Origin of the sequence: Streptococcus sanguinis (assembly GCF_050222175.1) — a bacterium.
GTDB lineage: Bacteria > Bacillota > Bacilli > Lactobacillales > Streptococcaceae > Streptococcus > Streptococcus sanguinis_M.
This window is the reverse complement of record NZ_CP071420.1, coordinates 691,934-1,614,679: the sequence shown is the minus strand read 5'-3', so window position 1 is coordinate 1,614,679 and position 922,746 is coordinate 691,934. Positions and strand designations below refer to the sequence as shown.

The following is a 922,746-nucleotide window of genomic DNA, read 5'->3' as shown; positions in this document are numbered from 1 at the left end:
TTTTTCCATTCGTAGAGGCCTTTAGGAATATCGCTGCGCATAAAGAGAGTCAGGGAAAGACCTTGGTCCACGTGCTCAGTTGCGGCTGCATAGACATCGATAACCTTTCGCATGTCCATGTCATAGGCACTGGTGTAGTAAGGGATAGTCTCAGTTGACAGACCAGCAGCAGGATAGTAGATCTTACCGATTTTCTTTTCTTGACGTTCTTCGATCCGTTGAGTAATTGGGTGAATTGAAGCAGAAACATCATTGATATAGCTGATAGAGCCATTTGGCGCAACGGCTAGTCGGTTTTGGTGGTAGAGACCATCAGCCTTGACCTTATCACGCAACTCTGCCCAATCCTCTGCAGATGGGATAAAGATGCCAGCAAAGAGTTCTTTGACACGGTCAGACTTAGGTACAAATTCACCCGTCAGGTATTTGTCAAAGTACGTGCCATTAGCATAGTCAGATTTTTCAAAGTTATGGAAGGTCACGCCACGCTCACGAGCGATATTATTAGACTCAACCAAGGTCCAGTAGTTCATGAGCATGAAGTAGATGCTGGTGAACTCTACAGCTTCCGCTGATCCGTAATCGATCAACTGCTGAGCCAAGTAGCTGTGCAGTCCCATAGCTCCCAGACCAAAGGTGTGCGCCAGACTATTACCGTTGTCGATAGATGGCACAGCTGTGATGTGCGAGCTGTCTGTGACAAAGGTCAGGGCGCGTGTCATGGTCCGGATGGATTTTCCAAAGTCAGGCGATGTCATCATGTTTACAACGTTGGTAGAGCCTAAGTTACATGATACGTCTGTTCCCAAGTGAAGATACTCTTGCGCATCATTCAAAAGGCTAGGCTCTTGTACCTGCAGGATTTCAGAGCAAAGGTTACTCATGACGATTTTACCGTCGATTGGATTTGAACGGTTGGCCGTATCAATGTTTACGACATAAGGATAGCCAGATTCTTGTTGGAGTTTGGAAATTTCTGTTTCCAAATCACGGGCCTTGATCTTGGTCTTAGTGATATTTGGATTAGCGACCAATTCATCGTATTTTTCAGTGATGTCAAGGTAGGCAAATGGCACTCCATACTCGCGTTCAACAGAATAGGGGCTGAAGAGGTACATTTCTTCATTCTTGCGCGCTAATTCATAGAACTTATCCGGAATGACAACACCGAGTGAGAGGGTTTTAACCCGAACTTTTTCGTCAGCATTTTCTTTCTTAGTAGAAAGGAAGGCAATGATATCTGGGTGGAAGACATTGAGGTAAACAACCCCAGCTCCTTGACGTTGGCCCAGCTGGTTAGAGTAGGAGAAACTGTCCTCAAAGAGTTTCATAACAGGTACAACGCCAGATGCAGCTCCTTCATAACCCTTGATAGGTGCTCCAGCTTCCCGTAGATTGCTGAGGGAAATACCGACCCCGCCACCGATACGAGAGAGTTGCAAGGCAGAGTTGATGGAGCGGCCGATTGAGTTCATGTCATCTGTTACTTGGATGAGGAAGCAGGAAACCAATTCACCGCGACGAGCCCGACCAGCGTTGAGGAAGCTTGGTGTAGCTGGTTGGTAGCGCTGGTGGATAATTTCATTGGCAATATCCTTGGCAATGGCTTCATCTCCGTTGGCAAAGTAGAGGGCGTTGAAGAGTACCCGATCCTCCATGCTTTCCAGATAGTATTCGCCATCATTTGTCTTCAGGGCATACTGGTTGTAGAACTTATAAGCAGCCATGAAAGATTTAAACTTGAAATCTTGAGCATGGATAAAAGCAGTCAGCTCCTCGATGTATTCAGGAGAATAAAGTTCAATAAATTCCTTCTCCAAATAGTTTTCTTCTATTAAATATTTAATTTTTTCTGTGATAGAAGAAAATTGCTTGGTGTTTGGCTCAACGTTTTCTTTAAAAAAAGCTTTTAAGGCTTCTTGATCTTTATGAAGCATAATCTGACCATTAACTGGACGGTTGATTTCGTTGTTGAGTCGGAAGTATGTCACATCCTCTAAATGTTTGAGTCCCATGTTTTTCCTTTTCTATATAAATAAGATAATTAGCTAGCGGGAAAATATCCGCCTTACAAAAGAAACGGCCCCTATGAGCATAGGAGCTGCAGTTTGCCCTGATAATCTGTCTTTTAGTTTATCTCCCAATCAAGGCGCGCTGCCCTCAAAATAAACTACATTAAGACAGTTTTTTCAATTTACCAGGTTGGAAACCAGAAAATGCCTCAGTTGCTGTCTGAATCACAGGAGCAGCGTTGAAACCAAGATCTTTGACATGGTCAATGAATTCTGGCTGTTCGTCCAAGTTGATTTCGCGGTATTCTACATGATTAGTATCTAAGAAGCGCTTGGTCATTTTGCACTGAACGCAGTTATTTTTTGAGTAAATAGTTACCATTAAAAATTCCTCTAAACTTTCGTTTTTTCTTTTAAATAATACGAAACTAGTATATCTAAAAGAAAATAGAATGTCAATAGTTTTGAACTAAATATTGTGTGATATTTTGTTATAGGATAGATTACAATACAATATATAGTGTTTGGATAAGTGGTGAAAAGAAGTGAAAAATTGCAGAAAAGGAGCAAAATGCTGATGCGGCAATGCTTAAACAAGTCTTAAAATGTTAGAAAAATGACTGGCAGCTTTTCCGCTAAAAACAAAAATCCAATATCTTGTGTTACAGAATTTAGGGAATCACTAGGAGGAGTGGAGGGAGGAGTTTATATTCTTATTTTATAACAATTAGTTCCTATAAAATAAGAAATTAACAATTGAAAATTTGGTGGCAGACTTTTTTGAATAAAGCTTGGGAAATGTGGGATTTAGCTCGAAAATTCTCTCTTCAATATAATAAGAAGAGTTTTCATTTCCTAAGAAATATTTTGTAAGCGGGCTATAAAATTCTTGAAAAAGATTTCAAAAGGTGATATAATATCAACTTGTAAGGGTTATCACAATAACTCAAAAAGAATTATTTAAAAGGAGAGTCTAACTATGGCTTCTAAAGATTTCCACATTGTAGCAGAAACAGGTATTCACGCACGTCCAGCAACTTTGTTGGTTCAAACTGCTAGCAAATTCGCTTCAGACATCACGCTTGAATACAAAGGTAAATCAGTAAACTTGAAATCTATCATGGGTGTTATGAGTCTCGGTGTTGGCCAAGGAGCTGATGTTAAGATCTCAGCTGAAGGTGCAGATGCAGACGATGCTATCGCTGCAATCTCTGAAACAATGGAAAAAGAAGGATTGGCTTAATATGACAGAAATGCTTAAAGGAATTGCAGCATCTGACGGTGTTGCCGTTGCTAAGGCATATCTATTAGTTCAACCGGATTTATCATTTGAGACTGTTTCAGTCGAAGATACGAATGCAGAAGAGGCTCGTTTGGATGCAGCTCTTGAAGCTTCACAGAACGAGCTTTCTGTTATCCGTGAGAAAGCAGTAGATAGCCTTGGTGAGGAAGCCGCTCAGGTGTTTGACGCTCACTTAATGGTACTTGCTGACCCTGAAATGGTTGGGCAAATCAAAGAAACAATCCGTGCGAAAAAGACCAATGCAGAAGCTGGTCTGAAAGAAGTAACGGACATGTTTATCACTCTCTTTGAAAACATGGACGACAATCCATATATGCAGGAACGTGCGGCAGATATCCGCGACGTGACAAAACGTGTTCTTGCTAACCTTTTGGGCAAGAAATTGCCAAACCCAGCGTCTATCAATGAAGAATCAGTTGTGATTGCTCATGACTTGACTCCTTCTGATACAGCACAGCTGGATAAGAAATTTGTTAAAGCTTTTGTAACCAATATCGGCGGACGGACAAGCCACTCTGCTATCATGGCACGTACGCTTGAAATCGCAGCAGTATTGGGAACTAATAACATTACTGAACTTGTAAAAGACGGCGATGTGATCGCAGCTAACGGTATCACCGGTGAAGTGATTATCAACCCAACTGAAGAGCAAATCGCAGCATTTAAAGCAGCTGGTGAGGCTTATGCTAAGCAAAAAGCTGAATGGGAATTGCTTAAGGATGCTCAGACTGTGACTGCAGATGGCAAGCACTTCGAATTGGCTGCCAATATCGGTACACCAAAAGACGTTGAAGGTGTCAATGCTAACGGTGCAGAAGCAGTTGGTCTTTACCGGACTGAGTTTCTTTATATGGATTCTCAAGACTTCCCGACAGAAGATGAGCAGTATGAAGCATACAAGGCTGTGCTTGAAGGCATGAATGGAAAACCAGTTGTTGTTCGTACGATGGATATTGGTGGAGATAAGGAGCTTCCTTACTTCGATATGCCGCATGAAATGAACCCATTCCTTGGTTTCCGTGCTTTGCGTATCTCTATCTCTGAAACTGGCGATGCTATGTTCCGTACACAAATCCGCGCTCTCTTGCGTGCTTCTGTACATGGACAATTGCGCATCATGTTCCCAATGGTAGCCCTTCTAACAGAATTCCGCAAAGCTAAAGCGGTTTATGACGAAGAGAAAGCTAAGCTGCAAGCTGAAGGCGTTGCAGTAGCAGACAATATCCAAGTGGGGATTATGATTGAAATCCCAGCAGCAGCTATGTTGGCGGATCAATTTGCCAAGGAAGTAGACTTCTTCTCTATCGGTACCAACGACTTGATCCAGTACACTATGGCAGCTGACCGGATGAATGAGCAAGTCTCTTACCTCTATCAACCTTACAACCCATCTATCCTTCGCTTGATTAACAATGTTATCAAAGCAGCTCATGCTGAAGGCAAGTGGGCGGGTATGTGTGGAGAAATGGCCGGCGACCAAACAGCGGTGCCATTGCTCGTAGGTATGGGCTTGGATGAATTCTCTATGAGTGCGACTTCTGTCCTTCGGACTCGTAGCCTCATGAAGAAGCTGGATACGAAGAAGATGGAAGAACTGGCTCAGCGTGCACTGACTGAATGTGCAACGATGGAAGAAGTTCTTGAGCTTGAAAAAGAATATCTGGACTTCGATTAATCTGAAAATTAAGATCAGGGAGTTTTTCCTGGTCTTTTTTAGTTTTCTTCAAAGGCATAGTGAAGTTTGTTCAGAAAGTTGAAATCAAAGAAAATAGAAATAATCAGATATAATATGAACAAACTTAGACAATCTATCTTAATTGTGAAAAAATTCTTTAAATTTATAACTTTTGGTTGAAATTTTCAGAAAATTTGGTAAAATAATATTTAATAACATTTTGGAGGGGACAAGTGACACAATATAAAAACTATATAAATGGAGAGTGGAAAGTTTCTGAAAATGAAATTACCATCTCATCTCCTATCAACAATGAGATTTTAGGAACTGTGCCTGCCATGACTCAGGCAGAGGTTGACTATGCGATGGCAAGCGCTCGTGCGGCTTTGCCAGCTTGGCGAGCTCTTTCAGCAGTTGAACGTGCAGCTTATTTGCATAAGGTTGCGGATATTTTGGAGCGCGATCAGGAGAAGATTGGCGAAATTCTTGCAAAAGAAGTTGCCAAGGGGATCAAAGCGGCAGTCGGAGAGGTAGTCCGGACAGCAGACTTGATTCGCTATGCGGCTGAAGAAGGCATTCGTATTCACGGTCAGGTTATGGAAGGTGGCGGCTTTGAAGCTGCCAGTAAGAAAAAACTGGCTGTGGTTCGTCGTGAGCCTGTAGGAGTTGTACTGGCCATTGCGCCATTTAACTACCCAGTCAACCTGTCTGGTTCCAAAATTGCTCCTGCCCTTATCGGCGGAAACGTCGTGATGTTTAAGCCACCTACTCAAGGTTCAATTTCTGGTCTGCTCCTGGCTCAAGCTTTTGCTGAGGCTGGTCTGCCTGCTGGAGTTTTCAATACCATCACAGGACGTGGTTCAGAAATCGGGGATTACATCATTGAGCATAAGGAAGTAAACTACATTAACTTTACTGGCTCCACCCCAATCGGTGAGCGCATCGGGAAGTTAGCTGGTATGCGTCCAATTATGTTAGAATTGGGTGGTAAGGATGCTGCAGTTGTGCTGGAAGATGCTGACTTGGAGCATGCAGCTAAGCAGATTGTTGGCGGGGCATACAGTTATTCTGGCCAGCGCTGTACGGCTATTAAACGTGTCATTGTCATGGAGAGCGTAGCAGACAAATTAGCGGCGCTGATTAAGGCAGAGGTAGAGAAACTGACGGTTGGGGATCCCTTTGATAATGCGGATATCACACCAGTCATTGATAATGCATCAGCAGATTTCATCTGGGGCTTGATTGAAGATGCTCAGGAAAAGGGAGCGTCAGCCTTGACAGAAATCAAACGTGAAGCAAATCTCATCTGGCCTGCCTTGTTTGACCATGTGACACTGGATATGAAATTAGCTTGGGAAGAGCCATTTGGTCCTGTTCTTCCGATTATTCGTGTGACTTCCGTTGAAGAGGCTATTCAGATCTGTAACCAGTCAGAGTTTGGTCTTCAATCTTCAGTCTTTACAAATGATTTCCCTAAAGCATTTGAAATTGCTGAGAAACTGGAAGTGGGTACTGTACATATCAATAATAAGACCCAACGTGGTCCAGATAACTTCCCATTCCTTGGAGTTAAGGGATCTGGAGCAGGAGTGCAAGGGATTCGTTACAGTATCGAAGCGATGACACAAGTGAAATCCATCGTGTTTGATGTGAAATAATGAGAAAGGCGGCTTTGTGCGGCCTTTTTTCTTACATTGATGAACTTGTAAATCTAATAAGATTACCTCATGATTTGAAAAGAATCAAGCATTTATATGTTTAATTGCTTATTATTTTAAAATGTAAATTTACATATTGGTCTATATCTTTATGAAAATTTTCATCTTTTTCTTGTTTTGGATAGCTCCTATATTTAGCGAAAAAGGAATAAAAACATACTTAGAGGCACAAAATGCAGTGTTTTCTCTCTCATTTATTACTAATTTTAGCTAATGTTCGGTTTTAGTGATTTTCCGTAAGGATATTTGAAATTTACTTGAAAAAGAGATAAAAATAATGTAGAATAGTATTATAGAAAACGCTTACAAATAGAAAGGTGATTACATGGATAAGAACGAAGCATTAAGAACCTTTACAACAGGTGAAAACTTTCATTTGCAGCATTATCTAGGGGCGCATCAGGATGAAGTGGACGGCAAGTCTGGCTACTCTTTCCGCGTTTGGGCGCCTAATGCTCAGAGTGTCCATTTGATTGGAGATTTCACCAATTGGTATGAAGAGCAGATTCCTATGGTCCGAAATGAAGCGGGCGTTTGGGAAGTCTTCACGGAGCTGCCTAAGGAAGGTGATATATACAAGTACAATATCAAGCGCAGCAGTGGTCAGGAAATTTTGAAAATTGATCCGCTGGCTATTTATCTGGAAGAGCGTCCGGGCACGGGAGCAGTCATTCGCACTATTCCTGAGAAGAAGTGGAAAGACGGTCTTTGGCTGGCACGCCGGAAGCGCTGGGGCTTCTTCTCTCGGCCGGTCAATATCTATGAAGTGCATGCTGGTTCGTGGAAACGCAATGAAGACGGCAGTCCTTATAGCTTTGCCCAGTTAAAAGAAGACTTGATTCCGTATCTGGTGGAGATGAACTACACGCATGTGGAATTCATGCCGCTTATGGCTCACCCGCTGGGACTTAGCTGGGGCTATCAACTCATGGGCTACTTTGCCTTTGAGCACACCTATGGCACGCCTGAGGAGTTTCAGGACTTTGTCGAAGAATGTCACTTGAACAATATCGGTGTCATTGTGGACTGGGTACCGGGTCATTTCACTATTAATGATGATGCTTTAGCCTACTATGATGGGACACCGACTTTCGAGTATCAGGACCACGATAGGGCCCATAACTATGGATGGGGTGCTCTCAACTTTGATTTGGGCAAGAATCAGGTTCAGTCTTTCTTGATTTCCAGCATTAAATTCTGGATTGATTTTTATCATCTGGACGGAATTCGGGTTGATGCTGTCAGCAATATGCTCTATCTAGACTATGACAGCGGTCCATGGCAGCCAAATAAAGATGGCGGCAATCGTAACTATGAAGGCTATTACTTCCTGCAGCGCCTCAATACGGTTATCAAACTAGCCCATCCTGATGTCATGATGATTGCAGAGGAAAGCTCCTCAGAGACCAAGATTACTGGCATGAGAGAGCTGGGTGGTCTTGGATTTGACTACAAGTGGAATATGGGCTGGATGAATGATATCCTTCGCTTCTACGAGGAAGATCCGATTTATCGTAAGTACGATTTTAATCTAGTGACCTTCAGCTTTATGTACGCTTTCTCTGAAAACTTCCTCCTGCCATTCTCGCATGATGAAGTGGTTCACGGCAAGAAGAGTCTCATGCATAAGATGTGGGGTGACCGTTACAATCAATTTGCAGGGCTCCGCAACTTGCTGACCTACCAAATCTGCCATCCGGGCAAGAAACTGCTCTTTATGGGCTCAGAATTTGGTCAGTTCCTAGAATGGAAGTCAGAAGAGCAGCTAGAATGGTCTAATCTGGACGATCAGATGAACAAAAAGATGCAGGGCTTCACTGCTGCACTCAATGCCTTCTATAAAGACAATCGTCCGCTTTGGGAAATTGATTTGAGCTACGATGGCATCGAAATCATTGATGCGGATAATACCGATCAAAGTGTCCTCTCCTTCATCCGTAAGACGGAAAAAGGAGATATGTTAGTTTGTGTATTCAATATGGCGCCGGTAGAGCGGAAGAACTTTACCATTGGTGTTCCAGTGGAAGCCATTTATGAAGAAGTATGGAACACTGAATTAGAAGAATGGGGAGGTGTTTGGAAGGAACATAACGAAACAGTTCAGTCTCAAGAAGGACTTTGGAAAGATTATCCACAGACCTTGACCTTTACGTTGCCAGCTCTTGGAGCCAGCATCTGGAAGATCAAGCGTCGGATTGCTCGAAAAAATGTTAAAAAAGATTCCACAAAGGAGTAATAGTCTATGAAGAATGAAATGCTAGCTTTGATTCTTGCCGGCGGGCAAGGAACTCGTCTTGGAAAGCTCACACAGAGTATCGCAAAACCTGCGGTACAGTTTGGCGGCCGCTATCGTATTATTGACTTCGCCTTGTCTAACTGTGCCAACTCCGGTATTCACAATGTCGGTGTCATTACTCAATACCAACCACTAGCTCTGAACAGTCATATCGGAAATGGTTCTAGCTGGGGGCTCGATGGTATTAACTCGGGCGTGTCCATTCTTCAGCCTTATTCTGCGAGCGAAGGAAATCGTTGGTTTGAAGGTACCAGCCATGCGATTTATCAAAATATTGACTATATCGACAGTATCAATCCTGAGTATGTCCTGATTTTGTCTGGGGACCATATCTACAAGATGGACTATGATGATATGCTTCAATCTCACAAGGACAACAATGCCAGCCTGACAGTTGCTGTTTTGGATGTGCCTCTCAAAGAAGCCAGCCGTTTTGGTATCATGAATACAGATGCTAATAATCGGATTGTTGAATTTGAAGAAAAACCAGAACATCCTAAGTCAACCAAGGCTTCTATGGGGATTTATATCTTTGACTGGCAGCGTCTGCGCAATATGCTGGTAGCTGCTGAAAAGAGTAATGTGGATATGTCTGACTTTGGTAAGAATGTTATCCCTAACTATCTTGAATCTGGAGAAAGCGTTTATGCTTATGACTTTGCAGGCTATTGGAAAGACGTTGGTACAGTAGAGTCTCTCTGGGAAGCCAACATGGAATACATCAGCCCAGAAAATGCTCTGGATAGCCGCAATCGTCGCTGGAAAATTTATTCTCGCAACTTGATTTCTCCGCCAAACTTCATCAGTGAAAATTCCCATGTAGAAGATTCGCTGGTCGTTGATGGCTGTTTCGTTGACGGTACAGTAAAACACTCTATTCTTTCTACTGGTGCTCAAGTCAAAAAGGGCGCAGTCATTGAAGACTCTGTCATCATGAGTGGAGCTGTTATTGGCAAAGACGCTAAGATCAAGCGGGCCATTATCGGTGAAGGGGCTATCATCTCTGATGGTGTAGAGATTGATGGTACAGAGGAAGTATATGTTGTTGGATACAACGAGAAAGTGGGGGTACCAAAAGATGAAGATTGATAAATACTCAGCAATTTTAGGAAATACAGTCGGCTTTCATGATATGTCAACTCTGACAAATCATCGTCCAGTAGCCAGCTTGCCATTCGGTGGGAAATACCGTTTGATTGACTTCCCGCTTTCAAGTCTTGCCAATGCTGGTATCCGCAGTGTCTTTGGTATCTTCCAGCAGGACAATATCAGCTCTGTTTTTGACCATATTCGTTCAGGTCGTGAGTGGGGTCTGTCTACTTTGCTTAGCCACTATTACCTAGGAATCTACAATACTCGTGTAGAAAGCTCTACAGTCGGTGAGGAATACTATGATCAGCTTTTGACCTATCTGAAACGCTCTGGTTCCAACCAAACGGTCGCACTTAACTGCGATATCTTGGTCAATATTGACCTCAATCAAGTTTTCCATTTGCACAATACAACAGAACAGCCGATTACAGTTGTCTATAAGAAATTGCATAAGGAAAATATTTCGGATGTAAATGCTGTCCTAGATATTGATGAGACGGACCATGTTAGAGGTCATAAACTCTTTGATGGTCGAGAAGATGCTGAGCTCTTTAATATGTCTACAGACATCTTTGTGTTGGATACTCCATGGCTGATTGAAAAGCTGGAAGAAGAAGCCAAGAAAGAGCATCCGCAAAAACTTCGCTATGTCCTGCGTGATTTAGCAACTCAGGAAGGGGCATTTGCCTACGAATATACAGGCTATCTGGCTAATATCTATTCTGTAGAGACCTACTACAGATCCAATATCGATATGCTTGAAAGTAAGAAATTCTACTCTCTTTTCAGTCCGAACCAAAAGATTTACACAAAGGTTAAGAATGAAGAGCCAACTTACTATGCTGAGTCTTCAAAAGTATCTCGCTCCCAGTTTGCGTCAGGAAGCATTGTGGAAGGTGAGGTCATCAATTCTGTGATTTCGCGGAATACCAAGATTAAGACTGGAAGCAGTGTTAAACACAGTGTTCTCTTCCCTCGAGTGAAAGTTGGAGAAAATGCAACTGTCGAGTACGCGATTGTGGACAAGGGTGTTGAAATTGGCGAAGGAGTGGTGATTCGCGGAACTGCAGAAGACCCAATCGTAGTCAAGAAGAGCCAAAAAGTTACAGAGGACATAATTCGATGAAGATTTTATTTGCAGCAGCAGAAGGAGCCCCATTTTCTAAAACAGGTGGTTTGGGAGACGTTATCGGCGCTCTCCCCAAATCACTGGTCAAGGCTGGCCATGAAGTTGGTGTTATTCTGCCTTACTATGACATGACCCATGCCAAATTTGGCGACCAAGTGGAAGACCTTTTCTACTTTGAAGTCAGTGTTGGCTGGCGTCGCCAGTACGTTGGAGTCAAGCGACTGGTCTTGAATGGTGTGTCCTTCTATTTTATTGACAATCAGCATTATTTCTTCCGCGGCCATGTTTACGGGGATTTTGATGATGGTGAGCGCTTTGCTTACTTCCAGTTAGCAGCGGTTGAGCTGATGGAGCGGATTGATTTCATTCCAGATGTTCTGCATGTTCACGATTATCATACAGCTATGATTCCTTTCTTGGTTAAGGAAAAATACCATTGGATTCAAGCCTATCAGAATATCAAGACTGTCTTGACCATCCATAATCTGGAGTTCCAAGGTCAGTTCCCTGACAGCATGCTTTGGGAACTATTTGGAGTGGGCTATGAGCGCTATGCAGATGGCACCCTACGTTGGAATGACTGTCTCAATTGGATGAAGGCTGGTATTCTCTATGCGGACCGAGTGACAACTGTATCACCTAGCTATGCAGGCGAAATCCGTACACCAGAATTTGGCTGCAATTTGGATCAAATCCTGCGGATGGAGTCCGGTAAGCTGGTCGGAATTGTCAACGGTATAGATACAGATATCTATAATCCAGAAACGGATCCGCTATTAGCCCATCACTTTAACAAATCTGACTTATCTGGTAAACTAGAAAACAAGCGAGCTTTGCAAGAGCGAGTTGGTCTGCCTGTGCGTGATGATGTGCCGGTAGTTGGGATTGTTTCCCGTCTGACCCGTCAGAAAGGCTTTGATTTGGTAGTGGAAGAGCTGCATAATCTCCTCCAGGAAGATGTGCAGATTATCCTCTTGGGAACAGGGGATCCAGCTTTTGAGCAGGCTTTCGCTTGGTTTGGTCATGCCTATCCTGATAAGCTTTCAGCTAATATTCTCTTTGATGTAACCTTGGCTCAGGAGATCTACGCTGCCAGCGATATTTTCCTCATGCCAAGCCGCTTCGAACCTTGTGGCCTTTCACAAATGATGGCCATGCGCTACGGAACCTTGCCTTTGGTGCATGAAGTGGGCGGTCTGCGTGATACCGTCGAGCCTTACAATGTCTATACAGGACAGGGAACGGGCTTTAGCTTCAATAACTTTTCTGGCTACTGGCTGACTTGGACCTTCAAGGAAGCACTCAAGCTCTATGCCGATGACAAGGAAGCTTGGAAATCTCTGCAAGAACAGGCGATGGAAAGAGACTTCTCTTGGGATACAGCCAGCAAGGCTTACAGTGATTTATATCAATCACTTTTATAACATTTACTTTGGAATCAGTATAAAAAATCCTCTCTTGCCCATTGGACAAGGGAGGATTTCCGTGAGAATTACATTTTTATATATTATCATACTGTGTTGGAGCACTGTTTTTAGCTTGTGGCTGAAGTGAGCGATTCCCATCTTAATTGAAAAAAGTATTTCTACGTTTAAATCTGCTTCCCGTTATTTAGAAAGGGAGATAACCATCCACTATGGAACTAACAAAAGAACGTTTTATTCGAGATTTTAAGGATATTCTACATGAAAGACAGCTGATTAAAGTTGCTGATGCGACTTCAGTGGAGCTTTTTCAGGCTCTGGCCAGCACTGTCCGCAAGTATATCACGCCCCTTTGGTTGGAGCGTCGCAATCAGTTGATTGAGCAGCAGCAAAAGACAGCTTATTACTTTTCTATCGAGTTTCTTCCAGGACGCATGCTGGAAACCAATCTGCTCAACTTAGGTATCCTCGATATGGTCAAGGAGGGCTTTGCCGAGTTGGGCGTTGACTTTGAAGATGTCAAGAATGCGGAGTATGACATGGCCTTGGGCAATGGCGGTCTGGGCCGCTTGGCGGCTGCCTTTATGGACTCGCTGGCAACCACTGGCTATCCAGGATTTGGAAATGGGATTCGCTATCGCTATGGACTCTTTAAGCAACGCATCGTAGATGGCTATCAGGTAGAAATTCCTGATGCTTGGTTTGGCAGTCTGGGCAATGTCTGGGAGACCCGTAAGGACCATGATATTGTCGATGTTAAAATCTTCGGAAATGTTTCCCTCCATGCTAATGAAAAGGGCCGGATCGTGCCACTTTATGAGAATTCCAAAACCTTGCGGGCCGTTCCTTACGATGTGCCGCAGATTGGCTTTGGCAATGATAATGTCAATAATCTCCGGCTTTGGGATGTTGAAATTCCAGAGGAGCATGAACTGGACTATCCGACCATTGAGGCTCGTCGCCGGGTGCAAGACATCACTGCTATTCTCTATCCCGACGACTCTAGCTACGAAGGAAAAGAGCTGCGCTTGATCCAGGAATACTTCATGACCAGTGCAGGTCTGCAGACCATTATCAAATCCTACCTCAAGCAAGGGCGTCCGCTCAAGGATATTCATGAGAAGGTCTCTGTCCATATCAACGATACCCACCCAGCGGTTGCACCGGCTGAGTTTATGCGTCTCTTGATGGATGAGTACGATTTGGAATGGGCAGATGCTTGGAATGCTACGGTTAACACCATGAGCTATACCAACCATACCATTCTGTCTGAAGCCTTGGAAAAATGGGATGCAGAGCTTTTTAAGAATGTCCTGCCGCGGGTTTATCAGATTATCCTAGAAATCGACAACCGCTATATAGCTGAAATGGCTGGACGCAGCCTTGATCCGCAAGTTATCGAAAATACTCGAATCGTCAAGGACAATCAAATCCACATGGCTCACTTGGCTATCATTGGCGGTCATTCAATCAATGGTGTTGCCAAACTCCACACAGAACTGCTCAAAGAAGACACCTTGCGTGATTTCTACAGCATTTACCCAGAGAAGTTTAATAACAAAACCAACGGGATTATCCAGCGCCGCTGGCTGCAGATTGCGGACCAGCCTCTGTCAGCTGAGATTGATAAGCTGATTGGCAAGGGTTGGAGAAGTGATATCCATGAGCTGCGCAAGCTTTTGGAATTCAAGGATGATCAGCAAGTGCTGGGTGATTTCTACCGAGTGAAGCAGGAAGCCAAGGCCCGTCTGGCTGACTTCATCAAGGAATCAACAGGAGTGGAAGTCTCTACAGAAGCTATCTTTGATGTCCAGGTGAAACGTCTCCACGCTTACAAGCGACAGCTGCTCAACTTACTTCATATCATCAAGCTTTACTGGGACCTCAAGGACAATCCTGACAAGGATATGGTGCCACGCGTCTTTATCTTCGGTGCCAAGGCTGCTCCAGGCTACCACTTTGCTAAGTCGGTCATCAAGCTGATCAATGAAGTAGCCAATCTGGTCAACAAGGATGAAAGCCTGCAAGGCAAACTCAAGGTTGTCTTCCTAGAAAACTACCGCGTCAGCCTGGCTGAGCTCATCATTCCAGCTGCGGATGTATCAGAGCAGATTTCTCTGGCTTCCAAGGAAGCTTCAGGTACTTCCAATATGAAGTTTATGATGACAGGTGCCATTACCCTGGCTACACTGGACGGAGCCAATATCGAAATCAAGGACGAGGTCGGTGACGACAATATTGTCATCTTTGGGATGGACAAGGACCAAGTTTACGAGCACTATGCCCGCCACGATTACTACTCACGCGGTGTCTATGAAAGCAATCCAGATATTCGTCGAGTGGTCGACACCTTTGTCAACGGCACCATTCCAAATGTCCGTGAAGAAGGCTCTGAAATCTACGAAGCCCTCATCACCCACAATGATGAATATTTCCTCTTGGAAGATTTCCACTCCTATGTAGAAGCTCAAGAGAAGATTGATGCCCTCTATCGTGACAAAGAAAAATGGGCCCGCATGAGCTTGATTAATATCGCTACATCTGACAAGTTCACCTCAGACGATACCATTGAGCAATATGCCAAGGAAATCTGGAACTTGGAGAAATAATACTCCTGAGAAAACATAAACAATAAGAGATTGGGATCTGGGTCTCAGTCTCTTTTGCTATCTATCTACCATCTTGTCTAGAAATATGCTATAGTAGAGAAAGTATGAGAGTCCAACTTTTAGAAAAGCAGGGTAAGCAAGCATGAAAGACTACACGATTTTTTATCAACAATTAACAGCTCCCTTTTGTAGCCGCCCTCAGTGGCTGAAAGGTCTGGTTTACTTTAATCGGGGAATGACCCTCTTCATACCTATTGTTTATGGTATCGTTCTAATCAGTGCCTTTCTGACGGAAGGCTGGAAAGGGATGCTTACTTTTTTCTTCTTACCAGCCATTGGATTTGGTCTGCTGTCAGCTATTCGTAAACGACTGAATCAAGCACGTCCTTACGAAAAATGGGATATTCAACCCTTGCTGGCCAAGGATACATCAGGTAAATCCATGCCCAGCCGCCATGTTTTTTCGGCGACAGTGATTTCCATGTGTCTACTCTACTTTTTCTGGCTGCCGGGACTTATCTGCCTCTTGCTTTCAGCAGGGCTGGCCGTAGTGCGCGTGATTGGCGGAGTGCACTATCCAAAGGATGTGCTGGTAGGCTATCTTTGCGGCATTTGCTGGGGAGCTTTACTTTTTTTATTATAAAGGACCTGTTTTCGGAAGAGAGTAGACAAAGGACCTCCAGCTATATTATAATAGAAGCAGTAACAACCGTTTCGACATCAAGGGGTATTCCTTGCTGGATGTTAAAAATATTTAAGGAGTCTACTATGTCAGAACCATTATTTCTACAGTCTGTGATGCAGGAGAAGATTTGGGGCGGAACCAAGCTGCGCGATGTCTTTGGCTATGAGATTCCCAGCGACCATGTAGGGGAGTGCTGGGCTATCTCGGCTCATCCTAATGGTGTGTCAACCGTCAAGAACGGACGATTTGCCGGCCAGAAGTTAGATGTTCTCTATGCCGAGCACCGTGAGCTTTTTGGCAATCGTTCGGAACCTGTCTTTCCACTTTTGACAAAGATTTTAGATGCCAATGACTGGCTTAGTGTTCAGGTCCATCCTGATGATGCCTATGGACTAGAGCACGAAGGGGAGCTTGGTAAGACTGAGTGCTGGTATGTCATTGCTGCAGACGAAGGAGCAGAGATTATTTATGGTCACAATGCCAAGAGCAAGGAAGAGCTGCGCCAGCAGATTGAGAGCAAGGACTGGGACCATCTTCTGACCAAAATCCCAGTCAAGGCTGGTGACTTCTTCTATGTACCAAGTGGCACCATGCATGCCATTGGCTCAGGTATTCTGATTTTGGAAACTCAGCAGTCCAGTGACACGACCTACCGTGTCTATGACTTTGATCGTAAGGACGATGCTGGTAATCTTCGTGAGCTGCATTTGGAGCAGTCGATTGATGTTTTAACTATCGGTGAGCCAGCCAATAGCCGTCCTGTTACCATTCAGGCAGATAGTTTGACTTCTACTCTTTTGGTGGCCAATGACTTCTTTGCTGTTTACAAATGGGATATCGCTGGTTCGGTCAATTTTAAAAAGACAGCAGACTATAGCTTGGTCAGTGTCTTGGAAGGTGTCGGTGAGCTAGAAGTTGATGGGACGGTCTATCCTCTTGGAAAAGGAGAGCATTTCATCCTGCCTAGCGATGTTACAGAATGGACCTTGTCTGGAGATTTGCAGCTGATTGTCAGCCATCCATAATTATAGAAAAATCAAGAGCAAATAATCACTTTGCTCTTTTTTCTTTAAAAAACATATGAAATAAGTGAAATTTTAATCACTTTCTTCTTATTTATATAGCAAAATAGTTTGTATATCAACAATAATTCAATTGTTTTGACAGGAAAATTTGTAAATCAAAAGAATGAAACAAAAAACGCTTACAATGGTGGCAAAAGATTGACTATTCGATATTTTAGGAGTAAACTAAGGAAGTAAATTTTAAAATATAAAGGAGAAGTCATCATGAATTTAACATATTTAGGACTTTGTTTGGCCTGCTTGGGCGTATCAATTGCTGAAGGTATGATTATGAGTAATCTATTTAAGGCAGCAGCTCGTCAGCCAGAAATTATCGGTCAATTGAGAAGCCTCCTAATCTTGGGAGTAGCCTTTGTTGAAGGTACTTTCTTTGTAACGCTGGCTATGTCCTTTGTTATCAAATAAGAAAGGATTCTCTTTAGAAAAGGGGGTGTCATCTGTTGGAAGAAAGTATCAATCCAACTATCAATATAGGTCCTGTGACCTTTGATTTGACCCTGCTGGCCATGACTCTGCTGACGGTGTTTGTAACTTTTGGACTTGTTTATTGGGCAAGTCGAAAGATGACGATTAAGCCGTCAAGAAAGCAGAATGCTTTGGAGTATATCTATGACTTTGTCATTGATTTTACCAAAGGAAACGTTGGCGAGCATTATATGAAGAATTACTCGCTTTTTCTATTCTCTCTCTTTCTTTTCGTTGCTGTGGCTAATAACTTGGGATTAATGGCTAAGGTTCAGACAACCAATGGTTTCAATCTCTGGACATCGCCGACAGCCAATCTCGCTTTTGACCTAGGCTTCTCTCTTTTAGTGACGGTATTCTGTCATGTAGAAGGAATCCGTCGTCAAGGTATAAAAGGATATCTAAAAGGTTTTGTGACTCCAGGTATCATGACACCCATGAATATCTTGGAAGAATTTACCAATTTTGCTTCGCTAGCCTTGCGGATTTATGGGAATATTTTTGCAGGTGAAGTATTGGCTGGTTTGCTCTTGACTTGGGCACATCAAGCAGCGTATTGGTATCCGATTGCCTTTATTATGAACATGGTTTGGACTGGTTTTTCCATCTTTATTTCCTGTATCCAAGCCTATGTTTTTACCATGCTAACATCTATGTATCTTGGTAAGAAAATTAATGGTGAGGAAGAATAAAAAGAAAGGATAGATAAAATGAATATAACCGTAGGTGAAATTATTGGCAACTTTATCCTGATTGCTGGCTCCTTTCTTCTTTTAGTATTTCTCATTAAGAAGTTTGCTTGGGGCAATATTATCGGGATTTTAGATCAGCGTGCTCAAAAGATTTCAGACGATATTGATGGTGCAGAAGCTGCCCGTAAGAAAGCTGAAGACTTGGCGCAAAAGCGTGAGGAAGCTCTGGCAGGCAGTCGGGTCGAAGCAGTTTCTATCGTTGAGACAGCTAAGGAGACAGCTGAGAAGAATAAGGCTGGAATCCTAGCTAATGCAGCAGAAGAAGCAGGGCGCTTGAAGGCTAAAGCCAATCAGGAAATTGCCCAAAACAAGGCAGAGGCTATGAGCAGCATCAAAGGAGAAGTGGCTGACTTGACAGTGGCTCTGGCTAGTAAGATTTTGAGCCAGGAACTGGATAAGGAAGCTCAGAGCGAGCTCATCGACCGCTATATCAAACAGTTAGGAGATGCCTGATGGATAAGAAGCAATATGCAATCATTGAGAAATATGCTTTGCCTTTTGTTCAGACGGTCTTTGAAAAAGGTCAGCAAGAAGATGTTTTTGAAAAACTGAGTCAGATTAAGGCTGTTTTTGCGGAGACCGGCCTTGCTGACTTTTTGTCACATATCGGCATCAGTGACCATGAGAAAGAGAAGAGTCTGAGACTCTTTCAAAACTCTGGTTCGCAATTGCTTGATAATCTGATTGAAATCGTCATTCTCAATCATCGTGAGGACCTCTTTTATGAGATTGTGCTGGAGAGCCAGCACCAGCTTGAAAAGATTAGCAATGAGTTTGAGGTGACGCTACGCTCTGTTCAGCCTTTGACAGCCAGTCAGAAGGAGAAGATTCGGCCGATTATTGAGCAGAAGATGGGCCTAAAAGTCCGTTCGCTCAAGGAAGAATTGGACAGCAGCTTGATTGGTGGCTTTGTCATCTCTGCCAATAACAAAACAATTGATGCAAGCATAAAACGTCAATTACAAGTCGTAAAAGAAAAATTGAAATAGAAAGTGGTGTGAATTTTGGCGATTAACGCACAAGAAATCAGCGCTTTAATTAAGCAACAAATTGAAAATTTCCAGCCAAATTTTGACGTCACAGAAACAGGGGTCGTCACTTATATTGGTGATGGAATTGCGCGTGCTCATGGTCTGGATAAGGCTATGAGCGGAGAGCTGTTAATCTTTGAAAATGGCTCTTATGGTATGGCGCAAAATCTAGAGTCGACCGATGTTGGGATTATCATCTTGGGAGACTTTACAGACATTCGTGAGGGAGATACCATTCGTCGGACTGGTAAAATCATGGAAGTTCCTGTGGGAGAGGCCTTGATTGGACGGGTTGTTGATCCGCTGGGTCGTCCTGTTGATGGACTTGGTGACATTGTCACGGACAAGACACGTCCGGTTGAAACACCGGCTCCTGGTGTTATGCAGCGTAAGTCAGTATCTGAGCCTTTGCAGACAGGTCTCAAGGCTATTGATGCCTTGGTTCCGATTGGCCGCGGCCAGCGGGAGCTGATTATCGGGGACCGTCAGACTGGGAAGACGACCATTGCCATTGATGCCATCCTGAACCAGAAAGGTCAGGATATGATTTGTATCTATGTGGCGATTGGTCAGAAAGAATCTACCGTTCGTACGCAGGTAGAAACGCTCCGTCAGTATGGTGCTTTGGACTATACCATTGTCGTGACAGCCTCTGCTTCACAGCCGTCGCCTTTGCTTTTCCTAGCGCCTTATGCTGGTGTAGCGATGGCAGAAGAGTTCATGTATAATGGCAAGCATGTTTTGATTGTCTATGATGACTTGTCTAAGCAGGCTGTAGCCTACCGTGAACTGTCCCTCTTGCTCCGTCGTCCGCCAGGCCGTGAGGCCTTTCCAGGAGATGTTTTCTATCTGCATAGCCGTCTCCTGGAACGTTCAGCCAAGGTTTCTGATGAGCTGGGCGGTGGTTCAATTACAGCTCTGCCATTTATTGAAACACAGGCGGGAGACATTTCAGCCTATATCGCGACCAACGTGATTTCAATCACTGACGGACAAATTTTCCTCAGCGACAGCCTGTTCAATGCTGGGGTACGTCCGGCCATTGACGCAGGTTCTTCTGTATCACGGGTTGGGGGCTCTGCCCAAATCAAGGCTATGAAGAAAGTAGCTGGAACTTTGCGTATTGACCTGGCTTCTTATCGAGAGCTGGAGGCCTTCACTAAGTTTGGTAGTGATTTGGATGCAGCAACGCAGGCCAAGCTCAATCGTGGCCGCAGGACTGTAGAAGTCTTGAAGCAGCCGATTCATGAGCCGCTGCCGGTTGAAAAGCAGGTCGTGATTCTCTATGCTTTGACCCATGGTTTCTTAGACAGTGTGCCAGTAGATGATATTCTGCGCTTTGAGTCAGAACTATTTGCCTACTTTGATGCACATCAAGAAAGCATTTATGAAACCATTCGGACAACGAAAGATCTTCCAAGCGAAGAAGTCTTGGATGCTGCCATTACTGAGTTTATTGACCAGTCTAGCTTCAAATAAGAATAGAGGTGTCAGATGGCAGTTTCATTAAATGATATTAAAAATAAAATTGCATCCACGAAAAACACCAGTCAAATCACCAATGCCATGCAGATGGTTTCTGCTGCTAAGCTGGGAAAGTCTGAGGAAGCAGCTAAGAACTTTCAGGTCTATGCCCAGAAAGTGCGTAAGTTAGTTACGGATATGCTGCATGGCCACGAGGCAGAAAATGCCCGTCATCACTCAATGTTAATCAGTCGGCCAGTTAAGAAATCAGCCTATATCGTCATTACTTCTGACCGCGGGCTAGTAGGTGGCTACAATGCGACTATCCTTAAGGCTTTGATGGAGCTGAAAGCTGAGTACCATCCGACAGGAGAGGACTTTGAAGTCATCTGTATCGGAAGTGTTGGTGCTGATTTCTTCCGAGCTAGGGGCATTCAGCCAGTTTATGAACTGCGTGGTCTAGCAGATCAGCCTAGCTTTGATGAGGTCCGTAAAATCATTAGCAAGACTATTGAGATGTATCAGAATGAGCTCTTCGATGAGCTCTATGTCTGCTATAATCACCATGTCAACAGTCTGACCAGTCAGATGCGGGTGGAGCAGATGCTGCCAATCATTGACTTGGATCCCAATGAAGCTGATGAAGATTATACGCTGAATCTGGAACTGGAATCCAGTCGGGATTCTATCTTGGATCAACTGCTGCCCCAGTTTGCAGAGAGCATGATTTACGGTGCCATTATTGATGCCAAAACAGCTGAGAATGCTGCCGGCATGACTGCTATGCAGACAGCAACAGACAATGCTAAAAAGGTCATCAGTGATTTGACTATTCAGTACAACCGCGCTCGGCAAGCTGCCATTACGCAGGAAATTACTGAAATCGTGGCGGGTGCAAGTGCCCTAGAATAAGGCCACAAATGAATTAGAAATTAAACGAGGGAAAAAACATGAGCTCAGGCAAAATTGCTCAGGTTATCGGGCCGGTCGTAGACGTTGCGTTTGCTGCCGGAGACAAACTACCTGAGATAAATAATGCACTTGTAGTCTATAAAAATGATGAGAAAAAATCAAAAATCGTCCTTGAAGTAGCTCTTGAGCTTGGTGACGGTGTGGTGCGGACCATTGCCATGGAGTCGACCGATGGTTTGACGCGTGGTTTGGAGGTCTTGGATACTGGTCGTCCGATTTCTGTGCCAGTTGGCAAGGAAACTCTGGGGCGGGTGTTCAATGTCCTTGGGGATACTATTGACTTGGATGCGCCTTTTGCAGAAGATGCAGAGCGCCAGCCGATTCATAAAAAGGCACCGACCTTTGATGAACTATCAACTTCATCAGAAATCCTGGAAACAGGGATCAAGGTTATCGACCTTCTAGCTCCTTATCTGAAAGGTGGGAAAGTCGGTCTCTTTGGCGGTGCCGGAGTAGGGAAAACAGTCCTGATTCAGGAATTGATTCACAACATTGCCCAAGAACATGGAGGGATTTCTGTCTTCACAGGTGTTGGTGAACGGACGCGTGAAGGGAATGACCTCTACTGGGAAATGAAAGAGTCTGGCGTTATCGAAAAGACGGCTATGGTCTTTGGTCAGATGAATGAACCGCCAGGAGCTCGGATGCGGGTTGCTCTTACCGGACTGACCATCGCGGAATATTTCCGTGATGTGGAGGGTCAGGACGTGTTGCTCTTTATTGATAACATCTTCCGCTTTACGCAGGCTGGTTCGGAAGTGTCTGCCCTTTTGGGACGCATGCCATCAGCCGTTGGTTACCAACCAACACTTGCTACAGAAATGGGACAGTTACAAGAACGGATTACCTCAACCAAGAAAGGTTCCGTTACTTCCATCCAGGCTATCTATGTGCCAGCGGATGACTATACTGACCCAGCACCAGCAACAGCTTTTGCTCACTTGGACTCTACGACCAACCTAGAACGGAAATTGGTTCAGCTGGGGATTTATCCAGCTGTGGATCCACTCGCTTCCAGCTCTCGTGCCCTTTCACCAGAGATTGTCGGAGAAGAGCACTATGCAGTGGCAGCAGAGGTTAAGCGGGTCTTGCAACGTTATCATGAATTGCAGGATATCATTGCTATCCTTGGTATGGATGAGTTGTCAGATGATGAGAAGACGCTGGTTGCACGTGCGCGCCGGATCCAGTTCTTCCTGTCACAGAACTTCAATGTGGCGGAGCAGTTTACTGGTCAACCAGGATCTTATGTGCCAGTAGCTGAAACGGTTCGTGGCTTTAAGGAAATCCTTGAAGGTAAGCATGATAAGCTGCCAGAAGATGCCTTCCGTGGTGTGGGCTCCATCGAGGATGTATTGGCCAAGGCTGAGAAAATGGGATTCTAAGAGGTGAATGATGGCTCAAATGACAGTACAAATCGTGACACCGGATGGTCTTATTTATGATCACCATGCTGCATTTGTTTCCGTAAAGACCATTGATGGTGAGCTGGGGATTTTGCCCCGCCACATCAATACCATCGCTGTTTTAGAAGTAGATCAGGTCAAAGTACGCCGGGTTGATGATGACAAGCATATCGACTGGATTGCAGTTAATGGCGGCATCATTGAAATTGCAGACAATGTCATTACCATTGTGGCGGACTCAGCTGAGCGTGAGCGAGATATCGACATTAGTCGGGCTGAGCGGGCTAAGCTCCGAGCTGAGCAAGAAATCGAAGAAGCACATGATAAGCATTTGATTGACCAAGAACGCCGGGCTAAGATTGCCCTGCAGCGGGCAATCAACCGGATCAATGTCGGAACAAGATTATAAGAAGCTATTTTGCCTAGATTGATGGAAGTCATTCATCATCTGGTAAGGTACTTTCATGAATACAAACTGAATACGCAAAACTGAGGCAGATCTGTCTCAGTTTTCTTTTCCAAAGAAAAAGGGCGGGACTGTTTAGTTCGTCCCTAACAGGAGTCTTGTGGTATAATAAAAGCTATGGTAGAAGTTATTTTTAAATTATGCAGTCATTTGCTCTTTATTTTCTTTGCCTTTCATCTGCTGTCAACTGTTGTTGAGTGGGAGAGGTTTTTCAAGGTTAATGCCGATAATGCGATGAAGATTCGCTTTTTGATTCTCTTGTTTAGCATTGCCTTGGGCTATTTAGTCAGCCTTTTCTTCATTGGTATTTACGATATGAGCCGGGCGATTTTTAATGGTACTTTATAAGGTCATATTTTTGATTTTATGGTATGATAGTATGGATGATTTTAAAAATTTAGAGTAAGGAATCGGTATGGAAAAAATTATTATTCAAGGTGGAGATAATCGCTTGGTCGGAAAGGTCAAGATTGAAGGAGCAAAAAATGCGGTCCTGCCTCTTTTGGCAGCGACAGTCTTGGCTAGTGAGGGCCAGTCTGTTTTGAAAAATGTTCCGGTCTTGTCTGATGTCTTTACCATGAACAATGTGGTCCGCGGTTTAAACACTCAGGTGGATTTTAATCAGGAAGAAAATACAGTTGTTGTGGATGCAACTCAGCCTTTGTCTGAGGAGGCGCCTTACAAATACGTCAGCAAAATGCGGGCGTCTATCGTTGTTTTGGGGCCAGTTCTGGCTCGTAATGGTCATGCTAAGGTTTCCATGCCAGGCGGCTGTACGATTGGCAGCCGGCCTATTGACTTGCACCTGAAGGGCTTAGAAGCCATGGGAGCTCAGATTACCCAAACAGCGGGTTATATCGAAGCGAAGGCAGAGCGACTCAAGGGTGCCCACATTTACATGGACTTTCCTAGTGTGGGAGCAACGCAAAACATCATGATGGCTGCTACGCTGGCTCAAGGCACCACAGTGATTGAAAATGCTGCTCGGGAGCCTGAAATCGTTGATCTAGCCCTATTTTTGAATGAAATGGGAGCCAAAGTCAGAGGAGCGGGTACAGAGACTCTGACGATTGTCGGAGTGGACCAGCTGCGAGGTGCCAAGCATAATGTGGTTCAAGACCGTATCGAAGCAGGAACTTTTATGGTTGCTGCAGCTATGACCAGCGGTGACTTGCTGATTGAGGATGCCATTTGGGAGCACAATCGTCCCCTGCTTTCCAAAATGCAGGAAATGGGAGTGGAAGTGACAGAGGAAGATGAAGGGATTCGGATTCGTTCCGATGTTTCGAAACTTAGACCGGTTGCGGTCAAGACCCTTCCTTATCCAGGCTTCCCAACGGACATGCAGGCTCAGTTTACGGCGCTGATGGCCATGGCAAAGGGCGAGTCTACGATGATTGAGACCGTCTTTGAGAACCGCTTCCAGCATCTGGAGGAAATGCGTCGGATGGGGCTGCACTCTGATATCATGCGTGACACAGCTCGTATCTGGGGCGGAGGCAGCTTGCAGGGTGCTGAAGTCATGTCAACAGACCTTCGGGCCAGTGCGACTTTGATTCTGATGGGCTTGATTGCTGAAGGCGAGACTAAGGTCAGCAAGCTGGTACACTTAGACCGAGGCTACTATAAATTCCATGAGAAATTGGCAGCCTTGGGAGCCAAAGTGAAGCGTGTAAAGGAAGAAGACGATGAGTGAAAATCTTAAATATTTAGGCCGGCAGATTGGCCTTGTTCTACTGGTTCTCCTGGTAGCCGTGATTCTCTTTCTCGTGTCTCTGATGATTGGCTATAACATTATCGGAAACGGTAAGGGCTCAGTTTTTTCACCAGAAACCTGGCAAGAATTAATCGGGAAGTTTACTGGAAACTAGCTCCTAGTCGAAAAGACTGGCTGAAATGAATCCAGTTTGCTAAGTTGAAAGAAAGAAGATGAAAAGAAAGACTAGTCAGAAAAGGAATTCTAAGAGCCTGCAAGGCTGGGCTGGGCTGACTCTGGCCTTGATTTTGGCTCTGGCTGGCTATTTCTGGGGACAGGATGGTCAGCAGCCACTTCAGAGTCCAAATTCAGAAATAAGAGTTGGGCAAGTTCAAGATCAGGGCACCCCTAGTCGGGAACTGGCTGAGAGCGTTCTGACGGATGCTGTCCGAGCTCAGCTCAAAGGCAGCATTGAATGGAATGGAGCTGGCGCCTTTATTGTGAATGGAAATAAGACAGACTTGGATGCGGGGATTTCTAGTAAGCCCTACGCTGACAATAAGACCAAGCTTGTACAAGGGCAAACCCTTCCGACAGTAGCGAATGCCTTTTTATCCAAGTCTACCCGCCAGTACAAAAAACGGGAAGAAACTGGAAATGCCAACACTTCATGGGTACCGGCAGGCTGGCATCAACTCAAGAACCTCCCTGGTGAGTACAATCATGCTGTGGACAGAGGACATCTCTTGGCCTATTCGCTGATTGGTGGTTTGAAGGGCTTTGATGCTTCTACTAGCAATCCTGCCAATATCGCTGTGCAGACGGCCTGGTCCAACCAAGCCAATGAAGCGGATTCGACAGGGCAGAATTATTATGAGACAAAGATCCGTAAGGCTTTGGATAAGAACAAGCGAGTGCGCTACCGGGTAACCTTGATTTATGCCACGGAGACTGATTTAGTACCGGTTGGGTCACATTTAGAGGCCAAGTCCAGCGATGGCAGTTTAGAATTTAATGTCTTTATCCCGAATGTGCAAAAAGGGATTCGCCTGGACTATAATAGTGGCAGGGTCAGTCTGGATACGGGTTCTTAATTTTATACTCAAAAATGATTTTGCAAAGAGTATTCAATAGTATGAAAAGAAATGGTTGCAGATTTGTAGTCATTTTCTTTTATAATAATAGATAGAAAGAAGGCTAATTTTTCAGTCTTCTTTAAGAAAGCGGTGATAAAATCAACGTTCTCTTACAATCTAGTAAAGGAGGTTGCGATGGGACTTATTTTTAAAAGCATCCGGTTCCTCATGCGTCTGATTGGGCGCGTGGTTTGGGGACTTGCCTGGTCCTTTGTCCTGAGCTTTATGGTTATTGTCGGAATTTTCTATTTTACCACTTCGACAGAGCCAGGCACCGAGGGACTGACGCAGGCTGTTCAGACAGCTGTTGGCAGAGTGGATCAATTTTTAAATCACCAAGGTATTTCCACGGGGCTTCACAGCAGTGAGGAGACGCAGACGGATCAGCTGACAGATGAGCATGCAACAACAGGGGCTCGTTGGGATCAGCCAAGCGCCACAATTTACATCGATACAAATAATGAAACCTTCCGTTCAGCCTATAAGGAGGCCATTGATTCTTGGAATCAAACAGGTGCCTTCACCTTTCAAATCATCAATGACAAAGACAAGGCGGACATTGTCGCGACGGAGATGAACGATGGCAACATCAGTGCAGCTGGTGAAGCTGAGTCGCAGACCAATCTCCTAACCAAGCGGTTTACCCATGTCACGGTTCGCCTGAATAGTTACTACCTGCTGGACAGTCGCTATGCCTATTCTCATGAGCGGATTGTCAATACAGCAGCGCATGAATTGGGCCATGCTATCGGATTAGACCATAATGAGGAGGAATCAGTGATGCAGTCAGCAGGCTCATTTTACAGTATCCAGCCGACAGATATCCAGGCTGTAAAAGACTTGTATCAATCGTAAGCCTATGTTAAAATCTATTTTTTACTTGATTCGACACTTTCCAGAGCAAGTTTTTCTCTTTGTTTTTAACTCAGGAATCTTTGTCTGGCTATGGAAAAGCGGCAATGAGATTGCCAACCAGCTAGGAGTGACAGCGGCTTGGGAAAATCATGTTCCGGCGCCCATTCAGGTCTTCTTCGGCCAGAATATTGAGGCAGTTCAGGGATTTTTTCACAATTCCGCCTTTATGTGGCTAGTCGGGTCCATGATTATCCTTCTGGTTATTCGTCTAATCAAGGGAATGATTAAATTTGTTGTCTTTGCGCTTCTGATTTTGCTGGGAATTTATCTGATTTTGCAGAATCAATCTATTCTCAATAGTTTTATGTAGAGGCTGGGACATAAGTCCTAGCCTCTCAATTGTCTTTGGATTGTCGAGCAAGACGCAGTGGTTGAGTGGGCTCTACTACGCTGATTTCATCAGCTTTTACAGCCCTACTCAACTGTGCGGAGGTGGGACGACGAAATCGAATTCTAACGAATTACCGATTTCTGTCCCACTCTCTTTTTCTTTTGGGGAGCTGAGTTCGCTTTCTCTTGAATTCTGATAGCTGTGCTTCTGGAAATCTGCTATAATGGTCTTATGATTATTTTACAAGCAAGCAAGATTGAACGCTCTTTTCCAGGGGAGCTTCTTTTTGACAATATTAACCTGCAGGTGGATGAGGGCGACCGGATTGCCCTCGTCGGTAAAAATGGAGCTGGGAAGTCAACCCTGCTTAAGATTTTGGTGGGCGAGGAAGAGCCTACTTCTGGTCAGATCAATAAAAAACGAGAGCTTTCCCTGTCCTATCTGGCTCAGGATAGCCGCTTTGAGTCGGAGAATACTATCTACGACGAGATGCTGCTGGTCTTTGATAGTCTGCGCCAACAAGAAAAACGCTTGCGGCAGATGGAGCTGCAAATGGGAGAATTGTCAGGGGAAGACCTGACTGCTCTCATGACCCAGTACGACCAGCTGTCAGAGGACTTTCGCCAGAAAGGTGGTTTTACCTACGAGGCCGATATTCGAGCTATTTTGAATGGCTTCAAGTTTGACCAGCCCATGTGGCAGATGAAGATTTCTGAGTTGTCGGGCGGGCAGAATACCCGTCTGGCGCTGGCTAAGATGCTTTTGGAAAAGCCAGAGCTGCTGGTCTTGGACGAACCGACCAACCACTTGGATATTGAGACCATTGCCTGGCTGGAGACTTACTTAGTCAACTACAGCGGTGCCCTGATCATCGTCAGCCACGACCGCTATTTCTTAGATAAGGTTGCAACCATCACGCTGGATTTGACCAAGCATTCCTTGGATCGCTATGTGGGCAATTACTCTAGCTTTGTGGTCCAAAAGGAACAGAAGCTGGCCACTGAAGCCAAGAACTATGAAAAGCAACAGAAAGAAATCGCTGCGCTGGAGGACTTTGTCAATCGCAATCTAGTTCGAGCCTCCACTACCAAGCGGGCTCAGTCCCGTCGCAAACAGCTGGAAAAGATGGAGCGTTTGGACAGGCCGGAGACCGGCAGTCGCTCGGCTAATATGACCTTCCAATCCGATAAGGTTTCTGGCAATGTTGTTCTAACCTTGGAAGATGCAGCTATTGGCTATGGCGAGGAAGTTCTGTCGGAGCCGATTAACCTTGATATTCGCAAGTTCAATGCGGTAGCTATTGTCGGGCCAAATGGGATTGGAAAGACGACCTTGATTAAATCACTAATCGGTCAAGTGCCCTTCATCAGAGGTAAGGAGCAGCTGGGAGCTAATGTGGAAGTGGGCTACTATGACCAAACTCAGAGTAAACTGACCCCCAGCAATACAGTTCTCGATGAGCTATGGAATGACTTCAAGCTGACGCCGGAGGTCGAGATTCGCAATCGCTTAGGCGCTTTCCTCTTCTCGGGAGACGATGTCAAGAAGTCTGTCGGCATGCTATCAGGTGGAGAGCGGGCGCGGCTGCTTCTAGCCAAGCTGTCTATGGAAAACAACAACTTCCTCATCCTCGACGAGCCGACCAACCACCTGGACATTGACAGCAAGGAAGTGCTGGAAAATGCCCTGATTGACTTTGACGGCACCCTGCTCTTTGTTAGCCACGACCGTTACTTTATCAATCGCGTGGCCACTCAGATTATCGAGCTCTCTGAGACAGGTTCCACCCTTTATCTAGGTGATTATGACTACTATCTGGAGAAAAAGGCAGAACAGGAAGCCTTGCGTGAGGAAACAGAGCAGACTAGTCTTGACAAACCTGACCCGGCCAATGACTATCAGCTTCAAAAGGAAAACCAGAAAGAACAGCGCCGGCTGGCCCGCCGCTTAGAGCAATTGGAAGCGCAAATCGAGGACTTGGACAGTCAGATCAGTCAGCTTCAGGAGGCCATGGAGGCCACTAATGACGCCGCCGAACTCATGGAGAGCCAGCAGCAAATCGACCAGCTGACTGCCGCCCAAGAAGAAGCCATGCTAGAATGGGAAGAACTTGCGGAGAAGGTGTAGAAGGAGCCAATCGAACCTGCTCAAAAATGCCTAGTTTCCGTTGGAAATGAGCTTCTTAGAGCTTACAGGAAAAATTAAATTGATATTCAATGTGGTTCAGTTATCGTATTACTAAAGATTTTGATGACTGAATCGTTTTATTTAAGAAAAATAGGATAAAATGATGGATTTTTTAATAATTTTTATTGTCTTAATGCTAGCAATTTTTGCTTTCGTAGGTTGGATAGTTTATTGGGCGATTAGTCATTCCGCCAAAAAGAATAAAGTATACCAAGCCTTCGCTTCCGAGCACGGCTATCAATTTGATAAAGCACAAGGTAACGACTATTACAGAGAATATTCCAAGCAAAAAACAAGTAACGACCTCACACTAAAACTTTTCCAGAATCCGTATGTAGAAAAATACGCGAATTTTAATCATTATCCATTTGGTCGTGGAAATATGGTAAAAGTTGCCTATGTAATTTCAGGTAACTACAATGGTTCTCAATTTCGGGCTTTCACCTATCATTTTGAGGGAAATGCAATTGAGAATTCTGGTCCCGGTGGTGTTTTCAGCATTGTTATGATTCAGTGCCCGGATGAACCAAAAGGTCAGCTTTCAGAGCAAATGTTTTATGAAAATGGAGTGCTATGTGAATACCTTCGAGAAAACTTGAATGTAGAAACGATTCATGAGAGAATTGAGAAATTGGCTTATATTGCAAGTACAAAATAAGTTTGGGAATAAAAAATAAGAATTTTTCTACAGTACAGATGTTGAATGAAAAAGTTGGCTAATTCAGTTTTTGGAACAAAGGTTTGCTGACAGAACCAGAATAAGGATTAGAAAAAGGAGAAATATGTTTTTTAGAAGACGTCGTTTTTATTTGAATCAATATTATGACAAAGCAATTTATTATGATCGTAAGACCCACGAAGTTTTAGAAGCTCCAAAGAGTAAACTATTAGATACAGAGAAGTCAAGCGAGATGAACCGACATATACCTCTCTTAGTTGTCCTATTTTTGTCTAGTGGAGGAGGCCTAATTTCTTTCTTTAGATTGTTCTTACATGGAACATATACCATGACAACTTTTTGGAGTGTTATTCTTATTTGGATAGCAGAGTTTGCCTTTATTACTATCCTCGTAGAACGCGCCTTGTACCGAAATGTCAATAGAGCAGAAGTGACCTCTCAAACGGTTTGTCGGGTGATTATGGAAAAGTCAGACGAAGCCAAGGAAGTGGAGGCAGAGATGGAGATGAGTGAAAAAGATAGCCGCAATGCTACACGCTTGATAAGAGGTTTAATTTTTCTAGTACCCTTGGTTGGATTCTTCTATGCCTATGATTTTATTTTTAATTATCAAGACTTGTTAGGTAATCCTATTGGAGGAGAAATATTTAAAATTATTGCAACTGGACTTTTATTAGGTATTTCTTTCGTATTATATAATCAGAACAACCTTCCCAAGAGTTTTGATATATTGGATTTATTCCGTGCTGGAAAACTTAATGTGATATGTAGAGCTGACGACGATCCTGATGTCTATCTAGAAGTTAGTGTCGGATCGGATGGAGCTATCGTGACAAAAGAGCTACATGATTATAAAGCTGGGGCTTAGCTGATTTGAAATTGAATAAAGGTCAGTGAAGCAGTAGAGATTATAAAGTTTAGTAATAGAACTTCAATAAGTAATTAGAAAGAGGTTAGAATGTTTTTTCTTAGACGTCGTCGAGTATTTATTGGCGAGTGTGATGGTCAGGCGGTCTATTATGACCAGCAGACTGGAGAGGCTTTAGCAGCTCCCAAAAGTTTCCTGCTCAATACGGAAGGTGCTTATAAGACCAATGCTTACATTCCTGAAATGGTTATTTTTCTAATGGCTGGTGGACCTGGTCTCTATGGCTTCCTTTCAGCCTTGGATATTGGTGTCTATAACTGGACTAGTTTGAGCTATGTGTTACTATTGTGGCTGGCTGAGTTTCTATTGTTTACCGCAATTCTTGAGCGAGGACTTTATAAAAATGTGCGCAAGGTTCAGCCGACAACAGAGAAGGTGTTTTATTATGCAGTGTCACATAATTTGATGGTGAGGGATGAACATTTTGATCCAGCTGAGGCATCTGCTACAATCTATCGAATAACTCGTTACATTATACTTGCCTTTGCTATCTATTTTTTGTACGTTTTTTACGACTGTACTCAAAAATTTGGACAACCGATCGAACGAGGCTATGATTTTTGGGGAGCAGGTTTAATGTTCTTCATGCTTTTTTTGTTGTACAACCAAAACAATCCGGTTCGCTTTGTGAAGATTATGAAGCTATACAGCCAAGGGAAAGTGCGTTTTAGGGAAGAAGGAGAAAACAAATAAAATTTTACATTTGGGTTCGGTAGTAACCCTTAAAAACGGCGATGATACAGAAGTGATGATTGTTTCACAGGCTAGTGTAATCGAAGTGGAAGATGGACGAGGAGGGACTAAGAGTGTCTATTTTGACTGCGGTTCAGTAGTTATTCCGAATGGGAGGCAAACACCAGATAATTTGTTCTTTTTCAATAGAGAAAATGTTAAAGGATATAGAAATGAAGACGAAGAGGCTTTTGAAGAGCATTACGAAACTTGGATGAAGTCAACAGATGTTCTAAAAGGTTCTATTTAATATGGTATGAGAAGAATCGCTTGAGTCAAAGCGATTTTTTATTTATCGGCTTCCAGATTCATGGTATAATTAAGAGCAGATGGCTTTGTTTTTCTATACCGCATAGGGAAGGTAGATTGAAAGAGGTTTATGAACAAAAGACAGCCTTGTTTAATTCAAAAACCTCCATCAATGCTTAGCTTGAGACAGCTAAGACCTCTTTTATAAATTTGATACATTTAGAAAGCCTCAAAGGAGAGGTGAAGGAAGCAATTAATGCAAAAATCACCAATCACCAAGTACCGCTATTGACAAATTTTTCGAATGTCTTAGCGGTTCTCTTAGCTCAGCACGAGAAAAGTATTAAGCAATTTCAATCAGAGGATAAGCATGTATAAAGAACGATATCACGGACCTTTAATTACTAATGGGGTTAGTTTAGGCTATATTAAGATTCTACCTTGGATTACACTGGCAATCTCTTTTATGGCATTTTTTGGGACGACTTTTATAGACCATGTTGGCATCTATAAGATCCTGTTCATAATTTGTATGTCCATTAGTGGTGTTGCAATTCCAATCTCTTTCTTTAATAATTTTATTCTAAAATTTAAAAGTTTCATCTATCTATTTGTTTCCATAACTGTTTTAGTTTTACTTGTTGACGTCAATTTTATAGGCTTGGTCATGCTAGTTGGTAATGGTGGGATATATTCAGGCTTGGCACTTGTTTATAATCTTTTAGCCTTTTGTATTTTTCTATTTTCATGCACTCTCTACTCTTGGTATTACCTTCCTAAAAATCAGGGGAAAATCTGGGCTTTCAACCGGTGGGAGACATATGGCGGCAAAGAAAAAGGTAGAAAGCAAGAACGGCTGTTCAACTTTGGAGTTGCTTTTGTAGCTGCCATGCTAGCACTAGCAATTCTTACTGGTTACAGTGAGAATGTTTTTGGTGTTTTCATTGGAATTTTGATGAACTTAACTTTCCCAGCTGTTATGATAGATGCTTTATATGCAGCAATCTGTATAAGGACACATCCTGACTATGAATAGGTAAGGCACTAGGATTTGAGTGAAAAAAATGAAGAAAAGATCTATTTTTAATGCTAGTTTTGAAGAGAGTTTAAATCTGGAAGATGATGGGTTTCGAAAGTTGCAGCAAGAGCAGCATGATAAAACGTCTAACTATTTTAAAAAAGGAGGAGCATCTCTTTGGTTTCGAATTAGAAGTTTTATTTTAGGTTTAATTTTTCCTGTTGGATTTAACTTTATGTTGCTTGTTGTATCTATGGAATTTCATGAGAGTGAGACCCTGACTCTTCCGATATCTAAGCACGAGTCATTAACTGTAAATGTTTTTTTGATTTTACTTCTTATTTGGCTGTTCTTAGTCATTCTTGGAAAATTTACTAAACGAACTTATCTTTTACCATATCGTTATCAGCTTCATGTTTTTACATTTATGCTTTGGTTTTTATTGGAAATTGATTTAATCGTTTTTGACATTCTATTAGCAAATTTAGCATTTTGGGAAATTATTGCTATATATGGAGTAATAATGATCTTCACTTACATGATGTTTAGTATGGAGTTAACAGGATTAAGAAAGCTTATGTATGATGAGGATAGACAAGTGACTTTTCGTAATAAGATTGCTAAAATTATTTCTATTTACGGCATGGGGATTTTAGGGATTGGTATTATTATAAAATATATTTTCGGAAGCTTTACTGTAGATATTTCAAATTCCATGAAAGCATTTGGTTTTTTACTTCTATGGGTCTTTGCTAATATTGTGGTGATTGCAATAATTGTTTTTATAGGTTTACCATATTTTCTCCAAGCCTATTACAAATGGAAATATTCCGAAGAATATCGAGAATGGGAAGGTAAGTCCGTAGAGGAATGGTATGGGAAGAGGTACTTGAAAAAGCACCCTGAACTATTACAAAAGAAGATTGGAAATCAAAGTTATGACTAAAAAATCTATTTTTAAGGCTAGTTTTGAAGAGAGTTTGAATCTGGAAGATGATGGGTTTTTACAGTATCAGAAAAAAGATTATTATAATAAACTTGGGAAAGCTTTTAAGAAGGGGAAACCCTCCTTTTGGTTTAGCGTTCAAACCCTAATTTTTAGTTTATTGTTTCCGATAGGTGTAAATTTCATGTTATTTGTTTTTGCGATGTCCTTACATGATTCTGATCCTAAGGATTTAAGATTGCCTATTTCTCAACATCCTATACTAACAGTTGAAGTCTATTTAATTTGTTTATTAATTTGGCTGTTAATGGTATTAATGGGCAAATTCTTTAAACGGACTTATATTCTTCCTTATCGTTATCGCTTTCATATCATGACTTTTATGATATGGTTTATGTTAGAATTTAATTTGCTGGCAATCACTATATCTTTACCGGTATTATCAATATGGGGTATCTTGGCACTTTTTGGGTTTCTAGTATTGTTGACTTATTTAATGTTAAGCAGTGAAATTAGAAGTTTAAAAAAACGAATTTACGGGAATATTCAATCTCTTACTCTGCAGGATAAAATTGCCAATATGATATCTGTTTATGGAATGGGAATTTTGGGAATTGGTGTTATTATTAATTTTATTTTGAAAAGTTTTTCTATAAAATTTTCAACTTCTATAGAAGGCATGGGGCTTTTCTTGACATGGATTATTTTGAATATCGTCCTAATTGCCATACTCATTTTTATGGAATTTCCTTTCTTTTTAGAAGCATTCTACAAATGGAAATATCCAGAAGAATACCGAGAATGGGAAGGCAAGTCCGTAGAGGAATGGTATGGGAAGAGGTACTTGAAAAAGCACCCTGAACTACTACAAAAGAAGATTGGTAATCAAACTTATGGATAAAAAATCTATTTTTAAGGCTAGTTTTGAAGAGAGTTTGAATCTGGAAGATGATGGGTTTGTACAGTACCAGAAAGGAAATGTTTTCTCTAAGTTAGAAATATATTATAGGGAAGGAAAGTCTAAACTAGTTCTTCATATTCAGAATATTGTTTTAACTCTTATCGGTCCTGTCATTATAAACTTTATGATTCTTGTTTTCTCGCTATCCTTGCACGACTCTGATCCTAAAGATTTAAGATTGCCTATCTATCAACATCCATTACTAACAGCTGAGGTATATCTAGTCTGTTTCTTAATTTGGGTATTTATCATATTGATTGGTAAAGTTTTTAGAAAAGCTTTTTTACTGCCCTATCGTTATCATTTTCATGTCATCACATTTCTAATTTGGCTTAGTCTTGAATTTAATCTGTTAGCTATTGATATATCATTACCAACTTTATCTATTTGGATGGTTGTTGCAATTTTTGTTTTTATTTTTATATTAGCCTATTTTATGTTTAGCCTTGAAATTGAAAGTCTCAAAGAACTGATGTATGGTAATGGAAGTGGGTCTCCTCTTCACAATAAAATTGCCAATAAGATAGCGATTTATGGAATGAGTTTTTTGGGAATTGTAGTAATTATAAACTTTATTATAAAGAGTTTTTCCATGAAATTTTCAACTTCGTTGGAAGGCTTAGGTCTTTTGATAACATGGATTATCCTAAATATTGCTGTGATTGCTATGCTAATTTACATCGAATTTCCTAGTTATTTACAAGCTTTCTACAAATGGAAATACCCCGAAGAATACCGTGAGTGGGAAGGTAAGTCTGTAGAGGAATGGTATGGAAAAAAATATTTAAAAAAACACAAGGATTTATTAAAAAACAGATGAAAAGAAGATTGGTATGGGTGGTAGGGATAAGTAGACAGGATTCTTAGCAGAATCTGCCTTTTCTGATTTTCAGTCGATAAGATTTTGTCGAAAAAAGTCTCATCTGAAAATAAAATCCGAACAAGAGGCAGTGAAGGTAGTTTTGAAAGAGCGACTAGGGAAGCGAAACAGCGATTAAAGGAATTTAAGTGGTAAACAAATGGAAGATTTAGGTAAAGTTTTTCGTGATTTTCGTTTAAATGGGCATTATTCATTGAAGGAAGCAGCTGGTCAGGTTTGCTCGACCTCTCAGCTGTCTCGTTTTGAGCTGGGTGAGTCGGACATGACTCTCTCGAAATTTTTAGATCTCTTGGATAATATTCATGTGACCCTTGAAAATTTTATGGACAAGGCACGGAATTTCCAGCAGCATGAGCACGTGGCCATGATGTGTAAAATTATCCCTCTTTACTACTCAAATGACATCAAGGGATTTCAAGACTTGCAAGCGGAGCAGTTGGAAAAGGCCCAAGCTAGTAGCACGCCTCTTTACTATGAGCTGAATTGGATTTTGCTGCAGGGCTTGATTTGTCAGCGAGACAGTCAGTTTCACATGAGGCAAGAAGATTTAGATAAGGTGGCCGATTATCTCTTTCAAGTGGAAGATTGGACCATGTACGAGCTGATCCTCTTTGGAAACCTCTATAGCTTTTATGATGTGGACTACGTCTACCGTCTGGGCAGGGAAGTCATGGAGCGAGAAGACTACTATAAAGAAATCGGTCGCCATAAGAAATTGGTCTTGATTTTAGCCCTCAATTGTTACCAGCATTGTTTGGAAAGTCGTTCTTTTGATAAGGCAAGTTACTTTGAGGCTTACGTAGAGAAAATCATTGGCAAAGGCATCAAACTTTATGAACGCAATGTATTCCTCTATCTCAAGGGGTTTGCGGTTTATCAGAAGGGACAGAAGAAGCAGGGAATCACGCAAATGCAGGAAGTCATGCACATCTTTGAAGTGCTGAATTTACCTGAGCAAGTCGCCTATTATCAAGAGCATTTCCATAAGTTTGTAAAAGCATAATTTCCCAAATATGGGAAAAATAAAGAACCTCCCTCCATTCCTGATACAATAGTTTCAGAAATGGAAGGAGGTATTTTTATGAATCGACATGCAGCACAGCTGATTACACGGGCTGCTATTAATAAAATTGGGAATATGCTTTATGATTATGGAAATAGCATCTGGCTTGCTTCTTTGGGAGCTCTGGGACAGACGGTCTTGGGCATTTACCAAATATCGGAGCTAGTCACTTCTATCTTATTTAATCCTTTGGGTGGGGCCATTACGGACCGCTTTTCCAGACGTAAGGTGCTGATGGTAACGGACTTGATTTGTGCTGGTCTTTGTCTGCTGATTTCTTTTATTTCAAATGACCAGCTCATGATTGGAGCGCTGATTTTTGCTAATGTGGTTCAGGCTATAGCCTTTGCCTTTTCTCGGCCAGCTAATAAGTCTTATATTACCGAAATTGTGGACAAAGAAGACATCGTGGCCTACAATTCTCATCTGGAATTGGCCTTGCAAGTTATCAGTGTCTCAGCTCCAGTTTTGTCTTTTATCGTGATGCAGTATGCAAATCTGCGCATGACCCTTCAGTTGGATGCGCTGAGTTTCTTTCTGGCTTTTGCCTTGGTTTACTTTCTGCCCAATCATGAGCCAAGCAAGCAGAAGTCTCCCATCAATCTTAGAAATATCCTGGGAGATATCAAGGAAGGTTTAGTTTATATCCGTCAGCAAAAAGAAATTTTCTTTCTGCTTTTGGTAGCTTCTGCAGTCAACTTTTTCTTTGCGGCCTTTAATTATCTATTGCCTTTTACCAATCAGCTCTATGAAAAGACGGGATCTTATGCAAGCATTCTGAGTTTGGGTGCTATAGGCTCAATCATTGGAGCCATTCTAGCCAGCAAGGTTAAGGCCAGTATGGGCAACTTACTTGTAGCCCTGCTATTGACCGGTGTTGGAGTTGCAGTCATGGGCGTCTCTGCCTTGCTACCGGTTCATCCATATTTTTCTTATTCTGGTAATCTTATCTGTGAGCTCTTTATGACTGTTTTCAACATTCATTTCTTCAGCCAGGTTCAGACTAAGGTGGACAAGCAGTACCTAGGAAGAGTTTTCTCGACTATCTACACGCTAGCAATTCTTTTCATGCCTCCTGCGACGTTTCTGATGACTCTTCTGCCGAGTGTCCACACCCTTTCCTTTCTTCTGATTGGTTTCGGAGTGATGGGATTGGCTTTGATTTCCTACCTTTATCAAAAGAAAATAGAAAAAAACTAGGCTGGAGTGATTTCCAACCTAGTTTTCTGTATGGGAATTTTTAAGTGCTTCTTTGGTTTTCTTAAGCTCTTTTTTCAGTGAGAAATTTTTCACCATGCTGATGAGAAAAGTCGTGACAGAACCCAGGAGCACTGAAATTAAAATCAATATAATCAAGGGTAGTTTGAAGCTGAACAAGATAAAGCTAACATTGACACTCTGCATATTGGCCAAGGAAATACTGGCCACCAATAGAATGGTAATTAAAAGCAGAATATAGTGCAATTTTTCTTTCATAGTGATTCTCCTGTTTATTTATTCAAACTCTGCCTTGCTTTTGATATCTCCGTATTCTTCTGGGATTTCTTGGGCTAGGATATCTTCATAAGCCGCCAGTTCAATATCTGAGCCATATTTGTTTTTCAGAGCGGTGGTCACCAGACGGTAGGCCAAGTTCGCATTGCGGGACAAGATGGGACCATGGAAGTAGGAGCCAAAGACATTTTTATAATGAACACCCTCGCAACCATCCTCTTGATTGTTGCCATTTCCATAGACAACTTTGCCCAGAGGTTTCTCGTCGTCCGAGAGGAAAGTCCGTCCTTGGTGATTTTCAAAGCCGTAGTAGGTCTCATCGAATTCATCATTATGAATCTTAATATCACCAATATAGCGATTATTGGTCTGGTTGAGGGTATAGTGACCCATGATGCCCAGACCTTCAATTCGACGGCCAGAAGCTTCGATATAGTATTGGCCTAAGAGTTGGAAGCCACCACAGATGGCTAGCACTACGCCGTTTTCATTAATAAAGCTTTCCAAAGCTTCTTTTTTAGCTGGCAGGTCACGAGCCACGATCGTTTGCTCATAGTCTTGACCTCCGCCAAAGAAGACGATGTCGTAGCTGTCCTTTTCAAAGTCATCTTCTAGAGAAACGATATCGACTTTAACTCTAGCGCCTAGCTTTTCAGCCACATACTTGAGCATGAGGACATTGCCATTGTCGCCGTAGGTATTCATGAGATTGCCATAGAGGTGGGCAATCTTTACTTCGTAGCGATAGTCCTGGTTTTCAGGAGAAGTGAGGGATCTGTATACCATTAGTTCATCTCCTTTCTGACCACTTGTCGTTCTGCCAGCAACTCACGGAATTCCAGCATGGCAGTATAAGTTGCTAAGATATAGGCATGCTTGGTTTCTTGCTGTTCAATGGCCTTAAAGACTGCTTCCAAATCTTTGACTTCGGTAATCTGATCTGCTGGATAGCCCGTTACCCGCAGTCGACGAGCAATCTCAGAGTGGCGGACACCGCCAGCAATGACATGAGGGATCTCCATCTCTAAAATCCTCTCAAAATCAGCATCCCAGATCCAGCTGGTATCAATGCCGTCTGCATAGTTTGCATTGAGCAGAACGGACAAGCTAAAGTCAAAAGGTGCCAGTCCAATCATATCCAGTGCTTGGGTCGCCCCAACCGGATTTTTAATCAAGACTAAGGTACATTCCTTATCGCCGATTTTGAAAGTTTCCTGACGGCCAAAGACAGCTCGGCTCTTGTCAAAGCCAGCCTTAATAGTAGCCGGCTCGACATCAAAGAACTGAGCTACTGATACAGCGGCTAAGGCATTGTAGATATTATAAAGGCCACCGATATTGATTTGATAGTCTTGACCATCAATGGTAAAGGCAGAGCGGTTATGCTCAAGCGTTTTTAGAGCGGTCAGGCTGTAGTCAAGCTTAGGACGCTTGAAGCCGCAGTCCTCACAGATATAAGCTCCCAGATTGGCATAGGTGTTGAGCTCATACTTTAGGATATGCTCGCACTTGGGACAGAGGATGCCCTCTGTATTGTAGTGAGCCAGCTGAGCCTGGCCTTTCTCGGTATCAAATCCATAGTAGCGGACAGGATTTTTCAGGCTGACCGAGTTAAAGAGAGGGCTGTCACCATTCATCAGTACAGTTGCTTCAGGTACTTTAGCTGCAGCATCCAGAATCATCTGGTAGGTCGTGTAGATCTCACCATAGCGGTCCATTTGGTCGCGGAAAATATTGGTGAAGACGAAGAGGCTGGGCTTGATATAATCACAAATCCGAGATAGGCTGGCTTCATCTATTTCCAGCACAGCGATATGTTTGCCAGATTTGCCTTTCTTAGCGGTCAGGAAGGTTGTGGTAATCCCCGTAATCATGTTGGCACCGCTAGGATTGGTCACCACTTCTCCAAAGGCTTCCTTGAGAATACCCACTGTCAGAGCTGTAGTCAGAGTTTTACCATTGGTTCCGGTAACAACCACAACCTCATAGTTCTTTGCTAGGTTTTGTAAAATATTTTTATCAAATGTCAGGGCAACTTTCCCTGGCAGGGTCGATCCACGCCCCATTTTGCTGAGAACAAAGTGGGAGGACTTGCCTGCCAAGAGGCCCAAGGCTGTATTTATCTTCATAAGAAATATTTTATCATAAAAAAGTAAAGAAGGTTACAGAAAAATATTGACAAACGTGATATAATGGGTTGGTAAGTCTTTAAGCATTAAGACCCACTGTAAAATAAAAAGAGAGAAGTTAATTGAGTAAACTCTAAGTGCAAGATAAAATCAGGCTGTTATAAGATTTAATAAGTTCGATTTGTTGCTACAGCTGTTGGACTTTGCTTGTAGAGGAGTAGGAAGTCTAAGTATGAATTTTCAACAACTAACCAATCTCCAATATTGGGCCAGTTTGTTTTCTGACCCTTGGAGGATTGTAATTAATATTATTGACGTCGCTATCGTCGCATGGATTCTATATTATCTAATCAAGGCCATTGCCGGTACCAAGATCATGATTTTGGTCCGCGGGGTGCTCTTCTTTATCTTGGCACAGTTTTTTGCCAATATCATCGGCTTGACCACCATTTCTTGGTTGATCAATCAGGTCATCACCTACGGGGTCATTGCGACCGTGGTGATTTTCTCGCCTGAGATTCGAGCAGGATTGGAAAAGCTGGGCCGGGCAACAGATATTTTTTCTACAACGCCCATCAGTAACGAAGAAAAAATGGTTCAGGCCTTTGTCAAGTCTGTTGCCTATATGAGTCCGCGGAAAATCGGGGCTTTGGTGGCCATTCAGGGAACCCGCACCTTGCAAGAGTACATTGCGACAGGGATTCCCTTGGATGCAGATGTGTCCGGAGAGCTGCTAATCAACATTTTTATCCCCAATACGCCATTGCACGATGGAGCAGTCATTATAAAAAACAATAAGATTGCGGCTTCCTGTGCCTACCTGCCTCTGACCGAAAGCAGCGGTATCTCTAAGGAGTTTGGAACCCGGCACCGCGCAGCTATTGGCCTTTCTGAAGTATCAGATGCGTTTACTTTTGTCGTTTCAGAAGAAACCGGTGGGATTTCCACCACGCACAATGGAATTTTCAAGCATGATTTGACTTTGGATGAGTTTGAGATAGAGCTGAGAAAGGTCTTCTTATCAGAGCAGGACAAGCCAGCGGGTTTGAAAAAACGCTTCATGGGAGGATGGAAGAAATGAAAAAACGTAAAAAAATTCTTTATATCATCTCTTCGTTTTTCTTTGCCCTAGTGCTTTTTGTCTATGCAACCTCCAGCAGTTATCAAAACAATACTGGAGTTCGACAGGTCACATCTGAAACTTATACCAATACGGTTTCCAATGTGCCGATTGACATCAAATATGACAGTGAGAATTACTTTATCAGCGGTTTCACTTCTGAAGTTTCCGTCGCTCTGACAGGCTCCAACCGGGTCAATCTAGCCAGTGAAATGCAGGAAAGCACTCGAAAATTTCGAGTCGTTGCTGATCTTTCCAAGGCTACAGAAGGCACAGTAGAAATTCCGCTAAAGGTTGAAAACCTGCCAAGCGGTCTGACTGCTACAGTGACTCCGCAGAAGATTTCGGTTAAGATTGGTAAAAAGGCTAGCAAGAAGGTTGAAGTCCGCTACCTCATCACAGACAGCCAGGTGGCTGAAAATGTGTCTATCAGTGGTGTGACCTTGGAAAATAAGGAAGCTACTGTAACTAGTGACGAGGAGACCCTTTCTAAGATTGAGTCTGTCGTAGCTATTCTCCCGACTAATGTCATTATCACTGGTAACTACAGCGGGACAGCGCCGCTGCAGGCGGTTGATGGACAGGGAAATGTTATGCCAAGCGTGGTGACACCATTTGAAACGACTATGCGTGTCAACACTAAAACAGCAGACAGCTCAGGCTCGTCCTCCTCTAATAGCAGCTCAAATACGAGCTCATCAAATAAAAACTAAATAAAATTTTGAAAATAAACTTGGATGAAGTCAGTCTGTCTTGCTTGCAGCCTAAATCTTTACATCCAGGTCTTATGAAAGGAAACTATTTATAATGGGTAAATACTTTGGAACCGATGGTGTTCGCGGAGAAGCAAATGTGGAATTAACGCCGGAATTGGCCTTTAAACTCGGTCGCTTTGGTGGTTATGTTCTGAGTCAGCACGAAAGTGAAGTTCCTCGGGTCTTTGTTGGCCGTGATACTCGAATTTCAGGAGAAATGCTGGAAAGCGCCTTGGTTGCAGGACTTTTGTCCGTTGGGATTCATGTCTATAAATTGGGTGTCATTGCAACGCCTGGTGTGGCTTATCTGGTCAAGTCAGAGAAAGCCAGCGCCGGAGTTATGATTTCTGCCAGCCACAATCCAGCTTTGGATAATGGTATCAAATTCTTTGGTGGTGACGGCTATAAACTGGATGATGAGCGTGAGTTGGAAATCGAAGCTTTGCTGGACGCAGCGGAAGACACCTTGCCACGTCCAAGCGCCGAAGGTTTGGGTGACTTGGTGGACTATCCAGAAGGGCTGCGCAAGTACCAACAATACTTGGTTTCAACTGGCTTAGAACTAGAAGGAATGCATGTGGCCTTAGATACGGCCAACGGTGCGGCTTCTACCAGCGCTCGTCAGATTTTTGCGGACCTTGGCGCTCAGTTGACCATTATCGGAGAAAATCCAGACGGCCTTAATATCAATCTGAATGTCGGCTCTACGCATCCAGAAGCTTTGCAGGAGGTTGTCCGTGAGTCTGGTGCAGCGATTGGTCTGGCCTTTGATGGAGATAGCGATCGCCTCATTGCCGTGGATGAAAATGGTGAGCTGGTAGATGGTGACAAGATTATGTACATCATCGGTAAGTACCTGTCTGAAAAAGGCGAGCTGGCACAGAATACCATTGTTACGACCGTCATGTCTAACCTAGGCTTCCATAAGGCTTTGGATCGTGAAGGTATCCAAAAGGCTGTGACAGCAGTTGGTGACCGCTATGTAGTAGAGGAAATGCGCAAGAATGGCTATAATCTAGGTGGCGAGCAGTCTGGACATGTTATCATCATGGACTACAATACGACAGGTGACGGTCAGCTTTCAGCTGTGCAATTGACCAAGGTCATGCAGGAAACTGGTAAGAAACTATCTGAATTGGCTTCTGAAGTAACCATCTATCCGCAGAAACTGGTCAATATTCGTGTGGAAAATAGCATGAAAAATAAGGCGATGGAAGTCCTAGCTATCAAGACAGTGATTGAGAGAATGGAAGCCGAAATGGCTGGTAATGGACGGATTTTGGTTCGTCCGAGCGGAACAGAGCCTTTGCTGAGGGTCATGGCTGAAGCACCAACTGACGAAGAAGTAAATTATTATGTAGATACCATTGCTAATGTTGTTCGAGCTGAAATTGGGATAGACTAATAAATGTAAAGAAACTGAGACATAATGTCTTGGTTTTTTTATATTCGTATGAATTTTTAAACACTTTGAATAAAAATGTTGATAAATTGCAATACTCTTGGTATAATAAGCTACGAAAGGAGAAAAAGATGAAAAATAAAAATACAATTATTTTTAAAATTCTTATCTTATTAACAGCTATTGTTACAGGTTTAGGTTTTGCTGCTCGAACTCAGGCTTCTGAAGTAACTGAATACAGTCAGCAAACCAGCATTACTAAGGATGGTGAGCCATTAACAAGTGACTCAACTGTTAAGACTAATGAAACCTTGTCTGTAACAACCAACTTCACATTTCCTGCGGCTCAAACGATCGCTGAAGGGGATACCCTGACTTTTAAACTTCCGGAAGAATTAAGTCTGATTACTGCCTTAAACTTCGATGTCTATGATGTTGTTAATCATACGGGAGAGTTAGTCGGTACAGCTCAAACTGACCCGGCGACTCAGTCAGTTACAGTGACTTTCAGTAACTACTTTACAAACTATACCCAAAAGAAAGAGCTATCTTTGGGCTTTAATGTTCGTATCAATAACGAAAAAGTCAAAGAAACAGGTCCTGTTTCCTTCAAATTTGGCCAGACAGACTTTTCTTTCCAATACCAGAAAGAAGAAGGAACTGCTGGTGAGTATGAAATGAAATATGGTTACCAGGACAGCACTGATCCGAGTATTGTTAAATGGCGCATTATCCTGAATGCAAGACAGGACATGCTTCGCAACATGGTGATTTCAGACACCTTTGGTGATGGTCTGACCTTGGTTCCTGGTACGCTGCGGGCGGTTCGTTATGCTCCAGTTGCTGGTGGTATCCGCAATGAAGCTCATATCCTGACGCTGCCTGTTGCTGATAACTTTACTAACAAAGCAGTCCTAACCCAAAACGCTAATGGCGATGCTAACGGTTTTACCATTAACTTTGGCGATAACTACAACTGGCCAATGTACATCGAGTACTCTACTCGCGTACCAGAAGGTACTAAAGTGGGTGATGTGGTTAACAACAAGTTATCATGGACAGCTAAAGGATTCCCAGAACGCACTATTACTAAGTCAGTCCGCTTGGAAGAGGGCTCTGGTAAAGGAAGCGCTGTGCTAGCAAAAGATGTGAAGATTCAGGCACAGAAAAAACTTGTTAATAAAGTGTTAGAGAAGGGTCAATTTACCTTTGGTCTCTTTGACGAAAACGGTGTTTTACTTCAAACAGCTACCAATGAAGCTGATGGTTCTATCAATTTCAAAGCCTTGAACTATAATGCAGCTGGTGACTACCGCTACAGCATTAAGGAAATTCCGGGCAATGATGCTAACTACATCTATGATGACAAGGAAGCTCAGCTGACAGTTACTGTTAAAGATGTGAATGGTGAGTTTTTGGGCTCTGTTAAATATGATTTGGATCCTGTCTTTACAAATACCTATAGAGGTAATGATCCAGGCAAGGCAGTTCAGCCACCTAACCCTGGAAATAACAACAATCCAAACAATCCAAATAACAACCCTAACAATAACCCAAATAATAATCCAAATAACAATCCAAATAACAATCCAAATAATACCCCAGGCAATGGTAACAATACCCCTAGTAACAGTTCCGACAATCCAAAGGGTGGAACAGACAATCCAGGGAATGGAAATAACAATTCAAACAATGGTACCAATGATCCGGGTGCTGCAGGAGGCAACAAAAAAGTTCTGCCTAAGACTGGTCAAGAAACGACACTTTGGCTGTCAGTTGCAGGTTTGGCAATCTTAGTTGGCTTTGGAAGCTATGTCTTTCTTCAAAAAAAGACTAGATAAAATTCAAAGGTTTTAAGAGTTTTCTCTTAAAGCCTTTTTGCATACTTTTCCATTTGAAAAAACGGAGCAATCGTGTTAGAATAGACCTAGTAATTTTTAAAGGATAGAGGTGTTATCGTGGCTTTTGGAGATAACGGACAACGCAAAAAAACAGGATTTGAAAAATTGACGATGCTGGTCGTGATTATCATGCTCATCGTGACAGTTGGAGCAATCTTTGCTTCCGCTCTCAGCGCAATCTTTTAATCCAAACGCTTCAGGGCGTTTTTTTAGACTAGAAAAAGAGAATAGAAAAAATGAGTATGTTTTTAGATACGGCCAAGATTCAAGTTAAGGCTGGCAATGGTGGCGATGGCATGGTGGCCTTTCGCCGTGAAAAATATGTTCCTAATGGCGGTCCTTGGGGCGGCGATGGCGGTCGTGGTGGCAATGTTGTTTTTGTCGTAGACGAGGGTCTTCGTACCCTGATGGATTTTCGCTACAATCGCCATTTCAAGGCTCAGTCTGGTGAAAAGGGCATGACTAAGGGCATGCATGGCCGAGGGGCTGAGGACTTGATTGTTCGAGTGCCGCAGGGGACGACGGTTCGTGATGCGGAGACTGGCAAGGTGCTGACGGACTTGGTAGAAAACTGTCAAGAATTTATCGTAGCGCGTGGTGGCCGAGGCGGTCGTGGAAATATTCGCTTTGCGACGCCTAAAAATCCTGCTCCTGAGATTTCTGAGAATGGAGAACCGGGTCAAGAGCGTGAGCTTCTGCTGGAACTCAAGGTCCTAGCAGACGTTGGTCTGGTCGGCTTCCCTTCTGTCGGGAAATCCACTCTGCTCAGCGTCATTACAGCGGCTAAGCCTAAGATTGGTGCTTATCATTTCACGACCATCGTGCCTAATCTAGGCATGGTTCGCACTCACTCTGGAGAATCCTTTGCAGTAGCAGATCTACCAGGTTTGATTGAGGGGGCCAGCCAAGGGGTTGGACTGGGAACCCAGTTTCTCCGTCATATTGAGCGGACACGGGTTATCCTGCATGTCATCGATATGTCAGCAAGTGAGGGACGTGACCCTTATGAGGACTATCTAGCTATCAATAAAGAGTTGGAATCCTACAATCTTCGTCTCATGGAGCGCCCGCAGATTATTGTCGCTAACAAGATGGATATGCCGGAAAGTGCTGAAAATCTCAAGGTATTCAAAGAGAAATTAGCGGCTAATTATGACGAATTTGCGGAACTACCGCAAATCTTCCCGATTTCCAGTCTGACCAAGCAGGGGCTTGCGACCCTCTTGGATGCGACCGCAGAATTATTAGATAAAACGCCTGAGTTCTTGCTTTATGATGAGTCTGAAATGGAAGAAGAAGCTTACTATGGCTTTGACGAAGAAGCACCAGCTTTTGAAATCTCTCGTGATGATGATGCGACTTGGGTGCTGTCAGGTGATAAGCTTGAGAAACTCTTTAATATGACCAACTTTGATCGAGATGAGGCAGTTATGAAATTTGCCCGTCAGCTGCGTGGTATGGGCGTTGATGAAGCCCTTCGTGCTCGCGGAGCCAAGGATGGGGATCTGGTCCGCATCGGCAAGTTTGAGTTTGAATTCGTTGACTAAGGAGGATTGCAATGGGTGATAAACCAATATCCTTCCGCGATGAAAATGGAAATTTTGTCTCTGCAGCCGACGTCTGGAATGCTGAAAAGCTAGAAGAGCTCTTTAATAAACTCAATCCCAAACGCAAGCTGCGTTTAGAAAGAGAAGCATTAGCGAAAGCGGAAGAGGAATAAGATTAAAAGCAGCTGAGCAGGAAATAATCCTACTCAGCTGCTTTTTGGCGCTAAAGATGTATTTGTTAAGGTAATTAACCTTTGTTTTAAGCAAAGATTTTAGGACTGACTGTTTTTATTCGAGGGAGAGCAGCTAGGCAGACACCTAGAACGATAAGCTTGTCTGCATAATCGGTCAGTATTTGGACGAGGACGATACTAAGGACGGGGTTGACTCCCATTCCCCGCAGGGCTTGGACGATGAGGCTGGATCCGCTGGATGTTATGCCTCCGAAGAGCAGGACAGTGATTGCAGAGGCTACTAAGGTACCCGGAAGGGCTACCAATAGGGTTTTCCAGAGAAGACTGAGCTTTAAGCTTCCTTTTTCTTTAAAAAACCAAGCTGCTGAAAGAGCAATGATGATAGCGGCAGGCGAGTAGTAGAGAGAAAAGATATCGGTTGTCATCCAGCCAATGAGGGCGCTGAGAAAGGCAACGCCAGCCCCAGCAAGAGGCCCTAAGGTCAAGCTAGCTAGAATCGTTCCAAAGGTATCTAGATAGACAGGTAATTTCATAAATAGTGCAATATTAGCTCCCACGTAGTTAAGAGCGATACAGATAGACAAAAAGCTTAGGATAAGGGGTGTTGATTTTTTCATGATAAAATTTTCCTCATAAAAGTGATGATAGGTCTCGAGCAATCGTTTCCTTAGGCTGATTCAGGAGGATAGCTAAGAAGTCTTGGAAGAAGAGTGAGGGACTGACTTGAGTTGCAATATAGGCATTGGCTGGTTTATGATAGAAGTTATAAGCATCAACCACGGTCTGTCCAAGAGCAATGCCTTCGGTCACGATTTCAACATAGGAGTCGAAGCCCATACAAAGATCTTCATGCAGAAAATGAGCAATAGCAAGCGGATCGTTGATGACACAGCCGATGATGTGTTCATATTCCCAGTGAAAGTCCCAGTAGAAACGCGTGATACGACCGACAAACTCAGCTACTTCTGGCTGTAGAAAACGCATGTACTCTAATAGATTGGGGGTGAGGACGATGGCGCGTGTGACATCTAGTCCAACCATCTCGATTTTTCGGCCTAACTTTTGATAGACAAATTGAGCGGCGTGTGGGTCACACCAGTAGTTATACTCGGCTACAGGTGAGCAGTTGCCATGAGATCTGTAGCTGCCGCCCATACTGGCAAAGCGTTTGATATGTTTTCCAATTTGGGGATTTTGCTTTATAGCCAGTGCTAGATTAGTCAATGGTCCCAAGGTGATAAGGGAAGTGTCCTGAGCCTTCTGGAAATAGGTAGCCAGAAATTCAGAGGCTTCCTGAGGCTGGGGCTGACAATTGCTTGTTCGATTGATTCCGCTCTCGCCTAAACCATCCATACCGTGGGTATCCTGGGCTGAAACGAAATCGCGGACTAGAGGCTTGTCTGCACCTGCATAGACTGGGATATCTAACCGATTCAGTCTTTCTAATATTTTAAAGGCATTTTCAACACCAAGGTCTACTGGGACATTTCCAGCGACGATGGTCAGTGCTACAACTTCTAGATCGGGATGTTGAATGGCATAGATTAGGGCTAGACTATCATCTATACCAGGGTCACAGTCAATAATGATTTTTCTTTTCATGAGTTCTCCTTTGCCTATATAAAAATGAGGTTGAGACAATCGGTCCCAACCTCTTAACTACCTGCCTAATCGAGGAGACAGCAAAAAAACTATGCGCAAGACATTTTAAATACAATATAAAGGCACTTAGTTTTTTATTCTGGGAAGTTTTCGAACCAGTCCAAAACCGGGGTTTTGATTTCTCTATTTCTTTATCATAAATAAAAATAAGGAAAAAGTCAATGGGAGTAAGACTAGCATGGTCACCCCCATCTTTTTATGGTATAATGAAAAAAATAAGTAGGAGAAGTGATAATTATGGCAAAAACGATTCATACAGATAAAGCACCAGCAGCGATTGGACCTTATGTTCAAGGAAAAATTGTGGGCAATCTTTTGTTTGCGAGCGGGCAGATTCCTCTGTCTCCTGAAACTGGAGAAATCATTGGGACGACTATTGAAGAGCAGACCCAGCAGGTACTGAAAAATGTTTCAGCCATTTTGGAAGCTGCTGGAACTGACTTTGACCATGTGGTCAAGGCTACTTGCTTCTTGAGTGATATCAATGATTTTGTGGCCTTTAATGAAGTTTACAAAACAGCCTTTACAGAAGCATTTCCAGCTCGTTCAGCAGTCGAAGTGGCTCGCCTGCCTAAAGATGTGAAAATTGAGATTGAAGTGATTGCTGAGGTTGTCTAAGGCAAGAGCAGAGGAAAAGAGACTCAAAGCTCTTTTAGGAGTTAGAGCGATGAAAGGATTATAATGTCTGAGAAGAAAATTCAGCTTGTCATTGTGACTGGAATGAGCGGGGCAGGGAAAACCGTAGCCATCCAATCCTTTGAAGACTTAGGTTATTTCACCATTGATAATATGCCGCCAACTCTGGTGCCGAAGTTCTTGCAGCTGGTCGAAGGGACCACGGACAATGATAAATTGGCTCTGGTTGTCGATATGCGCAGCCGTTCCTTCTTTTTGCAAATCCAGAACGTTTTGGATGATTTAGAGCAAAACGAGAACATTGATTTTAAGATTCTTTTCCTAGATGCGGCGGATAAGGAGTTAGTGGCTCGTTACAAGGAAACGCGTCGTAGCCATCCGCTGGCAGCTGATGGCCGGATTTTAGATGGGATTAAACTGGAGCGTGAACTTTTAGCCCCTCTGAAGAATCTCAGCCAAAATGTTGTGGACACAACAGATTTGACACCACGGGAGCTCAGAAAGACCATCTCTGAGCAATTTTCAAATCAGGACGAGATGCACAGTTTCCGCATTGAGATCATGAGTTTTGGTTTCAAATACGGTCTGCCTTTGGATGCAGACTTGGTCTTTGATGTGCGCTTTCTGCCCAATCCCTACTATAAACCTGAGCTGCGCAATCAAACTGGCTTGGACAAGGATGTCTTTGATTATGTCATGAACCATGCCGAGTCAGAAGAATTTTACCAGCATCTGCTGGGCTTGATTGAGCCAATCTTGCCGGGCTATCAGAAGGAAGGCAAGTCTATCCTGACCATTGCTGTGGGCTGTACGGGCGGTCAGCACCGCAGTGTAGCCTTTGCTCAGCGCTTAGCAGATGATTTGGCTAAAAATTGGCCGGTCAATGCCAGTCACCGCGACAAAAACCGACGGAAAGAAACGGTGAACCGCTCATGAGAAAGCCACGAATTACAGTCATTGGCGGTGGAACAGGAATTTCGGTGATTTTAGACAGCCTGCGTAAAAAGGATGTAGAGATTACAGCTATTGTCACAGTAGCAGACGATGGTGGCAGTTCTGGTGAATTGCGAAAAAACATCCAGCAGCTGACTCCGCCGGGGGATTTGAGGAATGTCTTAGTAGCCATGTCCGACATGCCAAAGTTCTATGAGAAGGTCTTTCAGTATCGCTTTGCGGAAGGAGATGGTGTTCTAGCGGGACATCCCTTGGGCAATCTGATTATTGCCGGCATTTCTGAAATGCAGGGCTCAACCTATAACGCCATGCAGCTTTTAACCAAGTTTTTCCATACAACAGGTAAAATCTACCCTTCTAGCGATACCCCTCTAACTCTGCATGCTGTGTTTACAGATGGAACAGAAGTTATCGGTGAGAGTAATCTGACCAGCAAGACCGGGATGATTGAGCGGGTCTATGTGACCAACACCTATGATGACAAGAAGCCTGCTGCTAGTAAAAAGGTGGTTGAGAGCATCTTAGAAAGCGATATGGTGGTTCTGGGGCCGGGTTCACTATTTACCTCTATCTTGCCTAACCTCGTTATCGAGGAAATTGGCCAAGCTCTTCTAGACACCAAGGCAGAAGTGGCCTATGTCTGCAATATCATGACCCAACGCGGTGAAACAGAGCATTTTTCAGACAGCGATCACGTCCAAGTTCTGCACCGTCATTTGGGCAGGAAGTTTGTAGATACAGTCTTGGTCAATATCGAACCTGTCCCTCATGAGTATATGGACAGTAACCAGTTTGACGAATATCTGGTACAGGTTGAGCATGATTTTCAAGGGTTGCAAGAGCAGGTTCCGCGCGTTATTTCTTCGAATTTTCTGCGTTTGGAAAATGGCGGAGCGTTCCATGATGGTGAGTTGGTCGTTGACGAATTGATGCAGATTATACAGGTACGTAAATGAGCTTTACAGTAAAAGTAAAAGAAGAACTGCTGAGTCTGGCAAGCAGAGATAAAAATGAGCTGTCAGCCATGATCAAGATGTCTGGCAGTCTGGGCTTGGCCAGTAGTGGTTTGACCCTGTCTGTCACAACAGAAAATGCCAAGATTGCTCGCCATCTCTATGAGTTGCTGTCGGACCTTTATCAGGTCAAGTCAGAAATCCGCCACCATCAGAAGACCAATCTGCGCAAGAATCGCGTTTATACAGTATTTCTAGATCAGAAAGTGGAAGAAATCCTTTCTGATTTGCACTTGGCTGACTCCTTTTTTGGCATTGAGGCAGGGATTGACCAGACCATTTTGTCAGATGACGAAGCCAGTCGGGCCTACCTCCGGGGGGCCTTTCTCTCAAATGGCAGCATGCGGGAGCCAGACTCAGGCAAGTACCAGCTGGAAATCCTGTCCGTTTATCTGGATCATGCTGAGGATTTGGCTGCCTTGATGCAGCGTTTTCTGCTGGATGCCAAGACCATTGAGCGAAAGAAAGGGGCTGTTACTTATCTGCAGCGGGCTGAGGATATCATGGATTTTCTCATTGTCATCGGTGCTATGGAAGCCATGGCTGAATTTGAATCTCTTAAGCTCATGCGGGAAGCGCGCAATGACCTCAATCGCGCTAATAATGCGGAGACAGCGAACATCGCCCGTACGGTCACAGCCAGTATGAAAATCATCAACAATATTGCTAAAATCAGTGATAATATCGGCATTGAGAGCCTACCTGTAGACCTGCAGGAGGTAGCCCAGCTTCGTATCCAGCATCCAGACTATTCCATCCAGCAGCTAGCTGATAGTCTGAGTCGGCCACTGACTAAGAGCGGTGTCAATCACCGACTTAGAAAAATCAATAAAATCGCAGATGAATTATAAAAGCTGCTGAGCTTGAGCTCGGCAGCTGTTTTGTTATAGGCTTGTAGAATGTTTAGGTTGGACTTTTTGCTCAGGATAGATATGGTTAATGGCGTTGTTGACAGCAGTAGGTGCCTCACCTAACCCAGTCGCAATCAAGTCAATCTTCCCCTCGTAGCTACAGCAGTCTCCAGCTGCATAGATACCTGGCACGGAAGTTTCTTGCTTGCTATTGACCAAAATCTTGTGACGGTTGAGCTCCAAGCCCCAATCTTTGAGATTGCCAACAGAGGATTTAAAACCGTAGTTGACAAAGAGATGATCCAGAGGCAGAAGCTGACTTTCCTCTCCCTTGACTTGGCTGATTTCCAAGTGGGTTATCTTGCCATTTTCGCCGACCAATCGACTCGGAACAAAAGGTGTCTTAATCTCAACGCTAGAAGCCTTGAGTTCTTCTACGCTATGCTCCAAAGCTCGGAAGTTGTCCCGACGATGAACCAGACTGGTTTCTGCAATCTTTTCAAAAGCTAGCGCCCAGTCAACAGCCGAGTCGCCGCCGCCCAGAACAACAACCTTTTTGCCTGCGTACTGGCTGATGTTTGAAACATGATAGTGGAGGTTATTGTAGTTTTCAGCATCGTCTAGCTCCAAAGCTCTCGGTTTGAAAGCACCACCTCCCATGGCGATGATGATGGTTTTGGTCTGATGCTGGGCTTGAGAAGTTGTGATGGTGAAGCCATCATCAGATTTAACGATATCCAGAACCGTTTCATTGAGGCAGATTTCAGTCTGGAAAGTTTCCAGCTGCTCAATCAGACGCTGTGTCAGTTCTTCGCCACTTAGATTGGTAAAGCCCGGTACATCCAGAATCTTCTTCTCTGGATAGAGAATGGCCGGCTGACCGCCCAGCTGAGGCAGGGAATCAATGATTTTAACCTTGGCTTGGCGCAGATGGGCGTAAAAAGCTGCGAATAGGCCAACTGGACCGCCGCCGACAATCGTAATATCATACAGTTCAGACATAATTTTCCTCAATCTTTTTAAAATAAACTAGCATTATTGTACCACAAAAAGGGGTTGAAATGTAGGCAAATGTTTTGAAGCCATCTTAAAAGCCCCATCAGGGGCTTAAAAATTAGATAGCAAATAAATCATTGAGGTTTTCAGCCAACGTTGGGTGGGTGAAAATTTGCTTGCTAAAGTAAGTGTAAGGAATTTTATTATCCATGGCTACTGTCAGGATATTAATAATTTCCTGAGCTCCCGCTGAGAAGATAGTTGCTCCAACGATTTCCTTGGTTTCAGTGTTGACAACAGCCTTGAAGGCACCGCGTAAGTCAGCATTGACATGTCCACGAGGCATTGCTGCGACAGGAATCTCCTTCACTGCAATCGGCAATCCTTGCTCTTGGGCTTCCTTTTCTGTCAATCCGATTTGAGCTAAAGGCGGTGTGATGAACATGCTGGTAGGGACGTTTTTACGGTCTTCCAGTGTGTAGCTGCCATCGCCAGCTAGATAGCTATAAAGGATACGGAAGTCATCCAATGAGATATAAGTAAACTGCAGACCGCCATTGACATCGCCCGCTGCAAATACACCAGGTACAGATGTTTCCAAGTGCTTATCGACCTTAATCGCTCCGCGCTCTGTCAGCTCGATATCTGTATTTTCCAGCTGTAGTGGTTCAATATTGGGCTTACGGCCGGTAGCATAGAGAAGGGCATCGAAGCGGAATTCTCCAGATTCTGTCACAACTACAACTTCGTCACCATCATTTTTGATCTGTGTAGTACGTACATTTTGTAAGAGTTGGATTCCGTCTTCTTCCATGTATTGCTTAGCTAGAGCAGCGATAGAAGGCTCAACTCGAGGGAGAAAGACAGGAGCAGCATCCAGCACAGTTACCTGGCTACCCATTTTGTTGTAGAGTCCAGCAAATTCTAGGCCGATGTTACCGCCGCCTAGGACTCCTAAGCGTTTAGGAAGTTCCTTCAGATTTTGAATGCCAGTTGAGTCATAGACATGCTCGGTCTCAGTCAGTCCTGGAATTGGCAGGATATTGGAAACAGCACCGGTATTGATGACAATAGTCTCAGCAGTCAGTTCCTCTTTCTCATCGCCAGCTGTGATTTCGATGACTTTATTGGAAAGGAAATGAGCTTCCGCATCGATGATGTCAACACCAGCGCCACTGATTGCTGCGTAGTTCTTCCCGTTGAGACGGCTGGTTACAGCGTTCTTTTCAGCCATGACTTGGTCGAAAGCTAGGCCTTTTTCAGCTGCGACCAGCAGGGTCTTGGTTGGGATGCAGGCGATATTAATACAGGTTCCACCATACATAGCCTTGCTTCGCTCAATCAAAGCAACTTTTTTTCCTTGGGCCGCCATTTTGGCTGCCAATGTTTTACCGGCTTTACCAAAGCCGATGACAATTAAATCATAGGTTAACATAATTTACCTCCATTTTTCAAAAAGATTGTATCACATCTAGTCAGAAATTGCTGATTTCTGCTACGCTTTTTTTCTTCAGTATTTTTAGTCACACTTTTTATACAGATTGTCCATTTTTGAGCAAGATTTTCGCAGTTCCAGTCAGTCTGTGTTATACTAAGTTTCATTATTTATTTTAGGAGGGTAAAATGTCTATTATTACACTGATTTTGGCAAGTTTGGTTGCCTTGGAATTTTTCTACATCCTGTATTTAGAGACAATTGCGACGACTTCTGCAGTGACAGCTCGAGTTTTCGACATGTCGCAAGAGGAGTTGGAGCGGCAGTCGGTCAATACACTTTTCAAAAATCAAGGAGTTTACAACGGATTGATAGCTGTTTTGGTCTTGATTGCGGCCTTTGTACAGCCTAGTCCGGTTTGGCTGGGAATTTTTATGGGTTATATCATCTTGGTAGCAGCTTATGGTGCAGTGACCAGTGACCCTAAAATCCTGTTCAAGCAGGGAGGGCTTGCTATGCTGACCCTACTTAGTTTATTTTTCTAAAATAGAGTGAGGAAGTGATGTCCCGCTCTTTTTTTATATAATGATTGACTTTTTTGTTAGACAAGTGTAGAATAAAGATAGAAATAGCATTATTTAGAAAGCGCGTGGGAACGATGAAAAGATCTATTAAACGTTTGCCAGACGGGGAATTTACTATTTTAAAGGTAATTTGGCAGCTGCCTACCCCGACGACCTCTGCCCGTATCATGGAAAAGCTGGGACCAGACAATCACTGGAAGCCTCAGACTTTGCTGACAGTTTTGGCTCGCTTAACGGAGAAGGGCTTTTTAGACAGTGTCCGCAAGGGACGTGAAAGGCAGTATACAGCCTTGATCTCAGAAGATGAGTATCTGGAAGTTGAGGCTTCGGATTTCTTGAAGCGTCACAGTGGCCGTTCTATGGGCGGGTTTGTCAAAACACTCTTTTCTTCTAACTCCTTTTCGGAAAATGAATTGGATGAGCTGCGCAGTCTGCTCAACCAAGGAAAGTAGGATGGAGGGATAAGCATGAAAGAATTCCTTCTTTCTTTTCTTCTGACCAGTTTGTCGACATCCATTTTGGTGCTGTTGCTTAGTCTGCTTTTTACGGCCTTTAAGACTAAGATTTCGGTCAGAGTGAAGTATTTTATTTGGTTTTTGATATTGCTGAGTTTTCTGTTCCCGTTCCGTCCCCAATTTGGCTCAGGCCTGATTCGGTTGAATACAGGTTCGGTAGTTCAGACAGCAGTGACTGCTACCCAGACAGGTGGTTCTCAGGGTGCTTCTCCAGCACTTGAAAAAGCTGCACAGCCAAATCTATGGGAGGCTTTTCTGGGTCTACCTTGGTTTGAGATTCTCTTTGCCATCTGGCTGATTGGCTTTGTCTTTAGTATAGGAAGATACGCTTATTCTTATATTCGCTTCAGAAAGATGCTGAAGCGCTGGGGCACGGAGTTTCAGGACGAAGAAGCGATGGCTCAGCTGCGGGATGTTCAGCAGGAGATGGGAGTTAAGGGCCAGATTCGTCTGCTCCACTATCCTATGTCCCAAAGTCCTATGCTGCTAGGTTTCAGAGATATTTTAATCGTGCTTCCAGAACTTGACTACACAGAAGAAGAGCTGCAGCTGATTTTTAAGCATGAGCTGACCCACTATAAGCACCGCGATGTTTTAATCAATCTCTTAGGGATTTTTGCCAAGAGTCTTCATTGGTTTAATCCGGTTGTCCGCTTTGCCTGCCGGGAAACCCAGGAAGCAGGAGAAATGTACTGTGACTACGATGTTTTGAGCTGTAGAGATACAGAGTATCGGACTTTCTACGGTGAAACGATTTTGACCATGATAGACCGCAGTAAGAAGACCCCAATTGCTCTGACAACCTGCTTTTACTCTGACAAGTTTAATCTCAAGCGGCGGATTGTCGGCATTATGGATAACCGCCTGCCTAAGAGGTTTCTGTCTGCTGCCTTTGTAGTGGCAGTTCCTCTCCTTTTGCTCTTGACTAGCTCGGTCTTTGCTTTAGAAAGTCCAGCTGCTCAACAAAGCAAGCCTGTGGCGGGTCAAAAACAGCCCCAGGGACTCAGTCAGCGTCAGGCACTAGAATCCGTCTTAAAAGAGCTGTCTCTTTCTGAAAAAGATATTAAAGATTTACAAATTTCGCGTGAGAAAGACACTTATAAGATTTTCTTCTCTCACGGGCAAACAGCCCATGAAACCATTGTCAATGCTAAGGATGGAAAACTGGTCAAATCCAAGCAGCATACCATTGTCGAAAAGACAGTAACGGTTGAAAAAGAAGTCAGTCCATCCTCGTCTGCTGCATCAACTCCAGCTGACAACAGCTCTACTGCAGGCGCAGGGAATACGGGAGCAGCGGGCTCTACCGGAGCTAGTACAGCGACAGTACAGACACCTGCTCAGAACAGTTCCTCTCATACGACAGACACTGATGATCCAGATGATGATGATGACCATGATGACGATTAAAAAAAGGATTCTGCCAGTTTAAGTTTCTTAAAAGCTTAGACTGGTAGAATTTTATTATCTTCTCAAAGGGGGATTTGGCAATCCTCCAAGAGCAGTTAGTCATCAGTTTATCTTTATTTTAGGACGATTTTACTTACAGTTTGCACTTCGTTTCCTAATGCTAAAAAAACTGAAAGATTATTTATCTTTTTTCTTGACATTTAAAAACGACAATTGTAGAATATAGTCATAAACTACATTTGTAGAATGTTTTTAAAAAATACTGCTTGGAAAGGAGAAGAAAGCAAAGCTTATCCAGACGCTTGTAGGTGCAGAGCGGAAGCTCTATTTCTTTTAAAAGCAAAAACTACATTTGTAGAATCAAAGGAGGATTCAAATGAAACAAAAGCAAATCCAAACAAACTTCCAACGGATCGAAACGAAGTATATTCTTGACCGGGCAATGCTAGCTCGTCTTGAGGCTGATATGAGGCCTTACCTTACCGCAGATGATTATGCGACTTCAACCATTTCCAATGTGTATTTTGATAATGATGAGTTCCAGATGATTCAGGATTCCATTGCCAGAAAAGGTGGTCGTGAAAAGATGCGGATGCGCACTTATGCTGAGCAGCCGAATGATGATAGTCAAGTTTTCTTGGAAATCAAGAAGAAACGTGATGAAGTAGGCTTCAAATACCGTTTAGTTTCCAATCCTCTCTCTGTGACCAACTATATTGTGAATGGTGTGGCAGACCATACTATTTCTGATGACCGGGTCAAGGCAGAAGTAGAACAGTTACAGGAGCGCTATCTAGACTTGAAGCCAAAAATGGTGATTAGTTATGACCGCTACTCTATGAGAGGCTTGGAAGATAAAAAGGTACGTGTGACAGTTGATTCCAACATCCGCTACCGAGATTATGATGTAGATTTAGCTTCAGGTCGCTATGGACTGCCCTTGCTGGAAGATGACAAGGTGATTATGGAAATCAAGGTTCCTGGTCAATATCCTCAGTGGCTGGCTGATATTCTGAACAAATACGGCCTTGAAGACCAGTCCTTCTCAAAATACGGCAAAGCCTACCTGCAAACTAAAGAAAGGCTGACTCAAACAGTCAAGGCCTAAGGGGGTAGTCTATGCTTGATCAGTTATTTAACAGTATCTACTCCTCCACGGAGGTCAAGATTAATCCTTTAGCATTGATTTTTTCACTAGCAACTAGTGTGGTTTTGGGAATTATCTTAGCCAAGGTCTATAAGCGGCAAACCATTTATACCAAGGAATTTGTCGTCACCCTCTCCCTTTTGCCAGCTATTATTTCCATTATCATCTTCTTGGTTAATGGAAATCTGGGGACCAGTGTCGCCGTAGCAGGGACTTTCAGCTTGATTCGTTTCCGGTCGGCTGCAGGTGGCTCCAAGGAGCTCCTAGCTATCTTTATGGCGACGGCTATTGGGATTACAACAGGAATGGGATTTGTAGCATTGGGAATTGTCTTTACTCTAGCTATTTCAGGCATTTGGATGCTCTTTGAAAAGATGAGCTTTACTTCAGTCAGTCAGACCAGACGTTATGTTCAGGTTCAAGTTCCAGCTGACTTTGATTACGAAGTACTCTTTGATGCTATCTTTGAAACGGCTTGTAAATCAGCTGAACTGACCTCTCTCAAGTCGGCTGAAAAGAAGTCTATCAAGCTAGACTATGTCGTTGACTTGAATCCTGACATGAGCGAAAGAGAGCTCATTCAGCAGTTCCTGTTCTACGATAAGGTTCAGGACATTTCCCTTTCCAAAGCCGCTAAGAAGCGTAAAACATTATAAAGCACTAAAGACCAGCTGCAATATGCCAGCTGGTCTTCTTAGTCTAAAAAGAAGTGGAAATACATCCAAGTTACAGAAAAAACTTGACACTCTTTTCTATATGTGGTATGATTATATAGATTTTGGACTTGAAGGGAGTGAAAAAAATGTCAAAAACAGTAGTACGCAAGAATGAATCACTTGATGATGCACTTCGTCGTTTCAAACGTGCGGTTACTAAAGCTGGTACTCTTCAAGAAACACGCAAACGTGAATTCTATGAAAAACCTTCTGTAAAACGCAAACGCAAATCAGAAGCAGCTCGTAAACGTAAAAAATTCTAATTGAACAAAAAAGCAGACTCCGGTCTGTTTTTTGTTTTCACTCTTTGGAGAGAAGGGGATGATTGTGATCAATAGGCAAGAAAAAAACACTGATTTTCATCAGTGAATTCTCTTTATTTTTTCTCAGCCAACAAAGCTTTGATTTCTTGCAGGACTTCCAATTCAGTTGGTCCAGCAGCTTCTTCGGCAGCTTCCTCCTTCTTCTTAGCAAGGCTCTGTGCTTTTTCAGCAGACTTAACGATGAAGAAGAGAACAGTACCGATTACCAAGAAGTTAATCACGGCGCTCAAGAAGTTACCATAAGCAATCCCGTTCCATTTCAATTGAGAAATTTGCTCCAAGTTTGCAGCTTTCAAAATTGGATTGAGGAAGAGAGGAGTGATTACGTCAGTAATCAAAGAAGTGACGATTGCTCCAAAGGCGTTGGCGATGATCACACCGACTGCCAAATCAATCACGTTCCCGCGCAACAAGAATTCTTTAAGATCCTTTAACATTCTTTCTTTCCTTTCAAGAATTTATTAATGATATTATATTATAGCTTATTTATATGACAACTACAAGATATTTGCTTGTCAAATATTTTACATTTGCTTCATTTTAGTATAAAATATAGAATGATATTCTATGATAAATTGGAGGTATTGTCTCTTGATTGATAAAGAAATCATTTCTGAAATTAAAAACAGCGTCAATATCGTCGATGTCATAGGAGAAACAGTGGCCTTGACTAAGGCTGGGCGGAATTTTCTGGGACTCTGTCCCTTTCATGGCGAAAAGACGCCCTCTTTTAACGTTGTAGAGGATAAGCAGTTTTATCACTGTTTTGGCTGCGGCAAGTCGGGCGATGTCTTCAAATTCATTGAGGATTATCGAGGCGTTTCCTTTATGGATGCTGTGCAGATTGTAGCAGAACGGGCAGGGATTCCTTTGGCTGTGGAGACAGCGGGCAATGACCGACCGAGACAAAGCCATCCGCATCAGGCGCTCTACGATATCCATACCGAGGCAGCCAAGTTTTATCATGCGGTCTTGATGACGACCAAGATGGGAGAGGAAGCTCGGGCTTATCTCTACCAGCGGGGGCTGACAGATGATGTTCTTAAGCATTTTCAAATCGGGCTGGCTCCTAATGAGGGGAATTATCTTCATAAGAGTATGGTTGGCAAGTTTGATGAGAATACCATCATGAACTCGGGCCTCTTCAATCTGGCGGAGAATAATCTGGTCTATGATGCCTTTCAGAATCGGATTATGTTTCCCCTGACCAATGACAGTGGGCAGGTTGTGGCTTTTTCCGGACGGATTTGGCAAGCAGCGGCTTCAGACGGGCATCAGGCCAAGTATAAAAACAGTCGTAGCACCGCTATTTTCAATAAAAGCTACGAGCTCTATCATCTGGATAAGGCCAAGCCGGTTATCAAGAAGAGCCATGAGGTCTATCTGATGGAAGGCTTCATGGATGTGATTGCGGCTTATCGGGCCGGGATTGAGAATGCTGTGGCCTCAATGGGAACAGCTCTGACGCCTGAGCATGTCCAGCATCTGAGCAAGTATTGCAAGAAGATTATCCTGTCTTATGATGGAGATAGGGCAGGGCAGGCAGCGACTGCTAAGGCCTTGGATGAGCTGAGAGATATGACGGTGGAAATTGTTCGGATTCCAGATAATTTGGATCCGGATGAATTTCTAGCTAAAAATTCTGAAGAAGATTTGCAGCATTTGCTGAGTAAAACGCGAATAAGTAATGTGGAGTTTCTGCTGCATCATCTGAAACCAGATAATATTGAAAATCTACAGGCTCAGATTGAGTTTGTAGAGAAGATGGCACCGATTATTGCGAAGACCAAGTCTATCACAGCGCAGAACTCCTATATTTACATGCTGGCTGAGTTGCTTCCGGATTTTGACTATCAGCAGGTGGAGCAGACGGTAAATAACAGTCGCCTGGCTGAGCGATCTAGTCGCAGTCAGGAGGCGCCCACTCATCAGTCTCAACCAGTCGTCATGCAGTTTTCGCCCTCAAACCGGCTGAGTCGTCTGATGAGGGCGGAAAATCATATCTTTCACCGCATGATACATCATCCTTTGATTTTGAACCAATACAGGCTGAGAGAAGACTTTGTATTTGACTCGGAAGAATTGCAGACCTTGTATGAGATTTTGCTGGCAAATGGTGAGGTGACACCGCAGGATTTGTCCCAGCTGCCAGATCATGTTCAGCAGGCTTGGTACCGCGTTTTAGAAGAAGACTTGCCTGATGAGGTTTTGGAAGATGAGTTGAAAGAAGTGGAAGAAACCAGAGAGCGGGAGATTTTGCGCAAGCATAATCAGTTTATTAGTAAGAAGATTCGAGAAGCCTCTCACAGCGGAGATACGGATACAGCCCTGTCCGAGCTGGAGCGCTTGATTGAGCAAAAAAGAAGAATGGAGTAGGAATGGCTACAAAACAAAAAGAAGTAACAACATTAGACGTTCAAATTGCAGAATTTATCCGCAACCACAAGCAGACAGGGGTTGCGACCGATGATGAAATCAATGACCAACTGGTCATTCCTTTCACTTTGGACGCTGATGGGATTGAGGATTTGCTGCAGCGCATCCAGGATGCTGGTATCTCAATTACAGATAAGGAAGGAAATCCCAGCGCGCGCGTCTTAAATAACGAAGAGGAAGAAGCAGAGCTGACGGATGAAGAGCTCTTGGGCAGCAATTCAGCCAAGGTCAATGACCCAGTCCGCATGTATCTGAAAGAAATCGGGGTTGTGCCCCTTCTCAGCAATGAAGAAGAGCAGGAGCTGGCTATCTTGGTAGAGCAGGGAGACTTGGAAGCCAAGCAGCGTCTGGCCGAGGCCAATCTTCGTCTGGTTGTTTCCATTGCCAAGCGCTATGTCGGCCGTGGTATGCAGTTCCTTGACTTGATTCAGGAAGGAAATATGGGGCTGATGAAAGCAGTTGATAAGTTTGACTACACCAAAGGATTTAAGTTTTCAACTTATGCGACTTGGTGGATTCGTCAGGCCATTACCCGTGCGATTGCTGACCAAGCTCGGACCATTCGGATTCCGGTCCACATGGTGGAAACCATTAACAAGCTAGTCCGTGAGCAACGTAATCTCTTGCAGGAATTGGGGCAAGACCCAACACCAGAGCAAATCGCTGAGCGAATGGATATGACACCTGACAAGGTTCGTGAGATTCTCAAGATTGCTCAGGAGCCGGTTTCTCTGGAGACGCCTATCGGTGAGGAAGATGACAGCCATCTGGGTGACTTTATCGAAGATGAAGTGATTGAAAATCCAGTCGACTATACAACTCGTGTCGTCCTTCGTGAGCAGCTGGATGAGGTCTTGGATACGCTGACAGACCGCGAGGAAAACGTCTTGCGTCTGCGCTTTGGTCTGGACGATGGAAAAATGCGGACACTGGAAGATGTCGGCAAGGTCTTCAATGTAACTCGCGAGCGGATCCGCCAGATTGAAGCCAAGGCTCTGCGTAAACTCCGCCACCCAAGCCGCAGCAAACCACTTAGAGACTTTATCGAAGATTAAGAACTGAAAAGCAGCGAGGGACAAAAATCTTTCAGCAGGAAGCATCAAGTCGGCAATCCTAGCTGAAAACAAAAGCCCCTCGAGCTAACTTGAAATTTCTGCTATATCTATAAGGAGGATATTGCATGTCAGAAAAAAAATACAGCCCTGAAGAAGTTGAAAAAATCAAAACGCGTATTTTAGAGAGCTTGGAGCAGGTTATTGACCCAGAGCTGGGGATTGATATTGTCAATCTAGGTCTAATCTATGAAATCCGTTTTGACGAGACCAATGGGGAAACGGAAATCGATATGACCCTGACAACCATGGGATGCCCTCTGGCGGATCTTCTGACTGACCAGATCTATGATGCCATGTCTGATGTTCCAGAGGTTACCAAGACGGATGTTAAGTTGGTTTGGTACCCAGCTTGGACGGTAGAAAAGATGAGCCGCTATGCTCGGATTGCTTTGGGGATTCGCTAAGAACTGATAGTAAGTGTTGGCCTGCTGCGTGCAGGCTTTTGCTTTTTTTAGCAGATTCTGTTATAATGTTCCTATTGTCTTGGGGTCGTTACGGATTCGACAGGCATTATGAGGCACATTTTGCAACCCATCTAGCGGATGTAAAACGCCAGTTAAATATAACTGCAAAAAATAACAATTCTTACGCTTTAGCTGCCTAAAAACCAGCCAGCGTGACCCGATTCGGATTGCTTGTGTCTGATGACAGGTCTTATTATGAGCAAGCTACGGCAAAATCTGGTCTAGGGATTTTGCAAGAGATTGATAGACTCGCTTGACTTGGGCTTGAGCTATGTGTCAAAGTTAAGTCAAACCAATACATAGCCTATGGTTGTAGACAAATGTGTTAGCAGGTGTTTGGACGTGGGTTCGATTCCCACCGGCTCCATTATTTTAAAGTCCTTCTAAAACGTTGAGAAATCAGCGTTTTTTGCTTTTACAATGTCCAGGAAATCTTGATTTCTATCTGAAAAAGTAATACAATGATGTTAGTGATGACAAAGGAAATATTTGTATTTCTATTGGGTTGATTTCATAAGTATTAAGGGAAGTTTGATATGAGTTTTTTTAAGAATCTGTTTGGTAAGAAGCGAGAGCAAGAAGAAGAGAAAGTAGAAAAGGTGGAAGAATCAGTGCTTGATGTGCCTGCTGAGGATCCTTTTCCGAGTGAGTGGGGCTCTTTCTCAACCTATATAGATGACAAGTTGGCTAGTATCCGTCTGAATCTAGCTCTTGCTGATGAGGCACCCTATCCTCTATACGTCTATGCTATGAGGCTCAAGGTAACGCTCCTCCAGTACGATGGGGAGACAGGTTTTCCATCTAGTGATGAGTTTAAAGAGCTGAATGTGATTGAGGACCAGCTTTCTGAGGCTTTGGGCCAGGTCGGTGGCATTCATGTTGGTGTGATTACAACAGATGGAAATATTGAGTTTTACTACTATCTGCAAGACAAAAAGAGCCATCTGGAGCCGATTGCAAACGTGATGCGCGACTTTCCAGACCGCCGCTATGACTCGGCAACCTTGGAAGACGAGGAATGGAATCAGTACTTTGACTTTCTCTATCCTAATGAATACGAGTATCAGACCATTCTCAACCAGCGGGTCTGGTACCAGCTGGAGCAGGACGGCGATGACCATAGTCAGGAGCGCGAGATTGACCATTGGGCCTATTTCGCGTCAGAGGAAGACCGAGATGGTTTCCTAAAGGAAGTCGAAGAACTGGGCTATAGCCTCGTATCTGCTGAAAAGATAGAAGATGCGGATAAACCATATCAGCTGCATGTGATTTGTATGGATACGACGGAAATCTTTGATTTGAACCAGAATGTTTGGACTTTGGTTGAATTTGTGAAAAAATTTAACGGAAACTATGGCGGTTGGGGCTGTAATGTGGTATAATGGTTAAAGTTTTGAGAAAGCTGGGCTTTCTCTTTTGTGGAAGATTACTCAAGAGGCTTAAGAGGCTGTGTTGGAAACGCAGTAGGCGTGTAAAAGCGTGCGTGGGTTCGAATCCCATGTCTTCCGTCATAAGTTGCAAGAAACGCTGTTTGGCGTTTTTTCTATTTGAAAAAGGTTATGAAAGTAAGGTGATTCTTTTTGAAAATGAATTTTTTGGAAATGCTTGAAAACAATTTCAGCAAAAAAAATAAGTAAATTATTGTTCATTTTATATAATAGTGTGGTAAAATGGGATTAATGGATTTTTAAAAAGGATATAAATTAAAGGGAGAATTATGTTTTTTAAACGTCAAAAAGGTAAGTACCACGAAGTAGAGCGTGTGACTCGTTTTAAGCTGATTAAATCGGGTAAGCATTGGCTGCGTGCTGCGACATCACAGTTCGGCCTTTTTAGATCAATGAAGGGGGGAGGCCTTTCATCGATCGAGCTCAAGGTAACGGAAGAACAAGTTGCCGATAAGAAGAGCGGCATAGACTTTTTGAGGGGCATTGTCGCCACGGGAGCCGTGCTTGGCGGAGCTGTTGTCACAAGCACAACTGTCCATGCAGAAGAAGGTCAGGCTCTGGAAAAAGTCATTGACACGACAGACGTTTTAGCGACACGTGGTGAAACAGTTTTAGGAGAAGAAAGCAGTGCTGCTGAGGCAGCAACCGCAACGGCAAGCTCACATACTGAGTCAGAGTCTGTATCAGATACATCCTCAGCCAGTGCCAGTGCTTCTGTCAGTGCATCTATCTCAGCCAGCATTTCAGTTTCAGAGTCAATGTCACAGTCTAGCTCTGCCTCTATCAGTGCTAGCACATCTCAAGCAGTCTCAGATTCCTTAAGTGTATCTGAGTCTCTTTCAGTGTCTTCAAGTACATCTGATTCAGTGAGTGCAAGCACTAGTGCGTCCGCTAGTGCATCAGAGTCAGTCTCAGCCAGTCAGACATCTACCGCCTCTACATCAGAGAGTGCTAGATCCGAAAGTAGCCAGCAGTCAACAGAGGCTTCTAACCAGACAGGACGGAGAAGAACGCGTCGTGACGTAGCAAATGCTGTTGATACAGAGAGACCTGTCGTTGATTTTCCAGGGGAAATAAATGTCTACCGTGGGGAAAGCTTTGAATTTATTGCGACAGCGACTGATAATTCAAATGCTTTCGATATCAATAAGACATATGTTCGTTGGTATAATGGTACTGATTCTGGTAGGGGAACTGAATGGATTGAAAAAACTGTCACTCAAGAAGGTAATCTACTAAAGGTCAAGGTTCATGGGAAAGTGCCAGTAGATACAGATATTGGTCACTATACTCGGTATGTTATGGTTACTGATGCTGCAGGGAACCAAAACGTTTCTAATGAGGAATTTTCAGCTGCTCTTACAAACAAGGACAGAATTCTTAATGGTCAGTTTAGGATTGTTATTCGATACAGACCAAATCTTCCTGAGAATACAGTGCTAGTCAATAATCCAAGCCAACTATCTGAAACTGAAAAAAATCAGGTCAGAGAAGCAATTAAGCAGAGTAATCCAAACTTAAGACCGATAGATGTGGCGGGTAAAAATTTAGATACTGCCATTTCTGTTTCTAATAATGGTACGACTACTATAACGTTCAGAGATAATAGGAAAGCTACAATTCAAGGAAAAGATTTAGTAGATACCCGAGCAGGTAGTACCTCTAAATCTGCAAGCACCTCCGCATCCGTCAGCGCCTCTACCTCAACAATCGCATCTATTGCGGAAAGTAAGTCAGCCTCTGCTAGTGCCTCAACTTCAGCAAGTAGTTCCGCATCTATAAGTACTTCTGTGTCAATTAAGACCTCTGCGTCCACTAGCGCATCGGTAAGTGCAAGTACGTCTGCTTCGACGAGTGCGTCAGTTTCTGCAAGTACCTCCGCTTCGACAAGTGCGTCAGTAAGTGCCAGCACGTCCGCCTCCACTAGCGCGTCGGTAAGTGCAAGTACGTCAGCCTCCACGAGTGCGTCAGTTTCTGCAAGTACGTCTGCTTCAACGAGTGCATCAGTGAGTGCAAGTACCTCCGCTTCAACGAGCGCGTCAGTAAGTGCAAGTACCTCAGCCTCAACAAGTGCATCCGTATCAGCAAGCACGTCAGCGTCGACAAGTGCATCCGTGAGTGCAAGTACGTCCGCATCGACGAGCGCATCCGTGAGTGCAAGTACGTCGGCCTCAACGAGCGCATCCGTAAGTGCAAGTACCTCAGCCTCAACGAGCGCGTCAGTATCTGCAAGCACCTCAGCTTCAACGAGCGCTTCTGTATCTGCAAGTACCTCAGCTTCAACGAGCGCTTCTGTATCTGCAAGCACGTCCGCGTCCACAAGCGCGTCAGTATCCGCAAGTATGTCGGCCTCAACGAGTGCATCGGTAAGTGCAAGTACCTCAGCCTCCACGAGTGCATCAGTAAGTGCAAGTACCTCAGCTTCAACGAGCGCATCAGTAAGTGCAAGTACGTCAGCGTCCACTAGCGCATCAGTAAGTGCAAGTACGTCAGCGTCCACTAGCGCATCAGTAAGTGCAAGTACGTCAGCGTCCACTAGCGCATCAGTAAGTGCAAGTACGTCTGCTTCAACGAGCGCATCAGTAAGTGCAAGTACGTCTGCTTCAACGAGCGCATCAGTAAGTGCAAGTACCTCAGCGTCGACGAGTGCGTCAGTATCTGCAAGCACGTCGGCCTCCACGAGCGCGTCCGTAAGTGCAAGTACGTCTGCTTCAACGAGTGCGTCAGTGAGCGCAAGTACGTCTGCATCGATGAGTGCGTCAGTAAGTGCAAGTACCTCCGCCTCCACGAGCGCGTCCGTAAGTGCAAGTACGTCCGCTTCAACCAGTGCCTCAGTGAGCGCCAGCACCTCAGCGTCCACCAGTGCATCTGTATCTGCAAGTACCTCAGCGTCTACTAGCGCGTCAGTGAGCGCAAGCACGTCAGCGTCCACGAGTGCGTCAGTAAGTGCAAGTACGTCTGCTTCAACGAGCGCCTCAGTAAGTGCAAGTACGTCTGCTTCCACGAGTGCCTCAGTAAGTGCAAGTACGTCAGCGTCAACGAGTGCGTCGGTAAGTGCAAGTACGTCCGCTTCCACGAGTGCGTCAGTGAGTGCCAGCGCGTCCGCTTCAACGAGTGCATCCGTATCTGCAAGTACGTCAGCCTCAACGAGTGCGTCAGTAAGCGCAAGCACATCGGCTTCAACAAGTGCGTCAGTGAGCGCAAGTACCTCGGCGTCCACGAGCGCGTCAGTGAGTGCAAGTACTTCAGCGTCGACAAGTGCGTCCGTTTCAGCAAGTACCTCAGCATCGACGAGTGCATCCGTATCCGCAAGTACGTCCGCCTCAACAAGTGCGTCAGTGAGCGCAAGTACCTCAGCGTCCACTAGTGCATCAGTAAGTGCAAGTACGTCTGCTTCCACGAGCGCATCAGTAAGTGCAAGTACCTCGGCGTCCACGAGCGCGTCAGTAAGTGCAAGTACCTCAGCGTCTACCAGCGCATCCGTTTCAGCAAGTACGTCCGCGTCGGCGAGTGCATCCGTTTCAGCAAGTACGTCCGCGTCTACCAGTGCTTCTGTATCCGCAAGTACTTCAGCGTCAACAAGTGCATCTGTATCAGCAAGTACGTCTGCTTCCACGAGTGCCTCAGTAAGTGCAAGTACGTCAGCGTCAACGAGTGCGTCGGTAAGTGCAAGTACGTCCGCTTCCACGAGTGCGTCAGTGAGTGCCAGCGCGTCCGCTTCAACGAGTGCATCCGTATCTGCAAGTACGTCAGCCTCAACGAGTGCGTCAGTAAGCGCAAGCACATCGGCTTCAACAAGTGCGTCAGTGAGCGCAAGTACCTCGGCGTCCACGAGCGCGTCAGTGAGTGCAAGTACTTCAGCGTCGACAAGTGCGTCCGTTTCAGCAAGTACCTCAGCATCGACGAGTGCATCCGTATCCGCAAGTACGTCCGCCTCAACAAGTGCGTCAGTGAGCGCAAGTACCTCAGCGTCCACTAGTGCATCAGTAAGTGCAAGTACGTCTGCTTCCACGAGCGCATCAGTAAGTGCAAGTACCTCGGCGTCCACGAGCGCGTCAGTAAGTGCAAGTACCTCAGCGTCTACCAGCGCATCCGTTTCAGCAAGTACGTCCGCGTCGGCGAGTGCATCCGTTTCAGCAAGTACGTCCGCGTCTACCAGTGCTTCTGTATCCGCAAGTACTTCAGCGTCAACAAGTGCATCTGTATCAGCAAGTGAGTCTGCTTCCACGAGTGCCTCAGTAAGTGCAAGTACGTCAGCGTCAACGAGTGCGTCGGTAAGTGCAAGTACGTCCGCTTCCACGAGTGCGTCAGTGAGTGCCAGCGCGTCCGCTTCAACGAGTGCATCCGTATCTGCAAGTACGTCAGCCTCAACGAGTGCGTCAGTAAGCGCAAGCACATCGGCTTCAACAAGTGCCTCTGTTTCTGCAAGTACCTCAGCCTCAACGAGCGCATCAGTAAGTGCAAGTACCTCGGCGTCCACGAGCGCGTCAGTAAGTGCAAGTACCTCAGCGTCTACCAGCGCATCCGTTTCAGCAAGTACGTCCGCGTCGGCGAGTGCATCCGTTTCAGCAAGTACGTCCGCGTCTACCAGTGCTTCTGTATCCGCAAGTACTTCAGCGTCAACAAGTGCATCTGTATCAGCAAGTGAGTCTGCTTCCACGAGTGCCTCAGTAAGTGCAAGTACGTCAGCGTCAACGAGTGCGTCGGTAAGTGCAAGTACGTCCGCTTCCACGAGTGCGTCAGTGAGTGCCAGCGCGTCCGCTTCAACGAGTGCATCCGTATCTGCAAGTACGTCAGCCTCAACGAGTGCGTCAGTAAGCGCAAGCACATCGGCTTCAACAAGTGCCTCTGTTTCTGCAAGTACCTCAGCCTCAACGAGTGCATCAGTAAGTGCAAGTACCTCGGCGTCCACGAGCGCGTCAGTGAGTGCCAGCACATCTGCATCAACAAGCGCGTCAGTGAGCGCAAGTACCTCGGCGTCCACGAGCGCGTCAGTGAGTGCAAGTACTTCAGCGTCGACAAGTGCGTCCGTTTCAGCAAGTACCTCAGCATCGACGAGTGCATCCGTATCCGCAAGTACGTCCGCCTCAACAAGTGCGTCAGTGAGCGCAAGTACCTCAGCGTCCACTAGTGCATCAGTAAGTGCAAGTACGTCTGCTTCCACGAGCGCATCAGTAAGTGCAAGTACCTCGGCGTCCACGAGCGCGTCAGTAAGTGCAAGTACCTCAGCGTCTACCAGCGCATCCGTTTCAGCAAGTACGTCCGCGTCGGCGAGTGCATCCGTTTCAGCAAGTACGTCCGCGTCTACCAGTGCTTCTGTATCCGCAAGTACTTCAGCGTCAACAAGTGCATCTGTATCAGCAAGTGAGTCTGCTTCCACGAGTGCATCCGTATCTGCAAGCACGTCAGCGTCGACCAGTGCCTCAGTGAGTGCAAGTACCTCAGCCTCAACGAGTGCGTCAGTATCTGCAAGCACCTCAGCCTCAACGAGTGCGTCAGTATCTGCAAGCACCTCAGCCTCAACGAGTGCGTCAGTATCTGCAAGTACCTCAGCCTCAACGAGCGCATCAGTGAGCGCAAGCACGTCAGCGTCGACCAGTGCCTCAGTGAGTGCAAGTACCTCAGCCTCAACGAGTGCTTCAGTATCTGCAAGCACCTCAGCGTCTACTAGCGCGTCAGTAAGTGCAAGCACCTCAGCGTCGACAAGTGCTTCAGTAAGCGCCAGCACGTCAGCTTCCACGAGCGCGTCAGTAAGCGCAAGCACGTCCGCTTCAACAAGCGCCTCTGTTTCTGCAAGTACCTCAACATCGACCAGCGCGTCAGTAAGTGCAAGCACCTCCGCGTCAACGAGCGCTTCAGTGAGCGCAAGCACGTCCGCATCGACGAGCGCATCGGTAAGTGCAAGTACGTCCGCATCAACTAGCGCCTCAGTTTCAGCAAGTACGTCCGCATCGACGAGCGCATCGGTAAGTGCTAGCACGTCAGCATCTACTAGCGCGTCAGTGAGCGCAAGTACGTCAGCTTCAACCAGTGCATCTGTGAGTGCAAGCACCTCAGCGTCAACGAGTGCGTCCGTATCAGCAAGTACGTCCGCATCGACGAGTGCTTCAGTGAGCGCAAGCACGTCCGCATCGACGAGCGCATCGGTAAGTGCAAGTACGTCCGCCTCAACTAGCGCATCTGTATCTGCAAGCACATCGGCTTCAACAAGTGCCTCTGTTTCTGCAAGTACCTCAGCGTCGACAAGTGCGTCAGTAAGTGCAAGTACGTCCGCATCAACAAGCTCATCAGTTTCAGCAAGCACGTCTGCTTCAACGAGTGCCTCAGTGAGCGCAAGTACGTCTGCTTCAACGAGTGCATCAGTAAGTGCAAGTACGTCTGCATCGACAAGTGCTTCAGTGAGCGCAAGTGCGTCTGCTTCAACGAGTGCATCTGTATCAGCAAGCACATCCGCATCAACCAGTGCATCAGTTTCAGAAAGTACGTCCGCATCGACGAGTGCATCAGTTTCAGCAAGTACGTCTGCTTCAACGAGTGCATCCGTGAGCGCAAGTACGTCAGCCTCAACGAGTGCTTCAGTATCTGCAAGCACCTCAGCCTCAACGAGTGCGTCAGTTTCAGCAAGTACATCCGCGTCGACCAGTGCATCCGTGAGCGCAAGTACGTCTGCTTCAACGAGCGCATCCGTGAGCGCAAGTACGTCCGCGTCGACGAGTGCATCCGTGAGTGCCAGCACGTCAGCGTCCACGAGTGCATCCGTAAGTGCAAGTACGTCCGCGTCGACGAGTGCATCCGTAAGCGCAAGTACGTCCGCGTCCACGAGCGCCTCAGTAAGCGCCAGCACATCCGCTTCAACGAGTGCTTCAGTTTCTGCAAGTACGTCAGCGTCGACAAGTGCCTCAGTAAGTGCAAGTACGTCAGCGTCCACGAGTGCGTCAGTAAGTGCAAGCACCTCAGCTTCCACTAGTGCGTCCGTGAGCGCCAGCACGTCAGCGTCCACAAGTGCCTCTGTATCAGCAAGTACATCTGCATCAACAAGTGCGTCAGTATCCGCAAGTACGTCCGCGTCGACGAGTGCTTCAGTTTCAGCAAGCACGTCGGCTTCAACAAGCTCATCTGCGAAAGCGAGCGAGTCCGCCTCCACGAGTGCATCTGTATCTGCAAGTACCTCAGCCTCCACGAGCGCGTCAGTGAGCGCAAGTACCTCGGCATCAACAAGTGCTTCAGTTTCTGCAAGTGCATCGGCCTCCACGAGTGCGTCGGTAAGTGCCAGCACGTCAGCATCGACAAGTGCGTCAGTGAGCGCAAGTACCTCGGCTTCAACGAGCGCATTGGTAAGCGCAAGTACGTCTGCATCAACGAGTGCCTCAGTAAGCGCAAGTACGTCAGCCTCAACCAGTGCATCTGTATCAGCAAGCACATCTGCATCAACGAGCGCGTCTGTGTCTGCGAGTGAATCTGCATCGACGAGCGCGTCCGTAAGTGCAAGTACATCAGCGTCAACTAGTGCCTCAGTGAGTGCAAGTGAGTCAGCTTCAACTAGTTCATCTGCGAAAGCGAGTGAATCAGCGTCAACTAGTGCCTCTGTATCTGCAAGTACGTCCGCGTCTACTAGCGCATCAGTGAGTGCAAGCACGTCCGCTTCAACGAGTGCGTCAGTGAGTGCAAGCACGTCTGCATCGACAAGTGCGTCAGTGTCAGCAAGTACCTCCGCGTCAACGAGCGCATCAGTATCAGCAAGTACGTCCGCCTCAACGAGTGCCTCAGTAAGTGCAAGTACATCTGCCTCCACGAGTGCCTCAGTAAGTGCAAGCACATCGGCCTCCACGAGCGCGTCGGTAAGTGCAAGCACGTCTGCATCAACCAGTGCGTCAGTGAGTGCAAGCATCTCGGCCTCAACCAGTGCATCTGTATCTGCGAGCGAGTCCGCATCGACAAGCGCGTCCGTGAGCGCAAGTACGTCTGCGTCAACGAGCGCGTCCGTGAGTGCAAGTACTTCTGCGTCGACGAGTGCATCAATATCCGCCAGCACATCGGCATTGACGAGCGCTTCAGTATCCGCAAGTACGTCCGCCTCAACCAGTGCATCAGTATCAGCAAGTACATCCGCTTCAACGAGTTCATCCGTATCTGCGAGCGAATCCGCTTCAGTAAGTGCATCTGCTTTAGCGTTGGCAAGTATATCCGCTTCAGTAAGTGCCTCAGAATCTGCCAGCACTTCGGCTAGTCTGTCTGGTTCAGAAAGTGCTTCAATTAGCGATTCTCAGTCAATCAGTGAGTCAACCTCAGTGAGCACCAGCACCTCAGTCTTGCATAGTCAGCTGGATCTGGTTCATGAGAAGGAATTCTATTCACTCAGCCTTTCTACCAGCGAGTCACTGTCAGCAGCAGTCAGCCTTAGTGAGCTTGCCCGTGTCAGTCAGTCTGTATCGGAAAGCCTGTCTACGAGCCTGTCAGCTAGTCAGAGCACATCTGAAAGCCTGTCCGCTTCAGCAAGACAGTCTGAGCTGGATCTGATTTCCAGAGGCCGTCTGCCTCAGACAGGGGAAACGGAGAGCAAGGCTTCCATCCTGGCTCTGGGCTTAGGAGCGTTGGGCTTGGCCTTCAAGAGACGTAAAAAGAAAAGCGACTCTGAGGAGTAGCAGTAAATAGAGCCAATCAGTTTATCTTTTAGTCCGTCAAAAGTCCACTCTGTTAGTGAGCTGCGGAAGTAATGGATAGAGCAATTCGTAAAGAAATAGTTTGATTATTTCTGGAGCTTGCTTCCTAAAATCCTAGATTAGGAATTAGTAAAAGAAACCGAGAGGCGATAGAAACAGGAAGTTTTGACAACTTCCTGTTTTTTTGACAATTTAGTAGAAAAAAGTGTTCTTTATTGTGCAGGAAAATCCTTGAGAATATAGATTTTTTGGACAATATTTTATATAATATCAAGTATAGAAATGATGTTTTAGAGTTTATGAAATGAAAGAGTAAGGGAAGAAATGAAAACGATTGTTTTGGTTGGGGATCAGGCCTATCAAGAGCAAGTTTCGACTGCAATTAAGTCGATTTTATATTACAATAAAAATGTAAAAATCTATGTTTTCAATCAGGGATTGAGCGACGAATGGTTTCGTGATTTTAATGAGCTAGCTGAGCAGCTGGATAATGAGTTGGTCAATATCAGCTTGGAGCAAGTGACTATCAGTCCAGAGTGGCTGACTCAGGACCATATCAGCTCAGCAGCCTATGCTCGCTATTTCATTCCGCAGTTTGTGGCAGAGGAGCGCGTCCTTTATCTGGATAGCGACCTAGTTGTCAATAGAGATTTGCAACCTTTATTTGATATTCCTCTGGAAGGTAAGCTTGTGGCAGCGGTTGGAGATGCCGGCGGTTATGGCTTTAACTCTGGCGTTCTGCTAATTGATAATCGAGCATGGAAAGAAAGGCAGCTGCAGGAGACGTTTATCAAGGAAACGGACCGCATCATGAGCTTGGTCCAGTCTGGCCAGATGGAGGATTTCAACGGCGATCAGACGGTTTTAAATCATGTGCTGGCTCAGGATTGGCTGCCCTTGGATAAGATTTACAATCTGCAGGTAGGCCATGACTTAGTGGCCTTTTACAGCGGCTGGGATAGTCATTTTGAGCTGGATCAGGAACCTCTGATTATCCACTATACCACCTTTCGCAAGCCTTGGAACTCGGAAGTTAGCTATCGGTACCGCCAGCTATGGTGGGACTTTCAGGCCTTGAGCTTGGCGGAGATTTCAGCCCATCATCGGGGAGAGTTTGAGCTGCAAGACCGATGGGAGAAGGCGGCTCTGAATTGCATGCTCCTGACAGATGTACAGGAGCTGGAGCAGATTGAATTTTTAGCCCAGTCCCTGCCTAGCGTTCATTTTTATATAGCCTGTTACACAGATATGGGAGATTATCTGCGTTCTTTGGATCGCTATGAAAATATCCATCTCTATCCACAGGTTATCCATGCAGTGCTGGATGAGCTCATTGATAAGTGCCAGGTCTATTTGGATATTCACCATGGGAACGAGTACTATGAACTGAGCAGCCGTTTCAAGGCACTTGACAAGCCAGTTCTGGCTTTTGACAATACTAAGAAAAATGAAAAGGAAGAACTGGTCTATCCCCATGAGCACCCTCAGGAGATGGTGAGAAAGCTGCGCAGTCTGATGAAAAAAGAGAAGCCGCAAGCCTTTCGGGCTGTGGTGCTGGCGGCTAATGCTGCCTATAGTGAGCAGGTCTTAACCACCATTAAGTCCATCGTCTGCCACAATCGCTTTATCAAGTTTTATGTCATCAATAGTGACTTTCCGACAGAGTGGTTTGTCAGTATGCGGAAAAAGCTGGCCAAGCTGGACTGCCAGATTGTCAATGCTCGGGTGGATGGCAGTCATATTAGTCAATATAAGACAAATATCCATTATTCAGTTTTTTTGAGATATTTTACGGCTACTTTTGTAGAGGAAGATCAAGCTCTTTATTTGGATTGCGATATTGTAGTTACACGTGACTTATCAGAAATTTTTGCAGTTGATTTAGGTACCTATCCGCTTGGAGCGGTAAGAGATCTGGGTGGAGAAGTATACTTTGGCGAGCAGATTTTTAATTCAGGTGTTTTACTAATTAATGTGAACTACTGGAGAGAAAACGATATTGCGGGTCAATTGATTGAGATGACTGATAACTTACATGATAAAGTTACTCAGGATGACCAAAGCATTCTCAATATGCTCTTTGAAAACCGCTGGATGGAGCTGCCTTTTGCTTATAACTGTATTACGCTGCACACGACCTTTTCGGACTATGAGCCAGAAAAAGGTCTCTATCCGCCGGTGATTCACTATCTGACCGAGCGCAAGCCTTGGAAAGAGTATACCCAGTCCATCTATCGTGAGGTCTGGTGGTTCTATCAGGGACTGGATTGGTCGGATATGCAGGAGCCAGTCGGAGCCCTGACTCAAAAGATGGTGGAAGGTGAAGATGGCTCAAGCCTGTCCTGCCTGGTCTACACCTACTCTTGTGACCTGATGCATATCAACTATCTGATTCAAGCCCTGCCTGTCTGTCATTTCTACATCGCTGCACCGGTAGTGGTGGCAGAGCCAATCACGCGTCTGCTCCAGTATCCTAATGTCAGTGTCAGCTCAGATATTGCGGGCATTCCGGCTCTCTTGGAGTCACTGGAAGCTAAGTCTCAGCTGCTGCTGGATATCAATGCCGGCGATGAGGTAGGGGACATTATTGCTCGCTTTAAGTCTGCTGGCAAGCCAGTCTTTGCCTTTGATAGTACAGTCCATGGCCAGCAGGGGCAGGAAGTCTTTCCAGCTGATAACCCTGAAGTCATGGTGCAGGCTATTGAGAAGCTGGGCTTGGCCGAGCCTGAGGAGCGGCAGATTTCTGTCCTCTCTATCGACCAATCACTGGACTATCTCTTGGAGAAAGGTGCTTCAGTGGTTCGCTTTGGAGATGGGGAGATGGATTTGGTTGCGGGCCGTAGTATCGTCTATCAGGACTTTGATCCAGAACTGTCAGCGCGCTTGAGAGAGATCATGTCTATGGAGAGCGATGAGCATTTGATGATTTGTCTGCCCGATGTTTTTACAGGGCTAGAGCGCTATTCCATTGATGCCCAGAATTTCTGGAATCTAAATCATTTGCCACATTTTCTTGAAAAATATAAAAATATCTGCCGAGCACCTTGGTATGGCTCAACTTTTATTTCCCGGCCTTATATCGATTTGGAAGATAAGACGCCGTCTGCGGGCTATTTTGCAAAGCTCAAGCAGCTATGGCAGGACAAGGACCTCTTGATCGTGGAGGGAGAAACTTCTCGCTCTGGTGTAGGTAATGACCTCTTTGACGGGGCTAGGTCCATCAAGCGGATTATCTGTCCTTCGCGCAACGCCTACAGCAAGCTGGAGGCCATCAAGCAGGCTGTTCGAGAACATGCGGACAATCGTCTGATTTTGACCATGCTGGGTCCGACGGCCAAGGTCTTGGTCTATGATCTGGTTCAGGAAGGTTATCGGGCACTAGATATTGGGCATATTGACTCAGAGTATGAGTGGTTCCAGATGGGAGCTACGCACAAGGTCAAGCTGTCGCACAAGCATACGGCTGAGCACAACTTTGATCAGGATATTGAGTTTAGAGATGACCAAGCTTATGACAGTCAGATTGTTGCCAATCTGGCTCAGGAATGAAGATTAGAAAAAGAATATGAAAGTTAATATTACCAATCTATACGGTATGTCTGGCCAGAGTACGGCCTTGATTGCCCAGAATGATGTGACCAAGCTAGCTAAGCAGCTGGGCTTTAATGAACTGAGTTTTTATTTTTACGATATTTACAGCGACAGTCAGTCGGAGCTTAGTCGTCGTCTGGACGGTATCATGGCTAGTGTGGGCTATGGCGATGTGGTTATCTATCAGTCGCCGACTTGGAATGGCCGGGAGTTTGACCAGGCCTTTATCAGCAAGCTCAAGATTTTGCAGGCCAAGCTGATTACCTTTATCCATGATGTGCCGCCGCTGATGTTCCCGTCAAACTATTATCTGATGCCGGAGTATATCGATATGTACAATCAGTCAGATGCGGTCATCGTGCCTTCTGAGCAGATGCGCGACAAGCTTCTGGCAGAGGGGCTGACGGTGGACAAGATTTTGGTCCAGCGCATGTGGGATCATCCCTATGATTTGCCCCTGCACCAGCCTCAGTTTGCGCCTAAGCTGTATTTTGCAGGAAGTGTGGAGCGTTTTCCGCATCTGATCAATTGGTCTTATGCTACGCCGCTGGAGATTTTTTCGCCTGAGGAAGAGTTAAATCCAGAGGCCAATGTCAGCTATCGCGGCTGGGTCAGCCGGCCAGAGTTGCTCTTGGAGCTGTCCAAGGGTGGTCTGGGTCTGGTCTGGGGCGTTGAGGAAAATCCAGCAGACGAGCCGGAATACTATGGTCTCAATATCTCTCATAAATCTGCCACCTATCTGGCAGCTGGGATTCCGGTCATCGTCCCTTCTTACCTGTCCAATGCAGAGCTGATTCGCGAGCACGGTCTGGGCTTTGTCGTAGACAGTCTGGAAGAGGCCAGTCGGATCGTTGAAAATCTGACTGCAGAGGAATATCAGGCTATGGTCGAGCGGGTTAGAAAGTTCTCTTTCTTACTCAAGGAAGGTTATTTTAGCAAGAAAGTCTTAGTAGATGCGGTGATGGAAGTCTTATCTTAGAGTCTTTCCAGCCATCGTCATGAGGAGTCAGTGTGAAGTCATTTTTTAAACCGTTCATTATCAAGAAGTTTCTGTGGACCCTGTTTTTCTTATTTATTTATGTCTTGGGAACCAAGCTGACCCTGCCCTTCATCGATATGAGTAAGGCTGCGGCTATGGACGGGGCTTCTACGACCTTGAACTATGCGACAGCCCTGATGGGTGGAAATCTACGCAGTATGTCGCTCTTTTCTGTCGGCTTGTCTCCTTGGATGTCTTCTATGCTGATCTGGCAGATGTTTGCTGTGTCCAAGCGCCTAGGCTTGAGTAAGCTCCCACTGGAAGTACAGGAAAGGCGGCGGATGCTACTGACCTTGGTCATTGCCTTGATTCAGTCCGTGGCACTGGTCCTAAACCTGCCTCTACAGGAGATAGGTGGGGTGAATATGACTACGATTATCGTCTTAGATACCTTGGTCTTGATGGCTGGGACTTACTTTCTCATCTGGCTGACGGATTTGAATGCTGCTATGGGACTTGGCGGCTCCATCATGATTGTCATGGCCAGCATGATTGCCTACATTCCGCAGGATATTTGGGACTCCATCAAGGAGCTGAAGATTTCATCTCTTTGGCTGGGTCTGCTGCTGGTTTTCAGCCTAGTCTTTCTCTATCTGGCTGTTACGGTTGAGCGGTCCAAGTATCGAATTCCTGTCAATAAGATCAATATCCATAACCGTTTCAAGAAGTACTCTTATCTGGATATTCGTCTTAATCCTGCTGGTGGGATGCCGATTATGTACGCTATGACCTTGGTCAGCGTTCCCCAGTACTTCCTTTTGATTATCCACTTTCTCCAGTCGGACAATCAGTTGATTGAGCAGTGGATAGAGGCGCTGTCTATGGGAAGTCCGGCTTGGTTTATCCTCTATTTGCTGACTATTTTCATTCTGGCACTGGCCTTCGCCTTTATCAATATCAGCGGCGACCAGATTGCTGAGCGGATGCAAAAGAGCGGAGAGTATATCGAAAATGTTTATCCTGGATCAGCGACCCGCCATTATATCAATGGTTTGGTGACTTATTTTGCTATCGTGGGAGCTGTCTATCTGATTATAACTGCTGGCCTGCCCATGATGGTGGTGCTAGTAGATATTCGGTATCTGCGGCTCAGTATGATTCCGGGGATTTTTATGATTTTTATCGGGATGGTCTTTTCTATTAAGGACGAGGTGGAGGCCTTGACGCTTAATGACCGTTATCGTTCATTATTGTAGGAGAAACTATGTATTACTTTATTCCTTCATGGAGTGGCAGTGGGGAGCGGGTTTGGCACCGGGATATTGTCCCTTGGTACCGCTCTATGCAGCGATTGGAGTTTGATGATACCATTCATCAGATTCGTATTTTTCAAAGTGAAAATCTGCCCGTTCAGCTGCTTTTGCCAGCCTATATGCCACATGCCCGCTATCTCTTGCATCGGCAGGACATTTTTGAGACGGACTATTACTCGGTCTTTGATGAGATTCAGGGAATCCAGTCTAAAGAAATGCAGGTCTTGCAAATAAAGGATCTGGACTGGGAGCCAGACTGCGAGTTTGTCTATACGCCCTTTCTAATCATGGTCCGCAGGCAGGGACAGCTCTATGCCCATGTCGAGTTTGGAGTAGAAGGCTTTATCAGTTTCATCAAGTTTTTCAAGGATGACCAGCTGGACAAGTTTTATATCTTTGATGATCGGGGCTTTGTTTCCAGTATCACCTATTATGAAGCAGGTCAGCTCCTTTATCAGGACTACCTACAGCCGGATGGTGACTGGCGGATTCGTGAGCATCTGAAGCCTGACGACCGCCGGGTAGAGGTCAATCCTGCTTACTTACTGGACTTTGATAAGCTGGAGTATGAGCGGATGCCGGACTTAATCTTGGAGAAATTAGGCCACTATATCGAGCGCAATGCAGAACCGGACAGCCGCTTCGTGCTGGCAACGCATCCCTTATACACTCAAGCCGTTTTGCGCTTATTGCCCAAGAATGTTCAAATCATTCTCAGTTTTTTCCATGAGCGCAATCATACAGTGGATTGGCTAGCTTTAGAAGCAGATTTGCAGCAGGCGAATTTAGTCTTGACTGATCGCATGGATTTCAAGAAGGCTATTCAGCGCTACCTGCCTGGACAGGCTCAGAAGGTGCATTACCTGTCGCCTTTTGATACCCGTCTGCAGCTGGGCAAGAGCCAACGCCGCCGCGAATCCAAGATTTTTTATCAAATTAATCTGGAAGAAGGGCTTAATGACTATGCCATCTTCAAGGTTCTTCACTATGTGGCCAAGCATCCGGATACGGAGCTGACTATCGGTGTTTACAATGCTTGGCAGGAAGGAATCCAAAAGGTGGAGACCAAGGTGCAGGAGGTTATTGATGAATTTCTGAATCGGTATGAATTTGTCAAGAACTACCGCCGCAGTGAGCAGGCTGAGAATGCCCTGCTGGAAAATCAGGAGCAGGTCCTCCGTTTCACCATTAAGAATATCACGGACGAGCTCAGCTTGATTCAGGAGCTGGACGATACGCGGTTAATCATTGACCTGAGTGAGCAGCCCAATCTCTATACACAGATTGCTGGTATTTCTGCCGGGATTCCGCAGATTAATCTGGTGGGCTCGGACTATGTGACCCATCTGCAAAATGGCTATATCTTGGACTCTATCTCTGATCTACCGATTGCTGCAGACTATTACTTGGAAGGTTTGAAAAATTGGAACCAGGCTCTGATTTATTCCATTGAAAAAATCCATCATAATACTGGTCTGGAGCTGATTGGCCGGTGGGAGCAGTGGCTCAAGGAGGCTGAGAATGCAAAATAAGCTGAAAATCTTACAGATTGGCTCAAGCGACTGGAGTAAAGAGCTTGCTATTCCAGACAATATGGCCTGGTATTATTTCTTTCCTAACTCCAATCTAGCTATCAAAAAGGTCATGGAGATGGATAAGATTAGCAAGTTTGATGCGATTCTGGTAGACGATTTGCGTCGGATTCCGGATTTGTTTATGATTGAGGCCAAGATTATCCCTTATACAGTTTTCTATGATCAGGAACAGGAAACTCAGGAAGCGGATATTGAGTACTTCCTTAAGCGTCACTGTGCTCAGCCAACGGATATGAGCAATCGAGCTGACCTGGTCCGCAAGCTGTCCAAGGCTCTCTTTTCCGGCCAGTATGGCGATAAGATGACCCCGCTTGATATGGTGGTCAGTCCCGGCTTTCGTGGCAAGATTTGCTACAATGGCTATGAAAATCTAGAGCTGGAAGGGGATTTTGGTCAGGACTTTCAGCCAATCCTGTCTTGGAAATACAATGTTATAGCCAACAAGTTCAATCCAGTTGAACTTTGGCTTGAATATGAAAAGTCAGGCAGCTGTGAGCTGCGGCTGCGCCTCTATAATATTCAAGAAGGCTCGACTGCAGATATTGCTCGCGAGACTATTTTCGCAGAAGAGGACATGCGGGAATCCATGGTTCTGGACAATGACTTTACTTCCTATCTGGGAGTCAGTCTGGAGGCTAGAGGCGAGGGACGGATTCAGGTTGGTGCTCTGCATCAGCGCCTGACCCGCTATGAGTTTGGCAAGTACGTCCTGGGTGGAAAGATTCTCCGCGATAGCCATCGACAAGAGATTAATTACTTCTTTTATCCAGGAGATTTGAAGCCGCCTTTGGCTGTTTATTTCTCTGGTTACCGTCGGGCGGAAGGCTTTGAGGGCTTTGGAATGATGCGGAGTTTAGGCTGTCCTTTTCTCTTGTTTTCTGATCCGCGCGTGGATGGCGGTATGTTCTATCTGGGCAGTCAGGAACTGGAGAGCAGTATTCATAATATTATCCAAGAGCATTTAGACTTTCTGGGCTTTACTGAGCGGGATTTGATTCTATCAGGCATGTCAATGGGGACCTATGGTGCGGTTTATTACGGTTCGGAGTTTCGTCCGCGGGCTATCGTTTTGTCCAAGCCCTTGGGAAATCTAGGCACTATTGCCCAACGTGGTCGTTTACGCCTGCCCGAGGTCTTTCCGACGGCTCTAGATGTCCTTCACCGTCACACGGGTGGCAAAGATCAGGAACATGTAGAGGAGTTGAATCAACGCTACTGGCGTAAGTTTGAGAAGGCTGATTTCAGCCGTACGACCTTTGGTATCGCCTATATGAGAGAAGAGGACTATGATCCGACGGCCTATGAGGATCTGGTGGCAGCTCTTCATCTGACTGAGGCCAAGCTAATTAGCAGAGGTGTCCCTGGACGCCATAATGACGACTTAGCTGTGTCTGTGTCTTGGTTTATGAATTATTATCGAATGATATTGGAAAAGGAATTTGGGAGAAAGAAATGAAGATTCAAAAAAGAAAGGGTGTTTACTGGGGAGAGCTGAGAGGGGTTTCGGCAGCTGGTAAAATGACTGACTTTACCTATCTCTACGGCACTACCCTTATTATTCATTCCCCTTCACATGTATTTTTTGAAAATAAACTAATGGCTTCTGGCCAGACCATCCATGAATGGTCTTCCAAATGGAACTATCAGCGAGACCGGCAGGTACCTGCTCTCCCCTTGCTCAAAAAGGGAGCTCGCTACGGCCTGTCTAGAGATATGACCACTTATCCTGAAGCCAGCGTCTTTCTGAAAATCATCTTCTTTGACCGCTATGATAAAGAAATCAGCAATCAAGTGGAGCGCTCGGAGAGTATGATCTTTACCTACCCAAAGGAAGCCTATAGCTATAAGGTTCAGCTGCTGAGTGCAGGAGTTGAGTCCTTAGAGTTTCATTGCCTAAATATTGACCAAATCATAGAGGAGTCTGATGATTAAAAATCATTTTCAAATTCAGCGCTTAAAGAAAATCTTAGCCAAAGTCAAGAGCTTTGAGTCAGAAATGGCTGGCTTGTCAGACGCTGACCTGCGAAAGAAAACACAGGAATTTAAGGAGAGATTGGCCGCAGGTGAGACTTTAGACGACTTGCTGCCGGAGGCTTATGCTGTGGTGCGGGAAGCGGACAAGCGGGTGCTGGGCATGTTTCCCTACGATGTGCAGGTCATGGGGGCGATTGTTCTCCATGAGGGCAATGTCGCTGAGATGGCTACGGGAGAGGGTAAGACCCTGACAGCTACCATGCCGCTCTATCTTAATGCCCTGTCTGGACAAGGAGCTATGCTGGTGACCACCAATACCTATCTGGCCCTGCGGGACGCTCAGGAAATGGGTCAGGTCTATCGTTTTCTGGGGCTGACTATTGAGGCAGCAGTGGTAGCTGATGAGTCTGGAAATTTGACGCCCAAGCAAAAGCGGCTGATTTACCAGGCGGATATTGTCTATACGACCAATAGTGCCTTGGGCTTTGACTATCTGATTGAAAATCTAGCAGAGAATAAGGATAGCCAATATCTTAGTCCTTTCAACTATGTCATCATAGACGAGATTGACTCCATCCTCTTGGACAGCGCTCAGGTGCCTTTAGTTATCTCTGGTGCTCCTCGAGTTCAGTCAAACTTCTATGGTATCATGGATACCTTCATTACGACTTTGAAAGAAGAAGAGGACTACCACTACGATGACGAGAAAAATGAAGTCTGGCTGACATCAAAAGGTATTTTAGCGGCAGAGTCTTTTCTTGACTTGGAGCATCTTTTTTCCAAGGAAAATCAAGAGTTGGTCCGCCACCTCAATCTAGCCTTGCGGGCCCACAAGCTCTACAAGAAGGATAAGGACTATGTTGTCCGCCAGGGTGACAAAGAAGCAGAAGTTGTACTTCTGGACCGCGCAACCGGCCGTCTGCTGGAAATGACCCGGCTTCAGGGAGGCCAGCACCAGGCCATTGAGGCCAAGGAGCATGTCAAGCTGACGGAGGAAACGCGGGCCATGGCTTCCATCACCTATCAGAATCTCTTCCGGCTCTTCCGGAAAATCTCTGGTATGACTGGAACCGGCAAGGTGGTGGAGAGCGAGTTTATGGAGACTTACTCCATGTCTGTCATCAAGATCCCGACCAACCAGCCAGTTATTCGACAGGATTTGCCAGACCAGCTTTATCAGACTCTGCCAGAAAAAGTCTTTGCTTCACTAGACGAGGTCAAGCACTACCATGCTCAAGGCAATCCACTCTTGATTTTCACCGGCTCAGTGGAGATGTCAGAGATTTACTCTTCCCTACTGCTGAGAGAAGGCATCGCCCACAATCTGCTCAATGCCAACAATGCGGCGCGTGAGGCGCAGATCATCGCAGAGTCTGGGCAGAAAGGTGCTGTGACGGTGGCTACATCCATGGCCGGCCGCGGTACGGATATAAAGTTGGGACCGGGTGTCGCTGATTTGGGTGGTCTCGTGGTGATTGGTACTGAGCGGATGGAGAACCAGCGGATTGACCTACAGATTCGTGGCCGTTCAGGCCGCCAAGGTGATCCGGGGATTAGTAAGTTTTTCATCTCGCTAGAGGATGATCTGCTCAGGAAGTGGGGGCCAGATTGGCTCAAGAAGCTCTACAAGGACTATTCAACTGAAGAAGTTCAGCAGCATCCAGTCCAGCTGGGACAGCGCCGCTTTAGACGCTTAGTAGCTAAGGCCCAGAGAGCCAGCGAAAGCAGTGCCAAGATGTCCCGTCGGATGACGTTGGAATATGCCCAGTGTATGAAGATTCAGCGGGAGATTACCTATGCTGAGCGCAATCGTCTGATTCAAGCTGAAGAGCGGATTGATGAAGAAATCAGCCGTGTCCTCAGTCAGGTCATTCATCAGGCGGCCTATGAGCAGTCCTATGAGACGCGAGCTGACCTCTATCGCTTTATTTTAGACCATTTCAGCTATCATGCTGAGCGTATTCCTTATGATTTTGATATTTATTCGCCGGAGAAAATTGCAGAGCTCTTGCAGGATATTGCTGAGCAGGAATTGCAGGCAAAGAAAGCCTATCTCAAGTCTGACAAGCTATTCACCCATTTTCAGCGGGTGTCCGTTCTCAAGGCTATTGATGAGAACTGGGTCGAGCAGGTGGACTATCTGCAGCAACTCAAGACGGCCTTGAGCGGTCAGCATTTCTCTATGAAAAATCCTCTGGTAGAATATTATCAAGAGGCTTACGATGGCTTTGAATATATGAAGGAGCGCATGAAACAGCAGATTGTCAAGAATCTTTTGATGAGTGAATTGGCACTCAACCCTAAAGGAGAAGTCATCATGTACTTCCCGTAAGACGAGGAGAATATGACAGTATATAACATCAACTTAGGCATTGGCTGGGCCAGCAGCGGTGTAGAATACGCCCAAGCTTATCGGGCCCAGCTTCTGCGCAGGATCCAGCAGCCGGCTAAGTTTATCTTTATGGATATGATTTTAGCGGATAATATTCAGCATTTGACGGAAAATATTGGTTTTCTGGATGAGGAAGTTATCTGGCTTTATAATTACTTTACTGATGTCAAGATTGCACCAACGACGGTGACGCTGGATCAGGTGCTGGCTCAAGTCGCAGGTCAGCCGGAGCGCTCGGAGAGAGAGGGCAAGATTGTCCGCTATTTCTATCCGCAGGATGATCAGTTTATCACTTGCTATCTGCGGCAGGAAGACCAGGACTTTGTCGAGCATGTGGAGTATGTCTCGCGGGGGAGATTGATTCGCAAGGATTATTTCTCCTATGTCCGCTATGCCAGTGAGTACTTCGCACCCCACAATGACGCCGCAACCCTCTACCAGCGCCGTTTTTACCACGAAGACGGCAGTGTGGCCTATGACATGCTGATAGAGGATGGTCAGGAAGAGCTCTATCGCTTTCCGGATCGGATTTTCTATTCCAAGGCTGAGCTGGTTCGTTATTTTCTTCAGAGCTTGGAGTTGAAATCTGATGATGTGGTCATCTTGGATAGGGAGACTGGGATTGGTCAGGTTGTCTTTGAGGAGAGTCAGAAGGCTAAGCTGGGAGTGGTGGTCCATGCAGAGCATTTTAGTGAAAATGCCAGCAGTGACGACTACATTCTCTGGAATAATTTCTATGACTACCAGTTTACCAATGCTGATAAGGTGGACTTTTTCATCGTGGCAACAGAGGCTCAGAAAGCGATTCTAGAGCAGCAGTTTCAGCATTACTCGGACAAGCAGCCCAAGATTGTCACCATACCGGTGGGGAGTCTCGACCAGTTGACTTATCCCAAAGAGCCTCGCAAGCCTTTCTCTATGATTACGGCTTCGCGTCTCGCTACGGAAAAGCATATCGATTGGCTAGTGGCAGCGACTGTCCAAGCCCATGCCCAGCTGCCTGAGCTGACTCTTGACATTTACGGTAAGGGGGGCGAAGAGGAGAAGCTGCGCCGCAGGATTGAGGAAGCAGGAGCTCAGGACTACATTCGGCTCAAGGGGCATGCAGATTTGAGCCAGATTTATGTAGGTTATGAGCTTTATCTGACGGCTTCAACCAGTGAAGGCTTTGGTCTAACGCTCATGGAAGCAGTTGGATCGGGTCTGCCTCTCATCGGCTTTGATGTCCGCTATGGCAATCAGACTTTTATCGATGATGGTAAAAATGGTTATCTGATACCGGTCAGTTCCAATCAGGTCGAGGATCAGATTATTGCTGCTTTTGTGGAGAAGATAGTAGCTCTTTTTAGCCAAGGACGCCAGCAGGAGATGAGCCAACACTCTTATCAAGTGGCCGAGAATTATTTGACCAGCCGAGTTGAAGCGGCTTGGTCCCAGCTTTTAAAGGAGGTCAGAGATGATTCAGCTCTTTGATTATTACAATCAGGAAACCCAGGATCTGCATGATTCCCTCCTTGCAGCTGGCTATGACTGTCCGACCATTGTCATTGAGGCCAATGGCTTTCTGCCGGATGACATGATCTCCCCCTATACTTACTTTCTGGGGGATGAAGAGGGAGTAGACCATCCGCTCTTTTTCAATCAAGTACCAGTGCCACCTTTCTGGGAAATCACAGGTGACCATCAGTCGGCGCGTGTCAGTGACATGGGAGAAGAAAGGGCACGGATTCACTATGCCAGTCAAGCCAAGGGCCGGCTGGTCAAGCAGGTAGACTGGCTGGATAAAAAAGGCCAGCTACGACTGAGTGAGCGCTATAATAAGCAAGGCCGCTGCTTTGCTAAAACAGCCTATAAATCAGGACAGGAAGCTTTCAACACAACCTATTACAGCACTGATGGTCAGGAGCGTATCGTGGAAAATCATGCCACTGGTGACATCATCCTGACTTTAGACCAAGAGCCCTTGCGGATTTTTAAAAGCCGAGTGGATTTTATCCGTTTCTTTTTAGAGCGGCTAGACTTTGACTTGGATCACATTCTCTTTAATTCGCTGGCTTATTCTTTCCTAGTTTCCCACAGCTTGACCGGCCGGTCTGGCCAGGATATTCTCTTTTGGCAGGAGCCTCTGTATGATGAGCTGCCCGGCAATATGCAGTTGATTCTGGAAAATAGTCAGCTGCGGGCGCAGACCATTGTCATTCCAGATTTAGCAACTTATGAAAAGGCCAAGAGTCTGGCAGCGACTGACCAGCATAAGTTCCTGCATCTGGGCTATCATTATGATTTCAAGCGGGATAACTACCTACGAAAAGATGCTTTAATTCTGACCCATTCAGATCAGATTGAAGGCTTAGAGTTTTTTGTTCAGTCCCTGCCGCAGCTAGTCTTTCGCATTGCAGCTCTCACGGAAATGTCGCCCAAGCTCTTGTCTATGCTGTCCTATAAGAATGTCGTACTTTATCAAAATGCCAGTCTCAAGCAGATTGAGCAGCTCTACTTGGAATCAGACATCTATCTGGATATCAATCACGGCGGTCAGGTCCTGCAGGCAGTGCGCAAGGCTTTTGAGAACAATCTCTTGATTCTTGGCTTTGAGCAGACCCTGCATGACAGACACTACATTGCCCGAGAGCATATTTTTGACAGCAGCCAGCCAGCTCAACTGGCATCAACTTTGGAAGAAGCCTTATCTGGTGTTGAGCAGATGCGGTCAGCCTTGCAAGCTCAAGGTCGACATGCTAACGATGTACCCGTCAGTCTTTATCAGGAGACTCTCCAAAGCTTGTTAGGAGGTCAACATGGCTAAAAAAGATTTATTTCATAAGGATATTGAGGGACGGTTAGATGAGCTTAAGCATGGCAAGCCCAAGAAAGAAAAGACTAGCTTGGGTGAAAATCTCAACAAGGCCTTTGTCATCGCCTTGGGCTTGATGATCTTGATTGGCTTGATTTTTACATTGATTGGAGCCTTGAGGAAATAAAATGCAAACAATATTGATTACACTTACCATTGTAGCAGCCTTTGTCTTGATTTTGCTGGTTAGTCTTCTTCCCAGAGAAAACCAGCAATTTTACAGAGACACCAATACATCAATCGGCAAGTCAGGCTACTGGGAAACCCACCTCGCAAAGAAAATCCTAGTTCTTTTAGCAAGCCTTTCCCTGATTGTGCTCATGATTTTCTTTATGATTCAATCTCTTTGATTTCTCAGACGATGGCTAAATAAGAAAGACCCTCTATTGCAGACGATGGAGGGAATTTTTATAAGCTGATTTTTTATGTAAAGGTTTTAATTTCTGAGAGCACCTTGATATTTTCCTGAAAAGGAGTAAACTGGATATACAAGTGATGGAGGTTTGGTATGAAATTATACGTTCAGTTGATGATTATTTTTATGATTTCCCTCGTTGGAGAAGGAATTTCAAGTGTTTTCCACCTGCCTGTTCCGGGCAGTATCATTGGTTTAGTCTTGCTGTTTTTGGCTCTGCAGTTCAAGCTCCTACGCCTGCGTCATATCAGCATGGTTGGCAATTTTCTTTTGGCAAATATGACCATCCTTTTTCTGCCTCCTGCGGTTGGTATCATGGATAAATTTCAGGTCATCGCGCCTTATCTGCTGCCGATTATTTTGATTGTTTTAGGAGCGATTGTGCTTAATGTCTGCGTGATTGCAGTTGTGGTGCAGCTGATTAAGACTCGTTTTGAAGGAGATTATGAGGAAGGAGACGCCAGCAATGTCTGATTTATGGAGCAACCCTCTCTTTGGCCTTGCCTTATCTATCTTGGCCTATCTTTGTGGTCTATTGATTTTTCGGAGATTTCCTCATCCTTTGACAACACCGTTGCTGATTGCAGCAGTTTTGGTTATTGCATTTTTAAAATTAACCGGTATTTCCTACAAGGATTACTATGTCGGCGGCTCCTATTTAAACAACCTAATTGTGCCATCTACGGTTGCTTTGGGGATTCCGCTTTACAAGACTTTTCATTTGATGAAGCACCATGCACGCAGTATTTTGATTGGGACCTTTGCGGCGGTTGTAGTCAATACCAGCTTCACTGCTTTACTGGCTAAGTTTTTCGGAATGGATTTCTTTCTGGCTGTTTCTCTTTTTCCGAAATCTGTCACAACGGCCATGGCTGTCGGTATCACAGACAAGCTGCAAGGTCTTGCTACAGTGACCTTAGTGGTGGTGGTTGCGACGGGCATTCTGACCAGTGTATTAGGACCAACGCTTCTTAAGCTCTTAAAAATCACAGACCCGGTAGCTATTGGTCTAGCTTTAGGGGGAACAGGCCATGCGGTAGGAACGGGAACCGCCTTTAAATACGGCCAGGTCGCAGGAGCTATGGCAGGACTTGCGATTGGCGTGACCGGCCTCATGTACGTTCTGGTCAGCCCCATCGTGGCAGCGATTATTCTGAAGTAAAAATAAACAAGGTTGAAACGTTTTGTTTCAACCTTGTTTTGCTTATTGCAGATTTAGTTTGTTTTTTACGATGGCATAGATTGTAAAATAGAAACCGAAAATTTTGACGAGTTCAAAGACGATTCGGATAATAATGAAACCATCTAGCATCTGTTCAAATTCCGAAGAGGAGTAACTATAATCATATAAACTAAGTAGTCCATATGAATCAAAAGAACTAGGTAATAAGAGTGACAGGACTGCCAGAACAGTCCAAATCAAAAATCCGAAGAGCACAGCCATCATAATCCGATTCTTCTTGAAAAGCTGTCCGACTGAGATTGCTAGATAAAAGAAGAGGATACCAGAAAGTATTTGAAGGAGATTAAGGAAGCCGTATTTGACAATCCAAAGCCATAAATCTGGGATTTCGCCAATATATTTAAAAATCTCATTAAATGAATAGCCTGTAATAGGGAGGGCAATGCCAAAAATGACAAGGCCGCTAATAAACATGGTTAGCATACACAAGAGGGTCCAAACAAATGCGGAAAGAAGTTTAGACAGAAGAATCTGATGCGGCGTAACCGGCAAAGTCCAAGTCAGGTAGCCTTCTCGCCCAAAAACATTTTTATAAAACCGACGGATGATAATGATGGTATTGGACAGAAAGACAGCGCAGGATGCAGAAAAAAGCAAGAGGAAGAGTAGGTATAAAGTGAAAATAACACCACTAGTAGCCATTGGGTAGTCACTATAGCGTTCCATGACCTCAGGTCTCAAGCTGCTGCCAGTTATAAATCCCATCAAGATAGAGAGAGACAGAAGAATGGCAAAGGTGATACAATACCATTTATAATTAGACTTAAAGTCGTATTTAAACAGTTTTCCAAACATATAATGAAGACCTCCTAATAAAAGCGAAACTGGCTGCGGAAGAGATTATCAATGGATTGATTGTACTGTTGACGCAGCTGATTAGCATTTTCATGCAAAAAGATCTGACCTTGGTTAATCAGGATTACTTCATCCAAGATTGGCTCGATATCTGCGATCAAGTGGGTGGAAATGATGACAGAAGACTGAGGTGTGCGGTTTTGAATGATGGTCTGCAGGATATAGTCGCGAGCGGCCGGATCAACACCACCGATAGGCTCGTCTAGGATATAAAGCTCCGCATGGCGGCTCATGACCAAAATGAGCTGCATTTTTTCTTTGTTTCCTTTTGAAAGGCTTCCTATGCGCGCTTGAGGATCGATATGAAGATCCTTTAGAAGCTGCATGGCTTTCGTGCTGTCAAAATTATCATAAAAATCTTGAAAATATTTTACAGCTTCGATTACTTTGGAGCTGTCGCTTAGATAAGTCGTATCTGGCAGATAGGAAACGATTCTTTTGGTATCAGGAGAAGGTTTGACGCCTTTGAGATAGATATGGCCAGAGGTCGGCTGCAAGAGACCATTGATAAGCTTGATAATAGTTGTCTTGCCGCTTCCATTAGGACCTAGAAGTCCGATAATTCTGCTAGGTTGGATGTTTAAGCTCACATCATACAGGGCGGGTGCGTCGCCATAATTTTTATGGACATGGTCAAGATAGACCAGAGGATACTGATTCATACATATCTCCTTTATTTTCTTCAATTTACAATTATTATACCTTTTCCTTAGGAAAATGGCAAAGAAAGCCGGAAAGAGGGAATGGAATCTTTCTGTTCAGTCAAACTCCTATTTCCCTCATTCAGTGAATTGCGGTATAATAGTTATAAGAAGAAGCAAAGCATGTTCAAGGAGAAAAATGTGGTGATACAACTTGATACCAAGACTGTTTACAGTTTTATGGATAGCTTGGTCCCGATAAAGAAATATGTGCAGAAAGCCAAGGACTTAGGATACAGTCATCTGGGCATGATGGATGTGGACAATCTCTATGGAGCCTATCATTTCTTAGAGGAAGCCGAATCTGCGGGACTGCAGCCACTTTTAGGCTTGGAGCTGAGTCTGATCAAGGCAGAGCAGGAGCTTCATCTCCGTCTGCTGGCCTTGGACAGTCAGGGCTATCGCAATCTGATGAAAGTCTCGACTCTCAAGATGATGGGACAAAAAAATTGGGAGGATTTTCAGCATCTATTTAAGGGATTAGCTTTGATTGTTCCTGCTTTTGACGGAGTAGCAGATTTAGATTTGGGGATGGATTTTTATGTTGGAGTCTTTCCAGCAACGCCTAAGCAGGAGTTTGGTCGGCCAACCCTGCCCCTGCATACCGTCCGATATTTTGATAGGGGGGATTTGGAAACCTTGCAGATGCTCCGGGCTATTCGAGAAAATGCCAGCCTGCGCGAGATTGGCAGCCTCCCTAATCATGAGTTTTTTCTGGCACCAGATGCTCTGGCAGGAGCTTTTAAGGAAACTTTCCCAGAGAGTCTGGCTAATCTTGAGAAGCTAGTCCGTGATGTTCACTATGATATCAATAGGGAGCTGAAACTGCCACGCTTTAATCGGGAGCGGCCAGCTGTGGAAGAGCTAAGGGAGCGCTCCGAAGTTGGCTTAAAAAAACGTGGTCTAACAGGTAAACTTTATCAGGAACGACTGGACCAGGAGCTGGCTGTCATTCATCAGATGGGCTTTGATGATTATTTCCTCATCGTCTGGGATTTGCTGCGCTTTGGTCGCAGTCAGGGCTACTATATGGGTATGGGTCGAGGATCTGCTGTCGGCAGTCTGGTGGCCTATGCTTTGGAGATTACTGGGATTGACCCAGTCAAGAATAACCTGCTCTTTGAGCGCTTTCTAAATCTAGAGCGCTATACCATGCCCGATATTGATATCGATATTCCTGATGTTTACCGGCCAGAGTTTATCCGCTATGTTCGTGACCGCTATGGCAGTATGCATGCGGCTCAGATTGTGACCTACTCGACTTTCGGAGCCAAGCAGGCCATTCGCGATGTTTTCAAGCGCTTCGGTCTGCCAGAGTATGAGCTAACCAATATCACTAAGAAAATCCGCTTTGGCGATAGTCTGACCTCTGCTTATGAGAAAAATATGGCCTTTCGTCAGATTATCAACAGTAAGCTAGAATATCAAAAGGCCTTTGATATTGCTAAAAAAATCGAAGGTCATCCCCGTCAGACATCTATTCACGCAGCCGGCGTTGTGATGAGCGACAGTGACCTGACAGACCAGATACCGCTCAAATATGGTGATGACATGTATATCACCCAATATGATGCCCACGGTGTGGAGAGCAAAGGACTGCTCAAGATGGACTTTCTGGGCTTGCGCAATCTGACCTTTGTCCAGCGGATGAAAGAAGCAACCCTGAAAAAATATGAGGTAGATATTGAAATTGCAGAGATTGACTTGGAGGATGCAGACACTCTGAAACTCTTTGCGGCTGGCCAGACCAAGGGGATTTTCCAGTTTGAGCAGCCGGGCGCTATCAGTCTGCTCAAGCGGGTTCAGCCAGTTTGCTTTGAGGAAGTAGTGGCCACGACTTCTCTCAATCGTCCTGGAGCCAGTGATTATATCGACAATTTTGTCAAAAGAAAGCATGGACTGGAGCAGGTGGAGTTGATTGATGACAGTTTGGCTGATATTCTAGCTCCGACTTACGGTATCATGCTCTACCAAGAGCAGGTTATGCAGGTAGCCCAGCGCTTTGGTGGCTTTAGTCTGGGGAAAGCCGATATTTTGCGGCGGGCAATGGGTAAGAAAAGTGCTGCTGAAATGCACCGCATGCAGGAGGACTTTGTCGCAGGTGCTCTCAAGCTAGGGCATTCGGAATCCAAAGCCAAGGAAGTCTTTGCTATTATGGAGAAGTTTGCTGGCTATGGCTTTAACCGCAGCCACGCCTATGCCTACTCAGCTCTGGCTTTTCAGTTGGCTTATTTCAAGGCTCACTATCCAGATGTTTTCTTTGATGTCATGCTCAATTATTCTAGCAGCGACTATATCACTGATGCCCTGAGTTTTGACTTTGAAACAGCGCCCCTCAGTATCAACAATATCCCCTACCATGATAAGTTTCAGGATAAGAAGATTTTTTTGGGTCTGAAAAATATCAAAGGCCTGCCTAGGGATTTGGCTTACTGGATTATCGAAGAGCGACAAAATGCTGCCTTTACTGGGGTGGAAGACTTTATTCTGCGCCTGCCTCAGAATTACCATAAGATTCCGCTGCTGACTCCTCTGATTCAGCTGGGGCTCTTTGACAGTTTTGAGAAAAATCGGCAAAAAATTCTGGCCAATCTGCCTAATCTATTTGTATTTGCGGATGAGCTGGGCAGTCTCTTTGCGGATACGACCTATTCTTGGACAGAGGCTCAGGATTTTAGCGATGCTGAAAAGTTTGAGCTGGAACAGAGCATAATCGGTGTGGGGCTTAGCGATCACCCCTTGGTTAAACTGGCCAAAGAAGCGGCCCAGCCCTTTAGCTGGATTGCTGAGTTGACAGAAAATAGCAGAGCTAGGATTTTGGCTGAAGTCCAGACTATTAAGACTATCCGGACTAAAAATGGCGAGAATATGGCCTTCTTGCAGGTTTCAGATACCAAGAAAAAACTGGATGTTACCCTCTTTCCTGATACCTATCGCCAGCTAGGTGAGCGCATTAAGGAGAAGGGGATTTACTACTTGAGCGGCAAGGTGCAGGAGCGGGATGGTCGTTTACAGTTGGTCTTGTCAGATATAGAAGAAGCCACTACAGAACGGTTCTGGATAAAACTTGCTGGACATGAGCATGATCGGGAAATATCTCATGTTTTGCAGAAATACCCCGGCAATATTCCGGTTGTCCTGCGCTATGAAGATGAGAAGCGAACTATATCTGCACCTCATTTCCGAGTGGAGAAATTAGAGCAGCTGCAAGAGGAATTGAAGAATTATACTATGAAAACGATTTTTCGTTAAAAAATATGGAAAATAGGAGAATTTTCATGATGATTGTGGTATAATCTATAAGAATGTTAAAAAGAAAAAGGAGCAAAAAGCGAAATGAAACGTATTGCTGTTTTGACTAGTGGTGGCGATGCCCCTGGTATGAATGCTGCCATCCGTGCAGTTGTTCGTAAAGCAATTTCCGAAGGAATGGAAGTTTACGGGATTTATGATGGCTACGCTGGAATGGTTGCTGGCGAGATTTACCCACTTGATGCGACATCAGTTGGTGACATTATTTCTCGCGGTGGAACTTTCCTTCACTCTGCTCGTTACCCTGAGTTTGCCCAAGTTGAAGGGCAGCTGAAAGGGATTGAGCAGCTTAAAAAACATGGAATCGAAGGTGTCGTTGTTATCGGTGGAGATGGATCTTACCACGGTGCTATGCGCTTGACAGAGCATGGCTTCCCGGCTGTCGGTGTTCCAGGAACCATTGACAATGATATCGTCGGAACAGACTTCACTATCGGTTTTGATACAGCTGTTACTACGGCTATGGATGCGATTGACAAGATTCGGGATACCTCATCCAGTCACCGCCGTACTTTCGTTATCGAAGTAATGGGACGTAATGCTGGTGATATTGCTCTTTGGGCAGGTATTGCATCTGGTGCGGACGAAATCATCGTTCCTGAAGAAGGTTTCAAGATCGAAGAAGTTGTTGAAAGCATTAAGAGTGGCTATGCCAAGGGTAAGAAGCACAACATCATTGTCTTGGCTGAGGGTGTCATGTCAGCGGATGAATTCGCTGAGAAGCTGAAAGAAGCTGGTGATATGAGCGATTTGCGTGTCACAGAGCTCGGACATATCCAGCGTGGAGGCTCACCGACTGCGCGTGACCGTGTTCTTGCATCTCGTATGGGAGCACATGCTGTTAAACTGCTTAAAGAAGGTATCGGCGGAGTTGCTGTTGGAATCCGCAATGAGCAGATGGTTGAAAGCCCAATTCTGGGAACTGCTGAAGAAGGAGCGCTCTTTAGCTTGACTGCTGAAGGCAAGATTGTCGTTAACAATCCGCACAAAGCTGATCTGGACTTGGCTGATTTGAACCGCAGCATCAATATTTAATTATTATTTGTTATTTGTTATTCAGGCCAAGAGGCCAAATAGAAGAAGGAGTTTCATACAATCATGAATAAACGTGTAAAAATCGTTGCAACATTAGGTCCTGCGGTAGAAATCCGCGGTGGTAAAAAATTCGGTGATGACGGATATTGGGGAGAAAAGCTGGATGTTGAAGCATCAGCTCAAAACATTGCTAAGCTGATTGAAGCTGGCGCAAACACATTCCGTTTCAACTTCTCACATGGTGACCATGCTGAGCAAGGAGAGCGCATGGCAACTGTTAAGCGTGCAGAAGAAATTGCCGGCCAAAAAGTTGGTTTCCTTCTTGATACAAAAGGACCAGAAATTCGTACAGAATTGTTTGAAGGCGATGCAAAAGAGTATTCATACAAGACTGGTGAAAAAATCCGTGTTGCTACTAAGCAAGGTATCAAATCTACTCGTGAAGTAATTGCTTTGAACGTTGCTGGTGGATTGGACATCTACGATGATGTTGAAGTTGGCCGTCAAGTATTGGTTGATGATGGTAAACTTGGTCTTCGTGTTATCGCTAAAGACGATGCTACTCGTGAATTTGAAGTAGAAGTTGAAAATGACGGCATCATTGCTAAGCAAAAAGGTGTGAACATTCCTAACACTAAGATTCCTTTCCCAGCACTTGCTGAGCGTGACAATGACGATATCCGCTTCGGTCTTGAGCAAGGAATCAACTTCATCGCGATTTCATTTGTACGTACTGCAAAAGACGTCAACGAAGTTCGTGCAATCTGTGAAGAAACTGGTAATGGACACGTTCAATTGTTCGCGAAAATCGAAAACCAACAAGGTATCGATAACTTGGACGAAATCATTGAAGCTGCTGACGGTATCATGATTGCCCGTGGTGACATGGGTATCGAAGTACCATTTGAAATGGTTCCAGTTTACCAAAAAATGATCATCACGAAGGTAAATGCAGCTGGTAAAGTGGTTATCACAGCAACTAACATGCTTGAAACCATGACAGAAAAACCACGTGCAACTCGTTCAGAAGTATCAGACGTATTTAACGCTGTTATCGACGGAACTGACGCAACTATGCTTTCAGGTGAGTCTGCAAATGGTAAATACCCACTTGAGTCAGTAACAACAATGGCGACTATCGATAAGAACGCTCAAACCCTTCTTAACGAATATGGCCGTTTGACAACTGATAACTTTGAGCGCAACTCTAAGACTGAAGTTATGGCTTCAGCAGTTAAAGATGCTACAAACTCAATGGATATCAAATTAGTAGTTACCCTTACTAAGACAGGTCACACAGCTCGCTTGATTTCTAAGTACCGTCCAAACGCTGATATCTTGGCTATCACTTTTGACGAATTGACTCAACGTGGTCTTATGCTGAACTGGGGTGTTATTCCAGTGACTACTGAAACTCCATCTAACACAGATGATATGTTTGAAATCGCTGAAAAGATTGCAGTTGAGCAAGGCTTGGTTGAATCTGGCGATGATATCGTTATTGTTGCTGGTGTGCCGCTTGGTGAAGCAGTTCGTACCAACACAATGCGCATTCGTACAGTACGTTAATCTAAGACAACAAAAAAGAACCGTTGATTGGAAAATCACCGGTTTTTTTCTTGTCTATGTGATACCACTTATCTTACTTGAGAGAAGAACAAGTTTGAGAATTGATTTTTGAAATAAGATTGTCTCTTTGTCTATTTTATCTAAAAATGATATAATGGTATAAAAGAGATGGGAGAGACGAATGTTAAAGAGAGATTTATTAAGAAATATCATTATTTTTTCAGTACTGGCAGCTATTATTATAGGGCTGAGAGTTTTTATTTATACGCCTTATCGGGTGACTGAGCAAGACAGCAATGCTTATTTGGCAAAGAATGACTTGGTCTTGGCGACGAGAAAGCAAGACATCAAGCGTGGGGATTTTGTCCTCTATGAAGTGGACGGCAAAGACTATGTCGGCCGGGTCATTGCCCAGGAAAAGGATCAGGTAACCTATATGGATGATCTTCTTTACCTGAACGGTCAGGTCATGTCGGAAGAATATATTGAGAAAATGCGCGAGAAATATCTAGCTTCAGCAGGAAGTTCGGGTTACTATACTCATGATTTCTCTATTATGGATTTGAAGGGCTCAAAGTCAGATAAAATTACTAAAGATACTTATCTGATTCTTAATGACCGACGGGAAAATACGAAGGACAGCCGAGAATTTGGGCTCATCAAAGCCAGTCAAATCAAGGGAGTGGTGGAGTTCCGACTCTCACCTCTTAATGAATTTGGTTTTATTAAGAATAAGTAAATTGAAGTCTATCTTCAACCAAGGCAGGGCAAACCTTGGTTTTTTTCTTTGAAAATCAACTTTAAAGTTACAAGTAAACATAAAGATACTTGTTCTGATGTGGTATACTAATATCAAAAGACTATTAAAGGAGACTGCTCTTGAAGTCAGGAAAGAAAAAATTACTATTTTGGGCTATACTTGCACTGATTTTTCTGACTGCATGTAGCAGCATAGTAAATAGAGATGGTGAAAAAATATGGATGTCAGAAACAGAAATGACTGAGCTTCATAAGAAAGAGAAAAAGCTTGCACTTTATATCATTAATCATTATGAAGATGTTCAAAAAATTGAATTTGATGAATTTTCCAAGAAAAAGTTCTGGGAAGCAGGTTCTGTTAGTCTCATTGTAAATGACACCAGTTATATCCCACATATTTCTTTGGAGTCAAAGGATGAAAGCTATAATATAAATGATGATTCTCACACTGATTCGACAGAATTGACTTTTCGTCTGAAAAAGAAAGAGAAGGTCACAAATTTTAAAGATACGGGTGAGACAGATGTTATTTACTCTGGAGAAAATGCTTGGCTGACGACTGAGGAAAAAGTAATGGTACGCAACCAGGAAGAGGGGCTGGCTTTATTTTTACTGAATCACTATGAGAATGTTGAAAAAATTGAATTTACAAAGATTTCAAGAAAGCCTTTTGGACAGGCAAGATATGCTGCTTTACTTGTTAATGATAAGATAAAGATTTATACCGACCTAGATGATAGCTATGACAACTATTATTTGTCTGACAATCCTGAAAAAGACGGCCTGAAAGCTAAAGAGAAACCAACAAATTTGCAAAGTCTAGATAGTATTACTGTTATTTATTATACAGGGAAATGAAGGATGTGTTGCAATGAAAAAGCCAGACTGACTTAATCATCAGACTGGTTTTTTCGTGTCTCTTGGTGAAAGATGTTTTGCCATACTTCGTGGCGGCGCCAGAGGCTGGTATGGATAACACCGTCCATTTCATAGCGGATGAGTTTGGTTTTCTGGCTGACAGAAAGCAGTTCAACGTTTTTGAGAGGAGTTTTTGAGGCTCTTTCTGCCTGAAATTCAGCCTTGTTTAGCTGTTGGCCATCTTGGGAAATATAGAGAAATTCGGCGGACAGAAGCGTATCCAGTTGGCTGCCTTGCTCCACGAGCTGCTCACGCATGAGTAGATTTGGGTAAAGAGTGTCCAGCGTCTCATCTTCGGGAATAGGAGCAGGCTCAATATGAATATCAATGTCAAAGACTCCGAAGCGCTCCATAAGCATATCCTCAACTTGGTCCGCAATCTCATGGCTTTCAAAAACAGATAAATCTGGATTCATTTCCAAGATAATATCCAGATAGATATTACTGCCATAGGTCCGGCCTCGCTGTGACTTGACCTGAGTGATTTTAGGAATTTCCAGGATAGCTTGCTTATAGTCTTGGAGCAGGCTTTCATCAAATCCGTCGGACAGGCTGAAGGAAGATTCCATAAAGATATCATAGGCCGTCTTGAGAATGAAGAAGGTAATGATAATGGCTGCTAGCTTATCAACGATTGGGAAGTTAAAGGCGCTGGCAATGATAGCGACTGAAGTGCCGATAGAAGTGACAGCGTCTGACAAGTTGTCCTTGGCTGCGGCATCCAGAGCCTTGGAGTGAGCTTTTTTAGCCAGTGTTTTATTGTAAAAATAAACACCCAACATAATGATTGCCGAGATGATTCCGACCACGGCACCAACAGGGTCAATCTTAGTCTCTTGGTTGGAGATGATTTTCTGAATGGTCTCAATCAGGACATCAAATCCAACGAAAAACATGATAAAAGATGTGATGAGACTGGCCAAATCTTCTATCTTCCAATGGCCGAAGCGATGGTCACGGTCGGCTGGTTTTCTAGCCATACGCAGGCCAATTAAAACGGCGATATTAGCCACGATATCAGAAACATTGTTGAAGCCATCGGCCGTCAGACTGGAGGACTGGAGAGTTGAGCCTGCGATAATCTTGACCGCGGAGAGAATCAGATAGGTAGCGATGGACAGGATGGCTCCTCTCTCCGCTAGCTTCAGATTGTTACTAGGATTTTTCATGACAGCCTTTCTTTCTAAGTGGGGCAGCAGAATGTAAAAGAGACTTGCGAAAAAATGTCATCTCTGGACGGGTACTCTAAGTCTCATATGGGCTTATTATAGCAAAAATAGACCTGATTTTCAATTTGCATCGGACTTAGGGTACCTTAAATGACTTTGCCAAAAATCTAATCTAAAATCAGAAATTCCTCTTCTTTCTGGTTTAGCTTCATCAGGATTTTTGTTATAATAGTAGCATTGACTTTGAAAGAGGAAGAAAAATGCATCCTTTATTAAACGGTATGAATGACCGTCAGGCTGAGGCGGTTCAGACAACAGAAGGGCCTTTGCTGATTATGGCGGGAGCTGGATCGGGTAAGACCCGTGTCCTGACCCACCGCATTGCCTATTTGATTGATGAGAAGATGGTCAATCCTTGGAATATCCTTGCCATTACCTTTACCAATAAGGCGGCGCGGGAGATGAGAGAACGGGCTGAAAAACTTAAAACGGAAGCTCAAGATTGCTTAATCGCTACCTTCCACTCCATGTGTGTACGCATTCTGCGGCGAGAAGCAGATCATATTGGCTACAACCGCAACTTTACTATCGTTGATCCAGGTGAGCAGCGGACTCTGATGAAACGGATTCTCAAAAATCTCAATCTGGATCCTAAAAAGTGGAATGAGCGCGCCATTCTTGGGACTATTTCCAATGCTAAGAACGACCTGATTGATGAGGTGGCCTATGCAAATCTAGCTGATGATATGTATACAGAAATTGTGGCCAAGTGCTACACAGCCTATCAAAAGGAATTGCGCCAGTCTGAGGCTATGGACTTTGACGATTTGATTATGCTGACCCTGCGGCTTTTTGATCAAAATCCTGATGTTCTGACCTACTACCAGCAACGTTACCAGTATATCCATGTGGATGAGTATCAGGATACCAACCATGCTCAGTATCAGCTGGTCAAGCTCTTGGCTTCCCGCTTTAAGAATATTTGCGTAGTCGGAGATGCTGACCAGTCTATCTATGGCTGGCGGGGAGCCGATATGCAGAATATCCTGGACTTTGAAAAGGATTATCCAGAAGCTAAGGTAGTTCTGCTAGAGGAAAACTATCGTTCCACCAAGACCATTCTTCAGGCAGCTAATGAAGTCATCCGAAACAACCGCAACCGCCGTCCTAAAAATCTCTGGACTCAAAACGAAGACGGTGAGGAAATTGTCTACTATCGGGCTAATGACGAGCAGGATGAGGCTCTTTTTGTCGCCAGAACTATTGATCAGCTGAGCCGAGAAGGATACAGTCATAAGGATTTTGCAGTTCTTTACCGGACCAATGCCCAGTCACGGACGGTGGAGGAAGCCCTGCTCAAATCCAATATTCCCTATACCATGGTCGGTGGTACCAAGTTCTACAGCCGTAAGGAAATCCGCGATGTTATTTCTTATCTCAATCTCATCGCCAATCCTAGCGATAATATCAGCTATGAGCGCGTGGTCAATGAGCCAAAGCGTGGTGTTGGACCAGGAACGGTGGAGAAAATTCGGGATTTTGCAGCCAGTCAGGAAATCTCCTTGCTAGATGCGTCGGCCAATATCCTGCTGTCGCCAGTCAAGGGCAAGGCGGCTCAGGCGGTTTATGATTTTGCCAATATGCTTCTGGATTTGCGGGAGTGCTTGGATGATTATACAGTGACGGAGCTGGTAGAGGCTGTGTTGGAAAAGACAGGCTATGCCGCAGCCTTGGCAGCCCAGGCAACCCTGGAAAGCCAAGCACGGATTGAAAATATCGAAGAATTCCTGTCTGTAACTAAGAACTTTGATGAAAGTCCAGATAATCCTGCTGATGAATCTGGTCTTGATAAGCTCAGCCGTTTTCTCAATGACTTAGCCTTGATTGCAGACACAGATGACGGAGATACGGAGAGTTCTGAAGTGACTCTAATGACCCTCCACGCAGCCAAGGGATTGGAATTTCCGGTCGTCTTTCTGGTTGGTATGGAGGAAAATGTCTTCCCTCTAAGTCGGGCGTCTGAAGATGAGGATGAGTTGGAAGAGGAACGGCGTCTAGCTTACGTTGGCATCACCCGAGCAGAGAAGATTCTCTATCTGACCAATGCTAATTCCCGTATGCTTTATGGTAAAACCAACTATAATCATCCTACACGCTTTTTGAGAGAAATCAGCTCAGACTTGCTAGACTATCAGGGACTGGCTCGACCGTCAAATAGCTCCTTTAAGGTTAGTTATACCAATAGTGATACCAATAGTGATACCAGTCAATTCGGTCAAGGCATGAGTCTGGCCCAGGCCCTGCAAGAACGGAAGCGTCAGGCAGCACCAAGCTCGATTTCTACAGGCAGTCTGCCTTTTGGAAAGAGCGGTCAGAGCCAGCCATCTAAGCCAGAAGTTGCTTGGGCTATCGGAGATATTGCCCACCATAAGAAATGGGGCGATGGGACAGTTCTAGCAGTCTCTGGCAGCGGCAACAGCCAAGAGCTTAAGATTAATTTCCCAGAAGTGGGTCTGAAGAAAGTGCTAGCCAGCATAGCACCGATTGAGAAAAAATCATGATGAAACAGTCGATTGAAGCCTGGATCTATCATCCAGAGGATAGGGAAATCTTGCTCTTGAAAGTGGAGAATGAGAAAGTTTCCTTTTGGCAGCCCATTACTGGTGGGATTGAGAGTGGCGAGAGCCCAGAAGAGGCTTGTCTTCGTGAAATAAAGGAAGAGACCGGCTTGCTCTTAGCTTGTCCAAATTTGACTAGTCTTGGAGATTTTACGGTAAAGATTGATGAAAATCTGTCCATCCACAAAAATCTCTTTCTAGTTCTGACTGAACAGAAAGAAATCCAGATTTCTGATGAGCATGTAGGAGCTCAGTGGGTAGCTTTAGACAAAGTTTCGTCGCAGCTGTACTGGCCCAGCAATCAAGCGACTTTTGAGATTATAAAAGAGAAGCTATAAGATATAGCTTCTCTTTATTTCTTTTGATAAGGAAATTCTATTAGTCAAGCGGGGCGTTTAGTGGTAGACTTATCACATAACTATAGTGAGGTGACCTTATGACACGTGAATTTAAATTTGAAACTCTGCAGCTTCATGCTGGACAGACAGTTGATCCGACAACCAAGTCTCGGGCTCTGCCTATTTACCAGACAACTTCCTATGTGTTTGACGATACTCAGGAGGGAGAAGAACTTTTTGCCCTGCGCAAACCGGGCAATATCTACACTCGGATTACCAATCCGACCCTGTCTGCTTTTGAGGAGCGGATTGCGGCTTTGGAGGGTGGGGTTGGAGCTCTAGCGACAGCTTCTGGTATGGCGGCCCTTACCTATACCGTTCTAGCCTTGGCGCATGCTGGCGACCATGTAATAGCAGCCTCTACCATCTACGGTGGTACCTTTAATCTGCTCAAAGAAACCCTGCCTCGCTATGGCATTACCACGACTTTTGTGGATATTGAAAATCTGGCTGAAGTAGAAGCAGCTATTCAGGACAATACAAAGTTGGTTCTGATTGAAAGTTTGGGCAATCCTTTGATAAATATTCCTGACTTTGATGCTTTGGCAGAGCTGGTTCATGCTCATAAAATTCCGCTGATTTCCGACAATACCTTTGCCACTCCTTATCTGATCAATGTCTTTTCTCATGGAGTGGACATCGCGGTACATTCTGCTACCAAGTTTATCGGTGGTCACGGAACCAGCATTGGCGGTGTGATTGTGGACAGCGGTCGTTTTGACTGGGAAGCTTCTGGCAAGTTTCCGCAGTTCGTGGACCCGGACCCGAGCTATCACGATATCAGTTATACGCGCGATGTCGGAGCAGCAGCCTTTGTTACTGCTGTCCGGACTCAGCTCTTGCGCGATACGGGTGCAGCCATGTCTCCCTTCAATGCTTTTCTCTTCCTGCAGGGGTTGGAAACACTCTCTTTGCGTGTAGAGCGCCATGTGTCCAATGCCGAGAAGATTGTGGAATTCTTAGCAGGGCATCCTAAGGTTGAGAAGGTCAATTATCCCAAGCTTGCTGACAGTCCTTATCATGCTTTGGCAGAAAAATATTTCCCTAAAGGCGTAGGCTCTATCTTCACCTTTAATGTCAAAGGTGGGGAGAAAGAAGCTCGAAAAGTTATTGACAGCCTAGAGATTTTCTCCGATTTGGCCAATGTAGCAGATGCTAAGTCCTTGGTCGTTCATCCAGCTACGACGACTCATGGTCAGATGTCGCCAGAGGCTCAGCTAGCAGCAGGCATTGCACCAAATCAAATCCGACTCTCTATCGGCTTGGAAAATGTAGATGACTTGATAGAGGATTTGAAAATCGCCTTGGAATCTATCTAATTTTCAAGGTCTCTAGACTAAGCAATAAGAATAAAACTAGGTTGGAAATAAGCTGCACCCCAAAAGCTAGATTTTTTGTATCTAACTTTTAGGGTGCAGTGCATTTCGCCTAGTTTTTTGTTATAATAGGATGAAATATATAAAAATAGTAGGAGATTAAAATGACAATTTCGGTGATTGTTCCGTGTTTCAATGAAGAAGAGTCTATTCCTCTGTTTCATGAAGCCATGGAAGCGGTCAAATATCAAATCCGTGACCAGTTTGAATATATTTTTGTCAATGACGGATCGACGGACCGGACCTTGGCTGTTTTGCGAGAGCTCAGCAGTCGCTGTCCTGATGTGCACTATCTGTCTTTTTCTCGTAATTTCGGAAAAGAAGCAGCTCTATATGCTGGTTTGCAAGAGGCGAGTGGGGATTTTGTGACGGTAATGGATGTGGATTTGCAGGATCCGCCAGAGCTCCTGGTTGAGATGAAGGCCATGCTGGACACGAATTCTGAGCTGGATTGTGTGGGTACTCGTCGCACTACTCGCGAGGGAGAGCCGCCTATCCGAAGCTTTTTTGCCAATTTGTTTTACAAGTTGATAAACAAGATTAGTCAGGTAGAGATGGTGGATGGTGCGCGTGACTTTCGACTGATGCGCCGCCAGATGGTAGAAGCTATTCTGGAAGTTTCAGAGTACAATCGCTTCTCCAAGGGAATTTTTGCCTGGGTTGGCTTCAATACCGAGTATTTGGAATACAAAAATGTCGAACGAGTGGCTGGCAAGACCTCTTGGAATTTCTGGTCTCTTTTCAACTATTCTTTGGAAGGCATTGTCAATTTCTCTGATGCGCCGCTCAACATCGCCTTTTTAGGAGGTATCCTCTCTTGGATTTTAGCCTTCATCCTGATGGCAGTGATTATTATTCGCACCTTGGTTTTTGGTGACCCGACATCGGGTTGGCCGTCCCTTATGACTGTCATTCTCCTTATCGGCGGCTTCCAGCTGCTGACCATCGGCATACTGGGTAAATACATTGGCAAAATCTTTATGGAAACCAAGCATCGGCCGATTTATGTGATTAAGGAGAAGAGTAAATGATTTTCCAGAAACGTTTTTCTGATTTTAAAAACTATCTTCTTTTAAATAAATCGTCTGCCCTAGTTATTTTTATTATTTATTCAGTAGTCAATATTAATATCGGTTTAGCTGAGTATCCCTATATTGATGATATTGGAAGACAATTACAAGGCTATTCAAAATTCTCTGAACATTATTCAAGATATTTAAGTGAGTATTCCGCTCGTTTAATACAAGGTGGGGATCATCTGACAGAACTAGGCTTGACTTCAAATATTCTGTCAGCTTGTTTTTTAACTTTAGCGAGCTTAATTTTATTGTTTGTCTTATATCCCAATAAGAAAATTTCTTTTATAACAGCATCTGTTTCAACTATTATAGGGATTAATCCGTGGTTTTTAGAGCCATTAAGTTTTAGATTTGACAATCCTTTTATGACTTTAAGTATATTAGTTTCCATCATTCCATTTATTTTCTGGGATAATAAAAAAATATTTGGAGTTATGTCAGTTGTTGGTATATTCTTAATGTGCAATTCATACCAAGCTTCTTCAGGAGTGTACATTATTGTAACCATGACGCTAGTATTTTTAGAATTATTGCAAGGAAGTTGTTTTAAAGAAAAAATTCCTAAAATTTTCATCTCAATGTTGTCATATGTAATCGGTTTGCTTTTATATCGTATACAAATTTTTATAAAGCCACCTATTTTTGCTGATCAAGCTGATATTCCAAAGGGATTAGAGATGATTAAAATAATCGGGGTGAATGCTGCAGGATATTTGAACAATATATTTTTTCAAAGTTCAACTATCTGGGTTTTATTAACGATAATTGCTATATTTCTCTTAACTATCAGTGTGATTCGCTTATCCAGAACTAAATTCCTTTTAAACTTTGTTTACATGTTGATTTGGCTAAGTTTAGGAAGTGTGTTTAGCTATGGAACCTATTTGATTTTGTCTAATCCTTATTATCTTATGAGACCAAGATATGAATATGGTTTCGGAATTTTTTTAGCGATAATCTTAATTGTTAGCTTAGAGTGCGTTGAAAAGAGTAAAATTCTACGTAGAGGGAAGTCCTTCGTCTCGGGATTATTAGTTTTTTATTTCTTATCTTTCTCTTTTACTTATGTGAGCAGTTTAAAACAACAAAATGAAATGTTCAAAGCACAGAGCATATTGCTAGCTTCCTCTCTAAACAAGTACATTACACCCGAAAAAACAGTTATTAATGTGAATCGCTTTCTTTCTGATTCGCCAGTATTTAGCAATACAGCTTCTGTTTATCCAATGTTAAAAAGTTTGATTATGCCAAATACAAATGTTTCTTGGGATATGACATTGAGATTTAATAGCATAACGAACTTAAACGTCGATTTCAAATTAATCGATATTGCTAATATAGATTTTAGTAGTGAAAATTACACATTACTTGAAGAAACAAAGTTATATAATATTTATCTTGAAAAAAATGAATTATTTGTTATCATGAAGTAGAATCTTCCTAAGAGAGAAATAAAGAAAAGATTCATTTTAATATGATTATGCATTGTTAAAGTTTATACTGTCAATTTGAAATGATGCTAAGTTTTCTGATTATCACTTGCATAATGTTGCATCATTTATATATGGAGTGTAAAAAGTATGAGATTTTTTTCCTAAAAATGATTAGAGGTATGATTCGACCAAGCAGATTTTTTCTGCTTTTTTTGTTATAATAAACTCATTAAATGTTTATGATGTGAAAGGAAAGACAAATGATTTTAATTACAGGTGCGAATGGACAGCTGGGTACAGAGCTTCGCTATCTTTTGGATGAGCGCAATGAGGAGTATGTGGCTGTTGATGTGGCGGAAATGGACATTACCAATGCCCAAATGGTGGACAAGGTCTTTGCGGAAGTCAAGCCAAGCTTGGTCTATCACTGCGCAGCCTATACCGCAGTTGATGCTGCTGAGGACGAAGGAAAAGAGCTAGACTATGCCATCAATGTGACTGGGACAGAAAATGTGGCAAAAGCTGCAGAAGCACACGGAGCGACCTTGGTCTACATCTCAACAGACTATGTCTTTGATGGACAAAAGCCTGTCGGAGAGGAGTGGGAAGTAGATGACCGACCAGACCCACAGACTGAGTATGGCCGTACCAAGCGCATGGGCGAGGAGCTAGTTGAGAAATATTCCAGCCGTTTCTATATTATCCGTACTGCTTGGGTCTTTGGTAACTACGGTAAAAACTTTGTCTTTACCATGCAAAATCTTGCTAAGACGCACAAAACTCTGACTGTAGTCAATGACCAGCATGGCCGTCCGACATGGACTCGTACTCTGGCTGAATTTATGACTCATCTGACTGAAAACCAAAAGGAATTTGGTTACTACCATCTGTCTAATGATGCGGCTGAGGACACGACATGGTATGACTTTGCAGTGGAAATTCTCAAAGATACAGATGTGGAAGTCCAGCCGGTTGATTCCAGCAAATTCCCGGCCAAGGCTAAGCGGCCTTTCAACTCAACTATGAGCCTGACCAAGGCCAAGGCTACAGGCTTTATCATTCCGACTTGGCAGGATGCCTTAAAAGAGTTTTACAAGCAAGAGAAGAAACAGTGATTTTCTTTGACGTTAATAATAGCGACAGAACTTAGTTTCAAACTAGGTTCTGTTTTTTTTCTAGCAGACTAAAGAAACGATTTTCATGCGCGTGCTCTGCTGGAGAAAGATTTGGCTTGAAGATGCGGGTGGGAAATGATAATGAGAAGAATTTTCCACAGATGTTATCCCCTTAAAATAAAGATGTTTCAATTTGATGAAATTCTGTGGATAACCTTTATTATTTCATTCAACTATGTTACAATGTTACTATAAATAAAATAGAAGAGGTGTGTGAATATGTCACGTAAACCATTTATTGCTGGTAACTGGAAAATGAACAAAAATCCTGAAGAAGCAAAGGCTTTTGTAGAAGCGGTTGCTGCTAAGCTACCTTCTTCAGATTTAGTAGAAGCTGGTATCGCTGCTCCAGCACTTGATTTGACAACTGTTTTGGCAGCAGCTAAAGGAAGCAATCTTAAGGTTGCAGCGCAAAATGCTTACTTTGAAGATGCAGGTGCTTTCACTGGTGAAAACAGCCCTAAAGTTCTTGCAGAAGTTGGAGTTGACTACATTGTTATCGGTCACTCAGAACGCCGCGATTATTTCCATGAAACAGACCAAGACATCAATAAAAAAGCGCACGCTATCTTCCGTAATGGTTTGGTGCCAATCATCTGCTGTGGTGAGTCGCTTGAAACTTACGAAGCTGGTAAAGCTGTAGATTTCGTTGGTGCTCAAGTATCAGCTGCTTTGAAAGACTTGACAGCTGAGCAAGTTGCATCATTGGTTATCGCTTATGAGCCAATCTGGGCTATCGGTACTGGTAAGTCAGCAACTCAAGACGACGCTCAAAAGATGTGTAAAGCAGTTCGTGATGTTGTCGCAGCTGACTTTGGTCAAGAAGTAGCAGACAAGGTTCGTGTTCAGTACGGCGGTTCTGTAAAACCTGAAAATGTCGCGTCTTACATGGCTTGTCCAGATGTTGACGGTGCTCTTGTTGGTGGTGCATCACTTGAAGCTGAAAGCTTCTTGGCATTGCTTGATTTTGTAAAATAAAAAATGTTGAAAAAAGACTTGTCCTCCCAAAGGTGACAAGTTTTTTAAAAGTTGGAGAGAAAAGTTGAAATCGAAAGAATTAGTTTATTTAGCGAGTACGGCTATTTTGTTGGCAGCGACTGCCAATGTTGCAAAAGCCGAGGAACATACTGTCGCTGAGTCAGGAGTTTTAAAAACAGAAAGGTCTGTTAGTTCCGAGAATCAGACAGTGAATGCGGCCGCATCACAAACGTCTAATCAGCTGACTGTAGCAGTATCATCTGCAGAACAGTCAGTTCAAGCTGTTAAGCAAGAGGAGGAAGCAACGAACGCTACAGGAACAGCTATTGAGTCTGGAGGAGCAGCTCAATCAGTTCCTGTAGAAACTCAGGTAGCTTCTGCTAAGCCAGAAGGGCAAAGTCAGCCAGATGCAAATGCTTCTAATCAGAATGAAACTGCAGCTGATCAGTCAGCAAAAGAAAGTTCTTCTGTTGCAGATTCTGCTATTGCCTCAGAGCCCAAGGCTAGTCCTGCAGTAGCATCAGCACCAAAAGCTAGTAGTGCTGGAAAAACTGTATTTTATAATGCGGGGTCAAAGGCTCAGGCAGCCCGCGGGAATTCCCAAGCAGAGATTAAAGGTACTTCCTTTGTAGATGTCAGCAGCCACAATGGCCATATCAGCGTAGACGACTATCGTAAATTAGCCCAGCAAGGGGTTGGAGGTGTCGTTGTCAAACTGACAGAAGGAACCCATTACACTAATCCATTTGCTGAGTCTCAGGTGAGAAATGCGCAGGGAGCTGGTTTACAAGTATCGACCTATGCCTTCTCGCACTATACCAGTGATGAAGAAGCGAGAGCAGAAGCTCGTTATTACGTTGCCTTTGCTAATAGACTAGGCCTGCCTAAAAACACAGTCATGGTCAATGACATGGAAGATCCTAAAATGCAAAATGGGATTAACCAGCATACCCAGGCTTGGGCGGATGAGATGCGCAGACTGGGTTATTCAAACCTGATGTACTATACCAGTGCCAGCTGGCTGGATCAAAATAATCTTCGCAGCAAGGGACCGGTTAATACGTCGCAATTTGGATATAGCAACTTCTGGGTGGCCCAGTATCCGTCCTCTAATTTAAATCTTGATGGAGCTAAATCTCTCAAATACAATAGTGGCGCTGGAGCATGGCAGTTTACAGCCCAGGCTCAGCTGTTAGCTGGTAAGCATGTATTTGATCATAGCGTTGATTACACTGGGAGATTTACCCAGCAGTCCGCTCTTGCTAAGCAGCCTTTGAAGGGTAACATCAGTATTCAGAATAAGAATAATGTCAACGGCAGCTTTGATGTTGTGATTTCGAACGTTTCTGCTCCTTATGGAGTGTCTGTCGTTAGTGTTCCAGTGTGGTCTGAAGCTAATGGTCAAGACGATATTATCTGGTACACAGCCACTCAGCAGGCCAATGGTACTTATAAAGTTTCTGTTGATTCTAGCAGACATAAGGATTCAGTTGGCAAGTACAATGTCCATCTCTACTATGTCCGCAACGACGGTCAATTAGTCGGTGTTGGTGGTACTACAACCAATGTATCTGTCATCAAGCCACAGGGCAAAATCAGCATTCAGAATCGCAACAGCGAAACTGGAGATTTCGATATTGTAGTTTCAGGTATCTCATCCCCAGGTGGTCTTAAGACTGTCTCTCTGCCAACTTGGTCAGAGGCCAACGGTCAGGATGATATCAAGTGGTACAACGCGGAACGTCAGCCGGACGGCACCTATCGTAAGCGAGTACGTATAAGCGACCACAATAATGTGCAGGGCGAGTACAACGTCCATCTCTACTATGTCCGCAACGACGGTCAATTAGTCGGTGTCGGCGGTACTACGACTAATGTATCTGTCATCAAGCCACAGGGCAAAATCAGCATTCAGAATCGCAACAGCGAAACTGGTGATTTCGATATTGTGGTTTCAGGTATCTCATCCCCAGGTGGTCTTAAGACTGTCTCTCTGCCAACTTGGTCAGAGGCCAACGGTCAGGATGATATCAAGTGGTACAACGCGGAACGTCAGGCTGACGGCACCTATCGTAAGCGAGTACGTATAAGCGATCACAATAATGTGCAGGGCGAGTACAATGTGCATCTCTACTATGTTCAAAATGACGGCCGCTTGGTTGGTGTAAACGGCACTAAAACGACCGTTTCTCTTGGAAAACCTAAGGGCACCATCAGTATTCAAAATCGAAATAAAGAAACCGGCGATTTTGATATTGTGGTTTCAGGTATTTCATCTCCGGGCGGTCTGAAGGAAGTTTCCCTGCCAACTTGGTCTGAGGCTAACGGCCAAGATGATATCAAGTGGTACAACGCTGAGCGTCAAGCTGATGGCACCTATCGTAAGCGTGTCCGTCTGAGCGATCACAAAAATGTTGAGGGTGAGTACAATGTGCATCTCTACTATGTGCAAAATGATGGCAGCTTGGTAGGTGTAAATGGCACTAAAACGACTATTTCTATAGAAAAACCAAAAGTTCAAGGTAAAATCAGTATTCAGAATCGCAACAGCGAAACTGGCGATTTTGATATTGTGGTTTCAGATATCGTATCGCCAGGCGGTCTCAAGAATGTTTCCCTACCAACTTGGTCAGAGGCCAACGGTCAAGATGATATTAAGTGGTACAATGCAGAACGTCAGCCGGATGGTACCTATCGTAAGCGAGTTCGTGCGAGTGATCACAAAAATGTTGAGGGCGAGTACAATATTCATCTCTACTATGTGCAAAATGATGGCAAGCTGGTTGGTGCTGGTGGCATAAAGACTAATGTTTCTCTAGGTAAGCCAAAGGGCAACATCAGTATTCAAAATAAGAATAATGTCAACGGCAGTTTTGATGTTGTGATTTCGAACGTTTCTGCCCCTTATGAAGTGTCTGCTGTCAGTGTTCCGGTTTGGTCTGATGCTAACGGTCAAGACGATATTATCTGGTATACGGCTACTCAACAGGCTAATGGTACCTATAAAGTTACTGTTGAATCTAGTAAACATAAAGACTCAGTTGGTAAGTATCATATCCATCTTTACTATGTCCGTAACGACGGGCAGTTAGTCGGTGTTGGCGGTACTACAACCAATGTGTCAGCAGTTAAACCACAGGGCAAAATCAGTATCCAAAATCGCAACAGCGAAACTGGCGATTTTGATATTGTGGTTTCAGATATCGTATCGCCAGGCGGTCTGAAAGGAGTTTCCTTGCCAACTTGGTCAGAGGCCAACGGTCAGGATGATATCAAGTGGTACAACGCAGAACGTCAGCCGGATGGTACCTATCGTAAGCGAGTTCGTGCGAGCGACCATAACAACGTTCAGGGCGAATATAATGTACATCTCTACTATGTGCAAAATGATGGCAGGCTGGTAGGAGCAGGTGGCATCAAGACCAATGTTTCTATCAGTAAGCCGCAGGGTAAAATCAGTATTCAAAATAAGAATAACGATACTGGAGAGTTTGACATTGTAGTATCAGGTATTGTGGCACCAGAAGGTCTCAAGACAGTTTACCTGCCGACTTGGTCAGAAGCGAATGGTCAAGATGATATCCAATGGTACACAGCGGATCGTCAGGCTGATGGCACTTATCGTAAGCATGTATATGCGCGTGACCATAAGAATAATGCAGGCGAATACAATGTTCACTTGTATTACTTAAATAATCAAAATCAGCTGCAGGGAGCTGGTGGAGAAAAGACCTCTATCTCTGTAAACCGTCCTCAGGCAGCTAGTCAGCGAGACCGTGTTCTTGCGGCGGCAGCTGCTATGGTAGGTGTCAGGGGAGGTAGTGCTGAGCATCAGCGCTTGGTCAACGATTATAACAGTGTCAGACCGCTGCCAGTTGGCTACGCTGTAAAAAACACAGATGACTGGTGCGACATTTTCACGACGGTTATTTTCCAAAGAGAAGGCTTGAGCGATCTTATCGGCCGTGAGTGCGGTGTAGAGCGCCATATTCATATTTTCCAAAGACTAGGTATCTGGAATGAAGATGGTAATTCGACTCCTAGCGCAGGCGATATCATCACCTTTAACTGGGACAAAGATACCCAGCAAAACGATGGCTGGGCTGATCATATCGGTATTGTCGAAAAAGTTGAAAATGGCATCATTCACACGATTGAAGGCAACAGCAATAACGTAGTTAAACGCAATACTTACCGCATCGGTCATGGAAATATCCGTGGTTTTGCGACACCTCGTTATAGATAAACATACAAAAAACCAAGGTTTTCCTTGGTTTTTTAACGTCTTAGAATTTTTTTTATGAGCCGAAGCAGCTTAAACTTGAGTGGGTTAGGATAATAACGGAAAGTTCCCATTTTTCGGACGATGAAGCCGTTGAAGTTCTGTTTGAAGCGCAGAACACCGTCAGAACCGTCGAAAATTCCCATAATGCCGAGGAAATTATAAAATGGAATGCCTCTCTTGATGCTTTCGGTCATAACGTATTCCTGCAGCAGGGCTGGGGCGTAGAATTTATTAAACTCAGGATAGGAGCCGCTGAAGAGATAGGTTGCTTCCTGGGGGGTATAGATAAAGAGGCTGGCAGCCAGGACTTGGTCTTGGTCGCCGTACTTGTCAATCAGATCTTGGGCCTCTACTTTGCGGGTTTCAAAGCTGTCAAACTGACTAGAAAGCTCTCGCAGCTGATTTTGCTTCTTTTCAGATTGAGGATTGTTTTCCAAGTCAACCTGCAGTTTCTGGATTTTCTGGCCCAGTTTCTCTTGGTCTTTTTGTAAGTTCTGAAGGTAGTCCTGAAAATTGAGACTGGCTGTCATAAAGTCCGCCTGCTGACCAAAGCTATCATAAAAATCTTGATAGTAGTCTAGTGGCTTGTCATCGTACTCTCGCCGGTCAGAAGTAGAAGCTGTGATGTCTTTGAAAACGCTGAGTTGGTCACGTTCTAGCCTTTTTAGCTTGATGCCAAAGGTATTCGCCTTTTTGACGGTCGCCTTTCCATTTTTACTGAAGGATTTGAGTAGGTCTTTCTCCGTCAGACCAGCTAAATCTTTGACATAATGCCAATCAGGCTCCCCGCCTGGATAGCCTGTCTGTAAGCCGTCAAAGTCAAAGCCCAAATCAGTCAGTTGCTGGATAAGCTCGACTTTTTCATCAGATGTGGGCTGGCCATTGCTGTCAAAGGCCTGATAAGTCTCATAGGGCTTGATGATGAGCTCTAGGGCACCTTCTTTTTTAGCATAGGCTTGCAAAGCTTGATAGAAAGGAGTCAGGTATTGAGCATCAGTAGAGACAGGACCGCAGTTGATTTCCATATGAAGGCCGCCAGTCATAGGCATACTATAGAGGACAGCTGACACCACGACCTGTCCCTGCGGGTCAGTGTAGCCGACATACTGGGTACTGAAGCCCCGCTTGCTCAGCAGCTCTGCCATTTCTACGGTCTGCATAAAAGAGCGTTGGGAGCTAGCTGAGGTATGCTGGATGAATTCTTCTTGGTTGAGAAGTTTAAAGGTCATAGGCTTCCTTTCTTTTAATGCTTGCTGCGCAGTTTCTTTCTGAGAGTGTAGGCCAGATTAGAGAGGTGGTAGAGGGGATTAGTTGGCAGGTTAAACTCACCAGCGAATTCCTCAATGGTCGGATTGAACTTGGATTTAAAGCTATAGAGACCACCCTTGAGGTCGTTTTCGATTCCGCCCATATTTTGCCAATCCGCTCCGCGCTCAAAAGCATGTTTGGCCGTTTCGTACCAAGTGATGATGGCAGGCTGGTAACGACGGTACTCCTCGTCCATTCCGGCATAGATATTTTCAGAGGTTTTGCCGTATTCCAAGACCAGTGTGCCAGACAGGGGAACGACAGTAGCACCTTGGCTGATTTTGTCCTGTAGGAAGTCAATCTCTTCCTGGAGGCGTTTCTGTTCTTGCTGGTTATTCTCAATCTTGCCAGGCTTGGTTTTCTCGGTAAATTTCTCTGCTTCTTTAAGTGTCTTGGTCAGCTGAGCCTGCAAGTCTTCCAATCGTGCCTTTAGATCAATATTAGACAAGGTGATGTAGGAGTGCTCAGGATAAGTGTCCAAGAGTTTTTGGTAATAGTCTTTTCCACGCAGGTGGATGTTTTTTCTGTTTTCTGTCTTTTTCATCAAGTCTGAAAAGTCATCCAGTAATTCTGCTCCGCCAAATTGGATTTGAATGCCTTTGTTACGGGCTGTACGAATGGCTTGACGAGTACTCTTAGAAAGCAGATCCTCGCTGAAGTCTTCTTTATGAATATTGGCCTGCAAGCGAGGTTGGATGGTTTCGTCCAGAGACTCAGTCCGTCCGACCCAGACAGCTCCTGCTCGCTGCAGATCTTGAATCAGCTCAACAGTCTCGGTATTGTCTTGCAATTCAGCACCCATCTTGCTTTCTGTCAGAAAGAGGCTGGGGTCAAACTTGACAAAGAGCGCTTTTTTCTCCTTGGCAAATTTCTTGAGTGATGCCAAAACAAAGGTTAGCATCTCCTTGTCACTATAGTCCATGATGGGACCGCGCGGGATATAAAGCATAGTCATCCCCAAGGGAAGTGGTTTAATCAGGACACTGGCTGCAGCAACCAAGCGGTCATCTTTATAGAAGCCCAAGCGCTCATTGGCCCAGTTATCCTTAATCTGAGCCCAGGCTGAGCTCTGCAGAAGATTGGCCTGCGGATGAGCCGTGACAAAATCATCGTGTTCCTGAGCTGAAATTCCAATTTTGTAGCTAAACATTATTTTAAAACCCACTCTCTAATGGCGTGTGCTACGCCGGATTCGTCGTTCGATTTGGTGATATATTTGGCGATTTTCTTGAGTTCTTCCTTGCCATTTTCCATGACAACAGGAGAGCCAACGGCTTCCAGCATGGCGCGGTCGTTTTCTTCGTCACCAATAGCCATAGTCTGCTCCTTGCTCAAGCCAAGCTTTTCAGCCAGATGAAGGATAGCAGCCCCTTTATTGACAGTTTTTTTGACAATTTCCAGATAGAAAGGAGCTGACTTAACCAGTGTATATTTTTCGGTTAATTCCGGTGGCAGCTTAGCAATGGCCGCATCCAGAATTTCCGGTTCATCAATATACATGCACTTAACGATTTCTTTATTGGCCATTTCTTCAGGTGTGCGGTAGAAGATAGGCATGCTGACCAGATTGGACTCGTAAACAGTGTACTTGCCGATGTTGCGATTGGCTGTATAAATGCCGTCCTTGGTGATGGCATGCATGTGGACACCTAATTTTCGCCCAAGCAGTTCGATATCCAGATAGTCGTCATAGGTCAGTGTTTCTTTGATTAATTCTTGACCTGTAACAGTATCCTGCACCAGTCCGCCGTTGAAAGTAACGACATAGTTATCTGGCTGATTAAGCTCTAGCTCCTTGAGAAGCTTTTGAACACCCGCAATAGGACGGCCGGTTGCAATGACGATTTTAACGCCAGCAGCCTTGGCATCCTGAACAGCGCTGAAGACTTCAGGAGTGATTTCTTTTTGGTTATTTAAAAGGGTACCGTCAATATCAACGGCAACTAATTTGATAGACATATTATTCTCCGTAGGTAAATTGGTCGTTTTTGATATAGTGCATAAAGGTTTGGTTTTTTTCGCTGAAAAGTCCGGTCTCTGCCAGCATTTCCTTGGGGAAGTAGAAACGATTATCGCCCTGTCTGGTCCCAGCTAGCGAATGGACGATAGGTGATAGGCTAGATAGTTCTGCTAAGCTGCCATCTTTTTGCAGGATCTCAATCTGGGTCCGAGGTTTTTCAACATCAGGCCGGTAGAAATCGTAAGGCAAATCGAAGTTACGATGGATAGCAGTATAGTAATCAGGGTCAAAACCAACCTGTCCAACTAAGTCTCGCATGATATCCAAATGCGCTTCGTTTTCCTGAGAGAAGACGATAGACTTAAAGACCTTGCGGTTGATAAAACGCTGAGCTAAGTCAGATAAAATCTTGTCCGGACTAGTCATCCAAACTTGGAAATAGGTATTCATAACACCATCATCCAAGGCCAGATAATCCTGCAGGGTCACTCTGTTTTCAAAGAATGGAATGAGATTGGGCGATGATAGCGCAAAATAATCCTTCTGAGCCGGATAGAGGAACTTGGCCCGCTTGAGCAGATTTTGCAGCAGAACTTCCATAGCACGGCTAGCTGGGTGGAAATAGACTTGCATGTACATCTGGTAGCGGCTGACTACATAGTCCTCCACCGCATGCATGCCATTGCGCTTGAAGGCGATGCCGTTTTCTACAGGACAAATCACTCGTAAAATTCTGGTTAAGTCAAATTGCCCATAGGAAGCGCCAGTAAAAAAGGAATCTCGCAAGAGATAATCCATCCGGTCCACATCGATTTGGCTGGAAATCAGCTGGACCACCTGCTTATTGGGATAAGTATGGTTGATGACGCTAGCTACCTTTTCTGGGAAATCTGGTGAAACCTGCACCAGTACCTGATGAATCTCTGTTTCAGGACTGGTGATGATTTGCCGCGTTATGTCCTCGTGATTAGTATCAAAGAGGCGCTCGAAGGTGTGTGAATAAGCTCCGTGCCCCAAGTCATGCAGGAGAGCAGCTGTCATGGTCAGCAGACTTTCATGGCTGTCCCAGTTGGCTTGGTATTTTTCATTGAAAATCTTGGTGATGCGCCGAGCAATCTCGTAAGCTCCCAGACAATGCGAAAAACGGCTGTGCTCCCCGCCGTGGAAAGTATAGCCGGAGGTACCCAGCTGTTTGATGCGGCGCAGCCGTTGAAATTCTTTAGTATTGATTAAATCATAAATAACCTGATGGTCCACATGAACATAATTATGAACCGGGTCCCGAAATACTTTTTCAATCATGTTACCATTATACCACAAATCATAGTAGGAAAAAAATCAAAGCTGCAACTGAAAGAAGAGCAATTTTGTTCTTTTTTTGATAGAATAGGGAAAGAAAAACAGAAACGAGATGAAGATGCAAATTAGAATAAAAAATCACATCCAGCTGAACGGGCATACCGAGCTAATCGATCAGGTCTACGATGCGGATTGGACGCAAAAAGGAGACTATCACTATCTGCTATACAAGAATGAGGAAGGGGAGAAAGTAGTTCTGAAATTTCACGATAAAGAGCTGGTTATGACCCGCTTTTCTGAGCCTAAGTCCATCATGCGCTTCATCAGTCAAGGGCAGGCGCTGGTTGGCATCCATACACCTGTGGGCGTGCAGCAGTTTGTGACCGATACTCCTTTCTATAAGGTTGATTTTACTAATCAAGTCCTGCAACTTCATTATCAGCTGAAAACTGTTGATGGAGAGCAAATTTTTGCCAGCTATGAGATGGAAATTAGCTGGGGTTAGCTGCTATTCTCCGAGAAAACTCTTGAAAATCATAATGTTTCCTCTTGCAAAAGCTTGAAAATTTGGTATAATAGTTTCTAACTCAAGGGAGTAGCTAACGGAATAACCGTTACAAGGTCGTCAATACGAAAGAAATTTCCGGCCTTGTATGAAATAGCGAGACTTGTTAATAAACAGGTCTCTTTTTTGTTTCTGACTTTTTGGGTATGACTGATGTGGCTCGAGATGATGAGTCCTAGTGGTCAGAAAACTTCAGAAATAAAAGAGACCAAGAGGAGGAATACATTGTCAAAAGAACAAAAGCGCCAAGCTTTTTACACCCAGAGTCCTGGGGAAATTTTCAAAACTTTGGACGCTTCAGAGCAAGGTTTGTCCAGTCAAGAAGCAGCCAAGCGTCTAGCTGATTATGGCCGTAATGAACTGGATGAAGGGGAGAAAAAATCTCTCATAGTGAAGTTTTTGGAGCAGTTCAAGGATTTGATGATTATCATCTTGTTGGTAGCGGCTGTCTTGTCTGTTGTCACATCAGGTGGTGAAGACATCGCAGATGCTTTGATCATCTTAGCGGTCGTAATCATCAATGCCATCTTTGGTGTCTATCAGGAAGGCAAGGCTGAAGAAGCGATTGCGGCTCTCAAATCCATGTCCAGCCCTGCTGCGCGTGTCCTGCGTGATGGCCATGTCACAGAAGTAGATTCTAAGGACTTGGTGCCTGGTGATATCGTTAGATTGGAAGCCGGTGACGTTGTTCCAGCAGATATGCGGCTTTTGGAAGCTAATTCACTGAAAATCGAAGAAGCAGCTCTGACAGGTGAGTCTGTACCGGTTGAGAAAGACTTGACTGTTGAGGTAGCTGCAGATGCTGGTATTGGCGACCGTGTGAATATGGCCTTCCAAAACTCAAATGTGACCTATGGTCGTGGGGTTGGATTGGTTGTTAATACAGGGATGTATACGGAAGTCGGCCATATAGCAGGTATGTTGCAGGATGCGGATGAAACGGACACACCGCTCAAGCAAAATCTTAATAGTCTGTCTAAGGTTCTGACCTATGCTATCTTGGTGATTGCTGCAGTGACTTTTGTAGTCGGTGTCTTCATTCAAGGGAAAAATCCACTGGGTGAATTGATGACCTCAGTAGCTCTCGCGGTTGCGGCTATTCCAGAAGGTCTGCCTGCTATCGTTACTATCGTGCTGGCTTTGGGAACTCAGGTTCTGGCTAAGCGGAATTCAATTGTCCGTAAGCTTCCAGCTGTTGAGACTTTGGGATCAACTGAGATTATCGCTTCAGATAAGACTGGTACCCTGACTATGAATAAGATGACGGTCGAAAAAGTCTTTTATGACGGAGTCCTGAATGAAGCTGGACAAGATATTGAACTTGGCTTGGAGCTGCCTCTCTTACGTTCGGTTGTCTTAGCCAATGATACCAAGATTGACCAAGAAGGTAAGCTAATTGGTGACCCAACAGAAACAGCCTTTATCCAGTATGCTTTGGACAAGGGCTACGATGTGAAGGCCTTTTTAGAGAAATATCCTCGTGTAGCTGAGCTGCCCTTTGATTCAGACCGTAAGCTCATGTCTACTGTCCATCCATTGCCAGATGGGAAATTCCTTATGGCAGTCAAGGGAGCACCAGATCAACTCTTGAAACGCTGTGTTGCCCGTGATAAGGATGGAGATGTTGCAGCGATTGATGATGCTACTTCACAGCTGATTAAGTCTAACAACTCAGAGATGGCTCACCAAGCTCTGCGCGTGCTGGCTGGTGCCTACAAGATTATTGATGCAGTTCCGACTGACTTGACATCTGAAAATCTAGAAAATAATTTAATCTTTACTGGTTTAATCGGTATGATTGACCCAGAACGTGCAGAAGCAGCAGAAGCTGTTCGCGTAGCCAAGGAAGCTGGTATTCGTCCGATTATGATTACCGGTGACCATCAGGATACAGCAGAAGCTATCGCCAAGCGCTTGGGTATCATCGAAGAAGGAGATACTGAAGACCATGTCCTGACTGGTGCAGAGCTCAATGAGCTTTCTGATGCAGAATTCGAAATGGTTGTTGGCCAATACTCTGTCTATGCCCGAGTTTCGCCTGAGCATAAGGTACGAATTGTCAAAGCGTGGCAAAACCAAGGTAAGGTTGTAGCCATGACAGGTGATGGTGTCAATGACGCACCAGCTTTGAAGACAGCCGATATCGGTATCGGTATGGGCATTACAGGTACAGAAGTATCTAAGGGTGCCTCTGACATGATTCTGGCAGATGATAACTTTGCGACCATCATTGTAGCCGTGGAAGAAGGACGAAAGGTTTTCTCTAATATTCAAAAGACTATCCAGTATCTCCTTTCGGCTAATACAGCTGAGGTGCTGACTATTTTCTTGGCAACCCTCTTTGGTTGGGATGTGCTGCAGCCGGTTCATCTGCTTTGGATTAACCTAGTAACGGATACCTTCCCTGCCATTGCTCTGGGGGTTGAACTTGCTGAGCCAGGTGTCATGAGTCATAAGCCTCGTGGCCGTAAGTCTAGCTTCTTCTCAGGTGGAGTGATGAGCTCTATCATCTATCAGGGTGTCCTGCAGGGAGCTTTGGTTCTGGCGGTTTATGGTTATGCTATCTCTAATCCCGTCCATGTCGGTGATATCAAGGCTATCCATGCGGACGCTCTGACAATGGCCTTTGCAACTCTTGGACTCATCCAGCTCTTCCATGCTTATAATGTGAAATCTGTTTACCAGTCTATCTTTACAGTTGGACCATTCAAGTCTAAGACCTTTAACTGGTCTATTCTGGTTTCTTTCATCCTATTGATTTCAACTATTGTAATTGATCCACTGGAAAAGATTTTCCATGTGACCAAACTGGACTTGTCACAATGGACAGTTGTTCTGATTGGTAGCTTTGCCATGATTGTCATTGTTGAAATTGTTAAGTTCATCCAACGTAAATTAGGTATGGACAAAAATGCTATTTAACAGCAAAAAGTCATCTACGGATGGCTTTTTTTATAGTAACCAAGATTTCATTGCTTTTTCCAATTTTCGTTCCTGTTTATTAGAAGTCTATGTGCAGTTGGACAGCAAAAAACAGCTCTCAGATGAGCTGAGAACTGCTATTCAACATTTCCATTACTGAACTTCAATTACTGTTAAAGCATCTCGCAGTTCAGCTGCTAGGTGTTTTTTCTTATAGTCTCGAAATTCGACTAAATCTTTAACAGCATTATAACGCTTATGCAGGCGGTACATCTGGGGAATTTTATACTGAGGAAAGTCATTAAAAAAGTTCCGAGTCAGTTCCCATTCACGGATGTAGCCCAGAGGACGCATATGGTAGCGGACATCTTCGATAACACGGCTTTGGTGGCGGTGATGGAGATGGCCGAAAACCACCTCTTTCACCCTGTATTTGACAAAGAGTCGATGAAAAGCTTGGCTTCCAAGGAAAGCGTTGAAGCGCTGGAAATAGGGATGGTCGTATAGAAAGTCTTGATGGGGGACAAAATGCAGAGCAACAATAATGGGACCATCTAAAGTCATTAGCAGTTTTTCTAACTCTTGCAGCGTCTGAGCTGTAATGCTAGGGTCGTCGAGTTGACGCTCCAATCTGCGGTCAAACCAGAAATTGGTCTTGGTTCTCAGATGCTCTTCCTTGCTTTTTTCTGGAACAAAGCTGTAGTCATACCAGCCAGAAAAGCTGACGAGCTTGGTCTGGCCGAACTGCTGAACCCGAAAATCATAGTTTGAAATTTCTTGCTCAGAAAGTCCCAGCATATCGTGATTTCCCAGATTAAAAGAAAGGGGAATCTCTTGCTTCAAAGTTTCAAGAAAGGGCAAACTAATCTTGGTCAGGTCGTTGGACAGGTCACCAGCGATGTGTAGGTGGTCAATACCTTCCTCTTTTAAAAGCTGGCGAAGAGCTTGGTGTTCAAAATTCCCAAACTGATTTGAGTCCAGATGGAGGTCGCTCATAAATCCGATTCTTGTCATGGTTTTAGTCTAGCATATTTTTCAAAACTTGAAAATGCTTAAGCACCTATGGAGAGTTCCCCTTTTATCTGAACACTTCATAAATTATCGTAATCTTATATTTCGTTTATTCATGGACGAGGTCTAGGAAGGCTTGAAATAATTCTTCCAACCCCATGTCATTATATTACTTTTCTAACAATTAGGTGACAAGGAGTCGCTTGTCTTGCCTAGCTAGGGAAAATCCGATAAAATGTAAGCTGCTGAATATGAGATTAGGCAAACTGTTTAATTTATGTTATAATTAAACGATATGTGAAAAGAGGTATTTATGGACATTTCAGAAATTCGTCAAAAGATTGACGCAAATCGTGAAAAATTAGCTTCTTTCAGGGGGTCTCTTTGACTTAGAAGGTCTGGAAGAAGAAATTGCCATCTTAGAAAATAAGATGACAGAACCCGACTTTTGGGATGACAATATTGCAGCCCAGAAGACATCTCAAGAGCTGAATGAACTCAAGCAAACCTATGAAAATTTCCATCAGATGACCGAGCTTTTTGATGAATCGGAAATCTTGCTTGATTTTCTGGCTGAAGATGAGTCGGTTCAGGGAGAGTTGGAAGAAAAGCTGGACGAACTCGAGAAAATGATGACCAGCTATGAAATGACCCTGCTCCTATCTGAGCCTTATGACAATAACAATGCTATCCTTGAAATTCACCCGGGCTCTGGTGGTACAGAGGCCCAGGATTGGGGAGATATGCTGCTGCGTATGTATACGCGCTTTGGCAATGCCAAGGGCTTCAAAGTTGAGGTCTTGGACTATCAAGCGGGAGACGAAGCGGGAATTAAGTCAGTGACTCTTTCATTTGAAGGTCCGCACGCTTATGGTCTGCTCAAGTCAGAAATGGGAGTCCACCGTTTGGTTCGGATTTCACCATTTGACTCAGCTAAACGTCGCCATACTTCTTTTACCTCAGTAGAGGTCATGCCAGAGCTGGATGACACCATTGAGGTGGAAATTCGCGATGACGATATTAAGATGGACACTTTCCGCTCGGGAGGAGCCGGCGGACAGAATGTCAATAAAGTTTCTACTGGTGTGCGGCTGACCCATATTCCTACAGGAATTGTGGTGCAGTCTACGGTTGACCGGACCCAGTATGGAAACCGTGATCGGGCGATGAAGATGCTGCAGGCCAAGCTTTATCAGCTAGAGCAAGAGAAACAAGCAGCCGAAGTCGATTCACTCAAGGGAGATAAGAAGGAAATTTCCTGGGGCAGCCAAATCCGCTCCTATGTCTTTACGCCTTATACCATGGTCAAAGACCATCGGACCAGTTACGAAGTAGCACAGGTGGACAAGGTTATGGACGGAGATTTGGATGGTTTCATCGACGCTTATTTGAAATGGCGTTTGAACTAGGAAATGTAAGAGATTAGAATTAGATTGAAAGGAAATTTCAATAGATGTCAATAATTGAAATGAAAGATGTTGTCAAGAAGTATGGCAACGGGACCACTGCTCTGCGTAGTGTGTCTATTAATGTAGAACCTGGGGAGTTTGCCTATATTGTAGGTCCTTCAGGAGCAGGAAAGTCAACCTTTATTCGTTTGCTTTACCGGGAGATAAAGCTGGATAAGGGAAGTCTGAAAGTAGCTGATTTTGACTTAGCTAAGATTAAGAAGCGCGATGTTCCAATGCTGCGACGTCAGGTTGGAGTAGTCTTCCAGGACTATAAACTTCTTCCTAAAAAGACAGTGTATGAGAATATTGCCTACGCTATGGAAGTTATCGGTGAGCGCCGCCGCAATATTAAAAAGCGGGTTATGGAAGTGCTGGACCTGGTTGGTCTGAAGCACAAGGTCCGCTCATTCCCTAATGAGCTGTCCGGTGGTGAGCAGCAGCGGATTGCCATTGCGCGTGCGATTGCCAACAACCCTAAAGTCCTGATTGCGGATGAGCCGACAGGAAACTTGGACCCAGATAATTCTTGGGAGATTATGAACCTGCTGGAGCGGATTAACCTTCAGGGAACAACTGTCCTGATGGCAACCCACAACAGCCAGATTGTAAATACTCTGCGTCACCGCGTTATTGCTATTGAAAATGGCCGTGTGGTACGTGATGAAGCGGAAGGAGAATACGGATACGATGATTAGAAGATTTTTTCGTCATTTGATTGAGTCGCTTAAGAGTCTTACGCGGAATGGTTGGATGACTGTAGCGGCTGTCAGCTCGGTTATGATTACCTTGAGTTTAGTGGCTGTCTTTGCTTCAGTAATTTTAAATACAGCCAAGCTGGCAAATGATATTTCCAATAATGTCCGCGTCATGGTCTATATGCGTAAGGATGTTGCCGACAATAGCGAAACGATTGTAAAAGAAGGCCAAACAGTTCAGAATGAGGACTACCACAAGGTCTATGATGCTCTAACTTCTATGAAAAATGTAGAGAAGGTTACTTTTTCTAGCAAGCAAGAGCAGTATAATAAGCTAACAGAGACCATGGGTAGTGAGTGGGATGTTTTTGATGAAGAAAATAATCCTCTTTACGATGCTTATATTGTTGAGACCAAGGCACCTAAATATGTAGAATCTGTTACAAAAGATGCTCGTAAGATTGATGGTGTTTCAGAGGTTCAAAATGGTGGTACCAATACCAAAAATCTCTTTGCGTTTTCTAATTTCATCCAAACATGGGGATTGATTGGGACAGCGCTTCTGATTTTCATTGCTATCCTTCTCATTTCCAATACTATCCGGATTACCATTATTTCCCGAAGTCGCGAGATTCAAATCATGCGCTTGGTTGGTGCTAAGAATAGCTATATCCGCGGACCATTCCTGTTTGAAGGAGCATGGATTGGCTTGCTAGGAGCAACAGTTCCGTCACTTGTAGTGTATTTGACATATGGTATAGCCTACCAGACTATGAATAAGAGCTTAGTAGGTCAAGGACTTTCTATGATTGATCCAAAACTCTTTAGTCCGATTATGATAGCAGCACTCTTTGTGTTGGGAATTCTTATCGGATCATTGGGATCTATCATCTCTATGAGACGCTTCTTGAAGATTTAACAAATCATAAAAAACAGAGTTTGAAGAATTTCAAACTCTGTTTTTGTTATAGGTAATTGCTTAAATGGCTACTGAGCTAAAAATGGGTTAAAGATTTTTTCATGTGAAATAGTGGTATCATGACCATGACCAGGATAAACAGCATAGTCTTTAGGTAATACCAGAAGTTTCTCGCGAATGGATGTCAGCAATTGCTCCATGTTTCCTGTCGGCAGATCCGTTCGTCCGATGCTTTCTCGAAAGAGGGCATCGCCCGTCAAAACAAGGCAGTCATTAGGAAAGACTAGAGAGACACCTCCGATGGAGTGGCCAGGTGTTGCAAGCACATAGAAGTGAAAGCCTCCAATATCATAGTCTGTTTCGTAGGAGAAAAACTCTTCTGCTGGTCGACAGATAATATCATCCAGATCAGCATGGCGCGCCAGACCAGATAGGTTATCTGTCGGTGTGTAGAGCCAGCTGCTTTCACTCTCAGCCACATAGACAGGTGGGGCAGCATAGTGCTCCCGGACCTTTTCTAAACTCATAATGTGGTCATAATGGGTATGGGTCAAGAGTATAGCAATCACAGGCTTGGCTAGTTCCTCCAGCTTGCGCTCAATCTTTTTCCAGTCACTGCCAGGATCGACGACTAGGAGACCCTGATCGTTCTCTAAGATATAGGTGTTTTCAAAAGCTACAAGGTTGGTAATTTTATGAATCTTCATTTGATTTCCTCGGAAAATGTATTCTGCTATTGAGTGTAACAGAAAAGAGAATTTTTTGCACAGAATTGCTTCATAGACTATGGCTGAAAATTTTCAGATGTCTCAGAATGGCTTTTATGATATAATCATAGCAGTATGACACAAAATGATTATAAGTATGCCGTTGTGGACTTGGAGGCTACAGGAACGGGCAGTAGTGCAAAGATTATCCAGATTGGCATTGTTCTGATTGAGAATGGAATCATTACCAAGACTTATGAAACAGATGTCAATCCTCATGAGGAACTGGATGAGCATATCAAAGAGCTGACAGGTTTGGATGATGAGCGGCTTGGCCGAGCACCGGAGTTTTCTCAGGTAGCAGCTGAGGTATATGAGTTGATTCAGGATGCGATTTTTGTCGCTCATAATGTCAAGTTTGACGCTAATCTACTAGCAGAGGCCCTTTTCTGGGAAGGGTTTGACTTGCTGACACCACGTGTGGACACGGTAGAGTTGGCTCAGGTCTTCTACCCGACCTTTGATAAATATTCCTTGGGCAATCTCTGTAATTTACTGGATATTTCTTTGGAAAACGCCCATACTGCTCTGGCAGATGCTCAAGCAACGGCTCAGCTATTTTTAAAAATACAAGACAAAATCAAGAGCCTGCCCAAGGCCTTGGTTGAGAAAATGCTAACTTTGGCGGATAGCATTATCTATGAGTCGCGTCTGGCTATCGAGGAAGTTTATCAGACAATGCCGGATCAGCAAGATAAGGAACTGCAATCCTGCCATGGTATTTTCCTGCGACGTCCCCAAAAGCTGACTTCGGAAAAGAAACTGTCGCAGGATTTCCTGACCAATCTATACCTGCTGGGCTTAGAAGAGCGGCCAGAACAGCTCAAGTTTGCTCGCTTTATGGAGGAAGCTCTAGACCAGCAGGAGCCTAGTTTTTTAGAAGCCCAGACAGGCTTAGGTAAGACCTTTGGCTACTTGCTGCCCATTCTATCTAGAGGCCGGGAAAAAGTACTAGTGACGGTTCCGACTAAGATCCTGCAGGACCAGCTGCTGCAAAAGGAAGGGCGATTGTTGGAGGAAGTATTTGGTATTTCCTTTCACAGTCTCAAGAGTCCGGAGAATTATATCAAGCTGGACCATTTCTATCAGACATTGGATAGGGAATATGACAACCGTTTGGTTAATCGCTGCAAGCTACAACTCTTGGTTTGGCTGGCAGAAACTAAAACAGGTGATTTGAACGAAATTGGGCAAGCTCATCGCTTCTCAAGCTACTTCAATGAAATCCGTCATGATGGCAAGCTAAGCAAACATTCTCTTTTTTATGAGGAAGATTTTTGGCGGTTGGGACAGGTCAAGTCAGCTACCAGTCGAGTCGTGATTACCAATCATGCTTATCTACTGACGCGTTTAGAGGATGACCAGTCTTTGCTGGACAATCGTATTCTGGTAGTTGATGAAGCTCAGAAGATGTTTTTTGCCTTGGAAAGTTTCTCTCAAGCCAGTATAAATCTGACTAAAACGCTGCAGCAGATAAATCATCTCCTTCAAGAAGAAGGGGAACTTCTGCAGCAACGGCTTTTGCAAAGCATTCAGTTTGAGCTGGCTGATGCCGCAGAGAAGCATCGCAAGAAAGCATCTGAGCTAAGTCGGGAAAAGATTGCCCGACTGCTTCAGGATGTGTCTGAGTTAAAGACTAGTGCACTGCCTGAGCTGCAGCACTTATTCAGTGGCAAATACCAGTATTATTGGTTGGTTGATGAAGATTTGGCAGACCATCGCTTGATGACTCTGCATGCTGGCCGTTCAGAATTGCTGCATTTTACAGACTTTTTGCCTGAAAGGGCCAAGGTTATCTTGGTTTCGTCAACTCTGGAAATCAGCTCTAATGTCAATCTGGCGCAGTTGCTAGGCTTTGAAAGTTATCACTTTTACAAGCTGAAGAGCAAGAAGAAGCCACTGCAGAAGCTCTTTTTAGATGAAAGTTTTCCAGCAGTAGTGGATTTGTCAACTGAGGATTTTGCGCAAGAGATTGTTGCTTGCCTGCAGAAAGTGGCAGAACTTGGTCTGCCTATCGTCGTCTTCTTCACCTCTAAAGACTTGCTTTTGGCTGTTTCGGACTTGCTGGCTCTGCCGCATTTAGCCCAATATAAAAATGGAGATGCCGGTAATATCAAGCGGCGTTTCGATAGAGGAGAAGCAAGTATTCTGTTAGGCTCTGGCAGCTTCTGGGAGGGGGCGGATTTTGCTGAGCAAGACCAGATTATTCAGCTGATTACTCGGATTCCATTTGACAATCCCAAGGATTTCTTTGTGCAGAAGATTAACAGCCGCCTGAAAGCAGAAGGTAAGAATGCCTTTTATGATTATCAACTGCCTCTTGCCATCTTACGGCTTAAGCAGGCTATTGGCCGGACTCGGCGCAATGAGCATCAGAAATCAGCTGTTATTCTTTTGGACAATCGCATTTCTAGTAAACGCTATGGAAAGCAGATTCAGCATCATCTATCACAATTGGCTTCTTTAGATATCCTACCAGAGGCAGCCATTATGCAGGAATTACAAGAATTTTTTGACTGAAACTATCTGAAATCAGCTGAGTTTTATTGGCTGATTTTTTAGTTCCATTCAGATTTTTGGGAAAGAATTTGTTATAATGAGAGGCATAAGAAAGAAGGAGTGCTCGTGAAAAAATATTTACCAGGAATTCTGTTATCCTTTGGCATAGCAGCTGTTTCTATCTTTTTAGGCGGTTTGCTTCCCTTGATAGGCTCTAGTGTTTTGGCTATTATCTTTGGGATTGTTTTGAACAACAGCATGAAGCTGCCGGCTGCTTTTCAGGAAGGACTCAGCTATTCAGGGAAGAAATTGCTGCAGTATTCCATCATCTTTTTGGGATTTTCCATGTCCATTGGTCAGGTTTCTGAGACAGGGATTTCTTCTCTTCGTATCAGTCTTATTACGATTCTGATAGCCTTTCTGGCGGCCTATCTGGCTGGCCGTTTCTTTAAGATGAATCGTGTCTTGACTATTTTAATTGGTTTTGGAACAGCCATCTGCGGTGGCTCTGCCATAGCGGCTGCTTCACCAATCTTGGAAGCTGATGAAGAGGAAATCGCTCTGTCTATCTCCACTATTTTCTTTTTCAATATTTTAGCAGTATTCATTTTCCCTTTTTTAGGGCATTTGCTGCAGATGTCGGATGCATTTTTCGGGACTTGGGCTGGAACAGCCATCAATGATACTTCGTCAGTAGTGGCGGCAGGTTATACATTTAGCCCGTCAGCTGGAGACTTGGCGACCATTGTCAAGCTTAGTCGGGCCCTGATGATTGTACCGGCTTGCTTAATCTTCGCAGCTTATCGCTATATCAAGTCTAAGAAGTCGTCGCAAAAGACAAACTTGAAACAGATTTTTCCTTGGTTTATAGCTTGGTTTGTCCTAGCTTCACTTATCAGCAGTCTGGGATTTCTTCCGGCTGCTGTTATCCCCTATACAAAATTCATTTCTCAGTGGCTGATGGCTATGGCCTTGGCAGCTATTGGCGCCAAGGTTTCCTTTAAGCAGTTTAAGCAAGCAGGAGCAGCGCCTTTGCTGACTGGTGCCTTTGCTTGGTTCTGCGTCGCTGTTTCTAGCTTGATTATCCAGTATTTTTTCTAAAAAGGAGGGACTATGCCCTATCAAAGACGGACGTTTGAGTCTCGGATTGATTATAGTTTAATTTTGCCCGTTTTGATGTTGCTTTCAATCGGAGTTGTGGCTATTTACATTGCTGTTAGTCATGATTATCCTGACAATACCTGGCCCATGGTTGGTCAGCAGATTGCCTGGATTGCGGTGGGCTTCCTGCTCAGCTTTATCCTCATGTTTTTTAACACCAAGTTTCTCTGGAAAATTACGCCTTATCTCTATGTTTTTGGTCTTGGCCTCATGGTCTTGCCTCTGATTTTTTACAGCCAATCGCTGGTAGCCTCCACTGGTGCCAAAAACTGGATTGCTATTCGTGGTGCGACCCTCTTTCAGCCCTCGGAGTTTATGAAGATTTCATATATTCTCATGCTGTCGCGGCTGGTTGTCCATTTTCTCCAGCAACACAAGCAGGATGAGCGAACCTTGGCTTTAGACTTTTTTCTAATTTTTAAGCTTGGGCTCTACACAGTGCCTGTTCTGGTTTTGTTAACCCTTCAGAGTGATTTGGGGACAGCTCTGGTTTTTGTTGCTATATACGGCGGCATCGTTCTACTGTCAGGTGTTTCTTGGAAGATTATTCTGCCGGTCTTTTTGACGGGAGTCCTGCTGTTGGGAGGATTTCTCTTTATCTTTATTTCCGATGGCGGTCGTGCCTTTCTCCATAATCTAGGCATGCCAACCTACCAAATCAATCGGATTTTGGCTTGGCTTCATCCTTTTGACTACGCTCAGACGACCACCTTCCAGCAAGCACAGGGACAAATCGCTGTCGGAAGCGGCGGTCTGACTGGCCAAGGCTTTAATGTCTCTAATCTCTTGGTGCCTGTTCGGGAAAGCGATATGATTTTCACCGTCATTGCAGAAGATTTTGGCTTTTTGGGCTCGACCTTGGTTATCATGCTCTATTTACTGCTGATTTATCGCATGCTCAAGATTACAATTAAATCCAACAACCAGTTTTATACCTACATCTCGACTGGCTTTATCATGATGCTGCTCTTCCATATCTTTGAAAATATTGGAGCGGTGACAGGAATTCTACCTTTAACAGGGATTCCGCTGCCCTTTATCTCACAGGGTGGTTCTTCCATCATCAGTAATCTTATCGGTGTTGGTCTCCTGCTGTCCGTCTCCTATCAGAATAGCTTAACGGATGAAAAGAAAGAGCGAATTCCAGCTGTCCGTAAAAAAGTCGTACTGAAGAAATTAAAATAAAAATAAAGCAAGTTTTTGACTCACAAATCAGATGGGATTTTGTGACTGGCTCATATCAGAAAGGATATTTTCATGAAAAAAGCAGCTTTACTCTTAGCTCCCGGCTTTGAAGAAATCGAGGCCCTGACGGTTGTGGATGTCTTGCGCCGTGCAGGTCTTGTCTGTGATATGATTGGTTTTGATGAATCAGTGACTGGCTCTCACGCTATCACTGTTCAGGCGGATCAGGTCTGGAAGGGCAGACTGGATGACTACGATATGGTCATCTTGCCAGGGGGGATGCCGGGATCAGCTAATCTTCGCGATGATGACCGCCTGATGCGGCTTTTGCAGGACTTTCAGCAGGAGGACAAATTCATCGCTGCCATTTGTGCCGCTCCCATTGCTCTTGACCGCGCAGGTATCTTGACTGGTAAATATTTCACTTGCTATGATGGTGCGCAAGACAATATTAAAAATGGAACTTACCGTAAAGAAACAGTTCTTGTTGATGGGAAGTTAATTACTAGCCGTGGTCCATCAACTGCCTTGGCTTTTGCCTATGAGCTGGTTCGTCAGCTGGGAGGAGATGCTGACCAGTTGGCTGATGCTATGCTTTACACAGATGTATTTGAGAATTAAAAATATGCTGGGATTCATAATGTTTCCCAGCTTTTTTGAACCCTTATGCATCTTTGTCGTTCTCTATTTGGTAGGGGGTTAGAGCTGTTGACAAGGACGAAACCATCATCCATTTTTAAATTTTGGATTCTTTGAGATATTTTGTTTAGAAAAAGGCTTGAAAAAAGTCGCAAAAGTGCTGGATTCGGGCAAATATTAGCCCCTTTTTCATGAAAAATATGGTATAATGAAAGGTATGAATTATCAAGATTACATCTGGGATTTAGGTGGAACACTCTTGGATAATTATGAAACTTCAACTGCAGCTTTTGTTCAAACCTTGAAAGAGTTTGGTCTGCAAGCTGGTCACGATGAAGTTTATAAGGCCCTCAAGTTGTCTACGGACTATGCTGTCCAGCAGTTTGCTCCCCAAGAAAAAGACTTTTTAAAGTTTTATAAGGCCAATGAAGCAGAAGAGTTGACTCACCCTGTCTTATTTGACGGCGCGACAGACTTGCTTAGGCGGATTGTGGACAAGGGTGGTCGGAACTTTCTGGTCTCCCACCGGGACAATCAAGTGCTGGAAATCTTGGAGAAAACTGCGATTGCATCAGCATTTACAGAAGTGGTGACATCGGCGAATGGTTTTCCAAGGAAACCCTCTCCAGACTCCATGCTCTATCTAAAAGACAAGTATCAGATTGCCTCTGGCTTGGTCATTGGTGACCGTCCGCTGGATATTGAAGCAGGGCAGGCAGCTGGCTTTGACACCTATCTCTTTGATAATATGCAGCATCTTGAAGAATTTATAGATATTGATTAGAAAAGGAACACTATGACAGAAGAAAAGCAACAAGATATACAGGCCCAAGAATATGATGCCAGTCAGATTCAGGTCTTAGAAGGCCTAGAAGCCGTTCGTATGCGTCCAGGAATGTATATCGGTTCGACCTCCAAGGAAGGTCTTCACCATTTAGTATGGGAAATTGTTGACAACTCAATTGATGAGGCGTTGGCTGGTTTTGCTAGCCACATTCAGGTCTTTATTGAAAAAGACAATTCCATCACAGTAGTAGATAACGGTCGGGGAATTCCGGTTGATATTCAGGAGAAAACAGGCCGGCCGGCCGTAGAAACCGTCTTTACTGTACTCCATGCCGGAGGAAAATTCGGCGGTGGCGGATACAAGGTATCCGGAGGTCTGCACGGTGTGGGCTCTTCCGTTGTAAATGCCCTGTCCACTCAGCTGGATGTTCGCGTTTATAAGAACGGTCAGATTCATTACCAAGAATACCGTCGCGGTCATGTAGTCGCTGATTTAGAAATCATCGGTGAGACAGACCGTACTGGTACGACAGTTCACTTTACACCAGATCCAGAGATTTTCACTGAAACAGTAGAATTTGACTTTGAAAAGCTCAATAAGCGGGTACAAGAACTGGCCTTCCTCAATCGTGGCCTCAGAATTTCCATCACCGATAAGCGAGACGGAATGGAGCAGGTCAAGGACTACCACTATGAGGGTGGGATTGCCAGCTATGTACAATACATCAATGAAAATAAGGATGTAATCTTTGAAACGCCGATTTATACCGACGGCGAAATGGACGACATTACAGTTGAAGTAGCTATGCAGTATACGACTGGCTACCATGAAACAGTCATGAGCTTTGCCAATAACATCCATACCCACGAGGGTGGAACGCATGAGCAAGGCTTCCGGACAGCCCTGACACGGGTTATCAATGACTACGCTAAGAAAAATAAGCTTCTCAAAGAAAATGAGGACAATCTGACTGGGGAAGATGTTCGTGAAGGACTGACAGCGGTCATCTCTGTCAAGCACCCCAATCCTCAGTTTGAAGGTCAGACCAAGACCAAGCTGGGCAATAGTGAAGTAGTCAAGATTACCAATCGCCTCTTTAGTGAAGCTTTCTCAGATTTTCTTTTGGAAAATCCTGCGGTGGCTCGAAAAATCGTTGAGAAGGGAATTTTGGCTTCTAAGGCTAGAATTGCTGCCAAGCGAGCTCGGGAAGTAACCCGCAAAAAGTCTGGCTTGGAAATCTCCAATCTGCCAGGTAAATTGGCTGACTGCTCGTCCAACGACCCACAGGAAACAGAACTCTTCATCGTGGAGGGGGATTCAGCGGGTGGTTCAGCTAAGTCCGGTCGTAACCGTGAATTTCAGGCTATTTTGCCAATTCGCGGTAAGATTCTCAACGTTGAAAAAGCCAGCATGGACAAGATATTGGCCAATGAAGAAATCCGCAGTCTCTTTACTGCTATGGGAACTGGTTTCGGCGCTGATTTTGATGTCAGCAAGGCCCGCTACCAAAAATTAGTCATCATGACTGATGCCGATGTAGATGGAGCTCACATTCGGACTCTGCTCTTGACTTTGATTTATCGTTATATGAAACCGGTTCTGGAAGCTGGATTTGTCTATATCGCTCAGCCGCCAATATACGGTGTCAAGGTCGGAAGTGAAGTCAAAGAATACATCCAGCCAGGTGCTAATCAGGAAGAAGAGCTTCAAGCTGCTTTGGCTCGCTACAGTGAAGGTCGCTCCAAGCCAACCATTCAACGCTATAAAGGTCTCGGAGAAATGGATGACCATCAGCTGTGGGAGACGACTATGAATCCTGAACATCGCTTGATGGCACGGGTTTCAGTGGATGATGCAGCGGAAGCTGACAAGATTTTTGACATGCTGATGGGGGATCGCGTTGAACCTCGTCGTGAATTTATTGAAGAAAATGCTGTATACAGTACGCTCGACGTCTAAAAAAATCAGAAAAATCAACCATTATGGGCAAAAATATGATATAATCATTATGTTTGCTTTATAGTAACAATGTGAAGGAGTTCTATATGTCTATTGGACTAGTTATTCTCGTTGCTGTGGTAGCTCTGCTTTTGGTTGTCGGCTATGGTACTGCAGTTCTGATGAGAAAGAGAAATGAAGCTTTACTTCAAAATTTAGAGGAGAGAAAAGAAGCACTCTATAATCTCCCGGTAAATGATGAAGTTGAAGAAGTAAAAAATATGCATTTGATTGGGCAGAGTCAGGTAGCCTTCCGTGAATGGAATCAAAAATGGGTAGACCTGTCCTTAAATTCATTTGCTGATATCGAAAATAATCTATTTGAAGCAGAAGGTTACAATAATTCTTTCCGTTTCATAAAAGCCAAGCATGCCATCGGCAATATTGAGAGTCAGATTGATTTGATTGACGAAGATATCAAGATGATTCGTGCAGCCTTGGAAGATCTTAAAGAGCAAGAGTCTAAGAACAGCGGCCGTGTGCTCCATGCCTTGGATTTGTTTGAAAAACTGCAAAACCAGGTAGCAGAGAATGCAGACTCGTATGGGCAAGCCCTAGCTGAGATTGAGAAACAGCTGGAAAATATCCAGTCAGAGTTTTCTCAGTTTGTGACCCTTAATTCTTCAGGTGACCCGGTTGAAGCAGCTGAAATCTTGGATAAGGCAGAGGATCATATCCTTGCTCTGACGCATATCGTTGAGAAAGTTCCTGCCATTGTCGAAGAGTTGACTGTGAAATTGCCAGATCAGTTGGAAGACTTAGAATCTGGTCACCGTAAGCTCTTGGAATCTGGTTATCACTTTATCGAAACAGATATAGAGTCTCGTTTCCAACAGCTCCATGCGAGTCTCAAACGCAACGAAGCTAATATTTCGGCCTTAGAGCTGGATAATGCTGAGTATGAAAATGAACAGGCGCAAGAAGAGATTAACGCTCTCTATGAAATTTTTACGCGGGAAATTGAAGCCCACAAAGTAGTGGAGAAGCTGATTAAAAACTTACCTAGCTATCTGGCTCATACAAAGGAAAACAACCAGCAACTCCAAAAAGAGATAGAACGTTTATCTCAAACCTTCCTTCTCTCTGATACGGAAACTTCTCATGTCAAGGAGTTGCAGGCTGAGCTTTCTGCTCAGGAAGATGTGGTTCTGAGCGCAGTAGAAGATTCTTCTGAAACCAAGCAAGCTTATTCTGTTGTTCAGGAAGAGTTGGAAGCTATCCAAGAGCGTTTGAAAGAAATCGAAGATGAGCAGATTTCTCTTGGCGAAGCACTTGCAGAGATTGAAAAAGATGATGCTAATGCTCGTCAGAAAGTCAATATCTATGCTAACAAATTGCATACCATTAAGAGATATATGGAAAAACGCAATTTGCCAGGTATTCCTGACTCTTTCTTAGAAATTTTCTTCTCAACTAGCAATAATATTGAAGAGTTGGTGAAGGAATTGGAAGCTACACGAGTCAATATCGAATCAGTTAACCGTTGGCTGGAAATTCTAGGGAATGATATGGAGCAATTAGAAGAAGAAACCTATCGTATCGTCCAAGATGCTACCTTGACTGAGCAGCTGCTGCAGTATTCAAACCGCTATCGTTCTTTTGATGATAATGTACAGGCAGCCTTCAACAAGTCCTTGTATGTCTTTGAACATGACTACGACTATGCTCAATCCTTGGAAATCATTTCAAAAGCTTTGGATCTTGTCGAGCCAGGCGTGACAGAGCGCTTTGTGACGTCCTATGAAAAAACACGCGAGAATATTCGTTTTTAAAAGAAGTTCCTTCGGGAACTTTTTTCTTTTACAAAGGGAACGCTAGAGAACAGTCAGTAACAAGGATTCTGAGACTTCAATTTTTCCCAGCTTGTTTTGAAATAGAATTTCCTGTATAATACAAAAAAATAGAAAGAATGAGGTCGGACAATGAAAACTGTCAAAGGCTTATTAGTCATGGATGTAGACAGCACCTTAATCATGGAAGAGGGGATTGACCTGCTAGGAGAGGAGGCGGGTGTAGGTGCTCAGGTTGCGGCTATTACAGAGCGCGCCATGCGAGGTGAATTGGACTTTGAAGCTGCCTTACGTGAGCGGGTCGGTCTTTTAAAAGGGCTGCCAGAGGATATTTTTACTCAAATTGCAGAAAAGATTCACTTCACTCCGGGAGCCGAGGAACTGGTCGATGAGTTGCATAAACGTGGTTATAAAGTAGGCTTGGTGTCAGGTGGTTTTCATGAGACGGTGGACAGACTGGCTGAGCAGCTTGGAATTGACTACGTCAAGGCAAATCGTTTGGAAATTCAACATGGCTTTTTGACAGGCCGAGTCTTAGGAGAGATTGTCACTAAGGATACCAAGCTCGCCATGCTAAAAGCATGGGCGGCTGAAAATAAGTTGGAATTAAATCAAACGATTGCTATGGGGGACGGCGCCAATGATCTGCCTATGATTCAGGCAGCAGGAATAGGAATTGCCTTTATGGCCAAGCCAATTGTGCGAGAGCAGGCTCCTTATCAGATTCAAGAATGTAATCTCTATCGGGTCATTGATCTTTTAGACAATAGAAAAGAGTAGGAGAGAGGCATGCATATTCTAATTGCGCCGGATTCTTTCAAGGAAAGTTTGTCAGCTGCTCAGGTTGCTCAAGCTCTTCAGATAGGCTTTTCTCAGGCCTTGCCAGATGCCAGCTTTGACTTGCTGCCGGTCGGTGACGGCGGAGAGGGGACAATGGCTGCGCTGACAGCAGCCTTGGGCTGGGCTGAATTTTACCACACTGTAACCGGACCCTTTGGCCAGCCAGTAAAAATGCCCTACGCCAGAAATGGTCAGCAAGCGCTTTTTGAAATGGCTGATTTGGTTGGACTCGCATCTATTCCGCAGGAAAAACGAAATCCCTTGGCCACAGAGACCAAAGGATTGGGAGAATTGATTTTGCACCTAGCTGAAGACGGTGTCAGAAAGATTCTAGTTGGTGTTGGAGGTTCGGCTAGCAACGACGGTGGGATTGGACTAGCAGCGGGCCTGGGCTATGAATTTTTCGATGCGGAGAATCATAGATTGCGCCCCATTGGCTCGTCTTTGGGAAAGGTCGCTCGAATATCAGCTGAGCAGGTTCCTGCTTTCTTGAAAGAAGTTGAGATTGAGATTTTGACGGATGTAGACAATCCTTTATGCGGAGCGCGCGGTGCGACAACTGTTTTCGGAGGCCAGAAAGGTCTAGCACCCTTATTATTCTCTCAAGTGGATCAAGCCATGGCTGATTTCTATCAGTTGGTCAATCCTCAGGTGATTGATATGGATGGAGCTGGAGCCGGAGGCGGAATGGCAGCAGGATTGGTTGCTTTTGCCGGAGGAAAAATCGTTTCGGGCATCGAAACCTGTCTAGACTTACTGGATTTTGATGAAAGAGTCAAAAAAGCGGACTTGGTCGTAGTGGGCGAGGGACGGATGGACCGTCAGTCTTTGGCGGGTAAGGCACCGATCGGGGTCGCAAGACGAACACCAGAAGGCATCCCTGTACTGGCGATTTGCGGTAGCCTGGCAGATGATTTACCCGATTTCCCAGCTGAGAATATCCAGGCAGCTTTTTCGATTATTTCGCGAGCAGATAGCTTGGATAGGATTCTAGAGCAGGCGGAGCAAAATTTGATTCGCACAGCCAAAAACATTGGCAATGTACTAAAAATGAAAAAAAGCGGTTAGTCCGCTTTTTTTAGTAGGTATTCAATTTCTTTGGCTATCATGCCCTTTTCAAAGAAGAAGATGTCACAAGACAGGTCACCAAAGTCATTTTCTAAAATGGTCACAATTCGATTCTGGTCAGGACTAAGCTGATAATAAGTACAAGAAAATTGGACGGGGTTGTTATGGTAGGCTTTTTGAATCTTAGTCAGGTAGTCCGCTTTTCCTTTGATGATTTCAATTGTGTCACCTTCTAATTCCCAGCTAACATGATCAGAAAGAAAGGTCTGATAGGTTTGCCAATCTCGCTGATTTTCTGCTTCAAAGAAGGCGAAAAGTTTTTCTAAATTTGTCATCTTACCCAAACCATTTTTTCCAGAGAGAGCGCTTTTCTTTTGCTGGTTTTTCTGTTGGCTGAAGGAGACTAGCAAACTGTTGGCTCATGTCCTTATCATCTACTTGGACAAGATGGTCGCTATGGACAATCAGGCCAAAAGGAGAAGACTGGTAATCGCTTGAGACGATAGTAGCCTCGCAGCCAAGTTCCTTGGAGGTTTTTAGATAAAAGATTTGATTGCCTGACTCGACTTCTGGGGAAATTTTGACAATTACAGGTTGGCAGTTTTTCATGATGCTGCTGAGCATTTCCTTGAAATGACTGCGAATGAGAGAATCGTTGGCTTGCTCAATAGAGCAGGAGGCCAGCACTCGCTCCTCAAAAGTCCCTAAAAACCTACGCTGTTCATCAGGGTTGAGCTTGACTCCGCCCTGAGCTTTTTCCATGATTACTTTATTAATATCAGTCATAATAAAATTGTACCATAAAAGGAGGAATTCTAAAAGCTCGAATGTCTGTTCTGATTTGCTGGAAAAACATTTATATAGTAAGTTTGGAATCGTTTTCTTGTGCAAAATTTCTCAAATTTGCCTAGATTCTCTATTTTTCCTTGAAAAAAAAGCGTTTTTGAGGTATCATAGACTAGTAAATAATTTTAAATAATAAGGAGAGTAAGAAATGTCAATTATTACTGATGTTTACGCTCGCGAAGTCCTAGACTCACGCGGTAACCCAACACTTGAAGTAGAAGTTTATACTGAATCAGGTGCTTTCGGACGTGGTATGGTTCCTTCAGGAGCTTCTACAGGTGAACACGAAGCAGTTGAACTTCGTGATGGCGACAAATCTCGTTACGGTGGTCTTGGTACACAAAAAGCAGTTGATAATGTAAACAACGTTATCGCTGAAGCTATTATCGGTTACGATGTTCGTGACCAACAAGCTATCGACCGTGCAATGATCGCTTTGGACGGTACTCCTAATAAAGGTAAATTGGGTGCGAACGCAATCCTTGGTGTGTCTATCGCTGTAGCTCGTGCTGCTGCTGACTACCTTGAAATCCCTCTTTACAGCTACCTTGGCGGATTCAACACTAAAGTTCTTCCAACTCCAATGATGAACATCATCAACGGTGGATCTCACTCTGATGCTCCAATCGCATTCCAAGAGTTCATGATTTTGCCAGTTGGTGCTCCAACATTCAAAGAAGCTCTTCGTTACGGTGCTGAAATCTTCCACGCTCTTAAGAAAATCCTTAAATCTCGTGGTTTGGAAACTGCCGTTGGTGACGAAGGTGGATTCGCTCCTCGCTTTGAAGGAACTGAAGATGGTGTAGAAACTATCATCGCTGCAATCGAAGCTGCTGGTTATGTTCCAGGTAAAGACGTATTTATCGGATTTGACTGTGCATCATCAGAATTCTACGATAAAGAACGTAAAGTATACGACTACACTAAATTTGAAGGTGAAGGCGCTGCTGTTCGTACATCTGCAGAACAAATCGACTACCTTGAAGAGTTGGTTAACAAATACCCAATCATCACTATCGAAGATGGTATGGATGAAAATGACTGGGATGGTTGGAAAGCTCTTACTGAACGTCTTGGTAAGAAAGTACAACTTGTTGGTGACGACTTCTTCGTAACAAACACTGACTACCTTGCACGTGGTATCAAAGAAGGTGCTGCTAACTCAATCCTTATCAAAGTTAACCAAATCGGTACTCTTACTGAAACTTTTGAAGCGATTGAAATGGCTAAAGAAGCTGGTTACACTGCAGTTGTATCACACCGTTCAGGTGAAACTGAAGATTCAACAATCGCTGACATCGCAGTTGCAACTAACGCAGGTCAAATCAAGACTGGTTCACTTTCACGTACAGACCGTATTGCTAAATACAACCAATTGCTTCGTATCGAAGATCAACTTGGTGAAGTTGCTCAATACAAAGGTCTTCAAGCTTTCTATAACTTGAAAAAATAATCTAACAACATATAAGAGGAGCTAGGACTTAGTCCTAGCTTTTTTGATGTGTAAAGATATGACAATGGATATTTTTGATTTAGGATCAACCCTAATTGATAAGAGGGAGATTTATCATCTTTTCCTAGAAAATTGCCTAGAAGTAGTGTGTAGGGCTGGTCATGCTCTTTCCCTTGAAAAATTGGGGGGACAAGATGACAGTTTTTCTTTCGGAAAATATAATCAAGAAATTCCTGCGTTCCCTTGTGACTACATGGTTGAAAAAGTGAGTGATTTACTGAAGATTTTATAGCTTTCTTGTATCAAAATCAGTCTTTTATGGTATACTAGCAAAGTGGAAGGAGGAGTACAATGGAAGAATTATTAAATCAGGTCTTACTATCACAGGATAGGGAAGTTTTCAATCAGATATTTGACGATTACTATGCCATTGATATTGCTCTTTCTCTGGAAACCTTGGAGGATGAGGAAGGAAATCTCCTCAAAACCTTTACAGAAATGGCTAGTGACGATCAATTGGTAGAGATTTTAAAAGAAGCCGAGCCGGAGTTGCAACGACAGATTATCCAATCGATTTCTTTCAAACGTACCAGCACTCTTTTTCATCTTATGCCAGATGATGATGTGGTAGACATTTTGGGTTACTTGAGTGTGGACTTGCGTAAGCAATACTTAAGTATGATGAAAAATTCTAGTCAAGAGAATTTGAAAGCTATGTTGGCTTACGATCCTCAGACAGCTGGTGGTCTGATGACGACAGAATTCATCACCTTAAAAGAAAATCTAACTGTCTCCGCGACTCTCAATAAATTGAGGGAAATTTCGCCCAATACGGAAGTTATTGATACCTTATTTATTAGAGATGCTCATCATTCGCTGGTTGGCTGGATTGATATCCGTGATTTGTTTATTCATGATGCGGAGATGAAACTCAGCGAATTTATGAACACTCAGTTAGTGACTGTGACGCCAGAGGTTGACCAAGAAGAGGTGGCACAGCTTTCTGCCAAATATAATTTATCTGTCGTACCAGTCGTTAATCATCGGCAGGTATTACTAGGAATCATCACAATTGACGATATCGTCGATGTTTTGCAAGAAGAGTATCAAGAAGATATCTTGCGGATGGGTGGTGTACAAGAAAGTGAAGAAATTGGTGGGCCTTTCGTCGAATCACTCAAGAAACGCTTACCTTGGTTGATGATTAACCTAGTAACAGCATTTCTAGCTTCTGCGACAGTAGCACTTTTTGATGATACGATTTCAAAAGTTGTAGCATTAGCAGCGATTAGTCCTATTATCACGGGGATGGGTGGAAATTCTGCCTCTCAGACACTTGCTTTGGTTATCCAAGGAATTGCCTTGGGGAAACTGGATCTGAAAGAAGATCGGAATTTAGTATTCAAAGAAATCTTGCTAGCTTTGGTTAATGGTTTCTTTACTGGCTTGATTGCAGCGATTGTCATGTTTGTCTTCTATCAAAATTTCTATCTGTCTGTGATTGTTGTATTGGCTATGATGATCAATCTAGCATGTGGTGCTCTATTTGGTTACTTTGTACCGCTGATTATCAAGACACTGAATCAGGATCCAGCTCTAGCTTCGACCATTTTCATTACCACAGCAACAGATGTGTTAGGTTATCTAGCTTTTCTAGGCTTAGCACAAATTTTCTTACCATTGATTATATAAAAAATGATATACAAAAAACGCTTGATTTTTCAAGCGTTTTTGTTTTCTTAGTTGTCGAACAAACCTTTAACTTTATCAATAGCACCGCTGGCCATTTCATTTCCAGCTACTAATTTTTTAGCTTGATCAAGGTATTCACCGAGTTTGTCTTTGTTTTCTTCGATAAACTTTTTGGCGCCATCAAAGTCTTTCTTTTCAATCATTTCTTTTACTTGGTTAAATAAATCTACTGGATTCATAGTTGTTACTCCTTAGTAATTTTTTATACTATTTAATCAAATTTCTAATAGAAAGACAAGAATTCTGCTTATTTAAAGGTCACACAAACAGCTTCGGGAACGTAGAAATCGTGGGAGATTTCTGTTAATTTTCCACTCTCTGCATCGCGTTTGAAAATAGTTGCATTATCAGAGTCTTGATGGACGGCGATGATATGGTTTTGATCTGGTGTGATGTTGAAATCCCGCGGATTTTGGCCATTGGTAGGTGCAATCTGGATTAACTCCAAACTGCCGTCAGCTAAGATTTTGTAGACGGCAAGAGAGTCATGACCGCGGTTGGAACCGTAGAGGAACTTGCCGTCAGCAGACAGGCGGATAGCGGCTGTTCCATTGGCTCCTTCAAAGTCCTCTGGTAAGGTGGAGACAGTTTGCAGGTGTTCAAAATGGCCGACTCCATCGTAAATTAGGACTTCAATAGTAGAATTAAGCTCACAGATCAAATATGCGATTTTATAATGATGGTGGAAAACGATATGGCGGGCACCAGCTCCAGCGGCACACTTGTAAGTGTTCAGAGGAGCGAACTTTCCATCTTCAGAAACATCATAGGTGGTGACTTCATCAGTTCCCAAGTCGCAGGTGATCAGGTATTGATCTGGTGTAAGGTCAGCATAGTGGACATGGGCAGAGGTTTGGTTGGCGTGTGGTCCTTGACCTTGATGGCTAGCTGAGTCAGCCAGTTCCAGTCTTCCATCAGCCAGTTGTCTGTAGACCAAGACTTGTCCCTTATGATAATTGGCACCGTAAACCAAGTCACGCTCTTCGTCGACTGCGACATAGCAGAGCGGAGCCCCCTCTTCAACAACATGGTTGAGGAGCTGACCTGCCTTGTCAAAGGCTGCAATTCCCCCCTGTCCGTCCTTTGCCCCGACAGAATAGAGATGTCCAGCCTTATCAAAGGCTAGGTAGGTTGGACTAGGCTCTTCAGCGATCAAGGTCAAGTTTTCTAGCGCTCCCTTGCTAGAGTTAAAATCTGCCTTGTAAATTCCCTTGGAATCTTTGCGAGTATAGGTTCCAAAGTAAACCGTTTGTGTCATGACATTACCTCGTGTATATTTAGATTGCTTGCTACTATTATATCATAAAAGCAGATGATAGGCCTGAGAGCGGAGGATTTGCCTGATTTTCAAAAGAATAGTATTAGTTTGGAAAAAACAGATAAAAAACAGATAGTGGGTAGGAAGGGGATAGATGGCTTTGTTAGAATAGAATTGTTCAAAAAAACAATTACTGTCAGGAAGCAACAAACTTCCTGCTTGCTAAACAAAGGAGAAATCAAATGAACGTTAAAAAAATTGCTATGCTCGTTGCTCTTATCGGAATGTCAGGATTCTTTTTAGCCGCATGCGGAAATAAAGAAGCAGATAACTCAGAAATTAAGGACGGGAAACAAGTGGACTTCCAGAAGGATGCTGTTGATAAGAAGACCAAGACAGTAGATGGCAAAGAAGTGACAGAATACACAATGCCTGATGGAAATGTTATCCAAATTCCAGCAGATGGTGAGGAAATTCCAGAAGACGGATCAGGATCTAGCTCAGAAGCTGAATAAAGATTAAAACATGTAGGTTGGAGGCAATATGTTTCGAAGAAAAAAAATGAATCGTAAGACCATTCTATTGGGCAGCACGGTCATTCTCGCTTGTGCTGGACTGGGAGGCTATCTGTATTTTAGACAGATCAATCAACAACAGGCCATGAAAATGGTAGATAAGACGATTGATTCGCTGACAGTCCAAGAAGCTGTCAACAACAGTAAAAAAACAAGCCTGGTTTTATCTGGGGAAGTAGTTGCCAACAATAGCAGTAAGGTCAAGATTGACCCTTCTAAGGGGGAAGTCAAGGAAGTATTTGTCAAAAATGGCGATACTGTTACACAAGGGCAGCCGCTCTTTTCCTATGCGACAGAGCAGCAATTGACAGCCCAGTCGGCTCAATATGATGCTCAGTCCAAGGCTAATGGCATTACAGCCGCTCAAAATAGCGCTGCGATTAAATGGGAAACCTATAATCGTAAGTTGGCCAGTCTCAATGCTCTCAAAGACAAATACAATTCCAGTCAGGATGAGTCACTGCTAGAGCAGATTAAGTCTGCTGAAGACGAGCTGGCTCAGGCGCTGAGCGATGCCAAGACGGCGGATAATGAAGTAACGACAGCTCAGATTGAGGCTGAAAAGGCTCAGGTGACAGCTCAGACAGAATCAGATCGGATGAAGTATGATACTGTGACTGCCGATACAGCAGGAACAATTACCTCTATGAATGAAGATTTGCCCAATCAGTCCAAGGCCAAAAAGGAAGAAGAAAACTTTATTGAGATTATGGACAAGTCCAAAACTCTGGTCAAAGGTACTGTCAGTGAATTTGACCGTGAGAAGCTGAGTGTTGGCCAGAAAGTGGAAGTAGTGGATCGCAAGGATCCTAAGAAACGCTGGAGTGGTACGGTAACTCAGGTCGGCAGCTTGACAGCAGAAAATACTTCCAATAATAATGGTGGGAATAAGCAACAGGAAAATCCCAACCAAGGTAAGTATCCTTATACTGTAGAGCTGGATCAGGGTGGTGAGATGCCGCTAGTGGGTTCCCATTCCTATGTCAATATCGTGGAGAATGCTCCCGAGGCCGGCAAGGTAGTTGTCAATAAGGCTTATACTTTCAGTAAAAATGGCAAGACCTATGTCTGGAAGGTAGAGGGTAAGACTCTGAAAATGCATGAAGTCAAGACCAAGAAAGTGTCTGACCGTTTGGTGGAGATTACAGAAGGTCTGACTATGCAGGATACCATTTCAACACCGAGAGCAGGTATGGAAGAAGGGATGGAGGTAGGACAGCATGTTAAAGCTTAAGGATATCCACAAATCTTATCAGCAGGGCAGTCAGGAATTTCCAATTTTAAAAGGAATTGATCTGCATGTGAAAGAGGGGGATTTTCTAGCTATCATGGGACCGTCTGGATCTGGCAAGTCCACTCTGATGAACATTATCGGCTGTCTGGATAAGGCAAGTTCAGGGACTTATCATATTGAAGGGACCGATGTGTCTGAGCTGTCTGACAATCAGCTGTCCGATTTGCGCAATCAGAAGATTGGCTTTGTTTTTCAAAATTTTAACCTCATGCCCAAGCTGACGGCCTGCCAAAATGTGGAACTGCCTCTGACTTACATGAAAATTCCTAAAAAAGAGAGACGGGAGCGGGCTCTGGAAATGCTGCGGTTGGTCGGGCTGGAAGAAAGAAGTGATTTCAAGCCTATGGAGTTGTCCGGTGGTCAAAAGCAGCGGGTAGCCATTGCGCGAGCCTTGGTAACCAATCCCAGCTTCATCCTTGGTGATGAACCAACGGGGGCCCTGGATACCAAGACCAGTGTGCAGATTATGGACCTTTTCAAGCAATTTAATGATGAGGGCAAGACCATTGTCATCATTACCCATGAGCCGGAAGTAGCCCAACTCTGCAAGCAGACGGTTATCCTGCGGGACGGTAATATAGAGAGCAAAGCGATAGGATAGAAAGGAAGCTGTATGGAAGATATTTTTGTAGCTCTGAATTCAATCTTGTCGCATAAAATGCGCTCTATGCTGACCATGTTGGGGATTATCATCGGGATAGGCGCTATCATCGCTATCTTTTCTATCATTGAGGGAAATACGGAAAATACCAAGCGTCAGCTCATTGGCGGGAACAATAACACAATCAAGGTCGTTTATGATAAGAAAAGCGCCATCGATCCGACCATTCCAGAGAAATCTCAAGCTCAGAAGCCTTCTTACATTCCCTTTATGGGAGAGGATGTGCTGAGTAAGATTAAGGAAATCTCTGGGGTCAAGAATGCTCTGCTGACCTATGGTACAGATGAGAAGATTTACTACCTGAGCCAAAAGTCATCTGGGAAGATTCAGGCGGTTTCGCAGACAGCCGCTGACATCAAGCAGCAACGTCTGCTAGAAGGTGAGGGATTTGACTCAGAAGCCTTTAAAAATCAAGAGCAGGTGACCTATCTGGAAAAGTCCCTTTATGACAGTCTTTTTCCAAAGGGTGATGGTATCGGCAAGTATGTGGAAGTCTTGGGCAATCCCTTTAAGGTCATTGGCGTGTTTGAGTCGACTGAGCAGAGTGGTTTAACAGCTGGTGCGGAAAAGGTGGCCTATATTCCCCTGCAGCAGTGGCATCGGATTTTTGATACCATTAATGTCAGTCCTGAAGTGACTGTCCAAACCCACAAGGCTGATGATTTGAAGAAGGTGGCCAAGAAGGTCAGTGATTATCTCAATCAGCAAATGCCCCCGTCAGACTATATGTTTGGTGTGCTCAACCTGCAGGAATTTGAACGGCAGCTGGACAATCTCAACAAGTCTAACTTCGTCTTGCTAGCAGGTATTGCCAGTATCTCCCTACTAGTCGGAGGTATCGGTGTTATGAATATCATGTTGGTTTCAGTGACAGAGCGGACTCGTGAAATCGGGATTAAAAAGGCTCTGGGAGCTCGGCGGAAGATCATCCTCAAGCAGTTCCTGATTGAGGCAGTCATCCTGACCCTGATGGGAGGAATTATTGGCGTGGTGGCTGGTATCGCCTCGGGCTTTGCCATCACCCAGTCTCTAGCCTATCCGTATATTTTATCCCTCTTTTCTGTCTTTGTAAGTTTGCTCTTTTGTTGTATAATAGGAGTAGTATTTGGGCTCCTGCCAGCTGTGAAAGCATCTAAGCTGGATCCGATCGAAGCCCTGCGATTTGAATAGGTAAAGGAGAAAAAGCTAAGTATGCACAAGATTCTAGTGGTGGAAGATGATACGACGATTAATCAAGTGATTTGCGAGTTTTTAAAGGAAAGTCAGTATGAGGTAAGGCCAGTCTTTGACGGAGGCGATGCTTTGCAGGCTTTTGAAGAAGAGCCCTTTGATCTGGTCATTTTAGATATGATGCTGCCGACCAAGAGCGGTCTGGAAGTACTGAAGGAAATCCGCAAGACTTCTCAGATTCCGGTCATGATCTTGACAGCACTTGATGACGAGTATACCCAGCTGGTCAGCTTTAATCACCTCATCAGTGATTATGTAACCAAGCCTTTTTCACCGCTAATCTTGGTCAAACGGATTGAGAATATTCTGCGCAGAAATACAGTTGCTTCAGAGATTGCTGTTGGCGACCTGACGGTTTCTATTGATGACTGCACGGTTTACTGGCAAGGTGAGAAAATGCCTCTGACCAAGAAAGAATATGAAATCTTGCAGACTCTGGCTAAGAGGAAGGGGCACTTGGTGACCCGAGATCAGCTGATGAATACCATTTGGGGCTACAGCGAACTGGATAGTCGGGTGCTGGATAATCATATCAAGAATATCCGCAAAAAGATTCCAGGTGTACCGCTGAAAACCATTACGGGTATGGGTTACCAGCTTGGAGGAGAAGACAAGTGAAAATTGTCAAAAAGAACTTTCTCTTGACCTCGTCCATCATTTTCGTGGTGGTTACTATCGTTCTAGCCAGTCTCTACTTTGCCATGCCTGTATATTATCAGCAGGTTAAGAGTGGAGAAGCTCAGCGGGAATTTGACCAAGTTTCCAAGCAAGTCAAGGGGAAGTCCAGTCAGGAAATCGGCGAGCTGTTGAGTGATTATAGTAAAAAGAGCAATCTAATTTGGTTTACCTTGCTGGCGAAAGACAATACGATTCTCTATCCCTCTCTTGAAGCTGGCGATGAAAGTTCTTTGCAACTGACCATCGTCCCAACGATTGCCAACAGCGACTATGAGAGCAAGAGTTTATCAGAAAGCTTTCGAACTTCAGATGGTAAAGAAGTTGTCCTGAGAGGAGAATATTCCTTACAGCCTGTTTCTGATGCTAGTCGGATTTTGCTCAATCTCTATCCATTTGTCTTGATCATATCTCTGAGTCTGGGCGGTCTGGCTGCCTATCTCTATAGCCGGACTTCCAGTCAGCGGATCAAAGCCATCTCTAATAGCACCCGTCAAATGACGAGTCTGGCGCCCGATGTGACCTGTCAGGTCAAGGGGCGTGATGAGATTGCCGAACTGGCCCAAGACATCAATCATCTCTATGCTAATCTGCTGACCAGTATCGAGGCTCTGCGCCTGGAAAATGAAAAGGTAGCAGAAAGCGAGCGGGAAAAGGCTGAATTTTTGCGAATGACATCGCATGAGCTCAAGACACCCATTACCAGCATGATGGGAATGGTCGATGGCATGATTTATGGTGTTGGAGAGTTCAAGGATCGCGACAAGTACTTGCAGAAGTGCCGAGAAATCCTAGAGGAGCAGTCGGAGTTAGTCCAGTCTATCTTAGCCATTTCTAAACTGGAGATGAAGACTGAAACTGAACAGGAAGTCTTTTCACTCAAGCAGGTCTTGGAGGAAAATCTGAGTACCTATCGAGTTTTAGCAGATGTCAGACACTACCATTTTCAGGTTGAGCTGACAGAAGCCAAGGTCAAGGGTAACCGAACTTATCTGCTCAAAGCTATCAAGAATCTTCTGGACAATGCCTTTCATTATACAGTGGAAGGCGGGGAGATTCTACTTAGGCTGGAAGAGCGTAAACTAGTCATCGAAAATGAAGCAGAACGAGTCTTAAACAAAGACCAAATCCAGCAGATTTTTCAGCCTTTCTACCGGCCAGACTACAGTCGCAATCGCAAGGATGGCGGGACAGGTCTGGGACTCTTTATCGTTCAGCAGATTTTGGACAAGCATGGTCTGCGATATCAGTTTGAAGCCCTTGATGGGCGGAAGATGCACTTTAGCATTTCTCTGCCAGCTGTCGAAAAATAGCCTTGCATTCTAGCTGGCCCTGCAGGAGCCGAAGAGAGAAGTCAGAAGCTGTATTTTGTGAAAAATACAAGTCTTCTGGCTCCTCTCTTTTTTTGCGTCTCCCTATAGCTGAGCAGAGAATTTTTCTCTGAAAAATGTTACAATAAAATGACGAGTTAAAGGAGGAGAATATGGAGCACAAAGAGAAAGATTTTAGCCTATCTTGGTTTTTTAAATGGTTTTTGGATAACAAGGCCATTACAGTATTTCTAGTAACCCTTTTGATGGGGCTGAATATTTTTATACTTAGTAAAATCAGTTTTATTTTTAGCCCAGTCATTGAATTTTTGGGAGTAATCATGCTGCCGGTTATTTTAGCTGGCCTGCTTTATTATCTGTTAAATCCCATCGTAGACTGGATGGAAAAGCACAAGATTAATCGATTGGTTGCTATTACCATTGTCTTTGTTTTAATTGCTTTTTTGATTATCTGGGGCTTGGCTGTTGCTATTCCTAGTTTGCAGCATCAGGTCATGGCCTTTGTTAGAAATGTTCCAGCTTATCTGAAGCAGGCTGACAAGTTCATTGATGATGTCGTGACTAAGTATATTTCGGCAGATTTCAAGCCGCAGATTGAAGAATACACTAGCAATCTGTCTAGCCAGATTACCGATTGGGCCAGCAATTTTTCATCGCGGGCAGTCAATTGGGCGGGGAACTTAATCAGTACAACTTCGCAGATCATCGTGGCAATTATCATCATGCCTTTTATCCTTTTTTACCTGCTGAGAGACGGGAAAAACCTGAAAGGCTATGTGACCCAGTTTCTGCCAACTAAATTCCGCGCTTCCTTTGGTCAAGTGATGACGGATATCAACAGCCAGCTGGCCAACTATGTGCGCGGTCAGGTGACGGTCGCTATCATTGTAGCTCTGATGTTTATCGTTTTCTTCAAGATTATTGGTCTGCGCTATGGTGTCACTCTTGGAGTAATTGCAGGAGTTCTCAATCTGGTACCTTATCTGGGCAGCTTTTTGGCTATGCTTCCGGCTCTGGCAATCGGTTTGATTGCTGGCGGTCCAGTGATGCTGGCTAAAGTCATTGTCGTTTTCATCGTTGAGCAGACAATCGAGGGGCGTTTTGTTTCTCCTCTGGTCTTGGGCAGTCAGCTCAGTATTCATCCAATTACGATTTTATTCGTATTATTAACTTCTGGTACCATGTTTGGCATTTGGGGCGTTTTCCTGGGAATTCCTGCCTATGCTTCAGCCAAGGTTGCCATTGCGGCCATCTTTAAGTGGTATCAGAAAGTAAGTGGCCTCTATGAAGCCGATTTTGAACAAGAAGGAGAAATCAGTGAGCAAGAGTGAGCAAATGTTGGCAGCTTTACAGGAGCAGGACCTAGCTCTGGCTGATCGCTGTTTCGAGCAAGCCCTGACTGCAGACAGCGAAGAAGAATTATTGGATTTGGCCGATTACTTAGAGAGTATCGGCTTTTTCCCTCAGGCCAAGCGTATTTTTGAAAAGTTGGCTCCTGACTATCCGGCTTCTTATATAAGCTTGGCAGCTATTGCCAGTGATGATGGAGAGTTGGAGCAGGCGTTTGCCTATCTTGAGGAGATTCAGCCAGACAGTGACTGGTATGTTGCTGCTCTCCTGGCTAAGGCTGACCTCTATCAGCTAGAGGGACTGCCTGATGTGGCTCGTGAAAAATTAGCTCAGGCAGCAAAGCTGACTGATGAGCCTTTGGTAACCTTTGGTCTGGCTGAGATAGATATGGAGCTGGGGGATTTTTCTCAGGCGATTAAGGAATACGCCCAGCTGGACAATCGCTCAATCTTTGAGCAGACAGGCGTCTCAACCTATCAGCGAATTGGGGTATGCTATGCCAGTCTTGGAAAATTTGCAGTGGCTATTGAGTTTTTGGAGAAAGCGGTTGAGCTTGAGTATGACGATGCTGCGGTTTATGAGCTAGCAACTATATTAGCGGATCAGGAAGAATACCAGAAAGCCAATCTTTATTTTAAGCAATTAGATACTCTGTCGCCGGATTTTGAAGGCTACGAGTATGGCTATGCCTTGTCTCTTCATACGGAGCATCGGACGGCTGAAGCCCTGACTCTTGCTCAGCAAGGCTTGGCTAAGAATCCTTTTGAGACTCGGCTCTTGCTCCTAGCCTCACAGCTTTCTTATGAACTTCATGATGAGAAAGCGGCTGAACATTATCTCTTGCAGGCTCAGGAAGATGCGGATGATTTGGAAGAGATTGCCTTGCGATTGACTACTCTTTATTTGGAGCAGGAGCGCTATGAGGATATTTTAGAATTTGCAGAGCAAGAAGTCGATAATGCCTTGACCAGATGGAATCTGGCGCGTGCTTATCAGGCCTTGGAAAATCTGGAAAAAGCAGAGGAACTCTATGATCAACTGGCTCGTGAATTGCAAGACAATCCAGAGTTTTTGGAGCAGTATGTCTATCTTTTGCGTGAACTAGGCAGATTTGAAGAAGCTAAAAGGGCTGCGGCTTCTTACCTGAGATTGGTACCTGATGATGGGAGTATGCAGGAGCTTTATGAAAATTTATAATAGCTGAAGAGGCACTCGCTCAGCCCTTTCCCGCGATTTATGGTATAATGATTGGCGGTAGAAATTTAGTAAGCACATGTAATAAGGAAGAATAAAGCTTAGCTGGATGGGCAATAATATTTTTAGGAAGAGAAAGATTAAGGAAAAAGAATGGCAGAACCAATCAAATTATTTCAATATAATACTTTGGGAGCTTTGATGGCTGGTCTTTACGACGGTAGTATGACTGTTGGAGAGCTGCTGCAGTATGGAGATTTGGGTTTGGGAACGTTGGACTCTATTGATGGTGAGCTCATTATTCTCGATGGTAAGGCTTATCAGGCAAAGGGCTCTGGAGAAGTGCCAGAAGTGGTTGAGGTGTCACCGGATATGACAGTACCTTATGCGGCAGTGGTTCCTCACCAAGCGGAGGTCATTTTCCGTCAGCGTTTTGAGATGGATGACAAAGAACTGGAGAAGCGGATTGAGTCTTATTATGATGGGGAAAATCTTTTCCGCTCTATCAAGATTCACGGCGATTTCGCCCGCATGCATGTTCGGATGATTCCCAAGTCTACAACGGAGCGTAAGTTTGCAGAAGTAGCGGTCAATCAGCCTGAGTACTGTAAGGAAAATATCACAGGCACCATCGTTGGTATCTGGACGCCTGAGATTTTCCACGGGGTCAGTCTGGCAGGCTATCATCTGCATTTTGTATCGGATGATCTGACTTTTGGCGGACATGTTATGGATTTTGTTATCAAAGAAGGTGTCGTCGAGTTGGGTGCTGTAGACCAGCTGGATCAGCGTTTTCCAGTTCAGGATCGCAAGTATCTCTTTGCTAAGTTTAATATGGATGAGATGAAAGAAGATATGGAAAAGTCGGAATAAATAGTAGGGGGGAGCATTGTTTGTTTCCCTCTTTTTTGATATAATTGGAAAAAGAATAGAGGGGAAGAGAAGCTATGATTTATTTGGTAAACGCCAGCCCAAATAGGAATGGCAATAGTTTTAAGCTGGGGCACTTTTTTCTGCGAGATAGAGATTATGAAGCTCTTCAATTAGTGGACTATCATATTGAGCAATATGGCCAGTCAGCAGAAAACGATCAGTTCTTTCAAGTCTATGAGCAGCTGAGCCAAGCCGATGTACTGGTGTTTACCAGTCCTATTTATTGGTGGTCTTTTTCAGGTTTGCTAAAAACTTTGTTGGACCGAGTAGCTGATGTGCATGAGCCGCAAGAAGCACTCAAGGGCAAAAAGGTTTTCCTGCTCTTGCAAGGTTTTCAGCCCAGCAAAGAAATTGAAATGCTGGACTACGTGATGAGCCGCTTTTGCCGGAACTGCGGACTCAAATATGAGGGGCTGGCAGTGACCAATCATAAGCTAAAAGAAATCGAAGGTTGGGAATTAGCAGCCCTGCAGGAAAAATTAGATAAGGTTTTATCAGAAGGTTAAAAGTGAGAAGATTCGTTTGCGGATCTTCTTTTTTACTATAAAAATGGAGCCTTTTTTTTATGTGTCTATTTTTGGACACTATGCCCCTCAACTACAGTCATATCCATGGCTAACTAAAATTAAATGGTGTATAATACCTATTGCTATTAAATATTAATATAGGAGATTCTATGGGAAAAGAATTATTTAACCCCCATTTAAACAAATTTTCGATTCGAAAATTAAATGTTGGAGTTTGCTCGGTATTATTATCTACCGTTTTCCTTTTAGGTACTGCGGCTACAGTCAATGCAGATGAAACTGCCAGCGGAACTGTGGATGATAATATCTCACTGCCAGAAAAACCGACGGACTCTGCTGTCAGTCAGCCTGCTAATGAAAATACAGCAACATCTGCTGTTTCTGAAACAGCTAACTCAGAAGCAAGTGCGGATCAAAATCAGCTGGTAAGCCCAGCTGCAGCTCCAGAGCAAGCGACATCTGAAAAGGCACAAGAAGCTAATCAAACAGCTGAGACCTCTAATGAAGCAGGACCTGCTGAAACTAGTCGGACGCGCTCTTATTCAGTGCAATATACGCCAAAACCAAGTTCTGCAGCTATGCCTAGGTCTGAGCGTAATGGCCAGCCAATGGAGACAGGAACATCATTTCGTACTACCAGTCCTACTGGCCAAGCTAGTTCTGCCATACAAGATGCAACAGCTAATCCTACAGTTTCTAAACCAACACTGGAAGAATCTGTAAGAAAACGCTCTGATGAGTTGATGAAGCAAGTAAACTGGCTAGATTTTGGTGATACGAAATCACTGAGAAATCTAGATAGAGATGGCTCCTTTAAAGTTGGAACGGTTTATGAAAAAGAGATTTCTCCAGGCTATGTGGTCAAACTGACCGTTACGGAATTGAAACCTTTCTATGCGACAGAGATCTATCGTGATCGAGTAAAGGGAACTGAGTACGAAAGCAGTTATGATCCCAATGCAAAAAATACTTGGCTTCAATATAACAATAGTAATAATTATGCTTATCAGTATTGGTATGGTGATGATTACCGTCCTAAAATTACTGGTGCTGCTCAGAATCAATATTCAGCTATTAAGTCAGAAGGAATTGATACTAAAGGTCGTAAGACCCAACTGCAGGTTCCTAAAGATGAAGCCAACTATGGCGTGAAGTTCAAAGTTGAAGCTAGATATCGTGGGAAGCCAGTTAAAGCAACAGTTGTCATGGCTGATGGTGAAGAAGCTAATCCGGGTGAGTACGCTATCTTTACAACCAATGGTAAGGGTTGGGAACATTTGGCCGAGTGGAAGCGCACAGTTACAGACGCAAATGGTGTGACTACTGAGATTACAGAAACCTATAAGCCGATGAAGCCTACTACAGAAGGCCAATTTATTGGAACTGACGGTACTGGTGTTCATTGGCAGGCCTATGTCAGTCCTGACCAAAAGACTGGCGGACTGGGAAGTCAAGTATTTGGACCGAACGTTTCTAGAAACAATACAATTCCGCTTGTCATGACTCGTGGTGCTTCAGAGGTTGGTATTTACATAGCTTCTTCTGGTCAGCAGGCTGCGATGATTGGTTTTATGGCAATCGATGAAGGTGATGCACCGGATTCCTATGGAAAAGCTATCCATGCTATTTCAAGATACAATGCAGAAACTGGCGGTCAAAATCCACAGCCATTCTTGGGCCGTGTTGCGGCTGATATTGATACCACATCTGGAAACAACTGGAAGCATGACGATCAGAATGATTTAGCCGATGAAGGTATTAATCAGCTCTTGTCTGATGATTTAGTCGGGAAAACCAATGGTCTTTTTCCAGTAAACCGTCTGCACGACGGAGATTATTCTCTCCGCATCCATGCTTCAGCTAACGGATACGAAAAAGCCTATGTCCGTGCCTGGATTGACTTCAATAATAATGGTGTCTTTGACGAAGACGAAGCCAGTGAATTTACCGAAGTAACAACTGCGGGAGATTATACTGTCAACTTTAAGAAGAATCCAGCCATGACCAATCCTGAACTTAGCAAGCTTGGAATGCGAGTTCGGATTGCCTTGAACAAGGGAGATATTGAAAAGCCAACTGGAACTGCATTTAGTGGTGAGGTGGAAGACTTAGAAGTTGAACTGACCTATCCACCAAAAGGTGAGAAGAAGGAAAGTACTGGAATCCGTGACCAGAGACAGACAGCCACTCTTCATTTCACTCCACAGGGGATTGCTCAAAATACTGAAAATCAGAAAGTAGCGATTGATACTACTAAAGCTCCGATTGTATTGGATGCGAGAGGAAATGCCCTGACAGCTGATGCAGAAGGCTGGTATAACACTGCTGAAGGCCGTTATAAAGTAACTGCAAACGGTGCTGATGTAGATGTGGTATATGAGCCTAAGGCGGGCTTTGTCGGTACTGCTCAGGGGATTAACATTCGTCGTTTTGATACTAATGGCGCAAGTACGGATTGGATTGCCAAGAATCAGGCTGAAGCAGTCATCAATGACCAGCTCAACACCATGGATGGACGCTATGTACCAACCGTGCTGAATGTTCCTAAGTATGAAACAAGGGATGCTCAAGGACTAACGCAAGAAAAGACGCCTGTCTTTAATGATGGTGATGCTGGCAAAACTCCGGAAAGTCCAAGTACAGCAAATCCTGTAAAATTTGTGAAAGCAGATGGAACGACTACAGATGATACTAGAGTTCCAGCTTTATCAAATGGTCAGGAAGTCGGTCGTTTTGAAGTCGAGCCTGCAACAGGTAAGATTACTTTCAAACCAAACAAAAACTTTGTTGGTACTGTAGACCCTGTGTCTGTTCAAATGATTGATGGCAAAGGTATTCCGCATCAAGCTATTTATCAGCCAAAGGTGACTCCTGTTAGACCATCTGCTCAAGGTGCCAGCAGCGAGGGCATTCAAGGTGCAGTTCAGACAGGACAGCTGACCTTCAATCCAGGCAATAATCGTGTACCTATTGATAGCAAGATGTTGCCAACCTTTGATAATGGCAGCCAGACTAAAACAGTTGCGGGTGTTGGTACCTATCAGGTGGATAATCAAGGCCTAGTAACCTTTACTCCACTGCCGACTTATACTGGACGTCCAGCGGCAGAGACTGTCAAGCGAGTAGATGTCAATGGAACAGAAGTAACAGCTACCTATCAGGCTGATGTAAAAGCAGCAGCACCAAGTGCGACGAATGCTGAAACCAGTGGCATACAAGGCCAAGTTCAGCGAGGAAAAGTCAGCTTCACAGAAGGTTCTGCGCAAGTCAACGGTCAAAAACAAACGGTGGCCTTTCCAGTTGGCTCCACTCCGCTCTTTGAAAATGGTTCGACTGTTAAAGAAGTGCCTACTGTTGGTAAGTTTGAAGTGGACGTGAATGGAATTGTCACCTTTACTCCAGAGAAACAATTTAAAGGCCTTACGCCAGAAATCAGGATTACTCGTACAGATACGAATGGCAGCACAGCTACAGCAATCTACAAGGCGACAGTCACTGCTGTAACTCCAACAGGGACAAACATCACCAGCACTGGTAAGCAAGGCCGTCCACAGACAGGTAAACCAAACTTTGTCAGTGGCAACCCAGATGTACCACTTGATAATGACACTCCTGCGACTTTCGATGATGGAAGTAAGCGCAAGGTGGTTCCAAATGTTGGTATATTTGAGGTGACACCAGATGGATCTGTCACTTTCACACCGGACAAGCAATTTGTTGGCACACCAGATCCTGTTGTTGTTAAACGTGTCGATAAGAATGGCACTCCTGTGACAGCCAAGTACACGCCTACTGTTGAGAAAGTGACCCCAAGAGCAACTGGCGCTCAGACAAAAGGCCCTCAAGGTCAAGTACAAAAAGGCAAGGTTACTTTTGAACCAGGAAGTCCTCAAGTTGGTTTCCCAGAAAACAGTACGCCAGTCTTTGATACTGGCACGAATGTGAAAGAAATTGCCAAAATCGGCAAGTTCGAAGTAGACGGAGAGGGTAATGTCACCTTTACTCCAGTCAAAACCTTTGTAGGCAAAACTCCAGAAGTTGAACTCAGCCGTGCAGATGTCAATGGAACAGTAGCCAAGGCCAAATATCGGGCGACTGTGACCGCTGTGACTCCGACGGGAACGGGAGATCAGACAGAAGGTCCGCAAGGCCAAGTTCAAAAAGGCCGTGTAACTTTTAAAGCTGGCGATCCAAAAGTAGGATTCCCAGCTAATAGCACGCCAGTCTTTGACACGGGTACGAATGTCAAAGAAATTGCCAAAGTCGGTAAGTTTGAAGTGGATATAGAGGGCAATGTTACCTTTACCCCAGTTAAAACCTTTGTAGGTGAAACACCGGAAATCAGCATTGTTCGAAAAGATGCAAATGGTATTGCCGCGAAAGTTACTTATATCGCGACGGTTACTTCAGTAACCCCAACAGGAACTAATGTGACTAGCACCGGTCCTCAAGGTCTTCCGCAAACGGGTACCCCAACTTTCCAAGGTGGTGATCCGCTAGTTCCGATTGATGAAGCAGTCGAGCCAACTTTCAAAGATGGCAGCAAGGAAAAGGCTATTCCAGGTCAGGGAACTTACACCATTGCTCCAGATGGCGCAGTGACCTTCACGCCGGAGAAGCAGTTTGTAGGCAAACCAGATCTGATCACTGTGAAACGTGTGGATAAGAATGGCACATCGGTGACGGCAACTTACGGCCCAGAGTTTACAAAGGTGACTCCAACAGGAACTGGTGATAAGACAGAAGGTCTGCAAGGCCAGGTTCAAGAAGGCCATGTTACCTTCACACCAGGTCATGATTCTGTACCGTTTCCAGCTGAAACAACTCCACTCTTTGACAATGGTTTGACTGTTAAAGAGATTCCAACCGTTGGAAAATTTGAAGTCGATGCGAATGGTAAGGTTACTTTCACGCCAGACAAGCAGTTTAAGGGAACCACTCCTGAGCTAACATTGATTCGAGCAGATGCGAATGGCACTCCTGTTACAGTCAAATACCAAGCGGTAGTGAAAGAAGTGATTCCAACAGGAACAAATATTACCAGCACTGGTGAGCAAGGCCGCCCACAAACAGGCAAGCCAAACTTCGTAAGCGGCACCCCGGGAGTACCACTGGATAATGACACTCCGGCTACTTTCGACGACGGAAGCAAGCGCAAGGTTGTTCCAAATGTCGGTATCTTTGAAGTGGCACCAGATGGTTCTGTCACCTTTACTCCAGATAAGCAATTTGTAGGCACACCAGATCCAGTTGTTGTTAAGCGGGTAGATAAGAATGGTACAGCAGTGACAGCCAAGTATACGCCTACAGTTGAGAAAGTGACTCCAAGAGCGACAGGTGCTCAGACAGAGGGGCTTCAAGGTCAAGTTCAAAAAGGCAAGGTTACTTTTGAAGCCGGAAGTCCGCAAGTCGGATTCCCAGAAAACAGTACACCTGTCTTTGACACCGGCACGAATGTCAAAGAAATTACCAAAGTTGGTAAGTTCGAGGTTGATACAGAGGGGAATGTTACCTTCACACCAGTCAAATCGTTTGTCGGTAAGACACCAGAAGTTGAACTCAGCCGTACAGATGTCAACGGTACAGCAGCAAAAGCCAATTACCAAGCGACTGTGATTGCTGTTACCCCGACAGGTACTGGTGACAAGACAGAGGGTCTTCAAGGTCAGGTTCAAAAAGGTCATGTCATCTTCACGCCAGGCCATGAATTAGTTCCATTCCCAGCAGGTTCGACTCCGCTATTTGGTAACGGAAAAAATATTAAAGAAGTACCAAATATCGGTAAGTTCGAAGTGGATGCAGATGGTATTGTTACCTTCACTCCAGACAAGCAGTTTAAGGGGACAACTCCTGAGCTGACATTGATTCGAGCAGATGTGAATGGCACACCAGTTACAGTCAAATATCAAGCAGTAGTGAAAGAAGTAACTCCGACAGGTACCACCGTTACGAGCACCGGTCCTCAAGGTATCCCGCAGACAGGAACTCCAACCTTCAAAGCTGCGGATCCGCTAGTTCCGATTGATGAAACAGTCGAGCCAACTTTCGACGATGGCAGCAAGAAAAAGACCATTCCAGGTCAGGGAACTTACACCATTACTCCAGATGGCGCAGTGACCTTTACTCCAGACAAGCAGTTTGTAGGCAAACCTGATCCAATCACAGTGAAGCGAGTGGATAAGAATGGCACTCCAGTAACTGCGACTTACAGTCCAGAGTTCACTAAAGTAACTCCAACAGGCACCGACGCGACTAGCACCGGTCCACAAGGCCGTCCACAAACTGGTACCCCAACCTTTGAGGGTGGAGATCCACTGGTTCCAATCGATGAAACAGTTGAGCCAACCTTTGCAGATGGAAGTAAGGAGAAGAAGATTCCAGGTCAGGGAACTTACACCATTACTCCAGATGGATCAGTGACCTTCACGCCAGGGAAGCAGTTTGTAGGCAGACCAGATCCAATCACTGTGAAACGAGTGGATAAGAATGGTACTCCAGTAACTGCGACTTACAGTCCAGAGTTTACCAAGGTGACTCCAACAGGTACCGGCACTAAAACAGAAGGTCTTCAAGGCCAAGTCCAAGAAGGCAAAGTGACCTTCACGCCTGGTCATGATTCAGTTCCATTCCCGGCTGGTTCGACTCCGCTTTTTGATAACAATTCAACAGTGAAGAAAGTACCGAATGTTGGTAAGTTCGAAGTGGATGCGGATGGCAAGGTGACTTTCACTCCAGACAAACAATTCAAGGGGGAAACACCGGAACTTGAATTGACTCGGACTGATGTCAATGGTACCCCTGTTACAGTTAAGTACCAAGCGGTAGTGAGAGAAGTCACTCCGACAGGTACTACCTCAACTAGCACTGGTCCACAAGGCCGACCACAAACGGGTAAACCAAACTTTGTTGGTGGCGACCCGAATGTACCACTGGATAATGATACACCAGCGACTTTCGATGATGGAAGCAAACGCAAGGAAGTACCAAATGTCGGTACCTTTGAAGTAGCACCAGATGGATCTGTCACTTTCACACCGGACAAGCAATATGTTGGTACACCAGATCCGGTAACTGTTAAGCGAGTGGACAAGAATGGCACTCCTGTGACAGCAAAGTACACGCCTACTGTTGAAAAAGTCACACCAAGAGCGACAGGTGCTCAGACAGAGGGGCTTCAAGGCCAAGTTCAAAAAGGAAAGGTTACTTTTGAAGCCGGAAGTCCGCAAGTCGGCTTCCCAACCGACAGCACACCAGTCTTTGATACTGGCACGAATGTCAAAGAAATTGCCAAAGTCGGTAAGTTCGAGGTTGATATGGAGGGTAATGTTACCTTTACTCCAGTCAAAACCTTTGTCGGTAAGACACCAGAAATCGAACTCAGCCGTGCCGATGCCAATGGTACAGTAGCTAAGGCTAACTATCAAGCGACTGTGACTGCTGTAACTCCGACAGGAACCGGTACTAAGACAGAAGGCTTGCAAGGTCAGGTCCAAGAAGGTAAAGTGACCTTCATACCTGGCCATGATTCAGTTCCATTTCCTGCTGGTTCGACTCCGTTATTTGACAATGGTTCTTCTGTCAAAGAAGTACCGAATGTCGGTAAGTTCGAAGTGGATGCAGATGGCAAGGTCACCTTCACTCCAGACAAACAATTCAAGGGTGAAACACCTGAATTCGAATTGACTCGGACTGATGCTAATGGAACACCAGCAACTGTCAAGTACCAAGCAGTAGTGAAAGAAGTCACTCCGACAGGTACTACCTCAACCAGCACTGGTAAACAAGGACGTCCACAGACAGGTAAGCCAAACTTTGTCAGTGGCAATCCAGATGTACCAATGGATAATGATGCTCCAGCGACTTTTGATGATGGAAGCAAACGCAAGGAAGTTCCAAATGTCGGTACTTTTGAAGTGGCACCAGATGGTTCTGTTACTTTCACACCAGACAAGCAATTTGTTGGCACACCAGACCCAGTTGTTGTTAAGCGAGTGGACAAAAATGGTACGCCAGTGACCGCTAAGTACACACCTACAGTTGAGAAAGTGACCCCGATAGGAACTACCGCAACCAGCACTGGTCCTCAGGGTGTTCCTCAAACGGGTACTCCAACCTTCACAGGTGGTGACCCACTAGTTCCGATTGATGAAACAATTGAGCCAAGCTTCGACGATGGCAGCAAGGAAAAGACTATTCCAGGTCAGGGAACTTACACCATTACTCCAGATGGCTCAGTGACCTTTACTCCAGAGAAGCAATTCGTAGGCAAAACTGATCCAATCACTGTGAAACGTGTGGATAAGAATGGTACTCCAGTAACTGCGACTTACATTCCAGAGTTTACCAAGGTGACTCCAACAGGTACCGGCACTAAAACAGAAGGCTTGCAAGGCCAAGTTCAAGAAGGCAAAGTCACCTTCACTCCGGGCCATGATTCTGTTCCATTCCCAACGGATTCGACTCCACTGTTTGATAATGGTTCTTCTGTCAAAGAAGTGCCGAATGTTGGTAAGTTCGAAGTGGATGCAGACGGCAAGGTTACTTTCACTCCAGACAAACAATTCAAGGGTGAAACACCAGAACTTGAATTGACTCGCACTGATGTCAATGGTACCCCTGTTACAGTTAAGTACCAAGCAGTAGTGAAAGAGGTAACTCCAACAAGTACCACCGTGACGAGCACTGGCCCACAAGGTCTTCCGCAAACAGGCACTCCAACTTTCAAAGGTGCGGACCCACTAGTTCCGATTGATGAGACTGTTGAGCCAACCTTTGAAGATGGAAGCAAGAAGAAGACCATTCCAGGTCAAGGAACGTATACCATCACTCCGGATGGCGCAGTGACCTTCACGCCAAACAAGCAATTTGTAGGCAAACCAGATCCAATCACTGTGAAACGAGTGGATAAGAACGGCACACCAGTGACAGCGACCTACAGTCCAGAGTTTACCAAGGTAACTCCAACAGGCACCGGTACTAAGACAGAAGGTTTGCAAGGTCAGGTTCAAAAAGGTCAAGTGACTTTCACGCCAGGACATAAATTAGTTCCATTCCCCGCTGGTTCGACTCCACTTTTTGGTAACGGAAAGAATATTAAAGAAGTACCAAATGTTGGTAAGTTCGAAGTGGATGCCGATAACAAGGTGACTTTCACTCCAATAAAACAATTCAAGGGTGAAACATCAGAATTGGGATTGATTCGTTTAGACGCTAACGGAACTCCTGTTATTGTCAAATATCAAGCGATAGTGAAAGCAGTAGTCCCAACTGGTAAAGATACCACATCTACAAATATCAAAGGTCATGTTCAAACCGGCAAACCTATCTTCGAAGCAGGTGATCCATTGGTTCCAATTGATGAGACGATTGCACCAAGTTTCGAAGACGGAAGCAAGGAAAAAACTATTCCGGGTCAGGGAACTTATACTATCGCACCAGATGGCACAGTCACCTTTACTCCAGATGCTGATTTCCTTGGTCAGGGAAGCGGTGTGACCCTTGTCCGCCGTGATAAGAATGGCACCTCAGTGACGGCTCGCTATGTTCCGACCGTGGTTGCACCATCAACCAGTCAGGACAGTGTGTCCAGCGGCCGCAAGGGCCAAGCTCAAACGGGCGCGCCAACTTTTGAAGGGGCGATTGACCAGGCAGTGGCACCGACCTTTGCGGACGGCAGCACCGAAATGGTTGTCCCAGGTGAAGGAACTTATCGTTTCAATATGCTGGGGGCAGTGACCTTTGTGCCGGAAGCAGACTTTGTCGGAACTGCTCGCGGAGTTGTCGTGAAACGTTCAGATATTTATGGCAATGCCGTGACGGCAACCTATACCCCAACTGTTTTGGGAAGCACGGCCACAGAAGATACCGGCAGCACCGGTCTCAAAGGCCAGCCACAGACTGGTAAACCAATCTTTGAAGGAGATGTGGATCCAACTGTTCCGCCAACTTTCGAGGATGGAAGTACTGAAAAGGTTGTTCCAGGCCAAGGTACCTACACGATTGCGCCAGATGGCACAGTGACCTTTGTACCGGAAGCTGGCTTTGTCGGCCAAGCTGATGGTGTGACAGTGATTCGCAAAGATCGTAATGGTCAGACGATTTCAGCGGTTTACGTTCCAACTGTGACAGAAAATCCTGTTCAGCCAGAGCGGACGATTACGCCTGCGCCGCCGTCTCTTTCCAAGAGTGAGGGTGCAAAATCCCTTCCTAAGACAGGTACAGAAGAAACCTCATACTTAGCTGCAAGCTTACTTGCGGGAGTATCAGGTCTGGGACTGATTGGCTTAGAGAAGCGGAAGAAAAAGTCTGAAGACTAAGAGGTGAGAACTTAGGTTCTAACACCTGAATTAAAAGAGGAAAGATTCATTAGTGAATCTTTTTTCTTTATATCCAAGGGAATAAATCTTAAAAAACTTCATAATAACAGCATTTTTAAAATACCAAACATTAAAGTAGAATCTGAAATGTTCCCAGATTTATTTAATTTATAAGGATTTTTCTATGGTCTATTTTTTCTTTTGTTTTCAAAAATAGACTATAAAATGCTTTGTGTCAATTTTTTTAAAAATTTTTTATATAATTATAGTTATATATATAGCTAACTAAAATGGAATGTTGTATAATAAAACTATTGTAACTAGATGATTATTTAGGAGATTATTATGGGAAAAGATTTATTTAATCCTCACCTGCGTAAGTTTTCGATTCGAAAACTAAACGTCGGTGTTTGTTCTGTGCTCTTGTCAACCCTGCTTCTTTTGGGAGCAGCGGCACAAGTTAGTGCTGATGAAGCTAGTGATTCTGGTGCCCAAAACGAAGTTTCGCAAACAGGAATAGCCGAATCATCAGTGAATTCTGTTGAAACTTTTGCTTCTGAACATTTACAAGCAAAAGGAAGTTCAGCACTTGCTTTTGCTACTGAGATTCCTCAATCAGATGATAATCCTAGTCCCAGAAGCTCAGAGCCTGAGAAAGTTGAAGGATCTACTGAATCTACAGCAACTAAATCAGTTGAGAATACTCAACCAATCACTGTTCACCCAGAAACATCTAACGCGGCTGTCGTGGCTGAAAAGTCAGAAGCAACCGCAGATCTAGCTCAGCCTAATCGCTCTCGTCGTGTGAGACGGGATGCTACACCTACTGGACAACAGAACAGCGTAACAACAGGAGTTCCGATAGGTACTGGACCAGCTGGGGCAGATGATGCTACCTCTACGCCACGAGTACCTAAACCAAGCTTGGAGGAATCTGTCAAGAAAGATAGTACCCAATTAGCCAAACAAATTACTTGGCTTGATTTTTCGGATACTGCAAGTTGGAAAGGATTGGATTCACGAGGCGGACTCCAAGTAGGAACGACCTTCAAGAAGGAAATTTCACCTGGCTATGAAGTAACCCTGACGGTCACTGAGCTTAAACCTTTTAACTCGACTGAAACTTATAGAAAACGGGTTGAAGGAACACCGACAGCAAATACTTATGACCCAAATGCTCAGAATGGATACTTAAAGTCTGCAGCAAAGTATGGTCAAACCCCTCCTTCGGTGACAGGAGCTATTCAGAACCAATGGACTTCTATCCGTGATCAAGGTTTTAATACGCAAGGACGAAAGACGCAGCTTGTCTATCCAGAGAACTCTACCAACTGGGGAGTGAAATTCAATATTGAGGCAACCTATCTCGGTAAGCGCGTGGCCCCTACGGTGGTTATGGCCGATGGTGAAGATGCCAACCCAGGTGAATTTGCTATCTTCACTACTAACGGAGAAGGATGGGAATATCTCGGTGAATGGAAGAATAAGAGTACTGCCAAAGAAGCCTACACCGTTATTACCAAGCAAATGTTGGATGATGAAAATGTAAAGAGAAGAGGTCTCTTAATTTTAAGAGATACAAGCGTAGACTGGTATAAGTACCTCAGTCCGGATACAGTGACAGGTGGCTTGGGGACTCAGGTCTTTGGGCCAAACCGCTCTAACGAACGGACGGTTCCTGTGGTGATGACGCGTGGGGCATCTGAAGTAGGTTTCTATGTAGCATCATCTGGGCAACAGGCTATGATGATGGGATTCTTAGTGGTAGATGGCAGTGATGCACCAGCGACTTATGGCGAAGCCTTCCATACCATTTCAGGTCGTGATTCGGTGACTGATGCTCCTATTAAGCAACCTTATTTGGGAACAACGCCAGCTGATATTGATGTTGATACAGCTAATAATTGGGTTCTGGATGATAAAAAGGAACACAAGGACGAGGGGGCCAGCCAATTACTAGCGGACGATCAATTAAGCGCTTCTAATGATTTGCTTGATTTAGACAAAGCAAAAAATGGAACTTATACGATTAAAATCAAAGCTAACCCAAATGGTAATGCTAAATCCTATGTCAAGGCATGGATAGACTTCAACAATGATGGAGTCTTCAATGAAAGCGAAGGTAGCAACCTACAAGAGATTACAGCTGCTGGTGACTATACCTTGACCTTCAATGCCAACCCAAATATTACTGGCGGTCAAGTAGACAAATTGGGTATGCGTTTCCGAATTGCGACTAATAAAGGTGATATTGAACAACCAACCGGTATTGCCTTTAGTGGTGAAGTAGAAGATATGCTCTTACACCGCATTTATCCTCCTAAAGGTGAAAAGCAGACTACGGACGGCTTTACAGGTGAGACTCAAACTGCTGTCCTTCACTTCACACCTAAAGGAACGGATCGTTCAGACGACAGTGTCAATGCAGTTATGAGTACCCAAGCGCCTCAGGTTCTGGATAAACAAGGCAATGCTCTGACGCCTGTTGATGGCAACTATATTCGTCCAGAAGGGACCTATCGCTTGACCGTCAATGGCAATGATGTTCAAGTAGTCTTCACACCAAATGCGGAATTTTCTGGAATTGCTGATGGAATTAACATCCGTTGGACTGACAGCAATGGTACATCAACTGGATGGACTTCAACGGATGCTTCTGACCCTAATAAAAATGATCAATTGACTACAATGGATGGCCGTTATGTACCGACAGTTCGTAAGATTCCAAACTACGAATCAAGTGGTCTTCAGGGACTGGAACAAAACAAAACGCTAGTCTTTAACGATGATGATGCGAATACGACCCCTGTCATGCCAGACGCTACTCATCCTGCCAGCTTTGTGGATGCTAACGGTCAGACAGTAGCAGGCAACACGGTGCCAGCCATGTCCAATGGCCAGCAAGTCGGGACCTATGAATTAGATCCAAATACCGGCCAAGTGACCTTCAAACCTATCAAAACTTTTTATGGTACGCCAGACCCAGTGGTAGTTCAAGTCAGTGATGCCGATGGTAAAGCACACCGAGTACGCTACCAACCTAATGTGACCCAAGTAACACCAAGAAGCACCAATGTTGAATCAACTGGCCTCCAAGGTCAAGCACAAAGTGGTAAGCCGACCTTCACCCCAGGTGACCAACAAATCCCAATTGACATGAGCAAAGCCATGACTTTTGAAAATGGGACGGACACCATGGAAGTAGCTAATGAAGGAACTTATACTATCAATTCAGATGATACCATTACCTTCAAGCCGCTTAAGCAATTCACTGGCAAGGCAACACCGGTTACAGTCAAACGTGTCGATGCCAACGGCACAGAAGTGACTGCAACCTATACACCGAACGTGACCAAGGTCACACCAACCAGCACACCTGCTACTTCATCAGGTCCTCAAGGTGTTCCACAAACAGGAACGCCAGTCTTCAAGGAGGGCGATCCAGCGGTCCCAATCGATATGACCAAGCAAATGACCTTTGACGATGGTCAACCTAAGAAGATTGTTGTGGGCGTAGGGGAATACACCATCAATTCAGATGGATCTATTACCTTTACTCCAGATAAGAAATATGTTGGAACCCCAGCCTCGGTGACGGTCAAACGAGTTGACGAAAATGGCACCGAAATAAGAGCAACCTATACGCCAACCGTGACGGAAGTGACGCCAAGAAGTACCAATGCCGTTTCAAGCGGCTTGCAAGGACAACAACAAAGTGGCAAGCCGATCTTCACCCCAGGCGACAAAGCTGTGCCGATTGATATGGCCCAACCAATGACCTTTGAAGATAATCAAACAACCAAGAAGGTAGACAAGGTCGGGACTTATGTCATTGAGTCAGATGGTACGATTACTTTCACGCCAGACAAGCAATATGTGGGGACCCCATCTCCAGTAACAGTTAAACGCGTAGACACAAATGGAACAGAAGTAACGGCTACTTACATACCAACCGTGACGCGTGTCACACCAACCAGCACCAATGCTGAGTCAACAGGCCTGCAAGGTCAACCACAAAGCGGCAAGCCTACTTTCACCCCAGGTGACCAAGCAGTTCCAATCGACATGAACAAAGCCATGACCTTTGAAAATGGTACCGACACATTGGTAGTAGCTGATCAAGGAACTTATACTATTAATTCAGATGGTTCCATTACTTTTAAGCCAGAGAAGAAATTTACTGGCAAGGCGACCCCAGTCAAGGTTAAACGAGTTGACACAAACGGAACAGAAGTAACGGCCACTTACACTCCTACTGTTGAAGAAGTTATTCCAAACGCAACTGGCGATCAGACTGAAGGTCCACAAGGATTGGTTCAGAATGGTAAAATTACTTTTGAAGCTGGAAGACCAGAAGTAGGTTTTTCAGCAGACAATACCCCAGTTTTTGACACGGGTACCAATGTGAAAGAAATTGAAAATGTTGGTAAGTTTGAAGTGGATATTGATGGCAATATTACCTTTACCCCGGTTAAGACATTTGTAGGTAAAACACCTGAAATTGAAGTCAGTCGTGCAGATGTCAACGGTACCCTTGCTAAGGCAAAATATCAAGCAACAGTGACAGCTGTAAAGCCAACTGGTGTTGGAAACAAGACAGAAGGCCTGCAAGGTCAAGTTCAAGAAGGTAAAGTGACCTTCACACCAGGGCACGACTCTGTTCCATTCCCTGTTGGTTCGACTCCATTGTTTGATAACCATTCAACAGTGAAAGAAGTACAGAATGTCGGTAAGTTTGAAGTGGACTCTGATGGTAAGGTTACCTTTACCCCACTCAAGCAGTTTAAGGGGGAAACACCAGAACTTGAATTGACTCGCACCGATGCTAATGGCACTCCAGTAACCGTCAAGTACCAAGCAGTTGTGAAAGAAGTGGTTCCAAGAGGAACTGACGCGACTAGCACAGGTCCTCAGGGGGTTCCGCAAACAGGTAGTCCAAGCTTCCAAGGTGGTGATCCACTTGTTCCGATTGATATGGATTCTCCAATGACCTTTGAAGATGGTCAACCTAAGAAGACAGTTCAAGGAGTAGGAGAATATACCATCAACTCAGATGGTACTATCACCTTTACCCCAGACAAACAGTATGTGGGGACCCCAGCTTCAGTTACTGTTAAACGTGTAGATAAGAACGGCACGGAAGTTACTGCCACCTATACGCCAACGGTAACACGGGTAACGCCCACTAGTACCAATGCTGAATCAACTGGTATCCAAGGTCAACCGCAAAGTGGCAAGCCAACTTTCAGTCCAGGTGACCAAGCTGTTCCAATCGATATGACCAAGCCAATGACCTTTGAAAATGGGACTGACACTTTGGTAGTGGCTAATCAAGGAACTTATACCATTAATTCAGATGGTTCTATTACCTTCCAACCAGTTAAGCAATTTACTGGCAAGGCGACACCTGTTACGGTTAAACGAGTCGATGCTAACGGTACAGAAATAACTGCGACTTATACACCGACCGTTACCAAGGTGATACCAACCAGCACCAATGCGACTAGCACAGGTCCTCAAGGTGTCCCTCAAACTGGCACCCCAACCTTCACAGGTGGCGATACACTAGTTCCAATTGATGAATCAGTAGAGCCAACTTTCGAAGATGGAAGTAAGGAGAAAAAGATTCCAGGTCAAGGAACCTACACGATTGCTCCAGATGGTGCAGTGACTTTCACGCCAGACAAGCAATTTGTAGGGAAGCCAGATCCAATCACAGTGAAGCGAGTAGATGAGAATGGCACGGAAGTGACTGCGACTTACAGTCCAGAATTTACGAAAGTAACTCCAACTGGTACTGGCACTAAGACAGAAGGCTTGCAAGGCCAAGTTCAAGAAGGGCAAGTAAGCTTTACCCCAGGCCATGACTCTGTTCCATTCCCAGCTGCTTCAACTCCACTGTTTGATAATGGTTCCGCAGTTAAAGAAGTACCGAATGTTGGTAAGTTCGAAGTGGATGCAGATGGTAAGGTGACCTTTACTCCAGACAAACAATTCAAGGGTGAAACACCGGAACTCGAATTAACTCGTGTGGATGCCAACGGTACTCCTATCACCGTCAAATATCAAGCAGTAGTGAAAGAAGTGATTCCAACTGGCACCAATGCGACTAGCACTGGTCCTCAAGGTGTTCCACAAACCGGTACTCCAACGTTTGCGGGTGGTGATCCACTAGTTCCAATTGATGAAACCATAGGGGCAACCTTCGCAGACGGCAACAAGGAAAAAGTGATTCCAGGTCAAGGAACTTACACCATTACTCCAGATGGCTCAGTGACCTTTACTCCAGACAAGCAGTTTGTAGGCAGACCAGATCCAGTCACTGTGAAACGTGTAGATAAGAACGGAACTCCAGTAATGGCAACTTACAGCCCAGAGTTTACTAAGGTTACGCCAACTGGTACTGGCACTAAGTCAGAAGGCTTGCAAGGTCAAGTCCAAGAAGGTCAAGTCACCTTCACTCCAGGCCATGACTCTGTTCCATTCCCAGCAGATTCGACTCCGTTATTTGACAATGGATCTTCTGTCAAAGAAGTACCGAATGTCGGTAAGTTCGAAGTGAATGCAGACGGCAAGGTGATCTTCACTCCAGACAAACAATTCAAGGGTGAAACGCCAGAACTTGAATTGACTCGCACTGATGCCAATGGCACCCCTGTTACAGTTAAGTACCAAGCGGTAGTGAAAGAATTGATTCCTACTGGCACTAATGCGACTAGCACTGGTCCTCAAGGTGTTGCGCAAACTGGCACACCGACATTCGTAGGAGGCGACCCACTTGTTCCAATCGATGACGCAGTAGAGCCTACCTTCGCAGATGGAAGTAAGGAGAAAAAGATTCCAGGTCAAGGAACTTACACCATTGCACCAGATGGCGTAGTGACTTTCACACCTGAAAAACAATATGTTGGTACACCAGAACCAGTGACAGTGAAACGTGTGGACAAGAATGGCACTCCAGTAACGGCTACCTACAGCCCAGAATTTACGAAAGTAACTCCAACTGGTACTGGCACTAAGACAGAAGGCTTGCAAGGCCAAGTTCAAGAAGGGCAAGTAAGCTTTACCCCAGGCCATGACTCTGTTCCATTCCCAGCTGCTTCAACTCCACTGTTTGATAATGGTTCCGCAGTTAAAGAAGTACCGAATGTTGGTAAGTTCAAAGTGAATGCAGACGGCAAGGTGATCTTCACTCCAGACAAACAATTCAAGGGTGAAACGCCAGAACTTGAATTGACTCGTGTGGATGCCAACGGTACTCCAATCACCGTCAAATATCAAGCAGTAGTGAAAGAAGTGATTCCTACAGGTACCAACGCAACCAGCACTGGCCCTCAAGGTGTTGCGCAAACTGGCACCCCAATTTTTGCGGGTGGTGATCCACTAGTTCCAATCGATGACACAGTGGAGCCAACCTTCGAAGATGACAACAAGGAGAAGAAGATTCCAGGTCAAGGAACTTACACCATTGCTCCAGATGGCGCAGTGACCTTCACGCCAGACAAGCAATTTGTAGGTAAACCTGATCCAATTACTGTAAAACGAGTAGATAAGAATGGTACGCCAGTAACTGCAACATATAGCCCAGAGTTTACTAAGGTAACTCCAACCGGCACCACAGCGACTAGCACCGGTCCTCAGGGTGTTCCGCAAACCGGTACCCCAACTTTTGCGGGCGGTGATCCACTGGTTCCAATTGATGATACAGTGGAGCCTACTTTCGCTGATGGCAATAAGGAAAAAGTGATTCCAGGTCAGGGAACCTATACCATTGCACTAGATGGTGCAGTAACTTTCACGCCAGACAAGCAGTTTGTAGGGAAACCGGATCCTATCACTGTGAAGCGAGTGGATAAGAACGGTACGCCAGTGACGGCTACCTACAGTCCAGAGTTTGTCAAGGTAACTCCAACTGGTAAAGATGCGACCTCTACAAATATCAAGGGGCATGTTCAAACTGGCACACCTGTATTTGAGTCAGGTAATCCATTGGTTCCAATTGATGAGACGATTGCACCAATCTTCGAAGACGGAAGCAAGGAAAAGACTATTCCGGGTGAGGGGACTTATACCATCACGTCAGATGGGACAGTCACCTTCACTCCAGAAGCTGATTTCCTTGGTCAGGGAAGCGGTGTGACCCTTGTCCGTCGTGATAAGAATGGCACCTCAGTGACAGCTCGCTATATTCCTACCGTAGTTGAACCATCAACTAGTCAGGACAGTGTATCCAGTGGCCGCAAGGGCCAAGCTCAAACGGGCACGCCAACTTTTGAAGGGGCGATTGACCAGGCAGTGGCACCGACCTTTGCGGACGGCAGCACCGAAATGGTTGTCCCAGGAGAAGGAACTTATCGGTTCACTATGCTAGGAGCAGTAACCTTTGTACCGGAAGCCGACTTTGTCGGAACTGCTCGCGGAGTTGTCGTGAAGCGTTCAGATATTTATGGCAATGCCGTGACGGCAACCTATACCCCAACTGTTTTGGGAAGTACTGCTACAGAAGATACCAGCAGCACAGGTCTAAAAGGACAGCCGCAGACTGGTAAGCCGATTTTTGATGGAGATATTGACTTATCAGTAGCTCCAACATTTGAAGACGGTTCCACTGAAAGAGTTGTTCCTGGAGAAGGAACCTACACTATTTCATCTGATGGTACTGTAACATTTGTTCCTGAATCCAATTTTGTAGGTCAGGCAAAAGGAGTAGTTGTAATTCGTAAGGATCGTAATGGTAACACCATTACTGCATCCTACGTTCCTACTGTGACAGAGCTTCCTGTTCCAGTACAGCCTGCACCACCTTCTCTTTCCAAGAGTGAGAGTGGAAAAGCCCTTCCTAAGACAGGTACGGAAGAAACCTCATATTTAGCAGCAAGCTTACTTGCGGGAGTATCAGGTTTAGGACTGATTGGTTTAGAGAAGAGAAAGAAAAAGTCTGAAGACTAACATAGGCTTGAAGAAATTCCGTTAACGAACTAGAAGAATTTCGGGAGAGCGCAAAAACAGGTAGAACTTATGTTCTACCTGTTTTGTTATCAAAAAATTCTTGAAAGTGATGGAGATAATAGAAAGCTTCAGCTAGCTAATGACTGTCCTGCTCCTAAGTCTGTTTCATAGTTAAAAAGGGTAATTCTACATTTTCATGCTTTTAATTTTCTCTTCGTCTGGTGTGACGCGCAGGGTTTTCTGGCCCGTATAGGTGACAAACCCTGGCTTACCACCGGTTGGTTTGTTGAGTTTTCTAGTCTCAATCATATCTACTTGGACCAGATTAGAGAGTCTGGCCTTGGAGAAGTAGGCCGCTAGCTCGGCAGCGTCAGTCTTGACTTCATCGCTGGGCTGAAGATTGCCTGTGATGACCACATGACTGCCTGGAATATCCTTGGCGTGAAACCAAAGCTCGTCCTTCTTGGCCATCTTAAACGTCAGCACATCATTTTGTAGATTGTTACGTCCAACCAGGATAATGGTTTGGCCATCTGTTGCCAAATATTTCTCCGGTTTCTGCCTTTTTTGGATTTTCTCTCTCTGGCGTCGGCGGATAAATCCAGTCTGGATTAGTTCCTCTCGTATTTCTGCAATTTCAGTCAGGCTGGCCTGAGCAAGAGCTATTTCCACGCTCTCTAGGTAGAGAATCGTAGTCCGTGTCTCCTCAATCAAGCTGGTCAGGTGTTTGACGGCTTCCTTGAGCTTCTGGTAACGTTTGAAATAGCGCTGGGCATTTTGGTTGGGAGTCAGGGCCTTGTCAAGCGAGATAATAATCTTCTCACCTGTATAGTAATTATCCAACTCAACCTGGTCCTGATCGTTAGGTACCTGATGGAGAAAGGTAGTTAAGAGCTCCCCTTTTTGGCGGAATTCTTCTGCATTCTCCGTTGCTAGGAGCTCTTCCTCTTGCTTGCCCAGCTTTTTCCGGTTCTTTTCCAACTCATTTTCTACTCGGCGAATGAGTTCGCTGGCCTGCTGGTTGACCCGATCGCGCTCTGCTTTGTCCTTATAGAAAGTGTCCAAAAGCTCGGATAGCGTGGACATTTGGGTCTTGCTGTCGGAAAATAGCAGAGCAGAGAAGGATTTTTCGGTCAGGCTAGGCTGGGTCGGACTGGAAAAAAATGCACGGAAAGTTTTGAGCTTGTCAGCTGCCAGACGGCCACTGAGTTCAGTAGCTGTATCCCGACCCAATCCCTGAAAAATCTGCTGCAGGCGTTTGGGCTCTATGTCTTCAGTATGCAGGATTTCAAAGAGCTTTTCATCACCCACAGTGAAAGGATTGAGGCTGCCTGTCTGAGGCGGTGCGACATAGGTTGAGCCTGGCAGGATCGTTCGATAGCTATTTTGTGAAAATCCGACATGTTTGATGGCTTCAATAATCTTACCGCTAGCCTTGTCCAAGAGAATGATATTGCTGTGCTTGCCCATGATTTCGATGACCAAAGTCACAGCCACGCTGTCGCCGATTTCATTCTTATTCGAAACACTGATTTCCAAAATCCGGTCATTCTCCACTTGCTGGATTGCTTCAATGACGGCGCCCTGCAGGTATTTGCGCATGACCATGATAAAGGTATTGGGAACAGCTGGATTTTCAAACGTGGTATCTGTCAGCTGGACGCGCCCAAAGACCGAGTGGGCTGACAGGAGCAGCTTGTGGCTTTTACGGTTGCTGCGAATCTGTAAAACTAGCTCCTGTTCAAAGGGCTGATTAATTTTCTGAATGCGGCCGCCCAGCAATTCGCGGCGGAGCTCCTCTGTCATGTGGTGTAAAAAAAATCCGTCGAAAGACATGTTTTTCTCCTTGAAACTTGCTAAAGAAAATTATAACAAAAAACCAAGCTAAAAGCTTCTAAATTTTTTGACAAAAAATTTTTAAAAAATTAAATGATTTTTATATAAAAATTGTTAATATAGTAGTGAGAAGGAATTTAAATATAGATGGAGCTAGAATGTTTGAAGATTATATTTTAATTCAAAAGATAAAAAATGGAGACCAAAATGCGTGGGAAAGGGTGATTGAGAAGTATTATCACTCTATCTATTTTTACTGTGTACGCAGATGTTATGGTAATGTCCAGTTAGCAGCAGATTTGACGCAAGATATTTTTCTTAAAGTGATAGAAAATATCAAAAACTATCGTTTTACAGGGAAATTTCATAATTATCTATTCACAATTGCTGTTCATCATTGTAATAACCATTATAAAAAGAAAGAAATAGAAAAAGTTGAATTCAACGAAAGTGTTTTATCTTCTCACGAAAGCGATGGTATGACAAATTTAGTAGTTAACGAAGAAAATAAGGTAATTCAACACGCCTTAAATCAGTTGTCAAATTCTCAAAGAGAGGCTATTATTTTGAGATATTACCATGATTTAAAGGTTAAGGATATTGCAAAGATTACAGGTGTAGGTGTTCCAACTGCTCAGTCCCGAATTCATCAAGGGCTTGTAAAACTGTCAAAGTTCTTAGATAAAGAGGCATTTGCTTATGACGAAAAAAGTTATTGAACGTTTAAAAAATTATCAATTAGAAGTTGATGAATCTAGAAAAAAAGAGGTTCTTTTACTCGGTGTTGCTCATCTGAAAAGTCAGAAAAAGATGATTTCTTATCTGGAATTGGCTCTTTTTACTATTCGGTTTATTAGTTTAAAAACTTGGTTGATTCAGTTCGCAGTATTGGGAATCAGCTTATTAGTTATATTAAACAATCCGCTCGGTCTCGTTTATACTCTAATAAAAAATTTAACAGGATTGCTAATAATCTCTCTACTTTTCTTTATGGAGGAATTATTTAAAAGTTTTACATCTGGAATGTGGGAATTAGAGCAAACTTTCAAGTACGATTTACGCCAGCATGTATTAGTGAAACTCTTTATTTTTGGCTTTATTGATTTTTTGATTGTTCTGAGCTTTTCTATATTAACAAACTTACTCTTTGGATTTTCTTTTTTTAGTATGTTACTGTATTTGTTAGTCCCCTATAATATTGTTTGTATTGTTTTGTTTTATTCTCTCTCTTGTTGGAGAAATTCTGGCAATCATCGTAGTGCATGGTTCGTTTTGGGTATGGCTCTTTTAATTCTATTTGTAGCTTTGAATCTATTCAATCCTTATCGTATGGCTGTTATTTATTGGTTCCTAACTTATTTAATATCTCTTTTGATTCTCGTACTTTTGTTCTTTAAACAATTAAAAAAATTGACAGCAGGAGGAATGTGGAATGGAACTCAGTCTTAAAAACATTAAAAAAGAATATGGAAACAAGTTGGTATTAGATTATGTTTCCATTTCATTAAAACCAGGACTTTACGGACTTTTAGGTTCGAATGGATCAGGAAAGACGACGCTTTTTCGGATTATTTGTGGTCTCATGAAGCCTACTCAGGGAGCTGTTTTCTTTAACGGAAAAAATATAGTTAATCAAGCAGAAAATTTTAGAGATGTTTTAGGTTTTTTACCACAGGATTTTCGATATTATCCTGACTTTACTGCTAGAAATTTTCTACTCTATATTGCCTCTTTAAAAGGGTTGAGTCGAAAAAATGCTTCTACAACAAGCGATGAATTATTAGATTTGCTTGGCTTATCTGCTATCAAAAATAAAAAAATTAGAAAACTTTCTGGTGGAATGAAGCAGAGATTAGGAATTGCACAAGCGCTCTTAAACGATCCTCAAGTTCTTGTGTTAGATGAGCCAACAGTTGGACTAGATCCTAAAGAACGGGTTAAATTCCGAAAGTTATTAAGTAGTTTATCAAAGGAAAAAATCATTCTTTTATCGACCCATATTGTATCAGATGTCGAAAGTATCGCTGACGAAATTTTGATTTTAAAAAATGGGCGTTTACGAGATAGAGGAACGGTTAATCAATTAGTTTCTGAAATATCTGACAAGGTTTGGGAATGTGAAGTAACAGAATGTGAGGCTAATAAATTAGAAGAGACTTTTCTTGTGAGCAATCGCCGCCAGGATGGTCAACATATCGTGATGAGAATTGTTTCTGAACAAGCTCCAATCCCGAAGGCTTCCTTGGTTAGCCCAACTTTAGAAGATTTGTATCTCTATTATTTTAGAGAGGAGATGCGGGATGAAGACACTTATTAGATTTGAATTTCAAAAAATTCTAAAGAACAAAACGATTTTGGGAAGTTTTGTTGCAAGTTTATTTCTACTTGCTGGTATTTTTTTCATAGGCTATCATTATTCTCAGTATCAATTTGCAGCGAGAGACAATGTTGCACATGGCTATTCCAAAGATATTGAACAGAGTTATAGAGGGGAGTTTACAGATGATAAAATTCGAGGGATTATAGCAGACGATCTCAAAAAATTTCAAGAGAGAGAACTTTCTGATGATGGAAGTTGGAAAGAGAAAGGAGAACCTTGGCTCTTTCATCCATTTTATCTCTTTACAGAACAGATAAGTGATGTTTTTGTCAAAGACGCACGTCATCTTTATGAAAAGCAGATGGAACGTGTGAAAAAAGGAAAAATGTTGACGATTGAAGACATAGAAGTACGTAGCATTAAGGATCTTGGTTTTAAAGAGTTTGGGAAACCTCTAAAAATTGGCAATTATGCACCTTGGCTTGATTTATATAAAGTTCAGGGAAATGTTTCGATTTTAGTTTCTATTCTAGTCATTTTAGTTTGTTCTTTGATTTTTTCAGACGATAAGGCTAAAAATATGAATCAAGTATTGTTGACAACTAAATATGGCCGTAATAAACTGATAAGGGCCAAGATTGGAGTGGCTTTCCTCTTGACTTTTGTACTATTTATAGTTTTTCAAATGGTCACTTATTTTGTATTTTCTAGTATGTATGATACTAGTGGATGGAGTTCTAGTATTCAGACTAACTTAGATTTGGGGTTATTCAGTTTTCCATTGGAGTGGAATCATCTACAAGTTTACTTTTGGTTTTTGTGCTTACAATTTACAGGGCTTCTTTTTACAGCGGGAGTAACATTATTGATGTCCTCTCTGCTAAACTCTCCTTTGTCTGTCTTGTCATTTTCTATTAGTCTGTATTTGTTGCCCTATTTTTTAGCTCAGATTTTTCGAGAAGGAGTTGCTCAAAAACTACTTTATCTTTTTCCAATCAATCAGCAGTCAGTCGGAAAACTATTAGGACTGTTTGCTTCGAATAAGGAATATTTTTTTCAAGATTTTATCATAAATAGTCTCTTCGTTTTTAGTTTTCTAATCGGTTTGGCTTTTGCATTGAAGATAATATCTTATTTTCATGCTAAAAATTGGAAATTTGCTTGAGTAGTCAAATCCGAACATTTTATAAAAATTTTCAAAAAGGTCTTGACATCTTTTCAGGAAAAACTTAAAATATAGGAAATTAGAAAAGTAGTAGATGAATTTGTTTTTAGCGAGCTTGTGGTTGGTGGAAATGAGCAGCAAATCTTTACGAAGTTGGGCTAATTGATAAAATGAATTTGAAACAATAAGAATTCGGTGGGCACACCTTACAGTGCAGCTTGTTTGATGACAAGATAGAGATATGGGAATATTAGCTATTTTCCATAATTGAGGTGGCACCGCGATTTTCGCCCTCACACAGAATACCTGTGTGAGGTTTTTTGTTGCTTATTATAAAAAACAAGGAGAACTGCCTATGTTTAAACGATGGCGTCCCTAGGGATTAAACAGAAAAAATATAAAACATAGAAATGGAGAAAGAACATGAAAAATAAACGATTAATAACTATCTTAGGCCTTCTGGCCATTTTGGCAATCGGTGGGATTGTCTATTCCAGCTTGAACAGCAAAGGCAACACTACTAAGACTAGTAGTGACAGTCAGACAGTCAAGGTAGGCGTGCTGCAGTATGTCAGCCACCCTTCGCTGGATTTGATTTACAAGGGGATTCAGGATGGTTTGGCTGAGGAAGGCTATAAGGGAGACAAGATTAAGATTGACTTTATGAATGCTGAGGGAGATCAGAGTAAGGTCTCTACTATGAGCAAACAGCTGGTTTCCAATGACAATGATGTGCTGATTGGGATTGCAACTCCGTCTGCCCAAGGACTGGCTGCAGCTACTAAGGACAAGCCTATTGTCATGGGAGCTATCACAGATCCAGTCGGAGCAAACCTAGTGAAAAATCTGGACAAGCCAGGGGGCAATATCACGGGTGTCTCTGACCGTAATCCAGCTAAGCAACAACTAGAGCTGATTAAAAAATTGACTCCAGATGTAAAAACTATCGGTGCGCTCTACTCTAGCAGCGAAGACAACTCCAAAGCTCAGGTGGAAGAGTTCAAAAAATTGGCTGAAGAGGCAGGCTACAAGGTAGAGGAATACTCTGTTCCTTCGACCAATGAAATTGCTTCAACCATGAATGTCATGACTGGCAAGGTTGACGCTATCTGGATTCCAATTGACAATACCATTGCGTCAGCTTTTGCGACAGTTGTATCCAGCAATAAAGAAACTAAGAAACCAATTTATCCAAGTGCGACAGCCATGGTTGAAGAAGGAGGCCTTGCCTCTGTCGTTGTAGACCAGTATGACCTAGGTGTTGCGACTGGTAAAATGGCAGCTAAAGTCCTGAAAGGTGCTAAACCTGCTGACACTGCAGTAGATATTTTCGATACAGGTAAATCTGTTATCAATACAAAAAATGCCAAAGAACTTGGCATTACTGTACCAGAAGATGTTCTGAAAGAAGCAGGACAAGTGATTAAATAGAAAGAAAGGGAGTCTGTTGTTTCACAGGCTTCTTTTTCTCAATAGTCTCTTCTTGTAAAACCTTTCTCGCAGTTGTATAATAGAATTGGCTCAAGTGAATGAGAAGAGCAAATGAAATGCAGTTTGCTCTAGTAGATTTTACGAAAAGATAGAAGCGGAAAGGGAGTTAGTCAAGAAAGAATGGAAGAAGATATTCAAAAAAACCGCTATATGGGATCGGTCAAGGTTGGTCCCAAGGGGCAGATTGTTATTCCCAAAGAAGTGAGAGATATGTTTGAAATTCAACCTGGAGATGCTCTGGTCCTCTTTGCAGATGCCCAGCAAGGCATTGCCATCCAGCGTTACGAGCTCTATGAAGATCTATTTAATCAGACTTTCAATGGAGACAAAAATTCAAAAAGTGATTTATAAAATAGAAATCTGCTCACGCAGATTTTTTCTTTTGCTTTTATTTGCTACTACTAATGAATGGGTGTATAATAAGTATAATAAGTTATACAAATCATACCAAACTCTTTCGAGATTGAGTTTAAATAGCTTAGTTTTTAGCTAAGTGAGTAAGTTGTGACTAGCTTTAGATGTCAAAGTCATATCTTTAAATTACATTTCGTTTTTTAGTTCCTCATATCTGATGAAAGGAGATGTCCTTATGTATGCAGTTGAGATGCAGGATTTGACCAAGCAATACGGCTCAAAGACGGTTGTTGATGGTTTGAATCTAAAAATTGAAGAGGGTGAATTTTTTGCCATGCTGGGCTCTAATGGTGCGGGGAAGACAACAACGATTAAGATGCTGTCCTGTCTAGTTGAGCCGACAGCAGGAGATGCCCTAATGCTAGGCTATAGCATTCGCAAGGAGGAAGATGCTGTCAAGGAAATGATTAATGTTTCGCCTCAGGAAACAGCTGTTGCTCCCAAGCTGACAGTCAAGGAAAATCTGGAGATGATTGCTCGTTTATATGGATTCTCTAAGGAAGAAGCGGCGCAAAAGACAGAGCATCTGATGGAGACATTTGACCTGATGGATAGACAGGATGAACGAGCCAAGTCCCTGTCAGGTGGCTGGCAGCGCAAGCTCAGTATTGCAATGGCTCTAATCAGTCAGCCCAAGATTTTGTTTCTGGACGAACCGACCTTGGGGCTGGATGTACGGGCTAGAAGGGAGTTATGGAAGAATATTGAGCAACTAAAGGGAAAAGTTACAGTGATTCTGACCACCCATTATCTAGAAGAAGCCGAGGCTTTGGCCGACCGACTTTGCATTATGGATAAGGGAGTGGTGCAGATCTTGGGAACAGCCGAGGAAATTATCCAAGCTTCCGGTAAGAAGGATTTTGAAGAGGCCTTTTTGTCCTATACGGAAGGAGGGGAATGAGCATGAGAGCCTTCATTTTTGCTAAGCGAAATTTCAAAGAAATCATGCGTGATTATGTCAGCAGTCTGATGGGAATTGGTTTTCCTGTCTTTCTGATTATCGCCCTGTCCCTTATGAAACAGAGCCTCAAAGGTATGCCAGCTATATTTTCCATTGAAAATTTTGCCCCAAGTATGATGGTGTTTGGTGCTTCCTGGCTAACTATTTTTGTTGGTAGTTTAATGGCCACGGATCGCAATAGCTCTTTTCTCATGCGGCTGCTATCTACACCGCTTAGAAGTGTGGATTATATCTTAGGGTATTCGATTCCAGTTCTGCCTCTGGCTCTTTTACAGGGCATAGCTAGTTTTGCAACTGCAATGATTTTTGGCTTATCCTTAAATCTGGGAACTTTTTACGCCCTCTTGGTTTTGATTCCAGTAGCTCTGCTCTTTATTTCGTTGGGCTTGCTTTTAGGCTCAGCCTTCTCTAGCAGTAATGCAGTCAGTGGTTTTGGAACTATTCTTGTCAATGCCACAGTTTTTCTCAGTGGAGCAGTGCTTCCGATTGAGATGATAGGAGGTGGTTTTGAAGCATTTTGCAATGCTTTGCCATTTGCCCATGCAGCCAAGGCTGTTCAGTTGGCATTGGCTCAAGATTTGAGTTCACTTTTGCCTCATCTGTTTTGGGTTTTGCTTTATGCTTTCCTATTCTTTATCCCTTCTGTCTGGATTTTCAAAAAGAGGATGAAAGGGTAGAGGTTTAGTTCAATCTAGAATTCAGCTGGATTAGCTTGCGAAATATTTAGAAATCTGTTAGAATGAAATATAACTAAATAGCAATCCGCAAGACCAGTAACCTAGGGGAAGTTTAACAGGGAGGGGAGCCATCGACTGAAAGCTCTCTAGATGAAAGCTAGGCGAATTCACTTGCTCTAGGATTGATAAGTAAGGTCTGGCTTGCCAGATAAAAAACGGATGGTACCGCGTGTCAACGCTCCGCTTATGGAGATTGGCGCGCTTTTTATTTTGGAGGGAAAATGACGAAAACGATTGAAGAACAACTAAAAAGCCTGCGTGAAGAGACTCTATCTTCTCTCAAGCAGCTCAAGGCGGAGAATCAAAAGGAACTGCAGGACTTGCGTGTAGCTGTCTTGGGTAAGAAAGGTTCGCTGACTGAAGTCCTGAAAGGGATGAAGGATATTTCAGCTGAAATGCGGCCGATTATCGGGAAGCACGTCAATGAAGCGCGTGATATTCTGACAGCAGCCTTTGAAAAGACTGCTCAAGAGATGGAAGAGCAATTAGTAGCTCTGAAACTGGCTGAGGAATCCTTGGATGTGACCTTGCCTGGCCGTCAGATTCCGGTTGGGAACCGTCATATTCTTAGCCAAACTAGTGAAGAAATTGAAGATATCTTCATCGGGATGGGCTATCAGGTCGTGGATGGCTTTGAAGTGGAAAAGGACTATTACAACTTTGAGCGGATGAATCTGCCTAAGGACCACCCAGCACGAGATATGCAGGACACTTTCTACATTACAGAGGAGATCCTGCTCAGAACTCACACCAGTCCAGTACAGGCGCGAGCTATGGATGCTCATGACTTTTCTAAAGGGCCACTCAAGATGATCTCACCAGGGCGTGTCTTCCGTCGGGATACTGATGATGCCACCCATTCGCACCAATTTCATCAGATTGAAGGTTTGGTGGTTGGAGAAAATATTTCCATGGCCAACCTGCAAGGAACGCTGCAGCTGATTGTACAGAAGATGTTCGGCGAAGATCGCAGTATCCGTCTGCGTCCGTCTTACTTCCCGTTCACTGAACCATCTGTTGAAGTGGATGTTTCCTGCTTCAAGTGTGGCGGTGCCGGCTGTAATGTCTGTAAGAAGACAGGCTGGATTGAGATTATGGGAGCTGGTATGGTGCATCCGCGCGTGCTGGAAATGAGCGGTATTGATGCAGAGAAATACTCTGGATTTGCCTTTGGTCTTGGTCAAGAGCGGGTAGCTATGCTTCGCTACGGTATCAACGACATTCGTGGCTTCTACCAAGGAGATATTCGTTTTTCTCAGCAGTTTAAGTAGAAACCTGTATTCATAGATGCAGCTTTTCTGAGAAAGGAGTGCAGTATGCTAGTCAGAGTCAAAAAAGAAGAAGCGAGCCTCCTGCGGGAGTTGGAGGTCGCGACCTATCAAGAAACCTTTGGTCCTTTTATCAAGGAAGCTGATATGGATCATTATTTTGACAATGAGCTATCACTTACGACCATCGAAAAGGAGCTGGAAGACACTGAGTCAGAGACCTATTTCGTTGTCAAAGACAGCGAAATTGCTGGTTTTCTCAAGTTTAATTGGGGACATGCGCAAACGGAGCAAGAACTGCCACAGGCCTTTGAGGTTCAGCGAATCTATGTCTTAAAAGCCTATCATGGTCAAGGCCTGGGCAAGGAGATGTTTGAATTTGCCTTAGAAGAAGCCGAGAAACGAGGCTTTGAATGGGGCTGGCTGGGCGTCTGGGAAAAGAATTTTAGAGCTCAGGATTTTTACTTTAAATACGGCTTTGAAAAATTCAGCCAGCACGACTATATCACTGGCGAGACAGTAGATACCGACTGGCTGCTGCGAAAGAAATTGAAATAAACAAGAAAATTTAAAGAGAGGAAATGATACGACCTAAAAGCTTTAAATTTAGATGATTTGTCTGAAATCGGGCTTTCAGACAAAACCCTAAAATTTGGTCGGTCAAGTTCCTCAGCGATAGAATAGAGAAAGGAATTGAACCCGGGCTAAAAACTCGGAAAAAAGATAGATTTGCGATCATTCGTCGAATGCTTAGCCAATCTCCTATTTTTCAGTCGTTTTTGGCGCCCTTGGTATCTTAAATATGCTAGTAAGTTATAAGTGGTTAAAAGAGTTAGTAGACATTGATGTGGCGAGCGCTGAGCTGGCTGAGAAAATGTCAACGACAGGAATTGAAGTGGAAGGTGTGACATCACCAGCTGATGGCCTGTCAAAAATTGTTGTTGGTGAGGTAGTATCTTGTGAGGATGTTCCTGATACCCACCTGCATGTTTGTCAAGTCAATGTCGGAGAAGAGGAGAACCGTCAGATTGTCTGTGGTGCTCCAAATGTTCGCGCAGGCATCAAGGTCATGGTGGCTCTGCCGGGTGCTCGCATTGCGGACAATTATAAGATTAAAAAAGGGAAAATCCGGGGCTTGGAGTCACTGGGTATGATCTGCTCTCTGGGTGAGCTGGGCATTTCTGATTCTGTCGTGCCAAAGGAATTTGCGGATGGCATTCAAATCCTGCCTGAAGAAGCAGTGCCAGGTGAGGAAGTCTTCTCTTATCTGGACTTGGACGATGAGATTATCGAACTTTCCATCACACCAAACCGAGCTGATGCTCTGTCTATGCGTGGGGTGGCTCATGAAGTGGCTGCCATCTATGACAAGTCAGTACAGTTCAAGGATTTCCCGTTGGTGGAAAATGAAAAGCAGGCAGCTGACAGCCTTTCAGTAGCCCTTGAAACAGAGAAAGCCCCTTACTACGCGGCTCGTATCTTGGAAAATGTTACCATCGCCCCAAGTCCTCAGTGGCTGCAAAATCTCCTCATGAACGAAGGAATCCGTCCGATTAACAATGTAGTGGACGTGACCAACTACATCCTGCTCTACTTTGGTCAGCCTATGCATGCTTTTGATTTGGATACTTTTGAGGGGGACCAGATTGTCGTGCGGGAAGCGCGTGCTGGTGAAAAACTGGTGACGCTTGACGGCGAAGAGCGGGAGCTGGAAGTCAGCGACCTAGTCATTACTGTGGCGGATAAGCCAGTGGCTTTGGCTGGTGTCATGGGCGGAGCAGCGACTGAAATTTCCGGTAAGTCCACTCGTGTTGTTCTGGAGGCGGCTGTTTTTGATGGAAAATCAATCCGCAAGACTAGCGGGAGACTTAACTTGCGCTCGGAATCATCTTCCCGCTTTGAAAAAGGCATCAATGTAGCAACTGTCAATGAAGCTTTGGACGCAGCAGCAAGTATGATTGCGGACTTGGCAGGTGCAACTGTTCAGGCTGGTATCGTATCCGCTGGTAGCTTAGACACTAGTGATGTAGAAGTGGTGTCTAGTCTCGCGGATGTCAACCGTGTGCTGGGAACAGACTTGCTCTATACAGATATTGTGGATGTCTTCCGCAGACTTGGATTTGGCTTGTCAGGAAATGCTGAACAGTTCACTGTCAGTGTACCTCACCGTCGCTGGGATATTGCAATCGAAGCGGATCTCTATGAAGAAATTGCCCGCATTTACGGCTATGATAAGTTGCCAGCTAGCCTGCCAAAAGATGACGGGACTGCTGGTGAATTGACTGCAACGCAGCAACTGCGCCGTCAAGTGCGGACCTTAGCAGAGGGAGCTGGACTGACAGAAATCATTACCTATGCTTTGACGACACCAGAAAAGGCGGTTGAGTTCACTTTCAATCCTAGCAACTTGACTGAGCTTATGTGGCCAATGACAGTGGAGCGCTCTGTTCTTCGCCAGAACATGGTTTCTGGCATTTTGGACTCCCTAGCCTACAATGTGGCTCGTAAGAATAAGAATCTAGCTCTCTATGAGATTGGAAAAATCTTTGAGCAGACTGGCAATCCTAAGGAAGAACTGCCAAATGAAATCAATAGCTTTGCCTTTGCTTTGACAGGTCTGGTTAATGAAAAAGACTTCCAGACCAAGCCAGTAGCAGTTGATTTCTTCTATGCTAAGGGTGTAGTGGAAGCACTCTTTGCTAAGTTGGGCTTGACAGCTGAATACGCGGCTAGCAGCCAGATTAAGAGTTTGCATCCTGGTCGGACTGCTTTAATCTCTATCAATGGCCAGCCTGTCGGCTTTGTCGGTCAAGTCCATCCTGCGACAGCCAAGGCTTACGATATTCCTGAAACTTATGTGGCTGAACTCAACTTGTCTGCTATTGAAGAGCAGCTTCAGCCAGCCCAGCCATTTACAGAAATCACTAAATTCCCAGCTGTCAGCCGTGATGTGGCCCTTTTGCTCAAGGCAGAAATCACTCACCAAGAGGTCCTTGATGCAATCCAAGCAGCTGGTGTTAAGCGCTTGACAGATATTAAGCTCTTTGATATCTTCTCTGGGGACAAGCTGGGTGTCGGCCTCAAATCCATGGCCTACAGCCTGACTTTCCAAAATCCAGAAGCCAGCCTGACTGACGAGGAAGTGTCTAAATACATGGAAAAAATCGAAAAATCCCTGACCGAAAAACTCGGAGCAGAGGTACGTTAATGAACGATTCCCCAGTCATGTGATTGGGGATTTTGATTAATACTCTTCGAAAACCTATTCAAATCATAGTTGATTTGCAGTTTCGCTTTGCTTCCTATTATGGCAAGCTTATTGCTAGATGCCAACAAAGATGTAGACGAAACGAGAAGTATTCGAAATTGAAAATCAGTAGGAAAAGTAATCATGAATAATCTAAACCAAATCTCCCAATGTCAGACTCTTTGGGCTAGAAATAAATATCTGGTTCTCAGTCATTCCAGTAAGATCTATCTGGAAATCCGCCAATATCTAAAAAGTGACTCGGTGGAAGCGGTACATGTTCAAGACTTGATTGATCAGGCGATAGCCCTGCCCGAAAATCGCGGTCAGGTCTGCAATGCCTTTCAGCATGTTTGGGGCTATTTTAAGAAAAAAGCCAGTACAACTGAAAAAGAAGATTTTATGCATCTTTTGCTTCGTTACCAATCCGGTCAGGCTGAGCAGAAAGACTTGGTAAGAGCTGTAAGGGACTTGCTAGTCAAGTATCCCAATCCTTATCTGCAAAAATCGACTTTGTTATTTGGTGATGAGGCATGAAGTTCTGAAATCAAGGGGGAAGAATAAGCTTGCTCGCCTAGTAGCTTTGAGGGGTGTAGATGATAAGAATAATTTGTTAGGCTCATAAACAATATTATTTTGACTAGTTTCGATAAAGAATCCACCTTGAGCAAAACGTGTCTTTAAGGTATGATTGGAGAAAAAATGTTTTTTACTTATCAGGGAAATAAATTATATTATAAAGTGATTGGTCAAGGAAAGCCAGTTTTGGCAATTCATGGTTTGGGCTGTTCATCAGAATTGATGGAAGGATGTTTGGAACCTATTTTTGAGAAACATGCTAACTATAAAAGGATTTATTTAGATTTGCCTGGCATGGGTAGGTCTGATGGCGCTCCTACTTTTGCAAGTGCGGATGCGATTTTAGAGATGCTCTTGAACTTTATAGAGACTGTAATCGGCGGACACAGCTTTCTCTTAGCTGGAGAGTCTTATGGCGGCTATCTTGCTCGAGGAATTTTGGCTAAGAAAAAGTCGGAGATTGATGGTTTGCTGCTTATTTGTCCAGTAGTTGTACCCAATCCGAAAGAAAGAATTTTGCCTAAAGATACTCTGGTAATTAGAGAGGTTGAGTTTGATATAGCAGGCAAAAACGAAGATTTCGTTGATTTGGCGATTTTACAGACTAAAGAAACTTATCAACGGTTTGAAAAAGAAATCCTAGCAGGGCTTCAGATGATGAATGCTCCCTTTGTCCAAAAACTGCAAGAAAACTATTCTTTTTCGTTTGAAGTGGATCAAGAGATACAGGAAGAGGGCTATGACGAGCCCAGCCTTTTTATAGCAGGAAAGCAGGACCAAGTCGTGGGCTTCCAGCAGTTAGCCCAGCTGTCTCACTATTATCCAAGGGCAACCTATGCTGTGATGGATCTTGCTGGCCACAATGCACAGATAGATCAAGAGGCTCTCTTTACGGCCTTGGTTGAAAATTGGCTCAAGCGAATTGAACTTTCCTGATACTAAAAGATTTAATATGTTGAACAGATGCAGATGAAACTGGAGTTCATCAAAGAAATCTAATTCAGCCCAAAATTGATTTTAAAAACATAGAAAAAAGCGGTGTGACCGCTTTTTTTGCTTATTATCCCCAGAATTTTTGGGCGATTTCTTGGCCTTGTTTGATTTTGGTCCATTGTTGCTCAATGGTGAGTTCGTTTCCAGAGTCACAAGAGGCGAAGCCGCATTGGTGGGAGAGCAGGAGACGCTCTTTCGGTAGAACGGTTGCTGCTTTCTCGAGCAGGTCTAGGACGCGTTTTTCGTCATCCAAGCCTGTCGTCTTACTGGAAAGCAGTCCTAAAACAACTTCCGCATCCTTGTCTTTCAAAGCTGCTAGGGCTGATACATCACCAGCTACATCGCTGTCCCACTCTAGGAAGTAGCGATCATAGTGTTGGTCGCGCAGGAATTTTTCTGCGATAGCTTCGTAGGTACCCTCAGCAGCAGAGCGGCTTTCGTAGTTGCCACGGCAGTTGTGGGTCCAGACAGTCAGTCCTAGCTCATGGGCGTAGTCTACGACTTCATTATTAATAGCGACAAACTCGTCTGCCAAGTCAGCCAGACTGGCATTGCCCTCTGTATAGAAGCTAGCAGGATTGGACTCGTCAAAGAGTTCCCAGAGACAGTCGTCAAACTGGATAATCTGTCCGCCAGCAGCCTTATAGTCGTCCAAAAATTCCTTATAAGCTTTAATCAAGCCTTTTTTCAAGTCTTCATTGGTCTCATAAACTTGTCCTGGTCCCGCCAAGCGGTCAAAGACAGCTAGCTCAGTATAAGCATGGGCAGGCCCCCAGACAGTCAGCTTGGTATCTTTACCAGCAGCCTCTTCCTTGACTAGCTTATAAATCTCGATAAAGTGATGATTTTTTCCAGAGAGTGGCGCTGTGATGCGGATACCAATATCCTTACGGGTCTCGTATTGCCCGCCGTCGTGGTCCTTGAAGGTATAGCCGTGGTCAGCAATGTAACGCTCAATTCCCTTAAGTCCCCAGACAAAGTCCAGATGCCACATAGACTTGGAGTATTCTCCATCCGTCAGGATGTCAATACCCTTAGCCTTTTGCTCAGCGATAATCTCCTTGATGTCAGCTGTCTCCGTCTCATGGTAGCCTGGGAAGCTTTCGTAGAAGGGGTATTGAATATCATCGCGGTGCTCAATTTCTGTCTTATACTGGCGCAGATTTTCTGGGCGCAGAAGAGATCCAACCAGTTGAAATTTTGATTTTGTCATAAGATTTCTCACTTTCATTACCTATTACTATCTATTGTATCGAAAATTTCTCGGCAAATAAAATAGTTAATTCTGCTGGTAGGGTATATCCGAAAACTATTGCTAGCGCTTCCTAAAATTTGTCTTTCAAGATCAAAGTATCTTCTCCATCACTGTTTCCTGAGCCTGAAGCGCTAATCGCTCATAGAAACGCAGGGCTCCGACATTGTCGTTCCAAACATTGAGAGTCAGATTATAGCAGCCGATTTCCCGAGCATAGTCTTCCGCAAAGCGGTAAAGCTGCTCGCCAACCTTTTGCCCTCTGGCTTTCTCATCTACACATAAATCCTCGATAAAAAGTGTCTTGATGGGATTGAGTACAGGACTGACAGGTTCCTTGATGGAGCAGAAGAGGTGACCGAGGATTTCTCCGGATTCACTTTCAAAGACGAAAATAGGGGTGGACTCTTGTCCTAGAATCTTCTCTAATTCTTCATTGCTAAACTTGCTGCCCTTGGCCTTGAAAATGTCCGGCCGAGCTTGATGGTGGACAAGCAGGACTTGCTGAAGGAGTCCTTGTAATGTAGGAATATCACTGACTTGGGCTTTTCTGATTGACATAATTTTCTCCTTTTATCTTTTATAGAAATATTATACGACTGGGAACTATTTTGTCAAGAGAACTCGGGAAGACTTAGAGAACAAGCAGCGTCTGAATAGCAAAGTTCAGTCAGAGTGATTCATTTCCTTTAGATATATTTTCCTTATAATAAAAACTGCTTTTTCTTGACAAATGAAACAGACAAGTGTAGAATATAACTATAAACTACAAATGTAGAAAAAAGGAGAAAGCGATATGACTATTACAAAAAAAGCCTTTATCGGAATTCTATCTCTGACAGCAGCAGTCCTATTGGCTGCTTGCTCAGGCAATACCAACCAAGGAGGGAATACTAGTTCATCACAGAATACTCAAGGCCAAACATCACAATCTGCACAAAATCAGCCTTCGTCATCATCAAATGCAGGGCAGGCTACAAGTCTAGATGGGCGCTACCAAGCAACCGACCATGATGGTGACCAGCATGTCCTAGAAATCAATGGTACGACTGGTACTTGGACTGAGACCGAGGTAGATGGCAGTAAGGAAATCAAGCAGGTACAAGTTGATGCTGCTAACCAAAGACTGATTGTCGGTGATGATGCTAAAAGCTATCGTCAAAATGGCAATCAGCTGATTGTGGACGAATTGGATAATGATCCAGACACTCTGACCTTTACCAAGCAGTAAAGCGCTTTTCATTCTGCTCAGGACAACAGGATGAGCAGTAAGGAAATCAAACTAGAGGCTGGGACAAAAGTCCTAGCCTCTCAATTGTCTTTGGATTGTCGAGCAAGACGCAGTGGTTGAGTGGGCTCTACTACGCTGATTTCATCAGCTTTTACAGCCCTACTCAACTGTGCGGAGGTGGGACGACGAAATCGAATTCTAACGAATTACCGATTTCTGTCCCACTCTCTTTTTTATAAGAATTTTATATTAAATGATGTCAAAAATTTGACTTGAAGGGTGCTCTAAGTTGTATAATAGTTACTATAAAGATATCAAAGGAGAAGAAACGATGAAATTGGCAGTTTATACAAAAGCAGGTCAAGTTGGACTGACTGAGATTGATCGTCCGCAAATCATTGAGGCAGATGATGCTATTATCCGCATTGTCCGTACTTGCGTTTGCGGATCGGACCTCTGGAGTTATCGTAATCCAGATATTGAATCCGGCCATCAAAATAGTGGGCACGAAGCAATTGGAATTGTCGAAGAAATCGGGGATGCAGTAACGACTGTTAAACCTGGTGACTTCGTTATTGCACCTTTCACTCATGGATGCGGGCAATGTGATGCCTGCCGTGCAGGATTTGACGGTACCTGTGATTCTCATATTGGGAATAACTGGTCAGACGGGGTGCAAGCAGAATATATGCGCTTCGAATTTGCTAATTGGGCTCTTATCAAAATTCCGGGTCAGCCTTCTAATTATACAGAAGGTATGCTCAAATCACTCTTGACACTGGCAGATGTCATGCCGACGGGTTACCATGCCGCGCGTGTGGCAGACGTCAAGCCTGGTGATAAGGTAGTCGTGATTGGTGACGGAGCTGTTGGACAATGCGCTGTGATTGCTGCTAAAATGCGTGGTGCTTCCCAAATCGTTCTCATGAGTCGTCACGAAGATCGACAAAAAATGGCCTTGGAATCCGGTGCAACAGCTGTTGTGGCAGAACGTGGCGAAGAAGGAATTGCCAAGGTCCGTGAAATCCTTGGTGGCGGTGCAGATGCAGCTCTGGAATGTGTTGGAACAGAAGCTGCTGTTGATCAAGCTCTAGGAGTCCTTCACAACGGCGGCCGCTTAGGCTTTGTCGGTGTGCCTCACTATAATAACCGAGCTCTCGGTTCTACCTTTGCTCAAAATATTACAGTGGCAGGCGGTGCGGCCTCTGTCACAACTTACGACAAGCAAATCTTGCTCAAGGCAGTTCTTGATGGTGATATTAATCCAGGCAAGGTCTTTACTTCAAGCTACAAACTGGAAGATATTGATCAAGCTTATAAAGATATGGATGAACGCAAGACCATTAAGTCCATGATTGTCTTTGATTAGGTAAAGAAGAAAACAGCCTTGCTACCGTCTCTTTAAGATTGCAGTAGGCTGTTTTTGCATGGCTTGATAGGTATTTTTTAGGAAAGGAAATTCATTCTTTATGCTCTTTGCACCAAGTTATCCATCTTGACCATTCGGCAGCCAGGTGGAGCTGATGTTCTTTGATAAGGCTGTCTGGACAAAGGCTGGGGAATTCAACACAGAATCGGGCTTCTAGGCCTTTTTCCGTGTCGCGAAACTGATGGCGAATACCACCGATATTGCAACCATCCGCTAGACTCGCGGCACCGACAGTTTGGAAGGGGTAAGACGCATCACGAGGCTCCTCTATCTCAGCTTCACCACCAAGGTCAAGAAAAAACTGTGTCGGTAGCGGGCTATTTCCTGCAGTCTCAATGACTTCAAGTTTGTCCCCGTACGGCTGCAAGGCATAATGATCCGGACAGGCACCAAGATTGACTCGTTTATGAACATTTGTCTTTTCTAACATCAACTTTTCTAGCATTATACTGAAAGAAGCAGCAGTCAGTCCACTTGCAAAAATCGTGATGATTGCTTTTTTTCTAGGTTTCTTGGACCATTTGGCTGCCCATTTCATTAAATATTGGCTCCATTTGAGTTTGGTTCCGATGTGCTGGATTAGCTCTTCGTATGTCAGCTTCATTTTTGCTTCCAGTAGGGCTTGGTCTAAAATCTCCGTGTTGTCAGTATTGGGCAGCTGTAGATTAAGTATCTTAGCTGCTTTATGGATTCTCTTCTTCCGCCATTGCTCAATTCTTTCTTGACCGACTTCCTTTTGATTGATCATAATCTTCATCTTTTAATCCTCTTGTTCTTGTCTTCTGCTTATATTTATTATATAGTGGGAGCTGGATGGCATACAAGCATCAATTTTAGAGAGACTGTTGCATTTTGAGGTGAATGACATGTATGAGAAAAAAAGAAGAAAGACAGAAAAGCAGATAGAGGATAGCTTGCTGCAGCTGATGAAAGAGCAGACTTTTGAGACTATCAGTATTCGTCAGCTGATTGATTTGGCAGAGGTGAATCGCAGTACTTTTTATCGGCATTATCTGGATAAATATGATCTGCTGGAGAAGATAGAAGACCGCTTGCTAGATGATTTGCAGGCCTATTATCAAGAGGCTCTAGAATCTGCCTGCTTGTTCAAGTTAGAAAAGGATTTTAAAGTGGAGGACTATATCCATGAGAAACAAAATCTTTTTCATTTTTTTGAGCCTTACTTGGAAGACTTAGACATTCTTTTAGGGCCGAATGGCAGTCCAACTAGTTCGCAGCGGTTGCAGGAAGCTTTGAGGGAGATTTTCTGGCAGAGTATTTCCTTGGCTGATCCACATTTAGAGGAGGTTGAGGTGGACTTGCTCCTGAATCATCAAGCCGCATCCTTCATGGGAACTCTGACTTACTGGCTGGCTCATCCTTGCTATAAGGCTCAGCAAATGAGTGATTTTCATGCTAGGGTGACCGCTGTCGGTCTGGCAGGCTTTGTCAGAGAGCATATGGAGGGGGATTGACAGGATAGTTTTTCCAGCTTGCTTCTTTATGGTATAATAGTCTCGAATATCTCAAAGGAGGACAGCTTTGTTTTTAGCTTTTAAAGAGATTGTCTACAGTCGCGGACGCTATCGTTTAGTGGTTGCTGTGGTCTTTCTCATTACCTATATGGTTTTCTTTTTATCCAGTCTTTCCGTCGGTTTGGCTAGGCTCAATCGCTTGGCTTTGGACCAATGGCAGGCTGAGTCGATCGTTTTGTCAGAGTACGCCAATAAGAATCTAATAGCTTCGACTCTCAAGGAAGAAGAGTATAGCCACCTGTTTCAAGGGGACTCAATTGCGGCTTTGGGACAGACGTCAGCAGTGGCCAATTATGAAGATGGGACTGATAAACTCAATGCTCAGGTTTTTGGTCTCTCTTGGGATAGTTTTCTAGCGCCTGACATTATTGAGGGACGTCCTGCTGAGAATGCTTATGAAGTTATTGCGGATAAGCGTCTGCAGCAAAAAGGTGTGAAACTAGGCGACCAGCTTCAGCTTAATGGAAGTGAGCGCCTCTATCAGGTTGTTGGTTTCACAGAGGATAATAGCTTTTTTACGCAACCTGTAATTTTTATGGATCTAGATGATTTCAGGGAATTAAAGTACGGCTCAAGTCAGGTTAAGAATATCAGCGCACTTGTGGTCAAGGATGGTCAGAAGATTGAAGAAGCTGGACTTAGTCAGCTCTCTATGAGTGATTTTATAGAAAATATCCCTGGTTATCAGCCTCAGGTACTGACTTTTTCCTTTATGATTGGCGCCATGGTTCTGATTACATTTTTGGTATTGGGAATTTTTATGTATATCATTACCATCCAAAAGACGCATCTTTATGGTATTATGCGCGCCCAAGGGATTGCCAGTGGGAAGATTATTGCTTCTATTTTTTGGCAGATTTTCATCCTGTCTACTCTGGGAATCAGCTTAGCTGTCTTGGCTCTCTTGGGAACCCAGCTAGTCTTGCCGGCTTCTATGCCTTTTTACAGTGACTGGAGAGCTTATGCTGGTTTAATTATCCTCATTATTTTCATGTCACTGGCTGGCGGACTTTTGTCCATTCATCGGGTTCTGAAAATTGACCCTATCACAGCAATCGGAGGTGAGTAAATGTCAATCATAGAACTAAAAGGGGTTACAAAAGAATATGGTCAGGGGCATACGCTGGTTCAAGCCCTGAAACCAACTGATTTCCAACTGGAAGCGGGGCAGTTTGTAGCTATTATTGGTCCGTCAGGCTCGGGTAAAACAACCTTTCTGACCTTGCTGGGGCATTTGCAAACTCCCTCAAAAGGACAGATTCTCCTGCATGGGAAAGATACTTCCCAGCTCAAGGAAAAGGAACGGGCTGCTCTACGCTTCAATGATTTCGGCTTTATTTTGCAGGCTTCCAATCTCATACCTTTTTTGAAAATCGAAGACCAGTTCCAGCTGATTGACCGCTTATCTAAAAAGGAAAGGACGGATCTAGACAGTCTGATTGAGTTGCTAGATTTAAAAGGAACTCTCAAGCAGTATCCGAAAGAATTGTCCGGCGGAGAACGGCAGAGAGCTGCTATCGCTAGAGCGCTTTACAATAGTCCTGATATTATCTTGGCTGATGAGCCGACAGCTAGTCTGGATACGGAGCGGGCCAAGCGCGTGGTCCATCTGCTCAAAGAAGTGACCCAGAAATTCCATAAGAGTGTGGTCATGATTACTCATGATACCCGCTTGCTGGACGAGGTTGACAAGGTCTATGAGATGCAAGACGGAGTGTTGACTCAAGTTCGATAAATTTATACAAAGCTTATGCTATTGACAACCTTTTTATTGTTGACAGGTTGTTTCTTTGGTATAATATAACTATAAAACATGGAGTCTTTTAAAAAGGAGTTTAGAATGACCAATCAGATTCAAAGTGATATTAGCGTAGCTTCTACTCATGCTAGCACTCTCAGTAGCAATGCTAGCTCTATTGCAACTGGGATAGAAGTAATTAAAGATTCAAGTAGTGTGCTTCAAGGAAATGAGGTAGCTGGTACTTACATTGATGATTCTGCAAGTACAGCAGCAACGATTTCAGAACAGTTGTCAACTTTTATAAACCTATTGCATAGTGTTGCAGAGGATTTTGAGGCCGTGGATCAAGCGGCCGCTCAGTCTATCAATGGAGGCTCCACTCCATGATTTCTAAAAGTAATTTGGATACTCTTTCAAAAGAACGAAAGCAATTCTTTCAGCGCTGGGATCAGATTGATGTTGAGGTTCGGCAAGTGAAGCGTTTTGAGGAGGCAATAGATGATCTTTATGGAAATGCTGTATTCTCTCTTTCTCAAATTGAGAATTTACCTATGAACCGGATGGATGCATATGATTTTGATGACATTCTTTTCTCCGTGCAGCGTAATCATCATCTGCTGAGCTTGGATATAGAAGATCAGAGGATTGAACTTAAGAAAGAAGAGAAAGCTATAGAAGAACGACTTCAGAATCTTCAACGGGAATATAATCAAGCACTAGATGAAGAGGATAGAATGAATTAGAAAGATAAGGTGTTAAACTATGGGAATTAAGATGGATTTAAGTGCTTCAAATACTCAAGCCTCATCAGTCTCTGAAGCATCTCAGGGTCGTGTCACGGCTTACGAATCAGCTCTAACATCTATTGATAGTTTTAGCTCTGAGAGAGAACTTAAGGGGCAAGCATATGACAGTGCTCAGACCTATGCTAAGGGGATGTTTATGCCGCTTTTTCAGGCTGCAATGCTTTTTGAAGAGGGGTTAACAGAGTCCGTAAATAATCTTCCAAGTCGCTATACCAATGAAGTCAGTAGTGAAAGTCTGGATCAGGATACTTTACAGAGTCAGATTGACGCCTATGACCAAGCGATTGTTGCCCAGCAATCAGCTTTAGATGAAGCTGACAAGCGAATAGGTGTGTCAGTTACTACTAAGGAAAGTATCCAATCAAGTATTGATATGATTCAAAGCAAGCGAGACAATCTTCAGCAAAAGCTAGATAAGCTAATCACTTTTGATGCTAACTCACCTAGTATCTTTGATAGCGTGGATAGTCTCAAATCGGCTCTCAGTCAGGCTCTGACTCTAATGACTGAGAACTTCGCCAGCTTTAATGGTACTTTTATTCTGCCTAGCATGGAGAAGATGGAGTGGACCCAAGAAGTGAATAAGCAATGGCTGATGAAAAAAAGAGGAATGAATGAAAAACAGGCAGAATTGGCTTTAGAATTTTATAATTCACTTCCTCAAGAAGTCAGGAAATATGTCACTGTTGACGATATAGAAGCAACGGATGACGGCTTTGTTATGCTTAATAAACCTTTTTCCGAAATACTTAAAGCTATGGGGAAAACTGAGGTAGACTTAGGTGGAGACATTGGTGTTAAACCAGTTGATGAAGTATATGATGACCACTTTATCTATGGAGTGAGAAATGGTGAGCAGTTTGTATTTAGTATTTTAAAAATGCGTGAAAGTGGAGATTCAGTTGGCAGTTCTGGTGTCTCAATTCCTTTCATTTCTACGAGATTAGATTCGTTATTCACTTTTTCTGATAAAGATTCACGAATTACAACAGAAGATTATTTTTTTAATGAGTTCCAGAGGATAGTGGATGACTCAGGGCAAGAAGCAGATTCAACATTAGTGAATTATTTCAAAAAGACTGAAAGTAAAGCACCTTATCTAATTGCAGATGTTTATACTAATAAATTAATTGCGGACAATAGTGGTCAAAATACTTTTTCATCTGAACAGATGAAAAAATTGGTTGCAAAAATTAATCAAATTGATGAAGTAATTGAAGAAATTCAACATAATCCAACAATTATTTATCCTTATAGTCCTAGTCCTCTTTCTTCTCTTTATATTGAAAAAAGCAAATTGAGTCGAATTCCAGATTACTTAAATTCTTTAAACAATCAAGCGGGTTATCAGATTTACAATCCAGATACTGGTGAGGTTACAATAAAAGATCCCCAAAATCCTACTCACTATGAGCGACAAGCCCTATTGGCAATTAATACAGCGAATGTTAACTATAATTCTTTTGCAGCAGAAGTTGAATATCACGCAGATGCTATAGAAGATTGGGTGAAAAATAATTGGATTTCTAATTTTGTCTTTAACACAAAAGAAAGGGCTATTCGGGCTGATATGGCTTTGGGAGAGGAGTCTGAAAGTGGTATAGAAGATAAGTATTATAATCTAGAAGATAGTAGCGTTCAAAGTCAAAAGGAGGCCCACGGTGAGCTATAAGCGTAAAATTTCCCTGTTTCTTTTGTTCTTTGGATCAATTGTTATTTCAGTTTTCCTCTATTTTTCCAATCGAGTATATTGGAAATATGATGACCAGTGGATTATTGGAAAGACAGAGAATGAAATAGTGGAACGATATGGTAGCTTTGATTACAATACAAAGTCGGGTGGACGACTGGGATACTACATAGGCCAAGATAATAATTTTTTTGGGACAAAAAGAAAATTATATTATTTTATTATTTTTGATAAAAATAATAAAGCTGAAAAAGTTGTGATTGGAGGCCAACCTGGCGTCGATTAAGTTTTATAGAAGTGGCTTAATGGATTAGTAGGAGTTAAAAAACAAGGAGAGGACTATGATTCATTATAAAATAAATCCTCAGCTAGATTTTGCGGCAGTACTAGATCTCTATGCTTCGGTTGGTTAGAGCAAGCTTTCCATCAGTCTTTGTTTGTGATAGCAGCTTATGACGAAGACAGGTTGGTTGGTTTGATCCGAGTGGTCGGAGATGGGCTTACCATTGTCTTTATTCAGGATTTGCTGGTGTATCCACACTACCAGCGTCAGGGGATTGGCCGGAGCCTTCTTCAGCAGACGCTGGAAAGATTTAAGGATGTTTACCAAATCCAGCTGGCAACGGAGCAGTCAGATAAAAATCTAGCTTTTTATCGAGAGCTCGGCTTTCGCCGACAGGAAGATTTCGACTGTACTGGCATGATTTATGCACCTAATAAAAATTAAAATTCTAGAGGAGCTTGTTAATAAGCTCCTTTTGTCATGTTTACAAGAGGAAAAGGAATAGAACTAGACTGATGAAAATATTTATCGGTCTTTTTTTGTTTTTCCTTGACAGTTAAATTGTCAGAATTTATAATAAAATAAGAAAGGCGATAACGGTGTTATCGAATTGAAACCATGAAAAAAGAAACAGATGAGTTAAACGAAAAAATCTTGGAAAGCGCGAGGAGTGAGTTCTTAGCTTATGGCTATCAGGATGCTTCACTGCGGAGAATTTGTCGCGCTGCAGGCTTGACGACTGGGGCTCTTTATAAGCGCTATGAGAGTAAGGACAGTCTCTTTGTTGCCCTGCTTGAGCCTACTTTGACAGCCTTAGACCAGTATGGACAAGAGCAGAAGCGACGTGACTATGCTTTCCTAGAAGAGGGACACCTGTCTGATATGTGGGCCCATCGCTTGGAGGATCTCCAGTCCCTGATGCGGATTCTCTATGAACATAAGGATATTATGCAGCTCTTGCTCTTTAAATCTCAGGGATCTTCGCAAGCGGACTTCAGGATGCGTCTGCCTCATTTGGCTGCAGACGAGACTTATCGCTATTTGGAGCTGGCATACAAAGAGGGTAAGATCAATCATTTGGTCAAACATGAGTTTCTGCGATCGTGCATGACAGCTTATTACACTGCTGTATTTGAGCCCTTGGCTCAAGACTGGCCCCAAGAGCAGGCGCTGGAATTTTGCCATTCCATCATGGACTTGTTTGACTGGGGAGGTTTGCTCGGTTTTTGATAGAAAGAAGGAAATTCTATGAAGAAAAAATCTGTTCTTGCTTGGATCTGGGACTTTGTTTCCCTTCATAAGATATATTTTGTGCTCAGTCTGATCTTTGCTTTTGCTTCTGTGCTTTCAGGATTTCTGCCTTATTTCTTTATTGGCGGTATGATTAATCAGCTCTTGGCGGGCAATAAAAACTGGGATTTCTACCTGCAGCAGTCAGCTTGGGCAGGTCTGGCCTGGATTGGCTACTGGGGATTCCACGGTATTTCCACCATGCTGTCGCATACGGCTACTTTTAAGATTCTAGCGGAAATGCGGCACCGCCTGACAGACAAGCTGGCTAGGCTGCCTCTAGGTACAGTTCTTAGTCAGTCATCAGGCAGTTATAAAAACATTATCGTTGAGCGGGTGGATGCGACCGAAACGACCTTGGCTCACTTGATTCCAGAGTTTACCGCTGGAATTTTTGGTCCGATTATTGTTCTCATTGCCATGCTAGTCATCGATTGGCGGCTGACCTTGCTGTCTCTCCTGACTATTCCTATTGTGGTATTGGCCTATGTTCGGATGGCTCTCAATAGCGAAGCGGACTATCAAAATACTCTGGTCAAGACCAAAAAACTCAATGATACAGCGGTGGAATACATCAATGGGATTGAGGTCATCAAGGTTTTTGGTAAGGAAAAGTTCTCTTACGATAAGTTTGTGACAGCTGCTAGAGAAGGAGCAGACTGCTTTATTGAGTGGATGCGCAAGTTCAATCTAGAGATGGGCATTGTAACTGCTTTTTTGCCATCAGGCTTACTCTTTCTGCTGCCGGCTGGCTGTTATTTCTATCTGCAAGGCAGTTTGAGTGCCGGCAATTTCATTCTGATGATTATTCTTTCGCTCAGTCTTCTGACTCCTCTGATTTTAGTTGCTAGTTATATGGACGATTTACGGAAAATCAGCACTATTTTTGGCCAAGTCATTGATATTTTGGAAAAGCCTGATTTGAAAAGGCCTCAGGAACTGAGAGAACTTCCAAAAGCAACAGATCTGGTCATGACGGATGTCAGCTTTGGCTATACAGATGAAGAGGAGGTGCTACATGGAATTTTACTAGATATTAAGGCTGGCAGCATCAATGCTTTAGTCGGTCCATCAGGCTCAGGTAAGTCTACAATTGCTAAGCTTCTGGCTTCTTTCTGGGATGTCAGTTCTGGTCAGATTACTTATGGTGGCTTGGACATTCGCCAGCTTCCGCTAGATTATTACAGTCGGCAGATTGCTTACGTGACTCAGGATAACTATCTCTTTGATGAGACTATTATGGAAAATATCCGGATGGGCAATCCAGCAGCTTCTGATGAAGAGGTCATCGAAATTGCCCGTCGCTGCGGCTGTTATGACTTTATCATGAACTTAGAAGACGGCTTTGAGACGCAGGTCGGATCTGGCGGCGGTCATCTATCTGGTGGGGAGCGTCAGCGGATTGCCATCGCCCGTGCCATGCTTAAGGATGCACCGATTCTTATCTTGGATGAAGCGACTGCTTATACTGATCCGGAAAATGAAGCACGGATCCAGTCCAGTCTAGCTCGTTTGATTGAGGGACGGACCTTGATTGTCATTGCCCACAGGCTGTCTACGATTATGAGTGCAGACCAGATAGTCCTGGTCAATAATGGTCGGATTGAAGCTAGAGGACGGCATGAAGAATTGCTTGCAGCTAGTCCGCTTTACGCTTCCATGTGGCAGGCTCATATTGCTACCAGGGATAGTGGTGAAATGGAAGGAGGGCTGACTCATGCTTAATATACTGAAGAAATTCTTTGATTTCTGTACGGCAGAGGACCGTAAGAAATTTTATCAATCTATTTATCTGGGCATCATCAAGTCTTTTATCATCGCTCTGCGTATTCCAGCAATCGGCCTAGTCGTTATGGGACTGATTGAGAAGAATCTTTCTATGCAGACCTTCTGGCTGGCTCTGGGCATCATGCTGGTATCCACAGTGCTAAACGTCTGGATTACCCTGAAAATCACCATGCTGCAGACGGAAGCGGGCTATCATACCTGTGCTCAGAAGCGGATTGAAATTGCCGAGCACATGCGCTATCTGCCCATGGGTTACTTTAATCAAAATAGCCTAGGCAAGATTACCAGTGTTACGACTAATACGCTGGAAGGGTTGTCTGATGTAGCTACGCGAGTGGTTATGATGACTGTGCAGGGCTTTCTAACGACTGGTCTCATCACTATTTTGGTCTTTCTCTATGACTGGCGGGTTGGACTGGTTCTCTTGGTGGGTCTCGTCCTCTTTCTCTTGCCAAATACCCTCATGCGTTGGCAAGTTGGCAAGATTTCTGATGACAAGTATCAGGCGGATATGGACCTGGTAGCCGTTGTTTTGGAGTACAGCCAAGGGATTGTTGAAGTTAAGAACTACAATCTGGTCAACCGTTCTGCCAAGAAGCTGTCCAAGGCTATTGAAGGCAAGAGTCAGCTAGATACCAAAATGACACTCGTGACCTCACCTTACATTGCCCTTCAGGGCATGGTGACCAAGCTGACGGGTCTCTTTATGGGGCTTTTCTCTATCTACTTTTATCTCAATGGCAGTATGGAGCTACTGGTAACCATTATGATGATTGTCAGTGGTTTTATGATTTATGAAAATCTAGACGGCGTTGGGTCTTTCTCTTCTCTCCTGCGTATTGTTGATCTGTCGGTTGATATGGTCAATCAAGTCTTGGCTATCCAGCCGATGGACATTAGTGGTCAGGATATTGAGCCTAAGAGCAGTCGGATTGAGCTGAGAGACGTTAGCTTCTCTTATGGAAATAAGAAAATCATTGACCGGGTTTCCCTCACTATTCCTGAAAAAACGACAACTGCTTTGGTTGGACCTTCTGGATCAGGCAAAACAACGCTCTGCAACCTCATCGCCCGCTTCTGGGATGTGGACCAGGGAAGTATCAGTCTGGACGGGCATGATGTCAGGGATTACAGCTATGACAGTCTGATTCGTAATTTCAGCTTTGTCTTCCAAAGTGTCTATCTCTTTGAGGATACCATTGCCAATAACATTCGTTTTGGCAAGCCGGAGGCCAGTCAAGAAGAAGTAATAGAGGCTGCTAAGAAAGCCGCCTGTCATGACTTTATCCTCTCGCTGCCTGATGGCTATGACACTAAGATTGGTGAAGGAGGTGCCAGTCTTTCTGGAGGTGAGCGCCAGCGCATTTCCATTGCTCGGGGTATTATCAAGGATGCACCTATTATCATTCTGGATGAAGCAACAGCCAATGTTGATCCAGAAAACGAAGAAGCACTCATGCAGGCTATTCAGGCTCTGACTCGCGATAAGACCATTATCATGATTGCCCACCGACTCAAGACAGTTGAGCATGCAGACCAGATTTTGGTGCTGGATCAAGGCCGCATTGTCGAGCAAGGCAAACACCAAGACTTACTAGCTAAACAAGGCATTTACAGTAAATTTATCCAAGAAAGAAAAACAGCCGCCAGCTGGCGGATTGAGCTGGAGGAGTGATAAACTGATACAGCAAGCTATTTGCCTTGCTGTTTTTCATTTGAGAAAAGAATGGTATAATAAAACTATCTTTGCTAATCAAAATAAGAGGGGGACCCATGTTTAAATCGAAAAAGTGGATTTTTATTCTTTTCATTGTTATTGCCCTTCCGATTCTTATTATAAATCTACCATTTTTGACCAAGCCTCAATATAGTAACGATGGTAAGTTTATTCTTGAACATCAAGATTCTATTAAAAAAAAGATAATTGAAAACTTGGATTTCGAAAAGAAACACATAAAATCTGTGACACTTTTGCCAGGTTCTGCTAGCGGAGAGTATGACAATGGCGGTGACGTGAGTGGGAATTATCATATCTATTTTTCAGCCTATGTCAATGATAATAAAGAACAATCATTAAGAGCGGAATTGTCTTTTCCAGATGCTGGCATTGCACCCTTTACTTTTATCCATCCTAACCCTTATAAAGACAAAAGTCAGGATATGAGTACCTGGTATATGGGCGAGATTGAAATATCGGAAGACTCTTCTTGGGATTGGAAGCGAGAGCAGGATGAGGCAAAGGAAGTCTTGTATAATTTTTCGAATGCTCTTGCTGATTCAGGAGAGAATATCGTGTATCGAGTTCAAAAAGAAAGAGCGACTCGTTTCTTTAATGAGTGGCTACAAGTACATCAGGAAAATTTCAAATCAGCGATTCAATCAGAACTGTATAGGGAACTTCCAGAACTCGAACAATCATTGGGAAAGATTCAAAGTATTCGTCTGAGTGAACATCAGGCCTATTTTCCATCTTCTTCAAGAGAACTTAGTTTCGATATATCCTTTGAAAATATCCTGAAGAAGTTGCAACCATAAAAGGAGTGGTTCGTTCTCAGAGTGAACAATCTATCTTTCAAGATTCTTCAGCGTCCGCATCTATAAGTTTTGACAATGGACGTTTTGTCATTGATTCTGAGAATGATTCAAAGTTATATTCCATTTTTAGTAAGAGTAGACTAGGAAGCAGTGCAGGGGACATATCTTATTACCTCCCAGAGAATCATGGACATAGCATTTTAATTCCGTGAAAATCGAGCAAGCCAATGGCTTGCTGTTTTTCATTTATTGGCAGGAATGGTATAATAGTTGATAGTCGTGAGAAGTAGATTAGTGAATTTGGGAGAATATTGAAAAAAGAATAACAAAGAATAAATGATAGCGATATAATCTATCAGCTTGAAAAAAACAAGGAATAAAATGTTTAATTTTAAATAAAGAGGTACCCCATGAATGAAATCAAATGCCCCAACTGTGGGGAGGTTTTTACTGTCAATGAGAGCCAGTACAGTGAGCTTTTGTCGCAGGTTCGAACTGCAGAGTTTGACAAGGAGATTCATGCTCGGATTGAGCAGGAGCTGGCTTTAGCAGAGCAAAAATTCCAGAATACCCAACAAGCCCTGCTATCGCAGAAAGAGCAGGAGATTAGCAATCTTCAAAGTCAAATTGCTCAGTTTGAGACCCAGCAGGAGTTGGCTAAGAAAGAGGCAGAGCAAGCAGCTAGTCTTCAATTGCAGGAGAAGGAAAAGGAAGTTCAGCAATTGGAAAGTCAGTTGACTACTCTGCGCTTGGAGCATGAAAATCAACTGCAAAAGACCTTATCTGCGCTGGAAAAAGAGCGAGACGAGGTTAAGAATCAGCTAGTTTTGCAAGAAAAGGAAGCAGCGCTAGCTCAGACCTCGCTCAAAGAGCGCTATGAGGTAGAGCTGCGGCAGAAAGATGAGACCATAGAGTTCTACAAGGATTTTAAAGCCAAGCAGTCCACTAAGATGATTGGCGAGAGTTTGGAACAGCACTGCGAGTACGAGTTTAACAAGAACCGCATGGCCATGTTTCCACGAGCGGAGTTTGGCAAAGACAATGATGCCAGAACAGGCAGCAAGGGTGACTACATTTACCGTGAGGTGGATGAAAATGGTGTAGAAATCCTCTCTATCATGTTTGAGATGAAAAATGAAGGCGATGAGACAGCGACCAAGAAGAAAAACGAGCATTTTTTCAAAGAGCTGGATAAGGACCGGCGGGAGAAAGGCTGTGAGTATGCTATTCTGGTGACACTTCTTGAGGCTGACAGCGAGCTCTACAATTCGGGTATTGTCGATGTGTCCTATGCCTATGAGAAGATGTATGTTATCCGGCCTCAGTTCTTCCTCCCCATGATTACACTTCTACGTAATGCTGCTCTCAACTCGCTCCAGTACAAGCAGGAACTGGCCTTGGTGCGGGAGCAGAATATTGATATTACGCATTTTGAGGAAGATTTGGATGCCTTTAAAGTAGCTTTCGCTAAGAACTATCAGTCTGCTTCGACCAACTTTGGCAAGGCAATCGAAGAGATTGACAAAGCTATCCGCCGGATGGAAGAAATCAAGAAGTTCCTGACGACCTCTGAAAACCAGCTGCGCTTAGCAAATAACAAACTGGACGATGTCTCTGTCAAAAAATTGACACGTAAAAACCCTACCATGAAAGCTAAGTTTGAAGCTTTGAAAGAGTGAGAAAAATGGACTTAACAACCCGTTGGATACAATCAACCAAATTTGCTGAGATTGATCGAATTATAGAAAGACTGCCACAAGAAGGGAAGGAAACTTTTTATCAGCAATGGCAGGCTGCTTCTTCAGAATTACGTAAAGAAATTTGGATTGAACGAGGCAAACAAGTACTGTTAGCTAATGTAGTTTATTTTTTACTACTTTGCTATTTAGTCTTTTTTCAAGGGATGTCCTTATCTGTTAAGGATTTACCTTATCTTGGACTAGGTTTGTTAGTTTTTTCAGTGATTGGATTTATGGACGATGAAGAGGCGACTGACTTGGTTATTAAGAAAAAACGTCAGATAGCAGTAACTATTTATAAGCAATATTTTGAAAGAAAAATAGAAAAATGATAGATCAATTGACTGTTCAAGAATATGAGAAAGAAGACGCAGAAGTTCTGCCGCCCCTGTATAAAGCATTGGGCTATTCAGCAGAAAAAGATGAATTGCAAAGTAGACTCAGGTATATTCTTGCTAATCCAGCTTACGGTTGTTTAGTTGCTGAGAAAGAATCTCAGATTCTTGACTTTATCGGCTATGTTAAGCTTTACTTTTTCGAGTCCACAGCTTTCTACTATCGGATTTTAGCTCTGGCAGTCAGTCGAAATGCTAGGCGGCAAGGAATTGCGACAGCTCTGATGGACAAGGTCAAGAAGATAGCTAGTCAAGACGGTGCCAAAGCTATAGCATTAAACAACGGAGATAATGATCAACGGTTGGTTGCGCATGCTTTTTACCAAAATTATGTCTTTCGTCAGACTAGCCTAGCTTTTGCGAGGAACGTAGAGGAGGATTAGCATGGGAAAGAAAAAAGCTAAGACTAGACCGGAAATACCGAAGAAGCCCGACCTCAGCCCTGCTATGCAGGCCCTTTTAGAAGAGGCTTATACCCTGTTTAAGTGCGAATTGCACTTTCCTCTGACCCTTTGTACCTGCCCTGTCTGCCTCTCCGAGGAGAATCTCAGAGCTTTGCAAACCACACCTGTCAGGGAACTGAGTGAGGCGTTAATCTATGAATACCTCAATGCGGTGGTTTCTAAGAGTGATGACGACTACCAAATCAGGCATTTTCTGCCTCGGATTTTAGAGATGATTGCTCACTACATTGAAATCAGAGTCGATGATTCTCTTAATCTGGATCGGTGTCACTTTGAAAGTGACAGTTGGAAGCCACAGGAGTTAAATTTTATGCGGCGCTTCTCACGTCAGTTTATCCTTGATACGATTAATTTTAGACCCAGTCAAGCTGATGGTGTGGCGGTTTATTTGGTTATGTTTGATCTGGCTGGCCTTGAAACCAGCCATCTGCTAGATAGGAGTCTTTGGCTGGAGGAAGCTGATCCCATCAAGGCACTACTTGCTCTGGAGGAGATTTACTACAATTACACCAAGAATTATGCTCACTTTGACTATATTTTTTCGGATAATCCTGCCTTTAACCAGCAGATGACAAATTGGTTGAACAGTCGGGAACTGGCTCAAGGTTTTTTTCCAATATTGGAGAATGTTCTCCTATCGGAGGAAGAAATGGCGTCTACCGAGGACTACCGCCTTGAACAGCTTTATCAGATTTTTGAAAGTCGGATAGAAGTGTGACTATTTCGTTATGTTTTTCTAGTCAATCATTAGCATACATATAAACTGATGGAATTTTGGAAAAAATCAAGAACAAAAAGCGACTGCTGATTCAGTCTCAGACCTTTCAAGAATATGATGCAAGAGCAGACAAGGATTTCCTGTCCTACCTTGCTTGTCAAGGAAGAGATGGGTGATGGACTAGGACTTGAAAGTGGTCATGAATTAAATCGAACTGCCGAACAGCTACTTAATCGTCCTGTCAGAATGCGACTGAGGCACTGACCTTAAACAGCTGGCTTGCGGATGCTATACGGGGAACCTATCAGTTTTACGAAAACTATGGCTTTGAAAAACTAACAATTGGTTTTTGCTTATTCTTTTAAGTACGCTTTTGAGAGGATTCTGAATATGGTCTATCGTGCAAAAAATCATGTCCTGCGTTTTAACGCTAAAAGCATGGATTATGTGACCTTTGGAAAAGGGAAGAAGCCGCTGCTCGTCATTCCAGGTCTAGGGGATGGTTTGGCGACTGTGAAGGGAATGGCGCAAATGCTTGCCCTATCTTATAGGAGCTTCGCAACAGCTTACCAGGTCTATGTTTTTAGCAGAATCAATGAGTTGCCAGAAAATTATACAACACGAGATATGGCGACTGATATTGCTGAAGCTATGGAGGTTTTAGGTCTGAAAACGGTAGCTGTCCTAGGAATTTCCCAAGGCGGTATGATTGCCCAATGGTTGGCATCAGATTTCCCAGAAAGAGTTGAAAAATTGATTTTGACAGTTACTACTGCGAAACTGAATAATCTTGGTAGGGAGAGGATTACTTGCTGGCTTGAGTTGAGTCAGACGGGATCCTATAAGGAACTGATGTTGGATATTGCAAGTCACTCTTATACACCTAAATCCTTTGGAAAGTTTAAATACCTTTATCGAATAATGGGAATCTTAGGTCGCATTAAAGATAAACATCGGATTGCTATTCAGGCCATATCTTGCTTAAGACATGATAGTATGGCAGTCCTGGAAAAGATCAACTGTCCTACACTAGTCATCGGAGCAGAAGAAGATGACGTTCTAGGTGTAGAAGCTTCGCTCGAATTGCATCACCATATCAAAGATAGCCAGCTCACTATTTTGCCAGATTGTGGCCACGCACTCTATGAAGGGCATAAAGATTTCCAAAAGAGAGTTTTAGTATTTTTAGAAAGTTAACCAATGAACGGAATTATCAACTTAAAAAAAGAAGCGGGCATGACCTCGCACGATGCGGTATTTAAGCTGCGCAAAATTTTAAAAACCAAGAAAATCGGTCATGGGGGAACCTTGGATCCAGATGTAGTAGGGGTGCTTCCGATTGCTGTGGGCAAAGCGACGCGCTTGGTAGAGTTTATGCAGGAGGAAGGCAAGGTCTACGAGGGGGAGATTACGCTAGGCTGCTCAACAACCACAGAGGATGCCAGTGGAGACATCCTTGATCGGACACCAGTGACAGAGCTTTTAGAAGAAGCCTTTATCGATGAAGCGATGGAGTCCATGACTGGTGAGATTCGCCAGATTCCGCCCATGTACTCTGCAGTCAAGGTCAATGGCCGCAAGCTTTATGAGTATGCTAGAGCGGGTCAAGAAGTGGAGCGGCCAGAGCGGCAGGTGACCATCTATAGTTTCGAGCGCACCAGTCCGATTTCCTATGAAGATGAGCAAGCCCGCTTTCGTTTTCGAGTCAAGTGCAGCAAGGGGACCTATGTCCGAACCCTGTCTGTTGATTTGGGAGCTAAGCTTGGCTTTGCCAGTCACATGTCCCAGCTGACACGGACTTCCTCGGCAGGTATGAGCTTAGATGATGCCTTGACTCTGGATGAAATAGCAGAGCGAGTAGCAGTAGATGATTTTTCCTTCCTCCAACCACTCGAGTTAGGAATCGGAGATTTAGTGAAAGTTGAGCTCTCTGACGAGCAGGTTGAGGATGTGAGAAATGGCCGTTTTATCAACTTGGTGTCAGAAGAAGCTGAGCTAGCTGGCTTTTATAAGGAGAAGTTAATAGCCATTTTGGAAAAGCGGGAAGAAGCCTACAAGCCCCGCAAAGTCTTCCTTTAATATCCGCAGTAGAATTGTCAAAAGATTGTTACTCTTTTGTAATATGAAATGTGCGCTTGCATGTTATAATAATCTCATTAAACCTCACAAAAGGACAGCAACTGCACAACTGCTGTCCTTTTGTTTTGCTTTTTTTCTGATTTTGACAAACATCCTGTCTTTGAATGGTAAAAATCTTTTTGAATATTTTGCAGTTTAGAGTGGAACGGATATTGTAAAAATAGCAAATGCGTAGTAAAATAGAGGAATGATGATAACCAAGAGAATTATAGATGAAAAAGGGATTGATCAGACAGAAGATACAGTCCTTGTTCTAGGCTATTTCGATGGGCTGCATAAGGGCCATCAAGCACTCTTTGAGAAAGCGCGAGAGATTGCTGCAGAGCAAGGTCTAAAGATTGCAGTGATGACCTTCCCAGAGTCGCCTAAGCTAGCCTTTGTCCGCTATCAGCCTGAGCTCATGCTGCATCTAGCTAGTCCTGAAGACCGGATGGCGCAGCTGGAAAGTCTGGGTGTTGACTATCTTTACCTGATTGATTTTACTAGCCATTTTGCGGGCAATACAGCTCGGGACTTTTTTGAGAAGTACGTGTCTCGTCTGCGTGCCAAAGCCGTGGTAGCTGGCTTTGACTATCATTTTGGCTCAGACCGCAAAGAGTCACATGAGCTGAGAGATTATTTTAATGGCAAGATTGTTATCGTTCCCTCGGTTAATTTGGATAATCGGAAGATTTCTTCCACTCGGATTCGGGAGACGATTGCTGTCGGAGATATGCTGAAAACACAAGAGCTGCTTGGCTACCCTTTGTCTACTCGTGGCATTGTGGTTCATGGCAATGCCAGAGGACGGACGATTGGTTATCCAACAGCCAATCTAGCTCCTTTGGATCGAGTCCTGCTTCCAGGAGATGGTGTTTATGTCGCGGATGTTGAGCACAATGGTCAGCGCTATCGCGGTATGGCTAGTGTTGGGAAAAATGTAACTTTTGACGGGGATGAGCTTCGTTTTGAGGTCAATATCTTTGATTTTTCTCAGGATATCTACGGCGATACCATTCGGATTTTCTGGCTCGATAAGATTCGCGAGATGGTTAAGTTTGATGGTATTGACAGCTTGATTGCTCAGCTGCAGAGTGATGAACGGATCGCTAGAAGTTGGACTGGTTATCGAAATAGTTGAAAAATTTATATTTTCATGACATTCGGCAGTAATTTTCAAAAAAATATAGTCAAGCCAAATAAAATTTAGTATAATAGAGGTAGTTATTATACAGAATTAGAAGAGAAACGCATGATTACATTATTTTTATCGCCGAGTTGTACTTCTTGCCGAAAGGCGCGTGCTTGGCTGCTAAATCATGAAGTGCCCTTTCAGGAACATAATATCATGACGAGCCCTCTGTCAGCTCCCGAATTGCAACACATTCTTTCTCTGACAGAGAACGGTACAGACGACATTATTTCAACTCGCTCAAAAATTTTTCAGAAATTAGATTTAGATGTGGAGGATTTGTCCATTTCAACCTTGATTCAGTTGATTGAGGAAAATCCCAGTCTTTTGCGTCGCCCAATTATTTTAGATGGCAAACGGATGCAAATCGGCTTTAACGAGGATGAAATTCGTGCTTTCCTGCCTCGTAGTTATCGTAAGGAAGAGTTAAGATCCGCAACCATGCGGGCAGATATTCAGTAAAGATGAACAAAAATTATAGTTACCCACTAGATTTATCGTGGAGCACTGAAGAGCTTGCTTCGGTGCTCTCTTTTTTTAATGATGTAGAAGCAGCTTATGAACAGAAAGTCCAAGCGGAAAAGCTCTTGAAGTCCTATGCGGCTTTCAAGCAAGTTGTTCCTAGCAAGGGCCAAGAGAAGCGAATCGGCCGAGAGTTTGAAAACGTCAGCGGTTATTCGCTTTATCGTGCTGTTCAAGAGGCAAAAAGTAAAGGTAAAGGAAGCATTTCTCTTGGAAAATAAATTTCATTTTGCTAAAGAAATCATCTACCAAGCTGGTGCTTTTTTGAAGGAACATCTCTATGATGATTTGGATGTGAGTCAAAAGACCAGTGCCACTGACTTGGTCACCCAGATGGACCGGAAGGTTCAGGATGATTTGGTGGCTAAGATTCTAGCCCGCTATCCGCAGGATGCTATTTTAGCGGAGGAAAATGGACTCCGACATGATATTACTGATGGCAATGTCTGGGTGATTGATCCGATTGACGGGACCACCAACTTTATCACTCAGAAGGCTGATTTTGCCGTTATGATTGCCTATTTTGAAGAGGGTATTGGTCGTTTTGGGCTGATCTATGATGTGACCAGAGACCTGCTCTATCATGGTGGCGGAGACTTTGATGTCTATTGTAACGACTGGAAACTTCCTGCTTTTGAGGACCGGCCTTTTCAAGATTTTCTCATGGCTTCCAATGCCGGTATGCTGCAAGCCAATGATTGGGGCTTGGCAGACTTGGCTCGAGAGTGTTTAGGGGTTCGTGTTTATGGCAGTGCTGGGATTAGCTTTAGCAAGGTGCTGTCTGGCGGTCTCTTGGCTTATTTCTCCTACAACTGGCCCTGGGATTATGCAGCGGCTTCGATTATGGCGGAAAAGCTAGGCTTTATCGTCCAGACCTTGGATGGCAGTCAGCTAAATTTCCAGACTAGGCAGCCTGTCATGATGGCACCTAAGTGCAAACTATCAGCTCTGAAGCCTTATTTAGAAAAGGGGAAGCAGTAGATGGACTTTCCTAAAGGTTTTAAAGAAAAATATGAACAGATTTTAGGCTCAGAAGCAGCAGAATTTTTTGCGACCTTTGATGAGGAGCCGATTTCGGCCTTTCGCAGCAATCCTCTAAAAGAAAGCCAGCAGAATTTCTCAGATGCCATTCCTCAGACAGACTGGGGCTTTTATGGCAAGGTGTCTGGCAAGTCTGCTGAGCATGTGACTGGTCTGGTTTATTCGCAGGAGCCAGCAGCTCAGATGGTAGCCCAGATAGCAGCACCATCTAAGGGGATGAAAGTCTTAGATTTGGCGGCAGCACCAGGGGGCAAGTCAACTCATCTTTTATCTTTTTTAGATAATACTGGCCTGCTGGTCTCCAATGAAATCAACAGCAAACGCTCAAAAATCTTAGTGGAGAACATTGAGCGCTTTGGTGCCAGAAATGTGCTTGTTACCAATGAATCTGCTGAGCGGTTGGCTCAGGTTTTCGAGGGATATTTTGATTTGATTGTGCTGGATGCCCCTTGTTCGGGCGAGGGCATGTTTCGTAAGCAGCCGGATGCTACCCAGTATTGGACTCCGGATTATCCAGTCCAATGCGCCCAGCTCCAGCGAGAGATTCTAACAGCTGCTATGAGTATGCTTGCCAAGGATGGTCGCTTAGTTTATTCAACCTGTACTTGGGCTCCTGAAGAAAATGAAGACATCGTTGCTTGGTTACTGGAAGAATTTCCACTTGAACTGATTGATATTTCTAAGATAAACGGGATGACTGAAGGAATTGGCTTTCCTGAGACAGCTCGGATGTATCCGCATCGCTTCAAAGGTGAAGGTCAGTTTGCAGCCCACTTTCGTTTTACTGGTGAGAATAATAGTAAGAAGATTAAATCAGCTAAGAATCGTTTGACGAGTGAGCAAAGAAAACTTTGGCAGGATTTTGAGAGCAAGCATCTAAAAACAGTCTTGACTGGTGACCTGCAGACCTTTGGGGACAATCTTTATTTGTTGCCGGCTGGACTGCCAGACCTGTCCAAGCTAAAGATTGCCCGTAACGGTTTGCATCTAGGAACGTTTAAGAAGAATCGCTTTGAGCCTAGCTTTGCCCTAGGCTTGGCTATGAAGCCCAGCGAAGTTCTGAATCGAGTTGAAATCAATAATCAGGACTTCAAGAAATATGCGGCTGGCGAGACGATTGAACTGGCAGAACCGCAGCCAAACGGCTGGTACCAACTAGTCCTTGGCGGGAACGGCCTGGGCTTTGCAAAAGTCACTGGAAAAACTCTGAAAAATTATTTCCCAAAAGGCCTGAGATTTAGATAAAATATTAGGAAAAGCTGGTATTATATGATATAGTTGAAGATGTGATGTATTGAAAAAAGCTTCTTTCTGCTAAGTAAGAAATACTAAAGATACTTCCCATCCTCTTGATTTTATTAAAGGAGAAATCTTTTGAACAAATTGAAAAAATTTGCTTTGGCGCTGACAGCTCTGGGCTTAGGACTCACCTTATCAGCTTGCTCATCTTGGATTGACCGTGGTGAATCTATGACAGCAGTAGGGTCAACTGCCCTGCAGCCCTTAGTTGAAGCGGCAGCTGATGACTTTGGCTCTAACAACATCGGTAAAACAGTCAATGTTCAGGGTGGTGGATCTGGTACAGGTCTGTCTCAAGTGCAGTCAGGAGCTGTTGAAATCGGGAACTCGGATGTTTTCGCTGAAGAGAAGGAAGGAATCAAAGCGTCTGACTTGGTGGACCATAAGGTCGCCGTGGCTGGGATTGCTGTGATTGTCAATAAAGAAGTTGACGTGGATAATCTGACATCCGAGCAGCTGCAGAAAATTTTCACTGGTGAAATCACCAACTGGAAAGAGCTGGGCGGTAAGGACTTAGAGATTTCGATTATCAATCGTGCTGCTAGCTCTGGTTCCCGCGCAACCTTTGACAGTGTCATCATGGATGGGAAATCAGCTGTGCAGAGCCAGGAGCAGGATTCCAACGGTATGGTCAAAAATATCGTTTCGCAAACTCCAGGTGCGATTTCTTACCTAGCCTTTGCCTATGTTGATGAGTCTGTAAAAACCTTGAAACTCAACAACTACGAGCCAACAGCAGAAAATGTTGCTACCAATAACTGGTCGCTCTGGTCTTATGAGCATATGTATACACTGGGCAAGCCGACCGGTTTGGCTGCTGAGTTTCTGGACTATATGCTATCAGATGATGTTCAAAAAGGCGTTGTTACAAGCATGGGCTATATCTCAATCAACGATATGAAAGTCAGCAAGGACGCTGATGGGAATGTCACAGCAATAGAAGGAGATTCAAAATGAAAAATGAGGAATTAACCAAAAAGTTGTTATCGCCTTCTAAAAATTCTCGCTTGGAGAAGTTTGGCCGCTATCTGACTTTTGCCTGTCTGTCACTGATTGTGGTGATTGTGGCTATGATTCTAATCTTCGTTGCTCAGAAAGGTCTATCTACTTTCTTTGTCAACGGCGTTAATGTTTTTGATTTTCTTTTTGGTGGTGTCTGGAATCCTTCTGGTAAGGAATTCGGTGCCCTGCCAATGATTTTAGGCTCCTTTATCGTTACCATTCTGTCAGCCTTGATAGCAACTCCCTTTGCGATTGGTGCAGCAGTCTTTATGACAGAGGTTTCTCCAAAAGGAGCAAAGATATTGCAACCTGCGATTGAGCTTTTAGTTGGTATTCCGTCTGTTGTTTATGGATTTATCGGTCTGCAAATCGTGGTGCCTTTTGTCCGTACAGTCTTTGGCGGTACTGGTTTTGGGATTTTGTCTGGTATTTTTGTGCTCTTTGTTATGATTTTGCCGACAGTAACCTTTATGACGACGGACAGTCTGCGTGCTGTGCCGCGTCACTACCGTGAAGCAAGTCTGGCTATGGGCGCAACGCGCTGGCAGACTATTTGGCGGGTGACACTCAAGGCTGCTCGCTCAGGTATTTTTACAGCTGTGGTCTTTGGAATGGCGCGTGCCTTTGGTGAAGCTCTAGCTATCCAGATGGTCGTGGGTAACTCTGCGGTGATTCCAACTTCTTTGACAACACCAGCAGCTACACTGACCTCTGTCCTGACTATGGGAATCGGAAATACCGTTATGGGAACAGTGGATAATAACGTTCTCTGGTCTCTGGCTCTGGTGCTCTTGATGATGAGCTTAGCCTTTAACAGTGTGATTAAACTAATTACAAAAGAAAGAGGTAAGAAAAACTATGCACGCTAAGAAATTAGATAAATTGGCGACTGGTGTTCTCTACACAATAGCGAGTATCATTGTTGCTATCCTTGCCTCTCTCATCCTCTATATCTTAGTTAGAGGCTTGCCGCATGTTTCCTGGTCTTTCTTGACAGGGAAATCCTCTTCTTACCAAGCTGGCGGTGGTATCGGGATTCAGCTATACAATTCCTTCTTCCTGCTGGTAATTACTCTGATTATCTCTGTGCCTCTTTCTATGGGGGCTGGGGTTTATCTATCAGAGTATGCTAAGAAAGGCCCAGTAACCAATTTTGTCCGCACCTGTATTGAAATTCTGTCTTCACTGCCTTCGGTAGTAGTTGGGCTCTTTGGTTATTTGATCTTTGTTGTCCAGTTTGAGTATGGCTTCTCGATCATTTCTGGTGCCTTGGCTCTGACAGTCTTCAATCTGCCTCAGATGACGCGGAACGTCGAAGATAGTCTTCGTCATGTCCATCACACCCAGCGTGAAGCTGGTTTGGCCTTGGGAATTTCCCGCTGGGAAACGGTCCTGCATGTGGTCATCCCGGAAGCTTTGCCTAGTATTGTGACAGGGATTGTACTGGCTTCCGGTCGTATCTTTGGTGAGGCAGCAGCCTTGATTTATACAGCAGGTCAGTCAGCGCCGGCTCTTGACTGGTCCAACTGGAATATTTTCAGTGTCACCAGTCCTATCTCTATCTTCCGTCAGGCTGAGACCTTGGCTGTCCATATCTGGAAGGTCAACAGCGAGGGAACAATTCCTGATGGAACGGCTGTTTCTGCTGGTTCAGCAGCAGTTCTCCTGATCTTCATTTTGATTTTCAATCTGGGAGCCCGCAAACTGGGCAGCTATCTGCATAAGAAATTAACCTCTGCTTAAAGGAGAAGAAATGACAGAATATAATTGGAATGAAAAACATATCATTACTTTTCCTGAAGAAAAGGTAGCCCTGTCGACCAAGGATTTGCATGTTTACTACGGTAAAAAGGAATCCATCAAGGGCATTGATATGCAGTTTGAAAAAAACAAAATCACTGCTTTGATTGGCCCCTCTGGATCAGGTAAATCAACCTATCTTCGCAGCCTCAACCGCATGAACGATACCATTGATATTGCCAATGTGACTGGAGAGATTCTCTATGAGGGGATTGATGTCAACCGCCCTGAAATCAATGTTTATGAAATGCGTAAGCATATCGGCATGGTTTTCCAACGGCCAAATCCTTTTGCCAAGTCCATCTATCGAAATATCACCTTTGCCCATGAACGGGCTGGTGTAAGAGATAGAAAGGTTCTAGATGAAATTGTGGAGACCTCGCTTAAGCAAGCAGCTCTTTGGGATCAAGTCAAAGATGACTTGCACAAGTCAGCCCTGACTCTCTCTGGCGGTCAGCAGCAGCGGCTCTGCATTGCCCGTGCTATTTCGGTCAAGCCAAACATTCTGCTCATGGATGAGCCAGCGTCAGCCTTGGATCCGATTGCGACCATGCAGCTGGAAGAAACCATGTTCGAACTTAAGAACAACTATACCATTATCATTGTGACCCACAATATGCAGCAGGCTGCCCGTGCTAGTGACTACACTGGATTCTTCTATCTGGGCGACTTGATTGAGTACGATAAGACGGCTAATATTTTCCAAAATGCCAAGCTTCAGTCCACTAATGACTATGTTTCAGGCCACTTTGGTTAAGCTGCCGTCCGTATTCATCACGATTCAACAAGCTTAGTCTTTGGTTGAATGTAAAATAAAATGAAGGAAAAACGTATGACAGAACCTATTTTGCAAGTCAAGGACTTGTCGGTTTATTATAATAAAAAGAAAGCCCTTAATAGCGTTTCACTTGATTTCATGCCAAATGAGATTACGGCTTTGATTGGACCGTCAGGCTCAGGTAAGTCAACCTTGCTCAAGGCTATCAACCGAATGGGCGACCTGAATCCAGAAGTAACAACTACAGGAACGGTCATTTATAACAGTCACAATATCTATGGCCCGAGGACAGATACGGTAGAGCTTCGCAAGGAAATCGGAATGGTCTTCCAGCAGCCCAATCCTTTCCCTATGACTATCTATGAAAATGTGGTCTATGGACTTCGGATTAATGGTGTCAAGGACAAGGCTGTTTTGGAAGAAGCAGTAGAGCGCTCCCTGATTGGAGCTTCTATCTGGGACGAGGTCAAGGACCGTCTGCATGATTCCGCTATCGGTCTTTCCGGTGGTCAGCAGCAACGGGTCTGTGTGGCCCGCGTGCTAGCTACTAGCCCTAAGATTATTCTCTTGGACGAGCCGACTTCAGCCTTGGACCCAATCTCAGCTGGGAAAATCGAGGAAACCCTCTACAGTTTGAAAGACAAATATACCATGCTTTTAGTCACTCGCTCCATGCAGCAGGCGTCTCGGATTTCTGAAAAGACCGGCTTCTTCCTTGGTGGAGACTTGATTGAATTTAATGAAACCAAGAAGATGTTCCTCAATCCAGCCCATAAAGAGACCGAAGATTACATTACTGGTAAATTCGGATAACAGAAAGGAATCTTATGCTTAGAGTACAATTTGAAGAAGATTTAGAAAAACTTCATAATCAATTCTACGCGATGGGAAATGAAGTTCTATCGCAGATTAACCGGACAGTGCGTGCCTTTGTCACGCATGACCGTGAACTGGCTCGTCAGGTCATTGAAGACGATGCTGAAGTCAATGAATACGAGGTGAAACTGGAGAAGAAATCTCTAGAAATCATAGCCCTGCAGCAGCCTGTGTCTCAGGATTTGCGGACTGTTATCACCGTGCTGAAAGCCAGCAGTGACTTGGAACGCATGGGTGACCACGCCGTATCGATTGCCAAAGCCACTGTTCGGATGAAGGGAGAGGTCCGCATCGAGTCTGTAGAAGATGCCATCAGCAAGATGGGGCGCGATGTTAAGAATTTCGTTGAAGAAACCCTAAACGTCTACCTCAATGGAAATGTAGACCAAGCCTATGCAGTTGCAGCTCTAGATGAGAAAATCAATCAATACTTTGATGATATTCGCGATCTTGCTACTGAGGAAATCAAACAAAATCCAGAGCTGATTGTGACTGGCCGTGATTATTTCCAAGTTATTTCTTATCTGGAACGAATCGGCGACTATGCCAAGAATATCTGTGAATGGGTTGTTTACTTTGAAACAGGTAAAATTATTGAGTTGTAATCATCAAAAGATGCGATTTATTTCGTGTCTTTTTTGTATAATCTCAAGTATGGTTAGCATTCTATTTTGTGTTTTAACTTACAACTAACTATGTTATAATACGGAAGTAGCGTCAAAAATTGTTTTTTTATATGAGCAAAAAATGGAGAATGTTTATGAAGAAAAAATCCTTATAATGATTGCTGTTTTGGTCATGTTAGGTTCAGGAGGTATCTATATGTATAACAAACTAACTAAACCCAACTTTAGTCCCAAAACAACTAAGCTCTATCAGCGAGGTTTTCGACTCTTAGAAGATCAAATTGGCACTTATATTAAGGAAAAATATTCAGGTATTGAAAAAATTGAATTTTCTCCAATTTATGTGACTGGAGATGAGGATTCTTCTATGTTGAACGCCTATGTACGTCCGACAACTTATGATAAATATGGGAATAAGGCTACTTTGGGTACACAAATAAAAAAATATGTCCCAAATAGTTTTGGTATTGTTACTGACTTAATCGTTGATTTTGACTGGGATGGTAACGAGGTAATTGAATTATTTGATTCAGATGACGAGAGAATTGATGTTTCGAATGCAAAGAAACTACCTAAAGAAGCAAAACTAAGAGATGCAAAAAGTATAGATATAAATATTCAAATGTTAGTAGAAGACGGTCAGCTAAAAGATGTTGTCAAGGATAAAAAGGGAAGCCCAAAAGCTCAGATCATTTACAATGTTAAGCTAAGCAAAGAGGAAGGATGATGTGGCGTGAACTAAGCGACAAATACAACTATTTTCTTAGGTAGTTGAGGATAGAAGTTTGCTAAAAATAATGAAAAGATTTTATATGACAATACTAAGGTATTATGCTATTCTATTAGAAAAGAACTATGAAAACGCGTTATAATGGAGATATATTAGTGAAAAAGAAGATTATTATTGTTTTAACAATTCTATTCATTGTAATTTCAGGCGGAATCTATATATACAACAAACTAACAAAACCTAACTTAGGTCCCAAAACAACCAAGCTCTATCAGCGAGGCTTTCGACTCTTAGAAGAACAATATGGAACCTATTTCAAAGAACACTATAAAGGTATTGAGAAGATTAAATTTTCTCCGATTTATATTGAAGGGGATAATGGTGGTTCTATGCTAAATGCCTATGTACGTCCGACGATTTATGATAAATATGGGAATAAAGCAACATTAGGAACAACAATAGAGAACTACACACCTAATAGCTATGGTTTAGTTACTCATATATTTCTTGATTTTGATGGTTCAGGAAATGATGTTATAGAATTAATGGACTCACAAGGTAATGAGATTGATGTTTCAAATGCAAAACATTTGCCAGACGAAGCAAAGCTCAAGAAGGCTAGAAGTACAGATGAAAATATTTCTTTATTGGTTCAAGACGGTCAACTAAAAGATGTTGTTAAGGATGAAAAAGGAAGCCCAGAAGCTGAAATCATTTACAATGTTAAGCTAAGTAAAGAGGAAGGATGATGTGGCACTAACTGGGGAATGTGATAGTTTTCCTAGCTATTTGAATGGGAACCTTTCTTCTATTATCATAAACCAAACGGACAGGTTATTCCCCTGTCTTTTTGTTTGCATTTATTCTGCAACGAAATCTTCTAAATATGATACAATAATAACAGATTATAAGCGGACAAGAATGTCAGATTAATCTTGCTTCGTTGTTCGCTAGATGAGGAGAAGCTGATGCAAGCAGTTAAACATTTTATTGAAACATTTGTTCCTGAGCACTATGATCTCTTTTTGGATCTGAATCGTGCCGACAAGACTTTTTCAGGAAAGGTGACCATTACTGGGGAAGCTAAGACGAGTAAGATTTCCCTACATCAAAAAGATTTGACAGTTGAAGCTGTAGAGGTGGCTGGCCAAGCTCGTCCTTTCACTCTTGATAAGGACAATGAAGCTCTTTATATCGAGCTGGAAGCAGCTGGTCCTGTAGTGGTGACAATAACTTATACTGGTAAGATTACGGACAATATGACAGGGATTTATCCATCTTACTACACGGTAGATGGTGTGAAAAAAGAGATTATTTCTACGCAGTTTGAGAGCCATTTTGCCCGCGAAGCCTTTCCGAGTGTAGATGAGCCAGAGGCTAAGGCAACTTTTGATTTGGCTTTGAAATTTGACCAAGCAGAGGGTGAGTTGGCCCTGTCTAATATGCCGGAAATTGATGTTGAAAACCGCAAAGCGACTGGCGTTTGGAAGTTTGAAACGACTCCACGTATGTCTTCCTATCTCTTGGCTTTTGCTGCTGGTGATATGCAAGGAATTACTGCTAAAACCAAGAATGGAACCTTGGTAGGAGTTTATGCGACAAAGGCCCACCCAGCCAGCAATCTAGAGTTTGCTTTGGACATTGCGGTTCGCTGTATTGAATTTTACGAAGAATACTATGGAGTCAAGTATCCTATTCCTCAGTCACTCCATGTGGCCCTGCCTGACTTTTCTGCTGGAGCCATGGAAAACTGGGGCTTGGTAACCTATAGGGAAATCTATCTGCTGGTGGATGAAAATTCAACAGCCTTAAGCCGCCAGACAGTTGCCTTGGTTGTTGCACACGAACTAGCTCACCAATGGTTCGGAAATCTAGTGACCATGAAGTGGTGGGACGACCTCTGGCTCAATGAAAGCTTTGCCAATATGATGGAGTATGTCTCAGTTGATGCGATTGAGCCTAGCTGGAAGATTTTTGAAGATTTCCAGACCAGCGGAGCTCCTTATGCCCTCAAGCGTGACGCGACAGATGGCGTTCAGTCGGTCCATGTAGAGGTCAAGCACCCAGATGAAATCAATACTCTTTTTGATGGAGCGATTGTCTATGCCAAGGGTAGTCGTCTCATGCACATGCTGCGCCGTTGGCTGGGAGATGATGCTTTCCGTAAGGGGCTAGGTGCCTACTTTGAGAAGCATCAGTATGGCAATACTATCGGTCGTGATCTTTGGGACGCTCTTTCTCAAGCTTCTGGCCGTGATGTAGCTGCCTTTATGGATGCTTGGCTGGAGCAGCCGGGTTATCCAGTTGTCACTGCTAAGGTCGAAAACGACTGCTTGATTTTGACGCAGAAGCAGTTCTTCATTGGGGAGCACGAAGAAAAAGGCCGCCTCTGGCCAGTACCGCTCAATAGTAACTGGCAAGGACTCCCTGATACACTGACGACAGAAAGACTGGAAATTCCTAATTATGCAGACTTGGCAGCGCAAAATGAAGGCGCCCTGCGTCTCAATACAGAAAACACTGCCCACTATATTACAGATTATCAGGGTGAGTTGCTGGATGCTCTTCTGAATAATCTTAGCTCTTTGGACAATATCAGTAAACTGCAAATCGTGCAGGAGCGCCGACTTCTAGCAGAGTCAGGTAAGATTTCCTATGCGGACCTGCTGCCAGTTATCAGCAAGCTGGCGAACGAAACTTCTTATATGGTAGTTTCAGCTGTTTCCCAAGTGCTGGAAGGCTTGAACCGCTTTGTGGATGAAGGCAGTCAGACAGAAGAAGATTACAAAGCCCTGTTGAAAGTTCTCAGTCAAAGTAATTTTGACCGCCTTGGTTTTGAAAAGCAGGAAGGTGAAAGCGATGAGGATGAGATGGTTCGTCAGCTGATTGTGGGCAATATGATTAAGGCCGACAACGAGACAGCTAAAGCTCAAGCTAGCCAGATTTTTGACCGCTATCGTGATAATTTGGAAAAACTCCCTGCGGCTATTCGCCTGCAGGTGCTGGTCAACCAAATCAAGCATCATGAAAGCAAGGAGCTGACTAAGCTTTATCTGGACCTATATGTCGCTTCAAATGACGGAAGCTTCAAAAATGCTCTTTCTACAGCCCTTTCTTATACGAAGAACAAGGAAACCTTGGATGAACTGTTAGCGACTTGGAAGGATAAATTTACTGTGAAACCGCAGGATTTGTCAGCTTGGTATGCCCGTTTCCTCAGCCGTGATTTTACTCAAGAAGCAGTGTGGACTTGGGCGCGTGAGAATTGGGACTGGATTAAGGCAGCGCTAGGTGGTGACATGAGCTTTGATAGCTTTGTCATTAGCCCGGCAGTGGTCTTCAAGACAGAGAAGAGATTGGCAGAGTACAAAGCCTTCTTTGAACCGCAGTTGGACGATATGGCGATTAGCCGAAACATCAGCATGGGAATCAAGGAAATCGCTGCGCGTGTTGAACTGGTGAAGCGTGAGAAAGAAGCAGTAGAAAAAGCAATTCGAGCTGCTATCTGATAGATTTAATTAAAATGACTAGAAAGTCTGAGATATTATCCTATCTCAGGCTTTTTCTTTATCATTTTGAGTATTTAAACATTGCTAATATGCCTTTGCTTTGATAAAATAGAAAAGTATGTGAAATAAACAGGCAACTGTTTAAAGGAGAAATGGAGTTTATATGGAAAAGAAAATAGTCTATGGCTTCCGCAAGAGCCGCCTTTCTAAGGGCTTGTGCGGAGCTGTTTTGGGTGCGGCTTTGTTGGTAGCTGCCGGATCAGTTAAAGCAGAGGAAAAGGTATCTTCAGCAGCAGATCAGTCTGCCCTTTCTGAAGCTGCTCTTTCGCCAACCAAAGCGTCCCAGCCAACTGCTGCCCCTACTCAATCAGAGCCAGTAAGTCAAGACAAGCTTCCTTTGGAGGTTTCTCATGCAGAAATGGACCAAGCTTTGGCAGAGGCCGGGAAAGCAAGAGTTCAGCTAAAGCAGGAGCCGACTGTTGATTTAGGAACAGCTAGAAATCCAGAAGAAGCTGCGAGTAAACGGGAGACAGCGCTAACAGATTATGCGACCCAAGTCAAGGAAATACGTGAAACCACAGCAGCTTATCAAGAGCAACTGAAGGCTTATGAGAAAGAACTCAGTCAGAAAGAGTCTGCAAATCAAGCCTTGAAAGACCAATATGACAAGGCTCTGGCTTCCTATGAACAAGAGTCCAGTCGCATTCAGGCTGAAAATACTCAGCTTCAGGCAGACTATGAGCAGAAACGGACGGCTTATCAGTCAGAATTGAGCCGTATAGTAAAAATCAATCAAGAGAAAGAAGCCTCCTATCAAGCAGCTTTAGCAGCCTATCAAGAGGAGCGTTCACGGATTTTACAGGAAAATGCTCAAGCGAAAGCAGACTACCAAACTGCTATGGAGAGCTATACTACAGAGCTGAAAGCTACTCAGGAGAAGAATGCAGAAGCAAAGCGTCGCTATGAAGAAAAGCTTGCTCAGGCCTCAGCTCACAATAAAGCTGCCCAAGCTGAAAATGCAGCCATTGCAGAACGAAATCAGGCAGCTGAAAAGGCCTATCAGGAAGCAGTCAATCGGTATGAAACTGAGGTTTCCCGACTGGCTCAGGTTAAGGCAGAAAAAGAAGCTGCTTATCAAGCAGCCATGGCTGATTATGAGAAAGAGTTGGCTAGAGTTCAGAAAGACAATGCCGAGCTAGAACAGCAGTATCAGTCAGATTTAAGGGCTTACCAGCAGGAAGTAGAACGCATTCAAAGAGACAATCAAGCTGCAAAACAATCTTATGAGACATCCTTGGCTAAAATCCAGGAGCAGAACAAAGAGATTGAGGCCCAAAATCTAGCTGTTCAGAAGAAAAATATAGCCTTAAAGGAGCAGTATCAGGCTGATTTAGCTGCTTATCAAGAGCGATTGGCTGAGATTCGTCAAAAAAATCAAGCGGCAGAGAAAGACTATGAGAGCAAATTAGCTGCTTATCAAAAGAATCGCTCTGAAATCGAGGCGGCCAATGATGCCAAAGCGAGAGATCATCAAGCAGCTTTGACTGCCTATCAATCTGAACTTGAGCGTGTCCAAGCTGAAAATAAGAAGCGGCAAACTGCCTATGAGACCGAAAAAGCAGAAGTAACAGTCCGTAATGCTGCCATTGAATCTGAAAATGCCCAGATTCGTCAGCAAAATCAGGAAAAACAAGAGCTTTATAAAAATCAATTAGCTCAATATGAGCAGGATGTGGCTCGAATCACCGAAAGCAATCAGAAAAGTCGAGAAGCATATGAGGAAGCCTTGCTTACCTACCAGGAGGCGACTGCTCGGATTGAGACAGAAAACAAGAATAAACTAGCTGCTTATCAGGCAGACTTAGCGACCTACCAAGCAAATCTTGCAAGGATTGAAGCAGAAAATCAAAGACTAAAAGAAGACTATGAGGCAAACCTTGCGGCTATTTCAGCGCAGAACGCAGTGATTGAGCAGGAAAATGCAAGCATTAAGGAAAAAAATGCCCGCTTGAAAGCTGCCTATGATACAGCCAAAACTAAGTATGATGCAGCTCTTGTAACTTTTGAGAGAGAGTTGCAAGAAGCTGAAGCTAAGAAAAATGAAGAAGGTTATCTCAGTAAGGTTGAAAGCCAGCCTTTTGTTTTCAAATCTGAGCCCCAGGCTGTCTTGACGCTTGATCCCTCTATTAGAACCTATACCAATGATGAGCTGACTGATGAGGTTCGTTCTTGGGGAATGGATCAATCAGGAATGACTGCTTTGACCAGTGTTTTAAAAGGGAAAGAGCATCAGACTAAAGTCATTTTACAGAAAGATGTGCCTCTGGTAGCTACTTATACCAATATCAAAAATTCCAGTATTCAAGGCAAGAAAATCGCTAAAGTTGTCTACACTTATACTCTGAAAGAATCAACGAAGAGTCAGGATAAACTGCCAGTTTTCTTAGTTAAGGATCCGACCTTGACTGTCTGGACCTTGGATTTTTATGGCCATTCTCGGGTCAATGTTCAAGCAGAGTTTTTTGATGAGTCTGGAGAAAGGCTTGATATGACAGGCTCGCTTGTCAGCTTCTCATCTTTAAATACGAACAAAGTTGCGATTGAGTACATTAAGAATTTTAATGGTGAATATATCCCTATTACAGGTTCTGCCATTAATGTTCACCCAGATACTAGTGTTCACGCTGATATTTCAATTAACTTTGAGCGGGAAGGTTCTCGCTTTGAGCACAACAAGTGGGATACACCTACTAGTCCTTATAGCTGGTATGGCGCTATTGTTGGTAAGGCGAAAGGCGATATCATTTCCTTTGACATTGGTTCACGAAATCGGGGTTCTGCTTGGTTTGTATTTAACTCTGATATTAAAGCCAAAGGTGTTCCAATGAAGCCTGTTGCTCCGACAGAAGTTGCTCAACCTCAGGAACCGGCTTATGATGATGTCAAGGCCTTGCAGCCTCTTCCAAGTCAGCCAGTCTATCAACCTTTGCCAGAGGAGCCAGCCCAGCCGGCCTATCAAGAACTTCCTAACCAGCCGACAGAAACTCAGCCTCTTCCTCTTCCAAATCGGCCTGAGGAGCCAGCAGTTCTACCAGAAAGAGATCTGGAAATTCTACCGAAAGAGCCAACTTATCTGCCTGAGCCTCTACAACCTCAAAAGCCAGTTTATCAGGAAGTGCCAGAAGAACCTAGCTCCCCTTCTCTGTTGACAGAGCCGACTACAGTTGAAGAGCCTACCTATGAGAAGGAGCAGCCCTTGCTGACTCTTCCGCAAGCACCGATTGAAAAACCACTGCCACAGGCACCTCAGCTCCCAACTTATTTGAAGGAACCAGAAAAACCTCAAAAAGATCCTGAAGCAAGCGCGGGAGAAGGCCCGAAACCACCTGTTTATGAAGAAGAAATTGCTTTAGAGGACCTGCCTGAGGAGCCAAGCTATCTGCAGGAACCACAGCTCCCTCAAGAACCTGTTCTTCAGCCTGAGCCCCAGTCACCTGTCAGAGAAAGTGACCTGCCTTTGATGGAGGAGTCTGACAAGCCGAACTATAAAGAGCTTCCTCAAAAGCCGGCTGAGCCTAGCTATCAAGCTTTGCCAAGCCGTCCGCAAGCGCCGACTCAAACTTATCACTATAACCAGCTCTTTATCCAGTTAAAAGTCAGAGAAGAGTTGGAGGATGAGTCCAAGAAGAATATTCATCAACAAGAGGTTAGCCAGGGAAGTTTTGCTGTCCTTAATCTGGTAACGGATGCTTTGCCTGCTTATCGCTTGCCAATTCACTCTTTCGTATTGGAAGATCGTCTGCCAGAAGGTTTTGAATTGGATCTAGAAGCGACTAGAGCGAAAAGTCCTGGTTATGAAGTTTCTTATGACCCGAGCACCAGAGTCTTGACTTTTGTTGCTGCACCAGGTCTCCTTGAACGCTACAATGCTGACTTGGATACTGCGACCGAGACGCTAGCTCCAGCAGCAGTCGGTCGACTCTTGTATCCAGGCAGAACCTATACCAATCATTTCAGCTTGCTGATTAATAATCAATACCGGATAGAATCCAATCAGGTTAGTGTTTCGACACCTCCTGCAGAAATTACTGTTCAAACAGCGCAGAAATTTGAGCCTGTTTCAAACCGAACTTGGCAGCATCTAAGATCTGCAAGTAAGCAAGCAAGCAGCTTGCAGCTATCTGTCAGCTACCAAACCACACAAGGTCAATTGCCTAAAACTGGAAGCAGTTCGAGTGCTCTTCTTACTTATCTTGGCTTTGCGGCCTTGCTAGCTGCAGCAGGTTTCCGCTCATCTAAGAAAGAGTCGTAAAAATATAAGCAGATCCTGCATCAAGAGCTTTTGAACATGATAAATTTAGACTGAGACAATTTTGTCCCAGTCTTTTTTACTGCGGATTTTTTGGGCAAATGGTTGATAGATGTATCAAGTGTTTTAGATAGGCAAGTATTTTAAGATTAACGTAAATCGTGTTATAATAGCTATGTCAAAGAATTTTTACTTACAATAATCACTAATGTTAAAGAATTTCATCTAGTCAAACAACTAAAAAATAAGTATGATGAGGAGGAAAAGATAATGTTAGGAAAACAATTGAAGTTTATACGGGAGCAAAGAGGCTATAGCCAAGCTCAGATTGCAGAATCACTAGGGACGACTCGGCAGACCATCTCGAACTGGGAAAATGATAAGACGATTCTAGATAGTGCAAGTCTTATTCGTCTAGCCGATTTTTACCAGATTTCATTAGATGAGCTATGTGGTCGAAAAGCTTTATCTATCTCCAAAGATTCGAGCATAAAATCAATGATTTTGACAAATGCCTGTACACTTTGGACTTGCTTTGTTTCATCTCTCGGATAGCTCTATTGATTTTCCTGCTAACTTTTTAGTTATTTAGAATATTAGGAGGAAAACAATGTTTTACTATTTTTATTTATCTCTCGCAATTCTATTTGAAATTGCCGCCACAAGTCTTTTAAAACTATCTCAAGGTTTTTCGAAACTATTTTTCGGTTGCCTTGCTTTGATGTTTTATGGCTTGTGCTTTTTCTTTTTATCTCTATCTTTAAAGGGCATTCAGTTAAATCTAGCTTACGCTATTTGGTCTGCAATAGGTCTAGTAGGGACAACGATATTATCTATTCTGCTTTGGCACGAAAAAGTAACAGCTGTAAGCCTTTTAGGGATAAGTCTAGTTATTGTCGGACTTGTTTTATTGAATTTATCACAAAAGACTCACTAGAGAATGGGGAATTATATGTTTGATAATTATTTTAAAAATAAAAAGGTTGTAATTATTGGTGCAAGTGGCAGTTTGGGAAGAGTCTATACACGTGCTTTTCATCAAGCAGGTGCTAGGTTATTTCTCTTAGGAAGAGATATAGATAAGTTAAAGATATTTGTGCAAGAATTTTCGTCTTTTATTCCAATAAGATCAGTGGATATAACAAGTGAAGAGTCTCTAAAAAATGTAGTATCAGAGATACAAGAGTGGTCGGAATGTATAGATATTGTTATCAATGCAACTGGTTTTGATGTAAGAAAGTCTTTGTCAGCGCATTCCTTTGAGGACATAGAGCAGACACTGTTAATCAATTTATCTGGCGCCATTCTGATTAGCAAGATTTTTCTGCCCTTATTAGCAAATGAAAAAGGTGCTACAATTGTGCATTCTGGCGGTTTTGCAGATGGGCGGCTCGCTTTCCCTTACTATAGCGTAGATGTGGCTAGTCGCGCAGGGATTTTTTCTTTTATTGAATCAATGAATCGCGAATTAAAACAGGAGCGGAAAAAGGTGTATTTAACCTATTTTTGTCCCAATGCTGCGGATACACCCTCAGAAAAGCCTTACCATCCTGTTTGGAAAGAGATGGGGATTAAGATTTCAACTACAGACGAGGTTTGCCTAGCTTTGCTAAAAGGTATTAAGTCTCATCAAAGAGTCATCCTGATGGGGCGGGGGGCATCTTTATTTGCTAAACTCAATCTTCTGTCTTCAAGATTAGCTGATTTTCTTTTATTAGATAAATATAGCCGTATATTGAAAAAGCACTTTTCATAAACTATTTTCCCTATCTTTCAGCCTTTTTTAAGAAAAAATTCAGTCCTGTTTAAGTAAAAATTTATATGATAATGCTATTCAAGTGAAAGGATGTGTATGGGATGACTTGTAAGCTGCATTAGCTTCTTGTTTGATAGAAACAGATAGAAAAATTTACAAAAGAAAGAAGGAACATATTAAATGGATATGGAAAAAATGATTGTTGTAGAAAAAAGCACTAAATGGTGGCTGACGGTTGCGACGGGTGGTGCTCTAGCAGTCGGACTTCTGGGCGGTTATGGTCTTGCGACAGCTATTCACGGTACAAACAATCAGCAATCAGCTATTCAACAGCCAGCTACTATGCCTGGAGCACCGGAGCAGGGTCAGAATGGCCAGGATGCAGGAAATGGAATGCCGCCACAAGTTGGTCAGAATGGTCAAAATGGTGGACCAGGTAATGGAATGCCGCCGCAGGATGGTGGACCAGGACAAAGCGGTCAAGACCAAGGCATGCCGCCTCAAGACGGCCAGCAGTCTGACAATGACAAGAGCAAGAATTCTTCTGCTCAGCAAAATGACAACGGGAAGAAAAACAAGAAAAAGTCTTCAACGAACACAAATGAACAATCGGACAAGAACAATAATAAGTCGACAAAAGAAAATAAAACGTCGCAGTCGTAGAAAAAACATACTGATTTTGACCCAAGTCATGATATAATAAGAATAGCAAATAAAACAAAAACCAAAAGACATAATCTTGGTAAGTTTTATTGGAGGAAAGAAAGATGATTAAAATTCTATTGGTAGAAGATGACCTTGGACTGTCAAACTCAGTTTTTGATTTTTTGGATGATTTTGCAGATGTAATGCAGGTTTTTGATGGCGAAGAAGGTCTATATGAAGCAGAGAGTGGTGTTTATGACCTCATCTTGCTGGATCTCATGCTGCCTGAAAAGGATGGTTTCCAAGTGCTGAAAGATCTCCGAGCAAAAGGAGTCACAACCCCTGTTCTCATCATGACGGCTAAGGAAAGCTTGGATGACAAAGGACATGGCTTTGAGCTCGGGGCTGATGACTATCTGACAAAACCTTTCTATTTGGAAGAACTGAAAATGCGGATCCAGGCGCTCTTGAAACGCGCTGGTAAATTCAACGAGAATACTCTTTCTTATGGTGATGTGACAGTCAATCTATCCACAAATTCAACATTGAAAGCCGGTAAAGACGTTGAGTTGCTTGGTAAAGAGTTCGACCTCTTGGTTTATTTCCTGCAAAATCAAAATGTAATCTTGCCTAAGACCCAAATTTTTGACCGTCTGTGGGGCTTTGACAGTGATACCACTGTTTCCGTTGTTGAAGTGTACGTTTCCAAGATTCGTAAAAAACTGAAAGGAACGACATTTGCGAAAAACCTACATACTCTTCGTAGTGTCGGCTACATTTTAAAAGATGCTGAATAAAATCAAGAAGACCTTTTATGCGGATGATTTCTCTTATTTCATTCGCTATTTTGGGCTGTTTACATTAATCTTCTCAGCCATGACCTTGATTATTATTCAGGTTATGCGCTCCAGCCTTTATACGTCAGTTGATGAAAATTTGAGGAATCTGAGTAATGATCCTAGTTCAGTAGCTGATTTGGCCTATAGGACGACAGGCCAACAGTCTGATCCAAGCAATAAGGTCAATACTAAAAGTCCTAAAAGCAGTAAAGAGCCAGATGGCGATCCAAACGAAGAGCCTAAGCCTGACAATCTGACGACGCCAAATTTCAGTTCTAATACTTTCGCCCTGCTTTTGGATGATAATTATAAAAATATTTCCACCAGCAAGAGCGATGGCTTTCTGGACTTTAATTCCTTGGACTTTAACAAGTCCTATTTGAATCAGATTAAGGAAATTGTGATTGGCAACAGCTTTGGCCAGACAGAAAGCTATCGGGCTTATCTCTTTGATATTGATCCTAAAAATGAGTATCCTGATATCAAGTACGCTGTGGTCATGACTAGTATCAGTCAGTTGGAGCAGACCAGCGGCAAGCATGAGCAGTTGATTGCCATGGTTATGGTCAGCTTTTGGGGAATTTCCCTGATTGCCAGTATCTATCTAGCTCGTATGAGTGTTAAGCCCTTGCTGGAAAGTATCCAGAAGCAGAAGGCTTTCGTGGAAAATGCCAGCCATGAGCTGCGGACTCCTCTGGCGGTATTGCAGAGCCGCTTAGAAACGCTCTTTCGTAAGCCTGAAGCAACAATCATGCAGAGCAGTGAAAATATCGCTTCTAGCTTGGATGAGGTGCGCAATATGCGCCTATTGACGACCAATCTGCTCAATCTGGCTCGTCGTGATGATGGCATCAAACCTCAATATAGTGAAGTCGAACCAGAATTTTTTGATACAACCTTTGCTAATTACTGCATTATCGCAAGAGAGAATAAAAAAGCTTTTCATTCAGAAAATATGATCAAGCACTCCATTGTGACAGATCAAATTTTCCTAAAGCAACTGATGACCATCCTATTTGACAATGCTATCAAGTACACAGATGATGATGGCGTAATCAGTGTCATGGCTACTTCGACAGATCGTTACCTTATTTTCCGAGTGGCGGACAATGGCCCTGGCATCAATGATGAAGATAAGAAGAAGATTTTTGATCGCTTTTATCGGGTGGATAAGGCTCGGACCCGTCAGAAAGGTGGCTTTGGTCTGGGACTTTCTCTGGCCAAGCAGATTGTCGATGCTTTCAAGGGCACTATTTATGTCAAGGACAACAAACCAAGAGGTACGGTCTTTGAAGTTAAACTGCTACTGAAGGAAACGAAAAAGCGTTCTGTTAAATAGTGGGGAAGATCACTTTTTATCAACCAGTTTTTGAAAAACAATTCTTAGCAGGCCTTGAGGCTTGCTTTTTATCTGGTATCTATTTACTTTTTTAAAAATTTAATATAAGTTTTGCCCAAAATAGGGTATAATAATAGACAAGAAAGAATGAGGTGAAATTATGGCATCAAAAATGTTACATACTTGTTTGCGTGTGGAGAATTTGGAAGCGTCTATTGCTTTTTATGCAGAGGCTTTTGGTTTTAAGGAGCTTCGTCGCAAGGATTTTCCAGATTATCAGTTTACTATCGTTTATCTAGGTTTGGAAGGCGATGATTATGAGCTGGAACTGACCTATAACTATGACCATGGTCCTTATGTGATTGGGGATGGCTTTGCTCATGTGGCACTTAGCACGCCAGACTTGGAAGGTCTGCACGCTGAGCATAAGGCCAAAGGCTATGAAGTGACAGATCCAAAAGGCCTTCCTGGCAACCCGCCTAATTATTATTTTGTAAAAGATCCTGATGGCTACAAGGTGGAAGTCATTCGTGAGAAGAGTCTCTAACATCTAGCTGCAGTTAATTTTGCAAGATAAATGATGATTTTTATTCATTTAGGACAGGTGTATGAAAAGACAAAATAACAAGAAACACGGTAAGAAAACATTCATTGTTCTCAGCTTGCTAGGTTTAGCTTTTATTGCTGCTTTAGTTCTGGGTGCTGTAAAGATTTACGCTATTTTCCAGGAAAAAGAACTGCAAGAGAAGGTTAGTGTGCTGATTGCCCAAGAAGAGACCTACCACGCGGAAAAAACTGAAAAGCAGAGCAAGATGATTGGCAGCCACTATGTAGAGGCCTTTTATCCTCTGCTGGACGGTCAAGTTATGGCAAGTGTCAAGGAGCAGATGGACGCAGATAGCCAGACGATTAAGGATAATCAGAAGAAGGGCGATAAGATTGAGGAATTGAGCTTCTACTATGCTGAGGAAAAAGAAACGAGCCTGAAGGATGTCAAAGAAGTACTGGTGCATCGCAAGGACTATCATGTCAAAGAGATGAAAATCAGTAAAGGAGAAGAGCGGGAAGTTGCTGACAGCTATCTCGGTGCAGACGGCAGCCCTTTCACTCTGGATAAGCTCTTTCAGGATCCCGATGCAGCTAAGGAAATCTTCATCAACGAGATATCCAGCCAGCTGACCTTTAGACAGGCTGATGAGGCGGTGCAGACGGAAATTCTTAACACCCTCAATGGAACGGAGTTGGGTCAGTGGTCCTTCCGTTATGAGTACAGCCATTTTTCTATTAAGCTGAGTAAGGAAGTGCAAGGCTTAACCAGCATTGACATTCCTTTGTCTAGCTTTTATGACCAGATCAATGCGGACTATCTGACTGGCGATGACTTGACAGCTTATAAGAGTTTCGAGGCTAAGAAGCATGTGAAGATGGTTGCTCTGACCTTTGATGACGGTCCAGATCCTAAGACAACACCGCAGGCTCTGGATATCCTCAAGAAATATGGTGCCAAGGCGACCTTCTTTATGGTTGGGCAAAACGTTGCTGGTAATGAAGCGATTGTCAAGCGCGTGCACAATGAAGGTCATCAGATTGGGATTCATACATGGGACCATCCAGTCTTAACTAAACTTCCTCTGGAGACAGCCCAAAAAGAAATCCTTGATACCCAGACCGCTATTAACAATGTCATAGGCATCAAGCCAACGATTACGCGGCCCCCTTATGGAGCTATTAATGCTACAATCCAAAATTCGGTTGACCAGTCCTTTATCATGTGGAATGTGGACAGCCTAGACTGGAAGACACGCAATACTAAAGCTATTATGCAAGAGATTGCTAAAACCCAGCCAGGTTCGATTATCCTCATGCATGATATTCACCAGACCAGTATTGACGCTCTGCCAAGTGTCCTCGAGTATCTGAAGAGTAACGGATATACTCTGGTCACGGTCGATGAGCTGCTGGAAGGTCAGCTGGAGCCCCATCGTATTTATTACGGCAGAGACTAATCCAGTCCTTGGGGTTAGATTTTTTGAAATCGTTGTTGGTAATGAGTAAAAGCAAAAAGCTTTGGAAACATGAGATTTCCAAAGCTTTTTAGTTTAACTTGTTACATAAAGTTCTTGATTTTTTAATACAATTTCTCGGACGGCGACGTATTTTTTTAATGTCTTCAGTTCTTCTGGATGGCTGATAAAGGTAATGACATAGCCTTCCTTGCCCATACGGCCGGTTCGGCCAGAGCGATGGGTATAGGTTTCTAAATCGCGCGGAAGTTCATAATTGACAACACATTCTAGCGAATCAATATCAATGCCGCGAGCAACCAAGTCAGTGGCCAGCAAGAGAGTAATCTGGTGTTCTTTGAACTTGTCCAGAATCACCTTGCGGAACTTAACGTTGACATCGCTGGCTAGAGAAACCACGTTGGATTCACGATACTGGAGTTTTTCCTCAGCACTTCCTAGGTCTGACAGTGCGTTGAAAAAGACCAGTCCACGGAATTCTTCAACATTTGATAACTTACGGAGCAAGTCCACCTTATCACGTTTTTCGACTTGCATGTAAAAGTGCTGAATATTGTCCAAAACTTGGTCGTCAATACTGATTTCTAGAGTATTTTCAGCAATCTTATCGTGGTCGAACTTAGCGGTGGCGCTCATATATATCAGCTGGTGGTTACGAGGCGCATAGTGGGTGATTTTATCTACAAAGTGATACTGAGAATCACTGAGCAGCTGGTCAAACTCATCCAAAATGATGGTTTCGACATTCATCATCTTGATTTTCTTGAGCTTGACCAACTCGAAAATTCGCCCAGGCGTTCCGATGATAATCTCCGGACCTTTCTTAAGGCGCTCAATCTGTCGCTTCTGGCTGGAGCCAGAGAGCAGGAGCTGGGCTGTCAGCCCTAAAGGCTCCGCCCAAGTCTTGCAGACCTCAAAAATTTGTCCAGCCAACTCAGTATTAGGAGCTAAAATCAAGAGTTGTTGGGCTTTTTTAGGTGTCAGTTTGAGCAGACTGGGAAAGAGATAGGCCAGAGTTTTACCAGTACCAGTCGGACTGATTCCCAGCACCGTATCGCCTGCAGAAATAGGCTCAAACATCTTCTCCTGAATAGCTGTCAAATCTTCAAAGCCTAGCTGAGCCAGCTGATTTTGCCAGCTCGGGGGAAATTGTTCCTTAATCATCATCAACCTCAAATCTAATGCCAGCGTCCTTGCGCATGGCAAATAAGCTTTCATGAACAGCCGCTGCCGCATTCAACCATTTCTCATAATCCGCATCCTGTCCGCCCTTGAGCACTCGCACGAAAGCTTGAGCTTCTTCCAGCATGGTGTGGGAAGCACGCTTGATAGGCAGTATCTCCTCTTGCCCGTTCAGACTTTGGAAAATAGCAGAGCTGATAAATTCAATCCCATCTAAAGTCAGAGTTCCTTGATCGGTGTAAATCTCTGCAGGCAGATTGCTGTTTATATTTTTACCGGCCTGAATCTGAACTTGAAAATCTGGATAGATGAGACAGCCGGCGCCATTTAAATCAATCGTATTGGCTAGCTGCTGAGCGCTGTAGCGAGCGAAGCGAGGATGGCCGAAAAGTCTGATAGCCGCATAGATAGGATAGACACCCAGATCCATCAAAGCGCCGCCAGAAAACTTAGCTGAGAAAACATTGGGCTGCTCTCCTGCAAGCAGAGCTTGCATTTTTGAAGAATACTTGGCATAGGTGAAGTTGGCTCCCAAGACAGTCTTGTCCTTGAGAAAATCACTGATTGTATCAAAGGCCTGCTCATGATAGTTGCGGGCAGCTTCAAAGAGATAGACTTGGTGCTCGTCAGCCAGCTTGATCAATTCCCGCCATTCTTTGGGACGAGAAACCGCAGGCTTTTCGACAATGACGTGTTTACGAGCCAAAATAGCTACCTTGGCATGATTGAAATGCAGGCTGTTGGGACTGGCGATATAAACAACATCGATATCAGACGACAGAAAGTCTAGCATTTCAGTAAAGACGGCTGTATTTTCATAGTTTTGCACAAAGCGCTCAGCAGAAGTTAAAGTCCGAGAGTAGACAGCTGCCAGCTGATAGTCGCCTGTTGAGTGAGCAGCCTTGATGAACTCATGAGAAATAGAACCTGTTCCGATGATTCCAAGTTTGAGCATAAAAACCTCCTTTTTTCTATTTTTAAGCATGTACTTTTTTTATTTTAGCTCTTTCATTATAACATGAATTGCGGTAAAATAGATAAGATAACAAGAGATGGAGCTTATAATGCAAAATAGACCTATTATTATTGGTGTGACTGGTGGTTCAGGAGGCGGAAAGACCAGTGTTTCTCGAGCAATTTTGGCTAATTTTCCAAACGAAAATATTGCCATGATTGAGCATGACTCCTACTATAAGGATCAGACGCATCTGACTTTTGAGGAGCGGGTGAAGACCAACTATGACCATCCTTTTGCCTTTGACACGGACCTGATGATTGAGCAGATTAAGGAGCTCTTGGCTGGTCGGCCAGTGGATATTCCCACTTATGATTATACGGAGCATACCCGCAGTAAAAAGACCTATCGTCAGGATCCTCAGGATGTCTTTATCGTTGAGGGGATTTTGGTCTTAGAGGATCAGCGTCTGCGTGATTTGATGGACATTAAGATCTTTGTGGACACAGATGATGATGTTCGGATTATTCGTCGGATTAAGCGGGACATGGAAGAACGCGGCCGTAGTTTGGATAGTGTTATTGAGCAGTATTTGGGTGTCGTTAAGCCTATGTACCATCAGTTTATCGAGCCGACCAAGCGCTATGCGGATGTCATCATTCCAGAGGGAGCTTCTAACAAGGTGGCTATTGACCTGATTACGACCAAGATTGAAAAAATCCTTAAGGAAGCCAGAGAAGGCTAGGAAAAGCAGCTTTCTAGATTAGTCGTTTGAGGAAATAAATAGCTGTAAATCTGGTAAAAAGCAGTAGCTGCAAGATTTTTGAAATGTAATCTAGCAAGGGGAAGTGGACGGACTGAAATCTATGATTTTCGGAGTCTGGTCACTCCCTTATTTTGTAGGTGATTTATGAAACAATTTGTAAAAAGAGAGTTTCACTCTCGTTCAAAATTTTTTGCCTGCCTCTTGACCTTTTGTGCAGGATTTATCGACGCCTATACCTTCATTGAGAGGGGGGGAACCTTGGTGGCAGGTCAGACGGGAAACGTCGTTTTCCTTTCGGTTGAACTCATCAATCAGGAGACAAGAGGAATCGAAGTTAAATTAGCGACTATGTTGGCTTTTATGCTGGGGATTTTTTTGATGACCGATTTTCAGCATCATTTTGAGCATTCTTGGCGCAGGCTGTCCAGTGTTTTTCCTTTAATATTGACGACAGCTGTCGCTGGATTTTTGCCAGCAAATGTGCCCCATCTCTATATTGTGCCGCCACTGGCTTTCTGCATGGGACTGGTTGCGACGGCTTTTGGCGAGGTGGATGGCATTGTCTATAACAACTCCTTTATGACGGGGAATATCAAGAAAACCATGGTAGCTTTTGGCAACTATGCTCGAAACAAGAAAGGGAAAGATTTACAAGAAGGCCTTTTCTTTGTAGCCCTATTGGCAAGCTTTGTAGTTGGAGCCATCATCTCTACCTATCTGATTCAATTTTACCTTCTGAAGACCATCTGGCTTGTTTCTCTGATTCTAACAGCCTTTCTCCTTTTCCGAGGCGTTCAGTATATGAGGAGATGAGGATGTATATTCTTCTTAGAAACGAAGTGCCTTAAGAAGTGATATTGTGAAATTATAGAAAGAAGTAGAAATATAAGAGAAAATGATGAAAAAAAGCAAAATAGCGACTCTATCAATCGTAGCGCTAACCACTTCTATGGTCGTAGGAGGGACGATTCTGACAGTTCAAAACAAAAGTTTATTCACAGATGGAATTTTCGATTTAAGAAGTCCAAGAGAGAAACAACTAGCTTATTTGAAGGAGCATAAAAAAGAAATAGAAGATTTTGTGAAGTCTTTAAATCCTAAAGTGGAGTCTGTTCAAATTGCTTGGGAAGAAACACGTTGGGAAGAAATAGGAAATGGAACACCGCAGGGTGGAGGTAATGTTATTCGAGTTTTTGGTGGTTTTAATCATATCAAAGATTCAAGTTGGAGTGTTTTGGTTTACATAAAAGATGGAAAGAACAATAAAGAAGATTTTATTGAAGGAATTGGAAGTGGGAGTCCGCTTCGTGTAGGAGGAAGAGGATTTGGCGAAGAGTAATTTAAAAAACTTTCATAATTTCTACGCAAATTTAGCGCAGTTTGTAAATTTCATATTTTACGGAATACTTTTCAAAATTATTTTTTAATGTATTCATGATATAATAATAGTAACTTCTCTTTACTTTGGAGGATAAATAATGAAAAAAAATAGATTAGCTATTCTTGCGATAGCAACCACTCTAGTCATAGGAGGGACAATTATGACAGTTCAAAACAAAAGTTTATTCACAGATGAGACTTTCGATTTGAGAAGTCCAAAAGAGAAACAGCTAGCTTATTTAAAAAAGCATGAAGAAGAAATGGCTGAATTTGTTAAATCCAGAAATCCTAAAGTTAAAAGTGTTCAGTTTGACTGGGGTAGTTTGACAATTGAGGATATAGGTAACGGAACTCCTCAAGGTGGGGGGAATATACTAACTTTAAGCGGAAGAATTAATAATATTGAAGATTCTGAATTTACTCTGGGTTTCCCGCTAGAACATAATAGAAACAGTATTCCTGATATTAAGAGAATTTCTGAAATGCAACCGATAAGAGTCTTGAAAGGCAATGTATGGGATATTTATGAGTAATAGTAATTTAAAAACTTTTGATAATTTTTATGGAGATTTAGCGCAGTCGGCTTATACTGGTCGTCCTAATAATTTTCCACCTAAAAATAACTCAACCAAAGTAAAAGTATTTGATTTCTCAAAAGAAGTAATTTATGATGAAGAAATCACCCCTGGAGGTAAGAATCTTCCTTATGATGGCAGGGTCTATTTACAACCTGATTCTGATTTGCACGATGTCAATAAAATTACCACCGTACCAGTACCTGATACGAACGGTATGAGACGTGAGCCACGTATTGTAGACAGCTATCAAAAGGGGTTAATGACTGACGAAAAAGCGGGCTTTAATTCTTATTTTTTAACGGATACGCCGACGTTGGGAAAAGATACCAAGAAAACTTATATGGCTATTCGAGGTAGCGATGGTTTTAACTTAGATAAGATACTTGAGCGGGGCATCAAAGCACTAAATTTGAATGATTGGATAGATAATGACGCTCAGTTTGCGTTTAATCACATCCATATTCCACAAGCTCCTTTGGCAACCGAGGCCATGAAAACTCGTATCCAAGAAATGAGAGAGAAAGCGCCTAATGCAACAATGGATCTTTCAGCACATTCGCTAGGGACCATGGTGACGGTTCAAGGAATAGCTGGATTGAGCAGTAATGATTTAGATAAGATTGGAAGAGTGGTCCTCTTTGATGGTCCGGATACTACCAAAAGCCTTTTAAAAATGGGATTAACTCCAGATCAAATCAAAGCCATAGGTAAAAAAATTGAATATTATGTCAATCCCTTTGACATGGTGAGTATGCTTAATCGAGAATATACAATTGCTCATTTACCTGAGGACGGTGAGCAATATCATGTAAGAGGTGAAGGTGGACCAGTTGGTAAAGTTAATATTGTGGTTCCCTTATACTATACCCAGAGTTTCGATTCGGAGAGTGCCCATGATTTTGGTGTTTTTCAGGGAGACGGTAAAGGTTCTTTTTTGACCGCTTCTGCTGATTATCATCCAGAACTGCTGAGAGCGGGTGAAAAGCTAGCTCGTCTAATTGCTAAAACTCTGGATGCTCTTCGAAAACTGGGAGTTGATGAAGAAACCGCTTCAAATATATTCAATTCTCTAATGAAAGGAGATCTTCCTGATAGGGCTGTTTTGGGGTATGCCTTCTATCATCAATTTGAGACAGAATACAAGGAAATTATTAGGGTTGCTCGCTTGGAATCTATGGCTTGGGATCGTGAAGCTATTACTCGCTATCAGGAACAGTTGGGAAATGGCAATCTTACAGGAGAAGATAGAATTTTGGTTCGTGCTCGTCTCCTTCAGACTGCAGCACAGCTGGCTATCTTTGAAATGGAAGATAAAGTTAAGCATGTTCAAACCTTATTGTCGGATGCCAAAGAATTTGTCCAAAATACAGTAAAGGATACGAGTACAGAGGCGATGGGAATGGTGACCTATCTGAGTGGTACAGAGGTAGCGAGTTTATTGGCTGATTTTAATGTTTCTCGTTTTTGGGATGATACGATTGAAAGCAGCACAGAGACATCTGCAAAAGGCTTTATGACAGAGATTGAACAGTTGGGAATGACTTTGGTTAGAGCTAGTGGAGATTTTGCAGCAGTCGATACTCAGCAAGCTGAGGATTTCAATAATCTCTTAGCAGATGTGAAAGGAACATGGAGGGGTAAGAATGGTGCTGATAGTAAATGATGATGCCCTCATAACTAAAGTGGAGTTGGCAAAACAGTTTAAAGAAAAGATGAAAGAGCAGGAGCGGCAAGCTATCAAGGCTTTGATAGCGGCCAAAGAGCAGCTTATTCTTGCTAAAGGAGCGGAGTTAGCAACTCAGCTACAGGAGGCGGCTTTGGATATGAAAAATTATGCTTCTACTAACTATGTTAAAAATATAAAGGGTGGATTTGAAGGGAAGGCAGCGCAAGCTGCTGAAACTCATCTAACTCAGACGATGCAGATGCCTTCTTTGGATAGTCCAATCAAGGGATAGGAGGAGAGGTAATGCTGGATAAAAAGAAGCGTCGAGAATTGGAAGATGAACATGCACTAAAACTGCGTGAGTTAGACCGAGTAGAGACAGACTTAGATACATACTATCATAAGTTTGATAGGGAGACGAACAAACTTTTAGAGGCGATTTCTTATGCATGTAGAGAGGTTCCTTTGACAGCAGCTCAACCTTATATTTTTCAAATAGAGGATAATCTGGATCAATACCATCAGCAATACAAAAAGCGCATAGACGATGTTCTAGAAGCTCGCTATCAGGAGAACAGACGCTTTCAGAATAAGCTGGATGAAGTGAGTGAATAAACTATGTTACGATTGCTGAAAAAAAGAAGAAGTGAGACTTGCCTTACTTCTTTTTTCTCGTATTTACAGTTTTAAATCCCCAAAAAATAATCCAGCATATTAAAAATTTTCAGAAAATATAGACTTTTTCTTGACAGGTTTATGATACTGTGTTAAAATACTAAACAATAAGAAACCATCTCAAAAAGGAGTTAGTCAAACATGAGGTCAACTCAATCTTCAAACTTTCCTTTGTTGTTGCGTTACTCGGGCTAGTGCAAAAGCATTAGTCCTGTTTGGCTTACCAAGCGGGAGTAAATTAACATCTCGCTTGTTCCTCAAGTGAGATGTTTTTTATTTCACCTATCTTACCTCAAATTCTGATGAGGAAGAAATGGTTTCTAAAGGAGCGACGGGAGTGGGAATGCATCTTGATTTTTCTGAAATCAATTTGTCTCATACCGTCTCAGTCATTGAACACGACCTAGAAGTTGGGGAAGATTTTTCCTAAATGGTCTATGTATCTTAGAAAAGGAGTTGTCTATGACACGCAAAGTTGAGTTTTTTGATACCAGCCTCCGGGATGGCGAGCAGACACCAGGAGTGAATTTCTCTATCAAGGAGAAGGTGGCTATTGCCAAGCAGTTAGAGAAGTGGGGTATTTCAGTCATTGAAGCCGGTTTTCCTGCTGCGAGTCCAGATTCTTTTGCGGCGGTGCAGGAGATTGCTAAAGCCATCACAAAAGCTTCTGTTACTGGGCTAGCGCGTTCGGTCAAGTCCGATATTGATGCCTGCTATGAAGCGCTCAAGGATGCTAAGCATCCACAGATTCATGTCTTCATTGCGACCAGTCCTATTCACAGAGAGTTCAAGCTGAAAAAGTCCAAGGAAGAGATTTTAGAAGCTGTGAAAGAGCATGTCTCCTACGCGCGCTCCAAGTTCGATATAGTCGAGTTTTCACCAGAGGATGCGACACGAACAGAGCTGGATTTCCTTTTTCAGGTGGTACAAACAGCGGTTGATGCAGGTGCGTCTTATATCAATATTCCAGATACAGTCGGCTTTACCACGCCAGAAGAGTTTGCAAATATTTTCGACTACCTAGTGGCAAATGTGACTTCTGATCATAAGGTGGTATTTGGTGTTCATTGCCATGATGACCTTGGTATGGCAACGGCTAATAGTTTGACAGCTATCAAGCACGGTGCTGGTCGTGTTCAGGGAACTATCAATGGAATCGGTGAGCGGGCTGGAAATGTAGCATTGGAAGAAGTAGCAGTTGCCTTAGAGATTCGTCAGGACTATTACCAAGTTGAGACAGACATTGTCCTTAATGAAACCATCAACACTTCTGAGCTGGTATCCCGCTTCTCTGGTATTCCAGTGCCTAAGAACAAGGCGGTTGTTGGCGGCAATGCCTTCTCTCATGAGTCCGGTATCCATCAGGATGGTGTTCTTAAGAATCCACTGACCTATGAAATCATCACACCAGAGTTGGTTGGAGTCAAGAGCAATTCACTGCCGCTTGGCAAACTGTCTGGCCGCCATGCCTTTGTCGAAAAACTCAAAGAACTGGCTCTGGACTTTGCGGAATCTGAAATCAATGATCTCTTTGCTAAGTTTAAGGTCTTGGCTGATAAGAAAAATGAAGTCACGGATGCTGATATTCGGGCTCTGATTGCTGGAACGACGGTCGAAAATCCTGAAGGCTTCCACTTTGATGATCTGCAGCTGACGACCAATGATGACCATACCATCACAGCAGATGTGCAGCTGGTTAATGGCGACGGAGAGACGGTCAGCTGTGTGGCAGAAGGTAAAGGAAGTGTTGAAGCTATCTTTAATGCCATTGACCAATTCTTTAACCAATCTGTCCAACTTTTGTCTTATAACATTGAAGCGGTAACGGATGGTATTGACTCTCAGGCTCGCGTCTTGGTAGCTGTTGAAAATACGGATACAGATACAATTTTCAACTCCTCTGGTATTGACTTTGATGTTCTTAAGGCCAGCGCCATTGCCTATATCCATGCCAACACCTTTGTGCAAAAGGAAAATGCTGGTGAAATCGGCCATCAGGTATCTTATCGCGATCTGCCTACAAATAATTAGAAGGAAGCGACTATGACAAAAGAAATTGTAGCTCTGGCAGGTGATGGTATTGGCCCAGAAATCATGGAAGCCGGTCTCCAAGTACTGGCTGCTGTTGCGGGCAAGTTCGGTTTTACTTATCATATCACGGAGAAAGCTTTTGGGGGTGCTGGTATTGATGCGGAAGGTCATCCTCTCCCTCAGTCAACTCTAGAAGCGGCCAAGGAGGCGGATGCTATTCTCCTAGCAGCTATCGGCAGTCCCCAGTATGATAATGCTCTGATTCGGCCAGAGCAAGGCTTGCTCGCTCTGCGCAAGGAGCTTGAACTCTATGCCAATATCCGCCCAGTTAAGATTTTCGATTCTTTGAAGCATTTGTCGCCTTTGAAGGCTGAAAGAATTGCTGGCGTGGACTTCGTGGTCGTGCGTGAGCTGACTGGTGGGATTTACTTTGGTGAGCATATTTTGGAGGACAGATCTGCGCGTGATATTAACGACTACAGTTATGAAGAGGTGGAGCGAATTGTCCGTAAAGCCTTTGACATTGCGCGTGGTCGCAGAAAGCGCGTGACCAGTATTGACAAGCAAAATGTGCTAGCGACATCTAAACTCTGGCGCAGAGTAGCAAATGAGGTGGCCAAGGATTATCCAGATGTGACCTTGGAGCACCAGCTGGTGGACAGCGCTGCGATGCTCATGATTACCAATCCTGCTAAGTTTGATGTTGTGGTAACGGAAAATCTTTTTGGAGATATTCTATCCGACGAGTCCAGTGTCTTGTCAGGGACGCTGGGAGTTATGCCATCGGCCAGTCATTCGGCATCTGGACCAAGTCTTTACGAGCCCATCCATGGTTCGGCTCCAGATATTGCGGGGCAGGGCATTGCCAACCCTATCAGCATGATACTTTCTGTATCCATGATGCTGCGGGATAGTTTTGCAGAGGTTGAAGCTGCAGAAGCTATTGAAGCAGCAGTGGAGAAGACTTTGGCTCAAGGGATTTTAACCCGAGATCTGGGCGGTCAGGCGACAACAACTCAAATGACGGAGTCAATTATTAATAATTTATGAAATGGATATTAACAGGTATTTGCCTGCTTTGGAACCTTATCGTTTTCCTGCTTTATGGCTGGGATAAGCGTAAGGCTAAGAAAAATCACTACCGCATTCCAGAGAAGACTTTGCTGCTGTCAGCTTTGGCAGCCGCAGGTTTGGGCGCTTTATTAGGCGGTCGCCTCTTTCACCACAAGACCAGAAAATGGTATTTCTGGTTGGCTTGGATTTGCGGAATAATAGTGGAAATTGGAATTTTATATTACATATGGAGAAGCTAGTATGGCTGGAAAATCGATTTTTGATAAGCTGTGGGAAAGGCATCTGATAACAGGTGAAGAAGGCCAGCCCCAGCTTATGTATGTGGATCAGCATTATATTCATGAAGTAACCAGCCCTCAGGCTTTTCAAGGTCTTCGAGATGCAGGGCGCAAAGTTAGACGGCCGGATTTAACCTTTGGAACCTTTGACCATAATGTTCCTACGGTCAATATCTATGATATTCGGGATGTGATTTCCAAGGCTCAGATTGATAAACTTTCTGAGAATGTCATGGATTTTGGCATTGAACACGCGGCTCACGGATCGGAGTTGCAAGGTATTGTTCACATGGTTGGACCGGAAACAGGCAAGACTCAGCCGGGCAAATTTATCGTCTGCGGTGACAGTCACACGGCCACACACGGAGCTTTTGGAGCTATTGCTTTTGGAATTGGTACTTCGGAGGTAGAGCACGTCTTTGCGACGCAGACCATTTGGCAGGTCAAGCCTAAGAAAATGCTGGTCAAATTTACTGGGGTGCCACCTAAAGGTGTCTATTCCAAGGACTTTATCCTCGCTCTGATTGCCCGATATGGTGTGGCTGCAGGTGTCGGTCATGTGGTCGAGTATGCTGGTGATGCGATTGACCATCTGACCATGGAAGAGCGCATGACCATCTGCAATATGTCCATTGAGTTTGGCTCCAAGATGGGCATTATGAATCCCGACCAGAAGACCTATGATTACGTTCAAGGACGGCCGGGCGCTCCCAAGGACTTTGAGGCGGCGGTAGCCGATTGGAAGACTCTGGTCAGTGATCCTGATGCTGTCTATGATAAGGTTATTGAGATTGATGTTTCCCAGTTGGCACCTATGGTGACTTGGGGAACCAATCCTTCTATGGGAGTAGAGTTTGGCGCGGCTTTCCCAGAAATACGTGATATGAACGATGAGCGGGCCTATAATTACATGGACCTCGCCCCTGGTAAGAAAGCAGAAGATATTGATCTTGGTTATATCTTTATCGGCTCTTGCACCAATGCCAGACTCAGCGACTTGCAGCTTGCAGCTAAGTTTGTCGCTGGCAAACACATTGCTCCCAATCTAACAGCTATCGTCGTGCCAGGCTCTCGTCCAGTCAAGAGGGCTGCTGAAAAGATGGGACTGGATAAAATTTTCATGGATGCAGGCTTTGAGTGGCGCGATCCGGGCTGTTCCATGTGTCTGGGAATGAATCCAGATAAGGTGCCAGACGGAGTCCACTGTGCCTCGACCAGTAATCGGAACTTTGAGGATCGTCAGGGATTTGGAGCTAAGACACATCTTTGTAGTCCAGCCATGGCAGCAGCGGCAGCCATTGCCGGGCACTTCGTAGACGTCCGCCAACTACCGGAGGTCCAGTAAGGAAGTTTTATGGAAAAATTTACAATCTACACAGGGACAACAGTCCCCCTCATGAACGATAATATCGATACGGACCAAATTTTACCTAAGCAGTTTCTCAAGTTGATTGATAAAAAAGGCTTTGGTAAGTATCTCATGTACGCATGGCGCTATCTGGACAATCAGTACACCGAAGATCCTGATTTCGTCTTTAATAGACCGGAGTACCGCAAGGCGACTATTCTGATTACAGGGGACAATTTCGGTGCGGGTTCCTCTCGCGAGCACGCTGCCTGGGCCTTGGCTGACTATGGCTTCAAGGTAGTCATTGCTGGATCTTTCGGGGATATTCACTATAATAACGAGCTTAATAACGGTATGCTACCTATCGTCCAGCCGCTCGAAGTGCGACAAGCCTTGGCTAATCTGAAGCCGACGGATCAAGTGACGGTGGATTTGGAGCAGCAGAAGATTTTTTCACCAGTGGGAGAATTCTCCTTTGACATTGATGGAGAATGGAAGCACAAGCTCCTCAACGGTCTGGATGACATTGGCATTACACTGCAGTATGAGGATTTGATTACAGAATATGAAAAAAATCGTCCATCTTATTGGCAGTAACCTTATTTTTGATATATTGAGAAAATTCTGAAAAAATCTTGTCTCCGATAAAAATATATGGTAAAATAAATCTTAATTTAATAGAAAAGGAAGAAACTTATGACAAAACACATTCAATGGAACGGACAGCTTTCACAAGAAGGTTATGACATCTTGAAAGGCGATGGCGGCTGTATAGTTTGCCCGACCAAGGTGGGTTACATCATCATGACCAGCGATAAAGCTGGCTTGGAGCGTAAGTTCGAAGCTAAGGCTCGTAACCGTAATAAGCCAGGTGTTGTCCTCTGTGGCAGTATGGATGAGCTCCGTGCTTTGGCTCAGCTAAATCCAGAAATTGAAGCTTTTTATCAAAAGCATTGGGATGAAGACATCCTCTTGGGCTGTATCCTACCATGGAAGCCAGAAGCTTTTGAAAAGCTCAAGGCATTTGGCGACGGTCGGGAAGAGCTGATGACAGATGTTCGTGGCACTAGCTGTTTTGTTATTAAGTTTGGTAAGGCGGGCGAGCAGCTGGCAGCTAAGCTTTGGGAAGAAGGCAAGATGGTTTATGCTTCCTCAGCCAACCCATCCGGTAAAGGAAACCGCGGCAAGGTAGAAGGAATTGGCGAGCGCATCGAAAATGCTGTTGATTTAGTCATTGAAGCAGATGATTATGTAGCTTCTATCCAGCCAGACAAGACCATTGAAACTCGCTATGAGCAAGGTGTTATGGTCTCAATGGTTGACAAGGATGGAAAATTGATTCCAGAACAAGGTGGGCAACGTTCCATCTCACCAGCACCAGTGGTCATCCGCAAAGGCTTGGACATCGACAAAATCATGATGCACCTGTCCGATACTTTCAACTCATGGGATTACCGTCAGGGTGAATATTACTAAGATAAAAAAAGAAGCTCAGTGCGAGAGGGGGATTTCCTCTTTATACTGGGCTTTTTATTTTATAATTTCTTTTATTTTTCCTATAATTATGCTATGATAGAGAAAAGCTATATTATTCTTTTAAAATTAGGATTTTTTAATTCTTATATCATAATGTAGAGCGCTATCTGTATTGTTTTTGCAGCAACGCAAAGGATTAGAAAATGAATATAAGATTTTAAAGGACAGGTTAAAAAGCTGGAGGATTTTTATGGAAAATAAAGTAGATTACTGGATGATAATAGCCGGAAGTGGTGGAAGCTTATGGGAGCTTTTTAAAAAAGAGAAGATTGCGTGCATTGATTTTAGTTCAGATCTAGGAAGTCTTTTAGACTATACAAGTCCAGAAGATTTAAATCAAGGAACTAGACAAAATCAGTTCATCTGGCAATTTGCTCATGATATAAAGGTAAATGATTATATTATTGCAACTTCTGGATTTGATAGAATTTTTGGTATTGGGCGATGTGTAGAAACTTATTATTATGATGATAGAAAGCAAAAATTTAGACATTGTATTGGAGTTGATTGGTTAAAAGCAGATGGTGAGTGGAGATATCAAAATAAAAAAGGAGCTAGGCAGACTGTAAATTGGGATAGATCTACCGAGCGTATTAATTTATATAAATCTATTTTAAATGATACATATGGAAACAATACAGAGAAAAATGTTATGAATAAAAATATAAATAATTATATAGAAAAACTAGAAAAATCCAAAAACCTCATCCTCCGTGGCGCTCCTGGTACGGGAAAAACCTATCTTGCTAGACAAATTGCAAGCGAATTGACTGGAGGAAATGAGGAACAAATCGATTTTGTTCAATTCCATCCCTCTTATGACTATACAGATTTTGTAGAGGGATTGCGGCCGCTTCCAAGTGATGATGGGCAGATTAGCTTCGGCTTACAAGATGGAATTTTTAAGAAATTTTGCGAAAGAGCTAAATTAGCGCAAAAGACAGGCGGTCAGGATAATTTTGAGGAAGCCTGGGAATCTTATTTGGAGTTTATAAATTCCACTGAAGAGAAGGAGTATTTAACAAAGACATCTTACTTGTCAGTTAATAGCAGGCAAAATTTATCTGTCAATTATGATAGTGGAGCATCTGGTTGGACATTGCCTCGACATTATGTTTATGAATTATATAAAAATAAGAATTATGATAAACAAAGATATTATAAGGGTGGCGGGAAAACAGTTCTAAAAGTCTTGAAAGAAAGGTTTGCATTAAAAACTTATAAAGAAGCAACTGAAATATCAAGTATTAAAAACTTCGTCTTCATCATCGATGAAATCAATCGTGGTGAGATTTCTAAGATTTTTGGGGAACTTTTTTTCTCCATTGATCCGGGCTATCGTGGTAAGGATGGAGAGGTTTCGACCCAATATGCTAATTTACATGAAACTAATGAGAAGTTTTATATTCCTGAAAATGTCTACATTATCGGAACAATGAATGATATTGACCGCTCGGTGGATACCTTTGATTTTGCCATGCGCCGTCGTTTCCGTTTTGTAGAAATCACGGCTGAAAGTCAGCTGGGAATGCTTGATGAACCTCTTGGAGATGGAGCTGAAGAAGCGAAAATGCGTCTAAGAAACTTGAATGCTGCCATAGAAAAAGTAGAAGAGCTCAATAGTCATTACCATGTTGGACCAAGTTATTTCCTTAAGTTGCAGGAAGTAGGCTTTGACTATGAATTGCTCTGGTCTGATTATATTAAGCCGCTCCTAGAAGACTACTTGCGAGGTTCTTATGATGAGGTTGAAACTTTGGAAACTTTGAAAAAGGCATTTGATAAGGCAAGCAATGAGCAAACCAATCAGTCAATAACTGGTGACAATGAAAGCGATGTAAATGACGATACGGATAACAGATAATCAGCAACTTATAAAAAAAGAGGATTTTGTTGAAATCTACCCAAAAATTAGTCAGGTACTTTTAGATAGAACTTTAGAAAGTCTTTCTCAAGAGGATGGTATTTTTATTTTCCCAAATGACTTGAAAAATACATCTGACTTGGATAAGGACCAGAAAATTTTTGAAACTGTAAATCAGAATATTAAGACAGGAAATGTGATTGGTTTTCTGGGTTACGGTCAGGAAAGATTAACGATTTCCTCTCGTTTTTCAAATGCTAATAACGACTATTTTTTACATTATCTATTGCAGAAGGTCCTAAATATCAATCTCACTAACTTGGATGTTGGTTTATCTATCGAAGATAAACTCTATCAACTATTGATTTACCTCTTTCCAAAATATCTGCAAGCGGCTTTGAGAAAAGGGATTTATAAGGAATACCAGAGGTTTTTCTATAATGATAGCCATGTAAAGGGAGCGATTGATGTAGGAAATCATCTTAAGAAAAATGTTCCTTTTATGGGAAATATTTCCTACACTACTAGAGAGTTTGCTTATGATAATCCATTGATGCAGCTGATTCGACACACCATTGAGTATATTAAGAATCAGAAAACAATTGGAAGTGGAGTGTTTGATGCTAATCGTGAAAATGTAACAGAAATTATCCGCGTGACTCCGTCTTATAAACTAGCTGATCGTGCCAAGATTATCAGAATGAATAAAATCAAACCCATCCGACACGCCTATTTCAGAGAGTATAGAAAATTGCAGGAACTCTGCTTGATGATTCTGAGTAGAGAAAAGCACGGTTTAGGACTTCAAGAGCAAAAAATACATGGTGTTCTCTTTGATGTTGCTTGGCTTTGGGAAGAGTATGTCCAGACATTATTGCCAGAAGGTTTTATCCATCCACGAAATAAAGAAAAGACGGATGGCATTTCTGTATTTAGCAGTCATGGTCGAAAAATTTATCCAGACTTCTATCATAAAGATTTAAAAATCGTACTAGATGCCAAATATAAAAAGCTAGAATTTACTGAAAAAGGAATCAATCGTGAGGATTTATATCAACTGATTTCCTATACATACATTTTAGAAGCTAAAACAGCCGGTCTTATTTTCCCAAGCGTGGAGAAGGTTGTTGATAACGACATAGGTAAATTATCAGGTTACGGGGCGCTCTTGAAAAAGTGGTCCATTCTTATTCCTCAAGAAGCTGAAAGTTATGACCATTTTGTTCAACAGATACATCAATCGGAAACAATAAATTTTAGATTTTAAAGCAGGTTGAACCTGCTTTTTTCTATACCTATTTTTAAGTTGTATCAAAATAGAACAAAATTCTTGATAGTTGAAATTACAAGTGTTACAATGGAACCGTTCGTTTTGAATGATAATGGATTGATTGTGGAGCATTGGGATAATAAAGAAGTCATGCCTAAGGTAGAAGACTTGATGAACAGAGGGAAGTTTTAAAGTGAGGACAAACAATGATTGAATACAAAAATGTAGCGCTAAGCTACACAGAAAAGGATGTCTTGAGAGATGTCAACTTACGGATTGAGGATGGTGAGTTCATGGTTTTAGTGGGTCCTTCTGGGTCCGGTAAGACAACCATGCTCAAGATGATCAACCGTCTTTTAGAGCCAACAGATGGAAACATCTATATGGATGATAAACGGATTAAGGACTATGATGAGCGTGAGTTGCGTCTTTCTACAGGCTATGTCTTACAAGCAATTGCCCTCTTTCCAAACCTAACAGTGGCAGAAAATATTGCTCTTATTCCTGAAATGAAAGGATGGAGCAAGGCAGAGATTCAGCAGAAGACCGATGAATTGCTGGAGCTAGTAGGCTTGCCTGCTGAAGACTATGCTCAGCGTATGCCTAGTGAGCTGTCTGGCGGTGAGCAGCAGCGGGTGGGCATTGTCCGTGCCATTATCGCCCAACCCAAAATCTTGCTGATGGATGAGCCTTTTTCAGCTCTTGATGCTATCTCGCGTAAGCAATTGCAGAGCTTGACCAAGAATATCCATGACCAGTTTGGGATGACGACAATCTTTGTGACCCATGATACGGACGAGGCTTTAAAGTTGGGGAATCGGATTGCTGTTCTGCAGGACGGGGAGATTCGTCAAGTGGCGACACCTGAGGAAATCCTATCTGCACCTGCGACCAGCTTTGTAGCAGATTTATTTGGGGGTGTTCAACATGGCTAATTTGTTTTCTACCTTTCAGGAGCGCTTTAGCGAATGGTTGGCAGCCTTAGGGCAACATCTCCAGCTATCTCTTCTGACCTTACTAGTGGCCATCTTCCTGACCATTCCGCTCGCTATCTATCTTCATAGTCACAAAAAGGCAGCCAATTGGGTGCTGCAAATTGCGGGAATCTTTCAAACCATTCCTTCAATGGCCTTGCTGGGACTCTTTATCCCTCTCATGGGGATTGGTACACTGCCAGCACTGACTGCTCTGGTGATTTACGCTATTTTCCCGATTTTAGAAAATACCGTCACGGCTTTGAATGGGATTGATCCTAGTTTAGAGGAAGCTGGAATCGCCTTTGGGATGACCAAGTGGGAGCGACTCAAAAAGTTTGAACTGCCTCTAGCTATGCCCGTCATCGTATCAGGAGTTCGGACGGCAACGGTAATGATTATTGGAACAGCAACTCTAGCAGCCCTTGTCGGAGCTGGTGGACTAGGTTCCTTTATCCTTCTAGGAATTGACCGTCGCAATGCCAGTCTAATCTTGATTGGAGCTATTTCATCTGCAGTTTTGGCAATTCTTTTCAACAGTCTCCTTAAATGGATGGAAAAAGCTAAGCTTCGAACGGTATTTACAGCTTTTGCGGTCTTAATCCTCGGATTAGGCGCTTCTTACACACCCAGTCTAATTCCCAAGCAGGAGAAGGAACATCTGGTTATTGCTGGGAAATTGGGTCCAGAGCCAGAAATTCTTATGAACATGTATAAACTCCTCATCGAGGAAAATACGGATATGACTGTGACAGTCAAACCAAACTTTGGAAAGACGGACTTCCTTTATCAAGCACTGAAAAAAGGTGATATTGATATCTATCCTGAGTTTACCGGTACGATTACTGGAACTCTCTTGCAGCCTACTCCAAAGGTCAGCAATGATGCTGAAGAAGTTTTTGAAGCAGCACGTGATGGAATCAAAAAACAGGACAATCTAGTCTTGCTCAATCAGATGGCTTATCAAAATACCTATGCTATCGCAGTACCTAAGAGTATCGCCAAAGAATACAATCTTAAAACCATCTCTGACCTTAAGACGGTTCAGGATAAGCTCAAAGCGGGTTTTACCCTAGAGTTTAACGATCGTGAAGATGGGAACAAGGGTTTGCAATCTCTATATGGCCTTAATCTTAATGTAGCGACCATGGAGCCAGCCCTTCGCTACCAAGCTATTCAGTCGGGTGATATTCAAATCACGGATGCCTATTCGACTGACGCAGAACTTGCGCGTTATGATTTACAAGTTTTAGAAGACGATAAGCACCTTTTCCCTCCTTATCAAGGTGCCCCTCTCCTGAAGGCTGAATTGCTAGAAAAACACCCTGAGTTGGAAGGTATTCTCAATAAGCTGGCTGGCAAAATTACGGAAAGTCAGATGAGCCAGATGAATTATCAAGTTGGCATTGAAGGCAAAAAAGCAGAAGACGTCGCGCGTGATTATCTGGTCAAGGAAGGACTTTTAAAAAATAAGAAGTAAAAGAGTTAGACTTGTAAGGTCTAGCTTTTTTGCTTACTTGAGGATAGACAGACTAAGGATGGAAGGAGATGAGTTGATCTCTTAGTCAGGAAATCTTCATTCATTTTTGGTATAATAAAGTATCAATTCATGGAGGTGTTCCGATGGCATCTAGCCAAGAATATTTGGATTGTATTCTGAAGCAGCTGCAGGGCTTAGGGCAAGAAATTAGCTTTCGCAAGATGATGGGAGAGTATTTGCTTTATTATCGGGGGCGCTTATTCGGCGGGATTTATGACAATCGCTTACTGCTCAAGCCAGTCCAGCCAGCTCTGGATTTTTTTGAAAATCCGGTTTATGAGTCCCCTTATCCAGGTGCAAAGTCGATGCTTCGTATAGAAGAAGTAGAAGATGCTGCCTTTCTCTGTAATTTGATTGAAGCTGCCTATCCTGCCTTACCAGTACCTAAAAAGAAAAAATAGTCTTTTCTTTAAAATAGACATTCTAAAAAGTTGCCGTTTAAATGGACATTTTTTAAATTTTCCTTTATAATGGACTTAAAGGAGGTTTGGTATGCTTTATATTGCTCTTATTGGAGATTTAATTGAATCCAAACAGCTGAAAAATCGTAAGCAGGCCCAGAAGGATCTGCAGGACATGATGGCGGTGCTAAATCAGGATTATCAGGATTATCTGGTGTCGCCTTTTACAGTAACGACTGGAGATGAGTTTCAGGCTTTGCTGCGACCTAATCCAGAGATCATGCAGCTCTTTGATCAGATTGCCTTGGGCTTTCCTCACCCGATTCGCTTCGGGCTTGGCCTAGGGGAGATTGTGACGGACATCAATCGGGAGCAGAGTATTGGTGCTGACGGTCCGGCCTACTGGAGGGCGCGCGCAGCCATTGAGGCTATTCATGAGAAGAACGACTACGGCAGCAGCCGTATAGCTGTATCCTTGGGAGATGAAGAGCTTAGTCAGGCGGTCAATACGGTGCTGGCAGCTACTTCATTCATCCAGAGCAAGTGGAACACCAGTCAGAGAGAGGTTCTGGAGCGGATGCTCATGGAATATATCTATGACGAGAATTTTTCTCATGGGGAAATAGCAGAGCTGCTGCAGATTAGTCCCAGTGCGCTTAGTAAGCGGCTGAAGTCGTCTGGACTGAAGATCTATCTGAGAAATCGCCGTTTAGCTATGAGAATGATTTTACAGGCAGCAAAGGAGGCTGAACAATGACAAATTTTATGGGATTTTCAGAATTTTTCATGCAGAATCCGATTCTTGTACTGACTTTGCTGGCTCATGTGCTAGCTGATTTTCAGCTTCAAAGTCAGAAAATGGCCGACCTCAAAAGCCGACGGTTGAATTTTTTGATCCTCCACTTGGGAATTGTTCTCTTGCCTCTGTTGTTATTAGGGCTAATCCTACCTAAGTATCTGCTATATTTCGCCTTGGTCTGGTTCAGTCATGCGCTTATTGACTTCTTGAAGAATAGGCTGAATTCATCGATTGTCCGGCATCATGCTCAAAAGTTTGCTTTTATACTGGATCAGGTCTTGCATCTGATTAGCATGTTTGCTCTTTATTTTCTCTTAGGGCAGCAGCAAATTCCAGCTCCTAATTGGCTTTCTGAGCGCTACCTCATGCTGCAGGCTCTCTTTTTCTTCGCCCTTACTGGTAAGCCGGTCAATATCCTCTTTAAACTCTTCTTCAGTAAGTATCAGGCAGGAGAGGACAGTGGGGAGACTATTGCGGGGGCTGGTGCCATGATTGGGATTTTGGAGCGCTTGATTATGGGACTTTCTCTTATTTTTGGGCAGTTTACTGCGATTGGGCTAGTCTTCACAGCTAAGTCTATCGCCCGCTATAATAAGATTTCAGAAAGCCAGTCCTTTGCTGAATACTACTTGATTGGCTCGCTTTTCAGTATGATTACTGTCTTGCTGGTTTACGGTTGTCTGTATTGGTAAAAATAAATAAAAAAACAGATCATCATAGAAAGGATGGTCTGTTTTTGTGTTCTTATCTGTAACCCTACTCAATCATGGTATTGACAGCAGTGCCTGTTTGGTAGTCAATCTCTGCATTTGGAGAGACATTGTCCAAGAGGATATGAGACATTCCGTCTTCATCTATATTTTCCTTGCCCCCTAGCTGGATGCTGACAACATTGCCTTCTGCGTCAAGCCCGACATACTGGAGCTCAATCTTGCGAGGAAGAAGCTCATTGTCCGTGTAAATCGGAGTAACTTTGTAATCCAGCCAATAATCTGGATTTTCCTCTAACCAGCGCTCCAAGCGATGTTCATAATAGAGCATGCTATCTGGGTTATTGTCGTCCAGTCCTTGGAAACTGCCAGAGTTGAGCCAAGCGGTCATCGGAACGAGGTTTTTCCCTTCATTATTGAGGCCGCTGAAAGTGAAGCCAATCAGGTGAGCGCGATTCATGAGCCAAGCCCGATCATCTCCATTTCCGTAGTAAAATTTGTAATTGTGCCAACCGATGGGATTGTATGTGACCTTGGTCTCCTTTTTCTTTTTGGCTTTGTGTTGCTCCTGCATTTGTACATGAGCAGCAGTAGCCCGACCGTATTTGTCCTTTTTCCCAAGCTTTAGCTGATACTCTCCATTCAACTCCAGAGTGCCGATAGCTGTTTCATCGCTATGGTTAAGCAGCTGGACCTTAATCTGGTTCTTCTGATTGGCAGCAACATTTTCTGCAGGAAGAGCCTGTGAAAGTAACAACAAAGAGCCGGCTGACAGGACAAGCCAAGTGCCAAACCTAAACTTTTTCATAAAGAACTCCTTTTAAATAATATATCTCCGACATCATTCTACTAAAAAATAGATTGTTTGACAACTAAAACTTTTCAAAAATATTACAAAAATAAATATCTGTTCAATAAGTGCAGGGTTTGACTAGGATGTGTATTTTTCCTATAATCATAACTAGAGAAAACGCTTGTATAAATTACCTAAGGAGGTGCTTATGAGTCCATCTTTAGAGGAAATGTCGCTGGAGGAGCTGTGGCAGCTTTTTCCGATTTTTTTAAGAGAGCATCAGGATGAGTGGAAAGAATGGTATGAGGAGGAACGGCTTCTGCTTTTGAGTTTTTTGCCTGCAAATCAGCTGGTTCGGATTAGTCATATTGGGTCGACATCCCTTGAGACCATTTGGGCCAAGCCAATAGTGGATATCTTACTGGAAATTCCCAAAGAAACAGATATGGCGGTAATGAGAAATTTGCTGCTGCAAAATGGTTATCTTCTCATGTCAGAAAGCAAGGGGCGGATGTCATTTAATAAAGGCTACACACCGAGTGGTTTTGCCGAGCGGGTTTTCCATCTGCATCTGCGCTATGAGGGCGATCATGATGAACTTTACTTTAGAGACTATTTACAGGAACACCCTGCTGTAGCTAAAGACTATGAAAAACTTAAGCTATCCTTGTGGAAGCAATATGAGCACAACCGTGATGCCTATACAGAGGCGAAAACGGAGTTTATTAAGAACTATACAGAGGAAGCTAAAAAGCTTTATGGCAGAAGATATGAGAGGGAAGATAGATGATTTATCCAATTATTGGCTTTCTGATTATTCTTGCTTTTCTTTACTTAATGTACAAATCAAAGAATTTGATTACAGCCTTTCAGACTCATTTTCATTGGTCGGATTTAGCTCAGGCGTTCCTAGAACTTAAGCGGATACTTAAGCCAGATGGAATCATCTTACTGGCATGTGAATGGAGCAAATTAGCTTATTACCAACCAGACTTTAGAAAGCAAGAAAAAGTTGAAAACTATTTGACAGACTTGGATTTATATCTCATTGATAGTCAAAAAAAGGGCCAATGGATTCTTTATAAAATCATGAAAAAATAAGGAGGTATCCTATGAAACAATTATTTTTATGTTCATATTTTGCAGGAGTCAAGGACTTGTTCAGACAATATGCGTCCGAAAAGCAATTGGGCAATAAGGTACTTTTTATCCCGACGGCTGGAAATGTAGAAGACTACAGGGGTTATATTGACGAAGCCCAGCAGACCTTTGCGGACTTGGGATTTCAAGTAGAAATTTTAGATATTTCAGCTTGTGATAGAGAGACAGCTCAGGCCAAAATTTTCCAAAGCAAACTCCTCTATGTCTCTGGTGGCAATACTTTTTATCTTCTGCAAGAATTAAAGAAAAAGCAGCTTCTATCCTTGATAAAAGAGCAGATTGCGGATGGCATGGTTTATGTGGGCGAATCCGCTGGTGCTATCATCACAGCCAAGGAAATTGACTACAATAAGCTCATGGACGATAAAGGAGTTGCAACAGAACTGCACGATACAGAGGCACTAAGCGAGGTGGATTTTTATGTTCTTCCTCATGTTAGCGAAGAACCCTTTGTTGAAAGTGCCCAGGCCACTCTGGATACATACAGCGACCAGCTGAATCTGCTTCCCCTCAATAATCGCCAAGCTGTGCTTGTGGAGGGTGAAGAAGTGAAGGTTTTGGAGGAGGATAAGTAAGAAGAATATATGTTCTAGTGGAAATACTTGAGAAACTCTAATAAGAGGAATGAGTGCAATTACAATAAACTAGATTAAACAAATTAGAATGCGAGTATTGAACTTTGATTGAAAAGACATATGAAACACCAAGTGGAATAATTCATTATTGGACAAATGATGCTGTTGAATCATCCCAAAATGCTCTTATCTTTTTACCTGGGCTAACTGCTGACCATAGGTTATTTGAAAAACAAATAGAATATTTTAAAGATACATATAGAGTCTTGGTTTGGGACGCACCTGGACACGCTTCATCTTATCCATTTCGTCTCGATTTTACTTTATTTGATTTAGCAAGTTGGCTAGATAGAATATTTGTCAAAGAGAGAATAAAAAATCCAATATTAATTGGTCAGTCAATGGGAGGATATGTAGGACAGGTTTATGCTCAACTTTTTCCTGAGAAATTAAAAGGCCTTGTTACGATTGATTCACCTTCCCTGCAAAGGAACTATTATACAGCTATGGAGTTGTGGCTCTTAAAAAATATGGAGGCAATTTATAGAATCTATCCATGGAAATCTCTTTTGAAATCTGGGCCTAAAAGCGTATCAACAACAGACTATGGAAGAAAACTGATGTATGATATGATGATGGTTTATGATGGCGATCAAAAAAGGTATGCTCGTCTTGCGGGATACGGATATAAGATATTTTCTGAAGCAGTAGAGAAGAAGCTTTCTTATGAAGTAAAATGTCCACAATTGGTTATATGTGGAAAAGAAGATCGTGCAGGGTCGTGCATACGATATTTGAAGGCCTATGAAAGAAATACTGGGAAGTCTGTTCAATGGATTGATGACGCAGGACATAATTCTAATACCGACCAACCCGATATTGTAAATAGACTGATTGATGAATTTTTGGATAACAAAATTAAAGAAAAGCTTGGTTGAAAGACCGGCTTTTTGATATAATAGACTCTATGAACACAAAAGAAAAAATTTCAAATTATCAACTTTTATTGGCTCAGCTAGAAGCCTTGTTGGAGGGCGAGACCAATGCTTTGGCAAATCTTTCCAATGCTAGCGCCTTGCTCAATCAAGCCCTGCCTAATTCGGTTTTTACTGGTTTCTATCTTTTTGATGGGAGTGAGCTGATTTTGGGGCCTTTTCAGGGAGATGTTTCCTGTGTCCATATTGCCTTAGGTAAGGGTGTCTGTGGGGAATCTGCTGAGAAAAAGCAGACGATTATCGTAGATGATGTGACCCAGCATGCCAACTATATCTCCTGTGATAGCCGGGCTAAGAGCGAGATTGTGGTACCCATGGTAAAAGACGGCCGCCTGCTAGGAGTGCTGGATTTGGACTCAGCCTTGACGGGTGATTATGATAAGGTAGATCAGGAATATCTGGAAAAGTTCGTCCAGATTTTGCTTGAAAAAACGATTTGGAATTTTGAAATGTTTGGAGAAAAAGCCTAATGTATCAAGCTTTATATCGAAAGTACCGCAGTCAGACCTTTGGTCAGTTGGTGGGTCAGCAGGTAGTAGCTACCACTCTGCGGCAGGCTGTGGAGCAAGGGAAAATCAGTCATGCCTATCTCTTTTCTGGCCCACGTGGAACAGGGAAAACCAGTGTTGCCAAGATTTTTGCTAAGGCTATGAACTGTCCGAATCAAAAGGAAGGTGAGCCTTGCAATGAGTGCTATATCTGTCAGGCTATCACTGAGGGGAGCCTTGAAGACGTCATCGAAATCGACGCGGCTTCTAATAATGGTGTAGATGAGATTCGTGACATTCGGGACAAGTCTACCTATGCACCTAGTCTTGCCAAGCACAAGGTCTATATCATTGACGAGGTGCATATGCTCTCGACAGGGGCTTTTAACGCCTTGCTCAAGACCTTGGAAGAGCCGACAGAAAATGTAGTCTTTATCCTAGCGACGACAGAGCTGCATAAGATTCCAGCGACCATTCTTTCCCGCGTCCAGCGTTTTGAGTTTAAGTCTATCAAGACGCAAGACATTATTGGTCATATTGAGTGGATTTTGGAGCGGGAAGGCATTGACTTTGAGCAAGAAGGTGTGCAGATTATTGCCCGTCGAGCTGAGGGCGGTATGCGGGACGCCTTGTCTATCCTCGATCAGGCTCTTAGCTTGACTCAGGAAAATTGTTTGACCACGGACATAGCTGAAGAAATCACTGGCTCTATCAGTTTGGGAGCCTTGGATGCCTATGTAGCAGCCTTGATTGCTCATGATGCAGTAGCAGCCTTGGATAATCTCAATTTGATTTTTGATAGCGGTAAAAACATGGCTCGTTTTGTGACAGACCTCCTGCAATACCTGCGTGACTTGATCATTGTCAAAACTGGCGGGGAAAATCATCATGCCAGCGAGCTCTTTCTGGAAAATCTCAAGACACCGCAGGACACTCTCTTTGCCATGATAGATATGGCGACCAAGAGTTTGGCAGACATCAAGAACAGCCTGCAGCCCAAGATTTATACAGAAATGATGACCATTCGACTGGCAGAGACCAGCAGTCTTCCTGCAGCGGCATCCATTCCGGATAATCTAGCAGATGAGCTCAAGGGTCTGAGACAAGAGATAGATAGTCTTAAACAGCAGCTGGCTAATGGCAATGGGAAACCTGTAGCGGCTGTCAAAACTTCGGATATTCGACCGCAGAAATCTAAGGGCTACCGAGCAGACCGCAATAAGGTCAATGCCATCCTAGAAGAGGCTGTTGAGAATCCTAGTCTGGCTCGCAGCAACCTGACCAAGCTGCAGAATGCCTGGGCTGAAATTATCGAAAGTCTGGCTGGAGCTGATAAGGCTTTGCTAGCAGGCTCGCAGCCGGTGGCGGCCAATGAAAGTCATGCTATCTTAGCTTTTGAGTCTAATTTCAACGCTGAGCAGACCATGAAGCGGGACAATCTCAATACCATGTTTGGCAATATCCTCAGCAATGCGGCAGGATTTTCACCAGAGATTTTGGCTATTTCCTTGGAAGAGTGGACCAAGATTCGGGCGGACTTTTCAGCTCGCAATCGTAATGATAAGGCTGTGGCTGAAGAAAAGGAAGAGGAAAACCTGATTCCAGAAGGATTTGACTTTTTAGCAGAAAAAATTACCATTCAAGAGGACTAAAAAAAGATTTTTCTAGGCTTTCGTGTTATAATAAATCTATGAACAGACGACAATTTATTGTGATGGCTGTTTTCACAGCCTTAGAAACCTATTTTTTCAATGAATCTATCATGGCGGGGCGCTATTTCATGGCTGCTTTCTGGGCAGTTTTAGTGCTGCGCAATCTGCAGATTTCCTATGTAATGGGGCGGATTGTGGATGAAATCGATAAACATTTAGGACCGAAATAATGAAAACAGGACTGAGCCATAAGACTCAGTCCTTTTGAAATGAAATTTTTGATTACCAACTGGTCAACGAGACTTCGCCGCTATTGAGCCAGATTTCCTGACCATCTGTCAGCTGGACTAAAAGTTGCCCGCTGTCTGAGATGTCTTTGGCCAAACCTTGGTAGTCCACGCCTTTTTGGCTAAAGGTCACTTGTCGTCCTAGCACCAAGGAGCGCTGCTTGTAGAGATAGATGAGTTCTTCTGGGTCACTTACGTAGAAGCATTTCCAAATCTCGGCAATGAGCTCATTGCGACTAATGGCTGGTTTCTCTTCAAAGAGGGAGCCAGCTTTTTCTTTAATCTCAGCTGGAAAGTCTTTAATGAAAAAATTAAAGCCAACACCAATGATAACATCAGTGACGAGCCCTGTCTCAATAGAAGTTGTAGCCTCGGTCAGGATGCCGGAAATTTTCTTGTTTCGATAGTAAATGTCATTGACCCACTTGATATCAACCTCCATAAGGGTTAGATTTTTTACTGCCTTGTAGATAGCTCCTGCGGTCAAGATTGTATAGGAGGGGAGCTGGTCGAAGGGGAGATTGGGCTTGAGGTGGAGAGACATGTAAAAGCCGCCCTGGCTGGGGCAGAAGAAGGCACGACCGAAACGGCCACGGCCAGCAGATTGGGCAACGGCCAGATAAAGAGTGTCGGCAGGGCGTCCGGCCTCCATGCCAGCCTTGGCGTCCATCTGAGTGGACTGGCAGTCAGGATTAAATGAGACCTGAACAGGGGAATTTGCTTCAATCCAATCAGGAATCAGCAAGTCACCCGCTGTCAATCGATAGCCTCGGTTTTTGACGGATTCGATTTGGATTCCTTCTTTCTCCAGTTTTTGGATGGCCTTCCAAATGGAAGTTCGTGAAATGCCCAATTCTTGGGCTATTTTTTCTCCGTTGACATAGTCGTCAGCCTGGCTGAGGATGTCAAAGATTTTTTCGTAGGTTTTCATAGGCGGTCTTTCTAGCTTAAAGGCTGCTTTCTCTTAGTGTCAGCTTGGTTGAGAGCTTGATCATATAAGGGATGGGGCTTTCGTCAGTTTTAATCATCTGGTCCAGCATCTGCAGAGCTTGCTTGCCCATTTCCTCTGTAAAGACTGTCACAGTACTGAGAGGCGGATAGACGTATTTGGCAATGGATGTATCATTAAAGGAAATAATCTGGACATCTTGGGGCACAGCTATTCCCGCTTCCTGAAGAGCACGGAGGGCACCGACAGCCAGAGCATCGCTGGCTATGAAGAATGCTTTGGGCATCTGCTCTTTTTGTTGGTCAATCATGTCTTTCATCAGCTGGTAGCCAGACTCTGAGGAGAACTTGCCGATCTTGACATAGGCCGGCTGATAAAGGCCTTTGTCACTAAGGTAACGGCAGAAGCAGGCCAAGCGCGGATCATCAAGACTTGTCGTTCCGTCTGCTGTTTCTTCACGTCCAGTAATCATTCCGATTCTTCGAATGTCCTGCTGAAGAAAATGGTCGAGAACATGAGTAACGGCATGCTCAAAGTCCGTTGTCACACAGCTATGGTCTTGGTCGAGCGTATCGCTGTCCACGAAAACCAGGGCAGGACTGTATTGCTCTAGCTCCTTGACTTGCTTGCTGCTAAATTTTCCGATGGCAATGATGCCGTCAATCTGCTCTAGCTGGCTCAGAGAGTCGTTGTTGAAAATCCGCACGATATCATAGCCCAGTTCCTGGGCTTTCTTTTCAATGCCTAAGCGGATGGAGTAGTAGTAAAGATCATCCAGCTCTTCCAGCTCAGTGTACCATTCAACGATGGCAATGCGGTGGGTCTGAAGTGAAGTCTTTTTCTGCCTTTTGCTTTTTTGGTAATTGAGCTGTTCAGCGATATCGAAAATCTTCTTACGCGTCTCATCGCTGACAGACATGGACTTGTCATAGTTCAAAACCCGCGAAACAGTTGTGGGAGAAACACCAGCAGTCTGGGCGATATCTTTGATAGTAGCCATTTGATTTTGTCCTTTTTAATTTACTGTCTACATAAATTATAACTCAAAAATTAGTAAATAACAAAGATATGTTTAGTAAAACTTAACTTTGTTCTCGAAATGAACTGGGTGAAAAGCCAAAATATTTTTTAAAAGCCTTTGAAAAGTAAAGGGGATCTGAGAAACCGACAGAATAGGCGATAAATTGGACAGGCTCACGGGTGCTTTTGAGGAGTTGTTTAGCTCGATGCATTCGGACATAGTCTAGATATTCTTTAGGTGAGCTTTGGTGCTCCTCCTTGAAAATGGTTGTTAGATAGCTGCGATGAACGGACAACTTAATTGCCATATCTTGAATGTTGAGGTTAGGATTGGGATATTGAGTGTCAATTATCTGCTTGCAGGCTAGACAGAGTTGCTGGCTTGCAGATAGGGTATTTGCTTGGGGCTTGTAGGCAACGCTGCCTAAGTGAAAGATGAGTTCATAAAGTTGGCCCATAATGTGGAGTTGAGCTAGTTGGTTAGATTTGGTGTGCTCGGCGAAGTAAACCAAGTTCTCAACAATTTTCCCAATCCTATCTGTTTTTCGTTCCTGGTTAGCAAGTAGGTAGCAGTCTTCGGCAATCTGAGAATGATTGAAGTAGTCATAAACCCTACCGCCAGTCATTCCCAGCCAGTAGTAAGACCAAGGTTCTTCTTTGTCAGCCTGATAAAAGGTAAGTTCATTTGGCTTGAGCAGAAAGAGATCTCCAGCTTTTAAATCGACAATTTCTCCTTTGTAATGAAATTGACCTTTCCCTTTGGTAATGTAGTGAAGAACGTAGGTATCTCTAATAGCTGGTCCAAAAGAGTAGCTAGGTGTGCACTCTTCATAACCGTAGAAGCTAAGTGAGAGATCAATTGTTCCTGTTTGGTATTCTGAAAAAACAAGCATATTTTGCCTCCTACCTAACATTTTACCATATTTCCCTAACATAATTCTATTTTAGGAAGCGATTTCATAAGGTAAAATATTAGTAAATATGGAGGTTCAGAAATGGCTATCAAAATAGACAAACATCTATTCTACATCAATACAAAAAATTCCAGTCTTATCATTGAGGAAAGGGATGGCTACCTTTTGCTTAAACACTTAGGCAGAAAAATCGAATCCTATCATTTTTCCAATACAGTATTTGAGCGAGATCATGCATTTTCTGGTAATCCGAGGTCGAATGAGCGGAGTTTTAGCTTAGATACCCAGCGGCAGGTTTTGGGTCAGCATGGTTTAGGAGACTTTCGGCAACCTTCTCTGCAAGTCCAACATGCTAATAATGAAGTAACAGATTTTCGGTTTGTTGAGAGTCAGCTGATTAAGGGAGGTTTGGAAGTTCCAGGACTTCCTAGCCCTCACAGTACAGAAGATGCAGAAACACTGGCCTTTATTTTAGAGGATGCAGTAGCTCACTTACGCCTCACTCTCTATTACATAGCTTTTGAGGATAGCAATACCATTGCAACCTTTACTAAGCTGGAAAATATCGGTAGAGAGACAGCAATCATACATAAGAACTTGAGCTTAATGGCAGATTTGCCAGCAGGGACTTATGATGTGATTAGTTTACAGGGAGCTTATGCTAGGGAGAAAACAGTTCGTCGTCACAAGTTAGAACAGGGAATTTTCAAAATAGCTTCCAACCGAGGAGCTTCTGGTCACGCGCAGACTCCAAGCCTTATCCTTTGTGATAGTGAAGCGACGGAAGAGGCTGGTCAAGTTTGGGCAATTCAGCTCCTTTATAGCGGAAACTTTGAAGCTTGGATTCAGCAAAATCAGTTGAATGAAGTTCGGCTAGGTATTGGTATCAATGAAGATAACTTTGCTTGGAAACTGGAAGCGGGGCAGACTTTCTATAGTCCTGTTGCTCTGTTGAATTATTCGGCTCAGGGTTTGACTGGTCTTAGTCATGAGAGCCAAGCTTTTGTTCAAGAGCATATCATTCCTAAAGCTTTTGCGAGTCGAGAGCGGCCAATTTTAATCAATAACTGGGAAGCAACTTACTTTGATTTCAAAAAAGAAAAGTTGCTAGAGTTAGCAGATGAGGCACAGAAAGTTGGTATTGAGCTCTTTGTTCTTGATGATGGCTGGTTTGGCAACCGTTTTGATGACAATCGGGCTCTGGGCGACTGGTTTGTCAATGAAGATAAGCTAGGCGGCAGTTTGACGGAGCTCATAGCAGAAGTTCATAACAGAGGATTGCAATTTGGTTTATGGGTTGAGCCAGAAATGATTTCCGTAGACAGTCAGCTGTATCGGACACATCCAGACTGGGCTATTCAAGCGCCTGATCGAGATCATACCTACTCTCGCAATCAACTCGTATTGGATTATGCTAATCCAGATGTGGTAGCCTATATCAAAGAAACACTGGATCAGCTGTTAAGTCAGCACGATATTGACTACATAAAATGGGATATGAATCGTAATATTACCAATCTTGGGAATGGCACTAACTATCTGGCGACCAAAATGCAGTCACATAAGTATATCTTGGGGCTTTATGAAATTGTAAAATATTTGACAGAGAAATATGAGAATATTCTCTTTGAGTCCTGCTCAGGTGGCGGTGGCCGAAATGACCTTGGTATGATGCGGTATTTCCCTCAAGTCTGGGCTAGTGACAATACCGATGCCATAGCTCGTTTGCCAATCCAATATGGGTCTTCTTATCTTCATCCGACTATTTCAATGGGTGCCCATGTGTCAGCAGTACCCAATCATCAGATGGGACGGATTACTCCGTTGGCAACTCGTGGTCATGTGGCTATGATGGGAAATCTGGGGTATGAGCTTGATTTGACTAGTCTATCAGATGAAGAGAAAGCTGCGATTGCTGACCAGGTGAAGTTGTATAAAGAATTACGTCCAGTGGTCCAGTTAGGGCGTCAGTATAGGCTAATCAATCCAGATGTTGGCTCCAATGAAGCAGCGGTTCAATTTAACTATGGAAATCAAACGATTGTAACCTATGTCCGAGTCTTATCAGTTGTGGAAACGATGGAAACAACCTTGAAACTAAAAGACTTAGAGGAAGAAGGACTTTATGAGCTGCAGGAAAATGGCGCAGTTTACTCAGGTGCAGAACTCATGTATGCTGGTATTACTATGAATCTTCCGCAAGGAGATTATCTTAGCAGACAGCTGCATTTTATTAAAAAATAAGGAGGCTAGACCATGAAATGGTATAAAAAGATGAGCTTAGCTGCTATTACAGGACTGTCACTTTTGGGGCTGTCAGCTTGCAGCAGCCAAGGTGAGTCAACAGATGGTAAGGTAACGATTGAGTATTTCAATCAGAAGGGTGAAATGGTTGATACCCTTCGTGAGATTGCAAAAGACTTTGAAAAAGAAAATCCGAATGTGCATGTGAAAGTGGTGAATGTCCCTAACGCTGGGGAAGTACTCAAAACTCGCGTTCTGGCTGGAGATGTTCCTGATGTTGTCAATATCTATCCCCAGTCTATTGAATTGCAAGAATGGGCTAAAGCTGGGTACTTTGAAGATTTATCTAATAAAGATTATCTCAAGCGAGTTAAGAATCATTACGCAGATAAATATGCGATTGAAGGGAAAATTTATAATATACCTTATACTGCTAATGCTTATGGTATCTATTACAACAAGGATAAATTTAAAGAACTGGGATTGAAAGTTCCAGAGACTTGGGAGGAATTTGAAGAATTAGTTGATACGATTATAGCAAAAGGGGAAACACCTTTTGCCATTGCAGGAGCAGATACTTGGACCTTGAATGGTTATCATCAGTTGGCTCTTGCTACTTCTACAGGTGGCGGTAAGGAAGCGAATGATTACCTACGTTTTTCCAAACCAAATGCCATCAAGTCTTCAGATTCAGTGCTTAAAGATGATTTCAGGCTGTTAGATTTATTCCGCAAAAAAGGTGCCATGCAAACCAACTGGCAGGGAGCAGGCTATACTGATGTTGTTGGTGCCTTCGCTAGAGGCGATGCCCTGATGACTCCAAATGGTTCTTGGGCTATCACAGCAATCAATGCGCAAGATCCTAAGTTTAATGTTGGAACTTTCCCTTTCCCTGGAAAGCAAAAAGGACAAAGCTTGACCATTGGAGCAGGAGACCTAGCTTGGTCTATCTCGTCAAGTAGTAAGCACAAGAAAGAAGCCAATGCTTTTGTTGAATATATGTCACGTCCAGAAGTTATGCAGAAATATTATGATGTGGACGGCTCACCAACAGCTATTAAAGGTGTCAAGGAAGCGGGTTCAGATGCACCGCTAGCCGGTCTTGCTGAACTAGCATTTACAGACCGACACCTCGTTTGGCTAGCCCAAGACTGGACCAGTGAAAGTGATTTTTATACCTTGACTGGGAACTATATTACAACTGGAAACAAAGAGGATATGGCGAAAGCACTAAATGCCTTCTTCAATCCGATGAAAGCAGACGTAGAGTAGGAGTAGATCTACTATGAAAAAATTGATTGAGAAATATTGGGGCTGGTTCTTTGTCCTAGTTCCCCTTGTACTACAGACTGTATTCTTCTATTTGCCCATGTTTCAAGGTGCCTTCTACAGCCTGACAAACTGGACTGGTTTGACCTATAATTATAAGTTTGTTGGACTCAATAACTTTATGCTCCTCATGAGCGATCCTAAGTTTATGAACGCGATAGGCTTTACATTTATCATTACTATTTGTATGGTGGTTGGTGAGATTATGCTGGGGATCTGGATAGCCCGAGCTCTCAACTCGAAGATAAAGGGGAAGACTTTCTTTCGAGCTTGGTTTTTCTTCCCCGCTGTCCTATCTGGATTGACTGTGGCTCTTATCTTTAAGCAACTTTTCAACTACGGATTGCCAGCTATAGGGAATACCTTAGGAATTGAATTTCTTAAAACCAGCCTTCTAGGAACGAATGGCGGTGCAATCTTTGCAGCAATCTTCGTCTTGCTTTGGCAAGGGGTAGCCATGCCTATTATCATCTTCTTAGCTGGTCTTCAGTCTATCCCGACTGAGATTACAGAAGCAGCTCGAATTGATGGAGCTAGCAGCAAACAAATCTTTTGGAAGGTGGAACTTCCTTATCTCCTACCAAGCGTTTCCATGGTCTTTATCTTGGCTCTAAAAGGTGGTTTGACAGCGTTTGACCAGGTCTTTGCCATGACAGGCGGCGGTCCGAATAATGCGACCACCTCTCTAGGACTTCTGGTATACAACTATGCTTTTAAGAGCAATCAATTTGGTTATGCCAATGCCATTGCTGTTATCTTGTTTCTCTTGATTGCGATTATTTCTATTATCCAGTTGAGAGTATCTAAGAAATTTGAAATCTAAGAGGAGAAGCCCGATGAAAAATGCAGAAAGAAAAGCTAATTTTAGTAAATATATCTTGCTAACACTGGGATCTATTATCATTTTAATTCCACTCTTAGCAACAATATTTAGTTCCTTTAAGTCTACAAAAGACATCGTTAATAATTTTTTCGGATTTCCGACTCAACCGACCTTAGAAAATTTCCAACGTCTTTTGGCTGATGGTATCGGAGGCTACTATTGGAATTCAATTGTAATCACGGTTCTATCTTTGGCTGTTGTCATGATTTTTATTCCCATGGCTGCTTACTCTATCGCTCGTAATATGTCTAAGAGAAAAGCTTTTGGTATTATGTATACGCTTTTGATTTTAGGGATTTTCGTTCCTTTTCAAGTTATCATGATTCCTATTACAGTTATGATGAGTAAGCTAGGACTAGCCAACACTTGGGGATTAATTATCCTCTATCTGGCTTACGCTGTTCCACAGACTCTCTTTCTCTATGTAGGCTACATTAAGATTTCCATTCCAGACAGTCTGGATGAAGCAGCAGAAATTGACGGTGCTGGAAAGTTTACAACCTATTTCAAGATTATCTTTCCTATGATGAAACCCATGCATGCGACAACCATGATTATCAATGCCCTCTGGTTCTGGAATGACTTCATGCTTCCTCTCTTGGTACTCAATAAAGACTCCAAGATGTGGACTCTGCCACTCTTCCAATATAACTACACAGGTCAATACTTTAATGATTATGGACCGAGCTTTGCTTCTTATGTTGTTGGGATTATCACCATTACTATCGTTTATCTCATCTTCCAGCGCAACATTATTGCTGGAATGAGCAATGGGGCAGTGAAGTAAGCTCAAGATACAAAGACCGTAAAAAGCTCACAGTGCATACAAAGGCAACCACATCCGTAAACTACTGAATTAGTAACGGCTGTGGAAGATTCATCTTTTTCGCACAGAGCTTAGGGCGTGTTCTATTAGGCGCATGGGAAAGAGTATATAAGACAAGATTTTAGAGGAGAAGACTATGGCTATTCAAAATAAGACCATGCTGATTACTTACTCAGACAGCTTGGGGGAGAATTTAAAAGATTTATATGACAATTTAGAAAAGCATTTTGGGGATGCGGTTGGAGGAGTGCATTTGCTTCCTTTCTTCCCATCAACTGGTGACCGGGGATTCGCCCCAGTAGACTATGAAGAGGTTGATTCAGCCTTTGGTGACTGGGAGGATGTAGAAAAGCTGGGCGAGAAATATTATCTCATGTTTGACTTTATGATCAACCACATCTCACGCCAGTCCAAGTATTATAAGGATTTTCAGGAAAAGAAGGATCAGAGTGAGTATCGTGACCTCTTTCTCAGCTGGGATAAGTTTTGGCCAGAAAATCGTCCGACGCAAGCTGATGTTGATTTGATTTATAAGCGTAAGGATCGTGCACCTAAGCAGGAAATCGTCTTTGCAGATGGAAGCACTGAGTATCTGTGGAACACCTTTGGTGAAGAGCAGATTGATCTAGATGTTCGCAGTCAGGTAACTAATGATTTCATCAAGAAAACATTGCGTCAACTGTCAGAGCATGGCTGTGATCTGATTCGTTTAGATGCATTTGCCTATGCAGTCAAAAAGTTAGATACTAATGATTTCTTTGTTGAGCCAGAAATCTGGGATCTCTTAGAAAAAGTCCAGCAGCAAGCGGCTGAGTTTGGGACGGATATTTTACCAGAAATTCATGAGCATTATTCTATCCAGTTCAAGATTGCAGAGCATGGCTACTTTGTCTATGATTTTGCGCTGCCGATGGTAACTCTTTATTCTCTATACAGTGGTAAAGCAGAGCGTCTAGTCAAGTGGCTTGAAATGAGTCCTATGAAGCAATTCACAACACTGGACACCCACGATGGTATTGGGGTTGTTGATGTTAAGGATATTCTGACTGATAAAGAAATTGACTTTGCAACCAATGAACTATATAAGGTAGGAGCTAATGTCAAGCGTAAGTATTCCTCAGCTGAGTACAATAATCTGGACATTTACCAGATTAACTCGACTTACTACTCAGCCTTGGGCGATGACGACAAGAAGTACTTCATTAGCCGTCTGATTCAGGCTTTTGCTCCAGGGATTCCACAGGTCTATTATGTTGGTTTCTTAGCTGGGAAAAATGACCTTGAACTGCTAGAAAACACTAAGGAAGGCCGCAATATCAACCGTCATTATTACATTAATGAGGAGATTGCTGAAGAAGTCAAGCGTCCAGTTGTGCAAGCCTTGCTCAAGCTTTTCCGTTACCGCAACCAGTCTGCTGCCTTTGACCTAGATGGCACTATTGAAGTGAATCTATTGGATGAAAATAGCCTCCGTATTGTCCGTAGCAATGCAGAAAAGTCGGTCACTGCTCAAGTAGTTATCAACCTCAAAGAATTGACATATAGCGCTAGTGAAAATGGCCAAGCTATCACTTTTGAATAGATATAAGAAAAGAGAAGAAGAATGGTCGAATTAAATCTGAAAAACATCTATAAAAAATATCCCAACAGCGACCACTACTCAGTGGAAGACTTCAATCTTGATATCAAGGACAAAGAGTTTATCGTCTTTGTCGGTCCGTCCGGCTGCGGAAAATCAACTACGCTGCGTATGATTGCGGGTCTTGAAGACATCACAGAAGGAACTGCCTCTATTGACGGTACAGTGGTCAATGATGTGGCACCAAAAGACCGTGACATCGCTATGGTCTTCCAGAACTATGCCCTCTATCCCCACATGACGGTCTACGACAACATGGCCTTTGGTCTCAAGCTGCGCAAGTACAGCAAGGAAGATATTGATAAACGGGTCAATGAAGCAGCAGAAATCCTAGGCTTGAAGGAATTCTTGCAGCGTAAGCCAGCTGATTTATCTGGTGGTCAGCGTCAGCGGGTAGCAATGGGACGCGCTATTGTTCGGGATGCAAAGGTTTTCCTTATGGATGAGCCTTTGTCTAACTTGGATGCTAAGCTACGTGTTTCTATGCGGGCAGAGATTGCCAAGATTCACCGTCGTATCGGGGCAACAACTATTTATGTTACCCACGACCAGACTGAAGCTATGACTCTGGCTGACCGGATTGTTATCATGTCAGCGACCAAGAATCCTGCTGGAACTGGAACGATTGGACGAGTGGAGCAGATTGGTACACCTCAAGAAGTCTATAACAACCCAGTTAATAAGTTCGTTGCCGGTTTCATCGGCAGCCCAGCTATGAACTTCTTTGAAGTGACACTGGAAGATGGCCGTCTTGTCGGACCAAACAGAGACTTCAGTCTCCAAGTCCCAGAGGGCAATCTTAAGAGGTTGCGGGAGAAGGGCTATGAAGGCAATAAGTTGATTTTTGGTATTCGTCCTGAAGATATCAACATGGAACCAGCTTTTCTGGAAACCTTCCCTGAGTCGGTTCTAACTGCGAAGATTTCTGTTTCTGAGTTGCTTGGAGCGGAGTCTCACCTCTACTGTACGGTTGGTGGCAGTGAGTTTGTTGCCAAAGTTGATGCACGTGATCATATGAATACCGGAAGCAGTATTAAACTTGGCTTCGACCTAAACAAGGCGCATTACTTTGATGCTGAGACGGAAGACAATATTTTCTAATCTATTGCTCCTTATAAAATAATCCAGACAGATTACTGTTTGGATTTTTACAAAAAGTCTATCTATAAAATTAGTAAAATTTTACTAAATTTATTGAATTTTTACTCGGAAACAGTTATAATAAAACCAAGAAAACGATTACAATATCGATTATTCATTTTAAAGGAGTTTAGCTTATGTCAAACCTAATTTCAGCGGAGCAAGTCCGCGCAGATTTTGCCAAGGTTTTTGGAGTAGAAGCGGACCACACTTCCTTTTCACCCGGTCGGATCAATCTGATTGGTGAGCATACGGACTATAACGGCGGCCATGTTTTTCCTGCTGCGATTTCTCTAGGAACTTATGGAGCGGCTCGCAAGCGGGACGATCAGCTCTTGAGATTCTTCTCAGGGAATTTTGAAGAAAAAGGGATTATTGAAGTGCCGCTGGAAAACCTGCACTTTGAGCCTGAGCATAACTGGACCAACTATCCGAAAGGAGTTCTGCATTTTCTGCAGAAGGCAGGTTATACGATTGACCGAGGCATGGATGTCTATGTTTATGGAAATATTCCGAATGGTTCCGGCTTGTCGTCTTCTGCATCGCTAGAGCTCTTGACAGGTGTCATTGCTGAGAAACTCTTTGATTTGCAGTTGGAACGTTTGGACCTAGTGAAAATCGGTAAATTAACTGAAAATGAGTTTATCGGGGTTAATTCTGGCATTATGGACCAGTTTGCTATCGGAATGGGTGCTGACCAGCGGGCTATTTACTTAGACACCAATACTCTCGAATATGATTTGGTGCCGCTTGATCTCAAGGATAATGTCGTAGTGATTATGAATACCAACAAGCGTCGTGAGTTAGCTGACTCTAAATACAATGAGCGTCGGGCGGAGTGCGAAAAAGCTGTTGAAGAGCTCAATCGCAAGCTGTCTATCGCTACCTTGGGTGAGTTGGACGAGTGGGCCTTTGATGAGTATAGCTATCTGATAGAGGACGAAAATCGTCTCAAACGGGCTCGCCATGCTGTTTTAGAAAATCAACGCACTTTGAAAGCGCGGGCAGCTTTGCAGGCAGGTGCTCTTGATAAGTTTGGCCGTCTCATGAATGCGTCCCAAGTTTCATTGGAGCATGATTATGAAGTGACTGGTCTAGAGCTGGACACCTTGGTTCATACGGCCTGGGAGCAAGAAGGTGTTCTGGGGGCACGTATGACTGGAGCAGGCTTCGGTGGTTGCGCCATTGCTTTAGTTGCTAAGGATGCGGTGGAATCTTTCAAAGAAAATGTCGGCCGCAAGTATCAAGAAGTCGTTGGCTATGCCCCTAGTTTTTATATAGCAGAAGTAGCTGGTGGAAGCCGAGTGCTGGACTAAATCAGAGAAAAGGAACTTGGGTCTGGGACAAAAGTCCTAGCCTCTCAATTGTCTTTGGATTGTCGAGCAAGACGCAGTGGTTGAGTGGGCTCTATTACGCTGATTTCATCAGCTTTTACAGCCCTAATCAACTGTGCGGAGGTGGGACGACGAAATCGAATTCTAACGAATTACCGATTTCTGTCCCACACTCTTTACTAGCAAGAGAAAGGAAAATCTATGTCCAAGAAGTTACTGGATGCTTTTGTATCAGCAGTGATTAACAATAGCACTTTTGAGGAAATGGACACCATCTATCTGAGCAATCGTGTCATGGCTTTAGTCGGAGAGGCAGTGGCAGAGCAGGATACGGAGGCTGATCAGCTAATTGACCTGAAGGATGACTTGGTAGCTGTGGCTGTAAAGAATGGGAAGATTGGCGATACTCTGGCTGAGCAGGATATACTGGGAGCTGAGCTCATGGACTTGATTACACCAGCTCCTAGCCAGCTCAATCGGGACTTCTGGACGACTTATACCTCAAGTCCTCAGCAAGCTGTGGCTGATTTTTACCAGCTTAGTCAAAAGAATGACTACATCAAGGTCAAAGCTATTGCTAAAAACATTGCTTTCAAAGCACCGACCGCTTATGGAGATTTGGAAATCACCATCAATCTCTCTAAGCCAGAAAAGGATCCCAAGGAAATTGCGGCAGCTAAAAAGGCAAAGACCAGCCATTATCCAGCCTGCCAGCTTTGCATGGAAAATGAAGGTTACCAAGGGCGCTTGGACCACCCAGCTCGCGCCAATCATCGGATTATTCGCTTTGACTTGGCTGGACAGGAGTGGGGCTTCCAGTATTCGCCCTATGCCTACTTTAATGAGCATTGCATCTTTCTGCACAGCCAGCACCTTCCTATGTCCATCAGCCGGCTGACCTTTGAGCGCCTGCTGAACATCGTTGAGACCTTTCCAGGCTATTTCGCAGGTTCTAACGCCGACCTGCCTATTGTCGGCGGCTCTATCCTGACCCACGACCACTATCAGGGCGGACGTCATACCTTCCCTATGGAAATAGCAGAGCTGGATTGCAGCTTTACTTTTAGCGGATTTGAAGAGGTGGAGGCAGGCATTGTCAAGTGGCCCATGTCCGTCATTCGTCTAAGGTCTGAGAAGAAGGAACAGTTGATTGAGTTGGCTGACAAGATCTTGCAAGTTTGGCGGACCTATTCTGACCCAAGTGTGCAGGTGTTGGCAGATTCTGAGGGTGAGCCTCACCATACCATCACACCGATTGCGCGCAGAAAAGATGGACGTTTTGAGCTAGACTTGGTCTTGCGGGACAATCAAACTTCCCCAGAACATCCAGACGGCATTTATCACCCTCATAAGGATGTGCAGCATATTAAGAAAGAAAATATCGGCCTGATTGAGGTGATGGGGCTGGCTATTCTGCCACCTCGTCTCAAGGAAGAACTCAAACAGGTAGAACTTTTCCTACTAGGAGAAAACTGTCAGGTTGCTGCCTATCATCAGGAGTGGGCCAATCAACTCAAAGACCAGAATCCAGATGTTACCGCTGAGACGGTGGAAGTAGTAGTTCAGGCATCGGTTGGGCAAATTTTCAGCCGTGTATTGGAGGATGCTGGAGTTTATAAGCGAACAGAGGAAGGGCAGGAGGCTTTCATGCGCTTCGTCCAATCCGTCGGCATCCAGCCTTAGGAAATGTGTTATAATGAATCTAGCGTAACAGGGAAAGGAAGTTTTATGGCAATTTTAGTATTAGGTGGTGCTGGCTATATCGGCTCGCACATGGTAGACCGTCTGGTAGCGGCAGGCAAGGAAGAGGTAGTCGTCGTTGATAATTTGGTGACTGGTCATCGGGCGGCCGTCCATCCACAAGCAGTCTTTTACGAGGGGGATTTGGCGGATAAGGACTTTATGCGTGGCGTTTTTGCCAAACATCCATCCATCGATGCAGTCATTCACTTTGCTGCCTTTTCGTTGGTCGCAGAGTCCATGGCGGACCCGCTCAAGTATTTTGATAATAACACAGCCGGCATGGTTTCTCTTTTGGAGGTCATGCAGGAATGCGGCGTTAAAAACATTGTCTTTTCTTCAACTGCTGCAACTTATGGCATTCCTGAGGAAGTTCCGATTCTAGAAACGACTCCGCAAAAGCCGATTAATCCTTATGGTGAGAGCAAACTCATGATGGAGACCATTATGCGCTGGGCAGACCAGGCCTATGGCATCAAGTTTGTAGCCCTGCGTTATTTCAATGTAGCCGGTGCAAAGCCCGACGGCTCAATCGGCGAGGACCACGGACCTGAAACCCATCTCCTACCCATTGTGCTTCAGGTGGCTCAGGGCAAACGTGAGAAGATTGCCGTTTTTGGTGATGATTACGATACTCCGGACGGGACTAATGTCCGCGATTATGTCCATCCTTTCGACTTGGCTGACGCCCATATTCTGGCTGTCGAGCATCTGCGTGCTGGACATCCTTCAGATGCCTTTAACCTTGGCTCTTCGACTGGTTTTTCCAACCTTCAGATTGTAGAAGCGGCCCGCAAGGTGACCGGACATCCTATTCCTTTGGAAATAGCAGAGCGACGCCCAGGGGACCCGGATACGCTGATTGCTTCTTCTGAGAAAGCAAGAAAAATTCTGGGCTGGCAGCCGAAATTCGACAATATTGAAACCATTATCGAAACCGCTTGGAAATGGCATTCCAGTCATCCAAACGGCTATGATGACAGAGGATAAACTGACAAACCAGCTAGAAAAGCTGGTTTTTTACTTTGAATCATAAAGAGCACTTCTTTACAATTTTTTAAAAGCCTTTTATAATAAAAGGAAGATTGATTGATATATTATCTACAATTTTATTTAGTTGCTACTAACTCTTAGTATGTCTTGAAAAATCAGGCAGTTATAGATGCAAGGAGAGATAAGAATGTTAGAATAGCGAATTTTTTTTTGTACTACAATCAGATGTGACAGTTGTTGACAGTTTGTTGTGTAAGGGCTTTAGAGACTTATGATATAATGAAGTCATAAAAGTTTGAGAAGTCTCTTAATCTTTTCAAGCAGATTTTCATAAAGAGAATAGGAAATAACTATGCGCTCGATTCTTGCTTTATATATCACCCTGATGCCAGTCATTTTGGCTGGGGTTCTGAATATGATCTTTTGCAAGTCTCCACTGCTAGAGGGGGCATACCAACCGATGGATGCTGGGCTGATTTTAAAGGATGGGAAGAGGCTTTTTGGAGCTAACAAGACCTGGAAAGGTTTCTTTGGCATGATTGTCTGGGGAGCTTTGGCGCAGATCCTTTGGGGATTGTTCTTGAAGAATATTCCTAGCCTAGAGAAGTTGCACATGGTCTATGCTTTCTACGAAAATACCGTGCTGTTTAATCTGGTCCTTGGGGCTCTTTTGGGGCTGGCTTATGTTTTGTTTGAGCTGCCCAATAGCTTTATCAAGCGCCGTTTGGAAATCAGAGAGGGCAAGACAGCGGAAAATGGCTGGAAATGGACTTTTATCTGGATAGACCAGATTGATTCTTTGATTGGCTGTATTATTTTCTTGCTTTTCTATATCCCTCTGTCTTGGCAGCAGATGCTGGGCATTCTCATCCTAGGGGCGGGCACGCATCTAGGAGTCAATCGTCTGCTCTACTGGGCTAAGCTTAGAAAAAATCGTATGTGAGATGGGAGTATTTGATGAAAGAATTATGGCTGGAAAAAGAGTCTTCGGCCGTCTATGGCGGTAAAATCAATCAGTTAATCAACCTCTGTCAGCTGGGGCTTTCGGTTCCTAAGGGTCTGATTTTGCCTGCGGACCAAGTAATGGCTTGGCTAAGAGCAGCTCTGCCAGAATACTCAAAACAGGGACTTAAAGAATTCATCGAACTGGGCAAGGAGGAAATTGCGGAGCGTTTGCAGCACTATCCCTTGGATCCAGCTTGGCAGCGGGAGTTAGCAGCCTTTTGTCAGCAAAATCAAGCTTATATCGTTCGCAGCAGTGCCCTCTTAGAAGACGGACAGGCCATGTCATTTGCTGGCCAATATGACTCGATCGGCAACTGCCGGACACTGTCAGAAATTGAGCAAGGCATTCGTTCCTGTCTGCTTTCCCTTTTTAATCCTGAAGCCTTGGCCTACTGGCAGCGTCAGGGTCTGGCAGAACAGGATTTTGCCATGGCGGTGCTGATTCAGGAGCAGATAAAGCCTGACTTTAGCGGTGTCTGCTTTTCCCTAGACGTGGCAACAAATCAGGACCAGACCATGCTATTGGAGTATGTAAAAGGCTCAGCTGAGAGCTTGGTTAGCGGTCAAGTTAATCCTGAGCAACTGACTCTTTCTTGGTACAAGCCGGACTGGAGCCAGCTTGAAAAAGTTGAAATGCCTATGGCAGTCTTGCAGAAGCTACACGAGCAAGTTTTGCAGATTGTAGCGTATTTTGGTCGGCCGATGGATATTGAGTGGTGTGCCGTACAAGAGCAAGTCTATCTGCTGCAGGCTCGGCCCATCACGACAGTGCCAACTAAAATCTACAGTGGCCGCTGGACGACAGCGAATTTTCGGGACGGTGGCGTCGCGGCCCAGCCCTGTCCAAATCTGATGTGGAGCCTTTATCGCTATTCTTGGCAAGAGGCACTCTCCAGCTTTTTGCTGGCAATTGGCCTAGAGCCAGATGGTGTGATGCCGCCGCTGATGCGCCTGCATTATGCTCGGCCTTTCTGGAACTTAGGAGTGGTCAAGCAAGGTATGGAGCAGATTCCAGGCTATATTGAGCGAGACTTTGATGATGAGCTGGGAGTTAATAAAGACTACCAAGGTCAAGGTTTTACCAGTAAATTAAATCCAGCCTTGCTCTTGAATTTCCTGCGGGTAGCCTTGAAAACGCAAAAAGTAACTAAGACTTTTCTATATCAGGCGCCAGACAGGCTGCAAGAGCTGCGTCAGCAATTTAACCGCCTGAATCAAGAAATACGAGAACTGAACGACCAAAGCCCGCTGTATCAGGTCGAGAGTCTTTGGCAGTTAGTGCTAAATCAGGCTTATTTAGACAGTGAGGGAACTTATTTCTGGCAGGCCTACATCAATACGGTCCAGCTGTCCATGAAAAAGACCAGTCTCCTCAAATGGCTGACGGTCGATGAATTTTTCCAACTGATAGCTAAGTTAGGAAATGTTTCGCATACCAAGCCTTTGGCTCGAATGCTGGAAGCTGCGGATTTTGTTTTGGCAGACGAGAAACTGACAGACGATTGGCTGAAGTTATCGGTGGAAGAGTTGCAGGGACTGGCAGCACAATATCCTGAGCGAGCAGATTTTATCAAGATTCAGGATTTTCAAAGGGACTTTGGCTATCACTCAGCTCGGGAGCTGGACTTACGAGTAGCAAGTTATGAAGAAGATGCTCATCAGGTTCTGACAGCGGTCCAACAGTTGGTTGCTGATTCAGCGTATTACCAAGCGGCCAAAGCTTCGCTCAGTCCTGTCTCAGAGTCTGAGCTGGATTTGGCTCATCTATCTCTAGCCAAGCGGAAAAAGATAGAAAAAATCAGTCAAGACCTGCGGAACTTGCTCTGGTGGCGGGAGGAGTTCAAGGACATTTCCACACGCTATTACCACCTCATTCGTCAGATTAGCCTTAAACTTGGCCGAGCCTATGAAAAGAGAGGCTTTCTGAAAAATAAACAAGATGTTTTTTACATTAAGAAAGAAAGTCTGACTGACTTTATGAAAGGGCAAAAGACAGCAGACCAGCTTCAAGAAGAGGCTGCTGATAATCAGCATTATTGCCAGACCTATCGGAATTTTGAGCCAGTAGGCGATTTGACCGACAAAGAGATGAGCGTGGAAGAGGTGGCCCATGAGAGTCAGGCCCTGCTGACGGGAATGCCAGCCAGCAGCGGTCAGGTGACCGGTCGGGTTCGAGTCCTCTTGGATTTGGCTGATATTGAGACGATTGAGCCGGGAGAAATCCTTGTTACTCGCTATACAGATACGGGTTGGAGTTATGTTTTCGGTATTCTAGGCGGTCTTGTGACAGAGTATGGCGGGGTTCTCTGCCATGCATCCATAGTCGCTCGGGAATGCGGTATTCCAGCTCTGGTTTGCGCCAAGAATGCAACTCAGCTGCTAGAAACTGGCATGCTGGTTACCTTAGATGGAAGAAGAGGAGAAATAAGAATTCATGAAGAAGAATGAACCTTTGTTTATCGGTGAATACGACAAATCTGTTATCCTGACCTATATGGGCGCTGCTTTTGCACTGTTGGCAGTCTACGCCATCATTCAGTCCCAGCTACGGCTAGCCATGATGGCCTTTATCGTTAGCGGTATCTGTGACCTCTTTGATGGTGTGGTGGCACGGCGGATGAAGCGAACTGAAAGCCAGAAGCGCTTCGGTATTGAGATTGATTCGCTCTGCGACATGATTAGCTTTGCGGCTCTTCCGGCTGTGCTTCTCATGACCCAGCTGCCCTTGGGAGCGGCCAATATCATCTTGGCTGTCCTCTATGTCTTAGCTGCAGTTACGCGCTTGGCTCATTTTAATCGCTTGGCCAAACATGATGAAGGATCTGGCTCTTATTTTATCGGCTTGCCCGTGACTTACAGCGCCCTCTTTTTCCCTCTGACCTATCTGGTCTGTCAATGGATAGCGCCTGGTCTCTTTGCTTGGGTGTGGCTGGGGTTATCTCTTTTGCTGACCTTCTTATTTGTTTACAACTGCCGGATTCCCAAGCCCAATAAGCTGGCCTATCTGGTCTTTGCGATTTTAGCTGTTACAAGTCTGATTGGTCTGGGGGTTCTCCCGCATGGTTAAGGTCTATCAGAGAAGGACTGGCCAAGTAGTTGAACCGACAGAATACAAGGCGGGTCTGTTAGACAAGCTTTATGGGACTACTTGGGGTCGCTTCTTGTTGCCTATCTTGACCCGACCTAGCCTGTCTTATCTTCTGACTTTGAAAGACTACACTCCTTTTTCTCGCAAGAAAATAGCAGCTTTTGTTGAAAATTATCAGCTGAATCTGGCTGACTATGAAGATAGCCCCTATCCTAGCTTCGCGGCTTTCTTCCAGAGGAAAATCAAGCCCGCTCTACGTCCGGTCTGTCCTGACAGTCAAGTACTGGCTGTGACAGATGCCAAGCTGGAGGCTTTTACCATTAGTCAGGACTTGCAGCTGACGATAAAGGGTCAGACATACAGGCTAGCTGACTTACTGTTGGATGAAGAGTTAGCCCAGCTGTTCACTGGCGGAACAGCGCTGGTCTATCGCTTGGGAGTAGAAGACCTGCACCGCTATCTGGCGGCTGAATCCGGCAGAATTACCCAAAGTCGAAAAATCAAGGGACGCCTGCATACGGTCAGGCAGGTAGCCCAGAAGCGGCGCTTGATTTACAAGGAAAATAAAAGAGAATACTGTCTTTTAGATACCGACCTAGGACCTGTCCTGCAGATGGAAGTAGGGGCTCTCTTGGTCGGAAGAATATACAATCACAGTCAGGACCATTTGGTCAGGGGACAGGAGAAGGGCTGCTTTGGTCTGGGCGGCTCAACCATCCTTGTCCTCTATCCAGCAGGCACGATTCGCTTGGATCAGGATATCCTGACTTACTCAGACCTCGGAATAGAAACCCAGATTCAAATGGGGGAAAAGATTGGAGAAAAGCTATGTTTAAACGATTAGCTGTTTATTATAAGGAAATGTTTCCTTTGCTGCCACGCTTTTTTGTGGCTGCCATCATGTTTTTTGAGATTTATTTTGTCCTTCTGCTCAATGACGGAGTGACTACCTTTCACTTTGACCATCAGGAGTTGATTGGGATTTTTACGATTTTCGTCTTTCTGATGATTCTGCGGATTGCGGATGATTTCAAGGACTACGAGACCGACAGACGCCTCTTTCCTCATCGAGCTCTGCCATCTGGCCGGGTGAAAAAGAAGGACTTGGCTATTGCCCTCAGCTTTATCGTAGCTGTATCTGTACTTCTCAATGTTCTCTTTATGAACAATATCGGCTGGTTCCTCTTTCTCTACATCTACGGAACTCTCATGTCCTTCTGGTTCTTCAAGCGTGACAAGATTCAAAATTCTCTGCCTCTGGCTCTAGTAACCCATAATCCAGTCATGATGATTTTGAATCTCTATACTATCTCTTTTGTCTGCTACAAGTACAATCTGCCTCTCTTGTCTTTACCGACCGTCTTGCTGGCTTTTACCATGTATTTCCCAAGTCTGATCTGGGAAGTCTGCCGCAAGATTCGGGCGCCAAAAGACGAGACAGAGTATGTGACCTATTCTAAGCTTTTTGGCTACAAAAAAGCCACTCGCTTTATCGAGGTGGTGACTCTGCTGGATATCTTGACCAATTTCGCCCTTCTCTGGAATATTTCCCATGTCGGAGTGGTAGTCTTGGTGCTGAATGTCATCTGGATGACCGTCCAGTTTGAGCAGTTTATCAAGGATCCGACTTGCTTTAATATACGGGAGCGGGTGGAACGTTATACTTATATCACGGAGACGACCATGGTTCTGTCCGTTGCTGTTTATCTCTTGATGGGGGTACTTTGATGAAAAGAATCAAGCAGACAGGGCTTGACCAGGTCGGAGGCAAGGTCTATCATTTGCTGAAAATGCAGGCTGCTGGTTTGCCGGTTCCTGACTTTGCAGTGTTTGCTTTTGACTTTTTTCAAAATCTGGCCACCTCTGCTGACTTGAAGCGGATGGAAGCAGCTTATCGGTCTGGAGAGGTGGACTTGTCTCAGCTCAGCCTGCAACTGCAGGACTGGGCTAAAGATCAATTTGCGCAAGAAGATCTGACAGTGGCAGAAAACTGGATTCATCAGGAGTTTTCTCAGACAGACTGTCGCTTCGCAGTCCGCTCATCAGCAACCATTGAGGATGGCAAGGATTCATCCTTTGCCGGTCAGTTTAAGAGCCAGCTCAATGTGAAGCCGGATGGACTTAAAGAAGCCATCCAAGCGACCTTGCTCTCTCTTTATCAGGAGTCGGCTCTTAGTTATCTATTTGAGCAGGGATTATCCTTGAAGCAGGCGCAGATGATTTGCCTTGTTCAGGTTATGCAGGAGGGAGACTTGTCTGGGATTTACTTCACAGCTAATCCCAAGGGCATTTTGAATGAGCACATCATTGTCATTGGTAGGGGCTTGGGCAATAAGGTTGTCGAGGATAAGATTCCTACAACAATGGTGACACTCCATCCCAAGGACCAGCTCTTTTATACAGAGCAGATGGAGAACTCTCCAGACTTATCACAGGAACAACTCGCGGAGTTACAAGGCTTGGCAAGTCAGGTAAGTCAGCTTTTCGGACCTTATATGGATATGGAGTTTACCTTCGCCAATGGCCAGCTCTATCTCTTGCAGGCACGACCTATTACTACCTTGCCAGAGGGTCAGCGGATTATTCTGGATAACAGCAACATTGTCGAGAGCTATCCGGGCGTTTCCAGTCCTCTGACTATTAGTTTTATCCAAGAGGCTTATGCCAGCATTTTCCGCAGTCTGGCCCAGCGCTTGGTTGGCAAGGGTGCCCCTGAGTTGGCTGCCTATGAAGCTACTTTTCAAAATATGCTGCAGCCGGTCAATAGTCGTGTTTATTACCAGATTCAGAGCTGGTATCAGCTCTTGCAGCTTCTGCCTTTTTCTAAGAAAATCATTCCTATCTGGCAGGATATGCTGGGAGTGAGAGAGACAGAGGTGCCTCAGATGCCAGTGCACCTGTCTGCTTTCAAACGCCTGCAAATCATGCTCCGAATCATTCGAGAGTTCTGGACAGCGCCCAAGCAAATGCGGCAATTGGAAGAGCAGTTTGCCCAGATTCAGCGCGAATACGAAGCGAACTTTTCTCCCGACGCAGATGCTGAGACCTTGATTGCCTTGGTCAGTAAGCTAAAAGAGGATATTCTGTCTCACTGGGACATTACCCTGGTAAATGATCTCTATGCTTTTGTCTATACTGGACTCCTGAAGAAGTCGCGTCGCGGCGGGGCTGTTCAGGCTGAGATTGCAGGAATTGAGCAGATTGAAAGTATGCAGCCGGCTTTGGCTCTGCAGGCTTTAACAGCTCAGCTGAAAGCAGAAGAAAATGCAGAGATTAGACAGGCCATGGCAAGTGAAAGTCCAGCAGTCTTTCTAAGTCGCCAGCACCCTTTGGTCCAAGAAATTGCCCATTTTATCCATGAATTTGGTGATCGGGCTCCAGAAGAGTTGAAGTTAGAAACACCAACCTTTCGAACGCATCCAGAGCGTCTGCTCAAGCTCCTGCTGCAAATGTGCCAGCAAGAGGAGAAGAAGTTGGCACCTCAGAAACTTGAAGAAGAGGAGCAAAAATCAGGCTGGTGGACGAATTTTCTTCGCAAGCGAGCCATGACGGGAGTTAAATATCGGGAAAGCTCCCGCTTAAATCGTACTCGGATCTACGGCATGATGCGACAGATTTTCCGAACGCTTGGGCAGCAATTAGCCGAGCAAGGGCTGCTGGCTACGCCTGAAGAAGTTTTTTACCTGACAAAGGAAGAGTTGTTTGAGCTGACCAGAAAGCCCAGAGATGTTAGTGGATTGATAGCCGAGCGTCGGGAGAAGTTGGAGGCTGATAAGGAACTGCCAAGCTTTAGTCGCTATGTTTTTGCTGGACAGGTCTTTGAGAAATACCTGAAACCGCAAAATCGTACCAGCAGTCATAATACGGGCAATCAAGCCTTACAAGGGATTGGCTGCTCACCTGGCTGCGTTAAGGCTCAGGTTTTGCTCGTGGAAGATGTGCAGGAGATTGAGTCTGCTCAGGACCGGATTATCGTAACCAAGATGACCGATCCGGGCTGGGTTTATCTTCTGACCCAAGCCAAGGGTGTCATTGCCGAGCAGGGGTCTTTGCTCTCGCACACGGCCATTATTTCCCGCGAGTTGGGTATTCCTTCCATTGTCAATGTCAGAGGCGCCTGCAGCCAGCTGCAAAATGGTGACTGGATTGAGATGGATGGCCTTACTGGCAAGATTCGACTGATTAAGGAGGAAGATCATGCTGGAAATTAAACCAGTCAAAGCAAATACTGTAGAGCTGGACGATTTTCTAGCCCTGCCCAAGCAGATTTACCAACCGGACCACCTCATACAGTCGGAAGAGGAAGAACTGGCTTTGATTGAAGGCAGTCACCCGCTGAGTTCTGACTTAGAAACCTATGCCTTTATTGGCTATGAGGAGGGCCAGCCTTGTATTCGAGGCCTCCTGACCTTCTATCCAGGGGATGAGGCTGCTTACTTGGGATTTTTCGAGTCAATCAATGACCAGCAGATTGCATCTGCTTTTATCGAGCATTTAGCAGGTTTTGCTCGCAGTCTCGGAGCGATTAAGATAATCGGCCCCGTACAAGCAAGTTTTTGGCTGGGCTATCGAATGCAGCTGACTGGAACAGAGGAGTTACCTTTTACAGGGGAACCTCATAATCCAGCCTATTATCCCCAGCTATGGCAGGCTGCTGGTTTTGAGCTCAAGGAGCGCTATCTATCCAATTTTTATCCCAAGGTCAGCAATCAAATTCATCAGGATAAGCTGGCTCATCGTTTTGAGTCTTTTGAAGAAGCGGGTTTCACCATTTGCTCTCCAAAGAAGAAGGACTGGGAAGAAGCTTCGCTGCAGGTTTTTGAGCTTCTCAATCGCCTCTATCAAGATTTTCCGATTTATCGGTCAATTTCTAGTCAGCAGTTCAGTCAGATTTTTCAGAAATACCAGTACATTCTTGATTTTTCTATGGTTAAGCTGGCCTATAAGGAGGGCAAGCTAGCTGGTTTTCTGATTGCCATGCCGGACTATGGTTCTCTGGTTTATCAAAAACTGACTCCTCTTAACCTAGCCAAGCTTTTTTGGACCAAGCGTTTTCCCAAACGTTATACAATTATGTATCTAGGAGTAGATGAGCAATTCTTGGGGTTGGGCTCTGCCTTGGCCTATCCGATTTTTAAAGAAGCGCAGAAGAGACAAGCTTCAGCTATTGGGGCCTTGATTCATCAAAAAACTGTCACGCGCCACTATGCAGCGGAATTGCAAGGAGACAAGCATGAGTATGGTCTCTTTGAGTTGAATTTGAACTCCTGACTAACAAAGTAAATCACATTTTAAAAAGCAAATTTTCTAACCGAAGATTTGTTTTTTTATTTTTTTAGTTAAAAATGAACACTATTTTCAGGTTGTTCAAAAACATGATGATTTCAGCTTTCAAAGATATATTTTTAAGCAAAAGCATTGAATTTTTGTAGGAAATTCTGTAAAATTTTAAGAGATTATTATATGGAGAAAAGGGAATTATTATGGAAAAAAGAATCACTGGCGATACGCTCCAGCGTTATTCTTTTAGAAAGTTATCAGTAGGATTGGTTTCCGCCACTATCGGAAGCTTCTTTTTGAGTACCGCAATAGGGGGAAATATAAGCACGGTTGAGGCTGCAGAAGTCTCAGCCGGCAAAACCGTTCCAGTCCAGTATCACTACGTAGTAGAGTCTGAGCTGACTGAAGCTGAGAAGAATGCAGTTGTTAAGGAGCTTCCAAAGTTTGTGGAAGAAAACTCTGATGCTTATTATCTGGTTTACCGTCCTAAGACCCAGGGGCTTTCGGCAAAAAGTTTGCCAAAGACGGGCTACTCAAGTCTGTGGGAAGCGACATTTGCAGCTGCTGGGCTGACCTTAGCAGTCTTAGTAATTGCACGAGGTAGAAATGGTAAGCGATACCTGTCTTCTATTTTGCTGGTGACGGGTCTAGGATCTATTCTCCTAGCTCCTTCTGTATTTGCAGTGACCAATATTGAATTAGCCGCCTACAATCAAAGGCTAAATTTGACAGTGGGAGATAAGCTGCCGGAGCCTTTAGAGATTGCTGGTTTTGAGTATGTAGGCTATCTTAAAAGCGCTGAACAAGGCAAGGAAAACGCAGCAGGAAGTCATCAGCTTCCTACGGCACAAAAGGACTTGTCAGCTGTTGAAGTTGATCAGCAGGCAGGCAAATCTGCTAGTCTTTCTGGGAATCTGAGTACTTCCAATAAGCCTGTATCTAGTGAAACAGAGAGACTGACCGAGCAAGAAAAAGAGATTATTGCTGCCAAAGAGCGCGAATTCGCTCGGCTTTCTCCTGTCAATGAAGTACCAGAACTGGAATTCAAGAGCCAAGAAAGCAGCCAAACCCAAGTCCTGCCTTATCAAACAGAATATCGATATTCAAATGAACTCGCAGAGGGGCAATCTCAGGTTATTCGCGCAGGTGTCGCTGGTACACGTACTGTCGTCACTCGCAATTATATTGCAGGTAAAGAAATTGTAAAAAGCGAAGTGGTTTCAGACCAGGTAACTGCAGAGCCAGTTTCGGAAATTGTGTTGGTTGGAACTGCTGCAGTCAAATCTGTACCAAAAGAAGCACCAGTGCAAGAAGTCCCAGAGCTTACCAGCTATGGAACTACACCAGATACCGCACCCGTAAATGAAGTTCCCGAATTGACGACCTATGGAACGACGCCCGATACAGCGTCAGTCCAAGAAGTCCCAGAATTGACAACGTATGGCACTGCACCAGATACCGCACCAGTACAAGAAGCTCCAGAACTAACAACCTATGGCACTGCACCCGATACTGCTCCCGTACAAGAAGCTCCAGAACTAACAACTTATGGTACCGTACCAGATGACTCACCAGTGCAAAAAGTTCCAGAATTGAAGACTTATGGCACTGCACCGGATACTGCACCGGTTCAAGAAGTCCCAGACTTGACAACGTATGGCACTGCACCAGACACCGCTCCAGTACAAGAAGTTCCGGAACTAACAACTTATGGTACCGCACCAGATGAAGCACCCGTGCATCAAGCCCAAGAATTAGAACTGACTGCGACAGATGAAACAAGAAGAGAAAAGATAGATTTTTCTGTCGAAGAACAGTATACAGATGAGATTCCAGAAGGCAGCCGTCAAATCGTCACACCAGGTGTACAAGGCGAGCGGGCTATTACCACTCGTATCTATATCTCGAATGGACAAGAGGTTGACCGCCAAGTTTTATCGGATGAAGAAATTCTTGCAGCAGTCACTCAGATTATTAAGGTCGGAACAAGTAAGTCAAGTCTGATTCCAGCTGACGCACCAAAGGTAGAAGAGCTATCAGAATACCCGCTAACTTACACGGACGAAACTCGAGTAGAGAAAATTAACTATACTATTCGTGAAGAAGAGACTGACGAGCTAGTCCAAGGTACTCGTCAAATTGCAACTCCAGGTGTTGAGGGTGAGCGAACTATTAAGACTCGTGTCTACAGTTCCAATGGTCAAGAAGTTGACCGTCAGGAGTTATCGAATGAGGAAACTCTAGCCCCAGTAACGCAAGTTGTCAAAGTTGGTACGGCTAAACCAAATATGGTACCGAACGATGCACCAAAAGCCGATGCTCTTCCAGAGTACCCATTAACTTACACGGACGAAACGCGTGTTGAAAAAGTAGCCTTCAATATTTTGGAACAATACACTGATGAGTTGCCACAAGACGCCCGTCAAATCGCAACACCGGGTGTTGAGGGCGAGCGGACCATTAAGACTCGTATCTACAGCTCCAGTGGTCAAGAAATTGACCGCCAAGAGCTATCTAATGAAGAAACATTAGCACCAGTAACGCAAATTGTTAAAGTTGGTACTGCTAAGCCAACCATGGTACCAAATGATGCGCCGAAAGCAGAGGCTTTGCCAGAGTATCCGCTGACTTACACCGACGAAACTCGAGTAGAGAAAGTAGCTTTCAACATCGAGGAGCAATATACGGATGAATTACCACAAGATGTCCGTCAAATCGCAACTCCAGGCGCGCAAGGCGAGCGAACCATCAAGACTCGTGTTTACAGTTCCAATGGTCAGGAAATCGACCGCCAAGAGTTATCCAATGAGGAGACTCTAGCTCCAGTAACGCAAATTGTTAAAGTTGGCACGGCTAAGCCAACCATGGTACCAGGTGATGCACCAAAAACAGACGCTTTGCCAGAGTATCCATTAACATACACGGACGAAACTCGAGTGGAGAAAATCAACTTCACTATTCGTGAAGAAGAAACGGACGAACTTGTTCGAGATGCTCGTCAAATTGCGACTCCGGGTGTCCAGGGCGAGCGAACCATCAAGACCCGTGTCTACAGTTCAGACGGTCAAGAAGTTGACCGTCAGGAGCTGTCTAACGAAGAAACCTTAGCTCCAGTTACGCAGGTTGTTAAGGTTGGTACTGCTAAGCCAACCCTGGTTCCAAACGATGCACCGAAAGAAGCAGCTTTGCCAGAGTATCCGTTGACTTATACGGATGAGACTCGTATTGAGAAAATAGCCTTTAACATCGAGGAACAATACACTGATGAATTGCCTCAGGACTCTCGCCAAATCGCAACCCCAGGTGTTGAGGGTGAACGAACTATCAAGACTCGTATCTACAGCTCCAATGGTCAGGAAATTGATCGTCAAGAACTATCTAATGAAGAGACTCTAGCTCCAGTAACACAAGTTGTTAAAGTTGGTACAGCTAAGCCGCACATGGTACCGAATGATGCACCAAAAGCAGAAGCTCTGCCAGAATATCCACTGACTTACACCGACGAAACTCGAGTAGAAAAAATCAACTTCACCATTCGTGAAGAAGAGTCGGACGAATTGGTTCGAGATGCCCGTCAAATCGCAACACCGGGAGTTCAAGGTGAGCGTACGATTAAGACTCGCATCTACAGCTCCAACGGTCAAGAAGTTGACCGCCAAGAGCTGTCTAATGAAGAAACCTTGGCTCCAGTAACACAAGTTGTTAAAGTCGGAACAGCTAAGCCAACCATGGTACCAAGTGAAGCTCCGAAAGCAGACACGTTACCAGAGTATCCGCTAACTTACACGGATGAAACTCGAGTGGAGAAAATAAACTTCACTATTCGTGAAGAAGAAACGGACGAACTTGTTCGAGATGCTCGCCAAATTGCGACTCCGGGTGTCCAAGGCGAGCGGACGATTAAGACTCGTATTTACAGCTCCAATGGACAAGAAATTGACCGCCAAGAACTTTCCAATGAGGAAACTCTCGCTCCAGTAACGCAAGTTGTAAAAGTTGGTACGGCTAAACCAAATATGGTACCGAATGAAGCTCCGAAAGCCGATGCTTTGCCAGAGTATCTGCTAACTTACACCGACGAAACGCGTGTTGAGAAGATTAACTTCACTATTCGTGAAGAAGAAACGGACGAACTTGTTCGAGATGCTCGCCAAATTGCGACTCCAGGTGTCCAAGGCGAGCGGACGATTAAGACTCGTATTTACAGCTCCAATGGTCAAGAAATTGATCGTCAAGAGCTTTCTAATAAAGAAACTTTGGCTCCAGTAACACAAATTGTTAAAGTTGGTACAGCTAAGCCGAACATGGTACCGAACGAAGCACCAAAAGCAGAAGTTTTAGAAGAATTCGATTTAATTCCACTGCATAATCTATTAGCGGAAGCAGATCAGATTAAAGCTCAGGCACGTTATTTCAATGATAGTCTGAGTCATCAATCTAGCTATGATACTGCTTTGACGGCGGGGCAGACGCTTCTAAGTCAATCACATGCTAGCCAAGCAGAAGTTAACCAACTAGTGGGACAAATCAATCAAGCCAAAGCTCAGTTAAGTGGTCTTGAGGTTGTCAAAACGGCTCTTCAAAATGAGTACGATTTAAATCCAACCGTTAAAACAACTGCTAAATTTAAAAATGCGGATTCAGATAAGCAGACATCTTATACTGATGAATTGACTAAGGCAGAAGGAGTTCTGAATAATCAAACTGCAACACAAGTGCAGGTCAATCAAGCATTTGCTAGCCTGACAGCAGCCAAAGAAGCTCTAAATGGAGTGCCTAAAGTCAAGCCAATGGTTTCCATTCTAAGTCTGACAGAAAATGCAGATGACAAGTCAGTGACTGTCCAATATAGATTAGAAGACCAGACCCAGTCCTTCCGTTCAGCGACAGCTGAATTGTACCAGGGAGATCAGCTCGTCCGAACTCTTCCGATTACCAATTTCGCAGGAAGTCTAAAAATCGGCGACTTAGACTACTATACAGGCTATACCCTGAAAACCAAGCTGACTTATGAACTGGATAATGGCAGCTTCACAGACCTTGAAACGGACAGCCGCAATTTCGAATTGGAATACAAGAAGATTGCCTTCCGAGATATTGATTCGGCCGAGTTTTACAGAAAAGAAAACGACCAGTTTAAGCGCGTCGTATCTATGAGTTCTATGCCTACGGATTTGTCTACCTACTTCGTCAAAGTCAAATCAAGTGAATCTAAGGAAATGCTTCTGCCGGTTCACAACATAGCGGAAAGTCATAAGGATGGCAGGGACGTCTATAAGGTGACAGTATCTCTGCCTGAGCTGGTCCAAGAAGGTGAGACAGGCTATAAGTCTGGCTATGACTTCTATATCAGTAAGGCAGTCCCTAGCCAGCAAAATGTCTACACTAGCTTTGCTGGTTTGATAGACGCTATGAAGCAAAATATGGCTGGCAACTATGTTCTGGGGGCTGATTTGGATGCTAGCGAAGTTAGTCTGGCACCTGCGGATTATGTCTACCTCAAAGGGAACTTCACAGGCAGTCTGACAGGTAACCATAATGGCAAGCAGTATGCGATTTATAATCTGGTCAAGCCTTTATTTGAAAACCTCAAGAGTGGTTCTTCTATTTCCAATCTGGATCTGAAAGAGGTCAATATTGTCGGTACTTACGACTCAGCTGCCCTAGCTCGCAATGCAGAAAATGCTCGAATCACAGATGTTTCAGTCCAAGGTAGAGTAGAAGTAAAAGAAAATGCTTCACAGGTAGCAGGTTTGGTAGTTATTGCTAACAATACCCAAATCACCAATAGCTCCTTTACTGGAACTATCGTATCAAATGATAAACAGGGTAAAGAATATAATGTCGGTGGTTTGGTTGCCAATCTTAAGGGAGGAAACTCCTTGATTAGTCAAAGCAGGGCAGATGTGACCATTCTAGCAGGCGCTAGAGCCAACAACCAACGTTTTGGCGGTCTGGTTGGCCGTTTAGAAAACAATGCCCGCATCAGCCGTTCTTATGTGGCTGGAAAGATTCAAAACTCTACTAAGAACGGTCAGATTGGCGGCGTAGTAGGTTCCAATTACTTCAATGGCTTGATTGATAATGTCATCAGCAATGTCAGCGGTACAAATGTTTACAGTATTTCTGGCGATCAGGGATATGAGAACAACCGTATCACAGAAGCTTATGCCGTTGAAGGAAATAAAACACTGGAAAATGACAAGTTTGTCACTTCAACACTGACCCTGAACGAGGCAGAAGAGAAGCTGGCCAGCCTAGACATTACGACCACGCTGGAAGACACGAATCTCAACCTTTATTCTGTCAACTATGCCCAGGAAAAGAATGCCCGAGAAGACCGTTTAATAGCTTATGCTAACATGGAAAAACTCCTTCCATTCTACAATAAGGAGACTATCGTTGCTTATGGAAATAAACTTCCAGATAATCACAAGCTCAATACCGAGTACTTACTGGATGTTGTTCCGATGAAGGGCGACCAGATTATCACTGATATCAATAGCAACAAGACCGGAATTAACCGTCTGATGCTGCACTTTGAGGATAATACGGTTGACTACCTGGATCTGACCTATAAGGGAGATTTCAAATATAAGGCAATTGCAGAGTACAGTGTAAATGGCTTAGATCTCCTTTATACACCAGAAGCTTTCCTATCAGACTATAGCAGGGTTCTCAATCAAGTGCTGCCAGAGTTGAACAAGGTTGTTCTTGACTCACCGGCTATGCGGACTGTTTTAGGTGTGAATGCTGACACTTCTCTGGATGATCTCTATCTGGATACCGCCTTTGACCAAGTCAAGACCAAGCTGTCAGAAGAGTTGCGCAAGGTACTGGCTATGGACAAGTCTATCAATACGGAAGGCAATGTTGTAGCAGACTATATAGCTCAGCAAATTAAAGACAATAAAGAAGCTTTCTTACTTGGTCTGACCTATCTCAACCGTTGGTATAATATCAACTATGACAATATCAATGTCAAGGATTTGTCAGCCTATAAATTTGACTTCTTTGGAAATCATAATGCTTCAACCTTAGATACCATTATTTCACTTGGTAAGTCAGGCATGAACAATCTTAAAGCTAAGAACAACTATATGGCTTATGATGCCTCGCTTTCTGAAGCGACTGGTAAGCGAGGGATCTTTAACTACCTGGAAGGCTATCGTCAGCTCTTCCTGCCGGGCAAGAGCAATAATGAATGGCTCAAGACCAATACAAAGGCCTACATCGTTGAGGCTAAGTCCGATTTAGCAGAAGCGAGACAGCTTCAGGATGCAGCCGAAGACAAGAGCAAGTATTCTGTCGGCGTTTACGACAAGATTACTGCTGATAACTGGGAACACAAGGGCATGCTCTTGCCACTCTTGACCATGACTGAGAAGGGTGTCTATGCTATCTCCAATATGTCTACCATCTCCATGGGGGCTTATGACCGTTATCGCCTTGATGCCAATGGCAGGGTTCGGACAGATGCAGAGCTAGCGGAATTTGTCGAAGACCGAGTGAGAAAAACAGCTGAATACCAGCGCGATCACTATGACTTCTGGTATAAGATTCTAAGCGATGAAAGCAAGGACAAGCTCTTCCGTTCTGTTCTGGTTTACGATGGATTCTCATTGGTTGACAAGAATGGTCAAAAATATTGGGCTCCAGCTAATGACAAAAAATCACTGGCTATGCAGGAATTCTTTGGACCAGCCGGCAAGTGGTATCCTAGCAAGGGCTATAATGCCTATGCGACAGGAAATGTAACCCACTTTGATGCAGCTAAATTGTTAGAAGACTATGGTAACTCTGTCTACACGCATGAAATGACCCATAATTCTGACGGTGGCATTTACTTTGAGGGCAATGGCCGCCGCGAAGGTCTGGGAGCTGAGCTTTATGCTCGCGGACTCCTGCAGTCCACTCCAAGTGCAGATGAGGCAACCATTACACTCAATACCCTCTTCAAGGTGGACAAGGATTCTAAGACGCGTCTACACACATATAACTTCAAGGAACGCGTTCAAAATGCAGAAGACCTGCAACACTATGTTCATGGTATGTTTGACATGATCTACACCCTAGATTACCTAGAAGGTACCTCTATGCTGAAGCAGAGTGATGATGCCAAGCTTCAGTGGTTCAGAAAGATGGAGAATTACTATGTTACAGATAAGTATGGTAAGGAGACTCATGCTGGTAACCAGACGCGAAGCTTTACTGCTGAAGAAATCAAGCAGCTGAAGACCTTTAACTCCCTGATTGAAAATGATGTTATCACTCGTCGGGAGAACAAGGATAGTGGGAAATATGGCCGAAATGGCTACCTCAGTCTCAGCCTTTTCTCACCAATCTACTCAGCCTTGAGCAATCCAAATGGAGCGCCGGGTGATGTCATGTTCCGCCGCACAGCCTACGAGTTACTGGCAGCCAAGGGCTACCATGAAGGATTTGTCCCTTATGTTTCTGGTAAGTACTCTAAGGAAGCCTTTGATGAAGGTAAGAAAACATGGGATGGATGGTCCGGAAGAGATGTTGGTCTGATAACAGACCAGAAAGTCTTGGAAAATGTATTCAAGGGTGAATATGACTCTTGGGTAGCCTTCAAGAAAGCTATGTATAAAGAGCGGATTGATCAGCTGACCAAGCTCAAGCCAATCACCATTGAGTACGAGCTTAGAAATCCAAACAGTACTAAGAAAGTAACCATTCGCTCTTATGCAGATATGCAAAGGCTGATGGACGCAGCAGTAGCAGAGGATGTGAGCAACATTGCCAATGCTACAAGCCGTGTCGATGCCAGCTGGGTCAACCTGCTCAAGAAGAAGATTTATAATGCTTATCTTCGTGAAACAGACGACTTCAGACAGTCAATCTTTAATAAGTAAGCAATAAGTTGTTTTCAGTATATGTTTAAAAATACCTAGACTAAAAAAGTCTAGGTATTTTTTCTGCCATTTATTTCTAATATATCAATAATAATCCATCCGAGTCTGAATAAAACAATTTTTTGTGACTTTTTTGTAACGATAGTAGACAAAGAATAGAAAAATGATAATAAAAATAATAGTTTACAGGGCGTAAATTATAATTTTTATGTTATAATTGATATGTATATGTCATATTTGCTTATCATATACGAGTACTATCATTTTTAGTTTGGTAATAAATCTTGATTTAAAATCGGCTGAAAATGAGGGGGTAGACAGGTGATGGTGTGCCTGCCAGCATTTGTCTAAAATAAAATATAAAAAGAAGGAGGACCGCATTCAAGGTGAAACAAACTTATCATAAAGTGTCTCATGCTCTGATGACTTTGCTGCTTTTGGTATCAACCTTTCTTCCCTTGTTAAGCTCAAGTCCTAGGGTTTCTGCTGCAGAGTTAGGTGAAAGTGATTATCAGCTAACTACAGATGTCACTATTAATACTAATCCTTTAAAGGATACAGGCTACGGTGAAGGTAAATTTTACATTGCTCCGACCTATACATTTGCAGATAGCAAAGTATTAAATAATGGTGATACCATGGTTTATCGTGTTCCATCACAGTTCAAAATTGAGCGAACTTTGGAGGAAAACATAAGTGCACCGGATGGTACTGTTGTTGCCAAGTTGGTGACAGATCCTGTTACCAATACAGCGACCATTACTGTCACAAATGCTGAGTATTTTGCGAAAATGCCAGATACCAAGCGTATTCAATCTTCTTTCACAGTGGTTTGGGCTGATAATATGCCTTATGATCAAGAGCAAGAAGTTAATTTCCCAGGTGCTAGAACCTATAGGCTGAAGCGTATCAAGGTTGATGAAGAACCTCAGGGGTATTCCAAGTGGGGTGTTCAGGATTCTAAGGATCCAAACTACGTCAACTGGCGTATCCGTGTCAATCGTGATGTCCAAAATCTTGGTCAAGTTGTCATTGAGGACGCTATTCCAGAAGGCCAAGAGCTGGATGAAGATTCAGGGATTACAGGTTACTACTTTACTGAGTGGGAAGGTGCTTCTGGCACACGTAAATCCTTTAACCCAAGTGATGTCGTTTCAATCACAGACTCCAATCATTTCACAGTTAATGCTGGGGATTTGAGTGGAAGAGGTATTTATGTTATCTACCGGACACGTTTGACAGAGCCAGTTGATAAGGTGACCAAAAAAGCCTTTAACGATGTAACCGTTACGGCTAATGGACAAAAGATGCCAGATTTAGTATCACGTCCATTTGCACCTTTGACAACTCTTGATGGTGTCGGGGAAGGTACTCGTTCGGATGAAGTTATCTTCAAAGTCAAAAAGGAATTGACTGGCCGCAATTTGGCAGATGGTGAATTTACTTTTGATTTGATCAATAAGGATGACAACGACAAAGTTGTTCAAACGGTAACAAACAAAGACGGTGCCGTAACCTTTAAGAAACTTCGTTTCAAAAATGAGGGAACCTTTAACTATGTCATTCGTGAACGAGCAAGCAATCTGCCAGGTGTGACAAACGATGCCAATTCAGACATCAATGTTACTGTTACTGTAACAGACAACAACGGCGTTAAGACAGCAACTGTTGCCTATGACCGTGATGCTTTCACCAATACATACAAGTTAGAGCCAGCAACTGCAGCGATTACCGCTAAAAAAGTTCTGGATGGTAAAGCACTTGAAGCTGGTAAGTACACTTTCAAGCTGACTGAGGTTGGTGGAAATAACGTGGAACTTCAAGCAACAAATGATGTCAATGGTAATATCAAGTTTCCTGAAATCAACTATGATAAAGAAGGGACTTATACCTACAAGCTGAAAGAAGTAGCTGGAAATGAAGCTGGAGTAACGTATGACAGTAAAGAACATACTGTGACTGTCACAGTGACTGAAAACAATGCTAAATTGGAAGCTGCTGTCGCAGGTAACAATCCAACATTCACCAACAGTTATAAAGACTATGGTGTCAGCTATGAGTTTCTCAGCTCTAACCCAGCCTATCCAAACCTGCCAAAAGAAGTAACGGATTTGCTTCCAGCAGATACTAATCGCTACACTAGTGGTACTAATGTAGACGCTAAGCAGCCTGCTAAAACAAGTGTTACAGTTACTGAAGGCACATGGACTTTCGAAGGCTATGCAGAAACGAATGCACAGACTGTTGCGGATAAGGACCTTAAATTTACCGGTAAATGGAATTTCACTCCAGCGCCGAAATATAAGGTGACGTATGAATTTGTAAGCGCAGATCCGAATCGCACCTTACCAGCAGAGGTGACAGAATTGTTGCCGACCGATGCCAATGAATACACAGATGGTACTGCAGTTCAAGCGGTTCAGCCAGCTAAGGATTCTATTGAAGTAACTGGAGGTACTTGGAAATTCCTTAAATATGACGCGGATAGTAAAACTATTGCAGGCTCAGATGTCAAATTTACAGGCACATGGACATTTGAAGCTAGACGTCCACAAGGACCAACACCACCACCATCTTCTTCAGATTCGACACCACCATCATCATCTGGTGACAAACCAGTCGGTTCGACTGATGGAACTCCAGGTAATTCGACAGATAAAGATGGAAAAGATGTTCGTGGATCAGCAACTGGCAAAAAAGTTTTGCCGAAAACTGGCAGTGAAACATCTATCTTTGCGATAGCAGCAGGATTTGCACTGATTCTTTTATCAGCTCTTGTCTATCGTTTCAAAAAAGCTAATTAATATTAGCCTGACAATCATCTCAGCTAGCTGAGATGATTTTTTCTTGTCTTTGTCATCATCTAAATGGCTGTTTTTACGGTATCTGATATTTGCTAAGCTTGATTTGACAGTCAATGAATACTTTAAAATAAAAGTGAATTCTTGTTTATTAAAGAAGATTTGTTATAATAAAATAAGAAAAAGTTTCTTTATTTAAAGTGAGATATTGATGAAAAATAAGAAGTTTAGGGTGATCCCTTTTTTGCCCCTAGTTTTGTATCTACTGGTGTATTTGTACGGTTATTCGGGAATTGAGCCAGAGTCGGGGGTTGCTTATGGTTATCTTTACCTTTTTCTTTTTTTAGTTCCTGTTGTCATTGCTTATTTTGTACTTGCTGTTATGAATTTTGCAACACTGATGGGGGAAGTTACTTATTTATTCAAAGGACAGCTGCTAGGGCATCTCTATCGGCTTTACTTTTCTATCTTTTTCTTTTCGATTTTGTTTTGCGGTCTTAATTATTATCAGTTGATAGCTCCATATGGCCCTCAGATGAAAATTAGTGCTGGAGAAGCTTATAATCCCCTAGCACCTTATGCCATTCCTCTCTTGCTTTTTCTCTTAGGATTGTTGGGCAATCTTTTCTTTTGGGAGTTGGAAAAGAATGGAGTTCAGGTGGAGAAAGAGTAGAAGTACGGCGATAGTAATTGAGGTTTCAAAATTTCTCAAAATCATTAAAAGCCTGCTGAAAAACTACTAGCTTAGGCTTTCTTTATGCTATAATAAAGAAAAACGATGAGGAGACATTCATGAATCAAACTGTTCAATATTTACAAAAACTAACGGCTATCCCTTCCCCAACAGGCTTTACGGCTGAGGTGGCAGATTATTTGGTACGCAAGCTGGAAGGATTGGGCTATGAGCCTGTTCGGACCAATAAAGGCGGCGTCTATGTTGTGGTTAAGGGTGAAAATGATGCCCAGCATCGGGTAGTGACTGCCCATGTGGATACACTGGGGGCTATTGTGCGTGCAATCAAGCCAGACGGTCGTCTTAAACTGGATCGGATTGGCGGTTTCCCTTGGAACATGATTGAAGGAGAAAACTGCCTAGTCCATGTGGCAAGTAGCGGTAAGACTATCAGTGGAACTATTTTGGTTCACCAGACATCTTGCCATGTCTATAAGGATGCTGGGACGGTTGAGCGTACTCAGGACAATATGGAAGTCCGCTTGGATGAAAAGGTGACAAGTGAGAAAGAAACGCGAGATTTAGGAATCGAAGTCGGTGATTTTATTTCTTTTGATCCTCGTACCACAGTTACCAAGTCAGGCTTTATCAAGTCTCGCTTTCTGGATGACAAGGTCAGCGCAGCTATTTTGCTCAATCTTTTGCGCATTTATAAAGAGGAAAATATTCAGCTACCAGTGACGACTCATTTTGCTTTCAGTGTCTTTGAAGAGGTTGGCCACGGAGCAAATTCCAGCCTGCCGGCGCAAGCGGTAGAGTATTTGGCAGTTGATATGGGAGCTATGGGTGACGATCAGCAGACTGATGAGTATACGGTTTCCATCTGTGTCAAGGATGCTTCAGGACCTTATCACTATGGCTTCCGCCAGCATTTGGTAAATTTGGCCAAGGAGAAGGACATTCCTTATAAACTGGACATCTATCCATTTTACGGATCAGACGCCTCTTCAGCCATGAGCGCAGGAGCAGAAGTTAAGCATGCCTTGTTAGGTGCCGGTATCGAATCCAGCCACTCTTATGAGCGTACCCATATTGATTCAGTTGTCGCGACAGAGCGCATGGTCGATGCTTATCTGAGAAGTGATTTGGTGGAGTGAGAAATCAAATTTTAGAAAAAATCATCTGAAACGCTTGCATAAAATTGTAAGTTGTGAGATATTATTATATAGAATTACTTTAGGTTAAAAGGGAGATAATGAAAGTAGTTTGTGTGGATTCTTGTATCCGTGCTAGGGCATTTGGGATTGATATAGCCCTCCGCAATCGATTTGAACTTTTTGAAGAAATGAAAGTGCCTTATGAGTTGTGGGTTTCTGAAGCGGATACAGATATATATGCTAATGCCTCTTCTAGGCAGCTTGTGCTGGATAGTTATGAAGCCCTGGGGATTGACAGGAGTAAAGTCCGTTTTCTGGGCATAGAATTAGCTGGTAGGAGTCTTCAGGAGTTTGCTGAGGAGGAGTTGGAGCCAGAAGACTGGCTGATGATGGAGCGTCTGGATATTCCAGAAAATGTTCTCTTGAGACGTGAGCAAGATTTTCATGTAGGTCGCGTCCTTCATCAGGATCATATGATTGCACTTGGACAAGAGTTAGATAAAAAGGTGATGGGCTGGCTGGATCAGGATGTATTAGACTCTTTGATATTGGTTGGAGAAGGTCAGGATGCCTATCTGCCTCAAAAGATGAGGGAAAAGGCCCTCTTTATCCCAACAACCTATACAGATCAAGTGGTCCAGTATCCAAGAAAGAGAGTCTTTGATCCTAAGGATATTCGCTTGGTGACAGTTAGTCGTTTGTCTGAGGAGAAAAATGTTCTGTTATTGCTGAAAATCATGGCTTTGCTGAAATTTAAAGGGTATGAGCAATTTAGGTTAGATATCTATGGAGATGGTCCAGATATGGCTATGCTGCAAGATGTTGTACGACTCAATGATTTGGAGGATATGGTTCATTTTAAGGGCTATCAGTCTCAGGTATCTTATCAAGCTTATGATGCCTATATCAGCTCATCCTTATCGGAAGCCTTTGCTACATCGCTTTACGAGGCTCTAGTTAATGGCTTACCTCTGATAGGCTTAGATGTGCGTTATGCCAATCGAGCTTATATTAAGCATGGAGAGAATGGCTGGCTGATACCGCAAAATGACGCTAATCAATATATTCTCCATCTAGAGCGATTTAGCCAATTTGGAGAAAAAGAATGGGGGGAATTTTCGGCAAGATCTAAAGAACTTGCCAATCGTTATCACAAAGAATTACTAGTCAATCTATGGGAAAAAGTTTTTAAAATGTCAAAAATAGGAGATTAAAAGGAGAATAAGATGAAAAAGAGTTTAGGGAAAAAAGTAGAACTGGGAATGAAATTAGTCCCAATTCCTCTGTCTTTACTGCTTGCTGGGACAATGGCAGTGACTGTGCAGGCTGAGGAGGTAAGTAGTGAAACAGAGGGGAATCAAGTCCAGAATAACCAGGCGACACCTCCTGTCACTCAAGAACTGCCAAATGATGGGACAATCAAAAATACACCAGCAGAGGGACCTTCTGGTCTGACCATCTCAGAACAAGGAGAGAATGGCGCGGCCCAGGTCACGCCTGAAATCAAACAGTTAGCTCAAGAATTTTATGACTATCATACTCAGGAAGAGAGAGATGAAATAACTAAGGCTGCAACCATGACATCTGTCATGCCAGAGATACAGTCGGTGGAGCAAATAGAAGAAGCAGCTAAAAAGTATGATCATGCTTATGCGATCCGTAAGATGGATGGTGTCTTTAAATACATTAACTTAAAGGAAGTTGAAAATTTAAATCTAATCAAAGATGAGGATTTTAGACAAGTTCCATCAAAAAGAGTATCTGGTTGGGATTCATTTGTTCAAAATAATACAGCCCTTTTCTTTTTGAATAAATGGGAGTCGACATTGAATGTAAATCCGACGCCAGAAGAAGTAGCTAAAATACCGAAGGCTATCATTCCTCGCTCTGAATTGGATTTGATGCTTGATGATACAATCCCTCGTCGTACTTATTTGAGGCGATCATATTGGCTAGAGACTTCTAATGTTAGCTTTGATATAGGTTTTTCTAGAAAGTATTTTGATAATTCTGATAAAAGAATACTATCTAGGCAAGAGATTAGGCAGATTCTTTCTGAAAATCCAGATATGTTCCGAATAGAAGCATGGACTGAAAATTTTCCTTTTTTAATGAATCCTTTTTTTCAAAAATTGCTGGTCAATGGGAAGGAAGTGAAAGAGTATCGTGACCTTTATAATAGTAGAGTAAATGCTATACAAACGGATCCGCGAAACTATGATAATGCAGGTTACTATTTGCGTAATAAACCTTTCGATTATAGCACTATGATGCCACTCTACCCCGATTTAGGAAATTATAACGGGAGATGGAAAGAGTACAGTCAAGTACATGAAAATGGGAATATCGTTTATATTGATTGGTTAGGAAATAATCCATCTTTAGTGAAGCCTTGGTTTGGTGAAAACAATATTAAAACCTTCCATTATAAACTATATCTGATGAAACCAGGTGATAAAACTCGTTATTATATTGATAGAGATTACACGATAGATATTATGGGTGTTCCAGACATGACTGAGACATCAGATGGTGGAGTCGAAATTGTAAAACCAAGTTTTTCAAGAACTGGTTATTCAAGAACTGGTTTTTCGCCTAATAAAGATGAGCTAGATAAACTTTTCAGAACGGTCAAAGCTGAAGGTTTCGTCTTTAAACTTTCGGATGTTAAGAAGGTTGATGAGAAACCGGGCAAGGTTCTTGTCCGTTACCAAGATGAGCAGGGAAATGACATTGCCAACCCTATTATGGATAAGCAATCGGATAAAACCAGATACACAGTCAGCCCTAAGCCTCTTATTTCCTATAGGAATCAGATCTATACTTATAAATCTCGATTATCATACTATGATGCTGAATCGGGAGAGTACGAAGCAAGAAGGACCAAAAGAATCGTCTATGAATATGAACTCAACCAGTTCCAGCTTCCAAGTGATGCTCCAAGCGAAGAGCGCCCAGTCATGGAAATGACTCGTTTTGTAGATGAATCAGGTCAAGAGTTATCAGACCCAGAGCGCGGTTTAGTAGCTTCTAAGAGTATCGCTGGCTATGACTATCAGTCCAGCAGTGACGAGTACAGTATTCGCACGCATGTCTATCGCGCAAGTGTGCATGAAGTACCGTCAGACTCTCCAAGTGAAGATAAGCTAGTCATGGAAATGACCCGCTTTGTAGATGAAAGTGGTCAAGAGCTGTCAGACTCTGAGCACGGTTTGGTGGCATCTAAGAGTATCGCTAACTATGACTTCCAGTCCAGTACTGACGAGGACGGCATTCGCACGCATGTCTATCGCGCCAGCGTGCATGAAGTACCGTCAGATGCTCCAAGCGAAGAGCGTCCAGTCATGGAAATGACTCGTTTTGTCGATGAATCAGGTCAAGAATTATCAGATCCTGAACGTGGTTTGGTGGCGTCTAAGACTATCGCTGGTTATGACTACCAATCCAGCAGTGACGAGGACGGCATTCGTACGCATGTCTATCGTGCCAGTGTGCATGAAGTACCGAAAGATGCTCCGGTTGAGGACAAGCCTTCTATCGAAATCACTCGCTTTGTAGATGTAGAAGGAAGACCTTTAGCAGCTGAGGAATTTGGTTTGCTAGATGCTAAGACTATTGAGGAGTATGGATTCGTTTCTGTATCAGATGCCAATGGCGTTCGCACTTATGTTTACAAGCCAAAAACGCATACTCAAACACCTTTGGGAACAGAAACTTCTGAGCAGAAGAGTCCAGTAAGGGTTGAAAACTCTGAGACTAGTCCGGTTCTATCTCGAGTGTCCAAACATCAATTACCAAATACTGGAAACACAAATTCATCATTCTTGGGAGCAGCAATTATCAGCCTTTTGGCTTCTGTTGGCTTACTACATTCCAAGAAAGAACGAAAAAAATAAGGCCAATCTGGTCTTATTTTTTCATTTCCATAATTTTGCTGTGACTTATCTAACACTCCAGACACTAACTGATTTTTCCTCCACAGGAAATTCTCCCCAGCCTTGGTCGTCAATGGTTACGATTTGGGAGTTGTTGCCTAGATAATCGCTGAATTCTCTGCCAGCCCATTCTGGACCGACCAGCATGGATTTGCTGGCTGCTTGGCCATTGCTGATAAGGACAGCGATTGGCTGACCATCGTCCATACCTTGGCGGGTCCAGCCGATACAGTTGGCATCGTCAAAGTAGTCGGTCTGCTCACCATAGGCAAGATTGAGGCGGATGTCTAGGAGTTTATCCAGTAGCTCTTGAAAGCTCTCTTGGGCAAATTCTCCGCTAATGCCATAGTAGTCTCCATAAAAGACGCAAGGCAATCCAGCTTCTCTTAGAAGTATAAGAGCATAGGCCGCCGGTTTGAACCATTCTTCGACGGTAGACTCCAAAGCCTGACCTCTCTGAGTATCGTGATTGTCCACAAAGGTTACAGCTGATTCAGGATGATTCTTTACAAGTGTCTGATCAAAAATAGTTCGCAGGTCATAGTCTGCTCCAGATTTGCTGGCATCAAATAAATTATGATGAAGTTTAACATCGACTAGGTCAAAGCGGTAGTCAATATTTTCTAGATAATCATTATTGGCCTTCTCATCGCTATTCCAAAATTCCCCAAAGACATAGAAATCATCGCCGTATTTTTCAGTAATATCACGGATGAAATTCTTCATAAAGAATGAATCAATGTGCTTAACAGCATCTAAGCGAAAGCCATGTACACCAGTGCTTTCAATAAACCAATGAGCCCAGTCGTAGAGATTTTGGATGACTTCGGGGTGCTTGAAATCAATATCCGCATACATGAGATAGTCGTAGTTGCCATTCTCGTTGTCCACTAGCTCATCATCAGCCCAACCTTTATTGTCGCCTTGGATGAGAAAAATGCCTGACTTGTTGTTTTTGGCATCATAGTCAGTGCCGGTGAAGTGGTACCAGTGCCATTCAAAGTCATTGTAGGCTTTTTTGCGGCCTGGGAAGACAAACTTAGTCCAGCCTTTAATCTCGAAAGGTTCTGACAAGACCTTTGTGCGGTCGTTAGGATCAACTTCAACAACGGTAAAGCGCTCTTTATAGTCAGCTGCGGCCTTGTGATTGAGGACAACATCTGCAATAGCTTCGATACCGTTTTGGCTAAGCGCTTCAATCGCTCGGAGGTATTCTTCCTTCAATCCATACTTTGTGCGGACGGTCCCTTTTTGGTCGAATTCTCCTAAATCAAAAAGGTCGTATACACCATATCCGACATCATTAGAGCCTGTTCCTTTGAAAGCTGGCGGCATCCAGACTTTGCGAATTCCTTTCGCTGCCAAGTTAGGTGCGTCTTCTGCCAAGCGATTCCAATGCTGACCGTCATCTGGCAGATACCATTCAAAATACTGCATTAAGGTTTGGTTTTCCATATAAATTTTCCTCTTCATTCTCACTGATTGGCTTTATTTTACCAAAAGAAGCAGAAAGACGCAATCGCTTGCGTTTTTTCACTCTCATAGATATTTAACTCTTTTATAATTTGAAAAATATTTTTAAAATTGAAAATGAAACATTTTTAGTTGAGACAAAAAGCCGCAAAAAGAGTATACTAATCTGTATAGAAATCGGTAAAGGAGCTCTCTTATGATTGAATTTAAAGATGTCACTAAAGTTTATGAAGGAACGGTAGCTCTCAATCAGCTGAATCTGACCTTGCAAAGCGGAGAAATCGTCGGTCTGATTGGTCACAATGGCGCCGGAAAATCTACTACCATTAAGTCATTGGTCAGCGTCATCAATCCAAGCAGTGGACAGATTTTTGTAGATGGGAAAGAATTATCAGCTAATCGCTTGGAAGTCAAGAAAAAAATTGGTTATGTAGCTGATTCACCAGATCTATTTTTGCGCCTAACTGCCAATGAATTCTGGGAACTGGTAGCGACTTCTTACGATATGACAAATGCAGAAGTCGAAGAACGACTGGGCAATCTGCTCCATATTTTCGACTTTGGTTCTCATCGGTATGAGGTTATTGATTCATTCTCTCATGGGATGAGGCAAAAGGTCTTTGTTATTGCAGCTCTTTTGTCTGACCCGGATATTTGGGTGCTGGATGAGCCGCTGACTGGTCTTGATCCGCAGGCAGCTTTTGACCTCAAACAAATGATGCGGGAACATGCAGATAAAGGAAATACAGTTCTCTTTTCAACCCATGTCTTGGAAGTTGCAGAGCAGCTCTGTGATAAGGTGGCCATTCTCAAAAAAGGGAAATTGATTTTCTACGGAACGATTGAAGAACTAAAAGGCCAACATCCAGAACAGTCTCTTGAAACCATTTATCTTGGTCTGGCAGGCCGTAGAGAAGAGGTGAGTCCTGATGCGCATTAAAGCTATAAAAAAACTCGTTGATATCAACATCCTCTACGCCATTCAGCCGTCTCAGCTGCAGCAGTACCGCAAGATGCAAGCTAAGAATCCTGAGCGCAAGGTCAATGTATCGCTGAAGGCTATCCGCATGTATCTGATCTTAGGACTGGTCTATCTCTTTCTTTTCGGTTTGATGGGCTCCCTGAACCAACTGGTTGGCAATCCAGGTCTCTTTGCCAATTTGGTTTCTGCTTTTGCTCTCTTTTCTATGTCTCAGGGCTTTCTGGTTTTTTACAATGTCTTTTATGAAAGCAAGGACTTGCAGTCTTATCGCCCCTACGCTTTTAGCGAAGCAGAAATCATCGTCGGCAAAAGCATTTCAGTTATTCTGACCTTGCTGATTGCCATTTTGCCTATGCTCAGTTATTTCTTGGTTTTGGCTTTTCAAGGTGGCAATCCTTTCTTGGGCCTGCCCTTGGCTCTGCTTGCTATTCTGATTTTAAGTTCGGTCATCACCTTTCTGATTTTGATTGCCGTCCACTTTATTACCAAGACAGCATTTTTCAGAAAGTACAAGACCATCCTGTCCAATGTCATTCTGGCTCTTGTTTCCGTCGGATCCTTTTTCCTCTATTTTATGATTAATCAAATGAACAGCAGAAGTGTCATAAATCGTACAGAGGTCAAAGCTTTCTTCCCGCCAGTTCAAGCTTTTTATGATTTTATCCTTCATCCTTTTCATACAGCTTCCTTGCTGAGCTTTTTGGGATGGGTGGTAGTTGCGGCTCTTCTATTTTTCATCGTAAAGACCAAGGTGATTCCAGAATTTTATGAGGCAGCTCTCATGACGGGCTCTTCAGTAGGAAAGCGGGAGCGCGTGCATGACATCAATATTGCGGAAGCAAAAAATCTCAAAAAGTTTGTCTGGCGCTACAATATCAGGCTCTTGAGCGAGGGTTCTGTCATTATGCAGGCCATCTTTATGTCGGCCTTTCTCCCTTACATTGTCATTTTCAGTATGGGAATGGGGATGATACAAGGCGGCCTGTCTTTGACTTCTTATCTGGGACCACGTTTCCTCTTGCCAATGATGGCCCTGGCTGTTTTGATTGCAACACTAAACTCAGGCGGTAGCAACCTCACGGCTATTGGGATTTCTCTGGAAAGGGAAAATTTTGATTATCTCAAGGTTCTCCCCTTTGATTTGAAGCAATATATTCATCTGAAGTTTTGGCAACTCTTTGCCGTCCAGTCTATCCTGCCTCTGACCTTGCTTTTGATAACCAGCCTTGTTTCCGGTATGCATCCAGTGACTTTCTTGGGCATGGTGATTGTTTGGGCCTTGATTAGTCTAATGTGGAGTTCTTGGGGTTACTACCGAGACTACAAGCATCTGGTGACTAATTGGTCCAATGTCACAGAATTGATGAGCCGAGATAATAATATGGTGAAAACTCTCTTAGCCATCGCTCTGATTTTAGGAATGTTGATTGTCATTACTCTTCTCTTCTTTATATCCAATGTTCTTGCGCCTCTGGTAATTTATGTGATAGTCGCTCTAGTTTTAGCAGGCTTAGCTGTGTTGTCTTACATAGTCCACAAACACTACATGAAAAAGCTGAATGAAGAGCTAGTAGTATTTTATTAAACAAGTATCAGGAAGTCGAAAGACTTTCTGATTTTTTGACTGTAAAAATAACAGCTCTGTACATTTGCAGAGCTGTTATTTGTTTTTCTTTATTTTTTCTACATCCAGTGGCATGAAAGTTGCCATAACTCGACCGATAAGTTTAGGTTCTTCCTCATGCGGGATAAACTTATCACTGTATTTTTTATTAAGGGAAATCAGACGGATGCCGGATGGATCGTTGAAGACCCTTTTTATAATGGTTTGGCCGTCATAGTCAATAGCATAGATAGCGCCAGCAAGTTCGAAATGAGTCTGCTTGATTAGGGCTACGGAATCTCTCGGATACTTGGGCTCTAACGAGTCAGTTCGTACCCAAAGGGCAATATCGTAGTCAATTTCTCTGTCCAGCCAGACTAAATCAGCTTGTTCAGGCTTATGCTGAGAGAGATAGTAATTCTCATAGACCAAGTAGGGGAAGTAGTCATCCTTTAAGCTGGCTTGTGTTTCTTGCTCAGTCAGGCTAGCTTCTAGTAGCTTTAATCCTTTCTCCTGTCTATCTTGATCAAGTTGTTGATAAATACGATTTAAATCGGGGAATTGCTGAGGGATGTCTGCAATTAGTCGGTAACGAGGGTCAATTTCTTCAACCTCTACCTCAAAAAATCTTGCAATCTTTTCTAGATTGGCCGCGATAGGCAGAGATGTCCCTTTGATATAGCCAGTCAGTGTACTAGCAGGAATGCCTGTTTCACGAGATAGTTCGACTTGTTTTTTACCTGTTTCCTTGAGAAGTTCTTTGAGTTTTTTAGAAATGAGAAGACTTGCTTCCTTATCTTGGGGGCTTGCGGCGCCTCTTCCTCTGGCCATAACATCAACTCCTTTACTTGTTTCAATTATAGCGAATTAAATCGAAAAAGTAAAGGATTAGATCAATTATCTTAACCTAATCCTTTACTTTTTTAGATATTGTATTAAATTTCGTAGCCCATTAGGATTCCGCCTTCCTCAGCGTAGAAGCTGCAGAGTCCTGAAGTCGGCACCATTTCGATTTGAGCTTGGGGATACTTTTCTTGTACCAGTTGGCTAAATTGCTGGCAGAACTTTTCGTTATTGCGGTGAGCGATGATGAGTCGGCCACCCTTGTAACCAGCTTTGAGTAGCTCTTCGATTGCAGAAGCAAGAGCCTTTTTCGGACCGCGTGCCTTTTGCAGAAGCTCTAGCGTGCCAGTCTGGCTAGCTTCACCGACCATGCGGATATTGAGCAAGCCGACCACGGTTCCCAGAAGTTTGCTAAGCCGGCCGTTTTTGACCAAGTTATCTACCTTCGCCAGAACGAAGAGAAGCTTGGTTTTCTCTTGATAGCGACTAATGACTTCAACAACTTCATCAAAGGTGAGATCTTGCTGAATGAGTTCATTGAGTTTAGTCACAAGTAAGTCCACCTCGCCGCCAGCAGAAAGACTATCAATGAGATGAATCTGGGCATCAGGGTGTTCTTCTAAAAAGATTTTCTTAGCAACCTGTGCACTATTATTGCTGCCAGATAGAGTGCCTGTGATAGTCACCACAAAGATCTTGTCGGCTCCCTCAAAGCTTTTGAGGTAGTCATCTGGACTAGGGCAGGCAGACTTAGAAGCAGCAGAAGAAGCATACATCTTCTCCATCATCAGGTCAATATCAAGCTGCTTATCATCTATAAAAATCTCATTTTCCACTTGAATGGTCAAGGGAACACTTTCAAACTGGGTGTCTTTAGCTAAGTTTGCCATTTCACGAAAGTCACAGCCAGAGTCGGCTATAATTTTCCAAGTCATATTTTTCTCCTTTTTTGTCAAGTATGTACAATAAAAAAATTGACAAAAAACCTGTCTTTTTTTACAATTATAACATGAAGAATGCTTACTAGAAAGCAGAAACTGTCAGCTGAGACAAGAGGGAAGAAATTGTTATGTCGGAAAAGAAAATATCGGAAAAATCACTCGCGAATTTAAAGAAATACAATCAGGAATCCAATCAAATCACGAGAGAGTCTCTGGAAATTTCTCTCATGCAGTTGCTTGAGAAGAAAGAGCTAAAAAAAATCACGATTTCAGAGCTGGTTGAGCGAGCAGGGGTTTCCCGCGCTGCATTTTACCGCAATTATAGCTCTAAAGAGCAGATTCTGGAAGAGATTTTTAAAAACACTGTTCAAGGCATTACGGATAAATTGGAAGAGTTTAACTTTAAAACTGAGATGTATCAAATTTGGCTCTTCCTTTTTAAGGAAGCGAAGAAAGAGGCTCGGGTTATAAGCCTAGCTATTGACTATAATTTTGAAAAGTTGCTGACTCAGGCTGTGTTTGACTTTTTGGAAAAGCGCAATCGCAATGCTAAGAAAACGACTAACTCTTACATGAATTCCTTCTGGAGTTCGGCAGTTGTTTCTGTTCTCTCCAAGTGGATTAAGGACGGTATGAAGGTTCCAGCTGAAAAAATTGCCTCTCTGGGCTTACCTCTCTTCCCGCAGAAAAAGAAAATTAAATAAAACAAGTGAGTCACAACGGCTCACTTGTTTTTAGCTTCTGTAAGAAGCTGTTCAGTTCTTTTTGGTTCCTTAATTCGTAGAATTTCTGAGGAAAGGTTTGTCGGATTCTATTATATCTTGCCAGTGCTGTATGACGTCGGCCTTTCCAGAGAACCCAGCTGATAAATTCCCACTCAAACTTCTCTGGACAGCCTGGAGCCATGCTTTCTCTGGTCCGATTGCGGTATTTTAGATAGCGTTTAAAAGTTCGATAGAGGCAGTTCCAGCGAGAGAAGTTCAGAAAGATGATTTGGTCGGCTTCTGCCATCCGGCGTTCATAAAAACACCAAGAATAGTTGCCATCAATAATCCAGTCGGTATTTTTTGATAAAAAATTATCCATCTGTTCACTCATCCAATCACGGTCACTATCCTTCCATCCAGGTTGGAACTGCAATCTATCCATGTGAAGTTTGGGAATGGAGTAGTGGTGGGACAGTTGTACTGCTAGAGTGGATTTGCCAGAACCGGAATAACCGATAATTGCTATTTTCATCCTTTTCTCCTTTGTGTGAGAAACAAAAAAAGCTCCTGAGAGCTCCCTTTGTATGCATTATTTAGCAAGTTTAGCTGAAAGGCGTGCTTTATCGCGGCTTGCTTTGTTTTTGTGGATCAAACCTTTTGTTTCTGCTTTATCGATAGCTGAGCTAGCAGCACGGAAAAGTTCTTCAGATGGGTTTGCTTCAAATGCTTTGATTGCAGTACGCATAGCTGACTTTTGAGCTGAGTTTTTTTCGTTATGTTTCACGTTCAATTCAGCGCGTTTGATAGCTGATTTAATGTTTGCCAAGTTCTTTCACCTCCATTGAAAATACTAACTATCTAATTATATATGAAAAGTTAGGATTTGACAAGCTTTTTTATTTTTTTAAGTAAATTTCATCAATTTCATGATTTCCGGCTTTGTGCAGGATAATTTCTGCCCGATTGCGGGTTGGTTCAATGTAGTCTAGCAGGTTGACAAGGTTAATGCTTTTCCAAACATTATGGGCGAAGGTTACTACTTCCTCTTCTGATTGAGTGGTGAAGCGGTGGTAGTAGTTTTTGGGGTCGTTTTCAGCCAGCGTCAGCATTTTTTTAAAGCGATCCAGATACCAGTTTTCAATGTTTTCGACTTCTGCATCAACATAGATAGAAAAGTCAAAAAAATCTGTCATATAGAGGCGCTCGTTTTGAGGATTCTGGAAAACATTGATGCCTTCGACAATAACAAAGTCAGCAGCCTTTACCTCTTGCATTTCCTGAGGGACGATATCATAAGTTTCATGCGAGTAGACCGGAATTTGGAAATCCTGACCGTTTTTTATGCTGTCCAGAAAGGAAAGAAGCAGCTCCATATTATAGCTTTCTGGGAAACCCTTGCGGTTTAAAATGCCATGATCTTCCAAAGTTTTATTCGGAAATAAAAAACCATCTGTGGTAACTAGCTCGACTGTCGCATTTGAAAAAGTCCGAGAAAGTAAAATCTGCAGCAACCGGCTTGTGGTGGATTTCCCAACGGCCACACTGCCAGAAACTCCGATGATAAAGGGCTGTTTCCGGCTTTCTTTTTGCAGAAAAATCCCCTTGGAAAAAGCCAAGTCTTCTTTGGAACGCTTATAGATCTGAATGAGGTTAGTCAAGGGTAAATAAATGTCCGTCACATCCTGCAGGCTAATCTTGTCATTGAAACTCTTGATAGAGTTAAGTTCAGCCTGAGTCAGGGGCGGAGTTGTTTTGCGATGCAGGTTTTGCCATGTATGGCGGCTGATTTTTTCAAAATGAAGAAATTCGTTAGTCATAAGTTACTCCTGTATGATGGACTCTAGTATAACATACTTTTTGGAGAAATGAAAACGATTTACAATTCTAGGAAAATTATGATAAAATGGTTGTATGATTAAAATGTATTTTGCAGAAAATCCTGATGCCAAACATGATATTCATGAATTAAATGTGGAACTGTTAGGACAGCGGCTGACTTTTTTGACAGATGCTGGTGTCTTCAGTAAAAAAATGATTGATTACGGCAGTCGGGTCCTTTTGTCTGTCTTGGACTTTAAAGCTGGAGAACGGGTCTTGGATGTTGGATGTGGTTATGGGCCACTAGGTTTGACTTTAGCCAAAGCACAGGGAGTAACTGCGACCATGGTGGATATCAACCAGCGGGCCTTGGACTTAGCTCAGAAGAATGCTGAGAGAAATCAGGTATCTGCTCATATCTTCCAGTCAAATGTTTATGAAAAGGTCAGTGGCATTTTCGATCATATTATCAGTAATCCGCCTATCCGTGCTGGTAAGCAGGTTGTACATGAGGTAATCAGCGGGAGTTATGAGCATTTGACAGAAGGCGGTGATTTGACCCTTGTGATTCAGAAGAAGCAAGGAGCGCCCAGTGCCAAGTCGAAGATGGAAGCTGTCTTCGGTAATTGTGAGATTGTTAAGAAAGACAAAGGCTACTATATACTAAGGAGCGAAAAATAGGATGCGTGCTGTAGATATTATCCAAAAGAAGAGAGATGGTCTTGAGCTGACCAGTCAGGAAATCCAGTGGCTGATTGAGGGCTATGTGGACGGGACTGTGCCAGACTATCAGATGGCGGCCTTTGCGATGGCTGTCTATTTTAAAGGCATGACGACTCGGGAAATTTCTGATTTAACCATGACAATGGTTGGAACCGGTGAACAGTTTGACTTGTCAGAAATCTCGGGAATAAAAGTAGATAAACATTCTACTGGCGGTGTTGGTGATAAGGTAACTCTGGTCTTGGTACCATTGGTAGCTAGTTTCGGTGTGCCTGTTGCTAAAATGAGTGGCCGCGGTCTGGGTCATACTGGTGGAACAATTGATAAATTAGAATCTATTAAGGGATTTCAGGTAGAGCGCAGTCAGCAAGACTTTATCAAGCAGGTGCAGGAAATCGGCTTGTCCGTTATCGGTCAGTCTGATCAGTTGGTGCTAGCGGATAAGTTGCTCTATGCCTTGCGAGATGTAACAGCAACTGTTGATACCATTCCGCTGATAGCTAGCTCTGTTATGAGTAAGAAAATTGCTGCTGGTGCAGACAGTATCCTTCTGGATGTGACGGTCGGTGAAGGCGCCTTTATGAAAAATATTGATGACGCTCGTGTACTAGCACGTACTATGGTAGATTTGGGCAAGGCTGTCGGCAGAAAAACAGTAGCTGTTCTGACAGATATGAGTCAGCCTTTGGGAACCAGCATTGGCAATCGTCTTGAAATCTTGGAAGCCTTGGATATTTTGCAGGGCAGGGGTCGTGAAGACATCACAACTTTCATTTGTGAGTTAGCTCAGATTATGCTCGGACTGGCAGATGTTGAGAAAACGGTGGAAGAAGTAAGAGAACAGCTGACCAACGGTGCTGCTTTGAAGAAATTTGAAGCTATGGTTGTAGCTCAAGGTGGTGACTTGGAAGATCTCTATCGTCCATCAAGTGCAGCTCATATTATAGAAGTGAAAGCAGAACAGGCAGGCTATATCACTGAACTGCCTGCTATGGAGTTCGGACTCTTTGCCATGAGACTTGGAGCAGGACGCGCGGTCAAATCTGACGACTTGGATTATGAAACTGGAATTGTTTTCGAAAAGAAAGTCGGAGACAAGGTCGAAATTGGAGAAGTTTTCGCAAAAATTTATTCAAATGAAAAAATTTCTCAAGAACTAGTTACAGATTTTCAAAAAAATGTTAAAATAGGTGATGAAAGCGTTGCAGTAAGCGAGATTATCGAGGTTATTGCTTAATTCTAGGAGAAGCCAACATGAAATTAAACAAATACATAGACCATACGCTTTTAAAACCAGAAGCGTCAGAAGAGCAGGTTCTGAAGTTAATTGAAGAAGCAAAAGTTTATGATTTTGCCAGTATCTGTGTTAATCCAACCTGGATAGAGTTTGCTGCGGAGCAGTTGAAAGGCTCAGATGTCAAGGTTTGTGTGCCAATTGGTTTTCCTTTAGGAGCCAACGCTTCCGATGTGAAAGCTTTTGAAACCAAGGACGCAATCCAAAAGGGTGCGGGCGAAGTGGATATGGTCATCAATGTCGGCGCTCTGAAGTCTAAAAATTACGATTTGGTAGAGCGAGACATCCGTTCGGTTGTAGAAGCTGCTAACGGTACCTTGGTCAAGGTAATTCTGGAAACTTGCCTACTGACAGATGAGGAGAAGGTTAAGGCCTGCCAACTGGCTCAGAAAGCTGGAGCTGATTTTGTTAAGACCTCTACAGGGTTTTCAACTGGCGGTGCGACAGTTGAAGATGTTGCCCTCATGAGAAAAACAGTTGGTCCTGACATGGGCGTCAAGGCTTCTGGCGGTGCTCGTTCTTATGAAGATGCGCTGGCCTTTATTGAAGCAGGTGCGACTCGTATCGGAACTTCGGCCGGAGTGGCGATTATGAAGGGAGAAGAATCTAGTGGCGACTACTGAGTTGATTGACTTGGCTGTCCAAGCAAGCAAAAATGCTTATGTTCCCTATTCTCATTTCCCTATCGGAGCGGTTTTAGTCGCTAAAGACGGACGGGTATTTACCGGCGTTAATGTTGAAAATGCCAGTTTTGGTCTGACCAACTGCGGAGAGCGGACAGCTATATTTAAGGCGGTTTCAGAAGGAGCTTTAGACTTCGAGGAGCTGATTGTCTATGGTGAGACGGAAAAACCCATATCACCTTGTGGTGCCTGCCGCCAGGTAATGGCAGAATTTTTTTCTGAGGATCTAAAAGTGACCTTGGTCGCTAAAGATAAATCGACGGTCGTGATGACGGTCAAGGAATTACTTCCATATTCTTTTACAGATTTAACATAAGTCTGTTATCGGTCATCTGACCAAACTCAAACTTGCAACTGTGTTGCACATCTTATTTAGGAGGTTCAGAAATGAACAAAAAACAATGGCTAGGTCTTGGTCTAGTAACTGTCGCAGCATTCGGACTTGCTGCATGTGGAAACCGTGCTTCTCGCTCAGATTCTTCAAACGCGAAAACTGATTTGAAGGCTGCTATCGTAACTGATACTGGCGGTGTTGATGATAAGTCATTTAACCAGTCTGCATGGGAAGGTTTGCAAGCTTGGGGTAAAGAAAACGGTCTTTCTAAAGATAATGGTTTTACTTACTATCAGTCTACAAGTGAAGCGGATTTTGCGAATAACTTCAGTCAAGCAGCTACAAATGGCTATAAATTAGTTTATGGCGTTGGTTATAAATTAGCACCTGCTGTTACAGCTGCTGCTGATGAAAATGCTGATATTAATTATGTTATTATTGATTCTGTTATCAAAGACAAGAAGAATGTAGCATCTGCTGTTTTTGCTGATAATGAAGCTGCTTATCTTGCAGGTGTTGCTGCTGCAAAAACTACTAAGACTAACAAAGTTGGTTTTATTGGAGGGGCACGTGGCGAAGTTATCACTCGTTTTGAAAAAGGCTTTGAAGCAGGAGTGAAGTCTGTTAACAAAGATATTTCAGTTGATATTCAATATGCCGAAGACTTTAATAATCCTGAAAAAGGAAGAACTATTGCTGCAACCCAATATGCCGCAGGGGCTGATGTAGTTTATCAAGCTGCAGGTGGTACTGGAGCAGGTGTCTTTAAAGAAGCAAAAGACTTGAATGAGAAGAAAAATGAAGACGAAAAAGTTTGGGTAATCGGTGTCGATCGTGATCAAGCTGAAGAAGGTAAATATAAGTCTAAAGATGGCAAGGAATCTAACTTTGTACTTGCTTCCAGCCTAAAACAAGTTGGCAAAACTGTTCAAGAGATTGCTACTCAAACAGCTGATGGTAAATTCCCGGGTGGGAAAGTAATTACATTTGGTTTGAAAGATGGTGGAGTTGAATTGACAACTTCTAACCTATCTGAAGATGCTAAAAAAGCTGTAGAAGATGCTAAGAAACAGATTATTGATGGTAGTGTAAAAGCACCTGAAAAATAATAAAGATCCAGAAGCGACCCAACCTTCTTGGGTTGCTTTTTTAGGGTATTGAGACATTTTGTCTCAATAGAACCTACTAACTTGATTAGTAGGCTCTACTGAAATAAAATATAATTTTCTAGAAAGGAATACTCTAATGGCACATGAAAATGTCATTGAGATGCGTGAGATAACCAAAGTTTTTGGTGAATTTGTCGCAAATGACAAAATCAACCTACAACTGCGTAAAGGTGAGATTCATGCACTTCTTGGTGAAAATGGAGCTGGGAAATCTACCTTGATGAATATGTTGGCTGGTCTATTAGAGCCAACTAGTGGAGAAATTTTTGTCAACGGAAAATCGGAAAAATTGGATTCTCCTTCTAGGGCTGCAGCTCTCGGAATAGGAATGGTTCATCAGCACTTTATGTTGGTTGAAGCATTTACTGTTGCTGAAAACATTATTCTTGGTAGCGAAATAACGAATAAAGGTGTATTAGATTTGAAAAAAGCTAATGCAGATATCCTTGAATTATCAGAACGCTATGGCTTAGCTATTGACCCAACAGCTAAGGTTGAAGATATTTCTGTTGGTGCCCAACAACGTGTAGAAATCCTGAAGACCCTCTATCGTGGTGCCGAAATTTTGATCTTTGATGAGCCAACGGCGGTATTGACCCCTGCTGAAATTTTGGAATTAATGGATATTATGAAAACTCTTGTTAAAGAAGGGAAATCTATTATCCTGATTACTCATAAACTAGATGAAATTCGAGCAGTAGCGGATCGTGTCACAGTTATTCGCCGTGGAAAATCAATTGAAACTGTTAGCATTGAGGGCGTTTCAAATAAAGATTTGGCTGAAATGATGGTTGGGCGCTCGGTTTCCTTTGTTACTGAAAAGGAAGAAGCTAAACCGAAAGACGTTGTACTTCAAATTTCTGATTTGATAGTGAATGAGAATCGTGGTGTACCAGCTGTTAAAGAGCTTTCTCTTGATGTTCATGCAGGTGAAATCGTAGGAGTTGCTGGGATTGACGGTAACGGTCAGAGTGAGTTGATTCAGGCTATTACAGGACTTCGAAAAGTAAAATCAGGAAGTATTAAAATCAAAGGAAGGGAAGTTGTAGGACTTTCTCCACGAAAGATTACAGAAATGCAAGTAAGTCATGTACCTGAGGATCGTCATCGTGATGGTTTGGTACTTGAAATGATGCTTTCTGAAAATATTGCTCTCCAGACTTACTATAAAGAACCGCTCAGTAACAAAGGTGTTTTGAATTATAATCAAATTAATTCATATGCCCGTAAATTGATGGAAGAATTTGACGTTAGAGCAGCTAGTGAACTTGTTCCAGCAGGTGCTTTGTCAGGGGGAAATCAACAAAAAGCTATTATTGCTCGAGAAGTTGATCGTAATCCAGATCTATTAATTGTCAGTCAACCTACTCGCGGATTGGATGTTGGTGCGATTGAGTATATTCATAAGCGCTTAATTTCTGAACGTGATAAAGGAAAAGCCGTTCTTGTTGTCAGCTTTGAATTAGACGAAATTCTTAATTTATCAGACCGTATTGCTGTTATTCACGATGGAAAGATTCAAGGAATTGTAAAGCCATCTGAAACTAATAAGCAAGAGCTTGGTATTCTCATGGCTGGTGGAAAAATCAAGGAGGCTTCTAATGGATAAAAAAACACAGCAAATTGCTATTCCTTTTATTTCAGTTCTTTTAGGAATCTTACTTGGCGCCATCATCATGTGGATTTTTGGTTATGATGCCTTGTGGGGTTATGAAGAGTTGTTCAAAACAGCTTTTGGTTCCATTAAAAATATTGGAGAAATTTTCCGAACCATGGGTCCTCTAATTTTGATTGCTCTTGGGTTTGCAGTGGCTAGTCGTGCTGGCTTTTTCAATGTTGGTTTACCTGGTCAAGCTTTGGCAGGTTGGATTGCAGCTGTTTGGTTTGCCCTATCTTTTCCAACCATTCCTCGTTTTGCAATGTTACCGCTGACTGTCCTTGTAGCAGCAGTTGCCGGTGGTTTAATCGGTTTAATTCCGGGTTTGTTGAGAGCATTTTTAGGTACAAGCGAAGTTATTGTTACCATTATGATGAACTATATTGTTCTTTTTGCTGGAAATGAAATCATTCGGAATTTCCCTAAAAAACTAATGGTTGATTCCGAATCAAGTATTCCTGTTTCAGCAAACGCTAGCTATCGTCTAGACTTTCTTACAGAGCTTACTAAGTCACGTATGAATATTGGAATTTTCATTGCTTTTATTGCTGTCGCTGTAATTTGGTTTATCATAAAGAAAACCACACTTGGATTCGAAATTCGCTCAGTAGGTCTTAATCCAAATGCTTCAGATTATGCAGGGATGTCGGCGAAACGTACTATTATTCTTTCAATGGTGATTTCTGGAGCTCTTTGTGGTATTGGAGGAGCAGTTGAGGGTATAGGTACTTTCCAGAACGTTTATGTTCAAGCAGGATCTCTGGCTGTTGGATTTAATGGTATGGCAGTTGCTCTTCTTGCTAGCAACTCTCCTATCGGAATCATTTTTGCTGCGTTCTTACTTGGAACATTGCAAACTGGTGCGCCTGGTATGACAACAGCTACTATTCCTCCAGAACTTGTCAATATTGTAACAGCTTCCATTATCTTCTTTGTAAGTGCTCACTACATTATTGAAAAATATATCAAACCTAAAAAACGAATGAAAGGAGTAGAGTAAAGATGAATATTGTTGCTATTCTAACAATACTTGTATCAAATATGCTGGTCTATGCCGCTCCTCTCATTTTCACCAGTATTGGAGGTGCTTACTCTGAGCATGCTGGTGTTGTTAATGTTGGCTTGGAAGGCATCATGGTCATGGGAGCTTTTACAGGAGTTGTTTTTAACCTGACTTTCGCTGAAAGCTTAGGAGGAATGACTATTTGGCTTTCTCTTCTCGCAGGTGGTTTAGTTGGTCTCATTTTTTCTGCGATTCATGCAGTAGCAACCATTAATTTTCGTGCTGATCATGTTGTCAGCGGTACTGTACTGAACTTGCTGGCGCCAGCTTTAGCTGTCTTTCTTGTCAAGGCTATTTATGGAAAAGGACAAACTAATAATATTGATTTATCTTTTGGTAAATTTGATTTTCCGATTTTGTCTAACATTCCTGTTATTGGAGATATTTTCTTTAAGAATACTAGCTTGATGGGTTACATAGCTGTTGGATTCTCATTTTTAGCTTGGTTCATCATGTTTAAGACGAAATTTGGGCTTCGCTTACGCTCAGTAGGTGAACATCCTCAAGCTGCCGATACATTAGGGATTAACGTTTATCTCATGCGTTACTATGGAGTGTTGATTTCAGGATTTTTGGGAGGAGTAGGTGGAGCTTTGTATGCTCAATCTGCTTCGGTTAATTTCTCTGCTACGACTATTGTCGGCCCTGGATTTATTGCTTTAGCTGCCATGATTTTTGGTAAATGGAATCCGATAGGTGCTATGCTTTCAAGTCTTTTCTTTGGACTTTCTCAAGCCCTAGCTGTTGTTTCTACTCAGATTCCTTTCCTTGCTCATATACCTGCGGTTTATCTTCGTATCGCGCCTTATGCGTTGACAATCATTGTTTTAGCCGCTTTCTTTGGTAAATCAGTTGCTCCCAAAGCGGATGGTATCAACTATATCAAGTCTAAATAAACCTTTACACCAGTTCTTTGGAGCTGGTGTTTTTTGGTGTTTGAAAGAAGCTATAATCATAGGAATAGAAAAAGCCTGCTTCAGGTGAAGCAGGCTTTTTAAGATTAGTTTGTTGCGATTTCATTTAGCAGGTCTTCTGCAGTGGTGGTTGGATTAACGCGTACTCGGTTAAGTGTGAGCAAGCCATTAGATAAGGAAGCTAGTCCGTTATTGGTTGTCAGTCCCATTTTATAGCCAAGGCTTTCAGCAATCTGCAAGGTTGCATCACTGTATCGTCCAGATGGATAGGCAACAGTTGTTGTGGTTTGAGACAGTTCCTTGTCTAAGTAAGACTTGGAGTCTTTTAACTCAATTTTTTGTTGGTCTTCTGCAGTCGCTGAGAGGTCAGGATGGTTGACGGTATGGTCTTCAAAGGACATGCCTTTTTCCTTCATTTCCTTTATCTCATCTAGCGTCAGCATATCTTCACGCCCTGCTTGAACAAATCCGGTAATGACATTATTTGTTGCTTTCATGTCATATTTCTGGAGAAGCGGAAAGGCATTAGTATAGAAATCCTTTAAACTGTCATCAAAGGTCAGCCAGACGACTTTTTTGTTTTCTGGCAGGACGTTCTCCGTCAGTACCTTGTATGCTTCTTCTGGTGTTAGTGGATAGTAGCCTGCGTCTTTCAAGGCTTTCAGATGGCTTTCAAATGTAGCTGGATCTACAATCAAACCAGCATTAGCTGCTTCTGATGGATCCATGACATGAATGGCATGATACATCAAGATAGGAACTTGAACTGGCTGGTCTTGTTTGACCCATTTGACCTTGTCTTTACTGCTGTCATCCGAAGCAGTCTTTTTTTCCCGAGTCGGTGCTGACGAAGTTTTAGATGAAGTATCGACCTGGTTCGTTGACACGTTATTAGCTTCTTTTTGATTGTGCGAGTTTTGCAGCTTGGCTAGTAAAGAAAAGCCACCTACAATCAGGACAAGAAAAAGTAATAAACTCGTTAAAGAAAGCAAAATAGCTCTTTTTCTAGCTTTGCGTTGCTGCATGCGATTTCCTCGGTGTTTTCCTGTCATAATATCTCCTTTTTTTAAAAAATTACAATTCCTTGCGGAAATTTACATCTATTATAACAAATAAAGAAGTAGTTTTGTAGGCATTTTTATATAATTTTGTTATAATATTTTTTATACAAGAAATTTTCAAGGAGTGCTTCATGTCTATTAAAATAGCTTTACTTGGTTTTGGAACAGTGGCAAGCGGTGTGCCTTTTTTGCTGAAAGAAAACGGAGAAAAAATCGTTCAAGCGGCTTATTCAGAGATTGAGGTTGCTAAAGTCTTGGTCAAAGATGATGCCGAAAAAGATCGTCTTTTAGCAGCTGGAAATGACTTTAATTTTGTAACAAATGTTGAAGAAATTCTGAACGATTCTGAGATTACTATAGTTGTGGAATTGATGGGACGGATTGAGCCAGCGAAAACGTTCATCACTCGTGCTCTTGAAGCTGGCAAACATGTAGTAACGGCCAATAAGGACTTGTTGGCTGTTCACGGAGCAGAGTTGCTGGAAATTGCTCAAAAGCAAAATGTGGCTCTCTACTATGAAGCAGCTGTTGCAGGCGGAATTCCAATCCTCCGTACCTTGGTTAATTCATTAGCTTCTGACAAAATTACCCGTATCTTGGGTGTGGTCAATGGAACCTCTAACTTTATGATGACCAAGATGGTGGAAGAGGGGTGGTCTTATGAAGACGCTCTTGCTGAAGCGCAACGCCTTGGCTTTGCAGAAAGCGACCCAACCAATGATGTAGATGGCATTGATGCGGCTTACAAGATGGTTATTCTCAGCCAGTTCGCTTTTGGTATGAATGTTAAGTTTGAAGATGTGGGTCATCAGGGAATTCGGCATATCACACCAGAAGATGTGGCTGTTGCTCAAGACCTTGGCTATGTAGTCAAGCTGGTAGGTTCTATCGAAGAAACGCCATCAGGAATTGCAGCAGAAGTAGCTCCAACTTTTCTGCCAAAAGCGCATCCGCTGGCTAGTGTTAATGGGGTGATGAACGCCGTCTTTGTCGAATCCATCGGTATCGGAGAGTCTATGTACTACGGACCGGGAGCTGGTCAAAAACCAACTGCAACTAGTGTTGTGGCAGATATTGTCCGCATCAGTCGCCGTTTGAATGATGGAACAGTTGGCAAGGCCTTTAATGAATTCAGCCGTGAGCTTGTGCTAGCTAAGCCAGAAGATGTAAAGAGCAGCTATTACTTCTCTATCTTGGCACCTGACTCTAAAGGTCAAGTTCTGCATTTGGCTGAGATTTTCAATGCTGAGGATATTTCCTTTAAGCAGATTCTGCAGGAAGGTACAGATGGTGAGAAGGCTAGCGTGGTGATTATTACCCATGCTGTCAGCAAGACACAGCTGGAAAATGTCACTGCTAAGCTCAAAGAAGTTGCTGAGTTTGACTTGCTCAATACTTTCAAAGTATTAGGAGATTAAGATGAAAATTATTGTACCAGCGACCAGTGCCAATATCGGTCCTGGCTTTGACTCCGTTGGGGTAGCCCTGTCAAAATATCTGGAAATTGAAGTCTTGGAAGAAAGTCAGGAGTGGGTGATTGAGCACGACCTCAATCCGAGAATTCCTAAGGATCGGCGTAATTTACTGGTTAAGATTGCGCTGCAGTTGGCTCCAGATATTCAGCCGCGTCGTTTAAAAATGACCAGTGATATTCCATTGGCTCGCGGGCTTGGATCTTCTAGCTCAGTCATTGTGGCTGGGATTGAATTGGCCAACCAGCTAGCTCACCTTAATTTGTCGGATTATCAGAAGTTAAAAATTGCTACAAAGATTGAAGGTCATCCTGACAATGTTGCGCCAGCGATTTATGGTAATTTGGTCGTATCTAGTTCATCTAGAAATCAGGTGTCTGCTGTGGTAGCGGACTTTCCGGACGCAGACTTCATCGCCTATATCCCAGACTATGAGCTTCGGACGGTTGAGAGCCGCCAAGTCTTACCAAATCGGCTTTCTTACAAGGAAGCTGTTGCAGCTAGCTCCATTGCCAATGTTGCGATTGCAGCCCTTTTAAAAGGTGATATGAAAATCGCTGGTCGGGCTATCGAGTCTGATTTGTTCCACGAAAAATACCGTCAACCTTTAATCAAGGAATTTTCAGATATTAAGTTCTTAGCCAGAAAAAATGGCTCTTATGCAACCTATATCTCAGGAGCGGGACCGACTGTTATGGTCTTATCGCCCAAGCACAAGACGGAGCCGATTTATCAGCTTCTGCAAAAACAGAATTTCAAGGGACAAATCTTCCGACTTCAGGTGGATGCTGAGGGTGTGAGAGTAGAAAAATAAATCATCAAGAGGTTTTCTATGAACCTCTTTTTTCTTTTTGTAAAATAAGGATTTGATATCCCTATCTTTTTATACCTGACTGTGCTATAATGGGTCTAGCTTAAAGGAGGATAATTCACTTTATGGATCATTTAGAATTACAGGCTCTGGCGACTGAGCTAGTTTTCGGTGCCATCAGGAATGCTCTTTCTACTCAAACACAACGTTTTGCTACTAGGCAATTATAATCAATAAAAAGCTGACCTTTCTCAGCTTTTTCTTTGTAATCTATCGTAAATGCCATAGATTTTTGATATAATAGAGTGTATTTTGTTTACATAAAAGAGAGAAAATCATGCAAAAACTAGAGAAATTAAAATCTGAATTAGAGGGAATCGACATTCGCTTCAATGAGCCTTTGAGCCAATACACTTATACAAAGGTCGGGGGCGCAGCCGATTTCTTAGTTTTCCCCCGTAATCGTTATGAGCTAGCTCGCATTGTCAATTTTGCCAATCAAGAAGACATTCCTTGGATGGTGCTGGGAAATGCTAGTAACATCATTGTGCGAGATGGCGGTATCCGAGGTTTCGTGATTATGTTTGACAAGCTCAACAATATAGCAGTAGATGGCTATATGATTGAGGCAGAGGCTGGAGCTAATCTGATTCAGACAACCCATATCGCCCTGCAGAATAGTCTGACTGGCTTTGAGTTTGCCTGTGGTATTCCAGGTAGCGTTGGCGGAGCTGTCTTTATGAACGCTGGGGCTTATGGCGGCGAGATTGCTCATGTGTTGGTATCTTGTAAGGTACTGACTCCTCAGGGACAGGTCAAAACGCTGGACGTTCGAGATATGAAGTTTGGCTATCGCCACTCACTAGTTCAGGAAACAGGCGACATTGTTATTTCTGCTAAGTTTGCTCTTTCGCCTGGTGTTCACAGAACTATTCGTCAGGAAATGGAGCGCTTAACCCATCTGCGGGAGCTCAAGCAGCCTTTGGAATATCCGTCCTGCGGCTCTGTTTTCAAGCGTCCTTTGGGTCACTTTGCTGGTCTGCTCATTAGTGAAGCAGGCCTAAAGGGGCATCGTATCGGTGGTGTAGAGGTATCTGAGAAACATGCCGGCTTTATGATTAACGTCGATAAAGGAACGGCCCAAGATTATGAAAATCTTATTGCTCATGTGATTGAAAGGGTGCGGGAAAATTCAGGTATTACTCTGGAGCGCGAAGTCCGCATCATTGGTGAATCTCTGTAAGACAGATTGGTTTCCAGTAGAAGTATGCTGGATAAGGAACTGCAGCTGGCTGCAACTTAGTAAGGGGGTGAAAGCCTATCGACACGGAATTTATAAAGGGCCTTTACAGCCCTCACGAGGTAGCAGCGGTCTGACAGAACCCTTAATCTGTTAATACGAGAAAGAAGGAATTTATGACAATTGAAAAAACCAATCATCGAGTTTAAAAACGTTTCAAAAGTTTTTGAAGATAATAATACTGTCGTTCTGAAAGATATTAATTTCGAGCTGGAAGAAGGAAAGTTCTATACTTTGCTGGGGTCTTCTGGTTCAGGAAAATCAACGATTCTGAACATTATTGCCGGTCTTTTGGACGCGACAGACGGGGATATTTTTCTTGATGGTGTTCGCATCAATGATATTCCAACTAATAAACGAGACGTCCACACGGTTTTTCAGTCCTATGCACTGTTTCCGCATATGAATGTTTTTGAAAATGTAGCCTTTCCGCTGCGTCTGCGCAAGGTTGATAAAAAAGAAATTCAAGAGCGGGTTGCTGAAGTACTGAAAATGGTTCAGCTGGAAGGCTTTGAGCGCCGTTCTATTCGCAAACTGTCGGGCGGTCAGCGCCAGCGTGTAGCTATCGCGCGGGCAATCATTAATCAGCCGCGGGTCGTTTTGCTGGATGAGCCGCTGTCTGCTCTGGATTTGAAGTTGCGCACGGACATGCAGTATGAGCTGCGGGAATTGCAGCAGCGTCTGGGTATTACCTTTGTCTTTGTCACGCATGACCAAGAGGAAGCTCTGGCTATGAGCGACTGGATTTTCGTTATGAATGACGGCGAGATTGTTCAGTCGGGGACGCCTGTTGATATTTATGACGAGCCCATCAACCACTTTGTTGCAACCTTCATTGGCGAGTCCAATATTCTGCCAGGTAAGATGATTGAGGACTATCTGGTTGAGTTTAACGGCAAGCGCTTTGAAGCAGTGGATGGTGGGATGCGCCCAAATGAATCTGTTGAAGTGGTGATTCGGCCGGAGGACTTACGGATTACTCTGCCAGAAGAAGGCAAGCTGCAGGTTAAAGTTGATACCCAGCTTTTCCGTGGCGTTCACTATGAGATTATCGCTTATGATGAACTGGGCAATGAATGGATGATTCACTCAACTCGCAAGGCCATTGTCGGAGAAGAAATTGGTCTGCATTTCGAGCCTGAAGATATCCATATCATGCGTCTCAATGAAACTGAAGAAGAATTCGATGCCCGTATCGAAGAATATGTAGAAGTAGAAGAGCAGGAAGCGGGTCTGATCAATGCTATTGAGGAGGAACGCGATGAAGAAAACAACCTCTAATCTTTTTCTCTTGCCCTACCTGCTCTGGATTTTCCTTTTTGTCCTAGCACCTGTTGTCATGATTATCTGGAAATCCTTCTTTAACATTGAAGGGCAGTTTACGCTGGAAAATTACCAGACCTACTTTACATCGCAGAACTGGACCTATCTCAAGATGAGTTTGAATTCGGTCCTTTATGCAGGGATTATTACTGTTGTAACCCTGCTGATTTCCTATCCGACTGCCTTCTTTTTGACTCAGCTCAAGCACAAGCAGCTCTGGCTGATGCTGATTGTCCTTCCGACCTGGGTCAATCTCCTGCTTAAAGCTTATGCTTTTATCGGAATTTTTGGTCAGAATGGCTCAATTAATCAATTTCTGACTTTTATCGGAGTAGGACCGCAGCAGATTCTCTTTACGGACTTTTCATTTATCTTTGTAGCCAGCTACATCGAGCTGCCCTTTATGATTCTGCCCATTTTCAACGTTCTAGATGATTTGGATCCTAATCTTATCAATGCCAGCTACGACTTGGGAGCCAATCGCTGGGAGACTTTCCGTCGGGTTGTTTTCCCTTTGTCCTTGAATGGTGTCAGAAGTGGAGTGCAGTCAGTCTTTATCCCTAGTCTCAGTCTCTTCATGCTGACCCGCTTAATCGGCGGTAATCGAGTGATTACTCTGGGAACTGCCATTGAGCAGCACTTCCTGACTACTCAAAATTGGGGCATGGGCTCTACTATCGGAGTGGTACTGATTGTTGCCATGCTCTTTACCATGTGGGCAACTAAGGAAAGGAGAGGGCGATGAAAAAAATTGCAAATCTCTATCTGGCCTTTGTCTTTTTGGTGCTCTACATCCCCATCTTTTACCTGATTGCTTATGCTTTTAATGCTGGGGAAGACATGAATCGTTTCACAGGATTCAGTCTCAGCCATTTTCAGAATCTCTTTGAGGATTCACGTCTGATTTTGATTTTGGTTCAGACTTTCTTTCTAGCTTTTCTGTCTTCGTTGATTGCGACGCTCATTGGAACTTTTGGAGCCATCTATATCTATCAAGCCCGCAAGAAATATCAGGATGCCTTTCTGTCTATCAACAATATCCTCATGGTAGCACCGGATGTCATGATTGGGGCCAGTTTTCTGATTCTCTTTACCACTGCAAAATTCCAGCTGGGCTTCCTGTCTGTGCTGGCTAGCCATGTGGCCTTTTCCATTCCGATTGTGGTGCTGATGATTCTTCCGCGTCTGAAGGAAATGAATGATGATATGATTAAGGCTGCCTATGACCTAGGCGCCAGTCAATTGCAAATGCTGAAAGAAATCATGCTGCCTTATCTGACTCCAGCCATCATCGCTGGCTACTTCATGGCCTTTACCTACTCGCTAGATGACTTTGCAGTGACCTTCTTCGTTACAGGCAATGGCTTCTCGACTCTGTCTGTTGAGATATACTCCCGCGCTCGTCAGGGAATTTCTCTGGAAATCAATGCCCTGTCAGCCTTGGTCTTTCTCTTCAGCATTGCTTTGGTAATTGGGTATTACTTTATCACCCATGAGAAGGAGGAGACTGTATGAGAAAGCTCTATTCATTTTTAGCGGGGATTCTGCTGATTATCTTTGTTTTGTGGGGTGTCAGTTACCAGATTGAAAGTCGGACGCAGAGCAAGGAGAGCGATAAGCTGGTCATTTACAACTGGGGTGACTATATCGATCCTGAACTTCTGACTGAGTTTACTAAGGAAACTGGTGTCCAAATCCAGTACGATACCTTTGACTCCAATGAAGCCATGTATACAAAAGTGAAGCAGGGCGGCACAACCTACGACATTGCTATTCCCAGTGAATATATGATTGCCAAGATGATGAAGGAAGGCTTGGTGGAAAAGCTAGATCATAGCCAGATTAAAGGTTTGGAAAATATCGGATCTGACTTTTTAGACCAGCCTTTCGATCCTGGAAATCAGTATTCGATTCCTTATTTTTGGGGAACGCTGGGCATTGTCTACAATGAAAAAATGGTTGATAAAGCTCCGGAGCATTGGAACGATCTCTGGCGACCTGAATACAAAAACTCCATCATGATGATTGATGGAGCTCGTGAAGTTATGGGACTTGGTCTGAACTCGGATGGTCATAGTCTCAACTCCAAAGATGCAGATCAGTTGCAGGAGGCTGTTGATAAGCTCTACACTCTGACGCCAAATATCAAGGCCATTGTGGCTGATGAGATGAAAGGTTATATGATTCAGAACAATGCCGCTATCGGCGTGACCTTTTCTGGTGAGGCTCGGCAGATGCTGGAAGCCAACGAAGACCTACGCTATGTCGTGCCAACAGAAGCCAGCAATCTTTGGTTTGACAATATTGTCATTCCCAAAACCGTCAAAAACAAAAAAGCAGCCTATCAGTTTATTAACTTTATGCTGAGACCGGAAAATGCTTATAAAAATGCCCTTTATGTTGGTTATTCGACACCAAATCTTCCTGCCAAGGCCATGTTGCCTAAGGAAATTCAGGAAGATGAGGCTTTTTATCCGACTGAGGAAACGATGAAACATCTGGAAGTTTATGAGCAGTTGGGCCCTAAATGGCTGGGGACTTACAACGACCTTTATCTTCAAGTCAAGATGTATCGGAAATGATAGTCAAATAAGGTTACTTGATGAATACAAAAAACGCCTGGCTCAATGAGCTAGGCGTTTTCTACTTGCTTAGTTTGAAGCTTCTGTCTGAGTGTTGGTTGCCGTGTCTTGGCTCTGGCTAGAAGCGGTAGTGTCGCCTGCTGCTGTATCTGCCGCAGAGCTAGATACACTAGTCTCAACCGCTGCTGTATCGCTGCTAGAAGCAGTTGTATCAGTTGCAGTTGTTGAAGCAGGGCTGCTTGTTTCTTTTTCGATTTCCTTGATAATGGTAGTCGTTGCAGTAGAGCTGCTGGTATCAGTTTTTGATTTTTCATCCTTTTGGCCAGTCAGATTCATAATCGTGATGCTGGCAATGATGATAGATAAGATACTGGCAACCGTTGCAATAGTCTTCTGGAAAGCTGAAAGGCCGGTTTTAATATGCTGTTTAGTAGGTTTTTTAGATGATTTTGTCTTATTTTTATTACTACGAGAATAGTTTTCCATGCTTGCAAGAATCTCCTTTTAAAATTTCAATGATTTCTCATCTCTCATTATACGTTTTTTATCTGAAAATGTCTTTAAAAAATCAAATTTTTATTTATGAAAACGCACACAGAAGATTGCTGTCAAGAAAAGAAGCTGCCCAAATTTAGGTTGAGCAGCTTCTTGAGCTAGAATAGCAAAGTAATTAAGCTTTCTCATCTTGGAGTGCGGCTTGAGCGACAGCCAGTCTTGCTGCTGGAACCCGATAAGGAGAGCAGGAAACGTAGGTGACACCAATTTCCTGGAAGAAGGGGATGGAAGCTGGATCGCCACCAACCTCGCCACAAATGCCGATAGGAAGTTCAGGCTTGACTTGACGCCCTTTGCGGATAGCTATCCGCATCAATTCACCAACGCCGTCTTGATCGACAGTTTGGAAAGGATCAAAAGGAAGGATTTCTTTCTCTTTGTAGTGGCCAATGAATTTTCCAATATCGTCCCGTGAGAAACCGTAGGTCATCTGGGTCAGATCGTTAGTACCAAAGCTGAAGAAGTCTGCTTCCTGAGCCAGCTGGTCTGCAACCAGACAGGCGCGCGGAAGTTCAATCATGGTGCCAATTTCATAAGGGAAAGGCTCCAGACCTTGATGCCTAAAGAGTTTGTTGATATGTTGGGTGAGAAAGGCTTTGACAGAGTCCAGCTCGGCCTTGTCCGCAATCAGCGGAATCATGATTTCTGGCTTGACGGTCAATCCTTCTTGACTCAGCTTGATAGCACTCTTGAATACGGCTTCGACCTGCATCTTGTAAATCTCTGGTTGCGTAATTCCCAGACGGCAGCCGCGGTGGCCTAGCATTGGATTGCTTTCTTGTAGCTGTTCAATGCGGCGAGTCAGTTTCTCTGGTGACTTGTGCAGCTTGTCAGCCAAAGCCTTGATTTCCTGTGAATCTTTAGGTAGAAATTCATGCATCGGTGGATCCAAAAGACGGATAATCATTGGTTTGTCCAGAACTGCTTGGAACATTTGATAGAAGTCTTCTTCTTGGAACTCCAGTAGTTTTTTGAGGGCGGATCTGGTTTCCAATTCGTTGTCGGCTAGAATCAGGCGCCGCATTTCCAGAATCCTCTCTTGACCAAAGAACATGTGTTCGGTACGAGCCAGACCAATGCCCTTTGCCCCAAACTTAATAGCTGTTTTCAGATCCTGAACGGTCTCTGCGTTGGCACGGACTTTGAGTTGTGCGAACTCATCTGCCCATGAAAGCAAGCGGTGGAGTTCTTGATCATTTTCGACTAGAACTGTCGGAATCTCACCGCTATAAATGCGCCCAGAGCTGCCGTCAACTGAAATGACATCACCTTCAGTCAAGACAAGACTTCCGCAGGAAACGGTCTTGCTATCCTCGCTGATGTTCAACTCTCCACATCCAGCCACACAGCAGGTTCCCATTCCTCGAGCTACGACAGCTGCGTGAGAAGTCATGCCGCCCTGACTGGTTACGATGGCTTGGCTGACGACCATGCCCTCAATGTCTTCAGGTGAAGTTTCCTGCCGTACTAAAATGACCTTTTTGCCCAAGGAGTGGTAGTCTTTGGCGCGCTCAGCTGTAAAGACAATCTCGCCAGTTGCAGCACCAGGGCTGGCTGGCAGTCCTTGAGCCAAGAAAGGAGCATCTTGCAGAGCTTTTTCTTCAAATACAGGATGGATGAGCTGGCTAATCGTAGCAGGAGATACACGCTGGAGAGCTTCTTTTTTGCTGATAATGCCCTCGTCTACCAGATCTAAGGCGATTTTCAAAGATGCCTTGGCAGTCCGTTTACCGTTTCTAGTTTGGAGAATATAGAGTTTACCCTTTTCGATGGTAAATTCGATATCTTGCATGTCCTTATAGTGGTTTTCGAGAATCTTAGCATAGTCTTGGAAGGCTGCATAGGCCTGAGGGAGAGCTGTCTCAAGTGCAGCGATAGGCTCAGGTGTTCGAATGCCAGCTACGACATCCTCTCCTTGTGCATTGAGCAAAAATTCGCCAAATAACTGATGCTCACCGCTGGCAGGGTTTCTCGTGAAAACGACTCCTGTACCACTGGCTTGGTCGCTATTGCCAAAGACCATGGCTTGGACATTTACCGCTGTTCCCAAATCATGAGGAATATTATTCAAGTTGCGGTAGACCTGAGCTCGGGGATTATTCCAAGACTTGAAGACCGCCTTGATAGCAGCATAAAGCTGTTCTTTAGAGCTTTGCGGGAAGGCCTGATGATGCTCACGATAAAGCTGCTTATATTGCTCAATTAATGCTTGATGTTCTTCCAGTGTGAAATCCTTGGCCTGTTTCCCAGCATTCTTTTCAAAATAGCCCAAGAGGTCATCGAACTCATCTTTGGAAATGCCATAAACTACATCAGCAAACATTTGCAGCAGACGTCGATAGCAGTTGTAGGCAAAGTCAGCGTTGGTCTGCTCAGCCAGAGTCTGGGTTCTTAAATCGTTTAGACCTAGATTGAGAATAGTGTCCATCATGCCCGGCATGGAAAACTTGGCTCCGCTTCGAACAGACACTAAGAGCAAGGCTGAGTCGTTGCCACTGAAATATTTACCTGTTTTTTCTTCTAATTCAGTAACCGCTTTCAAAACATCTTCTTTTAAAGAAGATTCAAAGAAATAAGGACTTTCTAAATATTCAATACAGCTTTCTGTAGTAATAGTAAAACCTGGAGGGACAGGCAGTTCCAAATTGGTCATTTCAGCTAGGTTGGCTCCTTTTCCGCCAAGCAGGGCCTTGTCATCTGCACATCCTTCCTCGAAGGAGTAAATCCATTTCGCCATATTTACCTCCAAAATTATGAAATATGTGTCATATTGTAGGACAATTACATTGTAATATACATCACATATATTTGTCAACAGAAAAAAGCATCCTATTTTATTGACAATTTTTCTTTTTTTGTTATAATGTGTTACAAAATGATGATTATTTAAATGTTTAAAAATGAAATATGAGCAATAATTCCTAAATTTTAAGCGAAATTCGGCTAATCATCTATTATAAAGAACGAAGGAGTCAGACCTATTTGAAATTAAGTGAACGGCAAAAGAAAATTGTAGAAATTGTAAAAGAACACCAGCCACTCAGCGGTGAGAAAATCTCTGAATTACTCGATATTTCTCGGGCGACCCTGCGCTCGGACCTGTCTTTTCTGACCTTGGTTGGGATTTTGAAGGCTACGCCTAAAGTTGGTTACACGTACTCGGGCTCGGATTTAGAGACGCTTTTCTTTTTCGATACCTTTCGAAAGGAAGTGGCAGAGATTATGACTTCGCCTGTTTTGGTATCTCATGATTCTTTTATTCAAGATGCCATTATTACCTTATTTATGTATGATGCGGATGTTCTCTATGTCATTGATGAGCATAAGCTGCTCTTAGGGATTTTGTCGCGTAAGGATTTGCTGCGGGCTTCGCTCAATACCAACATTGACAGCACTCCCGTAGCAGTCTGCATGACCCGAATGCCCCATATCAAAACTTGCTACAAGGATATGAACGTTTTGGAAGCGGCAGCAGTTTTGCAGGATTTTGAGATTGATTCACTGCCGGTAGTGGATAAGGATAATGAGCGTAAAATTTTAGGAACTGTGACCAAGTCAGCCCTGCTGGATTATATTATTCAAGAGGCCAGAAGCGCTGAGGTTAATAGATAAGAGGAATGAACATGAAGAAAGAAATTATTGTTTACAGCATTTCAGATTCTTTGGGGGGGACTTCGCAGAAGCTGTTGTCTGCGGTGACAGCCCAATACCCAGATATTATTTTTAATAACAGCTATCGTTTTCCATTTATCAACAAGGAAGAAGAATTGCTGGAAATTCTGCGTGATGCCATCAAGGATGATGCCCTTGTCATCAGTACACTGGTTGATGGCAGCTTGGCAGCAGCTGCTAGGGAGTTCAGTCAGGCCAATGGCCTTGCTTATTTGGATTTGATGCACCCATTTTTTGAGATTATCAGAGAAAAGACGGGCACCAGTCCTATAGAGGTGCCGGGTACTCTGCACCGGCTGGACACTGAGTATTTTAATAAAATTTCCGCTATTGAGTTTGCAGTCAAATACGATGATGGCAAGGCGCCGCAAGGATTTTTGGATTCGGATTTGGTGCTCTTGGGCGTCTCCCGTACATCCAAAACGCCACTCAGTATTTATCTGGCTAATAAAGGCTACAAGGTTTCTAACCTGCCTTTGATTCCAGAAGTCCCTCTGCCTCAGGTCTTGGAGAAGGTTGATCCGGAGCGGATTATCGGCCTCTTATGTGAGCCAGAAAAACTGTCTAAGATACGCAGTAATCGCTTGAATTCTCTGGGATTGACCCAGTCGACCAGCTACACAGATCTGGAAAAGATATACGAAGAGCTAGACTACTCAAAAGAAGTCTTTAAAAAGTATCGGGCTCATGTCATCAATATCACGGATAAATCAATTGAGGAGACTGCTTTCTTGATTGAAGATCATTTGAAGAAATTGAGATAGAAGATTGAGAGAGCGGTTATAGAGTGAGGGCTGAAGATGGAGCAATATAAGCGTATTTTACTGAAAGAATTTGATAGTCGCCAGAAGGTCATTACAGAGCTGACCAACCTAGAGGCAATTTTGAATCTGCCCAAAGGAACGGAGCTGTATATCAGTGACATTCACGGGGAGTTTGCTGCTTTTGACTATATTCTGAGAAGTTGTGCAGGTATCCTCAATGAGAAGATTAATGATTGTTTTGGGGATAGCTTGTCAGAAGCTCATAAGGATCGGCTGTCAGCGCTGGTTTCCTATCCTGAGCTAGTGCTGGGGGAAGAAACTAAAGGCCAAGACTGGTATCAGGAAACCATTCCTCAGCTATTGAATTTGCTGGCTTTTGCAGGTGCAAAATACAGTCGTTCCAAGGTCAGAAAGGCTTTGCCGCCCCAGTATGCCTATATTATCGAGGAGTTGCTCTATAGTGACAGGGCTTTGGCTGATAAAAAGTCCTATTTTGAGAATATCCTGACTTATGTGATTGAATTGCGGGAAGCTGTGCCTTTTATTCTAGGCTTGGCCCGAAGTATTCGGCAGTTGCTGATTGACCATCTTCATGTGGTTGGAGATATTTTTGACAGAGGAGCCGGCAGTGCTCAGGTCATGGATGAACTGCAGCGTTTTCACTCGCTCGATATTCAGTGGGGCAATCACGACATTATCTGGATGGGAGCATTTTTTGGCTCTAAGGCATGCTTGCTCAATGTGCTGCGCATTGCAGCTCGCTATGGCTATCTCTGGGATATCGAGAAAGATTATGGTTTAAACCTGCGCTCCTTGACTCTTTTTGCGGACAAGACTTACCAGTCTAATCCTAAGTTTAGACCCATTCTTGGAGGCAGAGAGCAGGAGTTTTCAGATGAGGAAATTCTGCAGCTGGAAAAGGTTCACCAAGCCTTAGCGATTATCCAGTTCAAGCTGGAAAATCAACTCATCAGACGACGGCCTGAGTTCCAGATGCAGGACCATGTGATGCTAGACAAGATTGATTATTGGGAAGAAAGTGTTACGATTGACGATACCAAGCATCCCCTGGTTAATACCTGCTTCCAAACGGTTAATCCGGAAAATCCGTCAGTTTTGACACCTGAAGAAAATCAAGCTGTAGACAGTATGCTGGCCTCATTCCAAAGTTCTCTTAAGATGGCAGAGCATATGAGTCTTCTGATGAACAAAGGCTCTATGTATAAGATTTACAACCAGCACTTGCTTTTTCACGGCTGCATTCCTCTGGAGCCGTCAGGAGAATTCCAGCCTTTCATTCTCAATCAAGCCCATTATGCAGGCAAGGAATTGCTGGATTTCTTTGAGTATCATATTCGGCAGGCGGCCAAGGACAAGGAAGTGGGCGATGATTTGTCGACTGATTTGATTTGGTATTGCTGGAAAGGTAAGCTATCGCCCCTGTTTGGCAAAGAAAAGATGACTACCTTGGAGCGCTATTTCATTGAAGATAAGGGCACCCACAAGGAAGTGGAAAATTCTTATTTTTCTTATCGAAATTCTGAGAAAGTCTGTCAGCTGATTTTGGAAGAATTTGGCCTCTTTTCTCAAGAGTCTAGGATGGTCAACGGCCATACTCCGGTTAAGACGGGCAAGGGAGAGTCACCTATCCGTGGCGGCGGTCTGCTTTTTGTCATTGATGGTGGCCTCTGCAAGGTCTATCAGAAGAAGACTGGAACGGCTGGCTATTCACTGCTCAATAATTCCTATGGCTTCCAGCTAGTGACGCATCAGCCTTTCCAAAACGCTCAGAAAGTTGTAGAATCGCCCTTTGCTCAAACCTCCCTGAAAAAGGTGATTGAAAATGTAGAGGAACGAACCCTCATCAAATCTACTACCATCGGTCAGAGCTTGTTAGCTCAACAACAGGAACTCTTTGGCTTATTGCATGAGTTTTATGACCGGTGATGTTTAGCCCTAAGTTTTAACAGAATTTAGGGCTTTTTCTTTCTTGTTCCAGTTTCTCTTTCGTGTTACAATAGGAGTATTGAAATTTAGAGGAAAGAACATGATTTATTTAGATAATTCAGCGACAACCAAGCCTTATCCTGAGGCTTTGGCTGCTTACACAGAAGTAGCTTCTAAAATCTGGGGAAATCCATCCAGTCTGCACAGTTTAGGCAGTCAGGCAACCCGGCTCTTAGAAGCTTCACGCAGGCAAATAGCAGAGCTTTTAGGCAAGTCTTCTTCGGAGATTTTTTTTACGTCCGGAGGGACAGAAGGGGACAACTGGGTGCTAAAGGGAGTTGCTTTTGAAAAGGTTCCTTTTGGCAAACACATCATCGTATCTAATATTGAGCATCCCGCGGTTAAAGAATCAGCCCTCTGGTTGCAGAGTCAGGGATTTGAAGTCGATTTTGCACCAGTCGATAAGTCTGGTTTTGTTGAGGTAGACAAGCTAGCGGAGTTGATTCGACCAGATACCACTCTAATCTCTATCATGGCTGTCAATAATGAAATCGGCAGTATTCAGCCCATTCAGAAAATATCCGAACTTCTAGCAGATAAACCAACTATTTCCTTTCATGTGGACGCTGTACAGGCTGTTACGAAGATTCCGACAGCTTCTTATCTGACGGATCGCGTGGATTTTGCGACATTTTCCAGTCATAAATTTCACGGTGTCCGGGGCGTAGGATTTGTCTATATCAAGTCTGGCAAGAAAATCAGCCCCCTCTTGACTGGCGGTGGTCAGGAGTCAGACAAGCGCTCAACGACGGAGAATTTAGCTGGCATTGCAGCGACGGCCAAGGCACTGCGTTTGTCCATGGAAAAGCAAGAATCATTTGCCCAGCGGACGACTCAGATGAAGAAGATTCTTCTTGAAGAACTGCAGAAGTATCCAGATGTGATGATTTTCTCAGGGCTGGAAGACTTTGCGCCTCATATACTGACCTTTGGTATCAAGGGAGTGCGGGGTGAAGTCGTCGTCCATGCATTTGAAGACTACGAGATCTATATCTCGACTACCAGTGCTTGCTCTTCCAAGGCTGGAAAGCCGGCGGGAACGCTAATCGCTATGGGCGTCGAAAAGTCTCTCGCTCAAACTGCTGTTCGCATCAGTTTGGATCTTGACAACGATATGAGCCAGATGGAGCAGTTTTTGACGACTTTTAAAATTATTTACGAAAAAACCAGAAAAGTAAGGTAAACAATGCAATATTCAGAAATTATGGTGCGCTACGGCGAGCTCTCAACCAAAGGGAAGAACCGCATGCGCTTTATCAACAAACTTAAACGCAATATTCAGGCTGTCTTGTCAGTCTATCCGCAGGTCCATGTCAAGGCTGACCGTGACCGGACCCATGTTTATCTGCACGGTACAGACTATCAGCCAGTCGCTGAGTCACTCAAGCAGATCTTCGGGATTCAGAATTTCTCGCCATCTTATAAAATCGAAAAATCTGTACCAGCCCTAATCGAAGCTGTCCAAACCATCATGAAGGAAGTCTATCAAGAGGGCATGACCTTTAAGATTTCCAGCAAGCGCAGTGACCACAGCTTTGAATTGGATAGCCGCGAGCTTAACCAGACACTTGGTGATGCTGTTTTTGAGGCTATTCCAAACGTTCAGGTCAAGATGAAAGCGCCTGATATTGAGCTTCGTGTCGAGATCCGTGAAGAAGCGGCCTATATCTCTTACGAGACGATTCGTGGTGCTGGAGGCCTGCCAGTCGGGACTTCAGGAAAAGGAATGCTTATGTTGTCAGGTGGGATTGACTCACCGGTGGCTGGCTATCTGGCTCTCAAGCGAGGTGTAGATATAGAGGCGGTTCACTTTGCCAGTCCGCCTTACACCAGTCCAGGTGCGTTGAAAAAAGCTCAGGATTTGACTCGAAAACTGACCAAGTTTGGCGGCAATATCCAGTTTATCGAAGTGCCTTTTACAGAAATTCAAGAGGAAATCAAGGCCAAGGCTCCAGAAGCCTACCTCATGACACTGACACGTCGCTTTATGATGCGCATTACAGACCGGATTCGAGAGGATCGAGGCGGTCAAGTCATTATCAACGGAGAAAGTCTAGGTCAGGTGGCAAGTCAAACGATCGAGAGTATGCAGGCTATCAACGCAGTGACCAATACACCGGTTATCCGTCCTGTTGTGACGATGGACAAGCTAGAAATTATTGATATTGCAGAGAAAATTGATACTTTCCAAATCTCTATCCAGCCATTTGAAGATTGTTGTACTATTTTTGCACCAGATCGACCTAAAACCAATCCAAAAATCAAGAATGCTGAGAAGTACGAAACTTACCTAGATGTTGAAGGCTTGGTTGAGCGCGCTGTTGCAGGCATTATGATTACAGAAATCACACCAGAAGCTGAGACCGACGAAGTTGATGAGCTGATTGAGGAGCTCTTGTAAAAGCTAGAGAAGGTGACGTTTATGCTTGCTGTTTTTCTCTTAATTCCTTTTCTGCTGATTCGTTTTCCTTTATTAAGTCATTTTGGCAAAAATGCTTTGTCACGCGCAGCTTATTTTGCACCAGTCCAAGGAAAGGAAAAGATAGCTTATATAATTTATCAATTGAGCAATCTAGCCGTGTTCATAACTCCTTTTTTGCTTGAAATTAAGTTTGATTGGTCTGTTTTCTTTTATGTTGGTATGACTATCTACCTGCTTGGTTTGGCTTTGTGTGCTATCAGTATGAGAGATTTCGCTAGACCAGATGCAAACGGCATGAATACAAAGGGTCTTTATCGCTATTCCCGTAATCCCATGTATGTAGCTTACTTTGTTTGTTTTTTGGGAATAGCTTTTTTGACTAAGTCAATGATTTTCTTTCTAATTTTAGTCATTTTTCAGACTGCGGCCCACTGGATTATCCACTCTGAGGAGCGCTGGTGTCTTAAAAAATTCGGAAAGGCTTATCAAGCCTATCAAGATAGGGTACGGCGTTATATTTAGAAATTTTCTGAACTAATAATTATTTAATAAAGCAGTTAGCGGATAACAATAGAAATACTATTTATCTGATTTGTAACAAAATTAATACTAGATGGAGTTTGAGATGGGATATTGGGATTATTTTTCGAGAGGCTTGCTTCAATCATTTTCTTGGAAAGACGGCTATGACAATGCTTTGTTAAGAGACGTGCCAGGGGAATCATATTTGTTAGGTGTCTTCTCGCATTCTTTGTTAGCCGTATTGATTACTTTTCTTGTTTTTTATGGTTTAAATATTGCTAAATTAAAAGCAGGTTCTTGGAAAGCTCTTATTAGCAAAGAATATCAAAAGAACCCGGTTAAATCTGTATTAGTTCTTGGTTTTGGTTTACCAATTACGATTCTTGTTCTTGTTTTTCATGAAGTTCATAGACCTATAGAAGCTCTACATGTTTATGAATATTTCAAAGAACAAAACGTGCACGCTGATATTGTTCGCTTAATTGATATAGATATACATACTACGACTGGTAGGTATGGAAGAAAGATATTTAGTAATCTTATCTTCGTAGTTGAAACAAAAGAAGGGACTCGTAAAGTGAACATTTCCGATGCCACACAGTATGAGGCAGAATTTTTAAAAGAAAATCTTGAAACGCCAACAAATATTTCCGTTCATGTAAATAGTAAGGGTGAAATAGTCTTTGTTCATTAGTAGATAAAATTTAAAGATAATCCTTGAAAATCCGTTTTCATGAGATGAAAAAGCTTGCTAAAGAGCTGCAGAAGTGCTATACTTATAGAGTTGACTATGCACATTCCTGTGCAACCGCACGATCATCGTTGCTCGTCGTATAACAAATTTAAACTTCGTCATTGTCGCCTTGCCTAACACAAGTTATGCCTTCGGCTCAATTCCTAGTTTATTCTTTGTTATACTTAGAGCTCTTCTCTTAAGTGGTTCGTCCCACGATGCTAGGCGAGTCTTCACAAAATTCGGGGAAACCCTAAAAATCATAGGAGGTGCATAATGAGCACATACGCAATCATTAAAACTGGCGGAAAACAAGTTAAAGTTGAAGTTGGTCAAGCAATCTACGTTGAAAAGTTGAACGCTGAAGCTGGTCAAGACGTTACTTTTGACGAAGTTGTTCTTGTTGGTGGTGAAAACACTGTTGTAGGAACTCCGCTTGTTGCTGGAGCTTCTGTTGTCGGAACTGTTGAAAAACAAGGCAAGCAAAAGAAGGTTGTTACTTACAAGTACAAACCTAAAAAAGGCAGCCATCGTAAACAAGGTCACCGTCAACCATATACAAAAGTTGTCATCAACGCTATCAACGCTTAATTTTAAGGAGATTAAATGATACAAGCAGTCTTTGAAAGAGCCGAAGATGGCGAACTGAGGCGTGCAGAAATCACAGGTCACGCCGCGAGTGGTGAATACGGCTTTGATGTCGTGTGTGCGTCCGTTTCGACGCTCGCCATTAATTTTGTCAATTCAGTTGAGAAATTCGCAGGCTACGAACCAAACTTAGAATTAAACGAAATAGAAGGCGGTTATCTGAAGGTTGAAATTCCTCAGGATATACCGTCACACCAAAGAGAAATGACTCAGCTTTTCTTTGAATCATTTTTCCTAGGAATGGCAAACTTATCGGAGGACTCATCTGAGTTCGTCCAAACCAGAGTTATCACAGAAAACTAACACGGAGGAAAAACATTATGTTAAAAATGAATCTTGCTAACTTGCAATTATTCGCCCACAAAAAAGGTGGAGGTTCCACATCTAACGGACGTGATTCACAAGCGAAACGTCTGGGAGCTAAAGCAGCTGACGGTCAAACCGTAACTGGTGGTTCTATTCTTTACCGTCAACGCGGCACTCACATCCATGCAGGTGTCAACGTTGGACGCGGTGGAGACGATACTTTGTTTGCAAAGGTTGAAGGCGTAGTACGCTTTGAACGCAAAGGACGCGATAAGAAACAAGTTTCTGTTTACCCAATCGCTAAATAATTAATAAGAAATCCCCATGCTCGGATATTGAGCATGGGGATTTCTTATTAGAGACAGCATGATAAAGCATTTGTTTAATGATTCATGATGATGCTCATCAATTTTAGCATACAAACTCTGATAATATTCTAAAATTTTAATTTTTAGACTAATAAATATATGAAATCGCTTGCAGTTCCTATTTTTTTATGTTATTCTATATAAAATAGATGCAATCATGTTTCTAAATCTAAAAAGATAAGGAGAAATTATGGAAAAAGAATCATTTAAACTTCCAGGCTTTTCATTGTACAAATTGAAAGTTGGATTAGTATCAGCAACTCTTCTATTTGCCTTTTCACAAGCTTCGCATGTTTTTGCAGATCAGATTAGCACACCACCTTCAAGTGGAATAGCAAAAACTGAAGCAGTAAGCTCTCCGATTGAAGCTGCTGGTGCTGAAATTGCTGCTGATACGACGAAACCTGTTGTTGAAGAATCTACAGCGAAACCAGGAGATTTGATCGATGTCTCAAAAAATGTATCGCCTGTTGATGTCAAAGAAAGTCAAGAAGGCAATCAAACAGTCCATGTAGAAACGGCAACCGTTGATGTTACAAAGACAGAAGTGGCTCCGGCAAAGGTTGATAAGGCGCCAGAGCCAATAACTAGACGTACTGAAAATACTTTATCTGGCACAGATGAAAATGGGAATCCCTATACGCAGTATGAGCGAGTAGATAAGACTACAACCATCACCTACACCTCAACGCCACCAACTGTGACAAAAGCAGGTTCAGCTGATATTGTCTTTGTTGTCGACCGTTCAGGATCCATGGGTGGCACAATTGATATTGTTCGTGCAAATATTAATGAATTTGTGCGAAATATTACTAAAGAGGGGATTACAGCACGTTTTGGTCTGGCAACATTTAGCGATGAAGTCTACGGCCGTAATTCTGGCAGCAAAGATGAAGATACGGTTCTAACACGGTTTGGGTCATCTTATTTTACAACTGATCCGGCTGAGCTCGAAAAAGCGTTAGCTGCGATTCGTATAGCGAGTGGAGGAGATACTCCAGAAACACCAACTCCTGCCCTGAACCAGATTATTTCGACCTATGATTGGTCTAAGTCATCTAAAAATAAGAAATTCGTCGTTTTATTAACAGATGCTGAAATGAAAGAAGACCCTTCAATTCCAACGGTTGCTGATACACTTGCGGCTTTGAAAGCTGCTGGTATAGAAAGAACCGTAGCAACGGTAAAAGCGATTGAGGGAATTTACAAAAATTTTGCAACAGAAGGCAGAGTGCTTGATATCGAAAATAACCTAGCTGATGCTCTAACAAAAGGAACCACTTCATGGATTGTTGAAAGTGTCAATGAAGCTCGTTACTATAAAATCATAAAAGATAGTTATCAATTCTATCTTGAGCGTCGTACTACAATGCCTATATCTACCGTCTACCATGTTCAGGCACCAACACTTTTGGCCAAATCTGAACAGACTCTTCCTAAAACAGGAAGTAGCGAAAAGGCAGTCTATAGTGTTGTGGGGCTTGGTTTGCTTCTGGCTGGCTTGGGGCTAGATATTAGTGTAAGAAAATCAAAAGAACAATAACCATCTGCTTATAAAAAATGAATTTTCTATTTGAGTGATTTTGAATCAAATAAATACCAGAAACGAAGACATACGTCCTCATTTCTGGTATTTTTCGTTATGGTGTAACTTCTTCGTCTTTTATATTGACAACGCCATGCCAATTAGTATAATAGGTCTTTCCTTTGTAGTCGAAAGAACCTTGCCTCAAAAGATCGCCATACTCGGTAAAGTAATAATAGTACTTGCCAATCTTATAAAGTCCGTTTTTATAAGGTGTCCCATCTTCTCCAAAGTAATAAGTATATTCAGAGTAACTAACAAATCTGTTTTTGACCATTTCTCCGTAAGAATCAAAGAAGTATTGCTTGCCGTCTACACTGTAAAGATTGATGACCCTTCGTCCTTTTTCGTCAAAATAATAGACTTTACCTGTTGGGCTAGTATAGAAGGAGTTTTTTAGATTCGTCGGAATTTGTTCTCCTGGATCATCCCGAACTTCGTATATAGATCTATTAGGATCAAGTGCATAGTATTTACCCTTGTAAAGAACGATTCTATTTCTAATCCTTTCACCAGTTTCTTCATCAATAACGCTAGGATAATCATTCTTAGGTGCTTCCGGAACCTTGATAGGTCCTGGATCATCAAAGATAGTAGGGTCGTCCTCAATGTCTGGTACACTAGGATCGTAAATACCAACTTCACGTCTAGAAGCCCAGTCAGGGATTGACTTGTTCTCTGCTCGAACTGTTCCGGTGGAAATCAAAGCAGCGGCCAAAGTTGCAGCAGAAGCGAGGGAAAGCCCCAGCCAGTAGCGTCGGTTGAACATTGTTTTGGTGTTCTTTTCTTGTCTCATAGCAAATCCTTTCTATGCAACTGTTAGCACAAGATAAAAGAATCTTGTTTTTAACAGTTAGGTTATGTTGTTTCTATAAAATTATACCTCTGTAACATTTCTATAATATTGTAATACTATTTCATTTTTATAGAGATTATATTACTAATTGGTGATAAAAACGAACAATCATTAGATAATAAGTAAACGTTTACAAACATCGTTTTTTATGCTATTATTATAGGGATGAAAGGAGAATGCCTATGATGAAAAGGTATAAATTACTATTGGCGCTTGCCTTGTCATTACTGGTTTTTTGGCCATTGGGAGGCATAAAGGCAGATACGGCTAATCAGCCGCCGGAATCTGCTAACCAGTCTGAACAAGCAAGTGCTGCAGTTGTAACGGACTCTTCTGATAGCGGTGCAGGGGCTAGGGACACGCCAAGTCAGGATAGTCAGATTGCTGCAAAAGCCTTGCCAGTCTCCGATGCTTCGGAAGTTGCAGCTACTGAAACTACTGCTTCAACCCAAGAAGGCAATACTGGTAATTTGCTAGAAGACTCTGCCAAACCAGCGACTGCGCAGGCAGCAGAAGTTTCCTCAGGTGCCAATCAACCTCAAGGTCAGGCGGTGACTGATGCGCCGCCAGCTTCTAAGAGAGTGCAGCAGCTTGTGGCGGATATGACGCTTCGTCAGAAGATTACCCAGATGCTGATGCCAGACTTCAGAAAATGGCAGCAAGAGGGTCAAGCCGCCCAGTTCGATATGACGGAGCTTAATAAAGAAGTGGCAGAAGCGGTTGATAAATACGACTTTGGCGGAGTTATTCTTTTTGCTGAGAATGTGAAAGGAACTGCTCAAACCTTGGCCTTGACGCAGGCCCTGCAGCAAGCAGCTATCAGTAACCAAGCTAATAATGGCAAGTTGCCGCTCTTGCTCGCTATTGACCAAGAAGGTGGTATTGTCTATCGTTTGGGCAGCGGGACTGCTCTTCCAGGCAATATGGCAGTTGGCGCGACGCGAGATCCAGAGTTAGCCAATCAAGCAGGTCAAATTATCGGACGGGAGCTGTCGGCTCTAGGTTTGAATGTCAACTTTGCCCCAGTTTTTGACACAAATAACAATCCGCAGAATCCCGTTATTGGTTTGCGTTCCTTCTCTTCAGATCCTAAGGTGGTTGCCCGTTTGGGAACGGCTATGATGGAGGGGATTCAGAAATACAATGTCGCAGTAGCGGCTAAGCATTTCCCTGGGCATGGCGATACGGCGGTGGATTCTCACACTGGCCTGCCTCTGGTGGATAAGTCCTATGCGGAGCTAGAAGCGCTGGAGCTGCTGCCTTTCAAGGCTGCCATTGACAAAAACGCTGATATGCTGATGACTGCCCATATCCAATATCCTCAGATCGAAAAAGACACGGTTATATCTAAACAAACTGGGGAAACCATCTATATCCCTGCTACCTTATCTGATGACATTATTACCGGTATTGTTCGTAAGAAATTTGGCTACAAGGGAGTGGTGGTATCTGATGCTATGGGCATGGATGCGATTGCCAAAAACTTTGGAGAATCCGAAGCGGCTATCATGGCAATCAAATCAGGTGTAGATGTGGTGCTGATGCCAACTGTCTTACGCAGCAAGAGTGATTTGGCCAAAATTGATAAGATTATCAACGATATTGAACAGGCGGTTCAGAGAGGTGATATTCCAGTCAGCAGATTGGATGAGTCTGTGACCCGCATCTTGAACCTAAAAGAAAAACGGGGTATTTTAGACTTTGACCCATCTGAGCGTACCCAAGCTAAGGCTGAAGCAACTGTTGGTTCAGAGTTAAACAGAGATACTGAACGAAAGATCGCTGCTAGCGCAGTGACCGTAGTTAAAAACGATGATACTGTTCTGCCCTTTAAGGTCAAATCTGGCGACAGGATTTTGCTGTTAGCGGCTTATGACGATGAAGTGCCTGGACTAGAGCTGGGTGTCAAGCGTCTGATAGCGGACGGAGTGATTCCAGCAGGTGTCACATATGAAGCGCTAAACTACAGCAAAACAACCAAGTTAGAAGATTTGAAAGGGAAGATTGACCAAGCAACTCACCTAGTCTTGATTTCTGAAATTGGTCGACAATCTCAACTAGCCAGCGATTTCTGGCTGACAAGAGTTCCGACAGAAGTTGTGGGCTATGCAAATGAAACTGGAAAACAAGCAGCTATCATGAGCATTTCTAAACCTTATGATGTAGCGAATTATCCTAATGCCAAGGCTATTGTAGCAGTTTATGGAAACAAGGGTATGGATCCAACTGAGTCTTTGAAGCCGGACAACGCCTTCGGCCCTAATATCCCAGCTGGTGTGGAAGTCATTTTCAATGGTCAAAATCATGTTGGGAAGTTACCAGTAAATGTGCCGAGTATCAAGGATGGTATCATGTCCGAGACAGAGGTAGCCTATCCTATCGGGCATGGTCTCTTTTATACAGATCCGGTTAAGGATATCAAAGTCAATATCCCTGCATCTGCTCAGCTAGATCAGCCTTTTACAGCTACGGTTACCCTGAGTGAATTAAACGGTCTAGAGAAAAATGACTACCGTCTTGCCCTTAAGATTGATAGTCAGCATTTCAACATCCTGCCAAGTCCTGACTATACCATCTCTGGCGATACTGTTCTGATTTCTAAAAAAGCCAATGATACCAATCCAGTTGAGATAGGATTGAAAGGCTTAGTGGAAGGTCAGTTCAGCCCGGTGCTTTCCCTAACCTTGATTGACAGTCAAGATAGAGAAATCAGCATGGGAGAAGGTTATTACAAGGAGCTCGTTCAGATTACTGCAGCTAGGCAGAGCATGGTTCCAGGTCAACAAAATCCTCCGCAGCTGAGTTTGCGTTCTGTTGAACCTGTAAGTTCTCGTCAGCAACTAAGTCAGCAGGCTACACAGGCTAGCCAGCTTCCTAAAACAGGAGATAGCAGCAGTTTGTTCTTAACCTTGCTGGGTGCCTTGTTCTTGTTTGGAGCTGTCTATCTATATGACTTGTCTTCTCGCAGACTATAGGCAATAAAAGAACGAGCGAGCAGTGTTGAAGAGCTCACAGTTTTACTTATTCTTGATAACATAACAAAAAGGAAGAATCTAAAGCGAGTTTGCAGTGAAAGCGGATTCTTCTTTTTTTGCTTGGAAATTTGTGGGAATGCGGCAGCAGATAGCTTTGTGAGCTTGTCAAAAGGATGCATCCATAAATATTTTACCCAACTGTAATCGGTTTACTATTTACTTTTTATACGTTTTTTGGTATAATAGTTCATGTTATAAAATGTAACATCAAAGGAGGTTCTATCCATGAAAGCATCTAAATGGCTGATTGCGACTGGAGTTGCACTGAGTGCCGGGCTATTGCTGACGGCTTGTAGCCAGTCTTCATCTAGCACAAATAATTATAATTACGTTTATAGTTCAGACCCTGACAGCTTAAACTATCTTGCTACTAATCGTGCAACGACAGGTGATGTCATTTCCAACCTGGTTGATGGACTTTTTGAAAATGACAAGTACGGGAATCTGGTTCCCTCTATCGCGAAGTCATGGACAGTTTCTAAGGACGGTCTGACCTATACTTATAAGCTGCGTGATGATGCTAAATGGTACACATCCGATGGTGAAGAATATGCAGAAGTAAAAGCCCAGGACTTTGTGACTGGCTTGAAATATGCAGCGGATGAAAATTCTGAAGCTATTTATCTAGTTCAGGACTCTGTGAAGGGCTTGGATGCTTATATCAAGGGTGAAGATAAGAATTTTGACAATGTTGGTGTCAAAGCTATTGATGACCATACCCTGCAATACACTCTGGTTCGACCTGAGCCATATTGGAACTCTAAAACGACCAGCACGATTCTTTTCCCAGTCAATGAAGAGTTTCTGAAAGCAGAAGGAAGCAATTTTGGCTCAGTCAAGCCATCTAGCATCCTCTACAATGGTCCTTACTTGCTCAAGTCGCTGACTTCCAAGTCTGTGATGGAATTTGTCAAAAACCAAAACTATTATGATAAAGACAATGTCACTCTGGATAGCATCAAGCTGACCTACTATGATGGAAATGATCAGGAAGCGCTGATTCGTAACTTCAGCGATGGCGTCTACAGTACTGCTCGTCTCTATCCGAATAGCTCAGGCTTTGCTTCAGTCAAGAAGAAATATGCGGACAATATTGTATATAGCCCGCAGGATTCTACTTCTTATTACTATAATTTCAACTACAACCGTCAGTCTTACAATCATACTTCTAAAACAACAGATGCTCAAAAATCTGCGACCAACGAAGCAATCATGAACAAGGACTTCCGTCAGGCTATCAATTTTGCCTTTGACCGTACATCTTATGGTGCGCAAGGAAATGGTGAAGACGGAGCGACTAAGGTCTTGAGAAATACATTGGTACCACCTAGCTTTGTCCAAATTGGCGACAAGGACTTTGGAACCGTTGTTGGGGAAAAATTAGTCAACTATGGCAGCCAATGGCAAGGAATTGACCTCTCTGACGCTCAAGATCCTTACTACAATCCTGAAAAAGCTAAGGCGAAATTTGCAGAAGCGAAGCAAGCCTTGCAGGCTAAGGGAGTTGAATTCCCAATTCACTTAGATATGCCTGTGGATCAGTCTAGCACCATTGGCGTTCAATGGGCTAGCTCAACCAAGCAGTCTATCGAATCGGCTCTTGGAGCAGAAAATGTCGTCATTGACCTGCAAAAGATGAGCACAGACGATCTTAATAATATCACCTATTTTGCTAACTCTGCTGCTCAGAAAGACTATGATATGTCTACTGGTGGCTGGACTGGTGACTACCAAGACCCATCTACCTACCTTGATACTCTCAATATCAAGAACGGCGGAAGCTTGCAAAACTTTGGTTTTGAGCCAGGTCAGGATAATGATAAGATTAAAGAGCTGGGCTTGGATACATATACTAAGATGCTGGAAGAAGCCAATGCTGAAACCAACGATGTGCAGCTGCGTTACGAAAAGTATGCAGAAGCGGAAGCTTGGTTGCTAGATAGCGGCTTGATTATCCCGACTGTTTCACAAGGAGCAACACCGTCTGTTACTAAATCAGTGCCATTTACAAAGGCCTACTCACCAGTTGGTGTCAAAGGTTCAGCTTACAACTTCAAGCTGACCCAGCTTCAGAAGGATGTAGTAACGACTAAAGAATACGAAGCGGCTAAGAAAAAATGGAAAGAAGAAGCTACTGCGGCAAATAAAAAAGCCCAGGAAGAACTTGCTGACCACGTTGAAAAATAAAAAATGATTAACTTAGCGACATTGGGGCTGGATTTTTCCAGTCCCTTTTTGAATGGCTTGACTAAGGTTTTTGTAGTAAAATAGAAAGAAATACTGGAAAGAAGTGAGACGGATGCAAATAAGAATTTATAGTGCATTGCCCGAGAAAGAAAAGCAGGAATTATTTGAATTAGTTCAAGAGTGTAATAAGGTAGATGGAGGCTATCGGCTGCCCTATCTGGATAATAATTATAATGCAGTTCCTGAAATGCCAGCCTTTTTCTTAGCTGAGATGGATGGCCGAACCATCGGATTTTTATCAGTCTATGCGGACGAACCTGGTCAAGCAGAGGTTTCTCTCTATGTTCTGCCGACGTATCGCCGTCAGGGTATGGCTAATCAGCTTCTAGCTGCTTTTGCCAAAGTAGCTGATAAGTATGATTTGACCGAGATTGAGTATGTAGCAGAGCTGGTATTTTTGAACGGTCATCCCGATTTTGTTCGGAGATTTGATTACCAAGCGGATGAAGCAGAAATCTGGCTGGCACAGCCTGCTCAAACTTTTCCTCTGGAAGAAAGAGAAGGGATAGAGGTCATGCAGGGGAGTTTGGACTTGGCTGAAGAGATTGCAGCCTTTCAGTCACAAGTCTTTGAGACACCACTAGATGTTGCTTTGAAATACGCCAGAGAAGCCGTTAGCAGTGGCTCCAGTTTGCTTTACATCTTGAAGAAAGATGGTCGGGTTGTGGCTTCTGTGTCGGTTGATACGGATTTTGGTACCAATTATTTCTTTGGCTTGGCGGTTGATCAAGACTTTCAGGGGCAGGGGCTAGGAAGCTATCTCTTGCTTGCAAGTATGCAGGATTTGAACGAGCGCAATGGACAGGAGTTTCAGATTGTCGTAGAAAAGCAGAATACCCGAGCTTTGAAACTTTATAAAAAGCTAGGCTTCAAAGAGATGACTGAGGTTGTCTATCTAAAAGAAAAATAGCAAATTTGTCTCAGATTGCTCATTAACTTAAAAGGAGAAACCGGCTTCTTACAGCTGGTTTCTTTTGTTCTGCCTTGGTTTATGGTATAATGAGACGATATGTAAAGAAGGAAAATGTTATGAATATTCAACAATTGCGTTATGTGGTCGCCATTGCTAATAGTGGGACTTTTCGAGAAGCTGCGGAAAAAATGTATGTCAGCCAGCCTAGTCTGTCTATCTCTGTCCGTGATCTGGAAAAAGAGCTGGGTTTCAAGATTTTTCGACGGACCAGCAGCGGGACTTTTCTGACTCGCCGAGGAATGGAGTTTTATGAAAAGGCTCAAGACTTGGTCAAGGGTTTTGATGTCTTTCAAAATCAATATGCCAATCCCGAGGAGGAGCGTGATGAGTTCTCAATTGCCAGCCAGCACTATGATTTTTTGCCGCCTTTGATTACTCAATTTTCTCAGACCTATCCTGAGTATAAGAACTTCCGAATTTTTGAGTCGACAACCGTGCAGATTCTGGATGAAGTAGCGCAAGGCCACAGTGAAATCGGCATTATCTACCTCAATAATCAAAATACCAAGGGCATTATGCAAAGGGTGGAAAAGCTTGGTTTGGAAGTAATTGAGTTGATTCCTTTTCAGACCCACATTTACCTGCGGGAAGATCATCCTCTGACTCAGAAAAATGAGCTTGTCATGGAAGATTTGGCTGCTTTGCCGACTGTTCGCTTCACTCAGGAAAAGGATGAGTACCTCTATTATTCAGAAAATTTTGTCGATACCAGTGCCAGCTCACAGATGTTTAATGTGACGGACCGAGCGACTTTGAATGGGATTTTGGAGCGTACCGATGCTTATGCGACTGGATCTGGCTTTTTGGACAGCAATAGTGTAAATGGTATTACTGTCATCAAACTTCGCGACAACTTGGACAACCACATGGTCTATGTCAAGCGTGAAGATGTGGAGCTGACCCAGGTCGGAGAAGACTTTGTATCAGTTATGAAAGAGTATTTTGCACAGAAAAAATAAAGTATGAAAAGAAAAATTATTATTCCTTTTGCAGTCTTGGTTCTTATTGCTGTGGACCAGCTGGTTAAGTTGTATATCGTCAGCGATTTTAAGCTAGGGCAGGTCAAGAGTTTCATTCCTCGTCTGGTGAGCCTAACCCATCTCCAGAATACTGGTGCAGCCTTCTCCATGCTAGAAAATCAACAATGGCTCTTTACATTGGTGACATTTCTGGTTATCGGCGGAGCTGTTTACTACCTCATCAAGCACCTCCATGCCTCAAAGTGGATATTGGCCGGGCTGACCTTGGTGATTGCTGGCGGTTTGGGGAACTTTATCGACCGGATACGTCAAGGTTTTGTCGTGGACATGTTTCAGTTAGATTTTATCAATTTTGCTATTTTCAATGTGGCAGATATGTATCTGACCTTTGGTGTAGCTATTTTGTTGCTGATGATTTTGAAGGAAGAAAAAGATGGAAGTAAGAATTGAGGCCTCAGTAGTTGGTCAGCGATTGGACAAGGCGGTGGCAGAGCTGACAGACCTATCGCGGAGTTTGGCTAATGAGCAGATTAAGGACGGCCGGATTTTGGTCAATGGACAAGCCAAAAAAGCCAAATATGCTGTCAAAGAAGGTGACATCATCTATTATGAGCTGCCTGAGCCAGAAGTGGTTGAGTATGTGCCTGAGGATATTCCGCTAGAAATCGTCTATCAAGATGAGGACGTGGCAGTCGTCAATAAACCTCAGGGAATGGTGGTCCATCCTTCTGCAGGCCATACCAGCGGTACGCTAGTCAACGCCCTTATGTACCACATCAAAGACTTGTCTGGCATCAATGGGGTCCTACGGCCAGGGATTGTCCATCGGATTGATAAGGACACTTCAGGGCTTCTCATGATTGCAAAAAATGACCAAGCCCATGTGGCTCTAGCTGATGAACTTAAGGATAAGAAATCCCTACGCAAGTATTGGGCTATTGTTCATGGGAATTTGCCTAATGACCGTGGGGTGATTGAGGCTCCGATTGGTCGCAGTGAAAAAGACCGCAAGAAGCAGGCAGTGACTGCCAAAGGCAAGCCAGCTCTGACGCGTTTCCAAGTCTTGGAACGTTTTGGTGACTATAGCTTGGTTGAGCTTCAGCTGGAAACGGGACGGACTCATCAGATCCGCGTTCACATGGCCTACATCGGACATCCTGTAGCTGGCGATGAGGTCTATGGACCACGTAAGACTTTAAAAGGACACGGCCAGTTTCTGCACGCACGAACGCTGGGCTTTACCCATCCTCGAACTGGTGAAGTGCTGGAATTTACAGCTGAAGCGCCAGCCATTTTCCAAGAAACCTTGGCAAAACTGCGACAAGAATAGGTAGGTTTATTCATTATTAAAATACAAATTTTCCTTTGATCGCTTCAATTGCGGTCGTTTTTATTTTCCGTAAATCATGGTATAATAAGACAATCTAGCAGTGAAGGAAAAGGAAATGAAAGCAAAGCGAATCGTATTTAAGGTGGGTACTTCATCGTTGACAAACGCAGATGGCAGTCTGTCACGCGCCAAGGTAAAGGAAATTACTCGGCAGTTGGCTCTCTTGCATGAGGCGGGACATGAGTTAATCTTGGTCTCATCAGGAGCTATTGCGGCAGGTTTTTCTTCTCTGGGCTTTAAAAAGCGACCGACCAAGGTGGCTGATAAGCAGGCTTCAGCTGCGGTTGGACAGGGTTTGCTTTTGGAGGAATATACAACCAATCTTCTTTTGAAGCAAATCATTTCTGCTCAGATTCTTTTGACTCAGGATGATTTTGCAGACAAGCGGCGGTACAAGAACGCCCATCAGGCTTTGTCTGTCTTGCTGAATCGCGGAGCTATTCCTATCATCAATGAAAATGACACAGTGGCCATCGAGGAGCTCAAGGTCGGGGATAATGATACACTTAGTGCGCAGGTGGCAGCCATGGTTCAAGCGGATCTCCTGGTGCTTTTGACAGATGTAGATGGACTGTACACGACTAATCCCTCTACCAATCCTGATGCCCAGCGGCTTGAAAAGATTGAGAAGATTTCTTCTGAGTTGATTGATATGGCGGGCGGTGCAGGAACGAGCAATGGGACTGGCGGTATGCTGACAAAGATTAAGGCTGCAACGCTTGCGACTATGTCTGGTGTTCCGGTCTATATCTGCTCCTCACTCAAGACTGATGCTCTGCTTGAAGCTGCGGAGGAAACCAAGGATGGCAGTCTCTTTTTGGCTCAGGAAAAAGGTCTAAAAACGCAGAAGCAATGGCTGGCTTTCTATGCTAAAAGTCAAGGGGAAATCTATGTAGACCAAGGAGCAGCCGACGCTCTCAGAAATAAGGGAAAAAGTTTGTTGGTATCCGGACTTGTATCTGTATCAGGGAGCTTTGCCTATCAGGATACGGTGACAGTTTACGAGGAAGGTGGCGGAGCTATTCTTGGTAAAGGGCGCGTGCGTTTTGGCAAGTCAGCTCTTAAAGATATGCTCAAGTCCAATAAGCCTAAGGGTGTCGTCATTCATCGGGATGACTGGATTTCATTGACGCCGGAGTTAAATGATTTATTTGCAGAATTTTAGAAGACGAGGAAAGGAGAAGCGATGACCTCAACACAAGCGATTTTTGAAAAGGTTCAGAAAGTCAAGAAGACAATCAATACGGCCACAACGGCTGAGAAAAACCATGCTTTGGAAGAAATGGCAAGTCAGCTCTGTCTTTCTCGTGCTGACATTTTAGCGGCCAATGAATTGGATATGACCGCAGCTAAAGGTAGGATTTCAGATGTGATGCTGGACCGCCTCTATCTGGATGAGGAGCGGATTGCTGCCATGGAAGAGGGCATTCGCCAGTTGATTGACTTGGAGGATCCTGTAGGGCAAGTCTTGGAAAGGACCGAGCTTGATAACGGCCTTGTCATCAGTAAAAAGCGGGTGGCTATGGGCGTGATTGGGATTATCTACGAAAGCCGGCCTAACGTCACCTCTGACGCAGCGGCTCTTGCTCTAAAGAGCGGTAGTGCAGTCGTTCTTAGAAGCGGCAAGGATGCCTATCAGACAGCGCTAGCTATTGTCACAGCTTTGAAAGAAGGCTTGGCTCAGACGGAGATTTCGCCGGATTGTATCCAGTTGGTTACTGATACCAGTCGGGCTTCCGCCCAGGCTATGATGAAGGCCAAGAATTATCTGGATTTGCTCATTCCTCGCGGAGGTGCGGGACTGATTCAGGCGGTCGTAGAGAATGCGACTGTACCGGTTATTGAGACAGGTACTGGAATCGTCCATGTCTATGTAGATAAGGATGCTGATCAAGCCAAGGCGTTGGCCATTGTTGAGAATGCCAAGACCAGTCGCCCTTCTGTCTGCAATGCCATGGAAGTGTTGCTGGTTCACGAAGAGATTGCAGCTGCATTTTTACCACGTTTGCAAAAGATGCTGGTGACAGATCGTGATTCTGCTCAAGAAAACCCTGTTGAATTACGTTTGGATGAGAAAGCAGCTCAGTATATCTCAGCAACACAAGCTAAATCGGAAGATTTTGATACCGAATTTTTGGATTATATCTTAGCTGTCAAGCTGGTTTCCTCGCTGGAAGAAGCGGTGGAGCATATTGAAGCTCACAGCACCCATCACTCGGACGCCATTGTGACGGAGAATGAGGCAGCGGCAGCTTACTTCACAGAGCAGGTGGATAGCGCAGCAGTTTATGTCAATGCCTCAACCCGCTTTACAGATGGCGGTCAATTTGGACTTGGCTGTGAGATGGGAATTTCTACTCAAAAACTGCATGCCAGAGGTCCTATGGGACTGAAAGAGTTGACCAGCTATAAATACGTCATCCAAGGGACTGGTCAAGTGAGGAAATAATGATGAAAATTGGAATTATAGGTCTGGGAAATATGGGTGGCAGTCTCGCTCGCCTAGTTGCCCAAGATAAAAGATTTAGAAGTGAATTACTCCTGGCTAATCGCAGTCGTTTCAAGGCTGAAAAGATTGCTGCGGAAGTTGGTGGTCAGCCGGTCAGTAATAAAGAAGTTTTTGCTCAGGCAGAGGTGATTTTTCTGGGTATCAAACCAGCTCAATTTGCTGACTTGCTGGCTGAGTATCAGGAAGTTCTAGAAAAACGAGAGTCTCTTTTGCTGATTTCGATAGCTGCTGGGCTGACCTTGGAAACGTTGGGAAAATGGGCGCCTAGCCACCATCGCTGGATTCGGATGATGCCTAATACACCGGTAGCTGTAGGTGAGGGCGTTATTAGCTTTGCTTTATCCCAGCAGGCGAATCAAGCGGATGAAGACTTGTTGTGTGAACTTTTGTCTTCGGCTGGTCTTTTGGTCAAACTAGAGGAAAAACAGCTGGATGCTGCCACGGCACTTGCTGGATGTGGACCAGCTTTCGTCTATCTCTTTATAGAGGCTTTAGCGGATGCAGGTGTCCGAGTAGGACTCAGTCGCGATATATCCCTGCAGCTAGCCAATCAGACCCTCTTGGGTGCTGTTAAGCTAAGTCAGGTCAGTGGGCAACATCCTGCTCTGCTCAAAGACCAGGTCTGCAGTCCGGCCGGTTCGACCATCGCTGGGGTAGCCAGTCTGGAAGAAAATGCCTTTCGAGGAACGGTCATGGATGCCGTTCAAGCTGCCTACAAGAGGACGCAGGAGTTGGGGAAGAAGTGATTTAGATCTTCAATTTTTTAGATTATAGGAAAGGGTGTGGCTTGCGAGGACATTTTTTGTCATTGCAGGCTCACTCTTTTTTTCTTTGTTTAATATTCAAATAAGTCCTCTCTTTAAAACTGTGGTATAATAAGTACTATGCAAACCAAACCGACTTCTGCTTATGTGCACATTCCTTTTTGTACTCAGATTTGTTATTACTGCGATTTTTCCAAGGTTTTTATCAAAAATCAGCCGGTAGATAGTTATCTGGAGCATTTGATTGAGGAGTATGATTCTTACGACATCAAAAAGCTTCGTACCCTCTATATCGGTGGTGGGACTCCGACGGCTCTATCGGCGCCTCAATTAGCCTTTTTGCTGGAAAAGCTGACAGATAAGCTGGACTTGTCTTATCTAGAAGAGCTGACCATTGAAGCCAATCCTGGGGACTTGGACCGAGAGAAGATTGCTGTACTTAAAGACTCGCCTGTCAATCGTGTTTCGCTGGGTGTACAGACTTTCAATGACCGCATGCTTAAGCAAATTGGCCGTAGTCACTCGGAAAAGGACATCTACGAGAATATTGCCAATCTCAAAAAAGCAGGTTTTGATAATATCTCGATTGACCTGATTTATGCTCTGCCCAAGCAGAGCATGGAAGATGTGAAAACTAATGTAGCCAAGGCCATTGCTCTGGACATTCCTCACATGAGTTTGTACAGCTTGATTTTGGAAAATCATACGGTCTTCATGAATCGGATGCGGCGAGGGAAGTTGCCTCTGCCCAAGGAAGATTTGGAAGCGGAGATGTTTGACTACATTATAGCTGAGCTCGAAAAGGCCGGCTTTGAGCATTATGAGATTTCAAACTTTTCCAAGCCAGGCTTTGAGAGCCGTCACAACCTCATGTACTGGGACAATGCGGAATATTATGGTATTGGAGCGGGAGCGTCTGGCTATGTCGACGGTGTTCGCTATAAAAACCACGGCCCCATTCGTCATTATCTGCAGGCGGTGGAAGCAGGCAATGCCCGTGTGCAGGAAGAAGTGCTGACGCTGAAAGAAAAGATGGAAGAAGAAATGTTTCTAGGATTGCGCAAGAAATCAGGCGTGTCTAAAAAACGTTTTGAGGAAAAATTCGGTCTTTCCTTTGAAGACCACTACGGAGCTGTTGTGTCTGAACTGACTGATCAAGGCTTGCTAGTCCCGGACAGAGATATCGTGCGCATGACCAAACAAGGCCTCTTTTTGGGCGATACGGTTGCTGAGAAATTTATATTGGAGTAAATCATGGGCTTAACTTATCAAATGAAAATGAAAATTCCTTTTGATATGGCAGATATGAATGGCCATATCAAGCTGCCAGATGTTATCCTGCTATCCTTGCAGGTATCGGGGATGCAGTCGATTGAGCTAGGTGTTAGCGACAAGGATATGCTGGAGCAGTATAATCTGGTTTGGATTATCACGGACTATGATATTGATGTGACACGTCTGCCACGATTTGCAGAAGAAATTACTATTGAAACAGAAGCTTTGACCTACAATCGGCTCTTTTGCTACCGTCGCTTCACGATTTTTGATGAAGCGGGTGAAGCCATTATACAGATGATGGCAACTTTTGTTCTTATGGATCGGGATAGCCGCAAGGTTCGTGCCGTTGATCCGGAGATTGTAGCGCCATATCAATCAGAGTTTTCCAAGAAATTACTGCGTGGTCCTAAGTACCCTGACTTGGAAAATCCTGTCAGCAAGGACTATCATGTGCGCTTTTACGACTTGGATATGAACGGGCATGTCAACAACAGCAAGTATCTGGACTGGATCTTTGAGGTCATGGGTGCAGATTTCCTCACCCAGCACATTCCCAAGAAAGTCCATCTTAAGTATGTCAAGGAAGTCCGACCAGGCGGCATGATTGCTTCTAGCTACGACCTAGAAGGTCTGCAGAGCAATCACCAGATTTCCAGTGACGGCGAAGTCAATGCCCAGGCTTTGGTGACCTGGCAAGAGTTTAAACAAGAGAATTAGGAAGAGCAGACATGACTTATAAAGGATATTTGATTGATTTAGACGGGACGATTTATAAGGGCAAGAGCCGGATTCCGGCTGGTGAAGCTTTTGTGCATGAGTTGCAGAAGCGTAAGATTCCCTACCTTTTCGTGACCAATAATACCACGCGCACGCCAGAAGCAGTGCAGATCATGCTGGCTGAGAATTTCAATATTGAAACACCGATTGAGACAATTTACACAGCTACTTTAGCTACCATTGACTATATGCAGGAGAAAAATCTGGGCAAGAAAGTCTATGTTATCGGTGATGTTGGTCTTAAACATGCCATTGAAGAAGCTGGATATATAGAGGACACGGAAAATCCTGACTATGTAGTAGTGGGTCTGGACTGGGAAGTGGACTATGAGAAGCTGACAATAGCGACTCTGGCTATTCAAAAGGGTGCTCACTTTATCGGAACTAATCCAGATCTTAATATTCCGACAGAACGAGGTCTGCAGCCGGGAGCGGGTGCTATCAACGCCCTCTTGGAAGCAGCCACTCGGGTTGAGCCGACCTTTATCGGCAAGCCAAATGCCATCATCATGGAAAAAGCCATAGAGCATCTAGGACTGGCGCGTGAAGAAGTGGTCATGGTGGGTGATAACTATCTGACAGATATTCGAGCGGGAATTGATAATGGCATTCCGACGCTCTTAGTTACGACAGGCTTTACCCTGCCAGAAGAGGTGCCCAATCTGCCTATCCAACCGACGCATGTCTTGTCAAGTTTAGCGGAGTGGGACTTTGATGCGTGATAAGGTAAGATTTTTAGCCAGCGTCTTGTGCTTGTTGGCAGCAGCAATCTTGCTAACCATTTATCTGGCTTGGCTCTTATACCCGATAGAGATTTCTTATTTCAATTTGCCGGATAAGGTTTATTTGAAAGCAGAGACCATCCAGTATAATTTTAATATTTTGATGAATTACCTGACCAATCCTTTTAGTCAAAAGCTAGCGATGCCAGATTTTCGCTCGTCAGCAGCAGGATTGCATCATTTTCAGGCGGTCAAGTATCTTTTTCACTTGGCGCAAGCTATTTTTCTAGTCACTCTGCCTGCTTTGATTTTCTTTATCAAAAAAGTGGTCAAAAAGGGATTTTTAGGTCTCTACAGACGGGCTTTTCTTGTGATTACTCTTTTGCCACTTGCCTTAGGTGTACTGGCCTTTTTGATTGGCTTTAACAGTTTTTTTACACTCTTTCATCAAGTTCTCTTTGCCGGAGACAATACCTGGATGTTTGATCCAGCCAAGGATCCAGTTATTTGGATTCTGCCAGAAGAATTTTTCATGCACGCCTTTATTCTTTTTGCTTTGCTTTATGAGGGAATCTTTTTGACCTTGTATTTCCTGAGCAGAAAGAGTAAAGAGCAAGCTTAATATAGGAGATTTTATGTATTATATACCCGAACCTTTAAATCCTAAAAAAGATCTAGGACGATTTTCAGCGACTTGCTTTACTTATTTATGGGTTATGCTTGCTGCTGTCTTCATTTACGTATTTGTTGCCTTTTTTGCCATCATGCCAGGACAAGGTATGGACATTCAAAAGACGCAAGACATTGTTACCAAATTCATGGAAAAGGACGGCGGAGCCTATATTCTAGCTTCCTGTCTTGGTGTTCTTACTTTCACGGTGTCTCGAGGAAAGCAGCTCTTCAAATATGACCTTCGTCGTAAGGGGCAGAAGATGACTCCTAAAGTTTTCTTTTACATGATTTGCTTCCTATTATTCGCCCAATTATTTACAGCTGTTGTCAATCAGATGATGCAGACTATCATGCAACTCTTCAATTTAGATCTTTCTAGTATGGAATCAGGGAGCGGTGGTTCTGAGACACTAACCATGCTGATTTATTCATCCTTGATGGCTCCAGTTACGGAGGAAATCATTTTTAGAGGTGCTGGATTGCGAGCATTAGAGAAGCATGGAAAGGTTTTTGCCATTCTTTTGACTGCGATTTTGTTTGGCCTTTTTCACGAAAATCTTTATCAGTTTTATTTTGCTAGTTTGATTGGTTTAGGCTTTGGTTATATCGCTTTTGAGTATTCGATTATCTGGTCTATCATTTTTCATGCTCTCAATAACTTTGTCATAGCAGAAGGTATAGCTTTTCTTTCAAAAAAAGCTCCAGAGCCTATTGTTAACATCGTTTTTTATGGTCTATTAATCGCTGGCAGCACAGTATTTCTTTTGCTTTTAATCTTGAAGTGGCCAAAATTTAAGGAATACATTGACGCCAATCGTTCGCTCCCAGGGACCTACCGACAGGCATTTAAGTCAGTCTGGTTCTGGGTTCTGGTTGTGTTTACTTTTCTTGGAACTTTTCTGCCTGTCATGGCAGCCTATATTGTATCCTTAATCAATAATAGCTAATTGCCTTTTATTTGGCAGCTATGCAACGATATGAAAGGAGTTGGATGTAGTCCAGCTCTTTTTTTGTTCGATAAAAAGATAGAAATTGAAAGTTTTTGATAGAAAATGCTTGACATTGAAAAATAAAGAGGTATAATAATAATCGTAAACGATTTCAAAGGAGGTGCTTTATGCTGAAGTCGGAAAGAAAGCAAGTTATTCTAGAGACAGTCATAAGAGAAAAATTTGTTTCTCTAGACTATCTAGTACATGCTTTAAACACTTCAGAATCAACTATCAGAAGAGATTTGGATGAACTGGAGAGCGAGCATAAACTGCGACGAGTTCATGGTGGAGCCGAGAGCCTTCATTTTCTACAGGAAGAAGAGAGCAATCAGGAAAAATCTATCAAAAGCATTCAAGAAAAGACAGCTATTGCCAAAATGGCAGCAAGCTTGATTCAAGAGCATGATGTGATTTTTATTGATGCGGGGACAACCAATGAGCTTTTAGTCAATGAGCTGCATGATCCTAGAGTGACAGTGGTCACCAACTCCATTCACCATGCGACCAAGTTGGTAGAGCGCAATATCCCGACAGTCATAATTGGCGGAAAGGTCAAGCGTTCAACGGATGCCAGCATTGGCGGTGTGGCTCTGAATCAAATCGGTCAGTTGAATTTCGATAAGGCCTTTATTGGAATGAATGGCATTGACGACGGCTTCTTTACCACTCCAGATATGGAGGAAGGAGCTGTTAAAAGAGCGATTTTGGAGAACGCTAAGAAGACTTATGTCTTGGCTGATCTTTCTAAATTAGGACAGACGTCCTTTGTCAAGGTTGCTCCTCTCGCCAAAGCAAGCATTATTACTAATCAAAATGAATCAGAAGTGATTCAAGCGCTCAAAGAAAAAACGGAGGTGATTGAAGTATGATTTATACTGTCACACTAAACCCTTCCATCGACTATATTGTTCGTCTGGACAAGGTCCTTATAGGAAGCGTCAATCGGATGGACAGTGACGACAAATTCGCTGGCGGGAAGGGAATCAACGTTAGCCGAGTTCTCAAACGTCTAGGTATTGAGAATACAGCGACTGGTTTTATCGGTGGTTTTACTGGCAAGTTCATCACAGATACTCTGGAAGAGGAAGGAATCTCAAGCCATTTTGTAGAAGTTGAGCAGGATACTCGTATCAATGTCAAGATTAAAGCAGATGCTGAGACAGAAATTAATGGACCTGGTCCAGAAATTTCCAGTCAGAAACTAGAAGAACTTGAGAAGTTCCTTTCTTCTCTGACCTCAGAAGATACGGTAGTCTTCGCAGGCAGCAGTCCTAAAAATCTAGGAAATGTTGTCTACAAGGAGTTGATTGGCCTGACCAGAAAGACAGGAGCGCAAGTCGTCTGTGACTTTGAAGGCCAGACGTTGCTTGATTCATTAGAGTTTGAGCCGCTCTTGGTCAAACCTAATAACCACGAACTAGGTGATATTTTCGGAGTCAAGCTCGAAAGCTTGGATCAGATTGAGAGTTATGCCCGTCAAATCTTAGACAAGGGTGCCCAACATGTCATCATTTCCATGGCTGGTGACGGTGCCTTGCTGGTAACTCGAGAGGGTGCCTATTTCGCTAAACCTATCAAGGGCAATGTGAAAAATTCTGTTGGTGCTGGCGACTCTATGGTGGCTGGATTTACCGGAGAGTTTGTCCGCTCTGGTGATGTTATTCAAGCCTTCAAATGGGGAGTGGCCTGCGGAACAGCAACCACCTTCTCAGATGATTTGGCGACAGCTGATTATATAAAAGAAATCTATGAAAAAGTAGAGGTAGAAAAAATATGAAAATTCAAGACTTACTAAGAAAAGATGTGATGTTGCTAGACTTGCAGGCAACAGAGAAAAAAGCTGTTATTGAAGAAATGATTCAGAGCCTAGTGGATCATGGCTATGTAACAGACTTCGATACTTTCAAAGAAGGGATTTTGGCTCGTGAAGCCTTGACTTCTACAGGCTTGGGTGATGGAATCGCTATGCCTCACAGCAAAAATACTGCAGTGAAAGAAGCGACTGTCCTTTTTGCCAAGTCAAATAAAGGCGTCGATTATGAAAGTTTGGATGGCCAGCCAACTGACCTTTTCTTCATGATTGCAGCTCCAGAAGGTGCTAACGATACTCACTTGGCTGCCTTGGCTGAATTGTCCCAATACCTGATGAAGGATGGTTTTGCGGATAAATTGCGTCAAGTGACTTCGCCTGATCAGGTGATTGAGCTTTTTGACCAAGCTTCAGAAAAAGCGGAAGAACCTGCTGTTGTCGAACCTGCCAATGAGGGGGGAGACTTCCTTGTAGCTGTAACAGCTTGTACGACAGGGATTGCACACACCTACATGGCTCAAGAGGCTTTACAGAAGGTTGCAGCTGAAATGGGTGTCGGCATCAAGGTTGAAACCAACGGTGCTAGTGGTGTTGGGAATAAGCTGACAGCAGAAGATATTAAAAAAGCTAAAGCTGTTATCATCGCGGCAGATAAGGCCGTAGAGATGAATCGCTTTGACGGCAAGCCGTTGATCAATCGTCCAGTTGCAGATGGTATTCGTAAGACAGAAGAACTCATCAATCTGGCCCTTTCTGGAAATGCTGAGATTTACAAGGCTGCCAATGGTGGCGGTACGGCAGAGTCTAGTAATGAAAAACTTAGTCTGGGTGGCGCTTTTTACAAGCACTTGATGAGCGGTGTTTCCCAAATGTTGCCATTCGTTATTGGTGGTGGTATTATGATTGCCATTGCATTCTTGCTGGATCAGATCTTAGGTGTACCAAAAGATCAGCTTTCTAATCTGGGAAGTTATCATGAGATTGCAGCGCAGTTTAAAGCAATTGGTGGAGCGGCCTTTGGCTTCATGTTGCCAGTATTAGCTGGTTATATCGCATACTCAATCGCTGAAAAGCCAGGTCTGGTTTCTGGTTTTGTAGCTGGAGCAATTGCGAGCAGCGGTGCATCATTTGGTGGTGTAGCTTACGCTGAAGGCGGTCAGAAAACTCTTGATTTAGTTGGTGTATCATCTGGTTTCCTTGGAGCTTTGGTAGGCGGCTTCTTAGCTGGTGGTATCATCCTTCTCCTTCGTAAGCTTCTTGCAGGTCTGCCTCGCTCACTTGAAGGTATCCGTTCAATCTTGCTCTTGCCTCTTCTGGGCGTTCTTGTGACTGGATTTGTGATGTTGGCGGTCAATATTCCAATGTCAGCAATCAATACAGCCCTGAATGATTTCTTGGCAAGTCTGAGCGGAAGCTCTGCTGTCCTTCTTGGTCTCTTAGTCGGTGGTATGATGGCTGTCGATATGGGTGGACCGGTCAATAAGGCTGCTTATGTATTTGGTACTAGTACACTGGCAAGCACTGTTTCAACTGGTGGTTCGCCAGTTATGGCAGCAGTTATGGCAGCAGGTATGGTTCCGCCTTTGGCAGTATTTATTGCAACTCTTTTGTTCAAACATAAATTCACTGAAGAAGAACGCGATTCAGGTTTGACAAACATTGTCATGGGACTGTCTTTCATCACAGAAGGAGCTATTCCTTTTGGAGCTGCTGACCCAGCTCGTGCTATTCCAAGCTTTATCGTCGGTTCCGCTCTTACAGGTGCTCTTGTAGGCTTGTCTGGTATCAAGCTCATGGCTCCTCACGGAGGAATCTTCGTTATTGGATTGACAAATAATCCAATCCTTTACTTGGTATATGTATTGATTGGTGCAGTAGTCAGCGGTATTATCTTTGGTTACCTGCGCAAACCACTTAAAAAATAATATCTAAAAGAATCTCGCTTGTCAGTGAGATTCTTTTTTGTGTTCCAGCCTGCAAATTTTAGCATGGAAACTTCGCTCGATATATGGTATAATGGGCCTATCGCATATTTTTAGGAGAATAAAAATGAACATACAGCGCGAAAAAGAATTTGTTAGTCAATACCATTTTGACGCCCGGAATTTTGAATGGGAAAAAGAAAATGGAACACCTGAAACTAAGGTTGATGTGAATTTCCAATTGGTCAAAAGAGATGTTGAAGCCCACACGACTTCATTGATTGTGATTTTGACCTTTATGATTGTTTTTGAGAATTTTGTTATCAGCGGAACTATTTCGCAAGCCAACCACATTCTCGGTCGTCTTATTGAGGAACCGAGTGAATTCGACCACGATGAAGTAGAAGAGCTTGCTCGGCCATGCTTGACCATGCTTAACCGCTTGACTTATGAAGTGACAGAAATTGCTCTGGATTTGCCAGGCATTAATTTGGAGTTTTAATTATGAAGTTAGCGGTTATCACAGATTCATCGGCCTATCTGCCGGCTTCCCTGCTGGAGAATGAAAATCTTTTCGTCTTGGATATTCCGGTCGTGATTGCTGGTGAGACTTATGTCGAAGGTAGAAACCTAACAGCTAGTGAATTTTATGAAAAAATGGCTCAGTCAGATGAATTGCCCAAGACCAGTCAGCCTAGCATTGCGGACCTAGAAGAGATTCTTACTATTCTAGACGGAAAAGGCTATACCCATGTTCTGGGACTCTTTCTATCTAGCGGAATTTCTGGTTTTTATCAAAACATTCAGTATCTGAAAGATGAGTTTCATGGTTTGCAAATTGCCTTTCCAGATTCTAAGATTACCAGTGCACCGCTCGGTATCATGGTTCAATCTGCTCTAGAGTGGGCAGAAGAAGGACTAGATTTTGAAACAATTTTAGCTAATGTTCAAAAGCAGATTGATGGCACCAGCGCCTTTATCATGGTGGACGACTTGGATCACTTGGTCAAAGGAGGACGCCTGTCTAACGGTGCAGCTATTCTGGGAAATCTGCTCAGTATCAAGCCTATTCTGTATTTTAACAATCATGGTGTGATAGAGGTTTTTGAAAAGATTCGGACGGAGAAGAAGGCTACCAAGCGTATGCTGGAACTCGTCCAAGAAAGAACAGCGGGCGGTGCTTATCAGATTATGGTTATCCATGGGAATGCGCCAGAAAAAGCAGCTGAGCTTCAGCAGAATCTGCTAGACAGTGGTATTACTGGTGAAGTTCCTATCGTAACCTTTGGCAGCGTCATCGGGACGCACTTGGGTGAGGGCAGTGTTGCATTGGGTTATATCCCTGTGATCTGATTGCTTGAAAGTCTGAGCTTGTCTCTGTAAGGAGGAAAAACATGAGTATCAAAGTTATTATTGCTGGTTTTAAGGGGAAAATGGGCCAAGCAGCCTATAAAATGGTGACAGAAGATCCTGAACTAGAATTAGTTGGGCTGCTGGATCCTTTTACAAATGAAAAAGAAGTGGCCGGTGTTCCTGTCTTCAATGCCAAGGAAGAATTGGCTGGACTGGAAGCCCATGTCTGGGTTGATTTTACAACCCCTAAAGTAGCTTATGACAATACTCGTTTTGCTCTGGAGCAGGGATTTTGCCCAGTGGTCGGAACGACAGGTTTTACTTCAGAGCAGTTGCAAGAGTTGATCACACTGTCTAGGGAAAAGAAGCTAGGTGGATTGATTGCACCAAACTTTGCTTTGGGGGCTGTTTTGCTGATGCAGTTCGCAGCTCAAGCAGCCAAGTATTTCCCAAATGTAGAAATCATTGAGCTGCACCATGACCAGAAAAAAGATGCACCGAGTGGAACAGCTATCAAGACAGCTGAGCTCATCAGCCAAGTCAGACCAAGCAAGCAGCAGGGAGCTGCTGATGAGGAAGAGTCTATAGTTGGCGCCCGCGGAGCCGATTTCGATGGCATGCGTATCCATTCGGTTCGCTTGCCAGGTCTGGTTGCCCACCAAGAAGTAATCTTTGGCAGCCAGGGAGAGGGATTGACGCTGCGGCATGATTCCTATGACCGCGCTTCCTTTATGACAGGAGTTAATCTTGCCATTAAAGAAATTGTCAAACGCTCAGAATTAGTCTATGGATTGGAACATTTACTATGAGATTAGAAACTCTGCCTTCTGAATTTCAGGAGGCTTTGCCAGTATTAGAGAAGATAAAAGCGGCTGGCTTTGAAGCTTATTTCGTTGGGGGTTCTGTTCGAGATGCCCTTTTGCAGCGACCTATTCACGATGTGGATATCGCTAGCTCCAGCTATCCTGAGGAAACCAAGCGTATCTTTGACCGTACGGTTGATGTGGGGATTGAGCATGGAACCGTCTTGGTTCTGGAAAATAACCGTGAATATGAAGTGACGACTTTCCGGACTGAGGATGTCTATGTGGACTACCGCAGGCCCAGCAAGGTTTCTTTTGTGCGTTCTTTGGAAGAAGATCTCAAGCGGCGCGATTTCACCATCAATGCTCTAGCATTGGATGAAAACGGCCAAGTTATTGATCTTTTCCAAGGCTTGGATGACTTGGAAAATCAGATTTTGCGGGCAGTTGGAACTGCTGCAGAGCGTTTTAATGAAGATGCTCTCCGTATCATGCGGGGCTTTCGTTTTCAGGCTGCCTTGGATTTTGACTTGGAGCAAGATACTTTTGCAGCTATGAAAGATTGTGCTCCCTTGCTGGAAAAGATTTCGGTTGAACGAATTTTTATCGAGTTTGACAAGCTCTTGCTGGCTCCGTTTTGGCGCAAGGGTTTAGAGGCACTCTTGACAAGCGGTGCCATAGAATTTTTGCCAGATTTGAAGGGGAGCAGAGCTAAGTTAGAACGGCTCTTTGACTTGGCTTCAGATTTTCGCTTTTCAGCATCTGAACAGGCTTGGGCAGCCCTTTTACTGGCTTTAGATGTGCAAAATGTCAAAGGTTTTCTGAAAAAATGGAAGACTTCTCGTGAATTTGCCAAGAAAGTAGAAGACTTGGTTGAGATTGCGGCCATCCGCTCAGAACGAGACTTGACCAAGCGCGACTGCTATGACTATGATATTGACTTATTGCTACAAGCAGAAGAGCTTCGGCAGGCGCAAGGTTTGGCAGTTGATTTCTCTGCGATTCAGAATCTTGATGCTAGTCTAACTATTCATAACAAACAGGAAATGGTGGTTAATGGTGGTATGCTGATGCAGGAGTTCGGCTTTGAGCCTGGACCAAAACTGGGTCAAATTCTGAAAGAGTTGGAACACGCTATTGTAGACGGCTGCTTACCTAATGAACTAGAGGCCATTTACGCCTATATCAAGGAGAAAAAATGAGCGATTTTATCGTTGACAAGCTAACCAAATCAGTAGGAGATAAGACTGTTTTTCGGGATATTTCCTTTATCATTCATGATCTAGACCGGATTGGTCTGATTGGTGTCAATGGAACAGGAAAGACAACGCTCCTGGATGTCTTGTCGGGCAAGTCGGGCTTTGACGGAGATGTTAGCCCTTTTTCTGCTAAGACAGGCTATAAGATTGCATATCTGACTCAGGAGCCTGATTTTGATGAGGAGCAGACGGTACTTGACACTGTTCTATCAAGTGATTTACGGGAAATGCAGTTGATTCGAGAATATGAGCTGCTCCTGACGGCTTATGATGAAAGCCAACAGTCAAGACTAGAAGCGGTTATGGCCGAGATGGACTCGCTCCATGCTTGGGAAATCGAAAGTCAGGTCAAGACGGTTCTGTCCAAGCTTGGTCTGACTAATCTGTCACTTAAGGTTGGTCAGTTATCAGGAGGTCTTCGTCGCCGAGTTCAGCTGGCTCAGGTTCTCTTAGGTGATGCCGATTTGCTCTTGCTGGACGAGCCGACCAACCACCTAGATATTGATACCATTGAATGGCTGACGCATTTCTTGAAAAATTCAAAGAAGACCGTGCTTTTCATCACCCATGATCGCTATTTCTTGGATAATATTTCGACACGGATTTTTGAGCTGGATGGCGGTCGCTTGATTGAATACCAGGGAAATTATCAAGACTATGTCCGTCTCAAGGCAGAGCAGGATGAGCGGGATGTGGCCTTGCTTCATAAGAAGCAGCAGTTATACAAGCAGGAGCTTTCCTGGATGCGACGGCAGCCTCAGGCTCGGGCAACCAAGCAACAGGCTCGTATCAATCGTTTCCATGACCTCAAGAAAGATTTGGCAGGCCAGACGACTGACAGCAATCTGGAAATGAACTTTGAAACCAGCCGTATCGGTAAGAAGGTTATCGAGTTTCAAAATGTAGACTTTGCTTATGACCAAAAGCTTATTCTCTCTCAATTTAGTCTTTTAATCCAGAACAAGGACCGAATTGGGATTGTCGGAGATAACGGTGTTGGTAAGTCGACCTTGCTCAATCTGATTGCCGGTAAACTTCAGCCTCAGGCTGGTCAGCTCATTATCGGAGAGACAGTTCGAGTGGCTTATTTCTCTCAACAGATTGAGGGCTTGGATGAGTCTAAGCGAGTCATCAATTATCTGCAAGAAGTGGCTGAGGAGGTCAAGATTGGCAGTGGAACGACTTCCATTGCAGAGCTCTTAGAGCAATTTCTCTTCCCTCGTTCTACTCATGGGACTTTGATTGAAAAGCTATCTGGCGGAGAGAAAAAGCGCCTTTATCTGCTCAAGCTTCTTTTGGAAAAGCCGAATGTCTTGCTTCTTGACGAGCCAACCAATGATTTGGATATTGCAACTCTGACGGTACTGGAGAACTTTCTGCAAGGGTTTTCCGGGCCAGTTATTACAGTCAGCCATGACCGTTATTTCCTGGACAAGGTAGCCAGCAAGATTTTGGCTTTTGAGGATGGAGTGATCAGAGAATTTTTCGGAAATTATACAGATTACTTAGACGAAAAAGCCTTTCTGGCAGAACGCTCTGCTATTTCTCAAAAGACTGAAAAGGAAAAATCTACCAAGGTGCGCGAGGAGAAAAAGCGCATGACCTACTTTGAAAAGCAGGAGTGGGAGTCTATTGAGGCCGATATCGAGGCGCTTGAGGAGCGGATTTCTGAGATTGAAGCGGCTATGCAGGAGAATGGATCTGACTTTGCTCGCCTGTCTCAACTCCAGCAAGAATTGGATGAGCAGAATGACAAGCTGCTGGAAAAATACGAGCGCTATGAATACCTAAGTGGGTTAGACGGATGAAAGAAATAGTGTTTAGTCAGAGCAGGTTGAAAATATTCATTTTAGCTATATTGGCGAGCGCTTTTGCTGTCTTTATGACTGCAGTTCTTGTATTACCATCTAAAAATGGATACCTATTATTCGACTCCAATATTTCCGTGATTGAAAAAATGTTTTTAGTGATAGGTACAATTGTTTTTGATTTTCTCTCTATTTTAGTATGGATTTTTTTGTTTAGAGATAAACGTTTTCTTCGTCTAACGGAACAGGGGTTTTACTTTAACCCCCTTCTTTTTAGAGAAGTTTCGTTTTATAGTTGGGAAGAAATCCAGAGGATAAACTATAGAATTGAACGTATTCGACATTATGCAAAATATCAATTATTCAATAAGAGTCATATTTTGACGATTTGTTTTCATTCAGTGGATCCTGCAGTTTTGAAGAGAAGTAGGCTTGCTTCTAGAAAGAACAAAAAATACAAGTTTGGTATTCCTGAACCGTTAGAAATTACTCTTATGTTACTGAAAAAAGAGAAACCAAAATATATTTATGAAACGATGATGGATTACCATAATCAATGGCGAGCAAGTCAGAAGGATATTTAAGGTGAAGATATAGTCCGAACAGTTTCATATACTGTTAATCTAAAACCTTTAGAGATGAAACGGAGGCATCTATGAAACTAAGATTGGAAAATACTGACTCAAAGAAAATACAGGAACTGGGAAATTTAATCAGATCCTACAATCAATCTAAGAGGGAGCCCTCCAAAAGCGAACCTCTTAACATCTATGTAGAAGATGAACAAGGAAATCTGCTAGCCGGTATGTCGGCCGAAACTTTTGGGAATTGGCTGGAGATTGAGTATTTGTATGTGAGCGAAGATTTACGAGGGCAAGGCATAGGATCAGAAATACTGTACAGGGCTGAACAGGAAGCTAGGGAAAGGAAATGCAAATATTCATTTGTAGATACGTATCAGTTTCAAGCACCGGATTTTTATAAGAAGCACGGCTATACAGAAGTGTTTGCGCTGAAAGACTATCCTTATACTGGTGAAAGATATTATTATACAAAAGACTTGTGAGTTTACTTTGGGAATAAAGAAGAATTCGATTTTCACTTTTCTTTATGCAAACCTTTTCCTTACTGAAAAAATCTGATATAATGATGATAAATAAAACACAGAGGAGAACATCATGTCGAAAAAAATAATCGGAATTGACCTTGGTGGAACATCTATTAAGTTTGCTATTTTGACTTCAGAGGGCGAAATTCAGGAAAAATGGTCCATTAAAACCAATATTTTGGACGAAGGTAGCCACATCGTAGATGATATGATTGAGTCAATCCTGCATCGTTTGGACTTGCTTCAGCTTTCAGCAGAGGATTTTATAGGGATTGGTATGGGCTCGCCAGGAGTAGTTGACCGTGAGAAAGGGACTGTTATCGGTGCTTACAATCTCAATTGGAAGACGCTGCAGCCGGTCAAGGATAAGATTGAAAAAGCGACAGGGATTCCTTTCTATATTGACAACGACGCTAACGTTGCTGCTTTGGGTGAACGTTGGATGGGCGCTGGAGAAAACCAGCCTGATGTAGTATTCATGACACTAGGAACAGGTGTTGGCGGAGGAATTGTTGCAGAAGGTAAGCTCTTGCACGGGCTTGCTGGAGCAGCAGGAGAGTTGGGTCACATCACTGTTGACTTTGATCAGCCGATTCAATGTACCTGTGGCAAGAAGGGCTGCCTAGAGACTGTTGCATCTGCGACTGGTATTGTCAATCTGACTCGCCGCTATGCTGATGAGTATGCTGGTGATGCTGAGTTGAAAAAACTGATTGACAACGGTGAAGATGTCAATGCAAAAGTTGTCTTTGACTTGGCGAAAGAAGGCGATGAGCTTGCTCTGATTGTCTATCGCAATTTTGCTCGCTATCTAGGAATTGCCTGTGCTAATATCGGCTCTATCCTTAACCCATCTACAATTGTTATTGGTGGCGGAGTATCAGCTGCGGGTGACTTCTTACTTGATGGCGTGCGCAAGGTTTATGAAGAGAATAGCTTCCCGCAGGTTCGTACTTCAACCAAGTTGGCCTTGGCTACTCTTGGAAATGATGCTGGCGTTATCGGGGCAGCTTCATTGGTATTACAATAATTCTACAAGTATGCTTTATTTGTTCTCCTGCAGAATGGTCTGTAGGAGAATTTTTATAGAAAATTTGCTATACTAGAAAAAGCTCACTGAACGAAGGAGAAATCATGACGCTAGCAGATACGATTTTCAAAGAGAATATTAAAAAAATTATGGAGCAAGGTGTTTTTTCTGAAAATGCTCGTCCGCGCTACAAGGATGGAAATGTGGCTAATTCCAAATATATCACTGGTTCTTTTGCGGAATATGATTTGAGCAAGGAAGAGTTCCCAATCACGACTCTGCGCCCTATTGCTATCAAGTCTGCCATTAAGGAAGTCCTTTGGATCTATCAAGACCAGTCTAATAGCTTGGAATTGCTCAATGACAAGTATAATGTTCACTATTGGAATGACTGGGAAGTTGGCGATACGGGTACTATCGGGCAGCGCTACGGAGCTGTTGTCAAGAAGCATGATATTATCCATAAAATTCTCCAACAGCTGGAAGCCAATCCTTGGAATCGTCGCAATATCATCTCTCTCTGGGATTATGAAGCTTTTGAAGAAACAGAAGGCTTGCTTCCATGTGCTTTTCAGACCATGTTTGACGTTCGACGTGTAGATGGAGACATTTATCTGGATGCGACTTTGACTCAGCGCTCAAATGATATGTTAGTTGCTCACCACATCAATGCTATGCAGTATGTGGCTCTGCAGATGATGATTGCCAAGCATTTTGGATGGAAGGTCGGCAAGTTCTTTTATTTTATCAATAACTTGCATATCTATGACAACCAGTTCGAGCAGGCAGAAGAGTTATTGCGCCGGGAACCTAGCGACTGTCAGCCACGACTTGTTTTAAATGTGCCGGATAGGACCAATTTCTTCGATATCAAAGCAGAAGATTTTGAGTTATTAGACTATAATCCAGTTAAACCTCAGCTGAAGTTTGATTTGGCTTTTTAACGATTTTGATAAGTGTATGCGAAAACTGCCAACCTCTGCAAAAGTTCTGCTTGAATCATACTTTAAACATGCCTTTTTACAGCAAATTTGATAGAATAGAGTTACTAATACAAAGGATAAAAGGATGACAAAGAAGATTATTGCCATTTGGGCTCAGGCAGAGGATGGTCTGATTGGAAAAGACAAGGTCATGCCTTGGCATCTCCCGGCAGAATTGCAGCATTTTAAAGCAACGACGACTGGACATGCTATTTTAATGGGCCGAGTGACATTTGATGGTCTGCAGCGTCGCGTTTTGCCAAATCGAATCAGTTTGATTTTGAGCAAGGACAAGAACTATCAAGTTGACAATGAGAATGTCTTGCTGTTCAGCAATGTGGAAGATGTCTTGGATTGGTACCACAAGCAGGACAGAAACTTGTATATTATCGGCGGAGCGCAAATTATCAGGGCTTTTGAGCCGTATTTGGGAGAATTGATTCAGACTCAGATTGCTGCTAAGCTTGAAGGAGACACCTATTTCCCTGAGACATTTGACTGGGCTCCTTATCAGGAAGTTAGCAGTGAATTTCATGCCAAAGATGAAAAGAACCCTTATGATTTCACTATAAAAAGATACCAAAGGAAGGACTCGTAAGAATGGAACGTAGTATTTTTGGTTTTTTTACGGCCTTTTTATGTGTCATTTGTCTTATTTGTGCCGTTCAAACCTTTCGGAAAAAGCGGTTTGGACTGGCGGCTTTATTTTTGCTGAATGCTTTTACAAATCTTGTAAATTCCATTCATGCTTTTTATATGACACTTTTTTAACATGTATGAAAGAAAATAAATAGATTTAGAATTTTAGAATTGGAGTAAACAATGCCTACAAGTCGTAATGATGATATGATGGTTTTTTGTTCTTTCTGTGGGAAGAATCAAGATGAGGTGCAGAAGATTATTGCTGGTAACAATGCCTTTATCTGTAATGAATGTGTGGAACTGGCACAGGAGATCATCCGTGAAGAGCTAGCTGAGGAAGTGCTGGCAGATCTATCTGAGGTACCAAAACCTCAGGAGCTGCTGAATATCTTGAACCACTATGTTATCGGGCAAGACCGAGCTAAGCGTGCCTTAGCAGTAGCGGTCTATAATCACTACAAGCGTATTAACTACCACGACAGCCGTGAAGAAGAAGATGTGGAACTGCAAAAGTCAAATATTTTGATGATTGGCCCAACCGGATCTGGTAAAACCTTCTTGGCGCAGACTCTGGCTCGCAGTCTTAATGTGCCTTTCGCCATTGCGGACGCAACAGCTCTGACTGAAGCTGGTTATGTCGGAGAAGATGTTGAAAATATCCTTCTCAAGCTTTTGCAGGCGGCTGACTTTAATATCGAGCGTGCTGAGCGCGGGATTATCTATGTCGATGAGATTGACAAGATTGCTAAGAAAGGCGAAAATGTCTCTATCACCCGTGATGTTTCGGGTGAAGGAGTTCAGCAAGCTCTGCTGAAGATTATCGAAGGAACAGTAGCTAGCGTACCGCCGCAAGGTGGACGCAAGCATCCGCAGCAGGAAATGATTCAGGTTGATACTAAGAACATTCTCTTCATTGTTGGCGGTGCTTTTGACGGTATCGAAGAAATCGTAAAACAGCGTCTGGGTGAGAAAATCATTGGTTTCGGTCAGAACAACCGAGCAATCGACGAAGATAGTTCCTATATGCAGGAAATTATCTCAGAAGACGTCCAAAAGTTCGGGATTATCCCAGAGTTGATTGGTCGTTTGCCTGTTTTTGCTGCTCTGGAGCAACTAACAGTTGATGATTTGGTTCGGATTTTGAAAGAGCCTAGAAACGCCCTTATTAAGCAGTATCAGGCGCTTCTATCTTATGATGATGTTAAGCTTGAATTTGACGAAGATGCTCTGCAGGAGATTGCCAATAAAGCGATTGAACGTAAAACAGGTGCACGCGGACTTCGATCAATCATTGAAGAAACTATGATGGATGTCATGTTTGAAGTTCCAAGTCAGGAAAATGTCAAGCTTGTCCGCATTACCAAAGAAGCAGTAGATGGAACAGATAAGCCTATTCTAGAAACTGCCTAACGAGGTGCTTATGGAAATCAATACACACAATGCTGAGATTTTGCTGAGTGCAGCCAATAAATCGCACTACCCTCAAGATGATATTCCAGAGATTGCCTTAGCTGGCCGATCAAACGTTGGAAAGTCCAGCTTCATCAACACACTTCTCAATCGTAAGAATTTAGCGCGAACTTCTGGAAAACCTGGGAAAACTCAGCTGCTAAACTTTTTCAACATTGATGATAAACTGCGTTTTGTCGATGTGCCAGGTTACGGCTATGCCCGTGTTTCCAAAAAAGAGCGTGAAAAATGGGGCCGGATGATTGAGGAGTATCTGACCAGTCGTGAAAATCTCAGAGCGGTTGTCAGCCTTGTTGATCTTCGTCATGATCCGAGCGCAGATGATGTGCAAATGTATGAATTTCTGAAATATTATGACATTCCAGTTATTCTAGTAGCGACCAAAGCTGATAAAATCCCTCGCGGAAAATGGAATAAGCACGAGTCAGCTATTAAGAAAAAGCTGGACTTTGACAGAAATGATGATTTCATTCTTTTTTCCTCAGTCACCAAGGATGGCTTAGATGCTTCTTGGGACGCGATTTTGTCAAAAATTTAATAATACGAATTAAATCCAACTCAAAAAACGAGTTGGATTTTTTGAAATAAAACGAAAAATGTCATATACTTGTAAATTATCAATAGTGTTTTTTAATCTTTAGTATGTTACAATGGTATCATTAATATCTTATTCAGGAGAAGTGCTGTGAAAAAGAGAATTTCAAAAAAAGGTAAGAGAATCCTTTCAGCTTTATTCATCATGACAACAACAATTGCTGTTGGCTTCGTCTTGGCAAAGCATATTAATCCTGCTAGTGCCAATAATAGCGACCAGCAACCTATGAATCAAACAGACTACTTCATCTCACAAATCGGTGAGCCAGCGCGTCAGTTGGGACAGGACAATGATCTTTATGCTTCTGTTATGATTGCCCAGGCTATTTTAGAAAGTGGCTCAGGACAGTCTGGTCTGTCAGGTGAACCTCATTATAACCTTTTCGGTATCAAAGGTCACTATGATGGCCAATCTGCTAATATGGAGACTTGGGAAGATGATGGAGAGGGAAATGCCTACACCATCAACGATAGTTTCCGTTCATATCCTAGCTATGTAGAATCTCTGCAAGACTATGTTGCAGTGCTCAAGCAAGGCCATTTTGCAGGTGCATGGAAGAGCAATGCGCCAACCTATCAGGATGCAACAGCTGCCCTAACCGGTGTCTATGCGACAGATACTAGCTATAATGCTAAATTGAATTATATTATTGAAAAATATGATTTGACTCGCTTTGATTCGCCACTCTCTGAGTCTGGTGCTGGCTATATCGTTTACAATCCCTATCGTCAGCAATACACTACTCAAGATATCTTGGACGTGGATACTGCTTGGGCGAATAGATTTTAATAAAGACAACAAAAAAAGAGGGAGACCTCTTTTTATGTTTAATCGTAGATTTTAGGAGTATTTCATGGGAAAATTTAAAGATTTGCTTGACAAGCAAGAAATTATTATTTTAGATGGAGCCTTAGGTACAGAGTTGGAAAGCCGGGGTTATGATGTATCTGGTAAGCTTTGGTCCGCTCAATACCTATTAGACCAGCCTCAGATTATTCAAGATGTGCATGAAAGCTATGTGAGAGCTGGCAGTGACATCATCACTACGTCCAGTTATCAGGCCAGCATTCCAGCATTTATTGAGGCAGGACTGGCTCCTGAAAAGGCTTATGATCTTTTGAAAGAGACAGTCTTCTTAGCACAAAAGGCAATCGAAAATGTCTGGCAAGAATTATCTCCAGAAGAGCAAAAGCAGCGACCCTATCCTCTGATTGCAGGCTCGGTAGGGCCTTATGCTGCATATTTAGCTGATGGTTCGGAGTATACGGGAGACTACCAGCTGAGCGAGGGAGAATTCCAAGAGTTTCACCGTCCGCGTATTCAAGCTTTGTTAGAAGTAGGCTGTGATTTATTGGCTATTGAAACCATTCCAAATGGGGCAGAAGCGGCAGCAATCCTCCGACTTTTAGCTGAGGAACTTCCGCAGGCTGAGGCCTATTTGTCCTTTGTTGCCCAGTCGGAGAATGCCATATCAGATGGCACTAAGATTGAGGAATTAGGAAACTTGGCTCAAGAAAGTTCACAAGTCTTGGCAGTTGGTTTTAACTGTACAGCTCCACATTTAATTGCTCCGCTATTAGATGGGCTTGGACAAGTGTGCAACAAACCTTTTCTGACCTATCCAAATTCTGGCGAAACTTATAATGGCTTGACCAAGACTTGGCACGACGATCCAGAGCAGGAGCGGAGCTTGCTGGAAAATAGTAAACTTTGGCAAAATCAAGGAGTGCGTCTTTTTGGTGGTTGCTGCCGAACACGGCCAGAAGATATTGCTCAGTTAGCAAAAGGATTAAAGGATTGAAAATAAATTTTCAATCCTTTTTTAGAAAATTTAAAAAGGTTCTCGAAAACGCTATCAAAAGCAAGAACTTTGTGATATACTATACATAGTTTAAATTAATAGGAGAATTTTTTATGCCTGAATCGACATTTATCCCTAAAATTGAAGCAGCTTGCCGCAAGAAAGAAGCTTTGTTTGATACAAGCAAGGCCAAGTACGCCGTCCGTTCCATCTTTGCTGGGGCTTTCCTAACATTTAGTACTGGTGCTGGAGCTATTGCGGCAGATTTGACGAATAAGATTGTTCCAGGAACTGGGCGTTTTCTCTTTCCTTTCATCTTTGCTTGGGGATTGGCTTACATTGTCTTTCTAAATGCAGAGTTGGTGACTTCCAACATGATGTTTCTGACTGCTGGTACCTTTTTGAAGAAGATTGACTGGAAAAAAGCTTTGGTGATTTTGCTTTATTGTACCTTTTTCAATCTGATTGGCGCCTTGATTGCCGGCTGGCTCTTTGCTAACTCGGCTGCTTATGCGGGACTTAGCAAAGATAGTTTCATTTCTGGTGTTGTGCAGATGAAGCTTGCTCGATCTAATGAGCTGATTTTGCTCGAGGGAGTCTTAGCCAATATCTTTGTTAATATTGCTATTCTTTCTTTCGTTCTGGTCAAGGATAGTACAGCTAAGCTCTTCTTAGTTATATCAGCCATTTATATGTTTGTATTCCTGACTAACGAACACTTGGCAGCCAACTTTGCTTCCTTTGCTATCGTGAAATTCAGCTCAGCAGCAGCGGAAGTGCAAAATTTTGGTATTGGAAATATCCTACGCCACTGGGGCGTAACCTTTATCGGTAACCTCATCGGTGGTGGCCTACTCATTGGTTTGCCGTACGCTTGGTTTAATAAAAAGGAAGAACATTACGTAGATTAAAATGCAGCCTTGGGGCTGTATTTTTTTGAAAAAATATTTGGATTTTACACTTTAAAGGTCTAATTTAAACCAAGTTTAAATTCCTTTCAGTTCTTTAGTACGATCTTTGACTAACTTTCTAGTCTCTTTTTTAATGTTCATTGCCTATCAATCTCTAATATCTAAGCAAAACAGTTGACAGAATTATCGAAGTTTGTTAAATTAATTTGGTATATTATGTAATCAAAAGGAGATGTTATGAATAAGATTACTATTCAGTCACCAGATGGAAGAAAAGTCAAAACCTTGTCACCATCCTACTCTATTACAACGTTACTATTTAGTTTTTTTGTCCCGCTTTTTCGAAAGGACTGGAAATACTTTGGTATTATTTTAGGTTCTTTCTGCGCTTTGCTTGTTATTGCTGTGCTTTTCATTCCAGAAGATTTGTTAAAGCCAACTGGAACAGCCTTTAATTTCTTTTGGACTTTTTTCTATAATCGTTTTTGGATAAAAGATCGTGTTTTCAAAGATGGATGGCTGCCTGCAGATGAAGAAAGCAGAAGTCTACTTAAAAAGACTTTTCCTAATATGCCATAAAACTACTGGAATAAATTTTTTCTATGATAAACAAAGTTACATACACAAGAGGGGGAATGCGATATAAAAGGAGATAAAGAATTGAGTTTAGGAGGAACTGTGGGAAGTGGGAAAAAGATTTGAGTTTTCGCCGCTTAGAGCTAGAATTTTGATGATGATTGGTCCAGTAATAAGTGCTATCTTCTTTGGTTTATATTCGTGTAGTTTTATTTATTATACATTAAAAGAAGGATTATCATTTTGGCTAGATATGATTCGTGATAATTTTATGTTTATTCTTTTCTTTATTTGGATCCATATGAGTTTAGTCGAGTCTATCTATAGAATGATAAAAAATAATCTTCTGTTAAACAGCAATATTCAGGAATTGAGAGGTTGTTACCCTGAGCTTGAAGATAGCTGGGACTATCTCAACGATGCGGACTACCTTGACAAAGATTTGCAAGTTTTGGTTCATGGCGATCATCTCATTTGTTACAGGACATTTGATATTGTCTACCTACCAGAATGTTCTAAGATAGGTGCATTTATGAAGGCGTCTGTTTTTCGTCTTTCCCGTTTTCGTGAGGTAAGACGAGTTCATTTTTCTGCATGGTACCTTGATGGCAGTGAATCTGAACTCCGGACAGATGAGTTGCGAAAGTTTATTGGAATGAATCAGAATGCTCATAAAGATGCCTTATTTGATTATATAAGAGAGAACTTTGATTATATTGAACTCGAAACTTTCGACTTTCGACTAAGGGAAAGAAGTAGATATTAGTCAAGTAAGCGATTTGCAGAAAATAATGACTAAATTTAAAAAGATTGTATAAAAAGCTTGCAATCTTTTTTTTCTTTTGCTATAATTATCAATGGTTTGAAAAAACTGCCTAAGACAGTAGGGGAGCTCGACTCATAAAGATCCTACCGAGGACAAAACGTATCATGTAAAAAGAAGCGTATTGTACTTTCGTGTCTAGGTTTGGGCGCGTTTTTCTTTTGGAAAATTCCCCAAGCAAAATAATTACGGAGGTGAAACACTAAATGAGTGAAGCTATTATTGCTAAAAAAGCGGAACTGGTTGACGCAGTTGCTGAGAAAATGAAAGCTGCTGCATCTATCGTCGTTGTTGACGCTCGTGGTTTGACTGTTGAGCAAGATACCGTTCTTCGTCGTGAGCTTCGTGGAAGCGAAGTTGAGTACAAAGTTATCAAAAACTCAATCTTGCGTCGTGCAGCTGAAAAAGCTGGACTTGAAGACCTGGCATCTGTTTTTGTTGGACCATCTGCAGTAGCATTTTCTAACGAAGATGTTGTTGCTCCAGCGAAAATCTTGAACGACTTTGCTAAGAACGCTGATGCACTTGAAATCAAAGGTGGTGCAATTGAAGGCGCTGTCGCATCAAAAGAAGAGATTCTTGCACTTGCAACTCTTCCAAACCGCGAAGGACTTCTTTCTATGCTCCTTTCTGTACTTCAAGCGCCAGTTCGCAACGTTGCACTTGCTGTCAAAGCAGTTGCAGACAACAAAGAAGACGCAGCTTAATCTTAAGCTACGCAGCGTGGCCTAGCTACGAAAAAATATTATAAATTTAAAAATTATTTGGAGGAAATAACAATGGCATTGAACATTGAAAACATTATTGCTGAAATTAAAGAAGCTTCAATCCTTGAATTGAACGACCTTGTAAAAGCTATCGAAGAAGAATTTGGTGTAACTGCAGCTGCTCCTGTAGCTGTAGCTGCTGCTGGTGCTGGTGAAGCTGCCGCTGCTAAAGATTCATTCGATATCGAATTGACTGCTGCTGGCGACAAGAAAGTCGGCGTTATCAAAGTTGTACGTGAAATCACTGGTCTTGGCCTTAAAGAAGCTAAAGAACTTGTTGATGGTGCACCAAACGTTATCAAAGAAGGCGTTGCTGCAGCAGAAGCTGAAGAACTTAAAGCTAAATTGGAAGAAGCTGGAGCTTCAGTTACTCTTAAATAATAGAGTTTCCAATCATAGAAATCAACCAAGTCGAAAGACTTGGTTTTTTGTATCCAAAAATCATTTTTATGTTAAAACGCTAACAAAAAATAGGATTCTATGATATAATTTAGACAGATTATTGCGATTTAGGAGATATTATGAATAAGATAAAAATCATCAGCAATCCTTATGAAAAAAGGGTTTTATTTGAGCGTTGGAATAATCAGCTGAATTCATGGACATCTATTGACGAAGATAGTAATTCTAATAGCAAACTGATTAGTAGTGAGTATCAAATTGGATTTTTTCCTTTTAAAGTTTATGAGATTATAAATCAGATAATTACTGAATATTCTAATCCCGATGATGTACTGTCTATCTGTTTTTCAGGTAGTGATGATGAGTATCAAGAACTAGAACGTTTGGTTACGGATATTAAGTTTGAGAATATTCAACTCGAAAAATCAGAAAATTATCTAGAAAATGCTAGAGATGTTTTGCCTGAAATAAATCGGATTTTTCAAAAATTAGATCCTTTAATAACAAAAAACATTGAGGATGAGAGTGGCGAGATACAGCAACAATTAAAGAGGTTTTCAGATGCTTCTAATGATATTGTTCCAATTTGTGTTTTAGGAACTTATAGTGCCGGTAAATCAACGTTTATTAATTCTTTAATTGGTTCCGAATTATTACCAAGTGCTGAAACACCTGTCACAGCAAAAGTTTACAAAATATCTTCCACACCTCATGATGATAGGGCAAGTATCAGGATTACATTTAAAGGAAAAGATGCTAAAATTCAATTTCGAGATTATCAGTTAGTCGTGGATGGTTTGACTGATGGGGAAGAATTATTAACATCAATCAAAGAGGCTTTAGATGAGGAGAAGCCGGCTTCAATTATTGAAAAGGTACGTTTAGTTTTAGAGGAATTGAATGATATTTCAGATTCTGAAATAGGAGATTTGATTGAGATAGAAGTACCTTTTGGCAGAAGTACTCTGGATGATATAAATTATAAAATTGCTATTTTTGATACTCCGGGTTCAAATTCTTCTACTAATTTACAACATTCAGATGTTTTGGATAAGGCCATGAAAGGGATGTCTAATGGTCTTCCTATTTTTGTGACAGATAGCAGTTCGATGGACAGTACAGATAATGATAATTTAAAAGATAAGTTAAAGAAAGTTGCAGGTTTAGACAGTCGTTTTACTATGATTGTAGTAAATAAAGCAGAAACTGCAGATATTAGCTTGAGAAGATTTAAAAAAGAATCTTTTAAACAAAAAATTATGAATCAATCGATACCGCGCGAACTGTATGCTCAAGGGATATTTTATGTTTCATCCATACTTGGTTTAGGGGCTAAATTGGATGGGAATCTTAAGGGAGAATTCTACTCAGAATTATTCAATACTTATAAAGCTAAATATTCAGATCCAGAAAACGATTATTACAAGAGATTGTTTGATTTTAATATTCTCCCTAGGCAGATGATTTCTTCAATGGTTGAGACTGCAGAATCCAATTCTAACATAATCTATGCTAATAGTGGATTATTAACAATTGAAGATACAATTAAGAGTTTTGTGAATAAATATTCTCACTACGACAAGTGTCAACAAGCCAGGGATACTTTGAATCAATTGATTGGTATTACTGATAAAGAAATCGAAGAGAAAAATAAGGAATTGGGTAGCCGCAAGGTAGAGTTACAGAATAAACTTGATTCTCAAAAATCTGAAATTCTTGAAACAATTGATAAAAGCATATCTCAGGAAAGGGAAGACTATACTAGCCGATACCCTGAGGAAATGCTGAGTTATTTACAAAGCTTGACCAAGAATTTGAAAAAGGAAAGAGCAGAATCTCTGTATAAGGATTCCTATGAACAGATAGCTCTTGAATATCCTGAAGTGATTGTTGATGATATTCATTCAGGATCAGATGTCTTTTCAAAATTGAAAGGGCATATAGAAGATTCATTTAATAATTATAAGTTAGGTGAAGATAGACGAAGAAAGCTTGAAGAACAGGCTTCAGCAGAAGTTCTTAATATTATCAAGCAAGAGTTTAGTGAAAAGTTGGTTATGGCAAAGGAGCATTTCAACCAATTTTCAAAAGAATTTTGGGTTAATGCCACAGCTGATGTTCGAAAACAATTGGAGAAGGTTATTTCAGGCGATTTGGATATTCAGCCAGAGAAAAGAAAAGCTATTTCGGAAATCATTATTTCTTATGAAGAAATAGATTTTAATCAATTTGATTTAGGCAAATTTAATAGAGATGAATTAAGTTACATTTTTAGAATTGGTGACTATCGATTAAAATCAAATAAAATAAATATTTCAGGTCTGACTAATACTTATAATAAAGAATTTAAAGCTAAATTGACTGAGTTCAGTGAAAGTCTTCGCTCAGAACACGAACGTAAATTTAACAATTGGATGCGGGATTTGGGAAGTCTTATCAAAAGCAATATTATTGAATTTAGTCCGGAACTGAAGGAATTGGATCAGAGAATTCAAAAGGTTATTAAAGAAATTTACAGTCTTGAAGAGCAGCAAAAGCAGATTAAAACTTATGTAAATGAAATCAAGCGGATGATATCTTGGAAATAAGTGGAGATGTAGTTCGAGGGAAAAGTTATGGGAATAAAAAATTTAATCAATAAGGCTGGAGCTAAAGCTGCAGACAAATTAGCAAAATTATCTGCCTTGAGTCCAGAGCAGCTAAAGGCTGTCGAGGAGCAAAAGGAAAAATATCTTGCAGATCAACCAGATATTAGTGATGAGGAATTTACTGGCAGACTATTGGCGTCATGTGGCGTTGAGGTGTTTAACTCTTATTTAGAACAGATAAAAGAGCTGTATGTTCCTTTGGAAAATTCTGCTGAATATAACGAAGATTTCAATCCAGCATATAATGTCCGTTATTTTAATATAACGAAATGGGTTACAGATAAGCGAGAAAATAGTCTGGAAAAATTAGTAAATGTCTATGAAGTACTTTCTAATGAACGCTGCAATATTGCTCTAGTCTTTCATCGTACAGAGAATGATACGAAAGTCTATCTAGCAGTAATTAACACTGAGAATGCCAATGATAATGTCAATGTTGAGAATTATAAAAAGCGACTTCTAGAAGCTATAAAAGGAAATTTCCCTGGTTCAACAGTCAAAGAAGAGATTGGTCGCGGGCGTATTCCTTGCTTGAATAATCAAAAATCATACTCTGTAGCAACAGTATCTAACCTTCCAACTGCGAAATCTGAAAAGTTTATTAGCCAAACAATTGAAAAATTGATTGACGGTATCATTCCTGAGGGACCCAGTCAAGACTATAGCTTGATTCTTTTGGCGAGTCCGATTCAGGATGTAGAAAATCGCAAGTTGCGGCTTTCTGAATTATATTCTGCTTTAGCTCCTTTCGAGAAATGGCAGACTAGCTACACTTTCACTGAATCTGACGCAACGACTTCCATGGCAACTTTCGGAGTTAATATTGGAGCTAGTGCTGGGATTCAACACGGCCAAAGTCAGTCTACTAACCAATCCTTAGGGAAGACTCAGTCTAGCGGAGATTCAACGACAGATTCAAGTGGTCAGACTGACGGAACTAACAGCAGTCATACTAGTGGTAGCAACAAAGGTTCATCGGATACTGTTGGCGGAGGAGCGAATTATATAGCACATGCTGAATATAACCATTCTTGGAATAGAGGTACTTCTGTTTCCGATTCAACTGGTAAAACCTTCGCTAAGACAATAGGAAAAGCTGTTACTAAAACTGCTGGTAGAGCTATCTCCGAAACTTTGGGGAAGACGGCGGGAGTTTCTCGGGCTGTGAATTTCGGTTCTAACATCGGAGCAAATTTTGCCCGTGCCTCAAATGTAACAGCTACGGTTGGTAAGAATGAAGGGATTAATCAGTTCTTTACGAACCATAATATTCATCATGCATTGTCTGTTTTGGATGAGCAGATGAAACGATATGAAAAAGGAACTGCTCTGGGCATGTGGGAGTTTGCTGCTTATGTACTTAGCGAAGACCAAAATATCGCTAATAATGTAGCTCATACTTACCTAGCTCTGACTCAGGGAGAAGAGTCCTATATGAGTAAATCATCCGTTAATCTGTGGCGTGGTGATATGGGAGAGAGTAGTGCCGATACTCGAGAAATTGTTCACTATTTGAGGGATTTGCGACATCCAATATTTGCATTGAATCCTAGTGTTTTAGAAAATGATGCGACTTATTATGTCTATCCATCTTTAGTTACTCCTACTGTTCCTTTGTCTGGTCAAGAATTAGCTTATTCTTTGAATTTTCCTCAAAAATCTATTCCAGGTCTGCCTATTATAGAATGTACAGAATTTGGTCGAAATATTGTTTCTTATGATTTGGATGATAAATCTGAGCAAAACATCAGTTTAGGAAATATTTTTCATATGAACCGCGAGGAAAGAGTTTCGGTAGATTTATCTTTGAATTCTTTAACGTCCCATGCTTTTATAACAGGGAGCACAGGATCTGGTAAGAGTAATACTATTTACCAGCTTTTAAGCGAAGCAAGGGAAAATAATGTTAAATTTCTAGTCGTAGAGCCTGCAAAAGGGGAGTATAAACATGTCTTTGGTCAGGAAAAGGATGTAGCAGTATATGGCACGAATCCGAAATTAACTCCTTTGCTCAGATTGAACCCTTTTAGTTTTTCTAAGGAAATTCATATTTTAGAACATCTGGATCGTTTAATTGAAATTTTCAATGTATGTTGGCCTATGTATGCTGCTATGCCAACGGTCTTAAAAAAAGCAGTTGAAAAGTCGTACATGGATTGTGGATGGGACTTGATTCAATCAAGAAATTCTTATGGTACAATTTATCCAACATTTGGAGATGTTGCTGAAAATATAAAAGAAATTATTGACTCAAGTGAGTACGATAGCGAAAATAAAGGCGCTTATAAAGGTTCTTTATTGACTAGAATTGAATCTTTAACAAATGGTATAAATGGAATCATTTTTTCTCAAGATGAACTATCTGAGCAGCAATTATTTGATTCAAATGTGATTATAGACCTAAGTCGGATTGGTTCTAGTGAGGCTAAATCATTAATAATGGGAATATTAGTCTTAAAATTGCAAGAATATAGAATGTCTCAAGCAGAGATGGATTCTCCACTTCGTCACCTTACAGTCTTGGAAGAGGCCCATAACCTATTAAAAAGAACTTCAACTGAACAGTTTTCAGAATCAAGCAATCTTCTTGGAAAAAGTGTTGAGATGCTTGCTAATGCTATTGCAGAAATGCGTACTTATGGAGAAGGCTTTATTATAGCTGATCAAGCACCAGGACTTCTAGATTTATCTGTTATCCGTAATACCAATACTAAAATTGTAATGCGTCTTCCTGATTTCACCGATCGAGATCTAGTTGGTAGATCTGCAAATCTAAATGATGACCAAATTTTGGAATTGGCGAAATTACCGAAAGGTGTTGCAGCTGTTTATCAAAATGAATGGATTCAGCCGGTCTTGTGCAAGGTGGAGAAGTATGATAGCAGTCTCGAAAGTTATCGATATAGCCAAGAATCACTGACTGAATCAAAATTTTATTCAGATGTTTATTTGAGAATCAGTAAATTTTTGACCGGAAATGAAAAGATAGAGAATATAGATATTGAAAAACTAAGAGATGATTTGTTTGGAGCTCCTATCAGTGGCAAATCTATTCATAAAATTTTAAGGTATCTTGATGAGGCTATTTACGAGGTAAAGATGCTTCAGGTTGCTCCAATTATTTCGGAGTTTTATCCGAGCCTGTTAGAAAAGGCGCGAGAAGCAAATCAAAAGAGTAAGGATAAAAGAACTATTACCGATGAAGTCATTAATGAGTTCAATGGGCTAGTAGATGGACCAATCACTCAGCAAGAGCAATTAAATATTATTCAAGCAATTTTAACACAGCTATATGTTCACGAGCTAAATAACGATGCTGGTTTAGAAGAATGGAAACAACAGGGAGGTTTATTATGAGTATTGAAAGAACAAACCAGTCTGATTTAAAGCATAGTATGACGAAAATAGAAAATGAGCATTCTTCTTTTAATCCTAATCAAAGGCTAGAAGTAAATAGGGAATCTGAATTAAAAGGTGAAGAGTCAGCTCTTCACGAAAAAACTCCGCTTAACCAGCACGATAAGCAAGAGTTAAAAACTGAGACAGGGTGGTCAGAGAGTATTGTTGATAATATCCGCTGGAAAGAAGAGGCTGCTGTTTATAAAGGATTAAATGTAATCGAAAAAGATGTAAATGGCCGAGCCTGTTTCCAAAGAATAGATATTGACTATAAAATAACGGATGAATTCGGAAAAACTAATAAAGAGCGTATGCTTGAGGGAAAAGCTCCATTAATGGATGGCAAGCCAGTTGAGCTTCATCACATAGGACAGAAACAAGATTCCCCTTTAGCTGAATTAACTCATGATGAGCATAAGGGGAATTACAGACTATTACACGAAGTACCTCCACAAACATCACAAATTGATAGAAGTGCCTTTGCAAAAGAAAAAGCAAATTATTGGAAAATGAGAGGAGAAGAAATATAATGTCAAAAATTAGCGATGAATTGAAACTGATCTCAGGATTAGAAGCTACCAAAGGTGCGAACGATGAACAAATTTTAAAGGCTCAAAATAAGCTTACAATAAAATTTTCTACAGACTATATTGATTATTTAAGAGAGTTCGGAGTAGTAAATTTCTTTGGAACAGAATGGCAAGGTTTGAACGGACCGGAATATCTGAATGTTGTAAAATCAACGCTAGAGGCACGTGAAATATATCCGGACTTTCCAGTAAATATGTTTATTTTGGAAGATTTGGGATTTGATGGAATCCTAATTTTGTTAGATACTAACGGTTCTGTCTTTGAATGGCAATATGGCTCATGTAAAAAACTTTATTCCAATATGTCCGAATACTTAAAGGAGTGTGTTGCAAGAAAAGAGTAGATTTTTTTGATACTTCAATTATTTAGGGGGATAAAGGCTCTATATTTTAATTTAAAAACATACGTTGTTTTTATATGTTATATGGAAGCTCTAGTTTGTACTATTAGTGGGATTCAGATGAATGAATGCAATGGCTTACTGTTGCTCATTCTCTAGTTAAAGGATTTGTTATTCTTTTTAGAATAATTTGAAAGGGATTTTAATGAAAAAGTTTTTGGGGGAGAAGCAAACCCGTTTTGCTTTTAGGAAATTAGCTGTCGGGCTTGTTTCGGCTGCTATTTCTAGTTTGTTTTTTGTGTCTATCGTTGGGGTTGACTCTGTTCAAGCGCAGGAAAAGTTGAATGTACAATATAAATACGTGACAGATACTGAAATAACTCCGCAAGAAAAGGAGTTGATTGTAAGTGGATTTCCTAAAATGTCAGAAGGAAATGAGGAGACTTACTATCTTGTCTACAGGTTAAATTCAAATGTTGGAGCAAAAACGTTACCGAATACAGGCGACAATAACAATTCAAATACTATGATGACGGCTGGTCTGTTAACGACGATAGGATTAGTTGTTTTTGTTGTGTCAAAAAGAAAGGTTCAAAGTAAGTTCCTCTTGACTGTTTTGGTGGGTGCTGGTGTCGGAGGAGGCTTGATACTATCTGTCGATGCGCTGGAAAATGGGATCTTGCTACAGTATAATGCCGAATATCAAGTGTCGGCTGGGGATAGTCTGCCGTCACCAAGTGAAATCTCTGGCTATACCTATGTTGGCTACATAAAAGATGAATCGATTAAAAAATTATTAGACAATAAGATTCTTGATAGTCAGCAAAATGCTAATCTAGATAAAGAAGTTTTAAACCAAAATAAGAAGTTAGATTATTCTGTTTCTTTTGATAAGAATGGGCTGAAAAATCAAACGCTTGGCGTCAATACAATTGAGCCTCAAGATGAAGTCTTGTCTGGCCGAGTAGCTAAGCCTGAACTATTATACAAAGAAGAGATCGTTGAAACTGAGATAGCCTTTGGAGAACAAATACAAGAGAATCCTGATTTAGCCGAAGGTACTGTAAGAGTAAAACAAGAAGGCAAACGAGGCCGTAAAATTGAAGTCGTTCGAATTTTTACGGTAGATAATGAGGAAGTTTCAAGAGAGGTTCTTTCGACTAAAATAGAGGAAGCGTCTCCTAAAATAGTGGAAAAAGGTACTAAAAAGCTTGAAGCGCCTAGCGAAAAACCAGTAACTTCTAACTTGGTTCAACCTGAGCAAGTTGCTCCCTTACCAGAGTACACAGGTGTCCAATCTGGTGCAATCGTTGAGCCCGAGCAGGTGGCTTCTTTGCCTGAGTATTCAGGTACACTATCTGGAGCCATCGTTGAGCCTGAACAAATTGAACCGGAGATTGGAGGTGTCCAATCCGGTGCGATAGTAGAACCTGAGCAAGTGACGCCCTTACCTGAATACACAGGAACTCAAGCAGGCGCGGTAGTGTCACCCGAACAAGTAGCTCCATTGCCAGAATACACAGGAACGCAATCCGGTGCAATTGTCGAACCCACGCAAGTGACTTCATTGCCGGAGTACACAGGCGTCCAATCTGGGGCCATAGTAGAAGCTGAACAAACGACTTCATTGCCAGAGTATACGGGAACTCAAACAGGTGCAGTAGTAGCACCCGAACAAGTCACACCGTTACCTGAATATACAGGAGTTCAAGCCGGTGCAGTAGTGGCCCCCGAACAAGTCACACCGTTACCTGAATACACAGGAACGCAATCCGGTGCGGTAATTGAACCTGAACAAGTCACCCCATCGCCTGAATATACAGGCGTTCAATCCGGTGCAGTAGTGGCACCCGAACAAGTGACTCCATTGCCAGAGTATACAGACGTTCAAGCAGGAGCAATAGTAGCACCTGAACAAGTTACTCCATTGCCGGAGTACACAGGAACTCAAGCTAGAGCGATTGTTGAGCCTGAGCAGGTAGAAGCTCCTCAAGAGTATACTGGAAACATCGAACCAGCAACGCCAGAAGCGGAAAATCCTACTGAAAAAGCTCAAGTGCCTAAAGAGCAGAAGCAAGAACCCGAAAAGAATATCGAGTTAAGAAATGTATCTGACGTGGAGTTGTATAGTCTAACTGATGGAAAATACAAACAGCACGTTTCTCTAGATGCTATTCCAAGCAATCATGAGAATTATTTCGTGAAAGTAAAATCTTCTAAATTTAAAGATGTCTTCTTGCCGATTTCTTCAATAGTTGATAGCACGAAAGATGGTCAGCCAGTTTATAAAATTACAGCAAGTGCTGAGAAATTAAAACAGGACGTTGACAATAAGTACGAGGACAACTATACTTTTTACCTTGCCAAAAAGGCAGAGAAAGAAGTTACAAACTTTACGTCCTTTAGTAACCTGGTTCAAGCTATAAATAATAATCTTGGCGGAACTTATTATTTAGGAGCTAGTTTGAATGCTAATGAGATTGAACTAGAAAATGGGTCTAGCAGTTATATCAATGGGACATTCACTGGTAAACTGATTGGCAGCAAAGATGGAAAAAATTATGCTATCTATAACTTGAAGAAGCCTTTATTTGACACTTTGAGCGCTGCTACTGTAGAAAATCTGGCTCTTAAAGATGTAAATATCTCAGGGAAAACTGATATTGGGGCCCTTGCAAATGAAGTCAATAATGCAACAAGGATTAACAATGTTCATGTAGACGGTGTTCTGGCTGGCGAACGTGGCATTGGTGGCTTGGTGTGGAAGGCTGATAATTCTAAGATTACAAATAGTAGTTTCAAGGGAAGAATTGTCAACTCTTATGAAACGAGGGCACCATACAATATCGGAGGATTAGTAGGTCAATTGACTGGCATCAATGCAGTAGTTGATAAGTCAAAAGCTTTGATTACCATCTCATCAAATGCGGATAGTACAAATCAAACTGTCGGTGGTCTTGCAGGTCTTGTCGAGAAAGATGCACTTATCAGTAATAGTTATGCTGAGGGCAACATTAATAATGTGAAACGCTTTGGAAGTGTTGCTGGTGTGGCTGGCTACTTGTGGGATAGAGATTCTAATGAAGAGAGACATGCTGGAAGATTGCATAATGTTCTTAGTGATGTCAATGTTATGAATGGGAATGCGATTAGTGGCTATCACTATCGAGGAATGAGGATAACTGACTCATATAGCAACAAAGACAACAGAGTCTACAAAGTGACTCTTGAAAAAGATGAAGTTGTCACCAAGGAATCTCTCGAAGAGAGAGGAACAATCCTTGATGCTTCTCAAATCGCAAGTAAGAAATCTGAAATCAACTCTCTTGCTGTACCGACTGTTGAAACCTTGCTGACTAGCACTAATAAAGAAAGTGATTTTTCTAAGGTTGAAGACTATCAAGCTAGTCGAGCTTTAGCATATAAGAATATTGAAAAATTACTGCCGTTTTATGATAAGGCAACCATTGTCAAATACGGTAATCTAGTAAAAGAAGATAGCGCCTTGTTTGAAAAAGAAGTCTTATCTGCAGTCATGATGAAGGATAATGAAGTGATTACAGATATCGCTTTGCATAAAGAGGCAGCTAATAAGCTCTTGCTGCACTATAAGGATCATTCATCTGAAAAGCTAGATCTCACCTACCAATCTGACTTTAGTAAGTTAGCAGAATATCGTGTGGGCGATACAGGTCTCATCTATACACCAAATCAATTCTTGCATAGTCATAGTTCGATCATCAATGAAGTTTTACCTGATTTGAGAGCGGTCGATTATCAATCAGAGGCTATCAGAAACACCTTAGGTATTTCTTCAGGAGTTTCACTGACGGAATTATACTTAGAAGAGCAGTTTGCCAAAACAAAGGAAAATCTAGCAAATACACTGGAAAAACTGTTGTCTGCTGATGCAGTCATTGCTAGCGAAAATCAAACGATTAATGGTTACGTCGTAGATAAAATCAAACGCAATAAGGAAGCCTTGCTTCTAGGGTTGACCTATTTAGAGCGCTGGTACAACTTTAACTATGGTGACTTGAATATCAAAGACTTAGTCATGTACCACATGGATTTCTTTGGTAAGGGCAATGCATCACCGCTAGACACGATCATTGAATTAGGTAAATCAGGCTATAACAATCTTTTGGCTAAGAACAACGTAGATGCTTATAGTATCAGCCTTGCAAACAATAATGCAACAAAAGATTTGTTCAGCACGCTTGCCAATTACCGAGAAGTATTTTTACCAAACAAAACAAATAATCAATGGTTCAAAGAGCAAACCAAGGCTTATATCGTTGAAGAAAAATCAGCTATTGATGAGGTGAGGGTCAAACAAGAGCAGGCTGGTAGCAAGTATTCTATCGGGGTATATGATCGAATTACCAGCGAAACTTGGAAATACCGAAATATGGTTCTACCTTTGCTGACAATGCCTGAAAGATCGGTCTTTGTCATATCAACCATATCCAGTCTTGGTTTTGGTGCCTATGACAGATATAGAAATAAGGAGCACAAAGCAGGAGCAGAACTCAATAAGTTTGTTGAGGATAATGCTCAGGAAACCGCAAAACGGCAACGTGATCATTATGATTATTGGTATCGGATATTAGACGAAAAAGGCCGTGAAAAGCTCTATCGAAATATCTTGCTCTATGATGCCTATAAGTTCGGAGATGATACTACTGTTGGCAAGGCTACAGCGGAGGCGCAATTTGACAGTTCTAATCCAGCTATGAAGTATTTCTTTGGGCCAGTTGGAAACAAGGTCGTACACAACAAACATGGAGCTTATGCTACTGGTGACGGTGTTTACTACATGGGCTATCGGATGCTGGACAAGGACGGAGCTATTACCTATACCCATGAAATGACGCATGATTCTGATAATGAGATCTATTTAGGCGGATATGGAAGAAGAAGCGGACTGGGTCCAGAATTCTTTGCCAAGGGCTTGTTACAAGCACCTGACCATCCAGATGATGCGACAATCACGGTCAACTCAATTCTCAAATATGACAAGAATGATGCGACTGAAAAATCTCGTTTGCAAGTCCTTGATCCAACTGAACGTTTCCAAAATGCGGATGATTTGAAAAACTATGTTCACAATATGTTTGATGTCATTTATATGTTGGAGTACCTAGAAGGTATGTCAATCGTGAACCGCCTGTCCGATGTGCAGAAAGTAAACGCGCTAAGAAAAATCGAGAATAAATATGTCCGAGATGCTGATGGAAATGATGTTTGCGCAACCAATGTGATAAAAAATATTACAATGGCGGATGCGCAAAAATTAAACTCATTCGACAGTCTCATTGAAAATGATATTCTTTCAGCGCGTGAGTACAAAAATGGTGATGTAGAAAGAAATGGCTACCAGACAATTAAACTCTTCTCTCCGATTTATTCGGCATTAAGCAGTGAAAAAGGAACACCAGGAGATCTTATGGGACGGCGTATGGCTTATGAGCTTCTGGCAGCCAAGGGCTTCAAAGATGGTATGGTCCCTTATATCTCTAATCAGTATGAAGATGATGCTAAGCAAAACGGGAAAACAATCAGTATCTACGGTAAGACCAGAGGTCTGGTAACAGATGACTTGGTTTTACGTAAGGTCTTCAATGGTCAGTTTAATAATTGGACTGAGTTTAAGAAGGCTATGTATGAAGAACGTAAAAACAAGTTCGACAGCCTGAACAAGGTCACATTTGATGATATGAGACAACCATGGACAAGTTATGCTACTAAGACTATAAGTACTGTAGAAGAGTTGCAAACCTTGATGGATGAAGCCGTTCTCAAAGATGCCAATGATAATTGGTATTCTTGGAGTGGCTATAAAGCAGAACATGACAGCGCTGTCCATAAGCTGAAAAAAGCAGTCTTCAAAGCTTACCTCGATCAAACCAATGATTTCAGAAAATCAATCTTTGAAAATCAGAAGTGATGGATTTGAGCCGGTCAACCAGTCTGTAAAATGGCAAGTCTGACAAGTTGATGCTGGGTAAGTGCTTGAATTACTCTTAGATTCAGACCTTCTTGCAGATAAGAAATTAGGAACCTAGTGAAAACTAGGTTCTTTTTTGTCATACAATGTACACGTTTTCATTTTTTATGCTATAATGATGTCAGAATAGCATTAGAATTGTAAGGAAAGAAGGTGTATTATGATGGATGACCATCATTCACTTGTTAAGCAAAATAGTGATACTTTGCGTGTAGTTGATATTCTCTTTGTCATAGCAGCTATATTTATTCTTGCCCAGCTAATCTATCATCTGGGTGAGTACGCTGGCCAGATTACCTATTATTTGAGCCATTAGAGTATTGAGAGGAAGTGTTCTTATGTCAAGAAATGTTATAACTAGGATTTTAAGAGGAATCAGTCTTTTTGCTCTTTTATCTCTGTTTTTATTGATTTTTTCAAATCTTGTTTTGGCTCATGTCTACCATATTCCTCTTATGGGAGACACCATTAAAACAGTTGCGGGTCTGCTTTCGGGCAGTTTACTATTGACAGTCATTTATGAGGCTGATGATAAGCAGAAAAAAGCATGAAATGACCTTTACGCTCTTTCATATATTTGATATAATATTTGTATTAAGGCGTGCATTTGCGCGCTCTTTTCTGTGTTTGAAAAGTACTGAATGCTTTAAAGTGAGTTATTTTTGAATAGATGGTGAAGGAGGACTTATGTTATACATTTGGTCTTATTTGAAGAGATATCCTAAGTGGCTGGTCTTGGACTTTGTTGCGGCAATCTTTTTTGTAATCGTCAATCTAGGTCTGCCAACGGTGCTGGCTCGGATGATTGATGAGGGAATCAATCCTAAGCAGACAGACCGGCTCTTTTTCTGGGCTTGGGTCATGTTTGGCGTTATTATCTTAGGGGTACTGGGGCGAATTGTTTTGGCTTATGCAGCTGGGAAGCTAACGACGACCATGGTGCAGGACATGCGCAATGATCTCTATGCCAAGCTGCAAGAGTATTCTCATCATGAATATGAGCAGATTGGAGTGTCTTCTTTGGTCACGCGCTTGACCTCGGATGCTTTTGTACTCATGCAGTTTGCGGAGCAAACCCTGAAAATGGGTGTCATTACTCCCATGATGATGCTGTCCAGTATTCTCATGATTTTTCTGACCAGTCCGTCTCTGGCCTGGATTGTAGCTGTTTCAGTGCCTTTCTTGGCTGTCGTGGTCATTTATGTAGCGGTTAAAACCAAGCCCTTGTCTGAAAAGCAGCAGAAGACTCTTGATAAGATTAATCAGTACGTGAGGGAAAATCTGACTGGTCTGCGCGTTATTCGAGCTTTTGCAAGAGAAGAATTTCAAGAGAAGCGTTTTGCTGATGAAAATGAGGTCTATGCGCAAAACTCCAATAAGCTCTTTAAGCTGACTGGTCTGACAGAGCCGCTCTTTGTGCAGATTATTATTGCAATGATTGTGGCCATTGTCTGGTTTGCCCTAGACCCCTTGCGGGACGGCAGCCTTGAAATCGGAAATCTCGTTGCCTTTATCGAATACAGCTTTCACGCCCTGCTGTCCTTCCTCTTCTTAGCCAATCTCTTTACCATGTATCCTCGGACGGCGGTATCGAGCCAGCGGCTCAAGGAAGTCATGGACATGCCCATTTCCATCAATCCTAACGAAGATGGTATAATCGAGACAGAGACGCAGGGTTATCTGGAGTTCGACAATGTAACCTTCGCTTATCCAGGTGAGACAGAGAGTCCTGTACTGCATAATATTTCCTTCAAGGCTAAGCCGGGTGAGACTATTGCCTTTATCGGTTCTACTGGTTCTGGTAAGTCTACACTGGTGCAGCTGATTCCGCGCTTTTACGATGTAACACTGGGCAAAATTTTAGTGGACGGTGTGGATGTCCGCGAGTACAATCTTAAGGCTCTGCGTCAGAAGATTGGCTTTATTCCGCAGAAGGCTCTGCTATTTACTGGAACTATCGCAGCGAACCTGCGCTACGGAAAGGAAGAGGCTAGTCAGGAAGAGCTTAGTCAGGCGGCTGATGTTGCTCAAGCCAAGGATTTTATCGAGAGTCGGGAAGAGCGTTTTGAGACTCATCTGGCTGAGGGAGGCAGCAATCTATCCGGTGGGCAGAAGCAGCGACTCTCTATCGCCCGCGCGGTGGTCAAAAAGCCGGAGATTTATATCTTCGACGACTCTTTTTCTGCCCTGGATTATAAGACGGATGCGGTGCTGCGTCGTCGTCTCAAAGAAGTGACAGGTCAGGCTACGGTGCTGATTGTAGCCCAGCGGGTGGGAACTATCATGGATGCTGACCAGATTATCGTTCTAGATCAGGGCGAAATCGTCGGACGCGGCAAGCACGAAGAGCTGATGGAAACTAATGATATTTATCGTGAAATTGCAGATTCTCAGCTGAAGAATCAAGCTTTGACAGAGGAATAGAAAGGAGACTGACATGAAAAACACATCAAGTTTTGCTCGTCTATGGAGCTACCTAAAAGTTTATAAATTTGCAGTCGCCTTTGCCATCTTCCTCAAAATTCTCAGTGTCGTTATGAGTGTCGTCGAGCCCTTTGTCTTAGGTCTAGCCATTACTGAACTGACAAATAATTTACTGGATATGGCTAAAGGTGTGGCTGGCGCCCAAATTAATGTGTCTTATGTCGGCTGGGTCATGGTCTTGTATTTTGTGCGAGCGATTTTTTATGAAATCGGTTCTTACTATTCTAATTACTTTATGACCAATGCAGTGCAGGCTACCATTCGTGACTTGCGCGATGAACTTAGTCATAAGATTAATCGTATCCCCGTTTCTTACTTTGATAAGCATCAGTTTGGTGATTTGCTGGGGCGTTTTACCAGCGATGTCGAAGCTGTTTCAAATGCTTTGCAGCAGTCTTTTCTGCAGGTTATCAATGCAGTCTTCACTCTGATCTTGGTTATCGTCATGGTATTGGTGCTCAATCTGCAGTTGGGTATCATTGTGGTAATTTCGATTCCGATTACCTACCTCAGTGCTCGCTTTATCGTGAAGAAATCCCAGCCGTACTTTAAACAGCAGGCAGATGCACTGGGAGCTATGAATGGCTTTGTTCAGGAGAATTTGACAGGCTTTAATATCTTGAAGCTCTATGCCAGAGAAGAAAGCTCCCAGGAGGATTTTCGTCAAATTACGCAAAATCTGCAAAAAGTAGGTTTTAAGGCTAGCTTTATCTCTGGTTTGATGATGCCTGTTTTGAATGTTATTTCAGATCTGACCTACCTCTTGCTGGCTCTGCTGGGCGGTCTTCAGGTTATTGCTGGGCGCTTGACAGTCGGAAATATGCAAGCCTTTGTTCAGTACGTCTGGCAGATTAACCAGCCCATTCAAAACCTGACTCAGTTAGCAGGTCAGCTGCAGAGTGCCAAGTCTTCTTTAGACCGGATTTTCCAAGTGCTGGACGAAGCAGATGAAGTCAATGATAAGACAGAAAAGCTGGATCAAGATCTGACAGGTCAGGTTAGCTTCAAGGATGTGGACTTCCAGTATGTAGCAGACAAGCCGCTCATTCGGAATTTCAATCTGGAAGTCAAACCTGGAGAAATGGTGGCTATTGTAGGTCCGACTGGTGCTGGTAAAACCACGCTGATTAATTTGCTCATGCGTTTCTACGATGTGACTAGAGGTGCGATTACAGTTGATGGGCATGACATACGACATCTGTCCCGTCAGGATTACCGTAAACAGTTCGGTATGGTGCTGCAGGATGCCTGGCTTTATGAGGGGACTATCAAGGAAAATCTTCGCTTTGGCAATTTGCAAGCCACTGATGAAGAAATTGTAGAGGCGGCCAAGGCGGCTAATGTGGACCACTTTATCCGAACCTTGCCAGGCGGCTACAATATGGAAATGAACCAAGAATCCAGCAATATCTCGCTAGGTCAGAAGCAGTTGCTCACGATTGCGAGGGCTCTTTTGGCCAATCCTAAGATTTTGATTTTGGATGAAGCGACCTCATCTGTCGATACACGGCTGGAGCTCTTGATTCAAAAGGCCATGAAGACACTTATGCAGGGACGGACCAGTTTTGTCATCGCACACCGGCTGTCGACCATTCAGGAAGCGGATAAGATTTTGGTGCTCAAGGATGGTCAGATTATCGAGCAAGGCAATCATGAGAGTCTCTTGGCAGATAAAGGATTCTATTATGACCTCTACCAGAGTCAATTTTCTAAAAAAGCGGAAGAAGTTTAAAAGGTTTGCTAAATCATTTGATAACTGCTAGAATATTAAGCAAAGTGAGGTAGCAATGTCTTTAACTAGTCAAATTATTACAGCAGAATTTCCCGATTTGGATAAGGTTGAGGCTTTAAACCGCGAGGCTTTTCCGATAGAGGAAAGGGTACCTATCAGCGAATTTCTCTGTTATACAAACGATAAGCGGTCTCATTTCTTTGCCTTCTACAATGAGGAAGAATTTGTTGGTTTTGCTTTTGCAGTTTATAACGAAAAAATGTTCTACGTCAGCTTCTTTGCGATTATGCCGCACCTTCGCAGCCATGGCTACGGGGGAGAAATTATTCATAAACTGACAGAGTTTTATCAAAAAACTATGGTTCTAGAGGTAGAACGTGTCGATGAAGAATGTGATAATTTAGAGCAACGTCAAGCACGTATGGACTTCTATAAGCGTAACGGCTTTCGAACGACCAATGCCTTTCTGGAATATGAAGGATTAAGCTTTGAAATCCTGTATTTGGGAGACCATTTTGATGAGGAGGCTTATCGAGATATCTTCCATATGCTGCAAGAGAAGAACTTCTTTGAATTCGAAATTAAGCACAGAAGATTTAGCGATGTGTAAAGAGTGCTAAATGATTTATAGCCATTTTTAAAAGGTTGAGATAAGATGTCTCAACCTTTTTACTATGAAAAATCTCTTTTATTTTGTTTTGGATCGGGATGTATAATATTGTATTTCTCGCGCATTAAGCGTCGGTAGCGCATACCGGTCTGCTGCATCAAAAAAGTCGAAATGACTAAGGACAGGCCGAGTAGAAAAAGGTTATGGCGCAGGATATAGAATAAGAAGCAAGAAATAAACAAGATAAGAGAGTACTGACCAATCAGTTTTTTATCAATCTGGTAGAAGTCGTGGTTGTACCAAGAAGTTGCTAAAGTCCCGATGAAAAAGGCCAGAATGGAAAAGATAAAGAAATAAGTGCCTAATTCATGATGAGCTTTATTGGCAATGAACTGGAGACCAAGAGTAAGAAACATGAGACTCAGTATGATAATCAAATGCGCATAGTGGAGCAGAAGTGGTGAAGCATTTTGATGGTGATTAACATTGATAAAGGTCTGAATAATATAAAAGACAAAGAGAAAACCTAAACCGAGAAAGAAGACAATGCCTTCCAAAGGATAGTGAGTAAGGGGATAGGTGCGGATAATGCTAACAACGGATTCGCCAAAAGTCAGAATTGTCAAAAGCTGCTTGCGCTCCAGAAAGTGAGCGAAATTGAAGCGATCTGTGAAGAGTTATTTTCTGAAAAAGAGGGGCAAAATCAGAGGAAGATAGTAGACTGGAAAAACAGAAAGGGAAAAAGGAATCAGAGTGGTTGCTAGCGGCAGAAGAGCGATAGAATAGATAAGCAAGAAGCTGATATGAAACTTCATGACCCGATTAAATCCTAGCTTTCGTCCCTTGAGATAATATTGGAGGGCAATGGTCAGGTAAGCTAGTATCAGAAAACAATTAAAGGCGATAACGGTAAGCTGGTTATTGGCAAGGACTTCTAGGTCAAAATTGATGTTGAGAGCCAGATTTCCTATCCAGAGCATAAGAAAAATTACTGAGTAAATGTCAATCATGCGAGAATCACCGTATTTGTTGTAGTAATAAGCTTCAGTACTCCAAATGTTTATCATAAAAATGTTGATAGTGATAAAGACTACAATTTGCTGCCAGTTCAAAGGCTCAATATGGATGGCAGAAGTCATCTGACTAATCGCTAAAACAAAGGATAAGTCAAAAAATAGTTCGTAGTTGGATACGCGTTTCGAAGCAATCTTGGACATAGATCTTCCTATAAATAATTAGGAAAAGCAAGCGAAGTCAACATAAAATAGATAAAGAGATAGGTAAGCTCTTTCTAACTTTTCTTCTCCTAGTATAACATAAAGGAGCCGCTCAAGAAAGATAGGTAAAGAAGAGATTGATAAGGAAAGAGATTACGATTTAAAACAAAAAATGTTATTTCGTTTTAAAACATTCAAAAACTCCAAAAAATCTGTGAATAAGCGAGGAATTTGCTCAAAATTCCAGATAAATGATTCGATTTAAATCATATATTTTTTTGATTTGAATCAATATTCTGAAAAAGTTAAAAGTCTTGCGGAGCGGGCCATTTCCGTATATAATGATAAGGCATGAAAAAATTTAAAGGAGATTCCTGTGATTAAAAAAGGTGCCTTGACAGGCTTGCTCTTATTTGGAATATTTTTTGGTGCTGGGAACTTGATTTTTCCGCCCTCGCTTGGGACATTATCTGGCCAGCATTTTTGGCCAGCTATTGCAGGATTTGTTCTGTCTGGGGTTGGACTTGCTGTTCTGACTTTGATTATTGGAACGCTCAATCCTAAGGGCTATATCCACGAGATTTCTCAGAAGATTGCGCCTTGGTTTGCTATTGTCTATCTTGTAGCTTTGTATCTGTCAATCGGGCCCTTCTTTGCTATCCCGCGGACTGCGACGGTGGCCTATGAAGTTGGTATCGCTCCTATGCTGTCTAAAAATATGACAGGTATCGGGTTGATTGTTTTCACGACCCTTTACTTTGCGGCTGCTTATCTGATTTCTTTGAATCCATCTAAGATTTTGGATCGAATTGGACGTATTCTGACGCCGGTTTTTGCAGTTTTGATCATCATCTTAGTCATTCTAGGAGCTTTGAAATACGGAACAACGACACCTCAGCAGGCTGCGGAAGCTTATTCTGCGTCAGCTTTTGGGCAAGGGTTCTTGGAAGGTTATAACACTTTGGATGCCTTGGCTTCTGTGGCTTTCAGTGTCATTGCGGTAACAACTCTTAACCAGCTAGGTTTCAAGAATAAAAAGGAATATGTTTTAACCATCTGGGTTGTTGGTTTGATGGTAGCCTTGGGTTTTAGCGCCATGTATATCGGTTTGGCTTTTCTGGGCAATCATTTCCCAGTTCCAGCCGAGATTATTGCCAAAGGCAATCCAGGTGTTTATGTCCTATCGCAGGCGACACAGGCTATCTTTGGACCTACAGCACAGATTTTCCTTGCAGCTATGGTTACTGTGACTTGTTTTACAACAACTGCGGGACTTATTGTATCGACTGGGGAATTCTTCCATAAAACTTTCCCTAAGGTATCTTATAAAGTTTACGCAACTGTCTTTACTTTGATTGGATTTGCGATTGCCAATCTTGGCCTCAATGCCATTATCCAATATTCTGTTCCAGTCTTGCAAATTCTCTATCCAATTACCATTGTTATCGTACTGATTGTCATTGTCAATAAATTCTTGCCACTATCCAAAATCGGTATGCAATTGACAGTAGCAGCAGTGACTGTGATTTCCTTTGCGGGCATTCTTGGGCAGCAGTTCAATATTACAAAGGTAAGTGATATTGTAAATGCCCTTCCGTTTGCTCAGACTTCCCTGCCTTGGTTGGTGCCAGCTCTAGTTGGAATCCTGCTTTCTCTCTTTTTGCCAAACAAGCAGAAGAGTGAGCGTTTTGAGATGGATTAAAAAGCTAGATTCGATAAAATACCAGCTATGTAAACAGAAGAATTACTTTAAGAAAATAAAGTGATTTCCTAATTAATCTGATTATTAATAAAGTGCAATAAATAGGCGGAAAATACTAGATAGTTCTGACAAGATTATAACGATTACATATTAACATTTGATTATTCAAATATATAATTATTTCTTTATTATTTTTCTATAGATTATAATTAGGAAAAAATTTATTAATTTTTGATTGTTTTTTTGAATAGTAAAGTCATAACCACCCGTGAAAACGGGTGGCTTGTACATCGTCTATAAGCCGTTTCCCTCCAGCGACGTCTAAAGACGTTCGCTGAACTTCGTTCAGGTTAATGCTATGATCACTTGACTAATGCCCGTAAAAACGGGCTTTTATCTTGTTCTAAAACTACCATCTGAGAACGGATCCTCGTACTCTTTGACACTTAACTTATCCAGGGCAATGTCATTTTTCTCTTGATCGCGAATATATTTGGCAACTGTCTTTTCATTGAGGCCAACGGTACTTACATAGTACCCTCTCGCCCAAAACTTTCGATTACCATACTTATATTTTAGGTTGGCATGTTTATCAAATATCATCAAAGCACTCTTGCTTTTCAAATATCCCATGAAATCGGAAATCGAAAGTTTTGGAGGAATCAAGACAAGCATGTGAACATGATCTGGAATCATATGTCCCTCAATAATTTCCACACCTTTGTATTGACATAGATGACGAAAAATCTCAATGAGATCTCGTCTTATTTTGTAGTAAATGGTTTGCGGTACTTGGGGGTATAGATGATATGATATTTGCACATCCATTTGGTATGTGATAAACTGTAACTGGTTTTAGACATTTCTTTTTCCTCCTTTGTCTTACCTGAACAAGTAGATTATACCAGGAAAAAGAAATGAAAGCTCAAAGCCTTGGCAGCCACCAGCTTAGCTGGTGGTTTTCTTGTTTTTCTCTGCGAGAAAAACTGGCTTGAAGCCAAAATAAAAACTATCAAAATAAATTTGATAGTATAAAAAGTTATTTGGCTTTTTTGATTGTGTTTTCAGCAGTACCTTCTTTGTAGTCCAATTTTGCATTAGGTGAAGTGTTTTTTAATGTAACAATTCCAATATCCTTTTTATGTCTTTCCTCTCCTCCAAGTTTGATTTTTTCTCGTTTTCCGTTATTATTTATTGCAACATATCTCAGTTCAATTTTATCTGGGATTAGGTAATTTTTTTTACTGTAAATTGGCGTAACTTTGTAATCGAGCCATTTATCAGGGTTATCATTCAGCCATTTAATAAGCTTGGTTTCATAATATAGTATACTTTTCTTATTATTGATATTAGTGCCTTCGTAGTTTCCAGTATTGACCCATGCAGTCATTGGAACTAGATTTTTTAATTCATCATTTAATCCACTAAATTGGTATCCAATTAGGTGTCCTCTATTCATGAGCCAAGATTGTTTACTACCATCGCCGTAGAAAAATTTATAATTGTGCCAACCAACTGGATCTACGTTTATTTTAGGTTCTCGAGTAACTGTTGGTAAATCATTTTTCTGTAATTGGATATGAGCTCCTGTGGCTCTTCCTTTTTCATCTAACTCGCCGAGTTCAAGTTGCAATTTTTTCTCAAACTTAAGAATTCCTGTTTTTTTATCTTCTTTACTAGATATCTGAACTATTTTGTCTGCGCTAACTATTGAAATTGAGACAAAAGAAAAGAACAGTGTGAAAATTGTAAAAGTGAGAAGAGTAAGTTTACCCATAAACGTTTTTTTCATAAAAAAATCCTCCTAAACTGATTTGATTCTATCATAAATCGTTTAACTAATCAAATTCAAGTTTTTTCAAATCTATCTCCCTATTTTTAGGGAGATTTTTATTTTATACTAGAGTCAGAAATTGATAGAGAGGTTTTTGAAATGGCAACAAGTTTTTTGTTCTTTATTTCTGTTTTTCTGGCGGGGATTCTATCTTTTTTCTCGCCCTGTATTTTACCACTTATGCCAGTCTATGTGGGGATTTTGCTGGATTCGGATCAGCCGAAAGCGGTTCGGTTTATGGGAAAAGATATTTCCTGGTATGGTCTAGCTAAGACGCTCTGCTTTATAGCTGGCTTATCAACTGTATTCTTGGTTTTAGGCTACGGAGCTGGCGCTCTAGGGCAAGTCCTCTATGCCCCTTGGTTTCGCTATGTTCTGGGCGGTATTGTCATTCTACTGGGTATCCACCAAATGGGAATCATCAATATCCAGCAGCTGCAAAAGCAAAAGAGCATCCAACTTAAAAAGAATAGTAAAAGAAGTGATTTTCTTAACGCTTTTCTCTTGGGTATCACCTTTAGCTTTGGTTGGACGCCCTGTGTGGGACCTGTTTTGAGTTCTGTTTTAGCAATTGCAGCTTCAGGAGGCAACGGCGCTCTTCAGGGAGGCTTGCTTATGTTGGTTTATACACTTGGATTAGCCCTTCCTTTTCTAGCCATGGCTTTGGCTTCTGGCTGGGTATTACAGCGCTTTGCGAAACTCAAACCTTATATGGGAACGCTTAAGAAAATCGGCGGTGCACTCATTATTCTCATGGGAATTTTGCTAATGCTTGGAAACCTAAACGTTTTAGCATCATTATTTGGATAAAAATTATATAATTAAAGGAGACACATCATGAAAAAAATCACTACACTTACAATCGCTGCACTTAGTATCTTTGTCCTGGCTGCCTGCTCTAATCAAAAATCAGATTCTGATATGAAGAAGATGGATGACAGCAGCATGATGAAGAAGGATGATATGAAAAAAGACGACATGAAGAAAGAGGATATGAAAGACTCTAGCATGTCTGATGATAAAATGAAAAAGGATGATATGAAGGACTCTTCTATGATGTCCGACAGCAAGTCTGATATGAAAGATGATATGAAATCAAGCGATTCAAGCATGAAGGATGACATGAAAGATTCATCCGAAATGTCATCTGACAAATAAGAATTCCACCATAGGAAAGAAAGTCGTCAGTTTTGCCGGCTTTCTCCTTATTTTGAAAGGAAAGAAAACGATGAAGAAGTTATCGATATTGACTGTCAGTCTGCTTTGTGTTGGCTTACTGGGAGCTTGCTCAAATCAGAAGATGAACTCGGAAGTTTCTAAAAGTGATAAAAGCAATATGCAAACAAAAGCTGATTCTGAGCAATCTACCAAGATGGCCAAGGACTTTAGTCTGCAAGGAGTAGACGGCAAGACCTACAAGTTGTCTGATTTCAAAGGCAAGAAAGTATACCTAAAGTTTTGGGCTTCTTGGTGCTCTATCTGTCTATCTACACTTGGTGATACTAATGATTTGGCTAAGGAGCAATTAGGAAAAGATTATGTTGTTTTGACGGTGGTGTCTCCGACTTTTAATGGAGAAAAGTCTGCTGATGATTTCAAGGAATGGTACAAATCTTTGGATTACAAAGACTTCCCAGTTCTCATGGACAACAAGGGAGAATTGCTGAAAGAATACGGTATTCGCTCTTATCCATCTGCTCTTTTCGTAGGCAGCGACGGTTCTCTTGCCAAGACACATATTGGCTACATGAGCAAGGAAGATATTGAGAAAACACTAAAGGAAATCAAGTAGAAAGGTGCAATGAACATGGAAGGCAAATGGAAAATTCTTCTGGTTCTGCTTGGCTTGCTTGTCTGCTTTGGACTGGTCTATGTGATTGCAGGGAATGGTAAGCAATCATCTCCTGAGCAGATTAAGAAAGCCTCTATGAGCAAGACAGAAACTGTATCCCAACAAAAGCAAGAAGATGTCAAGGAAGAAGATAAGCGGGAGATTTATCTGGCTGGCGGCTGTTTCTGGGGAGTAGAAGAGTACTTTTCTCGCGTGCCAGGTGTAATCGATGCAGTATCAGGCTACGCCAATGGTAAAGGCGACACGACCAAGTATGAATTGGTCTCTCAAACTGGTCACGCTGAGACTGTTCACATTACTTACAATGCCAAGAAAATTTCGCTAAAAGAAATTCTGCTTCACTATTTCCGCATCATTGATCCAACTTCTAAAAACAAGCAGGGAAATGATCAGGGTACCCAGTATCGGACAGGCGTCTACTATACGGATGAAGCTGATCTTGATACTATTAATCAGGTCTTTGATGAAGTTGCAAAGAAATATGATAAACCTTTAGCTGTTGAAAAAGAAGCTCTGAAAAACTTTATCAAAGCAGAAGATTATCATCAGGATTACCTGAAGAAGAATCCTAATGGATATTGCCATATTGATGTCAATCAAGCTGCTTACCCAGTTATCGAAGCTAGTCGCTATCCTAAACCTAGCGATGAAGAGATTAAGTCCAAGCTCTCGCCAGAAGAATATGCTGTCACACAAAAGAATGACACAGAGCGAGCTTTTTCTAATCGCTATTGGGATAAGTTCGATGCTGGTATCTACGTGGATGTGGTGACGGGAGAGCCTCTCTTTTCATCAAAGGATAAGTTTGACTCAGGCTGCGGTTGGCCAAGTTTCACCCGTCCTATCAGTCCAGATGTAGCGACTTACAAGGAAGACAAGAGTTTCAACATGACTCGAACGGAAGTTCGCAGTCGGGTTGGAAATTCCCATCTGGGCCATGTTTTCACTGACGGCCCTAAGGACAAGGGCGGCTTACGCTACTGCATCAATAGTCTGTCAATTAAGTTCATTCCAAAAGCTGAGATGGAGGAGAAGGGCTACGGTTATCTTTTGGATTATGTTTAAGAGCATTTTGATTGAAAATTTGCTATAATAAATCCAGTATAAATAAGGAGTTGAATCTTGTGTATTCAATTATGATTGTAGAGGATGAGTACCTGGTAAGACAGGGGATTGTGTCCTTGGTAGACTATGAACAGTTTGGTATGCAAGTTATTGCTCAGGCTGAAAATGGAAGAGAAGCTTGGCAGAAATTTCAGGAAAATCCTGCTGACATACTGCTGACCGATATCAATATGCCACAGATGAACGGCCTCGAACTGGCTAAGCTAGTCAGAGACCAGGCTCCTAAGTGCCATATCGTTTTTCTGACGGGCTATGATGATTTTGACTATGCTCGGACGGCCATAAAGCTAGGTGCAGATGACTATCTGCTAAAGCCGTTTTCCAAAGATGATGTTGAGGAGATGTTGGCCAAGGTGCAGACCAAGCTCGATAAAGAACGTAAAAAAGCACAGATTCAAAACTTGGTCGATCAGGGGCAACGCTCTGAGTTGGAAGAGGCTATTCACGAGCGTCTAGCTGATTCAGAATTAAGTCTGAAAAGTTTGGCTTTCCAATTAGGGTTTAGTCCGTCCTATCTTAGCGTTCTTATCAAAAAAGAATTAGGCTTGCCCTTTCAGGATTATCTGATCCAAGAGCGGATGAAAAAAGCAAAACTCTTACTCTTAACTACAGATTTGAAGATTTATGAGATAGCAGAGCAGGTAGGTTTTGAAGATATGAACTATTTTTCTCAGCGCTTCAAGCAGGTGGTCGGGCTGACACCTCGGCAGTTTAAAAAAGGAGAGGAGAAATGAAACGATATCCGCTTCTTATCCAGTTGATTGTCTATATTTTTCTGCTGGTTCTTTTACTTTTGGGGTTTGTTGGAAGTCTTTACTATCAGACTAGCTCGGGGACTATTCGACAGCTGACAGAGCGGACGACGCGTAATAGTATGGAGCAAAGCGGGCAGTTCATTGCTTCCTATTTGCAAAAATTAAAGCAAACTACATCTACACTGAGCAAGGAAGAAACAATTCGGAAGTTTGCTCAGGATCAAGAAAGTAGTGAAATGTCAGTTCAGTCTTTGATGAAAACCATCATTGAGACAGATCCGGATTTGGTGTCGGCAGTTTTGGTTACCAAGGACGGGCGCGTGGTCTCGACAGATACTCAAATCAGCATGCAGACATCCTCTGATATGATGAATGAAAAATGGTATCAGGAAGCTGTCCATACCAGAGCCATGCCTGTCTTGACTCCTGCTCGCAAGGAGTCCCTATCATCAGAGAAGGAGAAGTGGGTTGTTTCTGTCACTCAGGAAGTGGTGGATGAAACAGGGCAGAATCTCGGTGTTTTGCGTCTGGATATCGGCTATAAGAGTCTCAAAGCCTATCTGGATCGGCTTCAGCTAGGGAAGAAAGGCTTTAGTTTTATTGTCAATAGCCAGCATGAATTTGTCTATCATCCTAAGAAGAGTGTTTATTCATCCAGTCAGGAAATGAAAGCGATGCAGCCCTATATCTCAGTCAAGGACGGTTACGCAGACCAGAAACAGGCTTTTGTCTACCAAATTGATATCGCGGACAGCGACTGGACTTTAATTGGCGTCGCCTCATTAGAGCAATTGCAGATGCTTCAGTCACAGATGCTTTATTCTTTTGTGGGAATGGGCATTTTAGCACTCCTGCTGTGTTTGACTGGTATTTGGTTTGTTCTGCGTTTGTGGATTAAGCCTCTGCAGAATCTACAAGCAGTTATTCTAAAGATTGGCGCAGGTGACTCAAACCTTCGGGCAGAAGCAAAGGGTTCTCCAGAGTTGGTTGACTTGGCTCAGCAGTTCAATAAAATGCTGGACCAAATTGAACAGCTGATGGAAGCTGTCAAGACTGAAGAACAAAATGTCCGCCGCTATGAGCTCCGAGCTCTCTCAGCTCAAATCAACCCCCATTTCCTTTATAACACCTTAGATACGATTGTCTGGATGGCTGAGTTTAACGACAGCAAGCGTGTTGTTGAGGTAACAAAGTCACTCGCTCAGTATTTCCGCTTGGCGCTCAATCAAGGACACGAACAGATTGCTCTTAAAGATGAGATTGATCACGTTCGTCAGTATCTCTTTATCCAGAAGCAGCGCTATGGCGACAAGCTCCAATATGAGATTGAGGAGGATGAATCTATAGCTGATTATAAACTGCCCAAGCTGGTACTTCAGCCTTTGGTCGAAAATGCCATCTACCATGGCATCAAGGAAATTGACCGACAGGGCATGATTCGGGTGACGTCGGCAGCAGAAGAGGGACAGCTGATATTATCTATCTATGATAACGGCCGAGGCTTTGATGTCAACGCCTCTATGGATGCGACTCTCCTTCGCTTAGGTGGTGTTGGTCTGAAAAATGTCGATCAACGCTTAAGATTGCAGTTCGGAGACGACTACCATATGGAAATCCAGTCCGAACCAGATAAATTTACCCAGATTAGTCTTTATTTGCCGCTAGTTACAGATGATTAGGTCTATTAAGTTTTAAAATATTCAAGCCGGTAGAATTCTCTCCGGCTTTTTACTGTTTGAAAAAAATGTACTGGTTTTGCTGTTCATCAAGCGAAATTTTCTCTTTTCCTAGTCTCATGAGTTTGCAAGAAAATTACCGTAGCCGATTTGTGAAAAATCTATAAGATTCATTTATAATGATAAGTGAATGTATTTTCTACGTAAGTAGTTAGAGGAGAGAAAATGGAATCACCTTTATTTTTTGTGTCAGTTTTTTTAGCTGGTATTTTGTCCTTCTTTTCCCCTTGTATTTTTCCTTTGTTGCCGGTTTATATTGGCATTTTATTGGATGACAAGGAGGTCAAGACCCTAAAAGTATTTGGCCGGGAGCTTGCTTGGCAAGGCATGGTCAGAACGCTCTTTTTCATTGCAGGCATCTCGACAGTCTTCTTTTTGCTTGGCTTTGGAGCTGGATTTTTAGGAACTATTATTTACAGTCCGACCTTTCGTTATGTGATGGGCAGCCTCATCATTCTGCTAGGTCTGCATCAGATGGAGCTTATTAATATTCGTCAGTTACAGATTCAAAAGAGCTTGACTTTCAAAAAGAACGGTCAGAAACATCATTTTTGGTCTGCTTTCTTACTGGGGATTACCTTTAGCTTTGGTTGGACTCCCTGCATCGGTCCGATTCTCAGCTCAGTCCTGGCTTTAGCAGCTTCGGGTGGAAATGGTGCTTTTCAGGGAGCAATTTTGACCTTGATTTACACTTTAGGAATGGCTCTGCCTTTCCTAATCCTAGCTTTGGCATCTAGCTTTGTTATGCAGTATTTTAATAAAATCAAGCCTTATATGGGTCTGATGAAGAAAATCGGCGGAGCCCTGATTATTCTGATGGGAATTCTGCTGATGTTAGGACAGCTTAATGCCCTGTCTGGACTTTTTGGATAAAAGGAGAGAAAGAAATATGAAAAAATTCGTTACATTATTAGCAACTGTGTCAGCTGTAGCCTTTTTGGCAGCCTGCTCAGAACAGGAAGAGAAGCCTATGACTATGCCTACAACCAGTAGTTCATCTAGCGAAGTTGCTCAGACAAGTACAGTCGCCCAAGCAGCTGTCGGTCAAGAGGCGCCTGACTTTACTTTGCAGTCTATGGATGGAAAAACAGTCAAACTTTCTGACTACAAAGGCAAGAAAGTTTATCTAAAATTCTGGGCTTCTTGGTGTGGACCTTGTAAGAAGAGTATGCCAGAATTGGTCGAATTGGCTGGTAAAACAGATCGTGATTTTGAAATCTTGACAGTTGTAGCACCAGGTCTCCAAGGAGAGAAGTCTGTCGAGGAATTTCCAAAATGGTTTCAAGAACAAGGTTATAAAGATGTACCAGTTCTATTTGATACTTCAGGAGAAATTTTCCAAGCCTATCAGATCCGCAGTATCCCGACTGAATTCCTCATTGACAGTCAAGGGAAAATCGGTAAAATCCAGTTTGGAGCTATCAGTAATGCTGATGCAGAAGCAGCTTTCAAGGAAATGAAATAAAGCGAAAAAAGAATGGACTTATGATCCATTCTTTTTAGTTTGTAAGGTAATTAAGCGCTAGCACCTGAAGTTGCATCAGCTCCTCCGTCTCCATGACCTCCATCGCCTCCAGCATCAGAAGCACCAGAAGTAGCGTCTGCGTCTCCATGACCTCCGGCAGGAGCAAATGGTCCGCTGCCTCCAACCAAACGTTGGCCAGTCTCTTTTAAGTACCAGTCGAGCCATGGTTGGAAATTAAAGACGATTTCATTGATACCTGCGTATGATCCGTCTGGATAGTACATAGCTTGGTAGTTGTGGGTATTGATAACGCCTGCAGGTGAACCTGGGACGATTGTACGTACGTATTCTTGGTTTCCGTTGCGAAGTGTTCCGATAACCCACTCTACATTCTTCATCCGAGCTGGTGGAAGAGAACCATGAACGGTTGACATGCGGCTACCTGATTGAGGTGGCACACGTTTGGCAAACATGGTGTCTGGATCTTGGTGGGCGTTGTTGTAGTAAAGGAACTGGTTGTTATCGTCAGCGTATGTCAATTCAAATGGCATAGCTTTTAAGAACATATCAATTTGATTAACAGTCAAGATACCATGGTCCAGTTTGACATAAGTATCACCTGAAACAGCGCCAGTGATTGCTGCGACTTTTTCTACCCATTCTGGATCATCTGGATCAACTTCCGTAATTGTCGTAGCGATTGGTTTTCCGCAGTCTAAGTCTTCAGGTTCAATTGGTTTTGGTTTTTTCAATTTTGAAACGACCTCTACATATTTGATAAAATTATCTAAGCATGTTTCAAGGAAATTCACAGTTCCTTCGTTGGTGATATTGCCATCATTGTCAAAAGCTTCTTTGGCTTTGCCCAGCAAGAACTCATTGCCTGGAAGGGTGTAAGCATTGACACCAGGTGCGTCTAGGATTTTACGCAGGTGAACTTGAGCGCGAGATGTTCCTTGGTCGTAGTAAGAAGCACCAACAATCATGACAGGCTTGTTTTCGAAAGGATGAACCTCGTAAGAGAGCCATTCTAAGACACTCTTCAAAGGAGCGCTGATAGTATGATTGTGCTCAGGGGTTGCGATGATGACACCGTCTGCACGTGTGATTTTGTTATACAAATAACGCAACTGGAAACTTTCATCCCATTTTTCATCCTGGTTAAACATTGGGACTTCATCGATTTCTAAGACTTCCAATTCAAATTTAATTTTGAACTGACGACGGATGAATTCCAATAATTTTCGGTTATATGATTGTTCGTAGTTTGATCCTACAATTCCAACAAATTTCATTCTTTCAGTCTCCTATCTTACAATTTTTCCCAGTTAAATTCTTCAGCATCTTTGCGAAGCAATTCTTGTGCGTTGCGCAATTTTTCAGTGATTTTGACAAAGATACGGAAGTCATCAAAGATAGCATCCAATTTTTTGACAACGTCAAGATCTACCAAGTCTCCGCTTTGATCAAAAGCTTGAAGAGAATGTGAAAGCAAGAACTCATCTGGAAGAACAGTTGCCTTGATTTCTGGAGCGTTCAAAATTTGACGGAGCTGCAATTGGGCACGAGAGGAGCCAAGTGTACCATAAGAAGCACCAGTGATCATGACAGGTTTGTTCAGCAGTGGATAAATACCATAAGAAAGCCAAGCCAGAGCATTCATGAGCACAGCTGGGATAGAATGGTCGTATTCAGGTGTGCCGATAAGTACGCCATCCGCAGCATCGATTTTTTCGGCAATTTCTGATACCAACTCAGGGACATTTCTGTCAGCAGGTTTATTAAACATTGGGATATCTTTAATCTCTACTAGCTCGATTTCAGCCTTGTCAGCGAAGTGCTTAGACATATATTGAAGAAGTTGCCGGTTTGTAGAACGGTTAGAATTTGTTCCAACAATTGCAATAAGTTTTAACATAAAATTTCCTTTCTGAAATGAAGATACAAATCCCTCGTAGGTGCATTTATTTTTCTTAAGGCAAGTAAAAACCTGAAGAAAAAGAGGGTGTTTTTAAATGGGCATGTTTATAAAAGCTAGAGCGATAGAGTTACCGCTTAGTGTGGCAGCAAATTTATCACTTTTGAATTAAGAAGCAGGAATTATCTGCTCTAAAAGGCCTGAGCTGAAGAAGAGCTGACTGTCTTGGGTGATAATCAAGGCTTCAATCCCTGCTTGCTCTTCAATCTGGGACAGAATCGATGTCGGACTTTCGCCAAATAAACGAGTTGTCCAGATTTCGCCATCTACGGACTTGTCTGAAACAATGGTCAGACTAGCCAATTGATTTTCGATAGGATAGCCTGTTTTGCGGTCCAGAATGTGATGGTAGTTTTGCCCTTCAACTCTAAGGGTTCGCTCGTAGATTCCTGATGTGACCACTGATTGATTAGTGACAGCTAAGATAGCTGAGTGCTTGCCACGAGGCTGCTTGGGATTTTGGATGCCAATTCGCCAGGCGCGCTGGCTGACTGCATTTTGCCCAATCGTCAGAACATTGCCACCGAGATTGATAAGAGCAGAAGTCACTCCCTGACTCAGAAAATAGTCCTTAATTTTATCAGCGATATAGCCTTTAGCCAAAGCGCCTAGATCCAGCTTCATACCTTTCTTAGCCAAAAAGACACTACGGTCTTCTGGATTCAGTGCAAGCAAGTTTGGGTCAGTCAGGCTCAGAACTTGCTGAATCTCCTCTGTACTTGGGAGCCGGGCGTCTGAAAATCCTATCCGCCAAGTCTGGACTAGAGGGCCGATTGTGATATTTAAGTGGCTGCCTTTTGCTAAGCTGTGATATTTTCCCAGCTCAATCAGCTCAAAAAGCTCTGGATGAACTGAGACGCTTTTAACTCCTGCCAAATGGTTGATAGTCATAAGTTCAGAGTCTTCATCATTGGCACTGAAGCGATTTTTATAGACATGAAGCAGTTGGACCACCTCATCTAAGAGTATTTCCGCTCGCTCATGATAGAGAGAGATGCAAATTGTACTCCCCATCAAATGAAGCGAGCGAGAAGCGAAGTCCACATTATCACAACCTTTCTAAAATTAACCTCTCTGACCTTATTATATCAAAAAGATACCGGTTTCACAATCTTAAAATTGTTATATTTTCAGAAAATTAACTTTCGCACAAAGCTGTATTTTCGAAGCGATGAGACAGCGGTAGTATAGCTTTTTAGGCTGTATAAGAATTTTTGAAAATTTCGAGCAAATTTCTTGTAAACGCTCACAGGAGATGATATACTTGTCTAGTAAATTATAAATTAAGGTAGGACTATTCTTATGAGTAAAATCGTTGTAGTTGGTGCAAACCACGCAGGTACAGCGTGTATTAATACAATGTTGGATAATTATGGTGCAGAAAATGAAGTAGTTATTTTTGACCAAAACTCAAACATTTCATTCTTGGCATGCGGAATGGCCCTTTGGATTGGACAGCAAATCAGCAAGCCAGATGGACTTTTTTATGCAGATAAAGAAACTTTTGAAGCAAAAGGCGCAAAAGTTTATATGAATTCACCAGTTGAGTCAATTGATTATGATGCGAAAAAAGTTACAGCTATTGTAGACGGTAAAGAGCATGTAGAGTCATATGATAAATTGATTTTGGCAACAGGTTCTCAGCCAATTCTGCCTCCGATTAAAGGTGCTGAGCTGGATCCTAACAGCCGCGAATTTAAGTCAACTTTAGAAAATCTGCAGTTCGTAAAATTGTATCAAAATGCTGCAGATGTTATCGAAAAATTGCAAGACAAGAGCAAACATATCGAACGTGTGGCAGTAGTAGGTGCTGGTTATATTGGGGTTGAGTTGGCAGAAGCCTTCAAACGTCTTGGTAAAGAAGTGATTCTGATTGATGTTGTGGATACTTGCTTGGCAGGTTACTATGACCACGACTTGTCTGATATGATGCGTAAAAACCTTGAAGACAATGGTGTTCAATTAGCCTTCGGTCAAACTGTTCAGGCTATTGAGGGTGAAAGCAAGGTAGAACGCATTGTAACAGATAAGGCTAGCTATGATGTAGATATGGTTGTCTTAGCAGTTGGCTTCCGTCCAAACACTGGTCTTGGTGCCGGCAAGCTGGAAACATTCCGCAATGGTGCTTTCTTGGTAGATAAGAAGCAAGAAACTAGCATCAAAGATGTTTATGCAATTGGTGATTGTGCGACTGTTTACGATAACTCTATCAATGATATAAATTACATTGCTTTGGCTTCTAACGCCCTGCGCTCTGGTATCGTAGCAGCTCATAATGCTTGCGGTCATGAATTGGAGTCTAACGGTGTTCAAGGTTCTAACGGTATTGAAATCTTTGGTCTGAAGATGGTTTCAACTGGTCTGACTGAAGAAAAGGCTAAACGCTTTGGTTACAGCCCAGCTGTAGTTGAGTTTAAAGATACTCAAAAGCCAACTTTCCTTGAAAAGGTTGAGCATCATGATGTTACAATTAAGATTGTTTATGATAAGGACACGCGTGTAGTTCTTGGAGCTCAGATGGTTTCTAGAGAAGATATGTCTATGGGGATTCACATGTTCTCATTGGCCATTCAGGAAAAGGTTACAATTGATAAATTGGCCTTGTTGGATCTCTTCTTCCTGCCACACTTCAACAAACCATACAACTACATTACTCAAGCAGCTTTGCGCGCTAAATAAGAAAATAATTAAGTCTGGGGCGATTCCCGGACTTTTTTGTGTAGAGTCTTTAAAAAGAAAACTGAAATAAGAAATTTATATTTCATCTGTTTATCAGGCTTGCTTTGTGCTAGAATATTGGTAAAGTAACTATTTAGAGGAGATTGGGAATGGCAAAAGAAGCTAGCTCACGTGAGGACGACATCAAGAGAGAATTTAATTTCGCAACTCATTCAATTATTTCCCAGGTTTTGCGTGGTGTCTTAGTTGGGATTTTTGCTGGACTGGTAGTGGGCGTTTTTCGCTTTCTGATTGAAAAAATTTTTCATTTAGTACAGGATGTCTACCATAGGAGTCAGCAGTCTTTGCTTTGTTTACTGGCTTTAGTATTACTTTATGCTTTCATTGTTTTGCTCAATGCTCACTTGGTAAAGTCAGAGAAAAATATCAAGGGGTCAGGGATTCCGCAGGTTGAAGCAGAGCTGAAAGGTCTGATGTCGCTTTCTTGGTGGAGTGTTCTCTGGAAGAAGTTTGTATTGGGGATTTTAGCCATTTCCAGCGGTCTGATGCTGGGGCGAGAAGGACCAAGTATTCAGCTAGGCGCTATGAGCGGCAAAGGCGTCTCTAAATTTCTGAATCTGAGTGCTGCTGAGGAGAGAGCGCTCATTGCAAGCGGTGCGGCGGCAGGCTTAGCAGCAGCTTTTAATGCACCAATCGCAGGTCTGCTATTCGTAGTAGAAGAAGTTTACCGTCATTTTTCACGCTTTTTTTGGGTTTCTACGCTGGCGGCCAGTCTGGTTGCTAACTTTGTCTCGCTCTCCATGTTTGGCTTAACACCAGTACTGGACATGCCGGATAATATCCCAATCATGAGACTGGAGCAGTATTGGATTTACTTAGTCATGGGCTTGCTGCTGGGCTTGTCAGGCTATATTTATGAAAAAGTCATTTTGAACATTCAGCTAGTTTATCAGTTTTTAGGACGAATATTTAGGATTTCAGAAGCTTATTATCCTATTTTAGCCTTTGCTTTGATTCTTCCAATTGGCTATTTCTTACCTCACTTGCTGGGCGGGGGCAATCAGTTGATTTTATCTTTGACCGCTAGTCATTATACTGTGGGAACCTTGCTCTTATTTTTTATTCTGCGTTTTGTTTGGAGCATGTTGAGTTACGGAAGCGGGCTGCCAGGTGGTATTTTTCTGCCTATCCTTGCTCTGGGTTCACTTCTGGGCGGAGCAATGGGGGCAGTCTGTCTGCAGCTGGGTTTGATTTCTCAGGAGCAATTTCCGATTTTCGTTATTCTGGGCATGAGTGGCTACTTTGGAGCTATTTCCAAGGCTCCACTGACAGCTATGATTCTGGTCACAGAGATGGTTGGGGACATTCGTAATCTTATGCCTCTGGGAATGGTCACTCTGACTGCTTACATTATCATGGATTTGCTAAAAGGAGCGCCAGTCTATGAAGCCATGCTGGAAAAAATGTTGCCAGACAGTATCGAGGACCAGGGAGATACGACTTTAATTGAAATCCCTGTTTCTGAAAAAATTGCAGGTCGGCAGGTGCATGAACTGAACTTGCCTGATGGGGTCTTGATTACCATGAATGTCCACAAGGGAAAGACTCAAACGCTCAATGGCAGCACGCGCCTCTATCTGGGAGATACGATTTACTTGGTCCTGAAAAAGACGGAAATCGGAAAAGTCAAAGAAGAGCTGCTTTAGCTGTCTAAATATATAGTTTTTGATTAAATTGTCAGACAATTTCTTGAAATATGAGAAAAAAACTGGTATAATTTACAGGAAATAATCTCTATCTAGGAGAGAAAACAAAGGAGTCACCATGAAAAAACTTGGCATCGTCCTATTTTCAACGGCAATTTTACTGACTGGCTGTGCAGCCAACAATTCTTCAAATAAGACTGACTCAAGCAGTCAAGCATCTAGCAGTCAAACGGCTGTCAATCAGAAAGAATTGGACAAGGCGACAGCAGATTACAAATCTTTTGTCCAAGGACAAATCGATCAGCTCCTGACAGATACGGAGAAATTTCGTGACACCCTTAAAGAAGGCAAGCTTGATGAGGCTAAAAAGCAATATCCGCTTATTCGTATGGCCTACGAGCGCTCGGAACCGATTGCTGAGAGCTTTGGTGAATCAGATGTTAAAATTGACTTCCGCTTAGTCGACTATGTGGATGAAAACAAGACTGAAGAAGGCTGGTCTGGTTTCCACCGCATCGAAAAAATCATGTGGGAGCAAAATACGACCAAGGGAACGGAAAGCTATGCCGATCAGCTGGTCAATGATATTAAGGAGCTAAAAGCTAAAATCGCAACAGTTGAAGTGACGCCGGATATGATGCTGACAGGCGCTGTTGACTTGCTCAATGAAGTAGCGACCAGCAAGATTACAGGTGAGGAAGAAGTTTTCTCTCATACAGATCTCTATGATTTCCGTGCGAATATTGAAGGAGCAGAAAAGATTTTTGAGCTCTTCAAGCCATTGATTCAGGACAAGGACGAGAAACTTGTTAAGACTTTGGAACTTGAGTTTAAAAACGTCAATAGTCTCCTAGACAAGCACATGACCGACTCTGAAAACTACAAGCTCTATACAGAATTGACAAAAGAAGACACCAAGGAGCTGGCAGAAGCTGTAACAAAACTGGGTGAGCCTCTTTCACAAATGGGAGTCATTCTAGACGGGAAGTAATCATATGACAAACGACGAAAAATGGTTTAATAAAAAGATGGATCGTCGTGAATTTCTTAAAAAAGCAGGGATTGGAGGCGCTGGTCTTGCACTGGGTGTCTCTGGTGCATCTGCTTTTTTCGCTAATCAGGCGAAGGAAGATAAGAAATTCGCTGACGGTGAGGAAGAAATCAGCTTCTATGGGGAGCATCAGGCGGGTATCACAACTCCCATGCAGAAGAATATCTACTTCGTTGTGTTGGATTTGCATACGACAGTTAGGGAGACCATTATCCAGCTCTTCAAGGACTGGACAGCCTATAGCGAGAAGCTGGTAGATGGAGAATTGGTCAAAAAAGATAATTCAAATGCACTTTTGCCGCCAACGGATACTGGAGAAACTGTCGGTCTCAACCCTTATCGACTGACCTTGACCTTTGGTGTCTCAGCCTCTTTTCTGAAAAAAATGGGCTTGTCAGACAAACGACTGAAGGCTTTTCGAGATTTACCTCCTTTTCCAAAGGAGCAGCTCAAAGAAAAATACTCGGGTGGCGATATTGTCATCCAGGCCTGCGCAGATGATGAGCAAGTAGCCTTTCATGCGGTCCGCAATCTGGTCCGCAAGGGCAGAAATGCTATCACTATGAAGTGGAGTCAGTCAGGCTTTGCAGCTATCGGAGACCGGATGTCAACGCCTCGTAATCTCTTTGGATTTAAGGATGGCACGGCCAATGTGACCAAGGAAAAAGATTTTGAAAAGGTCATTTGGTGCGACAGCAAGGACTGGATGCAGGGTGGCTCTTACATGGCTGTCCGCCGGATCCAGATGTTCCTTGAGACCTGGGACCGGACCAATCTCCAGGAGCAGGAAAATACTTTTGGCCGCTATAAGGAAAGCGGAGCGCCTTTTGGCAAGAAAGACGAGTTTGACGAAGTTGACTTGGACTTGCTGCCAGAGGATTCACATGTCCGTTTGGCCAAGGAGGTTGATAAGCCTATATATCGTCGATCTTATTCTTACTCGGATGGGATTGATGAAAGTACAGGTCAGTTCGACACAGGCTTGCTCTTTCTTTCCTTCCAGAAAGATCCAGATAGCTTTGTCAAGGTTCAGACCAATCTAGGCGCTCAAGATAAGATGAATGAATACGTCACACATGTCGGCAGTGGCTTGTTTGCTTGCTTTGGTGGAGTGAAAAAAGGAGAGTACCTTGGTCAAAAATTATTTGAATAAAAGCCTCTTGATATTGGGGCTCTTGCTGATCTTTTTGGCTAAGCCGGTTTTAGCGGACGAGAGCTACAGCAGTTTATTTGTCAAAATTACTGATGCCAGCACTGCCGTCAAGCAGAAGGATCAGGAAAAAGCCAAGCAGTTAGTCGGAGAAATCAAGACTGACTTTGAAAAGGTGGCTAATCACGACTCAGCAGCGGGACAAGAAGTTAGCAAGGCACTAGACTTATCGGGTCAGGTGACGGAGGAGAAGCTGACACAGATCTCTTCGGCCCTCTTGAAATTTGAGAAAGAGCAGAATCCAGTCGACTTAGAGGCCGAGAAAAAGAAGCTTCTCAGTAAGCTAGAGCCAAAATTTGAAAATCTACAAAAGGCCATTAGCGCTAAGGATTTAGAAGAGACACGAGAAGCATACAAGAAGATGAATAGCACCTGGACTACCAATGAAAGCGTGGTGCGAGACAACAGCACAGCCCATTACGGCAAGGTGGAAACAGCCATTTCATTCCTGCGCAGCGCCATCGAGACGGAGCCTACTGACTTTGATATGATTCAGTCTTCTTTTGATGATTTGAAAACCGCCATTGATCATTTTGTCAAAGGCGAGAAAGTCCAAGAAGCTGCTGGCAATCTGACGCTGAAAGATGGGATTAAGCTGCTAGAGGAGGCTTTGAGTCTCTTCCAAAGCGGAGATGATAAAAAGGCCGCTGCTAAGATGAAAGAGTTCATCACCATTTGGCCAACGATAGAAGGAGATGTCAGTGTCAATAATCCTTCGCTTTATACCAAGGTAGAGAGTCAGACGCCTGTTATTATGGTCAAGGGTAGCGAAGAGAAGTATCAAAAGCAGCTAGAATCCTTGATTAGTGAGCTGTCACAGATTGACACAACAGCTTCTTATCATTTTTTTGATGCTATGCTGATTTTGCTGCGTGAGGGTGTAGAAGCGCTCTTGATTGTCATGACTTTGATAACGACTCTGAAAGCCTCTAAGATGAAAAAAGGACTCAAATGGGTTTATGCCGGCGCAGCGAGTGGAGTTCTAGCCAGTGCTGTGATTGCAGCTTTGCTGCAGTTTCTTTTTCCAGCAGTTGCTTCTGGATCCAATCGTGAGATTATCGAGGGTGCAGTGGGTATTTTCGCTGTCGCCATGATGATACTAGTTGGTATCTGGCTGCACAGCAAAGCATCTATCGAGAAATGGAATGACTTTATGGAAAGCCAAATGAAGGCTGTAACAGCCACAGGCAGTTTTCTTTCCATGTTTGCTCTTAGCTTTCTGGCAGTTTTCCGTGAAGGGGCTGAGACCATCCTCTTTTATGCAGGAATTCTGCCGCGCATCACTATGACTGATTTCCTTTTGGGAATCGTCTTGGCTGTTCTGGTCTTGGTCTTGCTGGCCTTTATCATGAGCAAGGCGTCTGGTCTTCTCAAGCCACACAGCATTTTCTTCTGGCTGACCTGGCTCATCTATGCCTTGGCCTTTAAAATGCTGGGTGTCAGCATCCATGCCCTTCAGCTGACCAATATCCTACCGACTCACCTAATCAATGGCTTTGTGACTGTCGACTGGATGGGGATTTATCCAAGCCTAGAAGTGGTAGTTAGTCAGGCGCTCTTTATCCTGCTGGTGGTCTATGTTAGCTGGAAAAATCAGAAAAGCGAGCAGCGGCATGGATAAAAAAGAGCAGACTATTATTGAGCATTTGACAGAGTTCAGACGGCGTTTTCTAGCGGTATTGGCTTGTTTCTTCTTGGTTTTTCTGGTTAGCTTACTTTTTTCGGCCGATATTTACCGATGGCTGACTAGTAATTTTGAGCAGAAGCTGCTGGTGCTGGGGCCGGATGATATCCTTTGGATTTATATCAGTCTGGCTAGTCTGGTCGCTTTTTCCATGACCTTGCCATTTTTGGTTTATCAGGTCTGGGAGTTTATCCGACCGGCTTTGCGAGCTAATGAAGCACGAGCCGTTTTCGCTTATATCCCGGCTACCTTTCTCTGTTTTGTTCTGGGGCTGACTTTCGGCTTTTACTTTGTGACTCCAGCTATTTTGCAGGTTTTGCTGTCGCTGGGTGAGGGCCTCTTTGAGACACGACTGACAGCGCAGAATTATCTTAGTTTCGTCTTTCATACCACTATTCCGATTGCTTGCCTTTTTGAGTTGCCGGTTCTGGTGTCCTTTTTGACTTCTATCGGTTTGCTCAATCCGAAATTTTTGGTAAAATATAGACGATACGCTTACTTTATTTTGCTGGTTTTAGCAGTTATCCTGACACCGGCCGACTTTATCAGCGATCTGTCTATGACAGTGCCTCTGATTTTGCTCTATGAAGTCAGCATCTTGCTCAGTCGCATCATTTATCAAAGAAAATCAACAAGGAGAAATTAATGGGACTTTTAAAAGACATCGGAGTACCTGGGGTAATCATTATTGTTCTGGGAGCCCTGCTCATTTTCGGACCAAAGCGCCTGCCCGAACTGGGGCAATCTATCGGTAAAATGTTTTCAGAATTCAAAAAAGCAGTCAATCATGCTGGAGAAGAAGACAAGACCGAGAATAAAAATGAAAAAGAGTAAACGAAAAGCACGGATAGCCGTGTTTTTCTGCTAGAATTAAGATGGCTTGTGAAAAGGAGGATAAATGAAAAAATTGGAAGAACGCATTTTCCAAGATGGCCAAGTCTTAGGTGAAAATATCTTGAAAGTTGACTCTTTTCTGACCCATCAGGTTGATTTTTCATTGATGAAAGAAATTGGCCAAGTCTTTGCGGAGGCGGTAAAGGATGCAGGAATTACCAAGGTTGTGACCATTGAGGCTTCTGGTATTGCTCCAGCTGTCTACACAGCTGAAGCTTTGGGTGTTCCGATTATTTTTGCTAAAAAGTCTAAGAACATCACCATGACAGAAGGGATTTTGACGGCTGAAGTTTATTCTTTTACCAAGCAAGTGACTTCGACCGTTTCGATTGCTGGGAAATTTCTCAACTCTGACGATAAAGTGCTGATTGTTGACGATTTCTTGGCTAATGGTCAGGCCGCCAAGGGATTGATTACCATTATCGAGCAAGCAGGAGCACAGGTTGAAGCAGTTGGCATTGTCATTGAAAAATCGTTTCAGGATGGCCGTCAACTTTTGGAAACTGCTGGCTATCGTGTCCTTTCTTTGGCGCGTATCGCAGGTTTTGAGAAGGGGCAAGTTGTCTTTACTGAAGCAGATATATGATTTCCTTTTCCTTTTGACTATCTGTCTGGCTTATAGTATAGTAAAGATAGTTGATATTCTAAAAATCTAAGCTCATTGATTTTACTTGGGTAGAAAAAGTTTTTGAGGAATTTCTATGCACCAAACTCATAATTTACAGCAGCGGATGCGGCTCTTTATTTCTATTTTTTTGCCAATTTTGATTTACCAACTGGCCAATTTTTCAGCCTCTTTTGTCGATACGACCATGACTGGCCAGTATGACACCCTGCATCTGGCTGGTGTTTCCATGGCAACTAGTCTTTGGATTCCATTTTTCGACCTGCTGATAGGGATTGTGTCGGCCTTGGTACCCATAATCGGGCATCATTTAGGTCAGGGGAAAAAAGAAAAGATTGCTTCTGATTTTTATCAGTTTATTTATCTTTCTTTAGGGCTATCGCTAATTTTATTTGCCTTGGTATTTGTGGGCGCTCCTCTGGTTTTGGCCCATCTTGGCCTAGAACCTTTGGTAGAAGAAGTGGCTAATAACTATCTTTGGTATCTGGCGCTTGGTATTATTCCTCTTTTGCTCTTTAGCACCATCCGTTCTCTGTTTGATGCTCTAGGCTTGACCAAGCTTTCCATGTATCTCATGCTCTTACTTTTACCTTTGAATGGCACTTTTAATTATGCTCTAATCTACGGAGCATTTGGTTTCCCAGAAATGGGCGGAGCTGGAGCTGGACTTGGGACCTCTTTGGCTTATTGGGTTTTGCTCTTCATATCCTTGTTGGTAGCAGTTAAACATCCAAAAATCCGAGTCTATGAGCTGTGGAAGATTCGACCGCTAGATAAAAAGGGCTTAATCGAAGGCATTCGACTTGGTCTGCCTATCGGAGGAACGTTTTTTGCTGAAGTTGTGATTTTCTCGGTTGTTGGCCTGGTCATGGCTAAGTTTTCGTCTCTAATTATTGCCAGCCATCAGGCGGCCATGAATTTTTCAAACTTAATGTATGCCTTTCCTATGAGTATTTCAACCTCAATGTCCATCATCGTTTCTTATGAAATTGGAGCTAATCGTCCTGACGATGTTAAGAAATTCTGTAAACTTGGGCGGCTGACGGCCTTGGGAATTGCTGGATTTACCTTCCTCTTTCTCTATATCTTACGCGACCGTGTGGCTGCTCTCTATGGTTCGGATACCGAGTTTATCCGTATGACATCTGTTTTTCTGACCTACAGCCTCTTTTTCCAGTTGGCAGATACTTTTGCGGCTCCTTTGCAGGGCATTCTTCGGGGCTATAAGGATACTCAGGTGCCATTTTACTTGGGTTTGATTGCTTATTGGGGAGTTTCGCTGCCTCTGGGGCTCTTCTTAGATCACTATACTAGTTTAGGCCCTTATGGATATTGGATTGGTCTCATTGCCAGCTTGGTGATGAGCGGCATTCTCTTTCAGTGGCGGCTTAATCGTTTAGCTAAAACTATCATAACTTAAAGAGCGCTGGCTTGTTCTTTTAGGATAAGCTGGTGTTATTTTTTTCACAAACTTTTATTAAAATTAGATTAAAACAGTAAAACGCTTACATATTTTCTAGTATATTGATTGTGAAAATGATATAATAGACATAAGATTATCAAGTCAAGTTTTTGTTAAAATAGGTTAATTTTTAAAATATTGTTTGCAGTTGTCTTTGGTTTTCAGAAGAAAAGCGAGGGAACTATATGACCGAACACTATACCCATCTTTTGCAAGAAGTACTAAATGCTGCAAAGGAATTAGCTATTCAAAAACACAATTATCAAGTGGACATTCCGCATGTCTGGACAGTTTTGACCCAGCCCCAGGCTTTTGCCTTGGAATTCTATACCGGTTTGGACCTTGATATTAATGAATTTATCAGAGTCATCAATCAGGAACTAGCCAAGATTCCTGTATTTTCACATACCGACACGAACCGATTTGGACGTCAGTATAGCCAGCGTCTCAAGAATCTTTTGGATGATGCAGAGGCTGAGAGGACGGAACTAAGAGATGAGGTGGTAACAGTAGAACACCTGATTCTCAGTCTATTTCACCAGCAGCGAAATCCGATAACTGTCTTTTTAAAGCAGGCTGGGATTGATAAGGAATTAGTTGCTAAAAAGTTGAATAAGGTTCGCCAAGGCAAACGAGCAGTCTTTTCCAGTCAGGAGAGTCGCTATCAAGCCCTGAGCAAATATGCAACTAACTTTAATCAGTGGTTGGCAGACCAGACCGGTAGGAAGGTGATAGGCTGCCAAGAGGAAATCAACGATATTATCCGTGTTCTTTCCAGAAAAGAGAAGAGTAATGCCATCCTCATAGGCTTTCCAGGTGTTGGGAAATCTAAAGTAATGGAGGGATTTGTTGGCAGACTGCTTGCTGATGATGTTCCGGAACATTTACTGGGCAAGGAAGTTTTTAAGTTAAATCTAGGCGGACTGATTGCCGGGACTAAATATAGAGGAGAGTTTGAAGAGCGCTTCAAGGCTGTTTTGGATGAGGTGCTGGCTGCTAAGGGGAAGATTATACTTTATATTGAGGATATTCATCAAATCGTGACAGCAGGTCGGACAGAGGGCTCTCTTGATGCAGGCAATCTTTTAAAGCCGCTCTTGGCTCAGGGACAGATTAATATCATCGGAACCACAACTTTTGCTGCCTATCGAGAAAGCTTCGAGCTAGATCAAGCTTTGGAGGGGCGTTTCCAGCGCATTCGTATTGAGGAGCCTGATCAAGATAAAGCATTGACAATTCTGCAAGGACTGCGAGAGAATTATCAGGACTTTCACGGAGTTAGGCTGACGGACGAAGCCTTGCTGGTAGCAATCAGTCTTTCAATTCGTTATCTATCAGATCGTTATTTGCCTGATAAAGCACTGGACTTGATTGATGAGGCGTGTGCTGTCAAGAAAATCCAGCTAGCTCAAGGGGAAACTGAACGACCGGACGTCAGTCGTGAAGATATAGCCAGTATCGTAGAGCGTATAACAGGAATCAAAGTGCAGGGAATCATGGACAATGAGCGCGAACACCTGTTAAATCTAGACAAGCTCTTGCGCCAGAGAATTGTAGGGCAAGACCAGGCTGTTCAAAAGGTTTCGGAGGCCATTTTACGCTCAAGAGCAGGAATTCAAAATCCAAAGCGTCCTATTGGTTCATTCCTCTTTCTGGGGCCAACTGGAGTCGGGAAGACTGCTCTGGCTAAAGCCCTCGCTGAGCGGCTGTTTGGCAATGAGCTGGAAATGGTCCGACTGGATATGTCTGAATACATGGAAAAACATGCCGTTGCTCGTTTAGTTGGTCCGCCACCAGGCTACGTAGGATTTGAAGAGGGAGGACAGCTGACAGAAGCTGTTCGTAGGAGGCTTTATTCGATTGTCTTGCTGGATGAGATTGAGAAAGCCCATCCGGATGTATTCAACACTCTGCTGCAAGTATTGGACGAAGGACGCTTGACAGACTCTAAAGGGCGTACTATCGACTTTAAAAATACTATTTTGATTATGACAAGCAATATTGGCTCCCAGCAGATTTTGGAAAGTCTCAAAAGTGAACAGGGACTGACTGCTGAAACGCAGGAAGAAGTTCTGTCCTTGCTGCAACATAGCTTTAGACCAGAGTTTTTAAATCGGATTGATGAGACGGTTATTTTCAATCCTCTAAGAGCAGAAGACATGATTAATATCGTAAAAATCATGGTTCGGCAACTTCAGGAAAGGTTGAAACATCAGAAGATTCAGCTTCATCTGAGCGAAGATGTTTATGCATTTTTAGCCCAGCAGGACTACCAACCGGAATTTGGTGCTCGTCCTATTCAAAGAAGCATTATGCGCTATCTAGAAACGCCTTTGGCTCGTTATTTGGTCGAAAATAAGGAAACAACTGAAATGACAGTTCAAGTCGGTTTGAAGGATGGGCAACTGGAGTTTAATTATTTGATATAAGCTTCTTCCAAAAAGTAAGCGCTTACTATGTGTAGACGAAAAAAATGAAGAAAGGAGGTTTATCTTTTTCAGAGCAGACTGTATCTTAAGATTTCGAGATGAGTCTTAGATATATGAATAAATAATAAGATGCTTTTTGTATCTATAGCCGACAGCAATCATTTTGATTGTTGGAGCACCCTTTGCATTTTATGAAAGGAGGCCTGTTTTGTCTGTTTATGATGTTTTGATTATCGGTGCTGGACCGGGTGGTTATGTAGCTGCTGAAGAAGCAGCTCGTTTGGGTAAGAAGGTGGCCGTAGTAGAAAAGAAGTCTATCGGCGGAACCTGCCTGAATGTGGGATGTATACCGTCTAAGGCTTATCTCCAGCACGGTCATTGGTTGCTGACAATGGAAGATGCCAGACGTTATGGTATTGAGAGCAAGCTTGAAAGGATTGATTTTGAGAAATTGGTAGACCGAAAGAATCAAGTTGTTGCCAGTTTGCAATCTGGAATTCATGCTAGCTTTAAGTCTTTAGGCATTGAGTATATAGAAGGTCAGGCCAAGTTTGTCAAAGACCGAACCTTCTCCGTCAATGGTAAAGAAATCAGTGGTAAAGATGTTATTTTGGCTACTGGCAGTTATCCTTTTGTGCCTCCTATTAAGGGGTTGAAACAGGTTGACTATCTAACGACGGATACGTTTTTTGACTTGAGGGAGCTTCCTGAGAAGTTGGTCATTATCGGGGGTGGCGTTATCGCAATTGAGCTAGCTTTTGCTATGGCTCCTCTGGGTGTTGCTGTCACTGTTATTGAGGTTGCGCCAGAAATTCTTTTGACCGAAGAAGCAGAAGCGCGACATGTGATTCAAAAGAAACTAAAGAAAATGGGGGTGATGATTTATCAGGGGGCGCAGATAAAGGAAGTAACTGGTAATTCTGTCTTGCTTGAGAACGAGCAGGTTGCTTTCGACCATCTTTTAGTCGCTACTGGCCGCAAACCAAACCTAGAGCTAGCCAAGGATATGGGATTAGCCTTGACAGATCGGAATTTTGTCAAGGTAGATCAATACTATGAGACATCAAAAGAGCATGTGTATGCTATCGGTGATCTTTTGGAATCTTATATGCTGGCTCACGTAGCTAGTGCAGAAGGAATAAAGGCTGTAAGAGCTATCTGCCGGAGAGCTGAAGAAGCAGTTGATCCGCTGGGTGTTCCCCGTTCACTCTACACCAATCCTGAAGTGGCTTCTTTTGGTCTCAGCAAGGAAGAGGCTGAGAAGGCGGGCTATGATGTTCTGGTCGAGCAGCTGCCTTTCTCTTATAATGGGCGGGCTATCGCTATAGGTGAGACGGAGGGCTATGTCAAGCTAATCTCAGAAAAGCAATACCATCTTCTACTAGGTGCTGTCATCGTCGGTCCGAACGGTACAGATCTTCTGCAGAATTTGATTTTGCTGAGGCAGGCTGAAGCAACGCTGGATCAAGTTCTTGAAACGGTTTTTGCTCATCCGACCACATCAGAACTAATACAAGAAGTCGCAAAAAGACTCGTTCAGGACGATTAATGAGGAGGTAAAAATATGTCAAATTATAAAGATTTACCACAACGATTGACCAAAACAAGAAACCAAAGTGCTGTATCAGAGCTAGTCGATTTAAAAGTCCATGATGCTACCGAAGTTGAGGTGGAGCAGATTTCCAAAGAAAAAGCTAAGACCATGTATAAAACCATGTGGGATATCCGAAATTTTGAGGAAAATACACGGCGTTTCTTTGCTGCAGGACAGATTCCTGGCTTTGTTCACCTTTATGCTGGAGAGGAAGCGATTGCTACTGGTGTCTGTGCCAATCTGACAGACCAGGACTATATTACCAGTACTCACCGGGGACACGGTCACTGTGTTGCTAAGGGCGGTGATTTAAAGGGAATGATGGCAGAAATTTTTGGCAAGGAGACTGGGCTTGGAAAAGGAAAAGGCGGATCTATGCACATCGCTGACTTGGACAAGGGAATCCTCGGTGCCAATGGTATGGTTGGTGGAGGCTTTGGTCTAGCTACCGGTGCAGCAATGCGCAACAAGTACTTGAAAACCGACAGTGTAGCTGTCTGCTTCTTCGGTGATGGTGCGGCCAATGAAGGGAATTTCCACGAATGTCTCAATATGGCATCAATTTGGAAACTGCCAGTTATCTTTGTCAATGAAAACAACTTCTTTGCAGAATCAACACCGCAATGGTATTCTTCAGCGTCTGGCACCATTGCTGAGAGAGCGGCTGCTTATAATATGCCCGGCGTTCGGGTTAATGGTAAGGATTTATTCGCTGTCTACCAAGTAGCCAAGGAAGCTGTAGAGCGGGCTCGTAGAGGTGAAGGGCCTACCTTAATTGAAGCTGTAACATATCGCGATCATGGTCACTTTGAAGGGGATGAGCAGAGATACAAGGCTCTGGAAGGTGAAGAAAAAGACTGGGCAGATGTGGATGCTTTGGACGTCTTCCGCGACTACGCTATCGAGCATGGCCTCTTGACTGAAGAGGAACTTGATGCCATCTTAGAAGAGTCCCGAAAGGATGTAGAAGAAGCTATCAAATTTGCTCAAGACAGTCCTATTCCTCGTTCTGAGTCTCTGTTGGAAGATGTATTTGCTGATTGATAGAAGGAGGTTGATCAAATGGCTAGACAACTGTTATTTATGAAAGCAATCAATGAAGCGCTGGATCAGGCAATGGCAAAAGATGACACCGTAATCCTTCTGGGAGAAGATATTGCTGGCGGTGTAACAATCAAGCACTTGGAAGAAGAAAACGAAGATGCTTGGGGTGGTGTAATGGGTGTGACCAAAGGGCTTATGCCAAAATATGGTCGAGAGCGGGTAATTGACACTCCAATTTCTGAGCACGGATACGTGTCAGCTTCTGTTGGAATGGCTCTGACTGGCTTGCGGCCAGTACCGGAGCTGATGTTCAATGACTTTATCGGTTTCTGCTTTGACGCCATTCTGGGGCAAGGCTCAAAAATGCGCTATATGTTTGGCGGTAAGGCCAAGGTTCCGATGACAATGCGGACCATGCATGGGGCAGGAGCTTCGGCTGCAGCTCAACACTCGGGTTCATATTACGGTCTCTTTGGATCCATTCCTGGTATAAAGGTAGTTGTTCCAGCAACTCCGTATGATGCTAAAGGGTTACTGCTGGCTTCCATTGAAGACGACAATATCGTGATTTATTCAGAAGATAAGACTCTCTATGGTATCAAGGGAGAGGTACCAGAAGAATATTATACAGTTCCAATTGGAAAGGCTGCTGTCCGCCGTGAAGGAACAGACCTCACTATCGTTACTATCGGTAAAATGCTTTATGTTGCTTATGAGGTAGCGGATCGCTTGGAAAAAGATGGTGTTTCGGTCGAAGTGATTGACTTGAGAACAGTAGCTCCTTGGGATGAGGAGACTGTCTTTGAATCAGTCAAGAAAACTGGACGGCTGATTATCGTTGATGAATCCAACCCTCATAATAACACAGCGACGGATATTGCAGCTGTAGTGACTGATAAATGCTTTGATTATCTTGATGGCCCGGTAAAATGCGTCTGCGCGCCAAATGTGCCGGTACCATTTGCAGTGAATTTGGAACAGCTTTATATCCCTAACGCTGATAAGGTTCTGACTGTTGCAGCAGAATTGATTGACGATCTGAAGAGATAGAAGGGAGGCAAGTATGGCTACAGAAATTGTAATGCCTAAGCTAGGCTTAACAATGACCGAAGGTCTGATAAATAACTGGCTGGTCAAGGAAGGCGACACCGTAGCTGCTGGTCAGCCTGTCTTGGAAATCAGTTCTGAAAAATTGACCAGCGATGTAGAGGCGCCAAGCGCAGGAGTGATTTTAAAAATTATCAGTCAGGCGGGAGATACTGTCCCTTGCAAGAAAGTAATTGCTTGGATTGGCGAAGCAGGAGAATCTATTCCAGGTATGGAGACAGAAGAAGCCTCTGCGAATAAGTCAGAAAGTGAAAAGGGGGCAGCTGATGCAGGGTCTGAACTAGCTGAAAAAACAGTGGCAGCAAGTTCCAACACTGTCGGAAAAAATGAAAAAGGACGTATTTTCATCACTCCGCTGGCCCGCAAGATTGCTAAGGAAAAAGGGTATGATATTTCCATGATTTCAGGAACGGGAGGCAAGGGCCGCATTACCCGACGGGATGTGGAAAACTATAAACCAGAGGCGCTTCCAAACCAAACACCTGAAAATAGCTCTGCGATCCTTCAGCCGGCTAGTCAGGCTGACTATGGCGCAGGATTGACAGGTATGCGTAAGACTATTGCAGAGCGGATGATGACCAGTCTGCAAGCATCTGCTCAGGTCGCCTTGCACCGTAAGGTGGATATTAGTCAGCTGATGGCCTTTAGACAGGATATGAAGGATAAGGTGGCTTCTCCACTAGAAAACGGAGAAATCAGCATCACGACCCTGCTTACAAAGGCTGTTGCCAAGGCGTTGAAAGATCACCCTCAGCTCAACGCCTGGTATTTCAATGGTCAATATCAGGAAGTAGAAGATATTCATATTGGTATCGCGACGGCACTAAGTGATGGTTTGGTGGTTCCGGTCATTCGTCACGTGGATAAGCTAACGCTGGCTGACTTGGGCTTAGCTATCAAAACAGAGGCCACCCAAGCTCGTAAAGGCACTTTAGATCCAGCTCTTTACTCAGGTTCAACCTTCAGTATTACCAATCTCGGGGCAGCAGGGATTGAGTATTTCACTCCTATCTTAAATACACCAGAAGTGGCGATTTTAGGAGTTGGTGCCCTGCAAACGGCGCTGGCTCTAGACAGCCAAGGACAGGTCTGTGAGCAGAAATTCCTGCCGCTCAGTTTGACTTTCGACCATCAAGTCGTAGATGGTCAGCCCGCAGCGGAGTTTCTAGCCAGTCTAGCGGACAAATTGGAGTCTCCTTACGATTTGGTTTTCTGATAAAAGAATGAATAAAGAATTTCATTCCTAAATGATAAAGAAAAAGGCCAGCTGTTTATATCACTCATTAACAGTTGGCCTTTATGTATTCTATCATCCTCTTGCTTCAAATTTATAATGTTTAGATAAGGAAATGACAGGATAATAGGGAGTAAGTTCTAAGGCTCTAAGTAGGTGAATAAAGCTGCAGTATAAGATAAATTGAATGACGATAATGGGAGAAAAATATCAGTGAGGTAGAATATGAAGGTTGCCAAAACACTAGTCTTAGAATATCTAGAGCAAGAATTACTAAAGAATAATAAGCAAGGTCTTGAAACGAAAGTAATTGCTGCTGCTTTAGGAATGCAACGCTCAAATGTGAGCACTATTTTGAATCAATTGGTAAAAGAAGGGATACTCGTTAAAGGAAATACACGGCCAGTTCAATACAAGTTAAAAGAGGTATTTGTAGAAAATCCTTTGGATTTTCCAAGCATTATAGGTGAAAATGGCAGTTTGCGAACAGCCATCCAGTTAGCACAGGCAGCTATTTTATACCCAAATTATGCTCTTCCTGTACTCATTTTATCCGAGATTGGTGCTGGTAGAACTCACTTCGTTAATAAAATGATAGCGTTTGCTATTCAAAATCAGGCGATTAGTAAACCTCAGTTGTTTGAAAAAATTAACTGCTTAGACTATATTGATGTTCTGGATGATTTGCTGAAGTTGTTATTTGGCTCAGAGGGGACGAAGTCTGTATTTGAGAAAGTGGCAGAAGGAATTTTATTTATAGATAACATACAGGTTCTATCTTCGGCGGATCAAAATAGATTGATTTCCTGGCTGAATCACAGAGAAGGAGAACAAAAGAGACGTCAGAAGAAAGGTTTGGTAATTATCGGAAGTAGCGCTAAGCTATCTGAACATTTATCCAATAAACTTCCTGTTGTAATCCAGCTGCCTTCTTATCCGAATCGACCGATTAGTGAAAAGCTAGAGTTACTAAATTACTTTTTAGCTATCGAATCAAAGAATTCTGCGCATGATATTCAAGTACCGCGTGATGTCATTCATTCCTTCATCCTATCAGCGAATATTAGCAATATAAAAGAATTAGAATATGCAGTTCGAACTGCTTGTGCCAATGCTTTTGTAAGAAGTCTGAGGTCGGAGCTAAAAGATTTAACACTTTGTAATGACGATTTACCCATTCCTTATCAAGGAATTCGGCATTTAGGTAGTCATAATGTAGTTAAAATCGATGAATTGATTGGCAAACGTAAGGTGCTGATTTATGATAAGGAGTTGGGATTGCTGGATTTTCCAGAGCAAGAGTCGGATGATTTATATAACAAAATTAAATCAGAATATTCTCAGTTATCAGAAAGAGGCATTGAGCAGGATGATGTTTTTGAGGCAGTGAGAAACTATATTCAAAGCTATATTGAATACAAACCTTTTGTTGAGAAAGAAGATGAGTTAGAAAATCTTAATCAGCTTGAGACGATTGTTTCTGCTGAAGTGATTCAGTTGGTACAAGCTTTTGTTCTATCTGTTCAAAAAGAACTCAATATAGAGCTTAATTCGACGGCATATTACGGTATCAGTCTTCATATCAATGCGATGATTAAGCAGAAAGGATCGTTGAATCGGCAATTGGATAATGATGCTATTGTGAAAGTGATTCGGGATTATCCAATAGAGTATGCACAATGTTCTAAATTTGCCAGGCAGCTAGAAACAAGATTTCAACTAGCTGTTCCAATAGATGAAATCGTCATCCTAACCATGTTTATTATTGAATCCGAAAAGAAACAAGATAGTCTACGACCTATCTTGCTCTATGTCCTGCACGGTAAAGGGGTTGCCAAGTCCTTGGCTGAGTCAACCAAGATGTTGACCAAAAATAGCCAAGTGTATGGCTTTGATATTCTATTAGAAGAATCTCTAGAGGAAAGCTATCGAAAATTAAAAGAGAGAATTGAGGGGCTAGACCAAGGTTTAGGTGTCATCGTCCTCTATGATATGGGATCAATTAAAGAAATGCTGGATAAAATTCGAGAAGAAACTCTGATTAAAATCAGAGAATTTGAAATTCCTATTACTATGATTGGCATGGGGATTGCACGGCGCTGTTTGATAGAAAATGATATTGACAGTGTCTTTCACGCTTTTCATATGGAAATGAATCAGCTTTATAAAAATCGGGACCAAGAAAAAATCATCATTACACTCTGTTATACCAGCGAAGGCGGTTCTCTTCAGCTCAAGCACTATCTTGATCAGTATTCAAAACTGGGTTACCGTGTCATTGCTTTGTCAGTTGCTAATAAGGAGATGTTGATTGAGGAAGTGATGGCCTTAAGAAAGACCTATCAAGTTCATGCTTTTGTTGGAACTTTCGACCCTCAAATTATGGGTATCCCTTTCATTTCCATTAAAGATGTTTTTGAGCAGCCCAAGGAGCACTTAGATAAATTATTGATGTTTGTACCGACCTCTGTCAATAGCTACGATTATGAGAAAGTTTACCAATTTTTAGAAGAGCAATTTGTCTATACTTCCTTAGCTAAGATTAAAAAGATTCTTCCTGCTATTTTAGATGAATTTGATTTTTATTATCAGCTGACAGAGGAGCAAACAATAGGTTTGTTTGTTCATATTGCGTGTCTAGTGGAGCGGACCCTTTCAGGAGAATGCCTGAAGAAGAGCAGTAAAGAAATTGCTGGTGTTATCGAAAAATTCCCTGATGATTATAAGCACATTAGGAAAATCATCCGAACAGTGGAGCGAAACTTTAAGATTCTTATAGATGACGCAGAGGTCAGTGTTTTAATTCAGATGCTGCGCAAATTATAAAATTGTATGTTAGAGTAGCAAACCAATAAAAAAGCACCTAACTCTCATTACCCTGTTTAGTCGGGATTTGCACTTCCGATTTCTGTGGTAATGTTGTGATTTAGATGCTTTTTTACATGCGCTCTTGCACAAGATTATGCAGCCATTTTCCTGAGAAAACACGAGGGATGCCCCAGATTGGTTTGAGAATATCTTCGCCATTTATCACAAGAAAGATTAGCCAAATGGGAGCCTGCAGACTAACCAGAGCATAGCCAAGTGGAATGCTGAAGAGCCAGACAGGTAAAACATCTAGCAGGCAGGCATAGTTGGTATCGCCTCCGCTACGTAAAATCCCGACGATTAAAACAACACTAAAAGCTTTTGGGATAAACAATAGGGCATTTAACTGAATCATCAGGATGGTTAGCTGCTCTGTCTGATTGCTTAAGTTGTAGAGTTTCAGGGCTAAGGGCATGGCCCAGATGAGTAGGATGCTGACGATGAGCCCGATGAGAGGTAATAGAAGTAAGAAGCGCTTGGCATCTTGTAAGGCTTTTTCTATTTGATTCTCTCCGATGGTATTGCCTAGCATAACAGCTACGGCATTTCCTGCACCGCGTACAAAGACAAAACCAATTTGGGCAATGGCGCTAGCAATCTGGGTGGAGGCCACCACTTCAGTACCTAATAGTCCGATAATAGCCAAGCCAATTGATGTTCCAAGAGACCAGGCGCCTTCATTGAAGACGACTGGCAAGGTTTTTTTCAAAAATTGATAAATAAAGTCTTTGTGGAAGGCAAAGAGTTCAGCTATACTAGCGGCTCCAGCCATCCTTGTTCGATAGACACCAAATACTAACCAGCAAAGCTCCAGCAATCGAGCAATAAAGGTAGCAATAGCAGCACCAACCAGTCCAAGTTTAGGAAATCCAATCAGTCCAAAAATAAGGACGGCATTGCCAATGATATTGGTCGCCATGGATAGGAGACTTGCAAGAGTTGGTAAGAAAACTTCGTTACTACAGCGACACATGGTGGCCAAGGAGGTTGTGATAGCTGTCATCAGGTAGGTCCAGGAGACGATAGATAGGTACTGGGCACCCAACTGAATAGCTTCGGTATCATGGATATAAAAGCCAATCAGTTGCTTGGGAAAGAGTAAAGCGACTAAGGTAAAGGAAACGGAGATGATTCCACTCAGCATATAGACTAATCCCAAGGTTTTTCTCATATCAGCAATTCGCTGGGCTCCCCAGTATTGGGCTATGAAGACAGAAGCTCCGCTACCAATACCAAACTGTACAATAGTCAAGAGGAAGAAAATCTGGTTGGCAGCGCCAGCAGCTGCGATTTGTTTTTCCCCTAGCTGGCCAATCATGACAACATCAGCTAGATTGACAGCGCTGGCCAGTAGAAATTGAAGAGAAAACGGTAGGCTGAGACGTAAGAATTGTTTCAGAAATGTTTTCTTTTCACTCACTGTCTCACCTCCCTTCGTTTCAAATAGGATAAGCAATCAGTATGTCCAGTAAGCCGATGTCTAGAAAGTATCTGTTCTTTTTGAATTGGATGATTCTGATTCCTCATAAACTTCGCTCTTTCTACTTGATAGCTTGAAATAAGCCTCAAGTTTAGTGATAATAGGCAATTTGATCAACAAAAATTTGACAATCTTTGTCAGCTTCTGTTTGAACCTCTACATTCTTCAATTCCTTTTCAGGATAAGGGTTTTGAATAGGAAATGCGAAGAAAGTTTGTTGATCTTTTTGATAAGGTTTGGTGCTAAGCGAGACTTCAAATAATTGCTCATCTACTTTATAGATAGGTTCACCAGGTAAAGGGTTGGTATTGGTAGTCCGATCCCATTCAACACTTGTTTTGCCAATATTTTCTCCAAAGATAATGGGAACAGTGAACTCGGTTTGATCAGTATAGGTTAGTAGGATATTTCCGATTTGATAGGTTTCCATTTCAGGGAAGACGCCATCCACAAACCATTGGTATTCCACAAAATAGTCTGTAGTATAGCCAACTTCAATCCAGCTGGGATGCGCCAGTGCTTCAAGACTGCGCGTGTGGTTTTGCAGGTCGGGATAGTGGTAATGGAAGAGATAAGATAAGGTTTTATCACGGATAGTCGCATAGTCTTCATCACGATAGTCATGATTCCAAAACATCTCGTAAGCATAGGCCAAGCCGAAGAAAATGACATTTCTCTGCAGGATTACCTCATTTAAGGTGCTCCAGTTGGAGATGATAGCTCCCTTGCTCCCCTTCTTCAAGTGCTCAGCCCAATGTGGAAAGAGATAGCCTTCAAAATTACCATAACGGATGTTAAAGCCTTCTTCCAAGACTTCATCTTCCAGTTTTTCATCCAAACTCCAGAGCCAATGGAGAATCTCGACATCTTTGGGAATCTGGTGAATGGCCTGCCAGGTTGCCGGCATGATGCCAACTTTTTTGCCTGTATCTTTTTTGAACTGAGGAGTATACATGATGATTTCTGCTCCACCAAAAGGCCCCGCATCAGGAACGATAGCATTTTTCAGTAACTTGTCTCCCCAAATCATGGTTCGGACATTTTTCTGCTTGAGGTGGTCATAAATCTTGATAATGTCCTCTGCAAAGATATCAGCTCCAGCCTTCCCTTTGCAACGCTCACACATGGCAATTGAATAGTATTCATCATGCCCGATATTGATTACTTCAGGTTCAAAGACCTCAATGATTTCATCCAGAACATCAAAGAGGAGTTCATAAGAGGCAGGATTTGATGGGCAGTAAGTGTCCGGATGAGGATCTTCAGGGATTTCAGCGATTTCAGGGTGGCCAAGCATCAGGTAGTCACAGTGGCCAAGAGAGGGTACCTCAGGAATCACTTCAAAAAATCGTTCCTTACAGTAGAGGACCAGATCTTTCACATCATTTTGACTTAGAAACTCCCCGTCACCATTCTCCATGTGAATGGCATTCTTGTACCAAGGGAAGGTATAGTCTTGGATTTCTTTGGTCTTGCCAGAGTATTCAGCCATATCAGCACAATATTTAATCCACTCTTGATTAATTTCAGGGTGTTTTTTATATTCCATAGCACCGCCGATTTCAATCATGAGGGTATTGTACTTGAAGAAAGCGAGCATATCCACAAATCGCTTGAAGAAATCCATATTCTTACGAGACGGTAAAAAGACCTTGAGGCCACGCTCGGAACAGACGGGTTCGTCGTAGGCCAAGCCATAATGTAAGTAGCCATCCTGCAACATTTGGATAATTGAAATTGCCCCATAAAATAAGCCACGCTGGGATAAGGCATAAACGAAAATGCCGTCTTGAGCAACCTTTACGATGTGCGCTTCAGGGTTGGATGGATAGGGAAGTGAAAAGGACTGCATGACCTCTTGTCCGACTTCTCGGGAAATCCCTTCTATGAAATGAATGGCAGGGAAAGCCAGCTGGCCATCATTTCTTACTTTTGGATGAGCCAGTAAAGTGTCGGTCAAAATAGGAAGTGGACTAAATATTTGAGTTTCTTTAGTGAAATAGCGACCGTTGTTTTCTTGTTTCCAATATTGAGGTGTGATGCCTTGTTTCATAATCTACTCCTTGAACTATCTGAATATCTGCGAGTCATAAAAAATCTGGGCGCAGAAAAGAAGGTATGGATCGGATTTGCTTTTTACTGAGTTTTCACTTTTCTAGCCTTCTCAATTTCCCCTTGAATCTTATAAAGATTTTCCGAAAGGCGACCAAAGTAGAGAAGCTCTCCCATCCACTTGATAAGCTTGCTTTTTGAATTTTTTGTCAATTTATTTTGTTCTTGCTCTAGCGTAACCTCAAGCCCTTTTGAGCAAAGCTTGGTCTTGTAGGAAGTAATCGTTTTTTCACTGTGGGACGAGATTTGAATGACGTAGGTTTCATGGCGACGATAGTCCAGAATCTCATAATCAGTCTTGGTATAGACATTGTCTGACAATTTTGAGTAACGAAGTCCTTTCTTTAACCTATCTATCTTTTTTGTTTGATTGTCAGTTTGATTGATTTGATTCAGAAACTCGCTTTCCAAGAAGTCATAAAATTCATCTGAAGTGACTTGGAGTTCTCTAATAATCTTCATAAATTAAGTATATAATAAGCCTTTGAGGAAAGTAACCCCCTAGGGAAAAAGAGACGGATTTTAATTGAATTTTATACTCTTTAGCTTTGTATTATACATTATCATAAAAAACGATTAATTTTTATACACTAATTTTACGATAGGTTCTAAAATATATTAAAGGAACTATTTAAAAATAACAGAGTACCTGAGGTAAAGCACGTAAGAAACTATTGCTTTAAATTTTTTATAATAAATTGAGTATGAATGGCATTTGAAAATGGATACACTAAGCTAGAAAACTGTATATTAAGACAATATAAACGCTTTTGACAGTAGAATAGAGCTATAGTAAACTTTGGGTAAGAAGTCAAATTGAAAGGAGGAATTTGTATGGAAGAATGGAATAGTTCAGCGGAGATTATTGCCATGTCCTTAATTGCTAATTCTGGTGCAGCCCGATCCTTAGCTTTTGAAGCACTTAAAAAAGCAAAACTAGCAGAATTCGATGCAGCTAAGGAATTAATGGATGAGGCAAATAGTGTTATTTTAAAGGCCCATCATTCCCAAACAGATTTATTGCAGGAAGAAGCACAAGGAAACGGTCATCAGTTGAGTATACTGCTTGTTCATGCGCAAGACCATTTTATGACCAGTCTTTTGGCCATTGACCTTATCACTGAGATGATTGAGCTGTATTCCAATCTAGAAGGAGAAAGACAATGAAAATCTTATTAATATGTGCAGCTGGTATGTCCACGAGCATCCTGATGAAAAAAATGGAGCAATATGCAAATGACCAAGGTATTGACCTCGATATCAAAGCGGTCGGATTGATGGACTATCAAGATTATGCTCAGGATTATGATGTGATTTTATTAGGCCCTCAGGTCTCTTATAAACTTGATTCGGTCAAAGAGACAGTATCAAAACCTGTTGCTACCATTCCAGCCATGGATTATGCAATGGGAGATTGTAAGAATATCTTTCAATTAATTAAAGCAATATCTTAAGGAGGTTTTTCTAATGGAAAAATTCTTTAACAGTAAATTTATGACCAAACTTCAGGAAATTGGTTATAAACTGGCCAACAATGTGTTTATACAGTCTTTACAAGCTGGATTAGGATCTCTCTTGGGATTGATTACCGTGGGTTCCTTATTTCAAGTTTTAGCTGCAATTGGAAACGAAACAGCTCTAGGTTGGTTCAAAACAGGGGATGCAGTGTATAATACATTGACCTTGCCTTTCCGCTATTCAATGGATTTTATCTCTATCTGGGTTGCTATCTTCTTTGCTTATCATTATGCTAAGAATTTGAAATTAAAATCCCCTATTATGGCCGCGGTTGATACAGCAGTTACTTTCATGCTGGTAGCAGGAGCTTTTGTTGATACTGAAGAATTCTCCGGTCTGCAATTAGACTATCTCGGCTCACAAGGTATGTTTATCAGCTTCTTTATTGTCTTTGTAGTCGTACAGATTGAAAAATTCTGTTATGAAAAAGATATTAAAATAAAGATGCCCGATGTTGTGCCGCAGTTCTTGCAAGATAGTTTCGGCTCTATTCTGCCGGTATTCTTCTCCATCACTCTCTTCCTCTTGCTGAATGTTGGAATTGGAGCCTTGACAGCAGGAGCTTATAATGTTCCGTCTGGTTTTATGGCTCTCTTGCGTGCACCGCTTGGCGCTGTATCATCTGTTCCAGGTATTGTGATGCTTTGTATGTTAGCGCTGATTCTTTGGTGCTTCGGTATTCATGGTACCCTCATCATTATTCCACTCATTTCTCCGCTTGGGATTCAAGCGGCAACAACCAATGCTGCTCTTCATGCGAACGGTCAGCCAATGCAATTCTTCCCAGTCTTACTCTACACTTCCATGGCTTTAGTTGGTGGTACAGGGAATACCTGGGCCCTGGTCCTGATGGGCTTACGATCAAAATCTAAACAAATCAGTGCCGTATCAAAGATTTCACTCATTCCTGGGTGGTTTGGTATCAATGAGCCAGTAACATTTGGTATGCCAATTATGTTCAACCCAATTCTTTGTATCCCTTATGTACTCAATGTGCCTATTATGATGATTTTGACTTATTTTGCTTACAAAACAGGCTTTATCATTCCAGCTTGGATTGTTGTCAGCGCTCAGTTGCCAATGGGCTTTAGTAACTATCTAACCACCCTTCGTTGGCAAAACTTTGTTTGGGACTATATCTTGATTTTACCAGCTATGTTAATCTACTATCCATTCTTCAAGAAATACGAAGAGCAATTGGTTAAGCAAGAAGCTGAAATGGAAACTCTAGAAGCCAAAGGAGGTGCAGCAGCTTGATTGATGTGACAAAATTTTCCAGAGACTTTCTCTGGGGATCGGCTTCAGCAGCCTATCAAGTTGAAGGAGCTTGGGATGAAGATGGTAAGAGTCTGTCTATCTGGGACACCTTTGTCCGCCAGCCTAATAGGACCTTTAAAAACACGACAGGCGATGTGGCAGTGGACCATTATCATCACTACAAAGAAGATGTTAAACTGATGGCCGAAATGGGCCTAAAAGCTTATCGATTTTCTATTGCATGGACCCGTATTTTACCTGAGGGACGAGGAGAGGTTAACCAGAAAGGGATTGAGTTTTATTCAAATCTGATTGATGAACTTCTCAAATATAATATCGAACCCATTATCACAATCTATCACTGGGATTTGCCTCAAGTACTGCAAGATGAGTATGGAGGCTGGGAATCCAGAAAGATAATCAATGATTTCCTGTGTTATGTAGAGGTTCTCTTTGAAAACTTTGGAGATCGAGTAAAGTATTGGATAGGACTTAACGAGCAAAATGTCTTTGTTGGACTCGGCTACAGAGATGGCTATTTCCCACCAGGGATTAAAGACATCAAGCGAATGCATCAAGTCAATCACATTGTCAACTTAGCTAATGCGACGATTATCAAACGATTCCATGATTTAAAAATAAAAGGTCAAATCGGTCCAAGTTTCGCCTTTCCTGTCCTTTATGCTCTGGATAATCGGCCAGAGAATGTCCTAGCCATGGAGAAATCTTTGGATGTCAATGTTTGGTATTGGATGGATGCTTATTTATTGGGACGATATCCAAGGACTGCTCTAGCATATTTGAAAAATCAATTCGGTATAGAATTAGATATCCGAGAAGGAGATTTAGATATTTTAAAAGCAGGCCGTCCAGATTTCATAGGCGTCAACTATTACCAATCCCATACTTTTGCTGCTAATGTACCGAATGCTGAGGCTGGAGAGCTGGACCAGTTTAAGCATGTGCCAAATGAACACTTAGAGCGTACTAGCTGGGAGTGGGAAATAGATCCAATTGGTTTGCGAATTGCTTTACGGCGGATTACCAGTAGATATGACATCCCGATTATGATAACTGAAAATGGGCTAGGAGAGTATGATACCTTAACGGAAGATAGAAAGATCCAAGACCCATATCGGATTGAATATCTTGATAAGCATATTACAGCTGTACAAAATGCCATAGAAGATGGTTGCCAAGTCATCGGCTATTGTACATGGTCTTTCACAGATTTACTTTCATGGCTCAACGGCTATGGCAAGCGTTATGGATTTGTTTATGTAGACCGTGATGAGGAAGAAGGTGGTAGTCTAGAGCGGATTCGAAAAGATAGTTTTTACTGGTATCAAAAATTAATTAAAGAATTTGAAAATAAAAGAGATAACAGTAGGAGTCATTCATAGAAAAAAGCCAGTAGTTTATATCTCCATAAACTACTGGTTTTTCTTTTTTTATTTTTCTCGCATTTGACCTTGTGGGAAGTAGGTTCCTTCTGGCATGTCGTTAATGATGACATGGACAGCAGACTGAGGTGCGCCTGTATTTCTGACAACAGCTTCAGTTACTTCCTTGGCGAGAGCTTTTTTCTGCTCCAGAGTACGACCTTCAAATAAATCAATTCTAACAAATGGCATATTTTCTGCCTCCTTTATTTCGTTATTATTATTTTATCACAAATGAGGTTTTAAAGAATAGTGAATTATGGTAAAATAATGTGAAGTAAAAATGGAGATAGTGAATTAGCAAAGATTTAAATTATGGCTCAGTTATACTACAAATATGGCACGATGAATTCGGGCAAGACCATTGAAATTTTGAAAGTGGCCCACAATTATGAAGAACAAGGCAAGAGCGTCGTCATCATGACCTCGGCTATCGATACAAGAGACGGCTTTGGGGTTGTTTCCAGTCGCATCGGCATGAAGCGAAATGCAATAGCTATTGAAGACCAGACAGATATTTATGGCTATATCCAGCAGTTGCCTGAAAAACCTTATTGTGTTTTAATCGATGAAGCTCAGTTCTTGAAACGCCATCATGTCTATGATTTAGCTAGAGTGGTGGATGAGCTGGATGTTCCGGTGATGGCTTTTGGTCTGAAAAATGACTTTCGCAATGAACTTTTTGAAGGCTCCAAGCACCTCTTACTCTTGGCTGACAAGATTGAGGAAATTAAAACCATTTGCCAATATTGTTCTCGTAAAGCCACCATGGTTTTACGGACTGATAACGGAAAGCCGGTTTACGACGGAGAGCAGATTAAAATTGGCGGCCACGAGACCTATATCTCAGTCTGCCGCAGGCACTATTTTAACCCCGATATTAAGTAATTCGATGTTAGAAATAAAGGAGATGATGAAAAATCTATGAACATCTATGAACAGTTACAAGCGGTGGAAGATCGCTACGAAGAACTTGGTGAACTCCTAAGCGACCCTGATGTAGTTAGTGATACCAAGCGTTTTATGGAGCTTTCTAAGGAAGAAGCCAGCACCCGCGATACAGTGACGGCATACCGCGAGTACAAAAAAGTCCTGCAAAACATCACAGACGCTGAAGAAATGATTAAAGACGCCTCTGGTGATGCGGACTTGGAGGAAATGGCCAAGCAGGAGCTCAAGGATGCTAAGGCTGAAAAAGAAGAATACGAGGAAAAACTAAAAATCCTCCTTTTGCCTAAGGATCCAAATGATGATAAGAATATCATTTTGGAAATCCGTGGTGCTGCGGGAGGGGACGAAGCGCAGTTGTTTGCAGGAGACCTCTTGCAGATGTATCAAAAATATGCTGAGAGCCAGGGCTGGCGCTTTGAAGTCATGGAAGCATCTTACAATGGTGTAGGTGGGATCAAAGAAGTGGTCGCTATGGTCTCAGGCCAGTCGGTCTACTCAAAGCTTAAGTATGAATCTGGCGCTCATCGCGTACAGCGGGTTCCAGTGACCGAGAGCCAGGGTCGCGTTCATACCTCAACGGCAACTGTCTTGGTGATGCCAGAAATCGAAGAAGTAGAATACGACATTGATCCTAAAGATTTGCGGGTGGACATCTACCATGCTTCAGGTGCCGGCGGACAGAACGTCAATAAGGTTGCGACTGCTGTTCGTATCGTTCACTTGCCTACCAATATCAAGGTCGAAATGCAGGAAGAGCGTACCCAGCAGAAGAACAGGGATAAGGCTATGAAAATCATCCGAGCTCGCGTGGCAGACCACTTTGCTCAAATTGCTCAAGATGAGCAAGATGCAGAGCGCAAGTCAACGATTGGTACTGGCGATCGCTCGGAGCGGATTCGCACCTATAATTTCCCGCAAAACCGGGTGACAGACCACCGTATCGGATTGACTCTGCAAAAGCTGGACACGATTTTAGCTGGGAAATTAGATGAAGTCGTTGACGCTCTGGTTCTATATGACCAAACGCAAAAACTAGAAGAGCTGAATAAATAATGACATTGGCTCAATATTTGGCGGAGCTAGAGCAGGAGTTAGTAGCAGCGGGAGAAGAAGCAGAAAGCCTGTCTTTCGTTTATCGAGCTCTCAATAAGCTCTCCTTTACCGACTTTGTTCTCAAACTTCGGACAGAAGTCAGCCAGGAAGACCGTAAACAGCTAAAAGCAATTCAAGAGCAGCTGCTTGCCCATAAGCCGGCTCAGTATATCATTGGCAGCAGTGACTTTCTAGGTTTGAGTCTCAAGGTTGATGAGCGTGTGTTGATTCCAAGGCCTGAGACGGAGGAGCTGGTGGAGCTGATTTTGTCAGAAAATCCCGAAAGCTCTCTGTCTGTCTTGGATATTGGAACAGGTAGCGGAGCCATTGCTCTTGCACTAGCAAACAGCCGTCCAGACTGGAAGATTACTGCTTCTGATTTGTCAAATGATGCTCTTGCCTTGGCGGCAGAAAACGCTCAGTTCTGTAATCTTAGTCTTACTTTTGTCCAATCCGATTGCTTTGAAGCAATCAGTGGGAGCTTTGACATCATCGTTTCCAATCCGCCCTATATTTCAGAAGCGGATAAAGACGAAGTTGGACTTAATGTTCTGACCTCAGAGCCTCACATGGCCCTTTTTGCTGAGGAAGATGGCTATGCCGTCTATCGGAAAATAGCAGGGCAGGCAGAGGACTATTTGACAGAAAAAGGAAAAATCTATCTGGAAATTGGTTACAAGCAAGGAGACGGCGTCGCGGAGTTGCTGAAACAATCCTTCCCGCACAAACGAATTCGAATCCTGAAAGATCAATTTGGCAAAGATAGAATGGTGGCGATGGACAATGGATAAGATAGAAAATACTCTGGCAGCAGGCGGAGCGGTCGTCCTGCCGACAGAAACTGTTTATGGCCTCTTTGCCCAAGCTTTGAATCAAGAGGCGGTTGAACGAGTCTACGAATTAAAACGAAGACCTCGTAACAAGGCTCTCAATCTCAATGTGGCTAGCTTGGAAGAGATTTATGCTTTTTCTAAGAACCAGCCCTGCTATCTAGAGCAGCTCTATCAAGCCTTTCTGCCTGGGCCTTTGACTATTATCCTTCAAGCCAATGACCGAGTGCCAGCTTGGATAAACTCAGCTATGGAAACCGTGGGTTTTCGGATTCCTAATCATCCAGTTACCCTGGACTTGATTCGGAAGTACGGTCCCTTGATTGGTCCATCCGCCAATCTTTCTGGAAAAGCTAGTGGAACTTCTTTCCAGCAGATTATGATGGATTTTCAAGAAGAGATCTCAGGTGTAGAAGATGATGCATCTTTGACAGGTCAGGATTCAACTATTCTAGACTTGTCTGGAGAAAAAGCTCTTATTCTACGCCAGGGAGCAATTACTCGCGAGGATATTCTCGCCCAAGTAAATGATATAAAATTTTAACTTTTAGGACCTAAGGTCCTATTTTCGCAAAAGAAGGGAGACACCTTATGATTTTTGACCAAGAAGACTACAAAGCATTTGACCCAGAGATTTGGCAAGCAGTTGCTAAAGAAGAAGAACGTCAGCAACATAATATTGAGTTAATCGCTTCAGAAAATGTCGTTTCGAAAGCTGTCATGGCCGCTCAAGGTTCTATTTTGACCAATAAATATGCCGAAGGTTATCCAGGTCGCCGTTACTATGGTGGGACAGATGTAGTGGATGTGATTGAGAGTCTGGCAATTGAACGCGCCAAGGAAATTTTTGGTGCCAAGTTTGCTAATGTTCAGCCTCACTCAGGCAGCCAGGCAAATTGCGCAGCTTATATGGCTTTGATTGAGCCAGGTGATACAGTTATGGGTATGGATTTGTCTGCAGGTGGTCACTTGACACACGGTGCATCAGTCAGCTTCTCTGGGCAAACCTACAATTTTGTATCCTATAGCGTAGATTCCGAAACAGAATTACTGGACTTTGATGCCATCCTCCAGCAAGCCAAAGAGGTTCAGCCTAAGCTGATTGTGGCGGGAGCTTCAGCCTATTCTCACATCATCGACTTTTCAAGATTCCGCGAAATCGCTGATGCGGTAGGCGCTAAGCTCATGGTTGATATGGCTCACATCGCTGGTTTGGTTGCTGCAGGTCTCCACCCAAGCCCTGTACCTTATGCAGACATCACAACGACAACGACCCACAAGACCTTGCGCGGACCTCGCGGTGGATTGATTTTGACAAACGATGAAGACTTGGCTAAGAAAATTAACTCAGCTATCTTCCCAGGCATTCAAGGTGGACCATTGGAGCATGTCATTGCAGCCAAGGCTGTTGCCTTTAAAGAAGTACTGGATCCAGCTTTCAAGGTTTATGCTCAGCAGATTTTGGACAATGCCCAAGCCATGGCCCAAGTCTTCCGTCAGCATGACAAGTTCCGTGTGATTTCTGACGGTACTGAAAATCACCTTTTCTTGGTAGATGTTACTAAGGTTGTAGAAAATGGGAAAGTAGCTCAGAATCTCTTGGATGAGGTTAATATCACGCTTAATAAAAACTCCATCCCTTACGAGACTTTGTCACCATTTAAGACTAGCGGAATTCGTATCGGTACAGCAGCCATTGCAGCTCGAGGCTTTGGTGTAACAGAAAGCATCAAAGTAGCCGAGCTCATTATCAAGGCTCTGGAAAATGCAGAGAACGAAGCGGTGCTGAATCAAGTGCGGGCAGAAGTTCGCGAATTGACGGACGCTTTTCCACTTTATGAGGGCTTGAACTAAGATGGATATTTACGTAAAAAAAGCGATTATTCATCAATTCAGCCCAGCTGATACCGAACTGCTGCTGGCGGATAAGTTTCTCAACATTACTCCCAAGATTGAAGAATACCTGCGCAAGAAGATTGAGCGGGTCTACTCTGACGATGCTAAAACAGGTGTTTTCGATCCCGAAAACGTCTTTTTAGCCCAGCTTTCAGACGACCTACTGGAAACATCAGTGACAGTTGCCAAGCTCTGGCAGGAGGAGTTTTCTGTCAGTGAAAACCAGAAAACCAACGATCTGATTTTTGTCCAGTTTGACAAAGAAGGTGTGCAGCACTTCGCTTTTCTGCGGATTGCTCTGCGGGAAACCCTAACCCACTTAGGGGGTGAGGTGGACAATCCTATCAAACTGACGCAGAACAATCTGCCTGGCTTTGGTACAGGTGCGGACGAGGCTTTGGTTATCAATCTTAAATCTCGCAAGTACCATCTGATTGAAAAGCGCATCAAGTATAACGGTGCCTTTCTCAATTATATGTCAGACAATCTCTTGCAGGTCAATCCGACAATTTCAGCCAAGAAATCAATCAAAGCACTTGAGAAGACTGCTCAAAAAGTTGCCGAAAGTTTTAACAAAGACGATTTTCAGTTCCAGTCCAAGGTCAAATCCAGTATTTTCAAAAATCTGGAAGAAAATGACGAACTGTCGCCTGAGAAGTTGGCCGATGATCTTTTTGACAGTAATTTGACTGCCCGACTTACCTTTATTGACCAAGTCAAGGAATCTATTCCTGAGCCAGTCAAGTTTGATGAGATTGACAGCAGCCGCCAGAAGAAGAAGTTCGAAAATCAGAAACTCTCCCTTTCAAATGGAATTGAGCTCATCGTTCCTAATAATGTCTATCAGGACGCAGAGTCTGTAGAATTTATCCAGAACGACAACGGAACCTATTCTATTTTGATTAAGAACATCGAGGATATCCAAAATAAATAATGTTTAAATTTCTAAGAAGACTGATTTTAGTCCTTTTCGTGCTCTTTGCCGGCTACAAGATTTATCAGGTTCATCATGATGTTAAGCAGGTCATGAAGTATCAGACTTTGGTCAGAGAAGTGCTGGACGAGCAGGACACAGCGGCCAATGAAGAATTGGTACTGGCCATGATTTATACAGAGACCAAGGGAAAAGACACCGATGTCATGCAGTCCAGTGAAAGCGCGACTGGTCAGACCAATGCTATCACGGACAACAAAGAAAGTATTCGCCAGGGAGTTCAGACCTTGTCTGATAACCTAGAGTTAGCCAGTGAAAAAAAGGTGGATGTTTGGACAGCAGTACAAGCCTATAATTTCGGTCAGGCCTATATTGACTATGTCGCTAAAAACGGTGGCGAAAATACGTTGGAGCTGGCTAAGAAATATTCCAAAGATATAGTAGCGCCAAGCTTAGGAAATGTGACTGGCAAGACCTACGGCTATTATAATCTGATTTCTATTTTTCACGGGCCAGAACTCTATATCAACGGCGGTAATTATTATTATTCCCGTCAGGTCAAGATGAACATGCATATCATGCGCCTCTTAAAATGGTTTTAGAAAGAAGTAGTTTAGCTTCTTTCTTTTTGATGGTGAAGTAATAATCCAGATATTTGTAACCATGATAGATACATGATATAATTTTGTACATCTATCATAAAAAGGAATGAAAAATGAACAAGAAACTTGCTTTTAAGCTCCTCATTCTGGTTTTGGTGACAATTGCCGGTCTAACAGCTTTTTACAACCATAAAGAAGCCACTAGCCTCAATACAAAACAATTTGTGCAGTCAACAACGCCGACCTTGTTTTTCCACGGTTTTGGATCCAGCTCTAATGCTGAAAATCATATGACAGAGGCAGCCAAAAAAGCTGGAGTCACTCAGACAATTATCACAGCAAATGTCAGTAAAAACGGTCAAGTAAGCTTATTAGGCGAGATACCGAAAGGTGCTATCAATCCCATTATTAAGGTAAACTACGAAGATAACCGCAATGCCGACTATGCTCAAGATGGTAAGTATGCAGCTGCTGTGATTCGTAAGCTACAAGAGACTTATGGCTTTAATAAGATGAATCTGGTAGGCCATTCGATGGGGAATATGTCCATCCTCTTTTATATGCTAGAGAACGGTCAGGATGAAAATCTTCCTCAGTTGCAAAAGCAGGTCAATATTGCCAACCATGTTAATGGTCTGGAAGGAAGGGACTTGCCTGAAGATTTGACAATTCTAGACGACCAAACTGGCCAGCCTAGTGCTATGAGCCAGACTTATCAAAAACTACTGGGATTACGAGAAGTTTACCCGCAAGAACAAGTAGATGTTCTGAACATTTACGGTGATTTTAAAAACGAATCCGACGGTTCTGTCCTCAATATTTCTTCTCGCAGCCTCAAATATCTCCTAGTTGAGAATGCTAAATCTTACCAGGAAAAGAAAATTACAGGCCAGTTGGCTCAGCACAGCCAATTGCATGAGAATCCAGAAGTAGACGAATTGCTGATTGACTTCCTTTGGAAAAAGTAGAAAAGAGCAGTTACTGGCAAGCAAATCCAGTGACTGTTTTTTCTTTGAACTTCTTTGAGAAATGTTGTAAAATGTATCTATTATCTCAAGCCCTCAATGGATGAGATAATAATAACTCCATCATTGCAGCAACTTAACTGAAGCACTCTAAACATCAAAAGGAGCGAAAATCACAAGCTCAAGAAACAGAAATTAGAGGCAGTCAGATAGAAAGTTTACTGTATAAAACAGCTATAGAATTTGGGAAACTATAGCGAGGGGAAAAGAGGAAAAAATATGAAATTCAAAAAAACTTTAATGACAGCAGGAGCCTTGCTGGCTACTCTGTTTACTGTATCGACCGCAGCTGCCAATTCAAATGTTCAGAAAGTCATTGATGAGACTTACGTGCAGCCAGAGTATGTGCTGGGTTATTCCTTGGATGAAAGCCAAAAACAGCAGACCTTGCAAATGCTAGGCTACAATTCATCTAGTGACAGCAAGCCACTTAAGACCATGACACCGGAAGTCTACTCTAAAATCATGGATGTTGCCAACGACCCTAGTCTGCAGCTTTATTCTTCTGTAAAAATCCAGAAGTTAGGCGGCAACAAGCCATTAGAGGTCAAAATTGTCACTCCGCAAAACATCACTAAGGTTACAGAAGATATGTATCGCAATGCAGCTGTTACTCTGGGTGTTCAGCACGCGCAGATTACCGTTGCAGCACCAATTCCGGTAACAGGTGAGAGCGCCTTGGCAGGGATTTACTACTCTCTAGAGGATAATGGCGCGACCATTCCTCAGGAAAATAAAAATCTAGCACAGGAAGAACTGGCTGCCCTTTCTGGCATCAATGCTGAAAATACAGGTAAGGAAGGCTATGACGCAGACAAGCTCAACGTAGCCCTAGCTGATATCAAAGCGGCTGTCGCCAACGCTAAGAAGAATAACAGTAATCTGACAGCAGATGATGTCCGTAAGATTGTTGAAGAAACCTTGAAAAACTACGGTCTGACTCAGTCAGTGACCAGTGACCAAATCAACCTCATCGTGAATTTCGCTATCAATCTTTCAAACAGTGGAGTCATTACAGATTCTGACTTTACAAAGACACTTAGCGACTTGAAAGACAGCATCGTTTCAAAGGCAGGGGCTACCTTTAACAATATTAACCTCAACTTTGATGCAAACGGCCTCCTTCAAGAAGGCGGTAATTTCTTTTCTAATATCTGGAATGCCATTGTCAACTTCTTTAAAGGATTGTTCGGCGGTTAATCTCAAGACTATATAAAACAAGGCTAGGACTAAAATGTCCTAGCCTTGTTTGTTTTTACAGTTATCATTTAAAATAAGATTTGTTTGTTACTCCCACTCTACAGTTGCAGGTGGTTTGCTGGTGATATCGTAGACGATGCGATTGACATGGTCTACTTCATTAACGATACGAACAGAAATCTTTTGCAGAATATCCCAAGGAATCTTGGCAAAGTCAGCTGTCATGCCATCAATAGAAGTGATAGCGCGAATCGCAATTGTGTAGTCGTAAGTCCGGCCGTCACCCATGACCCCAACAGATCGGACGCCAGTATTAACAGTAAAGTACTGCCAAATGTCGCGGTCAAGACCAGCTTTAGCGATTTCTTCGCGGAGAATAGCATCAGATTCGCGGACAGTTTCCAATTTTTCCTCTGTGATTTCTCCCATGACACGAATAGCAAGCCCTGGGCCTGGGAATGGCTGGCGCCAGACAATTTCATCAGGCATACCAAGCTCGGTACCCAAGGCACGCACTTCGTCCTTATAAAGTGTGTTCAACGGCTCAATCAGCTCAAACTGCATGTCTTCCGGAAGACCACCAACGTTATGGTGAGACTTGATAGTCTGAGCAGTATCGGTACCAGATTCGATAACGTCTGTATAGAGCGTTCCTTGAGCTAAGAATTTCACATCTTTTAGTTTGCTGGCTTCGTCGTCAAAGACATAAACAAACTCGTTTCCGATGATTTTACGTTTTTGTTCTGGATCTGAGACACCGGCTAATTTATCAAGGAAACGTTTAGCTGCGTCAGCCTTGACGATATTCAAACCAAATTTGCCGCCAAGCATATCCATGACCTGATCAGCTTCGCCTTTACGCAAAAGGCCATGATCCACAAAGATACAGATTAGTTGATCGCCGATCGCTTTCTGCAAGAGAACACCGACGACAGAAGAGTCTACACCACCAGAAAGTCCCAACAGCACCTTCTTGTCACCAACGGTTTGGCAGATTTTTTGAATTTCCATGTCAATGAAGTTATCCATAGACCAGTCGCCTTTAGCTCCACAAATATCAAGAGCAAAGTTGCGCAGGATATCATAACCAAACTCTGAATGACGAACCTCAGGGTGGAACTGAATGCCGTAGATTTTCTTAGCTGGATTTTCAATAGCTGCAAAAGGACAGTCAGCAGAAGTACCAGTACGAACAAAGTCTGCAGGAATTTCTGTTACTGCATCTCCATGGCTCATAAGAACTAGCTGGCTTTCAGGTGTTCCGTTAAAAAGACTGGAGTTAGCAGTATGTGACAGAGTTGACTGCCCATATTCTCGATTTCCAGCATGATCAGCAGGGACAACCTTGCCGCCCAGCTTGTGAGTTAAAAGCTGCATACCATAGCAGATCCCCAAAATCGGGATGCCCAACTCGAAAATTTCTGGGTCAATATCAAAGGAGCCGTCTTCATATACAGAATTTGGACCGCCGGAAAGGATAATCCCGACAGGCTGGATAGCACGGACTTCGTCAGCAGTAATCTTGTGGCTCTTGAGCTCAGAAAAAACACCGATTTCACGAATGCGGCGTGAAATCAGCTGGTTGTACTGGCTTCCGTAATCAAGCACGATGATCTTTTCGACATCTTGCAATTCAGTTCTAGTTGTCATCTGTTCCCTTTCTTAAAAGAAGTAATCTTTTCCCCTCATTTTATCACAAAAAAGGAATTTTTCCAAGGTAATAAGGAGTAAGAGTGATGAAAAAACGAATATGAGTCTTTATTTGGCTTAACAGCTAGAATCGTGATAAAAGCAAGCACTTGAGAGCTAATACTTATCATTTAGTTTGACATTTGAAGTATTTGGTACTAAAATAAAGGAAGGTACCAAATAAGAAAGAAGAGTCAACATGTTGCCCGCATATATCAAAATTCATGATCAGATTAAGAAAGATATTGACGATGCCGTTTGGGAGATTGGGGAGCGCCTGCCCAGCGAGCGAGATCTAGCCGAAACCTTTAAGGTCAGCCGTATGACCCTGCGTCAGGCTATTACACTCTTGGTTGAGGAGGGAGTGCTGGAGCGTCGGGTCGGTAGTGGAACCTTTGTAGCCAGCACACGCGTTCAGGAGAAAATGCGCGGCACCACCAGCTTCACGGAAATCATGAAAGCTCAAGGCAAAACGCCATCCAGTCAGCTCATTTCTTATCGGCGTACCCTGCCGAGTGAGCAGGAAGTGGAAAAGCTAGGCATCCATAAGACAGAAAATGTCATTCGGATGGAGCGGGTTCGCTACGCTGACGATTTGCCGGTGGTCTACGAGGTGGCTTCAATTCCAGAGAAGTTCATTAAGAATTTCAAAAAAGAAGAGGTGACCAGTCATTTCTTCCAGACCTTGCAGGAACACGGCTATAAAATCGGCAAGTCCCAGCAAACTATTTATGCTCGGCTGGCTAAGGAAAAAATCGCCAATTACCTCGATATTCCCCGTGGCCATGCCATCTTAGGACTGACTCAGATTTCTTACTTTGATGACGGTACAGCTTTTGAATATGTAAAAAGCCAGTATGTCGGCGATCGTTTTGAATTTTATTTGGAAAACAATTAATTATTGCAAAACTCTTGGTTATCACTAAGAGTTTTTTACTTGTCTTTTACACAGAAGAAAAAGCTGATTGAAGTTTTGCAATCTCATATTTCGAGTGTTTATTTCCCTTGTCAGACTAGAGTTTATCATGCTTTTCTGGTATAATGTTTCTTATGGAAATTGAAAAAACAAACCGAATGAATGCTCTCTTTGAGTTTTATGCGGCGCTTTTGACTGACAAGCAGATGAACTATATTGAACTCTACTATGCAGATGATTACAGTCTGGCGGAGATTGCCGAGGAGTTTGGTGTTAGCCGTCAGGCCGTTTATGATAATATCAAACGGACAGAGAAGATTCTGGAAGACTATGAGAAAAAGCTGCACATGTACTCGGACTACATCGTCAGAAGTCAGATATTTGACCAGATTACAGAGAAATACCCTGACGACAGCTATCTGCAGGAGCAGATCGGGATTCTGTCTGGTATTGACAATAGGGAGTGACCATATGGCTAAACAAGTTATCTACAAGGGAATGTCTTGCTGGTTGTTGGAGTCGGAAGAACCTTTTCCTTCTAGGGTACAACTCATCTCCCCTGACGATCTTTCTAAGGCAATGCAAGAAGGCTTCAGCTGCTGGGGCTACCCAAATGAGATTATGAAAGAAGTCTCTGCTGAAGAATACGCTTGTTTAACACGTTTTGGAAAATTTCCACTGAATTGATTTAAATAGAAACTAGGAGAAATAAAAAATGGCATTTGAAAGTTTAACGGAACGTTTGCAGAACGTCTTTAAAAATCTGCGCAGAAAAGGAAAAATCTCAGAGAGCGATGTTCAGGAAGCAACCAAAGAGATTCGTCTGGCTCTCTTAGAAGCTGACGTTGCCCTGCCAGTTGTCAAAGACTTTATCAAGAAAGTCCGTGAGCGCGCTGTCGGTCATGAGGTTATCGACACCCTCAATCCAGCGCAACAGATTATCAAGATTGTTGACGAAGAGCTGACAACTATCCTTGGCTCTGATACTGCCGAGATTATCAAGTCACCAAAGATTCCAACTATTATCATGATGGTTGGTCTGCAAGGGGCTGGTAAGACTACTTTTGCCGGTAAGCTTGCTAATAAGCTCAAGAAAGAAGAAAATGCTCGTCCGCTCATGATTGCGGCGGATATTTACCGTCCGGCGGCTATTGATCAGCTGAAAACACTTGGACAGCAAATTGATGTACCTGTTTTTGCTTTAGGTACGGAAGTTCCAGCTGTTGAGATTGTCCGTCAAGGTTTGGAGCAAGCGAAAGCCAACCACAATGACTATGTCCTGATTGATACGGCTGGTCGCCTTCAGATTGACGAAAAGCTCATGCAGGAGCTGTCAGATGTCAAAGCGCTGGCTAATCCGAATGAAATCCTCTTGGTTGTCGATGCCATGATTGGTCAGGAAGCGGCTAATGTCGCTCGTGAATTTAACAGTCAACTGGAAGTGACCGGGGTTATCCTGACTAAGATTGATGGCGATACCCGTGGCGGTGCAGCCTTGTCTGTCCGTCAGATTACTGGTAAGCCTATTAAATTTACTGGTACCGGTGAAAAGATTACTGATATCGAGACCTTCCACCCAGACCGTATGTCCAGTCGGATTTTGGGCATGGGGGACATGCTGACTCTGATCGAAAAAGCCTCTCAAGAATACGATGAGAAAAAATCGCTTGAAATGGCTGAAAAGATGCGGGAAAACACCTTTGATTTCAATGACTTCATTGATCAGCTGGATCAGGTACAAGGCATGGGACCTATGGAAGACTTACTCAAGCTGATTCCAGGTATGGCCAATAATCCTGCTCTCAAGAATATTAAAGTGGATGAGAAAGAAATTGCCCGCAAACGTGCTATCGTATCCTCTATGACACCGGCTGAGCGAGAAAATCCTGACTTGCTGAGTCCTAGCCGTCGCCGTCGGATTGCCAATGGTTCAGGTAACAGTTTCGTTGATGTCAATAAATTTATCAAAGACTTCAATCAAGCTAAGCAGATGATGCAGGGCGTTCTGTCAGGCGATATGAGCAAGATGATGAAGCAAATGGGGCTCAATCCAAACAATATGCCTAAGAACATGCCTGGTGGCGGAGGGATGCCCGACATGTCAGCTCTGGAAGGCATGATGGGCCAAGGCGGTATGCCAGATATGTCAGGCTTAGGAGGAGCCGGAATGTCGGATATGAGCCAAATGTTCGGTGGTGGTCTCAAAGGTAAGGCTGGAGAGTTTCTGATGCGTCGCAGCATGAACAAAATGGCCAAGCAAATGAAGAAAAACAAGAAGAAGCGGAAGTAGGATAAGAATTTCTTTATTAACTTAGTTAGGATTTAGTTTTATAAATTTAGGAGATTATTATGAACGAAAAACCTAATATTTATGTATTGAGTGATTTACATTTTGATAAAAAAGCACTTCCAGGGTATGTAAAACAGAAATTAATAAAATTAGAGAATGATCCTATTGCTCATTTCAAATATATGGAAGAAGTATTGAAAAGTGGAGATTATCAATATTCTAAAAATAAAATTAAACAAAATATAAAATTTTTTATTGATTTACTATATTCAAATAGAGAAGGAAATATTTTTGTTTTAGCTGGAGATTTTTTTGACGATTTCTTTGAGACGCTTGATTTTATACAAATTCTCGAAAAAGCTCAGATTACATCTTTTGTAGTTTTAGGAAATCACGATTATTGGACTTATTCAGATAAAAAAAGAACGTGGATTGAATGTATTGAGCAAGCTTCAATGGCAACAGAGAGAAATAAATTCTGTCGCCTTCTCCTTACTGGTAGAGAGTACAAAATAGGTAATTTGGTTTTTATCGGAGATACTGGCTTCACTAATTTAAATTATACAGTCCTAGACCTTAATCGCATAGCAAATGTTTATGACTTATTTGAATACATTGACGAAAATGATTCAAATTGGTTATTAACTGCAACAATCAAAGACATAGAAAACCGCGTACCAGATTGCACTCAAGTTAAAAATTTCGATATAGAAACGCTTAAAAAACTTAATAAAGAGTGGTGTGATTTTGCAAATAAGAGAATTACTAGATTAAATAAAAATGAATCACTATTCATAGTAACACACTGGCCGATGGATTCACTCGCTGAAAACGCAATAGATTCTTGGTGGCAGACTCTTGCTTTATTCCCAAAAGAAGAAACACCTTATCCTAGTATTTATAAGCCTGAGCCAGATAACAGATATTGGTTAATTAGTGGACATACGCATCGTGATGTTCATTACTGGAATTCAATTGCTGTACAAGCTGGTTACCAAAATGAGAAATGGTTTCAAGACCTTACTTTAGCTTCTTTTGGATTATTAGTCCCTACTGAAAAGCTTTATAGTTTAATTGATATAAATAGTTCGTTAAGTGTTTTTACAGATTTTTCAGTGATATATCAAGAAAATAATGATAATGCAGAAACTTCTCTAAAAGTTAGACGCTACGGATTTAGAAGAGCAGGAAACTTTGGTAACAAACGAGCTATTTCTGCTTATATGAAAAATAGCGAAGACTATATTCAACGAGTAAAAAAGGAAATAGCTCAAATAAAAAACGAATTTGCAGGGAACGCAGGTTATTCAGATGCGTTAGGATGGCAACTTTATCATTCAAAATTAGCTGTTGAAGCAGCAATTGATGTATTAGAAAAAGGTTACCAAGAGAATCCATTTGAATTTTTTACTGCTTTACTTGTTTCAGGATACGCTTATAATGCTCGAACTCATCTTCTAAAGAGTATGCGTAAAGTAAATGTTTACGACATAGTTCGTCAATCAATGGTATTTTCAACTATTAAGAATATACCAGAAATTAATTTAGATGAAATAGTAACTATAAAAGCCCTTCAAGGAAAAAACTCTTCTATTAAAATTGGAAATATTGAGTTAAAAATACCAGTCGTTAATGGAAAGCATTTAGATTTGGACTTTTTTCTTCCAATGGCTAATTTTTTTAATAATCAATTATTAGGGGAAGATAAGCCTAAAGAAAAAATGTTTCAGATAGAAGGCGATTTAAGTTAAATAATGTAATTAAGAAATAAAGTAATTTAGCATATTTCTTTCAAAGAGAAAATAACAAGCTACATAAATCCGTTATGTGGCTTGTTTTTGAAAATATCAGATTCAGATACGGAGACTAGAATGAAGCCTTTTTTGACTCAATTGATTCATCGATTTGCTAAAACCTTTCAAAAATTATTAAATAAGCTGCCTTCTCACCCTATTTCCCATCTACCTGCCAGCAAGGTCGAAATACATCCTATTATCATGATTCCAGGTAGTTCGGCGACAGAGAATCGTTTTAATCGAATGGTTAAAAAACTCAACCGAAATCAGCATCCAAGTCATAGCCTAGTCCGTATTAAAGTCTGGAATGACGGGCACATGACTTACCGAGGGCATTTGAAGCGCAAGGATAGAAATCCCATTTTTGTAGTTGGCTTTCAAAATAATCGCGATGGATATGAAAACATCAAGCAGCAGGCGGCAATGTTTGACGCTGCCTTGACTGTTTTGCGAAACAAGTACTCTTTTAACAGTTTTAAGGCGCTGGGACATTCTAATGGTGGTCTAGTTTATACAGTATTTCTGCAGCAATACCTAGCAAATCATTCCGGACTTGAGATGGAAAAACTCCTGACTATTGGCAGTCCTTATAATCTGAACAAGAAGAATCTCAATCAACGAGTTGAGATGTTAGATGACTTTGTAACCAACCAGGAAAAACTTCCTAAGAAGCTTCAGCATTTGTCGATTTTGGGAATCTTTTTCCGAGATGGTGACGGAATTGTCCATAAAAGCAGTGTAGAGGCCGGGAGTTTGATTTACAAAGGAAAGATTGCCTCGCACAGAGAGGTAGTCATCGTAGGCAAGGATGCCCATCATTCTTCCTTGCCGCAAAATGAACAGGTAGTTGATTTAATTAGGGAGTTTTTGTTCTAACAATTAATTTACATAATTTAATTTTGGTAAAAAATTAGAAAGGTGATAAAACAATGAAAATGACAGACATTCTTCATAGGTATTATGGTGACTTTGATCTGATAAATGAAAAATGGAATGAAGACTATGAAAGCATTTTGATTAAGCCAAAGGATGATCAAGAATATAAAAGATGCCGTTTGGCAAAGAAAACACCCAAAAAAGAAGGTTACTTTACAGTCTTTTGGAAAAAAGACCAAGACAACAAGAACATTCCATATACTGATAAAGACTTAGGTGATGAACTGGTAATTGTCGTTATCGACGACCGTCATTGCGGTATATTTATCATTCCCAAAGAGGTGGCTATCAGTAAAAAAATTCTTTCTACAAAGGATTGTAAAGGAAAGATGGCTATGCGGTTTTATCCGTCCTGGTGCAGCAATTTAAATAAAACAGCTCAGGCAACACAAAAATGGCAACTGGATTATTTTCAAAAAATCGAATTAGAAGAATAAGTTTCAGGTAAAACAAGACAGAGTTTAATTTCTCAATTCTGTCTTGTTTTTATTATCCGTTTTTTTTAATAAGATTGGACTATATATGCCCTCTTACATCTTTCCGAAAAACTATAATTTTCTTGAAAAATATATCTAGATATGCTATACTACCATTATAGAAAAAACGGAGAAATGTGATGAGACGTGAACTGTTATTAGAAAGAATTGATAGACTCAAAGCCACTATGCCCTGGTACATTCTGGAATATTACCAGTCTAAGCTGGCGGTGCCTTATAGTTTTACAACCTTATACGAATATCTCAAAGAATATGATCGCTTTTTTAACTGGATGCTAGAATCTGGTATCACGGATGCTTCGCATATTGCTGAGATTCCTCTCTCAATCTTGGAAAATATGACCAAAAAAGACATGGAAGCCTTCATTCTTTATCTGCGCGAGCGGCCGCTTCTCAATGCCAATACAACTCAAAATGGTGTTTCCCAGACAACCATTAACCGGACTCTTTCGGCTTTATCTAGCCTCTACAAATATTTGACTGAGGAAGTCGAAAACGAACAGGGCGAGCCTTACTTCTATCGAAATGTGATGAAAAAAGTTGCTACTAAGAAGAAAAAGGAAACTCTGGCAGCCCGTGCAGAGAATATTAAGCAGAAGCTCTTTTTAGGGGATGAGACAGAAGAATTTCTCCAGTATATTGATACGGAGTACCCCAAGAAACTCTCTAATCGAGCTCTGTCCTCCTTCAACAAGAACAAGGAACGTGATCTAGCCATTATTGCCTTGCTACTAGCCTCTGGCGTTCGTCTGTCTGAAGCTGTTAATCTGGATCTGAAAGACATCAATCTCAAAATGATGGTCATTGAAGTGACAAGAAAAGGCGGAAAAAGGGACTCTGTCAATGTTGCTGCTTTTGCCAAGTCCTATTTAGAGGAGTACCTGAGTATTCGAAGCAAACGATACAAGGCCGAAAAGACGGATACAGCATTCTTTTTGACTGAATACCGAGGCACTCCGAATCGAATCGATGCTTCCAGTGTTGAAAAAATGGTGGCCAAGTATTCTGAGAGCTTCAAGGTGCGAGTGACGCCTCACAAACTCCGCCACACACTTGCTACACGTTTATACGATGCAACCAAATCTCAAGTTCTCGTCAGTCATCAGCTAGGGCATGCTAGCACTCAGGTAACGGACCTCTACACCCACATTGTCAATGATGAACAAAAGAACGCTTTGGACAAACTATAAATTACATAATTTAAAATATGTAAATAAAACAATAATAACAAAAGAGCGAAAATCTAGTTTAGATACTTCGCTCTTTTTCTTATAAAAATTCAATCCAATAGTTACGATGGGGTTCAACAATCAGCGGTTTGCCCCAGAAGTGCTTGAGATGTTCTAGATTTGCTGCGGTAATTGGTCGATTTTTAGAGTTGTACTTTTCAGCGCTTTCTCTAGTTAGGAAGCATTTGACCGCTTCGTAGGAGCCTTCTGCTGTCTCTCTATTCAATCCTTCGAAGCTAATTTCGTCGCCTGGCTGAGGATTATCTGTGAAGAGTTTCCCTATAAAGTAAACCGTCTTACTCTTCATCAGATCGTAAGCCTTGATATTCTCTATTCGATTATTAGCTGCTGCAAACATGATGCAAAAGCTGTCAACAAGATCCTTTAAGGGCAGCAGATCTTCCTTGGGAACGAAGATATCTACCATGTAGAGCCCACCAATGACTAGGTTTTGGAAAGAAGGTTGCTGAATGACATTATCTAACGCCATGCCAAGCGGTAATTTCACAGCTTGATAGCCTGATTTTTCAAATTCTTCTTTCTTTTTCTCATAATCTTCTGGAGATATGCTAACATAAAAATTGTCTGGATTAGGAGATGGTTTTTTCTTCAGAAAAGCTACAACTGTGCGGTCCAACTGCTCAAACAAACCAAGGCTTTCTACTGGGACTTTCTGCATCAAGGCACCCCTTTCTCTGATTCCCTATCATTTTATCATATCTGGTAAATAAAGCCTAGAGAAAACTAGCTGGTTAAGGAAACGTAAGAATGTTGTTGATTTGAAATATACTGTTTACATGAAAAACCAAACTCTTCAAGAGCTTGGTTTTCTTTATGTCATATTTTAACCAACGATAGCTTCGGCAATTTCTTCTCTGCTGATTCCAGCAAAGTAGCGGCTAATATCAATCGTTTCAAGAGCTTTAAGGACATCTTCACGTTCATATTTAACACCGCGCAGCACATCTTCTACTGCTGCTACGTCCTCAATACCAAAGAAGTCTCCATAGATTTTAATATCTTGAATCTTAGATTCAACAACATTGGCAAAGATTTCTACCTTACCGCTGGTAAACTTGGTGCCACGGCGCACATTGTATTCAGGTGATTTACCGTAGTTCCAGTCCCAAGTTCCAAACTTGTTATCTCTGATTTGCTTGATTTCTTCCAGTTCTTTCTCGGAGAAGACATATTCTGTCATTTCTGGATATTCTTTCTTCATGTAGTCCAGAAGCAGGTCTCGGAATTCTTCGACAGTAATCTTTTCTGGCAATTCATTGACAATATTTGTCACGCGTGCACGAACGGATTTAACACCTTTTGATTCGAACTTGTCTTTAGAAACTTTAAGCGCATTGGCCAAGACAGACAAATCAACATCAAAGAGCAGGCAACCATGGTGCATGATACGGCCGTTAATATAGGCCTGCGCATTGCCGCAGAACTTCTTACCGTCAATTTCCAGGTCATTACGGCCAGTGAATTCAGCCTTTACCCCAAGTTCTGCCAAGGTGTTGATAACTGGCGTAGAGAAACTCTTGAAGTCAAAAGCACGATCTTCGCTTTCCTTGGAGATAATGGTGTAGTTGAGGTTGTTCAGATCATGATAAACAGCTCCTCCACCACTGATACGACGTACAACTTCAATGCCATGCTCACGAACATAATCACGGTTGATTTCTTCGATAGTGTTTTGGTGGCGACCCACGATGATAGAGGGTTTGTTAATCCAGAGCAGGAAAATTTCATCCTCATCTAAGAGGTGTTTGAAAGCATATTCCTCCAAAGCGATATTAAAAGCTGTATCATTTGAGTAGTTAACAATGTATTTCATAAGCTACCTCTTTATACGATAGAGACTGGAACAATGATTTATGTCCAGTCTAATCTATCTTTTAAATTATTTTTTCTTAGGTGAGTGAACTGCTAATCCCAGTACATCTGCAAATGCTTCGTACATAACTTCTGAGAAGGTTGGGTGACCGTGAATGGTCTTAAGCATTTCTTCTACGGTGATTTCCATTTCAATGATGGTGGATGCTTCGTTAATCAATTCTGCAGCTGCAGGACCGATGATATGAACACCTAGGACCTCACCATACTTCTTGTCAGCAATGACTTTAACGAAACCTTGAGCCGCGTCTGAAGCGATAGCACGGCCGTTAGCAGCGAAGTTGAACTTACCAATCGCTACATCATATTTCTCACGAGCTTGCTCCTCTGTCAAACCAACTGCTGCTACTTCTGGCAGGGTGTAGATGGCTGCAGGCGTCAGATTGAGTTTAGCAACATGGTGGTTACCTTTCAGAGCATTTTCAGCAGCAACTTCACCCATACGGAAGGCTGCATGAGCCAGCATCTTAGTACCATTGATATCACCTGGTGCGTAAATACCTGGAACGGAAGTTTCCATGTACTCATTAACTTTGATACGGCCGCGATCCAGTTCGAATTCAACCTCACCGATACCTTCTAAATCTGGCACACGTCCGATAGAAAGCAGAGCCTTATCTGCTAGAATATCTTCTTTTCCTTCAACCTTGATACGGAGTTTGCCATTTTCTTCGATGATTTCTTCCAACTTAGTTTCAGTCAGGATTGTCATGCCCTTGCGCTCCAAGATGAGGCGAAGATTTTTAGAGACTTCTGCATCCATAGCTGGTACGATGCGGTCCATCATTTCGATAACAGTGACTTTTGAGCCAAATGTCATGAAGGCTTGTCCAAGCTCAATACCGACAACACCACCGCCGATAATTACCAGATTTTCTGGCACTTCGTTCATTTCCAAAATATCATCACTGGTCATAACAAGAGATGATTCCATACCAGGAACATTGATCTTGCTGACTTTTGAACCACCAGCAAGGATAATCTTCTTCGTTTCTAGCAGCTCGCTGCCGTTTACAAGAACATTCTTGTCTTTAGTAATGGTACCAATTCCTTTATGAACATCTACGCCATAGCTGCGGAGAAGACCAGCAACACCTCCAACAAGCGTATTGACAACCTTGTTTTTGGTTTCCAGGACCTTGTCCATGTCTACTGTGAAGCTTGGGTTTTCGATGATGATACCACGGTTAGCAGCGTGACCAAGGCTTTCAATGATTTCAGCATTGTGCAGGTAAGTCTTTGTAGGGATACAACCACGGTTCAAGCAGGTTCCGCCGAGCTCAGACTTCTCAACCAAGGCAATCTTACCACCCAGCTGAGCTGCTTTGATAGCCGCTACATAACCAGCAGGTCCGCCACCGATAACAACGATATCGTAAGCATCATCACTCTTATCATCATCTGTACTTGCTGCCGCTGTTGCAGGAGTTGGTGTTTCCGCAGGTGCAGATCCGCCAGCAGTTGGAATGTTTTCTCCTTCTTCTCCCAAGTAACCGATGACTTCCGTTACTGGAACAGTTTCTCCGTCACCTTTGAGAATGGCAATCAGATAGCCGTCTTCTTCAGCTTCCAATTCCATGCTGACCTTGTCAGTCATGATTTCCAGAAGGATTTCCCCTTCTTTGACAAATTCGCCGACTTTCTTATTCCATTGGACAATTTGCCCTTCGGTCATATCCACGCCGGCTTTTGGCATAATTACTTCTAAAGCCATTTTTCTTTCCTTTTCTAATTTAATTTTTCATTTGCTGAGTGCTTCTTCGCTTTTTAGAATATCAAAGAAAATCTTATACCAACATTGAAATTGGGTCTTCAATTAAAGCCTTCAAGTCCTTCATAAACTTAGCTCCAGCCATTCCATCAACTACACGGTGGTCAATGGTCAAGCCCAGACTCATAATTGGACGGATAACAATTTCGCCATTAACAACGACAGGTTTCTCTACCGTTGAGCTCACACCCAAGATAGCAGAGTTTGGCTGGTTGATGATTGGCCCAAAAGACTGAACGCCAAACATACCTAAGTTACTGATTGTGAAGGTTGAATTTTGCAGCTCGCTCGGAGCTAACTTGCCTTCCAAGGTACGTCCGATTACATCTTTAAAGGCTACTACAAGCTCTGATAGGCTCATTTTTTCTGCATTGTAGACAACTGGTGTCATCAGGCCATTATCCATACCGACTGCCATTGAAAGGTTGACATAGTTGTGTGTGATAATGGTCTTTCCATCCTCTGTCAAGGTCGAATTGAGGTAAGGATGTTTCATCAGTGTCTTTACAACAGCTAGCGAAAGCAGGTCTGTGACAGTTACTTTCTTGCCAGTTGCTTCCATGATTGGCTCCAGCACTTTTTTACGCAAGGCCAGCATTTCTGTCATATCAACATCATAGTTAAGTGTGAATGTTGGCGCCGTCAGGTAAGATTCCACCATCCGCTGAGCGATAACCTTCCGCATTGGCGTCATTGGAATACGCTCAATTTCACCGTAAGGAGTGACATTATCAGGCATTTCTTCCACTTTTTCAATTTGAGCAGGAGATTTGATTGTATCGCTCTCAACATTCTCAGGCAAGAAGGCAAGAACATCTTTCTTCATAATCTTGCCACGATGGCCAGTTCCTTGAATCTCTTGCCAAGCGATATTATGTTCTTGGGCAATTCGTTTTGCCAGTGGTGAAATACGCACCACATTTGTATCTTTATAAGTTTCCACGTCTTCTTTGTGGACACGACCGTTTGCGCCTGAGCCAGAAACATCATAGAGGTTGATTCCCAAATCATCCGCTAACTTTCTAGCTGCAGGAGTCGCTCTTAGCTTATCATCAGCCATGACCTCTCCAATTCTATTATAAGATATTAAGGACTCAGAGGACAATGAAAAAATAGGAGATTGACGCTGTGTTCGATGAACACAAGGAAATCTATCTTTTTTTCGCAGTCCTCCGTCCGAATTCAATTACATGATACTAAGGACTTGAAAAACGATTGAAAAAAAGGAAATCAATGCAGGCTTCAATGAAGCCAAGGAGATTTATCTTTTTTCCGAACTTTTAGCCCGTGTTCAACTCTACAAGTAACTTGGATACGAAACGTATCTCAAGTTACTACGGTTGCCGCTATCTGCGTCCAACCTAGTAGACTTACTAAGTCGTTCGTCAAATATTATCGATTCGACTCTCTCCTGTTGCAACTCTACAAGCAACTTGGATACAAATGCATCTAAAGTTATTATGGTTACCGCTATCTGCGACCAACCTAGTAGACTTACTAATTCGTTCATCGGATAAAATCGGTCCGAATAACGATTGTCTGTAATTTGTAAAATTTTAGCTACTTTGACCCTCTACACAAGATTAGATTACATAAAATAATTTATGTAATCAAATTCATAAGAAAGCCTTTTCTTTATTATACCTTATTCTTTATGATATGTCTTCCGAATAGCGTCTTTGATGCTTTCAACGGTCGGAATCATCGCGTTTTCCAAGTTTTGCGCATAAGGCATTGGCACATCTTCACCTGCACAACGGCGGATTGGAGCATCTAGATAGTCAAATGCTTCAGACTCAGAAATAATCGCTGAAATCTCTCCGATATAGCCACTTGTTTTGTGGGCATCATTAACCAGAACAATCTTACCAGTCTTCTTAACAGAATTGATGATAATATCCTTATCAAGCGGCACCAATGTACGTGGGTCGACCACTTCTACAGAGATGCCTTCTTCTGCCAATTCTTCCGCTGCCTGCATAACACGGCGAAGCATTTTTCCGTAAGTAACAACTGTTACATCGGTACCTTCTTTTTTGATTTCACCTACACCGAGTGGGATTACATACTCAGGATCTAGTGGCACCTCGCCTTTTTGGTTAAATTCAGACTTGTATTCTAGGATAATGACCGGGTTGTTGTCTCGGATAGATGCTTTAAGAAGGCCCTTCATATCTGCCGGAGTTCCTGGAGCGACTACCTTGAGCCCTGGAATGTGGGTAAACCAAGATTCCAAAGACTGAGAGTGTTGAGCCGCTGAGCCAACTCCATTACCTGCTGCACAACGGACAGTCATTGGTACTTGCCCTTTTCCGCCAAACATATAACGCGTTTTAGCGGCTTGGTTAACAATAGCATCCATAGCGATTACAGAGAAGTCCATAAAGGTCATGTCTACGATTGGACGCAGCCCTGTCATAGCTGCTCCAGCTGCTGCTCCAGCAATAGCTGCTTCCGAAATTGGACAGTCACGTATACGCTCTGGTCCAAATTCTTCCAGCATACCAACGGATGTTCCGAAATCTCCACCAAAGACTCCGACATCTTCTCCCATCAAGAGTACATTTTCATCGCGACGCATTTCCTCAGACATAGCGAGGATAATGGTGTCACGAAAAGACATAGTTTTAGTTTCCATTTTCTTTTTCTCCTCTCTTTAGTCTGCGTAAATATCTTCAAAGGCAGATTCAAGCGGCGGGAACGGGCTTTCTTCTGCGAACTTCACAGATGCTTCTACTGCTTCTTTGACTCCAGCTTGGATAGCTTCCAGCTCTTCCTCACTTGCAATCTTGTTTTCCAGCAAGCACTTACGAAGATTTTCTATTGGATCCTTCTTCTTCCATTCTTCTACTTCTTCACGGGTACGGTATTTACCTGGATCAGAAGACGAGTGTCCCAACCAACGATAAGTCACACTCTCAATCAAGACAGGTCCTTTACCACTGCGAACATGCTCCACAGCCTTTTGGAAACCTTCATAGACATCCAGAACATTATTGCCATCTTCGATGAACATACCTGGAATACCATAAGCTGCACTGCGCTCGTGGATGTGCTCTACATTGGTCATTTTCTTGATGTCAGCAGAAATACCATAGCCATTATTGATACAATAGAAAATAACGGGCAGATTCCAGATAGAAGCCATGTTGACTGCTTCGTGGAAGACACCTTCGTTGGTAGCACCGTCACCGAAGAAGCAGACAACAATCTTGCCAGTCTTCTGCATTTGCTGGGTCAGAGCTGCTCCAACAGCAATTCCCATGCCGCCACCTACGATACCATTAGCACCAAGGTTTCCGGCATCTAGGTCAGCAATGTGCATAGAGCCGCCTTTTCCTTTACAGGTACCGGTGTATTTCCCTAGGATTTCCGCCATCATTTCGTTGAGGTTGATTCCTTTTGCGATAGCTTGACCGTGTCCCCGGTGATTAGAAGTCAACAAATCATCCTTGTTCAAAGCCAGCATAGCACCAACATTGGCTGCTTCCTCACCTACTGAGAAGTGAGTCATTCCAGGAACCTTTCCTTTTTTTACAAGTTGAGCAATTTTTAAGTCCATTCGACGGATTTTTTCCATCTTACGGAACATCTCTAACAAAAGATTTTTATCTAAAGTTGCCATTTTTTTGCCTTTCTAAGCATAATTCTTCTATTTAATTCTATCTAAAGCTGTAAGCACTGTCAAAACTTTTGCTCACTTATATTTCACAAAGAAAAACCAGTCAATCCATTGGATAAACTGGTTTTAGGCACCAAAACAGGAATTTCACAAACTTTTTTGTGCTAGAGTAGTTTTTACTATTTTGAAACTGTTATACGAAAATAATAGCAGAGCATGCTTCTGATTAATCTGCCTGTTTAGCAAAATCTGCAATCATCTGCTCCATCTGCTCGCGGCTTGGTGTTGTCAGCATATAAAGGTAGTCACCTTGCAGCTCCGCAAATGCAGCTGGCATGTCTTTCTTAACCTTGAAGTTATCTCTGTATTTATCCAGCAAGTCAGCCTCAGGGTAAGCATAGTTTGTCGATGCACGGCGCGAGGTTGCCAGACAATACAGTGGATCCATGTGTGCAGCTGGGAAAGGCTCTCCTGCTACAATCGCTGCATAGCCTCTGTAAAGATCGATTGAGTGAGCGAAATTATAGACATCAATAGTAAAGCCACCGGCTGGACGGTTATTGTACTCAATGGCTACATAATCATCACCTTCACGGAAGAACTCAATATGGAAAAAGCGTTCTTTCATGCCGAAGATTTTAACAATCGCTTCTCCATAAGCACGGAGTTTTGGATCCATATCCTTGAGGACATAGTAGGAATTATCCATCTTATACATCATCAAATCCAGCGGTGTATGCGCATAGTCAAAGGTGGTTGCAAAGACGATCTGACCGTCCTTATCTACCAAACCATCAAAAGTACAGATTTCGCCAGACTGGACAAACTTTTCAAAGAAATAAGCTGTCTGATGATCCCATTCTTGCTTGAATCGTTCGACATCTTCTGCTGTTTCCAATTTAAAGGTCGCAGCTGCTCCCACTCCATTATCAGGTTTGGCAATCAAAGGCAGACCAAGTTTCTTGACAGCCAAATCAGCCCCAGCTTCTGTATTGACAATCTGACCTGGAACGACTGGAACACCTGCTTTTTTAAAGAGTTTCTTCATCTCTGATTTGAACTTAGTCTTTTTCAAGTCTTTTGGTTTTGCTCCAAAAACATTGAATTGCTCACGCAACTCAGCGTCCAGTTCCAGCCAGTATTCGTTATGAGACTCAATCCGATCGATAGGCCCATGCTTGTAGAAAAGAAAGGCCACAGCTCTTTTTACTTCGTCAAGATTTTCAAGATTTCCTACTCTGAAATATTCAGTCAATGAATCCTTCAAAGGCTGGTCTAGCTGGTCATAAGGCTCCTGACCAATTCCCAGAACAGTGATTCCTTTGTTAGCCAGTTCAACCGTAAACTGCTGAAAATTTTGCGGATAGTAGGGAGAAATAACGATATAATTCATAGGAAACCTCCTTTAAAGATTGAGTTCATTAAGGAAATAAGGCATTTGCTTACGCCACCAAATCCAGTCATGGGAAACATCATGGCCCCATTCAGCAAACCAAGCTGGAATATTCTTATGATCAAAAGCTTCTTTCAGCGTGTAGAAGGAAGGCAGGCCATCCTGCTCCCAGTCTCCCAAGCCAGTACAAACGATAATATCCGCCTGTCGATAGCGGTCAATAAACCAGCCATCATTTTGGTTCCAGATATAGTCAGCTGGCGAGTTTTGATAAATGACTTCATCATTCAAATTGTCACCGACAAAGAATCGTGCATCATAGACACCACTGAGGGCAATCACTTTATTGAAGACATCTGGATGCTGCAGGAAGAAATTAAGGGCATGATAAGCTCCCATGGAGCAGCCTGTCGTCATCATAGGGTCAAACCAGCCTGTCTTATGCTTGACAAATGGAATCACTTCTTCAATGACATAACGCTCATAGGCACGATGCATTTCTGCTCGGTCGCGAGGATGCTTCCAGTCCGCTAGCCAGCTCTCGCTATCAACACTGCTGAGAGTGAAAAATTGGACCTTGCCAGCTTCGATAAAACCTGCGCAGGCCTCAATCATACCGAAGTCGGCATACTCATTATGGCTGCCCCCTGATGATGCGAAGACTATAATCGGGAGCCCGGCATGACCATAGCGATTGATATACATTTCACGACCTAGATTGCCGCTCCAATGACTTAAAAATTCTACATGCATAGTTTCTACCTCTTTCTCATTGTTTAACTAGCTTACCATTTCTCGCTGATAAAACGGAAACAGTCCGGCAAGTGCTCTGCCCAAGCGATCTCGTTGTGAATAGCTCCAGACTGGATCTTAATCTGGATATTGGCTAAATCTACCCCAGACACAAGAAGCTGTTGGAAATAGCTGAGCGATGAATCGATATAGGCCTGCTTGATATTGCCAGCCATCAATGTCTTATCTGTATCATCAGCCTCTTCCGTCCCAACATAAATGAAAACTCGTTGGTCTACCTGAAGTTTCTTTCTCTCAATATAACGGTCAAAGGCTTCCTGATGCAGCCAATTAGCTGATGAAAAGATGCCCAGACAGCCAATCTGATCTTGGTATTCAACACCGATAAACTGGCTGATATTGCCTCCAAGAGAAGAGCCAATCATAGCCGTATGCAGCCGATCCGACTTGGTCCGATAATGCTGGTCAATGAAAGGCTTGACGACTTCCATGACAAACTCCGCATACTCCGTTCCCTTGCCGCCAAACTGAATACCGGGAATATTGGACTCTTGGAACTTCCAAGCTGAATACTCATTCATCCGCCCTTGGCCATCGTTGTCAATAGCCACAACAATCATTTTTTCAATATCTGGATTACGCTTGATTGTCGGAATCACCTTCCACGAATGGCCGCTGAAAGATTCCTTGCTATAAAGAACATTTTGTCCGTCGTGAAAATAAACGACCGGATACGTCTTATTTGTATCCTGGCTATAGTTCTTTGGAAGCAAGACGCGGACACGGCGTTTTTGCTTAGTATAAGGAACGACCAACTCATGTGTTTTCATTTCAAGGTAAAAATAGGATTTATTCATTTTCAGAAAACTTTCTATTTTCAAAATTTTTATTTATTATATCACAAATTAAGCAAAAAAGTTAGGAATTTCCTAACTTTTTGATGATTTTTATTAGATAATGATAGAAAATAGATTATTTATCCAAATAAGGCTGTAAATCCTGCAAGGCGCGCTCAGCAATTTTCTCATAGCGCTCTTTCTTATCACGAATCCGAGGGCCGTCTAGCTCTTTGATAATGCCAAAATTGACATTCATAGGTTGGAAATGCTTGCTGTCAGCATGGGTAACATAATGTGGCAGGCTGCCGATTGCTGTTGTTTCTGGAAAAACAAGTGCTTCTTCTCCCTTGAAGAGTCGAGCGGCATTGATACCAGCAACTAGGCCAGAAGCTGCTGACTCTACATACCCTTCAACACCAGTCATTTGACCTGCAAAGAAAAGATTTGGCTGTTTCTTAGAGCGGAAAGTCTGTTCCAGCAGATTTGGAGAGTCCATATAAGAGTTACGGTGCATGACTCCGTAGCGGACAAATTCTGCATTCTCAAGGCCAGGAATCATTTGAAAGACCCGCTTTTGCTCGCCCCACTTGAGATGAGTTTGGAAGCCAACGATATTGTAAAGACTACCTGCTGCATTATCCTGCCGGAGTTGCACCACAGCATATGGCGTCTTAAAGTCTCCGTCGCGAGGACCTTGATAGTCATCTGGATATTCTAACCCAACCGGCTTCATCGGACCATAAAGCATGGTTTTAATGCCTCGCTTGGCCATAACTTCAATAGGCATGCAGCCTTCAAAGTATTTTTCTTTTTCAAAGGAATTAAGCGGTGCTTCTTCGGCATTGACCAAAGCATCATGGAAATCCATAAATTCTTGCTTGGTCATGGGAGCATTAAGGTAAGCTGCTTCCCCCTTATCATAGCGGGATTTGAGATAGACCTTAGTCATATCAATGGTATTGACATCAATAATTGGCGCTGCTGCGTCGTAGAAATAAAAACCGTCGCCTCCATTGAGCGCGTGGATTTTTTCAGCCAAAGTATCGCTGGTCAAGGGCCCTGTCGCAATGACTGTGATGGCATCTTCAGGAATTTCAGTGATTTCTTCGCGAATGACCTCAATCAATGGATGGTTAGTCACTAGATCCGTCACCAGCTGCGAAAAGCCTTCTCTATCAACCGCTAGAGCACCACCTGCTGGCACCCGAGTTGCCTCTGCTGACTTTAAAATGACTGAGTCCAACCGTCGCATTTCTTCCTTTAGCAGACCGACTGCATTGGTCAGTGCATCTCCTCGCAGAGAGTTAGAGCAGACCAGTTCTGCAAAGTCTGTAGTTTTGTGTTGAGGCGTTGACTTAACACCCCGCATTTCATAGAGTTTGACTGGGATGCCACGCTTGGCAATCTGGTAAGCTGCTTCACTGCCAGCCAGACCAGCACCGATAACATTGATATAGGATGATGACATGATACTCTCCCTTGGATATTTCTAGATTTTCACTCTGACCATTATAACAAAAAGATAGTAAAAAAGACAGACAGGAGGATTCCCGTCTATCCATCATTTGTCATTTTTTCCAAATAAGCAATCTTAGCAAAATCCTTATGATTGTTATTTTCATTTCGATAAGAATCTTGGGAAGAAGCACGGTAGATAGCTAAAAATTGCTCTGCAGTTGGCAGTAGAAACTGGACAACTTCAACTTCTTTTCGAGAAAGCTCCGCTATTGGTACACCTGAAAATGCCTCCAAGGTTTCCATGACTCCAAACTCAATAGATAGATCTTCTTTTTGAAATTCATGCTCGTGCAAATCGAGTAAGCGATAGCCCAAGCGCTCCATCATTGGTTCAATCTTATCCATATCATAAATGCGCTCTTCATCTGTTGCTTCCCAGCCACGTTCATCACCATGAACATGAATATCAATATCCCGCGCCTGCCAGTCCTGACCAGTAACCTGCTCCAGCCCCAAGGAGCCCATCAGCAGTGGAACAATTCCTATCTTATTCAGTTGGGACGCGATTTTTAGGAATTCTGCAAATTTATCTGTCATAAAACTGCACCTCTTCTTCAGGAGAAAATATTTTACGTAATATAAATTATGTAAAATTATCTACTTCACTTTTTCTTCTTCATAATCGCCATTGCTGCAGACCACTTGCTTGCCGCCACCACGAACTTTCTTTTCAATCAGATAATGGTCACATTTTGGACAGTTACGTCCAACCGGCTTGTCCCAAGATGTGAAATCACAGTCTGGATAACGATCACATCCATAAAAAATGCGATTTCGCTTAGTTTTACGCTCGATAACTTGACCTTTTTGGCACTGTGGACAGGTCACGCCGATTTCCTTGACAATAGCCTGAGTGTGACGACAATCTGGGAAATTGCTGCAGGCATAGAACTTGCCAAATCTCCCCAACTTGATGACCATGGGACTGCCACAGACCTCACAATCAAAACCAGCCGGTTCATCCTTGATTTTGATTTTCTCCATTTCGGTCTCGGCTTTAGCGACTTCCTTTTCAAAAGGTCGATAAAATTCGTCAATGACCTTCTGCCACTGTTCTTTTCCGACTTCTACATCATCCAGTTTTGCTTCCATTTCTGCTGTAAATTTCACATTTACGATGCCTGGGAAGAATTCGACAATCAGAGCATTAACAATCTCCCCTAGTTCCGTGGGCTCAAAGCGCTTGGAAACCAGCTTAACGTAATAACGTTTCTGAATAGTCTCAATGGTCGGAGCATAGGTAGATGGCCGACCAACACCATTTTCTTCTAAAGTCTTGATGAGAGTCGCTTCAGAATAACGTGCAGGTGGCTGGGTAAAGTGCTGTTCTGGATTGGTATTAACACATTTGACGGTATCACCCTTTTCCATGTCCGGCAGCATTTTATTCTTGTCAGAGTCGTTGTAAATAGCCAGATAGCCATCAAACTTGACCTGACTGCCATTGGCAGCAAATTGGACACCATTTTGCCCCAGCTTGACATTCATAGTATCGAAGACTGCTGCTGTCATTTGACTAGCTACAAAGCGGTTCCAGATTAGCGTATAGAGCTTAAGTTGATCCTTATCCAGATACTTTGCGATGCTTTCTGGTGTGTTGAAAACGCTGGAAGGACGAATGGCCTCGTGGGCATCTTGAGCGCCAGAAGCGTTCTTAGCCTTGCTGCCATGTTTGGAATATTTAGCGCCAAATTTATCCGTGATAAAGCTTGCCGCTTCATTTTGCGCCACAGGGCTGATACGAGTCGAGTCGGTACGCATATACGTAATCAGACCTTGTACGCCAGAACCGATGTTAATCCCTTCATAGAGCTGCTGAGCCACCATCATGGTCTTACGAGTCCGGAAATTAATCTTATTTGCGGCATCCTGCTGCATAGAGGAAGTCGTATAGGGCAGCGGAGCATTGCGTCGACGCTCTTTCTTTTCGACGCTGTCGACTATAAAGTCATCACCCTTGAGGTGAGAAAGGACGTTTTTGACCTCGTCGTTGTTAGACAGCTTCATCTTTTTACCATTCATACCGTAGAAGCTGGCCTGAAACTGACGAGTTCCTTTCTTGAAGGTTCCGTCAATCGTCCAGTATTCTTCTGGTTTGAAGGCGTTGATTTCATTTTCCCGGTCGATAATCAGCTTGAGGGCGACAGACTGAACCCGACCAGCTGACAGGCCCTTTTTGACTTTCTTCCAGAGAATAGGAGAAATGGAATAACCCACCAAGCGGTCCAGAACTCGGCGAGCCTGCTGTGCATCAACCAAATCCATATCAATCTGGCGAGGCTCTTTAAAAGCATTCTTGACTGCATCTCTGGTGATTTCATTAAAGATGACGCGGTTTTTCTCTTTCTCATCCAAATTAAGAATGTGAGCCAGATGCCAAGAAATAGCTTCTCCTTCGCGGTCCGGGTCACTTGCCAGAAAGACTTGCTTAGCTTTCTTAGCTTCTTTTTTCAAGTCATTAATCAACGGACCTTTACCACGAATATTGATGTATTGCGGCTCATAGTTGTTCTCAAAATCAATGGACATAGTAGACTTTTTCAGATCACGAATATGCCCGACACTGGCTAGAACCTTGTAGTTTCGTCCCAGATATTTTTCTATTGTTTTTGCCTTAGCAGGCGACTCTACGATTACAAGATTTTTCTTGGTCGTAGACTTTTTCTTTGTTTTTGTTACCAATTTAGACACCTTCTATAAGAAATAAATCTCATAGAGTTTAAACTATTTTTTGATAGATGTCAACTGCTAACTTTTCTTATAGGAAAACTTGTTTTAAAAGTCAAACTCAGAAAGGACGTCAGAGCCTGATGTGATGCACTTTGCGCCCTCTTGAATCAAATGATGGCAACCGTCAGATTTTCCATCTAAAATTGACCCTGGAATAGCAAAGACATCCCGCCCTTCTTCCATGGCTCGCTCACAGGTAATCAGGCTGCCTGAGCGCATCTTGGCTTCTGCCACGATGACGCCTCGACATAGACCGGCGATGATACGATTTCGCTCTGGAAAATGAAATTTCAAGGGCTGTTCACCTGGACCATACTCTGTCAGCAATAAATGATTTTTTCCAATGTAAGCTTGTAGTTTTTTGTTGGCCTTAGGATAAAAGACGTCTAATCCAGTACCAATGACAGCAATGGTCTGACCTCCGTTTTGCAGGGCAGCCATGTGAGCCGCTGTATCAATCCCACGAGCCAGCCCACTGACGATAACCAGTTCATTATTTAGCTCTTTGACAATCTTTTGTACAGAGGCATTTCCTTGCTTACCGCTGTCTCGACTGCCAACGACCGCAGCTTTGGGCAATTCTAGTAGATTTAGATTTCCCTGATAGAATAGCAAGGTTGGTGCATCATAAATCTCGCATAAATCCCAAGGGTAAATATCATCCAAGATAGAAAAGGACGGAAAAAGTTCAAATTCTTCCTTTAAAGCTGGTAAATCAAGCCGTTTATACTTCTCTATAAAGAGAGCAGGATTGCGGCACTCAGATACGACAGCCTTATCTCGCAGAGAAAGCTTGCCATCTTTACTCTCGGCGTATCTCAAAACATTTAAAACCTGATGATTAGTCAAGCCAGCTTTTTTCATTTTATAAATCTCAAAATTATTCATTTTTTCACCTCACTTTCTTATTCGTAAAAAAGTTCAAAAAAAGAACTGCAATACAGTTCCTTCTTTACGATTTTATTTAATTTGGTGTCGTCAATAGCTGGTTCCTATGCCTATTGCCTTTAACACTCTTTATGAACAGGGATTTCCTTAATAATTCGCGCTGGATTACCAGCCAAGACTACATTGTCACCAAAAGACTTGGTCACAACCGCTCCTGCTCCAACTACCACATTATCTCCTAGCGTCACGCCCGGCAGAATCGTCACACCGCCGCCAGCCCAGAAATTATCACCAATAGTGATTGGTGCTCCGTACTCAATACCGGAATTTCTTTCCACTGGATCAAGTGGATGAAGAGGTGTCAGAAACTGGCAATTTGGACCAAGCATAGCATTGTCTCCGATGCGAATCGGGCAAACGTCCAGCATAGTCAGATTCCAGTTAGAACAAAAATTCTCTCCTAGATGAATATTGATTCCATAATCACAGACCAAATCAGGCTTCATAGCAAGATTCTCTCCTGTGCAGCCAAACCATTCTTTGATAATAGCACTTCTCTTGTCGCTGTCTTGCTCTTGGTTAAAACGATATTGAAATTCTTTGGATCGGGCTCTAATTTTTCTTAAATCTTCGTCTTGTGGTCGGTAAATCTCTCCAGCAATCATTTTTTCGTATTCGCTTTGCATGTCATCCTCCTTTTCATGCGTGACAAATGGATGGTCAGGTAAAGTTGTTCATCCTCTGATGTTTGGTAATTTCTGGTTTGCTTTAAAAATTCAGCAATCTTCCTAGTGGTTTCATAGGCCAAGGGATACTTACATTTAAGTAAGTCAAACATTTCATTGTCCTCCAAGTCACGGTGGCCATTATCAGTCAGGACTCGCTCACAGAAAAATTTCAGATGGGTCATGAAGCGCTCTAGGTAGATATCTTCTTCATCTAAAGAAATTTCCAAACTGTACTTGACAATGGTCATGATTTCCTCCATCATCATAGTCAAATCACGCGCAGTTCCGTCGCCATTTTCCAGCTCTGCATTGACCAGGGTCAGCGCCATAAAAGCTGCTTCATCATCTGGAAGTTCCCTGCTGACATAAGCGCTCAAAAGCTGTTTGGCATACTGACCAACCTCAAACTCGATAGGGAAAAAGCGTTTAATATCCCACATGAGGAAATTTTTGAGATAAATATCATCTTCCAAGCGCAGCAAGACTCCGTGGATATGATCTGCCATCGCCAGCAAAGCAGTGTCTTTGAGCTTCTTCTGCAGTTTCTCCCTTGCGAAAGAAACAATCTTATCCGACATTTCCATGACCTCTGCTGGCAACTCCATCAGAAGCTGTCGTCTATTTTCTGACAAGACATACTTTTTCTCAATCAGCTCATCTGGAATCTCCTGGCCAACTTTTCGACCAAAGGCCAGTCCTCGTCCCATTAGAATAACTTCTTCTTGGTCCTCTTCAGAAATCACCACATTATTGTTTAAGATTTTACTGATAAGCATGCCTCACCTCTTCGTGCCTATTCATACATGGATTTTACGGGTTCAAATGTTTTGCGATGAATCGGAGTTACGCCGTTTCGCTCCAATCCCTGCAAATGACTCTTAGTTCCATAGCCTGCATTTTGCGAAAAATCATAGCCAGGAAATTCCTTGTCATAGTCTGCCATCAGCTTATCTCGAGTGACCTTAGCAACAATACTGGCCGCTGCAATAGATAGCGAATTAGCATCACCTTTGATGATGGACTCTTGCGGAATCTCGACATCTAGCTTCATGGCATCAATCAGCAGATAATCTGGCTCAATCTTCAACCTAGATAAAGCATCTTTCATAGCGAGTTTAGTTGCTTGGTAGATATTGACTTTATCAATAATCTTGCTGTCCATCAGGCCAACACCTACTGCCAAGGCTTTATCCATAACTTCTTGATAGATTTCATCATGCTTTTTCTTAGGAATTTTTTTACTGTCGTTGAGCCCCTTAATCTTACATCCTGGAGGTAAGATAACAGCTGCAGCGACAACTGGTCCAGCTAGAGGACCACGACCGACCTCATCAATCCCAGCGATCGCCCGATAGCCGGCTTGATAAAGCTCTTTTTCATATCGTAACATCTGCTCCAGACGACAATCCTCATCTAACTCCGCCTGAATGGCTCTTTTACGCTTTTCAATCGCCTTTTGAACTCCGCTCCGCTGGTCATTAGCTGCTTCTGCAAGAAAAGGATCAGCCAAATCAGTCACTAACTCTAAACGTTGCTGGATTTCTTTAATCGTTGCCATCTAGTTCTCCAACCGTATCCAAGCAATAACGACCTAACTTGCCATCGCGGACTTCTTTGACAAAAAGGCTGTAAAAACGGTCATAGTCGTCGCGGAAGCCAAGTTTTTGGGTCATATCCATAATCATGTCAGGCGCTTCCTGGCTAAGATCCAGCTGCTTAAAACGTGCCGTCAACTCCTCAGGATAATGCTCCTTAAAATAATTGAGGCCGAAAATCGTCACCTCATCCATAGGTAGCAGGTTATCCTTAATAGCTCCAGTCAGAGCAAGCTTAAGAGCAACTGTCTCATCTTCAAACTTAGGCCAGAGAATCCCCGGTGTATCTAAGATTTCCAAATCTTTATTTGACTTGAGCCATTGCTGACCCTTGGTCACACCTGGCTTATTCCCAACAACAGCGATTTTCTTACCAGCTAAGCGATTCATGAGGGTTGATTTGCCAGCATTGGGAATACCGATTATCATGGTACGCAGGGTTTCGATGCGAATTCCTCTTTCTTTCTGACGCGCCAATTTATCAGCCATAAGCTTCTTAGCTGCGTCTGTAACTTTTTTAACAGCAGATTGCTCTTTGGAATTAATAGATAAAGTCGGAATCCCCTGACTTTCAAAATAACTCTGCCATTCCTTAATACGAACAGGGTCAGCTAAATCAGCCTTGTTTAAAATCAAAAGTTTGGGCTTGTCACCCACAATCTTAGTCAGCATAGGATTCTGACTAGATAAGGGCAGTCGCGCATCAACCAGTATTGTCACAAAATCAACAAACTTAATATTTTCCTGTACCTGTCTCCGTGCCTTGGACATATGCCCCGGAAACCATTGAATCGTTGCCATAATTTATCCTTTCAACGAATATCATTGATAAAATTTTATATCTTTACCTATTTTAACATATTTCTAGAATTTAAGCGGGTGAATTCAAAAAGGACAACTCAAGATCCCTAAGAAAAAAAGCCCTAATGGGCTTTCAGATTTTATCTCACTTGTTCAAAATGTAGATGCACTGCAATATGATCTCCATACCCACTACGCTCTAAGTCGCGTTGCAAGCGATAAGAAATATAATGCTCAGCAATAGTAATGTAGCCTGCTCCCAAGAGACGGCTTTCAACCATTGATTGAATCATGCTAATTGTTGCTCTCTCCACTTTTGCTTCTTGCAAATCAAGAACAACCTTTTTTGTAACTTGAGCTAGATTTTGACGTAAATCATCTGTCAAAACATAGACAGTCTGAGCTGCCTTTAAAACCGCTTGATAAATTTTATCTGGGTCAAATTCTACAACCTCACCGCTCCGTTTAATAACTTGCATAAAAAACTCCTTTTATATTATATATTTCTAATCTAATGTAAGTCTCTAACATGACTGCTACCAGTCCAGTTGTCTATAGTCTGCTCAAAAAGAAATCTCAAAGTCAGACCATACCTTAACATTATATAATTTTTTCCAATATTTTTCAAAGGATGCTTCCATTTTTTTAGCCTTAAAAGGCCATATAAAAAAGGACCGCTCTGGGCAATCCTTTTCCAATGTTCTTCATACAACTATCAGATTCCGAATTCACTTTTCAGTTTAAGTCAATCCGACTAACTTAGCAAGCAAAACATTATGTATCGGATTTCTCTAATGTTATGTCTTGTCTTTTGTAACGATAGTGCATTTTCCAGTGATTTTCAGACACTTCTTCTAAGCTCAATGTTTTGTTAATAGCCTTAAAGGACATTTTTTCTTCTTCTACTCTTTTTAAGAGCTCAACTAATAGCTCTCCTCCAGCATTCAGAGAAATTAAACTATCATCCTCACTATCATATTGAAGTAGAATTTTCTTTGTTGGTTTGTGAATGATGTTATAAAGATTGAAAGCTTTATCAATTTCAAAATTTTTCTCTTTGTCAGCCACCATTGACAAACTGTGCAACTCCAACTGACCAATTTTAAAAGCTCCAAAGAGACTGAAAACTATCCCTAACGCAGCAAGTGTTTCCCAGATGAAAGAGAAAAGTTTCAAATCCCAGTCCGTTATCAGTATTAGAAGTAAATAAATTATTCCTAAAACAGATCCAAGTAAAATCAATCCTGAACCATAGCAACCTGCCTTATCACCGGTTCGGATAACTGGCTTATCATAAACTTTTTTTCCCTCAAGTTTTTCCAGTCTATGCTTAGCCTTATACTCCTCAATTCGTTCACTATGTTTTTCTGTCACAAATTTCAATTCTTTCTTTATTATTTTTATTATGTCAATCCTAAAACTGCTTCTATAAATCAATAATCCGGTCTCAGGACGCCTTTAACAGTCTCTTTGGTCGCTTGATAGTCACCATCAACCACAACCTTAATAATGCGTTTAGCATCTTCTTCAGGCGCTGGCACAAGAGGTAAGCGGGTTGGACCAGCTGCAAAGCCCAAGTAATTAAGAACAGCCTTAACTGGTGCTGGACTTGGATAAGAGAAGAGTGCATTGACTTTAGGGATGAATTTCCGTTGGATAGCTGCTGCTTTTTTGATGTCATTGTGCTCAATAGCATCAAGCATTTCAAACATTTCATCACCGTTTGTGTGAGAAGCAACAGAAATAACTCCATCAGCCCCCAGATTCATAGCATGAAAGGCATCACCATCCTCACCAGTGTAAATTAGAAACTCCTCTGGACGATGCTCAATCAGATAGGCCATATTCGCCAGACTGGTACATTCTTTAACGCCGATAATATTTGGATGTTCAGCCAATCTCAGCATGGTATCAGGCGTCATCTCAACCACTACCCGGCCAGGTATATTGTAGATAATGATGGGCAGGTTTGAAGCATCCGCAATGGCTTTAAAGTGCTGATACATCCCTTCCTGAGAAGGTTTGTTGTAATAGGGTACGATGGCCAAACCAGCTGCAAAACCACCAAATGCATCTACTTCTTTGACGAATTCGATAGAGTCGCGCGTTTCATTGGTACCGACACCGGCTATCAAAGGAACACGCCCCTTGACAACTTTTTGAACTGCCGCAAATAATTCCAACTCTTCATCGTGAGTTAGAGTTGGACTTTCAGCAGTTGTTCCAGCAAGTAAAATCCCATCCGTATGATGAGCCAAAAGGTGCTCAATCAAGTCTGGAATAGCTTCAAAATTGATGGAACCATCTTCATGAAAAGGAGTAATAAAAGCTGTGATGATTTTACAGTTTTTCAGATCCGCATACGCCATAAACTTACCTCTCTTTATTATACGAAAAGAGGGTTGAAAGAACGATTATTCAACCCTGTGCTGTCAAGTTTCCTTGGTCACTTTATTTTAATTCAAAAACAACTTCTGCTGTCGGACGAACTAAACCACGCTCATGCAGTGTCTCTGCGATTTGAACAGAATTCCAAGCCGCCCCCTTAAGAAGATTGTCTGAAACCACCCACATGTGGATTCCCTTTTCCGCATCTAGATCTTTACGAATCCGGCCAACAAAGGTTTCTTTCTTACCAACCGCATTGATTGCTTGCGGATAAACCTGATGAGCTACATCATCTTCCAGAACTGCACCTGGGAAAGCTACGATTGCTGCTTTTACCTGATCAATAGGTGCAACTTCCTTAGTCTCGATGTAGACAGACTCTGAGTGAGCAGACAAGATTGGAAGACGGACACATGTCGCAGAAACAGCAATTGAATCATCTTCCATGATTTTCTTCGTTTCTTTAGTCATCTTCATCTCTTCGTAAGTATAGTCGTTATCTGTGAAGACATCAATCTGAGGTAAGGCATTAAAAGCAATAGGATAATGCTTCTTATCACCACCACATGGCAGGATATTGGCTTCCGCGTCCTTAGGATTTACACCATCATTGAGAACAGAACGTAATTGAGCTTGGGTTTCAAGAATGGCTCCCATACCTGCACCAGAAACTGCTTGATAGGTAGACACAATGATGCGCTCCAGACCCCATTTTTGACGAACAGGCTCTAAAGCCACCATCATCTGAATTGTCGAGCAGTTAGGGCAGGCGATAATTCCCTTGTGCTGATCTAAGGCATGGGCGTTGACTTCTGGAACAACTAGAGGAACATCAGGATTTTGACGGAAATAAGAGGTGTTATCGACCACTACTGCTCCAGCTTTGACTGCGTAAGGAGCAAATTTTGCTGAGGTAGAACCACCAGCTGAGAAGAGAGCAATATCTACACCTTCAAAAGCCGTCTCAGTCGTCTCTTCGATAGTAATATCTTGTCCCTTGAACTGGAGAACTTTACCAGCTGAACGAGCAGACGCCAGATAGCGTATTTTATCAATTGGAAGGCTAGATTCTTCCAGCATTTTAATCATTTGAGATCCAACGGCGCCTGTTGCACCTACTACAGCAACTGTATATCCCATGCGATAACCTCTCTGAATTTTCAAAAAATTTTGTATTGTTAGTATTATACTATTTTTAGGGAAAAATGCAAATATTTCTGAAGAATATAAGTGCGATATTTTGATAAACCACACCAACTCTAATGCCTCTCTATGAGAGCTTTCAAGGTTTACAGATTTTGTTCTCACGAACAAAACTGCATCCACTGCTCTATGACTCAATTTCCTCCTGCGGACTCGTTTCGTCAAGAGCAATAGCACTCACGACGTCAACCGTCTCAGTATCAATGTCTCTAAGCCCGGCTGCGACTAATGGTCTTGCCACTCTAAGAGACATAGAAAAATCCCCAATCCGTAGACTGGGGATAAGGGCACTTTCGTGTGATCAGCAGGTTCACACAACTGATCAAGATCCGCTCCTGCGTTATGACCTCCCATGCTTCAATTTGCAGAAAAACTGCATATCAACTCATCGCACGAGATATAGTTTACCTTATCTTTTTCCGTTTTGTCAAGGTATTTAATCTAAAAGTATGTGTCTCAATTTTTGAGAAGATAAAAAAATAACAGAAATTTTGAGGACAATGAGAAATTAGTTTACACTTATCTTATCCAGTCCTTGACATTTCTGATTTTTGTTGTTATCATGTTTTAAGACTGAGTATAACAAGTGTCTGTTGTTTTACTCGGCGAGGTAGGTGTTAGCGCACCTGCCTCTTTTTGTTTTATTGCTATAATTATACAACTAATTTCAAGCGGTGTCAACAGAAAAATGATGACGGCATGTCAAATAAACCCTAGAGTTTTCAACCCCAGAAGAACTATACAGGACTGTTTGATTATCTTAGGATAGTAGCACCTTTTTTATGACTTTGACGTCGAGCTTTATGTGCCTTTCTTCCCTCTCCAATCTGGAAATTCCGCTTTAGACTATCCAAATGATTCATGTATTTTCTTATTTTTCCTCCAGAAACCTTATCTAACCCTTTTATTTTTTGGGATGCTTTCCGCCAGTCCCCGAAAAACAACTCTCTCAGGGTTCCTTCTTCTACAGCTAATATCATATTTGCCATAATCTCAGCTCCTTCTAAACTCCAGATCATTCCCTGGTTCTTCATTCTGTAAGTAAGGCGCCTGTGCTGTGACTCCATCACCCCAATTCCTTTCTTTGGGAGATTGCGAAGTGATGCTGGCTTAGTATAACTAAAATTTCGCTTTAGTCTTCTGGCAAAGTCCTGGAAAGTAGCCGTTTCTTCCTCGTCCTCAATGAGACTTTCTGTCGTGTCAAGGGTTGTTTGAAGAAGGTCAAAGTCATGCTGATAAATAGCCTGTTTCAAGAGTTCTTTTAGCTCTTCTGGCTGCGCTTTATAATTCTTTTCTATCTCTTGCTGCAAATGGTAAGGATCCCAGAAATGCTCATGTCTTTGAACTTTAAAAGCGGCCGCAAAATCCTTGAAAACTCTGCCTCCATAACCCGGACCGCCATCAGAGTTAGTAATCAGGGTTGTTCCCTTTCCTGTTTTATAGGTCTGATGCACATAATCTAATACCTGATCTTTGGCTTTGCTACCAGATAAAGAAAGCACGTTTTTTTTATTTTTTAACTGCCTGCGTTTGGACTGGCCGATCTGCTCGCTTCCTGTATGGACGACATAATGAGAGATATTGCTATATTTAGCTTCCTCTCCTTGTTTAGATCGTGTTTTGACCCAGACTCCATCTCCCTCGATGTAAAGCCTCTCAGGGCTTTTTTTGTTTTTCTCTTTCGCTTCCGGAAGAGACAAGAGGTCATATTCTTCTTGCTCCTTCTTAAGCGCTGCAGCACGCTTAACAGCTTTCAGTACAGTATCTTTTGTTAGATTGATACCAGTCATGAACTCTATCAAATCAGCTGTTTTGCGGTAGGTAGTGCACGTTGAAATCTGGTTAATTTGATAAATCAGCTCCATGCTGAAACGACTGTGTTTCTCCAGCCCAAGCCATTCATCCACTGGCACCTTGCAAGTTCCCTTTTTGTACCAGCGGTTTCTTTCAAAGCAAATTTCCCCAAAGATAAAAGCAACTGTACGGGCTGATCTATTTTTCAATTTGTAGCCCCTGGCACGCATAGACGGGGCTACCTGATCATCATATCGAGTTACAGCCTTCAGGAAGGCTTCTTCATTCTGCTTTCTCAAATCTGCTAAAAATTTTCTTTCATCCAGGACAGTCACACCCATAAGCTAACCCCTTTCTAAAACTTAGGTATTATATTATTGTTTTTTGGTAAAATTTTCAAGTCCATGATAAAAAAAGAGCCTGACCAACAGGCCAGGCATGAGATAGTTGTTAGGGTTACCACCTCACAAACAGTATAACACAAACTGTTTAGAAATATTTTTGTATAAAAATATTTTAGTCTACTTATAAAGTATACTATTTTTTAAAAAATTCTAGCCGATCGGAACAAATTCAATTTTTAATTTACTATTTGTTGCTGCAGCAATATTTTCTAGTAATTCGATAGACGGATTCATAGTCCCATTTTCAATTCTAGCAATTGTTGATTGCGGTTTATTGACTTTTTTTGCGAATTCACGTTGGCTTAAATTTAAGCTATTTCTTAATTGTTTTGTTAAAAATGCGATTTCAATTTTATTTTCGTATTCATAATATGCTTTTTTAAAACAATCATTTTCTGACATTCGTTTTTCAGCATAAGAATTTAATAACGATTTAGTTTGAACTCCTTCTTTCAAATTTGCCATTTTATTTCTCCTTATTCCTTTCTTTCTGTACCAGTTACGGTCCAGATAAGACTGTAAATTTTCTAATTTACAGTCTTATCTACATCGTAACAAAGCATTTAAAGACGCTTTTTGCGTCTTCTAGCTTTGTTTAGTTCTTTTAATGGTATTTTATTTGATTTTTTAATGAATTGCCAGAGGACTATATACTTTGTTGGATCCCCTTTTTTCTTAACAAATAGGACTCTTAGAAACAAACCATTTGCGCTCTCTCGTACCTCATACATCTCATCATCGATTTTCTTTATCCACTGTAGAGCTAATGATTCTTGTATACCATATTCTTCAACAAATTCCATCTTTCTAACCAATTTACCAGCTGGAGTACCATCCAAAGAATCTAAGAAATCTAGGAATTCATCTTTATCATAATAATCAAAAATAAAATTAAACTTTTTCATAGTTTACCAGTTTAACCTTTCTAGAATTTTTATAAGATGACTATAATATAATGATAGCATATACGCTATCATTTGTCAAGTGTTTTGTACTTTATTTATCACATTCTTTAAAAAAACTTCCCAATAAAGGGAATTTAGGAGTTTATTTGAATGTATAATTTCTTTTTGATTTATAAACACAAACATAAATATAATTATATTTATGTTTGTGTTTATTATAATCCTTCAAACAGCTTAACAAAACAGTCATGCGATGAACGAGCACCAGTAAATTTCGTTATAAGCTAACCCCTTTCCAAAACTTAGGTATTATATTATTGTTTTTAGTAAAATTTGCAAGTTTATGATAAAAAAAGCCTGACCAACTGGCCAGGCTCTGAGATAGTTGTTTGGGTTACCACCTCACAAACAGTATAACACAAACTTTTTAGAATAGTTTGGAAACAATCGCATCGTATAGCCAGCTTTCAAAGTGGGCTATTTTACGATAAAAGGTACTACCAACTCCAAAATATTTTTTATGCCATTTTTTAAATTTTCTTAGCATTTCCTTTCCTCCTTCAGCTGATAATAAAAGTTTAACATGTACTAAATAATTTGCAGCAGCGCTCCTCTGAAATGTCATTTTTTATCCCGGAAATGACAAAAAAGACCTTTCAGTTAGAAAGGCCAGAAGATATTTTTTGATTATGACTAGAATATTGCTTTATAAGTCAGGGTTAAAAGTCTAAAGGGAGTACTTCGTCACGTCCTGCCAGAGTATTTCTCATGTAGAGGGAGTAAGCATCTAGTCCATATTTTTGAACTGCCTCTTTGTATAATTTCTCGCCCCAATTCATTGGGCTCATACCTGATATATAGTCCAGGACAATTACTTTGGAAGATGCTTGAGATTCTTTATTAATTCTACATATACTGTAGTAATCAGTTGAACCAATAAATAGGAGTTTATTCTCTGGTTCTTGTAGAGCCATGTCTAAGACATCTAGTTCTCGTTCGTTTGACTCAGCCACAATTTTTCGACTTAAACTCTCGTTATTTGTAACTTCAATAAGTCTTTCATTGCGTTGTGAATTGTTCATATGTTAGTTCTCCTTTTATTATTTATACAATTATGTTTATAAATATATTTATAATTATAAACATAAATTAACTCAAGTTTTCTATTAGCTTATCTAAATAGTCGGATGCTGACCGAGCCCCTGCAGCTTTAGAAAGCTGATCCAATTTCTCTCTATTGCTTGGCTTTAAGGTGAACTGATATTGTTTCTTCCGTTCAAAATTACTCACATCAGGAGCGAAAACCGGCTGAGGAGTCGGCTTAGTGGTTTTCTCAATTAGCTGCGAAATTTCCTTTTCTTTACGTTCAAATGCCATCTATATCTCCTTTATAAATTATATTTATGTTTATAAATGTATTTGTATTTATGTTTATAAATATAATTATATTGTATCATAAATTTTTGAGAAAGTCTGCTCTAACTCGTCAAAGAATTTCTTATGTTTTTTATAGAGTTCAGGATTTTCCTTCATATCCGCAATAGAGACTTTATCGATTGTTGAATGATTGAACAACTCTTTTGCTGGAACAATTCCCAAAAGGTTATCAGTTCCTTTTTCTTTAGCCTCCAACCCTAAAGCTTCTAGAAGCTCTCTGGAAGAGCCATAGTTTGGACGAATCATATTAGCCAGAAAATACAGTTCAGCCGTTATATAAGACTCTCTAGTGCGATAATCAATCACATCCTTTCGGAAAGCCTCTAGACGACTGGAAAGGTTAAATTTGGCATTGTAGCCAAACTCAGAAGGTGTCAGCGGACTGACAATGGCATGACTAACTGCAACTGCATTTTTAGTTGCGGTTGCAAAGTCCGGCCTACAGTCAATCAAGATATAATCAAACTGTTCTAGGTCTTTCTTCTCATAGTTATCTTCTAACCAGAGATAGAGAAGCATATTTTTCTTGTCGCTATTCTCCAGATCCCGCTCCACAGTGTCTAACTGAACGGAACCAGGAATAAGGCTAATATTTTCTTTGACCTCCTTAATATCCACGTCACCGCCTTTAAAAGCATTAGCAATAGTATTCTTGCTCTCGTAGATATTGTAACACTGCGTCAAATTGCACTGATGATCTAGATCAATCAAAAGCACTTTCTGACCTTTCTTGGCAAGCCATTCAGCATAATTAAAAGTTAAAGTTGTTTTCCCAACACCGCCCTTAATAGCGGCAAATGTAATAATTTTCATTCTGTTTCTCCATTCCATCCATAATAACAATGACTGCAGATCGTTTCTTCATCGTCTATCCACCAGCAAGATCCTTTGTCTGGAGTATAGCAAGCATTGTTCCAAGTGCAGCCGCAAAATTTACAATGATGTTCTTCTGCCATCTATCTATCTCCTTGTTATTTTCTATACTTCCATTATACCATTATAATTATGTTTGTCAATATGTTTATAAATATAATTATAATTATATTTATAAACTTTAAGAGCATATAGGAACAAAAAAGCCCTGGAACAAACCAGGGAAATAAGAAATACAAAGAAGAGTCAGTAACCACATAATCAGCAATGAATACCTGGTCTTTTACACTATGTCTAATATAGAATTAGGGAAATAATCCGGATAATCCTTTAAAACCCGACCTATTTCAAAATACACACCGTAGAGCCTTTCAAAATCATTCTCAGCTTTATATAACCATTTATTATCTGATTTTCTTTTAAACTCTTGTCCATCAAAATAAATCTCATCATAGAGTAATGTTACATCAACAATTTGTGTGATCTCGCTAACATGTTTATCACTATTTTCTAACAAAGCAGAAAACTGTGAGTGGTTCCCTCTATAACACTCTATCAGGCCCATAGGATAAAAATAATAGTTATCTAAGTTTCGATTTGGAGAAAGTGGACAGCTATGATTATTTATATTTTCTATATTTTCAACAATCCTACCTTTATTCCAAGGAAACAGTAAGATAGGATGTTCATGCAAACGGAAAGTTGGTTTTTCTATAGATAGATTGGTATAGTTTGAATAATAACGGACAAAGTCTTCTTGGTGAACGTTAAAAACGTAATTTTTTACTAATTCATGCGAAAACCTAGTATCAATTATGGTGCACAAGTTTCCATTTATAACTTTTCCCCACTTATTATTATCAGAATTCAATGTATCAAAGGCAGTGTAATATGTATAATAATTAGATAAAATTCTCAAATACTTATTTACTGATTGGTAATCACCTTTTTCAAGGTATTTTTTGACAGTTGCTATTTTCTCATCTAGTAACTGTTTAGCAGTAATTTTAAATTCTTCAGTCTGTTTTTTCTTCTTATTATCTTCTTTCCGTTTTTTTTCCTCCTGAATTTCATTTTCCTGATTGATATAATCAAGAGTTTTTCCCGTTTTTAATGCAGAATAAATATTTTTAAAGATTGATACCATCTGAACTCCTCTCTTTCTTTACTATATTACAACATTTACGACATAAAGTGTCAAGTATTCATATAACTTATAAGTAATTTAAATTATTTTGCAATATCTCACGACTAGAGTATCTAATTTCTTCGCCTTATTTGGTATTTCTCCCGATACCGTCTAAAACTCCTTTCCGGAATCCCTGTCAGTTTGCTAACGTCCCTATCAGTATATCCTTGAAGATACAAATCAAAGGCATGCTGCAGACGCTCATCATCTGCAGTATAGAGAGCCTTCCTGCCCTGGTACTTACCCTGAGCCTTGGCAAGAACTATCCCCTGACGTTGACGCTCCTTGATGCGTTCTCGCTCTGCTTGGGCTTGATACTTGTAAATTTCCAAAATTAGATTATTCAACAGCCGTCTGAGGTTCTCGTCCTCAATCCCCCGTAAAGTCGGAAGGTTAAGAACTTCCAAAGTGGCACCCCGAGCTTGTATAGCAGTTATAATCTCTGTCAGCTCCTGGTTATTCCTCCCCAAGCGTTCAAGTTCCGTTACGGCGACTATATCCCCTTCTCGGATGTACTGTAGGAGAGCCTGAAGCTGAGACCGTTCCTTGCTGGCTCCACTGACCGCCTCCTGGAAAACTTTTTCACAGTCCTGCATCTGCTCCAGCTGCCGATCCAAATTCTGATCTGTGCTGCTGACTCGTGCATAACCAACTCTTGACATATGTTCCTCCTTATTTTTGCCGAACTCTATTGGCCGTGTCTTTTGACCAGTAAAATCAAGTTGCACGTGCAAGGCCAATAGGGTATACCTTATTGGCCTTATATTTTAATCTATCTGTTGATAGCCCATAAATCGTACTTCAACTTCATAATATTCAAAATCCTCCTTGTAGAAATAAGGAGCTGGAGCTTCCTTTATCGGAATAATCTTGAAATCAGATAATATTTTCATTGTTCTTTTATTTCTATGGAACATATCATCATAAGATATGGTCAGAACAATCCAAATATGTTTTTCATCATGCCCTTTTCTTAAAAATAAAAAATTAGGTATGGAAATAATAATATCCGCTGTTTCATTAACCAAAATCTCACCTAAAGACAAATTACTACCTCCTGCAGCAATATATAAATGGCTATTATCATCCCAAGTTACTTCACTTATTTCCACACAATCTAGAAATGCTTCGCTAGCTTCTCCTCTTCCCTTATTTTCAAATATCAAGTGAAAATCACTAGTTTCCTCCATTTGTCTATAAAAAACTATCTCTTTCTGCGTTGCAAATTCATCACCACCAAAACTAGAAAATGGAAATAAAATTTTAACTTCTCTCCTACCCATAAAACCATTATATTCAACCTCGACTGCACTTAGTTTTAAAATAGGTTTATACTTAATTTCATCATCTTTTCTGGCTTGTTTTGATTGATAATCTAATGTGATAGCTAGACCTATTAATGTTATGACTGCTCCAAGAACAGCACCATAGAAGGACAGCAAATCTCCTGCTGTCCACTCGGCAGCTAACAAACGTATAGAGCCAATTTAAAAGGATAGATTGATCAGTAATGGTATTACAAACAAAATGACAATAGCAATAATAATAATTTTTGGTAAATCTTTCTTTTTCATAACAATACAACCCTTTTCTTTTTTAATCTTCTTTGGTTTCAATTTTACCATATAGTCGTGTATTTGTTTGTCTTTCTTTTGAATAATATTCTAGTTCTTCATACGAGAAAAGTATCCCTCAAAGCTATCAAAAAATTTTTTCAGATATTCCCTGTTCTCTCCGAACTTGGTTATTATCCTTCACCGCTCGATACTCTTCAAAGCTACCAACAATGTCATCGTATTTCTGCTGAAGACCTGCTTGCTCAACACTGATTTCAGTAATCTCTTTCTCCAGTTCCTCCGATCGAATGGTCAAAGGGAAGCCCAAGCTTTCCAGAATTTCCTGACCCAGTACCTGGTATTCTGGATTGTCAGACTGCAGATCAGACAAAGCAGCTGCAGCTTTGTTGAGTTTCATCAGTCGTTGGTCAATCTGCTGCAGAGTCTCCTCTGTTTGGTCTAGCTGCTCAATAAAGCGTTCCTCGAGTTCTTCAAATTGTTGGCCACTGGTCACGTCATGAGCAGCCAGGAATTCAAACTCTTTAATCAACTGATTTAGATTAGAGATGTTTCGATTTTTAGTCAGAACAACCTCACCATTATTATAAGCAAGCTGCTTCATAAGGGTATTTCCTTTGATGTAACGGTTATTCTCTGAGTGATCTGGATTGAGAAAATAAAAGAAATCATTTCTTCGGACAAAAAGTTCAAAGCGTCCATCTTCCAGCTGATCTACTTGCCGATGTGGGACCTTAATCAAACCATGATTATGGATACCAAAGTCAATCTCAAGGTAGATGCCGTCAGCTGTAACCTCTTGAACTTGCCAAGGTTCAATCGTGAGGCGCTGTTCAAAATCTTCTGCTTTTTCTTGCTGCAGTTTGTCATACTCTGGCTTGATATCCTCTAGAGAGTAGGTCGCCTTGTTTTGGCCGACTCGCTTCTCAATCGTGGCCAAAGTGTAAGCACCTTTTTTAGATAGAGTACTATCACGAGTATTGCGCTGCTGCTCACTGTCCAGCAACCGATAAGTGGCATGCTTACCAGAGAAATTGACTGCTAAATTCAGTGCCTTTGCTTTCTTTAAAAAGTCCTCGATGGATGTTGAGTGCTTAATCAAGAAATTCAAACGGGACTTAATCTCAAGTTTAAATACATTCTTTTTCTGATAGGCTGCGTACTTCGTATGAGAAAATCTTGGAGCGCTCCGATCAATAATTTTAGCTCCAGCCAGCTCCGCATAACGGTCTGAAATTTTCTCCAGGCTCCGCTTAGTTCCCTTTTGCCAACGGAATTTTTTCAAGGTGCTATTATCCGTTGTATTGAAAATGATATGGTTGTGAATGTGATTTTTGTCTACATGAGTTGCAATCACAAACTCATGTTTTCCCTTTGTCAATTCCAAAACAGTCTTGCGTCCTATCTCGTGAATTTCCTCTGCTGTTAGATTGTCCGACGGATCAAAAGATTGGATCAGATGATGAGCTAGCACTCCATTTTCTGTAACCAAGTCAGAGGTTTCTTTTCGGCCAAAACGATTATCAGCCAGCTTCTTAGTCAGAATGAATTCTTCTGCAGCTTTTCGCTCCTGTCCAATCAAATGACCAGAGACTAACTGCGTCTGCAATTTCCCATCTTTGAGAATAACTGGAAAAGATTGGTTGCTGTTAGTGACCAGCTCTACTGTCTTAGCTTCATCCAAAATATATTTAACAGCTCTCTTTAAGTTACCAGTGTTTTTTATCTGAATAGCTTTTGTAACAACCATCTATTCTCCTTTCTCTGCTTCTTCAATCTTGCCCTCAATCAGCTCTTCAATCTCCTGCAGTTTCTCCAAAACAGCAACCAACTCCTCTCTGCTGGCTTCTTCGTTCGTGTTCACCTGCCGAGCAATTTGGTTGATATTGACCCCGACTCGGTTGATTTCCTGACGCAGTTTAGACAGCTCTTCAAAGTTGATAACTTGCACTCGACCAGTAAGCAACATGTAGCGGGCAAAGGTCGAAAAGTTCCGGATACCAGCTTCCCCCATTTTACGACGGATGGCCTGATTTTCGCTTTCGTTTATCCAAAATAGCTTTTGTATTGGTCGTTCTCTGTGTCCTTGTTCTTTCATACCTAATTTTGTTCCTCTCTGCTTGATTGCAACCTGCCATCTTGATATACTTTGCTCTGGCAAGCATAGCATTTGTATATACAAATGCGAAATTTAAAAGAATAGGCTCTCTTCTCTTTGGGATTTCCCTGGCCAAATAAGAGAACCTATCTTTCAAAACTTTGGGGAATTCCCCAAACCCCTGGTGAGGTGCTGCGCACCTTAATAAGCGGACCATTTTTCAAATGGCCTCGCCTATTTTGAATACCTCCCTAGCGGTAGTTATCCTTCAACTGCTCATATTCTTCGTCGTTAATAGACTGCAGATAGGCGATTGTTTCTGTTGTATCTTCTGCAAGCTCCAGCTCCAAATCTTCCTGCTCCTTCAGGTCATTTTGGAGTTCGTGGATTGCTGCCTTTCGGGAGAGTTTGAAAAATTCTTCATCTGGTTTTAGCACACCATCTGGTGCAAATGTTGTAAAATAGGTTGCTAAAGTTTCTTCAACTATTTCTTTCATCTTGGTTATCCTTTCGTTTTCGGTTAAGTGAACTGAGCAGTTCTTTTACTTGCTCGCTTGGTTGTCCTTCTCCTCGTCCCCTTTCTGGGGATGAGATTTTTTTTCGGGTTCTGATGCCGCCTTTTTAGCTAGTTTTTTCTGACACTTCTGGTTAAACTCTTCCAGTTTTTGACTAAGCGGATCCTTGGACACTTCCTTGTTTTGATATTTTTCAAAAGCGGTATCCAGTCGTGTAATGAGGTCCGCAGCTTCCTTTTGGACGATTGATAACTGAGCTTCCATATCAGCAAGACTGTCCGGTTCATTACTCCAGTTAGCAAGATACCCAAAGCTGTAAGAGCTAGTGTCTAGACCGTAATGATTGGCGACAACATAGGCTACAGACTCAGCCTGCAGCTCCTTATTCGTTCGGGTCAGCTTCTGCCCTTCAAGTGCTTTAGGATTGTGTAAATCTGCATGCGCCATCTCGTGAAAAATGGTACTCAGTGTCTCACGTTCACTCATGCCAGCCCGAATGACAATCTTATTCTCCGTTGGTGAATAATAGCCGTGTGCTTCCATTGGCTCCTTAGAAATTTCTAAACGAACACCTTTAGCAGCTGCAGTTTCTTTAGCTGCACGATAGAGGTTAGCATAGTCTTGATGAGTTCCTTCTAATTCATAAACAGGCTTAGGAAGCTCCTTGCCTTCCGTTTGACTGACATCAAAGACAGGAACTAAACGGAAGCGTGTGTCCTTTATTTCTTGACCCTTTTTATCTAAAACAGGCTGGCCTTTTTCGTCCTTTCGAGTTACTTGATAGGGTGCCCAAATCTTGAGCGCCTTCTGCCCTTTTTGGACATGTCTTCCTAATTTTTTCCATGCATTAAAGGAAGCAACCGCAGACGCATCTTTCTTTTGAGCGACGATTAAAAACAAATTATTCAGAGAGTAATTGTTGAATTTGCTCATGGTTTGCAAGAAAATTTTATAGGTATCAGAGTTAAAATAATCTTTGACACCTTCCTTCAGGTGAGCAGACAAACCTTTCAGATCTCTGTCTTGAATGAGCTGGTCAATGCTTGGTTTATTTACTTCTGTCATTCGGTTCTCCTTCTTGAAATTTTCTTTATCTCTTATCCTCGTTAAAATTTTTGGAAATTCTACTTTCCATATTCCTTGATCTTGTTCATGGGTTAAAACTTTTCCTCTTGTTGCATCCAATGCTTGACGAAAGGACGTATCTTGCTGATAACGTTCTTTTAAAAGTTTCTCCATTAACAAAATATTCTTACTAGTATCAGCAGGCCCTAAAACTCGATCTGATTGGACTTTCTGACTTGTCTTAAAGGCTGCTCTATTTTTTTCAGCCCACGAATAAGCTTTTGCATTAATCTTTCCTGATTTCAGAGTCTGATAAGCATGTTCAACACTCTCATAACTGAAACCATCAATGACTAGTAGGGAAGGTGCTAGATTAGATAGTAATGTATTTTCATTCGTTCCAGCCCAGATGTTCAGTGTCTGCGGAACTTCCTCTCTAAGCCCCTCTTTGGCTCCTGAGAGCTTTTGGTATGTCTTTGATTGATTGGTCGCCAATTCCTCTATCTCGTCCCGAGAGAGCGTTTCAGAGGTACTGAAAGCAACCACATCCCCTGCAGTCAACTGAGCGATTTTTTCAGCGGCCAAATCTTTTGAAAAGTAGCCTTGATAGGCTGCAGATTTTTTCTTTTTATCGTAGCTGTAGATATGAACTAGCTCTATTTGTCCCTGGAGTGGTTCTTTCAAAAAGCTGTTCCAATCGGCTTTTTCAACCCCTTCTTGTGCAATAGGCGGAATATCTAGCTTAAAAGGGATTCCCTTTTCCTGCAGCTTGCTGATAAAATTCCACCCTGCAGAGTCGTTATCTACGGCCAAAGTGATAAAATCCTCATTACTCTGAAAGAACGTGGAAGTTTTAGCTGTAGCTTCAAGTACTCTAGCTGTTCGCTCCCCTGGCTCATAAGTCTTGCCTTGCAGCTCACTGACTAGCTCCGCAAAGCGAAAACTCATAAGACCTTCCTTAAGTCCATCCATGGCCACTAAACGGACATCTTGAAGCTGAGGATGGAGTTGATAATAACTCATGACATCGATGGGAGACTCTGCAAATATAAGTCGCTTAGGTCGGCCAACGTCTGCGTAAAAACCAGTAAGACCATCAGAATTTTTTAATATCCGCTTTAGATAGCCCCTATCAGGGTATTTCTCCCGATTTTCGACAATTCCCTGCAGGCTGGCTCCCATCACCTTTCCCTGGCTGTTTTTGAATTTAAAAACAATAGCTGGCTCAGAGTAATCGTTCATTTTATGAGATATTTCAGCTATACTCCCTTGCTGGAAGAAAAAAGTAATTGTATCCTCAGATAGCTTCCGCTCCCTTCTCAGATAGTCTCTGGTCCAGCTGGTGTTGGCATGCTCATAACTTTCATGCCTGTATTCAAAGGCCAGTTTAGGCGCTGGTGCAGCGGTCATATCCACTTCTGGAAACTCTCCTACCTCCAGGAAGTGCTTGGCCGTTTTAAAAGATGGCCGGCTTCCTGTCTGCTCTTCCCGAATGGTCTGGACAAGCTTAATTACATCTCCTTTCACATCACGAGAAAACCATGAAAAGATATTGCGACGTGGGCTGATTACAAAACTTTCATGCTCTACCCAGACATATCTGTCCGTTCCCTGGCGCTTCAGCTCCAGCCCTAAAGCCTCAGCTACATCTAAGATAGATAGTTTTTTTAATTCTTCTACTCGTGCCATTCTCTAGCTCCTTTCTATTTCAGGAAGAAATCTGCTGGAGCAGCTCGGATTAATTCAAATTCTTCTTGGGTTGCTTCCAACGGCCGAACTATTGGGACTTTTGCTGTTTGTTCTGCATCATAACAAAATAGATAAGGCTGCAGCTCTTGGAATTCTTGGTAAGTCAATTCCTGAATAGCTTTCACAAGCACCTGCAGCAAAAACTCCTCCTGAGATTGATCTGCAGTTCCTTCTTTTGTAGCAGATACCGCAGCTCTCAATAATACACCTCCAGGTATTTGTTCCTCAATGCCCTCAAAAAAACCAACTCCATAAGTTGGTTTTTGAGGGTCTTTATTACTCTTAAACATAAAATCGTACATATCATTTCCTTTCTAGGCGCTCAACTCCCATGGCAGAGCGATTTCTTCCAGTTCTTCCATGCTGATCTCAACCTGGTTACTTTGTTCGACATTCTCCAGCCACTCTTCTATATCTGACATGTAACGCTTATATGTGTACCAGTTAGCGTCAGTTGGACTGTCTGCGTGTCTTCCATAACGTGGATGCTCTTCTAATCGGTATTTCTTATCCTTGAAAACATTCTGCCGGTTCAGGAAAAGCAGGGCTTCATCCAAGGCAATGGTTGCTACTTCGTGATAATCAAGCAATTCCCGCTTGAGGCTGTCCGTAGACTCACTAGAAGAGCCATGCTGTCCGTAACTTTTAGAAACTTTTGTTTGTTGAATCGTCTGCGCACCTGTTCGATCCGACATATTCTTAAGCGTGTCTGGATCATTAGATCCCAAGTAGAGAATTGCTCCACAGTTATTGATAATCGTCTTTGTATTCTTTTCGCCATAAAGCTCCTCAAGCTGACTATGCGATTGAAACATCAATTTTATAGATATTTCTCGAGTACGGATAACAGAGATTACTTGAGGAAGCAGCGGAATTTTACCAATTTGAGCAGCTTCATCTCCATAGATCTGCAGGTGTACCAAATTATCTTTTTTAGCCGTTTCATGCTCTCCTTTTAGAATTGAATCAACTACACGAATAGAGGTATCAAAGATTGTTGTAAACAATAGTGAGGATAAGAATTGATAGGACTTGTCCGTCTCAGGAATGTGAATAAAGACCGCTGTTTTCTCCAACTGCCACTTTTCAATCTCCATGGTATCCCGCTGAACAATCTTTCTCACATCGTCATGGTCAAAAACGGAAAATCGACTGGAAATAATAGCTAGAACAGACATCAAAGTCTGACCTCCAAAGTTCTTCATAAAGAGCTGGAACTGCTTATTAGCATAGTTACCTGGCAACTCCTCTTCGAGCTGCTTAAACATTTCCTCAACCGGACTTTCAATCTCCGGATCAGTCCGCTTCAGAAAGCGTAACAGATCGGCTACTTGAGCCAGGTTTGGCTCATACTTGCCTAGAACTTTTCCATCAAAGTATAGATACCCAATCAAAGCTCTGGTCAGAAAGGCCTCTGCCTGGGCCCAGAAATCTTCACCTTGATTATCAGAACGCTTTGTCGCATTGATAATCGCTTCTGACACCTTATCTATATCTGTCTCTTTATTCATATAACGAAACACATTGAAGCCATCCGTATTAGAAAGCCTAATCAAGTCAAACACTTTAATTTTATACTCTCCCTCTTTCAAAATCGTGCCAACTTCATGAATGACCATTCCTTTTGTATCTGTAAACACATAACTAGAATTAAGCTGCATCATATTGGGTTTGCCGAAAGAACGAGTTTTCCAGTCACCAGTTCCCCCGATAACTAGGGCATTCTTGTTGATATGCTTGTTGTAGGGCAATCGTTGATTAAAGAGACCCATCTGAGCTCGCTGTGTAAAAATCATGTTTTTCTCTGGATCCTGATCCTGAAAGCTGACCAGCTCCTCTACGGTTGCAAAACGAGCTGTTCCGTGTTCTTCCCCTGTCCGGTAAACTCCCTGATCCTGTTTGCGAGTAAAGAAGAAAAAGGCGGCCAGAACTCCAATAAACCCAGCAGTCAACGATAGAGACGTAAACTGAATATCGATTAGAGATTTATCTGACCAATGTTCCGCCATCCAATCAAATTTAGCTAGACCGAATTCATCGTTAACTGCTGTATCTGGCGCCAATTCAAAGAGCTTAGCTAACCAATGGAGAGCATAAAATAGAACAGCTGCAGCAATGAGATAAGGCAGCGGCTTCCGTTCTGTTGTATTCATTTTACAACCTCCTTACTTGGAATAAACTTCTCTACTTTTAGAGCTTTCTCTGCCGCAGCTTTGATTTTCGCATCCTGCAGCTTTTGTAAATGCTCCAGTTTTTCTTCAAAGCTCATATTTTCGGGCCGTTTCAGTAGCTCTTGATTAAGCTTGGTACCCTCTTTAGGGTTCGTCAAGTCCGTCAAAAATTTCTCATAAGCCTCTTTTACCAGTGCCTCATTTTTCACCTCAAAGGCCAACATCACCCGGTTATTCTTTAGTTTCTGTGAAGCAAAGCCGATTTTATACTCTCTCAAGTAGTCCTTGAGCTTTTCAAGATTAACCTCATTATTCAGAAAGGTTTTAACTTCCTTTTTACTATCCGTGGTCATGAATCTGTTCCATTTAGTTTCTCCAGCAAAATGTTTGTTAGCTATCCGATGCTTAATTTTGTCATTTGTAGTTTCTAAGATGTAGGCCAATGCTTTCAACAAAGTTTCACCAGTAACCTTTGATACATCTTTTAATTGATAAATCGTTCGTTCTTGTTCCATAGAACCTCCTTTCTATAAGAAAACAAAAGCAGCCTAAAATAAGCTGCTTGATTACTTAGAAACTTTTCTATTTTTTAAACAGACTGAAAAGATTCCCAGAATTAATCCCCAAATAGCAAATAAAGGATTTGAGATTGTTCCTGTTTCTGGTAATCTATCCAATGTTTGAGTAGTTACTGATTCTGTCATTCTAACATCTGGAGTGGTAGACTGCGACGGGGTTTCACGAGTTCCTCCAAAAGCTTTTTTGGAAGAGGAAATACTAGAATTATTTTTTTCCGATATACGGTCAGAACGTCTTGAAGTTACTTGTTCTTTCTCTCCTAAGGAAGTGTCAGGGACTGCTGGTCTTATCAATTGAAGCGGAGTACTTGGATCTGTCGGCTGCGCTGGAGTGGTAGGTTGTGTCGGAGCTACAGGATCTGTCGGCTGCGCTGGAGTGGTAGGTTGTGTCGGAGCTACAGGATCTGTCGGCTGCGCTGGAGTGGTAGGCTGCGTCGGAGCTACAGGATCTGTCGGCTGCGCTGGAGTGGTAGGCTGCGTCGGAGCTACAGGATCTGTCGGCTGCGCTGGAGTGGTAGGTTGTGTCGGAGCTACAGGATCTGTCGGCTGCGCTGGAGTGGTAGGCTGCGTCGGAGCTACAGGATCTGTCGGCTGCGTTGGAGTGGTAGGTTGTGTCGGAGCTACAGGATCTGTCGGCTGCGCTGGAGTGGTAGGCTGCGTCGGAGCTACAGGATCTGTCGGCTGCGCTGGAGTGGTAGGTTGTGTCGGAGCTACAGGATCTGTCGGCTGCGCTGGAGTGGTAGGCTGCGTCGGAGCTACAGGATCTGTCGGCTGCGTTGGAGTGGTAGGTTGTGTAATAACCGGAATATTATTAGCCAATTCATCAGCATAAGCTACACTATTAAGTATCAAAGTAGAAAGTAAAATAGTAGTTGTAATAGTTGTTTTTTTCATGTTTTTTCCTTTTCTAATTTTTTAGTATTATCCAGGGTATAGTCCCTCTTTAGGTTGACTTGTGACAAGCCAGCCATAACGGCCACTCTTATCACTTTGAACATCAAAAGTTAAACGTACAGTACGTTTACTTTCTTCTTGATTAATCTGTAACACATAAGATACCTGATAATTCTTCCCATTCTTTTTCACTCCTTCAAAGACAACAGATTGCAACTGTCCATCTTTGACTTCTATCTCTTTTTTTAAAGAATCTGTCAAATATTGATCCAAAATATCCCTATCATTGGCATAGAATGAAGAAATAAAATAGCGACTAAAAACATCCACTTGTGGGGCAACTGCCTGTAAGTTAGAAAGATTATTGACTTTGTTTTCCAAAGACGTTACTTCTGTTTTTAATCGTTTATTTTGACCTGCCAAAATGACTGAATAGCCTCCAAATAATCCAATCAATAAAATAACTAACAGTATCATTTTTAATCCACTGAAAGCTTTCAGCGGATTACTTGCGGAACTTCCCTGAACGGTTTGGACTGTTTGTGAGTTTTGAATAGTTGTATCAGTTGCTCCTTTTTCTTTCTTAAAAGGAAATACCAACTTACTTTTTTTGCCTGTATCAACAAAACCAAAATCTTGCAGCAATTCTTCAACTGTCCCCTGAAATGGCAGTTGAATTCTCTTCTTTTGTAAGATTTCCCCATTTTCATTACTCTGAATCAGTGTCATCTCAGCTACTTGATTGACCGCCTTGAGACGTGCATTTTCTTTTTCGACATACGAGAGTAAATCATTACGATTGACATAATCATTTTGCTGATTATTCGTTAAATGTTGAGCTAGAAACATCTGGCACCTCCTTATCTGTATCATCCAGTAATAAACCTTTCAAATCGTCCATAGAGTAATCAGACTGGCTAAGCAAAGCTGTCACATACTCTGCCTTAGCGTGTGTGATAGCTTGCTCAATATCTTTTTCTTTTTGTTTAAGCTCTACTTGCTGATCCTGAACTTTGATTTTTTCTTGCTCTAATCGACTAATTTTTTTCTCTAAATTCTGAATACTATTTTTCTTTGCCATTGTTTTAATTTCCTTTCTCTACTTCGCTGCTACTAGACTGGTTTGTCTCTTCTGAGGAACTTTTTGCTTCTTCCTTTAAAGTTCCATAATCTGGATAACTACTGCTTGCTGTACTATTGCTAATCAACTGCAATTGCTCCTTACTGTTTAAAAGAAGTTTCCCATTTTGATTTTGATACGTTAGTTTCAGTGTTACTTCATTTGAAACATTAGTCTGTGCCTTCTCATAATTATTTTTCTTTGCCAGCAAGGTGTTTGTGTATCTCACATGCACAATCGCTGTAAGATTTTCGTTATCAACATATATTTCAGCTCGTTGGAAAACATAGTCAACCACGTACCCCTTGTATGTCTGATTAATAGCACTTTCTTCTTGCTTTACTTCCGCAGTGTAAAGAGCCTTAGTCATAAATGGGCGATATCGTTCCTGGTTTTCTTCCAAATCCTTTTTGGTATAATAGGCCACTAGAAAATCTTTTACTTCCTTTTGAGTCAGTTCTTTTTTATTATCTGACTTACTAGCAATCTGCTGAGTAGTCTTTTCTTTGGTTTTAACATTCCCGTTTATTTTTCCTCTACCACCAAAACCATAACCAGCCAGAAAAGCAATAACTACAACAGCAACTAAAATAAGTCGTTGCATCCGTTTTGATTGGTTTTCATCCCTCATTCGTTATTCTCCTCTCCATTCATCTTATTTAAATCAATTACTCCTGGCGCATATTCATCCTGCTTTTGGCCACTTTCCGATATGGGATTAAGATTGACAATCTCAATTTTATCAATCAACCACTTGCCCTCAGTTTGTTTGTAGGTCAGTTTGAGACTATAATTAGCCGTTGAGGTAATCTTCTTTTGCTTTTCATTCTCTTTCAACTGGTTCACACTATCAAATTGATAGCTTACAGTTGCAAAGACAACTGGTTCCTCAGAACCAAAATAGAGTTTTGAAGACTTATATTGATAGTTCTGCATATAGGACGTATAGGCTTGAAAAGCTGGATTTTCTTCGTTGCCTATTTCTTCCTGATAAGCTCCTTTAGTTAGATAAGGCTGATAAGCCTTTCGATTGGAACCAACCTTATCCTTGTTAAAATAAGCTTTCAAGAATGCCGTAACTTTTTCTTTTCGCAGACCGTTATCTAAATCATTGGTTGTTCTTTTAGACGTAGACGAGCCTTTCAGGAAAAATCCCAGAATAAGCAGGAAAAGCAGAACTATTCCGGCCAGAAAGCCCCAAACTAAAATCTTAACTTTCTTTTCATCAATCATATTTTACCTTTCTATTGATTTACTTTTATCTGCTGACTTTGAGCTAAGGTACCACTGTCAATAACTAAAAATGACGGATCTGGACTAGCCGCTGTACCAATCGCTGGGGTGGGGCTTATCTCCAAGTGAACATGGAAAATTGAGGTCATACCTGAGTTACCTAACCAGGCAATTTGTTGCCCAGCTTTAACCTCTGTCCCAGGAGCAAGATTTGGCTGTTCCTTCAAATGGCCGTAATATAAATACATATTCGTACCTTCGGGTATAATCGTAATTTGGTAGCCTCCAACAGATGAATAACCTGTATTATAAACCGTCCCGTTTGTGATAGAGTGAACTGGGACATCTGCTGGCAATGCAACAGTCCCATATTGGACGTTTAATGGCGCCAAGTCAACACCTGTATGTTTTCCTCCAGATGGACCATAAAGTCCGCCCCCGGCTCCAGATGACCAAGGAGTGAATCCATAAGGTTGCATAACCCAATAGTCTTGATTGAAGATTGGAGCATATTTTCCATTCGGCTTCACGAAAGAGCCACCTGAACTACTTCTTTTGAAATAGGTTAACATCTGCTTAGCCGCATGCTGTCGCTCAGCCAATTTATCCCCAGCATTGCCTTCCCAAAGATTGAGGAAACGTTTAGTCAGCGTTTCAACATCTTCATTGCTGGTCAGGATTTGCCGGGCAATTTCTCTGTAATAAGGAGCATCCCCATCCAGGATAAAGTCAATCTGCAGTTGCAGATCGTACCACTTCTTGCCCCGCTCCTGGGCAAAGGCCAAAAGCAAACTATGACGAGTGCTGCCATCTTTCGTATCTGTCCACATACCAAGACCCAAACCTCGATGTAGGATATTGTCATAGCCGCCACCATAAATGGTTGGCCCGCTCATTGAGAGCCATCCTTCATCATCCCAGGAGCTCTCAGTTGCACCGACCGGCTGGGCTAAATAATCTCCTTCAGCTCGTTTAGCGGTCATATTGCTCTCTACTCCAAAATTCCCAAACATGGATGCTATACCGTTATCGGTCGCTTTAGGTTCTTTTTTCTTGATATAATCATACGTTTGTTTGGTTCGAGTAGCCAAGTCTCCTGAAAGTTCTAAATCAGAGATAACCGACGTAGTTTGGTTATATTTTACTTTCTCAAAGTAAAAGCCAGGGTTGACCCATATCCATTCATCCTTTTTATCTTTATCGTCGTATCGACGATATTTCCGATAAAAGAACTCCTGTCCGCCCTGGCTGGATACTGTCCCCAATTCCTGACCAGACGAGACCTGCTCACCATCCTTGACTCGAATTCCATTGACCTTCTTGTAAGTCAATTCTCGGTTTGAGCTAGCAATGATTACATCGTTCCCCTTAATTTTTATCTTTCCTCCAAAGGCAGATTTCAAGGTCTGTCCCTGATTGACTTGTATAACAGTGCCGTTATACATCTTATCTTTGGGGTCATATCCAAAGCGTCGAGTAATGAGGAGCGGATTGTTGTATTCAGCATCCTGGGAACTATAGAAAGGATTTTCCAATTCCTGATAAGCCCTATAGCGACCCATTTCGTCCGATTTCTCCAGAAGCTCTTCATATTCTCTCAATGTTTTCTTCTCAAGGTAGTAGGTTGATGCCAGCTCATTGGTATATAGGTCTTTCATAGTTAGCAATTTTTGAGGATCATCATTAAGACCATGCCAGATCTGGCGCAGCAAATCTTTGTAGGTTTGTTGCTCGCTGGTATCTTTCCGAGTGGCCGACGGGTTGGTTCTGTTTTTCAAGCTATCGCTGCCATCATCATAAATATCTGACAGCTTATAGTCTTTATAACGATAATTCATATAAAAGACCACATCATCAATATTAGACCAGTAGTCCACTTTGTCGTTAGAAGCGTTCCGATCCAATTCTGTCAGATAGATCCATGATTGATTTAATTCCCATTCATCCTGTCTGATAGGACTAGGATTCCCTAGAAAAATCACGAAAAACAAAATCAAAGCAATAATAATAAGAAAGGCCTTAATAGATAAAGGATTTTTCAAAATTATCTGGAAAGGTTTTGTTAGAACATTTAGCACTTTCCCTGTTCCTCGAACAGTTTTTCCAACCTTAGAGTATTTCAAACGTTGGCGGAAAGCCCGGAGACGTTTTGCTGCTTTAATTTCCCAACGATCAGAAACTAGAGTTCGAGTGAAGCCTCTTCCTCGAACTAGATTATAACTTCTATTAGCTATACTGTAGGGACCTCTAACAAATCCTGTGCCAATCTGTTTACTTAGTCTGCCAATATTTTTAGCTTGTTGAATACTAGCATGTGTACCTCGGATTTTTTGTCGAGCATCTACAAAACCATCCAAAGCATCATTATCCTGCAGAGCAGCCTCTCCTATCCGTCGTGTCGCTTGATAAGCACTTCTGGATACTTTTTGTTTCTTAGTTCCACCAATACGCTTATATGCTGTTTTCTTAGCTTGTTTATCAACTTTGTATTGATGTCTAGTCTGACTTAGACGTTCCCGACTCTCTGCAGTGCTCTGTTTGGCCTTTATAGTAGCCTTATGCTCGCTCTTAGCAACTTTGTAATTACTCTTGCTTTGTTCATAATCACTTTTCGCTTGTTTTAAACCTTGACGCTTGCTTAGGTGATTCTGTTCAGCTGACTTATATGCGGCCGCCTGCTTTATTTTCCCCCTTTCTGTCCAGGGATCGTGTTCTGCCATCTAGTAACTCCTTTCTGTTAAGCATCTGTTTGTGCTAGTTTATATAGTTTTGTATTTTTAGGGATTGGATTCTGGAACGGTACGATGGTATCCCCAGCTATGATTAGTCCGCTTCCTTTTTGTTTGGGGCGCTGAATGTATCGTTGCATTGCTTCTGGTATTTCCGTCACATCAGATAATTTCTCTATATCTTGCGGTTTCATACGAAGCAAGATAAAAAATTCTGTATTAGACATTAAATTTCGTCCCTCTTCCCAAGCTAGAATTGTTCCAGGATTTTGAGTAATACCTGTTACAATGGCTCCATATTTCCGAATTCTAGCCCATAGTTCGGCAAAGAAAGTAGCATCAGTTTGACTTCTAAAGGTCCAATGTAATTCGTCCCAATAGAGCCAAATAGTTTGTTTCCCTTGGTAATGTAAAACTTGCTGCCAAATAAAATCTTGCAAAACTAAAAGAGCAAAAGATTTAAGCTTCTTACTCAATCCTTTCAAATTAAATACTACAAAACGGTTGTCAATATCTACGTTTGTTTTGTGAGCAAAAAGATTCAAACTACCTCGAGTATATATTTCTGATCTAACAGCCAATTCTTTAGCTGCAGCCTCAGGTTGTTCTTCCAAAATCTCCTGCCATTCAACTAAGGTAGGCTCTTCATAACGTTTATAAACTAATCGTGTAACTTTATCAATAATAGCTGTGTGATCATCTGTCACCTCCTTCATAATAGAATCAAATAAGGCCATCAAAAGATTAGCTTTATCTGCTATTAAATCAATCTCCTGATCCTCATTATCATAAAGAACTTGATCAGTTTTAGGCAAATCTAATAAATTAAAGTGACTGCTCGATTTTGGAGATAGATTGATAACCTGCCCTCCAAAAATCTCAGCAATACCAGAGTATTCATCCTCAGGATCAACTACCATTGTTCTATCCTCTAAATATTTAAGTAATGTTGGAATAACCTCTTCTGTTTTCGTAGTCATCCCTTTTCCTGAACCAGTTGAGCCGACAATAAGGCCATTCGCAGCATTTAAGTCCCGTTTTCGGTCCAGAGTAATCAGATTATTAGACAACTGATTCTGACCATAATACAAGGCTCTGGGACTCTCACTCTGTAGATCCACATTCGTAAAAGGAATCTGTGTTGCTACGTTGGCCGTCGTGAAAGGGCGCATAAAGTCCTTTTTGACATCAAGAAAAGCCCTGCCGATTGGTAAAATCGTATTCAAGGCCTCTTCTTGATAATAATAGCAATCATCAAAAATCACACCAACCTTTCGACCAGCTGCTTTGATTTTATCAGTATGAAGTTGTAACTCTTCTTTTGTGTCTGCTGTATAAAATACGGCTATAACCCCTTGAAATACTTTTTGGCCTCCAGATGTGGTTATCCTTTTCCATTTTTCAGTGGTCTGACTAGTTTCTACGGCTTTTTGAGATTCTCCTAATGAGCCATCAATGCCATTTTTAAATGCTTCTCGCTGATCTTTTAGACGTTGCCGGTTTGCTAAAGACTGTTGGTTCGCAATTTCTTTAGCTACCTTATCCGGTTCTTGAGCCTCAGCATGGATTGTCAGCGCAAACTCGACACCTGTATCACAAATAGATTTAATCATACGATCACTTAAAAATTCTGGATACTGACGAACGTAAAGGACTTTTGCAAATTTATCATCCAAACGAATAAAATCTTCTGAGAAAACAATGCGATTAGGAGATATAAAATCTTTAGACTTTAGACCAGATAGAGCAATGTCTTTATAATCGAATGGAAGATAAGGAGAATAACGAAGCAAGTAATTAAAAATTTCTAGACGTTCAATACCATTAAGCTTATCAAAACTAATCTCCATTTCCTGGAAAGCATTTTCTACAGATTGTCCTAAATCCCACAATTGATTAGAAGCTAAATGTTGATCATATGCTTCTGTGGTCAGAGTTACATATTTTTCAACTTTAAAGTTCTTTTCATCAACCGAAAATCGCTCTTGAATGATGTCATTATACTCCTCGCGGTAAACATCAAATTTATCTTTTTCTGGTTCGTAAAGTACTTGCTTTATTGTTTCGTTATCTACTCGACGATTTAGGACTAGAAGCTGGAAAGCATCACCAGCATCCAAAGAATTTAGACCTTCTCCGTAGCTATCAATAACTCCTAACTTATTACTCTGACTAGCTGTGTTATAGGGGAAGTCACCTAAACTGTATGTCTGAGACCAGCGGTTACCTTCAATATTCATAATTCCATTTTCAAATTGATATTTGAAGTAAATTGAATTTTGAACCGATGGAGTTTTTTTATATTCCTTTTTCAGCCGTTGTTGACGAGCTTTCAGAGGTGCTGAAAGCTTCTCTAACGGATTTTTCTTGGGTAAAATCATATTTTTTTCCTCTCTCCTCACTTACTAAATAGGCTCTCTCCTGATTAGTTAATCGGAATCGTAACCTTTCCTTAATTTCAATTTCCTTTCTTGTTCCATAAATGAAAGTGGGACCTGCTATAACTCCTATAACCATCCAGACAAAAAAGTCTGGAAACTGTAGCCAATAGAGGAGCGCTCCCAGCACAATACTTAAAAAACAGCCTCCTGATAATATAAGTTGCCGTTTTGTTCTACCAAATAAAAAAATTGGCTCGTAATCATCATACCTTTCTAGGAAGATAGAGCCAATTTCATCTTCTAATTCATTCATTTTTTTCCTCTCTCAGTCATCAAAAAAACACTTTAACATGTAAAGTGCTCAATAGTCGATACAGTAACTTAATCAATTTTTCCTGAATATTCTAGATATGTTGCAATTAGAGAAATTGCAGCTGACAGATAGACAACGATCTCAACTGTTTTTGAGCTAAGATCCACAGTACTCTGACCGGGAATCCATTCAACTCCCGAAAAATGCCTATAGAAAATAAGAATTATATTCCAAGCAATCAAGAAAAATAAAACCAATAAAAACCAATTTTTAACCAGAGTAAGTAGAAAGAAGGGAGCCATCAAAAGCCACAGAAAAATTTTCATGATTGCAAGCCCAATCCAAGACAAAACAGATTTTAACATTGATAAAATACTTCGTTTTCCTGCTTTAGAAGGCTTCTGTTTTTTCACATCAGAATCATTTTGAAAATTCTGTTCAAAAAACAATGTTTTTTCTGATTCAGGAGCATTTTCAAGTGCCTTATTGAGGTGTTGGATAGCTTGTTCTAATTCTGTTGCCATAGCTCTACTCCTTTTTTAAATATTATAGCATAATATCTAACTAGTCGCCATTAGTTTTTTAGCCTGTCTTTGAGTCTGCCAAATGACAAAAATGTAAACTACGCCTTTTGCCAAAGAAGCAAACGCTGTATCCCAACCACCCTTTCCTGTATCAACTTTGAAAAGGTCATCAGCTACAATCCCAACATAAATTGATGAAACTAAAAAGAGCAACAACCCTTGGAAAGCAGCAGCTGCAAACTCTTTTATAAAACCTTTTGAAATTTCTCTTGTTGCATCCGCCATCCAGAAAGCCATCAAAATAGGGGCGATAGCTTTGAGCACATACATCTGAAAAGCCCGTAAAAACAAAATAATGTTAATGCTAATTCCAGCAATCGAGTCTATAATAGATCCGCCAATATTAATAAATCCTTTTTCCATCCAACCATTAACACCATCGGCAGTCACCTTCGATTTAAATTCTTCTGGTTTTACTAGACCATTTATCGTCTTGACAGATGCAATGACTAAATTAACAATAAAATCAAAAATTTCAGCAGAATAGTTAACTAGGAAAAGAGCTACGAGGTATTTAAAAGCAACCTCCAACCACATTTCTCCTGTCAAACCGCCTCCCTGATCTTTCAAGGTTCTATACCAAGAGTCTATCTCAAGTAAAAACATGATACCAATAATAATTAAAGCAACCTTTTTAGATGATTGATTAATCAAAGTAGCCATTTCATTAACTTTTGGACTATACTGAGTGAGGTTTTGTGTTAAAGTTGTTGTGTCCATTTAACACCCTCCAATGTTACCAAGTAATCGTATTCAAAAGTGCAACAATACCTGCTGCAATTCCTGTTGATAGAGCTGCAGTAGCAGCTCCATAAAGCATACCAGCCCAGCCTTGTTCAATCTTCTGATCATTTCCAATTCTTTTCCCAGCCGAGTACTCTTCCCAGCCATTCCAAGCTCCCATGGCTCCTCTAGCAACACCTAGCACTCCAAGAGCTCCAATAATTTTTGTAGCGATATCCATATCTATTTTTCTCCTTGTATTATTTCTTATAGCCCTGCCCTGTCAGCTGTAGGGAGGTTTTACGTTGTTTTAATTTCCTAGCGACCAATACTGGTCCAACCTTGATAGTTCGGATCTGACTAAGCAGTTTAGCAGTGTAGGGTAAAACCACATCCACTTCTTGTACCTGACCAGCAATGATACCAAAACGACGTTGTGTAGCAAATTTTGCACCAAGAGCAATTTCCTCTCCTGATTCCAGTCGAGCAGTTGCTCCGCCGTATTTGCCCATCTTTTTTAGGTCAGAGATGGTAACTGACTTTATATCATTTTTTTCAGTCATGGTTAATCCCCCTTCTGAAAAGTTGCTGATTTACAGCTTGCCGAGACAGTGCGTAACTGCCTTCCGTATTTCTTACGCAGGGTTATTTTAGTCTGGTAAACCCCAAAAACTCCTTCGCCTTACGGGACAAGTCAACCGTGGCTTTGCGTCATGTGACCGACACTAGATATCCTTTTCTAGTTACTCGCCGCCCCTATTTCTCTTTTATGCCTAGGTCACGCTAATCAGGACAGCGGGGGTATTCAATTTTCAAGGAACTAGAAGCAGTTTAGAGACTTACTTAGGTCAAGTATTAAAATCTACGAAAAAAGATTTAATCAATACAACTGATCAGATATTATTTGAAAGCCATTGGTCATAAGGTTGTATACTGTAGCTGCAACAACAAATGAAATGATTATAAAAGTTGCAGATTCCACACATTCTTTTCTTTTTTGCTTTTCCTCTGGGGTATTTGCTGGCATCGTAATAAAAGCAATTCCAACAACAAGTAATATGACCAAAGCTATTACGAGAGCTACTTTAGCATTCTTCACAGAATATAAAACAGTAGCAAACAAAGCTGGGCCAGCTGTAAAGCCAATGACATAGTCTAATCTCTTATGAAAAAAATTAAATATTTTAATCATGATGCACCTTGTTTCTCATATTTTTGATTACCCAGACAAGACCTAAAATGAAAGAATAGAAACTAACCGCAATGAAAATGTATATATTTTCAAAATTTTCAACTATCACGAATGGTAAGAAATTTTGTTTCGGTGTTACTGGTATTTCAGTAAACAAAGCCAACGTATTCCAAATTATCCAGAACAAGCTACCTAACGAGATGAAAAATACTAGGATTAGCATGGTAAGCAGCCAGGGAATCAATAAAAATACTGCGAGATCTGATAGGCTAAAACCTTTTTCTTTTTTGTTTTCGTTGCTATTCATCTCTATCTCCTTCCTTCGCTTGATAGCTCACAATTTGAGGACAGATTGTTCTTTGTCTATATCCTCACCCTCCATACCTCAGTTCAGCGTTTCTATGAGCTGTTATTTTAGCTTCTAGTCTGCGTTCTTCCTTGAGGTTCTCTAGGCATTTCAGTAGATAAGCTAGAGGCTGCTCTACATCAAAAGGCATACGTTCGATAATATCTAGGACTTCATTACTAGTTACATAACCATCTTCAAGATACTGTCCTATAAGCATTTTCTGATGATGCGTTAATTTATATTCTCGGATTTTATATAAGTTTGTATCATACTGCTCAAACTTGCCATTATATTTATCAGCAATCACCTGCAGCAAAGAATAATATTCTGGCTGGATATATTTCTCCTCAGATTGTTTTTGAATAGATGGACTATCAGCCCCAGCTTTTCTAGAACTATCAATATTATCTTTATTCTCACTATGTTTAATCTCACTAGATTTATTCTTACTTGAGTCGGATTTCCCGACTTCTTGAAGTCGATTTTTCCGACCTCTTGAAGTCGATTTTTCCGACTTCTTGAAGTCGGTTTTTCCGACTTCAGGCGATTTTACTGGCTTTTCAGACTGTTTTTTCTGTTCAAAATCCATATTCAGAAGTTCTATACGAGTTTCAACGTTCTTAACGTAGATCCGGTTAGCCTTCTTCAAACCTTGCCGGACCTCATCAATAAGGTCATACTTGATAAGCTGTTTTTTGAGTGACATTACTTTGTCACGTTTCCAACCAAGATCCTCAACCAGCTCCTCGATAGGATAATAGATAAAAACATCTTTATTATCATCAACAAAACGCATATCACCTTTTCTTGCATTCTCAATTGAAGCTCCCATACGATCCCTGAGCAACATAAACATCATTTTAGCTTCTGATTTTAACTTGCTGTAATATTTTGAACCAATCATCACTTTAGGTAATTGATAAAAACTTTCACTTCCTAGACCTTGAGCTAGGGATATTCTTCCGTTATCAACCATTATTACAGCGCCTCCTCTCGAAGCATCACTCCGCCTGAAGTCGGAAATTTAATTAGGTTTGCAGCTTCTAGCTCCTTGAGAGAAGCCACTACTTTCGCCCGTGACCAGCCAGTTAATTCCATACATTCCATAATCACCATATTTCTGGATTGTCTTTGTTTAGGATGTCCTTTTTTATTCATAAGCAAATGCTCCTTTTCTTTGAACAACAAAAAACGAGGAAATGATTTCTCATTTCCTCTTCAATTTCTTATTCAATTTTTCACTTTCTCAAAACTCTAGACACTTACAATCTAAAATATAAACAAAAACTTGTCTATCCTTCCACTCCTGCCCTTCTTTTTGGAATTGTTTCCGTACTCCTTCAAGATAGAAATCAGCTTGCTCTAGTAATTTTTGCGAAGGGATGTTCTGTAGATCAACATGTGCTTCTAAACGATGAAATCCTAGTTCGCGACTAACTTTCTTGAGTTCTTCTAACATAGCTCTGGCGTAGCCCTGACGCCAAAATTGATTATGTATCGTATAACCTATTTCCGCCCATTGGAAATCGTCTCTAGCTAGCACAAATAAATTAACCATACCTACATGTTTTCCGCTTTTTGCATCGTAAATTCCCCAAATATACTGCTGATCTTTTTCTCGAAAATCGCGGTGCTTTGCCACCAAATCCGCAAACCAACTTTCTGTACAAATTGTCATATCTAAAAGCCCGTCATCAAACGGTGATTGGGATGGTAGTCTATTTGAAAATCCTTCCAGCCAAACTGAGTAATCCTTCTCTTCCAGATATTTTAAATAAACATGTTTCATAAATACTTACTTCCCTCTCGAATACTAAGCGCAGCCATTTTTGTCTGATGCCGTTCTATGAAATCTCTGACCCAGTCTGGATTGGTTTTAGAATAATCTCTCAGCGCCCAGCCGATAACCTTGTTAATGAAGAATTCTGATTTACCTAAATTATTCACTAAAATCTTTTCTAACAGTTCAGTATCAGTTTCCTCTTTTCGCAGTAGTTGATGGTCAATGGCCAAGCGCCGCAGCCAGATATCCTCATCACAACTCCAAGCTAAAATAATCTCTTTGGTTTCTGGGAATCGAGCAATGATTGATCCGACCAAGCGGTCCAAAAAGTCTATGGTATCCCACCAAGATTTTGTTTGAGCCAGCTTCTTCAAACGTGGCAAGTCAGATGGAGTCAATAGTTTCTTGCGACTTTCCAGATAATCTAGCGCAGCATACTGTAATTCTCGATAAGAATTACTCCAAGTTTCATTTATAAAATCCCAGTCAATAACGGAGTCAGTCTGCTGTTTGAAAAAAGCCTTTGTGAGCTTCCGTCTGGCCGGAGTCTTGACTCCTAGAAACTCAAATTTATTTTTCATATAGGCTTTCATAGCCACCGCATCATCTGGGTTAGCTACAGCTTTTAACTCTTTTTCTAATTCCTCTACATCCATAGTTTACTCCAGCAATTCACGGTCATAAATAGTGTAGTCACAGCGGTAAATCACGAGGCGCTTGCCGTCAATCAGCAATTCAGAGGTTTTAGGAGCATCTGACTTATCAAGAGAGACACGGTCTCCAGCATAGGCAGCCAGCGGAGTTCCGTTTTGAGAGCGAATCAGAATAACCTTTTTCTTTCCGGTAAAGTCGTTTTTAAAAGCTGAAATCATTCGATTTAAAACAGGGACAGAATGGCTATTCTCCTCAACATCTGCAGTCTTTTGATATTGAGCAAAGACATCTTTCAAGCCTTTTTCTTCTGCAATTAAGGAAGAGCCCACATGGTCAATCTCATACTTACCCAAGGTGATTTTGAGCACAGAAGAATCTTCCTTGGAATTTCCTTCCGCATCAACTGAATCAAACTCCTCGTTACGCGAGATGGATAGGGACTTGCCCGACATCTGGTCTATGAGTTGGGAATTCTCATCATAGGTGCGAACCGTCATCTCTAAACCAATCCATTCCTCTTTGGCATTTTTAAACCAATTTTCAACGGCCTGACAGCCGCTCAAAATCAAAAGGGCAATACTTAGAAGAATTATTAATAAATGTTTCTTTTTCATCATTTCCACTCCATTTCTTTTAAAAATTTAATTGATCCAGCTTGCTTGTCTAAGGACTTTTGCAGCCAAACAATGTCATGCCAACGGTTAAATTTATAGCCAATTTTAGGGAAATGCGCCACCTGCTGATAGCCTCGCTTAGTATGAAAAGCAATGCTATCTTCGTTAGGCAGAGAAATACAGGCTAGAAAATGCATATATCCCATCTGATCTAACAGGTCTTCAAGTTCATCATAAAGCTTACTGCCGACTCCTTTTCCTCTAGCATCTTGACTGACATAGACGGATAATTCCACCGCCCAATCATAGGCTGCACGCGCATAATAAGTTGAAGCGTAGGCATAACCTAAGATAGCACCATCTTCTTCAGCTACCAAATAAGGATATTTTCCCAATGTTCTCTCAATCCTAGTTGCAAAAACCTCAATAGTCGGAACTTCATATTCAAAAGTAATGGCTGTATTTTCTACATAAGGCGCGTATATATCTAACAAAGATCTCGCATCTGATGGCTTAGCTAATCGGATATCCATAATCAGTCCATATTCTTCATATTTTCATTATTATACCAAAAAAAGCTCGTAAAGAGCCTTTTAAACCAAGATCAAAATAGACCAATCGCTGTGCCATCTGTCGCCACATCCATATTGAGTGCTGCAGGACGTTTTGGCAATCCTGGCATGGTCATGACATCTCCTGTCAAAGCCACAATAAAGCCTGCTCCAAGTTTTGGAACCAATTCACGAATGGTGATTTCAAAGTTTTCTGGCGCACCCAGAGCAGCAGGATTGTCTGAAAAACTATACTGTGTTTTGGCCATGCAGATTGGCAGCTTGTCCCAACCGTTTTTGACAATTTCGCTAATCTGAGTCTGCGCTTTTTTCTCAAAGTTCACCTTTGAACCACGATAGATTTCTGTGACAATTTTCTCTATTTTTTCTTCAATAGAGAGGTCATTGTCATAGAGGCGAGTGTAATGCGCTGGTTTTTCGTCAATAGTTTTGACAACAGTTTCAGCTAGAGCTACACCACCTTGAGCGCCATCAGCCCATACACTAGCAAGCTCAACGGGTACCTTAATTTCTGCACAAAGTTCCTTAAGAGCAGCAATTTCAGCTTCCGTGTCAGATACAAATTCATTGATGGCCACTACTACTGGGATACCGAACTTGCGGATATTTTCAACGTGACGTTTGAGATTGGCAAAGCCAGCTCGTACCGCCTCAATATTCTCTTCTGTAAGTGCATCCTTAGCTACTCCACCATTCATCTTGAGGGCGCGCAAGGTTGCAACGATTACGACTGCATCTGGAGAAGTCGGTAAGTTTGGAGTTTTAATATCTAAGAATTTCTCAGCACCAAGGTCCGCACCAAACCCTGCTTCAGTCACCGTATAATCAGCCAAGCGCAGCGCTGTACTAGTCGCTAAGACAGAATTACATCCGTGGGCGATATTGGCAAAAGGACCGCCATGAACAAAGGCTGGTGTCCCGTAAATAGTCTGAACTAGATTTGGCTTAATCGCATCTTTCAAGACTAAAGCCAAGGCTCCTTCTACCTCAAGGTCACGAACATAGACTGGTGAGCGGTCATAGCGATAACCGATGACAATGTTAGCCAAGCGCTTTTTCAAATCTTCAATATCCGTAGCTAGGCAAAGAATCGCCATAATTTCAGATGCAACCGTAATGTCAAAACCATCTTCTCGCGGAATACCATTAACTGGACTTCCTAAGCCAACGGTCACATGGCGAAGAGCTCGGTCATTTAGGTCAACCACCCGCTTCCAGATAATGCGGCGTTGATCGATTCCCAGTGCATTTCCCTGATGAAGATGATTATCGATAAGAGCTGACAGGGCATTATTGGCTGTCGTGATGGCATGCATATCACCAGTAAAATGCAAGTTAATGTCTTCCATCGGTAGAACCTGCGCGTGACCACCACCAGCTGCGCCTCCTTTTATACCCATCACAGGCCCTAGAGATGGTTCCCGGATAGCAATCATAGTTTTCTTGCCAATTTTATTGAGCGCATCTGCTAGTCCAATGGTAATGGTAGACTTTCCTTCTCCAGCAGGTGTCGGATTGATTGCCGTTACCAAAATCAGTTTACCAACAGGATTTTTTTCAACCTCACGAATTTTATTAAAGCTAAGCTTAGCCTTATACTTACCATATAGTTCTAAGTCGTCATAGTCGATGTCGACTTTTTTCACCACATCCACAATAGGCTGCAATTCAACACTTTGAGCAATTTCAATATCTGTTTTCATCAAGAACTCCTCTGTCAATTAATATAAAGATTATAACAAAAAAGAGCAAAATCAACATGATTAAGCTCTAAAAATATTTTAATGTTCGGGAAAAACAAAAAATTAGAAATTCCTGTCCTCTGAAATATAAGATTTTAGAGAAATTTTTCCGCTGTGACACTCTGCAATTAGAATTATTTTACTAAATTTCTTTTTTCTTGTAAAATAGTGCTATGAACATATTGATTACTTCTGGCGGGACCAGCGAGAAAATCGACCGTGTCCGCTCTATTACCAATCATTCGACAGGCTGGCTTGGCAAAATCATAACTGAAACTTTCCTAGACAAGGGCGATCAGGTGACTCTGGTGACGACTCCCACGGCTGTTCTCCCTGCTGCTCACCCCAATCTTACCATTATCCAGATTGAAAATGTTGCAGAACTGCTTGAAAACTTGGAGCCGCTCGTTCACACACATGATGCATTGATTCATGCAATGGCTGTCTCAGACTACACACCCGTCTACATGACTGGTTTGGAAGCTGTAGCAGCTAGCTCTGACATGACTGAATTTCTGAATAAGACTAACTCAGAAAGTAAGATTTCTTCTCAGGATGATGTTCAAGTCCTTTTTCTCAAAAAGACTCCGAAAATCATCAGTCTGGTAAAAAAATGGAAGCCAGATATTCGCTTGATTGGCTTCAAACTCTTGGTTGATGTTTCTAAGGAAGAGTTATTCAAGACCGCAAGAGCAACTCTCATAAAAAATCAGGCAGAAATCATTGTCGCCAATGATTTGACAGAGATTTCTAGTAAGGAGCACAAAGCCTATCTTGTCGGAAAAGAAACTGTGACTCAAGCTCAATCCAAAGAAGAAATTGCTCAGCTCCTCTACCTGCATATCCATAGTCCATAAGGAGGTAAATGATGACACAGATTACCTTAGCCGTCAGCGGCAGCATATCAGCTTACAAGGCTGCTGACATCACTAGCCGTCTAAAGAAAGAGAATTTTGAAGTTGCTGTCCTCATGACAGATGCTGCAACAGAATTTATCACACCGCTGACCCTGCAGGTCTTGTCACAAAGACCAGTTGCCATTGATATTATGCAAGAACCTGACCCTAGCAAGGTCAATCACATTGATATCGCTAAAGAGTCTGACCTCTTTCTGCTTGCGCCTGCAACAGCCAATTCCATCGCTAAACTAGCCAACGGTTTAGCTGATAATATGGTGACTGCTACTGCTCTGGCTCTGCCGCCTCATACCAAGAAAGTTTTGGCTCCAGCTATGAACACTAAGATGTTTGAAAATCCACTAACCCAGCACAATTTGGAGCATCTGCAGCTTTTTGGATGGAAGATTATCCAACCGCGCGAAGCTGTTCTAGCCTGTGGCGATCAGGGGACAGGTGCTCTAGCTGAAATTGATACAATTATTGATACAGTAAAGGAACTTATTTATGAAAAAACAATCTAAAATTGCTCAAATTGCTATTTTCTTTGCCATTATGTTGGTACTGCACCTGCTCAGCTCAGTCATTTTCAACTTACTTCCAGTACCGATTAAACCTACGATTATTCACATTCCAGTGATTATCGCCAGTATCCTCTATGGCCCTAAAGTCGGAGCTGTTCTAGGTGGCCTCATGGGATGTATCAGCGTTGTTACCAATACCTTGGTGCTGCTGCCAACCAGCTATCTCTTTAGTCCTTTTGTACCAAATGGAAGCCTTTCTTCGCTTCTTGTTGCAATGGTGCCTCGCATTCTCATCGGTATCACTCCTTATTTCGTATATAAAGCAATGAAAAATAAAGCCGGCTTGATTCTAGCAGGCTCCGTTGGTTCTGCCACTAATACCATCTTCGTCTTGGGCGGTATCTTCTTTCTCTTTGCAAATGTATACCAAGGTGATATCAAAGCACTTCTGGCTGTGATTCTATCAGCAAATTCCATTGCCGAGTTAATCATTTCTGCGGTTTTGACAGCAACTATCATCCCTGCACTTGAAAAAGCGCAAAAATGATGATGATTTAGTTTTCTGGACCAAGCAATGCTTTGGTCTTTTTTAATCCAGCATTTTCGCTATACCATTCTGAAATCCTTGAAACAATGCCTTGAAAAGTATTTCATCGTTTTCTAGGTAACCTCTTTCAAAATTAATGAAAATATGCTACAATGAAAGCGATTAAGAAAATTTAAGAGCAGGATTTTTTACTAAAATTTTCCACTCTTCATTTCAAAAATAAAGGAGACTCAACCTATGACTTATCAAGATAACTTCAAAAAATGGCTTGATTATGCTGAACTTCCTGACTATCTTCGCGAAGACTTGAATAGTATGGACGAAAAAACTAAGGAAGATGCCTTTTACACCAATCTTGAGTTTGGTACTGCTGGTATGCGTGGTTTGATTGGCGCTGGTACCAACCGTATTAATATTTATGTTGTCCGTCAGGCAACCGAAGGTTTGGCTCGCTTGATTGAAGAAAAAGGTGATGAGTTCAAAAAACGCGGTGTTGCGATTGCTTACGACTCCCGTCATTTTTCACCAGAATTTGCCTTTGAATCTGCTGCTGTTTTAGCTAAGCACGACATCAAGTCCTATGTCTTTGAAAGTCTGCGCCCAACTCCAGAACTTTCATTTGCGGTACGTCATTTAGGAACTTTTGCTGGTATCATGATTACAGCCAGCCACAACCCTGCTCCATTCAACGGCTATAAAGTATATGGTGAAGACGGCGGACAAATGCCTCCGCATGATGCAGATGCATTGACTGACTACATCCGTGCGATTGAAAATCCTTTTGCTATTGAGGTCGCTGACGTTGAAGCTGAAAAAGCTTCTGGTTTGATTGAAGTGATTGGCGATGCTATTGATGCTGAATACCTCAAGGAAGTTAAAGATGTCAATATCAACCAAAAACTGATTGATGAATACGGTAAGGACATGAAGATTGTCTATACTCCACTGCACGGTACTGGTGAAATGCTGGCCCGTCGAGCTTTGGCTCAAGCTGGATTTGATTCTGTTGAAGTTGTTGAAGCTCAAGCAGTAGCTGACCCTGACTTCTCTACTGTTAAGTCTCCAAACCCTGAAAGCCAAGCAGCCTTTGCTTTAGCTGAGGAATTAGGCCGTAAGGTTGGTGCAGATGTCTTGGTCGCAACTGACCCAGATGCTGACCGTGTCGGTGTAGAAGTTCTGCAAAAAGACGGAAGCTACCTCAACCTTTCTGGTAACCAAATCGGAGCCATCATGGCTAAGTACATCTTGGAAGCTCATAAGAGTGCTGGAACTCTGCCAGCTAACGCTGCTCTCTGCAAGTCTATCGTTTCTACTGACCTGGTGACTAAGATTGCTGAAAGTTATGGCGCAACCATGTTCAATGTCTTGACTGGTTTCAAATTTATCGCTGAAAAGATTCAAGAATTCGAAGAAAAGCACAACCACACCTACATGATGGGATTTGAAGAAAGCTTCGGCTATCTGATTAAACCTTTTGTACGTGATAAAGACGCTATCCAAGCTGTTTTGGTTGTTGCTGAGCTTGCTGCCTACTACCGTTCACGTGGCTTGACTCTGGCTGACGGTATTGAAGAAATCTACAAAGAGTATGGTTACTTTGCTGAAAAGACTATCTCTGTGACCTTGTCTGGTGTTGATGGAGCTGAGCAAATCAAGGCTATCATGGCTAAGTTCCGTGACAATGGACCAAAAGATTTCAACGCTACTGCTATTTCTGTTACAGAAGACTTTAAGGCGCAGACTTCTACCGCCGCAGACGGTACTGTTACAGCTCTGACGACTCCTCCAAGCGATGTGCTGAAATACACCTTGGCCGATGGTTCATGGATTGCAGTCCGTCCATCCGGAACAGAACCAAAAATCAAGTTCTACATTGCTGTTGTCGGTGATAGCAATGAGGATGCTCAAGCAAAAATTGCTGCTATTGAAGCAGAGATTAATGACTTTATCAAGTAAAATAACACTATCAACCAATCAACCAGAGAATGAAATTCACATTCTCTGGTTTTTCGTTTCCAAATCAAGCATTTTTCTGCTTTTTATGGCATACTAGTTTTATCAAAAGAAATGAGGATTATTTATGGAACAATTTGCTCAAAATATTAAAGACTTAGAAGTCACAACTGTTGATCGTGCTCGTCAAGCAATTGCTGACAAAGAGACAGCAACTTTCTTCGTCGGTCGCAAAACTTGCCCTTACTGTCGTAAATTCGCTGCTACTCTTGCTGGCGTGGTCGCTGATACCAAGGCGTATATTTTCTTTATCAATAGCGAAGAAGCTAGCGAATTAGAGAAACTGCAAGCCTTCCGCTCTGAATACAGCATTCCGACAGTTCCTGGTTTTGTTCATGTTCAAGACGGCCAAGTATCTGTTCGTTGTGATTCTTCTATGACTGCAGATGAAATTAAAGCTTTTGCAAACTTGTAAAATTGATTCAATTCAAAAATCTGAGACAAATAGAGTCTCAGATTTTTTATTTATTTCTAACATCTTGAAAAGCCTCCCACATCTTCTGCTGGGGTTTGGCAAAGGGGTAATTGCCAAAGTCTTCTGGATGAAGCCACAAGACCTCTCCGTCAGCTGCGTGCTGGCTATCTTTAACTCGACCATAAACCAGCTGAATATGCCACTTACGATGGCTGAAGATATGCTGCACTTTTGAAAAGGACTCCTGCTGCCAATCAACAATCAAATCATAATCCTGCTCAAAGCTTTCTTGAGGAGACAGATCCAGACTTGACTGATTTTCTGCCACCTCAAAGAGGGACATCTGATTTTCAGTTTGAAATTCCTCGATTTCAATCAAGGGAAAATGCCAAAAACCTGATAACAAGCCATCAGCCTCATTCTTTTCAAGTAAGAACTGTCCCTGTTCGTTTTCAATAATCAAGCCTTGCAGATAGACCGGAACTGGCTTCTTTTTAGGTGCTTTGATTGGATATTTATCCATTGTTCCGTGTAAATAGGCTGCGCTGAACTCTTTTACAGGATTGTCTTCCGGATGAGGATTAACAGGAGCTTCGATATCTGCCCCCAAATCCATCAGCGCTTGATTGAAATCTCCAGGTCTGTCTGGATCAATCAAAATCTCCATCATAGCCTGAAAGACCTTACGATTGCTAGGTTGACCAATATCTAAATCAACTTCAAACAATCGACTCAGCACCCGCATGACATTGCCATCTACCGCAGGCTCAGCTAGGCCAAAGGCAATACTAGCAATGGCACCAGCTGTATAAGGTCCAATCCCTTTGAGGCTAGCAATTCCTTCATAGCTATCAGGAAATTTTCCAGCGAAATCCGTCATTATCTGCTGGGCCGCTTTTTGCATATTTCGCACCCGCGAATAATAGCCCAACCCTTCCCAAGCCTTGAGCAGTCTATCCTCTGGCGCCTGAGCTAAATCAGCTACAGTCGGAAACCAGTCAAGAAAGCGCTCATAGTAAGGAATCACCGTATCCACCCGAGTCTGCTGCAGCATAATCTCAGAAACCCAGATATGATAAGGATTATTTGTTCTGCGCCAAGGCAGGTCACGTTTGTTTTCATCATACCAAGTTAATAATTTCTCGCGAAAAGAGGCGATTTTATTTGCCTCCCACATCTCAATTCCGTATTCTTTCAAATCTAACATAAATCTAGTATAGCATAAGGCAAGAAAAATAGGAGAGCTTATGCCCTCCAATCATTTCCTATCGTTTAATAATGACCTACTGCCTGACTAGCTGTAATCAAAGTCAGCTTATAAACATCATCCGCATTACAGCCTCGAGAAAGGTCATTAACTGGGTGGTTAAGTCCCTGCAGGATAGGTCCTACCGCTGAAAAGCCACCTAAACGCTCTGCCATTTTGTAACTGATATTCCCAGCTTCGATACTTGGGAAGACAAAGACAGTTGCTTGACCGGCCACAGGGCTGCCAGGTGCTTTCAGCTCTGCTGTTGCAGGGACGAAAGCTGCATCAAACTGCAATTCACCATCGATAACCAAGTCTGGACGCATTTCCCGAGCCAGCTTAGTCGCTTCCACTACCTTATCAACCTTTTCACCGAATCCAGAGCCCTTGGTCGAATAGCTGAGCATGGCAACTTTTGGATCGATACCGAAAATTTGTGCTGTTAAAGCTGAGTTAACAGCAATCTCCGCCAAAATATTGGCGTCTGGATCGATATTAATGGCACAGTCACTGAAAATGTAGCGTTCGTCATCACGCACCATGAGGAAGGCTCCTGATGTACGAGAAACCCAAGGCAGGGTCTTGATGATTTGAAGAGCCGGCCGAACAGTCGCTGCTGTGGAGTGAATCGCGCCAGACACCATCCCTTGAACCTTACCAAGATAAACCAACATGACCCCAAAGTAGTTGACATCTTCCTTGAGCAACTGACGTGCTTCATCTGCAGTGATTTTCCCTTTACGGCGCTCAACGAATGCTTCTACCAACTCCTCAAAGCAGGAACAGTTTGAAGGATCAATAACTTGATATCCTTCTTTTACTCCCTCAATTTCTAGATAGATACGGATTTTATCAGGATTCCCCAAAAGAACTGGTGTAATATCGGTTTCTTTCACCAAACGTTTAGTTGCTTGCAAAATCCGTGGCTCTTCACCCTCTGGCAAGACAATTTTTACTTCCTTATCTTTCAAGGCTTCGCGAATTGAGTCAAAAATTTTCATGTTTCGTAAAACTCCTTTATCTCTTATTCTTTTAATTTCTCAATAACTTGTTTAAAATCTTCTGGCAAAGGACTGGCACGCTCAACTTCCTGACCACTAAAAGGATTATAAAATTTCAAAGAATGACAATGTAAAGCCTGACGCTCTATTCCGTGTTCCAAACTTCCTTCATAAAGGTCGTCACCCAAAAGCGGAAAGCCAATGTGTGAAAAATGAACGCGGATTTGATGAGTCCGCCCAGTATGCAGATGAATATCCACCAGATAGACATCTCCAAATCGCTCTATGACTTTGTAACTGGTATGGGCGTACTTACCATCCTCTGTCACGCGCCTCGTAATGATACTCTCAGGGTTGCGGCCAATCGGAGCAATAATCTCACCTTGCTCCTCTAAGTCACCAGTCCCCCGAACTAGAGCGTAATAGCGCTTTTCTATCAGCTTCTTCTGCAACTGTTTGTCCAATCTGGCATGAGCATAGCCATGCTTGGCAAAGAGCATGAGCCCACTTGTATCCTTATCCAGACGTGTCACGATATGCACCTGCTGGTTTTCATAGGCATGACGAATATAGTAAGCCTTAACAAAGTTTGCCATAGTATTGGAATGATTAACACTGGGAATACTGGCCACTCCTGCCGGCTTATCCAAAACCAAGAAATGCTCATCCTCGTAGACGACAGACAAGTCCTTATCAACAGCTTTCAGACTCTCAAATCCTTTTTCTGAAGGGATATCAATCGTCACTTTATCGCCAATATCCAAGAGATAAATAGCGTTCTGAGGCTGATGGTTGACAAGAATGTTTCCGCCGGAAAATTTTATCTTTGCCAAGAGGCTTTTGGAAACTTCGTGTCGCTTCAAAAAGGTCTTTACCTTGACATGCTCATCAGCAATAAACTCAAACCTCATTCCTTGCACTCTCCAATAAAGGAGTCTCTGACACGATTCCAAAAGCTGGTATGGCTTGGTGAAGCCACAAAATGTATCTTGTGATTGTCAATCTGATACTCAATGCGGACAATGTTTTTGAAAGAGAAAGTCTGATTATCGACCGCAATAGTGTGATAATCACTGCGGGTCGGCACTAACTCAATCTTATCCTTTTTAGGAACAATGACCGACGAGCCCAACGTCCGATAAACCCGATTGTTTAGACTGGCAATCTCTGTCACCTGCAAGGCTTCGATTGTCGGATGCAATACCGCTCCACCTAGAGATTTGTTATAGGCTGTACTGCCTGTCGGAGTAGAAACGGAAATCCCATCTCCTCGGAAACGCTCGAAATGAACCCGATTGATAATGACATCAGCTACCATAGTCCGATCTGAACGCTTGATTGTTGCTTCGTTCAAAGCACGAATGGTGCGTGTATCACCATTTTCAAAAGTAATTTTGACATTTAAAATTGGATAAGAAACCTGAGCACCAGTGTCTAATTTGAGATTTTCTACCAGTTTATCTAATTCAAAATCACGGTAATCCGTATAGAAGCCGAGATGCCCTGTATGCACACCGACAAAGCGGACCCGATCCAGCTGTTCTTCATACATATGAAAAGCTGATAGCAGCATGCCATCACCACCCACCGAAATCACGATGTCGGGATTCTTAGGAGTTAAAATAAAGCCATTCTGTTTCAGCTTCTGCTTCAAATCTTGATAAACTTGTTCGCTCTGTCTTTTCCGATTGCGGATAATCGCTATTTTTTTATCTGTATTCTTCATCTGTATCATCACTATTTCCCACACCGTCATTCAACTTGCGGTGAAGAGGATCAAAGAGAGCCTGCGCCTCCTGGATAGCATCACGGATTTCTCCCATCTCTTCATCCAGCTGATAGGCAAGATTAGCTGTCGTTTCCAAGCGGCATTTGATTTCCTCGGGAAATTCTCCTTTATACTTGTAATTCAAAGAATGCTCAATCGTAGCCCAAAAATTCATCGAAAGGGTGCGAATCTGAATCTCAGCCAGAATAAGTCTATGACCATTAATCGTATCAACTGGATATTCTACAATCACATGGTAACTCCGATAGCCACTGGCTTTTTTGTTTTTGATGTAATCCCGTTCCTGGACAATACGCATATCAGTCCGGTTTCGCAGGACTTCTAAAACTTCATCAACATCATCGACAAACTGGACCATGACCCGTAAGCCAGCGATATCCTGCATCTCTTGCTCAATATTCTCCTCGCGAATGCCTCGCAAAATCATCTTTTCTTTAATGCTCTCAATAGGCTTGACACGTCCGGTCACAAACTCAATCGGAGAATGACGTTGCTGCTTGCGGTATTGCTTTCGCACTCCACGCAACTTAATTTTCAGCTCTCCAACCGCTTGAATATAGGGGTCTAAAAACTCTTCCCATTCTATTGTCATACACTTACCTTGTCATATCATTATTTTTTGTATAAAATAAACACAACTGTTATTATAACATAAATCGCTTTCAAAAAAAAGAAAAGGATATGAAAATGAATCACTTAGAAATTGAATTCAAAACCATGCTGACCAAAGAAGAGCACGACCGTCTGCTCCAGTTATTTGCTGATATTTCGCCTATTAGCCAAACCAACCACTACATCGATTCAGATCAGCAAAGCATCCGACACTCCCACATGGCTTTTCGAGTACGAACTTTTAACCATCGTGAAGCTGAGCTGACGCTCAAGATTCCTCAAGAAGTCGGAGCCTTGGAACTCAATCAGAACTTGACACCAGAAGAAACTGAAAATATTTTGCAGAACAATGAATTTCCTACGGGAGAGATTTTAGAGACGCTGCTTCAGAAAGAAATTTCCATCCAAGACTTGAAGATTCTTGGCTCTCTAGAGACTATCCGCTATGAAAAGGAAGACGAAATTGGCCTCCTTGCTCTGGATGAGAGTCACTACTTGGGCAAAACAGACTTCGAACTCGAAGTCGAAGTTGAAGATTTCGAAAAAGGAAAAGAAAATTTCCTCAACTTCCTAAAACAGCACAAGATCGACTACAAACCTGGTAAGAGCAAGATAGCAAGATTTTCTGAAAACTTGTAAATCAACGACCACAAAATAGCTGAAATAATCTAATTTTTTTGGTAAAATAAAAGGTAGCAATCTAAAGCCTATTGAAATATAAATTTCATGGAGCATTAGATTATAGAAATGACACAAAAAGAGGACGGTCCAACTCATGTCAGATAAAAAAAATATGAAGCTTTTTTCCCTCAACTCCAATCATTCCATAGCTGAAAAAATCGCTGAAGCTGCTGGGGTTCCATTGGGGAAACTTTCCTCCCGCCAATTCTCAGACGGCGAGATTCAGATTAACATCGAAGAAAGTGTTCGTGGCTATGATATTTACATCATTCAGTCTACCAGCTTCCCTGTCAATAATCACTTGATGGAACTCTTGATTATGGTGGATGCCTGCAAACGTGCCAGTGCCAATACGATTAATGTTGTGATGCCTTATTTTGGTTATGCCCGTCAGGATCGGACTGCTGCCCCTCGCGAGCCAATCACAGCTAAACTGGTTGCCAATATGCTTGTCGGTGCTGGAGTGGATCGCGTGATTTCTCTGGATCTTCATGCCGTGCAGGTCCAAGGATTCTTTGATATCCCAGTAGATAACCTCTTCACTATCCCACTCTTTGCCAAACACTACTGCAACATGGGCCTTACTGGCGATGATGTCGTTGTCGTCAGCCCTAAAAACTCTGGTGTAAAACGCGCCCGCAATTTGGCTGAATATCTGGATGCCCCTATCGCTATCATTGATTATGGCGAAGATGAGGCGGGTCGCTCTGAGGGATATATCATTGGAGATGTCGAGGGCAAGAAAGCTATTCTTATTGACGACATTTTAAATACCGGTCGGACTTTCTCTGAAGCAGCTAAAATTGTCTGTCGCGAAGGCGCTGTCGAAATCTATGCTGTATCCAGTCATGGTCTCTTCGCGGATAAAGCTGCGGAATTGCTGGATAATTCTCCTATCAGGGAAATTCTTGTAACAGACTCTGTTGATACCAAAGAAAAAACACCTAAGAATCTCCACTACATTACAGCTAGTGAACTGATTGGTGATGCCATTGTCCGCATTCAAGAGAGAAAACCAGTCAGCCCACTCTTTGCCTATCAAAAGAAATAAGGTAACCAGAGTGATTTATTTAGATAATGCCGCTACAACTGCTTTGTCGCCCGCTGCAATCCAAGCAATGACCAAGACGATGACTGTCTTTGGGAATCCTTCCAGTACGCATAGTCATGGCCGAGAAGCTAGTAAACTCCTTAGACAGGCGCGTGAGGATATTGCTCAAGCTCTGCATACTCAAAGCAATAAGATTCTTTTTACTTCAGGTGGCACTGAAAGCAACAATACTGCTATTAAAGGTTATGCCCTTCGTCACCAGAACCGAGGAAAACATATTGTTACCACTGCTATTGAGCACCATGCTGTCTTAGAAGTGGTAGAGTACTTAGTAGATAAATTCGGCTTCGAAGCTACTTTTGTTCAGCCGGTGGATGGTCAGATTCGAGCAGAGGATATTAAGAAGGCTCTTAGGCCTGACACTATTCTTGTATCTGTCATGGCAGTCAATAACGAAACTGGTGCTATCCTTCCCATTAAGGAAATTGGTGAATTACTGCAAGAACATCCCGCTGCATTTCACGTTGATGCCGTCCAAGCAATTGGTAAACTTCCCATCTACCCTGATGAGCTAGGGATTGACTTCCTCTCTGCTTCAGCACATAAGTTTCATGGTCCCAAAGGCGTTGGCTTCCTTTATGCCAAGAAGATGGATTTTGACAATTTCATGCACGGTGGCGACCAGGAAGAAAAACACCGGGCCGGAACTGAAAATCTAATCTCTATTACAGGTGTGGCAGCGGCTCTGTCAGAGAGCGTGGAACATCTAGAGGAAAATCTAGAGCATGCGCAAGATTTAAAAGACAGCTTACTTGCTGACTTATCAGACATTGACTTTTACTTAAATGAAAGTCAGCCCAGCTTGCCTTACGTCATCAATTTGGGATTTCCCAATCAAAAGAATGACCTGCTTCTGCTTCAAATGGATTTAAACGGATTTTCCATTTCAACAGGCTCAGCGTGCACAGCCGGAGCTATACAACCCAGTCATGTCCTGCAGGCTATGTATGGCAAGGATTCTGACCGCTTGCATGAGTCCATTCGGATCAGCACTTCGGACCAAACGACTCTGCAAGAGATTCAATTATTTACAAAGAAATTAAAAGAAATTTTAGGAGGATAAGATGGCCTTTCAAACATCTGTTAGCTTAGCAAACTGTGAATATACCTATTCACTTCACCCAAATGTCAAGAAATTTACCTTGCGCGACAATACTTTCGCTGAAAGCAAGGTTGGCAACTATGAACTCTCTCGTCTGCTGGAATCTGTACCCAACAGCGGAAATGGTTTTCTGCTGAAAATCATCGTCAATAAAGATTTGAATGGTTTCAAAATCAACATCACTGACAAATCAGGCCTGCGCTTGGTTAATATTTTCAAATCAGAAGATCATCACATTATCCAACAAAAATTTTATTTCTTGATGGATAGCTTGGTTGAAAGAAATATTTTTGAAAAGACACCACAATAAGCAAGATTCTCGTAATTTTGCTTTTTTAGTTTAGGCTCTTCAAAATTTAAACGAGCTTGACCTCTACTTGGAACGCTTGAAAATATCAAATGGCTAATCGAACCCAAAGAAAGGATTAACGATGGTTGAACTGACCTATTTGGACTCATATAAGGTAAAACGAACACTAACCTATGAAGACTTTGACGAATTTCTTCTAGCCTTCTCTGGCTGCGTCACGGTTCCTGACTCGCTCAAGGTGCTTTCTGTTACTTATAAGGGATACCAACTGCCTTTTACAGGGCTAATTGGGGACTTGTACCGCCAGATGTATCAGTTAGACCTAAGTCCCTACCAGGACTAAGTTTTTCAACGCTACTATTCCCAGCGATTACTGATTTTCTTTTTTTATAAATCAAACATCCTTAATTAGTTGATTTTTTCACAAACTTCCTATAAAATAGAATTAGAAAGGTTGTGATTTTGTGAAAACTGAAAAAAATACTACAATTCCTCGAGCAACTGCTAAGAGACTGTCGCTCTACTATCGTATTTTTAAACGGTTTAATGCTGAGAAGATTGAGAAAGCCAACTCCAAGCAAATCGCTGAAGCTATTGGCATTGACTCTGCTACCGTCAGACGAGATTTTTCTTATTTCGGTGAACTTGGCCGCAGAGGATTTGGCTATGATGTCAAGAAATTGATGAACTTTTTTGCTGACCTCTTGAATGACAATGCTATCACCAATGTCATGATTGTTGGAGTTGGTAATATGGGGCGGGCTCTGCTGCACTATCGTTTTCATGAGCGCAATAAAATGAAGGTTGTAATGGCTTTCGACACAGATGACCATCCAGAAGTTGGCAGCACAACCAGCGATGGAATTCCTATCTATGGAATTTCCCAAATCAAAGAAAAAATACAGTCAGGAAATGTGCAAACTGCCATCCTAACTGTACCTAGCGTAAAAGCCCAAGAAGTTGCATCTATCTTAGTTCAAGCAGGTGTTAAAGGTATTCTCTGCTTCTCGCCAGTAAATCTATCCCTACCTAGGGACGTGGTCGTTCAGTATGTTGACCTGACTAGCGAACTGCAGACTCTGCTCTACTTCATGAGAAAAAATGAGCATTAATTTGAAAGAGGTATTGAACACTCAATGAGTAAACCAATTATTGGAATAACCGGAAATGAAAGAGAAATCCCAGACGATCACTTCATCCATATAAGCTATACGGCGACTGGATTCGTTGAGGGAGTCAAAGAAGTTGGCGGAATTCCAATGATTTTGCCAATCGGTGATAAAGAAATGGCAAAACAGTATGTTTCCATTGTTGACAAATTAATCATCACAGGCGGTCAGAATGTATGTCCTCAGTTCTATGGAGAAGAAAAAGTCATTGACAGCGATGATTATCTACTCAAACGGGACATTTTTGAACTTGCTTTAATCAAGGAAGCCCGCCGTCAAAATAAACCAATCTTCACCGTCTGCCGCGGAACCCAACTTTATAATGTCGCCCTAGGCGGTACTCTTCATCAAGACATTGAAGATCATTGGCAAGATAGCTCTGCTGAGTACACGACACAAAGCATGGTGACCAAAAATGGTTCTATTCTGCACGAAATTTACGGATCTTCTTCAGAAATCAATTCATTTCACCACCAGAGTATCAAGGATTTAGCGACTAGTTTAGAAGTCATCGCCTACGATCCACATGATAAGGTCATCGAAGCTATCACTTCTACCGACGGCAGTCCTTTCCTTGGCGTCCAATGGCACCCAGAGTTCTTGTTTGGCTCCAGACAAGGAGACTTAGCTCTGTTTGATTATGTTGTCAATATTCTTTAAAAGCCTCTATTCCTAGATAAACTTCTGTTCTACACGAATAGAAGTTTTTTATATTCAAGTAAATCAAATTATATCATATCTGTCTCTTCTCTGTAGCTATAGTAGTTGGACTTTGACACAATCAAATGATCCAAAAGAACCAAGCCCATCATCTCACAAGCTTCTTTCATATGCTGGGTCACTTCATCATCGTTTCTGCTAGGAACGACTGAGCCAGACGGATGATTGTGTACCAGTATAATAGATGTCGCCAGATGCTTGAGAGCGTAGTGGAGAATTTCTCTCGGCTCAGCAATACTTCTGCTGACCGTCCCCATGAAAATAGTCTGCTGGTGCAAAATTTGATTTTGACTATTAAGATAAATAGCAACCAAGCACTCCTGCCTCATATCTCCTAGCTCTTGCTGCATCTTCTGGGCTAATTTTTGACTGCCCATAATCTGCTCTTTCTGAAGAACCTCTGCTCGGTTAATCCGACGCCCCAATTCGATAATAGCCTGCAATTCCACTGCTTTAATCGGACCGATTCCAGAAATAGTCTGCAATTCCTGCAAGGTTAGATACTTGAGATCGTTCAAACTGGAAATAGATGATAAAATCCTTTGAGAAACTTGAAAAACAGTTTCTTTTTTGTTACCTGTCCTGAGAAAGATTGATAGGAGCTCCTGATTACTGAGTTTTTCAGCTCCTTCTCTCATCAAACGCTCCCGTGGCATTATGCTAATATCATCTTGAAATGAAATGCTATACATAGAAACCTCCTTACCTTATTATTCGGAAAAAGAGTTAAAAGCAGCAAGAATAGATACAAAAAATCTTTCATTCAGAACAAATTTTAGATAAAAAAACACTCCAAAAGTTAACGTTCTTCCTAACCTTTGGAGTGAAATGTTTTTTACTTTTAAATCTGCATTTGATTATAGGATTTACTGAAAGATTCAAGAACTTCCTTAGGAGCCTTGTCATACTCGATAGAGCCTTCTAATGTTCCCTTGACAATAGTCCGGTTGGTTGCCGCAGCATCCTCACAAGTAACCAAAGTAATCTCTGTAACACCTTCTGTATCCTCAATCAGATCCGTTCGATCCGGAGTTACCGTTTCAACACTGGTGATTACATAAGTATAGACTTGCTCTTTATCGGTGATATATATTTTCATACCAGCCTTAGCACGATCCAGTGGGGAAAAGAGCATGTTACTAGCCCCTGTGATGCCAAAGACATGGTGGCTAGCCAAGGCATAATTTCCCTGCCCCATCTGCTGAGTCTCTTTCATCGTACCAGCACCATAATACAATCCAGCATTATCCAGCCCTTTGAAGATTGGCAAATTCATGGATACTTCTGGAATAGAGATGCCTCCGATAACGGGCAGTTGCTGCGCTTTCCACTGAGCATTGATGACCGCTTCTGTAGAAAGCGACTCTACCTTGTTAAAATCAAAACTTGTCTTAACGTTTTTATTCTTATCAATAGAGTCTTTAGAAACCTTGCTGACCTGATATCGGTTGGTATGCCAAACCATAATCATGTTTCGGATTTGCGCATTAAAGATTAAGCCAAGAGCCACAATAATTAATAATGTCGCAACGATATTGATAAAAATATTTCTTTTGCTTTTTTGTTTTCTTTTTCGACTTCTTTTTCCTTGTACCATATAGAGGTCCTCTTTTACGATTCGTTTTCTTCCTCTGCTACATCTTCTTTGTCGTCTGCTTCGACGCTAGTAAAGGTGACAATCTGTGCATTTTGGTCTAGACGCATGACCTTAACTCCCATGGTTGAGCGACCGGTCTGAGAAATATTAGCCACACTGGTCCGAATGATGACACCTGTATTAGTGATAATCATCAAATCTTCCTCTCCAGTAACAGTCATCAGACCAGCAAGAGGCCCGTTCTTATCAGTGATATTGGCTGTTTTAATCCCTTTACCGCCACGGCCCTTGGTTGGGTACTCGCTAGCAAGAGTTCGCTTACCATAGCCTTTTTCGGTAATGACAAGCACTTCGTCTCCCTCAGCAATCACACCAGCTCCAACGACCTGGTCACCATCTCGAAGATTAACTCCGCGAACACCAGTCGCTATACGGCTCATGCTCCGGACAGCTGTCTCATTGAAGCGGACAGAATAACCAAACTTGGTACCAATGATAACGTCTGCAGCACCGTCCGTCAGAAAGACATTGATTAACTCGTCTTCATCCTTCAAATTCAAAGCTTTGAGACCATTCTGACGAATATTAGCAAATTCTGTTACACTGGTCCGTTTGACCACCCCATGACGAGTAGTAAAGAAGAGGTAGGAATCATCACTGCGGTCTTGCTGGACATTAATAATGGTCTGAATAGTCTCTCCTTCATCCAGCTTCAAAAGATTGACTACTGGCAAGCCCTTGGCTGTCCGACCGTACTCAGGAATTTCATATCCTTTGAGACGATAAACTCGGCCTTTATTGGTAAAGAAGAGCAGTCTATCGTGAGTACTCGTTGAAACCAGCTCTTTGACGAAGTCATCGTCTTTGACACCAGTTCCTTGAACACCACGGCCTCCACGTTTCTGAGCAGTAAATTCAGCCTGATTCAGACGTTTGATATAACCTTTATTAGACAGGGTAATCAAAACATCCGCTTCCTCAATCAAATCTTCATCTTCAAGAGAAAGAACTTCTCCCACCATCAGCTCAGTTCGGCGGTCATCAGCAAATTTACGTTTGACCTCGTCTAACTCTTCCTTGATAATAGCGATAACGCGCTCTGGCTTAGCCAAAATATCAGCCAGGTCTGCAATCAAGGCAATCAGCTCATCGTATTCTGACTGAATCTTATCACGTTCCAAGCCAGTCAGACGGCGCAGACGCATATCAAGGATAGCCTGACTCTGGCGCTCAGACAGTTCAAACTTAGCCATCAATTCAGCCTGTGCTTCTGCGTCCGTCTCGCTATTACGGATAATGCGAATCACTTCATCAATGTGATCCAACGCAATCAGCAAACCAGCCAAGATATGAGCTCGAGCTTCCGCCTTTTCTTTATCGAAGACCGTCCGTCGAGTCACCACTTCCTTTTGGTGCTCAATGTAAGCCAACAAAATCTCACGAAGAGACAGAATCTTCGGCACACCATTTTGAATGGCCAGCATATTGAAGCTGAAATTGGTCTGCATCTGGGTCAGCTTGAAAAGATTATTTAGAATGACATGTGCAGAGGCATCACGACGAACCTCAATGACAAAACGGACCCCTTCACGGTTGGACTCATCACGAACAGCTGTGATACCGTCAATGCGTTTTTCCTGCACCAGACGAACAATATGCTCATGGACCTTAGTCTTATTAACCATGTAAGGGAACTCGGTTACGACAATTCGCTCACGGCCATTTTTCATCTCTTCAATTTCAGTGCGAGAACGAAGAACAATCGAACCCTTCCCTGTTTCATAAGCTCGGTGAATACCAGACTTACCCATAACCAGTGCTCCTGTCGGAAAATCTGGTCCAGGAAGGACTTCCATGATATCACGAGTCGTTGCTTCCGGATTGTCCATGAAAAGCTTAACTGCATCAATAGACTCACCAAGATTATGCGGTGGGATATTGGTCGCCATCCCAACTGCAATCCCTGTCGCACCGTTTACAAGCAAGTTAGGGAAGCGAGCAGGAAGAACAACAGGCTCTCTCTCGCTGGCATCATAGTTGTCAAGATAATCAACAGTGTTTTTATTAATATCACGAAGCATCTCCAGAGCAATCTTGCTCATACGTGCTTCTGTATAACGTTGAGCAGCGGCCCCGTCTCCGTCCATAGAACCGAAGTTTCCATGGCCGTCAACAAGCATATAGCGATAGCTCCACCATTGAGCCATCCGCACCATCGCTTCATAAATAGAGGAGTCACCATGCGGGTGATACTTACCCATGACATCCCCCGTGATACGAGCTGATTTTTTGTGAGGCTTATCAGGCGTCACGCCCAGCTCATTCATACCATAGAGAATCCGACGGTGAACTGGTTTGAGACCATCACGAACATCTGGAAGTGCCCGAGCCACGATAACACTCATAGCGTAATCAATGAAACTAGTCTTCATTTCACTAGTCAGATTAACATTTACTAAGTTTCTGTCTTGCATTAAAAAATGCCTTTCTTTCATATTAAACTATCCTATATTATACCACATTTTCTTTAATTTTTCAGTATTTTGAACCGTTTGTAAAAACGTTTACATCGCTAGATATACAAGTTGACCGTGACAAAATATGTCAAAAGTGGTAGAATGAATGTGTATGGGAAATATTCCCTAAAAAAATAAGGAGATGTTTAGAAATGACTGCTACTAAACAACATAAAAAAGTCATCCTTGTCGGTGACGGTGCTGTAGGTTCATCTTACGCATTTGCTCTTGTAACCCAAGGTATTGCTCAAGAACTTGGTATCATTGAAATTCCTCAATTATTTGAAAAAGCTGTCGGTGATGCTGAAGACCTTAGCCATGCCCTTGCCTTCACTTCACCTAAGAAAATCTACGCAGCTACTTATGCAGACTGTGCGGATGCTGACCTCGTTGTTATTACTGCAGGTGCACCTCAAAAACCAGGCGAAACTCGTCTTGACCTTGTTGGTAAAAACTTGGCTATCAACAAATCTATCGTTACTCAAGTCGTTGAATCAGGCTTTGACGGTATCTTCCTCGTCGCTGCTAACCCAGTGGACGTTTTGACATACTCAACTTGGAAATTCTCTGGTTTCCCTAAAGAGCGCGTTATCGGTTCAGGTACTTCACTTGACTCAGCTCGCTTCCGTCAAGCTCTTGCTGAAAAGATTGGTATCGATGCTCGTTCTGTCCATGCCTACATCATGGGTGAGCACGGTGACTCTGAGTTTGCCGTTTGGTCACACGCTAACGTTGCAGGTGTAAAATTGGAGCAATGGTTGCAAGCTAACCGTGACTTGAACGAACAAGACTTGGTTGATCTTTTCATCTCCGTTCGTGACGCAGCATACTCAATCATCAACAAAAAAGGAGCAACTTACTACGGTATCGCAGTTGCTTTGGCTCGTATTACAAAAGCCATCCTTGACGATGAAAATGCAGTATTGCCATTGTCAGTCTTCCAAGAAGGCCAATATGGCGTTGAAAATGTCTTCATTGGTCAACCTGCTATCGTTGGTGCACACGGTATTGTACGCCCAGTAAACATCCCACTGAACGATGCTGAAACACAAAAAATGCAAGCTTCTGCTAAAGAATTGCAAGCAATTATTGATGAAGCATGGAAGAATCCTGAATTCCAAGAAGCATCTAAAAACTAATTATAAAAAAACATCTCCTAGTAAAAGGGGATGTTTTTTAGTTGTTTTATATGGATTTAACAGCAAAAATATCTATCAAATAAGGTACGATGAGCTCTTTCTCTAGGTCTTTTAAAGAAGTAATCCAGACAAAGTCTGTGTGCTCTTCTGGATCTAATATAATATCACGCTGCTCCGTAATTCTACCCGCATAAACTAAGCGTGTGAAAACAGTATCTTTGCTAGCATCAAACTGACTATCTTCATGGATAACCTTATCAATCCGAATCTTTTGATTAACCTCCTCCATAGCCTCACGTAGAGCTGCCTCTCTAGGCAGTTCATTCTCTCCTACACTCCCACCAGGAATATCCCAATAATATGGATAGACATTAGGACGACCTCGCTTTATTTTCGAGCGTTTGATAAGCAAATACTTCCCATCTTTCTCGATCAAGGTATGGGCGATTAATTTTACTGTCATTGCATTTCCTCCATGAAAAAGCAAAAAAAAAGACTCCGAAGAGTCCAATTTTAAGTCATCCACCCTGAGAGAATCGAACTCCCATCTCAAGAACCGGAATCTTGCGTGATATCCATTACACTAAGGGTGGCAACTAATTCATTATAACTGATTTTCTTTGAAAATACAAGTGAAAATCAGAAAAAGAAGTTGAGATTTCTCAACTTCTTTTATCTAATTACAATTCAATATCGCCAAACAAATCAGCCATTGAGAATCCAGTTTGAGTTTCTGGAAGTTCAAAGTCACGTTTTTCTTGACGTTTTGGACGACGAGGACGCGATTGACGTTTCTCATCTTTTTGTCCTTCTTCTTGAGCTGGACGTTCTTCAAGAGCCTTGATAGAAAGTGACACACGCTCATCAGCAGCATTCACTTCAAGAACCTTAACAGTCACTTCTTGACCAACCTTAAGGGCATCCTTAGGGCTTTCAACGCGTTTGTGTGAAATTTGTGAAATGTGAACCAGTCCGTCAATTCCTGGCAATACTTCAACGAAAGCACCGAAATCAGTCAAACGTTTTACAGTTCCTTCAATCACATCGCCTGCAGCAAGTTTTTGCTCAACGCCATCCCATGGCCCAGGTGTTGTTGCTTTAAGAGAGAGGGACACGCGTCCTTCTTCTTCGTTCAAGTCAAGAACTTTCACTTCGATTTCATCACCAACTGATACAACAGACTTAGGTGATACGTTGCGTTCATGTGACAATTCAGTCAAGTGAACCAATCCGTCAACTCCGCCAAGGTCGATGAAAGCACCGAAGCTAGTGATGCGAGCAACTTTACCAGTTACAACATCGCCAACATTCAACTTACCAAAGACTTCAGCACGCGCTGCTGCAGCTTCAGCTTCTACAACTTCACGACGTGAAAGGATGAAGCGGTTTTCTTTTGGATCTACTTCTTTGATTTTAGCATCAAACTCTTGACCTACAAAACGCTCAGTGTTGCGAACGAAACGAGTGTCAAGCATTGAAGCAGGGATAAATCCACGAAGTCCTTCAAACTCAACTGAAAGTCCACCTTTAACAGCACGAGTGCCCTTAACAGTGACAACTTCTTCTTCACGACCAACCAATTTGTCCCAAGCTTTGCGAGCTTCCAAACGTTTTTTAGATACCAGGTAAGTTACTGTGTCTGTATCTTTACCCACTACTTGACGAAGAACAAGCAATTCAAGTGTTTCACCTGGTTTTACAAGGTCGTTGATATCAGCGTCGCGGTCGTTTGTCAACTCACGAAGAGTCAAAACACCTTCAACACCAGTTCCAGCGATTGCAACATTAGCTTGGTTAGCGTCAACAGTCAATACTTCAGCAGTAACGACGTCACCTGGCTCAACTTGGCTAACACTGTTTAGCAAATCTTCAAATTCATTCATCTAAAAAAATCCTCCAACAATCAAGCTTTCGCTTGACATACTACTTATTTATTTTCCTAAGCACCCGCAAATGACATTGATCTATCGTTAACGATTTCCATCCTATAAAGAAATAAAATACCAGAAGACATTTTATTATTTTATCAGATCTATTACCTAAGAACTGGGGTAGCTGGATTCGAACCAACGCATGAGGGAGTCAAAGTCCCTTGCCTTACCGCTTGGCTATACCCCAAAAAGAGCGCTGACAAAAGTCACTTTATCATCGTCATAATGAACGCTAATGGAGAGAGAGGGATTCGAACCCCCGAACCCGAAGGAGCGGATTTACAGTCCGCCGCGTTTAGCCTCTTCGCTATCTCTCCGACAATCAACGCTATCTATTATAACATTGATACAATGAAAATGCAAGCCTTATTTGCTTAAATTATAGGTTTCAATCAAAGTTTCCACAGCTCTTTCAAGTTTTTTATAAAAACTTTCAGCATTTCCATTTTTGATGATTGCAAACTGGCCATCTAGTTCGGCAATCTCGCCGATAACCTTCTTGCCAATAGCAAGACTATAACCGTCAAATTGGTCTGCTCCGACCTTCACTTTGCTGTCTGTGATTTGAATTTCAATTTTTTTGTCTTTTTTACTCATAACTTACCTCTTTCAAATTTCTATTGTACACGAAAATAGCTGAGTGCGCAAGCTATCTTAGGCTAGAAACACAGAAAAACTGCCCAATCAAGGACAGTTTTTAGATTATACTTTTACAATCCAACCTTCTGGCGCTTCTATATCACCAAACTGGATACCAGTCAATTCGTCATACAGCTTGCGAGTGACTGGGCCGACTTCTGTTTCGCTATAAAAGACATGGAAATCTTCGCCGTGCTGGATACCTCCGATAGGGGAGATAACTGCAGCTGTTCCGCAAGCTCCAGCTTCAGTAAATTTACCCAAGTCTGCCAGAGGAACATCACCCTCAATCGGTTTGAGTCCTAGTCTATGCTCCGCTAGATAAAGCAAAGAGTACTTGGTGATGGATGGTAAGATTGAGGGACTGAGCGGCGTTACAAACTCATTATCCTTAGTGATACCAAAGAAGTTGGCAGATCCCACTTCTTCAATCTTGGTATGGGTTGCTGGATCCAGATAAATCACATCTGAGAAATGCTTATCCTTAGCAATCTTTCCTGGTAATAAACTGGCAGCGTAATTGCCTCCTACTTTAGCCGCACCAGTTCCGTGCGGTGCCGCACGATCATAGTCATCTGAGACAATGAAGTTAGTCGGAGTCAGACCACCTTTGAAGTAATTGCCGACCGGCATTACAAAGATAGTAAAAATATATTCTTCAGCTGGTTTCACACCAATAATATCGCCGACTCCAATCAAGAGCGGACGAATATAAAGAGTTCCGCCCGTTCCATAAGGTGGCACATATTCTTCATTAGCTCGGACAACCTGCTTGACTGCTTCCACAAACATTTCTGTAGGAACTTGCGGCATGAGCAAGCGGTCAGCTGTTCGTTGCAGACGCTCCGCATTTTTATCTGGACGGAAAAGCTGAATACTGCCGTCCTTAGTTCGATAAGCCTTCAGACCTTCAAAAGCCTGCTGGCCGTAGTGAAGGCTAGGAGACGACTCAGAGATATGGAGCGTAGCGTCCTCCGTTAATGTTCCTTCTTCCCACTGACCATTGCGATAGTAAGCTATGTAGCGATAAGGCAATTTCATATATGAGAATCCTAGATTTTCCCAATCAAGATTTACCGTCATAGTCTTTCTCCTCTTCTTCCAAACTTCATTTTTAGATACTCCCTATTTTACACCTTTTTGAGATATTTTCAAGTATTATTTTCAATTTTCAGAAAATTTTGTTATTCAGTCTTTTGTTCCGCTATCAAACTTATAGAAATTGAAAAAAACCAGCTCCTACGAACTGATTTGATGATTACTTGATATAAGCTGAGAAGACTTCTTCGTCTGAAATAGTATCAGAAATGAAGCTGCCGTTGCTAGTTCTCTCAGACAAGCTGAGGTCGGCTAGATTGATCTCATAGGCAGTTCCTTTATTAGAAAGCACCTGCAAAATCTGCTCCTCACTGGCTTCTGCTTCAGTAGTAAAGAGGTCGAAGTCCACTGCTTCGCCATAGACTGGTCCAGCTGCAAAGACACGATGTGGCTTGGCCTTAAGCTCTCTCAAGACTTGAAGACCGCGATTTGCCCGACTAGTAACAGGAATGTCTGCGACTGCCATACGCTTGAGCGAACCGCGCTGAGTCAGGAGGTAAAGCGAGTCTGTGTTGGCGATAAAAGCTGCCGCAAGGACATCGTCCTTCTTGAGGTTGATGGCTTTAACACCAGCCGCCTTAGCTCCGATGACAGGAACTTCCTCAATATTGAAACGAAGGGCATAGCCATTTTTGGTCACGAGCATAACATCATCCACCTTAATCGGCGCCAGAGCAATGACCTGGTCGTCTTCATTTTTCAGTTTAGCAAACTTGAGTGACTTAGACTTGTAAGTCCGCCAAGGACTGAATTCCTTGCGCTCCACTCGCTTGATTTGGCCCAGCTTGGTCGCTGCAAAGTAAGTGCCCTCCTCAAAGCTATCCAGCAATTCTGTATAGATAACCTCTTCCTTGGTATCAAAGTTACTGATGGTCTGGCTGAGGTGTTCTCCTATTTCTTTCCAGCGGATGTCTGACAGCTCATGAACAGGCCGGTAAATGACATTTCCCAGGCTAGTGAAAATCAATAAATGCTGGGTCGTCTTGGCTGGGCTGACGAAAATCAGTCGATCATCATCACGTTTGCCCATCTCCTCTAGGGTTGAAGCAGAGAAAGAACGCGGACTGGTCCGCTTGATATAACCAGAACGAGTCACGCTGACATAAGTCTCTTCCTCAACAATGAGACTAGCTGTATCAATCTCAATGGCATTTGCCGTATCCTGCAGCTCGCTGAGACGCGGATTGCCAAACTTCTTCTTAACATCGCGGAGCTCTCGCTTCATGAGGTTATACATGGTGCGCTCATCGCCGATAATGGCTGCCAGCATGGCAATCTTCTCGCGCAGCTCTGCTTCCTCCTCTTCCAGAACCACTACGTCCGTATTTGTCAAACGGTAGAGTTGGAGAGTGACGATAGCCTCAGCCTGCTCCTCGGTGAAATCATAGCTGACTTTAAGATTTTCCTTGGCGTCTGCTTTGTTTTCTGAAGCACGAATCAGGGCAATCACCTCATCCAAGATGGAAATAACCCGAATCAATCCTTCTACGATATGCAGTCGTTTCTCAGCCTTGGCCTTGTCAAAGCGACTACGAGCTAGAATAATCTCCTTGCGGTGGGCAATATAACTAGTCAAGATTGGTACAATCCCCACCAAACGCGGCGTGAAATTGTCGATCGCCACCATGTTGAAGTTATAATTCACCTGCAAATCAGTGTACTTAAAGAGGTAGTTGAGAATCAGCTCAGTATTGGCATCTTTCTTGAGCTCGATGGCAATGCGAAGACCGTCCCGATCTGATTCGTCCCGAACCTCAGCAATGCCAGCCACCTTATTGTTGACCCGCACATCGTCGATTTTCTTGACCAAGACCGCTTTATTAATCTCGTAAGGAATCTCGGTGATGACGATTTGCTCTTTACCGCCCTTCAGCTTTTCAATCTCAGTTCTGGAGCGCACCACGACGCGACCTTTACCAGTCTCGTAGGCTTTCTTGATTTCATCACGACCTTGGACAATGGCTCCTGTCGGGAAGTCAGGTCCAGGCAGAAACTCCATGAGCTTGTCCACCTTGGCCGACGGATGGTCAATCATATAGATGACCGCATCAATGACTTCGGCTAGATTATGAGGTGGAATGTCGGTCGCATAACCAGCGGAAATCCCTGTTGCTCCATTGACCAAAAGATTAGGAAAGGCTGCCGGCAGAACAGTCGGCTCCTTCTCGGTGTCGTCGAAGTTCCAAGCAAAAGGAACAGTATCTTTCTCAATATCTTGCAAAAGGTAGCCAGCCATCTCAGACAGCCGCGCCTCGGTATAACGCATAGCCGCCGGAGGATCACCGTCCATAGAACCATTGTTCCCGTGCATCTCAACGAGAATCTCCCGGTTTTTCCAATCCTGAGACATGCGGACCATGGCATCGTAGATGGAGCTGTCACCGTGGGGGTGGAAATTCCCCATGATGTTCCCGACTGACTTGGCCGACTTGCGGTAGCCCTTGTCAAAGGTATTGCCGTCCTTATTCATCGAATAAAGAATACGGCGTTGAACAGGCTTCAAGCCATCGCGAATGTCTGGCAAGGCCCGCTCCTGAATGATGTATTTGGAGTAGCGACCAAAGCGCTCTCCCATGATGTCCTCAAGGGACATGTTTTGAATGTTGGACATAATAATTCTCTTTTTTATTTTTCTTTTTAATAATAATTAGAAGCTAAGCCTCTCTTTAGCATACTCAATCATCTTCTCTGCGGTTACTTTGTCATAGTGGAAGCCTGTTTTGCGAGAGAAAGCTTGTGCTTCTTTGTGGAAAAAGTGCATGGTAGCTAAGAGAGACCTGGTGATTTGTTTCTGGTCAGAAAAGTCAAGCAAGGCTGTATATTCTTTCTCTTTCTCAGCAGGCAAATGCTGGAAGAGGTATTTGTAGTTCTTGCCAACATCGACCGTCCCCTTATCTGCTGCCACTTGCCAAGCTAAAAGCTTGAGCAATTCTTGTTGGCAGATTCCATACAAATGATCCGTCGCATAGACAAGGTGATTTCGATAAATGCCCTTAACTACATAAGCGGACACCCACCAAAATTCATTGCAGGATTTACCAAAGTCAGTCGCACTGGCTGGTGCCGTCCAATAGCGTTTGGGTGTCGGTGTATAAGGAGCAAACAATCCCTGCGGGTCATCCAGCACCGTAAAATCCGCTTCGCTATCCACCCATTCTTTGATGTGCTCCTTTGGGCAAAGGGTCAAATCTATCCGATTGCCATCTTCAAAGAGCATGAGATAGAGGCGGCGATGGTCTAGTAGGACATACTGCTCAATCATGCGCTTGCCAAACTTTTCCAACCATGCAAGGTCAGCCGCCAGAGCGTCCAAATTCTCCACAATGTAGACCACATCATAGTCTTGGAACTCGTCTCTGGGAGCCTTTGGGTTTGTCCGCGAGCCGGACATAGCGACAGCGTCAACTTGTAGCACTCTTGCGGTTTGCAAAATCACATCAAACATCTCGGTTTCAGTTCTCATGGGAATACCTGCCTTTTTAGTTGAAACTCTTGATTCTGTAGAGGACGTGTCTATAAAGCGGACTGTCAGCTGGAACTTTTTCGTTATCAAACTCTTTGACAAATTCCATGCCTAGCTTTTGCATGACTTTTTGCGAAGGGAGATTGAGTAAGGATGTAAAGGAGTAAACTTCTGACAAGCCAGCTTGCTGGAAAGCGAAGTCTAGACAGGCTTGGGCAACCTCTGTCGCATAACCACTATTCCAAAACTCTTTTCGCAAACGCCAGCCGATTTCTACAGCTTCTTTTCCAGCAAAAATCCGTAAATCCGAATGGTGCAGACCTACCAAGCCGATAAACTCCTGATTGTCTAAGTCACTCAGGGACAAACTTTTTACTTCATTTACTTTTTTCATTTTTCTTTTTGAATATTTTTGTGCCAGTCTCTCCCATGAGACAGGCAAACTGACTTTTTTTCTGTCAGTCACTTTTTTGAAAATAAATCGCTGGCAAGTTTTTAGTCAACAATTTTTAATTTATTTCTTGATTGTGAAAAATGCAGATTATCTGAATAAAATATTCTTTCAATACCTTTATTAGGAGTACTAACTGAATAGTTTAAATAATATAGTTCAGAACGATATTCTTCGTACATCTTTTCTATACTTTTATGAATATCATAAGTTAATATCCATTTTTTATCTTTCATATAATCCTTGATTGTTTTTGATAACCTAGAATGATCATCATGGTTATAAAAATTTGTATATAAACCTGGTCCTTTAGTATAATAAGGTGGATCAAAAAAAGTAAATGAATTTTTTGTTTTAGAAATTGACCTTTTAATAAACTGCTCAGCATCCATATTAAAAAGTTTAATCTGTTTTTTATGCTTAGATATTTCAAGAATTTTGTTTATTATATCTGATTTACTGAATCGACAATCTAGTTTGTATTTTCCATTCTGATTTTTACCACCAATAACCCCAGCTTTTATAATACCAGATCTATTTGTTCTATTAAGAAATAAAGTTGAAAAACCCAGAAGTAGTAAATCAGAAACATTTTTTTTATTATCTTGAATTGATTTCTGAATTTTCCACTCATCTATTGTTATGTCAGTATTTTCTATTTTATCAATCAACTCTTCAGTCAAATAAAGAACAGAGTACCAAAATGCATAGATAGATTTATCATAATCATTTACAATAATCTTTTCTACATCTCCAAGTAGCAAAAGTTTCATAGCAACTCCCGCTCCTCCCATATAAGGCTCAATATAAGTATGGCAATTATTTTCTTTAATCAATTCTTTAACGAATTCATAAACCTGAGTTTTCCCCCCAGGGTATCTTAATGGCGTATAGGTCTTACCTGACATATCATCACCTCATCTCTTATTGATAAAATTATACCCCTTTTTAAGTAACTTCCAAATTATAATCTAGGAAGTTTAACATTATCAGCTACATAGTTAAACGCTTTTTCAAATTGTACCTGAAATTCTTGAACTTTTTCAGGATTATTTTTTGCCCAATATTTGACTGGATTATTGTTGTACTTCCAATGAACTTTTTCTTTATTAAACCATTTTTTCCACACTTTTCTTTCAGCTATATTCTTAAACTCTCCATTAACTTGTTTATATTCCGATTCATAAGTTCCATTCTTAATTGATTGAATAACTTGGTAAATTGGATTATTCATAAAAACACTATGATTATAATTCTTTGCTGTTTTCCAATAATCTGAGTTATTATCATCAAGAATATCAAAAATAAATTCCTCTGGATTACATTGAAGGTCATTAGTAGGCAAAGTAATAAAATTTCTATAATCGTTTATATTTGCTTCAACATCTCCATCTAAGCAAACTATCGAATTCTTAGAAAATTCTGTTACTTTAGATTTATACAAGTGTATATAATTGGTACATGATAAAGTTGTATTTGACATGAAGTGTAATGAATTTTTAATTGAATGGTTATTACTATTCTTCAAAGAATGTATTAAGCCTTCAAAAACATATTGAGCCTCAGCATCTTCAAAATAAATCTTAATACTATCAGTAATTTTCTGTTCATTAGCTTGTGCCAACAACATATTTTTAAAATCAATTAAATATTTCATCTCTGATAACGTAGTTGTTGAATTGTCTTCAGAACTAATATCGGAGGAAAATAGTTTTATATCATGATTAGTACGTTGGTTCGATATTTTCAGTTTTTCACAATGTTCCAATAAAGTCAACGAATGTGAAGTGGCAAAAATTTGCACGTCAAAACTTCTTGCTTTTTGAAAGAGTATATCTAATAATTTATTCTGAGCGGCTGGATATAATGTCGCATCTATTTCATCAATAAGTAATATCCCACCCTTGTAATCATTAGGAAAATCATTTTTTAATTTCTTAAATGAATACAAAGCTAATAAAATTTGCCCAATATTATCTTCCCCTGATGAAATCATTTCAATAGTCATCTCTTCATCAATAAATGATGCTGTTTTCTTATTATTCAGATTTGTTTCAGTTGCAGTAAGATTGTCTGTATATTTTTTTAAAAGTATTGACTGATAAAGATTATGTATTTCTTTCTTATCCTGCGATGATAAATTGATTTGCAAGTCACTCATTTTAGTGGATCTGACTAACGGTGTTAATCTTTCCAGGCCTAAATAAATTACTGGATGGACATAATTGGATGATTTCCCGTCTTTTCTCCTAGTAACTAGACGAGGAAGTTTTTTGTTATGGTTCGTACTCTCAATTTTAAAACTATCTTTATTGCTCAATGTAACTTTAGCATGTTCTATATTTCTAACATCATTTGGAGATAATTTAAAATGCTCTGCAGATGTGGACTCAAAATCATCCCCAAAATAAGTTAGTAATTTTTTATATTGCACAACTTTAGGGTCATTTTCTGAAAGTCTCTTTATATCTTTTTTATTAAGTTTTTTTACATCTCCAGAAATAAAAGGAATAACATTATTGTGATAAGAGAAACCTTGGGCAATCATTCCTAATATAGTTGATTTCCCTGTACCATTCTTCCCTGAAATAATATTTACATATTTTGACGGCTTGAACGATACTTCTTTAATTACTCTAAAATCTTTAATTTCTAATTCTTCAATGTACATTTTATTATTTATCGATGATACCATTTTTAAAAACTCTTTCTTTTAAATATAATTACACAATATTTTAAAACACCGTCGCTTCCTCAAGCGTAAACTTGACGTTATCCTCAATCCACTTGCGGCGTGGTTCGACCTTGTCGCCCATGAGGACATTGACACGGCGTTCGGCGCGGGCCAGGTCTTCGATGGTGACACGGATGAGAGTGCGGGTATCAGGATTCATGGTTGTCTCCCAGAGTTGGTCGGCGTTCATTTCACCGAGCCCCTTGTAGCGCTGGAGCATGGCCCCCTTGCCAAACTTGAGGCGCAGGTCATCCAGCTCGCCATCGGTCCAGGCATACTCGACGACTTCACTCTTGCCCTTGCCCTTGGACATCTTGTAGAGAGGCGGCAGGGCGATATAGACGCGGCCAGCCTCAACCAGCGGGCGCATATAGCGATAGAAAAAGGTCAGCAGCAAGGTCTGGATATGGGCACCGTCGGTGTCCGCATCGGTCATGATGATGATCTTGTCATAGTTGGCATCCTCAAGGGTAAAGTCTGACCCAACACCTGCTCCAATCGTGTAAATCATGGTGTTGATTTCTTCGTTCTTGAGAATGTCAGCCATCTTAGCCTTAGCAGTATTGATAACCTTACCGCGTAGGGGCAGGATGGCTTGGAACTTACGGTCACGGCCTTGCTTAGCTGAACCACCGGCAGAGTCTCCCTCGACCAGATAGAGTTCGTTCTTGGCTGGGTTCTTGGACTGGGCCGGAGTCAGCTTACCAGAGAGCAAGCCCTTGTCTTTCTTATTCTTCTTGCCGTTCCGACTTTCATCACGCGCCTTACGGGCTGCTTCCCTAGCATCTCTGGCCTTGATAGCCTTTCGGATAAGATTAGAAGCCAGTTCGCCATTTTCCAAGAGGAAGAAAGTCAGTTTGTCAGAGACGATAGAATCCACGGCCGGACGAGCCAAAGGGCTGCCCAGCTTGTCCTTGGTCTGACCTTCAAACTGCAGGTGCGCCTCAGGGACCAGGATGGATAGGACAGCAGCTAGACCCTCGCGGTAGTCCGATCCTTCCAGATTCTTGTCCTTTTCCTTGAGCAGGCCCGTCTTTCTGGCATAGTCGTTCATGGCCTTGGTAATAGCGGTCTTGAGCCCCGTTTCGTGGGTACCGCCGTCCTTGGTGCGGACGTTATTGACAAAGGACAGGATATTATCGGCGTAGCCGTCGTTGTACTGGAGGGCCACCTGAACTTGGAATCCGCTCTCCTCGCCCTCGAAATAGAGGACAGGAGTCAGGGTTTCCTTGTCTTCATTGAGATAGCTGACAAAGTCTTCAACCCCGTTCTCATAGTGGAACTCTACTTCATCTCCAGTCCGCGCATCGGTCAGCGACAGGCGGACATTCTTGAGCAGGAAGGCTGATTCCTTAAGCCGCTCCGCAATGGTGTTGTACTTGAAGTCTGTCGTTGAAAAAATCGTATCGTCTGGCATGAAGGTCACTTTGGTCCCAGACTTGGACTTAGGTGCAGTGCCGATTTTCTTGAGCGTAGTGACTGGTTTTCCGCCATTTTCAAAGCGCTGCTTATAAACAGTCCCATCCCGCGTGATTTCCACTTCCAGCCAGCTGGATAGGGCATTGACAACAGAGGAGCCTACTCCGTGGAGTCCACCCGAGGTCTTATAACCACCTTGGCCGAACTTACCGCCGGCGTGGAGAACGGTGAAGATGACTTCAACCGTAGGAATACCCATAGCGTGCTTGCCGACAGGCATCCCGCGTCCGTGGTCTGCGACGGTCAAACTGCCGTCCTTGTTGATTGTCACATCGATCCGGTCACCGAAGCCTGACAGGGCCTCATCGACAGCATTGTCCACAATCTCCCAGACCAGATGGTGGAGTCCAGCTCCGTCGGTCGATCCGATATACATTCCTGGACGTTTGCGGACCGCGTCCAACCCTTCTAATACCTGAATAGCATCGTCATTATAATTGTTAATATTAATTTCCTTTTTTGCCACAAGAACCTCCTAATGATTCATCTTTTCTATCTTACAAGTTTTTGGCAAATATTGCAAAGATTTTTTTGAAAATAATGCTGATAAGGACTGATTTTACACGAAGAAGAATCCAATATCCGAGTAGACATTTCCTGCTATAAATTCTATCCTTTTCTATTGTAAGAAAGCGAAATAATGGTATAATAAAATCATGATGAACACGATAATTGGATTAATACTAGCATATTTACTGGGCTCTATTCCGACTGGGCTTTGGATTGGGCAAATTTTCTTTAAAAAGAACCTGAGAGAATACGGCAGTGGCAATACCGGAACGACCAATACTTTCCGCATTTTGGGAAAGACCGCGGGGACGGCTACTTTTGCGATCGACTTTCTCAAAGGAACTGCAGCGACCCTGCTGCCTTTCTTTTTGCATATTGAGGGAGTTTCGCCGCTTGTCTTTGGCCTCTTGGCTGTGATTGGCCATACCTTTCCTATCTTTGCTGGCTTTAAGGGCGGCAAGGCCGTGGCAACCAGTGCAGGGGTTGTTCTGGGCTTCTCACCAGCCTTCTTTGTCTATCTGATTGTCATCTTTGCCAGCATCCTTTATCTGGGAAGTATGATTTCTCTGGCAAGTGTGCTCTCAGCAGTCATCGCTATCCTGTCAGCGCTGCTCTTTCCTCTAGCCGGCTTTATATTGCCTAGCTATGACCTCTTCTTCACTCTGATTATCATTGCGCTGGCTTTGATTATTATCCTCCGACACAAGGACAATATTCAGCGTATCAAGCAGAAAAAAGAAAATTTAATCCCTTGGGGCTTGAATATCACACATCAAAATCCTGAGGCTAAGAAATAAAACGGAAGTGAACAACTTCCGTTTTATTGTGTCTTTTAACTAGTCTTCTTTGTGACTTTTCTTGATTCCTGCCAATCCAAAGAATCCTAAAACCATACCAACTAAGCTCAGGGCAACTGTTGATTCACTTCCTGTCTGTGGCAGTTCTTTAGCTGCAGGGTCCTTAGTGAAGGTCTTGGCAACATGGACAGGTACTTGCTTGGTTTGTTTTGGAGTATTAACCAGTGGAGCTGCCTGTTTTCCAGGATCAGCTGCTTTAGCACTAGCTGGGTAGGAAGCCGCATTAGCCGGATCCGTTCCTTGCTTGATTTCCTCAATATCTGTGTAGCCATCGCCGTCTGTATCCTTTGTGGATGAAATAGAGATAGCACGAGAGTTTGGATTGATAACTGCATAGGCTGTCAAATCAGCTTTTGCAAGATAGTCTGCGAAAGCCACATCCATAGATGGTCCTTCCTCGCGAGGGCCACCCAGCATGGTATAGCCATCACCACCAGCAGCCAAGAAGTCATTGGTTGTCAGATAGTAGGTCTTATTTGGATCAAGAGGCTCATAAACACCAGTTTCTTTGTTCTTAATCTCGATGTGGAGAACACGCTGATTAGCCGGCAGAGTCGTGTCGTAGTAGACTTTAGCTCCAGAGATTTGCAGGTAACCACCGCTTGGTTCTAGCAAGGGTTGTCCGTTCTCATCCAGCACAGGCTTGCCATCTTTTTCCTGAAGAATAGAGCCTAGAGATTTGGCAAACATATCTGCAATGTTTTGACCAGTTACCTTGATTTGAGAAATAGTATTTCCAAAAGGCAATACGGCGATAACATTTCCCTTGGTGATTGGCTTGTCTTTGGCAATAGTTTCTCTCAGACCGCCTCCGTTAGTAACAGCCAGGTCTGTTTTGTTGGCAAAGCCAGTTTGACCATAATCATAGAGAGCATCGGCTACAACATTACCCAGATTGGTTTCCCGAACTCGGACATTTTCACGGTCACCATTAAGTTCTACAGGGCTGTTTGCCACGATAACCTTAGCATTATCTGAGTCGTATCTGGCTTTAATCTTGCTGACCATGTCTGCTACAACTGGGTCTGGAGCGACTTTCTTAGCTGTTTCAGCAGGGATTTGCTGAGGATTACCTAGAAGCTGATTGGCCTTGAAAGTCACTTTTCCGATATTGTGTAGATAGCTACCGGTCTGGTTGTAGGTTACATTATCGCCATAAGTTGTAGAAGCTACTGTGTGGGAGTGTCCGTCAATAACGGTTACACGTTTGCCTTTGAGCTTAGGATTTTTGGAAAGGGCCTCAGATAAGGTTGAGCCGCGCCACTCAGTTGGAGTGGTCGTATCAATACCTAAGTGAGCTAGAACAACGTAGTTTTTGTAGTTCTTTCCTTCTGCCGCTGCGCGTGCTTCAATTTCGTCAATAACCCGATTAACCTCTGTGATTGGATCAGTGAAGGTCACGCCTTGAATGTTTTTAGGGTGAGTTTTTGTAGCAGTTTCAGGTGTTGTCACACCGATTACTACAAACTCATCTCCCTCAACCGCTGGGTCCTTGTCCACAATGGTAGAAGCTTGGAAAACTCGAGCATTGTTGGCGTAAGTGTTAGAACTGAGAAGTGGGAATTTAAGAATTTCCTTGTATTTCTTTGCCTCATCCAGACCAAAGTCAAACTCATGGTTACCGACTGCCATAGCATCGTAGCCAATTTCATTGAGGATTTTCGCACGTTCTTCCCCTTTTGAGCTATTGGAAATTGGCAGCCCTTGGAAGGCATCACCCGCATCCACAACAAGCACTTTAGGATTTTTAGCGCGCTCTTCCTTGATAACAGTAGCCAGCTTAGCATCACCGATAACGCCTTTTTCCTCTACGATGCGACCGTGAACATCGTTGGTATGGAGAATCGTAGCCTCTGGTAGATTTTCAGACTGGGCTGGTGCTGCAGCGGCTTCTGTCGCAGCTGGACCAGCCGGAGCAGCTGCATTCTGACTATCTGCTGCTGGCTTTTCTTCTGCTGAAGCTGCTGGAGCAGTTGGTTGCGTTGCAGAAGCTGTCTCAGCAGCTGGCTGACTGGTCAACTCCGTCGTTGCTGGTTCAGGACTAGCCTGAGCCTCTTCCGCAGAGACTTGATGCGCCAAAAAAGCAGGTGCCAAAAGCACTGTTGATAGAACAGGTAAGATGAAAAATTTCTTCTTCATATAACGAACACTCCTCTTTAGTATTTTGTTATATTATACCTCTTTTTGGTTTAAAAAGGAACTATATCCTTAATATTTCAACAAATATTCGTATTTTCAGAAATTTTCTGGAAAGTTTTCTGTGTTAAAAAAGACCCTGAAATTCATCAGAGTCTTATTTACATTATCCTTCAAAGACAACTTCTCCATCACAGATGGTAAACTTCACTTGGCCTTTAAGGTTTTCGCCAACGAAAGGTGAATTGCCCGCTTTGGAGGCAAAGTGGTCAGTCACAAGCCTATCTGCTTCTGGGTCAAATATCGTCAAATCAGCAGGGCCGTCCTGATCAATGAAACCAGCATCAAAACCATACAACTGAGCCGGATTGATTGTCATTTTTTCCAAAAGTCCCATCAAGCTCAGATGACCAGCATCTACCAAGTAGGTTAGGCCAAGAGAAAGCGAAGTCTCAAGCCCAGTCATGCCAGAAGGCGCCTGAGTGATATCAGCTACATTTTTCTCGTCAGCATGATGTGGAGCATGGTCCGTCGCAATGACAGAAATGACACCAGACTTGAGCCCCTCAATAACCGCCAGACGGTCCGATTCTAAGCGCAGAGGTGGATTCATCTTAGCATTGCTGCCCTTGATCAATAGCAGAGCTTCTGTCTTAGAGAAGTGCTGAGGCGCTGCTTCAGCGGTGACTTGAGCGCCTAGCTTCTGAGCGAATTCCACAACCTTTACACTCTCAGCCTTGGACAAATGCTGGATATGCACGTGTGCTTTGGCATCATAAGCAATCATGACATCGCGGGCAATCATGCTGTATTCTGCCACACCTGTCGCGCCGCAGATATGAAAATGCTCTTTGGCAATATGCTCATTGAAACCGAGTATGCCGTTGAGATTAGGATCTTCCTCGTGCAAGCTGATAAAAGTATCGTTTTTGCTCGCTTCAACAAGAGCTTTGCGGACAATGCCAGCGTTGGTCAGTGGAATACCGTCATCAGAAAAACCTACTGCACCAGCTGCCAAGAGACCTTGAAAATCTGTCAGATGTTGTCCATCAAAATTCTCTGTAATTGTTGCAACCGACTTGATATGGATATTTTCCCGACTAGCCGACTCCAGTACTTCCTTCAGAGTTTCAACCGTAGAGATAGTCGGATTGGTATTGGCCATCATAACAACTGTCGTAAAGCCACCTGCTGCTGCTGCCAAAGCCCCCGTATGAATATCTTCCTTATGAGTCTGGCCCGGCTCCCGGAAATGCACATGTATATCCACCAAACCAGGAGCCACAACCAAACCACTGGCATCAATAACTTTTGCATCTTTCACCTGTAAATCTTGACCAATTTTAATAATTTTCTTCCCCTCAACCAAGAGGTCGGCAATTTGGTCAAAACCAGTCTTAGGATCCATAACTCGTCCGTTTTTGATTAATAGCATCGTCTTATCTCCTTATTCGTAAAAATCCACCTGCGTATCCAAGAGCTTGTCCCCGTCATAAACAAACTTTGCAGAAAAGAAAGGCTTGTCTTCTAGAAGCCACTCAACAAAGGTATGATCGCCTTCCCAAGTTGGTTTAGATAAAACCTGGTCATAGGGTACCCATTCCAAAGTCCCTTCGTTGCAGTCAATCAGTTCACCCTCAAACTCAGTCACCTTGAAGACATAGGTGTACCAGTCCAAGTCGGGAGTAAACTCAGGAAAAGTAATAACGCCTTTGAGAACAGGCTTGGCCTTTAGACCTGTTTCCTCTAGAATCTCACGTGCAGCGCATTCCTGTGGGGTCTCTCCTCGCTCTAGCTTGCCACCGACACCAATCCACTTCCCAGCATGAACATCATTGGGCTTTTTGTTGCGGTGCAGCATGAGAAACTCCCGGCCATTATCGATATAACAAATCGTTGCTAACTGAACCATACTACCTCCTATGCTAACCAATCAATAGGTTCCAAGCCCTTAGCCACTAAGAAATCATTAGTACGAGAAAAAGGTTTACTACCAAAGAAACCACGATACGCAGACAGCGGACTTGGGTGAGCCGACTCGATGATCAAATGTTGCGAATTGCTTATCAAACCTTTTTTCTTGCGGGCGTAAGAACCCCAAAGGATAAAGACAACTGGATCAATCTTCTCATTGACTACTTTGATAATCGCATCTGTAAATGGCTCCCAGATTAAGCCGGCATGCGCATTAGCCTGACCAGCAGGCACTGTCAAACCAGCATTGAGCAAGAGAACACCCTGCTGAGCCCAGGAAGTCAAATCATGCGACTCTTTCACTCCGATATCATCAGCCAGTTCTTTGAGAATATTCTGCAAAGAAGGCGGAGCTGGAATATCATTAGGTACCGAAAAACTCAAGCCCTGTGCCTGTCTCGGTCCGTGGTAGGGGTCCTGCCCTAAAATAACCACCTTAACATCCGCTAAATCAGTCGTCTGAATCGCATTAAAAACCTTTTCCCGAGGTGGGTAAATGGTCCCTGAAGCATACACTTCGTCTAAAAAATGATTGATTTTTGCAAAATAACCTTCCGGCAGCTGCTCCTTAATCAAAGCGTGCCAAGCTGAATGCTGCATACATGTCTCCTCTCATTTCCTACGATAAAATTCTCTTACCTAATCCACCTAAGCGCTCTTTTGAGTTCAGCTGTGCCATTTTCCAGAAAACAAGAACCGTGGGCTAGGATGATTTTCTCCGGTTTCCAAGCCAGCATCTGCTCTAGACATTCTTTGGCTTCTTTTTGATGACCGATAAAGGTCATACGGTAGTCAATAGGCGTCTGGCCATCCGGAGCTGCAACACGAACTAATTTATAAACCTTGCTGCGAAGCGGACTTGGAAAATGTTTTGTTTCAAAATTCTCAATCAAATCTGTCAAAATCAAGGTTTGACTGTCCCTATGAAAAAAGACAACTTCCTCAATATAAGAACTTCCCTTGAAAACCAACTGATTTATCTGACCTGTCCAAGCTTCAGGAGCCTCATCCGTCAGCTTTTCATCAAAAGAGACTGGGATTTTCTGCTTGGCCGCTCTCTCCTCAACTCCTGGGCTAGACCAAGCAATTGCCTCAGGATAACGCTTCTTCCAGTCAGCTATATAGGCATAGTGAATCTTATTAGGTGAAACGAGGTGTGCGACTGGTCCCAAAGCTTCCAACTGGTCAAACAAGGCTTGATTTGGCTGGATTGGTGAATGACACCAGAGCTGGCCATTTGCTAACTTGATGACAGTCATGCGGGTAGAAAAAGGCAATTTTGTCAGCACCGCATCCATCTCAATCAAATCACCGTCGACAATCCAGATATTCTCAGCAATAGGCTTTAAGCTATAAAGCGGTTCATAGATAGGAATAGGTCTTTTCATTCTAAAGACTCCTTCTTTCTAGTCCAAAAGCGAAACTTCCCTAGGGCTTGACGATACTGGGCTAATCCTAGGGCGGATAGAATCAAAATCTGTGGCAAAAACTGAATCAGGTATCTCGTCTTTCCTCCCTCAAAAATCTGTAGAAAAAGCAGGCCACCAAAAATAGCTAAGGTTAGAAAATTCATCTCATCACTGGAGCGATATTTCCAAAGAGCAAAGACAAGTCCTGCTGCCATGACAACCCAAACCACCTGCTTGGACAGGGAGAAATAGACAAATTCTGACTTGTCAGTGTTCAGGAAGAAGTCACGGACAAACTGAGTAAAGGGATTATTCTTCGTATCTTGGTAAAAGGGCGATATATAAGGTGTCTTTTCATTTTCGACACTGCGGTAGAGCCAGCCCAAATCTCCTTCTGCTACAGTCAAAGACTGCTTATGGAAGAGATGATGAGCGAAAGTCAAAGGATTATATTCGCTTAAACGCCGCTTGATTTCCTTGATAACATATTCCTTAGCAAACATGCCATTGTTATAATCATATTGCTTATCGGGCTCAATATACTGCAAGAGCCCTTCTTTCATGTCTTCCTGATTGTGGCCATTGAAGGTCAGACCCAAATTGATAAAGAGCAGGGGACCTTTTGCTAGTCCCTCTCCCTCCATAATCGGCACTTCCTTCTGATGCTTGGACCAGTAATGCAGCGGGGCATAGCTAATCGCAAAACTGCAAGCAAAAACGACTAGTGTCAAAAAGAACTTCCTCCAGTTCTTTTTGAAAAAGAGGACTCCAAAGACGGCTATCAGCAGAATCATTACTGTTGGTCTAAAGAAGAAAGCCAGACTAGTCATCAGCCCAAGCAAAATACTGCGCCAAATCAGCTGTCGACTGGTTTCCTTTCCCTTCAGCAATCCCAGAACTAGGAAAATCTGCAAACTGATGAAAGGCAGGGGCGGAATATCGGTATACATTGAAAAGAAATAAGGAGAGAAGCCCAGTAAAAGCATATAAAGACTAAATACAGCATCTGCAGCCTTTTGGGAAAAATACTTTTGGCAGCCCTTATAGAGAATCAAGGCTGTTACGTTAGTATAAACAATATTCAAGGCCTGCATGACCCATAGACCGGATTCCCCAAATACATTAAAGAAAAAACGCTCGTATAGAAAGAGAGAGACATTGTTAGGATTGCGGGTCAGATAGCTGGAAATGGAACTTTCTTTCAGCGTTTTAAAAGCCCCTGTAAAGACTACTGCTGCATCCCGCCTAATCAAAAGCTCTGCTGAAAAGAGCATGATCAGCTGAAAAATAAAGGTAGCTAGCATAATAAGAAATTTATGCTGCATTAGCCAATGATAAGCTTTTTCTAGTAAATTCCGATAGCGATAGGCCAGATAAACTAAACCAGCAAAGGCAATTATAGCTATACTATTTAGCTCTGAAACATGCCAGATGGCAATCAGAAACCAGTGAACAGCCGTAATTAGCATAACTTTCTGTAATATCGAAAAGGATAGATGATAAATCTTAGACATAGCTCTATTATACCAAATACCGAGACTTTAAGCTATTTTAAAAGGCAAGACAAGGACGTTTTACTGAAAAATGACCTGAATAAGAGTCAGATCATTTTACTTCTATTCGGTCTAGGCCTGCCAATTTTCTTGGTCTTCCTTAAATCGTTTCAACAAGGCTAATCCTTCAGCATTGATATAGCCTTCTTGCTCAGCTAAGTGAATCAACTCTGTATAGTTTGATAAAGTCACCAATTTCACACCCGCATCATTAAAGTTCTTTTCTGCTTTTGGTAGCTCATAGGTAAAGATAGCTGCTGCGCCAATCACATCTGCACCTTCACGTTTGGCGGCAGCAATCGCATCCAAGACAGAACCACCAGTCGAGATTAAGTCCTCAATGACAACCATCTTCTGTCCAGGCGCTACGCGGCCTTCGATTTGATTGCCCGCTCCGTGATCTTTTGGTTTGCTGCGGATATAGGCAAATGGCAGGTTCATCTTATCCGCGATAATGGCTCCATGAGGAATGCCTGCTGTCGCAGTTCCAGCAATGACTTCTACATCTGGAAATTCCGCCCGAATCTTTTCGACGAAACCATCTTCAATCAAGGTCCGAGTTTCTGGATAAGCCAAGGTCACACGGTTGTCCGTATATATAGGTGACTTGATGCCCGACGCCCATGTAAAAGGCTCTTCTGGCTTCAAATACACAGCTTTGATTTTCAATAAATCACGCGCAATCTCTTTTGCTAAAGTCATTTGTTGCTCCTTATAAATTTGAATGTTTTTGATGCTGTTAATTCGATAAACGATTTAATTCGAATCCCTTGTTATTGTCTAGCTATTCCACTGCTTCTTAATCTCGTGATAAGCATCCCAAGGGTTTTCAGCTTGGATAATTGGACGGCCGACTACAATATAATCACTGCCGATTTGATGGGCTTCCTGCGGAGTCATGACCCGTTTTTGGTCGCCGATTTCTGATCCAGCTGGCCGAATACCCGGCGTCACACAGAGAAAGTCATCGGCAGTTGCCGCCTTAATCAGTTCCACTTCTTGAGCCGAACAAACTACGCCATCCAAGCCAGCTTCTTTAGCCTTCCGAGCATAATTGACAACAGACTCCTGAACCGTAGTTTGGATGTTTTGACAATCACGCATATCTTCCTCACTGGTCGAGGTCAGCTGGGTCACCGCAACCAACTTAGCCTTATCCCCCAAGACCTTCTTGGCTTCGCTCATCATCTCTACACCGCCTGCTGCATGGACCGTCACCATGTCGATACCAAAAGTTCCTAAGACAGACATGGCTGAGCGCACCGTATTGGGAATATCGTGCAGTTTCAGATCCAGAAAAATGCTGTGTCCAAGACCTTTCAGATAATGAACGATTTCTGGACCGATGGCATAGAAGAATTCCATACCGATTTTGACATAGAGTTTTTCATCTTCCGGAAAATGCTCCAAGAAATCTTTGACATCGTCAAAAGATGGAAAGTCGAGGGCGATAATAGGCCGTTCTTCACGCATGAGGGAAAAATCTCCTTTTAATTTTTAACTTTAAAGAACTCTGCTAGGCACTCCTATATTCAAATTGACCTTCACGCTAGGTTCAGAGACATAGAAAAACCTTGCCCGAGAGCAAGGTTACACGAAAATGTGGCAGTATCTGCCATTCAAACGTATGTACCTTAGTAGCCTCTCTGGACTTCTTTAAAGGTTGTATTTAGTTCATTCTATAATTTCACAGCAGGATTGTCAAGCAAAAATGTAACTTTAAAGCAAATTCTCTCGAACTTCTTTTCGTAAACTTTCAAGACTTTCGATGCCGTATTTATCCATAGCCTTGGGTAGGTTCTCAATGATGGTCGGGCAGGCATATGGATCCGTGAAATTAGCAGTTCCCACTCCAATAGCTGAAGCGCCAGCTATAAACATCTCCAGAGCAGCCTCCGCCGAATCAACTCCCCCCATACCAATAATGGGAAGTTTGCTTGCTTGCGCCACTTGACGGATCAGCTTGAGCGCTACCGGAAAGACAGCCGGACCTGACATACCACCAGTGCCATTAGCGATAATAGGCTTGCGCGACTTCAAGTTAAATCGCATACCTACTAAGGTGTTAATCATGGTAAAACCAGTAGCACCAGCGTCTTCAACAGCCTTGGCTACCTGAGTAATGTCTGCTACGCTCGGAGTTAATTTGACATAGACTGGTACAGCAGAAGTCTCTACTGCTGCCTTAGTTGCTTCGTAAGCCAACTCTGGAACTTGACCAATCAAAAGCCCAGCATTTCCATGGTCAACATTAGGACAGGAGATATTGAGCTCAATAGCCTTTACATTAGAGGCTTGAGAAATTTTCCCAGCCACTGTGGCATATTCTTGATTGGAAAATCCCGCTACATTGGCGATGATTGGTAGGTCGGGATAATGCTTTTCCAGCCAGGGTAGTTTTTCAGCTAGAACAACCTCAACACCTGGATTTTGCAGGCCAATGGCATTGAGCATACCAGCTGGCGTTTCTGCCACGCGCGGAGTGGGATTGCCAAAGCGGGGCTCCAAAGTCGTAGCCTTTATCATGATGGAGCCCAGCAAGTCTAGGTCATAGTATTTGGCATATTCTTGACCGAAGCCAAAGCAGCCAGATGCCGGAATAATTGGATTTTTCAGGTCCAAGCCTGGGAAGGAAACTCTTAAACGTTGGTCACTCATTCTTTCCCCTCCTAGACAATAATCGTGCCCGTCTCAAAGACCGGACCATCTTCACAAACCCGCTTATTGACTGAGTCATCCTGACCTGCAATATGAACTACACAGGCATAGCAGGCGCCCATGCCACAAGCCATACGAGACTCCATGGATAGATAAGCATGTGGATGGTCCTGAAACTTACGATCCACATACTGGAGCATGGCTGGCGCTCCACAGGAATAGACAGCCACATAGTCTTGGGTCATCTCATCTACCACCGCTGATACATAGCCCTGACGATCATAAGAACCATTATCCGTGGTGACAATGACTTCGGCGTATTTTTTCATTTCTGCTTCCAGAATGACAGCGGATTTATCAGAGAATCCCAGTACAGCTGTCACCTGAGCACCCCTATCATGCAATTCTTTAGCAACCTCAAGCAAGGGAGGGACACCAATCCCACCACCTATAATCAAAACTTGATCACCTGACCTTACAGGGGTCAAATCAAAGCCATTGCCCTGAGGCCCCATAACATCAAGAAACGAGCCAACTGGCAGTTGAGAAAAAATAGCCGTCCCGCCACCTTCTATCCGATAAATGATACGACAAGTCAGATTATCTTTGTCAATTTCTGCAATTGAGATCGGCCGGCGCAAAAGCTTGCTGTCATCTGGTACCCGAATATGTAAAAACTGCCCAGCTTGCATCTGGCTGACCATTTGCCCCTTTAGGAGCATAGAAAAAATATTAGGTGCAATTTCTACTTGCTCCAGTAGCTCCATCTGCTCCAGCATAATCTTTCCAAATCTCTTTTTACAACTGTCACTAACCATGACAACCTCACTTTCTACAAGAAAAAACCTTGCCGCAGCAAGGTTTCGCAAAAAACAAGGCAGCCAATTGCCTCTTATACCGTTTCCCCACCTTGCAGCCTCACTGGACTTGATTAAAGGTTAAATTGTAAACATTATATCGTTAGCGATAAGGATTGTCAAGCCATAAAAAATATTAGAATTTTAAGATCTCCGACCTACCACAGCTTTACCAGTCCTTGTCAAATTCACTCTTTGCATCCGCAAGACGAAAGCTGCCATCCTCCTGCCTCTTGAAAATCAAAGACACCCTATCCAATTTTCGTTCAGATTCAGAACGACGAGCAATCAAATAATTCGCTTGCAGTGATAAGGGACTATAATCTGTATCATTTCCGGAAATATTAGTATATGAAGGTAGGCCAAATCGATCAACAATTTCTTGATAAGTCATTCCTCCTTTGCCATGATTTCTATCACCTACTATCAATGTATCCATATCTTCTGGCTTCCAATTAAAAACAAATTCATCTTTGGTAGCTGAAAGATAATTACTGTCATTTAAAAACATTGCCATTTTATTTGTCAAATAGTACTTCTCCCCATTAGAATCAAGAGAAGTAAAACTTAAACTTATCTCCTGAGGATGTCCCGACGAACCATATCTCGGAACATCTACAATTCTTGTCTTATAAGTCAGAATCAATCCGTTGTCGGTAAAACTTACGCCTGAACCCTTACCATATTTCGCAACAACTTCTTCTAAAGTTGGATTAGAACTCAACTCTCCAGGTTTTCCCATTTTTAGTTCTACAAAATTATCTAATGTCCAGTTAAAAGAAAACTTTTTTTGTACTATCTCAACAATTTTCATCCTAAGTTCATCCTGTTTTCTGTACATTTCTGATTCATCATCTTGCTGAGTAGTAGAGCTTTCTTTACTAACTGACGAAACTGTCTTATTATATTTGTACTTAAGGTTAGCTTTAGGAATCTTTTGAGAAAAATAATAGACCCCAAAGAACAAAGCAAATAACACGCTCAAACAAAGAAGAATAAAGGTCGAATTAATCGATTTTTTCTCCTCCTGTATGGCCATCATGGTAAGTTCTTCTCTTTTTATCTTTTGTTGTTTATAAAGTTCTTTTTTTATATCTCTAAATGAATTGGCATCGTGTTTTTTCATGCTATTCTTTCTCAAGTTAGTCTTCTCCTTTTTATTTAGTTTACTGGCTTTGTTTAGAAACTAAACGCCACGATCCATCTTCTTGCTTATAAAATTCTAAATTAACAGTTTTCAATTCATCTGGAAATCTCCATCCCCTTGGATTGTTATAAGTAGTCTGCATCTTAAGTTGATTATCCTCTCCCAAAATCGTCTGATATAGCGGCAAACCAACATTTGAAACAATCTCATCATAAGCCGTACCTTTGTCAGTACCTTCTCTAGCACCAATAACAAGACTATCTATATATTCTTGTGTCCATAAAAAGTCTCTATTAGGATTTTTATCCACCTTAATCTCATCACTTGCAAGGTTAGAATGGTACTTGGAAATAAGCTTATAGACACCATCAAATTCAGCAAATGTTAAAGAAACATAACCAAGAGCACCATTCTTCTCTTTCCAAAAAAGACGAATATGCTTTTGAATTTCATTATTTGATGAAAAGTCAATCCACGAACCAGCTTCGACAGGTTTTCCAAATTCTTTTAAAACATCTTCCAAGACGGCTCCGCCTTTATCTTTGTCCATGGGTAGAGAAACTGCCTTGTCAACCGTCCAAAGAAAGGGACCGCTTTTTTCTGGAGAAACTGTAAGACTTTCAGCGAATTTTTTTACTTCAGTCTTCTTATCCTCTAATTTTTTTGATGGTGAAATAATCTGACTTGACTGGCTCACCGGTTGCTTAGATTTAGTCTTTTGCGATATAGAAAGCATCAAAAAAACTGCTCCAACGATAGAAAAGCCAATAATGGCTAATAGAACGAATGGTAAGAACTTAGACTTAGATGTCTCCTTCTCTAACTCAAGAGCAATATCTTCAAAAGAATCTTCTTTTCTCTTCATAACTACTCCTTTTACACTCTAAAAATCATCATATCACGAATAACTTGAAATTGCAAAACCTGTTTCATTATAAAAGACTTGATAAAATCGCTCTATAATTCCGATAAGAATAAACTTTAAAAATGTCACTATATCCAATAGAATTTCTTTTACCATCTGTCCATTTTAATAAATTCAATCATAAAACCTTACTAGCTTTCATTGATTTATTGGGAAAAAATCCCCAGTTTGTGATAAAATAGTCCTATGAGAATTCAACAGTTACACTATATTATCAAAATTGTCGAGACTGGCAGTATGAACGAAGCTGCCAAGCAGCTTTTCATTACTCAGCCTAGTTTGTCTAATGCTGTGCGGGATTTGGAAAATGAAATGGGTATCGAGATTTTTATTCGCAATCCAAAAGGAATTACCTTGACCAAGGACGGCATGGAGTTTCTTTCTTATGCTCGGCAGGTAGTTGAGCAGACTCAGCTTCTAGAGGAGCGATACAAAAACCCTGTCGCCCACCGCGAGCTTTTCAGCGTTTCTGCCCAGCACTATGCTTTTGTGGTCAATGCCTTTGTCTCCCTGCTTAAAAAAAGCGATATGGAGAAATACGAGCTCTTTTTGAGGGAAACTCGGACTTGGGAAATTATTGACGACGTAAAAAACTTCCGCAGTGAAATCGGCGTCCTCTTTCTCAATAGCTACAACCGCGATGTCCTATCCAAAATGCTGGATGACAATCACCTGATTGCCACTCATCTCTTTACAGCTCAGCCCCATATCTTTGTCAGCAAGTCCAATCCGCTGGCCAAGAAAAAGCTGGTCCAATTATCCGACTTAGAAAACTTCCCCTACCTCAGCTACGACCAAGGGACTCACAACTCCTTCTACTTTTCTGAGGAAATTCTCTCTCAGGAACACCATAAAAAATCCATCGTGGTCAGCGACCGTGCGACCCTCTTTAATCTTTTGATTGGTCTGGATGGCTACACGATTGCAACCGGCATTCTCAATAGCAACCTCAACGGAGATAATATTGTCTCCATTCCACTGGACATTGATGATCCGATTGAATTGGTCTACATCCAGCACGAAAAAGCCAGCCTATCCAAAATGGGAGAACGCTTCATTGAGTATCTGATTGAGGAAGTACAGTTTGATAAATAAACTGCAAAAAACACCTGAAAAAGCTATCTCAGGTGTTTTTTCTAATGTTTCAACTTCCCCAACACTTCTCCTATCTTTCCCTCAATGACTAAGTCTGCTTGGCTGTCTTGAGGGATGCTGGTCTTATTGATGACGACCAGATGCTTTCCTGCAAAGTACCGAATGAGGCTGGCTGCGGGATAGACGACCAAGGAAGTGCCACCGATTATCAGTAGGTCAGCTTGCTGGATAGCTTGGGCTGCCTGCTGGAAAACTTCCATATCTAGCGGTTCTTCATAGAGGGTCACATCTGGCTTGACAATACCACCACAGTCAAGGCAGTGAGGAATGGTACCGTCCAGAGCCAGAAAGCCGTCCAAATCATAGAATCGCTGACAATTCAGACAGTAATTTCTATCCGCACTGCCATGAAGCTTGAGAACCTTTTTCGAACCGGCCATTTCATGCAAGCTATCGATATTTTGAGTCACCACAGCCTTGAGCTTGCTCGTCTTCTCCAAGTCTGCCAAGTAGACATGAGCAGCATTGGGCTTAGCATCCGGATAGAGCAGATACTTCTTGTAGAAGTCGAAAAACTCCTGCGGATAGCGCTCAAACATAGTGTGAGAAACCAACTGCTCTGCTGTAAAATGCCGTCCCAGCCTGACACTGTATATCCCATCTGAACTGCGGAAGTCCGGAATATTGGACTCAGTCGAAACCCCCGCTCCACCGAAAAAGACGATATTCTGACTTTGGTCTATTAATTCTTGCAGCCTTGCAATCTTATCCATCCTGCTACTCCTTATAAGAGACTTTCTATGACCGCATTCGCTCGGTCGAAGTAAAAAGGTTCCCTCTGATAAACTATACCTGTCTCCTGCGCCAAATCAACCAGAAGCTCCATAAAGTGCTGAGATGAGAAACCTGTCGTCCTGTGCAATTCTTCCTCATCGAAAGGCTTGATAAGATGAGCCAACGGATTGCGAACTGACTTTTCTAACTCTCTTAGTTGTCCTGCTGACTCTTTGACAGATTCAGGGAAATTCAACTGCAAAATTAATTCTGTCAAGCTAGAAGAGTTGACCGTGCTTTCTGTATGGAAATTTTGCAGGACAGGATGATCAGAATTTCGCATCTTTTCAAACTTCCAACGGTCATAGCTAGCCTCTCTAGAATTATGAATATAGTTGTCAATGTCTGGCAACTGCATGCAAATCAACCGCATAAAAATCCTATAGATGGCCGGACTAACAGCTCGAACAAAGTCAATCAATTGTTCATTTCTCAATTTTGCATCTAGATCATAAAGGTAATTAGCCAGCTGCTCGTCTGCTTCATTTTCATGGCAAAAAAGCTGAAAATCAGCTGGATTCATTCCAGTGATTTCCAACTTTAGATTCATCATAGATTGGATGTTGAGTTCTCTTCGCTCCGCTAAAGCGCCAAGAAGACGGACCAAGTCAGACTGGACACCACTTCCTGCTCTCTCAGCTAGTTTATGAGCATAAGCATAGTCATAGCGGGAAATAGCAAAGAGAATGGCTTCTTTGACATCTACTTTCATGCTTCTGCAATCAAGGTTTCCAAACCAACCTTCATCATATCGGTGAAGGTATTTTGACGTTCTTCTGCAGTCGTGTCTTCTTCTGGATTGACTAAGCTGTCAGAAATAGTCATGATAGCAAGAGCAGCCACATGGTGTTGAGCAGCCAAATAGTAAAGAGCTGCCGCTTCCATTTCAACTGCCTTAACCCCCCACTTACCAAGCTCGATATTCTTTTCAAAGTAGTTTGAGTAAAAGACATCAGACGACAAGACGTTTCCAACGTGCGTCGTCATACCGAGATCTTTGGCGATATGATAGGCCTTATCTAACAAATCAAAGCTAGCGATTTGCGGAAAATCATACTGTGGCCAGTCATTACGGATAATGTTAGAGTTAGTTGCAGCCGCCTGAGCCAGTACTAATTCACGGACATGCACATCAGCATTCAGCGAGCCAGCTGTTCCGACACGAATCAGCTTTTTCACACCGTAATCAACAATCAGCTCACGTGCGTATATAGAGATTGAAGGCATCCCCATCCCAGTTCCCATAACTGAAACACGCTCGCCTTTATAAGTACCAGTGTAGCCGAACATATTGCGAACTTCATTGAAGCAAACAGCATCTTCTAAAAAATTCTCAGCGATAAATTTAGCTCGAAGCGGATCACCTGGAAGAAGAATTTTATCAGCAATCTCGCCTTGTTTAGCAGAAATATGAATAGACATAATATAAGATACTAAGGGCTTAAAAGAGGCAAAGCAAAAATAGGAAATCAAACGAAGATGCGACTGCATCTAGGTAGATTTATCTTTTTTGCACCGCCTCTAGCCCGAGTTCAATTCAAACTCAGACGCCCTTCCTTTCTGTGTTTATTTGAAAGATAGTTTTCCGCTTGTGTTCAAATCTGAACACCTCGCTCTACCTTTCTTTAGTTTAATGATTTTATCGGCTAGATAGAAAGGCTGTTCCGGGTTTAATTACCAACACAGACACTCCGCCTTTCAACATTATTTTTACAATTCAGCAAGTGTTTCTTTAAGCAGTCGTTTGAAATCACCCTTGACACGCTCTGTTACTTCAACCACTTCCTCATGATTAAGCTCTTCTTGGAACCCAGCAGCAAAGTTTGTAATGCATGAAATCCCAAGGACTTTCAAACCAGAATGTGCTGCTACAATCACTTCAGGAACAGTAGACATGCCGACTGCATCTGCTCCGAGCGTCTTATAAGCACGGATTTCTGCAGGCGTTTCGTAAGTTGGACCGGTAACACCAATATAGACACCGTCATCAAGCTTAATGCCAAGCTTATCAGCGACTTGATGAGCAGTTGCACGATATTCTGGAGTGTAAGATTTAGACATATCAGGGAAACGTGGACCAAATTCATCCAAGTTTTCACCAATCAAAGGATTTTGAACAGTCATATTGATATGGTCAGTGATGGCCATAAGCGTACCAGGACCATAGCCAATACCGCCGGCAGCATTGGTAACAATAACACCTGTAGCACCAAGAGCCTTCATCACACGCACTGGGAAAGTAACGATGTCTAAAGGATTTCCTTCATAGAAATGGAAACGGCCTTGCAGTGCCAAGACTTTCCGTCCTGCCAAGTCTCCATAAACTAATTTACCAGCGTGACCAACAACAGTTGAGCGGCCCCAGTTTGGAATATCCGCATAGTCAAGACTAACGGCATTTTCGATTTCTTCAGCCAATTCTCCCAAACCAGATCCCAAAATCAGACCAAATTCAGGTTCTGTCATACCTTTTTCTTTCAAGAAGGCTGCTGTTGCTTTGATTTTTTCTGATAAACTTGTCATAAAACATTTTCCTCACTCTCTTATAATGCTTATACCAATTTGTCCAAGAAGCTTTCACCAATCATCGCCTTGTCCACTCCGAAGTTTTCAGCAACGGTAGCTGAGATATCCGCAAAGTGTCCGACAGGAATATGACCATGACCGCCCAGCGATTTTCCGAAGATCAAAAGCGGAATGTACTCACGAGTGTGGTCAGTTCCGGCATAGGTCGGGTCATTACCATGGTCAGCAGTAATCATGAGCAAATCATCTTCACGCATATTTTCAATGATTTCTGGGATGCGAGCATCAAACTCTTCTAGGCAGTCACGGTAGCCATGTGGATCACGGCGGTGACCATAAAGAGCATCAAAGTCTACTAGGTTAGTAAATGAGAAACCTTCTTTGAAGTTTTCGTCTTTCAGGGCTTTGACCAAAGTATCTACACCATGATTGTTAGACTTATTGTGTCCCATGTCATGGTTAATTCCAGCGCCGTTGAAGATGTCATTAATCTTACCAACAGAATAAGTGTCAATTCCAGCTTCATTGAGCTTATCAAGAACAGTTGGATTAAACGGAGACACTGCATAGTCGTGACGGTTGGCTGTACGAGTGAAGTTGCCTGGCTCACCTACATAAGGACGAGCGATGATACGTCCCAGAAGCGCAGGCCGTTCCATGGTAATAGAGCGGGCGAATTCACAGATACGATAGAGCTCTTCCAAAGGAATCACTTCTTCGTGTGCCGCGATTTGCAATACTGGGTCAGCAGAGGTATAGATAATCAGCTCGCCTGTTTCCATCTGACGAGGACCAAAGTCATCAATAACTGCTGTACCAGAGTATGGCTTGTTAGCCTCACGAATGACCTTGCGGCCAGAAAATTCTTCAATCTGAGTCAGGATTTCTTCTGGGAAGCCATTCCAGAAAGTATCAAAAGGCTCAGTAATATTGAGACCCATGATTTCCCAGTGGCCTGTCATCGTGTCTTTTCCAAGCGATACTTCTTCCAGCTTGGTATAGTAACCACTAGGATTTTCTTCTTGAGGAACGGTCTTCAAAGGAGCAGGACGCTCAATATTTCCCAGACCAATCTTAGCCATGTTTGGTACATTCAGTCCTACCGTTTTGGAAATATGTCCCAGAGTATCTGAAGCACCATCTGGTACCCCTGCATTGACAAAGTTATTGGCATCTGGTGCAGCACCGATACCAACTGAGTCCATGACTACCAAGTGAATACGATTAAATTTTGGCATAAAATACCTCTTTCTATTTATTGGCCTCTAAAACTTGGAGACCCGATTTTCCAGCAACAATGACCTTGTCTACCATTTGATTAAACAATCCATGCTCCACTACTCCCACAACATGATCAAGTTCTTGTGCAAACTCAACTGGATTTTCAATCACACCTAAATCTAAGTCAATAATGAAATTCTGCATATCCGTAACAAAACGTTGGCCATCTTTCTCACGAAAAGCAGGCTTATAGCCCGAACGCTCAAAGCGACGAAAGAGCTGTTCAGCACCGTACTGAACAACTTCTACTGGTAGCTTGAAGGCACCAAGATTCTCTACCATCTTGCTATCATCAACTACCCAGATATAGTGCTTGGTAGGCACCGCTACGACTTTCTCCATGAGAAGTGCGCCACCACCGCCCTTGATACCGTTAAAGGCTGCGTCAACCTCATCAGCACCATCAACAGTGACATCCACCTGATCCACATCGTCGATAGATTTGAGCGGAATACCTAAACCTTCCGCCTGTTTGCTAGTGACACTGGAAGTCGTAACAGCTGTTATCTGCAATCCTTCTTCCTTAATCCGCCGACCAATTTCTTCGACAAAATAATAAGCGGTCGAACCCGTCCCGAGACCAACAATCATCCCGCTTTGAACAAATTCAGCAGCCTTGATTCCTGCCAGTTTCTTTAGATTTTCCATAGCACCTCCTCAAATCACACTACTTTTATTATATCATGATTCTCACTAACATGAAAGTGTTTTCTTTACCAGACTTAAACTTCATTCCTTCCGCTTGATAATCGAAAGCCTTGCTCCTCCTTGATTTTTGCGTTACAATTAGATTAATTGATTTTAAACACAAGGAAAAATACAGTATGATTACCAGAGAATTTGATACAATCGCTGCGATTTCTACGCCTCTTGGCGAAGGGGCTATCGGCATCGTTAGACTAAGCGGGACTGACAGCTTTGCTATTGCCCAAAAAATCTTCAAAGGGAAAAATCTAAGCAAAGTAGAAAGTCACACACTCAACTATGGCCATATCGTTGACCCTCAAAATCAGGAAATCCTGGACGAGGTCATGGTTGGTGCTATGCGCTCTCCCAAGACCTTCACGCGCGAGGATATCATTGAGATTAATACCCACGGCGGAATTGCGGTCACAAATGAAATCCTGCAGCTGGCTATCCGCGAGGGCGCTAGAATGGCTGAGCCTGGCGAGTTCACCAAGCGGGCCTTTCTCAATGGGCGCGTAGATTTGACTCAGGCTGAAGCCGTTATGGACATCATCCGCGCCAAAACTGATAAAGCCATGAACAATGCTGTCAAGCAGCTAGATGGCTCCCTCTTCAACCTTATCAACAATACTCGTCAGGAAATTCTCAACACTTTAGCTCAGGTCGAGGTCAATATTGACTATCCAGAGTACGACGATGTGGAAGAAATGACAACCCAGCTTATGCGAGAAAAAACAGCTGAGTTTGAGGCTCTGCTGAGCAATCTACTCAATACTGCACGACGAGGTAAGATTTTACGCGAAGGTATTTCCACTGCTATCATCGGCCGGCCGAATGTTGGCAAGTCCAGCCTGCTCAACAATCTCCTGTGCGAGGACAAGGCCATTGTGACTGATATCGAGGGTACGACTCGGGATGTGATTGAGGAGTATGTCAATATCAAGGGCGTGCCGCTCAAACTCATCGATACCGCAGGGATTCGGGAAACCGATGACCTTGTGGAGCAGATTGGAGTTGAGCGCTCTAAAAAAGCCCTGCAGGAAGCCGACTTGGTCCTCTTAGTTCTCAATGCCAGCGAGCCTCTGACGGATCAGGACAAACAATTGCTCGAAATCAGTCAAGATAGCAATCGTATCGTCCTGCTTAACAAGACTGACCTTGAAGAGAAGATTGAGCTGGATCAGCTGCCAGCAGATGCTATCAAGATTTCTGTCCTCCACAATCAAAATATCGATAAAATTGAAGAACGCATCAATCAGCTCTTCTTTGAAAATGCTGGTATCGTCGAGCAAGACGCCACCTACCTGTCCAACGCCCGCCATATCTCCTTGATTGAAAAAGCTCTGGAAAGCTTGCAAGCCGTCAACCAAGGCTTGGAAATGGGTATGCCTGTAGACCTTCTCCAAGTCGATATGACCCGCACCTGGGAAATCCTCGGCGAAATCACTGGTGACGCCGCACCAGACGAACTCATCACCCAACTCTTCAGCCAATTCTGCTTGGGGAAATAGAGAAACAATAAATACCTGTCATTTCCAAACTTACACTTGAACTACTGTCCCTAGTTCCATCAAGTTCCATTGCACTCTAATTAAAACTATTGCTAAAATCTTCAAATTCATATAAAATAATTCTATCATATCAAAAAGGAGATTCTCCATGAAAAAAACCTATCAAGTATTCTTACTTGCAGCTAGTCTATTAAGTTTGGCCGCTTGTGCCCAATCTCAATCAAAGAAGCCACCTCAATCAAGTGATAAGGCTAAAACTTCCAAAAAATCATCCTCTAGCAGTAAGGTCAGTTCTAAATCATCTAGTAAATCTGATAGCTCTTCGTCATCCAGTTCATCTTCTGACTCCAGCAGCATTCCAAGCACTAACAGTAGCTCAAGCTCTACTATAGTAGATGGCAAGGAAGTTTCTATTACTTCCGAAGGTGCTTTTATCACTTTTCCTGAAATCGGAAAGGTTGTAAAGAAAGATGATGGCTATCTATTCGCTTCGCAAGGCCTTTGGGTAATGATTAGAACTGATGGACAATATATGTCTATCACATCAGAAGGTAGAAATATCAATAGCATTGATGTTGATCCTGGTCCAGTTAATGACGTCTATGCAAAATTTGGAGTTTCTGGAACTGCTGATATTGACGCGATTATAGAAAAAGCCAAATCATCAAACAACTAGAGTAAAAATAAAGCATACCTAACCAACTTTGCTTTGGGAAATAGAGAACAAGAGACCTAAAATTTAGGTCTCTTTTCGAATGCAATATTTTAATTCTTCAAAGTCATTAATTATGGCTTTAAATCAAGAAGAGTATTCCAACCCTCAATCTAAAACAGACCTTACCATCTTAGCCAGCCCCAAAGGATTGTCTACATAAATATTGTGGCCACAATCTTCAACTTCAATTAACTGAACATAATCAGGTAATTCTTTCAAAGCCTGATCTTTCCAATTCGGAGCAACTTCAGTTGCTTTAGGAATAAATAAATTAATTTGGCGGTCACCGAGATTGGTCAAATGTCCGTAAATACACCTCCGAAGCCTGAGCAAGTTCGTCACTACTTGCTCTGACACCCCCAACTTCCAGACCTGATCTTTTTCATCAAATATAAAATTTTCTTTGACTGCCTTAGCATAGTTTTGTGACCAATGCTTGGCTTCCTTTCTTTCTGAAGAAATAGCTTCATCTATGCTAACGTAGCTGGTGTTTTCTAAATAAAGTTTTGCATCTGTAATTTCCTCTTCTAAACTGCAGATTTTTTCTAAATCTAAGAAACCACCATCCAGCAGAATTAATTTCTTAACAGAAGGAAAGACAGAAGCTAGATAGACCGCGAAATCAGCACCTAGAGAATGTGCAATCAGAGTCATTTCTTGAGTCAAATCAACTTGCAGAGCAAACCACTCTTCCAAATCTGCTTCTTGGCGAATTTCTCGACAATATAAATCCAGATATACAATAGGGAGCTCTAGAGCTGTTAAAAAGTCTTGTGGGTAATAAACATTGCATCCCAGACCGCCAATAAAGTAATAAGCCATCTCTTTTCCTCCTGAGAGCATTGAAAAAAGCCTTAGACAGACTTTTAGAATGTCCCCTGCCGGAATCGAACCAGCAACTACTCCTTAGGAGGGAGTTGTTATATCCATTGAACTAAGGGGACTTAGAGAAAAACTCTGCCCAACGACAGAGTCTTTCTAAGATTAACGGCGAATTTCTTTGATACGCGCTGCCTTACCTTGCAATGCGCGAAGGTAGTACAATTTAGCACGACGGACTTTACCGTAACGAACGACTTCAATCTTGTCAACACGTGGAGTGTGGATTGGGAAAGTACGTTCAACACCGATACCGTTAGAGATTTTACGAACGGTGTATGTTTCTGAAATACCAGCACCTTTACGAGCGATAACCACACCTTCAAAGATCTGGATACGTTCGCGACTTCCTTCGACAACTTTCGCGTGAACGCGGACAGTGTCACCAGGACGGAATGCAGGGATGTCAGTACGAAGTTGACCTTCAGTCAAGCTTTGGATTAATGGATTCATTTTTTCTACTCCTATCTTACTAATCTTAAGGTTCATGACCGCAGCGGATTAGCCGTTTTTTGTGCTTCCATTAGGCACAAAGTATATTATATCAAAATTTCTAAAAATGTAAAGATGTTTAAATGAAAATTCCTAAAAGAATCGCTAAAAACCCGAGTATGTATGTCGAAGCCAAATAGAAAACAAATTTCTTTCTCTCTGAAAAGAGCTCTGCTAGCTCAGCGTTCATTGTAGAAAAAGTCGTCAGTCCACCACAGAAGCCTGTTGCTAAAATCACATAAAGCTGCTTGTCTTCTATATGATTATAAAAATAACCAATGAGAAAAGCACCTAGCAGGTTTGCCAATAAAGTCCCAATCGGCAGAGATGCTCTGCTATTGACCTTGGAGAAAACATAACGAACGAGAGCACCAGTGCCACAGCAGATTAACATCGCCCACATCATGACTTCACCTGCTTTCCAGCCCATAGGGCGATTGCAAGGCCACCACCTACACTTAAAACTAGATAGATAAGAAGCTCCATATAGCGCCCTGAATCTGCTAGTTTGATACTGTCTAGCAGAAGACCAGAAAAAGTCGTCAAACCTCCGCAAAAGCCGGTCGAAAGCGCTAGAATTAGGCGCTGAGACTTAACTTTACTGCTAAGATAGCCCTTGATAATATAGACCAGCAAAAAAGTTCCCAAATAATTGACCAGTAAGGTAGGCAGCGGAAATGAATCAGCAACAACTAATAAAAGAGCTATCTGATAACGCAGCCATCCGCCTACCATCGCAGATAAAGCCACAGCTATCGAGTTCTGTACTTCTTTCATTAGATATTTTTATTCTGAAATTCACGCGAACGTTTTAAAATGTCAGAAAAGGTCGCAACAACAGTTTCCTTGTAGTCTTTGTTTTCAACCTTATCCGCAACTCTGGTGAAAATCACACCTTCTCTCTTACTATCCAATACAGCCGTACCCGTTAATTTTTTTAAAGCCACGACTTGGTCGACCAGATTCATGCGTTGCTCCAACAAGGCAACGATTGCATCATCCACTTGATCAATTTCCTGTCTGATTTCTTCTAACGTCATCTACTTCCTCCTTATATTCTATCTATCATATCAAAAAATAGTAAAATTTTCTAGTTAAATTCTAAATAAAAAGGTCCAATGGACCATGATTAAAGGGGACTCGTAAGGGCGAGTTTTTATCTGCAACCTAAAACAGCTCCTATCTATAGATTAAAAAGGTTCCCCGAACCTTATTAAAGAGCACTCGCTTAACCGAGTGCTTAGCCACAACCTAAAAATACCCGTTAGGCTTGTCTCAGGGTAAACCGACTACCGTCGGTTCTTATCCGCAACCTAAAACAGTCCCTCGGACCTCAGATTAAAGGGAACTCGCAAAGGCGAGCCCCTATCTACAGATTAAAAAGGTTCCCCGAACCTTATTAAAGAGCACTCGCTTAACCGAGTGCTTAGCCACAACCTAAAAATACCCGTTAGGCTTGTCTCAGGGTAAACCGACTACCGTCGGTTCTCATCCGCAGATTAAAAAAGTCCACCGAACCTTGGATTAAGGAGAACTCGCAAAAGCGAGTTTTTATCCGCAGATTAAAAAGGTTCCCCGAACCTTTTTAACCAACTGAGCCTTCCATACTCATGTTGATGAGTTGGTTGAGTTCGACGGCGTATTCCATTGGTAGTTCTTTGGTAATGGGTTCCATAAATCCGTTGATAATCATAGCTGTGGCTTCTTCTTCACTGATGCCGCGGCTCATCAGATAGTAAAGCTGGTCCTCAGAAACCTTGGAAACTTTGGCTTCATGCTCTAGCGCGACATTGGAATTATGAATTTCATTAAAAGGAATGGTATCAGAACTAGACTCACCATCCATCAGAATGGTGTCGCACTCGATATGAGATTTGGAGCCTGCACTATTCTTACCAAAGCGAACCTGACCACGATAGTCTGTCTTACCGCCATCCTTGGCCACTGATTTAGAAATCAAGGTACTAGATGTCTTGGGCGCATTATGAAAAACCTTACAACCCGCATCTAAGTGCTGGCCATAGTTGGCAAAAGACATGGAGAGAACAGAAGTCCGTGCATTGCGGCCATTAAGAATACTACAGGGATATTTCATATTGACCTTACTGCCTAAGTTCCCATCAATCCACTCTAAGGTGCCCCCTTCATCAACAATCCCCCGCTCCGTTACGAGGTTATAGACATTGTCCGACCAGTTTTGAATGGTTGTGTAGCGGAAAAAGGCATCCTTTTTGACAATGATTTCGACATTTGCCGCATGAAGACTATTGCTTGTATAGGTCGGTGCTGTGCAGCCCTCGATATACTGGATGGAGCCACCCTCCTCGATAATCATCAAGGAGCGCTCAAACTGGCCGGCATTTTCACCATTGATTCGAAAATAGGTCTGAACAGGAACTTGACACTGGACGTTCTTGGGCACATAGATAAAGGTGCCGCCGGACCAAACTGCACTATTAAGCGCAGAAAATTTATGCTCAGCATTTGAAATCACAGTACCAAAATACTGCTTGACCAAGTCCGGATATTCCTGGACTGCCGTATCCGTATCGGTGAAAATAATCCCCAGCTTGGCAAACTCTTCCTTCATATTGTGGTAAACCACTTCAGATTCATACTGAGCCACAGCTCCAGATAGGAACTGCTTCTCAGCTTCTGGAATTCCCAAGCGGTCAAAGGTTTTCTTAATCTCTTCTGGAACTTCATCCCAACTGCGAGCCCGATCTCCGCTTAACTTCTGATAATAGATAACATCATCAAAGCGAATCCCTGACAAATCAGGGCCAAAGTCGGGCATAGGCAGCTTATGAAAGAGTTCCAAGGAGCGCAGACGATAGTCCAACATCCACTGGGGCTCATTCTTGATTTCTGAGATTTCTCGAACTACTTCTTCGGTCAAACCTTTACCAGTCGAAAAGAGCGGCTTGACGTCATCATGAAAGCCAAAGGCATAGTCGCGTTCTTTCATAGGTGCTCCTCCTTTATCTGATGGATAGCGCTTACTTACATTATACTCCTAATCATGAGAATTGTCAGAAAATAACACTTTCGCACAAAAAAAACGGCTGCAGCCGTTTCCTCAATTTATCACTTTAAACTTTATTAACCAAGCCTTCTGCAAAAGCTTCCAAACGTGCAATATCATCATCTTCCGCAGATAGGTCTACTTTAACACTTTCTGCACCCTTAACCGCTCCTGTAGCAGCAAAGGCAGCATCGAAGTCATCAACAGCCTTGCAGAATTCATCATAGAAAGTATCGCCCGAACCGACCACTCCGTAGACCTTGCCAGACAAATTCAAACCAGACAAGTCTTCGTAGAAGTCCATCATTTCATCCGGCAGCTCACCATCACCATAAGTATAGGTCGCTACAATCGCAATATCTGCTTCCAAGAAATCTTCTGCATCGACAGTGGTGCACTCGTCCACTTCAACTTCTACATCTAGGTCTCTTAGCTTATCCGCCACAATATCAGCAATTTCCTCGGTGTTTCCAGTCATGCTGGCAAATACAATTTTCGCTAAGGTCATAGTTTCCTCCAAATTCTAATCTGCTCTCATTATATCATATCTTTTTTATTTTAAAAATAAAAACTCTTATGCTACAATGGGTAAAGAAAGTTGACGAGGTTATTTATGACTCTTTATCATGATATTTTAAGTAAGATCAAAGAATACGATACTATTATCATCCATCGCCATATGCGGCCAGATCCTGATGCTCTTGGTAGTCAGGTCGGACTGCAAAAGCTGCTTCAGTACCACTTCCCAGAAAAGACAATCAAAGCGACAGGCTACGATGAGCCCAATCTCATGTGGTTGGCACAAATGGACCAAGTCGCAGACGAAGAATACCAAGAGGCCCTAGTCATCGTCTGTGACACTGCTAATACAGCCCGCATTGACGACCAACGCTACACGATAGGCGACTTCCTCATCAAAATCGATCATCATCCTGATGATGAGGTTTACGGAGATATTTCTCTGGTAGATACAAGCTCTAGCAGTGCCAGTGAGATGATCGCTCTCTTTGCCTTTGAAAATGACTTAGACTTGAGCAAGGAAGCTGCAGAACTCCTCTATGCTGGTATCATCGGTGACACTGGCCGCTTCCTTTATCCTTCTACTAGCGCCCGCACATTCGAAGTAGCTGGCAAATTGCGTCAATATGATTTCGACTTATCAACCTTGTCCCGCAAAATGGACTCTATTAGCCGCCAAGTCGCTAAACTGCAGGGCTATGTCTATGAGCAATTGGAAATAGATGAAAATGGTACTGCGCGGGTCATTCTGCCTCAGGAAGTTTTACAAGCCTATCAACTGACCGATGCTGACACAGCAGCCATCGTCGGGGCACCTGGACGAATTGAAGAAGTCGGTCTGTGGGCTATCTTTGTTGAGCAACCAGACGGGCACTATCGTGTCCGCATGCGCAGCAAGGTTATTCCTATCAACGGTATTGCTAAAAATCATCACGGCGGTGGACACCCCTTAGCCAGCGGAGCCAATGCATTTTCAAAGGCAGAAATAGAGCAAATCTACACCGAGATGAAAGAATTGGCAAAAAAGTAAGAAATTAGTCTAAAAGTCTTGTCAAATCAATCAGAATTTGATAAACTATCAAAGTAACTAATCTATGGCTCGCAAAGAGACCATGGCAGAAAGGAAATTTTTGTAAAATGAGAAAAGATATTCATCCAGAATACCGCCCAGTTGTCTTCATGGACACTTCTACCGGCTACCAGTTCCTTAGTGGTTCAACTAAGCGTTCAAACGAAACAGTTGAATTCGAAGGGGAAACTTACCCATTGATCCGTGTAGAAATTTCATCAGACTCACACCCATTCTACACTGGACGTCAAAAGTTCACTCAAGCAGATGGACGTGTGGATCGTTTCAACAAAAAATACGGTCTCAAATAATCATAAGCACCAATCGGTGCTTTTTTTGTACTCAAAAATTTCTTTTCGCCTTTTTTGAACTTTAAAATCTGTTCACAACCGCCACTTTTGCTTCCTAGTTAATTCAACAAAAAAACTCCAAAAGTCAGACAATTAAAATCTAACTTTTGGAGTGTGGTTTATATGCAATCAAAGATTAAAAGCACAGATATTTAAGAATACAATTCCTTATTATTTATAGCTGTAAGCCCAGTAGTAAACACCATTTCCGTCTACAACTGTCGCTACTGCACCTTCAGTTACATTAGGATCAAGAAGCAATTCTCTCAGACCGCTGTTAGCCCATTTCTTAACGACAACAGAGGCATCTTCATCACGACGTCCAACAAAGCCTGAGCTATCGTATTGACGTGAGATTTCATTTACTTTTGGAAGTGCTTGATTTTGATAAATGTCTTCTGACCATGTCAACTCTTTCAAGCCTTGAGCTTTACGCTCTTCATTGATTTTAGCGAAAGCTTCTTTAGCTTTTGAAACATAGTCATAGTTTGTATCGTTTGTTGCTTCAACACGGTAAACAAACTTAACATAACCAAATTCTACATCACTGTATTTCTTATCCTCAACGCCACTCTTAAGGTTTGCAATCAAGACATAATCCTTAGCATATGGGTTTTCTTTGGTTTTTTCAAAGATTTCTGGATCTTCGATTTCCCATTCAACTTTGGCATCCCATCCTGCGTTATCAAGGAACTTAGGATTCATCTTTTCGATAACGTAATTCTTGAACTCTTCAACGTTCTTGAATGGCAGCGGTTGACCTGCTTTAGCAGTTGTCACTAGGTTAGTTGAGTACAATTTCACGCTAGAGTCTTTATCACTGTACATGTATTCATCATCTGCAGTGTTTTCGTGAAGTTTAGGATCAAGAGCTGGATCGTTTGGATCAGTCATGCCTTGCAGTTTCCATTTGTCACCAAACCATTTCCAATACGCTGAATATCCTGTACGTTCTGAATCAGAAGGCACGTAGTAGTAATGAGTGCTTCCGTCATAGTAGTAGTTTGGATCTTTCTCAAGAGCTTTGTCACCTGGTTTTCCAGACGGGTAAATCAATTTTGGAACTCGTCCATTCGGTGCCCATGCCAAGTGCTCAAGACCTTCTGCTGGTTTTTCAACATATGGTGGAATTTGATCTTCACTTGGTTTATCAGTTGTTACCAAACCAGGAGTCTCTGGCACAGCAGGTGTTGTTGGAGTTTCTGGTTTTGGTTCTGCTGGTTGCTCTGGTTTCGGAGCAAATGGATCAAACTCACCTTCTGCACCGCCAATTGGAGGATTTTCTGGCAAATCAACACTTGGTACCTCAGGTTTTGGTTCTGCTGGAGTTGTTGGTTGTTCCGGTCTATCATTTGGAGCTGGAGTTGGTTGCTCTGGTTCCGCTGGAGTCGGAGTCGGAACTTCTGGTTTTGGTTCTTCCGGCTGGCTTGGAGTTGTTGGATTAGTTGAGTTATCAGCAGAATCCTTAACAAACACCCACTTACCATTTTGATAGTAGTAATAGTCGCCATTATCTAATACATAATAATGATAACCATTTTCATAACGATAATGCGGATCGTTTTCCAAGTTGTTATTGGATGTGCTGTTATTGTTAGTATTTGTCAATGGTTTCCACTCACCATCACGATAGATGCGGTAAGAACCATCCGTCATACGGTAGTAATGGTTACCATTCCAGTAAATGTAGTTTTCATCGTTTGCAAGATTGTTGTAATTATTCCAACCATTGTATCCGTAATTGTTGCTATAGTTATAATTCCAGTTGTTATATCCTGGATAATAGTTATTATAACCATAGTTGTAATTATAGCCATTGTAACCGTAGTTATATCCGTAGTTATAGTTGTTATAGCCATAATTGTAGTTATTGTAACCATAGTTGTAGTTATTGTAACGGTAGTTGCGGTTGTTACGGTAATTATAGTTGTTATAACCATAGTTATAATTGTTGTAACCACCATTCCAGTAATTATAGCCTGGTTGATAGTAGTTATAACCATAATCTTGAGCCTGAGCATTATTCGCAAGAGCGAATGCTGGAATAATAGCCGCAGCCGCTACAACAGATCTTGATAAGAGTCTGAAACGATTGTTCATATTAATTAAACCTCCAAAGTGACCAACATCACTTTATTTTTTTGTGGGGGGGGATTTATTTTTTTGTGCACAACTTCATAAAAAAGAATTTCACGAAAATACTGCCAGCTGACAGTTGACTACCCCATCATTATCAAACGCAAAAAAACGAATCACTAGTTAGTGAATCCACCTGATTAAAGGTTGCACATAAATGTTTTTATAACATTTGATTTAGAAAGAAAGAAGCCAATATGCTTGAAAATACTTTTTTATGCATATCTCACCCTCAAGACGAATTATAGCACAAGAAATTTTTGAATGCAAGCATTTTAGTTAACAGGGTGTAAATTATTTTTATGGGTAATTTTTTATAGTTCGTCTTTTTGTTTATTTTTCTATTTTTTAGCTTTAAATATCTATAAAATCTTATTTTTGACGAACTAAAACAATAGAAGAATGTTTATAATTTGGTTTACACAGTGTAAATTATTTTTATTGTTTATTTATAAAAACTTCTCACCCTCTCATTTCTATTTTTTATTTAAGTTTATTTTAAGCTTATCTTAAGCCTTTTTTAAGCTTATCTTAAGTTTGTTTTAAGAATCAAAGAATCTTTTTATGAATCCCTTTCTTATGGGTTTTTATTTACAGAAATGAATAAGTGTTAAAAAGTAGTAAAAAATACTAGAAGCATTTATTCCAGCTTCTAGTATTTTGAATTTATTAATATTTGAGTTGTTTGATAACCAAGAGGTGGCTATCTTCCTCCCCAAACAAACTGTGTGGCTCATTGGGCTCCATCGTTAAAAAGGAACCTGCCACTAACCGAACGGTTTGTTCGCCAGCAGAAAAGCTTACATCTCCCGACAAACAAACAACTGTTACTAGTGCATCAGCGCTGTGCTCTGGTACTTCTTTTCCTTTAGCAAGATGCAGGTGATGGATGATTCTGCCTTCTTCTTGCACAGGTGTTTCTACAAAATCATTATTGGGATTGGTAACAAAAAATTTCATTTTCTTTCTCCTTCTAATGGATGATGTGACTACTGATCTTCATAGCCTCCACCAGTGATGCCGAAATATTCTTCTAAAGACTTTCCTGATTGAGCAATTTCCTTGGCTTCTTGACCAATATAGCGCAGATGCCAGCTTTCAGGCATATAGCCAGTTGAACCTTCCTTACCCTCTAGATAGCGAACGATAAAACCGTATTTATAGGCATTATTTAGAAGCCACTGACTTGCTCCAGCTTCTTGTACGAGATTGCCATTCTTGTCAATCAAGTCAAATGCCAAACCAGTCTGGTGCTCGCTGTAGCCTGGCCGAGCCGAATAGCGGTCTGCAGCTGCCTTACCATCCTGATTGACATAGTTTTGATAGAGTTCTGTCTGAGTATCATAGCTACGGAAACCACTGTATTGGTCGCTAATGGCATAGCCTTGCGCCTGCATGTCTGCAATCAGTTTGAGCAATTCTGCTTTAGCAGTCGCATTCTCACCTGGATTATAGGAAGGAGACAAAGGGTAGTGTTTGTTGACAACAAGAATCTCATCATATTGCCCTTTGACACTGTAGTAGCTACCGTTATAAGAAACATTTTGATCAAGAGTTTTGGCCTCGTGATTTTTCTCCTTTTTAGTATCAGTGCTGTCTGAAGATGTTGTCGTATCTTGGCTAGAGTTTTTATCTTTTTCAGCATCTTGTTTCTTAACTGTGCTAGTTGAGCTAGCCGCTTGTTTATCAGAGCTATCTCCAGTAGTGTCTTTACCAGACGAACACGCACCTAGAACAAGAACAGATGCTGCAAGAAGAATTAGTTTACTGTATTTCATTGTCATAATATCAACCTTCTGAAACTTCAAGATTATAGATTACAAAAGAATCCCCGCTAGGTTTCAAGTAATAAGTCTTATTTTTACGATTTACACTATTTGGAGTGTTATCGGTATAGTGGACCGTATAGTCCTCATATGTTGTCACGATATAGGAACCATTTTCTTCCTTGATTTCGCGGATATCCAAAGCTCCTGGCTCATAATAGTTAATTTTCGCTTTCTTAACACCACCACCAGTGGTCCACTCAACCATTTCTCGATATACTGCACTAGAGGTATCGTAGTATTGAGAATAGTTGTTGCTCCTGTTAGAAACAGAGCTGAAAACAGCACTGCGGTAGTCATTAAGGAAAGTAGAGACTTTTGCCTTTTGAGCCTCAACCTTTTTCGCTTCTTCGTTCTTTTCTCTAATTTTAGAAACCACTTCCTTAGGAAGCGATAATTTCACATTCGTGGTATCATCTTCCACAACCACTGTCTCTTTATTGGTAGTAAAGGTAGTATCAGAGATAGTAAACTTAGCATAAATTTCAAGTTCTTGATAAGGAACAAGCTGCAACTCAGGTGTCAAACTGCTACCACTCTCTTTACCATTAACAACAATTTTAATATCTGTTGCTTTTGAAGTTTCTGAAGGCATCGTAATTTTTAGCTGTTTCTTTTCAGACTTGAGATCCAGTTTGATTTCATTATCCTTAGCCGTAGCTAAATCAAGCTGAACCTTACTTTCTACATCTCCAACATCCGTCTTACCTTTGAGAGTAAAGTCTTGTTTGATAAAGTGATATTCACCCAATTCAGTGTCTGTATTTTTCTTAAGAGTAATAGTTTTTTTCTCACCAGGTTTAATGGTAGCATTATCCAAATTTGTATTGACTTTAACTTTGACTGGATAGGAAACCATCTGATATTCCTGGAAAATACCAAATTTCTTACTCTTTTCAGTAACACCTAAAATCTTATTATTGTTGTCATCGATATAAGCAGATTTGCCATTTGACTCAACAATGTTATCTAGCTCAGTTTCGAGATTAATCTCCTGGCTCTCTAGGTGCTCAACTAAAGCTCTTGCTTCAGCACGCGTCCACTTATCGGATTGAGTAGAGAGGAGACTTGCCACTTCATCAAAGTCTTTACTAGAGACGGCTTTTGCAAAATGGTCTGTAACAACTTTAACCCCAGTTATAGAGCTTAGATAGAAGAAAGCTCCAATCAAAGCGGCAACTAGAAGGGTTGGCCCTCCAATCATGATTGCTTGCTTCTTTGATATTCTCTTTTTAGCCTTTTTTACTGGTTTCTGTGGTAATTGTGAGTCGAGCAATTCAGACCGAATAGGCAAGTTAGAGAATCCTTGACTCTTAGCTTCTGCAAATTCTTCTTTGGTAGGTTTTCGACCAATATTATTTTCAAAAGCTTGCAGCCAATTCTTACGAAGCTCTTCATATTGGGTAGATTCAAATGCGCCTTGCTTCTCATCTTGGGAAGATGGTTGAACCGATTCTTCTGTGACAGAATCTTCAGAAGGTGTCTCCTGAACAATATCTTGATTATCAGAAGCTTCATCAGTAGTATTTTCTACTGATGAAGTATCTGTGGTTACTTCCTCTGCTTCGCCTGCAATCTCCTTAATCTTTTTTGGGTCAAAGTTAGATTGTTTACCGGCTTGGAACTCACTTGCAGTTGGTTTTCGACCAATTACTTTTTCAAAGAGATCAACCCATTTTTCTTTTGTTGCCATAAATCTCCTCCAATTATTACATCATTATGATACTAGCTAGTAGAGAAAAAGCGATAAAAGAGAAGATAATTGTAATCACACCATTGATAATAATGGCCAATAGATATTTATAAAAAGGATCCATAGAGTTGTTTGTCTTGGAATAAATCAAAGCAAAGGTCGCTCCAACTCCGACTAACAAAAGAACAATCCATGTGAAAAACAGAGATAAATGAATAATACCCAACAGAGCAAACAGAGCTGAAGCAGCAATAAATGGAAGAACAATGGCATAAAGTCGACCATACCAATCAAAAGCCTTATTAAAGGTAAAACTTCTATCTTGGTAGACCAAACGCTTCACAACAAAACCACCTAATATAATAGAGAAAAGGAAGAGAGCCGCTGCTATCAGAGAAACAAAGAAGACTTTGAAATTAAAAGTCGGTCCATTATACATACCAAAACTCATGATACCAATGGTACTGAAAATATTGTAGTTTGCAACAATAGCAAAAAAGAACGCTGTCAAACCTAGAGAAAGGTAACCATTCACCTTACTGCTCTCAACTTCAGATGTCGGTGATTTCCAAGCTGAAACGAGCCAAGCCCAGAAACCTTTCATTGTTTTAGAAAACTCGCTGGGTTGAGGAGGTTGCTGACTGTAATAAGCCTGTGGTCCTTGTTGAGGTACTTGTGAATTGAACTGTCCTTGCTGCTGGTTGTTCTGATAAGCTTGCGGACCAGAAGACTGAGGCTGTCCAGCAAAGGGACTTGCTTGCTGAAATCCTTGTTGCTGATAAGCTTGTCCCTGATTAGCAAATTGATTTGGATTTGCTTGTTGCTGTGGAGCTTCTTGGTACTGTTGAGCAAAAGGTTGTTGGAAATTTTGCGGCTGAGCAAAGTTTTGTGGTTGACCTTGTGTTTCAACTGTTTGAGCTTCTTGTTGCGGCTGTTCAAAGCTTGATGAAGCTGGGCTAGCTTCACTAGACACTTGCTCCGCACTTACCTGTTCAGCTTCAACAAATTCCCCAGCAGCCAAAGCTTGAGCAATTTCTTCCTCTGTAGCTGAGCGTCCGTTAACGGCCTCAAAATATTCAAGCCAATCTTCTTTTGACATAGATATTCTCCTATCCTCAATTTATTATACTACTATAGTATACAAAAAAAGGGCCGGAAATTCAATCTATTCCGGCATTTGCTCTTCTTAATCGCTTGTCATATCGTCAATTTAGCAGGAAAAGCTTCCACTCCTCCTTCGACATTAGTTACTTGGTAACCCTTGGCTTCCAAAAATTCGCAGGCACGCGCTGAGCGGCCGCCTCTTTGGCAGATGATATGGTAGGGGATTTGTTTATCTAATTGCCCATAATTCTCCGCCAAGCTGCTGAGAGGCAGATTCAGAGCTCCAGAGACATGTCCAGCTGTAAATTCGTCCACCTCGCGGACATCAATCAACTGCAGTTCTTCTCCCTGCAATTTGTCATATAAATCTTTCGCGCTAATTTTTTGCATTCTTTTTCTCCTATTCATTCATAATCACAATTTTTCCAAAACCTGCCGTTCCCTCTATAAAAGAATGAGCTTTGGGCACTTGCTCTAGGGAAAAGACACGCCTTGGTGTAACATTGACCTGATAGCGGTCAATATAGTCAAATAATTCATCCATCAAGTCTTGACTCACATGAGCTGAGTGGAAACTTGTCAGAAAACTGTTATTTCTAATTTCCTCAATTGGGTTGAAACCATTCAACTCCCACTGGCCACCCAAGAGGCCAGTCACGCAGATAATCCCGCCCTCTGCGATATGGTCAAAAGAATTCTTGACAGTTGCTGGGCCGACCAACTCCAGAATTTTATCAAACTTCTCCTCTGTTTCCAGTCGGCCATCCTGATCTATGATGATATCGTCGTAGGCTTGGTGCTTGAGTAGAAACTGTTTGGAACCGCTATTGACCGAGCCCACGATATGTGTGTCTGGAAACTGTGCCTTGACCAGACGAGCAAAGGCCAAACCGACACCGCTAGTGGCAGCCCGAACCAAAATCTTATCATTAGGCTCAATGCGCAGATTTTTCATAGAACCTAGAGCAGTATAATAAGTCTCTGGCACTGCTGCCAGCTCAGTCCAGGTCAGATTGGTCTCAACTGTATAAATTTGGTCGTTCGGTAGGAGAACGTACTCAGCATAAGAACCATCAAAAGCTCGCCCCATTTCTCCCATGATGGAAACCACTTTCTGGCCAATCTCTAAATCTTCTCGAGTCGTCTCGGCAACTTGGCCAACACACTCAATGCCTAAAATCCGAGGAAAGGTGACACTCGGCGATAAACCCTCACGAGTAAAAATCTCCGAGTGGTTAATCCCAAACCCTCTGACCTTGACCAAGGTCCAGCCTTCTTGAAGTTGTGGAATCGGTCTTTCTTCCAGCAGAAGCTTTTCTGGGCCACCCGCTTCGTAAATGACTATAGCTTTCATCGTTTCCATAGAATCACCTCGCTTTCTACAAAGTTTAGCATTCTAAGCTTAGACTTTCCAAAAATCAGTCAGCTACTTCTGAAAATCAAACTAAACTTTGACAAAATCATTAGCTAGCTGTTGGAGAATCTCCTGAGGGGAAGCACGTTGCTGGATATGTCCTTCATCCAAGTTCAAGATAGAGGGACAAGACACTAGCAAACGAGTGATAACAATCTGCTAGGTTTAATCACTTGAAAGAGAAGCTGGATAGCACTACTCTATCACAGCAAAACAGCTTACTAAAGCTCCAGCACTTGGTAAGAGTAGCCCAAATCATGCAGGAATTTAAACAAATCTGTTGTAGAGACAAAGATGGTCTTTTCATTGGTATTAGGATGAAAAGTCATGATATCCTCAGATACAATGTCCTTATCAAAATAAACTTGAATGTCCTTTTCCTCGTTGTTGAGGAGACCAAAAGGTGATACCGTTCCTGGTGGCAACTGCATTTTTTCATAGAGGGAATCCGCTGAAGCCATGCGAATACGGTTGGCTGAAACCAGCTCTTTAAATAGGTCCATATCCAGACTTTTTTTGTCATCCATAATCAGAAGATAATACTGAGTTTTCTTCCTGTTGGTCAAAAACATGGACTTAGTCCGAACTCCTTCCATGCCTTCAATATAGCTATCTGCTTGCTCTGTCGTAAATGCAGGTGGGTGCTCCACCACATCAAAAGTAATCCCCAACTCTTGCAACTTATTAGCTACTTGTTGATAAGCATCCATAGTTTTTTTCCTTTATTGATGAATAATCTTTTGTACCAATGCTTGTAAGTCTGGAACCACTTCTGCCTCAAACCAAGGATTTTTAGCCATCCAGATTTGGTTGCGGGGCGATGGGTGTACCAAAGGAAAAAAGTCAGGCAGGTAGTCTTGATAATGCTGAACCGTCTCAGTCAGCTTGATATTTCCTTTTTGATGCAGATAGTATTTCTGTGCATACTGACCAATCAAAATGGTCAGCTCAATATCTGGCAAAAGCTCTAAAATCGGCTGATGCCATTTGTCCGCAAAGTCCTTACGAGGTGGTAAATCTCCAGACTTCCCATGTCCCGGAAAATAAAAATCCATGGGTAAAACCGCAAAGTAGCCAGAATGATAAAAAGTCTCTTCATCAACACCCAGCCATTCTCTCAGTCGGTCACCACTCTTATCTTTCCAATAAAGCCCTGCCTCTTGAGTTTTCAGCCCCGGCGCTTGACCAACAATGTTAATCCGAGCATTTCGAGGTGCCGCAAAAAGCGGCTTGATTCCTTGCTCCGTAAATTCCTTATTTTCTGGGTCGGCCATGATGGCCTTAGTAATATCTTCTAATGTATGCATAGCAGCTCCTTGCAAAGAAACTCATTTGGCAAGACCAAACGAGTTCTTCTTTTTTATTTGATTAGTTCGTAGATAGCTTCCGCGTAAATGGCCGCAGCACGGAAAAGGTCTTCTACATCAGTAAATTCGTTGGCTTGGTGCATGGTGTTGACATAGTCTGGGAACATAGCACCAAAAGCCACACCGCGCTTCAAAAGACGGCCAAAGGTTCCACCACCAATGACTTGCTCATGCCCTTTGAGACCTGTTTGTTTTTCATAAACACTCAAAAGAGTTGCTACCAATTCATCATCTGCTGGAACATAGTGTGGAGTGTGTCCGTGTTCAGACAAGCTCACAGACACAACACCAGTAACTTTTTCAAGACCGGCCTGAATTGTTTTCGGATCAGTACCTTGCGGGTAACGGATGTTCAGAGCAATGGTATTGTCTGCCTTGGCACTGTCAAAATGGAAAACACCAGCATTCATGCTGAGAGCACCCATTTTAGCATCTGTATAAGCAATTCCTAACTTCTCACCTGCAAAGTCCTCGTGCAGAACTTGAGCTGCGACTTCCAAATAATCCTTGGCATCACCAGCAAAGTCAAATTGATTGAGGAAAAGAGCCAGATAGGTTGCTCCGTTGATACCGTCCTCTGGTGTAGAACCATGAGCTGATTTCCCAATAACTGTCACTTCAAGAGCGTCGCCATTTACTTTCAGACTAGCTGAAACCTTGTGGGCAGAAGCAAAGTCTTGCAATTTGACATCCAATTCCGCTGCATCAACTGCTGCTGTAAAAATAGCTGTCGCTGATTCTGGCACCATATTCTCACGAAGTCCGCCAGTGAAGCTCTTGAGTTTAAAGCTGCCATCATTACTGTTACCAAAGTGGAGATATTCTGTGATATTCCCTTTTTCACCGTTAATGATTGGGAACTCAGCATCTGGTGAGAAACCAAAGTCTGGCTCAGGTAGACCAACATGCTTGAAATAATAGTCCATGTCTTGCCAACCGGATTCCTCGTCTGTCCCCACCACAAAGCGCACGCGCTTAGATACTGGTAAGCCCGAGTCTTTGATGATTTTCAAACCATAGTAACAAGCCATAGTTGGACCTTTATCATCAGATGAACCACGCGCATAAAGCTTACCATCAATAATTTCAGGTTTGTAAGGATCTGTATTCCAGCCACTTCCAGCAGGGACTACATCCATGTGGGCAAAAATCCCAAGTTCTTCCGGACCCTCACCAAAAGTAAAGTGACCAGCATAATTGTCCACATTCTTCGTTTCATAACCATCGCGTTCAGCAATTTCTAAAAACTTATGCAGAGCTTGAACAGGTCCAGGTCCAAAAGGACGTTCCTTATCCGCCTTGGAATCGTCCCGCTCTGAGTTGATTTCCAAAAGACTGAACAGGTCAGCTAAGAGATCTTCTCTTCGTTTTTCAACTTCTGCTTTAAAATCAATTGTCATTATTTCACCCCAACTTCCAATTCGATTTAAATCGATGTATATACGAATTAAATCATAAACCTATCTATATCAACGTTTCTCAATGATTTCATCAACTGGCAAACGATAACTAGGTTCTAGTTTTTCATCAGTATAACCAACAGTAATCAAGAGTTCCGGACGGAAACGCTCATCAATTTCCAAAACCTCATTAACCTTAGATTTATCAAAACCTAAGATGATGTTAGAACCGATACCTTGGTCAGTCAGAGCCAGAATAAGATTCATGGCCACCAGACCAGCATTGAGAGATAAATAATCGCTCTTTTGCTGTTCACTATAGCGAGCAAACTCAGCTGGCAGATTCTGCATGTAAAATTGGAGCTGCTCGTCAGAGAAATTTCTCACTCCAGCAACACGCGCAATCTTGCGAGCCCGCTTGGTTAAATCAGTATCAGTAAAGAGTGCAATGGTCACTGGAGCTTCCTTAATCTGGTCCACATTTCCACCGAAAGCTGTCTCTGCTAGAGCCTGATTACGCTCCCGCACCACAACGAACTTCCACGGCTGGCTATTGTGAGCGCTAGGTGCCAAAGTTGCAATCTCAATCGCTGTGCGAACATCCTTTGGATCCACAGGTTTGTCATTGAAATGCTTGGTCGCATGACGCTTTTTATTGAGTTCTAGAAATTTCATAAGTCGCATCCTTTTCTAAATATACTAGCTTCATTTTATCATATTTTGTAAAAGTTTGCAGAAGTTTTTCACTGGGAGAAACTTTACACCGTAACTGTTATGAACATTTTAGGCTTTCTCTCAAATACTCGTCCTTCGATTGATTTTAAATTTTAGTAATAAAAAAAGCAGGTGATAGTCACCTACTTTGTAGATATTACTGAGCTGACGTAAGTGGAGCAAGAGCTTTATAAGCGCCCTCAATCGCCTTCTTCATGGTATCACGTCCTGTTTTCAATTGCTGAGCAAATAAAGCACGATTTTGTTCTGGAACTTCTGTATCATCTGAACCAACACTTGAAAGGGTTTCATTAAATGTCTCTCTTGAAGTTTCCATAGACTGAATTGCTGGTTCTACTTGTTGATTGTATGCTTCTTTCCCAGCCTCAGGTACTTTAGCCCCGATTTCATTTATGTACTTTTTATAATTATCAATCAACTTACTAAAGAGGGCTTTCATGTCACCAATTGTTTTAGCATTGTCGATTTCTTCATCTGTCAAAAGAACAATTTCTGGGATTTCTGCATCTGAACTAGCTGTTTTTGATGAAGTTTCAGAGCTACTTGATTTACTCTTTGAAGTAGATGTTTTTTCTACAGAACTTGAAGCTTTTTCAGAAGAATCTGATGTTGTTTTTCCAGAACATGCTGCTAAAGTTATAACAGATAAAAGCGCTACACTAGCTGTAATAATTTTTCTCATTACTGTCTCCTATTAATAAAGAATAGACATATTATAATACAAAATTATTTTATTGTCAAACATTATAGGCATTATAATAGTCCCTCCATTTCTGTTAATTTTTTCCTAATTATTAAAAAAATTCTGCATACACTGTCCTTATATGAGATTTGTCTATTCTAAATCCACCTGTGGCTCTGCTACTTCAGGCAAGGAAGTTTTCTGCTGGTCTGCTAGATTCAACTTCTCCCGCACTGCTTCTGCCACTGCTCGTGGAACGCCGACTTCGACGATTTGGTCGACACTGGCTTCTTTAATCTTGGTTAGAGATTTGAAGTGTTTCATAAGATTTTGCTTGCGTTTTGGTCCCAAGCCTTCAATGCCATCTAGCTGCGATGAGAAGGAATTCTTAGACCGGAGCTGGCGGTGGAAGGTAATAGCAAAACGATGGACTTCATCTTGGATACGCTGGAGTAGGAAAAATTCCTGCGAATTTCGGGATAATTCTACAACTTGCAAAGGATCACCAAAGAGTAATTCATGAGTCTGGTGCTTGTCATTTTTTTGCAGTCCAGCGATAGGAATATCCAATCCCAACTGCTCCTGAATAACTTCTTTAGCGACATTGACCTGGCCCTGTCCACCATCAATGACAATCAGATCAGGCGGTGTCAGTCCATCGCGAATCACTCGGCTATAGCGCCGCTTGATGACCTCACGCATACTGGCGTAGTCATCGGGTCCTACCACAGTCTTAATCTTATACTTGCGATAGTCCTTCTTGCTTGGTTTACCATTGACAAAGACCACCATAGCCGATACAGGACTGGTCCCCATAATATTGGAGTTATCAAAAGACTCAATACGAACAGGCGTTGGAATGTTAAGGAGCTGCCCTAGATTCTCAATAGCACCTTGAGTCTTTTCAATAGATTTCTCCAAGAGGTCAAATTTCTGCTGGAGACTAACTCGGGCGTTTTTGATAGCCAGATTGACCAGCTGTTTCTTTTCGCCTCGCTGGGGCTTAAGCACCTTGGTATCCACCAGGACTCGGACAGCTTCTTCATCAATGTCTGCCGGAATCAAAATTTCATTGGGCTTGAGATGGGACTTTTCTTGGTAAAACTGGCCAATATAGGTCAGAAAATCTTCGTCCGGATCATTGTAATAGGGAAAAAGATTGACGTCACGCTCGATTAACTTGCCCTGGCGGACAAAGAAGACCTGTACACACATCCAGCCCTTATCCACATAGTAGCCAAAGACATCACGATTTTGCAAATCCTTGGCCATGACCCGCTGCTTGGTTCGCAGCGTACCAATGGACTGAATCAAGTCGCGGTACTCTGCCGCTTTTTCAAACTCCATAGCTTGCGCTGCGCCAGCCATTTTCCCCCGTAAATCCTCAATAATCTGGTCATCCTGTCCCTTGAGAAAGGCAGCTACCTCCTGAGCCAGCTCTTTGAAATACTGGCTGTCTACTTGGCAAATAGTGTGAGCCTTGCACTGCCCCAGATGGTAGTAAAAGCAGACCTTTTCAGGCGGATTTGTACACTTGCGGAAAGGAAAGAGTCGATCCAAAAGACGCTTAATTTCATTGGCCGCACCGACATCCGGATAAGGACCAAAATAAAGTCCACAGTCCTTTTTGACTTGGCGCGTGATAATCAGGCGCGGATAGGTCTCATTGGTAATCTTAATAAAAGGATAGGACTTATCGTCCTTGAGCATGATATTGTACTTAGGCTTGTTTTCCTTGATTAGATTAATCTCCAGAAGCAAAGCCTCAATATTAGACTCGGTGACAATAAACTCAAAATCCTCAATCTCGGAAACCAGAGCCTCCGTCTTGGTGTCATGACTGCCACGGAAATAAGAACGAACCCGATTACGAAGATTCTTGGCTTTTCCGACATAGATAATGGCACCGTTTTTGTCTTTGTGAATGTAACAGCCGGGACTGGTCGGCAACAGTTCCAGCTTTGATTGGATTAGCTTGTTCATAGGTCTATTATAGCAGAAAAGGGGAGTATTCAACAGGTAGACACTAGATTATTAGAAAATCATAAGTTGAATTCCTTTCATAGATAATTCTGAACAACAACTTCTCTTCATCTCTTCATACAAGTACCAAAAATATATTGCGAATGAGACAAAATCCTCTCCATAATAAAGCGTTTTCTATGCAAAAATCAAGCAAGCGATTGCACAGCCATTTTAATAGGCTTTGATTAAATAAACAGAAATAAAATAGAAAAATTTTAGAAAAATTAATATATTTTTAAAAAAATTTCAAAAAAAGGCTTGACAAAAATTGCAAACGGTTGCATAATAGGATTGTAAATAAAAATTCCGGGAGGAAATAGGAATGAAAACATGGAAAAAAGTAGTATTGGGCAGTGTCAGCTTGCTGGCTGCAGGAACACTGTTAGCAGCTTGTAGCTCGAATAGTAGCAAGGAGAGCTCTTCTTCTAAAGCCGATAGCAAGACCTTGAAACTTTGGGTGCCAACTGGTTCTAAAGATTCTTACTCTGATACAGTTAGCAAGTTCGAGAAAGAATCAGGCTACAAGGTTGACGTAGTCGAAATGGAAGATCCAAACGCTCAGGAAAATCTGACAAAAGATGCTAGTACTGCTGCCGATGTTTTCTCTCTGCCACACGACCAACTTGGTAAATTAGTTGAAGCTGGAGCTATTCAAGAAGTTCCTTCTAAAATGGCAGAAGAAGTCAAGAAAAACGATACTGAACAAGCAGCAATTGGTGCTCAATACAAAGGCAAAACTTATGCTTTCCCATACGGTATCGAATCACAAGTAACCTACTATAACAAATCAAAACTTTCCGCTGATGATGTTAAGTCTTATGAAACCATCACTTCTAAAGCTAAATTTGGTGGAAACTTGAAAGAGGCTAATGGATACATCACTGCTCCACTCTTCCTTTCTGTTGGCGACACTCTCTTTGGTAAAGATGGTGAGCAAGTAGACGGAACAAACTGGGGTAACGAAGCCGGTGTGAACGTTCTGAAGTTCATCGCAGCTCAAAAGAATAACAGCGGTTTTGTAAACGTAGATGCTTCTAACCTTCTTGCTAAATTTGAAGATGGTTCAGTTGACGCTTTCCAATCAGGTCCATGGGACTACGCAGCTGCTGAAAAAGCTGTCGGCAAAGACAACCTTGGTATCTCTGTTTACCCAACTGTTAACATCGGTGGACAAGACGTTCAACAAAAAGCCTTCCTCGGTGTAAAACTTTACGCAGTTAACCAAACACCTTCAAACGGCGACACTGACCGTATCGCAGCAAGCTACAAACTGGCTCAAGTGCTTACTAGCAAAGAAAGCCAAGAAAACCAATTCAAGTTTGAAGGACGTCACATCATCCCTGCTAACAAAGAAGTGCAAGAGTCTGAAGATGTTAAGAAAGATGCCTTGGCACAAGCTGTTATCACAATGGGATCTTCTGATACCTACACAACAGTTATGCCTAAACTTAGCCAAATGTCTGTCTTCTGGACTGAAAGTGCTGCAATCCTCAGCGATGCTTACAACGGTAAATTTGGTGAAGATCAATACCTCGCAAAATTACAACAGTTTGATAAAGATTTAGCAGCAGCTAAATAATCCTCAAACGAATAAAAATAAGCATTGAAGTGAGGAGGGCAGCCTCCTCACTTCTTTCTTTGTAAATATAAGGAGAATACTATGACTCAGTCATCTTATGACAATGCATCCATGGTTCAGGTCTTTAAAGAGGGAACTTGGGATGTCAAACTCTCTTTTCTGGTAATGGGACTGAGCAACCTTGTAAACAAACAATTTATCAAGGGGCTGCTCTTCCTCTTCTCAGAAATTGCTTTCCTGATTGCTTTTGCAGTCCAAATCATACCAGCTATTGGTGGCATGATTACATTGGGGACTCAAGAGCAGGGAGAGGCTATCAAAAAAGTTAACGGTTTGGAAATCACCGTTCAAGTAGCGGGTGACAACTCTATGCTGATGCTGATTTTTGGACTTGCTTCTCTTATCTTCTGTGCAGTCTTCGCCTACATCTACTGGTGTAACCTGAAAAGTGCTCGTCACTTGATGGCACTCAAGCAGTCCGGTCAGAAGATTCCTAACTTCGTTGAGGACTTTAAGACGCTTGCTGACGGCCGCTTCCACATGGGTCTAATGAGCATTCCTCTCATTGGAGTACTGCTCTTTACCATCCTGCCTCTGATCTATATGATCTGCTTGGCCTTTACTAACTTTGACCATAAGCATCCAGCTCCTAAGTCACTTTTTGACTGGGTTGGCTTCTCTAGCTTTGGTGATGTTTTCTCAGGTCGCATGGCTAGCACCTTCTTCCCACTTTTAGGCTGGACCTTGATTTGGGCGGTTGCTGCGACAGCTACTACATTCTTCTTCGGTATTGTTTTAGCTCTCTTGCTCAATACCAAAGGCCTCAAGTACAAGAAAGTTTGGCGCACACTCTTCGTTATTACTATCGCAGTTCCACAATTCGTATCCCTGCTCTTAATGCGTAATTTCCTGAATGACAATGGACCTTTGAACGGATTATTGCAAAGCCTCCATCTCATTCAGCATCCAATTCCATTCTTGAGTGACCCTGTTTGGGCTAAGTTCTCAATCATCCTTGTCAATATGTGGATTGGTATTCCATTTACCATGCTGGTAGCGACTGGGATTATCATGAACCTACCTAGCGAGCAAATCGAAGCTGCTGAGATTGATGGAGCTAGCAAGCTTCAAATCTTCAAGAGCATTACTTTCCCTCAAATTCTCTTGATTATGGCGCCATCACTCATTCAGCAGTTTATAGGAAACATCAATAACTTCAACGTTATCTACTTCCTGACAGGCGGTGGACCTACTAACTCTTCCTACTATCAGGCAGGCTCAACTGATCTTTTGGTTACCTGGCTCTATAAACTGACCGTTTCTGCCAAGGACTACAATCTGGCATCTGTTATCGGTATCCTGATCTTTGCAATCTCTGCAGCCTTCAGTCTCTTAGCCTATACTAGATCCGCATCATTCAAGGAAGGAACTGCTAAATAATGAAAAATAGAAAAAAACTCAGTTTATTAGGGATTTATGTCTTACTGGCTGTTTTAGCACTCATCTGGCTAACGCCGATTATCTGGATTTTTCTGACCAGCTTCCGTGGTGAAGGCTCTAATGCGGTCCCTTACTTCTTCCCTAAGACCTATACTCTTGACAACTATATCAGACTGTTTAATAACAACACATATCCTTTTGTTCAGTGGTTTATGAATACCCTGATTGTTGCAACAGCAACCTGTATCCTGTCTACTTTGATTACTGTGGGTATGGCTTACTCACTCAGCCGTATCAAATTCAAGCATAAAAATCGTTTCCTCAAGCTGGCTCTGGTTCTTAACATGTTCCCAGGTTTCATGTCTATGATTGCGGTTTACTACATCTTGAAAGCACTCAATTTGACACAAACCCTGACTTCACTGATTCTGGTTTATTCAGCTGGAGCAGCTTTAGGCTTCTATATAGCCAAAGGTTTCTTTGATACAATCCCATATTCATTGGACGAATCCGCTATGATCGACGGAGCGACCCGCTTCCAAATCTTCCGGACTATTACATTGCCGCTTTCAAAACCGATTATCGTTTATACAGCGCTTATGGCTTTCATGGGACCTTGGGTTGACTTCATCTTTGCCTCTGTCATCCTAGGCGATGTCAAGGAAAAATATACAGTGGCTTTGGGACTTTTCCAAATGCTTAATAAGGACGCCATCAATAAATGGTTCTTGCCTTTCACATCTGGAGCAATTATCATCGCTATCCCAATCACTCTTCTCTTCATCTTCATGCAGAAATACTACGTAGAAGGTGTAACAGGCGGAGCAGTCAAATAGAATCTATTATGTATATCAAAAACTTCCGACAATTAATATCGGAAGTTTTTATCTTTCTTAGAAAATGTGGAACTTAACTCCTCATCCCTTTTATATGAGATTGCTTATTAACTTGGACAAAAAAAATGAGTCTGGAAATCGTTCCAATCTCATTTTTTATTTCATTAATTATAATCTTCGTCTCTGCGACGGCGCTTGTTCGTTCCCAAAAAGGCAGCTGCACCAAGTGCCATACCAAAAATTGCAAGGCGTTCTGCTTCTGAGCCAGTATTTGGCAGAATAGCAGGAACTGTTGGAGCCTTATCAGCTGTCGTAGCCACGCTAGCAAGTTGAGCTGCAGGATTTACAACAAAATCAGTAAACGCACCACCACCTGCCGCTTGAACGGCACCCGTAGTGGCTCCTTTGACTTCACGAGTGTTCGCATGAACTTCTGCAGTCTTAGCATCTGAATCTTTCTTAGATTCATCCTCTGCACCTGGACCAGCAGCTCCGCCTTTTACAGCAGTTAGAGTCTGTTTATCTTCACCTGAGCGATAGTTACTATTCAGAGCATTTCCATACAGGAGAGCTGCTTGATTCAAGATATTCAAGAGAGTTTCATAATTCGCTTGAAGACTGTTGTAGGATTCCTCAAGGACAGCTAAAGTTGCAGTCTCTTGATTTAAGATTGCTTGTTTAGCTTCAAAATCAAGCTGCGCTTCTGCCAACTCCCGCTCTGCTTCTGCAAGTAACTGAGGAGCATTTTGAAGGTCAATAACTTTCTTTTTAGCTGCAGCTAATGTTTTTTGAGCAGACAGCAAGTCCTCTTGAGCAGTTGTCAAATTAGCTTTCGCAGCTTCTTGAGCAGACTGAAGTTCTGCCAACTTATCCTTAGCTGCCGCTAGAACTGCCTGAGCATTGCTCAAGTTAGTTTGGTAAGGAGCCAAGCTTGCTGCAATCTTAGCTGTTGCTCTGTCAAGAGCTTCTTGCTTGAGAGCAACATTCTGCTTAGTCAAAGCTAGATTATTTTCAGCAGTTGCTACCTTCTGACGAGCTGCTTCAACTGCTGCAATTTGAGCTGCCGCTGTCTTTTGAGCATCAGCTAATTGAGCATTTAGGATATTGATAGCTGATTCCTGACCAACTTTTTGAGCCTTAAGTTCAGCTAATTGATTCTTAAGTGCTGTAACATTAGCGTTAGAACCTGCAGAACGACCACCACCAGCACGCAACAACTGCTCCATAGCAGCAACAGTCAATAGAGTACCGTTATTAACACGCTGGTTAAAGTTGCTAATGTGATGGAAACCAACCTCGGATGTACCATGAGGAGTGCCCCATTGGTTTGGATGTTTATCATAAGCCGCCGAGATAGCATTGGCTTTATTGTCCATCATCTGCACATAGTGGCCAATTTTAGCAAATACATCAGCACCAACTCTCATATAGATAGCATTAGCATCAATCTGAGTTTCATCAGTAGGCAGTCCATATTGCGCCGCAATCCGTTGATAGAGTTCTTTTTCACTATGCCAGAAATTGACAGCTCCTTGTGGGTCAAAGCTAATCGCTACATTTTCGTTACCAATCAGCTTGCCCATGTGCCAGTTATTGCGCTCAAAGTAGATAGTCTGAATCTGGCTAGCCACATTCGCATATGGATCAACCAACAACTCTTGTAAGCCGGCATTACGACGGTAAGCATTAATAGCCTTGACCAACTCTAAAGCTTGCAGGTTATTTTCCAGATTAGCTGGACTAGTTGGGTCAGAATTAACTGAGATACCAAATTCATTTTGTCCGCGTTGGTAAACAGCAAGTGCATTGTTAGCAGCATCACGAATTTCTTGATTAGCCGCATTGTTACGAACATTTTCTAAAAATTGAGAATAAGTCGTATTGCGAAGGTCAACAGGAGCTGTTGCTGCTGCTTTCTCAGCAGCAGGAATTTGCGCTTCAAGAGAGCTGATAGCTTGATTGGTTTGGCTCAAAGATGCCTTTGTCTGATTGATTTTATTCTGGATTTCAGCCTGCACTTGTGGAGCAGAAGACGCTGCTTGTTCCGCCTTTGTCAACTCAGTCTTTGCATTGTCTAAAGCGGTCTGTGCTTGACTTTGCTGGCTCTTAGCAGTTGCTACAGCTTGCTCTTCTGAGTTAAGCGGTGTTTTAGCTTGTTTCAATTCAGTCTCGGCAATGTCTACCAGAGATTGGCTCGCCTTAATAGTATTCGCTTGATCTTTAACAGCTTGGTCTGCCTTGGCAGCCTTAGCCTCTGCTTCTCGAACAGCAGTGTCTTTTGCGCCAACCTCTTGCTCTGCTGTTTTTGCTTCCGTCTCCGCTTTAGCAACATTTTCTTCTGTTGCTTCTGCCTGCACTTCTTTAGCAGTCTCAACAGCGGCTTCAGCCACTTTCACGCTAGTTTTTGCATCTTCAGCTTCTGTTTTAGCAGTATCTACTATCGATCTTTGCTCATCAAGTTTAGCTTTGGCCGCTTCAGCATTTTCTTGGGCAACAGCTACATCTGCTGCTGTCACTGGTTTCTCAGTTACTTCAGTCGCTTTTGGAGCTGTTACAGTTGATTCAACCAACTCATCCGCGTGCACTTGATGGGTCAGTCCACCAGAAATAATAGTTGTAGCCGCGATACCAGTCGCTACAACAGACTTGCCTATTTTCTTTTCCATAATCAATCTCCTTTTTATAATCTCACATACTATAATTAACCTGGGTATAGCAGCCCGCATAGTAATATACTATCACAAAACGCTAGTATTAACTAGTAGCAAACTTATAGTTTTAATAGTTTTTTTATTACATTTTAGTTACAAAAATGTTTTATTAGAAAAATAAGCTGGTTTTTCCAACAAAAATGAGCATTTCTTTATCAAATAAAGCAAAAACTCCTAGATCCTTTCTAAGAGTTAACCTTGCTTGTCAGTCCGATTGAGCTTGTCGAATTTCTTCTAGCATCGCTTCTTCTTCAGCCGTCATTTCATAGTGTTCCAGCAAATCAGGTCGTCTTAGATAGGTCTTTTTCAAACTTTCATAGAGACGCCACTTGCGGATGTTTTCATGATGGCCACTCATGAGGACTTCCGGAACGACCATACCTCGGTAGTCATAGGGCCGAGTATACTGAGGATACTCCAAGAGTCCAGACGAAAAGCTGTCATCCGTGTGACTGACTTCCTTGCCAATAACCTCTGGAATCAGGCGAACTGTCGCATCAATCATGGTCATAGCTGCCAGTTCTCCTCCAGTCAGCACATAGTCACCCAACGAAATCTCGTCCGTCACCAAGGTCTTGATCCGCTCATCATAACCCTCATAGTGACCACAGATGAAGATCAATTCCTCTTCCTGAGCCAGCTCCTCAGCATAGGCTTGGTCGAAGGTACGTCCGGCAGGATCCAGCAAAATCACGCGAGGCCGCTTCTTTTCAATAGCATCATAGGCATCAAAAATTGGCTGAGCCCGTAGCAGCATCCCCTGACCGCCACCATAAGGCTCGTCGTCTACATGACGGGATTTTTCAGCCTTTTCTCGGAAATTATGGTAGTTGATTTCTAAGAGGCCTTTTTCTCGCGCTTTACCGACGATAGAGTGCTCCAAGGGCGCAAACATCTCCGGAAAGAGAGTCAAAATATCAATTTTCATCGTCCAATCCTTCCGGTATCTCTACATCAACCCGACCTTGCTCGATGTTGATTCCCAGCACCACTGGCGGAATGTAAGGCAGCAGCAAATCACGCTTACCTTTACGCTTGACCACCCAGACATCATTGGCTCCTGGCTGGAGAATCTCCTTAATCGTACCTAGCAGAACATCATTTTCATAGACTTCAAGGCCAATGATTTCATGGTAGTAAAATTCGCCATCTTCCAAATCAGCCAAGTCTTCTTCGGCTACTTTCAGACTAAAGTCACGAAATTTCTCGATGTCATTGATATGGTACATGCCCTTGAACTTGATAATATCAAAGTTCTTGGCCTTGCGGTGGCTGGCAATCTCCACATCCATAACAAACTGGTCTTTCTTATCGAAAAGGGCCAGTTTATTGCCTTTTTTAAAACGCTCTTCCGCAAAATCTGTCACCGACAAAACCCGCATCTCCCCTTGCAAACCTTGGGTATTGACGATTTTACCAACATTAAAATAATTCATTTTTACTCCAGTTAATCTTTTTACTATTCGTTTTATTGTATCATTTTGCTGGCTTTTTCTCAAGATAGGCAGCTGGCTCAGACAGCGGAAAAGCTTATAAGTCAATGCCTTTTTCTTTGAGATTTTGCAGGCATTCCTCATAGTAAGCTGCGTCATGCTCGGAGTAAATAGGGCTCGCCACAGCCATTTCTTCCAGATGCACATAAGCTGGACAAGTCTTGCCACGATAGTCCCGCTCCAGCCATTCTGGAGACACACGATAACCTCGCTTGCTCATCTCCTCCATAATCAGCTCATGGTAGCGATAAAGCAAGTAAGGAGAGTGCGTAAAAACATAGTCAACGGTCGCATGTTTCTTGCCCCAGCCATTGCCACGAAGAGCGTAGCATTCCCGATGCTGACCAAGTAGTTGCGGACGGGGAAGCTTGGGAATCAGTGCTTGATGCCAGAGTCTCATTTTATCCTCCGTTTAGTAAAAACAAAGCAATCTTTTATTGCTCAAAATCGCAATTGAGCTCCAGAGAATTTCCTTTTAATAATCGCTGAAACGTCTATGTTTGATTTCAAAGTCGAAATAATTCTCCTCCTGAATTCGGCGGAAAATGTCTCGGTAGGCTTCTTCGTCAAAAGAATTCCCTCGATAAAGGATTTCAAAGCTAAGATCCTCATATTCCAGAAAGGCATTAGCTGAGCGGAAGCCTTTGCTGTGATAGAAATCCCAGCGAGCCTGACGCTGCGCAAGATTGTCACATGGCTCATCCAGACGCTCGATTTCTAAAATCATGGTTCGCTGATAAAAATTGACCAGCTTTTCGATGATTTCACCACCATAGCCATGGCTGCGCAGGTGAGGCATAATCGCAAAGAAACTAACATAAAAGGCTTGCGAGTTGGAGATAGCAAAGGCAAAACCAACAAATTCCTTTTCATGATAAAAGGCGAAAAAATTAGCATCTTCCTGTTCCTCATATCGTAAAAATTCACTGAGCGGTATCCTTTCCTCTTCTGGGAAAGCTTCATTATTCAAGGCTTCTACCTTATCCAAATCCGGAAAATCTGCTGTAATGATCTGGCTGGTTAAGCTCATAAAATCACTCCTTTTCTAGTGATAGTATAACAAATTTTACAACTGGTTTCAAAAAAGAGCCCTGAAAGAGCTCTTATGTATTTATTTTTCTGAAATGATAGTAAGGTGCCGAATTACTAGAAAGTGCCAATAGGACTTTCCAGCGAAGAGGACCTATCCTAGCTACTACTTCACTATTTCACGTAAATCGTCCAAATGCTGGTTATCAGTCACAGCCATAATGCTGACTCCTGCTAGCCAGACAAAGTCTGGAGTAAACTGGCTTTCCAAAGGCTGATTTTTTGTCAGACGATAGCCGATAATATTAAGATGATACAACCTACGAGCATCTACTTCACGGACCGTTTTCCCGACCCAGCTAGCAGGCAGCTCAAACTCAGCCACCACTACATCGTCATCCAGCTGGAAGACCTCAATCGAATGGTTAAAGAGAATGGTCTTAGCCAATGAAATACCAGCCTCCACTTCAGGCAGGATAACCAAATCAGCTCCCACCTTTTCCAACACCTGCTGGGTCACTTCATCCTTGACCTTGGCAATGACATTTTTTACGCCCAATGCCTTGCAGTGCATGACCGCTAGGACGCTGGATTCCAGACTTTCTCCCGTCGCCACGACGACCGTATCACAGGAACCGACATCTGCGGCCTCCAAAAGCTCCATATCAGTAATGTCCCCGATCACACCGACGGCAATCATGTCTTCATACTGATTGATTGTCTCTTCGTGATTATCAATTGCAATGATTTCTACATCCTGAGAAATCAAGGCCTCAATGATACTCTGTCCAAAAATCCCCAAGCCAAGGATTCCAACTGTTTGATTTGCCATTTCTTTTCTCCTATCCAATCATAATGTCCGCCTTGCTGTAGTGCAAGGTAGTCGCCTTCTTCGGTTGATAATGGTTAAGACTGACCATAAGAGTCAGCGGCCCCACCCGTCCAATAAACATCAGCAACATAATCACAACCATACCAGCTGTATTGAGGCTGGTAGTGATATTGGCTGTCACACCAACTGTAGCCAGTGCCGACACGGTCTCAAATATCAGGTAAATAAAGCGATGACTACTATCGGTCACTAGCCCAAGAGCCAAAAGACCAAACAGAAATGTCAGCTGAAAAATCACTGTCACACCAAAAGCCTTCTGCACTAGCTGAGGAGCCAGCGTTCTCCGACCAAGATTGGTATGTGGCAAGCCCAAAATCTCCTTACGAGCGAAAAGCAAAAGAACTAAGAAGGTTGTAATTTTCAGACCACCTGCTGTACCACCCGGAGCTCCTCCTAAAAACATCTGGAGCAGATAGATAAACAGGGTTACTGGACGAGCAGCCGTATAATCTATGGAAGCAAAGCCAGCCGTCCTCATGCTGACTGTCTGGAAAAAGCTGACCAGTAGCTTATCGCCAAAGGAAAGATTGCCAATCGTTCCAGGATTATTATACTCCGTCCAGAGACTCGTTACCGTCCCAAAAACGAGGAGACCAGCAGTCAGCAGCAAGACTACCTTGGTATGAAAGTGAAGCTCCTTCTGTTTTCCTCCCAATTTAGTCGCCAAGTCAAACCAGACCATAAAGCCCAGTCCCCCAGTGATGATGAGGAGAGCCAAGGTGATATTAACCAAAACATCTGTCTGAAAGCCCAGTAGGCTATCATTACCAAAATTATCAAAGCCCGCATTACAAAATGCAGAAACGGCTAAAAAGATAGAATTAAAAATCCCTTTTCTCATACCAAACTTGGGAATGAAGCGAATCATGAGAAGGAGCGCACCCAGTCCTTCGATAGCAAAAGTCGTGATAAAAATCGAACGGACAAATTGACCTAAGGTACGATTGTGACCATAACTAAAACTATCCCGCAGAATACGGCGATCCTTGAGGCTGAGCTTTTTCCGACTTTCCATGGTGAAAAATCCGATAAAAGTCAGGATTCCCAAACCACCAATCTGAATCAGCAACATACAAAGGAGCTGTCCCCAGACATTGTATGTATCCACAACCGATTGAGTAAAAAGCCCTGTCACACAGACCATCGAGACAGCTGTAAAAAGATGATCCAGATAGCTCGCTTGGGAACTTGCCGTCTGCACCCAAGGCAGACTGAGTAGCAAGGAGCCACAGAATATCACCAGAAGAAAAGACAAGATAATCTTTTGCGCTGGTGACAAGCGTGAAAATAAATGCTTCATAAAGTTTCCTTTCCTGATCTAATAAAAGCAGAGGCTAACTCTATCTGCCCTTCTCTTTCCTTGACAGCCCGCTGCAAATCATCTGGACTCTGCAAGTTTCTGACTTTGATGGCATAATCCGCTGCGACAATAGCATGGCCCCGCATGTGGCCTGTTGCGACTGCTTGGGCAAAGACACGCGCAGCATATTTACCGATTTGTGATTGGGCTTGCTGCGACAGCTGCTGAGCCAAGAAACCAGCCTGCCTTAGTTCATAGGCAGATGCCCTATCATCAAGTCGAGCCCGAAAAATCGCTCTTACCTGAGTCAAAATCTTCTGCTTTTCAGACTCATCTTCCGCATCTATCAGAGCTATAAAGCTTGACGCCATTTTCATAGCCCATCGAGCCAGTTGCCCCTGAGGAAGTTCCTCCAAAACAAGCTCCAATTCCAATCTCTTCTCACTATCATCCAGAATTTTTAGCTTATAAGGGCTCGGTAAAATCACTTGATCATTCTCATAACACTTACGCTCATGAGTGTTCCAAGCATAATCTTCTGACTTCATATGTCCTCCAGTTTCGAATTTCTCTAAACTCGCCCCTGCATTTCGTTTTTATCTTAAATGAAGTACTAGTTCTCACGAAGCTCGAACTGCATCAATGGTCCTAAATTCAACTGAGCCTAATAACTTGTTTCTGCAAGGAAATTAAGGAACGTAGTTCTCGCATAGCTCGAACTGCATCAATGGCCCTAAATTCAACTACGCCTAAAGGCTTGTTTCATTAAGGGCCATAGAAAAAGCGGGACACATAGCCCCGCTGCTTCTTATTTCTCATCAATGACGATGCGAACCTTTTTGTACTCGGTTGGGACAGAGTAAACAATCGTCCTTATAGCGGAGATAGTACGACCTTTACGACCGATTACACGTCCAACATCACTCTGATCAAGATCCAGGTGATATTCTAAAAATTCAGGTGTATCCTCAATCTTGATAGTTAAGGCATCTGGCTGTGAAATCAAAGGTTTCACTATCGCAATAATTAGATTTTCAATCGTGTCCATATGTCAACCTACGCTTCTATTATTTAGAGTATTTTGAATCGTGGAATTTCTTCAATACACCTTCTTTTGAAAGGATATTGCGTACAGTATCAGAAGGTTGTGCACCATTACCCAACCACTCAAGGATACGGTCTTCCTTCAAAGTAACTTGGTTTTCAGCTACAAGTGGGTTGTAAGTACCAACTGTTTCGATGAAACGTCCGTCACGAGGTGAACGTGAGTCTGCAACATTGATACGGTAGAAAGGTTTTTTCTTAGAACCCATACGAGTCAAACGGATTTTTACTGCCATTATTAAGGTCTCTTTTCTTTATTTTTTTCTTTTGGTGAAATAGCAAAGCTATTAAGCACATGTTCTATTATAGCAGATTAAAAATAGCTGTCAAGTTTTTTTCTTGACAGAGTTAAAAATTTTTTAGCTATGTCTTTTCACCTTAAAAACGCAATGCGTTTTTACTAGCTTACTCGATATAAATATATTTAAGAGAAAACAAGGCAAGGATTTTTTTCATTTGCAGTCTCCTTATGGGACCAAGAGTCTGATAATGTCATCATAAGAATAGGCGGTATAGGTCGGTTGAAAAAAACTTTCATTTTCTAGCTGTTTGGGATTGTACCAGACAGAGTCTAGTCCGGCATTATTAGCGCCAGCAATATCAGCTGTCAAGGAGTCTCCAATCATCAAAGTCTGAGACAGGTCAAAATCTGGTATCTGCTCTGCTATTTTTTCATAAAACAAAGCTTCGGGCTTCTGAGTCCCCATCTTCTCCGAAATGAAAATATGGTTAAAATAAGGAGAAATGTCGGAATTGGCCATGCGGCCAGTCTGAATAGCCGTGATACCATTGGTAGCTCCATAAATCTCAAAATCAGCTGCGGTCAGACTGTCCAAAAGCTCGCTTGCACCAGCGTATGTTTGTCCTTGCTGAGCAATATGCTGCTGATAGAGAAGGGCCAACTCGGCTCCATCCTTCTCAATGCCAAAATGAGCAAAAAGACGAGAAAAGCGAGTGTTGACCAGCTCCGGCTTGGTGATTTTCCCCTGCTCCAGTTCCCGCCAAAGCCCCTTGTTCATGGGAATATAATAGTCTTTGTAGGTCTGAATCTCCGTTACGCCCTGCTCCTCCAAAAAATGAGTCAAGGCGATGTCTTCTGCCGTATCAAAATCCAGCAGCGTATGGTCAAGGTCGAAAAGTAGAAATTTGTATGACAAGGTAGAAATCCTTTCTGCAACTGTAGTAGCTTCATTATACCACAATGCATAAAAAACCAGCCGCTCAAAAATAAACGGCTGATTCTCATTCTATTTCACTACTGGAATCCAGACTTTCATTTGATAGTTTGGTGGCTCTTGTTTTGATTCTGCTACATTACCAAACAGCATCTTCGTTTTTCTCACTTCTTCTACTCTTCTTTATAGTGAATACACAAATCTCTAAATTTACTATCTAGCGCTGCAATATCATACAAGACTTCTGACAGTTTCTGATAATCTTCCTTGATACAAAATAGATGAGCTTGGCCGAACAATCTTGCTAAATTTTCTTTTATTTCTGATCTGACAGTATCGTATTCTTTTAAGAAGTTGCTCATGTATAGATTTCTGATAGAAGCTAATTTGAAACTAAAGTATTGATGAAGATGTTTTTGTTCTTCATTCAAGCCATTCTCCGCTACCGACTTAGCATATTTTGCAATCACATTCTCCTCGCCATGTTCATATTGTTGCTTCATCAGCATAGATGTTTTCTGGTAAATCTCTTTGGAAGTAGGAGATTTGATTTTTTTGAAGTTTCCCCACATGGAGAAAGAACCTCTTTTATAGTCGATATTTTTAGCTTCCCAGGCTTTCGAAAATTCTGAGAAAGTCATTTTCATACAAGCAAAGCCTGCTGGATCATGGAAATGGATAAACTCATCATCTAGATCATAAACTGAAACAAAATGGTCCACCCCATACAAATGGATATGATTGGGATTATAAGTCAGATAACCCATGTCCAAAGGGCCAAGAACAACAGTTCCGCTGAGCAAGAACTTACTTAAGATCTCTCTGATAGAGATATGATTCACAGCATTTGAATCCTTTATATAGTATTCATCATATGTAAAACCCAGAATGTCTAAAGAATGGCTGATAGAACTATCTGGCATCCCATTATCAAAGAAGACTAAGGGGTGTTTTTCATCTTCCTTTACAATACTAGCGCCATTTCCCAACACCATAATGGCTTCCAAAAACTCAGGGCGAACATCATAACCATACGAATGCAACGCCATCGCAAGTGAATATGTATAACAAAGAGAAACGTCCCCAAAATACATCTGCATAGCATCTCCTCCTCTGTAATCGACACTTAAAAAATGACTTGCAATCACCATTTTATTTCACCACAGGTATCCAGAGTTCCATTTGATAGTCTGGGGAGGACATGTCACCCTCGGTGTAGACTTCAAAGTCTGGTGCTCCTGAGTGGCGATAGCCAGTTTCTGGGAAAAAGACTTCCAAGACATATTTCCAAGCATGGTGGATGCTGGTTGGTATAGTCCCCTTGACTGGTACGATAGCATATTCAGCTTCTGCGATTTCTTTGATTGACAGACCTAGTTCTTCTGCTTTAGCTTTATCCGTCACATCATAAGCGGCCATATAGTTGATGATTTCGCCTTCTTTGACATCAGAGCAGACGCCAAAGGATTGACCACTGCCCAAACTTTCCAGGCTTTCAAAGCTGTGATTTGCATAAAGCTGCTCCCATGCAGACGGGCACTGGCTATTGTCAATAGCTTCCAATAGGACGCCAGCCGCAGTAAAAGCAGGTTTCTTTTGAATCTTGATATCCATGTTCTTTCCTCCTGTAATCTTTAAGGATAATTGAAGTCTAGGAAAGACCCGATAAGGTTTTCCATTTCGAACTTCTGAGGGAGTCGCACCATGGAATTTCTTGAAGGCTGCGCTGAAGGCATCCGAAGACTCATAGCCGTATTTGAGTGCTATATCAATGACTTTATCAGATCTTTCCCGCAAGTCTATCACAGCTTCTGACAGCCTGCGATTGCGCAAGTATTCTGCTAAAGTCATATCTGCTAGAATAGAAAAGAGCCTGCTAAAGAGAGCATAAGAATAACCTGATAGCTGCTGAAATTTCTGCAAATCAACTTCTGCGTCCAGCTTACTTTCCAGATATTCCATGGTTCGATTGAATTGATGCATCATATTCTTTTTCACCTCACAAAAGATACTAAGGCCCTTAAAAGCAGAACGAAAATAGGAAAATTGAGGGAGGGGCTCCTGCTCCGAGAAAATTTCATCTTTTTCACACAGCTTCTAGGCCATGTTCAATTCTAACTATAGTCTAACAGATATAAAATACTTCCGCCCTAGAATTTTTGTACAAGATTTATAGGGGATTTTACAACCTATCCCGCAGTTTCTCCACAAAGAGATAAGCCGCTGGGCAAGTCAGGGTATTTTTGATTGTCAGATGATTAATCTGATGAATCTTCTTGCGGTCTGTGTGAGGGAACTCTCGGCAGGCCTTGGGACGGACATCGTAGATCGAGCAGAGATTATCTCCACCTAAAAAAGGACAAGGCATGGACTTAAAGACCTTGTCACCATCTTCGTCCACCTGCAGAAATTCCTCTTCAAAAGCTGGCAGCTTCATCTTGAAATACTTGGCAATACGGACAATATCAGCTTCCTTAAAATCTGGTCCCAGCGTCTTACAACAATTGGCGCAGGCTGTACAGTCAATCTCTTCAAAGACCTCATCATGGATTTGCTGGGCAATCTTATCGAGGTTTTTTGGTGGCTTTTTCTTGAGACTGGCTAAAAACTTTCGGTGCTCTTTCTGCTTCTGCAAAGCTAGCTGATGGTACTTTTCAAGGTCGATTTCTTGGGTCATATATTTTTCTTTCTGTATTCAAATTCTTTTTATTATATCATAAAATGAGCCTTCTTAAATCTTATCAAACTCAAAGAATATGATATATTCCATCTCACAAAAAAATCTGAGAACGAGTCCCAGATTTGCTTTTTATGAACTTAGAGAGCAATTATCAAATGCGGTCGCTAAATACTTTTTCCACCGTCCTTGCTGACGCTCCAAGTTTCTTCGATATAGGGGATAAATTCATACAGAGTGTCTTCATCGCCTTCAAAGGACATCATATAGACCTTATCGCCTTGTTTGAAGACCCAAACCGTTAGGTTTTGAGTGGATTTTAAAACAACATTAATCTGAAAGGCTTCATTTCCAGCTACGGTACTCTTTGCTCCCCAAAAATCATCGACTTCCTTATTATCCTTCCAGTGGTAAGCAATACGTTGGGCAATGGTTTCAGCGTTGAATTCTTCACCTTCTCCGATATTGGCTTTTTCTTTCGTATAAGCGTTCATCGTGACAATGTTATAGCCACTTCCATCCGTATATTGGACACTATCGCCACCATCTACGTCTGTAAACTTAATCCAATTATCAGGAATACTAATATAGCCATAATCATCAGATCCAACCCGCTGCGTACCAGTAGTCTTTGACGAATCTTTTTCTCTACGACTGCTACTGCTTGTATCGCTGTCATCTCTCAGGGAAACCCGACTAGAAGAATCAGATGGTTTCCGACTGCTATAGCTCCTGATAAGGCTACAGGAAGACAGAGAAAGGCCGGCTAAGATAGTCAGGGAAAGCAGAAAGTACTTCTTTTTCATGGTCATTCCTTCCTAAATCTAATAAATTTTACTAATACTAGTTTACCATATTTTTAGGACGAAAGGAAAGAGAGACATTGTCACATCCGATTGCTTTTCTGTTTATAGGACTATGCCTTTTTAGCAGCCTTATTCCACTGGTACCATCCGACCAAGCTGTTGATTAAATAGATCAAATATTTCCCTTGAATCTGAAGACTTTCACCCCACCAGAGGTAAATAGAAAAAATATTAGTCGCTGCCCAGAAAATCCACTGTTCGCGATAAACAGCCGTCATCAAGATTTGTCCTACACCATTTGTCGCATCTGTGATTGAATCTCTATAAGGACGATTGGCACCCACAGACTGATAAATCAAGCCAAAGACCAACCACCAAAGCACACTAAGCGATAGATATTTTGTCCATCCTTTGGCATCTAGCTTACGAGCAACAAACTCTTGCTTTTCTTTCTTAAACTGACCTTGGTAAATCCACACCAAGAGTCCAATTGGCTGCATGATGGTAAAGTAAAGAGTCGTCAGAACCTCTCCATAAAAGCCTTTCTGCAAAGCCAAAATCAAGTAAATCACAGAATTGATCAAACCAAAGAGGTAATTGCTAGCCCGTCCTTCAGAAACGAAGATCACACAGATAATCCCAGTCAGACTGCAAATCATCCCCGTCCAATCCACGATGCGATGTTCATATATCAGCTCCAGCCAGAGCGGAAAACTCCCTAGAATCAAGAGATAAACCCATTGACCTAGACTGCGATGAGCAAACAAATCGTCCCAGATAAGTTTCAAGGTACCAGAAAAGCCGAGCTTCTTCATACTAGTAACCATTCGTTTATAGCCACCAGACATTTCAGAAAGCGTCAGCTTCATGTTTGCGATTCTCTTTTGGATATAAGTATTCATTCTTTCTCCTTTTGTTTTTTAAGAGCCGTGTCAAATTGACTTACGGATGCAACGCTCTATTATTTTCGAACACGCACAAATTTTACTTATACAGTGTTCACACTTTATCATATTCCTATTTCAGAAAATGTCAAGTAAAATCAAAAAAAGATTTCCTAACGTTCGGATTTCAAGAAAAGACCTACAAATTTTTGTAAGTCTTTTTACTTAGATTTGGTAGTAGTCAGACATTTTTGATTTGTCTCTACCTTTTTGTGAAGCATAATAAATGCATCATTAAAATTTGACGATTTATGATTGCTATAATTTTCATTAGACTATAAGTAACAAGAGATAAGTCGTTCAAGACCATCAGGAAGGTTAGAAAACATTTTTGAGATTAGGGCATTTCATAGCTGAAAATGTAGAATAATGAGCAAACTAGTCTCAAATAAGTATCAACTCAAATAGGAAATTCCTAGAACTATTGCGGTAAGAACAAAACCAATAATGGAAAAGATTATTATTAGCAACCTAAAGATTCTATCATAGCTAGCATAACGCTCTACAAAGGCTTTTTCAGGCTTCTCAGGATTATAATAAACCGTCATGGCTGAGCCTTTTGGGAATATTTCTCTTAACTGTAAATTCTTTCCAGCGCTAAGAATATATTTCCTGTCAAAGGCATCTTTTTGTTCTTTTTTTCTAGAATTTTCTACATAATAAGCATATTCAAATTTTTTTCTGTATGTTTCCCCATTCACGAGATATTCTACAATAGGCAAAGGGATAACCATTTCATTACGATTATCATAATCTACCACTATACCTGAAATTTTAGCAGTACATTTTTTCTGAATATTCTTCTCCCGTCGATAGAATAGGTATAAAACTAAATTTGTAAGGCCCAATAAAGAAACTTATGGCTACTATCATGATAATCGTTTTATCCAAGATTTGACTCACACTCCTATTTCCTAGCTCGGGTGAAAAACATTAACTGGTTTTTCCTTCGCATTTATAATCCAGGGCTTAGGCGAATAAAGTCCACCGGACTTTATTCCTCATCCATACTCAGGACACTGAGGAAGGCTTCTTGTGGGACTTCGACAGATCCGATAGCTTTCATGCGTTTTTTACCGGCTTTTTGTTTTTCTAGGAGTTTGCGCTTCCGGGAAACGTCACCACCATAACACTTGGCCAAGACATTTTTGCGCAAAGCCTTGATGTCTGTCCGAGCCACGATTTTCTGACCAATAGCTGCCTGAATAGGTACTTCAAACTGCTGACGAGGAATGATTTTCTTGAGCTTGTCTACAATCAGCTTACCACGCTCATAGGCAAATTCCTTGTGAACGATAAAGCTGAGAGCATCAACCTTATCGCCATTGAGGAGAATATCCATCTTCACCAGCTTGGACGAGCGATACTCAGAAATTTCATAGTCAAAGCTAGCATAGCCACGAGTAGAGGACTTGAGCTTGTCAAAGAAGTCAAAGACGATTTCTGCAAGTGGGATTTGATAGATGACATTGACCCGATTATCATCGATATAGTCCATGGTCACAAAGTCACCGCGCTTACGCTGAGCCAACTCCATCACCGCTCCGACAAATTCCTGCGGTACCATAATCTGCGCCTTGACATAAGGCTCCTCAATGGAATCAATCTTGGTCGGATCCGGAAACTCACTCGGATTGGACACATCAAGGGAAGCACCATCCGTCATATTGACCTTATAGATAACGGATGGCGCCGTCATAATCAGATCAATATTAAATTCACGCTCCAAGCGCTCCTGAATGACGTCCATGTGTAGCAAGCCTAAGAAACCACAGCGGAATCCAAATCCCAATGCCTGAGATGTTTCCGGCTCAAACTGCAGACTGGCATCGTTTAGCTGGAGCTTTTCGAGAGCCTCGCGCAGATCATTGTATTTATTGGACTCGATCGGATAGAGACCAGCGAAAACCATCGGATTCATCTGCTTGTAGCCAGCTAGTGGCTCTGCAGCTGGATTATCCGCCAAGGTCACTGTATCCCCGACCCGAGTATCCTGTACCGTCTTGATAGAGGCTGCGATATAACCAACATCCCCTGTTGCTAGGAAATCGCGTCCAATGGCCTTGGGAGTAAAGATGCCAACCTCTGTTACATCAAAGGTCTTGCCATTGCTCATGAGCTGAATGGTATCTCCCGGCTTGACCACGCCGTCCATCACCCGCACCTGCAGGATTACCCCACGATAGGCATCGTAGACTGAGTCAAAAATCAAGGCCTTGAGCGGTGCTTCTACATTTCCAGTCGGAGCTGGAACTTTTTCCACAATCTGCTCTAAAATTTCTTCAATTCCGATGCCAGCCTTGGCAGAAGCCAACACGGCTTCGCTTGCATCCAACCCAATCACGTCTTCAATCTCTGCCCGCACACGCTCTGGGTCCGCAGCTGGCAGGTCGATCTTATTAATGACTGGCAGAATTTCCAAGTCATTGTCCAGCGCTAGATAAACATTTGCCAAGGTCTGAGCTTCAATCCCCTGAGCCGCGTCCACTACCAAAATAGCCCCTTCACAGGCCGCTAGCGACCGCGATACCTCATAGGTAAAATCCACGTGTCCCGGTGTGTCAATCAAGTGAAAGATATAGGTTTCGCCGTCCTTGGCGGTATAATTGAGCTCGATAGCATTGAGCTTAATGGTGATGCCGCGCTCCCGCTCCAAGTCCATGCTATCTAGTAGTTGGGCTTGCATTTCCCGGCTAGAAACCGTCTCAGTCGCCTCCAAAATCCGGTCGGCTAAGGTTGATTTCCCGTGGTCGATGTGGGCAATGATGGAGAAATTGCGGATCTTCTCCTGACGTTTTTTCAAATCTTCTAAATTCATTTTTCTCATCCTTTTACGGTATTCTATTTATTATAACACAAGACCAGTGATTTTTCCTATAGACTCGGACTTTCTCTATAAATTATGCTATACTAGTCAGAGAATAATTTTGGAGACACTTTATGATTAAAATTCTTGCACTTGATATGGACGGCACCTTGCTCAACAGCAAAAAAGAAATTCCCCAGGCTCACATCGAAGCTCTGCACCGAGCTATTGAAAAAGGAGTCAAATTGGTTCTTTGCACAGGCCGTCCCTTGGTCGGCGTCAAGCCTTATTATGACAAACTGGGCCTGGCACAAGAAAACGAATATGTCATCGTGGACAATGGCTGCGCCACTCACCAGACCAGCGACTGGAGTCTGGTGGACTGGCAAGAGCTAAGCGGTCAGGATATTCGCTATCTCTATAGCCTGTCTGAAAATAGCCCTGTCCAGCTGACTCTCTTTGATGAAGAGCATTATTTCGTTGTCGGAGAAAAAGCCAGTTCCTATGTCGTGAATGATGCTAGCTTAGTATTCACCACTCCAACCGAGATTAGCCTAGAAGAGGCTTGCAGCGGTCAACACAGAATGTTTCAAGCCATGTTTTTAGGCAGCCAAGAGCAGGTAGATGCTTTTGAAGCCGACTTTGGCCAAGAAATCTGCCAGCGTTTCAGCGGCGTTCGCTCTCAGCCAGTCATTTACGAGGCCATGCCGTCCGGTGTGACCAAAGCCTTTGCCCTAGAGCGATTGGCTAAACAATTGGACGTCAATCCTCAGGAAATCATGGCAATCGGTGATGCTAACAACGATATCGAAATGCTGGAATATGCAGGCCTCGGTGTAGCCATGGGCAATGCTTCAGACCATGTCAAAAGCCTAGCCAATGCCGTCACAGACAGCTGTGAAGAAAATGGGGTTGCTACTGCTATTGAGAAGTTTATTTTGAATTCGTAAAAGTCAAAAAAGAAGAGCAACGTCTCTTCCTTTTTTTGTTCTATAACCTTAATACTATGCCGTCTTGGTACTTGGAAATCAGAAAATTTCTATTCCCTTCTCTTTCAGATTTTCCAAGCATTCTTGCAGATAGGCTGCGTCATGCTCCGGATAAATGGGATGTTCTAGCTCCTCAGCTGGCAACTGCTGGTAAGGTGGACAAGTCTTACCACGATAGTCTTTATCCAGCCAAAGGCTGTCTGGCTGATAGCCCCGCTTTTGCATCTCCTCCATAATCAAGAGATGATAAGCATAGAGGCAATAAGGGCTGTGCTCAAAAACATAGTTGACCGTTGCATGCGGCTTGCCCCACCCTCGTCCTCGTAAGGCTGCGCATTCTCGATGCTGGCCTAAAAGCTGCTGGCGCGGAAGTTTTTCAATCAAATCTTGGTGCCAAAGTCTCACGATTTTCTCCTTCTAGAATGATCTTATAAAGTCATCAACGAATATGAACAATCAACTCTTGGGTAGCTTTCCTGCTTTCTCCAGCATTTTCTTGACAAAATATGGCATCTTAACATTCTCGCGCCCTTTTTTCTCAATCAGCTTCTTGACGAAATCTGGCATTTTCAGCTCTTCAGCCTCTGCAAGAATCTGGCTGCTCTCCTCCGACGGCTGTAATTCATCGAAGGTTTCTTCTTCTGGAAAACATTCTTTGAAGGGTTCATGTTCATGGCGGCGGATAGTTTGAATCAGAGCCTCAATTAAACGGTCGTCTGCATTGGGCATAGGCGGTCTATGATAAGCAACACCCAGATCATTGCAAAGTTCCTTACACTCCACGTCATTGTCAAAAAGAACCTCTATATGCTCACTTATAAAGCTAATCGGCACAAAAATATAATGCTTCGGATGTGTTTCTTGCTGGCGCATGTAGTCCAGCACGTCAGGCTTGATCCAAGGGAGTCCGATGTCACTCTCACTTTGCCAAACGTTGAGATAATCCTCCTCTGTCAAACCCAACCTTGCAGCAATCAAACGGGCATTGTCATAGATCTGATCAATGTAAGGATCTCCGAAATCCAAGGCCAGAATAGGCACACTGTGGGCTGAAAAGAAAATCTTGAAGGTCTCTTCTCCAACCTCTTCTGTAAGAATCTTTCTCAGTTCCTCTGCCCAATAATCAAGAATAGCTTCTTCCTGATACCATTCCTTAATGATATTAAAGCGGATGGAATCACTCTGGATAAACTTCTCATAGCCCATGACAGAATAGTAAGAAAAATGCGGCTCTAGAATCAAACAGATACATTCCTCAATACCATCCTCTTCCATCTGCTCAATCACGTCTGGGATAAAAGGACGTGAGAATTTATTGGCAAAATAAACCGCATACTCGCCAGCCAAACGCTGACGGACCTTTTCCACCTCTTCTAGACTGATACGCTGCAGAGGCGTTCCACCGATGAGGACATAGTTATCATAGAGGGGCTGAATTTCATGGTCTTGCGGCCTGACACCGCGGCGAATATTGGTAAAAAATTCAGCCACTCCCTCAAAGCTAATCTCCTCTGGCGAGCCAAAAGTCATCATTAGAATTGCTTTCTTCATTATCTTTCCTCTTCAGTCACTCCGAGAAAGCCAAGCTGGCTTTCCAACGACTTTCTTGTAATCACTTTCATTTTAACATCTTAAAAAAGACTTGAATAGACCAAAAACCTATTCCTTGAAAAGAATAGGAAAATTTAATAATTCAGACACTTTAATATTAGAAGTATGCTTTAATAGTTTGTTGAGTTTTCCATTTATAAATTAAGCTTGAGCAGGCGCCCCAGCTCTTGATAGAGAATTTCTGTAGGCTCATATTCTTTACTTTGCTGGGCAAGAGTTTTCAACTGAGACCAGTCCGTGCGATCTGTCAATTCCTTAAAAAGCCGCAGAACTTCTGTATCGGTCTTTTTGCGAGAAACCAACCCCACCTGAGCTAGCTCAGCACGAACGGCATTGTCAAACTGGTCATAATCCTGCGGCAAAATGAGACTGGGAATCTCCTGCTCAATACAAGCCATCATGATACCCGTCCCTGCATGGTGAATGGCAAAATCTATCTTGTCCAAGATATCTGTATAAGGCAAATAGTCAAAGAGCAGCAGGTTTTCAGCAAGTCTCTTCGGAGCATTGCCCAAGCCACTAGCTTCACCCAAGGTAACGTAAAATAGGTAATCTGGGTAGAGCTGACTTAGCTTTTTCGCCCGCTCCACCATGCGCTCCTTCTCCCATTTCAAATGAGTGCCGCAAGTCACTAAAACCCGCTTCTTTTCGGTCTCAAAATAAGACTCATGTGCTTCAGGTAGACGATCAAAGGACAGGCATTTGTAGCCAACCCAGCGAAGATGCTTAGGAAAATCATCTCGAAATTCTAGCTCTTTCATGCCCAAAGCCAAGATAGAGTAAGGCGAGTAAATAGCTTCTGTGCCGTCTTCCCGATAGAGTTTAAAATCTTGATAGTCTCCCAAACTCTTCCGGACTAAAGCAAAGGCCATTTTCTTTCCACAACGAATAGCTTGCCTGCCTAAAGCATCTCTGAATTTGTACAAGACACCTTGGTGAGGTTTCCAGCCTCCTAAATAAGTCGGAGTTGTCGTCCGGCACTCAATCGCAACCGGACTCGGAATCGTGGTTATCCAGGGGATGCCAAAGCGATCAGAAATCAGGCCTGCTGGTGAAGCAACAAAATCCGCTATGACCAAATCCGGTTGATCTCCCTCTTTCCAAATTCGATTTAATTCGTCTATAACTTCTGGAATTAGTCTAGAATTGGCTCGAAACTGCTGATAGGTAATCAAAGGATTGCTTTGCTGCGGAGTATTGGCGATATCCTCCATCACCGTCGGTCTTTCTGGAAAGAGGGCCAGACAGTTAAAACCAATTTCCTCTACTAGCTCTTTCTTTTGGCAGCCAGTGATGACCCGAATCCGAAAACGCGAATCCGTCAGCAGATGCTTGACTAAGGTCAAAGTAGGCAGCAGGTGCCCACTAAATGGCACACTAATCACATCAATCTTTATCACTTTTTCTAATCCAGTCATAAACTAATCCTTTCACATCTTCCCTATATTCATAATCAAAATGGTTGCTATCCACCACCACATCAGCTGGATGGCCATCTAGACATCTGCTGTAAATATCCTTCTTTCCCTTAATGACCAGCGAGTCAATATCCTTGCGATTTAGGAGTCTCCGTGAAACAGGCGCCAGCGCAATCACTCTCAGTCTGAAGGGCAGCTTTTCCTCACCCAAATCCTCCAGCCACTGGGTCAGCATATTGAGTCCCGAGCTCTTGCAGATAATGACAGCATCCTCAACATCCAGTAAAGGAGATAAATGCCGCTGCAAAGCCTCCTGAAAGCGAGAATTGTAGAGAGTATGCCAATAGTAACGGATATTGGAAATGGAAGCTGTCAACAAGGAAACTTGGGTTTGTCGCTCATGCTCAAATCCCTGATTAAACGGAAAATTACTGGGCACTACTGAGAAATCTGGTGGACAAATCTGCTCAAGAAACTCAAGCTGTCCTGCAGTCAGACTAGAACTCTCCAAATGACTGCTGCCACTGAGAAAAAGCAAGACCTTGCTAGATTTCAACATGGTTTGGTCTGTCGACAGAGCATCCAACTTATCCAAGTACTGTTTCATCTTACTCATAGCGGATTTTCCCATCCGTCACTCGAATCTTCCTTCCCCGCCAGTTAATCACCCGCGGACTAAGCAAGACATAGAGGAAAAGCCAAGGCAAGACTAGGTCATTCAGGACTTCGTAGAACACCTCATCAGGATGCGGCCGACCGGATAGAATGTGACGACGATAAGCCAGCATCCAAACCGCCTTGACCAAGAGTAAAAGCAAAGCCAGCAGCACAAAAGGCCAGCCAAGAAAGAAACTAATAAGCAAGGCAGGAAGCGGCAGAAAACTAGGCAGAGCAATTAAAATAATAACCTTCCAGTCCAAGTGCTCCTTCAGATAGATAGAGCTAAAAAGCAGCCAACGCTTCATCTGCAACAGATATCGCTTGGCATCCTTGATAGTGGTCCGGACATTACAGGTCACCCGCGTCTGGATAATCTCCACTCCCTTGCTGCGCAGAAAATCCGCTACAGCCAAATCATCACATAGGTAGTCTTTTATAGCACTGAAGAGCTTCTGCTCTCTAGCCAGTTCAAGTGGCAGAACGTAGAACATTCCATTAATCGAGTGGTTGGCTTTGACTTCTGCCATGGTAAAATAGGTAATAAAAGAATTTCCATTGACAAAAGCCGCTACTAGCTTGGACCAGAAATTACTTCGCTCTTGATTATAGGGAATGCCGGTCAAAATAACATTCTCACCTAGATGAGCTGTCAATTCTCCCATTTTTGAAAAATCGATGACGCTGTCGTCGTCGAGAACAATCAGATAAGGCCGAGTCAGCTCATCTATGATCTGCTCAATCTTATAACTCTTAGGATTAATCCCCTGTGGGACATCCTCCATTAGAAAAACGCGAATACGCTGGGCATAAGAAGGATTTTGACAAATCTTGTCAGCCACTCGCTGCGCCTCTGGGTCAGACTGATCAATCAGCCAGTAAAATTCCACTGCTTCTGTCTGCTGGAGATTGGCTAGTAAGTCATTTTCCAAACGAGGGTCACCAGATAGGATGGGCTGAACCACCGTATAAAGCTCCTCTTGAAAGTCCGATGAAGAGCTCTTCCCCTTTTTCAAATAAGTCAAAGACAAAAGCCAACGCAAGATAAAGAGAAGCAGGTAAGCAGCAGCCAGCTGGAAAAAAATAAGTTTCATGATTAAAGCCCCTTTCGTAGATAAGCGCCAATCCAACGGATAATCCATCTTTGCGGAAGTAGCTTCATGAGCCAAGCCAGTAGCCGATATCTCTTGCCCACTATCGCATAAGAACAACCTTGCTGGAGCAGTCCGATGATGCGTCGTGCTGCTATCTTCGGGCTCATTTGCAACTGACTTCCACCTAAAGCATTCTGTAACTCTGGAGGAAAGATGGCAGTCCGAACCGGTCCCAGTATATAAAGACAAACTCTCATTTCAGAGCCTTTGAGGCGCAGCTCTTCTTGCAAGGCTAGACAGTAGGTCTGCAAAGCGGCCTTACTGGCGCTGTAAGCTGCCAGATAAGGATGGGGACAAAGTGCCGCTAGTGATGAAAGCTGGACAAGCCTTACCTTGCAATTGCGCTCCGCAACTTGCTTGATCAGTTGAATCGGTGCTTGGTAATTGACCTGCCAGAGGGCCTTTTCATCTGCTTCTGAAAGAGATAGCGCTGGACCAAAATTAGCCAGACCGCAGCAATTAATCAGTAAATCTGCCTCTAGCTGCTGAGCAAAATCGTCCACAGCAGCCGCATCCAGCAAATCCAAAACTCTGCAGGAAAGCTTGGCCTGAACCCCAGACAAGTCCTCTTGCAACTGAGTGAGTTTAGCTTCATCTCTGCCAACCAAGACCAGCTGGTCTGTCCTTTGAGCCAGTTCTATAGCCAGCTGACGACCTATACCTCCCGAAGCCCCCAAAATCACAGCTTTGCTGATTATTTTTTCCATTTGCATAGATATAGTTTACCAGATTTTGACAAGATATAAAACTAATTGCTAGATTTTGCCTTTATACCCAAGAAACGAAAAACATTTCTCACTCTCTCCTGAATATGCTAAAATAGATTTAAATGAAATGAAAAAGGAGCATTTATGAAATATCCTAATCTTTTAGAGCGTTTCCTGACCTATGTCAAGGTCAACACGCGCTCAGACGAGACATCTACTACTACACCCAGCACCCAGAGTCAAGTGGACTTTGCCAACAAGGTCCTCATTCCTGAAATGAAGAGGGTTGGCTTGGAAAATGTCTACTACCTGCCTAACGGCTTTGCGATTGGAACTCTGCCAGCCAACGACCCTAGCTTTACCCGCAAGATTGGCTTTATTTCCCACATGGATACGGCGGATTTCAACGCGGAAAACATCCAGCCGCAGGTCATTGAGAATTATGACGGTGGAGTGATTCCGCTGGGGCAATCTGGCTTTAACTTAGATCCTGCGGACTTTTCCAGTCTCCATAAATACAAGGGCCAAACCTTAATTACAACTGATGGAACCACTCTTTTGGGAGCAGACGACAAGTCAGGTATTGCTGAAATCATGACTGCTATCGAATACCTGTCTGCCCATCCAGAAATCAAGCATGGAGAAATTCGAGTTGGCTTTGGACCGGATGAGGAAATCGGTATCGGGGCTGATAAGTTTGACGCTGAAGACTTCGATGTGGACTTTGCCTACACAGTGGATGGCGGACCTCTAGGTGAGCTCCAGTACGAAACCTTTAGCGCTGCTGGAGCAGAGCTGACCTTCCAAGGCCTCAATGTCCATCCAGGAACTGCTAAAGACCAGATGGTCAATGCTCTCCAGCTGGCTATTGACTTCCACAACCAGCTGCCAGAAGCCGACCGGCCAGAGAAGACTGAGGGCTACCAAGGCTTCTACCACCTGATGAACCTGATCGGTACTGTCGAAGAAGCTCAAGCTAGCTACATTGTCCGCGACTTTGAGACAGAGGCTTTTGAAAATCGCAAAGCTTCTATGCAGGCCATTGCTGATAAGATGAACCAAGAGCTGGGAAGCGAGCGTGTTATCCTGACCCTCAAAGACCAGTATTACAACATGAAGCAGGTCATTGAAAAGGACATGACACCTATCCATATCGCCAAAGCAGTCATGGAAAGCCTAGACATCCAACCTGCCATCGAGCCTATCCGTGGCGGAACTGACGGCTCTAAAATTTCCTTTATGGGTATCCCGACTCCCAACCTCTTTGCCGGCGGCGAGAACATGCACGGCCGCTTCGAATATGTCAGCCTAGAAACCATGGAACGCGCTGTCGATACCATCATCGGCATTGTTTCCTATCAAGAGTAAAAACGAAACCACAGAACTTCACGAGGAATTTCTGTGGTTTTTTCTCACTCCGGCAATTCTATCTTCAAACTCATATCCGTATTCTGCAATGTCTTCTGAGCAGCAGCTAGAAAAGCTAATCCGTTGTCAGAAGGGGAGTATTGAAAGGTGATATTGATGACTTTTTTATCAAAGTTATCACCGTATCGTGCCACATACTGCTTACTTTCGAGGAAGTAGATATAGTTGTTAATTTTTTCCTGCAGAATTTCCAGATGGACTGCCTCTATTTCTTCCTGCCAGTCAACTGGATCCACTAGAAGAAGCTCCAAATGATTATCAACTGTACCAATAGCATCAAGTTCAGTTGGCTTTAGTTCTGAAGAGATGGCTTGAGTGGCGATTTGTCTAAATTCTTCTGCTGTAAAAAGAGGACGGCTATTTTCAGGATTTTTCAAAATAAAGGAAGGATGATCTTCGATGAAGAGCTTACCAGATTCTTCTCGTGTATACTGTTTTTTAGATTTCCAAAAACCATATTGCGCATAAGTCATCAACTCTTTGCCAGTATGTTCTCCCGACATGTAACTATCTGCAGCTTCTTTGGGAATTTCTCTAATCACTTCTGGGCAGGTAATATTAAAAGTTGGATAACGCAAGAAATACTTATCACCATCTTGACAGATTTCCAACATGTCTTTTTGACTTAAATAAATCGTTTTCATTTTTTATTACCTTTCTCATTCCTCTGTTGATTTTAATTTTGTTTGTTCGTTTTTATAAAGGGTACGGCCATTACTTCTGTAAGCCACTAATTCTATCACTTAAATATCTCTTAGCACACACTAGTCTTTCGCTCCTTCAGCAACCAAATCATAAGGGAAATACGGGACACCTTCCAATTCCTTGTAATCCAAGCCCTTGATTTTGCAAATAGCGCCTGATTCAAAGGACCAATAGCCATAATAATTATCAATATTCCGCTTATGCAAATCATACCAGCCTTCATCTCTGCTTCCCTGATACCATTTTTTCTCCAGATATTCTTTCAGAAGAGCTACGGCATTTTCAGAATTTTCTTCCTCGATGATCTTTCGAGTAAAGCCATAGGGTCTTGGGAAATTATAGTTTATCCGAATCTTCCAATCTGGATGACGATACTGGATTAGATAATCAATCAAATAGTCCTCTGGATCATCCTTTTTGACTAAATCCACCAATTTATCAAAAGTCACTTCGTCAATCTCTAAAAGAATCCCAATGGAAAGGGCATAGATCATTTCATCATATCCTGAATTACTAAACCAAACAGGGAGAAGGCTATCAACAAATTTAAGGTACTCTTCTTTGAATTTCTCAATAGAGTAGCCTGCAGTGTAGGTGGCTATCATATTCTCTTTTTGGCAAACAGAATTATCAAGTTGTACTGATCTGATAACTTTTTCTATCGGACGCTTGTAGGGATTTATACCTTGCTTTAATTTTTCCAATTCTTCAACCAACTCATCAATTGATGAGTTGTTAATTTTAATTAATTCATTAATTTTTTCTTCTATGAATATATTATCTCTTTTCATCATTTTTCCTCTTATTGCCATATAGCGTCTTCTTTTAAGTTAATGAAATTTCAACTTATTCCCAGCCTTATTGATTATTATTCTGATTTTCTTCCTCACGTTGTTTATGAAGGTCCTCAAGAAATTCCTTCTGAACTTGCTTTAGCATACTACTGTTCTCTGTTTATTTTAACACAATATCATGCAAATAAGTATAGGGGTGTCAAAATCAAAAACGAATGATGGTCTTAGACTTGGCTTGATCTTCATCATTCGTTTTATTCTTGTTTTACATCAAAATGTAAGCTTAGCTAATCTGAACAGTTTTCAGTTGGCCGTCAGCTCCTGTAAAGCTGATGCTTCTGCTTGCTACATTATAGCTGAAAGTATCTGGGCTGACACCGTAGAGCTGAGAAAGCTCCTGCAATTTCTGGTTGAATGCTTCCTCTGTCATGCCAAAACTCGCTGCTAAACTTGATTGACCAATTGGGTTTGTTGCTGTCAAAGCTTCTGCTGGTTTGTCAGATTGGTTTTGAGCTGCTTCTCTAGTGGTAGATTCGGAAGGTAGATTGCCATTTTGCGCAGTTTCTGGAGCACTGCTGCTTGATACCTGACCAGAAGCAGGTTGTTCAGCCAGTGCTTTCAGGAAGCCTTTTTGCACCGCATAGGCATCTGCTGCTTGACGCTCGGCTTCTGACAAGTCCTTCTTGTAAATATAGTGCTCGTGATCCAGATGGGCTACCCGATAGCCTTGCTCGTCCGCTCCGACCATATCCTGAAGATTAAAATGATAGCCATCATCGTCCCTATGCTGAGAATCAGAGTCGCTTGACCCCTCAGGATGGACGAGTGACTGCTGGAAGGCCAAGATTTCCTTGAGCAGCTCTTTCTTGTCAGTAGCTCTCTGTCCAAGCTTATCAAAAAGCTGGTCCAGCTGCTGGTATTGCTGCTCACTTCCTTGATTCTTTTCCAAATACTGATGGATAGACATGAGTAGATTATAAAGCTGTTGATAAACTTCCTGATTTTCCGTATTAGCCAGCTCTTCCTTTTGTCCAGCAATAGTCCGGCTCATCTGATCTAAAAGCTTCTGACTTGCTGTCAGCAGAGCTTGCTTGTCTGAGCTGCTGCTCTTTAATTCCTTGCCTAGTTCTAAGATTCTAGCTGCATAGTCTGCTCGGCTGTTTTGGTTCTTTACTTCTCCAAGCAGTTCCTGCGCTTTTCCAAGGAAGACAAGGGCTTGAGCACTCTTCTCACTATCATCCGAGGTTCCAAAATCATCATAAATCCCCTTCAAAAAGTCATAAATCATGGCCTTATAGGTTGGCTGATCTGGCTCTCCCTGATCCAGCTCTGTCTTTTCAGAGGACGGAGAAAGCTGACCGCTAGCAAGGGCAGCTGCAATCTCTTTCTTAGTCTGATAGAGCGCAGGGAAAAGCTGCTGAAGATTGGTCGCTTCTATAAAGGCTTGGGACTTATAGAGTGTCAAGGTCAGCCCAGCCGCTTTTCTGCGCAGCTCAGGGCTCAAGCGCCCATCCTCTAATGCTTGGTAGAAATAACGAATATAATCAACCGCTGTGACGCCTGTCCGATCATGATAATCTTCTAAAGCGGATAATACTTGTCCTAGCTCTGCCATTTCATCTTGATTTTGGCTAGCATAAGCATTTTGCAGACGCTGCAACAAGTCAGCTTTCTTCAGCCCATAGCTATCCGTGTCAAGCCGGTTCATTCTCTCCAAAAGCCCTTGATAGGTCTTGTCTAGCTCGGTCTCTTGGATTGGCTTGACCGTCTGATCCACATGGATAAACTGCTTATCAAAGTTATCCAGACTGCTCAGGTAGCCGGCTGTTGAGTTGCTTGGCAGCTTCTTCATGGTTTCTACAAACTGCCCCAAAGCAAGCTCAATCCGCCGCTGCATAAGAGGATCATCGGCATAGAGACGCTGACTGTCCGCTTTTAGGCTTTCTACTTTTTGCAAAATAGCGGCCTCATCATAATCGCCCTGCTCATACTTAGATTGAATCTGAGGCAGACGATTTTTCAAGGCTTCTGCTGCGCCCTTGGACTGGATTTTGATATAGTGGTTATGGTCGCCATGAGGAATGACAAACTGACCATCTTCCACCTGCAGACTGTAAGGCGAAAGACCTGAGCGCAGGGCTGTTGTATAGAGCTCATTCATGAAGTCCAGCTCTGCATTTCCCGTTACCAGAGGAATGCGAACATGCTCCTTGCGGACAGCATAGGGGTGGATATGTGTCGGATCATAGGCTTGGTCAGGGTTATTAAAGACAAAGAAGGCATTTGAGATGCGAACCGCTTCCTTGGGAACACCATAGGTTTGGCAGATATAAGCAATCTTTTCCTCATCACTGGCATCGCGTGAATAGCGTTCAGCATCATTGACTGCTGCAGACGGTTTTACTGGCTGCTGCTTGGCCAAGACCTGCTCCGCTGCTTGAATCTGTTCAGCAGTCAAGTCTTTCTTGTAAAAGTAATGAGCATGGTCTCCGTGCGATACCATGTAGCCTTGCTCGTCCTTGCCAATGACAGCCTCCGCATGAAAACCATGGTCGTGCTCAGGCTGTGACGGTAGCTGAGGCTTCAAAGCTTGCAGAGGATCTCCTAGCGGCTTGTAAGTATAACCAATAGGAATCAAGCGGGCAATCTTCGCTTCCAAGTCTGATAGCTTGTCATAAGGAATGAAATGATGGTGGTCTCCGTGGGGTATAACGACTCCATTTTCTGTCCGACGGCTGATTTTCAGCGGGTCAAACACCACGCCGTCCCCTTCATGATAGCGCTGAGACTGAGGCAGGGCATAGAGTTGCTGCAGCAGACTTGGCAAGGATGGCTGAGATGGTTGAGACGGTTGGAGCGGATTGGACGGACTCGGTTGCGTAACCGCTAAGCCATGACTTGGCTGCTCAATCTTTGAATGATTTGGCAGCTGTGGAGTCGGATTTGAGACTACTGGTCCACCCTGATTGATAGCACTATTCTGGTTCCAAGTATTGGAAGAAGCAATCGTCCTACTGTAGTTAGGCGGATTCACCCTTCCGCCAGCCCGCCTGCTATTCCAGTAGCTCTGAGCCGCAGCCAATTCTGCCGGCGACAGGTCGCTCTTGGGAATGTAGTGAAAATGCCCGCCATGCGGCACGATAAAAGCATCGCCAGTATCCTCGATGACGTCAGAGGGACTGAACGTATAACCATCATCCGTCCTATATCCCCCTTGGCCTTGATAAGAAACTCCTGCAAGATCTGCGGCTGTCTTTCCCGCAGCTAAGGACTTGCTAGGCTGGCTGAAATCGCGGGTCTTGCTTGATTTTGTAGTGGAAGATTTGCCACTATCGCCTTCTTCCTTGGTCTTATGCAGCTTCTTCTGCCGAGCAATCTCATCCACCGAGCGGACATTACTGGTATGTTTGGCATCCTTGAGGTAGAGATAATACTTCCCCTCCACCTTAATGATATAACCATCCTTGACCTCATTGACAATATCCGCTTCCTGCAGCATGTAGTTAGGATCTCGTATAATCAGCTCTTCGCTGATTATAGCATCAAAAGGCACCTTTCCATCAAAGTAATGATAATGGTCTCCATGGGAAGTGACGTAGCCTTTGTCTGTGATTTTCACGACAATCTGCTCTGCTTCAATACCTTCCTCATCATTGATTTGGTCAGATGTCAAATTTTTATCCGTCTTGTCACCCGAAGTCTTGTCCTCAATATAGGCTACTTTGTTATCTTTGGTCTGAGTTCGAGGTTGAGCTTGCCATTGGATAAGCCCATAAGTTCCGACGCCGAGAGCTAATACAGCTGCTGAAACAAGGAAATATTTCTTTTTCATGATTGTCTTTTATCCTTTCAAATCTTTAGCTAAAACTGCTAGATTTTTTTCTAAATTTTCTAAATAAGATAGTTGATTGGCTGGATCTGATTCCAGAGGATTCAGCTCCTTGATTTGTACACCGGTCGCCTTGACCAAGGTTTGAGCCACTTTGGAAGAAGCATTGCTTTCCACAAAAATGGTCTTGACCTGGTGCTCCTTGACAAAGTCTTCTATCTCTGTCAGCTGGCGCGGACTAGGCTCCTGCTCCGGTGAAATACCTGCAATGCCCAGCTGGGTCAGCCCGAAGCGCTTGGCTAGATAAGAAAAAGCTGTATGCTGGGTTACAAAGGTCTTGTTGGGCACTTTATCAAAAATCTCCTGATAGCGTTCTGTCAGTTTTTTGGCCTCCTCTTGAAATTTGCGGGCATTGGCCTGATAAGTCTCCCGATGCTCGCTATCCAGCTCCGACAGCCTGTCAGCGATAATCTGAGCCTCCTCCGAAGCCTTCTGAGGATCCAACCATGTATGGGGGTCATAGAGCGTCTTCTCATCCACTCCCTGCCCAGCTTGGACATCCTCTAAGCCAGCGACCCGATCCAGTTCCATGCCCTGAGAAGCCTCAAGTACTTGAACCTTAGAATTCTTGAGACTGGGATTCAGCTCACCCGCCCAGGACTCCAAAGTCCGTGAGTGATAAACAAAGATATCTGCATCATAGATGGCTGCCACATCATTGGCTGAAGGCTCAAAATCATGAATACCGCTGCTAGACTGAATCATGCGCACGTCATTCAGATCGCCCGATATAGCCTTGACCATAGAGTAGATAGGATAAAAGCTGGTTACGATCCTCAATCCTTGCGACGGACTAGATGGACTGGATTCCTTTTGAGACTGACAAGCCCCGAGACACAAGGCCAGGGCCAGCAGGCTAAGGCAAGCTGAGAATTTTAAAGTGCGTTTCATAATATCTCCTTAACTTATTATTAACCAGTTTATTAACTGGTTAATATCATACACTTTGTCAACTTCTTTGTCAAGTTGTTTTAAGAAAATAAAGAAAAAGGAAGTAGGATTCTTTCCCACTTCCTCTTTGCTTTTAATTTAATATATTTGAAAGGTTATTTATTATGACTATTCAAGGATAGAATAAGCTTGGACAGATTCTTTTCTCAATGTTTGCTGTATGAGATTACTTTTCAGACTTTGAGACTGTCAAATAACAATCTGGAACTAAAAACTCCAGCTCTATATCGCCTCTGTAGTGAAACTGCGGCTTTCCAGCACCTTCAGCATGGCATCGGCCGTGTCCAAGGCTGTGAAGAGTGGTACTCCATGCTCAATAGCTGAGCTACGGATAATTTGACCATGCTTGTCAGCTGTCCGCTTGGTTCCGACCGTGTTGATAATAGCCTGAACCTTGCCCTTGCGGATATAGGCTGGGATATCCTTGTTATCATCACTGCCGATTTTTTCCACCAGACGGACGTGTAGGCCGTGATTTTCAAAATAAGAGGCTGTTCCCTTTGTTGCCCAGATACCATAGCCAATATTAGCAAAACGCTTAGCCAGCTCTAGGGCTTCTTCCTTGCTATCGTCTGCAATAGTAAAGACGACATTGCCAAAGTTTGGCAGATGGAGATAGGAAGCCTCAAAGGCCTTGTAGAGTGCTTTTTCGAGCGTGCGATCACTGCCCATGACTTCGCCAGTAGACTTCATCTCTGGTCCCAAAAGACTGTCAACCTTCGCCAACTTAGTAAAGGAGAAGACTGGCGCCTTGATATGAACCATGGAACTTTCTGGATGGAGACCATCTTCATAGCCCAGCTCTGCCAAAGTTTCCCCAAGAATCAAACGAGTCGCTACTTGTGCCATTGGAATATCAGTCACCTTGGACAAGAAAGGAACAGTCCGGCTAGCCCGTGGATTGACCTCAATGACATAGACCTGCTCATCTTGGATGACGAACTGAATATTCATCATGCCGATACAGTTCAGTCCTAGAGCCAAACGCTTGGTATAGTCTGCAATGGTATCCTTGACTTTCTGCGATAGGGTTTGCGGCGGATAGGCTGCCATGGAATCTCCTGAGTGAACTCCTGCGCGCTCGATATGCTCCATAATCCCAGGAATCAAGACATGACGGCCATCTGAAATGGCATCCACCTCGCACTCATCCCCAACAATGTAAGAATCAACCAAAACTGGATGGTCTGGACTGGCCTTAACCGCTGTCCGCATATAAGAGCGTAGATCTGCTTCGTTTTCTACGATTTCCATGGCACGGCCACCCAAGACATAGGAAGGCCGCACCAGAACAGGGAAGCCAATCTTACGGGCTGCTTCTATTGCTTCCTCTTCATTAGTAGCTGTCTGACCTGGCGGCTGCGGAATATCCAGCTCCTTCAGCGCCTGCTCAAAGAGATCCCGATCTTCAGCTCGATCCAAGTCCGCTACTTGGGTGCCTAAAATCTTAACACCTGCCTTGGACAGTGGCTCTGCCAGATTAATGGCTGTCTGTCCGCCAAACTGAACGATAACACCTTTAGGCTGCTCCAACTCAATGACATTCATGACATCTTCAAAGGTCAGCGGCTCAAAGTAGAGCTTATCAGAGACAGAAAAGTCAGTCGATACAGTCTCCGGATTGCTGTTCATGATAATCGCTTCATAACCAGCTGCCTGAATAGCCTTTACAGAATGAACGGTCGCATAGTCAAACTCAACCCCTTGCCCGATTCGGATAGGACCTGAGCCCAGCACCAGAACAGATTCCTTACTGGATTTGACAGATTCGTTTTCAAAGCCATAGGTAGAGTAGAAATAAGGCGTCGCAGACTCGAACTCAGCAGCACAGGTATCCACCATCTTGTAAACCGGTACAATCTTCTGCTCCTGCCGGATGCGACGCACCTGCTCGGTTGTCATGTCCCACAAGGATGCAATCTTAGTATCCGCAAAGCCATTTTGCTTGGCTTTCTTAAGGACATAGCTATCTCCGATATGACTAGCCAGTTCCTGCTCAATTTCGTAAATATGGAGCAGTTTATCCAGGAAAAAGACATCAATCTTGGTCAGCTCGGCAATTTCATCCGGACTGTAACCACGGCGAATAGCCTCTGAGATATAGAAAAGCCGGTCATCTTGCGCCTTGACAATCTTCCTCATCAGCTCGTCATCGCTTACTTGACTGAGAGCAGGCAACTCGTTGTGGTCCACACCAACTTCTAAAGAGCGACAGGCCTTGAGCAGACTCTCCTCGATATTGCGACCGATAGCCATGACTTCGCCCGTCGCCTTCATCTGGGTTCCCAGACGACGCTCACCCTGCTCAAATTTATCAAATGGAAAGCGTGGAATTTTAGCGACCACATAGTCCAGAGCCGGCTCAAACATAGCATAGGTAGAGCCTGTTACCGGATTGATGATTTCATCCAATGTAAGCCCGACTGCGATTTTCGCCGCCAGCTTGGCAATCGGATAGCCAGTCGCCTTAGAGGCTAGGGCTGATGAGCGGGAAACCCGCGGATTGACCTCGATGACATAGTATTTGAAACTATGCGGGTCCAGAGCCAGCTGTACATTACAGCCCCCCTCAATCTTCAGCGCTCGAATAATCTTGAGACTGGCGTCCCGCAGCATCTGGTATTCATAGTCTGAGATAGTCTGACTAGGCGCAAAGACGATTGAATCCCCTGTGTGAATGCCGACTGGGTCAAAGTTTTCCATATTACAGACGACTAGCGCATTGTCGGCGCCATCCCGCATGACTTCGTATTCGATTTCCTTAAAGCCCGCTATAGATCGCTCGATTAGACACTGAGTAACAGGAGAAAGTTTGAGGCCGTTTTCTGCGATTTCCTGCAGCTCTTCTTCATTGCTACAGATACCGCCGCCAGTTCCTCCCAGTGTAAAAGCCGGACGGACAATGACTGGATAGCCGATGCCAGCCGCAAATTCCAGCGCTTCATCCACTGTATTGACAATTTCTGACTCAGGGATGGGCTGGCCAAGTTCTTCCATCAGCTGCTTGAAGAGATCCCGGTCTTCCGCTTGGTCAATGGCCGATAACTTGGTCCCTAAGAGTTCCACTCCCAGCTCTTCTAAAAGCCCTGACTTGGATAATTCCATGGCCATATTGAGTCCGGTCTGGCCACCCAGAGTAGGCAGAAGAGCATCCGGCCGCTCCTTGCGCAAAATCCTCGCAACAAACTCCAGCGTGATAGGCTCGATATAAACTCGGTCTGCAATTTCCTTGTCCGTCATAATGGTCGCTGGGTTAGAATTAACCAAGACAACACTGTAGCCCTCTTCTTTCAAGGACAGGCAAGCCTGAGTCCCAGCATAGTCAAACTCCGCAGCCTGACCGATAACGATAGGACCAGAACCGATGACCATAATTTTCTGAATATCTTTACGTTTTGGCATAGTGCACCTCTCAATCTTGCTTCCTAGTAAGCCTGATGGGCATCCATCATTTCCATAAACTCATCAAAGAGATAGTCTGCATCATGCGGTCCCGGCGCAGCATCCGGGTGGAACTGCACAGAAAAGGCAGGATAATCCCGATGGCGCACACCTTCGACAGACTTATCATTAATTTCTTCATGAGTCACAATCAGGCATTCCGGCAAATCCTCACGGCTGACGGCATAGCCGTGATTTTGACTGGTAAAGTCAACTCGGCCTGTCGCAATCTCGCGTACCGCATGATTGAAGCCACGATGGCCGAACTTCATCTTATGCGTCTTAGCACCGTTAGCCATGGAGAAGAGCTGATGCCCCATACAGATTCCGAAAATTGGAATTTTGCCCTGAACACCACGAATCATGTCCAGAGCCTCCGGCACATCTTCTGGATTGCCCGGTCCATTGGACAGCATGACGCCGTCAGGATTGAGCTGGAGAATTTCCTCAGCGCTGGTATCATAAGGTACTACTGTCACGCTGCAGTTACGCTTGGCTAACTCCCGCAGGATAGAGTGCTTGAGACCAAAGTCCACCAATACCACGCTGCGACCCGTTCCCGGAGCTGGATAGGACTGCTTGGTAGACACCTGCTTGATGTTATCAGTCGGCAGAACTGTAGCCTGCAGCTGGTCTTGCAAATGCTCAATGCTATCCTCTGCATTGGCAATGGTTGCCCGCATGGTTCCATGCTGGCGGATAATCTTGGTTAGTGCCCTTGTATCAATTCCCGAAATGCCTGGTATCTTCTTGATTTTGAGGAACTCATCCAAAGACAATTGCTGGCGCCAGTTACTGGCACGACGAGCATACTCATAGACCACCACTCCCTTACAGGTCGGCAGAATAGATTCATAGTCGTCCCGGTTGACACCATAATTTCCCACCAAAGGATAGGTAAAGGTCAAAATCTGGCCGTTATAAGACTGATCTGTAATCGATTCCTGATAGCCAGTCATGCCTGTGTTAAAGACGATTTCGCCTGTCACGAAAAGATCCGCTCCAAAAGCTTCCCCATCGAAAATCATGCCATTTTCTAATATTAAAAGTCTCTTTGCCATTGTTCCCTCCTGTCCAAGATGCAGACCGCCCATGACCATCCACATAAGATATATAATAATAGGGAGTGGGATTGCTTTACATAGCCTCACCCACTCCCGGCCTACTGTCCGAGATTATTGACGGCCTTTCAGAACTGCTTCGATAATAGCCATTCTGACAAAGACGCCGTTGGTCATTTGTTCAACGATACGCGATTTTGGTGCTTCGACCAGATGATCCGCAATTTCTACATCACGGTTAACTGGAGCCGGATGCATGAGAATCGCTGTATCTTTCATGCGGTCATACCGCTCTTGAGTCAGCCCATGCAGTCTGTGGTAATTTTCTTTAGAAAAGATGGACTCGTAGTCATGACGCTCATGCTGCACGCGCAGGAACATCATGACATCCACTTCTTCAATCACCTCATCAATGGTGACAAACTTACCATAGTCCGCAAACTCTTGGCTCCGCCATTCTTCCGGACCTGCAAAGTAGAGCTCTGCACCCAAGCGCTTGAGAATTTGCATATTTGACTTAGCCACACGCGAATGGTCCAAGTCACCAGCAATCGCAACCTTAAGTCCTTCAAAGCGACCAAACTCTTGATAAATGGTCATCAAATCCAGCAAGCTTTGGCTAGGATGCTGACCAGAACCGTCTCCTCCGTTAACGATGGAAGTCGTAATGGTCGGGCTTTCCACTAGCTCTTTGTAATAGTCCACTTCTGGGTGGCGAATGACACAGACATCAACGCCTAGGGCAGACATTGTCAGTATAGTGTCATACAAGGTTTCTCCTTTATTGACCGAGCTGGTCTTGACATCAAAGTCCAGAAGATCGCAGCCTAACTTCAACTCTGCTACCTCAAAGGCCTTGTGGGTACGAGTCGAAGGTTCAAAAAAGAGGTTAGACACGATATGCTGCTCATCATAATGGACTTTAGCGCCATTTTTAAATTCGATTCCGCGTTTAATCAAGGCCATAACTTCTTCATTTGACAGAGTTTCCATAGAAACAAGGTTCTTAAGAGCGATTTGATTGGATGACATGATGTAATTCTCCTTTATGAAAGAATGAGGGCTTCCAGAGTGCTGCAAGTAAAGTCGCTCTGAGAGCAAGCTATTTTTGAACAAAAGTTAATGATTTATCGCCTAGCTCAATCCTTGGGCTCAGGCAGGACAAGATAGAGGACAATTCCCAGAATAGTTGATAAGGCAACTCCTGAGATTTGCAGACCAGACAGCTGCAAGGTCAGACCCCCGATACCAGATACCAAGATGACACTGGCAATCAAGAGATTCTTTTTATTGTCAAAGTTGGTCTGTGCCTCAATCAGAATCTTGAGACCGCTCGAAGCAATTACCCCAAAGAGGGCGATGGAAATACCACCCAGCACAGGACTCGGGATGGATTGGAGCAGGGCTGAGACCTTTCCCACAAAGCTCATGACAATAGCCAGTACTGCTGCACCTGCAATGACATAGACACTGTAGATTTTATTGAGCGCCATGACTCCGATATTCTCTCCGTAGCTAGTCACTGGCGGTGCTCCGAAAAGCCCTGCAATAATCTGAGCCAGACCATCTCCAGTCAAAGTCTTGTCTAGACCCGGATCCTTGAAGAAGTCCTTGCCTGTCAGACTATTCAGAACCATAACATGACCGAAATGCTCTGTCATAGTTACAAAGGCGATAGGCGCCATAGTCAAGATTGCGCTTGGGTAAAATTTCACATCATAGTCCAAGAAAGGCAGACTCATAGGCGGAAGGTGGAACCAAGATGCTTCTCCTACCTTGGCAAAAGACACAATTTCCTGCCCAGTCACAGCCCCTAGAATCAAGCTAAAGATGTAGCCGACTATCAAGCCCAGCAAGACTGGGATGATTCCCACAATCTTCTTACCATAAATATTAAAGAGGATGACTGCCAAGAGAGTAACCATACCGATAATGAAGTAGGTCAAATCATAAACCTTTTCGCCATTAGCTACAGTCTTGTTCATCACATCGCTAACAGCTGTCCCAGCCAAGCTCAGACCGATGACCATGATGATGGGGCCAACTACTACTGGCGGCAACACCTTATCAATCCAAGCATTGCCAGCAAACTTAACAATCAGTGCTACAATAAAGTAGACCAAACCACCAGTGATGGCTCCCTGTGCAACCGCTCCGATACCATCTGTCTTCATCAGCATCTGCATGGCTGCAATATAAGCAAAGCTGGATCCCATGTAAGCCGGAATCTTGTACTTGGTAACAGTCAGATGGGCCAGTGTCCCCAGACCGCTGGAAAAGAGGGCCACCGCTGGGTCAATCCCCACCAGAATCGGTACCAAGACTGTCGCCCCAAACATGGCGAACAAGTGCTGAAAGGATAGTCCTAAAAGCAAACCTGGCTTTGGCATATCATGCACATCATACTTAACATCTTGACTCATTTAGCTTATTACTCCCCCATAATCAACACGCGATCTTGACCGTCAGTTTCGGTCATCTCAACGATAATCTCCTCAGTTTGGCTAGTCGGAATGTTCTTGCCGACATAGTCTGCCCGAATGGGCAGTTCGCGGTGACCACGGTCTACCAAGACAGCCAGACCAACCCGAGAAGGCCGTCCATGACTGACCAGATTGTCAATAGCCGCTCGAATGGTTCGTCCTGTGTAAAGAACATCATCGATCAGGATTACTTGACGGTCGGTAATATCTACTGGAATCACTGTCGTATCTTCCTCAACCTTGATATCATCGCGAAAAGGCTTGGTGTCTACTTCCGCGACTGGAATATCGATATTCTCCAACTGAGCCAACCGCTTCTGAATGCGGTGTGCCAAGTGAACCCCGCGGGTCTTAATGCCAGCCAAGACTACTTGGTTCAAGTCCTTGTTGCGCTCGATGATTTCATAGGTAATCCGCGTAATCGCACGGTTCATGGTGATGTCATCGACAACTTCTTTTGTTTTCATTCTTTCCTCCTCAAACAACAGAAAAAGTCTCCTTATTACAAGGAGACTTCAGAAAAATCTAGTCAGGCAAGCTAAAACAAGACGCACTTGCTTACACTCCACCCATCTTTTTACTTGCTCCTTGTCTATCTCTCTGGATAGAATTAAAGGATTATTTAATTTTTTATACTATATCACAAATTCAAAACTATTTCAAGAAAAAAATTATATTTTTTCAGCTTGACTGGGTAAGGATTAGTGAAATCTATTTTTCATCTACAGTAACATGTCTCTAAGAAGTCTTCTTCTTTGAGAAAGAGATGGATTTTATCCCGTAAAAGACAAAACCAAAGATCAGGTAGGCTACAAAAATAATCAGACACATCTGGATGACATAGGGCCAGCCTTTCTTAAAGACATTGAGGAAAAAGTAGGGAAATGGATTGTCCTTGGATCTTGGAATATCTATTTTCAAGAAAAAGCCATTAAAGAGAGCAAAGGCCATATAGACCAAAGGCACACTTGTCCAAGAAATCGGATCAAACCAACGGTACTGGCGCGATTTGTCAAAGATTACTGTATCCAGAAGAAACGCCAAGGGTACTATATAATGACATAAAAAATTCTCTAGGCGGTAAAAATCTGTCGCAATTGGGGCTAGCAAGAGGTGATAAACGACACAAGTAATCATGATGGACATGGTTACCCCGCCCTTGATTCTCAAGATTTTCGGTGCCTTCCAAGCATCGCCAGGTCTCATCATCAGATAGACAAGATAGCCCGTAAAGAGCAGGACCAAGAGATTGGACAAAACCGTATAGTACATGAGCATGCCCGCGCCATACTTAGTGATTTCCAGATACACACCTAGAAAGGCGAGAATAAAAAGAATAATTCGATAAATTAAGATAAAACGACGATTCATAGAGACCTCAAATTTTCTTAACAAACTCTGACTTGAGCTTCATCGCACCGAAGCCGTCAATCTTACAGTCGATATTATGGTCGCCTTCTACAATGCGGATATTTTTCACGCGCGTTCCTTGCTTGAGATCCTTAGGTGCTCCTTTGACCTTCAGGTCCTTAATCAAGGTAACTGTATCTCCATCAGCCAGCTTATTGCCATTAACATCAATTGCAACTGGTCCTTCTTCTGCTTCTTGAACTTCAGCTGGATTCCACTCATAGGCGCACTCTGGGCAGACCAAGAGCGTTCCATCTTCGTAGACATACTCCGAATTACATTTGGGGCAGTTTGGTAAGTTGTTCATTTTTTCTCCATTTCTAGTCAAGGCTGCTAAATTCCATACCAGCCTTCTCTATATGATTAAGCTCTTCTTTCATTTTTCAAGTCCAGCAGAACACTAATCAATGTGAAGGTCAACTAAATCCTAAAAATCTAGTTTGCTCCTATTTCCACACCTTTCTAGTATAAGCTATTTTAAGGATTTTGACAAATCTCTTTTAGGATTTCCTACAGGTCTTGACCTTTCTGCAAAAACAGTGTACTATACTAATGTATATACAGATAAAAAGGAGTCACTATGAAACCAAAATCTAAAAATCAGTTTATGACGCTGACCGCTTTTTTGACTGCACTAGCTATTGTTATCCCGCTAGTTATGCCGATTAAAATTGTCATTCCGCCCGCTTCCTTCACCTTAGCCAGTCATGTCGCTATCTTTTTGGCTATGTTTATCTCCCCTCTCATGACGGTGATTGTCGTGATTGGCTCCACTATTGGATTTTTTATGTCCGGACTTCCTTTTATCATCACGCTCAGAGCCCTATCCCACTTGCTCTTTGCTAGCATCGGCGCTCTTTATCTGCAAAAACACCCGGACACACTGGACAGCCAGAAGAAGACTTGGATATTTAATTTCCTACTAGCCTTGATTCATGCCTTTGGCGAAGTGGTCGTCTGCATCCTCTTTTACACAACGTCTGCCTATCCTGCTAATGCTTTCTATATCTTATTTGGTCTGGTTGGACTTGGTACGGTCATTCATAGCATGGTCGACTTTGTCATTGCTAAGTTCATCTATCAAGCTCTGAAAAAGATTCGCTAGAGCTTGAAGATTCCTGACTTTTGGTTTACAATGAAGCTATGACCAAGCAAAGACGAGAAGAACTATTAGACCTTTTGAAAACATCATCTACTGCCCTCAATGGCCAGTCACTGGCGGAGCATTTCCATGTGACCAGACAGATTATCGTACAAGATATTGCACTCTTGCGGGCTGATGATGCCCCCATCCTCTCAACTAATCGTGGCTATCTTTACAAAGACGGCCAAGAAAATACTGCTGTTCATCAGCTCTTCAAGGTTAAGCATGGGGCTGAGGATATGGAGGACGAGCTGCTGGCTATCGTGGATAATGGCGGCCGCGTACAGACTATTTTGATTGAGCATCCGGTTTACGGCGAAATCCAGACTTACTTGAAGCTGACCTGCCGCCGAGATGTCCAGCATTTTCTCCAACAGGTCGCATCCTGTGCCTTTCGCCCCTTATCTGAGCTGACAGATGGAGTCCACTATCACCTAGTACAAGCCGACTCCCAGCAGGATTTGGACTATGTAGAGTCCGCCTTGAGAGACCTAGGATTTTTACAGGAATGAATAGGAAGAAAGAAAAAGACTGATTAGGCCCCAACCTAATCAGTCTTTTTAATACATACTCTTGCGCCAACCACCTGCTATGCGCTCGTGATAGTAATATTCGGATAATTCCTCATCTTCCATCATACGTAGTAGTTCCAGCATATCGTAAGCCAAGTCCAGCTGTGGCAGGCTATCCTTGTCTACCCAAGAAATCTCGCCCTCTTCAGTCGAGTGAATCTGACCAGAAAATTCGGTCGCTTTGTAACAAAAGACAATGTAGCGAACCCCTTCATCCGTATGCCAGTTCTTTACCCCAACCAGTTTTGGATGAGCAATAGTCAAACCTGTTTCCTCTAAAATCTCTCGGACAACCGCATCATGGAGAGACTCACCCTTCTCAATATGCCCACCAGGAAAAGCATATCCAGACCAGTGATTTCGTTCAGGGGAACGGTATTGGACCAGGACTTTACCTCGCGACACATCTTCAACAAGGCAGATGTTTGTTAGGATTGTTTCTTGGGAACGGGACATAAATTTTCTCACTTTCTAAGTTATTAAAACATATCTTCGTTGTATTTTACTTCTAACTTCATGATAAAGGGATTGATCAATTCATGATGTTCATAGGTACTATGGACCACAAAACCTCTGACAATGATGATTTCTTTATCTTGTATATGATAGTCTATATTAATGGGAATGGCTGGATCCGAGATAATTGACAAAGTAAAGAATGCCGAAAACCAAAGATAAAGCGCCACCAATCCACTGAATAATTGAAAAATAAGGTGATACCAGTGAAAATCTCTTGTCCTAAAAAAGACTATCCAAGGATGGATAAAGAAGGTCAAACAAAGAATAAGAAACCAACTATTCCACAAAACTGGAGTAAAGGATTGACCAAAAGGTAACAAAATCAAATGAAGAATGACAAAGGTTAGCAAGGCCAGATAGAGTGTTTTAAATGAAAATAATTTAGACAGATTTTCTTTTGTCATGATTTTTCCTCTTTTTTTCATTATATTTCAAAATCAACATCGTTAACGCTGGAATGAAGAAAAAGATTAGATAGGTAGCAATCGGAAACCAAACATAGCGAGGATTCAAGTTCCACAATGGTGGCAGAAATCCCTCTCCGTCTTCTAATTCTATTCCTATAAAATAATGCAAAAGAAAAAGTAGACCATTAAGATAAAGAAAAACTTCTGAAAAACCTTTCAACGTGTTGAAGCCTTCTTCTCTTAGACTTCCAAACCAGGAATAATATGGAAGAGCAATCAAGAAAACCAAATTTATATACAAAAGGCTAACATATTTAAACTCTCGAAGCGGACCCGGAATAGACTTATTTCCAAATGTTAAAAATCCCACTCCAATCGCAACCATTATAAAGAATATATAACCTAAAAGAGCTTCTACTAGCCAATGTTTTTCCAACCAAAGAATAAACTTGTTCTCCTGAACTTTTACTTTTCTTTTATTTTTCTTTTTGGTTTTACTTTTCATTCACCAACTCCACAATCTTCTGGAAAGTCTTGCCGTTCCGGATAGTCAGTTGCTTGTAGAAACTGGACTTGAGCAGTTTCTTATGGTAGTTGGACTTGAGATAATCCGCTTGGTCAGCATTGCTATAAAAGAATGCCGCCTGTCCAAAATGCAGTTGCTCCTTGTCATTCGCCCAACTGCCTGCTAGGTCTTGAACGCTTTCCCTGTCTACCTCTGGCAGATAAAAGAGAACATCGCGCCGAAAGGCTGTTTCATCCTGCCACCAAGCAGGAAGATTGGCTATTTCTTTTTCAAGCATGGCAGAGCTGACAAGGACAAAAGGCAGAGAAAAATCGTAAGACCGACTGAAATAAGCAGTCAAGCTCTCCCGAATCCTCTCCTCCTGCTCCTCGCTATCAAAGAAAAGATTGCCGCTATTGATGTAGGAAACCGGATTTTCAAAACCCAACCCAGCCAAATCCTTCTTCAAATCAGCCATCACGACCTTGTTTTTCCCGCCGACATTGATGCCACGGAGTAAAAGTGCATAACGCATATAGTGCTCCTCGTTTATTTCTAGATAGATATTTAAACTTTATTCGAATTATCAATTTTTAAGGAATAAATCTTTTTTATATGGTTTTTAGTTCTATGCAAAAAATTATATCGCTATCTAAATTATTCCGCCTGAAAACCATTGCTATCTAATTTCCCATTTTCTCCCCAAACAACTACATGAACATTTTTAGGTAAGGTAGCAAAATCAACATAATCAGTTAGAGTCGCACCATCAGGAATTCGACCTTCCAGATTGAGATACAAACTCAATTGAGCTCCATACTTTTCTGACAATTGAATCATATCTTTTCTCAATTTCTTTATTTCCTCTGCTGATGCGTCATACTTTTCTGTCTTGGGGTTATACTTTAGTTCTTTTTTAATTTGAACTAAATCACGATAAAATCCTTTTTGGTCATCAGTTACATCGTAATCTAAATCTGTTCTCAGCTCCTTAAATTTCACTGGCTTTAGAACAGACTCTTTGTCAAAATATAAGGTATTTAACATAGGATGGGAATTTGTATCTAAGACATAAGAAAAGATAAGATTTGTTAGTATCGAAGATGGTTCATCATCGCTATTAGAGTAATAGGAATAAGTTCTTTCTTCTAACTTATCTGTTAAAATTTTGTCCGCCTCTTCTGTCAATTGAACTTTTACATAATATTGATAAGTAACATGACTAACCCAAGTTGGAATCTCTATGTTCTTAACCTTCAATCCTAAATTATCTTCAAAAGCTGTGTTCACAACATATTCAATATGCTGCTTTTCCTCTTTTGTAACAAGTTTTGTCGGCATAAATGCCCAAATAAATTGAACTATAGGTAACATGCCTATGACAAAAATTGAAATAAAGAAAATAAATATTAGTTTAATTAAATCCTTTTTCACTTCAATTCCCCCACTTAAACTTCTCTAACTTTTTTTCACATAGTGACTCATTGACTAGAGAAGCAATTAAGAGCTTAGCTTGCAACTTTGGTGCTAACTATATTTTCTAATCCATCGCCTTTATTTCCAGAATCATATCGCGAATCTGCGCCGCCAGTTCGAAGTCCAGAAGTCCAGCAGCTTCTTGCATTTGGACTTCCAGTTTCTTAATCATGTCCTTGCGTTCTTGCTTGTTGAGGCTTTCGATTTCGACGGTTTCTTCCTTGTCTGGCAGGGCAGCCTTGGTCACGCTGATTAGGTCACGGATTTCTTTCTTGATGGTCTGCGGTACAATGCCATGCTCTTCATTATATGCCATCTGGATTGCCCGACGGCGGGCAGTTTCATCAATAGCCCGCTGCATGGACTGGGTCATGGTGTCGGCATACATAATCACATGACCTTCGCTGTTGCGAGCTGCCCGGCCAATGGTCTGGATAAGACCGCGCTCGTTGCGGAGGAAGCCTTCCTTGTCTGCATCAAGAATTGCCACCAGACTAACCTCGGGCACGTCGATTCCCTCGCGCAGCAGGTTTATCCCAACTAGAACGTCAAAGACACCCAAGCGCAGGTCTCGGATAATCTCAGTCCGCTCCAAGGTCTTGATGTCCGAGTGCATATACTTGACCTTGACTCCCATTTCTTTGAAGTAGTCCGTCAAATCTTCCGCCATCTTCTTGGTCAGGGTTGTGATAAAGGTACGCTCATTCTTTTCGACACGAGCATTGATTTCGCCCAAAAGATCATCAATTTGCCCCATGGTTGGGCGGACTTCCACCTCTGGATCCAGAAGCCCTGTCGGCCGGATAATCTGCTCGATAACAGTATCCGTCTGTTCATTTTCATAGTCGCCCGGCGTAGCCGATACATAGACAATCTGGTGAACATGGCTCTCAAACTCCTCCCGGCGCAACGGACGGTTGTCCAAGGCAGACGGCAAGCGGAAACCATAATTAACCAGCATCTCCTTACGAGAGCGGTCACCATTGTACATACCCCGAATCTGTCCCATGGTCATGTGACTCTCATCAATCATAATCAAGAAATCATCAGGGAAAAAGTCCAGAAGGGTATAAGGTGGCTCTCCTTCGCTTCGACCATCCATGTGGCGAGAATAGTTCTCAACTCCATTCGTATAGCCCATCTCGCGCAGCATTTCGATATCATACTCTGTGCGTTGCTTCAAGCGCTGAGCTTCCAGAAGCTTGCCTTCCTTCTCAAAGATAGCCAGCTGCTCCTCCAGTTCCGCCTGAATTTTGGCAATGGCTACTTCCATGTGGTCTTCATTGGTCACGAAGTGAGTGGCTGGGAAGATGGCCAAATGGTCCACCTCACCCAAGACTCGACCTGTCAAGGCTTCAACCTCACGAATCCGGTCAATCTCATCTCCGAAAAACTCCACTCGAAAGGCATGCTCATCCCGAGAAGCTGGGAATATCTCCACTACATCACCTCGAACCCGGAATTTCCCCCGCTGAAAGTCAATGTCATTACGCTCAAACTGGATATCCACCAAGTCATTAAGCAGCTTGTCACGAGAAATCTCTAGGCCAGGACGCAGGCTAACTACACTATCGGAGTATTCCTTAGGCGATCCCAGACCATAGATACAAGAGACCGAAGCCACGACAATCACGTCATTGCGCTCCAAGAGAGCTGATGTCGCTGAGTGACGGAGCTTGTCAATCTCGTCATTGACCGAGCTATCCTTTTCGATATATGTATCGCTGGAAGGCACATAGGCCTCAGGCTGGTAGTAATCATAGTAGGAAACGAAGTATTCCACCGCGTTATTGGGGAAGAACTCCTTGAACTCACCATAAAGCTGGCCGGCCAGCGTTTTATTATGGGCGATAACCAGAGTCGGCTTGTTGACCTGAGCGATAACCTGACTCATGGTATAGGTCTTACCAGTACCAGTCGCCCCCATGAGAATCTGGGCCTTCTCGCCCCCCTCGATGTTATCCACCAGCTGCTCGATAGCCTGGGGCTGATCTCCTGAAGGCTCATACTTAGAAACCAATTCAAATTTATTATCTGTTATTCTGTTAATCATCTTTTATTCCTCAAATTGTGCTTCTATCATTTTACCATATTTGCCCTATTTTCTCTGGATTTGGGTGTAGGTAGAATGGCCACGCTTCTACCATCGTCTTTCCCTTGTCATACATCTCATTAAAAGACATAAAAAAGCCCAGCTCAACTGGGCGAAATGCTTATTTCTTAAAGATCAGCGCCTGAGGCAGGCGATTTTCTTTTTTTAGTGACCAGTAGAGATAGGCAATGCAGCCAATCAGGACGATACTGGAAAAAATAGATCCTTCAGCACCAAAAGCTCCACCGGACAGCAAATCCACAGAAGATTGTGAGTTATAGTTCAAGATTGAGGTAGATGCTCCTTGGCCACTGACCTGAATACCATAGATATTCCCTTGCACAAAATTCCAAGCGCCGTGCATACCAGCCAGTACCCACATATTGTCATACTTGAGCATAAGGAAACAAGCAAAGATACCGTCTAGTATGATATTGACAATAGAAAGAACGGTCACACCAGGGTTAAAGAGGTGCAGAGCCCCGAATAGTGCACTGGAAATCAAGATACCAATGAAGATATTTGACTTAGCACTAACTACTGGAAAGAGCCAACCACGCGTCACTAGCTCTTCTGTCCCACCTTGGAGAATCCAGAAAGGAATGATAGCTAGGACAAAAATCAAAGACTGCAAGTTAAGCTGACCTAGTTTCAGACTGCCTGTCCCCGTTACCAAGAGCAAGACAACAACCAGTGAAAACTGAACCGCTCCGATAAGGAAGCCTTTTAGGAGATTTTTGAACCAGTCTTGTTTATAAAATCCCAAACTAGAAAAAGGACGCTTCTCACGATATCGAACCCATAAAAAGACAGTGAGAGCGATAAAAAAGAAACCAGCTAGCTGAAAAAAGACCGTATAGTGACTAATGGCTGCCATTGCTTCTGTCCGATTAATCGTCGGATCTGCAAAGCCAAACAAGAGTCCGACAATGATACCAATTGGTAACATTCCGACAAAACTTAAAATTCCTCCTCCATAAACAAAGCCAATAGCAATCAAGATAGCCAACCAAACCGGCGGAATATAACGCGATTGCTTGATAGCATCCAACATACGAGATTTAAACATATAATTATTCCTTTCCTCATTTTAATTTATTATAGCATATTATTTTAGGGTGAGCAAAAGAGAACCGTTCGGACAGTTATTGTGTCTTTCCCACTATCTCTGTCAAGCTACCGTCTTTTTTCATCTTTAGAAGCAAATAGAGGACAGCCAGCAAGAGAATGAGCGAGCTGAAAATAGAAGCTTCAGCGCCGAAAGCTCCACCAGTCAGCCATCTCGAGTCCGTCTTAGGTATAAAGTTCAATGCTGCCGCGTCCACACCAGTACCACTAACGGTGAAACCATAGATATTGCCTTGGCTAAAGTTCCAAGCAGTATGAAGTCCTATAATCCGCCAGACATTGTCCGTCCAGAGCAGATAGAGACTTGCAAAGAGCCCAAATAAAGCAATGTTAACAATGGGGAGAATACCAATATCTGGATTGCCTAGGTGCAAGAGGGCAAAGAGCAGGCTTGAAGTCAGCAAACCGATGGGGAGGTTGGTCTTTTTGACAGCAACTGGCAGCAGCCAAGCGCGTGTCACTAACTCTTCTGCCCCGCCCTGAATCATCCAAAGCGGAAGCAAAATCAAGATATAGAGAAAAGGTTCCAGTGTCAGCTGTCCCCATTCAAAAGATCCAGCTCCACTCAACAGCATAAGCAGAGCAACTAGACTAAAGAGGAGAAAACCTACTGCCAATCCTTTGACTAGCTCTACTAAACTTCCTTTTTTGACAAAGCCCAGAGTTGCGAGCGGTCGTCCTTCAGCCCAGCGCACCCAAAGAAAGAGAGCCAGTATCATAAAAACAAAGCCGAACAAAAGAAAAGGCAAGGCAAAATTGAAGAAGATTTCAAAGAATCCGCCTTGACCTAAGAAACCTAGCATAAGACTAAGTACAGCCGAAATTGGCTCCAAAGCAAGATAGGCCAACTGCTGACCCCCTTGCACGAAAACAACTGCCAGTAAAAGAGACAAAATATAAGGAGGGACAAAGCGAGCTTGATTGACTCCGTCCAAGATACGTGATTTTTTCATAAGAACCTCATTCTATCCTTGCTTTCATTCATTTCCAGTATAGCAGACTTTGCTTTAAGTACAAAGAAAAGTTGCGGGTATTTTTGAGAAATGTGGAGAGTTTTTATGTCAGAAAACCTAACATAAAAACAGGAGAAATTTGCCTAATCAGTGTTTTTTTGCTATAATGCTAGAATGCTAAAAAGGAGGAAGAAAATGAAGAAAAAATTCTTAGCAGTTTTGCTAACATTATTTCCATTTTTTGCGTTAGGGGCAACAGCCCAGGCAGATACGGTCAAAATCGTATCCGATACTGCTTACGCACCATTTGAATTTAAAGATTCTGATCAATCATACAAGGGGATTGATGTTGATATCATCAACAAGGTCGCAGAAATCAAGGGCTGGGACATTGACATGAGCTTCCCAGGCTTCGATGCAGCTGTCAATGCCGTCCAAGCCGGCCAGGCGGATGCCATCATGGCTGGTATGACCAAGACAAGCGAGCGCGAAAAAGTCTTTACCATGTCTGATACCTACTACGACACCAAGGTCGTTATCGCGACGACCAAGGCAAACACCATCAGCAAATATGAACAGCTGAAAGGAAAGAAAGTCGGTGTCAAAACCGGAACAGCTGCCCAACGTTTTCTTGAGAAGAACAAGGACAAATACGGCTACACTCTCAAAACCTTTGACACAGGTGACTTGATGTATAACAGCCTTTCTGCTGGTGATGTCGATGCAGTGATGGACGATCAGCCTGTCATTGAGTACGCCATCAATCAAGGCCAAAACCTAAAAATTTCTATGAAGGGTGAGGCTGTTGGAAGTTTTGCTTTCGGTGTCAAAAAAGGCAGCAAGCACGAGCATTTAGTTACTGAGTTTAACGAAGCCTTGGCACAGATGAAGGAAGACGGCAGTCTGGAAGAAATCATTAATAAATGGACGGCTTCTAAAGGCAGCTCTGACTCAGCTGTTCCAGAGACTTCTACTCCTGCTGGTCAAAAAGCTAGTCCGACAAAAGACAAATACATTATTGCCAGCGACTCATCTTTTGCTCCATTTGTCTTCCAAGATGACAGCAACCAATACACTGGGATTGACATGGAGCTGATTAAGGCTATTGCCAAAGACCAAGGCTTTACTGTGGAAGTAACTAACCCTGGCTTTGATGCAGCTATTAATAGCGTTCAGACCGGTCAGGCTGATGGAATTATCGCCGGTATGTCTGTCACAGATGCCCGTAAGAAAACTTTTGACTATTCTGACCCTTACTACACAGCCAACTCTATCTTGGCAGTCAAGGACAGCAGTAATATCAAGTCCTACGAAGAACTCAAGGGCAAGACAGTCGGTGTCAAAACTGGTACCGCTTCTCAGACTTTCCTTGAGGAAAACAAGAGTAAGTACGGCTACTCTATCAAAACTTTCTCAGATGCAGCTTCCATGTATGATAGCCTTAATACTGGCTCTGTCGCAGCTGTGATGGACGATGAGCCTGTTGTCAAATACGCTATCAAACAAGGCAAGAAGCTTAAAACACCTATTGAAGGTACACCGAGCGGCCAAGTCGCTTTCGCAGTTAAAAAAGGCAGCAATCCTGAGCTGATTGAGATGTTTAACAATGGACTGGCCAACCTCAAAGAAAGCGGCAAGTACCAAGAGATTTTAGACAAGTATCTGGCTAGCGAGGAAAAGGAATCCACAGTAGATGAGTCCACTATTTGGGGCTTGCTGCAAAATAACTACCAAGAACTTCTTAAAGGTCTAGGAGTGACGATTGCTTTGGCCCTGATTTCATTTGCGATTGCTATGGTCATTGGGATTATCTTTGGTATGTTCAGCGTCAGCCCTTATAAACCGCTGCGCTGGATTGCAGAAATCTTTGTCGATGTCATTCGTGGTATTCCACTGATGATTGTGGCCGCCTTTATCTTCTGGGGAATTCCTAACCTAATCGAATCCATGACTGGTCAACAAAGCCCAATCAATGCTTTCGTTGCAGGAACCATCGCCCTCTCTCTCAATGCCGGCGCCTATATCGCTGAAATTGTCCGTGGAGGTATCCAGGCCGTTCCTGTTGGGCAGATGGAAGCCAGCCGCAGCCTAGGGATTTCCTACTCCAAGACCATGCGCAAGATTATCCTGCCACAGGCGACTAAGATTATGCTGCCAAACTTTGTCAATCAGTTTGTCATCGCACTCAAGGATACAACGATTGTCTCAGCTATTGGACTGGCCGAGCTCTTCAAAACGGGTAAGGACATCATCGCTCGCAACTATCAGAGTTTCCGGATGTATGCTATCCTAGCTGTGCTCTATCTCATCATTATCACGCTCTTGACCCGCTTGGCAAAACGCTTAGAAAAGAGGATTAAGTAATGGCAAAATTAAAAATCGATGTGAACGATCTTCATAAATATTACGGGGAAAACGAAGTCCTAAAAGGGATTACTGCTAAATTCTACGAGGGAGATGTGGTCTGTATCATCGGCCCTTCTGGATCTGGTAAGTCAACCTTCCTGCGCAGTCTCAACCTGCTAGAGGAAGTGACCAGCGGAACCATCACGGTTGATGGCTTTGATCTGACCGACAAAAAGACTGATGTGGATCTGGTCCGTGAAAATATCGGTATGGTCTTCCAGCACTTCAACCTTTTCCCGCACATGACCGTTCTGGAAAATATCACCTTTGCTCCTGTTGAGCACAAGCGCTTGACTCAAGACGAAGCAAATAAGCTGGGGATGGAGCTTTTGGAAAAGGTTGGCTTGGCTGATAAGGCTGATGCCAGCCCTGACAGTCTATCCGGCGGTCAAAAGCAGCGGGTGGCAATTGCTCGAGGTCTGGCTATGAATCCAGACATCATGCTCTTTGATGAGCCTACTTCTGCCCTTGACCCAGAAATGGTCGGCGACGTTCTCAACGTTATGAAGGATCTGGCCCAGCAAGGTATGACCATGCTGATTGTGACCCATGAGATGGGCTTTGCCCGTCAGGTAGCCAACCGCGTTATCTTTACCGCTGATGGGGAATTCCTAGAAGACGGAAAGCCTGACCAAATCTTCGATAATCCGCAGCATCCACGTCTTAAAGACTTCTTGGACAAGGTACTGAATGTATAAAACCAAACGAAGAGCCAGCTTATATGCCGGCTCTTTTCTTGTTTCATAATTTTTAAACTACATCATCCACCATTGGTAAAGTGACCAATAGAGAATATTGGCTACGATAGCGAGTGCAGATAGACTAGTCAGAACCGTCAGGAAGAGACGACCTTTTCCGAGACCTTTTCGAGCCTTGCTAAAGAGCGGATAAACCGCACATCCTGCTAAGAACAGTCCCAGACCGGCAAAGAGGATGTAACGCCACTGAGCGATGATACTGAGATCCGTAGCACTTGAGCTAAGTAGGAGCAAGAGTAAATTGCAAGCCACGGCCACTACTCCTGCAGCTGTCAAGATGCGCCACCATTTCCAAGCTCGATTTTGCTTGCTTTTCGCCTTGCCAAAGACCAGTCGATAAAGGACTAGCACAAGCCGAACAAGTAGATTGCCCAAAGCGTAAACGACACTAAGAGCAGCCAAAGCAATTAAGCTAAACTTAGTCCAGATTTCCCAGTCAGGGACTTTCTCGAAATCACTGACTGGAGTAGCGATTCGCGTTTTGCCATTTCCACTTTTATAAATAGTCCAAAACGAACGATCCATTCGCTCCGAAGACGGCTTCTTCATATGAAGCAAATTACCTGGAAAGAGCTGATACAAAGAAAGCGGACCTTGGTTAAAATTCCGAAGGATTTGATAGTAGCCAGGTTCGAACTTTTTCTGAGTCTCTGCACTGGCTGTCGGACGTTTTCCGAAAATCAATTCTGGCATGCCATCATTATAAATTTCTTCTACGCCTTGATTAGTCATGATCACCTGACCGATACCATCCTTCAGATCCAGCAGGAGATAGCTGGAAAAACCATTTGTATTTCCTCCGTGCCCTAGCACTGTAACTGCAAATTCACTGGCCCAGAAGCCATGAGCATTACGAACGATGTCTGTATCAGGATAGGTTGCTGTCGTCGAATAGAGAGTCGTCCAAGTCTCCGACCGAGTAAAGAGAGTTTTACGACTTAGCAGGGCCTGAGCAAATTTTTGAAAATCACTCAATGTTCCTGTTGCCCGACCAACAGGATACAAGCCAACTTCATAAAGAGCATCGCCTAACAGGCTGCCATCTGTCGCATATCCTTTTACTTCCTTGCGCTTGGCTTGGACATAAGCATTGTCAGACAAGTCTTGCGCTATGGCCGTTCTCTCCATGCCCAGTGGCTGGAAGATATGCTCGTGGGTATAATCAACAAAAGATTGCCCAGAAATTTGCTCCACAATGTAGGCCGCCAATCCAGTACTGTAGTTGGAATAAGCTGTCGTTGTACCCGGCTCAAAGGACTGAGCCGGCTGATATTGAAGCAGCAAATCCTCTAAACTCTTGCCCCCTTGCATATAGAGAGGAGCTTCGTCAAATCCAGACTGATGGTTCATCAAATCTAGCATAGTAATGGGCTTGTCATAGCGGAGATTTCTAAGAAAGCCCTTCGGCAGATAGGTGCGGATGTCTTCTTCTAGGTCAATCTTACCTTGCTCCCAGAGCTGCATGACAGAGATCCAGACGGTCAGCTTGGTCACGGAGCCCCATTCAAAGACACTGTCATCATCAGCTTTGACTCCCTTTTCCTTATCCATATAGCCGAAGTTTCCTTGATAGATAGTGCCGTCTTTGTCAAAGACAGCTGTTGCCATGCCGGCTGTTGTCTTTTCGTGCTCTTTGACATAGTCTTGAATCTTCTGGCCAATTTGGCTGCGCTCTATGCCCGAAGGCAACTTCTGCTCTTCAGCTAGCGCAGTGACTGGGCGAAAAAGCCCCAATGTCAAAATAGTTAGAAGTGTGAAAATAAATGTTTTTTTCATGAGATACTCCTTTGCAGAATTACACAGACAAAGCCCGCCTTTCCAAAGGAAGACAAGCAACTTATATCACATCACCCACCACTGATAAAGCGACCAGTAGAGGATATTGGCAACAATAGCCAGGGCAGATAGACTAGTCAGAACTGTCAGGAAGAGGCGACCTTTTCCGAGACCCTTTCGAGTCTTGCTAAAGAGCGGATAGACTGCACAGCCTGCTAAAAATAGGCCCAGACCAGCAAAGACCATATAGCGCCAAGATTGAACAATTGAGTAGTCCTGATTCATGGCAGCCAGTAAAAGCAGAATGAGATTGCCTGCAAAAAGGATCATTCCTAAAGAAGTCAGGTAATTCCAGACCTTCCAAGAGCGAGGAGCCGAACTTTTTGCTTTACGCAGGATGAGACGGAAACCGCCAATCAGAAAACTGATCAAGACATTTCCCAGAGCAAACACGAGTGCCAGACCTCCGAGAAACACGACTAGATAATGTCTAAAGAGAACTGAATCGGAAATCCTTTCTGCATTAAGGACACCGAATTCGAGGCGGTCAGCACCTTGGCTTCGGTCAATAGTCCAGAAAGTGCTCAGCAGATCCGGCTGATCTGAGACTTTGTTGATCTTTTGGATAGCGCCGGGCATCATGAGCATGAAGGACAGCGGCCCCCTATTATAGCTTCTCAGATAGTGGTAAGAGCCAGGCTTGAATTGCTTTTTAGTAGCTTCGCTGACAGTCTGCATCTTGCCAAATATCAGCTCCGGCATTTGAACATTGTAAACTTGTTCATATAGTTGGTTGGTTAAGATGACTTGGCCGATGCCATTTTTCAGATCTAAGTAGAGATAGCTAGAAAAGCCATCAGCATTACCACTGTGTCCCAGCAAGGTAACACCGTAGTGACTGGCCCAAAAGCCATGAGCATTACGAACAATATCCGTACCAGGGTGGGTAGAGGTTGTTGAGTAAAGCTCGGTCCAAGTTTCTGGACGATGAAAGAGCGTCTTACGTTCCAGCAAGGCTTGGGCGAATTTCTGCAGGTCTCCTAGAGTCCCCACAGCCCCTCCGACTGGGTACATCCAGAGCTTAAATGGTGTATCTCCCAAGAGCTTACCTTGGTCATCATAGCCCTTGTCCTCCTTGCGCTTCTCCTGTACATAGGCATTGTCCGATAAGTCAGGCAAGATAGCAGTCCGATCCATGTCCAGCGGCTCAAAAACATGCTCATGGACATAGTCTGCATACTTCTGCCCAGATATCCGCTCCACGATATAAGATGCCAAAGCCGTGCTGAAGTTAGAGTATGATGTCGTCGTACCCGGCTCAAAGGACTGAATAGGCTGGTAATCGCGGAACTGCTCTTCCAAGTCGCTCTTGTCTCCCTTTTTGTAGAGTGGCATTTCATCAAAGCCAGCCTGATGGTTCATCAGATCCAGCATGGTGATAGGCTTATCATAGCGAAGATTGCGGAGAAAGCCTTCTGGCAGATAAGTTTTGATGTCTGCTTCCAGGTCGATTTTGCCCTCTTCCCAGAGCTGCATGACCGACACCCAGACCGTCAGTTTAGTGATTGAAGCCCATTCAAAAACACTGTCATCGTCAACTTTGACTTTGTTTTCCTTGTCCACATAGCCAAAATTTCCCTTGTAGATGGTTCCGTTTTTATCAAAGACTGCTGTTGCCATGCCGGCCGTTGTCTTTTCATGTTCCTTGACAAAGTCTTGGATTTTCTGACCGATTTGGCTACGGTCCGTACCAGACGGCAGCTTCTGCGAGTCAGCTAAAGCAGCGGTCGGTCGGAAGATTCCTAGAGTTATAATCGTTAAAAGTGTCAGAATAAATGATTTTTTCATAGCATTTCCTTTCTGTTCGACTCAAAGATTCATATGAGCTAAGGTCAGATAATTTGTACAGTCTCCTTTTAATTTTAGAATCAGGCTATTCTTGTTTTTTAATCATGCGTTTTTCTCTTCCTTATCCGCCCGATACCAGAGATAAATACTGTAAAGGGTCAGAATGCCCAAGCCGCCAAGGTAAAAGAGGGAGTTAACCTGAGAGAAATCAAACTTATCAGCTAGGTTGATGCCGACAAAGGTTTCTATCAGAATGTCTAGCAGGGCATGGAAAACCATACAGGCAAGGACAGATTTCGTCTTCTTATGCAGTGCAGCAAACCAGATGGACTGGATGATACATCCAATGATAAAGACTAGAAAGGGATTCTGACTTCGATCATAAAAGCGGTCATAAAACCAGAGAGGAATATGCCAGCAAGCCCAAGCTAGTCCAGTTATTGAGGAGGCGATAAGCATAGAGAACTTCTTTTCCAAAGCCGGCTGCAGAAAGCCTCGCCAGCCAGGCTCTTCCATGCCACCAGCCAAGGTCATAAGGTAGATAAAGGATCCAATAAATGAAAGCAGAGACCCATCTACCAGCTTGCCTCCGGAAGCTAATGCAAAAGTCACAGCCAGACCTCCACTGAAGAGTAGGAGATAGAGCCAAGTCCCTTTCTTGCTTGAGAAGATAAAGGAACAGATGGCTTTGAAGCCTTTTATTTTCAGCACTATTAGGCTTGCTATCACCGGTCCGAACATACTGAGACTCGTTAGGAGGCCTTCCAGAGCCAGATAGAGTATAGGTGGATTTTCCGGCCAGAGATTTTTGAGAATGATCGCTAGCAACATAAATCCCCAAGTCCATCCGAAGTTCCAGACTAGGAAAGGCCAGACTAGTTTTGGTTGTGGTTTGCTTCTTGTTTCATTGGTCATAGAACTTTCTCCTTTAAATGGTTTGATTTTTGTACTCTGATAAGGTCCTTGATTTTTTGCCTCATTTAGCCGCGCTCTGTATAAAAGACAGCTATTGTACTTCAGCTCCTGTTGAAAAATCACTAACTTTAAAATTGTAAAAAGAATTAATCAAACGGTTTCCCTCATGAGATAGTCCATTCACCAAAAGAAGACGGGAAAATAATCACAATGCCCACCACTGATAGAGGGACCAGTAGAGAATATTGACAACGATGACCAGAGCTGACAGACTAGTCATGACCGTCAAGAAAAGTCGGCTCTTGCTCAGTCCTTTTCTTGCCTTGGTCAGAAGCGGGAAGACCGCACAGCCAGCTAAAATTAGACCTAAGCCGGCAAAGACCATGTAGCGCCAGCTAGCTAGAAAGCTCAGATCGTCGGTAGCAAATGTGTTAAAGAGGAGGAGGAAGTTTATAGCCACACCTACTCCAGCTAAAGAAGTTAGGTAAGTCCAGATACGAAGAGATTTTGGTGTTTTAGATTGACCTTTTTTGAATGCAAAGCGGAAGAGATCCAGTCCGCCCCGTGCCAAAAAGAGAATGATACTGAAAACAATTCCGACTGCCGCTGAAATAAGCAAGGACCAGTCTTTCAGAATCTCGCTATCCTTGACTCTGAAGTTGTCACCATAGGAAGCTGTTACCTTAGTCTCGTCTCCACTACCGCTGACTACTGAAAAATTCTGACTCAAAAGCGGATTGTCCTTGGATTTCTCAACAAACTGAGTGTAAAGCAAGGTTCTGGAGATAGACATAGGACCACTGGCAAAGTAGCGAGCAGATCGGTAATTTCCAGACTGGAATTTGTCAAAGGTGGCTGAGTCCGTCTTTTTCTTAGGTCCAAAAACCAAGGCTGGCATTTCATAGTTATAAACCAACTCATGATCTTGATTCGTCATAACGGTCATACCTATACCATTTTTCAAGTCCAGCAGAATATAAGATGAGTAGCCAGTCGAGTTTCCTCCATGGCCAACAAGCGTCGTGCCGTACTCCCGTGTCCAAAAGCCGTGCATATTGAGCGGCATATCCGTTCCTGGATAATTCGATGTTGCAGTGTAGAGAGTTGTCCAAGTCTCAGCATGCTTGAAGAGCTTTTCTTTCTTCAAAAGCGCTTGGGCAAACTTCTGGAAGTCAGCCAAAGTGGAGACGGCATTCCCTGCTGGGTAAAGTCCTAGATGAAAATAGCTAGTTCCCATAGATGTCTGACCGTCCACCCGATAAGAGATTTGCTCCATCCGCTTCTGGTAAATCTTTGGGTTTTCCTTAAAGTCGGCTGATAGAGCTGTGTCTTTCATTCCTAGTGGTTGGAAGATATGTTCATGGACATAGGTTGAGAAGTCCTGACCAGAGATTCGCTCGACGATGTAGGCTGCCAGACCGGCAGAAAAGTTTGAGTAGGCTGTCATGGTGCCTGGTTCGTAAGACTGTTCTGGCTGATTAACTGCCAGAATCTCCTCAATAGACAAGCCCTTATCTTCCTTGTAGGCGTGGGTAGACTCACCAAAGCCGGCCTGATGGTTCATGAGGTCTGTCATAGTAACGGGCTTGTCGTAGCGCAAAGTCTTCATAAATCTCTCTGGCAGATAGGTGCGAATGTCTTCGTCAAGGTCAATCTTGCCCTCTTCCCAGAGCTGCATGACGGAGACCCAGATAGTTAGTTTCCCTACTGACCCCCATTCAAAGACGCTGTTGTCGTCGGCTTTAATGCCTTTTTCCTTGTTCATATAGCCAAAATTACCTTGGTAAATGGTCCCGTCCTTGTCAAAAACGGTTGTTGCCATACCTGCCGTTGTCTTTTCATGTTCCTTGACAAAGTCTTGGATTTTCTGACCGATTTGGCTGCGCTCTGTACCAGACGGCAACTTCTGATCCTCAGCCAAGGCGGTAACTGGCCGGAAGAGTCCTAGAGTTATAATCGTTAGAAGCGTTAGAATAAATGATTTTTTCATGATATTTCCTTTCTATTTAGCTTCAACAATCGCATAGGCGATACTTCTGTATACCATTCGGATAAAAATTCTTAACATAGCTTTCTCCTTTCTTATGCAATAATTTACGATATCTAATCAAAAGTCACTGCTTCTACAGCCACCCTTGTCGCTTCATCTTTCTTGACATAGTCCTGAATTTTTTGGCTAATCTGAATGACTGCCATGTTAGACTTCAAAGATTGCTCCATCGTCTTAGCTTGAGGCGTTTTTACTAGCCCTAAGCTTAGGACTGTCAAAAGCCAGAGAAATAACGTTTTTGGCATGGTTTCTTACTCCTTAGATACAATTTAAAATGACGACCGGAATCTATCACATTCCAGCTCTTCTTATCTTTTACAAATTTTAGGCCTATTTGTATAATCATTTTATATATATAATTTTTATATACAAGACGATTATATATAATTTCCCGGTATATGTCAAATTTTTATATAATTAAAAAATTATATATCAAAATCAGCTTAAAAGCCTTGAAATCAATATTCTTAGAGAGTTTATAAAAATTTGCTCCAAAAATCTTTTAAAAATTTTTATTTATTTGAAAGCGCTTGACGAATCTGCTATCTTTTGCTAGACTTAAGACAGAATTATTTCGGAGGTACACGGAGACATGAAAAATTAAGTCTATTTTTTAAAGGAAACTTTATTTAGTAGATTTTGTCATGTTTCTGCATATCCGCGGGATGTTCGTTTTTGGTGCTTTCTAGCTTTTATTTGCTTATCTTTAGATTAATCCTGTCGCTCCTATGACAGTGTAAGCTGGAAGCCTATAGACGAATAATCCTACTTAGACACTCCTGTGTCTGCTTTGTGCAACTAAAAACAGCTCTGCTAAATAAAGCAGGGCTGTATTTTGTGTTATAAAACGAAGGAGACATCTATGCTTCAAATAAGAAATCTAACCATTACCCATCTAAAAGACCTGAAGGAGTTAGTCAAAGATTTGTCACTGACCGTCAATCAAGGAGACAAGGTCGCTATTATCGGTGAGGAGGGCAATGGCAAGTCCACCCTGCTCAAGCTCTTGCTAGACGAGCGACTGGTCAGCTCCTATGTCAGCTACAGCGGACAGATTGATAAGTCCTATACTGCTGCTGTCTACCTGCCCCAGCAGCTGCCTTCAGAGGATGCCCAACTAACGCTCAATGATTATTTCTTTGCTGATTTTGAGACCGAGCTGGACTATGCCAAGCTCTACCGCTATGCTGGAGAGCTCAACTTTGACAGTCAGCGTTTTGCCAGTCAGCAGCGGCTCTCTAGCCTATCTGGAGGCGAAAAGCTCAAGGTCCAACTCATCAAGAAACTAGCCAGCGATTGGGACATTCTCTTTCTTGACGAGCCCTCTAATGACCTTGATCTCGAAACTCTGACATGGCTGGAAAACTTTATCAGCCATAGCCAGAGAACAGTCCTTTTCGTCTCTCACGACGAACACTTCCTCGCTCAAGCTGCGACCAAGATTGTTCATCTGGAACGAATCAAAAAGAAGCAGGAAGCTAGAACCAGCGTCAAGAGTCTGGACTATGAAAATTACCGCCATCAGCGTCAGGAGGCCTTTGAAAAACAAGGTCAATTGGCACGGAAAGAGCGGGAAGAACACGCCAAGACCATGGAAAAACATCGACGGGTTAAGCAGAGTGTAGAGCATACTTTACGAAACACCCATGACGCTACTGCAGGTCGACTGGTGGCCAAGAAGATGAAAAACGTCCTCTCACAGGGCAAACGATTTGAAAAGGCAGGTGCTGAAATGACCGAAATTCCGACACTGGAAGATGCCATCAGCCTTCACTTCTCAGACATAGAAGCTCTGCCATTGACCAAAAGAATCCTGAAATTAGAAGGAATGAAACTGGAAACAAACGAACGACAACTGGCGGAGAACCTGACTCTGGAAGTCTGCGGCCAGGAAAAAATCGGGCTGATTGGTGCTAATGGTGTAGGCAAGTCTTCTCTGCTTAAGGAAATATGGAAGATCCTGCGTGAGCGGACAGACATGCGAGTAGGCTACATGCCCCAGCATTATGGTGACTTGCTGGCTGATGAGAGCAGCCCTTTGGATTTTCTGGCTCCCTCTGGCGACAAGTCCCAGGAGGAGAAAATCCTGACGCATCTAGCCAGTCTCCAGTTCACGCGCGACGAGGCCCGCCACCCGATTGGGCAGCTTTCCGGCGGTCAAAAAGCCAAGCTACTCCTGCTCAAACTAGTCCTAGACCGTCCCAATGTCCTCCTGCTGGACGAGCCAACCCGCAACTTCTCTCCCACCTCTCAGCCGCAGGTTCGCCATCTGTTGGCAACCTATCCTGGCGCCATTATCGCTGTCACACACGATCGGATCTTTCTCAAAGAAGTCTGCCAGAAAATTTATCGACTGACGGAGACAGGGTTTGAGGAAGTTACACTATAAGCAAAAAGAGTTGGAAATTCCAACTCTTTTAATTCTGTTTAGCATCAATCTGTGAACTTTAATAAAGCTCCCCTTCTACTCCTGCGCCGTCTGCATTTGGTAATAAACACCTCTGGCATCCATGAGCTCCTGGTGATTCCCATGTTCGACGATATCACCGTCTACCATGACGAGGATGATGTCAGCATTTTGAATAGTGGACAGGCGATGGGCAATGATGAAGCTAGTACGACCCACCATGAGCTTGCTGAAAGCCTCCTGAATCAAGACTTCTGTCCGAGTATCAATGGAGGAAGTCGCCTCATCCAAGATTAGGATTTTAGGAACAGCCAGGAAGACACGGGCAATGGTCAAGAGCTGCCGCTGACCTTGAGAAAGGGAGTCCCCAGCATCCGCTAGGTAGGTGTCGTACCCCTGAGGCAGCTGCTGGATAAAGAAATGAGCATTGGCCGCCTTGGCAGCTGCAATAACCTCTTCTCGGCTGGCATCTGGCCGGCCAAAAGCTATGTTGTCATGAATGGTCGCCGTCTTGAGCCAAGTCTCCTGCAGTACCATGCCAAACTGCTGACGATAAGAAGCTCTGGTGTAATGACTGATGGGAACATCGTCTAGCGAAATAAGACCACTGTCAACATTGTAAAAGCGCATGAGGAGATTGATCAAGGTAGACTTGCCAGCACCAGTTGGCCCGACAATTGCGACCTTGCTAGCTGCTGGAATCCTTATATTCAAATCCTGAATCAGCTCTTTTCCAGGCTCATAGCCAAAAGCCACATGCTCAAAGCTAATCTGTCCTCTGACATCTTCCGACTGGAGGATTTCCTGACCAGACTCTGCTATTTCTTCTTGGTCCAAAACGCTGTAAATTCGCTCCGCACAAGCTAAAGCGCTCTGCAATTCCGACATGACTGACGATATATCGTTGAAAGGCTTGGTGTACTGGTTGACGTAGTTGAGAAAAGTTACCAGCTGCCCAACCGTAAAACCTGTTCCCTGAATGATTCGGACAGCCCCAAAGCCTACAATCAAAGCATAAATCAGGGCATTGATAAAACGAGTCGAAGGATTGACTGTCGAAGAATAGAAAATAGCCGCCTGCGAATAGTCTGCATAAGTTTGATTACTTCGAGTAAAAGCTGTATCAAACTGCTCCTGAGCATTAAAAGCCTGTATCAGACTTTCCTGAGTCAGGCTTTCCTCAATCAGCTGGGTCTGTGCTCCTCTCGCCTGCGTCTGCCGTTGGAAAAAGCTAAAACTCTTTCTAGCAATAAAGCGAGCTAAGAAAAGAGAAAGGGGCGTCAAAAGCAGAACCAAAAGCAAGAGGAAAAAGTCCAATCTGGTCATGCTAATGATGGTCACTAAAATTGTCAGCAAACCCACAAAAAATTGATTGAAAACCATAAGTAGGCCATTGCTGAGCTGCTCCAAGTCCGTCGTCACCCGACTAACCAAGTCGCCAGTTCCCTGCCGATCCAGATAGGCCAAAGGCAGATAGTGTACTTTCTTGATAACACCCTGTCGGAGCTGCTGGCTATAGCGATAGACCAACTGATTATAGAGCAAGGGATTGAACCACTGAATCAGCGTATTGGCTAAGATAACCAACAGCATCTGACCCAAAATCGGCATCAAATGCTGGTCCGCTTGAGGAAGTAGAACACTATCAACCGCATTTCCGATTAAAACTGGAAGAAGAACAGTCAGAGCTACTTGAGCCACCGTTCCCAGACTAGCTAGGAGAAAGAGCCAGCGCGCCTGCAGCAAGTCTCGAGTCAAATGCCTCAAGCTGCTAGGTGGTGTCTTATGCTTCATGCTTTCCCTCCTCTCCTTGACTATGCTGTGAGTGATGGATTTCTCGGTAAATGGCAGAGCTGACTAAGAGTTCCTCATGGCTACCAAGAGCCACCTGTTCTCCCTTATCTAGGACTAAGATTTGATCCGCTGAGCGCAAGCTATTGGTCCGCTGAGAGATCAAGACCAGACTGGTCTCTGTCAATTCATTCTTAATAGACTGCAAAAGCCTAGCCTCTGTCAGATAGTCCAGAGCTGAGGTCGCATCATCTAAAACCAAGAAAGGCGCCCTCCGCAAGACAGCTCTGGCAATGGTTAAACGCTGACGCTGACCACCAGAAAAATTCCGACCAAAGGCCTCTACAGTCGCATCCAAGCCACCTTCCTTCTGAGAGACAAAGTCCGCTGCCTGAGCAATCTCTAAAGCCTGCCATAGGTCTGCGTCTGTTGGCTTGGTTGACATGCCCAAGGTCAGATTGGAGCGAACGGTTCCTTGGAAAAGCTCCGCCTTCTGAGGCACCAGACTAATCCAAGACCGCCATTCTCTGAGATTTTTAGGACTGCGTCCTTGGAAAAAGATGGTCAACTGACCAGCAGCCACAGGATAGAGATGAGCCAGCAGCTGAACCAGAGTAGACTTACCTGAACCTGTCCCGCCAATAACCCCCAAAGTCTGACCTCTTTTCAAATCAAAAGTCAGACCAGTCAAGGCTGGACTAGCTGCATTTGGATAGGAAAAGCTGACCTGCTGGACTTTAATGGCTTGATCTGGCAGAGCCGTTTCCTGCACTAATTCCTGTAGGACATCTTCTTCTGCTTGCTCGAAGACTTGACTGATACGACCTGCACTGATATAGCTTTGATTGAGAGAATTGACTAGCATAGCTAGCTTGAGCAATTCCACCAAAATCTGCAATAAATAATTGACCAAGGCCACTAGCATCCCCTGGGTCAACAAGCCCTTGCCGATAAAGCTATTCCCCTGCCAAATCACAGCAATCAGGGTACCATTGACCGTAAGAAAGGTCAGAGGACTAATCAGACTAGCCAGAGCTCCCGTCCTGATTTGCCAGGTTTTATAGAGCTCATTGCGATTGCGAAAGGTCTGAACCTCGCGCTGGGTCTGACCGAAAGCGCGTATGACCCGCATGCCCTGCAGTTGCTCACGCGTCAAATTGACCAATTGATCTGTCAGCTGGCGAATTTTGGCATAGAGAGGATTCATCAGACGAGACATGAAAACGATAATAGCCGTTAAAATTGCCACCATGAGCAAGAACCATAAGGTAATGACCGGACTGATAGTAAAGGCCATAATGATGGAGCCAAAAACGATGATAGGCGCTCGCAGAAAGAGACGAAGAAATTGATTGATTCCCGTCTGAATCTGATAGGTGTCGCTGGTCAGTCGAGTCACCAAGCTAGAAGTCGTCAACTCATCCCGACTAGCCTTGGGCAAGCGCAGAATCTTTTGATAGAGGTCACCTGTCATCTGACGAGTAAAGCCCACAGCTACCTTTGATGAATAATACTGGGCCACCACCGCTACCACTACGCCCAGCGCAGCCAAGCTCATCAAAAGAAAAACCATCCAGTAGAGATGGGAGCTGTCGTGTCTAGGAATTGTCTCGTCCACAATCCCCGCAATCAAAACCGGAACCAAGAGTTCAAAACTGGCCTCCAAGAGCTTGAACAAGGGCCCCAGCAAAGACTCTCTGATATAGCCCTTGAAATATTTCAATAAATCTTTCATACTGCCTTCTTCTCCATTAAACTGTATATATTTTACCATAAATCGAACTGCTTTTCTGAAAATCAGGGAACAGGAAAACAAGGAGATGCTTGACTTATCACCTCCTTGTTTTTCATAAAAAGAGCTATATAACTAATCTCTGTTAATAAAACTTTGAATTTTCGACATTTTTACCAAGTATTCGATATATTGGTAAACACTTTCGATATCGTATCCCTCGCGCAATAATGCTGCAACGACGTACGCATATTCAAGAGAGAGGTCAGTTTGAAAAATGGCACTATCATCAGTATTAATAGAGATAGGAAGATTGTACTTTGAATCTGGTTTTATAAACATACTATTCAATTCAATTAAAGGTAAGTCTATATACTTACTGATAAATGAAATTTTTCTATTGGAAGTCGGATTACTTTCGATACTAATTTCTTTTCGGAATATTTTAAGACGTAAAATGAATTGAACTAGTTTAACTGCTTCAATATAAATTTCTGATACTTCAAATGAGATAGTTTGTCTGTGCATTCTTTTGTATTTTTCCGAATAGTGATATTGAAAATATAAGTTCCTAGCCCTGCTATTTTCAAAAGCTTGGCGATGTTTCTTATTGTGAAAGTTGAACCGATAATCAAAATATTGAACCAACTTATCATATGGTTTATTATTCACCTCTTCAATATAGAGTTCTGGATCATCTCCTCTCAACATATATGCACAATAGAAATCATACATTGAAATAGAATCATTGAAATTATACTTAACAACTTCGCGATCAAACTCTCCCTGAAGAAAACTTAGAATTGCGTGACTAGAAATTTCATTAGCTGCTAGAAACTGTTTCACTTCATTTTCTGTTTGATGCTCTTCTATCAAATAATACATCCATACAATGTCATCTATGTATTCTTCAACATTAGAAATAATACTTTTTCTTTTTTTCTTAAAATATTTGTCAATGTCTAACCCTAGTGCCAGACCATGGCCAAAGCGATCCCCTCGTCGATAATCAAGAAACTCAATTACTTCATCCATCGCCCGAAGTCCATTCGCAATAGTCGTAAAATCCTCTCCAGCATGATAAGTAATACCAAAAGGATTTTTTTCTCCGATTTCCTTCCTCTGCCAACGAAAAGATGGGCCAAAAATTTCAGGGCGCACATTCAATTCATAATTTGCTGTATCAATTCCTACAATATTTTGATGAATACTTTCATCGTCATCTTGAGGCTTATGCTCAAAAAAACTGATTAATATCTCTGCTTTTCTCCTGAGATCAAAGTAAGACTTTTCTTTTCGAGAAGTACCCTCGCTTAGATCAAAATCATCTTTATTTTTGATATAGTGAATGACAAGTCCAAATTCGATAGCATTATCCTTATTTTTTTTCTTAAAGTCATCATTGACATTTTTTAAGTCTCTAATAATTTTATAATACTCTTTTACACTTGTTTTAGGAGCAATCCGAAATTCAATCTGCTTTACATTTTTTTCGGAATAATATTTATCAAAAACTGTCCTATATATCCTTTTATTAAGGTTTTTCCCCTCTAAGAGTTCCTCTTTGATATTTTCACTATGTTTAAACTTTTCAAAGCCCATACCCTCATTGTCTTGGTAAAACAGCATTTTAAATTTATTTAAAGCTAAAAGATAGATATTGAGAAGATATAGATCAAAATCAGATAATTCACACCTTAAATATTTTGAAAATAGACGCTTTAAAAAACTTCGTTCTATCAAAAATTCTTTTCTGGGAGAATGATTGAAATGAGAAAACTTCTTTTCCCAATACTCTTTAAATATTTCAATCTGAGGTTTTAACTTGCTATACAGCAATTCAAAGCAATCCAAATCATCTGATTGAAGTGCTTCGTTAAAAATTTTTTTAAATTTTTTATGTTCTCTATCCTCAAATCTATAATCAAGAATCTGAGAAAAAAGGTAAAACTTTATTAACCTAACTTTCAGAAAAGCAAGTTTCTCCCTTTCAGAATGCCTTATATTCTTCTTTAAAATGTCAAATAACTTTTTACTTTTTTTACCTTCAAAGCATGTATCAGTAGAAAAGTCATACCAGTTCAGTTCTGAAGTATAGCCAGAACCTTTTAAATGCATGTGATTTTCTGAAATACCTTCGGATAGTAGTCTATTCAATCTATAATTATCATGTTGAATGCGGTGAGCATCTTCAGAAGAAATATTACGGTCTTCAATAGCAGCTTTCATAGCAAAAATAATATTTGCATCTATCTTGTTGATAATACCATTCCATTCCAATAAGGAATCAAAACAAATCGAAAGCGAATTAGTCTGGTAAAATACCAATTCTTTAGCTATATAAAGAAAAAGATTTAAGGTATTATGTCTATATTTAGTTGGGCTGTATTTACCAATTTTTTCATTATATTCAACAATCAAATTATCTAATTCATCTTCATTGTAATCCGAATAGATTCTTTGATAGACTTTTTTCACCTCATGTCTATAGCCCTCGTCTTTAAGGTCAAATGCTGACCTCCACTTGATAGAAGAATCGGACATTACTTTATAGCTCAGTGCAGAACTTTTATAATTAAGATCGAAAATCTCAAATAAAGGAAATTCTTTATAAATTGTTCGCAAAAAACGGTCAATCTGTCTCAAAACTCCCCTCCTAAATATACTTATTGTAAATTTCTTCTAATTCCATAAGATCTTGATATGTCACATGCTTCTTTTTGAATTTATTAGTAATTTCAAGATATTTGTTTTTTTCATCTGATGTCATTTGAGCATTTTTGACTTTATCATTTAAATTATTCGCCAATTTTTCATAGTCAGATGGAAGAGATGGAGGGTTTTTAAGAAATTCATTTAAATACTCATGTATATCTGGCATCTTAAGTATTTTTTTGTCTATCAAGTCATTAAAAATAGCTCCTAAATCCCCTTCTTCATATAACTTATCATAAAAACTTCCTTCGTCTTCATTATAGATAATTGTTTTTAAAGGAGCCACATCTAAGAATTGATCGTTACCAGATAAAAGATCATTTATACTTCTTAAGGCCTTTGTAAAATTATATTTTAGATTTCTTGAATATCTGGAAGCATAATTCCGTCTTATAAATATATCCGTGTGAAAAGCATTTTTATAGATATATTTAGATGGTAACTTATCCGACTCATCTGTATTGTATAAATTATCCAAATCTAAAAGAATTTCAACCAAATACTCTAATTTAGTTGGCCAGATAAAAAAATTTATTTGATATTGTCTATTTTTGGGCCGGAAAAAAGGTGTATAGGTATAAAATTTCCGGAAAATAAACTGAGACACCCCATTTTTTATATTCTGACTAATATCACCTAAAACTGGCAATTCAGAATTAATAAACATTTGGATGAATTTATAATAGTAATCTTTATCACCTTTAAAACTAGAAATTGTAGGAAAAAATAGAACGTAATCTTCTAAATTATAACCTTTAACATAATCTAGGAAGCTAAACTCTTGAGGCATAAAATTAGAATTAATCACCTGTAAGTAATCAACTAATTCTGGTAACTGATTCGTTAATAGACTTAAACTTTCTTCATACTCATGTTCATAGTTAAATTTTGTATCACCTTTTACTGTTTCTAAATAAAATATTCTCATATGCTCAAATTTTTCAATTATATTCTTAATTTTGGCTTTCTTTGAAAAAGAATGGAATAGTTTCAAAGAAAGGTAAATAGAGTAATTAATTTTAATTAAATAGAAAAAGTGATAGTCTAAATGTTGGTATAAATTATTTGGTAATCGTTTACACTCTTCAATAATTGCTAAAACGTCACCGATTGTTAAATTATATTCTTCTCGATTCCAAAGATTAAATGGATATTCACCTGATTTACCACTTAGTTGCTCAGAATTCCTAGATAAATTGTAAATATAAGAATAAGTGAGATGGTTTTTACTATATGGCTTAGCTGAATCCCATTCCCTAAAGAATTTTAAAATATCTAGATTAGCACTAAATTGACTTGTTATTTTATAATCAATATATTGCTTAAATTCAGATAGATTTTCTATTAACCCTTGGAAAAACTTTGTATAGCCTTTGTCTCTCTTTAAAGGCTTCATCTCACTAAAAATTTCTGCCACTTGAATAATTTCTCGCAAACTCTGAGGCAAAAGTAACTTTGTATTTTCACGACTGTCAATAGGTCTAATATTTAAATCAGTCCTTATGAATATAAACTGATAAAACCATTCCTCTACAGTTAATCCCCCGTTTTCTTCTTCATTACTAATTGATTGATTATTCACCTTAAAGATTCTTAGCTCTTTATCAAGAGAAAGATCAATAGATTTTAAGATAGCCTGCATATCTTTATTTAATAAATCATTCTTTGAGAAGAGGGGCACTCGATTTCCTAAAGGAACTAGTTTAAGTAGAAATTGATTGATTTGTGAAAAAACTTCTCCATTATCAATCACCGCTCGCTCCAAAAGTCTCTGATTATCAGTTATCAGATCTTCAAATAAAGAATTATCCAATTGACGCTCTCTATAGGCGAAGATAATGATTATCTTCTTGTCAAGGTAACGTTGAATATCATTAAGAAGCTTTGCGATCAGGTGATTTTTCACCAAATCCAAATCATCAATAATTAAAACAAAATCTTTAGGGTTCTTATTATTTGTTTGTAAAATGGCAAGAAGGTCTTCTAGAAAGGTTCCAAAGAGCTCATCAAGATGTACTCTTTTATTTAGAGATTCTAGGATAGAAGAATCAGAGTGCCCGTTTTTAAAATAATCTTCCTTTTGCTTGTCAACCGAAATAGCAGCCGTAATAGATTTTAATTGCGCATTTAGTTTCGTTAAAACACATGTACTAAAGCATTCACTGTCCAACCTATTCACAATATCACGAAGCATTGAAACGAAAATATCTATTATACTGAGATCAGAAGAAAGTACTTCTGGACCAATAATATCAAAAACATGATACTCCTCCTCAAGAATATTTTTCAAACTCTTCAAAAGGGATGTTTTCCCAGAACCACGTTCTCCAGATACGGCAATCACTTTAGACATTTCTTTATAAAGAGAGAATTTTCCAGCGTAACACTCATCAGGCATGCCATTTACACTAAACTTTTCTTTATCGTTTGATATTTTATCAAAATCATCCAAGATATCTCTTAGACGTTTCAATTCTTTGTAAAACATATAATGTTCAGGTATTACATCCCAGTTCTTACATTTTAAAACAATGGGTTGTTTGTACTGCTCCCAATTGATTGCATAGTTGTCTTCAGTATTTGACATAATAGCTCTCCTTTGTTTATGTTATAATAATATATTATCAAATAATAGGAGGAATTTCAATAGTTTCTATAAGTTAGTTAATGCAGATTATAATTTATTAATCTTTCATACTGCCTACTTCTCCATTAAACTGTATTTATTTTACCATAATTTTCAAAGGCTAAAAAATATTCTCTTTCTGACCAGCAGAAAGAGAATATTAATCTTAGACTTCTTGTAAGTTCTGGCTTATTTTCTTTAGAACCATATACAAAAATGGTGTCGTTGCTAATAAGAATCCGCCTAAAACTATAAAAGTCCAGTCAAAGCCAAAGTAATCAATCAACCAGCCCGTCACAGGGAAAATGACAATCATACTCAGGCTGAACATCATAGAATAGACACTGAGCATGGTAGCCCGTACTTCACTTGGCAGCTGCTTTTGCAAATCATTGTCAAAAATCGGCTGGAAAAGAGCATACAAGGCGTTGCTGATTAGATAGATCAAAATATAGATGACTGGTGTTCCAAAATAGGAAAACAGGTAAGTCACTCCAGTTAGAAGAACTACTGAAGGAAAAAATTTCAAGGCAGAATACTTCTTTCCAATCACACTCGCCAGATAGACAGCTAAGATATTCAAAGCACTGCCAATCAGCATGACTACCGAAATCTGCCAATCTTTCAAATCAGGTAGCTGATTTTGATAATAAAAATAAAACATACACATGAGGGTTCCAATGATTTGGGAAAGAATCATCCAGATAAAAAGGCTGGGATTTCTCTGCAACTCCTCTTTGACAGCCCAGATAATCTTTTTCATAGTCAGACGTTCCGCATTCTCTGCTTTGACACTAGGTTCTTTCAGCATCCAGGTCAAGAAAAGAACGATGATAGAGGTACCAATCATGATATAGTAGGTCAGATGCAATTGTCCATGGACAAAAAATCCGGCCCAGACCGTTCCCAAAGACCGAGTCGCTTCAGCCACCCCAGACATAAAACTGGAGATGGATAAGTAACGTTCCTTGAGTCCGGCCTCCACAGATGAATCATAGACCATGGCTGCGCTTGTCCCCGAATCAAAATTATAGGACCAAGCACTAATCACCATAGCCAGTGCATAGATCCAAAAGTTCCCCTGCCCAGCCAACATGAGAACAGAAGACACAATCCCGGCTATCCGGCTCAGATAAAGATTGGTCTTGTAGGAAAAACGATCCGCCAACATCCCTGAAGGAATCTCACAAATGACGCTAGTGGCATGAAAGATACTTTCCAAAAGGCCAATCTGCCAAAGGGACATGCCGTTTTGACTTAGAAATAAAATCCAAAAACTAGTAATGCCTAGAAAGGCAAAAAATTCAACTCCGGCCATAAGGCCGATATTTTTCCGATAACTTCTTTTAAACATATTTTCTCCTTTAACAAGTGTTTTTTCATTTCTATCCTTTATCACTTGTTAATCCGCTGGTTACATAATCTCCACCTCTTCTTTCTAGTGCTTTGAAAAAACGCCCCCTGGGCGTTTTTATTGATTTACGGTTTAATACGGTGCAGCATACGTGGGAATGGAATGGCTTCACGGATATGCTTAGTTCCTGCTACAAAGGTTACCATGCGCTCGATACCGATACCGAAGCCACCGTGTGGAACTGTTCCATACTTACGAAGATCCAAGTAAAATTCATATTCTGAAGTATCCATACCAAGGTCATTCATTTTAGCAACAAGAGCATCGTAGTCTTCCTCACGCATAGAACCACCGATAATTTCGCCGTAGCCTTCAGGTGCCAGCAAGTCTGCACAAAGGACACGGTCTGGATTTCCAGGAACAGGCTTCATGTAGAAAGCCTTGATAGCTGCTGGGTAGTTCACGACAAAGGTTGGTACACCAAAGTGGTTTGAAATCCATGTTTCGTGTGGTGAACCGAAGTCATCACCATGTTCCAGATGCTCATAGTCCGCATCCTCATCATTTTCATGGGCTTGCAAGAGGTCAATCGCTTCATCATAGCTAACACGCTTGAAAGGCTCTGCAATATAGCGTTTCAAAAGTTCTACATCACGTTCCAGTGTTTCCAAAGCTTGAGGAGCACGGTCAAGAACACCTTGAATCAAGGCTTTAACATAAGCTTCTTGCAAGTCAAGTGACTCATCATGCGTCAAGTATAAGTACTCTGCATCCATCATCCAGAACTCAGTCAAATGACGACGGGTTTTTGATTTTTCGGCACGGAATACAGGACCGAAGTCAAAGACACGACCAAGAGCCATAGCACCTGCTTCCAGATAAAGCTGACCTGACTGACTCAAGTAAGCTGGAGTTCCGAAGTAGTCTGTTTCAAAGAGCTCAGTTGAGTCTTCTGCTGCATTTCCTGACAAGATTGGGCTGTCAAACTTCATAAAGCCATTCTTGTCAAAGAATTCATAGGTAGCGTAGATAATGGCATTGCGGATTTGCATCATAGCCACTTGCTTACGAGAACGCAGCCACAAGTGACGGTTGTCCATGAGGAAGTCCGTCCCATGTTCTTTGGGCGTGATTGGATAGTCATTTGACTCGCCGATGATTTCGATATCGGTGATGTCCAGCTCGTAGCCAAATTTTGAGCGCTCGTCTTCCTTGACAATCCCTGTCACATAGACAGAAGTTTCTTGGCTAAGCTTTTTAATCGTATCAAACTTCGCCAATCCTTCTTCTTCGCCAAATTTCTCGATGAAGTTAGGCTTGAAGGCCACCCCTTGGAAAAAAGCAGAGCCATCACGCAGCTGCAAGAAAGCAATCTTACCCTTACCTGACTTGTTGGCAACCCAAGCACCGATGGTCACTTCTTGACCAACATAATTTTTCACATCAATAATTGTTATGATTTTCTTTGACACGTTTTTTCTCTTTTCTATTTTTTATTCTTTGTGACAGACTGCCTCGACATTATTACCATCTGGATCCAAGACAAAGGCTGCATAATAAGGTTGGTGATATTGGGGACGAATACCCGGAGCACCATTATCTTGACCACCCGCTGCAAGGCCAGCTTGATAAAAAGCATCCACCTGCTCCCTAGTCTCCGCACAAAAGGCAAAATGAGATGCATCTGATTGCCCCTGACTTAACCAAAAGTCTCCAGCTGGAGCTGTTCGTGGCTCCGCAAAACTTACTGCCTGAGGAATTTCAAAGGCAATCTTGTAGCCCAATGGCTCTAAAACTTGCTGATAAAAGAGCTTGCTGGCTTCCAAATTCTTGACTGTAATGCCAAAATGATCAATCATATCTGCCTCCTAGATTGGTTGCTAAATGTCACTTTATTTCAAGACAAATCTTTTGGACATCTGTTCTATATTTTACCATAAAGCGATTGCAATAGCTATCCTTGAAGAGTCTAAATCTCAGAAAAATTAAAAAACCAGCCTCATAAAGGCTGGCGGATAACTCTCTCTGAATAAGAGGACTAATTTTTTGTTCCATATAGCAGTCGATCAACCATGTCATCATCATAGTTCAAGACTTTTTTCAAAGCCATCTTAAAGCGCTGATCGCTGAGAATCTGACCTCCTGGACTCTGGTCAATCGTCGCATAATTCCCCTCCCCATCCTGAGTAAAGGCTACAGTGAGCTCTTGGTCAGGGTCTTCACAAACATCTCTCTGCGGATCTTTTGAACTAGTAGACGGTCGAAAGTCCATTCTTTGAAGACGAAACGACAGTTCTTTATGAAAAGCCGCAATGTCCTTCTGACGATTGGGCACTTGCTCATGTTTGTCCAGCCAAGTCAAAACATCTTCTCTTGTAATATATATCATCTTCCCCTCCTAAACCAAATCAAAGTTTGCCCTGTAAATGACCGTATCATAGCTTGGGCTAGCTGCTGACAGAGCCGCTTGAATGATATGGAGCACGCGCTGCTGTTGACCTTCGAAAGCAAAGGGCAGAAGCATATTAGAGACATTTTTGACAATCACTCCCTTAGTGAATTCCCCATCTTCATAAGAAAAATCCTGCTGATGAAAAATGGTCTTGGTCTTAAATTCAATCACCTGTCCTTGCAAGATTAGCTTATAGGTTTTCTTCCAGTTGGTTCTGCCACCAAAGCGATAAAGGACCAGATAAATCCCCAAATCATGGTCTGCAACCCAATCGCCCATCTCAAAGACTAGCTCGTCATCAATTCCAGCTTCCTTTAAAAGCTCAATCCCTTCTTCAGAAATCATCTCGTGCACGAACTTCCAACTTCCTTCTTGGGGAAGAGATGCTGTTCCCTCGGTCTCCTTCTGAGTGCTACTACTGACTTCTTTATGGTGAACCCTTTTAGGGGTAAATTCTTCCTCCCAAGTCATCTCTTCTTCTATGTCACTGACAGCCCGCCTAGTCGGTAAAAAATCCAGACACTTTTCTAATAATCCCATATCCTATCTCCTCTTTATCTGTACTCCACGTGGTTTACTTCCCTTATCTTTGTATCATAATAAGGGTTAATTTGCGACAGGGCATGTTGAATCACTGTTACGATCTTGTCCTCTCGTCCTTTTAAAACCTTGGGAATCACAAGCTGGGAGATTGTTTCTGTCGATAGACCTTTTACACTTTGATTTTCCTCATTGCGAACTGGATATCTATCGGCCCGCTCTTCTTCTAGGCGAAATTCAAGCAAGTGACCTCCGAGAATCATGGCTAAGACTTGATATTTCCCTTCCCCGATACGAAATTGCTTGACGCAGAGAAAAATTTCTCTCTTCTCATCCTCTAGTAAAAATGGCAGAGCCAGTTCTTTTTCTTCAATAGAAAAATCCTCGAGAAGCTTCTTCTCTCTTTCCCCTATTTCCTTTCTGATAAAACCCATTTTATCTCCTTTTGTACAAAATAATCTTCATCCCTATTATTACTTAAGTAAAAAGACCATGAGGAAGACACTGCAAGTCAATAGAATGCAGGGCTAGACCAAATGGACTTCTTTTATTATACACCGAAACACCGTCGTCTTCAACTAAATACTCCTCAAATTTTTAAGTCGTATGGTGACTTCTATCAGAAAGTGACTTCTACTAAGTTAATCTGCCATTTATAGCTGCTATTTAATCAATTGGCGGATCATTCTTTACCTCTTCTTCCGTCTTCCAGTAGGTCATACTGCTCTTCTTAGTGTCTACATCTACCTTATCATTAACTTCAATATGTACTTTAAAATAGGTTCGCTCAATCTGAGGATTATAGCGAGTCTCATAAACTATCGTAAAATCCGTATAGCCCGTCCCAGAAAGTTCCTGCTTTGCAGATCCCCCCTCAATATTTTTTAATTGCTCACTATTCAAAGTTCGCATCTTTAAATTTAAACCTGGCTGGTAATTATTCAAGTACCAATCCTTACGGGCCGAGGAATTCTCATAATAGTGGATACAATAGCGATTATCTTTTGCTTGTAGGCTGTAGCTTGGTTCATCCGAATTAGACTGGGAAATAGTGGTCCAACCCTGCTCTGAATCAAAGAAAACATAAACTCCTAATAAGACTAGGCCGCCTAGCAAGAATAAGAAAATCAAACGACGTTTCATATTGTTCTCCTTCCACTATTGTTTAAATCCTTCATCAACTGAATTCTAAGCGAAGCAAATTCACATTTATCCATGCTAAAGCTTACTAATTTTGGCTAGAGTAAAAAACGCTTCCATCTCTTTCTATATTATTTTACCATTTTGTCAAACTATTTGCCAGTGCAGTTGAGGGGAACTGAAAAGGACGAACTCTGAGTCCGTCCTTATCTATTGTTTATAAATTTTTGTAGGTTATCTTTAGCAAGCAATGCCGGATTGTGAGCTCTATTTACTCTCCATAAATTGCTGCAGGCGCTGAACGGCTTCTTTGAGAGTTTCCAAATCTGTCGCATAGCTAAGACGGACATTTTCTGGAGCACCGAAGCCTGCTCCGGTCACCAGAGCCACGCCAACTTCTTCTAAAATTGCTGTCGTAAAATCGGTCACATCTGTATAACCTTTCATTTCCATGGCTTTCTTGACATTTGGAAAAAGATAGAAGGCCCCTTGTGGCTTGACCACTTCAAATCCTGGCACCTGAGCCAAGAGAGGATAGATGGTATTGAGACGCTCTTCAAAGGCTTGACGCATAGTCTCGACCGTTTCCTGACTACCAGTCAGAGCTTCGATAGCTGCATATTGAGCCACTGCTGTCGGGTTAGAAGTTGTCTGACCTGCAATCTTACTCATAGCTGCTATAATCTCTGGCTCACCAACTGCATAACCAATCCGCCAGCCTGTCATGGAGTAGCTCTTAGAGACACCATTGATAACCACCGTCTGCTTGCGAATCTCCTCTGATAGACTAGAAATTGGCGTAAATTTATTGCCGTTATAAACCAGACGTCCATAAATGTCATCTGCCAAAATCAGAATATCATGCTCTACAGCCCAGTTCCCAATCGTTAGCAGCTCCTCAGCTGTATAAATCATACCAGTCGGGTTGGACGGCGAGTTCAAAACCAAGACTTTGGTCTTATCAGTACGAGCAGCTTCTAACTGTTCCACCGTCACCTTGAAATTATTTTCCTCAGTGGCTTGGACAAAAACAGGAATCCCCTCGGCCATCTTAATCTGGTCGCCGTAGCTGACCCAGTAAGGCGTCGGAATGATAGCTTCATCACCTGAATCAAGCACACTCATAAAGAAGGTATAGAGGGAGAACTTAGCTCCAGTTGCCACCGTCACTTGATTCGGCTGGATTGTGTAGCCGTAATAGTTGGCAAAATACTCCACCACTGCTTCTTTTAGCTCTGGCAGACCGCTAGTCACCGTATAAAAGCTAGCACGGCCATCCTCAATAGCTGCTACAGCCGCATCTCGGATGTTCTTAGGCGTTGGAAAATCCGGCTCTCCCAGAGTCAGAGACAGAATATCCCGCCCCTGCGCTTTCAAAGCCTTAGCTCGCGCTGCTGTTGCCAAAGTCACGCTTTCTTCCATCTTTAAGACACGATTTGATAATTTCATAGTCCCTCCTTGCTGACCAACTGTCCGCTTTCAAAACCAATCAGGTAGTAGGTGCCTCCCGACTTGACTTCCCAGATGGGCTGATTCTGAAAATAGCCCATGGTCACCTTATCAATAGTTTCTGCTCCATTTTCCTTGGCAATGCTCTTCGCCTCAGCCTGACTGACACCTTGGTCCAGTCGATAGACCCGAATCTCATTGGAATCTTTTGCAATCAAAACAGCTTTTTCGACACCCTTACTGGTCTTCCCAAGCAGACTATAGTAGGATTCTTGTCCATTGTAGATGGCAAAAGAATCCACTTTTTCAAGATCTGCGTATTCCTTGGCTAAGCGGCTGCTTGCTTCTTTAGCTGACAGTCTAGGCTGCATGGATACTTGCAAAACTGCAAAAAATGAAAAGACAAGAACACTGAGAACGATAAAAATACCTATCAGGTACTGCCAAATTGGAAAACTGGCTTTATTTCTATTTTTATATTTCACTCCGTCATTATACTACAAATACTCCTATTTTTCTATCTTTTTTTGATGAGAATATTCTCAAAATTCTAAAGCAATATCCTTGCATATGATACTATTTATTGGTAAAATATTGTTATGAAGATTACAGACGATTTAAGCAAAGAAACTCTGCTTGATTTGAAAACCATGATTGTCTTTCATAAGGCAGCAAGAACCATCCGTGCCATTGAAGCCCAGATTTTTAAAAAGCATGATTTGACCCCTACTCAGTTTTCCGTCTTAGAAACCTTGTACAGTAAAGGAGAACTGCGTATTCAGGACCTGATTGACCGCATATTGGCAACTTCTGGCAACATGACTGTTGTCATCAAAAATATGGAACGCGACGGCTGGATTATCCGCACCTGCGACCCAAATGACCGCCGGGCTTTTTTGATTGGTTTGACAGAACAAGGCAGAGCTAAAATTGAAGCCGCCCTGCCTGATCATATTAAAAATATTCAGCAAGCTCTTTCCATTCTCGAAGAAGACGATAAGCAAGACTTGATTCGAATTTTAAAAAATTTCAAAAAAATGAGCTAAATAATTGCTAACTAGTGATTAATGTTGTAACATATATTGTAACAAGAGAAATTTCTCTTTATTTTATAAAAAAGGAGACAATGCAATGTCTAAAGTATTATTCATCGTCGGCTCGCTTCGTCAAGGTTCTTTCAACCACCAATTGGCTGAGCAAGCTGAAAAAGCTTTGGCTGGCAAGGCAGAAGTTTCATATCTTGATTACAAAGATGTACCATTCTTCAACCAAGACATCGAAAGTCCTGCTCCAGCTGCTGTTGCTAAGGTTCGTGAAGAAATTTTGGCCGCTGATGCCATCTGGATTTTCTCACCTGTCTACAACTGGGCTATTCCAGGAGTAGTGAAAAACCTTTTGGACTGGGCTTCACGCGCTTTGGATCTATCAGACCCAACTGGCCCATCTGCTCTGAATGCTAAGGTTGTTACAGTTTCATCTGTTGCAAACGGCACATCACCAGATGAAGTATTCAAGCACTACCGCAGCCTACTGCCTTTCATCCGTATGAATGTGGTAGAACCATTCACAGGTGTTGCTATCAACCCAGAAGCATGGGGAACTGGTCAACTGACTGTCGCAGAAGACAAACTTGCTGAACTCTCAGCACAGGCTGATGCTCTTTTAGCAGCCCTTAACTAAAAAGAGAAGATTATAAAAAGAAAAGAAAACTTATAAGACACTAACCCCTCGCAAATAATTGCGAGGGGTTTTTAGAATACTTTACTGACAGGAACAGGTATTATAAATCAGCTAAAGAATATTTAGGATAAGGAATTTGAGATAATTTATCTTCTATTTTTGCTAGCATTTTCTCTTCTGATTCATCTATATACCCCTCAAACCAAATTTTTTCAATATCTTCTTGGTTAAAAAAGCAAGCTTGATTATCCGTCATACCAAAAGGATATACACAGCCGGAATAGTCTAAATAACCAATTTCACCCTTATTATCATAAAGAGGATAACGGTTAATAATCATAATTTTTACTTGTCCATTTTTAAGTTGGACAACACTCCCTATCGGTAGTAGCTCAGTCATTAGAAACCTCCTTTAAAAATCTTCTCGAATTCTAAGTATTCTTCTTTTTTAATCTTTTCAGAACTTTTATCTGTTTGAATAAATGGGATCTTATGAGACAAAAATAAACAATCAAGAAGCCAATATCACTTAACAAATAAGAGACATAGACACCTCTGCTTAGATACTCAGTTGCATGATAAATTGCAAAAAAGGTAAAAAACAAACCGAATACAAGCTTCGCATATACATTTCGACTAAAAATATATAAAAATTCGTCCTTAATGGGAAGCGTTTCAAAGCGAAACTCTTTAAATGACAGTTCCTTCTTTGTTCTCACGAGTAATTCTACTAAATACCCAAGAATAATATAACCCAATACTAGAGAAATCAACTTCCACAAGAAGGAAAACTGGCTATTCGAAACAGATGTAAATCCATGTAGCAGCAGAATGCTAGCTGCAGGAACATATTTCGTGAGATCCAGATGGAATGTTGGTCTATCTACATTGACATAGATTTTATTAGTTTTGGGGTCAAAATAATAGTTTCTACCCTGAAAAGCTAAGAGTTCGGTTAAATATTCTTTTTTCTTCATTTTAATTGCTTTTCCAGTCTTTTAAGGATAATCAATTTCTCTAACGGTCTATTTCCTATTAACATGAGCCCAGATGCCGGGAGAAAACCAATTATACCCATAAAAGAAAGGAAGCTTCCTGAAAAATAATAATCAATAATAAATTTAATTGACGTAAAAAATAGTATAGTCCCAAAAAACAATATTCCTTTACATTGTGTTTGTTGGTTATAAAGAAAATTAGACCAGTCAAAATAAAGTTTCTGATTAAAAGTTTTCATAGTTCCTTTTCTAATATTTCTTAGAACAAATATTATCAAAACTAGAACGCAGAGAACAGTCGAACACAAAATAAATATTCTGATAGGCACACTGGCAACCTGAGGTGCTGTTGCTTCTGAATAAATGTTTCGTAAAAGAAAGGAAGCAGGCAGAATAGCCCAAGTGAGATTAGGAACTTTCTCTTCTTTCTTATCTATAGAGTAAAGTTCTCCAGTTTTTCTATCATAAAAAATATTTTTATCTCTGAAATTACCCAACCAAAATACATTCTTATTCATTGATTTCTTCCAAGTAACAACGGTTCATAATCATAGCACTTCCATTCAGTAAGTAATTGGTCATACATTACCTTGATCCATAGATTATAAGCTAAAGCTCTTTATTTATTTTTTATCAATTGCTTTATTGCCGCCATTCTTTTCATAAAATTGCTTTTGGCTATTGCCATATAAAATATAAAATAAAAGATAAAAACTTTTACTAAGTTTATCATAGTAGGATCGTTCAAGTATTCTCTAATTTGAAAAGCAGCTAATAAAGCACTTACTACAAATGTAACAAGTAGAATATTTACTCGCTTTCTTTCTTCTTCTAAAAAATTCTTCCAACTTACATGTTCATATAATTTCGGATTAAATGCTTCAACGTTTTGACCTAAGTACTCATCTTTAAATCCAAATTGACAAACCAAAGATATAAGAATAAGAGTCGCACACAAAACAATTACTCTTAAAATAGGGGATTCAAATTTTATATTGTTTACTTGAATGAGAAAAGCATTTCCTAGAATTCCAAAGGATATTACTAACCACCTGAGATTAGGAAAAACTCTCTCATTGACTTTATTAGAATATACTTTTTTTCTTTTCACATCATAAAAGATATTTCGACCTTGAAAGCCGCCTATGATAACCATAGATTTCATTTTCTTCATTTTTCAATACCATCATATTAATAAAAAGCTAGGGCTGAGAGGAATCAAATCCTTCCTAAACTTTACCTATCCACCACTTGAACCTCAAATTTAGCCGGTTTATTGTCTAAATTGGTGATAGTGATAGTGTAAGGTTTGTTATTCGTGACATCAAAAATTTTTTCTCATTTATAACTAACAACAATTCCATCTTCTACTAAATGTATATCTTTTTGATTATTAGGAAGCTCATTCTTGTCTCCCTCAGTACTGCTTATCTTAATAACTTTCTTTTCTCTTACTCCAAATAATACATCTCCAAATTTTTCGGACCAAACATTTGTACCTGATAATTTTATTTTAGCATCATTTAATTTTTTTAACATTAATTCTGAACTATACTCTAGCTGATCCGTATTTGGAGACACCCTTAATTCAACGCTTTGACCTGGTTGCAGAGTATATTTGCCGTAGTTTAAAATTGCCTGAACGTACCAGACAACAAACAGACTATACAGCAGGCTAATAACAATCCTTGAACGCCTGCTTTTAAAACGGCGCAAAAGGAATAAAAGAGAAACAATAAAAATTACTGAAGTTATCATTCTTTATTTCCCTTATAAACCCCATATCATATTAGGACTCTATCCATTCTGCAATATTTCATCTTCTTTCCGTTTTCTCTGCTGACCCGACCACCTGATACATAGCAACAATACTATCATACGAAGAATCAAATAGACCAAACGGAGGATTTTCATCTTACCAAGAGCAGACAAAAACTTCTCCCTTGCATGTCCCACTTCTTGACCTAACTGTTCAACCGTTTTGCCTGTTTCCTCTTTAATAACAGCTGCATTCTTTGAAATCAAATAATAATTTCGGTCTAAACTAGTGGTATAGGCTCTGGATATTGGTTCATCTAAGAAAAAATATACTCTATCAGCATACTTATCTTCAGACAGAGCATAGTATATTTCAACTTCACTATCCCATTTTCTAGGAAAACTAGTTATCCTAATATTTTCATAATCTAGATGCATAATTCCATTTAATACGTCACTAGTCCATTCTTCCGCATAGTGATAAAGAGTTGTCTTCTTATCTACCATTGGCCAAACAATAACATACCGACTATGCATGAATTCCTTGGCCCAGGCCGAATTGCTAGCCAGACTGGACGCACCAATCTCGTATATTGACCACATAAGAACTATGAGCATTAAGAAAGCTTGAGTTGGTTTGTTTTTATAATAGTTTTTCATTTTTTAACATTTTACAATATAATTATATGCCTGACAGCCTGCTTCCATCCCAGCAATCTCTGTAGTATAGCTGAACTCTACCTGCTGATTTTACTTATCGCTTGTATCTACCCCAACCAGTTCACTGATAGCATTCTGAGCAGAGATAGTACTCGACTTGATTTTTCCCTTTTCACACTTCCTTGACATAAACCAACTCTTGGTCACTGGACAGGTCAGGTCGGTAAGTGAAGCCGGCAAAGCTTAATTTTTTCATCTGTTCGACTTCAGTCACTTGGTTAGTTATTAGAGCTGTTAAAAACTCACCACGTGCTTTTTTAGAAATGGTCGAATGGACTTTCAGCTTGCCACCACGGTTTTCTAGAAACTTGAAACCTATCATGCGCTGGCGTATTTTCTTAGAAAAGACTGTTTCAAACTCGCTGGACAGGAGGGAGAAAATCATCTCATCTTCTGCCAGTGCTTGGTCATAAGCTTCTTTCCAAAAAGCCTTGAGACTCTTCCCATCTAGCTTAAGCGGCATCATAAAGTCCAAGCGATGGGGCGCTATGGGCTCTAGGGCTGGGATGACGCCGTAAAGTGCTGAGGTGATGGCAAGATGCTTCTCGATATACTGACTCTCTTCTTCGGTATAACCCTCTCTCTTGATATGGCGGTACATAAGGCCATCAAATAGATAGAGTGCTGGAGCATGCTGCGCAGTTCCTTCTCGCAGAGCCTGAATGGCTTGCCACTCTATCTCCGATCTTTCAGGGGAAATTTTATAAAAAGATGCCAAGTCAGCTACTGACATGGTTACAAACTCATCCAACACAGCTTTAGTTTGTGCTGACAGTGGATTTGGTGCTACTGGAGATGCCGTTAGATTTAACTCTTTAGCAGTTGGGATAAGAATTTTCATAGTTTCCTTCTTTCATTTAGTGAATGTGTCGGACAACCCATTTGCCTAAGGCTGTCTCTAGTAGATAGCTGCCGATGATGAAGCCTAGCAGATTGGTCAAGATATCACCCAAGTCAAAAATACCCAGATGAAAGAGATACTGGCTCCCCTCAACCAGACCGATAGCCAAGGTAAAATAAGCCACATGCTTCCATGACAGCTTGCAGAGAAAGCCCAGCGGAATGAACATAATGATATTCATGGTCGGTACCAGCTTATCTCCATAAATCCAATTATAGGTAAAAGACTGCAGGTCTAGACTGAAGCCCTGCCTGCCGATATTTTTCAAAAAGAGGGCATAGAATAGAATGAGAAAATAGAGGGTGTAACTGGCTAGCACCAGCCAACGAGGAATGTGCCGACTATAGAGGCCGCGAATAAAAAGCGAGCTGATAGCTGTCAAAGTCAGAATGATAGAAGCTGGTATCAGCAGGTTCCACTCTGGCTGATTCTTGTAAAAGACGACGGCTACGTAGGCATAAAAAAAGCGCATATAGAGCCAAGACCAAAAAATCAGACTGCCTAGGAAGGCTGCCATATCAAAGATTCTTTGTTTTTTCATCTAAAACCTCCCTTTCTTCTTTTTAAAATTATATCAAATTTTAATGGGACATTCTATTTTTTGCTTGACTTTGATTTACAGAGATGTTATCATCTAGTTATAAAGACTAGATAAGAAAGTGATAAAGATTTGAAAGCTCAACAAGTTTTTCCCAAGTGGGACGAATTACCAGAACTGGAGCTATATTTGGACCAAGTTCTGCTCTATGTAAACAATATCTGTGGCTCTTCCATTTCAGCTGCTGACAAGGGACTAACCGCTTCTATGATTAACAACTATGTCAAGCATGGCTATATTGCCAAGCCGGTCAAGAAAAAATATCAACGTCGTCAGGTAGCACGCTTGATTGCCATTACGACCTTAAAAACGGTCTTTTCTATCCAGGAAATCTCAGCTACTTTAAATATGCTGCATCAATCAGCAGATTCGCGAGAACTCTACGATGACTTCGTTGACTACATGAATGGCAATAAGATAGAGGTGGTACCCATCATTTCCACTGCCTGCCAGACGGTCAAACTCTATCAAAAGACCTTATCCCTAATCCAAGTACCAAATGAGGAGGAAGAAAACCTTGAACTACGCGCTTAAACTCAGTAAAAAACTATCCTTCGGAGAGGAAATTGCCAACGCTGTTACCCATGCGGTAGGAGCTGTTCTGATGCTGATTCTGCTACCTATCTCAGCCATTTATAGCTATGAAGGGCACGGATTGGTGGCTGCTGTCGGAACTTCTATCTTTGTCATCAGCCTCTTTCTCATGTTCCTCTCCTCGACAGTCTATCACTCTATGTCCTATGGCTCGACTCACAAGTATATCTTGCGCATTATTGACCACTCCATGATTTACATCGCCATCGCTGGCAGCTATACGCCAGTCGTGCTGTCGCTGATGAATAACTGGTTTGGCTATCTCATCATTGCTATCCAGTGGGGAACGACCATCTTTGGCATTCTCTACAAGATTTTCGCTAAGAAGGTCAATGAAAAATTCAGCTTAGCTCTCTATTTGATTATGGGCTGGCTGGTGGTCTTTATCATTCCGCAGATTATCGGTCAAACCGGACCTGTCTTCTGGGGGCTCATGCTAGCTGGTGGCCTCTGCTATACTGTAGGAGCCGGCTTCTATGCTCAAAAAAAGCCCTACTTCCACATGATTTGGCATCTTTTCATTCTAGCGGCCTCTGCCCTTCAATACCTTGCTATCGTTTACTTTATGTAAGAGAAAAACACAAAAACCGTCTGAGAATTCTCAGACGGTTTCTTTGTTTATGCTGATTATTGATTCATCCTTACTTTTCAGTGGTCTTCTTTGCTTATGCGCTTTTCTGACTTGCTTAAAGATTGGATATAAGATTGGAACAGCGATGACTGTCGCTAGACTAGAGCCAAATGTACCAGTAATTTTAGCTACTGCCAGTAAAAAGGCTGCTGGCAAACTGCTCCCGCCAAGCAGTGTTCCTGTCAGAGTGTACTTGAGGATATTAAGCACAATCTTCACCAAAGCTGCGGCTACTGCTATCACAAGAATATTTCTTAGTCGGTCCTTTCTTTGAAAGAGTCCTTCATACAGAAAATGAATCACCACGGCCACCGCAAGTGCTTCTAACAAGATAATTGGGATTTCCGCTGCGTAACCATTCAGCAAGTCAAATATTCCCAGTCCAATGGCAGCTGCTAAAAAACCGAGTTTACTGCCAAAAATCAGACAGCCCACTACTACTAGTGCATTTCCAAAGTGAATAAACTGAGCTCCCACAGGAATTTTGAAGAACTGAATGCTCAGAAAAATCAAAGCAGCAAATAAACTAATCATGGTTAAGGTTTGCAAATCAAGTGTTTGTTTCTTCATCTTTTTCCTCCATTAAGGCTTGAAAATCAGCAAAAAGCTCTCCTAAATAGGGCTGGTAAAAAACGCCCTTCTTTGGATCTATTTGCCCTTTAAAGCTAAGTGCCAAGCTCTTTTCAATAAACTTCAAAATCACAGGCAGGGCTTGCTTAATGTCGAACCCCTGAACAAAAGCCGCAGCTACAAGTGTCGTCAGTATATCACCCGTTCCAAAAAATTGCTGGGGCAAAGCTGGACTGGAAAAGAGGTTAAACTCTTCTGTCGCTGCATCAAAATAAGCCACACCAATCTGGTTCTCTTTCATGGGCAAGCCAGTTAGCAAGACCATGCTCGGTCCTAACTCAGCCAAACGTTTGCAGTAGTCCTCCCATCTATCCTCTGATAAACTATCTTCGTAGGGGTCCTCCAACAACAAACAAGCTTCCGTCAAATTGGGCAGAACCAAATCGGCATGCTGGCAGAGGCGACGCATATGGTCTAGATGGGCATCTGAAAATCCCTGATAAAAAGTCCCCTTGTCCCCCATGATAGGATCCACGATAAGGGGCAAACCTTTTTCCTCTTTAAAGCGCAGCAAATTTTCCACCTGAATATCAGACTTCAAATATCCTGTTATCAGAGCTGAAAAGTCGAACTCCAAGCTCTGCCATTGTTTCAAAAAGGCAAGCGTCCCGTGCGTGTAATCATCTATATAGACGTCTGAAAAACCGCCTGTATGAGACGACAAAATCATAGTTGGCAACAGAGCCACCTCTAGCTGGCAAATTGCAAACAGCGGCAGAGCAGCTGTTGCGGCAACCTTACCTAAGCCAGAAATATCTGTGGCCAGAATGACTGTTTTTGTTTTCATGACTCCTCCTACTTGCTCTCTATTGTAAAATATCTGAAAATGAGTTACAATATGAAAAAATCAAATCTGTATGGGGACAGTTTTATGACAAAGGCAAAATACCAACGCATCGTCGATAAGATTATCAAGGATATTAAAGAGGGAAAATTGGCTACTGGTCAGAAAATCCTTTCTGTGCGGAAGCTGGCAGAGCGTTATCACTGCAGTAAGGATACTGCGCAGAAGGCTCTGATTGAGCTCAAATATCAGAAGTACATCTATGCCGTTCCCAAAAGCGGCTACTATGTGCTGGAAAATGCTCAGGAAGAAAAGCAGGATTTGGAGCTGCCTGTGAGAGACGACCGCCACCAAGCCTACGAAGATTTCCGACTCTGTGTAAATGAAACTCTGGTTGGCCGGGAAAATTATCTCTTCAACTATTACCCTCAGCAGGAAGGACTGGAGGATTTGCGTCGCTCTGTGCAAAAACTGATGTTGGACTCTGCTGTCTATGCTTCTAGGGATCAGTTGGTACTGACTTCCGGCACTCAACAGGCCCTCTATATCCTCTCACAAATTGACTTTCCCAACCAAAAAGAGCGTATCTTGGTAGAGCAGCCGACCTACCATCGAATTAATGATCTTCTGCTAGCGCAAAAACTTCCTTATGAAACCATTGAAAGGACACCACAGGGGATTAATCTGCAAGAACTTGAGAAGATTTTTCAAAGCGGAAAGATCAAATTTTTCTATACCATTCCACGCTTTCACTATCCCTTAGGCCACTCCTACAGCCGGCAAGACAAGGAAGAGATTCTTCGACTAGCCCAGCTCTATGATGTCTATATCGTAGAAGATGACTACCTATCAGACTTTGATAGCCGACGGGAGCTGACCTTTCACTATCTAGACAATAGCCAGCGAGTCATCTACATCAAGTCCTTTTCAACCAGCCTTTTCCCGGCCCTAAGGATTACTGCCCTGCTCCTTCCGCCCCAGATTCAAAAGACCTTCATCGCTTACAAAAGCGCCGTGGATTATGACAGCAACCTCATCATGCAGAAGGCCCTATCGCTCTACATCGACAGTCTCATGTTTGAAAAAAATAGGCTGGCGCTGCTGCAGCTTCAAGAAGAGGAAGCAAGAAAGGCTCAAAAGCTGCTAGAGCAAGCTCAACTCTCGCTAGCCAGCTATCTGACCAAGGACGGCATCTTGCTAGACTTAAGGTCACTTTCTTCCGTCAGTGCTCTCAAACATAGTAGCCTGCCGCTTGACTTCTTTGAACAAAGCTACCTTGCTAGCTGTCCTTACCAGTACGCCAAGCTGCCTTATGATAACTTAGAAGAAAATCTAGAGAAATTAAAAGCCTATTTAAAATAGGTGTGGAATTTCAAATGAATTCTACACCTTTTATTTATAAACAAGCTTTTCAAGATTCCATCATCCCAGCCTGCAGTTGGTACATTTTCTTATAGGTGCCATCCTGTGCTAACAATTCTTCGTGGCTGCCGGATTCGATAATGCGGCCCTTATCTAAGACATAGATGCAATCGGCATCCTGAATAGTAGACAGACGGTGGGCAATGGCAATGGTTGTCCGTCCCCGCCGCATTTTCCTCAGTGAAGCTTGGATCAGCTCCTCTGTTTCCGAATCAATATTGGCTGTCGCCTCATCCAAAATCAAGATTTTAGGCTTGGTGGCGATGGTTCTGGCAAAGGCTAGAAGCTGACGCTGACCACTGGAAAAAGTCGCTCCCCGCTCAGTCACAGGGGAATCATAGCCTTGAGGCAGCTGACTGATAAAGCCATGAGCGTCTACAAACTTAGCCGCTTCTATAATCTCTTCACGCGCCAGTTGCTCTTGGTAAAGCTGGATATTGGAAGCAACAGTACCGTGATAAAGGAAGGGATCCTGCAAAACAAGGCCAATCTTTCGCCGCAGCTCCGCCTGACTATAGTCTTTAATATCGCGTACATCAATCAAAATCTGCCCCTGCTCAAACTCATAAAAACGCAGGAAAAGATTGATAATAGAGGACTTTCCAGAGCCAGTCGAGCCAACAAAGGCAATCGTCTGGCCTTTTTTGACTGAAAAGGAGATATCCTGTAAAACATCACGCTTTCCATCATAGGAAAAGGAAACATGCTTGAATTCAATACTGCCATCCTGAATTTGCAAGTTTAGATTAGCCTGATCAGGCTCGTAGTCAGTGCGGTCCATGATTTCAAAAACCCGCTCTGCAGCAACCATAGATGTCTGTAAAACAGAATAATTCTGCATAACATCAATCAAAGGATTAAAAAGCTGATTGACATACTGGATAAAGGCATACATAATACCTGCCGTAATACCCGCCACTTGCCAAGTCAAACCAAAGTAAGTCAGAATCACTCCATAAGCCAAAATTTTCAGCAGAGACATGGCCGGCCTCAGAAAGAGACTATTGATATTGAGATAGCGATTGGTGAAGCCTAAATGCTGACCGTTAATTTCTTCAAATTCCCGCAGCAAGCGCTTCTCTTGCCCAAAAGCCTGAATAATGCGCATCCCTTCAATACTTTCAGATAGCTTGACATTCAAATCACTGAGTTTATTCCGAACCTGCTTCAGCTGACGATTAGATAAATGCTGATAGAGCAAGATAGAGGCTGCCATCAAAGGTAAAAAGAGAGCAATCATCAGGGTCAATTGCCAGTTGAGGGCAAACATGGCGCTCAAAGTAACAACTAAAATCAGCAAGGAGCTCAAAAAATTAGAAAAAATCTCACTGAACATATCTGCGACTGCCTGAGTATCATTGGTCAGGCGGGAAACGATAGCACCAGCTGGTGTTTTATCAAAATAAGCCATTTGCAGGCGCTGGATATTGGCAAAACTTTCCTGTCGCAAGTCCCGAACCACGCTTTGAGCCACACACGCAAAGAAATACTTTCCCAAGAAGGTAAAAAGTACCCGCAAGAGGAAAAGACCATAGTAAAGAGCGAGCAAAGTTAGGCCAGCCCAGGCTTGATTACGGCCGATAAACTGATCAATAAAATAGCGGGCCAAAAGCGGCAATGCCGTTGTAACCAGAGTCGTCAGCAATATGAAGATCAAGGCCATGCTGGTCACTATCCTGTAGCGCCACATATAGCCTAGGAGGCGATGAAAAGTTGCTTTCTTTTTCATATTAATCTTCCTCCTTCAAGCTTTCTGCCAGCTGCTGATTGTGATAAGTCTGGGCATACCAGCCCTCTTGCTCCAATAGCTCTTGATGAGTGCCCCGCTCCTTGATTCGTCCCTCTTCCATGACCAAAATCAGGTCTGCATGTACTAAGGCCGACAGCCGATGAGCTGTGATAATGGTTGTCTTGCCAGCACGCTCTGACTTTAGATTTTCTAAAATCAGATGCTCCGTCTTAGCATCAACAGCCGACAAGGAATCATCCAAAATCAGAATTTCAGGATTGGTAATAATAGCCCGACTCATCGCCAAGCGCTGCTTCTGTCCACCAGACAGAGACAAGCCCCGCTCACCGACAACCGTATCCAGCCTCTCTGGCATAGCCTGAATATCCTCATACACACCGCATAGTTGAGCGGCAGCTAGAACCTGGCTATCTGTCAGCTGGGGATTCGCAAAGCGGATATTGTCCCGAATGGACAGAGCAAAGAGCATCTGTTCCTGTGGTACATAGCCGATAAGACGACGCAAGTCTTTGAGGCGGTACTCCCGGATATCATGGCCATTCAAATAGATAGCCCCCTCCTGAATATCCTGCTCCCGCAGCAGCAAGCGCAGAAGAGTGGTCTTCCCTGAGCCCGTCTGACCGACAATTCCCAGTGTCTGTCCCTGCTCAATAGAAAAATAAATATCCGATAAACTAGTCTCCTCTGCATAAGCAAACTTCCGAATGTCATAATCCAATCGACCATTTTCCGCATGAGAGAGGGGTTGTTCAGCTTCCTTGACATCTGACTCCTGAGCCAGCAGTTTCTCGATCCGTTCATAGGAAACAGCCCCTCGCTGGCCGATGTTAAAAAGATAGCCTGTAGCCTGCAGCGGCCAAACCAGCATATCCAGATAAGTGATAAAAGTAACCAACTCTCCTATGGTAAACTGCCCTTGGGAGATAAAAATTCCACCGAAAATCAAGGTCAAAACATAAGAAAGACCGATAAAAAGCAAAACCAAGGGGTCGAAAAGAGAATCGTACTTGGCAGCCAAAACATTTTTTTCGTAGACTTCTTGATTGGTCTTGGCAAAAGACTGAGTCTCTGCTTCCTGATAGCCAAAGGACTTGGTCACTCGAATCCCTGAAACACTCTCCTGAACCTTATTGTTCAAATCTGAAAATGCCTCTTGAGCGGCCTTAAAACTTTCATGATTTTTTCGACCAATCAAGCCCGTGCCCCACGACAAGAAGGGCATGGGCACAATAGCAATCAAGGTCAGCCGCCAGTCCAAAACGAAAAACATGGTCAGCAGGGTCACCAGGGCTGTAATAGAAGCATCCACAGCTGACATGACTCCGCCACCAGCCAAACTGACAACCGCATTGATATCGTTAGTCGCATGAGCCATCAAGTCCCCTGTTCGATATTTCTGATAAAAAGAGGGAGACATGTGAGTAAAGTGCTCGAACAATCGAGAGCGCAGAATCCGTCCCAGATTATTGGACGTCCCTAAGATGTAAAGGCGCCAGACATAACGCAGGCCGTACATGATAAAAGCTGAAGCAATCAGCAACAGCAAATTAAAGAGCAGCTCTTGAGAAGTCAGATGTTTGCTAGCAATTCGGTCAATAACCTGACCGATGACTCTGGGCGGTATCAGATTGAAGACACTTACCAAGGACAAGGCCAAGATACCAATGATATAGCGCCGCTTTTCCAACTTAAAAAACCAGGCTAATTTTCTAATGAGATTCATAATTTCTCCTATTCTTACTAGTCTTTTTATTATACTGTTTTTTGAGGAAAAATGAAACACAGCGGATTGGAGCGCTGTGCTTCGATTCTATTTTTTACTGGTCAGCTGGTAACTAACCGCCAGTAAATCAAAGATTTCCTGATCGCTCAGGGTATCATCCAAGGGCAGACTGAGCCAATATTTCTTATTCATGTGAAAGGCCGGGTAAATCCCCTTTTTCTGAATCAGCTGTGCGACATGGTCATTCTTAACATTCAGCACCTCAATAGCGCCGCTTCGCTCTGCTTCAAACTTAGACCAGTCTGTGGTCAAAAAAGCCCCATACCATTTTTTACTGTCCTGGTGGCGGAAAACCCCTGCTTTAGTCGAGCTCTTTCTGGAAGACTTCTCCCAGAGGTACTCTATCTGACCCTGATAAACCTCAGCCGCATGATCCCGCAGTCGCTTACTCTGCTCATAGAGAAAGCCAACCTCGTCAAAACAGTGCTGACGGATAGCCAGCAGTACTGCCTGACAAGCTTCACGAACCTGACCGACAAACTCACCCGTCACTCGCTCCATCTTGACCTGCAGATAGGCGTCATCAGTATCACAGTCAAAAACCTGATAGTCCAGCTTCCCATCTCTGATAGTTATTTCCAAGCGAAAGTCACCCTTCATAATCTTCTGCGAGAAATGGTAGGCTCCATCAGACTCCTTAAAGCCGTAAGTCTTAAGCTTATCTGGATTAGCCTTGTATTTTTCAAATAGTTCCAACATCTACTTAGCCGCTGCTAGCGCAGCTTCCCCCTCCTTAAAATACAATTTTAGTTCCATGCAGCTGGTCTACTGCCAGGCTGTCTATAATTTGCTGACGATTGCCTAGATGAATGCCTCCACCCGGCATGATATCAATCCGATCAGCAGCATGGTCGATTAATTCGTCCAGCCAAGCAAAATGCTCCTCAATTGGCTCACTGGCAGGTCCTCCATGGGTCAAAATTCGCTGGACACCGTTCTCAATCAGCCAGTCCATTTCGCCAAACTGGTATTCAGCCGGTATCGCATCAAAAGCCATGTGAAAGACTACTTCCAGTCCCTTACAAGCCTCTAGCAGCCGCTGCATCTTCGGAACATCTATTTCATTCTTCTCCGTCAAAACACCAAAAACGACTCCCTGACTGCCGGCTTCCTTGGCTTTTTGGATATCAGTCAGCATAATCTCAATTTCAAGATCCGAGTAAACAAAATCACCGCCCCGAGGCCGAATCATGGTCATCACAGTCGCACCGTAAGGCTGAGCTAAATTCACCGCTGCTTGAATTACACCGTAGCTGGGCGTCGTACCACCGACAGCCAGATTATCACAGAGCTCAATCCGCTGGGCTCGCGCCTTCATAGCCTTTTCTAACAAGGTTACATTTTCCGCACAAAATTCATAAAGCATCATCTCACCTCTGATTTGATATATTAATTCCTTTTATCTATTATAACACAAGAACTCCGCGATATCAGCTCTTATCAAATTTTCTAGCTTCTCTCTTACACCAATCAAGCCATTTGGTCTGATAGTCTTCCTTGGACAAGATGCGGTTCTGTAAATCAGCTATAGAGAAGATGCCTCTTTCTTGACAAGCCTGAAGACAGTATCGATAAAAGTCCCAGTTAAGCTCATCCCTATCATAATAGATGGGAATATGAGAAAGGCCAGCCTGATAAGCCTTAAAGGCTCTGCTATGTCCATCAGTAAAGAAAATTTTGCCATCCATGCGCTTGACAGGTAAAGGTTCAAGTTCTTGTTGGTCAAAATCAATACAAATCCTGTCCAGCTTTTCCCGTGAAAGGTAGAACTGACTGGGCTGAATCTGTGCCAAGGGCAAGGTCAAATCAAGTGTATAAGATTTGCCTTTCTCCCTAGCAAGAGTTGGATAGAAACCAAGCGACTCAAACAAACTGCGAGAGGGGTGATTGAAATCATAAATTTCTTGAACTGCTAGTTTCTGATAGCCTAGATTGCGTGCGCGCTGTATCAAAGCAGAAAGAACTTTCTTACCAATACCTTTCCCGCGATAGTCCGCTTTTCCAATGACAATGGGCAAATCATCTTGCCAAAACGCAAATTGTCATCAATAATAATCAACTCCTCTTGCTGGATATTAGGAATCGGCATCTTTCCTCCCTTACAATGACATTTCTCAAATAATAGTATAAAAACTCCATTTGATTCGGAAGACTTCTTCCTCAAATGAAGTTTTCTTTTTTAGATTCCATAACCCATGCTGAACTGGATTTTAGCAGCTCCGTTCTGGAAGCTAATCTTGTTAATGCTGAATTGACTCTGCGGCAGAGCTAGTAGGAAACTATCCCCCTCCGTTGTGATAGATGAATTAGAGGCCTGCATTTGTTGCTTCAGCATTCCTGTCACCCAAGATTTAGGGATAGGAAGAGAGCCCAACTTGGCACTATCGATTGTGATGTGCAAGACATTATCTCTCACCGTCACATCCACCTCTAGGTCCAGCTTACTGCCAATGAAGAGCAGTTTGACTGGATACTGGATGCGCAGCTTATTGCCTTCAATGCTGTAAACACTATTCAGCAGCTCCTGATTCTCAGAGTCAGTCAAAGAAGACTTGAGCACCTGATTAAGCTGGACGCTATTGAGAGAAACCTCCGTGCTGACTCCCTGAGCCGTTACATTGGCATTGCTCAAAGCCGGCTCAATAATACTCATCCAGGAAGCACTGCCTTGAACATTCTTTAATTGTTCACTTTGATTAACAGATGCAGGAACCAGAAACAGGACTGCTGCAAGCAACAGCACCAAAACAATTCCCACTACCCTTTTTACCATTTTCATGTTTGTATTCCTTTAATTTGAGAAAATCCCTTTAGCTAAAAACACAGCAAGGATTTATCTTATTTTACACTATTTTTGCATAATTTTCTGTAACAAACATATTAAAAAGCTAACAATCCTGTGAGAAAAGGCTGGGACAGTTCATCCCAGCCTCTCAATCACATAGCGCTAGTTTTACAAGGCTCATCATTGATAGCCAATTCTTATTTAATCACTTCTTGAGTCTTAGCATAGTTAGCCTCGACTGCTTCTTTTTCTGATTTCCACCAGTCTTGGTTATCCGTGTACCACTTGATGGTCTCTTTGAGACCCGCTTCAAAGTTGGTGAACTCTGGCTTCCATCCTAGCTCATCGCGGAGCTTGCTGGCATCAATGGCATAGCGGAGGTCGTGGCCTGCACGATCTGTCACATGGTCATAAGCATCTGCTGGCTGTCCCATTTCCTTGAGAATCAGCTCCAGCACTTCCTTGTTGTTCTTCTCACCGTCAGCACCAATCAAGTAAGTTTCACCGATTTGTCCCTTGGTCAGAATTGTCCAAACGCCTGATGAATGGTCATTGGTATGAATCCAGTCACGGACGTTCTTGCCTTCACCATAGAGTTTTGGCTTGATACCGCTCAAGATATTGGTAATCTGGCGGGGAATGAACTTTTCGATGTGCTGGTAAGGTCCATAGTTGTTTGAACAGTTAGAAATAGTCGCTTTGACACCAAATGAGCGTACCCAAGCTTTGACAATCAAGTCTGAAGCTGCCTTGGTTGAGGAGTAAGGTGAGCTTGGATTGTACTTGGTTTCAGCCGTAAATTTCTCACCTGGACCTTCTCCATGACCTGGTAAATCTTCACGCAAAGGCAGGTCCCCATAGACTTCGTCAGTTGACACATGGTGGAAACGAATGTCGTACTTACGTGCTGCTTCCAAGAGTGTGTAAGTTCCGATGAAGTTGGTATGGATAAATGGACTTGGGTCATTGAGCGAATTATCATTGTGGCTTTCTGCAGCGTAGTGAACGATAGCATCTGCTTCAGAAGCCAGCTTATCTACCAAGGCTGCATCAGCAATATCTCCAACAACCAGCTCAACACGGTCGCCCAAAATTTCTTCAATATTGGCCCGATTACCCGCGTAAGTCAGCTTGTCCAGCACTGTCACATGAACATCTGGAAAGTTATTGTAAACATAATGGACAAAGTTAGAACCAATAAAACCGGCTCCACCTGTCACGATAATTTTTTTGTATTCAGTCATTTTTATTCCTTAACTTTTTTATAATTGCCTTAAGTGGTGGGGACGCAAGCAAACCTCCGGTTTCATTGCTTATTTTTGAGCCTAATGTCTCAAAAATCCCCTGTCATGTAACAAACTACATAATTTTTTACATGACTTACACCACAGCGGCAATCATTTCTTCCACTCGCTTCGCTCGGATAGGAGCTGAGCTAAATCATATATTTCAGTATCAATTAATAAATCAGAAAAGAATTCTTTTTTACAAATCTTCTTTTCTTAGAGGTTTGACATCCTTAAGTAGCGGATGGTTCTTGTCTGCTTCTGAGACTTCTGCTGCTTCTAGGTTTTCCCACTGGATGCCTAAAGCTGGGTCTGCATAGTTAACAAAGGCATACTTGGGTTTGAGTTCCAAAGCCCAATAGTCATTGACCAGATAGCTATAGGAAACAGTATCAGAAAGGACTTGGAAGCCGTTGGCTACACCACGTGGCACAAAAATTCCCTTGCTGGCATCGATTACTGTCTGGTAGGTATTACCAAAGGTCTCGCCCTCACGCAGGTCGACCCAAGAACCCAGCACCTTACCGTCATCTGCAACAGAGATGTATTTATCCCAAGGCTCAGCATGAAGGCCCCGCAGGACATTTTTACGAGAAAAGCTGACATTATTTTGCAGTTTTCCTTCTGCAAAGAAGCTTTCAGGGAAGCCTAGCGGCAGCATTTTTTTCTTTTGGAAATTCTCCTTAAACCAGCCTCGATTGTCCCCGCGTACAGGGATATCAAACTCCAGCATTCCAGGGATTCCAGGAACCTCACGCGCTGCTAATTCCTTATCAAAAAATTGTTCCGTCATCTTCTTATTCTTCTCCAATCAAGCGCAAGAGATAGTGGCCATATTCATTCTTTTTCAATGGCTGCGCCAATTCATGAACTTGCTCTTTAGTAATATAGCCCATACGATAGGCAATTTCTTCCAGATTTGCCACCTGAACGTTCTGCATACGCTGAACTGTTTCGATATATTGAGCGGCTTCTAAAAGACTTTCGTGAGTTCCTGTATCCAACCAGGCAAAACCACGTCCCATGAGCTCAACAGACAAATCACCACGTTCCAAGTAAGCCTTGTTGACATCTGTGATTTCCAATTCACCGCGAGGACTCGGTTTGATGTTCTTGGCAATTTCGACAACATCGTTATCGTAGAAGTACAGTCCTGTCACTGCATAGTTAGAACGCGGTTGTTCCGGTTTTTCTTCGATGGAGATAGCATTCATATTCTCATCAAATTCTACTACACCAAAGCGTTCTGGATCCTTGACATGGTAGCCAAAAACAGTTGCTCCTTTTTCCTTAGCAGCAGCATTTTGAAGCATTTTACTCAAACCTGGGCCATGGTAAATATTATCCCCAAGAATCAGCGCCACGCGGTCATCTCCAATGAAATCAGCCCCAATGATAAAGGCTTGTGCCAGTCCATCTGGACTTGGCTGCTCAGCATATGATAGCTTGATGCCAAACTCAGAGCCGTCACCCAGCAGATCCTCAAAACGAGGCAAATCCGTCGGAGTGGAGATAATCAAAATGTCCTTGATACCAGCCAGCATAAGAGTTGACAGTGGATAATAAATCATGGGTTTGTCATAAACCGGCATGAGCTGTTTTGATGCAGCGCGGGTCAAAGGATAGAGACGTGTACCAGAACCACCTGCAAGAATAATACCTTTCATATGAGTTTCCTCTCTTAATGTATTCTCCTTATTCTACCATTTTTGAAAGCGGATGTCATCCTTTTCACTAGCCTTAAATAAAAGAAAAAGAGCGGAAATTCCGCTTTCTTCCGCTCTTTGATTCCAAGTTGGCATCACCCCAAAGCCACATCCAAGACCATCATGAGAACAAAGCCCACCATGAGACCTAAAGTCGCCACATCAGTATTGCCATTAGTCTGCGAATCCGTTATCAACTCCTCTACCACCACGAAAATCATAGCGCCTGCTGCAAAGGAGAGGGCATAGGGCAGAATAGCCGTCATAGCCATAACAGCAACTGCACCTAGAACAGCCCCAATTGGCTCCACAATCGCAGACATGGAGCCCCAGTAAAAGGCTTTAAGCCGAGACTTGCCGTCCGTCCGAATCGGAATGGACAGAGCAGCCCCCTCTGGGATGTTTTGCAGACCAATTCCCAAAGCTAGGCCAATCGCGCCGACAAAGGCTTCCGGACTAGGATTGGCAGCCAAAGCACCAAAGACTACTCCGACTGCCAAACCTTCTGGAAAATTGTGAATGGTAATGGCTAAAAAGAGCAGGGCTGTCTTGGACAGTTTCTTTCGGCTGTGCTCAGGAACACTCTCTGCCTCCGAAATATCTTTGCTCAAGTGCAAGTGAGGCACCACAGCATCAATCAGCCACAGGAAAAAACCTCCCACTAAAAAACCAATCGCTGCTGGCAGCCAGGACAGCTTGCCATAAGAACTTTGCGCATACTCAATTGACAGTGCTAGAAGCGACCAAAAGGAAGCCGCAATCATGACGCCTGCCGCAAAGCCCATCATAATATCCAGCAACTTGCGACTGACTTGTTTAAAGAAAAATACAACAGCCGAGCCTACAATGGTACATCCCCATGTAAAAAGCCCAGCCAAGAATGCCTGCATAACCACAGGCTGCGATCGTAACCAATCCATAACTTCTCCTTATTCTCTAAAATCAATCATACAAAATCATCTTGGTTTCCCCTATACAGTGTTTTTCCTCATTCCAGTAATGAATCCGCTCGAAAGAGCCTTTCCGCCAGTAGAGAGGCAAACGTTCACGTATGTCGTCCTGCATATCTATTTGGTCAAGTTCCGAAATCTTCCACCATTTGGGCTCCCCTTCATGATCGTTTCCCCTGACTTGTCCTTCAAATGCAGTACAAAGAAAATCGTAATACACATACCGTTCTTTTTTACTCGGATTAGTGAATCCTGAAATTCCCTTCAATTCCATGTTTAGAGCAGTTAGCCCCGTTTCTTCTTTTAATTCGCGCCTTGCAGCTTCGAAAAAAGATTCTGGAAACTCCACCTTCCCGCCTGGTTGTATCCACCCTTTAAAGTTATCATGCTGGCGATTAAGCAGTAGGATTTCTTCATCTTTTTTTACACAAATATTGACCCAATTCAAAATGGTTTCTGTCATATCAAACCTTCTTCACATACTGTTCAATAGGATAGTCAGCTGGATTCAGCAGCCCCGCTTCTCCCAAAGCTATCTGGGCCAATTGGCGTCCGATAAGCGGGCCAGTTGTCAGACCAGAAGAGCCTAATCCGCTGGCAGCGTAGACATTTAGCAAATCTGGAACAGCTCCAAAGAAAGGAGCAAAGTCGCTGGTATAAGCCCGTGTTCCCACGCGCTCGCCTAAAATCTCTGCTTTAGACAGCCTTGGCAAGTAAGTTTCCGCTTCTCGCTGCAACTGATCCAGAACTTTCTTATCTACCTTCAAATCAAAGTCCTGATCATTTTCATGACTGGCACCAACACTGACCTTGCCCGCCAGAAAGGGAATGATATCCAGCTCACCCTCAGGCATAACCACAGGGTAGTCATCCGTCTTTTCAGCCAGCTTAAAATCACGTAGCTGTCCCTTTTGCGGTCGAACATCTGTCTCATAGCCCAGTGGCTGCAAGGTTTCTCCTAGCCAAGCCCCCACAGCCAAGATCACACAGTCAAAGTTACGTCCGTCCACAAGAAGTTGCTCTCCATCTACTGTCAAGCTTGCCTTTTTCTCAACCAACTCTGCCTTGCTTGCTTTCACAAGCGTCTCCGTCAAGAGTGCTCCCTCCACACGGGCACCACCGGAAGCATAAAGAAGCCGCTCAAAGCCTTGCAAGTCTGGAAATTTCTCATGGGCTTCCTGAAGGCTGAGAAGACTCAAGTCCCCTATTAAGGGCGACTCTTCCCGGCGATTAGCAGCTAAATCATAAAGCTCCTGCAGCTTGCTCTCGTCCTTTTTTAACAGATAAACACCTGTCTGTTGGTAAAAGTCTGTCTGGATACCAGCAGCTTTAAAATCCGCAATTAAATCTTGATAAAAATCAGCGCCCAGACGCGCCATCCTATACCAAGCCTTGTTTCGACGCTTGGAAAACCAAGGACTGATAATGCCAGCGGCTGCCTTGGTTGCCTGCCCCTTGCCGTCATCAAAGACAGTCACTTCCACATCTGGGGATTGGGACAGATAGTAAGCCGCTGTTGAGCCAACAATCCCAGCACCAATCACTGCTACTCTTTTCATGTCGCATCCTCTCAAATATGTCGGAAAGGATTGGTCCAAGCCTGACTAGCCAGAATCTCAATCTCCCATCCCTCTTCTGCCTTCCATGCATCAAGCTTTTCTTTTAATTTTTCCGTAAAAAGAACCTCAATATGATGTCCAGGATCCAGCGCCAAAAGCCCCTCTGTCAGCATTTCCTGAGCTGTATGATAGTAAATATCACCTGTAATGTAGACCTGCGCTCCCTTGGCAATAGCCTCTGGATAAAAGGACTGACCGCTTCCGCCACAAATAGCCACACGCTCAATCACGCGTTCGAGATCCGCTTCTTCATAAGCGACCAGACGCAAGCTATCTAGTCCAAAAGTTGCCTTGACCTTAGCCGCAAAGTCCCCAAAGGTCTGAGGAGAAATCTTCCCCACGCGGCCAATACCATGTTCTGGGCTTGTCTGACTGAGAAAACTTGTCTCCTCAATATCCAATAGCTGGCAGAACCAGTCGTTGAGCCCGTCCTCCACAACATCAATATTGGTATGGCTGACATAGACAGCAATATCATGCTTGATGAGGCTTAAAATCATCTGATTTTGCGCCTTATCCGCCACTAGGTCCTTAAGCGGGCGAAAGATAGGCGCATGCTTAACGATAATCAGTCCAGCGTCTGCCTCAATAGCCTCCGCCACTGTCTGCTCGCGAATATCCAATGCCACTAGAACCTTGTCCACTTCTTTGTCCAAAGTCCCGATTTGCAGGCCTGAAATATCGCCCTCCATGGACAGTTCTTGCGGGCAATAGGCTTCATAACGGGCGATGATTTCACTTGCTAACATGGAGCACCTCCTTGATACTTTCGATTTTTTTGGACATAGCAGAGCGTTCCAGCTCATTCTTTTCTGGAATATGAGTCAAAGCTTTTTCAATTTTTTTCAGTTCTTTCTGCCATCTTAACTGAAAAGCAGGTGACTGTTGCTTCATCAGAAAAGGTCCGAAACGCTTTTCTTGCTCTGTCAAAGTTTGCTGGCCTGCTTCTGCCACTAGGATTTCGTAAAACTTACCAGCTTCTTCTAAGACATCCTCAGCCAGCAAACGAAAACCGTTAGATACCAGCCAGCTGCGGAGCTCATCTTCTCGGTTATTGGGCTGCAAAATCAAGCGGGAAACAGACTCAAGCTTAGCTCTGCCATTTTCCAAAATCTCTGAAATCAAGCGACCGCCCATGCCAGCGATAACGATGGTGTCAATCTGATCTTCGGCTTCCAAAGCCGCCAGACCATTGGCCAAGCGAACCTCAATCTGCTCCGTCAGCCCATGTTCTGCCACATTTTTCTGGGCAGACTGAAAAGGCCCCTCTACCACTTCTCCAGCCAGAGCCTTCTCAATCCGACCCTCCTGAATCAGGTAAATAGGCAGATAGGCGTGATCGCTCCCAACATCCAGCAACTTTGCCCCCTCCGGCACAAAAGCAGCTACTCGCTCCAAGCGTTGGGAAATAGTCTTTTTTTGCATTGCTTACTCTTTTCTAAACATTCTTCTATTCAGTATATCATTTTTAAGGGTATAAAAAAAGCAGCGGAGGAAAAATCAGCCTGTTGATAAACTGATTTTGTCTCGCCACTTGATGATGGGAAGTTCCTACCCATCACATGTTTATTTGACTTCCTGATACTCGGCAGCTAAACCGCGCTGAACCGCCGGACGAGCTGCAATCTTCTCCGCCCAAGCAGATAGATGTTTGTAGGATGCAGCATCCAAGAACTCAGCAGCGCCTGGATAGAGCTTATCCTGTACTAACTGCCCATACCAAGACCAGATAGCAATATCCGCTATGCTGTAGTCATCCCCTGCGATATAAGCTTTCTTGTCTAATTCTTTGTCCAACAAATCCAGCTGTCGTTTGGCTTCCATCGTAAAACGGTTGATAGGGTATTCTAGCTTTTCTGGAGCATAATTAAAGAAATGACCGAAACCACCGCCCAAGAAGGGAGCTGCTCCTGTCTGCCAGAAGAGCCAGTTGAGCACCTCAGTCCGACCGGACAAATCTGACGGAATCAGCTTTCCAAACTTCTCTGCCAGATAGAACAGGATATTTGCTGATTCAAAGACAGGAATCGGCTTATGACCTGACTGGTCCAACAAGGCCGGAATCTTGGAATTGGGATTGATTTTCACAAAATCTGAGCCAAACTGGTCGCCATCCATGATGCTGATCTTATAGAGGTCATAGGCTGCCTCAGTGATACCCGCTGCCAGTAGTTCCTCCAGCATAATCGTCACCTTGACCCCATTTGGAGTCCCAAGTGAATAAAGCTGAAAAGGCTCTTTACCGACAGGAAGCTTCTGCTCAAAGCGCGCGCCAGCAGTAGGCTGATTGATACCTGAAAATTTCCCTTGGTCGCTGTCCGCAGCAGACCAGACTTTTGGCAATTGATAGGTCATACTTTTCTCCTTTTTTATAAAATCAAGGGCCTGTCGTATCTAACAGGCCACTATAAATCTAATAAAGTCAGTCCTTCCACAAATTCATGGCATTGAGGAAATCGTCTGAAACTTTCACATTTTGAGGGTTAGCTGCTTCACGCTCTTCCCTCTTAGCTTCTACTTGAGCAAGCGTAGTAATGCCTTCTTTACGCCAATTACGCAAGATAGCCTGAATATACTTCCAATTGGCCTTGCCATTAAACACAGCCTCACGAAGAGCAGCCTTGACCAAGTCAGGATTGGTTTTATCGTCTTGAACAGTCTTGGTCAAATCCTCAATTTCAAAGGGTGTCAAGAGACGGCCCAGCTCCTGCTGGAAGGTCTCCACCAAGTCTTTCAAAACATTCTGAGGCGCCTTTGCCACAGTCTGCGGACCGCTTTTAGCTGTAAGAAGTTCATCCAGCTTTTCTAAAGCCGGTGAAGCATCAAAGATAACCTCTGTCTCTCCATTCAGCTCAATGGTCTTATACTGCAAGAGACCTTTCTCTGTCAGATGGGACATAGAGCGATTGACTTCTGACAGGGTCTTGCCAATATGCTCCGCGATCTGACTAGGCGCCAGCTCTTCCAGAGAAGTCGTATTTTGCAGATAGAAAAACTGCCAGACCAAAAAATCATCGCTGGAATCAAAGATGTCCTTAAAATGTAAAAGAAGGGCACTCGGGATTACAAGATTACCCGATTTAAAAGCTGATAAATAAGTCATGTCACCTCTTATAGATAAGCAAAAAACGATACATCATTTTCAGCACTTTCCCAGTCAAAAGGCGTCTCCTGATAGACAGCGTAATTGACCCAATTGCTGAAAAAGAGTGCTGCGGCCGAACTCCAACGCAAGGCCGGTGTCGCATGGACATCATCGTTTTTGAAATAATTCTCTGGAATATGTGGATTCTTCCCTGCCTTCAAATCGCGGAAATACTCCTTAGATAAAGTATCGCGGTCGTATTCCATGTGACCGAAACTATATACCTCTCGCAAGTCTCGGCTAGCCAGCACAGAGAGGCCAGTATCTTCACCATACGAGAGAATTTCCAGATTGGTCAGATTGACAATATCTTCCTTTAGAACTTCGGTATGACGGGAATGCGGCGCATAAAACTCATCGTCAAAGCCACGGAAAAGCAGATTGCTGCTGTCAGCTGACTGGCTATAGACACCCGATAATTTACGTGTCATCTGGTGCTTGTCAACGCCGTAGCGAGCGTAAAGTCCAGCCTGAGCTCCCCAACAGATATGCAGAGTCGAAAAGACATGGTTCTTGGACCATTCAATCACCTGCTGGAACTCTTCCCAGTAGTCCACCGCTTCAAAAGGCAGATGCTCTACCGGCGCACCAGTAATAATCAAGCCATCAAAATAGCGATTTTTAACCTCATCAAAAGTCTTATAGAAAGTCTCCATATGCTCTGCACGTGTCGTTTTAGACTGATGAGAGCTCATGTAGAGGAAGTCAATAGTCAACTGCAGCGGAGTATTAGCCAAGTGGCGCAGTATCTGAGTCTCCGTTACCATTTTCTGAGGCATGAGATTGAGTACCAGAATATTCAGAGGTCGGATATCCTGATGATCCGCCCTGTCGTCATCCATGACAAAGATATTCTCAGAACTTAAAATGTCAACAGCTGGCAGTTTCTTATCAATCTTAATTGGCATGAAAATATCTCCTTCAATCGTTAGAAAGGCTTGGAAATACTTTTCCAGCCTATTCTTTGTTTATCCAATGTACTTTCATTATACTGAAAGGAGATATAGTTTTCAATTATACTTTTTCTCTAACTAGATATAGCTAGAAACTATGTATTAATAGTGCATCAGAACCTTATAGTCGTAATCTCCGATAACTTCGCGACCCTTGAGCTCATCCAGCTCAATAAGGAAGGCACATCCAGCTACTACACCGCCAAGGCGCTCAATCATCTCAATCGTTGCCTTCACTGTTCCACCAGTCGCAAGGAGATCATCTACGATTAGAACGCGCTGACCTGGCTTGATAGCATCCGCATGCATGGTCAGGGTATCCATACCATACTCTTTTTCATAGTCAGCTGAGATAACTTCACGAGGAAGCTTACCAGGTTTGCGGACTGGAGCAAAGCCGATTCCTAACTCAAAGGCAACTGGACAGCCCACGATAAAGCCACGAGCTTCCGGTCCAACAATCATGTCAATCTTCTTGTCTGTCGCATACTGAACAATCTCACGAACAGCGTAGCTATAAGCATTTCCATCTGCCATCAGCGGGCTGATATCACGGAATGTCACGCCTTCCATTGGATAATTTTCGATTGTTGCAATGTAGTCTTTTAAATTCATGATATACTTTCTTTCAAAAAAATTTTTTACTCTCTATTATATCACTTTTTCATCCAAATGGTAATAGAAAAGTTATTTTTTAAGGGGATAGATTATTTAATTTAAAAGAGTATGTTTCATTCATTTATAGACCACCTTATTGAGGCTGGGATTGAGTTGGTTAACCTTTATAATCGTTTTTTCTAGGCAAGTCAAAATTAAATGTATTGCTCTAAATAAAGTGGTGTTGCTATTTCTTGTTCATAATTTTTTACAATATCCTTCGTAAATAAGCCTAATAAGTCCAAATCATTAGATGGATTAATCTCAAATATTGAAAATACAGATTTTTCAAGAAAATCATTCAATTCTTTATAATTCGACATATAACTATAGCCTTGAGGAGCACTAAATCTCGGCGATAATTCTTTAGCTTGTTTTAATGATATAGGCGAGTCAAGAAGAGATAGGGAGTAAATTGGAGAAAAATACTTAGCACCTTCTTGCAAATGTTTTTCCAAATATGAACGACTACTATTGGCTAAATCTGAATTTTCTAAAAAGTGTTGGATATTATTACGCTGACCTAAAACAATTTTCCCAACAATCATCTTAGCGGGTGAGGAAAGATATAAATAGGCTACCGTTTCTTTTTCAGGAATCCTTGAACGATATTCAAAATGCTTTTTTACTGTTAGCAAAGCTTTAAAAAATTCTGGTTTAAAGCTCATGATAATTTCATTCATCTAAAATTTTCTCCTTTGCGAGACTTAGGCTTAGTCCTTCATTATCTCATCTCTCCATCAAATAATCATAAATCTCCTGCACGGTACCCAATGCCATGAGTTCTTGTTCTTTGACTAGGCGCTTGAGGTCTTGGTAAATGTGACTGCTGTCAATTTCTTTCTTTTCAGCTTCCTTATTGACCGTCATGACGCCTCCTGTGATGCTGACAAAACCAAGTTCTTCAAAAATCTGAATCATTTTGACCAAGAGAATAGGATCTATTTTCAGATAAGCTGCCAGATCCTTGAGCTTATAGCGAACATCAAACTCGGGGAACTGATAGATTGTCTTGTAAAGTTTGGCAAACTGCTCACGGTTACCATAGCCTGTAAGATAGTATGGCTTGGCAATCTCATTCTTAAAGTAAATCGCTTCGAAATCCTGTGATTGAAGAATCTTCTTCAAGTCCTGCAAATCATCGGGAAGGTCATAAACCACAACTGCTCTGCTATTTGTCAAATCTGGCAATTCCTCTGTGAAACGCAAGACAGGAACTTTGTCAGGCAAAGTCGCATTTTTGCTGCGGATATTGAAAAGCTGAACACCGTCCACACGGGCATCTACCAGCATGAGCTGGAGGCTGGTCTGTCCATTCCATTTATTGACAGATAGGCTGACAGCCAGCTCCAGATTCTTGGTTTGGGCAAACTCTGTCGCCAGGCTTCCTTGCCCAAAAGCGACTACTTCAAAAGCAGCATCTTGCTGAGAAATTTTCAGCTTGAGATGGCTATTGCCAGCTCCCATAGTCCGAGCATTGTCCACTTTAAAATCCTTGAGGGAAAAAAGCGGCTTTTTATTATCCATACCAAAAGGAGCCAGTTTTTCGAAGCTTTTGAGCGTATCTAGGGTCAGTTGTGGCAGGTGCAGCTCCTCATCTAAATACAGAGCTGTTTTGCCAGTCAAATCCAAATCATTGTCTAAGATATAAGCTGTCAAGATGTCAGCAAGTTCCGCCAGCTTGTCTGCTTCAAGAGTCATTCCAGCTGCTCCAGCATGGCCACCAAAAGCTACAAAAAGGTCACGATGACTGTCCAAGGCCTCAAAAATATTGACCGCATCAATACTGCGGGCACTGCCCTTAGCGATGCCATCCTCGATATTAAGCACTATGACTGGCTGGTGCAGCTCTTCCAGCAAGCGCCCAGCGACAATCCCTAGCACACCGGGATTCCAGCCTTCCTTGGACAACACCTGCACTGGTCTCTTAGGGTCCAGCATGGTTTGTGCTTCTTCATAAATCTGCTGGACGATTTCCTTGCGCTCGTCATTTTTCTGGTTAATCATGAGCGCAATATCACGAGCTTCTTCATCGTCAAAACCTGTTAAAAGCTCAACTGCTGGATTGGGATCATCGAGCCGTCCCAAGGCATTGAGTCTGGGGGCAAGCTGGAAGCCAACTGTTTCTTCATCCAGTTCATCAGGCTGAATACCAGCTATTTTGAAGAGTTCCTGAAGACCTACTCGCTGGGTATTTTTGAGAACAGAAAGGCCATATTTAACCAAAATCCGATTTTCCCCCGTCAGACTGACCATATCAGCGATGGTCCCAATGGCCACTAAGTCCAAAAGTTCGACTTGGACTTCTTCCAACAGGGCTGTTGCCAGCTTAAAAGCCACCCCGCAACCAGCCAGATGCTTGAAAGGATAATCCGCTCCGCTATGTTCCGGATGGACAATCGCATAGGCGTTTGGCAGCTCCTCAGGCATGGAGTGGTGATCCGTCACGATGACATCCACACCCAGAGACTGGGCCAGCTCAATAGCTTCAATGCCGGCCACTCCATTATCTACTGTAATAATGAGCGAAATACCTTGATTTTCAATAAAATACTTATAAACACTGCTATTAGGACCATAGCCATCCGTAAAGCGATTGGGCAGGTAGACCTGACACTCAGCCCCCAGCTGCTCCAAGGCTTCCTTGACAATCGATGCCGAGGTCATCCCATCCGCATCATAATCACCATAGATTAAGATATGCTCGTAATTCTCAATCGCTGAGCGAATGCGCTTCACTGCCCGCTCCATATCATGCAGGTCATAAGGATCGTGAAGCTGGTCTAAACTAGGCTCCAAAAATTCCTGCAAAGCTTCTTCAGTCTGCACACCCCTTTGGTAAAGGAGACTAGCAGCGGCAGGTTCTAATCCAGCTTTTTTAGCCTTTTTTAGAAATTTTTCGTCTGTAAAATTTGTGGCAAACTGCCAGTCGTATTTTGAGCTAATCATGATAAGTGAAACACTTTCTCCGTTCAATCTTGTCTGAATATTATAACATGAAAAGACTGGTTCAACCAGTCTCAAACTTCTTATCTACGGGCAAGGTCCCCGACCTCATTCATCCAGGTATAGTCCCTTAGCAACACTTTGATTAATAACTTCCTGAGCCAATTCCCAAAGTGCTGTAGAGGTTTCTTGGATAAAGGATTTCTTAGCGATTACCTGCGACTTGGTCAGGCCATGAGGGTTGTCATGGGGCTGAGCGACTTCCAAGTGATTGAGCAGGGGAACCAGAGCGTCCAGCACACGAGCATATTTAGCCTCTATGCTAATCCCAGTCTCAAATTCCTGCCAAAGCTTTAGAAAGGAATCCTGCTGATCTGACGGTAGCTTGTCCAAGCTGATTTTCAAGGACTCCAGCTCTCTATCGTAAGAATCGCTCTTGCCCACGTCGTCAAAGATAAAGGTATCGCCAGCATATATTTCGCCCAAATCATGAATCAGTAACATAGACATGACCTTTTCCAGATTAACTTCTTCAGGGATATATTCTCGAAAGACTAGCGCCATAAGCGCCCCCTGCCAACTATGCTCCGCAGAATTTTCAAAACGATAAGCGTCCAAGGTTCGATTGTTGCGATGAGTGGCTTTCAGCTTTTCCAGCTCATTGGTAAAAGCCAGCTGCTGTTGTAGACGTTTAAGCATGTGGAACTCCTTTGAAATGTTTTATAGCTAAATTCTATTCAAAATTGATAGTTGCTCTTAACGCTCTATATGATTTTCTTCAAAAACTAAACTTTCACTTCTTTTCTGTTTTTTTCCCTCGCCATCGAATCACCAACTCTGACGTCAGGTGGGTCAGGATAATCGTCAGAAGGAAGGCCCAACGGCCATTTTCCCACTTGGTCAGCTGCTGGGATTTGAGCAGAAAGAAAGATAACTCAATAAAGATAGGATGGAGAAAGAAATAAAGGATACTTAAATCTTTTAAATGTCGCCAGTTTTTTTCACGCTTCCACTGAGTTTTTAACAGCCAATTGAATAAGAAGAGCGTAAAGGGAATGAGAGCAAAGAAAAAGTTTTTATCCAGTCCCTGCCTGATGTAAACCAGAACTCCTTCGCCTACTAGGAAAAGACTTGCCAACAGAAGAGACAGCCATCGTTTCTTCTGAAATAAGGCTATCTGCCCGTAATCAGCTAGAAAGTAGCCTAAATAGATAAAAATGGGCGTATAGAAGAGGCCATTCCTGCTAGTGAAAAAGAGCTTGGCATAAGCATCATACCAGTTTGTCAGCAGACTAGGCGACAGATAGGCGTGATAAGTCTCAATAGCACCTAAGGCGTAGAGAATTAACAAAAGGGCAAATGTTTTCTTGGGACCCAACTTCCTATACAAAAAATGGACCAGCAGCAAACCTAAGAGAAAGGCAGGAATATACCAGAGCTGGTAGCTCATTCCGATGTAGAAGAGCGCTGCTAGAATAGCCAGCGGAGCTAGGTAGAGGGGTAAGTGCAGAGATTGGAAGTAAGTCAAAGCATAGGGAAGATAGACCAAGCTCCAAAAGCCATAGACCTTTAAAATACCTTTAATATACAGAGTTAGTTTCACGTCTTGAGGCTCTTGCTTCCAGCGTACTCGGAAAAAATAGGCTGAAGAAATTAAAAAGAACGGCACTGCCATGCGACCAAACATACTCTTTTGAACAAAATGCAGGGTTTCATGTTCAAAAAGCCTCTGGCAATGGACCATAATCACCAAAACGGAAGCAATATATTGAAAAAGGCTGAGCAGGGCATAATTGACAGGTTGCTCTGGCTCTATGACTTCTCTCCTTTGCATCAAGCTTTCTCCTTACGGGGGTTGTTTAAGATGTAAATGAATACTTTTTCATTCAATTTAGGACTTGACTAGCCAAACATGCTGAAAGGCAGCGATGTCCCGATAAGGAGATTGGTTGCAGACAACCAGCTCCATCTCAAGCATCTTTTCAGCCCAATCAGGGGCAGTTTTGTAGTCATTGGATTGCAGCCCATAAAAAATTCGTACTCCCTGATAATCCTCAACTTCTAATGGGAGACCTGAAATCACTTCTTGGATCTGATAGACCTTTGCAGCTCCCATGCTGTGGGTTTGATATTTCTGACCTTTCAAAAGCTGCTGGGCCTTTTCTGGGTCATTTTCAAAAACCACTGTATGAATAATGCGTCCAACCTCGTGATGCTTAACCAGAGAAATTTTGCCGTCCTTTTTTAAGAGGCGGGAAAATTCTGCTAAATAAAGAGCAGGGGCAGATACATACTCTAAGACATTATGACATACGATGACATCAAAAGACTGGTCTGGCAATGTTTGCAGAAGGTCCAAGCTGCCATGCAATTGCTCATAGGAAAAGTTCTGCTTTCGCTCAGCAATCATTTCTGGGTTCGGCTCGATGGCGGTCACTTGGTTCTTTTCCGCTAGAAAATCAGCCACAATTCCAAAACCACTGCCGAAATCCAGGATTTTCTTGTCCTTCAGTGACTCTAGAAAGGCAAAAACAATATCATACTGAAGCTTGCCCCAAGGCGCCTGCAGATGAGCTTTGTAAGCTTGTAGATTAGCTGTCATAAAACCTCACTTATAGTTAAACATATTGGCTGCCATCTTGTCGGCAATTCTTGGAAAAAGGGTATAAAGCTTGTGAGCTAGATTGAGAATCCCAGGTAGATTAATTTCCCGCTTCTTTTTGCCAAAGGAACTGACAATTTTGCTCGCTACAAAGTCAGGCTCAAGGATATACTTGTCGACTGCTTTTACATAGGAACCGTCAGGATCTGCTTGATCGAAAAAGGAAGTTTTGATAGGACCTGGGTTCACCGTCGTGACATAGACCCCAAAAGGCAGGAGTTCCAAACGCAGGGCGTTGGAAAAACCAATAGCCGCAAACTTAGTCGCCGAATAAAGACTAGACTTGCTACTGGCAATGAGGCCGGCCATACTAACGATATTGACGATATGTCCTTGACCTGCCTGCTTCATGCGAGCTCCAAAGATCCGGGACAGGTTCATCAGGGCAAAGGTGTTGACATCAAACATGGCCTCGATATCATTTGAGCTGATTTTGTCAAATTCTTCAAAAATCCCATAGCCAGCGTTATTGACTAGTACATCGACGTGGCCGTACTGACTGTCAATCCGCTCAGCAAATCTTTCCAAAGCTGAGCTATCTGTGATATCCAGCTCCACTAAGTCAAGATTTTCCCTTTCTCCATATAGTTTTTCCAGCTTAGCCTTGCTCCGTCCGACCAAAATCAGTCGGTCATGGGGCAAGAGCTTAACCATTTCCTGAGCCAGCCCACCGCTAGCCCCTGTGATGATGATGGTTCTCATATCTCAACCTCTTCCAGATCCTTGACTACATGGACATTTTCAAAGACAGCGCTGGCATCGCGGCGCATTTGGCTGATGTCCTTTGCTAGAAAGCGGGCACTGATATGATTGAGGAGGAGGCGCTTGGCACTAGCTTCCTTGGCTACTTCTGCAGCCTGCATATTGGTCGAATGACCATGATTTCGGGCAAGTTTTTCGTCTCCCTTGCCATAGGTCGCTTCATGTACCAGCACATCTGCTGATACAGCCAAGCGAACGCTGGCAGCAGTCTTCCTAGTATCACCCAAAATAGCAATTGTCTTGCCCGGACGAGGAGCTGAGATATAATCGGCTGCAATGATTTTGGTTCCATCATCTAGTACGATATCCTGACCATTCTTGACCTTGCCAAAGAGGGGGCCAAAGGGAACACCCACAGCTCGTAGCTTATCTGCATCCAGCGTTCCTTCCAAATCTTTCTGCATCACCCGATATCCCACACAAAAAATCGTGTGATCCAGCTTATCCGCATAAACTGTGAACTTGTCCGTTTCAAGAATCTTGCCCAGACTATTTTCATCAAACTCATGAAAATCAATCCGATAAGGCAGACGAGAACCAGACACGCGCAGGCTAGACAGGACAAAGTTTTTAATGCCTTTGGGACCATAAATTGCTAGGTCTGTCTGTTCTTCATTAGCCTGAAAAGAACGACTGGATAGAAAGCCCGGCAAGCCAAAAATATGGTCGCCATGCAGATGCGTGATGAAAATCTTGCTGATTTTGCGCGGTTTAATCGTCGTCTCCAAAATCTGGTGCTGGGTACCTTCACCGCAGTCAAACATCCAGACTTCATTGATTTCCTCTAACAGCTTGAGGACGAGACTGGACACATTGCGAGCCTTTGATGGCTGACCGGCTCCGGTTCCTAAAAATTGTAATTGCATGTTTTTCTTTCTAAATGATATAAATCATGGCAGAGCGATTCTGCGAGTGGTAGTATTTTTTTCCAGCATAGGACTGAGCCAGCTGACTGACTTCATCTTGATTGTAGCCCAGAACTCTCTGGCTGCCATCCGCTAGCTGCTGCCAATCTGTCAAAGCAGTAAGTGCCTGACTATCCACGACTTGAGATTCAACTTTGAGAGGTACCATTTTTATTCTCCCTGCTTCTTCGTAGACCAAGTATTGTGGAAAGACTTGGGCGATTTCAAAGAGCAAGTCGTCTGTTACCGACTCTGGCTTTTCAGGAAAGACCAAGCCGACTTCCTCGCTCTCATAGCAAAATCCATAGGACTTGCCAGAAAGATTAAGCCGTACAAAAGGTTTATTTTCTACAAAGCTAGGCTCCGCATTCCACAAGTCCAGCGCCTGGCTAATCTCTAAAAAATAGGCTGTCGCGGCTTCCGGACTTTTCTTTTGATAAAGCTCAGCAAAGTAAGCATTGATAACACTGGGGGGCGGAGTGATAAAGCTCCGCTTCTGCTCCTCTGTCAGGCCAGCCAACACTTGCTCTAAGTAGACCCTGTCTAGGCTTGTAAAACCGCCGTATTTGAGGGCCAGGTCAATATAATCAGTCATAAAATTCTTCCAGTTTCCATTTGTTTTTCTCGGCAATCCAGCCTGAAACGACTTCGACATCGTCTATGTATTCTCGATTCCCCATAATCGCGACTTTCTCTAAATCATGAATCTTGTAGGCTTTAGCAGGCGCTACCTTGATTGTAAAAGGCAAAAATAACTCTTTCATCCGCTCCAGCAGGACTTGCTGCAAAAGAGCTCTGCTATTGTCCGCCTTAGCCGAAATCAAAGAATAAGGAGTAAGGGTCGGAGTAAAATCCTCCGTCTTGTCTGCTTTGTTATAAAGAGTCAGCCGGGGAATATCCAGCATGTCCAGCTCATTCATGATGTCGAGGACAGTCTTTTCGTGCTCCTCATGATGAGGGTCGCTGGCGTCAATAACATGGACCAGCAAATCGACATTTTTGCTCTCTTCCAGTGTGGATTTAAAGCTAGATACTAGCTCTGTAGGCAAATCCTGAATGAAGCCAACTGTGTCTGTCAGAGTGACATTGAGCTGGCCACTTAGGTTGATGTTCTTGGTCGTGGCGTCTAGCGTCGCAAAGAGTTCGTCCGCCTCATACTGACTCTTACTAGTCAAGCAGTTCATGATCGTAGACTTGCCAGCATTGGTATAACCGATGAGGCCGATTTTGAAAATACTGGATTCCAACCGTTTTTCACGAACGGTCGCCCGATTTTTCTCCACTGCCTTGAGCTGGCGCTCAATATCATGAATCTGATTGCGTACACTGCGTCGATTGAGCTCCAGCTGGCTTTCACCAGGACCGCGGGAGCCAATACCTCCTGCCTGACGGCTAAGCATAATCCCCTGTCCAACTAAGCGAGGTAGCAGGTACTTGAGCTGGGCCAGATGCACCTGCAGCTTGCCCTCATGACTCCTAGCCCTCATAGCAAAAATATCCAAAATCAGCTGCATACGGTCAATGACCTTAACCCCCAAGCTTTCCTCTAGATTGACATTTTGGCGAGGTGTCAGACGGTTATTGACGATGACGGTCGAAATCTCTTCGGCATCAACCAGCTGTCGGATTTCTTCTAACTTGCCAGATCCGACAAAAGTCTTGCTGTCATACTTTTCCCGCTTCTGGCTATAGGAACCGACTACCTCAGCCCCTGCGGTCTTAGCTAGACTTTGCAGTTCCTCCATGGATAGGTCAAAATTCTCCGTGTCTGCCAGCTCCACACCGACCAAAAAGACACGCTCTGTTTTTTTCTCTGTTTCTATCATCTCATATCCTTACTAAGACTTGGTCAGCCAGCTACTTGTCCAGAAAATTCTTGATGTCCTCCATGACCTGATTTTTATAGTCTGGATTTCCCACCTGATAGAAGGTCACGGACATCCGGTTGCGAAACCAAGTCAGCTGGCGCTTGGCAAAACGGCGAGTATTCTGCTTGAGCTTGTCCACGGCCTCTTCAAGGATCATCTGCCCTTCAAAGTAGGGGAAAAGTTCCTTGTAGCCGATACCCTTGCTGGCTTGACTGGTCGGAGCTTTCTCAAACAGCCAGCAAGCTTCTTCTAAAAGCCCGGCTTCTAGCATCAGATCTACTCGCTGATTGATTCGATCATAAAGTCGCTCTCGCTCATCATCTAGGCAAATCAGCAGGGCTTCATAGTCTGGTTGATTGTTTTCTAGTTGACCGCCCAGATGGGCAATCTCTAGCGCCCTCATAGCCCTGCGTCTATTTATCTGTGGAATCTCGATACCCAGCTCTGCTATTTTTTCAAACAAATCCTCATCTGACCAACTGTCCAGCTGCGCCCGATAGGCCAGAATCTCCTCGTGAGGGACGGTTCCGCCCAGATGGTAGCCCTCAAGCAAGCTCTGGATATAGAGCCCTGTGCCGCCGCAAATGATGGGCAGCTGACCTTGAGCCGCAATCTCGCGAATAGCCTGAGCCGCCTCAGTCACAAAATCATAGGCCGAGTAGCTTTCTCCAACCTCCCGCACATCCAGCAGATGATGGGGAATGCCCTCTTTCTCTTCAGGACGAATCTTGGCCGTGCCAATATCCAAGCCACGATAGACCTGCTGACTGTCACCGCTGATGATTTGGCCATTGAAGCGCTTGGCTACCTCGATACTCAGAGCCGTTTTTCCGACCGCCGTAGGCCCTACTATCACAATTATCTTGGTTTTCATCTTTTTTCCTTGAAAAAATTTTGATTTTTCGTTACTATTAATTATAACATAAATAATAAAAGTTCAGAAAAGGAGAAATCACATGGCTAAAGGATTTGGAAAAGGCGTTCTTACAGGAGTTGCAGCTACTGTTGCTGCTGTGGCAGGCGCAGTATATGCAGTCAAGAAAAAAGTCATCGAACCTGAAGAACAAAAAGCGGCTTTCATCGAAGAAAACCGTAAAAAAGCAGCTCGCAAACGTGTAGCGCACTAAGCCTGCACATTTCACTAAAAAGCCTGGAAAAATCCAGGCTTTTTTCTTTTTTGAAAAAACAGCAGTCAAATCGACTGCTGCAAACAAAGCAATTAGACTCTAAGAGCCCTCTCTTTCTTGGGCGGTTGAATACCATGAGAGCTAAATATATAATTGCTTAAGAGCAAGAATACTAACAACTCAAGCACAAAAAACAAATCGAAAGCAGGATTGGAAGACAGAGAAACGAAAGGAATCGCAAGACACACAATTGTGACATAAAAGATTTTCAAGCGTTTGATATAAAGCCAGAAGAGTTCAAGGCTTTGCCCGCCATTAATCTGCGACTTAGACTTACTTCCAGAGTACCAGATGATAAATACTTCCGCAAAAAAGAATAGACCTAGCAAAATGATCATTCTCCAAAAATGAACCTGCAGTAGAATTCCCACTGCTAGCAATAACAAAACACCCAAGCTCAGTGCTAGCACTGCTCGCCTAGTATTAGTCATAAAATCAACTCCTTTATATGACTACGAAGAACAGTCAAATTCATTATTGCTAATCGATTAGATTGCTCTAGGAGAACATATTTTATTTCGGCTTTATTTTACCACTTGGTAAGAAAACTTACAAATAATACGATAAAGCATTTGTAGAAGTCATTGGTTACTGAAAAATAGATTAAGACAGAGCTTTAGAAACGTGTTATAATAAGGCATTAGCGAAAGGAAGATTTATGAAAAACACCTACAGATTGTACAGACTTCTGCTTAGTCTAGCACTTCTTACTTCATTACTTTGCATCTTTGTTCCTCGTCATATATTGGCTGACGATGTCGAGAGCAGGATTACATCCTACGTAGGACAGCTAGAGCTGCATAGCGATAATACAGCCACTTTTACAGAGGAAGTAACTTTTGAATACGACAGTTCCTATAACGGCCAATATATCACGCTGGGCCAGGCCGGCAAGATGCCTAAAGGCTTTCAAATCGAAGACAATCCTAAGATAGATATTATCACCAATGGACAGAAAAAGTCCCCGCAAAAGATAAAAGAAGAGGCTGTAAAAGATGGGAAAAAGATTACAATCTATAATTCTGGTAAATCTGGTGATCAAGTCATTATCACTATAACTTGGAAATTACGAAATATGCTTTGGGTGTATCAAGATATAGCTGAGCTGAATTGGATACCTATTTCTGATTGGGATGCGGATATTCGACGATTATATTTTTCTGTTTCTACGGATCGTTTCGATACTAGTGCTCAGCTTTTCGCCCATACAGGCTTCAATAAAAACCAACCAAAGGTAGAAAAATTAAATCAGATTCTGGCGGTTAGGTCAAATAAACTCACAAAAGGAACAAAACTTGAATTGCACGGCGCTTGGGACAAGAGTATATTTACAGATATTGATACTGCCAGTATTATCCCTTCAACCCACCGCAAGCAATTTGAAGAGAAGGAAAAAGAAATTGAACAAAAACAGAAGGAACATAGCTTTATAATTTATGTCCTAGGTCCAGGCATTGCAATCTCGTTTCTGATTATAAGTCTGGCTTGCTTTCTTTACTATTTACTAAGATTTTATTATCTAAACAAGCTTCCTAAAAATACGCGACTCTATGAACCGCCTCAGAATCTTACTCCTCTGCAACTTGCATACAATATCTATAATATATCAATTGAAAAATCTCTTGCTCATACTAGAAAAACAGGAACTCCTAGCTTTTCTAGTTTAGTACAGGCTACTTTAATGGATCTGATTGACAGAGGAAATATAAAATTTCGCATTGGAAGATCAGGAGAGAAACTGGAAATTGTTCACTTAGATAACCTAAGTCGCTACGAGATAAAACTGTTGGAAATGGTCTTTGGCGATAAGGATAAAGTTACTCCTGATAAGATGTTCCCAGATTACCAACAAAGCTCCAAGTCTTCTACACGACAGAAATTTCAAGAGGCTCTACGTACTGTTGCGAACTATGTCCGTCAAGAAAGAGTCGATTTAAATCTCCCTATACGATACCGTAAAATAAGCAAAAAAGAAGAAAGACCTGTTTCATTAGCTTATATTTCCTATTATATTGGTATTATTATTCTCTCTTTAGGTTCTCTTTTTTATAATCCTTTTACTACCGGACAGTTTGATTACTCATATTCCTACATTTATCCTTTGCTTCTATTTGTCGCGTGGTTCCTTGGGAAAGCAGCTCAAATAAAATTGAATCGAATGGCAGATAGATACCTAAAAAAGGAATTTAGAGAAGAAGTAATTGAATGGCAGAGCTTCTCCAACATGCTGCGCGATATTGCTCATCTTAGTCAAACTGAGGTAGAGGGAATCATTCTCTGGAATCGAATTCTAGTATATGCGACTCTTTTTGGCTATGCGGAAAAAGTCAGTCAAACATTAAAAGGAAGAGACATTCAATTAAAAGAAACAAATCTTGAAAGTTTCTTCTTCAGTAATATATCTACAGGTTTTGCTACAGGCTTTAGCAATGTTGATATTTCATTGAATCCTCCCAGCTCAAGTAGCTACTTCAGCTTGTCATCTGGTATTTCAGGTGGCTTCTCAGGTGGTGGGGGCGGAGGAGGCGGAGGCTCCTTCTAACATAAACTATAATACAAAAGGCCGCTGTTTGAGCGGTCTTTTGTCATAGTTATCTCCCTTGCATAAACTCTTGGAAACGATGAGTATCAAAGTAAATAGTAGACGCAATCAATTTATCTGATTCGTCAAATTTTAAAAATTCTGCGACATCCAATTCTAGTTCCTTTCCGTGTGGCGACTGCAGGCGATATCGATTTAAAGCAGCTACTTCTCGTCCCTCTACCAATAACTTCTTTACTTCAAGATGCTGGCTCAAAGCATAGAATTGGCCTGCACCTTGCAGATAAACATCACGACCTCGCCTGATTTCCTGACTGTCGCACATTCCATAATTAAAGTTTTCAGCTACGAAATCTTCCCAGCCACCTTTATTGACTGCAGTAAAATAGCTTTCTGCTAATGTTCTTGTATCCATTTGGAACCTCCAAAATAATTTAGGCAAGCACTCAAAAAATGAGATCTTCAAGCCATTTAAGATTATACAAAAAGCAATATGACTACAGTCTGTCATATTGCTGAAGATTTTTTTGAAGAGTATGAATTAATTTATCCTGCAGTTCTTTTGGCGATATGACTTTTACTTGATGAGCAAAACTTAAAATCAATTCGAAAAAGACCGGTGTCAATGCTCTGAAAGCATGGACCTTTATTCTGGTTTGCTCAAGAGTGATTTCTTCTTCTGTGAAGTGGTCATAAATTTTTGGAAGCGCAGATTCTTCAAAAATTAGCTCTACTTCTTCTTTATTGCCCTCAACTTTATCTTTAGACGGATTTAGAAAAAGATCTAGCTTTTCTTGAGATAAAAGCGGGTAATCTCCAACATCGACAGCCTCTTCTACTGGCTGCAAATCACGAATTCTGCTGAGTTTGAAAAAGCGAAAATCTAACTTTTCTAAACAGTAGCCGATAACATACCAAGCATTTAGTTTAAAAATCAGACGGTAAGGAAGAATCGTTCGCTGGCTTCGTTCCTGTTTTTTAGAAAAATAAGAAAAGGAAACTTTCTTCCCAGTTTGTATAGCCTGCTCAATTTCAAGTAAATAATTTGTATTGAGAGACCACGAAGTAAGATCGAAGTAAAAAGGATTAACCTTATCGGTCGACTCTTGAGAAGCAAACTTATGCTCAAGGCTGCCAAAACTTGGACGACCAACAATTTTGCCAACATTTTGGCTCATATTGATGATAAACTGCTTTTCTTCTTCTGTGAAAAAGCTACTGTCCATCTTGTAGTCATCCGGTATATAAAAACCACCTTTATCCCCACGTTCAGAGTAGATAGGGATTCCGGCTAAGCTGAGCGTATCCATATCTCTATATACTGTGCGGGTAGATATTTCAAAGCGTTCAGCAATTTCTTTAGCTGTTATCTGCCTCTTATTCAAAAGGGCTAGCAAAATATAAATTAATCGTTCTAGTTTCATGAGTTTTCTTTTCTTATTACAATCGGCACAGCATCAAATAGTTATCTTCCCTCTCTTCAACCGTGACAAAGCCCAGTCTTTGATAAAAGCGAACGGCAGGATTGTCTTTGGAAACGGAAAGGGAAACACCTAGGTAGCCTTTGGCCTTGAGCAAGTCCAGCATGGCTGTCATCAACTGCTGGCCTAGTCCTTGGCTTCTGAACTCAGGCAGGAATGAAATGGACAGAGAGGGCGTCTGGTCGTCATAATAACTGTAATCTTTCATGATGCGAATCCAAACGGCTCCGACCAGCCGGCCATCCACTTCTGCTGCTAAAGCCCAATCATCTGGCTGCTGGCCAAAGTTCTTGATATACATCTCTAAATCTGGTTCTTTCAGGATGCTTCTAGAAAGCGGTGCTAGACCTTGGGGGATAAAAATAGCTTGGTAAAGAAATTCCTCTAAGAGCGGGATTTCCTCTGGTTTTAAGGGCCTAATCTCGGCCATGATTTCTCCTTCTAGATCAACTGCTCCTCACCTATACCGGCCTCCTCCAAGATTTTGGCAACTCGGTCAAACTGCAAGCGAAAATGCTCCAACTTGTGGCCGTCTGATCCCACTGAAAAGCGCTGGCCGCCCAGCTCCTTGACTAGCGAAAGAGCGTAGATATAGAGTTCCTCGTGACCGTAAAGATACATGGACTTGCAGTTGAGCTCAAAGGCCAGACCATGGTCAATCATCTTTTGAAAAAGATGTCGCAGCTCTGGTTCAAAAGTTTTTAACTCATCTACGGTAAGCGCAAATTTCCGAAAACCATAGTCAAAGTGAGCTAGTACATCCGCTGGCACAGCCTCGATAGCCTCTTCCAGCTCTCTCAGGTAGGAGGGAATTAACTCCATCTTATCCAGCTGCAGGACTGGCTCTTCCAGATAGTCAAAACTGCCATTGTGGTGGACAGATAGGAGTTTGAGGTCATAATCCTTGTCCGCTAGGAAAGATAGGATATCGTCCTTACGTGGAGCGTAATAGCCAATTTCAATGCCCTTTTTGATGCGGTTGCCATATTGCTGGTTCAGCTCTGCTATTTTTGCTGAATAGGCCGCATAGTCAGGCACATCATCATGGGGCGAGGCAGCTTCGTAGGGGTAGGGATTGGACAAATCATAGTGCTCAGTAGTGACAATCTCGTCCTCATAATGGTCCAGATAGTCACAGAAATCCGCCTCAGAATCATAGGAAAAATAGGTATGAAGATGGTTGTCACGCATGCTGGGCCGCCTTTCTGCAAATCTCGTGTCCTTTTAGTAATTATCAATTTCAGGTCGGTCATGAATCCGGCTCTGCTTGCCCTGACGGGCCTGGAGGACAGCCTCTACCTCTTCCAGACTGACGCCAGTCTCGACGAGCGCGACCGCCAGATGGTAGAGCAGATCGGCTGTCTCATTGGCCATCTCTTTCTTATCAGCGTTTTTGGCCGCAATGACCACTTCTGTCGCTTCTTCACCGACTTTTTTGAGAATCTTGTCCAGCCCCTTGTCATAGAGATAGCTGGTATAGGAGCCTTCCTTGGGCTCTTTTTTGCGTTTGAGGGCTTCTTGATAGAGGGTTTCTAGCATAGTATCTCCTTGTTACTGTCCTTATTTTACTATAAAAAGCAATTCTTTCCAATGGCAGACTGATGTCGTAGTTTTATTTTTGCATTAACCAAGTACAAAAGTAAGGGAGCTTTTAGTCAGTTTTGCCGTCTTCTTCATTCCAGATTGTATGGAAAAAGCAGGATTTGGCACCGGTGTGGCAGGCTGCTCCCAGCTGGTCTACCTCGATCAGCAGGGTATCTAGATCGCAGTCAGCTGTGATTTTTTTGACGGTTTGGTAGTGGCCACTGGTGGCTCCCTTATGCCAAAGCTCCTGACGTGACCGGCTCCAGTACCACATCTGACCGCTAGTGCGGGTCAGCTGGTAGGCTTTTTCATTGAGATAGGCCAGCATGAGGACTTCTTTGCTGGTGTGGTCTAGGATAATGGCAGGTATGAGACCGCCTTGCTTTTGAAAATCTAACTTTACTTCTGTCATCAGATGCGCACCTCCAATCCAGCTTCCAGCATGGCTTTTTTGGTCTCTGCGATAGAGACCTGACCATAATGGAAAATCGAAGCGGCCAAGGCACCTGTCGCTGCAGTCTTTTCAAAAACTTCTAGGATATGCTGGCTACTGCCAGCACCACCAGAGGCGATGATAGGAACGGAAACCACTTGGGAGACAGATTCCAGCATTGGCAAGTCAAAACCAGACTTGGTCCCATCCTTGTCCATACTGGTCAAAAGAATTTCCCCCGCTCCAAGACCGACAGCTTCTTGGACCCAGTCTAATAGATTGCGACCGCTGTCCTTGCGGCCACCAGCCAGATAGACATGCCAGCTGCCATCCGCTTCTTTCTTAGCATCCACAGCCAGCACCACACATTGGCTGCCGAATTTCTCAGCGCAGTCAGCTAAAAGCTGAGGATTTGCCAGTGCTGAGGAATTAACTGCAACCTTATCCGCACCAGCCTGCAGCATCCGCTTCATGTCATCAACCGTACGAATGCCTCCCCCGACGGTAAAGGGAATGAAAACCTGCTCCGCCACGCGCCGGACCATCTCGACCGTCGTGTCCCGCTCCTCATGGGTGGCGGTGATATCCAGAAAGACCAACTCATCGCAGCCTGCTTCATAGTAAGCCTTGGCAGCATCGACTGGATCGCCCACATCAGTCAGATTGAGAAAGTTGATGCCCTTGACCACCCGGCCGTCCTTGACATCCAGACAGGGAATGATTCGTTTTTTCAGCATGGCTAGCCCCTTTCTGCTTCCTTGATCTGCTCTAGGCTAATTCGTCCACTGTAATAGGCCTTGCCCACAATGGCACCAGCCAAGCCCAGTTTTTTCAGCTCTTCTAAGTCATCCGCTGACTGGATGCCGCCAGAGGCAATGACTTGAGCATGCTTGAGAGCTGCTAGCAATTTTTGATAATGCTGGATATTGGGACCAGTCAGAGTCCCGTCTCGGTCCACATCTGTATAGACAAAGAGACGGACGCCGATTTTTTCCATGGCCAGCGACAGACTGATATAGTCCTGATTGCTGGTTTCCAGCCAACCCTCAGTCGCAACCAGCCCCTCTTTCGCATCAATGCCAATCACGATTTTGCTGCTTCCAAAGCACTCCAGTGCGGCCTCTACAAAATCAGGATTCTTAACAGCCATAGAGCCAATAATGACACGGTCAATGCCAACTGCCAGGTAATCTTCAATCTGCTCTAGACTGCGGATGCCACCCCCGACTTGGATAGATAGGCCAGTCTCCGCTTTAATCTGGGCAATCAAATCTCGATTGGTCGCACGACCTTCTAAGGCCCCGTCCAAGTCAACCACATGAATCATAGTAACCCCGGCTTCTTTGAAAACTCGAGCTTGCTCCAAAACATCGGGATTTACCACTGTCTTCTGACTAAAATCCCCTTTAAAAAGGCGGACGGCCTGACCGTCTTTGATATCAATAGCGGGCAGTATTTTCATAGACATACTCCTTAAACTTCTCTAGGATACCGAGGCCTACAGCACCTGACTTTTCTGGGTGAAACTGACAGCCAAAGACCGATCCTCGGTGAATCATGGCTGGGATAGGCAGCCCATAATCAGCCGTCACGTCCAAGTACTCCTTCGGAACATCTGTGTAGTAGCTATGGACAAAATAGACTGACTGGCCCTCAAGACCGGCTGTCAAAGCAGACGACTGCTGGATCTTTAAGTCATTCCAGCCCATGTGAGGCACAGGCAGACCAGCCTGGTCCGGAATCCGACGGCAAACACCGGGAATCAAACCCAGTCCAGAGCTTTGACCATTCTCCAATCCAGACTCCAGCAGGAGCTGCATGCCTAAGCAAATCCCCAAGAGAGGCTTGCCATCAGCCACTGCTTGCTGAATAACTGAAACCAGCCCTCGCCTTTCCAACTCTTGCATGGCAGTAGGAAAAGCACCGACACCTGGTAAAATCAAACCGTCGGCTGCTAAAATTTCCTGCGGATTAGCTGATAGACGCGCTTCTACTCCGACCTGAGCCAGAGCACGGAGGACATTTGCTGTATTTCCCGCGTCATAATCAATAACAATCATCATTTCTACATCAACTCCTTTCACTCAGAAGGGCAAGCTAGAGCAAGCCCTTGGTGGAGTTAACTCCATGAATCTCTGGATTTATCGTAATAGCCTCCCGTAGAGCTCGGCCAGTCGCTTTAAAGAGGCTTTCCGCCTTGTGGTGACTGTTCTTACCATGAAGGATTTTCAGGTGCAGATTCATCTGCAGATTAAAGGCTAGGGCTTGGAAAAATTCCTCTACCAGCTCGGTGTCAAAATTCCCAAGTTTAGGATTATCAAAATCCGCCTCAAAGACCAGATAGGAGCGACCGGATAAGTCCAGACTCGCCATGCCCAGCGTTTCATCCATAGGCACAAAGCTAGTACCGTAGCGGTTGATGCCGGCCTTGTCTCCCAAAGCCTGACGCAGAGCCTGGCCCAGCACGATGCCTACATCCTCAACCGTATGGTGGCTGTCCACCCAAAGATCGCCTTCAGCCTTGACCGTCAGAGCAATCCGACTGTGGCGGGCAAAAAGGGTCAGCATGTGGTCAAAGAATCCGACACCGGTCTCGATAGCTACCGGCTCCTGTTGGTCCAGATTCACAGCCAGTTCAATATCGGTCTCCTGTGTTTTACGCTTGATTTCAGCTTGTCTCATGGTAACTCCTTTTATTTTTCCTGTCTGCGGGCTTCGATGGCCTTAGCATGTCCCTGCAGGCCTTCTGCATAGGCCAGACTGGTAATATCCTTGTCAGCCGCTCCTACAGCAGCACGGCTGTACTGGGTGTACTGAATGCGCTTGATGAAGTCATAGACACCCAGAGCTGATGAAAAACGACTGGTGCTGGTTGTCGGTAAAACGTGATTGGCTCCCGCATAGTAGTCACCAATTGGCTCGCTAGTATAATGCCCCAGAAAGACAGAACCAGCATTTTCAACCTGATCCAGATAGCTGTAAGCATCATCCATGGCAATTTCCAAATGCTCCGGTGCCACCTGATTCATAAGCTCAAACATGGCTTCCTTAGAAGGGGCAAGGATGATGCGACCATTGTTCTCAATCGAAGCACGCGCGATTTCCTCCCGCGGCAGCTCTTTCAGCTGTCTGTCTAGCTCTGCTTCGACTTGGTCCGCCAGCTCCTCCGAGTCAGTCACCAGAATAGCCCGAGCCAGCTTGTCGTGCTCGGCTTGAGACAGAAGATCAGCTGCCACATAGACTGGACTGGCTGAACGATCCGCAATGACTCCAATCTCAGAAGGTCCGGCAATCATGTCAATTCCCACGACACCATAAACCATCTTCTTGGCCGTAGCCACAAAGATATTGCCTGGTCCCGTTATCTTATCTACCTTGGGAATGGTCTCAGTACCATAAGCCAGAGCTGCTACACCTTGGGCTCCACCAATTTGGAAAATCCGATCCACACCAGCTAGCTTGGCGGCTACCAAAATCGCTGGGGTAAAGTGCTCCTGGGGTGGTGTAATCATGATGATTTCTTTGACACCGGCAATCTTAGCCGGGATAACATTCATGAGGACGGAGGATGGATAAGCTGCGGTGCCGCCAGGTACATAGGTGCCGACCCGCTCAATCGGCCTAATCAACTGACCACGGACAACGCCCTCACTGGGACTGTCCTCAAAACCAGTCTCCAACTGCTGGCGGTGGTAGGATTCGATATTAGCTTGGGCATTTTTCAGGGCGGCCAAGACCTCTGGATCAATCTCCTCAAAAGCCTGATCAATCAGCTCCTGCCCAATCTCAAAGTCTGCCACCTCAACCTTATCAAAAAGCATGGTATAGTCTCTTAAAGCTTGGTCACCGTCTTGTTTGACCGTTTCTATAATCTCAGCCACCGCTTCTTCCACATCTAAGTTCTGCTGACTAAGCTGCAGCTGCTCTTCGTATAAAATCCGTGAAATTTCTTCGTTACTTCCGCTTAAACGTTTGATAATTGTCATTTAAAAGCCACCTCTCTTCTTCCTACTAGGGATTCAATCTTTGCCACAAAAGGCATGATATCCGGGTTATTTTTCAGGGAAGCCTGATTAGCAATGAGCCGGGCTGACACCCGACAAATGTCTTCAAAAACCAGCAGGCCGTTAGCTGACAGGGTATGCCCTGTCTCCACAATATCGACAATGGCATCCGCCAGACCCAGCACCGGTGAAATCTCCACGCTACCTTGGATGGAGATGATTTCCACATCTTCCCCCTTTTGATTAAAATAATCAGTCGCCACCGTCGGGTACTTGGTCGCAATCCGCTTGCGCTTGTGATCATGAGGGTCATAGCTGGGCACCGAGGCCAGTGAAAATTTACAAAGCCCAAAGTTCAGATCCAGCAGCTCCAGATAGCCAGTCGGATGCTCAAAGAGAATATCCTTGCCGACAATGCCCAAATCAGCGACTCCATGGCGCACATAGGTCGTCACATCAGGCCCTTTGACCAAGAGAAAGCGAAAGCGACTGTCTGGACTTTCAAAAATCAAGCTGCGCCCCTTGTCTGCCATGAAGGACATATCAAAGCCAGCCTGGGTCAAGAGCTTGACCGTATCTTTCTCAATCCGCCCCTTGGTCAGGGCAATGGTAATCTGACTCATCTGCCATCACCTTCCTTTCCACCCTCGTCCGGTAGGTCATCATGAATGGCCTGATAGACACTGTCAATGTCTAGGGACCAGCCGATAGCTGTCAGTTCTGCTGCCCCAAAGCGCTTGAAAAGCTGGTCATAGCGACCACCAGATAGAAAAGCATCTGGCACTCGGTCACCAAAGACCTTAAAGGTCAGACCAGTATAGTATGGCATGGCCGCTACCTGCCCTAGGTCCATGGTTGTCTGATCCAGCAATCCTGATAGGCTCTGCAGAACCTGCTCTATATCATCTAGAGCTGTCAATATTCTCTCGTTGTCAACCAGCTCTCTGGCCCTAGCTAAAACCTGTTGGCTAGGGCCGAACAGATAAGGCAGCTCCTGTAAAAAATCATCAAATTCACTCGATCTGGTCTGGGTGAATTCAAAGAGTCCCGTCCTGTTTTTCTTGCGAATATAATCAAGCAGCTGGGCCTCCTCCTGCGAATCCAAGGCCAGACTCTCTAGGATTGTCTGCAGGATTGCTGCATGGGAAAACTCAAACTGATAAGACTTAACCTGCGCTAAATCCAGCGACTGCTTGGCTGTCTTGATAGCCTCAAGCACCGCCTTGCGAGCTGGATAGCCGATAATCTCAATACCAGCTTGGCTGAGCTCGTTGGCAAGACCGCGCAGCTCTTCTTGATAGTGAAAGACCTTGCCCGAATAGGAAAACTTGGTAGGCGTATGCACCCTGGTCGAAGCAATAACCCGACCAATCTGGCTGGTCACATCTGGCCGTAGAACCAGTAGCTCGCCTTTTTTATCGAAAAGATGATAATGATGGGGCTCCACATAGTCACTGAAGACCTCGAAGTGCTCCAAAGTCGGTGTGTCAATCCGATTGAAGCCCTGAGCCATCAGGAAATCACTGATGTCCCGCTCAATCTCGTAAGTCACACGCGCCCTCTTGAAAAGCTTGTCATGCATGCCAATCGGAAGGGTGATTTTATTCATAGGCTGCTTTCCTTTCTTACTCTATTCTTACATTGGTTGGCTCTGAGTCAAACTCTCAGCTGCTGCAAATTTCCTCGATAGCTGCCAGGACTGTTTCCATCTCCTCTCGCCGTCCGATAGAGATGCGCAGAAAGTCTTTGATTCGTTCTGCTTTTGGAAAATACCGCACATAAATCCGACGCTCCTCTAACTGCTGGAAAAGCTCTGCTGCAGAAATTCCACTAGGCTGGGCTAGGACAAAGTTAGTCTGACTTGTCAGGACTTGGAAATCCAGCGCAGCCAATTCTCCAGCGAACCAATCTCGGGTCTCTTGAATGGCTCTACCGGTCTCCAGATAATAATCCCAGTCTTGCACCGCAGCAAGAGCCAAGCTCTCTGCTAACAGATCCACCGAGTAAGGATTGATGGAATCCTTGACAGCTTTCATGACAGCTATTAAGTCTGGATGGCCAAGGCCGTAGCCCACCCGCAGACCAGCCAAGGCCGCATCCTTGGAAAAGGTCCGTGTGATAAAGAGGTTGGGATAGGTTTCTAGAAGAGGCAGGGCAGATTGACCGCCAAAGTGAATATAGGCCTCGTCCACCACCACGACCACATCTTGATTGGACGCCAGAATTTCCTCCAACTGTTCCAGCGGCAGATAAATCCCTGTCGGAGCATTAGGATTAGCTAGGATAATGCCGCCGTTGTCTCCAAAATAATCTGACGGATGGACCTCAAAATCATCTGTCAGAGGGATTTCGCGAAAAGGCACGTGATAGAGGTCAGCCCAGACCTTGTAAAAACCATAGGTCAAGTCTGGAAATAAGACCGACTCGCCACTGTTAAAGAAGGCCAGAAAAGCCATGGACAAGATGTCGTCACTTCCGTTTCCGATAATGAGCTGATCGGGCGATACACCCAAGTTGGCCGCCAAAGCCTGACAAAGCTCCGTCTGGTCCAAACTGGAATACTTTCGCAACTCCTGGTCATCAAAGTTCTGCAGGGCCTCTGCCACCTTAGGACTTGGCCCATAAGCATTTTCATTGGTATTGAGCTTAATCATGTCTGGATCATTGGGTTGCTGCCCTGCTACATAGGGATTGATCTGCCTGAGACCTTTTAGCTTAACCATCTTGCCACCTCTCTTTCACGCACTAGCCATTATCTGACTCTGATTATCTTTTAGAACTTCTAATAAATGAAAGACGAACTTTACCGCTTTGCTAAAGGAAAATAGGGGAATCTTCTGATTTAAATATAATAAAAAGCCCTCGCAAAAAAACTTTGCAAGGACGTTGACACGCGGTTCCACCTTTATTCAGCCCTCAGTCGCCTGAGGACTCTCTGGGAGTACGGGACTCCAGATTGATAACGGCAATCAGCCGTCGGACACTAGTCTCAGACTGCTGACTGATTTCGCATCCGCACTCAAGAATGTGTCGTCTAAGGATTGCATGCCATCTCACCATTAGGCACTCTCTGTTTCTTGTCTTAGACTTTTTCTCTCATTGCTTTCAATTTATTGTTGAATATTCTACATGAATTTTTATTAAAAAGCAAGAGGAAAATTGAAAAAAATTAAATATTTTTTTCTTTCTAAATGTATTAACGTTCTTTCAGCATGGCACTAGACAAATCCAACAGATTAATCGCTGTTTCAAAATGCTCCCCCATCAGGTCATAGACAGCATCTTCACTTAAGACACCGCAAGCTATATTTTCAGGGAAATCCGGTCCATTCGAGAATTCTAAATCATCAAAAAATTCCTGACCAGTATAGTAGTCCCTCAACTGGATATAATCTGACTGGCAGCGCTCCAGCTCAGCTAAAGCTTCCTGAGCACTTGCTAAGACCTGAGAATATTTATTCAGGTGCTTTTCCATTTTTTGAATACGTTCTAACTGTTCCACAGGCTTCCTTCCTTTCTGGACACGACAAAATAATCAATTCACCTTAACCACCTGCAGCTGCTCACCGCCTAGCAAAATCAAATATTTTTCAATCTGCGAAATGCCATAAGAACGGCTGAGAGCTTGAGCATATAAGTCTAGCTGGCCACAGTAGCGAGCAATCAACTCAGACGAATCCTTGTATTTATCCGTCTTGTAGTCAAAGAGAATTATCCGGTCTTCAAATAGCAGGTAACCATCCAAAATCCCCCGCAAAACAAATTCCTGACCACTGATTTCGTCCCTCTTGAGCATGGCAAAAGGTGCTTCTCGACGAACTCTGTCACTGTTCTCAATCAAGAGTCGTCCCAAATCCGTCTCGAAGAAAGATGAAATCTTAGGCAGCTGAATCTGCTTTTTAACCGCTTCATCGGCCTGAACCTGAGCTAAAGCAGAACGAAGTACAGCCATGCTGGGACTGCTATCCAAAGGAATCCGCTGCATGAGTTCATGAACAGCACTGCCTACTTGCGCTCCAGTCACTTTGGCTTTCTTGCCAAAATCAGGCAAGTCAAAGTTAGGCTGAGGCCGAAAAGCTGCTCGCTCATCCATGATATCCAGGCCATCCGTATCCATGATCAGCTCATAAAACTTCTTAATCTGGCTTGGAGTTCGCACACTAGGCAGCTCAATGGCAGAGCGATACTGGCTATTCAGTCGATCCACACTTTCTAAAATATCCAGAGCCCGACGGATATCGTCCGACTGCCGATTATCCGCCAAATCATCCGCTGGAAAGAGCACAGGTTCATTAATTCGCCCTATCTCTTCGGAAGTTAGCTCCTCATCAGTGACAAAACGGGTCTCGTAGGCGAGATTCTCATCGGAAAAAACAGCCTGAATGGCATAGAGCCAGTCTTGGAAATTACTGAGCTGGCTGCGCAGACTGACAGACAAACGCCCTTGTTGGCTCTTGCCCCACTGACGCTTATCCAAGGCTTCTTGACTGCCCTTGCCGACCAGATAGAGCTTGGTTTCAGCCCGCGTCATGGCCACATAAAGCAAACGCATCTGCTCAGACAGACTGGCCAACTGCAGCTCCGCTAGATTCTGCTGATAAGGCAGCGTATCCATGGAAATGCGCAGCTGATTCGGCGCATAGGGGTCTTCCACAGACACCGATACATCCGCTACATACTTGATACCAACTCCATTGGTCCGGCTAAGGATAATAGCAGAGCTGCTATCCTGACGGTTGAAGGCCTTGTCCATATTGAGCAGGAAGACATACTTGAACTCCAGCCCCTTACTCTTATGAATGGTCATGAGACGAACAGCGTCCTTAGGTGCCGCCACTGGCACACTGGCTAGATCATGCTGATTTTCCAAGATACGGTCAATCATCCCGATAAAGCGAGACAGGCCTTTAAAGCTAGACTTTTCATACTCATTGGCCCGCAAAGAGAGGGCATAGAGATTGGCCTGTCTCTGGGCACCATTGGCCAGAGTCCCCACCATGTCATAGTAGAAACGATCCTGATAGATCTTCCAAATCAAATCATACAGGGAGTGCGTCTTGGAATAGGTCCGCCAGCTTTGTAGGGTCTCATGGAAATGCTGTAGCTTTTTCTGCAGTTTCTGGGTGACTAAAGTAGGGTTCAAACCTCTTCCTTCAAGGGCATTGAGCAATTTTTCATAAAGATTTTCTTGAGAACGTTCTTGACTGGCCTGCAAGGACAGCCGAGCTAGCTCGTCCTCACCAAAGTCAAACATGGGAGACTTGAGAAGGGCGGTCAGGGCATAGTCATTCAGCGGATTATTGATGGTCCGCAGGGTATCCAGCATAACCAATACCTCAACCGACTGCAGATAGTTTGCTGCGCCGTCATCTGGTACCAGCGGAATCTGGTGCTGCTCAAAGGAAGCTAAAATCAAATCATTGCGGGTTCTGGAAGCCGTCAGCAGCGTAATATCTTTAAAAGCCACTCCATCTTCATTATGCAGGCGGATGATTTCCTTGATGACTAGGTCCACTTCCCCAGCTGATACTGCCTGTGGCAAGCCTTCATCACCCTCTTCTTCCGGACTCTCCTTAGAGCCTTCATAGATTAAGAAGGAAGCGCGGTTAGCTAGATTAGGCTCACGTTTAGCTGGATTGCCAGCCACCAGATAGTGGGTTTCATTATAGTCAATTTCCCCGACTTCTTCATCCATTAGGCGTTTAAAAACATCATTGGTCGCTTCCAGCACCTCAAGATGACTCCGGAAATTTTCCTTAAGGACGATTAGCTTGCCCTGACTGCTATCCTCTTGGTAGGCCTTAAACTTATCACTGAAAATCTGCGGGTCAGCTTGACGGAAACGGTAGATAGACTGCTTTATATCGCCCACCATAAAGCGATTTTGCCCTCTGGAAAGCAAGTCCAGCATGCACTCCTGCGTATGGTTGGTATCCTGATACTCATCCACCATGACCTCGTGGTAGCGTTCCTGATAAAAGCGACGCACCTCTGGGAATCTCTCTAAAATCTCAATAGCAAAATGGCTGATGTCACCAAATTCAAAGGCATTTTCTGCTTTCTTACGCTCCAAATAAGCCTGTGCAAAGTCCGCCACAAAATCCCGCAGAAGCTCAACTAGAGGCAGGCACTCAGCCTGGTGTTGCTCAATAAAGTCCAGTTGATAAAGCTGCTGGTCAAAGCTTCGCAGCCGCTCAATCATAGGCTTCCTGGCTTCATTGTAATCCTTGGCCATTTCTTTTTTGAGCTCGTCTGCATTCTTACCAACCCGAGCTGTAAAGGCCTGGCTATTGGACAGTTGAGAAAGTGCCACGATCTGCTTGAGAATCTGAGCGGTTTCGTCTATTGAGGACAGTTCATTCAGGCCTGCCAAGACGGTCAAAGCATCTTGGACATTTTCCTGATATTTAGCACCTGCAAATTCTCTTCCTTCATGCTCCAGATGGGCAGAAAAGAAAGCTTCCAACTCCCAAAGGGCTGATTTGATTTGACCGAATACACACACTCTCTCTGCTGCAAAGTCGCTGTGCTCATAACCATAGAGGAAGGTCTCCTCCATCCAGCGCTGAGGACTGCTGGTTGACTGCAGAAAACTGTAAATCCGATAAACCTGCTCCCGAAAGCCTGATAAATCCTTACGCTTACCAGTAAAGTTCTTTACCAAACGACTAAACAAAGCCTGACGCTCACTGTCATAGTAACGGTCAAACACTTGACTGAAAACTTCATTTTGCAGAATCAGCTGCTCACTGGCAGACTGGAGAATCCGAAAATTTGGTGCCAAACCAAGCAGGTAACCATAGCGACTAAGCACTTTCTGGGTAAAGGCGTCCATGGTGCCAATGTCAGCATTGGGCAAGTCAGCTAATTGCTGGGCCAAATATTGCTTGAGTTCAGGACTCTCGGCCTCCTTCAAGGCCTGCCCCAGTTCCTTCTCCAGCCTCTCTTTTAGCTCGCCTGCCGCCTTAACAGTGAAGGTCGAGATAAAGAGCTGGCTGACAGCAACACCTCTAAGAATCTGGTCTATAATCCGCTGGACCATGACAAAAGTCTTACCCGATCCGGCCGAAGCGGAGACCAGAATATTCTGGCCAGAGGAGTAGATGGCCTCAATCTGCTCTGCCGTCTTTTTCTGTGGCTTGTCCGAAGCAGCTTCTTGGGCTTGCTTAAGAGCAATTTCTTCTGAAGTTAAAAAAGGAATTCTCTTCATTTTTCCATCTCCTCCCTCATCTTTTCTAGCCAGGCCTGGCGCAACTTCTCACCAGTCGGCCGCCTATCAAACTTGCTTGTATCCAGCTTTTCCAGCTGACGTGCCTGTCCCAGATGGAGATTGGCTTCAAAGCCTGTAATGGCCTTAAACTGCTCTACATAAGGAGCAATGCTGCGCCCATTCTCCGTATAAGGATTGACTGCAAAGTGACCTGATAGAATGCCTTCCGCGGCTTTTTTGTAGAGATAAGCATTGTAGGCCAGCAGCAAATCCAAGTCCCCCTGGCTCAGCAAGTTGGTCTTATTTTTCTCATAGAGCGGACCAAGTTCCTTGACAGCATCCGCGACAAAAAGTCCCTTGTACTGCAATGGCTTCATAGACTGATTAACTGCATCCGCCAAGGTCTTGGTATCTTTAAGTGCCACAATCGGATCAGTCATCTGCAAATACATGGCACCAAAAGTTCCCTTGTCCTCTTGATAGTCTGCTAACTCCTCAATCGCCGCCAGATAGGTCGGCAGCTGAGAATTCAGTCCGTTAAAGAACTTTTCAAAGCTGAACTTAATATCGCCAGACTTATAGTCAACCACTCCCAGACTCTCGGTCTTGGTCAGACGGTCAATCCGGTCCACCTTTCCGCTCACGGTTACTGCTCTGCCATTTTCCAAGGTCAGGAAAGGCTTAGAAGCAGATCCAAAGCCAGTCTCCTCACCAATGGTCTCAATCCCAGTTGGATGAGCCAGCACACGGCCAGTCGCCCGCGCCGTATCTAGTAAGAGCTGGCGGGCAAAACGGGTCTGGCCTGACTCACTGTAGATGCTCTCAAACTCAGCCTCTCGGCTGGTCTCTTCCATAGCCTGCGCTAAACGCCGGTCAAAATCGGCAGACGAATCATCCTGCAGGACCTTTTCAAAGATCCGGTGAAGGAAAATCCCATGACTTCGAGCATCTGGATGGATGGTCCACTCTTCCTGCAAGCGCAGAACATACTTGAGAAAATAAGCATACTGATGCCGGAAATATTCGTTGAGAGCAGAGGCTGAAAGTCGGAGAGGCTGCTCATGAGGGTAGAGAGCTTGCAGAGTTTCCGGCTGCAGAGACTCCGTTTTCAGCTCCTTGCTGATTTGCGGAATGCTGATGCCTTCTGCTGCCAACTTCTTGCGCAGAACCCGCACAGCCACTGCCCAAAAAGTCTGCTCCTCCGTTGTCCACTCTCGATCAATCTCCTCTTGGTGGAGCTCGATGATTTGAGACAAGAGAGCTCGGTAGCTGCCAATGTCGTCACTAGAAGCTTGAGGCTTTTTGACAATGATGGGCAAGGAAAGTGGAGCCGCAGTCAATTCCAGCAGATAGGTCGACATGCTGTCCTCTACTTCATTGACCAAGGTTGGCGCAGACAAGACCAGCTCTTTGGTCGCAGAATTCATCAGCGACAGAGCCGTATAGCGATTCTTCTTGAGATTTTCTGAGCTGGCAATCTGGAGTTCCGCCTGAGAATCCGTTGCATCATTGAGCCGAGCTCGGTCTTCATCACTAAGCAGACTCTTGTTTTGCGCGATTTTAGGAAAACGCTCCTGTGTCAGTCCAATCGCGTAGACGTAAGGAGCTGCTAAAGGCTCTATCAGGTCATAAGACTGGACCTTGACCACATCTACTGTCGCCGGTACCGTCCGGTAGTTGGACAAAAGCATACCTGACAAGACCAAGGCCAGAAAATCATCCAGTTTGACCTTGCTATCTGCAAAGACCTGAGCAAACTGCTCTAAGACATGACTGAAAGCCTTCCAGACTTCCTCATGGCGCTCCTGCTCCTGCTGACTTTCTCCCTGTAGTAGAACCGTCAAATTGTCAGACAAACGGGCTGCTTGAACGAACTCCGTGAACTTAGCTAAGAGACCAGACGCCGTCTGACTACGGGATTTGAAAAAGTCTTGCAGCGGAGTCATGACCCGACGACGAATATGATTGAGACGGTCTAGGTCAAATTTCCCTTGGCTATTGGCCGTGAAATCCTTGGCTAGCTTGCTTGCTCCCTTAATGTCCGCAAAGCGCAGATATTGCTCAAAATGATCCAGCTCTTCCTGAGTTAAATCGCCGTAGAGCCCCGTCTTTAAGAGATTGAGCAGATCTTCCAGTTGGAAGTTATAGCGCTTGAGCCGCTCCAAGGAGTCGACAAACTGAACCAGCGGATGCTGGGCCATCGACTCGCTCCGCCCCAGATAGTAGGGAATCTGATATTGGTCAAAAATGGTCTTGAGCTGAAGCTGGTAGGCTTCTACATCTCCCAAAAGCAGACGAATATCCTTATAGCGTACACCATCATGAACCCGCTGCCGGATGGACTTAGCCACATACTCCAGCTCTTCTTTCTGGTTCATAGTAGCCCAAATCTGAAGCTGCGAGCGGTCTGTCTCACTCACTTCAACAGCTGGCTCTGAAAAGTCATAGCGACTCTCCAAGACCTTGGAAATCCGTCCAAAGGCATCTTCTGCTCTCGCATGAGAGATATAGTCAGGCTTGACCTGATAGTCCTCGGCTAGCTTTCTCAAAAAATCCACGCTGGCCTGATAGAGATTGCCCTCACGAAAGGCTGCTCGATAGGCTTTTTGGCTGGCATAGGTCCCAATGACAATCTCCACACCTTTCCGATGCAGAAGACCGACTAAGTATTCCTCTTCGGCAGAAAAACGAGTAAAGCCATCAATGACCAGGGCCAAATTCTCCAACTCCTCATCCGTATCACCAGCCAGAATATGCTGGGCAAAAGCAGCAATCTGAGAAGACGAATCAAAATCCCCCTTATTCAGAGCAGCAGTCACCGCTGTAAAAATCTTGACCAGATCCTCCCGCTTCTCAGGCTCCTCAAGAAATTCCAAATCCGCAAAGGACATCTGGGCAGTCTGCAGTTCATGGTAAAGTTCCATCAGCTGCTGGATAAACTGGGCATCCTTCTTAATCCGGCCATAGACCTTAAGCTCTCCATCATCCAGCTCTGTCAAGGTCCGATAAATCAGCATTCCCAGACCAATATCGTCCAAACTATGCCCTTGCCGAACATGATTGAGGACAAAATACCGAGCCATCTGGGCAAAGCGCGTCACCGTAATGGCAAAGGAAGCCTGAGTTTTCAGGCACTCCAAAACCGCCCGCTCCTTCTCAAAAGATAGCGAATTTGGCGCAATATAAAAGACTCGCTTACCGGCCGCCACCAAGCTCTCAGCCTCCGCCACCAAAACCTTGGTCAAAGAATGGCGAATATCTGTATAAAGTAATTTCATAGCCTGCCTTTTCCTCTAGAAAATATAGGAACATTATACCATTTTTACCGATAATTCTCATGGAGAATAGTCCCAAAGCCCAATTAGAACTCAACATCCAAATGGAGCTTTAATAACTAGCCTCGTCATTTCCACAAACAAATGAAAAAGCCACTGCTTCCAGTGACTTTCTAAAGGCTCTTACTTCTTTCAAAGTAAGAACTCATTTAATCTTATGCTTATTCATCTTTTCTTCAAAAATGCTTGTCATAATCACGCGCAATTCTTCTCTTTCCTTGTCGGGAAGTTCGCCTTGTTGCTTAGCGACAGCGTATAGTTCAGGACATTGCTTGGCAACTCGCTCAACCGTCTTGGTCGTCGCATGCCCTCTCACAAAGAAAGGAATCCTCTTAATCCACTCTTTAGGCACAAGTGCCAGAATCTTTTTGGCAGCTTCCTTATCAGTGAGTTCCGCCGTGCTGAGCCCTTGATTGATCTGCTCCTGTTCCTTTTCTGTAAAATCTTTTAATTCCATACGCTAAATCTCCCAGTTCTATTTTCTTAATACTAACTGAAGCACACTACTTACCCTCTACCCACTTATCATTGTCCATGATAAAGGGCTTGGCCAAACCTTCCCCTGTGTAGTCTTTATATTTGGTCTGCAAGTATTTGTAGACATCTTCCTTGGTCGCAAATTTGATTGCCTGATAAGGCTCTTCAAAGGTCAGCTTTTCGATAAATAAATATCCATCTTTATCTGGAACCAAGACGCCGACATGCCCTACAAAGAGAGAGTCGCCATCAAGATTGTCGTGGACTATGACAGAAAGCATCCTCGCCTTTTCGCTAAACTTGAACTGCTTGAAGTATTCCTCCATCTTCTTAGCATGGACTTTTACATCTTGAGTCGCTTCAGTCTTGACTCTTGAGAATAGAATATTAAACTCTTCCTTATCCTTGGCATCAAAGAGCTTCCCCTTGTCAATCGAATCATTATCTATGAACAAGAGTTCGTCATCTTTTTCGATTTGAGGGATTTCGATGCTATTTTTCAGCAAAGTGTAAGTATTAATCCGACAATTTGTCCCGATAAAATCGCCCTTTTTTGCCTGCCATAGAGGATTGATTTTTTCTACGTCATATTCTGTTTTGGTAAACTTAGTGAAATCGCCCGTTAATCCAGTAGAGCCGACAAGTCCATTGTAGTCATTGACTAGATTGACAAAGTTATCGACACTGTCTTTATCCAAGTTGGCAGCCAACAAACTCTTAACTTCTTCGACACTCTTTTTACTGTTTAGATTTGAATAAGTCGATGTAGTTTGACTTGTTTCTTTATTTTTCTGCGAACTAGCGCATGCCGCCAGTCCAAAAGTCAAAGCCAGGCAGGCGCAGGACATGATTATTTTGCTGTATTTCTTCATTCTTATTTCTCTCCAATTCTTGTCTTCTATAGATTATTTTGCCTTGCAATTTTTTTGATGTGCCTTCAATTTTTTCATGGCCCAGTCATAATGGCTAGAAGTTGCACTTACAAAATAGGAACCTAGTACAGTCCGTCCGACCCATTTATATACATCTTTTGAAAATAATTCTTCATTTGTAAATGTGTCAGCTAAGTCCAAAACATCTTGATGGGACTGATGAAAGATCTCTGTTGCCTCTTCAAGAGAAGTATTCTGATGCTTCTTCCAAAATTCCAGATTCAACTCTCCATAAGTCTTCCAGTTGTAGGGCGCAGGAAGAAAGGGCTGCTCTTGCCCCTTTTGATTGGAATGCACCCAATTCAACAAGAGCTGATGCCATTCATAGAGGTGAATCAAAACATCTCTTACATTTTTATCTCGCCTCCAATGGGCCTCCTTCTTCTTTTCATCCCGAGAAAAATCAAAAGGCGTATTTAACTCTTGATCAGACAATTTGGAAATGAGAGTTTGTAACTTCTCAAAGTTTTCTTTAGCAGCTAGTAGCAAATCTTCTTTAGTTTTCGGTCTGGGCATAAGATTGCACTCCTTTGCATCTTTCGGTTCTTGGAAATCATTTTGCAAATCATCAGCGTTTATAAGATTTTCTCAATTTCCTTTGCTATTTTACTCTTTTTCAATTTCCTATTTCTAATGTATCTCCATAAAACAGCAGGATTCAAGCTGTATGACAATTGCAATAGAAAGTAATTTACCCACTCTATAAGAGCAAACATCCAAATCGAAAAAGAAATGATAAACGTAGAAAACTCTCCGTGATTAAATAATATCACAAAAATTCCCGTAGCTAGTAAAATAAAATCCAATTTCTTCAATATCTTGTAAATCTTTCCCGTATACTTTTCAGCAAATCCTGGATTGGAAATCCTCTTGATTAAAATCCACCAAAAAACGGAGCCTTGTATCAAGATAAAAGTTAGCAGAAACAAAGAGAAAGAAAGAGAAATGAAGGCTTTAGTAGTAAGAATCCACTTTTTAAGCAAGAAAAAATTCATCCAAAATACTAAAACAGCTGCCAATTCCCCACTAGCTAGATTAATCAACTTTTTCTTCAGAAGTTCTTTTGATTTCATCTTACACCACCATGAAAAAATTCTACCACTTTAAAAAAGAAGGTTCAAAGAGCCTGTTTGTCCGAGTTCCTTTGTTTCTACTCCATTACTTTTTAGACTCATCACAGTAAACTACAAACCCCTTTGGTAAGATGACAAGTTGCTGGTCATCAGTTTGGCAATGACTCACCAAATCAGCTGAATCTCTGTCTAATAGATAATTCTCTTTGGACTGATTAAAAACAGCTCGGATTACTTGATGATTGTGTTCCCACTCTAAAGCCAGCACATCAGGAGCGATTTCTTCTAGGGTAAATTTCCCATGCTGAATAATGTCCGCAGTTTCCTTGCGAAGCTGAATCAAGTTCTTCATAAAATTAAACATATCATTGTCATTGGAAACCTGGTCCCAAGGCATGACCCGTCTACAATCCGGGTCCATACCTCCGCCCAATTCTAGCTCAGTCCCATAATAAATACAAGGCGTCCCCCTTTGTAAAAAAAGAAAGGCGAGTGCGGATTTGACAAGCTGGATATCACCCTTGGCAGTCGCCAAAATCCGCTCTGTATCATGCGAATCCAAGAGATTGAACATGACCTCAGAAATCTGCTGCTTGTAGTACATGGACTGGCAGTTAATCTCAGATATGAATTGACTGATCTTCTTGCTCCTGCTCAAAAAGTAGTACTTGATACTATCGGATAGAGGATAGTTCATGACCGCGTGAAACTCATCTCCATTTAACCAAGGCTGAGAGGTATGCCAAACTTCTCCAAGAATATAAAGGTCAGGCTTTTTGGCCAAAACTGCCTTCCGAAAATCACGCCAAAATTGGTGATCGACCTCATTGGCCACGTCCAGCCGCCAAGCATCAATATCAAAATGTTCAATCCAATAGGTCGCAACGCTTAAGAGATAGTCTTTCACCTCAGGATTTGCCGTATTTAACTTAGGCATATAGCTGGCAAAGGCAAAGGTATGATAAGGCAGTTCTTTGGGATTCACAAGTTTGTCATTCGTCACTGGGAACTCCTGAATGTGGAACCAGTCTTGGTAAGCTGAATTTTCACCATGCTTGAGAACATCCTGCCATTGAGTGGATTGATCGCCAATATGATTGAAAACTGCATCCAGCATGACCTTCATGCCACGCAGATGAGCTTGCTCCACCAGTTGACGGAAAGTCTCCTTGTCCCCAAAGTGTTGATCAATTTCAAAGTAATCTGTCGTATTGTACTTGTGATTACTTGGAGATTCAAAGATAGGGCAAAGATAAAGTCCTGTAATCCCTAAGCCTTGCAAATAATCCAGATGGTCAATAATCCCCTGTAAATCTCCACCAAAGAAATCCGTAGTTTTAGGCGTGATAGACGAATCCCAATCTAGAGCTCCTTCTGGTGTAAGTTCAGCATTTCCATTAGCAAATCGTTCTGGAAAAATCTGATACCAGACCGTTTTTGAAACCCATTCAGGAATCTGGCAACCATCAATCTCATGAATATAAGGAAGTTTAAAACCATTGCCCTCCAAAGTAAGGTTTTCTGGACTATTGTCAGTGAAACCTTTATCTCCATACAAGATGCTTTGACCTTCTTTATCCTCAAGCTCAAAAAGATACTGGAGCCTAGCAAAGCGCACAGAGACAGCTACTTGCCAATAATCAAATAAGGCATCAGAGGTCACCTTGACCATCTCTTTCACATCTTCATAAGAATCCTCAAGAAAAATAAAAGGATCCCCATAGTGCAAAACGATTTTCTCTACATCCTCTTTCTTAGTCCTAATTCTGATATGCACTTTACCTTCTTTATAAAGGTAGGCATACTCCGACTCCGGTCTGTGATAAATAGCTGTTAATTCCATACTTTTCAACTCCTAGATTTCACTGTTTAAACTCATCGCAACTTTATGCAAACGATTCCATAGTTAGCCCTAGTATACTATTTTAAAAAAATGATTGCAAGCTATTGTTCAAGTTTGGGAATAGGAGGTATAGCAGGGAATATTAAAAAGCCTTGAGGACAAGGCCTTTTAGCTATTCAAGTTTTTAGAAAGATTCCTTACTTTTCTAAATCAAGTCATCTAACTCACTTTTGCTGAATCTAACAACCAGATAAGTCTTAAGATTATTGTTGTTTAATAAATTCAATTCTAGTGTTACTTATTTCTATCAAAGTCAAACCCTACCTGCCAAAATCCCATATCAAGTATTTTCATCTGCGGATAGAGCATATCAGCCACCTTCATTTTTTCTCTAACAGATTCTAGCTGTTCACTATATTTTTCATAGAATTCTACAAGCTGCAAAATGGATTTAATATTATAATTTCCCGTTGCAATCTTCTGCTTTTTTATACCATCAATGAAGTATCTATCATATGCAGGTACACACCCAAGTGTACCCATGAGAATTTTTGTAATGAGCGTATCTGATAATTTGTTTTTCAGTTCTATCCCTTTGACTTCGCGTCTAATCTTATCGTAATATTCATTTAAAAATGCATTAATCTCTAGTAGCAATTTCTGATTATACACCTCTCTAAAATCTGTACATTCTATCCCAGCTAAAGGATTATATTTTTTTCTTAACAATTCTTTCACTACTGGTATATGAACTCTATAATCCTTTTGCAGTAAAAACGATGAACCTCGATACATCCCCCAGCTTGCTAAATAAAACGCAAGTTGTAAGCTTAAATAATCAACATTTACATTGTTATTCTTTCGAGCATTTATAAAATGTGAATAACAGTGCTCCCACGAACGATATCGACCATGTTCGTCTGCTTTTAAATCATTGAAAAATTTTATTGACGAATCAATAATCAAATCGACAGTATTCATACTATTTACTCCCTATTTATTATTTATACCTGTTCCTATCCGAAAATACAAATGATTGTTCAAATAGTACTCCAACAACATCGGTTATTTTTTTAAATTTTCCAGTGTGTATCTTAGAAAAATAACATTCTTTATAGCTTTTTACAAATAAACATAGGCACGAACCAGAATCAATAATATGCGTATGCAAAAGATCTATAACAAGGTTTCTGTTAATTTCTATTTTTCTCAGATTACAATAATATACATCTACTTATTTTCAACCACATATCTACTTCTCTCCAATTTTATCACCTTATCATAGCACTTCAAGTCCTCTTCGCTATAGTGATGAATCACTTCTACGACTGCTTGTGGGAGAGAGAAGAGAAGCTGACTGATTTTCTCTTGGTTTTTAAGATCCAGATTGGCTTTGACCTCATCAGCCAGGATAAATTGGCGATTGTGATAGAGCGCGCGGGCAATTTCTAACCGCTGCTTCTCACCACCGGACAGGGTTTGATTGCTGGGTGTTTTGCCTTGGAGAGCTTTCAATCCGGTTTGCTGCAGAATCTCTTCCATCCTTCTGGAATCCAATTCTTGTCCCAAAGCGATATTTTCCTCTAGGCTCAAACCATCAAAGACATGACTGGACTGGAGAATGTAGGCTCCTGCCTGATACAGTTCATCCGAACTTGGCTCTTGTCCATGGTAGCGAATCCGACCTTGATTAGGCTTGATTTCTCCATAAATGAGGTTCAGTAAGGTTGTTTTCCCAGACCCACTTTCTCCGATAATGGCAATTTTTTCCCCTTCCTCAATGGTAAAGTCGCAAGGGGCTAGGATTTCTTGACCATCACGCTCTACACTAACCTGCTCTAGCTGGATAGGAAAGATGGAACCTTCAAGAACAGAAAGCATTGTCAACTCCTCTCCCAGCAGTTTTTGATATTTATCACAGAGAGACTTGGCTGATTTTCTAGTATTGATAAAATAAGATAGCTCCTGAAATTGGTAGCCGATATTGTGCGATACTAGGTAAATCCCAACAAAGCTGGCTGCAGATAGGTAGTTATAATAGGTCATGAAACCACCAATGACAATCGGCGCAACCGAACAAAAAGCATCAATCCCATTGATAAGGAGACTGTTTAGCGTCCGCTGCTTTTCATAGGCGACTTCTTGCTCTAAAGCCTTGTGTAAATCTTTGGAAAACAGTTTGTAAAACATGCTTTGTCCCTGATAATGCCGTATGGAACGAGCACCCGCAATCATGTTGGTCACTTGGGAGACATAGCCTTGGTTAGCTAGGGACTTCTGCTTAGTAATCGCATCCAAGCGCTTGGAACCTATGCTACTACAAAGAACAGGTATCGAATAAAAAATGATAAAGAGCAAGCCGAGATAGAAATTTGTCCAGAGAGCATAAGAGATGGAGACGGTTGTAAATCCCAAAGAAGAAATGATAATGACAGTCGGCTCAATATAGTTATCTTCTAGCTGTTTCACATCATTTTCCAGGTCGGACAAAACCTCTTCATCTGCTATCCGACGGCTATATAAGAAAGTTTGAAAGATAGCCTGCTTAATCCCCAACTTGAAGTCCGTCAGCACTCGTGCATAGTAATAGCGTTTCCCCGCCAAACCTAGCAAGAGAATCAAATTCCCCACAATCCCCCAAGTCAAGACCTGCCACAGCAAATGCAACTGGTGATTGGTAAAACTAGAGACAATATACTGAATCAAAGCTGGTGTAATGACAGCCTCCAGCCAAGTAATCATAATCGCAACAAAATAGAAGAATAAATACTTTTTAGTCACATAGGATCTAAGCATAGTGTATAAACCTCCTGAAGTTATTTACCAACTTAGATGGTCTTTTTTTATCTAAACGGGGATAAAATAGGAGCCTGAATATTTGAATGAAAGCATTAAACGTAGGGCTGCTACTTTATAATCTTTCGAAAAAGACTTAAATAACTAGTTCTAAACATATCAATTTACTTTTATTTTTTATTCAAAAATATATCCAACACATCTGCATAGCTAACAAAGGGAGCAGGAAATACTAGTCCAGAATAAAATAACATTATGGTATTAAATAAATTCAATAGGACGGATACTCGTTTAAAGCGTTCTGTTAACTTAATTGCCATGGTATATAAGACAAAAAATACAGCATAATTAAGTATTGACATCAAAATCAAATCCACTAAATGTAATGAGGGCATAAAAAATTTTCCATTAAAAAACAGATGCGATAGAATGATTGAAATCAAAAAAATGAGTGTCGACCAAATAAAATAAGTTGTTGATCTAGCAATATAAATCATCATTGGTGTCCGTCTAGTTGTTTTGATATTTGTATATTGATTAGTGCGAATTTCAAATTCCAACTCCTCATTAGCAAGCAATATCACATTAGTTATAGAATAATAAATAAAAAAATAGAGTAGATTTATCGGTTTATCACTATTGAAAATAATAATGATTCCTGTAATAAAAATCATGGAATAAATCACTTCGCAAATACTATCAAACGTGTATCGAACTCTATAATTGAAATATCTTCTTAATTCACTAAACATGGAAAAGGCTCCCTCTTTTTTTAGCAATGTTCAATAAAGTGAAAAATAGGAAAGTTCCAGCTGACCAATATACTGCACAATAGACTATAATAAAAAAGATACTCTGGTAGGACGGAGAAATAATAAAATTTCTCAAGGCATAGTAAGGGAAAAGCTTTCCTATAAAGCCAAATAAACCACCTAGCGGTGTTAGTATGCCAGTAAAATACAGCATGAAATAAGAAATTAACGATGTAATGCTAGAAGTACGATTAAAAATGAAGCAGAGACTTGATAGGAAAAAACCCAAACCATATATGCTAATAACAGTTAGCATACATGCAGCCAGGTTTCCAACTAACTTTAAAATACTATCCGGAAAATCAATATCATTAAGCGTGGATAAAACGATAAATATAGGTATGGCTTTAACTAGATCCACCAATATCTGAACAATAATTTTAAACATTAAGACATGAAAAACACTCTTACTGCTCTGGATTACACTTATCAAAGTTCTATCATAAAGGTCATCCTCAATAAAAAAAGTTGGGTGCGTAATACTATGACTCGTAAAATACCAAGTAAATAATAAACATAACAATAAAAATTTACTTTGCGTATCTTTAAAGTATTGAAGATAAGCTGAAACCATTATCAAAATTCCAAAATTTGAAAAAAATAAATTGAATTTAAACTGCATCATCTCTTGCAGCTGTCTCTTTAACTCCCTTCTTATTTCTTTAATCATCATTGATAACCTCATACAATATTTCTTCGATGCTTTCTTCAACTTCTTCAAAAAATATCATCTCAAAATTATTAAAGATATTATTTTTTACCTGACTATCTTTCACTTCAACAATCAATCTTTTATTTTCTACTTGATAAGATAAATCAGGAAACAATCTCTCAAAAGCATCTTTATCAGAGTTTGAAATACCAATTCTATATTTAACCCACCTAGTATTTTTCCCAAAGATTTCTGAGAAACTACCTTGCTGTATTATTCTCCCGCTACGCATGATACAAATTCTTGTTGATATTTCTTTTGCAAAATAGATATCATGAGTCGTCATGAGAACAATGGTTCCTTTTTCTTGGCTGAGAGTTAGTAACAATTTCGCAAACTGCTTTTTGGCAATGACATCCAGACCATTGGTTGGCTCATCTAAACACAATACTTTTGGCTTACAAAGTAATGCAATAATCAAAGACAATTTTTGTCTCGTTCCTTGTGACAATTCGGACACCAAGACATCAACATAGGGATGGAAAGCTAGTTTATTAAATAAATCCTCCAATTCATCCTTAACCTGATCACGCGAACTTTTATTCAGATGTAAAAAGTAATCAATATTTTGATTTGCCGTCAGATATTCATAGTAGCCTCTACCGCTTTCTAGTACAAGCTTGACATTGTTATGAATATCTTTCGAAGTATTCTTACTGCCAAAAACAAATACATCACCTGCGTCTTGTAACATTAAGCCAGAGATAATTTTTATGAAAGTTGATTTACCTGCACCATTGGTGCCCACTATAGAAACAATCTCTCCTGAATGCGATTCAAAGCTAGGAATGTCCAATACAACTTTACCACGAAAATTTTTCTTTAGATTGCTTATAATAATTTCATTCATACTCGCATTAACCTATTTCGATTACTAATACTTTGAACTGTCAAAAATTTACAAACAAGGATTTTTGAATTACTTTCTCTAAAATGTTCCTACGTTTTCACCAGCAAAGCTACACACTCAGCGGTTCAGATTTTCCGTATCATCTCGTCGGTTTCCCTCCTCATTCTACGAGTCCTATCCCATGGGCGGAGCATCTACTTCTACTTCGCTGATACCTCAGCTCGTACAAGCAGCGATACCGCCTCAACATGATGCGTTTGAGGAAATAAGTCCACCGGCTGTACTTTCTTCAACTCATATCCTAATTCTTGATAGAGTTTGATATCACGCGCCATGGTTGCGACATTGCAGGAGATATAAGTGATTTTTGGGGGCTCCATGCTGACGCTGGCTTTGATGAAGCTCTCTGTCAGGCCTTTTCGTGGTGGATCGACAAGGATGACATCCGCTTGGATACCCTCTTTAAGCCAGTTTTGGATGGCTTCCTCAGCAGGGGCGCAGACATAGCTGGCGTTGGTAATGCCGTTGATTGCCGCATTCTTTTGACTATTTTCGACAGCTTCTGGGATCACTTCGACACCATAGACCTGCTTGACCTGCTTGGCAACTGATAGACCGATAGTCCCGATGCCAGAGTAGGCATCCAGCACTACATCTTCTGTGGTCAGCTCGGAAAAGTCAATGGCTGTCTGATAGAGCTTTTCTGCCATCTCCGTATTAACCTGGTAAAAGGCAGGCGCAGCAATCTGGAAGTCATTTCCCAGCATCTGGTCGGTAATGTAGTCTTGACCATAAAGCATTCGCCAGTCTTTTCCGAAAATCGCATTGCCCGGCTGATCATTGATATTCTGCATAATGGACTTAATAGCTGGGAAAGCCTCTGTCAAGCGGTCCATCAGCTGCTCTACTCGGAAAATCTTGGGACGAGTTGTCACTAGAATCACCATAATTTCCCCTGAATAATGGCCGCGGCGGACTACCAGATTGCGAATAAGTCCAGTCTTTTCTTGCTCATCATAAGGTTTGAGGTCAAAACGACGCAACAAATCACGTGTAAAGAGGATAACTTGGTCAATGACTGGATCCTGAATATAAAAATCTTCAATCGGCAGGAGGTCATGGGAATTTTTCCGGAAAAATCCTGTTTCCAGCTGGCCATTAACACGGCGGACAGGCACTTGAGCCTTATTACGGTAGCCCAACGGCTGCTCCATACCAAGTGTCGGCGGCACCTCTACATCAGACAAACCAGCAATCTTATAGAGACTGTCCTTGACCTGCTTGCGTTTGAAGTCCAGCTGGGCTGGGTAGTTCAGATGCCCCAAGTCTGCAATCCCCGTACGCAGATAGGCCATATCAAGATTTTCATTGCGCTGGTCTGAAGTACGGAGAAATTCCTCCACCTTGCCAAAGCCGATTTTTTTGTTAACCTTGAGCACACGCATGCGGATGAGCTCACCCGGCAGGGCATTTTCCACAAAGAAAACCAGGCCTTCTGCCTTGGCCACCCCTACTCCCTCGTGGCTCAAATCCACGATTTCAACTTCAATCATATCATTCTTTTTTAACATATTTTTCTCTTTCTGCTTTATCGCTCTGCCATTTCCTAAAAGAAAAGGCAGAACATCGTCCTACCTTTCATTATATCATATATCTTATCTGAGACCCATTTGCTGCAGTCTTTCTTTATAGGCTTCAAAGTCAATCAAGAGCCCTTGGCCACCGTACATGTCATAGGTATCAACCCAGTCACCATTTTCCGGAATCGTCAGGCGCTCAACCCCATTGCGGGAATCTCCAGCCATAGAGAGACCATTGGTCAAAAGGAAGCTGTAAGGCACATTGGTAGAAGTCAAGGCAAAGACCTTACCAAGAGCCTCTGATCCAGTAAAGAGCTTAGTCGGATCCTTGACTTGCTGGAAGACAGCCGTCAAAACTTCCTGCTGACGGCGGGTCCGGCCAAAGTCGCCCTCATCATCCTTACGGAAGCGAGCGTAGTTGAGCAAGGTCCGACCGTCCATCTGCTGCTGACCGACCTTGATTGTTTGATTGGGTACCACACCGTCCTTCATATTCAGGTCATCTGGCACTTCAACCTCTGTCACTTTCTCCCCATCAATCGTTGAGAACTGGGCATTCATGCTGACGCCATTTGGGAAAAGCGTGTCAATAGCTGTCGCAAAGGTCTGGAAATCCACCAGTGCATAATATTTGATGTCCAAATCGAAATTATCTTTGAGCATCTGGCGGACATAGTCTGCACCACGGTTGTGATTTTGCTCCCCAATCGTATAGGCAGAATTGAGTTTTTGGTCATAGTAATCTGCCTGCGACGGATCCGTGTACTCATTGCTGACGCCATCAATGTGAATAAGGGTATCACGCATAAAGCTGACCAATTTCACCTTGTGATCCTTATTACCAACATTCAAAACCATAATGGAGTCGGTCCGCGTCTCAGTCGAGTCATCACCAACCCGGCCATCCGTCCCAAGAATGAGGATATTCACTCCGTCCTTAGTATCCTTGCCGTCAAAAAATTCTGTTTCTGCTGGTTTAGAATTTCCAGTGTGAGCTGTCGTCAAGCCTTTGATAAACATGAAAATCATGCCGCCCAAGACCATCAGAAGGAAAATCCCTGCCCAAAGCAGAATCCGTTTCAAGCGGATTTTTTTGCGGGGTTTCTTGGACTTGTCTTGTCCCAGACCAGCTCCTGCCAGATCTTCCGACGCCTTCTTTTCTCTTCTGCTGCGAGAAGAACGCTCAGGGAACTTGGGCAAGAGGCCAGAAGAATCCATTTCCACTGACTCTTGCTCATAGGCGTCACTAACTGTATGCGGCTGCTCGTCATGGTCCGGCACACTGGCTGAACTGCCAATCCCCTTGGACTTCTGACGCAGATAGTCAAATTCTTTCTTTTCTTTATCGTTTAGATAATAATAATTTTTATAGAGATAATCTAAGCGGAGCTGTTCATGATGGCTAAGATTTTCTGGTTTCTTCATCTCTTCTCCAATCTACTGCTACTTGTCCTGAATCAGAAACACACTGTAGCTACCAAAAATTTTATAAGTAATTCCAAGACTTGTCAACTCTTGATAGGCAAAATCCGCCAATTTTTTCTGCTCGTTGTCAATGTCAATAATGAAGAAATACTCTCCCAGAGCCGTTTTTAGAGGCCGGCTCTCAATCTTGGTCAGGTCAATCCCACGCCAAGCAAAGGTTGACAAAGCCTTATAGAGAGCACCTGGCAAATTGTCCGGTAAGGTCAAAGCCAGTGTCTGCTTGTCTCCCGTCTTAGCCAGTTGAAGCTTTGGCACCTCATGACCTAGAATCCAGAAGCGGGTATAATTTTCTTCCATTTCCTGAATGTCGCTGGCTGCTACTTTAAGCCCGTATTCTGCTGCAGCCGTGCGCGGGGCAATAGCCGCAAAATTCTTTTCAGGATGTTCTGCCACAAAACGAGCTGCATAGGCTGTACTTGCTGTTACCTCAATGGCAGCATGCGGATAATGCTGGCGGATGTATTTCTTTCCTTGGGCAATAGCCTGCGGGTGAGAAAATATTTTCTCAATTGGCTTTTCTAAATCAGTCACTAAAAGCTGCTGCTTGATGGGGTGCACAATCTCAGTCACCGCCTGAATGTCTGCTTGATGAAAGAGATAGTCCAGCGTCTCATGGACACTGCCCTCAATGGAATTTTCCACCGGAACAACCGAGTAATCCACTTCTCTAGCCTCATAAGCCTTCATGACCTCGGTGATATTCTGATAAGGCACCAAGTCCTGGCTGGGAAAGGCAGCTTGGGCTACATGGTGAGAAAAGGAGCCTCTGGGACCTAAAAATGCTATTTTCATTGAATTTCCTCAATAATTTCCTGCGGGCTTTTGAGCCTCGTATCGACAATCTGGGTCGCAACTTCCTCATACCAAGCCTTACGCTGCTCAAACATCTGCTGCAAGTCTGATTTGCTCTGTTTTAAGAACAAGGGCCGCTCCTGCTCAGCATCCTGCTGGATTCGCTGATAGAGCGTTTCAAAATCTGCTTTCAGGTAGATATTATCAGCATTCTGAGCAAGCAATCTGCGGTTTTCAGGGCTGACGACTACACCGCCGCCGGTTGAGACGACCAAGTCCGTATCGATCAGCTCAGCTAAGAGCTGGGCTTCAGCAGCCCGAAAGGCCGCTTCACCATGCTGATCAAAATAGTCCTTGATGGACATGCCCAACCGCTGGCAGAGCAGTTCATCCATATCGACAAAGTTTTGAGCTAAGCCTCTGGCCACTGTGGATTTCCCGGCTCCCATAAAGCCCAGCAATATCTTAGCCATGCATCAAGCCCTCCAAGTCACTGAAGAAGCTTGGATAGCTGGTTTTAATAGCTTCAGACCGCTCAAGTTCTACCTGACCGCTTTGAGCCAACAAAGCAGCAATTGCCGTCATCATCCCGATGCGATGGTCACCAAGGGTGTTGACCCGTGCACCGTGTAGAGGTGTTTTCCCTTCGATAATCATGCCGTCTTCCGTCGGTTTAATAGCTGCGCCCATGCTATTGAGAGCGTCTGCCACTACCTGGATACGGTCGGTTTCTTTGACCTTGAGCTCCTCTGCATCACGAATAACAGTCCGTCCCTGAGCCTGAGTCGCAAGAAGCGCAATAATCGGCAACTCATCAATCAAGCGTGGGATAATCTCGCCACCAATCTCCGTTCCCTTAAGCTCAGACGTCTCAACGGTGATGGTTGCAGACTTGGCTACTTGATCGACATCTGACAGCGTCATCCGTCCACCCATAGCCTCTATCACTTCTAGAATCCCTGTACGAGTTTCATTGATGCCGACATTCTCTAAAACAATCTTAGAGTCCGGCACAATCAATCCAGCTACCAGCCAGAAGGCCGCACTGGAAATGTCACCTGGAACCGTCACTTCCTGAGCAGTGAATTCCTGACCGCCCTGAATGCGAATTTCCTTGCCCTTGACCTCAATCTGCCCACCAAACTGGGCAATCATATCTTCTGTATGATTACGGGTGATTTCCTTTTCAATAATAACCGACTCTCCCTGAGCCTGCAAAGCAGCAAAAATCAAGGCCGACTTAACCTGAGCAGAAGCCACTGGCAGCTGATAATGAATAGGCTGCAGTTCCCTGCTCCCCTTCATCTTGAGCGGTGGTAAATCACGCTCAGTCCGACCAGCAATCTCTACTCCCATCTGCCGCAGAGGAATGGTCACCCGATCCATAGGCCGCTTGGATAGACTGTCGTCACCAAACATCTCCGCTTCGAAATCCTGACCGGCCAAAACACCAGAAATCAAGCGGATAGACGTTCCAGAATTGCCCATATCCAGCCTATTTTTCGGTGCTTGCAGGCCTTCAAATCCTACACCATGTATCTTGACTAGATTTCCATCGTCCTCAATCTGCACGCCTAAGTCACGAAAAACCTGCATGGTGGACAGCACATCTTCTCCTCGCAGAATGTCGCGAACAGTAGTGACCCCCTTGGCCAAACTGCCAAAAATAATGGAACGGTGGCTGATAGACTTATCTCCAGGTACGCGGATACGGCCCTTCAGGCCTCTTACATTGGTTGATAATTTCATAGATGACCTCGTACTTTCCTTTGTTGCTTCTTATTTTATCATAAAAAGACCAGAAATTCTTAAAATTTCTGGAATCCTAGCTGAAGCAAAAAAAATCCGGGTATTCAGCCCAGATTCTCCTTTTTTATTAGCTTACTTAAGCAAATCCTGCACCGGATCAAAGATAATACGCTCAATGTCCGCCAGATAGATGGACAGTTGCTGCTGCTTATTGAAGAATTCAGAAAGAACAGCATTGCCCTGAATCTTCTCACCAAAGGAAGTCATCTTGTCCTGCACCTCCTGAGTCGGTACCTGACCAGTCTGAGCCAGCTGTTGCAACTCCTGCTGGAAAGCCAGATAATCTGTAAAAATAGCCTTCGCTTCGCTATCAGCATCCACTGCTTTCTTGCTTTCTGCAACTGCCTTGTACTCAGGTAAATCACGCAGATTTCTGCTCAGTTCATTGGCTAAATCATAAATATTTGACATAGAGTTCTCCAATCTATATTAGTCTACGGACACTAGGTAATCCGTATTTTCTCTTACTATTTTAGCAGATTTTTCCAAATCTTGGTGATTTTTAAAGGTGATTTGCAGAATACCATTTATATCTTCTCGGTTTTCCTCGTTGATACGAATGTTGACGACTGAAATTCCCCGCAGGAGCTCCAAAATACCCAAAATCGCATCTTCTTCGTCGGGCACCTCAATAAAAAGGTCATAAAAGCTATCTACACCGGCACGCTTATGAATTTCCATCTGCTTGCGGCTCTGCCGTCCTCGATCGAAAAATTCCCAGATAGCTGTCTCGTCCTTGGCCTCAATCGCTGCGGCAACCTTGTCTAACTGGTCTTTAAAATCTTCCAGCCGCTCCAAGATAGCTTGAGGATTGGTCAAGAGGATAGAGGTCCACATACCTGGCTCACTCTCCGCAATCCGCGTCATATCTCGAAAACCACCGGCTGCAAAAGATTGGGTCAGCTCATGCTCCTGGCTATAAGCTGCCGCTTGCTCCATGAGGCTGGAGGCTAGGATATGCGGAAAATGACTGATTTGACTGGTCACTCGGTCGTGCTCAGCTGCATCCACCTGGATAAAGCGGGCATGAAGACCACTTAGCAAGTCTTTCATTTCCTCAAGCGTACCAGGCTTGGTCAGGCTAGAGGGGGTGAAGATATAATAGGCATTTTCAAAGAGAGTGACATGGGCAGCCTTGGCTCCGGTCTTGTGACTTCCGGCCATCGGGTGAGCGCCGACAAAGCGGACGGGCTTATTCTGCAGATACTTTTCTGCAGCTGCCACAATCTCTGCCTTGGTCGATCCAGCATCTGAGATGATAACATTTTCCTTCAGGTCCAGCTCTGCTAGATTTTTGATAAATGCTATGGTCTGCTTGATGGGCACAGCCAGAATAATCACATCAGCCAGTGGAGCAAAGGCGGCAAAATCATCCGTTACCCGATCTACCATTCCCCGCTCCAGGGCAACTCTGCGCGATTCTTCACTGCGATTGTAGCCAAGAATCTCTATCTCAGGATGAGCTCGCCTGATGCCCAGAGCCAAAGAGGCTCCAATCAGTCCCAGACCTGCGATATAGACTATTTTTCTCTCCATGCCCTTCTCCTTACTTTTAAAAGTTCTTGACAAATTCCCGATGGCGAGCTACCGCATCCTTTAGTTCTTCCAGATTGTCCGAAGAGAACTTCTCCAGAACTTCGGTGGCTAAAACTGTTGCCACCACGCTTTCCATGACAACACCCGCCGCTGGTAGAGCCGTAGGATCGCTCCGTTCCACTGTCGCCTTATAAGGCTCGTGGGTCTCAATATCCACACTCATCAGTGGCTTGTAAAGGGTTGGAATGGGCTTCATAACAACTCGCACCACGATTGGCTGACCATTGGTCATACCGCCCTCAAAGCCGCCTAGATTATTAGTTCTGCGAGTGAAACCATCCTCCTCAGACCAGAGGATTTCATCCATGACTTGACTGCCCTTGAGACGGCCGGCTTCAAAGCCCACACCAAACTCGACTCCCTTGAAGGCATTGATGGACACGACTCCCTGAGCAATCTTGGCATCCAACTTCTTGTCCCATTGGACATAGGAGCCCAGACCGACCGGCACACCACCAACGATAGTCTCAATGACACCACCGATGGTATCTCCGTCTTTCTTAATCTGGTCAATGTAGGCCTTGATTTCTTCTTCGCGCTCGGGATTGACAATGGAAACCTCTGACTGGGCAGCTCTTTCCTTGATCTCTGCTACAGTCAGATCGTCCGGCACATCAATAACAATACCACCAAAGGACACGATATGGCTGGCTACCTCTACACCGATTTCTTCCAGCAAACGCTTGGCTACCGCTCCGACTGCTACACGCATGGTCGTTTCGCGGGCAGAAGAACGCTCAAGTGAATTTCGCAAATCGTCAAAGCGGTATTTCATACCACCGACCAAATCCGCATGGCCAGGGCGTGGTTTGGTAATCTTACGCAGCCCTTTTTTCTTTTCATCCACATCTGCCACGCTCATAATCTCCAGCCACTTCTGATGATCCAGATTCGTGACATTGAGGGTAATCGGGCCGCCCATGGTCAAGCCATGCCGAACCCCAGACGTAATCTCGACTTGGTCGCTCTCAATCTTCATGCGGGCACCGCGACCATACCCACCCTGGCGTCGCTTGAGCTCAGCATTGATATAATCAGCGGTCAGAGGAAGACCAGCCGGCACTCCCTCAATAATAGCTGTCAGACGTGGTCCGTGCGATTCACCTGCTGTTAAGTATCTCATACATTTTCTCCTATTCTGAGATGGAAAAAACTGGACATTCTGTCTATTTTTTCATCCAAACTGTCCAATCGTCTTAAACTCCATCTGGCACTTATTTCTTCAGAAATTCTTTCATCTCTTCCAGCGGAATCTGGTGAATACTAGCCGAACCCAGCTCAGGCACCAGTACTAGCTTGATAGAGTTGCCTCTAGCCTTCTTATCATGAGTCAAGGCCTGATAGAGAGCATTCTCATTCCAAGGCTGATAATCCACCGGCAAGCCAAACTTCTGACACATACGGACGATGTCTTCTGTAATTCCGGCTGGCATGAGGCCTTTCTTTTCAGCGACGCGGGAAACCTCTACCATGCCAATCGCCACGGCTTCACCGTGCATGACTTTTCCATAGCCCGCTGTCGCTTCAATAGCGTGCCCAATAGTATGGCCGAAGTTCAGGTAAAGGCGAACACCATTATCCAGCTCGTCCTCGACCACAATCTTACGCTTGACATCACAGGAATGGTAAATGATGCTTTCGGCATGCTCCAAAATTGACTCTGGACTGCCATCCATTTCCGAAAGCTCATTCCAGAGTTCCTTGTCCTCAATCAAACCGTACTTGACCACCTCGCCCATGCCTTCAATCAGTTCCCGCTGACCCAAAGTATGCAAGACTTCTGGATCAATCAGAACTCCGTCAGGCTGGGTAAAAGTGCCGACCATATTCTTGGCCCAAGGCGTATTGACACCTGTCTTACCACCGATAGAGGAGTCCACTTGGGCTGTCAGACTGGTCGGAATTTGCACAAAATGCACACCCCGCATGTAGGTCGAAGCGGCAAAGCCTGCCAAATCACCAACAACACCTCCTCCCAAGGCCACGATGCCATCACTGCGGGTCAGACCAACCTTGACCAAAAACTCATAAACTTTGTTGACCGTCTTTAAGTTCTTGCTGGCTTCACCCTCCAAAAAGTCAAAGACAAAGGCCTCAAACCCAGCCGCTTCCAAGCTCAGCTTGACCTTTTCCGCATAGAGTCTAGCCACTCGATTGTCCGTGACGATGACTACCTTTTGAGGCTGCCAAAGCTGACTCAGCCAACTTCCAGCCTGAGATAAAGACCCCTTTTCGATGAGAATATCATAGGGATGATGCGGGAGATTCACATTCAGTTTCATAAGCGCCTCCTTATTTATACAATTCTTCTAAACACTGCCAAATTTCCTGACTGGGCATGATTTTACCAGTCCAAAGCTCAAAGGCTTCTGCTCCCTGATAGAGCAGCATACCAAGTCCATTGATTGCTGTGGCATTTTGATTTCTGGCCCATTTGAGAAAGGGCGTTTCAAAAGGTTGGTAGATAACATCCGCAACTAAAATCTGGCTAGGCAGCTCAATCTTTTCAGGCAGGGGCATGCTGATGCCATCCATGCCTAGACTAGTCCCATTTACCAGAAGGTCTGATTGATTGATTTTATCCTGCAAGCTATCCGCATCTTCCAAGGTTAGTACCTGGATACGACTCTTGGTTTGGTGGCTGATAGCTGCCATCTTTCTGACAGTCTTCTCATAGGAAGCTTGCCGAGTAAAGACGAAAATTTCCTCTGCATTGTCCAAAGCTGCTTGAGCAATAATAGCTGTCGCTGCTCCACCTGCTCCCAAAATTGTCATTTTTTTGCCCTGAATAGCAAAAGAAGGCAAGCTCTTAAAAAATCCCTTGCCATCTGTGTTATAACCAACTAAAATTCCATTTTTATTCACAACCGTATTGACTGATCCGATAAGGCGGGCGCTGACATCAAGCTCGTCCAGATAAGGTATCACTTCCTGCTTGTAGGGCATGGAAAGATTGACACCAAACATATCGAATCTGCGGATATTTTCTATACTGGCCTGCAGATCCTTCGCTTCTACTTCCCAAGCTAAATAGACACCATTGACACCAGTCTTTTCAAAAGCCATATTGTGAATAAGAGGAGAAATACTGTGCTTAATTGGCTTGGCAACCACAGCAGCCATGCGGGTGTGGCCATTAATTCTCATTCAAAATCTCCTGGATTTTCTTCATATTGCTCAGAGAAATCTGACCGGGTGCTGACGCCATATCCTGACTGGCAAAAGACCAGCTGGAACCTGTCAAATCAGCCGCAATGCGTGAAATCTTGCCAACTTTTCCCATGGAAATAGTAACAAAATCCTGCTCAGGATTTAAAGTCTTGAAACCGCGAGTATAGTTCATCAAGTCCAGCACATCCTGCTCATTATGAGCCATGACAGAAATCTTGACCACCTTAGGGGTCAGAGAAGTCAGCTCAGATAGGATTTCCATCATATTTTCCGGTGTTTCCTCGAAGTTATGGTAGCTCAGCACCAGATTAGGAAACTCAAGCATTTCTTCAAATTTCCCCTTGTGAGAGAAATATTCAAAGTCGATATAATCCGGCTGGTAAAAACCGGCTACTTCCTTGATAAGAGCTACGTATTCATCATCGGATAGTTCGATTTCTCCGCCTTCCTGACGGGTCCGTAGCGTGAAAATCAACTCACGTCCGGCAAATTTTTCAAAAATAGCTGGCGCAACATTTAAAATGTCATCCTTGGCCAGAAAATCTGCCCGCCATTCAATAATATCCGCATCTTCATAGCGTGATACATCAATTTCTTGAGCTTCTTCTAAACTCTTGGGCATTACAGAAACGACTAATTTCATTGGTCCACCTTTATTGTAAATACCTTGAGGTAATTACTGCTCCCGTCTTTTTTATTATAGACAAAGTCTGCTGGCAGGCCATACTCCGCAAGATAGCGGTGCTTTCTGCCGGCAAGGCCTTTTTCAATTTCTTGTTTAAACTTACTTTTGGAAAGATTGGCTGCATTGGTACTTAAAATCATGATTCCCTGAGGATTCAGGATTTCCAAAGCTTGTGCAACCAAACGATGATAATCTTTAGCAACTGAGAATGTTCGCTTTTTATTTCTGGCAAAGCTAGGCGGATCTATCACAATGACATCAAAGCTTAGAGCGTGACGCTTAGCGTACTTGAAATAATCAAAGACATCCATCACCTGAAAGCGATGCTGATCCAGTGTCAGACCATTGGCCAGAAAATGAGCCTCTGACAGCTCACGGCTGCGCTTGGCCAAATCAACTGATATTGTCTGACTGGCACCGCCCATGGCTGCTGCAACTGAAAAAGCAGCTGTATAGGAAAAAATATTGAGTAAACTTTTACCAGCAGCCAGACCATCTACCAGACTAGCACGCACATCGTGCTGATCCAGAAAGATACCGGTCATGAGACCGTCATTCAGAAAAACCTGATAGCGAACACCGTTCTCCAAGACTGTGAAGGTTTCTGGCGCTTCCGCTCCGTAGAGATGAGCCGATTCGTAGTTCAAACCCTTGAAACGAATCTTTTCATAAGCTCCCTGAATCTCTGGAAAAACCTTAACGAAGGCTGTCAGAATCCGCTCCTTGATAGCAAAAACAAAGTCATTGTACCAAGAAAAAAGCGCAAAGTCATTGTAGAAATCCACCGTGAAGCCACCGAAGCCATCCCCCTCTTGATTAAAGAGACGAAAGGCTGTCGTGTCAGACGAATGAAAATAAGTAGAACGTCTGCTCTTAGCCTGCTCAAAGAGACCTTGAAAAAAATCCGAGTTCAGCTCTACCTTCTTCTGGGAAATCAGCCAGCCTACTCCTTTATTCTGCGGAGAGAGATAGGCTGTGCCTAAAAATTTTCCCTGGCGGTTTTGCAGCTCCACACATTGATTCTGAAGTGAAAGAGCGCCAAAATCCTTTTTATCTAATAAAAGAATGCCCTTTCTTAGTTTTTCTTCTGCCTGTTGAGTAACAGTAAGTTTATTCATAAATTATATTATACCAAAGATTGTGAAAATTCTCAAAACATATTTTACATTTGAGTTAATAAAAGATTTCACAAATAAGTGCAAAACGACTATAAACCTCTCCATAGAGAGGATAAGGCTTTTATAGAAATATTACAATTTCGCCGATTTAAAATATCTCAAATGCGGCTCAAATTTTCCTTAACTGGAGAAATTATGTTATACTTAGAGGAGAAAATTTTTAGGAAATAAGACAAGGAAGTAACTTTTTGTGAAAAAAATAACCAAGAATTTACTCAATTTCATGAGTACGAGACTAGGTTTTGTCTTGATTTTATTGGTCCTCTATTGGATAAAAACCATGTGGGCCTACACGATTGATTTCAACCTCGATATTCAAGGTGCCTATCAAGTATTTTTAGCTATTATCAACCCTTTCCCTATCAGTCTCTTGCTGCTAGGACTAGCACTTTATGTAAAACGAACCAAATTATTCTACAGCCTAGCCTTCGGAATCTATCTGCTCCTCTTTGCTTGGCTGGTATCTAACTCCATTTACTACCGCGAGTTCAGTGACTTTGTTACAGTCAATACTATGCTGGCTTCTAGCAGCGTTTCAGCTGGACTTGGGGAAGCAGCACTGGAGCTCTTCCGCCCTTGGGATATTCTTTATCTGATTGATTTTCCGATTTTGGCCTTCTTATTCTTTAAGAAATACATCCGAATGGATGACCGCCCTTTCAATAAACGCGCTAGCTTTGCTGTGACCTCCCTGTCCGCCATGCTTTTCTCAGCCAACCTTTTCTTGGCTGAAATTGACCGGCCTGAGCTCTTGTCACGTGGATTTTCCAACTATTATGTCGTTCGGGCTCTGGGTTTGCCAGCCTTTCTAGGTTACAGTGCTAACCAGACATATACCGCCAATCGCGAGCGCTCCAAAGCTTCTGAAAAAGACTTGGAACCAGTAACAGAATATATCCAATCCCACTATGCGGAACCAAATCCAGAATATTACGGGATTGCCAAAGGCCGCAATGTTATCTATGTCCATCTGGAAAGCTTCCAGCAGTTCCTGATTGACTATAAGTTGCAGGCAGATGGGAAAGAGTACGAGGTGACACCTTTCCTCAACTCCCTCTACCACTCCAACTCGACTTTAGCTTTCTCTAATGTCTTCAATCAGGTCAAGGCTGGAAAGACTTCTGACGCAGAAACCATGATTGAAACTGGACTCTTCGGTCTCAACCAAGGCTCCTTCATGGTTAACTACGGCGGTACCAATACCCAGCAAGCTGCACCTTTTATTCTTTCTAAAAATGGCGGCTATACTTCTGCTGTTTTCCACGGAAATACAGGAAGCTTCTGGAACCGCAATACAGCTTACAAGCAATGGGGTTATAACTATTTCTTCGACGCGTCATACTTTACCAAGCAGGACGACACCAACTCCTTCCAGTATGGTTTGAACGACAAGATTATGCTGAAAGATTCCATCAAATATCTGGAACACCTGCAGCAGCCTTTCTATGCTAAGTATATCACGGTTTCCAATCACTATCCTTACACGACAAGTCTGATTGGTGACGAAATTGGCTTCCCGCTGGCTAAGACCAAGGATGAAACCATCAACGGTTACTTTGCTACTGCTAACTATCTAGATTCTTCTGTCAAAGCCTTGTTTGACTATCTCAAAGAATCCGGTCTCTATGACAACTCTATTATCGTTCTCTATGGAGACCATTTTGGAATTTCCCAAACCCGTAATCCTAACTTGGCCCCTCTTGTAGGAAAGACCTCTGAGACTTGGTCCAACTACGACAATGCCATGATGCAGCGCGTGCCTTACATGGTCGTAGTTCCTGGCATGGACAAAGGAAAGATAATTGATACCTACGCCGGTCAAGTGGATATGCTGCCAACATTGGAGCATTTGCTGGGCATTGACTCTAAAAACTACCTTCAGGTCGGCCAAGATATGCTATCAAGTCAGCACCAGCAAATCACAGCTTTCCGCTCCAGCAATAACTTTGTCACTCCAAAATACACTAGCTTCAACGGACGGACCTACTACACCCAAACCGGTGAGGAAATTACCAATCCAGACGAAACCATCAAGAAAGAACTAGATGAGATTCGTAATGCCGCCAATACTCAGCTTAAGATGAGTGATGCAATTCAAACCGGTGACTTGATTCGCTTCTACAAGGGAAATGACTTAGGCAAGGTCAACCCTAAAGATTACTCTTATCTTAATTCAATGAAGGCCTTGTTGGCTATTGAAAAGGAAAAAGGTGACCAATCAACCAGTCTTTACTCTAAACGAGGCAATGTCTCCACTGTGGACCTCTTTAATTCGCCAAGCTATCGTGCACTGCATCCAGAGCAGTTCCAAACTAGCAGCAGCGACGAAGACAGCAGTCAGGAAGACTCGAGCTCTTCAAGCTCTAGCTCCACAGCCAATCCATAGATATCAAAAGCCTTAAGTCCAATGGACTTAAGGCTCTTCTGGCTCTATAATTTCTGTAGTGGGTAAAACCGCTGTAGGAATGATGGAGCCTCTTTTGTTGTAGAAAAAAAGTCCCATAAGTCCTATAATGAAAAGCGATGAAACTATCATTAGAAAGACTCTTATGGAACAGTTCAATTTTATCACAAACTTACTGGGAATAAAAGACCCTAACATCACTATCTTGGATGTTCTAGATGCTGGTACACATAAAGAAATCATCGCTAAGCTAGATTATCCCGCTCCTAAATGCCCTCACTGTCAAGGGACAAATGGCTAAATATGACTTCCAGAAAGAATCGAAAATACCTTACCTAGAGTGTGCGGGATACAGGACACTCATTCGCCTAAGGAAACGACGCTTCCGCTGTCAGGATTGCGGAAAAATGGCGGTCGCAGAGACTTCCTTAGTCAAGAAGAATCACCAAATTGCAACCATCGTCAAGCAGAAAATTGCCCAAAAATTAATCGAGAAAGTCCCTATGACGGCCATCGCTGAATGCCTAGCTGTCTCTACTTTTACCGTCATTCGTAAATTGAAAGAATTCAAGTTCAAGACTGACCTTAACTACCTTCCAGAACACATGAGCTGGTATGTGGAAACAGTCAGGGAAGTGACTGTTTCAATCGGCAAATAGAGATGAGCTTTATTGCACAGGATTTTGATTCAAGAAAGATTATAGCTATCTTAAGATGGGCGGACTCAAGCAACGATTCGCAATCACTTCCTGCGCTATTCCAGACAGGTCCGAAATAGCGTGAAAATCATTACAATGGACATGTTTAGCCCCTACTACGATATTGCCAGAAAACTATTTCCAAACGCTAACATCGTCCTTGATCGTTTTCACATTGTACAACATCTCAGCCGGGCTATGAACCGCCTCCGCATCCAAATCATGAATCAGTTGGATAGAAAAACTCACGAATATAAAGCACTCAAACGCTACTGGAAACTCATTCAACAGGATAGTCGAAAACTAAGCCATAAACGCTTTTATCGTCCAACTTTTCGCATACACTTGACCAATAGAGAAATTCTGAAAAAGCTACTTTCTTACTCTCAAGAACTCAGAGAACACTATGAACTCTACCAACTCTTACTGTTTCATTTTCAAGAGAAACAGGCTGACCATTTCTTTGGACTCATTGAAGATACCATTTCTTATGTAAATCCTATTTTTCAAACTGTTTTTAAGACCTTTCTTAAGGACAAAGATAAAATTATCAACGCCCTTGAACTACCCTACTCAAATGCAAAACTAGAAGCTACTAACAACCTCATCAAAGTCATCAAGCGAAACGCTTTCGGCTTTCGGAACTTTGACAACTTTAAAACTAGAATCCTCATCGCTTTGAATATCAAAAAGGAGAGGACTGATTTAGTCCTCTCCAGATTATAACTTTTCATCAACCCACTACAGTTGACAAAGAGCCGCTTTTCATGTAGCTAATAACTTATTGAATAACTTCAAAAACAGAAACCGTCAGATTTTCAACATAGAAAGGCTTCTTATGACGGCTATTGCCCACTATGAGACGCAGCTTATCTGCATTAGGCAGATAATAAGGCAGGCCGCTGGCATTAAAAATGACTTGATAATGCTTGTCGTCCTTGATTTCAAAGATAATCAAGCCACTGCCCTGCTCTGCTGATTGGACAAAGACATGCTTATAAATATCTTCATAGGTCTGATAAGAAAAGGCTTTGCAGCTTGCCTTGAGACGAATGATGTCCTTGATAAAATCAATACTCTCTTGATGGTCCTGCAAAATATCCCAATTCACCTGATTGACTGCATCTGGCGCATTGTAGCTGTTCATTGCCCTTTCGCGATCGCTGTGAAGAACTTGGCCATCCTCCCCCGTAGCTACGAGCTTAGTACGGGAAAATTCCTGTCCCAGCTCCATGAAAGCCATACCCTGCATGAGCAGGTTCATAGCAGTTGCCAGCTCAATTCGCTTGGTGCGAGTCAGAACATCATCTTCAGGATGCAGCTCCGCAAGCAAATCATGCAGGTTGAAATTATCGTGAGCCTCCACGTAGTTAAGAACTTGATCAGGACTGAGATAGCTGCCTAGCTCACTGCTGCCAAGGATAGACTTAGCGACGATATCCTCCGTCGCCTGACCACTGACAAAACCAGCCTTGATTCCACCGTAAACTTCTGCTCCTTTGACCGCATCCCGCTCTGTATCATTGAAAAATCCAATCCGCGGTAACTGATAAGCATTGTCCTTCTTAGCCTTGTCTTCTGGTCTCAGGCCCGTTCCCATCTCCCAGCCCTCTCCATAGAGCAGGATTCGCGGATCCACCTCATCCATAGCTTGACGAATGGCATTCATCGTTTTTACGTCATGAATTCCCATCAGGTCAAAGCGGAAGCCATCTACATTGAACTCCTCAACCCAGTAGAGCAGAGAGTCAATCATAAACTTGCGAAACATCTCATGCTCGCTGGCCGTCTCACTCCCCACTCCGGTTCCATTTTGGAAAGAGCCGTTAGGATTCATCCGATAGTAATAATCCGGTACTGTAGCCTGAAAAGCAGAATCATAGGTCGAGTAGATGTGATTGTAAACAACATCCAGTGTCACAGAAATCCCCGCATCATGGTAGGCCTGAATCATTGTTTTCAAATCACGAATGGCCTGCGCTGGGTCAGCAGGATTGCTGGAAAAGCTAGTCTCCGGAGCATGATAGTTCTGTGGGTCATAGCCCCAGTTGTAGATTAGCTCTCCATTTTCATCATAGTCCTTGTGACGGTCAGAGACAGGCTGAAGTTGGACAACATTAACGCCTAGATAACTGATATAGTCAAAACCTGTTTTTTGCCCTAGACGATTGGTAGTTCCTTTTTGACAGGCTCCCAAGAAGGTCCCGCGCAGCTGACTATCCACGCCTGAAGTCTCCGACTTGGTCAAATCCCGAATGTGCATCTCATAAATCACTGCCTGATTTGGATTGTCCAAACGCCAGACAGCTTCTTTGCCTTGCTGGACCTGAAAACCAGCTACTTCTGTCTCATCTGCTCCAAGAATCGCTGAGCGCTTGCCATCTGGACTGGTCGCAACAGTATAGGGATCACGAGTATAAAAATTGCGGTATTCAAAGCTAACATGGTAGTGATAGGTTTTGCCGGTCAAGTCTTCTGCTATTTCAGCTGACCAAACACCAATGGTATTTTCCTTATGGTCTTGAGAATATCGATCTCCTTTTTGCATTGGGAAGATTTTATAAACAGGAGCTTGATTGGAAGCTGATTCATAGACTACTAGTTCTACCTTCCTAGCTGTCGGTGCCCAAACTTTGAAAGTATGTGCGCCGTCCATCTGACAGTGTCCCAACCAGCCTTGATAGCCCCAGCATTCATCGAAATAGTCTGTTCTCAGGGCCATATCAAAGTTATGCGGCCGACGGCGTGAATACTGGTGACTCGTCGTTGCAGCCTGCAGGGAATAATACACCTGCGCATCTCCCTCAATCAGCCAAATTTCCGTAACCAGATGAGGAGGCAACAGATCAATATGATAGTCACATGACTGGCTAGACCAGTCTGAGCGTTTGATAATCACATGAGCGTGATCCAAATGCTCCCAGGTCTCAAATAATAATTCCCCCTGAATACCAAAATAATCAAGTTTGGAAAAGGCTGCTTCCTGTCCCCATTGGTTTATTTGCCACTGCCACATATCATAGGAGAAATAATCTCCAGTAGGATTGTGGTAATGGACTAAGACTTTATAGTCTAGCATGTTCTTTCATCTCTTCTCTAAAACTTATTCTATTGAAAGGGCTGTCTGACTGATTTCATCGATATTGGCAAAAAATTCCAAATGTCCGTGCAGCACCTCCAGTTCAACAGGTGTATCGCCGCCGTATTCTCCATCCAAATTCAGCATAAATGGACCTTTTTTGTCTAAAATTTCTAGCTGCAGCTTGCTTGTTTTGAGGTATTCTACATTGATATCGCCAACGTGCTGACCGCCATTGATAGCCTGCATCATCAGACTCAGCATGTCAAAGAGATTGGCTGTCTTGACCAAAATCAAGGTAAAATTTCCATCGTCTAATTTAGTGTCTGGCGCTAGCTTTTCAAAACCACCGATAGAATTGGTCAAAGCCGCAAACATAAGCGAAATCTTCCCTTCAAAGACACCGTGGTCGTGCTTGATACGGACCTTGCGGAACTTAGAGCGAGGGAGTTTTTTGGCTCCTTCTGCGACATAAGCAAAGTAGCCTAGGCGAGATTTGACCTCGCTAGGTACGCTATAAGTCAGCTCTGTCAAGGTTCCAGCCGCTGCAATATTGATAAAATACTTGTTACCATAGGCCCGGCCAATATCCATCTTAATGGTCTGATTCTTTTCGATAATGCGAGCCGCCGCTACTGGGTCTCCCATGGGAATCTTGAGAGCACGCGCATAATCGTTGGTTGTGCCAGTTGGAATAAAGGCCAGTTTAGGCCGTTCATCCAGATTCGCCACACCATTAACTACCTCATTGATGGTACCGTCGCCGCCTGCCGCAATAATCAAATCAAATCCTGCTTTTGCTGCTCTTTCAGCTTCTTTTTGAGCAGAAAGGGGGGCCGGAGTGGTTTGGTAGGCGCTGGTTTCATAGCCCACATCCTCCAAAACATCCAGCACTTCCGCAATATTTTTCTTAATAATTTCCTGTCCCGAAGTCGGGTTATAAATCAATCGTGCTCGTTTAATCTTTTCCTTCATACTTCAGCCTCATAAGCTATCAAGCCAATCTTCATCCCGAATTTCAATTCCCAACTCCTGAGCCTTGGCAAGCTTGCTGCCAGCATCTTGGCCAGCTACTATCAGATCCGTTTTTTTAGAAACAGATCCGGAAACATCAGCACCCAGACTCTGCAATTTTTCTTTAGCTTGATTGCGTGTCAATTTTTGTAATTTACCAGTCAAAACAACCGTCATACCTGATAGGGCTGCATCAGCCGCTGCCTTTTGTCCCAGATAGTCCAGATTCACACCTGCTTCCTGCAGCTCCGCTAAAAGAATCTGAGAGCCTTCCTGCTCAAAATAGGTATGCAGGCTTTGGGCAATCACAGTTCCAAGACTGTCAATAGCCGCAATCTCTTCTTGGCTGGCCTGAGACAGCTTAGGAATATCATGGAATTTCTCCAGCAAAATCCGACTGGCCTTACTTCCAACATGGCGAATCCCCAAACCGAACAAGAGGCGTTCGGCCGAGTTCTCCTTGGAAGCTTGAATAGCAGTATACAATTTATTTGCTGATTTTTCCTTAAAGTTCTCTAGTTCTAGTAAATTTTCAACCGTCAACCGATAGATTCCAGCCACATCCTTGACTAGATTTTGAGCAAAGAGCTTCTCTACTACTGCTGGACCAAGACCAGTAATGTTCATGGCATCTCGGCTGGCAAAGTGAATCAAGCCCTCCTTAATCTGGGCTGGACAGAGCGGATTGATGCAGCGCAGAGCGACTTCATCTTCAAAGTGTACCAGCTCACTCTCACAGCTCGGACAGTGACTTGGTATTTCCAGATGCTCCTCTGAGACACGCTTGGAGTCCACCACTCGCAAGACAGCAGGAATAATATCTCCCGCCTTATAGACGATAACTGTGTCTTTCTGACGAATATCCTTCTCTGCAATATAGTCCACATTGTGCAAGGTTGCTCGGCTGACAGTCGTTCCCGCTAGCTGAACCGGCGTCAGATTAGCTGTTGGAGTCACAACTCCTGTCCGGCCGACTGTCCAGTCAACAGACAGAAGCTGGGCTTCCTTTTCCTCAGCCGGAAACTTATAGGCAATGGCCCACTTGGGTGCCTTGACAGTAAAGCCAAGCTCCTCTTGCACCGCCAAGTCATTAACCTTGATGACAATACCGTCAATCTCATAAGCCAGACTGTCTCGCTCCTGAGCAATCTTTTCAATAAACTCCCAAACTGCTTCGATAGAATCCGCCAGAATATGAGTAGGATTGACTGAAAAGCCTAAATCTGCCAGCTTGTTTAAGACGGCTTCTTGGCTGCCAACCTGAGTTGGACTTGCTTCTTGGTAGAGGAAGGTTGCTAGATTACGCTTGGCCACAACTGCTGTATCCAACTGCCGCAAGGTTCCTGCTGCCGCATTTCGGGGATTGGCAAACTCAGGCTCACCATTCTCCTGCCGCAGCTGATTGACCGCATCAAAGGAAGCCTTGGGCATGTAGCACTCTCCGCGAACAGTAATGTCCAGCGGTTCTTTCAATGTCAGCAGAATATCCTTGACCCGCTTGAGATTTTCAGTGATGTTTTCTCCAACAGAGCCGTCCCCCCGAGTCGCCCCTGCTACCAAGATTCCTTTTTCATAGGTCAGGGAAATAGAGAGCCCATCAATCTTGAGCTCACAAAGATAAGAGACCTGAGGAAATTCCTTGCGAATCCTCTGGTCAAAGGCTATTAATTCTTCACGTGAAAAAGCATCCTGCAAACTAAAGAGAGGATACTGGTGTGGATATTTTTCAAATCCTTCTAAAATCTTCCCACCCACCCGATGCGTTGGGCTATCAGGTAGGATATCGGTTGGGTACTTTTCTTCTAACTCCGCTAACTCACGATAGAGTCTGTCATACTCGCTGTCCGATACACTTGGCCTGTCTGCCGTATAATATTCATGAGCATATCGGTTGAGCAATTCTACTAATTCTGACATTCTTTCTTTCATACTTCTATTTTATCACAAATACACAAAATCTTCCTCTATTTGTTCCGAATTCTTCCTAAAAAGCAAAAGGACATAAAAAGAGCGGAAATTCCGCTCTCTGCTGTCTTATTTTGTCAAATCAATACTTTTTGTAATCTGGTTAATAAGGATAGCTCCAACAATCAAAGAAGCAAATTCTCCAATGGCCGTTGTAAACCAAGTCAGGAAGAATGGCAAGCCTTGCAAGAAGTGTAATTCTGCAGCAATGGTCACCATCGAAATAGAGAATAAAACTGCAAAATAGAAATGATCCAAACGAATCAAGCCTTTAATCAGATATTGATTCTTATAGCGACTGAAAAGGTAGACACCCAGTGACAGGAAAACTAAAGTGGATCCACCGCCAACAAAGACATCGATGATTCCAAAACTATAGAGATTGGCAATCATACAGCCAATGGTCACTCCCATGATATATTTCCGATTATAAAAGGCCATAAAGTTCATCATTTCAGAAATTCTGAACTGGTAAGCACCATAGCTTATAGCATTTAAAGGGGGCGTAATCGTAAGAGCTACATAAATGGCAGCAACAATGGCAATCTGAGCCAAATCACGAACTCTCAGTTTTTCTTGTTTCATGTTTTCTCCTTTAGCGGCTTTACCGCGTGTAATATGCTTGGCGAAAGAAGCTAAGCGCCAAGGGTTGCGTCACATGAGAGGAGCATCATTCGTTGATTCCCCCACAGATTTGGCAACCCAACTAGTATAGCATAAATCCTAGAAATATGATAGACTATCTTTATGAAAACTTTAATCAAAAAATTCTTTGACAATGAGGTTCTGTCCTATCTTTTCTTTGGTGCAGCAGCTACCCTTGTTTATATGACCACTCGTCTTCTTATCTTCGCTCTTACGGGACAAACATTATTTGCCACCATTACTGCTAATATCACAGCAGTTCTTTTTGCCTTTATCACAAATGATACCATTGTCTTTAAGCAGCAACGCAAAGGTTGGCAAAAGCGACTTTTTAAATTTGCTCTGGCGCGTTCTGGCACTCTTTTGCTAGACATCGTTCTTGCAAAATTATTAGTGGATACTTATCCTAATATTATCGGGCAATTTGTCAACAATAACCGCAATCTTATCAACTCTATCGAGTCACTTTTTTCTCAAGTACTTATTATTGTTCTCAACTATGTTTTCAGTAAACTCTTCATCTTTGAAAACAAGAAAAACTAATTGACTATGACACTTCAACCTTAAAAATATCAAATCTGGACCAGAATTATCTGATCCAGATTTTTTTAGTCTCAGATTTCCAAGCTTGGATTGTCAAGCGTCAGATGAGTGATTTCACCTTTGACACCAAAATACTCCTCAATCAGAGTATGGAGTTCTGTCATAGCTGCTTGGGCACGCGCTGCTTGCTCTTCATTGATGGCCTCAATGACCAAGATGGCATCCTTGGTCTCCTCTGTTAACATAGTCCGCTGGGCTTCTCGCCAGTTAAGGCAACGGCAGACAGCCCCCTCTTCATCATAGTAGATGATTTCTTCTGGCAGAGCCGGCGCGTCACTCTCAGCTCCCAGCGGGAAAAAGGCTTCGCCACCTTTGGCTTTTCCTAGATTAAGACCTCCGACAATCTTATCCAAATCCTCACCGCCACATGGAACCGCATAAGACAGCGAGACACTGTTGTAGATATCGACCAGAGGGTTGATTGGATGAAATTCCCGCCCCTGACTGACCCGCTTGAGCAGGGCTTCGATAGAAGAGCGCGCTCCTTTCTTGGTCTTGAATTGACTGAAGGCCTGCCGCCACTCCTGAATGACTTCATTCTGAGTGAAGTTCTCATCTAAAATAAAGTCTTCAGCTCGTTTCGCTCCCTTATCCAGCAGGGATTTGAAATATGGGTCCTTACTTTCATCCACACTATTATCCAGACCCTTGACCACTAAAATACTAATCTGACCTTCCGGAAATACTTGCCAAAATTCATTTTCAACTGTAACTTTCATGATGCACCTCTTTAATCTTAATAGTTTCTTTTCTGTCCTTTTTTAACTGCTTCCCAGTCACCTGTGATGTTTTCACGCACTCGGACCAGCATTTTCTCCAAGGCTTGAACCTCCGCCTGAGAAAAACCCTGCAGAGATGTCTCTTCAGAATAGTCATTCTCCGCTAGGATAAAAGGATAAAGTGTTTCTCCTTTTTCCGTCACAAACCATTCCTTGTTCTTTTTGTTGTCTTTGGCTGCCTTCTGCTGTACCAAGCCCTTGGCCTCTAGCTTCTTAACAGATCTGGCAACTGTTGAGCGATCTACCTTGAGCAGCTCCGATAGCTCCTCTTGGATAATTCCTGGATTCTCCGCGATTCGCACCAGATAAAGATATTGACCTCGTGCTAGCTCTATGTCACGGAACTCAATATTAGCAATGGAATCCAGAGCTCGGGCAATAATCCCAATTTCCCGCAATACTGACATATCTCCTCCTTTAAACTTTTATTTGAAACTATTATATCGCATTTTATTGCAAATGCAATAAAATTGCTGAAAAATAAAAAGAGGAAAATCCTCTTTAAATTTGGCAAAAATGTCTTTTTCTAGTTTTCATCTTCCTTATAGTATTTTTGTAATTCTTCCGCTGAATTAATGACATGTTCCTGCCCATCTACTGAATATTCAGCTGGGATAGTTACATTCTCAAATACATTCGTTCCTGGCGGAAAGAAGAGTTCGGTCACGTTTTTTACTAATTCGACATCGGTTTCTTTATTTAAGAAAGCAATACGAGCATCCTCACCTTGCATAATTTTGTATATTTGGGGATGTTCTTTTGCTAAAATTGTGTTTCCCATGTTTTTTTCATTATAGACATCGTTGAAATAGATTCCTTTTGAATATATACTTACTCCTAGATTCATAAGTCTATCCGAAAAAGAAGTTTGGTATATAAAATTATTCGGACCTAATCCCTTTTGTATAGTCACTTCATCAACTGAAACAATCTTCCCCTTTTCCAAATCAACATAATAATTTTTATGTTCTTTGCTGATTTTATTATAAAGAAGAATCTTTACATACTTCTTCTGTGTACCAATATCCACAAATATCGAATATGGCTTTATTTCTGAAGGAATTAAATCTTTACTATAAGAACGAACCATCTTAAAAATATCTAACTCATTCTTTTCCAACTCTTGATTCTTTAATTGATAAACTACTAATTTCCAATATTCCCCTTTTTGAGGAATATTCCGGTTGAAATTTTCAGAATTATAGCTGACAGGGGATTCTTTTAATTTCATATAACTATTTATAAACACCCCATTTTCAAAATGTTTTACCGCTGTAACACTTTTTATTAGATTCGTTGGCTTTATATTTTGTTGATCGTTTGATTTAACTACTTCCCAAGAGTAAGCTATAGCTTCTCCATTTTCAAGAAAAGCATATTTAGGCTTATATTCAGGAGAATAATACGTAAACTGACCGTACTCTTCTTGAAACTTCTTTGTCTCTTCCTTGCTCCAAATAAAATACGTTGCAGCTCCTAGAATCAAGACTAGAGCGACCACAATACTCTTCCATTTAGTTATTTTTTTACTTTTCATACTTATTTATCCTTCTCCACTCTAAAACAACATCAGTCCTCTTCTTCATCCTGCTCTTTCTTCTTGAAAGTAAAGCGGCCTGTGCTTTCAACTTTAAACCCTGACTCACAGCAGCTCTGGATACTGGCATTGAGTACTGCGCCAACAATCAAAATTTTAGCAATCATGATAAACCAAAACATCATTACAACCATAATGATGGAGCTGAAAAAGCGAACATCAACCAGATGATTTAAATAATTATCCATGTAGACAGAAAAGATATTCAGCAAGGCCAGAATGGTCAGAAGGACGAAGGCACTGCCGGGCAGAACATAGCGTTTTTTGTTGATTTTCACATTAGGAAGAAAATAATAGAGCATAACCAAAACCGCAAAGAGTAAGGCGTAAATCAATGGCTCCGTAAAATTCTGCAAGTGCTGATAAAGCTGACTATCTAGTTTCCAGTAAGTACGGAGAAAATCCAGCGACATATGGCCAAACATGGTCAGAAAGAGGGCAAAGGCAAAAAGAATCTGCAGACCTAGACTCACAAAGAGACTCATGACGCGATGAGAAATCAGACCCCGACTCTTGGCTACCCCATAGGCTTTGTTAAAGGCAATCTGAAGGAAATTCATGGACTTGGAAAAAGTCCAAAGCGCTGACAAGACTGAGAAGCTCAATAGGCCAGTCGAGGGCTGGGTTAACACTTCACGCATGACTTTTGCTACAACATCATATAAAGTCTCTGGAAGCATGTCCTTGATGGCTGTCAGAAAATCCGCCACCGGAATGTGAAAATAGGGCAAAATATTCACCACAATTAAGAGCAAGGGAAAAACAGAAATCAGCCAATAATAAGCAACTGCAACGCTGCTCAGCTCACTATCTGCCTCTTTATAAAAACGGAAAAATTCTCTTAAAAACTGATTGTTGCGAACCTTACTAAATAATTTCTTCACTCTCTTCTCCTTCAAAAAAAGCTGAGACAAATGCCCAGCCTTTGATTTCTAATAAGTCCCTTCTTCTCCCTGGCTGGTCAGAATGATAGGACCATCTTTTGTAATGACAAACTGATGCTCATACTGACAGGACAGGCCGCCATCCAGCGTTTTGTGTGCCCAGCCGGTCTCAAAGTCCGTATCAATTTCCCAGGTACCTGTATTGATCATGGGCTCGATAGTCAGAACCATTCCCTCACGCAAGCGCAAGCCACGTCCTGCTCGACCGTAATGCGGCACCATAGGCTCCTCATGCATGGTTGGCCCAACACCGTGCCCCACCAAATCACGCACAACTCCATAGCCATGACTTTCAGCATATTCCTGAATTGCTGCGCCAATGTCACCGATACGATTGCCAACCTTAGCAGCCGCAATTCCACGATAGAGACATTCCTTGGTCACATCCATCAGCTGCTGAGCTTCTGGGCTAACCTTCCCTACTGCATAGGTCCAGCAAGAATCTGCCACACCGCCCCGGAAGCTCTCTGTGTGCTGCTTCATCTGTGCTACATTGTCAAAGTCTAGCTTGGACACATCCAGCTCTGCCTTATCAACCAAGCCAACCACCATATCAACGCTGATGACATCACCTTCTACCAGCTTCTGATGACGAGGAAAGGCATGGGCTACCTCGTCATTAAGAGAGCAGCAAGTCGCATAAGGATAGTCCATGACAGAGCCTTCAACACCAATCTGTAGGGGCAAGGCATTGTCTTCTTTACAACGCTTGCGGACATACTCTTCTATGTCCCACATGTCAATGCCTGGCTTAATCAAGTCTCTCAAACCAATATGGACAGAAGCCAGAAAATCTCCACTCTTGTCCATCAAGTCAATTTCACGCTGTGATTTTAAAGTAATCATTCTTTCTCTAAATTCCTCTTCTTAATTAATTTTCACTGTAATCGTGGCTTTGGCAACCAGCATCGCTTCCAAATACATCTCAAAGTCAATAATGGCTGTCCGCCTAGTCTGACGGATAATACGCGGCTGGATATGCAGCAGATCATCAATCTGGACCGCCTGAAAGAAATAAATCATCAGCTGGTCGATTATCAGGCTGCGGCCACTGTTGACCATGAGCTGCTGGGTAATCCGAGTCAAAATTTCTGTCAGCACACCGTTGGCCAGCACACCATTTTGCTCCAGCATAAATGGCTCAACAGTAAAGGAAAACAAATCATCCTGACGGCTAATCTTCTGTCCCACTTGCTCACTGAAAGTCGGCAGGCTAGAAATCTGAGAACGGCTCATTTTCTCCATAATGTCCCGCCGCGTGATTACACCTAGTAAGGTCTGGTTGCTGCGCACTACTGGTATCATTTCAAAATCTTCTGCAATCATGCGCTGGCTGATATTGGCAATATTAGCAGATAAGCCTGTCATAAAGACGTTTTTCGTCATGACCTTGTCCAAGGTTGTCAGAGGAGACTTATCCCCAGCATCCCGCATGGTTACTACTCCCACCAGCATCTGCTGCTGGTTGATAACCGGAAACCGGCTGGCACGATTGCGACGAACCAAGTCCAGATAGTCACGAACAGTATCTGTATCATGCAAAAAGCCATACTCGTGGCTGGAGCGATAGACCTGCTCCACTGTTAATATATCGGTCTTGATCTGCATATTGGACAAGGCGCGATTAATCATGGTTGCGACGGTGTAGGTATCATGCTTGGTCCTGAGAACCGGTATATTGAGCAGATTAGCCATCTTCAGAACTTCCGAACTGACTTCAAATCCTCCGGTCACCAGTACCGCATTCTCATTTTCCAGAGCCAAGAGCTGAATTTTCGTCCGGTCTCCGACAATCAGGAGGCCGCCCTCTGTCAGATAGTGCAGGATATTCTGCTCCGTCATGGCTCCGATTGAAAACTTATTAAATTCTTTTTCAAGACCATCTTCTCCAGCCAATACTTCTGAGCCAGTAATATCAACGATTTCCTTGTAGGTCAGATGCTCCAAGACAACTTTCTTGGACTTAACCCGAACCGTACCGCTCCGAGGCCTAGTCTCAACAATACCGCGGTTCTCAGCTTCCTTGATCGCTCGATAGGCCGTCCCATCACTAACTCCCAGATAGTTTGAGATACTGCGGACACTGACCCTCTTGCCGATTGGAAGATTTTCAAGATAGGTTAAAATTTCCTGATGCTTACTCATTAAAATCTCCTCTCTCATAACGGTACTCCAGATAATCTCTCATCTTCCTCGTGTACCGATCGCTCCCTTTAAACTGCCGATAGAGGCTGAAGCCAGATTTTTGAGCTACCTTTTGACTAGCTAGGTTCTCTGCATGAGTGATAATACTGAGGCGCTTGAAGTCAAAGCGGGTAAAAGATAGAAAAGCAATCTCTCGGACAATTTCTGTCATCAGCCCTTGTCCCCAGTAGTCTTGCCGCAGAAAATAGCCTAACTCAGCTTCTTTCTTGATCTCGTCCATCTTTTCAAACTTGACAGAGCCAATCATTTCCTGCGTTTCCTTGTGACAAATGGCCCAAATCCCCAGAGGATTTTTCATAAAGAAATTAGCAATGACGTATTCACTTTCCTCTAGGCTTGCTTCTGTCGGAAATATGAACTGAGTATTTTCCGGATTGGACGCAATCTTATATAGGGCCCCCGCATCTTCAAAGACAATGGGCCGCAAAAAAGCATGCTCTGTCTCAATAAATGAGCAGGCTGCCAAATGTGTCCACAAATTCATCTGCTACCTCTACAAAAAATAAGCGAAAAACGCTTATTCTTCTATCAACTGGATATCTGCACCCAGACTTGTTAATTTTTCAATAATATTAGAATAGCCGCGCAGGATAAACTCGATATTAGTGATCTCTGTCTTTCCTTGAGCCATCAAACCTGCAATAACCAAAGCAGCTCCTGCTCGTAAATCGGTTGCCTTGACCTGAGCTCCCTGCAATTGATTTGGCCCCTCATAGACAATCTGGTCGCTACTAGTTGAAATTTTACCTGCCATCTTAGCCAGCTCCGCCACATGATTAACCCGCTTCTCATAGATGGTGTCCGTAATCTTACCATGGCCATTAGCCGTCAGCAAGAGCGGAGTGATGGGCTGTTGTAGGTCAGTTGCAAAGCCTGGATAAGGAGAAGTCTTAATGTTGATAGCTCGTAGATTTTGCTGTTCTTCGACGAAAATGCTGTCTTCAGAAACCGTCATCCGAACACCCATTTCCTCAAGCTTGGCAATAAAACTTTCCAAATGCTCATAAAGGACATTATTAATCTGAATTCCCTGACCAATGGCTGCAGCAAGGGCGATATAAGTCCCTGCCTCGATACGGTCTGGAATTACTTGATGACGCGTTCCATGAAGGTGTGGAACCCCCTCAATCGTAATAATATCGGTTCCTGCTCCACGGATGTGCGCTCCCATATTATTCAAGAGAGTTGCCACATCAATGATTTCTGGCTCCCGCGCTGCATTTTCAATAATAGTCCGACCTTTGGCCTTGACAGCAGCCAACATAGTATTGATGGTGGCACCCACACTGACCGTATCCATATAAATGCTAGCGCCTTTCAGCTGCTGACCTCCTGTGGATAGGTTCATGTAGTTGCCATCCATGGTCATCTTAGCCCCCATAGCTTCAAAAGCCTTGAGATGCAAGTCAATAGGACGCGGCCCCAAGTCACAGCCACCAGGCAGACCTACCGTTGCTTCACCATAGCGACCAAGCAAGCTACCATAGAAATAATAAGAAGCCCTTAGACTGTTGATCTTTCCATAAGGCATAGGGACGTTCTGGATACCACGCGGATCAATCGTCAGACTGTCCTCAGAGCGAGTAACACTAGCCCCCATGGCAATCATAATATCAATCAGGCTATCCACATCCGAAATATCCGGAACGCCATCCAACGTTACAATATCATCTGCCAGAATCACAGCCGGAATCAAGGCAACGACACTGTTTTTAGCACCATTAATAGTCACCTCTCCTTTTAAGGGGCGACCACCATGTATTACAATTTTTTTCATGTTTAAAATAAAGCTCTTTCAAGGTATTGCCATTTATTATACCACAGATTCGAGAAATTTCCTATACTTTTAGATAAATAAGACAATTGAAATTAAAATGAAACAGGGAAAATTGCTTTTTTAATAGTATTTTCACAAAAATACAGTATTACCAGGAATGAGAGAAGCGCAAGGCTAGACTGCTTGCCTTGCAAATATTACCCATATAAAAAAGCTCTCAACCATTACGATTGAGAACTGTCTTCTTACTGCACTGATGCTTTCAATGCCTCTACCTTATCCAACTTTTCCCAAGGCAGGTCAATGTCTGTCCTACCCATGTGGCCATAAGCTGCTGTCTGACGATAGATTGGGCGTTTCAGATCCAGCATTTGAATGATACCGGCTGGACGCAGATCAAAAATCTGACGAACCGCTTCCTGCAACTTGCTTTCTGCAACAGTACCAGTGCCAAAAGTATCGATGCGTACAGAAACCGGCTGAGCCACACCAATGGCATAGGCTAACTGTACTTCTGCTTTCTTGGCCAGTCCAGCCGCCACGATGTTTTTAGCGATGTAGCGAGCTGCGTATGAAGCTGAGCGGTCGACCTTGGTTGCATCCTTACCAGAGAAAGCACCGCCACCGTGACGAGCATAACCGCCGTAAGTATCCACAATAATCTTGCGTCCTGTCAAGCCAGAGTCCCCTTGCGGACCGCCAATTACAAAGCGACCGGTTGGATTGATGAAGAATTTCGTCTTATCATCCAGATACTGAGCAGGGATAACAGCTTTAATCACCTTTTCAATCACATCACGATGAATCTCTTCATTGGTCACTTCTGGGTCATGCTGGGTCGAAATAACTACCGTATCCACGCGCACTGGCTGGTCATTTTCATCATACTCAACGGTCACCTGAGACTTAGCATCTGGTCGCAGATAGGCAATCTCTCCTGATTTGCGCAATTCCGCCAATCGACGGACTAGCTTGTGACTGAGCGAGATAGGCAGCGGCATGAGCTCCGGCGTTTCATCCACCGCAAAGCCAAACATAAGCCCCTGGTCTCCAGCACCAATCAAGTCCAATGGATCTTGATCTGCATTCCCACGAACCTCCAAGGCTTCATTGACACCCTGAGCAATATCTGGCGACTGCTCCACCAAAGACGGATGCACACCAACTGTCTCTGCTGAAAATCCATACTCTGTATTGGTGTAGCCAATCTCTGCAATGGTATCACGAACCACACGGTTAATATCTACATAAGCTGTGGTCGAAATTTCACCAAAAACATGAACCGAGCCAGTATAGACTGCTGTTTCAGCAGCCACATGGGCATCTGGATCCTGACTCAAGACAGCATCCAAAATAGCATCGGAAATTTGGTCTGCAATCTTATCAGGATGCCCCTCCGATACAGACTCAGACGTGAAAAGTTTACGTTCTGACATAAAAATGTCCCCCCTTAAAAAATATTAAACAAATGAACAAACTCCAAAATGATGAAAATCTTGTCACCTACGAGTTACGACGCAAAAGAAATAAAAACGATACCTTTTTATTTCTGAGCTAGTAAGGCGCATAGGGTGACCGCAGCATAGCGGCAACCGTAGAATGACGAGCGACTTTGGAGCCGTCATTGTTTGCGAGTTACAAAGTACTGATAGAAGTTTCCTACCACCTTATCGGGACTATATAACTTTCTCATTATACCACTTTTCGCTAAAAAATTCAGAATTTTTTAAATAGAAAAAGCTATAGCCGCAAACTATAACTTTATTGCAATGACAAACTAAGGGCAGTCTGCTAACAACTCTTCAACTTCCGCCTTACCGATAGCATCACCAGCTTGGTCAAAAAGTCTGATAGCAGCCGCAAAGTTGGTTCTTGCTTCTTTGAGATTTCCCAAAGCTTGAGCAATTTCACCCAAGCCTCGGTAACTACAGGCATGATTGATCACATCATCTGACTCCTTAGCATAGATATGCGCTTTTCGCATAAACTCCTGAGCTTGAGTCAATCGGCCTAATTTAAGATTTAGATAGCCTAGCTCATAGAGATTAACTGATTGACGATAATGATCATCTGGGAAGTACATCGCTAGGAAAGCAGCTTCTTTTTCTATCCACTCTAAAGCTTGATAAAAATCTCCCGCAGCTCTAGCAACATAACCTAGCTGATGATAAGCAATATGCTCATTTTCAATATCACTATCATTCTGAGCCTGAATCAGATAAAGCTCCAAATTTGCAAAAGCATTCTGATAATCTTGCCTTTCTACAGCAAGATAAGCTCGCAAATTCCAGCGGCTAAAGGAATCTTTTTCAAGCTGCTGCTCTAGTTCTTCGGCCTTATTTAACTGCCCTTCAAAGAAATGCTGCCAAGCAGCTGCCAATTTATCATTCATCTGCCTTCTCCTTTTACCTCCAGAACTTCTCCTCTAAACTAAATCCGTTTGAGCAATAGCCTTCTTGACATCATCCAGTGGCAGATGAACTAATTCCACCTCTTTTTCCTTGTAGAGATACTGAGCATAGTCATCTATGCGATATTGGTTGATATAGACTACCCGTTTGCAGCCGACCTGAAGCAGTTGCTTGGTACAGTTGAGACAGGGAAAATGGGTCACATAAGCCGTAAATCCTTTAGGAACTCCCCGCTCGGCTCCCTGCAAGATAGCATTGACCTCAGCGTGCAAGGTCCTTACGCAGTGACCATCAATAACCAAACACTCATGGTCAATACAGTGCTCAGTCCCTGAAACCGAACCATTGTAACCAGTTGAAATAACCTTATTATCCTTAACCAAGACAGCACCAACCTTGGCCCGCTTGCAGGTTGAGCGATTAGCGATTAAGAGAGCCTGAGCCGCAAAATACTGATCCCAAGCCAAACGATTCTCTGACATAATTTCTCCATTCTACTGATTTTTATTTACATAAATGTCTGTTTTTTCTATTATATCGCAATTCCCTATTTTTAACTAGCTTTACCATGAAAGCTGTCTTATCAGTAACAAGCCTTTATCTATACTATAAGTGGCATGGTAAGCTATTTCTCTCTTCAGACTTTTCATTAAGAGTTATAAAAAAAGAACCGAGGAAATCCTCGGTTCATGTTTTAATTATTTACCAAGCTTAGCTTTAGCTGCATCTGCAAGAGCTGTGAAAGCTGCTGCATCGTTAACAGCCAAGTCAGCCAACATTTTACGGTTAACTTCAATCTCAGCCAATTTCAAACCATGCATCAATTGTGAGTATGAAAGTCCGTTCAAACGAGCTGCCGCATTGATACGAGTGATCCAAAGTTTGCGGAAGTCACGTTTTTTCTGACGACGGTCACGGTATGCATAGTAGTAAGAGTTCATTACTTGCTCTTTTGCAGTACGGAACAAGATATGTTTCGCTCCATAGTAACCTTTAGCTAATTTTAAAATACGTTTACGGCGTTTGCGTGATACAACGCCACCTTTAACACGTGCCATTTATATTTCCTCCAATATTTCCTAGATAATTGTTACAGTAGCTCTTATTTCAGACCTGTAAGCATTGCTTTGATACGCTTGAAGTCTCCTGCATGCACCATTCCTGCTTTGCGAAGATGACGGCGTTGTTTCTTAGTCTTTCCGTGGAAACGGTGAGAAGTGTAAGCACGGAAACGTTTCAAGCCACCAGAACCTGTACGTTTGAAACGTTTAGCTGATGCGCGGTGTGTTTTTTGTTTTGGCATAATGTTTTCTCCTTTTTCTATCTTTCTGACAATCTATTTTTTGTCAGGAATTGGCGCCATCTGCATGAACATCTGACGTCCATCCATCTTAGGCTTTTGCTCAATGATAGCAACATCTTGAGTCGCTTCAGCAAAATCTGCTAAAACTTTAGCCCCGATTTCTTTGTGGGTAATCATCCGGCCTTTGAAGCGGATAGATACCTTTATTTTATTTCCTTTTTCAAGGAACTTGCGTGCGTTGCGAAGTTTAGTGTCAAAGTCTCCCTTATCAATGGTTGGGCTGAGACGGACTTCCTTCACAGTAACAACACTTTGTTTCTTGCGTTGTTCTTTTTGTTTTTTCTGGTACTCAAATTTGAACTTGCCATAGTCCATAATTTTTGCAACAGGTGGTTTAGCTTGTGGCTGAATCAGGACCAAATCGACATTTGCTTCATCCGCAAGAGACTGCGCTTCGCTCAGCGGTTTAATACCTAATTGTTCGCCGTCAAGACCGATCAAGCGAACTTCACGCACACGAATTTCATCATTGATGAATAAGTCTTGTTTTGCTATGGTTTTCACCTCTTTTTTTATTTTTAGAGAAAAACAAGTGCGGACCTGCTAACGCAAACCCGCACTACACGATAATATTTCATTACTGAAACTGAATCCTGTAGAGCCAGACAACGTTAGTCGCAAGGCGAGAAGCTCTCACTTCTGCTTTTCTCAACTCTACTATCATACCAAGTTTCATTTTATTTGTCAATTATTTTTTTCGCTTTTTCTTCGATAAATGCAACAACTTCAGAAATGCCAACACCCGTGGTATCAAAATGAATGGCATCGTCTGCCGGTCTCAATGGCGAAACCTCGCGATGACTGTCCTTATAATCCCGCTCTGCAATTTCTTCTTTCAGTTTCTCCAAGTCAGCAGGAATACCTTTTGATAAATTTTCCTTATAACGGCGCTCAGCTCTTTCATCAACCGAGGCTACCAGATAAATCTTGAGCTCAGCCTGAGGCAAGACAACCGTTCCAATATCACGGCCATCCATGACAATCCCTCCCTGAGCTGCAATTTGCTGCTGCAAGGCCACCAGTTTCTCACGGACTTGAGGAATGGCAGATACCCAGGAAACATTATTGGTAACTTCATTTTCCCGAATCGGGTGAGTCACATCCACGTCGCCGACAAAGACTAGCTGCTCGCCATCTTCCGCTCGACCAAAACTGACCGAATGATTATTGAGCAAGTCTACAATTTCAGTGGCATCTGCTTCTGTCAGATGATGCCGCAGAGCCAGATAGGTTGCAGCCCGGTACATGGCTCCTGTATCTAAATAAGTATAGCCAAAATCCTTAGCAATAATCTTGGCAACGGTCGATTTTCCACTGGAAGCAGGACCGTCAATCGCAATTTGAATCTGTTTCATGGCTGGCTCCTACTCAATCTTCACAACGTCACCTGGATTGGCATACCAAGAACCAGTAGACATATGAGAAGGGTTAAGCTGTTCCAGCTTGGCAATAGAAATACCTGCACGCGCCGCAATGGCTGCTTCTCCTTCGCCAGGCTGAACAGTCAGAGTCCCTTCAGAGGATTCTGTGGTATTTGCCGCCGTCTGCTCTGCTGTAGAAGACGCTTCACTGCTAGAACTTGCTGCTGAAGTGCCGTAGAAACCTTCCATTTGGGTCTGTCTATTACTTCCTCCAGTAGACAGATAGGTCAGGAAGCATACCACCGCAACCACTAAAATACAGAAAATAATGGTTAATATGGTCAATAAGCGGTCTGCATTCAAGGCGCTAAACTTCTTAGTTCGTTTCAACTTATCTTCTCCGTTATCGTATACATCTTCTTCCCATGGTTCTTTTTCCATGACTTCCTCCTTGAGTTTTTCTTAAAATCTTATTACAATATGGGTATGAAAGTAACACTCATTCCCGAACGGTGCATTGCCTGTGGGCTTTGTCAAACCTACTCAGATCTTTTTGACTATCATGACAATGGCATCGTCAAATTTTACCAGGACGACCAGCTCCTAGAAAAGGAAATTGCTGAGGATCCCGATGTCGTGGAAGCCATCAAAAGCTGCCCAACCCGAGCTCTTTTGAAAGACTAGGATTTTTTGGACTGACTGCCATAGTAAGCTTCAAAATAGTCAATATGGGTAAAATTATCTACTAATTCTACCTCACCCTTAAAATGCTCATTAAGGGCCAGGGCATTGACAAAATATTTCTTAGGCCACTTGCGCATACAAAAACTCCGGCTGCGGTTCTGCCCTTTAAAATATAAGGTAATTGACGTCTTAGTCACTTCGACTTTTTCAATATCTGAAATCTTGACCTTTATCGGAGTAAAGGGATTGGCTGTGATAATTCGCAAGGTTCCATCATCATAAATGGTAAAATAACGATGAACTCCCATTCCCAGCAAAACCATGAACAAGAAGAAAGAAAACAGAACAAGAGTCGGCACTCGTGAGCTTTCATACATCAAAGCTAGACCAACAAAAATCGGAATGACCGATAAAGACCAATATATTATCAGGATAGCTACATCTGGCTGCCAGTGATAGCGAACCTTACCGAAAATCTTTATCATGCTCACACCCCCATACTACTAGTTTAGCATAAATTAAGAAAAAATAGAACAGGTAGACTTGCCTATTCTATTTTTTTATTTATGATTTTGCTGTCTTAAAGAAGCTATCAGACAAGTAACCCTTTCCTCTGACCATATCATACTCAATCAGTTTCAAATCATCTGCTATTTCTTGAGCTTCTTCGTCCAATTCCTTTTTATCGACACTTGCTTTATGCAATACTTCTGTTAATAAAGCATAGTAAGGTGATACTTTGGAATTGGTCTGCTCCAGTAAGAGAGCGGAGAAATCACTAGAATTGACTCTTGGATAATCGAGTTTAGGAGTTTCATAATTACTCCAAACGAAATAATCTGTCAGATATTGGCTTTCTGGATTTTCTTTAAAGGCTGACTGAGGATAGAGACCAGGCAAATGGTCACCGTAAAAGACGACTGTTACTTTTTTATCTACCTTTGAAAGCTTCTCCAAAAACTCCTTGGTCGCCTGATCTGTATGGTAAAGCATTCTGACATAGCTGGAAAGAGATTCGTTCCATTCCTTGCTAAAGTCAGGATAGCTGGCAGACATGTAGACAGGATTAGGCTCACTCCAAGGCATGTGATTCTGCATGGTCATGACAGAGAAAAACTGTCCCTGCTTGCCATTCAAATGCTCCAAGACTTGATTGTAAGTCGTTTTATCGCTGTAATTACCACCTATATTATCACCCTTCAGGCCTTTAGTGCCATAGTGAATAAAGGTATCAAATCCCAAATCCTGATAAATGACATTTCTTGCATAATTGCTAGGGGAGGCCAGATGGATTACTGTCCGATTCTTAGATGAATAAGCATCACTAATGGAAGGAAATCTATTCATCCTCGGGACAATTTCAGTATAGAGAACCGAAATAGATGGAGACAGATTATAAAAAGGCAAACCTGTCAGGGTCTGAAATTCCATGTTGGCCGTTCCTCCACCATAGCCGTCTGACTTCATCAGTCCACTGGTGGTGCGAGTTTTAACTTCCTGAATATAAGGAATTGGATTCTCAGACATAGTAACGCCATCAACCCGAGCTGGATCAGAAAAACTTTCACTCAGGAGATAAATTACCGTTTGATCTTCGATTTTATTCTGGCGTTCTTTGTTAATAGCTTCCGCAACATTCTTATACTTTTTTTCTATCTCTTGAATCTTTTCCTTAGAATAGCCACGTGGCTCAATCATGGTTGTATCCGACATCTGTGAAAACCAGACAAAAGAAAGAGAGCGCAGCTGTGAATTGACAGTATTTCCCATCCAAGTCAGGTCATGGTAATTATTTAAGACCGAAATGACTGGGATATTCTCTACTATTTTGCCATTCTTTTTAGTGGCAAATATATCCATGACTCCCAAGAAAAAGACCAAGGGCAGGACTAGCAAGAGAAGCTGGTATTTAAGAAGGGTAATGAGCTTGCCTGGCAAGATTTTCTTGCGCAAATACCAATAGAGAGCGCCTAGAGCAGCAAGTCCCAAAATAGCATAAAATCCATAATTGCCTCCGAGAAAGTCAAAGAGAGTCTTGGGATTTCTCAGCCAGACCATATCACTAGGCAATATTGGCTCTTGGCGATACTGAAATTTTAGACTGCTGGCTATGGAAGCAACCACTACTAGCGCTGTTATCAGCATGGTTGGCAGGAGAAAATGATTGAAAATCAGGTAAAGAGCCATAAAAATCATGAAAAAAACAATGATTTGAAAGAGACTGGCTCCAGTAAAAAGATACTGATCCAAAACAATCACATCTCCTCGGATACTATTTTGGATTGTATAGTTAAATATAAGAGCAAACACTGCACTCAACACAAAAGCAACAGAAACACTGGCTTTATTCTGAGCGAGATCACGCAATCCCTTAACAGCTAGAAAGCTGGGGAGAGAAAGCAGGATAAAGATTAGTGCGATAAGGCAGAGGAAAGTTAGCACAAAGTTCTGCGTTATATCCAACTTGCCTTCCTCAAGGAAATTCACTAAATAGCTTTGGTGATGCAGCAATTCCGGCATCTTATCGTCCATCAAAGCAAGAAATAGGAAGAGTTGGGATAGAAAAAGATTTTCCAGTACCTCTCTATTTTTCTTAGTAACTTGCAAGAACTTACCTGGGAAGCGTTTTTTAAGCTTTGGAAAATGGATAAAAATATACGCAAATAAGAAAATCAAAAGCAAGCCAGGCAGGGAGTTAAACTGCCAAAAATGATTGCTGAAAACCCGTTCTGCTTTGAACTCAAAATCATTGACGTGCTGAGTTACTGTCAGTAAGTAAGAAAATCCTGTATAGAGAGCGTAAATAATAGCTGACCATACGAAGAATCTTTTGCTGAAGAGCTGAGACAAAAGCTTACCCAAGCAAAACAAAAGAGGGAGCAGCATCAGAAAGGCCAGCCACAAGGCTGGATAATTCCGCAAATCTTCGCCTTCCTCCAATAGTAAAACTGTCGTGACAGCGACTATATCTAAAAGTAAAAAACTAATCAGCAGGTATGAGAACTGCTTATAGTGGTTGAATAAAAATTTCATTTTTCTTTCTGGTAAATAGTTAAATTCTCTAGCGAGATTTTTTGTGAATTAAGAATCTCACTTTTTCTTTAAAAGATTGGACAAACGATTTCTAATCTTTTGAGATAAATTTTTCTGACTTAATTTTTCTTTTTGCTCGGTCAACTCTGCCTTTTTCCTCTGCCAGTCCAGTAAAGAGGGGAGGGAAGATAAGGGCATAATCTTGAAATCATAATGACTGTCCCAAGCTAGATAAACCAATAAATGCTCTAAAACATCAGACAGCTCCTGCTCAGAGGATGGCAAGCTTTCTAAACTCTTCATCTGGAACAAACTAGCCAAAGCAGAGTATTTAAACCATACAAAGCCACCATAGACTCTCGTTAGAGAAGGGGGAGTCATAAAGTCAAAAGACTTATGCAAACCAGCTTCCTGCCAGATAGCAGCCAGCCTTGGACGCGGCGGTTCTGACTCAAACAAGCCATCTCTGACTAGGCGCGGCAAATCTGGAATAACCAGCCCTACAGCAGACTCCTGCTCTAGCGCTTCTATGCTTGTATCTGCATAATAAACCATCATATTTATCAAATCAGAGCGCATAGCTTGGTCAAAAACAGCCTGATTCTCTACCAATTGATGAGTAGATAGATGGCCGATATAAGCATAGTCTTGCAGAATTTCCTTCTGGTCTAGCATGGCAAGCCAGGCATGCGATGCCTGACTTAGGACAAGCTGAACTTTATCGCCCAGATGTGCCAGCGCTGTCTGCAGCTGTTTCAGCATTTCTGGCTGCGCTACAGTCACTAAATACTGATACTGAGATGACAGAGAGAATAGCTTGTCCTGATAGTGCTGAAAAATAGGAAAATCCGTTACATGAATATGCAGGAGGACAGGCTGATCAGCCCGATAGTTCGAAGTTGCCTGAGACAAATACTTGTCCTGTAGCAAACAAGGAAGGTCAGGACCAAAATGATAGAAAAGGTGTTCCCTAATAAGCGAAGTCGGATAGGATGAGCTTGTTTCAAGTTCTTCCAGCAAATACCTAGCCAAAAAAGGATTGCCTGTGAGAGCTTTTACCTTTAGAAAAGGAAGCTTTGCTTCCAGAATCTTAAGTGGCTTATAGTATGAAAAATCTGGATGAAGCAATTCTCCCGCTTCTTCCTGACGGGTATCAAGGAGAGCTTGATATCTGAATCCTGCCTCTAAAAAACGCTTGGTAAACTTAGTCTCGTAATGGTCTATCACATCTTGAACGTCAGCAAAATCTTCTACCTGAGACCAAAATTCTCGGAAAGCCTTGTCTTTAAGAACTGACTTCTTAAAGGTGACAAAGTAGCTCTGCAGGTGTTCTTCAAAGTACCTGGTCTTGCGAAAATTAGTCATTCCCCAAAAATCGACTTGCGAATCCTCTTCAAAGCGCTGATAAATGGACGCCAAATCCCATAGCGGACCAAAGCAAGTGTCGTTCATGAGAGTCAGAGAGTCTGAGTTCTGCAAAGTGTCAAAACCCAGCCAGTTCATACCGTCACGCCAGGCTGCAAAATCAAAGCCTCGATTATCACGCTCAAGCAAGTCAGAAATTCCCAAGTCTTCTCTCAGCCGGCATTTGTCCTCATTGCTCAAAGAACTATTTGAAATAAAAATAATCTTAGAAAAAAGCGGCTTTAGCTGCTCCAATTGATAGAAGACATGACCGCTTATATGATTGCATTTATTGAAATGAACATAGAGTAATATTCGTTCCATGAAAATACCTTATTCTTTATGATTGAGAAATCTTCCAACTGCCATTACGCTGGATTAAGCCAGTGGCAGAATCCTTAGCAGAGACATCGTCATCCTTAATATCCTGACGATTGACTAAGATAACAGGGTTGTTCTGAGAGTCTGCAAAGGCTAGAATCTGTTCTTCCTGATCCCGCACTGAAACCTGCAGTTTTAACTTAGCGTTATTTATCTGTGACACATGGCACTTGTAAGTCAAGCGCTTCTGTCCAGGTCCTTCTGTCGGCTGATCCATGGAATTATCATTGTAAAGCCAGATGGTTCGATCGATATCTGTCAGAGAAAAGGAAACATAGGTCGGTAGGTCTTGATTCACCTGATAAGAAATTTCAAATTCAATCTCTTGTTCAGGTGAAATCTGAGGCGAATGCAAGAGCTTAACTTTCAAATCAGAAACTGCTGCATTCTCAACCTGAAATCCTTCGTTCATGGCTTTTGTTTCAGTCGCATTGTCCAGACTATACTGGTTGGCCACATCATCTGGATTGCCGATAGCCTTGACCAAGCCATTTTCAATCAAGACAGCCTTATTACAATATTTTTTAACAGCTCCCATGTCATGGGTCACCAGAATGGTCGTCTTACCTGACTCCTTGCGATCTTTGAAATAGTCATTACACTTACGCTGAAAGGCTTCGTCCCCAACAGCCAAGACCTCGTCCAAAATCAGAATATCACCCTGAGCCTTGATGGCCACAGAAAAGGCCAAACGCACCTGCATACCGCTGGAATAGTTCTTGAGTTTTTGATTCATAAACTCGCCCAGCTCAGCAAACTCCACGATATCATCGTACATGTCGTCTACTTCTTCTGTTGAGAATCCCAGCATGGCACCATTCATATAGACATTTTCGCGGCCAGTTAGTTCTGGATTGAAACCGACACCCAGCTCAATAAAGGAAACCAACTTACCATCAATAGTTACCTTGCCCTTCTCCGGAATATAAATCTCAGAGATAATTTTCAGGAGAGTGGACTTACCGGAGCCATTACGGCCGACAATCCCGTAGAAGTCCCCTTTTTCAACTTCAAAGGAAATATCTTTCAAAACATGCTGTTCTTTGTAGCCTTTGATCCCCTTAAAACGATTGACCAGACTGGTTCTCAAACTCTGAGTAGCCTCAGTAGGCAATCGAAAGAATTTACTTACATGGTCGACTTTTACTGCAATATTATTTGACATTATAAAATCTCCGCAAATCTCTTAGCATTTTTATTAAAGAAGAACAAACCTAGAGCCAATATCACAAAAGGAATCAAGTAAGGAATGAGGGCGATTAGTTTGTTATTCACGATATCCCAGCCTCTAACATTGACAGGAGAAACGATGAAATGGCGCATATCCTGCAGCATCTGAGCAATCGGATTGAGCATCATAATTTTAGCGACAAAGAATTGCTTCCGCTGCAAAAGAAAGGTCAGAGAGTAAATAATAGGACTAGCATACATTCCTGCTTGAAGAGCCACTTCCCAAATCGGTCCAATATCCCGATACTTCACAAACAAGGAAGACAGCATGAGGGCACAGCCCATTGCCAAGACCAATACCTCCAGAAAAAGAGGAATAATCACTAGCGTATGCAAGCCGAATTCCACCTGATTGATCAAGGCGAAAAGGAAAACAACGACCAGATTAATCAGAAAATTGATTGCCGCTCCAAGAACGGATGAAATGACGATGGTATGCTTGGGAAAGTTTAATTTACGAAGCAAATCTCCCCGAGAAACGATGGAAAGCATGCCCATATTGGTGGCTTCGGTAAAGAAAGACCAGAAGACCATCCCCAGCAAGAGTCCTACTGTATAGTGGGGCGTTCCGTCATCAAAGCGCAAAAAGCGGACAAAGACCAGATACATGATGGTAAACATCATCAATGGCTTCAAAATCGACCAGAGATAGCCGACCAAGGACCCTTGATAACGCAACTTAAAATCCGTCTTGATTAATTCTTTCAAAAGAATTCGATTTTTTTTACTAAAAAAATCCATGAATATTACTCCTTATAAGCAAACTTTGTGAGAATGAGACTCGTAAAAACAAGGGTATGAAAAGTGCGGTTTTTACGGTAGCCATACTGGCGAATCCTGCGCCAGCGCTCCTTAAAAGGAACCTCCATAATGGTCACAAAGTTCTCAATTAACTCTCTATTTTCAGCAGTCAGCGGCAGGACCAGCAAATTTCTAGCCTGAGTCTGACTGTCTTTTATCAGTTTCCAATATTTGGTAAAAAGAACATGGGGACGAACCCAGTTTTTTACGCGTTTTCTGAGCGTTCGAGCTCCTAGCACATTATTCGAATGCTGGCGATAGAGCTCACCCGGCTTGTCAATATAGACTAGATTGCCAAAAGCCGCAGCCAGCAAGCCCAGATACCAATCGTGCATGAGCAGTTCATGCTCTTCCTTCCCAGTCCAGAGTTGAGCCAAGGCGCGATTTATCATAGAAACACCGCCCGTCACCGTATTCTCCGTCAACTCTTGGATTAGTTCTGTATTAGCATGATCTGACTGAGTGCGAATCATACTTTCGTGAACAACCTGTAGCTCTTGATCTACGACCTTCAAGTCAGTATAAACCAGCAAGGGCAGACTGCTATCATACTTGTCTGCCTCAGCTAATTGCATGGCAATCTTGTCTGGCAGCCAAACGTCATCTTGGTCGCTAAAGAGATAGAAATCCGAATCTTGGTATTTAAGCAGGCTATGAAAACTCTGAATGACACCCAGATTTTGCGGATTTTTCCGATTGATAAAGGCAATGCGGTCATCCTTGTGACAAAAGTCCTCAATGACAGCCCGCGTCCCATCTGTAGAGCCATCATCACGAATCAGCAGCTGCCAATCCCTATATGTCTGCTCTTGGATACTCTTAATCTGCTCGGCCAGAAACTGTTCCCCATTATAGGTGGACAGAAGAATGGTCACTTTCATGATAAAAATAAATCCTCGTATTCACCCACAATTTTTTCCCAGGTGTAGTTTTCTTTCATATTTTCTTTGGCTGCTTGACCTAGCTCCGTAAACTCTGTTTGCGCATCTACTCGGTCAATTAGCTGGGCCAGCTGGCCAGCTTCTTTTTGCCAGTAGAGAGCCGTTTCTTTTGCCACCTTCCGATTAAAGTCCACATTTAGCACCAGATTGGCATCTGTCTGAGCCAGTGCTTCCAAAAGTCCCGGATTGGTCCCACCAACCTCATGTCCATGTATGTAGGCAAAAGCATGATTACGAATATATTTGAGCAAATTCTGATCATAGACCGTACCGACAAACTTAATGCGAGAATCACGGTCAAAGCCTGTTTTCTGCTTGAGCTCTTCAAAATAGAGATTGCCCTCATGATTGCAGATAATCAGCAAATCACGTTGGGTTTTGGATTTCATAAATTCTTGAATGATGGTTTCATAGTTGTTTTCCGGAACGAAGCGTCCGACAATAAGGTAATAGTCTTTTTCCTTACTGGCCCACTTTTCAAAGAAGACCCTGACCTTGCCTTCGTTTTCCGTCAGATTGGACAGATAAAGGTCGGTTCCATAAGCGATACAGGTCGTTTTAGCCCAAGGATAAGCTTTTTGAATATAGCTTTCGATGCCTTGGTTGTCCGCAATAACCAAGTCTGCATGCTTGGTCATGACCTTTTCAGAATACTTGAGATAGGATTGGACTGGCTTAGACCACTTGGCCCGCTTCCACTCCAACCCGTCAGGATTGATAAAGAATTTACCGCCTGCCTGATGGATACGACGAGCAAAGGGAAAGATAAAAGCACCAATCGTATTTCCAAGAATGTAAAAAATTGGCTCTTCAATCTGCTGTTTCCTGACAAGTTTGAGGGCGTAGGAGACAGCCATCATGTCATAGGCAATTACACGGGCCGGACCAAGCTTGGGTGGCTTGACTGTAAAGCAGTCTACTCCCTTGTAGTCAAAATGATGAAAAGCTTCATCATCTGATAAGCAAGCCACATGATATTGGATTTGAGAAGAGATTTGATGCTCTGTCAATTTCTCAACAAAGGTTTCAAATCCTCCATATTTGGCAGGAAGTCCCCGACTCCCGATGATGAAGACATGTTTCATGATTTCCCTCAATTCAAGATTTTACAATCCATTCCATTATACCACTTTCTAGTGTGTTTGTATAATACAAAAAGGACAGGTAGAGCCGCGGCTGCACTTGTCCTTTTCTTTCTTTAACCTCTTCTGCCAGAAAGCAGCTTATTTTTCACTTTGCGTAAGAAAGAGCTGGCTGGTTGAGAAGGTAAATTTGTATCCAATAAACACTTGACATGACGCAAAGAGTTAGCCTTGTATATTTCAGTGTTTTCAATCTTATCCAATAAGTTTTGGTAAACACTCTGAACCGTGTAGCGCTCTTGGATTTTTCCAAGATTGGCCACCGACTGGTCTTTCAATCTCTCAAAGTTTGCCAAGGCAATGTTTATCTTATCAGCCAACTCCTCGATATTGCCAGATGAATACAGCTGACCTTCTTCAAAGATTTCATAGGCAGATAGATGACCAGGATTGTCCGACAAAATGGTCGGAAGGCCATTCATAATCGCTTCAATATAGACTAAGCCAAAGGTTTCCATCGCAGACGGAAATACCGCAAGATCTGCTTCCGTCACCTCTACCCAAGGATTGTCCTTGTGTCCCAAGAAACTAATATTTTTGACCTGGTGTTCGGAGATATAAGTATCGCATCTTTTTTTGTACTCATCATCCCAGGAACCGATAAAAACTAAGGCCGGTTTTGGCTGAGATAGCTGGTCATAGGCTTTTATCAATTCTAATTGATTTTTCCGCTCTGTCAAGCGTCCAACTGACACAATACGCCTTTCGGCTCCATCCTTTTCTTCTGTATCAGTAGGCTGAATTTTCGTAAAAGGGGCAAAAGACAAGACTTTTCTGTTGGGCAGCAGCTCCTGTAACTGTCTCTGCAAGGCACCTCTAACTGCAAATATTTCCTGCGAGTAATCACTGATAAAATCTAGCTTTTCCTTATAGTAACCAAACTCTCCGTCAGGAAATTCATGAATCAGCCAGAAATGCGGAACATTCTCGCAGGCCGCTGCCACTGCACCTTGAAACATATTGACCGTGTTGGTAATAACCAAATCAATCTTTCGCTCCGTTAGTATCTTTCTGAGCACTGAGGTATTTTCTTGATAAGAGCGAGACCTAGACTCAGGACTGTCTGGTAGGCCACCAGGAGCGTCCTCCCACCACCATTTAACTGACGGCAAGGCTATAGTCTCAATACCCAAGGCTGCCAAGCTGGATATATAGTCCTGCTGAACGGCTACATGATAATCCGGAATCGCATTGATAACCTGATGGCCCGTCTGGACCAAGTATTCCATCAAATTGACAATAGAGATTTCAGCTCCATTATCCAGCGTTCCAGTCGGCGAAATGAATAATATCTTTTTTTTCATAGCTTATCCTAATACATTCCAATAAAAGGGCACCATCAAGTAAAGGGAGACCAAGAAGTTAGCTAACAGAGTCCCAACCATCATTCGATTCACCACCCTGTCTTTAATGTCCAAGGTCCCTAGATTAGCAACAGTTGGTAGCAGTAAGATCAAGAAGGGTGTAAAATAACGTCCCTGAGCACCAACAGATATCATGGCACCTTTACCTAGAACGATGGGCGTCCACTGCAGATACATAATCGACACAACAGCAATCACTTGAACCAGAAACAGATAACGCGACATGACTGTATAGCCCTTGGTCATAAAATCTTTCTGCGACTGCAAGAAGATAAGCGCCAAGACTGCCACATCAATAAAAATCAACCAAAGCGGCAGCTGGATAGTAAAATTCCCCAAAAAGCCAAACATACCGATTGTCAAAATCGTATTCAAGTCGCCATTAACACTTTGCTTAAAGAGCGTATTCAGCAAAACTTGGCCATAGTGCAAGAGCCCACCCTGATTTCGAAAGGCTAGATGCAGGGCAAGAAAGAAAGCTAAAAAGCCAAGTAGATAGAAGATAGAGCGATAACGAGCTACAAAAGCTTTGGTTGCCGCAAAAGGCTTGTTCAGAACCGCAAGGAATCCTTCAAACTCAAAGTCAACAAAAGGCAGCAAGCCTAACAAAAGAACATTATTCGGTTTGGTGACAAAGAGGCCTATAGAAATCACCAAAAGCTCAAGTACATTTCTGTTGGTAAATTTCTTATGGTAGGCAATATTGGTCAAAAAGCCAACCGCCAACATAATCTCCAGATAGCTCATCACATCGTAAGAGAGAGAAGCAGCCTGCTGGACCATAATAGGCAAAAGAGATAGGAAAAGCAGAGCTTTTTTGCCATATTTGAAGTATTTAATCAGCAGATAAACCCCGATGATATATGCCAAAGCATTAAAGAGCCTCCCCATCATCACGATGAAGCCTACTGACGGATAAAGCATGCTTCCCAAGGTCATACCTAGTAGCTGAGGCAGAAAAGAGATAGCCTTGAGATTAAAGCCAAAGGTAAACTCTTCTTGCGCCAGATCTATCTTCTCTGAGAACAGCTGCTTGTACTCTGCCGGAGAAACATTCGGAGCGGATGGGATTTTATCCATCCATTTATATGTTCGACTAGTCGGTTTATGGAAGATTTCCCATGTCATACGAGCATGATTGGTCTCATCAGGCACTCGATTAATCGGTTGTGCAATCATAAAAGTCAAGACAAAGACACTTGCCAATAATAAGAAAATATTCTCAACTTTTACTTCTTTATTTCTTTTCAAAATAAGTCACCATTTCATCTTTTTTATCTAAACTGCAATTTTCTAATACAAAAGCGTAGGCGTTCTCTGCCAGTTCTCTACGTAAATCAGCAGAAAGAATCAAGCTCTCCAGCTTTTCTTTCCATTCACTATCTTTAGCCAAAAGTCCCGTCTGACCGTCAATCACCATGTCAGAAAAAGCACCAATATGACTGGCAATCGTTGGTACCTTGACCAGAGCTGCTTCTATCCACTTGATTTCTGACTTAGCCCGATTAAAGACTGAGTCAACCAACGGAGCTAGATTAATATCAACCTGACTAATCAGCTGAGGCAAGGCCTTCCAGTCCACATACTCATGGACGATAATACGCCGCGAATATTGTTTCATATCCTGAGGGATATCCAAGTGCCCTACAATATGAAGCTCCACGGATGGGTAGTTGTCAAGCACTTCTTTGATAGCCGGCTTGATGAGTTCAAAATTTTCATTGTGGCTGATAGAACCAGAGAAATAACCGATTTTGATTCTGTCGTCTGCACCAAAGTCTTCCTTCAAGAACTGCGAGCTAACCGCAATCAATTCGCTGGACGCCAGATTACGATTCAGCAGGACGGAGTCCTTGTATTTGAGCAATTCCTCTTTTAGCTGATTAGTGGAGGTAATCGCCCCATCACAAGCCGCCAGCATTTTCCCGTAATTCTTGACACCAGCATCGTAATTGCCCTTTTCCTTCTCAGACAAACCTTGGGTATAGCTAAGCTGATCCGTATAAAGGGTATCAAAGACCAAATCATCAATATCAAAATAGACTGGCTTATGCTCCTCCCGAGCCAAATCGCATAAAAGCTGGAGCTGGGCGGACCAAGGAGCGCGGTAGATAATGATGTGGCTAGCATACTGGGCCTGAGCCAGACTAAACTCAGACGCATTGACCACTTTCACAGCAAAGCCATTCTTTCTAAGCTGCTCTGCCTTATTGAGAACACGGTAGCGCGTACACTGCGGAATGATATTCTCTACACCGTCAATGATGAGAATGTATTGATCACGAGGCACCGCTTTAAATTTTTGAACAATGTTCTCAAGAATCTCCACTGGGTAGTCTGTCTTCTCCCGAACATAGTCCAATACATCAGGAACCTCTGACTCTCTTCCCAGACCCTGCCATAAAAACTGCTGATCATCATAATTCTTCAAAGAAGTATACTTAATCAGAGGACTGCCCGCCTTTAACATCCTTAATGGATGAATATACATAGCCGAATCCCGATTTTCGTGAACCAAGGCATCGTAACGATAGCCCAAGTCAGCAAAGTACTTGGTAAAAGTCGTTTCATGCTTTCCGATAGCTTCTTCCCGTGAATCCGTGTCAGTCAGCACTTCCCAATAGTCGTAAAATTCTTCGGACTGAAGCAGCAAAGGCTCAATCACCAAAAAATAAGACTGTAGGTGATTGGGAATGTAACCATAGCGGTTAAATCCAGTAATATCTTCCTGGGTCTCACCATAGGAAATTCCCCAAAAATCAAGATTTCGGCCAGCCATAGTTTGAAAGACAGCCGCCAAATCACTCATAGGGCCGATATTGGTGTCATTGACGAGCATCAGCTGAGAACAATGCTGCAGCGTTTCCTTTCCTAAGGAAAGAATGCCTTCACGAAAAGCTGCCGTATCATAGCCGGTATTATCCCGCACCAAGACTTGACCATACTGTCCTAAGATTTCTAAATCCTCTGCAGCCAGTCCACCATTAACGACGATGAGAGTATTATCAGCCAAAACTGCTAACTTTTCTAAAAAGATAGTCTTATACTGCTGCAAGCGTGGCTCAGATTCAAAAATGACATAAATTAAGACTTTTTCGCCACTTGAAACTGAAGCTAAAGCTTTTTCTCGTTGAGAGTTCCGTAGCCATTGATAATAATAAACCTTAGGAGACTTAACTTGGCGTTTCAAACGAACCAGCTGTTGCTTAATCCGACTTAAAGCAGCTTTGATACTGCGAGGATTTTTGACTAATCGAGCCAGACGTTTCAATGGCGTAATCATGCCATTCCCCAGTCGATAGGAAATAGATCGGCGAATACGAAATTGCTCCTGAATAGCCTCATCTCGCTGTTCTTTTATCGTTCTCAGCCTGAATTTCAAGGAGTCTAGATTTTTATATAACTGTCGCTGATCCTCCTGCAGTTCAAGAACATAGTCGTTCACTTTATCCATATGCTGAATCAACTCATCCAAACGACCTTCCAGTGTAAATATGTTCTTGCCCAGAGCTTGGTAAATTTCATCTGGTATCTGTCTCACATACTTACGCAGGATTTTCAGATACATTTCGTAATGATATCTCGTAGAATCCCGTTTAGAGATTGACTCCTTATCAAAGACCCGGTAATTCAGCTTTGTCTTTACATTATAAACTGGTTTCGCACCTTGATTGATAATTAAGTTTAAAAGAAAATCATAGTCTTCCAGTTTTTCACGATTCAGCGCTTCATCATAATAAATACCATCAGCAACCGAACGACGAATGAGAGAACAGTTGGAAATATAATTCTCCGTTAAGAAAGCTAGCTTGTCAAATGGCCGTGATTTAAGGTAGAACTCCTTTTTATCAGGATTATACAAATCACCATAGACAATATCTGCCTCCTCTTGCACCATGCTTGTATAGAAGCTCTCAATATAGTCTGAATCCAGAAAATCGTCACTATCCACAAAAATAAAATAAGTGCCTTGAATTTGCTGCAAAGCCTTGTTTCTTGTCTTGACAACCCCCATATTTTCATGGCTTTCAAACCGCGTCGAAAAAGGGGAATCCACCAAGACAGACTCTATGATTTCAGCAGAATGGTCAGAGGAGCCATCATCCAATACCAGTAACTCAATATTTCGATAGGTCTGCTCAAAAATACTGCGCAAACACTGTTCAATGTAATCTTGATGGTTGTAACAAGTTACAACAACAGATATTAAATCTTTCATATACTTTCCTTGTAAATAACTCTATTAGTTTGAGTTAGCATCTTGACTCTTCATGTATGCTTTATTTATCAGATTTGCCACCCACTTTGGCCAGAAAAGCTGATACATGAACAAATCTTCTTTAGTCCGAGTGTTATCTGAAATGGTCTTGGTTGTTTCAGACTCTCCATGAATTCGGTGGCACATAAGCTTCTCAGAAATATAAGCAAAGCGACCCTTATAGGCGCTAATCTTGTACCAAGCATACCAATCCAGACTCACGCGCATTTCCTCATCAAATCGAAAATCCTTTAATGCCTCTAAGTTGTAAGTTACCGCCGGACAGGAAATAGGATTTCCAAAAGCCAGGACACGATTTCTCCAAAAACGGCTGGCCGGCATCAGATTCAAGGTTTTAAGCATGAGAGTCTTGATTTTCAGATTAGTATTAGCCGGAATTTTGACTCCATTTTTCTCTTCAAAATAGTCTGTATAGGCAATGAGAATGTCCTTCGACTGCTCTATTTTTTGCATCACTGCTTCTAGATAAGTTGGCTCATAGTAGTCATCCTGATGAGCAATGGTAGCATAAGAAGTCTCAACAAAGGAAAGGGCATTATTCCAGTCCTTACCGATACCACCGCCTTCTTTCGTGTAAAAAGGAATACCGTACTTCTGGCACAGCTGCTTGATTGAATCCAACGGTGTTGAGCTATAGCAGATAATCTTTGATGGCAAGGTTTGAGCTTGCAAAGACAGGATACAAGCTTCTAAAAATTCACTCTCGCCATAGGCGCAAATCACCCAGGTATGGTTATTTTTCATCTTTTTCACTCTCTAACTTGGACATTCTTTGCTTCATGATAGACAATTCTTGCACCAACTGCTTGATTTGCTCCTTTTGCTTGGAAATGGAAATAGTATGTAAAAAAACAATAATCAGTAGGAAAAAGATGGCCAAGGACATGACAAAGTTTGAGGTCAGCTCAAAGCCCAACAATTTGGCAATCGAAACTGGAATCCAATCAAAAATAGAGATAACAATCATTACAAAGCCAATAATAATCCACATAAAGGCTTGCTCAAATAAAATATTGTTTTGATTGATATTCCGAAAGACAAAATACAGGAATAGAACTGAAGCCACTAGCATAACAATAGACAAAATGGACATTATTCACTCTCTTTCATAAAAGCAGCAATCAAGATCGAAGAGCAAACTTCAATCATATAGCGAATGGACTTAATAGGAGTAATCGAAGAGACTCCTCCTGCACGTTCAAACATATTGGCTGGTGATTCCACCACTTTATATTTCCGCTTCAAGATATGGACGATTGATTCTGGCTCAGGATACTTGATAGGATAGCGCGCAGCGAATTGTCTAATAATGTCTTGATTGGCCAAACGATAGCCTGATGTGGTATCCAGAATCCTTTTGCCAGTTGTTAATTTAATAAAAGCTGAAATAATGGTAATGCCAAAACGCCGCATAAAAGTCGTCTGAAATTCCGAAGACTTGTCACCGATAAAACGAGAACCAACAACCAAATCAGCCTGCTGACGACGAATAGGATCCAGCAAAGCATCCAGCGACTCAATATCATGCTGACCATCTCCATCAAACTGTACGGCCACATCATAATCCTTCTCAAGAGCATACTTATAGCCCGTCTGAACAGCTCCGCCAATCCCTAAATTCATAACCAAATGAATAGCATTCAGATGATGGCTGTCCAAAATCTCCTTAGTTCTGTCAACGGATCCATCATTGATAACTACGTAGTCTAAGTCAAAATCAACTTTCTTCCGATATTCTACAATGCTCATAACCGTATTTAAAATACTTTCTTCCTCATTATAAGCAGGAATTATCATTAAAACTTTCATTAATTTAATCTATTCTTTCTATAACATGTCATCACATTATTTTTTGTTTTTCTGCAACTGTTTTTTTCTATATTTCATAAAGCTCGGAATTAGGGAATTGATAATCTTATATCTTAGCATTGGAAAAGGCTTCATAACAATATTAAAGATTCTAAAACAAACAAAATACAGCTGCCAACCTTCTTCCATTGGTGTATCCTTCCATGGAGTTTTGTGTAGATAATAGAGGTACTCCTTTTTAAACCTATGTGTATTCCCCTTCCGCCAAGGTCTCTCTTCACCTAGATAGTGAATAATTGTAGGTGCTTTCCGAAAATGATTAAAATCTTCCTGTGACATAAACTTAGTTGGCTTACTTAATTCACTCAACGTTTTATAAGGATAGACATCATAAATATTAAAATAATTAAAGGAAATTGGCAAGGTAAAAATTTGCTCTTTCAAGGCTCCATTTAAGGCATCTTGGTCTGGTGCGAATAGCTTTCCTTCATGAAATTGATAAAATTCTATGACCTTTTTACCAATCTCTTCCCTACGCCATTTTTTTAGATCGATCAATAGGACACCCGAATTATGATAGGGGTGCTCTTTCAAAGCTAGAAATTCCTTTCTTGACTTATCCACAGTTGGTTCGGGACACATACCTATTACCTTATCTCCTAAGTCGCTATAAAAAAGAGAACCTATATCTTCTAGAACTAGTGTATCTCCGTCGAGATATAAAATCCTATCAACTTCTTGTGGAAGAAGTTTATCTAAAAAAAGACGTGCCAAAATAATTGAAGACCAACCGTTTGTATCAAAATCAAAATCAATATAGTCTGCGATATTATTTATAGAAATAATACAAACTTTTCTATCGTAACTTTTAGCAAATCCTTTTAATTTGTTTTGATTCTCTTGGCTTATCCTCTCGCCAATTAAATATACTGTAATATTCTCAGCAGATTTATTATTCTCAAATATAGAACACATACAGGTTGCAACTTGAGGTACGAACGCATCATTTAATGTAAATAAGATATTCATAAAATTCTACTTCTTTCTTTTTTCCTGATTTTTAGCAATGCCATAAATAATCAGACTTGTTGCATAAAAGACGCACATGGAGATTAAAAAGGAATTAGCAGCTCCCAGCAATTTTTGATCACGAATAAATGGTAAAGTAATAAATTTTGAAACAGCAAATGTCAATAAATAGGCTATCATCAGATAATGCTGTTTTCTAAAGATGGTCATAATGATATCAACCACTAGAGCAAAAACATTCAAAATACCGCCTATAAGTAATATAGTGAAAGGAAGCTTATACTCCTGTAATTTGATACCATAGACAGCACTAAGCACTTCTGTACCAATCAGATAGCCCAAAATAACAATAACAAGTCCTAAAACAGTCATTACTAGATTTAGAGTATTGACCTGTTTGAAAAATAGTGTAAATTTCTTCTCGTTCCAATAAATAGAAAGCTGTGTAGTCAACGGTCTCAGGACGAAGAATAAAAGGGATAGGACAAAGACAGGCATGAATAGAACATTAAAGTCTCTTTGAACCCCAGATGAAAAATAGCCATTTGTCAAAAGGTAATCAATATCAATTTTTGGCTCGTTATAGATATACGTTATCAAAAATCCATTTAAAAACAAGGGAAAACTATTTTTCAAAATAGAATACACATTTTTTCTATCATCATGGAGTTTAGGCGAAAACTTTTCCTGAGAAAAATGTAATCTACAGTTTCTGAAATCTAAGGGGAAGGTCAGAATAAAATTCGCACAACAAATAACAATACTAGCTACCATCAATGATTTTGTAAGCAACAGGACTATCGCAAATATTAACATACAAATCCAGCTCCTATAGAATTGCACCTTTCCGGCTAAATCTGATCTATTTTTTTGCTGAAATAATCCTTGAAAAACATCTGAATACGCATCTATAGCCCGATAAACAACAAGCAATAAAATAATACTAGATTTGTAAACATCATACCCTTGCCATAGAGTATAGATAAACGATGTTAAAATCATCAAAAAGACCGTAAAAAGTCTCGTATTATGATAAGAACCAAATTGGTATCTTTCTTTTACATCCGTAGATTGCAGATTTCTAACTTGAAAATAACCTAGAACAAAGAACTGCTGACCAAGAGCATAAGCAATACTAAAAATATCAGAATCTCTTGAATCTAGAAATCTAGAAGCTAGTAGAAGCAAGACGACTGATATCAATGAAGATGAGACTGTCCCCAACATGTTCCATATATAGTTATTTTTCAGTCCTTCTTTTGAGATTATTTTTTCTATTTCTTTATTACCGTCATTATTTTTAGCATAAGGTGATGATCCTGATTTTGAGGGCATTTTTCTTCTCCAAATGTATTCTATTTCTTATTATACTATACTTTCAGTGAAAAGTGAAAATCCTTCTTGAAAGAATCTCTCTTTTAAATGATACTTTCTTCCCCAACCTAATTAAAAAGGACAAAACTTCTATCAAGCTTATATCTATACTTCTTCTCTTTCCGTTTCCTAAATCATCTTAAAGGTGGTTCTGCAAAATCAAGCTATCTATTCTGGAGATTACCGACTACCTTTTATTCTTCTGTATACTAAAAAACCTCGTTTTCACGAGGTTTAGTGTCTGATTATAATTGTTATCTGGGAACGGAATCGAATTAAGCTTCGATTTCTGTAACCATACCTGAACCAACGGTACGTCCACCTTCACGGATAGAGAAAGTAGTACCTTGTTCAACGGCGATTGGGTGGATCAACTCAACGTCGATTGTTACGTTATCACCAGGCATTACCATTTCAGTACCTGCTGGAAGTTCGATTGAACCTGTAACGTCAGTTGTACGGAAGTAGAACTGTGGACGGTAGTTGTTGAAGAATGGAGTGTGACGTCCACCTTCTTCTTTAGTAAGGATATAAACTTCACCCTTGAATTTAGTGTGTGGGTTGATTGAACCTGGTTTAGCGATAACTTGTCCACGTTCGATTTCATCACGTTGGATACCACGGAGAAGCACACCTACGTTGTCCCCTGCAAGACCTTCGTCAAGCTGTTTACGGAACATTTCAACACCAGTAACAACTGCTTTTTGGATTTCTTCTTTGATACCAACGATTTCGATTTCGTCGTTGACTTTAACGATACCACGGTCGATACGTCCTGAAGCAACTGTACCACGACCAGTGATTGAGAATACGTCTTCGACTGGAAGAAGCAATGGCTTGTCAGTATCGCGTTCTGGTTCTGGGATGTACTCATCAACAGTGTCCATCAATTCCATGATGATGTCTTCATATTTAGAGTCACCTTCAAGAGCTTTAAGAGCTGAACCTTGGATAACTGGAAGATCGTCACCTGGGAAGTCGTATTCTGACAAGAGGTCACGGATTTCCATTTCAACCAATTCAAGCAATTCTTCATCGTCAACCAAGTCAACTTTGTTCATGAAGACGATCAAGTGTTTAACACCAACCTGACGTGAAAGCAAGATGTGCTCACGAGTTTGTGGCATTGGTCCGTCAGTTGAAGCTACTACAAGGATTGCTCCGTCCATTTGAGCGGCACCAGTGATCATGTTTTTAACGTAGTCCGCGTGTCCTGGAGCGTCGATGTGAGCGTAGTGACGCTTAGCAGTTTCATACTCAACGTGCGCAGTGTTGATAGTGATTCCGCGTTCGCGTTCTTCTGGAGCAGCATCGATAGACGCATAGTCTTTAGGTTGGTTAACTGCTGAAGGCAAGCGACGTGCCAATACAGTTGTGATAGCTGCTGTCAAAGTAGTTTTACCGTGGTCAACGTGTCCGATAGTACCAATGTTAACGTGTGGTTTACTACGATCGTATTTTTCTTTTGCCATTTGAGTAAAAGCCTCCAATAAAATATATTTTATAGATAGACAGTAGGCAATACAGTCTAACTTTCCTTACTATTTTATCAAATTTAAATGAAAATGCAAGTCTTTTAGCATTTTTTTGTGAATTATTCCTTGTCTAACTGATAGTAAGGCTGATTGGAAACGGAAGCACCAATACTCGAAGCAGCAATCCATTCTTTCCCTTCTAATTGGCTGAAATTCTCAGCTTTCCCAGTCAGAATAATACCAGAAAAGGTCAATTGATCCCGATTTTCTGCTTCACGAATATCTAGCTGACCAAATTTCTTGAGATAGGACTCAACCTCATTGTACATGTTGTACCCACTAACACTTGGGAAAAGATTTTTATCTGCCTTTTTCAGATAATCCAAGAAAGTCTGCTGCTCTTTCTTAGCCTCTTTTGCCTTCTTCCTAACATCTGAATCATAAGTAAAGAGAAGACTAGCGTTAGCTCCATAGGTCAGCTTGGGATCAGAATACAGTTCAATACCATTTTCACTATCTTCTGACTGACTGCCAATCCAGTACCAGTTGATTTTGAGATTGTTCGGTATCATCTGCTGGATTTCCTTATAGGTATAAGGCTTATCAAAAGTCAAAGCTACTTCCACCAATTGATTCGGCATTTCTTTGACAGAAGCCAACTCTTTAGGCATAGAATTACTATCCTTTGTCCCTTTGGCATTGATATTATAGAAGACAGGATATTTTTGACGCAAGGTTCGCGTATAGGTTCCTGAGAGAGACAAATAAGTCCCTTCCGCAGTCGGATCTCTAAAAGCACCTATGAGTGAATAGTTTCCCTCATAGGAAGGATAAGCCACCTTCACTCCATCTAAATCCTTGAAACGATCGGAACGTAAGGTCCCTGAAAAAAAGGAAGTTTGAGTGTGGTAAAGACTATCATAGTCAACATTAGGATAGGCGATTTCGGACATAACTTCGTACTGTTTTTGTAAGTCTCGTCCGTTACCAGAGGTTAATTCTGCCAGCCCCTTTCCTAGAAGACCTAAGAGAACTAAAGATACAACGGAGCTAATAGCGACTGTCTTCCAGATTCTTTTTCTTCTGCTTTTCTTTGCAACATTTTCAAATGTTTCCATTTCGATATCCTTTCTTTTCCAGCTCCTTTCGGAGTTTAGCACGACTGCGCATCAGCTGAATCTTGACCTTGCTAACTGAGTAAGACATGATTTGGGCAATCTCCTTGACCGTGAAATCTTGAAAATAATAGAGTTCTAAAAGCGTGGCTTCCTTGAGTGGCAGATCTTCTATCATACTTCTTAGCAGCTCATAATCTTCATTTTCAAAGGGATTGACAAGATCTTTTCCAAAAAATTCTTTTCGCAAAATCTCCAAATAATGCTTATCTCTCCTATATCTGTCGATATAGCGCCGGATGGAAACTCGATACATCCAAGCTCGCATCTTTTCCGCCGGAATAATAACCTCTGTTTCCAACATCTTGACAAAAACGTCCTGAACTACATCTTCTGCTTCCACTTTAGAAGCCCCTGACTTCTGCAGATAGGAGACAATCTCGCGAGCAAAGCCTATCAAGATTGTTTCATATTCATCTAGTTTGATAAGCTCACCCCCTCCTTCACTAGTATAACGAATTAAGTAGCCCTTTGGTTACAAAAATAGAAAAAACCGGAACAATTCCGATTTTCTCTTTGTATTAGCCAGAGTTTCTCAGACCAGTCGCAATACCGTTGATGGTGATGTGAATCAGCTTTTCTTGATCAGGTGTGAGCTGGCCATTTCGCTGACGCTTGATCAGTTCTAGCTGGATATAGTTCAAAACATTAAAGTAAGGCATACGATAGTGCAAGCTATCTCTCAGATATGTGTTTTCTGCTAGGAGCTCATCATGACCTTCAATCTCTAGAATGACATCCTTAGTTAGCTGCCACTCATCCAAGATAATATTGAAAATATCTCGCACATTCTGATCTTCACAAAGCTGCGCATACTCAAAAGCGATATTCATATTTGACTTAGACAGAACCATGTCTACATTTGATAAGAGTGACTTGAAGAACGGCCATCTCTTATACATAAATTGCAGAAAGGCTAAGTTATTTTCTGGGTCTTCATCAATGAATTCCTTGAAACTCGACCCGACACCATACCAGCCTGGGAACATAACCCGACTTTGAGACCATGAGAAGACCCATGGAATCGCCCTGAGGCCACCGATTTCAGTGATGGTTTTACGGGCAGCTGGACGAGAACCGATATTAAAGCTAGAGATAGCCTTGATAGGGCTGGATTCAAAGAAATAATCGTAAAAACGCTCGTCACCAAAGACCAAATCACGGTAAATCTGATAACTGCGATTGACTACTTGGTCCATGATTCGCTCATATTTATCAGAAGTATGGCTATCGCTCTTCTTATGAGTTACCATGCGGTTAATGGCAGCAGACACCAGCATTTCCAAGTTATAGTAGGCTGCGTCTTTGTTTCCATATTTATTTCCAATAACTTCGCCTTGCTCAGTCAGACGGATCCGGTCATTGATACTGCGGAGTGGCTGAGATGTGATTGCTTCATAGGTTGGGCCGCCACCGCGTCCCACCGTACCACCCCGGCCATGGAAGAAGGTGATTTTCACGCCAAACTTATCACCGATAGCTGTCAGCTGCTGTTGAGCCTTATAGAGAGTCCAGCAAGAAGATAGGTAGCCACCGTCCTTATTACTGTCTGAATAGCCCAGCATGATTTCCTGGTAATTATCCTTAGAGGCAATCCACTTCTGCGCAATTGGCAGAGATAGGTATTTCTCCATAGTATCGCAGGAATTGTCCAAATCCTCAATGGTTTCAAAGAGCGGAACAATCTGGACACGTGCTCCGTTTTCATCAATCAGCCCTACTTCCTTAAGCATAATAGCCAACTCAAGTAGATCTGATACACTGGTCGAGTGAGAGATAATATTCTGCTTAATGACTTCCTCACCAATGGCATCTTTTAGCTGACGGGCTGTTTTGAAAATCTCCAGTTCTTTTTGCAGGAGTTCAGACTTAGGCTCGTGAGTAGCTGATAGGATACGAGGATCTTCAAGCAGCTGCTTGAGCAGTACTTGGCACTTCTCTTCCTCAGACAGACTACTATAATCTTGAACAATATTAGCTGAAGCCAAGAGCTCAGCCACACAGGCCTCATGAACGCTGGAATCCTGCCGCATATCAATGCTGGCCAAGAAAAAGCCAAAAACATCAACCGCTTGGAGAAGTTCAGTCAAGTCCCCATTTACCAAGGCTTCGCCATGATGTTCGATAAGAGAATCATAAATGACCTGCAAGTCTTCCTTGAATTCCTGAGCTGTTTTGTAAGAAGGTGTCTCCTCTTTCTTCAGCTCAGTCAAGGTCTCGCTGATACGAGACTGGATATAGTTAGGAATGATTTCTCTTCCTTTATTGCTGACAGAAAGGTTAGCCTTCGCAGAAAATTTTTCCTCAGCTCGGTCAGTCAATCGCTGACCATCATTTGAGAAATTGCCTTCTTTTAGGTAAAGCAAGGTTTGAATCAGCTTGGACTGGATATAGTGAAAAGCACGGCGGTAAGGCTCATTTTCCCGATAAACAGACTTGTCTGTAGACAGAGCTGCCATTTCTGCTACTGCCTGACTGGTTTCTGAGAGGTTGGTCGAGAGCGAAAAGGTGCGATAGAGTGTATAAACCTTGTCAATGTAATAGTTGAGAATGACTTCACTCTGGAGGGTGGCTGACAGTTTAAGGGTTTCTGCGGTTACAAAAGGATTGCCATCTCGGTCACCACCAATCCACATGCCCATGGTAATAGGCTTAGGATTATCCAGCTTGATACCGCGCTCTTCTGCCAAGCGTCTGTATTCGACCATAAAGTTGGTGATTGCTTGCAGGAAAGAGCTGTTATAGTACTCCATGACATTGGTAATCTCATTGGTCACTTTCAGCTTTTTCTCACGGATCATATCCGTCTGCATCATGAGCTCAATATAGCGGCGGAGATTTCCTAGCCACTTCTTCTCATTTACCAAGCCTGCTTTAACATCTCGGTGCTGGCGCAGCAAACTATGGATATGATTGGTTAAGTCCAGAATAGTCTTGCGCTGAACTTGCGTCGGGTGAGCTGTCAGTACTGGCACAACATTCAGGTTTTCCAGAATTTCCTGAGCATTTTCCCGCGTTGAAATCAAGTCAATAGTTGTTGACAGTTTCCCAAGATAATCTTGATTAATATTGTTCTGGTGGTTGATTTCATAAGCTAAGTCCACGTCTTCTGAGATATTAATCAAAAGCGGCAAAATAGAGAAATAACGAGAAATATAAACCATTTCATCCGTCGTCAGTTCTTCTACAATCGCTTTTAGCTCATGATATTTGGAGTTGACAGCCAACTCTTCCATGAGGGAGATTTTTTCAAAGGTCTCAGGGTTGAGAAGATTCCGAGTAATGTCGGCAAGCAAGTCTGTCAAAATGGCGACTTCTTCTCGAATCACTTCTTTATTGCTGTAGCTTTCTAATTTGTTAAATGACATAATCTGCACCTTTCATTTTTACAACAACTGTTCACACTAACTGCGATTAAGCTTCCTCAGACTGGTCTTGCGCCTCCGCTTCCATCTGTTCATAGAGGGCATCACGGCGCTCGTTGGCATCAATATTGAGTACCAAGGCGATGGCTACTGACAAGACCAGAAGACTGTTCCCTCCTTGCGATAGGAAGGGGAAGGTTACTCCTGTAGAAGGAATGAGACCTGAAATTCCACCGATATTGATGAAGGTCTGCATGAGTATCATACCGCCGATTCCCAAAGCCATCATGGAGTTAAATGGATTCTTAGCCCGAATCCCTACCAAGATAATTCTCAAAATTAGGAAAAAGAGCAAGGCCAGAATCAGACTGGCACCAAAGAAACCAAACTCCTCTATCACGATAGAAAATACAAAGTCCGTATGAGCTTCCGGCAGATAACCGCGCTTCTCAATAGAGTTACCCAAGCCTAGACCAAACCAGCCGCCATTACTCATAGCATAGTAGGAATTAGCCAATTGGTGGCCAGAGCCAGACAAATCCTTGAAGGGATTGAAGAAAGCGCTGAAACGCTTGGCCACATACCCAAAGACTGGAATCTTAGCCACGCGCTCAACCCCAATTATCCAAATGCTAGTTAAAACCAATCCCGAAACACTGACAATGGCTCCCAGCATCGTAGAAAACCATCGATAGCCAATCCCGCTGACAGCTATCATTATTACGACGGTCAAAAATAGAATAGTCGCATTTCCAAGGTCAGGCATAATCGCTACAATCCCAATCAGAATAGCCACCATGGTCCGCCAGTCGTTAAAGGCTTTAGGAAACCAATGGTTATGGGTCAGGGCTTGGTAGTCATAGACCTTTATCTCCTCCTGCCTCTTTGTGAAGCGAAAAGCTAAATACCAGACCAGAATAATCTTCAAATACTCCGCAGGCTGAATACTGAAAGCTCCAAGCTTGAGCCAACCATGGGCGCCGTTAATAGTCCCTGTTATAAAACGAGATAAAAGCAAGAGGATAATCTCAGCAAAGATAACTATAGTCAGGATGCCTCCTTTTTTCAGGAAACCCAAGCGGATTCTATATAGGAGCGCAATTATAAAGAGACTTATTACCCAAAAAATCCCCTGATTCAAGACCATGCCAAAACCATTTCCTCCGGCCTGAATCGAGGTAGGACTCGTCGTTGAATAGACCACAATCAATCCCAAAACAGATAAAATCAAATAGGGAATCAAGATGGAATAATTCAACAAGTGCTTCTTGTCAATTTTCATATTTCACCATTAAACTTCTAAAAATTCAATTCTCATTATACCACCTTTTGGATTGAAAAAAAAGCATTAGTGCAGAGACTGGAACAATATAGCCTTGCTTTCTATCTTTTACATAAAATTGTGATAAGATAGAAAGCAAACAAAGGAGGAGAACATGACAGACATTTATGATATCGAAATCCAAAAACAAGACGGAAGTCTGCAAAAAATGAGTGATTATAAAGGAAAGATTCTGCTGATTGTCAATACAGCGACCGGCTGCGGCTTCACTCCTCAGTATCAAGAACTGCAGGAACTCTATGAGCGCTATCAGAAAGACGGATTTGAAATCCTGGATTTCCCCTGCAATCAGTTTGGCCAGCAGGCTCCTGGAGACGCTGCAGAAATCAATAGCTTTTGCAGCCTTAACTACGGAACGACCTTTCCCCGATTTGCTAAGATCGAGGTCAATGGCCCTCATACTGCTCCACTCTTTGACTGGCTCAAAAAAGAAAAAAGCGGCCTTCTGGGTGAGAAGATTAAATGGAATTTCACAAAGTTTCTGGTCAGCCGAGACGGAACAGTCATCAAACGCTTCTCTCCACAAACTTCTCCCAAAAAGATAGAAGAGCTCATTCAAAAGCTATTATAAAAAGTAGGAAAAAGCAAAACGATTTAGCCAACGGCAATTCATCTTCCACAGCTTAGCTAAGCTCTTGTTTTTGCTTTATAATATTTCAATTATATTACATTTTATTCATTTTCTAGCAATTCTGGGGATATTTTTTGCTTTTTTATTTGTTTTAAGTTAAAATAAACCAGTATGAGGAAGAGGATTAAACCGCTTGCAATCCTAATTTTCTTTGCTTCTTTTATCACTTTTATTTTGATAAGCAAACAAATTACTGACTCTCAGGAAAAGCAAGCACAGGCAAAAATTTCACAAACTAAACAGACTCCAAGTTCCTCAAAAAAAGAGGAAACATCTGAAGATTCGTCCTTGGATGAAGAGTTTATTTCCAGACCAATCATTGACATTTCTGGCTGGCAGCTGCCAAGTGAGATTAATTACGACTTACTCGCACAGAATGTTTCGGGGGTAATTGTCCGTGTTCATAGTGGAGCGCAGGCCAAAAAAGAAAACGCAGCAACCCATCTGAATGGTCTGGACAAGTCTTATGAAAGACATATCAAAGAATTTCAAAAGCGCAACATCCCTGTCGCTGTCTATGCCTATGTGGCCGCCAATAGCAAAAAGGAAATGGAAAAAGAAGCCGAAAGTTTCTACAAGGCTTCTGCCAAGTACCATCCAACCTATTATTGGCTGGACGTCGAAGAAAAGACCATGTCTGACATGAACGAGGGAGTTGAAGCTTTCCGTGCCAAGCTAGAGTCACTTGGTGTTAAAAATATTGGTATCTATATTGGAACTTATTTTATGGAGGAGCATAGCATCTCTACCGATAAGTTCACAGCAATTTGGATTCCGACTTATGGTAATGACGACGGCTACTACAATGCTGCGCCAAATACGGAGCAAGATTATGACTTGCATCAGTACACATCACAAGGTCAGCTGACTGGTTTCTCCCATTATCTTGATTTGAACCAGCTGTCAACCTTGAAAGACCAGACAGCTACTTATCAAAAGCTATTTACAGTTCCTAAAGAAAGTCAATAGCTCAGAGCGACAGCTCAAGTCTCAAAGACTGCTGTCGTTTTTTTATTGTCACAAAATAGGAAATTTCCAGCCGTTTCCTCTTAATAAAGCCTATATTTTATGATATAATGATTTGATAAATGAAATTAGAAAAGGAAAATACAATGATTTCTTGGTTGAATAGAATTTTCAAAGGAATGGTCATTGCACTTGGCTTTATTTTGCCGGGAGTTTCAGGCGGTGTTTTAGCAGCTATCTTAGGTATTTACGAGCGCCTGATTCATTTTTTAGCACATTTAAAAGAAAACTTTGTCGAAAATGTTCTCTATTTCATACCAGTTGGAATCGGAATGATTTTAGGAATAGCGGCTTTCTCCTATCCTGTCAATCTGCTGCTGGACAACTACAAAGTGATTGTCCTTTGGGGATTTGCTGGAGCCATTATTGGGACTGTTCCTAGTCTTATTAAAGAGTCTGTTGCTAAAAGTGAGCGTGATCGGATTGATATTCTCGTTTTCTGGGTCAGCCTCATCGTCTCAGGAATTTTTCTTTATTCCCTAAACGGTATGGTCGGCACCTTGCCAGCCAACTTCCTCTCTTTTATCTTAGCAGGAGCTTTGATTGCACTGGGCATTTTGATTCCCGGACTCAGTCCGTCCAACCTTCTCCTGATTTTAGGACTCTATGCCCCTATGCTGAATGGCTTTCGCAAACTGGATCTCTTGGGAACCTTTCTTCCTATCGGAATCGGAGGCGCCTTAGCACTGATTCTCTTCTCTAAGCTCATGGATCATATTTTGAAAAACTACTACTCTCGTGTCTATCACTTTATCATTGGCATTGTTCTATCCAGTACACTTCTCATTGTAGTGCCACAAGCAGGAAACAGTGAAAGCATTAGCTATCATGGAGTTTCTATATTGACACTTGTCCTTGCAGCCTTTTTCTTCGGTCTGGGAACCTGGCTGGGACTCTGGATGTCACAATTAGAAGAGAGATACACTAATGGCTAAAAAAACAAAAATCAAAAAAACACTGGTCGAGCAAATTTTAAGCAAGGCTAAGATTGAACATAAAGGCCTGCAGTTAAATGCCTTAGCAGAACACCCAGTCGATGGTTTGGACCGTTCGCAGATTTATAAAACCTTGGCCTTGACAGGAGACAAGACTGGCACACTAATCGGTATCCTGCCTATCACAGAACATTTGTCTGAAAAGAAAATGGCCAAGATTTCCGGCAATAAAAAAGTAAGCATGATTCCTCAGAAAGACTTGGAAAAGACAACGGGCTATGTCCACGGAGCCAACAATCCTGTCGGTATCCGTCAAAAGCACAACTTTCCAATCTATATCGACCAGTCAGCTTTAGAGCGAGATAGCATTATCGTTTCTGCCGGCGAAGTCGGCCGCAGTATCGAAATCAAGGCTCAAGATTTGGCGGATTTTGTTCAAGCTGACTTTGCAGACCTCAAAGAAAATACTAGCTCATAATTCTTCAATACTGCACCTAATATCTCAATAAACTCTAATAAGAAAGAAACATCAACCACTATGAAATTATACTTTGTCCGACACGGAAGAACGGAATGGAATCAGGAAGGCCGCTTTCAGGGAGCCAGCGGTGATTCGCCACTGCTGCCAACCGCCGTTGAAGAACTGCATAACCTAGGAAAACATCTGGCTCAGACACAATTTGACAAGATTTACAGCAGCGATCTCCCACGTGCCGTTCGCTCTGCTGAAATTATTCAAGAAGAAAGCCAGTTTCCGACTAAAATCGTATCAGTACCTGAACTGCGAGAATGGCAGTTGGGAAAACTGGAAGGCGCAAAAATCTCTACCATAGAAGCCATCTATCCGCACCAGATGACTGCCTTCCGCCACAACCTTTCGCAATTTAATCATACGTTTTTTGACGCTGAGTCAGTCTACCATACGACCCACCGGACCATTTCCTTTATCAAGACCTTAAAGGACAAGAACTACGAACAAGTGCTCATTGTCGGGCACGGTGCTAACTTAACCGCCAGCATTCGAACCATGCTGGGCTATGACACACCTCTCCTGCGCAAGAATGGAGGTCTGACCAACGCCAGCATCACCATCCTTGAAACAGAAGACTTTGAGAATTTTGAGCTGATCACTTGGAATAATACGGATTACTTGCTTGAAAAGGCAGAAAATTAAGGCTGGATTTCTAGCTTTTTTTCTTACTTTATAGCCAAATATAGATGAATTTCCCTATCTTTTGTGATAAAATAGGTAGGAAAACTTTTGGAGGAAAAACATGACTACTGAACATATTGAGGAATTAAACGACCAGCAGATTATCCGTCGTGAAAAAATGGCTGCGCTGGCTGAGCAGGGAATTGACCCTTTTGGCAAACGCTTTGAGCGGACTGCTAACTCTGCTCAACTGAAAGAAAAATACAACGATAAAGATAAAGAAGAATTAAACGAACTCAATGAAACAGCTATTATAGCTGGCCGTCTCATGACCAAGCGCGGCAAAGGAAAGGTTGGCTTTGCCCACATCCAAGACCGTGAAGGCCAAATCCAGATTTATGTTCGTAAAGATGCTGTTGGTGAAGAAAATTATGAAATCTTCAAAAAGGCGGACTTAGGGGATTTCCTCGGTATCGAAGGTGAGATTATGCGGACGGATATGGGGGAGCTTTCTATCAAGGCAACCCACCTTACTCATTTGTCTAAGGCTCTGCGTCCCCTACCTGAAAAATTCCACGGCCTGACAGATGTCGAAACCATCTACCGCAAGCGTTATTTGGATTTAATTTCCAACCGTGAAAGCTTTGAACGCTTTGTGACTCGTTCAAAAATCATCTCAGAAATCCGCCGTTACTTAGATGGGCAAGGTTTCCTTGAAGTTGAAACTCCTGTTCTCCACAACGAAGCAGGCGGTGCTGCTGCCCGTCCATTTATTACCCACCACAATGCCCAAAATATTGACATGGTGCTACGGATTGCAACCGAGCTTCACCTTAAACGTCTTATCGTTGGCGGTATGGAGCGAGTTTATGAGATTGGCCGTATTTTCCGTAACGAAGGGATGGACGCAACTCACAATCCAGAGTTCACTTCCATCGAGGTTTACCAAGCCTATGCAGATTTCCAAGATATCATGGACTTGACTGAAGGCATTATCCAACACGCTGCTGTTTCTGTCAATGGAGATGGACCGGTCAACTACCAAGGAACTGAAATCAAGATCAATGAACCATTTAAACGCGTTCACATGGTTGACGCCATCAAGGAAATTACTGGTGTTGACTTCTGGCAAGATATGAGTTTTGAAGAAGCTGTTGCCTTGGCTCAGGAAAAGAAAGTTCCGCTTGAAAAGCACTTCACCGAAGTTGGTCATGTTATCAATGCTTTCTTTGAAGAATTTGTGGAAGAAACCTTGATTCAGCCAACCTTTGTCTACGGTCACCCTGTAGCAGTATCACCTCTGGCTAAGAAAAATCCAGAAGATCCACGCTTCACGGACCGTTTCGAGCTCTTCATCATGACCAAAGAGTATGCCAACGCCTTCACAGAGTTGAACGATCCAATCGATCAATTATCTCGTTTTGAAGCACAGGCAAAAGCCAAAGAACTGGGCGATGACGAAGCAACTGGCATTGACTATGACTTTGTCGAAGCTCTGGAATACGGTATGCCACCAACTGGAGGCCTAGGAATCGGTATCGATCGTCTGGTTATGTTACTAACAGATGTAACTACCATTCGAGATGTCCTGCTCTTCCCAACGATGAAATAATCTGTATTTTATACAATCTTAAGAAAACAAATCCTGCTGGAATTCCAGCGGGATTTTTTACATCATAAAAAAGTCTGGGAAACCAGACTTTTTGTTGTACTATTCATACCTCAGTGCTTCAATTGGATCCAATTTGGATGCTTTATTGGCCGGTAAGATTCCGAAGAGAACACCGATGGTTGCTGAGAAGAGAAGGCTAACGATGCTGACCGTGAGTGATACCGTCACTGGAGTTCCTTCCAGCATTTGACTCATGGCCGAGCCTAGTACAGACGCAAGTCCCGCAGCTAGAACCAGTCCAATCAACCCACCAATCAGTGTCAAAATCATAGACTCAATCAGAAATTGCATCAGTATATTGCCACGCGTTGCTCCCAGAGCCTTCCGCAGACCGATTTCCCGAGTCCGCTCAGTGACCGATACCAGCATGATATTCATAACGCCGATACCTCCAACAAAGAGAGAGATTCCGGCGATGGCTCCGATAACACCCGTCATTGCACCATAAATATTTTGCACTTCCTGATAGAGGGCACTATCATCTGTCACTTGATATTCTCCCTGTTGGAGTCCCGCAATTTCTGTTAATTTCTTGGCAACCTTAGGGCCAAGTTCTGGAACTAAGCTTGTATCATTCACTCGAAGAACAATCTCTGAAATTTCATCTACTCCAAAGTTTGCTGCTATGAGAGTATTCGTCGTAATGGCATTACCACCATAGACCTGCATGGAGCCAGATGCAGCAGCAGTTTCAGGATCTCTATAAACCCCAATCACCCGATAGTTACTGGCACCCACTGTCACAATTTTATTGATTGCTTCTTCAGCGGAAGAAAAGAGAGTCGCAGCCAGATTTTCGTCCAGCAGCACAACACTGGCAAAGCCTTGATAGTCTTGCTGCCTCAGAGCGCGACCAGCAATGATTTTGTATTTTTTCACCTGAATATAGGTCATGTTTGCGCCGACAAAGTTGACGCGCTCAGCCTGCTTATTTTCATAGCTAAAGGTTTCCATAGCAGAGTTGGTCACATAATAACCATCCACTCCCTTGATATGGGTCAATTCCTTAACCCAGGCTTCCTGGGCCTTGGGTGGTTCCACCACTTCCTCGCTTTCATCTTCTACATTTACTGAATAGAGATCAGCCGTCTGTGTGTAGGAGCCGTCCTTGCTCTTTTTAGGAGAAAAGACGAGGCGCATATTTTTCTGACTTTTGGTAAAACTCTCATTGACCCGCCGGGTAATAGAATCTCCTAAGGCCATGATAACCACAACCGAAGCCACTCCGATAATAATCCCAATCATGGTCAGGAAAGACCGCATCTTGTGTCCAAGAATGGAGCTAATGGCAAATTTCCAGTTTTGCATTAGGCTAGCCCTCCTTCCTTAGCGCTATCAGATGAGATAATACCGTCACGAATGACAATCTGCCGTTTGGCATAGGCAGCAATCTCAGGCTCGTGGGTCACCATGATAATGGTTTTCCCTTCTCGATTGAGCTCAGTTAAGAGCTCCATAATCTGCTCACCAGTCTTAGTATCCAAGGCTCCTGTTGGTTCGTCAGCCAGAATCAAAGAGGGATTATTGACCAAAGCACGCGCAATGGCTACCCGCTGCTTCTGTCCTCCGGAAAGCTCTGAAGGCAGGTGATGCATCCGCGTGTCCAGCTCCACCTTGGTCAGAAACTGCTCGGCCAAGGACTTGCGCTTAGATAGACCGACACCTGCATAGATCAAGGGCAGTTCCACATTTTGCAAGGCATTAAGCTTAGACAAGAGAAAGAACTGCTGAAAGACAAAGCCGATTTGCTTATTTCGAACCTTGGCCAGCTTCTTATCACCTAGCTTAGCGACTTCTTCGCTTCCTAGATGGTATTCACCAGTGGTCGGACGATCCAGCATCCCAATGATATTCATCAAAGTAGACTTACCAGATCCAGACGGTCCCATGATGGCAACAAACTCGCCCTCTTCAACCTCCAAACTGATGTCTTTTAATACCTGCAGTTCCTGGTCTCCATTGCGATAGTTCTTATTAATATTTTTTAACTCAATTAGCTTCTTCATAAGATTTCACCTCTTGACCGTCTTTCAAGCTATCTGTCGGATTGATGATAACTTTACTATCCTTTGTCAAACCAGATGAGATTTCTTGATTTTCAGCATCAGCATTTCCGAGCGTTACTTCTGTCTTCTTAGCAACTCCTTTTTCCAGAACCCAAACATAGTTTTTATCTCCGTCCATTACCACACTGCTGACTGGTACAATGAGTCCCTGAGTATTGTTTTTAACTTCAATATTGACAGAGAAACCTTGCTTGAGTTCGCCAATCTCGCTGGTAATGTCAATTGTAAATGGATATTTAGAACCTGAAGCTGTTCCGCTGCCACCTGTTCCAGATGGCTGAGCTGCTGCCTGCTGGCCGTCTTTTGGATAGTTGGAAATGTAGCTAATTTTACCAGTCCATTTCTTATCTGGGTAAACCTTTGATGTAATGGTCACTTCTTGACCTACAGACAAGTTAGCCAGGTTGTATTCGGATAATTCACCCTTAATCTGCAGATTACCATTGCTGACGATGTGAACCAAGGTTTGAGTAGCACCTGTTGTTGATTTTGAAACATCGCGGTTGACTTCTACGACCGTACCATCTGCTGTACTGGTCACTGTTAAAGCATTGAGAGTAGCTTGTGCTTTGTTCATATTATCCACTGCATCAGCTCGAGCATCGCGCAGGTCAGCTGCTTGAGACTCTACAGAACGCTGAGCCTGAGCTTCAGACGCACCATCTGCTTCTTCGTCGCCAGTCGTATTTACAGTCACACCATTGGTTTGCAAGTCATGCAATTGACGATCGGCTTTGCTAACCGCCCGAGCAGCTGCATCATAAGCAGCCTGAGCCTCTGCACTTTTATAAGTAACCAATGCTTGACCGGCTGTCACTTGGTCACCGACATTGACCAGTACATTTTCCAAGTCACCCTTGGTGCTGTCATAGTAGATGTACTGCTCATTGCTGGCTGTGACATTTCCTGTCAGTAAGACTGAAGAAGCCACTGAGCCTTCCTTGGCCTTTTGAACTAAGGGAGTCGTATCGATTGGTGCCTCAGAAGGATTCCCTCCATTTAGAAACATGAAGAGAATTGCTCCTGCAACAACTGCAATCGCAGCTCCAATAATACTAAATAATTGCCATTTCTTTAACTTTTTCATCTCTTTTCCTCCTCTTGATGAAAACGATTTTCTTTTGTTATATTATATCACAAGGCTATCATAATTCTTCTAAAAAAATTTACAGTTTTTCACAAATGGTTGCTATTTTATCTCAGATAGTCACTCCACTAAAATCCGTAGCAGATTATTGCATTCACCTGCTAAAAAAGGTACAATTACCTCATATAATAGAAGGAGATTCTAACAAAATGAAAGAATTTGATATGATTGCTATTGGCGGTGGCAGCGGGGGAATTGCTACCATGAATCGGGCCGGCGAATACGGTGCCAAGGTTGCCGTTATTGAAGAAAAGAAACTGGGTGGCACCTGTGTCAATGTCGGCTGTGTCCCAAAGAAGATTATGTGGTACGGAGCCCAAATAGCTGAAGCTATCCAGCATTATGGACTAGACTACGGCTTTACTTCTGATAATCAAACTTTTGATTTTGCTACCCTTCGGAAAAATCGCGAAGCTTATATTGACCGAGCACGTTCATCCTACGACGGTAGCTTCAAGCGGAATGGTGTTGAGCTGATCGAAGGACGTGCCCGCTTTGTAGATGCAAACACTGTCCAAGTCAACGGTGAGCTTATTCGCGCCAAGCACATTGTCATCGCAACAGGTGCTCATGCTGCTATCCCAAATATCCCTGGCGCAGGCTACGGAGAAAATTCTGACGATGTCTTTGCTTGGGAAGAATTACCTGAATCTGTTGCCATTGTCGGAGCAGGCTATATAGCAGTTGAGCTAGCCGGCGTGCTCCATGCTCTAGGAGTTAAAACAGACCTTTTTGTCCGTAAGGATCGACCACTGCGCAACTTTGACAGCTATCTGATTGACGGTTTGCTCCAAGAAATGGAAAACTCTGGACTCCAGCTTCATACCCATAAGATTCCACAAAAGCTGGAAAAACTTCCTGATGGTCAGCTCAAGCTCTACTTTGAAGATGGCAGCAGCCACACAGCCCAGCATGTTATCTGGGCAATCGGCCGTAAGCCTAATGTTCAAGACCTCAATCTGGAAGCAGCTGGCGTCACTCTCAATGAACGTGGCTTCATCGCTGTAGATGAGTATCAAAACACTGTGGTTCCTGGCATCTATGCTCTAGGCGATGTAACTGGTGAAAAAGAATTAACTCCTGTTGCCATCAAGGCTGGACGAACTCTGTCTGAACGTCTCTTCAATGGCAAAACAAATGCTAAGATGGACTACTCAACTATTCCAACTGTCGTCTTCTCCCATCCCGCTATTGGAACAGTCGGCCTAACTGAGGTAGAGGCTATTAAGACTTACGGAGCTGAAAATATCCACGTTTACACATCTAGCTTCACATCCATGTATTCGGCTGTCACCCAACACCGCCAACAGGCCAAGTTCAAGCTTATCACTGCCGGTGAGGATGAAAAGGTCGTTGGCCTACACGGCATTGGCTACGGAGTAGACGAGATGATTCAAGGTTTCGCTGTTGCTATCAAGATGGGCGCTACCAAGGCTGACTTTGATGCTACAGTTGCTATTCACCCGACAGGTTCCGAAGAATTCGTGACCATGCGATAAAAAATTCAAAATCAGAAGAGGTTTGGTATTCCAGCCTCTTTTTGACTTCTGCTACCATTTTATAATAAAGATGATGACCGTTCCATAACCTAATCTTTCATTTTACAGACGAATCTTACATTTTTGTAAGATTGTAAATTTTAGCTATTTCAGCTTCATTTGATATTCCTTTGAAATATCCATCAAGAAATTCCAAAGATTATAAAAAGCGATTTTTTTATTAGTTATTATATGAGACAAGGAGCCTGAAATGAAATCTCAGACTCCTTTTTCTTTATGGTAAAATAGCTACAGCTCTAACTGGTGAACCGCTGGCTTGATGCCAGTTGGGAAAACTAATCGAGATGAGAGCACCTTTAGCCGGCAGCTGATCCAGATTGGTCATAACTTCTAGCTGATAAATGTCCTGCTCCAAAAGATAGTATTCATTGAGCAGCCCATGCTCCGCTGTAGGAATACCCGCATCTGTATCAAAAGTTTCGTGACCTACCGCCTTGACACCACGCTCATGGATAAGGAACTCTAGAGCATCTCGTCCCCACCCAGGAGTATGCTGAATCTCCTGATCATCCAGATTGCGCATAGCTGATTGACTCGGCCAACGCTTGGACCAGTCTGAGCGAAAAGCAACAAACGTTCCTGTCTCAATCTGCCCGTGCTCCGCTTCAAAATCTAAAATATCCTGCTTGGCCAGAATAAAGTCTGGATTTTCTGCTACTTCCTTAGACTTATCAATAACCACCAAAGGCAGGAAAAGATCTTTTAGTTCAATCTCTTCCAACCAGCGACCACCCTCCACAAAGTGAATCGGAGCATCAATATGAGTCCCGTATTGGCCAACTACAGAAAACTGCTGAACATGAAAACCGTCTTTCAAAGTGAAAATGTCCTTCTTCTCCAAGGCAGGCAGAGCTGGAAAATGCGGACTGTCTTCCCTAATCTGATGGGACAAGTTAACCCATTTTTTCTCCTGTAGTTCCTGATAAATTTTTAATAAATCTGTCATAGCCTTCTCCAATCTAGTCAGTCTTGCTTTGGGAAGATGTTGATTACGCACCCACACCTCTAGCAAAAACTCTTATTTACTTTTGCATTATTATATCAATCAAAGTGTGCTGCTGCAATTCTTTATAGCTCTTTTAGATAATCCTTTTTTATTGAAAATAATATAGTTTAAAGCTATAGCTAATTTTTCTAATGAAGCCTATTCAAACATTGAAAATTTTGATATGATAGTACAAAGCAATCCAGAAATGAGGAAAACTGATGAGTAAAACAAAAAAACTTCTTGCGGCCTTGGGCATCCTTTTCTTTAATATTTTTGGTCTTATCGCCTTCTTCATCTTGCTCATCAGAAGCAAGAAACGAAAATAAGAATCTGTCTGTATAATTGTCTCGTCCGATTAAGAAGGACTTGACTTTTTTTTATTTAGCTTTTAAAATAGTTACCATAAAATTAAAAAGAGGTTTACTATTTATGAACAAGAACAAAGCATTTCTTCTTGCCCTCCCAGCTATCGGAGCTGCCTTCCTAGCTGTCCTATCCCAATTAACTATTTCCATTGGCCCCGTTCCTATCACGCTGCAGACTTTTGCTGTCGGTTTGATTGCAACGATTTTCAAACCTCGCGAAGCTGTTTTGTCAGTCTTTATTTATCTACTGCTGGGAGCTATTGGTCTGCCGGTCTTTGCTGGAGGAAGCGGTGGTTTTCAGGCTCTCTTTGGCCCTAGCGCCGGCTATCTCTGGTTCTACTTACTCTTTGCGCTTGTGACATCCAGTCTGACTCATAAGGACAGTCCTTTCTATATGATTTTTATAGCCAATGTATTGGGTGACGCTCTCGTCTTTGTCGGTGGTATCCTAGGACTGCATTTCTTGGGAGGATTTGATTTCTCTAAGTCGGTCGCGGTTGGCCTAACTCCTTTTATCCTGCCTGACTTGCTAAAAATGGTTGCCATCACCATTATCAGCATTCCTATTTTTAAGAGTCTGAAATTTCATCCCTACTTTTCAGAGAAATAGAAAAAACTGATAAAGCTTTCTCTATCAGTTTTTAAATGCATCCACGAGAACTTGGAATTCTTCATTAGAAAGTGTAATTCCCTTGCCCATTTTGCTGTGGTCTGGACTCCAAGTCCGAATATCATACTTAGCTGGCGCTCCGTTAAAGCTAACGCGATTAAGTTCCTTGGTCCAGCCCTTGTCATTTTCAGACAAGACCAGAAGTTTTTCTTCGATTTCGAATGTAAATTCAGCCATATTTCACCTCTTGTTTTATTTTCCAATTAATAATTCGTAAAAGAATTTACAATTTAGGGAATTTTGTTATATAATATATTGTAACAAGTTATGGAGATTTTAGCTATGAAAAAATATCTCGAAATGATTTTGCAAAGAGCCAACGAATTTATCAGTGGCAAAAAGAATGAACAAGGACCAGAGGACAGCGGCCGCATCCTGCGTACCATCGAGTTAGCTCTGCGTAAACAATCTGGTGTCCACGTTATCTTTCTGGATAAAAGCTTCACCGGCGATATTGTCAAATACGATCGCGAGCGCCTGCAGCTGATTATCAAGAATTTCAAGAAAAGTATGACCACTATTATCCGCGTGCAGGACATAAAGCGAATCAGTCTCGTACCCAATAATATCCGTGAAGCCCAAAAGAAAGACATTCGCATCACCAATCGTCGTTTCAAAAGATAGCTCTTCCATCCAGCTGGATGGAAGAGTTATTTATTTGTCTGAAAATAAATTGATCGATGCTTCTTGCATCCAGGATTAAAAGAATGAGCGCAGAAAGGGCAGGTATCCTCACAGCCAAGGTACTGAGAAATAGTCAGCTCAGTCCTGCAATGGCCGCAAAGGACTACTCGATCTTCTGACCGACTCACAGGATAGGCCATAAAAGAATGGTCTTCGTAGCGGTCATGACAGAGAAAGCAAGGATAGTATTTCTGACAAGCAAAGCACTTAAGAGCTATGATATCTCTCTCACTGTGATAATGCTGGCAGCGAGTCTCCTCATCAAGAATATCTCCGTAAACCTGAATCATGCTATTTCCTCTCTGATAACCTCTATTCATAAAAATGGCTTTTAGATTAAAAAGCCATCTATGAATATAAGATTAAGCTCGGATGGTCACGCTAGTACCATCTTCCTTATAAAGATTAATCAAGCCTTCCTTTCGAGCCCGCACCATATCGCCAGCCTCTACTGGCTGCTCCAAGTGAATGGTCAGAAGCTCCATCGGATTAGGAGCCCGATCAATTTTGTTACCATCAGCATCACGAAGGTCTGTGATAAAGGTTTCAAAATGACGGAAGCCTGGTCCGTAAAACTCAACCTGATCCCCTTCATGAATAACATTACGCTGACGAATAGTCGCTGTCTGACTGTCTGCGTCATAGGCTACTACTTCTGCCACAAATTTGTATTCTGGAATCTTACGACGCGCCCCGAACAGCTGCTCATTCTCTGTTGGAGTATGATAGTAAAATCCTGTGGCCAATTCACGTTGAGCAACCTTCCACATCTCATCTACCAGATCCTGCTTGATAGCTTCAAACTTTTCAGGACTTTCTAGATAAGCATTAACTGCCGCTTTATAGCAGTTAGTCACCGTAGAAACGTAATGAATAGACTTCATCCGTCCCTCAATCTTCAAGCTATCCACTCCATTTTCAATCATATCTGGTATGCGATCAATCATGGACATATCAACTGCGGACATAGAAAATTCTTCTGGAACTTCCCCCTTCAAACTCTTACGTTCTTGTCCAAAAGGCATATCGTAGAGATCGTATTTCCAACGGCAGGATTGCGAGCAGCCTCCACGATTGGCATCGCGCATACTCATGTGGTTGGATAATGTACAGCGTCCAGAGTAGGAAATACACATTGCTCCATGAACAAAGGCTTCTATTTCAACGTCAGTCCGTCGGCGAATTTCAGCCAGCTCAGCCATAGAAACTTCGCGAGCTAGGACAACGCGAGTTAGTCCTAAGTTCTTCCAAAACTCAAGCGTTTCATAGTTAGTCGCACTAGCCTGAGTCGATAGGTGGATTTCTAGACCAGGTGCTTCTGATGCTGCGATAGCAATCAAAGCTGGATCTGAAACAATGACAGCCGCAATCCCGATGTCTCGCAAACGGCGGAACCACTCACCAGCCCCCTCTTCATTTCCCTCGTGCATGACCATATTGGCCGCGACATAGACCTTAGCACCATAACGAGCCGCAAACTGAACCCCTTCTTCCATCTGTTCAAAGGTAAAATTGCCAGCTCGGCTGCGCAGACCATAGGCTTGTCCGCCAATAAAAACAGCATCTGCTCCATATCGAACAGCTACTTTTAGCTTTTCCAAAGTACCAGCAGGTGACAACACCTCTGGTCGTTTTAACTTTCTTGCCATCATTTTCTCCTATTTGCAATATAAAAGTGTTGATGTCTAATCCTTATTATTTTATAGTAATTTACCCCTAAAAGCAAGGTTCTTTGAATTATTTTCACAATTCTAATTTTTAGATTATTCGAATTAATTCAAAAATAGTTTGAAATATAAATTTTTTACTCATGTTTCAGAAATCTTATTTTTATTTTCAAAAAAGAACTCCTAAAAAGAGTTCTCGTTTCTAAATTTATTTTACCATATCGGGATCATAGTCATAAAATCCTGTATCGAGAAAACGATTTTCCGGATGTAGTTTATGAATCGCCTCATCCAGCACAAAGGCTTGATCTGAGCTAAACTTGCCTGCTTCAATCAAATCTCTCGCCTCAACAAAAATCTTAGCAATCTCGACAAAGTTGTGGCCAGGTGTGTAGAGACCTTCCAACTTCCAGTGGCAGAATCCATGGTCAACCAACTCTATCAGCTTGGTCATCAAATCCAAGTCATTATTGGCAAAAATATGAGTACCATGATTGTCCTCAAAAATTGAATAATGACTCTGCGGATCGCTTGGTTCTGCTAGAAATAGATTCCGTTCTCTCGTCTTCTCATCATCGATATGAGTAAAATTATAGTAATTCTGCAAAAGAGGACGCTTGGAGTGATGGATGACACTAGCTCCGTAAACCAAGACTTCAGCAGGAATTTCCAGAATCTCTGGCATCTTAAAAAGCTCTGCAGAAGGAATCTCACGCGCCAAGACAGCTTCTGAAACTCCAGCATTCTTAGCCCAAAAGTTAATCTGACGGCTGCTGGTAACCATGGTCGATGCGTCGTAAATGGTTTTTAATTTGTAGCCATCTCGCTGCAGCACATAGAAAACACCAGCGTCCCCAACGGTAATATAATCTGCCCCAATCTCCTGCAAAAAATCAAGGAAGGGCTTGATATTATCCATCATTTCCTGATGCATGAGCGCGTTCACTGCAACGGTCAACTCTTTTCCTGCTTGGTGAACCAAGTCAGAAATTCGAGTTAATTCGTCTAAACTAAAATTATGAGGTAAACGAAGGCCATAATTTTTCTCTCCGACATAAATTCGATCGACATTTGCCTCCAAAAGTTCCTCAACTTGCTCTATACTTTCAGCTGTTGCTGTAATAATTATCTTTTTCATAAAACCATTATAGCAAAAAAATATAAAGGAGTGGTTTTTCATTCGAATTTATTCGTTTTGTAACTTTTTTGTAATATTTTGAACTGCAAAAAAATGGTAGAATTAGAGGGTACTGTAAGGAGAGAGAATTATGCCCGTAAGAAAATATCAACAATATGATGACCCAACTGACTACTACTACCAAGAAATTGAATCTGAACAAACACCACTCTATCAAGAGTACTTACCTGAAGCAGAAACATCACCAAGATTAAGTGAACTCTTTTTCTTCTTAAATATTGCTGTTTTCTGTGTCTTGACAGTTTTGTTTAGCTTTGTATTTTTGAGTTTAAAAATGAATACATTTATGTCCTTCACTTTGGCCATTGCTTCCAGCCTGATTAGCATTCAATCTTATCGCCTTTTCGCAAAGAAACGCCAAACTAACAAATAAACCAACCTTGTGATTCTACGATTTTAAAATATAAGAAAAACCGACGACGCTTTAAGTCCTCGGTTCTTTTTTTCATTCTTGTAAACAAAGAAGACTAGCAATTTTGCTAGTCTTCTTTGTTTTATTTTTCTTCTTGACTGTCTATTTCAACAGCCTTTTCTTCTTGTCCTTCTGTCGCTTCTGCTCCGAAGTCAATGATGATTTCTTCTGAAGGTTCTTCTTCTTCCTCTTGGAAGATCACAGGCTCTTCCTCTGCAAAGTTACTTTCTTCTTTATCAAATTTTTCTTTGATTTCGTTAAACTTATCCTGCGAGTAGTCCACGACTGATTTTGTCGTTTCTTTGACAGATTCGATGACTGTTTCAGTTGTAATCTCGCCTTTCTCAACCTTTTCTTTGGTTTGTTGAATTGCGCTAACAGCTTGATTTGAAAAGTCTTTAGCAGACTGAACGACAGCTTCATGGATATCATCAGGATTTTCTTGGTATTCCTTAACAAAGTCCCGAACCTTATCTGTCGTTTCCTTTCCTTTCTTACTGGTCAGAAAATAAGCAGCAGCTGCACCAGTAACGGCGCCCAATAACAGTGATGAAAATTTTCCCATAATAGACCTTCTTTCTTATTTTTTAAACAATTTTGAAGCAAAACGCAAAGCAGATAAACCAGCCGTAGTTTTGACGGTTCCCTTACCAGCAGACACTGCTTTTTTACTCAGCGTACGCGCCTGAACGTTTAAATCTGAAACAGATTCAGATAAGTCCGCCACAGCTGTAAACAAAGGATCAATAGTTGCGACTTTTTGATTGATGTCGTCAGTTAAGACATTGACCTTGGCCAGCAAATCATTGGTTTGGTGAAGGGTCACGTTGACATCAGAAGTCAAGACCTTGATAGTATTTTCTGTTTCATCTAGCATCTTACCAGCTTTCTCGCCCAGATTTTTGACAGTAATCGTCAAGTAAATCACGAAGATAATGAGGGCTACCGCCAGTAAAGCATAAGCAATTTCAATTATCATATTTCTCTCCTTTCATTGCAGACATCTCTTACAAGAGTCAGCGGCTCTATGCATTTCTTATTCTTGATAATAAGGGGCTTGCTTTTTTCTTTGGTAAATGATGATGCCGATTCCAACAAAAATAAGAATCAGCGACAGCCATTGGGAAACACGCAGACCAGCAAACATGAGACTGTCCGTCCGCATACCCTCAATAATCATCCGGCCAAATCCATACCAAATCAGATAGAAGGCGGCGATTTCTCCCTGTCTCAGCAACTTAGGCCGACGGCGGAGAACAATAATCAAGATAAAACCAATCAGATTCCATACAGATTCATAGAGGAAGGTTGGCTGTCTATAGCTACCCTCGATATACATATTTTCCCGAATAAAGCTAGGCAGATAGTCCAAACTCTTAACTGCCGCACCATAGGCCTCATGGTTGGCAAAATTTCCCCAGCGACCAATACTCTGGGCAATCATCACACTTGGTGCTGCAATATCTAGAAAATCAACTGGATGAATCAACCTTCTCCGACAGAAAAAGTAGAGAACGATAGCACCAGCTATCAGCCCACCGTAAATGGCAATACCTGCTATTCCGCCATTCCAAAAATCAATGATTTTTATCAGATTCTTACCGTAATAATCCCATTCAAAGGCCACGTAATAAAGTCGGGCACCCACGATGGCTACAGGAAAAGCTACTAGGATAAAATCCAAAATATCATCAGGAATAATCTTCCGACGCGGAGCCTCTTTCATGGCAAGATAAACGGCTAATACTAAGCCTGTGACAATACAGATGGCATACCAGCGAATACTGATAGGCCCTAGTTGGATAGCTACTGGATCAATCATGTTTCACCTCATTCCGGCTAATTAAATCGGTGAGGCGCTCTTCAAAGATCTTAGTAGCATCATAGCCCATTTGCTTAGCTCGATAGTTCATCGCCGCAGCCTCAATCACGACAGAGATATTGCGACCAGTCTTTACAGGAATCCGAATACGTGGAATTCTGACACTGGCAACCTCCAGCTCCTCTGTATCATTACCTAGACGGTCAAAAGTTTTTTGAGTATCGTAATTCTCTAAATAAACAGCTATCTGAACTTGAGAAGAATCTTTGACTGCACTGGCTCCGTATAAGCTCATGACATCAATGATACCAACACCACGAATTTCCAATAGGTGGCGCAGAATTTCAGCTGGCTCTCCCCAAAGGGTCATTTCATCCTTGGCATAGATATCCACTCGGTCATCCGCAACCAAACGATGGCCACGCTTAACCAATTCAAGTCCTGTCTCACTTTTACCAATTCCACTGTCCCCTTGGATGAGAACTCCCATGCCATAGATATCCATCAGAACCCCATGAACACTGGTCCTCTCAGCCAGACGAGAATCAAGATAACTGGAAATTTCTCCAGACAAGCGGCTAGTAGAGGCTTTGCTTCTAAGAATAGCAACCTGCTTCTCATCAGCCGCATCAATCATTTCTTTAGGAATCTCTAAATTTCGAGCAATGATAACCACCGGCGTCTCAGGCTGGAACATTTTCAGCAGTACTTGATGGCGATTATGAGAGCTCATCTTCATCAGATAAGACCACTCTTTCATCCCAATCAGCTGTATCCGCTCGGGTGTATAAAAATCAAAATATCCAGTCATTTCAAGTCCAGGCCGAGAAATATCTGAAGTTTTAATTTCTTTCTCCAGTAAAACTTTATCTCCGTACTCCTGAGACAGACGAGACATTTTTAAGAGGTCTTTGACCTTTACTGACATTGTCTTCTCCCTTCAAATTTGTCTGCTTCTATTATAGCAAATTTTTACCTCAAAAGAATCTTTAAGATTGATTTTAGAGCGAAAAAATATTTTGATTTAAATCAACTTTTTAGTAAAAATAGAAAAACAGCCATGGTCTTAGTCAAGCAGGCTGTTAAGAATCTTCTTTTGGTTATTAAAACAAGGATGGTTTTCTACAAAATCTGGGACCTCTTTCAGAGGCAACCAGACATGAGCATCTGTTTCGCCTTCCTGATAGCGGACTTGACTCTTATCGCCAGACACAAGCACTTCATAATAGTCGAAATGGCACTGATCTTTGACAGAGCACACCTGCTCCAAAAGTCTTATGCTGTCAGGAACCAAGCCTGTTTCCTCTTTTAATTCACGTAAGGCGGCTGTCTGGCTATCCTCTCCAGCCAGCACACTCCCTCCTGCTCCGAACTCATAATAGCCAGGATAAAGGCTTTTATTGGCTGACCGCCGCATAAAGAGAATATCACCATCCTGATGGCGAACCAAGACATTGACGCAGAGATGAAACTGTCCTTCAGGAATTTTTTCTCCTCGAACTAAGAGATGAGGGAGTTGATTTCGATTTAAGTCATAGGCATTCCAAACTTCTGTCATATTTCCTCCTTGAATAAATGCTTAGGATTTCGTTGAATTTTCCAGGTTTAGTCTATTTCAGTTTGAGATATAGATCGCTTTTTATAGTTAGAAAGATTGATTGAATGAGCTATAGAGTAGAGGATTGTATTTGAAACTAGCATACCAAAAATATAAAATAGGCTGTTAGGAAGGGAGTTTATAATTATTTGGATACCTCCAACAAAACCATAAATTATGAGAGTTAGAACTGGCAGAAATAAGATAGATACAAATCCTACTAAACGCTTTGAGCTTTGATCCGGAGGTAATACTTTCAAGAAAAAGAATAAATTCCACAGGCCAAATGGAAAAGCTAGAATACCTATAAAGAAAACAAACAAGCCAGCATATCCTCCTACTACCATGCCAGCAGCAAAAATAAGAACTATATGTAGAATTAAACTAATAATCAAGTACAGGAAAAATTTCCATAAATACACCGGTAAAGAGAATTGTTTCATAATACTGCCTTTCTAATCTTCAAAACGATCTGATAAATCAAGGGACTCAGCCTTTTCCATTTGTTTAGCTATATGTAGCTGCTCACGTGCTTTTTTAATAGAATAGGCTAAGAAATAAAGGGAAGTATTAACTAGAAGACAAATGAATAATATTGGAATCATGCTTTTAAAACTATTGAGCCAATTACTTAGACCATTTTCATGAGAAATATTCAAAAAGAAAACAGAAACTGCAATAAAAAGCGGATGCATGAAAATAGATAGTAGCAAAACACTTTTTTTCAGAGATTGACTAATTGGCGGTGTAAACAGAAAGAAGAAAAAATTTAAAAAACCATAGCTAAAAATCATCATCCCTAGAAAAGACACTGTCAGACTAGTACCATAGTTAAACTTAAGGAGAAAAGCCAGAAGACCAAGTCCTCCAAAACTAACAATATATGACAGAATAATATAAAGCAAGAACTTGAATGCATACCGTATGATTGAAAATTTTTTCATAAAATCATTCTCTCCTCTTCATCTAGTAAAAAATCGGGAGTGCATCCCGAAATTTTCTATTTTATTAAGAATTACCAAAACCAACCGTCTTTATCGTCTTTGATAGCTTCCGCTTCTTTTCGTTTGCGTGGGCCAGTTCCGTACATTTCTTCTTCTAAGTCTTCTTTATAAGGCATAACCATGGCCAGCAGGATATAGATGAGAATTCCCAAGCCGAAATTGACCACAGTAAAGATAATAAAGAGGAAGCGCACCAGGCTCAGATCAAAATCAAATTTATCAGACAGACCGGACAAGACACCGGAAATCAGTCGATTCTTTTTCAACTTATAGAATTTCACGTTCATGATAGAGACCTCAATGATCATATTTACTTTATTCTACCATATTTCATGAGAAAACAATCGGGCCAAAGGCTGATTATGGATTAGAATATTCATTCTTTTGAAAAAGAGAGTTCTTCAATGAACTCTCTTAATAATTATCAACCATTCTCCGACAAACGAAGCTTGCCCATACAGCGTCCGCAACGGTATTTTTGAAGATTGACTCTGCGTCTGCGACGGATAAGTGCTCCGCAGCGCAGGCATTCATAGATGAGAAAAGATTGCGAGTCGGACAAGGATGGAGCGTAGCGCAGACCATCAACTTTCTTGAGCAGTTCTTTAAAATCTTGATCCCCATGGCGGTAACCTTTGCCCTGATAATAGAGGTGATAGTGAGCCAGCTCATGGCGGACAATTTTTCGAAAGTTCTCCAACCCAAAAGTTTCATAGATTTTTGGGTTGAAATCCAGATGACCATCTTTAGGAAAGAAGCGTCCCCCTGTAGTGCGGAGACGCTTGTTCCAATAGGCTTGATGGCGGAATTCCCAGCCAAAATCTTCAGCTGAAACCCGCTTGACGTACTCAGTTAGATTCATTTGGTGCTATCAGAGAGAGGTTGACCTTCTCCCGCTCCACATCCAATTTATCCACCCAGACTGTGACTAAATCGCCAACAGATAGGACCTGACTAGGATGCTTGATATAGTCTGTGCTCAGCTTGGAGATATGAATAAGACCATCTTCGTGGATACCGATATCCACAAAGGCTCCGAAATCAACGACATTGCGGACGACCCCTTCCAGCTTTTGACCGATGCGCAGGTCCTTGATATCCAAGACATCCTGCCGCAGAACTGGTGCGTCAAAGGAATCTCGCAAATCCCGGCCAGGTTTGAGCAGATCCGCAATAATATCTTTGAGGGTTTCTTCTCCTAAGCCTAGCTCTGCAGCCAAACTAGCAGTCTGCACTGCTTTTAATTTGGCTTGGGCTGCTTCGTCCAAACTGCTAATTTCCAGACGCTTAAAGAGCTCCTCCACCGCCTTATAAGACTCTGGGTGAACGCCTGTATTGTCTAGCAGATTATCACTTTCGGGAATACGCAGGAAGCCGGCCGCCTGTTCAAAAGCCTTTGCGCCTAGACGAGGCACTTTCTTGATAGCCTCGCGAGACCGAATCAATCCTTCCGTTTCCCGGTACTTGACAATATTTTCTGAGATAGTTTTATTAAGACCAGCTACGTGAGCCAGAAGGGCAGGACTAGCGGTGTTGATATTAACACCAACTTGGTTAACCACGGTATCAACGACAAAGTCCAGGCTTTCAGAGAGCTTTTTCTGACTGACATCATGCTGGTACTGGCCAACTCCGATGGACTTAGGATCAATCTTAACCAGTTCAGCCAAAGGATCCTGCAATCGGCGGGCTATGGAAATAGCTGAACGCTTTTCAACAGTCAACTCTGGAAACTCATGGCGAGCCAGTTCACTAGCAGAGTAGACAGATGCTCCGCTTTCATTGACGATAACATAGCTGACTTCAGGAAAATCTTTCAGAACTTCCGCCACAAAGGCTTCGCTTTCTCGGCTGGCCGTTCCGTTTCCGATGGCGATGATTTCCACACTAAACTGCTCAATCAGCTCTGACAGTTCCTTCTTAGAAGCTTCAATCTGAGCTGGCTTTGCTGGTGGAACGGGATAGATAACATGAGTCGTCAGCATTTTTCCTGTCGCATCGACAACAGCTAGCTTGGCTCCTGTCCGAAAGGCTGGGTCAAAGCCCAGTACTACACGACCTTTGAGAGGAGCAATTAGGAGGAGATGGCGGAGGTTATCTGAAAAGAGTTGAATTGCTCCATCTTCAGCGGCCTCAGTCAGCTCGGTCCGAATACGACGCTCCATGGCTGGAATGATTTTCTTTTTAACCGCTTGCTGGATAGCTTCAATAATATAGGCATTTTTCACCTTGAAACGTACTTCAAAGAAGCGCAGAATTTTCTCAAGATTGTGTTCAAAACCAACCTTGAGAATACCTAGCTTCTCACCACGGTTAAGAGCCAAGGTACGGTAGCCTTGCATGGTCGCTACTTTTTCGGAAAAATCATAATAAATCTGGAAGACCCGCTTTTCATCCAAATCCCCGTCTTTGAGACTGGATACGATAGAAGAATTGGTCTGCATCTCATGGTAGGTCCAAGTCCGCAGCTTGGTATCTTCAGAAATTGCTTCAGTCAGAATATCCATTGCTCCAGCTAGAGCAGCTTCTGCTGTTGGAAAGGCTTCACTGGTAAGTTTCTCAGCTTCTTCCTGCAAATTAGCCGCATCCTGTAGGATTAAGCGGGCCAAAGGAAAGAGACCTGCTTCACGGGCAATAGTTGCCTTGGTACGGCGCTTCTCCTTGTAAGGCAGATAAAGCTCTTCCACATCTGCCAGCTTTTCAGCAGCTTCAATCTCAGAACGCAGAGCATCCGTTAGTTTTCCCTGTTCCTCAATCTTAGCTAAAACCGTTGCTTTACGCTCTGCCAAAGCAGTCATGCTCTTATCTAAGTCGATGATTGCCTTAATCTCGACTTCATCCAGATTTCCTGTCATTTCCTTACGGTAACGAGCAATAAAAGGAATCGTATTTCCCTCAGCAGTCAAATCTAGGACCTGTGACACTTGGCTTTCTTTAAGGCCCAATTTCTGGGCAATTTTTTCAATATTTATATTTTCCATAACAATCCTATTATATCACAAGTGCTTTGAAAGATAGGCTATTTTAGAACTATTTAGTACTATTTGTACAAAAAAATTTAGGGTAAATCAGCGACAAGAAGTCCCTTATGTTTCAAAATTTCATTTTTTGATGATTGGTAGTATAATAGAATTATTATTTTAGAAATGAGGTGCCTTTATGGCTGTTAAATTTACTAGATCAGACGATTTGGACAAGATGTTCGAGGAGTTTGCGACCCTGCCCAAGATGAAAAAGGTAGAGTTCCCTGAGGAAGACAAGAAAAAATCTAAAAACGAGAAGGATAAGAAAGAATGAGCTTCTTCTCTCAGCTACCGGCCAGTGTCCTGCAAGCTGGTGCCATCTTTCTCTCTATTATCATTGAAGCCCTGCCTTTTGTCTTGATTGGAAGTATCATTTCTGGCTTTATCGAGGTGTATGTCACGCCAGACAAGGTTTATCGTTTCCTACCCAAGAACAAATGGGCTCGGATTTTCTTTGGAAGTTTGGTTGGTTTTGTCTTCCCTTCTTGCGAGTGCGGAATCGTCCCTATTATAAACCGTTTTCTGGAAAAGAAAGTTCCCAGCTACACGGCTGTGCCTTTTCTGGTAACGGCTCCAGTCATCAACCCCATCGTGCTCTTTGCGACCTACTCAGCCTTTGGAAATTCCTTCCGAATGGCTCTGATTCGTGCTTTAGGTTCTATGGTCGTGGCTGTTCTTTTAGGGATTTTTCTGGGCTTCTTTGCGGATAGCAATATTCAAAAAGAAAATCGCAAAGCAGTCCATGAACATGACTTTTCACATCTCAGTAAGGGACAAAAGCTTTTTCAGGTCTTTGTGCAGGCCATTGACGAATTTTTCGATACAGGTCGTTATCTGGTTTTTGGCTGTCTCTTTGCCAGCCTAGTCCAGGTCTATGTGCCAACCAGAATCCTGACCTCCATCAGCTCAACACCAGCTGTTGCTATTCTTCTGCTCATGCTGCTGTCCTTCCTGCTCTCACTTTGCAGTGAAGCTGATGCTTTCATTGGAAGCTCCTTGATTGCTAGTTTCGGCTTATCGCCAGTCTTAGCTTTCTTGGTCATTGGGCCTATGCTAGATGTCAAGAATCTGCTGATGATGAAAAACTACTTTAAGACACGCTTTATCTGGCAATTTATCAGCCTGGTTACTGTCGTCGTCTTTCTTTACTCTTGGCTTGTGGGGGTAGTGCTATGATCCGATTTCTAATCTTAGTCGGCTACTTTGAGATCACCATGTACCTACAGCTGACAGGCAAGCTCAACCAATATATCAATCTCCACTACTCCTATCTGGCCTACTTGTCTATGATTTTGTCCTTTATCTTGGCAGTTGTGCAGCTGATCATCTGGATGAAAAAGATGGAGGTCCACAGTCATTTAAACACTCGCTGGGCCAAGTTAGGTAGCGTGCTTCTTCTTGTCATTCCACTTTTTGTGGGAATTTTCTTTCCAACTGTAACCTTGGATTCAACAACTGTTTCGGCTAAAGGATTTCATTTCCCGCTAGCTGAGGGAACTTCAACTGCTATTCAGCAGGACGAAGGCACTACCAGTCAATACCTGAAGCCTGACACTAGCACCTACTTTACCAAAGGGGCTTATGAAAAAGAAATGCGGGCAGCCGCCAAGAAATATGTCAAGCAAGATACCATTCAGGTCACAACTGAGAACTACATGGAAATCATGGAGGTCATCTATGATTATCCCGACGAGTTTGTAGGCAAAACGCTGGAGTTCACCGGCTTTGTCTACAATGACCCCAGCGACCAGAAGAGCCAATTTCTCTTTCGCTTCGGTATTATCCATTGTATCGCCGACTCAGGTGTCTATGGCCTCTTGACGACTGGAAATACCCAGCATTTCGAGAATAATACCTGGATTCATGCCAAGGGAAAAATTAATATGCACTACCATAAAAGTCTGGGACAAAGCCTGCCAACTCTAGAAGTTGAAAGCTTTGATAAGGTAGAAAAACCGGAAAATCCTTACGTTTATCGGGTATTTGAATAAAGAAAACGAGGCTGGCACAATTTTGTCTTAGCCTCATTTTTTGTATTTGAATATGTTTCAAGCAGTGGTCAATTTCTTTCTATTTATCTCCCTTTTCAGAAACCGAATTTCTGAATACAATCTTTAGAAAAATTGTGATAAAATAGAGACATCATTTAGAAAATAGGTATCAGGATGTCTTCAAAAGTTATTGTTACAATTTTCGGAGCCAGCGGTGACTTGGCAAAAAGAAAACTCTATCCATCCCTCTTCAGGCTCTATAAGTCTGGTAATCTTTCCAAGCATTTTGCAGTTATTGGAACCGCCCGCCGGCCTTGGAGCAAGGAGTATTTTGAGTCTGTCGTTGTCGAAGCAATCGCTGATTTAGCTGACAGCCCCGAGCAAGCCCAAGAGTTTGCCAGCCACTTCTATTATCAAAGTCATGATGTGCAGGATACTGACCACTACATTGAGCTGCGCAAGCTTCAAAACCGACTCAATGAGCAATACCAAGCCGAGCACAATAAACTCTTCTTCCTGTCCATGGCTCCGCAATTTTTCGGTACCATTGCCAAACACCTCAAGTCTGAAAACATCGTAGATGGCAAAGGATTTGAACGTCTGATTGTCGAAAAACCTTTCGGAACAGACTTGGCAACTGCCAGCCAACTTAACGAAGAACTCTTGGCTGCCTTTGACGAAGAGCAGATTTTCCGTATTGACCATTACCTAGGCAAGGAAATGATTCAGAGCATCTTTGCTATCCGCTTCGCCAATCTTCTCTTTGAAAACATCTGGAATCGTGACTACATTGACAATGTCCAGATTACCTTTGCAGAAAAGCTGGGGGTCGAAGAACGCGGCGGTTACTATGACCAGTCCGGTGCTCTGCGAGATATGGTGCAGAATCATACCTTACAGCTCCTGTCACTCTTAGCTATGGACAAGCCAAAAAGCTTCAGCAAAGAGGACATTCGGGCAGAGAAAGTAAAGGTTTTTGAACGCTTGGTGCAGCCCGATAAAGAAGACTTGAAACGCTTCTTTATACGCGGTCAGTATAAGTCAGGCACGGTCAAAGGTAAGAAATACATCTCCTACCGGAGTGAACCTAATGTCAATCCTGACTCCATGACTGAAACCTTTGCTTCAGGAGCTTTCTTCGTAAATAGCGAGCGTTTCTGTGATGTTCCATTTTTCTTCCGAACTGGTAAACGCCTCACTGAAAAAGGCACTCTTGTCAATATTGTCTTCAAGCAGATGGAGTCTATCTTTGGTGAGGAATTAGCCCCGAATGTTCTGACCATTCATATCCAGCCGACTGAGGGCTTCTCTCTTAGCATGAATGGCAAAGAGGTTGGCGAGCGCTTCAGCTTAGCTCCTCTCTCTCTGGACTATCGAACAGACGCAACAGCCAGCGGTGCTTCCCCTGATCCTTACGAAAAATTAATCTTTGACGTCCTTAACAATGACTCAACCAACTTCAGCCACTGGGATGAAGTCCGCTCCAGCTGGGAGCTGATTGATCAGATTGAAGAGCTCTGGCATAGCAATGAAGTGCCTCTTCATGAGTATCCTGTCGGTTCTATGGGACCAGATGCTTCCTTTGAACTCCTTAGAGAATTTGGAGCTGACTGGCAATGGTCTCCAAACAAATAAAATTTAAAAATTGTTCATAAAAAACCAGTACTCGTACTGGTTTTTTGTTTTATACTAAGCCTTCAAGCAGGCCTTTCATAAAGTTCTCTGAGTTGAACTCACCGATATCATCAATCTTTTCTCCAAAGCCAATCAGCTTCACTGGAATATCCAATTCCTGACGAATGGCTAGCACAACCCCGCCTCGGGCTGTTCCATCAATCTTCGTCAGTACAATTCCTGTGACTGGAGTAATTTTAGAAAATTCCTTGGCCTGAACCAGAGCATTCTGACCAGTTGAAGCATCGAGAGCTAGGAAAGTTTCATGCGGTGCTTCTGGATCCACTCGCTTAATAATACGGCCAATTTTCTCCAGCTCAGCCATGAGGTTGTCCTTATTTTGCAGGCGACCAGCCGTGTCAATCATAAGAACATCAACCTTCTCTGCCAGAGCACGCTCCATTCCGTCATAAACCACGCTAGCAGGATCGCTCTTCTCAGGCCCCGTTACTACTGGAACATCTACGCGCCGACCCCATTCAGCCAGCTGAGCCACTGCTCCAGCTCGGAATGTATCTGCTGCTACCAACATGACTTTCTTGCCTTGTTGTTTGTACTTATAGGCTAGTTTACCGATAGAGGTGGTTTTACCAACTCCGTTGACCCCGACAAAGAGCATGACAGTCAGTCCATTTTGGAAATTGATTTTTTCATTAAAGCGGCCATCTTTCTCATAAATGTCCACCAGTTTTTCTATAATCAGTTGACGCAGAGCAGCTGGTTTTTTAGCATTCTCCAGACGGGCTTCATAGCGTAGTTCCTCAGTCAGACTGGAAGCCACTTGAACCCCTACATCACTAGTGATGAGCAACTCTTCCAAGTCTTCGAAGAACTCTTCATCTACTGAGCGGAAATTAGCAAAGAAAGCATTGAGCCGTGCTCCAAATCCTGTCCGAGTCTTCTTTAGGCTGCGGTCATATTTTTCCTGAGTGGATTCCTCTTGAGGAAGATCAGTAGGCTCTTCTGTAGCTTCTGATTCTTCAGCAACATCAGCTGCTTGGTCGACCTGTTCTGATTCTGTTAGTGACTCAGCTTCTGTTTCTAGCTCGAACTCATTATTTGAATCAGTTCCCACCTCGTCATAGGAAGCAGCTTCATGTTCAATATGAGATGATGCTTTATCCGAAAGGTTTGTTTGTTCAACAACTTCTTCTATCGTTTCGTCACTGCTTTCAGGCTGGTGCTCTTCTAGAGTTTCTTCAGTCTGACTTGCTCCTTGAGCCACTTCTTGATTTTCTGCAATAATTTCTCTTTCATGCTCTGGCTCCTTGCTTTCTTCTTGGATAGCTTGAGATGCTGGCTCTTCAACATCAGCCAAACTATCTTTTGTATCCGAAATTTGGTCATCAAGTTGCTGCTCGCCTTGGTAGGACTGAACAGCTTTCGCTTCAAGATTTTCTCCTGCTTCTGGAGCAGGCGCTGTTTCTTCTTCAATCTCGCCAATATTTTCCAATGCTTCCTTGACAACTTCTTCGATCGGCGGTTCTTGCTTTTTTCGGCCAAAAAGGCGATCAAATAATCCCATCGGCTAATCCTCCTTTAGTACATATTCTTCAATAGCCCAAGCCACTGCATCCTCATCATTAGTCATAGGTGTCACCACATTGGCTGCTTCTTTAACAATGGCTACTGCATTCTGCATGGCCACTCCCAGACCAGCCCACTCAATCATAGACAGATCGTTGGCTTCATCACCACAGGCCATGACTTGACTTCTCTCAATACCTAAATGGGCAATCAGTTTCTCCAAACCATTAGCCTTATGGACATTTTTAGGGGACCACTCCAGCAAGCATTCTCTAGATTTAAAAATCTCATAGCGCTCAAATAATTCTGGAGAGATTTGCTCAATAGCAGCATCCAGTGGTTCTTGAGCATAAGCAGTGACACATTTATTATAAGTCTGCTGACTAGACAAATCACTGAAATCAATAGGCTCAAAGGTCAGAGCTGGATTGAACTGAGCATAAAGCGAGTCTTGATCGGACTGAATCTGATAGACAAGTCCTTCGCAGATAGCATCAAGCGGGATATGGAGCTTATCCGTCTCCTCGTAAATCCGAGCCACATCATCATAAGAAAAGACTGTTTTATCAAGAATTTCTCCAGTATTGCGCTGAACAAGACCACCATTAAAAGTAATGGTGTACTCATCCTCTCGACCGTCTGTTCCTAGCTCATGCAGGAAAAAGTCCATGGCTTTGAGGGGGCGACCCGTAGTCAGAACTACTTTAACTCCCTTGGCCTGAGCTGCTTTTAAAGCCGCTAAATTGCGGTCAGAAATCTTCTTGTCTGAAGTCAGGAGAGTTCCATCCAAGTCCAGAGCAATCAGTTTTATATCTGCCATTACAATCCCTCCATGTAAGTGATAACCGACTGAGCATCATGGTGGCCGATGACTTCCTTGGCGACTTCTAAAATCTCAGGGCGAGCATTTTCAGTCGCGATCGGATAGCCAGCCACCTGCATCATGTGCATATCGTTGAGATTATCGCCAAAAACCATAACCTGAGAAAGATCTATGTCTAGCTTCTTGGCCAGCTCGACAATGGCAACCCCCTTATCCACATGGTCCAGAACGATGTCAATGGACTTGTAGCCAGTTGTCATGGCCTTGACTCCATCGATATTCTCATTGACCCAAGCTTCACCAGCTGCGACTTGGTCCTCAGCAAAATTGGTCGTAAACTTGAAAATTTCATCGTCGATATCAGCCAGGCTAGCTACTTTTTGAATATTTTCATTATAATGAGCACTGAAAGAAAGATAGGTCGGATCCACAGTCTCCAAGACATAGCAGGCACGTTTGCCCGTCAAAAGCAGCTCGTTGACATTGACATAGGGAGATTCCTGCAGCTTGTCAAAAACATTGAGATAAAAATTCCGAGGCATGGTTGCTTCATAGAGATCCTCGCCGTGAAATTCCACTAAACTACCGTTTTCAGCAATAAAAATAATCTCATTGCGTACTTCCTCAAACAGCTTTTCCAGCGACAAGAGACCCCGTCCGCTGGCTACGGCAAAGTACATATCTTTTTCTTTGAAGCGAGCCAAAACTTGCTTGAGGCGGTCCATATCAAACTGACCTTTACTGTCCAAAAAGGTGCCATCCATATCCGTTGCTACTAATTTTATACTCATTTTACATACTTTCTAAATCTTTTAACTTGACCGAGACAATCTTGGAAACCCCAGATTCCTGCATGGTAACTCCGTAAATAGAGTCTGCAGCTGACATGGTTCCCTTACGGTGAGTGACCACGATGAATTGGCTGTCCTTGTCAAATCGATTGAGATAATCCCCAAAGCGTTTAACATTCGCTTCGTCCAGCGCTGCTTCGACCTCGTCCAAGATGACAAAAGGAATGGTCTTAACGCGGATGATAGAGAAGAGTAGAGCCAAAGCTGACAAGGCCTTCTCGCCACCGCTCATCAGATTAAGCGACTGGATTTTCTTTCCCGGTGGCTGCACGGAGATTTCTACACCAGCTGTCAGCAAGTCTCCCTCCGTCAATATCAGGTCTGCAGAACCACCGCCAAACATCTGTCGGAAAGTCACCTTGAAGCTTTCACGAATGGCTTCAAAGGTTGATTTAAAGCGTTCCTTGACTTCGTCATTCATCTCTTCAATCGTCTCTAAGAGCAGATTTTTGGCTGATAGGACATCGTCTCGCTGTTCGTTAAGGAAGTTCAAACGATTGCTGACTTCTTCAAACTGCTCAACTGCTTCCAGATTGACTGGACCTAAAGCTCGAATGGCTTTTTCCAAATCCTTCACCTGGCTTTCAGCAGCTGGCAAACTTTCTAACGGACGAGCCTGGCTGCTTGCTTCTTCGAAGCTCATCTGATAGTCATCTGTCAGATTGCTTGCCAGACGGCGCATGACATCCATGAGCTTATCCTTTTCTGCCTCTGCCTTGGCCTGCCGGCGAATCAATTCTTCATTTTGATGGCGGGCTTGCTCCAATCGACTGGCAATATCGTCAGACTGACCTTCCAGATCTTCAAGCTCAAATTTCAGACGAATCAGTCTTTGATCCAGGTCAGTCTTTTCTTGCTTGGCAGTGTCTAATTGCTCTTCCAAAATCGTAATGTCTACCTTTTGCAGGCTGGACTGCTCCTTTTGCTCCATCAAGAGCTCCAAGGTCGCCTGCTCTTTTGCAAGGCTGGCTTTTTCCTCGGACAGACGTTCCAAGTCATTCTTTTCAAAGCGTTGATTGGAGGTCAGCTCTGTTCGCTGGAGCTTGAGTTCAGCTAAACGAGAGGAAAGTTTGTCAAAACGAGCCTGAACTGCATCTTTGTTCGACTTAACCTGCTCTATTTCTGCAGTGATGTCCATTTTTTCTTGCTCAATTTCGGTCAAGCGGGTCTGCAGTCGGTCTTTCTCTTCTGAAATATCCAAACCAGACTGACCAGCCAACTCCTGTTCCTGTAGATTTTTCAGACTTGTGAGTTCTTCTACGCGCTTGGCTAACTGTTCGTAGGCTAGATTAGCCTTTTGTTCAGCCAAGCGAGCCTGCTCACCGTCTGTCTTGATTTGTTCCAATACCTGCTTGGCCTGACTTAGCTGGTTTTGCAGAATTTGCACTGCTTCTTCCTGCTCTTTCAAGCTGATATTTTTCTGCTTAATCTCTTCAAGCAAAGCATCTAGCTCCGGCTTGATAAAGATAGTATTGTTATTGCGGTTGGCACCACCAGCATAAGATCCGCCAGTCCGAAGCTCTGTTCCATCCAAAGTCACCATGCGAACCTGATAGCGCACTTGGCGAGCTGCTGCTCTGGCATGCTCCACTGTATTAAAAATAGCAGTCGTTCCCAGCAGATTTTGAAAAATGCTGTCTAACGATGACTCATAGCTGACCAGAGAAGAAGCCAGTCCCAGAAAACCAGCACTTTTTTCAATCGTAGCACGGTTATGGTCAGGCAGCTGACGCGGCTTGATAGTTGTTAAAGGCAGGAAGGTTGCTCGGCCAGCCCGATTTTTCTTCAGAAATTCGATAGCCCGAGTCGCAGCCGACTCATCTTCTACGATGATATTCTGACTGCTGGCTCCCAACGCAATTTCCAGCGCTGTCTGATAGTGGGGATCGAAGCCGAGCTTTTCGCTAACTGCTCCAACAATGCCACCCAGTCGACCCGCTTCCTGTAGCACACTCTTAACCCCAGCATAGAAGTTACTGTGATTTTTGAGAATGGCTTCTAAACTATTAGAACGTGCCTGCTTGTTTTTGAGGTCATCCAAAAGCTCAAACATCTTAGTCTGCTGATGCTTATAGTCAGCCTCTAGCTTCTCTACCAACTGGATCTGACTCTGGTAGTCAGCCAGTAGGCCCTTGAGGGCTTGGCGAGCAATTTCCAACTCCTCCAAACCAGCCTGCTCCTGAGTCTGACTAGCTTCCAAATCTCCTTGCAATTTAGCATAGTCTGCCTTCTTGCTCTCAGCCAATTTAAGCTCGCTAGCCAGCTGGCTCTCCAGAGAAGTCAAGTCATTAGAAAGATTTGCCTCTTCCTGCATGAGCTTGACATACTGCTCACGCAGATGTTCAATCAGCTGGTCTGGATCATCTGAAAAGTCTGCTAATTCTGCTTCCAAAGCAGCGATAGACTCCTCATTGTCACTCAGTTGGGCAGCTATTTGGCTCAATTCAGCCTGCTTGTCTTCTATGTTGCTTTCTATCTGAGCCAGTTTTTCTGATAGAGCAGCCAAGCGTTCTTCATTTTCCCGACGGCTCGTCGCTGCCTGGCTGGACTCCAGCTTAGAAAGGTCAATCTGCCGCTCCAAATCACTGATTAAGCGGGTTAATTCCAGCAAATTAGCTTGATCATCAGACAAAGTTTGATTGAGCTCATGGCGCTTGGCCTTCAAGGTTTGGTTTTCAACTTCCAGCTCATCGCGCTTGCTATAGTAGGCTGCTAGCTCCTGCTGGATATTCCTTAAATCTTCTTCAGCCTGAGTCAACTTTTCCTTATTAGCTGTCAGCTGAGCGACCAAAACATCCAAGTAAAGCTCTCGGCGCTGACCATCCAGACTCAAGAAGCGCTTAGCAGTTTCAGCCTGCTTCTCCAAGGGCTTGACCTGGCTCTCCAGCTCGTAGATAATATCTTCCAGCCGATCCAGATTATCCTGAGTTTGACTAAGTTTTCCTTCCGTTTCCTTACGACGTGTCTTATACTTAAGCACTCCAGCCGCCTCTTCAAAGATTGCCCGACGTTCCTCCGGCTTGCTGTTAAAGATTTCCTCAACCTTCCCTTGGGAAATGATGGAGAAAGAATCTCGTCCCAGCCCAGTATCCATGAAGAGATCATGGACATCGCGCAGACGGACTTTTTTGCCGTCAATCTTATACTCACTGTCACCGCTGCGGTAAATGTGACGCTCCACTCGAATCTCATTGGCAGCATCCTTGATAAATTGGTCACTGTTATCCAGAACCACTACCACTGATGCGTAATTAAGAGGCTTGCGGGTTTCTGTTCCCGCAAAAATCACATCGGGCATCTTGCCGCCCCGCAGACTTTTCACACTGGACTCTCCCAAGGCCCAGCGCAGGCTCTCCGTAATATTGGACTTGCCGGAACCATTTGGCCCAACAACCGCTGTCACTCCCTGATCAAAGACAACTTTAGTCTTATCAGCAAATGACTTGAAGCCCTGAATTTCAATTTCCTTTAAAAACATGAAGAACTTTCCTTTTCAAATGCGTTTTTAGCAGCTTCCTGCTCGGCCAGCTTTTTAGAACGCCCCTGGCCTTGACCGGACTTGCGGCCATTGATGAGAACAGCCACTTCGAAATTTTTGGCATGAGCCGGCCCTGTCTCAGACACGACCTGATAGGCAATTTCCACATCACCATTAATCTGCAGCAACTCTTGCAGCTTGGTCTTATAGTCCGTCACCCGCTCAAAATCTCCCGCTTCCACCTTGGGAATCATGACTTGATAGAGAAAGCTTTTGACTGCTTCCACACCCTTATCTAAGAGCAAAGCGCCTAAAAAGGCCTCAAACAAATCTCCTAAAATCGTATCACGATTCCGGCCACCAGACTTCTCCTCTCCACGTCCCAGCTTGATAAACTGATCAAACTGACAATCTCGGGCAAAGCCTGCCAAGCTCTCCTCCCGAACAATCATGGAACGCAGCTTAGACAGGTCTCCCTCTGGCCTCTTAGGATACTTGGTATAAAGATACTCCGAAATAATCAGTTGCAGAACAGCGTCTCCTAAAAATTCCAAGCGTTCATTGTGTGAAATTTTTAAGAGGCGGTGCTCATTGGCATAGCTCGTATGGGTAAAAGCCGTTTCCAACAAGGTCTCGTCAGAGAAAACCAAGTCAAACTGCTCCAGCAATGCTTTTTTCAAATTTTCCATTACTATTTTATATCATGCTGGCTTCAGTCAGATAAGCAGCATGATACCTTTTCCTTTCCAAAGATATACAGTCTCTATTATAACAAAAAACAGGCGCAAACGCACCTGCTGAAAGTGATTTCTATTCCTTATCCGGAATTACTTTAAACAAATAATAGGTGATAAAAACAGTCAGACCCAACAGACCAATCTTGACCCAAATAATAGGCGCCAGGAAAATGGAAATCCCCATCAAGATATAGATGGAAACAATAATCTTTTTCTTACGCTCCTTGGCAATCGTTCCCGTCTCTCGAAAATCCGCCACATAAGTCTGATACATCTTGGTATGATAGAGCCAATTCTCAAAACGCTTGGAACTGCGCGAAAAGCAGGCAATGGACAAGAGAAGAAATGGTGTCGTCGGCAGTAGAGGCAGAAAAATCCCCAAAACTCCTAACCCTAAAGATAATAGACCTACCACAAAGTAAATTGGCCGCATACAAGCTCCTTTACAAAATAAAACCGTTGCTTTTTAAATATTTAATGGATACTGCACTAGAGCAAGAAAACCAAATTTTTTAGTTCGATTTTTAAATTCTCGTCAAAGGCGTTGCGGTATCAGGCGAGGTATCATAGACCTGGAAATCGTGGCCGACTGCCATATCGGCTTGAGCCAGTTGATTGACCATGGTCATGTGGGCCAATTCTTTGATATTATTTTCCTTACTGAGATGTCCCAGATAGATTCGCTTGGTGCGATTGCCCAGAGTCCGAATCATGGTCTCCGCTCCGTCTTCATTGGACAGGTGGCCCATATCCGATAGAATCCGCTGCTTGAGACTCCATGGATAGGCGCCGCTGCGGAGAATTTCAATATCATGGTTGCTCTCAATCAGGTAAGCATCGGCATTTTCGATAATCCCAGCCATCCGATCACTGACATAGCCCGTATCCGTCAGCATGACAAAGCTTTTGTCATCCTTCATAAAGCGGTAAAATTGCGGACAGGCTGCGTCATGACTGACACCAAAGCTCTCCACATCCAAGTCTCCAAAGGTCTTGGTCTTGCCCAATTCAAAGATATGCTTTTGACTAGCATCCAGCTTGCCCAGGTCCTTTTCCATAGCCTTCCAAGTGGCCTCATTAGCATAAATATCCAGATGATACTTGCGAGCCAATACACCAACACCATGAATGTGATCCTTGTGCTCATGAGTCACTAAAATAGCATCCAAATCCTCAGGCTTGCGGTCAATTTCGCCCAACAAGCTAGTAATTTTTTTCCCTGATAAGCCAGCGTCAACCAGAATCCGCTTTTGGTCTGTTTCCAGATAGAAACAATTACCGCTTGATCCTGACGCCAGAATACTGTATTGAAATCCTTTAGTCATGTTTACTTTCTATATATCTTCATTATCCCAGTCGTCATCCCGGACACCATCATTCTCATAAGGCAAGACAATGGTAAAGGTCGATCCCACACCATACTCACTCTTAGCCCAAATAAAGCCCTGATGCTGCTTGATAATTTCCTTGGCAATAGCCAGCCCTAGACCCGTTCCACCCTGTGCACGGCTGCGTGCCTTGTCCACTCGATAAAAGCGGTCAAAAATCTTAGGCAGGTCCTGCTTGGGAATCCCCAGACCTTCATCCGCAATCGAGAGAATCAACTGCTCATCAGTTGTCTTGATGGAAACAGTAATGGTTCCACCATCTGGCGAATACTTGATGGCATTGTTCATGATATTATCAATCACCTGGGTCAGCTTATCTGTATCAATCTCTACCCAAATCGGTGTTATCGGATAATCACGGATAATCTCATATTTCTTGGTTTCGTCTTGATTTTTTATCTTGTCAAAGCGATTGAGGATAAAGGTGATAAAGGCCGTGAAATTCGTCAGCTCCACTTCCAGATGACTGGTCTCATTATCAATACGAGACAGACTAAGTAGGTCCGTCACCATCCGCATCATGCGGTTGGTTTCATTGAGTGATACCTTGACAAAGTCCGGCGCTACTGGCTCAGACAAGGCTCCCTCATCCAAGGCTTCCAGATAGGACTTAACACTGGTCAGCGGAGTCCGCAACTCATGGCTGACGTTGGAGACAAAGAGGCGACGCTCCCGCTCTTCCTTGTCCTGCTCTGTCGTGTCGTGCAAGACAGCCACCAAACCAGAAATGAAGCCCGACTCCCGCCTTACCAAGGCAAAGCGAACCCGCAAGCTCAAATACTCACCATTTTCATCCTGAGAATCAATCGTCAGCTCAGGAACATTGGTAATCAAGTCGCGCAAATCATACTCGTCTGAAATCGAAAGCAGATCCAAAATACTCATATTTTGGACCTCATCTCTCTTAACTCCCAACTGCTTGGTTGCCATATCGTTGATAGTGATAATCTGCCCCCGGCGGTTAGTCGCGAGCACGCCATCTGTCATATAGGACAGGATACTGGAAAGGCGTTTTGTTTCTTGCTCAAGGTTTTCATGTGTCAGTCGAATGACCTCTGAAAGATCATTGATACTGTTGGTCATATCTGTGATTTCTGGACTTCCCTGCATGTCCAGCACTTCAGAATAGTCCCCTGCAATCAAATCTTTAACCTTCTGATTAAGCTGTACAAGCTTTTGGTTATCGCGGCGATTTTCCAATAAAAGCAAGGCAACAACTACAATGAAGCCGATAATAATGATTGCAAAGACAAAATCCGCAGAAATCACAAATTGTTTAATTGCTTCAATCATTATTTCTCATATAGTAGCCAACTCCGCGGCGAGTCAAGATATACTCAGGTCGGCTTGGCGTATCTTCAATCTTTTCACGCAGGCGGCGAATGGTCACATCCACTGTACGGACATCGCCAAAATAGTCATAGCCCCATACTGTTTCCAGCAAGTGCTCACGTGTCATGACCTGACCGATATGTGTCGCCAAATGGTGAAGCAGTTCAAACTCACGGTGGGTCAGCTCCAGCTCCTTGCCATGCTTCTTAGCTACAAAAGCATCTGGCAAAATCTGCAGTTCCCCAATGGTCAACTCGTTCGGGCCACTTTCTTCTACTTGATTTTCCACAACAAGGTCTGCCCGACGAAGAAGTGCCTTGACACGCGCCTGCAGCTCACGATTTGAGAAAGGCTTGGTCACATAGTCATCTGCACCGATTTCAAGGCCGATAACCTTGTCAAACTCACTGTCCTTAGCAGACAATACAATAATCGGAACATTGCTGGTCTTGCGAATAGTCCTAGCAACTTCCAGTCCGTCCACTTCTGGCAACATCAAGTCCAGAATCAAGATGTCTGGCTGTTCTGCCTCAAACATTTCCAAGGCTTCCTTACCATCAAAAGCAGTCAAAACCTCATAGCCTTCCTTGGCCATATTAAACTTAATAATATCTGAGATTGGTTTCTCATCATCTACAACTAATATTTTCTTCATATGTTCACCTTAACATAAGATTGGGATTGAATCAACTCCATGATAGAAAAGTTGTGACATAGTCAGCTAAGTCGTCCTGCATCAACACGTGCAAAAGGCAATCTAGTTTGCCTAGCTAGACTCCCAATCCAATTTTATTTATTTATATAGTCTTATTATACCAAAGTTTTCTTAAAAAACACTAATTCAAGCCATTTTTATTCCACATTTGTAGAAAATGGACAATTCTCATCCAAAAAATTTTTCTCTGAATGGAAATACTCATTTTTATTCAATTTGACAGTTTATTTATTCTATGGTAAAATCTATGTCATATTATCTAACACAAAGGAGAAAGATATGGCTTTAGTTGAATTTAAAAATGTCGAAAAGTATTACGGAGACTACCATGCTCTGCGCAATATCAATCTCAGTTTTGAAAAAGGGCAAGTAGTTGTACTACTGGGACCATCCGGCTCAGGAAAATCTACTCTTATCCGTACAATCAACGCTTTAGAAGGTATTGATCAGGGAAGCCTGATCGTCAATGGCCACGAGGTCGCGAACACTGCTGCTAAAGATTTGGTCAACTTACGCAAAGAAGTCGGAATGGTCTTTCAACATTTTAATCTTTACCCCCACAAAACGGTGTTAGAAAATGTTACCTTGGCACCTATTAAAGTTCTAGGAATGGATAAACAAGAAGCTAAAAAAATCGCTCAAAAATATCTAGAATTTGTCAACATGTGGGACAAGAAAGACTCTTATCCAGGCATGCTGTCCGGTGGACAAAAGCAAAGGATTGCCATTGCCCGCGGTTTAGCTATGCATCCTGAGCTCTTGCTCTTTGATGAACCGACTTCTGCCCTGGACCCTGAAACAATCGGGGATGTTCTGGCCGTTATGCAAAAATTAGCCAAAGACGGCATGAACATGATTGTGGTTACACACGAAATGGGCTTTGCCCGTGAGGTTGCTGACCGTATTATCTTCATGGCAGACGGTGAGGTGCTAGTGGATACTACTGATGTTGATGCTTTCTTTGACAATCCTACCGAACCTCGCGCTAAGCAGTTTCTCAGTAAAATTATCAACCATGAGAGTGATAACGTGCTTTCTTAAAAAGGAGAAGACCTATGAAACTACAAAAAATACTCATTAGCCTACTCTTACTCCTTCTGACTCTAGGCTTTATTAATGCTGTTCCCGCACAAGCCGATTCCACTACCAGCCAACAGGTCAAGGCCATCCAGAAACGCGGAGTCCTCAATGTCGGTGTCAAGCAGGATGTACCTAACTTTGGTTACCTCAATCCTGATAGCAATACATATAGCGGTTTAGAAATCGATATTGCAAAAAAGATTGCCAAGGAACTAGGCGTCAAAATCAACTACGTTCCAGTTACCGCACAAACCCGCGGACCACTTCTGGACAACGGACAAGTTGACATGGTCATTGCGACCTTTACCATCACAGATGAACGTAAGGAAATCTATAATTTCACAACCCCTTACTACACTGATGCTTCTGGTTTTCTAGTTAATAAATCCAGCAAAATTACAGACGTCAAGGACTTGAATAACAAGACTATCGGCGTTGTTCAAGGCTCTATCACTCAGACCTTGCTGGAAGAAATCGCCCAAGAGAAAAAACTCAACTTCAAATATGTGGAGTTAGGTTCTTATCCGGAGCTTGCTGTTTCCTTGCGGGCTCACCGTATTGATGCCATTTCTGTTGACAAGTCAATCCTAACCGGCTATGTAAGCTCCAAGTCAAACATTCTGGATTACAGCTTCAAAAAAGCCGATTATGGTGTGGTAACAAAAAAATCCAATACTCAATTGAATGACTATGTAGATGGCCTAATCTCTAAATGGAAAGAAAACGGCAGTCTGCAGAAAATTTATGACAAATATGATTTAAAACCATCTTCTTCAACAGATGATTAGAAAGGAGACCCCATGAGTTTTAGTATTTCTTCTTGGCAGGCCTACTTTGCGGACTTTGGCAAGTTTTTCCAAGGATTCCTATTTACCTTGGCTATTTCTATTGGTGCCCTGACCTTGGCTCTTTTACTAGGGATTTTCTTTGGAGCTATCAGCACAGGTAAGCATAAAGTTCTACGTGGTCTAGCTCGTGTTTTTGTTGAGTTTTATCAGAACACACCACTCTTAGTGCAATTTGTAATTGTCTTTTACGGTCTTCCGCTAGTCAGCAATTACACCATCATGCCCTCAATCTATTGGACTGCGGTTCTCTGTGTGGGACTGTATCACGGTGCTTATATCGCCGAAGTTATCCGCTCAGGTATCCAGTCCATTCCTCGCGGGCAGACTGAAGCTGCACTATCTCAGGGCTTTACCTATGTAGAAACCATGCGATACATCATCCTGCCCCAAGCTTTTCGGATTATCCTGCCACCGCTAATCAATCAGATCGTCAATCTGATAAAAAACACTTCTACCGTCGCTATTATCTCTGGTATGGATCTGATGTTCGTGACCAAGTCTTGGTCTGCTCTGAACTCCAACTACATCCCAGCCTTTACTGGAGCAGCTTTGCTCTACTTCCTCCTTTGTTTCCCAATCGCTAGCTGGGGACGTAAGGTAGAGGAAGCCAATAAACAAGCTTACAGCATCTAAGGAGGTCTCTATGGAAAATATTTTAAAAGTCTTAACCACAAACAACCTCCTCTTTATCCTTAAGGGGCTCTGGCTGACGCTGCAAATTTCTTTCATTTCCATTGTCCTATCCACGATTTTTGGAACTATTCTAGCCGTCATGAGAAACGGAAAAAATAAACTGCTCAAGCTGATTGCTAGCATTTATATCGAATTTGTCCGTAATGTACCTAATCTGCTCTGGATTTTCACCATCTTTTTAGTCTTTCAGATTAAGTCAACACCAGCCGGTATCATCAGCTTCACTGTCTTTACTTCTGCTGCTTTGGCAGAAATTATCCGGGGCGGCCTCAATGCCATTGATCCAGGTCAGACTGAAGCTGGCTTATCTCAAGGATTTACCCAGTTTCAGATACTGAGTTATATCATCCTACCTCAGGCTATTCGAAAAATGCTGCCAGCCATCATTTCTCAGTTTGTAACAGTGATTAAGGATACCAGCCTGCTCTATTCTGTTATTGCGCTCCAAGAACTCTTTGGTTCTGCTCAAATTCTAATGGGACGCTATTTTGAAGCTGAACAGGTCTTCGCACTCTACCTACTAGTAGCAGCCATTTATTTCCTGATTAACTTCGCTATTTCCAGCTTCTCGCGTAAGCTATCCCAACGCTGGGCTCAAGCTGCAGAATAAGTAGCTTAAATACAGACCTACTGTGCAAAAGTTGAGTTTACCAACTCAGCTTTTATATTTTCAGCATTTATGATAGAATAATATCAAAGGCTAGACAAGGAGAACCCTATGAAAAAACTGATATGGCTTTTGTTCACTTTCTTCACACTCGTCTTTCTCAGCGCCTGCGGTCAGCACGCTACTTTTCAGGGAAAATGGAAGGCCCAGAAAGCAAACGGCGAAAACATTGACATTTTTTTCAATGACAAAACAGGCAAACTAGGTAATAAAGAATTTCACTATAAGATAGATGATTCAGGCTATCAAGACAATACTAAATATTACAGTATCACCGTCAGCGAGACCTATCACTACACCATCCTTTTCCCAGACGATGATATGAAAATAGCTACCCTTATAGAACCTGAAGACCCATCGAGCGATCCTCTTTATGGTGAAATGCTCTACGCCATGAACCGAGATGCCTATCCTGATTTTGACGATTATGTGGATAAATACCTGTATCAAGATTAAGAACCCTGCTGAGTATATCAGCAGGATTTTTCAAATTAAAAATAGTTTAACCCGAGCTAATTGCTCGGGTTAAGTTGTTGTTTGATGACTTCTATTTTTCAACACGTGATTTGTTGGCAATGTCTGCTAAGATTTGCTCTACAAATTCGTCTACTGGTATTGTATGTGTTTCTTTTTGACCGTAGCGGCGGACATTAACAGTACCGTCTTCTCCTTCCTTGTCACCAACGATTAGCTGATAAGGAATCTTGCTAGTTTGTGAGGCACGAATCTTGTACTGCATCTTTTCATTGCGCTCGTCCACATCAGCGCGGATACCTTTGTCACGCAGCTTCTTAGCCACTTGCCAAGCATAATCAATATGGGCCTCGTTAGAAACAGGAATCAAGGTCACTTGATGCGGAGCCAGCCAAGTCGGGAAGGCACCCTTGTAATTTTCAATCAAGATAGCTGTGAAGCGCTCCATGGTTGAGATAACCCCACGGTGAATCATAACTGGGCGATGCTCTTCACCGTCAGCTCCTACATACTTGAGGTCAAAACGCTCTGGCAAGAGGAAGTCTAGCTGGATAGTTGACAGAGTTTCCTCATTTCCTAGGGCTGTTTTAACCTGGATATCCAGTTTTGGACCGTAGAAGGCTGCTTCTCCTTCTGCCTCAAAGTAGTCCACACCCATTTCATCAAGGGCTGCTCGCAGCATGGTTTGGGCATTTTCCCACATCTCATCGTTATCAAAATACTTATGCGTATCCTGAGGATCACGAAGAGACAGACGGAAACGATATTCTGTCAAGTTGAAGTCAGCGTAAACGTCGATAATCAACTGCAGCGCACGCTGGAATTCATCCTGGATTTGCTCTGGCGTTACAAACAAGTGGCCATCGTTCAAGGACATTTCACGAACCCGCTGCAAACCAGTCAGGGCACCAGATTTTTCGTAGCGGTGCATCATGCCAATCTCAGCAATACGGATTGGAAGCTCACGGTAAGAATGAACGTGGTGTTTATAGACTTGGATGTGGTGAGGACAGTTCATAGGACGAAGAACAAACTCTTCCCCATCACCCATATCCATGGTTGGGAACATATCCTCCTGGTAGTGCTCCCAGTGACCAGAAGTCTTATAAAGCTCCACAGAGGCCAAAGGCGGAGTGTAGACGTGTTGGTAGCCTGAAGCCAACTCTTTATCAACGATGTAGCGCTCCAACTCGCGACGGACCGTCGCACCATTTGGCAGCCAGAATGGCAAGCCTTGACCCACTTCTTGTGAAATCATGAAGAGATCCAGCTCTTTACCTAACTTACGGTGGTCGCGTTCTTTAGCCTCTTCCCGCATTTGCAGATATTTCTTCAGGTCTTTCTTGTCAAACCAAGCAGTACCATAGACCCGCTGCATCATAGCATTGTCGCTGTTCCCGCGCCAGTATGCACCAGCCACGTTCAAGAGATGGAAGATTTGGATTCGACCTGTAGATGGAACGTGAGGCCCACGGCAGAGATCCACATATTCACCCTGACGGTAGATGGTCAAACCGCCCTCATCTTCTGAGTGCTCTTCAATCAATTCCAACTTGTAAGGATCGTTTTTGAAAATTTCACGCGCTTCATCCTTGGTCACTTCCTCACGGATGGATGGGAAGTTTTCTTTGACGATTTTCTTCATTTCTTCTTCAATACGAGGCAGGTCTTCATTTGAAATTTGCCCAGCTTCATTGTCCGTATCATAGTAGAAACCGTCCTGAATAGCAGGTCCAACGCCCAAGTGAATATCTGGGAAAAGACGGCGAGCTGCTTGCGCAAAGAGGTGGGCTGCTGAGTGACGCAAGATATCTAAAGCATCTTCGTGGTCAGGTGTCACGATTTCAATGGCACCATCTTCAGTAATGGCCCGAGTCGTATCAATCAATTTGCCGTTGAATTTACCAGCCAAAGCTTTTTTAGATAGGGAATTGCTGATAGATTGAGCAATTTCAAAAGTTGTAACGCCAGATTCGAATTCACGCACAGCGCCATCTGGGAAAGTAATCTTAATCATGAGTTTTCTCCTTATCTATCATCCAAATATTTTAAGAATCTATTCTTTTATTGTAATAGTTGATTTCTAGGATTTCTTGTAGCTCAGTTTTATGCCAGCCTGCACCAATCATTACCTTATTAACATTAAATTCAAAACTCTGTTTATCATTCATCGAAAACTTAAGTTTATATCCCATGAACAAGCGCTTCTTAAATTGATATGCTTGGATATCTTCTGCTGAAAATTCTCCTACAATGTCTCCTAATTTCCCCATAGGAGTAATAGAAATGATGTAAATTCCTGTCTCAGTAAAAACAATTAAAAAGTAGGCATTTGCAGTGCCTCCCAAACGCTGAGTTCCATAGACCGCATGCAGCGACTCAGCTATGCTAGAATCTAAGCCATGTTTCATTAAATAAGCCTTAATTTCTTCGAATTTGAATCCCATACAGATCTCCTTTATTCATTTTATTTTTATAATATTGTAGCAAAGGAAAAGCCATCTCTCGCCACCCAAAAAGTAACAAAAGAAAAATGAAAACAAAAAACGACATCCTCAAAAGGACGTCGCAACGTGGTTCCACCTTCATTTATGTAAGTCAAAAGACCCACACCTCGAATCGGCTCTAACGTAGCCACCGTTTTATGTTTGCATAAAAGCTGATAGAGTAGTCCCAACTGCATCCTCTACGCGATTTCCAGCTCCACGCGCTCTCTATAAGATTTCCTGCAGGTGATTTGTCTCTAGAAAACATTATAACACGATTGGAGAAATTTGCAAGAGCTATTGACCATCAAAACCAGAAAAATGATTTAGAGCCTCTTGACTCAAAGTTGCAGCTTGACGTTTTTTGCGGTATTGCTCTGCCAACAGCATTCCTCCCAAAGAAAGGAATAACAAGACATGAATATCCCTAGCATTATAAAGCGTGGAAGTGATTGGATTATAAATCTTGTCTCCTGAGTAAAAAAGTCCGTCAAAAAAGTTTTTGAATAGATAATAATACTGAACCCCTGGAATCAAAAGAAGAAAGGGCAGAGAAAAACCTTGCATCCGAGTATTTATATAAACAATCACTGCACCAAACAAAGGAAGCAGCACAGCATAATAAAATAAATTAAGATTAGAAAGCCAGCTCAAATCGCTTCCCATACTTTCTGTATTGTCTATAAGATATCTCCAAAGCTCTTGCCAAATCCAATCTGAAGCAATGAAAATGCCATAGAACAAAAGCAGCCACGGCAACTGTTTGAGATATTTTTTCATAAGATTTCTCCTCTATTTCTAAATAAAACCTTGCATAAATAGCTATTGCCGCAATGATGCAAGGCATGTTTCTATTCTAATAATTTAGTTATATTCCTTATTTTTTTCACTTGCTTACTCGAAGCTTTGAGGATACGAGCAGAGCCATTGATTGGTAGAGAGATGACCTTGCCAGGCAAATAGGCCACCGTCTTGGCCAGACGCTTGGCAGCACTTTCCTCTGGGCTAAGCTCGTTGTGGAAGTCCTTGGAAATGGTTAAATCCAGATAAAACTCATAGACTCTGCGACCAAAATTCTCCGCTGAAATTTCGTAGAGCTTGTCTGCTAACTTCTGCTCATCCATATCAGGTGTCGCAATAATTGCCTCTAAAATAGCACCTGATAAATCCCGCTCTTGGTAATAAAGGGTTCCAAAAATCTTATCACTGATAACATTATCCAGATAGGGATTGCCATGAGCAATAATCGGTGTACCGCTGGCTAAGCTTTCCAGATAAGTCAGACCTTGAGTCTCACTGGTTGAGGCAGATATAAAGAAATCCGTAGCTTTGTAGTAAAGGGCCGTATCACTAGGAGCAATCATCCCCGTAAAAATGACAGCTTCTTCAATCTGAAGCTTAGCAACCAATTCTTTCAAGTCTTCCGCATAGGGGCCGTCGCCGACAATGACTAGCTTGACTTTGTCATTTTCTTCAAGGACGGCAGGCATCGCCTCAACGATAGCCTGGATATTCTTTTCATAAGAAATTCGCGACAGACTGAGCAGCATAATCTCATCTTCAGCCAATCCTAGCTTGAAACGGAGCTTCTTGATATCCTCACGTGAAATTTCCGGCCGCTCAAACTTCGCCAGCTCAATCCCTGTCGGAATCACCCGTTTTTCTGCTTCGATTTTATAATCAACCAAAAGGTCATAAACAATCTCGCTAGGGCAGATAACCCCATCCAAGTCACTCATGAAGCCACGGACGATGTACTTAACCATGCTAGGACGGATGACCATCCCCTTGGCAATATAGTGCACATAATCCTCATACTGGGTATGATAGGTATGTACTACCGGAATCCGCAGCTCTTTGGCAATCCAAATCCCCAGCAGCCCTAATGAAAACTCAGTCTGGGTATGGATAATATCCAGCTGGTACTGACGGGCAATTTCTAAGGCATGAGAAAAACCTCGGTAAGCCACTCTCCGGTCCTTAAAGGCAAAAAAAGGTACGCTGGGAATCCGAATAATCTGCCAATCCTCATAGCGATTGACATCCTTGTCCGTCGTCGTAAAAATAAATACTGTGTGACCTAATTTTTCCAGCTCCGTCTTCAAAGTCCGAATACTGGTAGCAACCCCAGAGACCTGAGGAAAATAGGTATCTGTAAAAAGACCAATACGCATCTTACATCTCCAAAACTGTTTGATAAGCCTTGACTAACTGATCTGCAACATCGTCAATAGACCGGCTTTTAGCCACCTGATAGCCTGCTTCGCGCTTGTCCACCTTTTTATCTAAGACATTTCTCAGAGACTGGACAAACTCATCTACATTATGGCAGAGCTCGGCTGAACGCTCATCCACCCAGCCCTGATAGACTGGAATATCACGCAGCACAACATTCTGCTCACTAGCCAAGGCTTCCAGGACAACAATTCCTTCAGTTTCCTCATAGGACGGGAAAAAGAAAGCATCTGCTCCAGACATGGCTCCCTGGAAAACCGCTCCCTTAAAATAACCAGGGAATTCGACATTATCAGGGTGGTCAAAGAGAACCAAACGGCGAATCTTGCGCGGAATCAACCAGAGATTAATAGAGCCCAGCCAGATAAAGCGTACATCAGGCATCCTGCGGGCAACCTCTACAAAATCCTCAATCCCCTTGCGGCGGAAATAAAGTCCAGCACAGACGACCACCTTCTGCCCTTCTTCAATCTTAAAATACTTTTTAAAAACTTCTTCCTTGCGAGCATCTTTCTTATACTTAGGCAGGTCAATACCGTTTGACACAGCCACCATAGGCGTAGTGACCCCATAAGACTGGATAAGCTGCTTGGAATACTCCGATGGCGTGATAATGAAATCCGCCTTTTTATACATGTGAGTCAGATATTTACCAAAAAGCGGAGCAAAGAGATTGGATCCAATAAAGGAATTTTCAAAGTCCTCCTTGGTCGAATGCCCATGCATAATCACTTTTTTATTGCCCCTCTTGGCAGCATGCAGGAGAAGCAAGCTACGGGGACCATAGGTATTGATGTGGACCACATCATAATCTCCTAAAACGTCCGTCGTATAAGGAATCCCAGCCAAATCCAAGGCGTGCATCTGGTGCTGGAGGGCTCGGCCGATTCCTGATTTCTCCAAAACGGACTTTCCTTCAAGGTACAGTAATACTTTCATACTTCCTATTATACCGAAAATCAAATAAAAAGGAAAACCACAAGGGCAAATGAGGTAAAAAATCCATCCAAAGCCTGATAGCATATAGAAAACGCTCTAGCTGAACGGAAACACAAAAAAGCTGAGGTACTACACCTCAGCCTCGCTTCATAATCATGAAACTCCATTAAAGCAGTCATTGACTTAGTCTCTTCACTCGCTTTTCAAATTCAGAGAAGTTCCTAAGCAGACTTGCAGAACAACGCTTATTTCCGAGTTGATTTACGCTCGCTAATGCTGTGAGCTAGGAGAACTTCGCGTTCTTCCAATTCTTCCTTATGCATAATCTTAGTCAGCATGCGCATACTGATAGCGCCGATGTCATAGAGGGGCTGACCGATTGTGGAAAGGTTAGGACGAGTGAAACGAGCTACTTGCGAATCATCACTGGTAATGATTTCGAAATCTTCTGGAACCTTGATTCCTTGATCAGACAGACCATTTAAGAGGCCTGCTGCCAGTTCATCTCCTGTGACAAAAGCTGCAGTTGCTTTGGAAGCAATGACACGCTCCGCCAAGTGGTAGCCATCATCATAAGAATATTTAGACTCAAAAACCAAGCCTTCGCTGTAAGAAAGCTTCTTGTTCTTCAAGCCATCTTTATAGCCTGATAGACGGATTTTCCCGTTGATATCATCTACAAGTGGTCCGCTGACAAAGGCAATTTTCTTATTGCGCTTAGCCAGTAATTCTACAGCATCAACTGTTGCTTGCTTGTAGTCAATATTGACGCTCGGAAGCTGATGCTCCACATCGACAGTACCCGCCAAAACGACCGGTGTACGCGAACGTGAAAACTCTGAGCGAATTTTCTCAGTCAGATGATAGCCCATAAAAATAATGCCATCCACCTGCTTAGAAAAGAGAGTATTGACAACGGATACTTCCTTATCATCATCCTCATCACTGTTAGCCAAGACAATGTTATATTTATACATTTCAGCAATATCATCAATCCCTTTTGCCAAGGTTGAGAAATAGCTATTGGTAATATTTGGAATGACAACGCCAACGGTTGTAGTCTTCTTGCTGGCTAGTCCACGTGCTACTGCATTTGGGCGATAGTCAAGACGATCAATGACCTCTAAAACTTTTTTACGTGTGTTTTCTTTGACGTTCTTGTTTCCATTCACTACTCGACTGACTGTCGCCATCGAAACTCCCGCTTCACGGGCGACATCATAAATCGTTACTGTGTCGTCTGTGTTCATATAGTTTCCTTTCTTCTATTGAAAATATCGTTTTCACTTTCCTACATTCACCATTTTATCACTTCTTGTAAACACTTTCAAGTATTTTGATAAGTTTTTGAAAAGTCTTGCTTTTTTTGACATTTTTTGCCAAAATAGAGGCATAGAAAGAAGGTTGTGACCATGACAAAAATCCAACAAATCACCCACTATCTCGAGAATGAGAAGCTAGATGCCGCTGTTCTGTCTGATCCAGTCACTATCAATTATCTGACTGGTTTCTACAGCGATCCGCATGAGCGGCAGATGTTTTTGTTTGTCTATCCTGACCATGAGCCCCTGCTCTTCGTTCCTGCTCTAGAGGTTGAGCGGGCTTCAGGAGCTGTTCCCTTTTCAGTCCTTGGCTATATGGACTCGGAAAATCCTTGGCAGAAGATTAAAGCAGCCCTTCCGGCTCACTCCTTCAAGACTGTCGCTCTTGAGTTTGACAACTTGATTTTGACCAAATATCATGGATTGAAAACTGTTTTTGATAGTGCAGAATTTGCCAACCTGACTCCTTACGTCAACCGCTTGCGCCTGATTAAGTCTGCCGATGAAATTCAGAAAATGCTGGTAGCTGGGCAATATGCGGACAAGGCTGTCAATATCGGTTTTGACAATATTTCACTGGAAAATACCGAAACGGACATCATCGCTCAGATTGACTTTGCCATCAAGCGCGAAGGCTATGAGATGAGCTTTGAAACTATGGTCCTGACGGGAAATAATGCAGCTAATCCGCACGGTATTCCCGGATCAAATAAGGTCGAAAATAACGCCCTCCTGCTCTTTGACCTTGGCTGCATGGTCAATGGCTATGCCAGCGATATGACAAGGACCGTTGCTGTCGGCCAGCCGGATCAGTTCAAAAAAGATATCTACCATCTGACATTGGAAGCCCAGCAAGCTGCTCTTGACTTTATCAAGCCAGGCGTCACAGCTCATGAAGTAGACCGCGCCGCTCGGCAAGTCATCGAAAAAGCGGGCTATGGTGAGTATTTCAACCACCGCCTTGGCCACGGTATCGGTATGGATGTTCACGAATTCCCATCTATCATGGAGGGCAACGACATGGTCATCGAAGAAGGCATGTGCTTCTCTGTTGAGCCTGGTATTTACATCCCTGGTAAGGTCGGTGTCCGCATCGAGGACTGCGGCTATGTCACTAAGAATGGTTTTGAACTCTTCACCGAGACTAGCAAGGACTTGCTGTATTTTGAATAGAATTTTATCAGCCTATATTATGTCTTGAATGATTATTGGCTTGGTAAAGACCTTCTGGTTATTTGAGCTATCATTATTGGATATCGTTATAGCTACCTCAGTTCTTACGCATTTATAATTTCAAAAAAACGATAGAAATATTTCTGTCGTTTTTTCTTGTTTCCTGGTATTTATTTAGATTCAGCTGCTTTCCCTCTAATGATGTGAGCTGTCAGAGACTTTCCAAAGAACTCATTTGCTCCGCACTAACCAGTTCTTACACCAGAAACATATTTTCATCATTGAGAAGAGAATGCATCACAAATCCTTATCATATCACAGGTTTTTATCCCTTCTTGCCCTTCTTATTTAAAAATGTTATAATTTTTTATGAAATTGTCTAAAAATTCTAATCTTTGCTATTAAGGAGGTCTGGATGCTCTTCAAAAGGTCAGAAAATCACGGATTTTCTCGCTATATCTGCCTGCTCTTGCTTCTCATCATTTTTCTGGCTTTTTCCCTCTTTTTAGCTGTTTCTTTGGGATCAGTTACTATTGACATACAAGATACTTACCAGATTATTTTCAGCAAGTTCGGTTTTTACCTCGGCACAGGCAAACTATCGCCGTCTACAATCGCTATTGTTTGGAACATGCGGGTTCCAAGAGTGCTTTTGGGAATCCTAGCTGGTGCTGGGCTGTCTGTCTGTGGCAGCGTCATGCAATCTACTGTCAATAATCCCATCGCAGAGCCTTATATCCTAGGAATTTCAGCGGGTGCAACCTTCGGAGCCACACTGAGCATTATCTTAGGGCTCAAATCCATTACTGGCACAGGTGCCTTTATAGGAGCCATTCTGGCATCGGCAGTGGTACTTTTTATAGCATCCATGCAGGGAAAAATAACGACGAGCAGTCTGATTTTATCAGGAACAGTTGTAAATGCCCTTTTTATCGCCTTTTCCAACTTTATCATTTCTGTCGGTGCTAATGCTGACAGCCTTATGACAATCAAGTTCTGGACTATGGGCTCACTGGCCGGAACTTCTTGGTCAGATCTTGTCTTGCCGGCTCTTGTTGTTGGTCTCTCCTTTTTGTTTTTCTGTTCCCAGTATCGTATTTTCAATACTATGATGATGGGGGACGAAGCAGCTCTGACACTGGGAGTGCCTCTACATTTTTACTGGTTCCTTTATATCACAGTTGTCGCAGTCATGACAGCGGTGCTGGTTGCCTGCTGCGGCATTATCGGCTTCGTCGGACTAATCACTCCGCACATTGCTCGTAGATTAGTCGGTACCAACTACAAAAGGCTCTTTCCTATCGCTACCCTGCTCGGCTCTCTCTTTCTTGTCTGGGCAGATGTTTTGGCTCGAATTTTGGTCAAAAATGCCGAACTGCCGATTGGGATCTTCACCGCTTTGGTCGGCGCCCCCTTCTTTATCTACATTGTAGCCAAAAGCCGAAAGGAGGTAAGCAGCTGATATGGATCTAACTTGCCAAAATATCCACTATTCTATTGGCCCAAAAGAGATTTTAAAAGGGATTTCGCTCAAGGTCGAGGGAAATCAGTTTCACACCATTTTAGGACCCAACGGAAGCGGCAAAACTAGTCTGCTCAAAACTATCTACCGCCAAATCAAACCTGATAGCGGGAACATTTATCTAGACGGAAGACCACTTGAACAGGTCAGCATAAAAAAAGCAGCCCAGAAAATAGCCGTTGTAACTCAGTTTAACCATCTTCAGTTTGACTGTACTGTCCAAGAAATCGTCATGCTGGGCAGGACGCCGCATCTCTCTTTTTTTCAAAAAGAGAGCGAAAAAGACTATGCCCTCGTCCGTCATGCCTTGAGTCAGGTAGACATGCTGGACAAGAGAGAGCGAACCTATCTATCCTTGTCTGGTGGTGAGAAGCAAAGAGTCCTGCTGGCACGCGCTTTGGCTCAACAGCCAAGCCTACTGCTCCTAGACGAGCCGACCAATCATCTGGATATCAAATACCAGCTGGATATGCTGCGTATCGTGAAAAACCTGAACATCAATGTTTTGGCTGTTTTACACGACATCCAACTGGCTTGTCGGTATTCAGACTATTTGTACCTCATGAAGGGAGGTGAGATTGCATACCAAGGCGCTCCAAAGGAGGCCATCACCCATGATTCACTGCAAGCCGTTTACGGCATTCAGAGCAAAGTGATCTGGACCAAGGATCAACAGGCCATGATTCAGTATCTATAAGAGTCTGTTTTCAGCTTTATCTATACAAGCTCCAAGCCCAAGAAAGGAAGGCAATATGAAAAAAATACTCAGTATCTTACTCGTCGCAACTGCTGCACTGACAATGGCAGCCTGCAATTCTTCATCTAAGGAAAGTACGAAAGAAAGCTCAACTTCGCAATCTTCCTCCAAAACTAAAAGCGCGAAAAAGAGCACAGCAGAGACAAAATATCCAGTGACAATCAAAACTTACGATGCCGAAGGCAAGGAGATTGATCAGGTCTTTGAAAAGGCACCGGAAAAGGTCATCACCAACAACCTTTCGACGACCGAAATCTTGATTGAACTAGGATTGAAAGACAAGATCGCTGGTATGCTCAATCCAGACAACGACGTCACAGATAAATACAAGGCTGATATTGCCACCATTCCGCAAGTCGGCGACAAGAAAACCGTATCACAAGAAACTATCCTATCCTATGAGCCAGACGCTCTTCTTGGCCGAAACATGATGTTTTCCGAGAAGTCTCTGGGAACAGTCAGTGCCTGGAATGAAAATAAAATCCCTGTCTATACACAGAAGGCTTCCCTGTCCAATACCAAGCAAGATCTAGGCAATATCGTTGAAGATGTCAAGAATATAGGAACCATCTTTAACGTTCAAGACAAGGCCAACCAGTATGCTGACCAGCTGCAGGCAAGAATTGACAGTGTCAAGAAAACCAATAAGGCTAGTCAAAGGGAAAAGAAAAAAGCGCTCATCATGTGTGCCTACAACGATGAGACTTTCGGTGCCTATAAATCTGCCCTGCAGGAGAGTCTGCTTAACCAGCTCGGCTATACCAATGTAGCGACTGGAACCTCTGACCTAACCTTGGAAAATCTGGTCTTTATGGATCCAGAAGTCATCATCTACGTAACCAGCGACCGCAACAAGGCCATGGATGAACAAGCAGTTGATCTAATGAAAGCTAATCCCGTTCTGGAAGATGTCCCAGCGGTTAAGAACCAGAAGATTATGACCATCTCCTATGATGAGTTCATGGATTATGGACCTTCTGTAATCGACTCACTCGAGAAAATCAATGATTTTGTCAATAAATAAGACCTTTGTCTGGGATGGGATCACTGTCAATATTGCCCTGCCCCAAGATTATGACGGATCCCGACCTTATCCAGCAATCTTGCTAAATGATGGCCAGATAAACTACCTGAGCAGGCTTTCTTCATCGGTAATCTTAATCGGACTGATATCAAACAACAGGCTAGACGATTATACACCCTGGAAAGCCAATGCTCTAAGGCCTGGCAATCCTGATTTTGGCGGCGGAGCAGATAGCTACCACCAAAAACTATTCAACGGTATATTAGCAGAAATCAGACAGCACTACCTACTGGATGACAAGAGAATTGCCTATGGTGGCTACTCTCTCGGTGGACTAGCGGCTGTTTACAGTCTCTATAGTGTCTGCGAAGTTCCCTGTGTTTTTTCTATCTGCGGTTCTTTTTGGTACCCAGGTTTTAGCGACTATTGCCGGACACAGGACTTGAAAAACAAGGACTGTCTAGTCTATTTGCAGAATGGAAAGACAGAAGGTGCGAATCACTCGAACCGACTTTCCAAAGCTCCTTTTTATGCTGCAGAAATTCATCGCTTGATTCAGAAAGAAATCCTTACCACCTGCTCCGCCTTTGACCCTTACGGTCATCATGAAGCTCTCAAAGAGCGCTATGCTGCCTTTGCAGAATGGTTGACTACACAATGGCATATCGACTAACGAAAAACCCCTTTGTCACTCACAGCAGCTGACAAAGGGGTTTTTTAGTTTATTAATGCAAGCAAAAGACTCTTACCAGTAAAATGATAAAAGTCTTGAGTAGAAAGATTTATTCAGTCTTCTCCCCAGTCTCCAACTCCAGTAGGAAGGCTTTTTTATCAAGACCGCCAGCATAACCGGTCAATCTGCCGTCGCTTCCGACAATCCGATGGCAGGGAATCAGCAGGGAAATAGGATTATGACCAATGGCACCACCGACTGCTCTAGCCGAGCCAATCTTTCCATACTCAGCCTGCAATTCCCGCAAAATATCTGAATAGGTAGCCGTTTGCCCATAGGGAATCTTCTGCAGCACTGTCAAAACCTTGCTTCTGAACTCTGTAACTTGAGGCGCCAATGGAATCTCATCTGTCGCAGGATTTTCTCCCTTAAAATAAGCGTCCAACCAATCAGAGACGCATCGGCTGACTTCTGTCTCCTCCTGCTGCGCTTGCTCCAAATCATAGCCTGCCCCAAAATATTTCTGACCCTCCAACCAAAGTCCCAACAAGGCATTTGCGTCTGTCAAGATGAGAATCCGGCCAATCGGTGATGCATAATAAGTCTTGTACATGGTTTTTCTTTCTTTTAGCTTCTTGATATGCCTTATTATACCACTCTTGTCTTAATTTTTGCCACAATCCCATCTGGGTCTGTGACTTCTAGCTCTTGGGAGCTAATCCATCGGACTGGCGCCTGCAAGTCCAGAGCATTTTCATAAATAGATACTAGCTCTTCTTTTCCTTCTACTTGCGCTTCAAAATAGGCTAGTCCCAGTTGCATCGGTTGACGATGATTCAAGTGAGAGCCTCCCCATTCATTGACTGCTAAATGATGATGGTAGTTACCTGATGCCAACCAGCTAGCAGAAGGTACAGAAAATTTATCCTCCAAGCCTAGAAGCTTTTGGTAAAAATGACTGGCAGCTCTGCTATTTTTCACAGACAGATGGACATGGCCCATACGAGTGCCTTCCGCAATACTAAATGGTTGGACTTCCTGACCTAGTTCATAGATTTCTTGAGCCGCGAGCGCTTCCGTCACTCCGATAATGCGGCCATCTTCTCGAATATCCCAATCAGTCTGAGGTTTATCCCGATAAAGCTCAATGCCATTGCCTTCTGGATCCTCCAGATAAATGGCTTCACTATAACCGTGGTCTGCCCCTCCAACCATAGGAACTTTATTCTCTGATAAATGCTTAAGGATATCCGCCAAAGCTTGACGACTTGGAAGCAAAAGCGCCAAATGATAAAGACCGTAAGCCGACTTGACGGACTGTCGGTCACTGGTTGCTAAGAGCCTCACCAGCGCTTGTCCGTCCCTGCCCAAAGCAACCTGTCTGTCCTGCTCTTCCAAAAGCTCCAGTCCTAAAACACGCTGATAAAAGTCCTTTTGTCTTGCTAAATCGGCCACATAAAGCGCCACCTCTCCTAGATAAATCTTGCTTTGATATTCAAAAGTCATGTTTTTCTCCTCTCTTAAATTTAAAATTTCAGCAGTGCTCCTGCCAAATCTTTTTTTATTTTCCCAAAACAGAGATAGGTTCCTTGATGCGGATTCCTTCCTTTCCATTTGCTCCGAAAGATTATTTTAAATTGTAATTGTTTTTGTTACATTTATTAGTATAGCACATCTTAATGTAATGTCAACAATTACATCTTGGAAAATTCTTAACAAAAAACAACCTGCTCACTGGGAAACAGATTGTTCTTTAATTTCTTTTTCGGTTGCTGCGACAACTTCGTCAAGGCTTGTCTGAGCCAATTCAGCTTCCATGGCTGCCTGAATAGCCGCCAAGCGGTCGTCTAAGACATTGTGAATGTTCTTGCCGATAGGACAGTCTGGATTGGGCTTGTCATGAAAGCTAAAGAGCTGGCCGCTCTTGCCAAGACACTCAACAGCGCTATAGACATCTAAAAGGCTAATGTCTTTCAAATCTTTGGCAATCTCTGCTCCTCCAGTTCCACGAGCAACGGTAATCATCCCGGCATTCTTGAGCTGGGACAGGGTCTTGCGAATAATAACTGGATTGACGCCGACACTGCCAGCAAGGATATCACTTGTCAGTTTTTGTTTTTTTCCCTCCAAAGCCAGGACAATCAGCATATGAGTGGCAATGGTAAAACGGCTAGAAATCTGCATTTTTTCTCCTCCCTCATCATCTTCTCTCACTATTATATCTCAAAAATGGTGTAACTTCAAGAGTTACGACTGGACTTTAAGAAAGCTGCGATCTCATCCGCGTAGCCTTCCCGCTCACTGATTTCTCTCAGCAGGTCATGATTGTGGGTATGGTGGATACCATTGACCAAGCTCTCCCGATAAATCTCATAGTAAGGCAAGTGGAGCTCCCGAGCCAATCGTAGCTCCTGTTCCACATCATAGGCCACGCGCCGAAGGTCGACATCAGCCAGACCCGTCTCATCAATCTCTACAATGGCATACTGAGCTCGCAAGTCCTGACGCAAAGCCGAATCTAGAAAGAATGGCTGACCAATAGAGCCGGGATTGATAATCAGCTGGCCCTTAGTCCCGTAGCGGAGAAACTGCTGGTGAATATGACCATAAACAGCAACAGCGCAGTCATTCCCTTCAAAAAGGCGGTCGAAATTGCTCTGCTCGCCAATATGAATCAGCTCCCGCCCCCAATTCTTATCGGGCAGATGATGGCTGACCGCAATCTTCAATCCCTCTACTTCTGTTAGGATTTGCAGAGGAAGTTCTTGCATGCGGTCAATCTCTTCAGGACGGATTTCCTCTAGGACAAAATGACAGAGCCGGGTCAGGTAGAGATGACTAGGACGATCCAAATCCAGTTTTTGATGCAAGGCATGCCAGAGGCTGTCTTCCCAATTCCCCCTGACCTGGAGGCTGATGTGCAGCTGCTCCATCCTATCTAGGATATTCCTGCGACCGGTTCCTGGCAGGAGCAAGTCTCCCAAAAACCAATAGTCTGTCACTTGCTGGCTTTCCGCATCCGCCAGTACTGCTTCCAAGGCTGTGCTATTCCCATGCACATCGGATAATAAGGCAATTTTTCGTGTCATCGTGTGTCTTTCTCTTTCTTTACAAGGAATATTATATCAAAGTTCAAAAAAACTTCCACCTCACAAGTGAGGGAAAGTTTTGAAGTATTTTTATCAATCAACAGACTTGAGTGCTTCCAGCATATCCACCCGTCTGAGGCGGTAATTGACAAAGAAGCCAAGCAAGGTCAGAATAAGAGTCACCGCTGTTAGAGGAAACAGATAGACTGAGGGACTTACTTGAGGGGTTAAGCTGATAATGCTAGGCGCAACTTTCTCAATCAAAAACCGATGCAGGAAGAAACCGCCTAGAAGCCCAACTGCCATCCCAATCACTGAAAGAATAATGGTCTCTCGATAGATATAGAGGGTCACTTCCTTATTATGAAAGCCCAAAACCTTGATAGTGGACAGCTCGCGAATCCGCTCGGCCACATTGATATTTGTCAGATTATAGAGAATGACGACTGCTAAAAGAATGGAAATCAGGACCAAAACCAGCATTGTATTATTAAGAGAATCAGCTAGAACGTTGAACTGCTTCACCATACTAGCATTTTGTGAGACACTCTTGACAGACTTGAGGCTCATAAATTCATTGGCCTTGTCCACAATATTTTTGCTAGAAGAGTCCTTGAGTCGCACTAGATAAGCGTTTTTCTCGGGCTTTTTCCCGTAAATTTTCTGGTAGTCCGTCGCCTTCATAAAGGCAAAATGGCCAAAATGATTCTCACTGACTGCTGCGAGCTTGACAGACTTGCCACCCAGCTCTATACTACCACCGGGGCTAACTCCAGCTATACGGGCCAGTTTATCCGAAACAACTACACCGTCCTTGATAGTCAACTTTTGCTGGTTGTCAGGCTTTTCCAGAGAAATAAAAGGTTCAAAATTTTCCTTGTCCGTAACCATTAAAGTGACTGATTCTGTCTCTTTTTTTCCTTTGTATTTCTCTGTCAAGGTTTCACTATGGATTTCCTGATAATCAGCAATCGAGCCATCTACCAACATCTTTTTCAGCTTGTCTTGTTCGGCTTGATTCTCCCCAGGATTGACAGCGACAATCAAGTCGTATCGCAGAATCTCCTCAAACTGACGTTTGGGAATACCACCAATAGAAGACTGGAGTCCTAGGCCGGCAAAGAGTAGAGCAACAGACCCCGCCACACCAAAGATGGTCATAAACATCCGCTGTTTATAACGAAAGATATTGCGGGCTGTGACCTTCTGAGTAAAGCTAAGACGTCGCCAGATAAAGGGCAGTCTTTCCAAGAAAATCTTGGAGCCCTTGACCGGTGGCTTGGGCAAAAGCAAGTGAGCTGCTTCCTCTGTCAGCTCCCGTCTTGCCACCAAATAGGCAGGGAGAACGCTGGAAAGAAGGGAAAGCCCAAGGGCCAGTAAACTATAGGAAATATAAAAATATGCATGAGGGGCAGAGAGCACCATCCCTCTGGTAATAATAGAAGAAATCACTCCAGACAAGAAATAATGTCCCAGCAGAATCCCTATGAGGGTACCTAGACTCCCCGCCACCAAACCGTAAAGAGCAAACTTGCGAATGATATCTCGGCTATGATAGCCTAGAGCCTTGAAGACGCCTGCATTTGTTCGCTCCTCATCGACAAAGCGAGTCATGGTGGTAAAGGTCACTATAGCTGCCACCAAATAGAGCACCACTGGGAAAATATTACCAATCAACGCAATACTATTCATGGAGTTTTTATACATATGATAGCCATTCCCACCTGGCAGAGACTTGCGGTCATAGCTATGATAGGCCGGCTCTTTCAAACGATTCAGGTCTGCCTTAGCGTCAGCTAGCTTGTCCTTGCTAGCTGATAAGTCTTTCTCTGCCTGTGCCAGCTCAGCTTTTTTCTGATTGAGCTGGGACTCAGCTTCCTGAATCTGCTGCTGGCTCTGGCTGAGCTGGGCAGGAGGGAGGATAGAAGCGGATTGAGCTGCCGCTAGCTGGTTTTTTTGCTGGTCTAGCCGACTCTGAGCTTGCTCTAATTGTTTTTTACCTTGGGTCAGCTCGCTCTCAGCCTGAGCAATCTTATCTTCGCCATTCTGAATGATGCTTTTAGCATCTACCTCTAATCTCTTAAAGCGAGCCTCTCCGTTATCTTCCAGGCTCTTGTCCAAAGCTGTCTGGTGCTGCTCCAAACGCTCCTGATAACTTTCAGAGAAGGGAGCCAGCTTTTCTAAATCATGATAGCGCAGGCGGGCAATACTGTAAACATCTGTATCAAAGGCCTTGGGGCTGACTACAGCATAGGCTGATAAAGCCCCGCTACCACTAGTCGCATTGCCTAGATTTCTATCAGACCAGAGCTCTGCCGAGTTGACAAATCCCACAATCTTATAGGTCTTGTTTTTTAAAACTGACCGACTGCCTGCTTTCTCGGTCAGATCAATCTCCTGACCAAGTTTGTATTTCTTAGACCAAAAGCTAGCCAGGGCAATTTCTTGCTCTTTCTTAGGAAGACGACCGGAGGTCACTTGAAAGTTTGAAATATCCTTGGTATCTGAGAATACTCGGAGAGCCTCTTCGTCTACGGTGACATCTGTCAGATAGTCAAACTCGACATCAGCTCCCTTGATAGCTTCCAGCTCTTTCTGATCCGCCTTATCCAAACCATAGTCCGCCATAACAGCCAAGTCCATGGTTCGCTGCTCCTTCAAGTAATCTGTTGCTGTTCTGCGCATATTGGGTGGAGCGACCTTGAGCCCCACGAGAGCTAGAGAACCCAGCATCATAAGGATTAAAATAGATAGGAAACGTCCTTTAGAGCTAGTGAAGGAGCGCAGAATATCTTTCCAATAAATCTTTCTCTTCATATCAATACTCCAATGTACTTATATCCTGTGGTTGTTCATTGACTGTAACACTCTTAATCCTCGCATCGTGCATACGGATGACCCGATCAGCAATGGGAGCTAAGGCAGCATTGTGGGTCACGATAATAACAGTCGCTCCTTGATTGCGAGACATGTCCTGTAAGATTTGCAGCACTTGCTTGCCGGTATTGTAGTCCAGAGCCCCTGTCGGTTCGTCGCAGAGCAAAATTTTGGGATTTTTGGCCACAGCCCTAGCGATAGACACCCGCTGCTGCTCCCCGCCTGATAGCTGTGCAGGAAAGTTATTGAGGCGATTTTCCATACCAACCGCAGTTAGAACGGCCACTGGATCTTGAGCATCCTTGACAATCTCAGAAGCCAATTCGACATTTTCCTTGGCCGTCAGGTTGGGCACCAAATTGTAAAACTGAAAGACGAAGCCCACATCATTGCGGCGATAGTCCGTCAGCTGGTGGGAATTGTAGTCAGCAATATTCTGGCCGTCTATCAGGATATCTCCCTCATCATTGCTATCCATACCTCCGAGGATATTAAGCACCGTAGACTTACCAGCACCAGAAGCACCCAGGATAATGACCAGTTCCCCCTTTTCAATCTCAAAAGAAATATCATGATTGGCGACAATCTCCGTGTCACCTACCTGATAACGTTTAAAACTATGTTTCATTTCAATATAAGCCATGTCATCATCTCTCCTTTTCAAAACTCGTTTCCTTAAATCAACAAGGTGTTGATTCTAAATCACAGATATTATATAATGAGCTTAGATAAAAAGCAATAATCAAAAATCAACAAAGTGTTGATTTAAGCAAAAAGGAAGAAAAAATGGTCCAGAAACGAAAAACTAGTACCAAGGAAGACATCAAAGAAGCCTTGATTCAGCTACTATCAGAGGAAAGATTTGATACTATCTCCATCAGCAAACTCTGCAAACGGGCAGGAATTAATCGCGGCACCTTCTACCTCCACTACCAAGATAAGTATCAGATGGTTGATAGTCTCAAAAAAGACATTATCTCCCAACTTTCTAGTTATAGCTTGTTTGAAGCAGAGAACGAATATCCCAAAAAGTTAATGATAGCAAAATTTCATATACTGCGCGCTAATGAACGTCTTATCAATGCCCTGACCAAGAGCCATTATATTGACTTTCGCGAAGCTATTCGGGAGTACATAACCACTATCATTCTGAGTGATAAGCAAAAAGATGCTACCCAGCGTTTTTTAGAGGAGAACTTCCATATCCCTCAGAAATACGCCTTGGAAATCTTCCTATCCAGTGTTGAGGGGATTATTTCTCTTTGGATAGCCGGCGGAGCTCAAGAAGAACCTGAAGAACTCACTGACATAATTTTGACGACTTATAACTATGATTATTTAAGATAAAGGCTCTAGCTTGAAGGATAGCCTGGACAAGAGTCGTTTTTTCCACTATGAAAGGCCGAACATTTTGCTCGGCCTTCTTTTTATTTTAGATTAGTTTTTCTTTGTTTTCTTCAAAAGGAAGAAGACTCCTGCTAAGATAATCAAGCCTGCAAGGCCCATGATGGTCACTTGCTCACCTGTTGATGGCAGGTCTTTTTTCTTGGCCTTGACGGACTGCTCATTTCGATACTGCACTTGGTAAACAGAGAAATGATTGGTCGTGAAGCTGATGGTCTGGTTTTGATTAACCGTTACATCAAATTTCTCAACCTGCTTGCCATTTTCATCCAGAGCATAGACGGCATCTACTGGCAGATCTTTGCGGACTGGGATCGTCACAAGGGTTGGACTGACCTGATGCACCGGCTGACCATTCGGATCGGTCAAGCTAATGTCATAGGTATCTGTCGGCTGAATCTTGCTTTCTAGTTTTTTCACTGACAGCTGAAGACTGGCCTTGACCAAGTCAGCATTTTTCAAGCGAATGCCAGTTGCGGCATCTACTAAGCTGTCCTCTTCTACATTGACTTCCGTCCGTGTATCAGAACTGCTAGAAGTTTCTGAAGAGGAAGAACCTGACGAACTTTGAGATGACGAAGAGCTGCTAGAATCTTTGCTGGAGCTGGAAGGAGTTGTTTTTGCTGCTTCCTTGATTTTAGCTTCCATTTCTGCTTCTAGCTCTTTCATTTCCTTAAAGACTTGCGCTGCTCGAGCCTGTGTTTCCTCTGTAACTTTGGCTGAAGAGTCTGGCAGAGCTGCATTGGCTGCATCTAGAGCATTTTGCTCCTCAATAAATCGGGTTCCCAAAGCCTTCCACTTATCTTGGACAGAAGTTCCAAAGAGGTCCTGATGCTTGGCCGCCATATCGTAGATATGAGATGCTACCCAGTACCAAGAGTCTGGACTGTAGCTAGTTGTGTTGACCTTATAAGCATCGTAAGTATCCGTGATATTCCCATTATAAGGCAGGTAAGGTGAGAAGCGCGGACTGCCTACCGCCAGCCACATAGTGCCTCCGCCCATATTGGCTGGAACGCCGTCTTTGAGCTGGAAGATATGAGCTTCCATGACATTTGGGTTGCCCAACGGATATTTGTAAACAGGGTCTGTCGTACCGCGTTGTGGCAGCCCCTTACCATCTAGCTCCATTTGGTCCAGCGGTTTGAACTGAGTACCCTCAAAGCGATTGCGCTGCATAGCCATGACATCTGCTACACTGATCTTTCTGTCTGTGGAGTGCATGAGATCAAAGTAAGAGTCGTTATAAGACACGGCCGCATTTGGATCTAGACTGGTGATACCTGCCCAGGCACGCGAACGATCTGCCTCTGCCATCGGTGGATTGTAGGACTGAGAAATGTGGAATTTGCCGTCAATTTCTTTATAAGAGTTAGCTTGCTTGGCTACATCCTGAACACCTTTTGAGGCAATAACATTTTCTGTATCGTCAAAGTCAACACTGCCCAAGAAGAAAGTATTAGGAAAGACAGCATACTTGTCATCTGGGAATTTAATTGCAACATATTGGTGGCCAGATAGGATTTCCATATACCAGACACCAGTCTTGTCAGCAATGGTGATAATATTCCCCTCTGCTGCTCCCTGCTCTCTGACAATCTGTGCCATCAGCTCCACACCCTGACGGGCAGTCTGAACATGGGGCAGAACGACGGTTGTCAGAATAGACTCTGCCAAGCCATTTTCAACATAGGGATCCACTTTTTGGATGGCATCATTGGCCTTGGCAGAAACAGTCGCAGAAATGGAAACACCGTATTCATTGAAGCCAACCTCGTCAAAAATACCTTGGGATGGGGTCACATCTGATACCGAAGTATACTTGTAGCTTTCTGCCGGCAAGGTCCATTCAAAACCGTTGGCTTCATCGACTAGTTTGGCACCACTCGCATTAGTCTTTCTCGGATGAACCAGAAAGACCTTATTGTGATTTGGCTCCAAGTCCTCTGTCCGACCGTAAAGCGTTGTGCCGTCTGCCGTCAGGTCTTTCCCGACAATAAATCCTGTGCAGGCTTCGACCACTTGGAAAGGAAAGAGAAAAATGGTCGAAAGAGCTAACAAGGAACGAAACAATATTTTTTTCATAAAAATATCTCCTTTGTTTTTTTGTGAAAAATTACAAAATTAAATACTATATTCAGTATAGCCTTTTACTTCAGGTTTTGCAAGCGATTTCAAACTCTTGTTTGATATATTCCCTGAAAATTATTTAAATTTCTAAATCTGTCTTTTTCTCCTTCAAAACCAGTCGGTAGACTTCTATAAAGGTAGCAACGAGAAAGGCAAATAAGAAACCGACAACGATGTTAATCCGATGCTCTGTTTCGAAGAAAGGAGAGTTCCAAATAAAGTGATTGGCAACGGTTGACACGACGCACCAGAGACCAAAGAGACGGTATTTCTTGTAAGCCGTGGAAAAGAGAAGATAAACCCCAACAGTCACCACTGCTGTATAGAGAGTATGCGAAGCCAATCCGCCAGCAATTCTGCCAACTGCTTCTAAGGAACCACTATATTGTCCTCCGAAAGTCACTCTGGATACATAGCCAATATCCTCTATGACTTGAAAGCCAAAACCCGAACTCAGTCCAGCGATTAAGACAGACTGAATATCCTTGCGTCCCAAAATGTAGAGAGCGGCAAAGGCTGTCAGAGACTTGAAAAATTCCTCTGCAAAAGGAGCTGTCAGTGCATTTGTCCAATCATTGAAAACAGCAGGATCCTTGATAAAGTTAGAGTTAATAATATCAATCAAACTATTGCCCGCAAAGCTTAGCCAGCCAGAGATAAAGGCACCTCCAAAGAGGGCTGTTGCTAGAACAATCATCTCAACCGATAACTTCTTGGCAAGTTTTTTAATCAAGAAATAGAAAGGCAGGAAAAAAGCAGCTAAAACAGCTAAGTTCAGAACCAAGTCGCGGCCAGCTTCTAAGGTGACATCCTTCTCTGCCATGCTCCCAAGCTCAAACTGCAAGCCGATACCAGCTAGGACTAAGTAGATATAGAGAGCAATTCTTCTTGTTTTATTCATGACTGTCTGCTCCTTTTCTATTTTTTCCTTTGACAAGATAAATCGCTATTCCAATGACAGTCAGCACAAAGATGCCTCCTGCAATAGCAATATCATAGTCAAAATCTTCCAGACGAATGGTCTCCTCTGTGTCAGAGTCCTCTAACTCCTCAATCTCTTCTAAAGCACTTGTACCATATTCAGCCACGACCTTATCTTCAGCAATCTTCTGAATTTCCTTAAGGCGCTTAAAGACTGAATCCGCTCGCTCCATAGAATCTTTTGTTGCTTTCAGACTGGCTTGTTCTGGCTGTTCAGATAGACTAATCTGCTCGTTGTCATGAGCTGGCTGTTCCTCCATCCATTGGCTTTCCATACGCTCAATTTCAGTGCGAATAGAGCCATCTTCAAATAGTTCTGGATATTTTGCAACCAAATCATTGATGCGGCTAACAGTCCAATACCAGGAATTCTCATTGTAGGCTGTACTCATTTCTTGATAAGGCTGAGAGGTATTGCTGATGTTGCCATAGTAAGGGAGGTAGGGTGCATTGCGCGGACTTCCCATGGCCAGCCAGAGAATTCCCCCGCCAGTATTGGCAGGTAAATTATCCTTGAGCTGGAAGATGTGAGCCTCCATGACATTTGGATTGGAGATAGGATATTTATAAACTGGGTCTGCTTTGGTTTTATCAGGAATCCCTTTTCCGTCTAGCTCCATCTGATCTTGTGGTTTAAAGTCTGTTCCTTCCAAGCGATTGCGCTGCAAGTTCATCGCATCACGCAGACTAAGCTTATCGCTGGTTGAGTGCATGAGTTCAAAGTATTCATCATCATATTGCACATCTGCATTGGGATCCAGCGCCTTGATACCAGACCAAACCCGAGAGCGGTCAGCTTCAGCCAGCGGCGGATTATAGGATTGGGCTACATGGAAGCTGCCATTGATTTCCTTATAGGTGCCAGCATCCTGGGCTATTTTTTCAAGATCAGCTGAAAGAATCGTGTTTTCAGTATCATTTTTATCTACACTGCCTAGGAAAAATGTATTGGGAAAAACAGCGTATTTGTCGTCTGGGAACTTGATGGCAGCGTATTGGTGACCAGATAGGATTTCCATATACCATACACCCGTCTTGTCAGCAATCGTCACGATATTGCCTTCGGCTGCACCTTTTTCTCTAACAATTTTGGCTAGTAGTTCTACTCCTTCTTTAGCTGTTTTCACATGAGGCAGGACTACAGAAGTTAAAGCAGATTCAGCGATACCGTCCTTAACGTAAGGGTCTACTTTTTGAATATCATCATTAGCACTGGCCGAGACTGTCGCAGATATAGAAACGCCTTCCTCATTAAAACCGGCCTCATCGAAAACTCCCTGCTCTGGTGTCACATCCGGTACCGCCGTATACTTGTAGCTAACAGCTGGCAAATCAAAGCTAAAGCCATTGGTTTCATCTACAAATTTATCACCAGCCTTGTTATACTTGCGCTCCCGTACCACAAAATTCTTGTTGTGGTTGGGCTCCAGGTCCTCTGTTCGACCATAGAGAGTCGAACCATCCGTCGTCAAATCCTTGCCGATAATAAATCCGGTACAGGCTGAGACAGCCTGAAAAGGGAAGAGTGTAAGAAGCATCAAGGCTGGAATAGCCCAACTGAAAAATTTCTTTTTCATCAGTTTCTCCTTTGTATATTAATTGATAAAATATTTATCGCATATTTAGTATACTATTCTCTTGCTATGGTTGCAAGCGTTTCCAAAATCTCTTCTGCTAACTAAAATGAATAAATTCCCCTAGGAAAAAATTACTCTAGCTGTATACCTAGCAGCCCCTCCAAGCCTGTTGTATAAATTTCCATAGATGTATATCAAGCTGTATAAAAATTTTTTTGTAAAAGAAAAAAGCCAGATAAAATCTGACTTTAAAGACACGTGGCTGCGGAGGCACAACCCGCAGCCGCGCATGTGTCGCAGGGAAGAATGGATAGGAGAAAAAGAACAAACTTATCTCCTATTACCAAACTGGTTGTACTTCATAGCTTAGATTATTTTACCGTCTTCTCTAGACAAGCAATCTTACCATACGCTGACCCGCTTATCTGGAGCAAGATACATGGCATCACCTTCTTTGATTTCTGGATAGGTTTCATAGAAGGCCTCTACATTTTTGAGCTGCTGGTTGACCCGCAGCTCGGAAGGAGCATGAACATCTACCTTCAGGAGAAGTTGGTTAAATTGCAGACTAGCCTTGCTTCTCCAGATATTGGCATAGTTTTCAAAGTAATTCTTCAAGTCTGCATCTGGATATTTCTTTTTAACAACTTCGAGAGTGGCTGAAAGTCCACCCGCATCAGCTACATTTTCTGTTACCGTAAGCTTGCCATTGACCTTGCCACCGTAGATTTCAATACCATCCCACTGCTTGGTAACAGCTTCAATTTTCTTGTCAAAAGCTTTCTTATCTGCTTCAGTCCACCAATTGTTCAAATTTCCCTCTTCATCAAAGTTTGCACCGTTTGAGTCGAAGGCGTGAGTAATCTCGTGACCGATAACCATACCAATACCGCCGTAGTTCTTTTCCATCTCTTGCTTAACATCAAAGAATGGATTCTGTAGGATTGCGGCTGGGAAGTTGATACTGTTATTTTCCTGTGAGTAGTAAGCGTTGATATCATAGGAAGGCATGACCCACTCGTCCTTGTCTACTGGCTCAGAGAAGTGCTCAACATCATATTGATGTTTTGCTTGACTCAAAGAAATTGCATTCTCAAAGAAGGATTTCTTATCGTCTACTTTCAAGGCCTTAGTCACTTCGCGAACTTTTTCAGGATAGCCGATATAGAGTTTCATAGTATCCAGCTTCTTGACTGCCTTCTGTTTGGTTTCTTCTGACAGCCATTCATTTTTCAGCATACGTTCCCGATAGACTTCCTTGATATCCTTGACCATTTGGGTTACTTCTTGCTTAGCTTCCTCACCGAAATATTTGCGTCCATAGTAAAGACTGAAGACATCTGAAAAAGTTCCTGTTGTCAGATTGTATGCTGCATCTTCTTTTGAAGTTGCTTCCTTAGTACCTTGCAAGGATTTTTGGTACTCTGCAAAAATCAGCCGATAGTCATCGGTTAGAAAACTAGATGCTGATGCTGCCTGCTTCACAAGCATCCAAGATTTGAGCTTGCCAAAGTTCTTGTCATTAACTACCTTGGCAAAATTTTCATAATACTTAGGATTAGGTACATTGACATCACCAGATTCCTGGCCTAGATAGTCATTGATAATATCGTGAAACTTAAAGGTATCAGAGTAGGCATTGATGTCTTCTGCCGTCTTAGGGTGGTGAAGATTTTTAATTTCCGAAGTTTCTTCATTACTTTGGGCATACTTGGCCAATTCTCCATCAAATTCTAAGGCTTCTTTGACGATCTTTTCGCTATCTTTTTCACTATAGCCTAGCTTTTGAAAGGCTTCTTTGAATGCTTTTTCCAGCGGATCCATCATCCTTTTCTTAGCACCTTCATCTTCATAATAGCTCTTATCCGGCAGCATAAGACTTGGACTGGACAGATTCACTTGTTTCTGATTGGTATTTTCTAGGTTAGAACTAATTTCAAAGGTAAACGGCAGAGCCAAACCGCGTTTTTCCCAGTCAACAGTCTTGCCAGCTAGGTCCTTCAGATCGGACAAGTCTTCAATTTCCTTGAGATAGGGCTTGAGAGGGGCTAGGCCATCCTTTTCCCGCTGCTTGAAGTTAGTAGCTTGCTGATAGTATTTGATAAACTCAGGCATGCCTTCAATCGTTGACTCTTCTTTACCAGAGACTAGATTTTTGACATCCGCCTTCATCTTATCCTTGACCTGCTCGTTCAGTTCATAAAACACACCGTTAGACGGCTGGTCGCTAGGGATTTCTGCCTTTTCCAGCCATTTTTTATTGATGGCTTGATAGTAATTGGTCCTCACTGTGGCATTCTTATCGATCGGTGTCTCCTGAGGGACAAAGGTCTTATAAGCCCAGTAGCCACCAGCAGCCAAGATTAGGCCGGTCACAGTCAACGTAGAAGTTAGAATGATTTTGGTTCTTTTCTTCATGAGTTCCTCCTTGTATATTAAGTAAAATATAATTGACTTTTTTATTTTACTCATTTACTTTAACATATTCTTTTTTCCTCGTCAACAGAAAACTGAAGGTCTGGAAAAATTTGGCGCAAGAGGAGAAAATAAGGTCATTCAGTCTGCTTTTAAAAGTGATCTGCTCTAGACTCACACTTAAAGAAAAACTAAAGTTTCTATCAGCTGTCCTGTTGCTTCCAGCTCTTTTCTCTCCCCCTTGCACTTTCTAGTATAGCCTCCAAACTTCAGATATTTCTCAAGAAATTCTAAAATATTTCTAAAGTTTTTTACCAAAATAAAAAAGACTGAGACAAAAATGCCTCAGTCTAGCTTTATTATGTTCAAAAAATATTGAAGCTGAGACAATTTAAATTGTCTATCAGACCTTTTAAACCTGAACCTCAAAATAAGTGAGCAAAGCTAAATTTTAAAAAATCAAGTTCTGTCCTACTGTCTTCTACTGAACCTTTTTAGCCAGCATAGTCGCAAAGCGCAGCTGAATTCGATTGCCGTTTTCATCACGTCGGTGGAGGTGACCAGGATTTTCATTGTACTTAACCAGCTCCCAGTCTTTGTAATACTCGGCAAGCTCGCCTTCCTTAAACGTAAAAGGAAAGGGAACAGAGCATGGAAAGTCTTCTGTATCCATAGCGCAGACGATGAGATTATAGCCACCAAGCGCTGTGTGCTCTTGCATATTTCGGATAATATCCGGAATTCGCTCCGCCTGCAGGAACATAAGGACAACAGTGGAAACGATTAAATCATAAGTCTGGGTCAAACTAGCTGAGTTGATATCGTAGCTACCCACTGGAAGATTCAAATCCTCCTGCTCCACAATGCTACGTAAAATCTCCAGTGCCAGCTCATTCTGATCTACAGCTGTCACTTCAAAGCCCTGCTTAGCAAGAAAGAGAGCATTGCGACCTTGACCACAGCCTAGATCTAAGGCCCGTCCTGACCGGACTGTTTGCATGGCTTCCAAAACCTCTGAGTGCACTGGATTACTGCCGTATTTCTTAGGGAAATAATCCTCAGGCCGACAGTAAAACTCCAAATACCACTCTAGGTCATCCGTCAAGGCTTCGACCCGATGCCAAGCTTGGGGCTGGGCAAAAGGATTGTCCTGACCAGCCTCAAAGATGTGCTCATCCAGCTCCTCACCCTCCTCTGACATCTCGACAAACTTAAGGCGTCCCTTGAGAACAGTGATTTTGCCCCAAGTTCCCTCTTTGGTATTGTGCTTTCTCTTTACTGTCTCTGGCATTGTCTCAGCCGTCCACAGCGGCATGCGTTTATAAGCTAGCAATTCTTTTGTCATAAAAAATCCTTTCTCTAAAAGCCAAGCTCCGAATAATCTAACTGTCTTTATCATACTCGAAAAGAATCGACTTGGCAAGTGGCAAATTGAAAGGTCCTTCCCTGCAAAAAGAAAGAACTGGTCAATCAGCCAGTTCTTTCTCACATAGGAAGTCTACTACTATTCTTCTTTTTTCTTGCTAACTTGCTTATAGCCAAAAAAGCCTAACACTCCAGCCAACAGCATATCTTTGATAGTTCAATTCAAAAAATATGAGAACATCAAGAAAAAATATATCACTGTTTCCCTTATCGGTCCGCGCTCAGTAACCAAAATCAAAGTGAGCTCCTTCAGATAATACACTGCCGAAGATAGAAAATAAACCGTCTACCAACATTCTAATCATTCAGATGATAAAGATTTTTGGCTTTTTCAATATCATAATATTGGTCAAACTCTTCTTTGGAACTGAACGCATGATCTTGACCATCTGTAGACAATTCTTTGGGTATCTTAGAGTCTCTATAAAGATTATAATCGTTTGGCAAAAACTTTGAATAAACTGATGCAATTCTATCAACGCTATCAAAACTATTTTCATTTGTCAAAATGACAACTTGAGAATTCTCTTTCTCTAATATGTTCATAGCATTTTTATCTTTGCTAATAGGTGTATCTACCATTTCCCCTGGTTTGATTGCAAAATGGAACCCAAATACATCACTTTTTATTCCAAAGTCAGATAAATTACTAAGTTTTATAGTAGAATAGGGAAACTTTATATTCTCAATAGCTTTCACTTCTTCAATTTTTCTTGTTTGGAGATTTAAAAATACTTTTTTCTTTTTCTCATGGTTTTCTAAGGGTCTAATGTAAAGCGCCAGCAAATCTTTTCCTTTGTATGAGTATACCGGACCAATATCATTCGAAATATAACCTTTTTTATATTCGTCCACTGTAGCCAGTAAGTCAATTTCAGGTTCTTCTTTCAGTTTATTCCCTTCTATCTTGTAAATTGATAAAGTCCAATAGGCATCCTTCCCAACCGATTCATGAATATCCGAAGGGTGCATTGGTAATTTCATATTATCCCTGAGAATATAGTTTTGAGAGGTGGGATTGCGCCATTCAGTGAATAATTGTTTATTATACTTACGCAATTCTGCTTCCTCTGACTGATCTACATCCCAATTTACTATGGCTCCTTTGCCATCCGCAATAATTTTATAAGAGTCAATTTTAGCTTTACCAGTGTAATACTGGTAGCCTGTGTATTTCTCCGACAGATACCATTGATAGAGGAATAAACTTCCCCCTATCAATCCGAGAACAGATACAAACAACAGTAATCGGTTCAACCATTTTTTATTTGTCTTTTTCATCTTCTGCTCCTTAATCCAGTATATAATTTGTCTTAAAAGATCTGCTTTTTACAAATAAATTTATCCTCAAACCTCATCTTCTTCATTATAGCATAAATCAAAAGTCAGAGTTGGATACCAAAAAAGACCGGTCGCCCAGTCTTTCATCTTGTATTAAAGTTCTTCATTTGTCTTGCGATGTCGCGGTTTTGCTCGCGGCGTTTGATGGAATCGCGCTTGTCGTAGTCGTGCTTCCCTTTAGCTAGGCCCAGGAGCAGCTTAGCATAACCGTCCTTGAGATAGACCTTGAGCGGCACCAGCGTCATGCCGGTTCCCTTGGTCTCCTGCTCCAGCTTTTGGATCTGCTTCTTATGCAGCAGCAGCTTTCTGCGGCGCTCAGGCTCTTGGTTCCAGATATTACCCTCTTCATAAGGCGCGATATGGACATTGCTGAGCCAGGCCTCACCGTTCTTAATCTGAGCAAAGCCATCTTTTAGATTGATACGAGCGGCACGGACACTCTTGATTTCCGTCCCGGTCAGCACCATGCCAGCCTCGATGGTGTCTACGATGGTGTAGTCGTGTCTGGCCTTTTTATTTTGCGCGACGACCTTTCCTTCTCCCTTTGCCATGCTTGGCTCCTTTCTTGACTAGTTCCTTGTAAAATGCCTTCTGGCTCTTGCCTTTCTTGGACTTCTTCTCTTTCTTATCTCTGTTGCCTTTTTCTTTGGAAGAATGGCTGCGCTTGTCATCCTCACGGCGTCTCTTTCTGCCTGACTTGCCTCTGCCACTCTTGCTAGTCTTTTCTACCAGGTCAAATTCACTAGGCAGGTATTCAAAGTCAATCTCGCCTGTAGCCTTATCCGCTCGAACCAGCTTGATGCGAATCTGCTGACCGACCTTGAAGACCACGCCAGACTTTTCTCCTTGCAGGGTCATAGTCCGCTCATTGTAGCTGTAAAACTCTGGCAGGTTAGTAACATGGATCAAGCCGTCAACCGTATTGGGCAGTTCAACGAAGAGTCCAAACTTGACCACGCTTGAAACCACGCCGTCAAACTCTTCCCCAACAAATTCTTCCATGTACTCAGCCTTCTTCATGGCTTCGACTTCACGCTCGGCCTCGATAGCCCGACGCTCTCGGCTGGAAGACTGACTGGCAATCTCTGGAATCACTTGCTCAAAATGCTCTGCTATTGCTTTAGACTTGCCATAATCCCGTACCATCCGATGAACCAGAAGGTCCGGATAGCGGCGAATCGGACTGGTGAAATGCGTATAAAACTCCGCTGCCAGACCATAGTGACCGTGATTGTGCTCAGAGTAGCGAGCCTGCTGCATGGAGCGCAGAAGCATCATGGACAGGACATCCTCATAAGGCTGGTCTTTGACTGCCTCCATAATATCCTGCAGAGCCTGCTGACTCATAGAGTTAGCCGTCCCGTATATCCGAATCCCAAAGCTAGAGGCGTAGTCAATGAACTTCTGCACCTTCTCCGCCTTAGGCTCCTCGTGGATCCGATAGATGAAGGGCAGATTTAGCTTAGCAAAATGCTCAGCCACCGTCTCATTCGCCACCAGCATAAAGGACTCAATCATGCGCTCAGCAATTCCCCTCTGACGCAGGACAATGTCAACCGGCCGGCCTTCCTTGTTGACCATGATTTTGGCTTCATTGGTGTCAAAGTTGAGCGCACCGCGTTTAAAGCGCATGCTTTCCAGAATCTCATGCAGCTGGACCATGCTGTCAATACTAGGTACAATAGCCTTGAACTGCTCAGCTTTTTCCTGATTTCCAGCAATGATGTCGTTGACATCGCTGTAGGTCATGCGAAAGGTCGTCTTGATAACAGTCTGGGTGATGGTATGCTTGACCACGCGCCCCTTAGCATCTATCTCCATGATAGCCGACTGGGTCAGCCGGTCCACATTGGGATTGAGAGAGCAGATTCCGTTGGACAGGCGCTCTGGCAGCATGGGTACCACGCGGTCGGTCACATAGACAGAAGTCGCCCGATTGAGGGCTTCCTTGTCCAGCTCAGATCCTTCTTTGACATAGTAGGAAACATCTGCGATATGGACACCCAGCTCAAAGTTACCATTTTTCAGGCGCTTGATATGAACCGCATCGTCCAAGTCCTTGGCATCCGCTCCATCGATGGTGAAGGTAATCTCTTCACGCAGGTCCAAACGCCCTGCTAAATCACTCTCTGTCGGTGCATCTGGAACTCGCTCGGCTTCTTCCAAGACCTTTTCTGGAAATTCGGAGACAATGTCCATCGACTCCAGCACTTCTAATACATCAATACCTGGATCATTGACATGACCAACTACATCGACCAGACTGGCCACAAAGAAATCATGCTTCTTGGTCGGATACTTGTCAATAGCTACTTTGAGCACCTCTGTGCCATCTAGAACCATGGCTGGTTTTTTAACATAAATAGGCTGGCGGATTTTCTGATTTTTCGAACGAATATAGCCCGCATACTTGGGTTTTTCCTCATCCAGAACCAGCTGGCCAACCGCTGACGTCAGGCTGTGCTCCAAAATATCGATAATCTTAGCCTCAGCTGATGTTCCCTTGATACGATCTGCCACCTTGGTAATGACTACTTCCACCGTATCGCCATCAATGGCATGATTGACATCATTACGGCCGACAAAGAGATCATCCTCTTCCTCATTCAAGGTGACAAAGCCAAAGCCATTCTTGTGGGCATGAAAAACACCCTTAAGCGTCAGACGCTCCTGCTTTTTCTTCTCATAAAGCTCAATCCGCCCCTTGTCATCAAAGCGAATCTGATGCTTTCTTTCCATCTGGGAAATGGTCTTGACCAAGCTACTAAAGTCCTTGGAAGATTCTTTCCCCAAAGCAGCCGCCAGCTCATCCATGCTGGCCTGCTGCTTGTCTTTTAAATATTCAATGATTTCTGATTTCATATTCCTCTTCTCTTGATGAGCGTTTTCTTCATCCTTGCTAAATCTCTTTAAAACTTAAAAAATAGGCCAAGACGAAGTCAGAGCCCATTTTATTTACTAGATAATACTGCTAATACCAATGCAATCAGTAGCCAGAAGAAAATCATAATTCCCGTCATACGCTGCATCACAGCTTCAAAACCACGTGCCTTAGGACGTTCAAACAAGTCGTTGGCACTGGCATCAAAAACGTTGCTGGACTGATTTTTGGTTGGCTGCATGAAAATTGCAATGACAATAATAGCTGATAAAATGACTAAAATGGTTAATAATAGGTTGTACATAAATAAAAACTCCTTAAAATCCTATCTATTTTATCATAAAATTTACTTGGATTCAAGATGTAAAGTAACTTTTCTTTCCTTAGGACAATACTTTAAGACCTCAATTTTTTCCGGATGCGTTTTTGTATTTTTGCTGGTCAGATAGTTCTGACTACCGCAGCTGGAACATTTTAAATTTATTTTAACGCGCACTAGATATCCTTCTTTTTAAATAAATTTCGAAAACTAAAGAGATTGGCCAGCATACTAACGGCAACCAGCCCTGCTGTTGCATAAAAGACTGAATGATAGCCATAGGCTGCCGCAATGACCGATCCAGACATAGGGCCGACCACCCCACCCAGATAAAAGAAAATCTGATTATAGCTGAAAATCCTAGAGATTCCAAATTTGGGTGTTATCTTACTTAGCAAAGCATTGACACCTGGTATCAGCGCCCCTGTTCCTAGACCAAATAAAAAGCGATAAAAGCCTAGCTGCATAGGGGAGCCAGCATTGGCACAGAGCAGATAAATCAAGATTGAATAGAACTGAGCCAGCACCAGAAGCCGGTGATTGCCGATACGGTCTCCTAACCGCCCCAGAATGCTGGAGCTCATCATACTGGAAAGTCCCATGCTAGAAACGATGAGACCCGAAATAAAAATCAGATTGTCCTTTTGACCCAGTTCTCTGACATAGAGGGCAAGGATGGGGCTGATAGATTGAGCTGCAAACTGGATAACAAAGCTGGTCAGAAAGAGATTCATCAGCATCTTAGGATACCTGAGTTGACGCAGCAATTCCCTAAAGCCTACCTCTTCTTGTCGGGTCACTGGCACAAAATACTCCCGAATCAAATAAAAAGTCATCAGGGCTGCCACTAGAAAGAAGCCGCCAATCAGGAGAAAGACATTTCGAATACCGAACATCTCCGCAATCAGACCACCAATAAATGGCCCCATAAGATTACCCGCAACGACACCAGTCGAGAGAGTTCCCAGAGCATAACCCGTTTTTTCCTTGGGAGCCTGACTGGCAATCAGAGCTGTGCTGTTGGGAACATAACCAGCGAAAACACCGTTTAGAAAGCGTAGGAGCAAGAGCCAGAAAATGTTGGGCACAAAAGCAATGCCACCCATAGTGAAAACCATGGCAGTAGCTGCACGTATCATCATAGGCTTACGGCCATATCGGTCGGCCAGACTTCCCCAGACAGGAGAGAGCAGCGCCGCTGAGATTGCAGAGAGTGAAATCCCTAGCCCAGCGTAATACTCCACCTCATGACCGCTAGCACCCAGCTGCTCCACGAAAAGAGGCATAAAAGGCGTCACCAGAGAAATACTGGCACCTGTCAGGAAGTTCCCAAACCAAGCGACTTTCAGGTTATGCTTCCAATTTACTTGTGTCGTGATAAATCAACTTCTTTCTAATTTCTGCAAAGCATCGATGACTTGCTGTCGAGTAGCCTCTAGCGAGCCATTATTATCTATCAGCACATCCGCCCTCTTTCGTTTTTCTCGAAGAGATAGCTGAGCTGCTATGCGTTTTTCTGCCTCTTCCTGACTAAGAGCATTTCGAGACATAAGACGACTGAGCTGAGTTTCCTCTGTCACATCCACCAGCCAGATTTGGTCAAACCAGTCCTCATATTGTAACTCAAACAGCAAGGGAAGATCCATAAAAAAGACAGCCTGAGTTTCTGCAAGCAAATCTCGTCTGCCAGCCAGTTCCTCGCGGATAATCTGATTTTGTATTTGACTGGACTGCTCCAAGAGTTCGGGATTCCCAAAAATCATAGCTCCCAGCTTAGGCCGGTCCAAGCGCCCATCTTCCTGTAAGATAGATGAGCCAAAAGTAGATAAAAGAGCTTGATAAAGCCGTCCCCCCGGCTCTTGCAGCTCATGCACTACCTGATCCGCATCAATGACCTGATAACCCTGCCGCCTCAAAAACTCTGTCACTGTCGACTTACCCGAGGCAATGCCGCCAGTGATACCGATAATTCTTACCATGACAGCTACCTCGCTTTCTGGCAATGAGGACAGAGATGAGTACCACGTCCACCCAGCTTAATTTTCTCAATCGGGCTGCCACATCTAGCGCAGGGTTGACCAGTCTTCCCATAGACCTGTAGAAAATCCTGCATCGTGCCATCTTCACCCAAAGCATTGCGGTAGGTCCGAATGGTCGATCCTCTCTTTTCAATCCCAAGCTGCAAAACTTCTATAATCTGCTCACGTAGACGCTTCACTTCAGTAGGCTTCAGACTATCTGCTGGCCTTGCCGGATAAATTCGCGCACGCCAAAGGGCCTCATCTACATAGATATTACCCAGACCAACGACCAAGGTCTGCTCTAGCAAATAGGGTTTGATGAGCTTCTTGGAACGACTCAAAGCTGCGGCAAAAGGCGACAAAAGAAAGTCCACCTCTGTCGGCTCAGGACCAAGCTTTCTGGCAGCAAAATAAGCCTCCAGCTGATCCTTTCTCAACAGCTCCATGGTCCCAAACTTGCGAACATCCTCATAAACAAGCGTTCCACCATCCGTCGTCTCGAAAAAGACATGAGCATGCTTGCGCTCAGGCACCTCATCAGGATAAAAAAGATACTTGCCTTCCATTCGCAGATGGGAAACCAGCACTCCACCCGTCAGGTAAAAGAGCAAATACTTGCCCCGACGGCCAATCCTTTCAATGGTCTGACCTGGCAAGTCATGGACAAAGCTATCCACTCCCGTACCAATCATCTTGGCATAGCGGACCCGCACCTGCCCAATCGTCTTGCCAACAACCAGACGCTCCAAACCGCGCCGAACCGTTTCCACTTCAGGTAATTCAGGCATAAAGCTCCTTTCTTAGTATTCTCAATATCAAAGCCCCATAGCAAAGCTGTCCGAAAAATACTCATACAGCATCAGGCGGTGTTTATCCGATAGATTTTCCAGCTCTGCTATTTCTTCTTTAGAAAAAAAGCCTAACCGTAGTGTTTCCTCATTATGAAAATTGGAAATATCAAAATCCTCCAGCGCTTGCAATTCATACAGAAAGACAACCGTCTGCACTTTGTCACCATTAGGATAAGATTCATCAAAATTAGTATAAACATTCAGCAAGCGCTTGGCTTCAACAGAAACCCCTGTCTCTTCGTAAAACTCACGCACGGCTGCTTGCAGAGAAGTCTCCCCGAGCTCCATAGCTCCTCCAGGAATCGCCCATGTTTTCTTATCGCCTCGCAACTGCAGAAGCACACGACCTTCCTCGTCTGCCAGAATCCCACCAGCAAAATTCAGGATAACCTTATCATGTCCCACCTTGGAGCGAATATAGGAAATATAGTCCATATCAAAATCCTTTCAATTTCTCTGGGAAGGCAGCGTTTTGAAAGAAATAACCTAGCAACTGAATATGCGTATCCACATCACTAAAAAGCCAAGCATGCCCTTTATCAGGATAGTAGGCGCATTCAGACCTAGCATTTTTCTGCGCCAACCTGTGGTGCCAGTCATGAATGGTCTCAGCTTCTTTTCCACCTGAGACAAAGAAAGCAGGATTATCAAACTGCAAGTCAAGTCTCAACAGATTTGCCTGTGACATCGCATGGCGAAATGAGCGCTGTTCAGCTCTTTGGAAATCTGCAACAAAGCGCTGAACGTCTTGGACAGGTGCTCCGTCCTCTTGCATCATCTTTGTCAGGAAATTAGCTACAAATTTAGTATTTTTCAAGAAAGACATCAGATAGACAATGGCAATGATCTTGCGATAGCCCTTAATTGGCTGAGGACTTGCCCCATCCACAATGACTTTATCTATAAGACTGGAATGTTTTTCCAACAACTTAAGTATGAGGGAACCGCCTAATGAAAGCCCAACCAAGTGCGGCTTGCCATGTGCTTTGCTGTTAATGACAGCCACAATCATTTCCACGACATCATCAAAGTTTGTCCACTCAATATTATGACTGACTCCGTGACCAGGTAAATCCAAAAGAATGCAATGAAAATCTTGCTCAAGCGCAGCAACATGGTGTCGCCACATCTGACTGCTAGAGCCTGAAGCATGCAAAAAGATAATACTTTTTGGATTTTGCTCCCCTCTTTCATCAATGAATAATGACGGCATCTCCATCACCTCACTTACTAGCTTAGAAAACCTCAATACTCCTTCTTATTATAGCCAAAGTCCGCCAAGTCCAGCTTCTTGTCCCGCCAGTTTTTCTTGACCTTGACCCAAGTTTCTAGGAAGACCTTGTCCCCCAGCATGAGCTCAATATCGCGCCGAGCCATGGATCCGATTTTCTTCAGCATGGAACCACCTTTACCGATGATAATGCCTTTTTGGCTGTCGCGCTCCACCATGATCGTCGCTCGAATATGGATCTTGTCCGTCTCCTCGTCTCGCTTCATACTGTCAACAACCACCGCGACTGAGTGGGGAATTTCCTCCCTTGTCAGCATCAAAACTTTCTCCCGAATCATCTCAGATACCAGAAAACGCTCCGGATGGTCGGTAATCTGGTCTTCTGGGAAATACTGGAAGCCTTCCTCCAGATTTTCACTGAGGATGTCAACCAGATGGGACACATTGTTGCCCTGCAGGGCTGAAATCGGCACGATTTCTTTGAAGTCCATCTGCTGGCGGAAATCATCAATTTGTGCTAAAAGCTGATCTGGATGGACTTTATCAATCTTATTAACTACCAAAATAACTGGTACTTTAGCCGCTTTCAGGCGTTCGATAATCATGTCATCGCCCTTGCCACGCGGCTCATCAGCCGGCACCATGAAGAGGACGGTATCCACCTCACGCAGGGTGCTGTAAGCTGCTTCCACCATAAAATCGCCTAGAGCCGTCTTAGGCTTATGGATTCCCGGCGTATCGATAAAGACAATCTGCTCCTTATCCGTCGTGTAAATCCCCATAATCTTATTGCGTGTGGTCTGAGCCTTATCGCTCATGATGGCAATCTTTTGCCCCATAACATGATTCAAAAAGGTTGATTTCCCAACATTAGGACGTCCTAAAATAGCTACAAAACCTGATTTAAAAGTCATTATTCCACCTATATTATTTCCATTAAAACAGCAGAAAATCGGCAGTCTCCCCCGATTTTCAAGTCTTTAAAAAATCCAATCCCAAATCTTGGGAACAAAAATAATCAGTCCCGTCACAACAGCAAAGCCAGACACGACCAGAACAGCTCCCGCCGCCATGTCCTTGGCATTCTTTGCCCGCATAGAAAAGTGGTAATCGCTGGCCAGATCTACGACATTTTCAATGGCAGAATTGACAATCTCAAAGGCAATGACCAGAAAAATGCTCAAAAAGAGAAAGAGCCATTCTATAGCGGACAAGTCAAAAATCAGTCCCGCAACTATCACTGCCAGAGCCGAAAGAACATGCTTACGCAGATTGCGTTCCTCTTTAAAGGCTGTAAAAATACCGGTTAAAGCAAATTCCAGACTCGAGACGACATCTCGATTTTTCCATTTGCGTTTGTTATTTCCTTGTGAGTCCATAAGCAGTTAAAATTTCTTCCTGTAAACCAAACATTTCTGCTTCTTCTTCAGGCGTATAGTGATCATAGCCGTTGATATGCAGAAAACCATGCACTGCCAAAAAGCCCATCTCCCGCTCAAAGCTGTGGCCGTATTCTTCAGCCTGCTCACGCGCCTTGTCCACTGAAATGAACAGCTCACCGATATAGGCGTCAAAATCTTCCAGCATCTCAGCTAGCTCAGGGTGGTCCAGCAAATCCTCTTCGTCAACAGCAATGTCCAGCTCAGGCTTGTACTCCAAGCTAATCACATCCGTTGGCCGATCCGTATCTCTATATTCCAAGTTGAGTTCATGACTGCGCGCATTGCTGACAAAAGTCACAGCCATTTCCTTATTTCCCTTGCCCGTTTTCTGGGCCGCAAACTCCAAAATTTCCTGAGTCTGTTTAAGAATCTCTTCCGAAACCTGACCTGTTTCATCTACCATTTCGATATACATATCTTACCCGCTTTGCTAGTATTACCTTATTATATCATATTTTGACTCACTTTAGGGAACCAAGGGCAGGGTTTTGGAAAATAGCAGAGCAGATTTGTCAACCTCTCACCGCAAAGACAAAAGCAGCTATTTTTATTATGTTTCTTCCCGAAACTTTGCATTCCACGACCAGCTATCGTTGACAAAAAGAAAAGGCTGGGAAAACCCAACCTTGTCCTACAAGATGCTAATTGCCGGGATCGAACCGGCGACCTCATCCTTACCATGGATGCGCTCTGCCAACTGAGCTAAATCAGCGTACCTATCTAATATATCATGTAGATAGGTGCTTGTCAATATCCTTTCTCATTTTTTTGCAAAATAATCTTCCTTAGTCAGATAGTAATGGACCCGCATCACAATGCGGCCTTTCTCATGTTTATCTAGTGATGCATAAGGCTCTTCGTGGGAATATTTCATACCAGACTTGACCATAACCCGGCCAGATGCTGGATTATCCACATCGTGCAGCGCTACAAGTTTGTTCATCCCGATTTCCTCAAAAGCCAACTTGATGACTGCGCGATTGGCCTCTGTCGTATAGCCCTGATTCCAGTATTTTTTATTGATTACATAGCCGATAGCCGCTGTTTTCAAGTCCAGCCTGATCTTATGCAGGTCAATAGTCCCGATGAATTTGCCGCTTTCCTTCATTTCTATTCCCCAGCGCCCCAGAGGATTGGCCAGATAAAAGAGAGCGATATTATTGCGTGTTTCTTCCAGGCTTTTGTTAGTCTCAAAGGTATAGCGAGTATTTTCTTCATCCGAAGCATACTCAAACATCGCCGAGGAATCGTCCAAGGTCACTGGACGCAGAATCAGCCGCTCAGTTTCCAGTCTTGCATGACGGGCCAGCTTGACATAGATATTTTCCATCGGGGCCTCCTATTTTTTCTTAACAGAATAGCACAATTCACTAATGAAAGCAAACCACTCCGATTTTTTCTTGATTTTTGAAGCGTTTTCATATACAATAAAAACATCTTAAAAAAGGAGCATATTTTTTATGTTAATCGGTATTCCAAAAGAAATCAAAAACAATGAAAATCGTGTCGCTCTGACACCAGCTGGTGTTCACAGCCTCGTTGGTAAAGGCCATGAAGTGCTGATTGAGACAAATGCAGGGCTGGGATCTGGTTTTACAGATGCAGACTATGAAAAGCAAGGTGCAAAAATCGTCCCTACTGCTGCAGAAGCTTGGGCAGCTGAGCTAGTGGTCAAGGTCAAAGAACCTCTGGCAGCTGAATATGGATTCCTCCGTGATGACCTCTTGCTCTTTACCTACCTGCACATGGCTGCCGCTCCTGAGCTAGCAGATGCTATGACCAGTGCCAAGACGACTGGTCTGGCCTACGAAACTGTCCGCGATCAAGATGGACAACTGCCACTCTTGGTACCTATGAGTGAGGTGGCTGGTCGGATGGCGGTCCAAATCGGAGCCCACTTCCTGACTAAGCGTGAAGGTGGATCTGGTGTACTTCTTGGCGGTGTTCCGGGTGTTCCGAAAGGAAAAGTAACCATCATCGGTGGCGGTGTCGTTGGAACTCATGCCGCTCGCATCGCTCTAGGACTAGGTGCTCAAGTGACTATTCTGGATATCAGCGCTAAGCGTCTGTCTGTCCTAGAAGATGTCTTCGGCCATCAAATCCAGACCCTCATGTCAAATCCTTTCAATATCGAAGCTAGCGTTCGAGAGGCAGATGTCGTGATCGGTGCCGTCCTCATCCCTGGTGCGAAGGCTCCAAAACTGGTGACAGACGATATGGTTAAGCAAATGCGTCCAGGCTCTGTCATTGTAGACGTAGCCGTTGACCAAGGCGGTGTCATTGAAACAGCCGACCGCGTAACGACTCACACCGAGCCTGTCTATGAAAAACATGGTGTTCTCCACTATGCAGTTGCTAATATTCCTGGTGCCGTAGCCCGCACTTCTACTATCGCCTTGACCAATGTCACCCTTCCTTATATTGAAGCCTTGGCAGAGAAAGGCTTCAAACAAGCCATTGAAGATGACCAAGGCCTGCGTCAAGGTGTCACAACCTACCAAGGCCACATCACCAGTCAGCCAGTTGCAGAAGGCCTCAACAAGGACTACACATCTATTGACGAACTCGTTTAGTCGAACATTTCGACTTTAAAATCAATCGCACAAAAAGAGCAGAAATAAATCTGCTCTTTTCGTATGTTATTAGATAAAAATCAAATTCTTCCTTTAGTAATACCTCTTTAGCTTTTCTTGATTTTCTTTGAAAAATTCCTCTAGCCATTCCATACCATAGGCATGACTAAAACCTTCTAAAAGAACAGAAAAATCAATCGTATCAAAGCCCAACTTTCTCAGGTCCTCAAAGGTTTTGAATGGGGAATGAAAATCTTTGTATTTGATAATAGCTCCGATATCTTTCAAATCCTGCTCTCTAATGCTAATCATTTTCATCCCTAAAACATATTCAATCGGAACCATTAAAACCGTTAAATGACTAAAAGTATATAAGGTCTCACATAAGTCAACCGCAGGTTGCTTGTTCATGCTCGCTACATTATTATTGAGCCAAAGTTCTTCATGAGTATTGAGGTTAAATCGTTGTCCTACTCTCGCAATAATCTCATTGATTTTTTGGTTTTCTTGGTAAAAAGCATCTACATCTTGCGTTGCTCGCAAGCCATGATGTTCCAAGACATAGCCCCCAACACAGATAATAGTTAAAGTAAGATTGGCTTGGGCCAATTCTTGATTTAAGGCTTCAAAAACTGGTTTCATTTTATCCATGCTTATATCTCTCCATCAGCTCTTGAACATTTGTTAACTTAGCAGGTTTGTTTAAAGAAACTACATACTCATGCGTTGGAGTGTGTTCTTGTAGAGCATATTTCAGACTAACCTTTTGAAAATCTGTCAACTCTTTTGAAGACAACAAACGTTCCACATCTTTGTCAGTCAAATAAGAACTATCTTCAAAAATAACCTTTCTAAGGTAACGAAACCAATGACTGGCGTTAAACCTTGATTGCCTAGAAGCATTAATCATGTAATCATACCAATCCATCTTCTACCTCTTTTTAAAATTCTATCTTTCCTGATAATCACTTTTAATCATTTTATAAACCTTAAAAATTCTATATCATGGCCGATGTGAACTGATATTTAGTTCTCTTATTCCATTTCTTCTGGCTCAGTTGCTGCCTCTTTAACAGGAGTTGGTTCATAAGCTCGGATAATCTCCGCCACCACTGGATGGCGAACGACATCCTTAGCTGAGAAATGCACAAAGTCGATCTGGGAGATGTTCTTTAATTTCTCCTGAGCATCAATGAGGCCCGACTTAACATTGCGAGGCAGGTCAACCTGACTGATATCTCCATTGACAATCATCTTGGACTGAAAGCCGAGACGTGTCAGAAACATCTTCATCTGCATGATGGTGGTGTTCTGAGCTTCGTCTAGTATCACAAAGGCATCATCCAGCGTCCGCCCCCGCATATAGGCTAGGGGAGCAATCTCAATGATTTCTCGCTCCATAAGGCGAGTCGTCTGGTCCTTACCCAAAATCTGATACAAGGCATCATAGACCGGACGCAGATATGGATCCACCTTTTCCTTAAGGTCACCAGGCAGAAAGCCCAAACTCTCACCAGCTTCTACTGCCGGCCGCGTTAAGATGATTCGCTTGACCTGACCACGTTTAAGAGCTGTCACCGCCAAAGTCACTGCCAGAAAGGTCTTCCCTGTTCCGGCTGGCCCGATACCAAAAACAATATCATGATTTTTAACACTGTCTACATAGATTTTCTGGCCAAGTGTCTTGACCCGAATCGGCTTGCCATAGCTGTCCTTGATAATCTCTTCTTCGTAAAGAGCTACAAACTTATCAATTTCATCATTTTTGACCATGGTAATGGCTGTCACAACATCGGGTGTCCCGATGGTCATGCCACGATTGACCAAGACCAACAGAGCCTGAATGACCTGTCGAGTCTCTTCACAGGCAGCTTCCGTACCTAAAATCTGCACAATCTCGGTTCGGGCGTGAATAGTTACCTTCAATTCCTGCTCCATTAGGCGCAGATGGCGTTCATTAGAGCCAAAGAGATGAAAGGCATCATCTGGATGGCCCAGTTTCAATTCTACTGAATGTTCCTGCAAACAAAGAACCTCTCTATTTTATTTTTTTGAATGAATTATCTTTATTATATCAAAGCAAGCAGAAAATGACTATCCCTAGCCACTATCCACTTAATGGGCCTGATACTCTTCCCAAATAGCATCGAACTCACCAAGGTTAAAGGAAAAATTTGCATGCTCCTCTAGAAAACGACTGACCTCATCAAAATCATCCGTATGCTTGGGAAAGGCCGTATCCTGAAAAGCCAAATCCGCCAAAATAGCCTTGGGCTCCTTGCTCTTAGGATTGCGCTCTGTCATCAGCCAGCTGTAAAAAGACTTTCTCATAGGTTCCTTTCATTTCTTTAAGACAGTATCCTTCCAAGCATCAGCTCTAGATACGTGATTCTTTATCCTCACACCAACTCCGTTCCGGTCGGATCCTGCTTGATTTTACCAGCTTTCATCAGCCCACCCAGAGCTTTTTTAAACTGACCTTTGGAAATGCCAAAGGTAGACTTGATGTCGTCTGGTGAAGACTTGTCGTTCAAGGTCATAAAGCCGCCATTGCTCTCCAGATAGGTTAGAATCATCTGGGCATCGTTTTCCAGCATTTCAAAGGAACGAGGCTTGAGGGAGAGGTTAAGGGTGCGGTCTACTTCACGGAAGCCAATTACCCGTGCGTCCAAGACTTGCCCTAGACGTGGCTCTGCATAGCGCTCACTCGGATGAATGAAGCCCAGCATATTATTCTCCGGCAGGTAGACAAAAGTACCAGAAAGCTTGAGCCGATAAACGATGGCTGGCCAGTTTTGGTTCTGCATGTTATTGTAGGCAGGACGGGCCAGACGCTGGAAATCCTCTTGATAAGCCAGTTGGCCCCAGATGCGATCTTTCTTGTCCACATCCAGACGGATATAAAGGCGATCACCCTTCTTAGGCCAGAGTTCCTTGATTTCTGGCAAGATGTCAAGTGACACGACGATTTGCTTATCAGGCAGACCGGTATCGACAAAGACGCCTAGATCCTTGCGAACCTCCGTTACTGTTCCCCAACCAAACTGCTCTTGGGTTGCTGTAACTTCGAGAGTTGTCAAACGAAGCTTCTGCTTCATATCGCTGTAGGCAAATCCTTTGACAGACTGACCCAGCTCATGCGCCCCCTCTTCCTTAGAAAGAGCGTAAACCTGACCATCCTTTTGAACAAAGTAAAAGCGATCATTTTCATCCGTGATGATACCCACGATGAAGCTAGCAAGATTTGTATTCATATAGACCTATTTTCTACCTTGCTTCTTCAAACCGGGCAAGGATTTTTGATTTTAAAACAACTCAGTCAGCCAAAGCCAACTGAGTTTTGATTCTGATAAAAATGTTAAACTTCTAAAAGTTCTTTTTCTTTATTTGCCGTCATCTCATCGATATGTTTGACAGCATCATCCGTTACTTTTTGAATATCCTTTTCCAAGGTCTTCAATTCATCTTCAGTGATTTCTTTAGCTTTTTCCTGCTTCTTAGCTTCATCCATAGCATCGCGGCGGATGTTGCGGATAGCAACTTTAGCATTTTCACCGACCTTTTTCACTTCTTTAGCCAAATCACGGCGAGTTTCCTCTGTCAGAGCTGGAATGACCAAACGAATCACAGAGCCATCGCTGGCTGGCGTAATACCCAGGTCAGAAGCATTAAGCGCACGCTCAATGTCCTTGATAGAAGACTTGTCAAAAGGTGTCACCAAAAGAACACGCGCTTCCGGAATCGTAATCGAAGCGATTTGGTTGAGCGGAGTTTCTACTCCATAGTACTCCACATGGATGCGGTCCAAAAGGCTGGCATTGGCGCGGCCTGCACGGATGCTGCCAAATTCACGAGCCAGACTTTGGTGCGAGTGGGTCATTCTTTCTTTTGCTTTTTCTACAATTGCATTTGCCATGAGTTTCTAATCTCCGTTCTTATAAATTATTTGATACTGTTGTTCCGATTTGCTCACCGATAACAACGCGTTTGATATTGCCCGGCTCATTCATGTTAAAGACAACCAAGTCAATGTCATTGTCCATAGACAGGGTCGAAGCCGTCGAGTCCATAATCCGCAGTCCCTTGCTGATAACATCCCGGTGGGTCAGTTCATCAAACTTAACAGCGGTCTTATCCTTCTTAGGATCGGCATTATAGACACCGTCCACGCCATTTTTAGCCATGAGAATCGCATCTGCTTCAATCTCTGCTGAGCGCAAGGCAGCGGTTGTATCGGTTGAAAAATAAGGAGAACCAATACCTGCACCGAAAATGACGATACGGCCTTTTTCCAGATGACGAAGAGCCCGACCTCGGATATAAGGTTCAGCTACCTGCTGCATAGCAATCGCTGTCTGCACGCGCGTATCTACACCGACCTGCTGCAGCGAATCCGCCATTACCAGCGCATTCATGACAGTGCCCAACATACCAGTATAGTCGGCCTGCACACGGTCCATGCCCGCTTCCGCTGCCGGCTCACCCCGCCAAAGGTTTCCACCTCCGATAACCAGAGCAATCTGAACTCCCAAATCGTGAACTTCTTTGATTTCTTCCGCCATCTTCTGAACAGTTTGAATATCAATACCAACGCCTTTTTCACCGGCAAGAGCTTCACCTGACAACTTAATCAAAATACGCTTATACTTAGGTTCTACCATTTTTTTACTCCTTATTTTATCTGTACTATTTTACCACATTTTGTGATTTTTATATAGTTAAATCACTGAAATTTTTCTTTTTTCCTTTTAGTAAAATAGCAGAGCAGGCAAGCTCATTTCACAGAAAAACCAGCCCCATCATCAGATAGGACTGGGAATGAATATTTCAATCATCTTTTACAAGGTCTACTCACTGCTTGACCGACTGTTTCTTTTCTCGTTTAGCTAAGAGTGGCAGGATGACACCCAGACTGATCAAGACGATTGGCGTCAGGATATTTGTCAAGAGAGAGAATTGCCAGCCAGCTGGGTCTTTGGCAAAGTCCACTTTCGGAACCATCCCTAAAATGCAGGCAAAGGCTGTAAAGAGGAAGCACCAAGCTCCGATGGCAAAGCCAACTTTTGGATTTTTGGTAAACTTGTACTCGGCATCCTTGTACTTCTTCCAGGCCTTGTTCAACATCATGTAGGCCAGGAATACCCAGAGATACCGCATTGGCATAACAATGGAGTTGAGGTTGGTCATCCATTTGACTAGGCCGTCAATTTCTTTGATTCCAAAGATAGGCAGAATAATCAAGAAGCTAACTAAAATCCCTGTCAGGATGTAACCGTTAATGAGGACTCCTTTTGATGTTCTCTTGCGCAGCCAACTTGGGACAAACTCTTCATCAGCATTATTGAGCATGATTTGCAGAGGCGCGTCAATAGAGAAAGCCAGTGCTGCAATCTGTCCAACCATATTGGTCAGGGCATAGATGACTACTAGTACATTGCCCACTCCCCAATAGTTGCCCAGCTTTTGGAAGGCTTGATAAGCACCATTTCTCATCAGGTCTTCAGGAATATTGCTGCCATCAAAAAGCATGCCCATAGCTATAGAGCCTAGGATAGCAGATGCACCAACCATGACAGCCATGACAATCATCCCCTTTGGAAATTCCTTGGCTGGATTGCGTGTTTGGTTAACGTAAGGAGATATTTTCTCAGCCCCGCCGACCGCAAAGACTAAGAGGGAGATAGTCGTGAAATAAGAGAAGTCAAAGTTGGGAATGTAAGTGCTAAGCTTATCCATATTAGCCGTCGCAAACTGCATGTCAGGTTTGATAAAAGGTGCCCCGACTGCTAAGAGGACAAAGAGGAAAGACATGATGAGCATGGCACTTCCTGCCAAGCCCCCAATCACCTTGAGCGTGGACAGCCCCTTGGTAGACAAATAGAGAAAGGCACCGAAAATCAGCAAGCTAAGAATAACGATCCAGTGAATATCAAGACTGCTCAAAAAGTCTCCATTTCCCTGAATTGCCCAGCCCAACGGGATCAAAACTCCCTGAGGTTTCTGAGCTAGATAGGGAATATGCACCACCCAGTAAGTCCAGGCCGCGAAATAAGCCAGCCGCTTGGTAGAGGTTTTCTCCACCCAGTCACTGACACCGCCTCCGCTCTCCTTAAAAGTCGAGCCTAGCTGCCCCACGATGAGGGCATAGGGAATAAAGTAAATAGCTAGGATAAGAATCCAAGAAACAATTACAGAAATGCCTTGCTGGGAGTAGTTATTAACTACATTGCCCAGACCCCAGACCATATTAAAAGCAATCAGAGATACCATCAGCCAGGTTAGCTGGTTCTGATCTTTTTTCATGACACCGTCTCCTTTTATTATAAAATAAATTGATTCGATATTATTATAACATGTTTCTATGAGTTTGTAATCGTTATCAGCATTTTTATTTCAAAAAAAGAACTACCCGAAGGCAGTTCAATTTAATTCTTAAAGTGAGTTTACGTCAACCTTGATACCAACACCTTGTGTAGTAGTGATAGTCAGGTTGGTTACGTAAGTACCTTTAGCAGTAGCTGGTTTCGCTTTTTGGATTGTGTCGTTGAAAGCTTTGAAGTTTTCAACCAACTTGTCAGCTTCAAATGAAACTTTACCAATGATAGCTTGTACGTTACCTGCACGGTCTGCACGGTAAGTAATCTTACCACCTTTAGACTCTTCAACTGCTTTTGCAACGTCCATTGTTACAGTACCAGTCTTAGGGTTTGGCATCAAGTTACGAGGTCCCAGGACACGTCCAAGGCGACCTACAAGAGCCATCATGTCAGGTGTAGCGATTACTACGTCAAAGTCCAACCAACCGTCGTTGATTTTTGCAACGAGGTCATCTTCACCAACGAAGTCTGCACCAGCAGCTTTCGCTTCTTCTGCTTTAGCACCACGTGCGAAAACAAGAACACGTGAAGTTTTACCAGTTCCGTTTGGCAATACCATTGCGCCACGGATTTGTTGGTCAGCTTTTTTAACGTCGATGTTCAAGTTGTAAGCAACTTCTACAGTTGCATCGAATTTTGCAAAGTTAGTTTCTTTTGCAAGTGCTACAGCTTCTTCTACGCTGTATGCTTTTGTGCTGTCGATTTTTTCAAGAGCAGCACGAAGTTGTTTGCTTTTTTTAGCCATTTTATCTTTCTCCTTGTAAGTGGTTCAATCGATTTTCATCTCCCACGTCACTCGTCAATCTGATCAAGTGTAGTGCGGGCAAATGGGACGAGCGTTATTGATTAGTCAACAACAGTGAATCCCATAGAACGAGCAGTACCTTCAATCATACGCATTGCAGACTCGATGTTTGCAGCGTTCAAATCTGGCATCTTAGTTTCAGCAATTTCTTGTACTTGCGCACGAGTAACTGTTGCAACTTTCGTTTTGTTTGGCTCACCAGAACCTTTTTCAACGCCTGCAGCTTTCTTCAACAGAACAGCAGCTGGCGGAGTCTTAGTCACGAAAGTGAATGATTTGTCTTCGTATACTGAGATAACAACTGGAATAATCATACCAGCTTGATCAGCTGTACGAGCGTTGAACTCCTTAGTGAATCCCATGATGTTGATACCGGCTTGACCAAGCGCAGGACCAACTGGTGGAGCTGGAGTAGCTTTACCAGCAGGGATTTGCAATTTTACAAGTTTTTCGATTTTTTTAGCCATTTTTAAATCCTCCTTTGTGGTTTTGGCGGTAAATAAAGATTTTTACCTCCCACAAGTATGCTTTTCGCATACCTTTCTATTATACACTAAACTTTGTTAAATGCAAGGAATTTTATCTTCTTTTTTGAATTTTTTGTGGTAAAATAATCTTATGACACTATTAAAGATTGCTTCGATTTTATTTATCTTTTTAACATTGATTTTAACCACTATTACAGTGCGAGTTTTTCAATTAAGAAAATACGGTTTAAACTTTGCGGACTTGGCTTTTCCGCTTTTTGTTGTGGAATTTTATATCATTTCAGACAAGGCCTACTATCATAGCTTGCTGCCCCAGCTGACTCTAGCTCTCTCAGTTCTCGCTATCGCCATTACCATCTATTTTCTCAAGAAAAAACGGAGCTTCTACTATCCTAAGTTCTTTAAGTTCTTCTGGCGAGCAGGTTTTCTTCTGACCTTCTTCATGTACCTAGCCATGGTCATCGGTCTCTTTTTGTAACAATGTAAAATAAAACCCATCGGTCATAAGATAGCCGATGGGTTTTTCATATGTGAGATTTACAAGTCCTTCTTTTGCCGTGAAAGAAGAATCTTACGATGCTCCTAGTCTTATTCATGAATCTCCAGAGGCAGGCCATCCGGATCAAAGAAGAAAGCCATCTTACGGCCGTCGAAGTCGTCATAGCGCAGCTCGGTATGAGGAATCTTTAAACGATCAAATTCCGCTAGCGTTTCTTCGACATTTGTCACTCGGAAGGCCAGATGCCGTAGACCTGTATGCTCAGGATGCGGCAGGGCTGGCCGCTTGGGAGCTTCTTCCTTGATAAAAATTTCCAGAGTCAGATTTCCCTTGCGGACATTAAAGAGAATATCCTGCTTGTCTGGCCGATGGTGTTCATCCAGCTGCTCAAAGCCTAGCTTATCCACATAAAACTCCCTGGTCTTGGCATAATCATGACCAATGATGGCTATATGGTGAATGGTGTCTAGTTTCATACTTTTTTCCTTTCCTTGGTAAGTAGAGAAAATCTGCCGGCTGACTGCTGGCAGATTTGTTTTTATCAAATGATTTTCTTGCTGGCAGACTAGTGAAATTAGGATCAATTCGTCTGCAAAACTTTTCTCGGCTTGGTTCCCTCGGCTGGTCCGATAACACCCGCTGCTTCAAGTTCTTCCATGAGACGAGTGGCCCGGTTAAAGCCGACTGAGAGTCGCCGCTGAATCATAGATGCGCTAGCTTTCTGAGTCTCGATAACCAAGGCCTTGGCTTCTTCAAAGAGAGGATCACCTTCATCGTCGCCCCCGCCAGTATCCAAATCACTTTCAGATACTTCACCAGGATCAAAGCTATCATCATAATCAGCTTCAGCTTGATTCTTGACGAAGGCTACGATTCGCTCCACATCTTCGTCTGAGATAAAAGAGCCCTGCAAACGAACCGGATGGTTTTCATCAATAGGCTTAAAGAGCATATCCCCACGACCCAAGAGCTTTTCTGCTCCATTTTCATCCAGAATGGTCCGACTGTCTGTCCCGCTGGACACAGCAAAGGCAATCCGAGAGGGCACATTAGCCTTGATTAGACCCGATATAACATCTACTGATGGCCGCTGGGTAGCCAGAATCATGTGAATCCCAGCCGCACGCGCTTTTTGTCCCAACCGGATAATGGCGTCTTCCACTTCCTTGCTGGCCACCATCATGAGGTCAGCCAGCTCATCCACGATAACAACGATTAAAGGCAGGGGCACCTGCTTGTACTCTGACTGGGCATTGTACTCAGCAACCTTAGCATTGTAGCCAGCAATGTTACGGGCACCGACCTTAGAGAAGAGTTCATAGCGATTTTCCATTTCGTCTACAACCTTCTGCAATGCACGACTGGCCTTGCGTGGATTGGTCACAACAGGGATAAGCAAGTGGGGAATGTCATTATAAACGGACAGCTCCACCATCTTAGGATCCACCATCATAAACTTGACTTCATCCGGTCTGGCTTTCATGAGAATGCTGGCAATAATACCGTTGACGGCCACAGATTTACCAGAGCCAGTAGAGCCAGCCACCAAGAGATGGGGCATCTTAGCCAAGTCAAAGGAGCGAACGGAGCCGTTGACAGCCTTACCAAGTGGGATTTCTAGAAGCTTACTAGCATCCGTCTTAGACTGCTCCCAGAGTTCTCGGAAAGTCACGGTCGCAACTTCAGAGTTGGGCACTTCAATCCCGACTAGGGATTTTCCAGGAATCGGCGCTTCAATCCGTACATCCTTGGCAGCTAGGGCAAGAGCCAAGTCATCAGCCAGATTGGAAATCCGATTGACCCGAACACCAACAGCTGGCTTGACCTCGTACTTAGTGACGGAAGGTCCGATTTCAGCCCTCTCAACAGCAGCCTTTATCCCAAAACTAGCAAAGGTCTCTTCCAAAATTTTGATATTATCTCGAACAATGCGCTTTTCTTTGGACTGATTCTTAGGCTTGTCGGGCGCAAAGAGGTTGATGGTCGGCAGCTTGTAGTCCAGACTTTCCTTGGCGGTAAAGTCCACTTCAACGTCTACGTCCGCCTCATCCGTCTCTTCTTCGCGACCAAAGTCCAGAGGCTCATGAGGGTCATACTCTCCTAGTTCCTCATAGTCTGCCTCGTCAAAGTCCACAGCTGTATCTGACAAGTCCTCGTCATCTAAAATCTCTCCCGTTTCAGGATCCACTTCAGCTTCTTCTTGCTCTACTTCAATGGCTTGCATAGCTGCCTGTGCAGCTTTCTCTTCCTGCTCCAAGAAACGAAGCTGTCGCTTTTCTTCCTGCTTTTCTCTCCAATTTTGAAAGGCTGCCATAGCCTTTTCTGAAATATCATAGATAGACCACGGGCTCATAAGGAGACCGCCCAAAAGAATGAGCAGCAGGCCGAAGAAATAAGAACCGATATTTGAAAAAAGGAAAGAGATAGGTGCGTATAAGAGAGAGCCCAGCAGGCCGCCTCCCGCGAAGGAGCTAACCTTAAAGGCTGTCAAATCAGTCAAGACCCTGCCTAAAGTTGTAGATAAGACTGCTGCCCCTTCTAGCTTCAACACACTGACAAAATAAGCTTGGAAGATCAACTCCAACCCTAAAAAGAGGCTGATAAATCCTGAAACCGTCCCCTCGTGCTTGTGCAGCCACTTGAAAAAAAAGAGATAGCCAAAGCTGGCCAGAATAGCCAGATAAGCCAAGCTTCCCACCAAGAGGCGAATCATATTATAAATGGTAACCCCAAAGGCGCCCAGCTTTATCGCTGCAAACAAAAGAATAAGAGCCAGCACAAAGGTGGCAATCATTCTCTTTATTGCTTTTTGTCTTTCTAATTCTGCTTTTGTCGGCCGGCGAGTTGTCCGGCCTTTTTTCGTGTTTTTCTTAGTTGCCATAACCCTTATTATACCATATTTGAGCCATAGATGAGAAATCTTTTATCTAGATCAAAAACAAAAAACTTATTTATCCACGCAAAAAGAACTGGACTAACCAGTTCTCATTTCACTATCACAAAATTCTTATTAAGCCTCTGGCATAACCGCCCAGGCAATCAAGTAAGCCAAGACACCTGTACCTGCTGCACAGCAAAAAACAATACAAAGAATACGGACCAAGGTTGGATCTAAATCAAAGTAGTTTGCGATACCAGCACATACACCAGCGATTTTTTTGTTGTTGACATCTCTTGTCAGTCTTTTCTCCATGGAAAACACTCCTTATTATTTTTACACTGTTTATTTTACCATAACATCTCTCAATGCACAAGTTCGCCTGCTATTGAACCCTCTCTTCAGATAAAATTTAATTACATCAAGATGAATTTGTTCACTCTACCTTACTTTTAACAAGTCCCAGCAAAACTCTTGTTCTTGTGGTAGAATAGAGAGAAATTCTAATTAACAGTAAAAAATTTCAGGAGGAAAATAATGCGAGCCGGAGTCATTCTTTTCAATCCCCAAACCAAGCAAATACTGCTCATCCACCGCTGGAAAAATGGAGAAGAGTATTTTGTGATACCGGGCGGCGGAGCCGAGTCAGGTGAGACTGCAGTCCAAGCAGCTCAGAGAGAAATTCAGGAAGAGCTGGGTTGGAACTTGTCTAAAAAGCAGCTGCAGACAGCCTTTACTTTCAGAAATGGCCACCGCTTAGAAATCTATTTTCGTGCCACTATCAGCCATACATCAGCCCCAATGATTCAGGGCGAGGAAGCCCTTCGCAGTCATGCCCAGAATATCTATCAACCTGAATGGCTAGACATAGAAGCAATTTTCGGACTAAACTTACGGCCAGCAGGACTTAAAAATCTGCTCCTGGATTGTCTGACACAGGAGGGTTTGAAAAACTAGCCTAATTGTAGTAAAATATCAGTAGTTTACAATCTAATGTGAGAAAGGTTTTATATGAAAAAAATTCTTCTTATCAGCCTCTTATCAGGACTTGTCTTGGCTGGCTGCTCTGGTAAAGGTAAGAAAGAGGAGACTACTAGCTCCTCCAACTCATCCAGCAGTTCTTCGCTAGTGAGCTCTAGCTCTGACCCAGAGGAAACCAGCAAACTCCGTGAGCAATTCAAGGATGCCATGACCAACGAAAATGCCAACTTCCCGCAGCTATCTACAGAAGTTGCTGAAGATGAGGCAGAAGTCAAGTTGGTAACGACTGAAGGCGATATCCGCATCAAGCTCTTTCCAAAACAAGCTCCACTGGCTGTCGAAAACTTCCTGACCCATGCCAAGGAAGGCTACTATGATGGCGTTTTATTCCACCGTGTTATCAATGAATTCATGATTCAGACCGGAGACCCTAAAGGCAATGGCACTGGAGGCGAGTCTATCTGGAAGGGCAAAGACAAGTCTAAAGACTCTGGAAACGGCTTTAAAAATGAGTATTCTCCATATCTCTATAATATTCGAGGCGCCCTATCCATGGCCAATGCAGGCCCTGATACCAATGGCAGTCAGTTCTTTATCAACCAAAGCAAGAAAGACCTGTCTAGCCAAATGTCTACGGATTCTTTCCCAGCTAAAATCATCGAAGCCTATAAAAACGGTGGAAATCCTACTTTAGATGGCGGAGCTTATACCGTATTCGGCCAAGTGCTGGAAGGTATGGATGTGGTGGACAAAATCGCTGCCGCAGAAACAGACGACAACGACAAGCCTAAAAAAGATATCAAGATTGAAAAAATCGAGATTATCAAGGACTATGACTTCAGCAAATAAGCTTGCTGCCCAACCAATAAAGCAGGGAAATCAATATGATTATCTGGGGATATAAAGGTTATCAGAAAAACGTAGGACAGACCCAAAGCAATATCGAGTGTGCCAACTGCCACAACGTCGCACCTTGGGACATTATTGAAACCGGCCGAAAGTTTACACTCTATTGGATTCCAACCTTTCCTTACGGTAGAAAACATTACCTCACCTGCCCTGTCTGCCAGCATGGCAAACAGATTGAAAAGCAGGAAATCGAGCAGTTTTTGAATTATTAGCAGCAGAAAGAGACGATTCTCAATGAACCGTCTCTTTTCTTTTATTAAATTTTATCAAGTCAACTGGTTAAAATCCCAGATCTGATCCATCCAGCCTTCGTAGAAATCAGGCTCGTGACAGACCATGAGGATACTGCCCTTGTATTCTTTCAGCGCCCGTTTGAGTTCCTCCTTGGCATCTACATCCAGGTGATTAGTCGGCTCGTCCAGCACCAGAACATTATTTTCTCGGTTCATGAGGAGGCAAAGGCGAACCTTGGCCTGCTCTCCACCTGAAAGGACCTGGATCTGGCTCTCGATGTGCTTGGAAGTCAGACCACATCTGGCCAGAGCCGCTCGGACTTCCGCCTGATTAAGAGCCGGAAAGGCGTTCCAGACTGCTTCCAGCGGTGTCTGACGATTGCCGCCTTCGACTTCCTGCTCGAAATAACCCAGCTCTAGATAGTCCCCACGCTCGACTTGACCTGCGATAGGCGGGATAATCCCTAGCAAACTCTTGAGCAGGGTCGTTTTCCCAATCCCATTTGCCCCGATGATAGCCACCTTCTGATTGCGCTCAAAGGTCAGGTTAAGTGGCTGGGTTAGCGGTCGGTCGTAACCAATCTGCAAATCCTTGGCTTGGAAGATAAAGCGACCAGGTGTCCGGGCAGTCTTGAAGTCAAAGGTAGGCTTTGGCTTCTCACTTTGTAGCTCAATAATATCCATCTTATCCAGCTTTTTCTGGCGGGACATGGCCATATTACGAGTTGCCACACGGGCTTTATTACGAGCTACAAAGTCCTTAAGGTCCGCAATTTCTTTCTGTTGACGCTCATAGGCCGCTTCCAGCTGAGATTTTTTCATCTCATAGACTTCCTGGAACTGATAGTAGTCGCCAGAATAGCGGGTCAAGTGCTGATTTTCCACATGGTAGACGATATTAATCACGTCATTCAAGAAAGGAATATCATGCGAGATTAGAACAAAGGCATTTTCATAGTTCTGTAAGTAACGCTTGAGCCAATCAATGTGCTCAGCATCTAAATAGTTTGTTGGCTCGTCCAAGAGCAGGATATCCGGTTTTTCCAGAAGCAGCTTAGCTAAGAGAACCTTAGTCCGCTGCCCACCAGATAGCTCCGTCACATCACTCTCCATACCGTAGTCCATGACACCTAGTGCCCGTGCGACCTCGTCAATCTTAGCATCTAGGGTATAGAAATCTCGGCTCTCCAAGCGGTCCTGCAGCTCGCCCACTTCTTCCATCAGGGCATCAACATCGGCCCCTTCCTCAGCCATGCTCATATAGATTTCATTGATACGAGCCTCTGTCTTGAAAAGCTCGTCAAAGGCCGTGCGCAAGACATCGCGGACAGACTGGCCTTGCTCCAAAACAGCATGCTGGTCCAGATAGCCAGCCGTCACATACTTGGACCATTCGACCTTACCTTCGTCTGGCAGCATTTTACCCGTCACAATGCTCATAAAGGTTGACTTTCCCTCGCCATTGGCACCGACCAGACCGATATGCTCACCCTTGAGCAGGCGGAAGGATACATCCTCAAAAATAGCCCGGTCTCCGAAACCGTGGCTGAGATTTTTTACTTCTAAGATACTCATTTTTTCTCCTCTATCATTGATTGCAGTTCCTTGATTATACCATCAAAAGGGATTTTTTGGCAAGACAGAAGAAAAGTAAAAGCGAGCCACTTAAGTCTCGCTTGTTTGTTCTCAATTCGCATGATGCGTATGCTTGGTAATCCACTGGGTCAGTTTGATCTTCAGCCAAAAGCCATAAATACCAAAGGTAACAATGGTCAGGAGCCACCACTTGATCCAATTTCCAAAAAGCTGCATGGCAGTACCGTCAAAGTAAAGACGGTGTCCGTCAATAACTGTATGTTTTATCTTCCAATTATACAGAACACACATGCCCCAAGGTGCACAAATTCCCAGTGTAAAAACGGTAATCAAGGTAGCCAAAATCACATGACCGATGTAGGAAAAGAGACCACCATCAAAATAAGACTCTTTGTACATACTATCTCCCCCTTTAAACCAACTCTTTCAGAAATTGAATCAGGGTTTCTGCAGAGCGTTTACCAGCTTCAAGAATGAATTCATCAAAAGTGACATTGGCATCATGGCGAGCTGTGTCGCTCATTGCCCGAATAACCATAAAAGGCAGACCAATCGAATGTGTAGCTTGAGCAATAGCTGCGCCTTCCATCTCGACAGCCAAGACATCTGGAAAATGCTCCTTGATGCGATCAATCTTGTCTTGACCTGCAACAAAGCTATCACCTGTCGCAATCAAACCTACCTTTGCCTTTTGATTGGTCTTATCCAAAATTTTCTTCATTTCAGCAACCAGATAGCGGCTTGCTTCAAAATAGAGCGGCTGCCGTGCCATCTGACCGTAGTCATAGCCAAAGGCCGTTACGTCCACATCATGGTAGACCAGACGATCTGCGACCACCACATCACCGATAGCCAAACCTTCTGCCACTGCTCCAGCTGAGCCTGTATTAATCACAGCTGTAACCTTGAAATCATTGACCAGAACAGCCACACTCATAGCGGACATAACCTTGCCAATCCCGCTTTCGACCAACACCACTTCATGGTAGCCGATGGAGCCCGTATGATAGACATGCCCCAAACGCAGGTGCTTCTGCGGGTTTTCTAAATGCTCCAGCAGAATCTTCAACTCCTCAGGCATGGCTGCGATAATTCCAATTTTCATATAATACCTCAAATCATCTGATGAAAAAGAAGCTTAGACAGGCTAGGCTTCCTTTTAAGTGCAATAGAGCAGGTTTTTAAGGCCACCAAATAATAGCAGCAATCAAACCAATCAGCAGGATAACTACCCAAAGGAGAATCTTATTGAGTTTGGCTTGAAAGAGGCTCCGCTTTTGGTTTTCAATCCGACGGCTCTTAGTCACGGTCGGATCAACCTCAATGTGCAGAGTCTCATCCGTAAACTCCTCTTGGTTTTGAGCAGTCTGATAGCTAAAACGACTCTGATTCTGCTGAGACCGAGTTTCTTCATAACCAAAGCGGTTTTGAGGGCTTTGATAGCCAAACTGAGTATCCTGTCGGCTAGACTGCTGCGAGCTAAAGGAGCTTCTGCCTGTTGAAAGAATCTTGGTTTCCTCGTCATCCATGAAAGGCGGCCCCGAAATATCCTCACCGCGGTTGGCCCGCTCAATGATTTCATCTGTTAATAAAGCTTTTCCCATTGATCTACGTTCCTATTTATTCAGATTTTTTTGTTGCCAGTACTGAAGGGCCATGATGGTCTTGGCATCGCAGATGTCACCGTTTTGCAGCAACTGATGTGCCTCCTCCAGACTGACTTCAAAAAGTTCCAATGTTTCATCCTCGTCTTGGGGACGAGGGTTTTCGACCTTTGTCAAATGACTGGCGCTGTAGAGCTTAATTTTCTCATTGCAAAAACCGATTGCAGAGTAGAAATCATAGATCAACTCCAGCTGTCCTGTGTAGCCGGTCTCTTCTTCTAATTCTCGGAGGGCAGCCGCTTGGGGATCTGCATTCTCTCCTAGCTCAAGTTTCCCAGCTGGAATCTCGTAAGAAGTCGCTTCAATTGCCTTGCGGTACTGCTTGACTAAAATCATCTTATTTTCTGGGGTGATAGCAATTACAGCCACCGCCCCATTATGAAAAATCAAATCCCTTTGGGCTTGACCCTTGCCCTCTGGCAGCTCTACCTGGTCCTGAACCACTTTAAAAATCGGTCCCTGATAAATCTCCGTCCGTTGGACGGTTTTTTCTTCAAATTCCATGATTAAACCTACTTATTTTGAGGGTGATGAGGAAGACGCTTAGCATAATCTTCCTTGTTAATCTGACGGCCACGTCCCAGAGCAATGGCATCTGCTGGTACATCCTTCGTGATGGTAGAACCCGCACCGACCAGTGAGTTGTCACCCAGCTCAACTGGGGCAATAATGGTCGAGTTAGAACCAACAAAGACATTGTCACCAATGATAGTCTTGTACTTCTTCTGACCATCATAATTGACCGTAATCGTACCCGCACCAAAGTTGACATTAGCACCGACTTCAGAATTTCCAATATAGGTCAAATGACCAGCCTTGGTATTTTCTCCGATTGACGATCCTTTAACTTCAACAAAGTTGCCGACATGGACATCCTTAGCCAGACTAGAACCTGGACGGATATGAGCGTAAGGCCCGACCGTCACTCCATCTGCAACACTTGATTCTTCAATCATGGAGTTGGTGATAACGGTACGTTCTCCAATGACAGAGTCCACGATGTAGGTACCATTAGTCAGGATAGTCTCTGCCCCAATCTTGGTCTGACCTTTCAGGGTCACATTTGCTTCAACTTGAACTTCAGGCGCAATTTCCACATCCACATCGATATAGGTCGCGTCTGGATTGACAAAGCTGACACCGTTGACCATATGCTGCTGGTTAATCCGACGGCGCATTACACTCTCAGCTGTAGCCAAAGCTACTCGGTCATTAACCCCCAGACTCTCATCAAAGTCTTTGAGCGTATAAGCGCCGACTTTTTCACCATTCTCGCGGAAAATGCCAATCACATCTGTAATATAGTATTCGCCTTGAGCATTATTGGTATTGATGTTTTTGAGGGCTTCAAAGAGACGGGCATTGTCAAAGACATAAGTCCCCGTATTGATTTCCTTGATCTGCTGCTCAAAGTCAGAAGCATCCTTCTGCTCAACAATTTTCAAAACTTCGTCGTGCTGATTACGAACGATACGGCCGTAGCCGAAAGGATTATCTGCTTCTGCTGTTAGGATAGTCGCAACGTTCTTGTGGTTGATATGAAAGTCAATCAGATTTTTCAGGCTTTCTCCTGTAATCAAAGGAGTGTCGCCAGCAATGACCAGCGTCTGACCTGTCAGATTTTCCAAAACAGGCTCTGCCATCATAACGGCATGGCCCGTTCCCAGTTGCTCCGTCTGACGGACAAAGTCTGTCTGACCTGCTAAGACTTGCTCGACTAGCTCTGCCTTGTGCCCAACAACTGTCACGGTCTTCTCTGGATTAATGGCATTGACACTGCGGAATACATGTTCCAGCATGGAAATCCCTGCAACCTTGTGCAGTACCTTTGGTAAATCTGACTTCATGCGAGTACCCTTACCCGCAGCCAAAATAATCGCGTAATTTGTCATCAATTATCTCTTTTCTGTAGGATATCACCTTTATTATATCACTAAAAGGTAATTTTTAAAAATTTAAAATCAAGCCATCCCCATAAAAATCTGCAACAAAAAAACTTTTGCACAAAAAAATCAGCCTTTAAACAGCTGATTTTGCTTCTTTTTCTTTGATTTTCTTTGGAAGATGGACTTTCGCCTTGCCATAGTCCTTGAAGACTGCCCGCTGCTTGAAGTAAATTAATTCTCCATCTAAAGCTGTATCTTCGTCCAAATCCATAGTCATATCAATAGAGCGGATGGTCCGAGTCTTAGGGTCAACCACAAAGGCAACCTTACACTTCTCAATGTCGATGGTCGTATCATAATGCTCATCATTATAAGCATAGTAGAAGGCATCGATAAGGTCATAGGCCAAATCACCTTCTGCTGTCACCGAAAACTCATAGCCGCCTTCCACTTTTTTCTTAGTTAGTTCTGACTCATTATCTACCATGACCTGCAGCAAAGCCTTAAAAGAGGACATGCCCGAATAGCCATCAATATGTTTCCGGGAGTCGGTGTCATCAATGGTCTCAAATCCATCCTTTTCTTCCAAGTACATCCGATCCTCACTGAAATAATGGGTCAGTTCTTGATCATCATAGGTTTCATAAAGCTTGGCTAAATAAGGTGAATCTGAAACAGTCAGCTGTTTAACCGTCTTGGCTTTTCTTTTTTTGTAGCCTTCTAGATAAGTCGACTCAGACAGCCGATCCATGTAAAAACTATCATGATCGAATTTTTTCAAGGATGCATCCACTACAGCAGACAGCTTAAAGCGGGATTCAAGAGCTTCTGCGATTCCTCCAGGCTTAAAGTAAGTATAGAGAAAGGTTCCGCCAATCAGTACAAAGCAGACACAGCCGTAAATGATAAAAAAATGAACCTTCTTCAAAATCAATCCTCCTAGAAGCCTTCTGTCGTTTTATAGCTTATATTATAAGCTTTTTTAGAGCTATTTTCAATCTTTTTCAGAAACGGTCTTTGAAGACTGTAGCGGAAGAAAGGCTAATTTGTTTTTCAAACTCTCAAAGCCATTGCCAAATGTATCTACAAGTCAAGTAGCCGCTGCTTTTTGAATACTTAGTATCTCAGCCCTCTTTCTCATTTTTAGCCAACTGCTGGCGAAGCTTGCTAAACCATTCCAACTGAAAGCGGGCCGAATCCAGCCCAAATTCGAGCGTCTTTATTTCAAAATAACCAATCTGGGAAATACTTTCAGCTAAATCAGCCGCCTGACTGGTCTCTATCAGCTCTGTAGCCAGATGGCTGTTCTGCTCTAGATAGGCTTTTACCTTTTCTTGTTCCTCCGTAAAACGAATCGCGTCTTTGACAGCTTCAAACTCTTGGACTTCAACTTCCAGTCCCTCAATGGTCAAATCCAGCATCTGAAGCTGCTCTTTCTTAGGAAGATAACCCATAAAGAGGAATTTCCCCAAGTCCATATTCTTATTCTTGCTCATGTCGATAGGCGTTTTAAGCCACCCCAAAAACAAGATTCGTCCCGAAGCAGTAATGGCATATTCCTTCTTCATTTTTCCTTTTTCTACATACTCCGAATAAGTCACTGCTCCTTGCTGGGACAGTTTTTTTAAGGCTGCTTGGATACTACCTAGACTGTCACTGCACATAGAGCTGAAATTTTGCCGCATCACCTGACGAATTTCATAAACTGTAAAACGCTTTATCATGAGTAAGCCTAAAATTAATTTATCCATTTCTCCTCCAAATCACGATTTTTATATACCTAATAGCAACACTTTTATTTCGATTTATCAAGGGCAAACAAAAAGCCTATTCAAAAATAGACTTAAGCTTGATCCAGCGGATAGGCCTTGCGAAATTCTTCTAGGACGACACCCGTTTCTTGCGAAAATTCCAAACCGGCTTCCGCCAGACACTCCGTAAAAAATTCCTGATGGACTTGTTGCCAGTAGGCCAAGGATTTGTCTCCTTCTCCTTCCTTAAAGGCGTGTTCGGCTGAAACCTCATTAAAAGGTACCACAGAGACTTTGGTGATTTCAATGATACAGACTGCCTTGTCCTGACTGTCTAAAATGACATCAAAGCTTCCTGCCTGCGGCAAGGGCTCATTTTCAAGCTTATAGAGCTCATAGGCAGAAGCCGTCGCTGTCTTTTCACCACGCAGCACTAAGTCAGCAAGCTCATCTGCCAAGTCACCGAAGGCCCAGGCGTCAATATCGTCGCCAATCTTTGGATTGATTTTCTTGTATGCCTGCCACATTTCTTTTGGGGTCATCACTTCTCCTGTCTTTCTAAAATGATAATTATTGTTTATAAAAAATCTTCCTACAAAACTGTATCTTTATCAAAATCCATAAAGTCATCATGCTCATAATAGTAAATCAGAGCCTGTAAACACTCTTGATCAGTCACTTCTGCTTTCTGCTCCATGACTGACAAGAGAACATCCGCAAAATCTTCACCGTAATAAATCAGATCCAGCTCTTGCTCGCTTACTTGTCTAGGGTAAACATCCCTATTACCCACCACTTGAGGATAATCAGCAAGCAAGTATCTGTCCTGAAAATTCAGTTCCCCATTTTCCTTAGCATACAAACAGAAATCATCATCTAGCTCTTCCGATTTTACAGCCTCAATGATATCTTTTAAGTCATAGGTTTGGTTTTTCTTCATTGGTCAAAAGTCCCTTTCCATTCATAGGCCGGATAAGCGCCTAGACACTGATAGCCCAAGCTTTCTGCAACCTTCTTGGAAGCTTCATTGTGCGCATCCCAGAGAGGAAAGAGTGAGTGTTTTTGGGCTTCTAAAATCATCTGGGCACCCAAGATTTTGGCCAAGCCCTGCCTTTGGTAGGCTGGCTTGGTAGCAATTTCAATCTCAAAAGCTCCATGATAGACCAATCCTGTCGATACGCCAGCGATGATGTCCTCTCCTGAATAAAGTAAAAAGCCAAAGCCACCCGCCGCTTGAAAATGGTCAAAACCGGAAAAATCACCCTGCAAATCTTGAGACCAGGCTTCCTCAGCCAAACGCTCATAACTCTCCTCATCAATCGGACAAAGATGGTAGTTTGCTGGTAGCCTGCGCTGCCATTTCTCCAAAGCATCTGTGTCAAAGGCAACCTTGTCCGCAAAAGCATAGCGAGTAAACTGGCCCAGCTCACTCTGACCATCCAGAAACTCTTGCCAGCTGGACTCCTCGGAGATAATGACCTTGTCAGCTAAACTATATTTTTTGCTAAATTCCTGCCACAAATTCGGATCCACCTGACCAGACGGAAAGATGAAATTTCCTAGTTGGTAAAGGCAGGATGTCTCAGGCGCATTCATAAAGAACTGCCCTAGACTAGCATCCAAACCGTAAAGTACCATATTTTTAGTCCAGGATTGGAAAAAAGTATTCTTTGCCTTCATTCTTTATCTTCTTTCAGATGCAGTTCATTGATTTTATTCGTCCAGATATAGCCGTCAAAGCCTTCGGGAATATCTTTTAGACTATGGATATGATCGAAACCTTCTGATAAATCGCTGCCGCCAGCTGTTAGCTCAACCCGTGTATTGACTGCTTCCATTCTTTCCATAAATTTGTTTGGCCAACCCCATAAGAATTTGGCATATTTCAAAGTAATGCGCAGCTCTGCATTTTTCATTTCCTCAGGGATATAGCCCGTAAAGCCCAATAATTCATATTGGATAAGAGCATTAAGCATGCGATTTTTGGACAAGAGCTTGAGACTGCTGCTCTGACTGCGCAACCAATGAACGCCTTCCTCGCTTGCCCCACAAACACTGAGTTTGTTTAACCTTTTGGGCGAGAGCGTTTTTAGCTTTTCCCACAAGACTTTATAGGTTTCTAATTTCCCGTCTTTGACCTCAATCACAAACTCCTTGTCTGGAAAGGCCTCAAAAACCTCATCTATTGTGGGCATCTGGCCGACTCCTTTTCCTCTAAAAGGATAGGTTTTTCCGCCATCAGCCGTATAACCGTAACCGATATCCATCTTTTTGAGCTCAGCCATCGTATAGTCCTGAATTTCTCCCTCAATGCCAGTCTTGAATTTCAGAGTTGCATCATGAAAGACTGCCAGTTGCTGGTCTTTGGACAATTTCACATCAAACTCCACTGCATCTGCTCCCAGGTCAAAAGCCGCCTGCATTGAAGAAATGGTGTTCTCAAGATAGGGATGTGTAGGAGGGTCAATCATGGCTGCCGTATTGCTGTCCCAGTCCGCTTTAGACTCATCAAAGGTCTGTGCGAGTCCTCGATGGGCTAGGATTTTATATTCTTTCCCATCTTTATTAGAAAAGAGGCTTGTATTGTTTAACCAGATAAGAAATAGCAGGGCTAGACAAAACAGATAAATCTTCTTGCGTTTTTACCATTTAAACATTTTATTTCCTTACTTCAAACTCCAGCCACCGTCTATTTTGATAATCTCGCCCTGCATAGCAGCTGCCTTACCACTGGCTAGAAAGAGACTAACATCAGCTACTTCCTGAGGGTCCAGCCAGCGCTTGATCGGCGTTTCCTCAGCAACCCAGTCTGCCAGTCCGCCTGGCTCAAAATCTGCGGCAGTCATGTTTGTCTTGACAGCGCCTGGCGCCAAGCCAAAGACTTGGATATTTTTATCCGCATAGTCCAAGGCTATCTGCTTGGTCAGGCCAGCCAGAGCATGCTTAGAGGCTGTATAGGCAGAACCACCACCGCCAGCCAGAAAACTAGCAATCGAGCACATATTAATGATGATACCAGACTTTTTCTCTAGCATTTTCTGCAAGTAAAAGCGAGTGATTTTCATAGTCGCGGTCAGATTAAGGGCAAAAATCTGTTCCCAGTCCTCATCGCTGGTCTCGTGCAGGGGACGATAATCGTCCAAGATACCTGCTGTATTACAGAGAATGTCCACCTCAGGAAAGCTAGTGAAGAGTGGTGTCAAATCACCTGTCAAATCCATCTTGACAAAACGAAGCTCATTGAGAAAGCCAGGGTTTTCATCCTTGTCCACCCCGTAAACCCGATAGCCATTTTCCAAAAAGGTCAGAGCCTGAGCTCGGCCGATGCCAGAGCTAGCTCCCGTCACCAGCACCGTCTTAGTCATCTACTTCCACCCAATCTGTCGCGAGGACATCACAAGGAGTCGGACTCCACATGGAGAAGCCCTCCCCCTCACCAGAAACATTGATAAGGAAATAAGGTGTCACTTCAAGAGCCACTCCATTCTGCTCAATCGTGTCAAAGAGCTGGACGTAGTTCTCTGCCCCACCCCAGCCTGTACGCACATATTTTTTCTTGGCCTTAAGGCCCGGTAAAATTTCTTCAAATGTCATGGTTTTCTCCTTTGTTTATTGGTAATCTTTGACAAATTCCCTGCTAGCCACCAGCAGTCATAAGTATATTGGACGACTTTTTCTTGACTGTCAACAAGTTTTTCTGTTGCTTTGCAACAAAGTCTAAAATTAGGTGTTTTTCTCCATCTCCACAAAGAGATGAATATCACCATTGCTTTCCTGCGGAATGCGCCTCACCACTTCAAAGCCCATGTTGAGATAAAGCTGCTGGGCTCGGTGATTGAAGTCAGCCACGGATAGAATTATGACTCGGGGCGCAAATTTTTCCATGATAAAGTCCAGAATTCCCTGCAGAAATGCAGCGCCCTGACCTTTTCCACAGTGCACCGGCTTCATCCCCAAACCAAGCTCCAAAGTGCGCTCTCCTTTCTGCTCCAAGCAGAAAAATCCATAGAGTTCCCCATCGCGCATAACTTGATAATAACGGTCCCCACGCGCTTCAGGAGAAACCATTTCTTCATAATCCTCCAGGTCATTTTTCATATCATAAAAATCATAAGGCGCCTCATAGTGCCAATCATTGGCAATTTCTAAAGCATGCTGCTGGGTTAGTGGTTCAATTTTATTGCTCATATTTTTTCACCTCCTCAGGGTGGGCTTCTCGCCATGCCAAATAATCATCAAATGATTTAATTTGTGTTTTCTCACCTGTTGCAGAATCTGTCGCATACACCTCCATAACATCCTGTCCCTTAGGTGCAAACCAATGCAAAAGGTTGTCAAACCATTCTTTCTGATTATACTGCTCAGGCCGGAAATAAAGTTGAGTCATATCCTTCATATTCTTAGCTACTTCTGGATATAGCTGAGCAAAATTGGTATCAGAAATATCAATTTTATTTCGATAATGATAATCATCTGGCATAATAGCTCCATCACTTTCCCAAAGATGGTGCTTAGCTAGCTGATTTTCCAGACTATCAGAAAGACCACCTGGAAGAAAACTCACTTCATTTCTATATGGATCATCTTTTATCGTAGAAATTATTTTCGCCTCTATATCTTCCGTACTTAGTTTTTCTTTCTCTACATCAAACCAAAATTCTTTCTCACTATAACTATGATTTTGATAACTCCTTAATTCTCTAGAAAAATAATCTTTCCCGTTCCCATAGTAGTCAGTCAGCACTTCGTCATTACGATATCCCTCAGAGGGATTAATAAAAGAATATAAATCTATTTCCTTTTTATCTAGCTCAGTACTGTTTAAATCATAGCTAATGATTTTATAAAATTCATCTTTTTCAATTGGCGGAGATTCTTGACCTGATTTTACATCAAGTGAATGGACAGCTATGGTTGAAACATAATTTTGTCCATAGTAAATATGACCATAATTATCTTTCTCCCCTACAGCAACCAATACAAACTTATTATTATCGAAAAGCTGAATGCTTTTGAATTTTGTTTCTTGTCTATTGACATAAACTTTAGTATTTATTCTAATAACCCATAAGGTGAGCAGACCTAAAGCTCCCAACAAAAGAATACTCAATAAAACATACACTATCTTCTTTTTTCTCATGACCGTCTATTTTTTTCTCCTTAAATTCTCTAAAATTCCCAATAAAATCGTTTCTGGTCTGCTTTTTCACTGCAACCAAGGCTGTGGTAAAATTCATGGGCTGATGAGCGGGAAATGCCTGAATTAATCCGAATTCCTGTGTAGCCTGCTGCTTTTCCCTCTTCACGCAAAGCTTGCATCAGCGCTCTGCCATGTCCCTGCCCTTGAAAATCCTGAGCGACGGCCAAAGCCAAGAGATTGAGCAAGGACGGAAAATAGAGACAGTCGTAGCTAGCAGCATGAGCGTAGCCTATGACCTGACCGTCTTCTTCAACTACCAAAATCAAATGCTGGTCATTCTCTAGTAACTTTTTCAGTTGAGCCTTCGTCGCTTCCCTATCGAAATCGTAGCCCAGACACTCATCATTGAGTCGCTGAATGGCTGCAGCATCTCTTAGTTTTACTTTACGAATCATCTGTCACCTCGTTCTTCTCTTTATTATAGCAGAAAAGCAGTCTCTTTGACTGCTTTCAATGAACTATTCTCCTATCTGTCCCTTCAACCAAGACTCCGCCTCTTCTAAAGGCTGGTCTGTTTGGATATCTGGCTGAATTGCCTCATTCTCATAAAGCTTGCCCGTGCGATCTAAGATACTCGAGGTAGTCAAGAGCAAAACCGCTCCATCATACAGTTGATAATAATTATTTCCCGTAGTATAGCTTGCCGTTGGCTGACCAAATATTTTGACGTTTTCCAGTCCCTTAAAAGCTAAAACAGTCATTTCTCCTGAGCTGCCTGTCTTCCCATTGATAAGGACGGCTATTTGCACTTTCTTTGCTTTCTCATCAGTCTGCTCCAGACCAAGCTGCTGAAGAATATCTAATCGAGAAACCGCGCTCTTGCTCCCATTTTTATAAACAAATTGGAAGAGGTCTTCATCAGGCAGAAGAGAGGACAGTCCAGCAATCATCGGATACATATTCCCGCCGGTATTATCTCTCAGATCCACAAGAACCGCCTGATAGTCATCCCTTTTAAGAGCTGCTGACAGTTTCTTGGCATAAGCCTTCGTTGCCTGTGCATCACCAGTGAAAGCAGGAACTTTTAAATAGAGAATTCCCTCCCGATTCTGCACTTCAGGCTGATTTTTGCTTTCTGGACTATTTTCGGGATTATCCTGTGGACTTAAAAAATAAGAATGCTTTCCGCCAGCCTCTTTGGTTAATTCTTCCAAGACGGGATAGGTATCTTGATAAGTCTTGGCTGATCCAAGCTTCTCTAAGGCTTTCTTTTTCTCATTTTCCCAATCTTTGCCCGTATAAAGACCGAAATCAAGCTTTTTCACAACCGAGCGGGCGTAGTCCTGCGGACTAGGTGGAAAAAGAAAAATTCCATAGTCTGGACCAAAGTAGGCCAGAAAACCTATTAAAAGAGCAAGCAAAACCAGTACTGTTCCCAAGCAACCTAAAAGGACTTTTTTCATAATTGCACAACCTTTCTTGTTAGGATTTCTGAGCTGATTATAGCAAAATAGAGACACGTTTTCCATGTCTCTACCTTACATTTATCATAGCTAATCTTACATTTTTGTAAGATGATTTCATTTAAATCTACAGTTGTTTATTTCCATCTCTCACTCTTAGAGAATGCAATCATTAAACCAGACCCAGCTAGAACTGCTAGAATAACAAGACAGATATTTTTCAGTGGATAGAGCCAGTCTTTATTTTCCTCATGCCAAGTTGTCTTCCAAAGCCGAACATAATCAGCATGCATATCTTCAGGCTGGTTCAGTTGGATATTGATCACAATCGCCAGTAAGATCAGGGCGATAAAAGCAAGGACAAAGAGCCAGATTTTCTTCTTTTGGCTTAGGTTAAGTTTTTTCATTCTTTTCTCCTTCTATTAGTTCAAATTCTATCTCTTTGTCTCCACTAACTTCTATACCTCTGAAAAACAAGACTATTCCAATAAAAATAGGTATTAAGAGAAAGAATCTGGGCTGAGTAAAAAACATAACAAATAATACTACACTTGACAAAATGCCTATTACCAATAATTGGCGAATGCTAAACCGTTTCATTTACCACACCTCTATTCCATTGGCCAATTTTTTAATAGGCTCTTTTGTTCTTACTTTTCCAATCAAGCTAAGTTTGCAACCTTTTTTATTTAGAAAAGATTCAAGTCGTTTCTTTCTATAATATTTTACAAGAAACATAGCAAGAACCATCGATCCTATTGCCACACCAATATTTACAAGACCAGTTCCGATATTCATTGGTCGATTTATTGGCCCAAAGAAAAAATTTAGCGGAATTATTTTTCTCAGCATTCTAGCCAAGATAAGACCTATGGAAGTTCCTGCAATAGCAGGTAGATTATTTGATTTGTTTAAAAATTCAGTATGCGGTATGAAAGAATAGGCTGTTTGATAAACCTTTCTAAAACAGCCACAGGACATCGTTCCATTTCTCTCCACGAGATATTCCTGTCCATTATCAGAAATTATTAAGAACCATCCGAGAAAAGCTTTCTTACCATTCAAAGAGATATTATAGCATCGGCCTTTTATACAATTTTTCTTCATAAAACTCTTTCTGCTTTGTTTATAGTTACCAAGTTCCTACACTTCATCTTCTCGACCAATCTCTACACCCTACTTCTCTTTTACAGCGATTTCTGAGTTTCTATAGCCATAGAAGGCATAGATGAGACTTCCCAGCGCTAGGGCAATTCCAAAGGCTTGCCAGGTTTCCTTGGTATACTGGGTCATGAAGGACAGGCAGATAATAATGGATAAAATCGGTGTCAGAGGTACTAGAGGTGTTTTGAATTCTCCAGCTTTGGGCATTCCTTGATCTTTCCGCAATTTCAAGACAGCCAGTGCCAATAAAATCAGATAGGCCAAGGTGCAGATATTGAGGAAAGAGGCGATGCTAGCTAAGGGGAAGATACCGGCACAGACAGCTGAGGCAATCCCTACCAGAATCGTTGCATTCTTTGGCACCCGACTGGTCTCTGTCAATTTCTTGAAAGAGCGAGGCAAGAGCCCATCACGTGCAATACTGTAAATCATCCGCGACAGGGCGTAGGTCATGGAGATGCAGACCGTAATCAGTGTCAAAATAGCGACGACAGAGATATAGTTAGCTGCCCAGCCAAGTCCGACGCTGCGCAGGGCAAAGGCCACCGCATCTGAAACATCCAGCTTGCTATAGTGGACAATCCCAGTCAAGACCAAGGTCACCAAAATATAGAGAATGGTCACAATGCTCAAGGATAAGACAATTCCGCGCGGAACGTTCTTTTGAGGCTCTTTGATTTCATCAACCGCCATAGAAATGGACTCAAAGCCTAGGAAAGCAAAAAACATGAGTGAAGCCCCAGCCATGATGCCGACCTTACCGCCATAAATTTCTCCAAAGCCAAATGGTGCAAAGTTAGACCAATTTTCTGGTTTGATGAAGAAAAATCCTGCAATGATAAAGAGCGCCAAGGCTGAGAATTTCAAGACCACCAAGGCTGAGTTGAAGCGCAGGGCTGCCTTTGAGTTCAGAAGGACAACTCCCGTAACAAAGGCCAATACCAGAATGGGCAGCAAGTCCACATAAGTACCTGCTTTTGGATTGAAGGTACCATTCAGGGCTGCTGGCAGCTGGATACCAAAGCCGCTCAGCAAGCCTTTCAGATAAGAGCCCCAGCCAGAGGCAACACCTGAGATAGCGGTCATGAACTCCATGATGGTCAGCCAGCCAGCCAGCCAAGCAGGAAATTCCCCCAGAACCGCATAAATATAACTGTAGGCTCCACCATTGGCCGGAATCCGTGAGGCAAACTCAGCGTAAAAAAGGGCCGAAATACTCACACAAAGCGCTGAAATGACAATCGAAACGGTCAGAGCAGGCCCAGCATATTTGGCTGCTCCAGTCCCTGTGATGGTGAAAATCCCAGTTCCTACCATGGCTCCAATACCAAGCAAAATCAGATCTGGAATTTTCAAGTGACGGCGCATGCCCGTTCTGTCCTTACTAGCATCTTTTTTTCTAAATATATTCATCTATTTTTATTCTCCTAATTGCATTAACGCCCTATTTTATCATATTTCCTCTCTTTTAGGAATCCTTCTCAGAAATTTACCGAGAAAAGAAAGGCTGAGAGAAATCTCAGCCTAAGTCTTTAAAATAGATGAAAGGTATATGATGCCTGTCTCTGCTATCACATAGCCACAATTTTGCGATAGCTGCGAGATGTGATGAGAAAGACACCGACATATACTGCAATAAACAGAGCGCAGACACCGAGAGTCACTACTAACATAAGTGTGGCATTCAGCACCCCTAAAGCAGATAAAATCAAGCTCAGCATGTGGTAGGCAAAAGCCAAATGAAGAAAGGCAAAGATTAGTGGTAGGAAGAAGACTATCAGAATCTGCCTACGAATCGTTTTCTTAATTTGTTTTTCGTCCAATCCAACCTTTTGTAAAATAACAAAGCCTTCTCGATCTTCATAGCCTTCAGAAATCTGCTTGTAGTAGATGATAAGAACAGTTCCAAGCATAAAAACGATTGATAGGAAAATTCCAATAAAGAACATACCGCCTAGCATTCCTTTTATTTCTTGCTTATCAAAGGCTGTCACAGAGCCATAAATAGCTTGATTTTCAGGTAAGGTGGTATTAAAACTGCTTAGCTTTTCTTGGTAGGCTTCTTTGAGTTTTCTCTGTTCTTCTTTTGAAAGCTTGAGATTTAATCCTCCATAATAGTTAACATTGACAGCGTAATCGTTCATCAATGAAGAAAAGATTTGACTCGGATTTTTAGCTACCATATAGATTTTTTCAGGCACTATCATATTCATCGGATCGGGTATATTACCGAAAACAAAATCTTCTTTTAATTTTCTCTTGATTTTTAAATTTTTATCAGCTAGCTGTAAATCTTTTTTGCTATCTAGTTCCAGTCCTTGCTCAAATATGGCTACTTCATCATCTTTAAGCTGAAGATTTTGACCCGTCATTCCTTGATAATCACTCTCAGAAATGGCCAAAATATAAAGATTTGGAGTGAATGATTTCTGTCCCTTAGAATAAATATCTAGCTGATTACCAGTTCGACCGCTAACTCCTATCGTATAATACTGGTAAATAACTTTTTTACTAATCTGCAGCTGCTGCTCTTGAACAAACTCTGTCAAAGCTTGGTCCAGCACCTCACCTGTTACTTCTTTTCCTTGGATACTGAAATCATGCGGGAACATGGCATTCTGCATATAATCACCACCAGCATAAATGTTGGCTCCACCAGACAAGGTAACCAAAACCATTGTCGACAAAATAGAAATCGTCGCTAAACCGATTGCATTTTTCTTCATTCGAAAAATTAGATTAGATACCGAAATCATGTTATCAGGCTGATAATAAAATGTCTTCCTCTTTTTCAAAAATTGTAAGAAAACAGTCGTCCCTGCATTGAAAAGTAGATAAGTCCCTAGAATAACAAAAAGTACTGCTACGAAGAAAATGATAATGGCTGCCATCGGATTAGATACACCTAAAGCAAGATAATAGCCAAAAACGAGAGAAGACATACCAATAATAGTTTGCAAGAGTAAAAAGCGACTCTTTTTCTCCCCGCTATTTTTTTCTTTGACTAATTGCAGAGCATCAAACTTTCTTAAGTAAAAGCCATTTTTGATCAGCAAGCAGAAAAATACAAAAGCATAGAATATGATAATCAATACCATTACAAAAGGTTGAAAGGTCGAAACCAGAACCACCTTGGTACCCATGAGCTTGAGCAAAAAGGCATAAATCAGCTGGTCAAAGAGAAGACCTATAGTCAGCCCCAAGCATACAGCCACTAGCCCGAAGATTAGCAGCTCAATAAAGGTCATAACAAAGAGATGACTCTTATTAAGACCTAGCATACCATAAAGCCCTAGCTCCTTGGAGCGATTCTTCATAACAAATTGATTGGCATAAAAGACAATAATTCCAGCTGTGATGTTTACAATAACAACCCCTAGGACCAAAACGAGGATAACAGAGCTGGCACCTGTCATTTTGGATAGATTGGGATTAAAAGCCAAGGAGTTGAAAATATAAGAAATGGCTACAGCCACACAGGTAGCCAGTGCAAAAGGATAATAGAGACGGCGGTTCTTAATCAGATTGGATACCGCCAATTTTGCTGCTAATCGAAACACTAGTCCTTCACCTCACTTGCCATAACTGTCAGAGTGTCAGAAATCTCTTGGAACATCTGCCGCTCAGTCTTGTCACCGCGGAAGATTTGATTATAAAGGATCCCATCCTTGATAAAGAGTACCCGCTTGGCGCGGCTAGCCGCTGCAGTTGAGTGGGTTACCATGAGAATTGTCTGACCGCGTGCATTGATATCGTCAAAAACATCCAGCAGGGCTGCCGAAGACTTGGAATCCAAGGCTCCCGTCGGCTCATCCGCCAACAAAATTTCAGGATCTGTGATAATTGCCCGAGCTACTGCAACCCGTTGCTTCTGGCCACCGGAAATCTCATAAGGAAACTTCTCTTGCAGCTTGTTAATCCCCAGTTCGTTGCAGGTCGTGACCAGCTTTTGCATCATCTCGGTAATGGGACGGCGAGAGAGGACCAGAGGCAGGAGAATATTATCCTTGACCGACAGGGTATCCAGCAGGTTGAAATCCTGAAAGACAAAGCCTAATTTCTCTCGGCGGAAGCTGGAAGCTTGGCTGTTTTTGATGGTTGCTGTGTCAGTTCCATTGAGAAAGACGCGGCCCTCTGTTGGCTTGTCTAGCATGGCTAGGATGTTGAGTAGGGTGGATTTCCCAGAACCTGACTCCCCCATGATGGCGACATATTCGCCTTTTTCTACCGTAAAGTGAATGTCTTTCAATGCCTCTACTTGGCTGCCCTGAAAGCGGGTTTTATAAATTTTTTTCACGTGTTGTACGTCTAATAATGTCATACTCGAACCTCTTCTTTATTTAACTTGATACTACTATCATACCGGAAAGACAGACAAGTTTCCATAACCTAATCTTTCATTTTGCCCGCCAATCTTACATTTTTGTCATCTTGTGCTCCAAGTCGGATAAAGAGAAAAGTCAACTGACCTTTCTCTTACCCTTGAATAATGGAATCTCTCAGTGACTGTACTGCAGCCAGAAATAATATTGACTGGAAGCACAGCCTAGACGAGTCTTCTCGATTTCTTCCTTGGAAATCTTTTGAGCTTTAGGTTTACTTTGGCGATGGTTAAAAAAATTGATTTTCATAGCGGGCCTCCTTCTTGAAATCTGATTATTAGTTTGGAAGATAGTTATCTTCTTTTTCTTTACACTTATAGGATACCGAATTCCCAGACTAGCTGCCATAAGATAACCTTTCATTTTAGCCTTTAAACTTACATTTTTGTCACTTAGAAAAAATAGTTTTCGATTGCCCTTAAACTGCGTCAATAGGCCTAAATTCAACGATACCTATCGGCTTCTTTCGTCAAGAATAAAAAACCGGAATTTGTTTCCGGTTTTCATAATATATTTCCTCAATTTAAAGATATAGTAGTTTTCTTTCCAGAGGAGGTTCAGGCTTCTGTCAATACTATCTTGAATAGGCTATTCTTACTGCCCTTCATCCCCATATTTACCAGTATGAAGGTGGGTAATACTGTCATGACCAGGGAGAGGAGGCAGCCCACCAGAGTCCTTACGGCTGAACACTTCAAGCAAGCCCGGTGTCAATTGAGAATTTTTCAACTGCTCAGGGCTAATCTCATGGACAATTTCTGCTCCTTGTCCCGTCTGTATTTTATAGCCAAACAGCGGGTCAATCAAGGTACCACGGCCGATTGCAACCAAATCCGCAGCCGTATTCTCAATAGCAGCTTCTGCATCTTCCTGACTAAAGACACCACCGATTGTAATCAGTTTAGTTTGCTCATCCATTACTTCCTTAAAATGAGCTGCATAGGTCTTGTCTGATCCTGCAGGTTTTGAAGCATAGCCAGTCAAAAGCGACAAATGGATGTAGTCTAGTTCGTGCTTGACCAGCTCCTTGACCAAAAGCTTGGCTTCTTCATAAGTATAGCCCACTTGACCTTCATGGATTTCATCTGGACTAATCCGATAGCCAATAATAAAATCTTCTGGCGCATACTTGGCCGCAGCACGCTTCACTTCCTTGACTACTGCCAAAGGAAAGGCCATATGTTTTTCCAAAGTTCCGCCCCATCTGTCCTGACGAACATTGGATGTGCTAGAAAAGAATTGCTGCAGCAGATAGTGGTTGGCACCATGGATTTCCACTCCTGAAAAACCAGCTTGAACTGCACGTTTGACTGCTCGACCAAAATCCTTGATAATTTCAAGGATTTCTTCATCGGTCAATTCTCTCACCGGATATGGCAGAAAAGAAAAATCTAAGGCACTTGGAGCCAATACTTCCTCACCCTTCAAAGCACGGCCGGAAGCTGCTATCCCACCATGATGAAGCTGCAAAATCGCTTTATTGCCATCTTTTTGAAGGGCAGCAGCTAATTTTCTCTCCCCTTCAATGTGGTCATCAGAGTAAATACCTAATTGAACTGGGTAACCAGTCTGGTAACAAGGCCCTCCTGATGGACTGACATAATGAAATTCAGTAATCAAAAGACTGGCTGCCTGAGAGCGTGCTCCGTAGTATCGCAAAGTATCATCAGACACAAATCCTCCTTCTAAGCCACTGAAAGTATACATAGGGGACAGCACCAAACGGTTGGTTAATTTGGCACCGTGACGCAATTGAATCGGGTCTATAATTTGTTTAGACATAGTAAAAATATCCTTTCTTCTTTGACAACTATTATAGAAGATTCAGAGGCAAAAACAAGGGCTTTTCAGTAAGTGGTATTAACCATCAGGTATCCGGTAAGAAAACGATGGTCAGTTGCATAAAAAAACAAGCGTCAATGTTCATTGACACTTGCTTTCTGTTTTATTTTTTGAAACGGATTCCGAAATAAACCCCACAACCAACTATGATAATCAAGCCTATGGCAAGTAGCGTAAAGCTGATTTCTGTACCTGTGAAAGGCAGAATTTTCTTCGTCTTTCCCTTATCTACAGGTTTATCTTGGTCTTTTTCTATTGGTTTATCTTGATTTGATTTTTTCGGATCTGGTTCATCTGTTTTTTTAGACGGATCCTTGTCTGGGCCAGTCGGTTTCGTTTGGTCAGTTACGACTAACTTTCCACCCTTGTATTCTACTGTATTTCCATTGGCATTTACGACTGTTACTGTGCCATCGAGATTCACTTGGAACACGATGTCGGTAACAGCTAGATAACCGGTTGGGGCTGCAGCTTCATGGAAGGTATATACTCCAGGAGCTAATCCAAGCTCATGCGATGTATTTGCTTCTGAAGTCCATTTCGCTACAGGATTGCCAGTTGCCTCTTTGCCTTGGAAAATTTGAATCTCTGCACCAGCAATTTCAGTACCGCCAAGGTTGACCTTACTAAAGGTCACCTTACGTGGAAGATCATCGTCTTTATCGGTTACAGTCACTTTGGAACCATCGGTTACAACCTTGTTGTCTTCACCCTTGGAGTCTTTCTCGCCAACGTTTGTCACTTCCACTGTGCCGTCTTGTTTGACTTGGAAAGTGATGTCGGTTACTTTGAGGTAACCGGTTGGGGCTGCTTCCTCATGGAAGGTGTAAGTACCTGGAGTCAAGTTCAATTCTTTAGACTTACCAGCTTCAGATGTCCAGCTTTCTACTGCTTGGCCTTCTGCCTTGTTGCCCTTGTAGATCTTGATTTGAGCTCCTGCGATTTCTGTACCACCAAGGTTTACTTTACTGAAAGTAATCGCTTTGGGACTATCATCGTCTTTATCCGTTACTGTAACAGTTGAGCCGTTGGTTACGACCTTGTTCTCTTCACCCTTGGAGTCTTTCTCTCCGACATTGGTCACTTCCACCGTTCCATCATGTTTGACTTGGAATGTGATGTCCGTTACTTTGAGGTAACCCGTTGGAGCCGCTTCCTCATGGAAGGTATAAGTGCCAGGTGCCAAGTTGATGTCCTTAGACTTACCTGCTTCGGATGTCCAGCTTTCGACTGCGTTTCCTTCAGCTTTCTCGCCCTTGTAAATCTTGATCTCAGCACCGGCGATTTCAGCACCACCGAGGTTGACTTTGCTGAATGTCACCTTACGTGGGAGATCATCGTCCTTGTCGGTAATAGTTACTGTTGAACCATTGGTTGCAACGGTGTTAGCTTCGCCCTTAGCGTCTTTTTCTCCTACGCTAGTCACTTCCACTGTACCGTCATACTTGACTTGGAATGTGATGTCGGTAACCTTAAGGTAACCGGTTGGGGCTGCCTCCTCATGGAAGGTGTAAGTGCCAGGTACTAAATTTATATCCTTAGACTTACCAGCTTCAGAAGTCCAGCTTTCGACTGCTGTGCCTTTAACCTTGTTGCCCTTGTAGATCTTGATTTGAGCTCCTGCGATTTCTGTACCACCAAGGTTTACTTTACTGAAAGTAATCGCTTTGGGACTGTCATCGTCTTTATCGGTTACAGTTAGAGTTGCACCATTCGCTACAACACGGTTGTCTTCACCCTTAGAGTCTTTCTCTCCGACATTGGTCACTTCTACTGTTCCGTCAGTTTTCACTTTGAAAGTGATGTCGGTCACTTTGAGGTAGCCTGTTGGAGCGGCTTCCTCATGGAAGGTATAAGTACCAGGTGCTAAGTTGATGTCTTTAGACTTACCAGCTTCGGATGTCCAGCTTTCAACTGCATCGCCTTCAGCTTTCTCGCCCTTGTAAATCTTGATCTCAGCACCGGCAATTTCAGTACCGCCAAGGTTGACCTTACTGAAGGTCACCTTACGTGGGAGATCATCGTCCTTGTCAGTCACTGCAACAGTTGAACCGTTTGTCGCTACGGTGTTAGCTTGGCCCTTAGCGTCCTTCTCACCAACATTGGTCACTTCCACTGTGCCGTCATGTTTGACTTGGAAGGTGATATCCGTTACTTTGAGGTAGCCCGTTGGAGCGGCTTCCTCATGGAAGGTATAAGTACCGGGTGCTAAGTTGATGTCCTTAGACTTACCAGCTTCGGATGTCCAGCTTTCTACTGCTTGGCCTTCAGCTTTTTCGCCCTTGTAAATCTTGATTTGAGCACCGGCAATCTCAGTACCGCCTAGGTTTACTTTACTGAAAGTCACCTTACGCGGGAGATCATCATCCTTATCGGTTACTGTAACAGTCGAACCATTTGTCGCAACGGTGTTAGTTTCGCCCTTAGAGTCTTTCTCGCCAACATTGGTCACTTCCACTGTACCATCATGCTTGACTTGGAAGGTGATGTCGGTCACTTTGAGGTAGCCTGTTGGAGCGGCTTCCTCATGGAAAGTATAAGTACCTGGAGTCAAGTTTAATTCTTTAGACTTACCAGCTTCAGAAGTCCAGCTTTCGACTGCTTGCCCTTCTGCCTTATCGCCCTTGTAGATCTTGATCTCGGCACCGGCAATTTCAGTACCACCTAGGTTAACCTTACTAAAGGTAATCTTACGCGGTAGGTCATCATCTTTGTCAGTCACCGTAACAGTTGAACCATTAGTTGCAACGGTGTTAGATTCACCCTTAGCGTCTTTCTCGCCAACATTAGTCACTTCCACTGTGCCATCTGTTTTGACTTGGAAGGTGATATCAGTAACTTTAAGGTAACCCGTTGGAGCTGCTTCCTCATGGAAGGTATAAGTACCTGGTGCCAAGTTGATGTCCTTAGACTGATTAGCTTCAGATGTCCAGCTTTCTACTGCTTGGCCTTCAGCTTTGTCTCCCTTGTAGATCTTAATCTCTGCACCAGCAATCTCAGTACCACCTAAGTTGACCTTACTGAAAGTAATAGCCTTAAGACTATTGTCCTCTTTATCGGTTACAGTAAGAACCAAGCCATTTGCTTCAACAGAATCTGTTGCTCCTTTAGCATCAACTGTAATGGTGCCATCAGAATGAACTGTGAATTTAATATCTTCTACAGCTACAAATCCAGCAGGAGCAAGGCTCTCTTTCAGAGAATAAGTTCCTGGAGCTAATTTTACTACCTTAGATGCGTTGGCTTCGGATGTCCACTCTGCAAGAGGCTTAGCTTCAGGACGAATCTGACTGCCTTTGTAGAGTTTCAATTTCGCACCAGGAATTTCCTTCCCGTTTGGATCTACTTTCTTGATCGTCACATCTCGTTCTGAGTCGTCATCCTTGTCTGTTACCTTCAAGATTGCTCCGTCAGTCACAACCTTATTGTTTTCTCCTTTGGAGTCTTTCTCGCCGACATTGGTCACTTCCACTGTGCCGTCATGTTTGACTTGGAAAGTGATGTCGGTTACTTTCAGGTAACCAGTTGGAGCTGCTTCCTCATGGAAAGTGTAAATACCAGGCTCCAAATTGATTGCTTTAGACTGATTAGCTTCAGAAGTCCAGCTTTCAACAGCTTGACCCTGCGCTTTGTTGCCCTTGAAAATCTTAATTTGAGCACCAGCAATCTCAGTACCGCCTAGGTTAACCTTACTGAAGGTAATAGCTTTAGGACTATTGTCCTCCTTGTCGGTAATCGTCAGAATTGAGCCTGCTGCTTGAACAGTATCTTCTGCTCCTTTTTTCACAAGAGCAACAGTGCCATTAGCACCTACTGTAAATGTGATGTCTTCTACATATTGATAACCAGCAGGAGCATTCGCTTCAGTCAGTGTATAGGTTCCTGGAGACAATTTTATCACTTTAGAAGTATTTTCTTCTGAAGTCCAGTCTGCAACAGGAGCTTCTTCCTGGTCAACATGATCACCTTTATAGATTTTCAGTTGCGCACCAGGAATTTCTTTCCCGTTTGGATCTACTTTTTTGAAAGTTACATCCTGCTCGGTTACCGTCTTCTTATTGACGATCTCGCGTGATACAGATTTGTCTGTTCCAAAATCCTGGGAACCAATCTTAATTTCCTCAGTTAATTTATCATATCCTGTAGGAGGAGTCACTTCACGGATGGTATAATCATCGCGCAACAAGTCACCCAAGTTGGCATTCCCGTTAGAATCTGTGGTTAATTTTCCGACAACTGCTCCGCTCCGATCACGAACAACTTCAAATTCTGCACCTTGCAGGTTCTCACCATTTTCATTAACCTTATGAAGCTTAATAGTGAAAACATAGCCTTCTCCAACACCGCCGGCAATCTGATAAGAGCGATTTTCAGCTGATGTCGTTGTTTGACCACCGTTATAGGTCATGGTAGCACTATTGGAAACACGCTCACCATCAACAAGATCGTAATCTGCTTTTGTCTTATAGTCCAGCAAATACCCGAAACCATCCATGTCGCCAAGATCAATCGTGAATCCATCACCAGCGGCATTTTCCGTAATTTTTGATTGGAAATTAGCTGTCACGTCTTCTGTTGAATCCCGCACCCAATCTCCATTATTCCAGCGCCAAGCAATTTTATAGACCCGAATTGAGTCTCTCATGATTTTAAAATTAGGCGAGGTAATTTTGTCAGTTATCGTTACATCGGTATAATGCTCCATATTGCGGTTAATCGCAATATTGTAATGAACCTCATTCTTACCGTCTTCTGCTGCCTGATAAGAGCTCTTCTCAATTTTTGAGTCATATCTTTTGGGTGGTCCATTATAATGGACGATTCCCGGATACAACATCCGACCTCCTACGGTAAATCCACCATTCAAGTCACCTTCTTGTCTCACAACATCATGGTCAACTCGTGCATAGAAGAAGAATTCTCCTTGGACACCAGACTTTTGCTCAACATAATTTGTATAGGTCAAAGTAATGGTCTTGTTGGTTGAATCCAAAAATCCATTTGCCACTACATTATCCGAGCTGTCTTTAAGCTCAATAGCTGAAGAGTTCCCAAATGCATACTCAGAAGGCAAGGTAATTTTTGTCGTATCTCCTTGATGTACTTGGTTATCCGGCAAGACAAACTTTGCGTAAACTCGAAAAGTTTCCCAAATATCAATTCCCTGCGTCAAATCACCACCTGAAGAATTCTTCAGGCTCATCTCAGTGATAACATCACCAAACTCAGCTGCTTGCACCTGAGTAAGAGGAGCTACTGATGGCAAAATGACTCCTAAACAAAGAATAATAAGGTGGAGCAATGCTCTAATCCTTTTGTTCATGCAATTTTCCTTTCTCACAATATTCAGTTTTAAATGTACAATGTAATTGTATACTAACTGAGCTTCCCCATCTTGTCAGTGCCCGCTTTCTAGAAAGCGAACATTTATAGATACATTACATCTACATTTTATCATACTATAAGAAAAATGGCTATACACAAAAGAAGATTTTTTTAACATTTGTTTACCTTTTTGTCATTTAGAAAAGGTGGACGATTTGCATGGTTCGTTTGCAAATCAGACCACTATTGCTAGGGTCAATTGCGTCTGACAATCAATGTCCTCAATAACATAGAAAAACCGAAAACAAAGTCCGGTTCTTCTGATTTATTTCCTAAACGTCAGGGCATAAAATTTTCCATCCCAGAGGAGTTTCAACTCCTTCTCCTTAACCCCTGCCGGTATAGCGGCCTCAATTTCTCCTAAATCAACAGTAGCGTCCTTAAAATAGTTCTTGCTGAAGTGATTCTTCTTATATTGCTGGTCCACATAGTCTGCCGTCTCGTCTGAAATCATAATTTTAGTCCCTGGCTTAGCTACCCGCAGCATTTCCTGCATGGCCTTGGCCTTATCGCTAAAGAAATTAATCCCGCCGATATGATAGACGATGTCAAAGCTATTATCCTCAAAGGGCAGGTCTTCTGCACAAGCATGAAAGAGCTGCAGATTTGTTTTCTTGGCGCAGGATTTCTGGCATTTTTTCAGCATGCCTATGGAAATATCTGCCCCGACAAAGTCTAGGCTTTTCAGGTCAATATTCTCAGGAATGTAGCGTAGGTCGTGACCTGTTCCGATAGAGACATAAAGAACTGACAAATTGTCCTTCCATTCTATTTCTGCCATCAGATCCCTTCTTAGCTTGTCAATTGCCTTGCCATGGAGAAGTGGCCCTATCCATTTTTCACCAAAGTCATACCAGCGAGCCAAGCGATTGTACATGGTCATATACTTGGCATTGTCCCCTGAGACATAGTCCGAATTCAGCGCCAGATAGATGTCTCCATCTTTTTGAAAATCCGCTAACTTCAAACCTGGCTTCAGCTTCTCTTGTATTTTTGTATCTGTCATATCTTCTGTCTCCTTTTTCTATTTGCCAATTATTATAGAGGATTCTGAGACAAAAACAAGAGTTTTTCCGTAAGTGGCTGCCCAGCATGAGTAACTGGAAGAAATTGCTCAGTAAGCTGCAAAAAAACTAGACAAAAAATGTGCAAACAAAAGAAGATAAAGCATTCTGCTCTATCTTCTCTTTATTTATTTGCTCAGTCGAGTCTTATGGTAAAGTCCTAAAAGAGTCAGGACTACTAGACCAGCAAGAACTAGTCCAAGACTTTCAGCAGAGCCAGTCGCAGGAAGAACTTTTTTAGATTTTCCTTGACCATCAGCTATTTTATCAGAATCAGATGATTGATTTGGCTTAATACCACCTTGAACTGCTTTATCAGGGGTACCAGGTTCAGCTGGTGCTGCTTGGTCAGTAATGAATAACTTACCATCTGTATATTCTACAGCATTGCTATTAGCGTCTAGAACTGTTACAGTGCCATCTTCATTGACTTGGAAGACAATATCAGTCACAGCCAGATAACCTGTCGGAGCCGCTTCCTCATGGAAGGTGTAAACACCTGGCTCTAGGTTAATTTCTTTAGATTTGTCAGCTTCTGAAGTCCAAGATGCGACAGTGCTGCCCTTGCTTTCCCGTCCCTTGAAAATTTGAATCTGTGCACCGGCAATTTCCTCACCAGCTAGATTGACCTTGCTGAACGTTACCTGTTTATTTGTTGGAGTTTGAGCTTGTTTATTGACTACATTGACTGCAACCAATCTGCTGTCTCCAGAGTCTCCAGAGGCAGGACTGCCTACGTTCAAAGTCTTACCAAAATCCGTCGGACTGATGGTAATATCCTCTGTCAGGCGGTCATAACCAGCTGGGGCAGTCGTTTCACGCAGGATATAAGTGTCGCGCAGAAGATTACCAACTTCCGCGTTCCCATCTGCATCTGTCGTGATTGTGCCAACCACCTTATTGGTCGCTTTCCGCACCACTTCAAAGACTGCACCGCTCAGAGAGGCATTAGACTCATCTGTCTTGTGAACCTTAACCTTGAAATTATAGCCTTCGGACTTTCCTCCAGCAATCTGATAAGAGTACTCGTTGGTGACAGATACTGTCTCGGTATTGTTGTAGTTCATAGTAGCCCTATTTCCTACAACCTCTCCATCAGCCAAATCGTAGTCAGCTAGTGTTTTGTACTCAAGCAGGTAGCCGAAGCCTTCTACATCTCCGAAGTTGATTGTCAAGCTATCGCCTTCAGCGCCAAAGGTCATTTTAGACTGGAAGTCTGCTGTTACGTCTTCAGTCGAATCACGCGCCCAATCTCCATTATTCCAGCGCCAAGAAACCTTATAAACCCGTACAGAGTCTTGAACAATCTTAGCGTTTGTATCACCCAACTTGTCCGTCACAGAGACATTTTTGTAGTTGCCCATGTTGCGGTTAATGGCTATATTGTAGCGGATTTCATTCTTAGCATCAGCATCCCACTGAAAAGCACTCTTTTCTAGCAGAGACTCATACTTTTTCGGAGGTCCATTATAGTGAATGCTGCCGGCCGGAATCCTATTATTGCCTACAGTGAAAGTAGCTGGAATATCCCTTTCCTCTGTGACGACCTCGTGGTCAATCCGCGAATAAAAGAAAAACTCGCCTCTGACACTGGACTTCTGCTCCACATAGTCTGTGTATGTCAGCGTGATGGTCTTGGCATTGCTATCCAGGACTCCATTAGCCACCAGGGCTCCGTTTTCATCCTTGAGCTCAATAGCTGAGGAATTCCCAAAGGTAAATTCGTTCGGCAAATGAATCACTGTCGTATCACCCGCATGGGCTTGGTTGTCCGGCAGGGCAAACTTAGCATAGACTCGGAAGGTCTGCCAGATATCTACACCATTGGTCAGCTGCTTACCAGAGTTAGTGGTCAGGTGCATCTCAGTGATGACATCATTGAGCTCCGCCGCATGAGCCTTAAGGGTTCCGGCTAGGAAAGGCAGGAACACTCCTAGACAGAGAATGATGAGCTGAAACCATACTCTCAGTTTTTTATTCATGCAATCTTCCTTTCTCACAAGTAAAATTTGTTTAAAAGTACAGCGTATTGGCCAGCCAGTCGAACACGTTCTTTTCATGTTTTTCTGCCTTTTTGACAAACACTGGAAAGACAATACTAATTCATTGTACCATATTGACTATTAAAAAACTATAGGAATGCTCACAGGGTTTTAGCATAAAAAGGAGAAAAAAGACGCTAAGCCTTCTCTCTCCTATTGATACGCAAAACAGGTCAAAAGATGACCTAAAAATCATTGAACAAATTATGCTCTTCTATTTTGACAAAAAAGTCAATCTTTCTGTGACGCACTGGAAGTTGCGTCTACCTGATTCTGATCTGTTTCTTCTTGTTTGGAAGAATTTCTTTCCGTCTTATTTGAAGTGTCGGGCTCTTTCTGTACATGCCTGCAGGCCGTTAGGATAAAGACAGAAATCAGAGCCAGAAACAAGCTCCCAATTTTCTCGAACCTAGGCATACGAGTCCTCCATTTATGCGAAGCTTGATGAGACTAGCACTTCGCCAAAAATGCCTGCACAGTCTTGACATCTTCTGGACTACCGCCTCGGTCAATATCACAGATATGCTTGAGCCCATATTTTTCGATAATCAAGGCAGTCGCTCCGCAGAAGGTCCGGCCGTGTTTAACAGAGTCGCCATTGTTAACAAAACCTTTAATCAGCCCAGGATGTTTCTTGATAAAGCGTTTGGTAGACCAAGGAATTTTCCCAGCACCAGCATTTCGAGTAATGAGAATACAAGGCTCTTCCAGTTTCTCCTTGATGGTCTGGGTCGGATAGCCCAGTGATTCTGCAAATCGTTTACCAACACCAGTATTTGAATCATAAACTACAAT

At 42.9% G+C, this 922,746-nt stretch carries 853 protein-coding genes, 6 tRNA genes, 1 other RNA gene, 11 pseudogenes, 2 riboswitches and 3 other annotated features (2 of these 876 only partly in view); of the genes and pseudogenes, 412 read left to right on the top strand and 459 right to left on the bottom strand.

Annotated elements, in window-relative coordinates; all coding sequences use genetic code 11:
• Nucleotides 1-2,015, bottom strand: partial view of a class 1b ribonucleoside-diphosphate reductase subunit alpha gene (gene nrdE, locus J1C91_RS07870; protein WP_125439086.1) — the 5' portion only. The gene continues 145 nt to the left of window position 1, outside the view; only the first 2,015 of its 2,160 coding nucleotides appear in the window; it begins with the start codon at nucleotides 2,013-2,015; the stop codon falls past the left edge of the window.
• Nucleotides 2,016-2,175: 160 nt separating this feature from the next.
• Nucleotides 2,176-2,394, bottom strand: coding sequence for a glutaredoxin-like protein NrdH (nrdH, locus tag J1C91_RS07865; RefSeq protein ID WP_002897920.1), 219 nt, complete (start codon nucleotides 2,392-2,394; stop codon nucleotides 2,176-2,178).
• Nucleotides 2,395-2,991: 597 nt separating this feature from the next.
• Here nrdH and J1C91_RS07860 point away from each other — a divergent pair.
• The 35 genes from J1C91_RS07860 (at nucleotide 2,992) to J1C91_RS07690 (ending at nucleotide 38,505) form a co-directional block, all read left to right on the top strand.
• Entirely contained in the window at nucleotides 2,992-3,255 is a 264-nt protein-coding gene (locus tag J1C91_RS07860; protein ID WP_002896017.1) for a phosphocarrier protein HPr, read from the top strand.
• Between the two features lies 1 nt (nucleotide 3,256).
• Nucleotides 3,257-4,990: a phosphoenolpyruvate--protein phosphotransferase gene (ptsP, locus tag J1C91_RS07855; protein ID WP_002896016.1), complete on the top strand. Its 1,734-nt coding sequence runs from the start codon at nucleotides 3,257-3,259 to the stop codon at nucleotides 4,988-4,990.
• 233 nt (nucleotides 4,991-5,223) lie between these two features.
• Nucleotides 5,224-6,648: an NADP-dependent glyceraldehyde-3-phosphate dehydrogenase gene (locus tag J1C91_RS07850; protein ID WP_002910196.1), complete on the top strand. Its 1,425-nt coding sequence runs from the start codon at nucleotides 5,224-5,226 to the stop codon at nucleotides 6,646-6,648.
• A gap of 385 nt (nucleotides 6,649-7,033) precedes the next feature.
• Entirely contained in the window at nucleotides 7,034-8,944 is a 1,911-nt protein-coding gene (gene glgB, locus J1C91_RS07845) for a 1,4-alpha-glucan branching protein GlgB (protein ID WP_002902694.1), read from the top strand.
• A gap of 6 nt (nucleotides 8,945-8,950) precedes the next feature.
• On the top strand, nucleotides 8,951-10,093 hold the full coding sequence (locus tag J1C91_RS07840; protein ID WP_002897914.1) for a glucose-1-phosphate adenylyltransferase: 1,143 nt from the start codon (nucleotides 8,951-8,953) through the stop codon (nucleotides 10,091-10,093).
• Complete coding sequence (glgD, locus tag J1C91_RS07835) at nucleotides 10,083-11,222, top strand: glucose-1-phosphate adenylyltransferase subunit GlgD (protein WP_002900749.1); 1,140 nt, start codon at nucleotides 10,083-10,085, stop codon at nucleotides 11,220-11,222. The genes J1C91_RS07840 and glgD overlap by 11 nt, the downstream gene beginning before the upstream one ends.
• Entirely contained in the window at nucleotides 11,219-12,649 is a 1,431-nt protein-coding gene (glgA, locus tag J1C91_RS07830) for a glycogen synthase GlgA (protein ID WP_002900748.1), read from the top strand. Before glgD ends, glgA begins: the two co-directional genes overlap by 4 nt.
• Nucleotides 12,650-12,861: 212 nt before the next feature.
• Nucleotides 12,862-15,258 carry a glycogen/starch/alpha-glucan phosphorylase gene (locus J1C91_RS07825; RefSeq protein WP_002910192.1) on the top strand — a complete coding sequence of 799 codons (2,397 nt, stop codon included), beginning with the start codon at nucleotides 12,862-12,864 and terminating at the stop codon, nucleotides 15,256-15,258.
• Nucleotides 15,259-15,400: 142 nt separating this feature from the next.
• Nucleotides 15,401-15,901, top strand: coding sequence for a phosphatase PAP2 family protein (locus J1C91_RS07820; RefSeq protein ID WP_002910190.1), 501 nt, complete (start codon nucleotides 15,401-15,403; stop codon nucleotides 15,899-15,901).
• A gap of 125 nt (nucleotides 15,902-16,026) precedes the next feature.
• A complete protein-coding gene (gene manA / locus J1C91_RS07815; RefSeq protein WP_032912488.1) occupies nucleotides 16,027-16,968 on the top strand; it encodes a mannose-6-phosphate isomerase, class I in 942 nt (313 codons plus the stop codon).
• A gap of 264 nt (nucleotides 16,969-17,232) precedes the next feature.
• Nucleotides 17,233-17,433, top strand: a complete 201-nt coding sequence (locus tag J1C91_RS07810) for a F0F1 ATP synthase subunit C (RefSeq protein ID WP_002896005.1) — start codon at nucleotides 17,233-17,235, stop codon at nucleotides 17,431-17,433.
• Between the two features lie 35 nt (nucleotides 17,434-17,468).
• The gene (atpB, locus tag J1C91_RS07805; RefSeq protein WP_002910186.1) at nucleotides 17,469-18,185 is read left to right on the top strand and encodes a F0F1 ATP synthase subunit A; all 717 of its coding nucleotides are present in this window, start codon (nucleotides 17,469-17,471) and stop codon (nucleotides 18,183-18,185) included.
• Nucleotides 18,186-18,203: 18 nt separating this feature from the next.
• A complete protein-coding gene (gene atpF, locus J1C91_RS07800; RefSeq protein ID WP_002910185.1) occupies nucleotides 18,204-18,698 on the top strand; it encodes a F0F1 ATP synthase subunit B in 495 nt (164 codons plus the stop codon).
• Nucleotides 18,698-19,234, top strand: a complete 537-nt coding sequence (locus tag J1C91_RS07795; protein WP_002904151.1) for a F0F1 ATP synthase subunit delta — start codon at nucleotides 18,698-18,700, stop codon at nucleotides 19,232-19,234. Before atpF ends, J1C91_RS07795 begins: the two co-directional genes overlap by 1 nt.
• Nucleotides 19,235-19,249: 15 nt before the next feature.
• Complete coding sequence (gene atpA, locus J1C91_RS07790; RefSeq protein WP_002895997.1) at nucleotides 19,250-20,755, top strand: F0F1 ATP synthase subunit alpha; 1,506 nt, start codon at nucleotides 19,250-19,252, stop codon at nucleotides 20,753-20,755.
• Between the two features lie 15 nt (nucleotides 20,756-20,770).
• Nucleotides 20,771-21,652, top strand: a complete 882-nt coding sequence (locus tag J1C91_RS07785; protein WP_002895995.1) for a F0F1 ATP synthase subunit gamma — start codon at nucleotides 20,771-20,773, stop codon at nucleotides 21,650-21,652.
• Between the two features lie 38 nt (nucleotides 21,653-21,690).
• A complete protein-coding gene (gene atpD / locus J1C91_RS07780) occupies nucleotides 21,691-23,097 on the top strand; it encodes a F0F1 ATP synthase subunit beta (RefSeq protein WP_002895993.1) in 1,407 nt (468 codons plus the stop codon).
• A gap of 7 nt (nucleotides 23,098-23,104) precedes the next feature.
• Entirely contained in the window at nucleotides 23,105-23,527 is a 423-nt protein-coding gene (locus J1C91_RS07775) for a F0F1 ATP synthase subunit epsilon (protein WP_002904155.1), read from the top strand.
• Between the two features lie 174 nt (nucleotides 23,528-23,701).
• Nucleotides 23,702-23,932 carry a DUF1146 family protein gene (locus tag J1C91_RS07770; RefSeq protein ID WP_002897901.1) on the top strand — a complete coding sequence of 77 codons (231 nt, stop codon included), beginning with the start codon at nucleotides 23,702-23,704 and terminating at the stop codon, nucleotides 23,930-23,932.
• A gap of 67 nt (nucleotides 23,933-23,999) precedes the next feature.
• Nucleotides 24,000-25,280, top strand: coding sequence for a UDP-N-acetylglucosamine 1-carboxyvinyltransferase (murA, locus tag J1C91_RS07765; RefSeq protein ID WP_002897900.1), 1,281 nt, complete (start codon nucleotides 24,000-24,002; stop codon nucleotides 25,278-25,280).
• Complete coding sequence (locus tag J1C91_RS07760) at nucleotides 25,273-25,455, top strand: DNA-directed RNA polymerase subunit beta (protein ID WP_002910183.1); 183 nt, start codon at nucleotides 25,273-25,275, stop codon at nucleotides 25,453-25,455. Before murA ends, J1C91_RS07760 begins: the two co-directional genes overlap by 8 nt.
• Before the next feature lie 58 nt (nucleotides 25,456-25,513).
• On the top strand, nucleotides 25,514-26,374 hold the full coding sequence (locus J1C91_RS07755) for a DNA/RNA non-specific endonuclease (protein WP_002895987.1): 861 nt from the start codon (nucleotides 25,514-25,516) through the stop codon (nucleotides 26,372-26,374).
• A 177-nt stretch (nucleotides 26,375-26,551) separates the two neighbouring features.
• On the top strand, nucleotides 26,552-27,271 hold the full coding sequence (locus tag J1C91_RS07750) for a matrixin family metalloprotease (protein ID WP_002904157.1): 720 nt from the start codon (nucleotides 26,552-26,554) through the stop codon (nucleotides 27,269-27,271).
• A gap of 4 nt (nucleotides 27,272-27,275) precedes the next feature.
• Nucleotides 27,276-27,641: a hypothetical protein gene (locus tag J1C91_RS07745; RefSeq protein WP_002910181.1), complete on the top strand. Its 366-nt coding sequence runs from the start codon at nucleotides 27,276-27,278 to the stop codon at nucleotides 27,639-27,641.
• Nucleotides 27,642-27,893: 252 nt separating this feature from the next.
• Nucleotides 27,894-29,789 carry a ribosomal protection-like ABC-F family protein gene (abc-f, locus tag J1C91_RS07740; RefSeq protein WP_032912486.1) on the top strand — a complete coding sequence of 632 codons (1,896 nt, stop codon included), beginning with the start codon at nucleotides 27,894-27,896 and terminating at the stop codon, nucleotides 29,787-29,789.
• A 160-nt stretch (nucleotides 29,790-29,949) separates the two neighbouring features.
• On the top strand, nucleotides 29,950-30,507 hold the full coding sequence (locus tag J1C91_RS07735) for a hypothetical protein (RefSeq protein ID WP_002910179.1): 558 nt from the start codon (nucleotides 29,950-29,952) through the stop codon (nucleotides 30,505-30,507).
• A gap of 124 nt (nucleotides 30,508-30,631) precedes the next feature.
• A complete protein-coding gene (locus tag J1C91_RS07730; protein ID WP_002910178.1) occupies nucleotides 30,632-31,396 on the top strand; it encodes a hypothetical protein in 765 nt (254 codons plus the stop codon).
• A 90-nt stretch (nucleotides 31,397-31,486) separates the two neighbouring features.
• On the top strand, nucleotides 31,487-32,149 hold the full coding sequence (locus J1C91_RS07725) for a hypothetical protein (protein WP_002910177.1): 663 nt from the start codon (nucleotides 31,487-31,489) through the stop codon (nucleotides 32,147-32,149).
• A 10-nt stretch (nucleotides 32,150-32,159) separates the two neighbouring features.
• Nucleotides 32,160-32,438, top strand: a complete 279-nt coding sequence (locus tag J1C91_RS07720; RefSeq protein WP_002910176.1) for a DUF4176 domain-containing protein — start codon at nucleotides 32,160-32,162, stop codon at nucleotides 32,436-32,438.
• A gap of 369 nt (nucleotides 32,439-32,807) precedes the next feature.
• Nucleotides 32,808-33,473: a hypothetical protein gene (locus J1C91_RS07715; protein WP_002910172.1), complete on the top strand. Its 666-nt coding sequence runs from the start codon at nucleotides 32,808-32,810 to the stop codon at nucleotides 33,471-33,473.
• Nucleotides 33,474-33,501: 28 nt separating this feature from the next.
• Nucleotides 33,502-34,401 carry a hypothetical protein gene (locus tag J1C91_RS07710; protein WP_002910171.1) on the top strand — a complete coding sequence of 300 codons (900 nt, stop codon included), beginning with the start codon at nucleotides 33,502-33,504 and terminating at the stop codon, nucleotides 34,399-34,401.
• Nucleotides 34,394-35,302 carry a hypothetical protein gene (locus J1C91_RS07705; protein ID WP_002910170.1) on the top strand — a complete coding sequence of 303 codons (909 nt, stop codon included), beginning with the start codon at nucleotides 34,394-34,396 and terminating at the stop codon, nucleotides 35,300-35,302. The genes J1C91_RS07710 and J1C91_RS07705 overlap by 8 nt, the downstream gene beginning before the upstream one ends.
• On the top strand, nucleotides 35,295-36,182 hold the full coding sequence (locus J1C91_RS07700) for a hypothetical protein (protein WP_002910169.1): 888 nt from the start codon (nucleotides 35,295-35,297) through the stop codon (nucleotides 36,180-36,182). Before J1C91_RS07705 ends, J1C91_RS07700 begins: the two co-directional genes overlap by 8 nt.
• A gap of 199 nt (nucleotides 36,183-36,381) precedes the next feature.
• On the top strand, nucleotides 36,382-37,245 hold the full coding sequence (locus J1C91_RS07695; protein ID WP_002910168.1) for an XRE/MutR family transcriptional regulator: 864 nt from the start codon (nucleotides 36,382-36,384) through the stop codon (nucleotides 37,243-37,245).
• A gap of 78 nt (nucleotides 37,246-37,323) precedes the next feature.
• On the top strand, nucleotides 37,324-38,505 hold the full coding sequence (locus J1C91_RS07690) for an MFS transporter (protein ID WP_032912485.1): 1,182 nt from the start codon (nucleotides 37,324-37,326) through the stop codon (nucleotides 38,503-38,505).
• 18 nt (nucleotides 38,506-38,523) lie between these two features.
• Here J1C91_RS07690 and J1C91_RS07685 read toward each other — a convergent pair whose 3' ends face one another.
• The 3 genes from J1C91_RS07685 to murT are packed head-to-tail and all read right to left on the bottom strand — an operon-like array spanning nucleotide 38,524 to nucleotide 40,928.
• On the bottom strand, nucleotides 38,524-38,781 hold the full coding sequence (locus J1C91_RS07685) for a lipopolysaccharide assembly protein LapA domain-containing protein (protein ID WP_002910164.1): 258 nt from the start codon (nucleotides 38,779-38,781) through the stop codon (nucleotides 38,524-38,526).
• An 18-nt stretch (nucleotides 38,782-38,799) separates the two neighbouring features.
• A complete protein-coding gene (gene gatD / locus J1C91_RS07680; protein ID WP_002910163.1) occupies nucleotides 38,800-39,585 on the bottom strand; it encodes a lipid II isoglutaminyl synthase subunit GatD in 786 nt (261 codons plus the stop codon).
• Complete coding sequence (murT, locus tag J1C91_RS07675; protein WP_002910162.1) at nucleotides 39,585-40,928, bottom strand: lipid II isoglutaminyl synthase subunit MurT; 1,344 nt, start codon at nucleotides 40,926-40,928, stop codon at nucleotides 39,585-39,587. Before murT ends, gatD begins: the two co-directional genes overlap by 1 nt.
• Before the next feature lie 232 nt (nucleotides 40,929-41,160).
• Between murT and cdaA the strand changes: the two genes are divergently transcribed.
• From cdaA to J1C91_RS07640, 7 genes are all read left to right on the top strand, one after another.
• On the top strand, nucleotides 41,161-42,009 hold the full coding sequence (gene cdaA / locus J1C91_RS07670; RefSeq protein ID WP_002902726.1) for a diadenylate cyclase CdaA: 849 nt from the start codon (nucleotides 41,161-41,163) through the stop codon (nucleotides 42,007-42,009).
• A complete protein-coding gene (locus J1C91_RS07665; protein WP_002902728.1) occupies nucleotides 41,997-42,761 on the top strand; it encodes a CdaR family protein in 765 nt (254 codons plus the stop codon). Before cdaA ends, J1C91_RS07665 begins: the two co-directional genes overlap by 13 nt.
• 94 nt (nucleotides 42,762-42,855) lie before the next feature.
• Nucleotides 42,856-44,208, top strand: coding sequence for a phosphoglucosamine mutase (glmM, locus tag J1C91_RS07660; RefSeq protein WP_002910161.1), 1,353 nt, complete (start codon nucleotides 42,856-42,858; stop codon nucleotides 44,206-44,208).
• Nucleotides 44,209-44,273: 65 nt separating this feature from the next.
• On the top strand, nucleotides 44,274-46,046 hold the full coding sequence (locus tag J1C91_RS07655) for an Ig-like domain-containing protein (RefSeq protein WP_002910160.1): 1,773 nt from the start codon (nucleotides 44,274-44,276) through the stop codon (nucleotides 46,044-46,046).
• A gap of 117 nt (nucleotides 46,047-46,163) precedes the next feature.
• The gene (locus J1C91_RS07650) at nucleotides 46,164-46,292 is read left to right on the top strand and encodes a DUF4044 domain-containing protein (RefSeq protein WP_002895969.1); all 129 of its coding nucleotides are present in this window, start codon (nucleotides 46,164-46,166) and stop codon (nucleotides 46,290-46,292) included.
• Nucleotides 46,293-46,342: 50 nt separating this feature from the next.
• Entirely contained in the window at nucleotides 46,343-47,653 is a 1,311-nt protein-coding gene (gene obgE, locus J1C91_RS07645; protein ID WP_002910159.1) for a GTPase ObgE, read from the top strand.
• 11 nt (nucleotides 47,654-47,664) lie between these two features.
• A complete protein-coding gene (locus J1C91_RS07640) occupies nucleotides 47,665-47,826 on the top strand; it encodes a hypothetical protein (RefSeq protein WP_002895966.1) in 162 nt (53 codons plus the stop codon).
• Nucleotides 47,827-47,912: 86 nt separating this feature from the next.
• Here J1C91_RS07640 and J1C91_RS07635 read toward each other — a convergent pair whose 3' ends face one another.
• Entirely contained in the window at nucleotides 47,913-48,464 is a 552-nt protein-coding gene (locus J1C91_RS07635) for an ECF transporter S component (RefSeq protein WP_221761878.1), read from the bottom strand.
• A gap of 13 nt (nucleotides 48,465-48,477) precedes the next feature.
• The gene (locus J1C91_RS07630) at nucleotides 48,478-49,449 is read right to left on the bottom strand and encodes a nucleoside hydrolase (RefSeq protein WP_125341725.1); all 972 of its coding nucleotides are present in this window, start codon (nucleotides 49,447-49,449) and stop codon (nucleotides 48,478-48,480) included.
• A 120-nt stretch (nucleotides 49,450-49,569) separates the two neighbouring features.
• Nucleotides 49,570-49,614: riboswitch (PreQ1 riboswitch) on the bottom strand.
• A gap of 132 nt (nucleotides 49,615-49,746) precedes the next feature.
• On the opposite strand from J1C91_RS07630, the gene J1C91_RS07625 reads away from it, so the two are divergent.
• From J1C91_RS07625 to whiA, 4 genes are all read left to right on the top strand, one after another.
• Nucleotides 49,747-50,127: a RidA family protein gene (locus J1C91_RS07625; RefSeq protein WP_125439080.1), complete on the top strand. Its 381-nt coding sequence runs from the start codon at nucleotides 49,747-49,749 to the stop codon at nucleotides 50,125-50,127.
• 63 nt (nucleotides 50,128-50,190) lie between these two features.
• Nucleotides 50,191-51,081 carry an RNase adapter RapZ gene (rapZ, locus tag J1C91_RS07620; protein WP_002910152.1) on the top strand — a complete coding sequence of 297 codons (891 nt, stop codon included), beginning with the start codon at nucleotides 50,191-50,193 and terminating at the stop codon, nucleotides 51,079-51,081.
• Nucleotides 51,078-52,055, top strand: coding sequence for a YvcK family protein (locus tag J1C91_RS07615; RefSeq protein WP_002910150.1), 978 nt, complete (start codon nucleotides 51,078-51,080; stop codon nucleotides 52,053-52,055). The genes rapZ and J1C91_RS07615 overlap by 4 nt, the downstream gene beginning before the upstream one ends.
• Nucleotides 52,052-52,963, top strand: coding sequence for a DNA-binding protein WhiA (gene whiA / locus J1C91_RS07610; protein WP_002910149.1), 912 nt, complete (start codon nucleotides 52,052-52,054; stop codon nucleotides 52,961-52,963). The genes J1C91_RS07615 and whiA overlap by 4 nt, the downstream gene beginning before the upstream one ends.
• A gap of 33 nt (nucleotides 52,964-52,996) precedes the next feature.
• On the opposite strand, the gene J1C91_RS07605 is transcribed toward whiA, so the two are convergent.
• Both J1C91_RS07605 and J1C91_RS07600 read right to left on the bottom strand, forming a co-directional pair.
• Complete coding sequence (locus tag J1C91_RS07605) at nucleotides 52,997-53,965, bottom strand: NAD(P)/FAD-dependent oxidoreductase (RefSeq protein ID WP_002910147.1); 969 nt, start codon at nucleotides 53,963-53,965, stop codon at nucleotides 52,997-52,999.
• A gap of 112 nt (nucleotides 53,966-54,077) precedes the next feature.
• Nucleotides 54,078-55,394, bottom strand: coding sequence for an FAD-containing oxidoreductase (locus J1C91_RS07600; protein ID WP_002910146.1), 1,317 nt, complete (start codon nucleotides 55,392-55,394; stop codon nucleotides 54,078-54,080).
• A gap of 188 nt (nucleotides 55,395-55,582) precedes the next feature.
• Between J1C91_RS07600 and J1C91_RS07595 the strand changes: the two genes are divergently transcribed.
• From J1C91_RS07595 to rpsU, 6 genes are all read left to right on the top strand, one after another.
• A complete protein-coding gene (locus J1C91_RS07595; protein WP_002910144.1) occupies nucleotides 55,583-55,939 on the top strand; it encodes a DUF1304 domain-containing protein in 357 nt (118 codons plus the stop codon).
• 113 nt (nucleotides 55,940-56,052) lie between these two features.
• Entirely contained in the window at nucleotides 56,053-56,430 is a 378-nt protein-coding gene (locus J1C91_RS07590; protein WP_002910143.1) for a BlaI/MecI/CopY family transcriptional regulator, read from the top strand.
• A gap of 15 nt (nucleotides 56,431-56,445) precedes the next feature.
• Nucleotides 56,446-57,903, top strand: coding sequence for a M56 family metallopeptidase (locus J1C91_RS07585; protein ID WP_002910142.1), 1,458 nt, complete (start codon nucleotides 56,446-56,448; stop codon nucleotides 57,901-57,903).
• 376 nt (nucleotides 57,904-58,279) lie between these two features.
• A complete protein-coding gene (locus J1C91_RS07580; RefSeq protein WP_002910141.1) occupies nucleotides 58,280-59,011 on the top strand; it encodes a polyphosphate polymerase domain-containing protein in 732 nt (243 codons plus the stop codon).
• Between the two features lie 11 nt (nucleotides 59,012-59,022).
• Nucleotides 59,023-59,706 carry a DUF4956 domain-containing protein gene (locus tag J1C91_RS07575; RefSeq protein ID WP_002910140.1) on the top strand — a complete coding sequence of 228 codons (684 nt, stop codon included), beginning with the start codon at nucleotides 59,023-59,025 and terminating at the stop codon, nucleotides 59,704-59,706.
• A gap of 146 nt (nucleotides 59,707-59,852) precedes the next feature.
• Nucleotides 59,853-60,029, top strand: a complete 177-nt coding sequence (rpsU, locus tag J1C91_RS07570) for a 30S ribosomal protein S21 (protein ID WP_000048054.1) — start codon at nucleotides 59,853-59,855, stop codon at nucleotides 60,027-60,029.
• Between the two features lie 113 nt (nucleotides 60,030-60,142).
• Here the strand turns inward: rpsU and mscL are convergent, their stop codons facing one another.
• Nucleotides 60,143-60,526, bottom strand: coding sequence for a large conductance mechanosensitive channel protein MscL (gene mscL / locus J1C91_RS07565; RefSeq protein ID WP_002910137.1), 384 nt, complete (start codon nucleotides 60,524-60,526; stop codon nucleotides 60,143-60,145).
• Nucleotides 60,527-60,680: 154 nt separating this feature from the next.
• Between mscL and dnaG the strand changes: the two genes are divergently transcribed.
• The 20 genes from dnaG to J1C91_RS07465 all read left to right on the top strand — a co-directional run bounded on the left by dnaG (nucleotide 60,681) and on the right by J1C91_RS07465 (nucleotide 90,487).
• Entirely contained in the window at nucleotides 60,681-62,465 is a 1,785-nt protein-coding gene (gene dnaG, locus J1C91_RS07560; RefSeq protein WP_301280217.1) for a DNA primase, read from the top strand.
• A 2-nt stretch (nucleotides 62,466-62,467) separates the two neighbouring features.
• Nucleotides 62,468-63,580 carry an RNA polymerase sigma factor RpoD gene (gene rpoD, locus J1C91_RS07555; protein WP_002897871.1) on the top strand — a complete coding sequence of 371 codons (1,113 nt, stop codon included), beginning with the start codon at nucleotides 62,468-62,470 and terminating at the stop codon, nucleotides 63,578-63,580.
• A 125-nt stretch (nucleotides 63,581-63,705) separates the two neighbouring features.
• Nucleotides 63,706-64,044 carry a metal-sulfur cluster assembly factor gene (locus tag J1C91_RS07550; RefSeq protein WP_002895943.1) on the top strand — a complete coding sequence of 113 codons (339 nt, stop codon included), beginning with the start codon at nucleotides 63,706-63,708 and terminating at the stop codon, nucleotides 64,042-64,044.
• Between the two features lie 81 nt (nucleotides 64,045-64,125).
• Nucleotides 64,126-64,474: a transfer-messenger RNA gene (gene ssrA / locus J1C91_RS07545) on the top strand.
• Between the two features lie 166 nt (nucleotides 64,475-64,640).
• Entirely contained in the window at nucleotides 64,641-65,486 is an 846-nt protein-coding gene (locus J1C91_RS07540; RefSeq protein ID WP_002910130.1) for a DUF695 domain-containing protein, read from the top strand.
• 38 nt (nucleotides 65,487-65,524) lie between these two features.
• Nucleotides 65,525-65,612 (top strand) — tRNA-Ser (locus J1C91_RS07535).
• 209 nt (nucleotides 65,613-65,821) lie between these two features.
• A complete protein-coding gene (locus tag J1C91_RS07530; protein WP_427151642.1) occupies nucleotides 65,822-74,194 on the top strand; it encodes an accessory Sec-dependent serine-rich glycoprotein adhesin in 8,373 nt (2,790 codons plus the stop codon).
• Between the two features lie 342 nt (nucleotides 74,195-74,536).
• Nucleotides 74,537-77,761, top strand: coding sequence for an SP_1767 family glycosyltransferase (locus tag J1C91_RS07525; protein ID WP_125439070.1), 3,225 nt, complete (start codon nucleotides 74,537-74,539; stop codon nucleotides 77,759-77,761).
• 16 nt (nucleotides 77,762-77,777) lie between these two features.
• Nucleotides 77,778-78,782, top strand: a complete 1,005-nt coding sequence (locus tag J1C91_RS07520) for a sugar transferase (protein WP_125439068.1) — start codon at nucleotides 77,778-77,780, stop codon at nucleotides 78,780-78,782.
• Nucleotides 78,783-78,814: 32 nt separating this feature from the next.
• Nucleotides 78,815-80,038 (top strand): accessory Sec system protein translocase subunit SecY2, encoded by a 1,224-nt coding sequence (gene secY2, locus J1C91_RS07515; protein WP_125439066.1) that lies wholly within the window; start codon nucleotides 78,815-78,817, stop codon nucleotides 80,036-80,038.
• An 8-nt stretch (nucleotides 80,039-80,046) separates the two neighbouring features.
• Nucleotides 80,047-81,627: an accessory Sec system protein Asp1 gene (gene asp1, locus J1C91_RS07510; protein WP_125439064.1), complete on the top strand. Its 1,581-nt coding sequence runs from the start codon at nucleotides 80,047-80,049 to the stop codon at nucleotides 81,625-81,627.
• Entirely contained in the window at nucleotides 81,617-83,146 is a 1,530-nt protein-coding gene (gene asp2, locus J1C91_RS07505; protein ID WP_125439062.1) for an accessory Sec system protein Asp2, read from the top strand. The genes asp1 and asp2 overlap by 11 nt, the downstream gene beginning before the upstream one ends.
• A complete protein-coding gene (asp3, locus tag J1C91_RS07500; protein ID WP_125439060.1) occupies nucleotides 83,143-83,622 on the top strand; it encodes an accessory Sec system protein Asp3 in 480 nt (159 codons plus the stop codon). The genes asp2 and asp3 overlap by 4 nt, the downstream gene beginning before the upstream one ends.
• On the top strand, nucleotides 83,615-85,996 hold the full coding sequence (gene secA2 / locus J1C91_RS07495; RefSeq protein ID WP_125439058.1) for an accessory Sec system translocase SecA2: 2,382 nt from the start codon (nucleotides 83,615-83,617) through the stop codon (nucleotides 85,994-85,996). The genes asp3 and secA2 overlap by 8 nt, the downstream gene beginning before the upstream one ends.
• A 12-nt stretch (nucleotides 85,997-86,008) precedes the next feature.
• A complete protein-coding gene (gene gtfA, locus J1C91_RS07490) occupies nucleotides 86,009-87,529 on the top strand; it encodes an accessory Sec system glycosyltransferase GtfA (protein ID WP_125341670.1) in 1,521 nt (506 codons plus the stop codon).
• Complete coding sequence (gene gtfB, locus J1C91_RS07485) at nucleotides 87,513-88,862, top strand: accessory Sec system glycosylation chaperone GtfB (protein WP_125439056.1); 1,350 nt, start codon at nucleotides 87,513-87,515, stop codon at nucleotides 88,860-88,862. Before gtfA (J1C91_RS07490) ends, gtfB begins: the two co-directional genes overlap by 17 nt.
• The gene (gene asp4 / locus J1C91_RS07480) at nucleotides 88,855-89,037 is read left to right on the top strand and encodes an accessory Sec system protein Asp4 (protein WP_002917455.1); all 183 of its coding nucleotides are present in this window, start codon (nucleotides 88,855-88,857) and stop codon (nucleotides 89,035-89,037) included. The genes gtfB and asp4 overlap by 8 nt, the downstream gene beginning before the upstream one ends.
• A 1-nt stretch (nucleotide 89,038) precedes the next feature.
• Nucleotides 89,039-89,260 carry an accessory Sec system protein Asp5 gene (gene asp5 / locus J1C91_RS07475; RefSeq protein ID WP_002917454.1) on the top strand — a complete coding sequence of 74 codons (222 nt, stop codon included), beginning with the start codon at nucleotides 89,039-89,041 and terminating at the stop codon, nucleotides 89,258-89,260.
• A 158-nt stretch (nucleotides 89,261-89,418) separates the two neighbouring features.
• Nucleotides 89,419-89,799 (top strand): CidA/LrgA family protein, encoded by a 381-nt coding sequence (locus tag J1C91_RS07470; RefSeq protein WP_002900667.1) that lies wholly within the window; start codon nucleotides 89,419-89,421, stop codon nucleotides 89,797-89,799.
• Entirely contained in the window at nucleotides 89,792-90,487 is a 696-nt protein-coding gene (locus J1C91_RS07465) for an LrgB family protein (RefSeq protein ID WP_002910116.1), read from the top strand. The genes J1C91_RS07470 and J1C91_RS07465 overlap by 8 nt, the downstream gene beginning before the upstream one ends.
• Before the next feature lie 42 nt (nucleotides 90,488-90,529).
• Here the strand turns inward: J1C91_RS07465 and J1C91_RS07460 are convergent, their stop codons facing one another.
• Both J1C91_RS07460 and J1C91_RS07455 read right to left on the bottom strand, forming a co-directional pair.
• Nucleotides 90,530-91,363: a lantibiotic ABC transporter permease gene (locus J1C91_RS07460; RefSeq protein ID WP_125439054.1), complete on the bottom strand. Its 834-nt coding sequence runs from the start codon at nucleotides 91,361-91,363 to the stop codon at nucleotides 90,530-90,532.
• 14 nt (nucleotides 91,364-91,377) lie between these two features.
• The gene (locus J1C91_RS07455; RefSeq protein WP_125439052.1) at nucleotides 91,378-92,085 is read right to left on the bottom strand and encodes an ABC transporter ATP-binding protein; all 708 of its coding nucleotides are present in this window, start codon (nucleotides 92,083-92,085) and stop codon (nucleotides 91,378-91,380) included.
• 180 nt (nucleotides 92,086-92,265) lie between these two features.
• Between J1C91_RS07455 and J1C91_RS07450 the strand changes: the two genes are divergently transcribed.
• The 5 genes from J1C91_RS07450 to J1C91_RS07430 all read left to right on the top strand — a co-directional run bounded on the left by J1C91_RS07450 (nucleotide 92,266) and on the right by J1C91_RS07430 (nucleotide 99,657).
• On the top strand, nucleotides 92,266-95,376 hold the full coding sequence (locus J1C91_RS07450) for a DNA polymerase III subunit alpha (RefSeq protein WP_312023179.1): 3,111 nt from the start codon (nucleotides 92,266-92,268) through the stop codon (nucleotides 95,374-95,376).
• An 84-nt stretch (nucleotides 95,377-95,460) separates the two neighbouring features.
• Nucleotides 95,461-96,471 (top strand): 6-phosphofructokinase, encoded by a 1,011-nt coding sequence (pfkA, locus tag J1C91_RS07445; RefSeq protein WP_002906871.1) that lies wholly within the window; start codon nucleotides 95,461-95,463, stop codon nucleotides 96,469-96,471.
• 63 nt (nucleotides 96,472-96,534) lie between these two features.
• Nucleotides 96,535-98,040 carry a pyruvate kinase gene (gene pyk, locus J1C91_RS07440; RefSeq protein ID WP_002902760.1) on the top strand — a complete coding sequence of 502 codons (1,506 nt, stop codon included), beginning with the start codon at nucleotides 96,535-96,537 and terminating at the stop codon, nucleotides 98,038-98,040.
• Nucleotides 98,041-98,221: 181 nt separating this feature from the next.
• Nucleotides 98,222-98,779 (top strand): signal peptidase I, encoded by a 558-nt coding sequence (gene lepB, locus J1C91_RS07435; RefSeq protein ID WP_125401476.1) that lies wholly within the window; start codon nucleotides 98,222-98,224, stop codon nucleotides 98,777-98,779.
• Nucleotides 98,780-98,919: 140 nt separating this feature from the next.
• Nucleotides 98,920-99,657, top strand: coding sequence for a hydrolase (locus J1C91_RS07430; RefSeq protein ID WP_185761338.1), 738 nt, complete (start codon nucleotides 98,920-98,922; stop codon nucleotides 99,655-99,657).
• Nucleotides 99,658-99,689: 32 nt separating this feature from the next.
• On the opposite strand, the gene J1C91_RS07425 is transcribed toward J1C91_RS07430, so the two are convergent.
• Nucleotides 99,690-100,886 carry a cation diffusion facilitator family transporter gene (locus J1C91_RS07425; protein ID WP_125439046.1) on the bottom strand — a complete coding sequence of 399 codons (1,197 nt, stop codon included), beginning with the start codon at nucleotides 100,884-100,886 and terminating at the stop codon, nucleotides 99,690-99,692.
• A 260-nt stretch (nucleotides 100,887-101,146) separates the two neighbouring features.
• Here J1C91_RS07425 and pcrA point away from each other — a divergent pair, with 260 nt between their 5' ends.
• The 8 genes from pcrA (at nucleotide 101,147) to J1C91_RS07385 (ending at nucleotide 114,189) form a co-directional block, all read left to right on the top strand.
• Nucleotides 101,147-103,447: a DNA helicase PcrA gene (pcrA, locus tag J1C91_RS07420; protein ID WP_125439044.1), complete on the top strand. Its 2,301-nt coding sequence runs from the start codon at nucleotides 101,147-101,149 to the stop codon at nucleotides 103,445-103,447.
• A complete protein-coding gene (locus J1C91_RS07415; protein ID WP_002906865.1) occupies nucleotides 103,444-103,842 on the top strand; it encodes an NUDIX hydrolase in 399 nt (132 codons plus the stop codon). The genes pcrA and J1C91_RS07415 overlap by 4 nt, the downstream gene beginning before the upstream one ends.
• 98 nt (nucleotides 103,843-103,940) lie before the next feature.
• The gene (locus J1C91_RS07410) at nucleotides 103,941-105,221 is read left to right on the top strand and encodes an O-acetylhomoserine aminocarboxypropyltransferase/cysteine synthase family protein (RefSeq protein ID WP_002906864.1); all 1,281 of its coding nucleotides are present in this window, start codon (nucleotides 103,941-103,943) and stop codon (nucleotides 105,219-105,221) included.
• 161 nt (nucleotides 105,222-105,382) lie between these two features.
• Nucleotides 105,383-106,309: a glycosyltransferase family 2 protein gene (locus J1C91_RS07405; RefSeq protein WP_125439042.1), complete on the top strand. Its 927-nt coding sequence runs from the start codon at nucleotides 105,383-105,385 to the stop codon at nucleotides 106,307-106,309.
• Nucleotides 106,306-107,790 (top strand): glucosyltransferase domain-containing protein, encoded by a 1,485-nt coding sequence (locus J1C91_RS07400; protein WP_002910091.1) that lies wholly within the window; start codon nucleotides 106,306-106,308, stop codon nucleotides 107,788-107,790. The genes J1C91_RS07405 and J1C91_RS07400 overlap by 4 nt, the downstream gene beginning before the upstream one ends.
• A gap of 260 nt (nucleotides 107,791-108,050) precedes the next feature.
• Complete coding sequence (gene rfbD / locus J1C91_RS07395) at nucleotides 108,051-108,905, top strand: dTDP-4-dehydrorhamnose reductase (RefSeq protein ID WP_002910090.1); 855 nt, start codon at nucleotides 108,051-108,053, stop codon at nucleotides 108,903-108,905.
• Between the two features lie 279 nt (nucleotides 108,906-109,184).
• Nucleotides 109,185-109,943, top strand: a complete 759-nt coding sequence (gene tpiA, locus J1C91_RS07390) for a triose-phosphate isomerase (protein WP_002900651.1) — start codon at nucleotides 109,185-109,187, stop codon at nucleotides 109,941-109,943.
• A 64-nt stretch (nucleotides 109,944-110,007) separates the two neighbouring features.
• Entirely contained in the window at nucleotides 110,008-114,189 is a 4,182-nt protein-coding gene (locus tag J1C91_RS07385; RefSeq protein WP_185761337.1) for a GBS Bsp-like repeat-containing protein, read from the top strand.
• Nucleotides 114,190-114,221: 32 nt separating this feature from the next.
• Here the strand turns inward: J1C91_RS07385 and J1C91_RS07380 are convergent, their stop codons facing one another.
• The 4 genes from J1C91_RS07380 to J1C91_RS07365 are packed head-to-tail and all read right to left on the bottom strand — an operon-like array spanning nucleotide 114,222 to nucleotide 118,798.
• A complete protein-coding gene (locus tag J1C91_RS07380) occupies nucleotides 114,222-115,457 on the bottom strand; it encodes an aminoacyltransferase (protein WP_002900649.1) in 1,236 nt (411 codons plus the stop codon).
• A gap of 14 nt (nucleotides 115,458-115,471) precedes the next feature.
• On the bottom strand, nucleotides 115,472-116,686 hold the full coding sequence (locus tag J1C91_RS07375; RefSeq protein WP_185761336.1) for an aminoacyltransferase: 1,215 nt from the start codon (nucleotides 116,684-116,686) through the stop codon (nucleotides 115,472-115,474).
• Nucleotides 116,686-117,495, bottom strand: coding sequence for a sugar-phosphatase (yidA, locus tag J1C91_RS07370; RefSeq protein ID WP_125439038.1), 810 nt, complete (start codon nucleotides 117,493-117,495; stop codon nucleotides 116,686-116,688). Before yidA ends, J1C91_RS07375 begins: the two co-directional genes overlap by 1 nt.
• A gap of 1 nt (nucleotide 117,496) precedes the next feature.
• Nucleotides 117,497-118,798: an HD domain-containing protein gene (locus J1C91_RS07365; RefSeq protein ID WP_002915501.1), complete on the bottom strand. Its 1,302-nt coding sequence runs from the start codon at nucleotides 118,796-118,798 to the stop codon at nucleotides 117,497-117,499.
• 115 nt (nucleotides 118,799-118,913) lie between these two features.
• On the opposite strand from J1C91_RS07365, the gene J1C91_RS07360 reads away from it, so the two are divergent.
• Together J1C91_RS07360 and J1C91_RS07355 are read left to right on the top strand one after the other, a co-directional pair.
• Nucleotides 118,914-119,300, top strand: coding sequence for a DUF1934 domain-containing protein (locus J1C91_RS07360; RefSeq protein WP_185761335.1), 387 nt, complete (start codon nucleotides 118,914-118,916; stop codon nucleotides 119,298-119,300).
• A 285-nt stretch (nucleotides 119,301-119,585) separates the two neighbouring features.
• Nucleotides 119,586-122,282: a cation-translocating P-type ATPase gene (locus J1C91_RS07355; RefSeq protein WP_185761334.1), complete on the top strand. Its 2,697-nt coding sequence runs from the start codon at nucleotides 119,586-119,588 to the stop codon at nucleotides 122,280-122,282.
• A 153-nt stretch (nucleotides 122,283-122,435) separates the two neighbouring features.
• On the opposite strand, the gene J1C91_RS07350 is transcribed toward J1C91_RS07355, so the two are convergent.
• Complete coding sequence (locus tag J1C91_RS07350) at nucleotides 122,436-123,296, bottom strand: metallophosphoesterase (RefSeq protein WP_125439032.1); 861 nt, start codon at nucleotides 123,294-123,296, stop codon at nucleotides 122,436-122,438.
• Nucleotides 123,297-123,606: 310 nt separating this feature from the next.
• Between J1C91_RS07350 and prfB the strand changes: the two genes are divergently transcribed.
• The 3 genes from prfB to ftsX all read left to right on the top strand — a co-directional run bounded on the left by prfB (nucleotide 123,607) and on the right by ftsX (nucleotide 126,358).
• A protein-coding gene (prfB, locus tag J1C91_RS07345) for a peptide chain release factor 2 (RefSeq protein ID WP_125341648.1) occupies nucleotides 123,607-124,702 on the top strand; the annotation gives its coding sequence in 2 pieces (ribosomal slippage) (nucleotides 123,607-123,678 and nucleotides 123,680-124,702; 1,095 coding nt in all).
• 44 nt (nucleotides 124,703-124,746) lie between these two features.
• Nucleotides 124,747-125,439: a cell division ATP-binding protein FtsE gene (ftsE, locus tag J1C91_RS07340; protein WP_002895890.1), complete on the top strand. Its 693-nt coding sequence runs from the start codon at nucleotides 124,747-124,749 to the stop codon at nucleotides 125,437-125,439.
• Nucleotides 125,432-126,358: a permease-like cell division protein FtsX gene (ftsX, locus tag J1C91_RS07335; protein ID WP_125377527.1), complete on the top strand. Its 927-nt coding sequence runs from the start codon at nucleotides 125,432-125,434 to the stop codon at nucleotides 126,356-126,358. Before ftsE ends, ftsX begins: the two co-directional genes overlap by 8 nt.
• A gap of 68 nt (nucleotides 126,359-126,426) precedes the next feature.
• Here ftsX and J1C91_RS07330 read toward each other — a convergent pair whose 3' ends face one another.
• Nucleotides 126,427-127,065 carry an MBL fold metallo-hydrolase gene (locus tag J1C91_RS07330; protein ID WP_002919276.1) on the bottom strand — a complete coding sequence of 213 codons (639 nt, stop codon included), beginning with the start codon at nucleotides 127,063-127,065 and terminating at the stop codon, nucleotides 126,427-126,429.
• Between the two features lie 135 nt (nucleotides 127,066-127,200).
• On the opposite strand from J1C91_RS07330, the gene J1C91_RS07325 reads away from it, so the two are divergent.
• The 9 genes from J1C91_RS07325 (at nucleotide 127,201) to J1C91_RS07285 (ending at nucleotide 139,092) form a co-directional block, all read left to right on the top strand.
• Nucleotides 127,201-129,645, top strand: coding sequence for a bifunctional DnaQ family exonuclease/ATP-dependent helicase (locus tag J1C91_RS07325; RefSeq protein WP_125439030.1), 2,445 nt, complete (start codon nucleotides 127,201-127,203; stop codon nucleotides 129,643-129,645).
• Between the two features lie 99 nt (nucleotides 129,646-129,744).
• Nucleotides 129,745-130,725: a YeiH family protein gene (locus J1C91_RS07320; RefSeq protein ID WP_125337831.1), complete on the top strand. Its 981-nt coding sequence runs from the start codon at nucleotides 129,745-129,747 to the stop codon at nucleotides 130,723-130,725.
• A 12-nt stretch (nucleotides 130,726-130,737) separates the two neighbouring features.
• On the top strand, nucleotides 130,738-131,970 hold the full coding sequence (locus J1C91_RS07315; RefSeq protein WP_002910060.1) for an FtsW/RodA/SpoVE family cell cycle protein: 1,233 nt from the start codon (nucleotides 130,738-130,740) through the stop codon (nucleotides 131,968-131,970).
• Nucleotides 131,971-132,042: 72 nt separating this feature from the next.
• Nucleotides 132,043-132,591 (top strand): DJ-1 family glyoxalase III, encoded by a 549-nt coding sequence (locus J1C91_RS07310; RefSeq protein WP_002910059.1) that lies wholly within the window; start codon nucleotides 132,043-132,045, stop codon nucleotides 132,589-132,591.
• Between the two features lie 235 nt (nucleotides 132,592-132,826).
• A complete protein-coding gene (locus tag J1C91_RS07305; RefSeq protein WP_032912612.1) occupies nucleotides 132,827-133,393 on the top strand; it encodes an HAD-IA family hydrolase in 567 nt (188 codons plus the stop codon).
• Between the two features lie 12 nt (nucleotides 133,394-133,405).
• A complete protein-coding gene (gene gyrB / locus J1C91_RS07300; RefSeq protein WP_002895870.1) occupies nucleotides 133,406-135,355 on the top strand; it encodes a DNA topoisomerase (ATP-hydrolyzing) subunit B in 1,950 nt (649 codons plus the stop codon).
• Between the two features lie 86 nt (nucleotides 135,356-135,441).
• Nucleotides 135,442-137,166: a septation ring formation regulator EzrA gene (ezrA, locus tag J1C91_RS07295; RefSeq protein WP_002910057.1), complete on the top strand. Its 1,725-nt coding sequence runs from the start codon at nucleotides 135,442-135,444 to the stop codon at nucleotides 137,164-137,166.
• 150 nt (nucleotides 137,167-137,316) lie between these two features.
• Nucleotides 137,317-137,964 carry a phosphoserine phosphatase SerB gene (gene serB / locus J1C91_RS07290; RefSeq protein ID WP_002910056.1) on the top strand — a complete coding sequence of 216 codons (648 nt, stop codon included), beginning with the start codon at nucleotides 137,317-137,319 and terminating at the stop codon, nucleotides 137,962-137,964.
• A gap of 9 nt (nucleotides 137,965-137,973) precedes the next feature.
• A complete protein-coding gene (locus tag J1C91_RS07285) occupies nucleotides 137,974-139,092 on the top strand; it encodes a glycerate kinase (RefSeq protein WP_002910055.1) in 1,119 nt (372 codons plus the stop codon).
• Here the strand turns inward: J1C91_RS07285 and J1C91_RS07280 are convergent.
• Together J1C91_RS07280 and J1C91_RS07275 are read right to left on the bottom strand one after the other, a co-directional pair.
• Nucleotides 139,089-139,427 carry a nuclear transport factor 2 family protein gene (locus J1C91_RS07280; RefSeq protein WP_002910052.1) on the bottom strand — a complete coding sequence of 113 codons (339 nt, stop codon included), beginning with the start codon at nucleotides 139,425-139,427 and terminating at the stop codon, nucleotides 139,089-139,091. The genes J1C91_RS07285 and J1C91_RS07280 overlap by 4 nt on opposite strands.
• Nucleotide 139,428: 1 nt before the next feature.
• Nucleotides 139,429-139,878 carry a DUF1694 domain-containing protein gene (locus tag J1C91_RS07275; RefSeq protein WP_002910050.1) on the bottom strand — a complete coding sequence of 150 codons (450 nt, stop codon included), beginning with the start codon at nucleotides 139,876-139,878 and terminating at the stop codon, nucleotides 139,429-139,431.
• 208 nt (nucleotides 139,879-140,086) lie between these two features.
• Between J1C91_RS07275 and eno the strand changes: the two genes are divergently transcribed.
• From eno to mgtE, 3 genes are all read left to right on the top strand, one after another.
• Nucleotides 140,087-141,391: a surface-displayed alpha-enolase gene (gene eno / locus J1C91_RS07270; protein WP_002906836.1), complete on the top strand. Its 1,305-nt coding sequence runs from the start codon at nucleotides 140,087-140,089 to the stop codon at nucleotides 141,389-141,391.
• Nucleotides 141,392-141,455: 64 nt separating this feature from the next.
• Entirely contained in the window at nucleotides 141,456-141,683 is a 228-nt protein-coding gene (locus tag J1C91_RS07265) for a hypothetical protein (protein WP_172633370.1), read from the top strand.
• Nucleotides 141,684-141,742: 59 nt separating this feature from the next.
• Nucleotides 141,743-143,083 (top strand): magnesium transporter, encoded by a 1,341-nt coding sequence (mgtE, locus tag J1C91_RS07260; protein ID WP_002910047.1) that lies wholly within the window; start codon nucleotides 141,743-141,745, stop codon nucleotides 143,081-143,083.
• A 47-nt stretch (nucleotides 143,084-143,130) separates the two neighbouring features.
• Here the strand turns inward: mgtE and J1C91_RS07255 are convergent, their stop codons facing one another.
• Together J1C91_RS07255 and J1C91_RS07250 are read right to left on the bottom strand one after the other, a co-directional pair.
• Nucleotides 143,131-143,322, bottom strand: a complete 192-nt coding sequence (locus J1C91_RS07255; RefSeq protein WP_002910045.1) for a hypothetical protein — start codon at nucleotides 143,320-143,322, stop codon at nucleotides 143,131-143,133.
• A gap of 68 nt (nucleotides 143,323-143,390) precedes the next feature.
• Complete coding sequence (locus J1C91_RS07250) at nucleotides 143,391-144,401, bottom strand: lactonase family protein (protein WP_002910040.1); 1,011 nt, start codon at nucleotides 144,399-144,401, stop codon at nucleotides 143,391-143,393.
• Nucleotides 144,402-144,455: 54 nt separating this feature from the next.
• On the opposite strand from J1C91_RS07250, the gene J1C91_RS07245 reads away from it, so the two are divergent.
• The 13 genes from J1C91_RS07245 to J1C91_RS07185 all read left to right on the top strand — a co-directional run bounded on the left by J1C91_RS07245 (nucleotide 144,456) and on the right by J1C91_RS07185 (nucleotide 173,436).
• Nucleotides 144,456-144,647 carry a hypothetical protein gene (locus J1C91_RS07245; RefSeq protein ID WP_002910038.1) on the top strand — a complete coding sequence of 64 codons (192 nt, stop codon included), beginning with the start codon at nucleotides 144,456-144,458 and terminating at the stop codon, nucleotides 144,645-144,647.
• Entirely contained in the window at nucleotides 144,644-144,916 is a 273-nt protein-coding gene (locus J1C91_RS07240) for a hypothetical protein (RefSeq protein WP_002895853.1), read from the top strand. Before J1C91_RS07245 ends, J1C91_RS07240 begins: the two co-directional genes overlap by 4 nt.
• Before the next feature lie 28 nt (nucleotides 144,917-144,944).
• Nucleotides 144,945-146,210 (top strand): efflux RND transporter periplasmic adaptor subunit, encoded by a 1,266-nt coding sequence (locus tag J1C91_RS07235; protein WP_002910035.1) that lies wholly within the window; start codon nucleotides 144,945-144,947, stop codon nucleotides 146,208-146,210.
• The gene (locus J1C91_RS07230; RefSeq protein WP_002895848.1) at nucleotides 146,197-146,871 is read left to right on the top strand and encodes an ABC transporter ATP-binding protein; all 675 of its coding nucleotides are present in this window, start codon (nucleotides 146,197-146,199) and stop codon (nucleotides 146,869-146,871) included. The genes J1C91_RS07235 and J1C91_RS07230 overlap by 14 nt, the downstream gene beginning before the upstream one ends.
• A 12-nt stretch (nucleotides 146,872-146,883) precedes the next feature.
• Nucleotides 146,884-148,101 carry an ABC transporter permease gene (locus J1C91_RS07225; protein WP_002897806.1) on the top strand — a complete coding sequence of 406 codons (1,218 nt, stop codon included), beginning with the start codon at nucleotides 146,884-146,886 and terminating at the stop codon, nucleotides 148,099-148,101.
• Between the two features lie 21 nt (nucleotides 148,102-148,122).
• Nucleotides 148,123-148,779 (top strand): response regulator transcription factor, encoded by a 657-nt coding sequence (locus J1C91_RS07220; protein WP_002897805.1) that lies wholly within the window; start codon nucleotides 148,123-148,125, stop codon nucleotides 148,777-148,779.
• Nucleotides 148,776-150,149: a sensor histidine kinase gene (locus tag J1C91_RS07215; protein WP_002910031.1), complete on the top strand. Its 1,374-nt coding sequence runs from the start codon at nucleotides 148,776-148,778 to the stop codon at nucleotides 150,147-150,149. The genes J1C91_RS07220 and J1C91_RS07215 overlap by 4 nt, the downstream gene beginning before the upstream one ends.
• Before the next feature lie 170 nt (nucleotides 150,150-150,319).
• Nucleotides 150,320-151,498 (top strand): AI-2E family transporter, encoded by a 1,179-nt coding sequence (locus J1C91_RS07210; protein ID WP_002910029.1) that lies wholly within the window; start codon nucleotides 150,320-150,322, stop codon nucleotides 151,496-151,498.
• On the top strand, nucleotides 151,485-152,714 hold the full coding sequence (locus J1C91_RS07205; RefSeq protein ID WP_125439026.1) for a tetratricopeptide repeat protein: 1,230 nt from the start codon (nucleotides 151,485-151,487) through the stop codon (nucleotides 152,712-152,714). Before J1C91_RS07210 ends, J1C91_RS07205 begins: the two co-directional genes overlap by 14 nt.
• Before the next feature lie 150 nt (nucleotides 152,715-152,864).
• Nucleotides 152,865-153,584, top strand: a complete 720-nt coding sequence (gene budA, locus J1C91_RS07200) for an acetolactate decarboxylase (RefSeq protein WP_125439024.1) — start codon at nucleotides 152,865-152,867, stop codon at nucleotides 153,582-153,584.
• Nucleotides 153,585-153,658: 74 nt separating this feature from the next.
• A complete protein-coding gene (locus J1C91_RS07195) occupies nucleotides 153,659-154,150 on the top strand; it encodes a flavodoxin family protein (protein WP_125439022.1) in 492 nt (163 codons plus the stop codon).
• A gap of 170 nt (nucleotides 154,151-154,320) precedes the next feature.
• Nucleotides 154,321-164,487: a CshA/CshB family fibrillar adhesin-related protein gene (locus J1C91_RS07190; protein ID WP_125439020.1), complete on the top strand. Its 10,167-nt coding sequence runs from the start codon at nucleotides 154,321-154,323 to the stop codon at nucleotides 164,485-164,487.
• A 345-nt stretch (nucleotides 164,488-164,832) separates the two neighbouring features.
• Nucleotides 164,833-173,436 carry a CshA/CshB family fibrillar adhesin-related protein gene (locus tag J1C91_RS07185; protein WP_125439018.1) on the top strand — a complete coding sequence of 2,868 codons (8,604 nt, stop codon included), beginning with the start codon at nucleotides 164,833-164,835 and terminating at the stop codon, nucleotides 173,434-173,436.
• 186 nt (nucleotides 173,437-173,622) lie between these two features.
• Here the strand turns inward: J1C91_RS07185 and fbpA are convergent, their stop codons facing one another.
• The gene (gene fbpA / locus J1C91_RS07180; RefSeq protein WP_125439016.1) at nucleotides 173,623-175,272 is read right to left on the bottom strand and encodes an Rqc2 family fibronectin-binding protein FbpA; all 1,650 of its coding nucleotides are present in this window, start codon (nucleotides 175,270-175,272) and stop codon (nucleotides 173,623-173,625) included.
• Between the two features lie 158 nt (nucleotides 175,273-175,430).
• Between fbpA and J1C91_RS07175 the strand changes: the two genes are divergently transcribed.
• From J1C91_RS07175 to J1C91_RS07115, 13 genes are all read left to right on the top strand, one after another.
• Complete coding sequence (locus tag J1C91_RS07175) at nucleotides 175,431-175,991, top strand: RNA polymerase sigma factor (RefSeq protein WP_009660270.1); 561 nt, start codon at nucleotides 175,431-175,433, stop codon at nucleotides 175,989-175,991.
• Nucleotides 175,972-176,721, top strand: a complete 750-nt coding sequence (locus J1C91_RS07170; protein WP_125352776.1) for a beta-carotene 15,15'-monooxygenase — start codon at nucleotides 175,972-175,974, stop codon at nucleotides 176,719-176,721. Before J1C91_RS07175 ends, J1C91_RS07170 begins: the two co-directional genes overlap by 20 nt.
• Nucleotides 176,705-177,589, top strand: a complete 885-nt coding sequence (locus J1C91_RS07165; protein ID WP_125346983.1) for an ABC transporter ATP-binding protein — start codon at nucleotides 176,705-176,707, stop codon at nucleotides 177,587-177,589. The genes J1C91_RS07170 and J1C91_RS07165 overlap by 17 nt, the downstream gene beginning before the upstream one ends.
• Entirely contained in the window at nucleotides 177,573-178,757 is a 1,185-nt protein-coding gene (locus J1C91_RS07160) for an ABC transporter permease subunit (RefSeq protein ID WP_125346982.1), read from the top strand. Before J1C91_RS07165 ends, J1C91_RS07160 begins: the two co-directional genes overlap by 17 nt.
• Nucleotides 178,758-178,821: 64 nt before the next feature.
• Nucleotides 178,822-179,055: a binding site (T-box leader), on the top strand.
• 125 nt (nucleotides 179,056-179,180) lie between these two features.
• Nucleotides 179,181-180,188 (top strand): tryptophan ABC transporter substrate-binding protein, encoded by a 1,008-nt coding sequence (gene trpX, locus J1C91_RS07155; protein ID WP_002910017.1) that lies wholly within the window; start codon nucleotides 179,181-179,183, stop codon nucleotides 180,186-180,188.
• A gap of 180 nt (nucleotides 180,189-180,368) precedes the next feature.
• Complete coding sequence (locus tag J1C91_RS07150; protein WP_002910015.1) at nucleotides 180,369-180,599, top strand: AbrB/MazE/SpoVT family DNA-binding domain-containing protein; 231 nt, start codon at nucleotides 180,369-180,371, stop codon at nucleotides 180,597-180,599.
• Nucleotides 180,600-180,819: 220 nt separating this feature from the next.
• Entirely contained in the window at nucleotides 180,820-181,563 is a 744-nt protein-coding gene (locus J1C91_RS07145) for an ABC transporter ATP-binding protein (RefSeq protein WP_002910014.1), read from the top strand.
• A gap of 2 nt (nucleotides 181,564-181,565) precedes the next feature.
• Nucleotides 181,566-182,300, top strand: a complete 735-nt coding sequence (locus J1C91_RS07140; RefSeq protein ID WP_032912482.1) for an ABC transporter permease — start codon at nucleotides 181,566-181,568, stop codon at nucleotides 182,298-182,300.
• Between the two features lie 281 nt (nucleotides 182,301-182,581).
• Nucleotides 182,582-183,631: a phenylalanine--tRNA ligase subunit alpha gene (gene pheS / locus J1C91_RS07135; protein ID WP_125439008.1), complete on the top strand. Its 1,050-nt coding sequence runs from the start codon at nucleotides 182,582-182,584 to the stop codon at nucleotides 183,629-183,631.
• 45 nt (nucleotides 183,632-183,676) lie between these two features.
• Nucleotides 183,677-184,186, top strand: coding sequence for a GNAT family N-acetyltransferase (locus tag J1C91_RS07130; protein ID WP_125439006.1), 510 nt, complete (start codon nucleotides 183,677-183,679; stop codon nucleotides 184,184-184,186).
• 244 nt (nucleotides 184,187-184,430) lie between these two features.
• The gene (gene pheT / locus J1C91_RS07125) at nucleotides 184,431-186,836 is read left to right on the top strand and encodes a phenylalanine--tRNA ligase subunit beta (protein WP_002910010.1); all 2,406 of its coding nucleotides are present in this window, start codon (nucleotides 184,431-184,433) and stop codon (nucleotides 186,834-186,836) included.
• 183 nt (nucleotides 186,837-187,019) lie between these two features.
• A complete protein-coding gene (locus J1C91_RS07120; RefSeq protein WP_002910007.1) occupies nucleotides 187,020-187,412 on the top strand; it encodes a YbgA family protein in 393 nt (130 codons plus the stop codon).
• 150 nt (nucleotides 187,413-187,562) lie between these two features.
• The gene (locus tag J1C91_RS07115) at nucleotides 187,563-188,390 is read left to right on the top strand and encodes an alpha/beta fold hydrolase (protein ID WP_002910005.1); all 828 of its coding nucleotides are present in this window, start codon (nucleotides 187,563-187,565) and stop codon (nucleotides 188,388-188,390) included.
• A gap of 124 nt (nucleotides 188,391-188,514) precedes the next feature.
• On the opposite strand, the gene J1C91_RS07110 is transcribed toward J1C91_RS07115, so the two are convergent.
• Nucleotides 188,515-189,660 (bottom strand): cobalamin-independent methionine synthase II family protein, encoded by a 1,146-nt coding sequence (locus J1C91_RS07110; RefSeq protein WP_032912481.1) that lies wholly within the window; start codon nucleotides 189,658-189,660, stop codon nucleotides 188,515-188,517.
• Between the two features lie 132 nt (nucleotides 189,661-189,792).
• Complete coding sequence (locus J1C91_RS07105) at nucleotides 189,793-190,260, bottom strand: GNAT family N-acetyltransferase (protein WP_002910002.1); 468 nt, start codon at nucleotides 190,258-190,260, stop codon at nucleotides 189,793-189,795.
• A gap of 235 nt (nucleotides 190,261-190,495) precedes the next feature.
• On the opposite strand from J1C91_RS07105, the gene J1C91_RS07100 reads away from it, so the two are divergent.
• On the top strand, nucleotides 190,496-190,930 hold the full coding sequence (locus J1C91_RS07100; protein WP_002910000.1) for an SP_0198 family lipoprotein: 435 nt from the start codon (nucleotides 190,496-190,498) through the stop codon (nucleotides 190,928-190,930).
• A 331-nt stretch (nucleotides 190,931-191,261) separates the two neighbouring features.
• On the top strand, nucleotides 191,262-192,299 hold the full coding sequence (locus tag J1C91_RS07095; protein WP_125439004.1) for a zinc-binding dehydrogenase: 1,038 nt from the start codon (nucleotides 191,262-191,264) through the stop codon (nucleotides 192,297-192,299).
• Between the two features lie 91 nt (nucleotides 192,300-192,390).
• Here J1C91_RS07095 and J1C91_RS07090 read toward each other — a convergent pair whose 3' ends face one another.
• The gene (locus J1C91_RS07090; protein WP_002909997.1) at nucleotides 192,391-193,116 is read right to left on the bottom strand and encodes a hypothetical protein; all 726 of its coding nucleotides are present in this window, start codon (nucleotides 193,114-193,116) and stop codon (nucleotides 192,391-192,393) included.
• 109 nt (nucleotides 193,117-193,225) lie between these two features.
• On the opposite strand from J1C91_RS07090, the gene J1C91_RS07085 reads away from it, so the two are divergent.
• The 41 genes and pseudogenes from J1C91_RS07085 (at nucleotide 193,226) to J1C91_RS06885 (ending at nucleotide 233,730) form a co-directional block, all read left to right on the top strand.
• Complete coding sequence (locus tag J1C91_RS07085; RefSeq protein ID WP_002909996.1) at nucleotides 193,226-193,834, top strand: TetR/AcrR family transcriptional regulator; 609 nt, start codon at nucleotides 193,226-193,228, stop codon at nucleotides 193,832-193,834.
• 67 nt (nucleotides 193,835-193,901) lie between these two features.
• A complete protein-coding gene (locus J1C91_RS07080) occupies nucleotides 193,902-194,963 on the top strand; it encodes an ABC transporter permease (protein ID WP_002909995.1) in 1,062 nt (353 codons plus the stop codon).
• Nucleotides 194,964-195,629, top strand: coding sequence for an ABC transporter ATP-binding protein (locus J1C91_RS07075; RefSeq protein WP_002909993.1), 666 nt, complete (start codon nucleotides 194,964-194,966; stop codon nucleotides 195,627-195,629).
• A 105-nt stretch (nucleotides 195,630-195,734) separates the two neighbouring features.
• Nucleotides 195,735-196,022: a TIGR04197 family type VII secretion effector gene (locus J1C91_RS07070; protein ID WP_032912480.1), complete on the top strand. Its 288-nt coding sequence runs from the start codon at nucleotides 195,735-195,737 to the stop codon at nucleotides 196,020-196,022.
• Nucleotides 196,019-196,378 carry a hypothetical protein gene (locus tag J1C91_RS07065; protein WP_002909991.1) on the top strand — a complete coding sequence of 120 codons (360 nt, stop codon included), beginning with the start codon at nucleotides 196,019-196,021 and terminating at the stop codon, nucleotides 196,376-196,378. Before J1C91_RS07070 ends, J1C91_RS07065 begins: the two co-directional genes overlap by 4 nt.
• Nucleotides 196,379-196,397: 19 nt before the next feature.
• Entirely contained in the window at nucleotides 196,398-198,113 is a 1,716-nt protein-coding gene (locus tag J1C91_RS07060; protein WP_002909989.1) for a hypothetical protein, read from the top strand.
• Nucleotides 198,103-198,417, top strand: a complete 315-nt coding sequence (locus tag J1C91_RS07055) for a hypothetical protein (RefSeq protein WP_048774355.1) — start codon at nucleotides 198,103-198,105, stop codon at nucleotides 198,415-198,417. Before J1C91_RS07060 ends, J1C91_RS07055 begins: the two co-directional genes overlap by 11 nt.
• A 55-nt stretch (nucleotides 198,418-198,472) precedes the next feature.
• A pseudogene (locus tag J1C91_RS07050) lies at nucleotides 198,473-198,858 on the top strand (GNAT family N-acetyltransferase).
• A gap of 174 nt (nucleotides 198,859-199,032) precedes the next feature.
• A complete protein-coding gene (locus J1C91_RS07045; RefSeq protein ID WP_002921591.1) occupies nucleotides 199,033-199,644 on the top strand; it encodes a TetR/AcrR family transcriptional regulator in 612 nt (203 codons plus the stop codon).
• A gap of 18 nt (nucleotides 199,645-199,662) precedes the next feature.
• Nucleotides 199,663-201,429: an ABC transporter ATP-binding protein gene (locus tag J1C91_RS07040; RefSeq protein WP_125439002.1), complete on the top strand. Its 1,767-nt coding sequence runs from the start codon at nucleotides 199,663-199,665 to the stop codon at nucleotides 201,427-201,429.
• Nucleotides 201,422-203,167: an ABC transporter ATP-binding protein gene (locus J1C91_RS07035; protein WP_002909983.1), complete on the top strand. Its 1,746-nt coding sequence runs from the start codon at nucleotides 201,422-201,424 to the stop codon at nucleotides 203,165-203,167. Before J1C91_RS07040 ends, J1C91_RS07035 begins: the two co-directional genes overlap by 8 nt.
• A gap of 98 nt (nucleotides 203,168-203,265) precedes the next feature.
• On the top strand, nucleotides 203,266-204,027 hold the full coding sequence (locus J1C91_RS07030) for a hypothetical protein (protein ID WP_002909982.1): 762 nt from the start codon (nucleotides 203,266-203,268) through the stop codon (nucleotides 204,025-204,027).
• Between the two features lie 410 nt (nucleotides 204,028-204,437).
• Complete coding sequence (locus J1C91_RS07025; protein WP_002909979.1) at nucleotides 204,438-205,706, top strand: DUF2130 domain-containing protein; 1,269 nt, start codon at nucleotides 204,438-204,440, stop codon at nucleotides 205,704-205,706.
• A gap of 5 nt (nucleotides 205,707-205,711) precedes the next feature.
• Entirely contained in the window at nucleotides 205,712-206,098 is a 387-nt protein-coding gene (locus tag J1C91_RS07020) for a hypothetical protein (RefSeq protein ID WP_002909978.1), read from the top strand.
• A complete protein-coding gene (locus J1C91_RS07015) occupies nucleotides 206,095-206,544 on the top strand; it encodes a GNAT family N-acetyltransferase (RefSeq protein WP_002909977.1) in 450 nt (149 codons plus the stop codon). The genes J1C91_RS07020 and J1C91_RS07015 overlap by 4 nt, the downstream gene beginning before the upstream one ends.
• Nucleotide 206,545: 1 nt before the next feature.
• On the top strand, nucleotides 206,546-207,343 hold the full coding sequence (locus tag J1C91_RS07010) for a hypothetical protein (protein WP_002909976.1): 798 nt from the start codon (nucleotides 206,546-206,548) through the stop codon (nucleotides 207,341-207,343).
• Nucleotides 207,344-207,733: 390 nt separating this feature from the next.
• A complete protein-coding gene (locus J1C91_RS07005; protein ID WP_125439000.1) occupies nucleotides 207,734-208,540 on the top strand; it encodes an alpha/beta fold hydrolase in 807 nt (268 codons plus the stop codon).
• 3 nt (nucleotides 208,541-208,543) lie between these two features.
• Entirely contained in the window at nucleotides 208,544-209,422 is an 879-nt protein-coding gene (truB, locus tag J1C91_RS07000) for a tRNA pseudouridine(55) synthase TruB (RefSeq protein WP_125438998.1), read from the top strand.
• 250 nt (nucleotides 209,423-209,672) lie between these two features.
• Nucleotides 209,673-210,602 (top strand): bifunctional riboflavin kinase/FAD synthetase, encoded by a 930-nt coding sequence (locus J1C91_RS06995; protein ID WP_301280216.1) that lies wholly within the window; start codon nucleotides 209,673-209,675, stop codon nucleotides 210,600-210,602.
• Nucleotides 210,603-210,713: 111 nt separating this feature from the next.
• A complete protein-coding gene (locus J1C91_RS06990; RefSeq protein WP_002906786.1) occupies nucleotides 210,714-211,115 on the top strand; it encodes a Spx/MgsR family RNA polymerase-binding regulatory protein in 402 nt (133 codons plus the stop codon).
• Nucleotides 211,116-211,117: 2 nt separating this feature from the next.
• Nucleotides 211,118-211,396, top strand: coding sequence for a UPF0223 family protein (locus tag J1C91_RS06985; protein ID WP_002897770.1), 279 nt, complete (start codon nucleotides 211,118-211,120; stop codon nucleotides 211,394-211,396).
• Nucleotides 211,386-212,156 (top strand): inositol monophosphatase family protein, encoded by a 771-nt coding sequence (locus J1C91_RS06980; protein WP_032912478.1) that lies wholly within the window; start codon nucleotides 211,386-211,388, stop codon nucleotides 212,154-212,156. The genes J1C91_RS06985 and J1C91_RS06980 overlap by 11 nt, the downstream gene beginning before the upstream one ends.
• Nucleotides 212,157-213,461, top strand: a complete 1,305-nt coding sequence (locus J1C91_RS06975) for an RsmF rRNA methyltransferase first C-terminal domain-containing protein (RefSeq protein WP_002909966.1) — start codon at nucleotides 212,157-212,159, stop codon at nucleotides 213,459-213,461.
• 129 nt (nucleotides 213,462-213,590) lie between these two features.
• Nucleotides 213,591-214,472, top strand: a complete 882-nt coding sequence (locus J1C91_RS06970) for a phosphate ABC transporter substrate-binding protein PstS family protein (protein WP_002897767.1) — start codon at nucleotides 213,591-213,593, stop codon at nucleotides 214,470-214,472.
• The gene (pstC, locus tag J1C91_RS06965; protein ID WP_002895771.1) at nucleotides 214,469-215,386 is read left to right on the top strand and encodes a phosphate ABC transporter permease subunit PstC; all 918 of its coding nucleotides are present in this window, start codon (nucleotides 214,469-214,471) and stop codon (nucleotides 215,384-215,386) included. Before J1C91_RS06970 ends, pstC begins: the two co-directional genes overlap by 4 nt.
• Entirely contained in the window at nucleotides 215,376-216,260 is an 885-nt protein-coding gene (pstA, locus tag J1C91_RS06960) for a phosphate ABC transporter permease PstA (RefSeq protein ID WP_002895770.1), read from the top strand. The genes pstC and pstA overlap by 11 nt, the downstream gene beginning before the upstream one ends.
• Before the next feature lie 10 nt (nucleotides 216,261-216,270).
• Nucleotides 216,271-217,074, top strand: a complete 804-nt coding sequence (pstB, locus tag J1C91_RS06955) for a phosphate ABC transporter ATP-binding protein PstB (RefSeq protein WP_002895769.1) — start codon at nucleotides 216,271-216,273, stop codon at nucleotides 217,072-217,074.
• Between the two features lie 75 nt (nucleotides 217,075-217,149).
• Entirely contained in the window at nucleotides 217,150-217,908 is a 759-nt protein-coding gene (gene pstB, locus J1C91_RS06950) for a phosphate ABC transporter ATP-binding protein PstB (protein ID WP_125438996.1), read from the top strand.
• Nucleotides 217,909-217,922: 14 nt separating this feature from the next.
• Nucleotides 217,923-218,576, top strand: coding sequence for a phosphate signaling complex protein PhoU (gene phoU / locus J1C91_RS06945; RefSeq protein ID WP_002897761.1), 654 nt, complete (start codon nucleotides 217,923-217,925; stop codon nucleotides 218,574-218,576).
• A 142-nt stretch (nucleotides 218,577-218,718) separates the two neighbouring features.
• Nucleotides 218,719-219,324, top strand: coding sequence for a hypothetical protein (locus J1C91_RS06940; RefSeq protein WP_002909964.1), 606 nt, complete (start codon nucleotides 218,719-218,721; stop codon nucleotides 219,322-219,324).
• 128 nt (nucleotides 219,325-219,452) lie between these two features.
• Nucleotides 219,453-220,076, top strand: a complete 624-nt coding sequence (locus J1C91_RS06935; protein WP_185761332.1) for a hypothetical protein — start codon at nucleotides 219,453-219,455, stop codon at nucleotides 220,074-220,076.
• Nucleotides 220,077-220,295: 219 nt separating this feature from the next.
• The gene (locus J1C91_RS06930) at nucleotides 220,296-222,836 is read left to right on the top strand and encodes a M1 family metallopeptidase (protein ID WP_002909960.1); all 2,541 of its coding nucleotides are present in this window, start codon (nucleotides 220,296-220,298) and stop codon (nucleotides 222,834-222,836) included.
• Nucleotides 222,837-222,999: 163 nt separating this feature from the next.
• Nucleotides 223,000-227,148, top strand: coding sequence for a GbpC/Spa domain-containing protein (locus J1C91_RS06925; protein WP_125438992.1), 4,149 nt, complete (start codon nucleotides 223,000-223,002; stop codon nucleotides 227,146-227,148).
• A gap of 267 nt (nucleotides 227,149-227,415) precedes the next feature.
• On the top strand, nucleotides 227,416-227,700 hold the full coding sequence (locus tag J1C91_RS06920; protein WP_002900560.1) for a helix-turn-helix domain-containing protein: 285 nt from the start codon (nucleotides 227,416-227,418) through the stop codon (nucleotides 227,698-227,700).
• 55 nt (nucleotides 227,701-227,755) lie between these two features.
• A complete protein-coding gene (locus J1C91_RS06915; RefSeq protein ID WP_002900559.1) occupies nucleotides 227,756-228,082 on the top strand; it encodes a DMT family transporter in 327 nt (108 codons plus the stop codon).
• A 3-nt stretch (nucleotides 228,083-228,085) separates the two neighbouring features.
• Complete coding sequence (locus tag J1C91_RS06910; RefSeq protein WP_002909957.1) at nucleotides 228,086-228,901, top strand: SDR family NAD(P)-dependent oxidoreductase; 816 nt, start codon at nucleotides 228,086-228,088, stop codon at nucleotides 228,899-228,901.
• A gap of 180 nt (nucleotides 228,902-229,081) precedes the next feature.
• The gene (locus J1C91_RS06905; protein WP_002909956.1) at nucleotides 229,082-229,564 is read left to right on the top strand and encodes a hypothetical protein; all 483 of its coding nucleotides are present in this window, start codon (nucleotides 229,082-229,084) and stop codon (nucleotides 229,562-229,564) included.
• A gap of 104 nt (nucleotides 229,565-229,668) precedes the next feature.
• Nucleotides 229,669-230,343 (top strand): response regulator transcription factor, encoded by a 675-nt coding sequence (locus J1C91_RS06900; RefSeq protein WP_002909955.1) that lies wholly within the window; start codon nucleotides 229,669-229,671, stop codon nucleotides 230,341-230,343.
• Nucleotides 230,333-231,724 carry a sensor histidine kinase gene (locus J1C91_RS06895; protein WP_002909954.1) on the top strand — a complete coding sequence of 464 codons (1,392 nt, stop codon included), beginning with the start codon at nucleotides 230,333-230,335 and terminating at the stop codon, nucleotides 231,722-231,724. Before J1C91_RS06900 ends, J1C91_RS06895 begins: the two co-directional genes overlap by 11 nt.
• 160 nt (nucleotides 231,725-231,884) lie before the next feature.
• Nucleotides 231,885-232,271: a lactoylglutathione lyase gene (gloA, locus tag J1C91_RS06890; protein ID WP_002895748.1), complete on the top strand. Its 387-nt coding sequence runs from the start codon at nucleotides 231,885-231,887 to the stop codon at nucleotides 232,269-232,271.
• A gap of 61 nt (nucleotides 232,272-232,332) precedes the next feature.
• Nucleotides 232,333-233,730: a polysaccharide deacetylase family protein gene (locus tag J1C91_RS06885; protein ID WP_002909953.1), complete on the top strand. Its 1,398-nt coding sequence runs from the start codon at nucleotides 232,333-232,335 to the stop codon at nucleotides 233,728-233,730.
• Nucleotides 233,731-233,823: 93 nt separating this feature from the next.
• On the opposite strand, the gene J1C91_RS06880 is transcribed toward J1C91_RS06885, so the two are convergent.
• Together J1C91_RS06880 and J1C91_RS06875 are read right to left on the bottom strand one after the other, a co-directional pair.
• A complete protein-coding gene (locus tag J1C91_RS06880) occupies nucleotides 233,824-234,915 on the bottom strand; it encodes a DEAD/DEAH box helicase (protein ID WP_002909952.1) in 1,092 nt (363 codons plus the stop codon).
• Nucleotides 234,905-235,915 carry a Gfo/Idh/MocA family protein gene (locus tag J1C91_RS06875; RefSeq protein ID WP_002909951.1) on the bottom strand — a complete coding sequence of 337 codons (1,011 nt, stop codon included), beginning with the start codon at nucleotides 235,913-235,915 and terminating at the stop codon, nucleotides 234,905-234,907. Before J1C91_RS06875 ends, J1C91_RS06880 begins: the two co-directional genes overlap by 11 nt.
• 79 nt (nucleotides 235,916-235,994) lie before the next feature.
• On the opposite strand from J1C91_RS06875, the gene udk reads away from it, so the two are divergent.
• From udk to J1C91_RS06770, 21 genes and pseudogenes are all read left to right on the top strand, one after another.
• Complete coding sequence (gene udk, locus J1C91_RS06870) at nucleotides 235,995-236,630, top strand: uridine kinase (protein ID WP_032907433.1); 636 nt, start codon at nucleotides 235,995-235,997, stop codon at nucleotides 236,628-236,630.
• 165 nt (nucleotides 236,631-236,795) lie between these two features.
• Nucleotides 236,796-237,464, top strand: a complete 669-nt coding sequence (locus tag J1C91_RS06865) for a YoaK family protein (RefSeq protein ID WP_002909950.1) — start codon at nucleotides 236,796-236,798, stop codon at nucleotides 237,462-237,464.
• An 85-nt stretch (nucleotides 237,465-237,549) separates the two neighbouring features.
• A complete protein-coding gene (locus J1C91_RS06860; protein ID WP_032912475.1) occupies nucleotides 237,550-237,990 on the top strand; it encodes a hypothetical protein in 441 nt (146 codons plus the stop codon).
• Nucleotides 237,991-238,129: 139 nt separating this feature from the next.
• Nucleotides 238,130-238,564, top strand: coding sequence for a hypothetical protein (locus J1C91_RS06855; RefSeq protein ID WP_002909948.1), 435 nt, complete (start codon nucleotides 238,130-238,132; stop codon nucleotides 238,562-238,564).
• Nucleotides 238,557-240,272 carry a cutinase family protein gene (locus tag J1C91_RS06850; RefSeq protein ID WP_032912474.1) on the top strand — a complete coding sequence of 572 codons (1,716 nt, stop codon included), beginning with the start codon at nucleotides 238,557-238,559 and terminating at the stop codon, nucleotides 240,270-240,272. The genes J1C91_RS06855 and J1C91_RS06850 overlap by 8 nt, the downstream gene beginning before the upstream one ends.
• Nucleotides 240,253-240,567: a hypothetical protein gene (locus J1C91_RS06845; RefSeq protein WP_002909945.1), complete on the top strand. Its 315-nt coding sequence runs from the start codon at nucleotides 240,253-240,255 to the stop codon at nucleotides 240,565-240,567. Before J1C91_RS06850 ends, J1C91_RS06845 begins: the two co-directional genes overlap by 20 nt.
• Nucleotides 240,568-240,578: 11 nt before the next feature.
• On the top strand, nucleotides 240,579-240,890 hold the full coding sequence (locus J1C91_RS06840) for a hypothetical protein (RefSeq protein WP_002909944.1): 312 nt from the start codon (nucleotides 240,579-240,581) through the stop codon (nucleotides 240,888-240,890).
• Nucleotides 240,891-241,412: 522 nt separating this feature from the next.
• The gene (locus J1C91_RS06835) at nucleotides 241,413-242,981 is read left to right on the top strand and encodes a 2-isopropylmalate synthase (RefSeq protein ID WP_002909943.1); all 1,569 of its coding nucleotides are present in this window, start codon (nucleotides 241,413-241,415) and stop codon (nucleotides 242,979-242,981) included.
• 12 nt (nucleotides 242,982-242,993) lie between these two features.
• A complete protein-coding gene (leuB, locus tag J1C91_RS06830) occupies nucleotides 242,994-244,031 on the top strand; it encodes a 3-isopropylmalate dehydrogenase (protein WP_002909942.1) in 1,038 nt (345 codons plus the stop codon).
• On the top strand, nucleotides 244,028-244,294 hold the full coding sequence (locus J1C91_RS06825) for a DUF1294 domain-containing protein (RefSeq protein WP_002909941.1): 267 nt from the start codon (nucleotides 244,028-244,030) through the stop codon (nucleotides 244,292-244,294). Before leuB ends, J1C91_RS06825 begins: the two co-directional genes overlap by 4 nt.
• Before the next feature lies 1 nt (nucleotide 244,295).
• Nucleotides 244,296-245,678, top strand: a complete 1,383-nt coding sequence (leuC, locus tag J1C91_RS06820; protein ID WP_002909939.1) for a 3-isopropylmalate dehydratase large subunit — start codon at nucleotides 244,296-244,298, stop codon at nucleotides 245,676-245,678.
• 9 nt (nucleotides 245,679-245,687) lie between these two features.
• Nucleotides 245,688-246,278, top strand: coding sequence for a 3-isopropylmalate dehydratase small subunit (gene leuD / locus J1C91_RS06815; RefSeq protein ID WP_002909937.1), 591 nt, complete (start codon nucleotides 245,688-245,690; stop codon nucleotides 246,276-246,278).
• A gap of 99 nt (nucleotides 246,279-246,377) precedes the next feature.
• The gene (locus tag J1C91_RS06810; protein WP_002897734.1) at nucleotides 246,378-247,157 is read left to right on the top strand and encodes an L-threonylcarbamoyladenylate synthase; all 780 of its coding nucleotides are present in this window, start codon (nucleotides 246,378-246,380) and stop codon (nucleotides 247,155-247,157) included.
• Between the two features lie 250 nt (nucleotides 247,158-247,407).
• The gene (locus J1C91_RS06805) at nucleotides 247,408-249,081 is read left to right on the top strand and encodes an McrB family protein (RefSeq protein WP_185761331.1); all 1,674 of its coding nucleotides are present in this window, start codon (nucleotides 247,408-247,410) and stop codon (nucleotides 249,079-249,081) included.
• On the top strand, nucleotides 249,065-250,348 hold the full coding sequence (locus J1C91_RS06800; protein ID WP_125341361.1) for an McrC family protein: 1,284 nt from the start codon (nucleotides 249,065-249,067) through the stop codon (nucleotides 250,346-250,348). The genes J1C91_RS06805 and J1C91_RS06800 overlap by 17 nt, the downstream gene beginning before the upstream one ends.
• Nucleotides 250,349-250,459: 111 nt before the next feature.
• A pseudogene (locus tag J1C91_RS06795) lies at nucleotides 250,460-250,543 on the top strand (nuclear transport factor 2 family protein); the annotation flags it as partial.
• 14 nt (nucleotides 250,544-250,557) lie between these two features.
• The gene (locus tag J1C91_RS06790; RefSeq protein ID WP_002909933.1) at nucleotides 250,558-251,286 is read left to right on the top strand and encodes an ABC transporter ATP-binding protein; all 729 of its coding nucleotides are present in this window, start codon (nucleotides 250,558-250,560) and stop codon (nucleotides 251,284-251,286) included.
• Nucleotides 251,279-252,805 (top strand): ABC transporter permease/substrate-binding protein, encoded by a 1,527-nt coding sequence (locus J1C91_RS06785; protein ID WP_002909932.1) that lies wholly within the window; start codon nucleotides 251,279-251,281, stop codon nucleotides 252,803-252,805. The genes J1C91_RS06790 and J1C91_RS06785 overlap by 8 nt, the downstream gene beginning before the upstream one ends.
• A 143-nt stretch (nucleotides 252,806-252,948) precedes the next feature.
• Nucleotides 252,949-253,266 (top strand): TfoX/Sxy family protein, encoded by a 318-nt coding sequence (locus J1C91_RS06780; protein WP_125438988.1) that lies wholly within the window; start codon nucleotides 252,949-252,951, stop codon nucleotides 253,264-253,266.
• Between the two features lie 91 nt (nucleotides 253,267-253,357).
• Nucleotides 253,358-254,023 carry a SatD family protein gene (locus J1C91_RS06775; protein WP_125438986.1) on the top strand — a complete coding sequence of 222 codons (666 nt, stop codon included), beginning with the start codon at nucleotides 253,358-253,360 and terminating at the stop codon, nucleotides 254,021-254,023.
• Nucleotides 254,020-254,757 carry a DUF3307 domain-containing protein gene (locus J1C91_RS06770; protein WP_125341308.1) on the top strand — a complete coding sequence of 246 codons (738 nt, stop codon included), beginning with the start codon at nucleotides 254,020-254,022 and terminating at the stop codon, nucleotides 254,755-254,757. Before J1C91_RS06775 ends, J1C91_RS06770 begins: the two co-directional genes overlap by 4 nt.
• Before the next feature lie 64 nt (nucleotides 254,758-254,821).
• Here the strand turns inward: J1C91_RS06770 and J1C91_RS06765 are convergent, their stop codons facing one another.
• Entirely contained in the window at nucleotides 254,822-255,583 is a 762-nt protein-coding gene (locus tag J1C91_RS06765; RefSeq protein WP_125341307.1) for a DNA/RNA non-specific endonuclease, read from the bottom strand.
• A 193-nt stretch (nucleotides 255,584-255,776) separates the two neighbouring features.
• Between J1C91_RS06765 and J1C91_RS06760 the strand changes: the two genes are divergently transcribed.
• From J1C91_RS06760 to J1C91_RS06730, 7 genes and pseudogenes are all read left to right on the top strand, one after another.
• Nucleotides 255,777-256,358, top strand: coding sequence for a GrpB family protein (locus J1C91_RS06760; RefSeq protein WP_125341306.1), 582 nt, complete (start codon nucleotides 255,777-255,779; stop codon nucleotides 256,356-256,358).
• Nucleotides 256,359-256,420: 62 nt separating this feature from the next.
• Nucleotides 256,421-256,669: pseudogene (locus J1C91_RS06755) on the top strand (methyltransferase domain-containing protein); the annotation flags it as partial.
• 11 nt (nucleotides 256,670-256,680) lie between these two features.
• Nucleotides 256,681-257,304, top strand: a complete 624-nt coding sequence (locus J1C91_RS06750) for a Type 1 glutamine amidotransferase-like domain-containing protein (RefSeq protein WP_002909924.1) — start codon at nucleotides 256,681-256,683, stop codon at nucleotides 257,302-257,304.
• A gap of 104 nt (nucleotides 257,305-257,408) precedes the next feature.
• Nucleotides 257,409-258,242, top strand: coding sequence for an alpha/beta fold hydrolase (locus J1C91_RS06745; protein WP_125438984.1), 834 nt, complete (start codon nucleotides 257,409-257,411; stop codon nucleotides 258,240-258,242).
• 29 nt (nucleotides 258,243-258,271) lie between these two features.
• A complete protein-coding gene (locus tag J1C91_RS06740; protein ID WP_125438982.1) occupies nucleotides 258,272-258,769 on the top strand; it encodes a GAF domain-containing protein in 498 nt (165 codons plus the stop codon).
• On the top strand, nucleotides 258,769-260,439 hold the full coding sequence (gene dnaX / locus J1C91_RS06735; RefSeq protein WP_125438980.1) for a DNA polymerase III subunit gamma/tau: 1,671 nt from the start codon (nucleotides 258,769-258,771) through the stop codon (nucleotides 260,437-260,439). Before J1C91_RS06740 ends, dnaX begins: the two co-directional genes overlap by 1 nt.
• Nucleotides 260,440-260,477: 38 nt before the next feature.
• A complete protein-coding gene (locus J1C91_RS06730) occupies nucleotides 260,478-260,669 on the top strand; it encodes a DUF3272 domain-containing protein (RefSeq protein ID WP_002895701.1) in 192 nt (63 codons plus the stop codon).
• 52 nt (nucleotides 260,670-260,721) lie between these two features.
• Here J1C91_RS06730 and birA read toward each other — a convergent pair whose 3' ends face one another.
• From birA to J1C91_RS06715, 3 genes are all read right to left on the bottom strand, one after another.
• Nucleotides 260,722-261,657, bottom strand: a complete 936-nt coding sequence (gene birA / locus J1C91_RS06725) for a bifunctional biotin--[acetyl-CoA-carboxylase] ligase/biotin operon repressor BirA (RefSeq protein WP_125438978.1) — start codon at nucleotides 261,655-261,657, stop codon at nucleotides 260,722-260,724.
• A 16-nt stretch (nucleotides 261,658-261,673) separates the two neighbouring features.
• A complete protein-coding gene (locus J1C91_RS06720) occupies nucleotides 261,674-262,675 on the bottom strand; it encodes a LacI family DNA-binding transcriptional regulator (protein ID WP_125438976.1) in 1,002 nt (333 codons plus the stop codon).
• Nucleotides 262,676-262,757: 82 nt separating this feature from the next.
• Nucleotides 262,758-263,588, bottom strand: a complete 831-nt coding sequence (locus J1C91_RS06715; RefSeq protein ID WP_260468963.1) for an AraC family transcriptional regulator — start codon at nucleotides 263,586-263,588, stop codon at nucleotides 262,758-262,760.
• 102 nt (nucleotides 263,589-263,690) lie between these two features.
• Between J1C91_RS06715 and J1C91_RS06710 the strand changes: the two genes are divergently transcribed.
• From J1C91_RS06710 to J1C91_RS06605, 22 genes are all read left to right on the top strand, one after another.
• Nucleotides 263,691-265,853, top strand: a complete 2,163-nt coding sequence (locus J1C91_RS06710) for an alpha-galactosidase (protein WP_125438972.1) — start codon at nucleotides 263,691-263,693, stop codon at nucleotides 265,851-265,853.
• 12 nt (nucleotides 265,854-265,865) lie between these two features.
• Nucleotides 265,866-267,125, top strand: coding sequence for an extracellular solute-binding protein (locus J1C91_RS06705; RefSeq protein ID WP_125438970.1), 1,260 nt, complete (start codon nucleotides 265,866-265,868; stop codon nucleotides 267,123-267,125).
• Nucleotides 267,126-267,138: 13 nt separating this feature from the next.
• Complete coding sequence (locus J1C91_RS06700; protein ID WP_125438968.1) at nucleotides 267,139-268,005, top strand: carbohydrate ABC transporter permease; 867 nt, start codon at nucleotides 267,139-267,141, stop codon at nucleotides 268,003-268,005.
• A 13-nt stretch (nucleotides 268,006-268,018) separates the two neighbouring features.
• Nucleotides 268,019-268,852: a carbohydrate ABC transporter permease gene (locus J1C91_RS06695; protein WP_002912289.1), complete on the top strand. Its 834-nt coding sequence runs from the start codon at nucleotides 268,019-268,021 to the stop codon at nucleotides 268,850-268,852.
• Nucleotides 268,853-269,027: 175 nt separating this feature from the next.
• Nucleotides 269,028-270,473: a sucrose phosphorylase gene (gene gtfA / locus J1C91_RS06690; protein WP_002909911.1), complete on the top strand. Its 1,446-nt coding sequence runs from the start codon at nucleotides 269,028-269,030 to the stop codon at nucleotides 270,471-270,473.
• Nucleotides 270,474-270,494: 21 nt separating this feature from the next.
• Nucleotides 270,495-271,631 (top strand): ABC transporter ATP-binding protein, encoded by a 1,137-nt coding sequence (locus tag J1C91_RS06685; protein WP_427151628.1) that lies wholly within the window; start codon nucleotides 270,495-270,497, stop codon nucleotides 271,629-271,631.
• A gap of 176 nt (nucleotides 271,632-271,807) precedes the next feature.
• Nucleotides 271,808-272,986, top strand: a complete 1,179-nt coding sequence (locus tag J1C91_RS06680; protein WP_125438803.1) for a galactokinase — start codon at nucleotides 271,808-271,810, stop codon at nucleotides 272,984-272,986.
• A gap of 219 nt (nucleotides 272,987-273,205) precedes the next feature.
• Complete coding sequence (gene galT / locus J1C91_RS06675) at nucleotides 273,206-274,687, top strand: UDP-glucose--hexose-1-phosphate uridylyltransferase (RefSeq protein WP_002909908.1); 1,482 nt, start codon at nucleotides 273,206-273,208, stop codon at nucleotides 274,685-274,687.
• A gap of 45 nt (nucleotides 274,688-274,732) precedes the next feature.
• Nucleotides 274,733-275,734: a UDP-glucose 4-epimerase GalE gene (gene galE / locus J1C91_RS06670; RefSeq protein ID WP_032912469.1), complete on the top strand. Its 1,002-nt coding sequence runs from the start codon at nucleotides 274,733-274,735 to the stop codon at nucleotides 275,732-275,734.
• A 355-nt stretch (nucleotides 275,735-276,089) separates the two neighbouring features.
• Entirely contained in the window at nucleotides 276,090-276,680 is a 591-nt protein-coding gene (locus J1C91_RS06665; RefSeq protein ID WP_048773226.1) for a CDP-archaeol synthase, read from the top strand.
• Between the two features lie 14 nt (nucleotides 276,681-276,694).
• Nucleotides 276,695-279,190 carry a PEP/pyruvate-binding domain-containing protein gene (locus J1C91_RS06660; protein ID WP_048773227.1) on the top strand — a complete coding sequence of 832 codons (2,496 nt, stop codon included), beginning with the start codon at nucleotides 276,695-276,697 and terminating at the stop codon, nucleotides 279,188-279,190.
• Nucleotides 279,177-279,809, top strand: a complete 633-nt coding sequence (locus J1C91_RS06655; protein WP_048773229.1) for a CDP-alcohol phosphatidyltransferase family protein — start codon at nucleotides 279,177-279,179, stop codon at nucleotides 279,807-279,809. The genes J1C91_RS06660 and J1C91_RS06655 overlap by 14 nt, the downstream gene beginning before the upstream one ends.
• Entirely contained in the window at nucleotides 279,802-280,674 is an 873-nt protein-coding gene (locus J1C91_RS06650) for a phosphatidylserine decarboxylase (protein WP_125438801.1), read from the top strand. Before J1C91_RS06655 ends, J1C91_RS06650 begins: the two co-directional genes overlap by 8 nt.
• Nucleotides 280,659-281,558: a UbiA family prenyltransferase gene (locus J1C91_RS06645; RefSeq protein ID WP_002895689.1), complete on the top strand. Its 900-nt coding sequence runs from the start codon at nucleotides 280,659-280,661 to the stop codon at nucleotides 281,556-281,558. The genes J1C91_RS06650 and J1C91_RS06645 overlap by 16 nt, the downstream gene beginning before the upstream one ends.
• Nucleotides 281,558-284,041 carry a phosphoenolpyruvate synthase gene (locus J1C91_RS06640; RefSeq protein WP_125438799.1) on the top strand — a complete coding sequence of 828 codons (2,484 nt, stop codon included), beginning with the start codon at nucleotides 281,558-281,560 and terminating at the stop codon, nucleotides 284,039-284,041. The genes J1C91_RS06645 and J1C91_RS06640 overlap by 1 nt, the downstream gene beginning before the upstream one ends.
• A complete protein-coding gene (locus tag J1C91_RS06635) occupies nucleotides 284,028-285,101 on the top strand; it encodes a hypothetical protein (RefSeq protein WP_125330982.1) in 1,074 nt (357 codons plus the stop codon). The genes J1C91_RS06640 and J1C91_RS06635 overlap by 14 nt, the downstream gene beginning before the upstream one ends.
• A gap of 212 nt (nucleotides 285,102-285,313) precedes the next feature.
• Nucleotides 285,314-293,989, top strand: coding sequence for a ZmpA/ZmpB/ZmpC family metallo-endopeptidase (locus tag J1C91_RS06630; RefSeq protein WP_125438797.1), 8,676 nt, complete (start codon nucleotides 285,314-285,316; stop codon nucleotides 293,987-293,989).
• A gap of 386 nt (nucleotides 293,990-294,375) precedes the next feature.
• Entirely contained in the window at nucleotides 294,376-296,793 is a 2,418-nt protein-coding gene (locus J1C91_RS06625; protein ID WP_002909896.1) for an SHIRT domain-containing protein, read from the top strand.
• Nucleotides 296,794-296,995: 202 nt separating this feature from the next.
• The gene (locus J1C91_RS06620) at nucleotides 296,996-297,463 is read left to right on the top strand and encodes a hypothetical protein (RefSeq protein ID WP_032912465.1); all 468 of its coding nucleotides are present in this window, start codon (nucleotides 296,996-296,998) and stop codon (nucleotides 297,461-297,463) included.
• Between the two features lie 119 nt (nucleotides 297,464-297,582).
• Nucleotides 297,583-298,620, top strand: coding sequence for a M42 family metallopeptidase (locus J1C91_RS06615; RefSeq protein ID WP_002909893.1), 1,038 nt, complete (start codon nucleotides 297,583-297,585; stop codon nucleotides 298,618-298,620).
• Between the two features lie 98 nt (nucleotides 298,621-298,718).
• A complete protein-coding gene (locus J1C91_RS06610; protein ID WP_002909892.1) occupies nucleotides 298,719-299,834 on the top strand; it encodes a glycosyltransferase in 1,116 nt (371 codons plus the stop codon).
• A gap of 12 nt (nucleotides 299,835-299,846) precedes the next feature.
• Complete coding sequence (locus J1C91_RS06605) at nucleotides 299,847-302,516, top strand: MucBP domain-containing protein (RefSeq protein WP_002909891.1); 2,670 nt, start codon at nucleotides 299,847-299,849, stop codon at nucleotides 302,514-302,516.
• A 45-nt stretch (nucleotides 302,517-302,561) separates the two neighbouring features.
• On the opposite strand, the gene J1C91_RS06600 is transcribed toward J1C91_RS06605, so the two are convergent.
• The gene (locus J1C91_RS06600) at nucleotides 302,562-304,028 is read right to left on the bottom strand and encodes an alpha-amylase (RefSeq protein ID WP_002909890.1); all 1,467 of its coding nucleotides are present in this window, start codon (nucleotides 304,026-304,028) and stop codon (nucleotides 302,562-302,564) included.
• A 196-nt stretch (nucleotides 304,029-304,224) separates the two neighbouring features.
• On the opposite strand from J1C91_RS06600, the gene J1C91_RS06595 reads away from it, so the two are divergent.
• Complete coding sequence (locus tag J1C91_RS06595; RefSeq protein ID WP_002909889.1) at nucleotides 304,225-304,968, top strand: ABC transporter ATP-binding protein; 744 nt, start codon at nucleotides 304,225-304,227, stop codon at nucleotides 304,966-304,968.
• A complete protein-coding gene (locus tag J1C91_RS06590) occupies nucleotides 304,958-306,595 on the top strand; it encodes a hypothetical protein (RefSeq protein WP_002909888.1) in 1,638 nt (545 codons plus the stop codon). The genes J1C91_RS06595 and J1C91_RS06590 overlap by 11 nt, the downstream gene beginning before the upstream one ends.
• A 75-nt stretch (nucleotides 306,596-306,670) precedes the next feature.
• Here the strand turns inward: J1C91_RS06590 and J1C91_RS06585 are convergent, their stop codons facing one another.
• Together J1C91_RS06585 and J1C91_RS06580 are read right to left on the bottom strand one after the other, a co-directional pair.
• Entirely contained in the window at nucleotides 306,671-307,444 is a 774-nt protein-coding gene (locus J1C91_RS06585; protein WP_002909887.1) for an XRE family transcriptional regulator, read from the bottom strand.
• A 104-nt stretch (nucleotides 307,445-307,548) separates the two neighbouring features.
• The gene (locus J1C91_RS06580) at nucleotides 307,549-308,391 is read right to left on the bottom strand and encodes a DegV family protein (RefSeq protein WP_125438791.1); all 843 of its coding nucleotides are present in this window, start codon (nucleotides 308,389-308,391) and stop codon (nucleotides 307,549-307,551) included.
• A 134-nt stretch (nucleotides 308,392-308,525) separates the two neighbouring features.
• Between J1C91_RS06580 and J1C91_RS06575 the strand changes: the two genes are divergently transcribed.
• Nucleotides 308,526-309,101, top strand: coding sequence for a TetR/AcrR family transcriptional regulator (locus tag J1C91_RS06575; RefSeq protein WP_002895666.1), 576 nt, complete (start codon nucleotides 308,526-308,528; stop codon nucleotides 309,099-309,101).
• Nucleotides 309,102-309,111: 10 nt separating this feature from the next.
• On the opposite strand, the gene J1C91_RS06570 is transcribed toward J1C91_RS06575, so the two are convergent.
• The 3 genes from J1C91_RS06570 to coaA all read right to left on the bottom strand — a co-directional run bounded on the left by J1C91_RS06570 (nucleotide 309,112) and on the right by coaA (nucleotide 310,921).
• Nucleotides 309,112-309,636 (bottom strand): DNA topology modulation protein, encoded by a 525-nt coding sequence (locus J1C91_RS06570; RefSeq protein WP_125438789.1) that lies wholly within the window; start codon nucleotides 309,634-309,636, stop codon nucleotides 309,112-309,114.
• Nucleotides 309,637-309,693: 57 nt separating this feature from the next.
• Nucleotides 309,694-309,930, bottom strand: a complete 237-nt coding sequence (gene rpsT, locus J1C91_RS06565; protein ID WP_002895661.1) for a 30S ribosomal protein S20 — start codon at nucleotides 309,928-309,930, stop codon at nucleotides 309,694-309,696.
• A 70-nt stretch (nucleotides 309,931-310,000) separates the two neighbouring features.
• A complete protein-coding gene (gene coaA / locus J1C91_RS06560) occupies nucleotides 310,001-310,921 on the bottom strand; it encodes a type I pantothenate kinase (RefSeq protein WP_002895656.1) in 921 nt (306 codons plus the stop codon).
• A 94-nt stretch (nucleotides 310,922-311,015) separates the two neighbouring features.
• On the opposite strand from coaA, the gene J1C91_RS06555 reads away from it, so the two are divergent.
• From J1C91_RS06555 to J1C91_RS06520, 8 genes are all read left to right on the top strand, one after another.
• Nucleotides 311,016-311,603: a class I SAM-dependent methyltransferase gene (locus tag J1C91_RS06555; RefSeq protein ID WP_002909880.1), complete on the top strand. Its 588-nt coding sequence runs from the start codon at nucleotides 311,016-311,018 to the stop codon at nucleotides 311,601-311,603.
• Between the two features lies 1 nt (nucleotide 311,604).
• Nucleotides 311,605-312,882, top strand: a complete 1,278-nt coding sequence (locus J1C91_RS06550) for a pyrimidine-nucleoside phosphorylase (RefSeq protein WP_125438787.1) — start codon at nucleotides 311,605-311,607, stop codon at nucleotides 312,880-312,882.
• A 17-nt stretch (nucleotides 312,883-312,899) separates the two neighbouring features.
• Complete coding sequence (gene deoC / locus J1C91_RS06545) at nucleotides 312,900-313,562, top strand: deoxyribose-phosphate aldolase (protein WP_125438785.1); 663 nt, start codon at nucleotides 312,900-312,902, stop codon at nucleotides 313,560-313,562.
• Nucleotides 313,549-313,938 carry a cytidine deaminase gene (locus J1C91_RS06540; RefSeq protein ID WP_002897690.1) on the top strand — a complete coding sequence of 130 codons (390 nt, stop codon included), beginning with the start codon at nucleotides 313,549-313,551 and terminating at the stop codon, nucleotides 313,936-313,938. Before deoC ends, J1C91_RS06540 begins: the two co-directional genes overlap by 14 nt.
• A 71-nt stretch (nucleotides 313,939-314,009) precedes the next feature.
• Entirely contained in the window at nucleotides 314,010-315,065 is a 1,056-nt protein-coding gene (locus tag J1C91_RS06535) for a BMP family lipoprotein (RefSeq protein WP_002906684.1), read from the top strand.
• Between the two features lie 136 nt (nucleotides 315,066-315,201).
• On the top strand, nucleotides 315,202-316,734 hold the full coding sequence (locus tag J1C91_RS06530) for an ABC transporter ATP-binding protein (protein ID WP_427151627.1): 1,533 nt from the start codon (nucleotides 315,202-315,204) through the stop codon (nucleotides 316,732-316,734).
• On the top strand, nucleotides 316,727-317,782 hold the full coding sequence (locus J1C91_RS06525) for an ABC transporter permease (RefSeq protein ID WP_002909876.1): 1,056 nt from the start codon (nucleotides 316,727-316,729) through the stop codon (nucleotides 317,780-317,782). Before J1C91_RS06530 ends, J1C91_RS06525 begins: the two co-directional genes overlap by 8 nt.
• 2 nt (nucleotides 317,783-317,784) lie before the next feature.
• The gene (locus tag J1C91_RS06520; protein WP_002900479.1) at nucleotides 317,785-318,741 is read left to right on the top strand and encodes an ABC transporter permease; all 957 of its coding nucleotides are present in this window, start codon (nucleotides 317,785-317,787) and stop codon (nucleotides 318,739-318,741) included.
• A 104-nt stretch (nucleotides 318,742-318,845) separates the two neighbouring features.
• Here J1C91_RS06520 and J1C91_RS06515 read toward each other — a convergent pair whose 3' ends face one another.
• Nucleotides 318,846-319,811, bottom strand: coding sequence for a polysaccharide deacetylase family protein (locus J1C91_RS06515; RefSeq protein ID WP_048773268.1), 966 nt, complete (start codon nucleotides 319,809-319,811; stop codon nucleotides 318,846-318,848).
• A gap of 140 nt (nucleotides 319,812-319,951) precedes the next feature.
• Here J1C91_RS06515 and J1C91_RS06510 point away from each other — a divergent pair, with 140 nt between their 5' ends.
• The 7 genes from J1C91_RS06510 (at nucleotide 319,952) to J1C91_RS06480 (ending at nucleotide 327,308) form a co-directional block, all read left to right on the top strand.
• Nucleotides 319,952-321,238, top strand: coding sequence for a homoserine dehydrogenase (locus tag J1C91_RS06510; RefSeq protein WP_048773271.1), 1,287 nt, complete (start codon nucleotides 319,952-319,954; stop codon nucleotides 321,236-321,238).
• Between the two features lies 1 nt (nucleotide 321,239).
• Nucleotides 321,240-322,106: a homoserine kinase gene (gene thrB, locus J1C91_RS06505; RefSeq protein WP_125438781.1), complete on the top strand. Its 867-nt coding sequence runs from the start codon at nucleotides 321,240-321,242 to the stop codon at nucleotides 322,104-322,106.
• A 334-nt stretch (nucleotides 322,107-322,440) separates the two neighbouring features.
• Entirely contained in the window at nucleotides 322,441-323,346 is a 906-nt protein-coding gene (gene murB, locus J1C91_RS06500; RefSeq protein ID WP_125438779.1) for a UDP-N-acetylmuramate dehydrogenase, read from the top strand.
• Between the two features lie 180 nt (nucleotides 323,347-323,526).
• Nucleotides 323,527-324,684 carry an ABC transporter ATP-binding protein gene (locus J1C91_RS06495; protein WP_002904388.1) on the top strand — a complete coding sequence of 386 codons (1,158 nt, stop codon included), beginning with the start codon at nucleotides 323,527-323,529 and terminating at the stop codon, nucleotides 324,682-324,684.
• Nucleotides 324,665-325,471: an ABC transporter permease gene (locus J1C91_RS06490; protein WP_002909869.1), complete on the top strand. Its 807-nt coding sequence runs from the start codon at nucleotides 324,665-324,667 to the stop codon at nucleotides 325,469-325,471. Before J1C91_RS06495 ends, J1C91_RS06490 begins: the two co-directional genes overlap by 20 nt.
• Nucleotides 325,468-326,241, top strand: coding sequence for an ABC transporter permease (locus J1C91_RS06485; RefSeq protein WP_002909868.1), 774 nt, complete (start codon nucleotides 325,468-325,470; stop codon nucleotides 326,239-326,241). Before J1C91_RS06490 ends, J1C91_RS06485 begins: the two co-directional genes overlap by 4 nt.
• A complete protein-coding gene (locus J1C91_RS06480) occupies nucleotides 326,238-327,308 on the top strand; it encodes an ABC transporter substrate-binding protein (RefSeq protein WP_002909866.1) in 1,071 nt (356 codons plus the stop codon). Before J1C91_RS06485 ends, J1C91_RS06480 begins: the two co-directional genes overlap by 4 nt.
• Before the next feature lie 69 nt (nucleotides 327,309-327,377).
• Here J1C91_RS06480 and J1C91_RS06475 read toward each other — a convergent pair whose 3' ends face one another.
• Together J1C91_RS06475 and ppdK are read right to left on the bottom strand one after the other, a co-directional pair.
• A complete protein-coding gene (locus J1C91_RS06475) occupies nucleotides 327,378-327,794 on the bottom strand; it encodes a DUF6556 family protein (protein WP_002921437.1) in 417 nt (138 codons plus the stop codon).
• A 184-nt stretch (nucleotides 327,795-327,978) separates the two neighbouring features.
• Nucleotides 327,979-330,600, bottom strand: coding sequence for a pyruvate, phosphate dikinase (ppdK, locus tag J1C91_RS06470; protein WP_125438777.1), 2,622 nt, complete (start codon nucleotides 330,598-330,600; stop codon nucleotides 327,979-327,981).
• A 245-nt stretch (nucleotides 330,601-330,845) separates the two neighbouring features.
• Between ppdK and J1C91_RS06465 the strand changes: the two genes are divergently transcribed.
• From J1C91_RS06465 to J1C91_RS06415, 11 genes are all read left to right on the top strand, one after another.
• Nucleotides 330,846-331,475, top strand: coding sequence for a CBS domain-containing protein (locus tag J1C91_RS06465; RefSeq protein WP_048773277.1), 630 nt, complete (start codon nucleotides 330,846-330,848; stop codon nucleotides 331,473-331,475).
• Between the two features lie 5 nt (nucleotides 331,476-331,480).
• On the top strand, nucleotides 331,481-332,299 hold the full coding sequence (locus tag J1C91_RS06460) for a pyruvate, water dikinase regulatory protein (RefSeq protein ID WP_075202686.1): 819 nt from the start codon (nucleotides 331,481-331,483) through the stop codon (nucleotides 332,297-332,299).
• Between the two features lie 36 nt (nucleotides 332,300-332,335).
• Nucleotides 332,336-334,246: a fructose-bisphosphatase class III gene (locus J1C91_RS06455; protein WP_048773281.1), complete on the top strand. Its 1,911-nt coding sequence runs from the start codon at nucleotides 332,336-332,338 to the stop codon at nucleotides 334,244-334,246.
• 100 nt (nucleotides 334,247-334,346) lie between these two features.
• Complete coding sequence (locus tag J1C91_RS06450; protein WP_125438775.1) at nucleotides 334,347-335,489, top strand: cysteine desulfurase family protein; 1,143 nt, start codon at nucleotides 334,347-334,349, stop codon at nucleotides 335,487-335,489.
• 3 nt (nucleotides 335,490-335,492) lie between these two features.
• Entirely contained in the window at nucleotides 335,493-336,707 is a 1,215-nt protein-coding gene (gene thiI / locus J1C91_RS06445) for a tRNA uracil 4-sulfurtransferase ThiI (RefSeq protein WP_002909859.1), read from the top strand.
• A gap of 21 nt (nucleotides 336,708-336,728) precedes the next feature.
• A complete protein-coding gene (locus tag J1C91_RS06440; protein WP_002909857.1) occupies nucleotides 336,729-337,250 on the top strand; it encodes a methyltransferase family protein in 522 nt (173 codons plus the stop codon).
• Between the two features lie 103 nt (nucleotides 337,251-337,353).
• Nucleotides 337,354-337,944 carry a hypothetical protein gene (locus J1C91_RS06435; RefSeq protein ID WP_223310264.1) on the top strand — a complete coding sequence of 197 codons (591 nt, stop codon included), beginning with the start codon at nucleotides 337,354-337,356 and terminating at the stop codon, nucleotides 337,942-337,944.
• Between the two features lie 315 nt (nucleotides 337,945-338,259).
• Nucleotides 338,260-338,574: a 50S ribosomal protein L21 gene (rplU, locus tag J1C91_RS06430; protein WP_002904398.1), complete on the top strand. Its 315-nt coding sequence runs from the start codon at nucleotides 338,260-338,262 to the stop codon at nucleotides 338,572-338,574.
• A gap of 15 nt (nucleotides 338,575-338,589) precedes the next feature.
• The gene (locus J1C91_RS06425; protein WP_002900460.1) at nucleotides 338,590-338,934 is read left to right on the top strand and encodes a ribosomal-processing cysteine protease Prp; all 345 of its coding nucleotides are present in this window, start codon (nucleotides 338,590-338,592) and stop codon (nucleotides 338,932-338,934) included.
• Between the two features lie 17 nt (nucleotides 338,935-338,951).
• On the top strand, nucleotides 338,952-339,245 hold the full coding sequence (rpmA, locus tag J1C91_RS06420; protein ID WP_002895619.1) for a 50S ribosomal protein L27: 294 nt from the start codon (nucleotides 338,952-338,954) through the stop codon (nucleotides 339,243-339,245).
• A 250-nt stretch (nucleotides 339,246-339,495) separates the two neighbouring features.
• Nucleotides 339,496-340,848, top strand: coding sequence for a vWA domain-containing protein (locus J1C91_RS06415; protein ID WP_002909854.1), 1,353 nt, complete (start codon nucleotides 339,496-339,498; stop codon nucleotides 340,846-340,848).
• Nucleotides 340,849-340,945: 97 nt separating this feature from the next.
• Here the strand turns inward: J1C91_RS06415 and J1C91_RS06410 are convergent, their stop codons facing one another.
• On the bottom strand, nucleotides 340,946-341,686 hold the full coding sequence (locus tag J1C91_RS06410; RefSeq protein ID WP_002909852.1) for a hypothetical protein: 741 nt from the start codon (nucleotides 341,684-341,686) through the stop codon (nucleotides 340,946-340,948).
• Nucleotides 341,687-341,922: 236 nt separating this feature from the next.
• On the opposite strand from J1C91_RS06410, the gene J1C91_RS06405 reads away from it, so the two are divergent.
• The 47 genes from J1C91_RS06405 (at nucleotide 341,923) to J1C91_RS06175 (ending at nucleotide 395,962) form a co-directional block, all read left to right on the top strand.
• On the top strand, nucleotides 341,923-344,721 hold the full coding sequence (locus J1C91_RS06405; protein ID WP_185761320.1) for a glycoside hydrolase family 3 N-terminal domain-containing protein: 2,799 nt from the start codon (nucleotides 341,923-341,925) through the stop codon (nucleotides 344,719-344,721).
• 285 nt (nucleotides 344,722-345,006) lie between these two features.
• Nucleotides 345,007-346,968 (top strand): peptide ABC transporter substrate-binding protein, encoded by a 1,962-nt coding sequence (locus J1C91_RS06400; protein WP_125438771.1) that lies wholly within the window; start codon nucleotides 345,007-345,009, stop codon nucleotides 346,966-346,968.
• 112 nt (nucleotides 346,969-347,080) lie between these two features.
• The gene (locus J1C91_RS06395) at nucleotides 347,081-347,938 is read left to right on the top strand and encodes a GNAT family N-acetyltransferase (RefSeq protein WP_185759648.1); all 858 of its coding nucleotides are present in this window, start codon (nucleotides 347,081-347,083) and stop codon (nucleotides 347,936-347,938) included.
• 119 nt (nucleotides 347,939-348,057) lie between these two features.
• Nucleotides 348,058-348,960, top strand: a complete 903-nt coding sequence (locus J1C91_RS06390; protein WP_032912458.1) for a LysR family transcriptional regulator — start codon at nucleotides 348,058-348,060, stop codon at nucleotides 348,958-348,960.
• A gap of 3 nt (nucleotides 348,961-348,963) precedes the next feature.
• Entirely contained in the window at nucleotides 348,964-349,431 is a 468-nt protein-coding gene (gene lspA / locus J1C91_RS06385; RefSeq protein ID WP_125346962.1) for a signal peptidase II, read from the top strand.
• A complete protein-coding gene (locus J1C91_RS06380) occupies nucleotides 349,415-350,311 on the top strand; it encodes an RluA family pseudouridine synthase (protein WP_125438769.1) in 897 nt (298 codons plus the stop codon). Before lspA ends, J1C91_RS06380 begins: the two co-directional genes overlap by 17 nt.
• Nucleotides 350,312-350,426: 115 nt before the next feature.
• On the top strand, nucleotides 350,427-351,536 hold the full coding sequence (proB, locus tag J1C91_RS06375; protein ID WP_125438767.1) for a glutamate 5-kinase: 1,110 nt from the start codon (nucleotides 350,427-350,429) through the stop codon (nucleotides 351,534-351,536).
• Between the two features lie 21 nt (nucleotides 351,537-351,557).
• On the top strand, nucleotides 351,558-352,820 hold the full coding sequence (locus J1C91_RS06370) for a glutamate-5-semialdehyde dehydrogenase (RefSeq protein ID WP_125438765.1): 1,263 nt from the start codon (nucleotides 351,558-351,560) through the stop codon (nucleotides 352,818-352,820).
• A 2-nt stretch (nucleotides 352,821-352,822) separates the two neighbouring features.
• Complete coding sequence (gene proC, locus J1C91_RS06365; RefSeq protein WP_125438763.1) at nucleotides 352,823-353,626, top strand: pyrroline-5-carboxylate reductase; 804 nt, start codon at nucleotides 352,823-352,825, stop codon at nucleotides 353,624-353,626.
• A 138-nt stretch (nucleotides 353,627-353,764) separates the two neighbouring features.
• The gene (gene hemW / locus J1C91_RS06360) at nucleotides 353,765-354,895 is read left to right on the top strand and encodes a radical SAM family heme chaperone HemW (protein ID WP_125438761.1); all 1,131 of its coding nucleotides are present in this window, start codon (nucleotides 353,765-353,767) and stop codon (nucleotides 354,893-354,895) included.
• Between the two features lie 3 nt (nucleotides 354,896-354,898).
• Nucleotides 354,899-355,639, top strand: a complete 741-nt coding sequence (locus J1C91_RS06355) for an acyl-[acyl-carrier-protein] thioesterase (RefSeq protein WP_125438759.1) — start codon at nucleotides 354,899-354,901, stop codon at nucleotides 355,637-355,639.
• Nucleotides 355,640-355,650: 11 nt separating this feature from the next.
• Nucleotides 355,651-356,421: a TIGR01457 family HAD-type hydrolase gene (locus J1C91_RS06350; RefSeq protein ID WP_002921399.1), complete on the top strand. Its 771-nt coding sequence runs from the start codon at nucleotides 355,651-355,653 to the stop codon at nucleotides 356,419-356,421.
• Nucleotides 356,414-357,043, top strand: coding sequence for a TIGR01906 family membrane protein (locus J1C91_RS06345; protein WP_125438756.1), 630 nt, complete (start codon nucleotides 356,414-356,416; stop codon nucleotides 357,041-357,043). The genes J1C91_RS06350 and J1C91_RS06345 overlap by 8 nt, the downstream gene beginning before the upstream one ends.
• A 13-nt stretch (nucleotides 357,044-357,056) precedes the next feature.
• Nucleotides 357,057-358,040 carry a CPBP family intramembrane glutamic endopeptidase gene (locus J1C91_RS06340; RefSeq protein WP_125438753.1) on the top strand — a complete coding sequence of 328 codons (984 nt, stop codon included), beginning with the start codon at nucleotides 357,057-357,059 and terminating at the stop codon, nucleotides 358,038-358,040.
• Between the two features lie 170 nt (nucleotides 358,041-358,210).
• Complete coding sequence (locus tag J1C91_RS06335; RefSeq protein WP_049547385.1) at nucleotides 358,211-358,954, top strand: DeoR/GlpR family DNA-binding transcription regulator; 744 nt, start codon at nucleotides 358,211-358,213, stop codon at nucleotides 358,952-358,954.
• Nucleotides 358,951-359,862 carry a 1-phosphofructokinase gene (gene pfkB, locus J1C91_RS06330; RefSeq protein ID WP_002906648.1) on the top strand — a complete coding sequence of 304 codons (912 nt, stop codon included), beginning with the start codon at nucleotides 358,951-358,953 and terminating at the stop codon, nucleotides 359,860-359,862. Before J1C91_RS06335 ends, pfkB begins: the two co-directional genes overlap by 4 nt.
• The gene (locus tag J1C91_RS06325) at nucleotides 359,859-361,820 is read left to right on the top strand and encodes a PTS fructose transporter subunit IIABC (protein WP_125438749.1); all 1,962 of its coding nucleotides are present in this window, start codon (nucleotides 359,859-359,861) and stop codon (nucleotides 361,818-361,820) included. The genes pfkB and J1C91_RS06325 overlap by 4 nt, the downstream gene beginning before the upstream one ends.
• 124 nt (nucleotides 361,821-361,944) lie before the next feature.
• On the top strand, nucleotides 361,945-362,319 hold the full coding sequence (locus J1C91_RS06320) for a DUF1149 family protein (protein ID WP_125438747.1): 375 nt from the start codon (nucleotides 361,945-361,947) through the stop codon (nucleotides 362,317-362,319).
• A 2-nt stretch (nucleotides 362,320-362,321) separates the two neighbouring features.
• Nucleotides 362,322-363,170: a DegV family protein gene (locus tag J1C91_RS06315; RefSeq protein WP_002909829.1), complete on the top strand. Its 849-nt coding sequence runs from the start codon at nucleotides 362,322-362,324 to the stop codon at nucleotides 363,168-363,170.
• A 41-nt stretch (nucleotides 363,171-363,211) separates the two neighbouring features.
• Nucleotides 363,212-363,979 (top strand): 4-hydroxy-tetrahydrodipicolinate reductase, encoded by a 768-nt coding sequence (gene dapB / locus J1C91_RS06310; RefSeq protein ID WP_002909828.1) that lies wholly within the window; start codon nucleotides 363,212-363,214, stop codon nucleotides 363,977-363,979.
• Nucleotides 363,976-365,175, top strand: a complete 1,200-nt coding sequence (locus tag J1C91_RS06305; RefSeq protein ID WP_002909827.1) for a CCA tRNA nucleotidyltransferase — start codon at nucleotides 363,976-363,978, stop codon at nucleotides 365,173-365,175. Before dapB ends, J1C91_RS06305 begins: the two co-directional genes overlap by 4 nt.
• Nucleotides 365,172-367,040: an ABC-F family ATP-binding cassette domain-containing protein gene (locus tag J1C91_RS06300; protein ID WP_002909826.1), complete on the top strand. Its 1,869-nt coding sequence runs from the start codon at nucleotides 365,172-365,174 to the stop codon at nucleotides 367,038-367,040. Before J1C91_RS06305 ends, J1C91_RS06300 begins: the two co-directional genes overlap by 4 nt.
• Entirely contained in the window at nucleotides 367,037-367,624 is a 588-nt protein-coding gene (locus tag J1C91_RS06295; RefSeq protein WP_002909825.1) for a hypothetical protein, read from the top strand. Before J1C91_RS06300 ends, J1C91_RS06295 begins: the two co-directional genes overlap by 4 nt.
• A gap of 71 nt (nucleotides 367,625-367,695) precedes the next feature.
• A complete protein-coding gene (locus J1C91_RS06290) occupies nucleotides 367,696-368,106 on the top strand; it encodes a GNAT family N-acetyltransferase (protein WP_002917316.1) in 411 nt (136 codons plus the stop codon).
• Nucleotides 368,107-368,218: 112 nt separating this feature from the next.
• Nucleotides 368,219-369,178: an ROK family glucokinase gene (locus J1C91_RS06285; RefSeq protein WP_002917315.1), complete on the top strand. Its 960-nt coding sequence runs from the start codon at nucleotides 368,219-368,221 to the stop codon at nucleotides 369,176-369,178.
• Between the two features lie 104 nt (nucleotides 369,179-369,282).
• Nucleotides 369,283-370,122, top strand: coding sequence for a thymidylate synthase (locus J1C91_RS06280; RefSeq protein ID WP_125438745.1), 840 nt, complete (start codon nucleotides 369,283-369,285; stop codon nucleotides 370,120-370,122).
• A gap of 124 nt (nucleotides 370,123-370,246) precedes the next feature.
• The gene (locus J1C91_RS06275; RefSeq protein WP_002917312.1) at nucleotides 370,247-370,759 is read left to right on the top strand and encodes a dihydrofolate reductase; all 513 of its coding nucleotides are present in this window, start codon (nucleotides 370,247-370,249) and stop codon (nucleotides 370,757-370,759) included.
• Nucleotides 370,760-370,761: 2 nt separating this feature from the next.
• Nucleotides 370,762-370,932, top strand: a complete 171-nt coding sequence (locus tag J1C91_RS06270) for a hypothetical protein (RefSeq protein ID WP_002895584.1) — start codon at nucleotides 370,762-370,764, stop codon at nucleotides 370,930-370,932.
• A 51-nt stretch (nucleotides 370,933-370,983) separates the two neighbouring features.
• Nucleotides 370,984-372,213 carry an ATP-dependent Clp protease ATP-binding subunit ClpX gene (clpX, locus tag J1C91_RS06265; protein ID WP_002895582.1) on the top strand — a complete coding sequence of 410 codons (1,230 nt, stop codon included), beginning with the start codon at nucleotides 370,984-370,986 and terminating at the stop codon, nucleotides 372,211-372,213.
• A gap of 10 nt (nucleotides 372,214-372,223) precedes the next feature.
• Nucleotides 372,224-372,811 (top strand): ribosome biogenesis GTP-binding protein YihA/YsxC, encoded by a 588-nt coding sequence (gene yihA / locus J1C91_RS06260; RefSeq protein ID WP_002906637.1) that lies wholly within the window; start codon nucleotides 372,224-372,226, stop codon nucleotides 372,809-372,811.
• A gap of 147 nt (nucleotides 372,812-372,958) precedes the next feature.
• Nucleotides 372,959-373,657 (top strand): glucosaminidase domain-containing protein, encoded by a 699-nt coding sequence (locus J1C91_RS06255; protein ID WP_002909820.1) that lies wholly within the window; start codon nucleotides 372,959-372,961, stop codon nucleotides 373,655-373,657.
• A 64-nt stretch (nucleotides 373,658-373,721) separates the two neighbouring features.
• Nucleotides 373,722-374,669 (top strand): homocysteine S-methyltransferase, encoded by a 948-nt coding sequence (mmuM, locus tag J1C91_RS06250; RefSeq protein ID WP_125438743.1) that lies wholly within the window; start codon nucleotides 373,722-373,724, stop codon nucleotides 374,667-374,669.
• Nucleotides 374,670-374,782: 113 nt separating this feature from the next.
• The gene (locus J1C91_RS06245) at nucleotides 374,783-375,580 is read left to right on the top strand and encodes a formate/nitrite transporter family protein (RefSeq protein WP_002909818.1); all 798 of its coding nucleotides are present in this window, start codon (nucleotides 374,783-374,785) and stop codon (nucleotides 375,578-375,580) included.
• A 237-nt stretch (nucleotides 375,581-375,817) separates the two neighbouring features.
• Nucleotides 375,818-376,159, top strand: a complete 342-nt coding sequence (locus tag J1C91_RS06240; protein WP_002906630.1) for a hypothetical protein — start codon at nucleotides 375,818-375,820, stop codon at nucleotides 376,157-376,159.
• 106 nt (nucleotides 376,160-376,265) lie between these two features.
• The gene (locus J1C91_RS06235) at nucleotides 376,266-376,922 is read left to right on the top strand and encodes a hypothetical protein (protein ID WP_002909817.1); all 657 of its coding nucleotides are present in this window, start codon (nucleotides 376,266-376,268) and stop codon (nucleotides 376,920-376,922) included.
• A 90-nt stretch (nucleotides 376,923-377,012) separates the two neighbouring features.
• Nucleotides 377,013-377,148, top strand: a sequence feature (ribosomal protein L10 leader region).
• A 37-nt stretch (nucleotides 377,149-377,185) separates the two neighbouring features.
• The gene (gene rplJ / locus J1C91_RS06230; protein WP_002897628.1) at nucleotides 377,186-377,686 is read left to right on the top strand and encodes a 50S ribosomal protein L10; all 501 of its coding nucleotides are present in this window, start codon (nucleotides 377,186-377,188) and stop codon (nucleotides 377,684-377,686) included.
• A 72-nt stretch (nucleotides 377,687-377,758) separates the two neighbouring features.
• Entirely contained in the window at nucleotides 377,759-378,127 is a 369-nt protein-coding gene (gene rplL, locus J1C91_RS06225; protein WP_002900419.1) for a 50S ribosomal protein L7/L12, read from the top strand.
• A 140-nt stretch (nucleotides 378,128-378,267) separates the two neighbouring features.
• Nucleotides 378,268-380,736 (top strand): dynamin family protein, encoded by a 2,469-nt coding sequence (locus tag J1C91_RS06220; protein ID WP_002909816.1) that lies wholly within the window; start codon nucleotides 378,268-378,270, stop codon nucleotides 380,734-380,736.
• 27 nt (nucleotides 380,737-380,763) lie between these two features.
• The gene (locus J1C91_RS06215) at nucleotides 380,764-384,153 is read left to right on the top strand and encodes an ATP-binding protein (protein ID WP_002909814.1); all 3,390 of its coding nucleotides are present in this window, start codon (nucleotides 380,764-380,766) and stop codon (nucleotides 384,151-384,153) included.
• Complete coding sequence (locus J1C91_RS06210) at nucleotides 384,126-384,725, top strand: HNH/ENDO VII family nuclease (protein ID WP_032912456.1); 600 nt, start codon at nucleotides 384,126-384,128, stop codon at nucleotides 384,723-384,725. Before J1C91_RS06215 ends, J1C91_RS06210 begins: the two co-directional genes overlap by 28 nt.
• Nucleotides 384,725-385,129: an SMI1/KNR4 family protein gene (locus J1C91_RS06205; RefSeq protein ID WP_002909811.1), complete on the top strand. Its 405-nt coding sequence runs from the start codon at nucleotides 384,725-384,727 to the stop codon at nucleotides 385,127-385,129. Before J1C91_RS06210 ends, J1C91_RS06205 begins: the two co-directional genes overlap by 1 nt.
• 202 nt (nucleotides 385,130-385,331) lie before the next feature.
• Nucleotides 385,332-391,076 carry a ZmpA/ZmpB/ZmpC family metallo-endopeptidase gene (locus J1C91_RS06200; protein ID WP_125438737.1) on the top strand — a complete coding sequence of 1,915 codons (5,745 nt, stop codon included), beginning with the start codon at nucleotides 385,332-385,334 and terminating at the stop codon, nucleotides 391,074-391,076.
• A gap of 220 nt (nucleotides 391,077-391,296) precedes the next feature.
• The gene (locus tag J1C91_RS06195) at nucleotides 391,297-391,452 is read left to right on the top strand and encodes a hypothetical protein (RefSeq protein WP_002912367.1); all 156 of its coding nucleotides are present in this window, start codon (nucleotides 391,297-391,299) and stop codon (nucleotides 391,450-391,452) included.
• Between the two features lie 22 nt (nucleotides 391,453-391,474).
• Nucleotides 391,475-391,687 (top strand): hypothetical protein, encoded by a 213-nt coding sequence (locus tag J1C91_RS06190; RefSeq protein ID WP_002912368.1) that lies wholly within the window; start codon nucleotides 391,475-391,477, stop codon nucleotides 391,685-391,687.
• A 136-nt stretch (nucleotides 391,688-391,823) separates the two neighbouring features.
• On the top strand, nucleotides 391,824-393,560 hold the full coding sequence (locus J1C91_RS06185; protein ID WP_125438735.1) for an ABC transporter ATP-binding protein: 1,737 nt from the start codon (nucleotides 391,824-391,826) through the stop codon (nucleotides 393,558-393,560).
• A 13-nt stretch (nucleotides 393,561-393,573) separates the two neighbouring features.
• On the top strand, nucleotides 393,574-395,352 hold the full coding sequence (locus J1C91_RS06180) for an ABC transporter ATP-binding protein (RefSeq protein ID WP_125438733.1): 1,779 nt from the start codon (nucleotides 393,574-393,576) through the stop codon (nucleotides 395,350-395,352).
• A gap of 55 nt (nucleotides 395,353-395,407) precedes the next feature.
• Nucleotides 395,408-395,962 carry a GNAT family N-acetyltransferase gene (locus J1C91_RS06175; RefSeq protein WP_125438731.1) on the top strand — a complete coding sequence of 185 codons (555 nt, stop codon included), beginning with the start codon at nucleotides 395,408-395,410 and terminating at the stop codon, nucleotides 395,960-395,962.
• 62 nt (nucleotides 395,963-396,024) lie between these two features.
• Here J1C91_RS06175 and J1C91_RS06170 read toward each other — a convergent pair.
• Nucleotides 396,025-397,179: pseudogene (locus J1C91_RS06170) on the bottom strand (low temperature requirement protein A).
• A gap of 376 nt (nucleotides 397,180-397,555) precedes the next feature.
• Between J1C91_RS06170 and brnQ the strand changes: the two are divergent.
• On the top strand, nucleotides 397,556-398,881 hold the full coding sequence (gene brnQ, locus J1C91_RS06165; RefSeq protein ID WP_125438727.1) for a branched-chain amino acid transport system II carrier protein: 1,326 nt from the start codon (nucleotides 397,556-397,558) through the stop codon (nucleotides 398,879-398,881).
• Between the two features lie 393 nt (nucleotides 398,882-399,274).
• Here brnQ and tnpA read toward each other — a convergent pair.
• Nucleotides 399,275-399,744: pseudogene (gene tnpA, locus J1C91_RS06160) on the bottom strand (IS200/IS605 family transposase).
• 176 nt (nucleotides 399,745-399,920) lie between these two features.
• Entirely contained in the window at nucleotides 399,921-400,673 is a 753-nt protein-coding gene (locus tag J1C91_RS06155) for a DNA/RNA non-specific endonuclease (protein ID WP_002909794.1), read from the bottom strand.
• Between the two features lie 141 nt (nucleotides 400,674-400,814).
• Between J1C91_RS06155 and ccdA2 (J1C91_RS06150) the strand changes: the two genes are divergently transcribed.
• The 8 genes from ccdA2 (J1C91_RS06150) to sdbB all read left to right on the top strand — a co-directional run bounded on the left by ccdA2 (J1C91_RS06150) (nucleotide 400,815) and on the right by sdbB (nucleotide 407,648).
• A complete protein-coding gene (ccdA2, locus tag J1C91_RS06150) occupies nucleotides 400,815-401,525 on the top strand; it encodes a thiol-disulfide oxidoreductase-associated membrane protein CcdA2 (protein ID WP_002909793.1) in 711 nt (236 codons plus the stop codon).
• 27 nt (nucleotides 401,526-401,552) lie between these two features.
• On the top strand, nucleotides 401,553-401,873 hold the full coding sequence (locus J1C91_RS06145) for a hypothetical protein (protein WP_002909792.1): 321 nt from the start codon (nucleotides 401,553-401,555) through the stop codon (nucleotides 401,871-401,873).
• Between the two features lie 70 nt (nucleotides 401,874-401,943).
• Complete coding sequence (locus J1C91_RS06140; RefSeq protein WP_125438725.1) at nucleotides 401,944-402,507, top strand: redoxin family protein; 564 nt, start codon at nucleotides 401,944-401,946, stop codon at nucleotides 402,505-402,507.
• Nucleotides 402,508-402,522: 15 nt separating this feature from the next.
• Complete coding sequence (gene msrB, locus J1C91_RS06135; RefSeq protein WP_125438723.1) at nucleotides 402,523-403,632, top strand: peptide-methionine (R)-S-oxide reductase MsrB; 1,110 nt, start codon at nucleotides 402,523-402,525, stop codon at nucleotides 403,630-403,632.
• A 59-nt stretch (nucleotides 403,633-403,691) separates the two neighbouring features.
• A complete protein-coding gene (locus tag J1C91_RS06130; RefSeq protein WP_125438721.1) occupies nucleotides 403,692-404,426 on the top strand; it encodes a response regulator transcription factor in 735 nt (244 codons plus the stop codon).
• The gene (locus tag J1C91_RS06125; RefSeq protein WP_125438719.1) at nucleotides 404,423-406,126 is read left to right on the top strand and encodes a cache domain-containing sensor histidine kinase; all 1,704 of its coding nucleotides are present in this window, start codon (nucleotides 404,423-404,425) and stop codon (nucleotides 406,124-406,126) included. Before J1C91_RS06130 ends, J1C91_RS06125 begins: the two co-directional genes overlap by 4 nt.
• Before the next feature lie 222 nt (nucleotides 406,127-406,348).
• The gene (gene ccdA2, locus J1C91_RS06120) at nucleotides 406,349-407,056 is read left to right on the top strand and encodes a thiol-disulfide oxidoreductase-associated membrane protein CcdA2 (RefSeq protein WP_002906613.1); all 708 of its coding nucleotides are present in this window, start codon (nucleotides 406,349-406,351) and stop codon (nucleotides 407,054-407,056) included.
• A 16-nt stretch (nucleotides 407,057-407,072) separates the two neighbouring features.
• Nucleotides 407,073-407,648, top strand: coding sequence for a thiol-disulfide oxidoreductase-associated lipoprotein SdbB (gene sdbB, locus J1C91_RS06115; protein WP_002906611.1), 576 nt, complete (start codon nucleotides 407,073-407,075; stop codon nucleotides 407,646-407,648).
• 50 nt (nucleotides 407,649-407,698) lie between these two features.
• Here sdbB and J1C91_RS06110 read toward each other — a convergent pair whose 3' ends face one another.
• The 3 genes from J1C91_RS06110 to J1C91_RS06100 all read right to left on the bottom strand — a co-directional run bounded on the left by J1C91_RS06110 (nucleotide 407,699) and on the right by J1C91_RS06100 (nucleotide 410,670).
• Entirely contained in the window at nucleotides 407,699-408,943 is a 1,245-nt protein-coding gene (locus tag J1C91_RS06110) for an NAD(P)H-dependent oxidoreductase (protein WP_002904464.1), read from the bottom strand.
• 17 nt (nucleotides 408,944-408,960) lie between these two features.
• On the bottom strand, nucleotides 408,961-409,566 hold the full coding sequence (locus J1C91_RS06105; protein ID WP_002906610.1) for an NADPH-dependent FMN reductase: 606 nt from the start codon (nucleotides 409,564-409,566) through the stop codon (nucleotides 408,961-408,963).
• Nucleotides 409,567-409,734: 168 nt separating this feature from the next.
• Nucleotides 409,735-410,670, bottom strand: a complete 936-nt coding sequence (locus J1C91_RS06100) for an FAD:protein FMN transferase (protein WP_002906608.1) — start codon at nucleotides 410,668-410,670, stop codon at nucleotides 409,735-409,737.
• 258 nt (nucleotides 410,671-410,928) lie between these two features.
• Here J1C91_RS06100 and nox point away from each other — a divergent pair, with 258 nt between their 5' ends.
• The 15 genes from nox (at nucleotide 410,929) to J1C91_RS06025 (ending at nucleotide 431,171) form a co-directional block, all read left to right on the top strand.
• Nucleotides 410,929-412,305 carry a H2O-forming NADH oxidase gene (nox, locus tag J1C91_RS06095; RefSeq protein WP_125438717.1) on the top strand — a complete coding sequence of 459 codons (1,377 nt, stop codon included), beginning with the start codon at nucleotides 410,929-410,931 and terminating at the stop codon, nucleotides 412,303-412,305.
• Between the two features lie 149 nt (nucleotides 412,306-412,454).
• Nucleotides 412,455-414,011: a ClC family H(+)/Cl(-) exchange transporter gene (locus J1C91_RS06090; protein ID WP_125438715.1), complete on the top strand. Its 1,557-nt coding sequence runs from the start codon at nucleotides 412,455-412,457 to the stop codon at nucleotides 414,009-414,011.
• A gap of 118 nt (nucleotides 414,012-414,129) precedes the next feature.
• Nucleotides 414,130-415,002 (top strand): iron uptake system protein EfeO, encoded by an 873-nt coding sequence (gene efeO / locus J1C91_RS06085; protein ID WP_125438713.1) that lies wholly within the window; start codon nucleotides 414,130-414,132, stop codon nucleotides 415,000-415,002.
• A 4-nt stretch (nucleotides 415,003-415,006) separates the two neighbouring features.
• The gene (efeB, locus tag J1C91_RS06080) at nucleotides 415,007-416,215 is read left to right on the top strand and encodes an iron uptake transporter deferrochelatase/peroxidase subunit (RefSeq protein WP_125438711.1); all 1,209 of its coding nucleotides are present in this window, start codon (nucleotides 415,007-415,009) and stop codon (nucleotides 416,213-416,215) included.
• Nucleotides 416,193-417,893 (top strand): FTR1 family iron permease, encoded by a 1,701-nt coding sequence (locus J1C91_RS06075; protein ID WP_125438709.1) that lies wholly within the window; start codon nucleotides 416,193-416,195, stop codon nucleotides 417,891-417,893. Before efeB ends, J1C91_RS06075 begins: the two co-directional genes overlap by 23 nt.
• The gene (gene tatC, locus J1C91_RS06070) at nucleotides 417,886-418,602 is read left to right on the top strand and encodes a twin-arginine translocase subunit TatC (protein ID WP_032912455.1); all 717 of its coding nucleotides are present in this window, start codon (nucleotides 417,886-417,888) and stop codon (nucleotides 418,600-418,602) included. Before J1C91_RS06075 ends, tatC begins: the two co-directional genes overlap by 8 nt.
• Nucleotides 418,602-418,790 (top strand): twin-arginine translocase TatA/TatE family subunit, encoded by a 189-nt coding sequence (locus J1C91_RS06065; RefSeq protein WP_002897604.1) that lies wholly within the window; start codon nucleotides 418,602-418,604, stop codon nucleotides 418,788-418,790. The genes tatC and J1C91_RS06065 overlap by 1 nt, the downstream gene beginning before the upstream one ends.
• Nucleotides 418,791-418,854: 64 nt before the next feature.
• Nucleotides 418,855-419,436: a xanthine phosphoribosyltransferase gene (locus tag J1C91_RS06060; RefSeq protein WP_002909770.1), complete on the top strand. Its 582-nt coding sequence runs from the start codon at nucleotides 418,855-418,857 to the stop codon at nucleotides 419,434-419,436.
• Nucleotides 419,437-419,551: 115 nt separating this feature from the next.
• The gene (locus tag J1C91_RS06055; RefSeq protein WP_002909769.1) at nucleotides 419,552-420,895 is read left to right on the top strand and encodes an MATE family efflux transporter; all 1,344 of its coding nucleotides are present in this window, start codon (nucleotides 419,552-419,554) and stop codon (nucleotides 420,893-420,895) included.
• Between the two features lie 227 nt (nucleotides 420,896-421,122).
• The gene (locus J1C91_RS06050; RefSeq protein WP_002909768.1) at nucleotides 421,123-423,366 is read left to right on the top strand and encodes an ATP-dependent Clp protease ATP-binding subunit; all 2,244 of its coding nucleotides are present in this window, start codon (nucleotides 421,123-421,125) and stop codon (nucleotides 423,364-423,366) included.
• 208 nt (nucleotides 423,367-423,574) lie between these two features.
• On the top strand, nucleotides 423,575-424,915 hold the full coding sequence (lpdA, locus tag J1C91_RS06045; RefSeq protein WP_125438707.1) for a dihydrolipoyl dehydrogenase: 1,341 nt from the start codon (nucleotides 423,575-423,577) through the stop codon (nucleotides 424,913-424,915).
• Nucleotides 424,916-424,930: 15 nt separating this feature from the next.
• Nucleotides 424,931-426,004, top strand: a complete 1,074-nt coding sequence (locus J1C91_RS06040; RefSeq protein ID WP_125438705.1) for a thiamine pyrophosphate-dependent dehydrogenase E1 component subunit alpha — start codon at nucleotides 424,931-424,933, stop codon at nucleotides 426,002-426,004.
• Between the two features lie 18 nt (nucleotides 426,005-426,022).
• Entirely contained in the window at nucleotides 426,023-427,054 is a 1,032-nt protein-coding gene (locus J1C91_RS06035; protein ID WP_002915247.1) for an alpha-ketoacid dehydrogenase subunit beta, read from the top strand.
• Nucleotides 427,055-427,067: 13 nt separating this feature from the next.
• Nucleotides 427,068-428,327, top strand: a complete 1,260-nt coding sequence (locus J1C91_RS06030; protein WP_125438703.1) for a dihydrolipoamide acetyltransferase family protein — start codon at nucleotides 427,068-427,070, stop codon at nucleotides 428,325-428,327.
• 243 nt (nucleotides 428,328-428,570) lie between these two features.
• The gene (locus J1C91_RS06025) at nucleotides 428,571-431,171 is read left to right on the top strand and encodes a PRD domain-containing protein (RefSeq protein ID WP_125438701.1); all 2,601 of its coding nucleotides are present in this window, start codon (nucleotides 428,571-428,573) and stop codon (nucleotides 431,169-431,171) included.
• Between the two features lie 112 nt (nucleotides 431,172-431,283).
• On the opposite strand, the gene J1C91_RS06020 is transcribed toward J1C91_RS06025, so the two are convergent.
• The 3 genes from J1C91_RS06020 to J1C91_RS06010 form a co-directional block, all read right to left on the bottom strand.
• A complete protein-coding gene (locus J1C91_RS06020) occupies nucleotides 431,284-432,669 on the bottom strand; it encodes an MATE family efflux transporter (RefSeq protein WP_185761318.1) in 1,386 nt (461 codons plus the stop codon).
• 115 nt (nucleotides 432,670-432,784) lie between these two features.
• Entirely contained in the window at nucleotides 432,785-434,746 is a 1,962-nt protein-coding gene (locus J1C91_RS06015) for a family 20 glycosylhydrolase (protein WP_125438697.1), read from the bottom strand.
• An 83-nt stretch (nucleotides 434,747-434,829) separates the two neighbouring features.
• Complete coding sequence (locus J1C91_RS06010) at nucleotides 434,830-435,267, bottom strand: DUF3284 domain-containing protein (RefSeq protein ID WP_004186946.1); 438 nt, start codon at nucleotides 435,265-435,267, stop codon at nucleotides 434,830-434,832.
• A gap of 372 nt (nucleotides 435,268-435,639) precedes the next feature.
• Between J1C91_RS06010 and J1C91_RS06005 the strand changes: the two genes are divergently transcribed.
• From J1C91_RS06005 to J1C91_RS05990, 4 genes are read left to right on the top strand one after another with little or no spacing between them, the layout of a single operon-like run.
• Entirely contained in the window at nucleotides 435,640-435,972 is a 333-nt protein-coding gene (locus tag J1C91_RS06005; protein WP_125438695.1) for a PTS lactose/cellobiose transporter subunit IIA, read from the top strand.
• The gene (locus J1C91_RS06000) at nucleotides 435,969-436,259 is read left to right on the top strand and encodes a PTS sugar transporter subunit IIB (protein WP_002909758.1); all 291 of its coding nucleotides are present in this window, start codon (nucleotides 435,969-435,971) and stop codon (nucleotides 436,257-436,259) included. Before J1C91_RS06005 ends, J1C91_RS06000 begins: the two co-directional genes overlap by 4 nt.
• A gap of 13 nt (nucleotides 436,260-436,272) precedes the next feature.
• Nucleotides 436,273-437,580 carry a PTS sugar transporter subunit IIC gene (locus tag J1C91_RS05995; RefSeq protein WP_125438693.1) on the top strand — a complete coding sequence of 436 codons (1,308 nt, stop codon included), beginning with the start codon at nucleotides 436,273-436,275 and terminating at the stop codon, nucleotides 437,578-437,580.
• A complete protein-coding gene (locus tag J1C91_RS05990) occupies nucleotides 437,577-438,983 on the top strand; it encodes a glycoside hydrolase family 1 protein (protein WP_185761317.1) in 1,407 nt (468 codons plus the stop codon). The genes J1C91_RS05995 and J1C91_RS05990 overlap by 4 nt, the downstream gene beginning before the upstream one ends.
• Before the next feature lie 48 nt (nucleotides 438,984-439,031).
• Here the strand turns inward: J1C91_RS05990 and J1C91_RS05985 are convergent, their stop codons facing one another.
• Nucleotides 439,032-439,232, bottom strand: a complete 201-nt coding sequence (locus J1C91_RS05985; protein WP_223310287.1) for a 4-oxalocrotonate tautomerase — start codon at nucleotides 439,230-439,232, stop codon at nucleotides 439,032-439,034.
• A gap of 105 nt (nucleotides 439,233-439,337) precedes the next feature.
• On the opposite strand from J1C91_RS05985, the gene J1C91_RS05980 reads away from it, so the two are divergent.
• The 9 genes from J1C91_RS05980 (at nucleotide 439,338) to J1C91_RS05940 (ending at nucleotide 447,552) form a co-directional block, all read left to right on the top strand.
• Nucleotides 439,338-439,910, top strand: a complete 573-nt coding sequence (locus J1C91_RS05980; protein WP_125438689.1) for a thymidine kinase — start codon at nucleotides 439,338-439,340, stop codon at nucleotides 439,908-439,910.
• A 36-nt stretch (nucleotides 439,911-439,946) separates the two neighbouring features.
• Nucleotides 439,947-441,026, top strand: a complete 1,080-nt coding sequence (prfA, locus tag J1C91_RS05975; protein ID WP_002895522.1) for a peptide chain release factor 1 — start codon at nucleotides 439,947-439,949, stop codon at nucleotides 441,024-441,026.
• On the top strand, nucleotides 441,026-441,856 hold the full coding sequence (prmC, locus tag J1C91_RS05970) for a peptide chain release factor N(5)-glutamine methyltransferase (RefSeq protein ID WP_125438687.1): 831 nt from the start codon (nucleotides 441,026-441,028) through the stop codon (nucleotides 441,854-441,856). Before prfA ends, prmC begins: the two co-directional genes overlap by 1 nt.
• Nucleotides 441,849-442,439: an L-threonylcarbamoyladenylate synthase gene (locus J1C91_RS05965; RefSeq protein WP_125438685.1), complete on the top strand. Its 591-nt coding sequence runs from the start codon at nucleotides 441,849-441,851 to the stop codon at nucleotides 442,437-442,439. The genes prmC and J1C91_RS05965 overlap by 8 nt, the downstream gene beginning before the upstream one ends.
• Nucleotides 442,440-442,486: 47 nt before the next feature.
• Nucleotides 442,487-443,749 carry a serine hydroxymethyltransferase gene (gene glyA, locus J1C91_RS05960; protein ID WP_002909752.1) on the top strand — a complete coding sequence of 421 codons (1,263 nt, stop codon included), beginning with the start codon at nucleotides 442,487-442,489 and terminating at the stop codon, nucleotides 443,747-443,749.
• Between the two features lies 1 nt (nucleotide 443,750).
• Entirely contained in the window at nucleotides 443,751-444,725 is a 975-nt protein-coding gene (locus J1C91_RS05955) for a nucleoid-associated protein (protein WP_002909751.1), read from the top strand.
• The gene (locus J1C91_RS05950; RefSeq protein WP_048773437.1) at nucleotides 444,725-445,327 is read left to right on the top strand and encodes a lysozyme family protein; all 603 of its coding nucleotides are present in this window, start codon (nucleotides 444,725-444,727) and stop codon (nucleotides 445,325-445,327) included. The genes J1C91_RS05955 and J1C91_RS05950 overlap by 1 nt, the downstream gene beginning before the upstream one ends.
• 113 nt (nucleotides 445,328-445,440) lie before the next feature.
• Nucleotides 445,441-446,295 carry an alpha/beta hydrolase gene (locus tag J1C91_RS05945; protein ID WP_125438683.1) on the top strand — a complete coding sequence of 285 codons (855 nt, stop codon included), beginning with the start codon at nucleotides 445,441-445,443 and terminating at the stop codon, nucleotides 446,293-446,295.
• Nucleotides 446,296-446,571: 276 nt separating this feature from the next.
• Nucleotides 446,572-447,552, top strand: coding sequence for a DUF1002 domain-containing protein (locus J1C91_RS05940; RefSeq protein WP_125438681.1), 981 nt, complete (start codon nucleotides 446,572-446,574; stop codon nucleotides 447,550-447,552).
• Nucleotides 447,553-447,639: 87 nt separating this feature from the next.
• Here the strand turns inward: J1C91_RS05940 and guaA are convergent, their stop codons facing one another.
• A complete protein-coding gene (gene guaA, locus J1C91_RS05935) occupies nucleotides 447,640-449,202 on the bottom strand; it encodes a glutamine-hydrolyzing GMP synthase (protein ID WP_002909747.1) in 1,563 nt (520 codons plus the stop codon).
• A gap of 238 nt (nucleotides 449,203-449,440) precedes the next feature.
• Between guaA and J1C91_RS05930 the strand changes: the two genes are divergently transcribed.
• The 8 genes from J1C91_RS05930 to xerS all read left to right on the top strand — a co-directional run bounded on the left by J1C91_RS05930 (nucleotide 449,441) and on the right by xerS (nucleotide 456,866).
• A complete protein-coding gene (locus J1C91_RS05930; RefSeq protein WP_002909746.1) occupies nucleotides 449,441-450,139 on the top strand; it encodes a GntR family transcriptional regulator in 699 nt (232 codons plus the stop codon).
• Between the two features lie 152 nt (nucleotides 450,140-450,291).
• On the top strand, nucleotides 450,292-450,624 hold the full coding sequence (locus J1C91_RS05925) for a putative DNA-binding protein (RefSeq protein ID WP_032907526.1): 333 nt from the start codon (nucleotides 450,292-450,294) through the stop codon (nucleotides 450,622-450,624).
• A gap of 4 nt (nucleotides 450,625-450,628) precedes the next feature.
• On the top strand, nucleotides 450,629-450,844 hold the full coding sequence (locus J1C91_RS05920; protein WP_125438679.1) for a 2-oxoglutarate:acceptor oxidoreductase: 216 nt from the start codon (nucleotides 450,629-450,631) through the stop codon (nucleotides 450,842-450,844).
• A 28-nt stretch (nucleotides 450,845-450,872) separates the two neighbouring features.
• Nucleotides 450,873-452,447: a signal recognition particle protein gene (gene ffh / locus J1C91_RS05915; RefSeq protein ID WP_125438677.1), complete on the top strand. Its 1,575-nt coding sequence runs from the start codon at nucleotides 450,873-450,875 to the stop codon at nucleotides 452,445-452,447.
• Nucleotides 452,448-452,506: 59 nt separating this feature from the next.
• The gene (locus J1C91_RS05910) at nucleotides 452,507-454,198 is read left to right on the top strand and encodes a metallophosphoesterase (protein ID WP_048773444.1); all 1,692 of its coding nucleotides are present in this window, start codon (nucleotides 452,507-452,509) and stop codon (nucleotides 454,196-454,198) included.
• A 120-nt stretch (nucleotides 454,199-454,318) separates the two neighbouring features.
• A complete protein-coding gene (locus tag J1C91_RS05905) occupies nucleotides 454,319-455,119 on the top strand; it encodes an alpha/beta hydrolase (RefSeq protein WP_125438675.1) in 801 nt (266 codons plus the stop codon).
• 53 nt (nucleotides 455,120-455,172) lie between these two features.
• On the top strand, nucleotides 455,173-455,616 hold the full coding sequence (locus J1C91_RS05900) for a MepB family protein (RefSeq protein ID WP_125438673.1): 444 nt from the start codon (nucleotides 455,173-455,175) through the stop codon (nucleotides 455,614-455,616).
• 179 nt (nucleotides 455,617-455,795) lie between these two features.
• Entirely contained in the window at nucleotides 455,796-456,866 is a 1,071-nt protein-coding gene (xerS, locus tag J1C91_RS05895; RefSeq protein WP_002909738.1) for a tyrosine recombinase XerS, read from the top strand.
• Between the two features lie 79 nt (nucleotides 456,867-456,945).
• Here xerS and J1C91_RS05890 read toward each other — a convergent pair whose 3' ends face one another.
• From J1C91_RS05890 to J1C91_RS05590, 61 genes are all read right to left on the bottom strand, one after another.
• Nucleotides 456,946-457,584: a hypothetical protein gene (locus tag J1C91_RS05890; protein ID WP_002912454.1), complete on the bottom strand. Its 639-nt coding sequence runs from the start codon at nucleotides 457,582-457,584 to the stop codon at nucleotides 456,946-456,948.
• A 165-nt stretch (nucleotides 457,585-457,749) separates the two neighbouring features.
• Complete coding sequence (locus tag J1C91_RS05885) at nucleotides 457,750-458,739, bottom strand: lipoate--protein ligase (RefSeq protein WP_002912455.1); 990 nt, start codon at nucleotides 458,737-458,739, stop codon at nucleotides 457,750-457,752.
• Nucleotides 458,740-458,805: 66 nt separating this feature from the next.
• The gene (lpdA, locus tag J1C91_RS05880; RefSeq protein ID WP_002912456.1) at nucleotides 458,806-460,512 is read right to left on the bottom strand and encodes a dihydrolipoyl dehydrogenase; all 1,707 of its coding nucleotides are present in this window, start codon (nucleotides 460,510-460,512) and stop codon (nucleotides 458,806-458,808) included.
• A 73-nt stretch (nucleotides 460,513-460,585) separates the two neighbouring features.
• The gene (locus J1C91_RS05875) at nucleotides 460,586-461,629 is read right to left on the bottom strand and encodes a dihydrolipoamide acetyltransferase (protein ID WP_002912457.1); all 1,044 of its coding nucleotides are present in this window, start codon (nucleotides 461,627-461,629) and stop codon (nucleotides 460,586-460,588) included.
• 585 nt (nucleotides 461,630-462,214) lie between these two features.
• Nucleotides 462,215-463,207, bottom strand: a complete 993-nt coding sequence (locus J1C91_RS05870) for an alpha-ketoacid dehydrogenase subunit beta (protein WP_125438671.1) — start codon at nucleotides 463,205-463,207, stop codon at nucleotides 462,215-462,217.
• Nucleotides 463,208-463,225: 18 nt separating this feature from the next.
• Nucleotides 463,226-464,194 carry a thiamine pyrophosphate-dependent dehydrogenase E1 component subunit alpha gene (locus tag J1C91_RS05865; RefSeq protein ID WP_125438669.1) on the bottom strand — a complete coding sequence of 323 codons (969 nt, stop codon included), beginning with the start codon at nucleotides 464,192-464,194 and terminating at the stop codon, nucleotides 463,226-463,228.
• Between the two features lie 223 nt (nucleotides 464,195-464,417).
• Nucleotides 464,418-465,584 carry an ATP-grasp domain-containing protein gene (locus J1C91_RS05860; protein WP_125438667.1) on the bottom strand — a complete coding sequence of 389 codons (1,167 nt, stop codon included), beginning with the start codon at nucleotides 465,582-465,584 and terminating at the stop codon, nucleotides 464,418-464,420.
• 12 nt (nucleotides 465,585-465,596) lie between these two features.
• A complete protein-coding gene (locus J1C91_RS05855; protein WP_125438665.1) occupies nucleotides 465,597-466,337 on the bottom strand; it encodes an esterase family protein in 741 nt (246 codons plus the stop codon).
• A 32-nt stretch (nucleotides 466,338-466,369) separates the two neighbouring features.
• Nucleotides 466,370-467,194, bottom strand: a complete 825-nt coding sequence (locus J1C91_RS05850) for an alpha/beta hydrolase (RefSeq protein ID WP_125438663.1) — start codon at nucleotides 467,192-467,194, stop codon at nucleotides 466,370-466,372.
• A gap of 115 nt (nucleotides 467,195-467,309) precedes the next feature.
• Nucleotides 467,310-468,644 carry a methylenetetrahydrofolate--tRNA-(uracil(54)-C(5))-methyltransferase (FADH(2)-oxidizing) TrmFO gene (gene trmFO / locus J1C91_RS05845; RefSeq protein ID WP_125438661.1) on the bottom strand — a complete coding sequence of 445 codons (1,335 nt, stop codon included), beginning with the start codon at nucleotides 468,642-468,644 and terminating at the stop codon, nucleotides 467,310-467,312.
• 86 nt (nucleotides 468,645-468,730) lie between these two features.
• Nucleotides 468,731-469,231 (bottom strand): hypothetical protein, encoded by a 501-nt coding sequence (locus tag J1C91_RS05840; RefSeq protein WP_002909730.1) that lies wholly within the window; start codon nucleotides 469,229-469,231, stop codon nucleotides 468,731-468,733.
• 60 nt (nucleotides 469,232-469,291) lie between these two features.
• Nucleotides 469,292-471,385 carry a type I DNA topoisomerase gene (gene topA / locus J1C91_RS05835; protein WP_125438659.1) on the bottom strand — a complete coding sequence of 698 codons (2,094 nt, stop codon included), beginning with the start codon at nucleotides 471,383-471,385 and terminating at the stop codon, nucleotides 469,292-469,294.
• Between the two features lie 84 nt (nucleotides 471,386-471,469).
• Nucleotides 471,470-472,312: a DNA-processing protein DprA gene (gene dprA / locus J1C91_RS05830; protein ID WP_002909728.1), complete on the bottom strand. Its 843-nt coding sequence runs from the start codon at nucleotides 472,310-472,312 to the stop codon at nucleotides 471,470-471,472.
• 119 nt (nucleotides 472,313-472,431) lie between these two features.
• On the bottom strand, nucleotides 472,432-472,998 hold the full coding sequence (locus tag J1C91_RS05825; RefSeq protein ID WP_002909727.1) for a sugar O-acetyltransferase: 567 nt from the start codon (nucleotides 472,996-472,998) through the stop codon (nucleotides 472,432-472,434).
• Nucleotides 472,974-473,816: a PRD domain-containing protein gene (locus tag J1C91_RS05820; RefSeq protein WP_002909726.1), complete on the bottom strand. Its 843-nt coding sequence runs from the start codon at nucleotides 473,814-473,816 to the stop codon at nucleotides 472,974-472,976. Before J1C91_RS05820 ends, J1C91_RS05825 begins: the two co-directional genes overlap by 25 nt.
• Nucleotides 473,817-473,833: 17 nt before the next feature.
• A complete protein-coding gene (locus tag J1C91_RS05815; protein ID WP_002909725.1) occupies nucleotides 473,834-474,598 on the bottom strand; it encodes a ribonuclease HII in 765 nt (254 codons plus the stop codon).
• Complete coding sequence (gene ylqF / locus J1C91_RS05810) at nucleotides 474,585-475,436, bottom strand: ribosome biogenesis GTPase YlqF (RefSeq protein WP_002909724.1); 852 nt, start codon at nucleotides 475,434-475,436, stop codon at nucleotides 474,585-474,587. The genes J1C91_RS05815 and ylqF overlap by 14 nt, the downstream gene beginning before the upstream one ends.
• A gap of 140 nt (nucleotides 475,437-475,576) precedes the next feature.
• Nucleotides 475,577-475,915: an ATP cone domain-containing protein gene (locus tag J1C91_RS05805; RefSeq protein WP_125438657.1), complete on the bottom strand. Its 339-nt coding sequence runs from the start codon at nucleotides 475,913-475,915 to the stop codon at nucleotides 475,577-475,579.
• Nucleotides 475,916-476,210: 295 nt separating this feature from the next.
• Nucleotides 476,211-476,810 carry a hypothetical protein gene (locus tag J1C91_RS05800; RefSeq protein ID WP_125438655.1) on the bottom strand — a complete coding sequence of 200 codons (600 nt, stop codon included), beginning with the start codon at nucleotides 476,808-476,810 and terminating at the stop codon, nucleotides 476,211-476,213.
• Nucleotides 476,811-476,869: 59 nt separating this feature from the next.
• Nucleotides 476,870-477,805 (bottom strand): 4-hydroxy-tetrahydrodipicolinate synthase, encoded by a 936-nt coding sequence (gene dapA / locus J1C91_RS05795; protein ID WP_125438652.1) that lies wholly within the window; start codon nucleotides 477,803-477,805, stop codon nucleotides 476,870-476,872.
• Nucleotides 477,806-477,887: 82 nt separating this feature from the next.
• Nucleotides 477,888-478,964, bottom strand: a complete 1,077-nt coding sequence (locus J1C91_RS05790) for an aspartate-semialdehyde dehydrogenase (RefSeq protein WP_125438650.1) — start codon at nucleotides 478,962-478,964, stop codon at nucleotides 477,888-477,890.
• Nucleotides 478,965-479,154: 190 nt separating this feature from the next.
• A complete protein-coding gene (locus tag J1C91_RS05785; RefSeq protein WP_260468668.1) occupies nucleotides 479,155-479,280 on the bottom strand; it encodes a hypothetical protein in 126 nt (41 codons plus the stop codon).
• 502 nt (nucleotides 479,281-479,782) lie between these two features.
• Nucleotides 479,783-481,162: an ISLre2 family transposase gene (locus J1C91_RS05780; RefSeq protein WP_125438648.1), complete on the bottom strand. Its 1,380-nt coding sequence runs from the start codon at nucleotides 481,160-481,162 to the stop codon at nucleotides 479,783-479,785.
• 213 nt (nucleotides 481,163-481,375) lie between these two features.
• Complete coding sequence (locus J1C91_RS05775) at nucleotides 481,376-481,690, bottom strand: helix-turn-helix domain-containing protein (protein ID WP_125438646.1); 315 nt, start codon at nucleotides 481,688-481,690, stop codon at nucleotides 481,376-481,378.
• Nucleotides 481,691-481,788: 98 nt separating this feature from the next.
• Nucleotides 481,789-482,130 carry a type II toxin-antitoxin system RelE/ParE family toxin gene (locus J1C91_RS05770; RefSeq protein WP_125438644.1) on the bottom strand — a complete coding sequence of 114 codons (342 nt, stop codon included), beginning with the start codon at nucleotides 482,128-482,130 and terminating at the stop codon, nucleotides 481,789-481,791.
• Between the two features lie 427 nt (nucleotides 482,131-482,557).
• Nucleotides 482,558-482,755, bottom strand: a complete 198-nt coding sequence (locus J1C91_RS05765; protein ID WP_125438642.1) for a hypothetical protein — start codon at nucleotides 482,753-482,755, stop codon at nucleotides 482,558-482,560.
• A gap of 94 nt (nucleotides 482,756-482,849) precedes the next feature.
• On the bottom strand, nucleotides 482,850-483,212 hold the full coding sequence (locus tag J1C91_RS05760; protein ID WP_125438640.1) for a hypothetical protein: 363 nt from the start codon (nucleotides 483,210-483,212) through the stop codon (nucleotides 482,850-482,852).
• A 67-nt stretch (nucleotides 483,213-483,279) separates the two neighbouring features.
• Nucleotides 483,280-483,507, bottom strand: a complete 228-nt coding sequence (locus J1C91_RS05755) for a hypothetical protein (RefSeq protein WP_002905312.1) — start codon at nucleotides 483,505-483,507, stop codon at nucleotides 483,280-483,282.
• A gap of 66 nt (nucleotides 483,508-483,573) precedes the next feature.
• Nucleotides 483,574-484,380 carry a ParA family protein gene (locus J1C91_RS05750; protein ID WP_125438638.1) on the bottom strand — a complete coding sequence of 269 codons (807 nt, stop codon included), beginning with the start codon at nucleotides 484,378-484,380 and terminating at the stop codon, nucleotides 483,574-483,576.
• Entirely contained in the window at nucleotides 484,377-484,523 is a 147-nt protein-coding gene (locus J1C91_RS05745; protein WP_185761316.1) for a hypothetical protein, read from the bottom strand. Before J1C91_RS05745 ends, J1C91_RS05750 begins: the two co-directional genes overlap by 4 nt.
• A 200-nt stretch (nucleotides 484,524-484,723) precedes the next feature.
• Nucleotides 484,724-485,587: a DUF6710 family protein gene (locus J1C91_RS05740; RefSeq protein ID WP_125438636.1), complete on the bottom strand. Its 864-nt coding sequence runs from the start codon at nucleotides 485,585-485,587 to the stop codon at nucleotides 484,724-484,726.
• Between the two features lie 113 nt (nucleotides 485,588-485,700).
• On the bottom strand, nucleotides 485,701-486,291 hold the full coding sequence (locus J1C91_RS05735) for a recombinase family protein (RefSeq protein WP_125438634.1): 591 nt from the start codon (nucleotides 486,289-486,291) through the stop codon (nucleotides 485,701-485,703).
• A 105-nt stretch (nucleotides 486,292-486,396) separates the two neighbouring features.
• The gene (locus tag J1C91_RS05730; protein WP_260468953.1) at nucleotides 486,397-487,101 is read right to left on the bottom strand and encodes a hypothetical protein; all 705 of its coding nucleotides are present in this window, start codon (nucleotides 487,099-487,101) and stop codon (nucleotides 486,397-486,399) included.
• A gap of 229 nt (nucleotides 487,102-487,330) precedes the next feature.
• Nucleotides 487,331-488,953 (bottom strand): relaxase/mobilization nuclease domain-containing protein, encoded by a 1,623-nt coding sequence (locus J1C91_RS05725; protein WP_125438632.1) that lies wholly within the window; start codon nucleotides 488,951-488,953, stop codon nucleotides 487,331-487,333.
• The gene (locus tag J1C91_RS05720; protein WP_002926311.1) at nucleotides 488,954-489,301 is read right to left on the bottom strand and encodes a plasmid mobilization protein; all 348 of its coding nucleotides are present in this window, start codon (nucleotides 489,299-489,301) and stop codon (nucleotides 488,954-488,956) included.
• A 251-nt stretch (nucleotides 489,302-489,552) separates the two neighbouring features.
• Nucleotides 489,553-489,798 carry a hypothetical protein gene (locus J1C91_RS05715; protein ID WP_125438630.1) on the bottom strand — a complete coding sequence of 82 codons (246 nt, stop codon included), beginning with the start codon at nucleotides 489,796-489,798 and terminating at the stop codon, nucleotides 489,553-489,555.
• Nucleotides 489,799-489,843: 45 nt separating this feature from the next.
• Nucleotides 489,844-492,570 (bottom strand): ArdC-like ssDNA-binding domain-containing protein, encoded by a 2,727-nt coding sequence (locus tag J1C91_RS05710; protein ID WP_125438628.1) that lies wholly within the window; start codon nucleotides 492,568-492,570, stop codon nucleotides 489,844-489,846.
• Nucleotides 492,571-492,584: 14 nt separating this feature from the next.
• A complete protein-coding gene (locus J1C91_RS05705) occupies nucleotides 492,585-492,932 on the bottom strand; it encodes a hypothetical protein (protein WP_125438626.1) in 348 nt (115 codons plus the stop codon).
• 12 nt (nucleotides 492,933-492,944) lie between these two features.
• Entirely contained in the window at nucleotides 492,945-494,783 is a 1,839-nt protein-coding gene (locus J1C91_RS05700; protein WP_125438624.1) for a VirD4-like conjugal transfer protein, CD1115 family, read from the bottom strand.
• Complete coding sequence (locus J1C91_RS05695; RefSeq protein ID WP_125438622.1) at nucleotides 494,780-495,316, bottom strand: hypothetical protein; 537 nt, start codon at nucleotides 495,314-495,316, stop codon at nucleotides 494,780-494,782. The genes J1C91_RS05700 and J1C91_RS05695 overlap by 4 nt, the downstream gene beginning before the upstream one ends.
• 51 nt (nucleotides 495,317-495,367) lie before the next feature.
• A complete protein-coding gene (locus tag J1C91_RS05690; RefSeq protein WP_427151641.1) occupies nucleotides 495,368-496,273 on the bottom strand; it encodes an LPXTG cell wall anchor domain-containing protein in 906 nt (301 codons plus the stop codon).
• A gap of 27 nt (nucleotides 496,274-496,300) precedes the next feature.
• Nucleotides 496,301-497,122 carry a hypothetical protein gene (locus tag J1C91_RS05685; protein WP_002926322.1) on the bottom strand — a complete coding sequence of 274 codons (822 nt, stop codon included), beginning with the start codon at nucleotides 497,120-497,122 and terminating at the stop codon, nucleotides 496,301-496,303.
• Entirely contained in the window at nucleotides 497,094-497,354 is a 261-nt protein-coding gene (locus J1C91_RS05680; protein WP_002926323.1) for a hypothetical protein, read from the bottom strand. The genes J1C91_RS05685 and J1C91_RS05680 overlap by 29 nt, the downstream gene beginning before the upstream one ends.
• Before the next feature lie 4 nt (nucleotides 497,355-497,358).
• A complete protein-coding gene (locus J1C91_RS05675; RefSeq protein ID WP_125348541.1) occupies nucleotides 497,359-498,024 on the bottom strand; it encodes a hypothetical protein in 666 nt (221 codons plus the stop codon).
• Nucleotides 498,021-498,626 carry a hypothetical protein gene (locus tag J1C91_RS05670; RefSeq protein WP_002926326.1) on the bottom strand — a complete coding sequence of 202 codons (606 nt, stop codon included), beginning with the start codon at nucleotides 498,624-498,626 and terminating at the stop codon, nucleotides 498,021-498,023. Before J1C91_RS05670 ends, J1C91_RS05675 begins: the two co-directional genes overlap by 4 nt.
• Before the next feature lie 11 nt (nucleotides 498,627-498,637).
• Nucleotides 498,638-501,346 carry a phage tail tip lysozyme gene (locus J1C91_RS05665; RefSeq protein ID WP_125438618.1) on the bottom strand — a complete coding sequence of 903 codons (2,709 nt, stop codon included), beginning with the start codon at nucleotides 501,344-501,346 and terminating at the stop codon, nucleotides 498,638-498,640.
• 17 nt (nucleotides 501,347-501,363) lie between these two features.
• Nucleotides 501,364-503,736, bottom strand: a complete 2,373-nt coding sequence (locus tag J1C91_RS05660; protein WP_125438616.1) for a VirB4-like conjugal transfer ATPase, CD1110 family — start codon at nucleotides 503,734-503,736, stop codon at nucleotides 501,364-501,366.
• A complete protein-coding gene (locus J1C91_RS05655) occupies nucleotides 503,654-504,049 on the bottom strand; it encodes a hypothetical protein (protein ID WP_002926329.1) in 396 nt (131 codons plus the stop codon). Before J1C91_RS05655 ends, J1C91_RS05660 begins: the two co-directional genes overlap by 83 nt.
• 68 nt (nucleotides 504,050-504,117) lie before the next feature.
• Nucleotides 504,118-504,573 carry a hypothetical protein gene (locus tag J1C91_RS05650; RefSeq protein ID WP_125438614.1) on the bottom strand — a complete coding sequence of 152 codons (456 nt, stop codon included), beginning with the start codon at nucleotides 504,571-504,573 and terminating at the stop codon, nucleotides 504,118-504,120.
• A 36-nt stretch (nucleotides 504,574-504,609) separates the two neighbouring features.
• Nucleotides 504,610-505,353, bottom strand: coding sequence for a type IV secretion system protein (locus J1C91_RS05645; protein WP_125438612.1), 744 nt, complete (start codon nucleotides 505,351-505,353; stop codon nucleotides 504,610-504,612).
• Between the two features lie 16 nt (nucleotides 505,354-505,369).
• The gene (locus J1C91_RS05640; RefSeq protein WP_002926332.1) at nucleotides 505,370-505,597 is read right to left on the bottom strand and encodes a hypothetical protein; all 228 of its coding nucleotides are present in this window, start codon (nucleotides 505,595-505,597) and stop codon (nucleotides 505,370-505,372) included.
• A gap of 19 nt (nucleotides 505,598-505,616) precedes the next feature.
• Nucleotides 505,617-505,919 carry a hypothetical protein gene (locus J1C91_RS05635; RefSeq protein ID WP_125438610.1) on the bottom strand — a complete coding sequence of 101 codons (303 nt, stop codon included), beginning with the start codon at nucleotides 505,917-505,919 and terminating at the stop codon, nucleotides 505,617-505,619.
• A gap of 317 nt (nucleotides 505,920-506,236) precedes the next feature.
• The gene (locus J1C91_RS05630; RefSeq protein ID WP_125438608.1) at nucleotides 506,237-506,548 is read right to left on the bottom strand and encodes a hypothetical protein; all 312 of its coding nucleotides are present in this window, start codon (nucleotides 506,546-506,548) and stop codon (nucleotides 506,237-506,239) included.
• Nucleotides 506,541-506,855 (bottom strand): hypothetical protein, encoded by a 315-nt coding sequence (locus J1C91_RS05625; protein WP_125348537.1) that lies wholly within the window; start codon nucleotides 506,853-506,855, stop codon nucleotides 506,541-506,543. Before J1C91_RS05625 ends, J1C91_RS05630 begins: the two co-directional genes overlap by 8 nt.
• 64 nt (nucleotides 506,856-506,919) lie before the next feature.
• Nucleotides 506,920-507,873: a replication initiator protein A gene (locus J1C91_RS05620; protein WP_125438606.1), complete on the bottom strand. Its 954-nt coding sequence runs from the start codon at nucleotides 507,871-507,873 to the stop codon at nucleotides 506,920-506,922.
• A 2-nt stretch (nucleotides 507,874-507,875) separates the two neighbouring features.
• Complete coding sequence (locus tag J1C91_RS05615; RefSeq protein WP_125438604.1) at nucleotides 507,876-508,055, bottom strand: hypothetical protein; 180 nt, start codon at nucleotides 508,053-508,055, stop codon at nucleotides 507,876-507,878.
• 88 nt (nucleotides 508,056-508,143) lie between these two features.
• Complete coding sequence (locus J1C91_RS05610; protein ID WP_125438602.1) at nucleotides 508,144-508,686, bottom strand: GNAT family N-acetyltransferase; 543 nt, start codon at nucleotides 508,684-508,686, stop codon at nucleotides 508,144-508,146.
• Complete coding sequence (locus J1C91_RS05605; protein ID WP_009660391.1) at nucleotides 508,683-509,336, bottom strand: DNA alkylation repair protein; 654 nt, start codon at nucleotides 509,334-509,336, stop codon at nucleotides 508,683-508,685. The genes J1C91_RS05610 and J1C91_RS05605 overlap by 4 nt, the downstream gene beginning before the upstream one ends.
• 3 nt (nucleotides 509,337-509,339) lie before the next feature.
• Nucleotides 509,340-509,951 (bottom strand): DUF5052 family protein, encoded by a 612-nt coding sequence (locus J1C91_RS05600; RefSeq protein WP_009660412.1) that lies wholly within the window; start codon nucleotides 509,949-509,951, stop codon nucleotides 509,340-509,342.
• Nucleotides 509,948-510,481: a GNAT family N-acetyltransferase gene (locus tag J1C91_RS05595; RefSeq protein WP_125438600.1), complete on the bottom strand. Its 534-nt coding sequence runs from the start codon at nucleotides 510,479-510,481 to the stop codon at nucleotides 509,948-509,950. Before J1C91_RS05595 ends, J1C91_RS05600 begins: the two co-directional genes overlap by 4 nt.
• A gap of 71 nt (nucleotides 510,482-510,552) precedes the next feature.
• On the bottom strand, nucleotides 510,553-512,223 hold the full coding sequence (locus J1C91_RS05590; protein ID WP_009660323.1) for a formate--tetrahydrofolate ligase: 1,671 nt from the start codon (nucleotides 512,221-512,223) through the stop codon (nucleotides 510,553-510,555).
• A gap of 212 nt (nucleotides 512,224-512,435) precedes the next feature.
• On the opposite strand from J1C91_RS05590, the gene J1C91_RS05585 reads away from it, so the two are divergent.
• From J1C91_RS05585 to J1C91_RS05565, 5 genes are all read left to right on the top strand, one after another.
• Nucleotides 512,436-513,119: a phosphopantothenate--cysteine ligase gene (locus J1C91_RS05585; RefSeq protein ID WP_009660397.1), complete on the top strand. Its 684-nt coding sequence runs from the start codon at nucleotides 512,436-512,438 to the stop codon at nucleotides 513,117-513,119.
• Nucleotides 513,120-513,130: 11 nt separating this feature from the next.
• Nucleotides 513,131-513,682, top strand: coding sequence for a phosphopantothenoylcysteine decarboxylase (coaC, locus tag J1C91_RS05580; protein WP_009660446.1), 552 nt, complete (start codon nucleotides 513,131-513,133; stop codon nucleotides 513,680-513,682).
• The gene (locus J1C91_RS05575; protein ID WP_049542268.1) at nucleotides 513,666-514,229 is read left to right on the top strand and encodes an ECF transporter S component; all 564 of its coding nucleotides are present in this window, start codon (nucleotides 513,666-513,668) and stop codon (nucleotides 514,227-514,229) included. The genes coaC and J1C91_RS05575 overlap by 17 nt, the downstream gene beginning before the upstream one ends.
• A 237-nt stretch (nucleotides 514,230-514,466) precedes the next feature.
• On the top strand, nucleotides 514,467-516,185 hold the full coding sequence (locus tag J1C91_RS05570; protein WP_125438598.1) for a phospho-sugar mutase: 1,719 nt from the start codon (nucleotides 514,467-514,469) through the stop codon (nucleotides 516,183-516,185).
• A gap of 124 nt (nucleotides 516,186-516,309) precedes the next feature.
• A complete protein-coding gene (locus tag J1C91_RS05565) occupies nucleotides 516,310-516,657 on the top strand; it encodes a thiol reductase thioredoxin (protein WP_002897535.1) in 348 nt (115 codons plus the stop codon).
• A 46-nt stretch (nucleotides 516,658-516,703) separates the two neighbouring features.
• Here J1C91_RS05565 and mutY read toward each other — a convergent pair whose 3' ends face one another.
• The 5 genes from mutY to J1C91_RS05540 form a co-directional block, all read right to left on the bottom strand.
• Entirely contained in the window at nucleotides 516,704-517,864 is a 1,161-nt protein-coding gene (mutY, locus tag J1C91_RS05560) for an A/G-specific adenine glycosylase (protein ID WP_125438596.1), read from the bottom strand.
• 65 nt (nucleotides 517,865-517,929) lie between these two features.
• Entirely contained in the window at nucleotides 517,930-518,907 is a 978-nt protein-coding gene (gene pta, locus J1C91_RS05555) for a phosphate acetyltransferase (protein ID WP_002909705.1), read from the bottom strand.
• 23 nt (nucleotides 518,908-518,930) lie between these two features.
• Nucleotides 518,931-519,818, bottom strand: coding sequence for an RluA family pseudouridine synthase (locus J1C91_RS05550; RefSeq protein ID WP_002909704.1), 888 nt, complete (start codon nucleotides 519,816-519,818; stop codon nucleotides 518,931-518,933).
• Nucleotides 519,815-520,633, bottom strand: coding sequence for an NAD kinase (locus tag J1C91_RS05545; protein ID WP_301280219.1), 819 nt, complete (start codon nucleotides 520,631-520,633; stop codon nucleotides 519,815-519,817). The genes J1C91_RS05550 and J1C91_RS05545 overlap by 4 nt, the downstream gene beginning before the upstream one ends.
• Nucleotides 520,617-521,288, bottom strand: a complete 672-nt coding sequence (locus J1C91_RS05540) for a GTP pyrophosphokinase (RefSeq protein ID WP_002904528.1) — start codon at nucleotides 521,286-521,288, stop codon at nucleotides 520,617-520,619. Before J1C91_RS05540 ends, J1C91_RS05545 begins: the two co-directional genes overlap by 17 nt.
• 95 nt (nucleotides 521,289-521,383) lie before the next feature.
• Between J1C91_RS05540 and J1C91_RS05535 the strand changes: the two genes are divergently transcribed.
• From J1C91_RS05535 to J1C91_RS05505, 7 genes are all read left to right on the top strand, one after another.
• The gene (locus J1C91_RS05535) at nucleotides 521,384-521,947 is read left to right on the top strand and encodes a CYTH domain-containing protein (RefSeq protein WP_312023176.1); all 564 of its coding nucleotides are present in this window, start codon (nucleotides 521,384-521,386) and stop codon (nucleotides 521,945-521,947) included.
• A 136-nt stretch (nucleotides 521,948-522,083) separates the two neighbouring features.
• Nucleotides 522,084-523,040, top strand: a complete 957-nt coding sequence (locus tag J1C91_RS05530) for a ribose-phosphate diphosphokinase (protein WP_002897526.1) — start codon at nucleotides 522,084-522,086, stop codon at nucleotides 523,038-523,040.
• Nucleotides 523,041-523,050: 10 nt separating this feature from the next.
• Nucleotides 523,051-524,163, top strand: a complete 1,113-nt coding sequence (locus J1C91_RS05525; protein ID WP_312023175.1) for a cysteine desulfurase family protein — start codon at nucleotides 523,051-523,053, stop codon at nucleotides 524,161-524,163.
• Nucleotide 524,164: 1 nt separating this feature from the next.
• Nucleotides 524,165-524,512: a DUF1831 domain-containing protein gene (locus J1C91_RS05520; RefSeq protein WP_002902952.1), complete on the top strand. Its 348-nt coding sequence runs from the start codon at nucleotides 524,165-524,167 to the stop codon at nucleotides 524,510-524,512.
• A 121-nt stretch (nucleotides 524,513-524,633) separates the two neighbouring features.
• Nucleotides 524,634-524,855 carry a DUF4649 family protein gene (locus tag J1C91_RS05515; protein WP_002909696.1) on the top strand — a complete coding sequence of 74 codons (222 nt, stop codon included), beginning with the start codon at nucleotides 524,634-524,636 and terminating at the stop codon, nucleotides 524,853-524,855.
• Nucleotides 524,856-524,976: 121 nt separating this feature from the next.
• Nucleotides 524,977-525,624 carry a redox-sensing transcriptional repressor Rex gene (locus J1C91_RS05510; RefSeq protein ID WP_002909695.1) on the top strand — a complete coding sequence of 216 codons (648 nt, stop codon included), beginning with the start codon at nucleotides 524,977-524,979 and terminating at the stop codon, nucleotides 525,622-525,624.
• A gap of 24 nt (nucleotides 525,625-525,648) precedes the next feature.
• Complete coding sequence (locus J1C91_RS05505; protein ID WP_002909694.1) at nucleotides 525,649-526,341, top strand: gamma-glutamyl-gamma-aminobutyrate hydrolase family protein; 693 nt, start codon at nucleotides 525,649-525,651, stop codon at nucleotides 526,339-526,341.
• Nucleotides 526,342-526,409: 68 nt separating this feature from the next.
• Here J1C91_RS05505 and radC read toward each other — a convergent pair whose 3' ends face one another.
• The 3 genes from radC to gyrA all read right to left on the bottom strand — a co-directional run bounded on the left by radC (nucleotide 526,410) and on the right by gyrA (nucleotide 530,472).
• The gene (radC, locus tag J1C91_RS05500) at nucleotides 526,410-527,093 is read right to left on the bottom strand and encodes a RadC family protein (RefSeq protein WP_002909693.1); all 684 of its coding nucleotides are present in this window, start codon (nucleotides 527,091-527,093) and stop codon (nucleotides 526,410-526,412) included.
• 149 nt (nucleotides 527,094-527,242) lie between these two features.
• Entirely contained in the window at nucleotides 527,243-527,998 is a 756-nt protein-coding gene (locus J1C91_RS05495; RefSeq protein WP_002909692.1) for a class A sortase, read from the bottom strand.
• A 14-nt stretch (nucleotides 527,999-528,012) separates the two neighbouring features.
• Nucleotides 528,013-530,472, bottom strand: a complete 2,460-nt coding sequence (gyrA, locus tag J1C91_RS05490; RefSeq protein WP_032912595.1) for a DNA gyrase subunit A — start codon at nucleotides 530,470-530,472, stop codon at nucleotides 528,013-528,015.
• Between the two features lie 194 nt (nucleotides 530,473-530,666).
• Between gyrA and J1C91_RS05485 the strand changes: the two genes are divergently transcribed.
• Nucleotides 530,667-531,653, top strand: coding sequence for an L-lactate dehydrogenase (locus J1C91_RS05485; protein WP_002909689.1), 987 nt, complete (start codon nucleotides 530,667-530,669; stop codon nucleotides 531,651-531,653).
• Nucleotides 531,654-531,699: 46 nt separating this feature from the next.
• On the opposite strand, the gene J1C91_RS05480 is transcribed toward J1C91_RS05485, so the two are convergent.
• The 13 genes and pseudogenes from J1C91_RS05480 to parE form a co-directional block, all read right to left on the bottom strand.
• The gene (locus tag J1C91_RS05480) at nucleotides 531,700-532,116 is read right to left on the bottom strand and encodes an NUDIX hydrolase (protein ID WP_032912592.1); all 417 of its coding nucleotides are present in this window, start codon (nucleotides 532,114-532,116) and stop codon (nucleotides 531,700-531,702) included.
• A gap of 58 nt (nucleotides 532,117-532,174) precedes the next feature.
• A tRNA-Arg gene (locus J1C91_RS05475) sits at nucleotides 532,175-532,246 on the bottom strand.
• An 87-nt stretch (nucleotides 532,247-532,333) separates the two neighbouring features.
• Entirely contained in the window at nucleotides 532,334-533,536 is a 1,203-nt protein-coding gene (gene rpsA, locus J1C91_RS05470) for a 30S ribosomal protein S1 (protein ID WP_002909688.1), read from the bottom strand.
• Between the two features lie 163 nt (nucleotides 533,537-533,699).
• Nucleotides 533,700-533,771 (bottom strand) — tRNA-Gln (locus J1C91_RS05465).
• Nucleotides 533,772-533,820: 49 nt separating this feature from the next.
• Nucleotides 533,821-533,901: transfer RNA gene (locus tag J1C91_RS05460), tRNA-Tyr, on the bottom strand.
• Between the two features lie 49 nt (nucleotides 533,902-533,950).
• Nucleotides 533,951-534,181: a DUF2969 domain-containing protein gene (locus J1C91_RS05455; RefSeq protein ID WP_002895433.1), complete on the bottom strand. Its 231-nt coding sequence runs from the start codon at nucleotides 534,179-534,181 to the stop codon at nucleotides 533,951-533,953.
• A 105-nt stretch (nucleotides 534,182-534,286) separates the two neighbouring features.
• A pseudogene (locus tag J1C91_RS05450) lies at nucleotides 534,287-535,312 on the bottom strand (branched-chain amino acid aminotransferase); the annotation flags it as partial.
• A gap of 169 nt (nucleotides 535,313-535,481) precedes the next feature.
• A complete protein-coding gene (parC, locus tag J1C91_RS05445) occupies nucleotides 535,482-537,932 on the bottom strand; it encodes a DNA topoisomerase IV subunit A (RefSeq protein WP_125438590.1) in 2,451 nt (816 codons plus the stop codon).
• Nucleotides 537,933-537,968: 36 nt separating this feature from the next.
• Nucleotides 537,969-538,784: an aminoglycoside 6-adenylyltransferase gene (locus J1C91_RS05440; protein WP_125438588.1), complete on the bottom strand. Its 816-nt coding sequence runs from the start codon at nucleotides 538,782-538,784 to the stop codon at nucleotides 537,969-537,971.
• Nucleotides 538,785-538,800: 16 nt separating this feature from the next.
• Entirely contained in the window at nucleotides 538,801-539,250 is a 450-nt protein-coding gene (locus J1C91_RS05435; protein ID WP_376739336.1) for a GNAT family N-acetyltransferase, read from the bottom strand.
• Between the two features lie 29 nt (nucleotides 539,251-539,279).
• A complete protein-coding gene (locus J1C91_RS05430) occupies nucleotides 539,280-540,143 on the bottom strand; it encodes a DNA adenine methylase (protein ID WP_172934308.1) in 864 nt (287 codons plus the stop codon).
• 56 nt (nucleotides 540,144-540,199) lie between these two features.
• Nucleotides 540,200-541,930: an AAA family ATPase gene (locus J1C91_RS05425; RefSeq protein WP_260468952.1), complete on the bottom strand. Its 1,731-nt coding sequence runs from the start codon at nucleotides 541,928-541,930 to the stop codon at nucleotides 540,200-540,202.
• Between the two features lie 40 nt (nucleotides 541,931-541,970).
• The gene (parE, locus tag J1C91_RS05420) at nucleotides 541,971-543,914 is read right to left on the bottom strand and encodes a DNA topoisomerase IV subunit B (RefSeq protein ID WP_125438582.1); all 1,944 of its coding nucleotides are present in this window, start codon (nucleotides 543,912-543,914) and stop codon (nucleotides 541,971-541,973) included.
• A 190-nt stretch (nucleotides 543,915-544,104) separates the two neighbouring features.
• Here parE and plsY point away from each other — a divergent pair, with 190 nt between their 5' ends.
• Nucleotides 544,105-544,755, top strand: a complete 651-nt coding sequence (gene plsY, locus J1C91_RS05415) for a glycerol-3-phosphate 1-O-acyltransferase PlsY (RefSeq protein ID WP_125402064.1) — start codon at nucleotides 544,105-544,107, stop codon at nucleotides 544,753-544,755.
• Between the two features lie 39 nt (nucleotides 544,756-544,794).
• Here plsY and nt5e read toward each other — a convergent pair whose 3' ends face one another.
• From nt5e to J1C91_RS05355, 12 genes are all read right to left on the bottom strand, one after another.
• Nucleotides 544,795-546,954, bottom strand: coding sequence for a cell surface ecto-5'-nucleotidase Nt5e (gene nt5e, locus J1C91_RS05410; protein WP_125438580.1), 2,160 nt, complete (start codon nucleotides 546,952-546,954; stop codon nucleotides 544,795-544,797).
• Between the two features lie 163 nt (nucleotides 546,955-547,117).
• Nucleotides 547,118-548,386, bottom strand: a complete 1,269-nt coding sequence (locus J1C91_RS05405) for a dihydroorotase (protein WP_125438578.1) — start codon at nucleotides 548,384-548,386, stop codon at nucleotides 547,118-547,120.
• Between the two features lie 12 nt (nucleotides 548,387-548,398).
• The gene (locus J1C91_RS05400; protein WP_002904550.1) at nucleotides 548,399-548,863 is read right to left on the bottom strand and encodes an NUDIX hydrolase; all 465 of its coding nucleotides are present in this window, start codon (nucleotides 548,861-548,863) and stop codon (nucleotides 548,399-548,401) included.
• Between the two features lie 8 nt (nucleotides 548,864-548,871).
• Nucleotides 548,872-549,525: a uracil-DNA glycosylase gene (locus J1C91_RS05395; protein ID WP_125438575.1), complete on the bottom strand. Its 654-nt coding sequence runs from the start codon at nucleotides 549,523-549,525 to the stop codon at nucleotides 548,872-548,874.
• A 35-nt stretch (nucleotides 549,526-549,560) separates the two neighbouring features.
• Nucleotides 549,561-550,313 carry a DUF4336 domain-containing protein gene (locus J1C91_RS05390; RefSeq protein ID WP_011837011.1) on the bottom strand — a complete coding sequence of 251 codons (753 nt, stop codon included), beginning with the start codon at nucleotides 550,311-550,313 and terminating at the stop codon, nucleotides 549,561-549,563.
• On the bottom strand, nucleotides 550,310-551,848 hold the full coding sequence (locus J1C91_RS05385; RefSeq protein WP_002909669.1) for a glycosyltransferase family 39 protein: 1,539 nt from the start codon (nucleotides 551,846-551,848) through the stop codon (nucleotides 550,310-550,312). The genes J1C91_RS05390 and J1C91_RS05385 overlap by 4 nt, the downstream gene beginning before the upstream one ends.
• Nucleotides 551,849-551,959: 111 nt before the next feature.
• Nucleotides 551,960-552,589, bottom strand: a complete 630-nt coding sequence (pyrE, locus tag J1C91_RS05380; protein ID WP_002909668.1) for an orotate phosphoribosyltransferase — start codon at nucleotides 552,587-552,589, stop codon at nucleotides 551,960-551,962.
• A 78-nt stretch (nucleotides 552,590-552,667) separates the two neighbouring features.
• Nucleotides 552,668-553,360, bottom strand: coding sequence for an orotidine-5'-phosphate decarboxylase (gene pyrF, locus J1C91_RS05375; RefSeq protein ID WP_002904555.1), 693 nt, complete (start codon nucleotides 553,358-553,360; stop codon nucleotides 552,668-552,670).
• Nucleotides 553,361-553,606: 246 nt separating this feature from the next.
• On the bottom strand, nucleotides 553,607-554,545 hold the full coding sequence (locus J1C91_RS05370; protein WP_002909666.1) for a dihydroorotate dehydrogenase: 939 nt from the start codon (nucleotides 554,543-554,545) through the stop codon (nucleotides 553,607-553,609).
• A gap of 11 nt (nucleotides 554,546-554,556) precedes the next feature.
• Nucleotides 554,557-555,363, bottom strand: coding sequence for a dihydroorotate dehydrogenase electron transfer subunit (locus J1C91_RS05365; RefSeq protein WP_011837014.1), 807 nt, complete (start codon nucleotides 555,361-555,363; stop codon nucleotides 554,557-554,559).
• A 208-nt stretch (nucleotides 555,364-555,571) separates the two neighbouring features.
• The gene (locus J1C91_RS05360; protein WP_002909659.1) at nucleotides 555,572-556,528 is read right to left on the bottom strand and encodes a hypothetical protein; all 957 of its coding nucleotides are present in this window, start codon (nucleotides 556,526-556,528) and stop codon (nucleotides 555,572-555,574) included.
• Nucleotides 556,529-556,568: 40 nt separating this feature from the next.
• Nucleotides 556,569-557,414 carry a hypothetical protein gene (locus J1C91_RS05355; protein WP_002909658.1) on the bottom strand — a complete coding sequence of 282 codons (846 nt, stop codon included), beginning with the start codon at nucleotides 557,412-557,414 and terminating at the stop codon, nucleotides 556,569-556,571.
• Between the two features lie 246 nt (nucleotides 557,415-557,660).
• Here J1C91_RS05355 and J1C91_RS05350 point away from each other — a divergent pair, with 246 nt between their 5' ends.
• The gene (locus tag J1C91_RS05350; protein WP_002895403.1) at nucleotides 557,661-558,569 is read left to right on the top strand and encodes a LysR family transcriptional regulator; all 909 of its coding nucleotides are present in this window, start codon (nucleotides 557,661-557,663) and stop codon (nucleotides 558,567-558,569) included.
• A gap of 41 nt (nucleotides 558,570-558,610) precedes the next feature.
• Here the strand turns inward: J1C91_RS05350 and J1C91_RS05345 are convergent, their stop codons facing one another.
• The 6 genes from J1C91_RS05345 to rpiA all read right to left on the bottom strand — a co-directional run bounded on the left by J1C91_RS05345 (nucleotide 558,611) and on the right by rpiA (nucleotide 563,858).
• Nucleotides 558,611-559,342, bottom strand: coding sequence for an NAD-dependent protein deacylase (locus J1C91_RS05345; RefSeq protein ID WP_002909646.1), 732 nt, complete (start codon nucleotides 559,340-559,342; stop codon nucleotides 558,611-558,613).
• A gap of 11 nt (nucleotides 559,343-559,353) precedes the next feature.
• Nucleotides 559,354-560,115 (bottom strand): hypothetical protein, encoded by a 762-nt coding sequence (locus tag J1C91_RS05340; protein WP_002909645.1) that lies wholly within the window; start codon nucleotides 560,113-560,115, stop codon nucleotides 559,354-559,356.
• On the bottom strand, nucleotides 560,112-560,825 hold the full coding sequence (gene deoD / locus J1C91_RS05335; protein ID WP_032912590.1) for a purine-nucleoside phosphorylase: 714 nt from the start codon (nucleotides 560,823-560,825) through the stop codon (nucleotides 560,112-560,114). Before deoD ends, J1C91_RS05340 begins: the two co-directional genes overlap by 4 nt.
• A gap of 288 nt (nucleotides 560,826-561,113) precedes the next feature.
• A complete protein-coding gene (locus tag J1C91_RS05330; RefSeq protein WP_002909643.1) occupies nucleotides 561,114-561,926 on the bottom strand; it encodes a purine-nucleoside phosphorylase in 813 nt (270 codons plus the stop codon).
• A gap of 29 nt (nucleotides 561,927-561,955) precedes the next feature.
• Complete coding sequence (locus J1C91_RS05325; protein ID WP_002909642.1) at nucleotides 561,956-563,167, bottom strand: phosphopentomutase; 1,212 nt, start codon at nucleotides 563,165-563,167, stop codon at nucleotides 561,956-561,958.
• 13 nt (nucleotides 563,168-563,180) lie between these two features.
• Nucleotides 563,181-563,858 carry a ribose-5-phosphate isomerase RpiA gene (gene rpiA / locus J1C91_RS05320; RefSeq protein ID WP_002909641.1) on the bottom strand — a complete coding sequence of 226 codons (678 nt, stop codon included), beginning with the start codon at nucleotides 563,856-563,858 and terminating at the stop codon, nucleotides 563,181-563,183.
• 176 nt (nucleotides 563,859-564,034) lie between these two features.
• Between rpiA and mnmE the strand changes: the two genes are divergently transcribed.
• Together mnmE and J1C91_RS05310 are read left to right on the top strand one after the other, a co-directional pair.
• Entirely contained in the window at nucleotides 564,035-565,408 is a 1,374-nt protein-coding gene (gene mnmE, locus J1C91_RS05315; protein ID WP_125438571.1) for a tRNA uridine-5-carboxymethylaminomethyl(34) synthesis GTPase MnmE, read from the top strand.
• 148 nt (nucleotides 565,409-565,556) lie between these two features.
• Nucleotides 565,557-566,084 carry a hypothetical protein gene (locus J1C91_RS05310; RefSeq protein ID WP_002900261.1) on the top strand — a complete coding sequence of 176 codons (528 nt, stop codon included), beginning with the start codon at nucleotides 565,557-565,559 and terminating at the stop codon, nucleotides 566,082-566,084.
• Between the two features lie 144 nt (nucleotides 566,085-566,228).
• On the opposite strand, the gene J1C91_RS05305 is transcribed toward J1C91_RS05310, so the two are convergent.
• The 8 genes from J1C91_RS05305 to J1C91_RS05270 all read right to left on the bottom strand — a co-directional run bounded on the left by J1C91_RS05305 (nucleotide 566,229) and on the right by J1C91_RS05270 (nucleotide 571,027).
• A complete protein-coding gene (locus tag J1C91_RS05305) occupies nucleotides 566,229-566,966 on the bottom strand; it encodes an alpha/beta hydrolase (RefSeq protein WP_002900260.1) in 738 nt (245 codons plus the stop codon).
• Nucleotides 566,967-566,995: 29 nt separating this feature from the next.
• A tRNA-Arg gene (locus J1C91_RS05300) sits at nucleotides 566,996-567,067 on the bottom strand.
• 40 nt (nucleotides 567,068-567,107) lie between these two features.
• Nucleotides 567,108-567,455, bottom strand: a complete 348-nt coding sequence (gene rplS, locus J1C91_RS05295) for a 50S ribosomal protein L19 (protein WP_002900259.1) — start codon at nucleotides 567,453-567,455, stop codon at nucleotides 567,108-567,110.
• Nucleotides 567,456-567,573: 118 nt separating this feature from the next.
• A complete protein-coding gene (gene crcB, locus J1C91_RS05290; protein ID WP_002909639.1) occupies nucleotides 567,574-567,900 on the bottom strand; it encodes a fluoride efflux transporter CrcB in 327 nt (108 codons plus the stop codon).
• The gene (crcB, locus tag J1C91_RS05285) at nucleotides 567,897-568,271 is read right to left on the bottom strand and encodes a fluoride efflux transporter CrcB (protein WP_002909638.1); all 375 of its coding nucleotides are present in this window, start codon (nucleotides 568,269-568,271) and stop codon (nucleotides 567,897-567,899) included. The genes crcB (J1C91_RS05290) and crcB (J1C91_RS05285) overlap by 4 nt, the downstream gene beginning before the upstream one ends.
• Complete coding sequence (locus tag J1C91_RS05280) at nucleotides 568,271-568,534, bottom strand: chorismate mutase (protein WP_002909637.1); 264 nt, start codon at nucleotides 568,532-568,534, stop codon at nucleotides 568,271-568,273. Before J1C91_RS05280 ends, crcB (J1C91_RS05285) begins: the two co-directional genes overlap by 1 nt.
• Before the next feature lie 545 nt (nucleotides 568,535-569,079).
• A complete protein-coding gene (sufB, locus tag J1C91_RS05275) occupies nucleotides 569,080-570,462 on the bottom strand; it encodes a Fe-S cluster assembly protein SufB (RefSeq protein ID WP_002902982.1) in 1,383 nt (460 codons plus the stop codon).
• 124 nt (nucleotides 570,463-570,586) lie between these two features.
• Nucleotides 570,587-571,027 (bottom strand): flavodoxin, encoded by a 441-nt coding sequence (locus J1C91_RS05270; protein WP_002909636.1) that lies wholly within the window; start codon nucleotides 571,025-571,027, stop codon nucleotides 570,587-570,589.
• Nucleotides 571,028-571,132: 105 nt separating this feature from the next.
• On the opposite strand from J1C91_RS05270, the gene J1C91_RS05265 reads away from it, so the two are divergent.
• Together J1C91_RS05265 and J1C91_RS05260 are read left to right on the top strand one after the other, a co-directional pair.
• Nucleotides 571,133-572,068, top strand: a complete 936-nt coding sequence (locus tag J1C91_RS05265; RefSeq protein WP_048772862.1) for a DHH family phosphoesterase — start codon at nucleotides 571,133-571,135, stop codon at nucleotides 572,066-572,068.
• A gap of 107 nt (nucleotides 572,069-572,175) precedes the next feature.
• Nucleotides 572,176-572,418, top strand: a complete 243-nt coding sequence (locus J1C91_RS05260; protein WP_002895374.1) for a type B 50S ribosomal protein L31 — start codon at nucleotides 572,176-572,178, stop codon at nucleotides 572,416-572,418.
• 210 nt (nucleotides 572,419-572,628) lie between these two features.
• Here J1C91_RS05260 and J1C91_RS05255 read toward each other — a convergent pair whose 3' ends face one another.
• The 13 genes from J1C91_RS05255 to uvrC form a co-directional block, all read right to left on the bottom strand.
• Nucleotides 572,629-574,557: a cell wall protein gene (locus J1C91_RS05255; protein ID WP_032912448.1), complete on the bottom strand. Its 1,929-nt coding sequence runs from the start codon at nucleotides 574,555-574,557 to the stop codon at nucleotides 572,629-572,631.
• Nucleotides 574,558-575,262: 705 nt separating this feature from the next.
• Nucleotides 575,263-575,553: a cupin domain-containing protein gene (locus tag J1C91_RS05250; protein WP_002909632.1), complete on the bottom strand. Its 291-nt coding sequence runs from the start codon at nucleotides 575,551-575,553 to the stop codon at nucleotides 575,263-575,265.
• A 29-nt stretch (nucleotides 575,554-575,582) separates the two neighbouring features.
• Entirely contained in the window at nucleotides 575,583-576,377 is a 795-nt protein-coding gene (gene ldcB, locus J1C91_RS05245) for an LD-carboxypeptidase LdcB/DacB (RefSeq protein ID WP_376738733.1), read from the bottom strand.
• 4 nt (nucleotides 576,378-576,381) lie between these two features.
• The gene (locus tag J1C91_RS05240) at nucleotides 576,382-578,112 is read right to left on the bottom strand and encodes a TcaA second domain-containing protein (protein ID WP_002909630.1); all 1,731 of its coding nucleotides are present in this window, start codon (nucleotides 578,110-578,112) and stop codon (nucleotides 576,382-576,384) included.
• 16 nt (nucleotides 578,113-578,128) lie between these two features.
• Nucleotides 578,129-579,211, bottom strand: a complete 1,083-nt coding sequence (locus J1C91_RS05235) for a DUF6574 domain-containing protein (protein ID WP_002909629.1) — start codon at nucleotides 579,209-579,211, stop codon at nucleotides 578,129-578,131.
• Between the two features lie 98 nt (nucleotides 579,212-579,309).
• Nucleotides 579,310-579,624, bottom strand: coding sequence for a rhodanese-like domain-containing protein (locus tag J1C91_RS05230; RefSeq protein ID WP_002909628.1), 315 nt, complete (start codon nucleotides 579,622-579,624; stop codon nucleotides 579,310-579,312).
• Complete coding sequence (locus tag J1C91_RS05225; RefSeq protein ID WP_002909627.1) at nucleotides 579,617-580,579, bottom strand: zinc-binding alcohol dehydrogenase family protein; 963 nt, start codon at nucleotides 580,577-580,579, stop codon at nucleotides 579,617-579,619. Before J1C91_RS05225 ends, J1C91_RS05230 begins: the two co-directional genes overlap by 8 nt.
• A 272-nt stretch (nucleotides 580,580-580,851) precedes the next feature.
• Nucleotides 580,852-581,340 (bottom strand): prolyl-tRNA synthetase associated domain-containing protein, encoded by a 489-nt coding sequence (locus J1C91_RS05220; RefSeq protein WP_125439442.1) that lies wholly within the window; start codon nucleotides 581,338-581,340, stop codon nucleotides 580,852-580,854.
• A gap of 12 nt (nucleotides 581,341-581,352) precedes the next feature.
• The gene (locus J1C91_RS05215) at nucleotides 581,353-581,937 is read right to left on the bottom strand and encodes a uracil-DNA glycosylase family protein (protein WP_125439440.1); all 585 of its coding nucleotides are present in this window, start codon (nucleotides 581,935-581,937) and stop codon (nucleotides 581,353-581,355) included.
• 53 nt (nucleotides 581,938-581,990) lie between these two features.
• Nucleotides 581,991-583,397 carry a dipeptidase PepV gene (pepV, locus tag J1C91_RS05210; protein WP_125439438.1) on the bottom strand — a complete coding sequence of 469 codons (1,407 nt, stop codon included), beginning with the start codon at nucleotides 583,395-583,397 and terminating at the stop codon, nucleotides 581,991-581,993.
• 69 nt (nucleotides 583,398-583,466) lie between these two features.
• Entirely contained in the window at nucleotides 583,467-584,072 is a 606-nt protein-coding gene (locus tag J1C91_RS05205; RefSeq protein ID WP_032912447.1) for a nitroreductase family protein, read from the bottom strand.
• Nucleotides 584,073-584,268: 196 nt separating this feature from the next.
• Complete coding sequence (locus J1C91_RS05200) at nucleotides 584,269-584,814, bottom strand: hypothetical protein (RefSeq protein WP_002909615.1); 546 nt, start codon at nucleotides 584,812-584,814, stop codon at nucleotides 584,269-584,271.
• A 153-nt stretch (nucleotides 584,815-584,967) separates the two neighbouring features.
• On the bottom strand, nucleotides 584,968-586,797 hold the full coding sequence (gene uvrC, locus J1C91_RS05195) for an excinuclease ABC subunit UvrC (RefSeq protein WP_125439436.1): 1,830 nt from the start codon (nucleotides 586,795-586,797) through the stop codon (nucleotides 584,968-584,970).
• Nucleotides 586,798-587,161: 364 nt separating this feature from the next.
• Between uvrC and J1C91_RS05190 the strand changes: the two genes are divergently transcribed.
• The 3 genes from J1C91_RS05190 (at nucleotide 587,162) to J1C91_RS05180 (ending at nucleotide 590,694) form a co-directional block, all read left to right on the top strand.
• On the top strand, nucleotides 587,162-588,418 hold the full coding sequence (locus tag J1C91_RS05190; protein WP_002900230.1) for an extracellular solute-binding protein: 1,257 nt from the start codon (nucleotides 587,162-587,164) through the stop codon (nucleotides 588,416-588,418).
• A gap of 81 nt (nucleotides 588,419-588,499) precedes the next feature.
• A complete protein-coding gene (locus J1C91_RS05185) occupies nucleotides 588,500-589,858 on the top strand; it encodes a carbohydrate ABC transporter permease (protein WP_002904606.1) in 1,359 nt (452 codons plus the stop codon).
• Nucleotides 589,858-590,694 (top strand): sugar ABC transporter permease, encoded by an 837-nt coding sequence (locus tag J1C91_RS05180; RefSeq protein ID WP_002897450.1) that lies wholly within the window; start codon nucleotides 589,858-589,860, stop codon nucleotides 590,692-590,694. Before J1C91_RS05185 ends, J1C91_RS05180 begins: the two co-directional genes overlap by 1 nt.
• Before the next feature lie 164 nt (nucleotides 590,695-590,858).
• On the opposite strand, the gene J1C91_RS05175 is transcribed toward J1C91_RS05180, so the two are convergent.
• The 18 genes from J1C91_RS05175 to lepA form a co-directional block, all read right to left on the bottom strand.
• On the bottom strand, nucleotides 590,859-593,420 hold the full coding sequence (locus J1C91_RS05175) for a CAP domain-containing protein (protein ID WP_002909613.1): 2,562 nt from the start codon (nucleotides 593,418-593,420) through the stop codon (nucleotides 590,859-590,861).
• Nucleotides 593,421-593,610: 190 nt separating this feature from the next.
• Complete coding sequence (gene trmD / locus J1C91_RS05170) at nucleotides 593,611-594,333, bottom strand: tRNA (guanosine(37)-N1)-methyltransferase TrmD (protein ID WP_002909612.1); 723 nt, start codon at nucleotides 594,331-594,333, stop codon at nucleotides 593,611-593,613.
• Complete coding sequence (gene rimM / locus J1C91_RS05165) at nucleotides 594,323-594,841, bottom strand: ribosome maturation factor RimM (protein ID WP_011837039.1); 519 nt, start codon at nucleotides 594,839-594,841, stop codon at nucleotides 594,323-594,325. The genes trmD and rimM overlap by 11 nt, the downstream gene beginning before the upstream one ends.
• A gap of 94 nt (nucleotides 594,842-594,935) precedes the next feature.
• On the bottom strand, nucleotides 594,936-595,298 hold the full coding sequence (locus tag J1C91_RS05160) for a TIGR02328 family protein (RefSeq protein WP_002909609.1): 363 nt from the start codon (nucleotides 595,296-595,298) through the stop codon (nucleotides 594,936-594,938).
• A 75-nt stretch (nucleotides 595,299-595,373) separates the two neighbouring features.
• The gene (locus tag J1C91_RS05155; protein ID WP_002918892.1) at nucleotides 595,374-595,928 is read right to left on the bottom strand and encodes a GNAT family N-acetyltransferase; all 555 of its coding nucleotides are present in this window, start codon (nucleotides 595,926-595,928) and stop codon (nucleotides 595,374-595,376) included.
• A gap of 165 nt (nucleotides 595,929-596,093) precedes the next feature.
• The gene (locus J1C91_RS05150; RefSeq protein WP_011837040.1) at nucleotides 596,094-596,759 is read right to left on the bottom strand and encodes a potassium channel family protein; all 666 of its coding nucleotides are present in this window, start codon (nucleotides 596,757-596,759) and stop codon (nucleotides 596,094-596,096) included.
• 10 nt (nucleotides 596,760-596,769) lie between these two features.
• Nucleotides 596,770-598,119, bottom strand: coding sequence for a TrkH family potassium uptake protein (locus J1C91_RS05145; protein WP_002918889.1), 1,350 nt, complete (start codon nucleotides 598,117-598,119; stop codon nucleotides 596,770-596,772).
• Nucleotides 598,116-598,667, bottom strand: a complete 552-nt coding sequence (locus tag J1C91_RS05140; RefSeq protein ID WP_011837041.1) for a putative immunity protein — start codon at nucleotides 598,665-598,667, stop codon at nucleotides 598,116-598,118. The genes J1C91_RS05145 and J1C91_RS05140 overlap by 4 nt, the downstream gene beginning before the upstream one ends.
• Before the next feature lie 260 nt (nucleotides 598,668-598,927).
• Nucleotides 598,928-599,167, bottom strand: coding sequence for an RNA-binding protein KphA (gene kphA / locus J1C91_RS05135; RefSeq protein WP_002895313.1), 240 nt, complete (start codon nucleotides 599,165-599,167; stop codon nucleotides 598,928-598,930).
• A 19-nt stretch (nucleotides 599,168-599,186) separates the two neighbouring features.
• Nucleotides 599,187-599,459 (bottom strand): 30S ribosomal protein S16, encoded by a 273-nt coding sequence (rpsP, locus tag J1C91_RS05130; RefSeq protein ID WP_002895310.1) that lies wholly within the window; start codon nucleotides 599,457-599,459, stop codon nucleotides 599,187-599,189.
• 231 nt (nucleotides 599,460-599,690) lie between these two features.
• On the bottom strand, nucleotides 599,691-600,380 hold the full coding sequence (locus J1C91_RS05125) for a YjjG family noncanonical pyrimidine nucleotidase (RefSeq protein WP_032912445.1): 690 nt from the start codon (nucleotides 600,378-600,380) through the stop codon (nucleotides 599,691-599,693).
• 191 nt (nucleotides 600,381-600,571) lie between these two features.
• Complete coding sequence (locus tag J1C91_RS05120) at nucleotides 600,572-601,498, bottom strand: hypothetical protein (RefSeq protein WP_032912444.1); 927 nt, start codon at nucleotides 601,496-601,498, stop codon at nucleotides 600,572-600,574.
• A gap of 52 nt (nucleotides 601,499-601,550) precedes the next feature.
• Nucleotides 601,551-602,384 (bottom strand): AraC family transcriptional regulator, encoded by an 834-nt coding sequence (locus J1C91_RS05115; protein WP_002909602.1) that lies wholly within the window; start codon nucleotides 602,382-602,384, stop codon nucleotides 601,551-601,553.
• Between the two features lie 196 nt (nucleotides 602,385-602,580).
• Nucleotides 602,581-603,075, bottom strand: coding sequence for a YkgJ family cysteine cluster protein (locus tag J1C91_RS05110; RefSeq protein ID WP_002909597.1), 495 nt, complete (start codon nucleotides 603,073-603,075; stop codon nucleotides 602,581-602,583).
• 167 nt (nucleotides 603,076-603,242) lie between these two features.
• The gene (locus J1C91_RS05105) at nucleotides 603,243-603,887 is read right to left on the bottom strand and encodes a hypothetical protein (RefSeq protein WP_002909596.1); all 645 of its coding nucleotides are present in this window, start codon (nucleotides 603,885-603,887) and stop codon (nucleotides 603,243-603,245) included.
• 104 nt (nucleotides 603,888-603,991) lie between these two features.
• Nucleotides 603,992-604,783 carry a nicotinamide riboside transporter PnuC gene (gene pnuC, locus J1C91_RS05100; RefSeq protein ID WP_002909595.1) on the bottom strand — a complete coding sequence of 264 codons (792 nt, stop codon included), beginning with the start codon at nucleotides 604,781-604,783 and terminating at the stop codon, nucleotides 603,992-603,994.
• 437 nt (nucleotides 604,784-605,220) lie between these two features.
• Complete coding sequence (locus tag J1C91_RS05095; protein ID WP_253269321.1) at nucleotides 605,221-605,586, bottom strand: DUF3592 domain-containing protein; 366 nt, start codon at nucleotides 605,584-605,586, stop codon at nucleotides 605,221-605,223.
• Nucleotides 605,587-605,819: 233 nt separating this feature from the next.
• Nucleotides 605,820-607,643 (bottom strand): translation elongation factor 4, encoded by a 1,824-nt coding sequence (lepA, locus tag J1C91_RS05090; protein WP_032912442.1) that lies wholly within the window; start codon nucleotides 607,641-607,643, stop codon nucleotides 605,820-605,822.
• A gap of 122 nt (nucleotides 607,644-607,765) precedes the next feature.
• On the opposite strand from lepA, the gene J1C91_RS05085 reads away from it, so the two are divergent.
• A complete protein-coding gene (locus J1C91_RS05085; RefSeq protein WP_002909590.1) occupies nucleotides 607,766-608,581 on the top strand; it encodes a Cof-type HAD-IIB family hydrolase in 816 nt (271 codons plus the stop codon).
• 78 nt (nucleotides 608,582-608,659) lie between these two features.
• On the opposite strand, the gene J1C91_RS05080 is transcribed toward J1C91_RS05085, so the two are convergent.
• The 6 genes from J1C91_RS05080 to J1C91_RS05055 all read right to left on the bottom strand — a co-directional run bounded on the left by J1C91_RS05080 (nucleotide 608,660) and on the right by J1C91_RS05055 (nucleotide 614,173).
• Entirely contained in the window at nucleotides 608,660-609,025 is a 366-nt protein-coding gene (locus tag J1C91_RS05080) for a TIGR02328 family protein (protein ID WP_002909588.1), read from the bottom strand.
• A 51-nt stretch (nucleotides 609,026-609,076) separates the two neighbouring features.
• The gene (hemH, locus tag J1C91_RS05075; RefSeq protein WP_002909586.1) at nucleotides 609,077-610,171 is read right to left on the bottom strand and encodes a ferrochelatase; all 1,095 of its coding nucleotides are present in this window, start codon (nucleotides 610,169-610,171) and stop codon (nucleotides 609,077-609,079) included.
• Between the two features lie 194 nt (nucleotides 610,172-610,365).
• Nucleotides 610,366-611,649: a glycosyltransferase gene (locus tag J1C91_RS05070; RefSeq protein WP_002909585.1), complete on the bottom strand. Its 1,284-nt coding sequence runs from the start codon at nucleotides 611,647-611,649 to the stop codon at nucleotides 610,366-610,368.
• Nucleotides 611,618-612,265 carry a hypothetical protein gene (locus tag J1C91_RS05065; RefSeq protein WP_002909584.1) on the bottom strand — a complete coding sequence of 216 codons (648 nt, stop codon included), beginning with the start codon at nucleotides 612,263-612,265 and terminating at the stop codon, nucleotides 611,618-611,620. Before J1C91_RS05065 ends, J1C91_RS05070 begins: the two co-directional genes overlap by 32 nt.
• Nucleotides 612,258-613,400, bottom strand: coding sequence for a glycosyltransferase (locus J1C91_RS05060; RefSeq protein ID WP_002909583.1), 1,143 nt, complete (start codon nucleotides 613,398-613,400; stop codon nucleotides 612,258-612,260). Before J1C91_RS05060 ends, J1C91_RS05065 begins: the two co-directional genes overlap by 8 nt.
• 2 nt (nucleotides 613,401-613,402) lie before the next feature.
• Nucleotides 613,403-614,173: an SDR family NAD(P)-dependent oxidoreductase gene (locus J1C91_RS05055; RefSeq protein ID WP_002909582.1), complete on the bottom strand. Its 771-nt coding sequence runs from the start codon at nucleotides 614,171-614,173 to the stop codon at nucleotides 613,403-613,405.
• 138 nt (nucleotides 614,174-614,311) lie between these two features.
• Between J1C91_RS05055 and pepT the strand changes: the two genes are divergently transcribed.
• Entirely contained in the window at nucleotides 614,312-615,535 is a 1,224-nt protein-coding gene (pepT, locus tag J1C91_RS05050; protein WP_002909581.1) for a peptidase T, read from the top strand.
• 44 nt (nucleotides 615,536-615,579) lie between these two features.
• Here pepT and J1C91_RS05045 read toward each other — a convergent pair whose 3' ends face one another.
• The 12 genes and pseudogenes from J1C91_RS05045 to J1C91_RS04990 all read right to left on the bottom strand — a co-directional run bounded on the left by J1C91_RS05045 (nucleotide 615,580) and on the right by J1C91_RS04990 (nucleotide 630,636).
• The gene (locus J1C91_RS05045) at nucleotides 615,580-616,239 is read right to left on the bottom strand and encodes a DUF6572 domain-containing protein (RefSeq protein WP_002909580.1); all 660 of its coding nucleotides are present in this window, start codon (nucleotides 616,237-616,239) and stop codon (nucleotides 615,580-615,582) included.
• 120 nt (nucleotides 616,240-616,359) lie between these two features.
• The gene (locus J1C91_RS05040; RefSeq protein WP_002909579.1) at nucleotides 616,360-617,112 is read right to left on the bottom strand and encodes a PoNe immunity protein domain-containing protein; all 753 of its coding nucleotides are present in this window, start codon (nucleotides 617,110-617,112) and stop codon (nucleotides 616,360-616,362) included.
• Between the two features lie 265 nt (nucleotides 617,113-617,377).
• Nucleotides 617,378-617,875, bottom strand: a pseudogene (locus J1C91_RS05035) (pneumococcal-type histidine triad protein); the annotation flags it as partial.
• Nucleotides 617,876-618,496: 621 nt separating this feature from the next.
• Nucleotides 618,497-620,926: pseudogene (locus tag J1C91_RS05030) on the bottom strand (pneumococcal-type histidine triad protein); the annotation flags it as partial.
• Nucleotides 620,927-620,935: 9 nt separating this feature from the next.
• On the bottom strand, nucleotides 620,936-621,874 hold the full coding sequence (locus J1C91_RS05025; protein WP_125439434.1) for a metal ABC transporter solute-binding protein, Zn/Mn family: 939 nt from the start codon (nucleotides 621,872-621,874) through the stop codon (nucleotides 620,936-620,938).
• Nucleotides 621,875-622,156: 282 nt separating this feature from the next.
• Nucleotides 622,157-625,336, bottom strand: coding sequence for a carbamoyl-phosphate synthase large subunit (gene carB, locus J1C91_RS05020; RefSeq protein ID WP_125439432.1), 3,180 nt, complete (start codon nucleotides 625,334-625,336; stop codon nucleotides 622,157-622,159).
• Between the two features lie 23 nt (nucleotides 625,337-625,359).
• The gene (locus J1C91_RS05015) at nucleotides 625,360-626,436 is read right to left on the bottom strand and encodes a carbamoyl phosphate synthase small subunit (RefSeq protein WP_185761355.1); all 1,077 of its coding nucleotides are present in this window, start codon (nucleotides 626,434-626,436) and stop codon (nucleotides 625,360-625,362) included.
• A gap of 114 nt (nucleotides 626,437-626,550) precedes the next feature.
• Nucleotides 626,551-627,468, bottom strand: coding sequence for an aspartate carbamoyltransferase catalytic subunit (locus J1C91_RS05010; protein WP_002895276.1), 918 nt, complete (start codon nucleotides 627,466-627,468; stop codon nucleotides 626,551-626,553).
• 107 nt (nucleotides 627,469-627,575) lie between these two features.
• Nucleotides 627,576-628,859 carry a uracil-xanthine permease family protein gene (locus J1C91_RS05005; protein ID WP_049547679.1) on the bottom strand — a complete coding sequence of 428 codons (1,284 nt, stop codon included), beginning with the start codon at nucleotides 628,857-628,859 and terminating at the stop codon, nucleotides 627,576-627,578.
• Nucleotides 628,860-628,867: 8 nt separating this feature from the next.
• Nucleotides 628,868-629,386 (bottom strand): bifunctional pyr operon transcriptional regulator/uracil phosphoribosyltransferase PyrR, encoded by a 519-nt coding sequence (gene pyrR, locus J1C91_RS05000; RefSeq protein WP_002904664.1) that lies wholly within the window; start codon nucleotides 629,384-629,386, stop codon nucleotides 628,868-628,870.
• Nucleotides 629,387-629,657: 271 nt separating this feature from the next.
• Entirely contained in the window at nucleotides 629,658-630,290 is a 633-nt protein-coding gene (locus J1C91_RS04995; protein ID WP_002909569.1) for a Pr6Pr family membrane protein, read from the bottom strand.
• A gap of 7 nt (nucleotides 630,291-630,297) precedes the next feature.
• Complete coding sequence (locus tag J1C91_RS04990; protein ID WP_002909568.1) at nucleotides 630,298-630,636, bottom strand: zinc ribbon domain-containing protein YjdM; 339 nt, start codon at nucleotides 630,634-630,636, stop codon at nucleotides 630,298-630,300.
• 273 nt (nucleotides 630,637-630,909) lie between these two features.
• On the opposite strand from J1C91_RS04990, the gene J1C91_RS04985 reads away from it, so the two are divergent.
• Both J1C91_RS04985 and J1C91_RS04980 read left to right on the top strand, forming a co-directional pair.
• Nucleotides 630,910-631,434 (top strand): ECF transporter S component, encoded by a 525-nt coding sequence (locus J1C91_RS04985; protein WP_002909567.1) that lies wholly within the window; start codon nucleotides 630,910-630,912, stop codon nucleotides 631,432-631,434.
• 20 nt (nucleotides 631,435-631,454) lie between these two features.
• Nucleotides 631,455-631,985, top strand: coding sequence for a transcription repressor NadR (locus J1C91_RS04980; RefSeq protein ID WP_002909565.1), 531 nt, complete (start codon nucleotides 631,455-631,457; stop codon nucleotides 631,983-631,985).
• Between the two features lie 48 nt (nucleotides 631,986-632,033).
• Here J1C91_RS04980 and J1C91_RS04975 read toward each other — a convergent pair whose 3' ends face one another.
• The 8 genes from J1C91_RS04975 to J1C91_RS04940 form a co-directional block, all read right to left on the bottom strand.
• Nucleotides 632,034-632,501 (bottom strand): 8-oxo-dGTP diphosphatase, encoded by a 468-nt coding sequence (locus J1C91_RS04975; protein ID WP_002909564.1) that lies wholly within the window; start codon nucleotides 632,499-632,501, stop codon nucleotides 632,034-632,036.
• 23 nt (nucleotides 632,502-632,524) lie between these two features.
• Nucleotides 632,525-632,968: a hypothetical protein gene (locus J1C91_RS04970; protein ID WP_002909563.1), complete on the bottom strand. Its 444-nt coding sequence runs from the start codon at nucleotides 632,966-632,968 to the stop codon at nucleotides 632,525-632,527.
• Nucleotides 632,946-633,476, bottom strand: coding sequence for a hypothetical protein (locus tag J1C91_RS04965; protein ID WP_002909562.1), 531 nt, complete (start codon nucleotides 633,474-633,476; stop codon nucleotides 632,946-632,948). Before J1C91_RS04965 ends, J1C91_RS04970 begins: the two co-directional genes overlap by 23 nt.
• Complete coding sequence (locus tag J1C91_RS04960; protein ID WP_002909561.1) at nucleotides 633,466-634,011, bottom strand: DUF1697 domain-containing protein; 546 nt, start codon at nucleotides 634,009-634,011, stop codon at nucleotides 633,466-633,468. The genes J1C91_RS04965 and J1C91_RS04960 overlap by 11 nt, the downstream gene beginning before the upstream one ends.
• Before the next feature lie 122 nt (nucleotides 634,012-634,133).
• The gene (locus tag J1C91_RS04955; RefSeq protein ID WP_002909559.1) at nucleotides 634,134-634,910 is read right to left on the bottom strand and encodes a hypothetical protein; all 777 of its coding nucleotides are present in this window, start codon (nucleotides 634,908-634,910) and stop codon (nucleotides 634,134-634,136) included.
• Nucleotides 634,911-635,016: 106 nt separating this feature from the next.
• Complete coding sequence (gene uvrB / locus J1C91_RS04950) at nucleotides 635,017-637,005, bottom strand: excinuclease ABC subunit UvrB (protein ID WP_002909557.1); 1,989 nt, start codon at nucleotides 637,003-637,005, stop codon at nucleotides 635,017-635,019.
• 160 nt (nucleotides 637,006-637,165) lie between these two features.
• Nucleotides 637,166-638,113: a CPBP family intramembrane glutamic endopeptidase gene (locus J1C91_RS04945; protein ID WP_125439428.1), complete on the bottom strand. Its 948-nt coding sequence runs from the start codon at nucleotides 638,111-638,113 to the stop codon at nucleotides 637,166-637,168.
• 76 nt (nucleotides 638,114-638,189) lie between these two features.
• Nucleotides 638,190-639,125 carry a CPBP family intramembrane glutamic endopeptidase gene (locus tag J1C91_RS04940; RefSeq protein WP_002909553.1) on the bottom strand — a complete coding sequence of 312 codons (936 nt, stop codon included), beginning with the start codon at nucleotides 639,123-639,125 and terminating at the stop codon, nucleotides 638,190-638,192.
• Nucleotides 639,126-639,320: 195 nt separating this feature from the next.
• On the opposite strand from J1C91_RS04940, the gene J1C91_RS04935 reads away from it, so the two are divergent.
• Together J1C91_RS04935 and J1C91_RS04930 are read left to right on the top strand one after the other, a co-directional pair.
• Complete coding sequence (locus J1C91_RS04935) at nucleotides 639,321-641,489, top strand: ABC transporter substrate-binding protein/permease (protein WP_032912438.1); 2,169 nt, start codon at nucleotides 639,321-639,323, stop codon at nucleotides 641,487-641,489.
• A complete protein-coding gene (locus J1C91_RS04930) occupies nucleotides 641,489-642,229 on the top strand; it encodes an amino acid ABC transporter ATP-binding protein (RefSeq protein WP_002895249.1) in 741 nt (246 codons plus the stop codon). The genes J1C91_RS04935 and J1C91_RS04930 overlap by 1 nt, the downstream gene beginning before the upstream one ends.
• A gap of 57 nt (nucleotides 642,230-642,286) precedes the next feature.
• On the opposite strand, the gene J1C91_RS04925 is transcribed toward J1C91_RS04930, so the two are convergent.
• From J1C91_RS04925 to J1C91_RS04905, 5 genes are all read right to left on the bottom strand, one after another.
• A complete protein-coding gene (locus J1C91_RS04925) occupies nucleotides 642,287-644,065 on the bottom strand; it encodes a serine hydrolase domain-containing protein (RefSeq protein WP_125439426.1) in 1,779 nt (592 codons plus the stop codon).
• Between the two features lie 66 nt (nucleotides 644,066-644,131).
• Entirely contained in the window at nucleotides 644,132-645,913 is a 1,782-nt protein-coding gene (locus J1C91_RS04920; RefSeq protein ID WP_125439424.1) for a serine hydrolase domain-containing protein, read from the bottom strand.
• 102 nt (nucleotides 645,914-646,015) lie between these two features.
• Nucleotides 646,016-646,828, bottom strand: coding sequence for a CPBP family intramembrane glutamic endopeptidase (locus J1C91_RS04915; protein ID WP_185761354.1), 813 nt, complete (start codon nucleotides 646,826-646,828; stop codon nucleotides 646,016-646,018).
• Between the two features lie 205 nt (nucleotides 646,829-647,033).
• Nucleotides 647,034-648,818: a serine hydrolase domain-containing protein gene (locus J1C91_RS04910; protein ID WP_125439420.1), complete on the bottom strand. Its 1,785-nt coding sequence runs from the start codon at nucleotides 648,816-648,818 to the stop codon at nucleotides 647,034-647,036.
• A 113-nt stretch (nucleotides 648,819-648,931) separates the two neighbouring features.
• On the bottom strand, nucleotides 648,932-649,123 hold the full coding sequence (locus J1C91_RS04905; protein ID WP_002909537.1) for a hypothetical protein: 192 nt from the start codon (nucleotides 649,121-649,123) through the stop codon (nucleotides 648,932-648,934).
• 617 nt (nucleotides 649,124-649,740) lie between these two features.
• Between J1C91_RS04905 and J1C91_RS04900 the strand changes: the two genes are divergently transcribed.
• Entirely contained in the window at nucleotides 649,741-651,267 is a 1,527-nt protein-coding gene (locus J1C91_RS04900; protein ID WP_002909535.1) for an ATP-binding cassette domain-containing protein, read from the top strand.
• 75 nt (nucleotides 651,268-651,342) lie between these two features.
• Here J1C91_RS04900 and J1C91_RS04895 read toward each other — a convergent pair whose 3' ends face one another.
• The 13 genes from J1C91_RS04895 to J1C91_RS04835 form a co-directional block, all read right to left on the bottom strand.
• Nucleotides 651,343-653,079: an ABC transporter ATP-binding protein gene (locus J1C91_RS04895; RefSeq protein ID WP_125439418.1), complete on the bottom strand. Its 1,737-nt coding sequence runs from the start codon at nucleotides 653,077-653,079 to the stop codon at nucleotides 651,343-651,345.
• Complete coding sequence (locus J1C91_RS04890) at nucleotides 653,069-654,811, bottom strand: ABC transporter ATP-binding protein (RefSeq protein WP_032912437.1); 1,743 nt, start codon at nucleotides 654,809-654,811, stop codon at nucleotides 653,069-653,071. Before J1C91_RS04890 ends, J1C91_RS04895 begins: the two co-directional genes overlap by 11 nt.
• A 132-nt stretch (nucleotides 654,812-654,943) precedes the next feature.
• Nucleotides 654,944-657,454 carry a hypothetical protein gene (locus J1C91_RS04885; protein WP_002909532.1) on the bottom strand — a complete coding sequence of 837 codons (2,511 nt, stop codon included), beginning with the start codon at nucleotides 657,452-657,454 and terminating at the stop codon, nucleotides 654,944-654,946.
• Between the two features lie 10 nt (nucleotides 657,455-657,464).
• Nucleotides 657,465-660,110: an ATP-binding protein gene (locus J1C91_RS04880; RefSeq protein ID WP_002909530.1), complete on the bottom strand. Its 2,646-nt coding sequence runs from the start codon at nucleotides 660,108-660,110 to the stop codon at nucleotides 657,465-657,467.
• Between the two features lie 205 nt (nucleotides 660,111-660,315).
• The gene (locus J1C91_RS04875; RefSeq protein WP_125439458.1) at nucleotides 660,316-661,503 is read right to left on the bottom strand and encodes an MFS transporter; all 1,188 of its coding nucleotides are present in this window, start codon (nucleotides 661,501-661,503) and stop codon (nucleotides 660,316-660,318) included.
• Between the two features lie 125 nt (nucleotides 661,504-661,628).
• Nucleotides 661,629-662,975 (bottom strand): asparagine--tRNA ligase, encoded by a 1,347-nt coding sequence (gene asnS, locus J1C91_RS04870; RefSeq protein WP_125439460.1) that lies wholly within the window; start codon nucleotides 662,973-662,975, stop codon nucleotides 661,629-661,631.
• 21 nt (nucleotides 662,976-662,996) lie between these two features.
• Nucleotides 662,997-663,362: a VOC family protein gene (locus J1C91_RS04865; RefSeq protein ID WP_125439462.1), complete on the bottom strand. Its 366-nt coding sequence runs from the start codon at nucleotides 663,360-663,362 to the stop codon at nucleotides 662,997-662,999.
• A 179-nt stretch (nucleotides 663,363-663,541) separates the two neighbouring features.
• Nucleotides 663,542-663,892, bottom strand: coding sequence for a hypothetical protein (locus J1C91_RS04860; protein ID WP_125439464.1), 351 nt, complete (start codon nucleotides 663,890-663,892; stop codon nucleotides 663,542-663,544).
• A gap of 9 nt (nucleotides 663,893-663,901) precedes the next feature.
• The gene (locus tag J1C91_RS04855) at nucleotides 663,902-664,495 is read right to left on the bottom strand and encodes a hypothetical protein (protein WP_125439466.1); all 594 of its coding nucleotides are present in this window, start codon (nucleotides 664,493-664,495) and stop codon (nucleotides 663,902-663,904) included.
• 14 nt (nucleotides 664,496-664,509) lie between these two features.
• The gene (locus J1C91_RS04850) at nucleotides 664,510-664,929 is read right to left on the bottom strand and encodes a hypothetical protein (RefSeq protein WP_125439468.1); all 420 of its coding nucleotides are present in this window, start codon (nucleotides 664,927-664,929) and stop codon (nucleotides 664,510-664,512) included.
• 232 nt (nucleotides 664,930-665,161) lie between these two features.
• Nucleotides 665,162-665,638, bottom strand: a complete 477-nt coding sequence (locus tag J1C91_RS04845; RefSeq protein WP_125439470.1) for a hypothetical protein — start codon at nucleotides 665,636-665,638, stop codon at nucleotides 665,162-665,164.
• A gap of 264 nt (nucleotides 665,639-665,902) precedes the next feature.
• Complete coding sequence (locus J1C91_RS04840) at nucleotides 665,903-667,084, bottom strand: pyridoxal phosphate-dependent aminotransferase (protein ID WP_002909519.1); 1,182 nt, start codon at nucleotides 667,082-667,084, stop codon at nucleotides 665,903-665,905.
• Nucleotides 667,081-667,569 (bottom strand): DUF5590 domain-containing protein, encoded by a 489-nt coding sequence (locus tag J1C91_RS04835; RefSeq protein WP_002909518.1) that lies wholly within the window; start codon nucleotides 667,567-667,569, stop codon nucleotides 667,081-667,083. Before J1C91_RS04835 ends, J1C91_RS04840 begins: the two co-directional genes overlap by 4 nt.
• 114 nt (nucleotides 667,570-667,683) lie before the next feature.
• On the opposite strand from J1C91_RS04835, the gene J1C91_RS04830 reads away from it, so the two are divergent.
• Entirely contained in the window at nucleotides 667,684-668,130 is a 447-nt protein-coding gene (locus tag J1C91_RS04830) for a MarR family winged helix-turn-helix transcriptional regulator (RefSeq protein WP_002909512.1), read from the top strand.
• An 85-nt stretch (nucleotides 668,131-668,215) separates the two neighbouring features.
• Nucleotides 668,216-668,764 (top strand): NADPH-dependent FMN reductase, encoded by a 549-nt coding sequence (locus J1C91_RS04825; protein WP_002909510.1) that lies wholly within the window; start codon nucleotides 668,216-668,218, stop codon nucleotides 668,762-668,764.
• A 100-nt stretch (nucleotides 668,765-668,864) separates the two neighbouring features.
• Here the strand turns inward: J1C91_RS04825 and J1C91_RS04820 are convergent, their stop codons facing one another.
• The 9 genes and pseudogenes from J1C91_RS04820 to J1C91_RS04780 form a co-directional block, all read right to left on the bottom strand.
• Nucleotides 668,865-669,164 (bottom strand): DUF4176 domain-containing protein, encoded by a 300-nt coding sequence (locus J1C91_RS04820; RefSeq protein WP_002897369.1) that lies wholly within the window; start codon nucleotides 669,162-669,164, stop codon nucleotides 668,865-668,867.
• A 31-nt stretch (nucleotides 669,165-669,195) separates the two neighbouring features.
• On the bottom strand, nucleotides 669,196-669,741 hold the full coding sequence (locus J1C91_RS04815; protein WP_002909508.1) for a hypothetical protein: 546 nt from the start codon (nucleotides 669,739-669,741) through the stop codon (nucleotides 669,196-669,198).
• Entirely contained in the window at nucleotides 669,738-670,280 is a 543-nt protein-coding gene (locus J1C91_RS04810; protein ID WP_002909506.1) for a hypothetical protein, read from the bottom strand. The genes J1C91_RS04815 and J1C91_RS04810 overlap by 4 nt, the downstream gene beginning before the upstream one ends.
• 101 nt (nucleotides 670,281-670,381) lie before the next feature.
• On the bottom strand, nucleotides 670,382-670,936 hold the full coding sequence (locus J1C91_RS04805) for a hypothetical protein (protein WP_002909504.1): 555 nt from the start codon (nucleotides 670,934-670,936) through the stop codon (nucleotides 670,382-670,384).
• A gap of 164 nt (nucleotides 670,937-671,100) precedes the next feature.
• Entirely contained in the window at nucleotides 671,101-671,520 is a 420-nt protein-coding gene (locus J1C91_RS04800; RefSeq protein ID WP_002909503.1) for a hypothetical protein, read from the bottom strand.
• 39 nt (nucleotides 671,521-671,559) lie between these two features.
• Nucleotides 671,560-672,180, bottom strand: a complete 621-nt coding sequence (locus tag J1C91_RS04795) for a hypothetical protein (protein WP_125438038.1) — start codon at nucleotides 672,178-672,180, stop codon at nucleotides 671,560-671,562.
• Nucleotides 672,181-672,189: 9 nt separating this feature from the next.
• A pseudogene (locus J1C91_RS04790) lies at nucleotides 672,190-672,369 on the bottom strand (TIGR04197 family type VII secretion effector); the annotation flags it as partial.
• On the bottom strand, nucleotides 672,353-673,081 hold the full coding sequence (gene yaaA / locus J1C91_RS04785) for a peroxide stress protein YaaA (protein ID WP_125438041.1): 729 nt from the start codon (nucleotides 673,079-673,081) through the stop codon (nucleotides 672,353-672,355). The pseudogene J1C91_RS04790 and the gene yaaA, both read right to left, overlap by 17 nt.
• Nucleotides 673,082-673,097: 16 nt before the next feature.
• Entirely contained in the window at nucleotides 673,098-673,682 is a 585-nt protein-coding gene (locus tag J1C91_RS04780) for a VanZ family protein (protein ID WP_002909494.1), read from the bottom strand.
• 129 nt (nucleotides 673,683-673,811) lie between these two features.
• On the opposite strand from J1C91_RS04780, the gene J1C91_RS04775 reads away from it, so the two are divergent.
• Both J1C91_RS04775 and trhA read left to right on the top strand, forming a co-directional pair.
• Nucleotides 673,812-674,273, top strand: coding sequence for a DUF1836 domain-containing protein (locus J1C91_RS04775; protein WP_002909493.1), 462 nt, complete (start codon nucleotides 673,812-673,814; stop codon nucleotides 674,271-674,273).
• Complete coding sequence (gene trhA, locus J1C91_RS04770; RefSeq protein WP_002900134.1) at nucleotides 674,257-674,904, top strand: PAQR family membrane homeostasis protein TrhA; 648 nt, start codon at nucleotides 674,257-674,259, stop codon at nucleotides 674,902-674,904. The genes J1C91_RS04775 and trhA overlap by 17 nt, the downstream gene beginning before the upstream one ends.
• Before the next feature lie 30 nt (nucleotides 674,905-674,934).
• Here trhA and J1C91_RS04765 read toward each other — a convergent pair whose 3' ends face one another.
• The gene (locus J1C91_RS04765) at nucleotides 674,935-675,534 is read right to left on the bottom strand and encodes an ECF transporter S component (RefSeq protein ID WP_125438044.1); all 600 of its coding nucleotides are present in this window, start codon (nucleotides 675,532-675,534) and stop codon (nucleotides 674,935-674,937) included.
• On the bottom strand, nucleotides 675,515-676,381 hold the full coding sequence (locus J1C91_RS04760; protein WP_125438047.1) for a pyridoxamine kinase: 867 nt from the start codon (nucleotides 676,379-676,381) through the stop codon (nucleotides 675,515-675,517). The genes J1C91_RS04765 and J1C91_RS04760 overlap by 20 nt, the downstream gene beginning before the upstream one ends.
• A gap of 39 nt (nucleotides 676,382-676,420) precedes the next feature.
• On the opposite strand from J1C91_RS04760, the gene J1C91_RS04755 reads away from it, so the two are divergent.
• Nucleotides 676,421-677,740, top strand: coding sequence for a PLP-dependent aminotransferase family protein (locus J1C91_RS04755; RefSeq protein WP_125438050.1), 1,320 nt, complete (start codon nucleotides 676,421-676,423; stop codon nucleotides 677,738-677,740).
• A gap of 49 nt (nucleotides 677,741-677,789) precedes the next feature.
• On the opposite strand, the gene J1C91_RS04750 is transcribed toward J1C91_RS04755, so the two are convergent.
• The 28 genes and pseudogenes from J1C91_RS04750 to miaA all read right to left on the bottom strand — a co-directional run bounded on the left by J1C91_RS04750 (nucleotide 677,790) and on the right by miaA (nucleotide 704,451).
• Nucleotides 677,790-679,529, bottom strand: a complete 1,740-nt coding sequence (locus tag J1C91_RS04750) for an ABC transporter ATP-binding protein (protein ID WP_125438053.1) — start codon at nucleotides 679,527-679,529, stop codon at nucleotides 677,790-677,792.
• A 1-nt stretch (nucleotide 679,530) separates the two neighbouring features.
• Nucleotides 679,531-681,273, bottom strand: a complete 1,743-nt coding sequence (locus J1C91_RS04745) for an ABC transporter ATP-binding protein (RefSeq protein ID WP_002909485.1) — start codon at nucleotides 681,271-681,273, stop codon at nucleotides 679,531-679,533.
• Between the two features lie 87 nt (nucleotides 681,274-681,360).
• Nucleotides 681,361-682,032, bottom strand: a complete 672-nt coding sequence (locus J1C91_RS04740) for an MmcQ/YjbR family DNA-binding protein (protein ID WP_002909484.1) — start codon at nucleotides 682,030-682,032, stop codon at nucleotides 681,361-681,363.
• Nucleotides 682,033-682,066: 34 nt separating this feature from the next.
• Complete coding sequence (locus J1C91_RS04735) at nucleotides 682,067-682,699, bottom strand: copper homeostasis protein CutC (protein WP_032912434.1); 633 nt, start codon at nucleotides 682,697-682,699, stop codon at nucleotides 682,067-682,069.
• A 64-nt stretch (nucleotides 682,700-682,763) separates the two neighbouring features.
• Nucleotides 682,764-683,363 (bottom strand): annotated as a pseudogene (locus tag J1C91_RS04730) (N-acetyltransferase family protein); the annotation flags it as partial.
• A 149-nt stretch (nucleotides 683,364-683,512) separates the two neighbouring features.
• On the bottom strand, nucleotides 683,513-684,112 hold the full coding sequence (locus J1C91_RS04725; protein ID WP_125438059.1) for a hypothetical protein: 600 nt from the start codon (nucleotides 684,110-684,112) through the stop codon (nucleotides 683,513-683,515).
• Between the two features lie 203 nt (nucleotides 684,113-684,315).
• The gene (rfbB, locus tag J1C91_RS04720; protein ID WP_002906330.1) at nucleotides 684,316-685,362 is read right to left on the bottom strand and encodes a dTDP-glucose 4,6-dehydratase; all 1,047 of its coding nucleotides are present in this window, start codon (nucleotides 685,360-685,362) and stop codon (nucleotides 684,316-684,318) included.
• A gap of 241 nt (nucleotides 685,363-685,603) precedes the next feature.
• Nucleotides 685,604-686,197, bottom strand: coding sequence for a dTDP-4-dehydrorhamnose 3,5-epimerase family protein (locus J1C91_RS04715; RefSeq protein ID WP_125438062.1), 594 nt, complete (start codon nucleotides 686,195-686,197; stop codon nucleotides 685,604-685,606).
• Nucleotides 686,198-686,201: 4 nt separating this feature from the next.
• A complete protein-coding gene (rfbA, locus tag J1C91_RS04710) occupies nucleotides 686,202-687,071 on the bottom strand; it encodes a glucose-1-phosphate thymidylyltransferase RfbA (RefSeq protein ID WP_002913447.1) in 870 nt (289 codons plus the stop codon).
• Between the two features lie 134 nt (nucleotides 687,072-687,205).
• The gene (gene tmpA, locus J1C91_RS04705; protein WP_125438065.1) at nucleotides 687,206-688,030 is read right to left on the bottom strand and encodes a ZIP family manganese transporter TmpA; all 825 of its coding nucleotides are present in this window, start codon (nucleotides 688,028-688,030) and stop codon (nucleotides 687,206-687,208) included.
• 22 nt (nucleotides 688,031-688,052) lie between these two features.
• The gene (locus J1C91_RS04700) at nucleotides 688,053-688,523 is read right to left on the bottom strand and encodes an 8-oxo-dGTP diphosphatase (protein ID WP_125438068.1); all 471 of its coding nucleotides are present in this window, start codon (nucleotides 688,521-688,523) and stop codon (nucleotides 688,053-688,055) included.
• A gap of 1 nt (nucleotide 688,524) precedes the next feature.
• The gene (locus J1C91_RS04695; protein ID WP_002909466.1) at nucleotides 688,525-689,619 is read right to left on the bottom strand and encodes an NAD(P)/FAD-dependent oxidoreductase; all 1,095 of its coding nucleotides are present in this window, start codon (nucleotides 689,617-689,619) and stop codon (nucleotides 688,525-688,527) included.
• Between the two features lie 11 nt (nucleotides 689,620-689,630).
• Nucleotides 689,631-690,428 carry a Nif3-like dinuclear metal center hexameric protein gene (locus J1C91_RS04690; protein WP_002909465.1) on the bottom strand — a complete coding sequence of 266 codons (798 nt, stop codon included), beginning with the start codon at nucleotides 690,426-690,428 and terminating at the stop codon, nucleotides 689,631-689,633.
• Nucleotides 690,415-691,104, bottom strand: a complete 690-nt coding sequence (locus J1C91_RS04685; protein WP_125438070.1) for a tRNA (adenine(22)-N(1))-methyltransferase — start codon at nucleotides 691,102-691,104, stop codon at nucleotides 690,415-690,417. The genes J1C91_RS04690 and J1C91_RS04685 overlap by 14 nt, the downstream gene beginning before the upstream one ends.
• A 141-nt stretch (nucleotides 691,105-691,245) precedes the next feature.
• Nucleotides 691,246-692,034: a glutathione-dependent disulfide-bond oxidoreductase gene (yghU, locus tag J1C91_RS04680; RefSeq protein ID WP_125438073.1), complete on the bottom strand. Its 789-nt coding sequence runs from the start codon at nucleotides 692,032-692,034 to the stop codon at nucleotides 691,246-691,248.
• Nucleotides 692,035-692,101: 67 nt separating this feature from the next.
• Nucleotides 692,102-692,782, bottom strand: a complete 681-nt coding sequence (locus J1C91_RS04675; protein WP_125438076.1) for a DnaD domain-containing protein — start codon at nucleotides 692,780-692,782, stop codon at nucleotides 692,102-692,104.
• A gap of 8 nt (nucleotides 692,783-692,790) precedes the next feature.
• A complete protein-coding gene (gene metA, locus J1C91_RS04670; protein ID WP_125438079.1) occupies nucleotides 692,791-693,732 on the bottom strand; it encodes a homoserine O-acetyltransferase MetA in 942 nt (313 codons plus the stop codon).
• A gap of 147 nt (nucleotides 693,733-693,879) precedes the next feature.
• On the bottom strand, nucleotides 693,880-694,392 hold the full coding sequence (locus J1C91_RS04665) for an adenine phosphoribosyltransferase (protein WP_125438082.1): 513 nt from the start codon (nucleotides 694,390-694,392) through the stop codon (nucleotides 693,880-693,882).
• Nucleotides 694,393-694,589: 197 nt separating this feature from the next.
• A complete protein-coding gene (locus tag J1C91_RS04660) occupies nucleotides 694,590-695,117 on the bottom strand; it encodes a hypothetical protein (protein WP_125438085.1) in 528 nt (175 codons plus the stop codon).
• Between the two features lie 46 nt (nucleotides 695,118-695,163).
• The gene (gene recJ, locus J1C91_RS04655; protein WP_125438087.1) at nucleotides 695,164-697,383 is read right to left on the bottom strand and encodes a single-stranded-DNA-specific exonuclease RecJ; all 2,220 of its coding nucleotides are present in this window, start codon (nucleotides 697,381-697,383) and stop codon (nucleotides 695,164-695,166) included.
• 105 nt (nucleotides 697,384-697,488) lie between these two features.
• A complete protein-coding gene (locus tag J1C91_RS04650; protein ID WP_125337060.1) occupies nucleotides 697,489-698,079 on the bottom strand; it encodes an HD domain-containing protein in 591 nt (196 codons plus the stop codon).
• A 94-nt stretch (nucleotides 698,080-698,173) separates the two neighbouring features.
• Nucleotides 698,174-699,214, bottom strand: a complete 1,041-nt coding sequence (locus J1C91_RS04645) for an acyltransferase family protein (RefSeq protein WP_125438090.1) — start codon at nucleotides 699,212-699,214, stop codon at nucleotides 698,174-698,176.
• A 57-nt stretch (nucleotides 699,215-699,271) separates the two neighbouring features.
• Nucleotides 699,272-699,982, bottom strand: a complete 711-nt coding sequence (locus tag J1C91_RS04640) for a class I SAM-dependent methyltransferase (RefSeq protein WP_125438093.1) — start codon at nucleotides 699,980-699,982, stop codon at nucleotides 699,272-699,274.
• Nucleotides 699,983-699,988: 6 nt separating this feature from the next.
• Nucleotides 699,989-700,744: an SDR family NAD(P)-dependent oxidoreductase gene (locus J1C91_RS04635; protein WP_061589108.1), complete on the bottom strand. Its 756-nt coding sequence runs from the start codon at nucleotides 700,742-700,744 to the stop codon at nucleotides 699,989-699,991.
• The gene (gene rnz / locus J1C91_RS04630; protein WP_125438096.1) at nucleotides 700,741-701,670 is read right to left on the bottom strand and encodes a ribonuclease Z; all 930 of its coding nucleotides are present in this window, start codon (nucleotides 701,668-701,670) and stop codon (nucleotides 700,741-700,743) included. The genes J1C91_RS04635 and rnz overlap by 4 nt, the downstream gene beginning before the upstream one ends.
• 10 nt (nucleotides 701,671-701,680) lie before the next feature.
• Nucleotides 701,681-702,304, bottom strand: a complete 624-nt coding sequence (locus tag J1C91_RS04625; protein ID WP_002909444.1) for a hypothetical protein — start codon at nucleotides 702,302-702,304, stop codon at nucleotides 701,681-701,683.
• Nucleotides 702,297-703,535, bottom strand: coding sequence for a GTPase HflX (gene hflX, locus J1C91_RS04620; RefSeq protein ID WP_002909443.1), 1,239 nt, complete (start codon nucleotides 703,533-703,535; stop codon nucleotides 702,297-702,299). Before hflX ends, J1C91_RS04625 begins: the two co-directional genes overlap by 8 nt.
• A 31-nt stretch (nucleotides 703,536-703,566) precedes the next feature.
• Nucleotides 703,567-704,451 carry a tRNA (adenosine(37)-N6)-dimethylallyltransferase MiaA gene (gene miaA, locus J1C91_RS04615; RefSeq protein WP_002909442.1) on the bottom strand — a complete coding sequence of 295 codons (885 nt, stop codon included), beginning with the start codon at nucleotides 704,449-704,451 and terminating at the stop codon, nucleotides 703,567-703,569.
• Between the two features lie 82 nt (nucleotides 704,452-704,533).
• Here miaA and J1C91_RS04610 point away from each other — a divergent pair, with 82 nt between their 5' ends.
• Nucleotides 704,534-704,704 carry a DUF3042 family protein gene (locus J1C91_RS04610; RefSeq protein WP_002895160.1) on the top strand — a complete coding sequence of 57 codons (171 nt, stop codon included), beginning with the start codon at nucleotides 704,534-704,536 and terminating at the stop codon, nucleotides 704,702-704,704.
• A gap of 92 nt (nucleotides 704,705-704,796) precedes the next feature.
• Here the strand turns inward: J1C91_RS04610 and J1C91_RS04605 are convergent, their stop codons facing one another.
• On the bottom strand, nucleotides 704,797-705,195 hold the full coding sequence (locus J1C91_RS04605; RefSeq protein WP_002909440.1) for a hypothetical protein: 399 nt from the start codon (nucleotides 705,193-705,195) through the stop codon (nucleotides 704,797-704,799).
• A 227-nt stretch (nucleotides 705,196-705,422) separates the two neighbouring features.
• On the opposite strand from J1C91_RS04605, the gene J1C91_RS04600 reads away from it, so the two are divergent.
• The gene (locus tag J1C91_RS04600; protein WP_002909438.1) at nucleotides 705,423-707,306 is read left to right on the top strand and encodes a DUF2207 domain-containing protein; all 1,884 of its coding nucleotides are present in this window, start codon (nucleotides 705,423-705,425) and stop codon (nucleotides 707,304-707,306) included.
• A gap of 49 nt (nucleotides 707,307-707,355) precedes the next feature.
• Here J1C91_RS04600 and J1C91_RS04595 read toward each other — a convergent pair whose 3' ends face one another.
• The 39 genes from J1C91_RS04595 to J1C91_RS04405 form a co-directional block, all read right to left on the bottom strand.
• On the bottom strand, nucleotides 707,356-707,817 hold the full coding sequence (locus tag J1C91_RS04595) for a nuclear transport factor 2 family protein (protein WP_002909431.1): 462 nt from the start codon (nucleotides 707,815-707,817) through the stop codon (nucleotides 707,356-707,358).
• Complete coding sequence (locus J1C91_RS04590; RefSeq protein ID WP_125438099.1) at nucleotides 707,804-708,730, bottom strand: helix-turn-helix transcriptional regulator; 927 nt, start codon at nucleotides 708,728-708,730, stop codon at nucleotides 707,804-707,806. Before J1C91_RS04590 ends, J1C91_RS04595 begins: the two co-directional genes overlap by 14 nt.
• A 16-nt stretch (nucleotides 708,731-708,746) precedes the next feature.
• Complete coding sequence (locus J1C91_RS04585; RefSeq protein ID WP_002909427.1) at nucleotides 708,747-709,217, bottom strand: GNAT family N-acetyltransferase; 471 nt, start codon at nucleotides 709,215-709,217, stop codon at nucleotides 708,747-708,749.
• 11 nt (nucleotides 709,218-709,228) lie between these two features.
• A complete protein-coding gene (locus J1C91_RS04580) occupies nucleotides 709,229-709,978 on the bottom strand; it encodes a PHP domain-containing protein (protein ID WP_002909426.1) in 750 nt (249 codons plus the stop codon).
• A 33-nt stretch (nucleotides 709,979-710,011) separates the two neighbouring features.
• Nucleotides 710,012-710,326, bottom strand: a complete 315-nt coding sequence (gene hisE, locus J1C91_RS04575) for a phosphoribosyl-ATP diphosphatase (RefSeq protein ID WP_002909425.1) — start codon at nucleotides 710,324-710,326, stop codon at nucleotides 710,012-710,014.
• 112 nt (nucleotides 710,327-710,438) lie between these two features.
• Nucleotides 710,439-710,783, bottom strand: coding sequence for a phosphoribosyl-AMP cyclohydrolase (gene hisI / locus J1C91_RS04570; RefSeq protein WP_002909424.1), 345 nt, complete (start codon nucleotides 710,781-710,783; stop codon nucleotides 710,439-710,441).
• Nucleotides 710,783-711,541 carry an imidazole glycerol phosphate synthase subunit HisF gene (gene hisF, locus J1C91_RS04565; protein WP_125382436.1) on the bottom strand — a complete coding sequence of 253 codons (759 nt, stop codon included), beginning with the start codon at nucleotides 711,539-711,541 and terminating at the stop codon, nucleotides 710,783-710,785. The genes hisI and hisF overlap by 1 nt, the downstream gene beginning before the upstream one ends.
• 2 nt (nucleotides 711,542-711,543) lie before the next feature.
• Nucleotides 711,544-712,266, bottom strand: a complete 723-nt coding sequence (gene hisA, locus J1C91_RS04560; protein WP_002909420.1) for a 1-(5-phosphoribosyl)-5-[(5-phosphoribosylamino)methylideneamino]imidazole-4-carboxamide isomerase — start codon at nucleotides 712,264-712,266, stop codon at nucleotides 711,544-711,546.
• Nucleotides 712,244-712,867, bottom strand: a complete 624-nt coding sequence (gene hisH / locus J1C91_RS04555; RefSeq protein WP_032912429.1) for an imidazole glycerol phosphate synthase subunit HisH — start codon at nucleotides 712,865-712,867, stop codon at nucleotides 712,244-712,246. Before hisH ends, hisA begins: the two co-directional genes overlap by 23 nt.
• Before the next feature lie 34 nt (nucleotides 712,868-712,901).
• The gene (gene hisB / locus J1C91_RS04550) at nucleotides 712,902-713,486 is read right to left on the bottom strand and encodes an imidazoleglycerol-phosphate dehydratase HisB (RefSeq protein ID WP_002909416.1); all 585 of its coding nucleotides are present in this window, start codon (nucleotides 713,484-713,486) and stop codon (nucleotides 712,902-712,904) included.
• A gap of 11 nt (nucleotides 713,487-713,497) precedes the next feature.
• Nucleotides 713,498-714,790: a histidinol dehydrogenase gene (gene hisD, locus J1C91_RS04545; RefSeq protein WP_002909411.1), complete on the bottom strand. Its 1,293-nt coding sequence runs from the start codon at nucleotides 714,788-714,790 to the stop codon at nucleotides 713,498-713,500.
• A complete protein-coding gene (gene hisG / locus J1C91_RS04540; RefSeq protein ID WP_002909409.1) occupies nucleotides 714,787-715,431 on the bottom strand; it encodes an ATP phosphoribosyltransferase in 645 nt (214 codons plus the stop codon). The genes hisD and hisG overlap by 4 nt, the downstream gene beginning before the upstream one ends.
• Nucleotides 715,428-716,417: an ATP phosphoribosyltransferase regulatory subunit gene (locus J1C91_RS04535; RefSeq protein WP_002909408.1), complete on the bottom strand. Its 990-nt coding sequence runs from the start codon at nucleotides 716,415-716,417 to the stop codon at nucleotides 715,428-715,430. Before J1C91_RS04535 ends, hisG begins: the two co-directional genes overlap by 4 nt.
• Before the next feature lie 55 nt (nucleotides 716,418-716,472).
• The gene (gene hisC / locus J1C91_RS04530; protein ID WP_002909407.1) at nucleotides 716,473-717,531 is read right to left on the bottom strand and encodes a histidinol-phosphate transaminase; all 1,059 of its coding nucleotides are present in this window, start codon (nucleotides 717,529-717,531) and stop codon (nucleotides 716,473-716,475) included.
• A 473-nt stretch (nucleotides 717,532-718,004) separates the two neighbouring features.
• The gene (locus J1C91_RS04525) at nucleotides 718,005-718,310 is read right to left on the bottom strand and encodes a DUF4298 domain-containing protein (protein ID WP_002909406.1); all 306 of its coding nucleotides are present in this window, start codon (nucleotides 718,308-718,310) and stop codon (nucleotides 718,005-718,007) included.
• 33 nt (nucleotides 718,311-718,343) lie between these two features.
• Complete coding sequence (gene addA, locus J1C91_RS04520) at nucleotides 718,344-722,018, bottom strand: helicase-exonuclease AddAB subunit AddA (RefSeq protein WP_002909405.1); 3,675 nt, start codon at nucleotides 722,016-722,018, stop codon at nucleotides 718,344-718,346.
• Nucleotides 722,015-725,296, bottom strand: coding sequence for an ATP-dependent nuclease subunit B (gene rexB / locus J1C91_RS04515; RefSeq protein ID WP_002909404.1), 3,282 nt, complete (start codon nucleotides 725,294-725,296; stop codon nucleotides 722,015-722,017). Before rexB ends, addA begins: the two co-directional genes overlap by 4 nt.
• Before the next feature lie 202 nt (nucleotides 725,297-725,498).
• Nucleotides 725,499-725,810, bottom strand: coding sequence for a hypothetical protein (locus tag J1C91_RS04510; RefSeq protein ID WP_002909403.1), 312 nt, complete (start codon nucleotides 725,808-725,810; stop codon nucleotides 725,499-725,501).
• Between the two features lie 46 nt (nucleotides 725,811-725,856).
• Complete coding sequence (locus J1C91_RS04505; RefSeq protein WP_002909402.1) at nucleotides 725,857-726,702, bottom strand: DUF4300 family protein; 846 nt, start codon at nucleotides 726,700-726,702, stop codon at nucleotides 725,857-725,859.
• 33 nt (nucleotides 726,703-726,735) lie between these two features.
• Nucleotides 726,736-727,278 (bottom strand): ClbS/DfsB family four-helix bundle protein, encoded by a 543-nt coding sequence (locus J1C91_RS04500; protein WP_032912428.1) that lies wholly within the window; start codon nucleotides 727,276-727,278, stop codon nucleotides 726,736-726,738.
• Nucleotides 727,279-727,337: 59 nt separating this feature from the next.
• The gene (locus J1C91_RS04495) at nucleotides 727,338-727,835 is read right to left on the bottom strand and encodes a hypothetical protein (RefSeq protein WP_002909400.1); all 498 of its coding nucleotides are present in this window, start codon (nucleotides 727,833-727,835) and stop codon (nucleotides 727,338-727,340) included.
• A gap of 85 nt (nucleotides 727,836-727,920) precedes the next feature.
• On the bottom strand, nucleotides 727,921-729,678 hold the full coding sequence (locus J1C91_RS04490) for a glycoside hydrolase family 13 protein (RefSeq protein WP_002909399.1): 1,758 nt from the start codon (nucleotides 729,676-729,678) through the stop codon (nucleotides 727,921-727,923).
• 294 nt (nucleotides 729,679-729,972) lie between these two features.
• Nucleotides 729,973-730,659 (bottom strand): hypothetical protein, encoded by a 687-nt coding sequence (locus tag J1C91_RS04485; RefSeq protein WP_002909398.1) that lies wholly within the window; start codon nucleotides 730,657-730,659, stop codon nucleotides 729,973-729,975.
• A 249-nt stretch (nucleotides 730,660-730,908) separates the two neighbouring features.
• Entirely contained in the window at nucleotides 730,909-732,474 is a 1,566-nt protein-coding gene (gene gggC, locus J1C91_RS04480) for a streptosactin export ABC transporter GggC (protein ID WP_002909397.1), read from the bottom strand.
• A gap of 170 nt (nucleotides 732,475-732,644) precedes the next feature.
• The gene (locus J1C91_RS04475) at nucleotides 732,645-733,226 is read right to left on the bottom strand and encodes an ABC transporter permease (RefSeq protein WP_002909396.1); all 582 of its coding nucleotides are present in this window, start codon (nucleotides 733,224-733,226) and stop codon (nucleotides 732,645-732,647) included.
• Nucleotides 733,219-733,959: an ABC transporter permease gene (locus tag J1C91_RS04470; protein WP_002909393.1), complete on the bottom strand. Its 741-nt coding sequence runs from the start codon at nucleotides 733,957-733,959 to the stop codon at nucleotides 733,219-733,221. The genes J1C91_RS04475 and J1C91_RS04470 overlap by 8 nt, the downstream gene beginning before the upstream one ends.
• A complete protein-coding gene (locus tag J1C91_RS04465; RefSeq protein WP_002909392.1) occupies nucleotides 733,949-734,848 on the bottom strand; it encodes an ABC transporter ATP-binding protein in 900 nt (299 codons plus the stop codon). The genes J1C91_RS04470 and J1C91_RS04465 overlap by 11 nt, the downstream gene beginning before the upstream one ends.
• Before the next feature lie 200 nt (nucleotides 734,849-735,048).
• The gene (rlmD, locus tag J1C91_RS04460; RefSeq protein ID WP_002909391.1) at nucleotides 735,049-736,419 is read right to left on the bottom strand and encodes a 23S rRNA (uracil(1939)-C(5))-methyltransferase RlmD; all 1,371 of its coding nucleotides are present in this window, start codon (nucleotides 736,417-736,419) and stop codon (nucleotides 735,049-735,051) included.
• A gap of 84 nt (nucleotides 736,420-736,503) precedes the next feature.
• The gene (locus J1C91_RS04455; protein ID WP_002909390.1) at nucleotides 736,504-737,853 is read right to left on the bottom strand and encodes an LCP family protein; all 1,350 of its coding nucleotides are present in this window, start codon (nucleotides 737,851-737,853) and stop codon (nucleotides 736,504-736,506) included.
• An 18-nt stretch (nucleotides 737,854-737,871) separates the two neighbouring features.
• A complete protein-coding gene (gene pheA / locus J1C91_RS04450) occupies nucleotides 737,872-738,705 on the bottom strand; it encodes a prephenate dehydratase (RefSeq protein ID WP_002909389.1) in 834 nt (277 codons plus the stop codon).
• Nucleotides 738,702-739,178, bottom strand: coding sequence for a shikimate kinase (locus J1C91_RS04445; RefSeq protein ID WP_002909388.1), 477 nt, complete (start codon nucleotides 739,176-739,178; stop codon nucleotides 738,702-738,704). Before J1C91_RS04445 ends, pheA begins: the two co-directional genes overlap by 4 nt.
• Nucleotides 739,171-740,454, bottom strand: coding sequence for a 3-phosphoshikimate 1-carboxyvinyltransferase (gene aroA / locus J1C91_RS04440; protein WP_002909387.1), 1,284 nt, complete (start codon nucleotides 740,452-740,454; stop codon nucleotides 739,171-739,173). The genes J1C91_RS04445 and aroA overlap by 8 nt, the downstream gene beginning before the upstream one ends.
• Nucleotides 740,455-740,586: 132 nt before the next feature.
• Nucleotides 740,587-740,925: a YlbF/YmcA family competence regulator gene (locus tag J1C91_RS04435; protein ID WP_002895097.1), complete on the bottom strand. Its 339-nt coding sequence runs from the start codon at nucleotides 740,923-740,925 to the stop codon at nucleotides 740,587-740,589.
• An 18-nt stretch (nucleotides 740,926-740,943) separates the two neighbouring features.
• Entirely contained in the window at nucleotides 740,944-742,050 is a 1,107-nt protein-coding gene (locus J1C91_RS04430) for a prephenate dehydrogenase (protein ID WP_032912425.1), read from the bottom strand.
• Between the two features lie 16 nt (nucleotides 742,051-742,066).
• Nucleotides 742,067-743,233 (bottom strand): chorismate synthase, encoded by a 1,167-nt coding sequence (gene aroC / locus J1C91_RS04425; RefSeq protein WP_002909385.1) that lies wholly within the window; start codon nucleotides 743,231-743,233, stop codon nucleotides 742,067-742,069.
• Nucleotides 743,234-743,324: 91 nt separating this feature from the next.
• A complete protein-coding gene (aroB, locus tag J1C91_RS04420; protein ID WP_002909384.1) occupies nucleotides 743,325-744,392 on the bottom strand; it encodes a 3-dehydroquinate synthase in 1,068 nt (355 codons plus the stop codon).
• A 10-nt stretch (nucleotides 744,393-744,402) separates the two neighbouring features.
• Nucleotides 744,403-745,257 carry a shikimate dehydrogenase gene (locus tag J1C91_RS04415; RefSeq protein WP_002909383.1) on the bottom strand — a complete coding sequence of 285 codons (855 nt, stop codon included), beginning with the start codon at nucleotides 745,255-745,257 and terminating at the stop codon, nucleotides 744,403-744,405.
• Entirely contained in the window at nucleotides 745,247-745,924 is a 678-nt protein-coding gene (gene aroD, locus J1C91_RS04410) for a type I 3-dehydroquinate dehydratase (RefSeq protein ID WP_002909382.1), read from the bottom strand. Before aroD ends, J1C91_RS04415 begins: the two co-directional genes overlap by 11 nt.
• Nucleotides 745,921-747,084: a class I SAM-dependent rRNA methyltransferase gene (locus tag J1C91_RS04405; RefSeq protein WP_002904889.1), complete on the bottom strand. Its 1,164-nt coding sequence runs from the start codon at nucleotides 747,082-747,084 to the stop codon at nucleotides 745,921-745,923. The genes aroD and J1C91_RS04405 overlap by 4 nt, the downstream gene beginning before the upstream one ends.
• 250 nt (nucleotides 747,085-747,334) lie before the next feature.
• On the opposite strand from J1C91_RS04405, the gene J1C91_RS04400 reads away from it, so the two are divergent.
• Nucleotides 747,335-749,530 (top strand): LTA synthase family protein, encoded by a 2,196-nt coding sequence (locus J1C91_RS04400; protein ID WP_002909381.1) that lies wholly within the window; start codon nucleotides 747,335-747,337, stop codon nucleotides 749,528-749,530.
• Between the two features lie 163 nt (nucleotides 749,531-749,693).
• Nucleotides 749,694-750,972 (top strand): annotated as a pseudogene (locus J1C91_RS04395) (ISL3 family transposase).
• Nucleotides 750,973-751,027: 55 nt separating this feature from the next.
• Here J1C91_RS04395 and pulA read toward each other — a convergent pair.
• From pulA to J1C91_RS04375, 4 genes are all read right to left on the bottom strand, one after another.
• Complete coding sequence (gene pulA / locus J1C91_RS04390; RefSeq protein ID WP_125438102.1) at nucleotides 751,028-753,325, bottom strand: type I pullulanase; 2,298 nt, start codon at nucleotides 753,323-753,325, stop codon at nucleotides 751,028-751,030.
• Between the two features lie 24 nt (nucleotides 753,326-753,349).
• Nucleotides 753,350-754,300 carry a diacylglycerol kinase family lipid kinase gene (locus J1C91_RS04385; RefSeq protein ID WP_125438105.1) on the bottom strand — a complete coding sequence of 317 codons (951 nt, stop codon included), beginning with the start codon at nucleotides 754,298-754,300 and terminating at the stop codon, nucleotides 753,350-753,352.
• A 9-nt stretch (nucleotides 754,301-754,309) separates the two neighbouring features.
• Nucleotides 754,310-756,268 (bottom strand): NAD-dependent DNA ligase LigA, encoded by a 1,959-nt coding sequence (gene ligA / locus J1C91_RS04380; protein ID WP_125438108.1) that lies wholly within the window; start codon nucleotides 756,266-756,268, stop codon nucleotides 754,310-754,312.
• A 105-nt stretch (nucleotides 756,269-756,373) separates the two neighbouring features.
• Nucleotides 756,374-756,889, bottom strand: a complete 516-nt coding sequence (locus J1C91_RS04375; RefSeq protein WP_125438111.1) for a QueT transporter family protein — start codon at nucleotides 756,887-756,889, stop codon at nucleotides 756,374-756,376.
• A riboswitch (PreQ1 riboswitch) is annotated at nucleotides 756,887-757,023 on the bottom strand. Its footprint overlaps the gene before it by 3 nt.
• A 28-nt stretch (nucleotides 757,024-757,051) precedes the next feature.
• Between J1C91_RS04375 and J1C91_RS04370 the strand changes: the two genes are divergently transcribed.
• Entirely contained in the window at nucleotides 757,052-757,492 is a 441-nt protein-coding gene (locus J1C91_RS04370; protein ID WP_125438114.1) for a GtrA family protein, read from the top strand.
• 71 nt (nucleotides 757,493-757,563) lie between these two features.
• On the opposite strand, the gene J1C91_RS04365 is transcribed toward J1C91_RS04370, so the two are convergent.
• The 16 genes from J1C91_RS04365 to J1C91_RS04290 all read right to left on the bottom strand — a co-directional run bounded on the left by J1C91_RS04365 (nucleotide 757,564) and on the right by J1C91_RS04290 (nucleotide 770,430).
• Nucleotides 757,564-758,271: a B3/B4 domain-containing protein gene (locus tag J1C91_RS04365; protein ID WP_125438117.1), complete on the bottom strand. Its 708-nt coding sequence runs from the start codon at nucleotides 758,269-758,271 to the stop codon at nucleotides 757,564-757,566.
• Nucleotides 758,272-758,288: 17 nt separating this feature from the next.
• Nucleotides 758,289-758,738: a MarR family winged helix-turn-helix transcriptional regulator gene (locus tag J1C91_RS04360; RefSeq protein WP_002924152.1), complete on the bottom strand. Its 450-nt coding sequence runs from the start codon at nucleotides 758,736-758,738 to the stop codon at nucleotides 758,289-758,291.
• Between the two features lie 119 nt (nucleotides 758,739-758,857).
• Nucleotides 758,858-759,868 carry a hypothetical protein gene (locus J1C91_RS04355; RefSeq protein ID WP_125438120.1) on the bottom strand — a complete coding sequence of 337 codons (1,011 nt, stop codon included), beginning with the start codon at nucleotides 759,866-759,868 and terminating at the stop codon, nucleotides 758,858-758,860.
• Between the two features lie 32 nt (nucleotides 759,869-759,900).
• Nucleotides 759,901-760,827 carry a YihY/virulence factor BrkB family protein gene (locus J1C91_RS04350; RefSeq protein ID WP_002909362.1) on the bottom strand — a complete coding sequence of 309 codons (927 nt, stop codon included), beginning with the start codon at nucleotides 760,825-760,827 and terminating at the stop codon, nucleotides 759,901-759,903.
• 33 nt (nucleotides 760,828-760,860) lie between these two features.
• Nucleotides 760,861-761,718, bottom strand: coding sequence for a methionyl aminopeptidase (locus tag J1C91_RS04345; RefSeq protein WP_002909361.1), 858 nt, complete (start codon nucleotides 761,716-761,718; stop codon nucleotides 760,861-760,863).
• A 21-nt stretch (nucleotides 761,719-761,739) separates the two neighbouring features.
• A complete protein-coding gene (spxR, locus tag J1C91_RS04340; RefSeq protein WP_032912421.1) occupies nucleotides 761,740-763,017 on the bottom strand; it encodes a CBS-HotDog domain-containing transcription factor SpxR in 1,278 nt (425 codons plus the stop codon).
• On the bottom strand, nucleotides 763,010-763,561 hold the full coding sequence (locus J1C91_RS04335) for a GNAT family N-acetyltransferase (RefSeq protein ID WP_002897261.1): 552 nt from the start codon (nucleotides 763,559-763,561) through the stop codon (nucleotides 763,010-763,012). The genes spxR and J1C91_RS04335 overlap by 8 nt, the downstream gene beginning before the upstream one ends.
• Before the next feature lie 33 nt (nucleotides 763,562-763,594).
• A complete protein-coding gene (locus tag J1C91_RS04330; RefSeq protein ID WP_002895048.1) occupies nucleotides 763,595-764,854 on the bottom strand; it encodes a UDP-N-acetylglucosamine 1-carboxyvinyltransferase in 1,260 nt (419 codons plus the stop codon).
• A 245-nt stretch (nucleotides 764,855-765,099) separates the two neighbouring features.
• Nucleotides 765,100-766,290, bottom strand: coding sequence for a methionine adenosyltransferase (gene metK, locus J1C91_RS04325; protein ID WP_125438123.1), 1,191 nt, complete (start codon nucleotides 766,288-766,290; stop codon nucleotides 765,100-765,102).
• Nucleotides 766,291-766,631: 341 nt separating this feature from the next.
• Entirely contained in the window at nucleotides 766,632-767,246 is a 615-nt protein-coding gene (locus tag J1C91_RS04320; RefSeq protein WP_125438126.1) for a tetratricopeptide repeat protein, read from the bottom strand.
• A gap of 33 nt (nucleotides 767,247-767,279) precedes the next feature.
• Complete coding sequence (locus J1C91_RS04315) at nucleotides 767,280-767,747, bottom strand: deoxycytidylate deaminase (protein WP_002895042.1); 468 nt, start codon at nucleotides 767,745-767,747, stop codon at nucleotides 767,280-767,282.
• A 216-nt stretch (nucleotides 767,748-767,963) separates the two neighbouring features.
• Entirely contained in the window at nucleotides 767,964-768,323 is a 360-nt protein-coding gene (rplT, locus tag J1C91_RS04310) for a 50S ribosomal protein L20 (protein ID WP_000124830.1), read from the bottom strand.
• A 44-nt stretch (nucleotides 768,324-768,367) separates the two neighbouring features.
• Nucleotides 768,368-768,568: a 50S ribosomal protein L35 gene (gene rpmI / locus J1C91_RS04305; protein ID WP_002895038.1), complete on the bottom strand. Its 201-nt coding sequence runs from the start codon at nucleotides 768,566-768,568 to the stop codon at nucleotides 768,368-768,370.
• Between the two features lie 33 nt (nucleotides 768,569-768,601).
• Nucleotides 768,602-769,132 (bottom strand): translation initiation factor IF-3, encoded by a 531-nt coding sequence (infC, locus tag J1C91_RS04300; protein ID WP_002895037.1) that lies wholly within the window; start codon nucleotides 769,130-769,132, stop codon nucleotides 768,602-768,604.
• Between the two features lie 16 nt (nucleotides 769,133-769,148).
• Nucleotides 769,149-769,279: a sequence feature (ribosomal protein L20 leader region), on the bottom strand.
• 26 nt (nucleotides 769,280-769,305) lie between these two features.
• Nucleotides 769,306-769,983, bottom strand: a complete 678-nt coding sequence (gene cmk, locus J1C91_RS04295) for a (d)CMP kinase (protein WP_002909356.1) — start codon at nucleotides 769,981-769,983, stop codon at nucleotides 769,306-769,308.
• A 9-nt stretch (nucleotides 769,984-769,992) separates the two neighbouring features.
• Entirely contained in the window at nucleotides 769,993-770,430 is a 438-nt protein-coding gene (locus tag J1C91_RS04290) for an SAG1386/EF1546 family surface-associated protein (RefSeq protein WP_002895035.1), read from the bottom strand.
• A 45-nt stretch (nucleotides 770,431-770,475) separates the two neighbouring features.
• Here J1C91_RS04290 and J1C91_RS04285 point away from each other — a divergent pair, with 45 nt between their 5' ends.
• Nucleotides 770,476-770,673, top strand: coding sequence for a ferredoxin (locus J1C91_RS04285; RefSeq protein WP_312022720.1), 198 nt, complete (start codon nucleotides 770,476-770,478; stop codon nucleotides 770,671-770,673).
• Here J1C91_RS04285 and J1C91_RS04280 read toward each other — a convergent pair.
• The 20 genes from J1C91_RS04280 to ftsW form a co-directional block, all read right to left on the bottom strand.
• Nucleotides 770,670-771,158, bottom strand: coding sequence for an EbsA family protein (locus J1C91_RS04280; protein ID WP_002900006.1), 489 nt, complete (start codon nucleotides 771,156-771,158; stop codon nucleotides 770,670-770,672). The genes J1C91_RS04285 and J1C91_RS04280 overlap by 4 nt on opposite strands.
• A gap of 79 nt (nucleotides 771,159-771,237) precedes the next feature.
• A complete protein-coding gene (locus tag J1C91_RS04275; RefSeq protein ID WP_125438129.1) occupies nucleotides 771,238-773,706 on the bottom strand; it encodes an LTA synthase family protein in 2,469 nt (822 codons plus the stop codon).
• A 57-nt stretch (nucleotides 773,707-773,763) separates the two neighbouring features.
• Nucleotides 773,764-775,434, bottom strand: a complete 1,671-nt coding sequence (locus tag J1C91_RS04270) for a rhamnan synthesis F family protein (protein WP_125438133.1) — start codon at nucleotides 775,432-775,434, stop codon at nucleotides 773,764-773,766.
• 16 nt (nucleotides 775,435-775,450) lie between these two features.
• On the bottom strand, nucleotides 775,451-776,656 hold the full coding sequence (locus J1C91_RS04265) for an ABC transporter ATP-binding protein (protein ID WP_002909350.1): 1,206 nt from the start codon (nucleotides 776,654-776,656) through the stop codon (nucleotides 775,451-775,453).
• Nucleotides 776,656-777,462, bottom strand: a complete 807-nt coding sequence (locus J1C91_RS04260) for an ABC transporter permease (RefSeq protein ID WP_002895024.1) — start codon at nucleotides 777,460-777,462, stop codon at nucleotides 776,656-776,658. The genes J1C91_RS04265 and J1C91_RS04260 overlap by 1 nt, the downstream gene beginning before the upstream one ends.
• Before the next feature lie 5 nt (nucleotides 777,463-777,467).
• Nucleotides 777,468-778,403, bottom strand: a complete 936-nt coding sequence (locus J1C91_RS04255; RefSeq protein WP_125342316.1) for a glycosyltransferase family 2 protein — start codon at nucleotides 778,401-778,403, stop codon at nucleotides 777,468-777,470.
• Nucleotides 778,400-779,548, bottom strand: a complete 1,149-nt coding sequence (gene cps2T, locus J1C91_RS04250; RefSeq protein WP_125342317.1) for a beta 1-4 rhamnosyltransferase Cps2T — start codon at nucleotides 779,546-779,548, stop codon at nucleotides 778,400-778,402. The genes J1C91_RS04255 and cps2T overlap by 4 nt, the downstream gene beginning before the upstream one ends.
• A 113-nt stretch (nucleotides 779,549-779,661) precedes the next feature.
• Complete coding sequence (locus J1C91_RS04245) at nucleotides 779,662-780,909, bottom strand: glycosyltransferase family 4 protein (protein ID WP_125438136.1); 1,248 nt, start codon at nucleotides 780,907-780,909, stop codon at nucleotides 779,662-779,664.
• A 3-nt stretch (nucleotides 780,910-780,912) separates the two neighbouring features.
• Nucleotides 780,913-782,220 (bottom strand): DUF2142 domain-containing protein, encoded by a 1,308-nt coding sequence (locus tag J1C91_RS04240; RefSeq protein ID WP_002909346.1) that lies wholly within the window; start codon nucleotides 782,218-782,220, stop codon nucleotides 780,913-780,915.
• On the bottom strand, nucleotides 782,207-785,188 hold the full coding sequence (locus J1C91_RS04235; RefSeq protein ID WP_002909345.1) for a rhamnan synthesis F family protein: 2,982 nt from the start codon (nucleotides 785,186-785,188) through the stop codon (nucleotides 782,207-782,209). The genes J1C91_RS04240 and J1C91_RS04235 overlap by 14 nt, the downstream gene beginning before the upstream one ends.
• 24 nt (nucleotides 785,189-785,212) lie before the next feature.
• A complete protein-coding gene (locus J1C91_RS04230; protein ID WP_002904930.1) occupies nucleotides 785,213-785,992 on the bottom strand; it encodes a glycosyltransferase family 2 protein in 780 nt (259 codons plus the stop codon).
• Nucleotides 785,982-786,341: a DUF2304 domain-containing protein gene (locus J1C91_RS04225; RefSeq protein WP_002909343.1), complete on the bottom strand. Its 360-nt coding sequence runs from the start codon at nucleotides 786,339-786,341 to the stop codon at nucleotides 785,982-785,984. The genes J1C91_RS04230 and J1C91_RS04225 overlap by 11 nt, the downstream gene beginning before the upstream one ends.
• Nucleotides 786,341-787,057 carry a glycosyltransferase family 2 protein gene (locus J1C91_RS04220; RefSeq protein ID WP_002909342.1) on the bottom strand — a complete coding sequence of 239 codons (717 nt, stop codon included), beginning with the start codon at nucleotides 787,055-787,057 and terminating at the stop codon, nucleotides 786,341-786,343. The genes J1C91_RS04225 and J1C91_RS04220 overlap by 1 nt, the downstream gene beginning before the upstream one ends.
• 36 nt (nucleotides 787,058-787,093) lie before the next feature.
• Nucleotides 787,094-788,086, bottom strand: coding sequence for a glycosyltransferase family 8 protein (locus J1C91_RS04215; RefSeq protein ID WP_002909341.1), 993 nt, complete (start codon nucleotides 788,084-788,086; stop codon nucleotides 787,094-787,096).
• A gap of 6 nt (nucleotides 788,087-788,092) precedes the next feature.
• Nucleotides 788,093-789,421, bottom strand: a complete 1,329-nt coding sequence (locus tag J1C91_RS04210) for a lipopolysaccharide biosynthesis protein (RefSeq protein WP_002909340.1) — start codon at nucleotides 789,419-789,421, stop codon at nucleotides 788,093-788,095.
• A gap of 314 nt (nucleotides 789,422-789,735) precedes the next feature.
• Complete coding sequence (gene tuf, locus J1C91_RS04205; RefSeq protein WP_002895003.1) at nucleotides 789,736-790,932, bottom strand: elongation factor Tu; 1,197 nt, start codon at nucleotides 790,930-790,932, stop codon at nucleotides 789,736-789,738.
• 122 nt (nucleotides 790,933-791,054) lie between these two features.
• Nucleotides 791,055-792,053, bottom strand: coding sequence for an anti sigma factor C-terminal domain-containing protein (locus J1C91_RS04200; protein WP_002909339.1), 999 nt, complete (start codon nucleotides 792,051-792,053; stop codon nucleotides 791,055-791,057).
• Nucleotides 792,040-792,510, bottom strand: coding sequence for an RNA polymerase sigma factor (locus tag J1C91_RS04195; RefSeq protein WP_002909338.1), 471 nt, complete (start codon nucleotides 792,508-792,510; stop codon nucleotides 792,040-792,042). Before J1C91_RS04195 ends, J1C91_RS04200 begins: the two co-directional genes overlap by 14 nt.
• 121 nt (nucleotides 792,511-792,631) lie before the next feature.
• On the bottom strand, nucleotides 792,632-795,478 hold the full coding sequence (gene ppc, locus J1C91_RS04190) for a phosphoenolpyruvate carboxylase (protein ID WP_002909336.1): 2,847 nt from the start codon (nucleotides 795,476-795,478) through the stop codon (nucleotides 792,632-792,634).
• A 46-nt stretch (nucleotides 795,479-795,524) separates the two neighbouring features.
• Nucleotides 795,525-796,757, bottom strand: a complete 1,233-nt coding sequence (gene ftsW, locus J1C91_RS04185) for a cell division peptidoglycan polymerase FtsW (RefSeq protein ID WP_002903126.1) — start codon at nucleotides 796,755-796,757, stop codon at nucleotides 795,525-795,527.
• Nucleotides 796,758-796,911: 154 nt separating this feature from the next.
• Between ftsW and J1C91_RS04180 the strand changes: the two genes are divergently transcribed.
• The 6 genes from J1C91_RS04180 (at nucleotide 796,912) to lysS (ending at nucleotide 802,174) form a co-directional block, all read left to right on the top strand.
• Nucleotides 796,912-797,388, top strand: coding sequence for a glutathione peroxidase (locus tag J1C91_RS04180; RefSeq protein WP_002909335.1), 477 nt, complete (start codon nucleotides 796,912-796,914; stop codon nucleotides 797,386-797,388).
• Between the two features lie 171 nt (nucleotides 797,389-797,559).
• Nucleotides 797,560-798,417 carry a glycoside hydrolase family 25 protein gene (locus J1C91_RS04175; RefSeq protein WP_002909334.1) on the top strand — a complete coding sequence of 286 codons (858 nt, stop codon included), beginning with the start codon at nucleotides 797,560-797,562 and terminating at the stop codon, nucleotides 798,415-798,417.
• Between the two features lie 143 nt (nucleotides 798,418-798,560).
• Entirely contained in the window at nucleotides 798,561-799,409 is an 849-nt protein-coding gene (locus J1C91_RS04170; RefSeq protein WP_032912420.1) for a DUF368 domain-containing protein, read from the top strand.
• A complete protein-coding gene (locus J1C91_RS04165) occupies nucleotides 799,402-799,887 on the top strand; it encodes an aminoacyl-tRNA deacylase (protein ID WP_002909331.1) in 486 nt (161 codons plus the stop codon). Before J1C91_RS04170 ends, J1C91_RS04165 begins: the two co-directional genes overlap by 8 nt.
• A 60-nt stretch (nucleotides 799,888-799,947) precedes the next feature.
• A complete protein-coding gene (locus tag J1C91_RS04160; protein WP_002909330.1) occupies nucleotides 799,948-800,583 on the top strand; it encodes a histidine phosphatase family protein in 636 nt (211 codons plus the stop codon).
• A 100-nt stretch (nucleotides 800,584-800,683) separates the two neighbouring features.
• Nucleotides 800,684-802,174, top strand: coding sequence for a lysine--tRNA ligase (lysS, locus tag J1C91_RS04155; RefSeq protein ID WP_002909329.1), 1,491 nt, complete (start codon nucleotides 800,684-800,686; stop codon nucleotides 802,172-802,174).
• Nucleotides 802,175-802,273: 99 nt separating this feature from the next.
• On the opposite strand, the gene J1C91_RS04150 is transcribed toward lysS, so the two are convergent.
• The 3 genes from J1C91_RS04150 to J1C91_RS04140 are packed head-to-tail and all read right to left on the bottom strand — an operon-like array spanning nucleotide 802,274 to nucleotide 805,387.
• Nucleotides 802,274-803,542: an ABC transporter permease gene (locus J1C91_RS04150; protein WP_002909328.1), complete on the bottom strand. Its 1,269-nt coding sequence runs from the start codon at nucleotides 803,540-803,542 to the stop codon at nucleotides 802,274-802,276.
• Complete coding sequence (locus J1C91_RS04145; protein ID WP_002909326.1) at nucleotides 803,542-804,240, bottom strand: ABC transporter ATP-binding protein; 699 nt, start codon at nucleotides 804,238-804,240, stop codon at nucleotides 803,542-803,544. The genes J1C91_RS04150 and J1C91_RS04145 overlap by 1 nt, the downstream gene beginning before the upstream one ends.
• Complete coding sequence (locus J1C91_RS04140; RefSeq protein WP_002897231.1) at nucleotides 804,224-805,387, bottom strand: efflux RND transporter periplasmic adaptor subunit; 1,164 nt, start codon at nucleotides 805,385-805,387, stop codon at nucleotides 804,224-804,226. The genes J1C91_RS04145 and J1C91_RS04140 overlap by 17 nt, the downstream gene beginning before the upstream one ends.
• A 209-nt stretch (nucleotides 805,388-805,596) precedes the next feature.
• Between J1C91_RS04140 and gorA the strand changes: the two genes are divergently transcribed.
• Nucleotides 805,597-806,946: a glutathione-disulfide reductase gene (gene gorA / locus J1C91_RS04135; RefSeq protein ID WP_185761308.1), complete on the top strand. Its 1,350-nt coding sequence runs from the start codon at nucleotides 805,597-805,599 to the stop codon at nucleotides 806,944-806,946.
• 274 nt (nucleotides 806,947-807,220) lie between these two features.
• Here the strand turns inward: gorA and J1C91_RS04130 are convergent, their stop codons facing one another.
• Nucleotides 807,221-807,952, bottom strand: a complete 732-nt coding sequence (locus J1C91_RS04130; RefSeq protein ID WP_032912416.1) for a cyclase family protein — start codon at nucleotides 807,950-807,952, stop codon at nucleotides 807,221-807,223.
• Between the two features lie 471 nt (nucleotides 807,953-808,423).
• Here J1C91_RS04130 and J1C91_RS04125 point away from each other — a divergent pair, with 471 nt between their 5' ends.
• Nucleotides 808,424-808,969, top strand: a complete 546-nt coding sequence (locus tag J1C91_RS04125) for a biotin transporter BioY (RefSeq protein ID WP_032912415.1) — start codon at nucleotides 808,424-808,426, stop codon at nucleotides 808,967-808,969.
• Nucleotides 808,970-808,993: 24 nt separating this feature from the next.
• Here the strand turns inward: J1C91_RS04125 and J1C91_RS04120 are convergent, their stop codons facing one another.
• Nucleotides 808,994-809,206 (bottom strand): YdbC family protein, encoded by a 213-nt coding sequence (locus J1C91_RS04120; RefSeq protein ID WP_002897227.1) that lies wholly within the window; start codon nucleotides 809,204-809,206, stop codon nucleotides 808,994-808,996.
• Between the two features lie 90 nt (nucleotides 809,207-809,296).
• On the opposite strand from J1C91_RS04120, the gene J1C91_RS04115 reads away from it, so the two are divergent.
• The gene (locus J1C91_RS04115) at nucleotides 809,297-809,653 is read left to right on the top strand and encodes a hypothetical protein (protein ID WP_002899965.1); all 357 of its coding nucleotides are present in this window, start codon (nucleotides 809,297-809,299) and stop codon (nucleotides 809,651-809,653) included.
• A 26-nt stretch (nucleotides 809,654-809,679) separates the two neighbouring features.
• Here the strand turns inward: J1C91_RS04115 and J1C91_RS04110 are convergent, their stop codons facing one another.
• From J1C91_RS04110 to J1C91_RS04100, 3 genes are all read right to left on the bottom strand, one after another.
• Nucleotides 809,680-810,003 carry a CHY zinc finger protein gene (locus tag J1C91_RS04110; RefSeq protein WP_032912414.1) on the bottom strand — a complete coding sequence of 108 codons (324 nt, stop codon included), beginning with the start codon at nucleotides 810,001-810,003 and terminating at the stop codon, nucleotides 809,680-809,682.
• Between the two features lie 72 nt (nucleotides 810,004-810,075).
• Nucleotides 810,076-811,362 (bottom strand): peptidase U32 family protein, encoded by a 1,287-nt coding sequence (locus tag J1C91_RS04105; RefSeq protein ID WP_032912412.1) that lies wholly within the window; start codon nucleotides 811,360-811,362, stop codon nucleotides 810,076-810,078.
• 226 nt (nucleotides 811,363-811,588) lie between these two features.
• Complete coding sequence (locus J1C91_RS04100) at nucleotides 811,589-812,518, bottom strand: peptidase U32 family protein (RefSeq protein WP_032912411.1); 930 nt, start codon at nucleotides 812,516-812,518, stop codon at nucleotides 811,589-811,591.
• 130 nt (nucleotides 812,519-812,648) lie between these two features.
• On the opposite strand from J1C91_RS04100, the gene J1C91_RS04095 reads away from it, so the two are divergent.
• On the top strand, nucleotides 812,649-812,951 hold the full coding sequence (locus tag J1C91_RS04095) for a DUF3270 domain-containing protein (protein WP_002909318.1): 303 nt from the start codon (nucleotides 812,649-812,651) through the stop codon (nucleotides 812,949-812,951).
• 121 nt (nucleotides 812,952-813,072) lie between these two features.
• Here J1C91_RS04095 and J1C91_RS04090 read toward each other — a convergent pair whose 3' ends face one another.
• From J1C91_RS04090 to J1C91_RS04045, 10 genes are all read right to left on the bottom strand, one after another.
• Nucleotides 813,073-813,555: a YtxH domain-containing protein gene (locus tag J1C91_RS04090; RefSeq protein WP_125438139.1), complete on the bottom strand. Its 483-nt coding sequence runs from the start codon at nucleotides 813,553-813,555 to the stop codon at nucleotides 813,073-813,075.
• Between the two features lie 15 nt (nucleotides 813,556-813,570).
• Nucleotides 813,571-813,969: a DUF948 domain-containing protein gene (locus tag J1C91_RS04085; RefSeq protein WP_002897219.1), complete on the bottom strand. Its 399-nt coding sequence runs from the start codon at nucleotides 813,967-813,969 to the stop codon at nucleotides 813,571-813,573.
• A 57-nt stretch (nucleotides 813,970-814,026) separates the two neighbouring features.
• Entirely contained in the window at nucleotides 814,027-814,812 is a 786-nt protein-coding gene (gene lgt, locus J1C91_RS04080; protein ID WP_002909314.1) for a prolipoprotein diacylglyceryl transferase, read from the bottom strand.
• The gene (gene hprK, locus J1C91_RS04075) at nucleotides 814,805-815,740 is read right to left on the bottom strand and encodes an HPr(Ser) kinase/phosphatase (RefSeq protein ID WP_002909313.1); all 936 of its coding nucleotides are present in this window, start codon (nucleotides 815,738-815,740) and stop codon (nucleotides 814,805-814,807) included. The genes lgt and hprK overlap by 8 nt, the downstream gene beginning before the upstream one ends.
• A 138-nt stretch (nucleotides 815,741-815,878) precedes the next feature.
• Complete coding sequence (locus tag J1C91_RS04070; protein WP_002909312.1) at nucleotides 815,879-816,370, bottom strand: NUDIX hydrolase; 492 nt, start codon at nucleotides 816,368-816,370, stop codon at nucleotides 815,879-815,881.
• 47 nt (nucleotides 816,371-816,417) lie between these two features.
• Nucleotides 816,418-816,852, bottom strand: coding sequence for a hypothetical protein (locus J1C91_RS04065; RefSeq protein ID WP_002909311.1), 435 nt, complete (start codon nucleotides 816,850-816,852; stop codon nucleotides 816,418-816,420).
• A 12-nt stretch (nucleotides 816,853-816,864) separates the two neighbouring features.
• Complete coding sequence (locus J1C91_RS04060) at nucleotides 816,865-817,353, bottom strand: hypothetical protein (RefSeq protein ID WP_002909310.1); 489 nt, start codon at nucleotides 817,351-817,353, stop codon at nucleotides 816,865-816,867.
• Between the two features lie 71 nt (nucleotides 817,354-817,424).
• On the bottom strand, nucleotides 817,425-817,700 hold the full coding sequence (locus tag J1C91_RS04055) for a PspC domain-containing protein (RefSeq protein ID WP_049540665.1): 276 nt from the start codon (nucleotides 817,698-817,700) through the stop codon (nucleotides 817,425-817,427).
• A gap of 137 nt (nucleotides 817,701-817,837) precedes the next feature.
• On the bottom strand, nucleotides 817,838-818,275 hold the full coding sequence (locus tag J1C91_RS04050; protein WP_125438142.1) for a SprT family protein: 438 nt from the start codon (nucleotides 818,273-818,275) through the stop codon (nucleotides 817,838-817,840).
• Nucleotides 818,262-820,394 carry a Tex family protein gene (locus J1C91_RS04045; protein WP_125438145.1) on the bottom strand — a complete coding sequence of 711 codons (2,133 nt, stop codon included), beginning with the start codon at nucleotides 820,392-820,394 and terminating at the stop codon, nucleotides 818,262-818,264. Before J1C91_RS04045 ends, J1C91_RS04050 begins: the two co-directional genes overlap by 14 nt.
• A gap of 178 nt (nucleotides 820,395-820,572) precedes the next feature.
• Between J1C91_RS04045 and J1C91_RS04040 the strand changes: the two genes are divergently transcribed.
• The 4 genes from J1C91_RS04040 (at nucleotide 820,573) to zwf (ending at nucleotide 824,062) form a co-directional block, all read left to right on the top strand.
• Complete coding sequence (locus tag J1C91_RS04040) at nucleotides 820,573-820,710, top strand: SPJ_0845 family protein (RefSeq protein WP_002909307.1); 138 nt, start codon at nucleotides 820,573-820,575, stop codon at nucleotides 820,708-820,710.
• Nucleotides 820,707-821,612: a permease gene (locus J1C91_RS04035; protein WP_004190868.1), complete on the top strand. Its 906-nt coding sequence runs from the start codon at nucleotides 820,707-820,709 to the stop codon at nucleotides 821,610-821,612. Before J1C91_RS04040 ends, J1C91_RS04035 begins: the two co-directional genes overlap by 4 nt.
• Nucleotides 821,609-822,427 carry a TIGR03943 family putative permease subunit gene (locus J1C91_RS04030; protein WP_004190865.1) on the top strand — a complete coding sequence of 273 codons (819 nt, stop codon included), beginning with the start codon at nucleotides 821,609-821,611 and terminating at the stop codon, nucleotides 822,425-822,427. Before J1C91_RS04035 ends, J1C91_RS04030 begins: the two co-directional genes overlap by 4 nt.
• Nucleotides 822,428-822,601: 174 nt before the next feature.
• Complete coding sequence (gene zwf, locus J1C91_RS04025) at nucleotides 822,602-824,062, top strand: glucose-6-phosphate dehydrogenase (protein WP_002909305.1); 1,461 nt, start codon at nucleotides 822,602-822,604, stop codon at nucleotides 824,060-824,062.
• Between the two features lie 49 nt (nucleotides 824,063-824,111).
• Here zwf and ftsY read toward each other — a convergent pair whose 3' ends face one another.
• The 9 genes from ftsY to yycF form a co-directional block, all read right to left on the bottom strand.
• Nucleotides 824,112-825,626 (bottom strand): signal recognition particle-docking protein FtsY, encoded by a 1,515-nt coding sequence (gene ftsY / locus J1C91_RS04020; RefSeq protein ID WP_002909304.1) that lies wholly within the window; start codon nucleotides 825,624-825,626, stop codon nucleotides 824,112-824,114.
• 3 nt (nucleotides 825,627-825,629) lie between these two features.
• Complete coding sequence (locus tag J1C91_RS04015) at nucleotides 825,630-826,448, bottom strand: Cof-type HAD-IIB family hydrolase (RefSeq protein ID WP_125438148.1); 819 nt, start codon at nucleotides 826,446-826,448, stop codon at nucleotides 825,630-825,632.
• Nucleotides 826,448-827,242 (bottom strand): Cof-type HAD-IIB family hydrolase, encoded by a 795-nt coding sequence (locus J1C91_RS04010; protein ID WP_002906098.1) that lies wholly within the window; start codon nucleotides 827,240-827,242, stop codon nucleotides 826,448-826,450. The genes J1C91_RS04015 and J1C91_RS04010 overlap by 1 nt, the downstream gene beginning before the upstream one ends.
• Before the next feature lies 1 nt (nucleotide 827,243).
• The gene (gene smc / locus J1C91_RS04005; RefSeq protein WP_002909300.1) at nucleotides 827,244-830,780 is read right to left on the bottom strand and encodes a chromosome segregation protein SMC; all 3,537 of its coding nucleotides are present in this window, start codon (nucleotides 830,778-830,780) and stop codon (nucleotides 827,244-827,246) included.
• Nucleotides 830,771-831,469 carry a ribonuclease III gene (rnc, locus tag J1C91_RS04000; RefSeq protein ID WP_002903151.1) on the bottom strand — a complete coding sequence of 233 codons (699 nt, stop codon included), beginning with the start codon at nucleotides 831,467-831,469 and terminating at the stop codon, nucleotides 830,771-830,773. The genes smc and rnc overlap by 10 nt, the downstream gene beginning before the upstream one ends.
• Before the next feature lie 121 nt (nucleotides 831,470-831,590).
• Nucleotides 831,591-831,950 carry a YbaN family protein gene (locus J1C91_RS03995; protein ID WP_002903152.1) on the bottom strand — a complete coding sequence of 120 codons (360 nt, stop codon included), beginning with the start codon at nucleotides 831,948-831,950 and terminating at the stop codon, nucleotides 831,591-831,593.
• A gap of 91 nt (nucleotides 831,951-832,041) precedes the next feature.
• Nucleotides 832,042-832,842 (bottom strand): MBL fold metallo-hydrolase, encoded by an 801-nt coding sequence (locus J1C91_RS03990; protein ID WP_125438151.1) that lies wholly within the window; start codon nucleotides 832,840-832,842, stop codon nucleotides 832,042-832,044.
• A gap of 9 nt (nucleotides 832,843-832,851) precedes the next feature.
• Complete coding sequence (vicK, locus tag J1C91_RS03985; RefSeq protein WP_002894938.1) at nucleotides 832,852-834,198, bottom strand: cell wall metabolism sensor histidine kinase VicK; 1,347 nt, start codon at nucleotides 834,196-834,198, stop codon at nucleotides 832,852-832,854.
• The gene (gene yycF / locus J1C91_RS03980) at nucleotides 834,191-834,892 is read right to left on the bottom strand and encodes a response regulator YycF (RefSeq protein WP_002894937.1); all 702 of its coding nucleotides are present in this window, start codon (nucleotides 834,890-834,892) and stop codon (nucleotides 834,191-834,193) included. The genes vicK and yycF overlap by 8 nt, the downstream gene beginning before the upstream one ends.
• A 339-nt stretch (nucleotides 834,893-835,231) precedes the next feature.
• Here yycF and J1C91_RS03975 point away from each other — a divergent pair, with 339 nt between their 5' ends.
• The 5 genes from J1C91_RS03975 to J1C91_RS03955 all read left to right on the top strand — a co-directional run bounded on the left by J1C91_RS03975 (nucleotide 835,232) and on the right by J1C91_RS03955 (nucleotide 838,696).
• Nucleotides 835,232-835,993 carry an amino acid ABC transporter ATP-binding protein gene (locus J1C91_RS03975; RefSeq protein WP_002913381.1) on the top strand — a complete coding sequence of 254 codons (762 nt, stop codon included), beginning with the start codon at nucleotides 835,232-835,234 and terminating at the stop codon, nucleotides 835,991-835,993.
• Between the two features lie 14 nt (nucleotides 835,994-836,007).
• Nucleotides 836,008-836,820, top strand: a complete 813-nt coding sequence (locus J1C91_RS03970) for a transporter substrate-binding domain-containing protein (RefSeq protein ID WP_125438154.1) — start codon at nucleotides 836,008-836,010, stop codon at nucleotides 836,818-836,820.
• 12 nt (nucleotides 836,821-836,832) lie between these two features.
• Nucleotides 836,833-837,513 (top strand): amino acid ABC transporter permease, encoded by a 681-nt coding sequence (locus J1C91_RS03965; protein WP_125438157.1) that lies wholly within the window; start codon nucleotides 836,833-836,835, stop codon nucleotides 837,511-837,513.
• 10 nt (nucleotides 837,514-837,523) lie between these two features.
• A complete protein-coding gene (locus tag J1C91_RS03960; RefSeq protein WP_125438160.1) occupies nucleotides 837,524-838,183 on the top strand; it encodes an amino acid ABC transporter permease in 660 nt (219 codons plus the stop codon).
• 108 nt (nucleotides 838,184-838,291) lie between these two features.
• Complete coding sequence (locus J1C91_RS03955; protein WP_125438163.1) at nucleotides 838,292-838,696, top strand: hypothetical protein; 405 nt, start codon at nucleotides 838,292-838,294, stop codon at nucleotides 838,694-838,696.
• Nucleotides 838,697-838,787: 91 nt separating this feature from the next.
• Here J1C91_RS03955 and thrS read toward each other — a convergent pair whose 3' ends face one another.
• The 7 genes from thrS to ccpA all read right to left on the bottom strand — a co-directional run bounded on the left by thrS (nucleotide 838,788) and on the right by ccpA (nucleotide 845,624).
• Nucleotides 838,788-840,731 (bottom strand): threonine--tRNA ligase, encoded by a 1,944-nt coding sequence (gene thrS, locus J1C91_RS03950; RefSeq protein ID WP_125438166.1) that lies wholly within the window; start codon nucleotides 840,729-840,731, stop codon nucleotides 838,788-838,790.
• Nucleotides 840,732-840,762: 31 nt separating this feature from the next.
• On the bottom strand, nucleotides 840,763-841,161 hold the full coding sequence (locus J1C91_RS03945; RefSeq protein ID WP_048774242.1) for a hypothetical protein: 399 nt from the start codon (nucleotides 841,159-841,161) through the stop codon (nucleotides 840,763-840,765).
• Nucleotides 841,162-841,187: 26 nt separating this feature from the next.
• Nucleotides 841,188-841,397, bottom strand: coding sequence for a hypothetical protein (locus J1C91_RS03940; RefSeq protein ID WP_080556560.1), 210 nt, complete (start codon nucleotides 841,395-841,397; stop codon nucleotides 841,188-841,190).
• Between the two features lie 100 nt (nucleotides 841,398-841,497).
• A complete protein-coding gene (locus tag J1C91_RS03935; RefSeq protein WP_002909288.1) occupies nucleotides 841,498-841,980 on the bottom strand; it encodes a hypothetical protein in 483 nt (160 codons plus the stop codon).
• A gap of 71 nt (nucleotides 841,981-842,051) precedes the next feature.
• Entirely contained in the window at nucleotides 842,052-843,374 is a 1,323-nt protein-coding gene (locus J1C91_RS03930; protein ID WP_002909287.1) for a glycosyltransferase family 4 protein, read from the bottom strand.
• Between the two features lies 1 nt (nucleotide 843,375).
• Nucleotides 843,376-844,374 (bottom strand): glycosyltransferase family 4 protein, encoded by a 999-nt coding sequence (locus J1C91_RS03925; RefSeq protein WP_032912409.1) that lies wholly within the window; start codon nucleotides 844,372-844,374, stop codon nucleotides 843,376-843,378.
• A 245-nt stretch (nucleotides 844,375-844,619) separates the two neighbouring features.
• Nucleotides 844,620-845,624, bottom strand: a complete 1,005-nt coding sequence (gene ccpA, locus J1C91_RS03920; protein WP_002894913.1) for a catabolite control protein A — start codon at nucleotides 845,622-845,624, stop codon at nucleotides 844,620-844,622.
• A gap of 162 nt (nucleotides 845,625-845,786) precedes the next feature.
• Between ccpA and J1C91_RS03915 the strand changes: the two genes are divergently transcribed.
• From J1C91_RS03915 to J1C91_RS03895, 5 genes are all read left to right on the top strand, one after another.
• Nucleotides 845,787-846,869 (top strand): M24 family metallopeptidase, encoded by a 1,083-nt coding sequence (locus tag J1C91_RS03915; RefSeq protein ID WP_002909284.1) that lies wholly within the window; start codon nucleotides 845,787-845,789, stop codon nucleotides 846,867-846,869.
• Between the two features lie 415 nt (nucleotides 846,870-847,284).
• Nucleotides 847,285-848,331 carry a FecCD family ABC transporter permease gene (locus J1C91_RS03910; RefSeq protein WP_002909283.1) on the top strand — a complete coding sequence of 349 codons (1,047 nt, stop codon included), beginning with the start codon at nucleotides 847,285-847,287 and terminating at the stop codon, nucleotides 848,329-848,331.
• Between the two features lies 1 nt (nucleotide 848,332).
• Nucleotides 848,333-849,088, top strand: a complete 756-nt coding sequence (locus tag J1C91_RS03905; protein WP_002909282.1) for an ABC transporter ATP-binding protein — start codon at nucleotides 848,333-848,335, stop codon at nucleotides 849,086-849,088.
• A gap of 55 nt (nucleotides 849,089-849,143) precedes the next feature.
• The gene (locus J1C91_RS03900) at nucleotides 849,144-850,172 is read left to right on the top strand and encodes an ABC transporter substrate-binding protein (protein WP_002909281.1); all 1,029 of its coding nucleotides are present in this window, start codon (nucleotides 849,144-849,146) and stop codon (nucleotides 850,170-850,172) included.
• Nucleotides 850,153-850,845 carry an alpha/beta hydrolase-fold protein gene (locus J1C91_RS03895; protein ID WP_002904968.1) on the top strand — a complete coding sequence of 231 codons (693 nt, stop codon included), beginning with the start codon at nucleotides 850,153-850,155 and terminating at the stop codon, nucleotides 850,843-850,845. The genes J1C91_RS03900 and J1C91_RS03895 overlap by 20 nt, the downstream gene beginning before the upstream one ends.
• A gap of 109 nt (nucleotides 850,846-850,954) precedes the next feature.
• On the opposite strand, the gene J1C91_RS03890 is transcribed toward J1C91_RS03895, so the two are convergent.
• From J1C91_RS03890 to J1C91_RS03865, 6 genes are all read right to left on the bottom strand, one after another.
• Nucleotides 850,955-851,458: a methylated-DNA--[protein]-cysteine S-methyltransferase gene (locus J1C91_RS03890; RefSeq protein WP_002904969.1), complete on the bottom strand. Its 504-nt coding sequence runs from the start codon at nucleotides 851,456-851,458 to the stop codon at nucleotides 850,955-850,957.
• Nucleotides 851,459-851,493: 35 nt separating this feature from the next.
• Nucleotides 851,494-852,351 carry a VOC family protein gene (locus J1C91_RS03885; protein ID WP_032912408.1) on the bottom strand — a complete coding sequence of 286 codons (858 nt, stop codon included), beginning with the start codon at nucleotides 852,349-852,351 and terminating at the stop codon, nucleotides 851,494-851,496.
• 225 nt (nucleotides 852,352-852,576) lie between these two features.
• Nucleotides 852,577-853,029: an Rrf2 family transcriptional regulator gene (locus J1C91_RS03880; protein WP_002931101.1), complete on the bottom strand. Its 453-nt coding sequence runs from the start codon at nucleotides 853,027-853,029 to the stop codon at nucleotides 852,577-852,579.
• Nucleotides 853,030-853,085: 56 nt separating this feature from the next.
• The gene (locus J1C91_RS03875) at nucleotides 853,086-853,934 is read right to left on the bottom strand and encodes a metallophosphoesterase family protein (RefSeq protein ID WP_002909278.1); all 849 of its coding nucleotides are present in this window, start codon (nucleotides 853,932-853,934) and stop codon (nucleotides 853,086-853,088) included.
• A 93-nt stretch (nucleotides 853,935-854,027) separates the two neighbouring features.
• Nucleotides 854,028-856,751 (bottom strand): ABC transporter permease, encoded by a 2,724-nt coding sequence (locus J1C91_RS03870; protein ID WP_002909277.1) that lies wholly within the window; start codon nucleotides 856,749-856,751, stop codon nucleotides 854,028-854,030.
• Nucleotide 856,752: 1 nt separating this feature from the next.
• A complete protein-coding gene (locus J1C91_RS03865) occupies nucleotides 856,753-857,454 on the bottom strand; it encodes an ABC transporter ATP-binding protein (RefSeq protein ID WP_002909276.1) in 702 nt (233 codons plus the stop codon).
• 143 nt (nucleotides 857,455-857,597) lie between these two features.
• On the opposite strand from J1C91_RS03865, the gene J1C91_RS03860 reads away from it, so the two are divergent.
• Nucleotides 857,598-858,158 carry a TetR/AcrR family transcriptional regulator gene (locus tag J1C91_RS03860; RefSeq protein WP_002909274.1) on the top strand — a complete coding sequence of 187 codons (561 nt, stop codon included), beginning with the start codon at nucleotides 857,598-857,600 and terminating at the stop codon, nucleotides 858,156-858,158.
• Between the two features lie 90 nt (nucleotides 858,159-858,248).
• Here J1C91_RS03860 and J1C91_RS03855 read toward each other — a convergent pair whose 3' ends face one another.
• The 20 genes from J1C91_RS03855 to J1C91_RS03760 form a co-directional block, all read right to left on the bottom strand.
• On the bottom strand, nucleotides 858,249-860,300 hold the full coding sequence (locus tag J1C91_RS03855; RefSeq protein WP_002909272.1) for a C69 family dipeptidase: 2,052 nt from the start codon (nucleotides 860,298-860,300) through the stop codon (nucleotides 858,249-858,251).
• Nucleotides 860,301-860,424: 124 nt separating this feature from the next.
• On the bottom strand, nucleotides 860,425-861,246 hold the full coding sequence (locus tag J1C91_RS03850; RefSeq protein WP_002909271.1) for a PrsW family glutamic-type intramembrane protease: 822 nt from the start codon (nucleotides 861,244-861,246) through the stop codon (nucleotides 860,425-860,427).
• The gene (locus J1C91_RS03845) at nucleotides 861,239-862,903 is read right to left on the bottom strand and encodes a C69 family dipeptidase (RefSeq protein ID WP_002909270.1); all 1,665 of its coding nucleotides are present in this window, start codon (nucleotides 862,901-862,903) and stop codon (nucleotides 861,239-861,241) included. The genes J1C91_RS03850 and J1C91_RS03845 overlap by 8 nt, the downstream gene beginning before the upstream one ends.
• A gap of 402 nt (nucleotides 862,904-863,305) precedes the next feature.
• Nucleotides 863,306-865,375, bottom strand: a complete 2,070-nt coding sequence (locus J1C91_RS03840; protein ID WP_002909267.1) for a M13-type metalloendopeptidase — start codon at nucleotides 865,373-865,375, stop codon at nucleotides 863,306-863,308.
• Between the two features lie 424 nt (nucleotides 865,376-865,799).
• Nucleotides 865,800-866,663, bottom strand: coding sequence for an SAM-dependent methyltransferase TehB (gene tehB, locus J1C91_RS03835; RefSeq protein ID WP_125438169.1), 864 nt, complete (start codon nucleotides 866,661-866,663; stop codon nucleotides 865,800-865,802).
• 377 nt (nucleotides 866,664-867,040) lie between these two features.
• Nucleotides 867,041-868,024, bottom strand: coding sequence for a hypothetical protein (locus J1C91_RS03830; RefSeq protein ID WP_125438172.1), 984 nt, complete (start codon nucleotides 868,022-868,024; stop codon nucleotides 867,041-867,043).
• 143 nt (nucleotides 868,025-868,167) lie between these two features.
• A complete protein-coding gene (gene smpB / locus J1C91_RS03825; protein ID WP_002909260.1) occupies nucleotides 868,168-868,635 on the bottom strand; it encodes an SsrA-binding protein SmpB in 468 nt (155 codons plus the stop codon).
• Nucleotides 868,598-870,946, bottom strand: a complete 2,349-nt coding sequence (gene rnr / locus J1C91_RS03820; protein WP_125438175.1) for a ribonuclease R — start codon at nucleotides 870,944-870,946, stop codon at nucleotides 868,598-868,600. The genes smpB and rnr overlap by 38 nt, the downstream gene beginning before the upstream one ends.
• Nucleotides 870,947-871,035: 89 nt before the next feature.
• Complete coding sequence (gene secG, locus J1C91_RS03815) at nucleotides 871,036-871,269, bottom strand: preprotein translocase subunit SecG (protein ID WP_002894878.1); 234 nt, start codon at nucleotides 871,267-871,269, stop codon at nucleotides 871,036-871,038.
• Between the two features lie 42 nt (nucleotides 871,270-871,311).
• Nucleotides 871,312-871,461, bottom strand: a complete 150-nt coding sequence (rpmG, locus tag J1C91_RS03810) for a 50S ribosomal protein L33 (RefSeq protein ID WP_072074309.1) — start codon at nucleotides 871,459-871,461, stop codon at nucleotides 871,312-871,314.
• Nucleotides 871,461-872,663 (bottom strand): multidrug efflux MFS transporter, encoded by a 1,203-nt coding sequence (locus tag J1C91_RS03805; protein WP_301280218.1) that lies wholly within the window; start codon nucleotides 872,661-872,663, stop codon nucleotides 871,461-871,463. The genes rpmG and J1C91_RS03805 overlap by 1 nt, the downstream gene beginning before the upstream one ends.
• A 3-nt stretch (nucleotides 872,664-872,666) precedes the next feature.
• Nucleotides 872,667-873,263, bottom strand: coding sequence for a dephospho-CoA kinase (gene coaE / locus J1C91_RS03800; RefSeq protein WP_002909255.1), 597 nt, complete (start codon nucleotides 873,261-873,263; stop codon nucleotides 872,667-872,669).
• 5 nt (nucleotides 873,264-873,268) lie between these two features.
• Nucleotides 873,269-874,093 carry a DNA-formamidopyrimidine glycosylase gene (mutM, locus tag J1C91_RS03795; RefSeq protein ID WP_002909254.1) on the bottom strand — a complete coding sequence of 275 codons (825 nt, stop codon included), beginning with the start codon at nucleotides 874,091-874,093 and terminating at the stop codon, nucleotides 873,269-873,271.
• 27 nt (nucleotides 874,094-874,120) lie between these two features.
• The gene (locus J1C91_RS03790) at nucleotides 874,121-874,591 is read right to left on the bottom strand and encodes an NUDIX hydrolase (protein WP_002909253.1); all 471 of its coding nucleotides are present in this window, start codon (nucleotides 874,589-874,591) and stop codon (nucleotides 874,121-874,123) included.
• A 1-nt stretch (nucleotide 874,592) separates the two neighbouring features.
• Nucleotides 874,593-875,375 carry an alpha/beta fold hydrolase gene (locus tag J1C91_RS03785; protein WP_032912405.1) on the bottom strand — a complete coding sequence of 261 codons (783 nt, stop codon included), beginning with the start codon at nucleotides 875,373-875,375 and terminating at the stop codon, nucleotides 874,593-874,595.
• Nucleotides 875,376-875,401: 26 nt separating this feature from the next.
• The gene (era, locus tag J1C91_RS03780; protein WP_002909251.1) at nucleotides 875,402-876,301 is read right to left on the bottom strand and encodes a GTPase Era; all 900 of its coding nucleotides are present in this window, start codon (nucleotides 876,299-876,301) and stop codon (nucleotides 875,402-875,404) included.
• 66 nt (nucleotides 876,302-876,367) lie between these two features.
• Nucleotides 876,368-876,766, bottom strand: a complete 399-nt coding sequence (locus J1C91_RS03775; RefSeq protein WP_002894866.1) for a diacylglycerol kinase family protein — start codon at nucleotides 876,764-876,766, stop codon at nucleotides 876,368-876,370.
• Nucleotides 876,747-877,244, bottom strand: a complete 498-nt coding sequence (gene ybeY / locus J1C91_RS03770; protein ID WP_002909250.1) for an rRNA maturation RNase YbeY — start codon at nucleotides 877,242-877,244, stop codon at nucleotides 876,747-876,749. Before ybeY ends, J1C91_RS03775 begins: the two co-directional genes overlap by 20 nt.
• Before the next feature lie 224 nt (nucleotides 877,245-877,468).
• Nucleotides 877,469-877,541: transfer RNA gene (locus J1C91_RS03765), tRNA-Thr, on the bottom strand.
• A gap of 48 nt (nucleotides 877,542-877,589) precedes the next feature.
• Nucleotides 877,590-878,159: a GNAT family N-acetyltransferase gene (locus J1C91_RS03760; RefSeq protein ID WP_002909249.1), complete on the bottom strand. Its 570-nt coding sequence runs from the start codon at nucleotides 878,157-878,159 to the stop codon at nucleotides 877,590-877,592.
• A 130-nt stretch (nucleotides 878,160-878,289) separates the two neighbouring features.
• Here J1C91_RS03760 and ald point away from each other — a divergent pair, with 130 nt between their 5' ends.
• Nucleotides 878,290-879,402, top strand: a complete 1,113-nt coding sequence (gene ald, locus J1C91_RS03755) for an alanine dehydrogenase (RefSeq protein WP_002909248.1) — start codon at nucleotides 878,290-878,292, stop codon at nucleotides 879,400-879,402.
• Between the two features lie 93 nt (nucleotides 879,403-879,495).
• Here ald and J1C91_RS03750 read toward each other — a convergent pair whose 3' ends face one another.
• The 10 genes from J1C91_RS03750 to rplK all read right to left on the bottom strand — a co-directional run bounded on the left by J1C91_RS03750 (nucleotide 879,496) and on the right by rplK (nucleotide 887,051).
• Nucleotides 879,496-880,053, bottom strand: coding sequence for a DUF6036 family nucleotidyltransferase (locus J1C91_RS03750; RefSeq protein ID WP_002909247.1), 558 nt, complete (start codon nucleotides 880,051-880,053; stop codon nucleotides 879,496-879,498).
• Nucleotides 880,046-880,330 (bottom strand): hypothetical protein, encoded by a 285-nt coding sequence (locus J1C91_RS03745; protein ID WP_002909246.1) that lies wholly within the window; start codon nucleotides 880,328-880,330, stop codon nucleotides 880,046-880,048. The genes J1C91_RS03750 and J1C91_RS03745 overlap by 8 nt, the downstream gene beginning before the upstream one ends.
• 107 nt (nucleotides 880,331-880,437) lie before the next feature.
• Nucleotides 880,438-881,427 (bottom strand): PhoH family protein, encoded by a 990-nt coding sequence (locus tag J1C91_RS03740; protein ID WP_002909245.1) that lies wholly within the window; start codon nucleotides 881,425-881,427, stop codon nucleotides 880,438-880,440.
• Nucleotides 881,428-881,517: 90 nt separating this feature from the next.
• The gene (locus J1C91_RS03735) at nucleotides 881,518-881,733 is read right to left on the bottom strand and encodes a YozE family protein (RefSeq protein ID WP_002894860.1); all 216 of its coding nucleotides are present in this window, start codon (nucleotides 881,731-881,733) and stop codon (nucleotides 881,518-881,520) included.
• 68 nt (nucleotides 881,734-881,801) lie between these two features.
• Entirely contained in the window at nucleotides 881,802-882,656 is an 855-nt protein-coding gene (gene cvfB / locus J1C91_RS03730) for an RNA-binding virulence regulatory protein CvfB (RefSeq protein ID WP_002909244.1), read from the bottom strand.
• 104 nt (nucleotides 882,657-882,760) lie between these two features.
• Nucleotides 882,761-883,318: a ribosome recycling factor gene (frr, locus tag J1C91_RS03725; RefSeq protein ID WP_002894858.1), complete on the bottom strand. Its 558-nt coding sequence runs from the start codon at nucleotides 883,316-883,318 to the stop codon at nucleotides 882,761-882,763.
• Between the two features lie 19 nt (nucleotides 883,319-883,337).
• On the bottom strand, nucleotides 883,338-884,063 hold the full coding sequence (gene pyrH, locus J1C91_RS03720) for a UMP kinase (protein WP_002894857.1): 726 nt from the start codon (nucleotides 884,061-884,063) through the stop codon (nucleotides 883,338-883,340).
• A gap of 190 nt (nucleotides 884,064-884,253) precedes the next feature.
• Nucleotides 884,254-885,705 (bottom strand): APC family permease, encoded by a 1,452-nt coding sequence (locus J1C91_RS03715; RefSeq protein ID WP_002909243.1) that lies wholly within the window; start codon nucleotides 885,703-885,705, stop codon nucleotides 884,254-884,256.
• Nucleotides 885,706-885,834: 129 nt separating this feature from the next.
• Complete coding sequence (gene rplA, locus J1C91_RS03710) at nucleotides 885,835-886,524, bottom strand: 50S ribosomal protein L1 (RefSeq protein WP_002894855.1); 690 nt, start codon at nucleotides 886,522-886,524, stop codon at nucleotides 885,835-885,837.
• A gap of 101 nt (nucleotides 886,525-886,625) precedes the next feature.
• Nucleotides 886,626-887,051, bottom strand: a complete 426-nt coding sequence (gene rplK / locus J1C91_RS03705; RefSeq protein WP_002909242.1) for a 50S ribosomal protein L11 — start codon at nucleotides 887,049-887,051, stop codon at nucleotides 886,626-886,628.
• A 151-nt stretch (nucleotides 887,052-887,202) separates the two neighbouring features.
• On the opposite strand from rplK, the gene J1C91_RS03700 reads away from it, so the two are divergent.
• Nucleotides 887,203-887,550: a DUF3397 domain-containing protein gene (locus J1C91_RS03700; protein WP_002897148.1), complete on the top strand. Its 348-nt coding sequence runs from the start codon at nucleotides 887,203-887,205 to the stop codon at nucleotides 887,548-887,550.
• A gap of 110 nt (nucleotides 887,551-887,660) precedes the next feature.
• Here J1C91_RS03700 and gloA2 read toward each other — a convergent pair whose 3' ends face one another.
• From gloA2 to J1C91_RS03685, 3 genes are all read right to left on the bottom strand, one after another.
• On the bottom strand, nucleotides 887,661-888,047 hold the full coding sequence (gene gloA2 / locus J1C91_RS03695) for an SMU1112c/YaeR family gloxylase I-like metalloprotein (RefSeq protein WP_023916518.1): 387 nt from the start codon (nucleotides 888,045-888,047) through the stop codon (nucleotides 887,661-887,663).
• 104 nt (nucleotides 888,048-888,151) lie between these two features.
• Nucleotides 888,152-890,452 carry a DNA translocase FtsK gene (locus J1C91_RS03690; protein ID WP_002909240.1) on the bottom strand — a complete coding sequence of 767 codons (2,301 nt, stop codon included), beginning with the start codon at nucleotides 890,450-890,452 and terminating at the stop codon, nucleotides 888,152-888,154.
• A gap of 129 nt (nucleotides 890,453-890,581) precedes the next feature.
• A complete protein-coding gene (locus tag J1C91_RS03685) occupies nucleotides 890,582-890,764 on the bottom strand; it encodes a PspC domain-containing protein (RefSeq protein WP_002897145.1) in 183 nt (60 codons plus the stop codon).
• A gap of 222 nt (nucleotides 890,765-890,986) precedes the next feature.
• Between J1C91_RS03685 and J1C91_RS03680 the strand changes: the two genes are divergently transcribed.
• Genes J1C91_RS03680 through J1C91_RS03670 form a run of 3 tightly spaced genes read left to right on the top strand, consistent with a single transcriptional unit; the run spans nucleotide 890,987 to nucleotide 892,551 of the window.
• A complete protein-coding gene (locus tag J1C91_RS03680; RefSeq protein ID WP_002909239.1) occupies nucleotides 890,987-891,406 on the top strand; it encodes an NUDIX hydrolase in 420 nt (139 codons plus the stop codon).
• A gap of 54 nt (nucleotides 891,407-891,460) precedes the next feature.
• Nucleotides 891,461-892,279 carry a peptidylprolyl isomerase gene (locus tag J1C91_RS03675; protein WP_002899874.1) on the top strand — a complete coding sequence of 273 codons (819 nt, stop codon included), beginning with the start codon at nucleotides 891,461-891,463 and terminating at the stop codon, nucleotides 892,277-892,279.
• A gap of 35 nt (nucleotides 892,280-892,314) precedes the next feature.
• Nucleotides 892,315-892,551, top strand: coding sequence for a zinc-ribbon domain-containing protein (locus J1C91_RS03670; protein ID WP_002897142.1), 237 nt, complete (start codon nucleotides 892,315-892,317; stop codon nucleotides 892,549-892,551).
• A gap of 54 nt (nucleotides 892,552-892,605) precedes the next feature.
• Here J1C91_RS03670 and J1C91_RS03665 read toward each other — a convergent pair whose 3' ends face one another.
• The 30 genes from J1C91_RS03665 to J1C91_RS03520 form a co-directional block, all read right to left on the bottom strand.
• Complete coding sequence (locus J1C91_RS03665) at nucleotides 892,606-894,147, bottom strand: ABC-F family ATP-binding cassette domain-containing protein (protein WP_002909238.1); 1,542 nt, start codon at nucleotides 894,145-894,147, stop codon at nucleotides 892,606-892,608.
• A gap of 111 nt (nucleotides 894,148-894,258) precedes the next feature.
• Nucleotides 894,259-894,567, bottom strand: a complete 309-nt coding sequence (locus J1C91_RS03660) for a DUF898 family protein (protein ID WP_048774291.1) — start codon at nucleotides 894,565-894,567, stop codon at nucleotides 894,259-894,261.
• Between the two features lie 13 nt (nucleotides 894,568-894,580).
• Nucleotides 894,581-895,273: a 5'-methylthioadenosine/adenosylhomocysteine nucleosidase gene (locus tag J1C91_RS03655; protein ID WP_125382796.1), complete on the bottom strand. Its 693-nt coding sequence runs from the start codon at nucleotides 895,271-895,273 to the stop codon at nucleotides 894,581-894,583.
• Nucleotides 895,274-895,349: 76 nt separating this feature from the next.
• The gene (gene macP, locus J1C91_RS03650) at nucleotides 895,350-895,772 is read right to left on the bottom strand and encodes a cell wall synthase accessory phosphoprotein MacP (RefSeq protein WP_125382798.1); all 423 of its coding nucleotides are present in this window, start codon (nucleotides 895,770-895,772) and stop codon (nucleotides 895,350-895,352) included.
• A gap of 12 nt (nucleotides 895,773-895,784) precedes the next feature.
• Nucleotides 895,785-896,336: an NUDIX hydrolase gene (locus J1C91_RS03645; protein WP_125410466.1), complete on the bottom strand. Its 552-nt coding sequence runs from the start codon at nucleotides 896,334-896,336 to the stop codon at nucleotides 895,785-895,787.
• A gap of 8 nt (nucleotides 896,337-896,344) precedes the next feature.
• Nucleotides 896,345-897,724, bottom strand: a complete 1,380-nt coding sequence (glmU, locus tag J1C91_RS03640; RefSeq protein WP_125438177.1) for a bifunctional UDP-N-acetylglucosamine diphosphorylase/glucosamine-1-phosphate N-acetyltransferase GlmU — start codon at nucleotides 897,722-897,724, stop codon at nucleotides 896,345-896,347.
• 127 nt (nucleotides 897,725-897,851) lie between these two features.
• The gene (locus J1C91_RS03635) at nucleotides 897,852-898,646 is read right to left on the bottom strand and encodes a hypothetical protein (RefSeq protein ID WP_125438180.1); all 795 of its coding nucleotides are present in this window, start codon (nucleotides 898,644-898,646) and stop codon (nucleotides 897,852-897,854) included.
• 196 nt (nucleotides 898,647-898,842) lie between these two features.
• Nucleotides 898,843-899,469, bottom strand: a complete 627-nt coding sequence (locus J1C91_RS03630; protein ID WP_125382802.1) for a PadR family transcriptional regulator — start codon at nucleotides 899,467-899,469, stop codon at nucleotides 898,843-898,845.
• Nucleotides 899,470-899,561: 92 nt separating this feature from the next.
• Nucleotides 899,562-900,011, bottom strand: coding sequence for an ASCH domain-containing protein (locus J1C91_RS03625; RefSeq protein ID WP_125382804.1), 450 nt, complete (start codon nucleotides 900,009-900,011; stop codon nucleotides 899,562-899,564).
• A 50-nt stretch (nucleotides 900,012-900,061) separates the two neighbouring features.
• Nucleotides 900,062-900,409 carry a DUF7716 domain-containing protein gene (locus tag J1C91_RS03620; RefSeq protein ID WP_125438183.1) on the bottom strand — a complete coding sequence of 116 codons (348 nt, stop codon included), beginning with the start codon at nucleotides 900,407-900,409 and terminating at the stop codon, nucleotides 900,062-900,064.
• Entirely contained in the window at nucleotides 900,406-901,149 is a 744-nt protein-coding gene (locus J1C91_RS03615; protein ID WP_048774299.1) for a GNAT family N-acetyltransferase, read from the bottom strand. The genes J1C91_RS03620 and J1C91_RS03615 overlap by 4 nt, the downstream gene beginning before the upstream one ends.
• Complete coding sequence (locus tag J1C91_RS03610) at nucleotides 901,146-901,940, bottom strand: glycerophosphodiester phosphodiesterase family protein (protein WP_366223325.1); 795 nt, start codon at nucleotides 901,938-901,940, stop codon at nucleotides 901,146-901,148. The genes J1C91_RS03615 and J1C91_RS03610 overlap by 4 nt, the downstream gene beginning before the upstream one ends.
• 195 nt (nucleotides 901,941-902,135) lie before the next feature.
• Entirely contained in the window at nucleotides 902,136-902,834 is a 699-nt protein-coding gene (locus tag J1C91_RS03605) for a 3-oxoacyl-ACP reductase (protein WP_002909225.1), read from the bottom strand.
• Nucleotides 902,827-903,063, bottom strand: a complete 237-nt coding sequence (locus J1C91_RS03600) for a DUF2829 domain-containing protein (protein ID WP_002899859.1) — start codon at nucleotides 903,061-903,063, stop codon at nucleotides 902,827-902,829. The genes J1C91_RS03605 and J1C91_RS03600 overlap by 8 nt, the downstream gene beginning before the upstream one ends.
• Before the next feature lie 129 nt (nucleotides 903,064-903,192).
• Nucleotides 903,193-903,657 carry a GNAT family N-acetyltransferase gene (locus J1C91_RS03595; protein WP_002909224.1) on the bottom strand — a complete coding sequence of 155 codons (465 nt, stop codon included), beginning with the start codon at nucleotides 903,655-903,657 and terminating at the stop codon, nucleotides 903,193-903,195.
• On the bottom strand, nucleotides 903,647-904,609 hold the full coding sequence (locus tag J1C91_RS03590) for a hypothetical protein (protein WP_002909223.1): 963 nt from the start codon (nucleotides 904,607-904,609) through the stop codon (nucleotides 903,647-903,649). The genes J1C91_RS03595 and J1C91_RS03590 overlap by 11 nt, the downstream gene beginning before the upstream one ends.
• 29 nt (nucleotides 904,610-904,638) lie before the next feature.
• Nucleotides 904,639-905,064 carry a GNAT family N-acetyltransferase gene (locus tag J1C91_RS03585; protein ID WP_125438189.1) on the bottom strand — a complete coding sequence of 142 codons (426 nt, stop codon included), beginning with the start codon at nucleotides 905,062-905,064 and terminating at the stop codon, nucleotides 904,639-904,641.
• A gap of 63 nt (nucleotides 905,065-905,127) precedes the next feature.
• A complete protein-coding gene (locus J1C91_RS03580) occupies nucleotides 905,128-906,138 on the bottom strand; it encodes a S41 family peptidase (RefSeq protein WP_125438192.1) in 1,011 nt (336 codons plus the stop codon).
• A 71-nt stretch (nucleotides 906,139-906,209) separates the two neighbouring features.
• Nucleotides 906,210-906,479 carry a hypothetical protein gene (locus J1C91_RS03575; protein ID WP_002899854.1) on the bottom strand — a complete coding sequence of 90 codons (270 nt, stop codon included), beginning with the start codon at nucleotides 906,477-906,479 and terminating at the stop codon, nucleotides 906,210-906,212.
• Nucleotides 906,480-906,672: 193 nt separating this feature from the next.
• Nucleotides 906,673-907,179 (bottom strand): hypothetical protein, encoded by a 507-nt coding sequence (locus tag J1C91_RS03570; RefSeq protein WP_125342352.1) that lies wholly within the window; start codon nucleotides 907,177-907,179, stop codon nucleotides 906,673-906,675.
• A gap of 69 nt (nucleotides 907,180-907,248) precedes the next feature.
• The gene (locus J1C91_RS03565) at nucleotides 907,249-908,649 is read right to left on the bottom strand and encodes an amino acid permease (protein ID WP_125438195.1); all 1,401 of its coding nucleotides are present in this window, start codon (nucleotides 908,647-908,649) and stop codon (nucleotides 907,249-907,251) included.
• A 158-nt stretch (nucleotides 908,650-908,807) separates the two neighbouring features.
• A complete protein-coding gene (locus J1C91_RS03560) occupies nucleotides 908,808-910,796 on the bottom strand; it encodes an ABC transporter permease (protein WP_125438198.1) in 1,989 nt (662 codons plus the stop codon).
• Nucleotides 910,796-911,557: an ABC transporter ATP-binding protein gene (locus J1C91_RS03555; RefSeq protein ID WP_002894797.1), complete on the bottom strand. Its 762-nt coding sequence runs from the start codon at nucleotides 911,555-911,557 to the stop codon at nucleotides 910,796-910,798. Before J1C91_RS03555 ends, J1C91_RS03560 begins: the two co-directional genes overlap by 1 nt.
• 178 nt (nucleotides 911,558-911,735) lie before the next feature.
• The gene (locus J1C91_RS03550; RefSeq protein ID WP_260467419.1) at nucleotides 911,736-911,867 is read right to left on the bottom strand and encodes a hypothetical protein; all 132 of its coding nucleotides are present in this window, start codon (nucleotides 911,865-911,867) and stop codon (nucleotides 911,736-911,738) included.
• 345 nt (nucleotides 911,868-912,212) lie between these two features.
• Nucleotides 912,213-913,400 carry an NADH-dependent flavin oxidoreductase gene (locus J1C91_RS03545; RefSeq protein WP_125438201.1) on the bottom strand — a complete coding sequence of 396 codons (1,188 nt, stop codon included), beginning with the start codon at nucleotides 913,398-913,400 and terminating at the stop codon, nucleotides 912,213-912,215.
• Nucleotides 913,401-913,563: 163 nt separating this feature from the next.
• The gene (locus J1C91_RS03540; protein ID WP_427151640.1) at nucleotides 913,564-918,783 is read right to left on the bottom strand and encodes a SpaA isopeptide-forming pilin-related protein; all 5,220 of its coding nucleotides are present in this window, start codon (nucleotides 918,781-918,783) and stop codon (nucleotides 913,564-913,566) included.
• A gap of 327 nt (nucleotides 918,784-919,110) precedes the next feature.
• Nucleotides 919,111-919,851 carry a class I SAM-dependent methyltransferase gene (locus tag J1C91_RS03535; protein WP_002909212.1) on the bottom strand — a complete coding sequence of 247 codons (741 nt, stop codon included), beginning with the start codon at nucleotides 919,849-919,851 and terminating at the stop codon, nucleotides 919,111-919,113.
• Nucleotides 919,852-920,037: 186 nt separating this feature from the next.
• Nucleotides 920,038-921,891, bottom strand: a complete 1,854-nt coding sequence (locus J1C91_RS03530) for a SpaA isopeptide-forming pilin-related protein (RefSeq protein ID WP_002909211.1) — start codon at nucleotides 921,889-921,891, stop codon at nucleotides 920,038-920,040.
• 291 nt (nucleotides 921,892-922,182) lie between these two features.
• Nucleotides 922,183-922,368 carry a hypothetical protein gene (locus tag J1C91_RS03525; protein WP_002909210.1) on the bottom strand — a complete coding sequence of 62 codons (186 nt, stop codon included), beginning with the start codon at nucleotides 922,366-922,368 and terminating at the stop codon, nucleotides 922,183-922,185.
• 33 nt (nucleotides 922,369-922,401) lie between these two features.
• Nucleotides 922,402-922,746 carry the 3' portion of a class Ib ribonucleoside-diphosphate reductase assembly flavoprotein NrdI gene (locus J1C91_RS03520; RefSeq protein ID WP_002909209.1) on the bottom strand. 12 nt of this gene lie beyond the right edge of the window, so the window shows 345 of its 357 coding nt (coding positions 13-357); its start codon lies beyond the right edge, outside the window; the stop codon is at nucleotides 922,402-922,404.

Excerpts from the sequence above, each read along its gene's own strand:
- J1C91_RS06685 (WP_427151628.1), top strand. The coding sequence starts at position 270,495 with ATGGTCGAATTAAATCTGAAAAACATCTATAAAAAATATCCCAACAGC.
- J1C91_RS03900 (WP_002909281.1), top strand. The coding sequence starts at position 849,144 with ATGAAAAAAATACTCAGTATCTTACTCGTCGCAACTGCTGCACTGACA.
- hisE (WP_002909425.1), bottom strand. The coding sequence starts at position 710,326 with ATGCTAGAAACCCTCTATCAAGAAGCCCTCAAACGCAAAAAAGAGCCC.
- J1C91_RS04940 (WP_002909553.1), bottom strand. The coding sequence starts at position 639,125 with ATGAAAAAATCACGTATCTTGGACGGAGTCAATCAAGCTCGCTTTGTC.
- J1C91_RS05720 (WP_002926311.1), bottom strand. The coding sequence starts at position 489,301 with ATGAAAGAACAAGGACACAGAGAACGACCAATACAAAAGCTATTTTGG.
- J1C91_RS04645 (WP_125438090.1), bottom strand. The coding sequence starts at position 699,214 with ATGCAAAGGAGAGAAGTCATAGAGCCAGAGCAACCTGTCAATTATGCC.
- gyrA (WP_032912595.1), bottom strand. The coding sequence starts at position 530,472 with ATGCAAGACAGAAACTTAGTAAATGTTAATCTGACTAGTGAAATGAAG.
- J1C91_RS05485 (WP_002909689.1), top strand. The coding sequence starts at position 530,667 with ATGACTGCTACTAAACAACATAAAAAAGTCATCCTTGTCGGTGACGGT.
- J1C91_RS04145 (WP_002909326.1), bottom strand. The coding sequence starts at position 804,240 with ATGAAGAAGCTAATTGAGTTAAAAAATATTAATAAGAACTATCGCAAT.
- lpdA (WP_002912456.1), bottom strand. The coding sequence starts at position 460,512 with ATGGCTTTAGAAGTAATTATGCCAAAAGCCGGCGTGGATATGACCGAA.
- J1C91_RS06780 (WP_125438988.1), top strand. The coding sequence starts at position 252,949 with ATGGCATCTAGCCAAGAATATTTGGATTGTATTCTGAAGCAGCTGCAG.
- J1C91_RS06440 (WP_002909857.1), top strand. The coding sequence starts at position 336,729 with ATGCTTGCTGTTTTTCTCTTAATTCCTTTTCTGCTGATTCGTTTTCCT.
- plsY (WP_125402064.1), top strand. The coding sequence starts at position 544,105 with ATGATGAACACGATAATTGGATTAATACTAGCATATTTACTGGGCTCT.
- ppdK (WP_125438777.1), bottom strand. The coding sequence starts at position 330,600 with ATGGCGAAATGGATTTACTCCTTCGAGGAAGGATGTGCAGATGACAAG.
- J1C91_RS05230 (WP_002909628.1), bottom strand. The coding sequence starts at position 579,624 with ATGAATAGGAGAAAAAGAATGCAAAAAATTAGCGCGAAAGATTTATAT.
- rfbB (WP_002906330.1), bottom strand. The coding sequence starts at position 685,362 with ATGACTGAATACAAAAAAATTATCGTGACAGGTGGAGCCGGTTTTATT.
- J1C91_RS03905 (WP_002909282.1), top strand. The coding sequence starts at position 848,333 with ATGGATCTAACTTGCCAAAATATCCACTATTCTATTGGCCCAAAAGAG.
- J1C91_RS07190 (WP_125439020.1), top strand. The coding sequence starts at position 154,321 with ATGGGAAAAGAATTATTTAACCCCCATTTAAACAAATTTTCGATTCGA.
- J1C91_RS05710 (WP_125438628.1), bottom strand. The coding sequence starts at position 492,570 with ATGGCACGAGTAGAAGAATTAAAAAAACTATCTATCTTAGATGTAGCT.
- recJ (WP_125438087.1), bottom strand. The coding sequence starts at position 697,383 with ATGATTAGCTCAAAATACGACTGGCAGTTTGCCACAAATTTTACAGAC.
- J1C91_RS05185 (WP_002904606.1), top strand. The coding sequence starts at position 588,500 with ATGACTCAGTCATCTTATGACAATGCATCCATGGTTCAGGTCTTTAAA.
- J1C91_RS05360 (WP_002909659.1), bottom strand. The coding sequence starts at position 556,528 with ATGAAAAAACACGATGCCAATTCATTTAGAGATATAAAAAAAGAACTT.
- J1C91_RS05015 (WP_185761355.1), bottom strand. The coding sequence starts at position 626,436 with ATGGCAAAGAGACTTTTAATATTAGAAAATGGCATGATTTTCGATGGG.
- proC (WP_125438763.1), top strand. The coding sequence starts at position 352,823 with ATGAAAATTGGAATTATAGGTCTGGGAAATATGGGTGGCAGTCTCGCT.
- J1C91_RS05785 (WP_260468668.1), bottom strand. The coding sequence starts at position 479,280 with ATGTCTCTTAGAGTGGCAAGACCATTAGTCGCAGCCGGGCTTAGAGAC.
- J1C91_RS06060 (WP_002909770.1), top strand. The coding sequence starts at position 418,855 with ATGAAAAAATTGGAAGAACGCATTTTCCAAGATGGCCAAGTCTTAGGT.
- J1C91_RS03700 (WP_002897148.1), top strand. The coding sequence starts at position 887,203 with ATGACACTATTAAAGATTGCTTCGATTTTATTTATCTTTTTAACATTG.
- ald (WP_002909248.1), top strand. The coding sequence starts at position 878,290 with ATGTTAATCGGTATTCCAAAAGAAATCAAAAACAATGAAAATCGTGTC.
- J1C91_RS05635 (WP_125438610.1), bottom strand. The coding sequence starts at position 505,919 with ATGACTGAAAAAAATGATATAAAGTCAGTTACCATCTCTGACCTAAAA.
- J1C91_RS06865 (WP_002909950.1), top strand. The coding sequence starts at position 236,796 with ATGAAACAATTTGTAAAAAGAGAGTTTCACTCTCGTTCAAAATTTTTT.
- J1C91_RS06530 (WP_427151627.1), top strand. The coding sequence starts at position 315,202 with ATGGCACATGAAAATGTCATTGAGATGCGTGAGATAACCAAAGTTTTT.
- rpiA (WP_002909641.1), bottom strand. The coding sequence starts at position 563,858 with ATGGAAAATCTAAAGAAACTGGCAGGAATCAAGGCTGCTGAATTTGTT.
- J1C91_RS04275 (WP_125438129.1), bottom strand. The coding sequence starts at position 773,706 with ATGAAATTTTTATTCAACCACTATAAGCAGTTCTCATACCTGCTGATT.
- J1C91_RS04085 (WP_002897219.1), bottom strand. The coding sequence starts at position 813,969 with ATGATAATTGAAATTGCTTATGCTTTACTGGCGGTAGCCCTCATTATC.
- coaA (WP_002895656.1), bottom strand. The coding sequence starts at position 310,921 with ATGACTAACGAATTTCTTCATTTTGAAAAAATCAGCCGCCATACATGG.
- J1C91_RS07690 (WP_032912485.1), top strand. The coding sequence starts at position 37,324 with ATGAATCGACATGCAGCACAGCTGATTACACGGGCTGCTATTAATAAA.
- J1C91_RS05865 (WP_125438669.1), bottom strand. The coding sequence starts at position 464,194 with ATGGCAACTTTAGATAAAAATCTTTTGTTAGAGATGTTCCGTAAGATG.
- J1C91_RS06695 (WP_002912289.1), top strand. The coding sequence starts at position 268,019 with ATGAAAAATGCAGAAAGAAAAGCTAATTTTAGTAAATATATCTTGCTA.
- lepB (WP_125401476.1), top strand. The coding sequence starts at position 98,222 with ATGTTAAAGAGAGATTTATTAAGAAATATCATTATTTTTTCAGTACTG.
- J1C91_RS07775 (WP_002904155.1), top strand. The coding sequence starts at position 23,105 with ATGATGGCTCAAATGACAGTACAAATCGTGACACCGGATGGTCTTATT.
- J1C91_RS06515 (WP_048773268.1), bottom strand. The coding sequence starts at position 319,811 with ATGACAGGAAAACACCGAGGAAATCGCATGCAGCAACGCAAAGCTAGA.
- J1C91_RS05685 (WP_002926322.1), bottom strand. The coding sequence starts at position 497,122 with ATGTTTCTAGCTCAACATTTAACGAATAATCAGCAAAATGATTATGTC.
- gloA2 (WP_023916518.1), bottom strand. The coding sequence starts at position 888,047 with ATGAAACTAGACACCATTCACCATATAGCCATCATTGGTCATGATTAT.
- thiI (WP_002909859.1), top strand. The coding sequence starts at position 335,493 with ATGCAATATTCAGAAATTATGGTGCGCTACGGCGAGCTCTCAACCAAA.
- J1C91_RS06605 (WP_002909891.1), top strand. The coding sequence starts at position 299,847 with ATGAAAAAGAGTTTAGGGAAAAAAGTAGAACTGGGAATGAAATTAGTC.
- deoC (WP_125438785.1), top strand. The coding sequence starts at position 312,900 with ATGAAATTAAACAAATACATAGACCATACGCTTTTAAAACCAGAAGCG.
- J1C91_RS05065 (WP_002909584.1), bottom strand. The coding sequence starts at position 612,265 with ATGAGTAAGATGAAACAGTACTTGGATAAGTTGGATGCTCTGTCGACA.
- cdaA (WP_002902726.1), top strand. The coding sequence starts at position 41,161 with ATGAATTTTCAACAACTAACCAATCTCCAATATTGGGCCAGTTTGTTT.
- J1C91_RS07605 (WP_002910147.1), bottom strand. The coding sequence starts at position 53,965 with ATGTCTGAACTGTATGATATTACGATTGTCGGCGGCGGTCCAGTTGGC.
- J1C91_RS03735 (WP_002894860.1), bottom strand. The coding sequence starts at position 881,733 with ATGAGAAAGTCTTTTTACAGCTGGCTGATGACAGAGCGCAATCCTAAG.
- J1C91_RS07700 (WP_002910169.1), top strand. The coding sequence starts at position 35,295 with ATGGATAAAAAATCTATTTTTAAGGCTAGTTTTGAAGAGAGTTTGAAT.
- rnz (WP_125438096.1), bottom strand. The coding sequence starts at position 701,670 with ATGCAATTACAATTTTTAGGAACCGGAGCCGGTCAGCCATCAAAGGCT.
- J1C91_RS04170 (WP_032912420.1), top strand. The coding sequence starts at position 798,561 with ATGATTTCTTGGTTGAATAGAATTTTCAAAGGAATGGTCATTGCACTT.
- J1C91_RS07520 (WP_125439068.1), top strand. The coding sequence starts at position 77,778 with ATGAAAGTTAATATTACCAATCTATACGGTATGTCTGGCCAGAGTACG.
- J1C91_RS05805 (WP_125438657.1), bottom strand. The coding sequence starts at position 475,915 with ATGCAAGTTATTAAACGGAGCGGTGAGGTTGTAGAATTTGACCCAGAT.
- J1C91_RS06785 (WP_002909932.1), top strand. The coding sequence starts at position 251,279 with ATGGCTAATTTGTTTTCTACCTTTCAGGAGCGCTTTAGCGAATGGTTG.
- J1C91_RS05010 (WP_002895276.1), bottom strand. The coding sequence starts at position 627,468 with ATGTCATCCAATCAAATCGCTCTTAAGAACCTTGTTTCTATGGAAACT.
- J1C91_RS06995 (WP_301280216.1), top strand. The coding sequence starts at position 209,673 with ATGATAACCAAGAGAATTATAGATGAAAAAGGGATTGATCAGACAGAA.
- J1C91_RS05235 (WP_002909629.1), bottom strand. The coding sequence starts at position 579,211 with ATGTCAAAAGAAGATTGGCTTGAATATTTTGAGGCCGTTAACGGACGC.
- hisG (WP_002909409.1), bottom strand. The coding sequence starts at position 715,431 with ATGAGTCAGATTACCATTGCCCTGACCAAGGGGCGGATTGAGAAAGAT.
- J1C91_RS05240 (WP_002909630.1), bottom strand. The coding sequence starts at position 578,112 with ATGGCAACAAAAGAAAAATGGGTTGATCTCTTTGAAAAAGTAATTGGT.
- trmFO (WP_125438661.1), bottom strand. The coding sequence starts at position 468,644 with ATGTCATCATCCTATATCAATGTTATCGGTGCTGGTCTGGCTGGCAGT.
- J1C91_RS04745 (WP_002909485.1), bottom strand. The coding sequence starts at position 681,273 with ATGAATCTCATTAGAAAATTAGCCTGGTTTTTTAAGTTGGAAAAGCGG.
- J1C91_RS05750 (WP_125438638.1), bottom strand. The coding sequence starts at position 484,380 with ATGAAAATTATTACATTTGCCGCTATTAAGGGCGGTGTTGGGAAAACA.
- J1C91_RS03785 (WP_032912405.1), bottom strand. The coding sequence starts at position 875,375 with ATGGAGATGCCGTCATTATTCATTGATGAAAGAGGGGAGCAAAATCCA.
- J1C91_RS05620 (WP_125438606.1), bottom strand. The coding sequence starts at position 507,873 with ATGGTTGATAACGGAAGAATATCCCTAGCTCAAGGTCTAGGAAGTGAA.
- coaC (WP_009660446.1), top strand. The coding sequence starts at position 513,131 with ATGACACAGATTACCTTAGCCGTCAGCGGCAGCATATCAGCTTACAAG.
- J1C91_RS06275 (WP_002917312.1), top strand. The coding sequence starts at position 370,247 with ATGACAAAGAAGATTATTGCCATTTGGGCTCAGGCAGAGGATGGTCTG.
- J1C91_RS06210 (WP_032912456.1), top strand. The coding sequence starts at position 384,126 with ATGGAAACAACAGGGAGGTTTATTATGAGTATTGAAAGAACAAACCAG.
- J1C91_RS05070 (WP_002909585.1), bottom strand. The coding sequence starts at position 611,649 with ATGACTGGATTAGAAAAAGTGATAAAGATTGATGTGATTAGTGTGCCA.
- J1C91_RS07165 (WP_125346983.1), top strand. The coding sequence starts at position 176,705 with ATGGAACTCAGTCTTAAAAACATTAAAAAAGAATATGGAAACAAGTTG.
- hisH (WP_032912429.1), bottom strand. The coding sequence starts at position 712,867 with ATGATGATTGTTATTGATTATGACGCGGGAAATACAGCAAATGTCCTC.
- J1C91_RS06790 (WP_002909933.1), top strand. The coding sequence starts at position 250,558 with ATGATTGAATACAAAAATGTAGCGCTAAGCTACACAGAAAAGGATGTC.
- J1C91_RS06760 (WP_125341306.1), top strand. The coding sequence starts at position 255,777 with ATGAGTCCATCTTTAGAGGAAATGTCGCTGGAGGAGCTGTGGCAGCTT.
- J1C91_RS05840 (WP_002909730.1), bottom strand. The coding sequence starts at position 469,231 with ATGACAGATAAATTTGCAGAATTCCTAAAAATCGCGTCCCAACTGAAT.
- J1C91_RS03880 (WP_002931101.1), bottom strand. The coding sequence starts at position 853,029 with ATGCAGATTTCTAGCCGTTTTACCATTGCCACTCATATGCTGATTGTC.
- J1C91_RS05215 (WP_125439440.1), bottom strand. The coding sequence starts at position 581,937 with ATGCATACATTAGAAGATATTACTAAGGCCATCATGGCCGACCCAGAA.
- J1C91_RS05175 (WP_002909613.1), bottom strand. The coding sequence starts at position 593,420 with ATGCGGGCTGCTATACCCAGGTTAATTATAGTATGTGAGATTATAAAA.
- trmD (WP_002909612.1), bottom strand. The coding sequence starts at position 594,333 with ATGAAAATTGATATTTTGACTCTCTTTCCGGAGATGTTTGCGCCCTTG.
- J1C91_RS04405 (WP_002904889.1), bottom strand. The coding sequence starts at position 747,084 with ATGAATAAACTTACTGTTACTCAACAGGCAGAAGAAAAACTAAGAAAG.
- J1C91_RS07755 (WP_002895987.1), top strand. The coding sequence starts at position 25,514 with ATGAAAAGAAAGACTAGTCAGAAAAGGAATTCTAAGAGCCTGCAAGGC.
- rpsU (WP_000048054.1), top strand. The coding sequence starts at position 59,853 with ATGTCAAAAACAGTAGTACGCAAGAATGAATCACTTGATGATGCACTT.
- J1C91_RS03590 (WP_002909223.1), bottom strand. The coding sequence starts at position 904,609 with ATGAGAAAAAAGAAGATAGTGTATGTTTTATTGAGTATTCTTTTGTTG.
- J1C91_RS03535 (WP_002909212.1), bottom strand. The coding sequence starts at position 919,851 with ATGACAGATACAAAAATACAAGAGAAGCTGAAGCCAGGTTTGAAGTTA.
- J1C91_RS05060 (WP_002909583.1), bottom strand. The coding sequence starts at position 613,400 with ATGAAACTTATTTTTTTCCAGCTGGCTGCTGCTTACCTGCTTCTCTTT.
- manA (WP_032912488.1), top strand. The coding sequence starts at position 16,027 with ATGTCAGAACCATTATTTCTACAGTCTGTGATGCAGGAGAAGATTTGG.
- J1C91_RS04100 (WP_032912411.1), bottom strand. The coding sequence starts at position 812,518 with ATGAAAAAGATAATTATTACAGCAACAGCTGAAAGTATAGAGCAAGTT.
- mgtE (WP_002910047.1), top strand. The coding sequence starts at position 141,743 with ATGGAAGAATTATTAAATCAGGTCTTACTATCACAGGATAGGGAAGTT.
- J1C91_RS04345 (WP_002909361.1), bottom strand. The coding sequence starts at position 761,718 with ATGATTACTTTAAAATCACAGCGTGAAATTGACTTGATGGACAAGAGT.
- J1C91_RS05270 (WP_002909636.1), bottom strand. The coding sequence starts at position 571,027 with ATGACCTTAGCGAAAATTGTATTTGCCAGCATGACTGGAAACACCGAG.
- secG (WP_002894878.1), bottom strand. The coding sequence starts at position 871,269 with ATGTACAACCTATTATTAACCATTTTAGTCATTTTATCAGCTATTATT.
- J1C91_RS06580 (WP_125438791.1), bottom strand. The coding sequence starts at position 308,391 with ATGACTTGGAAAATTATAGCCGACTCTGGCTGTGACTTTCGTGAAATG.
- uvrC (WP_125439436.1), bottom strand. The coding sequence starts at position 586,797 with ATGAACAAGCTAATCCAATCAAAGCTGGAACTGTTGCCGACCAGTCCC.
- J1C91_RS06320 (WP_125438747.1), top strand. The coding sequence starts at position 361,945 with ATGAACATACAGCGCGAAAAAGAATTTGTTAGTCAATACCATTTTGAC.
- J1C91_RS06720 (WP_125438976.1), bottom strand. The coding sequence starts at position 262,675 with ATGGCTACTATCAAAGATATCGCCCAGACTGCTGGTGTTTCTCCCACA.
- J1C91_RS03570 (WP_125342352.1), bottom strand. The coding sequence starts at position 907,179 with ATGAAGAAAAATTGTATAAAAGGCCGATGCTATAATATCTCTTTGAAT.
- hisA (WP_002909420.1), bottom strand. The coding sequence starts at position 712,266 with ATGAAAATACTGCCCGCTATTGATATCAAAGACGGTCAGGCCGTCCGC.
- J1C91_RS06205 (WP_002909811.1), top strand. The coding sequence starts at position 384,725 with ATGTCAAAAATTAGCGATGAATTGAAACTGATCTCAGGATTAGAAGCT.
- J1C91_RS07405 (WP_125439042.1), top strand. The coding sequence starts at position 105,383 with ATGACAATTTCGGTGATTGTTCCGTGTTTCAATGAAGAAGAGTCTATT.
- J1C91_RS06110 (WP_002904464.1), bottom strand. The coding sequence starts at position 408,943 with ATGAAATTTGTTGGAATTGTAGGATCAAACTACGAACAATCATATAAC.
- J1C91_RS06155 (WP_002909794.1), bottom strand. The coding sequence starts at position 400,673 with ATGAAAAAAACGTTTATGGGTAAACTTACTCTTCTCACTTTTACAATT.
- pyrE (WP_002909668.1), bottom strand. The coding sequence starts at position 552,589 with ATGACTTTAGCAAAAGAGATTGCGCGTGATTTATTGAAAATCAAAGCT.
- thrS (WP_125438166.1), bottom strand. The coding sequence starts at position 840,731 with ATGATTAAGATTACTTTCCCAGATGGCGCTGTGCGTGAATTCGAATCT.
- asp2 (WP_125439062.1), top strand. The coding sequence starts at position 81,617 with ATGCAAAATAAGCTGAAAATCTTACAGATTGGCTCAAGCGACTGGAGT.
- msrB (WP_125438723.1), top strand. The coding sequence starts at position 402,523 with ATGGAAGGCAAATGGAAAATTCTTCTGGTTCTGCTTGGCTTGCTTGTC.
- J1C91_RS07185 (WP_125439018.1), top strand. The coding sequence starts at position 164,833 with ATGGGAAAAGATTTATTTAATCCTCACCTGCGTAAGTTTTCGATTCGA.
- J1C91_RS04965 (WP_002909562.1), bottom strand. The coding sequence starts at position 633,476 with ATGAAAAGTAAAACCAAAAAGAAAAATAAAAGAAAAGTAAAAGTTCAG.
- J1C91_RS07305 (WP_032912612.1), top strand. The coding sequence starts at position 132,827 with ATGAATTATCAAGATTACATCTGGGATTTAGGTGGAACACTCTTGGAT.
- ccdA2 (WP_002906613.1), top strand. The coding sequence starts at position 406,349 with ATGGAATCACCTTTATTTTTTGTGTCAGTTTTTTTAGCTGGTATTTTG.
- J1C91_RS04265 (WP_002909350.1), bottom strand. The coding sequence starts at position 776,656 with ATGTCAAATAATATTGCAGTAAAAGTCGACCATGTAAGTAAATTCTTT.
- J1C91_RS07365 (WP_002915501.1), bottom strand. The coding sequence starts at position 118,798 with ATGATTGAAAAAGTATTTCGGGACCCGGTTCATAATTATGTTCATGTG.
- J1C91_RS06270 (WP_002895584.1), top strand. The coding sequence starts at position 370,762 with ATGGAACGTAGTATTTTTGGTTTTTTTACGGCCTTTTTATGTGTCATT.
- aroC (WP_002909385.1), bottom strand. The coding sequence starts at position 743,233 with ATGAGATACTTAACAGCAGGTGAATCGCACGGACCACGTCTGACAGCT.
- ybeY (WP_002909250.1), bottom strand. The coding sequence starts at position 877,244 with ATGTATATCGAAATGGTAGATGAAACAGGTCAGGTTTCGGAAGAGATT.
- rplA (WP_002894855.1), bottom strand. The coding sequence starts at position 886,524 with ATGGCTAAAAAAAGCAAACAACTTCGTGCTGCTCTTGAAAAAATCGAC.
- carB (WP_125439432.1), bottom strand. The coding sequence starts at position 625,336 with ATGCCAAAACGTAAAGATATTCAGAAAATTATGGTCATCGGTTCTGGT.
- lspA (WP_125346962.1), top strand. The coding sequence starts at position 348,964 with ATGAAAAGAAAAATTATTATTCCTTTTGCAGTCTTGGTTCTTATTGCT.
- dnaX (WP_125438980.1), top strand. The coding sequence starts at position 258,769 with ATGTATCAAGCTTTATATCGAAAGTACCGCAGTCAGACCTTTGGTCAG.
- J1C91_RS06975 (WP_002909966.1), top strand. The coding sequence starts at position 212,157 with ATGGACTTTCCTAAAGGTTTTAAAGAAAAATATGAACAGATTTTAGGC.
- udk (WP_032907433.1), top strand. The coding sequence starts at position 235,995 with ATGCAAAATAGACCTATTATTATTGGTGTGACTGGTGGTTCAGGAGGC.
- J1C91_RS06090 (WP_125438715.1), top strand. The coding sequence starts at position 412,455 with ATGGCAAAAGAAGCTAGCTCACGTGAGGACGACATCAAGAGAGAATTT.
- J1C91_RS03600 (WP_002899859.1), bottom strand. The coding sequence starts at position 903,063 with ATGACATTTGAAGAAATTTTACCGGGCCTTAAGGCCAAGAAAAAATAT.
- J1C91_RS03855 (WP_002909272.1), bottom strand. The coding sequence starts at position 860,300 with ATGAAAAAAATATTGTTTCGTTCCTTGTTAGCTCTTTCGACCATTTTT.
- J1C91_RS05605 (WP_009660391.1), bottom strand. The coding sequence starts at position 509,336 with ATGGATGTAGAGGAATTAGAAAAAGAGTTAAAAGCTGTAGCTAACCCA.
- J1C91_RS07235 (WP_002910035.1), top strand. The coding sequence starts at position 144,945 with ATGTTTCGAAGAAAAAAAATGAATCGTAAGACCATTCTATTGGGCAGC.
- J1C91_RS07275 (WP_002910050.1), bottom strand. The coding sequence starts at position 139,878 with ATGACTGATATTAATAAAGTAATCATGGAAAAAGCTCAGGGCGGAGTC.
- J1C91_RS06380 (WP_125438769.1), top strand. The coding sequence starts at position 349,415 with ATGGAAGTAAGAATTGAGGCCTCAGTAGTTGGTCAGCGATTGGACAAG.
- J1C91_RS07250 (WP_002910040.1), bottom strand. The coding sequence starts at position 144,401 with ATGACACAAACGGTTTACTTTGGAACCTATACTCGCAAAGATTCCAAG.
- J1C91_RS06525 (WP_002909876.1), top strand. The coding sequence starts at position 316,727 with ATGGATAAAAAAACACAGCAAATTGCTATTCCTTTTATTTCAGTTCTT.
- J1C91_RS04055 (WP_049540665.1), bottom strand. The coding sequence starts at position 817,700 with ATGAACGTGAAATTCTATAAGTTGAAAAAGAATCGACTGATTTCCGGT.
- J1C91_RS05505 (WP_002909694.1), top strand. The coding sequence starts at position 525,649 with ATGAGTAAACCAATTATTGGAATAACCGGAAATGAAAGAGAAATCCCA.
- J1C91_RS04110 (WP_032912414.1), bottom strand. The coding sequence starts at position 810,003 with ATGATTCAGGTTTACGGAGATATTCTTGATGAGGAGACTCGCTGCCAG.
- J1C91_RS04985 (WP_002909567.1), top strand. The coding sequence starts at position 630,910 with ATGAAACCAAAATCTAAAAATCAGTTTATGACGCTGACCGCTTTTTTG.
- J1C91_RS06855 (WP_002909948.1), top strand. The coding sequence starts at position 238,130 with ATGAAAAAAAATAGATTAGCTATTCTTGCGATAGCAACCACTCTAGTC.
- J1C91_RS04825 (WP_002909510.1), top strand. The coding sequence starts at position 668,216 with ATGTCTAAAGTATTATTCATCGTCGGCTCGCTTCGTCAAGGTTCTTTC.
- J1C91_RS07150 (WP_002910015.1), top strand. The coding sequence starts at position 180,369 with ATGGAAGAAGATATTCAAAAAAACCGCTATATGGGATCGGTCAAGGTT.
- J1C91_RS04315 (WP_002895042.1), bottom strand. The coding sequence starts at position 767,747 with ATGTCAGAGAATCGTTTGGCTTGGGATCAGTATTTTGCGGCTCAGGCT.
- J1C91_RS03620 (WP_125438183.1), bottom strand. The coding sequence starts at position 900,409 with ATGAAGAAAAACCAAACCTATGACTTAAAAGATATCATTGAGGCTGTA.
- J1C91_RS04335 (WP_002897261.1), bottom strand. The coding sequence starts at position 763,561 with ATGAATTTGTGGACACATTTGGCAGCCTGCTCATTTATTGAGACAGAG.
- J1C91_RS04095 (WP_002909318.1), top strand. The coding sequence starts at position 812,649 with ATGCCCGTAAGAAAATATCAACAATATGATGACCCAACTGACTACTAC.
- J1C91_RS05770 (WP_125438644.1), bottom strand. The coding sequence starts at position 482,130 with ATGAAAAAGTTTAATTTTATTTTTGATTATTATGATAAAGATGAATTC.
- J1C91_RS04280 (WP_002900006.1), bottom strand. The coding sequence starts at position 771,158 with ATGATAAAGATTTTCGGTAAGGTTCGCTATCACTGGCAGCCAGATGTA.
- J1C91_RS05260 (WP_002895374.1), top strand. The coding sequence starts at position 572,176 with ATGAGAAAAGATATTCATCCAGAATACCGCCCAGTTGTCTTCATGGAC.
- pnuC (WP_002909595.1), bottom strand. The coding sequence starts at position 604,783 with ATGAATACTTATATCCAAAAGAGAATCGCAAACATGAAGCTGACGCTT.
- dprA (WP_002909728.1), bottom strand. The coding sequence starts at position 472,312 with ATGAATAATTTTGAGATTTATAAAATGAAAAAAGCTGGCTTGACTAAT.
- rplS (WP_002900259.1), bottom strand. The coding sequence starts at position 567,455 with ATGAATCCATTAATCCAAAGCTTGACTGAAGGTCAACTTCGTACTGAC.
- ylqF (WP_002909724.1), bottom strand. The coding sequence starts at position 475,436 with ATGGCAACGATTCAATGGTTTCCGGGGCATATGTCCAAGGCACGGAGA.
- pta (WP_002909705.1), bottom strand. The coding sequence starts at position 518,907 with ATGAAAATTTTTGACTCAATTCGCGAAGCCTTGAAAGATAAGGAAGTA.
- yghU (WP_125438073.1), bottom strand. The coding sequence starts at position 692,034 with ATGACCTATCAATTGCCAAAAGTCTGGTCTGCTGCGGACAGCGACCAA.
- J1C91_RS04760 (WP_125438047.1), bottom strand. The coding sequence starts at position 676,381 with ATGAAAACAAAAACAGTCATTCTGGCCACAGATATTTCTGGCTTAGGT.
- hisC (WP_002909407.1), bottom strand. The coding sequence starts at position 717,531 with ATGGTTAAGCTAAAAGGTCTCAGGCAGATCAATCCCTATGTAGCAGGG.
- J1C91_RS03615 (WP_048774299.1), bottom strand. The coding sequence starts at position 901,149 with ATGAAGGCAAAGAATACTTTTTTCCAATCCTGGACTAAAAATATGGTA.
- J1C91_RS05345 (WP_002909646.1), bottom strand. The coding sequence starts at position 559,342 with ATGGATAAGATTGCAAGGCTGCAAGAATTAATAGACCAAAGTCAGAAT.
- J1C91_RS04625 (WP_002909444.1), bottom strand. The coding sequence starts at position 702,304 with ATGACTGATTATATTGACCTGGCCCTCAAATACGGCGGTTTTACAAGC.
- J1C91_RS03775 (WP_002894866.1), bottom strand. The coding sequence starts at position 876,766 with ATGGACTCACAAGGAAATAACAAACGCAAATGGAAAAATCGAGATGTC.
- J1C91_RS07715 (WP_002910172.1), top strand. The coding sequence starts at position 32,808 with ATGTATAAAGAACGATATCACGGACCTTTAATTACTAATGGGGTTAGT.
- J1C91_RS04735 (WP_032912434.1), bottom strand. The coding sequence starts at position 682,699 with ATGCTTTATGAATTTTGTGCGGAAAATGTAACCTTGTTAGAAAAGGCT.
- J1C91_RS04320 (WP_125438126.1), bottom strand. The coding sequence starts at position 767,246 with ATGAATGATAAATTGGCAGCTGCTTGGCAGCATTTCTTTGAAGGGCAG.
- J1C91_RS03745 (WP_002909246.1), bottom strand. The coding sequence starts at position 880,330 with ATGGATTGGTATGATTACATGATTAATGCTTCTAGGCAATCAAGGTTT.
- radC (WP_002909693.1), bottom strand. The coding sequence starts at position 527,093 with ATGTATAGCATTTCATTTCAAGATGATATTAGCATAATGCCACGGGAG.
- J1C91_RS06335 (WP_049547385.1), top strand. The coding sequence starts at position 358,211 with ATGCTGAAGTCGGAAAGAAAGCAAGTTATTCTAGAGACAGTCATAAGA.
- J1C91_RS06990 (WP_002906786.1), top strand. The coding sequence starts at position 210,714 with ATGATTACATTATTTTTATCGCCGAGTTGTACTTCTTGCCGAAAGGCG.
- J1C91_RS04600 (WP_002909438.1), top strand. The coding sequence starts at position 705,423 with ATGAAAAACACCTACAGATTGTACAGACTTCTGCTTAGTCTAGCACTT.
- ftsW (WP_002903126.1), bottom strand. The coding sequence starts at position 796,757 with ATGAAAATTGACAAGAAGCACTTGTTGAATTATTCCATCTTGATTCCC.
- J1C91_RS04700 (WP_125438068.1), bottom strand. The coding sequence starts at position 688,523 with ATGACAGAAACCATTTTGAATTGGGTCAATATTTGTGTAAAAAAAGAT.
- J1C91_RS04725 (WP_125438059.1), bottom strand. The coding sequence starts at position 684,112 with ATGAAAATGGTAAAAAGGGTAGTGGGAATTGTTTTGGTGCTGTTGCTT.
- J1C91_RS06510 (WP_048773271.1), top strand. The coding sequence starts at position 319,952 with ATGTCTATTAAAATAGCTTTACTTGGTTTTGGAACAGTGGCAAGCGGT.
- J1C91_RS04230 (WP_002904930.1), bottom strand. The coding sequence starts at position 785,992 with ATGAAAAATAACCATACCTGGGTGATTTGCGCCTATGGCGAGAGTGAA.
- J1C91_RS07145 (WP_002910014.1), top strand. The coding sequence starts at position 180,820 with ATGAAAGGAGATGTCCTTATGTATGCAGTTGAGATGCAGGATTTGACC.
- pyk (WP_002902760.1), top strand. The coding sequence starts at position 96,535 with ATGAATAAACGTGTAAAAATCGTTGCAACATTAGGTCCTGCGGTAGAA.
- guaA (WP_002909747.1), bottom strand. The coding sequence starts at position 449,202 with ATGACAACTAGAACTGAATTGCAAGATGTCGAAAAGATCATCGTGCTT.
- J1C91_RS05400 (WP_002904550.1), bottom strand. The coding sequence starts at position 548,863 with ATGGTTCAGTTAGCAACGATTTGTTATATCGATAATGGCCGGGAGTTT.
- J1C91_RS05250 (WP_002909632.1), bottom strand. The coding sequence starts at position 575,553 with ATGAAATTTTTTGTTACCAATCCCAATAATGATTTTGTAGAAACACCT.
- J1C91_RS03865 (WP_002909276.1), bottom strand. The coding sequence starts at position 857,454 with ATGGCTTATATTGAAATGAAACATAGTTTTAAACGTTATCAGGTAGGT.
- efeB (WP_125438711.1), top strand. The coding sequence starts at position 415,007 with ATGACAAACGACGAAAAATGGTTTAATAAAAAGATGGATCGTCGTGAA.
- J1C91_RS04430 (WP_032912425.1), bottom strand. The coding sequence starts at position 742,050 with ATGGAGAGAAAAATAGTCTATATCGCAGGTCTGGGACTGATTGGAGCC.
- pfkA (WP_002906871.1), top strand. The coding sequence starts at position 95,461 with ATGAAACGTATTGCTGTTTTGACTAGTGGTGGCGATGCCCCTGGTATG.
- J1C91_RS07860 (WP_002896017.1), top strand. The coding sequence starts at position 2,992 with ATGGCTTCTAAAGATTTCCACATTGTAGCAGAAACAGGTATTCACGCA.
- J1C91_RS04050 (WP_125438142.1), bottom strand. The coding sequence starts at position 818,275 with ATGAATCTAACTGAGTACGTCAAGCGGGTTTCAGCTGAAGATTTTGGC.
- J1C91_RS04925 (WP_125439426.1), bottom strand. The coding sequence starts at position 644,065 with ATGAAAAAAACATTTATTTTCACACTTCTAACTATTTTGACATTGGGG.
- J1C91_RS06920 (WP_002900560.1), top strand. The coding sequence starts at position 227,416 with ATGTTAGGAAAACAATTGAAGTTTATACGGGAGCAAAGAGGCTATAGC.
- J1C91_RS05045 (WP_002909580.1), bottom strand. The coding sequence starts at position 616,239 with ATGAAAACGATTTATTTAAGTCAAAAAGACATGTTGGAAATCTGTCAA.
- J1C91_RS05550 (WP_002909704.1), bottom strand. The coding sequence starts at position 519,818 with ATGAGGTTTGAGTTTATTGCTGATGAGCATGTCAAGGTAAAGACCTTT.
- J1C91_RS04115 (WP_002899965.1), top strand. The coding sequence starts at position 809,297 with ATGGAGATTTTAGCTATGAAAAAATATCTCGAAATGATTTTGCAAAGA.
- J1C91_RS04535 (WP_002909408.1), bottom strand. The coding sequence starts at position 716,417 with ATGAATAAAATCACCCTTCCGATTGGCATGCATGACAAGCTTTTCAAG.
- J1C91_RS07635 (WP_221761878.1), bottom strand. The coding sequence starts at position 48,464 with ATGAAAAAATCAACACCCCTTATCCTAAGCTTTTTGTCTATCTGTATC.
- J1C91_RS03605 (WP_002909225.1), bottom strand. The coding sequence starts at position 902,834 with ATGACTAAGACGGTGCTGGTGACGGGAGCTAGCTCTGGCATCGGCCGA.
- J1C91_RS03925 (WP_032912409.1), bottom strand. The coding sequence starts at position 844,374 with ATGAAAGTATTACTGTACCTTGAAGGAAAGTCCGTTTTGGAGAAATCA.
- gatD (WP_002910163.1), bottom strand. The coding sequence starts at position 39,585 with ATGGTATACAGATCCCTCACTTCTCCTGAAAACCAGGACTATCGCTAC.
- J1C91_RS07750 (WP_002904157.1), top strand. The coding sequence starts at position 26,552 with ATGGGACTTATTTTTAAAAGCATCCGGTTCCTCATGCGTCTGATTGGG.
- J1C91_RS03550 (WP_260467419.1), bottom strand. The coding sequence starts at position 911,867 with ATGAAAATCAATTTTTTTAACCATCGCCAAAGTAAACCTAAAGCTCAA.
- galE (WP_032912469.1), top strand. The coding sequence starts at position 274,733 with ATGGCAATTTTAGTATTAGGTGGTGCTGGCTATATCGGCTCGCACATG.
- J1C91_RS06845 (WP_002909945.1), top strand. The coding sequence starts at position 240,253 with ATGGTGCTGATAGTAAATGATGATGCCCTCATAACTAAAGTGGAGTTG.
- J1C91_RS06355 (WP_125438759.1), top strand. The coding sequence starts at position 354,899 with ATGGGCTTAACTTATCAAATGAAAATGAAAATTCCTTTTGATATGGCA.
- J1C91_RS07070 (WP_032912480.1), top strand. The coding sequence starts at position 195,735 with ATGACCAATCAGATTCAAAGTGATATTAGCGTAGCTTCTACTCATGCT.
- J1C91_RS05325 (WP_002909642.1), bottom strand. The coding sequence starts at position 563,167 with ATGCCAAAATTTAATCGTATTCACTTGGTAGTCATGGACTCAGTTGGT.
- J1C91_RS06860 (WP_032912475.1), top strand. The coding sequence starts at position 237,550 with ATGAAAAAAAGCAAAATAGCGACTCTATCAATCGTAGCGCTAACCACT.
- J1C91_RS04675 (WP_125438076.1), bottom strand. The coding sequence starts at position 692,782 with ATGACTTATTTATCAGCTTTTAAATCGGGTAATCTTGTAATCCCGAGT.
- smpB (WP_002909260.1), bottom strand. The coding sequence starts at position 868,635 with ATGGCAAAGGGAGAAGGAAAGGTCGTCGCGCAAAATAAAAAGGCCAGA.
- J1C91_RS04215 (WP_002909341.1), bottom strand. The coding sequence starts at position 788,086 with ATGAATATCTTATTTACATTAAATGATGCGTTCGTACCTCAAGTTGCA.
- J1C91_RS05680 (WP_002926323.1), bottom strand. The coding sequence starts at position 497,354 with ATGGCAAAGAAAAATAGTATTCAGAATTTAGAGAAAAAAATTAGTCGA.
- pyrR (WP_002904664.1), bottom strand. The coding sequence starts at position 629,386 with ATGAAAACAAAAGAAGTTGTCGATGACATCACCATGAACCGTGCGATT.
- J1C91_RS04435 (WP_002895097.1), bottom strand. The coding sequence starts at position 740,925 with ATGTCAAATATTTATGATTTAGCCAATGAACTGAGCAGAAATCTGCGT.
- J1C91_RS04285 (WP_312022720.1), top strand. The coding sequence starts at position 770,476 with ATGAAAGTAACACTCATTCCCGAACGGTGCATTGCCTGTGGGCTTTGT.
- J1C91_RS06940 (WP_002909964.1), top strand. The coding sequence starts at position 218,719 with ATGGAGAATGTTTATGAAGAAAAAATCCTTATAATGATTGCTGTTTTG.
- rpoD (WP_002897871.1), top strand. The coding sequence starts at position 62,468 with ATGGCTACAAAACAAAAAGAAGTAACAACATTAGACGTTCAAATTGCA.
- J1C91_RS07075 (WP_002909993.1), top strand. The coding sequence starts at position 194,964 with ATGTCAATCATAGAACTAAAAGGGGTTACAAAAGAATATGGTCAGGGG.
- hisI (WP_002909424.1), bottom strand. The coding sequence starts at position 710,783 with ATGACAGAAGTAAAGTTAGATTTTCAAAAGCAAGGCGGTCTCATACCT.
- J1C91_RS06450 (WP_125438775.1), top strand. The coding sequence starts at position 334,347 with ATGATTTATTTAGATAATTCAGCGACAACCAAGCCTTATCCTGAGGCT.
- J1C91_RS06590 (WP_002909888.1), top strand. The coding sequence starts at position 304,958 with ATGCGCATTAAAGCTATAAAAAAACTCGTTGATATCAACATCCTCTAC.
- J1C91_RS07170 (WP_125352776.1), top strand. The coding sequence starts at position 175,972 with ATGACGAAAAAAGTTATTGAACGTTTAAAAAATTATCAATTAGAAGTT.
- J1C91_RS05610 (WP_125438602.1), bottom strand. The coding sequence starts at position 508,686 with ATGAAACATGTTTATTTAAAATATCTGGAAGAGAAGGATTACTCAGTT.
- J1C91_RS06245 (WP_002909818.1), top strand. The coding sequence starts at position 374,783 with ATGCCTGAATCGACATTTATCCCTAAAATTGAAGCAGCTTGCCGCAAG.
- gtfA (WP_125341670.1), top strand. The coding sequence starts at position 86,009 with ATGACAGTATATAACATCAACTTAGGCATTGGCTGGGCCAGCAGCGGT.
- J1C91_RS04815 (WP_002909508.1), bottom strand. The coding sequence starts at position 669,741 with ATGAAGAAAAAAGAATATTTAACCGAACTCTTAGCTTTTCAGGGTAGA.
- J1C91_RS07090 (WP_002909997.1), bottom strand. The coding sequence starts at position 193,116 with ATGAAGATTATGATCAATCAAAAGGAAGTCGGTCAAGAAAGAATTGAG.
- J1C91_RS04665 (WP_125438082.1), bottom strand. The coding sequence starts at position 694,392 with ATGAATTTAAAAGACTACATTGCAACAATCGAAAATTATCCAATGGAA.
- J1C91_RS07350 (WP_125439032.1), bottom strand. The coding sequence starts at position 123,296 with ATGACAAGAATCGGATTTATGAGCGACCTCCATCTGGACTCAAATCAG.
- J1C91_RS05425 (WP_260468952.1), bottom strand. The coding sequence starts at position 541,930 with ATGGTATCATCGATAAATAATAAAATGTACATTGAAGAATTAGAAATT.
- J1C91_RS04260 (WP_002895024.1), bottom strand. The coding sequence starts at position 777,462 with ATGGATTTTTTTAGTAAAAAAAATCGAATTCTTTTGAAAGAATTAATC.
- J1C91_RS07735 (WP_002910179.1), top strand. The coding sequence starts at position 29,950 with ATGATGGATTTTTTAATAATTTTTATTGTCTTAATGCTAGCAATTTTT.
- J1C91_RS07280 (WP_002910052.1), bottom strand. The coding sequence starts at position 139,427 with ATGACAAATTTAGAAAAACTTTTCGCCTTCTTTGAAGCAGAAAATCAG.
- J1C91_RS04355 (WP_125438120.1), bottom strand. The coding sequence starts at position 759,868 with ATGAAAAGTAAAAAAATAACTAAATGGAAGAGTATTGTGGTCGCTCTA.
- J1C91_RS03580 (WP_125438192.1), bottom strand. The coding sequence starts at position 906,138 with ATGGAAAACGTGTCTCTATTTTGCTATAATCAGCTCAGAAATCCTAAC.
- rplK (WP_002909242.1), bottom strand. The coding sequence starts at position 887,051 with ATGGCTAAAAAAATCGAAAAACTTGTAAAATTGCAAATCCCTGCTGGT.
- J1C91_RS04120 (WP_002897227.1), bottom strand. The coding sequence starts at position 809,206 with ATGGCTGAATTTACATTCGAAATCGAAGAAAAACTTCTGGTCTTGTCT.
- J1C91_RS03990 (WP_125438151.1), bottom strand. The coding sequence starts at position 832,842 with ATGACTAAAGGATTTCAATACAGTATTCTGGCGTCAGGATCAAGCGGT.
- J1C91_RS05910 (WP_048773444.1), top strand. The coding sequence starts at position 452,507 with ATGAACGAAAAACCTAATATTTATGTATTGAGTGATTTACATTTTGAT.
- J1C91_RS03525 (WP_002909210.1), bottom strand. The coding sequence starts at position 922,368 with ATGCCTAGGTTCGAGAAAATTGGGAGCTTGTTTCTGGCTCTGATTTCT.
- asp4 (WP_002917455.1), top strand. The coding sequence starts at position 88,855 with ATGGCTAAAAAAGATTTATTTCATAAGGATATTGAGGGACGGTTAGAT.
- eno (WP_002906836.1), top strand. The coding sequence starts at position 140,087 with ATGTCAATTATTACTGATGTTTACGCTCGCGAAGTCCTAGACTCACGC.
- J1C91_RS05660 (WP_125438616.1), bottom strand. The coding sequence starts at position 503,736 with ATGATTTTACCCAAGAAAAATCCGTTAGAGAAGCTTTCAGCACCTCTG.
- J1C91_RS05480 (WP_032912592.1), bottom strand. The coding sequence starts at position 532,116 with ATGACAGTAAAATTAATCGCCCATACCTTGATCGAGAAAGATGGGAAG.
- J1C91_RS07030 (WP_002909982.1), top strand. The coding sequence starts at position 203,266 with ATGTTTAAATCGAAAAAGTGGATTTTTATTCTTTTCATTGTTATTGCC.
- rfbD (WP_002910090.1), top strand. The coding sequence starts at position 108,051 with ATGATTTTAATTACAGGTGCGAATGGACAGCTGGGTACAGAGCTTCGC.
- pfkB (WP_002906648.1), top strand. The coding sequence starts at position 358,951 with ATGATTTATACTGTCACACTAAACCCTTCCATCGACTATATTGTTCGT.
- murA (WP_002897900.1), top strand. The coding sequence starts at position 24,000 with ATGGAAAAAATTATTATTCAAGGTGGAGATAATCGCTTGGTCGGAAAG.
- J1C91_RS05745 (WP_185761316.1), bottom strand. The coding sequence starts at position 484,523 with ATGGCAGAAGAACATCATTGTAAATTTTGCGGCTGCACTTGGAACAAT.
- J1C91_RS04445 (WP_002909388.1), bottom strand. The coding sequence starts at position 739,178 with ATGGCTAAGATATTGCTGGGCTTTATGGGAGCCGGGAAATCCACAGTG.
- J1C91_RS07110 (WP_032912481.1), bottom strand. The coding sequence starts at position 189,660 with ATGACAAAATCAAAATTTCAACTGGTTGGATCTCTTCTGCGCCCAGAA.
- J1C91_RS06030 (WP_125438703.1), top strand. The coding sequence starts at position 427,068 with ATGGCTACAGAAATTGTAATGCCTAAGCTAGGCTTAACAATGACCGAA.
- metK (WP_125438123.1), bottom strand. The coding sequence starts at position 766,290 with ATGTCAGAACGTAAACTTTTCACGTCTGAGTCTGTATCGGAGGGGCAT.
- J1C91_RS05670 (WP_002926326.1), bottom strand. The coding sequence starts at position 498,626 with ATGATTGATGAAAAGAAAGTTAAGATTTTAGTTTGGGGCTTTCTGGCC.
- prfA (WP_002895522.1), top strand. The coding sequence starts at position 439,947 with ATGAACATCTATGAACAGTTACAAGCGGTGGAAGATCGCTACGAAGAA.
- J1C91_RS07810 (WP_002896005.1), top strand. The coding sequence starts at position 17,233 with ATGAATTTAACATATTTAGGACTTTGTTTGGCCTGCTTGGGCGTATCA.
- galT (WP_002909908.1), top strand. The coding sequence starts at position 273,206 with ATGTCCAAGAAGTTACTGGATGCTTTTGTATCAGCAGTGATTAACAAT.
- abc-f (WP_032912486.1), top strand. The coding sequence starts at position 27,894 with ATGATTATTTTACAAGCAAGCAAGATTGAACGCTCTTTTCCAGGGGAG.
- J1C91_RS05700 (WP_125438624.1), bottom strand. The coding sequence starts at position 494,783 with ATGAATACAACAGAACGGAAGCCGCTGCCTTATCTCATTGCTGCAGCT.
- J1C91_RS04640 (WP_125438093.1), bottom strand. The coding sequence starts at position 699,982 with ATGACAGCTAATCTACAAGCTTACAAAGCTCATCTGCAGGCGCCTTGG.
- J1C91_RS05565 (WP_002897535.1), top strand. The coding sequence starts at position 516,310 with ATGGAACAATTTGCTCAAAATATTAAAGACTTAGAAGTCACAACTGTT.
- cmk (WP_002909356.1), bottom strand. The coding sequence starts at position 769,983 with ATGAAACAGATTCAAATTGCGATTGACGGTCCTGCTTCCAGTGGAAAA.
- rfbA (WP_002913447.1), bottom strand. The coding sequence starts at position 687,071 with ATGAAAGGTATTATTCTTGCAGGTGGTTCTGGTACACGTCTCTATCCT.
- J1C91_RS05755 (WP_002905312.1), bottom strand. The coding sequence starts at position 483,507 with ATGGCATTTGAACGTAAAGAAAAGGAAATTTCGCAGCTAATTGAGAAA.
- J1C91_RS05430 (WP_172934308.1), bottom strand. The coding sequence starts at position 540,143 with ATGTCAGGTAAGACCTATACGCCATTAAGATACCCTGGGGGGAAAACT.
- J1C91_RS04660 (WP_125438085.1), bottom strand. The coding sequence starts at position 695,117 with ATGAATGAAATTATCATGAGCTTTAAACCAGAATTTTTTAAAGCTTTG.
- J1C91_RS05105 (WP_002909596.1), bottom strand. The coding sequence starts at position 603,887 with ATGACCATGAAAAAGAAGTACTTTCTGCTTTCCCTGACTATCTTAGCC.
- J1C91_RS06810 (WP_002897734.1), top strand. The coding sequence starts at position 246,378 with ATGACAAAACACATTCAATGGAACGGACAGCTTTCACAAGAAGGTTAT.
- J1C91_RS04175 (WP_002909334.1), top strand. The coding sequence starts at position 797,560 with ATGAGGAAGAGGATTAAACCGCTTGCAATCCTAATTTTCTTTGCTTCT.
- J1C91_RS05120 (WP_032912444.1), bottom strand. The coding sequence starts at position 601,498 with ATGCAGATGTATTTTGGGGACGTTTCTCTTTGTTATACATATTCACTT.
- J1C91_RS04765 (WP_125438044.1), bottom strand. The coding sequence starts at position 675,534 with ATGAAGAAACAAACACTTGATTTGCAAACCTTAACCATGATTAGTTTA.
- J1C91_RS03555 (WP_002894797.1), bottom strand. The coding sequence starts at position 911,557 with ATGACATTATTAGACGTACAACACGTGAAAAAAATTTATAAAACCCGC.
- lysS (WP_002909329.1), top strand. The coding sequence starts at position 800,684 with ATGACTACTGAACATATTGAGGAATTAAACGACCAGCAGATTATCCGT.
- J1C91_RS05715 (WP_125438630.1), bottom strand. The coding sequence starts at position 489,798 with ATGAAAGAAATAGTTGAAGAAACTTTAGCAACCTATTTTACAACATTT.
- J1C91_RS04210 (WP_002909340.1), bottom strand. The coding sequence starts at position 789,421 with ATGCCCTCAAAATCAGGATCATCACCTTATGCTAAAAATAATGACGGT.
- J1C91_RS06925 (WP_125438992.1), top strand. The coding sequence starts at position 223,000 with ATGGAAAAGAAAATAGTCTATGGCTTCCGCAAGAGCCGCCTTTCTAAG.
- budA (WP_125439024.1), top strand. The coding sequence starts at position 152,865 with ATGGCAGAACCAATCAAATTATTTCAATATAATACTTTGGGAGCTTTG.
- J1C91_RS07625 (WP_125439080.1), top strand. The coding sequence starts at position 49,747 with ATGGCAAAAACGATTCATACAGATAAAGCACCAGCAGCGATTGGACCT.
- leuB (WP_002909942.1), top strand. The coding sequence starts at position 242,994 with ATGACAAAAGAAATTGTAGCTCTGGCAGGTGATGGTATTGGCCCAGAA.
- ldcB (WP_376738733.1), bottom strand. The coding sequence starts at position 576,377 with ATGACAATGAAATACAGTAAACTAATTCTTCTTGCAGCATCTGTTCTT.
- J1C91_RS05925 (WP_032907526.1), top strand. The coding sequence starts at position 450,292 with ATGGAAATTGAAAAAACAAACCGAATGAATGCTCTCTTTGAGTTTTAT.
- J1C91_RS05280 (WP_002909637.1), bottom strand. The coding sequence starts at position 568,534 with ATGACGTTAGAAGAAATCAGACAGGAAATTGATCAAGTGGATGATGCA.
- J1C91_RS04060 (WP_002909310.1), bottom strand. The coding sequence starts at position 817,353 with ATGAAAAAATTTTCAATCATACGGTATGCATTCAAGTTCTTGCTTTAT.
- J1C91_RS05575 (WP_049542268.1), top strand. The coding sequence starts at position 513,666 with ATGAAAAAACAATCTAAAATTGCTCAAATTGCTATTTTCTTTGCCATT.
- J1C91_RS05790 (WP_125438650.1), bottom strand. The coding sequence starts at position 478,964 with ATGGGATATACAGTTGCTGTAGTAGGTGCAACAGGCGCCGTTGGATCT.
- vicK (WP_002894938.1), bottom strand. The coding sequence starts at position 834,198 with ATGATTGAAGCAATTAAACAATTTGTGATTTCTGCGGATTTTGTCTTT.
- J1C91_RS06055 (WP_002909769.1), top strand. The coding sequence starts at position 419,552 with ATGCACCAAACTCATAATTTACAGCAGCGGATGCGGCTCTTTATTTCT.
- spxR (WP_032912421.1), bottom strand. The coding sequence starts at position 763,017 with ATGAGTAAGCATCAGGAAATTTTAACCTATCTTGAAAATCTTCCAATC.
- J1C91_RS04485 (WP_002909398.1), bottom strand. The coding sequence starts at position 730,659 with ATGAATACTGTCGATTTGATTATTGATTCGTCAATAAAATTTTTCAAT.
- J1C91_RS04890 (WP_032912437.1), bottom strand. The coding sequence starts at position 654,811 with ATGAAAGATTTATTGAAATATTTCAAGGGCTATATCAGAGAGTCTTTG.
- pheS (WP_125439008.1), top strand. The coding sequence starts at position 182,582 with ATGACGAAAACGATTGAAGAACAACTAAAAAGCCTGCGTGAAGAGACT.
- J1C91_RS05640 (WP_002926332.1), bottom strand. The coding sequence starts at position 505,597 with ATGGATATCGCTACAAAAATTATTGGAGCTCTTGGAGTGCTAGGTGTT.
- J1C91_RS07630 (WP_125341725.1), bottom strand. The coding sequence starts at position 49,449 with ATGAAAAGAAAAATCATTATTGACTGTGACCCTGGTATAGATGATAGT.
- pstC (WP_002895771.1), top strand. The coding sequence starts at position 214,469 with ATGAAAAATGAGGAATTAACCAAAAAGTTGTTATCGCCTTCTAAAAAT.
- hisF (WP_125382436.1), bottom strand. The coding sequence starts at position 711,541 with ATGCTGAAAAAACGAATCATTCCCTGTCTGGATGTCAAGGACGGCCGG.
- asp5 (WP_002917454.1), top strand. The coding sequence starts at position 89,039 with ATGCAAACAATATTGATTACACTTACCATTGTAGCAGCCTTTGTCTTG.
- J1C91_RS04455 (WP_002909390.1), bottom strand. The coding sequence starts at position 737,853 with ATGAAGAAACCAGAAAATCTTAGCCATCATGAACAGCTCCGCTTAGAT.
- J1C91_RS03630 (WP_125382802.1), bottom strand. The coding sequence starts at position 899,469 with ATGGATAAATTAATTTTAGGCTTACTCATGATAAAGCGTTTTACAGTT.
- pheT (WP_002910010.1), top strand. The coding sequence starts at position 184,431 with ATGCTAGTAAGTTATAAGTGGTTAAAAGAGTTAGTAGACATTGATGTG.
- J1C91_RS06740 (WP_125438982.1), top strand. The coding sequence starts at position 258,272 with ATGAACACAAAAGAAAAAATTTCAAATTATCAACTTTTATTGGCTCAG.
- zwf (WP_002909305.1), top strand. The coding sequence starts at position 822,602 with ATGTCTTCAAAAGTTATTGTTACAATTTTCGGAGCCAGCGGTGACTTG.
- J1C91_RS05370 (WP_002909666.1), bottom strand. The coding sequence starts at position 554,545 with ATGAGTGACCAACGTTTAAGAGTTTCCTTCCCAGGCTTGGACCTGAAA.
- glgB (WP_002902694.1), top strand. The coding sequence starts at position 7,034 with ATGGATAAGAACGAAGCATTAAGAACCTTTACAACAGGTGAAAACTTT.
- J1C91_RS07540 (WP_002910130.1), top strand. The coding sequence starts at position 64,641 with ATGAGTTTTTTTAAGAATCTGTTTGGTAAGAAGCGAGAGCAAGAAGAA.
- J1C91_RS07705 (WP_002910170.1), top strand. The coding sequence starts at position 34,394 with ATGACTAAAAAATCTATTTTTAAGGCTAGTTTTGAAGAGAGTTTGAAT.
- J1C91_RS04385 (WP_125438105.1), bottom strand. The coding sequence starts at position 754,300 with ATGAAGGAAAAGATTAAACGAGCACGATTGATTTATAACCCGACTTCG.
- J1C91_RS05850 (WP_125438663.1), bottom strand. The coding sequence starts at position 467,194 with ATGAATAAATCCTATTTTTACCTTGAAATGAAAACACATGAGTTGGTC.
- J1C91_RS04855 (WP_125439466.1), bottom strand. The coding sequence starts at position 664,495 with ATGGGATTATTAGAAAAGTGTCTGGATTTTTTACCGACTAGGCGGGCT.
- J1C91_RS06240 (WP_002906630.1), top strand. The coding sequence starts at position 375,818 with ATGAATAAGATTACTATTCAGTCACCAGATGGAAGAAAAGTCAAAACC.
- J1C91_RS07115 (WP_002910005.1), top strand. The coding sequence starts at position 187,563 with ATGATTGGAGAAAAAATGTTTTTTACTTATCAGGGAAATAAATTATAT.
- J1C91_RS05155 (WP_002918892.1), bottom strand. The coding sequence starts at position 595,928 with ATGAGCTTAACCAGCCAGATCATTACAGCAGATTTTCCGGATTTGGAT.
- rapZ (WP_002910152.1), top strand. The coding sequence starts at position 50,191 with ATGTCTGAGAAGAAAATTCAGCTTGTCATTGTGACTGGAATGAGCGGG.
- J1C91_RS03595 (WP_002909224.1), bottom strand. The coding sequence starts at position 903,657 with ATGAGCAATAAAATTGAACCACTAACCCAGCAGCATGCTTTAGAAATT.
- J1C91_RS06930 (WP_002909960.1), top strand. The coding sequence starts at position 220,296 with ATGCAAGCAGTTAAACATTTTATTGAAACATTTGTTCCTGAGCACTAT.
- atpD (WP_002895993.1), top strand. The coding sequence starts at position 21,691 with ATGAGCTCAGGCAAAATTGCTCAGGTTATCGGGCCGGTCGTAGACGTT.
- J1C91_RS07285 (WP_002910055.1), top strand. The coding sequence starts at position 137,974 with ATGCATATTCTAATTGCGCCGGATTCTTTCAAGGAAAGTTTGTCAGCT.
- J1C91_RS03540 (WP_427151640.1), bottom strand. The coding sequence starts at position 918,783 with ATGAACAAAAGGATTAGAGCATTGCTCCACCTTATTATTCTTTGTTTA.
- J1C91_RS05225 (WP_002909627.1), bottom strand. The coding sequence starts at position 580,579 with ATGGAAACGATGAAAGCTATAGTCATTTACGAAGCGGGTGGCCCAGAA.
- J1C91_RS07695 (WP_002910168.1), top strand. The coding sequence starts at position 36,382 with ATGGAAGATTTAGGTAAAGTTTTTCGTGATTTTCGTTTAAATGGGCAT.
- J1C91_RS06775 (WP_125438986.1), top strand. The coding sequence starts at position 253,358 with ATGCTTTATATTGCTCTTATTGGAGATTTAATTGAATCCAAACAGCTG.
- birA (WP_125438978.1), bottom strand. The coding sequence starts at position 261,657 with ATGAAAACCTACGAAAAAATCTTTGACATCCTCAGCCAGGCTGACGAC.
- J1C91_RS03690 (WP_002909240.1), bottom strand. The coding sequence starts at position 890,452 with ATGGCAACTAAGAAAAACACGAAAAAAGGCCGGACAACTCGCCGGCCG.
- J1C91_RS04935 (WP_032912438.1), top strand. The coding sequence starts at position 639,321 with ATGAAGAAAAAATTCTTAGCAGTTTTGCTAACATTATTTCCATTTTTT.
- J1C91_RS06535 (WP_002906684.1), top strand. The coding sequence starts at position 314,010 with ATGAACAAAAAACAATGGCTAGGTCTTGGTCTAGTAACTGTCGCAGCA.
- yidA (WP_125439038.1), bottom strand. The coding sequence starts at position 117,495 with ATGTCTATCAAATTAGTTGCCGTTGATATTGACGGTACCCTTTTAAAT.
- J1C91_RS06125 (WP_125438719.1), top strand. The coding sequence starts at position 404,423 with ATGAAACGATATCCGCTTCTTATCCAGTTGATTGTCTATATTTTTCTG.
- J1C91_RS06665 (WP_048773226.1), top strand. The coding sequence starts at position 276,090 with ATGCGCTCGATTCTTGCTTTATATATCACCCTGATGCCAGTCATTTTG.
- J1C91_RS07015 (WP_002909977.1), top strand. The coding sequence starts at position 206,095 with ATGATAGATCAATTGACTGTTCAAGAATATGAGAAAGAAGACGCAGAA.
- J1C91_RS04755 (WP_125438050.1), top strand. The coding sequence starts at position 676,421 with ATGAGTTACAATATGAAAAAATCAAATCTGTATGGGGACAGTTTTATG.
- J1C91_RS07325 (WP_125439030.1), top strand. The coding sequence starts at position 127,201 with ATGACACAAAATGATTATAAGTATGCCGTTGTGGACTTGGAGGCTACA.
- J1C91_RS06400 (WP_125438771.1), top strand. The coding sequence starts at position 345,007 with ATGAAAGCATCTAAATGGCTGATTGCGACTGGAGTTGCACTGAGTGCC.
- J1C91_RS07710 (WP_002910171.1), top strand. The coding sequence starts at position 33,502 with ATGAAGAAAAGATCTATTTTTAATGCTAGTTTTGAAGAGAGTTTAAAT.
- J1C91_RS06880 (WP_002909952.1), bottom strand. The coding sequence starts at position 234,915 with ATGATGATTAAGGAACAATTTCCCCCGAGCTGGCAAAATCAGCTGGCT.
- ccdA2 (WP_002909793.1), top strand. The coding sequence starts at position 400,815 with ATGGCAACAAGTTTTTTGTTCTTTATTTCTGTTTTTCTGGCGGGGATT.
- J1C91_RS03885 (WP_032912408.1), bottom strand. The coding sequence starts at position 852,351 with ATGACTTTTGAATATCAAAGCAAGATTTATCTAGGAGAGGTGGCGCTT.
- J1C91_RS04685 (WP_125438070.1), bottom strand. The coding sequence starts at position 691,104 with ATGCAAAAAAAGACTATTTCCCAACGCTTGGAGCGAGTAGCTGCTTTT.
- J1C91_RS05665 (WP_125438618.1), bottom strand. The coding sequence starts at position 501,346 with ATGGCAGAACACGATCCCTGGACAGAAAGGGGGAAAATAAAGCAGGCG.
- J1C91_RS04130 (WP_032912416.1), bottom strand. The coding sequence starts at position 807,952 with ATGACAGATTTATTAAAAATTTATCAGGAACTACAGGAGAAAAAATGG.
- parC (WP_125438590.1), bottom strand. The coding sequence starts at position 537,932 with ATGTCCAACATTCAAAACATGTCCCTTGAGGACATCATGGGAGAGCGC.
- hisB (WP_002909416.1), bottom strand. The coding sequence starts at position 713,486 with ATGAGACAAGCTGAAATCAAGCGTAAAACACAGGAGACCGATATTGAA.
- J1C91_RS06105 (WP_002906610.1), bottom strand. The coding sequence starts at position 409,566 with ATGTTAAAACTTATTGCAATTGTTGGAACAAATTCTAACCGTTCTACA.
- nox (WP_125438717.1), top strand. The coding sequence starts at position 410,929 with ATGAGTAAAATCGTTGTAGTTGGTGCAAACCACGCAGGTACAGCGTGT.
- J1C91_RS07330 (WP_002919276.1), bottom strand. The coding sequence starts at position 127,065 with ATGAAGATTCATAAAATTACCAACCTTGTAGCTTTTGAAAACACCTAT.
- yaaA (WP_125438041.1), bottom strand. The coding sequence starts at position 673,081 with ATGAAAATTCTTATCCCAACTGCTAAAGAGTTAAATCTAACGGCATCT.
- J1C91_RS06915 (WP_002900559.1), top strand. The coding sequence starts at position 227,756 with ATGTTTTACTATTTTTATTTATCTCTCGCAATTCTATTTGAAATTGCC.
- J1C91_RS06585 (WP_002909887.1), bottom strand. The coding sequence starts at position 307,444 with ATGGCCAGAGGAAGAGGCGCCGCAAGCCCCCAAGATAAGGAAGCAAGT.
- murB (WP_125438779.1), top strand. The coding sequence starts at position 322,441 with ATGCAAAAACTAGAGAAATTAAAATCTGAATTAGAGGGAATCGACATT.
- J1C91_RS06705 (WP_125438970.1), top strand. The coding sequence starts at position 265,866 with ATGAAATGGTATAAAAAGATGAGCTTAGCTGCTATTACAGGACTGTCA.
- J1C91_RS07820 (WP_002910190.1), top strand. The coding sequence starts at position 15,401 with ATGAAAGACTACACGATTTTTTATCAACAATTAACAGCTCCCTTTTGT.
- J1C91_RS07210 (WP_002910029.1), top strand. The coding sequence starts at position 150,320 with ATGGAGCACAAAGAGAAAGATTTTAGCCTATCTTGGTTTTTTAAATGG.
- J1C91_RS06325 (WP_125438749.1), top strand. The coding sequence starts at position 359,859 with ATGAAAATTCAAGACTTACTAAGAAAAGATGTGATGTTGCTAGACTTG.
- J1C91_RS06175 (WP_125438731.1), top strand. The coding sequence starts at position 395,408 with ATGTCTTTAACTAGTCAAATTATTACAGCAGAATTTCCCGATTTGGAT.
- gggC (WP_002909397.1), bottom strand. The coding sequence starts at position 732,474 with ATGCTTAGATCCTATGTGACTAAAAAGTATTTATTCTTCTATTTTGTT.
- J1C91_RS04975 (WP_002909564.1), bottom strand. The coding sequence starts at position 632,501 with ATGTCCCGTTCCCAAGAAACAATCCTAACAAACATCTGCCTTGTTGAA.
- J1C91_RS07595 (WP_002910144.1), top strand. The coding sequence starts at position 55,583 with ATGTCTATTATTACACTGATTTTGGCAAGTTTGGTTGCCTTGGAATTT.
- J1C91_RS04065 (WP_002909311.1), bottom strand. The coding sequence starts at position 816,852 with ATGAAACAATTCTCTTTACCGGTGTATTTATGGAAATTTTTCCTGTAC.
- J1C91_RS05595 (WP_125438600.1), bottom strand. The coding sequence starts at position 510,481 with ATGGATATCCGATTAGCTAAGCCATCAGATGCGAGATCTTTGTTAGAT.
- J1C91_RS04015 (WP_125438148.1), bottom strand. The coding sequence starts at position 826,448 with ATGGCAGATATAAAACTGATTGCTCTGGACTTGGATGGAACTCTCCTG.
- J1C91_RS06195 (WP_002912367.1), top strand. The coding sequence starts at position 391,297 with ATGATGGATGACCATCATTCACTTGTTAAGCAAAATAGTGATACTTTG.
- J1C91_RS05615 (WP_125438604.1), bottom strand. The coding sequence starts at position 508,055 with ATGAATAAAAAAGGACATCCTAAACAAAGACAATCCAGAAATATGGTG.
- J1C91_RS04475 (WP_002909396.1), bottom strand. The coding sequence starts at position 733,226 with ATGTTTAGTGAATTAAGAAGATATTTCAATTATAGAGTTCGATACACG.
- J1C91_RS04850 (WP_125439468.1), bottom strand. The coding sequence starts at position 664,929 with ATGGGTTTTATCAGAAAGGAAATAGGGGAAAGAGAGAAGAAGCTTCTC.
- J1C91_RS04255 (WP_125342316.1), bottom strand. The coding sequence starts at position 778,403 with ATGAAAGTGACCATTCTTCTGTCCACCTATAATGGGGAACAGTTTCTG.
- J1C91_RS05440 (WP_125438588.1), bottom strand. The coding sequence starts at position 538,784 with ATGAGAACTGAAACCGAGATGTTTGATGTGATTTTGCAAACCGCAAGA.
- J1C91_RS05585 (WP_009660397.1), top strand. The coding sequence starts at position 512,436 with ATGAACATATTGATTACTTCTGGCGGGACCAGCGAGAAAATCGACCGT.
- J1C91_RS04830 (WP_002909512.1), top strand. The coding sequence starts at position 667,684 with ATGAAGATTACAGACGATTTAAGCAAAGAAACTCTGCTTGATTTGAAA.
- J1C91_RS05870 (WP_125438671.1), bottom strand. The coding sequence starts at position 463,207 with ATGGAAACTAAAACTATGTCTTTTCGTGACACCATTATCCTCGCTATG.
- J1C91_RS05820 (WP_002909726.1), bottom strand. The coding sequence starts at position 473,816 with ATGCTTATCAGTAAAATCTTAAACAATAATGTGGTGATTTCTGAAGAG.
- J1C91_RS07025 (WP_002909979.1), top strand. The coding sequence starts at position 204,438 with ATGAATGAAATCAAATGCCCCAACTGTGGGGAGGTTTTTACTGTCAAT.
- J1C91_RS04150 (WP_002909328.1), bottom strand. The coding sequence starts at position 803,542 with ATGCAAAACTGGAAATTTGCCATTAGCTCCATTCTTGGACACAAGATG.
- J1C91_RS04895 (WP_125439418.1), bottom strand. The coding sequence starts at position 653,079 with ATGAAGCATAAGACACCACCTAGCAGCTTGAGGCATTTGACTCGAGAC.
- J1C91_RS06730 (WP_002895701.1), top strand. The coding sequence starts at position 260,478 with ATGAACAGACGACAATTTATTGTGATGGCTGTTTTCACAGCCTTAGAA.
- J1C91_RS06425 (WP_002900460.1), top strand. The coding sequence starts at position 338,590 with ATGATACAAGCAGTCTTTGAAAGAGCCGAAGATGGCGAACTGAGGCGT.
- J1C91_RS06715 (WP_260468963.1), bottom strand. The coding sequence starts at position 263,588 with ATGCTTGTTTTTTCAGAATACCAAACAGGAACAATTGATCTCTCACTT.
- J1C91_RS06140 (WP_125438725.1), top strand. The coding sequence starts at position 401,944 with ATGAAGAAGTTATCGATATTGACTGTCAGTCTGCTTTGTGTTGGCTTA.
- J1C91_RS04585 (WP_002909427.1), bottom strand. The coding sequence starts at position 709,217 with ATGGCCGAGATTAGGCCCTTAAAACCAGAGGAAATCCCGCTCTTAGAG.
- J1C91_RS03680 (WP_002909239.1), top strand. The coding sequence starts at position 890,987 with ATGCGAGCCGGAGTCATTCTTTTCAATCCCCAAACCAAGCAAATACTG.
- smc (WP_002909300.1), bottom strand. The coding sequence starts at position 830,780 with ATGTTTTTAAAGGAAATTGAAATTCAGGGCTTCAAGTCATTTGCTGAT.
- J1C91_RS04040 (WP_002909307.1), top strand. The coding sequence starts at position 820,573 with ATGGCTGTTAAATTTACTAGATCAGACGATTTGGACAAGATGTTCGAG.
- J1C91_RS06595 (WP_002909889.1), top strand. The coding sequence starts at position 304,225 with ATGATTGAATTTAAAGATGTCACTAAAGTTTATGAAGGAACGGTAGCT.
- asp1 (WP_125439064.1), top strand. The coding sequence starts at position 80,047 with ATGTATTACTTTATTCCTTCATGGAGTGGCAGTGGGGAGCGGGTTTGG.
- rpsP (WP_002895310.1), bottom strand. The coding sequence starts at position 599,459 with ATGGCAGTAAAAATCCGTTTGACTCGTATGGGTTCTAAGAAAAAACCT.
- J1C91_RS05690 (WP_427151641.1), bottom strand. The coding sequence starts at position 496,273 with ATGAAAAAAACAACTATTACAACTACTATTTTACTTTCTACTTTGATA.
- J1C91_RS05885 (WP_002912455.1), bottom strand. The coding sequence starts at position 458,739 with ATGAAATACATTGTTAACTACTCAAATGATACAGCTTTTAATATCGCT.
- J1C91_RS06935 (WP_185761332.1), top strand. The coding sequence starts at position 219,453 with ATGAAAACGCGTTATAATGGAGATATATTAGTGAAAAAGAAGATTATT.
- pcrA (WP_125439044.1), top strand. The coding sequence starts at position 101,147 with ATGCATCCTTTATTAAACGGTATGAATGACCGTCAGGCTGAGGCGGTT.
- J1C91_RS05190 (WP_002900230.1), top strand. The coding sequence starts at position 587,162 with ATGAAAACATGGAAAAAAGTAGTATTGGGCAGTGTCAGCTTGCTGGCT.
- J1C91_RS05725 (WP_125438632.1), bottom strand. The coding sequence starts at position 488,953 with ATGGTTGTTACAAAAGCTATTCAGATAAAAAACACTGGTAACTTAAAG.
- J1C91_RS07585 (WP_002910142.1), top strand. The coding sequence starts at position 56,446 with ATGAAAGAATTCCTTCTTTCTTTTCTTCTGACCAGTTTGTCGACATCC.
- J1C91_RS07265 (WP_172633370.1), top strand. The coding sequence starts at position 141,456 with ATGGATATTTTTGATTTAGGATCAACCCTAATTGATAAGAGGGAGATT.
- J1C91_RS05740 (WP_125438636.1), bottom strand. The coding sequence starts at position 485,587 with ATGGTATCAATCTTTAAAAATATTTATTCTGCATTAAAAACGGGAAAA.
- J1C91_RS07575 (WP_002910140.1), top strand. The coding sequence starts at position 59,023 with ATGCTTGATCAGTTATTTAACAGTATCTACTCCTCCACGGAGGTCAAG.
- J1C91_RS04365 (WP_125438117.1), bottom strand. The coding sequence starts at position 758,271 with ATGAAAGTTACAGTTGAAAATGAATTTTGGCAAGTATTTCCGGAAGGT.
- J1C91_RS04900 (WP_002909535.1), top strand. The coding sequence starts at position 649,741 with ATGCTTCAAATAAGAAATCTAACCATTACCCATCTAAAAGACCTGAAG.
- J1C91_RS04635 (WP_061589108.1), bottom strand. The coding sequence starts at position 700,744 with ATGAGAACCATCATCATCACAGGGGCTAGCGGTGGGCTGGCTCAGGAA.
- J1C91_RS03665 (WP_002909238.1), bottom strand. The coding sequence starts at position 894,147 with ATGAGTATCTTAGAAGTAAAAAATCTCAGCCACGGTTTCGGAGACCGG.
- J1C91_RS07130 (WP_125439006.1), top strand. The coding sequence starts at position 183,677 with ATGCTAGTCAGAGTCAAAAAAGAAGAAGCGAGCCTCCTGCGGGAGTTG.
- J1C91_RS07725 (WP_002910177.1), top strand. The coding sequence starts at position 31,487 with ATGTTTTTTCTTAGACGTCGTCGAGTATTTATTGGCGAGTGTGATGGT.
- ftsX (WP_125377527.1), top strand. The coding sequence starts at position 125,432 with ATGATTAGAAGATTTTTTCGTCATTTGATTGAGTCGCTTAAGAGTCTT.
- J1C91_RS06805 (WP_185761331.1), top strand. The coding sequence starts at position 247,408 with ATGGAAAATAAAGTAGATTACTGGATGATAATAGCCGGAAGTGGTGGA.
- J1C91_RS05205 (WP_032912447.1), bottom strand. The coding sequence starts at position 584,072 with ATGAAATTTCTAGAACTCAATAAAAAGCGTCATGCGACCAAGCATTTC.
- J1C91_RS03660 (WP_048774291.1), bottom strand. The coding sequence starts at position 894,567 with ATGTACAAAGAGTCTTATTTTGATGGTGGTCTCTTTTCCTACATCGGT.
- J1C91_RS04200 (WP_002909339.1), bottom strand. The coding sequence starts at position 792,053 with ATGGAAACATTTGAAAATGTTGCAAAGAAAAGCAGAAGAAAAAGAATC.
- J1C91_RS04030 (WP_004190865.1), top strand. The coding sequence starts at position 821,609 with ATGATCCGATTTCTAATCTTAGTCGGCTACTTTGAGATCACCATGTAC.
- J1C91_RS07105 (WP_002910002.1), bottom strand. The coding sequence starts at position 190,260 with ATGTCAATCAGAAAAGCCCAAGTCAGTGATATTCCTACATTACAAGGA.
- J1C91_RS05365 (WP_011837014.1), bottom strand. The coding sequence starts at position 555,363 with ATGGTTAGTGACAGTTGTAAAAAGAGATTTGGAAAGATTATGCTGGAG.
- J1C91_RS03655 (WP_125382796.1), bottom strand. The coding sequence starts at position 895,273 with ATGAAAATTGGAATTATCGCAGCCATGCCTGAGGAGTTGAAGATTCTG.
- J1C91_RS07600 (WP_002910146.1), bottom strand. The coding sequence starts at position 55,394 with ATGTTAACCTATGATTTAATTGTCATCGGCTTTGGTAAAGCCGGTAAA.
- J1C91_RS04105 (WP_032912412.1), bottom strand. The coding sequence starts at position 811,362 with ATGGCAAGAAAGTTAAAACGACCAGAGGTGTTGTCACCTGCTGGTACT.
- J1C91_RS04290 (WP_002895035.1), bottom strand. The coding sequence starts at position 770,430 with ATGGAAAAAGAACCATGGGAAGAAGATGTATACGATAACGGAGAAGAT.
- J1C91_RS04875 (WP_125439458.1), bottom strand. The coding sequence starts at position 661,503 with ATGTTTAAAAGAAGTTATCGGAAAAATATCGGCCTTATGGCCGGAGTT.
- J1C91_RS05495 (WP_002909692.1), bottom strand. The coding sequence starts at position 527,998 with ATGGTACAAGGAAAAAGAAGTCGAAAAAGAAAACAAAAAAGCAAAAGA.
- J1C91_RS04270 (WP_125438133.1), bottom strand. The coding sequence starts at position 775,434 with ATGGAACGAATATTACTCTATGTTCATTTCAATAAATGCAATCATATA.
- J1C91_RS06645 (WP_002895689.1), top strand. The coding sequence starts at position 280,659 with ATGTTTAAACGATTAGCTGTTTATTATAAGGAAATGTTTCCTTTGCTG.
- J1C91_RS04330 (WP_002895048.1), bottom strand. The coding sequence starts at position 764,854 with ATGAAAAAAATTGTAATACATGGTGGTCGCCCCTTAAAAGGAGAGGTG.
- J1C91_RS07140 (WP_032912482.1), top strand. The coding sequence starts at position 181,566 with ATGAGAGCCTTCATTTTTGCTAAGCGAAATTTCAAAGAAATCATGCGT.
- pyrF (WP_002904555.1), bottom strand. The coding sequence starts at position 553,360 with ATGCGTGAAGAACGGCCTATTATCGCCCTCGACTTTCCATCTTTTGAC.
- obgE (WP_002910159.1), top strand. The coding sequence starts at position 46,343 with ATGAGTATGTTTTTAGATACGGCCAAGATTCAAGTTAAGGCTGGCAAT.
- J1C91_RS03750 (WP_002909247.1), bottom strand. The coding sequence starts at position 880,053 with ATGGATAAAATGAAACCAGTTTTTGAAGCCTTAAATCAAGAATTGGCC.
- J1C91_RS06895 (WP_002909954.1), top strand. The coding sequence starts at position 230,333 with ATGCTGAATAAAATCAAGAAGACCTTTTATGCGGATGATTTCTCTTAT.
- J1C91_RS06635 (WP_125330982.1), top strand. The coding sequence starts at position 284,028 with ATGCTGGAAATTAAACCAGTCAAAGCAAATACTGTAGAGCTGGACGAT.
- J1C91_RS07415 (WP_002906865.1), top strand. The coding sequence starts at position 103,444 with ATGATGAAACAGTCGATTGAAGCCTGGATCTATCATCCAGAGGATAGG.
- J1C91_RS05545 (WP_301280219.1), bottom strand. The coding sequence starts at position 520,633 with ATGAAGAATACAGATAAAAAAATAGCGATTATCCGCAATCGGAAAAGA.
- J1C91_RS05145 (WP_002918889.1), bottom strand. The coding sequence starts at position 598,119 with ATGAAGCATTTATTTTCACGCTTGTCACCAGCGCAAAAGATTATCTTG.
- J1C91_RS05085 (WP_002909590.1), top strand. The coding sequence starts at position 607,766 with ATGATTAAAATTCTTGCACTTGATATGGACGGCACCTTGCTCAACAGC.
- J1C91_RS06710 (WP_125438972.1), top strand. The coding sequence starts at position 263,691 with ATGGCTATCAAAATAGACAAACATCTATTCTACATCAATACAAAAAAT.
- J1C91_RS03845 (WP_002909270.1), bottom strand. The coding sequence starts at position 862,903 with ATGAAAAAGAAATTTTTCAGTTGGGCTATTCCAGCCTTGATGCTTCTT.
- J1C91_RS07825 (WP_002910192.1), top strand. The coding sequence starts at position 12,862 with ATGGAACTAACAAAAGAACGTTTTATTCGAGATTTTAAGGATATTCTA.
- J1C91_RS03860 (WP_002909274.1), top strand. The coding sequence starts at position 857,598 with ATGGTCCAGAAACGAAAAACTAGTACCAAGGAAGACATCAAAGAAGCC.
- aroA (WP_002909387.1), bottom strand. The coding sequence starts at position 740,454 with ATGAAATTATCAACCAATGTAAGAGGCCTGAAGGGCCGTATCCGCGTA.
- J1C91_RS04750 (WP_125438053.1), bottom strand. The coding sequence starts at position 679,529 with ATGAAAAAGAAAGCAACTTTTCATCGCCTCCTAGGCTATATGTGGCGC.
- J1C91_RS07160 (WP_125346982.1), top strand. The coding sequence starts at position 177,573 with ATGAAGACACTTATTAGATTTGAATTTCAAAAAATTCTAAAGAACAAA.
- J1C91_RS05765 (WP_125438642.1), bottom strand. The coding sequence starts at position 482,755 with ATGACATTTCAGAGGAGCGCTGCTGCAAATTATTTAGTACATGTTAAA.
- yycF (WP_002894937.1), bottom strand. The coding sequence starts at position 834,892 with ATGAAGAAAATATTAGTTGTAGATGATGAGAAACCAATCTCAGATATT.
- tatC (WP_032912455.1), top strand. The coding sequence starts at position 417,886 with ATGGATAAAAAAGAGCAGACTATTATTGAGCATTTGACAGAGTTCAGA.
- J1C91_RS06985 (WP_002897770.1), top strand. The coding sequence starts at position 211,118 with ATGAACAAAAATTATAGTTACCCACTAGATTTATCGTGGAGCACTGAA.
- J1C91_RS04795 (WP_125438038.1), bottom strand. The coding sequence starts at position 672,180 with ATGAAAAACTATTATAAAAACAAACCAACTCAAGCTTTCTTAATGCTC.
- nrdH (WP_002897920.1), bottom strand. The coding sequence starts at position 2,394 with ATGGTAACTATTTACTCAAAAAATAACTGCGTTCAGTGCAAAATGACC.
- lgt (WP_002909314.1), bottom strand. The coding sequence starts at position 814,812 with ATGATTGATCCAGTAGCTATCCAACTAGGGCCTATCAGTATTCGCTGG.
- J1C91_RS05645 (WP_125438612.1), bottom strand. The coding sequence starts at position 505,353 with ATGGACACAACAACTTTAACACAAAACCTCACTCAGTATAGTCCAAAA.
- J1C91_RS07770 (WP_002897901.1), top strand. The coding sequence starts at position 23,702 with ATGGTAGAAGTTATTTTTAAATTATGCAGTCATTTGCTCTTTATTTTC.
- J1C91_RS06475 (WP_002921437.1), bottom strand. The coding sequence starts at position 327,794 with ATGGAAAACTATTCTCGTAGTAATAAAAATAAGACAAAATCATCTAAA.
- J1C91_RS05455 (WP_002895433.1), bottom strand. The coding sequence starts at position 534,181 with ATGAGTAAAAAAGACAAAAAAATTGAAATTCAAATCACAGACAGCAAA.
- efeO (WP_125438713.1), top strand. The coding sequence starts at position 414,130 with ATGAAAAAACTTGGCATCGTCCTATTTTCAACGGCAATTTTACTGACT.
- J1C91_RS04990 (WP_002909568.1), bottom strand. The coding sequence starts at position 630,636 with ATGAACAACTTACCAAACTGCCCCAAATGTAATTCGGAGTATGTCTAC.
- J1C91_RS07100 (WP_002910000.1), top strand. The coding sequence starts at position 190,496 with ATGACTATTACAAAAAAAGCCTTTATCGGAATTCTATCTCTGACAGCA.
- J1C91_RS05920 (WP_125438679.1), top strand. The coding sequence starts at position 450,629 with ATGGCTAAACAAGTTATCTACAAGGGAATGTCTTGCTGGTTGTTGGAG.
- J1C91_RS07175 (WP_009660270.1), top strand. The coding sequence starts at position 175,431 with ATGTTTGAAGATTATATTTTAATTCAAAAGATAAAAAATGGAGACCAA.
- J1C91_RS04945 (WP_125439428.1), bottom strand. The coding sequence starts at position 638,113 with ATGTTTAAATCTCGTATGTTGGATGCTATCAAGCAATCGCGTTATATT.
- J1C91_RS05955 (WP_002909751.1), top strand. The coding sequence starts at position 443,751 with ATGGATATTTACGTAAAAAAAGCGATTATTCATCAATTCAGCCCAGCT.
- J1C91_RS04930 (WP_002895249.1), top strand. The coding sequence starts at position 641,489 with ATGGCAAAATTAAAAATCGATGTGAACGATCTTCATAAATATTACGGG.
- pepV (WP_125439438.1), bottom strand. The coding sequence starts at position 583,397 with ATGACAATTGATTTTAAAGCAGAAGTTGAAAAACGAAGAGAAGATCTC.
- phoU (WP_002897761.1), top strand. The coding sequence starts at position 217,923 with ATGCTTAGAGTACAATTTGAAGAAGATTTAGAAAAACTTCATAATCAA.
- J1C91_RS05780 (WP_125438648.1), bottom strand. The coding sequence starts at position 481,162 with ATGGGTGTGACTGTCCTGGATGAAAGAAAATTTTTAGCAGATTTGAGA.
- rplL (WP_002900419.1), top strand. The coding sequence starts at position 377,759 with ATGGCATTGAACATTGAAAACATTATTGCTGAAATTAAAGAAGCTTCA.
- J1C91_RS05025 (WP_125439434.1), bottom strand. The coding sequence starts at position 621,874 with ATGAAACGCACTTTAAAATTCTCAGCTTGCCTTAGCCTGCTGGCCCTG.
- J1C91_RS04225 (WP_002909343.1), bottom strand. The coding sequence starts at position 786,341 with ATGTCCATTTTGTCTATTGTTATGCTAGTGGCTTCAGTTCTATTCCTG.
- J1C91_RS06040 (WP_125438705.1), top strand. The coding sequence starts at position 424,931 with ATGTCAAATTATAAAGATTTACCACAACGATTGACCAAAACAAGAAAC.
- J1C91_RS07120 (WP_002910007.1), top strand. The coding sequence starts at position 187,020 with ATGAATAATCTAAACCAAATCTCCCAATGTCAGACTCTTTGGGCTAGA.
- glmM (WP_002910161.1), top strand. The coding sequence starts at position 42,856 with ATGGGTAAATACTTTGGAACCGATGGTGTTCGCGGAGAAGCAAATGTG.
- J1C91_RS06490 (WP_002909869.1), top strand. The coding sequence starts at position 324,665 with ATGAAGAAAACAACCTCTAATCTTTTTCTCTTGCCCTACCTGCTCTGG.
- J1C91_RS05515 (WP_002909696.1), top strand. The coding sequence starts at position 524,634 with ATGGTTGAACTGACCTATTTGGACTCATATAAGGTAAAACGAACACTA.
- J1C91_RS06290 (WP_002917316.1), top strand. The coding sequence starts at position 367,696 with ATGAAACTAAGATTGGAAAATACTGACTCAAAGAAAATACAGGAACTG.
- J1C91_RS04740 (WP_002909484.1), bottom strand. The coding sequence starts at position 682,032 with ATGTTGGAACTATTTGAAAAATACAAGGCTAATCCAGATAAGCTTAAG.
- J1C91_RS03870 (WP_002909277.1), bottom strand. The coding sequence starts at position 856,751 with ATGAAGAGAAAGATTTATTGGAAAGATATTCTGCGCTCCTTCACTAGC.
- J1C91_RS05900 (WP_125438673.1), top strand. The coding sequence starts at position 455,173 with ATGAAAATGACAGACATTCTTCATAGGTATTATGGTGACTTTGATCTG.
- J1C91_RS04010 (WP_002906098.1), bottom strand. The coding sequence starts at position 827,242 with ATGAGTATAAAATTAGTAGCAACGGATATGGATGGCACCTTTTTGGAC.
- J1C91_RS07640 (WP_002895966.1), top strand. The coding sequence starts at position 47,665 with ATGGGTGATAAACCAATATCCTTCCGCGATGAAAATGGAAATTTTGTC.
- J1C91_RS03675 (WP_002899874.1), top strand. The coding sequence starts at position 891,461 with ATGAAAAAAATTCTTCTTATCAGCCTCTTATCAGGACTTGTCTTGGCT.
- miaA (WP_002909442.1), bottom strand. The coding sequence starts at position 704,451 with ATGAAAACCAAGATAATTGTGATAGTAGGGCCTACGGCGGTCGGAAAA.
- J1C91_RS03610 (WP_366223325.1), bottom strand. The coding sequence starts at position 901,940 with ATGATTGACCCTCCTACACATCCCTATCTTGAGAACACCATTTCTTCA.
- rplT (WP_000124830.1), bottom strand. The coding sequence starts at position 768,323 with ATGGCACGTGTTAAAGGTGGCGTTGTATCACGCAAACGCCGTAAACGT.
- J1C91_RS03910 (WP_002909283.1), top strand. The coding sequence starts at position 847,285 with ATGCTCTTCAAAAGGTCAGAAAATCACGGATTTTCTCGCTATATCTGC.
- J1C91_RS05860 (WP_125438667.1), bottom strand. The coding sequence starts at position 465,584 with ATGAATTATATCGTTATTTCTCCCTACTATCCGCAAAATTTTCAGCAG.
- crcB (WP_002909638.1), bottom strand. The coding sequence starts at position 568,271 with ATGAAAGAAGTACAGAACTCGATAGCTGTGGCTTTATCTGCGATGGTA.
- hisD (WP_002909411.1), bottom strand. The coding sequence starts at position 714,790 with ATGACAATTATCAAACGTTTAAGCGGAAGTAACGAAGAAATTTCACGG.
- J1C91_RS07455 (WP_125439052.1), bottom strand. The coding sequence starts at position 92,085 with ATGAATCAGTATCCTCTGGTCTATCTTGACCATGTCCATAAAAATTAT.
- J1C91_RS06455 (WP_048773281.1), top strand. The coding sequence starts at position 332,336 with ATGGAGCAATATAAGCGTATTTTACTGAAAGAATTTGATAGTCGCCAG.
- glgD (WP_002900749.1), top strand. The coding sequence starts at position 10,083 with ATGAAGATTGATAAATACTCAGCAATTTTAGGAAATACAGTCGGCTTT.
- J1C91_RS03970 (WP_125438154.1), top strand. The coding sequence starts at position 836,008 with ATGAAACTACAAAAAATACTCATTAGCCTACTCTTACTCCTTCTGACT.
- J1C91_RS07580 (WP_002910141.1), top strand. The coding sequence starts at position 58,280 with ATGAAACAAAAGCAAATCCAAACAAACTTCCAACGGATCGAAACGAAG.
- J1C91_RS06050 (WP_002909768.1), top strand. The coding sequence starts at position 421,123 with ATGACCGAACACTATACCCATCTTTTGCAAGAAGTACTAAATGCTGCA.
- J1C91_RS06900 (WP_002909955.1), top strand. The coding sequence starts at position 229,669 with ATGATTAAAATTCTATTGGTAGAAGATGACCTTGGACTGTCAAACTCA.
- J1C91_RS06300 (WP_002909826.1), top strand. The coding sequence starts at position 365,172 with ATGAGCGATTTTATCGTTGACAAGCTAACCAAATCAGTAGGAGATAAG.
- J1C91_RS06885 (WP_002909953.1), top strand. The coding sequence starts at position 232,333 with ATGAAAAGACAAAATAACAAGAAACACGGTAAGAAAACATTCATTGTT.
- J1C91_RS05390 (WP_011837011.1), bottom strand. The coding sequence starts at position 550,313 with ATGAAAAGACCTATTCCTATCTATGAACCGCTTTATAGCTTAAAGCCT.
- gorA (WP_185761308.1), top strand. The coding sequence starts at position 805,597 with ATGAAAGAATTTGATATGATTGCTATTGGCGGTGGCAGCGGGGGAATT.
- hflX (WP_002909443.1), bottom strand. The coding sequence starts at position 703,535 with ATGATAGAAACAGAGAAAAAAACAGAGCGTGTCTTTTTGGTCGGTGTG.
- coaE (WP_002909255.1), bottom strand. The coding sequence starts at position 873,263 with ATGGTAAGAATTATCGGTATCACTGGCGGCATTGCCTCGGGTAAGTCG.
- J1C91_RS03575 (WP_002899854.1), bottom strand. The coding sequence starts at position 906,479 with ATGAAAAAACTTAACCTAAGCCAAAAGAAGAAAATCTGGCTCTTTGTC.
- J1C91_RS05815 (WP_002909725.1), bottom strand. The coding sequence starts at position 474,598 with ATGGCAACGATTAAAGAAATCCAGCAACGTTTAGAGTTAGTGACTGAT.
- J1C91_RS05040 (WP_002909579.1), bottom strand. The coding sequence starts at position 617,112 with ATGGCAATAAGAGGAAAAATGATGAAAAGAGATAATATATTCATAGAA.
- ftsE (WP_002895890.1), top strand. The coding sequence starts at position 124,747 with ATGTCAATAATTGAAATGAAAGATGTTGTCAAGAAGTATGGCAACGGG.
- J1C91_RS05355 (WP_002909658.1), bottom strand. The coding sequence starts at position 557,414 with ATGAAGAGAAAAGAAGATTCTTTTGAAGATATTGCTCTTGAGTTAGAG.
- leuC (WP_002909939.1), top strand. The coding sequence starts at position 244,296 with ATGGCTGGAAAATCGATTTTTGATAAGCTGTGGGAAAGGCATCTGATA.
- J1C91_RS07020 (WP_002909978.1), top strand. The coding sequence starts at position 205,712 with ATGGACTTAACAACCCGTTGGATACAATCAACCAAATTTGCTGAGATT.
- J1C91_RS06550 (WP_125438787.1), top strand. The coding sequence starts at position 311,605 with ATGCGTGCTGTAGATATTATCCAAAAGAAGAGAGATGGTCTTGAGCTG.
- J1C91_RS06025 (WP_125438701.1), top strand. The coding sequence starts at position 428,571 with ATGAAGGTTGCCAAAACACTAGTCTTAGAATATCTAGAGCAAGAATTA.
- J1C91_RS05995 (WP_125438693.1), top strand. The coding sequence starts at position 436,273 with ATGGAAAAATTCTTTAACAGTAAATTTATGACCAAACTTCAGGAAATT.
- J1C91_RS05385 (WP_002909669.1), bottom strand. The coding sequence starts at position 551,848 with ATGTCTAAGATTTATCATCTATCCTTTTCGATATTACAGAAAGTTATG.
- J1C91_RS04995 (WP_002909569.1), bottom strand. The coding sequence starts at position 630,290 with ATGAATCGTCGTTTTATCTTAATTTATCGAATTATTCTTTTTATTCTC.
- J1C91_RS06700 (WP_125438968.1), top strand. The coding sequence starts at position 267,139 with ATGAAAAAATTGATTGAGAAATATTGGGGCTGGTTCTTTGTCCTAGTT.
- J1C91_RS06835 (WP_002909943.1), top strand. The coding sequence starts at position 241,413 with ATGACACGCAAAGTTGAGTTTTTTGATACCAGCCTCCGGGATGGCGAG.
- rnr (WP_125438175.1), bottom strand. The coding sequence starts at position 870,946 with ATGAAATCAGAAATCATTGAATATTTAAAAGACAAGCAGCAGGCCAGC.
- J1C91_RS03545 (WP_125438201.1), bottom strand. The coding sequence starts at position 913,400 with ATGTCTAAACAAATTATAGACCCGATTCAATTGCGTCACGGTGCCAAA.
- whiA (WP_002910149.1), top strand. The coding sequence starts at position 52,052 with ATGAGCTTTACAGTAAAAGTAAAAGAAGAACTGCTGAGTCTGGCAAGC.
- aroB (WP_002909384.1), bottom strand. The coding sequence starts at position 744,392 with ATGAAACTGAATGTGAATCTCCCGCATCATCCCTATGATATTCTCATC.
- J1C91_RS05350 (WP_002895403.1), top strand. The coding sequence starts at position 557,661 with ATGAGAATTCAACAGTTACACTATATTATCAAAATTGTCGAGACTGGC.
- rpmI (WP_002895038.1), bottom strand. The coding sequence starts at position 768,568 with ATGCCAAAACAAAAAACACACCGCGCATCAGCTAAACGTTTCAAACGT.
- thrB (WP_125438781.1), top strand. The coding sequence starts at position 321,240 with ATGAAAATTATTGTACCAGCGACCAGTGCCAATATCGGTCCTGGCTTT.
- J1C91_RS04360 (WP_002924152.1), bottom strand. The coding sequence starts at position 758,738 with ATGTCAGTATTGCGGGAAATTGGGATTATTGCCCGAGCTCTGGATTCC.
- J1C91_RS06390 (WP_032912458.1), top strand. The coding sequence starts at position 348,058 with ATGAATATTCAACAATTGCGTTATGTGGTCGCCATTGCTAATAGTGGG.
- J1C91_RS05055 (WP_002909582.1), bottom strand. The coding sequence starts at position 614,173 with ATGCAAATGGAAAAAATAATCAGCAAAGCTGTGATTTTGGGGGCTTCG.
- J1C91_RS05395 (WP_125438575.1), bottom strand. The coding sequence starts at position 549,525 with ATGCAGCATTCAGCTTGGCACGCTTTGATTAAGGAGCAGCTGCCGGAA.
- J1C91_RS05330 (WP_002909643.1), bottom strand. The coding sequence starts at position 561,926 with ATGACAAGTTTATCAGAAAAAATCAAAGCAACAGCAGCCTTCTTGAAA.
- mutM (WP_002909254.1), bottom strand. The coding sequence starts at position 874,093 with ATGCCTGAATTACCTGAAGTGGAAACGGTTCGGCGCGGTTTGGAGCGT.
- J1C91_RS06415 (WP_002909854.1), top strand. The coding sequence starts at position 339,496 with ATGGAAAAAGAATCATTTAAACTTCCAGGCTTTTCATTGTACAAATTG.
- J1C91_RS07040 (WP_125439002.1), top strand. The coding sequence starts at position 199,663 with ATGAAGAAAAAATCTGTTCTTGCTTGGATCTGGGACTTTGTTTCCCTT.
- dapB (WP_002909828.1), top strand. The coding sequence starts at position 363,212 with ATGAGTATCAAAGTTATTATTGCTGGTTTTAAGGGGAAAATGGGCCAA.
- J1C91_RS05675 (WP_125348541.1), bottom strand. The coding sequence starts at position 498,024 with ATGAGGGATGAAAACCAATCAAAACGGATGCAACGACTTATTTTAGTT.
- J1C91_RS05825 (WP_002909727.1), bottom strand. The coding sequence starts at position 472,998 with ATGCAAAGCGAATACGAAAAAATGATTGCTGGAGAGATTTACCGACCA.
- J1C91_RS06750 (WP_002909924.1), top strand. The coding sequence starts at position 256,681 with ATGAAACAATTATTTTTATGTTCATATTTTGCAGGAGTCAAGGACTTG.
- J1C91_RS03975 (WP_002913381.1), top strand. The coding sequence starts at position 835,232 with ATGGCTTTAGTTGAATTTAAAAATGTCGAAAAGTATTACGGAGACTAC.
- J1C91_RS05655 (WP_002926329.1), bottom strand. The coding sequence starts at position 504,049 with ATGAATGAATTAGAAGATGAAATTGGCTCTATCTTCCTAGAAAGGTAT.
- tehB (WP_125438169.1), bottom strand. The coding sequence starts at position 866,663 with ATGACAAAAGAATTGCTAGCTTATAAACGCATGCCGCTGTGGACGGCT.
- J1C91_RS04865 (WP_125439462.1), bottom strand. The coding sequence starts at position 663,362 with ATGATTGATCATTTTGGCATTACAGTCAAGAATTTGGAAGCCAGCAAG.
- J1C91_RS04160 (WP_002909330.1), top strand. The coding sequence starts at position 799,948 with ATGAAATTATACTTTGTCCGACACGGAAGAACGGAATGGAATCAGGAA.
- J1C91_RS07095 (WP_125439004.1), top strand. The coding sequence starts at position 191,262 with ATGAAATTGGCAGTTTATACAAAAGCAGGTCAAGTTGGACTGACTGAG.
- J1C91_RS07255 (WP_002910045.1), bottom strand. The coding sequence starts at position 143,322 with ATGAATCCAGTAGATTTATTTAACCAAGTAAAAGAAATGATTGAAAAG.
- J1C91_RS04370 (WP_125438114.1), top strand. The coding sequence starts at position 757,052 with ATGAAAACTTTAATCAAAAAATTCTTTGACAATGAGGTTCTGTCCTAT.
- uvrB (WP_002909557.1), bottom strand. The coding sequence starts at position 637,005 with ATGATTAACAGAATAACAGATAATAAATTTGAATTGGTTTCTAAGTAT.
- J1C91_RS04500 (WP_032912428.1), bottom strand. The coding sequence starts at position 727,278 with ATGCCCAGACCGAAAACTAAAGAAGATTTGCTACTAGCTGCTAAAGAA.
- crcB (WP_002909639.1), bottom strand. The coding sequence starts at position 567,900 with ATGATGTGGGCGATGTTAATCTGCTGTGGCACTGGTGCTCTCGTTCGT.
- J1C91_RS04820 (WP_002897369.1), bottom strand. The coding sequence starts at position 669,164 with ATGACTGAGCTACTACCGATAGGGAGTGTTGTCCAACTTAAAAATGGA.
- J1C91_RS05735 (WP_125438634.1), bottom strand. The coding sequence starts at position 486,291 with ATGTCAAGAGTTGGTTATGCACGAGTCAGCAGCACAGATCAGAATTTG.
- J1C91_RS06370 (WP_125438765.1), top strand. The coding sequence starts at position 351,558 with ATGACCTCAACACAAGCGATTTTTGAAAAGGTTCAGAAAGTCAAGAAG.
- J1C91_RS03955 (WP_125438163.1), top strand. The coding sequence starts at position 838,292 with ATGAAAAAACTGATATGGCTTTTGTTCACTTTCTTCACACTCGTCTTT.
- J1C91_RS04800 (WP_002909503.1), bottom strand. The coding sequence starts at position 671,520 with ATGATAACTTCAGTAATTTTTATTGTTTCTCTTTTATTCCTTTTGCGC.
- gyrB (WP_002895870.1), top strand. The coding sequence starts at position 133,406 with ATGACAGAAGAAAAGCAACAAGATATACAGGCCCAAGAATATGATGCC.
- J1C91_RS03850 (WP_002909271.1), bottom strand. The coding sequence starts at position 861,246 with ATGAATAAAACAAGAAGAATTGCTCTCTATATCTACTTAGTCCTAGCT.
- J1C91_RS06600 (WP_002909890.1), bottom strand. The coding sequence starts at position 304,028 with ATGAAGAGGAAAATTTATATGGAAAACCAAACCTTAATGCAGTATTTT.
- gloA (WP_002895748.1), top strand. The coding sequence starts at position 231,885 with ATGGCATCAAAAATGTTACATACTTGTTTGCGTGTGGAGAATTTGGAA.
- J1C91_RS06395 (WP_185759648.1), top strand. The coding sequence starts at position 347,081 with ATGCAAATAAGAATTTATAGTGCATTGCCCGAGAAAGAAAAGCAGGAA.
- J1C91_RS07685 (WP_002910164.1), bottom strand. The coding sequence starts at position 38,781 with ATGAAAGAAAAATTGCACTATATTCTGCTTTTAATTACCATTCTATTG.
- J1C91_RS06485 (WP_002909868.1), top strand. The coding sequence starts at position 325,468 with ATGAAAAAAATTGCAAATCTCTATCTGGCCTTTGTCTTTTTGGTGCTC.
- ccpA (WP_002894913.1), bottom strand. The coding sequence starts at position 845,624 with ATGAACACAGACGACACAGTAACGATTTATGATGTCGCCCGTGAAGCG.
- J1C91_RS07085 (WP_002909996.1), top strand. The coding sequence starts at position 193,226 with ATGTATGAGAAAAAAAGAAGAAAGACAGAAAAGCAGATAGAGGATAGC.
- J1C91_RS06555 (WP_002909880.1), top strand. The coding sequence starts at position 311,016 with ATGATTAAAATGTATTTTGCAGAAAATCCTGATGCCAAACATGATATT.
- ftsY (WP_002909304.1), bottom strand. The coding sequence starts at position 825,626 with ATGGGATTATTTGATCGCCTTTTTGGCCGAAAAAAGCAAGAACCGCCG.
- J1C91_RS06680 (WP_125438803.1), top strand. The coding sequence starts at position 271,808 with ATGTCAAACCTAATTTCAGCGGAGCAAGTCCGCGCAGATTTTGCCAAG.
- J1C91_RS06190 (WP_002912368.1), top strand. The coding sequence starts at position 391,475 with ATGTCAAGAAATGTTATAACTAGGATTTTAAGAGGAATCAGTCTTTTT.
- rpsA (WP_002909688.1), bottom strand. The coding sequence starts at position 533,536 with ATGAATGAATTTGAAGATTTGCTAAACAGTGTTAGCCAAGTTGAGCCA.
- J1C91_RS05775 (WP_125438646.1), bottom strand. The coding sequence starts at position 481,690 with ATGGCAAATTTGAAAGAAGGAGTTCAAACTAAATCGTTATTAAATTCT.
- J1C91_RS06850 (WP_032912474.1), top strand. The coding sequence starts at position 238,557 with ATGAGTAATAGTAATTTAAAAACTTTTGATAATTTTTATGGAGATTTA.
- nt5e (WP_125438580.1), bottom strand. The coding sequence starts at position 546,954 with ATGAAGAAGAAATTTTTCATCTTACCTGTTCTATCAACAGTGCTTTTG.
- J1C91_RS04860 (WP_125439464.1), bottom strand. The coding sequence starts at position 663,892 with ATGATATATATTACAAGAGAAGATGTTTTGACTTGGCTGGACAAACAT.
- ffh (WP_125438677.1), top strand. The coding sequence starts at position 450,873 with ATGGCATTTGAAAGTTTAACGGAACGTTTGCAGAACGTCTTTAAAAAT.
- J1C91_RS03995 (WP_002903152.1), bottom strand. The coding sequence starts at position 831,950 with ATGCGGCCAATTTACTTTGTGGTAGGTCTATTATCTTTAGGGTTAGGA.
- deoD (WP_032912590.1), bottom strand. The coding sequence starts at position 560,825 with ATGTCTATTCATATTTCTGCTAAACAAGGCGAGATTGCTGATAAAATT.
- pulA (WP_125438102.1), bottom strand. The coding sequence starts at position 753,325 with ATGCTAGACTATAAAGTCTTAGTCCATTACCACAATCCTACTGGAGAT.
- J1C91_RS03565 (WP_125438195.1), bottom strand. The coding sequence starts at position 908,649 with ATGAATATATTTAGAAAAAAAGATGCTAGTAAGGACAGAACGGGCATG.
- J1C91_RS05855 (WP_125438665.1), bottom strand. The coding sequence starts at position 466,337 with ATGCATGTAGAATTTTTAAGTCATTGGAGCGGCAATCTAGGTCGTGAA.
- J1C91_RS03895 (WP_002904968.1), top strand. The coding sequence starts at position 850,153 with ATGATTTTGTCAATAAATAAGACCTTTGTCTGGGATGGGATCACTGTC.
- J1C91_RS06660 (WP_048773227.1), top strand. The coding sequence starts at position 276,695 with ATGAAAGAATTATGGCTGGAAAAAGAGTCTTCGGCCGTCTATGGCGGT.
- J1C91_RS07245 (WP_002910038.1), top strand. The coding sequence starts at position 144,456 with ATGATAGGCCTGAGAGCGGAGGATTTGCCTGATTTTCAAAAGAATAGT.
- xerS (WP_002909738.1), top strand. The coding sequence starts at position 455,796 with ATGAGACGTGAACTGTTATTAGAAAGAATTGATAGACTCAAAGCCACT.
- J1C91_RS06615 (WP_002909893.1), top strand. The coding sequence starts at position 297,583 with ATGAATCAAACTGTTCAATATTTACAAAAACTAACGGCTATCCCTTCC.
- kphA (WP_002895313.1), bottom strand. The coding sequence starts at position 599,167 with ATGGACACGATTGAAAATCTAATTATTGCGATAGTGAAACCTTTGATT.
- J1C91_RS05115 (WP_002909602.1), bottom strand. The coding sequence starts at position 602,384 with ATGATGCATCAATTCAATCGAACCATGGAATATCTGGAAAGTAAGCTG.
- J1C91_RS05255 (WP_032912448.1), bottom strand. The coding sequence starts at position 574,557 with ATGAACAATCGTTTCAGACTCTTATCAAGATCTGTTGTAGCGGCTGCG.
- J1C91_RS04125 (WP_032912415.1), top strand. The coding sequence starts at position 808,424 with ATGAACAAGAACAAAGCATTTCTTCTTGCCCTCCCAGCTATCGGAGCT.
- J1C91_RS04905 (WP_002909537.1), bottom strand. The coding sequence starts at position 649,123 with ATGCCAAAAACGTTATTTCTCTGGCTTTTGACAGTCCTAAGCTTAGGG.
- J1C91_RS05520 (WP_002902952.1), top strand. The coding sequence starts at position 524,165 with ATGGCCTTTCAAACATCTGTTAGCTTAGCAAACTGTGAATATACCTAT.
- J1C91_RS07220 (WP_002897805.1), top strand. The coding sequence starts at position 148,123 with ATGCACAAGATTCTAGTGGTGGAAGATGATACGACGATTAATCAAGTG.
- J1C91_RS07785 (WP_002895995.1), top strand. The coding sequence starts at position 20,771 with ATGGCAGTTTCATTAAATGATATTAAAAATAAAATTGCATCCACGAAA.
- ezrA (WP_002910057.1), top strand. The coding sequence starts at position 135,442 with ATGTCTATTGGACTAGTTATTCTCGTTGCTGTGGTAGCTCTGCTTTTG.
- gtfB (WP_125439056.1), top strand. The coding sequence starts at position 87,513 with ATGATTCAGCTCTTTGATTATTACAATCAGGAAACCCAGGATCTGCAT.
- J1C91_RS05265 (WP_048772862.1), top strand. The coding sequence starts at position 571,133 with ATGACTCTTTATCATGATATTTTAAGTAAGATCAAAGAATACGATACT.
- J1C91_RS06655 (WP_048773229.1), top strand. The coding sequence starts at position 279,177 with ATGAAGAAGAATGAACCTTTGTTTATCGGTGAATACGACAAATCTGTT.
- J1C91_RS07745 (WP_002910181.1), top strand. The coding sequence starts at position 27,276 with ATGTTAAAATCTATTTTTTACTTGATTCGACACTTTCCAGAGCAAGTT.
- J1C91_RS04220 (WP_002909342.1), bottom strand. The coding sequence starts at position 787,057 with ATGAAAGTTTTAATGATAATTCCTGCTTATAATGAGGAAGAAAGTATT.
- J1C91_RS06305 (WP_002909827.1), top strand. The coding sequence starts at position 363,976 with ATGAGATTAGAAACTCTGCCTTCTGAATTTCAGGAGGCTTTGCCAGTA.
- J1C91_RS04035 (WP_004190868.1), top strand. The coding sequence starts at position 820,707 with ATGAGCTTCTTCTCTCAGCTACCGGCCAGTGTCCTGCAAGCTGGTGCC.
- J1C91_RS05890 (WP_002912454.1), bottom strand. The coding sequence starts at position 457,584 with ATGCAGAAAGTCCCAGTAGAAAGCCTTGGTTTGTTTGAGCAGTTGGAC.
- J1C91_RS07060 (WP_002909989.1), top strand. The coding sequence starts at position 196,398 with ATGGGAATTAAGATGGATTTAAGTGCTTCAAATACTCAAGCCTCATCA.
- J1C91_RS04780 (WP_002909494.1), bottom strand. The coding sequence starts at position 673,682 with ATGAAAAAACAAAGAATCTTTGATATGGCAGCCTTCCTAGGCAGTCTG.
- J1C91_RS06875 (WP_002909951.1), bottom strand. The coding sequence starts at position 235,915 with ATGCTTAAAAATAGAAAAAAGGAGGTTTTTATGCTCAAACTTGGAATC.
- ligA (WP_125438108.1), bottom strand. The coding sequence starts at position 756,268 with ATGAAAGAAAGAATGTCAGAATTAGTAGAATTGCTCAACCGATATGCT.
- atpF (WP_002910185.1), top strand. The coding sequence starts at position 18,204 with ATGAATATAACCGTAGGTGAAATTATTGGCAACTTTATCCTGATTGCT.
- dapA (WP_125438652.1), bottom strand. The coding sequence starts at position 477,805 with ATGGCGTATGCGGATCTGAAAAACTGTAAAATCATCACAGCTTTTATT.
- tmpA (WP_125438065.1), bottom strand. The coding sequence starts at position 688,030 with ATGGATTGGTTACGATCGCAGCCTGTGGTTATGCAGGCATTCTTGGCT.
- J1C91_RS04690 (WP_002909465.1), bottom strand. The coding sequence starts at position 690,428 with ATGTTAGCAAGTGAAATCATCGCCCGTTATGAAGCCTATTGCCCGCAA.
- J1C91_RS05530 (WP_002897526.1), top strand. The coding sequence starts at position 522,084 with ATGTCAGATAAAAAAAATATGAAGCTTTTTTCCCTCAACTCCAATCAT.
- J1C91_RS07225 (WP_002897806.1), top strand. The coding sequence starts at position 146,884 with ATGGAAGATATTTTTGTAGCTCTGAATTCAATCTTGTCGCATAAAATG.
- J1C91_RS05630 (WP_125438608.1), bottom strand. The coding sequence starts at position 506,548 with ATGATTAAAATATTTAATTTTTTTCATAAGAGATTAGACTATGTCATT.
- J1C91_RS06015 (WP_125438697.1), bottom strand. The coding sequence starts at position 434,746 with ATGAAACAAGGCATCACACCTCAATATTGGAAACAAGAAAACAACGGT.
- J1C91_RS07065 (WP_002909991.1), top strand. The coding sequence starts at position 196,019 with ATGATTTCTAAAAGTAATTTGGATACTCTTTCAAAAGAACGAAAGCAA.
- glyA (WP_002909752.1), top strand. The coding sequence starts at position 442,487 with ATGATTTTTGACCAAGAAGACTACAAAGCATTTGACCCAGAGATTTGG.
- J1C91_RS06340 (WP_125438753.1), top strand. The coding sequence starts at position 357,057 with ATGTATTATATACCCGAACCTTTAAATCCTAAAAAAGATCTAGGACGA.
- J1C91_RS04605 (WP_002909440.1), bottom strand. The coding sequence starts at position 705,195 with ATGACTAATACTAGGCGAGCAGTGCTAGCACTGAGCTTGGGTGTTTTG.
- J1C91_RS03715 (WP_002909243.1), bottom strand. The coding sequence starts at position 885,705 with ATGAAAAAAGATCAGAACCAGCTAACCTGGCTGATGGTATCTCTGATT.
- J1C91_RS05705 (WP_125438626.1), bottom strand. The coding sequence starts at position 492,932 with ATGTACGATTTTATGTTTAAGAGTAATAAAGACCCTCAAAAACCAACT.
- J1C91_RS06065 (WP_002897604.1), top strand. The coding sequence starts at position 418,602 with ATGGGACTTTTAAAAGACATCGGAGTACCTGGGGTAATCATTATTGTT.
- J1C91_RS03915 (WP_002909284.1), top strand. The coding sequence starts at position 845,787 with ATGACAAAAATCCAACAAATCACCCACTATCTCGAGAATGAGAAGCTA.
- metA (WP_125438079.1), bottom strand. The coding sequence starts at position 693,732 with ATGCCAATTAAGATTGATAAGAAACTGCCAGCTGTTGACATTTTAAGT.
- J1C91_RS07380 (WP_002900649.1), bottom strand. The coding sequence starts at position 115,457 with ATGACCTTTAAACTTCTCAACCAAGAAGAATTCATCCAGCATACCTCA.
- J1C91_RS07035 (WP_002909983.1), top strand. The coding sequence starts at position 201,422 with ATGCTTAATATACTGAAGAAATTCTTTGATTTCTGTACGGCAGAGGAC.
- J1C91_RS06005 (WP_125438695.1), top strand. The coding sequence starts at position 435,640 with ATGGAAGAATGGAATAGTTCAGCGGAGATTATTGCCATGTCCTTAATT.
- pstA (WP_002895770.1), top strand. The coding sequence starts at position 215,376 with ATGCACGCTAAGAAATTAGATAAATTGGCGACTGGTGTTCTCTACACA.
- era (WP_002909251.1), bottom strand. The coding sequence starts at position 876,301 with ATGACTTTTAAATCAGGTTTTGTAGCTATTTTAGGACGTCCTAATGTT.
- J1C91_RS04595 (WP_002909431.1), bottom strand. The coding sequence starts at position 707,817 with ATGACAGACTGTAGTCATATTGCTTTTTGTATAATCTTAAATGGCTTG.
- murT (WP_002910162.1), bottom strand. The coding sequence starts at position 40,928 with ATGAAGATAAATACAGCCTTGGGCCTCTTGGCAGGCAAGTCCTCCCAC.
- pstB (WP_002895769.1), top strand. The coding sequence starts at position 216,271 with ATGACAGAATATAATTGGAATGAAAAACATATCATTACTTTTCCTGAA.
- J1C91_RS05940 (WP_125438681.1), top strand. The coding sequence starts at position 446,572 with ATGAAATTCAAAAAAACTTTAATGACAGCAGGAGCCTTGCTGGCTACT.
- J1C91_RS03935 (WP_002909288.1), bottom strand. The coding sequence starts at position 841,980 with ATGAAAAAATATCTCAAACAGTTGCCGTGGCTGCTTTTGTTCTATGGC.
- J1C91_RS07550 (WP_002895943.1), top strand. The coding sequence starts at position 63,706 with ATGTCAGAAAAAAAATACAGCCCTGAAGAAGTTGAAAAAATCAAAACG.
- J1C91_RS03875 (WP_002909278.1), bottom strand. The coding sequence starts at position 853,934 with ATGACACGAAAAATTGCCTTATTATCCGATGTGCATGGGAATAGCACA.
- prmC (WP_125438687.1), top strand. The coding sequence starts at position 441,026 with ATGACATTGGCTCAATATTTGGCGGAGCTAGAGCAGGAGTTAGTAGCA.
- aroD (WP_002909382.1), bottom strand. The coding sequence starts at position 745,924 with ATGAAATTAGTCGTTTCTGTAATGCCCAAGAGTTTAGAAGAAGCTCAA.
- rpmA (WP_002895619.1), top strand. The coding sequence starts at position 338,952 with ATGTTAAAAATGAATCTTGCTAACTTGCAATTATTCGCCCACAAAAAA.
- J1C91_RS03830 (WP_125438172.1), bottom strand. The coding sequence starts at position 868,024 with ATGAAAAAGACAAATAAAAAATGGTTGAACCGATTACTGTTGTTTGTA.
- ptsP (WP_002896016.1), top strand. The coding sequence starts at position 3,257 with ATGACAGAAATGCTTAAAGGAATTGCAGCATCTGACGGTGTTGCCGTT.
- glmU (WP_125438177.1), bottom strand. The coding sequence starts at position 897,724 with ATGACAAATTACGCGATTATTTTGGCTGCGGGTAAGGGTACTCGCATG.
- J1C91_RS04840 (WP_002909519.1), bottom strand. The coding sequence starts at position 667,084 with ATGAAATTATCAAATCGTGTCTTAAAGATGGAAGAAAGCGTGACTTTG.
- rimM (WP_011837039.1), bottom strand. The coding sequence starts at position 594,841 with ATGAATTATTTTAATGTTGGTAAAATCGTCAATACCCAAGGTTTGCAA.
- J1C91_RS06215 (WP_002909814.1), top strand. The coding sequence starts at position 380,764 with ATGGGAATAAAAAATTTAATCAATAAGGCTGGAGCTAAAGCTGCAGAC.
- J1C91_RS04910 (WP_125439420.1), bottom strand. The coding sequence starts at position 648,818 with ATGAAAAAATCATTTATTCTAACGCTTCTAACGATTATAACTCTAGGA.
- J1C91_RS06200 (WP_125438737.1), top strand. The coding sequence starts at position 385,332 with ATGAAAAAGTTTTTGGGGGAGAAGCAAACCCGTTTTGCTTTTAGGAAA.
- J1C91_RS04070 (WP_002909312.1), bottom strand. The coding sequence starts at position 816,370 with ATGACAGAAGTTTGGAATGCCTATGACTTAAATCGAAATCAACTCCCT.
- J1C91_RS04505 (WP_002909402.1), bottom strand. The coding sequence starts at position 726,702 with ATGAAGAAATACAGCAAAATAATCATGTCCTGCGCCTGCCTGGCTTTG.
- J1C91_RS05590 (WP_009660323.1), bottom strand. The coding sequence starts at position 512,223 with ATGAAAACAGATATTGAAATTGCTCAAAGTGTTGAATTGCAGCCTATT.
- J1C91_RS07005 (WP_125439000.1), top strand. The coding sequence starts at position 207,734 with ATGGTCTATCGTGCAAAAAATCATGTCCTGCGTTTTAACGCTAAAAGC.
- J1C91_RS07425 (WP_125439046.1), bottom strand. The coding sequence starts at position 100,886 with ATGAAAAATCCTAGTAACAATCTGAAGCTAGCGGAGAGAGGAGCCATC.
- J1C91_RS04650 (WP_125337060.1), bottom strand. The coding sequence starts at position 698,079 with ATGCTTAAACGTCTACAACAGCAGCTGGCTTTTACCAATGAGCTGGAA.
- J1C91_RS03930 (WP_002909287.1), bottom strand. The coding sequence starts at position 843,374 with ATGCGTATTGGTCTTTTTACAGATACCTATTTTCCTCAGGTCTCTGGG.
- macP (WP_125382798.1), bottom strand. The coding sequence starts at position 895,772 with ATGGGAAAAGCTTTATTAACAGATGAAATCATTGAGCGGGCCAACCGC.
- glgA (WP_002900748.1), top strand. The coding sequence starts at position 11,219 with ATGAAGATTTTATTTGCAGCAGCAGAAGGAGCCCCATTTTCTAAAACA.
- J1C91_RS05340 (WP_002909645.1), bottom strand. The coding sequence starts at position 560,115 with ATGAAAGTAGATGTCAAAGAAGCCATTCTCTTTGCTATTTCCCGCTAT.
- J1C91_RS04880 (WP_002909530.1), bottom strand. The coding sequence starts at position 660,110 with ATGTCAAATACTGAAGACAACTATGCAATCAATTGGGAGCAGTACAAA.
- J1C91_RS04580 (WP_002909426.1), bottom strand. The coding sequence starts at position 709,978 with ATGCGTGACAACCATCTTCATACCTATTTTTCCTATGATTCTGAGGCG.
- J1C91_RS05535 (WP_312023176.1), top strand. The coding sequence starts at position 521,384 with ATGAATCACTTAGAAATTGAATTCAAAACCATGCTGACCAAAGAAGAG.
- J1C91_RS03585 (WP_125438189.1), bottom strand. The coding sequence starts at position 905,064 with ATGATTCGTAAAGTAAAACTAAGAGATGCTGCAGCCATTCAGCGACTC.
- J1C91_RS03940 (WP_080556560.1), bottom strand. The coding sequence starts at position 841,397 with ATGCAGTTGGGACTACTCTATCAGCTTTTATGCAAACATAAAACGGTG.
- J1C91_RS07410 (WP_002906864.1), top strand. The coding sequence starts at position 103,941 with ATGACACGTGAATTTAAATTTGAAACTCTGCAGCTTCATGCTGGACAG.
- J1C91_RS04375 (WP_125438111.1), bottom strand. The coding sequence starts at position 756,889 with ATGAAACAAGAAAAACTGAGAGTTCGTGATTTGGCTCAGATTGCCATT.
- lepA (WP_032912442.1), bottom strand. The coding sequence starts at position 607,643 with ATGAATTTAGAAGATTTGAAAAAACGTCAGGAGAAGATCCGCAATTTC.
- secA2 (WP_125439058.1), top strand. The coding sequence starts at position 83,615 with ATGATTAAAAATCATTTTCAAATTCAGCGCTTAAAGAAAATCTTAGCC.
- J1C91_RS06570 (WP_125438789.1), bottom strand. The coding sequence starts at position 309,636 with ATGAAAATAGCAATTATCGGTTATTCCGGTTCTGGCAAATCCACTCTA.
- J1C91_RS04805 (WP_002909504.1), bottom strand. The coding sequence starts at position 670,936 with ATGAAGAAAATGAAATCTATGGTTATCATAGGCGGCTTTCAAGGTCGA.
- J1C91_RS03760 (WP_002909249.1), bottom strand. The coding sequence starts at position 878,159 with ATGGAAAATATCTATGTCAAGCTGGCCCGTCATGCAAGACTGGAAACT.
- J1C91_RS06035 (WP_002915247.1), top strand. The coding sequence starts at position 426,023 with ATGGCTAGACAACTGTTATTTATGAAAGCAATCAATGAAGCGCTGGAT.
- cvfB (WP_002909244.1), bottom strand. The coding sequence starts at position 882,656 with ATGAATACAAATCTTGCTAGCTTCATCGTGGGTATCATCACGGATGAA.
- J1C91_RS07470 (WP_002900667.1), top strand. The coding sequence starts at position 89,419 with ATGAAATTATACGTTCAGTTGATGATTATTTTTATGATTTCCCTCGTT.
- clpX (WP_002895582.1), top strand. The coding sequence starts at position 370,984 with ATGCCTACAAGTCGTAATGATGATATGATGGTTTTTTGTTCTTTCTGT.
- leuD (WP_002909937.1), top strand. The coding sequence starts at position 245,688 with ATGGAAAAATTTACAATCTACACAGGGACAACAGTCCCCCTCATGAAC.
- J1C91_RS04415 (WP_002909383.1), bottom strand. The coding sequence starts at position 745,257 with ATGAGAATTAATGGCCACACCCGCATGGCTGCTGTGGTTGCCAAGCCA.
- J1C91_RS07465 (WP_002910116.1), top strand. The coding sequence starts at position 89,792 with ATGTCTGATTTATGGAGCAACCCTCTCTTTGGCCTTGCCTTATCTATC.
- J1C91_RS06825 (WP_002909941.1), top strand. The coding sequence starts at position 244,028 with ATGAAATGGATATTAACAGGTATTTGCCTGCTTTGGAACCTTATCGTT.
- J1C91_RS04970 (WP_002909563.1), bottom strand. The coding sequence starts at position 632,968 with ATGACAAAAGAAAATCTGTCTAAATTATTTTCATTTAAAACACTCTAT.
- J1C91_RS06180 (WP_125438733.1), top strand. The coding sequence starts at position 393,574 with ATGAAAAACACATCAAGTTTTGCTCGTCTATGGAGCTACCTAAAAGTT.
- J1C91_RS07240 (WP_002895853.1), top strand. The coding sequence starts at position 144,644 with ATGAACGTTAAAAAAATTGCTATGCTCGTTGCTCTTATCGGAATGTCA.
- J1C91_RS07760 (WP_002910183.1), top strand. The coding sequence starts at position 25,273 with ATGAGTGAAAATCTTAAATATTTAGGCCGGCAGATTGGCCTTGTTCTA.
- J1C91_RS04180 (WP_002909335.1), top strand. The coding sequence starts at position 796,912 with ATGACAGACATTTATGATATCGAAATCCAAAAACAAGACGGAAGTCTG.
- J1C91_RS03890 (WP_002904969.1), bottom strand. The coding sequence starts at position 851,458 with ATGTACAAGACTTATTATGCATCACCGATTGGCCGGATTCTCATCTTG.
- fbpA (WP_125439016.1), bottom strand. The coding sequence starts at position 175,272 with ATGTCTTTCGACGGATTTTTTTTACACCACATGACAGAGGAGCTCCGC.
- J1C91_RS04715 (WP_125438062.1), bottom strand. The coding sequence starts at position 686,197 with ATGACGGAACAATTTTTTGATAAGGAATTAGCAGCGCGTGAGGTTCCT.
- rlmD (WP_002909391.1), bottom strand. The coding sequence starts at position 736,419 with ATGTTAAAAAAGAATGATATGATTGAAGTTGAAATCGTGGATTTGAGC.
- J1C91_RS07010 (WP_002909976.1), top strand. The coding sequence starts at position 206,546 with ATGGGAAAGAAAAAAGCTAAGACTAGACCGGAAATACCGAAGAAGCCC.
- hemW (WP_125438761.1), top strand. The coding sequence starts at position 353,765 with ATGCAAACCAAACCGACTTCTGCTTATGTGCACATTCCTTTTTGTACT.
- J1C91_RS03945 (WP_048774242.1), bottom strand. The coding sequence starts at position 841,161 with ATGGGATTCAAATTCGAAGAAATTAAGGCTTATTTAATGAAACATGGC.
- tuf (WP_002895003.1), bottom strand. The coding sequence starts at position 790,932 with ATGGCAAAAGAAAAATACGATCGTAGTAAACCACACGTTAACATTGGT.
- J1C91_RS06650 (WP_125438801.1), top strand. The coding sequence starts at position 279,802 with ATGGTTAAGGTCTATCAGAGAAGGACTGGCCAAGTAGTTGAACCGACA.
- J1C91_RS06185 (WP_125438735.1), top strand. The coding sequence starts at position 391,824 with ATGTTATACATTTGGTCTTATTTGAAGAGATATCCTAAGTGGCTGGTC.
- J1C91_RS05600 (WP_009660412.1), bottom strand. The coding sequence starts at position 509,951 with ATGATGAAAAAGAAACATTTATTAATAATTCTTCTAAGTATTGCCCTT.
- J1C91_RS06315 (WP_002909829.1), top strand. The coding sequence starts at position 362,322 with ATGAAGTTAGCGGTTATCACAGATTCATCGGCCTATCTGCCGGCTTCC.
- J1C91_RS04140 (WP_002897231.1), bottom strand. The coding sequence starts at position 805,387 with ATGAAAAAGTTAAAGAAATGGCAATTATTTAGTATTATTGGAGCTGCG.
- J1C91_RS05625 (WP_125348537.1), bottom strand. The coding sequence starts at position 506,855 with ATGAATAGCAACGAAAACAAAAAAGAAAAAGGTTTTAGCCTATCAGAT.
- J1C91_RS05930 (WP_002909746.1), top strand. The coding sequence starts at position 449,441 with ATGTTGCCCGCATATATCAAAATTCATGATCAGATTAAGAAAGATATT.
- trpX (WP_002910017.1), top strand. The coding sequence starts at position 179,181 with ATGAAAAATAAACGATTAATAACTATCTTAGGCCTTCTGGCCATTTTG.
- mutY (WP_125438596.1), bottom strand. The coding sequence starts at position 517,864 with ATGTTAGATTTGAAAGAATACGGAATTGAGATGTGGGAGGCAAATAAA.
- J1C91_RS07315 (WP_002910060.1), top strand. The coding sequence starts at position 130,738 with ATGCCCTATCAAAGACGGACGTTTGAGTCTCGGATTGATTATAGTTTA.
- J1C91_RS07795 (WP_002904151.1), top strand. The coding sequence starts at position 18,698 with ATGGATAAGAAGCAATATGCAATCATTGAGAAATATGCTTTGCCTTTT.
- J1C91_RS06405 (WP_185761320.1), top strand. The coding sequence starts at position 341,923 with ATGCCTATGATGAAAAGGTATAAATTACTATTGGCGCTTGCCTTGTCA.
- J1C91_RS05160 (WP_002909609.1), bottom strand. The coding sequence starts at position 595,298 with ATGAGACTCTGGCATCAAGCACTGATTCCCAAGCTTCCCCGTCCGCAA.
- pstB (WP_125438996.1), top strand. The coding sequence starts at position 217,150 with ATGACAGAACCTATTTTGCAAGTCAAGGACTTGTCGGTTTATTATAAT.
- J1C91_RS04465 (WP_002909392.1), bottom strand. The coding sequence starts at position 734,848 with ATGAATGAAATTATTATAAGCAATCTAAAGAAAAATTTTCGTGGTAAA.
- J1C91_RS06280 (WP_125438745.1), top strand. The coding sequence starts at position 369,283 with ATGACGCTAGCAGATACGATTTTCAAAGAGAATATTAAAAAAATTATG.
- J1C91_RS06145 (WP_002909792.1), top strand. The coding sequence starts at position 401,553 with ATGAAAAAAATCACTACACTTACAATCGCTGCACTTAGTATCTTTGTC.
- J1C91_RS07400 (WP_002910091.1), top strand. The coding sequence starts at position 106,306 with ATGATTTTCCAGAAACGTTTTTCTGATTTTAAAAACTATCTTCTTTTA.
- J1C91_RS05310 (WP_002900261.1), top strand. The coding sequence starts at position 565,557 with ATGAAAAAAACCTATCAAGTATTCTTACTTGCAGCTAGTCTATTAAGT.
- J1C91_RS04165 (WP_002909331.1), top strand. The coding sequence starts at position 799,402 with ATGGCTAAAAAAACAAAAATCAAAAAAACACTGGTCGAGCAAATTTTA.
- J1C91_RS04045 (WP_125438145.1), bottom strand. The coding sequence starts at position 820,394 with ATGGAAAATATAAATATTGAAAAAATTGCCCAGAAATTGGGCCTTAAA.
- J1C91_RS07230 (WP_002895848.1), top strand. The coding sequence starts at position 146,197 with ATGTTAAAGCTTAAGGATATCCACAAATCTTATCAGCAGGGCAGTCAG.
- J1C91_RS04960 (WP_002909561.1), bottom strand. The coding sequence starts at position 634,011 with ATGCGTTATGCACTTTTACTCCGTGGCATCAATGTCGGCGGGAAAAAC.
- J1C91_RS03685 (WP_002897145.1), bottom strand. The coding sequence starts at position 890,764 with ATGGAGAAAAGACTGACAAGAGATGTCAACAACAAAAAAATCGCTGGT.
- J1C91_RS05005 (WP_049547679.1), bottom strand. The coding sequence starts at position 628,859 with ATGAGTCAAGATGTTAAGTATGATGTGCATGATATGCCAAAGCCAGGT.
- J1C91_RS05570 (WP_125438598.1), top strand. The coding sequence starts at position 514,467 with ATGACTTATCAAGATAACTTCAAAAAATGGCTTGATTATGCTGAACTT.
- truB (WP_125438998.1), top strand. The coding sequence starts at position 208,544 with ATGAACGGAATTATCAACTTAAAAAAAGAAGCGGGCATGACCTCGCAC.
- J1C91_RS06630 (WP_125438797.1), top strand. The coding sequence starts at position 285,314 with ATGGAAAAAAGAATCACTGGCGATACGCTCCAGCGTTATTCTTTTAGA.
- J1C91_RS05180 (WP_002897450.1), top strand. The coding sequence starts at position 589,858 with ATGAAAAATAGAAAAAAACTCAGTTTATTAGGGATTTATGTCTTACTG.
- J1C91_RS06520 (WP_002900479.1), top strand. The coding sequence starts at position 317,785 with ATGAATATTGTTGCTATTCTAACAATACTTGTATCAAATATGCTGGTC.
- J1C91_RS05405 (WP_125438578.1), bottom strand. The coding sequence starts at position 548,386 with ATGCTATTAATCAAAAACGGACGAGTTATGGATCCTAAGACTGGTTTT.
- J1C91_RS06765 (WP_125341307.1), bottom strand. The coding sequence starts at position 255,583 with ATGAAAAAGTTTAGGTTTGGCACTTGGCTTGTCCTGTCAGCCGGCTCT.
- J1C91_RS05220 (WP_125439442.1), bottom strand. The coding sequence starts at position 581,340 with ATGGATGCTTATCAACAAGTAGCTAATAAGTTGCAAGAGTTGGGGATT.
- J1C91_RS06000 (WP_002909758.1), top strand. The coding sequence starts at position 435,969 with ATGAAAATCTTATTAATATGTGCAGCTGGTATGTCCACGAGCATCCTG.
- J1C91_RS06640 (WP_125438799.1), top strand. The coding sequence starts at position 281,558 with ATGAAAAGAATCAAGCAGACAGGGCTTGACCAGGTCGGAGGCAAGGTC.
- pepT (WP_002909581.1), top strand. The coding sequence starts at position 614,312 with ATGAAATATCCTAATCTTTTAGAGCGTTTCCTGACCTATGTCAAGGTC.
- J1C91_RS06410 (WP_002909852.1), bottom strand. The coding sequence starts at position 341,686 with ATGAGACAAGAAAAGAACACCAAAACAATGTTCAACCGACGCTACTGG.
- J1C91_RS04495 (WP_002909400.1), bottom strand. The coding sequence starts at position 727,835 with ATGAAATCAAAAGAACTTCTGAAGAAAAAGTTGATTAATCTAGCTAGT.
- yihA (WP_002906637.1), top strand. The coding sequence starts at position 372,224 with ATGGAAATCAATACACACAATGCTGAGATTTTGCTGAGTGCAGCCAAT.
- J1C91_RS04845 (WP_125439470.1), bottom strand. The coding sequence starts at position 665,638 with ATGAAACGTCGTTTGATTTTCTTATTCTTGCTAGGCGGCCTAGTCTTA.
- J1C91_RS07840 (WP_002897914.1), top strand. The coding sequence starts at position 8,951 with ATGAAGAATGAAATGCTAGCTTTGATTCTTGCCGGCGGGCAAGGAACT.
- J1C91_RS07375 (WP_185761336.1), bottom strand. The coding sequence starts at position 116,686 with ATGTTTAGCTACAAAATTGGAATTTCAGCTCAGGAACACGATGATTTT.
- ppc (WP_002909336.1), bottom strand. The coding sequence starts at position 795,478 with ATGTCATTTAACAAATTAGAAAGCTACAGCAATAAAGAAGTGATTCGA.
- J1C91_RS04920 (WP_125439424.1), bottom strand. The coding sequence starts at position 645,913 with ATGAAAAAATCATTTATTCTGACACTTTTAACGATTATAACTCTAGGA.
- frr (WP_002894858.1), bottom strand. The coding sequence starts at position 883,318 with ATGGCAAATGCAATTGTAGAAAAAGCAAAAGAAAGAATGACCCACTCG.
- J1C91_RS05980 (WP_125438689.1), top strand. The coding sequence starts at position 439,338 with ATGGCTCAGTTATACTACAAATATGGCACGATGAATTCGGGCAAGACC.
- J1C91_RS05650 (WP_125438614.1), bottom strand. The coding sequence starts at position 504,573 with ATGGCAACAGAATTAGAACAAGCTATCCAACACCTCAATAAGGCACTT.
- J1C91_RS06910 (WP_002909957.1), top strand. The coding sequence starts at position 228,086 with ATGGGGAATTATATGTTTGATAATTATTTTAAAAATAAAAAGGTTGTA.
- rplU (WP_002904398.1), top strand. The coding sequence starts at position 338,260 with ATGAGCACATACGCAATCATTAAAACTGGCGGAAAACAAGTTAAAGTT.
- J1C91_RS05905 (WP_125438675.1), top strand. The coding sequence starts at position 454,319 with ATGAAGCCTTTTTTGACTCAATTGATTCATCGATTTGCTAAAACCTTT.
- J1C91_RS06770 (WP_125341308.1), top strand. The coding sequence starts at position 254,020 with ATGACAAATTTTATGGGATTTTCAGAATTTTTCATGCAGAATCCGATT.
- addA (WP_002909405.1), bottom strand. The coding sequence starts at position 722,018 with ATGAAGAGAATTCCTTTTTTAACTTCAGAAGAAATTGCTCTTAAGCAA.
- rplJ (WP_002897628.1), top strand. The coding sequence starts at position 377,186 with ATGAGTGAAGCTATTATTGCTAAAAAAGCGGAACTGGTTGACGCAGTT.
- pyrH (WP_002894857.1), bottom strand. The coding sequence starts at position 884,063 with ATGGTAGAACCTAAGTATAAGCGTATTTTGATTAAGTTGTCAGGTGAA.
- J1C91_RS05875 (WP_002912457.1), bottom strand. The coding sequence starts at position 461,629 with ATGGCTGATGATAAGCTAAGAGCGACTCCTGCAGCTAGAAAGTTAGCG.
- rnc (WP_002903151.1), bottom strand. The coding sequence starts at position 831,469 with ATGGAAAATTTGAAAAAAGCATTGCTGGAGCAGTTTGACTTGGTTTTC.
- hemH (WP_002909586.1), bottom strand. The coding sequence starts at position 610,171 with ATGAAGAAAGCAATTCTAATGATGACTTTTGGCTCGCCAGAGGAGATT.
- J1C91_RS04470 (WP_002909393.1), bottom strand. The coding sequence starts at position 733,959 with ATGATGATTAAAGAAATAAGAAGGGAGTTAAAGAGACAGCTGCAAGAG.
- J1C91_RS05140 (WP_011837041.1), bottom strand. The coding sequence starts at position 598,667 with ATGAAGTCAGAAGATTATGCTTGGAACACTCATGAGCGTAAGTGTTAT.
- J1C91_RS04610 (WP_002895160.1), top strand. The coding sequence starts at position 704,534 with ATGGCTAAAGGATTTGGAAAAGGCGTTCTTACAGGAGTTGCAGCTACT.
- J1C91_RS05945 (WP_125438683.1), top strand. The coding sequence starts at position 445,441 with ATGAACAAGAAACTTGCTTTTAAGCTCCTCATTCTGGTTTTGGTGACA.
- J1C91_RS04695 (WP_002909466.1), bottom strand. The coding sequence starts at position 689,619 with ATGAAAAGAGTAGCAGTGATTGGTGCTGGGATTGTTGGCTCAACAGCG.
- J1C91_RS04235 (WP_002909345.1), bottom strand. The coding sequence starts at position 785,188 with ATGAAAGATTTAATATCTGTTGTTGTAACTTGTTACAACCATCAAGAT.
- J1C91_RS03530 (WP_002909211.1), bottom strand. The coding sequence starts at position 921,891 with ATGAATAAAAAACTGAGAGTATGGTTTCAGCTCATCATTCTCTGTCTA.
- sdbB (WP_002906611.1), top strand. The coding sequence starts at position 407,073 with ATGAAAAAATTCGTTACATTATTAGCAACTGTGTCAGCTGTAGCCTTT.
- pheA (WP_002909389.1), bottom strand. The coding sequence starts at position 738,705 with ATGAAAATAGCATTTTTAGGTCCCAGAGGCTCCTTTTCTCACCATGTA.
- J1C91_RS03840 (WP_002909267.1), bottom strand. The coding sequence starts at position 865,375 with ATGAGTAAAATAAAAAAGTCAATTATATTTTACTTAATATACAAGGAG.
- J1C91_RS07615 (WP_002910150.1), top strand. The coding sequence starts at position 51,078 with ATGAGAAAGCCACGAATTACAGTCATTGGCGGTGGAACAGGAATTTCG.
- cps2T (WP_125342317.1), bottom strand. The coding sequence starts at position 779,548 with ATGAAACATGTCTTCATCATCGGGAGTCGGGGACTTCCTGCCAAATAT.
- J1C91_RS05540 (WP_002904528.1), bottom strand. The coding sequence starts at position 521,288 with ATGACAATAGAATGGGAAGAGTTTTTAGACCCCTATATTCAAGCGGTT.
- J1C91_RS04915 (WP_185761354.1), bottom strand. The coding sequence starts at position 646,828 with ATGACCAATGAAACAAGAAGCAAACCACAACCAAAACTAGTCTGGCCT.
- J1C91_RS07590 (WP_002910143.1), top strand. The coding sequence starts at position 56,053 with ATGAAAAGATCTATTAAACGTTTGCCAGACGGGGAATTTACTATTTTA.
- serB (WP_002910056.1), top strand. The coding sequence starts at position 137,317 with ATGAAAACTGTCAAAGGCTTATTAGTCATGGATGTAGACAGCACCTTA.
- J1C91_RS04090 (WP_125438139.1), bottom strand. The coding sequence starts at position 813,555 with ATGGGAAAATTTTCATCACTGTTATTGGGCGCCGTTACTGGTGCAGCT.
- J1C91_RS07460 (WP_125439054.1), bottom strand. The coding sequence starts at position 91,363 with ATGTTTGGAAAACTGTTTAAATACGACTTTAAGTCTAATTATAAATGG.
- mnmE (WP_125438571.1), top strand. The coding sequence starts at position 564,035 with ATGATTACCAGAGAATTTGATACAATCGCTGCGATTTCTACGCCTCTT.
- mmuM (WP_125438743.1), top strand. The coding sequence starts at position 373,722 with ATGGGAAAATTTAAAGATTTGCTTGACAAGCAAGAAATTATTATTTTA.
- J1C91_RS05305 (WP_002900260.1), bottom strand. The coding sequence starts at position 566,966 with ATGCTCTCAGGAGGAAAAGAGATGGCTTATTACTTTATTGGCGGTCTG.
- J1C91_RS04490 (WP_002909399.1), bottom strand. The coding sequence starts at position 729,678 with ATGGAATTAACAGCTATTTATCACAGACCGGAGTCGGAGTATGCCTAC.
- J1C91_RS06350 (WP_002921399.1), top strand. The coding sequence starts at position 355,651 with ATGACTTATAAAGGATATTTGATTGATTTAGACGGGACGATTTATAAG.
- J1C91_RS06905 (WP_002909956.1), top strand. The coding sequence starts at position 229,082 with ATGGATATGGAAAAAATGATTGTTGTAGAAAAAAGCACTAAATGGTGG.
- J1C91_RS07310 (WP_002910059.1), top strand. The coding sequence starts at position 132,043 with ATGAAAAAAGCAGCTTTACTCTTAGCTCCCGGCTTTGAAGAAATCGAG.
- J1C91_RS06610 (WP_002909892.1), top strand. The coding sequence starts at position 298,719 with ATGAAAGTAGTTTGTGTGGATTCTTGTATCCGTGCTAGGGCATTTGGG.
- J1C91_RS04810 (WP_002909506.1), bottom strand. The coding sequence starts at position 670,280 with ATGAATAAGAATGTATTTTGGTTGGGTAATTTCAGAGATAAAAATATT.
- J1C91_RS06295 (WP_002909825.1), top strand. The coding sequence starts at position 367,037 with ATGAAAGAAATAGTGTTTAGTCAGAGCAGGTTGAAAATATTCATTTTA.
- J1C91_RS05695 (WP_125438622.1), bottom strand. The coding sequence starts at position 495,316 with ATGGAACAAGAACGAACGATTTATCAATTAAAAGATGTATCAAAGGTT.
- J1C91_RS06345 (WP_125438756.1), top strand. The coding sequence starts at position 356,414 with ATGCGTGATAAGGTAAGATTTTTAGCCAGCGTCTTGTGCTTGTTGGCA.
- J1C91_RS06575 (WP_002895666.1), top strand. The coding sequence starts at position 308,526 with ATGTCGGAAAAGAAAATATCGGAAAAATCACTCGCGAATTTAAAGAAA.
- J1C91_RS03965 (WP_125438157.1), top strand. The coding sequence starts at position 836,833 with ATGAGTTTTAGTATTTCTTCTTGGCAGGCCTACTTTGCGGACTTTGGC.
- J1C91_RS06285 (WP_002917315.1), top strand. The coding sequence starts at position 368,219 with ATGTCGAAAAAAATAATCGGAATTGACCTTGGTGGAACATCTATTAAG.
- J1C91_RS06220 (WP_002909816.1), top strand. The coding sequence starts at position 378,268 with ATGAATAAGATAAAAATCATCAGCAATCCTTATGAAAAAAGGGTTTTA.
- J1C91_RS07525 (WP_125439070.1), top strand. The coding sequence starts at position 74,537 with ATGAAAACGATTGTTTTGGTTGGGGATCAGGCCTATCAAGAGCAAGTT.
- rexB (WP_002909404.1), bottom strand. The coding sequence starts at position 725,296 with ATGAAATTACTTTATACAGATATTCGCCATTCTTTGACCAAGGTTTTG.
- J1C91_RS05965 (WP_125438685.1), top strand. The coding sequence starts at position 441,849 with ATGGATAAGATAGAAAATACTCTGGCAGCAGGCGGAGCGGTCGTCCTG.
- J1C91_RS07360 (WP_185761335.1), top strand. The coding sequence starts at position 118,914 with ATGCAAATTAGAATAAAAAATCACATCCAGCTGAACGGGCATACCGAG.
- J1C91_RS07665 (WP_002902728.1), top strand. The coding sequence starts at position 41,997 with ATGGAAGAAATGAAAAAACGTAAAAAAATTCTTTATATCATCTCTTCG.
- J1C91_RS07195 (WP_125439022.1), top strand. The coding sequence starts at position 153,659 with ATGATTTATTTGGTAAACGCCAGCCCAAATAGGAATGGCAATAGTTTT.
- J1C91_RS05200 (WP_002909615.1), bottom strand. The coding sequence starts at position 584,814 with ATGAGAAAAATTATTACAGCTAGTGTAGCGCTTTTATCTGTTATAACT.
- asp3 (WP_125439060.1), top strand. The coding sequence starts at position 83,143 with ATGAAGATTCAAAAAAGAAAGGGTGTTTACTGGGGAGAGCTGAGAGGG.
- gtfA (WP_002909911.1), top strand. The coding sequence starts at position 269,028 with ATGGCTATTCAAAATAAGACCATGCTGATTACTTACTCAGACAGCTTG.
- J1C91_RS06480 (WP_002909866.1), top strand. The coding sequence starts at position 326,238 with ATGAGAAAGCTCTATTCATTTTTAGCGGGGATTCTGCTGATTATCTTT.
- J1C91_RS06435 (WP_223310264.1), top strand. The coding sequence starts at position 337,354 with ATGGGATATTGGGATTATTTTTCGAGAGGCTTGCTTCAATCATTTTCT.
- hprK (WP_002909313.1), bottom strand. The coding sequence starts at position 815,740 with ATGTCAGTAAAGGTCAAAGACCTCTTAAAAATGTCTCGTCTGTCTCAG.
- J1C91_RS03670 (WP_002897142.1), top strand. The coding sequence starts at position 892,315 with ATGATTATCTGGGGATATAAAGGTTATCAGAAAAACGTAGGACAGACC.
- J1C91_RS06460 (WP_075202686.1), top strand. The coding sequence starts at position 331,481 with ATGAACATGAAGAAAGAAATTATTGTTTACAGCATTTCAGATTCTTTG.
- J1C91_RS06840 (WP_002909944.1), top strand. The coding sequence starts at position 240,579 with ATGCTGGATAAAAAGAAGCGTCGAGAATTGGAAGATGAACATGCACTA.
- tpiA (WP_002900651.1), top strand. The coding sequence starts at position 109,185 with ATGTCACGTAAACCATTTATTGCTGGTAACTGGAAAATGAACAAAAAT.
- proB (WP_125438767.1), top strand. The coding sequence starts at position 350,427 with ATGAAAGCAAAGCGAATCGTATTTAAGGTGGGTACTTCATCGTTGACA.
- J1C91_RS07730 (WP_002910178.1), top strand. The coding sequence starts at position 30,632 with ATGTTTTTTAGAAGACGTCGTTTTTATTTGAATCAATATTATGACAAA.
- sufB (WP_002902982.1), bottom strand. The coding sequence starts at position 570,462 with ATGAAAGAACGCGACTATGCCTTTGGCTTTCATGATGACGTCAAGCCG.
- J1C91_RS07045 (WP_002921591.1), top strand. The coding sequence starts at position 199,033 with ATGAAAAAAGAAACAGATGAGTTAAACGAAAAAATCTTGGAAAGCGCG.
- J1C91_RS04245 (WP_125438136.1), bottom strand. The coding sequence starts at position 780,909 with ATGAAAAAAAAGATATTATTCATTTCGCCGACTGGAACGCTGGATAAT.
- J1C91_RS05950 (WP_048773437.1), top strand. The coding sequence starts at position 444,725 with ATGTTTAAATTTCTAAGAAGACTGATTTTAGTCCTTTTCGTGCTCTTT.
- J1C91_RS03790 (WP_002909253.1), bottom strand. The coding sequence starts at position 874,591 with ATGGACTATATTTCCTATATTCGCTCCAAGGTGGGACATGATAAGGTT.
- J1C91_RS03625 (WP_125382804.1), bottom strand. The coding sequence starts at position 900,011 with ATGACCCCAAAAGAAATGTGGCAGGCATACAAGAAAATCAATCCAAAG.
- J1C91_RS05150 (WP_011837040.1), bottom strand. The coding sequence starts at position 596,759 with ATGGCAAATCAAACAGTTGGAATCCTTGGCTTGGGGATTTTTGGACAG.
- J1C91_RS04590 (WP_125438099.1), bottom strand. The coding sequence starts at position 708,730 with ATGAAACTAGAACGATTAATTTATATTTTGCTAGCCCTTTTGAATAAG.
- J1C91_RS04510 (WP_002909403.1), bottom strand. The coding sequence starts at position 725,810 with ATGGAATTAAAAGATTTTACAGAAAAGGAACAGGAGCAGATCAATCAA.
- mscL (WP_002910137.1), bottom strand. The coding sequence starts at position 60,526 with ATGTTAAAGGATCTTAAAGAATTCTTGTTGCGCGGGAACGTGATTGAT.
- J1C91_RS07530 (WP_427151642.1), top strand. The coding sequence starts at position 65,822 with ATGTTTTTTAAACGTCAAAAAGGTAAGTACCACGAAGTAGAGCGTGTG.
- J1C91_RS03960 (WP_125438160.1), top strand. The coding sequence starts at position 837,524 with ATGGAAAATATTTTAAAAGTCTTAACCACAAACAACCTCCTCTTTATC.
- J1C91_RS03645 (WP_125410466.1), bottom strand. The coding sequence starts at position 896,336 with ATGGAATTTGAAGAAAAAACCGTCCAACGGACGGAGATTTATCAGGGA.
- J1C91_RS05760 (WP_125438640.1), bottom strand. The coding sequence starts at position 483,212 with ATGAACAATTCACAACGCAATGAAAGACTTATTGAAGTTACAAATAAC.
- J1C91_RS05110 (WP_002909597.1), bottom strand. The coding sequence starts at position 603,075 with ATGACCCAAGAAATCGACCTTGAAAAGTACCATCAGCTAGCTTTGCAG.
- J1C91_RS06010 (WP_004186946.1), bottom strand. The coding sequence starts at position 435,267 with ATGAAGATTATTAGAGAACTCCAAGTCACTTCAGATGAATTTTATGAC.